The sequence below is a fragment of the Methylorubrum sp. GM97 genome, assembly GCF_024347855.1.
Lineage (GTDB): Bacteria > Pseudomonadota > Alphaproteobacteria > Rhizobiales > Beijerinckiaceae > Methylobacterium > Methylobacterium extorquens.
On sequence record NZ_AP025942.1, the window covers coordinates 1,761,158 to 2,681,316 of the forward strand.

The 920,159-nt window shown below is 68.8% G+C and carries 776 protein-coding genes, 7 tRNA genes, 2 other RNA genes, 30 pseudogenes and 1 riboswitch (2 of these 816 running past the window's edge); of the genes and pseudogenes, 416 read left to right on the plus strand and 399 right to left on the minus strand.

The features are described from left to right. Positions 1-275, minus strand: partial view of a hypothetical protein gene (locus MSPGM_RS08265; protein WP_261926268.1) — the 5' end (the start) only. It extends 1,306 nt beyond the left edge of the window; the window shows 275 of its 1,581 coding nt (coding positions 1-275); it begins with the start codon at positions 273-275; its stop codon lies beyond the left edge, outside the window. A gap of 644 nt (positions 276-919) precedes the next feature. On the opposite strand from MSPGM_RS08265, the gene MSPGM_RS08270 reads away from it, so the two are divergent. Continuing rightward, positions 920-1,357, plus strand: coding sequence for a hypothetical protein (locus MSPGM_RS08270; RefSeq protein WP_261926269.1), 438 nt, complete (start codon positions 920-922; stop codon positions 1,355-1,357). 490 nt (positions 1,358-1,847) lie between these two features. Here MSPGM_RS08270 and MSPGM_RS08275 read toward each other — a convergent pair whose 3' ends face one another. From MSPGM_RS08275 to MSPGM_RS08295, 5 genes are all read right to left on the minus strand, one after another. Next, entirely contained in the window at positions 1,848-2,789 is a 942-nt protein-coding gene (locus MSPGM_RS08275; RefSeq protein ID WP_261926270.1) for a hypothetical protein, read from the minus strand. 91 nt (positions 2,790-2,880) lie between these two features. Next, positions 2,881-3,114, minus strand: coding sequence for a Mov34/MPN/PAD-1 family protein (locus MSPGM_RS08280; RefSeq protein ID WP_261926395.1), 234 nt, complete (start codon positions 3,112-3,114; stop codon positions 2,881-2,883). Next, entirely contained in the window at positions 3,090-5,126 is a 2,037-nt protein-coding gene (locus tag MSPGM_RS08285; RefSeq protein ID WP_261926271.1) for a ThiF family adenylyltransferase, read from the minus strand. Before MSPGM_RS08285 ends, MSPGM_RS08280 begins: the two co-directional genes overlap by 25 nt. A 5-nt stretch (positions 5,127-5,131) precedes the next feature. Beyond that, the gene (locus MSPGM_RS08290; protein WP_261926272.1) at positions 5,132-6,259 is read right to left on the minus strand and encodes a hypothetical protein; all 1,128 of its coding nucleotides are present in this window, start codon (positions 6,257-6,259) and stop codon (positions 5,132-5,134) included. Between the two features lie 26 nt (positions 6,260-6,285). After that, a complete protein-coding gene (locus MSPGM_RS08295) occupies positions 6,286-7,566 on the minus strand; it encodes a patatin-like phospholipase family protein (RefSeq protein WP_261926273.1) in 1,281 nt (426 codons plus the stop codon). Positions 7,567-7,714: 148 nt separating this feature from the next. Here MSPGM_RS08295 and MSPGM_RS08300 point away from each other — a divergent pair, with 148 nt between their 5' ends. Both MSPGM_RS08300 and MSPGM_RS08305 read left to right on the plus strand, forming a co-directional pair. Next, on the plus strand, positions 7,715-8,023 hold the full coding sequence (locus MSPGM_RS08300; RefSeq protein WP_261926274.1) for a helix-turn-helix domain-containing protein: 309 nt from the start codon (positions 7,715-7,717) through the stop codon (positions 8,021-8,023). Positions 8,024-8,141: 118 nt separating this feature from the next. Continuing rightward, a complete protein-coding gene (locus tag MSPGM_RS08305; protein WP_261926275.1) occupies positions 8,142-9,008 on the plus strand; it encodes an ImmA/IrrE family metallo-endopeptidase in 867 nt (288 codons plus the stop codon). A gap of 151 nt (positions 9,009-9,159) precedes the next feature. Here MSPGM_RS08305 and MSPGM_RS08310 read toward each other — a convergent pair whose 3' ends face one another. After that, positions 9,160-9,552 carry a hypothetical protein gene (locus MSPGM_RS08310; protein WP_261926276.1) on the minus strand — a complete coding sequence of 131 codons (393 nt, stop codon included), beginning with the start codon at positions 9,550-9,552 and terminating at the stop codon, positions 9,160-9,162. 256 nt (positions 9,553-9,808) lie between these two features. Between MSPGM_RS08310 and MSPGM_RS08315 the strand changes: the two genes are divergently transcribed. The 3 genes from MSPGM_RS08315 to MSPGM_RS08325 all read left to right on the plus strand — a co-directional run bounded on the left by MSPGM_RS08315 (position 9,809) and on the right by MSPGM_RS08325 (position 13,994). Further along, positions 9,809-10,279 (plus strand): hypothetical protein, encoded by a 471-nt coding sequence (locus MSPGM_RS08315; RefSeq protein ID WP_261926277.1) that lies wholly within the window; start codon positions 9,809-9,811, stop codon positions 10,277-10,279. Positions 10,280-10,374: 95 nt separating this feature from the next. Next, positions 10,375-10,572: riboswitch (cobalamin riboswitch) on the plus strand. 114 nt (positions 10,573-10,686) lie between these two features. Next, positions 10,687-12,813 (plus strand): TonB-dependent siderophore receptor, encoded by a 2,127-nt coding sequence (locus tag MSPGM_RS08320; protein ID WP_261926278.1) that lies wholly within the window; start codon positions 10,687-10,689, stop codon positions 12,811-12,813. A gap of 26 nt (positions 12,814-12,839) precedes the next feature. Further along, complete coding sequence (locus MSPGM_RS08325) at positions 12,840-13,994, plus strand: DUF1624 domain-containing protein (protein WP_261926279.1); 1,155 nt, start codon at positions 12,840-12,842, stop codon at positions 13,992-13,994. 354 nt (positions 13,995-14,348) lie between these two features. Here the strand turns inward: MSPGM_RS08325 and MSPGM_RS08330 are convergent. Together MSPGM_RS08330 and MSPGM_RS08335 are read right to left on the minus strand one after the other, a co-directional pair. Continuing rightward, a pseudogene (locus tag MSPGM_RS08330) lies at positions 14,349-16,258 on the minus strand (potassium transporter Kup). A gap of 144 nt (positions 16,259-16,402) precedes the next feature. After that, complete coding sequence (locus MSPGM_RS08335) at positions 16,403-17,149, minus strand: glutaredoxin (protein ID WP_261926280.1); 747 nt, start codon at positions 17,147-17,149, stop codon at positions 16,403-16,405. 343 nt (positions 17,150-17,492) lie between these two features. On the opposite strand from MSPGM_RS08335, the gene MSPGM_RS08340 reads away from it, so the two are divergent. Both MSPGM_RS08340 and MSPGM_RS08345 read left to right on the plus strand, forming a co-directional pair. Then, entirely contained in the window at positions 17,493-17,927 is a 435-nt protein-coding gene (locus tag MSPGM_RS08340) for a glycerate kinase (RefSeq protein WP_261926281.1), read from the plus strand. After that, positions 17,924-19,312, plus strand: coding sequence for an SLC13 family permease (locus MSPGM_RS08345; RefSeq protein WP_261926282.1), 1,389 nt, complete (start codon positions 17,924-17,926; stop codon positions 19,310-19,312). Before MSPGM_RS08340 ends, MSPGM_RS08345 begins: the two co-directional genes overlap by 4 nt. A 111-nt stretch (positions 19,313-19,423) precedes the next feature. On the opposite strand, the gene MSPGM_RS08350 is transcribed toward MSPGM_RS08345, so the two are convergent. The 5 genes from MSPGM_RS08350 to MSPGM_RS08370 all read right to left on the minus strand — a co-directional run bounded on the left by MSPGM_RS08350 (position 19,424) and on the right by MSPGM_RS08370 (position 22,869). Beyond that, a complete protein-coding gene (locus MSPGM_RS08350; RefSeq protein WP_261926283.1) occupies positions 19,424-19,675 on the minus strand; it encodes a hypothetical protein in 252 nt (83 codons plus the stop codon). 77 nt (positions 19,676-19,752) lie between these two features. Continuing rightward, entirely contained in the window at positions 19,753-21,051 is a 1,299-nt protein-coding gene (locus tag MSPGM_RS08355) for a DUF2254 domain-containing protein (protein WP_261926284.1), read from the minus strand. Further along, positions 21,048-22,025, minus strand: coding sequence for a mechanosensitive ion channel family protein (locus MSPGM_RS08360; RefSeq protein WP_261926285.1), 978 nt, complete (start codon positions 22,023-22,025; stop codon positions 21,048-21,050). The genes MSPGM_RS08355 and MSPGM_RS08360 overlap by 4 nt, the downstream gene beginning before the upstream one ends. A gap of 107 nt (positions 22,026-22,132) precedes the next feature. Further along, positions 22,133-22,384 carry a hypothetical protein gene (locus MSPGM_RS08365; RefSeq protein ID WP_261926286.1) on the minus strand — a complete coding sequence of 84 codons (252 nt, stop codon included), beginning with the start codon at positions 22,382-22,384 and terminating at the stop codon, positions 22,133-22,135. A gap of 26 nt (positions 22,385-22,410) precedes the next feature. Then, a complete protein-coding gene (locus tag MSPGM_RS08370; RefSeq protein WP_244537392.1) occupies positions 22,411-22,869 on the minus strand; it encodes a PRC-barrel domain-containing protein in 459 nt (152 codons plus the stop codon). Positions 22,870-23,266: 397 nt separating this feature from the next. On the opposite strand from MSPGM_RS08370, the gene MSPGM_RS08375 reads away from it, so the two are divergent. The 15 genes from MSPGM_RS08375 (at position 23,267) to MSPGM_RS08445 (ending at position 41,074) form a co-directional block, all read left to right on the plus strand. Continuing rightward, positions 23,267-23,818, plus strand: a complete 552-nt coding sequence (locus tag MSPGM_RS08375) for a fasciclin domain-containing protein (RefSeq protein ID WP_410007705.1) — start codon at positions 23,267-23,269, stop codon at positions 23,816-23,818. Positions 23,819-24,092: 274 nt separating this feature from the next. Continuing rightward, complete coding sequence (locus MSPGM_RS08380; RefSeq protein ID WP_261926288.1) at positions 24,093-24,347, plus strand: hypothetical protein; 255 nt, start codon at positions 24,093-24,095, stop codon at positions 24,345-24,347. A 95-nt stretch (positions 24,348-24,442) separates the two neighbouring features. Next, positions 24,443-24,979: a DUF421 domain-containing protein gene (locus tag MSPGM_RS08385; protein WP_261926289.1), complete on the plus strand. Its 537-nt coding sequence runs from the start codon at positions 24,443-24,445 to the stop codon at positions 24,977-24,979. Next, positions 24,976-26,043: an endonuclease/exonuclease/phosphatase family protein gene (locus tag MSPGM_RS08390; RefSeq protein ID WP_261926290.1), complete on the plus strand. Its 1,068-nt coding sequence runs from the start codon at positions 24,976-24,978 to the stop codon at positions 26,041-26,043. The genes MSPGM_RS08385 and MSPGM_RS08390 overlap by 4 nt, the downstream gene beginning before the upstream one ends. Positions 26,044-26,098: 55 nt before the next feature. After that, on the plus strand, positions 26,099-27,352 hold the full coding sequence (locus tag MSPGM_RS08395; protein WP_261926291.1) for a cation:proton antiporter: 1,254 nt from the start codon (positions 26,099-26,101) through the stop codon (positions 27,350-27,352). 87 nt (positions 27,353-27,439) lie between these two features. After that, positions 27,440-28,507: a calcium/proton exchanger gene (cax, locus tag MSPGM_RS08400; RefSeq protein WP_261926292.1), complete on the plus strand. Its 1,068-nt coding sequence runs from the start codon at positions 27,440-27,442 to the stop codon at positions 28,505-28,507. A 410-nt stretch (positions 28,508-28,917) separates the two neighbouring features. After that, positions 28,918-29,127: a type II toxin-antitoxin system ParD family antitoxin gene (locus tag MSPGM_RS08405; protein WP_261926293.1), complete on the plus strand. Its 210-nt coding sequence runs from the start codon at positions 28,918-28,920 to the stop codon at positions 29,125-29,127. Further along, positions 29,124-33,770 carry a PAS domain S-box protein gene (locus MSPGM_RS08410; RefSeq protein ID WP_261926294.1) on the plus strand — a complete coding sequence of 1,549 codons (4,647 nt, stop codon included), beginning with the start codon at positions 29,124-29,126 and terminating at the stop codon, positions 33,768-33,770. The genes MSPGM_RS08405 and MSPGM_RS08410 overlap by 4 nt, the downstream gene beginning before the upstream one ends. A 612-nt stretch (positions 33,771-34,382) precedes the next feature. Beyond that, positions 34,383-34,772: a GntR family transcriptional regulator gene (locus MSPGM_RS08415; protein ID WP_261926396.1), complete on the plus strand. Its 390-nt coding sequence runs from the start codon at positions 34,383-34,385 to the stop codon at positions 34,770-34,772. A gap of 230 nt (positions 34,773-35,002) precedes the next feature. Continuing rightward, complete coding sequence (locus MSPGM_RS08420) at positions 35,003-35,680, plus strand: 2,3-bisphosphoglycerate-dependent phosphoglycerate mutase (protein WP_410007706.1); 678 nt, start codon at positions 35,003-35,005, stop codon at positions 35,678-35,680. Between the two features lie 183 nt (positions 35,681-35,863). Beyond that, positions 35,864-36,925, plus strand: a complete 1,062-nt coding sequence (locus tag MSPGM_RS08425) for a YeiH family protein (RefSeq protein WP_261926296.1) — start codon at positions 35,864-35,866, stop codon at positions 36,923-36,925. Between the two features lie 241 nt (positions 36,926-37,166). Then, positions 37,167-38,390 (plus strand): molybdopterin-dependent oxidoreductase, encoded by a 1,224-nt coding sequence (locus MSPGM_RS08430; protein WP_261926297.1) that lies wholly within the window; start codon positions 37,167-37,169, stop codon positions 38,388-38,390. Positions 38,391-38,401: 11 nt separating this feature from the next. Further along, positions 38,402-38,740, plus strand: a complete 339-nt coding sequence (locus MSPGM_RS08435; protein WP_261926298.1) for a c-type cytochrome — start codon at positions 38,402-38,404, stop codon at positions 38,738-38,740. A gap of 185 nt (positions 38,741-38,925) precedes the next feature. Next, entirely contained in the window at positions 38,926-39,909 is a 984-nt protein-coding gene (locus MSPGM_RS08440) for a beta-propeller fold lactonase family protein (protein WP_261926299.1), read from the plus strand. A gap of 79 nt (positions 39,910-39,988) precedes the next feature. Beyond that, the gene (locus MSPGM_RS08445; RefSeq protein WP_261926300.1) at positions 39,989-41,074 is read left to right on the plus strand and encodes a molybdopterin-dependent oxidoreductase; all 1,086 of its coding nucleotides are present in this window, start codon (positions 39,989-39,991) and stop codon (positions 41,072-41,074) included. A gap of 3 nt (positions 41,075-41,077) precedes the next feature. Here the strand turns inward: MSPGM_RS08445 and MSPGM_RS08450 are convergent, their stop codons facing one another. From MSPGM_RS08450 to MSPGM_RS08470, 5 genes are read right to left on the minus strand one after another with little or no spacing between them, the layout of a single operon-like run. Further along, positions 41,078-41,449 (minus strand): YidH family protein, encoded by a 372-nt coding sequence (locus MSPGM_RS08450; protein WP_244031885.1) that lies wholly within the window; start codon positions 41,447-41,449, stop codon positions 41,078-41,080. Then, entirely contained in the window at positions 41,446-42,336 is an 891-nt protein-coding gene (locus MSPGM_RS08455; RefSeq protein WP_261926301.1) for a LysR family transcriptional regulator, read from the minus strand. Before MSPGM_RS08455 ends, MSPGM_RS08450 begins: the two co-directional genes overlap by 4 nt. Then, a complete protein-coding gene (locus MSPGM_RS08460; RefSeq protein ID WP_261926302.1) occupies positions 42,333-43,142 on the minus strand; it encodes an anti-sigma factor family protein in 810 nt (269 codons plus the stop codon). Before MSPGM_RS08460 ends, MSPGM_RS08455 begins: the two co-directional genes overlap by 4 nt. Further along, positions 43,139-43,648, minus strand: coding sequence for an RNA polymerase sigma factor (locus MSPGM_RS08465; protein WP_261926303.1), 510 nt, complete (start codon positions 43,646-43,648; stop codon positions 43,139-43,141). The genes MSPGM_RS08460 and MSPGM_RS08465 overlap by 4 nt, the downstream gene beginning before the upstream one ends. A gap of 13 nt (positions 43,649-43,661) precedes the next feature. Continuing rightward, positions 43,662-44,045 (minus strand): hypothetical protein, encoded by a 384-nt coding sequence (locus tag MSPGM_RS08470; protein ID WP_261926304.1) that lies wholly within the window; start codon positions 44,043-44,045, stop codon positions 43,662-43,664. A 182-nt stretch (positions 44,046-44,227) separates the two neighbouring features. Here MSPGM_RS08470 and MSPGM_RS08475 point away from each other — a divergent pair, with 182 nt between their 5' ends. Both MSPGM_RS08475 and MSPGM_RS08480 read left to right on the plus strand, forming a co-directional pair. After that, entirely contained in the window at positions 44,228-44,683 is a 456-nt protein-coding gene (locus MSPGM_RS08475) for a DUF305 domain-containing protein (RefSeq protein ID WP_261926305.1), read from the plus strand. Then, positions 44,680-46,116 (plus strand): YncE family protein, encoded by a 1,437-nt coding sequence (locus MSPGM_RS08480; RefSeq protein ID WP_261926306.1) that lies wholly within the window; start codon positions 44,680-44,682, stop codon positions 46,114-46,116. Before MSPGM_RS08475 ends, MSPGM_RS08480 begins: the two co-directional genes overlap by 4 nt. A 611-nt stretch (positions 46,117-46,727) precedes the next feature. On the opposite strand, the gene MSPGM_RS08485 is transcribed toward MSPGM_RS08480, so the two are convergent. Beyond that, complete coding sequence (locus tag MSPGM_RS08485; protein ID WP_261926307.1) at positions 46,728-47,114, minus strand: hypothetical protein; 387 nt, start codon at positions 47,112-47,114, stop codon at positions 46,728-46,730. A gap of 386 nt (positions 47,115-47,500) precedes the next feature. On the opposite strand from MSPGM_RS08485, the gene MSPGM_RS08490 reads away from it, so the two are divergent. The 9 genes from MSPGM_RS08490 to MSPGM_RS08535 all read left to right on the plus strand — a co-directional run bounded on the left by MSPGM_RS08490 (position 47,501) and on the right by MSPGM_RS08535 (position 57,689). Continuing rightward, complete coding sequence (locus MSPGM_RS08490) at positions 47,501-48,376, plus strand: STAS domain-containing protein (RefSeq protein ID WP_261926308.1); 876 nt, start codon at positions 47,501-47,503, stop codon at positions 48,374-48,376. Between the two features lie 4 nt (positions 48,377-48,380). Then, positions 48,381-48,782, plus strand: coding sequence for an STAS domain-containing protein (locus MSPGM_RS08495; RefSeq protein ID WP_261926309.1), 402 nt, complete (start codon positions 48,381-48,383; stop codon positions 48,780-48,782). Next, positions 48,763-49,167: an anti-sigma regulatory factor gene (locus MSPGM_RS08500; protein WP_261926310.1), complete on the plus strand. Its 405-nt coding sequence runs from the start codon at positions 48,763-48,765 to the stop codon at positions 49,165-49,167. Before MSPGM_RS08495 ends, MSPGM_RS08500 begins: the two co-directional genes overlap by 20 nt. A 2-nt stretch (positions 49,168-49,169) precedes the next feature. Next, positions 49,170-50,165, plus strand: coding sequence for an ATP-binding protein (locus MSPGM_RS08505; protein ID WP_261926311.1), 996 nt, complete (start codon positions 49,170-49,172; stop codon positions 50,163-50,165). Beyond that, a complete protein-coding gene (locus MSPGM_RS08510) occupies positions 50,162-52,078 on the plus strand; it encodes an ATP-binding protein (protein ID WP_261926312.1) in 1,917 nt (638 codons plus the stop codon). The genes MSPGM_RS08505 and MSPGM_RS08510 overlap by 4 nt, the downstream gene beginning before the upstream one ends. After that, the gene (locus MSPGM_RS08515) at positions 52,075-52,602 is read left to right on the plus strand and encodes a GAF domain-containing protein (protein ID WP_261926313.1); all 528 of its coding nucleotides are present in this window, start codon (positions 52,075-52,077) and stop codon (positions 52,600-52,602) included. Before MSPGM_RS08510 ends, MSPGM_RS08515 begins: the two co-directional genes overlap by 4 nt. Before the next feature lie 56 nt (positions 52,603-52,658). Then, the gene (locus MSPGM_RS25490) at positions 52,659-53,684 is read left to right on the plus strand and encodes a GAF domain-containing protein (protein ID WP_410007707.1); all 1,026 of its coding nucleotides are present in this window, start codon (positions 52,659-52,661) and stop codon (positions 53,682-53,684) included. Next, the gene (locus MSPGM_RS08530; protein ID WP_261926314.1) at positions 53,588-55,291 is read left to right on the plus strand and encodes an ATP-binding protein; all 1,704 of its coding nucleotides are present in this window, start codon (positions 53,588-53,590) and stop codon (positions 55,289-55,291) included. The genes MSPGM_RS25490 and MSPGM_RS08530 overlap by 97 nt, the downstream gene beginning before the upstream one ends. A 169-nt stretch (positions 55,292-55,460) precedes the next feature. Beyond that, positions 55,461-57,689: a CHASE3 domain-containing protein gene (locus MSPGM_RS08535; RefSeq protein ID WP_261926315.1), complete on the plus strand. Its 2,229-nt coding sequence runs from the start codon at positions 55,461-55,463 to the stop codon at positions 57,687-57,689. Positions 57,690-57,698: 9 nt separating this feature from the next. Here MSPGM_RS08535 and MSPGM_RS08540 read toward each other — a convergent pair whose 3' ends face one another. From MSPGM_RS08540 to MSPGM_RS08555, 4 genes are all read right to left on the minus strand, one after another. Next, positions 57,699-58,664: an HWE histidine kinase domain-containing protein gene (locus MSPGM_RS08540; RefSeq protein ID WP_261926316.1), complete on the minus strand. Its 966-nt coding sequence runs from the start codon at positions 58,662-58,664 to the stop codon at positions 57,699-57,701. A gap of 254 nt (positions 58,665-58,918) precedes the next feature. Next, positions 58,919-61,963, minus strand: a complete 3,045-nt coding sequence (locus MSPGM_RS08545; RefSeq protein ID WP_261926317.1) for a PAS domain S-box protein — start codon at positions 61,961-61,963, stop codon at positions 58,919-58,921. A 1-nt stretch (position 61,964) separates the two neighbouring features. Continuing rightward, positions 61,965-64,448 carry a PAS domain-containing protein gene (locus MSPGM_RS08550; protein WP_261926318.1) on the minus strand — a complete coding sequence of 828 codons (2,484 nt, stop codon included), beginning with the start codon at positions 64,446-64,448 and terminating at the stop codon, positions 61,965-61,967. Beyond that, complete coding sequence (locus MSPGM_RS08555) at positions 64,445-64,633, minus strand: type II toxin-antitoxin system ParD family antitoxin (protein WP_261926319.1); 189 nt, start codon at positions 64,631-64,633, stop codon at positions 64,445-64,447. Before MSPGM_RS08555 ends, MSPGM_RS08550 begins: the two co-directional genes overlap by 4 nt. A 647-nt stretch (positions 64,634-65,280) precedes the next feature. On the opposite strand from MSPGM_RS08555, the gene MSPGM_RS08560 reads away from it, so the two are divergent. The 3 genes from MSPGM_RS08560 (at position 65,281) to MSPGM_RS08570 (ending at position 67,397) form a co-directional block, all read left to right on the plus strand. Further along, entirely contained in the window at positions 65,281-65,517 is a 237-nt protein-coding gene (locus tag MSPGM_RS08560) for a hypothetical protein (protein ID WP_261926320.1), read from the plus strand. A gap of 78 nt (positions 65,518-65,595) precedes the next feature. Beyond that, positions 65,596-66,477 carry a cytochrome b/b6 domain-containing protein gene (locus MSPGM_RS08565; protein ID WP_410007708.1) on the plus strand — a complete coding sequence of 294 codons (882 nt, stop codon included), beginning with the start codon at positions 65,596-65,598 and terminating at the stop codon, positions 66,475-66,477. Beyond that, a complete protein-coding gene (locus MSPGM_RS08570) occupies positions 66,474-67,397 on the plus strand; it encodes a molybdopterin-binding protein (RefSeq protein WP_261926321.1) in 924 nt (307 codons plus the stop codon). Before MSPGM_RS08565 ends, MSPGM_RS08570 begins: the two co-directional genes overlap by 4 nt. Before the next feature lie 254 nt (positions 67,398-67,651). Here the strand turns inward: MSPGM_RS08570 and MSPGM_RS08575 are convergent, their stop codons facing one another. Then, a complete protein-coding gene (locus MSPGM_RS08575; protein WP_261926322.1) occupies positions 67,652-67,846 on the minus strand; it encodes a hypothetical protein in 195 nt (64 codons plus the stop codon). 938 nt (positions 67,847-68,784) lie between these two features. Between MSPGM_RS08575 and MSPGM_RS08580 the strand changes: the two genes are divergently transcribed. Beyond that, positions 68,785-69,063, plus strand: a complete 279-nt coding sequence (locus tag MSPGM_RS08580; protein WP_261926323.1) for a hypothetical protein — start codon at positions 68,785-68,787, stop codon at positions 69,061-69,063. A 171-nt stretch (positions 69,064-69,234) separates the two neighbouring features. Here MSPGM_RS08580 and MSPGM_RS08585 read toward each other — a convergent pair whose 3' ends face one another. Together MSPGM_RS08585 and MSPGM_RS08590 are read right to left on the minus strand one after the other, a co-directional pair. Continuing rightward, positions 69,235-69,783, minus strand: coding sequence for a hypothetical protein (locus tag MSPGM_RS08585; protein WP_261926324.1), 549 nt, complete (start codon positions 69,781-69,783; stop codon positions 69,235-69,237). A 70-nt stretch (positions 69,784-69,853) separates the two neighbouring features. Continuing rightward, positions 69,854-70,270: a hypothetical protein gene (locus MSPGM_RS08590; protein ID WP_261926325.1), complete on the minus strand. Its 417-nt coding sequence runs from the start codon at positions 70,268-70,270 to the stop codon at positions 69,854-69,856. 299 nt (positions 70,271-70,569) lie between these two features. Between MSPGM_RS08590 and MSPGM_RS08595 the strand changes: the two genes are divergently transcribed. The 12 genes from MSPGM_RS08595 (at position 70,570) to MSPGM_RS08650 (ending at position 75,985) form a co-directional block, all read left to right on the plus strand. Next, the gene (locus MSPGM_RS08595; RefSeq protein ID WP_261926326.1) at positions 70,570-70,788 is read left to right on the plus strand and encodes a hypothetical protein; all 219 of its coding nucleotides are present in this window, start codon (positions 70,570-70,572) and stop codon (positions 70,786-70,788) included. Continuing rightward, positions 70,785-71,243, plus strand: a complete 459-nt coding sequence (locus MSPGM_RS08600; RefSeq protein WP_261926327.1) for a hypothetical protein — start codon at positions 70,785-70,787, stop codon at positions 71,241-71,243. The genes MSPGM_RS08595 and MSPGM_RS08600 overlap by 4 nt, the downstream gene beginning before the upstream one ends. Continuing rightward, entirely contained in the window at positions 71,240-71,686 is a 447-nt protein-coding gene (locus MSPGM_RS08605) for a hypothetical protein (RefSeq protein WP_261926328.1), read from the plus strand. The genes MSPGM_RS08600 and MSPGM_RS08605 overlap by 4 nt, the downstream gene beginning before the upstream one ends. Positions 71,687-71,847: 161 nt before the next feature. Further along, entirely contained in the window at positions 71,848-72,510 is a 663-nt protein-coding gene (locus tag MSPGM_RS08610) for a hypothetical protein (protein WP_261926329.1), read from the plus strand. A gap of 161 nt (positions 72,511-72,671) precedes the next feature. Continuing rightward, a complete protein-coding gene (locus tag MSPGM_RS08615) occupies positions 72,672-73,334 on the plus strand; it encodes a hypothetical protein (RefSeq protein WP_261926330.1) in 663 nt (220 codons plus the stop codon). Further along, complete coding sequence (locus tag MSPGM_RS08620; protein ID WP_261926331.1) at positions 73,334-73,582, plus strand: hypothetical protein; 249 nt, start codon at positions 73,334-73,336, stop codon at positions 73,580-73,582. The genes MSPGM_RS08615 and MSPGM_RS08620 overlap by 1 nt, the downstream gene beginning before the upstream one ends. Continuing rightward, positions 73,575-73,982: a hypothetical protein gene (locus MSPGM_RS08625; protein ID WP_261926332.1), complete on the plus strand. Its 408-nt coding sequence runs from the start codon at positions 73,575-73,577 to the stop codon at positions 73,980-73,982. The genes MSPGM_RS08620 and MSPGM_RS08625 overlap by 8 nt, the downstream gene beginning before the upstream one ends. Then, the gene (locus MSPGM_RS08630; RefSeq protein WP_261926333.1) at positions 73,975-74,256 is read left to right on the plus strand and encodes a hypothetical protein; all 282 of its coding nucleotides are present in this window, start codon (positions 73,975-73,977) and stop codon (positions 74,254-74,256) included. The genes MSPGM_RS08625 and MSPGM_RS08630 overlap by 8 nt, the downstream gene beginning before the upstream one ends. Positions 74,257-74,403: 147 nt before the next feature. Then, positions 74,404-74,817: a hypothetical protein gene (locus MSPGM_RS08635; protein ID WP_261926334.1), complete on the plus strand. Its 414-nt coding sequence runs from the start codon at positions 74,404-74,406 to the stop codon at positions 74,815-74,817. 125 nt (positions 74,818-74,942) lie between these two features. Next, positions 74,943-75,353 (plus strand): hypothetical protein, encoded by a 411-nt coding sequence (locus MSPGM_RS08640; protein WP_261926335.1) that lies wholly within the window; start codon positions 74,943-74,945, stop codon positions 75,351-75,353. A 12-nt stretch (positions 75,354-75,365) separates the two neighbouring features. Beyond that, complete coding sequence (locus MSPGM_RS08645; RefSeq protein ID WP_261926336.1) at positions 75,366-75,665, plus strand: hypothetical protein; 300 nt, start codon at positions 75,366-75,368, stop codon at positions 75,663-75,665. Continuing rightward, positions 75,662-75,985: a hypothetical protein gene (locus MSPGM_RS08650; RefSeq protein ID WP_261926337.1), complete on the plus strand. Its 324-nt coding sequence runs from the start codon at positions 75,662-75,664 to the stop codon at positions 75,983-75,985. Before MSPGM_RS08645 ends, MSPGM_RS08650 begins: the two co-directional genes overlap by 4 nt. A 48-nt stretch (positions 75,986-76,033) precedes the next feature. Here MSPGM_RS08650 and MSPGM_RS08655 read toward each other — a convergent pair whose 3' ends face one another. From MSPGM_RS08655 to MSPGM_RS08670, 4 genes and pseudogenes are all read right to left on the minus strand, one after another. Beyond that, positions 76,034-76,633, minus strand: coding sequence for a metallophosphoesterase (locus tag MSPGM_RS08655; RefSeq protein WP_261926338.1), 600 nt, complete (start codon positions 76,631-76,633; stop codon positions 76,034-76,036). A gap of 297 nt (positions 76,634-76,930) precedes the next feature. Beyond that, positions 76,931-77,281, minus strand: a complete 351-nt coding sequence (locus tag MSPGM_RS08660; RefSeq protein WP_261926339.1) for a hypothetical protein — start codon at positions 77,279-77,281, stop codon at positions 76,931-76,933. A 166-nt stretch (positions 77,282-77,447) separates the two neighbouring features. After that, entirely contained in the window at positions 77,448-78,983 is a 1,536-nt protein-coding gene (locus MSPGM_RS08665; protein WP_261926340.1) for a hypothetical protein, read from the minus strand. Between the two features lie 445 nt (positions 78,984-79,428). After that, positions 79,429-79,628, minus strand: a pseudogene (locus tag MSPGM_RS08670) (IS630 family transposase); the annotation flags it as partial. A 482-nt stretch (positions 79,629-80,110) separates the two neighbouring features. Here MSPGM_RS08670 and MSPGM_RS08675 point away from each other — a divergent pair. From MSPGM_RS08675 to MSPGM_RS08695, 6 genes are all read left to right on the plus strand, one after another. Beyond that, on the plus strand, positions 80,111-89,278 hold the full coding sequence (locus MSPGM_RS08675; protein WP_410007709.1) for a peroxidase family protein: 9,168 nt from the start codon (positions 80,111-80,113) through the stop codon (positions 89,276-89,278). A 92-nt stretch (positions 89,279-89,370) separates the two neighbouring features. After that, positions 89,371-90,870 carry a peroxidase family protein gene (locus MSPGM_RS25495; protein WP_410007712.1) on the plus strand — a complete coding sequence of 500 codons (1,500 nt, stop codon included), beginning with the start codon at positions 89,371-89,373 and terminating at the stop codon, positions 90,868-90,870. A 60-nt stretch (positions 90,871-90,930) separates the two neighbouring features. Then, the gene (locus MSPGM_RS08680) at positions 90,931-92,697 is read left to right on the plus strand and encodes a type I secretion system permease/ATPase (RefSeq protein WP_003596166.1); all 1,767 of its coding nucleotides are present in this window, start codon (positions 90,931-90,933) and stop codon (positions 92,695-92,697) included. Further along, complete coding sequence (locus MSPGM_RS08685) at positions 92,694-94,916, plus strand: cadherin-like domain-containing protein (protein WP_261926341.1); 2,223 nt, start codon at positions 92,694-92,696, stop codon at positions 94,914-94,916. Before MSPGM_RS08680 ends, MSPGM_RS08685 begins: the two co-directional genes overlap by 4 nt. Positions 94,917-94,937: 21 nt before the next feature. Then, the gene (locus MSPGM_RS08690) at positions 94,938-96,284 is read left to right on the plus strand and encodes an HlyD family type I secretion periplasmic adaptor subunit (protein WP_003596163.1); all 1,347 of its coding nucleotides are present in this window, start codon (positions 94,938-94,940) and stop codon (positions 96,282-96,284) included. 243 nt (positions 96,285-96,527) lie between these two features. Next, positions 96,528-96,995, plus strand: a complete 468-nt coding sequence (locus MSPGM_RS08695) for a methanogen output domain 1-containing protein (protein WP_003596161.1) — start codon at positions 96,528-96,530, stop codon at positions 96,993-96,995. Here the strand turns inward: MSPGM_RS08695 and MSPGM_RS08700 are convergent. Further along, on the minus strand, positions 96,934-97,449 hold the full coding sequence (locus MSPGM_RS08700) for a hypothetical protein (protein ID WP_261926342.1): 516 nt from the start codon (positions 97,447-97,449) through the stop codon (positions 96,934-96,936). The genes MSPGM_RS08695 and MSPGM_RS08700 overlap by 62 nt on opposite strands. Between MSPGM_RS08700 and MSPGM_RS08705 the strand changes: the two genes are divergently transcribed. Together MSPGM_RS08705 and MSPGM_RS08710 are read left to right on the plus strand one after the other, a co-directional pair. Next, positions 97,408-98,166 carry a sensor histidine kinase gene (locus tag MSPGM_RS08705; RefSeq protein ID WP_238506972.1) on the plus strand — a complete coding sequence of 253 codons (759 nt, stop codon included), beginning with the start codon at positions 97,408-97,410 and terminating at the stop codon, positions 98,164-98,166. The two genes, MSPGM_RS08700 and MSPGM_RS08705, sit on opposite strands and share 42 nt — an antisense overlap. Then, positions 98,159-98,827, plus strand: coding sequence for a response regulator transcription factor (locus MSPGM_RS08710; protein WP_261926343.1), 669 nt, complete (start codon positions 98,159-98,161; stop codon positions 98,825-98,827). Before MSPGM_RS08705 ends, MSPGM_RS08710 begins: the two co-directional genes overlap by 8 nt. A gap of 363 nt (positions 98,828-99,190) precedes the next feature. Here the strand turns inward: MSPGM_RS08710 and MSPGM_RS08715 are convergent, their stop codons facing one another. Together MSPGM_RS08715 and MSPGM_RS08720 are read right to left on the minus strand one after the other, a co-directional pair. Further along, complete coding sequence (locus tag MSPGM_RS08715) at positions 99,191-100,066, minus strand: alpha/beta hydrolase (RefSeq protein ID WP_003596158.1); 876 nt, start codon at positions 100,064-100,066, stop codon at positions 99,191-99,193. A 99-nt stretch (positions 100,067-100,165) separates the two neighbouring features. Beyond that, complete coding sequence (locus MSPGM_RS08720) at positions 100,166-100,975, minus strand: class I SAM-dependent methyltransferase (protein ID WP_003596157.1); 810 nt, start codon at positions 100,973-100,975, stop codon at positions 100,166-100,168. 653 nt (positions 100,976-101,628) lie between these two features. On the opposite strand from MSPGM_RS08720, the gene MSPGM_RS08725 reads away from it, so the two are divergent. Further along, a complete protein-coding gene (locus tag MSPGM_RS08725) occupies positions 101,629-107,442 on the plus strand; it encodes a HAMP domain-containing protein (RefSeq protein ID WP_003596155.1) in 5,814 nt (1,937 codons plus the stop codon). Further along, complete coding sequence (locus MSPGM_RS08730) at positions 107,439-109,526, plus strand: response regulator (protein ID WP_003596154.1); 2,088 nt, start codon at positions 107,439-107,441, stop codon at positions 109,524-109,526. The genes MSPGM_RS08725 and MSPGM_RS08730 overlap by 4 nt, the downstream gene beginning before the upstream one ends. Before the next feature lie 271 nt (positions 109,527-109,797). Here MSPGM_RS08730 and MSPGM_RS08735 read toward each other — a convergent pair whose 3' ends face one another. Beyond that, entirely contained in the window at positions 109,798-110,670 is an 873-nt protein-coding gene (locus tag MSPGM_RS08735) for an SDR family oxidoreductase (RefSeq protein WP_261926344.1), read from the minus strand. A 103-nt stretch (positions 110,671-110,773) separates the two neighbouring features. Between MSPGM_RS08735 and MSPGM_RS08740 the strand changes: the two genes are divergently transcribed. Continuing rightward, positions 110,774-111,667, plus strand: coding sequence for a LysR family transcriptional regulator (locus tag MSPGM_RS08740; protein ID WP_003596151.1), 894 nt, complete (start codon positions 110,774-110,776; stop codon positions 111,665-111,667). A gap of 123 nt (positions 111,668-111,790) precedes the next feature. Here MSPGM_RS08740 and MSPGM_RS08745 read toward each other — a convergent pair whose 3' ends face one another. Together MSPGM_RS08745 and MSPGM_RS08750 are read right to left on the minus strand one after the other, a co-directional pair. Next, on the minus strand, positions 111,791-112,837 hold the full coding sequence (locus tag MSPGM_RS08745; protein WP_003596143.1) for an LLM class flavin-dependent oxidoreductase: 1,047 nt from the start codon (positions 112,835-112,837) through the stop codon (positions 111,791-111,793). Between the two features lie 236 nt (positions 112,838-113,073). Continuing rightward, entirely contained in the window at positions 113,074-113,472 is a 399-nt protein-coding gene (locus MSPGM_RS08750; RefSeq protein ID WP_012752581.1) for a DoxX family protein, read from the minus strand. 125 nt (positions 113,473-113,597) lie between these two features. Here MSPGM_RS08750 and MSPGM_RS08755 point away from each other — a divergent pair, with 125 nt between their 5' ends. Continuing rightward, a complete protein-coding gene (locus MSPGM_RS08755) occupies positions 113,598-114,488 on the plus strand; it encodes a LysR family transcriptional regulator (protein ID WP_003596137.1) in 891 nt (296 codons plus the stop codon). A 347-nt stretch (positions 114,489-114,835) separates the two neighbouring features. On the opposite strand, the gene MSPGM_RS08760 is transcribed toward MSPGM_RS08755, so the two are convergent. Together MSPGM_RS08760 and MSPGM_RS08765 are read right to left on the minus strand one after the other, a co-directional pair. Next, a complete protein-coding gene (locus tag MSPGM_RS08760) occupies positions 114,836-115,489 on the minus strand; it encodes a hydrolase (protein ID WP_003596132.1) in 654 nt (217 codons plus the stop codon). 102 nt (positions 115,490-115,591) lie between these two features. Continuing rightward, on the minus strand, positions 115,592-116,548 hold the full coding sequence (locus MSPGM_RS08765) for a zinc-dependent alcohol dehydrogenase family protein (RefSeq protein ID WP_003596130.1): 957 nt from the start codon (positions 116,546-116,548) through the stop codon (positions 115,592-115,594). Positions 116,549-116,642: 94 nt separating this feature from the next. Between MSPGM_RS08765 and gcvA the strand changes: the two genes are divergently transcribed. After that, entirely contained in the window at positions 116,643-117,581 is a 939-nt protein-coding gene (gene gcvA, locus MSPGM_RS08770) for a transcriptional regulator GcvA (RefSeq protein WP_003596129.1), read from the plus strand. 585 nt (positions 117,582-118,166) lie between these two features. On the opposite strand, the gene MSPGM_RS08775 is transcribed toward gcvA, so the two are convergent. Continuing rightward, a complete protein-coding gene (locus tag MSPGM_RS08775) occupies positions 118,167-118,541 on the minus strand; it encodes a VOC family protein (RefSeq protein ID WP_003596127.1) in 375 nt (124 codons plus the stop codon). Between the two features lie 1,384 nt (positions 118,542-119,925). On the opposite strand from MSPGM_RS08775, the gene MSPGM_RS08780 reads away from it, so the two are divergent. From MSPGM_RS08780 to MSPGM_RS08790, 3 genes are all read left to right on the plus strand, one after another. Then, positions 119,926-120,720 carry a L,D-transpeptidase gene (locus MSPGM_RS08780; RefSeq protein ID WP_003596125.1) on the plus strand — a complete coding sequence of 265 codons (795 nt, stop codon included), beginning with the start codon at positions 119,926-119,928 and terminating at the stop codon, positions 120,718-120,720. 62 nt (positions 120,721-120,782) lie between these two features. Continuing rightward, complete coding sequence (locus MSPGM_RS08785; protein ID WP_003596123.1) at positions 120,783-121,661, plus strand: LysR substrate-binding domain-containing protein; 879 nt, start codon at positions 120,783-120,785, stop codon at positions 121,659-121,661. 83 nt (positions 121,662-121,744) lie between these two features. Next, the gene (locus MSPGM_RS08790) at positions 121,745-122,041 is read left to right on the plus strand and encodes a putative quinol monooxygenase (protein WP_003596122.1); all 297 of its coding nucleotides are present in this window, start codon (positions 121,745-121,747) and stop codon (positions 122,039-122,041) included. 72 nt (positions 122,042-122,113) lie between these two features. Here MSPGM_RS08790 and MSPGM_RS08795 read toward each other — a convergent pair whose 3' ends face one another. The 4 genes from MSPGM_RS08795 to MSPGM_RS08810 all read right to left on the minus strand — a co-directional run bounded on the left by MSPGM_RS08795 (position 122,114) and on the right by MSPGM_RS08810 (position 124,894). Further along, a complete protein-coding gene (locus tag MSPGM_RS08795; protein ID WP_003596121.1) occupies positions 122,114-122,539 on the minus strand; it encodes a cupin domain-containing protein in 426 nt (141 codons plus the stop codon). Positions 122,540-122,548: 9 nt separating this feature from the next. Beyond that, positions 122,549-122,917 carry a hypothetical protein gene (locus tag MSPGM_RS08800; RefSeq protein ID WP_003596120.1) on the minus strand — a complete coding sequence of 123 codons (369 nt, stop codon included), beginning with the start codon at positions 122,915-122,917 and terminating at the stop codon, positions 122,549-122,551. Between the two features lie 72 nt (positions 122,918-122,989). Further along, positions 122,990-124,006, minus strand: coding sequence for a zinc-binding alcohol dehydrogenase family protein (locus MSPGM_RS08805; RefSeq protein WP_209688625.1), 1,017 nt, complete (start codon positions 124,004-124,006; stop codon positions 122,990-122,992). 27 nt (positions 124,007-124,033) lie between these two features. Then, a complete protein-coding gene (locus MSPGM_RS08810) occupies positions 124,034-124,894 on the minus strand; it encodes a DMT family transporter (protein WP_003596118.1) in 861 nt (286 codons plus the stop codon). 713 nt (positions 124,895-125,607) lie between these two features. On the opposite strand from MSPGM_RS08810, the gene MSPGM_RS08815 reads away from it, so the two are divergent. The 3 genes and pseudogenes from MSPGM_RS08815 to MSPGM_RS08825 all read left to right on the plus strand — a co-directional run bounded on the left by MSPGM_RS08815 (position 125,608) and on the right by MSPGM_RS08825 (position 127,987). Further along, a complete protein-coding gene (locus tag MSPGM_RS08815) occupies positions 125,608-127,332 on the plus strand; it encodes a GGDEF domain-containing protein (protein WP_003596117.1) in 1,725 nt (574 codons plus the stop codon). Positions 127,333-127,479: 147 nt separating this feature from the next. Next, positions 127,480-127,831 (plus strand): annotated as a pseudogene (locus MSPGM_RS08820) (transposase); the annotation flags it as partial. 30 nt (positions 127,832-127,861) lie between these two features. Beyond that, positions 127,862-127,987, plus strand: a tRNA-Gly gene (locus tag MSPGM_RS08825). An 8-nt stretch (positions 127,988-127,995) separates the two neighbouring features. On the opposite strand, the gene MSPGM_RS08830 is transcribed toward MSPGM_RS08825, so the two are convergent. Both MSPGM_RS08830 and MSPGM_RS08835 read right to left on the minus strand, forming a co-directional pair. After that, complete coding sequence (locus MSPGM_RS08830) at positions 127,996-128,292, minus strand: hypothetical protein (RefSeq protein ID WP_003596115.1); 297 nt, start codon at positions 128,290-128,292, stop codon at positions 127,996-127,998. A gap of 90 nt (positions 128,293-128,382) precedes the next feature. After that, the gene (locus tag MSPGM_RS08835) at positions 128,383-133,533 is read right to left on the minus strand and encodes an amidase family protein (RefSeq protein WP_261926345.1); all 5,151 of its coding nucleotides are present in this window, start codon (positions 133,531-133,533) and stop codon (positions 128,383-128,385) included. Positions 133,534-134,175: 642 nt separating this feature from the next. Here MSPGM_RS08835 and MSPGM_RS08840 point away from each other — a divergent pair. Next, a complete protein-coding gene (locus MSPGM_RS08840) occupies positions 134,176-135,576 on the plus strand; it encodes a nucleobase:cation symporter-2 family protein (RefSeq protein ID WP_003605950.1) in 1,401 nt (466 codons plus the stop codon). 126 nt (positions 135,577-135,702) lie between these two features. On the opposite strand, the gene hpxZ is transcribed toward MSPGM_RS08840, so the two are convergent. From hpxZ to MSPGM_RS08860, 4 genes and pseudogenes are all read right to left on the minus strand, one after another. Continuing rightward, positions 135,703-136,110: an oxalurate catabolism protein HpxZ gene (hpxZ, locus tag MSPGM_RS08845; protein WP_209688623.1), complete on the minus strand. Its 408-nt coding sequence runs from the start codon at positions 136,108-136,110 to the stop codon at positions 135,703-135,705. Further along, positions 136,107-137,522: an AtzE family amidohydrolase gene (locus tag MSPGM_RS08850; protein WP_209688622.1), complete on the minus strand. Its 1,416-nt coding sequence runs from the start codon at positions 137,520-137,522 to the stop codon at positions 136,107-136,109. Before MSPGM_RS08850 ends, hpxZ begins: the two co-directional genes overlap by 4 nt. Next, positions 137,519-137,722: a DUF4089 domain-containing protein gene (locus MSPGM_RS08855; RefSeq protein WP_003607794.1), complete on the minus strand. Its 204-nt coding sequence runs from the start codon at positions 137,720-137,722 to the stop codon at positions 137,519-137,521. The genes MSPGM_RS08850 and MSPGM_RS08855 overlap by 4 nt, the downstream gene beginning before the upstream one ends. 96 nt (positions 137,723-137,818) lie before the next feature. Continuing rightward, positions 137,819-138,498, minus strand: a pseudogene (locus MSPGM_RS08860) (cysteine hydrolase family protein). Positions 138,499-139,004: 506 nt separating this feature from the next. On the opposite strand from MSPGM_RS08860, the gene MSPGM_RS08865 reads away from it, so the two are divergent. The 11 genes and pseudogenes from MSPGM_RS08865 (at position 139,005) to MSPGM_RS08915 (ending at position 151,972) form a co-directional block, all read left to right on the plus strand. Further along, positions 139,005-140,000, plus strand: coding sequence for a hypothetical protein (locus MSPGM_RS08865; protein WP_003606849.1), 996 nt, complete (start codon positions 139,005-139,007; stop codon positions 139,998-140,000). Between the two features lie 25 nt (positions 140,001-140,025). Then, the gene (locus MSPGM_RS08870; RefSeq protein ID WP_003606848.1) at positions 140,026-141,390 is read left to right on the plus strand and encodes an 8-oxoguanine deaminase; all 1,365 of its coding nucleotides are present in this window, start codon (positions 140,026-140,028) and stop codon (positions 141,388-141,390) included. Next, entirely contained in the window at positions 141,390-142,994 is a 1,605-nt protein-coding gene (locus tag MSPGM_RS08875; protein ID WP_261926347.1) for an ABC transporter ATP-binding protein, read from the plus strand. Before MSPGM_RS08870 ends, MSPGM_RS08875 begins: the two co-directional genes overlap by 1 nt. A gap of 62 nt (positions 142,995-143,056) precedes the next feature. Then, complete coding sequence (locus tag MSPGM_RS08880; protein ID WP_261926348.1) at positions 143,057-144,148, plus strand: ABC transporter permease; 1,092 nt, start codon at positions 143,057-143,059, stop codon at positions 144,146-144,148. Continuing rightward, positions 144,145-145,070, plus strand: a pseudogene (locus tag MSPGM_RS08885) (ABC transporter permease). Before MSPGM_RS08880 ends, MSPGM_RS08885 begins: the two are co-directional and overlap by 4 nt. Positions 145,071-145,268: 198 nt before the next feature. After that, positions 145,269-146,375 (plus strand): BMP family ABC transporter substrate-binding protein, encoded by a 1,107-nt coding sequence (locus MSPGM_RS08890; RefSeq protein WP_003606733.1) that lies wholly within the window; start codon positions 145,269-145,271, stop codon positions 146,373-146,375. A 172-nt stretch (positions 146,376-146,547) separates the two neighbouring features. Next, positions 146,548-147,705 (plus strand): ABC transporter permease, encoded by a 1,158-nt coding sequence (locus MSPGM_RS08895; RefSeq protein WP_261926349.1) that lies wholly within the window; start codon positions 146,548-146,550, stop codon positions 147,703-147,705. Positions 147,706-147,727: 22 nt separating this feature from the next. Further along, positions 147,728-148,648 carry an ABC transporter permease gene (locus MSPGM_RS08900; RefSeq protein ID WP_003605169.1) on the plus strand — a complete coding sequence of 307 codons (921 nt, stop codon included), beginning with the start codon at positions 147,728-147,730 and terminating at the stop codon, positions 148,646-148,648. A gap of 9 nt (positions 148,649-148,657) precedes the next feature. Next, on the plus strand, positions 148,658-149,686 hold the full coding sequence (locus MSPGM_RS08905; RefSeq protein ID WP_209688618.1) for a formamidase: 1,029 nt from the start codon (positions 148,658-148,660) through the stop codon (positions 149,684-149,686). Beyond that, complete coding sequence (locus tag MSPGM_RS08910; protein WP_003605172.1) at positions 149,683-150,402, plus strand: cysteine hydrolase family protein; 720 nt, start codon at positions 149,683-149,685, stop codon at positions 150,400-150,402. Before MSPGM_RS08905 ends, MSPGM_RS08910 begins: the two co-directional genes overlap by 4 nt. Before the next feature lie 7 nt (positions 150,403-150,409). Then, positions 150,410-151,972 (plus strand): ABC transporter ATP-binding protein, encoded by a 1,563-nt coding sequence (locus MSPGM_RS08915; RefSeq protein ID WP_003605174.1) that lies wholly within the window; start codon positions 150,410-150,412, stop codon positions 151,970-151,972. A gap of 345 nt (positions 151,973-152,317) precedes the next feature. Here MSPGM_RS08915 and MSPGM_RS08920 read toward each other — a convergent pair whose 3' ends face one another. Further along, a complete protein-coding gene (locus tag MSPGM_RS08920) occupies positions 152,318-153,130 on the minus strand; it encodes a sulfite exporter TauE/SafE family protein (protein WP_003605176.1) in 813 nt (270 codons plus the stop codon). 336 nt (positions 153,131-153,466) lie between these two features. On the opposite strand from MSPGM_RS08920, the gene MSPGM_RS08925 reads away from it, so the two are divergent. Further along, entirely contained in the window at positions 153,467-154,540 is a 1,074-nt protein-coding gene (locus MSPGM_RS08925) for a BMP family ABC transporter substrate-binding protein (protein WP_012752582.1), read from the plus strand. A gap of 76 nt (positions 154,541-154,616) precedes the next feature. On the opposite strand, the gene MSPGM_RS08930 is transcribed toward MSPGM_RS08925, so the two are convergent. The 12 genes from MSPGM_RS08930 to MSPGM_RS08985 form a co-directional block, all read right to left on the minus strand. Beyond that, positions 154,617-154,898, minus strand: a complete 282-nt coding sequence (locus tag MSPGM_RS08930) for a hypothetical protein (RefSeq protein WP_003605180.1) — start codon at positions 154,896-154,898, stop codon at positions 154,617-154,619. Between the two features lie 366 nt (positions 154,899-155,264). Continuing rightward, a complete protein-coding gene (locus tag MSPGM_RS08935) occupies positions 155,265-156,911 on the minus strand; it encodes a CocE/NonD family hydrolase (protein ID WP_012752583.1) in 1,647 nt (548 codons plus the stop codon). Further along, positions 156,901-157,719, minus strand: coding sequence for a creatininase family protein (locus MSPGM_RS08940; RefSeq protein WP_043766016.1), 819 nt, complete (start codon positions 157,717-157,719; stop codon positions 156,901-156,903). Before MSPGM_RS08940 ends, MSPGM_RS08935 begins: the two co-directional genes overlap by 11 nt. Continuing rightward, a complete protein-coding gene (locus MSPGM_RS08945) occupies positions 157,719-159,278 on the minus strand; it encodes a class I adenylate-forming enzyme family protein (protein WP_209688617.1) in 1,560 nt (519 codons plus the stop codon). Before MSPGM_RS08945 ends, MSPGM_RS08940 begins: the two co-directional genes overlap by 1 nt. 39 nt (positions 159,279-159,317) lie before the next feature. Then, positions 159,318-159,905 carry an NAD(P)H-dependent oxidoreductase gene (locus tag MSPGM_RS08950; RefSeq protein WP_003603492.1) on the minus strand — a complete coding sequence of 196 codons (588 nt, stop codon included), beginning with the start codon at positions 159,903-159,905 and terminating at the stop codon, positions 159,318-159,320. After that, a complete protein-coding gene (locus MSPGM_RS08955; protein ID WP_003603490.1) occupies positions 159,902-161,290 on the minus strand; it encodes an FAD-binding oxidoreductase in 1,389 nt (462 codons plus the stop codon). Before MSPGM_RS08955 ends, MSPGM_RS08950 begins: the two co-directional genes overlap by 4 nt. A gap of 1 nt (position 161,291) precedes the next feature. Next, the gene (locus MSPGM_RS08960; protein WP_003603489.1) at positions 161,292-162,263 is read right to left on the minus strand and encodes an isopenicillin N synthase family dioxygenase; all 972 of its coding nucleotides are present in this window, start codon (positions 162,261-162,263) and stop codon (positions 161,292-161,294) included. Positions 162,264-162,275: 12 nt separating this feature from the next. Beyond that, on the minus strand, positions 162,276-163,244 hold the full coding sequence (locus MSPGM_RS08965; RefSeq protein WP_003603488.1) for an ABC transporter substrate-binding protein: 969 nt from the start codon (positions 163,242-163,244) through the stop codon (positions 162,276-162,278). After that, positions 163,244-164,317, minus strand: a complete 1,074-nt coding sequence (locus MSPGM_RS08970; protein ID WP_012752586.1) for an aromatic ring-hydroxylating oxygenase subunit alpha — start codon at positions 164,315-164,317, stop codon at positions 163,244-163,246. The genes MSPGM_RS08965 and MSPGM_RS08970 overlap by 1 nt, the downstream gene beginning before the upstream one ends. Positions 164,318-164,383: 66 nt before the next feature. Continuing rightward, entirely contained in the window at positions 164,384-165,178 is a 795-nt protein-coding gene (locus tag MSPGM_RS08975) for an ABC transporter permease (RefSeq protein ID WP_003603484.1), read from the minus strand. Next, the gene (locus MSPGM_RS08980; RefSeq protein ID WP_003603482.1) at positions 165,175-166,089 is read right to left on the minus strand and encodes an ABC transporter ATP-binding protein; all 915 of its coding nucleotides are present in this window, start codon (positions 166,087-166,089) and stop codon (positions 165,175-165,177) included. Before MSPGM_RS08980 ends, MSPGM_RS08975 begins: the two co-directional genes overlap by 4 nt. Positions 166,090-166,097: 8 nt before the next feature. Then, positions 166,098-167,084, minus strand: coding sequence for an ABC transporter substrate-binding protein (locus tag MSPGM_RS08985; protein ID WP_003603480.1), 987 nt, complete (start codon positions 167,082-167,084; stop codon positions 166,098-166,100). Between the two features lie 326 nt (positions 167,085-167,410). On the opposite strand from MSPGM_RS08985, the gene MSPGM_RS08990 reads away from it, so the two are divergent. The 5 genes and pseudogenes from MSPGM_RS08990 to MSPGM_RS09010 all read left to right on the plus strand — a co-directional run bounded on the left by MSPGM_RS08990 (position 167,411) and on the right by MSPGM_RS09010 (position 171,914). Beyond that, positions 167,411-168,316, plus strand: coding sequence for a LysR family transcriptional regulator (locus MSPGM_RS08990; RefSeq protein ID WP_003603478.1), 906 nt, complete (start codon positions 167,411-167,413; stop codon positions 168,314-168,316). 78 nt (positions 168,317-168,394) lie between these two features. Further along, a complete protein-coding gene (locus MSPGM_RS08995) occupies positions 168,395-169,774 on the plus strand; it encodes a cytosine deaminase (RefSeq protein WP_012752589.1) in 1,380 nt (459 codons plus the stop codon). Positions 169,775-170,068: 294 nt separating this feature from the next. Beyond that, positions 170,069-170,317, plus strand: a complete 249-nt coding sequence (locus MSPGM_RS09000; protein ID WP_003603474.1) for a hypothetical protein — start codon at positions 170,069-170,071, stop codon at positions 170,315-170,317. Positions 170,318-170,578: 261 nt separating this feature from the next. Next, on the plus strand, positions 170,579-170,809 hold the full coding sequence (locus tag MSPGM_RS09005; protein WP_012752590.1) for a hypothetical protein: 231 nt from the start codon (positions 170,579-170,581) through the stop codon (positions 170,807-170,809). Positions 170,810-170,991: 182 nt separating this feature from the next. Next, positions 170,992-171,914: pseudogene (locus MSPGM_RS09010) on the plus strand (LysR family transcriptional regulator). A gap of 13 nt (positions 171,915-171,927) precedes the next feature. Here MSPGM_RS09010 and guaD read toward each other — a convergent pair. The 16 genes from guaD to MSPGM_RS09090 form a co-directional block, all read right to left on the minus strand. Continuing rightward, positions 171,928-173,301 (minus strand): guanine deaminase, encoded by a 1,374-nt coding sequence (gene guaD / locus MSPGM_RS09015; protein WP_003605269.1) that lies wholly within the window; start codon positions 173,299-173,301, stop codon positions 171,928-171,930. Beyond that, positions 173,298-176,063 (minus strand): molybdopterin-dependent oxidoreductase, encoded by a 2,766-nt coding sequence (locus tag MSPGM_RS09020; protein WP_003605270.1) that lies wholly within the window; start codon positions 176,061-176,063, stop codon positions 173,298-173,300. The genes guaD and MSPGM_RS09020 overlap by 4 nt, the downstream gene beginning before the upstream one ends. Beyond that, a complete protein-coding gene (locus MSPGM_RS09025; protein ID WP_003605272.1) occupies positions 176,060-176,875 on the minus strand; it encodes an FAD binding domain-containing protein in 816 nt (271 codons plus the stop codon). Before MSPGM_RS09025 ends, MSPGM_RS09020 begins: the two co-directional genes overlap by 4 nt. A gap of 141 nt (positions 176,876-177,016) precedes the next feature. Further along, the gene (locus MSPGM_RS09030; protein WP_012752591.1) at positions 177,017-178,006 is read right to left on the minus strand and encodes an ABC transporter substrate-binding protein; all 990 of its coding nucleotides are present in this window, start codon (positions 178,004-178,006) and stop codon (positions 177,017-177,019) included. Between the two features lie 116 nt (positions 178,007-178,122). Further along, a complete protein-coding gene (locus MSPGM_RS09035) occupies positions 178,123-179,088 on the minus strand; it encodes an ABC transporter permease (protein WP_261926350.1) in 966 nt (321 codons plus the stop codon). Beyond that, entirely contained in the window at positions 179,085-179,990 is a 906-nt protein-coding gene (locus tag MSPGM_RS09040) for an ABC transporter permease (protein ID WP_012752593.1), read from the minus strand. Before MSPGM_RS09040 ends, MSPGM_RS09035 begins: the two co-directional genes overlap by 4 nt. Continuing rightward, entirely contained in the window at positions 179,980-180,834 is an 855-nt protein-coding gene (locus tag MSPGM_RS09045; protein WP_003607674.1) for an ABC transporter ATP-binding protein, read from the minus strand. Before MSPGM_RS09045 ends, MSPGM_RS09040 begins: the two co-directional genes overlap by 11 nt. A gap of 206 nt (positions 180,835-181,040) precedes the next feature. Beyond that, positions 181,041-181,646, minus strand: coding sequence for an NADH-dependent FMN reductase RutF (gene rutF / locus MSPGM_RS09050; RefSeq protein WP_012752594.1), 606 nt, complete (start codon positions 181,644-181,646; stop codon positions 181,041-181,043). Positions 181,647-181,676: 30 nt separating this feature from the next. Further along, a complete protein-coding gene (rutD, locus tag MSPGM_RS09055) occupies positions 181,677-182,459 on the minus strand; it encodes a pyrimidine utilization protein D (RefSeq protein ID WP_003606168.1) in 783 nt (260 codons plus the stop codon). Positions 182,460-182,463: 4 nt separating this feature from the next. Then, entirely contained in the window at positions 182,464-182,856 is a 393-nt protein-coding gene (gene rutC / locus MSPGM_RS09060) for a pyrimidine utilization protein C (protein WP_003606169.1), read from the minus strand. Positions 182,857-182,868: 12 nt separating this feature from the next. After that, the gene (gene rutB, locus MSPGM_RS09065) at positions 182,869-183,615 is read right to left on the minus strand and encodes a pyrimidine utilization protein B (protein ID WP_012752595.1); all 747 of its coding nucleotides are present in this window, start codon (positions 183,613-183,615) and stop codon (positions 182,869-182,871) included. Continuing rightward, positions 183,615-184,709, minus strand: coding sequence for a pyrimidine utilization protein A (rutA, locus tag MSPGM_RS09070; protein ID WP_043708152.1), 1,095 nt, complete (start codon positions 184,707-184,709; stop codon positions 183,615-183,617). Before rutA ends, rutB begins: the two co-directional genes overlap by 1 nt. A gap of 237 nt (positions 184,710-184,946) precedes the next feature. Further along, the gene (gene rutR, locus MSPGM_RS09075; protein ID WP_003606172.1) at positions 184,947-185,588 is read right to left on the minus strand and encodes an HTH-type transcriptional regulator RutR; all 642 of its coding nucleotides are present in this window, start codon (positions 185,586-185,588) and stop codon (positions 184,947-184,949) included. Between the two features lie 127 nt (positions 185,589-185,715). Then, a complete protein-coding gene (locus tag MSPGM_RS09080) occupies positions 185,716-186,213 on the minus strand; it encodes an ureidoglycolate lyase (protein WP_003606174.1) in 498 nt (165 codons plus the stop codon). Continuing rightward, entirely contained in the window at positions 186,210-187,049 is an 840-nt protein-coding gene (locus MSPGM_RS09085; RefSeq protein ID WP_003606176.1) for a bifunctional allantoicase/(S)-ureidoglycine aminohydrolase, read from the minus strand. Before MSPGM_RS09085 ends, MSPGM_RS09080 begins: the two co-directional genes overlap by 4 nt. 38 nt (positions 187,050-187,087) lie before the next feature. Continuing rightward, positions 187,088-188,338 (minus strand): urate hydroxylase PuuD, encoded by a 1,251-nt coding sequence (locus tag MSPGM_RS09090; protein ID WP_012752597.1) that lies wholly within the window; start codon positions 188,336-188,338, stop codon positions 187,088-187,090. A 134-nt stretch (positions 188,339-188,472) separates the two neighbouring features. On the opposite strand from MSPGM_RS09090, the gene MSPGM_RS09095 reads away from it, so the two are divergent. Continuing rightward, entirely contained in the window at positions 188,473-189,405 is a 933-nt protein-coding gene (locus MSPGM_RS09095) for a LysR family transcriptional regulator (RefSeq protein WP_003603971.1), read from the plus strand. Positions 189,406-189,435: 30 nt separating this feature from the next. On the opposite strand, the gene puuE is transcribed toward MSPGM_RS09095, so the two are convergent. After that, complete coding sequence (puuE, locus tag MSPGM_RS09100) at positions 189,436-190,848, minus strand: allantoinase PuuE (protein ID WP_003603972.1); 1,413 nt, start codon at positions 190,846-190,848, stop codon at positions 189,436-189,438. A gap of 236 nt (positions 190,849-191,084) precedes the next feature. Here puuE and uraH point away from each other — a divergent pair, with 236 nt between their 5' ends. From uraH to MSPGM_RS09125, 5 genes are all read left to right on the plus strand, one after another. Next, positions 191,085-191,480 carry a hydroxyisourate hydrolase gene (uraH, locus tag MSPGM_RS09105; protein ID WP_003603973.1) on the plus strand — a complete coding sequence of 132 codons (396 nt, stop codon included), beginning with the start codon at positions 191,085-191,087 and terminating at the stop codon, positions 191,478-191,480. An 805-nt stretch (positions 191,481-192,285) separates the two neighbouring features. After that, positions 192,286-193,278 (plus strand): DUF808 domain-containing protein, encoded by a 993-nt coding sequence (locus tag MSPGM_RS09110; protein WP_003603974.1) that lies wholly within the window; start codon positions 192,286-192,288, stop codon positions 193,276-193,278. Between the two features lie 248 nt (positions 193,279-193,526). Further along, positions 193,527-194,510, plus strand: coding sequence for a putative bifunctional diguanylate cyclase/phosphodiesterase (locus MSPGM_RS09115; RefSeq protein ID WP_003603975.1), 984 nt, complete (start codon positions 193,527-193,529; stop codon positions 194,508-194,510). Between the two features lie 146 nt (positions 194,511-194,656). Next, positions 194,657-195,910, plus strand: a complete 1,254-nt coding sequence (locus MSPGM_RS09120) for a GGDEF domain-containing protein (protein ID WP_003603976.1) — start codon at positions 194,657-194,659, stop codon at positions 195,908-195,910. 226 nt (positions 195,911-196,136) lie between these two features. Then, positions 196,137-196,817, plus strand: a complete 681-nt coding sequence (locus tag MSPGM_RS09125; RefSeq protein WP_003603977.1) for an OmpW/AlkL family protein — start codon at positions 196,137-196,139, stop codon at positions 196,815-196,817. A gap of 281 nt (positions 196,818-197,098) precedes the next feature. Here the strand turns inward: MSPGM_RS09125 and MSPGM_RS09130 are convergent, their stop codons facing one another. Continuing rightward, positions 197,099-197,461, minus strand: a complete 363-nt coding sequence (locus MSPGM_RS09130; protein WP_003603978.1) for a hypothetical protein — start codon at positions 197,459-197,461, stop codon at positions 197,099-197,101. A gap of 141 nt (positions 197,462-197,602) precedes the next feature. On the opposite strand from MSPGM_RS09130, the gene MSPGM_RS09135 reads away from it, so the two are divergent. Together MSPGM_RS09135 and MSPGM_RS09140 are read left to right on the plus strand one after the other, a co-directional pair. Next, positions 197,603-197,794 carry a hypothetical protein gene (locus MSPGM_RS09135; RefSeq protein WP_003603979.1) on the plus strand — a complete coding sequence of 64 codons (192 nt, stop codon included), beginning with the start codon at positions 197,603-197,605 and terminating at the stop codon, positions 197,792-197,794. Positions 197,795-198,209: 415 nt separating this feature from the next. After that, the gene (locus MSPGM_RS09140) at positions 198,210-198,506 is read left to right on the plus strand and encodes a hypothetical protein (protein WP_003603980.1); all 297 of its coding nucleotides are present in this window, start codon (positions 198,210-198,212) and stop codon (positions 198,504-198,506) included. A 309-nt stretch (positions 198,507-198,815) separates the two neighbouring features. Here the strand turns inward: MSPGM_RS09140 and MSPGM_RS09145 are convergent, their stop codons facing one another. Continuing rightward, on the minus strand, positions 198,816-199,073 hold the full coding sequence (locus MSPGM_RS09145; RefSeq protein ID WP_209688614.1) for a hypothetical protein: 258 nt from the start codon (positions 199,071-199,073) through the stop codon (positions 198,816-198,818). Between the two features lie 110 nt (positions 199,074-199,183). Between MSPGM_RS09145 and ggt the strand changes: the two genes are divergently transcribed. Beyond that, complete coding sequence (ggt, locus tag MSPGM_RS09150) at positions 199,184-201,016, plus strand: gamma-glutamyltransferase (RefSeq protein WP_003604415.1); 1,833 nt, start codon at positions 199,184-199,186, stop codon at positions 201,014-201,016. Here ggt and MSPGM_RS09155 read toward each other — a convergent pair. Continuing rightward, positions 201,013-201,939, minus strand: a complete 927-nt coding sequence (locus MSPGM_RS09155) for a phosphotransferase family protein (protein ID WP_003604417.1) — start codon at positions 201,937-201,939, stop codon at positions 201,013-201,015. The genes ggt and MSPGM_RS09155 overlap by 4 nt on opposite strands. 431 nt (positions 201,940-202,370) lie before the next feature. Here MSPGM_RS09155 and MSPGM_RS09160 point away from each other — a divergent pair, with 431 nt between their 5' ends. Further along, positions 202,371-203,162 carry a lysophospholipid acyltransferase family protein gene (locus MSPGM_RS09160; protein ID WP_003604419.1) on the plus strand — a complete coding sequence of 264 codons (792 nt, stop codon included), beginning with the start codon at positions 202,371-202,373 and terminating at the stop codon, positions 203,160-203,162. A gap of 3 nt (positions 203,163-203,165) precedes the next feature. Here the strand turns inward: MSPGM_RS09160 and MSPGM_RS09165 are convergent, their stop codons facing one another. Genes MSPGM_RS09165 through MSPGM_RS09180 form a run of 4 tightly spaced genes read right to left on the minus strand, consistent with a single transcriptional unit; the run spans position 203,166 to position 205,582 of the window. After that, complete coding sequence (locus MSPGM_RS09165) at positions 203,166-203,342, minus strand: hypothetical protein (RefSeq protein ID WP_003604420.1); 177 nt, start codon at positions 203,340-203,342, stop codon at positions 203,166-203,168. After that, positions 203,343-203,672: an AAA family ATPase gene (locus tag MSPGM_RS09170; RefSeq protein WP_244426897.1), complete on the minus strand. Its 330-nt coding sequence runs from the start codon at positions 203,670-203,672 to the stop codon at positions 203,343-203,345. After that, entirely contained in the window at positions 203,669-204,358 is a 690-nt protein-coding gene (gene metW, locus MSPGM_RS09175; RefSeq protein ID WP_003604426.1) for a methionine biosynthesis protein MetW, read from the minus strand. The genes MSPGM_RS09170 and metW overlap by 4 nt, the downstream gene beginning before the upstream one ends. A 6-nt stretch (positions 204,359-204,364) precedes the next feature. Then, positions 204,365-205,582 carry a homoserine O-acetyltransferase gene (locus MSPGM_RS09180; RefSeq protein WP_003604427.1) on the minus strand — a complete coding sequence of 406 codons (1,218 nt, stop codon included), beginning with the start codon at positions 205,580-205,582 and terminating at the stop codon, positions 204,365-204,367. Between the two features lie 402 nt (positions 205,583-205,984). Between MSPGM_RS09180 and msrB the strand changes: the two genes are divergently transcribed. Next, positions 205,985-206,488, plus strand: coding sequence for a peptide-methionine (R)-S-oxide reductase MsrB (gene msrB, locus MSPGM_RS09185; protein ID WP_003604429.1), 504 nt, complete (start codon positions 205,985-205,987; stop codon positions 206,486-206,488). 27 nt (positions 206,489-206,515) lie between these two features. Beyond that, complete coding sequence (gene msrA / locus MSPGM_RS09190) at positions 206,516-207,238, plus strand: peptide-methionine (S)-S-oxide reductase MsrA (protein WP_003604431.1); 723 nt, start codon at positions 206,516-206,518, stop codon at positions 207,236-207,238. A 45-nt stretch (positions 207,239-207,283) separates the two neighbouring features. Here msrA and bfr read toward each other — a convergent pair whose 3' ends face one another. The 4 genes from bfr to MSPGM_RS09210 all read right to left on the minus strand — a co-directional run bounded on the left by bfr (position 207,284) and on the right by MSPGM_RS09210 (position 210,531). Further along, entirely contained in the window at positions 207,284-207,781 is a 498-nt protein-coding gene (gene bfr, locus MSPGM_RS09195) for a bacterioferritin (RefSeq protein ID WP_003604433.1), read from the minus strand. Between the two features lie 40 nt (positions 207,782-207,821). Further along, positions 207,822-208,112 (minus strand): bacterioferritin-associated ferredoxin, encoded by a 291-nt coding sequence (locus MSPGM_RS09200; RefSeq protein ID WP_012253339.1) that lies wholly within the window; start codon positions 208,110-208,112, stop codon positions 207,822-207,824. A 341-nt stretch (positions 208,113-208,453) separates the two neighbouring features. Continuing rightward, entirely contained in the window at positions 208,454-209,317 is an 864-nt protein-coding gene (locus MSPGM_RS09205) for a universal stress protein (RefSeq protein ID WP_012752600.1), read from the minus strand. 113 nt (positions 209,318-209,430) lie between these two features. After that, entirely contained in the window at positions 209,431-210,531 is a 1,101-nt protein-coding gene (locus MSPGM_RS09210) for an acyltransferase family protein (protein WP_261926351.1), read from the minus strand. A 170-nt stretch (positions 210,532-210,701) separates the two neighbouring features. Here MSPGM_RS09210 and MSPGM_RS09215 point away from each other — a divergent pair, with 170 nt between their 5' ends. Continuing rightward, positions 210,702-211,412 carry a DUF4142 domain-containing protein gene (locus MSPGM_RS09215; protein ID WP_012253342.1) on the plus strand — a complete coding sequence of 237 codons (711 nt, stop codon included), beginning with the start codon at positions 210,702-210,704 and terminating at the stop codon, positions 211,410-211,412. Positions 211,413-211,687: 275 nt separating this feature from the next. On the opposite strand, the gene MSPGM_RS09220 is transcribed toward MSPGM_RS09215, so the two are convergent. Continuing rightward, positions 211,688-212,824 carry a PA0069 family radical SAM protein gene (locus tag MSPGM_RS09220; protein WP_003607371.1) on the minus strand — a complete coding sequence of 379 codons (1,137 nt, stop codon included), beginning with the start codon at positions 212,822-212,824 and terminating at the stop codon, positions 211,688-211,690. Between the two features lie 166 nt (positions 212,825-212,990). Between MSPGM_RS09220 and MSPGM_RS09225 the strand changes: the two genes are divergently transcribed. Beyond that, positions 212,991-213,512 carry a hypothetical protein gene (locus MSPGM_RS09225; protein WP_012752602.1) on the plus strand — a complete coding sequence of 174 codons (522 nt, stop codon included), beginning with the start codon at positions 212,991-212,993 and terminating at the stop codon, positions 213,510-213,512. A 74-nt stretch (positions 213,513-213,586) separates the two neighbouring features. Here MSPGM_RS09225 and MSPGM_RS09230 read toward each other — a convergent pair whose 3' ends face one another. The 7 genes from MSPGM_RS09230 to MSPGM_RS09260 all read right to left on the minus strand — a co-directional run bounded on the left by MSPGM_RS09230 (position 213,587) and on the right by MSPGM_RS09260 (position 218,404). After that, entirely contained in the window at positions 213,587-213,769 is a 183-nt protein-coding gene (locus MSPGM_RS09230) for a hypothetical protein (protein WP_003602584.1), read from the minus strand. Positions 213,770-214,011: 242 nt separating this feature from the next. Next, positions 214,012-214,179: a 50S ribosomal protein L33 gene (gene rpmG / locus MSPGM_RS09235; RefSeq protein ID WP_003602581.1), complete on the minus strand. Its 168-nt coding sequence runs from the start codon at positions 214,177-214,179 to the stop codon at positions 214,012-214,014. A 153-nt stretch (positions 214,180-214,332) separates the two neighbouring features. Continuing rightward, positions 214,333-215,157: a 3-methyl-2-oxobutanoate hydroxymethyltransferase gene (gene panB, locus MSPGM_RS09240; RefSeq protein WP_003602574.1), complete on the minus strand. Its 825-nt coding sequence runs from the start codon at positions 215,155-215,157 to the stop codon at positions 214,333-214,335. Positions 215,158-215,583: 426 nt separating this feature from the next. After that, positions 215,584-215,979 carry a thioredoxin family protein gene (locus MSPGM_RS09245; protein WP_003602572.1) on the minus strand — a complete coding sequence of 132 codons (396 nt, stop codon included), beginning with the start codon at positions 215,977-215,979 and terminating at the stop codon, positions 215,584-215,586. Between the two features lie 30 nt (positions 215,980-216,009). Then, positions 216,010-216,597 (minus strand): rhodanese-like domain-containing protein, encoded by a 588-nt coding sequence (locus tag MSPGM_RS09250; RefSeq protein ID WP_003602571.1) that lies wholly within the window; start codon positions 216,595-216,597, stop codon positions 216,010-216,012. A gap of 17 nt (positions 216,598-216,614) precedes the next feature. Beyond that, the gene (locus MSPGM_RS09255; protein WP_003602569.1) at positions 216,615-217,430 is read right to left on the minus strand and encodes a quinoprotein dehydrogenase-associated SoxYZ-like carrier; all 816 of its coding nucleotides are present in this window, start codon (positions 217,428-217,430) and stop codon (positions 216,615-216,617) included. A gap of 41 nt (positions 217,431-217,471) precedes the next feature. Next, positions 217,472-218,404 (minus strand): quinoprotein relay system zinc metallohydrolase 2, encoded by a 933-nt coding sequence (locus tag MSPGM_RS09260; protein WP_003602567.1) that lies wholly within the window; start codon positions 218,402-218,404, stop codon positions 217,472-217,474. Positions 218,405-218,589: 185 nt separating this feature from the next. Here MSPGM_RS09260 and MSPGM_RS09265 point away from each other — a divergent pair, with 185 nt between their 5' ends. From MSPGM_RS09265 to MSPGM_RS09280, 4 genes are read left to right on the plus strand one after another with little or no spacing between them, the layout of a single operon-like run. Continuing rightward, positions 218,590-219,165, plus strand: coding sequence for a TetR/AcrR family transcriptional regulator (locus MSPGM_RS09265; protein ID WP_003602565.1), 576 nt, complete (start codon positions 218,590-218,592; stop codon positions 219,163-219,165). A gap of 26 nt (positions 219,166-219,191) precedes the next feature. Further along, positions 219,192-219,488 (plus strand): nucleotidyltransferase family protein, encoded by a 297-nt coding sequence (locus MSPGM_RS09270; RefSeq protein ID WP_003602564.1) that lies wholly within the window; start codon positions 219,192-219,194, stop codon positions 219,486-219,488. Continuing rightward, positions 219,488-219,862 carry a DUF86 domain-containing protein gene (locus MSPGM_RS09275; protein WP_003602563.1) on the plus strand — a complete coding sequence of 125 codons (375 nt, stop codon included), beginning with the start codon at positions 219,488-219,490 and terminating at the stop codon, positions 219,860-219,862. The genes MSPGM_RS09270 and MSPGM_RS09275 overlap by 1 nt, the downstream gene beginning before the upstream one ends. Positions 219,863-219,904: 42 nt before the next feature. Continuing rightward, positions 219,905-220,891, plus strand: coding sequence for a CobW family GTP-binding protein (locus MSPGM_RS09280; RefSeq protein ID WP_003602562.1), 987 nt, complete (start codon positions 219,905-219,907; stop codon positions 220,889-220,891). A gap of 453 nt (positions 220,892-221,344) precedes the next feature. Here the strand turns inward: MSPGM_RS09280 and MSPGM_RS09285 are convergent, their stop codons facing one another. Continuing rightward, complete coding sequence (locus tag MSPGM_RS09285; protein ID WP_003602560.1) at positions 221,345-221,596, minus strand: hypothetical protein; 252 nt, start codon at positions 221,594-221,596, stop codon at positions 221,345-221,347. 578 nt (positions 221,597-222,174) lie between these two features. Here MSPGM_RS09285 and MSPGM_RS09290 point away from each other — a divergent pair. The 4 genes and pseudogenes from MSPGM_RS09290 to MSPGM_RS09305 all read left to right on the plus strand — a co-directional run bounded on the left by MSPGM_RS09290 (position 222,175) and on the right by MSPGM_RS09305 (position 229,552). Further along, a complete protein-coding gene (locus tag MSPGM_RS09290) occupies positions 222,175-223,611 on the plus strand; it encodes an O-antigen ligase family protein (protein WP_003602559.1) in 1,437 nt (478 codons plus the stop codon). Then, on the plus strand, positions 223,608-226,985 hold the full coding sequence (locus MSPGM_RS09295) for a PAS domain-containing protein (RefSeq protein WP_003602558.1): 3,378 nt from the start codon (positions 223,608-223,610) through the stop codon (positions 226,983-226,985). Before MSPGM_RS09290 ends, MSPGM_RS09295 begins: the two co-directional genes overlap by 4 nt. Positions 226,986-227,217: 232 nt before the next feature. Continuing rightward, positions 227,218-228,533, plus strand: a pseudogene (locus tag MSPGM_RS09300) (YcjX family protein). Beyond that, positions 228,530-229,552 (plus strand): YcjF family protein, encoded by a 1,023-nt coding sequence (locus MSPGM_RS09305; protein WP_012752606.1) that lies wholly within the window; start codon positions 228,530-228,532, stop codon positions 229,550-229,552. The pseudogene MSPGM_RS09300 and the gene MSPGM_RS09305 overlap by 4 nt, the downstream one beginning before the upstream one ends. A 118-nt stretch (positions 229,553-229,670) precedes the next feature. On the opposite strand, the gene MSPGM_RS09310 is transcribed toward MSPGM_RS09305, so the two are convergent. The 10 genes from MSPGM_RS09310 to MSPGM_RS09355 all read right to left on the minus strand — a co-directional run bounded on the left by MSPGM_RS09310 (position 229,671) and on the right by MSPGM_RS09355 (position 237,931). Beyond that, positions 229,671-230,057, minus strand: a complete 387-nt coding sequence (locus MSPGM_RS09310; protein ID WP_003597654.1) for a hypothetical protein — start codon at positions 230,055-230,057, stop codon at positions 229,671-229,673. Positions 230,058-230,265: 208 nt separating this feature from the next. Continuing rightward, entirely contained in the window at positions 230,266-230,817 is a 552-nt protein-coding gene (locus MSPGM_RS09315; protein WP_003597653.1) for an RBBP9/YdeN family alpha/beta hydrolase, read from the minus strand. A 70-nt stretch (positions 230,818-230,887) separates the two neighbouring features. Then, positions 230,888-232,156 carry a diaminopimelate decarboxylase gene (gene lysA, locus MSPGM_RS09320; RefSeq protein WP_003597650.1) on the minus strand — a complete coding sequence of 423 codons (1,269 nt, stop codon included), beginning with the start codon at positions 232,154-232,156 and terminating at the stop codon, positions 230,888-230,890. A gap of 199 nt (positions 232,157-232,355) precedes the next feature. Beyond that, complete coding sequence (locus tag MSPGM_RS09325; protein WP_003597647.1) at positions 232,356-232,706, minus strand: hypothetical protein; 351 nt, start codon at positions 232,704-232,706, stop codon at positions 232,356-232,358. A gap of 152 nt (positions 232,707-232,858) precedes the next feature. Then, on the minus strand, positions 232,859-233,137 hold the full coding sequence (locus tag MSPGM_RS09330; protein ID WP_003597646.1) for a hypothetical protein: 279 nt from the start codon (positions 233,135-233,137) through the stop codon (positions 232,859-232,861). 190 nt (positions 233,138-233,327) lie between these two features. Then, a complete protein-coding gene (locus tag MSPGM_RS09335) occupies positions 233,328-234,035 on the minus strand; it encodes a hypothetical protein (protein WP_003597645.1) in 708 nt (235 codons plus the stop codon). A 224-nt stretch (positions 234,036-234,259) separates the two neighbouring features. Beyond that, positions 234,260-234,877, minus strand: a complete 618-nt coding sequence (locus MSPGM_RS09340) for a DUF1134 domain-containing protein (protein WP_003597644.1) — start codon at positions 234,875-234,877, stop codon at positions 234,260-234,262. A gap of 354 nt (positions 234,878-235,231) precedes the next feature. Beyond that, positions 235,232-235,882, minus strand: coding sequence for a ribonuclease HII (locus MSPGM_RS09345; RefSeq protein WP_003597643.1), 651 nt, complete (start codon positions 235,880-235,882; stop codon positions 235,232-235,234). 127 nt (positions 235,883-236,009) lie between these two features. Next, complete coding sequence (locus tag MSPGM_RS09350; RefSeq protein WP_003597642.1) at positions 236,010-237,086, minus strand: glycosyltransferase family 4 protein; 1,077 nt, start codon at positions 237,084-237,086, stop codon at positions 236,010-236,012. Positions 237,087-237,118: 32 nt separating this feature from the next. Beyond that, complete coding sequence (locus tag MSPGM_RS09355; protein ID WP_003597640.1) at positions 237,119-237,931, minus strand: UDP-2,3-diacylglucosamine diphosphatase; 813 nt, start codon at positions 237,929-237,931, stop codon at positions 237,119-237,121. A gap of 661 nt (positions 237,932-238,592) precedes the next feature. Here MSPGM_RS09355 and MSPGM_RS09360 point away from each other — a divergent pair. From MSPGM_RS09360 to MSPGM_RS09395, 8 genes are all read left to right on the plus strand, one after another. Continuing rightward, complete coding sequence (locus MSPGM_RS09360) at positions 238,593-239,801, plus strand: aminotransferase class V-fold PLP-dependent enzyme (RefSeq protein ID WP_003597639.1); 1,209 nt, start codon at positions 238,593-238,595, stop codon at positions 239,799-239,801. 267 nt (positions 239,802-240,068) lie between these two features. Further along, positions 240,069-241,013 (plus strand): D-2-hydroxyacid dehydrogenase, encoded by a 945-nt coding sequence (locus MSPGM_RS09365; protein WP_003597638.1) that lies wholly within the window; start codon positions 240,069-240,071, stop codon positions 241,011-241,013. A gap of 143 nt (positions 241,014-241,156) precedes the next feature. Next, positions 241,157-242,023, plus strand: a complete 867-nt coding sequence (locus tag MSPGM_RS09370; protein ID WP_003597637.1) for an NADP-dependent methylenetetrahydromethanopterin/methylenetetrahydrofolate dehydrogenase — start codon at positions 241,157-241,159, stop codon at positions 242,021-242,023. 93 nt (positions 242,024-242,116) lie between these two features. Beyond that, a complete protein-coding gene (fchA, locus tag MSPGM_RS09375) occupies positions 242,117-242,743 on the plus strand; it encodes a methenyltetrahydrofolate cyclohydrolase (protein ID WP_003597635.1) in 627 nt (208 codons plus the stop codon). A gap of 444 nt (positions 242,744-243,187) precedes the next feature. Beyond that, the gene (locus MSPGM_RS09380) at positions 243,188-244,360 is read left to right on the plus strand and encodes a malate--CoA ligase subunit beta (protein WP_003597633.1); all 1,173 of its coding nucleotides are present in this window, start codon (positions 243,188-243,190) and stop codon (positions 244,358-244,360) included. Between the two features lie 22 nt (positions 244,361-244,382). After that, entirely contained in the window at positions 244,383-245,273 is an 891-nt protein-coding gene (gene sucD / locus MSPGM_RS09385; RefSeq protein WP_003597632.1) for a succinate--CoA ligase subunit alpha, read from the plus strand. Positions 245,274-245,472: 199 nt separating this feature from the next. Then, complete coding sequence (locus tag MSPGM_RS09390; RefSeq protein WP_003597630.1) at positions 245,473-248,241, plus strand: phosphoenolpyruvate carboxylase; 2,769 nt, start codon at positions 245,473-245,475, stop codon at positions 248,239-248,241. Positions 248,242-248,428: 187 nt separating this feature from the next. Next, a complete protein-coding gene (locus tag MSPGM_RS09395; RefSeq protein ID WP_003597628.1) occupies positions 248,429-249,403 on the plus strand; it encodes an HpcH/HpaI aldolase/citrate lyase family protein in 975 nt (324 codons plus the stop codon). Positions 249,404-249,472: 69 nt separating this feature from the next. Here the strand turns inward: MSPGM_RS09395 and MSPGM_RS09400 are convergent, their stop codons facing one another. Continuing rightward, on the minus strand, positions 249,473-250,039 hold the full coding sequence (locus tag MSPGM_RS09400; RefSeq protein WP_261926352.1) for a DUF1003 domain-containing protein: 567 nt from the start codon (positions 250,037-250,039) through the stop codon (positions 249,473-249,475). A 295-nt stretch (positions 250,040-250,334) separates the two neighbouring features. Here MSPGM_RS09400 and MSPGM_RS09405 point away from each other — a divergent pair, with 295 nt between their 5' ends. After that, positions 250,335-251,210: a dienelactone hydrolase family protein gene (locus MSPGM_RS09405; RefSeq protein WP_003597626.1), complete on the plus strand. Its 876-nt coding sequence runs from the start codon at positions 250,335-250,337 to the stop codon at positions 251,208-251,210. Positions 251,211-251,217: 7 nt separating this feature from the next. On the opposite strand, the gene MSPGM_RS09410 is transcribed toward MSPGM_RS09405, so the two are convergent. After that, positions 251,218-251,595, minus strand: a complete 378-nt coding sequence (locus MSPGM_RS09410; RefSeq protein WP_003597624.1) for a 4a-hydroxytetrahydrobiopterin dehydratase — start codon at positions 251,593-251,595, stop codon at positions 251,218-251,220. Between the two features lie 226 nt (positions 251,596-251,821). Between MSPGM_RS09410 and MSPGM_RS09415 the strand changes: the two genes are divergently transcribed. The 6 genes from MSPGM_RS09415 to xoxJ all read left to right on the plus strand — a co-directional run bounded on the left by MSPGM_RS09415 (position 251,822) and on the right by xoxJ (position 258,456). After that, positions 251,822-252,817, plus strand: a complete 996-nt coding sequence (locus tag MSPGM_RS09415) for an ABC transporter substrate-binding protein (protein ID WP_003597623.1) — start codon at positions 251,822-251,824, stop codon at positions 252,815-252,817. Positions 252,818-252,856: 39 nt separating this feature from the next. Beyond that, positions 252,857-253,591, plus strand: a complete 735-nt coding sequence (locus MSPGM_RS09420; protein WP_003597622.1) for an ABC transporter permease — start codon at positions 252,857-252,859, stop codon at positions 253,589-253,591. After that, the gene (locus MSPGM_RS09425) at positions 253,572-254,345 is read left to right on the plus strand and encodes an ABC transporter ATP-binding protein (RefSeq protein WP_003597621.1); all 774 of its coding nucleotides are present in this window, start codon (positions 253,572-253,574) and stop codon (positions 254,343-254,345) included. The genes MSPGM_RS09420 and MSPGM_RS09425 overlap by 20 nt, the downstream gene beginning before the upstream one ends. A 706-nt stretch (positions 254,346-255,051) precedes the next feature. Beyond that, on the plus strand, positions 255,052-256,857 hold the full coding sequence (gene xoxF1, locus MSPGM_RS09430) for a lanthanide-dependent methanol dehydrogenase XoxF1 (RefSeq protein ID WP_003597620.1): 1,806 nt from the start codon (positions 255,052-255,054) through the stop codon (positions 256,855-256,857). A 193-nt stretch (positions 256,858-257,050) separates the two neighbouring features. Then, positions 257,051-257,602: a methanol metabolism c-type cytochrome XoxG gene (gene xoxG / locus MSPGM_RS09435; RefSeq protein WP_012752609.1), complete on the plus strand. Its 552-nt coding sequence runs from the start codon at positions 257,051-257,053 to the stop codon at positions 257,600-257,602. Then, entirely contained in the window at positions 257,602-258,456 is an 855-nt protein-coding gene (xoxJ, locus tag MSPGM_RS09440) for a rare earth element methanol dehydrogenase accessory protein XoxJ (RefSeq protein ID WP_003597618.1), read from the plus strand. Before xoxG ends, xoxJ begins: the two co-directional genes overlap by 1 nt. 46 nt (positions 258,457-258,502) lie before the next feature. Here xoxJ and folK read toward each other — a convergent pair whose 3' ends face one another. The 16 genes from folK to fhcB form a co-directional block, all read right to left on the minus strand. Further along, positions 258,503-258,979, minus strand: coding sequence for a 2-amino-4-hydroxy-6-hydroxymethyldihydropteridine diphosphokinase (gene folK, locus MSPGM_RS09445; RefSeq protein WP_003597615.1), 477 nt, complete (start codon positions 258,977-258,979; stop codon positions 258,503-258,505). Continuing rightward, the gene (folB, locus tag MSPGM_RS09450) at positions 258,976-259,368 is read right to left on the minus strand and encodes a dihydroneopterin aldolase (RefSeq protein ID WP_003597613.1); all 393 of its coding nucleotides are present in this window, start codon (positions 259,366-259,368) and stop codon (positions 258,976-258,978) included. Before folB ends, folK begins: the two co-directional genes overlap by 4 nt. Further along, a complete protein-coding gene (folP, locus tag MSPGM_RS09455; RefSeq protein WP_003597611.1) occupies positions 259,361-260,230 on the minus strand; it encodes a dihydropteroate synthase in 870 nt (289 codons plus the stop codon). The genes folB and folP overlap by 8 nt, the downstream gene beginning before the upstream one ends. A gap of 94 nt (positions 260,231-260,324) precedes the next feature. Beyond that, positions 260,325-260,690 (minus strand): hypothetical protein, encoded by a 366-nt coding sequence (locus tag MSPGM_RS09460; RefSeq protein ID WP_003597609.1) that lies wholly within the window; start codon positions 260,688-260,690, stop codon positions 260,325-260,327. Further along, positions 260,671-261,405 carry a hypothetical protein gene (locus tag MSPGM_RS09465; RefSeq protein WP_003597606.1) on the minus strand — a complete coding sequence of 245 codons (735 nt, stop codon included), beginning with the start codon at positions 261,403-261,405 and terminating at the stop codon, positions 260,671-260,673. Before MSPGM_RS09465 ends, MSPGM_RS09460 begins: the two co-directional genes overlap by 20 nt. Continuing rightward, the gene (gene pqqE / locus MSPGM_RS09470) at positions 261,402-262,556 is read right to left on the minus strand and encodes a pyrroloquinoline quinone biosynthesis protein PqqE (RefSeq protein WP_003597604.1); all 1,155 of its coding nucleotides are present in this window, start codon (positions 262,554-262,556) and stop codon (positions 261,402-261,404) included. The genes MSPGM_RS09465 and pqqE overlap by 4 nt, the downstream gene beginning before the upstream one ends. Then, positions 262,553-263,671 carry a pyrroloquinoline-quinone synthase PqqC gene (gene pqqC / locus MSPGM_RS09475; RefSeq protein WP_003597601.1) on the minus strand — a complete coding sequence of 373 codons (1,119 nt, stop codon included), beginning with the start codon at positions 263,669-263,671 and terminating at the stop codon, positions 262,553-262,555. Before pqqC ends, pqqE begins: the two co-directional genes overlap by 4 nt. Before the next feature lie 166 nt (positions 263,672-263,837). Next, the gene (pqqB, locus tag MSPGM_RS09480) at positions 263,838-264,737 is read right to left on the minus strand and encodes a pyrroloquinoline quinone biosynthesis protein PqqB (RefSeq protein ID WP_003597599.1); all 900 of its coding nucleotides are present in this window, start codon (positions 264,735-264,737) and stop codon (positions 263,838-263,840) included. 47 nt (positions 264,738-264,784) lie between these two features. After that, positions 264,785-264,874 carry a pyrroloquinoline quinone precursor peptide PqqA gene (pqqA, locus tag MSPGM_RS09485; RefSeq protein WP_012317526.1) on the minus strand — a complete coding sequence of 30 codons (90 nt, stop codon included), beginning with the start codon at positions 264,872-264,874 and terminating at the stop codon, positions 264,785-264,787. Positions 264,875-265,208: 334 nt separating this feature from the next. Further along, positions 265,209-265,916 carry a response regulator transcription factor gene (locus MSPGM_RS09490; protein WP_003597598.1) on the minus strand — a complete coding sequence of 236 codons (708 nt, stop codon included), beginning with the start codon at positions 265,914-265,916 and terminating at the stop codon, positions 265,209-265,211. Then, a complete protein-coding gene (locus MSPGM_RS09495; protein WP_003597596.1) occupies positions 265,913-267,550 on the minus strand; it encodes a sensor histidine kinase in 1,638 nt (545 codons plus the stop codon). Before MSPGM_RS09495 ends, MSPGM_RS09490 begins: the two co-directional genes overlap by 4 nt. A gap of 108 nt (positions 267,551-267,658) precedes the next feature. Then, on the minus strand, positions 267,659-267,865 hold the full coding sequence (locus tag MSPGM_RS09500; RefSeq protein WP_003597594.1) for a hypothetical protein: 207 nt from the start codon (positions 267,863-267,865) through the stop codon (positions 267,659-267,661). A gap of 147 nt (positions 267,866-268,012) precedes the next feature. Continuing rightward, the gene (locus MSPGM_RS09505) at positions 268,013-268,810 is read right to left on the minus strand and encodes a formylmethanofuran dehydrogenase subunit C (protein ID WP_261926353.1); all 798 of its coding nucleotides are present in this window, start codon (positions 268,808-268,810) and stop codon (positions 268,013-268,015) included. Next, positions 268,807-269,742, minus strand: a complete 936-nt coding sequence (gene fhcD / locus MSPGM_RS09510) for a formylmethanofuran--tetrahydromethanopterin N-formyltransferase (RefSeq protein WP_003597588.1) — start codon at positions 269,740-269,742, stop codon at positions 268,807-268,809. Before fhcD ends, MSPGM_RS09505 begins: the two co-directional genes overlap by 4 nt. A gap of 25 nt (positions 269,743-269,767) precedes the next feature. Beyond that, positions 269,768-271,414 carry a formylmethanofuran dehydrogenase subunit A gene (locus tag MSPGM_RS09515; RefSeq protein ID WP_012752613.1) on the minus strand — a complete coding sequence of 549 codons (1,647 nt, stop codon included), beginning with the start codon at positions 271,412-271,414 and terminating at the stop codon, positions 269,768-269,770. Beyond that, a complete protein-coding gene (fhcB, locus tag MSPGM_RS09520; RefSeq protein WP_012752614.1) occupies positions 271,408-272,496 on the minus strand; it encodes a formyltransferase/hydrolase complex subunit B in 1,089 nt (362 codons plus the stop codon). Before fhcB ends, MSPGM_RS09515 begins: the two co-directional genes overlap by 7 nt. A gap of 428 nt (positions 272,497-272,924) precedes the next feature. Here fhcB and MSPGM_RS09525 point away from each other — a divergent pair, with 428 nt between their 5' ends. The 7 genes from MSPGM_RS09525 (at position 272,925) to fae (ending at position 279,877) form a co-directional block, all read left to right on the plus strand. Next, a complete protein-coding gene (locus tag MSPGM_RS09525) occupies positions 272,925-273,923 on the plus strand; it encodes a beta-ribofuranosylaminobenzene 5'-phosphate synthase family protein (protein ID WP_261926354.1) in 999 nt (332 codons plus the stop codon). A gap of 110 nt (positions 273,924-274,033) precedes the next feature. Further along, entirely contained in the window at positions 274,034-274,927 is an 894-nt protein-coding gene (mtdB, locus tag MSPGM_RS09530) for an NAD(P)-dependent methylenetetrahydromethanopterin dehydrogenase (RefSeq protein WP_003597578.1), read from the plus strand. Positions 274,928-275,037: 110 nt separating this feature from the next. Beyond that, a complete protein-coding gene (locus MSPGM_RS09535; protein ID WP_261926355.1) occupies positions 275,038-276,162 on the plus strand; it encodes an ATP-grasp domain-containing protein in 1,125 nt (374 codons plus the stop codon). Beyond that, on the plus strand, positions 276,092-277,063 hold the full coding sequence (gene mch, locus MSPGM_RS09540) for a methenyltetrahydromethanopterin cyclohydrolase (RefSeq protein WP_003597572.1): 972 nt from the start codon (positions 276,092-276,094) through the stop codon (positions 277,061-277,063). The genes MSPGM_RS09535 and mch overlap by 71 nt, the downstream gene beginning before the upstream one ends. A 274-nt stretch (positions 277,064-277,337) precedes the next feature. Next, positions 277,338-278,252, plus strand: coding sequence for a RimK family alpha-L-glutamate ligase (locus tag MSPGM_RS09545; protein ID WP_012752617.1), 915 nt, complete (start codon positions 277,338-277,340; stop codon positions 278,250-278,252). Then, complete coding sequence (locus tag MSPGM_RS09550) at positions 278,249-279,118, plus strand: triphosphoribosyl-dephospho-CoA synthase (protein ID WP_012752618.1); 870 nt, start codon at positions 278,249-278,251, stop codon at positions 279,116-279,118. Before MSPGM_RS09545 ends, MSPGM_RS09550 begins: the two co-directional genes overlap by 4 nt. A 246-nt stretch (positions 279,119-279,364) precedes the next feature. Next, positions 279,365-279,877 carry a 5,6,7,8-tetrahydromethanopterin hydro-lyase gene (gene fae, locus MSPGM_RS09555; RefSeq protein ID WP_003604760.1) on the plus strand — a complete coding sequence of 171 codons (513 nt, stop codon included), beginning with the start codon at positions 279,365-279,367 and terminating at the stop codon, positions 279,875-279,877. 139 nt (positions 279,878-280,016) lie between these two features. Here the strand turns inward: fae and MSPGM_RS09560 are convergent, their stop codons facing one another. After that, positions 280,017-280,712 (minus strand): HisA/HisF-related TIM barrel protein, encoded by a 696-nt coding sequence (locus MSPGM_RS09560; protein ID WP_003604762.1) that lies wholly within the window; start codon positions 280,710-280,712, stop codon positions 280,017-280,019. Positions 280,713-280,715: 3 nt separating this feature from the next. On the opposite strand from MSPGM_RS09560, the gene MSPGM_RS09565 reads away from it, so the two are divergent. Together MSPGM_RS09565 and MSPGM_RS09570 are read left to right on the plus strand one after the other, a co-directional pair. After that, on the plus strand, positions 280,716-281,750 hold the full coding sequence (locus MSPGM_RS09565; RefSeq protein ID WP_003604764.1) for a hydantoinase/oxoprolinase family protein: 1,035 nt from the start codon (positions 280,716-280,718) through the stop codon (positions 281,748-281,750). Positions 281,751-281,802: 52 nt separating this feature from the next. After that, the gene (locus MSPGM_RS09570; RefSeq protein ID WP_003604767.1) at positions 281,803-282,003 is read left to right on the plus strand and encodes a hypothetical protein; all 201 of its coding nucleotides are present in this window, start codon (positions 281,803-281,805) and stop codon (positions 282,001-282,003) included. 2 nt (positions 282,004-282,005) lie between these two features. On the opposite strand, the gene MSPGM_RS09575 is transcribed toward MSPGM_RS09570, so the two are convergent. From MSPGM_RS09575 to MSPGM_RS09610, 8 genes are all read right to left on the minus strand, one after another. Then, positions 282,006-283,106, minus strand: coding sequence for a YncE family protein (locus MSPGM_RS09575; protein ID WP_003604769.1), 1,101 nt, complete (start codon positions 283,104-283,106; stop codon positions 282,006-282,008). A 131-nt stretch (positions 283,107-283,237) separates the two neighbouring features. Beyond that, positions 283,238-283,768, minus strand: coding sequence for an SRPBCC family protein (locus tag MSPGM_RS09580; protein WP_003604770.1), 531 nt, complete (start codon positions 283,766-283,768; stop codon positions 283,238-283,240). Positions 283,769-283,834: 66 nt separating this feature from the next. Beyond that, entirely contained in the window at positions 283,835-284,368 is a 534-nt protein-coding gene (locus MSPGM_RS09585) for an SRPBCC family protein (protein WP_043707881.1), read from the minus strand. Positions 284,369-284,409: 41 nt separating this feature from the next. Continuing rightward, positions 284,410-285,006, minus strand: coding sequence for a DUF447 domain-containing protein (locus MSPGM_RS09590; protein WP_003604773.1), 597 nt, complete (start codon positions 285,004-285,006; stop codon positions 284,410-284,412). A 57-nt stretch (positions 285,007-285,063) separates the two neighbouring features. Next, on the minus strand, positions 285,064-286,638 hold the full coding sequence (locus MSPGM_RS09595; RefSeq protein WP_003604775.1) for a DUF6513 domain-containing protein: 1,575 nt from the start codon (positions 286,636-286,638) through the stop codon (positions 285,064-285,066). Next, positions 286,635-287,249 carry a hypothetical protein gene (locus MSPGM_RS09600; protein WP_003604777.1) on the minus strand — a complete coding sequence of 205 codons (615 nt, stop codon included), beginning with the start codon at positions 287,247-287,249 and terminating at the stop codon, positions 286,635-286,637. Before MSPGM_RS09600 ends, MSPGM_RS09595 begins: the two co-directional genes overlap by 4 nt. Positions 287,250-287,254: 5 nt before the next feature. After that, entirely contained in the window at positions 287,255-287,965 is a 711-nt protein-coding gene (locus MSPGM_RS09605) for a (5-formylfuran-3-yl)methyl phosphate synthase (protein ID WP_012752621.1), read from the minus strand. A 45-nt stretch (positions 287,966-288,010) separates the two neighbouring features. Beyond that, the gene (locus tag MSPGM_RS09610) at positions 288,011-288,544 is read right to left on the minus strand and encodes a DUF3280 domain-containing protein (protein ID WP_003601813.1); all 534 of its coding nucleotides are present in this window, start codon (positions 288,542-288,544) and stop codon (positions 288,011-288,013) included. A 231-nt stretch (positions 288,545-288,775) separates the two neighbouring features. Here MSPGM_RS09610 and MSPGM_RS09615 point away from each other — a divergent pair, with 231 nt between their 5' ends. The 10 genes from MSPGM_RS09615 (at position 288,776) to MSPGM_RS09660 (ending at position 298,639) form a co-directional block, all read left to right on the plus strand. Beyond that, positions 288,776-290,044, plus strand: a complete 1,269-nt coding sequence (locus MSPGM_RS09615) for an ABC transporter substrate-binding protein (protein ID WP_003601812.1) — start codon at positions 288,776-288,778, stop codon at positions 290,042-290,044. A gap of 166 nt (positions 290,045-290,210) precedes the next feature. Beyond that, a complete protein-coding gene (locus tag MSPGM_RS09620) occupies positions 290,211-291,197 on the plus strand; it encodes a YVTN family beta-propeller repeat protein (RefSeq protein ID WP_003601810.1) in 987 nt (328 codons plus the stop codon). 91 nt (positions 291,198-291,288) lie between these two features. Next, the gene (locus tag MSPGM_RS09625) at positions 291,289-291,723 is read left to right on the plus strand and encodes a hypothetical protein (protein WP_003601808.1); all 435 of its coding nucleotides are present in this window, start codon (positions 291,289-291,291) and stop codon (positions 291,721-291,723) included. Positions 291,724-291,736: 13 nt separating this feature from the next. Further along, complete coding sequence (locus MSPGM_RS09630; RefSeq protein ID WP_003601806.1) at positions 291,737-292,015, plus strand: hypothetical protein; 279 nt, start codon at positions 291,737-291,739, stop codon at positions 292,013-292,015. Beyond that, positions 292,012-292,761 (plus strand): ABC transporter ATP-binding protein, encoded by a 750-nt coding sequence (locus MSPGM_RS09635; protein WP_003601804.1) that lies wholly within the window; start codon positions 292,012-292,014, stop codon positions 292,759-292,761. The genes MSPGM_RS09630 and MSPGM_RS09635 overlap by 4 nt, the downstream gene beginning before the upstream one ends. Continuing rightward, complete coding sequence (locus tag MSPGM_RS09640) at positions 292,758-293,651, plus strand: ABC transporter permease (protein ID WP_012752622.1); 894 nt, start codon at positions 292,758-292,760, stop codon at positions 293,649-293,651. Before MSPGM_RS09635 ends, MSPGM_RS09640 begins: the two co-directional genes overlap by 4 nt. 10 nt (positions 293,652-293,661) lie before the next feature. Then, on the plus strand, positions 293,662-294,291 hold the full coding sequence (locus tag MSPGM_RS09645) for a hypothetical protein (protein WP_003601801.1): 630 nt from the start codon (positions 293,662-293,664) through the stop codon (positions 294,289-294,291). Positions 294,292-294,838: 547 nt separating this feature from the next. Further along, positions 294,839-297,358: a TonB-dependent receptor gene (locus tag MSPGM_RS09650; protein WP_003601798.1), complete on the plus strand. Its 2,520-nt coding sequence runs from the start codon at positions 294,839-294,841 to the stop codon at positions 297,356-297,358. 317 nt (positions 297,359-297,675) lie between these two features. Further along, on the plus strand, positions 297,676-298,077 hold the full coding sequence (locus MSPGM_RS09655) for an EF-hand domain-containing protein (protein WP_003601797.1): 402 nt from the start codon (positions 297,676-297,678) through the stop codon (positions 298,075-298,077). 202 nt (positions 298,078-298,279) lie between these two features. After that, positions 298,280-298,639, plus strand: coding sequence for a hypothetical protein (locus tag MSPGM_RS09660; RefSeq protein ID WP_003601795.1), 360 nt, complete (start codon positions 298,280-298,282; stop codon positions 298,637-298,639). Positions 298,640-298,742: 103 nt separating this feature from the next. Here MSPGM_RS09660 and MSPGM_RS09665 read toward each other — a convergent pair whose 3' ends face one another. The 3 genes from MSPGM_RS09665 to MSPGM_RS09675 form a co-directional block, all read right to left on the minus strand. Beyond that, on the minus strand, positions 298,743-300,299 hold the full coding sequence (locus MSPGM_RS09665) for an undecaprenyl-phosphate glucose phosphotransferase (protein ID WP_003601794.1): 1,557 nt from the start codon (positions 300,297-300,299) through the stop codon (positions 298,743-298,745). A gap of 131 nt (positions 300,300-300,430) precedes the next feature. Beyond that, the gene (locus MSPGM_RS09670; protein WP_003601792.1) at positions 300,431-301,690 is read right to left on the minus strand and encodes a glycosyltransferase family 4 protein; all 1,260 of its coding nucleotides are present in this window, start codon (positions 301,688-301,690) and stop codon (positions 300,431-300,433) included. 172 nt (positions 301,691-301,862) lie between these two features. Further along, the gene (locus MSPGM_RS09675) at positions 301,863-302,441 is read right to left on the minus strand and encodes a polysaccharide biosynthesis/export family protein (RefSeq protein WP_003601790.1); all 579 of its coding nucleotides are present in this window, start codon (positions 302,439-302,441) and stop codon (positions 301,863-301,865) included. A gap of 221 nt (positions 302,442-302,662) precedes the next feature. Between MSPGM_RS09675 and MSPGM_RS09680 the strand changes: the two genes are divergently transcribed. Continuing rightward, positions 302,663-305,077 carry a GumC family protein gene (locus tag MSPGM_RS09680; RefSeq protein ID WP_012752624.1) on the plus strand — a complete coding sequence of 805 codons (2,415 nt, stop codon included), beginning with the start codon at positions 302,663-302,665 and terminating at the stop codon, positions 305,075-305,077. Between the two features lie 36 nt (positions 305,078-305,113). On the opposite strand, the gene MSPGM_RS09685 is transcribed toward MSPGM_RS09680, so the two are convergent. From MSPGM_RS09685 to ffs, 4 genes are all read right to left on the minus strand, one after another. Further along, positions 305,114-305,248 (minus strand): hypothetical protein, encoded by a 135-nt coding sequence (locus tag MSPGM_RS09685; protein ID WP_003601786.1) that lies wholly within the window; start codon positions 305,246-305,248, stop codon positions 305,114-305,116. A gap of 382 nt (positions 305,249-305,630) precedes the next feature. Next, entirely contained in the window at positions 305,631-305,954 is a 324-nt protein-coding gene (locus tag MSPGM_RS09690; RefSeq protein ID WP_003601785.1) for a YbaB/EbfC family nucleoid-associated protein, read from the minus strand. A gap of 89 nt (positions 305,955-306,043) precedes the next feature. Further along, positions 306,044-307,924, minus strand: a complete 1,881-nt coding sequence (locus tag MSPGM_RS09695; protein WP_012752625.1) for a DNA polymerase III subunit gamma/tau — start codon at positions 307,922-307,924, stop codon at positions 306,044-306,046. Positions 307,925-307,979: 55 nt separating this feature from the next. After that, positions 307,980-308,078: signal recognition particle sRNA small type (gene ffs / locus MSPGM_RS09700), an RNA gene on the minus strand. A 102-nt stretch (positions 308,079-308,180) separates the two neighbouring features. Between ffs and MSPGM_RS09705 the strand changes: the two genes are divergently transcribed. Then, positions 308,181-308,669: a DUF5991 domain-containing protein gene (locus MSPGM_RS09705; protein WP_003607157.1), complete on the plus strand. Its 489-nt coding sequence runs from the start codon at positions 308,181-308,183 to the stop codon at positions 308,667-308,669. Between the two features lie 34 nt (positions 308,670-308,703). On the opposite strand, the gene MSPGM_RS09710 is transcribed toward MSPGM_RS09705, so the two are convergent. Next, positions 308,704-308,964: a PepSY domain-containing protein gene (locus MSPGM_RS09710; RefSeq protein ID WP_003607156.1), complete on the minus strand. Its 261-nt coding sequence runs from the start codon at positions 308,962-308,964 to the stop codon at positions 308,704-308,706. A gap of 149 nt (positions 308,965-309,113) precedes the next feature. On the opposite strand from MSPGM_RS09710, the gene MSPGM_RS09715 reads away from it, so the two are divergent. The 4 genes from MSPGM_RS09715 (at position 309,114) to MSPGM_RS09730 (ending at position 314,308) form a co-directional block, all read left to right on the plus strand. Then, on the plus strand, positions 309,114-310,652 hold the full coding sequence (locus MSPGM_RS09715) for a YifB family Mg chelatase-like AAA ATPase (RefSeq protein ID WP_012752626.1): 1,539 nt from the start codon (positions 309,114-309,116) through the stop codon (positions 310,650-310,652). A gap of 298 nt (positions 310,653-310,950) precedes the next feature. Next, a complete protein-coding gene (locus MSPGM_RS09720; RefSeq protein ID WP_003606463.1) occupies positions 310,951-311,559 on the plus strand; it encodes a glutathione S-transferase family protein in 609 nt (202 codons plus the stop codon). 177 nt (positions 311,560-311,736) lie between these two features. Continuing rightward, positions 311,737-312,933: an FIST N-terminal domain-containing protein gene (locus MSPGM_RS09725; RefSeq protein WP_003606464.1), complete on the plus strand. Its 1,197-nt coding sequence runs from the start codon at positions 311,737-311,739 to the stop codon at positions 312,931-312,933. 10 nt (positions 312,934-312,943) lie between these two features. Continuing rightward, positions 312,944-314,308 (plus strand): hybrid sensor histidine kinase/response regulator, encoded by a 1,365-nt coding sequence (locus MSPGM_RS09730; RefSeq protein ID WP_043708233.1) that lies wholly within the window; start codon positions 312,944-312,946, stop codon positions 314,306-314,308. A gap of 22 nt (positions 314,309-314,330) precedes the next feature. Here the strand turns inward: MSPGM_RS09730 and MSPGM_RS09735 are convergent, their stop codons facing one another. Then, complete coding sequence (locus MSPGM_RS09735) at positions 314,331-314,654, minus strand: hypothetical protein (protein WP_003606467.1); 324 nt, start codon at positions 314,652-314,654, stop codon at positions 314,331-314,333. Positions 314,655-314,981: 327 nt separating this feature from the next. Then, positions 314,982-315,650 carry a transglutaminase-like cysteine peptidase gene (locus tag MSPGM_RS09740; RefSeq protein ID WP_012253474.1) on the minus strand — a complete coding sequence of 223 codons (669 nt, stop codon included), beginning with the start codon at positions 315,648-315,650 and terminating at the stop codon, positions 314,982-314,984. A 243-nt stretch (positions 315,651-315,893) separates the two neighbouring features. Here MSPGM_RS09740 and MSPGM_RS09745 point away from each other — a divergent pair, with 243 nt between their 5' ends. Next, entirely contained in the window at positions 315,894-316,313 is a 420-nt protein-coding gene (locus MSPGM_RS09745) for an acyl-CoA thioesterase (RefSeq protein WP_003605809.1), read from the plus strand. Positions 316,314-316,347: 34 nt separating this feature from the next. On the opposite strand, the gene MSPGM_RS09750 is transcribed toward MSPGM_RS09745, so the two are convergent. Together MSPGM_RS09750 and MSPGM_RS09755 are read right to left on the minus strand one after the other, a co-directional pair. Continuing rightward, positions 316,348-317,253, minus strand: a complete 906-nt coding sequence (locus MSPGM_RS09750; protein WP_003605807.1) for an alpha/beta hydrolase — start codon at positions 317,251-317,253, stop codon at positions 316,348-316,350. A 63-nt stretch (positions 317,254-317,316) separates the two neighbouring features. Continuing rightward, the gene (locus MSPGM_RS09755; RefSeq protein WP_003605805.1) at positions 317,317-318,246 is read right to left on the minus strand and encodes a lytic transglycosylase domain-containing protein; all 930 of its coding nucleotides are present in this window, start codon (positions 318,244-318,246) and stop codon (positions 317,317-317,319) included. Between the two features lie 223 nt (positions 318,247-318,469). Between MSPGM_RS09755 and MSPGM_RS09760 the strand changes: the two genes are divergently transcribed. The 3 genes from MSPGM_RS09760 (at position 318,470) to MSPGM_RS09770 (ending at position 323,609) form a co-directional block, all read left to right on the plus strand. After that, complete coding sequence (locus MSPGM_RS09760) at positions 318,470-320,650, plus strand: molybdopterin-dependent oxidoreductase (RefSeq protein ID WP_012752628.1); 2,181 nt, start codon at positions 318,470-318,472, stop codon at positions 320,648-320,650. Between the two features lie 106 nt (positions 320,651-320,756). Continuing rightward, positions 320,757-322,385 (plus strand): ABC transporter ATP-binding protein, encoded by a 1,629-nt coding sequence (locus MSPGM_RS09765; protein ID WP_003605802.1) that lies wholly within the window; start codon positions 320,757-320,759, stop codon positions 322,383-322,385. Positions 322,386-322,388: 3 nt separating this feature from the next. Then, positions 322,389-323,609 carry a phosphopentomutase gene (locus MSPGM_RS09770; protein ID WP_012752630.1) on the plus strand — a complete coding sequence of 407 codons (1,221 nt, stop codon included), beginning with the start codon at positions 322,389-322,391 and terminating at the stop codon, positions 323,607-323,609. A 289-nt stretch (positions 323,610-323,898) separates the two neighbouring features. Here the strand turns inward: MSPGM_RS09770 and ettA are convergent, their stop codons facing one another. The 4 genes from ettA to MSPGM_RS09790 all read right to left on the minus strand — a co-directional run bounded on the left by ettA (position 323,899) and on the right by MSPGM_RS09790 (position 327,231). Then, entirely contained in the window at positions 323,899-325,551 is a 1,653-nt protein-coding gene (gene ettA / locus MSPGM_RS09775; protein ID WP_003606693.1) for an energy-dependent translational throttle protein EttA, read from the minus strand. Positions 325,552-325,786: 235 nt separating this feature from the next. Beyond that, positions 325,787-326,065, minus strand: a complete 279-nt coding sequence (locus tag MSPGM_RS09780; RefSeq protein ID WP_003606692.1) for a hypothetical protein — start codon at positions 326,063-326,065, stop codon at positions 325,787-325,789. Between the two features lie 10 nt (positions 326,066-326,075). Next, positions 326,076-326,969, minus strand: a complete 894-nt coding sequence (locus MSPGM_RS09785; RefSeq protein ID WP_003606691.1) for a DNA/RNA non-specific endonuclease — start codon at positions 326,967-326,969, stop codon at positions 326,076-326,078. 7 nt (positions 326,970-326,976) lie between these two features. Continuing rightward, positions 326,977-327,231, minus strand: a complete 255-nt coding sequence (locus MSPGM_RS09790; RefSeq protein WP_012752631.1) for a hypothetical protein — start codon at positions 327,229-327,231, stop codon at positions 326,977-326,979. A 332-nt stretch (positions 327,232-327,563) separates the two neighbouring features. Between MSPGM_RS09790 and dxs the strand changes: the two genes are divergently transcribed. The 7 genes from dxs (at position 327,564) to MSPGM_RS09825 (ending at position 336,665) form a co-directional block, all read left to right on the plus strand. Next, positions 327,564-329,537, plus strand: coding sequence for a 1-deoxy-D-xylulose-5-phosphate synthase (dxs, locus tag MSPGM_RS09795; protein ID WP_043766753.1), 1,974 nt, complete (start codon positions 327,564-327,566; stop codon positions 329,535-329,537). A 208-nt stretch (positions 329,538-329,745) separates the two neighbouring features. Beyond that, positions 329,746-330,771, plus strand: a complete 1,026-nt coding sequence (gene hpnA, locus MSPGM_RS09800; protein WP_012253485.1) for a hopanoid-associated sugar epimerase — start codon at positions 329,746-329,748, stop codon at positions 330,769-330,771. After that, positions 330,768-331,667 (plus strand): squalene synthase HpnC, encoded by a 900-nt coding sequence (gene hpnC / locus MSPGM_RS09805; RefSeq protein ID WP_003604029.1) that lies wholly within the window; start codon positions 330,768-330,770, stop codon positions 331,665-331,667. The genes hpnA and hpnC overlap by 4 nt, the downstream gene beginning before the upstream one ends. After that, entirely contained in the window at positions 331,664-332,515 is an 852-nt protein-coding gene (gene hpnD / locus MSPGM_RS09810) for a presqualene diphosphate synthase HpnD (RefSeq protein WP_003604030.1), read from the plus strand. The genes hpnC and hpnD overlap by 4 nt, the downstream gene beginning before the upstream one ends. Continuing rightward, positions 332,515-333,816 carry a hydroxysqualene dehydroxylase HpnE gene (hpnE, locus tag MSPGM_RS09815; RefSeq protein ID WP_012752633.1) on the plus strand — a complete coding sequence of 434 codons (1,302 nt, stop codon included), beginning with the start codon at positions 332,515-332,517 and terminating at the stop codon, positions 333,814-333,816. Before hpnD ends, hpnE begins: the two co-directional genes overlap by 1 nt. Before the next feature lie 44 nt (positions 333,817-333,860). Then, positions 333,861-335,864: a squalene--hopene cyclase gene (shc, locus tag MSPGM_RS09820; protein ID WP_003604034.1), complete on the plus strand. Its 2,004-nt coding sequence runs from the start codon at positions 333,861-333,863 to the stop codon at positions 335,862-335,864. Between the two features lie 132 nt (positions 335,865-335,996). Further along, on the plus strand, positions 335,997-336,665 hold the full coding sequence (locus tag MSPGM_RS09825) for a spermidine synthase (RefSeq protein ID WP_003604035.1): 669 nt from the start codon (positions 335,997-335,999) through the stop codon (positions 336,663-336,665). Between the two features lie 95 nt (positions 336,666-336,760). Here MSPGM_RS09825 and MSPGM_RS09830 read toward each other — a convergent pair whose 3' ends face one another. The 6 genes from MSPGM_RS09830 to MSPGM_RS09855 all read right to left on the minus strand — a co-directional run bounded on the left by MSPGM_RS09830 (position 336,761) and on the right by MSPGM_RS09855 (position 350,667). Then, entirely contained in the window at positions 336,761-338,134 is a 1,374-nt protein-coding gene (locus MSPGM_RS09830) for an aminotransferase class I/II-fold pyridoxal phosphate-dependent enzyme (protein WP_003604038.1), read from the minus strand. After that, on the minus strand, positions 338,131-345,537 hold the full coding sequence (locus MSPGM_RS09835) for a type I polyketide synthase (RefSeq protein WP_012752635.1): 7,407 nt from the start codon (positions 345,535-345,537) through the stop codon (positions 338,131-338,133). Before MSPGM_RS09835 ends, MSPGM_RS09830 begins: the two co-directional genes overlap by 4 nt. 197 nt (positions 345,538-345,734) lie before the next feature. After that, positions 345,735-346,064 (minus strand): hypothetical protein, encoded by a 330-nt coding sequence (locus tag MSPGM_RS09840; RefSeq protein WP_131473096.1) that lies wholly within the window; start codon positions 346,062-346,064, stop codon positions 345,735-345,737. Further along, entirely contained in the window at positions 346,057-347,361 is a 1,305-nt protein-coding gene (locus tag MSPGM_RS09845; RefSeq protein WP_261926356.1) for a UDP-glucose dehydrogenase family protein, read from the minus strand. Before MSPGM_RS09845 ends, MSPGM_RS09840 begins: the two co-directional genes overlap by 8 nt. Positions 347,362-347,460: 99 nt before the next feature. After that, complete coding sequence (locus MSPGM_RS09850) at positions 347,461-349,614, minus strand: glycosyltransferase family 2 protein (protein WP_209688606.1); 2,154 nt, start codon at positions 349,612-349,614, stop codon at positions 347,461-347,463. Positions 349,615-349,620: 6 nt separating this feature from the next. Then, positions 349,621-350,667: a hypothetical protein gene (locus MSPGM_RS09855; RefSeq protein WP_003606323.1), complete on the minus strand. Its 1,047-nt coding sequence runs from the start codon at positions 350,665-350,667 to the stop codon at positions 349,621-349,623. Positions 350,668-350,975: 308 nt separating this feature from the next. Between MSPGM_RS09855 and MSPGM_RS09860 the strand changes: the two genes are divergently transcribed. Beyond that, positions 350,976-351,050 (plus strand) — tRNA-Val (locus tag MSPGM_RS09860). A gap of 171 nt (positions 351,051-351,221) precedes the next feature. On the opposite strand, the gene oxlT (MSPGM_RS09865) is transcribed toward MSPGM_RS09860, so the two are convergent. Continuing rightward, positions 351,222-352,520 (minus strand): oxalate/formate MFS antiporter, encoded by a 1,299-nt coding sequence (gene oxlT, locus MSPGM_RS09865; protein WP_003606322.1) that lies wholly within the window; start codon positions 352,518-352,520, stop codon positions 351,222-351,224. Between the two features lie 620 nt (positions 352,521-353,140). On the opposite strand from oxlT (MSPGM_RS09865), the gene MSPGM_RS09870 reads away from it, so the two are divergent. The 4 genes from MSPGM_RS09870 (at position 353,141) to MSPGM_RS09885 (ending at position 358,364) form a co-directional block, all read left to right on the plus strand. Then, positions 353,141-354,523, plus strand: coding sequence for an ethanolamine ammonia-lyase subunit EutB (locus tag MSPGM_RS09870; RefSeq protein ID WP_003606321.1), 1,383 nt, complete (start codon positions 353,141-353,143; stop codon positions 354,521-354,523). Beyond that, positions 354,520-355,314 (plus strand): ethanolamine ammonia-lyase subunit EutC, encoded by a 795-nt coding sequence (eutC, locus tag MSPGM_RS09875; protein ID WP_012752707.1) that lies wholly within the window; start codon positions 354,520-354,522, stop codon positions 355,312-355,314. The genes MSPGM_RS09870 and eutC overlap by 4 nt, the downstream gene beginning before the upstream one ends. 445 nt (positions 355,315-355,759) lie before the next feature. Next, entirely contained in the window at positions 355,760-357,490 is a 1,731-nt protein-coding gene (gene ilvD / locus MSPGM_RS09880; RefSeq protein WP_003606068.1) for a dihydroxy-acid dehydratase, read from the plus strand. Then, positions 357,477-358,364, plus strand: coding sequence for a tetratricopeptide repeat protein (locus tag MSPGM_RS09885; RefSeq protein WP_003606066.1), 888 nt, complete (start codon positions 357,477-357,479; stop codon positions 358,362-358,364). The genes ilvD and MSPGM_RS09885 overlap by 14 nt, the downstream gene beginning before the upstream one ends. A gap of 31 nt (positions 358,365-358,395) precedes the next feature. Here MSPGM_RS09885 and xth read toward each other — a convergent pair whose 3' ends face one another. Beyond that, entirely contained in the window at positions 358,396-359,190 is a 795-nt protein-coding gene (gene xth / locus MSPGM_RS09890; protein WP_261926357.1) for an exodeoxyribonuclease III, read from the minus strand. Between the two features lie 159 nt (positions 359,191-359,349). On the opposite strand from xth, the gene MSPGM_RS09895 reads away from it, so the two are divergent. Continuing rightward, positions 359,350-360,009 carry a ceramidase domain-containing protein gene (locus MSPGM_RS09895; protein WP_003606063.1) on the plus strand — a complete coding sequence of 220 codons (660 nt, stop codon included), beginning with the start codon at positions 359,350-359,352 and terminating at the stop codon, positions 360,007-360,009. Positions 360,010-360,101: 92 nt separating this feature from the next. Here MSPGM_RS09895 and MSPGM_RS09900 read toward each other — a convergent pair. Together MSPGM_RS09900 and MSPGM_RS09905 are read right to left on the minus strand one after the other, a co-directional pair. Further along, positions 360,102-362,032 (minus strand): annotated as a pseudogene (locus MSPGM_RS09900) (propionyl-CoA synthetase). 216 nt (positions 362,033-362,248) lie between these two features. Next, positions 362,249-362,425, minus strand: coding sequence for a YdcH family protein (locus tag MSPGM_RS09905; protein ID WP_003603176.1), 177 nt, complete (start codon positions 362,423-362,425; stop codon positions 362,249-362,251). Positions 362,426-362,676: 251 nt separating this feature from the next. Here MSPGM_RS09905 and MSPGM_RS09910 point away from each other — a divergent pair, with 251 nt between their 5' ends. After that, positions 362,677-362,898, plus strand: coding sequence for a YdcH family protein (locus tag MSPGM_RS09910; protein ID WP_003603178.1), 222 nt, complete (start codon positions 362,677-362,679; stop codon positions 362,896-362,898). A gap of 227 nt (positions 362,899-363,125) precedes the next feature. Here MSPGM_RS09910 and MSPGM_RS09915 read toward each other — a convergent pair whose 3' ends face one another. Then, positions 363,126-363,302, minus strand: a complete 177-nt coding sequence (locus tag MSPGM_RS09915; RefSeq protein WP_003603180.1) for a DUF3606 domain-containing protein — start codon at positions 363,300-363,302, stop codon at positions 363,126-363,128. A 301-nt stretch (positions 363,303-363,603) separates the two neighbouring features. Between MSPGM_RS09915 and purE the strand changes: the two genes are divergently transcribed. The 4 genes from purE (at position 363,604) to MSPGM_RS09935 (ending at position 367,265) form a co-directional block, all read left to right on the plus strand. Next, positions 363,604-364,101, plus strand: coding sequence for a 5-(carboxyamino)imidazole ribonucleotide mutase (gene purE, locus MSPGM_RS09920; protein ID WP_043707592.1), 498 nt, complete (start codon positions 363,604-363,606; stop codon positions 364,099-364,101). A 17-nt stretch (positions 364,102-364,118) separates the two neighbouring features. Continuing rightward, complete coding sequence (locus MSPGM_RS09925) at positions 364,119-365,231, plus strand: 5-(carboxyamino)imidazole ribonucleotide synthase (RefSeq protein WP_003603184.1); 1,113 nt, start codon at positions 364,119-364,121, stop codon at positions 365,229-365,231. A 387-nt stretch (positions 365,232-365,618) separates the two neighbouring features. Beyond that, the gene (locus MSPGM_RS09930) at positions 365,619-366,479 is read left to right on the plus strand and encodes a tetratricopeptide repeat protein (RefSeq protein WP_003603185.1); all 861 of its coding nucleotides are present in this window, start codon (positions 365,619-365,621) and stop codon (positions 366,477-366,479) included. Between the two features lie 405 nt (positions 366,480-366,884). Next, the gene (locus MSPGM_RS09935) at positions 366,885-367,265 is read left to right on the plus strand and encodes a response regulator (RefSeq protein WP_209688605.1); all 381 of its coding nucleotides are present in this window, start codon (positions 366,885-366,887) and stop codon (positions 367,263-367,265) included. Positions 367,266-367,335: 70 nt separating this feature from the next. Here the strand turns inward: MSPGM_RS09935 and glpX are convergent, their stop codons facing one another. Together glpX and MSPGM_RS09945 are read right to left on the minus strand one after the other, a co-directional pair. Continuing rightward, the gene (gene glpX, locus MSPGM_RS09940; protein ID WP_003603189.1) at positions 367,336-368,331 is read right to left on the minus strand and encodes a class II fructose-bisphosphatase; all 996 of its coding nucleotides are present in this window, start codon (positions 368,329-368,331) and stop codon (positions 367,336-367,338) included. 235 nt (positions 368,332-368,566) lie between these two features. Then, a complete protein-coding gene (locus MSPGM_RS09945) occupies positions 368,567-369,889 on the minus strand; it encodes a homoserine dehydrogenase (RefSeq protein ID WP_003603191.1) in 1,323 nt (440 codons plus the stop codon). Between the two features lie 366 nt (positions 369,890-370,255). Between MSPGM_RS09945 and MSPGM_RS09950 the strand changes: the two genes are divergently transcribed. Next, complete coding sequence (locus tag MSPGM_RS09950; RefSeq protein WP_003603193.1) at positions 370,256-370,555, plus strand: hypothetical protein; 300 nt, start codon at positions 370,256-370,258, stop codon at positions 370,553-370,555. 39 nt (positions 370,556-370,594) lie between these two features. Here MSPGM_RS09950 and MSPGM_RS09955 read toward each other — a convergent pair whose 3' ends face one another. The 4 genes from MSPGM_RS09955 to MSPGM_RS09970 form a co-directional block, all read right to left on the minus strand. After that, on the minus strand, positions 370,595-371,578 hold the full coding sequence (locus tag MSPGM_RS09955; protein ID WP_003603194.1) for a hypothetical protein: 984 nt from the start codon (positions 371,576-371,578) through the stop codon (positions 370,595-370,597). Between the two features lie 107 nt (positions 371,579-371,685). Next, positions 371,686-372,024 carry a hypothetical protein gene (locus MSPGM_RS09960; RefSeq protein ID WP_261926358.1) on the minus strand — a complete coding sequence of 113 codons (339 nt, stop codon included), beginning with the start codon at positions 372,022-372,024 and terminating at the stop codon, positions 371,686-371,688. A 75-nt stretch (positions 372,025-372,099) separates the two neighbouring features. Further along, positions 372,100-373,350: a NupC/NupG family nucleoside CNT transporter gene (locus MSPGM_RS09965; RefSeq protein ID WP_003603196.1), complete on the minus strand. Its 1,251-nt coding sequence runs from the start codon at positions 373,348-373,350 to the stop codon at positions 372,100-372,102. A 108-nt stretch (positions 373,351-373,458) separates the two neighbouring features. Further along, positions 373,459-374,121, minus strand: coding sequence for a class I SAM-dependent methyltransferase (locus tag MSPGM_RS09970; RefSeq protein ID WP_003603197.1), 663 nt, complete (start codon positions 374,119-374,121; stop codon positions 373,459-373,461). Between the two features lie 51 nt (positions 374,122-374,172). Here MSPGM_RS09970 and MSPGM_RS09975 point away from each other — a divergent pair, with 51 nt between their 5' ends. After that, entirely contained in the window at positions 374,173-374,769 is a 597-nt protein-coding gene (locus MSPGM_RS09975) for a hypothetical protein (protein WP_244426913.1), read from the plus strand. Between the two features lie 53 nt (positions 374,770-374,822). Here MSPGM_RS09975 and MSPGM_RS09980 read toward each other — a convergent pair whose 3' ends face one another. After that, positions 374,823-375,971: a glycosyltransferase gene (locus tag MSPGM_RS09980; RefSeq protein WP_209688603.1), complete on the minus strand. Its 1,149-nt coding sequence runs from the start codon at positions 375,969-375,971 to the stop codon at positions 374,823-374,825. An 83-nt stretch (positions 375,972-376,054) separates the two neighbouring features. On the opposite strand from MSPGM_RS09980, the gene MSPGM_RS09985 reads away from it, so the two are divergent. Beyond that, positions 376,055-377,257, plus strand: coding sequence for a DNA topoisomerase IB (locus tag MSPGM_RS09985; protein WP_003601980.1), 1,203 nt, complete (start codon positions 376,055-376,057; stop codon positions 377,255-377,257). Between the two features lie 19 nt (positions 377,258-377,276). Here the strand turns inward: MSPGM_RS09985 and MSPGM_RS09990 are convergent, their stop codons facing one another. Then, complete coding sequence (locus MSPGM_RS09990; RefSeq protein WP_003601978.1) at positions 377,277-378,371, minus strand: methyl-accepting chemotaxis protein; 1,095 nt, start codon at positions 378,369-378,371, stop codon at positions 377,277-377,279. A 146-nt stretch (positions 378,372-378,517) separates the two neighbouring features. Between MSPGM_RS09990 and MSPGM_RS09995 the strand changes: the two genes are divergently transcribed. Both MSPGM_RS09995 and MSPGM_RS10000 read left to right on the plus strand, forming a co-directional pair. Further along, positions 378,518-378,700, plus strand: coding sequence for a hypothetical protein (locus MSPGM_RS09995; protein ID WP_012752714.1), 183 nt, complete (start codon positions 378,518-378,520; stop codon positions 378,698-378,700). Then, on the plus strand, positions 378,682-380,097 hold the full coding sequence (locus MSPGM_RS10000; RefSeq protein ID WP_003601976.1) for a cytochrome ubiquinol oxidase subunit I: 1,416 nt from the start codon (positions 378,682-378,684) through the stop codon (positions 380,095-380,097). Before MSPGM_RS09995 ends, MSPGM_RS10000 begins: the two co-directional genes overlap by 19 nt. Positions 380,098-380,189: 92 nt before the next feature. Here MSPGM_RS10000 and MSPGM_RS10010 read toward each other — a convergent pair. The 4 genes and pseudogenes from MSPGM_RS10010 to MSPGM_RS10025 form a co-directional block, all read right to left on the minus strand. Further along, a pseudogene (locus MSPGM_RS10010) lies at positions 380,190-380,896 on the minus strand (response regulator transcription factor). Positions 380,897-381,077: 181 nt separating this feature from the next. After that, positions 381,078-381,974 (minus strand): diguanylate cyclase, encoded by an 897-nt coding sequence (locus tag MSPGM_RS10015; protein ID WP_003601972.1) that lies wholly within the window; start codon positions 381,972-381,974, stop codon positions 381,078-381,080. A 63-nt stretch (positions 381,975-382,037) separates the two neighbouring features. Then, complete coding sequence (locus tag MSPGM_RS10020; RefSeq protein WP_261926360.1) at positions 382,038-382,526, minus strand: hypothetical protein; 489 nt, start codon at positions 382,524-382,526, stop codon at positions 382,038-382,040. A gap of 164 nt (positions 382,527-382,690) precedes the next feature. Then, complete coding sequence (locus tag MSPGM_RS10025; RefSeq protein WP_003601969.1) at positions 382,691-382,939, minus strand: hypothetical protein; 249 nt, start codon at positions 382,937-382,939, stop codon at positions 382,691-382,693. A 453-nt stretch (positions 382,940-383,392) separates the two neighbouring features. On the opposite strand from MSPGM_RS10025, the gene MSPGM_RS10030 reads away from it, so the two are divergent. After that, entirely contained in the window at positions 383,393-384,223 is an 831-nt protein-coding gene (locus MSPGM_RS10030; protein ID WP_003601968.1) for an FTR1 family protein, read from the plus strand. A gap of 95 nt (positions 384,224-384,318) precedes the next feature. On the opposite strand, the gene MSPGM_RS10035 is transcribed toward MSPGM_RS10030, so the two are convergent. The 4 genes from MSPGM_RS10035 to MSPGM_RS10050 form a co-directional block, all read right to left on the minus strand. Beyond that, positions 384,319-384,792: a low molecular weight phosphatase family protein gene (locus MSPGM_RS10035; protein ID WP_003601967.1), complete on the minus strand. Its 474-nt coding sequence runs from the start codon at positions 384,790-384,792 to the stop codon at positions 384,319-384,321. 307 nt (positions 384,793-385,099) lie between these two features. After that, entirely contained in the window at positions 385,100-385,624 is a 525-nt protein-coding gene (locus MSPGM_RS10040; protein ID WP_003601966.1) for a UPF0262 family protein, read from the minus strand. 129 nt (positions 385,625-385,753) lie between these two features. Beyond that, complete coding sequence (gene hisD / locus MSPGM_RS10045) at positions 385,754-387,049, minus strand: histidinol dehydrogenase (RefSeq protein ID WP_003601965.1); 1,296 nt, start codon at positions 387,047-387,049, stop codon at positions 385,754-385,756. Positions 387,050-387,080: 31 nt separating this feature from the next. After that, entirely contained in the window at positions 387,081-387,536 is a 456-nt protein-coding gene (locus MSPGM_RS10050) for a DUF2948 family protein (RefSeq protein ID WP_003601964.1), read from the minus strand. A gap of 293 nt (positions 387,537-387,829) precedes the next feature. Between MSPGM_RS10050 and MSPGM_RS10055 the strand changes: the two genes are divergently transcribed. Continuing rightward, a complete protein-coding gene (locus MSPGM_RS10055; protein ID WP_003601963.1) occupies positions 387,830-388,210 on the plus strand; it encodes a hypothetical protein in 381 nt (126 codons plus the stop codon). Positions 388,211-388,304: 94 nt separating this feature from the next. Here MSPGM_RS10055 and murA read toward each other — a convergent pair whose 3' ends face one another. Then, positions 388,305-389,594: a UDP-N-acetylglucosamine 1-carboxyvinyltransferase gene (murA, locus tag MSPGM_RS10060; RefSeq protein WP_003601962.1), complete on the minus strand. Its 1,290-nt coding sequence runs from the start codon at positions 389,592-389,594 to the stop codon at positions 388,305-388,307. Positions 389,595-389,785: 191 nt separating this feature from the next. Then, positions 389,786-389,935 carry a hypothetical protein gene (locus MSPGM_RS10065; protein WP_003601961.1) on the minus strand — a complete coding sequence of 50 codons (150 nt, stop codon included), beginning with the start codon at positions 389,933-389,935 and terminating at the stop codon, positions 389,786-389,788. A gap of 588 nt (positions 389,936-390,523) precedes the next feature. Here MSPGM_RS10065 and hemA point away from each other — a divergent pair. Both hemA and MSPGM_RS10075 read left to right on the plus strand, forming a co-directional pair. After that, on the plus strand, positions 390,524-391,912 hold the full coding sequence (gene hemA / locus MSPGM_RS10070) for a 5-aminolevulinate synthase (protein WP_003601960.1): 1,389 nt from the start codon (positions 390,524-390,526) through the stop codon (positions 391,910-391,912). A 242-nt stretch (positions 391,913-392,154) separates the two neighbouring features. Next, entirely contained in the window at positions 392,155-392,619 is a 465-nt protein-coding gene (locus MSPGM_RS10075) for a hypothetical protein (protein ID WP_003601959.1), read from the plus strand. 6 nt (positions 392,620-392,625) lie between these two features. On the opposite strand, the gene MSPGM_RS10080 is transcribed toward MSPGM_RS10075, so the two are convergent. Further along, positions 392,626-393,180, minus strand: a complete 555-nt coding sequence (locus MSPGM_RS10080) for a DUF2059 domain-containing protein (RefSeq protein ID WP_012752718.1) — start codon at positions 393,178-393,180, stop codon at positions 392,626-392,628. Between the two features lie 205 nt (positions 393,181-393,385). Here MSPGM_RS10080 and MSPGM_RS10085 point away from each other — a divergent pair, with 205 nt between their 5' ends. Then, positions 393,386-393,691, plus strand: a complete 306-nt coding sequence (locus MSPGM_RS10085) for an alkylphosphonate utilization protein (protein ID WP_003606133.1) — start codon at positions 393,386-393,388, stop codon at positions 393,689-393,691. Between the two features lie 22 nt (positions 393,692-393,713). Here the strand turns inward: MSPGM_RS10085 and MSPGM_RS10090 are convergent, their stop codons facing one another. Further along, positions 393,714-394,445, minus strand: coding sequence for an MBL fold metallo-hydrolase (locus tag MSPGM_RS10090; protein ID WP_003606130.1), 732 nt, complete (start codon positions 394,443-394,445; stop codon positions 393,714-393,716). A gap of 383 nt (positions 394,446-394,828) precedes the next feature. On the opposite strand from MSPGM_RS10090, the gene MSPGM_RS10095 reads away from it, so the two are divergent. The 3 genes from MSPGM_RS10095 (at position 394,829) to MSPGM_RS10105 (ending at position 397,952) form a co-directional block, all read left to right on the plus strand. Then, positions 394,829-395,995, plus strand: a complete 1,167-nt coding sequence (locus MSPGM_RS10095; RefSeq protein WP_003606128.1) for a helix-turn-helix transcriptional regulator — start codon at positions 394,829-394,831, stop codon at positions 395,993-395,995. 137 nt (positions 395,996-396,132) lie between these two features. Continuing rightward, entirely contained in the window at positions 396,133-397,515 is a 1,383-nt protein-coding gene (locus tag MSPGM_RS10100; protein WP_003606127.1) for a class II 3-deoxy-7-phosphoheptulonate synthase, read from the plus strand. Positions 397,516-397,736: 221 nt separating this feature from the next. Further along, positions 397,737-397,952, plus strand: a complete 216-nt coding sequence (locus tag MSPGM_RS10105; protein ID WP_003606125.1) for a hypothetical protein — start codon at positions 397,737-397,739, stop codon at positions 397,950-397,952. Between the two features lie 87 nt (positions 397,953-398,039). Here the strand turns inward: MSPGM_RS10105 and MSPGM_RS10110 are convergent, their stop codons facing one another. Next, positions 398,040-398,585 (minus strand): hypothetical protein, encoded by a 546-nt coding sequence (locus MSPGM_RS10110; RefSeq protein ID WP_003606123.1) that lies wholly within the window; start codon positions 398,583-398,585, stop codon positions 398,040-398,042. A gap of 331 nt (positions 398,586-398,916) precedes the next feature. Between MSPGM_RS10110 and MSPGM_RS10115 the strand changes: the two genes are divergently transcribed. Together MSPGM_RS10115 and gmk are read left to right on the plus strand one after the other, a co-directional pair. Beyond that, positions 398,917-399,831, plus strand: a complete 915-nt coding sequence (locus MSPGM_RS10115; protein WP_012752720.1) for a YicC/YloC family endoribonuclease — start codon at positions 398,917-398,919, stop codon at positions 399,829-399,831. Positions 399,832-399,865: 34 nt separating this feature from the next. Then, positions 399,866-400,537, plus strand: a complete 672-nt coding sequence (gene gmk / locus MSPGM_RS10120) for a guanylate kinase (protein WP_003598580.1) — start codon at positions 399,866-399,868, stop codon at positions 400,535-400,537. 46 nt (positions 400,538-400,583) lie between these two features. On the opposite strand, the gene MSPGM_RS10125 is transcribed toward gmk, so the two are convergent. The 3 genes from MSPGM_RS10125 to bluB form a co-directional block, all read right to left on the minus strand. Further along, a complete protein-coding gene (locus MSPGM_RS10125) occupies positions 400,584-402,332 on the minus strand; it encodes an ABC transporter ATP-binding protein (protein ID WP_003598582.1) in 1,749 nt (582 codons plus the stop codon). A 172-nt stretch (positions 402,333-402,504) separates the two neighbouring features. Further along, entirely contained in the window at positions 402,505-403,020 is a 516-nt protein-coding gene (locus MSPGM_RS10130; RefSeq protein WP_003598583.1) for a L,D-transpeptidase, read from the minus strand. A gap of 188 nt (positions 403,021-403,208) precedes the next feature. After that, positions 403,209-403,874 carry a 5,6-dimethylbenzimidazole synthase gene (bluB, locus tag MSPGM_RS10135; protein WP_003598585.1) on the minus strand — a complete coding sequence of 222 codons (666 nt, stop codon included), beginning with the start codon at positions 403,872-403,874 and terminating at the stop codon, positions 403,209-403,211. A gap of 513 nt (positions 403,875-404,387) precedes the next feature. Between bluB and MSPGM_RS10140 the strand changes: the two genes are divergently transcribed. Beyond that, positions 404,388-404,783: a DUF2794 domain-containing protein gene (locus tag MSPGM_RS10140; protein ID WP_003598586.1), complete on the plus strand. Its 396-nt coding sequence runs from the start codon at positions 404,388-404,390 to the stop codon at positions 404,781-404,783. Between the two features lie 37 nt (positions 404,784-404,820). On the opposite strand, the gene MSPGM_RS10145 is transcribed toward MSPGM_RS10140, so the two are convergent. The 6 genes and pseudogenes from MSPGM_RS10145 to MSPGM_RS10170 form a co-directional block, all read right to left on the minus strand. Then, positions 404,821-406,995: a TonB-dependent receptor gene (locus MSPGM_RS10145; protein WP_003598588.1), complete on the minus strand. Its 2,175-nt coding sequence runs from the start codon at positions 406,993-406,995 to the stop codon at positions 404,821-404,823. 504 nt (positions 406,996-407,499) lie between these two features. Continuing rightward, positions 407,500-408,120 carry a bifunctional 4-hydroxy-2-oxoglutarate aldolase/2-dehydro-3-deoxy-phosphogluconate aldolase gene (eda, locus tag MSPGM_RS10150; RefSeq protein WP_003598589.1) on the minus strand — a complete coding sequence of 207 codons (621 nt, stop codon included), beginning with the start codon at positions 408,118-408,120 and terminating at the stop codon, positions 407,500-407,502. A 52-nt stretch (positions 408,121-408,172) separates the two neighbouring features. Then, positions 408,173-410,002, minus strand: a complete 1,830-nt coding sequence (gene edd, locus MSPGM_RS10155) for a phosphogluconate dehydratase (RefSeq protein ID WP_003598590.1) — start codon at positions 410,000-410,002, stop codon at positions 408,173-408,175. 349 nt (positions 410,003-410,351) lie between these two features. Next, entirely contained in the window at positions 410,352-411,359 is a 1,008-nt protein-coding gene (locus tag MSPGM_RS10160; protein ID WP_003598592.1) for an Hsp33 family molecular chaperone, read from the minus strand. A gap of 259 nt (positions 411,360-411,618) precedes the next feature. Beyond that, positions 411,619-413,666: pseudogene (locus MSPGM_RS10165) on the minus strand (carbohydrate porin). Between the two features lie 418 nt (positions 413,667-414,084). Continuing rightward, on the minus strand, positions 414,085-414,597 hold the full coding sequence (locus MSPGM_RS10170) for a DUF2147 domain-containing protein (protein ID WP_012752724.1): 513 nt from the start codon (positions 414,595-414,597) through the stop codon (positions 414,085-414,087). Positions 414,598-414,974: 377 nt separating this feature from the next. Here MSPGM_RS10170 and ndk point away from each other — a divergent pair, with 377 nt between their 5' ends. Next, positions 414,975-415,397 carry a nucleoside-diphosphate kinase gene (gene ndk / locus MSPGM_RS10175; RefSeq protein WP_003598598.1) on the plus strand — a complete coding sequence of 141 codons (423 nt, stop codon included), beginning with the start codon at positions 414,975-414,977 and terminating at the stop codon, positions 415,395-415,397. Positions 415,398-415,681: 284 nt separating this feature from the next. Then, the gene (locus MSPGM_RS10180; protein WP_261926361.1) at positions 415,682-416,062 is read left to right on the plus strand and encodes a hypothetical protein; all 381 of its coding nucleotides are present in this window, start codon (positions 415,682-415,684) and stop codon (positions 416,060-416,062) included. A gap of 96 nt (positions 416,063-416,158) precedes the next feature. Here MSPGM_RS10180 and MSPGM_RS10185 read toward each other — a convergent pair. The 7 genes and pseudogenes from MSPGM_RS10185 to MSPGM_RS10215 all read right to left on the minus strand — a co-directional run bounded on the left by MSPGM_RS10185 (position 416,159) and on the right by MSPGM_RS10215 (position 423,634). Next, a pseudogene (locus MSPGM_RS10185) lies at positions 416,159-417,294 on the minus strand (M48 family metallopeptidase). 7 nt (positions 417,295-417,301) lie between these two features. Continuing rightward, positions 417,302-418,591, minus strand: a complete 1,290-nt coding sequence (locus MSPGM_RS10190) for a YjgN family protein (RefSeq protein ID WP_003598604.1) — start codon at positions 418,589-418,591, stop codon at positions 417,302-417,304. Positions 418,592-418,979: 388 nt separating this feature from the next. After that, a complete protein-coding gene (locus MSPGM_RS10195) occupies positions 418,980-419,213 on the minus strand; it encodes a YbdD/YjiX family protein (RefSeq protein ID WP_003598605.1) in 234 nt (77 codons plus the stop codon). 7 nt (positions 419,214-419,220) lie between these two features. Beyond that, positions 419,221-421,278, minus strand: coding sequence for a carbon starvation CstA family protein (locus MSPGM_RS10200; protein ID WP_003598607.1), 2,058 nt, complete (start codon positions 421,276-421,278; stop codon positions 419,221-419,223). 299 nt (positions 421,279-421,577) lie between these two features. Beyond that, complete coding sequence (locus MSPGM_RS10205) at positions 421,578-422,204, minus strand: TPM domain-containing protein (protein ID WP_003598609.1); 627 nt, start codon at positions 422,202-422,204, stop codon at positions 421,578-421,580. Then, a complete protein-coding gene (locus tag MSPGM_RS10210; protein WP_012752728.1) occupies positions 422,194-422,979 on the minus strand; it encodes a TPM domain-containing protein in 786 nt (261 codons plus the stop codon). The genes MSPGM_RS10205 and MSPGM_RS10210 overlap by 11 nt, the downstream gene beginning before the upstream one ends. Positions 422,980-422,998: 19 nt before the next feature. Further along, positions 422,999-423,634, minus strand: coding sequence for a LemA family protein (locus tag MSPGM_RS10215; RefSeq protein WP_003598611.1), 636 nt, complete (start codon positions 423,632-423,634; stop codon positions 422,999-423,001). Positions 423,635-423,878: 244 nt separating this feature from the next. Here MSPGM_RS10215 and MSPGM_RS10220 point away from each other — a divergent pair, with 244 nt between their 5' ends. Beyond that, positions 423,879-424,193: a SelT/SelW/SelH family protein gene (locus MSPGM_RS10220; protein ID WP_003598612.1), complete on the plus strand. Its 315-nt coding sequence runs from the start codon at positions 423,879-423,881 to the stop codon at positions 424,191-424,193. 99 nt (positions 424,194-424,292) lie between these two features. Then, positions 424,293-426,434, plus strand: a complete 2,142-nt coding sequence (locus MSPGM_RS10225) for a sensor histidine kinase (RefSeq protein ID WP_003598613.1) — start codon at positions 424,293-424,295, stop codon at positions 426,432-426,434. 31 nt (positions 426,435-426,465) lie between these two features. Here MSPGM_RS10225 and MSPGM_RS10230 read toward each other — a convergent pair whose 3' ends face one another. The 4 genes from MSPGM_RS10230 to MSPGM_RS10245 all read right to left on the minus strand — a co-directional run bounded on the left by MSPGM_RS10230 (position 426,466) and on the right by MSPGM_RS10245 (position 431,838). After that, a complete protein-coding gene (locus MSPGM_RS10230; RefSeq protein ID WP_003598614.1) occupies positions 426,466-427,302 on the minus strand; it encodes an aldo/keto reductase in 837 nt (278 codons plus the stop codon). Positions 427,303-427,416: 114 nt separating this feature from the next. After that, positions 427,417-428,196, minus strand: a complete 780-nt coding sequence (locus MSPGM_RS10235; RefSeq protein WP_003598615.1) for a Crp/Fnr family transcriptional regulator — start codon at positions 428,194-428,196, stop codon at positions 427,417-427,419. A gap of 224 nt (positions 428,197-428,420) precedes the next feature. Continuing rightward, positions 428,421-429,953 (minus strand): glycogen synthase GlgA, encoded by a 1,533-nt coding sequence (gene glgA / locus MSPGM_RS10240; RefSeq protein ID WP_012752729.1) that lies wholly within the window; start codon positions 429,951-429,953, stop codon positions 428,421-428,423. A gap of 259 nt (positions 429,954-430,212) precedes the next feature. Continuing rightward, positions 430,213-431,838 (minus strand): alpha-amylase family glycosyl hydrolase, encoded by a 1,626-nt coding sequence (locus MSPGM_RS10245; RefSeq protein ID WP_003598617.1) that lies wholly within the window; start codon positions 431,836-431,838, stop codon positions 430,213-430,215. A gap of 328 nt (positions 431,839-432,166) precedes the next feature. On the opposite strand from MSPGM_RS10245, the pseudogene MSPGM_RS10250 reads away from it, so the two are divergent. Then, positions 432,167-434,700: pseudogene (locus MSPGM_RS10250) on the plus strand (glycogen/starch/alpha-glucan phosphorylase). 281 nt (positions 434,701-434,981) lie between these two features. Next, positions 434,982-435,290, plus strand: a complete 309-nt coding sequence (locus MSPGM_RS10255) for a DUF1648 domain-containing protein (protein ID WP_244426915.1) — start codon at positions 434,982-434,984, stop codon at positions 435,288-435,290. Positions 435,291-435,309: 19 nt separating this feature from the next. Here MSPGM_RS10255 and MSPGM_RS10260 read toward each other — a convergent pair whose 3' ends face one another. From MSPGM_RS10260 to MSPGM_RS10270, 3 genes are all read right to left on the minus strand, one after another. Then, positions 435,310-436,251: a hypothetical protein gene (locus tag MSPGM_RS10260; RefSeq protein WP_003598620.1), complete on the minus strand. Its 942-nt coding sequence runs from the start codon at positions 436,249-436,251 to the stop codon at positions 435,310-435,312. A 43-nt stretch (positions 436,252-436,294) separates the two neighbouring features. Continuing rightward, on the minus strand, positions 436,295-436,663 hold the full coding sequence (locus MSPGM_RS10265; protein ID WP_244426917.1) for a hypothetical protein: 369 nt from the start codon (positions 436,661-436,663) through the stop codon (positions 436,295-436,297). Positions 436,664-436,843: 180 nt separating this feature from the next. Then, the gene (locus MSPGM_RS10270; protein ID WP_003598623.1) at positions 436,844-439,774 is read right to left on the minus strand and encodes an EAL domain-containing protein; all 2,931 of its coding nucleotides are present in this window, start codon (positions 439,772-439,774) and stop codon (positions 436,844-436,846) included. A gap of 429 nt (positions 439,775-440,203) precedes the next feature. Between MSPGM_RS10270 and MSPGM_RS10275 the strand changes: the two genes are divergently transcribed. Together MSPGM_RS10275 and MSPGM_RS10280 are read left to right on the plus strand one after the other, a co-directional pair. Beyond that, on the plus strand, positions 440,204-441,223 hold the full coding sequence (locus MSPGM_RS10275) for a glycosyl transferase (protein ID WP_003598624.1): 1,020 nt from the start codon (positions 440,204-440,206) through the stop codon (positions 441,221-441,223). Between the two features lie 11 nt (positions 441,224-441,234). Then, complete coding sequence (locus MSPGM_RS10280; RefSeq protein WP_012752732.1) at positions 441,235-442,158, plus strand: NAD-dependent epimerase/dehydratase family protein; 924 nt, start codon at positions 441,235-441,237, stop codon at positions 442,156-442,158. A gap of 4 nt (positions 442,159-442,162) precedes the next feature. On the opposite strand, the gene MSPGM_RS10285 is transcribed toward MSPGM_RS10280, so the two are convergent. Further along, positions 442,163-442,774, minus strand: a complete 612-nt coding sequence (locus tag MSPGM_RS10285; protein ID WP_003604226.1) for an FMN-dependent NADH-azoreductase — start codon at positions 442,772-442,774, stop codon at positions 442,163-442,165. 76 nt (positions 442,775-442,850) lie between these two features. On the opposite strand from MSPGM_RS10285, the gene MSPGM_RS10290 reads away from it, so the two are divergent. Continuing rightward, entirely contained in the window at positions 442,851-443,255 is a 405-nt protein-coding gene (locus tag MSPGM_RS10290) for a winged helix-turn-helix transcriptional regulator (RefSeq protein ID WP_003604228.1), read from the plus strand. Positions 443,256-443,274: 19 nt separating this feature from the next. Here MSPGM_RS10290 and MSPGM_RS10295 read toward each other — a convergent pair whose 3' ends face one another. The 6 genes from MSPGM_RS10295 to MSPGM_RS10320 all read right to left on the minus strand — a co-directional run bounded on the left by MSPGM_RS10295 (position 443,275) and on the right by MSPGM_RS10320 (position 449,313). Then, complete coding sequence (locus MSPGM_RS10295; protein WP_003604230.1) at positions 443,275-445,248, minus strand: nucleoside-diphosphate sugar epimerase/dehydratase; 1,974 nt, start codon at positions 445,246-445,248, stop codon at positions 443,275-443,277. A gap of 103 nt (positions 445,249-445,351) precedes the next feature. Further along, positions 445,352-446,203 (minus strand): DUF1206 domain-containing protein, encoded by an 852-nt coding sequence (locus MSPGM_RS10300; RefSeq protein WP_003604232.1) that lies wholly within the window; start codon positions 446,201-446,203, stop codon positions 445,352-445,354. 6 nt (positions 446,204-446,209) lie between these two features. Further along, positions 446,210-446,551 carry a hypothetical protein gene (locus MSPGM_RS10305; protein WP_003604234.1) on the minus strand — a complete coding sequence of 114 codons (342 nt, stop codon included), beginning with the start codon at positions 446,549-446,551 and terminating at the stop codon, positions 446,210-446,212. Positions 446,552-446,576: 25 nt separating this feature from the next. Then, complete coding sequence (locus MSPGM_RS10310; protein ID WP_012752734.1) at positions 446,577-447,143, minus strand: Uma2 family endonuclease; 567 nt, start codon at positions 447,141-447,143, stop codon at positions 446,577-446,579. A gap of 71 nt (positions 447,144-447,214) precedes the next feature. Next, positions 447,215-447,775, minus strand: coding sequence for a Uma2 family endonuclease (locus MSPGM_RS10315; RefSeq protein WP_003604237.1), 561 nt, complete (start codon positions 447,773-447,775; stop codon positions 447,215-447,217). Positions 447,776-447,864: 89 nt separating this feature from the next. Next, positions 447,865-449,313: a homospermidine synthase gene (locus MSPGM_RS10320; protein WP_261926362.1), complete on the minus strand. Its 1,449-nt coding sequence runs from the start codon at positions 449,311-449,313 to the stop codon at positions 447,865-447,867. A gap of 273 nt (positions 449,314-449,586) precedes the next feature. On the opposite strand from MSPGM_RS10320, the gene MSPGM_RS10325 reads away from it, so the two are divergent. Further along, positions 449,587-449,775 (plus strand): hypothetical protein, encoded by a 189-nt coding sequence (locus MSPGM_RS10325; protein ID WP_003604239.1) that lies wholly within the window; start codon positions 449,587-449,589, stop codon positions 449,773-449,775. Positions 449,776-449,922: 147 nt separating this feature from the next. Here the strand turns inward: MSPGM_RS10325 and MSPGM_RS10330 are convergent, their stop codons facing one another. Beyond that, positions 449,923-450,480, minus strand: coding sequence for a GNAT family N-acetyltransferase (locus MSPGM_RS10330; RefSeq protein ID WP_003604240.1), 558 nt, complete (start codon positions 450,478-450,480; stop codon positions 449,923-449,925). A 178-nt stretch (positions 450,481-450,658) separates the two neighbouring features. Next, positions 450,659-451,825: a type III PLP-dependent enzyme gene (locus MSPGM_RS10335; RefSeq protein ID WP_003604242.1), complete on the minus strand. Its 1,167-nt coding sequence runs from the start codon at positions 451,823-451,825 to the stop codon at positions 450,659-450,661. Between the two features lie 684 nt (positions 451,826-452,509). On the opposite strand from MSPGM_RS10335, the gene MSPGM_RS10340 reads away from it, so the two are divergent. The 4 genes from MSPGM_RS10340 to MSPGM_RS10355 all read left to right on the plus strand — a co-directional run bounded on the left by MSPGM_RS10340 (position 452,510) and on the right by MSPGM_RS10355 (position 456,664). Continuing rightward, the gene (locus MSPGM_RS10340; protein WP_012752735.1) at positions 452,510-454,129 is read left to right on the plus strand and encodes a glucan biosynthesis protein G; all 1,620 of its coding nucleotides are present in this window, start codon (positions 452,510-452,512) and stop codon (positions 454,127-454,129) included. Then, positions 454,102-454,638 (plus strand): GNAT family N-acetyltransferase, encoded by a 537-nt coding sequence (locus MSPGM_RS10345; protein WP_012752736.1) that lies wholly within the window; start codon positions 454,102-454,104, stop codon positions 454,636-454,638. The genes MSPGM_RS10340 and MSPGM_RS10345 overlap by 28 nt, the downstream gene beginning before the upstream one ends. 143 nt (positions 454,639-454,781) lie before the next feature. After that, positions 454,782-455,870, plus strand: coding sequence for an alkene reductase (locus MSPGM_RS10350; protein WP_003597994.1), 1,089 nt, complete (start codon positions 454,782-454,784; stop codon positions 455,868-455,870). Between the two features lie 122 nt (positions 455,871-455,992). Next, positions 455,993-456,664 (plus strand): HAD hydrolase-like protein, encoded by a 672-nt coding sequence (locus tag MSPGM_RS10355; protein WP_043706816.1) that lies wholly within the window; start codon positions 455,993-455,995, stop codon positions 456,662-456,664. Here the strand turns inward: MSPGM_RS10355 and MSPGM_RS10360 are convergent. Next, positions 456,658-457,155 (minus strand): outer membrane protein assembly factor BamE, encoded by a 498-nt coding sequence (locus MSPGM_RS10360; protein ID WP_003597998.1) that lies wholly within the window; start codon positions 457,153-457,155, stop codon positions 456,658-456,660. The genes MSPGM_RS10355 and MSPGM_RS10360 overlap by 7 nt on opposite strands. A gap of 157 nt (positions 457,156-457,312) precedes the next feature. On the opposite strand from MSPGM_RS10360, the gene MSPGM_RS10365 reads away from it, so the two are divergent. The 11 genes from MSPGM_RS10365 (at position 457,313) to MSPGM_RS10415 (ending at position 468,133) form a co-directional block, all read left to right on the plus strand. Then, positions 457,313-457,879 carry a ubiquinol-cytochrome C chaperone family protein gene (locus tag MSPGM_RS10365; RefSeq protein ID WP_003597999.1) on the plus strand — a complete coding sequence of 189 codons (567 nt, stop codon included), beginning with the start codon at positions 457,313-457,315 and terminating at the stop codon, positions 457,877-457,879. Continuing rightward, positions 457,876-458,394: a YceD family protein gene (locus tag MSPGM_RS10370; RefSeq protein ID WP_261926363.1), complete on the plus strand. Its 519-nt coding sequence runs from the start codon at positions 457,876-457,878 to the stop codon at positions 458,392-458,394. Before MSPGM_RS10365 ends, MSPGM_RS10370 begins: the two co-directional genes overlap by 4 nt. A 164-nt stretch (positions 458,395-458,558) precedes the next feature. After that, positions 458,559-459,617, plus strand: a complete 1,059-nt coding sequence (gene plsX, locus MSPGM_RS10375) for a phosphate acyltransferase PlsX (protein ID WP_003598009.1) — start codon at positions 458,559-458,561, stop codon at positions 459,615-459,617. A gap of 33 nt (positions 459,618-459,650) precedes the next feature. After that, positions 459,651-460,631, plus strand: a complete 981-nt coding sequence (locus MSPGM_RS10380) for a beta-ketoacyl-ACP synthase III (RefSeq protein ID WP_003598010.1) — start codon at positions 459,651-459,653, stop codon at positions 460,629-460,631. Positions 460,632-460,839: 208 nt separating this feature from the next. Beyond that, the gene (locus MSPGM_RS10385; RefSeq protein WP_003598011.1) at positions 460,840-461,166 is read left to right on the plus strand and encodes an integration host factor subunit alpha; all 327 of its coding nucleotides are present in this window, start codon (positions 460,840-460,842) and stop codon (positions 461,164-461,166) included. Positions 461,167-461,219: 53 nt separating this feature from the next. Continuing rightward, positions 461,220-461,717: a MerR family transcriptional regulator gene (locus MSPGM_RS10390; RefSeq protein ID WP_261926364.1), complete on the plus strand. Its 498-nt coding sequence runs from the start codon at positions 461,220-461,222 to the stop codon at positions 461,715-461,717. 142 nt (positions 461,718-461,859) lie between these two features. Continuing rightward, entirely contained in the window at positions 461,860-462,279 is a 420-nt protein-coding gene (locus tag MSPGM_RS10395; RefSeq protein ID WP_015950813.1) for a hypothetical protein, read from the plus strand. 141 nt (positions 462,280-462,420) lie between these two features. Beyond that, positions 462,421-462,894: a hypothetical protein gene (locus MSPGM_RS10400; RefSeq protein ID WP_003598014.1), complete on the plus strand. Its 474-nt coding sequence runs from the start codon at positions 462,421-462,423 to the stop codon at positions 462,892-462,894. Between the two features lie 259 nt (positions 462,895-463,153). Then, positions 463,154-465,106, plus strand: a complete 1,953-nt coding sequence (locus MSPGM_RS10405; protein ID WP_003598016.1) for a PrkA family serine protein kinase — start codon at positions 463,154-463,156, stop codon at positions 465,104-465,106. A 103-nt stretch (positions 465,107-465,209) separates the two neighbouring features. Next, entirely contained in the window at positions 465,210-466,514 is a 1,305-nt protein-coding gene (locus tag MSPGM_RS10410) for a YeaH/YhbH family protein (protein ID WP_003598018.1), read from the plus strand. A gap of 47 nt (positions 466,515-466,561) precedes the next feature. Then, positions 466,562-468,133, plus strand: coding sequence for a SpoVR family protein (locus MSPGM_RS10415; protein WP_003598019.1), 1,572 nt, complete (start codon positions 466,562-466,564; stop codon positions 468,131-468,133). Between the two features lie 166 nt (positions 468,134-468,299). On the opposite strand, the gene purN is transcribed toward MSPGM_RS10415, so the two are convergent. From purN to MSPGM_RS10430, 3 genes are read right to left on the minus strand one after another with little or no spacing between them, the layout of a single operon-like run. Continuing rightward, the gene (gene purN / locus MSPGM_RS10420) at positions 468,300-468,959 is read right to left on the minus strand and encodes a phosphoribosylglycinamide formyltransferase (protein WP_003598021.1); all 660 of its coding nucleotides are present in this window, start codon (positions 468,957-468,959) and stop codon (positions 468,300-468,302) included. Then, positions 468,956-470,023 (minus strand): phosphoribosylformylglycinamidine cyclo-ligase, encoded by a 1,068-nt coding sequence (gene purM, locus MSPGM_RS10425; protein ID WP_003598022.1) that lies wholly within the window; start codon positions 470,021-470,023, stop codon positions 468,956-468,958. Before purM ends, purN begins: the two co-directional genes overlap by 4 nt. Continuing rightward, a complete protein-coding gene (locus MSPGM_RS10430) occupies positions 470,020-470,250 on the minus strand; it encodes a hypothetical protein (RefSeq protein WP_131473054.1) in 231 nt (76 codons plus the stop codon). The genes purM and MSPGM_RS10430 overlap by 4 nt, the downstream gene beginning before the upstream one ends. 104 nt (positions 470,251-470,354) lie before the next feature. On the opposite strand from MSPGM_RS10430, the gene MSPGM_RS10435 reads away from it, so the two are divergent. The 4 genes from MSPGM_RS10435 (at position 470,355) to ppx (ending at position 476,593) form a co-directional block, all read left to right on the plus strand. Then, on the plus strand, positions 470,355-471,467 hold the full coding sequence (locus MSPGM_RS10435; protein WP_003598023.1) for an AI-2E family transporter: 1,113 nt from the start codon (positions 470,355-470,357) through the stop codon (positions 471,465-471,467). Between the two features lie 119 nt (positions 471,468-471,586). Further along, the gene (locus MSPGM_RS10440) at positions 471,587-472,345 is read left to right on the plus strand and encodes a chromosomal replication initiator protein DnaA (RefSeq protein ID WP_003598024.1); all 759 of its coding nucleotides are present in this window, start codon (positions 471,587-471,589) and stop codon (positions 472,343-472,345) included. A 139-nt stretch (positions 472,346-472,484) separates the two neighbouring features. Next, entirely contained in the window at positions 472,485-474,851 is a 2,367-nt protein-coding gene (locus MSPGM_RS10445) for an RNA degradosome polyphosphate kinase (protein ID WP_012253579.1), read from the plus strand. 188 nt (positions 474,852-475,039) lie between these two features. Next, positions 475,040-476,593 carry an exopolyphosphatase gene (ppx, locus tag MSPGM_RS10450; protein ID WP_003598026.1) on the plus strand — a complete coding sequence of 518 codons (1,554 nt, stop codon included), beginning with the start codon at positions 475,040-475,042 and terminating at the stop codon, positions 476,591-476,593. 78 nt (positions 476,594-476,671) lie between these two features. Here the strand turns inward: ppx and MSPGM_RS10455 are convergent, their stop codons facing one another. Together MSPGM_RS10455 and MSPGM_RS10460 are read right to left on the minus strand one after the other, a co-directional pair. After that, on the minus strand, positions 476,672-476,971 hold the full coding sequence (locus tag MSPGM_RS10455; protein ID WP_003598027.1) for a hypothetical protein: 300 nt from the start codon (positions 476,969-476,971) through the stop codon (positions 476,672-476,674). A 530-nt stretch (positions 476,972-477,501) separates the two neighbouring features. Then, the gene (locus tag MSPGM_RS10460; protein ID WP_003598029.1) at positions 477,502-478,704 is read right to left on the minus strand and encodes a pyridoxal phosphate-dependent aminotransferase; all 1,203 of its coding nucleotides are present in this window, start codon (positions 478,702-478,704) and stop codon (positions 477,502-477,504) included. A 440-nt stretch (positions 478,705-479,144) separates the two neighbouring features. Between MSPGM_RS10460 and MSPGM_RS10465 the strand changes: the two genes are divergently transcribed. The 5 genes and pseudogenes from MSPGM_RS10465 (at position 479,145) to pyrH (ending at position 486,581) form a co-directional block, all read left to right on the plus strand. After that, the gene (locus MSPGM_RS10465; protein WP_003598031.1) at positions 479,145-481,127 is read left to right on the plus strand and encodes an acyl CoA:acetate/3-ketoacid CoA transferase; all 1,983 of its coding nucleotides are present in this window, start codon (positions 479,145-479,147) and stop codon (positions 481,125-481,127) included. A gap of 376 nt (positions 481,128-481,503) precedes the next feature. Beyond that, a pseudogene (locus MSPGM_RS10470) lies at positions 481,504-483,173 on the plus strand (methyl-accepting chemotaxis protein). A 386-nt stretch (positions 483,174-483,559) separates the two neighbouring features. Then, the gene (locus MSPGM_RS10475; protein WP_003598033.1) at positions 483,560-484,627 is read left to right on the plus strand and encodes a 30S ribosomal protein S2; all 1,068 of its coding nucleotides are present in this window, start codon (positions 483,560-483,562) and stop codon (positions 484,625-484,627) included. Positions 484,628-484,771: 144 nt separating this feature from the next. After that, positions 484,772-485,692, plus strand: a complete 921-nt coding sequence (gene tsf, locus MSPGM_RS10480; protein ID WP_003598034.1) for a translation elongation factor Ts — start codon at positions 484,772-484,774, stop codon at positions 485,690-485,692. A 166-nt stretch (positions 485,693-485,858) separates the two neighbouring features. Then, entirely contained in the window at positions 485,859-486,581 is a 723-nt protein-coding gene (pyrH, locus tag MSPGM_RS10485) for a UMP kinase (protein WP_003598035.1), read from the plus strand. Positions 486,582-486,691: 110 nt separating this feature from the next. Here pyrH and ppa read toward each other — a convergent pair whose 3' ends face one another. Both ppa and MSPGM_RS10495 read right to left on the minus strand, forming a co-directional pair. Further along, entirely contained in the window at positions 486,692-487,231 is a 540-nt protein-coding gene (gene ppa, locus MSPGM_RS10490) for an inorganic diphosphatase (protein WP_003598036.1), read from the minus strand. A gap of 274 nt (positions 487,232-487,505) precedes the next feature. After that, positions 487,506-488,012, minus strand: a complete 507-nt coding sequence (locus MSPGM_RS10495) for a GNAT family N-acetyltransferase (RefSeq protein ID WP_261926365.1) — start codon at positions 488,010-488,012, stop codon at positions 487,506-487,508. Positions 488,013-488,149: 137 nt separating this feature from the next. On the opposite strand from MSPGM_RS10495, the gene MSPGM_RS10500 reads away from it, so the two are divergent. Further along, positions 488,150-488,875, plus strand: a complete 726-nt coding sequence (locus MSPGM_RS10500; RefSeq protein WP_003598038.1) for a fused DSP-PTPase phosphatase/NAD kinase-like protein — start codon at positions 488,150-488,152, stop codon at positions 488,873-488,875. Positions 488,876-488,883: 8 nt separating this feature from the next. Next, positions 488,884-489,879 carry a WcbI family polysaccharide biosynthesis putative acetyltransferase gene (locus MSPGM_RS10505; protein WP_261926366.1) on the plus strand — a complete coding sequence of 332 codons (996 nt, stop codon included), beginning with the start codon at positions 488,884-488,886 and terminating at the stop codon, positions 489,877-489,879. A 60-nt stretch (positions 489,880-489,939) separates the two neighbouring features. Here the strand turns inward: MSPGM_RS10505 and lpxD are convergent, their stop codons facing one another. From lpxD to frr, 7 genes and pseudogenes are all read right to left on the minus strand, one after another. Next, positions 489,940-490,995, minus strand: a complete 1,056-nt coding sequence (gene lpxD / locus MSPGM_RS10510) for a UDP-3-O-(3-hydroxymyristoyl)glucosamine N-acyltransferase (RefSeq protein WP_261926367.1) — start codon at positions 490,993-490,995, stop codon at positions 489,940-489,942. Between the two features lie 162 nt (positions 490,996-491,157). Then, on the minus strand, positions 491,158-493,722 hold the full coding sequence (bamA, locus tag MSPGM_RS10515) for an outer membrane protein assembly factor BamA (RefSeq protein WP_003598044.1): 2,565 nt from the start codon (positions 493,720-493,722) through the stop codon (positions 491,158-491,160). Positions 493,723-494,082: 360 nt separating this feature from the next. Then, positions 494,083-495,243 (minus strand): RIP metalloprotease RseP, encoded by a 1,161-nt coding sequence (rseP, locus tag MSPGM_RS10520; RefSeq protein WP_003598046.1) that lies wholly within the window; start codon positions 495,241-495,243, stop codon positions 494,083-494,085. A 216-nt stretch (positions 495,244-495,459) separates the two neighbouring features. Next, positions 495,460-496,638: a 1-deoxy-D-xylulose-5-phosphate reductoisomerase gene (dxr, locus tag MSPGM_RS10525; protein ID WP_003598048.1), complete on the minus strand. Its 1,179-nt coding sequence runs from the start codon at positions 496,636-496,638 to the stop codon at positions 495,460-495,462. Between the two features lie 14 nt (positions 496,639-496,652). Continuing rightward, positions 496,653-497,513, minus strand: coding sequence for a phosphatidate cytidylyltransferase (locus tag MSPGM_RS10530; protein WP_003598051.1), 861 nt, complete (start codon positions 497,511-497,513; stop codon positions 496,653-496,655). Next, a pseudogene (locus tag MSPGM_RS10535) lies at positions 497,513-498,291 on the minus strand (isoprenyl transferase). The gene MSPGM_RS10530 and the pseudogene MSPGM_RS10535 overlap by 1 nt, the downstream one beginning before the upstream one ends. 70 nt (positions 498,292-498,361) lie before the next feature. Beyond that, complete coding sequence (gene frr / locus MSPGM_RS10540) at positions 498,362-498,925, minus strand: ribosome recycling factor (protein WP_003598054.1); 564 nt, start codon at positions 498,923-498,925, stop codon at positions 498,362-498,364. 332 nt (positions 498,926-499,257) lie between these two features. Between frr and MSPGM_RS10545 the strand changes: the two genes are divergently transcribed. Continuing rightward, positions 499,258-500,397: an HPP family protein gene (locus tag MSPGM_RS10545; protein WP_003598056.1), complete on the plus strand. Its 1,140-nt coding sequence runs from the start codon at positions 499,258-499,260 to the stop codon at positions 500,395-500,397. A gap of 323 nt (positions 500,398-500,720) precedes the next feature. On the opposite strand, the gene MSPGM_RS10550 is transcribed toward MSPGM_RS10545, so the two are convergent. Beyond that, the gene (locus MSPGM_RS10550; protein WP_012752744.1) at positions 500,721-502,001 is read right to left on the minus strand and encodes an FAD-dependent monooxygenase; all 1,281 of its coding nucleotides are present in this window, start codon (positions 501,999-502,001) and stop codon (positions 500,721-500,723) included. 392 nt (positions 502,002-502,393) lie between these two features. Between MSPGM_RS10550 and MSPGM_RS10555 the strand changes: the two genes are divergently transcribed. From MSPGM_RS10555 to MSPGM_RS10585, 7 genes are all read left to right on the plus strand, one after another. Next, positions 502,394-503,338: a LysR substrate-binding domain-containing protein gene (locus MSPGM_RS10555; RefSeq protein ID WP_003603846.1), complete on the plus strand. Its 945-nt coding sequence runs from the start codon at positions 502,394-502,396 to the stop codon at positions 503,336-503,338. 245 nt (positions 503,339-503,583) lie between these two features. After that, on the plus strand, positions 503,584-504,333 hold the full coding sequence (locus MSPGM_RS10560) for an SDR family NAD(P)-dependent oxidoreductase (RefSeq protein WP_003603845.1): 750 nt from the start codon (positions 503,584-503,586) through the stop codon (positions 504,331-504,333). Positions 504,334-504,350: 17 nt separating this feature from the next. Then, positions 504,351-505,211 (plus strand): transketolase, encoded by an 861-nt coding sequence (locus tag MSPGM_RS10565; RefSeq protein WP_003603844.1) that lies wholly within the window; start codon positions 504,351-504,353, stop codon positions 505,209-505,211. Beyond that, on the plus strand, positions 505,208-506,227 hold the full coding sequence (locus MSPGM_RS10570) for a transketolase family protein (RefSeq protein ID WP_012752746.1): 1,020 nt from the start codon (positions 505,208-505,210) through the stop codon (positions 506,225-506,227). The genes MSPGM_RS10565 and MSPGM_RS10570 overlap by 4 nt, the downstream gene beginning before the upstream one ends. 162 nt (positions 506,228-506,389) lie before the next feature. Further along, on the plus strand, positions 506,390-507,406 hold the full coding sequence (locus MSPGM_RS10575; RefSeq protein ID WP_003603842.1) for a TRAP transporter substrate-binding protein: 1,017 nt from the start codon (positions 506,390-506,392) through the stop codon (positions 507,404-507,406). 11 nt (positions 507,407-507,417) lie between these two features. Further along, a complete protein-coding gene (locus MSPGM_RS10580) occupies positions 507,418-509,304 on the plus strand; it encodes a TRAP transporter large permease subunit (RefSeq protein ID WP_003603841.1) in 1,887 nt (628 codons plus the stop codon). Between the two features lie 682 nt (positions 509,305-509,986). After that, positions 509,987-510,898: a transporter gene (locus tag MSPGM_RS10585; protein ID WP_003603840.1), complete on the plus strand. Its 912-nt coding sequence runs from the start codon at positions 509,987-509,989 to the stop codon at positions 510,896-510,898. Positions 510,899-511,135: 237 nt separating this feature from the next. Here the strand turns inward: MSPGM_RS10585 and MSPGM_RS10590 are convergent, their stop codons facing one another. After that, positions 511,136-519,520, minus strand: a complete 8,385-nt coding sequence (locus MSPGM_RS10590) for an ExeM/NucH family extracellular endonuclease (protein ID WP_261926368.1) — start codon at positions 519,518-519,520, stop codon at positions 511,136-511,138. 421 nt (positions 519,521-519,941) lie between these two features. On the opposite strand from MSPGM_RS10590, the gene MSPGM_RS10595 reads away from it, so the two are divergent. From MSPGM_RS10595 to MSPGM_RS10625, 7 genes are all read left to right on the plus strand, one after another. Continuing rightward, positions 519,942-520,805: an acyl-CoA thioesterase gene (locus MSPGM_RS10595; protein WP_004447264.1), complete on the plus strand. Its 864-nt coding sequence runs from the start codon at positions 519,942-519,944 to the stop codon at positions 520,803-520,805. A gap of 262 nt (positions 520,806-521,067) precedes the next feature. Next, on the plus strand, positions 521,068-521,406 hold the full coding sequence (locus tag MSPGM_RS10600; protein ID WP_004447263.1) for a P-II family nitrogen regulator: 339 nt from the start codon (positions 521,068-521,070) through the stop codon (positions 521,404-521,406). 132 nt (positions 521,407-521,538) lie between these two features. Then, on the plus strand, positions 521,539-523,035 hold the full coding sequence (locus tag MSPGM_RS10605; RefSeq protein WP_004447262.1) for an ammonium transporter: 1,497 nt from the start codon (positions 521,539-521,541) through the stop codon (positions 523,033-523,035). Positions 523,036-523,376: 341 nt separating this feature from the next. Next, a complete protein-coding gene (locus MSPGM_RS10610) occupies positions 523,377-524,639 on the plus strand; it encodes an outer membrane beta-barrel protein (protein WP_003603647.1) in 1,263 nt (420 codons plus the stop codon). A 204-nt stretch (positions 524,640-524,843) separates the two neighbouring features. Continuing rightward, positions 524,844-527,459 (plus strand): DNA translocase FtsK, encoded by a 2,616-nt coding sequence (locus tag MSPGM_RS10615; protein ID WP_012752750.1) that lies wholly within the window; start codon positions 524,844-524,846, stop codon positions 527,457-527,459. Positions 527,460-527,609: 150 nt separating this feature from the next. Continuing rightward, the gene (locus MSPGM_RS10620) at positions 527,610-529,769 is read left to right on the plus strand and encodes a TonB-dependent receptor (RefSeq protein WP_261926369.1); all 2,160 of its coding nucleotides are present in this window, start codon (positions 527,610-527,612) and stop codon (positions 529,767-529,769) included. Between the two features lie 355 nt (positions 529,770-530,124). Continuing rightward, the gene (locus MSPGM_RS10625; protein WP_003606377.1) at positions 530,125-532,092 is read left to right on the plus strand and encodes a PAS domain-containing sensor histidine kinase; all 1,968 of its coding nucleotides are present in this window, start codon (positions 530,125-530,127) and stop codon (positions 532,090-532,092) included. Between the two features lie 122 nt (positions 532,093-532,214). Here MSPGM_RS10625 and MSPGM_RS10630 read toward each other — a convergent pair whose 3' ends face one another. From MSPGM_RS10630 to MSPGM_RS10645, 4 genes are all read right to left on the minus strand, one after another. Next, positions 532,215-532,517: a hypothetical protein gene (locus tag MSPGM_RS10630; protein WP_003604157.1), complete on the minus strand. Its 303-nt coding sequence runs from the start codon at positions 532,515-532,517 to the stop codon at positions 532,215-532,217. 17 nt (positions 532,518-532,534) lie between these two features. Beyond that, positions 532,535-534,853 carry an FdhF/YdeP family oxidoreductase gene (locus MSPGM_RS10635; RefSeq protein WP_003604158.1) on the minus strand — a complete coding sequence of 773 codons (2,319 nt, stop codon included), beginning with the start codon at positions 534,851-534,853 and terminating at the stop codon, positions 532,535-532,537. Between the two features lie 522 nt (positions 534,854-535,375). Next, positions 535,376-536,452: a quinone-dependent dihydroorotate dehydrogenase gene (locus MSPGM_RS10640; protein WP_003604159.1), complete on the minus strand. Its 1,077-nt coding sequence runs from the start codon at positions 536,450-536,452 to the stop codon at positions 535,376-535,378. Then, the gene (locus tag MSPGM_RS10645) at positions 536,449-536,799 is read right to left on the minus strand and encodes a DUF952 domain-containing protein (RefSeq protein WP_003604160.1); all 351 of its coding nucleotides are present in this window, start codon (positions 536,797-536,799) and stop codon (positions 536,449-536,451) included. Before MSPGM_RS10645 ends, MSPGM_RS10640 begins: the two co-directional genes overlap by 4 nt. A 222-nt stretch (positions 536,800-537,021) precedes the next feature. Between MSPGM_RS10645 and MSPGM_RS10650 the strand changes: the two genes are divergently transcribed. After that, positions 537,022-537,654, plus strand: coding sequence for a helix-turn-helix transcriptional regulator (locus tag MSPGM_RS10650; RefSeq protein ID WP_003604161.1), 633 nt, complete (start codon positions 537,022-537,024; stop codon positions 537,652-537,654). 10 nt (positions 537,655-537,664) lie between these two features. On the opposite strand, the gene MSPGM_RS10655 is transcribed toward MSPGM_RS10650, so the two are convergent. From MSPGM_RS10655 to MSPGM_RS10690, 8 genes are all read right to left on the minus strand, one after another. After that, positions 537,665-537,994 (minus strand): DUF6949 family protein, encoded by a 330-nt coding sequence (locus MSPGM_RS10655; protein ID WP_003604162.1) that lies wholly within the window; start codon positions 537,992-537,994, stop codon positions 537,665-537,667. Positions 537,995-538,164: 170 nt separating this feature from the next. Beyond that, on the minus strand, positions 538,165-538,380 hold the full coding sequence (locus MSPGM_RS10660; protein ID WP_003604163.1) for a DUF3126 family protein: 216 nt from the start codon (positions 538,378-538,380) through the stop codon (positions 538,165-538,167). Positions 538,381-538,515: 135 nt separating this feature from the next. Further along, positions 538,516-539,376, minus strand: a complete 861-nt coding sequence (cysE, locus tag MSPGM_RS10665) for a serine O-acetyltransferase (RefSeq protein ID WP_003604165.1) — start codon at positions 539,374-539,376, stop codon at positions 538,516-538,518. A 281-nt stretch (positions 539,377-539,657) separates the two neighbouring features. Beyond that, positions 539,658-540,605 carry a helix-turn-helix transcriptional regulator gene (locus MSPGM_RS10670; protein ID WP_003604166.1) on the minus strand — a complete coding sequence of 316 codons (948 nt, stop codon included), beginning with the start codon at positions 540,603-540,605 and terminating at the stop codon, positions 539,658-539,660. A gap of 614 nt (positions 540,606-541,219) precedes the next feature. Beyond that, positions 541,220-543,493, minus strand: coding sequence for a sensor histidine kinase (locus MSPGM_RS10675; RefSeq protein WP_209688594.1), 2,274 nt, complete (start codon positions 543,491-543,493; stop codon positions 541,220-541,222). Between the two features lie 121 nt (positions 543,494-543,614). Next, positions 543,615-543,818: a hypothetical protein gene (locus MSPGM_RS10680; protein WP_003600019.1), complete on the minus strand. Its 204-nt coding sequence runs from the start codon at positions 543,816-543,818 to the stop codon at positions 543,615-543,617. An 11-nt stretch (positions 543,819-543,829) separates the two neighbouring features. Beyond that, positions 543,830-544,096: a hypothetical protein gene (locus tag MSPGM_RS10685; RefSeq protein ID WP_043707177.1), complete on the minus strand. Its 267-nt coding sequence runs from the start codon at positions 544,094-544,096 to the stop codon at positions 543,830-543,832. Between the two features lie 173 nt (positions 544,097-544,269). Beyond that, entirely contained in the window at positions 544,270-545,004 is a 735-nt protein-coding gene (locus MSPGM_RS10690) for a response regulator (RefSeq protein WP_003600022.1), read from the minus strand. A 375-nt stretch (positions 545,005-545,379) separates the two neighbouring features. Between MSPGM_RS10690 and MSPGM_RS10695 the strand changes: the two genes are divergently transcribed. Beyond that, positions 545,380-547,200 carry a DUF3369 domain-containing protein gene (locus MSPGM_RS10695; protein WP_190273116.1) on the plus strand — a complete coding sequence of 607 codons (1,821 nt, stop codon included), beginning with the start codon at positions 545,380-545,382 and terminating at the stop codon, positions 547,198-547,200. 85 nt (positions 547,201-547,285) lie between these two features. Here the strand turns inward: MSPGM_RS10695 and MSPGM_RS10700 are convergent, their stop codons facing one another. The 6 genes from MSPGM_RS10700 to MSPGM_RS25500 form a co-directional block, all read right to left on the minus strand. After that, entirely contained in the window at positions 547,286-547,669 is a 384-nt protein-coding gene (locus MSPGM_RS10700; protein WP_003600025.1) for a VOC family protein, read from the minus strand. 152 nt (positions 547,670-547,821) lie between these two features. After that, complete coding sequence (locus tag MSPGM_RS10705) at positions 547,822-547,998, minus strand: hypothetical protein (RefSeq protein ID WP_244426921.1); 177 nt, start codon at positions 547,996-547,998, stop codon at positions 547,822-547,824. A gap of 180 nt (positions 547,999-548,178) precedes the next feature. Continuing rightward, the gene (locus MSPGM_RS10710; protein WP_043707179.1) at positions 548,179-548,910 is read right to left on the minus strand and encodes a Crp/Fnr family transcriptional regulator; all 732 of its coding nucleotides are present in this window, start codon (positions 548,908-548,910) and stop codon (positions 548,179-548,181) included. A 184-nt stretch (positions 548,911-549,094) separates the two neighbouring features. Beyond that, positions 549,095-550,276: a PepSY-associated TM helix domain-containing protein gene (locus MSPGM_RS10715; RefSeq protein ID WP_012752762.1), complete on the minus strand. Its 1,182-nt coding sequence runs from the start codon at positions 550,274-550,276 to the stop codon at positions 549,095-549,097. Positions 550,277-550,330: 54 nt separating this feature from the next. Beyond that, positions 550,331-552,145, minus strand: coding sequence for a TonB-dependent receptor (locus tag MSPGM_RS10720; protein ID WP_410007713.1), 1,815 nt, complete (start codon positions 552,143-552,145; stop codon positions 550,331-550,333). Beyond that, on the minus strand, positions 552,070-552,363 hold the full coding sequence (locus tag MSPGM_RS25500) for a TonB-dependent receptor plug domain-containing protein (RefSeq protein WP_261926370.1): 294 nt from the start codon (positions 552,361-552,363) through the stop codon (positions 552,070-552,072). The genes MSPGM_RS10720 and MSPGM_RS25500 overlap by 76 nt, the downstream gene beginning before the upstream one ends. Before the next feature lie 490 nt (positions 552,364-552,853). Here MSPGM_RS25500 and MSPGM_RS10730 point away from each other — a divergent pair, with 490 nt between their 5' ends. From MSPGM_RS10730 to MSPGM_RS10740, 3 genes are all read left to right on the plus strand, one after another. After that, on the plus strand, positions 552,854-553,354 hold the full coding sequence (locus MSPGM_RS10730; protein ID WP_003600032.1) for a hypothetical protein: 501 nt from the start codon (positions 552,854-552,856) through the stop codon (positions 553,352-553,354). A gap of 226 nt (positions 553,355-553,580) precedes the next feature. Next, positions 553,581-554,186: a sulfite oxidase-like oxidoreductase gene (locus MSPGM_RS10735; protein WP_003600033.1), complete on the plus strand. Its 606-nt coding sequence runs from the start codon at positions 553,581-553,583 to the stop codon at positions 554,184-554,186. A 13-nt stretch (positions 554,187-554,199) separates the two neighbouring features. Then, on the plus strand, positions 554,200-554,931 hold the full coding sequence (locus MSPGM_RS10740) for a ferredoxin reductase (RefSeq protein ID WP_003600034.1): 732 nt from the start codon (positions 554,200-554,202) through the stop codon (positions 554,929-554,931). 180 nt (positions 554,932-555,111) lie between these two features. Here MSPGM_RS10740 and MSPGM_RS10745 read toward each other — a convergent pair whose 3' ends face one another. Together MSPGM_RS10745 and MSPGM_RS10750 are read right to left on the minus strand one after the other, a co-directional pair. Next, on the minus strand, positions 555,112-555,489 hold the full coding sequence (locus tag MSPGM_RS10745; protein ID WP_003600035.1) for a TIGR02300 family protein: 378 nt from the start codon (positions 555,487-555,489) through the stop codon (positions 555,112-555,114). Positions 555,490-555,662: 173 nt separating this feature from the next. After that, on the minus strand, positions 555,663-555,929 hold the full coding sequence (locus MSPGM_RS10750) for a hypothetical protein (protein WP_012752765.1): 267 nt from the start codon (positions 555,927-555,929) through the stop codon (positions 555,663-555,665). 380 nt (positions 555,930-556,309) lie between these two features. Between MSPGM_RS10750 and aroA the strand changes: the two genes are divergently transcribed. After that, positions 556,310-557,671: a 3-phosphoshikimate 1-carboxyvinyltransferase gene (aroA, locus tag MSPGM_RS10755; protein WP_003600037.1), complete on the plus strand. Its 1,362-nt coding sequence runs from the start codon at positions 556,310-556,312 to the stop codon at positions 557,669-557,671. Beyond that, positions 557,668-558,336 carry a (d)CMP kinase gene (gene cmk / locus MSPGM_RS10760; RefSeq protein WP_003600038.1) on the plus strand — a complete coding sequence of 223 codons (669 nt, stop codon included), beginning with the start codon at positions 557,668-557,670 and terminating at the stop codon, positions 558,334-558,336. The genes aroA and cmk overlap by 4 nt, the downstream gene beginning before the upstream one ends. 24 nt (positions 558,337-558,360) lie before the next feature. Here the strand turns inward: cmk and MSPGM_RS10765 are convergent, their stop codons facing one another. After that, positions 558,361-558,678 (minus strand): DUF167 domain-containing protein, encoded by a 318-nt coding sequence (locus tag MSPGM_RS10765; protein ID WP_003600039.1) that lies wholly within the window; start codon positions 558,676-558,678, stop codon positions 558,361-558,363. 487 nt (positions 558,679-559,165) lie between these two features. On the opposite strand from MSPGM_RS10765, the gene MSPGM_RS10770 reads away from it, so the two are divergent. The 3 genes from MSPGM_RS10770 (at position 559,166) to MSPGM_RS10780 (ending at position 562,089) form a co-directional block, all read left to right on the plus strand. Then, positions 559,166-559,241 (plus strand) — tRNA-Thr (locus tag MSPGM_RS10770). 250 nt (positions 559,242-559,491) lie between these two features. Then, positions 559,492-560,790, plus strand: coding sequence for a hypothetical protein (locus tag MSPGM_RS10775; protein WP_003600040.1), 1,299 nt, complete (start codon positions 559,492-559,494; stop codon positions 560,788-560,790). Between the two features lie 36 nt (positions 560,791-560,826). Next, positions 560,827-562,089 carry a glycosyltransferase gene (locus MSPGM_RS10780; RefSeq protein ID WP_003600041.1) on the plus strand — a complete coding sequence of 421 codons (1,263 nt, stop codon included), beginning with the start codon at positions 560,827-560,829 and terminating at the stop codon, positions 562,087-562,089. 6 nt (positions 562,090-562,095) lie between these two features. Here MSPGM_RS10780 and MSPGM_RS10785 read toward each other — a convergent pair whose 3' ends face one another. After that, positions 562,096-562,872, minus strand: coding sequence for a creatininase family protein (locus MSPGM_RS10785; RefSeq protein ID WP_003600042.1), 777 nt, complete (start codon positions 562,870-562,872; stop codon positions 562,096-562,098). 148 nt (positions 562,873-563,020) lie between these two features. Here MSPGM_RS10785 and MSPGM_RS10790 point away from each other — a divergent pair, with 148 nt between their 5' ends. Further along, positions 563,021-563,962 carry a sensor domain-containing diguanylate cyclase gene (locus tag MSPGM_RS10790; RefSeq protein ID WP_003600043.1) on the plus strand — a complete coding sequence of 314 codons (942 nt, stop codon included), beginning with the start codon at positions 563,021-563,023 and terminating at the stop codon, positions 563,960-563,962. On the opposite strand, the gene MSPGM_RS10795 is transcribed toward MSPGM_RS10790, so the two are convergent. Beyond that, on the minus strand, positions 563,946-564,362 hold the full coding sequence (locus MSPGM_RS10795; protein ID WP_003600044.1) for a CsbD family protein: 417 nt from the start codon (positions 564,360-564,362) through the stop codon (positions 563,946-563,948). The two genes, MSPGM_RS10790 and MSPGM_RS10795, sit on opposite strands and share 17 nt — an antisense overlap. Positions 564,363-564,490: 128 nt before the next feature. Then, positions 564,491-564,694, minus strand: coding sequence for a CsbD family protein (locus MSPGM_RS10800; RefSeq protein WP_003600046.1), 204 nt, complete (start codon positions 564,692-564,694; stop codon positions 564,491-564,493). Positions 564,695-564,998: 304 nt separating this feature from the next. Here MSPGM_RS10800 and oxlT (MSPGM_RS10805) point away from each other — a divergent pair, with 304 nt between their 5' ends. The 4 genes from oxlT (MSPGM_RS10805) to MSPGM_RS10820 all read left to right on the plus strand — a co-directional run bounded on the left by oxlT (MSPGM_RS10805) (position 564,999) and on the right by MSPGM_RS10820 (position 569,781). Continuing rightward, positions 564,999-566,309, plus strand: a complete 1,311-nt coding sequence (oxlT, locus tag MSPGM_RS10805) for an oxalate/formate MFS antiporter (RefSeq protein WP_003600049.1) — start codon at positions 564,999-565,001, stop codon at positions 566,307-566,309. Between the two features lie 11 nt (positions 566,310-566,320). Further along, the gene (locus MSPGM_RS10810) at positions 566,321-567,085 is read left to right on the plus strand and encodes a fumarylacetoacetate hydrolase family protein (RefSeq protein ID WP_003600051.1); all 765 of its coding nucleotides are present in this window, start codon (positions 566,321-566,323) and stop codon (positions 567,083-567,085) included. Positions 567,086-567,190: 105 nt separating this feature from the next. Then, entirely contained in the window at positions 567,191-568,198 is a 1,008-nt protein-coding gene (locus MSPGM_RS10815) for a 2-dehydropantoate 2-reductase (protein ID WP_003600053.1), read from the plus strand. 2 nt (positions 568,199-568,200) lie between these two features. Further along, complete coding sequence (locus MSPGM_RS10820) at positions 568,201-569,781, plus strand: acyl--CoA ligase (protein ID WP_003600055.1); 1,581 nt, start codon at positions 568,201-568,203, stop codon at positions 569,779-569,781. Positions 569,782-570,321: 540 nt separating this feature from the next. On the opposite strand, the gene MSPGM_RS10825 is transcribed toward MSPGM_RS10820, so the two are convergent. The 4 genes and pseudogenes from MSPGM_RS10825 to MSPGM_RS25355 form a co-directional block, all read right to left on the minus strand. Next, positions 570,322-570,603 (minus strand): hypothetical protein, encoded by a 282-nt coding sequence (locus tag MSPGM_RS10825; RefSeq protein WP_003600059.1) that lies wholly within the window; start codon positions 570,601-570,603, stop codon positions 570,322-570,324. Next, entirely contained in the window at positions 570,604-570,858 is a 255-nt protein-coding gene (locus MSPGM_RS10830; protein ID WP_003600060.1) for a hypothetical protein, read from the minus strand. It abuts the gene before it with no gap. 115 nt (positions 570,859-570,973) lie between these two features. After that, positions 570,974-571,339 carry a hypothetical protein gene (locus MSPGM_RS10835; RefSeq protein WP_043766117.1) on the minus strand — a complete coding sequence of 122 codons (366 nt, stop codon included), beginning with the start codon at positions 571,337-571,339 and terminating at the stop codon, positions 570,974-570,976. A 130-nt stretch (positions 571,340-571,469) separates the two neighbouring features. Beyond that, positions 571,470-572,671, minus strand: a pseudogene (locus MSPGM_RS25355) (MFS transporter). A 117-nt stretch (positions 572,672-572,788) separates the two neighbouring features. Between MSPGM_RS25355 and MSPGM_RS10850 the strand changes: the two are divergent. Next, positions 572,789-573,691, plus strand: coding sequence for a LysR substrate-binding domain-containing protein (locus MSPGM_RS10850; RefSeq protein ID WP_003605198.1), 903 nt, complete (start codon positions 572,789-572,791; stop codon positions 573,689-573,691). Here the strand turns inward: MSPGM_RS10850 and MSPGM_RS10855 are convergent. Continuing rightward, entirely contained in the window at positions 573,675-574,064 is a 390-nt protein-coding gene (locus tag MSPGM_RS10855) for a tautomerase family protein (protein WP_003605197.1), read from the minus strand. The genes MSPGM_RS10850 and MSPGM_RS10855 overlap by 17 nt on opposite strands. Before the next feature lie 260 nt (positions 574,065-574,324). Here MSPGM_RS10855 and MSPGM_RS10860 point away from each other — a divergent pair, with 260 nt between their 5' ends. Next, positions 574,325-575,215, plus strand: coding sequence for an HpcH/HpaI aldolase/citrate lyase family protein (locus MSPGM_RS10860; protein WP_003605195.1), 891 nt, complete (start codon positions 574,325-574,327; stop codon positions 575,213-575,215). Between the two features lie 69 nt (positions 575,216-575,284). Here MSPGM_RS10860 and MSPGM_RS10865 read toward each other — a convergent pair whose 3' ends face one another. Further along, positions 575,285-575,674 (minus strand): hypothetical protein, encoded by a 390-nt coding sequence (locus MSPGM_RS10865; RefSeq protein WP_261926373.1) that lies wholly within the window; start codon positions 575,672-575,674, stop codon positions 575,285-575,287. A 225-nt stretch (positions 575,675-575,899) separates the two neighbouring features. Next, entirely contained in the window at positions 575,900-576,574 is a 675-nt protein-coding gene (locus MSPGM_RS10870) for an HAD family hydrolase (RefSeq protein WP_003605193.1), read from the minus strand. Between the two features lie 152 nt (positions 576,575-576,726). Here MSPGM_RS10870 and MSPGM_RS10875 point away from each other — a divergent pair, with 152 nt between their 5' ends. Next, on the plus strand, positions 576,727-578,139 hold the full coding sequence (locus MSPGM_RS10875) for a Wadjet anti-phage system protein JetA family protein (RefSeq protein WP_003605191.1): 1,413 nt from the start codon (positions 576,727-576,729) through the stop codon (positions 578,137-578,139). 12 nt (positions 578,140-578,151) lie between these two features. Then, a complete protein-coding gene (locus MSPGM_RS10880) occupies positions 578,152-578,787 on the plus strand; it encodes a DUF4194 domain-containing protein (RefSeq protein WP_003605190.1) in 636 nt (211 codons plus the stop codon). Here the strand turns inward: MSPGM_RS10880 and MSPGM_RS10885 are convergent. Beyond that, complete coding sequence (locus MSPGM_RS10885; RefSeq protein ID WP_012752776.1) at positions 578,742-579,704, minus strand: LysR family transcriptional regulator; 963 nt, start codon at positions 579,702-579,704, stop codon at positions 578,742-578,744. The two genes, MSPGM_RS10880 and MSPGM_RS10885, sit on opposite strands and share 46 nt — an antisense overlap. 134 nt (positions 579,705-579,838) lie before the next feature. Between MSPGM_RS10885 and MSPGM_RS10890 the strand changes: the two genes are divergently transcribed. The 20 genes and pseudogenes from MSPGM_RS10890 to MSPGM_RS10985 all read left to right on the plus strand — a co-directional run bounded on the left by MSPGM_RS10890 (position 579,839) and on the right by MSPGM_RS10985 (position 598,187). After that, on the plus strand, positions 579,839-580,768 hold the full coding sequence (locus tag MSPGM_RS10890) for a ring-cleaving dioxygenase (protein ID WP_003607433.1): 930 nt from the start codon (positions 579,839-579,841) through the stop codon (positions 580,766-580,768). A 76-nt stretch (positions 580,769-580,844) separates the two neighbouring features. Beyond that, complete coding sequence (locus MSPGM_RS10895) at positions 580,845-581,474, plus strand: alpha/beta hydrolase (protein WP_012752777.1); 630 nt, start codon at positions 580,845-580,847, stop codon at positions 581,472-581,474. A gap of 603 nt (positions 581,475-582,077) precedes the next feature. Next, a complete protein-coding gene (locus MSPGM_RS10900) occupies positions 582,078-582,305 on the plus strand; it encodes a hypothetical protein (RefSeq protein WP_003606927.1) in 228 nt (75 codons plus the stop codon). A 548-nt stretch (positions 582,306-582,853) separates the two neighbouring features. Then, positions 582,854-586,333 carry an SbcC/MukB-like Walker B domain-containing protein gene (locus tag MSPGM_RS10905; RefSeq protein WP_012752779.1) on the plus strand — a complete coding sequence of 1,160 codons (3,480 nt, stop codon included), beginning with the start codon at positions 582,854-582,856 and terminating at the stop codon, positions 586,331-586,333. A 388-nt stretch (positions 586,334-586,721) separates the two neighbouring features. Then, complete coding sequence (gene rpsL / locus MSPGM_RS10910) at positions 586,722-587,093, plus strand: 30S ribosomal protein S12 (RefSeq protein WP_004447775.1); 372 nt, start codon at positions 586,722-586,724, stop codon at positions 587,091-587,093. Between the two features lie 106 nt (positions 587,094-587,199). Further along, complete coding sequence (gene rpsG / locus MSPGM_RS10915) at positions 587,200-587,670, plus strand: 30S ribosomal protein S7 (RefSeq protein ID WP_004447768.1); 471 nt, start codon at positions 587,200-587,202, stop codon at positions 587,668-587,670. Between the two features lie 63 nt (positions 587,671-587,733). Continuing rightward, positions 587,734-589,809 (plus strand): elongation factor G, encoded by a 2,076-nt coding sequence (gene fusA / locus MSPGM_RS10920; RefSeq protein ID WP_004447767.1) that lies wholly within the window; start codon positions 587,734-587,736, stop codon positions 589,807-589,809. 53 nt (positions 589,810-589,862) lie between these two features. Further along, complete coding sequence (gene tuf, locus MSPGM_RS10925) at positions 589,863-591,053, plus strand: elongation factor Tu (RefSeq protein WP_012253644.1); 1,191 nt, start codon at positions 589,863-589,865, stop codon at positions 591,051-591,053. Between the two features lie 79 nt (positions 591,054-591,132). Next, positions 591,133-591,441: a 30S ribosomal protein S10 gene (gene rpsJ, locus MSPGM_RS10930; RefSeq protein ID WP_003597088.1), complete on the plus strand. Its 309-nt coding sequence runs from the start codon at positions 591,133-591,135 to the stop codon at positions 591,439-591,441. Positions 591,442-591,491: 50 nt separating this feature from the next. After that, positions 591,492-592,231 (plus strand): annotated as a pseudogene (rplC, locus tag MSPGM_RS10935) (50S ribosomal protein L3). Then, a complete protein-coding gene (gene rplD / locus MSPGM_RS10940) occupies positions 592,231-592,851 on the plus strand; it encodes a 50S ribosomal protein L4 (protein WP_003597092.1) in 621 nt (206 codons plus the stop codon). Before rplC ends, rplD begins: the two are co-directional and overlap by 1 nt. Further along, positions 592,848-593,144: a 50S ribosomal protein L23 gene (locus tag MSPGM_RS10945; RefSeq protein ID WP_003597094.1), complete on the plus strand. Its 297-nt coding sequence runs from the start codon at positions 592,848-592,850 to the stop codon at positions 593,142-593,144. Before rplD ends, MSPGM_RS10945 begins: the two co-directional genes overlap by 4 nt. Positions 593,145-593,169: 25 nt before the next feature. Further along, complete coding sequence (rplB, locus tag MSPGM_RS10950; protein ID WP_003597096.1) at positions 593,170-594,006, plus strand: 50S ribosomal protein L2; 837 nt, start codon at positions 593,170-593,172, stop codon at positions 594,004-594,006. A gap of 5 nt (positions 594,007-594,011) precedes the next feature. Then, on the plus strand, positions 594,012-594,290 hold the full coding sequence (gene rpsS / locus MSPGM_RS10955; RefSeq protein WP_003597098.1) for a 30S ribosomal protein S19: 279 nt from the start codon (positions 594,012-594,014) through the stop codon (positions 594,288-594,290). Between the two features lies 1 nt (position 594,291). Next, positions 594,292-594,675, plus strand: coding sequence for a 50S ribosomal protein L22 (gene rplV / locus MSPGM_RS10960; RefSeq protein ID WP_003597100.1), 384 nt, complete (start codon positions 594,292-594,294; stop codon positions 594,673-594,675). A gap of 11 nt (positions 594,676-594,686) precedes the next feature. Beyond that, on the plus strand, positions 594,687-595,433 hold the full coding sequence (rpsC, locus tag MSPGM_RS10965; protein WP_003597102.1) for a 30S ribosomal protein S3: 747 nt from the start codon (positions 594,687-594,689) through the stop codon (positions 595,431-595,433). A gap of 33 nt (positions 595,434-595,466) precedes the next feature. Continuing rightward, positions 595,467-595,880: a 50S ribosomal protein L16 gene (gene rplP, locus MSPGM_RS10970; RefSeq protein WP_003597105.1), complete on the plus strand. Its 414-nt coding sequence runs from the start codon at positions 595,467-595,469 to the stop codon at positions 595,878-595,880. 12 nt (positions 595,881-595,892) lie between these two features. Continuing rightward, on the plus strand, positions 595,893-596,108 hold the full coding sequence (rpmC, locus tag MSPGM_RS10975) for a 50S ribosomal protein L29 (protein ID WP_003597107.1): 216 nt from the start codon (positions 595,893-595,895) through the stop codon (positions 596,106-596,108). A gap of 11 nt (positions 596,109-596,119) precedes the next feature. Then, positions 596,120-596,386: a 30S ribosomal protein S17 gene (rpsQ, locus tag MSPGM_RS10980; RefSeq protein ID WP_003597108.1), complete on the plus strand. Its 267-nt coding sequence runs from the start codon at positions 596,120-596,122 to the stop codon at positions 596,384-596,386. A 412-nt stretch (positions 596,387-596,798) separates the two neighbouring features. After that, complete coding sequence (locus MSPGM_RS10985; RefSeq protein WP_261926374.1) at positions 596,799-598,187, plus strand: AAA family ATPase; 1,389 nt, start codon at positions 596,799-596,801, stop codon at positions 598,185-598,187. Between the two features lie 208 nt (positions 598,188-598,395). Here the strand turns inward: MSPGM_RS10985 and MSPGM_RS10990 are convergent, their stop codons facing one another. From MSPGM_RS10990 to MSPGM_RS11090, 21 genes are all read right to left on the minus strand, one after another. Further along, positions 598,396-598,854 carry an NUDIX hydrolase gene (locus MSPGM_RS10990; RefSeq protein ID WP_003597110.1) on the minus strand — a complete coding sequence of 153 codons (459 nt, stop codon included), beginning with the start codon at positions 598,852-598,854 and terminating at the stop codon, positions 598,396-598,398. 245 nt (positions 598,855-599,099) lie between these two features. Next, a complete protein-coding gene (locus MSPGM_RS10995) occupies positions 599,100-599,564 on the minus strand; it encodes a MarR family winged helix-turn-helix transcriptional regulator (RefSeq protein ID WP_003597111.1) in 465 nt (154 codons plus the stop codon). A 289-nt stretch (positions 599,565-599,853) separates the two neighbouring features. Next, a complete protein-coding gene (gene rplQ, locus MSPGM_RS11000) occupies positions 599,854-600,270 on the minus strand; it encodes a 50S ribosomal protein L17 (RefSeq protein WP_003597112.1) in 417 nt (138 codons plus the stop codon). A 230-nt stretch (positions 600,271-600,500) separates the two neighbouring features. Further along, on the minus strand, positions 600,501-601,520 hold the full coding sequence (locus tag MSPGM_RS11005) for a DNA-directed RNA polymerase subunit alpha (RefSeq protein ID WP_003597114.1): 1,020 nt from the start codon (positions 601,518-601,520) through the stop codon (positions 600,501-600,503). A 98-nt stretch (positions 601,521-601,618) separates the two neighbouring features. Further along, positions 601,619-602,500: an MBL fold metallo-hydrolase gene (locus MSPGM_RS11010; protein WP_003597116.1), complete on the minus strand. Its 882-nt coding sequence runs from the start codon at positions 602,498-602,500 to the stop codon at positions 601,619-601,621. Between the two features lie 37 nt (positions 602,501-602,537). Then, positions 602,538-602,927 (minus strand): 30S ribosomal protein S11, encoded by a 390-nt coding sequence (rpsK, locus tag MSPGM_RS11015; protein WP_003597118.1) that lies wholly within the window; start codon positions 602,925-602,927, stop codon positions 602,538-602,540. A gap of 170 nt (positions 602,928-603,097) precedes the next feature. After that, entirely contained in the window at positions 603,098-603,466 is a 369-nt protein-coding gene (gene rpsM / locus MSPGM_RS11020; RefSeq protein WP_003597120.1) for a 30S ribosomal protein S13, read from the minus strand. A 303-nt stretch (positions 603,467-603,769) separates the two neighbouring features. Continuing rightward, positions 603,770-604,372 carry an adenylate kinase gene (locus MSPGM_RS11025; protein WP_003597122.1) on the minus strand — a complete coding sequence of 201 codons (603 nt, stop codon included), beginning with the start codon at positions 604,370-604,372 and terminating at the stop codon, positions 603,770-603,772. A gap of 170 nt (positions 604,373-604,542) precedes the next feature. After that, positions 604,543-605,886 (minus strand): preprotein translocase subunit SecY, encoded by a 1,344-nt coding sequence (gene secY, locus MSPGM_RS11030; RefSeq protein ID WP_003597124.1) that lies wholly within the window; start codon positions 605,884-605,886, stop codon positions 604,543-604,545. A 114-nt stretch (positions 605,887-606,000) separates the two neighbouring features. After that, positions 606,001-606,510 carry a 50S ribosomal protein L15 gene (gene rplO, locus MSPGM_RS11035; RefSeq protein WP_003597126.1) on the minus strand — a complete coding sequence of 170 codons (510 nt, stop codon included), beginning with the start codon at positions 606,508-606,510 and terminating at the stop codon, positions 606,001-606,003. Positions 606,511-606,523: 13 nt separating this feature from the next. Further along, entirely contained in the window at positions 606,524-606,718 is a 195-nt protein-coding gene (gene rpmD / locus MSPGM_RS11040; RefSeq protein ID WP_003597128.1) for a 50S ribosomal protein L30, read from the minus strand. Positions 606,719-606,729: 11 nt separating this feature from the next. Beyond that, positions 606,730-607,308, minus strand: coding sequence for a 30S ribosomal protein S5 (rpsE, locus tag MSPGM_RS11045; protein WP_003597131.1), 579 nt, complete (start codon positions 607,306-607,308; stop codon positions 606,730-606,732). Positions 607,309-607,398: 90 nt separating this feature from the next. Then, entirely contained in the window at positions 607,399-607,761 is a 363-nt protein-coding gene (gene rplR, locus MSPGM_RS11050; RefSeq protein ID WP_003597133.1) for a 50S ribosomal protein L18, read from the minus strand. An 11-nt stretch (positions 607,762-607,772) separates the two neighbouring features. Continuing rightward, positions 607,773-608,306: a 50S ribosomal protein L6 gene (gene rplF, locus MSPGM_RS11055; RefSeq protein ID WP_003597135.1), complete on the minus strand. Its 534-nt coding sequence runs from the start codon at positions 608,304-608,306 to the stop codon at positions 607,773-607,775. Positions 608,307-608,322: 16 nt separating this feature from the next. After that, positions 608,323-608,718: a 30S ribosomal protein S8 gene (rpsH, locus tag MSPGM_RS11060; protein WP_003597138.1), complete on the minus strand. Its 396-nt coding sequence runs from the start codon at positions 608,716-608,718 to the stop codon at positions 608,323-608,325. A gap of 12 nt (positions 608,719-608,730) precedes the next feature. Beyond that, complete coding sequence (gene rpsN / locus MSPGM_RS11065) at positions 608,731-609,036, minus strand: 30S ribosomal protein S14 (protein ID WP_003597141.1); 306 nt, start codon at positions 609,034-609,036, stop codon at positions 608,731-608,733. 41 nt (positions 609,037-609,077) lie between these two features. Further along, positions 609,078-609,644, minus strand: a complete 567-nt coding sequence (gene rplE, locus MSPGM_RS11070) for a 50S ribosomal protein L5 (RefSeq protein WP_003597142.1) — start codon at positions 609,642-609,644, stop codon at positions 609,078-609,080. Further along, positions 609,637-609,951 (minus strand): 50S ribosomal protein L24, encoded by a 315-nt coding sequence (gene rplX / locus MSPGM_RS11075; RefSeq protein WP_003597143.1) that lies wholly within the window; start codon positions 609,949-609,951, stop codon positions 609,637-609,639. Before rplX ends, rplE begins: the two co-directional genes overlap by 8 nt. Next, positions 609,951-610,319, minus strand: coding sequence for a 50S ribosomal protein L14 (rplN, locus tag MSPGM_RS11080; protein WP_012253654.1), 369 nt, complete (start codon positions 610,317-610,319; stop codon positions 609,951-609,953). Before rplN ends, rplX begins: the two co-directional genes overlap by 1 nt. Positions 610,320-610,672: 353 nt before the next feature. Next, positions 610,673-610,954 (minus strand): hypothetical protein, encoded by a 282-nt coding sequence (locus MSPGM_RS11085; protein WP_003597145.1) that lies wholly within the window; start codon positions 610,952-610,954, stop codon positions 610,673-610,675. Between the two features lie 308 nt (positions 610,955-611,262). Continuing rightward, positions 611,263-611,796 (minus strand): thermonuclease family protein, encoded by a 534-nt coding sequence (locus MSPGM_RS11090; protein WP_003597146.1) that lies wholly within the window; start codon positions 611,794-611,796, stop codon positions 611,263-611,265. A gap of 601 nt (positions 611,797-612,397) precedes the next feature. Between MSPGM_RS11090 and MSPGM_RS11095 the strand changes: the two genes are divergently transcribed. The 3 genes from MSPGM_RS11095 (at position 612,398) to MSPGM_RS11105 (ending at position 615,300) form a co-directional block, all read left to right on the plus strand. Continuing rightward, positions 612,398-612,778 (plus strand): hypothetical protein, encoded by a 381-nt coding sequence (locus tag MSPGM_RS11095; protein ID WP_003597147.1) that lies wholly within the window; start codon positions 612,398-612,400, stop codon positions 612,776-612,778. Between the two features lie 113 nt (positions 612,779-612,891). Then, the gene (locus MSPGM_RS11100; protein WP_003597149.1) at positions 612,892-614,139 is read left to right on the plus strand and encodes a diguanylate cyclase; all 1,248 of its coding nucleotides are present in this window, start codon (positions 612,892-612,894) and stop codon (positions 614,137-614,139) included. A 90-nt stretch (positions 614,140-614,229) separates the two neighbouring features. Then, positions 614,230-615,300, plus strand: a complete 1,071-nt coding sequence (locus MSPGM_RS11105; protein ID WP_003597151.1) for a phosphatase PAP2 family protein — start codon at positions 614,230-614,232, stop codon at positions 615,298-615,300. Between the two features lie 64 nt (positions 615,301-615,364). On the opposite strand, the gene MSPGM_RS11110 is transcribed toward MSPGM_RS11105, so the two are convergent. The 3 genes from MSPGM_RS11110 to MSPGM_RS11120 form a co-directional block, all read right to left on the minus strand. Then, positions 615,365-615,805, minus strand: a complete 441-nt coding sequence (locus tag MSPGM_RS11110) for a hypothetical protein (protein ID WP_003597153.1) — start codon at positions 615,803-615,805, stop codon at positions 615,365-615,367. A 230-nt stretch (positions 615,806-616,035) separates the two neighbouring features. Further along, the gene (locus MSPGM_RS11115) at positions 616,036-616,164 is read right to left on the minus strand and encodes a hypothetical protein (RefSeq protein WP_003597156.1); all 129 of its coding nucleotides are present in this window, start codon (positions 616,162-616,164) and stop codon (positions 616,036-616,038) included. A 48-nt stretch (positions 616,165-616,212) separates the two neighbouring features. After that, positions 616,213-616,509, minus strand: a complete 297-nt coding sequence (locus MSPGM_RS11120; RefSeq protein ID WP_003597159.1) for a hypothetical protein — start codon at positions 616,507-616,509, stop codon at positions 616,213-616,215. A gap of 283 nt (positions 616,510-616,792) precedes the next feature. Here MSPGM_RS11120 and MSPGM_RS11125 point away from each other — a divergent pair, with 283 nt between their 5' ends. Both MSPGM_RS11125 and MSPGM_RS11130 read left to right on the plus strand, forming a co-directional pair. Then, the gene (locus tag MSPGM_RS11125; protein WP_012752784.1) at positions 616,793-617,050 is read left to right on the plus strand and encodes a hypothetical protein; all 258 of its coding nucleotides are present in this window, start codon (positions 616,793-616,795) and stop codon (positions 617,048-617,050) included. A 269-nt stretch (positions 617,051-617,319) separates the two neighbouring features. Then, the gene (locus MSPGM_RS11130; RefSeq protein ID WP_003597162.1) at positions 617,320-617,589 is read left to right on the plus strand and encodes a hypothetical protein; all 270 of its coding nucleotides are present in this window, start codon (positions 617,320-617,322) and stop codon (positions 617,587-617,589) included. A 225-nt stretch (positions 617,590-617,814) separates the two neighbouring features. Here MSPGM_RS11130 and MSPGM_RS11135 read toward each other — a convergent pair. From MSPGM_RS11135 to MSPGM_RS11145, 3 genes are all read right to left on the minus strand, one after another. Beyond that, positions 617,815-617,901: transfer RNA gene (locus tag MSPGM_RS11135), tRNA-Leu, on the minus strand. Positions 617,902-617,935: 34 nt separating this feature from the next. Beyond that, positions 617,936-619,123 carry an FAD-dependent monooxygenase gene (locus MSPGM_RS11140; protein WP_003597163.1) on the minus strand — a complete coding sequence of 396 codons (1,188 nt, stop codon included), beginning with the start codon at positions 619,121-619,123 and terminating at the stop codon, positions 617,936-617,938. Positions 619,124-619,139: 16 nt separating this feature from the next. Next, positions 619,140-619,406 carry a zinc-finger domain-containing protein gene (locus MSPGM_RS11145; protein ID WP_003597164.1) on the minus strand — a complete coding sequence of 89 codons (267 nt, stop codon included), beginning with the start codon at positions 619,404-619,406 and terminating at the stop codon, positions 619,140-619,142. Positions 619,407-619,622: 216 nt separating this feature from the next. Between MSPGM_RS11145 and map the strand changes: the two genes are divergently transcribed. The 4 genes from map to MSPGM_RS11165 all read left to right on the plus strand — a co-directional run bounded on the left by map (position 619,623) and on the right by MSPGM_RS11165 (position 624,045). Next, the gene (gene map, locus MSPGM_RS11150) at positions 619,623-620,477 is read left to right on the plus strand and encodes a type I methionyl aminopeptidase (RefSeq protein ID WP_012752786.1); all 855 of its coding nucleotides are present in this window, start codon (positions 619,623-619,625) and stop codon (positions 620,475-620,477) included. Between the two features lie 14 nt (positions 620,478-620,491). Next, positions 620,492-621,238, plus strand: coding sequence for a RadC family protein (radC, locus tag MSPGM_RS11155; RefSeq protein ID WP_003597166.1), 747 nt, complete (start codon positions 620,492-620,494; stop codon positions 621,236-621,238). A gap of 315 nt (positions 621,239-621,553) precedes the next feature. Continuing rightward, positions 621,554-622,993 (plus strand): circularly permuted type 2 ATP-grasp protein, encoded by a 1,440-nt coding sequence (locus tag MSPGM_RS11160; RefSeq protein WP_003597167.1) that lies wholly within the window; start codon positions 621,554-621,556, stop codon positions 622,991-622,993. Positions 622,994-623,100: 107 nt separating this feature from the next. Next, positions 623,101-624,045 (plus strand): alpha-E domain-containing protein, encoded by a 945-nt coding sequence (locus tag MSPGM_RS11165; RefSeq protein WP_003597176.1) that lies wholly within the window; start codon positions 623,101-623,103, stop codon positions 624,043-624,045. A gap of 82 nt (positions 624,046-624,127) precedes the next feature. On the opposite strand, the gene MSPGM_RS11170 is transcribed toward MSPGM_RS11165, so the two are convergent. Next, positions 624,128-624,382: a hypothetical protein gene (locus MSPGM_RS11170; RefSeq protein WP_003597177.1), complete on the minus strand. Its 255-nt coding sequence runs from the start codon at positions 624,380-624,382 to the stop codon at positions 624,128-624,130. A 40-nt stretch (positions 624,383-624,422) separates the two neighbouring features. Beyond that, a complete protein-coding gene (locus tag MSPGM_RS11175) occupies positions 624,423-624,872 on the minus strand; it encodes a hypothetical protein (protein WP_003597179.1) in 450 nt (149 codons plus the stop codon). Positions 624,873-624,886: 14 nt separating this feature from the next. On the opposite strand from MSPGM_RS11175, the gene MSPGM_RS11180 reads away from it, so the two are divergent. The 4 genes from MSPGM_RS11180 to MSPGM_RS11195 all read left to right on the plus strand — a co-directional run bounded on the left by MSPGM_RS11180 (position 624,887) and on the right by MSPGM_RS11195 (position 628,102). Then, on the plus strand, positions 624,887-625,195 hold the full coding sequence (locus MSPGM_RS11180) for a hypothetical protein (protein WP_043766121.1): 309 nt from the start codon (positions 624,887-624,889) through the stop codon (positions 625,193-625,195). Between the two features lie 330 nt (positions 625,196-625,525). Continuing rightward, positions 625,526-625,975: a hypothetical protein gene (locus MSPGM_RS11185; protein WP_190273102.1), complete on the plus strand. Its 450-nt coding sequence runs from the start codon at positions 625,526-625,528 to the stop codon at positions 625,973-625,975. Positions 625,976-626,341: 366 nt separating this feature from the next. Further along, entirely contained in the window at positions 626,342-627,232 is an 891-nt protein-coding gene (locus tag MSPGM_RS11190; RefSeq protein ID WP_012752790.1) for a transglutaminase N-terminal domain-containing protein, read from the plus strand. A gap of 123 nt (positions 627,233-627,355) precedes the next feature. Beyond that, positions 627,356-628,102: a peptidase gene (locus tag MSPGM_RS11195; protein WP_003597184.1), complete on the plus strand. Its 747-nt coding sequence runs from the start codon at positions 627,356-627,358 to the stop codon at positions 628,100-628,102. 115 nt (positions 628,103-628,217) lie between these two features. Here the strand turns inward: MSPGM_RS11195 and MSPGM_RS11200 are convergent, their stop codons facing one another. Both MSPGM_RS11200 and MSPGM_RS11205 read right to left on the minus strand, forming a co-directional pair. Further along, complete coding sequence (locus tag MSPGM_RS11200; protein WP_003597185.1) at positions 628,218-628,925, minus strand: Sir2 family NAD-dependent protein deacetylase; 708 nt, start codon at positions 628,923-628,925, stop codon at positions 628,218-628,220. A gap of 8 nt (positions 628,926-628,933) precedes the next feature. Then, positions 628,934-630,205 (minus strand): hemolysin family protein, encoded by a 1,272-nt coding sequence (locus tag MSPGM_RS11205; protein ID WP_085985467.1) that lies wholly within the window; start codon positions 630,203-630,205, stop codon positions 628,934-628,936. A 310-nt stretch (positions 630,206-630,515) separates the two neighbouring features. Between MSPGM_RS11205 and MSPGM_RS11210 the strand changes: the two genes are divergently transcribed. Continuing rightward, complete coding sequence (locus tag MSPGM_RS11210; RefSeq protein ID WP_209688586.1) at positions 630,516-633,695, plus strand: glycosyltransferase; 3,180 nt, start codon at positions 630,516-630,518, stop codon at positions 633,693-633,695. Between the two features lie 91 nt (positions 633,696-633,786). After that, positions 633,787-634,017, plus strand: coding sequence for a hypothetical protein (locus MSPGM_RS11215; RefSeq protein ID WP_003597189.1), 231 nt, complete (start codon positions 633,787-633,789; stop codon positions 634,015-634,017). A gap of 122 nt (positions 634,018-634,139) precedes the next feature. Here MSPGM_RS11215 and MSPGM_RS11220 read toward each other — a convergent pair whose 3' ends face one another. The 5 genes from MSPGM_RS11220 to MSPGM_RS11240 form a co-directional block, all read right to left on the minus strand. After that, the gene (locus tag MSPGM_RS11220; protein WP_003597194.1) at positions 634,140-634,391 is read right to left on the minus strand and encodes a hypothetical protein; all 252 of its coding nucleotides are present in this window, start codon (positions 634,389-634,391) and stop codon (positions 634,140-634,142) included. 284 nt (positions 634,392-634,675) lie between these two features. Further along, positions 634,676-636,142, minus strand: coding sequence for a DegQ family serine endoprotease (locus tag MSPGM_RS11225; RefSeq protein WP_003597196.1), 1,467 nt, complete (start codon positions 636,140-636,142; stop codon positions 634,676-634,678). A gap of 344 nt (positions 636,143-636,486) precedes the next feature. Continuing rightward, entirely contained in the window at positions 636,487-637,227 is a 741-nt protein-coding gene (locus MSPGM_RS11230; RefSeq protein ID WP_261926376.1) for a phasin family protein, read from the minus strand. A gap of 164 nt (positions 637,228-637,391) precedes the next feature. After that, positions 637,392-637,748, minus strand: coding sequence for a phasin (locus MSPGM_RS11235; protein ID WP_003597202.1), 357 nt, complete (start codon positions 637,746-637,748; stop codon positions 637,392-637,394). A 227-nt stretch (positions 637,749-637,975) separates the two neighbouring features. Beyond that, positions 637,976-639,280: a glycosyltransferase gene (locus MSPGM_RS11240; RefSeq protein ID WP_003597203.1), complete on the minus strand. Its 1,305-nt coding sequence runs from the start codon at positions 639,278-639,280 to the stop codon at positions 637,976-637,978. A gap of 214 nt (positions 639,281-639,494) precedes the next feature. Between MSPGM_RS11240 and MSPGM_RS11245 the strand changes: the two genes are divergently transcribed. Both MSPGM_RS11245 and MSPGM_RS11250 read left to right on the plus strand, forming a co-directional pair. Further along, complete coding sequence (locus MSPGM_RS11245; protein ID WP_003597205.1) at positions 639,495-640,766, plus strand: glycosyltransferase family 4 protein; 1,272 nt, start codon at positions 639,495-639,497, stop codon at positions 640,764-640,766. Positions 640,767-640,853: 87 nt separating this feature from the next. Beyond that, on the plus strand, positions 640,854-641,045 hold the full coding sequence (locus tag MSPGM_RS11250) for a hypothetical protein (protein WP_003597207.1): 192 nt from the start codon (positions 640,854-640,856) through the stop codon (positions 641,043-641,045). A 34-nt stretch (positions 641,046-641,079) separates the two neighbouring features. Here the strand turns inward: MSPGM_RS11250 and MSPGM_RS11255 are convergent, their stop codons facing one another. The 3 genes from MSPGM_RS11255 to MSPGM_RS11265 form a co-directional block, all read right to left on the minus strand. Beyond that, positions 641,080-643,491, minus strand: a complete 2,412-nt coding sequence (locus tag MSPGM_RS11255; RefSeq protein ID WP_003597208.1) for a putative bifunctional diguanylate cyclase/phosphodiesterase — start codon at positions 643,489-643,491, stop codon at positions 641,080-641,082. Positions 643,492-643,637: 146 nt separating this feature from the next. Next, positions 643,638-645,326 carry an acyl-CoA dehydrogenase family protein gene (locus MSPGM_RS11260; protein WP_003597210.1) on the minus strand — a complete coding sequence of 563 codons (1,689 nt, stop codon included), beginning with the start codon at positions 645,324-645,326 and terminating at the stop codon, positions 643,638-643,640. A gap of 162 nt (positions 645,327-645,488) precedes the next feature. After that, the gene (locus MSPGM_RS11265; RefSeq protein WP_012752796.1) at positions 645,489-646,379 is read right to left on the minus strand and encodes a DMT family transporter; all 891 of its coding nucleotides are present in this window, start codon (positions 646,377-646,379) and stop codon (positions 645,489-645,491) included. Between the two features lie 107 nt (positions 646,380-646,486). Between MSPGM_RS11265 and MSPGM_RS11270 the strand changes: the two genes are divergently transcribed. Further along, a complete protein-coding gene (locus tag MSPGM_RS11270; protein ID WP_012253683.1) occupies positions 646,487-647,434 on the plus strand; it encodes a YihY/virulence factor BrkB family protein in 948 nt (315 codons plus the stop codon). Here MSPGM_RS11270 and MSPGM_RS11275 read toward each other — a convergent pair. The 4 genes from MSPGM_RS11275 to MSPGM_RS11290 all read right to left on the minus strand — a co-directional run bounded on the left by MSPGM_RS11275 (position 647,346) and on the right by MSPGM_RS11290 (position 651,719). After that, positions 647,346-648,386 carry an alginate O-acetyltransferase AlgX-related protein gene (locus MSPGM_RS11275; protein WP_003606416.1) on the minus strand — a complete coding sequence of 347 codons (1,041 nt, stop codon included), beginning with the start codon at positions 648,384-648,386 and terminating at the stop codon, positions 647,346-647,348. The two genes, MSPGM_RS11270 and MSPGM_RS11275, sit on opposite strands and share 89 nt — an antisense overlap. Positions 648,387-648,571: 185 nt before the next feature. Then, complete coding sequence (gene cysN, locus MSPGM_RS11280) at positions 648,572-649,981, minus strand: sulfate adenylyltransferase subunit CysN (RefSeq protein ID WP_003606415.1); 1,410 nt, start codon at positions 649,979-649,981, stop codon at positions 648,572-648,574. Further along, positions 649,981-650,910 carry a sulfate adenylyltransferase subunit CysD gene (gene cysD, locus MSPGM_RS11285; protein WP_003606413.1) on the minus strand — a complete coding sequence of 310 codons (930 nt, stop codon included), beginning with the start codon at positions 650,908-650,910 and terminating at the stop codon, positions 649,981-649,983. The genes cysN and cysD overlap by 1 nt, the downstream gene beginning before the upstream one ends. After that, complete coding sequence (locus MSPGM_RS11290; RefSeq protein ID WP_012752798.1) at positions 650,910-651,719, minus strand: phosphoadenylyl-sulfate reductase; 810 nt, start codon at positions 651,717-651,719, stop codon at positions 650,910-650,912. The genes cysD and MSPGM_RS11290 overlap by 1 nt, the downstream gene beginning before the upstream one ends. Positions 651,720-651,983: 264 nt before the next feature. Between MSPGM_RS11290 and MSPGM_RS11295 the strand changes: the two genes are divergently transcribed. The 3 genes and pseudogenes from MSPGM_RS11295 to MSPGM_RS11305 all read left to right on the plus strand — a co-directional run bounded on the left by MSPGM_RS11295 (position 651,984) and on the right by MSPGM_RS11305 (position 656,405). After that, positions 651,984-652,487 carry an Lrp/AsnC family transcriptional regulator gene (locus MSPGM_RS11295; RefSeq protein WP_003603570.1) on the plus strand — a complete coding sequence of 168 codons (504 nt, stop codon included), beginning with the start codon at positions 651,984-651,986 and terminating at the stop codon, positions 652,485-652,487. Positions 652,488-652,599: 112 nt separating this feature from the next. Next, entirely contained in the window at positions 652,600-654,375 is a 1,776-nt protein-coding gene (locus tag MSPGM_RS11300; protein WP_012752799.1) for a sulfite reductase flavoprotein subunit alpha, read from the plus strand. Positions 654,376-654,567: 192 nt separating this feature from the next. After that, positions 654,568-656,405 (plus strand): annotated as a pseudogene (locus tag MSPGM_RS11305) (NADPH-dependent assimilatory sulfite reductase hemoprotein subunit). Between the two features lie 63 nt (positions 656,406-656,468). On the opposite strand, the gene MSPGM_RS11310 reads toward MSPGM_RS11305, so the two are convergent. The 6 genes from MSPGM_RS11310 to MSPGM_RS11335 all read right to left on the minus strand — a co-directional run bounded on the left by MSPGM_RS11310 (position 656,469) and on the right by MSPGM_RS11335 (position 663,152). Next, entirely contained in the window at positions 656,469-658,571 is a 2,103-nt protein-coding gene (locus MSPGM_RS11310; protein WP_261926377.1) for a TonB-dependent siderophore receptor, read from the minus strand. Between the two features lie 413 nt (positions 658,572-658,984). After that, positions 658,985-659,842: a pantoate--beta-alanine ligase gene (gene panC, locus MSPGM_RS11315; protein ID WP_003603576.1), complete on the minus strand. Its 858-nt coding sequence runs from the start codon at positions 659,840-659,842 to the stop codon at positions 658,985-658,987. A gap of 75 nt (positions 659,843-659,917) precedes the next feature. Continuing rightward, positions 659,918-660,277: a hypothetical protein gene (locus MSPGM_RS11320; protein ID WP_003603577.1), complete on the minus strand. Its 360-nt coding sequence runs from the start codon at positions 660,275-660,277 to the stop codon at positions 659,918-659,920. Between the two features lie 72 nt (positions 660,278-660,349). Further along, positions 660,350-660,955, minus strand: a complete 606-nt coding sequence (locus tag MSPGM_RS11325; RefSeq protein WP_003603578.1) for a helix-turn-helix domain-containing protein — start codon at positions 660,953-660,955, stop codon at positions 660,350-660,352. Positions 660,956-661,331: 376 nt separating this feature from the next. Then, positions 661,332-661,901 (minus strand): single-stranded DNA-binding protein, encoded by a 570-nt coding sequence (ssb, locus tag MSPGM_RS11330; RefSeq protein WP_003603579.1) that lies wholly within the window; start codon positions 661,899-661,901, stop codon positions 661,332-661,334. A gap of 234 nt (positions 661,902-662,135) precedes the next feature. After that, entirely contained in the window at positions 662,136-663,152 is a 1,017-nt protein-coding gene (locus MSPGM_RS11335; protein ID WP_003603580.1) for an NADP-dependent oxidoreductase, read from the minus strand. A 92-nt stretch (positions 663,153-663,244) separates the two neighbouring features. Here MSPGM_RS11335 and MSPGM_RS11340 point away from each other — a divergent pair, with 92 nt between their 5' ends. Then, complete coding sequence (locus MSPGM_RS11340; RefSeq protein WP_003603581.1) at positions 663,245-663,652, plus strand: DUF4174 domain-containing protein; 408 nt, start codon at positions 663,245-663,247, stop codon at positions 663,650-663,652. A gap of 52 nt (positions 663,653-663,704) precedes the next feature. On the opposite strand, the gene MSPGM_RS11345 is transcribed toward MSPGM_RS11340, so the two are convergent. Next, entirely contained in the window at positions 663,705-664,271 is a 567-nt protein-coding gene (locus MSPGM_RS11345) for a hypothetical protein (protein WP_012253696.1), read from the minus strand. A gap of 229 nt (positions 664,272-664,500) precedes the next feature. Between MSPGM_RS11345 and MSPGM_RS11350 the strand changes: the two genes are divergently transcribed. Next, complete coding sequence (locus MSPGM_RS11350) at positions 664,501-665,274, plus strand: phosphodiester glycosidase family protein (protein ID WP_003604644.1); 774 nt, start codon at positions 664,501-664,503, stop codon at positions 665,272-665,274. A 154-nt stretch (positions 665,275-665,428) separates the two neighbouring features. Here the strand turns inward: MSPGM_RS11350 and MSPGM_RS11355 are convergent, their stop codons facing one another. Next, positions 665,429-666,547 carry an NADH:flavin oxidoreductase/NADH oxidase gene (locus MSPGM_RS11355; RefSeq protein WP_003604643.1) on the minus strand — a complete coding sequence of 373 codons (1,119 nt, stop codon included), beginning with the start codon at positions 666,545-666,547 and terminating at the stop codon, positions 665,429-665,431. A gap of 169 nt (positions 666,548-666,716) precedes the next feature. Between MSPGM_RS11355 and MSPGM_RS11360 the strand changes: the two genes are divergently transcribed. From MSPGM_RS11360 to MSPGM_RS11380, 5 genes and pseudogenes are all read left to right on the plus strand, one after another. After that, positions 666,717-667,706, plus strand: coding sequence for a glutathione S-transferase family protein (locus MSPGM_RS11360; protein WP_003604642.1), 990 nt, complete (start codon positions 666,717-666,719; stop codon positions 667,704-667,706). Positions 667,707-667,777: 71 nt separating this feature from the next. Next, positions 667,778-668,293 carry a hypothetical protein gene (locus tag MSPGM_RS11365; protein ID WP_003604641.1) on the plus strand — a complete coding sequence of 172 codons (516 nt, stop codon included), beginning with the start codon at positions 667,778-667,780 and terminating at the stop codon, positions 668,291-668,293. Positions 668,294-668,528: 235 nt separating this feature from the next. Beyond that, positions 668,529-669,437, plus strand: a complete 909-nt coding sequence (locus MSPGM_RS11370; protein WP_003604640.1) for a thioredoxin family protein — start codon at positions 668,529-668,531, stop codon at positions 669,435-669,437. A gap of 85 nt (positions 669,438-669,522) precedes the next feature. After that, positions 669,523-670,190, plus strand: a pseudogene (locus MSPGM_RS11375) (LON peptidase substrate-binding domain-containing protein). Positions 670,191-670,247: 57 nt separating this feature from the next. Continuing rightward, the gene (locus MSPGM_RS11380) at positions 670,248-670,454 is read left to right on the plus strand and encodes a Trm112 family protein (RefSeq protein ID WP_003604638.1); all 207 of its coding nucleotides are present in this window, start codon (positions 670,248-670,250) and stop codon (positions 670,452-670,454) included. 98 nt (positions 670,455-670,552) lie between these two features. On the opposite strand, the gene MSPGM_RS11385 is transcribed toward MSPGM_RS11380, so the two are convergent. The 6 genes from MSPGM_RS11385 to MSPGM_RS11410 all read right to left on the minus strand — a co-directional run bounded on the left by MSPGM_RS11385 (position 670,553) and on the right by MSPGM_RS11410 (position 676,437). Next, complete coding sequence (locus MSPGM_RS11385) at positions 670,553-671,527, minus strand: Tim44 domain-containing protein (RefSeq protein WP_003604637.1); 975 nt, start codon at positions 671,525-671,527, stop codon at positions 670,553-670,555. Between the two features lie 200 nt (positions 671,528-671,727). After that, on the minus strand, positions 671,728-672,843 hold the full coding sequence (locus MSPGM_RS11390) for a two-component system sensor histidine kinase NtrB (protein ID WP_003604636.1): 1,116 nt from the start codon (positions 672,841-672,843) through the stop codon (positions 671,728-671,730). A 121-nt stretch (positions 672,844-672,964) separates the two neighbouring features. Further along, on the minus strand, positions 672,965-673,669 hold the full coding sequence (locus tag MSPGM_RS11395) for a transglutaminase-like cysteine peptidase (protein WP_012752802.1): 705 nt from the start codon (positions 673,667-673,669) through the stop codon (positions 672,965-672,967). A gap of 206 nt (positions 673,670-673,875) precedes the next feature. Next, positions 673,876-674,535 (minus strand): transglutaminase-like cysteine peptidase, encoded by a 660-nt coding sequence (locus MSPGM_RS11400; RefSeq protein WP_012752803.1) that lies wholly within the window; start codon positions 674,533-674,535, stop codon positions 673,876-673,878. A 449-nt stretch (positions 674,536-674,984) separates the two neighbouring features. Next, positions 674,985-675,608 carry a PilZ domain-containing protein gene (locus MSPGM_RS11405; protein ID WP_003603905.1) on the minus strand — a complete coding sequence of 208 codons (624 nt, stop codon included), beginning with the start codon at positions 675,606-675,608 and terminating at the stop codon, positions 674,985-674,987. A gap of 208 nt (positions 675,609-675,816) precedes the next feature. Continuing rightward, the gene (locus MSPGM_RS11410; protein WP_003603906.1) at positions 675,817-676,437 is read right to left on the minus strand and encodes a PAS domain-containing protein; all 621 of its coding nucleotides are present in this window, start codon (positions 676,435-676,437) and stop codon (positions 675,817-675,819) included. A 240-nt stretch (positions 676,438-676,677) separates the two neighbouring features. Between MSPGM_RS11410 and MSPGM_RS11415 the strand changes: the two are divergent. The 3 genes and pseudogenes from MSPGM_RS11415 (at position 676,678) to MSPGM_RS11425 (ending at position 679,420) form a co-directional block, all read left to right on the plus strand. Then, a pseudogene (locus MSPGM_RS11415) lies at positions 676,678-677,501 on the plus strand (rhomboid family intramembrane serine protease). A 241-nt stretch (positions 677,502-677,742) separates the two neighbouring features. Beyond that, on the plus strand, positions 677,743-678,630 hold the full coding sequence (locus MSPGM_RS11420; protein WP_003603908.1) for a transporter: 888 nt from the start codon (positions 677,743-677,745) through the stop codon (positions 678,628-678,630). A 358-nt stretch (positions 678,631-678,988) separates the two neighbouring features. Continuing rightward, positions 678,989-679,420, plus strand: coding sequence for a CBS domain-containing protein (locus MSPGM_RS11425; RefSeq protein WP_003603909.1), 432 nt, complete (start codon positions 678,989-678,991; stop codon positions 679,418-679,420). Positions 679,421-679,472: 52 nt separating this feature from the next. Here MSPGM_RS11425 and MSPGM_RS11430 read toward each other — a convergent pair whose 3' ends face one another. Genes MSPGM_RS11430 through folE form a run of 3 tightly spaced genes read right to left on the minus strand, consistent with a single transcriptional unit; the run spans position 679,473 to position 681,779 of the window. Then, positions 679,473-680,531 (minus strand): patatin-like phospholipase family protein, encoded by a 1,059-nt coding sequence (locus MSPGM_RS11430; RefSeq protein WP_003603911.1) that lies wholly within the window; start codon positions 680,529-680,531, stop codon positions 679,473-679,475. Further along, positions 680,528-680,950: a phosphoribosyl-AMP cyclohydrolase gene (hisI, locus tag MSPGM_RS11435; RefSeq protein ID WP_003603912.1), complete on the minus strand. Its 423-nt coding sequence runs from the start codon at positions 680,948-680,950 to the stop codon at positions 680,528-680,530. The genes MSPGM_RS11430 and hisI overlap by 4 nt, the downstream gene beginning before the upstream one ends. A 19-nt stretch (positions 680,951-680,969) precedes the next feature. Beyond that, positions 680,970-681,779: a GTP cyclohydrolase I FolE gene (folE, locus tag MSPGM_RS11440; protein ID WP_003603913.1), complete on the minus strand. Its 810-nt coding sequence runs from the start codon at positions 681,777-681,779 to the stop codon at positions 680,970-680,972. A gap of 223 nt (positions 681,780-682,002) precedes the next feature. Between folE and MSPGM_RS11445 the strand changes: the two genes are divergently transcribed. Both MSPGM_RS11445 and yidD read left to right on the plus strand, forming a co-directional pair. Continuing rightward, positions 682,003-682,476 (plus strand): iron-sulfur cluster assembly scaffold protein, encoded by a 474-nt coding sequence (locus tag MSPGM_RS11445; protein ID WP_003603914.1) that lies wholly within the window; start codon positions 682,003-682,005, stop codon positions 682,474-682,476. Positions 682,477-682,520: 44 nt separating this feature from the next. Beyond that, the gene (gene yidD / locus MSPGM_RS11450) at positions 682,521-682,868 is read left to right on the plus strand and encodes a membrane protein insertion efficiency factor YidD (protein WP_003603915.1); all 348 of its coding nucleotides are present in this window, start codon (positions 682,521-682,523) and stop codon (positions 682,866-682,868) included. Positions 682,869-683,026: 158 nt separating this feature from the next. Here yidD and MSPGM_RS11455 read toward each other — a convergent pair whose 3' ends face one another. From MSPGM_RS11455 to MSPGM_RS11465, 3 genes are all read right to left on the minus strand, one after another. Further along, a complete protein-coding gene (locus MSPGM_RS11455) occupies positions 683,027-683,794 on the minus strand; it encodes a Bax inhibitor-1/YccA family protein (RefSeq protein WP_003603916.1) in 768 nt (255 codons plus the stop codon). A gap of 217 nt (positions 683,795-684,011) precedes the next feature. Then, complete coding sequence (locus MSPGM_RS11460) at positions 684,012-686,594, minus strand: ABC transporter permease (protein ID WP_012752807.1); 2,583 nt, start codon at positions 686,592-686,594, stop codon at positions 684,012-684,014. Between the two features lie 112 nt (positions 686,595-686,706). Further along, positions 686,707-688,122, minus strand: a complete 1,416-nt coding sequence (locus MSPGM_RS11465) for a sensor histidine kinase (protein ID WP_003598777.1) — start codon at positions 688,120-688,122, stop codon at positions 686,707-686,709. 141 nt (positions 688,123-688,263) lie between these two features. Between MSPGM_RS11465 and MSPGM_RS11470 the strand changes: the two genes are divergently transcribed. The 7 genes from MSPGM_RS11470 to MSPGM_RS11500 all read left to right on the plus strand — a co-directional run bounded on the left by MSPGM_RS11470 (position 688,264) and on the right by MSPGM_RS11500 (position 694,035). Further along, on the plus strand, positions 688,264-689,013 hold the full coding sequence (locus tag MSPGM_RS11470; protein WP_003598775.1) for a pyridoxine 5'-phosphate synthase: 750 nt from the start codon (positions 688,264-688,266) through the stop codon (positions 689,011-689,013). Continuing rightward, positions 689,010-689,420 carry a holo-ACP synthase gene (gene acpS / locus MSPGM_RS11475; protein ID WP_003598774.1) on the plus strand — a complete coding sequence of 137 codons (411 nt, stop codon included), beginning with the start codon at positions 689,010-689,012 and terminating at the stop codon, positions 689,418-689,420. The genes MSPGM_RS11470 and acpS overlap by 4 nt, the downstream gene beginning before the upstream one ends. Positions 689,421-689,549: 129 nt before the next feature. Further along, positions 689,550-690,356 carry a signal peptidase I gene (gene lepB, locus MSPGM_RS11480; protein WP_003598773.1) on the plus strand — a complete coding sequence of 269 codons (807 nt, stop codon included), beginning with the start codon at positions 689,550-689,552 and terminating at the stop codon, positions 690,354-690,356. Between the two features lie 60 nt (positions 690,357-690,416). Continuing rightward, positions 690,417-691,187, plus strand: coding sequence for a ribonuclease III (gene rnc, locus MSPGM_RS11485; protein ID WP_003598771.1), 771 nt, complete (start codon positions 690,417-690,419; stop codon positions 691,185-691,187). Positions 691,188-691,207: 20 nt separating this feature from the next. Further along, positions 691,208-692,188 carry a GTPase Era gene (gene era, locus MSPGM_RS11490; protein ID WP_003598769.1) on the plus strand — a complete coding sequence of 327 codons (981 nt, stop codon included), beginning with the start codon at positions 691,208-691,210 and terminating at the stop codon, positions 692,186-692,188. Positions 692,189-692,383: 195 nt separating this feature from the next. Next, positions 692,384-693,310 carry a class I SAM-dependent methyltransferase gene (locus MSPGM_RS11495; protein ID WP_003598768.1) on the plus strand — a complete coding sequence of 309 codons (927 nt, stop codon included), beginning with the start codon at positions 692,384-692,386 and terminating at the stop codon, positions 693,308-693,310. Then, on the plus strand, positions 693,307-694,035 hold the full coding sequence (locus MSPGM_RS11500; RefSeq protein ID WP_261926378.1) for a pseudouridine synthase: 729 nt from the start codon (positions 693,307-693,309) through the stop codon (positions 694,033-694,035). Before MSPGM_RS11495 ends, MSPGM_RS11500 begins: the two co-directional genes overlap by 4 nt. Before the next feature lie 4 nt (positions 694,036-694,039). Here MSPGM_RS11500 and MSPGM_RS11505 read toward each other — a convergent pair whose 3' ends face one another. Next, entirely contained in the window at positions 694,040-694,663 is a 624-nt protein-coding gene (locus tag MSPGM_RS11505) for a Pr6Pr family membrane protein (RefSeq protein WP_003598764.1), read from the minus strand. A gap of 241 nt (positions 694,664-694,904) precedes the next feature. On the opposite strand from MSPGM_RS11505, the gene MSPGM_RS11510 reads away from it, so the two are divergent. The 3 genes from MSPGM_RS11510 (at position 694,905) to MSPGM_RS11520 (ending at position 697,808) form a co-directional block, all read left to right on the plus strand. Further along, positions 694,905-696,299: an SEL1-like repeat protein gene (locus MSPGM_RS11510; protein ID WP_003598762.1), complete on the plus strand. Its 1,395-nt coding sequence runs from the start codon at positions 694,905-694,907 to the stop codon at positions 696,297-696,299. A gap of 200 nt (positions 696,300-696,499) precedes the next feature. After that, positions 696,500-697,291, plus strand: a complete 792-nt coding sequence (locus MSPGM_RS11515; RefSeq protein WP_012752809.1) for a hypothetical protein — start codon at positions 696,500-696,502, stop codon at positions 697,289-697,291. A 211-nt stretch (positions 697,292-697,502) separates the two neighbouring features. Then, the gene (locus MSPGM_RS11520) at positions 697,503-697,808 is read left to right on the plus strand and encodes a hypothetical protein (RefSeq protein ID WP_003598758.1); all 306 of its coding nucleotides are present in this window, start codon (positions 697,503-697,505) and stop codon (positions 697,806-697,808) included. Positions 697,809-697,815: 7 nt separating this feature from the next. Here MSPGM_RS11520 and MSPGM_RS11525 read toward each other — a convergent pair whose 3' ends face one another. From MSPGM_RS11525 to rlmH, 8 genes are all read right to left on the minus strand, one after another. Further along, positions 697,816-699,744 (minus strand): potassium transporter Kup, encoded by a 1,929-nt coding sequence (locus MSPGM_RS11525; RefSeq protein ID WP_012752810.1) that lies wholly within the window; start codon positions 699,742-699,744, stop codon positions 697,816-697,818. A gap of 199 nt (positions 699,745-699,943) precedes the next feature. Then, positions 699,944-700,600, minus strand: coding sequence for a DUF2939 domain-containing protein (locus MSPGM_RS11530; RefSeq protein ID WP_003598754.1), 657 nt, complete (start codon positions 700,598-700,600; stop codon positions 699,944-699,946). A 27-nt stretch (positions 700,601-700,627) separates the two neighbouring features. Next, positions 700,628-701,215, minus strand: coding sequence for an RNA pyrophosphohydrolase (locus tag MSPGM_RS11535; RefSeq protein ID WP_003598752.1), 588 nt, complete (start codon positions 701,213-701,215; stop codon positions 700,628-700,630). Between the two features lie 144 nt (positions 701,216-701,359). After that, on the minus strand, positions 701,360-703,048 hold the full coding sequence (locus MSPGM_RS11540; protein WP_003598750.1) for a methyl-accepting chemotaxis protein: 1,689 nt from the start codon (positions 703,046-703,048) through the stop codon (positions 701,360-701,362). A 360-nt stretch (positions 703,049-703,408) separates the two neighbouring features. Further along, positions 703,409-704,614, minus strand: coding sequence for a divergent polysaccharide deacetylase family protein (locus tag MSPGM_RS11545; protein WP_003598709.1), 1,206 nt, complete (start codon positions 704,612-704,614; stop codon positions 703,409-703,411). A 151-nt stretch (positions 704,615-704,765) separates the two neighbouring features. After that, entirely contained in the window at positions 704,766-706,088 is a 1,323-nt protein-coding gene (locus MSPGM_RS11550; RefSeq protein WP_003598707.1) for a S41 family peptidase, read from the minus strand. After that, positions 706,088-707,488 carry a murein hydrolase activator EnvC family protein gene (locus tag MSPGM_RS11555; protein WP_012752815.1) on the minus strand — a complete coding sequence of 467 codons (1,401 nt, stop codon included), beginning with the start codon at positions 707,486-707,488 and terminating at the stop codon, positions 706,088-706,090. The genes MSPGM_RS11550 and MSPGM_RS11555 overlap by 1 nt, the downstream gene beginning before the upstream one ends. Next, positions 707,485-707,982 carry a 23S rRNA (pseudouridine(1915)-N(3))-methyltransferase RlmH gene (gene rlmH, locus MSPGM_RS11560; protein ID WP_003604480.1) on the minus strand — a complete coding sequence of 166 codons (498 nt, stop codon included), beginning with the start codon at positions 707,980-707,982 and terminating at the stop codon, positions 707,485-707,487. Before rlmH ends, MSPGM_RS11555 begins: the two co-directional genes overlap by 4 nt. A 247-nt stretch (positions 707,983-708,229) precedes the next feature. On the opposite strand from rlmH, the gene MSPGM_RS11565 reads away from it, so the two are divergent. After that, positions 708,230-709,540 carry an MFS transporter gene (locus MSPGM_RS11565; protein ID WP_003604479.1) on the plus strand — a complete coding sequence of 437 codons (1,311 nt, stop codon included), beginning with the start codon at positions 708,230-708,232 and terminating at the stop codon, positions 709,538-709,540. A 280-nt stretch (positions 709,541-709,820) separates the two neighbouring features. Next, positions 709,821-711,770, plus strand: coding sequence for a putative bifunctional diguanylate cyclase/phosphodiesterase (locus MSPGM_RS11570; protein ID WP_012752816.1), 1,950 nt, complete (start codon positions 709,821-709,823; stop codon positions 711,768-711,770). Positions 711,771-711,774: 4 nt separating this feature from the next. On the opposite strand, the gene MSPGM_RS11575 is transcribed toward MSPGM_RS11570, so the two are convergent. Next, the gene (locus MSPGM_RS11575; protein WP_003604476.1) at positions 711,775-712,401 is read right to left on the minus strand and encodes a 2-hydroxychromene-2-carboxylate isomerase; all 627 of its coding nucleotides are present in this window, start codon (positions 712,399-712,401) and stop codon (positions 711,775-711,777) included. 174 nt (positions 712,402-712,575) lie between these two features. Between MSPGM_RS11575 and MSPGM_RS11580 the strand changes: the two genes are divergently transcribed. Further along, the gene (locus MSPGM_RS11580; protein WP_003604474.1) at positions 712,576-713,817 is read left to right on the plus strand and encodes an argininosuccinate synthase; all 1,242 of its coding nucleotides are present in this window, start codon (positions 712,576-712,578) and stop codon (positions 713,815-713,817) included. A 202-nt stretch (positions 713,818-714,019) separates the two neighbouring features. Here the strand turns inward: MSPGM_RS11580 and MSPGM_RS11585 are convergent, their stop codons facing one another. The 3 genes from MSPGM_RS11585 to gph form a co-directional block, all read right to left on the minus strand. Then, complete coding sequence (locus MSPGM_RS11585; RefSeq protein WP_003604472.1) at positions 714,020-714,304, minus strand: DUF4424 family protein; 285 nt, start codon at positions 714,302-714,304, stop codon at positions 714,020-714,022. An 87-nt stretch (positions 714,305-714,391) separates the two neighbouring features. Further along, positions 714,392-715,057, minus strand: coding sequence for a hypothetical protein (locus MSPGM_RS11590; protein WP_003604470.1), 666 nt, complete (start codon positions 715,055-715,057; stop codon positions 714,392-714,394). Positions 715,058-715,252: 195 nt separating this feature from the next. Further along, the gene (gene gph, locus MSPGM_RS11595; RefSeq protein WP_003604469.1) at positions 715,253-715,954 is read right to left on the minus strand and encodes a phosphoglycolate phosphatase; all 702 of its coding nucleotides are present in this window, start codon (positions 715,952-715,954) and stop codon (positions 715,253-715,255) included. 195 nt (positions 715,955-716,149) lie between these two features. On the opposite strand from gph, the gene MSPGM_RS11600 reads away from it, so the two are divergent. The 5 genes from MSPGM_RS11600 to gorA all read left to right on the plus strand — a co-directional run bounded on the left by MSPGM_RS11600 (position 716,150) and on the right by gorA (position 720,913). Further along, complete coding sequence (locus MSPGM_RS11600; RefSeq protein WP_375541377.1) at positions 716,150-716,647, plus strand: hypothetical protein; 498 nt, start codon at positions 716,150-716,152, stop codon at positions 716,645-716,647. Positions 716,648-716,826: 179 nt separating this feature from the next. Then, a complete protein-coding gene (gene rpiA, locus MSPGM_RS11605) occupies positions 716,827-717,537 on the plus strand; it encodes a ribose-5-phosphate isomerase RpiA (RefSeq protein WP_003606187.1) in 711 nt (236 codons plus the stop codon). A gap of 41 nt (positions 717,538-717,578) precedes the next feature. Beyond that, positions 717,579-718,175, plus strand: coding sequence for a DUF2059 domain-containing protein (locus MSPGM_RS11610; protein ID WP_003606186.1), 597 nt, complete (start codon positions 717,579-717,581; stop codon positions 718,173-718,175). Between the two features lie 171 nt (positions 718,176-718,346). Continuing rightward, complete coding sequence (locus MSPGM_RS11615) at positions 718,347-719,516, plus strand: O-antigen ligase family protein (RefSeq protein WP_003606184.1); 1,170 nt, start codon at positions 718,347-718,349, stop codon at positions 719,514-719,516. Continuing rightward, positions 719,513-720,913, plus strand: a complete 1,401-nt coding sequence (gorA, locus tag MSPGM_RS11620; protein ID WP_012752819.1) for a glutathione-disulfide reductase — start codon at positions 719,513-719,515, stop codon at positions 720,911-720,913. The genes MSPGM_RS11615 and gorA overlap by 4 nt, the downstream gene beginning before the upstream one ends. 1 nt (position 720,914) lies before the next feature. Here the strand turns inward: gorA and MSPGM_RS11625 are convergent, their stop codons facing one another. After that, a complete protein-coding gene (locus tag MSPGM_RS11625) occupies positions 720,915-722,324 on the minus strand; it encodes a TAXI family TRAP transporter solute-binding subunit (protein WP_003606181.1) in 1,410 nt (469 codons plus the stop codon). 95 nt (positions 722,325-722,419) lie between these two features. Here MSPGM_RS11625 and MSPGM_RS11630 point away from each other — a divergent pair, with 95 nt between their 5' ends. The 7 genes and pseudogenes from MSPGM_RS11630 (at position 722,420) to MSPGM_RS11660 (ending at position 728,516) form a co-directional block, all read left to right on the plus strand. Further along, positions 722,420-723,055, plus strand: a complete 636-nt coding sequence (locus MSPGM_RS11630) for a RecX family transcriptional regulator (protein ID WP_244426925.1) — start codon at positions 722,420-722,422, stop codon at positions 723,053-723,055. Between the two features lie 85 nt (positions 723,056-723,140). Then, a complete protein-coding gene (locus MSPGM_RS11635; RefSeq protein WP_003599130.1) occupies positions 723,141-723,572 on the plus strand; it encodes an OsmC family protein in 432 nt (143 codons plus the stop codon). Between the two features lie 106 nt (positions 723,573-723,678). Further along, positions 723,679-724,890 carry a putative DNA modification/repair radical SAM protein gene (locus tag MSPGM_RS11640; protein WP_012253744.1) on the plus strand — a complete coding sequence of 404 codons (1,212 nt, stop codon included), beginning with the start codon at positions 723,679-723,681 and terminating at the stop codon, positions 724,888-724,890. Further along, positions 724,890-725,585, plus strand: a pseudogene (locus MSPGM_RS11645) (TIGR03915 family putative DNA repair protein); the annotation flags it as partial. The gene MSPGM_RS11640 and the pseudogene MSPGM_RS11645, both read left to right, overlap by 1 nt. 321 nt (positions 725,586-725,906) lie before the next feature. Continuing rightward, a pseudogene (locus MSPGM_RS11650) lies at positions 725,907-726,346 on the plus strand (uracil-DNA glycosylase family protein); the annotation flags it as partial. Between the two features lie 270 nt (positions 726,347-726,616). Beyond that, on the plus strand, positions 726,617-727,789 hold the full coding sequence (locus MSPGM_RS11655) for a zinc-dependent alcohol dehydrogenase (RefSeq protein WP_003599133.1): 1,173 nt from the start codon (positions 726,617-726,619) through the stop codon (positions 727,787-727,789). Between the two features lie 142 nt (positions 727,790-727,931). After that, positions 727,932-728,516 (plus strand): hypothetical protein, encoded by a 585-nt coding sequence (locus MSPGM_RS11660; protein ID WP_003599134.1) that lies wholly within the window; start codon positions 727,932-727,934, stop codon positions 728,514-728,516. A gap of 74 nt (positions 728,517-728,590) precedes the next feature. Here the strand turns inward: MSPGM_RS11660 and MSPGM_RS11665 are convergent. Both MSPGM_RS11665 and MSPGM_RS11670 read right to left on the minus strand, forming a co-directional pair. Next, positions 728,591-730,275, minus strand: a pseudogene (locus MSPGM_RS11665) (DUF2336 domain-containing protein). Further along, positions 730,272-731,390, minus strand: a complete 1,119-nt coding sequence (locus MSPGM_RS11670) for a transglycosylase SLT domain-containing protein (protein WP_003599136.1) — start codon at positions 731,388-731,390, stop codon at positions 730,272-730,274. The pseudogene MSPGM_RS11665 and the gene MSPGM_RS11670 overlap by 4 nt, the downstream one beginning before the upstream one ends. 179 nt (positions 731,391-731,569) lie before the next feature. Between MSPGM_RS11670 and MSPGM_RS11675 the strand changes: the two genes are divergently transcribed. From MSPGM_RS11675 to MSPGM_RS11690, 4 genes are all read left to right on the plus strand, one after another. Then, positions 731,570-732,238, plus strand: coding sequence for an aldolase (locus MSPGM_RS11675; RefSeq protein WP_003599139.1), 669 nt, complete (start codon positions 731,570-731,572; stop codon positions 732,236-732,238). Positions 732,239-732,276: 38 nt separating this feature from the next. After that, positions 732,277-732,888 (plus strand): glutathione S-transferase family protein, encoded by a 612-nt coding sequence (locus MSPGM_RS11680; RefSeq protein WP_003599141.1) that lies wholly within the window; start codon positions 732,277-732,279, stop codon positions 732,886-732,888. A gap of 19 nt (positions 732,889-732,907) precedes the next feature. Continuing rightward, positions 732,908-733,780: a hypothetical protein gene (locus MSPGM_RS11685; RefSeq protein WP_003599143.1), complete on the plus strand. Its 873-nt coding sequence runs from the start codon at positions 732,908-732,910 to the stop codon at positions 733,778-733,780. A 219-nt stretch (positions 733,781-733,999) separates the two neighbouring features. Next, positions 734,000-734,992: a catalase family peroxidase gene (locus MSPGM_RS11690; protein WP_003599145.1), complete on the plus strand. Its 993-nt coding sequence runs from the start codon at positions 734,000-734,002 to the stop codon at positions 734,990-734,992. A gap of 432 nt (positions 734,993-735,424) precedes the next feature. Here the strand turns inward: MSPGM_RS11690 and MSPGM_RS11695 are convergent, their stop codons facing one another. Continuing rightward, positions 735,425-736,030, minus strand: a complete 606-nt coding sequence (locus MSPGM_RS11695; protein WP_003599148.1) for a flavin reductase family protein — start codon at positions 736,028-736,030, stop codon at positions 735,425-735,427. Between the two features lie 10 nt (positions 736,031-736,040). Then, complete coding sequence (locus tag MSPGM_RS11700) at positions 736,041-736,628, minus strand: nitroreductase (protein ID WP_003599149.1); 588 nt, start codon at positions 736,626-736,628, stop codon at positions 736,041-736,043. Between the two features lie 156 nt (positions 736,629-736,784). Between MSPGM_RS11700 and MSPGM_RS11705 the strand changes: the two genes are divergently transcribed. Next, complete coding sequence (locus MSPGM_RS11705) at positions 736,785-737,717, plus strand: hypothetical protein (RefSeq protein ID WP_003599150.1); 933 nt, start codon at positions 736,785-736,787, stop codon at positions 737,715-737,717. Positions 737,718-737,722: 5 nt separating this feature from the next. Beyond that, positions 737,723-738,115, plus strand: a complete 393-nt coding sequence (locus MSPGM_RS11710) for a hypothetical protein (RefSeq protein WP_003599151.1) — start codon at positions 737,723-737,725, stop codon at positions 738,113-738,115. A gap of 204 nt (positions 738,116-738,319) precedes the next feature. Here MSPGM_RS11710 and MSPGM_RS11715 read toward each other — a convergent pair whose 3' ends face one another. Further along, on the minus strand, positions 738,320-738,451 hold the full coding sequence (locus MSPGM_RS11715) for a hypothetical protein (RefSeq protein ID WP_003599152.1): 132 nt from the start codon (positions 738,449-738,451) through the stop codon (positions 738,320-738,322). A 126-nt stretch (positions 738,452-738,577) separates the two neighbouring features. Between MSPGM_RS11715 and MSPGM_RS11720 the strand changes: the two genes are divergently transcribed. Then, positions 738,578-739,972: a PLP-dependent aminotransferase family protein gene (locus tag MSPGM_RS11720; protein ID WP_003599153.1), complete on the plus strand. Its 1,395-nt coding sequence runs from the start codon at positions 738,578-738,580 to the stop codon at positions 739,970-739,972. Positions 739,973-740,002: 30 nt separating this feature from the next. On the opposite strand, the gene thrS is transcribed toward MSPGM_RS11720, so the two are convergent. The 4 genes from thrS to MSPGM_RS11740 all read right to left on the minus strand — a co-directional run bounded on the left by thrS (position 740,003) and on the right by MSPGM_RS11740 (position 745,442). Further along, positions 740,003-742,030, minus strand: a complete 2,028-nt coding sequence (gene thrS / locus MSPGM_RS11725) for a threonine--tRNA ligase (RefSeq protein ID WP_261926379.1) — start codon at positions 742,028-742,030, stop codon at positions 740,003-740,005. Between the two features lie 325 nt (positions 742,031-742,355). Continuing rightward, a complete protein-coding gene (locus tag MSPGM_RS11730; protein WP_003599155.1) occupies positions 742,356-743,126 on the minus strand; it encodes a hypothetical protein in 771 nt (256 codons plus the stop codon). Beyond that, complete coding sequence (locus MSPGM_RS11735; protein ID WP_080577049.1) at positions 743,105-744,037, minus strand: ROK family protein; 933 nt, start codon at positions 744,035-744,037, stop codon at positions 743,105-743,107. The genes MSPGM_RS11730 and MSPGM_RS11735 overlap by 22 nt, the downstream gene beginning before the upstream one ends. 7 nt (positions 744,038-744,044) lie before the next feature. Then, positions 744,045-745,442 (minus strand): dicarboxylate/amino acid:cation symporter, encoded by a 1,398-nt coding sequence (locus MSPGM_RS11740; RefSeq protein ID WP_003599157.1) that lies wholly within the window; start codon positions 745,440-745,442, stop codon positions 744,045-744,047. A gap of 495 nt (positions 745,443-745,937) precedes the next feature. Here MSPGM_RS11740 and ileS point away from each other — a divergent pair, with 495 nt between their 5' ends. The 6 genes from ileS to MSPGM_RS11770 all read left to right on the plus strand — a co-directional run bounded on the left by ileS (position 745,938) and on the right by MSPGM_RS11770 (position 754,341). Beyond that, positions 745,938-748,913, plus strand: coding sequence for an isoleucine--tRNA ligase (ileS, locus tag MSPGM_RS11745; protein WP_003599158.1), 2,976 nt, complete (start codon positions 745,938-745,940; stop codon positions 748,911-748,913). After that, the gene (gene lspA / locus MSPGM_RS11750; RefSeq protein WP_003599159.1) at positions 748,910-749,425 is read left to right on the plus strand and encodes a signal peptidase II; all 516 of its coding nucleotides are present in this window, start codon (positions 748,910-748,912) and stop codon (positions 749,423-749,425) included. The genes ileS and lspA overlap by 4 nt, the downstream gene beginning before the upstream one ends. Before the next feature lie 162 nt (positions 749,426-749,587). Continuing rightward, positions 749,588-750,292: a hypothetical protein gene (locus MSPGM_RS11755; protein ID WP_003599160.1), complete on the plus strand. Its 705-nt coding sequence runs from the start codon at positions 749,588-749,590 to the stop codon at positions 750,290-750,292. Positions 750,293-750,485: 193 nt separating this feature from the next. After that, positions 750,486-751,868 (plus strand): M16 family metallopeptidase, encoded by a 1,383-nt coding sequence (locus MSPGM_RS11760; protein ID WP_003599161.1) that lies wholly within the window; start codon positions 750,486-750,488, stop codon positions 751,866-751,868. 71 nt (positions 751,869-751,939) lie between these two features. Further along, positions 751,940-753,223, plus strand: a complete 1,284-nt coding sequence (locus MSPGM_RS11765) for a M16 family metallopeptidase (protein ID WP_003599163.1) — start codon at positions 751,940-751,942, stop codon at positions 753,221-753,223. 185 nt (positions 753,224-753,408) lie between these two features. Then, entirely contained in the window at positions 753,409-754,341 is a 933-nt protein-coding gene (locus tag MSPGM_RS11770) for a ring-cleaving dioxygenase (protein ID WP_003599165.1), read from the plus strand. 39 nt (positions 754,342-754,380) lie between these two features. Here MSPGM_RS11770 and MSPGM_RS11775 read toward each other — a convergent pair whose 3' ends face one another. After that, positions 754,381-755,853, minus strand: a complete 1,473-nt coding sequence (locus tag MSPGM_RS11775; protein ID WP_012752826.1) for a Dyp-type peroxidase — start codon at positions 755,851-755,853, stop codon at positions 754,381-754,383. 303 nt (positions 755,854-756,156) lie between these two features. Between MSPGM_RS11775 and MSPGM_RS11780 the strand changes: the two genes are divergently transcribed. Together MSPGM_RS11780 and bioD are read left to right on the plus strand one after the other, a co-directional pair. Further along, complete coding sequence (locus MSPGM_RS11780; protein ID WP_003599169.1) at positions 756,157-756,930, plus strand: ferredoxin--NADP reductase; 774 nt, start codon at positions 756,157-756,159, stop codon at positions 756,928-756,930. Positions 756,931-757,221: 291 nt separating this feature from the next. After that, positions 757,222-757,898: pseudogene (bioD, locus tag MSPGM_RS11785) on the plus strand (dethiobiotin synthase). A gap of 5 nt (positions 757,899-757,903) precedes the next feature. Here the strand turns inward: bioD and MSPGM_RS11790 are convergent. Both MSPGM_RS11790 and MSPGM_RS11795 read right to left on the minus strand, forming a co-directional pair. Next, a complete protein-coding gene (locus MSPGM_RS11790) occupies positions 757,904-758,263 on the minus strand; it encodes a hypothetical protein (protein ID WP_003599173.1) in 360 nt (119 codons plus the stop codon). 33 nt (positions 758,264-758,296) lie between these two features. Next, positions 758,297-758,716 carry a response regulator gene (locus MSPGM_RS11795; RefSeq protein WP_003599175.1) on the minus strand — a complete coding sequence of 140 codons (420 nt, stop codon included), beginning with the start codon at positions 758,714-758,716 and terminating at the stop codon, positions 758,297-758,299. Positions 758,717-758,983: 267 nt separating this feature from the next. Here MSPGM_RS11795 and MSPGM_RS11800 point away from each other — a divergent pair, with 267 nt between their 5' ends. The 5 genes from MSPGM_RS11800 to MSPGM_RS11820 all read left to right on the plus strand — a co-directional run bounded on the left by MSPGM_RS11800 (position 758,984) and on the right by MSPGM_RS11820 (position 762,913). After that, on the plus strand, positions 758,984-759,658 hold the full coding sequence (locus MSPGM_RS11800) for a YoaK family protein (protein WP_012752827.1): 675 nt from the start codon (positions 758,984-758,986) through the stop codon (positions 759,656-759,658). A gap of 17 nt (positions 759,659-759,675) precedes the next feature. Next, complete coding sequence (locus tag MSPGM_RS11805) at positions 759,676-760,683, plus strand: WD40 repeat domain-containing protein (protein WP_012253773.1); 1,008 nt, start codon at positions 759,676-759,678, stop codon at positions 760,681-760,683. Positions 760,684-760,693: 10 nt separating this feature from the next. Further along, complete coding sequence (locus MSPGM_RS11810) at positions 760,694-760,954, plus strand: hypothetical protein (protein ID WP_003607304.1); 261 nt, start codon at positions 760,694-760,696, stop codon at positions 760,952-760,954. Positions 760,955-761,020: 66 nt separating this feature from the next. Continuing rightward, positions 761,021-761,551: a DUF2937 family protein gene (locus MSPGM_RS11815; RefSeq protein ID WP_003607305.1), complete on the plus strand. Its 531-nt coding sequence runs from the start codon at positions 761,021-761,023 to the stop codon at positions 761,549-761,551. Between the two features lie 129 nt (positions 761,552-761,680). Continuing rightward, complete coding sequence (locus MSPGM_RS11820) at positions 761,681-762,913, plus strand: hypothetical protein (protein ID WP_012752828.1); 1,233 nt, start codon at positions 761,681-761,683, stop codon at positions 762,911-762,913. Positions 762,914-762,917: 4 nt separating this feature from the next. Here the strand turns inward: MSPGM_RS11820 and MSPGM_RS11825 are convergent, their stop codons facing one another. The 3 genes from MSPGM_RS11825 to argB all read right to left on the minus strand — a co-directional run bounded on the left by MSPGM_RS11825 (position 762,918) and on the right by argB (position 765,085). Then, the gene (locus tag MSPGM_RS11825; RefSeq protein ID WP_003605286.1) at positions 762,918-763,358 is read right to left on the minus strand and encodes a metallopeptidase family protein; all 441 of its coding nucleotides are present in this window, start codon (positions 763,356-763,358) and stop codon (positions 762,918-762,920) included. Next, the gene (locus MSPGM_RS11830) at positions 763,355-764,101 is read right to left on the minus strand and encodes a pyrimidine 5'-nucleotidase (RefSeq protein WP_003605285.1); all 747 of its coding nucleotides are present in this window, start codon (positions 764,099-764,101) and stop codon (positions 763,355-763,357) included. The genes MSPGM_RS11825 and MSPGM_RS11830 overlap by 4 nt, the downstream gene beginning before the upstream one ends. Positions 764,102-764,188: 87 nt before the next feature. Continuing rightward, positions 764,189-765,085, minus strand: coding sequence for an acetylglutamate kinase (argB, locus tag MSPGM_RS11835; protein ID WP_003605284.1), 897 nt, complete (start codon positions 765,083-765,085; stop codon positions 764,189-764,191). A 399-nt stretch (positions 765,086-765,484) separates the two neighbouring features. On the opposite strand from argB, the gene MSPGM_RS11840 reads away from it, so the two are divergent. Continuing rightward, complete coding sequence (locus MSPGM_RS11840) at positions 765,485-765,709, plus strand: hypothetical protein (protein ID WP_003605282.1); 225 nt, start codon at positions 765,485-765,487, stop codon at positions 765,707-765,709. 7 nt (positions 765,710-765,716) lie between these two features. Here the strand turns inward: MSPGM_RS11840 and MSPGM_RS11845 are convergent, their stop codons facing one another. Continuing rightward, entirely contained in the window at positions 765,717-766,493 is a 777-nt protein-coding gene (locus MSPGM_RS11845; RefSeq protein ID WP_003605280.1) for an MOSC domain-containing protein, read from the minus strand. A 136-nt stretch (positions 766,494-766,629) separates the two neighbouring features. Here MSPGM_RS11845 and MSPGM_RS11850 point away from each other — a divergent pair, with 136 nt between their 5' ends. The 4 genes from MSPGM_RS11850 (at position 766,630) to MSPGM_RS11865 (ending at position 772,695) form a co-directional block, all read left to right on the plus strand. Continuing rightward, a complete protein-coding gene (locus tag MSPGM_RS11850; RefSeq protein WP_003605278.1) occupies positions 766,630-767,424 on the plus strand; it encodes an MOSC domain-containing protein in 795 nt (264 codons plus the stop codon). Between the two features lie 227 nt (positions 767,425-767,651). Continuing rightward, positions 767,652-770,276 (plus strand): ATP-dependent chaperone ClpB, encoded by a 2,625-nt coding sequence (clpB, locus tag MSPGM_RS11855; RefSeq protein ID WP_261926380.1) that lies wholly within the window; start codon positions 767,652-767,654, stop codon positions 770,274-770,276. Positions 770,277-770,453: 177 nt separating this feature from the next. Continuing rightward, positions 770,454-771,128 (plus strand): metallophosphoesterase family protein, encoded by a 675-nt coding sequence (locus MSPGM_RS11860; protein ID WP_012752829.1) that lies wholly within the window; start codon positions 770,454-770,456, stop codon positions 771,126-771,128. Positions 771,129-771,255: 127 nt separating this feature from the next. Further along, entirely contained in the window at positions 771,256-772,695 is a 1,440-nt protein-coding gene (locus MSPGM_RS11865) for a short-chain fatty acid transporter (RefSeq protein ID WP_003606315.1), read from the plus strand. A gap of 263 nt (positions 772,696-772,958) precedes the next feature. Here the strand turns inward: MSPGM_RS11865 and MSPGM_RS11870 are convergent, their stop codons facing one another. The 5 genes and pseudogenes from MSPGM_RS11870 to rpmH form a co-directional block, all read right to left on the minus strand. Continuing rightward, positions 772,959-773,330, minus strand: coding sequence for a DUF423 domain-containing protein (locus MSPGM_RS11870; protein WP_003606314.1), 372 nt, complete (start codon positions 773,328-773,330; stop codon positions 772,959-772,961). Then, positions 773,327-773,986 (minus strand): ribosome biogenesis GTP-binding protein YihA/YsxC, encoded by a 660-nt coding sequence (gene yihA, locus MSPGM_RS11875; protein WP_003606313.1) that lies wholly within the window; start codon positions 773,984-773,986, stop codon positions 773,327-773,329. Before yihA ends, MSPGM_RS11870 begins: the two co-directional genes overlap by 4 nt. A gap of 248 nt (positions 773,987-774,234) precedes the next feature. Beyond that, positions 774,235-776,084, minus strand: a pseudogene (gene yidC / locus MSPGM_RS11880) (membrane protein insertase YidC). Then, positions 776,077-776,574, minus strand: coding sequence for a ribonuclease P protein component (rnpA, locus tag MSPGM_RS11885; protein WP_012752832.1), 498 nt, complete (start codon positions 776,572-776,574; stop codon positions 776,077-776,079). The pseudogene yidC and the gene rnpA overlap by 8 nt, the downstream one beginning before the upstream one ends. A gap of 75 nt (positions 776,575-776,649) precedes the next feature. Then, entirely contained in the window at positions 776,650-776,784 is a 135-nt protein-coding gene (gene rpmH, locus MSPGM_RS11890) for a 50S ribosomal protein L34 (RefSeq protein ID WP_012253788.1), read from the minus strand. A 665-nt stretch (positions 776,785-777,449) separates the two neighbouring features. Between rpmH and MSPGM_RS11895 the strand changes: the two genes are divergently transcribed. Continuing rightward, positions 777,450-777,983, plus strand: coding sequence for a DUF1465 family protein (locus MSPGM_RS11895; protein ID WP_003602934.1), 534 nt, complete (start codon positions 777,450-777,452; stop codon positions 777,981-777,983). Positions 777,984-778,309: 326 nt separating this feature from the next. Here the strand turns inward: MSPGM_RS11895 and rpmE are convergent, their stop codons facing one another. After that, a complete protein-coding gene (gene rpmE / locus MSPGM_RS11900; RefSeq protein WP_003602933.1) occupies positions 778,310-778,564 on the minus strand; it encodes a 50S ribosomal protein L31 in 255 nt (84 codons plus the stop codon). 296 nt (positions 778,565-778,860) lie between these two features. Between rpmE and MSPGM_RS11905 the strand changes: the two are divergent. Both MSPGM_RS11905 and MSPGM_RS11910 read left to right on the plus strand, forming a co-directional pair. Beyond that, a pseudogene (locus tag MSPGM_RS11905) lies at positions 778,861-780,716 on the plus strand (ABC transporter transmembrane domain-containing protein). 133 nt (positions 780,717-780,849) lie between these two features. Next, the gene (locus MSPGM_RS11910; protein ID WP_003602931.1) at positions 780,850-781,857 is read left to right on the plus strand and encodes a D-cysteine desulfhydrase family protein; all 1,008 of its coding nucleotides are present in this window, start codon (positions 780,850-780,852) and stop codon (positions 781,855-781,857) included. Between the two features lie 39 nt (positions 781,858-781,896). On the opposite strand, the gene MSPGM_RS11915 is transcribed toward MSPGM_RS11910, so the two are convergent. The 7 genes from MSPGM_RS11915 to MSPGM_RS11945 form a co-directional block, all read right to left on the minus strand. Beyond that, a complete protein-coding gene (locus MSPGM_RS11915) occupies positions 781,897-782,910 on the minus strand; it encodes a peptidoglycan -binding protein (protein WP_003602930.1) in 1,014 nt (337 codons plus the stop codon). Next, entirely contained in the window at positions 782,911-783,906 is a 996-nt protein-coding gene (locus MSPGM_RS11920; protein ID WP_003602929.1) for a MotA/TolQ/ExbB proton channel family protein, read from the minus strand. A gap of 161 nt (positions 783,907-784,067) precedes the next feature. Continuing rightward, positions 784,068-784,889: a TIGR00282 family metallophosphoesterase gene (locus MSPGM_RS11925; protein WP_003602928.1), complete on the minus strand. Its 822-nt coding sequence runs from the start codon at positions 784,887-784,889 to the stop codon at positions 784,068-784,070. A gap of 65 nt (positions 784,890-784,954) precedes the next feature. Then, positions 784,955-785,545: a 5-formyltetrahydrofolate cyclo-ligase gene (locus MSPGM_RS11930; protein ID WP_003602926.1), complete on the minus strand. Its 591-nt coding sequence runs from the start codon at positions 785,543-785,545 to the stop codon at positions 784,955-784,957. Further along, a non-coding RNA gene (gene ssrS / locus MSPGM_RS11935) (6S RNA) lies at positions 785,535-785,691 on the minus strand. Before ssrS ends, MSPGM_RS11930 begins: the two co-directional genes overlap by 11 nt. Before the next feature lie 101 nt (positions 785,692-785,792). Further along, entirely contained in the window at positions 785,793-786,164 is a 372-nt protein-coding gene (locus MSPGM_RS11940) for a cell division protein ZapA (protein WP_003602923.1), read from the minus strand. A gap of 23 nt (positions 786,165-786,187) precedes the next feature. After that, positions 786,188-786,508: a DUF4164 family protein gene (locus MSPGM_RS11945; RefSeq protein WP_003602920.1), complete on the minus strand. Its 321-nt coding sequence runs from the start codon at positions 786,506-786,508 to the stop codon at positions 786,188-786,190. A gap of 462 nt (positions 786,509-786,970) precedes the next feature. Here MSPGM_RS11945 and gap point away from each other — a divergent pair, with 462 nt between their 5' ends. The 7 genes from gap to MSPGM_RS11980 all read left to right on the plus strand — a co-directional run bounded on the left by gap (position 786,971) and on the right by MSPGM_RS11980 (position 794,571). Beyond that, positions 786,971-787,978: a type I glyceraldehyde-3-phosphate dehydrogenase gene (gene gap / locus MSPGM_RS11950; protein ID WP_003602918.1), complete on the plus strand. Its 1,008-nt coding sequence runs from the start codon at positions 786,971-786,973 to the stop codon at positions 787,976-787,978. Positions 787,979-788,172: 194 nt separating this feature from the next. After that, positions 788,173-788,679 (plus strand): hypothetical protein, encoded by a 507-nt coding sequence (locus MSPGM_RS11955; RefSeq protein ID WP_003602917.1) that lies wholly within the window; start codon positions 788,173-788,175, stop codon positions 788,677-788,679. A 15-nt stretch (positions 788,680-788,694) separates the two neighbouring features. Beyond that, positions 788,695-789,897 carry a phosphoglycerate kinase gene (locus tag MSPGM_RS11960; protein ID WP_012752834.1) on the plus strand — a complete coding sequence of 401 codons (1,203 nt, stop codon included), beginning with the start codon at positions 788,695-788,697 and terminating at the stop codon, positions 789,895-789,897. A gap of 152 nt (positions 789,898-790,049) precedes the next feature. Next, positions 790,050-791,117, plus strand: coding sequence for a class II fructose-bisphosphate aldolase (gene fba, locus MSPGM_RS11965; protein ID WP_003602914.1), 1,068 nt, complete (start codon positions 790,050-790,052; stop codon positions 791,115-791,117). Positions 791,118-791,123: 6 nt separating this feature from the next. Then, positions 791,124-791,792 carry a thiamine phosphate synthase gene (locus tag MSPGM_RS11970; RefSeq protein ID WP_012752835.1) on the plus strand — a complete coding sequence of 223 codons (669 nt, stop codon included), beginning with the start codon at positions 791,124-791,126 and terminating at the stop codon, positions 791,790-791,792. Positions 791,793-791,893: 101 nt separating this feature from the next. Further along, positions 791,894-792,937: a tetratricopeptide repeat protein gene (locus tag MSPGM_RS11975; protein ID WP_012752836.1), complete on the plus strand. Its 1,044-nt coding sequence runs from the start codon at positions 791,894-791,896 to the stop codon at positions 792,935-792,937. A 230-nt stretch (positions 792,938-793,167) separates the two neighbouring features. Further along, a complete protein-coding gene (locus MSPGM_RS11980; RefSeq protein WP_003600529.1) occupies positions 793,168-794,571 on the plus strand; it encodes an amino acid permease in 1,404 nt (467 codons plus the stop codon). 10 nt (positions 794,572-794,581) lie between these two features. Here MSPGM_RS11980 and MSPGM_RS11985 read toward each other — a convergent pair whose 3' ends face one another. Together MSPGM_RS11985 and MSPGM_RS11990 are read right to left on the minus strand one after the other, a co-directional pair. Beyond that, positions 794,582-796,105 (minus strand): bifunctional ADP-dependent NAD(P)H-hydrate dehydratase/NAD(P)H-hydrate epimerase, encoded by a 1,524-nt coding sequence (locus MSPGM_RS11985; RefSeq protein WP_003600527.1) that lies wholly within the window; start codon positions 796,103-796,105, stop codon positions 794,582-794,584. Between the two features lie 9 nt (positions 796,106-796,114). After that, positions 796,115-796,312 carry a hypothetical protein gene (locus MSPGM_RS11990; protein WP_131473073.1) on the minus strand — a complete coding sequence of 66 codons (198 nt, stop codon included), beginning with the start codon at positions 796,310-796,312 and terminating at the stop codon, positions 796,115-796,117. On the opposite strand from MSPGM_RS11990, the gene MSPGM_RS11995 reads away from it, so the two are divergent. Together MSPGM_RS11995 and MSPGM_RS12000 are read left to right on the plus strand one after the other, a co-directional pair. Next, positions 796,290-796,628, plus strand: a complete 339-nt coding sequence (locus tag MSPGM_RS11995; RefSeq protein WP_003600526.1) for a P-II family nitrogen regulator — start codon at positions 796,290-796,292, stop codon at positions 796,626-796,628. The two genes, MSPGM_RS11990 and MSPGM_RS11995, sit on opposite strands and share 23 nt — an antisense overlap. Before the next feature lie 128 nt (positions 796,629-796,756). Further along, positions 796,757-797,643 (plus strand): annotated as a pseudogene (locus tag MSPGM_RS12000) (glutaminase). A 240-nt stretch (positions 797,644-797,883) separates the two neighbouring features. Here the strand turns inward: MSPGM_RS12000 and MSPGM_RS12005 are convergent. Continuing rightward, entirely contained in the window at positions 797,884-798,930 is a 1,047-nt protein-coding gene (locus MSPGM_RS12005) for a glutamine synthetase beta-grasp domain-containing protein (RefSeq protein ID WP_003600521.1), read from the minus strand. A 575-nt stretch (positions 798,931-799,505) separates the two neighbouring features. On the opposite strand from MSPGM_RS12005, the gene glnA reads away from it, so the two are divergent. The 7 genes from glnA (at position 799,506) to MSPGM_RS12040 (ending at position 807,965) form a co-directional block, all read left to right on the plus strand. Further along, a complete protein-coding gene (gene glnA, locus MSPGM_RS12010; RefSeq protein WP_003600520.1) occupies positions 799,506-800,915 on the plus strand; it encodes a type I glutamate--ammonia ligase in 1,410 nt (469 codons plus the stop codon). A 132-nt stretch (positions 800,916-801,047) separates the two neighbouring features. Beyond that, positions 801,048-801,626, plus strand: coding sequence for an NADPH-dependent FMN reductase (locus MSPGM_RS12015; protein ID WP_003600519.1), 579 nt, complete (start codon positions 801,048-801,050; stop codon positions 801,624-801,626). Between the two features lie 144 nt (positions 801,627-801,770). Continuing rightward, complete coding sequence (locus MSPGM_RS12020) at positions 801,771-802,109, plus strand: hypothetical protein (protein ID WP_003600518.1); 339 nt, start codon at positions 801,771-801,773, stop codon at positions 802,107-802,109. Positions 802,110-802,267: 158 nt separating this feature from the next. Continuing rightward, positions 802,268-804,634, plus strand: a complete 2,367-nt coding sequence (gene rnr / locus MSPGM_RS12025) for a ribonuclease R (protein WP_012752839.1) — start codon at positions 802,268-802,270, stop codon at positions 804,632-804,634. 23 nt (positions 804,635-804,657) lie between these two features. Further along, entirely contained in the window at positions 804,658-805,155 is a 498-nt protein-coding gene (locus MSPGM_RS12030; protein ID WP_003600516.1) for a DUF983 domain-containing protein, read from the plus strand. Then, positions 805,106-805,879, plus strand: coding sequence for an NUDIX hydrolase (locus tag MSPGM_RS12035; RefSeq protein ID WP_003600514.1), 774 nt, complete (start codon positions 805,106-805,108; stop codon positions 805,877-805,879). Before MSPGM_RS12030 ends, MSPGM_RS12035 begins: the two co-directional genes overlap by 50 nt. Positions 805,880-806,000: 121 nt before the next feature. Next, positions 806,001-807,965 carry a PAS domain-containing protein gene (locus MSPGM_RS12040; RefSeq protein WP_209688576.1) on the plus strand — a complete coding sequence of 655 codons (1,965 nt, stop codon included), beginning with the start codon at positions 806,001-806,003 and terminating at the stop codon, positions 807,963-807,965. A 59-nt stretch (positions 807,966-808,024) separates the two neighbouring features. On the opposite strand, the gene MSPGM_RS12045 is transcribed toward MSPGM_RS12040, so the two are convergent. The 3 genes and pseudogenes from MSPGM_RS12045 to MSPGM_RS12055 form a co-directional block, all read right to left on the minus strand. Beyond that, the gene (locus tag MSPGM_RS12045; protein ID WP_003600511.1) at positions 808,025-808,894 is read right to left on the minus strand and encodes an SDR family oxidoreductase; all 870 of its coding nucleotides are present in this window, start codon (positions 808,892-808,894) and stop codon (positions 808,025-808,027) included. Between the two features lie 6 nt (positions 808,895-808,900). Continuing rightward, positions 808,901-809,970, minus strand: a pseudogene (queG, locus tag MSPGM_RS12050) (tRNA epoxyqueuosine(34) reductase QueG). Between the two features lie 104 nt (positions 809,971-810,074). Beyond that, complete coding sequence (locus MSPGM_RS12055) at positions 810,075-810,767, minus strand: glutathione S-transferase family protein (RefSeq protein ID WP_003600508.1); 693 nt, start codon at positions 810,765-810,767, stop codon at positions 810,075-810,077. A 227-nt stretch (positions 810,768-810,994) separates the two neighbouring features. On the opposite strand from MSPGM_RS12055, the gene MSPGM_RS12060 reads away from it, so the two are divergent. From MSPGM_RS12060 to MSPGM_RS12075, 4 genes are all read left to right on the plus strand, one after another. Next, complete coding sequence (locus tag MSPGM_RS12060; RefSeq protein ID WP_003600507.1) at positions 810,995-811,846, plus strand: undecaprenyl-diphosphate phosphatase; 852 nt, start codon at positions 810,995-810,997, stop codon at positions 811,844-811,846. A gap of 148 nt (positions 811,847-811,994) precedes the next feature. Continuing rightward, the gene (locus tag MSPGM_RS12065; protein ID WP_003600506.1) at positions 811,995-813,812 is read left to right on the plus strand and encodes a methylmalonyl-CoA mutase subunit beta; all 1,818 of its coding nucleotides are present in this window, start codon (positions 811,995-811,997) and stop codon (positions 813,810-813,812) included. Between the two features lie 107 nt (positions 813,813-813,919). Beyond that, a complete protein-coding gene (locus MSPGM_RS12070) occupies positions 813,920-814,312 on the plus strand; it encodes a hypothetical protein (RefSeq protein WP_003600505.1) in 393 nt (130 codons plus the stop codon). 174 nt (positions 814,313-814,486) lie between these two features. After that, positions 814,487-814,954: a hypothetical protein gene (locus tag MSPGM_RS12075; RefSeq protein ID WP_003600504.1), complete on the plus strand. Its 468-nt coding sequence runs from the start codon at positions 814,487-814,489 to the stop codon at positions 814,952-814,954. Positions 814,955-814,976: 22 nt separating this feature from the next. Here the strand turns inward: MSPGM_RS12075 and MSPGM_RS12080 are convergent, their stop codons facing one another. After that, entirely contained in the window at positions 814,977-815,420 is a 444-nt protein-coding gene (locus MSPGM_RS12080; protein WP_003600503.1) for a DUF2147 domain-containing protein, read from the minus strand. A gap of 173 nt (positions 815,421-815,593) precedes the next feature. Between MSPGM_RS12080 and rfbC the strand changes: the two genes are divergently transcribed. The 4 genes and pseudogenes from rfbC (at position 815,594) to rfbA (ending at position 819,134) form a co-directional block, all read left to right on the plus strand. Further along, positions 815,594-816,145 carry a dTDP-4-dehydrorhamnose 3,5-epimerase gene (gene rfbC, locus MSPGM_RS12085; protein ID WP_012752844.1) on the plus strand — a complete coding sequence of 184 codons (552 nt, stop codon included), beginning with the start codon at positions 815,594-815,596 and terminating at the stop codon, positions 816,143-816,145. A 133-nt stretch (positions 816,146-816,278) separates the two neighbouring features. Continuing rightward, complete coding sequence (rfbB, locus tag MSPGM_RS12090) at positions 816,279-817,337, plus strand: dTDP-glucose 4,6-dehydratase (RefSeq protein ID WP_003602115.1); 1,059 nt, start codon at positions 816,279-816,281, stop codon at positions 817,335-817,337. Between the two features lie 2 nt (positions 817,338-817,339). Next, positions 817,340-818,229, plus strand: a pseudogene (rfbD, locus tag MSPGM_RS12095) (dTDP-4-dehydrorhamnose reductase). Positions 818,230-818,244: 15 nt separating this feature from the next. Then, positions 818,245-819,134 (plus strand): annotated as a pseudogene (gene rfbA / locus MSPGM_RS12100) (glucose-1-phosphate thymidylyltransferase RfbA). Positions 819,135-819,260: 126 nt separating this feature from the next. On the opposite strand, the gene MSPGM_RS12105 reads toward rfbA, so the two are convergent. The 6 genes from MSPGM_RS12105 to MSPGM_RS12130 form a co-directional block, all read right to left on the minus strand. Continuing rightward, the gene (locus MSPGM_RS12105) at positions 819,261-819,920 is read right to left on the minus strand and encodes a hypothetical protein (protein WP_012752846.1); all 660 of its coding nucleotides are present in this window, start codon (positions 819,918-819,920) and stop codon (positions 819,261-819,263) included. 69 nt (positions 819,921-819,989) lie between these two features. Then, positions 819,990-820,871 carry an efflux RND transporter periplasmic adaptor subunit gene (locus tag MSPGM_RS12110; RefSeq protein WP_012752847.1) on the minus strand — a complete coding sequence of 294 codons (882 nt, stop codon included), beginning with the start codon at positions 820,869-820,871 and terminating at the stop codon, positions 819,990-819,992. 13 nt (positions 820,872-820,884) lie between these two features. Further along, on the minus strand, positions 820,885-822,921 hold the full coding sequence (locus MSPGM_RS12115) for a preprotein translocase subunit SecA (protein ID WP_012752848.1): 2,037 nt from the start codon (positions 822,919-822,921) through the stop codon (positions 820,885-820,887). Then, on the minus strand, positions 822,914-825,061 hold the full coding sequence (locus MSPGM_RS12120; protein ID WP_003606158.1) for a PqqD family peptide modification chaperone: 2,148 nt from the start codon (positions 825,059-825,061) through the stop codon (positions 822,914-822,916). The genes MSPGM_RS12115 and MSPGM_RS12120 overlap by 8 nt, the downstream gene beginning before the upstream one ends. Positions 825,062-825,072: 11 nt before the next feature. Further along, positions 825,073-826,959, minus strand: coding sequence for an efflux RND transporter periplasmic adaptor subunit (locus MSPGM_RS12125; protein ID WP_012752849.1), 1,887 nt, complete (start codon positions 826,957-826,959; stop codon positions 825,073-825,075). An 89-nt stretch (positions 826,960-827,048) separates the two neighbouring features. Next, positions 827,049-827,345 (minus strand): DUF3467 domain-containing protein, encoded by a 297-nt coding sequence (locus MSPGM_RS12130; protein WP_003606160.1) that lies wholly within the window; start codon positions 827,343-827,345, stop codon positions 827,049-827,051. A gap of 386 nt (positions 827,346-827,731) precedes the next feature. Here MSPGM_RS12130 and MSPGM_RS12135 point away from each other — a divergent pair, with 386 nt between their 5' ends. From MSPGM_RS12135 to MSPGM_RS12155, 5 genes are all read left to right on the plus strand, one after another. Further along, entirely contained in the window at positions 827,732-828,784 is a 1,053-nt protein-coding gene (locus MSPGM_RS12135) for a methyltransferase (RefSeq protein ID WP_003606161.1), read from the plus strand. Then, on the plus strand, positions 828,781-829,440 hold the full coding sequence (locus tag MSPGM_RS12140; protein WP_012752850.1) for a uridine kinase: 660 nt from the start codon (positions 828,781-828,783) through the stop codon (positions 829,438-829,440). Before MSPGM_RS12135 ends, MSPGM_RS12140 begins: the two co-directional genes overlap by 4 nt. Positions 829,441-829,469: 29 nt before the next feature. Further along, complete coding sequence (locus tag MSPGM_RS12145; RefSeq protein ID WP_012752851.1) at positions 829,470-831,857, plus strand: tryptophan 7-halogenase; 2,388 nt, start codon at positions 829,470-829,472, stop codon at positions 831,855-831,857. A gap of 64 nt (positions 831,858-831,921) precedes the next feature. Beyond that, positions 831,922-832,728, plus strand: coding sequence for a hypothetical protein (locus MSPGM_RS12150; RefSeq protein WP_261926381.1), 807 nt, complete (start codon positions 831,922-831,924; stop codon positions 832,726-832,728). A 17-nt stretch (positions 832,729-832,745) separates the two neighbouring features. Further along, positions 832,746-833,678, plus strand: a complete 933-nt coding sequence (locus tag MSPGM_RS12155; protein ID WP_003601243.1) for a radical SAM protein — start codon at positions 832,746-832,748, stop codon at positions 833,676-833,678. Between the two features lie 131 nt (positions 833,679-833,809). Here MSPGM_RS12155 and MSPGM_RS12160 read toward each other — a convergent pair whose 3' ends face one another. After that, positions 833,810-834,739 carry a helix-turn-helix domain-containing protein gene (locus MSPGM_RS12160; protein WP_003601241.1) on the minus strand — a complete coding sequence of 310 codons (930 nt, stop codon included), beginning with the start codon at positions 834,737-834,739 and terminating at the stop codon, positions 833,810-833,812. A 636-nt stretch (positions 834,740-835,375) separates the two neighbouring features. Here MSPGM_RS12160 and MSPGM_RS12165 point away from each other — a divergent pair. The 7 genes from MSPGM_RS12165 (at position 835,376) to MSPGM_RS12195 (ending at position 887,371) form a co-directional block, all read left to right on the plus strand. Further along, complete coding sequence (locus MSPGM_RS12165; RefSeq protein WP_003601240.1) at positions 835,376-835,678, plus strand: hypothetical protein; 303 nt, start codon at positions 835,376-835,378, stop codon at positions 835,676-835,678. Further along, positions 835,675-836,475: a SapC family protein gene (locus MSPGM_RS12170; RefSeq protein WP_003601237.1), complete on the plus strand. Its 801-nt coding sequence runs from the start codon at positions 835,675-835,677 to the stop codon at positions 836,473-836,475. The genes MSPGM_RS12165 and MSPGM_RS12170 overlap by 4 nt, the downstream gene beginning before the upstream one ends. A gap of 174 nt (positions 836,476-836,649) precedes the next feature. Then, the gene (locus MSPGM_RS12175) at positions 836,650-882,753 is read left to right on the plus strand and encodes an LEPR-XLL domain-containing protein (RefSeq protein ID WP_261926382.1); all 46,104 of its coding nucleotides are present in this window, start codon (positions 836,650-836,652) and stop codon (positions 882,751-882,753) included. Between the two features lie 178 nt (positions 882,754-882,931). Continuing rightward, on the plus strand, positions 882,932-883,747 hold the full coding sequence (locus tag MSPGM_RS12180; RefSeq protein WP_003600403.1) for a 2OG-Fe(II) oxygenase: 816 nt from the start codon (positions 882,932-882,934) through the stop codon (positions 883,745-883,747). Between the two features lie 4 nt (positions 883,748-883,751). Next, positions 883,752-884,543 (plus strand): class I SAM-dependent methyltransferase, encoded by a 792-nt coding sequence (locus tag MSPGM_RS12185; RefSeq protein WP_003600402.1) that lies wholly within the window; start codon positions 883,752-883,754, stop codon positions 884,541-884,543. Between the two features lie 138 nt (positions 884,544-884,681). Then, positions 884,682-886,061 carry a B12-binding domain-containing radical SAM protein gene (locus MSPGM_RS12190; protein ID WP_003600400.1) on the plus strand — a complete coding sequence of 460 codons (1,380 nt, stop codon included), beginning with the start codon at positions 884,682-884,684 and terminating at the stop codon, positions 886,059-886,061. Next, entirely contained in the window at positions 886,058-887,371 is a 1,314-nt protein-coding gene (locus MSPGM_RS12195; protein ID WP_003600398.1) for a B12-binding domain-containing radical SAM protein, read from the plus strand. The genes MSPGM_RS12190 and MSPGM_RS12195 overlap by 4 nt, the downstream gene beginning before the upstream one ends. A gap of 6 nt (positions 887,372-887,377) precedes the next feature. Here the strand turns inward: MSPGM_RS12195 and MSPGM_RS12200 are convergent. Beyond that, positions 887,378-888,816, minus strand: a pseudogene (locus MSPGM_RS12200) (multicopper oxidase family protein). A gap of 163 nt (positions 888,817-888,979) precedes the next feature. On the opposite strand from MSPGM_RS12200, the gene MSPGM_RS12205 reads away from it, so the two are divergent. The 6 genes from MSPGM_RS12205 to MSPGM_RS12230 all read left to right on the plus strand — a co-directional run bounded on the left by MSPGM_RS12205 (position 888,980) and on the right by MSPGM_RS12230 (position 895,803). Continuing rightward, positions 888,980-889,064, plus strand: a tRNA-Leu gene (locus MSPGM_RS12205). 120 nt (positions 889,065-889,184) lie between these two features. After that, entirely contained in the window at positions 889,185-890,621 is a 1,437-nt protein-coding gene (tig, locus tag MSPGM_RS12210) for a trigger factor (protein WP_012253842.1), read from the plus strand. Between the two features lie 131 nt (positions 890,622-890,752). Next, positions 890,753-891,379, plus strand: coding sequence for an ATP-dependent Clp protease proteolytic subunit (locus MSPGM_RS12215; protein ID WP_003600395.1), 627 nt, complete (start codon positions 890,753-890,755; stop codon positions 891,377-891,379). A gap of 251 nt (positions 891,380-891,630) precedes the next feature. Then, positions 891,631-892,902, plus strand: a complete 1,272-nt coding sequence (clpX, locus tag MSPGM_RS12220; RefSeq protein WP_003600394.1) for an ATP-dependent Clp protease ATP-binding subunit ClpX — start codon at positions 891,631-891,633, stop codon at positions 892,900-892,902. Positions 892,903-893,169: 267 nt separating this feature from the next. Then, the gene (gene lon, locus MSPGM_RS12225) at positions 893,170-895,590 is read left to right on the plus strand and encodes an endopeptidase La (RefSeq protein ID WP_003600393.1); all 2,421 of its coding nucleotides are present in this window, start codon (positions 893,170-893,172) and stop codon (positions 895,588-895,590) included. A gap of 137 nt (positions 895,591-895,727) precedes the next feature. Beyond that, positions 895,728-895,803 (plus strand) — tRNA-Val (locus tag MSPGM_RS12230). 382 nt (positions 895,804-896,185) lie between these two features. On the opposite strand, the gene MSPGM_RS12235 is transcribed toward MSPGM_RS12230, so the two are convergent. Next, complete coding sequence (locus tag MSPGM_RS12235) at positions 896,186-896,341, minus strand: hypothetical protein (RefSeq protein ID WP_244426928.1); 156 nt, start codon at positions 896,339-896,341, stop codon at positions 896,186-896,188. A gap of 408 nt (positions 896,342-896,749) precedes the next feature. On the opposite strand from MSPGM_RS12235, the gene MSPGM_RS12240 reads away from it, so the two are divergent. Further along, positions 896,750-897,988, plus strand: a complete 1,239-nt coding sequence (locus MSPGM_RS12240; RefSeq protein ID WP_261926383.1) for a glycosyltransferase — start codon at positions 896,750-896,752, stop codon at positions 897,986-897,988. 11 nt (positions 897,989-897,999) lie between these two features. On the opposite strand, the gene egtD is transcribed toward MSPGM_RS12240, so the two are convergent. The 4 genes from egtD to MSPGM_RS12260 form a co-directional block, all read right to left on the minus strand. Next, on the minus strand, positions 898,000-898,947 hold the full coding sequence (gene egtD, locus MSPGM_RS12245; RefSeq protein WP_012752856.1) for an L-histidine N(alpha)-methyltransferase: 948 nt from the start codon (positions 898,945-898,947) through the stop codon (positions 898,000-898,002). After that, the gene (locus MSPGM_RS12250) at positions 898,944-899,969 is read right to left on the minus strand and encodes a class I SAM-dependent methyltransferase (protein ID WP_003600389.1); all 1,026 of its coding nucleotides are present in this window, start codon (positions 899,967-899,969) and stop codon (positions 898,944-898,946) included. The genes egtD and MSPGM_RS12250 overlap by 4 nt, the downstream gene beginning before the upstream one ends. Positions 899,970-899,971: 2 nt before the next feature. Continuing rightward, a complete protein-coding gene (gntA, locus tag MSPGM_RS12255) occupies positions 899,972-900,727 on the minus strand; it encodes a guanitoxin biosynthesis heme-dependent pre-guanitoxin N-hydroxylase GntA (protein ID WP_003600387.1) in 756 nt (251 codons plus the stop codon). 275 nt (positions 900,728-901,002) lie between these two features. Then, positions 901,003-901,599, minus strand: coding sequence for a DUF1989 domain-containing protein (locus tag MSPGM_RS12260; protein WP_003600386.1), 597 nt, complete (start codon positions 901,597-901,599; stop codon positions 901,003-901,005). A gap of 172 nt (positions 901,600-901,771) precedes the next feature. Here MSPGM_RS12260 and MSPGM_RS12265 point away from each other — a divergent pair, with 172 nt between their 5' ends. The 3 genes from MSPGM_RS12265 to MSPGM_RS12275 all read left to right on the plus strand — a co-directional run bounded on the left by MSPGM_RS12265 (position 901,772) and on the right by MSPGM_RS12275 (position 904,987). Next, positions 901,772-903,793 carry an OPT family oligopeptide transporter gene (locus MSPGM_RS12265; RefSeq protein WP_012752857.1) on the plus strand — a complete coding sequence of 674 codons (2,022 nt, stop codon included), beginning with the start codon at positions 901,772-901,774 and terminating at the stop codon, positions 903,791-903,793. Positions 903,794-903,861: 68 nt separating this feature from the next. Then, positions 903,862-904,656 (plus strand): ABC transporter permease, encoded by a 795-nt coding sequence (locus MSPGM_RS12270; protein WP_003598148.1) that lies wholly within the window; start codon positions 903,862-903,864, stop codon positions 904,654-904,656. 255 nt (positions 904,657-904,911) lie between these two features. Beyond that, a tRNA-Ala gene (locus MSPGM_RS12275) sits at positions 904,912-904,987 on the plus strand. 260 nt (positions 904,988-905,247) lie between these two features. Here MSPGM_RS12275 and MSPGM_RS12280 read toward each other — a convergent pair. Further along, the gene (locus tag MSPGM_RS12280) at positions 905,248-905,949 is read right to left on the minus strand and encodes a hypothetical protein (protein ID WP_003598146.1); all 702 of its coding nucleotides are present in this window, start codon (positions 905,947-905,949) and stop codon (positions 905,248-905,250) included. Between the two features lie 235 nt (positions 905,950-906,184). On the opposite strand from MSPGM_RS12280, the gene MSPGM_RS12285 reads away from it, so the two are divergent. Then, positions 906,185-907,378 (plus strand): YihY/virulence factor BrkB family protein, encoded by a 1,194-nt coding sequence (locus MSPGM_RS12285; protein ID WP_003598144.1) that lies wholly within the window; start codon positions 906,185-906,187, stop codon positions 907,376-907,378. A gap of 347 nt (positions 907,379-907,725) precedes the next feature. On the opposite strand, the gene MSPGM_RS12290 is transcribed toward MSPGM_RS12285, so the two are convergent. Beyond that, a complete protein-coding gene (locus MSPGM_RS12290) occupies positions 907,726-908,118 on the minus strand; it encodes a hypothetical protein (protein WP_003598142.1) in 393 nt (130 codons plus the stop codon). A 504-nt stretch (positions 908,119-908,622) separates the two neighbouring features. On the opposite strand from MSPGM_RS12290, the gene polA reads away from it, so the two are divergent. Next, positions 908,623-911,766, plus strand: a complete 3,144-nt coding sequence (gene polA, locus MSPGM_RS12295) for a DNA polymerase I (RefSeq protein WP_003598140.1) — start codon at positions 908,623-908,625, stop codon at positions 911,764-911,766. 183 nt (positions 911,767-911,949) lie between these two features. On the opposite strand, the gene nfi is transcribed toward polA, so the two are convergent. From nfi to MSPGM_RS12320, 5 genes are all read right to left on the minus strand, one after another. Next, positions 911,950-912,612, minus strand: a complete 663-nt coding sequence (gene nfi, locus MSPGM_RS12300; protein ID WP_003598137.1) for a deoxyribonuclease V — start codon at positions 912,610-912,612, stop codon at positions 911,950-911,952. Between the two features lie 13 nt (positions 912,613-912,625). Continuing rightward, entirely contained in the window at positions 912,626-913,723 is a 1,098-nt protein-coding gene (ychF, locus tag MSPGM_RS12305) for a redox-regulated ATPase YchF (protein ID WP_003598135.1), read from the minus strand. Positions 913,724-913,802: 79 nt separating this feature from the next. After that, positions 913,803-914,435, minus strand: coding sequence for an aminoacyl-tRNA hydrolase (gene pth / locus MSPGM_RS12310; protein ID WP_003598133.1), 633 nt, complete (start codon positions 914,433-914,435; stop codon positions 913,803-913,805). Positions 914,436-914,536: 101 nt separating this feature from the next. Then, entirely contained in the window at positions 914,537-915,223 is a 687-nt protein-coding gene (locus tag MSPGM_RS12315) for a 50S ribosomal protein L25/general stress protein Ctc (protein WP_003598131.1), read from the minus strand. Positions 915,224-915,503: 280 nt separating this feature from the next. Next, positions 915,504-915,986, minus strand: a complete 483-nt coding sequence (locus MSPGM_RS12320; RefSeq protein ID WP_003598130.1) for a pilus assembly protein N-terminal domain-containing protein — start codon at positions 915,984-915,986, stop codon at positions 915,504-915,506. 352 nt (positions 915,987-916,338) lie between these two features. Here MSPGM_RS12320 and MSPGM_RS12325 point away from each other — a divergent pair, with 352 nt between their 5' ends. The 5 genes from MSPGM_RS12325 to MSPGM_RS12345 all read left to right on the plus strand — a co-directional run. Then, on the plus strand, positions 916,339-916,548 hold the full coding sequence (locus tag MSPGM_RS12325) for a Flp family type IVb pilin (RefSeq protein WP_012752860.1): 210 nt from the start codon (positions 916,339-916,341) through the stop codon (positions 916,546-916,548). 207 nt (positions 916,549-916,755) lie between these two features. Beyond that, on the plus strand, positions 916,756-917,265 hold the full coding sequence (locus tag MSPGM_RS12330; RefSeq protein ID WP_003598126.1) for a prepilin peptidase: 510 nt from the start codon (positions 916,756-916,758) through the stop codon (positions 917,263-917,265). Between the two features lie 193 nt (positions 917,266-917,458). Next, a complete protein-coding gene (gene cpaB, locus MSPGM_RS12335) occupies positions 917,459-918,244 on the plus strand; it encodes a Flp pilus assembly protein CpaB (protein ID WP_003598125.1) in 786 nt (261 codons plus the stop codon). 11 nt (positions 918,245-918,255) lie between these two features. After that, a complete protein-coding gene (locus MSPGM_RS12340) occupies positions 918,256-919,764 on the plus strand; it encodes a type II and III secretion system protein family protein (RefSeq protein WP_003598123.1) in 1,509 nt (502 codons plus the stop codon). Between the two features lie 25 nt (positions 919,765-919,789). Then, positions 919,790-920,159, plus strand: partial view of a CpaD family pilus assembly protein gene (locus MSPGM_RS12345; RefSeq protein ID WP_003598121.1) — the beginning only. The gene runs 377 nt beyond the window's last position; the window shows 370 of its 747 coding nt (coding positions 1-370); the start codon lies at positions 919,790-919,792; its stop codon lies off the right edge, out of view.

Here is a 920,159-nt window from a genome sequence, read left to right on the forward strand (position 1 = left end):
AGCCAGGACACGAGCAGGCCCTGGCCGCTGGCGAGGACGTAGGACGGCATCGGCCACCCGAGGTCCTCGCACCGCTCCAGGACCGCGGCGGCGACCTCCTCCGGCGGCCGGCCCTTCCAGGCCACGCGGTTGTAGTAGTCGAGGTCGACCCAGCAGGCGTTCAGCCCGGCCAGGTTCCAGGTCGCCTTGCACGGGGAGAGCCGGTGCGCGTCCGGGTCCTTCGGGTCGCGCCGGAACGCGTTCATCGTGATGGAGAACGGCTCCAGGACGTCCACGGCCCTGCGGAGCTCGTCCCCCGTCGCGCCGCCGTTGGCGGTCCTGTACCCCGCGTCCCGTCCCGCTTCGTGTACGTGTCGCGGTAGGCCATGACGACGACGCCGCGCGTGTCGTAGGGGTGGAGCATGGCCGCGTAGGACGGCCCGCGCATGTTCTCGGTTCTAAGGTCGGCGAGGCCCGGCTCGAACACGGGCGTCGGCTGGCGGCGGTAGCCGAGCGGGCTATCGAACGCGCTGAAACGCCCAGGGCGGGCCGCCTGTGCCCCTTCCAGGGCGAAGATGGTGTCGGTCACGTTCGAAGCATCTCCCGTCTGGAGAGGCTCGCGAGGCACCCCTGCCCACGAACCCCCGGCGCCGCGCAAATCGACCGGCAGGGGGATGGTGCAGCTCACGACCGCATAGGTCAAACGGGGAGGACGGCTCGTCCCGTCCTAAGAGGAGAACCCAGAGACTCCCCCTACGGGGGAGCATAGTTATTGACCCGGTCGAACCGTAAGGGCTCGCGGACGTGGGACGTGAACGTAGGAATTCTGAACGGGCGCAAGGGTTGACGTGGGACGAGCACGAACCGAGCCCCGGGAAAGGTCTTCCAATCCTCGCGACGCACCTGGTGGGATGCATGGTCGAGAAGCAGGATGGTCCTCATGACCGACACCGCCCCTTCCCGCGAGACGTCCGCCGCCCGCCGCCGCATCGCCGCCGCCGACCGTGCCCGCGAGTGGCGCGAGCGGCAGCGCGAGACCGAGGCGGCCCGCCACGCCGAGCTTGAAGGCCTCCGTGCCGAGGTCGTGTCCCTGCGGGCCGAGCGCGACCGGCTGCAGGCCGCCCCCGGGCACGCTGGCGCCGCCTCAGGCATCGACGAGGACTTGGCGCGGGCATTCGTCAAGATGGCCGGGATGCGCCGGTCCGCGACCGGCTCGATCTCCATTGCCCATGCTCAGGTCGCTGCTGCCGACGTCATCGCCGTCGCCGCCTACATTCGCTGCGGCGGCCGGGCTGCCGGGCAGGTGGCTTACGACGCGGACCGGCGCCGCGTCCTAGAGCGTCTCAAGCAGTTCCTCCCGCCCCCCGGCGAGACGTAGAGATATTGCCAATGGAAGGTGGCGCAGGATGCTCGTGTACCTGGGCAAGCCTGCGGAACATACTGTAGATGTGCGCGCCGTGTCCTTAGTGTCCGGCGCGGGTGCCGTGACGAGGGGGATCGGCCGGACGCGGTTGCTGTGTCGGCGTGGTGGGAGATTACGTCGGTCATGGCGGCCTCTCTGGCCGCCGGACGCATCAACGTCGGTCGGGCGCCAGAGATGGTCCGGGAAACGGGCACGATCCTGCCGATGGACTGGCAGCGGCGTTTCGCTTTGGGGTCATGGGGTGGCAGGGCTAATCGAGTCCCGGACGTTGATGCCTGCTAACGGATGACGAACAGGTTTACTGGGGCGCGGGCCAGCCAACAGGTCTCGGTGGTTTCTGAGAGAGGTGGCCCCACCGTTTTCTTGGAGGCGGTGGACCGCTGCGGGAGATATCCCCAACTCTAGGGCAATCGCGTCTCAAGGAAACGCGACTGGCTCGCGAGTGTCATCGCGGGAAACGCCGAAGCGGCGCGTAAAGCTGGCGAAGGCTATCTGTGTTCATCGCGAGCAGGCGGCTCTTCTTGGAAACAAGATCATAGACAGAGGACGCCTGTGTCGATGCCGTGCGAAGGTTGATCGCACGATAGAACCCCGGGCGCTCCGGCAACGACTTCACGATAACGTCGCCCGTCTTGGTCGTCATAAGGCGGACGTTCTCCTGGTAGAGCAGTTCACGAATCGCCATCGCCGGATGGCTGTACATGTTGGCGAAATCGGACGAGCAGACCGCGAGCGTCGGTTCGAGGTGCCTAAGCAGCTTCTTGGTGGTGAACCCGTTGTCCGCGCCGTGATGCGCGAGGATCATGACGTCCGTCTCGCGGCGGAGCGTCCGCAGCCGCCGAAGGCGCGCGCCGATGAACGAGGACTCGATGTCACCGAGGCTGAGGACGTTGAAATCGCCGCGGCGGAAGTGCTTCACGGTGGAGTTATCGTTGTCGCATCCCGGGCTGAGGTGCACCGGGTTGTGGTATGTGTCCTGGAACGCAAGGTCGCGCGCGTAATCGAGGTTGGCGATGAAGGCCGGCGTGATCTGTCGAACGGATGCGCCCCGATTGGAGAACCGCATTTCGTGGCGGTAGGCTTCGATGATGTCCAGGCATGTGTCGCCGTTGACGGTATGCGGGACGTATCCTGGGCAGTCGATCCGCGACGGTCTCACAAGGCCTAATAGAGCCTCCAGTTCGGAGCCGGCGCAGTGGTCTGCGTCCCAGCTCGTCACATGCAGGTCGTCCGCGTGCGTGACCCCGCATATCTCCATCTCGGCGAGCAAGGTCTTCCGGTTCACCGAGTTCAGGCGGCCTTCGATGACGGTGAAGCGCCCGTCGGCGAAGTACGAGAAGGACGACCCCTTCGTACCCAATTGGTAAGCCCTGAAACGCGTGACCATTCGAAACTCCGGTCCATCCTATCCGTGATGGTTTGGCGAGGACTGGTTCACCTCCTCGCAGGGTTGGCGGCGGTCGCATCGCTCCTGCCGCTCATCCGACCTTCTCGGCCAGCACCACGTTCAGCCCGTCGTCGCCGAGGATCAACGACAGCCCGGGCAGGCTGTCCAAGGCGGTGTCGATGGCGGTGTGGCAGAGTTGGACGATATCGGTGGGACTCGGCTCCACGGGATGCCGGGAGGGGTGCGAATGCCACTCCCCGACGTACCGGACCATGTCCATGACCCTGGCCATCTTGCCGATTACGTCGTCGGAGAGACCCTCGATGCCCCTCTCGAACGCAGTCGGCGTCCTCTTGCTGTCGGGGGGGGCGGCAAGGGTTCGACGATATGGATCTTCCGTGCCGAGCCATCGACCACGCCGATGACGGAGCCGCCGGTCTCGGCAGGCAAGGCGCCCTGGCGCATGGCGACCATGGCGGAACGCGCCTCCGCGTCGACGGTGATCTCCCATTCCAGGAGGCGGTGGCGTTCGACGGGGGCGACGACCGGCGCCGTCGCGGACACGCTGCCATCGGCGCCGAGGGTCCAGATGCCGATTGAGGGGTCGGGGGCATCCAGGGCCCTCGCCAGGCCCAAGGCGGCCAGCGAAGACAGCAGTGCGATGCGGCTTTCCGGAACGCGGTTCGTCACCGCCCGGCATGCCCCCGTATAGGCGAAGCGCTCGCCCGCGGCCGTCAGGTGGCGCTCCAACGTTGGGCTGAGCAGCACAGACCGATAATACTGGGCCTCAAGGTCACGCAGCGTGACCGACCGATCCTCGGGCTCGACGAGGACCACCGCGGCTTCGGCGGAGGGGTTGAAGAAGATGCTCGCACGCCGGCCGGGCACGTCGAGATCGGAGAGATGTCGGCTCGCCGCGACCGAGGCCGAGGCGTCGATGATGACCGCAGCCTGCGCGAGCACATCGCCGAGGTCGTCGGCGTGCGTCCCGGGACGGAGGACGTTGCAGCCGATGACCCTCGTGACCGGGCCGGCTTCCGTTGGCTGGAAGATGGCGTTGAGGTGATGTCCGAGGGCGGCCACCTTCAATTGCCCGACCTGCATGGCCCCAAGCGTGTGGCGTGCGAGGTTGTGGGGCAGCAACCGGTCATCGTCGACGAGGCACCACTCGTACCGCCCTTCCCTGACGAGGCTTTCGGCGACGTGGGAGCCGATTGCGCCCGCCCCGACCATCACCACCTTCCGCGCGTCCGGAGCCTGTCGGCCCGCGAGGGTGGCCGCCAGGTCCGCGTCGAAGGCGCGATGGACCTGCGCCATCTCCACGACGCATCCGGCCAAAAACGTGCCATCGACGTCGCGTGACGGGATCGCACGGACGAAACCGGAGGCGGCGTTCGCGTCCTGGTCCGGAAGCAGGACGCCGAGGGCGACCCCCACCTCACCGACCGTATTCTGGGTGATGAAGACCCTGAGGTCGATCATCCCCGGACGGTCTCCGTTCGGGGCGAGGACCGGCATCGCGACGATCAGGGCCAGCGCCCCGTTGAGTCGCGTCCGGTCCTTCGCCTCGGATCCGGCCCAACGCCTGATCCGTGCTTGGAGGTCGGGGATGATCTGGACCCCCCGGTCCGAGAGGACGCCTGCAAGCGCGGCAAGGTCTCGCGGGGCCCGCCGCATGCGGGTCATCCGTTCGGGACGAACCGTGTAGGCCACCGGGATTATTCGGTTCGCGTCGGCGCTCTTCGGCATGGAAGCGGCAGGAAGGACCATGACGACGTTCGGCTCGTCATCGCTGGTCCTGAAGCCGACGAGTTCCACGTCGTCCGCCCCGGACAGGACGGAGGCGGGCATGACGACCTTCAGGGGAGAGAGCCCGAAGAACGGATCCACTGGTTGATGGGGGTCGTGCAACTCGCCGCGCGCGGCGCGCCGGAACCAGAGGTGGACGCGCTGCAGCAGTTCCGCCGGGGACCAGGTCAGGCGCGCCTCGTCCCAGGGACGGTCGTCGATGCACATGGCGGAGGGAAAGCCCTCCGGCACCAGTTGTTGATGCTCCGTGTCCGGGAAGTCCTCCCGGAGCAACACCACGAAAGGCATGGTCTCCTCGGCACCGAACGCGATGCCGATCCTCTCGACCCTCTCGATGGGCACAACGGGCCTCTGCGGCACCCCGGTCCGGATGTCGACGAGCACCATCTCCGGACCGGCCGGATGCCGCCGCGCCTCGACCACGGTGGCGATGTCCGGAGCCGTCCGCATGTAGGCGTCGACGATCCTCGCCTGCCCGAGGGAGAGGTCATCCACGGCGACGGCGGCCCACTCGTCGATCCAAGCCATGACTGTCAGCCCTGCCGTGCGGGCTTGGAGGTGGCGGCCGTCGCGACGTTCGGTGCCGCGAGCACCAGGCCGATGCCGTAGCGGTCGATCTCGAAGCGCAGGGGCTTCGGCGGGTTCGCGCGCTGGTCCATCGTCACCGTGAAGGTCCCGAGCTTGTCCCCGACGACGCGGCGATGGTGGTTGGCGGCCTGGCGATGGGGCGGCTGGGTGGACTTGTCCTCGGGCGATCCGGGCAGCGGGATGGGCTTGCTCGGCGACACGATGGTGCAGCGGTTCTGGCCCTGGGTCTCGAAGAGCCACTTCACCGCGGGCACGGCCTCGGTCTCGGTCACTCCGCGGTCCGGCCCGAGGGACAGGTACGAGCAGTGGTGGAACAGCTTCAGGAGGTCCCAGCGCAGGCGGTCGTCGTTCCCGTAGCCGCGCGTGATGTTCACGATCTCGGTCAGCACGGTATGGTCGACGTCCGAACCGAACAGCGCGTACGATTCTTCCCCGCCATCCACGAAGACGGCCTGGAAGACGATGCTGTCGCCGTTGCGGTCGTGGACCACGGTCTCGTCCTGGCGCCAGGCGAAGGGGCTGTGGACGAAGAATTCCACCGCCTCGGGGCCGTCCTTGGCAAAGCCGGGCACGAGCTTGCCTGCGTCGACGAACAGGTGTTTCCGGCTTTCGAATTCCATGCCTTCCGCTTCCATCCACGACTTGAGACGGTCGGCGCGGGAGAAGATGCGAATGCCCTTCTTCTCGCGGAGGCGGTGGCGCGCCTCCTGCCGGATGAGGCGGGCATCGCCATCGAGGTTGGTTTCCGTCAGCGCACAGGCCGGCACCCAAAGCTCGTCGATCTCGACGCGGTCCTGGCCCTGGTACGCGGTCGAGTGCCGGAGCCAGAAGAACTCGCCCATGCGCTGGCAGTGGTCGTCGTCGAGGTGCGTGAAGCAGACCACGTCGAATCGATTTCGCCCCGCCTTGCGGAGGACCGCCCGCAACTCCTTCGCGAGGTCGCAGCGCTTCTCGTACGGGTCGTCGGGATTGTGCTGGTTGCCGAAGTCGATGAGGAGCAACTGCTTGTTCGCGAGCTCAAGCAGGGTGCTGTCGGCGTTTCCGAGCGGATAGAAGGTCGCGTAGGCGGTCATCTCGAAGTTTCCTCGGTCCGATGGGTTCAGGGCATGCGATCCGTCGAGGGCCGCCAGCGAAGCGTCCTGGGGAACAGGGCGGCCGAATGCGTCGTGAGGACCGTGTCGGCCACCTCGAAGCCGTGCCGTGCGATGCGTTCGAACGCGGCAGGCGTCATGGCCTTGAGGTCGGTGGGGTGGCCGAGCGCCGCACGGACCTCCTCATCGTTCAGGAAGCCGTCGTATTCGCGCTCGTCGCGCGAGCGTCCTTCCTTGATGTCCACGTCCCGGACCGACACGCCCATCTTGAAGAGGGCGCCGGTGACGACCTTCGCTTTGACGTCCCTGATGAACATCCTGGACCTGAGGGCCCGGATCTGGTCGCTCGCGATGTCGAAAAGGCGGGGGCCGGCGAGGCGTCCTTTAAAGATGCTCAGCGGGGAGGCCGAGCCGTAGGTTGGAACGGGACCGGAGGCGTCGCTGCAGATGATGAACGCAGCCGGGTCCGGCGCCTTTCCGGGCTTGTAGACCGCTTCGAGACCCAGGTTCTCGTAGACGCCCCCGTCCCACAGCCCGATCCTGGTTACGTCGGGTTGCGTCCTCTTCAGCGGCTTGCGGGTGGCGGGATCCGTCTGGAACCAACCCTCCTTGGGCAGGTCGATCCAGAGTGCGCCCAGGACGTACGGCACGGCCGCCGAGGCTGCTGCGGCATCCGCCAATCGGATGTCCGGGGCGTAGTGGCGCCCGAACATCCAGTCCCCCATTTCCCTGGCGGAGAACCTCCAGCACTTTCCGCTGTGGAGGGACGTCGTGCTGATGAGCCAGGCGGGCTTCTCGGGCAGGTCCCGCACGCGGCCGGTGACGCCCCAGCGTTCGGCGAGGAGGTCGGCCAGCACGCTGGCGCGGTGCGTCAGTATCCTTCGGTTAAAGCGCAGCAGCCCCCGCCAGCCGATGGCCCCGACCGTGAACAGGTCGACGGTAGTCAGGAGGTTTCGCAGGGCCGGGTATGTTCGTTCGAGGTAGGCGGCGGAGCCGGGCCACGCATTATCGTTGAACGACATGAGTGCCGAAACGAGCAGGCTGCCGCCGGATACGGTCGAAACATGCGTGACCCTCTCCAGAAGCCCCTCCTCGGCGAGGCGCCTCAGCATGCCGGCATGGAAGGCAGCGGCGCGTACGCCTCCGCCGGAGAGCGCCAAGCGGATCGGCAGCCTGGATGGTTTGCCATCCGCCGACGCGGTGTTGGCCGCGCTCGACGGTTCCGTTCTTAGCTCCCGAAGCGTCGGGCCGGCCTCGCAACCAAGCGCTGGGCAGTTCTCCGGTTGCATCGCGTGCTCCGAGTGCGCCACCTCGGTAGAGAACCATAAAGTATGTCCACACCGAACATGCGCGTCGTCGTAGCGCTTTGCAAGGCCCTGATGTTAGTCTACGGCGAACTTTCTGGTTCGACTGGGTGCGAAGGGGAGGCAGGCCGCGGTGGCGACGTTCGGCGAGAAGATCAAGGAGCTGAGGAAGAAAGCCGGCCTAACGCTCGACCAGCTCGCCGAGATGACCGGCTCCAGCAAGTCGTACGTCTGGGAGGTGGAAAACAAGAATCCACCGAGGCCGTCGGCCGAGAAGATCGACCGGATAGCGAAGGCGCTCGGTGTAACCGCCGATTACCTGATGGACGCCACGGCCGACTTGGTGACCGCGGAGGACGAGGCTTTCTTCCGGAAGTACAAGGGCCTCGATCCGGAGGTGAAGGATCAGATCCGACGGATTACCGAGACCTTCAGAAAATAGGCATCGACCGCCCCCCAAAGGCGTAGGTCGGTGTTGCCCCGATCTCGCTTGGCTGCGAGCCTGGACCTGCGAGAGATCCAGGTTTTGGTCGATGCCAGACACATCCGAAATGACGCCGATGAGGTGGGCCAACCGGCTCACGCAGATGCTCGACGCAGTGAAGGGAGCTGACCGCTACCCCGTTGACGTCGAGGAACTGATCCTTGAATATTCCCGAGACGTCTGGCCGGACGACCCGGTGCTTAAGATCGTTAGCGAACCCCTCCGGGGGTTCGAGGGCGCGCTAGTACCGGTGCGCAAAGCCCCCTGCGGATGGCTTGTCGTCAGCAACTCGTCGGCCTCGCCCGGCAGACGTCGGTTCACTGTCGCGCACGAGATCGCCCACTACCTCCTCCACCGCGACCGCATTCCCCCCCAGGGCATCTACTGCAAGGAAGAAGACGTCAGCCGCCGTGCGGGGAAGGACATCGAGAAGGAGGCGGACACCTTCGCTGCCGCGCTCCTCATGCCTTTTCACGACTTAAGGCGGCAGATCGATCCCAAGGCCAAGCCCACTTTGGCCGACCTCGGCGGGCTAGCCGAGAGGTACGGCGTGTCACTGACGGCGGCGATACTGAGGTGGCTGGAAGTCACCGAGCGCCGGTCGCTCATGGTTGTTTCGACGGAGGGGTATGCCCTCTGGGCGAGATCGAGTGAGCCGGCGTTCAAGTCCGGTCGTTTCATCAGGACGTCGGGCGCGCCGCATGAGATCCCCGCCGGCGCCGGTGCGTCGCGGCCCGATCTGGCGGAAGCCTGCCGGGCGGGCATCAGCCACCCTTCCGGGATTTGGTTCGACGAGGAGGTTGAGGAGTACACGGTGCATGCGACTGCCATCGATCAGGTCATCACCATATTGCATCTCGGCGAGGGACGGCCACGTTGGAGCATCGTGGAGGACCGTGAACCTGACGTGGTGGACAGGTTCGAGGCGAACAGTCGGACCTGAGCTTCCCAGCCACGGTCTCGATCCGGAGGGTGTAACATTGGGCGTATGGGCTCCGCTTTCCGGACGCCGTGCCGCAGCAAGCGAAGCAACGGCGCAAATTTGCTTCGTTCCACGCCAATTACTCGGGTCGCAGGGCAGGCATCGATATTCATTAGGCCGTGGAAATGTCCCGGAACCGCATCGACTTGCCATCGCAGAGCAGCACGTGGTCCGCCATGACCATGTCGATGTGGGCCTGCAGGACGGGAGGTTCGGGGATGCCCGCCGACTCGCCGTCGTCCATGACCGCGACCTGGTAGCCCTGCCGCTCGAAGAGGGCCAAGCCGGAAACCTCACAGCCGACGACGATGACGCCGTGGCGCAGCCCGGGACCGCTCAGGTCCCGACCACGGATGACCCTGAACCGCCGGCTGTATTCGTTGTCCCCCCAAACCATCCACACGACGTCGGCCGATCCCAGCATCTCCCATAAGGCTACGTTTGCGGCATCCCTCTTCTTCCGTAAGCGTGCGCCCATCCGCTCGACCCGCCGCTCCCATTCCATGCCGACCTCCCGAGAATTCGGCCGAACCTGGACCTCGCCCGTTAAGTTTGCCCCTCCTCCAACCGCCATGAGCCGCGAACCGCACTCCCGGGCGTTCCGCACGTCTGCGGTTCCCGCTTGAGGCGCCGCCGCACGAGCGGCTCGCCGTCGTGGCTGTGGATTGCCGTGGATAAGGCGTCGCGAGCCTTGCAAACGTTCCTCGGCGCAGGCGCCGTATCGGCCCTACGGCGTGCGGCGCCGGAACACGGGGTGCGACATGCGTTGGATCGATCTTGCCGCGCTTGCCGCCGTGGCGCTCGGCTCCGGCCATGCCTGGGCGGCCGGGGACTTCCCGCTTGCGTCCTGCAAGGGGTGGAACGGCACGGTGGTCGAGCGCGACGGCATCGACACGGCTCGGGCCACCGCTCAGGGCATCGTCACGAAGGCCGACCTTCAGGAATACTGCGAGCGCGACCCAGGTGGCGAAACCAAGCAGTACGGCGGCAAGCTCACGACGGCCCAGTGTGTCGCGAAGTACCTGCGCAGCGAAGGCCGGGCCACGATGACAGCCGAGGCGAACTGCCGGTCCGGGACGGTGAGCTATCGCTACGGCGACCGCCAGGGCGGCAAGGCCCGCTTTCCGCTTGGACCCGATGCCGACACATCATGCGCCTCGGGCATGCCGCCCTTGGTGGAGCAGTTCAAGTTGCTGTGTCCGGCGGCGGCCAAGCGGCTGAAGGTCGAGTAGCCGCCCATATTCGAGCGGATCACAGGCATGGGCCGGAGGCGGCGAGTTCGCTCTGGGAAGGGTGGCCCGGTGAATTGACAACCTGTGGCCAAGCCGAATAGCCAAGCCGCGACGGTTCCCTTCGGGGATCAAAAGGGAACGCGGTGAGGGGTTCGCTCCGATGCCGCGGCTGCCCCCGCAACTGTAAGCGGTGAGCTCTCCACCACCACGTCACTGGGCAGCCTCGCCCGGGAAGACGGTGAGAGGGCGGTGACCCGCGAGCCAGGAGACCTGCCGTCAGCCGTGGTCACACGCGAAACACGCTGGGCGGGGTGCCTCGGCGGGTGTCGAAGCGTCACCCCCGCGGGGGATCGCCTAGACCTCGTTCGCGGTGACGTGCCACTGCCGTCGCTCGAGGTCAGCCTCCTGTGCTCAGCCCGAAATCGCCGCTCCGGCTCTGCCTATCCGCCACCACCGTCGCGCTTGCCATTGCCAGCGGCGACCCGGCCTGGGGCCAGGGCACGCGTAGGGAATCGTCCGACACTTCCGTGGTGCTCGACCCGATCTCCGTCGAGGGCACCTTCACCGCTACGCCGACCTATCGGGTGGAGGAGCTCTACAGCGGCACCAAGACAGTGACGCCGCGGCGCGACGTGCCGCAGCAGGTCGACGTCGTGCCCCGAGAGGTTCTGCGCGACACCGCCGCCACCCGCGTGGAGCGCGCCCTCGACTACGTGCCCGCGGTCGGCAAGCAGAACGACTTCGGCGCCCAGAACCTCGCGCTCTTTTCCGTGCGTGGCTTCGCCACACAGGACATCTTCCAGAACGGGTTCAACATCGCCCGCGGCTACAACGGCGCGCCCGACACGCAGAACGTCCAGTCCATCGAGGTGCTGAAAGGCCCGGCAGGTGCCCTCTACGGCCGCAGCGACCCGGGCGGCACCGTCAACATCCTCACCAAGCAGCCCGTCGCGTTGCCCTTCGTCGAGATGGGCACCCTGTTCGGCAGCTTCGGCACGGCGCGCACCACGGTCGATGCCGGTGGCGCGCTGAGCGAGGACGGCACGGTCCTCTACCGCTTCAACGGCGCGCTTGCCCGCCAGGACAGTTTTCGCGATTTCGTCGACGGCGACCGCGTCCTCGCGGCCCCCGTCGTGAGCTGGCAGATCAGCCCCGACACCAAGCTCACCGTCGAGACGCAGTACCTGCGTAACCGCCAGACCTTCGACCGCGGGACGGTCGCGGTGAACAACCGTCTCGGCCTGGTCCCGCGCTCCCGCTTCTTCGGCGAGCCGGGCGACAACTCCGTGTCGGAGAGCGGGATCGTGCAGGTGCGCCTGGAGCACGCCTTCAGCACCGATTGGCAGCTTCGGGTCGCCGGCCACTTCAACACCGGCAGCCTGACCGGCCTGCAGACGGGCGCCACCGGCCTGCTAGACGATGGGCGGACCCTGCTCCGCGAGTTCCGCCGCCACGACTTCACATGGGGCGTGGCCATCGGACAGGCCGAGCTTGTCGGGCGCTTCGACACCGGCCCGTTCGCCCACACCCTGCTGCTAGGCCTGGAGCACGAGCGCTACAACAGCACCGAGAACCTGCAGCGCTCGACTCCGCGCCTGGACTCGTTCGCGCTCGACCTGTTCAACCCGGTCTACGGCCAGCCCAAGCCGCCCTTCACGCGCCGCTACAGCGCCAGCGAGAACGTCGGCAACACGGCAGTCTACCTGCAGGACCAGATCGCGCTGAGCCCCGAGTGGAAGCTGCTGATCGGCAACCGAACAGACTTCTACAACCAGACCTTCCGGGACAAGGTCGCGAACGAGCGCACCGAACAGGACCGCACCGGCTTCTCGCCCCGCGCCGGGCTCGTCTACCAGCCGCTCTCCTTCCTCTCGCTTTACGGAAACGTCGCCGCCTCGTTCCGGCCGAACACCGGCTTCGACAGCGCGACGCGCCCCTTCGCCCCGGAGACGGGCTTCGCCTACGAGGTCGGGACCAAGCTAGACCTGTTCGACGGCTTGAGCGTCACGGCGGCCGCCTTCCACATCGAGAAGCAGAACGTGCTGACCACCGACCCAGCGGACTTCTTTTTCCAGATCGCCGCCGGCGCTGTGCGCAGCCAGGGATTCGACCTGAGCGTCGTTGGTCAGGTGACGCCGGAGTTCCGCGTCATAGGCGGCTACGCCTTCATCGATGCCCAGGTCACGCGCGACGAGGTCCTGCGGGTCGGCTCGCCGCTCCTAAACATCCCACGCCATTCGGGCAGCCTGCTCGGCGTCTACGAGGTTCAGGCGGGCGACTGGAAGGGCTTCGGGTTCGGCGGCGGGCTTCGGGCCGTCGGCTCGCGCCTCGGCGACAGCGGCAACGAGCGGTTCCGCCTTCCGGGCTACGTCCTGACGGACGCGCTGGCCTACTACCGCTACGAGAACCTACGCTTCGGGATCAACGTCGACAACATTTTCGACGAGACCTACTATGAGCGCTCCTACAACAGCTTCTGGGTCGGTGTCGGCGAGCCGCGTCGGGTCACCGTCAGCATGACGGCGCGCTTCTGATGGGCGTGCACCCGGGAACGCTTGGGGTGTCAACGGAGGCATCGGCCGCGACCGGACGCATCGCCTCAATCGACGCTCTGCGTGGGCTGGTGATGGTGCTGATGCTCCTCGACCACCTGCGCGAGACCTGGTTCCTGCACGTGCCGGTCGCCGATCCGGTCGACGCGAGGACCGCCCTGCCGGCCTTGTTTCTGGCCCGCCTCGCGGTCAGCCTATGCGCGCCGATCTTCGTCGTGCTGACGGGCGTGGCCGCGTACCTGTTCGCCACCCGGCACACGCTGGCGGAGACGCGGGCCTACCTGGTGAAGCGCGGCCTCGTGCTGATGGCCTTCGAGGTGTTCTACCTCTCCGAACTGTACTGGGGCGTGGCCAGTCCGACGCTCTGGCTCCAGGTGATCTGGTGCATCGGCGTGTGCATGATCGTCTTGGCGGCACTGGTCGGCCTGCCACGCTCGGTTCTCCTAGGGGTCGGGCTGCTGATCGTGTGCGGTCACAACTTCCTCGACCCAATCCAGCTCCGGCCCGACCAGCCGCTGTTTCCAGTCTGGGCCATGCTGCACCAGCGCGACGTCATCGCGCTTCCCCTCGGGCTGGTCGCCAAGACAACCTATCCGGTATTGCCGTGGATCGGCGTCATCGTGCTCGGCTACGCCATCGGCCCGTGGTTCCTGCCCGGCCTCGCCACGCGCACGCGGGAGCGCCGCTTCGCGGCTATCGGCTGCGCGATGCTGGCCGCCTTCGTGCTACTTCGCCTAGCCAACGGCTACGGCGACAAGCCCTGGTTCGTCGTGGACGACAGCGCCCTGCGGACCGCAATGAGCTTCCTCGCGCTGACGAAATACCCGCCCTCGCTCCTGTTCCTGCTGCTGACGCTCGGGACCGGGGCGCTGCTGCTCGTGGCGTTGGAGCGGATCGGCGAGCGCCCGCTCGTCGCGGCGCTGGCGGTGTTCGGCGGCGCGCCGATGTTCTTTTACCTGCTCCACCTCACGGTTCTGAGGCTGCTGTACCATGGCGCGTTCGCAACCTGGGGCGCGACCCAGGGCACCGTGTTCGGCGTAGGCGATTACGGGTGGGTTCTCGTTTGGTACATCGGGCTGATCGTGCCCCTCTACCTGCCTACGGCCTGGTTCTCACGCTTCAAGGCGTCGAGACGCGACATCGCCTGGCTCAGGTACCTGTAGGCCCCTGATCCAGTCAGCTTGACCGTGCTGGGGCTGCTGTCGAGCCTTTGCCGATACTCGGAAGGTCTGCTTTCTGGCCGCCTGCCAAACAATCATCTGCGACCGGCGTGGGTGGAGAGCAGTCTGGCCGCTTTCGGTGGCGTGTTATGCTAAAGCAGACATAGGTGGCCCTGCCGACTGCAGAAGCACCGCGGTGCGTCTGCGCGAACGGGCTACGAGCCGAAGTCTCCCGGTCATCCAGGATAGCCGTGAGATGCGTAGGGCGAAGGAAATAGCCTGATCTGACGCGTCGCGAGCACGCCTCCGCTCACAGGGAACCGGAAGCGTCCTCGACCACGCCCGGACTCCCCGGGATCAGATATCGATCCGGGCGCCGATCTCGACGGCTCTGTCCGCCGGGATGCGGAAGTAGCGGGACGCGTCCGTGGCCGCGCGAGCCATGGAGATGTAAAGCCGATCCTGCCACACGGGCATGCCGGTCTCGGGAGAGGCTACCAGCACCCGCCGCGTCAGGAAGTAGGACAGGTCGCCCTTATCCAGACCTGCGGTTGCCAACGCCCGCGGAAGGTCGGGCAGCTCGGTGAAACCGAAGCGCACCGTCACGCACGAGAAGGCGTCGGAGAGCTGACGGACGGTCACGCGGTCCGCATGGGACACCCGCGGCAGGTCTTCCGTGACCACGTGCAGGACGACGTTGCCAGCGTGCAGCACGCGGTTGTGCTTGACGTTGTGCATCAGGGCCCCGGGCGTGTCGTTGGGCGTGCCCGTCAGGAACACGGCCGTCCCGGGCACCCGCTGGATCGAGCCGGCCTCGGCCATGCGCGTGAACTTGGATAGCGGCACTCGCTGGCGGTGGATCTCCGCGACGATCAGGGCCGATCCCCGCCGCCAGGTCCACATCGCCGTGACGAGGGCGGCGCCGATGGTCAGCGGCACCCAGCCCCCGTGCAGGATCTTCAGCGCGTTGGCCGAGAGGAACACCAACTCGATGAGCAGGAACGGCGCGATGACCGCGGCCGCAACCGCAGGCGACCATCGCCAGACCTTCCAGGCGACGACGAACAGCAGGCAGGCGGTGATGACCATGTCGCCGGTGACCGCGATGCCGTAGGCGGCCGCCAGGCCACTCGACGACTTGAACAGCACCACGACGAACACGACCGCGACGAGCAGCCACCAGTTCACCCGCGGGATGTAGATCTGCCCCTTCTCGGTCTCGGAGGTGCGCAGGACCCGCATGCGCGGCAGCAGGCCGAGTTGCATCGCCTGCTGGGTGATCGAGAAGGTACCGGTGATCACCGCCTGGCTGGCGATGACCGTCGCCACGGTGGCGAGCAGCACCATCGGCAGCAGGGCCCAGGACGGATAGAGCAGGAAGAACGGGTTCTCGGCCCGCTCGGGGTGGGCGAGCAGCATGGCGCCCTGGCCGAGATAGTTCAGGGCGAGCGCCGGCAGCACCAGCCCGAACCAAGCCGTCCGGATCGGCGACCGCCCGAAATGGCCCATGTCGGCGTAGAGCGCCTCCGCCCCGGTCACGGCCAGGAACACGGCGCCGAGCGCAAGCAGGCCGGCCGTGCCGTGGCTCAGGATGAACGAGACGCCGTGGGCAGGGTTGAGCGCGCCCAGGATGCTCGGGTCGTCGACGAGATGACCCAGGCCGCCAAGCACCATGACGATGAACCAGAACGCCGTGAGGGGGCCGAAGAAGGTGGCTACCCGTGCCGTCCCGTGGCTTTGCAGGGTGAACAGCCCGATCAGGATGGCGAGGCTGATGGGCAGGACGTACGGGTCGGTGGCCGGCGTCACGAGCTTCAGCCCTTCGACGGCCGAGAGTACCGACATAGCCGGCGTGATGATGGCGTCGCCGAAGAACAGCGAAACGCCGATCATGCCCAGCACGATGACAAACCCGCCGGAATGGCCCAAGGCACGCTGGGCCAACGCGACGAGGGATGGGGTGCCGCCTTCGCCGTCGTTGTCGGCCCGCATGACCAGGAGCACGTACTTCAGCGTGACGATGAGGATGAGCGCCCAAAGGATCAGGGAGACGACGCCGAAGACCATCTCGCGGGTGGGCACGTGCCCCCGCCCGCCGCGGCGTGCAGGGACTCCTTGAGCGCGTAGAGCGGGCTGGTGCCGATGTCCCCGTAGACCACGCCGACCGAGCCGAGCGTCAGCGCCCAGAACCCCGTCTTGGGGGCATGCCCGGCATCGACCGTCGGCGGTGTGGGTGGTGCGAACTCGGTCCCCGCGATCACAGGCATGTATGGCTCCCCCCGTCCGCGAACGTGGAGAGCTCGCAAGGCAGGGCTCAACGGTCGATATGCATGGAACGTTCGCGGCCGCCAAACGCGTCCCACCGGCGGCGGAACGCTTGGTCGGAAGTCCAGGGCATCGAGATGCTCCGCTCAGTGCCCGGCGATCAGCATCCAGACGGCCATGCCGACCATCATCAGGTTCTCGGTCAGCGAGACGAAGCCAAGGGGAACGTTGCCCGAACCACCCACGCAGGCGCACTTGATCTCGCGCTTGTCGACGTAGACCGCCTTGAAAACCGAGACGGCGCCGACCGTGCCGATGAACAGGGCCACCGGGATCGACAGCCAGTTCAGCGCGCCCGCGACCATCAGGATCCCGGCCAGGGCCTCGCAGAACGGGTAGGCGTAGGCATAGCGGACCCAGCGCCGGGCGAGCAGATCATAGCCCAGGAACATCGACGAAAAGCTCTCGACGTCCTGCAGCTTCAGGATCGCCAGGACACACATGCTGAAGGCGATGAACCACTCGCCGGCCCGCACCGTCAGCGGCGTGCCGAAGGCCGCGTAGCTCGCCGCCAGCGCCATCAATGCGGTCATCGCGAAGACGGCGACCACGGGCGTGTAGCTGGTCGCCTTCGGATCGGCGACCGGCTTGCCGAGGTGGCGGCGCAGGTCGTCGTAGCCGCCGATGCGCTCACCTCCGATGAAGGTCTGCGGCGTCGTCTTGACCCCCTGCTCCGCCTTGAAGCGGTCGGTCTCCTCACGGGTCGTCAGCCAGTGGTCGTCGACCTGGAAGCCCTCGCGTTCCAGCAGGTCTTTGGCCTTCAGGCCGTAGGGACAGACGTGCTTCTCCATCACCATGCGATGGATGGTGGCCCTGCGGGTCCTGTCTAGCATCACGGAATCCTTTCGGAATGCGTCGCGGTTCGGGGAGCCCGGGCCCTGGTAACGCGAGGGGGGTGGTCGGCTTCCCGGCATGCGTCGCGACGACCATCGATGATCCAAAGTGGGGTTTCCCACCGTGGCAAGGTCAAGGACCGCATCGAGGTCCTGACGCCGTCATCGACGCCTGCGAAGCCACCCCGCGTCCAGATGCCCGGAACGTCCGGTGCGGGCAGGTGTTTCCGAACCTTCGAACGCTGCGGGCATCGGTCCCTTATCCTCCGCCGGTCCAACCGCCCGGATCTTCGGCCGCACCGCCGCCGAATTGCATCCGCCGCCCTTCGGGAACCCGGTCCCTATGAAGCTCTCGCTCACACTCGCCGCCACGGTCGCGGCGTCCCCGCTCGGCGGCCGGCTGAAGTTGCGCTTCAAACCCCTGTTCCCGTTCTTCGAGGTCGGCGAGGCGGTCGAATGTGCGGACCTGATCGTCACCGCGGAGGGAGGGCTGGATTACAAGAGTGCACGCGGCAAGATCCCTGCCGAGATCGGCAGGCGTGGTGCTGCCGAGGGCAAGGCCGTCATCGTATTGGCCGGCACCCTGGGCGAGCACTCGGGCGACGTACTGGGTGAGGGCGTCTGCGCGTACTTCTCGGCACTCGGGCGACCGCAATCGGTCAAGGACGCCATGCGGAACGTCCGAAGCCAGCTTGAGCGCATCGCCGAGCAGGTGATGCGGACCTTCCTGGCGGGCGTCGCGCTGGGTCACCCTCGGACCGGCGTCGGTCAGGGATGAGCATGCTACCCAAGCGGACGTTGGCGGCCTCGGGCGCGCTCATAGCACTCTGCGTGGCCGTGTCTCTGCCGGAGGGTCTAAATTGGCCGGCGCGGGCTGCGCTGCTGGCCTTCGGCGGGGCCGCCATCCTCTGGGTCCTGACCGGACTGAGCGCGGCATACGTCGCCGTCGCAGCGGCCGTCTTCCTCGTGACAGTCCGCGCCGTGGAGCAACGGGCGTTGATCGAGGGCCTGGGCTCGAAGGTGGTGTGGCTCGTCATCGGCACCTTTGTTCTTGGTGCGGCGGTGGAGAGGAGCGGGCTTGCCGGACGGCTCACTGCCCTGATCGCCGGGCGCGGGACCACGGTCGGCGGCCTGATGTGGCGCCTGACGCTCGGCATCGTCCCACTGGCCTTCCTGATCCCCTCCACCTCCGGGCGAGCGACGGTGCTGCTCCCGCTCCATCGCAGCCTGACCGAGGCCGACGACGACCCGCGCTTGGCCAAGGCCATCGGGCTGCTGATCCCTGCCCTCATCGTCATCTCGACGATCTGCAGCCTTACCGGCGCCGGCTCGCACCTCGTCACCGTCGACCTGCTGGAACGGCTCTCCGACCACAGCATCGGCTTCGGGCAATGGATACTCTGGGGCCTGCCCTTCGGCCTGGTCGCCTGCCTCATTACGACCTTCCTGATCGGCCGCCTGTTCCTCGACAACGAGACGCGGTCGCGGCGGATGGCCGAGGTCGAGGCTCCGTCCGGTCCGCTCTCCGCTGAAGAGTGGCGCACGGGTGCGGTGGTGCTCGCCATGTTGGGGCTTTGGCTGACGGAGGGGTATCACCCCTTCGGCATCGCCACCGTGGCGGTCGTCGGCGCGGTGGTCCTGACGATGCCGGTCGTCGGCGTCCTTGACTGGGACGAGGGCGTGGAGGCCGTGAACTGGTCGCTGGTCCTGTTTATCGCCGCCTCGCTGGTGCTCGGCCGCGCGCTGATCTCGACGGGGGCGGCCAAGTGGCTGATCGGTTCGGCGCTGTCGGCTAGCGGCCTGCACGGTGACAGCCCGACCCTCCTGATCCTGCTCGGGTTGTCGGCGCTCGGCATGACGGCGCACCTGTACATGGTGTCCCATACCGCGCGGGTGGTGGCGTTGCTGCCCCCGCTTCTGCTCCTGGCGGACAGGCTCGGCCTCAACCCGGTCGCGGTCGCCTTCCTGGCGAACGTCGGGATGGACTACTGCCTAACCCTGCCGGTCTCCTCAAAGGCGCTGTTGATCTTCCAGGGCGCCGAGCGACCGGCCTGGACCTCGACGGACCTGCTCAGGCTGGGGGCGCTCCTGGCTCCCGCCTACGCGGCGCTGATGCTCGCCGCCTACTATCTGTTCTGGTCGCACGTCGGCTTGGCCCTGTGACGTCGGGTCGGCCTTCCCCATCGAAGGAAGGCGGACCGAGGCCGGCAGGGCCTGACGGATGTCCGCGGCCGGCGACGATGCGACCGCGCGCGGGCTGGTCCCTGCACACGGTCAGCGCGGGTTGGTTGTTTCCCCACCTTTCGACTCCACCGCACCGGCCTTCGCACCCGGCTTCCCTTCCCCGGCGCCCGACCCCGCGGTCGTCATGTCGGTGCCCGGTCGCGTGACCTCGCCGGTGGGGCGGGTCCCGACACCCATCCCACCGGTCCGGACGCCGTGGTCCTTCACCGGCTCAGGACCGGGTGCGGCGGAAGCCAGCGTCGGGCATGCGGCGACCAGGAACAGGAGGGCAAAACGGATCATTCATCGGTCCTTTGGGTCCGTAGGAAGCATGCGTCGGAGCGAGTTCGGGAATCGGGGTGGGAGTTTGCCTCGCGGTCTCACGCGGGACGGCCGTCCTCACGTATCGCTACGAATTGGACATGCCTCGCCTCCAGGTCGGCCAGGTCATTGGGATCGGCGACATCGCGCCTGGCCGCGGCGATGACGAGGTCCGCGTGACGGGCCAGCTCGGCGCTCCGGTCCGTGAGCCGCTCGACCTCGGCGACGCGGGTAAGCACGTCGAGCATCCGGGCAAGCACATGCACCGAGCCGGCGGCGTTCTGGCGGATCGAGTGGAACATGGCGTCGCACAGGCCATCGTAGTCGGTCACCGGCAGGACAAGCGCGACCCGGCCCTTCCGGACGACGGCGCCGGTCGGCAGGTGACGCGACGCGACCCGGCACAGGGCATCGCCGAGATGGTCGACGACGCTGCCGGCCGTGAACGGGTCGTTGATGCCCGGCGAGAGCGCCCGCACCGCGATCTCGACCAGTTGCCGGATCGAGTATTCCAGGTCCTGCAGGGCGGCCGGACGCCGGCCGAAGGTCAGCGCACGCGTAATGGCCGCCTCTGCATCCTCGATACCGGCGGAGAGGAACGCGACCGGGAACCCGCTCGGCACATAGTCGCCGGGCCGCACCCGCAGGGCGACGGTCGCGCCGTGCCCGTGGGCCCATTCGGCCAGCGTGTCCTCGTCGACCGCCTGAAGGTAGCCGCTGCCGGTGACGGTGATCCCGCCGGCCTTGGGCAGGTGTGCGGGAGGCGTCATGCCCGCGCTGTCAAGGGTGCGCGCCTCCACCGCCGAGCAGAGATCTCGGTGGACCGCGTCGACCACCGTCTCGACGTTGATGCTCGTGGCGATGTGGTGGACGAACCAGACCAGGGTGGCCAGCGACAGCAGCGCGAGCGCGATGGCCCCGGTGATGGCGAGGTGCGGGACGAACGGGCTCTCCTGCACCGTGCGCACCGTGCGCAGGACCATCAGTGCGTAGGCGAAGGTGCCGAGGAAGATGCCCAGGACGATCTGGTTGCGGGCGTCGCGCGTGAAGTTGCGCAGCAGCCGTGGGCCCATCTGCCCGGAAGCCAGCGTCAGGGCCGCGATGGTGATGGAGAAGGTCGTCCCCGCGACCCCGATGGTCGAGGAAGCGACGGCGCTTAGGAGGGCCCGGGCCCCCTCGGCCCCCCCGGAATACCCCCAGTTCTGGTCGGGCGACGAGGCGTCGTAGCCGGCGATATGGGCCGTCTCCAGCCAGACCCCGAGCTGGGCCAGCCCGAGGCAGCCGAGGACGATCAAGGCGGGCCTGAGCCAGAACAGGTCGCCGAGGTACTCGATCCAAGCCCGGATGCGCGCCCTCATGCCCGCTCGTCTTTCCGTTCGACGGTGCTTCCGACCGACTGGTGGTCCTCACGTAGGACCTGCCAGCGGGCGCGCGGCGGGCTCTTGCCTGCGGGCCACCCTTCTCGTTGGCTGGTCCGGTCGCCGTCCGCTTCCTCGGTCTGGTCGTGGAACAGCACCTGGCTCGTCGGGTACGGCAAGTCGATGCCGGCCTCGGTCAGGGCCTCCTTCACGTTCGAGATGGCGTGGTCGAGCGCGTCCACCGCATCGCGCCGCCGGGGCGGGTCGATCCAGAACCGGGCCGTCATATCGACGCCGGACACACCGAGCCCGGTCACCAGCGCCTCGGGCGGTGGTTCGATGAGGATGCCCTCGGTGCCCTGCAGGGCCTCGACGATGACCCGACGCGCCTCCTTGATGTCGTCGCCGTTGCCGATGGTCAGCGGGAAGGCGAGCCGGCGCTTGTCGTGGGCCGTGATGACGGTGATCTTGTCGACGAACAGGGTGGCGTTCGGGATCAGCACCCGCTGGTTGTCGTAGGTGCGCAGCACGGTGGCGCGCACCCAGACGTCCTCCACCGTTCCCTCATGCGAGCCCGCCCGGATCTGGTCGCCGATGACGAAGGGCCGGGTGAGCAGGATCAGGATGCCGGCGAGCAGGTTCTGCAGCACGTCCCGGAAGGCGAAGCCGATGGCCACGCCGCCGATGCCGAGCAGGTTGAACAGGTCGGCCGCCGAGACCGACGGGAAAGCCACCGAGGCCGCGATGAGGAACGACACGAGGATGGTCATTCCGCCGGCTATCCGCCCGAGTACCGAGGCCGAGCCTGGCGACGCCTCCCGCAGTTCCGCGGCCCGGCGCACGGCGGCGCGGACCCCGCGGGCAACCAGGAGGCCGAGGCCGAACAGGACGAGGGCGATGGCGAGCCCGGGCAGGAGGGCCGCCGCCGAGCGGCCGAGCCCTTCCAGGCGTCCGAGCGCTTCCGCGAAGATCATGCGTGACACCGATTCATGAGAAAGCCGCCGGGGGCTGGAAGGCCACCCGGCGGCGCTTGGTCAACGGCCCGAGGGCACCCGGCCCTCGGGAGGCATGCGAGGCCGCGTCAGCGACGCGGACCGCCGGTCGTGCTGCCGTACTGCTGCCCGCGGGCGCCGCGCGACGGCATGGCCGCGTTGCCGCGGCTGGCCGAACCCTGGCGCATGCGGTGGCGCCGATGCATGCGCACCTGCATCAGGTCGGCGTTGGCCGGGGCCGTGAGGCCGGAGGCGTTCATCGGCAGGGCCGCCGACGGCAGGGTCGAGGCACCGAGACCGAGGCCGGCCAGGAGCGCAGAGGCGAAAATGGTGTGCTTCATGATCGTGTTTCCTTCGTCGTGCGGGATCAGCTCTTCTTCTTGGAATAGGTGAACTTCGGCGCGTTCTTCAGCGTGTCCTTGTCGGTGTCGGCGTGGACCGCCCACTTGCCGTCCTTGTCGCTGATGGCCAACGTCGAGGGATCCAGCACGACGTAGCTCTCGCCCATGCCGAGGAAGCCGCCGACGCTGACGACGACGCCGGTCACCGTCTTGCCGTTCTCGATCACGAGGTCCTCGACCTCGCCGACGTTCTCGTTCTTGTTGTTGTAGACGGTGGTGCCGACGAGCTTGGACGACATGACGTCGGCGGGCTTCACGGTCACGTACTTGAGCTTCACCGTGGCGGTGTCGGCCATCTTCATCCCCATATCGGAGGATGCGGGCATCGCGGTGCCGGGAGCCGGGGTCGTGGGCGTCGTCTGGGCGAGCGCCGGGACAGAAAGGCAGGCGAGCGCGAGGGCGACGGTGATCGTGCGATAGGACAAGTCTGTCTCCGAGGTGAGGCTTCGTGGGTGCAGCGCGGATCGCCCGTCGAAGGGGCCAGGCTCTCGCCCTCCCAGCTCGCCCTCCCAGGCTGCACCGTTCGGACGCTTAACGCCCGCGTTCAGGAAACGTTCAGAAAAAACCCGGGCCGGCAAAAGTGCGGTTGGCAGTTTGCGTGTATGAATGAGCTTAAAAATAGCCACGGCTTAGGATCGCCGCCTATAGAACCTAACTGCGTGTGCATGGCCCTAGATATGAGCCGGCCTCAATCCTAATCTTATGATGGAAACTTCATGGATTGATCATAATATTTTTTGAAACTCCGACCAAGTCCCGCCCGTATTGACGGCACGAGCCTCGATGATCGAGCCTTGATAACGTCGACAGGACTTTTTGATGATGCGGACCACCCTGAGCGCCGCCCTTCTCGCCTCCGGCCTGGCCTTCGCGGGGCCGGCCTTCGCCGAGACCGCCCCCATGGTCGGCGGCGCCCCGATGATGGCCGACAAGACCATCGTCGAGAACGCCTCAAAGGCCAGCAACCTCACGACCCTGGTCGCCGCCGTGAAGGCCGCCGGGCTTGCCGACACGCTCAGCGGCAAGGGCCCGTTCACGGTGTTCGCGCCGACGAACGCGGCCTTCAAGAAGCTGCCGGCCGGAACAGTCGACTCGCTTCTGAAGCCCGACATGAAGAAGACGCTGACCGCCGTGCTCACCTACCACGTCGTGCCGGGCAAGCTCGACGCCAAGGAGCTGATGGCCAAGGCGAAGATGGGCGGCGAAGCCGCGAACCTGAAGACCGTCGAGGGCCAGGTGCTGACCGTGAAGATGGACGGTGACCGGTTGGCGCTGATTGACCAGAAGGGCGGGGGCGCCTTCGTCGAGCAGGCGGACGTCAACCAGTCGAACGGCGTCGTGCACGTCATCGACAGCGTCCTGATGCCGAAGTAACCCGACATTTCGGCCGGCCCTCCCTCTGACATGGGTGCGGGCCGGCTTCGGCGACGACCTGCGGAAGGGCGGACCCGCCGCCCTGGACGCCGTCGTCGGTCGGCGCCGTCGGGCCCCGGACAGGAACCAACGGGGACGGTGGAGGCTTCAGGTCAGGACCCTCGATGCTCGTGCATCCGACAGGACCTTTCCCATGAATACGCCTGATCCCTCCCGGTGCGCCTCCGGTCGCGTCGCCACACGCATTGCCGGATCCTGCCTGCTCGTCGTAGGCATGTCGCTCGCCGGTCCCGCGGCCGCGCAATCCGCCGCCAGCTCCATCGACCAGCCGACGCTCGGAACCCTGCCCCCCGGAACGTCGACGGTCAAAGGCTCCGGGAAGGCGCGTCACGACGGCAACGGCCAGGTCGCGCCGCCGAGCGCGATCCAGTCCTCGACCGACGTTATGCAGTCCGAGGGCTCGGTTCAGGGCAAGGGCCATGGCGGCAAGACGGACCCAATCAAGCATCTGCCCAAGGACATGCGTTGACCCTCGGCTGACCGCATAATTCGCGGGCTTCCCCATTCGGAAGCCCGCATGTCGAAACCCATCCCTCCGGGGAACATTCCCGGAGGTCGCCCACAATGTTCTTCGATACCTGGTCCGGCCTGGTCAGGGTCATCGTCGTCGGGCCGCTGGCCTACGTTGCCCTGATCCTGTTCCTTAGGATTTCGGGCAAGCGCACCCTCACCAAGCTGAACGCCTTCGACCTCGTCGTGACCGTGGCACTCGGCTCGACGCTGTCCTCCATCGTCTTGACCAAGTCGGTGGCGTTGTTGGAAGGGGTCCTCGCCCTCGCGACTCTCATCGGTCTGCAGTACCTGATCACCTGGTCGAGCGTCCGCTCTGCGCGGATCAGGTCGCTGGTCAAGGCCGAGCCGACGTTGCTCGCCCACAGGGGAGACCTGATCGAGGGTGCGATGCGTCGTCAGCGCCTGACGCGGGACGACGTGCTCTCGGCCCTACGCTCGGAGGGACTGGACGACCTTTCGCAGGCGGCTGCCGTCGTGCTTGAGACCGATGGCTCGATCAGCGTGCTCAAGTCGCTATCCGAACGCGCCGACGGTTTGACCGGGGTCCCGTCGCCCGTCGTCAGCCGACCGATGCCGGGCAGCCGGTGAGGTCCCTCGTTCGCTACGCGCTCGTCATCGTCGCTCTGGCCCTTTCGGCCGCGAGCCTCGTCCCGTTGATCCGGACCGAGTGGTGGTGGGTCCGCCTGCTCGATTTCCCACGCCTGCCCTTCGCCGCCGGCTCGGTCGCGGTCGGTCTCGCGCTCCTGCCCTTTACCCGGAGAGCGCCAAGATTGACCCTCGCGGCTCTCGCGTTGGTGTCCCTGGCGCTGGCGGTCAACGTCTGGATCCTATGGCCGTACCGACCCACGGGCGGCACGCAGGCCGACGAATGTCCGGTCGAACGCCGCCTCTCGGTGATGGTGGCCAATGTGCAGCTCGGAAATCGCCACGCCCAGCCCCTGGTCGAAGCCGTCGGGCGGGAAGAGCCCGACCTCTTCCTCGCGATGGAGACGGATGCGTGGTGGGACGCGGCCCTGAAGCCCGTGCAGGAATCGATGCCCCATGTCCTGCAACGGATCACGGGGTCGTACTACGGCATTCATCTCTACTCCCGGCTGCCCCTGGTGAACGGCGGGATCCGCCACCTCGCTGGGCAGGACACCCCAGCCGTCGTCACCGGCGTCACTATGCGCACGGGCGAAGTCGTCGATTTCGTCGGCGTCCACCCGAAGCCGCCGCAGCCATGGCAATCGGCTCGCGGACGGGACGCCCAACTCTACGCGGCTGCCGCGGTACTGCGCGACCGGGTCGAGCCGGGCGTCCTCGCCGGCGACCTCAACGCCACGCCTTGGGAGATCGCGGTGGAGCGGATGGCCAGGCTGTCCGGCCTGATCGACCCACGTCGCGGCTACGGCTACGTCGCGACCTGGAACGCGCATTCATCCTGGCTGCGCTGGCCTTTGGACCACGTCTTCCACGAGGGAGGTTTTGCGACGCTGGCCGTCGAGCGCCTCGACGCCTTCGGCTCGGATCATTTCCCATACCTCGTGCGCCTGTGCCTCCAGGTCGGGGAACACCCCAGGACGCCCTTGCCGCAGGACGCCGACGATATCGAGACCGCCAACGCGGTGCTCGCGGCCGCAGGGGCGACCGAACGCTTGCAAACACGATGAGCGTACTTAGCGAACAGCCTCTCGCCGGCAGCAACGGCGCGGACGGGAGATACCAGTGATCTCGATCTTCGACCTCGCCGCGATGCTGCTGACGCTGTCGGCGGCCTTCGGTTTCCTCAATCGTCGCTTCCTGCGGATGCCGCACACCATCGGCCTGCTGGTGATGGGGTTGCTGGCCTCGCTCGCGCTGGTGCTCGTCGACCTCGCCTTCCCGAGGCAGCACCTCTACGCGGATCTGACGCGGGTGCTCGATCAGGTCGACTTCACCGCCGTGGTGATGAACGGCATGCTGGCTTTCCTGTTGTTCGCCGGCGCCATGAGCCTCGACCTTCGGCTGCTGCGCGACCGAGCCTTGTCGGTGGCGACCCTGGCTCTCCTCGGGACCCTGATCTCGACCGCGCTGGTCGGGGGTGCCTTTTGGGCCGCGGCGCAGGCCCTCGGCAGTCCGGTGCCGTTCGCCTGGGCACTGGTGTTCGGTGCGCTCATCAGCCCGACGGATCCCGTAGCGGTCCTGGCCACGCTCAAGAACGTGAACGTGCCCGAAGCCCTCGAAATCGAGATGCAGGGCGAGGCCCTGTTCAACGACGGCATCGGCATCGTCTTGTTCACCGTCCTCGTCGCCTACGCCGCGGGGGCGAGCGGCGAGGCGATGAGCGCCGGCGGGATAGCGACGCTCCTACTCCACGAGGCTGGTGGCGGCTTGGTCTTGGGGGTGGTGACGGGCTACCTCGCCTATCGGGCGATGCGGGCCATCGACGATTTCCCGGTGGAGGTGCTGATCACCCTGGCCCTCGTCACCGGCACCTACGCGCTCGCCCAGAAGCTCGGGGCCAGCGGGCCGCTGGCCGTGGTCGCAGCCGGCTTGCTGATCGGCGAGCGCGCCCCGCGCTACGCGATGAGCGACAACACCCAGAAGTACGTCTCGGCTCTCTGGACCCTAATCGACGAGGTGCTGAACTCCGTCCTGTTCCTGCTGATCGGATTGGAGGTCCTCGTCCTGCGCTTCCAGGTCGCCGGGCTGACGCTCGCCGCCTGCGCCGTTCCCATCGTGCTCGTCGCCCGCCTCTTCGCGGTGTCGGCACCCGTCCTGCTGTTCCGTTGGGGCGGCAACCTCTGCCTCGGCAACGTGCCGTTCCTGACCTGGGCGGGCGTGCGCGGCGGCATCTCGGTGGCGCTGGCGCTCTCGATCCCCGAGAGCGACGCCAAGCCCGCGATCCTGGCGGCGACCTACGCGGTGGTGCTGTTCACCATCATCGTCCAGGGCTCGACCCTCGGGATGGTGGCGCGGCGGACGCTGCGCGAAGGCTGAGCGTCCTCGACCGCGCAGATCGTCCCCCTTCGGCGGGACGGTGCGTCACCACCAGGCGAAACCCCTCATCGGATTCCGAAACCCCGCATGGTCTTCACCGTCCTCCTCGTCCTCATCCCGATCTCGGCGGCGTTGAAGTACCTCGTCGGGGCATCGCCGCTCCTGGTGTTCGCCTCTAGCGCGCTCGCCATCGCCGTGCTGGCGGAGTGGGTCCGGCGCGCCACCGACCAGCTCGCCGACCGGGTCGGGCCTGCAATCGGCGGGCTGCTGACCGTCAGCTTCGGCAGCATCGCCGAACTCGTCCTCGCCCTGTTCGTGCTCATGCGCGGCGAGGCCGCGGTGGTGCAGGCGCAGATCGCCGGCTCGATCATGGGGACCAGCCTGTTCGGGCTCGGCCTCGCCATCATCGTCGGCGGGGCGACCCGGGAGCGGCAGAAGTTCAACCCTGAGCGGGCCGGGCTGCTGTCGACCCTGCTGATCCTCGTCGTCATCGCCCTGCTGCTGCCGGCCGTGTTCGACGCCAGCGGGCGCATGTCGGGTCAAGCGGCCTCGCTCGGCGTCACCGACGAGGAGGTCAGCCTCGGCGTCTCCGTCGTGCTGCTGCTGCTCTACCTCGCCAACCTCGCCTTTACCCTCGTCACCCACCGCGACGTGTTCTCGAACGACAAGGGCAGCGGCGAGGCCGACTGGAGCCTGCCGTTCGCCATCGGTGTCCTCGTCGCCGCGACGGTCGCCATCGCGTTCGAGTCCGAGATGCTGTCGGGAACGATCACCCAGGCCGCCGGTGCCCTGCATCTCTCGCCGATGTTCCTGGGCGTGATCGTGCTGGCCCTGGTCGGCACGGCCGGCGACCTGTTCGCGGCGGCTTGGTTCGCGCACGAGGACCGCATGGGGCTCGTCCTCAACATCTGCATCGGCTCGGCCATCCAAGTGGCGCTGGTGCTGGCGCCGCTCTTAGTCATCATCTCGTGGGCGCTCGGCCACCCGATGACGCTGGTGTTCTCGAACCCGCTGCACCTCTTCGCGATTGCCAGTACCGCCTTCATCGTCAACGCCATCGCCCGGGACGGCGAGACAACCTGGTTCGAGGGGCTCCTTCTGCTCGGGGTCTACGTCCTGTTCGGCCTGGCCTTCTTCTTCGCGAGCCCGGCCTGACACGTTTCCGGCATCGAGCCACCCCCATACCTTCCGCTGGCGAGCCCTGGGCACGACCTACGACCCCACCGGATCCGTTGTCCGCTTCGGAGATGTCGGCAAGCCCCGCCAAACAGCTGAGATGGGCGCCCTGCTGCCAAGGTAATGGTTTTGGATGTGCGCGCTTTCGGGCGCCACTCGTATGCATGAGCACGACCGCGTGGGATGGCTGACCGAAGGGCGGCTCAGGGTGGTCCTCCGCCAATCCGCTTCTGGACAACGGCCGTAAGAAGCGGACGTCCCCGCGCCGCGCGCTCCCGACCCCCAGCGGTCTGCCTGTCCGCTTCGAGGGCGGAAGCCGTAGCGAAAACGTGCCGCCGGTCACGCTTAGCAAGGGTTGATAGCCCCGGTCGACCGTGCCACGTGGTGTCATGTCCAGCACATCAACGCGTTGCGTCTCCTTGACCCTGGGGTTGGAAACCTACCTTCGAACTCAGGTCGCATCGGGGCGCTACGCCAGCGCGAGCGAGGTCGTGCGCGCGGCCCTGCGGCAAATGATCGACCGCGAGGGCGCCATTCTCATGCCCCGGCCCGGCGGAGACGGTTCGAAGACCGGGCATGCGTCGGTCGAGTCATCGTGACCGCCAACCCTCAGGCGGTAACCGACCCGGCGCGCCTCGCCGCGCTCGCCGCCCATGACCTCCTCGACACCCCACCCGAGCAGGGCTTCGACGATGTCGTGCGTCTCGCAACGCGGCTCTGCGCGACGCCGGTCGCCCTCGTCAGCCTCGTCGCCGCCGAACGGCAGTGGTTCAAGGCCCGCGTCGGCTTCCCCCATTGCGAGACCGACCTCGACAGTTCGGTGTGCAAGTTCGCCCTCGCCGAGCCCGACCTTCTCGTCATCCCGGACCTGACCACCGATCCGCGGACCGTGGCCAACCCGCTGGTCACGGGCGAGCCGCACATCCGCTTCTATGCGGGCGCGCCCCTCCGTACCCTCGAAGGACACGTACTGGGCTCGTTGTGCGTCATCGACACCGTACCCCGGCCCGGCGGATTGACCTCGGAGCAGGCCGACGACCTCAGGGCGCTCGGTCGCCAGGTGGCGAACCAACTGGAGATGCGTCGCGCCGTCGAAGGCCGTGACGTGGTCCTGGAACGTCAACGGACCGAGTTGCGGCAGGCCCGGCGCATCGAGGTCCTGGCCAAGGCCTCGCACGCCCTGCTGACCGCCACCGATCCCGCCGCCGTACTCGATCCCATCCTGTCCGCGAATGCGGGCACCCTCGGGTTCGACCGCAGCTACATCTACGACGTCTGGGAGGACGGACGGCACCTACGCCTCACCCACTCGCTCAACGCGACCACGGAGGTGCAGGCATTCCTGCGGCGGATGCCTTACGGGGCACCGCTCTGCGGCATCGTTGCCGAGCAGGGTCGGCCGCTATTGCTCACCGACGTCCAGAGCAGCGAGGAACCCGCCTACCAGACCGCCCGCGGCATCGGTTTGAATGCCTACGCCGGCTTCCCGATCATGAGCCGCGGCAGCCTGCGCGGCGTGATCTCCTTCGCCTCGACCCAGGTGCCCGCGTTCGACGCCGACGCGCTCGCCTTCTTCGAGACGCTCGCCCGCCTCATGTCGGCGGTCTACGAGCGGCTGGACGGCGAGAAGGCCCAGCGCGAGAGCGAGGTGCGTTATCGGACCCTGTTCGACAACATCGACGCCGGCTTCTGCATCTGCGAAGTCAGCTTCGACGGGGACGGACGAGCGGTCGATCACCGCGTCCTGGTGGTCAACCCGGCGTTCGAGAAGCACACCGGCCTGACGGACGTCGTAGGGCGCTGGGCCAACGAGATCGCACCCGGCATCGAGCAGCACTGGCACGATGTCTACGGGCAGGTCGTCCGGACGAAGCAGGCGGTCCGGTTCGAGGGCGAGGCGGCACCGCTCGGCCGCTGGTACGACGCGCATCTTTTCCCGGCCGGCGACGACCGCGTGGCGATGCTCATCGTCGACATCACCGAGCGTCGACTGGTCGAGGACGCCCTGGGCGTGAGCGAGGCGCTGGCGCGGGGGAACGGAGAGCGCGTGCAACTCGCGCTGGCTGCCGGCGCCATCATCGGCACGTGGCACTGGGACATACCCTCCGACCGCTTCACCGTCGACGAGGGCTTCGCCCGCTCCTTCGGCCTCGATCCCATGCTCGGACGGACAGGCATCCCCCTCGCCCAGATCGTGGCGACGGTGCACCCCGACGATCAGGCGGGGTTGACCGCCGCCATCGAGGAGGTGATCGCGCGGGGTGGCGCCTACGCCCACCAGTATCGCGTGCGCCGCGCCGACGGACGCTACCATTGGATCGAGGCGAACGGGCGCGTCGATCTCGCCCCGGACGGCGTGGCCCTGACCTTCCCGGGCGTGTTGATCGACATCGGGCAGCGCCGCATGGAGGCCATGCTGACCGAGCTTGCCGAGCGGCTGCGCACGCTGGACTCGCCCCAGGCGATGGCCCTCGCGGCGGCCGAAACGGTCGGCCTCGCACTGAGCCTCTCACGCGCCGCCTACGGTGCCGTGGACGAGCCGGGCCAGCACATCGTGATCGCACAAGACTGGCTGGCGTCCGGTCAGCGCAGCGCGGCCGGAAGCCACAGCTTCGCCGACTACGGCACCTACATCGACGCACTTCGGCGTGGCGAGAACGTCTCGGTTGGGGACGTGACCGTCGACCCCCGCACCGCTGGACAACTCGATAGCTTCCGTGCGCTCGACATCGGGTCCCTGGCCAACCTGCCATTGATGGAGGGCGGACATCTCAAGGTGGTGTTCTGCCTGCATCGTGACCGTGCCCAGGAGTGGACCGCCGAGGAGTTGGCCTTCGCCCGCCGGGTGATGGACCGCACCGAGGTCGAGATCGCCCGGCGCTCGGTCGCGATGCAGCTCCGGGAGAGCGAGACGCGCTATCGAACCCTGTTCGAGAGCATCGACGTTGGATTTTGCATCGTTGAGATGAAGTTCGACGATGCGGACCGGGCGGTCGACTACCGCATCGTGGAGGCCAACCCGGCCTTCGAACGACAGACCGGCGCCAAGGTCGCAGGTCTCTGGGTCAGCGAGTTCGCCCCGAACCTGGAGCGGCACTGGTTCGACACCTACGGGCATGTCGCGCTCACGGGCGAGCCGGCGCATTTCGAGAACAAAGCGGACGTGTTCGAACGCTGGTACGACGTGCGTGCCCTGCGCGTCGGCGACCCGGCCGACCACCGCGTCGCGATCTTCTTCAGCGACATCAACGACCGCAAGGGCATGGAGGAAGCGCTCCGCCGGTTGAACGACACGCTCGAACAGCAGGTCCAGGAGCGCACGCAGGAACGCGACCGGCTCTGGAGCAACACGCAGGACATCCAGGTCATCATCGACGGCGCGGGCGTCTTCCGGGCCGTCAATCCGGCCTTCACTGCGATCCTCGGCTGGACATCCGCCGACGTGACCGGAAGACCCCTGTTCGAGTTCGTCATCCCGGACGACGAAGGCGTGACCGACCGCGCGCTCCGGCATGCCCGCTCCCGGAGCCTGCCGGTCGTCGAGAACCGGTACCGCCACAAGGACGGGGGTTTCCGCTGGATCTCGTGGGTGGCCGCTCCGGAAGGCGACCTGATCTACGCGAGCGGCCGGCACATCACCGAGCAGAAGGCGCAGGCGGCCGAGCTGGCGATGCAGGCCCGGGAGATGGCCGCTCAAGGGGAAACCCTCCGTGCTTCGCAGGCGCGCCAGCGGGTCGTGTTCGACCTGACCAGTCAGCTCATGGGCATCATGCAACTCGACGGCACCCTCCTGGAGGCGAACCCCGCTTCGTTGGAGGCCATCGGTGCGGAGTTGGAGGATGTCGTCGGCAAGCCCTTCTGGATGACCCCCTGGTTCGCCGGGACGCCGGGCATGGTCGAGGCCGTGCAGGATGCGGCAGGAGCGGCCCGCTCCGGGCAGAGCATCCGGACCGAACTGCCCCTCGTGATGCCGAACGGCGAGACCCGCATCTACGACTTCGGGATGCATCCCGTGCGGGACGCCGACGGCCGCGTCGTCGAGATCATGCCGGAGGCGACCGACATCACCGAGCTTCGTCGAGCCGAGGACGCACTTCGCCAGAGTCAGAAGATGGAGGCGGTGGGCCAGCTCACCGGAGGGCTGGCGCACGACTTCAACAACCTGCTGGCGGGGATCTCCGGCTCGCTGGAGTTGATGCAGAAGCGCATCGACCAGGGGCGGTTCACGGACGTCGACCGCTACATGACGGTGGCGCAGGGGGCGGCCAAGCGGGCCGCAGCGCTGACCCATCGCCTGCTCGCGTTCTCGCGCCGCCAGACGCTCGATCCGAAGCCTACGAACGTCAACCGGCTCATCACCGGCATGGAGGAACTCGTCCGACGCACGGTGGGACCGGCGATCCATATGGAGGTGGTCGGAGCGGCAGGGATCTGGCCCGCACTGATCGATCCAGGCCAGCTTGAGAACGCGCTCCTGAACCTCTGCATCAACGCCCGCGACGCGATGCCGGACGGCGGGCGCATCACCATCGAGACGGCGAACAAGTGGCTCGACGAGAACGGAGCGCGCCAGCACGACATGGCACCGGGCCAGTACCTCAGCGTCTGCGTGACCGACACCGGAACCGGCATGTCGCCGAGCCTCATCGCGAAGGTGTTCGAGCCGTTCTTCACAACCAAGCCGCTCGGCCAGGGCACGGGCCTCGGCCTATCCATGGTCTACGGCTTCGCGAAGCAGTCGGGCGGGCAGGTGCGGATCTACTCCGAGGTCGGGGAGGGCTCGACCATATGCCTGTACCTGCCGCGTCACTACGGGGAGACCGACGAGGAGGGTCTCGCGCAGAAGATCGACGAGGCCTCGCGCGCCGAGCAGGGCGAGACGGTGCTCATCGTGGACGACGAGCCGTCGGTGCGCATGCTGGTCACCGAGGTGCTTGAGGATCTCGGCTACACCGCCATCGAGGCGGGCGACAGCGTCGCGGGGTTGAAGGTGCTCCAGTCCGACGTGCGCATCGACCTTCTGGTCACGGACGTAGGCCTGCCGGGTGGGATGAACGGCCGCCAGATGGCCGACGCAGGCCGTGAACGGCGTCCCAACCTGAAGGTGCTGTTCATCACGGGCTACGCGGAGAACAGCGTCATCACCAACGGGCATCTGGACCCCAGCATGCAGGTGCTGACCAAGCCTTTCGCGATGGACGCCCTGGCCTCGCGGATCAAGGATCTGATCCGCACACCTTGACGAAGGCGACGACCGAAAGGGTCCGCTCGAAGGTTGATGATCGCCGCATAGGTCTACCTGACCCGGTGATGCGGATTTCTTCTGGAAGGGTATGGGCGAAGGGACGTGTTTGCTTACGAACCCGTGCCGAAGTTGATGGAGGGCTGACGAGCGACCGCTTTGGAGAAGCGCTGACGTTAGTCCGGGCGGCCGGGTTGGGTCGGTTGCGGGAGGAGTGCTCAGGGTGGATTTCTGCCGGTCCGCTTCCGGGTGGGAGTTGGCAGGAGCAGACACCGCCGGCGCGCATGCTCACGACCCATTGCAGCCCCTAAGAAGGTCCACTTTCAGGCTGCTCGATGAAACAGATGGCGCTACGGGACTGGTTGGATCGCCGACCCGCAGGTCCGAGGCCACGAACGCGAAAGGCTGCAGCGTTTCGTTGAAATTACCTAATCCGCGGCACGGGCTCTCGTCAGCAAGACCAACAGCACGTGATCGACAAGACTGATCAGACGCTCTTGCGGGACCGATACGCCAGCTGGTCCAGCGTTGTGGGCTAGGAGCGCGACGGCCGTGTTACTCAAGGCGTCGAGCTCCGCCTCTGATAGAGTCGCGTAACCTGCAGCGGCACTGATTGCCGAGATGGCGGACCTGGAGCGGATTGCCATTTCGCCCCAGCTTTCCGAGCATACCCGCAGCATGACCGAAGCAAGGGAAGCGGGCGATCTCGCGGCCTGGGGCCGTGCGGATGATTGTTTCCATCGAACGCTCGTAGAACGGGCCTGCAACGGTCGTATGATCCGTATCAATCAGACGATCACCGACCAGGCACACCGCGCTCGCATGTTGACGCTCAAGCTTCGCGGCGAGCTTGGGGCTTCCGTGGCGGAACACGAACGAATCATCGAGGCGATCCGCATGGGCGATGTCGCAGCAGCCCAGGAACAAGCCTATCGCCACCGTTCCAGGGCGCGGGACGAACTTCTCCCGTTACTGGACAGCTTCGGCCTGAAGCACCTGTAGGCAAGGCGTAAAGGTCTTGTCGTCCGCTTTGGGCGATGTCGCTGGTAAACTTGTATGTCGAGATCGGGTCGGATGCGGAATGACCGGATAGGGTGGCAAGCAGCTTGGCTGCTTTCAGTCGCAAGACGTTCTAAAGCGGACCAAGGATGAATCGCCGTCTCCGGACGGTCGGTCCAAATCATCTCAGGGTCGAATTTCGTTAGAGCCGGATGCCGACTCCATCAGAGGCGATGCAACCGGCGCGAAAGTGCTCTGCCTCGGGAGACAGCGTGATTCACGATTGCAAAGCCCCGGTCACGCGACGTCTCGTGCTGGTCCGGCATGGCCAGAGCGTAGCCAACCGATCCGGCCTGTTCACGGGATTGCTGGACTCGCCCTTGACCGAGCAGGGCCGGATGGAAGCGGAGGCAGCCGGCCGGCGTTTGGCCGAGCGCCGCTGGCGCTTTTCTGTTGCTTTCACCTCGACGCTGACGCGGGCCGTCGTGAGCGGCCGGCTTATCCTCGATGCGCTCGGGCAACCCGGATTGATTCCCCAACGCTTCGCTGCGCTCGACGAGCGAGACTACGGCGACCTCAGCGGGGTCGACAAGACTACCGCCGATGCGCGCTGGGGGGCGGTGCGGATCGAGACCTGGCGCCGCTCCTACGCCGAGGCGCCGCCGAACGGCGAGAGCCTGCGCGATACCGTCGCCCGCATCGTGCCATGCTACCTCCGATCCATCCTACCGGCGGTCATGGGCGGGGACGTGCTGGTCGTCGCCCACGGTAATTGCCTGCGGGCGCTTGTGATGGCGCTCGAAGACCTCAGCCCGGCGGAGGTCGAGGACCTCGAACTCGCAACGGGCTCCGTTAGGATCTATGAGTTTGCCGCGGACACGACGATCAAGGCCCGCTGGATCGACGCGTGAATCCACCTGTCGACCTCGCAGCATGGGGTTCCGCAAGCTGCGAAGGGGCCATCTTTTCATCTATTTCGTTGATGGAAAACATCTGATCATTCCGTTGGAGTGAATGAAAGGGACATGGGATTCTCTGGCATCACATCGGAGCCATCCATGTCCGTGCCCAAACTTTTCTCTCACCCTCGATCGATGGGCGCCTTGGCCGGCACGAGAGCCATCCTTCCGGGACTGGGCCTCTGCGTGGCGGTCACCGCCGCAGCGGTCGGCTTCGAGGCCGTCGAGGCGCATCTGTTGGGTCGCGCCTGGCTCGAAGCCCTGGTGCTGGCGATCCTGCTCGGGAGCGCGATCCGCACCGCCTGGACCCCGTCGCAGCGGTTCTTTCCGGGTATCGCCTTCGGGGCCAAGACCGTGCTGGAGATCGCGGTCGTTCTGCTCGGGGCCTCGCTCAGCCTCACGACGATCCTCGCCGCCGGTCCGGGTCTGCTCTTCGGCATCGCGGGCGTCGTCGTGGCCGCGATCGTGTCGAGCTACGGCATCGGCCGGGCGCTCGGGCTGCACCCGCGCATGGCGATCCTCGTCGCCTGCGGCAACTCGATCTGCGGGAACTCCGCCATCGCCGCCACGGCCCCGGTGATCGGTGCCGACGGCGAGGACGTCGCCGCCTCCATTGCCTTTACCGCGGTGCTCGGCGTGCTGGTGGTGCTCGGCCTGCCGCTGCTGGTGCCGCTGCTCGGCCTGTCGCCGATGCAGTACGGGGTGCTCGCCGGCCTCACCGTCTACGCCGTGCCCCAGGTTCTCGCGGCGACCGCGCCGGTCGCGGCGCTCAGCGTCCAGGTCGGAACGCTGGTGAAGCTCGTCCGGGTGCTGATGCTCGGCCCGGTCGTCCTGGTGCTCTCCCTCGGCGCAAGCCGGCTGCGCGAGGAAACCGACGAGGCCTCCCCCGGCGTCACCGCCGGCGACCGCTCGGCCCGCGCCGGCCTCGCGATCCACCGCCTGGTGCCGTGGTTCATCCTCGCATTCCTCGCGCTCGCCGGACTTCGCTCGGCCGGGTTGATCCCCCAGGTCGCGCTCGCGCGGATGTCGGAGACCGCCAACGTGCTGACCGTGGTCTCGATGGCGGCGCTCGGCCTCGGGGTCGACGTGCGCAGCGTCGCCAAGGCCGGGGCGCGGGTGACGCTGGCGGTGGTCGCCTCGCTCCTCGCGCTGGGCGCCGTCAGCCTCGGCCTGATCCATGTGCTCGGCCTCGTCTGATCCGCGTGAGGAATCGGCTCCACCACCGATCCAGGTTTTCACCCGGCGCGATGCCCCGAAGAATTCCGGACTAGGCGGGAGATTGAAAATTCTAAAATCATCGCACCGGGAGATCGTTCACATCGCGAAAGACCGTTGGAGGGAATAAATCGCTTTCCGTAGCATCTCCCTTGTCGCGAGGAATCGCGACCGGTCCGATGCCCTCGAACGCATCGACGCCGACATTCTTAGGGGAGAGATCATGCACGGACTGGACAGACCGATGAACCGCCGCCTCGCTTTGGGCGGACTCGGGCTCGGAAGCCTCGCCGCCGCGCTGCCGGCCTGGGCCGCGGGCTCGGTGAAGCTGCCGCTGCCGGGCGGCCCGGACGAGCGGGCGCTGACCACCGCCTTTCCGGGCAAGGGCGAGATGATTCTGCAGCGTACTCATCCTCCGCTGCTGGAGACGCCGTTTTCGGTGTTCGACGAGGGCGTGTTCACCCCCAACGACCGCTTCTACGTGCGCTGGCACTGGGCCTCGATCCCGACCGAGGTGGATGCCGGCACCTTCCGGCTCAAGGTCCACGGCCACGTGGAAAAGGAACTCTCGCTCTCCCTCGACGCCATCGCCGGCCTGCCGCGCTTCGAGATCGCCGCTGTCAACCAGTGCTCGGGCAATTCGCGCGGGCTGTTCGAGCCGCGAGTGCCCGGCGCGCAATGGGCTAACGGCTCGATGGGCAACGCCAAATGGACCGGCGTACGCCTCAAGGATGTGCTCGAACAGGCCGGGGTGAAGGCCGGTGCCGTGCAGGTGCGCTTCGACGGCCTCGACGCGCCGGTGGTCGACGACGCGCCCGACTTCAAGAAATCGCTCGATCTCGATCACGCAAGCAATGGCGAGGTGATGATCGCCTACGCGATGAATGGCGAGCAATTGCCGCTGCTTAACGGCTTCCCGCTCCGGCTCGTGGTGCCGGGCTGGTACTCGACTTATTGGGTCAAGATGCTGTCCGACATCGAGGTCCTGGACAAGCCCGACGAACAATATTGGATGAAGACCGCCTATCGCATCCCCGATGTGCCGGGCGCTAACATCAAGCCCGGCCAGACCGGCTTCAAGACAGTGCCGATCAACAGGATGGTGCCGCGCTCGTTCGTCACCAATCTGCAGGACGGCGCCAGGGTGGCGGCCGGAACGCCGGTAGCCATCCGCGGCATCGCCTTCGGCGGCGATTGCGGGGTGAAGGCGGTGGATTTCTCCGGAGACGGCGGAGCGACGTGGTTCCCGACGCAACTCGGCGCCGACGAGGGCCCCTACAGCTTCCGCCGCTTCGACGGCAGCCTGCCGGCACTGGCCGCCGGGACCCACACGGTCAGGGTCCGCTGCACCAACACCAACGGCGTCGCGCAAGGCATGGACCGGGTCTGGAACGGGGCCGGCTTCATGCAGAACGGCATCGAGGCCGTGGCCATCCAGGCCGCTTGAGGAGAACAGCCATGAACACGATCCGCTCTGCGGCCCTGATCGTCGCGCTCGCCCTGTCTCCCCTCGTGGCGCTCGCGGCGCCCGCACCCGAGCCGATGCGCTTCACCTCGCAATCGATCGAGATGCCCACCTCCGACCGGATCTTTCCGGACGGGCCAGGAGCCGAGGCGGTCAACAACAACTGCCTCGCCTGCCACTCGGCCGGGATGGTGCTGACCCAGCCCAAGCTCACGAAGGCGCAGTGGACCGAGACCGTGAACAAGATGGTCCACGTCTACAAGGCGCCGGTCGATCAGGCCGATGTGCAGACCATCGTCGATTACCTCGCGGCGTTGAAGCCCACGCCCTGAACTCCCGTATCCCGAGGCCGCCGCGCTTTTTCCGTCGGCCTCGGGGAATAGACCGCCCTCGCCGGCATCTCCTTGAGGCGATGCACGGCCTGACCGGTCCCGCACGACGCAATCCGATTTCGAACCCGCCCGCACGGCCGGCCCCAGGCCGCCGAACGAGGGCGCATGCCCGAGAGACACGCTTCATGACCCACGTCCGTACCAGCCTGCGCGCCCTCCTCGCCGGAGCCACCCTGCTCCTCACCCAGGGCCAGCCCGGGTTCGCCGCCGGCCTCGACGGCGCGATCAAGAACAACGCGCTGGCGCTGAATGCCGCCGGCACGGTCGCCGCGGTGTCGAACAGCGAGGAGAGCGCCGTCATCGTCTACGACGTCGCCAAGGGCACGGTGCTGCGCCGCCTCGACGGCTTCGTGACCCCGCGCAACATCGTGTTCGCACCGGACGGTGCCCGTTTCTACGTCTCCGACAGCGGCACCGGCCGAATCACGGTCTACGAGACCGCCACCGGCAAAGAAGCCGGCGTTCTTGCCGCCGGGCCCGGGGCCTTCGGCACCGTGCTCTCGGCCGACGGGACAAAGCTCTACGCCAACAACGAGGCCGCGAGCACGCTGACCGTGTTCGACACCAAGACCATGCTCGCCGACGCCGTGATCCCCGGTTTCGCGCAGCCGCGCCAGGGCGTGAAGCTGTCGCCGGACGGCAAGACCGTGTTCGTCACGAACTTCCTCGGCGACAAGATCACGTTGGTCGATACCGCCACCAACAAGATCACTGGCGAAATCGCCGGGTTCGACAAGCTGCGCGCCATCTCGATCACCAAGGACGGCAAGACGCTGTTTGCTGCCAACAGCGGCCGCAACACCATCGGCGTGGTGGATGTCGCCGCCCGCAGGGTCACGTCAGAAGTCGCGGTGGGCAAGGACCCCTACGGTGCCGCGCTGACCCCGGACGGGCGCTTCGTCTATGCGGGCAACCTCAAGGACAACTCGCTCTCGGTGATCGACACCGACACGCTCAAGGTCGTCGCCACGGTGACCGGCCTGAACGAGCCGCGCCAGGCGATCGCGTTCTCGTCCGACAACACTCACGCCTACGTCCTCAACCGCGACCTCAGCGTGGCCGTGGTCGACCGCGCGAAGAACGCGGTGGTTTCGACGATGAAGCCGTGAAGCGTCGCGCGTCGGGGGCCTTATCGGCGCCCGGCGCGTTCTCGATCTCGACACGTCGCGAACGCAGGACAAAGACCCCATGCTCGGCCTGTTCCAGCGCAAGGACCGCCTCATCGTCCACGGAAAGGCGCCCTACAACGCCGAGCCGCCGCTCGATCGCCTGCGGGCGGCCTTCCTGACTGATCAAGCCGACTTCTACGTCCGCAGCCACGGCGACATCCCGGACCTCGACGCCGACAGCTACCGCCTGACCGTCGACGGGATGGTTGCGACGCCCCTCGACCTCCCCCTCGCCGATCTCAAAGAACGCTTCGCGCCCGTCACCGTCACGGCGGTGATGCAATGCGCCGGCAACCGCCGGGCCGACATGCTGGCCGTGGCGCCGGTCTCCGGCGACCCGTGGGCGCCCGGTGCCATCGGTAATGCGGAATGGACCGGCGTGCGGCTCGCCGACGTGCTGCGCGCGGCCGGCATCGATGCGGATGATGAGCGCCACGTCGCCTTCGAGAGCCACGACCGGATCGCGGACACGGACACGCGCTTCGGTGCCTCGATCCCGCTCGCCAAGGCGCTGGCCCCCGAGACGCTGCTCGCTTTCGCGATGAACGGCGAGCCTCTCGCCCCCGAGCACGGCCATCCGTTGCGCGTGGTCGTTCCGGGATTTGCCGGTATCCGCAGCCCGAAGTGGCTCGCCCGCATCTCGGTTCAGGACCGGCCTTCCGACAACCCGATGCAGGCCGACGACTACAAGCTGTTTCCGCCCAACGTGACGGCCGAGACCGCCGACCCGGCCCACGGCATCACTATCGAGGCGATGCCGTTGAACAGCGCGATCTGCGAGCCCGCCCGCGGCGCGGCGTTGAAGGCCGGCCGGCACGCGATCCGCGGCTACGCCATCGCCAGCGACCGCGCGGTCGCCCGCGTCGACGTTTCGACGGATGGCGGCCGCAGCTGGGCGCAGGCCCGGATCGAGCGCGATGCCGACGCGCCCTACGCCTGGACGTTCTGGGAGATCGAGCGCGAGCTGACCGCCGGCGAGCACGAGCTCGCGGTGCGGGCCTGGGATTCCGCCGGCCAGACCCAGCCTGCGGCGCCGGACGACACCTGGAACTACAAGGGCTACCTCAGCGCCGCCTGGCACCGGGTGCGAGTGACGGTGGCCTGACCCTCACGCCCAGAGCAGGGCGGTGGCCGCGAGGCCGGAGATCGCGATGAGCAGGGCCGCAATCCCGACGGTGAGGAGGCGCGGCATCATCGGGATCTCGGAATGGGCGAGCCGTGCCCGGATCGCCCGGTCCCGCCATACGGCGCCGGCGAATGAGGCGAGCGCGCAGCCGATCAGCGTCAGCGACAATACCTTCAGCGGCCAGACCGCGAGCACCTCCCGCAGGAAGCGCTGCGCGGCGAGGCCGACGCCGAGGAACGCGAGCCCGGTGCGAAGCCACGCCACGAAGGTGCGTTCGGCCGCTAGAACCGTCCGATCCTCGGCGAGCCTCACCCGGGGATCGTCGGGGGGCACGGGTTTCGCGGGCTCGCTCATCCGGCATTCGCTGCCGCGATCAGGTGAAGCAGCGCGTCGGCGGCCCGGCTGCGGTAGCGCTCCTTGTGGCGCAGCACCCGGAACGGCCGGCTCGGCAAGTCGAACGCCGCCCGCATCAGGGTCCCGGCCCGAAGCGATGAAGCGACCACGGTTTCGGACAGTACGGCGGCCCCGCCCCCGGCCTCGACGGCAGCGCGGACCGCCTCGTTCGAGGGCAGTTCGAGCGTGACCCGAAGCTGGGCGGCTGCGAGGCCGGCCGCACCCAGGGCCGCCTCGAAGGCCGAGCGGGTTCCCGATCCCGCCTCGCGCAGCACCCAATCGACCCTGGCGAGGTTTTCGAGTTCGAGGTCGGTCGCCTCGGCGAAGGCATGGCCAGGGGCGACCACGAGGACCAGTTGGTCCTGGGCGATGGTCGTGCTCGCGAGCGTCGGGTCGTCCAGCGCCCCCTCAACAAAGCCGAGTTCGGCCTGCCCCGCGCGCACCGCATCGGCGGCCTCGGTGGTGTTGCCCACCGCCAACCGGATGGCGATCTCGGGGTAGGCCCGGCGGAAGGCGACGAGGTGGCGCGGCAGCCAGTCGCTGGCGATGGTCTGGCTGGCGTAGAGGGCCAGCGTCCCGCGTCGCATGCCGCTGAGGTCGGCAAGCACCAGTTCGGCAGCCTCGGCACGGGCGAGCACGGCGCGGGCCTCGACGAGGAACACGCGTCCCGCCTCGGTCAGCTCGATCCCGCGACCGACCCGGTGGAACAGCTTCGTTGCGTTTCGTCCCTCGATATTGGCGATCGCCGTGCTGACCGCCGACTGGACGAGGTTGAGCGCCTCGGCGGCCCGCGTCACGTGCTGCCGCTCGGCCACCGCCACGAAGATGCGGAGTTGGTCGAGGGTCATGGTTGCCGCGGCGGAACCGGCAATCCACGGATCTGCGCATCAACCGCCTGCGCGACGGTCAAAAGCCGCGCCTCGTCGGTGCGACCCGTGACGACGTAGGACATGCCGCCATCGACCCAGGAGAAGGCAGCCACATCGCCCTCGCGGGCGAAGCGGAACACCGTGCGGCCATCCGCATCGCCCACGCGGCTGTAGAGCGTCAGCCGGGTGCCTTGATCGTCATCGTACATCAGCATAGCGGCGGATTCGGAACCCGCCGGCAGCAGCCGGCCGCCCATCAGGCGGAAGCCGTAGGCCGTGAGGTCGGGGGTGGTCACCGCCCGGCCGAGGCGCTTCGAGAGCCACGTCACGAGGTGGGGCTTCTCGTCGGCGCGCACCTCCACCGGATGCACCGCCTCGACCACGTAGGTGCGGAAGGCCGCCACTGCGTCGTCGGTCGCCGGCTCGGTTCGCGCGAGCGTGACCGTGGGTACCTGCCGCATGGCATGGCCGAACCAGCCGGCGGCACCGCCGACCGCGAGGCAGAGCACGGCCGCAGCCGCGACCGGAAGCCAGCGCCCAGTTATCGGGCGATGTCGCGAGCGGATATTGGCCACCCGGAGCCGCGCCGGGATCGCCTCCTCGGCGATCGGCGCGAGGCGGGCACGCAAGCGCTCACGCAGGGCGCGATCCGCCGAGACCTCGGCCGCCCGCGCGGGGTTTCCCCTGAGCCATGCCTCGACCAGCGCCTGCCGCTCCGGTTCGAGACGACCGTCGATCAGGCCGTGCAGGTCGTCCTCGCCGACCGGGCGCGGATCCCCGCTCATTTCACTCTCCTCAACAAGCCGGTTCGGCCCGTTTCCAGAAAACTTCGCATCCGCTCTCGGGCTCGGCTTAACCGCGACATCACCGTGCCGAGCGGTACTCCGAGCACCTGCGCCGCTTCCGCATAGGACAGATCCTCGACAGCGACGAGCAGCAGCACCGAGCGCTGCTCCTCGGGCAGCGCGTCGAGCCCGGTGAGCACATCGCGGGCTCCCAACGCGGCTTCAGGGTCGGCACCCGGATCAGGCACGTGCTCCAAAGCCTCAGCGCCGACATCGATGCCGCGCCGGCCCCGGCGTCGAACAGTGCCGAGGAACAGGTTGCGCTCGATCGTGAACAGCCAGGCTCGCAGGTCGCCGTCGCGGCGACGTCCGGACCAGGCGGACAATGCCCGCTCCAGGGTATCCTGGACGAGGTCGTCCGCCGCTTCGCGGTCCCGCAACAGCGCGACGGCGTAGCGCCGCAACGCTGGGATCTGCGGTTCGATGAGGGCGGCGATCTCGTCCACGAGGCTTTACCGATCAGGGCTTGGCGATGTGCCATGCACCGTTGAGGAATCCGTCGCCGGTGACGTCGCCGGGCTTGGTGTCCTTGGCGAAGGTGTAGAGCGGCTTGCCCTTGTAGGCCCACTGCATTGTGCCGTCGTCCCGTGTCACCATCGTCCAGTCGCCACTAGCAGCCGAGCCGGAGGCGGCCATCAGTGCCGGCCAGTTGGCGGCGCAGGGGCCGTTGCACATCGACTTGCCGCCCATGTCCTTGTCGAAGGTGTAGAGGGTCATGCTCTTGGAATCGACGAGCGCCGGCCCCTTGGCGGTCTCGGCCGTCATCGCAGGCGCAGCGGCCTGAGCGGCCACGGCGGAGAAGGCGACGGCCGCGAGGGCGGTGCGGATCAGCATGGTGCGCATGAGTGAGGTCTCCGGCGGTCAACCATGACCGCATCGGGAGAGATGCCGAACGGGCGCGTCTATTCCACTGACATTTGGAAAAGATCGATCACATCGGCAGGGCCGCCAATTCGTCCCCGGCCAGGGAATAAAACCGTTTTCTCGGCATCTCTCCCCTCGACAACGAACAGGGAGGACGGCTCATGCGCGGAGCATTGGGATTTGCGCTCACGGCCGCCGTGATCGCCGGCGGCCTCGTCGGCGGCCGGATGATGATACCCCCGACGCTGGCCGCTGCCGAGCCGCCGGCCGTCGTCTCCGCGTCCTTCGACGCGATGATGGCGCAGTCGATGACGCGGATGCATGCCGACATGATGGTCCCGCCCTCGGGCGATCCGGACCGCGACTTCGCCGCGATGATGATCCCGCACCACGAGGGCGCGATCGCGATGGCCCGGGCGGAGCTGCTCTACGGCAAAGATCCGGTCCTGCGCCGCCTCGCGCAGGGGATTATCGTCGAACAGGGCCAGGAGATCGCGGTGATGCGCCGGGCGCTCGCCGATCTCCCTCCCGCGCCGGATTCGTCCGCCGCAGCCGCCCACCTTCACCACCCTGGCACGGCCCCTGCCGCCGAGATGCCTTCGGAGATCTGCCGATGAAGACCGCCCTCCCCCTCCTTGCGCTCGCGCTGCTCTCCGGCTCGGCTCTCGCCGGGCAGGCCCCGGGCGCAGCCTCCGCACCGGACGTGCCGGTCAGCGGCAGGGACCGGTTCTACACCTCGGACCAGTTCTCCAACACGGTCTCGGTGGTCGATCCCGCCGCCAACGTCCTGCTCGGCGTGATCCGGCTCGGCGACCCGACGCCGATGAACCTGAGCCCGCTCTATCACGGCCAGCTCCTCGTCCACGGCATGGGCTTCTCGCCCGACCACAGGACGCTGCTCGCGGTCTCGATCGGTTCGAACTCCGTGAGCTTCATCGACACGGCGACCAACACGGTCCGCCACACGGCCTATGTCGGCCGCGCGCCGCACGAGGCCTTCTTCACGCCGGACGGCCGGGAGGTCTGGGTGAGCGTGCGCGGCGAGGACTACATCGCCGTACTCGATGCCGCGACCGCCAAGGAGACGCGCCGGATCACCGTGCCGAACGGGCCCGGCATGACGATCTTCTCGCCGGACGGCGCCTACGGCTATGTCTGCTCCAGCTTCAGCCCCGAGACTGTGGTGATCGACACGAAGACCCACACCATCGTCGGTCGCGTGAAGCAGGAGAGCCCATTCTGCCCCGACATCGCCGCGACACCGGACGGCAAGCAGGTGTGGTTGACCCTCAAGGATGTCGGCCGGACCCAGGTGTTTTCGGCGCGTCCGCCCTTCGCGCCGCTGAAGACCATCGAGACTGGGCCGATCACCAACCACGTCAACATCGTCTCGACCAAGGCCGGCCAGTTCGCCTACGTGACGATCGGCGGCCTGAACCAGGTCAAGGTGTTCCGCACCGACGACTTCACCCAGGTCGCCACCATCCCGACCGGCGCCCTGCCGCACGGGCTCTGGCCCTCGGGCGACGGCAGCCGCGTCTATGTCGGCCTGGAGAACGCCGACAAGGCGGCGGTGATCGACACCGCATCGAACACGGTGATCGCCGAGGTGCCGATCGGCCAGGGGCCGCAGGGCGTGGCCTACGTCCCGAACGCCGTGCCGGAGGGGGACGGAAAGCAGAACCTCCAGCCGCTGGGCGCCGCCGGCAAGACCAGCGCGCTGACGCTCGCGAGCACCGATGGCAAGCCGGCGACGCAGGTGACCCTCTTCGACCAGGGCGTGTTGCAGACGCTGCAGGCCGCGGTCACGGGACTACCCGCGAAGATGCCGTTCGTGCTGGCGCTGGCCGCCGATCCGAAGGGGGCCGCCGGCCTGGAGCCGCTCGCCGCCTTCATGACCAACCCGGCCGGCGCGGCCATCGTCAACGCGATCGGCCCGATCCGCCAGATCACCCGCACGGATGCCGGTGCGAGCCGGCGCTACCTCGTGGTGGTCTCGGGCAAGCCCGGCGAACTCGGCGGCGTCGTCCAGATGCAGACCGTGGATTGAACGGGCGGCCTCACGAGCGCGGGAAGCGGGAATCCGAGAGCATGCGTTCGCAGCGCGCGTCCGGCTGCGACGTCTGCTTTCAAGGCCGCCATTGGATTGCTTCTATGACCGAGTAGGGTCGATTTCAGAAGGTCTGTTCATGGACAGCTTTTCATAGAAGCGAAGGTCGCCACCACGCCTACGGCGTGATCCAGTTCTGACTTAGAGCCCAAGCTTACGCGTATCCGCGTCGAATTCGCGGGAGACACTGGACGGGCGACCATCAGATTATGATGTGGCCGATTTGAGCCATCGGGTTGGGCCAGCTTGCAGACACCTAAACGTGACAACCGCCCCACTTTTTCCCGTCACCCGGGTCAAGCCCCATTCCGTCGAGAACGCCTAAAGTTGCTTGTCCTAGCGGCATCCGGCCCCGCAGATCTCAATCTCAACGGCAATGCACGCCACGTCGCCCCACTAGGTCGTGACTTCGAACTCCACTTCTGGACAAAGGGCGTGGCCAGGCTGAACCGTATCGCATTACGGATAGCGCTACCCGGCATGCGTTACCCTCGGAGTCGCACGCGGCCTGCGCGTTGACGCCCCGCTAAGGCTTTCGTCCGGAGTGCCCATCATCGCGGCATCGGCTGCGGCGGGTGCCCATTCGCTCGGGAACGTACGACCCTCAAGTCTTCGTCGGCATGGACAGGAAGCTCGTCGCCATCGCCATCGGCATGGGCAACGGCGGCGGCGCCCAGCACACCTACACCATGCGCCTCCTCACCCATCGCCTCGGGGTGCTGCCGGTCGCCGAGACCATCCACGAAGCCTGCATCGATCCCACGACCCTGACGGGACAAACCCTCCACGACCACCGCGGCAAGGGCCGTTTCACGGGACCGTGTTCGCCCCGGCACGCACCCCCCTGGGTTCGCCGAACCCATCGACATCCGCACCTGAAGGGTGGCGGGACCATCGTCGAGGAACAGGTCGTTCGCGACGAGGAAACGATGGTCCATATCGATGCGGTCCTGAACTGCCCGCTCCCGGTCGAGGGCAAAAAGTCCACGCTTTTGGTGGCGCTGTACGGGACGGGCTCCAAGCTGACCTGGAACCGGGAGCCACAAGGCCAAGGCAGCGCCTGGCGCCCAGGTCGAGGAGGTCGTCGGCGGCATCAACGAGGGTGGCCTGTAGGGTATCATCGAGATGGGCAGTCAACGCAGCGTTGCAGCCCGACGCGGCGGGCCACAGCCTTTGGAATTGGACCGCCGCGCGACCGGACGGATGCGGTCGAATTCCAAAGGCCAGGAAGAACTTTCTGCGGCGGGTCCCGCCGCGGCTTTGACGCCTAGCGAGCGTACCCGGACCAGGGTAGACCCCGAACGACGTTGACGAGGATGACTTGATGACCATGGACGGCGCCGGGGTCCTGACCAGGACGCTCACGGAAGACGAGGCCGCCATCCTCGATGCCTGGAACACTGCTCTTCGGGAGGGCGCCTCCCTGCAGGGTGGCCGCATCCGTGAGGCCGAGCTCCGGACCCAGGCAAAGGCCGTGCTCGGCCAACTCCGGGACGCTCTCGCCTCGAACAGCCTCGATGCCGACGGCGAGGGCTTCGCACCGCTGCGCGAGACGCTCGCCGACATCTCACGGTCGCGGGCGATCCAAGGTTTTACGCCCACCGACACCGCCAACTTCGTGTTCTCGCTCAAGGAGCCGATCTTCGAGGCACTGAGGCGGAGCGCCGACGTGGACGCGTCGACGCTGGCGGCCGGCGTGTGGGCGGCCGGCAAGGTGCTCGACCGGCTCGGCCTGCATACCATGGAGGTGTTCCTGGCCAGCCGCGAGGAGGTCATCGGGCGGCAGGGACAGGAGATCGCCGAGCTCTCCACCCCGGTGGTACGCCTCTGGGACGGCATTCTCGCCTTGCCGCTCATCGGCACCCTCGACAGCGCCCGCACCGGCGTCGTGATGGAGAACCTGCTCCAGGCCATCGTCGACGAGGAGGCCGAGATCGCCATCATCGACATCACCGGTGTGCCCACCGTGGACACCCTGGTGGCCCAGCACCTCCTCAAGACCGTCGCCGCGGCCCGCCTGATGGGCGCCGATTGCATCGTGTCCGGCATCCGCCCCCAGATCGCACAGACCATGGTCCACCTCGGCGTCGAGCTCAACGTCGTCTCGAAGGCGACCCTGGCGGACGCCTTCGCCGTCGCCCTCAAGCGCACCGGCCGCAAGGTGGTGCGCCAGCAAGCCCCGGCCGAGGAGCGCCGCTGAACCCATGGACCGCATCCCGATCCTCAAGCTGGGCGGCGCGCTCATCGTTTCCATCCAGGTCGACATGCACGACCGCCTCGCGCTCGCCCTGGAGGAGGACCTGACGGCGATGATCGCGCGCACCGGCGCGCGCGGCGTGCTCATCGAGATCTCGGCGCTTGAGATCGTCGATTCCTTCATCGGTCGCATGCTGGTGAGCATCGCGGCGGTCTCGCGCGTCCTCGATGCCGAGACGGTGGTCGCGGGGATGCGCCCGGCGGTGGCCATCACCCTGGTCGAGCTCGGGTTGGAACTCACCGGCATCAAGACCGCACTGAACGTCGAGCGGGGCATGGCTCTGATCCAGGCCCGGCTCTCCGAGGAGGACGACGGGCACGGGAGCGACCGTGACCGTCACGAGGACTGAGACCTTACCCGTCCGATCCGGTGACGACGTCGTCCGCGTGCGCCAGCGCGTACGCGCGCTCGCCGTGGAGATCGGCCTCGGCCTCGTAGACCAGACCAAGATCATCACTGCGGCGAGTGAACTCGCTCGGAACACCCTCGATTACGGTGGTGGCGGCGACGTCCTCCTTGAGACCCTGCAGGCTGGGATCCGCAAGGGCCTGCGCCTGACCTTCGAGGACCAAGGACCGGGCATCGCCGACATCGCGCAGGCGATGACCGACCATTACACCTCCGGAGGGGGGCTCGGGCTGGGGCTCGGCGGAGCCAAGCGGCTTTCGAACGAGTTCCACATCGAGTCGACGCCCGGTTCAGGCACGCGCGTGACCATCGCGCGGTGGAAGTAGCCATGGACCGGGTCACCATCACGGAGGCAAGCCAGGTGGCCGAGGCGCGGCGGCGTGCCGTGGCCGCGGCGCAGGCCATCGGGTTCGACGAAACCGCGGCTGGACGGGTGGCCCTCGTCGTCACCGAACTCTCCACCAACATCGTGAAGTACGGGGTGCCGGGCGAGATCCTGGTCGGCACCTATGAGGACGCGACGGGCTCGGGCGTCGAGATCCTGGCGCTGGACAAGGGCCCGGGCTTCTCGGACCTGGGCTCGGCCTTGCGCGACGGCCACTCCACCGGCGGCAGCGCCGGCGAGGGCCTCGGAGCCGTGCGTCGGTTGTCAGACGCCTTCGACATCGCGTCCCGGCCCGGCACAGGCACTGCTGTGCTGGCCCGCCTATCGGGCGTCCGGCCGGCCACGGCTGATGGGACCGCGGCCTTCGGGGCCGTCACGGTGCCTCTGAGGGGCGAGACAGCCAACGGCGACGCCTACGCCGTGCGCGAGCGGCCGGATGGATGGACCGCCATCGTGGCGGACGGCCTCGGCCATGGACCGGAGGCCGCCAAGGCGTCGCAGGAAGCCTTGAGCCTATTCCATCACCATCGGGACAAGCCTCCCGGCGCGATCCTGTCCGCCATCCATGCTGGACTGCCGCAGACCCGAGGCGGTGCGGTGTCCGTAGCTAGCTTAAACCGGGACGCCGGCATCCTCACGTTCGCGGGCATCGGCAACGTCCTGGGAGCCGTTGTCTCCGGCGCAGTGACCAAGCGCACGGTCAGCCTTGCCGGAACGGCCGGACATGCGGCCCGGCGCATCCAGGAGTTCGAATACCCGATGCGGCGGGATGACGTGTTCGTCCTGTGCTCGGACGGGATCGCGACCGGATGGTCCCTGGATGCCTATCCCGGCATCGCTGCGGCCCACCCGTCGCTCGTCGCCGGGTTGATCTACCGCGACTTCGCCCGCGCCCGCGACGATGCCACCGTGCTCGTCGTGCGGGGTGACGCATCATGAGATGGCCACTCCTCGCCACCAGCGTCGAGCACGAGGACGACATCGTCACCGTGCGCCAGCGCGTGCGCAGGCTGGCGGAACACCTCGGTTTCGGCATCCAGGACCAGACGCGGATCGCCACCGCGGTGTCCGAGATCGCGCGCAACGCCTACGGCTACGCCGGCGGCGGCAGGGTCGAGTACGGCCTCGACGAGGAGAATGGCGGCCAATCCCTGGTCATCCGCGTGATCGACAAGGGCCCCGGCATCCCGCACTTGGATGAGATCCTCGAAGGCCGCTACCGCTCGACGACGGGCCTGGGCATCGGCATCACCGGCTCCCGCCGGTTGATGGACCGCTTCGAGATCGAGACCGACCCGGGCAAGGGCACGGTCGCCACCTTCGCCAAGCGGCTGCCGTCCGGCACGGAATCCTTCACGGGAAAGCGGCTCGCGACCCTCGCCGAGGACGTCGCCCGTGCGCGGACCGAGGAACCGCTGGTCGCGCTGCGCGAGCAGAACCGCGAGCTCCTGCGCAGCCTCGCCGAGCTGGCCGAGCGCGAGGAGGAGGCGCAGCGCCTCAACCGGGAACTCGCCGAGACCAATCGCGGCGTCGTCGCCCTCCACTCCGAGTTGGAGGCCCAGGCCGAGCGGCTGCGAGAGGTCGGGGCCTCGCTGGAAACCCAGGTCGCCGCGCGGACGGCCGAGCTCGCGGAAGCGAACGCGCGGTTGCTCGCCGAGGCGGTCGAGCGCGAGCGCATGGAACAGGACCTGCGGCAATCGCAGAAGCTTGAGGCCGTGGGCCAACTCACCGGCGGCGTCGCGCACGACTTCAACAACCTGCTGACCATCATCCGCTCCTCCGTGGACTTCCTGCGTCGCCCCGACCTGCCCGAGGAGCGGCGCAAGCGATACATGGATGCGGTCTCCGACACGGTCGACCGAGCGGCCAAGCTGACCGGTCAGCTCCTGGCCTTCGCGCGCCGGCAATCCCTCAGGCCCGAGGTGTTCGACGCCGGCGAGCGCCTGCGTGGCGTCGCCGACATGCTCGACACCATCACCGGAGCCCGCATCCGCCTCAGGGTCGAGGTTCCGGACGCGGCCGCGCTGGTGCGCGCCGACATCAACCAGTTCGAGACGGCGGTCGTGAACGCCGCGGTCAATGCGCGGGACGCCATGGACGGCGTGGGCACGCTGACGATGCGTGTGCTCGCCGGGCAGCCCATGCCCTCCATCCGGGGGCACGGCGGATCGCGGGGGCCGTTCGTGGCCGTCTCCCTGACCGACAGCGGCTCGGGCATCCCAGCCGACGTCCTCGGGCGCATCTTCGAGCCCTTCTTCACGACCAAGGCCGTCGGCCGCGGCACGGGGCTCGGGCTCTCCCAGGTGTTCGGCTTCGCCAAGCAGTCGGGCGGCGACGTCGACGTGGCGAGCGCGGTGGGAGAGGGTACGACCTTCACGCTGTACCTGCCCGAGGTCTCGGACGGGCCGTCCCAGATGCCCATCCCCGACCGCGATGCCGGGGTGGCGCCCTCCGGCCAGGGCCAACCGGTGCTGCTGGTCGAGGACAACCTTGAGGTCGGGCGCTTCTGCGCCCAAATCCTGGAGGACCTCGGCTACGCGCCCGTATGGGTCGTCAACGCCGAGGAGGCGCTCGAACGACTAGGCACAGATGGCGCGGGCTTCCGGGCCGTCTTCTCCGACGTTGTCATGCCCGGCATGGGCGGCATCGAGCTCGCGAAGGCGCTCCGCATTCGCATTCCCAACCTGCCGGTGGTGCTGGCCTCTGGCTACAGCCATGTCCTGGCGCGTGAGGACAGCCACGGCTTCGAGCTCCTGCACAAGCCGTACTCGGCCGCGCAGATCGGACGGGTCCTGGGACGGGTCATCGCCGCCTCGCCACCCCCCGTCCGCAACCGAGGACGGGTCCCATGACACGCCGCCCGAAGGCACCGGCCGGCCTCGCCGGCCGCGGACGCCTCGACGCCCTCGACGGCTACGCCGTCCTCGACACCGCGCCCGAGCCAGGCTTCGACGGCATCGTCATTTTGGCACGCGCCATTTGTGCCGCCCCGGTCGCGTTGGTGAGCCTCGTGGCCGACGGGCGGCAATGGTTCAAGGCGCGCTCCGGCTTCCCCGAATGCGGGACCGACCTCGATGCCTCGGTCTGCAAGCACGTGCTCGGCAGGCGCGACCTGCTCGTGATTTCCGACCTGTCGTGCGACGCCCGGACCGCCGGGAACCCCCTCGTGACCGGGGAGCCGCACCTGCGCTTCTACGCGGGCGCTCCCTTGGTGACACCGGACGGGCATGGGCTGGGCTCGGTCTGCGTCATCGACACCGAGCCGCGTCCGCTCGGCCTCACCGAGGAGCAGCGGGAGTGTCTCCAGGTCCTCGCCGGTCTGGTCATGACCCAGCTCGAAATGCGGCGATCCCTCGCGGCGATGGCTCAACCATGAACTCGCATCGGTCGGCGTCCGGCGGGGCGCGGCTTCCCGGTCCCGAGCAGGCGTCCGTGCACGAGGACGGAGCCTGTGCTCCCCCGTTCCTCTCAGGCGGCGGCGCGATGGGGGCGCTGATGCGCGGCCACGACTGGTCCGCGTCCCCGCTCGGATCCCCGACGACCTGGCCGGCGGCCCTGCGCATGGGCGTCAGCCTGATGCTGAACTCGGCCTTCCCGATGTTCATCGCCTGGGGCCCTGGCCTGGGCTTCCTCTACAACGACGCCTACGTCGAGATCCTCGGCGCCAAGCACCCGTGGTCCCTGGGACGCCCGTTCGAGACGGTCTGGTCCGAGATCTGGGACGACATCCGTCCCCTCGTCGAGCGGGCCATGGCCGGTGCGGCCACGTTCATGGAGGACCTGCCCCTCGTCATGATGCGTAACGGGTATCCGGAGGACGTGTGGTTCACGTTCTCCTACTCGCCCATCCGCGGCGAGGACGGCGCGGTGCAGGGGATGTTCTGCGCCTGCACCGAGACGACCGCGAAGGTGAAGCAGGAACGCCGCAGCGCCTTCCTGCTGGCTCTCGGCGATGCCCTTCGCGTCCACGACGACCCGGATGTGCTGATCGAGATGGCCTGCGGCATGCTCGGCCGGCATCTCGGCACGCAGCGTTGCGGCTTCGGCGAGGCCGATGCCGACGGGGTCCACTATAGGGTCGAGCGCGACTGGACCGACGGCACCATGCCGAGCCTCGCCGGAATCCACCGTATGGCCGATTTCGGCGAGGCGGTGGTGGGGGAACTGCGCGCCGGCCGAAGCCTCCGGGTCGACGATGTCGCTTCCGACCCGCGCACGACGGCCCACGCGGCGGCCTACGAGGAGGTCGGCGCCTCGCGGGCTGTCCTATCCGTGCCGTTGGTCGTGGAGGGACGCCTGTGGGCGTCGGTGTTCGTCACCAGTCCACCCCGCGTCGCTGGTGCGACGAGGACGAGGCTCTGGTGCGCGACGTCGCCGGGCGGATACACACCGCCCTGCTGCGCGCGCGGGCGGAGGCCGCTCTCGCCGATGGTGCCAGGCGCCTCGAAGAGTCTCTAGCGGCGACGCAGGAGAGCCGGACCCGGCTCTCCGTCGCGCTGGACGTCGCGCGGCTGGGCACCTTCGACTGGAACACGGCCACGGGCGAGGTCGTGATGGACGCGCGCAGCCGCGAGATCTCCGGGCTGCCACCGGAAGTCGCCATCTCCCAGGATGACGTCTTCGCCCGCATTGCGCCCGAAGAGCTCGCCGACGTGCTCGCCACGGCGCAGGCCGGCTTCCGGAACGGCGCGCGCATCGATACCGGCTACACGGTCGTCCTGCCCGGCGGCAGTCGCCGTTCGGTCCTCAGCGCCGGCCATCCGGTCGACGACGCCTCCGGCCACCGCCACATGGTCGGCATCTTCAACGACATCACCGCCCTCAGGCAGGCCGAGGCGGACCTGCGGCAGGCGAACCAGACGTTGGAGCAGCGGGTCGAGGAGCGCACCGGCGCGCTGATGGCCGCGGAGGAGGCCCTGCGGCAGTCCCAGAAGCTGGAGGCAATCGGGCAACTCACCGGTGGCGTCGCTCACGATTTCAACAACCTGCTCACCGTGATCAAGTCGTCGACCGACCTTCTGAAGCGCCCCGACCTCGCCCCGGAACGCCGCGCCCGCTACGTGGGGGCCATCTCCGACACCGTGGACCGGGCCGCCAAGCTGACCGGACAGTTGCTTGCCTTCGCCCGCCGTCAGGCCCTGAAGCCGGAGACGTTCGCCGTCTGCGACAGCGTGCGGGCGCTTTCCGACATGATGGGCACGCTGACCGGCTCGCGCATCCAGATCGTGACCGACCTGCCGGACAGGACTTGCTTCGTCCATGCCGACCCGAGCCAGTTCGACACGGCGCTCGTCAACATGGCCGTCAACGCCCGCGACGCCATGGACGGCGAGGGGCGGCTCGCCATCCGCGTACGGCCGGTCGAGACGATGCCGGCGATGCGGTCCCACCCGGCCGTCCCGGGCGCGTTCGTGGCCGTGTCGATCAGCGACACCGGCAGCGGCATCCCGGCCGAGCGGCTGGAAAGGATCTTCGAGCCGTTCTTCACCACCAAAGGCGTCGGCCAGGGCACGGGGCTCGGACTGTCCCAGGTGTTCGGTTTCGCCAAGCAATCGGGCGGCGAGGTGACGGTCGAGAGCGAGGTCGACCGGGGGACCACCTTCACCCTCTACCTGCCGCGCGTCTCGGAGGCGGGGAAAGGGTCCGACACCGGCGAGCCCGAACCTCTCATGGACGGCCACGGGACCTGCGTGCTCGTGGTCGAGGACAATGCCGAGGTGGGCACCTTTGCGGTCCAGACCCTGACCGACCTGGGCTACGTGACGGTGCTCGCCGGCAACGCCGCGGAGGCCCTTGCGCAACTCGCCGAGGACGCGGACCGGTTCGACGTGGTGTTCTCGGACGTCGTGATGCCTGGCATGAACGGCATCGACCTCGCGCATCGCATCCGCGAGGAGCATCACGACCTGCCGGTGCTGCTCGCCTCGGGCTACAGCCACGTCCTGGCGCAGAACGGCACCTACGGTTTCGAACTGCTGCACAAGCCGTATTCGGTCGAGCAGCTCTCGCGGTTGCTGCGCAAGGTCGCCACTTGGCAACGCCGCAAGCGCATCCTGGGCGCCTAGCCGTCCTCGGCCTCAAACGGCGACGCTTCCTTAAAAGACGCGCAATCGCGGTAGAGCGTGGTACGACGTAACTGCGAGCGCGCATGTGACCCCAGGTCATCGGCGTTCGAGCAAGCTCCGCGAGACGCGACCCGACCCGGGGCGCGGGCAGGCGGCGGACCCCGTCAACATGTCGAAGCGTATCGTCGCGCGCGCCAACCTCCTCGTCTTCGGCGTGCTGCTCGCCATCCTCGCCCTCGTCGGGGTCGTGACGTGGGAGCGCCTGAACGCCACGCGGGAGGCGCGGGAGTGGTCGCAGCACAGCTACCGCGTGCTGGCCGCGATGAAGGATCTAGGCATCGCCCTGCGCGATGCCGAGACCGGCCAGCGGGGTTACATCATCACCGGCAAGGACGACTATCTCGCGCCCTACGATTCCGCGCGCGACCGCCTCGGCGTCCTTCAGGGCGAGCTCCTGAAGCTCACGGCGGACAACCCCGTGCAGCAGGACCGCCTGCGCGCCCTCGCCCCTGTCATCCAGCACAAGCTGGAGGAGCTCGCCCAGACGGTGCAGTTGCGCCGCGACGTCGGGATCGAGGCGGCACGGCGCCTCGTCAACACAGATGCCGGCCGCGGCTTCATGAAGGAGGCGGAGGAGACGCTCGCGGCCATGCTCGGCGAGGAGGAAGCGCTGCTCGCCCGGCGCCTCGGAGAGAACGACGCGCGCGCCGCCTGGGTCCGGTGGACAACGTTGGGCGGATCGCTTCTCGCCGTGCTGACCCTTCTCTGGGCCGCCCGCCTCCTGAACCAGGCGTGGTCGCGCTCGTACCTGACCGAGGCCGAGCAGCGCACCCAGGCGCTTCGGCTCCGGACGACGCTCGACAGCCTCAGCCAGGGCGTGGCGGTGTTCGCGCCGGACCGCACGCTGACGAACTGGAACGCCTGCTTCCTGGTGTTGCTCGACCTGCCGAAGGCGATGGTGCGGCCGGGCGCGTCCTACGCCGCCTTCGCGGAACACACCGCCGAGGCGGGCGGGCCTGCGCTGGAGACGTGGGACCAGGTTCGACACGGCAGCAATGCGCCACGGGAGGCGACCGTGTACGAGCGCACGCGCGCCGACGGCCACCACCTGGAGATCCGCCGCACCACGATGCCCGACGGCGGTTTCGTCCTTACCATCTCGGACATGACCAAGCGCGCCCAGGCCGAGGGTGTCCTTCGGGAAGCACAGAAGATGCAGGCCATCGGCCAGTTGACCGGCGGCATCGCGCACGACTTCAACAACCTGCTGCAGGTCATCCTCGGAAACCTTGAGTTCGTCCGGGCGAAGCTCGACGGCGACGGCAAGCTGCAGTCTCGGATCGAGCGCGCCGCCTGGGCCGCCCAGCGCGGGGCGACGCTCACGGGCCAGCTCCTGGCCTTCGCCCGCAAGCAACCCCTGGCCCCGGCCGCCATCGACCTCGCGGCGACCATGCCGGACCTGGTCCCCCTCCTGCGTCGGACGCTCGGCGAGCACATCGAGGTGCGCTATGTCGAGAGCGCCGGCCTCTGGCCGGCGATGGCCGACCCGGCGCAATTGGAGAGCGCCGTCCTGAACCTCGCGCTCAACGCCCGGGACGCCATGCCGGGCGGGGGCCGGCTCACCATTGAGATCGGCAACAAGGTCCTCGACGACGCCTACGCCCGCGACCACGCCGAGGTCGCGGCCGGCGACTACACGATGCTTGCGGTCTCGGACACCGGGCATGGCATGACGCCGGACGTGGTTCGGCGGGTGTTCGAGCCGTTCTTCACGACCAAGCCGGACGGAAAGGGCACGGGGCTCGGCCTCGCGATGGTGTTCGGCTTCGTCAAGCAGTCGGGCGGCCACGTGAAGATCTACTCGGAGCCAGGCGAGGGAACGACCGTGAAGATCTATCTGCCGAGGGCGGTCGGCGCCTTGGTGGCAATCGGGCAACGGAGCGCGCCGCCCGTCGATCTCCCTCGCGGCTCGGCGACCGTGCTGGTGGTCGAGGACGAGGCGGCGGTCCGTGAGATCGCCTGCGCGATCCTCTCAGACCTCGGCTACCGCGTGCTGGAGGCCGCCGATGGCGAGGAGGCCCTGCGGGTGTTCGGGGACAACGCGGCCGCCATCGACCTGCTGCTGACCGACGTGATCCTGCCGGGCAAGGTGAAGGGACGCGACCTCTCCGAGCGCATCCAGGCGCTCAGGCCGAAGGTGAAGGTGCTCTTCATGTCGGGCTACACCGAGAACTCCATCGTCCACCACGGTCGTCTCGACGACGGCGTGCAACTCATCGGGAAGCCGTTCAAGCGTGAGCAACTCGCCCGTAAGGTCGCCGAAACGCTCGGGGCCGAGTTCGCCCCGGTCGCCGAGGCCGGAAACGTCGTGGCGTTGCGTCCCAGGCCTGACGCCTAGCCTAGCCGGTCAGGCGGAACCGGCGGACAAGGGCATCCGCACGGAGACCCGTAGCCCGTCGGGCGCGAAGTCCACGTCGACCTCCGCCCCGGTCTGGGGAGCCAGCACCTTCTTGAGCAGGCGGTGGCCGAAGCCGTCGCGCGTGGGATGGGGGGCGGGCGGGCCGTCGTGCTCGCTCCAGGTCCAGAGCAAGGTGCGCCCGGCAGGCCCGTCCTCGACCTTCCAGGCCACGTCGAGCCGGCCTCCCGGAGCCGCGAGGGATCCGTGCCGCAAGGCATTGCTCGTCAGTTCGTGCAGCGCCATGCCGACCGGCACGGCAAGCTCCGACGGCAGCACGACTCTGGGGCCGCCCAGGGTCAGGCGCCCCCGCTCGTCGTAGGGGTCGAGCTCGGCCCGCAGCAGCGCCTCGAACGACGCCGCCTGAGCCAAGTCCTCCGTGATGAGGGCATGGGTCCGGGCGAGCGAGCCGATCCGGCCGGAGAAGGCCCGCGTGAACTCCGCGACGGTGGGGGAGGATCGCGCGGTGGCGTTCACCACGGCCTGGACGGTGGCCAACGTGTTCTTCACCCGGTGGTGCAGCTCGCGCACCATCAGCGCCTGCCGGTCCTCGCCGGCGCGCCGTGCGGTGATGTCGCGCTGCGCCGAGACCCAGTGGGTGATGCAACCGCCGGCATCCTTCAGCGGGGTGATCAGCCACTCCACCATGTAGGTCGAGCCATCCTTCCGGTAGTTCAACGCCTCGCCTTGGAACGGTTCGCCGGCGAGCAATGCGGCCCGCATACGGTCGATTACGGCCCGGTCCGTTCCAGGCCCTTGCAGGAGGCGCGGCGTCAGGCCGACGACCTCATCCGCCTCGTAGCCGGTCATGCGGCTGAAGGCCGGGTTCGTGTATTCGATGCGGGGACCCGGATCTTCGAGCTCCGCCGATGTGATGACGATGGCCTCCCCGGAAGCCTCGACGGCGGCGCGAAGCAACCTCGGGTCCGCGGTCCCCTGACCCGTCTTGTCTCGCACGACTTACCCATCCTTCAGGATCAGCCGTCGTAGGGCGGCTCCCGAGTTCGTCCGCCCGAAACTGGTCGCACGTTTCCTAACCTACGGCGATAACCAGGGTTGCCGCGCCCCTTCGCCCCAGCCTGGTCCAAGGGGAAGGCGCTAGCGAGGGCTGGGCTTGGTCAGGCAGTCGCGAGGCGCCGCGGCGCACATCGCGACCGGGCGTTCTGCCGCCGTCACGCCGCTGCCTCGTCGCCGGCCTCCTGCATGGAGGCGAGCGGCGCTTCGAGCCGGCAGACGAGGCCGATCGGGGCGTAGGTGAGCCTGACCTCGCCGCCGACCTCGGCAGCGAAGCTGCGCTCGATCAGGCGCGAGCCGAAGCCGCGCCTTGACGGCTGCGCCAGGATCGGGGGGCCGCCCTGCTCGGACCAGGACAGGCGGAAGCGGGGCTCGCCCGCCTCGTGGACCACGTGCCAGCGCAGGTCCACCGTGCCGGAATCGTTCGAGAGCGCCCCGTACTTGGCCGCGTTGGTGGCGAGCTCATGCAGGGCCAAAGCCAGGGCCAGGGCCGGCTTGGCGGCCAGCGCCACGTCCGGGCCGCTGGAACGGATGCGGGAGGCGCCGGAGCCCCGGTGGACCGCCAGGGCCCCCTCGACGACCTCGGCGATGGGCGCCTGGGTCCAACTCGCCTGGGTCAGGATGTCGTGGGCGCGCCCGAGCGAGATCAGGCGTTCGGCGAAGGCCTCGCGCGCCGCGCCGAGGTCGGATGCGTTGCGGAAGGTCTGGCTGGCGATTGCCTGGACCAGCGCGAGGGTGTTCTTCACCCGATGCTGAAGCTCGCCGGTGAGCAGGCGCTGATGCTCCTCGGCCTGCTTGCGCCGCGTGATGTCGAGCATGGCCCCGATCATCCGCACCGCCTGACCGGTCCCGTTCCGGATGACGTAACCTCGGTCGAGGATGTCGGCGTATGAGCCGTCCGCACGCCGGAAGCGGTACTCGTCCGCCCAGGCCGTGCCGACGCCGTCAATGACCGCGTGGATGGATTGGTCGACGCGGGCGCGGTCATCGGGATGGATGTGGGCGATCCACCAATCGCCGGTCGGCTCGACCGCATCCGGGGCATGCCCGTGCGCCTCCCCAAGCGCCTCGTTCCAGAGGACATGGTTGGTGGCGAGGTTCCAGTCCCAGATCGCGTCGTTGGTGGCGCGGGCGGCGAGGCGGTAGCGCTCCTCGGCTTCGCGCAGGGCCTGCTCGGCGCGACGGCTCTGGGTGACGTCCCGCGTCGTGCCGATGAAGCGCAGCGTGCGGCCGCCCTCGAAGAAGGCCTGTCCCTTGGCCGCCACCCAGCGTTCGATGCCGTCTTCGAGACCGACGACGCGGAAGGCGATGTCGTAGGTGCCGGGACCATCCGGGTCGATGGCAGCCTTCACCGCCGCGTCGACCCAGTCCCGGTCGTCGAAGTGAAGGCCGGCGAGGAATACGTCGTAGCTCACCGGCGCGTCGGGCGGCAGGCCGAACAGGGCGCGGGTGCGCGCGTCCCAGACCAGCGTGTCCGAGACGAGATCGTAGTCGAAGATCCCGATCCCGGTGGACCCGACCGCCAAGCGCAACTGTTCCCGCGCCCGGACCAGGTCGTCCTCGGCCTGGCGGCGGTCGTGGATGTCGCTGTCGCTGCCCAGCCAGCCGACCACCGCACCGGCGCCGTCCCGCATCGGTTCGGCCCGGATCAGGAACCAACGGTACTCGCCGTCGTGGCGGCGCAGCCGAGCCTCCGTATCGTAGAGGACCTCGTTCGTGCGGGCATGCTCCCAAACGTCCAGCAGGCGCTGCAAGTCGTCCGGATGGATGACCTCGCCCCAGCCGAGCGGCAGCGCCTGCTCCGGGGTCTGGCCGGTGTAGGCGTACCAGCGGTCGTTGAGGTAGCTGAGGCTGCCGTCAGGGTTGCCGAACCAGATGATGGCCGGGGCGAGCTCGGTGAGCGTCTTGAACCGCTCCTCGGCGAACTTGCGCTCATGGATGTCGATGGAGGTGCCGATCCAACTGCGTGCCGAGCCGTCCGCGCCATGCACGGGCTGGGCCCGGGACAGGAACCAGCGGTACTGCCCGTCGGCTCGGCGCAGGGGGAACTCGACCTCGTAGGGCCGCCCCGATCCGGACGCGGCCAGCCAGGCCGCGCGGGTCGCCTCGCGGTGGTCGGGGTGGATCGCCCCCAACCAGATCGCCTCGCCGGTCTCGCCGGCAGGCAGGCCCGTGTAATCGTACCAGTAGGCGTTGCAGTAGGTGACGTTGCCCGCCTCGTCGCCGAACCAGACCACCTGCGGGCTGACCTCGACCAGCGACCGGTAACGCATCTCGCTCGCCTCCAGGGCGGCGCCGCTCTCGCGCTGCTCGGTGCGGTCGCGAAGGATCTTGAGGAAGCCGATGGTCTCGCCTGCCTCGGTCCTGAGCGGCATCATCTCGCCGGAGGCCCAGAACCGGCTGCCGTCCTTGCGCATGTGCCATCGCTCGTCCGAGGCGCTGCCGTGCTCAAGCGACAGCCGCATCTCGGTCCCGGCCCGGTCCCGGGCGCGGTCCTCAGGCGTGAAGAACGCCTCGACCGTCCGCCCGAGCATCTCGGCCTCGGTCCAGCCCAGGATGCGCTCGGCGCCCAAGTTCCAGCGGGTGACCAGTCCTTGCGGGTCGGTCGCGACGATGGCGTAATCCGTGGCGCTGTCGAGGATGCGCTCGTGTAGCAGGCGCTGCTCCGCCTGCTCCCGCAACGAGCGGCGCAACTCCATCTGCCCCATGGCCTGGCGGGCGAGTCGCATCAGGCCCCGGCGTTGCCGTTCCGCGAGTTCGTGCGGTTTGGTGTCGAGGACGCAGACCGTGCCGACCGGATGCCCTTCCGCGGTCCTCATAAGGGCGCCGGCATAGAAGCGCAGGCCGGGCTCGCCCGTCACCAGCGGGTTGCCCTCGAAGCGCGGGTCGAGCGACGCATCGCGAACGCACAGGAACTCCTCCTGCAGAAGCGCCTGCCGGCAAAAGGAGGTCTCCAGCGGGGTCTCGCGCACACCGAGCCCGACCTCGGCCTTGAAGAACTGGCGGCCGTCGCCGACGAGGTTCACCACCGCGATGGGCGTCTCGCAAAGGTCGGCGGCGGCTTCGGCGATATCGTCGAAGTCCCGTTCGCGTGGGGTGTCGAGCAGGCGGTAGCGTGCGAGGGCGCGGAGGCGGGCAGCCTCATCCCCGCCGGTACAGGCACGGTCCTCGTCGCGGGGGGCGCTGTATCCGTGGGGTGCCATCCTAGCGGGATTCCGACGAGGAGCCGCGGCGGACCCGGGAAGGGACGATCTTGCCGAGGATACGCCCGAGCTGGTCGGCCGAGTAGGGTTTGTGAAGCAACTCGAACCCGTCGGGCCCGTCCTGGGCGAGGACGTGGCTGTAGCCCGAGGCCAGCAGCACCGGCAGGTGGGGCAGGCGCCGCTGCAGGATCTTCGCGAGCTCGAACCCGCCCATGCCGGGCATCACCACGTCGGAGAACACCGCGTCGAAGCCGGCTCCGTCCGAGCCAAGCTTTTCCAACGCCTCCTCCGCGTTCGCCGCCCAGGTCGTGCGGTATCCGAAATCCTCCAGGATCTGGGTCGCGAAGCGTCCGACCTCGACGTTGTCCTCGACGACGAGCACGCATTGTCCGTCGCCGGTCGGGAATGCCTCGCCGTCCCGCACCTCGGACGGCTCGTCGCGGATCACCCCCTCGACCTCGGGCAGGTAGAGGGTGAAGGTGGTTCCACGGCCGAGCTCGCTCGTGACGTCGACGTCGCCGCCAGACTGCTTGGCGAACCCGAACACCTGTGACAGGCCGAGCCCGGTACCCTGGCCGACGGGCTTGGTGGTAAAGAACGGTTCGAAGATGCGCCCGACCTGCTCCGCGGCGATGCCGCAGCCGGTGTCGACGACGGAGACCGCCGCGAAGAAGCCCGGCGCCGCGGCATGGCCGCGGATGGGCGGCATGCCTTCGGCGCAGTCGAGCCGCAGGGTCAGCGTGCCTTCGCCCTCCATGGCGTCGCGCGCGTTCACCGCCATGTTGATCAGCGCCGTCTCGAACTGGCTGAGGTCGGCGCGCACGAAGCAGGGCGCGTCCGGTGCCTCGGTCACTACGCGGATGCGCGCGCCGGTGACCGTGTCGAGCATGTCGGCAACCGCCCGCAGCTGGGCGCCGACTTCCAGCACCTCGGGCTTAAGCGTCTGGCGCCGCGCGAAGGCCAGGAGCTGGCCGGTCAGCTTGGCGGCGCGGTCGACCGTGTCGGAAACCGCGTCCATGTACCGGTTCCGCCGCTCCTCGGGCAGGTTCGGCCGACGCAGGAAGTCGACCGACGAGCGGATGATGGTCAGCAGGTTGTTGAAGTCGTGCGCCACCCCGCCGGTCAATTGCCCGACGGCCTCCAACTTCTGCGACTGCCGCAGCGCCTCCTCGGCCTGTTCGAGCAGCATCGTCCGCTCGCGCTGCTCGGTGACGTCGCGGGCGACGCAATAGAGCAATCCCTCGACCGGAACGGCCCGCCACGACAGTATCCGGTAACCACCGTCGCGAGTGCGGAACCGGTTCTCGAACGCGAGCGTGGTCTGCCCGGCGGCGAGCCGCGCGACCTCGGCTCGGGTCGCCGCGCGGTCGTCAGGGTGCTCCAGCCATTCCGAGGTGCGCCCGATGACCTCGCCCGACTGCCAGCCCAGGATGGCCGTCCAGGCCGGGTTGACACTGACCCACACCCCTTTCCCATCGGCGACACCGAGCATGTCATGACTGACCTGCCAGATGCGGTCCCGCTCCTGCGTGCGTGCCTCGACATGGTCGGCGAGGGTCGTGTTCAAGGCTTCCAGCGCCGCGGCGCTCTCCCGGCGTTCCTCCTCGGCCCTCACCCGTTCGGTGATGTCGCGCGAGACGCCGACCAGCTTGAGTTCGCCCGTTCCCTCGACACGGAACGGCGCGAAGCTCACCTCCCACCAGCGCGGCTCGCCCTTCGCGGTCGGGCAGTACCCTTCGGTCCGCGATGGCACGCCCGACGCCGCCGTCCGGACCGCCGTCCGGATCCTGGCGCGCTCGCTGTCCGGCCAGAGGTCGGCGAGCTCCCGCCCGAGCACGTCTTGGAGCGACCCTAGCTGGATGAGGTCGAGGCCGCGCTCGTTCATGTACTCCAAACGGCCCTCCGCGGAGAGCACCTTCACGCAGTCGGGGCTCGCGGCGAGGATGCCCCGGACGAACGCCTCGCTGCGGATGGCGTCGTTCGCCGAGGCGTTGCGCCGGTGGGCGTCGACGTGGAAGGCGATCAGGTCGGCGAACATCCGGAAGGTGCCGACGACCTCGGGCCGGTCGACGGACGCAGGCTTCGGGTCGATGGCGCAGAGCGTGCCGAAGAACGTGCCGTCCGGCAGAACGATGGGCATCGAGACGTAGCTCTGGAAACCGTACCGCGCCGGCGTGGGATGGTCGCAATAGGCGGCGTCCGCGGCGACGTGATCGATCACCACGGGCGTCCGGCTCTGCCGGATCTCGTGGCAGATGGTCGAGGCGACCTCCAGCTCGTCGCCAGGCCGCAAGCCGAAGGAGATCTCGTCCTTGACCCGACAGGCGACCCAGCGGTCCTCTGTGACCCGGGCCACGGCCGCGAAACCCATCCCGCTCACGCGGCAGGCGACGGCGAGGATGGTGGGGATCGCCTCGATGCCGCCGACGAGGTCGATGTCGGCCTGGAAGTCGTGCGGGGCGGCCACGTGCGCGAGGGCGCTCATCGGCTCGGCCGGTCCTCGACCGCCGCCTTCAAGCAGGGCGAACCTCGGTCGTGCTCCATGAGCGGGCGAAGCCCCGTCCGGACGACGTCGCTGGCATTCGAGAGGCGGCCGGACGCAACCTGGGCCCGGATGTAATCTTCCGGGACCGTGGTCAGGGCGATGTTGCTGGTCGGCGTGCTCGACATGCCGTGTCCGTCCCACGCCGACCATGGACTGTCAAAGATCGGCAACGCCGAGCTGTCCGCAGCGCCGTGGGCGATATCGTCGCAATCCGGCCCGGGCATGGGAAGCTCCTGCTAGCATGAGAGACCGACGCGGCCACGATGGGCGCTTGAAGATCGGCGCGCGGTCTCAGACCAAGGCCGCCACCGGCAGGCCGACCTTCAGATTCCCGCGTACCAGGGTGAGCCCTGATCCTCTTGGTAACCGCCCTTGCTGCTCGGGTTGCCCAGGCAGCATGCCGCTTGGCATCGTCTCGCTCACCGAGAACTTGATGAAAGTCGGTATGGCCGTCTGGCGCCTCTTAGGCGATGCCCTGAGACCTCAGGTATTGGCTCGCCGCCGCGGCATAAATGTCGCTGATGCAGCAGCCACGATTGGCCGCGATCACGTCTTTCCTTGCTGGGGCTGAAACTTTTCGGGGCGAGCCCTCGTAGAAATCTGCGTCTGCCCAACCAGGGCGCGGCGCGGGGCTTCGCTTCGACGCCAGGAATACTGCGCCCAACGACTATCGCTCAAAGATATTTTGTTCATTAGATCAGGAACTTACGGTGTATTTGTCGTCTTCTCCTGCTGTGCGAAGAAAATCCCTTCCGCGTACAGGAGATAAAGAATGAAGATCACCACCCTCGCTCTTGCCGCCTCGGTTCTCGGCGGCCTCGCGTTCGGAACCGGCGCCGCCTCGGCTGCCCCTATGGGCCCGAATGGACTCCAGGTTGCCCCGGCCAGCATCACGCAGGTGCGCATGAGCAGCAGCGAGCGCATGATGATGAAGAAGCGCATGATGCATAAGAAGATGATGAAGCGCCGGATGATGAAGAAGCGGATGATGATGAACCGCGGCATGTGATTTAAGGCGCCGTGCGCTTCCGGAGGCCCCGACCCAGGGGGCCTCCGCCCTAGCCGTCCAGAGTGCGGGGAAGACCGTTTGGCTCGAACCTACCTGACCCGATCAGCCCCCGAGACCGGCGAGGTCGAGCGCCGCCGCTGGATGTTTCGCCATCCCCTCGTGATCAGGGTCACCCACTGGGTGAACGCGATCTGCCTGCTGGTCCTGCTGATGAGCGGCCTGCAGATCTTCAACGCCCACCCGGCCCTTTACTGGGGCAAGGTCTCGACCTTCGACGCGCCGCTCATGTCGATGACCCAGACCGAGGACGACCCGCCCAAGGGCATGACGACGGTGTTCGGCCATGGCTTCGACACGACGGGCTGGCTCGGTTCATCGGTCGGCTCCGACGGCGAGGCGGCGGACCGAGGCTTCCCGGCCTGGACGACCTTGCCGAGCGACCAGGACCTTACCGGCGGCCGTTCCTGGCACTTCTTCTTCGCCTGGGCCTTCGTCCTGAACGGTATCGCCTACCTGCTCTATGGTCTGGTCAGCGGCCAGCTGCGGTTCCGAATGATCCCGTCCCGTGACCAGATCCGGCATTTCGGGGCCTCGGTTTGGGAGCACCTGACGCTGCGCTTCCCTCAAGGAGACGAGGCCAAGCGCTACAACGTCATCCAGAAGCTCACCTACCTAGTCGTGCTGTTCGTGCTCCTGCCGGTTCAGGTCCTCGCCGGCCTCGCGATGTCCCCGGCGATGGACGCGGCCTTCCCGTTCCTGCTGACGCTGTTCGACGGGCGCCAGTCGGCCCGCACGGTCCACTTCGTCGTGGCGGGCCTGCTGGTCCTGTTCGTGGTCGTGCACGTCGCTCTGGTCCTGCTGTCGGGCTTCTGGAACAACATGCGCGGCATGCTCACCGGCTGGTTCGTGATCGAGCGCAAGGTCGAGCCGATCGTCCCTGCCGGAGAGCCCCGGGCATGAGCCGCTCACCCAACCGACGCGCCCTCCTGGTGGGGGCTTCCGCCACGGCCGCGGCGGCCATGCTCGGAGGCTGCGACCGCCTGGGCAACGCGGAGTGGTTCCGGCGAACTCTGAAGATCGGCGAGGACGCCAACATGTTCGTCCAGCGCCTGCTCCTGGGCGACGCGACGCTGGCACCGGAATACGCCGAGGCCGACATCTCGCCGTGGTTCAAGCCGAACGGCACCGAGGACCCGCCGGACAAAGACTACAAGGCCCTGGCGAAGGGCAAGTTCGCCAAGTACCACTTGGAGGTCGGCGGCCTCGTGGAGGCGCCCCTCAAGCTGTCCCTCGCCGAACTCCGCAAGCTTCCGGCCCGCACCCAAATCACCCGGCACGATTGCGTCGAGGGCTGGAGCGCCATCGGCAAATGGACCGGGGTGCCCCTCGCCGAACTGCTCAACCGCGCTCGGCTCAAGCCGGAGGCGCGCTGCGTGGTGTTCCACTGCGCCGACACCATGGACCAGGGCAGTCCGCTCGAAGGCGGGGGAGACGACGAGGCGGCCGACGATGTCCCTGCCGGCAACGCCAACCTAAGCATGACGAGGCAGTCGGGCGGCGACGAGAGCAGGAAGGATTCTGGTGGCCAACAGGCGACGGAGGACGATGCAGCCAGCGGCGGAACGCCGGTTCGGTTCTACGAGAGCATCGACCTGGTCGATGCGTTCCACCCGCAGACCATCCTGGCCTACGACATGAACGGGGAGGCGCTTCCCGTGTCGAACGGCGCACCGCTGCGGCTGCGGGTCGAGCGCAACCTCGGCTACAAGCAGGCGAAGTACGTGATGCGCATCGAGGTGGTCGAGAGCTTCGCCCACATCGGCGGGGGCAAGGGCGGCTACTGGGAGGATCAGGGCTACGCCTGGTACGCCGGCATCTGAGTCTGCCCGGACGTGACGTCCACGTTTCTGCGAGCATTGAGCGCGCAGCTCTATCGTGTCGAACTCGGGTGGCATCCGCCTGCGAAACTGCGGAGTAGGGTCGGCCCCGCGCCGTTTGGCTGGCTATCGGACCGGCGACGCCGCCTGGGTGCCTTCGATATGAGCGGTCCGCGGACCTAGCTGAGACGCCCTGACCGGCGAAACCCGCGACGGACCAATGTTCGGACTGCAGCGCGAATAAGAGGACAATGCGGTCATATCCCTACACTTTGAACGCCTCGGCACGGGCCGGCCGCGTCGAGGTCCGGCAGGTCGCCGTGTGAGCAGACGTAGAGATTTTTCGCCGGCGTCCGGTAGGAAGCCCGCAATCGGTCGAGGGGCGGTTCGGCGTTGTAGGGCTGGTCGCCGTGGACGATCAGGCGTGCCTTGCGCTCGGTCAGACTCGACATCGAGGCTCCCGTCCCAGTGGGGTTACGGGAGTGAACGCGTCGGCGGTAGCAAGGCTCAACCGACGATGCACGGGCCAGGGCGGCGGCGGCACGGCATTATCGCTCTGTTTGGTCGAGCCTTCGCCAAGCGTCGCAAATACCCGCCAGGACCGACCTATTCCGGGCCGTTTCTCGTGCCCTACCGGAAAAAAGCCGAGTCCCGGCCAGGGGATGAATGGTTTGGACGGACCGTTATGAGCGGTCTTGTCAATTCACCGAGCTGGCTGTTCAGAATGCCTTTTGCATCCGGCATGTCCGCTTCCTCTGGCGGAGCGGGCATCGAAGGGACTTGAATTCAATGTCCACAGGGGGGCAGAAGTTTGCACACCCATTGTTCGGTCGGTCACTTGGCTAGACTACATCAGCTGCGCCGAAAGCGGGCGCCTCATCGTCCGCCCAGGCCGGCTGGGCGCCGACGACGCTGACGCTTGCCCTGAACGGGTCGACCCTCGGGACCGTGGCGTTCGCGGCCGGCAAGGCCGTGAACACGTTCACGACGACCAGCGGCAACCCCTACCTCGTCAACAAGGGGCGACGTGTTGACCCTCGTGGTGCCCGCGACGCAGGACAGCGCCCTGGCGCACCTCGTCGGCTACATCGCACTTCAGTGAGGGCGGCCGCCGCCGGGGTTTCGCGAAAATCCCGGCGGATTTCCGTTCTGATCTTCCGTTACAGTCTGATGATGAGGCGTTATTGGGTGGGGAGGTAACGGGGCACTACACCGAGCATACGAACTCTACTCTTTGCCGGGGCCGTCATCGGCGAAGTTCGTACGCGGCTGGGCGCCGGGTCATACACAGGGCCAGGGACTTCAGTAACTACGACTGTCGAAGGGGTCTGGACATCGATTCGGGGATCCCGATCTCCTAGACGCACACCAGCGAGAGGAGGCCGCCCCGATGACGACCAGAGCCCACGACATCGTCCAGGCCTTCGACGTCCCCATGCAGGGCATGGCGCTCGGCCTCGGGTCGGTCCTGATCGCGCGGCAGCAGGCCCGCAACGCCGCCCGTCGCGAGGCCAACGCGATCCGCGCGGTCGCCGGGCGCATGGCCTACGACCGCGTCATGGCCCAGCACGCCATCGACGAGGCTGAGCGCCATGCCCGGGCCGAGGACGACCGGCGCCGGTCCGCCATCCGGCTGCGGGCCCTCGCCGCAAAGCGCGCACGGGGCTGATACGGGCTCCGCGCGTGTTGTGATGTGCTCACGGGATGCCACGATGTGCGCGCGCAGCAAGTGTCAATAGCCGCAAGCAAGCCAGACGGCCCTCCGAGCAGATTTCTTTGGACATGAAAAAGCCCGCCCTGGTCGCCCGGGGCGGGCTTCGTCGTTCCGGTGGTGGCGCGATCAGATGGCGCGCGGCGGCTCGGCGATGAGCTCGTCGAGGACGGCGACGAAATGCGACCGCTTGTTCTCGTCGCCCGTTAGGCGGCGGTGCGCCTCGGCGGCCGCGGCGGCGGCGCGCGCTGCCTCCATGCTGCGATACTCGGACGGGGTCATCGGGCGCGGCAGGCTATCCAGGTGACGCTCGCCGAGGAGGTGGCGTCCGATCACGACGTTGTCGTGCTTGGACAGGGCGAACTGCTGAGCGAACGTCATGCCGTCGAGATACGCTCGCGCCGCGTCGTCGATGGCGGCGGCCTCGGGCTCATCGCCCATGAGATGCGCCAGCGCAGCCCGGCCCCACTGCTCGGCCGGGGACGGCGGCACCGGCGCCGGGGTGGGCTCCGCGGCTTCCGCCTCGACCATCGCCTCGGCCTCGGCGATGGGATCGGGCTGGACGAAGGCGCTGCGGACAGCCCGCCAGACGAGGCGGCCGCCCTCGATGATCGGCACCAGCGTGATGCGCCCCATGGCGGCGAGCATCCTGCCGACCGCTGCGAAAAACCCCTTCATCGTCCCCTCCGTGCTGACCTCCCGATAGTGCCGCGCGGGCATGCATACGACACGCGCCGCCCTCGATACGTCACGCCACGCCGAGGGCTTGGGCCTCGGCATACGTGACGGCGCGGGCCCATACGTACAGGCCGGTCGAGCGGGTCACGAGGGCCACGTATTCCTGCCCGTGCCAGTCGTAGACCACGTCGACCTCGTAGCCGTGCCCGGGCATCATCCGGTGCCGCCTCGGCGTCGCCATCAGGCCGGCTGCCCGCACGCGCCGATGCCATGCGCGCCGATTCGCGCCAGCCGGATCGAGCTGATCGCCGGCCTCGATGAACGAGACCTCGACCACGCCGTCGGCGCCGGCGACGTAGGCCCGGTGCGGGACGCGGCTGGACGCCGGCGCCACGACGGCGACCGCCCCGGGCACGAGCTCGTAGTGCGCTCTGGGATAGGCGTCCTCGTAGCGCCCCCGCCGGACCCGCACATCGGTCCTTTCCACAGGGGAGATGCGCCTCCCGAGAGAGAGGCAATCCTCCACCAGGACGGCCTCGTACGCCCGTTCCCAGGCAGGGATCACAAGGACCGGGGGCGCTATCCTTGAAGGACCAGAAGCCCCGTCCTTCGCCGCCTCGCAAGCAATCATCATGTAATCCTTCAAAAGTAGAAGCATATGCGTCGGGAACGATTTGCACGCAGAAGGGCCTCGTGCGTGCATATTGTTCCAGACGCAGATTTCCTCTTGACGACTCCAATTGAAGCTGGAACGCTATAAAGCGTCAATAGCTTCAGGAGGCGTCGGTGACGGCGGAGGAAGTGAGAACGCTGCTGCGGCAGCGCGTGGATTCGGAGGGGAGCGCGCTGGCGTGGTCGCGCCGCCATGGCGTCAGCACGGCCTACACGCTGGACACCCTGGCGGGCCGCCGCGGCCCCGGCCCGGTGATCCTGGCGGCGCTCGGTGTCGAGAAGGCCGACGCGACTTACCGTTTGAAGGAAAGCGCCTGCGGGAGGCCGGCATGAGCAGCCAGGGCCGGCCGGGCGATTCGCCCCTGTCCGTCTACCGCTCGCCCGATCCCGCCGCTGTCCTGCGCCTCGCCGAGAGCCACGGGATGGACGCCGCCGTCGGTCGGTACTTCTGGCTGTCCCGCGGCGCGGTCGAGAAGCTCGTCCAGCATGGCCGCGAGATCCGTCGTGGACAGATGGGCCAGCCGATCCCGCCCCGGGGCAAGCGTCGGACAACGACGGCCGAGGCGGAGGCGCACGGCATCGCCGAGGTCCTCCGCCTCGGCTCGGTGCACCGCGCCGCCAAGGCGACCGGCCTCTCGCACTCCCTGCTGCGCACGCTCCTCGTCGAGCGCGGCATCCCCGTCCCCCGCCTCAGCACCGAGGAGCGCCGCCAGGCCGTCCTGGCCGGGCAGGCGCGCGCCGCGGCCGCCGCCGAAACCCCCAACGCCACCGAGAGGAATGCAGCATGACCGACATCGCCAACAGGGCCGTATCCATCCTCGCGGGCGAGGTCGCTGCCTCGGGCACCCGCCCGGCCGCCGACGTTGCCAGCGGCATCCTCGCCCGCCTGCAGCGCGAGGGCCTCGCCATCGTCGACGTCAGCCAGGTGGATGCCGTGGAGGCCCTGATCGCGCTCGACGCCATCCTCGACCTCCGCGGTGCGGCGGGCGACGAGGAGGTCGTCCGGGAATGGGCCTCGCAAATGGGGATGGATAGCCCGTCCGGCCTAATGGCCGCCGTGTCAGCGGTCCGCGACGTCCTCGACGGGCCGCAGGCACCGATCTTCGACGCGGCCACGCTCCGGGACGCGTACCGGCACGGATACGACCGCAGCCGCTACAGCGCCGGCGGCGACCCGGCCGCCTACGACCACGAGGGCGCCGAGTACGGCTACTCATGGCCGCCGACCTAGCAGCGTATCTCGGCGAGACGGCTGCGAGTGAGGCCTACGACCGGCTCCACGCCGGCCAGGCCGCTAAGGCCTCCGCCGCGGCCTGAGGGCCTCCGTCGCGCGCCAGGCGGCAGTGGCGCCCCCTCCATCCTCCGAGCAACCCCGGTTTTCAGGAGCGCCGCGTGCGCAAGTTCAACCTCGACCTCAATCTCAAGACCGTAGGCGCCTCGGCCATCGCCAAGGCCATGGCCGAGTGCAACCTCTTCGAAACCTCGCTGGAGCGCACCGACCGCATCCTCGCCGCCCTGGCTAAGGCCGACCTCGTCATCGTGCCGAAGCCCGTCGGCAACGCCGAGGCCGTTCGCGAGGCGGTCCGGACCGGCAACTGGTCCGCCGTCTCGGAGCGCGACCTGCTGGCTTGGCGCGATGCGCCCCTTCCGGGCGAGGCCGCTCCCGCCGACGAGGCGCCCGTGACGCTGATCCCCGGCAACGTCATGGCACTCCCGCCCGGCATGGAGCTCCGGGCCGCCGATGCCGAGGTGCCGTGCGCCGAGCATGACGACTGGGGCCTGCGCAATGGCGCCGCTGACGACCTTGCGGCGAAGCACGGCTGCCGGGTCGAGATCTCGGACCTCGACGACGCGCGCTATCCGCTTTCGGACGGGGGCATCGACGACCCGCACGACCCGCAATTCGTCGTCGTGACCGAGCGCGCGACCGGCCTCCTCGTCGGCTTGGTGAAGGCCTGGCAGGATGAGGACGGCGATCCTCTCGTGCCGCGCACCTGGCTCGAAATCGTGCTGGGCGCTTGGGACGCGGCGCGCGACCCGCAGCGGGCCGCCTGAGGCATCGCCCTCCGTCGCGCGCCAGGCGGCAGTGGCGCACCCCCGATTCCTTCCCCCTCCACCCCGGTTTCCCCAGGAGCGCCATCGTGCGCGAGACCAAGTTCCAGAGACAAGCCGCCCGCCTCATCGCCGAGGCGTTCCAGTTGGAGCGTCCCTGCCTCATGACCAACATCGAGCTTGCCCAAGTCGCCGTCGGCCATCTTGCGGAAGCCGGCTACGAGATCGTGCGGAAGGAGCCCGCAGCCGGCCCCGTCATGGTGTCCCGCGTCACGCACGGGGACAGCAGCGTCACGGAGCAGCGGTTCTCCGTCCCCGTGGAGACCGAGACCGAGAAGGTCGCCAAATGGGCAGCGCGGCTGATCGGCGAGATCCTCGAAGACGGCTGGGACCGCCAGGAGCAGGCGGGCGTCGAAGTCGCCGCGAAGGAGGCCCTGGCGCGGCTCCGGCGCGACCGCGGCCGGACGGCTTTCGAGGACATCGACAAAAACCCGCCCTACGGCCCTTCTCGCTGCAGCGAGACGATCTCGACCCGGCTGCGTGACCTCGGTGACCTGGTCGAGCAGTGCGAGTGCACGCTTCGCCTGCGGAGCATCGTGCTGGTTGCCGGCCTGCGAGCCTGGCCAGACCACGACCAGTTCGCCGACTTCAACCGCAGGCTCGACCTCATCCGCGACCAGCCGGGCGTCGTGGGGGCAGACTGCGATCTCGTGAACTGCCCCTCCATCCGCATCAAGGTGGAGATCCGCTTCGACCACTACATCACGACCGTCGGCTGCACGTTCGCCCCGCTGGACCTGCCTGAAAAGCCGAGGAAGGCCGCCTGATGCGCGCGCTTCTCGCCCTCGTCGCCGGAGGCCCCGGACGGGTCTCCACCAGCGCGGCCGCCATCGTGACGTGCGCCTTCCCCCTCGCCGGCAGCGGCGGGGAGCTCCTCCGGGCGGCCTGGCACGCCTTCCTCTGGGCCGGGGGATTCGTCCTGGTCTGGGCCGTCCTCGCCATCGTCGGGAACGCCGCAGGCGTCGCTGACGGCGAGGCGGTCGCACCTGCTTCTCGGGAGACCGACCATGGCTAACGACAGCAACATCGCGGACGACTACTTCAACGGCGCGGCGGTCTGGGCCACGCTCTCGGCTGCGCAGCAGGCCCGTATCGGGGCGATGGCCTTGGAGCTCGCCGTCGCGGGCGCCATCGCCGAGCACGCTCCGGACCCTGCCGCCCGGGCCGGCGCCGCGGCCGAGAAGAACGCCTTCGAGTTCCTTCTGGCGGCAACGCTTGGCTTGGGCGGCCTGCTCGACCGGACGTGGATCGACGCCACGGGCGGGAAGGAGCGGTACCGCATTCCTTCCGTGATCCACCGCGTCTGCCGGGCCTGCGGCTGCAGCCAGGAGGACCCCTGTGAGCAGGGATGCGGCTGGCACGATGCCACGACCTGCATCGCCTGCGTCGGTTCCGGGAAGGCGGCCCATGGGTAGCCTCTGGGGTGACGACCACGATCCGGGCGAGGCCCCCGACGTCCGCACGCTCTACGCCGGGACCCAGGTCGCCCGTCACGCGCACACCTGCGACGGCTGCCCCATGAACCGGAGCATTCCGGCGGGTGCGCGCTACGGAAAGAGCGTGTGCCTCGTCGACGGTGAGATCCACGTGCAGCGGATGTGCATCGGCGGAACGTGCTGGGACGAGCACGAAGCCGAGGAATCCCGCCCGCCGGCGCCTGCCTGGAGCCCCGACGACTTGCAATTCTGATAATCCTTTACACTGTATTGATCGCGCATTACACTCGATGAATGCGCGATTTCTTCTGACTAATGCTTATAATGCGCCATGGCCGGGGGCATATTCCGGTCATGGGCAGGCACAGCCTCCCATCATACGACCGCAGGAGCATCCTTGATGAGCGACTATACCCAGATCAGCCCCGCCGCCGTCGCCGCCGCCTTCGGGTGCGCCAAGGGCAGCTACCAGCGTGCCGTTCTCAACGGCTTCGAGGCCTGGTCCGGCTCGACGCTGACCGGCCGCGCCGCCCGCTACGGCGGCAAGTATCGGACCTCGCGCGAGGAACTCCTCGCCCGCCTCGCCGCCCATCCCGACCTCGCCGTCGAGGAGCGCCTGGCCCGCCGCCGGACCGTCGCCATCGTCACCCGCGACGAGGCCGCGGCCGCCGGCGGCGCCTACGCCTTCATCGAGGCCGAGGCGGAGCGCCAGCGCATCGAGAAGGAGCAGGTCGATGACGAGGCCCAGCGCCTCGCGTTCCTGCAGCGGCTGGAGGACCACCGTCTCGATATGGCCGCCCTCGCCGAGATCTGACGCCACCACCAGCCGGGGCTCGCGCCCCGGCCTCTCGCGGGTCGCCTCATGGGGCGCCCCGCCGGGGGCCGGATTCCTTTACCCCCCGGGCCGGCAGAGCCGCCCGCCACCAGCAGAAGCATCCTATGTTCCCCAAGACCCACGTTCTCAAAAGGGCCCTGGCCCGCCGCGAGCGCGATGAGCTCCTCTCCGCGTTCGCCCTCGGCGTCGCCAACGGCGCGACCAACCTGTTCCACATCGTGACCGTCGACGGTTACTACCGCCCGATCCCCGACACCGGCCTCGACCTCGTGTTCCGCGCCGCCACGTCCGAATGCGCCCTGGCCGCCTGGAACCGCCACGCCGAGGACGTCGGCGCCGAGGGGCGGCACCGCGTCGAGGTGACGTTCACGCCCCTCGCGGTCCGGGGCGAGCCCCAGCCGGAGCAGTCGGCGATCCACTACGTCGACTTGGACATGCAGGCGCTCATGGACGAGCTCGGCGACATGTACGACGAGGACCTCGCCCTCGGCCTCGCCATCCCGAACGCTTTCTGAGGAGCCCCCGCCATGATCGTCCGCGAGATCCCCGCCCGCTACCGCGTCCCCGCCGTCGAGGCCGTCCAGCACGCCCTGCGCGACGCCGTCACCGTCGAGGACGCCCGCGCCCGCGTCGCGCACTTCGACCTCGCCACGGGCAAGAAGCGCCCGGCGTGGTACCGCGAGGAACGCCCCGACGACACGCACGGCGCGACGCTCGTCAGCGGCGCCGTCCTGGCCTGGGGCCGATTCGCGCCGTTCGAGCCGTGGGAGTTGTTTTGCTGGCTCGACGCCGACCGCGGCACCGTGATCTGGAGGGAGAAGCTGTGACCCCGCACGAAATGGTGATCCTCGCAGGCAAGTCCCTGACGGGGACGGACAACTGGGCCAAGAAGTTGGCCCGGGACCTCGGCTACTATCACCCGGACGGCTCGCGCGGGACGATAGACCCCCGCTCCGTCAGCCGGTGGCGCACGGGCGAGATGGAGGTCCTGCCATGGGCCGCCGCGGCCCTGCCGCGGATCTTGCAGTTCGAGGCCTCGATGCTGGAGGACGAGGCGGCCCAGATGAAGGCCAGCGCCGACCGGATGAGGAAGGCGGCTGCGCGGATCGAGCAGTCCCTGGAGCCCCCGCCCGGCCCGCGCCCATAGCCACAACGAGAAGGGCCCCCGGTTCGCCGCCGGGAGGCCCTTCTCGTTTCAGGCCTGCGCCTTGCGCTTCTCGGCCCGGGCCCGCTCCTCCGGTTCCTCGGGCGTCGCCTCCATCCGGGCGATGACGTCCTCCAGCCGGGCCGGCGCGTAGCCCCAGACGTCGACGCCGACGTCGCAAGACTGGGACGTCCCGGGGAGCGTCCCATGCGTGTGGCCGTGGACGTGCAGGACGCCCCGGAAGCTGCCCGGCCAGGCGCGGAGCGGATAATGGTCGCACACGATCCGATACCCTGCGGCGTGGACGGTCAGCCTTTCCTGGACGCTCGCCCACGCCAAGCCGGTGACCCTGGGACGGTCGTGGTTGCCGACGCAGAGATGCTTTTGCCCGGGGAGCGCCGCGAAGATCTCGGTGGTGCGCTCGGGCGAGTGCCCCCACTCGAAGTCGCCGAGGTGAATGACGGTGTCGGTGGGGCGGACGCGCGAGACCCAGGCCTCGATGAGCATCCTGTCCATCTCGGCGACGTCGCGGAACGGGCGGCCCGAATGGCCGATGCTTCCCGCGTGGCCGAAGTGGGTGTCACCACAGAGCCAGACCTGCCCCTTCGAGGGCGTCAGGTTGCGGTGGTGCGTGAGCGGTCGGTTGGTCATGAAGGCAGCCTCCTCGAAGGGGGGCTGCGCGCACGGCGTCACGCCCCAGGGATCGGTTTCAGGCAGGGGGTGGCTATGCGTTTCACGGGTGCCTCTCGGGCTCGTCGATGGGCCAGGGATCGCAGCTCGCGATTCCTCCGGTCAAGCGGCGTCGTCGGTCACGGTTAACGGAAAGCCTGGGCGGGGATTTTGTCACTTTCGTCCCCAGGAGGTGGGGCGGGGAAGAATGTGACACTTTCAGTCCCGGGGCGGCGGCCCGTAAAAATGTCATCCAGGCCCCGGGGGTGGATGACATTTTTACGGAGCGGGTAAGTCTCGGTCCGGAGGGCGCCGCCCGCCGAGGTCGGCGAACCGGGCCCGGCACCAGGGGACGTACTGCGACGGGCCGCGCTTGCCCCAGGCCTTGGGCCACCGGCAGTTCGTCACCAGCGCCAGCAGGACCTCCTTCAGCGACGCCCGGGGACCGAGGCGCGCGATCAGCCGCTCGGTGTCGTAGGAGCCATGGCGCCGGGGGCACCAGGGGCAGACGATGACAACCCGTCGATACGGGAACGCCCCCAGCGTCCGCGGCACCTGCATCCGTCCCCCGCCGTTGACCCAATCCGCATGTTCACTATTTGTTCTCACAACGGAGAGGGTCAATGCCAAGCTGGGACGATATCGCGGCCGCGGCCGCCGGGAACGAACGGGACGCGCTTCGGCGGGCGATGGCGGAGGATCTGGAGGCGGCCCGACGCGGCAGGGGAGGGCCGGGATTCCTCCCGGCCGAGCGCCCGGCCGACCTGGCGAGGGCCCTCGGCCGGGACCGTCGGGCTCAGGCCCCGAGGCGCGCCCGCTCCTGATCGACCGCCTCCAGGATGGCCTTGACCCAGACGACCATCCCCTCCGCCTTGAGTTCGAGGCGCTGGCTGTGGATGTAATGTCGAAGGGTGATGGCCTGCGCGAGCTCCCTCTCCTCGTCGGCGTTGCCCTTCGCCTTACGTGCGTGCGCCAGGATGGCCGATCCCGCGCCGCCCAGCCGCTCCATGTCGAGGAACGTCGGCAGCGTCCGCCGGACGTCGTGCGGGGTCCAATGCCGGATGCCGTGGGCGGTCAGCAGGTCGTCCTCGGGCCGGAGCGTCAATCCTCCCTTCTGGCCGGCCTTCTTCTTCCCCTTCAGGCGGTCCATGAACTGCGTCATCCCGACGGCGGTCGTGCGCTTGCCCGGGACACGGCTCGGGAACAGGTAGACGCCCTCCCGGGGCGCGCCGATGTGGTCGAGTGCCGCCAGGGCTTCAGGCGGCATCGGCAGGGCATGCGGCCGAGCGCGCTTCTTCAGACCGTTTGCGTGTCCGGCCCCCTTCATCTCGGCGGCTGTCCAGGTCCAGATCTTCCAGCCGGGCCGCTCGGGCCAGTCCCGCACCGTCGCCCGCAGCGTCCCCGTCAGGGCGGTGGCGCGCTGCCCGGTCAGGACGACGGCCCAGAGCGCCGCGAGCATGCCGGCTCCGGTTTCCTTTGCCGTCCCCCCGAGCGCCTTGAACCGCTCGGCCAGGACGAGGGTGCGGGCGAGCTCCTCGATGGTCGGCGTGTGCTCGCGGGTACCGGAGGAGTATTCGACCGTCAGCCGCTCCCGCCACCAGGGGAACTCGACCTCCGCCAGGCCCGCCCGCGGGGCGTGATGGCGCCAGGCCCAGTCCAACGCCGCCTTGACCACCTCGACGCTGTCGGCGGCCGCGGACAGCGTGTGCTTCCGGGTGACCCGGTCCCTCATCTTGACCAAGTCCTCCAGATCGACGAGCTGGACCATCTTCCAGGCGAACTCGTCATCGAGCGTCCGGCGCAGGTGGCGCTCGTACTGGACTTTCCAACGGCCCTTCAGCGTCGGGAGCTTCGTCTCCAGGAACAGGTCGACGAGGTCGCCCCACTCCCACGGCCCGTGCCGTCGCCGCTCCTCGTCGGACATCTCCGGCGGATCGTCCGGGTGGGGCTTCGTGAAGGCGATGTCTAGGGCCTGCTCGGTCCCGATGCCCCGCGCGGTGACGCGCGAGAATACGTCGAGTTCCTGCGCGATCACGCGCTTCGTCAGCCCCCGGCGCTCCGCGGACCGGACCTCCTCGGCGGCGACGCGGGCCGAGGCGACGGGCAGGCTGTCCATGTCGCCCAGCGTGACGGTTCCGGTGCGGCGCTTGAGCAGCCACGTCCCGGAGCGCCGGGTCACGCGCAGCACGAGGCCCTGGCAGGCTGTGTCGACGAAATCGAAGCCGCGCCCCTCCAGTCCGTCGGACGCGATCAGGCCCTTCGCCCGCTTGACGTGGGCCTGCGTGAGCTTGGTCCGCTCGCGCCCATAGCCCCCCCGTTCCGCCACCGCCATCGACGCCTCCGCCTGGATACCACGCGGATACCACGCACGCCGAAACTGCCCGGGCAAGCCGTCAGGCTACGGAGGATGCGGAAAAGCTGTTTGTTATCAAGGGGAGGGTTAACGGTCGACGGCGTCAGCCGGACCTGCCCAAAAGGGACTTATCAGCTTCCCAAGCTGAATGTCGTCGGTTCGATCCCGATCGCCCGCTCCACCAAATTCTTTACTTTCGACAACGTGTTGCGAGTTTTCAGGCCCGACGAATCGAGTCTCTTGGTGAACGTCGGGTACACAATTGTGCACAGGTTGAGTGGGCTTGAGGCTGCCGGAAGCCCGAATCTACGACGACCCCCACGAAAGACCCGTTCCTTCGCTCAAACGAGGCGGTCGGTTACGCTCCCGAGCCATCATGCGGGCCGCTGCGCGGCGTTGAGACGTCACCGAGAGCCGTGCCCGCTCACGTAGCGATGGCCAAGTCGGTATTGTAACCGGCTGCAGCGAGGCCGTTGCGGCATTCGTGGCCGTGACGCGAGCGAAGGCTTGCGGGATGGTGTGCCCCAGGTCTGGGACCGTGCGGGCCGCCGCGGTTCGGAGCAGGCCCTTCAACTTGGCGAAGACCTGCTCGATCGGATTGAAGTCCGGGTTGTAGGGCTCTAGCCCGCCGTCTTCGGCCTGGAGCAAGGCGGTGCGCTCCTGCAACCGGAGTCCTTCGTGCACGATGCTCCAAAGGCGCTCAAGCGGCCATTCCGGAGCGCCCCGATAGTATTACCCGAGCCGGCCAAGTCCGCGGCGCACCCTTCACGATCAGTAATTTCGCTTTAATTGGTAGATATTGATGATAAAAGGCATATAAAAGTTTTATGCAATAAAATAAACACAGTAATTCCTAAGAAAAATGGATTTATAACTCTAATTTTTCACAGAAATTAGAATAACTCGCGACCTACGGCGCCTGCTCTTGCAAGGAAAATCCCCGCGTGAGGGTTTTTTCCTTTTCTTTAGGTATTTTTTAACTCCAGCCAATTTGCGCGGCTGATGGAATGCTGTGGCCAGTTTGGAGACCTCCCCGGCGACAAGGGGCGCTCCGTCCATCACCAGGCCGGCTGATGCTCGCCTGTATCCGTATTTGGGAGGTGGCCATGGCCGTTAAGCTCAATCTTCAAGATCTGACCTTCATCCTGAAGCAGATCAAGATCGCCGAAGCACATGCGAGCGGCATCAAGCTCACGGAACTGCGCCTCGATGCCGCCGGCACGCTTCTCACGGATCGGGGGCTCTACGACGCCACCGGCAACTGGCTCGGCGATGCCGCGGCGCCGAAGGCGATTGCGGATCCCCACGTGCCCTACGGGCTGCGCACGGTCGACGGCACCTACAACAACCTCGTGCCCGGCCGCGAGACCTGGGGCTCGTCCGGCCAGCCGATGCCGCAACTCTTCGAGCCGACCTACCTCAACGACGCGGACGGGGACACGATGGCGCTCGGACCGGGCGCTCCGGTCATCACGAACACCAATTACGGGCTGCCCGGCTCGGTCGCCGATGCCGACCCGCGGATCATCTCGAACCTCGTGGTCGATGCCACGCTCGACAACCCGGCCGCCATCGCCGCGGCGTTTCGGATCGCCGGCTCGGAGAACGTCATCGCCGATCAGCGCGCCATCACGGCAGCGCACGAGGCCCTGAAGGCCGCCCAGGCCGCGAACCCGGCCGGCGATCACGCGGTCCTGCAATCGAACCTCGATGCGCTGCTGGAGCAGACCGGCGTCACCGTCACCAACGGCTCCATCGATGTCCTCAACGTCTCGCCCGACGAGGGGCTGTCGAAGCCGTTCAATGCCTGGATGACCTTCTTCGGCCAGTTCTTCGACCACGGTCTCGATCTGATCTCCAAGGGCGGGAACGGCACCGTCTACGTCCCGCTCGCCGCCGACGACCCGCTCGTGCTCGGACAGGACGGCCTCGCCGGCACTGCCGACGATCTCGCGCCGCATCTGCGCTTCATGACGCTGACGCGCGCCGCGCAGGTCGAGGGTTCGCAGCGCAATGTCACGACCCCCTTCGTCGACCAGAACCAGACCTACACCTCGAACGCATCTCACCAAGTGTTCCTGCGCGAATACGCACTCGTGGACGGGCGGCCCGTCGCGACCGGGCGCTTGCTCGGCGGCGCGGACGGAGGCCTCGCCACCTGGTCGGACGTCAAGTTCCAGGCGCGGACGATCCTCGGCATCGAACTGACGGACGCCGACGTCTCGGCCGTCCCGCAATTGCTGGTGGACGCCTACGGCGAGTTCGTCCGCAGTGCCAACGGCTTGCCGCAGGTGATGGTCGGAGTGGGGCCTGGGGGGCAGGCCATCTACGCCAGCGGCAGCCTCGCCGAGCCGCTGAAGCTCTCGGCGATCCAGCTTCCCGTCGGCACCGTTCTGGTGGGTCCCAACGGCGCGCAGAACGTCATCGAGGCCGGCGAGACGGTCGCAGCGGCCCGCACCTTCAACGCGTTCCTCGACGACATCGCCCACAACGCGGTGCCGGTCGCCGTGAACGGCGTGCTCCGGCCCGATGCCGACGCGCTCACGGGCAATGCGGTTCAGATGAACCCGCAGACCGGCCGCAATCTCGAATACGACAACGAGCTTCTCGACCGGCACTTCGTCACTGGCGACGGGCGCGGCAACGAGAATATCGGCCTCACCGCGGTCCACCACATCTTCCATTCCGAGCACAACCGGCAGATCGACGCCCATAAGCTCACGATCCTGCAGTCGGGCGATCTCGCCTTCATCAACGATTGGCTGGCGACCGACATCGCGGCCCTGCCGGGCAACTTCGCGCAGATGACGGCGCTGGGTCAGCTCGCCTACGCCAATACGCTGTCCTGGGACGGTGAGCGGCTGTTCCAGGCGGCGCGCTTCGCCACCGAGATGCAGTACCAGCACCTCGTCTTCGAGGAATTCGCCCGCAAGATCCAGCCGCTGGTCGATCCGTTCGTGTTCAACCCGGTGACCGAGATCGACCCGTCGATCTTCGCCGAGTTCGCCAATACGGTCTACCGCTTCGGCCACTCGATGCTGACCGAGAACATGCCGCGGCTCGGGCCCGACGGGCAGGCGCTCGACGCCGACCTCGGCCTGATCGACGCCTTCCTCAATCCGTTGGCGTTCGACAACGACGGCGGCCTGTCCCACGACGAGAGCGCGGCCGCGATCATGCGCGGCATGACCATCGAACGCGGCAGCGAAATCGACGAGTTCGTCGTCGGCGCCCTGCGCAACAACCTGCTCGGCCTGCCGCTCGATCTCGCCGCCATCAACATCGCCCGCGGCCGCGATACGGGCACGCCGACGCTCAACGAGGCGCGGGCCCAACTCTACGCCGCGACGGGCTCGACCTTCCTCACCCCCTACACGAGCTGGGTGGAGATGGCGGCCAACCTGAAGAACCCGCTCTCGGTGGTGAACTTCATCGCCGCCTACGGCACCCACGGCACCGTTGTCGCCGCGACGACGCTCGCGGCCAAGCGCGACGCGGCCATGGCCTTGGTCTTCGGCGGCGAGGGCGCGCCGACGGATCGCCTCGACTACCTCAATTCACGCGGGAGCTGGGCCGGACGGGAAACGGGCTTCGGTGCGGTCGATCTCTGGATCGGCGGCCTGGCCGAGAAGCAGATGCCGTTCGGCGGCATGCTGGGCTCGACCTTCAACGCCATCTTCGAAGCCCAGATGGAGAACCTGCAGGATGCCGACAGGTTCTACTATCTCAGCCGTGTCCAGGGGCAGAACTTCCTCAACGAGTTGGAGCAGAACTCCTTCTCGAAAATCATGCTCGCCAATTCGAGCCTGTCGCTGCCGGGGCCTGACGGCATCCGCGGCACGGCGGACGACATCGTGCCCCGCCATATCGGCGTCGATGCCTTCGCCGATTACGACTTCGAGCTGGAGGTGAACGCCGCCAACCAGCTCGACCAGAATGGCGCCGCCCCCGGCCGCGACCCGACCGGAAACGACCCCGTGCTGGAGGCGATGGGCCTCGGCAAGGTCGTGCGCGACGATCCCGGCACCGCGGCCGATGAGGGCGCGAGCGGCTTCCACGCCTCGGTCAACGCCCTGGTCCGGCGCTCCGGTGCGGATGGGAGCCCCACGGGCGCGCTCGTGGACGGCAGCGAGGATGGGGTCGGCGACGCCGGCAGCCCCGTCACCTGGGCCGATCTCAAGGCAAATGCTGCCAAGCTCGGCATCGCGCTGACCCAGGCGGACATGCTGGACGCGCCGGTGCTCCGGATCGGTGCCGATGGGCGCCTCGGCTTCGCTCCCGGCTCGTCCGTCCCCGAGGCGGTGGCGGTCGCCAACGGCAGCTTCGAGGGCTTGGCGCTGGTCGCCGGCCAGGAGGGCGTGATCCTCGACGGCAACGGCAACTACACCACGACGAACCCGGCCGGCTGGACCATCGCCGGGGGCGTCGGCGGCCTCTTCGCGCCGGCCGACGCGGTCGTCGACCCCGCCGGCCGCGACGGCGCCAACGTCGTGTGGCTGCGGGGTGGCGCCACGCTCTCGCAGGAGGGCGGGACGACCCTCCAGGCCGGCGTCGGCTACACCTACAGCTTCAAGGTCGGGGACCGCACCGATTTCACCTGGCCGGGCGCCGAGGCGCGCCTCGTGGCGGTCGGCGGGGCAAACCCGGTGACCCTCGGGACGCTGACCCTGACGGAGCCGGCCGACGGGCAGTGGGGCACCTTCACCCTCGCAACGGGTGTTGTCCCGTCGGCGCTTGCGGGCCTTCAGCTTCGCCTGGAGATCCGCAACACCGGCAGCGGCGATGCGCAGATCCTCGTGGACGACATCGAACTCGTGCGGACGGCGCCGGCCTACCGGTCCGATCTGACCCCGGCGCAGACGCCCGGCTACGACCCGGCCGCCGACCCGTTCCTGCGCGATGGCGCCGGCAACGTCCTGCGCACCGGGCAGTCCATCGCCAGCCCGGCCGCCGACCTCGACGCAACCGTCGTCGATCCGGCCGCGCTCAATCAGCCGTTCGCCACCGGGCACTACCTCCGCTTTACCGGCGGCGAGCACGTGCTGGTGGGCGGCACCGACGGCAACGACACCATCATCACCGATTTCGGCGATGACGGAATCTGGGGGGATGCAGGCGACGATCGGATCGAGGCGGGCGCAGGCGTCGATCTCGTGAACGGCGGGGCGGGCGACGACATCATCACCGATTCCGGCGATACCGGCGACTTCCTCAAGGGCGAGGACGGCAACGACGTCATCGCCAACTCGAACGGCATCGACATCCTGATGGGCGGGCGCGGCAAGGACGCGATCTTCGTCGGCGTCGATGCGACCGAAGTCTTTGCCGGCGAGGGCGACGACTTCGTGCTCGGCGGCGACGACGCCGACCTTCTGATGGGCAACGAGGGCGACGACTGGATGGAGGGTGGCGGCGGCTTCGACACCACCGCCGGCGACAACTCGGAGCTGTTCTTCAACTCGGCCATCAAGGGCCACGACGTCATGTTTGCCGGGGGCGACGAGCATGATTTCGACGGCGAGTCCGGCGACGACATCATGGTCCAGGGCGAGAGCGTGATGCGCAACGAGGGCATGTTCGGCTTCGATTGGGCGATCTACAAGGGCAACCAGATCGCGGCCAATGCCGACATGCGCATCCCGATCTTCACCACCGAAGAAGCCGACATCCTACGCAACCGCTTCGACAAGACGGAGGGGCTCTCCGGCTGGCGGCTGAACGATACGCTCATCGGCGACGACCGGACCGCGGCCGCCAACGCAGATGCCGAGGCGCCTGCCGGCGCGCCGATCACGGCGGCAAACGAGGGCGTGTTCTTCAACGACGGGCTCGACGCGGCCGGCATCGCCCGGATCGCGGGCCTCGACCAGATCGTGTCGCTTGCTTCCGGACAGCAGTTCTTCGAGGCCGGCAACATCCTGCTGGGCGGCGCGGGCAGCGATACGCTCCAGGGCAACGGCGGCAACGACATCCTCGACGGCGACCGCTGGCTGAACGTGCGCATCAGCATCCGCAATCCTGCGGATGCCGGCCAGGAGATGGCGACGGCCGACAGCCTGAAGCACGTCTTTGACGACAGCGCCGCCAATCAGGCGCGTGGCTGGGCCGGAAAGTCGCTCTTCGAGCTGATGATCGACCGGGTGATCAGCCCGACCCAGCTCGCAATCGTCCGCGAGGTGATCACCACCGGAGCGACGGCGTCGGACGTGGACACCGCCGTGTTCAACGACATCCGGGCGAACTACACGATCACCCGCGCGGCGAACGGCACGCTCACCGTCTCCCACACCACGCTGACCAATCCCACCGTCGATGACGGCACGGATACGCTGCGCAACATCGAGAAGCTGCGTTTCGCGGACGGCACGGCGGACGTCGCGCTGGTTCTCAACCAGCCCTTCGATAGCCTCACCATCAGACCGTTCGACGCGGACGGCGATGATTCCTCGACACTCGTCGCAACGCTGGTGAACCGTGTGAACGCGACCACCCGGCCCGTGACCCTGCAGTGGCAGGTGCTGGCCGACAACGGGCAGTGGCGCAACGTGACGGGCGCGGACGGCCAGGTCACGAACGGGGGCACCTTCTTCACGCCGACCGGAGCAACCGGCGTCGAGATCCGGGTGGTCGCGAACTGGACCAGCACGGTCGCCGGCAACACCGGCCTGCAGCAGACGGCCTCCGTCCAGTCCGCCTTCGTCGGAACCGCCGCCGCCGAGGACATCGCGGGTTCCGCGACCCCGAACGTCATCCTGGGGCGCGACGGCGACGACGACATCGAGGGCGATGTCGGCAACGATGCCATCTACGCCGGCAGCGGCGACGACCGGGTCGATGGCGGCGAGGGCGACGACTCCCTCCTCGGCAACGACGGCGCCGACACCCTGATCGGCCGGACCGGCAACAACACGCTCGACGGCGGCAACGACGACGACCAACTCTCCGGAGGGCACGGCAACGACCGTCTGATAGGCGGCGCCGGCACCGACACCGCCATCTACTCGGGACCGATTGCGGCCTACAGCTTCGAGCGGAACGCGCAGGGCGAGGTCGTCGTCAGCGACAACCTCGGAGCGGAGGGCGACGGCGTCGATACGCTCACCACGATCGAGCAGATCCAGATGGGCAACGACCTCACGCCCTACGCGCTGGTCGCCAACGGCACGGCGGCCGTCGACATCGTGGTCGGGACGGCCGGCAACAACACGCTCAGCGGCGGCGCGGGCAACGACCTCGTCTTCGCGGGAGCCGGCAACGACAACCTCCTGTGGCGGACAGGCGACGGCCGCGACTTCGTCGATGGCGGCGCCGGCACGGACAGCTTCCGGATCATGAACGGGACCGGTCCCGTCCAGCAGCTCACGCTGGCCCAGGCCCGGGCGCAGTTCGCGAACCTGTCGTTCCGTGACGACACGCAGACCGTGGTCGTGCGCAACGGGATCGTCATCGCCGAGCTCAAGAACGTCGAGCAGGTCGCCGTGAACGCCGTCGCGACCGGGGCGCCTGTCGTCACGGACCCGACGCCGACGAACGGGCTCGTCTCGCCGACGGAGGGCCAGCCGCTCGGCGCGCTGGTCGCCGCGATCCAGGACGCCGACGGTCTTGGGACCTTCTCGCTGCGCTGGCAGCAATCGGGCGATAACGGCCAAACCTGGACGGACATCGCCGGCAACGCCGCCGGCACGCTCAACTACACGCCCGGCCAGGCCCAGGTCGGGGACGTGCTGAGGCTGCGGGTGAGCTTCACCGACGGCGCGGGAAATCCGGAAGAGCTGTTCTCGGCGCCCACCGGCGTCGTCGGCGACACCTTCACTGGCACGGCGCTCAACAGGACCTTCAACGGGACGGCCGGTGACGACATCGCCAACGGCGCCGACACCGCCCTCTTCGGGATCCAGCCGAACGACACGATGAACGGTGGCGCCGGCAACGACATCCTGAATGGCCGCGGCGGCAACGATACGTTCATTCAAGTCAGCACCGACGGGCGCGACCGCGTCGATGGCGGGGCCGGCACCGATACCTACCAGTTGAACGGCGCCGCGGGGCCTGAGACCTTCCGCATCTACAGCCGGTCAGCCTGGCTCCAGGTCGCCGGCAATACGGAGGCGCAGCTCGCCGCTTCGACCGAGATCGTGATCACCCGCAACGGCACGGGTGCCGCCGCGATCGTCGCCGAACTCGACAACGTCGAGGAGATCCGCGTCAACACGCTCCAAGTAACGTCGCCCGGCGGCCAGAACGGCGGTGCCAATGGCGGCGACACGATCCAGGTGCTCGGCAGCTTCATCGGCACCAGCCTCAACTTCAACACCATCACCATCGACGGCTCATCGGGCGACGACACCGTGGACATGGCCGCCCTCACCTCGGCCCACCGCATCGTCTTCCGCTCGAACGGGGGGCACGACACCATCGTCGGCACCCTGCGGCCGCAGGACGTGATCGAACTGCCGGCCGGCTCGAACCGGGCGGACTACGTCGCGGCCGCGGGCGCCAACGGCATGACGACCCTCTCCAACGGGTCGCACACCATCACCTTCTCGGCCGCGGGCGGCATGCCGCGGATCACGGTCGATGCAGGCGCCGACGGAGGGGACGGCGAGGGCGTCACCGGCGCCTTCGCCTACACGGCAGCCGACATCGACGGGCTGGAGGCGCTAGTGCGCGGCCAGCGCCCTGACAATGCGGGCGACGACGACGTGCCGACGGGCTACCGCGAGCTCAGCGGCCACGGTAACAACCTCGACCACCCGACCTGGGGCAGCGCCGACCAAGCCTTCATCCGCCTGACCCAGGCCCGCTACGGCGAGGCCGACGCCAACGGCAACCGGGCCATCAACCCGATCTTCGACGGCCTCGACGCGCGCACCATCAGCAACATCCTCGGCACGCAGGAGGCCGGCCTGCCCAAGGCCGGAAACGACGCCAACATCTTCTTCATGGCGATGGGCCAGTACATCGACCACGGGCTCGACTTCCTGCCTAAGGGTGGCAACGGCTCGATCGTGATCGGTGCGTCCGGCGGCGGGGCACCGGGCTCCAACAACCCGGCCGACCTCACCCGCGGCACCGTCATGGCCGTCGATGCGAACGGCGTGCCGCAGCACAAGAACCAGACCTCCCCTTACATCGACCAGAACCAAGCCTACGGCTCCAACGCGCTGGTCGGCCAGTTCCTGAGAGAGAGCGACGGGGCGCAGGGCGTCGGCATGCGGCTCCTGGCGGGCGCACCGGACCCGTCCAACCCCGCCTTCAACCTGCTGCCGACGCTGCGCGAGTTGGTCAACCACCACTGGCAAGCCGACACCATCTTCGCCGGACCGGACGGGCCGATCAGCTTCCGGACCTACTACACGAACTTCGCCCTGTCCGAGGGGGTGACCGGCACCCTGTTCAACACGGAGACCGGCGCCTTCGACCCGCAGGTGCTCACGAAGCTCGTCGGAAACTTCATGGGCTCGGGCCATCCGCTGCTGCTCGACACCAACCCCTTCATCAGCGTCCTCGACCACTTCGTGGCCGGCGACGGGCGGGCCAACGAGAACTTCGCCCTCACCTCGATCCACACGGTCTGGGCGCGCAACCACAACTACCACGTCGAGAAGCTGCTGGAATCCGGCTTCGAGGGCACGCCCGAGCAGGTGTTCCAGGCCGCCAAGATGGTCAACGAGGCGGAGTATCAGCGCGTCGTCTTCGACGAGTACCTGGAGACGCTGATCGGCGGCCTGCGCTCGGACGGCACGCACGGGTTCGAGGCTTATGATCCGAACGTGGATGTCGCGATCAGCCACGAGTTCGCCGCGGCTGTGTTCCGGTTCGGCCACTCCCTGATCGGGCAGACGCTGAACGTGAAGGGCGCCGACGGCGAGACCGTTCCGGTCAGCCTGTTCGACGCCTTCCTCAACCCGAGCAACGATCCCTCGGTGTTCACCGCGCCGCTGCCCCCGGCTACGTGCCGCAGCCCGGCTACGCCCAGTACGGCGTCGGCGGCATCATCGGCGGCACCATCGAGCAGGCGGCCGAGGACGTCGACTTCAACATCGTCGATGCGGTCCGCAACGACCTCGTGCGCATTCGGGCCGACCTGTTCGCCTTCAACGTGGCCCGCGGCTGGGATGTGGGCCTCGGCACCCTCAACCAGGTCCGGGCCGATCTGGCGGCCTCCACCAATCCCTACATCCGGGACGCGGTGGGCTTCGCCGGCGGCGACCTCTCGCCCTACGCCTCCTGGGAGGACTTCCAGGCGCGCAACGGCCTCAGCGACGCGGTGATCGCGCAGTTCCGGCAAGCCTACCCGGACCTCGTCCTCGCCACCGCGGACATCGCAGCCTTCCGGGCGATCAACGGCGACATCGCCATCGCCATGCAGGCCGATGGGACCGGTGTCGTGAAGGGGATCGACCGGCTCGATCTCTGGGTCGGCGGGCTTGCCGAGAAGCACATCAACAACGGCGTCGTCGGCCAGACCTTCTGGGTCGTGCTGCACGAGCAGTTCGACCGACTGCAGGACGGCGACCGCTTCTACTACCTCGAGCGCTTCGACAACTTCGACTTCTACGAGAACGTCGTCGACGGCCAGGGCTTCTCGGACATCGTTGCCCGGAACACCGGCCTGACGGTCCTGCCGGAACACATCTTCGAGCTGTCCGACGAGGACGGACCGGGGACGGAGCCCGGCGATGACGACGACGGCGACACCGATCCCGTGGGTGGCGATCCCGACGAGGACGAGGACGAGGACGGCCCGACCGATCCGGTCGGCGGTGGCGGCGATGCCGGTGGGGACGAGGACGATGACGACGGCGTGACCGACCCTGTCGGCGGCGGGGACGATCCCGGCGACGACGAGGACGACGGGCAAGGAGACGGAGACGGGACGACCGACCCGGTCGGCGGGGGGGACGGCGACGAGGACGGGCCCGGGACCGGTCCCGGCACCAATCCGCCCGTCAACCACGTGCCCGGCGTGATCGCCGGCGGCGCGAACGGAGACGTCCTTAACGGCACGGCGGGGGCGGATACCATCCTCGGCCTGGACGGCGACGACAACATCCTCGCCGGCGGCGGTGCTGACGTGGTCCGGGCCGGAGCGGGCAACGACTTCGTCGATGCCGGCGAGGGCCGGGACGTGGTGTTCGCCGGGGACGGCGACGACGATGTCCTCAGCGGCGGCGGCGCCGACATGGTGTACGGCGACGGCGGCAACGACCGCATCCTCGCCGGAGCCGGCAACGACCTTGTGACCGCCGGCGCCGGCCGGGACACGGTGATCGGCGGCGAGGGCGACGACCTGTTCGTGGCCGAGACCGGTGACGGCGACGACACCTACTGGGGCGACGAGATGGGGGGCGGGCTGGGGAGCGACACGCTCGACATGTCGGCCATCACCGCCAACATCGCGGTCAACCTCGGGACGGGTCTGGCCGGGCGCGGCAGTGCGACCAGCACCCAGTCGGGTCGCGACGTGCTCTGGGGCGTCGAGAACGTCGTCACGGGGTCCGGTAACGACGACATCACGGCGAGCGACGCCGCGAACGTGATGGATGGCGGCGAGGGCAGCGACACCTACCGCTTCGGCTCGGCCAGCGCGGCGAACGGCGACACCATCGAGGGCTTCCGGCCGGGCGACAAGATCGACCTCAGCGCGATCGACGCCGATGCCGGGCAGGCCGGGAACCAAGCCTTCACGCTCGCGACCGGCGCGGCCTTCACGGGGGTCGGACAACTCCTGGTGACGCAGGAGACGCGCGACGACGGAGACTACGTCGTCGTCCAGGGGAACACGGCCGGCGACGCCTCCCCGGAATTCAAGCTCGCCATCAAGGGCAATACGGCGCCCACGGCCGCCGACTTCACGCTCTGATCCTGGTCGGGCCCCGGCCAGGGGCCCGACCCACTTGCCTGACGAGGGGGAGAGCCTGCCATGCGTTCCAGAGATCAGAAAAAGCTCGCTCAGCAGCGTTGTGCCGAGCAGCTCACCCAAAGCGTTCGGGGGCCCTTCGTCTTTCTGTTCGGGATGTCCGGGATCATCAACATCCTGGCGTTGACCGGCTCGTTCTACATGCTGCAGGTCTACGACCGCGCCCTGCCGAGCGGGAGCCTGCCGACGCTCGTCGGGCTGTCGATCCTCGCCGTCGGACTCTACCTGGCGCAGGGCCTGTTCGACGTTCTCCGCTCGCAGATCCTGGTTCGCCTCGGGGCGCAGTTCGACCGCCGGGTCGCTCCGCTGGCGCAGCGGGTCGGGATCGACATGCCGCGCTTCGGCTTCTCGACCGCGGAGGCGATGGAGCGCGGCCGCGACGTCGACACGGTGCGGGGCTTCCTCGGGAGCCCCGGTCTCGTCGCCCTGTTCGACCTGCCGTGGGTGCCGGTCTTCCTCGTCTTCGTCTACATGCTGCACCCCTATCTCGGCGCGCTCACCGTCGCCGGGGCGGTCGTCCTCGCGCTGCTGACCATCCTCGCCGAACTCCTGACCCGGCGCTGGGCCGGCGCCACGCAGCAGGCCGTGGTGGCCCGCAACGCCATCGCGGACTCGAACGCGCGCAGCGCCGACGTGCTCAAGGCGATGGGCTTCGCCGACCGGGCCGTGGACCGCTACCGCCGCGCCAACGACGAACACCTCGACCTGCAGACCCGCACCACCGACATCAGCGGCACGTTCGGGGCGATCGCGCGCGTCCTGCGCATGATCCTGCAATCGGCCGTGCTCGGGCTCGGCGCCTACCTCGTCATCGGCGGCGAACTCTCCGCCGGGGCGATCATCGCAGCCTCGATCACCTCCGCCCGCGCCATGGCGCCCATCGACCAGGCGATCGGCAACTGGAAGGTGATCCTGGCCGCGCGGACCGCCTTCCGGCGCCTGAAGGAGACCGTGATCGCCCTGGCCGCCGCCGAGCCGCCAATGACGCTGCCGCCGGCGCACCGGTCGCTCAGGGTCGGCCACATCACGGTCGCCGCCCCCGGCTCGGGTCGCGTGCTCCTCTCGGATGTGGGGTTCGAGCTCAAGGCCGGGCAGGCGCTCGGCGTCATCGGACCGAGCGGCGGCGGCAAGACCACCCTCGGCCGCGCGCTGACGGGAATCTGGCCGCTGCTGCGCGGCAGCGTGCGGCTCGACGAGGCCGACCTGCCGCAATGGGACGAGGCGAGCCTCGGAGGGATGATCGGCTACCTGCCTCAGGAGGTCTGCCTCCTCGACGCGACGGTCGAGGAGAACATCTCGCGCTTGGCCGAGGACAGCGATCCGGCGCTGGTCGTGGCGGCCGCGCAGGCGGCGGGCGTGCACGAGATGATCCTGCGGATGCCCGACGGCTACAAGACCGAACTCGGGCCGCTCGGGACGGCGCTCTCGGGCGGGCAGCGGCAGCGGATCGCCCTCGCCCGCGCGCTCTACGGCAATCCCTTCCTCGTCGTCCTCGACGAGCCGAACGCGAATCTCGATGCCGAGGGCGAGGCTGCGCTCGCCGCGGCAATCCAGGGCGTGCGTGCCCGCGGCGGCCTCGCAATCGTGATCGCCCACCGCCCGAGCGTGCTGGCGGCCGTGGATCTGATCGCCGTGATCCAGGACGGCAAGCTGACGGCGTTCGGCCCGAAGGAGGCGATCCTCGGCAAGGCCGCCCGCGACGGTGCGGCCAAGCCCGACAGCGCCCAGGACAACAGGGAGCGCTCCATGCCGGAGCGGGTGCCCGCATGACAATCGAGATCAAGGGCACAAAGCCCGGGCGGGACGCGCCCGAGGGTGCCGAGCGTTACGTCTCGCGCAGCGCAGACCGGCGATCCGGCGTCCCCTACTTCGCAGCGGTGGCGGTCGCGTCCGTGGCCGCCTACCTCAAATCCCTGCTTCTGCCCCGCGCGACCCTGGCAGAGGAAGTGGACCCGGAGATCGCGGCCGCACGCGCCGACGCCCTGCGCCTCGTCCATTCCGAGGAGCTCGCCGCGCCGACCCCTGCAAAGGCCGCCGAGGCACCGAAGCCACTGGCCGAGCCGCCATCCCCGGTTCTGCAATCCGGCATGTCCCTGTTCGACGACGGGCACGAACTGCTCGCGCGCGGGCTGCGCTTCGCAAGGCCCGACGCGCATCCGGACCTCGGCGACTTCAAGGCCTCTCCGGTCATCCCCCAGCCGATCAACGACAACGGCGGCTCCCTCGCAGCCGGATCGGGCGGGCGCGGAGGCGGGCAGGCGAGCGGCGGCGGCGGCCGGCCACGGGACGCATCCCACCCGGAACCGGATGCGCAGGAGCCCGGCAACGAGGCACAGCCGGCCCCCCGACCGCTGGGAGAGGAGAAGGCCGACAGGCCGGATCAAGGCTCGACCGGGCAAGGCTCGGCCTGGCAAGGCTCGACTGGGCAAGGCTCGACTGGGCAAGGCGGATCGAACCCACAGGGTCCTGGGCCGTCGGACGGCGGCGTCCGGATCCCCCCCGACTCTACGCCGGGCGGCGATCCGCGTCCCGTCGATCCGGCGAGCCCGCCGCGCGGCCGGGACGACGGACCGGCGGGGCAACGCAACCGCGCGCCCGTGGTGAACGGCCCGGTCCAGCTCGGGGATATCGCGGGCTGCGCACTCCTCACCATCGCCCTGAGCGATCTCCTGCGCGGCGCCAGCGATCCGGACGGAGACGCACTCAGCGTGCGCGACGTCCGGGTCTCCTCCGGCACCGTGACGGCGGACGGCTCGGGTTGGGTGTTCGACGCCGACGCGCCCGGTCCGGTCACCATCACCTACGCGGTGACGGACGGCGAGTTCTCGGTCGCCCGTACGGCTCATCTGACCGTCCTCGAACGGGCTTGGATCGGCGGCACGGACGGGGACGACCTCATCCTCGGCACACCCTGCGCGGACGACATCGCGGCCGGCGCGGGAGACGACAATGTCGACGCCCGCGGTGGCGACGACCTTGTCGACGCCGGCAGCGGCAACGACCACGTGATCGCGGGCGACGGCGCCGACACAGTGCTGGGCGGGCCGGGCGACGACGTCGTGTTCGCCGGGGCGGGCGCGGATCGGGTCTCGGGCGGGGCGGGTCACGACCGCCTGTTCGGGGAGGCGGGCGACGACCTTCTGTTCGGGGAGGCGGGCGACGACCTGCTCGATGGCGGCGAGGGGCGCGACATCCTGGACGGGGGCGACGGTGACGATCTCCTCCTTGGAGGCGAGGGCAACGATAGCCTCTACGGCGCGGCCGGCGCCGACGACCTGTCCGGCGGCACCGGTGCCGACGTGCTCGTCGGGGATGCGGGTGATGATCGGCTGCAGGGCGGCGAGGGCGCGGACATCCTCTCGGACGGGGCCGGGCGTGACCTCGTGTCGGGCGAGGCGGGCGACGACGTGATCATCCTCGCCCTCGACAGCGCGGAGGACACGGTCGACGGCGGCGCGGGGCGGGACACGCTCGACCTGTCGGCGGCCACGGTCGATCTGGTGGTGGACCTGAGGAACGAGACCGTCTCCGCTCAGGAGCTCGGCCTCGACCGGATCACCTCGGTCGAGGCGATCATCGCGGGATCGGGCGACGACCGCTTCGTGGTGGGCGGCCGGGATCTCGTGCTCACCGGCGGCGGCGGCGACGACGTGTACGCGTTCGCCGCTCCGGCCGAGCCGCGCGATGGCACCCGCACCGTGCAGATCACGGACTTCTCCGTCGGCGATTACATCGATCTGGTCCGCTACGCCCTGTTCAAGGAGGAGACCGCGGCCGGGCGCCCGCTCGCGGAGGCGCTCCGGGGTGAAAGCGATGCACCGACCGGGATCCAGTGCCGGTTCGATCGTTCCGAAGGCCGGGACCGCACGGTCGTCTCGGCCGACCTCGACCATGACGAGGCCTACGAGACCACCGTCGTCCTCGATGGCGAGCACTTGCTGCGCTTCACGATCGGGCCGCTGCCCGAACCGCCGACATTCCACACTTGAGAGCGAAGCCGGAGAAGGATCATGCGTACATCTCCCGATCGGATGCCGCGCCCCCTGCGGCGGCACGAACCGCAATCCCGCACGAACGTCGCGTTCTCCGTCGGCCCGCGCATCGTCGCCGGGTTCATCTTCGGCGCGGCGCTCGTCGGCGGCGTCGGCGGCTGGGCCGCCACGACCGATCTCAGCGGCGCGATCCTCGCTTCCGGATCCGTCGCCGTCGATCAGCGAGCCAAGTCCGTGCAGCACCGCGACGGCGGCGTGGTCGGCGAGATCCTCGTGCGCGATGGGCAGCCCGTCACGGCCAGCCAAGTGCTCCTCAGAATCGACGACGCGCAGACCCGCGCGGAACTCGCCATCGTGAAGGGACAACTGGTGGAACTCGCCGCCAAGAAGGCGCGGCTCCTGGCGGAGCGCGACGGGCAGCGCGAGGTCAGCTTCCCGCAAGCCCTGCTTCACCAGGGTGCAGAGGTGCAGTCGATCCTGGAGGGCGAACTCCGGCTGTTCCGGGGCAACCTCGCCGGCCGTGACAGCCAGCGCCAGCAGCTCGAACTCCAGATCGGGCAGATCGCTGAGGAGATCGCCGGCCTCACGAAGCAGCGGGACGCCAAGAGAGACGAACTGGCCGTCCTCACCACCGAGCATGGCAAGCTATCGATCCTGGTCGAGAAGCAGCTCTACGAGAGTTCCCGCTTCCTGCCGATTACCCGCGACAAGCACCGCCTGGCCGGCGAGCAGGGGTCGTTGGAGGCCTCCATCGCGCGGGCGAAGACGCGGACGAGCGAGATCCGCGTCCAGATCCTCGCCATCGCAGACACCGCGCGGACCGAGGCGCAGCGCGAGCTCAGTCAGGTCGATGCCAAGGCGGCAGAGCTGAGCAACCGTCGCGTGGCATTGGACGACCGGCTGACGCGCACCGAGATCCGTGCCCCCGTGACCGGCATCCTGCACGAATTGAAGACCTTCACGGTTGGCGGCGTCGTCACCCCCGCCGACATCCTGGCGACCGTGGTGCCCGAGGACGCGCGGCTCAAGATCGAGATCCGCATCCCGCCGACCAGCATCGACCAGATTGGCGTCGGCCGCGCGGCCCGGGTCCGCTTCACCGCCTTCAGCCAGCGCACCACCCCCGAACTTAAGGGAGTGCTGACCTACGTCTCGCCCTCGACGACGAAGGGCCCACGGGACGAGGCGTTCTATCTCGGGCATGTCGAGCTCAAGGATGGCGAGATTGAACGCCTGGGAGGCTCGGCCCGCCTTATCCCTGGAATGCCCGTCGAAGTTCAGGTCGCTACGGATGAGAGAACAGCAATGTCCTACCTGATGAAGCCACTTCAAGACCAGTTTAGTCGCGCATTCCTTGAGCGATGACTGTTAATATTTGCGGATCGATTGATTTCGCCAGCCAAGCCGTGCGCATGCCGAGGTTCGACTGCCTACCCCTAAATTTCCGTTTCTAGTAACCCTGGCATAGTACTAACTATTGATGCGCGGATACCACCCGTGATATCCGTAGAGGGTGGCCCTGCTTGGGAGGCGGCAGTGGAACAGAGCTTGGTAGATTCGCGGGGTGATTTCTGCGGTTCGCAGATTCGCTTGGACCGGGAAATATTCATGGATCTCGTGGTGACGACGATGGGGTCCTTGTTTGAGGATACAGTCGGATCCAGCGAAGCTGGCAGCTTCATTAGCTTGGTCGGCCTCGCTGTGGGTGAGAAGATCCAGGAAGAGTACCTCCAGGTGAGTGGCGCGAGCCAACTCGACAGGAAAGGGATGGTCGACGCTCTGCTCGACATGAAGCAGCGGATCGGCAGCGATTTCTACGTCATGGACGAATCGGAGCAGCGCATCGTTCTCGGCAATAAGCGCTGTCCGTTCGGAGAACTGGCAAAGAAATGCCCTTCACTGTGCATGCTGACCGCGAACGTGTGTGGGCATCTGGCCGCGGAGAGTCAGGGATATGCACGAGTCGATCTTCCCGAAACCATCGCCGCGGGGGCGTCCGAGTGCCGGGTCGTCATCAACCTCGACCCGAACACAACCGGCAGCGGGCGGCGGTATCATCGGCGAGCCTGGGCCTGAGTCCGATTTCGCCGCGCTGTTCGCCTTCGTTGCGGATCCCCTGATCCTGGTGGGCCAGTTCGGGCTCGTGGAAGACGCCAATCCGGCTGCGTTCGACCGTTTGCCGGACCTCGCGATCGGCCTTCCCCTGCCGGTCGAGAAGACACATCGCGAGCGGATGAGCCGCTACCTCAGCCTGTGCTCGCGGACCGAGAACCCGATCCCCGGCGCGGTGTTCGTCCGCGCCGGAGCCGAGAGTTCCTGCCGTCATCCATGCCGGGGCGCGCGCATCGTCCTGCGCGCGTATGGTGACGAGCCACTCGTCCTGCTTCATCTCACGCCGACGAACCTGGAGGGCCGCCTTCACCTCCTCACGGAGCGGCTGAACGATGTCCGGCGCGTCATGCAGGAGCGCAAGCGGCGTGAGATCGAGATGCAGGCGCTCCTGACCGAGCGCAGCCGGTTGCTGGTCCACCTCGAGGAGGACGCGCAGGCACGGCAGCGTGCCGAGGCCGAGCGTGACGCCGTTCTATCGAGGCTCTACCGGGCCGGGCAGGACGAGCGGCGGCGTCTCGCGCGCGACCTCCATGATCATGCCGGTCAGCAACTCGTCACGCTGACCTTCGGCCTGAGAAAGATCGCGTCACGCCTGTCTTGCCCAACGGCCATCCATGAGGTCGAGCAACTTCTCCGACACACCCAGGACATCGGGCAATCGCTCCGGAGGGTGACCCTCGAACTCCGGCCGGCCGCCCTCGATGAGTTCGGCTTCGTGACCGCGCTGCGCTCGCTCGTGGATGAGTGGAGCCGGGTGACGGAAATCGTGACCGAGTTTCAAATCGTCGGGGAGGAGGTGGATTTTCCGCTGGAGACGGCGATCACGCTCTATCGCTTGGCTCAGGAGGCGCTCACGAACGTGGCGAAGCATGCGGGGCCGGGCGTGTGCGTGTCGGTCGTGCTGCGGTTCAGCGCTTTGCAGGTCACGCTGACGATCGACGACAACGGCAGCGGCTTCGCGGCCGACGAGGCGATCGCGACCAGTCTCGTCTCCCAGGGGAAGCTCGGCCTGCTCGGTATGCGTGAGCGGATGGCGCTGGTCGACGGCACGCTGAACATCGAGTCGGCTCCCGGCCGGGGCACGAGCATCGTTGCCCGCGCCTACCGGTCCGTCGAGGAAAGCGGGCATGCCTAGGACCCTGATCCACGTCGTGCTGGCGGACGATCATCCGGTTTTCCGTCACGGTGTGACGAGCCTGATCGCTGATTCCGGCGAGATCGTCGTGGTGGCCTCCGTCGAAACGGGCGCGGCCGCCTACCGGGCGATTGTTCAGCACGAGCCGGACGTCGCCATCCTCGACATCAATATGCCGGAGATGAATGGCGTCGCCGTTCTTCGCCATCTTGCGAGAACGGGGACGCGGACCCAGGCTATCATGCTGAGCGTCTATGAGAGCCGGGTCTACATCGACCAAGCCTTCGAGGCGGGCGCCCGCGGCTATGTACTCAAGCGGTCGGCCTTCCAGAACATCGCCAGCGCGGTGCGGGCGGTTCATGCCGGCGGCATCTATCTCGATCCGGCATTGCCGGAGCGCACCGCTCCGCATCGGCGGCTGAGTTCAAGCGTGGATGAGGCGGCGTGCTCGACCTTGAGCGAGCGCGAGCGCGACATCCTCCGGTTCGTCGCCTTCGGCTTCACGAGCAAGGAAGTCGCCGACCGGCTCGGCGCAACCCCCAAGGCCATCGAGACCCAAAAGGCTCGGGCCTGCACCAAGCTCGGCCTCGCAAGCCGGGCACAGATCGTTCAGTTCGCCATTCTCCAGGGTTGGCTTCATGGAGAGATTCCTCTGCGCTGACATTCGGTCTCAGCATTGGCCGGAGCGATTTGGCCTTGAATTGATTGGCTCGCAGAAACATCTCGCCGCTCGAGATCGCCTCCAATTGGTAGCGACAGACCAGAATGATCCGTTCGCGGAAGATCACTGCACTTTCCTGCACGACAAAGCTCATTCGGATCAGCGCATAATCATTTCAAAGAGCCATCGTGCGTCGGCTCATGGTCGGGCCGCATAGGATCGGCCGCTTCATGCGCAACATGAACGTACCAGTTCGCCTCTATAGGCATAGCGAGCCCGTACACTGGACCTCGACGCATAAGGCACATCAGAAACGCCGAGCTCAACCGAGCGGATCCGCATGCAGGCCGGTCTGACGGCAACCTAATGGAGTTCCAAGGATGCCTCGATGAGACCACGGACCTCCTGCCAAGCCGGTGTCGACGGGGTGACCACGTCGAAGTGTCCGGCATCCGAGACGTTGATGAGTTGCGGCGCAGGTCCGGACCTCCCTCGTACAGCGCGGGCATAGTCGTAGGCGACCCATGGCGGCGTGAGTCGGTCCAGGACGCCGCTGACCAGAAAGATCGGTACCCCTGCGGGCGGGAGGGCTGCGGGTGACACCTCCGATAGCTTGTCTGCTGGGGCGATCCGCTCGACAATGCCCGGGCCGCAGAGCACAGGGATGAACCGCGCGAACGTCGTAAGATCCCCCACGCCGCCCAGGCTGATCACCGCCCGCGGGACAAACCCGGTCGCTGCGTGAAGAGGGCTCGTGGCGGGAAGCAAGCCGCGCGAGGCCGCCCAGAGGGCGAGATGGCCACCTGCCGAGTGGCCCACGAACACCACTCGTGAGAGATCCAAGTGGTGGGCTCCTGCCTCTTCAGCGAGGCGGTCCAGAGCGGCGCCCACGTCCTGATAAGTTCCGGGATAGCCGCCGCCGGCCTCGTTGGCACGGCGGTAGCCGATGCTCCACACGGCAACGCCGCGACGCGTGAGATCGGGTCCTAGGTGACGCATCTGCTCGCGCCCGGCGGTGGTAGCGCTCCAGCAACCGCCGTGGATGAGAACCGCGACTGGGTGTGGGCCAGGGCTCGCAGGCAGGAATACATCGATCCCTTGAGAGGGGGCCTCACCGTAAGCGAGCTGCAGGGTCGGCGGAGGTCGCAACAGGTCACGAAAGTCCGCGAGTTCCACCGGGTCGGCTGATGCCGGGCCGATCGCGAGCACTGTCAAAGTAAGGATTGCGCAACGCTTCATGCCAGCCTCCCTGCGCAGAAGTGATGCTCCGGATCGAGGTGATGAGGTGTGCCGTATCGTGGCAGGGCCGTTCCTGACCACGGCCCAGCCAAGCTCAGGCTAGTGGCGAATCCCACGCGTGACCCAGTACGCGCGGGGAACGCAGATACCGAGCGGGGTGGGAAACTGGGCATGGAAGGCGATGAAGTCGCGCCGCAGATTGGCGCGGCGGTCCTCGTCGAGGCTGGCGGCCAGAGCCTTGGTCGGACCGTAGCCACCGGCGAACCGCTCCCAGGCCGCCTCTGCGCTCTGCTCGCGATAGAATGAAACGCCGTTCTCGAAAGCCAGCTCAAAGTCCCGACCCAGCAGTTCTTCAAGCCGCTCAGTGCGGCCCCACTCAAATGGCGAGGGCGGGGCCGGATTGGGCGGTGGCGGCATGTAGGGCTTCATCACCATGAACATCCTGAACACATTGTCGTTCGACAGCCAGGTGGTGAGGCAAATCCTTCCGCCCTTGCGACAGACACGTGCCAACTCAGCGGCTGCGGCCTCAGGCCGGCTAGCGAACATCACGCCGCAGGTAGAGATGATGGCGTCAAACGCGCCGTCGGCAAAGGGCAGTCTCTCAGCGTCGCCCAGCTGGTAATTGATGTCGAGACCCTCGGCCCGAGCCTGCTCAGCGGCGAACGACAAGAGATCGGCGCTGATGTCAGCCCCAGTCACCTGCGCACCCCGCCGGGCGACGACGCGCGAAGTCCAGCCGGTGCCAGTGGCGAGGTCGAGCACCCGCTCGCCCGGCTTCGGATCGAGACGCAGCACGCAGTGTTCGATACTGTCGGCGATGCCGCGACTGATCTCGTTGTAATGAGCGCCGCCGGAGTTCCAGATACTGGCAGGCTTGGCGTTATGAGGTTGGATCTCGTAGTTCATGGTGCCTCCGACTCACACGGGGCCCCCGCTCAAGATGCAGCTTTTCGCGCGCGAAAGTCCATCGTCGTGTTCAGCGCCGATCCGAATGAACTCCGAGTACTGCAAGGGGTCAGGAGTTCGCACGCCGATGGTTCTGCTGTGCGCCGCAACCGGACCTCGGCCTTCGGTCCAGAAGCGGACCTTGGCTTTGCCCCATCAACGGACTTTCGCCCGCGGCCGGCGGGCAGTCTGTTGTTGATACAAGATCGGTCCTTGACCCGGGGAATGCCTGGCTCTCTGACAGCAATATTGGTGGCTGCAGGGGAGTATCGGATACATCAGACGGGTAGGCTTTCCGAGATAGGCTCATAACCCATCATTTGAGCCTCCCAGCCGGCAAGGCCATAACAGCCTCTCGCTTGCTGCCTGTCACGGCAGAGCGCGACGCGAAACAAAAAACGACGATCTGCGCTGCGACGAGCGGGCTTATTCTCAGCCGAGCGGCCATGCATCGGAAAGAGCAACGTGCTGGGCCGCTCTGCGGATCGAAGGATCGAGCAACCATTTACGTTTCGCCCTATTGCCGTTCTTCCTCGCCAGTGGTTTCTCACAGCCGCCGACGATCCAAAGAATGCCTCGCTGGTCTGTATCATCTACCCTAAGGGTGTACCCGCATGACGCCGACTACGTTGCAGTTGGAGCCGAAGCTCCTCCTGAAGAGCCTTCGTGCCTTTCGGAAGGGTGACTTCTCGACTCGGCTGCCGCTGGATCTGACGGGCATTGAGGGGGAGATCGCGCAAGCGTTCAACGACATCGTCGAGCTCAACCAAGGGCTCGCCCGTGAACTCGACAGGGTCGCCCGCGCGGTCGGCAAGGACGGGCGCATCGGCGAGCGCGGAAAGCTTCCGGCCGCGACCGGCGGGTGGAACGATTGCGTCGAGTCGGTCAACACGATGATCGGCGACCTTGTTCAGCCCACCACCGAGGTGGCGCGCGTCATCGGGGCCGTCGCCAAGGGGGACCTCGGCCAGACCATGCAGATCGAGATCGAGGGCCGGCCCCTGCGCGGCGAGTTCCTTCGGATCGGCAAGGTCGTCAACACGATGGTGGATCAGCTGAACTCCTTCGCCTCCGAGGTGACCCGCGTCGCCCGTGAGGTCGGCTCGGAGGGCAAGCTCGGAGGGCAGGCGCAGGTCAAGGGCGTCGGCGGGACCTGGAAGGACCTGACCGACAACGTGAACCTGATGGCGGCCAACCTGACGGGCCAAGTGCGCAACATCGCCGAAGTCACCACCGCGGTGGCCAACGGCGACTTGTCCAAGAAGATCACCGTCGACGTGAAGGGCGAGATCCTCGACCTGAAATCGACCATCAACACGATGGTGGACCAGCTCAATTCCTTCGCCTCGGAAGTGACCCGTGTCGCCAAGGAGGTGGGGTCGGAGGGCAAGCTCGGCGGACAGGCGCAGGTCAAGGGTGTCGGCGGCGTCTGGAAGGACCTGACCGACAACGTCAACATGATGGCGGAAAACCTGACGGGCCAAGTGCGCAACATCGCCGAGGTCACGACCGCGGTCGCGCGGGGCGACCTGTCCAAGAAGATTACCGTCGATGTGAAGGGCGAGATTCTCGCCTTGAAGCTGACCATCAACACGATGGTGGACCAGCTGAACTCCTTCGCTTCGGAGGTGACCCGCGTCGCCCGCGAGGTCGGCACGGAGGGCAAGCTCGGCGGACAGGCCCAGGTCGAGGGTGTGGGCGGGACCTGGAAGGACCTGACCGACAACGTCAACATGATGGCGGCCAACCTGACGGGCCAGGTGCGCAACATCGCCGAAGTCACCACCGCGGTGGCCAACGGCGATCTCTCCAAGAAGATCACCGTCGACGTGCGCGGCGAGATCCTGGAACTCAAGAACACCATCAACACGATGGTGGACCAACTGAATTCCTTCGCCTCCGAGGTGACCCGCGTCGCCCGTGAGGTCGGCTCGGAAGGCAAGCTCGGCGGGCAGGCGCAGGTGCGCGGTGTCGCCGGCACCTGGGCCGACCTCACCGACAACGTGAACCTGATGGCGGCCAACCTGACGGGTCAGGTGCGCAACATCGCCGACGTGACCACTGCGGTCGCCAACGGCGATCTCTCCAAGAAGATCACCGTCGACGTGCGCGGGGAGATCCTGGAACTCAAGAACACCATCAACACGATGGTGGACCAACTGAACTCCTTCGCCTCCGAGGTGACCCGCGTCGCGAAGGAAGTGGGTTCGGAAGGCAAGCTGGGCGGTCAGGCCCGCGTCGAGGGCGTGGCCGGCACCTGGGCCGACCTCACCGACAACGTGAACCTGATGGCGGCCAACCTGACGGGCCAAGTGCGCAACATCGCCGATGTGACGACCGCGGTCGCCAATGGCGATCTGTCCAAGAAGATCACCGTCGACGTAAAGGGCGAGATCCTGGAGCTCAAGTCGACCATCAACACGATGGTGGATCAGCTGAACTCCTTCGCCTCCGAGGTGACCCGCGTCGCCCGCGAGGTCGGCACGGAGGGCAAGCTCGGCGGCCAGGCGCAGGTCAAAGGCGTCGGCGGCGTCTGGAAGGGCCTGACCGACAACGTGAACATGATGGCGGCCAACCTCACGGGGCAGGTGCGCAACATCGCCGAGGTGACGACCGCGGTCGCCAACGGCGACCTGTCCAAGAAGATCACGGTGGCCGTCGAGGGCGAGATCCTGGAGCTCAAATCGACCATCAACACGATGGTGGATCAGCTGAACTCCTTCGCCTCCGAGGTGGTCCGCGTCGCCCGCGAGGTCGGCATCGAGGGCAAGCTCGGTGGCCAGGCACAGGTGCGCGGCGTCGGCGGGACCTGGAAGGACCTGACCGATAACGTGAACATGATGGCGGCCAACCTGACGGGGCAGGTGCGCAACATCGCCGACGTGACGACGGCGGTCGCCAACGGCGATCTGTCCAAGAAGATCACCGTCGATGTGAAGGGCGAGATCCTGGAGCTCAAGTCGACCATCAACACGATGGTGGATCAGCTGAACTCCTTCGCCTCGGAGGTGACCCGCGTCGCCCGCGAGGTCGGCTCCGAGGGCAAACTCGGCGGCCAGGCACAGGTGCGCGGCGTCGGCGGGACCTGGAAGGACTTGACCGACAACGTGAACATGATGGCGGCCAACCTCACCGGTCAGGTGCGCGGCATCGCAGACGTCGTCACGGCGGTGGCGCAGGGCGACCTCAAGCGGAAACTCTCGGTCGACGCCAAGGGCGAGATCGCGGCGCTGGCCGACACCGTCAACGAGATGATCGAGACGCTCGCCACCTTTGCCGACCAGGTGACCAACGTGGCGCGCGAGGTGGGCGTCGAAGGCAAGCTGGGCGGCCAGGCGCGGGTGCCGGGCGCGGCGGGTCTCTGGCGTGATCTGACGGACAACGTGAACCAGCTCGCGGCGAACCTCACGACCCAGGTGCGCGCCATCGCCGAGGTGGCGACCGCCGTGACGAAGGGGGACCTCGCGCGCTCGATCTCGGTCGAGGCCTCCGGCGAGGTCGCCTCGCTGAAGGACAACATCAACGAAATGATCCGCAATCTGCGGGACACGACGCTCAAAAACGCCGAGCAGGATTGGCTGAAGACCAACCTCGCCAAGTTCACCCGCATGCTGCAGGGCGAGCGCGACCTCGCCACGGTCTCGAACCTGATCCTGTCCGAGATTGCATCGCTCGTGAGCGCCCAGCGCGGCGTGTTCTACATGGTGGAGGACGAGGGCGGAGAGCCGGTTCTCGATCTGATGGCGAGCTACGCCTTCACGGAGCGCAAGAACCTCTCGAACCGCTATCGCCTGCGTCAAGGCCTCGTCGGCCAATGCGCCTTCGAGAAGAAGCGTATCCTCCTCACCCACGTGCCCGGCGACTACATCACCATCGGCTCGGCTCTCGGCGAGGCGCCGCCCCTCAACATCATCGTGCTGCCCGTCCTCTTCGAGCAGGAAGTCCGAGCGGTCATCGAGTTGGCGTCGTTCAACCGCTTCAGCGAGACCCACCAGTCCTTCCTCGATCAGCTGACCGAGTCGATCGGGATCGTGCTCAACACGATCGCTGCCAACATGAGGACGGAAGGCCTCCTGAAGCAGTCGCAGCTCCTGACCGGCGAGTTGCAGAGCCGGCAGGAAGAATTGAAGAAGACGAACGATCGCCTGGAGCTGCAGGCCGCCTCGCTGCAGCAATCCGAGGACCTCCTGAAGAACCAGCGGGAGCGGCTGCAGCAGACCAACGAGGAGCTGGAGGAAAAGGCGCGCCTGCTCGAAATCCAGAAGCGTGAGGTCGAGGGCAAGAACCGCGAGGTCTCGATCGCCAAGACGGCGCTGGAGGAGAAGGCCGAGCAGCTGAGCCTGACCTCGCGCTACAAGTCGCAATTCCTCGCCAATATGAGCCACGAGCTGCGCACGCCGCTCAACAGCCTGCTGATCCTCTCGAAGCTTCTCTCCGAGAACCGCGACGGGAACCTCACCGACAAACAGCGGGAATTCGCCAAGACGATCAACGCGGCCGGGACCGACCTCCTGTCACTCATCAATGACATCCTCGATCTCTCCAAGATCGAGTCGGGCACGGTGTCGCTTGAGATCGGCGACGTCACGCTGCAGGACATCAGCGAGAACCTGAACAGGACCTTCCGGCAGCTCGCCGAGGAGCGCCACCTCGCCTTTGTGATCGAGGTCGATCCGGGCCTGCCGCGCTCCCTGCGGACGGACTCGAAGCGCCTGCAGCAGGTCCTGCGCAACCTTCTCTCCAACGCCTTCAAGTTCACCGAGAAGGGGAGCGTCTCGCTCAAGATCGGTTCCGCGGAGGGCTCGCCCCTGCGCGCCGGGACCCAGTGGATCGCCATGTCCGTCACCGATACCGGGATCGGCATCGCCGAGGACAAGCAGCGGATCATCTTCGAGGCGTTCCAGCAGGCCGACGGGACCACGAGCCGCAAGTACGGCGGCACGGGCCTCGGCCTCGCGATCAGCCGCGAGATCGCGCGCCTGCTGGGCGGCGAGATCGTGGTCGAGAGCCGCGTCGGTACGGGCAGCACCTTCACCCTGTTCTTGCCCTTCGAACCGCCCGCGCAGGCGCTCACCGGACGCGCGGTGGAGGCATCGGACGGGTACGCGCCTTCGGCGCCGATGGGCCGCCAGCCGAACACCGCGATGGCGCTCTCGTCCTCCGCGGACGACCGCCACGCAATTCACCCGAGCGACCACATCGTGCTCATCGTGGAGGACGACGCCATGTTCGCCTCGGTGCTGCTGGAGCTCGCGCGCGAGCGTGGCTTCAAGGGTTTGATCGCGCAGGACGGGGCCGGCGCGCTCAGCCTCGCGCACCGCTTCAAGCCGCACGCCATCACCCTCGACATCGGCCTGCCCGACATGGACGGCTGGGCCCTGCTCGACCTCCTGAAGAACGATCCCCGCACCCGGCACATTCCGATCCACGTGATCTCGGTCAACGACGAGAAGAAGCGCGGCCTTCGCGCGGGCGCGTTCGGGTTTCTGGAGAAGCCGGTCGAGCGCGAGGGCCTGATGCGCGCCCTGGAGCGCTCGAAGGAGTTCATCACGCGGCCGGTGCGCAACCTCCTGCTCGTCGAGGACGACGAGAACCAGCGCGCCAGCATCACAGCGCTCCTGAGCGAAGAGGACGTCAAGATCTTCGGGGTCGGCACGGCCTCCGCCGCGCTGGAAGCCCTGACAGGCGGCCGGTTCGACTGCGCGATCATCGATCTCGGCCTGCCCGATATCGGCGGTTCCGAGCTGATCGAGCAGATCCGTGCCTCCCAGGACGGGGAGGAGTTGCCGATCATCGTGTATACGGGCCGGGAGCTGACGGCCGCCGAGGAGCAGCAGCTCAGGCACACCGCCTCGACGATCATCCTCAAGGACACGCGCTCGTCCGAGCGACTTCTCGACGAGACCGCGTTGTTCCTGCATCGCGCGATCAATCGCGTTCCAGTCGAGGAGCAGATCCTCGTCGAGCGGAAGGATGCGGCGTCACTTCAGGGCTGCCGGGTCATCCTGGTCGATGACGACCTGCGCAACATCTTCTCGCTCACGAGCGCCCTCGAGCAGCACGGGCTGGAGGTCCTGTTCGCCGAGAACGGGCAGGACAGCATCGCCCTCCTCAAGTCCAACCCGAACATCGATGCGATGCTGGTCGACATCATGATGCCGGGGATGGACGGCTACGAGACGATGCGCGCGATCCGGGCGGAGGCCAGCTTCCGTAGCCTGCCGCTCATCGCGGTGACCGCGAAGGCCATGAAGGGTGACCGCGAGAAGTGCATCGAGGCGGGCGCGTCCGATTACGTCTCGAAGCCGATCGACATGGATCAGCTCCTCGCGGTGCTGCGGGTGCAGTTGGCCCGGCGTGGCGAGGTCGCACACGGCCCCGTGCCCACGCTCGGCGACCCGACGACCCTCGATCGGCAACCACAATGAAGGACGGGCTGAGTTTCCTACCGACCGGGACCGGCAGCTCCGCCGAGCCGCGGAGCGCTCGCACTGAGCCCGATCCGGTTCGGGCGAAGATCCTGATCGTCGATGACGATCAGCGCAATCTCCTCGCCGCCTCCGAGGTCCTCGCCGATCCGGCGATCGACCTCGTGCTGGCGAACTCGCCCGAGGAAGCCCTGCGGCAGGCGCTCCGGGAGGATTTCGCCCTGATCCTGCTCGACGTGCAGATGCCGCGCATGGACGGCTACGAGGTCGCCTCCCTGATCCGCAGCCGCTCGCGCACGTCCCGTGTCCCGATCCTGTTCCTCACGGCTCATAACAAGGAGGACATCCACATCTTCCGCGGATACTCCGCCGGAGCGGTGGACTACGTGTTCAAACCCATCCAGCCGCTCGTCCTCAAATCGAAGGTCGATGTCTTCGTCGATCTGTACCTGAAGACAGCGGAGATCCAGCGCAAGGCGGCGGCCGAGAAGCAGCTGCTCCTGGAAAACCTGCGCGTACGGGGCGAGAAGCTTGCCGCCGAGCAGGCTCTGCGCAGGCGTGAGGAACATCAGGCCGCTGTCCTGCGTGGCCTCCCCATTGCGCTCTACACCTCGCCCTTCAGTGGAGACGATCGACGGCTTCACTTCACGAATGACAGCATCGAGCGCATCACCGGCTTCTCGCGCGAGGCCTTTGCTGCCTCAAACCTCTGGGGAGAGCAGCTTGAGCCGGATGACAGGGACAGGATCTCTGCAGATTTGAGCACGGTCTCGGAATCCGGCGCGGTAACTCTCGAATATCGTTGGCGCAACGCAGACGGCAGGGAGCGGCACATTCTTGATCAGATCGTGATCAACGGTGATGAGAACGGTACGCCGGTCGAACTGTTTGGGATGTGGTTCGACGTGACAGAGCGCAAGGAGCTTGAACTCAGCTTGCAGCATGCCTCAAAGCTTGAAGCGGTTGGCCGTCTGACAGGCGGTATTGCGCACGACTTCAACAATATGCTGAGCATCGTGATCGGCAACCTTGATTTGGTGAAAAGCTCGTTGTCGGGCAACGAGAAAGCGCTCCGCCGCATCGAGAGCGCCATCGAGGGAGCCCATCGCTGCGCTGAACTGACCAGTCGGCTGCTGGCCTTCTCCCGGCGCTCTCCGCTCCAGCCCAGAGCGTTGGACTTCACGAGCTTCATACCTGGCCTGATAAAGCTCCTAGAACGCACTCTTGGGGAGCGGATTGCGATCTCCGCGGACCTGGAGGATGGACTGCCGGAAGTCTGCGTTGATCACGCTCAGTTCGAGGCCGCCCTCATCAACCTCGCTGTGAATGCGCGGGACGCGATGCCAGACGGGGGGACCTTGGGCATTCGCATCAAGCGTCATGAGGCCGTCGCGCAGGAGGACTCCGAGCAGGTGCACTCAGTCGAGATCGCGGTCACGGACTCGGGCACAGGGATGTCCCCAGCCATCCTCGCCCGCGTATTCGAACCCTTCTTCACGACCAAGGAGGCCGGTAAAGGCACCGGGCTCGGTCTGAGCATGGTCTACGGTTTCGTACAGCAGAGCGGCGGAACCATCGCCGTTGATAGCAATCCGGACCAAGGCACCCGGTTCGTTATTACGTTGCCCGTGCTTGCCAAGCCGGGTTTTTCGTCGGAGGAAATCGATCCAGGGAAGGCCCCCGGGCCGCAGAACGCGATGAATGGTGCAGGGAGAGCCGTGCTCGTCGTCGAGGACGACGCTGATGTTCGCTTTACAGTTGTCTCGACTTTTGAAGCGCTTGCATTCAAGGTTTTCAGTGCGCAGGACGTCGACGAGGCCCTCCGCCTCCTGCAAATAGAGTCGAACATTTCCCTTGTTTTCAGCGACGTGAACATGCCTGGCGCGATGAACGGCATCGAGCTTGGGCACATCATCCGCCAGCGATGGCCGGACATGCCAATTTTGCTGTCGTCCGGCTACCTTCAAGAAGATCAGGACACGAACGGCTTTTCGTTGCTGCAGAAACCGTATCGCGCGACTGAGTTAGTCGAAACCCTACGTGGTCTGCTCAGCAATGCGCATGGGACGATGCCAATCGAATAAGAGTTCGGAGATGCACGTCTTCCCGGTGGCGCCCGACGCGACGAGCGTCATGCCGTGACCGGCTGGCTTTGATCCGGGCTGATCGCGCGGATCAGCCAGGACTGAAGGCGCCGGACATGCGGCGAAGTCAGCAACGCGCCACCAGCGAACCTTCGGATCGAGCCGCTGGAATGGCCGCTTTGGAGCCCGACAGCTGCCGTTGAGATAGAATGATTAGTCCGACTGCCACAACGTCCTGACTTGATGGTCGCCGATGGCTCGCAGCGAGTTTTTAGGCGGTTGCTGCGGCCTGGGCGGCGAAGGCACGATAGGAGCGCAGCGGACGTCCCAACAGTGCGGTGAGGCGGTCGACATCGCCGGCGTCGGGCACCATTCCCACGCTGAGGAAGCGCTCGCACATCAGGCGCATGTCGAAGGCCATCCAGCCCGGCACGTGCTTCTGCCGAAGGTTCTGCTCGAACGCGGCGGTGTCATCGCCACCGTAGTTGATCTGGCGGCCTAGGACATCGGACCAGATGGCGGCAACGTCCGACCCCGTCAGCGTCTCGGGACCGCCGAGGTTGATCCGGTCGAAGGGAAGTGGCGTCTCGGCCTGTTCGCGGCGGATGAGTTCGAGAGCCGCGATTTCGCCGAGGTCGGCAGCGTCGATCATCGCGAGGCCTTTGGCTCCGATGGGCATAGGGTAGATGCCATAGTCACGCACCACATCTTTGACCATGAAATCGTTGTTCATGAAGTAGGCGGGACGCAGGACGGTGGCGTTGAAACCCATCGCCTCGATCATGCGCTCGACGCCGAACTTGCCCGCGAAGTGCGGCACGTTCACGTAGAGGTCGCTGTGGATCACCGACAGGTAGACGATCCGCTCAATCCCGGCCTCTCGGGCGAGATTGAGCGCGATCAGCGCCTGAGTGACCTCGTCGGGCACGACCGCGTTCAGCAGGAACAGGGTCGAGACGCCCGAAAGGACGTTCCGCATTGCGTCGACATCGAGCAGGTCTCCCTGGACCGCGGTGACGCCCGCCGGCAACTTGGCCTTCGACGGGTCACGGACCAGGGCGCGGACGTCGGCGCCGCGCTTGATGAGGTGCTCGACGACATGGCTGCCGACGGTGCCGGTCGCGCCGGTAACGAGAATGGTCATGGGGTAACTCCAGTTTTGCCGCAAACGACACCTGGAAGATGATGGACCCGCTCACGATCCAACAGGCGTCCTGATAGGACGGTCCGTCTCGCTGGTGGAACGCATGGACCTCCTCGCCCTCGCAGATTTCAACCTCGTCGCCCAACACGGCGGCTTCGGCCGGGCTGCACGCGCCGCCGGACGTCCAAAGGCGACGCTGTCCCGCCGCGTTGCGGAGCTGGAGGCCAGCCTCGCCCTGCGCCTGTTCGAACGTGGGGCGCGCATCCTGAAGCTGACGGAGGAAGGCCGGGCGCTCCACGAGCGGACGAAGGTGTTGCTCACGGAACTCAGCGAAACGGCTGCGGCCATCGCGACGGGGGGCGACAGGCCGCGGGGCCGGCTACGCATCAGCGCGCCCGTGCTTTTCTCGCAGTCCGCGATGGCAAAGCTCGCCGTCGGGTTCGCCCTCAAGCATCCAGAGGTTCGGCTCGAAGTCACCACGGAGGACCGTGCCGTCGATATGGTGGAAGAGGGCTACGACCTCGTGATCCGGGTGAATCCCGATCCGGACGAGAGCCTCGTCGGACGTATCTTCCTGCGCGACCGTCTGGTCGTCGTGGCTGCTCCGAGCATGGTCCGGCCGACGGGCGATGCGACCGCTCCCGCCGTCATACGCGGACCGATGGAGGGCTCCATGATCTGGAATATGAAGTCGCCTGCGGGCAGATCGAGTGTCACCGCCGAGCCCGTCCTGAGCCTACCGTCGCTGATGATGGTTCGCGACGCGGTCAGAGCTGGCGCCGGTGCCGGACGCCTTCCCCTCTCGCTCGTCAGTCATGATCTGGCCGCCGGCCGGCTGGTCCTCTGGGGCGACCTCGACAGACCTGAGATCGCTCTCTGGACCCTCTATCCATCGCGGCGTCTTCTGAGCGCACGGGTCTCGGCCTTCCTCGACCATCTCAAGGAGGCGTTTCCGATGGGAACCGCCGACGAACTGGCAGCTCACATCGGAGGGTGACAGGCCGCGTCAGGCTCAACGGGGGCCGTCAGACCGACTGCGCGTGCTTCTCTCAAGTTCGAGGTTTTCGTGAGGGAGCGTCTGCAACTCGACGCCTTGACGAGGTGAGGGCGACACCTCTTTTCACACCGCCCTCGCGAGTTCCGCCTTCACCCGCGGCATCACCTCAGTACCCAGAAGTGTGATCGACCGCTCCATGGCGTCCGGCTCCTGCATCGCCGAGCTCATCTGGAAGGTCAGGCGGGAGAGGCCGCCCAGCGCCGCGTTGGCGTCGAGCACCTTTGCCGCAACCGTCTCCGGCGCGCCGATGAGGTAGGCGCCGTAAGGGCCGCACATCGCCTGGAACTGCTCGCGCAGGTCGGTACTCGGCCAGCCACGCTCCGCTCCGATCTTTCCGAACATCTGCGCCCAGCCCGGATAGAACGCCTCTTGTGCGGCACGGTCCGTGTCGGCGACGAAACCGACCGCGTGCACCCCCACCTTCAACGTCTCCGGCGCATGCCCCGCCTTCCGGCCAGCTTCCCGGTAGAGCTCGACCAGGGGACGGAAGCGCTGGAAGCTGCCGCCGATGATGGCGACCATCAAGGGTAGGCCCAGGGTGCCCGCCCGGGCGAAGGACGCCGGCGTCCCGCCGACTCCGATCCAGATCGGAAGCCTGTCCTGGTGCGGGCGCGGGTAGACACCCTGGCCGCTCAGCGGCGGCCGGAACCGGCCGCGCCAGGTCACGTGGGTTTGGTCGCGCAAAGCCAGGAGCAGGTCTAACTTCTCGACGAACAGCGCGTCGTAGTCGTGGGCGGCGAAGCCGAAGAGCGGGTAGGCCTCGCCGAAGGAGCCGCGTCCGACCACGATCTCGGCCCGTCCCTTGGCGATCAGGTCGAGGGTGGCGAATTCCTGGAAGACGCGGACCGGATCGGCCGCGCTCAGCACGGTGACGGCGCTTGTCAGGCGTATGGTTCTGGTGCGCGCGGCCGCAGCCGCGAGGATGATCGCGGGCGCCGCGTCCAGAAACTCGGCGCGGTGGTGCTCGCCAATGCCGAAGACGTCGAGCCCCGCCCGGTCGGCGGCCTCGACCTCGGCGAGCAAGCGTTCCATGCGCTCGGCCGCCGGCAGGGTCCGACCCGTCTTCGGGTCGGGAAGGGTGACGGCAAAGCTGTCGATGCCGAACTCCATGACGGGCTTTCCCTGTGTCAGGCGGGGTCGATGGGGGTCATGGCCGCAGAGAGAGGCGGCCCCAGCTTACGCGCGCAGAGCCCGCAGAAAGTCTCTGCCCTCGGGCTTGAGCCAATCGGCAATGCCCGAGACGTAGCCGATCGAACCGCACGAAAGGACCCCGCCCCCAACAGACGGCTCTCTCCCGGTTCGTTCGAGGCCGCCGCCGGCAAGGCCATGCAGCGGTCGACCCATGGTCAGCGGCGACCGAGAACCGCGAGGATCTGATCGCGGCGCAGCCACACCAAGGTCGCGGTGAGGGCGAGCAGCACGACGGCCGGGGCGGCGGGCGTGGGCAGAACGGTGAGATGGGCCAGGATGGCACCCACCATGGTGCAGGCCAGCAAGAGGGCGGCGAAGGCCGCGTATCCGGGCACCAGCAGGGCGACGGCACCGGCGACTTCCACAAGACCGGTGACGATGCGGAACCACTGGCCGACGCCAATGAGGTCATAGACCTGCACCATCATCGACACGCCGGCGAGCTTGGCCCCGCCCGCGGCGAGGAACACGAGGGCGAGCAGCACCTGCAGCGACCAGGCGACGAAGGTGAGCTTGCGCGAGGAAGCCGGTGAGGCCGCGAGGGTCTGAGACATGAGGGACATCCGGTTCGAAATGGCCGACCGCGGGTGCGGCTTGGCTGTGAGCGAAAGACCTAAGCGCCTTCCGTCTCCCATCGAAGCCTCTATGTTTCGATGCGTCCCATCACCTGGACAGATGGATGCTCGATCAACTCACCCTCGATCAGTTGCGAACCTTCGTCGCCGCCGTCGACACCGGCAGCTTCTCGGCGGCCGGACGCAAGCTCGGGCGCGCTCAGTCCCTCATCAGCCAATCCCTCGCCAACCTGGAGAGCCAGTCCGGCATCAAGCTGTTCGACCGTTCCAGCCGCTATCCGATCCTGACCGAGGCCGGCAGAGTGCTGTTGGCCCATGCCCGTGCGACCGTCGCCGCCGCCGAGACCTTCAAGTCGCACGCAAAGGACCTCGCCGGCGGCCTGGAGCCAGAGGTCAGCATCGTGCTCGACGTCCTGTTTCCGATCCAGGTGCTGACAGCCGCCGTGGTCGCGTTTCAACCGGCATTCCCGAGGACCCCACTTCGGGTACAGGTCGAGACCCTCGGCGCGGTGATCGCACCGGTTCTCGACGGGCGTTGTGCATTCGCGGTCGCCGGCGCCACTCCCCTGCTACCCCCTGAACTCGCACGCGAGCCATTATGCCAGGTTGAGTTGGTGATGGTCGCCTCGCCCGCGCATCCCCTCGGCCGACGGACGGGGACGATCCCCACTGCCGACCTGGCCGAGCATGTCCAATTGGTCCTGACCGACCGGAGCGAGCTAACCAAAGGGCGCGAGTTCGGCGTATTCTCGCCGAGGACCTGGCGGCTTGCGGATCTCGGGGCGAAGCACGCATTCCTGCGCTCGGGCCTGGGCTGGGGAGGGATGCCCCTCGACGTCGTCGCGGATGACCTTGCCAGCGGTCACCTCATGAGACTGGATATCGCCGCCGTGCCGAAGGGCGGCCTGTTCCTGCCGATGTGGGCCGTCTACCCCATTGAGCGCCCGCCGGGCCCGGCCGGCCGCTGGCTGATCACACAGCTGGCCTCCCCGTGAGCGGAGGCTCATCGCCAAGGTCTGAGGATCGATCCGACCGAGGAGACGGGACGTCCCAAATCGTTGGCGGACCGAGAGGACCCGGGACAGGCACCTTCTGAAGGGAAGGAGTATTCCAGGTCTCGGTCCAACGTTGCAGGTCGGCATCGAGCATCACGCGCTGCCAGACGAAGGAATCGTGGCGCGCCGATCCCCAGTCGAGGTTGGCATAGCCCTCGTAACGGGTGCGGATCTCCACGCCGGTCGAGAAATGGATCGAGCCATCCTCGCTCAGCGGGATGTCCTTGAACCGCTCCGTCCAGCCGCCCGTGCGCCTCGCCGGATCGGCGAGGGCGGCCGCTATTCGATCAGCCTGCAGCTTTCGGCACAGGCGTAGCGAGTAGCTGCTGTTCCCAAAGATATGCGATGCCGCTGCCGGCAGCGTGCTGCTTGAGCACCTCGGTGAGACCGACGGCGGTATCGAGGCGGGCCCAGTCGCGCTGCCACTCGGCCGCCAGCGCCAGCCAAGTCATCATGTTCACGCCGGCCTGGATCATGCGCTGGATGGCGACTTCGTGAGCCTCAACCGAGACGCCCCCGGAGGCGTCGGTGATCACCGTGACGTCCCAGCCTTCGCCTGCGGCCTGGATCGCGGGCATCGCGACACAGATTTCGGTCCAGAGGCCTGCGATGATCAACTGCTTGCGGCCGGTCGCCTTAACCGCATCCACGACTTTCTCATCCTCCCAGGTGTTGATGAACGTTCTGTCGATCACCTTCTGGCCCGGAAAGACATCGGTGACCTGCGGGAAGATGACGCCGCCGCGCTCCGCTATGACGCTCGTCAGGATGGTGGGCACGCCGAACACCTTGGCCGATTTAGCCAGAGCGGTCGTGTTGTTCACGACCATGTGCGGATCGTGGCTGTTCAGGTTCGTGAGCTGGTAAGGCTGATGATCGATCAGAACCAGTACGGAGTCTTCGGGACGAAGTAGCGAATCGAGGCCGTTGCGAAATTTCATGGTTATCACCTCTTGTGCTGGCTTTGAGATGTCGTCGTCGTCTTCGACCTACAGGACATCGCGACCTGACAGGTCAGGGACTCCGGCAGAGGTCCGGCGGCGTCACGATCTGACTCTGAGCACGATCTTGCCCTTGAGCCGGCCCTCCTCGGAGCGCGCGTGGGCGCGTGCGACGTCGTTGAGGGGAAACTCCAGGCCGACTTGCGGCACCACCAGGCCTCGCTCGAGGAGGCGCGTGAGGGCGTCGAGCTTGCTGCCGTTCTGGCGAGAGAAGACGAAGTGGTAGGTCGCGTTCCGGCCCCAGGCGTCGATGAGGTTCTGGGGCGTCGCCGTGTCCACCAGGGTGACGACTCGCCCATCCTCGCGGAGGATGCGTGGGGAACGCGAAAGCGTGTCGCGCCCGATCGTATCCAGAACGACGTCGACGCCCCTGCCTTCGGTCAGGCGATCGACGGCGTCCACGTAGTCCTCGCGCTCGAAATCGATGACGTCCGAGGCGCCGAGCCGTTCGACGAGCGCCGCGTCGCTGCCTCGTGCCGTCGCCAGGACCCGCGCGCCGATGGCCTTGGCGACCTGCACGGCGATGGCCCCGACGCCGCCGGCGCCGCCGTGGATCAGGACGGTCTCGGTCACCTGCAACCGGGCCCGCTCGACCAGCCCCTCCCAAACGGTCACGCCGACCAGGCTGACGCTCGCGGCCTCGGAATGGGTCAGGTTGGCCGGCTTTCGCGCCACGATCTCGGCGTCCGCCACATGGTATTCCGCGTACGATCCCGGCCCGCTAAAGATCCGCGGCGTGTAATAGACCTCATCCCCCACGCGGAACTTCGTCACGTCGGATCCGACTTGGTCGACCACCCCGGAGACGTCGTGTCCGATGATGGCAGGCAGTTCGACCTGATCGGCGTAGTCACCGCGGCGGATCTGACCGTCGAGCGGGTTGATCGACGTCGCATGCACCGCAACGCGGACCTGCCGGGGTCCTGGCCGCGGGTCGGGTAGATCCCGGAGCTCGAAGCTGTCCGGCCCCCCGAACCTCGTCAAAACCATCGCTTTCAAGTGAGTCTCCTGTCCTCGGCGGCGCCTTTGTGTCAGCCGGGATACGGGATGACGAACTCGTTCTCCTCACGGGACGGATGAGCTACATTCAGCCATGACGATGCGAAGGTCGCTTCCCCCGCTCGCGACGCTGAGGGCCTTCGAGGCGGCAGGGCGCCGCCTGAGCTTCCGCGGAGCAGCCGACGAATTGGGTGTCACGCCGACCGCCATCAGCCATCAGATCCGGCTTCTCGAACAAACCCTGGGGCTGCGCCTCTTCCACCGCGAGACGCGCCGGGTCCGACTGACCGCAGAGGGAACCGTACTGCTGCCCGTGCTCCGCGACGGCTTCGACGCGTTTGCCGAAGCCATCGACCAGATCCGCGGCCGGCGCGCGGCCGGTGTCCTCACGCTCTCGGCTCCGACCGCCTTCGTCGCGAAGTGGCTGGTGCCACGGCTCGCCGACTTCCGTGCCGCGCATCCCGCTTGCGACCTGCGACTGCACGCGTCCGACAGCCTGATCGACTTCGCTCGCGATGGCGTGGACGTCGCTGTCCGGTACGGGCCGGGTCCCTATTCCGATTTCGACGCTCATAGGCTTCTAGCCGAGCGCGTTACTCCTGCTTGTAGTCCCCACCTCGCCATTCGATCCGTGGGTGACTTGAGACATCACACGCTGCTGCATTTCGAGTGGCCCCGCCTGACCGACGAGACGCCGACTTGGCCTGCCTGGTTGCGGCATGCCGGGGTGACCGGCGTCGATGGCAGAGCGGGCATTCGGTTCAGCGACGAGGGGCATGTCATCCAGGCCGCGATCGCCGGCCAGGGGATAGCGCTCCTCTCTGACGTGCTGACCGCCGACGAGTTGGCGAGCGGTGCCCTGATCCAACCGTTCGGGCCTGTCCTCGACGCACACCCTTACTGGGTCGTTCGCCCGCGCCACTCGGTTCGGAAAGCAGATGTCGAGAAGTTGGTCAGCTGGCTTGTCGCCGCCGCTGCGGGCTCCGTGCCGATCGGCGTCAAGCCGAATGTCGCCTTTCGGGCGACAACCTGATGACAGCTCCCCACCCTCTGCCGGCATCGGCCCGTCGATCGAGCCGATCCGGCCCTACATCGGCGATTGGTGGCGGACGGGGGCACTTCCGTTCGGAGGGGCAGCGCCAGGATGTGGGACTATCTGCCCACAACCAACCGTTTATCTCAGGGCTGTCGTTCCACTCTCAGTCATCTCAGTCCACAACCACCTTGCCCCGCCCGGTCCGCCGGCGCGGGGCCTTTCGCTTCGGCGACACGGTGCGATTTGAAACCGAGGCTGAACCGTCCGACCCGATTGGGGTTTCACTTCAGAACCTCTCGTTCCATGACGCAACTCACCCCCGCCCGGCTCAGCCGCGGCGGGGTTTTTCATACCTTTCCACGCTCACGAGCGGTCATCCGCAAAGTCCGAGATCACCGTCGGGCCGATCACAACGTTTGTCCGTGAGACGTCAGATGATGGTTCGGGCGACGTGTGTGGAGCGCCCGGGGCTGTCAGTGCAGTGATCGAAATGCTAAACTGAGACCGTTCCGAACTTTCTCGGATGTCCAGCATCGGCCTCCATCTTCAATTCGAACGACGTGAAGTTAACGCCGTTTATTGTCACTTCGCCGGATGCGTCCGTGCCGTCAGCTTGTTTCCATCCGGATCACGAAGATAGGCGACAAAGGATCCATTCGGACGCTCTGTGGGCGGGCTCTCGATCGCAATACCACCATGCGCGAGCCCGGCTTCATGCCACGCGAGAACATGGTCACGGCTCGCTGCTGCGATACCGATCGTCCCACCGTTGGCTGCGGTTGCCGGCTTGCCATCAATAGGCTTCGTGACCATCAGCCGCCCGCCCTCGTGGGAGTAGATCAGCCTGCCTCTGGCATCCATCTCACCGGGCTGGCCTCCCAGCGCGGCGAATGTGGCATCGTAGAAGCTCCGGGCCTGCTCCAAGCTGTTGCTGCCGATCATGATGTGAGTGAACATACTCGCTTTCTCCAGGGATAGGCCACACAAGCAAATCGTGGATGAGCGTCGAATCGGACCGCTGTCGTTCGCATACGCGCATGTATAGGTCCGCTCAACGATTGCTTCCCCTGTAGGCATCGGCCCCCCGATCGAGCGCACCCGGCCCTACATCGGGGATGGGTGGCGGACGGGGGCCTCCGTTCGGAGGAGCGCCGCCGGGGTGACGTGATCGTGTTCCCTCGGCTTCGGCGCAGGGATAGACCCGCCGCTGTCCGCACGCCACTGATGCCTCACGCGCGATCAGTCCCGCGCGCACCTTCTCCAGCCCCGCCCGGCTGAGCCGCGGCGGGGTTTCTCATGCGCATAGAATGCCGGAGGAAGTGGTGCGGGCGTCGTGCGTGACATGTGGGACGGAGCTGCCAGACCGGTGATCAGAGATTGCTCTAGGGACCGGTCCCGATCCTTAGCGGTCTACTCGGAAGCTCCAGAGGTCGATAAGATGCAATATCACATTTTAACCTATTTTTGTAGGTTTGATGAAATATTTGGTATGAAATGATTGGATAATTGAATATGAAACAGCAATTGATCGTGTCCCCGTGGTTTTATGTAGCAGGTGGTTTGTTCTCAATGTTCTGGGTTTTCGGTAATAGCGCGAAGTCTGTAGGAGATTTCCTCGAGAAAATATTATATGCGTTACCGGCGGCGATCATATTGCTTCCTATAATATATTTCATTGTTTTGCGTAGAAATTCTACCAAGAGGAAGGCTTCTGACCCATCGTAGCGTCCGCTACCCACGCCCTGCGGACAGCGGCCCGGCGATCGAGCGCACGCGGCCCTACATCGGCGATTGGTGGCGGAGGGGGTCGCTGAGGATGGGCGGAGCTGAGCCGGGGTGACGCGATCGTGTTCCCTCGGCTTCGGCGCAGGGATAGACCCGCCGCTGTCCGCACGCCACTGATGCCTCACGCGCGATCAGTCCCGCGCGCACCTTCTCCAGCCCCGCCCGGCTCAGCCGCGGCGGGGTTTTTCGTATCAAACCCTCGCCGCCGTCAGCATCCGCTTCCGGACCTCGGCCATGCGGTCATCAGCCCCGCGGCGCCCGCCAGCCGGCCGTTCAGATCGAGCGCGCCGAGGCGGCAGATCGCGACGGTGCGCCCGTCCAGGGCAGCATTGGGTCGACACCGGTCGGTAGGAAACCGGTTGTAGCTCAAGACAGCCATGGTCCCCGCAATCGGAGAGACCACAGGCAGGCTGGTACGATCCCATTCGATCGGCAGCTAGATCCCATCAGAACTATGCGTTTCCGTCGGACATCGACGAGGGGCATCCTTCCTCGGCGGTTTGAGGTCCCTTGATGGCCTCGAACGTGGGACATCTCTGGAAGGGTAGCGCGTGTCATGAACGAGCCGGGCTCGCTTGCCTCCCCCTGGCAGGGTGGCGGTCCTAAGCGTCCGACCATCCTCCGGCTGACCTGGCTTGCTTTAGCCTTGGGCGGCTGCGTGACCGACGAACCCCAGCAGAGTGCCCTGGTACCGGTGCCGAACGCAGCCTTCACGGCGATGTACGGCGCGCGCCCCAACGAGCGTTTCCCGCTGCCAGCAACCGAGATCGGCGGCGTCGATCCCCGGTACTTCCGCCAGGAGGTCGCCTATCCGCGTGCCGAACCGCCGGGCACGCTGGTCGTCGATCCGGGCCGCAAGTTCCTCTACCTCGTGCACGAGAAGAGCCGCGCTTTGCGCTACGGGGTCGGTGTCGGTCGGGCGGGTCTTGCCTGGAGCGGGTCGGCGCGGGTGGGACGCAAGGCCGAGTGGCCGCGCTGGACCCCGACAGCGGAGATGATCGCGCGGGAGCCGGACCGCAACGGGCCCTGGCGCAACGGCATGGCCGGCGGCCTCGGCAACCCGCTGGGACCCCGAGCGCTCTACCTCTTCGAGGGCCCGCGCGATACGCTCTACCGCATCCATGGGACCACCGAACCGCAGACCATCGGCACCGACGTCTCCTCCGGCTGCATCCGGATGTTCAACCAGGACATCATCGACCTCTACGGTCGCGTTCCGGTCGAGACGCGGGTCGTCGTGCTCCCGGCCAGCGAGCATGTCGAGGAACTCGACGGTCCTGTCGCTCAGTCGACACCCTCATCGGGCGGGGATGAGCCCCATGGCAAGGGACGCCGAACGGTCGACGGGTAGGATGCCGGTGATGGACCGGGCCTCGGTGTTGAGTTTTTGCGAGACTGGGAAGCTGCCGAACCATGCGATACCCGGATCTGGAGCTCGATCTGCTGCGTGCCTTCGTGGCGGTCGCCGAAACGGGTAGCTTCACGGCCGCCGCCGACGTGGTGCACCGTTCGCAATCGGCGGTGAGCCAGAAGGTGCTTCGCCTCGAAGAGATTCTCGGCCGGCGGGTCTTCGACCGGACCAGCCGTATGCTCGGGCTCACGCCAGACGGCGAGCGGCTGCTGGTCGCGGCACGTCAAATGCTGGAATTCAACGACCGGTTCATGCGCGCCTGGCGGGAGCCCACCGCGAGCGGCACCCTGCGGCTCGGCGTGTCGGAGGACTTCATCCCCGGTCAGTTGCCGAAGCTGCTCGCGCGGTTCGGTCGGCTCTATCCCGATGTCCACATCGCGCTGATGACGGGCCTGAGTTGCAACCTCCTCGAAGCCTACGACGCGGACCGGGTCGATGCGGTGATCGTCAAGCGCAGCGGCACGAATAGTCGAGGACGCGTGATCTGGCGCGAGCCCCTCGTCTGGCTCGCCTCCGCCGACTACCAGCTCGACTTTACCAAGCCCGCGCGCCTCGTCATGCTGGCAGCGCCGTGCAGCTATCGTGAATCGATGATCGCTGCCCTCGATTCCGTGCGGCGCGACTGGGTCGCCGCCTGCACGGCGAGCAGCCTGATGGGCGTCCAGGCGGCGGTGGCGGGCGGGCTTGGGGTGACGTTGCTCGGCCGCTCCTTCGTCCAGGAAGGCATGCAGATCCTGCGCGCGCCCGACCTCTGGCCGGCCCTGCCGATGACGGAGGTCAGCGTGCTCGGCGAGGACCGGGCGCCCGATCTCGTGGAGCCGCTGATCACCTTCCTCAGCCAGAGCCTTGCCGGTCACGACGGGCTCACCATCGCGGCCTGAGCGGTTGGCAGTCGTCCGGCGCGTATGCGCGTCGCACCGTAGGATCACGGCCGGGCGGAAATTGAACCAGGGAACTCAGAACGATGTTCGAGCGCGTTCATCTGATCGCCCGCCTGGTGCCCCGCGTTGGACAGGAGTTGGCGCTGGCACAGGCCATGACGTCGATCACGCCCGCCGTGCGCGGGGAGCCCGGCTGCCTCGCTTACACGGCCCACGAGAGCCGAGAGCGGCCGGGCACGACCGTGATGTACGAGGTCTGGGAAAACCAGGCCGCCCTTGATGTCTATGCCGATGGCCCGAATTTCCGAGCGCTCGCCGCGCGCTTCGACGAACTTCTTGGCGAACCACTGGCGATCGAGCTCTTGCACAGGATCGCCTGACCGACGGCTCTGAGGCTGGCCGAACGTTCGTGACACGGGGCGGCACGGCGTTCCGTGCCGGCCGAGCCGCGCTCAGCCCTTCGGTGCGTTGCGGGCTATGAAGGTCTCGGGCGACCCGTCCGCGGCATCGACGAAGACGATGTCGGTCGGTGGGCGCCGCGGCGTGTCGACCGAGAGGAAGACGACCGGCTCCTGCGTGATCGTCGGCAGGGCATGAACGGTTCCCCGTTCGAAGAACAGGAGATCGCCCGGCCCGAACGCCGCCTCCTGGCTCGCATCCTCCATCCAGAACGTTCCACGCCCCGACAACACGTAGAGGTACTCGTCGCAGGTCGCATGGTAGTGCGGCGGCGTGGGACGATAGACCCGGAACACCCGAGCGCTCGCCGCCTCGCGGTCCGTGAGGTAGGTGTCGACCAGCAGCGTCTGTGCCGTCGCGGGCAGCGCCGCCGCGATGGCCCTCAGGTCGAAGCGCCCCGTTTTCGTCGAGTCCGACATGATCCCTCCTCAGCGATGATCGTTGGGGGGCGGCTCGGCGCCCACCTGCAAGGTGTGGACTTCCACCGGGTATCGCATGCGGGACGTGCCGCCCCGGAACAAGGCGAGGCGATTGATCTGTGCTGCCGGCATCCAGAGCCGTCCGGTGGCATCGATCCACATCGCGTCGACCCAGAGCAGGCGCGGGTCCTCGATCAGGCTCGAGACGGTGCCGTCCGGCGCGATCCGGAGAATGCGATGCGTGTCCGTATCGCTGACGAAGAGGGTTCCGGCGGCGATCGCCGTGCCCCCGGTCGACGGCGTGACGGCGACGCGCTCCACCGCGCGCGACAGGGTCTCGGGCGCGGTCCCGGGCGCATCGAGGGGCCGGGTCGGCACGCGAGTGAGCGGACCCGAGCAGGGCTGATCGTACAGCCAGGCGCCATCACGCCGTCGAGGGCGATCGTCCGGTCATGCCCAACCCTCCAGAACGATCTTGCCCTTGGCCCGTCCGCTCTCGATCAAGGCGTGGGCACGGCGCAGGTTGGCGGCCGAGATCGGTCCGAAACGCTCGGCCAGGGTGGTCTTCAGCCGGCCCGCATCAACGAGACGCGCAACCTCGTCGAGGAGCTGGCCCTGCGCCTCCATGTCGGTGGTCGAGAACATCGAGCGGGTGAACATGAACTCCCAGTGGGTCGACACGCTCTTGCGCTTGAAGGGCATGACGTCGAGGCTGTCGGGATCGTCGATCAGGGCGAAGCGGCCCTGCGGGGCGATCAGTTCCGCGATCTCGGTGAGATGCCGGTCGGTGCTGGTGGTCGAGAACACGAAGCCCGGTGCGCCCAAGCCCAGCCCCGCGACCTCGGCGGCCAACGGTTTGGTGTGGTCGATGACGTGATGGGCACCGAGATCGCGGCTCCAGGCGGCGGTCTCGGGACGCGAGGCGGTGGTGATCACGGTCAGGTCCGTGAGCTGGCGGGCGAGCTGCGTCGCGATCGAGCCGACGCCGCCCGCCCCGCCGATGATCAGGATCGACCGGGCAGCCCCCGGCACCGGCTTGCCGACGTCGAGCCGGTCGAACAGCGCCTCCCAGGCGGTCATCGCGGTGAGCGGCAGGGCCGCGGCCTCCGCCGCCGAGAGCGCGGCGGGCTTGTGGCCGACGATGCGCTCGTCGACGCAGTGCAGTTCGGCATTGGTGCCGGGCCGGCCAAGCGCCCCGGCGTAGAACACCGCATCACCCGGCCGGAACAACCGGACCTCCGGGCCGACCGCCTCGACGAGGCCGACCGCATCGTAGCCGAGGATGTGCGGCTGCCCCTCGGCCGGCGTGACCCGGGCGCGGACCTTGGTATCGACCGGATTCACCGAGACCGCCTGAACCCGGACGAGCAGGTCGCGGGGGCCGGGCACCGGGGTCGGCAGGTCGAAGTCGACCAGAGCCGCCTCGTTCTCGATGGGCAGGGAGGTGTGGAAGCCGACGGCCTTCATGGGAATGCTCCTCGTTCGGTGTGGGTGTCAGGGACGGGATCGTTGCGCGCTCGCGGCGATGCCGAGCACGATCGCGAGGGCTCCGACGATCAGGTCGAGGCTCGGGTCTTCGTGCAGGGTTGCCGTGGAGAGGGCGAGACCGGTGACCGGCACCGCCATCATCAGGGTCGCGGTCGTGCTGGCCGGCAGCCGGGCGCTCGCCGCGTTGACGGCGCAGAAGCAGAAGGCCGTGGCGATGGGCCCCACGAAGCCGAGGCAGGCCCAGAAGGCCGCCGTGCCGTCGCCCGTGAAGGGACCTTCGACGGCATAGGCCAGCGGGGCCAGGGTGGCCGCGGCGAGGAGCATCTGCCAGGGCGCGAGCTGGATCGCCGAGGCCGAGGCTCGCCCGTAGCGCAGGTGCAGGATGCACACGGCCCAGGCGAGCGAGGCCGCCACCAGCATGGCGTTGGCGCCGACGACCTGCCCGTCCCCCCAGTCGACCGCGTGCGGATTGAGAAGGACGAGAACGCCGAGCCCAGCCAAGCCGAGACCGGCCCAATGCCGACGCTCGATCCGCTCGCCGAACACCAGGACCGCGACCGGGAGCACCCAGAGGGGCGTGGTGTAGCTCAGGATCGCCGACCGCCCCGCCGGAAGATGCCTCATCGCCACGGTCCCGAGGGCCGTGAACAGCATCATCTGAAACAAGCCGATGGAGGCGATGCGAGGCAGGTCCCTGCGCTGAGGCCACCACACCGCGCCGCGCAGGGCCTGCCAAGCGAACAGGCAGGCGGCCCCGGTGGCGAACCGGGCAGCGGAGAACCAAAGGGGCGAAACATGGCCGAGACCGAGCTTCATCACCGGCCAGTTCGCCCCCCAGAGCAGGATCGCGGCGCCAAGCAGGAGCACAGAACCGCTCCGCTTACGCAGCGGCTGCACCGCGAGCCCTGCGGGAGGCATGCATCTGCGCCCGGTCAGGACGGCTTGAACTTGAAGGGCAGGATGATCAGAGCTGATCGTGGAGACAGGCATGGCTGGCCACTTCCGGCACACGCGGCGTGGTTCGGTCGCGTCCCGATGCGGGGCTCGCGGCGCACGTTCTCATGACCGGCGCACACTCAAGATGCCGGCGGAGCCACGATCCGATAAGCGCATAGTTCCAATCGATGCGATCAGGAAATCGACTGGATTTAGAAGCCGGGAGGTGTCGGGGGCTCGTCAAAGCTGTGGCCTTCCACAGCCTGCCTTTCCCGATCTTTGGTCGACAGAGGCGGCGATGGAGCGTCGCTTCACACCATCCGACTGGGGACTAGCGGATAAGCCGAGGGGTTTTGCCACATAACAAGCAGCGCGCTTGCCCATTCATCCAAAACTGCCCGTTTAATTTCTTAGTTGCTATCGATTGTACCTAAGATCGAAAAATGTGCTTCCGTCGGAGCATCTTCTCGACCTTGCCATTAGTGTTAATGCCGAGCTTTCAGGGCTCGGGAGAGTGGCTGGCAACACTTTAGAGGAGTGCTTCACCGCACTGTTAGCCATATTCATTCACGTGTCAGGCAGACACAGGAGCTAAGTAGGCTCGCCTCAGGCGGCGCGCTGTCACCGACATTCCGGACACAACTATGTCTCTCGTTGCGATGGAACTCGGGGCGATCGATCAACGTCAAGTGAGCGGTCCAGGAAAGCGTCGCCTGAGCGTTCAGATTGGCTTGGTATCGCTGATGGTGACCACGGCCCTGTCGGGGTTCTTCTTCACTAACGCGCATCAGCAGGCACTGATCGATCTCCGCGAGGGCGGACGTCAGATGCGTATCGCGCAGGAAGCGCTGATGGACGCGGAGTCCTATGTCCTGAACAAGGCTCTGGGGACTGGCGATGGTCAGTTCGGAGCGTTCAACCGCGCCCTCGAGGCGCTGCACAGCCGGCGCACCGCGCAGCTCGCCCTGCTAACCCCCTTCATCGGGAGATCGGACGGCAAGGCTACGGCTGGAGGCATTCTCGAATCCCTTGAGGCGAGTTGGACCGAGGTGCTCGAGCTCGCGCGGTCCGGACGTCTCACCGAGGCACAGGCGCTACTCAGGGAGCGCCATAGTGCTGCTCAGGTCGGTAGGATTCGAAGTGCCTTCGACGCATTCTTGACCGACTGGAACGCGCACTTCGCTGTGCACGAGACCCGCATCGAGATCGGCAAGCTTTTCGTTCTGCTCTCGCAACTCCTGATCGGCGGAGTGATGGTCTTCGCCTTCCGGTCTGCGGCACGCGATGCTCAAGCGCGGCAAGCCGCCATTACGCAGGTGGAGGCCTCTCGTAAGCAGGTCGGCCACTTGTTCGGGATGACCGACATGCTGCAGAGCGCAGCGGATCACCACGACGCTAACGCGGTTCTGAGAGCCACCGCCGGAGAACTCATCGCTGGCTTCGGTGGTGCCCTTTACGTCTTCAACAACTCGCGTGATCGTCTGGTGCTCTCCACCTCTTGGGCATGCAGTGACAGTGCTTCCCTCCCGGAGGCCATCATGGTCGGCCAGTGCTGGGCGATGAAGCGCGGCAAGCCGCACATCAACCATCGAGGGGCGAAAGCTCTCTGCTGCGAGCACCATGTCTCTGGCATGGCGGCCTTGGAGATCCCGATGGCGGCGCGCGGCGAAAACCTCGGACTCCTGCAGATCTTCGCGGAGGGGGCCGACGCGGAGACACGCCTGGCCGCGATGCTGCCGCTCAGCTCCGCGCTCGGCGATGCCATGTCACTTGCGCTCTCAAACATCGCTCTTCGTGAGAAGCTGCGCAACCAAGCCCTTCGCGATCCGCTGACTGGGCTCTACAATCGTCGCTATATGGAGGACAGTCTTGAGCGTTACGTTCGGCTCGCCGAACGGGAAGGCCGGAAAGTTTCTGTCGTCATGATCGATCTCGACCACTTCAAACGACTGAACGACGAGCACGGTCATGCGACTGGCGACGCGGTCCTGTGTGAAGCCGCCGCCGCCATCGTGGGCGCCTTGCGGGAGACAGATGTGGCCTGTCGGTATGGCGGCGAGGAGATGATCGTGTTCCTGCCCGATTGCGATCTCGAGGACGCGGCAGCCAAGGCCGAGCAGATCCGAGGCCGTATCGAGAGCCTATCCGGCACGCATGGGGCAAAGGTCTCTGCCTCACTCGGTGTCGCCTCCGTCCCGAGCACCTCGGGCACCAGTGCCGAACTGATACGCGCTGCGGATACGGCACTTTACCGGGCCAAGCACAACGGCCGGAACCAAGTGGCCGTGGCGCCGCTGCGTCAAGGATGGCGGAGCCGATCCGAGGCCGCGCCGGATGAGCCTGTGCTGCGGCCGATCGCGGCAGAGTAGCGGCTTCGGCTTGTCTCGTAGGGCGTGTCGAGAGAGGGCGATACAATCGCAGCGCGGTTTATGACCGGAAACCCCGAAGTCGGCTGACCTTACCCCCCTGGTCCGCCCTCATTCTGAAGCTAGGGTCCGTCGATGAGGAGGCGGACGATGAAGGAGAGCCGGTTCAGCGAAGAGCAGATCGTCGGCATCCTGAAGGAGCAGCAGGCTGGGCTTCTGGTGGCTGAGGTCTGCCGTCGCCACGGCATCAGCGACGCGACGTTCTACACGTGGCGCTCGCGCTTCGGCGGCATGGAAGTCTCGGATGGGCGCCGCTTGAAGGCGCTCGACGAGGAGAACCGCAAGCTCAAGAAGCTCCTGGCCGAGGCGATGCTCGACGTGGCGACGCTGCGTGAGGCTTTGGAGAAAACTTCTGGAGCGCGACCCACGCAGAACAGCCGTGAGCTGGGCCGTCGAGGAGAACGGCACTTCGCAACGTCGCGCCTGCGAACTGATCGGCCTTGCCGTTTGAATTCTGAGAGCAGTAGGTGCAGGGGGGATAATCGATCTTATGGCTGTCTGGTTGCATATCTGCAAACACTTCTTAATGTGATACGCAGAGAAATACTTCAGCTTCCCAAGCTGAATGTCGTCGGTTCGATCCCGATTGCCCGCTCCACTTAATCTTTAAAAGGCCAGCGGCGGCGCTGCGGACGTCGGTTCGATCCACGGCTGGCGCTTGTCGACCCGCAGCGCGTCAACTGCATTGGGGTCCGCGGGCTGCGTGGCGACGACGGAGCCAGGAAGCGGGTTGGGCGCAAACGCGTCGTGTTCGCCGCCGAGGGGCCTGACCTCGCGGCGAAGCTGACGCGCGAACGGCATCAGGCGGGCGCCGTCTGCGATCCGGCCGCCCGGCCGCATGCTGTAGCCGCGCTGCCGAGAGTGTTTCGTGGCCGGCGGCACGGCGCGCAAACGGATTGGCACGGGGCGGATCTGGGGCGGATCGGCTGGCCTCGAGAGGCCAGCCGGCCCGCCCCCGCCGGCGGGGATTTCAGCCTCGCTGGGAAGCAGGCGTTAGGCGAAGTGCCCGTCGGCGAAGGTGCTGCGGCCCTCGGCGGCGCCGTACTGGAGATAGTGCAGCATCGGGTTCAGCCCCGCCGCGGCCACGTCACTGTTGGCGGCGAGGTAGGCCTTGCCGTCGAAGCCGGCGGAAGGGTCGCGGCCCTCCGCCGCGCCGTACCGGACATAGTGGGCAAGCGGATCGATCCCGGCTGCGGCCACGTCGCCGTAGGCGGCGAGATAGCCCTTGGTGTCGAACACCGCGTTCGGGTTGCGCCCCTCCTGCCAGCCGTAGGTCGTGTAGTGCGTCCGGGCGAAGGCGAAGCTGTCGCCCCCGGCCGCCCGGGCCGCCTCGGCCACGTCGAGGTTGGACAGCAGGTAGGCCTGCGCATCGAAGCCGCCCTGCTCGGCCAGATCGGCCGGGCGTCCGACCGCGGCGTGGGCGGCCAGTCCCTCGGCCCGGCCCTGGGCGAGGTAGTGGCTGAGCGGATCGAGGCCGGCCGCGCGCGCCTCCGGATGGCGGGCGAGGTAGAGCTCGACGTCGAAGCCGGCGGCGGGATCGCGGCCCTCCTTCCAGCCCGCTTGCGCGAAGTGGACCAGCGGGTCGAGGCCGGCCGCGGCCACCTCCGGGTTGGCCGCGAGATAGCCCCCGGTCGAGAAGGCGGCGTTCGGGTCGCGGCCCTCGCGCCAGCCATAGGCGGCATAGTGCGCGTCGGCATCGATCTGGGCCTGCCAGACGTCGGGATTGGCGGCGTAGTAGAACAGGTCGTCGACCAGCGGGGCGGCGTCCTTCTGCCGGACGACGCCATCGGTGAACACGAAGGTCTCGACGGCGGTGACGTCGTGGCTCAGGCCGTCCGGCCCGATCAGGGCGATGTGTCCTGGGGCTTGGCGCAGGCTGGCCTGGCTCAGGGCGAAGTCGAAGGTCGCCGTGGCCGGCGCGACCGGGGTCGTCACGGTGAAGTCGAACGAGACCGGGGTGCTGGCATTGCCGGCGGCGTCAAAAGCGGTGGCGGTGACGCTGTGCGTGCCCAGCGCGAAGGTCTGGCCGGAGGACACCACCGCGTCGCCCGCGCGGAACACCACGCGCGGCGCCGGATCGACCCCGTCTCCGGTGCTGGCGGCAAAGCTCACGGCGGCACCCGCGGCGGAGCTCGCCTCGACCGTGGTGGGCGGTGCCGCCGTCAGGGTCAGCGTCGGTGCGATGCTGTCCTGAACCGTGAAGCTGAACGAGACCGGGGTGCTGGCATTGCCGGCGGCGTCAAAAGCGGTGGCGGTGACGCTGTGCGTGCCGATGGCGAAGGTCTGGCCGGAGGAGACCACGGTGTCGCCCGCGCGGAACACCACGCGCGGGGCCGGATCGACGCCGTCCCCGGCGATGGCGGCAAAGCTCACGGCGGCACCCGCGGCGGAGCTCGCCTCGACCGTGGTGGGCGGTGCCGCCGCCAGGGCCAGCGTCGGTGCGGTGCTGTCCTGAACCGTGAAGTCGAACGAGACCGGAGCACTGGCATTGCCGGCGGCGTCAAAGGCGGTGGCGGTGACGCTGTGCGTGCCGAGCGCGAAGGTCTGGCCGGAGGAGACCACGGTGTCGCCGGCCCTAAACACCACGCGCGGGGCCGGATCGACCCCGTCCCCGGCGCTGGCGGCAAAGCTCACGGCCGCGCCCGCGGCGGAACTGGCCTCGACCGTGGCGGGCGGCGCCGCGGTCAGGGCCAGCGTCGGCGCGGTGGTGTCGAGGGTGATCGTGCCCGACGGGGCGGCGGGAAGGGCGGTCACGTCGGCCACGTGGCCGCCGGTATCGCGGATGACGGCACCGCGCAGGTCGAGCCGGGCGACGGAGAGGGCCTGGCTGTCCTGTCCGGGGGCGACGGTGTAGGCGAAGCCGAGGCTCCCCCCGCTCGGCTGGCCGGTATAGGCCGCCTCCGCTCCGTTGGACAGGACCAGCACGGGGCGGCCCGCCCCGGTCTCGACGGTGACGAGATCGGACATCTCGACGGTGAAGGTGAGGACGGCCCCGGCCTTCAGCAGGCCGTTGCCCTGGGCGTCGAGGCCCGGCCCCGAAGCGGCGAGGCCGACGGGCACGCCGGTGAGCAGGACGCGGGTGCCGCCGGCAGGGTCGGAGGCCAGGGTGAAGCCGCCGCGGCCGAGCTCGGAGAGGGTGAGCTGGCGGGTGAGGCCGCCGCTGACGACGGTCAGCGCCTGGGCGGTGGGATCGTACTGAGCGGTGGCGCCGGTGGAGTAGGCCAGATCGGCCAGGCTGATCGTGTCGGCGGTGCCGAACCGGGCGATCGTGCCCCCGAACACGCCGGCCTGGAAGGCGGCGGCGTCGAGGACGAGGGTCTGGGGCCCGGCCTCGAAGCGGATCGTGCCGAGCCCGGCGGCGCCGGCGCCGTCGAGGGCGAGGGTGCCGGCCTTGAGCTGGATGCCGCCGGCGAAGCGGTTGGCGGCCGCGGCCAGGGTGAGGCTGCCGCCGCCGTCGAGGACGAGGCTGCCGGCGCCGTCGATGAGGTTGTTCACCGTCAGGGAGGCGCCGGCCCGGATGGAGAGGTGGGTCTCCCCGTCGAGCTGGAACGGCCGCTGGGTGGCGAAGCTGCCGGTGACGAGCAGGCCGGTGCCGGCGGCAAAGCGCAGCGCGCCGTAATCCTGGCCGAGCCCGGCATCGGCGGCGACGGCGAGAACGCCTTCGGCGATGCGGGTGCCGCCGGTATAGGTGTTGAGGCCCGCCAGGGTCAGCTGGCCGGCCCCGGTCTTGGTCAGGCCGCCGTTGCCGGAGATCACGCCGTCGGCGAGCAGGGCGACCTCGGCTCCGGCGCCGAGGGCACCGCCGTTCTTCAGGAGGAGGTCGCGCGCCAGGGTGAGGCTGCGGCTGGCGATCAGGGCGCTGCCGGCTTCGAGGCTGACGGCGTTGGCGGCGTTGCCGAGGGCCTGGTTGCGATCGATGGCCAGGGCGCCCTTCCAGACCTGGACGGTGCCGGTGAAGTCGCTGTCGCCGGTGAGGGCCTGGACGCCGTCGGCCTCCTTGATCAGGCCGCCATTGCCGGAGATGCGTCCGTCGAAGGTGGGCAGGGCGAGGTTGCCGGTGGTGTGGAGCACGAGGGGGGCCATCTCGGTGGTGAGGAGATGGGCCAGCGTCGCCCGGCCGTGGTCGTCGAGATCGTGCAGCACCAACGGCAGAAGCGGGCCCCGGTCGGCCGGCTGATTGGTGAAGCCCGTCTCGGGGATGGACGGGGATAGCGCGCGCAGGCTCGCGAAGGCGGGGTCGTTCAGCTTCTCGTTCAGGGCGTAGCCGACCCGGAGCATCGCCTCCTCGCCGAACGGGTCGGCGTTCATGGTCTGCCCGGTGGATCTGCGTCCCGGACCGACGGGAACGACCAACTGAGGCGAGTTTGCGAACGCCATCGCGTTCTCGTCGAGCCGGGTATCGAACGAGACATCGACGCCGAGACCGGCTCTCACCTCGTGTAGGATCTTCCCGATGATCCCCTTCCAGTTTATGGCGGCGGCGTCGAGCGCGGCGGCGGAATCGAAACCGACGGCCTTGACGAGGTCATCGAGGCTCGGCGTCGCGATTCTGGCGAAAAAGTCGGACCCGAAGCCGATCCTCTCGATCTCCGGATTCGCTGCGTTGAACGCGACGACATCCGGCAGATCGCGCGCGAATCTCGCCCTGTCGCCGTCAAGGGCCCGGAAGGTGGTGCCGAGCAGTCGAACCAGGGCGCTGTCGTAGTCTTGAGGATTCGCTTCGCGCACACCCAGATTCTCGTCGATGTACTTCCTGAGCTCGTATGAAACTATTGTTGCATATGCATTAAATATGGTCGTCCAGAGGGGATAGGCAGTGATCCATTCATTGAGTGGATCTGTAACGAGTGTTTGGTGAAACGCCTCGATTTGAGCTTCGGTCACGATCGTCGAGGGCGCCAGCCCATTATACAGTTTGACGAGTTCGCTGATGTCCGCAGTGTTGAGGCCGCGCACCGCCGCGTAGACGGCCCGATCGTAGGTCTCCTTGTCGTAGGTGACCAATGTCGCCCCCGACTCTTTCGCAACGGCCGAAAGCAGGGACACGAATGCCGGAGATGCGTCAGTGGTATCGACGCCGATCCTGACACCTGTCAGATCGCCGTTCAACTTGCTGGTGTAGTCGGTCGGCGGATTGGCGGGGCCGGACGCCCCGCTCCCCCGCATCCCGTTGAGCAGCAGGGCGAGATCGGCCGGGTTGGATCCCATGGGGCCGGGCGTATCCATCGACGCGACGCCCGGGATGATGCCGGCGCCATCCACGAGACCGCGCGTCAGCTTGAGACCCCAGATGTGGTAGCCCTTGGACGGACCCGTGATCGAGCCGTTGGTCTCCGTCCCGACGGTGATCGGTGCGAAATCCATGGCAACCGCGATGCCCGACCCGATGCTGGAGCCGTATAGCGGCCGATCGGGCCCGAACGGGTTGATGGCGGTTCCGCCGTGTCCGCTGAGAGCGATCCCGCCCCGGAAGGAGGCCCACTCGCTCATGTTGGTCTTGCCCATGATGATGGCCCCCTGCTCGCGCAGATTGGCCACCAGGGGCGCGTCGTCCGCCGGCTTCGAGCCGATCAGGGCCATCGAACTGGCGGTGGTGCGGAGATGGTCGCCGGTCTCGATGTTGTTCTTGAGGAGGATCGGGATGCCGAACAGGTCCGGCAGCGTCTCTCCTTTCGCCTTGGCCTCGGCCCGGCGTGCGTCCATGCGGTCGGCGATGGTCAGAAGCTCGGGGTTGAGTTCTGTCACCGATCGCAGAGCCGGACCGGCGCGGTCGAGCTTCTGGATCTTGTACATGTACTGGAGCACGATCTCGCGCGAGGTGATCGTGCCGCTCGCGAGCAGTGCGGCGAGTTCCGTGGCCGACTTGGTCGTGATGTCGGGCGCCGTGCCGCCATAGGCAGCCAGCGGCTCCTTCGACAGCGTACGGACCAGGGAGGCGGGGCCGGGCGCGGCGGGCAGGGACGCGTCCCGCAAGGTGAGTTTCCCCAGCAGGCCGACGATGTCGGCCTCGCGCGGATCGAAGTCGATCAGCGGCCGGACGGTGGGAAGCAGAGTCTCGAGTTCGGTCTCGGACTTGTCGAGCCCCGCGCGCCGGTAGGTGGCGCGCACGACATCGCGCAGGGCGCTCGCTTGGGACTGGGGCACGGCCGTTCTCTCGTGTTGATTACCGGGCGCGAGGCTAGGAAGCGGCGGCCGAATCGCTCAAGAGACAATGCTGTGCTTGCAGACTAAATTTGTATCATTTGATTGGTTTGTGCTGGGAAAACAGTCACGGGCTTGTTCGCTCTACGGTTCCGGCTGTGGTGTGACGGGTCAAACCTGAAACGTCCGGGTAGCCGCGCTCCTCGGTATCGAGGCGGGCCGACAGGTCGAGCGCCCCCGCACCGTATCCTGCCCGAACTGCGCCGTGTGCCCGGCGGCACGAACTCGTGCAGCGAGGGCGGCAGAAGTCAGCCTTGATCCGCCCCCCACGCGCGAGACACCTTGGCCATGAGCCGAGTGAGCTACCCGCAACGCCGCACCGTCGAAAGAATGATTCGGAGGAGCTCCTGGCCTTCCTTCGGACGGGGCCTGGTTGAGAGATCGACATGGTCCCGAAACCGGGTCGCAGATCCAGGACATCGCGCCGGGCTCGCCGGGGAAAACGGATCTTGCGATCGCTTCGACGGCACGCGGCGCAACGAGTGCCGGCGACAGGCGGCCTTCCGCGCCGAAGCCGGCACAGGCCGTGGCCGCTCTCTGGCATAACACCTGCAACCGCGTCCGGACGTTCGGAGCATCTCTCCCATGGTGTTGATGGCGCCTTCCCAGCCGGCTTCCGCGGCCGAGATCGAGGGTCCGGTGCCCCTCAAGCCCGAGGAACGGGTTCCCCCCGCGGCCCTCGGCCTGCTCGGGCTGCAGCACGTGCTCGTGATGTATGCGGGCGCCGTGGCGATCCCGCTCATCATCGGACGGGCGCTCAAGTTGCCGCCCGAGCAGGTGGCCATGCTCGTCAGCGCCGACCTGTTCGCCTGCGGGATCGTCACGCTGATTCAGAGCTGGGGCCTGCCGGGCATCGGCATCCGCATGCCGGTGATGATGGGGGTCACCTTCGCGGCCGTCGGCCCGATGCTCTCCATGGGGACGAACCCGGCGATTGGCCTCACCGGCATCTACGGCGCCGTCATCGCCTCCGGCCTGTTCGGCCTCATCGCCGCACCGGTGATCGGACGCCTCCTGCCACTGTTCCCACCGGTCGTGACCGGCACCATCATCCTGGTCATCGGCATCTCGCTGATGCGGGTCGGGGTGAACTGGGCCGCCGGCGGCGTCGGCAACCCGAATTACGGTGCCCCCGTCTATCTCGGCATCGCGGCCTTCGTGCTCTGCGCGATCCTCGCCATCACCCGCTACGCCACGGGCTTCGTCGCCTCGGCCTCGGTGCTGATCGGGATCGCGCTCGGCATGGTGCTGGCCGGCTTTGCCGGGCTGGTGGAGCTCGACCGTGTCGCCGCGGCGCCCTGGTTCGAAATGGTGCGCCCCTTCGCCTTCGGCTGGCCGAGCTTCGATCCGGTCTCGGTCGTCACCCTGTGCCTCGTGATGATCGTCGTGATGATCGAATCGACCGGGATGTTCCTTGCCCTGTCGCAGATCACCGCCGATCCGGTCGACGAGCGGCGGCTGACGCGGGGCCTGCGCGCGGACGGGCTCGGCACCGTCATCGGCGGCATCTTCAACACGTTTCCCTACACCTCGTTCTCGCAGAATATCGGGCTCGTCGGGGTCACCGGCATCCGCTCGCGCTGGGTCACCGTGGCCGCGGGCTTCATCATGCTCGGCCTCGGGCTGATCCCGAAGCTCGCGGCCCTGGTCGAGGCCGTGCCGCCATGCGTGCTCGGCGGGGCCGGCCTCGTGATGTTCGGCATGGTCGGCGCGACCGGCACGCGCATCCTCGGCGGCGTCGATTTCGCGCGCAACCGCAACAACCTGTTCGTCGTCGCGGTCTCGGTCGGTTTCGGCATGATCCCGCTCGTCGCGCCGAACTTCTTCAAGCAGATGCCGCATGCGCTGCACCCGTTGCTGGAATCGGGCATCCTGCTCGCCGCGATCGCGGCGGTGGGGCTGAACCTGTTCTTCAACGGATTCGGCGACCGAGCGGAAACCCGTGAGGCGGCGATCCGTCAGGCCGAGGTCGCCCAAGCCCACTGACGTCACTGCGGGCCGGCGGCGAGCCGTCAGACCCCTGACCGCCGCGCGGGGGCCGAGCCGCCTGTCGCCGGCATGGATCGGAGGGCCTGAAACGGCCGCCCGGCCTGCACCGCGCGCGGTGACGCGTCAGGGACCGCTCGCGCCCTCACCGGGAGCGTCGTCGATGACGCTGACATGGGCCGCCACCACCTTCCAGCCGTCGGGAAAGCGCAGCCAGGTCTGGCTCTGGCGTCCGACGCGGCCGGGGGCGCCCTCGCGCCGGAACAGCGTCATCGCCACGGCGCAGTCGCGGCCGAAGGTGGTGATGACGGTACGAGCGAGGTCACGGGCGAGACCCTGCGAGGGCCGCGCCCGGCGGAAGGCGCGGATCGCGTCCATGCCGTAGAGGTTTTCCGCCGCGCCGTAGCGGATCGTGCGGGGATCGTCGTGGAACAGCCGTTCGAGCGTCGCGACGTCGTTGCTCACGAGCGCCGCCTCGTAGGTCGCGAAGACCCGCTCGACCTCGGCCTTCACCGCGGGGTCGTCGATGATCATCGCGTGTCCTTCACGATCGCGACCGGAGCCCGAACCGCGCCCTCGCGTTCGAGGTGATGCGCCACCCGCAGGCAGAGCGCCTCGTTCCAGGGCGCGGCGATGACCTGCACACCAAGCGGCAGGCCGCCGTCGAGCCAGACCGGCACCGCGGCCACCGGCAGGCCGATGAACGAGATCGGCTGCGTGAACACGCCGATATTGGGCCGCACCGGCAACTCAACGCCGTCGAGGACGAAGGTCGTCTGGCCGGAGCGCGGCGCCCGGACCGGCGTGCTCGGCGCGAGGATTACATCGACGTCGCGGAACAGCGCCAGCACGGCGTCGCGATACCAGCGGCGGAAACGCTGCGCCCGTTCCACGAAGGGGGCGGGCAGCATCGCCCCGGCGATGAGCCGGTCGCGCACCGCCGGATCGAAGTCGCCGGCCCGGCTGCGCAGCCGGTCAAGATGCAGCGCGGCGCCCTCGGCCGCGGTGATGAGGTAGGCCGCCGCCCGTGCGCGGGCTGCCTCCGGGATCACGACGCTGCGGCGCGCGCCCAGCGCGCGGGCGACGTGCGCGACGGCGGCGAAGGCCTCCGGGTCGCCCCCTTGCGCGAAGTAGCCTCCGGCCACCGCGATACGAAGATCGGCGACGCCCCGGTCGAGGTCCGGAGCCGCGGGCTCGGCCGGGCGGGAGGCCATGGCGGGATCCTCGGGGTCGGGCCCCTGCATCGCGTCGTAGGCCAGGGCGAGATCGCGGCTCGAGCGCGCCATCGGCCCGAGATGATCGAGGCTGCCGACGAAGGGGAAGCTCCCGGCCCGGCTCAGCCGCCCGTAGGTGGGCTTGAGCCCGAAGCAGCCGCAGAAGGCGGCGGGTACGCGGATCGAGCCGTTGGTGTCCGAGGCCAGCGCGAGCGGCACCAGGCCGGCGGCGATCGCCGCGCCCGAGCCGCCGGACGAGCCGCCGGACATGTGGGCGAGGGCGTGCGGATTGCGGGTATTGCCGTCGTGGATGTTCTCGCCGGTGAAGTCGTAGGCGTACTCGCCCATGCCGAGCGTCCCGACCAGGACGGCGCCCGCCGCCTCCAGCCGCCGGATCAGGGCGGCGTCGCAGGTGGCCGGCGCCCGCTCGCGATTGATCCGCGAGCCCGCCCGCGTCGGAAGCCCGGCGACGTCGAACAGGTTCTTGACCGCGAAGGGCACCCCGGCCAGGGGGCCGAGCCTGTCGCCCCGAACCCGCGCGGCGTCGAGTTCCGCGGCGCGGGCGGTGGCGCGCTCGGCCAAGCGCTCGGTGAAGCTGTTCACCGCCGGATCGATGCGGGCGATGCGATCCAGCGCGGCGGCAACCACGTCGCGGGCGCCGACCGTCCCCGCCGACACGGCCCGGGCGATGTCGGAGGCCGGGGCAAGGCTCCAATCCGTCGTCGCGCTCACGCCGTGTAGACCGGCGCCGCCTCGGCGGTGTCGGGCAGGGGGAACCCGCCGACGAGCGCCGCCGCCGCATGGAGCACCCGCAGATTGGCGACGACCGCCCCGGTCCAGGCCGGATCGAGGGTGAGGCCCAGCAGGGGGGCTGCCGCCGCGGCATAGGCGTCGAGATCGGGCGTCGGCGTCTCCGCGGCGTGATCGGTCATCGGTTCCCTCGAGGATCGGAAGCTTCGCGGCCGGTGCAATGGCCGCGCCACAGCCGGCACTCCGGTCCGCGGCGCGTTCCGCCGTTCAGGAGCGCCTCACGCTTGGCCGAGGGCGGCGATCACCGCGGCGGAGCGCGAGACCCAGCCGAAGATGCCGCCCTGGGCCTTGATCATGGCAAGGCCCGCCTCGTGGAAGGCCGGAATGTACGAGCCGCAGGCATCGGCGACGACGACGCAGCGATAGCCGCGGTCGTTGGCCTCGCGCACGGTGGTGTGCACGCAGACCTCCGTCGTCACGCCGCAGACGATCAGGGTCTCGATGCCGCGCGCCTCTAGCAGGGCTGCGAGCCCGGTCGCGTAGAAGGCGCCCTTGCCGGGCTTGTCGATCACCGGCTCGCCGTCGAGAGGCGCCAGTTCGGGGATGATGTCGTGGCCAGGCTCGCCGCGGATCAGGATGCGGCCCATGGGGCCCGGCTCGCCGATGCGCGCCGTCGGCGCGCCGCGCTCCAGCTTGGCTGGCGGGGCATCAGACAGATCGGGCGCGTGGCCCTCGCGGGTGTGGACGACGAGGAGGCCGGCTGCGCGCGCAGCGGCCAGCAGGGCGCGGGCGGGCGGCACCGCGGCGGCGAGCAGCGAGACGTCGTTGCCCAGGCTCTCGCCGAAGCCGCCGGGTTCGAGGAAGTCGCGCTGCATGTCGATGACGACGAGGGCCGTCCGGGCCGGATCGAACGGCAGGGGGCGGGTTCGGCGTCGAGAAGGGGCTGCGGGGCGGGCATTGGCTACCTCGGAGCGATCGCGCGGGGCCGGAGGCCGGAGCGCGTCCAGGCCACCGCGATGATGGCGCTCGGCTCCCGAAAAATCGTGCCCGATCATCGTTGCCGATGCACGAAGTGTCGTCAGGCTGGCGCCGGCCTGTGCAGTCCACGCTGGCACGCCGCCGGCTCCGGCCGTTTGCGCGAACGGCCGTGCGCGCAAACGGCTTCCACTCCGCAGCCCTGCCAGCATCACGTCCATGAAATGCGCAGCATGAGCGGACGGTGGGCGGCCTGGAGAAGGTTCTACGGATTGCCCCGGCGCGATGACGGCTCGTCCTCCAACTCCCACCGGTTCTAAGAGGCGTCTTGGTCCGGCCATACACTGGCGACCCAGCCTGGCAACGCCGAGAATGTGTTGCGGATTTGTGACTTGTGCTGCCGCATAGGCGCCGAGGGCTGCGGCTTGTTTTGTGTTGGCACCCCCGTTGCTGCCGCCCGACCACACGGATGGTCGGGGAGAACGAAGAATGTCGGTTCGGGGACTTGCGGCGGTGGCGCTGTCGCTCTTCACGGTGGGTACGGCGGTCGCGGCGGATCTCGGGGAGAAGCGGGCCCCCGAGGCGGTGGCCGCGAAGGAAGTGCCGTTCTTCCTCTTCGCGGACACGCAGATCAGCTATCGCTACCAGTTCCCGACCGTCACGCCCGGCATCCAGATCCAGCGGCCGGACGGCAGCTTCCGCTCGCGCGAGGCGCCCAAGCACATCCTCAACATCTCGCACGCGGATGCCTGGGCCTACGGCACGAACTTCTTCACCCTCGACATCCTGCAATCCGGCTCTCAGTTTCCGGCCGGTACGACCAACACGCCCGGCGGCATCCCGACCTTCGCCGATTACGGCAACACCGAAGCCTACGGCCTCTACCGCGGCACGCTGAGCCTGAACGCCCTGACCGGCACCAAGGCCTTCATGGTCCCGGGCATCGTCAAGGAGGTCTCGCTCTCCTACGGCTTCGACGCCAACTCGCAGAACGACGCCTTCGGCTCGAAGAAGCGCGACGTGGTCGGCGGCCTGAACTTCGCCTTCGACGTGCCGGCCGGCTTCCTGAACCTGTCGGTCCACGCCTACAAGGAATGGAACCGCAACGGCTTCAACACCCAGCCCGACCGCGACCAGAGCTTCAACACGGTCCCCGAATTCGAGATCGTCTACAGCCTGCCGCTGACCTTCACCGGTCTGCCGCTGACGCTGGCCGGCTTCAACAACATCGTCCTGCCCAAGGGCCGCGGCATCAGCAACAACCCCGCCGCCTTCGCCTTCAACCCGCCGCGCGGGCTGGAATTCCTGTCGCGCACCAACCTCGTGCTCGATCTCGGCAAGCTCGTCTACGACCAGCCCAACAAGGTCGATGTCTTCATCGGCTTCCAGTACTGGCTGAACAAGTTCGGCAACCAGGAGACCGCGACCTTCAAGGGCACCGAGGAGAAGAGCTTCCTCGCCGGCGTCGCCTTCCACATCTTCTGATCCCCGACAGGAAACGCGAAGCCGGATGATGGAATCGAGCACCCGCCCCCGCCGTCTCTGGCTCCGCGATCCGTTGGCGATCCTCGCCGACGGGGCCGGCGGCGGGCTCGTGGTGGAGGGCACCCGCATCGCCGAAGTGGTGGCCGCGGGCGCCCGGCCCGCGAGCCCGGTCGATGAGACGTTCGACGCCTCGCGCCACGTCGTCATCCCCGGCCTCGTCAACACGCATCACCACTTCTTCCAGACGCTCACCCGGGCGCACCCGATCGCGATCAACAAGCCGCTCTTTCCCTGGCTGAAGGCGCTCTCGACCATCTGGCCGCGGCTGACGCCGGACGCGTTCCGGCTCGCGACGCGGCTCGCTTATACCGAGCTGCTGCTGTCGGGCTGCACCACGGCGGGCGACCACCATTACCTGTTCCCGAGAGGACTTGAGGCGGCCGTCGACATCCAGGTCGAGGAGGCGCGCTCCCTCGGTATTCGCGCCTTCGTCACCCGCGGCTCGATGAGCTTGTCGGAGAAGGATGGCGGCCTGCCGCCCGAGACGCTGGTGCAGGACGACGACACGATCCTGGCCGACAGCGAGCGGGTGCTCGGCCTGTTCCACGATCCCGAACCCGGCGCGATGGTGCAGATCGGGCTGGCTCCGTGCTCGCCGTTCAACGTCACCAAGCGGCTGATGCGCGAGAGCGCTGCGCTGGCCGAGCGCCACGATTGCCGCCTGCACACCCATCTCGGCGAGACGCTCGACGAGAACGCCTATTGCCTGGAGGCGTTCGGGCAGCGCCCGGTCGATTACCTCGAAGAGGTCGGCTGGATGGGACCGCGGGCCTGGCTCGCCCACGGCATCCACTTCAACGACGACGAGGTGCGCCGCCTCGGCGCCGCCGGCGTCGGCGTGTGCCATTGCCCGGCCTCGAACATGGTGCTGGCCTCGGGCCAGTGCCGGACCTGCGAGTTGGAGGCGGCGGGCTCCCCCGTCGGCCTCGGCGTCGACGGCTCGGCCTCGAGCGACAGCTCGAACCTGATGGAGGGCGTGCGCCACGCTCTGATGATCAACCGCCTGACCTACGGCGCGGAAGCCGTGACCCATCTCGACGCCCTGCGCTGGGCGACGGAGGGCTCCGCCGCCTGCCTCGGGCGCAGCGATATCGGCCGGATCGAGCCCGGCCGCGAGGCGGATCTGGCCTTGTTCACCCTCGACGAACTCCGCTTCTCCGGCGCCCACGACCCGCTCGCGGCTTTGGTGCTGTGCGGCGCCCACCGGGCCGACCGGGTGATGGTGGCGGGCACGTGGCGGGTGATCGACGGGGAGCCCGTCGGCATCGAGACCGGGCGCCTGCGCCAGGAGCACGGCCGGCTGGCCCGCACCCTGTTCGGAACGGCGTGATGGCGGCTGCCTCCGCTGCGCTGAGCCCAAGGGAAGGCCCGACCCCGCTCTTCGGGGCCTACGGCATCGTCAAGCGCTTCGGCGCCTTCACCGCCAACGATCAGGTCGATCTGGAGATCCGCGCCGGCGAGATCCACGCCCTGCTCGGCGAGAACGGCGCCGGCAAATCGACCCTGATGAAGATCCTCTACGGCCTCCTGGAGCCGACAGAGGGCGTCGTCACGCATCAGGGCGACATCGTGCGGCTGGCCAACCCCGAGGCCGCACGGGCGCTCGGCATCGGCATGGTGTTCCAGCACTTCTCGCTGTGCGAGAATCTGACGGTCGCCGAGAACATCGCCCTCGTCATGCCCGCCGGGCTGACGGGCCGGGCGCTGGCGGAGCGGATCGCCCGGCTCGGGGCGGATTACGGCCTGCATCTCGATCCCGCGCGGCCGGTCTGGTCGCTCTCGGCGGGCGAGCGCCAGCGCATCGAGATCGTGCGCTGCCTGCTCCAGAACCCGAAGCTCGTGATCCTCGACGAGCCGACCTCGGTGCTGACGCCGGGCGAGGCGGAGGTGCTGTTCTCGGTGCTGGCACGCCTGCGCGATGAGGGCCGCGCCGTGCTCTACATCTCCCACCGGCTCGACGAGGTGCGCCGCCTCTGCACCCGGGCCACGATCCTGCGGGGCGGCCGGGTCGTCGGCACCTGCAATCCGCAGGCGGAGACTGCCCGCTCGCTCGCCGCGATGATGGTCGGCACGGGGGTGAGTGAGGTGCGGCCGAAGGCGGCCCGCGCGGGCCGCGCCGAGCGCCTCGTGCTCGACCGCCTGTCGCGGCCCGCGCCCGGCCTGCACGGGACGCCGCTGCGGGACATCGCGCTCTCTGTTGCGGGCGGTGAGATCCTCGGCATCGCCGGCATCGCCGGCAACGGGCAGGCGGAGCTGTTCGACGTCCTCTCCGGCGAGAGCCGGGCCCCGACGGCCGGGGCGGTGCGCCTCGACGGCCGGGCGGCGGGCCAGCTCGGCATCAATGCCCGGCGCCGGCTCGGGGCCGCCTTCGTGCCCGAGGAGCGCAACGGCCACGCCGCCGTCCCGTCCATGACCCTGTCGGAGAACGCGCTGCTCTCCCGCCACGCCACCGCGCCGCTCACTTGGCTGGGCCTGCTGCGGCTCGGGGCGGCGCGGGCGCTCGCCCGGCGGGTGATCCACGCCTTCGACGTGCGCGGGGCGGGCCCGGACCCGGCGGCCGGCACGCTCTCCGGCGGCAACCTGCAGAAATTCGTGGTCGGCCGCGAGATCCTGGCCGAGCCGGGCATCCTCGTCATCAACCAGCCGACCTGGGGCGTCGATGCCGCCGCCGCCGCCCATATCCGGCAGGCGGTGCTCGATCTCGCCGGCCGCGGTGCCGCGGTGGTCGTGATCAGCCAGGATCTCGACGAGCTGTTCGAGATCGCCGATTCCATCGCCGTCCTGCATGCCGGCGCGCTCTCGCCGCCCGTCCCGACCGCTGCGACCAGCCGCGCGGCCCTGGGGCTGCTGATGGGCGGGGCCGGCGAGCCGGAGCCGCAGACGGGCGAGCCTCCGGCAGCGCCTGCGATCCGAACCGCCGCGCCGGTGCATTGAGCCCCCGCCGGACCCAATGCCCCTACGTGCGAGAGGCGAGCCAGGAATGAACGGGATGCGCGATGCGCCTTGATCTCCTCCCCCGCGCGCGCCGGTCACCCTGGCTCGACCTGCTCGCGCCCGCGCTCGCCTTCCTGGCCGCGGTCCTGATCGGCGGGATTGCGGTGGCGGCCCTCGGCGTCGCGCCGGAGCAGGCCTTCCTCACCTATTTCGTCGCGCCCTTGAGCGAGGTCTGGTCGCTGCAGGAGGTCGCGCTGAAAGCTGCGCCGCTCGCCCTGATCGCGACCGGTCTCGCCTTCTGCTACCGCGCCAATCTGTGGAACATCGGGGCGGAGGGCCAGTACGTGGCCGGCGGCCTCGTGGGCGGCTGGGTCGCCGTCGCCGCGCACGGTTTCCAGGGGCCCACCTTCTGGATCCTGCCCGCGATGCTGCTCGCCGGCACGCTCGCCGGCATCGCCTACGCGATGATCCCGGCGCTGCTGCGGGTCAGGCTCGGCGTCTCGGAGATCCTGACCAGCCTGATGCTCGTCTACGTCGCGCAGCTGCTGCTCGACTACATGGTGCGTGGCCCCTTGCGCGATCCGCAGGGCTACAACTTCCCGCAGAGCGTCGGCTTCGAGGAGGCCGCCCGGCTGCCGCTGCTGATGGACGGCGAGTCGCTCCATGCGGGCGTGCTCATCAGCCTTCTGGGAATTGTGCTCGCGGCCCTCGTCCTGGCGCGCACCCTGTTCGGCTTCGAGGTGCGCGCCGTCGGCGCCAGCCCGCGGGCGGCGCGCTTTGCCGGTTTCTCGGATGCGCGCCTGACGCTCTCGGTCTTCGCGATCTCCGGCGGCGCGGCGGGTCTTGCCGGCATCTGCGAGGTGGCCGGGCGGATCGGCCAGCTCCAGCCGGAGATCTCTCCCGGTTACGGCTTCACCGCGATCATCGTCGCCTTTCTCGGGCGCCTCAGCCCGCCCGGCATCCTGCTTGCGGCGCTCGTCATCGCGCTCACGACGATCGGCGGGGAGGGGGCTCAGATCGACCTGAAACTGCCGCTCGACCTGACCCGCGCCTTTCAAGGGCTGCTGCTCGGCCTCGTGCTCGGGGCCGACGTGCTCACGCGCTACCACGTTCGGATCGTGCCGGGCGGCGCGAGCACACGGGTGACACCATGAGCCTCGACATCGTCCAGATGGTGCTCGTCACGGTGCTGGCGGCCGCCACCCCGTTGATCCTGGCCGCCGTCGGCGAACTCGTCGTGGAGCGCGCCGGCGTGCTCAATCTCGGCGTCGAGGGCATGATGGTGTTCGGCGCGGCCGCCGGCTTCGCCGTCGCCACCGAGACCGGATCGACCGCCCTCGGCGCCCTCGGCGGGGCCGGGGCGGGCCTGCTGCTCGCCGCCCTCTTCGGGATTCTCACCGTGGGGCTGGCGGCCAATCAAGTCGCCTCGGGACTGGCACTGACCATCCTCGGACTGGGGCTCTCGGGCCTCGTCGGCGCCGGCTATGTCGGGATGAAGCGCGATCCGGCGCCCCATCTCCACCTCCCCGGCCTCACCGACCTCCCGGGGGTCGGGCGGCTGCTGTTCGGACACGATGCCTTCGTTTACGCGGCCCTCCTCCTCGTCGCGGGGGTGTGGTGGTTCCTCTGGCGCACCCGCGCCGGGTTGACCCTGCGCGCCATCGGCGACGATCACACTGCGACCCACGCCCTCGGGCTCAAGGTGCGCAAGGTCCGCTTCCTCGCCGTGTTGTTCGGCGGCGCCTGCGCGGGGCTGGCGGGCGCCTACCTGTCGCTGGCCTACACGCCGTTCTGGGCGCCGGCGATGACCGCGGGACGGGGCTGGATCGCCCTGGCGCTCGTGGTTTTCGCCTCCTGGAAGCCGCTGCGGGTGGCCGCGGGGGCTTTGCTCTTCGGCGGGGCGACCGTGCTCCAGCTCCACGCCCAGGCCGCGGGCCTCGGCCTGCCCGGCCAGTTGCTCTCGGCGGCCCCCTACCTCGCCACCATCCTGGCCCTCGTCCTGCTGTCGCTCGGGCGGCGTCGGGCGGCTCGCTGGCACCGGCAGCGCTCGGCCGCGTCTTCGCCCCGAGCCGTTGAGGAGGGTAGCGCCGCGGGATCGATGGCGCGAAAGCATGCATATGCGGACGTCTTTTTGGGCGCATCATCCGATTCGACAGGGTTTTCCCTGACGGTTGATCCGCGTTCTGATGCCGAAACTTTGATCTTTTCTCTGCACGGAACAGGATCAATTCTGCCAAGCCTGTGCCGCCGGCCCGGAAAGACGGATCACGCCTCGTGTCAGCCCATCCTTTCTCCCGCAGACATCTTCTCGGCGGTGCGGCCGCCCTCTCGCTCGGCGCGCTGCCCTTCGGTCGCGCCCGGGCCGCCGGCCCGCTCACCGTCGGGTTCATCTATGTCGGGCCGAAGGACGATTACGGCTACAACCAAGCCCACGCCCAAGGTGCGGCCGCCCTCAAGGCGATTCCCGGCCTTCAGGTCGTCGAGGAGGAGAACGTCCGCGAGACCACCGACGTCCAGAAGACCATGGAGAGCATGATCAACCTGGACGGCGCGAGCCTCGTCTTCCCGACGTCCTTTGGCTACTTCGATCCGCATGTGCTGATCGAGGCCAAGAAGAACCCGAAGGTGCAGTTCCGCCATTGCGGCGGCCTCTGGACCGAGGCGAACCCGAAGAACGCCGGCTCGTATTTCGGCTACATCGCCCAAGGCCAGTACCTGAACGGCATCGTCGCCGCCCACGCCTCGAAGTCGAAGCGGCTCGGCTTCGTCGCCGCCAAGCCGGTCCCCCAGGTGCTCAACAACGTCAACGGCTTCCTGCTCGGCGCGCGCAGCGTCGATCCGTCCATCACCCTGCAGGTGATCTTCACCGGCGAGTGGTCGCTCGCGGTCAAGGAAGCGGAGGCGACCAACGCGCTGATCGACGGCGGGGCCGACGTGATCACCTGCCACGTCGATGGTCCCAAGGTCGTGGTCGAGACCGCCGCGCGGCGCGGGGCCTTCGTCTGCGGCTACCACGCCGACCAGTCGGCGCTTGCCAAGGACAAGTACCTCACCGGCGCCGAGTGGAACTGGGCCTCGATCTACAAGGGCTTCGTCGCCGACATGCAGGCGGGCAAGGCGCCCCCGAACTTCGTGCGCGGCGGCCTGCCGGACGGCTTCGTGAAGATGAGCCCCTACGGGCCCGCGGTGTCCGAGGAAGCACGCCGCAACGCCGACGCGGTCAAGGCCGAAATGATGAAGGGCGGCTTTGCCATCATCAAGGGCCCGCTCAAGGACAACAAGGGCAACGAGATCGCCGGCCCCGGCAAGGCGTTCGCCGAGAACGCGATCGAGCTGGAGAAGACCAACTACCTCGTCGAGGGTGTGAAGGGCTCGGCCTGATGCGGCCTCCGCCATCCCGCCGGATGCAAGCGGATCCCGGGCTCCCCCGAGAACGGCCCCCGCGCATCATCCGTCCTGCCGTCGCGCGGCGCGGGCGGGGCTGCGCTTCGGGGCGGGGCGGTGAGGGCCGGCTTGGCACGGTTTCTGCCGCTCCGCGGGCGAGGACTGAGCGATGGCTGCTGACACCACCGCCCCCGCACTGCCGCTCGTCGAGAGCACCGTGAGCGGCCCGGACCATCCGCCGGCCTCGCTCCAGGCTCGGGCCTGGCTCGCGCGCTGGGCCGAGGCCCTGGCGATCCCGGTCGGAGCGGTCATCACCGGCTTCCTGCTGTTCTCCCTCTTCCTGCTCGCCCTCGGAAAGAGCCCGCTCGCCTTCCTCGACCTCGTCTGGCGCGGCGGCTTCGGCTCGCCCTTCGCCCTCCAGAACAGCCTGCAGCGCGCCGCGCCCCTGCTCCTCGCCGCGCTCTGCGTCGCGCTGCCCGCCCGGCTCGGCCTCGTGGTGATCGGCGGCGAGGGCGCGATCGTGCTCGGAGGCGTGGCCGCGGCGGCAGCGGCGCAGCCGCTTCAGGGTTTTCCCCCGATGCTCGCGGTGCCGCTGATGGCGCTCGCCGCGGCAGGGGCCGGGGCGGCCTGGATCGGCGCCGTCGGCGCGCTGCGCGCCTATCGCGGCGTCAACGAGACCATTGCTAGCCTGCTGATGTCCTACATCGCGATCGCGCTCTCGAACCATCTGATCGAGGGACTGCTGCGCGACGCGGGCAGCCTCAACAAGCCCTCCACCTGGCCGATCGGCGAGGCGTTCGCGGTCGGCCCCATGCCGGGCCTTGAGGTTCACTGGGGCCTCGGCATCGGCGTTCTCGCCTGCCTGGCCGCCTACGGGCTCACCGAGCGCACCACGATCGGCTTCGCCGCGCGCATCGCGGGCGGCAACGTGCGGGCCGCGCAGATCCAGGGCTTGCCGGTCGGGCGGCTCGTCGTCGGCTTCACTGCGCTCGGCGGCGCCTGCGCGGCGCTGGCCGGCTTCTTCGAGGTCGCGGCGGTGCACGGCAACGCCAACGCCTCGCTCAATGCGGGCTTCGGCTATACCGGCATCCTCGTCGCCTTCCTCGCCCGCCACAATCCCCTCGCGATCCTGCCCGTGGCCTTCCTGCTCGGCGGCATCGAGGCCTCGAACGGGCTGATCCAGCGCCGGATGCAGCTGCCCGACGCCACGGTCCTCGTGCTCGAAGGGCTGCTCTTCCTCGTCGTGCTCGTCAGCGAGACGCTCTACGGGCGCTTCAAGCTGTTCAGCCCGCATCTCTGGGCCGAGAAGCGCGGGGCGGCATCGTGAAAGCCGGTAGGGGGCCGACGGAATGAGCGACGATCTCGGCCTGGGGACCGTGTTGCTCGCCGTGGTCGGCGGCGCGATCCGCGTCTCGACGCCGTTCCTGTTCGTGAGCCTCGGCGAGACCATCACCGAGCGCTCGGGACGCATCAATCTCGGGCTGGAGGGCATCCTCGTCTTCGGGGCGATGTCGGCCTACGCCACCGCCGTGCTGAGCGGGAGCGCGTGGGCAGGCGTCGCGGTCGCGGGACTCGCGGGCGGCGCCTTCGGCCTGCTGCACGGCTTCATCTGCCGCTTCCCCCGCGTCAACGACGTGGCGATCGGCATCGCGCTGATGCTGTTCGGCTCAGGCCTCGCCTTCTTTCTCGGAAAGCCCTTCATCCAGCCCTCGGCCCCGCCGCTGCCGGCGATTCCCTTCGGCTTCTGGTCGGACCTGCCGCAGGTGCAGGCGGCCCTGCGCGTCAACGTGCTGTTCCTGGCCGGCGCGGCGCTGGCGGTGTTCCTGTGGTGGGCGTTCCGCAACACCAAGGCCGGCCTGATCCTGCGCGTCGTCGGCGACAGCGCGGATGCGGCGCGGGCCATGGGCTACGACGTCGACCGCGTACGGCTCCTGGCGACCGCCGCGGGCGGCGTGCTCGCCGGGATCGGCGGCGCCTATCTCTCGCTCTACTATCCCGGCTCCTGGAACGAGGGCATCTCGTCCGGGCAGGGGCTGATGGCGGTGGCGCTGGTGATCTTCGCCCGCTGGAATCCGCTCGCCTGCTTCGGCGCCGCCCTGATGTTCGGGGGCGCCGGCGCACTCGGGCCCGCCCTGCAATCGGTCGGCATCTCGCAGGGCTACTACCTGTTCTACGCCGCTCCCTACATCCTCACCCTGGCGCTCCTGATCGCCACCTCCTCGCCCGACCGGGCGCTGGCCGGCGCGCCGGGCGAGCTGTCCCTGAAGTAAGGAATCCCCATGAACGGTCTCGGCGGACTGAACAAATCCCCGAACGGCGTCGTGCTCGGCCTCGTGCAGCTCCAGCTTCCGAACGTGGCCACCAGGGCCGACCTCAAGGCACAGACCGACCGCATCGTCGCGATGGTCGCCAAGGCGCGCGCCAACCTCGCGACGATGGATCTCGTCGTCTTCCCCGAATACGCCCTGCACGGGCTGTCGATGGACACCAGCCCGGAGATCCTGTGCACCCTCGACGGCCCCGAGGTCGCGGCCTTCAAACAGGCCTGCCGCGACAACCGGATCTGGGGCTGCTTCTCGATCATGGAGGCCAACCCGAACGGCAACCCGTTCAATTCCGGCCTCATCATCGACGACACCGGCGCGTTGAAGCTCTACTATCGTAAGATGCACCCCTGGGTGCCGGTCGAACCCTGGGAGCCCGGCGATCTCGGCATCCCGGTGATCGAGGGGCCGAAGGGCGCCAAGATCGGCCTCATCATCTGCCACGACGGCATGTTCCCGGAGATGGCGCGCGAATGCGCCTACAAGGGCGCCGAGATCATGATCCGCACGGCCGGCTACACCGCGCCGATCCGCGAATCCTGGCGCTTCACCAACCAGTCGAATGCTTTCTGCAACCTGATGGTGACCGCCAATGTCTGCATGTGCGGCTCGGACGGCACCTTCGACTCCATGGGCGAAGGCATGATCGTCAACTTCGACGGCACCGTCATCGCCCACGGCACCACCGGTCGCGTCGACGAGATCATCACCGCCGAGGTGCGGCCGGATCTGGTCCGCGAGGCGCGGGCGCATTGGGGCGTCGAGAACAACATCTACCAGCTCGGCCACCGCGGCTACACGGCGGTGAAGGGCGGCGCGGCCGACTGCCCCTACACCTACATGCACGACCTCGCCGCCGGCCGTTACCGCGTGCCGTGGGAGGATGCAGTGAAGGTGACCGACGGCACCTCGTGCGGCTTCCCCGCCCCGACCCGCGCCTACGGCGAGGGCCAGACGACGGCGGCGCGGGAGGCGGCGGAATGAGCGTCATCCCCTTCCCCTCCGCCGCTGCAGCCGAAAGCGGACGCTTCGTCGCCGCCGAGCCTTACCCTTGGCCCTATGACGGTTCGCTCAATCCGAAGACGACGGCGCTCGTCATCATCGACATGCAGATCGATTTCTGCGGCAAGGGCGGCTACGTCGATGCCATGGGCTACGACCTCGCCCTGACCCGCGCGCCGATCGAGCCGATTGCGCAACTCCTCGCCGCCGCGCGGAAGAGCGGCTACCCCGTGATCCACACCCGCGAGGGCCATCGGCCGGATCTCGCGGATCTTCCCGACAACAAGCGCTGGCGCTCGCGCCGGATCGGGGCGGGGATCGGCGATCCCGGTCCCTGCGGGCGGGTGCTGGTGCGCGGCGAGCCGGGCTGGGAGATCATCCCGGAGCTGGCGCCGCTGCCGGACGAGCCGGTGATCGACAAGCCGGGCAAGGGCTCGTTCTGCGCCACCGATCTCGAACTGATCCTGGCTACGCGCGGCATCCGCAACCTGATTCTGACCGGCATCACCACGGATGTCTGCGTCCACACCACCATGCGCGAGGCCAACGACCGCGGCTTCGAATGCGTGATCGTCTCCGACGGCACCGCCGCCACCGACCGGGGCAACCACGAGGCAGCGCTGAAGATGGTGACGATGCAAGGCGGCGTGTTCGGCGCGGTGGCCTCGTCCGAGGCGATCCTGGCAGCGATGGGCTGAGGCCACCATGGCGGCTTCCGCGCACCCCGTCCCGTCCGGCGCACGCTCCGGCGCCCTTGCGGTCGAGACCGTCGGCATGACGAAGCGCTTCGGCGGCTTCACCGCCCTCGACGACGTCTCGATGAAGATCGAGGCCGGCGGTTTCCACGCCCTGCTCGGCGAGAACGGCGCGGGCAAGTCGACCTTCGTCAAATGCGTGATGGGCTTCTACGCGCCGACCGCCGGCTCGGTCCTCGTCGATGGCCGCGAGGCCGAGATCACCGGGCCGAAGGGCGCGCAAGGGCGCGGCCTCGGCATGGTCTACCAGCATTTCACCCTGGTGCCCTCGCTGACCGGCGCCGAGAACCTCGTCATCGGCCGGGCCGACGCCCCCGCCATCCTCGACTGGAAGGCCGAGCGCGCGGCCTTGGCCGACTTCATGGCGCGGATGCCGTTCCGGCTGAACCTCGACCGGCCGGTGGCGGAACTCGCGGCCGGCGAGCGGCAGAAGCTTGAGATCGTCAAGCAGCTCTACCTCAAGGCCCGGTTCCTGATCCTCGACGAGCCGACCTCCGTGCTGACGCCGGCGGAGGCCGAGGAGGTGCTGGGCCTGCTACGCGGCATGGCCGATGCGGGCGCGCTCACGGTGCTGATGATCAGCCACAAGTTCCGCGAGGTCGAAGCCTTCGCCCGCACGCTCAGCGTCCTACGCCGCGGGCGGCTGGTCGGCGGCGGCGCGGTCGGCGCGCTGTCGCGGGACGACATGGCGGCGATGATGGTGGGCGAGCGTACCGTGCGGACGATCGCCGCGCGGGTCGGCGAGCCCGATGCCGCGCGCGAGATCCTGCGGGTGGACGGCCTGACCGCCACCGACGCCTCCGGCCTGCGGCGGATCGATGTCGCGGATCTGCGCGTGCGCGCCCACGAGATCGTCGGCATCGCCGGCGTCTCCGGCAACGGGCAGAAGGAACTCGCCGACGTGCTCGGCGGCCAGATCCGCGCGACGGGCGGGCGCGTCGCGGTCCAGGGCGAGCCCTATCGCGGCACGCGGGCGCAGAGCCGCCGGCACCGGGTGCGCTTCATTCCGGAGGAGCCCCTGCGCAACGCCTGCGCGCCGCGGATGTCGGTGGCCGAAAACCTCGCCTTCCGCGCCTTCGACCGGCGCGGCGATGATCCCGCCGGTCCGCCGACCCTTTGGCTCGACCGGCGCGCCATGAGCCGGCGGGCCAAGGATCTGATCGCCCGTTTCAAGGTCAAGACCGCCTCCTCGGAGGCGCCGATCGCCACGCTCTCAGGCGGCAACGTGCAGCGCGCCGTGCTCGCGCGCGAACTCACCGACCCGGTCGATCTCCTGATCGTGGTCAATCCCTGCTTCGGCCTCGACTTCGCAGCGGTCGCCGAGATCCGCTCCCGCATCGTGGCGGCGCGGAACGCCGGCGCCGCCGTGCTGCTGATCAGCGAGGATCTCGACGAGATTCTCGAACTGTCGGACCGCATCTGCGTGATGTCGGACGGACGCCTCGTCTACGAAACGCCGGCCGCCGCGGCCGAGGCCGGCGTGATCGGCCGCCACATGGCCGGGCATCACTAGGCTGGGGACGCGGTCAGGTTCGTCGGGTCAATCTCAGCCATCTGACCGTGGACCGGCATCTTTCGATCCCGCGCGAACCTTGTTGCCTATCCGAGTTCGCTCCAAGCGTCCGAACCCCTTCCAGACCTTCGCGACCACGGCTCGGAAGGTTCGCGGCACGACAAGGTGGGGACCTGAGTGCCGTGGCTCCGGCATCCGCAGGCCGGAATTGGCCTTTGGCAGCACATCTCCAGCCGCGTCCGGCCGCACTCATCGCTCGGCGATCGACCGCCCGTGACTGTGACCTTCCCCGATCCGGCCTACCCTCGATCCAGGGTCACCGACACGAAGCCCCGCACGAGCGAGTCAGAACGCCAGCCGCCGCAGGAGATCCAAGCCGACCAAGATAAGCAGCGCCGCGTAGGTCCGCTGCAGCGTCGTCTCGCTAAACTTCTCGCCGACGGAGACGCCCCAGGGCGCGCTGATCATCACCGTCGGCATCATCACGACGAAGATGACGAGGTCCACGTAGCCGAGCGAATAGGAGGGCCGATCCGGGGCATGCCATCCGGAGAGGATGCCTCCGATCGTCGCGATGCTTCCGGTCACCAGTCCGGTGGCGGAGGCGATCGCGATCGCCTTTTCGAGAGCGAGCCCGCAGGTGCTCAGGATCGGCGTCGTCAGTGTACCGCCACTTGTTCCGGTCAAAGCCGCGACGAGCCCGACGAACGAAGCGATGCCGATCCTCTTGCCGCCCGACGGCGGCTTGCTTCTGGACGAAAAGCGCCCACGGCCGAAAGCGATGTAGAAACCGACCAGAAGGATATAGACCGCAAACAGGGTCTGCAGGATTTCAGTCGATCCATGCGGAAGCAAGATTGCCCCTAAGGCAACACCGATGAAGAGACCGATCACCCATGTCTTGTAAAACCCGACATCGAGGTTCCCGAGCGCATATTGCTTGCGGGTCGCGGTGATCGCACTGGGTATGACCAGCGCCATGGATGTTGCCGATGCCACGTGCATCAGGACCGATTGTTCAATGCCGACCCAGGGAAGCAGATAAATGAAAATGGGCAGGCGCACGGTGCTGCCGCCGATGCCGAACAATCCGGATATGAAGCCGGAGACTAAGCCAACGATCGCGAAGATGATGATGCGAAGGACGAGGTCATCCATGGTCCGATGCTCCGTGCGACCCGATCCGTAGGATCGAGCCGCGCTCGATTACGGCCTGCCAAGCGCGCGGGCGTGCCTTCGCGTCAGCGATCGCCACAGGGGCCCGCTGCCCGGCAGTGCGGGATCAGCATGGCTTTGACGCCCGACCGGCGCATTGATCTCCATGCCCAAAAACCAGCCGAACCGCTGATGGTCATTGATGGGATGTGTCAGCATCCGCTCAGCGTCTCCCGCGCCCCCTCCTGGCCCTGGTCTTGCTCTGAAATTCCCCCGGGCGCCCATGCGCGGCGCCGGCAAGCCGCGGCGGACAACGCCGCCGAAAAGGGGCAGACACTCATGATGGGCAGCATCGTCACGCGCGTGGCCGGGGCACTCCTGTGCGCGGCCGTCGCGGCGGCTCCGGCGCGGGCGGCGGACAAGCTCAAGGTGGGCTTCGTCTATGTCGGCCCGGTCGCCGATTACGGCTATTCCTACCAGCACGACCTCAGCCGCAAGGCGCTGGCGGAGGCGCTGCCCGGCAAGGTCGAGACGACCTTCCTCGAAAACGTGCCCGAGGCCGACAGCGAGCGCTCGATCGAGAAACTCGCCCGCTCGGGCGCCGGCCTGATCTTCACGACCTCCTTCGGCTTCATGGAGCCGACCCTGAAGGTCGCCAAGAAATTCCCCAAGGTGAAGTTCGCCCACGCCACCGGCTACAAGCGGGCCGACAACGTCTCCACCTACTCGGCCCGGTTCTACGAGGGCCGCTACATCTGCGGGAAGATTGCCGGCAAACTGTCGAAGTCGGGCACCATCGGCTACATCGCCTCCTTCCCGATCCCCGAAGTCGTGAGCGGCATCAACGCCTTCATGCTCGGCGCGCAGTCGGTCAACCCGAACATCAAGATCAAGATCGTCTGGGTGAACACGTGGTTCGATCCCGGCAAGGAGGCGGAGGCGGCGAAGGCCTTGCTGGCCCAGGGCGCCGACATCCTGACCCAGCACACCGATTCCGCCGCGCCGCTTCAGGAGGCGGAGAAGGCCGGCAAGCTCGCCTTCGGCCAGTCCTCCGACCAATACCGCTTCGCCCCGAAGGCACAGCTCACCTCGATCGTCGATGACTGGAACGGCTACGTCATCGCCGAGACCAAGGCCGTTCTCGACGGCACGTGGAAGAGCGGGGACACCTGGGCCGGCATCAAGGACGGCATGGTCGTGCTGGCACCCTTCACCAACATGCCCGACGACGTGAAGGCGCTGGCCGAGGAGACCAAGAAGGGGATCGTCGAGGGCAAGATCCACCCGTTCCAGGGGCCGGTGCTCAAGCAGGACGGCTCGGTCGCAGTGAAGGAGGGCGAGCAGGCCCCCGACCCGATGATCCTCGGCATGAACTGGTACGTGAAGGGGATCGACGACCGGCTGACGCAGTAGAAGCGGGCGCGAAGGCCCTGAAAATGGAGGCGCCGCCGGAGCGATCCGGCGGCGCCTCTTCGCGTTTCGATGCCGGTCAGGGCCGCGGCGGGTGCGTCCGATGGTGCTCCCCGGCCGGGGGCGGGGCCGTCTCGATCGGCACGCCGGTGCCGGGCGTCGCCGGGATCGCCTCGCCCGAGCGGATCGCCTCCTGCTCGTTCGAGAGGGCGGCGGCCCCTTCCGTGCCGCCCGGGGCGGTTGCCCCCGGCTGACCGGCCGGGGCGCCGGTCGATCCTTGAGCGAAGGCGGCATTGCCCAGGCCCACTCCCAGGCCCGCGAGGACGCCCAGGGCGAGCGTGGCAGTCGTGATGGTACGCATGGGACGAACTTTCCGGTTGCGGAGGAGGGGGCGCGCGATGTCGCCGGGTGGCAGGAACCCCAGGAAGCGCCTTACCGATGACGCTTCCGGTGCGAACGGGCGGCCTTTCCGCGCCGCCCGCCCGGAGCGGTGACACGCGATTGGCCGGCTGGCGGCGTCACCGTGCCCTGCGCACGGGCACCGGGCGCCGTGGCGATGCCGCTGCCGAGGCAGAAGGCTGCGACGAACCAAGCGAGGAGGGGTAGGCTGAGGCCGAAAAAGGCCCATTTCACGCGCATCGTCGAGGCTCCCGCGGGGGCCGTCGCGGCCACCGTTTGCACTGATCGGCGTCAGCAAGGGCCGTGCCGCCGGGACCGATCACGCGGCTCACCTGAGCACCGGCAGCAGCAGTCGCGACGGCCGCTCGGCACCGTGGCGCAGGGCGAGAACGATCGCCTGCGCCTGCATCGCCGCAGCCGCCTCCGGGCGGCTCCCGGTTCCCGGATTGACGGCGAAGGCCGGCCAGGCGGCGGCCTGGAGCGACAGGCGTAGGCGCTGCCCGGGGTACAGCGTGCAACACAGGCCCCGCATGGCGATGCGCCGGCGGCCGGGGGCGGCGGCCTCGACCACCCGCAGATGGCCGGCGGTGAGGGTGACGGCGCGTCCGTCCGGCTCCACCAGGGAGAGCGTGGCGTGCAGGTCGTGGCTCGCCGCCGCGGTCTCGACGAACACCTCCGCCGCGACGCGGCCGGCGAGCTGCAGGGGCGCAGCGATCACCGGGCCGTCATAGACCGCGACGTCGCTGCGGTCGTCGAGGGCGGCGCGGTCCTGATAGCCCGGCGGCGACCCCCAAGGTCCGCCGACGACCGGCGCGGGGCGCCAGGGATCGTGCACGAGGCGGTCCTCGCCGGCCTCCCCCGGCGCCGCCACGAGCCGGCCGCTCGCAGCGGTCGCGGCGAGACCGTCCGAGGCGAGATACAGCGCCGTCGGTTCGGGGTCCGGCCATTCGGAAAAGCTGGCCCAATCGCGAGCCCCCACGTCGAAGAGCCGGACGGGCGGACCCGGATCCTCGCGCTCGCGAAGCACGTGATCGAGGAAGGCGACCGTCGCGGCATCGACCGGCGTGACCGCATCCGGCCCGAGATCCAGGCTGCCGACCCGGCGGCCCCAGGGGGAATGCGTCCAAGGCCCGATCAGCAGACGCTGCGGCGCCGGCCCGGCGCGGAAGGCGTCGTAGGCGCCGAGCGTGCCGTCGAGCAAAAAATCCTGCCAGCCGCCGACATGCAGGCCGGGCACGGCGAGGTCGCTCCCGGCAAGGCGGCGGGCCGGGGCGATCCGGTCCCAAGTGGCCGGATCGTCGCCGAGCCAATCGAAATAGTGGTGGTCGGCCGCATGCGCCGCGAGCGCCTCGGGATGGGCCGCGACCGGTCCGCTCCAGGGCGTGCCGCGCGCCGCCGCGCCGAGCGCCGCGAAGGCGGCGGCGTCGCCCCGGAGCCGGGCGGCCTCGGCGCCCATCTGGCAGGCCCAGCCGATATTGCCGGCAAGGCCGAAGGCGCCGCCGGTAAAGGCCCAGTCGTCGCGGATGCTCCAGCCGCCCATCGCCGGCCCGATCGCGTCGGGTCGCTTGGTGCCCGCGCGCAGCGCGCCCGCGAGAGCCAGGAACTGCGTCACCGCCTGATAGCTGAAGCCGTAGGTCGCGACCCGGCCGTCCGATCCGGGCAGATCCGCCGCCCAGGCGAGGGTCGCCGCGCCATCCTCGGCCTCGTGCTCGAACAGGCGGAAAGCGCCGCCGCTGCCGCCGCGCCCGCGCACGTCCTGAACCACGACGATGTAGCCTCGGGCGGCGTACCAGGCGGGATGGGCCAGGGTCAGCGTCGAGGCGATGGCGCGGCCGTAGGGCTGGCGCATGAGGAGGACGGGATGGCGGCCGGGCCCGGCCGGGCGCCAGACATCGGCGGCGAGAACGACGCCGTCGGGAAGGGTCAGCGTCGCCGTGGCGGGCTCGGCGACCGGCAGGAGCGGGTCAGCGGGCATCGAAGGCGGTTCCGGAACCCAGCCGCTCGAGCGGGAAATCCGCGATCTCGCGCACCAGCCGCACCACGCCCGCGGCGGCGCGCTCCACCAGTTCGGCCCCACGCCGGGCATCCGCCGCCGCCGCGTTGCCGCTGACGCCGGACGGGTGGAGATCCTGCGCCATCCAGCCGAAGCCGACCCGGCCTTCCGGCGTCAGCAGGCCGCCGGCCCGCTCCATCTCGACCGAGAGCGGCACGAAGTCGTCTGCCCGCTCGATCCGCACGAGGTCGGGGTGGAGCGCCAGCATCGCGCTGGTCTCGATCTCGCCGCCATGGATGCCGTGGCGCCGCTCGGCCTGCGAGAACAGGTCGTCCATCGGCGTCACCCCGCCCCAGCCACAGCCGACCGCGAGCATGCCGAGCCGCACGCGCAACTCGCGGGTGACGATTTCCATCACCTGCGGCTGCCCGCCATGGCTGTTGAGGATGAGGAGGCGGCGGCAGCCGGCGCGGTGCACGCTCTCGGCGGTCTCGATCCACAGGCGCGCCAGGGTCTCGTGGGAGAGGCTGAGCGTGCCGGGGAAGGCATGATGCTCGTTCGACTTGCCAATGGGCAGCATCGGCAGGACCAGGGCCGGCAGGTCGTCGGGCATCAGAGCCACGGCGCGGGCGAGGATGCCAGCGTTGATCGCCGCATCGACCCGCACCGGCAGATGCGGCCCGTGCTGCTCGACCGCCGCCACGGGCAGGATCGCGACGAGCGGCCCCCAGTCGAGGCGCGAAAAGTCTCCCGTGGTCAGATCCCACCACCAGCGCGAGGCGGGGCGCATCACGCCGCCTGCGCGTTCTTGGCGGCGCTCTCGGCCGCCCTCCGCGCGAGGTCGGACCGCGCGAGATCGGCTTTGGCGATCTTGCCGGTCGGGGTCATCGGCATCTCGGGCACGACGACGAGGACGAGCGGGTCGAGGTCGTAGGCGACCCGGCCGGTGATCGCGGCTTTCAGCGCCGCCGCATCGAGCGCGGCGCCGGGCTGGGCCTGGGCGAAGGCGACCGGCCGCTGGCCGAGTGCCGGGTCGGCAACGCCGACCAGGGCCGCCTGCGCCACGCCGGGCTGCGCCGAGAGCGCCTCCTCGACATCGCGCGGATACCACAGGCGCCCGGCCACCTCGACGAGTTCCGCCCGGCGGCTGCGCAGCGTGACGCAGCCCTCGGCATCGAGGAGCCCGAGATCGCCGGTGCGCAGGTAGCCGCCGCGGGTCGCGGCTTCCGTCTTGTCCGGCTTGCCCCAGTAGCCGGCCATGAAGCCGCCGGTGAGCGCGATCTCGCCGATCTCGCCCGGCGGCAGCACCCGGTCGTCGGGCCCGAGGATGAAGACCTCCTTGTCGGGCAGCGGCGGCCCAACCCGCCCGAGTTTGGCATCGTCCGGCTCCAGTTCCGGGTAGCCGAGGCCGATGAAGCCGCCGAGTTCGCTCTGGCCGTAGCTTTCCACGAGCGGCAGCCCGAGTTCGTCGCGCCACGCCGCCTTGAGCGTCGGCGGCACCGGCCCGCCGCCGGAGATGCCGAGGCGCAGCGACGACGGGGGACCACCGCGGCGGCGGGCCTCCTGCAGCACGTCGTCGAGGATCGGCGGGTTGGCGACGAGGCTGGTCGCCCCGCGGGCGGTGAGCGCGTCGTAGCCGCCCTCCCGCGTCCAGAAGCGCATCACGTTGATCGCGGCCCCGACGGCGAGCGGCGGCAGCAGGTTGGCGACGAGCTGGTAGGAGCTGGAAAGCGCCGAGGGCCCGAACGAGACGTCGCCCGGCCGCAGCCGCAGCCGCTCGCCGATGCAGCGGGAGGCCCGCACGGTCGGCTCGTGGCGCAAGCAGGCGCCCTTCGGCTTACCCGTGGTGCCCGAGGTGTAGGAGAGGTGGGCGATGGCGGTCTCGTCGCCGGGATCGGGCGGTGCCGGCAGGCCGGCCGCCAGCATCTCCGGCAGGGAGAGGGCGCCGTCCTGCGCGCCGTCCATGCACAGGCAGGCACGCACCGTGCCGAGGGCGGCGCAGGCCGCGGCGACCTGCGCCGCCATGTCGTGGGTGTAGACCACCGCGCTCGGCGTGTGGTCGGCGAAGTAGTCGGTCAGTTCGTCGGCGAACTTCACGTTCACCAGGGCGGCAATGGCACCGATCCGCCAGGCGCCCAGCATCGCCACGATGTAGTCGAGCCCGTTATGGGCGAAGATCGTGACCCGATCGCCCTTGCCCACGCCCGCATCGTGCAGGGCGCCCGCCATCCGCTCCATGGCATCGACCGCGCCGGCATAAGTCAGGCCCCGGTCGCGATCGACCCAGTGGAAGGCGGGCCGGTCGGGATGGCGCTCGGCGCCGAGCGTGGGGAGACGATGCATCAGCATGGCGGGACTCCGGTCAGGGGATGCGGGTGATCGTTGGCCTCAAAGCCGCTCCATCCGCGTCCGCACGCGCTCGATGAAGGCGCGGCGGCGGTCATCGGACGCGACGTTCAGGTGGTAGAGCGCGAGGTACTCGGCGCGGGCCCGGCGGGCGGCGAACCAGCGGAGGTAGCGTGTCACCATCCGGCGGGGTGGGTCCTGCATCGCCAGCGCCATCCAGCGCGGGCGACCGTAGGTGACGATTCCGACGATCCGCTCCAGTGAGTCGAGGGTCGGCCGGACATGCCGCGGATCGGAGAGGTCGAAGGCGACGCCCGGCATCATCAGCCGGTCGATGAAGCCCTTGAGCATGGCCGGCGGGCCGAAGCACCAGGTCGGAAACTGCACCACCAGCACCTGCGCCGCGCGCAGGCGCGCGACGTAATCCTCCAGCCCCCGCTGGTTCACCGTCACGTCGTGGTAGTGGCGCCGCCCCTCCGCGGTCAGGACCGGATCGAAGCCCTCGGCGTAGAGGTCGAGCAGATCGACCGCGTGCCCGGCCCGCGCCAACCCGTCGAGGGCGGCCGTGCGGATCGCCCCGTGAAAGCTCTCTGGCAGGGGGTGGCAGTAAAGGTAAAGAATGCGTTTCACGTGAAACAAACCGCCCCGGTCGCCACGCCGGCGGGCGTGAAGCTCCGCATCTTGCCCGGGTTCATCAGGCCCATCGGGTCGGTCAGCCGCTTGAAGCCGAGCTGGTCGGTCTCCGCCCGCTTGTGCCGGGTGCCGTCCTCCAGCGTGTAGACATGCGGGTTGGCGATCCAGACGCCGCGCGCCTCGTGCGCCGCGATGATGTGGTTCAGCCTCTCCGCATCGGTGAACTTCAGGAGCGGGATACCGGCATAGGTGAGCCGGCCGGCGAACTCGATCAGTTCGAGATGCGGCACGATCTCGTCGGGAAACAGCGCCGCCATCTCGGCAACGCTCTCCATCAGCCTGTCGGCGGGGTGGAGGCTCTGGAGATAGGTCCAGCTCCGGTCGGTCTTGAGCACCTGCAGCGTGGTGTGATTCCAGCTGTATTCGTAGAGCGGCGTGTGGCCCGGTGAATCGTCGAGCGGCGTCTCCAGGGTGATCGTGCCGCCCTCCCGCGCCACCGTCGCCCGGAAGGCGGGCAGGCTCGCCTCCGACACCATCGCGATCAGGATCGCCTGCCCCGGCGGGCACTGCGCCCGCAGCGGCGTGAACCATTGCGGCAGCGGCCAGGCAATCGGCGTGACGAGCTTCTTGGTGATCGCGGGGTCGCGGCCGACCGCCAGCCCGACCTCGGCGGCCGTCAGGAAGTCGTCGAAGGCGACGATGACGTCGATCCAGGGATGGACCGGCGCGAGCGGCATCTCCAGCGCCGTGACGATACCGGTGGTGCCGTAGGCATGCGCCACGCCGTTGACCGCGTCGCCGGTCAGTTCCAGCACCCGCGGCTCCGGCTCCAGCGTCACCACGCGGGCGGCGCGGATGTTGCCGCGCTCGCGCAACTGGCCGTAATTTACCGAGCCGATCCCGCCCGAGCCGCCGGCGATGAAGCCGCCGATGCTCGCCGTGCGCTTGGTCGAGGGATGCATCCGGATCTCCTCGCCGCCCTCTGCGAGGAGGCCGTCGAGGCGGTTCATGCGGAGGCCAGGGCCGGTGCGCACCGCGCCGTCGCGCTGCCACTCGACCCGGTCGAGGCCGGAGACGTCGAGCACCACGCCGCCATGCAGCGGCACCGCCTGCCCGTAATTGCCGGTACCGCCGCCGCGCACGGTGAGCGGCACGCCGTGCCGGGCGCAGGAGGCGGCGACCGCGATCACCTCGGCCTCGCTCGCGGGCTCGGCGACGAGGTCGCCGGACAGGCCCTTCAGTTCGGCGTCGAGGACGGGGGAGTACCAGAAGAAGTCGCGCGAGCGCTTGCGCACCCGCGCCGGCTCCTCGACCAGGGCGACGCGGCCGGAGAGATCCGCCTTGAGCGCCGCGAGGGCGTCGGGGGAGGGGCGGCCCGTCATGTCAGGCCCGGGCCGTCAGGTCCATCGAAGCCTGGAGCTTCGACAGGATGTAGGCGCCGGCCTTCACTGGCTCGTAGCGCGGCGGGTTGGCGGCGTCGCAGCAGCTCGGCAGGCAGGCGACCTCGGACATCTCGTTCGGCGCCGTGAAGGCGACCATCGACAGGCGGGCGGACGAGCCGGTCAGCGCACGGTCGGGGTTCGACACCCGGTGCAGGGTCGAGCGCCAGCGCTCGTTGGTCCAGCGGGCCAGAAGGTCGCCGACATTGATGACGAAGGAATCCGGCACCACGCCGGCCTCGAACCAGTTGCCGTCGCGGTCGGCGAGCTGGAGGCCGCCGGGCGCCGTGTCCTGCCGCAGGATCGTCAGGCCGCCGTAATCGTGGTGGGCGCCGTAGCGGAGTTGCCCCGGCATCGGCGGCTCGGCCTGGTCGGGATAGTGGACGAAGCGCAGCGTCAGCGCCGGATCGGCGAACCAGGGCGCGAAGTAGTCTTGTGGCAGGTCGAGTGCGAGCGCCGACAATTCGGTGAGCTGCCCGGTGAGCCGCAGGATCGCGTCGCGCCACGCCTCGACGAGGCCGCGCAATTCGGGGGGTTCGGCGGGCCAGATGTTGGGGCGCGCCGAGGGCCCCTCGCGGTGCGGCGCGTTGAAGACCAGCGCCTCACACAGGTCGGGCGGCGTCTCGCCCTGAAGCGTCCGGGCGACGCTCTCGATGCCGACCGGCAGGTAGCCGCGGCCCTTGGTCTTCTCCGGCGCGGCGTCGCGGCTCTTCACCGCGAGCGGCTGCGCGAAGTAGCGCTTCATCGTGTCGTAGACGTCGTTCGCCAGACGCTCGGGGATGCCGTGGCCGACGACGACGGCGAATCCCGTCGTCTCGAACGCATGTCCGAAGGCGCGCCCGACCCCCGCCCGCGCGGCGGCGTCGCCGTGGATGAACGGGGCGATATCGACGATCGGAAGATCCGCCTGTCGCATGGATGCGCTCCGTCAGGGTTGGGCGAGGAAGTCGAGCGTGTAGGCTTGGCGGACGTCGAGCGAGGCCGGGTAGAGGCCGGCCTGGGTCATGACGTCGAAGAACGAGCGCCAGCGCGCATCCGTCATCGCGCCGAGGCCGAGCCGGGCCGCGTCGCCGCCATCGACGAGGCCGCGCCGCTTCATCTGATCCATCTTGAAGCGGAACAGGTCTTCGCCGCCGGTCGGAACCAGGGCGAGCACCGCCCGCATGGCGGGCTCGTAATCGCCGGCCATGCAGGCCTCCCAGCCATTCCGGCTCGCTTCGACGAAGGCCCGGACGAGCTTCGGCTTGGCGGCGATGAAGGCCTCGGTGGCGAAGATCGAGGTGGCGTAGTTGTCGTAGCCGTAATCGGCCAGCAGGATCGAGACCGGCGGCTCGGGCAGCGCCTTGCCAAGCAGGGCCGCGTCCTCGGTGATGTAGCCCTGCTGCACCGCCCGCTTGTCGGCAAGGAAGGGGGCCGCGGAATAGGCGAACGGCCGGAGCTGGTCGTCGGTGAAGCCGTAGCGCGCCTTGAGGAACTGCCAGAACTCGTTGCGCGAGAAGCCGCCGACCATGATCGGCCGACCCTTCAGGTCCTCCAGCCGAGCGACCCCCTGGCCGGCATGGGCCACCAGCGTCTGCGGATCCTTCTGGAAGAAGGCCGCCACGGTGCGCGCCTTGATGCCCTTGGCGACGAGGTTGAGCGTGGTGAAGCTCGACCCCATGCCCATGTCGAGTTCGCCCGAAGCGACCAGCAGCGGCATGTTGACGTTGGGATTGCCGGGTCTCAGCTCGACATCGAGCCCGGCCCGCTCGTAGAGGCCCGTCGCCTTGGCCTGGAAGAACCCGCAATGCTCGGCCTCCGGCACCCAGTTGAGGCCGAACGAGACCTTGTCGAGGGCGAGCGCCGGCGACGCCGCGAGGGCGGCCAGCGTCGCGAGGAGAGCGGACAAACGAACCATCAGGCGACCCTCTCGTGCGGCATCAGCGTCGGCGCCGCCGGCACGGAGACCGCCGGTACCGCCTCGGACACCTCCTCCTCGCCATGCGCGTGCAGGGCGGCCAGCAGGCGGCGGCGCATGATCATGCCGGGGCGGTCGGAGGGCATGTGGCTCTCGACCTTGCGGCCCATATCAACCGTGGCATCCGGGTCGGTCGATTCGAGGATGTCGCGGTCCTCCTCGACGATCACCGCATCCCAGGCGATCAGCGCTTCCGTCGAGCAATCCTCCTCGCGGTCGTTGCGGTAGAGGATCTGCGCGAGTCGGATCGTGCCGTCGTCGATCGGCGTCGCCGAGTTGAAGATGATGTGCCGCAAGCCCGACGGGTATTCGATGTCGAGCCGGCGGCAGAACGGCATGAACCACTTGTTGCGCATGTGGCGCTTGGTGGTCGGCTCGGTGGTGCCGCTGATGCGGTGGGCCATCGGCGGGTTGGCGATGGTGATGATCGTCTCCGCCTCGAAGCCGTACTCGGTCTCGGTGATCTCGTACTTTTCCGGGATCGGCTGGCTGATCTGCCCGAACGTGTTCTGGTGCACGAAGGCGAAGTGCGCGTTATCGAACGAGTTCTCCATCAGCCGCAGGGGCGAGGTCTTCCACACGTCGTGGAATTGCTGGATGCGCCGGTAGCCGGGCATCGTGTCCTCGGGGATCTCGGGGATCGCGGCGTAGGGCTCCTCCAGGCAGACCCAGGCGTAGCCGTACTTCGCGGTGCAGTGGTAGCTCTTCACCGCGAGCCGCGGCACGACCTGCTCCGGGCTGAATTGCGGGATGCGGGCGAGCGCGCCGTGCCGGTCATAGGCCCAGCCGTGATAGCCGCACACGATCAGGCCGTCCTCGCACCAGCCCTTCGAGAGCCGGGCGGTGCGGTGGCAGCAGCGGTCCATCATCGCCGCGGGCTCGCCCTCGCCGTCGAGGAACAGCACGATCCGCTCGCCCATCAGGGTGAAGGGCTTGGGGCCGTCCGTGAGGTCGGACAGGCGCAAGGTCGCGTACCAGTAATGGCGCCACAGCTTCTGGCGGGTCGTCAGCATGGACGCTCTCCGTGGTGATGCCCGGCGTGAAGCCCTCCGGCATGGTGTCGAGGGACGTGCGGTGGTTCAGGCGCGCTCGGGATCGCCCCAGGAACCGAGCGCGAGGCGGCTCAGGCCGCTCATGGCGAGGAACAGCAGGATGCCGGCGGCGGTGATCAGCGAGAGCGCGGCGAACATCCGCGGGATGTCGAGCTGGAAGCCAGCCTGGAGGATCTCGTAGGCGAGGCCGGCGCTGCGGCCCCCGGTGCCAGCCACGAACTCCGCCACCACCGCGCCGATCAGGGCGAGGCCGGAGGAGATGCGCAGGCCCGCGAAGAAGTAGCCGAGCGCGCTCGGGATGCGCAGGCGCAGCAGCGTCTGCAGGCGGCTCGCGCGGTAGACCCGCATCAGGTTGACGAGCCCCGGATCGACGCTGCGCAGGCCGACCGTGGTGTTCGAGATCATAGGGAAGATCGCGATGATGGTGGCGCAGATGACGAGCGCGACCTGCGTGTCGCGCACGAGGATGATGATGAGCGGGGCCACCGCCACCACGGGCGTCACCTGAAGCATCACCGCATAGGGGAAGAAGCCGCGCTCGATGAAGCGGCTCTGCACGAACAGGAAGGCGACGAGGGTGCCGAGCACGGTCGAGAGCGCGAAGGCGATCAGTGTCACCCGCATCGTGCTCCACAGGGCCCGCAGCAGGTCCGGCCCGTTCTGGACGAGGGAGGCGGCGATCACGGAAGGGGCGGGGAACAGGTATTCGGGAACCGCGAAGCCGCGGCAGGCGGCCTCCCATAGGCTCAGCACCGCGAGGCCGACGAGGAGAGGCGGCAGCGCCGCCTGGACGCGGGGATCCTGAATCAGCGGCCTTCTCATGCCCGCGCCTCCGCGGTGGCCGGGTCGCTGGCCAGCGACGCCTCGGTCAGCAGCGCCGAGAGGCGCTGGCAGTATTCGGCGAAGCGCGGAGAGCGCCGGAAGGCGTCGCCGCGGGGATGCGGCTCGTCGATGGTGAGTTCGGAGAAGATCCGCCCCGGACGCGCCGCCATCACGACGATGCGGGTGGACAGAAACACCGCCTCGTAGATCGAGTGGGTCACGAACAGCACGGTGAGCGAGCGCCGCCACCAGAGGTCCACGAGGTCGGCATCGAGCTTGTTGCGGGTGAATTCGTCCAGCGCACCGAACGGCTCGTCCATCAGCAGGAGGTTCGGCTCGGTGACGAGACCGCGGGCGATGGCCGCTCGCATGCGCATGCCGCCGGAGAGCTGGCGCGGATAGCTCCGGCCCTTCTCGCCGAGGCCGACCAGATCGAGTGCGGCCTGGACTCGGGGGGCGGCCTCCGCTTTCTTCACGCCCGCGAGGTCGAGCGGCAGGCGCACGTTGGCGGCGATGCGTAGCCACGGCATCAGCGTGGCGTCCTGGAACACCACCGACATCCGCCGGCCCTCCGCGCCGACTCCGTTGAAGCTGCCGCGCCACCACAGCAGGCGCCCGTCGCTGGGCTCGCTGAGATTGGCCACGAGTGAGAGCAGGGTGCTCTTGCCGCAGCCGGACGGGCCGATCAGCGACAGGAACTCGCCCTCGCGCACCGTCAGATCGACCGGGGCGAGCCCGCGGGTGCCGTCGGCGAACACCTTCTCGGCCGAAAGGATCTCGATGGCCGGGGCCGCGTTGGCGGCGGGCCGTGTCAGCCGCTCCGGGGCCGGCGCGGCCGCCTCGGCCATCGCCGCGCGCGAATAGGCCGGAAGCGGGCTAGCCAATGGGTTGGCTTGAGCGAATGCCGCCATCGCGCGGCTCACTCGGCTTTTGCCGAGAGGACGGGCATGAAATCGAGGCTGAAGGCCCGTTTCCAGTCCGTGGAGGCTTTGAGCAGCCCCGCCTCGACGAGGTAGTCGTAGGACGCCTTCCAGCGGGCCTCCGTCATGGTGCCGATGGGGACGTTCTCCTCGCCGCCCAGCACCTTGAGCGCCTTCAACCGGGTGATGCCGAAGGCGATCTGGCCGTCGCTCATCTTCGGGTTGGCCGCCTTGATCAGCACGTTGGCGGGAGCCGGGTTCTCCATGTAGCTCTTCCAGCCTTCCATGGAGGCGGCCACGAACCGGCGCATCGCCTCCGGCTTGCCCTCAGCGAGCTTGCGCGTCGTCACGATCGTGGTGCCGTAGGGCGGATAGCCGTCCCTGGCGAAGAGATGGAAGTTGACCGGAACGCCCTTCTCCTGCGCCTGGAACGGCTCCGAGGAAGGATAGGCCTGCTGCACGACGTTCTTGTCGGCGAAGAAGGGCTGCAGGTTGAAGGTATAGGCCCGCACCTGGGCGTCCGAGAGCGCGTATTTCTTCTTCAGCCAGGGCCACCACGCCGTCATGCCGGCCGAGGAGACGAGGATCGCCCTGTCCTTGATGCCCGCCAGCGACGTGACGTCGTCGTGGGTCATCATCCCCTGGAGGTCGTACTGGAACGAGGCCGCCACGGTGACCACAGGTAGGCCCTTCTCGACCGCCTGGAGCACCTGGATGTCGTAGCCCATGATCGCGTCGGCCTCGCCCGCGAGCAGGAGCTGCAGGCCGTTGACCTGCGGCCCGCCCATGCGGATCTCGACGTCGAGCCCGGCCTTCTCGTAGAGGCCGGTGGCCTTGGCTTGGTAGAAGCCGCCGTGCTCGGCCTGGGCGTACCAGCTCGTCAGGAAGACGACCTTGTCCGCCGCCCGTGCGGGCCCGGCCATCGCCAGTGCCAGGGTGACCGCCAGAAGGGCGGAGGCCCCCGTATCGAATCGGTTCGACCGCATCGGTGATGGTCCCCCGCCGCGTTGCCCGGGATCGGTCTCTCGACGCATGGACCGTGCCGCGTCGGACCTGCCCAGGCTGCCCGACATTAGGGAAGCGGAAGCAGTGCTGCAGGAAAAGCATCGTTTTCCGCGCGCAGCGCTCGCAGAATTCGCACGCTGCCGCATGGCTGTGCGCTTGGTGAAGCGTTCGGCGCCGCCGCATCCCAGCCTGCCCGAGGCGCGGTCCGCGCTCGCCTCGACAAGGGGAGTTGGCAAGCTCCCTGCAGAACGCCGCCGACGCGTTGCGCCGAGGGTGCGCGACGGGACGCGGGCGGAGGCCGCACCCCATGCTGCATCATCGCCTGCTGGGCTACCTCGACGAGGTGGCCCGCAGCGGCTCGATCCGCCGGGCGGCGACGCGCCTCAACGTCGCGTCGAGTGCCGTCAACCGTCAGATCCTCTCGCTGGAGGAGGAGATGGGCACGCCGCTGTTCGAGCGGCTGCCGCGGGGCCTGCGCCTCACCGCGGCAGGCGAGGTGCTGGTGCGGCACGTGCGCGACACGCTGAACGGCCACGAGCGCATGCTGGCGCAGGTCGCCTCGCTCAAGGGCCTGACCCGCGGCGAGGTGACGGTGGCGACGATGGCGAGCATCGCCGCCGGGGTGCTGCCGGGGGTGATCCGCACCTTCCGCGAGACCCATCCCCGCATCGTCGTCAAGGTTCTGGTCCTGCCGGTCGATCAGATCGCCGCCGCCCTGCTCGCGGGCGAGGCCGACCTCGCCTTGGCCTACCGGCTCCCGCCCGATCCGCGCATGCGCTGCATCGCCGAGTTCGAGCACCGCCTCGGTGCGGTGATGGCGCCCGACCATCCCCTCAACGGCCGCTATCAGGTGCGCATGGCCGATTGCCTTGAATATCCCCTCGTCGTCGCCGACCGCTCGATGACCCTGCGCGACGTGCTCGAACTCCTCGTGCCCGAGGGCACGAGCTTCACGCCCGTGGTCGAGACGAACTCGATCGAGCTGATGAAGCGCCTCGCCCAGACGGCCCCGCACATCACCTTCGTCAACCTCTCGGATGTCGGTGAGGAGATCCGCCGCGGCGTGCTGGCCTTCACGCCGATCTCGGATGCCAGTGCGATCATCCAGCGGGCGTCGCTGATGCAGCGCGCCCGCTCTGCGCTCGACGGGCCCGCCCACCTCCTTGCGGCCCGGATCCAGGCCGAGTTCGAGCGCCAGAGCGTTCCGGACTGATTCGGTCCGGCGCAAGCCGTCCCTTTCCCGCCATCCCTTTCCCCCTTGCCGACCGCGCTTTCCGCGAAAGGTTGAACCATGTCCGAGCCGCCGTTCCTGCCCGAGGCCCGCGCTTACCGCCTGCGCAACGCGCGCGTGCCCGGAGCCTTCCTGACGGGCGGCGTGCCGGCCGGCGCGACACTCGACGGGGACGGCTGCGCGCTCCTCGACATCATCGTCGCGGACGGCGTCGTCGCCGGTCTCCTGCCGGCCGGGAGGGCGCCGGACACCTTGCCGGATACGCTGCCCGCCGCGGATCTCGCCGGGCGGCAGGTCTGGCCGCGCCTCGTCGATGCGCATACCCATCTCGACAAGGGCCACACCGTCGCCCGCACGCCCAACCCGGCCGGCGACTTTCCCGGCGCCCGCGACGCCACGACGGTGGACCGCACCCGCCATTGGGACGCGGAGGATCTGCGCCGCCGCATGACCTTCGGCCTCGCCTGCGCCTTCGCGCACGGCACGGGCGCGATCCGCACGCATCTCGACAGTCAGGCGAGCGGGGAGGGTGCGCTGCGCGACCAGGCCGCAACGACCTGGGCGGTGTTCCGGGAGATGCGGGCGGCCTGGGCCGGGCGGATCGCGCTCCAGGGCGTCGGCCTGACCCCGATCGACGCCTACGCCACCGATTACGGGCGCCGCCTCGCCGACCTGATCGCCGATTCGGACGGGCTGATCGGCGGCGTGACCCGGCCGACCGGCGGCCTGCATGGCGGGGCGCTGGCCGAAATCGACGCCCTGCTCGACCGCCTGTTCGGCCTCGCCCGGGAGCGCAACCTCGATGTGGACCTCCATGTCGACGAGACCGGCGATCCCGCGGCGGCCTCCCTCGACGCGGTCGCGCGGGCGACCCTGCGCCACGGCTACGAGGGCCGCGTCACCTGCGGGCATTGCTGCAGCCTCGCGCTCCAGCCCGAGGCGCAGGCTTCGGCCACGATCGCGCGGGTCGCGCAGGCGGGTATCCGCATCGTCACGCTGCCGACCGTCAACATGTACCTCCAGGACCGCCAGCGGGGGCGCACCCCGCGCTGGCGCGGCGTCGCCCCGGTCCAGGAACTGATGGCGGCCGGCGTGCCCGTGATGGTCGCGGGCGACAATTGCCGCGACGCCTTCTACGCCTACGGCGACCACGACATGCTCGACACATTCCGGGCGTCGGTGCGCATCCTCCATCTCGATCATCCGCTGGCCGGCGCGCCCGCGCTCGCCGGGCCGGTGCCGGGGGCGATGATGGGGCTTCCCCATGCCGGCACGATCCGCGAGGGCGCCCCCGCCGACCTGATGCTTCTGCCCGCACGCAGCCTCAACGAGGTCGTCGCGCGGCCGCATGCGGACCGAATCATCGTGGTCGCGGGCCGGCCCGTCGCGGCGCGGCTGCCGCCCTACGAAGCCCTGACCGGTGAGGCCGCCCCCTGGTAGCCGGGCGCTGGACGGGGGGATGGGTGCGCAACAGCACGCGCCGCGAAAGAGGCGTGCCAGAACCCCGGCCCTGTCAAAAAAATCTGCAATTTTGGGCTAACACCCAGTGAGAGTTGGTGTTTTCAGCTTTGGGCGCCGAAGCACTCCGAGCCCTCGTCTTGGCTGTGCCGTATCTATGTGCACAGGACCAAAGCAGATCATGTTGTTTTGCGAGGCATAGATGCTCAGTTTCTGGGACATGCGGCGTCGGTTGGTCTGATCGCGACGCCGAATCCAGTCTCGGAGATTGACGACATGATCTCACGCATTGCAGCGGGCGCGATCCTCGGCCTCGCCCTCACCACCGCTGCCTCGGCCCAGAGCTACAACGCCCCGGCTGGCATCCCCGCCGTCACCGCCCCGGGCGGCCTCGTCGGCATCGCCGGTCCGGGCAATGTCGAGCGCTACCTGGATCGTGACGGCCGCCACGGCACCGTGTCCGTCGATGGCGTCTACACCACCGGCTCCACCGTGCGGGGCGCCCGCACCGTCCACGGGCGCTGACCCTCCGGACGGTCTGACGACTTCTGTTTCGACGGTCCCAAGGGCCGGCCGCGCATCGACGCGGCCGGCCCTTTTCCTTGGCCCACGCGCCCGGTTTCGAACGGGGTCGGCCTCGCCGGGGCCGAAGACTCACCTCCAGCTTTTCAACTTTCTCGAACGTTTCGTTCGAGCTTATTCCAGTTTTCGGAAAGCTCGCGCAGGTCCATCTTCACTCCATCAGATGACGGACGAACCGCCCGCCACCCACCGATGGAGTATCCCATGACCCGCATCCTCACCGCTTCCGTTCTCGCCCTCGCCCTCACCACCGCCGCCTCGGCCCAGAGCTACAATGCCCCGGCCGGCATCCCCGCCGTCACCGCCCCGGGCGGCCTCGCCGACGACGTCGGCGCCGTCCAGCGCCCCACGGCCCGCGACACCCGCTTCGGAACCCTGCCGGCGGGCGCCGACCTGACCACCGGCTCGGTGCGGCGGACGCATCACACGCGCTAAGGAGCGCCCCGAGCGAAGCGCCAGCCCGCCGGGGGAGACCCTGGCGGAAGACCGGTCCCGAATCCGCGCCTCCCGAAGCCGGCCCTTTTCCAAGGGCCGGCTTCGGTCGTTTTCGGCCGCGGCTTCGCACTTGCTTGTCGGGGTTCTCGCCGCGGCGGGACGCCGGGCTGGGGGCAGAGCGCATGCAGGGACCGGGGACGCCGACACTCGACCAGCTCCGGGTCTTCCTCACCGTGGTGGAGACCGGCAGCTTCGCCGCGGCCGGGCGCCGGCTGAACCGCGCGACCTCGGTCATCAGCTACACGATCGCCAATCTGGAGCTTCAGCTCGGCCTGTCCCTGTTCGACCGCGAGGCGACGCGCCGGCCTCAGCTCACCGAAGGCGGCCGGGCCGTGCTGGCGGAGGCCCGCACCGTCGCCCACGGCATCGACGCGCTGCGGGCCAAGGTCAGCGGTCTGCTCGGCGGTCTCGAAGCCGAGCTCGGCTTCGTGTCGAGCGTGCTGATGCCCGGCGCCCGGCTCGTCGATGCGCTGACCGCGTTCCAGGCCGCCTTCCCGACCGTGTCGCTGCGCCTCAACGTCGAGGCGCTCGGGCGGCTCAGCAATTCGTCACCGATGGCCGGGCCGATCTCGGGATCACCGTGGAATTGTGGACCCGCGACAGCGACCCGCTCGAACTGATCTCCGTGGGCGAGGTCGAGATGCTGCCCGTGGCCGCGCCGAACCATCCCCTCGCCGGGGCGGACGGACGGGTGCCGGGGGCGGCGCGCGAGCATATCCAGCTCGTCATCACCGACCGCTCGCCGCTGTCGCAGGACCAGGAATTCGGCGTGGTGGCCAGCCGCACGTGGCGACTGTCGGACCTAAGCACCAAGCACACCCTGCTGCTCGCCGGGATCGGCTGGGGCAGCATGCCCGCGCACATGGTCGAGGCGGACATCGCCGCGGGCCGCCTCGTCGAGCTGAGCCTGCCCGAGGTCCGGCGCCGCCGGCTGCCGCTCACCGTGATCTACCGCACCGACCATCCCCCGGGACCGGCCGGGCGCTGGCTGATCCGCCGCTTGGTCGAGCAGGCGGAGCGCGAGGCGGCGGCGCGGGCGGCCTGACCGGCGAAGAGGTTCAGGCGCTGAGACCTGTGGCCCCGTCCGTCTCCGGGTAGACCAGCGGGTCGCCTGCGCGCCGGTTGTCGTAGACCGGCTCGCCCGCCACCCAGGTCGCGCGCACCGTGCGATGGTCGCCGAGCGTCATCAGCACGAACAGCAGCTCCTCGATGCTGGAGCAGGTGCCGGTGCGGAAGCCCAGGAGCAGGGTCGCGGCGAGGTCGAGCACGCAGAGATCCGCATCGTGTCCTGGTGCGATCCGCCCGATCCGGTCGTCCAGCCGCAGCGCCTCGGCGCCGCCCAGCGTCGCGAGCCAGAACGCCCGGACTGCGTCGAGCCGGGTGCCGCGGAGCGCCGCGACCTTGTAGGATTCGCCGAGTGTTTTGAGCAGCGACAGGGTCGTGCCGGCGCCGACATCGGTGCCGAGCCCGACCCGCACTGGCCGGCGCGGATCGAGGGCGTCGAACAGCCGGAACAGGCCGCTGCCGAGGAAGCCGTTCGAGGTCGGGCAATGGGCGATCGCCGCGCCGCTGGCGTGGCAGGTGCAGAAATCCTCCTCCGACAGGTGGATCGCGTGGCCGAGCACCGTGCGCGGGCCGACGAGACCGGACTGCACGTAGACGTCGAGGTAGCTCGCCCGGTCGGGGAACAGTTCGCGCACCCAGGCGATCTCGTCGGTGTTCTCGCAGAGATGGGTCTGGAGGAAGAGGTCGTCGTGCTCCCGCATCAGTGCGCCGGCGGCATCGAGCTGGGCTTGCGTGCAGGAGGGGGCAAAGCGCGGGGTGACGCAGTAATGCTGGCGCCCGCGCCCGTGCCAGCGGGCGATCAGGGCCTTGCTCTCGTCGTAGCCACGCTGGGCCGTATCGAGGAGCCCGGCCGGGGCGTTGCGGTCCATCAGGACCTTGCCGGCGATCATCCGGGTGTTGAAGCGGGCCGACTCGGCGAAGAACGCTTCGACCGAGCCGGGATGGACCGTGCAATAGACCACCGCCGTGGTGGTGCCCGCCCCCAGGATCTCGCGGAAGAACAGCTTGGCCACCCGCTCGGCATGGGCCTGATCGGCAAACTGCAGTTCGGCGGGGAAGGTGTACTTCTCGAGCCAGGCCAGCAGCTGCTCGCCGTAGGAGGCGATCATCTGCAGCTGCGGATAGTGGACGTGGGTGTCGATCAGGCCGGGCAGGATCAGGGCGTTCTCGTAGACGGTCACCGCCACGCCCGCCGGGATCCGGTCCGACAGGTCGGCGAAGTCGCCGAAGGCGGTGATGCGCCCGTCCTCGATCAGGATTAGCGCGTCGGCCACGTGCTGGAGGCAGCCCTCGCTCAGGAAGGGGTTGCCGGTCAGGCTCACCGCCTGTCCGCGGATCGCCCGCATCCGGGCCGGTGCCGCCGTCATGCCTCCGCAATCTCCTGCGCCGCCATGACCTGTCGAAAAATCCGGTCGGGGGCGAATGGCGTCGCGGTCAGCCGTACGCCGGTGGCGTCGCGGATCGCGTTGCCCAGGGCGGCGGCGACGGGATTGTAGGGCGCCTCGCTCATCGATTTCGCGCCCAGCGGACCGACCGTGTCATGGGTGTCGGCGAACAGAACCTCGGTCACCGGCACGTCGGCCATCGCCGGGATGTGGTAGTTGCGCAAGGTCCGCGTGACGACCGCGCCCGTTTCGTCGAAGCGATAGTCCTCGTGCAGGGCCGCGCCGAGCGCCTGCGCCACCCCGCCCTCGATCTGCCCGCGGCACTGCATCGGGTTGATGACCCGGCCGGCATCCGCCGCCTGAATGCTCTTGAGGATGCGGATCTCGCCGGTCTGCGGATGGACGGCCACGCGAAAGGCCTGGACGTTGAAGGCGACCGAGCGCGGCGTCCCGTCGGCCTCGCCCTCTGCTTCGAAGATGGCCCCTTGCGCGAGGGTGGTCAGGGAGACGAGGCCGGTGGGCGTCGCGACGCCGTCGCGGGTCAGGCGGCACGCGTCCGCACCCACGCCGGACCGCTCGGCGGCGGCCGCGCGAAGCTGGTCGGCGAGTGCCGTGGCCGCGCGGAAATTCGCCTGTCCGGCGACCACGGTGCCCGTGCTGCCGTAGGCGCCGGTATCGTGCCGGACGGCGTCGGTGTCGGCCTGGATCAGGCGGATGCGCTCCGGCGTGGTGACGAGCACCTCGGCGGCGATCTGCCCGTGCACGGTGCTGGTGCCGTTGCCGAACTCGGCGGTGCCGACCGCGAGGGCGTAGGTCCCGTCCGGTTCGAGGCGGATGTGGGCATGGGCGACGTGGCCGCGCGGCGGGATCGTGTCGATCATGGCCATCGCCATGCCCTCGCCGACGCGCCAGTCCGGCCCCGGCGCCGCCTCGCCGCTGCCATCCGCCAGGGCGGCCTGAGCGCGGTCGAGGCATTGGTCGAGCCCGTAGGAGCCGTAGACGACGTCGTGCGGCTCCAGGCTCGTCGACACCATGGGGTCGCCGGGCCGCACCGCGTTGAGGCGGCGCATCGCGAACGGGTCGAGCCCGAGATCGCGGGCCAGTTCGTCCAGCGCCGATTCCACGGCGAAGATCGTCTGGCTCAGGCCGTACCCGCGAAAGGCCCCGGCCGGCAGGGTGTGGGTGTAGACGGCGTAGCCCTCCACCCGCTTGTTCGGGCAGGCATAGGCGGCGATGCTCTCGTTGCAGCCGTGGTGCAGCACGCCGCCGGCATGGTTGCCGTAGGCCCCCGTGTTCGAGAATACCTTCAGCGAGAGCGCGGTGAGGCGCCCGTCGGCCCGCGCGCCGACCTTGACCCGCACCCGCATCGGATGGCGCGTCGTCGCCGCGCAAAAATTCTCCTCGCGGGTCATCTCGTAGGAAACCGGGCGGCCGGTCCGCAGCACGGCGAGGGCCACGAGATCCTCGGTCAGCATCTCCTGCTTGCCACCGAAGCCGCCGCCGACCCGGCCGCAGAGCACGCGCACCCGGTCCCGGTCGAGATCGAACAGGCGGCACAGGGCGTCGCGGGTCAGGAAGGGCACCTGCGTCGAGGAGCGCAGGGTCAGCCGCCCGTCCGCGTCGAGCCAGCCGAGCGCGCCGTGCGTTTCGAGATGCACGTGCTGCACCCGCTGCGAGACGTATTCCGCCTCGTGGATCCGGTCGGCTTGGCCGAAGCCCGCCTCGACATCGCCGATCGCCCCGTGCGCCTCGGCGGCGAGGTTCGGGTGGGCGAGAAGCGGCGGCGCATCGTCGCCGGGCCGCGGTGGGTCGCGGTCGGCGGGATCGTGGACGAGGGGCGCGTCCGGGTGCAGGGCCGCCTCCGGATCGAACACGGCGGGCCGCACGTCGTATTCCACCCGCAGCGCTTGCACGCCCATGGCTGCCGCCGCGACGCTCTCGGCGACCACCGCCGCGACGCGCTGGCCGTGGAAGCGGATCACGGAATCGAGCACGCCGGTGTCGGCGGCGTCATCGAAAGGGTTCTCGTGCCGCCCGGTCGAGAAACGGCGCCGCGGCGCGTCCTCGTGGGTGAGCACCGCGACCACGCCGGGCACGGCCAGCGCCGCCGCGCGGTCGATGCTGCGGATGCGGGCATGGGCTTGGGGCGCGCGCAGCACCTTCAGGTGCAGCAGACCCGGCACGGCGGTGTCGAAGGTATAGGCGGTCCGGCCGGAGACGAGCGCGCGGCTCGCCGGAGCCGGCAGGCTGCGGCCGACCGGGCCGCCCTCCGCCCTCTGCGAAGCGTCGGCATGGGCGATCCCGGCCACCGCGTCGCGGATCGCCCGGTAGCCGGTGCAGCGGCAGAGATTGCCCTTGAGCGCCGTGCCGAGATCCTGCCGCTGGCCCTGGTCGAGGGCGGCCGCCGTCATGATCATGCCCGGCGTGCAGAAGCCGCACTGGAAGCCCTGCGCGGCGCAGAACGCGTCCTGCATCGGGTGGAGATGTTCGGGCGCCGCGTCACCGGGCGCGCAGGGGCCGGCGAGCCCTTCGATCGTGGTGACGCCGCGCCCCTCCGCCTGGAAGGCGGGCATGAGGCAGGAATGGACCGGCTCGCCGTCGAGATGGACGGTGCAGGCGCCGCAATCGCCCGCATCGCAGCCCTTCTTGACCCCGAACCAGCCGAGATCCCGCAGCAGCGTGCGCAGGCACTGGCCGGGCCGGGCTGCGGCCTCCTGGACCTGGCCGTTGACGGTGAGCCTCATCGGGCGAGTTCCTCCCGGATCTCTTCGGCGAGCCGCTCGGTGACGTGCCGGCGCCAATCCGGCGCGCCGTGGACGTCGTCGTACCAGCCGTCCTCGGGGATCGCCGCCGCGATCGCCTGCTGCAGGGCCGCCGCCGTCGGCAGGTTTTCGAAAGGGAACTGGACCGGGCGCGGCGTCGAGGCCGTCACGGTCAGCGCGAAGGCGCCGGCCCGGTCGCGCGTCCCGATCACCAGCGCCCCGGAGCGGCCCTCGGGGGAGAGGGCGATGCGCCGGAAGGCTGTGCGCCGCCGCAGCGCGGAAGCCGGAATATCGATGCCGCGCAGGATCTCGCCGGGGGCGAGCGCCGTGCGCTGCGGCCCGAGGATGAACTCTGTGACGGGCAGACGCCGCTCGCCACCATCGGGCCGGCGCACCAGGCAGGTGCCGTCGAGCGCCGCGGTCAGCGCGATCATCGGGCCGGCGGGCAGGGCCATGCAGAGGTTGCCGCCGACGCTCGCGCGATTCCAGATCTTGAACGAGCCGAGCAGCGCCCGGCAGCATTGCCCGACGAGCGGAGCCGCGATCCAGTCCCGCGGCAGGGCGAGCCGGTCGAGTTCGGCGATGGTGCCGGTCGCCGACAGGCGAAGGCCCGCCTCGGACAGCTCGGCCGCCGGCCATCCGAGGGCGGATAGGTCGATCAGCCGGGCCAGGGCAGGCTGCGGCTCGGAGAACAGCCATGTCCCGCCCGCGAGCCAGGCATCGCCCTCGCGCCAGGGGGGCAGTTCGTCGAGGCGCGCCGGTCTCAGGACGGCGGTGATCGTGTCGAGATCCATCGAAAGGCCGGCTCGCAAGTTCCTATCCAGCGGCGGAAGCCGGAGCTTACACGGTTTCCGGATGGTCATTTCCAGGTCCGCGGCTTTCCCCTCTCCCCGCACGCGGGGAGAGGGGATGCGCGAACGACTTCCCTGCCGAGCCTACTGCCCCAGGGTCGCGGTCACCGCATGCGTCCAGGCCCCCTCGGGCTTGCGGGTGATGACGGGCTGGTCGGTGCCGCCGGCGAGCAGGATCGCGACGGTGCGCTCGTAATCGGCGGGGTCGAGCCGACCGCCGGAGGTGTCGAGCAGCTTGGCGATCTCGCGCATCATCCGCTTCTGGTGCGTCTCGGTCTGGGCGCCGCTGGCGTCGTTATCCAGCACGATCTCGGCGGCCTCGTCCGGATGCGCGGCGGCATAGGCCCAGCCCTTCTCGGAGGCCGCCACGAATTTCGCCAGCCGGGCGACGAAGGCCTTGTCCTTCAGCTTCGATTCGAGGGCGTAGAGCCCGTCCTCGAGCGCGGCGACGCCCTGGTCCTCGTAGCGAAAGACGACGAGCTGCTCCGGCTTGAAGCCGGCATCGATCACCTGCCAATACTCGTTGTAGCTCATGGTCGAGACGCAGTCGGCTTGGCGTTGGATCAGCGGATCGACGTTGAAGCCCTGCTTCAGCACCGTCACGCCGCCGGGCGAACCGTCGGTCTTGAGGCCGAGCTTGGCCATCCAGGCCAGGAACGGGTACTCGTTGCCGGCGTACCAGACGCCGAGCGTCCGTCCCTTCAGGTCGGCGGGCGACTTGATGCCGGTATCCGCCCGGCAGGTCAGCATCAGGCCCGACTTCTTGAACGGCTGCGCGATGTTGACGAGCGGCACGCCCTTCTCGCGCGAGGCCAGCGCCGAGGGCATCCAATCGACGACGACGTCGGCGCCGCCGCCCGCGATGACCTGGGGCGGGGCCACGTCGGGCCCGCCCGGCTTGATCGTCACGTCGAGGCCGGCTTGGCTGTAGAAGCCCTTGGCCTGGGCGACGTAGTAGCCGGCAAACTGTGCCTGGGGCACCCATTTGAGCTGGAGCGTCACCTTCTCCGCCGCCCGCGCGCCGCCCGCGGCGAGCCCGAGCAGCGCCGCCCCGGCGCAGAGGAGCGCTCTCATCGTTTTCCCCGCCGTTTTCCCCGCCATCTCAGCCTCCTTCAACCTGTCCCCTTCGGGACTTTCCCCTGCGGCCTTCGGCCGTGGTTGTTTCGAACGGATGCGGGCGGACCCCGCCGTCAGCCGGCGCGCACCGATGGGTGCCAGCCGGTCGCGGCGCGCTCGGCCAGGGCGATGAGGCCGTAGAAGGCCGAGCCCGCCAGGGCCGCCAGCACGATCTCGGCCCAGACCATGTCGAGGGAGAGCCGCGCCGCCTCGATCGAGATGCGGAAGCCCATGCCGACGATGGGCGTGCCGAAGAACTCGGCCACGATCGCCCCGATCAGCGCCAGCGTCGCGTTGACCTTCAGGGCGGTGAACAGGAACGGTAGGGCCATGGGCAGGCGCAGGCTCAGGAGCGTGCGCGCATAGCCCGCCGCGTAGGCGCGCATCAGGTCGCGCTCGATCGAACCCGTGGCGGCGAGGCCGGCGCCGGCCTGCACCAGCATCGGGAAGAAGGTCATCACGGCGACCACCGCCGCCTTCGACGGCCAGTCGAAGCCGAACCACATCACCATGATCGGGGCGATGCCGACGATCGGCAGCGCGGAGGCGACGTTCGCCACCGGCAAGAGGCCACGCCCGAGCACGGGCAGCCGGTCGGCCAGGATCGCGACGCCGAGGCCCGACAGGCAGCCGATGATGTAGCCGGGCAGGGCCGATTTCAGGCAGGTCTGGACGAAATCCGCCCCGAGGACGGGCAGCGCGGTGGCGAAGCGCGCGGCGACGGCGGAGGGCGGCGGCATCAGCACGGCGGGCACCCCCGCACCCACCACGACGACCTCCCACAGCACCAGCACGAGGACCCCGAACAGCAGCGGCACGGCGAGCCGCACGAGGCGGCGGCCCGCCGCATGGTCCGGCTCCAGGGCGGCGAGGTCGCGCGCGGCCAGCGTGGCGGCGAGCCAGACCAGGATCGCGGCGAGCCAGAAGCCCGGCCCCGCCGCGCCGGCCAGGCCGGGCCGGTGGGCGGCGATGGCGAGCGCTGCCCCGCCGATCAGCGCGGCGGGCGTGAGCAGGCCGATCCGTGCGGCGCGACGCGTCATCGTGCACTCCCCAAGGGCCGGGCGCCGAGGGCGCGGGCGCTCGCACGTTCCGCGAGGCCGATCCCCTGGACGAGGAGCGCCGAGAGCGCCGCCGCCGCGAACAGGGCTGCCCAGATCTGGATCGTCTGGCCGTAATAGGAGCCGGCGAGCAGCCGCGCCCCGAGCCCGGCCTGCGCCCCGGTCGGCAGTTCGGCGACGATGGTGCCGACGAGGCTCGCCGCCACCGCGATCTTCAGGCTCGCGAACAGGTAGGGCAGGGCGGACGGCCAGCGCAGCCGCGCCAGGATCTGCCCGCGCGAGGCCGAGTAGGTCCGCATCAGGTCGCGCTGGATCCGGTCGGGGGCGTTCAGCCCCTTCACCATGCCGACCGTGACGGGGAAGAAGCAGAGATAGGCCGCAATCACCGCCTTCGGCAGCAGGCCGGTCAGGCCGGCCGCGCCGAGCGCCACGATGATGATCGGCGCCACGGCCAGGATCGGCACGGTCTGCGAGGCGACGATCCAGGGCATCAGGCTCGCCTCGACGCTGCGCAGGTGCACGATCGCGACCGCGAGCGCGATGCCGAGCAGCGAGCCGAGGGCGAAGCCGGTGAGCGTCGCTGAGAGGGTGACCCAGGCGTGATAGACGAGGCTGCGCTTCGAACTCAGCGGCACACCGAGGACGCTGCGCGACAACTCCAAAAACACCTGATGCGGTGCCGGCACGACGGGCCGCTCCTGCGCCATCGTCGCCGCAGCGATGCCCGCGGCGTCCGGCGCCGCGCCGGCCCGCACGAGCGCGTCCGCGGCGCCGTTCCAGTTGCCGAGCAGGGCGGCGAGGTACCAGCCAACGAGCAGCGCCAGGACGACGCCGGCCACCGGCAGCGCCCGGCCGCGGGGAAAGGACGCCGCCTTACGCGTCATAGGCGTGACCGGCGCGCAGACCCTCGCGCACCCGCTGGCCGAGGCGCAGGAACTCCGGCGTCTCGCGGATCTCCAGCGGACGCTCCCGCCCGAGCGCGGTGCAATCGACGATGTCGATGATCCGCCCCGGGCGCGGCGACATCACCACGACGCGGGTCGAGAGGTAGACCGCCTCGGGGATCGAGTGGGTGACGAACAGGACCGTCTTGGCGGTCTTGCGCCACAGCGCGAGGAGTTGCGCGTTGAGGTGGTCGCGCACAATCTCGTCCAGCGCCCCGAAGGGCTCGTCCATCAAGAGCAGCTTCGGATCGAAGCAGAGGGCGCGGGCGATCGAGGCCCGCTGCTGCATGCCGCCGGAGAGCTGCCAGGGGAACTTGTTGGCAAAGCCGGTGAGCTGGACGAGGTCGAGGAAGTGCGCCACGCGCTCCCGCCGCTCGGCGCGCGGTACGCCGAAGATCTCGAGCGGCAGGGCGACGTTGCGGGCGATGGTCCGCCAGGGATAGAGCGCCGGCGCCTGGAACACGAAGCCGTAGTCGCGCCGCAGCCGCGCCGCCTCGGCGCCGACGCCGTTGACGGTGAGTTCGCCGCCGGTCGGCTGTTCGAGATCGGCGACGCAGCGCAGCAGCGTGGTCTTGCCGCAGCCGGACGGGCCGATGAAGGAGACGAACTCGCCCGGCGCCACCGCGAGATCGACATCGGCAAGCGCGTGAACCGGCCCGTCGGCGGTGGTGTAGGTCAGCGACAGCCCGCGCGCGGCGATGACGGGCGCTGCCGGCACCGCGCGGGGCGCCGGTGGCTCGAATTCGGGCGGCTGTTTGAGGGCGAGGGCGCCGGCACGCGACATGGCAGGCTTTCGTTCCGTGGGTTTCGGGTCGGCTCTCGATCGGGCGTCCGGGAGCCGGGGGCGGGCCGAGGGGGAGGGAAGGGTGGAGGGGAAGGCGGGCCCGCCGCCGGATATCGTCGCAGCACCGGATCGAGCATTTTCCGTGCCGTCCGCGCCGAACGGCGCGAAGGCGCCCGGCGGCCGGGATTCGATGCGCCGATCCCGGCTCAGGCGCTCCGGAGCGCCAAAGCCGGCCCTTCGGCGGGCCGGGCTCCGAGGGCGCGGGCGGCGCGCGCCGGCTCGGCCGGGGCGGCTCCGCTCCGCGGTGCGCGGGGAAGCGTGCGGTAGCGGCGCTCGCTGTAGAGCAGCGCGTCGGCCTGCCCCGACGCGGCGACGGCCTCGACCGCGCAGTAGAGCACGTCGTGGCTGCCGACCGCGTGGCGCCCGACGATGCGGCAGTCGAAGCTGACGAGGGCGTCGGTGAGCGCGAGCGCCCCGCTGCGCAGCCGCCGCCACGTGCCCGCCGCGAAGCGCTCGTCCACGGGCGTGCGGCCCCCGAACAGGCCGGCCACCGTTTCGTGGCCCTCGCCGAGGGTGTTCACGCACAGCGTCCCGTTCTGGGTGAGGGCGGCGTAGGCGGAGGAGGTGCGGTTGATGCAGACGAGCAGCGTCGGCGGCGCGTCGCTGACGCTGCACACGGCCGAGGCGGTGAAGCCGGCCCGCCCGCCCGGACCATCGGTGGTGATCAGATGCACCGCGCTCGCGAGCCGGGACATCGCTTCGCGGTAGGCGGCCGCATCGACGGGGACGGCGGCGCTCTCAGACTCGGTCATGGCGGCGGCCTTTCGTGAGGTCGGGTCGCTTCAGGGACTTGTGAGGAAGTCGAGGAGCGTGCGGTTGAAGGCTTCGGGGCGGGTGGCGCTGTGGGCGTGGCCGCCCTCGGGCGCGAGGTCGAGGCGGGCGTTGGGGAGCCCGGCCGCGAGGATGTCCGAGGCAGTGAAGGGCACGAGCACGTCGTCGCGCGCGGCCATGAGCAGGGTCTCGTGCGGGATGCGCCCGAGCGCGGCCGTCGCGTCGAAGGTTTCCAGGGCGGCGATGCGGGTCAGCACCGTCCGCGTGCCCGCGAAATGCGCCAGCGCCTGCGCCTCGTCGTCCGCGAGCCGCGCGGCGTTCTCGGAGAGCCAGGGCGCCGGGTAGAGGAAGATCGCCTGCGCGCGCACGAACGCCTCGGGGCCGGCATGCCGGAGCAGCGCCTTGCGGGCGGCAAAGCAGCGGCGCGTCGCCGGGTCCATTGCCGCCCAGCCGTTGATCACCACGATCCGCCCGACCCGTTCGGGATGGGTGAGGGCGAGTTGCAGGGCGATGAGGCCGCCCAGAGCATGACCGACGATGTCGGCCGTGCCGATGTCGAGATGGTCGAGCAGGTCGAGGACGTCGCGGGCCATGGCCGCGATGTCATGACCCGGCTCGAGCGGACCGGGGGAGCGCCCGGTGCCGCGGTGATCGTAGGTGACGACCCGGAAGCGCTCGGCCAGCACCGGCACTTGCGGTGCGAAGTAATGGGCCGAGCCGCCGAGTCCGGGCGAGAGCAGCACTTTGCGGCCGCCCTCCGGCCCGTGCACTTCGTGATGGACGGGCGCGGCCATCGGCTCAGACCGGCTTGCCGATATGGGCGACCGAGGCGATCTCGACGAGTGCGGCCGGCTTCACCAGCCCGCACTGGATGCAGTAGCGCGCCGGCTTCTCGCCGGGGAAGTACGTGGCATAGACGGCGTTGATGGCGCCGTAATCGGCCCAGTCCTTGAGGAAGATGTGGTTGAAGGTGATGTCGTCCATCGAGCCGCCCGCGGCCTCGACGACGCCCTTGATCGTCTCCAGCACGTGCCGGGTCTGCGCGCCGGCATCGCCCTCGTGGACGACGTTCGCCTCCGCATCGAGCGGCAAGGTGCCGGAGACGTAGAGCACGCCGTCGGCAAGCGTGCCGGGCACGTAGGGCGCGAGCGGCTTGCCGGTGCCCGGCGGGATCACGACGGTCTTGGGCATGGGGGTCTCCGGTCAGGCGGGGATGCGGCGGGCTTCGTCGGAGCTGAGCGCGGCCTCGAAGGCGGCGACATCCGACACCCAGCCGAAGAAGGTCTCGATGTTGCGCAGCGCGCCCTCCTGCAGGGCGGGCGGGCCGGCCTGATGGGTGGCGTCGGCGAGCACGATCCCAAAATACTCGCGGTGGTAGCCGTCGCGCAGGGTCGATTCCACGCAGACATTCGTGGCGATGCCGGTGAAGACCAGCGTGCGGATGCCGCGCGCCCGCAGCATGCTGTCCAGCGGCGTGTTGTAGAAGCCGCTGTAGCGGGGCTTGGGCAGGACGATGTCGCCGGGCTCGGGCGTCAGCGCATCGACGAGGGCGTAGTCCCACGTGCCCTTGGCCAGGAGCCGCTGGTTCATCTGCGGCCGGAGGCGCATGGTCTTGAGCGCGTTCGACTTGTGCCAGTTCGGCGAGCCCGGCCCCCCGGCCTCGACGTAGTCCGGGTCCCAGCCGTTCTGGAACCAGACCACGCGGATGCCGGCCGCGCGGGCCGCCGCCACGGCCCGGGCGATCCGCTCGATCACCGGCCCGGTCGCCGAGACGTCGAAGCCGGCGAGATCGAGATAGCCGCCTTTAGTCGCGTAGGCGTTCTGCATGTCGACGACGATGAGCACGGTGGCGTCAGCGTCGAAGGCGACCGGCTCGGGCCGCGCCGGCAGCGTGACCGCGCCGTGGCGGCCGGACGGATCGCGGTAGCCCGCGGGGGCATCGGCGTCCATCACGCCACCTCCGCCAGCATCTCGCCCGTGACGTGCCGGCGCGAGCGCATCAGCGGCTGGATCTTCGTGCCGAAATCGTCGAGGCCCTTCAGGAAGTCGTCGAAGACCAGCAGCACGCCGCCGGTGCCCGGCACCGTCACGACCTCGTCGAGCAGGGCGGCGACGGTGGCGTGGGAGCCGACCAGGGTGCCCATGTTGATGTTCACCGCCGAGGTCGGGTCGGCCATCTGGCGGATGTTGGTGTCGGCACCGGACTTGGTGTCGGCCGCGCCCTGGAGGCCGAGCCAGGCGATCGCCTCCGCGTCGGCGCCGGCCTTGTAGTGCTCCCACTTGGCGCGGGCCGCCTCGTCGGTCTCGTCGCTGATGACCATGAACAGGACGTAGGAGGACACATCGCGGCCGGTCTTCGCCTTGGCCTCCTCCAGCCGTTCCACGGTCGGTGCGAAGGCGGTCGGTGTGTTGACCCCCTTGCCGAAGCAGAAATTGTAGTCGGCATAGGTCGCGGTAAATTCCATGCCGGCCGTGCTCTGCCCGGCGCAGATGATCTTCATCTCCGCCTGCGGGCGCGGGCTCAGGCGGCAATCCTCCATCTGGAAGAATTCACCCTTGAGATCGCTGCGGCCGGTCTCCCACAGCTCGCGCAGAACCTGCGCGTATTCGGAGAGATACTCGTAGCGGCGGCCGAAATACTCGTCGCCGGGCCACAGGCCCATCTGCGCGTATTCCGGCCGCTGCCAGCCGGTGACGAGATTGAGGCCGAAGCGGCCGTTCGAGATCGAGTCGATGGTGGAGGCCATGCGCGCGACGATCGCCGGCGGCAGGCACAGGGTCGGCGCCGTGGCGTAGAGCTTGATCCGGCTCGTGACCGCGGCAAGCCCGGCCATCAGCGTGAAGGATTCGAGGTTGTGATCCCAGAACTCGGTCTTGCCGCCGAAGCCGCGCAGCTTGATCATCGAGAGCACGAAGTCGAGACCGTGCTGTTCCGCCTTGAGCGTGATCTGCTTGTTGAGCTCGAAGCTCGGCATGTACTGCGGCGCATTCTCCGACAGGAGCCAGCCGTTGTTTCCGATCGGAATGAAGACGCCGATATTCATGGCGTGATCTTTGGCCTGGGTCATATCAAACCCTCGCTCGCTCGTCCGGCCGGCGCTTTGAAGGGCCGGCGACAGGTCTGGACGGTAGCGAATCAGACCATTTGGTCAAACTCTGAGAGTCGATATTTGACCGTTTGCACAAACTCTCCGCGCGATGCCCGCGCAGCGGGCCGCTTCTGCTTACGCTTGGTGCGATTTTCGCCGACGTCGCCCGGTATCGAAACGGGAAAAGGCGAATCAGGTCAGTCCGAGGCTCGCCAGGATCAGTCTCTGGGTGCTCTCCACCGTCTGCTCGAAGAAGGCCTCGTCGCTGAGATCGCGCCCGGTGATGGCCTCCACCTGCACCGCGAAGTCGGCATAGTGCTGGGTGACGGCCCAGATCGCGAAGACGAGGTGGCGGGGATCGTGCGGGGCGATGCGCCCGTCGGCGATCCAGCCGCGCAGCACCGCGGCCTTGGCCTCGACCAAGTCCCGCAGGGGGCCTTCGAGTTCGGCGCGCAGGAGCGGCGCGCCCTGCACGATCTCCAGGCAGAACAGCCGCGAGGCCCGCGGGGCGTCCCGCGACAGGGTGATCTTCGAGCGGATGTAGCGCTTGAGCGCCTCGGCCGGCTCGGATTCCGCGTCGAGCGCATGGAGCGGGTCGAGCCAGACATCGAGCACGCGCCGCAGCACGGCGACGTAGAGGTCTTCCTTGGTGCGGAAGTAGTAGAGCAGGTTCGTCTTCGAGAGCCCGGCGCGCAGGGCGATCTGGTCGAGGCTGGCGCCGTGCAGGCCGACGGTCGAGAAGATCTCCAGGCCGGCATCGAGCACGGCTTCCCGGCGCAGGGCACCATCGCGTCGCTGTCGGCGCGCCGGGGCTCCGATCTCGCTTCCGACCACGCCCGAGCCTCCCGATCCGTCACCGCCCCCGCGCGGCTCTCGGATCACGTATCCGATCCCGTGCGCGCGACCAATCGCCGACACCGCGAGGCGTGCGCGACGGTCCTCCCCGCGCGGCCGAAGACCGTCACGCGTGCGCGATGATCCAGGGCTCGTCGAAGGGATGCTCCTCCAGGTTCACCCCGGGGCCGCCCCGGTCGATCACCCAGAAATCCTGGGGGCGGTCGAGCGGCGTGAGAACGCCGTGCCAGGTGCCGAGCGCGTAGCAGACGCCCTGGCCGGGGGCGGTGAGGAAGGCCCGCGGACGACCGGGCTTGCCGCCCTCGTCCGGGCAGACGACGACGAGGAACGGCGCGGCATTCACGGGGATGAAAGCCTGGGCTCCGAGCGGGTGACGCTCGACGAGGCTCAGGCGGAGCGGCAGCGTGTAGGGTTCGGCCTCGACGAAGCCGATCACCACCTGCCCGTCCGCGCCCGCGACGGCCACCCGCGCGAGGTCGTGGAAGCGGCGGGCCTTGCCGGCGTTCATCGGCCGCGGGGCGACGGCCGCCTTGTCGATCACCGTGCCGAACGGGGCGAAGGCTGCCTGCGTCAGCGGCTCGACGGCAATCCGCCTTTCGCTCACCGGGAGGCTCCGAACGGCGCGAGCGAAGCGTGCCGGTTCACGTCCTTGTAGAGCAGGTAGCGGAACGGGCCGGGGCCGCCCGCGTAGCAGGCCTGCGGGCAGAAGGCGCGCAGCCACATGAAGTCGCCGGCCTCGACCTCGACCCAGTCGCGGTTGAGCCGGTAGACCGCCTTGCCCTCCAGCACGAACAGGCCGTGCTCCATCACATGCGTCTCCTCGAACGGGATCGAGGCGCCGGGCCGCAGGGTGACGATGTTGACGTGCATGTCGTGGCGCACGTCCTCGGGCGAGACGAAGCGGGTGGTGGCCCAGGCGCCGTCGGTGCCCGACATCGCCACCGGGGCGGTCTCGGATTCGTGGGTGACGAAGGCCGGCGGACAGGCGAGGCCCTCGACGCGCTCGTAGGCCTTGCGAATCCAGTGGAAGCGCGCCGGCTCGGACCCTTCGCCGTGCAGGCTCCAGGCCGCCCCCGGGGGCAGGTAGGCGTAGCTGCCGGGGCTTAGGGCATGCACCTGTCCGTCGAGAACGAGGCGGAGGCCGCCGCCGACCACGAACAGCACGCCCTCGGCGCGCGGGTCTGGCTCCGGCTGTTCGCTGCCGCCGCCGGGCGCCACTTCCATCAGGTACTGCGCGAAGGTCTCGGAGAAACCCGACAGGGGCCGCGACAGCATCCAGGCCCGCGTGCCCTCCCAGAACGGCAGCACGCTCGTGACGATGTCGCGCATCACCCCTTTCGGGATGAGGGCGTAGGCCTCGGTGAACACGGCCCGGCCCGTCATCAGCGCCGTCTGGGGAGGCAGGCCGCCGCAGGGCGGATTGTAGGGGGAAGCGGTCATTCGGAGCGGTTCCGTTGTCGCGATGTCGGGCAGGGATCTCAGCGCGCGGTGTCCGTCAGCCAGGCTGCGATCACGCCGCGCTCCTCGTCGGTCATCTCGGTCACGTTGTTGGGCGGCATGTTGTGCGTCAGCACGACCTGCCGCCGGATCGCCTCGGCCTGGCGGCCGATGGCCTCGGCGGTGTCGAGCCGAACGCCCTTCGGTGCGACGCCGATCCCGTCCCAGATCGGCTCGGCTGCGTGGCACATGGCGCAGCGCCCCGCGACGAGTTCGACGACGTGGTCCGGCGGCGCAGCGCCCCCGTGACCGGCCGAGGCCAGGGCGGTGGCCGGCGGGCCTTCGGCCTGCGGCGGCAGGCCCAGCACCGCACGGCCCCCGGCGCTTCCGGCGACGGCGAGGACGAAGGCGGCGGCCAGACCCACCGAGGCCGCGGCCCAGGCCCACCAGGGCGAGCGGGCGTGGTCGGCATGGCGCCTGTTGTAGAAGAAGCGGATCACCGCGCCCGAGGCGGTGACCAGCGCGACGATGAGCGGAATCGTCGCCTTCGATTCGAACAGCATCGGGTAGTGGTTGGCGATCATCATGAGGACGACCGGCAGGGTCAGGTAGTTGTTCTGCGCCGAGCGCTGCTTGGCCTGCTTGCCGAGGCTCGGGTCCGGCCGTTCCCCCTTCAGCAGCGCGGCGATGACCTTGCGCTGGTTCGGGATGATGATGAAGAAGACGTTGCCGGCCATCCAGGTCGCCATCAGGGCGCCGGTATGGATCAGGGCGCCGCGGCCGCTGAACACCTGCGAGAAGCCGAAGGCGGCGAGCGTGACGGCCAGCAGGCCGACCGCCGCGAGGCCGGTCTCGCTCTCGCCGAGCGTCGAGCGGCAGATGCGGTCATAGACCAGCCAGCCGAGCGCCAGCGCCCCGATGCCGAGCGCCGCCGCGGCCGGGGCCGACAGGTCCATCACCGCCGGATCGATAAGGTAGAGCCGCGACTGCGCGTAGTAGATCCAGGCCAGCAGCACGAAGCCCGACAGCCACGTCGTATAGGCCTGCCACTTGTGCCAGGTAAGGTCCGGGGAGAGATGCTCCGGCGCGACGAAATACTTGCGCATCTCGTAGAAGCCGCCGCCATGCACCTGCCAGGCCGCGGCGCCTTCGCCGGCCGGGATGTCCGGCGTCCGCTTCAGCGACGCGTCGAGATGGATGAAGAAGAACGACGAGCCGATCCAGGCCATCGCAGCGACGACGTGGAGCCAGCGCAGCAGCAGGCTCCCCCATTCCCAGACGAAGCTCTCCACGCGCTCTCCCCTCGGTATCCGGCTGCGATCCTACCGCTGCGGGCGGGCTTGTATGCCCATCAAATTCCTTGCCAGTTTTCGAAATTTTCACGAAATCGAGGCCGTGTCGGGAGGCCGCAGGGCTCGGAGGGCGGATGCTGTCCCTGGAGAGTGTTCGTATCTTCATGCGCGCGGCGGAGACCGGCAGCTTCTCGGCGGCCGGCCGCTCGCTGCGCCTGTCGCCCTCGGTGATCAGCTACCGCATCCAGACGCTGGAGGAGCATCTCGGCTGCCTCCTGCTCACCCGCACGACGCGGCGGATGAACCTGACGGAGGCCGGCCGCGTCTTCTACGACCGCTGCCTCGACATCGCCGCCTCCGTGGAGCGGGCGGAGAAAAGCGTCGAGACCCAGGGCGCCGCGCCGCGCGGGACGCTGAAGGTCACCGCCCCGCTGACCCTGGGCCGGCGCGTCGTGGCGCCGCTGATCCCCGGCTTCCGCGAGCGCCATCCGGAGGCGGACGTCCACCTTCGGCTGTCCGATCATCTGCTCGACCTCGTACAGGAGGCCGTCGATGTGGCGGTCCGGCTCGCGCAGATGCGCGACTCGACCTTCACCCTGCGCAAGGTCGCCGATATCGAGCGGATCCTGTGCGCGTCACCGGCCTATCTCGCTGAGCATCCCGCCCCCGAGAGCCCGGCGGACCTCATCGATCATGCCTGCCTGCTGCTGCGCTTTCCCGGCTCCGAGCAGTTCCGCTGGAGCCTGCGCGATGGCGACGAGGTTGTAACGCTGCCGGTCGCCGGGCCCATCGACGCGGATGACGGCGACGTGCTGACCGAATGGGCGCTCCAGGGGCAGGGCATCGTCCTCAAACCCGTCTTCGAGGTGGCGCCCTACCTCGCCGACGGCCGCCTCGTGCCGGTCCTGCCGGGCACGCCGCCGACACCGGTCAGCCTCGGCGTGGTCTATCCATCGCGAAAGATGCTGCCGGCCCGCGCCAAGACCTTCGTCGAGATGACGACCGAGGCCCTGCGCGCCCATGTCGGCGCCGGGCTCGACCTGATCGGCCGGCGTCTGGCGCGGTAGGGTTGGGCGCCCGGAGGGCGCCCGCGCGGATCAACCCTCCGAAGGCAGCCGGTCCTTCAGGCGTAGCCACGCGATCCGCTCGATCTGGCGCAAAGCCTCCTGAAACTCCTGCTCAGGATCGTTGCGCAGCCGCGCCTCGAACGCCGCCAGAATCGCCTCGCGGCTGCTGCCCTTGATGGCCATGATGAAGGGCAGGTCGAAGCGCGCGCGGTAGGCCGCGTTCAGCCGCTCGAACCGCGCCAGCTCCTCGGCCGAGAGCGCGCCGAGGCCGGCGCTGCCCTGCTCGGTGGTGGAGGCTTGCGTCAACTGTCCCGCCTGGGCGAGCCGTCCGGCGAGTTCGGGATGGGCGCGGATGAGGGCGCGCTGCTGCTCGGCGGGCAGGCCGCGCAGGGCGCCGACGAGGGCGGCATGGAGCCCCTCCGCGCTGTCCTCGCGGGCGGTGAGGCCCGCCTGCCACGCCCGGAGCGCGATCTCCGGCGTGTCCTCGAAGATGTCGCCGAACCGGGTGAGGAACTGCGCCGCGCTCATGGTGCTCGGGCGTAAGGCTTCGGCCGGGTGCCGCGCCGTCCAGTGCCGGGCGATGTCGATGCGGCGCGCCAGCCAGACGCCGTCATGGGCGGCGACGTGGTCGAGGAAGCGCGCGAGCGCGGCGATGCGGCCGGGCCGGCCGACCAGGCGGCAATGCAGCCCCACCGACATCATCTTCGGCGCGGTGGCGCCCTCCGCGTAGAGCGCGTCGAAGCTGTCGCGCAGGTAGGTGAAGAAGTGCTCGCCGGTGTTGAAGCCCTGCGCGGTGGCGAAGCGCATGTCGTTCGCGTCGAGGGTGTAGGGCACCACGAGGCCGGTGCCGGCCCGCCCATACAGCCAGTAGGGCAGGTCGTCGGCGTAGGAATCGGCGAGATAGGCAAAGCCCCGTTCCAGGCCGAGTTCGAGCGTGTTGACGGAGGAGCGGCCGGTATACCACCCGAGGGGGCGCTCGCCCGTCACCTCCTCGTGCAGGTGGATCGCCGCATCCATCTGCGCGGCCTCCTCCGCGCGCGGCATATCGCGGTAATCGATCCATTTCAGTCCGTGGCTGGCGATCTCCCAATCCGCCTCCCGCATTGCGGCCACGACCTCCGGGTTGCGCGCGAGCGCGGTGGCGACGCCGAACACGGTCACCGGCACGCCCCGTTGCGTGAACAGCCGCCACAGCCGCCAGAAGCCGGCGCGGGCGCCGTACTCGTAGAGCGATTCCATGTTCATGTGGCGCATGCCCGGCCAGGGCGCCGCGCCGACGATCTCGGACAGGAATGCCTCGGAGGCCGCATCCCCGTGCAGGATGCAGTTCTCGCCCCCCTCCTCGTAGTTGAGCACGATCTGCACGGCGATCCGGGCGCCGCCGGGCCAGTCTGCCTGCGGAATGGTGCGGCCGTATCCGATCAGGTCGCGGGAGGTGTGCATCGATGACCCCGGGTCTGCCGCGCAGGTGCGCGGATCGTTCCGACTCGCTTCGGACGGTTGTGAAGATGCAACGATAGCGCCGCGCGGAGTCCTGATCTGTGGGAGTTTTCGAAAGCTGCTCCCGAAAATCCGGGTTGGTGCGTGGGAGCCGATCTGCAAGGGTTGCGGTGCCGGCAAGGTGCGGCCCTCAGGCAGCCGCGGATCGCCCGGCGCGTCCGGAGGAGGAACCGCATTCCATGGCCGTCGCAAACCCCGCCGCACCACCGGATGCCCGGCGGCTCACGACCCACGTGCTCGACACGTCCACCGGACACCCGGCGGCGGGGCTGACCCTTCAGCTCCTGCGCATCGAGGGCGAATCCCGCACGCTCCTCACGACGGCCGCCACCAATGCCGACGGCCGCTGCGACGCGCCCCTCCTCTCGGGCGAGGCGATGGCGCCCGGCACCTACGAAATCGCCTTCGAGGTCGGCGCCTATTTCGCCCGCGCCGCTGCCGGCGAACCGCCGTCCTTCCTCGACATCGTGCCCGTGCGCTTCCGGATCGCGCCGCAGGGCCCGGACGGTCCCGCGCATCTTCACGTGCCGCTCCTGATCTCGCCTTACGGCTACAGCACCTATCGCGGAAGCTGAGACCCGGACGGCTCCGCCGCTGACACCGATCGGCCCCCATGCGGCGGGGGGCGAGTTCAAAGTGAGTGCAGGATCAAGGGGCAGGTGTCGTGCAGCAGGCCGATGCCGAGGCAGCCTGCAGCGTGAGAGCATTGAAGGGCGGCAGCCTCGTCACGGCAGACGGCCTTCACGCCTTCAGCGATCCTCGATCAGGCACGGCAGAGTGCGCAACAAACTGCCCGACGCCTCTCCGATGGAACGAGTGCGCGCCGCCGTTCACAGTCCTCGCACGGGCTTCCGGCACCGCCCAAGCGAAGCGCGACCGATGAACGGCAGCGTATCCGGTCAGGTGGAAGTCGCGGCGTCTGCGCTCGATCCGGGGCTTATGCCGCCCAGGCTAAAATCAATACGCCGCTGAGGAACATGGCATAGGTTGCGAGCAGCGCGGAAATCTCACGGTGCTTCGAAACGACGGCGCGGGAGACGGACAGCATGGCGGCGATCAATCACGAGGTGACCGGATCAGGCTGATAGCCAAACCTTGACGGATTTGGAGAGGCCGGCGCCCTGTTTTGCAGGAAAAGTCGAAGTGTTGCGCGCTGGCGACTCTTTTGCGGGGGCGATCCTGCCCGCCATCGCCTGCCTCTCGCATTTTCCCTTCGTCGATCCGCGACGATCGTGCCCGGCCCGGCTCAGCCCGGCGGGGTTTCCGGTCGGTCCGATGGCGCCACACCCGCGCCCCACGCCCTGCCGCGCGGGCCGCCTCCTCGCTTAACCGCTACGCTGCGCCATATGCTCGCCGAGTAGAGAACGGGATGAAGCGACTGTGAGCGTTGGACTGTTAGCCCTCTTGGATGACGTGGTTGCCCTGACGAAGGTCGCGGCGGCCTCGCTGGACGACGTGGCGGCCCAGGCCGCCAAGGCCGGGACCAAGGCGGCCGGCGTCGTGATCGACGATGCCGCGGTCACGCCGCGCTACGTCGTCGGCTTCTCGCCGGACCGCGAATTGCCGATCGTCTGGCGCATCGCCCGCGGCTCGCTCATCAACAAGCTGGTGTTCCTGCTGCCGGCCGCGCTGCTGCTCAGCGCCTTCGCGCCCTGGGCGATCACGCCGCTCCTGCTGCTCGGCGGCCTGTACCTCGCCTATGAGGGTGCCGAGAAAATCTACGAGATGATCGTGCCGCACGCGGCCCACGATCGCACGGCCGAAGCGAAAGCGAGGGCGGCCGCACCGGATGCGCAGGTTCTGGAAGACCAGCGGGTCTCCGGCGCGATCAAGACCGACTTCATCCTCTCGGCCGAGATCATGGCCATCACCCTGGCGGGCTTGGGCGATGGCACGGTCTGGTCGCGCGCCGTGGTGATGGCGCTCGTCGCGATCGGCATCACGCTCGCGGTCTACGGCGCCGTCGCCTTGATTGTGAAGGCCGACGACATCGGTCTGGCGCTCGCCCGGCGGGGCAGCGGCGTGCTGGCCGCGATCGGCCGCGGGCTGGTGCGCGGCATGCCCGTCTTCCTGAAGGTGCTGGCCCTCGTCGGCACGGCGGCCATGGTCTGGGTCGGCGGCGGCATCATCGTCCACAGCCTCGCAGGCTACGGCTTCGCCGGCCCCGAGCACGTGGTTCACGAGGTGGCTGTCGCCGCAAGCGGGGCCGTGCCGGCACTCGGCGGCGTCATCGCGTGGCTGGTGACGGCGGCCGGCGCGGGCGTGATCGGACTGCTCGCAGGCTTCGCGCTGATCCCGATAGCCGGCAAAATCCTGGCGCCGGCCTCGAGAGCGGTCAAACAACTCTTCCCGACAAGGAGAAAAGAAGCCTGATGAAACTGAGAGGAGAATCCAGCGCCGTGCCTACATAACTTCGGAACAAACATCTCCAGCACCTTGCGGTGCTTTAGGATTTGTTAGGGGTCACTCGGGAGGAAAATTCCATAAACATACGATAACTTTTCCTTAGGCTCTGCGTCTTATCTTTTGTTGGCTTGAACGTCCGATAGCCGATGATTCGAAACAAGCGTGAGAGCGGCTCGACCCCCGATGCGTACAGCATTCTTCATGAAGCTCTTTCCATGAGAAGCGAGCCCGCTGTTTCGTCGCAGCGCCTGCATCGTGCGGAAGACAGGCCGTGCATCGAGCCGGTCCAGCTCTCGGGCGTGGCCGGTGTGACGGCGCCGCGTCTCGAACTGGAGCGCTCCGCGACAGGCAGCGGGGGCGCTCCGCGGGTCCCGGCTCGCATCAAGGATCTGAAGGCCAAGGATTTCCGGGCGGCCCTGGCCGGGGGAGAGTTTTCGCTCGCCTACCAGCCGATCGTGTCCGCGGCGACGGGGGCGATCACCGGTTGCGAGGCGTTGCTGCGCTGGCAGCACCCGTTCCTGGGGCCGGTGTCACCGGCCGACTTCGTCCCCCTGGCCGAGGAGACGGGAGCGATCCGCCCGATCGGAGCCTGGGTTCTCGAAGCCGCCTGTCGGCAGGCGGCGGTCTGGCCGGACTTCTGCCGGGTCTCGGTGAACGTCTCCCCGGTTCAACTGCAGGATCCGGGCTTCGCGGACCGGGTCGTCGCCGCGTTGCGGGCCAGCGGACTGGCGGCGGGCCGGCTCGAACTGGAGCTGACCGAAGGGGTCTTGATGGGTGACGTCGCCGTCGCGCTCGAGGGCGTCGCGGCCCTCCGTGCCCTCGGCGTCAGCATCGCCCTCGACGATTTCGGCACCGGCTTCTCGTCGCTCGGCTACCTGCAGCGCTTCGCCTTCGACAGGCTCAAGATCGATCGCACGTTCATCAGAGGCCTCGGCGAGGCGCGCGAGAGCTGGTTCCTGGTCCGGACGATGCACGACATCGCCCGTCATTTCGGGATGGCGGTGACCGCCGAGGGGATCGAGACCGAGGACGAAGCCCGGATGCTTCGCGAGATCGGCGCCACGGAGCTGCAGGGCTTCCTGTTCAGCCGGCCCGTCGCGGGCGCGGTCGCGACGGCGCTCCTGAGCGAGCAGGCGCACCGGCTGCGATCGGGCGAGGCCGAACCACCCGCGAAATCGTCGGATCACCCGATCCCATGATGCGCCTTGCCGCCCAGCTCCCGCGGCCGGGACAACCGGGATCGGCTCCGGACCGCTGTTCCGATGGGCCTTTCGCCGAACGGGCAATCCGCTCCGAGGCAGGAGCGCTCCCACGCGCGGGTCATCCGTAAAGGGCCTGGACGGTCATGCTCGACTTAAACACCCTTCAGGTCGCCAGCATCAGCAGTCGCCTTGCTTTTGTTCTGGTGTTCTTCGTCACCCTGCTGCGGCATCCGCGCGAGATCTATTTCGGGGTCTGGGCCGGCGCGCTCTGCTGCTCGCTGATCGGGTCGTTGCTGATGCTCGGAGATCCGCCGAGCGTGCCGCTGAATGCCGTCAAAGGGAGCATCGTCTACATCCTGTACGGGGCGAGCCTCGCCGTGTCCTGGGCCGGCCTGCGCCTCTTCCATGAGCGTGCGCCCCTCATCCCGCAGACTCTCGGGCTCGCACTCCTCAGCGGCCTGTCCTACGGCATCCTGCCCCAGATCGGGGCGTCGGTGACTTGGAGCCTGAGCATCGTGTTCATCTGCATCGCGCTGAGCACAGCTTTGTGCATGTGGGAAATCCTGAGAACGCCCGCTTCGATGCGCCTGTGGACACAGTACATCGTCCTCCTGGGCTTCGGCGGATACTTTATCGCCTTTCTGCTGACGATCGGCGTGATCCATTTCGCGAACGAGCGCCTCGCATCGCCCGAGAGCGGTATCTACTCGCTGCTGTTCGATCTGTGGTGCGGCGTCTTCATCCAGGTCGGCTATCTCGCCATGGTAAGCGAGCGCGCGCACCTGAAGCTCAGCCGCTTGGCCGACACCGACCCCCTCACCGGGCTGGCGAACCGGCGTGGGTTGTTCGCGGCATTGAGCCAGCGGGCCGGCCTGTCCCCGTCCCCGCCGCGATGCGCGATCCTGCTGGCCGACATCGACCACTTCAAGGCGATCAACGACACCTACGGCCACGATGGCGGCGACGCGGCCCTGGTCGGCTTCGCCGAGCGATTGCGCGGCGTGATGCGCAAGGACGACCTCGTCGCCCGCTGGGGCGGCGAGGAGTTCCTGGTCGTGCTCGACCAAGCCGATGCCACCGCGGCCGCCACCGTCGCCGAACGCCTGCGAAAGTCCGCCGCCGGGCAGCCCTTCACCGTGAACGGAGCGGCCGTGACCGTGACCGCCAGCATCGGGGTCGCGGTCGTCGCCGCCGGCGAGGAGCGGATCGACGCCGCCCTGTCCCGGGCGGACGCGGCCCTCTACGCCGCCAAGCGAGCCGGCCGCAATCGCGTGTGCCTCGCACCGTCGCCGCCTCCGCCGGACACCCGAGCCGTCCGAGCGGAGCCGTCCTCCGGGCTTCGCGAGGCCATGGAGGCCATCCAGGTCGTCGGCCAGCCGCGATCCGAACCGGCCTGACCGTCCCTCACGGAACGACCGTCGAACCGTCGCGGCACCAGAAAAACGGTCCGTGCGCGGGCCTGTCGTGAGGCGCGCCGAAACGATTTTCCTCGAGATTCGAAAAACAGAACTCATGCTCGACCAGCCTGCCTCGTCCCTTCCGTCCTCCGGGCGGGACCGTCGTCTCGCCTGCGCGCCGCGCAGACGGAGACCCGTTCGGCGCGGGGCGTCGGGGGCGAAGCCGATGGCGGCGCGATCGAGCCGTCTCGCCGCCGTGTTCGGCGTTCTCGGGGTCGGCCTGATCGGGGTCTCCGCCGCCTCTCAGGCCGCCGAGCCGGCGATGAAGACGGTTCCCGAAAGCGGGCTGACCGCGGGCAGCTTCCTGGTCCGCGGCCGCGTCGTCGGCTCCATCCCGGTCGGCCAGTTCTCCCGGGTCGAGCCGATCGGCGGCCGCGTCATCACCCCGGCACGCGCCCTGCCGGATCTCGACGTGACGTATTTCCTGTCCGATCATTTCGCGGTGGCCGGTCAGCTCGGCGTGGTCTCGACCAAGACCTCGATCCGCGGGTCGTTGATCGGCGACCTGACGATCGGCTCGACCTGGAGCTTCGCCATGACCGGCGCGGTCCAGTTCCACTTCCTCCCGCACGGCCCCTTCAACCCCTATATCGGCGCGGGTGCGGGCTACACCCACCCGATCGCCTACGAGCCGGCCAAGCCTCTCATCACCGAGATGAAGGCCGATCCGCAACTGGGGCCGATGCTTCAGGCCGGCTTCGATTATCACCTCGGCGGCAACTGGTACGCCAACATGGAGTGCAAGAAGATCTTCCTGCCGCCGCAGGTCTCCCGGATCGGTTCCGGCACCACCACGGTGCGGCTCGACATGCTGATCATCGGCGCGGGCATCGGCTACCGCTTCTGATCGGCGGCCGGGTTCGGCGCGGCCCGATCGGAGCCTGTCGAAGGAATCATCGTTCCTTCGCGAAAACGGGCGACGAGGGACGGGGTCATGCACCAAGGCCGTGTCCGGTCCCGTTCGCGCTCGTGGGCACGAGCCTGAAAGGATCACACGGCGGATTGCCTGAGCGTAACGGGAACGCCGAGCGCTGGAGCCGACCTGATGGCATCGGGCCGGCGGCTCTCGGTCCTTGTCGTGACGCGCCTTCTCTCGGCGAACCGGTGGCCCCGTCGTCGGAAGGCGCTCTAGCGCCACCCCTGCAGCCAGGATGTGACGGGATCGACGACGTAGGCCGCGACGGAGGCAGCCCAGGCGCCCGCCCGGGCCGTCAGGGGGAGGCCGGCCCGTCGCGCGGCCTCGTCCTGGCGGGCGTGTTCGAGCATGGTGGCGGCCACCAACTGGTCCTCGTGTTCCCGGCACTCGTCGAGGACGTTGCGCTGCGCCCCGGCCCGGCTCTGGCCCGGCGGTTGCCGGAGATAGGCCTCGCGGACGCAGTCATGCCAGGCCGCTTCGAGATCTCCGAGATCGCGCGTGCGCGCCGCCGCGGCGTCGGCGCCCAGGCTGCCGCCGATCACGAACAGGGCAAGGAGAAGCCGTGGCGCGTTCATGGCGGCGAGATGCCCCCGAAGCCATCAAGGCCGACTTAACGGATCGCCGGCCGCATGCGCCGATGACGGGACGATCGAGGGAACGACTTCGCCTTACGGCGCTTCCCACCTCCCAACGATACACCGCCGACAGGAAGCCGAATGGCCAAGGACGTGACCACCTATACGCTCAAGCAGGCGCTCGCCGCCAAGGTCGAGGACCACATCGAGATCGCGGTGGAAGCCGAGGACGGAACGAAATTCAAGATCCGGGCGAGCGCCGATCAACTCGATGCGCTCACCGGCGATCTGGAGACGATCCTCGACGGCGACGACACCGAGGACGCCGCCTAACCCGCGCGTCCGGCTGGCGAAGGTCTGAGCCCGGCGCCAGCCGTCACAGTCACCTCACATCATCACGACCGGTGCCAGCGTCACGCCTCCGCATGTTCGGGGGCCAGGCGCCGGCATCCTGATGCCTGCCTTCTAGCCGCCGAGCGACGGCGGGACGGCACCCGGCCAAGCCCCCCGTTGATTCCCGACACGCGTTGCACGCCGATCCAGCGGGACACGCAGTGCGCGAATCGTCCGGGCGCGCGGGGCGGAGATGCCGAGCCGGTGCGGCACGGCACGCCGCCCATTAAATTCCGATCATTTTTGAGATTTTTGTCACGGCTCCCTCCAATCGCACGGGACGAAAAATCGGTTTGTGAACGTTTTATGACATATTGGAACGCGCAATCATCGTGCGTGGAGGAGACACAAAGCGATGCGGATCGTCCCCATCCTCGCAGCCAGCCTCGTGCTCGGCTCCCTCGGTGTAACGGCGGCCTCTGCCGCTCCCGCCCTACCCCAGCCGGACGTCATCGCTGGTAACCCGGCCCAGAGCGTGGATTGGCATCCCAGCACGAGTCACTGGGATCATCACTTCCACGCGCATCAGGAATCGCTGCGCTATCACCAGCCGACGGAAGCCGAGCACCGGATCCGCCGTATGCGGCGCACGGAGTCGCACCTGTACGATCCGGCCGGGTCCGCCCCCCGTTACCGGCTCGGCTATCGCTAGGGCGCATTCCGACGAAGCGGTCACCGCTGTATCGAAAGAATACCCATTAAAACAGTGGGTTAGCGGCGCCGGCCTGATGCCATCGGGTCGGCGTCCGGCGGCTGTCGCTTCGGCGCGCTGTCCGATCGCCGAACCGGTTTCCACCGCGTCGAGGCGCGTTCTCGAACCGAGGACAATCGTGATCGACCGAGGCGAACTTTCCCGGCTCCGCCGGGTTGAGGGACACCCTTTGCCTCGGACAGGACATCTTATGCGGCTCACGACGATCGCGCTGGCTCTGATAGTGAGCCTCCCGGCGGCCGCCATGGCTCAGGCCGGTGCGGATGCACAGCCCTCGCCGCCGAGCCCGAAGGCTTCGGCTACGGGCTCGCAGCCCGTGCCCGGCCCGAGCACGGCCGGCGCCCCGGTCGGCACCCCCAACAAGCCGGCCGTCGTCGGCGGCACGCCCGGCGCCGTGATCGGCGGCACGCCCACCAGCGGACCGCCCGGCACCGGCGGTACTGCGGGCGGGCCGGCCTTGAGCGGGCGATAGAACTTCGCCGCGACAGGCGCTGGCCGGCGTCGCACGCAACGGTGCCCGAACAAGGCGCGCCTCGTCCCGCATGGGGCGCGCCGAAGGACAAAAGGTCGTTCGCGGGGAGCGTGGCTGCGCCCCGCATTTGCGATAAGCTTGGGGCATGAGCCCGACTTCACCCGTTCGCTCCGCCCTCGCACTTCTCCTCGTCGCCTCCCTGGCGGTGCCGTTTCCGGCCCAGGCGCAAGCCCAAGCCCAGGCGCAGGCACAAGCGGTGCCGCCCGCGCCCGAACCGCCGCCGATCCAGTCGGACGAGGCCCGCCTGCTGCCGGTTCTTGCCCGGCGCGGCATGGTGTCGTCGCAGGACGCACTCGCCACCCGCGTCGGCGTCGAGATCCTGAGGAGGGGCGGCAACGCCGTCGATGCGGCGGTGGCGGTCGGCTTCGCGCTCGCCGTCACCCTGCCGCGGGCGGGCAATCTCGGCGGCGGCGGCTTCATGATGGTGCACCGCGCCTCGGCCAAAGAGGCGGACAGCGAAACGGGTCAGCAAGCAGCGAAGGACGCCGCTGGGGAAACCATCGCGATCGACTACCGCGAGACCGCCCCGGCCGCGTCCACCGCCGACATGTTCCTGAACCCGCAAGGGGAGCCCGATCGCGCCGCCTCCACCCGGACCGGCAAGGCAGTGGGCGTGCCCGGCACGGTGCGCGGCCTCGCCGAGGCCCACAGGCGCTACGGCTCGGGCAAGCTCACGCTGGCCGACCTCATCGCCCCGGCGGAAAAGCTCGCCCGCGACGGCATCCCGGTCGAATCGGGGCTGGCGGATTCCCTGCCGCGGGCGTCCGGCCTGCTCGGGCAATGGCCGTCGAGCCGGGCGGTGTTCTTCGAGGGCGACCACGTGCTCCCCCGCGGCGCGACGTTGCGCCAGACCGATCTGGCCGACACCCTGAAGGCGATCGCCGAGCGCGGACCGGACGCCTTCTACGAGGGGCCGATCGCTGACAAGATCGCGGCGGCCGTGCAGGGCGCGGGCGGGATCATGACCGCGGCCGACCTCGCCGCCTACCGGCCGGAGATCCGCATGCCGGTGCGCGGCACCTATCGCGGCTACGAGATTGTCTCGATGCCGCCGCCGAGTTCCGGCGGGGTGCATCTCATCGAGATCCTCAACATCCTCGAAGGCTACGACCTCGCCGGCATGGGCGCGGGCAGCGCGGGGGCGCTGCACACGCTCGCCGAGGCGATGAAGCCGGCCTATGCCGACCGCGCCACCTGGCTCGGCGACCCGTCGCGCACGCAGGTTCCGGTCGCGGGGCTGACCGCCAAGCCCTATGCCGCCACCCTGCGCGAGAAGATCGATCCGGAGCGGGCAAAGTCTGCCACGGAGGTGCGCGCCGGCAACCCGCTGCCCTACGAATCCGACCAGACCACGCATTTCTCGGTGGTGGACGGGGAGGGGAACGCCGTCTCCAACACCTATACGCTGAACTTCTCCTACGGGATCGGACTGGTCGCCGAAGGGACGGGCGTGCTGCTCAACAACGAGATGGACGACTTCTCCGCCAAGACCGGCGCGCGCAACGCCTACGGCCTCGTCGGCGGCGAGGCCAACGCCGTGGCGCCGGGCGCGCGCCCGCTCTCCTCGATGACACCCACCTTCGTGTTCCGGGACGGCCGGCTGTTTCTCGTCACCGGCAGTCCCGGCGGCAGCCGCATCATCACGACCACGCTTCAGGTCATCGTGAACGTGCTCGATTTCCGCATGAACCTCGCCCAGGCGGTCGCCGCGCCGCGCATCCACCACCAGTGGCAGCCCGACGTGCTGATGGCCGAGGAGGGCGTCTCGCCCGATACGCTGGCGCTGCTGCGGGCCAAGGGCCACACCGTAAAGGTTGGCGCGACCTCGGGCTCGGCCAATTCGGTGATGGCCGAGGATGGCCTGCTCGCCGGCGCCTCCGACCCGCGTCAGCGGGGGACGCTGGCCGAGGGGCCTTAGAAAAATCGCTTCGGCTGCCCTCGACCAGGGCTCTGCCCTGGACCCGCGAAAAGGCTCGCCTTTTCGAAATCCGGTTTTTTGCGCGCCAGCTTCTCGATCGCCGCCAGCAATTCGGCGTCGGTGTCGGAGGGGCGCCCGAACAGGCGTGAGACCGCGACCGGCAGGCGCCACGCGGCGATGGCCTCCCGCGGCAGGCCGCTCGCCGCGCGGTAGGCGTGCACGTACCACGCCGCGATCAGCCGACGCGCCATCCGCACGGGGCGAAGCCGGCTGAACCAGGCCGGACCGAGCCGCCCGTAGCGCAGCATCAGTTCGGAGCGGGCCACGTCGGCGGCCGGATCGCCCGCGGCGGCCTTCTGCCAGTCGATCAAGCGGAGCCCGGCCGAGGTCGCGATCACGTTGCCGGGATGCACGTCGCCGTGACAGAGGCGGTCGCCCCTCGGCAGGCGGTCGAGGGCCGCGAGCGCCGCCTGCCGCAAGGGCTCCGGCACCCGCGCGCCCTCGATCTGGGCCCGGAGACCGTCATGCTGCGAGGGCAGGCCGGGGGCGGGACAGGCATGGATCGCGTGCTGAACCCGTGCCACGCGGCGCAGCGCCATCATCAGCCCGACCGGGTTGTAGGCGTAGCGCACCGTCATCGGCGAACCATCGAGGCGCGCGAACAGGATCCCGGTGCGCTCGGCCCGTCGGATGATGCCGAGCGCCTTCGGCACCGGCAGGCCGAAACCATGGGCGAGGCGGCTCGCGGCCCACTCGTTCGCAACCGCCTCCGGCTCGAAGGGCTGCCGGTAGAGCTTCACCACCCGGTCCGGCCCTGCGGCGAAGACCTCGGAACTGCGGCCGGCCCCGATGCGATCCGGCACCGCGGCGGGAGGGGCCTGTCCAGGCAAGGATAGGGCACGGGTCGACAGGGCACGGATCATGGCTGCGGCTCCGAGCACGCTCCGAGACAGGCTCGCTCGCATGCGAACAAGCCCATCCGTCCCCCTCGCTATCTTGATACAGCCAGGCTATTCGTCGGCAAATCTCATTTGCTAATTCGAATAGGTGTCGGTTGCCGGCGTTCAGTGTCGCCAAAGTTCAGTAACAAAAGTAATTTTCTATAATTATAATTACAAAAACTAAGATGACACCATCTTGTATGCCGAGGATCTCCGCGGCCTGCCCTGCATCGATCACCGATCATGGCACCGGGCGCTGAATCCCCCCCGGATGGAAGCCTTTCATCGGATCGGCGGCTGGCCGGAAAAGCGGTGGAGGCGGGTGCTACGCCGCGCGACGGGTTTCCTCGGCCCGGCGGTGGGCAAGCGCAGGCGCACACGGTAAAGGAGCGCCATCCTCACGCGGACCACCGATGCTCCTCTTCCGCTCGCTCGCCTTCAACCTCTCCTTCTACGTCGCGACGGGCCTGATCGCGATCCTGGGAAGTCCGGCGCTTGCCTGGCGCAAGGCCACGATCCGGGTGGCGCAGTTCTGGGGCCGCACGGTGGTGTTCCTGCTGCGCGTGATCGGCGGGACGCGGGTGGAGTTCCGCGGCCTGGAGAACATTCCGAAGGGCCCGCTGCTGGTCGCCGCCAAGCATCAATCCGCGCTGGAGACGCTGGCGCTCACGATCCCGTTTGATGATTTCGGCTACGTGCTCAAGCGCGAGCTGATGTGGATTCCGGTGGTCGGCTGGTACTTCGCCCGGGGCGGCATGGTGCCGATCGACCGCTCGAAGGGCACAAGGGCGATGGCGGCGATGAACAAGGCGGCGGCGCAGGCCATCCGCGACGGGCGCCAGCTCATCATCTTCCCCGAGGGTACCCGCCGCCCGGCCGGCGCGCTGCCCGCGTACAAGCAGGGCGCCTCCCACCTCTACGCCGCGCTGAACGTGCCCTGCCTGCCGGTGGCGCTGAACACCGGCCTCTACTGGCGCCGTCGCGGCTTTCGCCGGATGCCGGGTACGACAGTGATCGAGTTCCTGCCGGTCATCCCGCCGGGGCTGGCGCGTCCCGCCTTCCTCAAGGAGTTGCAGACCCGCATCGAGACGGCCTCCGACGCGCTGCTGGCGGAGGGCCGGGACGACCTCGCCCGCCACGGCCACCCGATCGCCGTGGCGATGGGCGGTTCGACGCCCGCACCGGAGACATCCGGGACGCTGTGAAGATCAGCCGGCCGCGAAGCGGCGGACGGCGGAGGACCCACGCAGAACGACCCGGTGACCGGCAAAGCTCTCGACGAGGGCGAGGTGGCGCGCCCGGCGGATGCGGTTCCAACTCGCGGTGTCGCGCAGGAATTCGAGGGTGAGCTGCTCCGGGCAGCCTTTGGGTCCTTCGGGCCGCACCTACCCCAAGCTCGACAGCGTCCGCCGCAGCACCCGCGCCGTGCAGCGCCAAGCCGGCATGTCGAGGTAGATCACCGTGTCGGCGCGCGCGAACCGGGGCGCGATCGTGTCGGTATAGTTGCCGTCGATGACCCAGGCGGGGAGGGCGGCGATCCGCTCGACCTCGGCGCGGAAGGCGGCGGGCTCGGCCTCGATCCAGCCGGGTCGCCAATAGGCGCGGTCGAGATGGAACGCCGGCAGGCCGTGCCGGGCGCCGAGTTGCTGGGCCAGGGTCGATTTCCCGCTGCCCGGCGGCCCGAGGATCACCATTCGCCGGGGCGAAGGTCTCACCCCCGCCCGGCCCCGCGCCGCAGCAGGAACACGCCCTGCGCGCCGATCAGGTTCCAGAACCACCACGGCATCGAGAAGCGCATCGGCCGGCCCCGCGCGTCGAGGGCGGTGGCCTTCTCGATGCGGGCGCCGACATCCCGGCACAGGCCGACGAAGTCGCGGATCGTGCAGTGGTGGATGTTGGGGGTCTCGTACCACGTCTCCGGCATGATCTCGGTGACCGGCATCCGCCCGCGGAAGGCGAGTTCGGCCCGCACCCGCCAATGGCCGAAATTCGGGAACGAGATGATGACCTGCCGCCCGATCCGCAAAAGGTGCTCCAGCACGATGCGCGGATTGCGGGTCGCCTGGATCGTCTGGGACAGGACCACGACGTCGAACGCGTCGTCGGGATAGTTGGCGAGATCGGTGTCGGCGTCGCCCTGGATCACCGGCAGGCCGCGGGCGAGGCAGGCGTTGACGCCTTCGCGCGACAATTCGATGCCGCGGCCATCGACGCCGCGGCGGTCGCGCAGAAGCGCCAGCAGCGAGCCGTCGCCGCAGCCGATGTCGAGGACGCGCGCGCCCGGCGGCACGAGGCCGAGCACGACGATATGATCGACGCGCGCCGTGCCCTCGCCACGGGGCAGCGCTTCGGCGGCCTCCCAGGGAACGCCGGAGGCGGCATCGGTGAAGCTCTCGCTCATCGTGTTCTACAATCCTCGCGCCCGGGCGGCGGCGTCGATGAAGCCCTTGGCGGCGGAGAACATCGCCGGCTCGTCGAGCAGGAAGGCGTCGTGGCCCTTGTCGCTCTCGACTTCTACGAAGGCGACGGGGGCGGCCACCGCATTCAGCGCGTGGACGATGGCGCGGGAATCGGCGGTCGGGAACAGCCAGTCCGAGGTGAAGGACATCACGCAGAAGCGGGTCTTCGAGCCGCGGAACGCGTTGCCCAGCACGCCGCCATGGTCCTCGGCGAGGTCGAAATAGTCCATCGCCCGCGTCAGGTAGAGGTAGGCGTTGGCGTCGAACCGCTCGACGAAGCTGAGCCCCTGGTGGCGCAGATAGCTCTCGATCTGGAAGTCGGCGTTGAAGGAGAAGGTCGGCGCCGCCCGGTTCTGCAGGCGGCGGCCGAACTTGCGGTGCAAGGCCGGCTCGGACAGGTAGGTGATGTGCGCGCCCATCCGCGCGACGCCGAGACCCTTGGACGGCCGTGTGCCGGCCTCGAGATAGCGGCCCTCTTCCCAGGCTGGGTCGGCCATGATCGCCTGCCGGCCGACCTCGTGGAAGGCGATGTTCTGCGCCGAGTGCCGCGCGCCGGTGGCGATGGGCATGGCGGCGAACACCCGCTCGGGGAAGAGCGAGGCCCATTGCAGCACCTGCATCCCGCCCATCGAGCCGCCGATACAGAGGAACAGGTCGGGGATGCCGAGCCGGTCGAGCAGCATCGCCTGGGCGCGGACCATGTCGCGGATCGTCACCAGCGGGAAATCGAGACCGTAGGGGCGTCCCGTCTCCGGGTTGAGCGAGGCAGGCCCGGTCGAGCCCATGCACGACCCGATGACGTTCGAGCAGACGACGAAGTAACGGTTGGTATCGACCGGCTTGCCCGGACCGACCAGCGTTTCCCACCAGCCGGGCTTGCCCGTCACGGGGTGGGGCTGCGCGAAATGCTGGTCGCCGGTAAGCGCGTGGCAGATCAGCACCGCGTTGGAACGCGCCGCGTTGAGGGTGCCGGCGGTCTGGTAGGCGATCTGGAACGGGCCGAGGCGGGCCCCGGAATCCATCGCGAGCGGTTCGTCGGCGGAAAACAGCATCACCGGGCTGCGCGGGTCGGACGCCGGCGAGGCCTCGTAGACCGCACGGCGCGCATCGTCCCGCTGGACGCTCTCAGCGCCGCGCTCGGCGTTCTGGGTGAGGGTGGAATCCATCGCGTGTCCCGGGTGCCGGCCCTGGAACCGGTCCCAAGCAGCCCGGCACCGACGGTCCCGCCGGTCTTGAGGGCGGGCGGGTGAGACGATGCACCCGCGAGCATGGCTTGAGGGCCTGATTGGGAGCCTGTCTTGGCCGGCTGATCATTGGAGGTAATGTGCGCATCCCCGAGCGTCAACGCGGCACGGAGGGCAGATCCGGGACAACCGGGCGAAGAGACCCGAGGGCTGCGCCGGTGACGCCGAGACCGGACCGGCCTGCGGCGGTTCGTCTTCGCGGCGGCCCTACCGGTTTCGTGCTATCGATTGCGCGCGATTGATCATCCTCGTCACGTCGCCGGCATCGGGGGAGCCCGTCTTCCTTCGGAGCCGGCGGACCGCAGCCCATCGGAGTCCTCGCGCATGAACCGCCGCCAGACCTTGCGTGCCGGAGCCTCGCTGCTCGGCCTCCTCGCGGCCTCCCGCCTGACAGCCGTGATGACCGGTCCCGCCTCGGCGGCGGGCTTCGAGGTCGAGAAATCCGAGGCCGAGTGGCGCGCGCGGCTCTCCCCCGCCGCCTACCAGGTGTTGCGCGAGCACGGCACCGAGCGGGCCTATACGAGCCCGCTCAACGGCGAGAAGCGTCCGGGCCGCTTCGTCTGCGCCGGCTGCGATCTGCCGCTGTTCTCGTCGAAGACCAAGTTCGAGAGCGGCACCGGCTGGCCGAGCTTCTTCGAAACTCTGCCTGGCGCGGTCGGCACGCAGGTCGACAGCGCCTACGGCATGCGGCGCACGGAGGTGCATTGCCGCCGCTGCGGCGGCCATCTCGGCCACGTCTTCGAGGACGGCCCGAAGCCGACCGGGCTGCGCTATTGCATGAACGGCGTCTCCCTGCGCTTCGAGCCCGCCGCCGACGGCCCGGCCTGACATGTGGATCGAGAGGGATTCAGGATCATGACCCGCGAACGCTTCCGTCCCCGCGCATCCCGCCTCGTCGGCGGCCTGGCCGGCCTCGCCCTGCTCGCCGGTGCGGCCTTGCCCCTGGCGCCCGCCTCCGCGGAGGATGGTGGGCAACGCCTGCCCGAGGCGGCGATGACCGCCAAGGAGGGGTCGGGCCTGCGCACGGCGACCTTCGCGGGCGGCTGCTTCTGGGGCGTGCAGGGTGTGTTCCAGCACGTGAAAGGCGTGACGAACGCAGTCTCGGGCTATGCCGGCGGCACCCGGGCGAGCGCCCGCTACGACGAGGTCGGTACCGGCCGTACCGCGCATGCGGAAGCGGTGCAGGTCACCTACGATCCGGCTTTGGTCCGCTACGACGAGCTGCTGCAGATCTTCTTCTCGGTGGCGCTCGACCCGACCGAGGTGAACCGGCAGGGCCCCGATACCGGCCCGCAATACCGTTCGGCGCTGTTCCCCGCGGATGCGGAACAGGCCACGGTCGCCAAGGCCTATATCGCCCAGCTTGATGGGACGAAGGTTTTTTCGAAGCCCATCGCCACCAAGATCGAGAGCGGCGCCTTCTACCCGGCGGAAGCCTATCACCAGGATTACATGACGCTTCACCCGACCAACAGCTACATCGCCGTCAACGACGTGCCGAAGCTGCGGGATCTGAAGGCGCTGTTCCCCGAGCGGGCGAACGCGCAGCCGGTGCTGGTGGGCCGCCCGCCGGCTTGAGGCGACTTTCTCCCCTCCCCACGAGAGGGGAGGGGAAGAGAAGGATCACTCCTTCTCGGGCGCGATCTGCTCCAGGCCGCCGACATGGCGCTGGGCGTAGAGCGGCAGGCCGATCTGGCCGATCAGGTCGAGCTGGGTCTCGAGGAAGTCGATATGGCCTTCCTCGTCCTCGGCCAGATCTTCGAACAGCCGCTTGGAGACACGGTCATTGATCGAGTCGCAGTACTTGGCGGCTTCGAGATAGAGCGAGCGCGCCTCGTTCTCGGCGGCGAGGTCGCACTCGATGATCTCCTGAACGTTCTGGCCGATGCGCAGGGGATCGAGTTCCTGCAGGTTCGGAAATCCGTCGAGGAACAGGATCCGGTCGATGAACCGATCCGCGTGGTTCATCTCTTCGATGGATTCCTTGCGCCAGAACTTGGCGAGATCGACGTAGCCCCAATCGTTCAGCAGGCGGAAGTGCAGCCAGTACTGGCTGACCGCCGTCAGCTCGCTGCGCAAGCCGCGGTTGAGATACTCGATGACCTTAGCGTCGCCCTTCATTCACCTCTCTCCTCGTGAGGCGTCGGGACGAGTGATCGTCTCAGGCTGCGACGCCCTCTGGCTCCCTTGTAGTTTGGAATGATCCCAAACTGCAAGACGCTTCACAGGCCGTCGAGCAGGCATGTGCACTGCCATGCGCGGCGGTGTGCGCCTGCGCTTCGTCCAAGGCGTTGCGCAGGATCGAGCGGATGGTGCGCGCGCAGCGTCCGCATTTCGGACTGCAGCCGAGACAGCCATAGACCTGTGCCGGGGTGCGGGGACAGCCCGGACCCGGCTGCAGGCACGCGCGCACCTGTCCGTCGGAGAGGACGTTGCAAGAGCAGACAATCATGCGGGATCGCAACCTGTCGTGCCTGTCGGGGAAGCCCGGCCCGCGAGAGCCGCGCAGCCCGAAGCCTCCGATCATTCGCGCCGCTCAAGGCCACCGGAAACCGGCCGATTTGAGGCAGACGCAGATTAGAATGATTGAAAACTTCAAGCTTTTCAGGACTTTAGCCGCCGATCCGGACTCTGGCAACTCCTGACGGGCACGATTGAATGCGGCGCGAGCCTTCGTCGCGGCCGCCGTCGCGGCGCCACGGGATCGTCATCTACCAGGGCGCACTTGAGCGAACGCCTTCGCCGAAAACGCAAAATTCGGCTGCCAACCTTTGGAGCCGCCGGTCGCGCCGCTCAATGCGCCATCAGCACCGGCACGGTCGCGTGCGACAGGATGTGGCTGGTCGGCCCGCCGAAGATCATCTGGCGCAGGCGGCTCTGGGTGTAGGCGCCCTTGATCAGAAGGTCGCAGCCGAACGATTCAGCGGTGTCGAGGTAGAGTTCGCCAGGGGTGCGGCGACCGGCGGGCAGCGCCTTGTGGGCGGCCTCGATGCCTTCGCATGCCAGCGATCGCGCCACGTCCTCCGCGCTCGGGCCCGGCACCATGCCGCCCTCGGCGCTGACCACGAGCACCCGCCGGGCGCGGCGCAGGAAGGGCATGGCGAAGGCGAGGGCTCTGGCCGTCTCGGTCGAGCCGTTCCAGGCGATCAGGACCGCCTCGCCGAGGCAAGCCGGCGCGACCGGCGGGGCGAGAAGGATCGGGCGCCCGCTCTCGAACAGGGCGGTCTCGAAAGTGGTCATGCGGGGCGACCCGTCATCGGCACCGGGACGCCCGACGACGGTCGCCGAGAACAGCCGCGCGTACTGGCCGAGGAAGGCGTCGCCCGGCGGCACGTCGGGCTGCCAGCGGTAGCGCGGTCCGGCATTGGCCACCGCATCCGGGGCGCAGGAGGCGCCGGGTTCGCGCCGGGGCAGGCCGGCCGCCTCCATCGCCGCCACGAAGCGCTGGCCCGCATCCTGCGCCTCGGCCTGGTCGGCCTCCTCGTCGCGCAGCCACGTCATGCCGCCGACCATGTCCACGGGCACGTATTCGGCGAGCGCCGGGCGCAGGGCCACGCCCTCGATCAGGCTGCCGAAGCGGCGCGCCACCAGCACCGCCGTGGCGAAGACGGAGGGCAGGGCGTCGTGGAGGGTGACCGGAACGAGCAGGGTCTTCATGGCCGGCCTCCGCGGCGTGCGAGGAACGAGAGGGACGTGACGGCCGGAGGCTAGTGCGAAACGGGGTTCGGGAAAACTGCCCATGACGTCGTCATCCCGCTGTCATCCCCGCCTCATCTCTCGGGCGTCACGGCGCTTTTCGACACCTCGACAGCGGGTGCGGGGTCGAGCCCGCGGCGGACGAGGCGGGTCAGGGGCCGCTCCACCAGCCGGTGGACGAGGAGCGCGGCCGGCAGCGTCAGCGCGACCATCACGACGAGGCTCGGCCAGGGTCCGAGCAGCGGCGCGAGGCCGGTGCGCAGCAGCCCCTCGCGGACCGCCCGCAGCACGAACGGATGGATCAGGTAGAGGGCATAGGAGGCGTCGCCCAGTCGTTCGGCCGCGCCGAGAAACCAGGCGCCGATCCCGGCGCGCACGGCCTCGGGCCGGTCCCGGCCGAGGACCGCCGCCGCCACGAGGAAAGCGGCGGGCAGGCCCCAGCCGAGCAAGCGGGCAACCGGCTCGGCGGACAGGTTTGCATTGGCGGCAAGCCCGAACAGACCCGCTGCGGCGAGCGCGATCCGAACCGGCGAAACCAGGCGCAGCCCCTCGGCCCGCAGGAGCGCGAGCCCGGCGCCGAGCGCGAATTCGAGGACGATCGGATCGGACCAGAAAGCGAGGGGGACCGGTGGCGCGGGCATCAGACGCCCGACGAGAACGAGGAGCGCCAGGGCGCCGGCGAGCCACGCCACGGCCCCGCGCCGCGAGAAACCGAGGCCGAGGGCGAAGAGGGCGTAGAAGGCCATCTCGTAGTTCAGGGTCCAGCCCAGGCCGTAGAGCGGCAGCACCGCCCCGTCGGGCCGGGCCATCGGCCAGAACAGGAACGAGGCGAGGGTGCGGGCGACGTCGGGCGCGCCGCCCTCGCCGCTGAGCAGGGCCGGCGCTGCGAGACCGAGGGCGAGGTAGAGCCCGGTCACCAGCCAATAGAGCGGGACGAGGCGGGCGATGCGGTGGGCGGCAAAGCGGCTCCGCGCTCCGGGACGCCCGTAGAGCGGTGCCGCCGCGTGGACGATGATGAAGCCGGAGATGACGAAGAAGATGTCGACGCCCGCCGGCCAGGGCAGCCCGTGGCGCGCGACGAAGTCAGTTCCCGTCCGCCCGGCCAGGGCCGCAGCCTCGTTCTGGGCGTGGTGAACGACCAGCATCAGCGCGGCCAGGGCCCGTAGTCCCTGCACGAGGACCAGTTTTCCCCGGATAGGGTCGGGATGAAAAAGCTTATTCAAATTTCGGGAACCACCGTGGAAGGTCGTCGTTGTCGCGTCGAAGTGATCTTCACGGCCTTGACCGTTTCATCCGGTTTCTGAGGCCAGTTTGTATGTCGAAAATCCGATATTTGAGGTTTGGTATGCTGAAGAAATACGCTGCTGCGTCCGCACTCGTCGTCGCCATGGCGACCCCCGCCTTCGCCCAGGTCGGAGGCGATTTCCGCCTGGACGCCATGCAGGCAAATGCCTTCGAGATCCAGTCCGCCCAGATCGCGCTCCAGAAGAGCCGCAACCCGTCGGTGCGGGCCTATGCCCGTGAGGCGCTTCGTGACCATCAGGCCGCCAACGTCGCCCTGGCCGGCGGCGAGCGCAACTACATGGCCGCCCGTCAGGCCGGTCCCGGCGGTCTCGTCGGCGGTCTGGTCGAGGCTCCGCTCGCCATCGCCGGCGGTGCGGTCGGTGCGGCCACCGGCGTCGCGACCGGCGTGGTCGGCGGCACCCTGCAGGGCGGTCCGGTCGGCGCGCTCGAAGGTGCCGGCACCGGTCTGAGCCGCGGCGCCGCCGCCGGCGCACAGGCCTTCGACGTCGACAGCACCGCGGGCACCACCGTCGTGCCGCCGAACCCGCAGCAGCAGCAGATGCTGGCCGAGCTGAACGCCACCCCGCCCGGCGCCCGCTTCGACCGTGTCTACGGCCAGCAGCAGGTGATGGCGCACCAGATGTCGATCAGCATGGCGCAGTCCTACGCCCAGTCCGGCCCGAACCCGGCCCTGCGCAACTACGCCCAGCAGGCCCTGCCGGTGCTCCAGCAGCACTACGCCCACGCCCAGCGCCTTCCCGGCGCCCGCTAAGGCGGCCCATCGCAGCCCAGCCTGGTACGAACCAGCGAGATACGAACATCGGGAAGCGGCGGACCTTCGGGTCCGCCGCTTCTTTTCGTTTGCCGGATCGCGAATCCATCCCTTCAATCGATCGCCCCGCGCATCCTCCGCGAGCGGTGGGCGAACCGCACCGCAAACGCCCGGATGACCCCGGCGCAGCGGGCAGGCCGAGACGGCCATAGCCGAGCCGTCACGCTCGCTTCGTTCCCCCGAAGAGCCCGCGCCCGTTGGGCCGGAGTCGCGGTTCAGAACAAAGCGAGCTGATCCCCCGCTCTCTCCGGCCGGCGGAACAGCTCCGTCGTCTGGCGCACGGGCTCGTCCGGATAGCCGAGGCGACGCTTGGCCAGGGCGAAGCGGCGGCGGATCAGGTCGGCATAGGGGCCCTGGCCGATCATGCGGGTGCCGAAGGCGGCATCGTAGGTTTTGCCGCCGCGCGCCCCGCTCAGCAGGGAGAAGACGTGCGCCTTGCGCCCCGGATAATGCTCCGAGAACCAGTCGCCGACCAACTCGTCGAGTTCGTGCGGCAGGCGCAGCAGAACGTAGTTGGCCTCTCGCGCCCCCGCCGTCCGGGCCGCTTCGAGAATCGCTTCGATCTCGTGATCGTTGAGCGAGGGGATGATGGGCGCGGCGATCGCCATCACCGGCACGCCCGCCTCGCTCAAAGCACGGATCGCCTCCAGGCGCTTGCGCGGATGCGGCGCGCGCGGCTCCATGCGGCGGGCGAGATCCGGGTCGAGGGTGGTCACGGAGATCGCCACCTTCACGAGGTTCTGCGCCGCCATCTCGGCGAGGAGATCGCGGTCGCGCAGGATCAGGTTCGACTTCGTGACGATGCCGACCGGATGGCGGAAGCGGGCCAGCACCTCCAGCACGGCGCGGGTGATGCCGTGCGTGCGCTCGATCGGCTGGTAGGGGTCGGTCGCGGTGCCGAGCGCGATGGTCCGTGGCTGGTAGCCCGGCGCCGACAGCTCGCGCTCCAGCAGGGCCGCCGCATCGGGTTTGGAAAACAGCCGCGTCTCGAAATCGAGCCCCGGCGAGAGCCCGACATAGCCGTGGTTCGGCCGGGCGAAGCAGTAGACGCAGCCGTGCTCACAGCCGCGATACGGATTGATCGACCGGTCGAACGAGATGTCCGGCGAGGCGTTGCGGGTGATGATGTGGCGGGCGCGTTCCGGCGTCACCTCCGTGCGCCGCACGCGCTCCGCCTCCTCCGGCCAGCCATCGTCGAAGGTCTCGTGCCGGGTCGCCTCGAAGCGCCCCTCCGGGTTGGCGGTCGCCCCGCGACCGCGCCGCGCCTCCGGCGCGACCCGGGAGCCGTCGTGTGAGAAGCCGCCCGGTTTACCCCGAAGCGGCGTCTGTCCGTTCCCCACCCCGAGCCCCACCGTCTGCCACGCTCGCGATTGTCTTAAGAACATAAAGCGAACATGGAAAGCGGGGATGCACAAGTTTCGTGCAGGTGCGGACTTTGTCCGTCCTCCGGGGCCGTCGAAGGCCGGGGCAATGCAACGAGTGCTTTGCGAGGGCGGAAAATCGGGTATTCGCCCCCGCATGATCTCCGGCCTCATCCATGTGGCGCGATCCGCCGACCCCGCTGCGATCGAGTGCCTCGCCGACACGCTGAGCGCACTCGTCGCGGGCGTGGCGGCCGGGCTCGTGGGCGATGCGGTGATCGTGACGGCTCAGGCCTGCCCCGCGTTGGAGACGGTGGCCGAGGGCAGCGGCGCGACCCTGGTGGTGCGCCCGCCCGGCGCTAACCCATGGGGCGCGGGCGCGCGGGTGGCGCGGCGCGAGTGGTTGCTCTGCCTGGAGCCTGGCGACATCCCGGCGGAGGGCTGGATCCGCAGCCTCGACCGCTTCGTCGGCACGGCGCGGCCGGACATGGCGCTCGGCCGGATGCGGCGGGCCCACAGTGCGCTACCGGCTCGGATCGTCGCGCGAGGGGAGGGCGTTGTCGGCGCGCGCGGATTGCGGGCGGGCGATGTGGTGCGGCGGGAGCGGGTGCTCGCGGGCCTGCCGTTCTCGCCCCGCCTCAAGGTGCGGATGCTGACGGCCCGGCTCGACCGCGCCTGAGGCCCACGACCGGCAGCGTCCCGGCGAAAACGTCTTAGCGCAAGCGTCCTGGCGAAAGCGCCCTGGCGAAAACGTCAGCTCACCCGGAACCACGTCGGGGCTGCGCGCATCAGCACCACGAGCGCGGTCGCCACCAGGGCGGCCCCCAAGGTGATCTCGGCTGAATGCGCGTAGCCGGACCGTTCAAGGACGGTGGCGGCCGAGGCGATGGTGAGGCCGATACCGGCCGGAGCGAGGCAGCTGGGCAAGGCGTTCATGCGCCGACCCTAGACGCGATCGCTTGCGCGAGCGTTACGCCGCGCCGCCCCGCTTCGTCGGCAATTCGTGAGGATCCGGCGAGACCGGAATGAAGCAGCCGCCGCAATGCGAAAAAGCCGCTCCGATGCCGGAGCGGCCCTGCCGCATCGCTTCGCGAAGAAGCGGACGCTTCGTGCCGCGCCCCCGGTTGCGCCGACGCGGCCCGAAGGCGGTCGGCGTCCGGGAGTTCGGCGCGACCGCCTTACTTGATCTTAGCTTCCTTGAACTCGACGTGCTTGCGCGCGACCGGGTCATACTTCTTCATGACCATCTTCTCGGTCTGCGTGCGGGAGTTCTTCTTCGTGACGTAGAAGTAGCCCGTGTCGGCGGTCGAGACGAGGCGGATCTTGACGGTAACGGCCTTGGCCATGGCGTGGCGCTCCTAAAGCGGGTCGAGGGGCGATTCGCTGGTGGCGGCGCCAGCGCGGGCGAAACGCAAAAGGCCGGGAAGCCCCGGCCGAATTCCGGCGCGGTCAATGCCCGATGGGGGGCGTTTCGTCAAGCCACGGACCGTACGACCCACTCACCGCGGCGGGTAGGTGTGCCCCTCGGCCGGGAAGCGGCCCGCCTGCACCTCGTCGGCATAGGCGCGCACAGCCTCCTCGATATGGGCGCGCAGCGAGCCGTAGCTCTTGACGAAGCGCGGCACCCGATCGCTCAGGCCCAGCATGTCTTCGAGCACGAGGATCTGCCCGTCGCAGGCGGCGGTGGCGCCGATGCCGATGGTCGCCGCGCGGATCGCGGGGTCGGTGGCGATGGCCCGCGCCACCGGCTCGACGATGCCCTCCAGCACGATAGCGAAGGCGCCCGCATCGCTGATCGCGCGGGCATCGGCCCGTAGGCGGTCCTCGTCGCCGGCCCCGTGCCCCTGCACCTTGAAGCCGCCCATCGTGTTCACCGATTGGGGGGTCAGGCCGATATGGCCCATCACCGGCACGCCCCGCTCGGTCAGGAACGCGACCGTTTCAGCAAAGCGCGCCCCGCCCTCCAGCTTGATCGCTCCGGCCCCCGTCTCCTTGAGGACGCGGGCGGCGTTGAGGAAGGCCTGTTCGCGGCTCGCCTCGTAGGAGCCGAACGGCATGTCGACCACGACCAGGGCGCGGGAGGTGCCGCGCATCACGGCCTGGGCCTGGAGGATCATCATCTCCAGGGTCACCGGCAGGGTCGATTCCATGCCGTGCATGACCATGCCGAGGGAATCACCCACCAGTACGAAGTCGCAATAGGCATCGACGATGCCCGCGGTGTGGGCGTGATAGGCGGTGAGCGAAATGATCTTGCGCCCCTCGGCCTTGCGCTTGATCAGATCGACCGCCTGGAGACGACGCGTTTGAACGACCTGCGACATGGCTCGTGATCCGGAGTCTGGCGTTCCCGGGGGCGCCCGTCGGATCGGGCGCGGCGTGCGGAACGCCTCTATAAGCCCGTTCGCGCCGCCCCGCAGGAGGTCATTGGGTCGGTTCCGGTGGATCGGATGCGAAGTGTCACGACGAAAAGGATCGCCCGGAGGGGCCTGCCTTCTCCTGCGGCGTTCCGGCTCCTTCACGCGACGGCCGCCGAAAGCGGCGGCCGGCCATCGACGTGAAATGCGCTTCGGTCGCCCTGCTCGCCCTTTTCGGGCGTTTCCTCCCTAGACTTCAGACCGCCTCCGGGCTTGCCGTTTTTCCGCCACATCTCGGTCGGTGTCAATGGTATAGCCTGAAGATCGAGGCGGTTGAGATTGCTGGAAATTTAGACTCTTGAGCGCACTTGGCCGAATCATGGCGAAAAGGTGTCAGAGCGCTTTTTCGAGGAGCTGTTCGATCCATTCGGGCTGGGTCTCGCCGACCGAGCGGGCAACCTCGGTGCCGCCCTTGTAGACGATGAGCGTGCTCTGCATCTGCGCCCCGAACCGGCGCACGAGGTCGCGCTGAGCGTCGAAGTCGATCGTGAAGACGGCAAGCGTCTTGAAGCGCGGGTCAGCGGAGAGCGCGGCCAGGATCGGCTTCTGCGCGCGGCAGATCGGGCACCACGGCGCCGAGATCTGCACGAGGATCGGCCGCCCAGCCGCCTGCGCCGCCTCGAAGGCGCTCTGGTCGTAGGCGGTGGGATCGGCGGCCTGGCTGGAACCGGGCAGGTTACCGGCCAGGAAGGCCGCCGCAAGGATGAGAACGTGCCGGCGGTTCGTCATCGGTGTCCTCCCGGCATCTCGTTCACACGCTCAGCGCTGCGGCGCGCGCGCGCTGTCCGCGTGCGTCCAGGCCGGATCGGGCTTGGCGACGGCGGTGTCGTGGTCGTCCTGCCAACCCTCGACGCCGGGGGGGAACCAGTGGACGCGGCTGTAGCCGGCCGCGACCAGCCGCTTGCCGGCGTTCCAGCTCCCCCAGCATTCCGGCCGGCAGAAGGTCACGACGGGCTTGGCCCGGTCGCCGCCGGTCAGTTCGGCGACCCGCCGCAGGAAAGCCTCCTCCTTCTCCGGCGCCAGCGGTGCGCCGCCCGCGCCCGGCATCCAGACCGCGCCGGGGAGCGAGCGGTGCGTCGGCAGCCAGGGCCGGTCGGCGGGCAGTCCCTCGGGCCGGCGGTCAGCCAGCACCACATCGATGAGGACCGGCCCCTCCGGCAGCAGCTTTTCGAGCCCTTTCAGGTCGATGACCGTCGCCCCCTTGAGCGTCGCCGGGGTGTAGCCCTTCGGCGGTCCGGTATAGAGCCCCTCGGGCTCCGGCACGTTGACCGGCGAGTCGGCCGGACCGGCCGCGCCCAGCATTAGGCCGAGGGCGGCGAACGCCGCATGTCTCGCGATCACCCGCATGCTTCTCCCCATCGGCGTCAATTGCTCGCGGACGGAACCGGGAAGGACTGCGCCCAGCGCCCCTCTTGGTTGTCCGCAGCCGTGACCTTGAGCGCACCCTGCCCCTCGGGCTTGAAGGCGAAGTTGATGACCGGGTTCGAGGCGATGGAGATGTCGCCGTCGAGGCTGAACACGAGTTTGTCGCCGTAGGTCACATCGAGCTTCTGGATGTAGCGGGCCGGGGTGTAGTCGCGGGTGAGCTGGTTCATCTGCATCCCCGAGAAGTTCGGGTGGCGCACCATCAGCGTCGCCTCGGCCGGCTTGCCGGGCTGGACGTCGCCGACGAACTTCATGCGCATCTCGCCCATGCCCTTCATCGCCTCCTCGTCGCTCATGCCCATCGGCGCCGAGCAGCCGCCGGAGGCTTTGACGAACTTGGCCGATTCGAGGAGCCGCCCGTCCTTGGTCTCCACCACCGCATGGACGTTGGTGTAGTTGTTCACCCGCACCCGCATCTTGATCTCGCCCGGGTCGGCGGCCGGGCCGAAGGTGAAGTGCGCCGCGTAGGGCGACGGGTTGTCGTCGATGATGAAGTAGAGGCCCTTCACGCTGTCCTTGTCGGCGAGCGTCAGGCCGATCGGCACCAGGGCGGCGTCGAGGGCGCGGGCGGGCGCATCAATCTTTACGGCGCTCTCGCTGGCCTCGACTTTCCGGTCACCGAAGATCGACGTCTTGATCTCGGTCCAGCGGGCCGCGCGCTCCTCGTCGGTGTCGGTGGCGCCGGCCAGCACCGGAGCGGGCGCGAGCGCCGCTGCGGAGAGCGTCAGGCTGAGGGCAAGCATCAGGCGTTTCATGGCGCGTTTCCTTCCCGGAAGCCCCCGAGACGGGGGCGAACTTATTCCCACTCGAGTTCTTGATAGGCCTGGGTGACGTTGCGGCCGTTATAGGTGTCGAACAGCGCCCAATGGTCTTTCTCCCCCAGCGCAACGGTCCGAACCGCGGTCTCGATCGGCACGCTTGTGGCCACCGCCTTGCGGGTTTCGTCGCGCAGTGCCGAGAGATAACGCGCGAGGTCGGCCATCGCCGGCGCGAACGCCACCCGCGTTGGGCCGTGGCCCGGCACGGCGTCGGTGGCGCCCACCGCCTTCAGCCGCTCGATCTCCTTGAACCAGCCGAGCAGGCTGCCGTCGAGCGACGGGACTCGGCCGACGAAAAGCAGGTCGGCCGGGAACAGCAGCCCGCTGCCGGTGTCGAGCATCGACAGGTCGCAGCTCGTATGCGCATTGCCGTGGGCGGTGAGCCGGAGGGTGCGGTCGCCGAGATCGATCTCGGCACCCTCCTTCACCTCCATGGCCGGGTAGACCACCTCTCCCGCCTTCTCCTCCCCGAGGATCTCGGCGAGTCGCTGGCGGTAGAACGCGCCCCGCGCATCGAGGGCGCCGCGCAGGCCGGCATGTCCGACGAAGGTCGGGTTGTCGCCGCGGAAGGCCGCAGCGCCGAAGACATGATCGGGATGCACGTGGGTGAGCATCACGTAGCGGACCGGCTTGTCGGTGCGCCGGGCGATCTCCCGGCGCAGCCACTGCCCGTCGGCGAGGCTGCCGCCGGATTCGGTGACGAGCACCCCGTCCCGCCCGATGATGAAGCCGATATTGGCGATACCGTCGGCGTTCTCCGGCGTCGCCTCGGCATCGGGCCCGCGCCGGATGAAGGTGCCGGGTGCGACCTCCTCCATCGTCATGGCATCGACGGCAAAGCCCGCCCGCGGCAGGCAGCACAGGCAGAACCCGCCGAACAGAGCCGTGCGGCGTGTGACGGGGGCGCTCAACGCCCGCCTCCGCCGGACTCGTCACCTGGGCACATCCGTGCCGCCATCGGCCGCTTCCTCCCGGTGAATTTATCGATATAGTGCAAACCATCTAGTAGGTAGATTTTTGCGCCGTCAAGTGCCACCATCGCGAACGGGCGGAGCCGTCGCGAGCACGTGATCGGCCCGATACGAACGGACGGATGATGAGAGACACGCGCGCATCGCTCCTCAGCGAGGCCGAGATCCTGGTGCGCGGCCGGGGCTATTCCGGCTTCAGCTACGCCGACCTCGCCGAGGCGGTCGGCATCCGCAAGGCGAGCATCCACCACCATTTCCGCACCAAGGAAGCGCTCGCCCAGGCGCTGATCGAGGCCTACGACGCGCGCTACGACGCGGCGCTCGACGACATCTCCGGCCAGACCGCCGACGGGGTCGCCCGGATCGAGGCTTATGGCCGGCTCTATCTCGGCGGAGTTGAGCGCGGGCTCGGCTGCCTGTGCGCGGCGCTCGCCGTCGAGCTGGAGACGCTGCCCGAGGCCCTGCGCCGCGCCATCACCGCCTTCTTCGAAAAGCACATCGCATGGCTCGCCGGCGTGATCGAGGAGGGGCAGATCTCCGGCAGCGTCCGCGCCGGCCTCGACCCGCAGGCCCATGCCCGGATGATCGTGGCGACGCTGGAGGGTTCGCTGCTGCTGGAGCGGTTCCTTGCCGGGCCGGAGGGGTTCGGGCGGACGCTGGCGGCCCTGAGCGAGGGGCTGCGGCCGGTGAACAAGTCCTGATAGACTGGCGCCGGAAGGAGCGCCCGATGGACAGGATGGAGGCCATCACCCGCCTTCGCGACAGTGCCGACGCGGTGCGCACCATGGGCGCCACATCGCTCTACCTGTTCGGCTCCACGGCTCGGGGCGAGGCGCGCGCCGACAGCGACCTCGACCTCTTCATCGATTATGATCCCGCGAGCCGCTTCAACGCCTTCGACCTCGTCGGCATCAAGCTGCTGCTGGAAGACCGGCTCGGGACCGCGATCGACGTCACAACCCGCGACGGGCTGCACCCTCGGTTACGGGACCGGATCGAAGCCTCGGCGCTTCGCGTGTTCTGATGGCTCGGCGTGACTATCGCCACGCTCTGGACGACATGCTGGCTGCCCTCGACGGAATCGCTCAAGCGACGGCAGGACAGGACTTCGACGCCTTTTGCCGGAACTGGTTGCTGAAGCACGGCGTCGAGCGAGGCATCGAGATCATCTCGGAGGCGAGCCGCGCCTTGCCGGATTCCATCAAGGCACTGAGGCCTGAGATTCCCTGGCATCAGGTGCGCGCCATCGGAAACATCCTGCGGCACGAGTATCACGGCTTGTCAGCGCAGATTCTCTGGAACGTGGTCGTCGATGAGTTGCCGCGCCTGCGCATCGCCATCGAAGCGCTTCAGGCGCAGGCCGGCGATCTTCCATCCGACCCCGTTGATACAATATAACAGCCTGACGTTCCGTCACCGCGCAATCGACCCAGGCCTTCCATGTCCGATGCTTCCCCCCTCGCTGCCTCCCAGAAGATCCCGGTGACCGTGCTCACCGGCTATCTCGGAGCCGGCAAGACGACGCTGCTCAACCGCATCCTCACCGAACAGCACGGCAAGCGCTACGCCGTGATCGTCAACGAGTTCGGCGAGATCGGCATCGACAACGACCTCGTGGTCGGGGCCGACGAGGAAGTGTTCGAGATGAACAACGGCTGCGTCTGCTGCACCGTGCGCGGCGACCTGATCCGCATCATGGACGGGCTGGTGAAGCGCCGCGGCAAGTTCGACGCGATCATCGTCGAGACCACGGGACTGGCCGACCCGGCCCCCGTGGCCCAGACCTTCTTCGTCGATCAGGATGTCGGCGAGGCCGCCCGGCTCGACGCGGTGGTGACAGTGGCCGACGCCAAGTGGCTGACCGACCGGCTCGCCGACGCGCCCGAGGCCAAGAATCAGATCGCCTTCGCCGACGTGATCCTGCTCAACAAGTCCGACCTCGTCTCAGGGGCAGACCTCGACCGGGTCGAGGGCCAGATCCGCGCGATCAACCCCTGGGCCAAGATCCATCGCACCGAGCGCTGCGCGATCCCGCTCGATCAGGTGCTCGACCGCAACGCCTTCGACCTCGCGCGCATCCTCGACGTGGAGCCCGACTTCCTGGAGGAGGGCCACCACCATCACCACGACGAGCAGATGCAGTCAGTCTCGGCCAAGATCGACGGCCCGGTCGATCCGGAGAAGTTCATGCCCTGGATCTCGAACCTGACCCAGGTTCAGGGGCCGGACATCCTGCGCTGCAAGGGCATCGTCGCCTTTCCCGACGAGCCCAAGCGCTTCGTCTTCCAGGGCGTTCACATGATCCTCGACGGCGACGTCCAGGGGGATTGGGGCGCCGACGAGCCGCGCGTCTCCCGCGTCGTCTTCATCGGCCGCAACCTCGATCCGGAAGCGATCCGCGAAGGCTTTTTCGCCTGCAAGGTCTAGAGCCGTATCCGACCTGACGGCATCAGGCCGGCGGCTCTCGGTCCATGTTTTGACGCGGATTCCGACGAACCGGTGGCCCCTTCGTCGGAATGCGCTCCAGAGTGACGCGCCACGGGTCAGAAACCGCGCACGAAAAAGGGCCACCCTCGCGGGCGGCCCTTTCTTCTTGCCGATCTCCGAGCCGGCCTGCCGGCCGGATCGATTCGATCAGGGGGAAGGGTTCGGCGTCAGAGGTTGAGCAACACGTTCGCGGAACCGATCACGGTGGTCGCGAGGCCGAGCGCGAGCGCACCGATCATCCCGTAAGAAAACGCCTGCATCATCCGCATCTGTCGAAATCCTCCATTCGTATCCAATCGAAACGCTCATCGCCGATGCCGGTGCGGCGAGACGGAGAGCGTAAGAATAAGGCCTGAGAGATCATGCCCGATCCGGCCGGATCGGGCCGGGAACTCAGCAGCGGTTGCCGCCCGCGGTCTGGCCGTACTGCTTGACCGGAAAGTTCTGCTGGTTGGCGTTGCCTTCCGCGGCCGAGTTCATCGGGCAGGCCGCGTAGGACGGGCCGTCATGGACGCCGAGGGAACCGGTCCAGCCGGACGTCATCGGGATCGGGCGGGCATGGCTTTGGCTGAAGGCCAGAGCCGACGTAACCGGGGCGACACCCAGGACGATGGCGGCGACGGCAGCGGCGATACGAGTGTTCATCAATCTCTCCAACAATCAATCTCGGGATAGTCTGGCGATCCAGACCTTCCTGTTCTTCGGTAAATTGAATATGGGGAGTGATTGTCCGCAGTGACGTGCCGTGGCGCACGCGGTGAGATGGAACAACTGCGCGGCTGACTTTTTTGGCGGCGTCCCGTTAAAGTCGAGATCGGTCCGATCCAGTTGAAACTTACCGCCGGACCGCTCCTTTTATATTAGAACTATTATTCCAACAGATAGCGTGGGCACATCAGCCGTCGCGATGTGTCCGCGATGGTCGAGCGCGCCGTCTCGGATTTGTCATTCCAAATACGCTGCGCCCCCGTCCCGGGCATCGCTCGCAGGCCGCGGCGGCTGACGCCGTGCACGCACGGAACGACGATCTCAGGTTTGCCGGCAGCAACGTTCCGCACCTCGAAAGGAGCGCAGCGAGCTGCACATCCGGGGCTGTTGGTTAAAACGCAACCTTTCGGTGGTTCGATCAGCCCGGTTGAGGGGTCCGCAATCCCGCCGGGTGCCGCGTCGCGGGGCTCGGGCGGGTGGCGTGCGCGGTGCCCCGCGAGAGTTCGAGTTCGCCGATGTCTTCCATGACAGCCGCGCCGACAGGTGCGACGGCCGCCGCGTCGCCGTGGGCGGCGGGCTCGTCACCCTGGGCCGCAGGCTCATCACCCTGGGCCGCGGGCGCTTGGGGCCGCGTCCCCGCCCTGCGCGCGGTCCAGGGCCTCGCGAGCGGCCTCCACGCGGCGTTCATCTTCTTTGCCTGCTTCGCCTTCTCGGACGCCTCGCCCTACGACCTCGTGGCGATTCCGACGATCGTGCTGTGGCTGGCGCTCGGCATCCGCCTGCACCGGGGGGCGCTGCCCCTCGTGCTCCTGCTCCTCGCCTACCTCACGGCGATGGGGATCGCGCTGCTGCCCTATCTCAACGAGCCGCTGTCCGTGACGTGGACCGTGCAGCTCTTCTACCTCGCGGCCACCTGCATCTTCTTCGCGATGCTCTACGCCGACGACACGCAGGCGCGCATCGAGGTCGCGCTCAAGGCCTATACCGCAAGCTGCGTGCTCTCGGCGGGTCTCGGCATCGTCGGCTACCTGCAACTGCTCGGCATCGAGGATCTGTTCTACAAGTACGGCCGCGCCTCGGGCACCTTCCAGGACCCGAACGTGTTCGGCTCGTTCCTGACGCTCGGCGCCCTCTACCTGATCCACCGCCTCCTCTCCGGCGCGACCCGGTGGCCGATCCTGTCGCTGCTCAGCCTCGTCGTGGTGATGGCGGGCATCTTCCTGTCCTTCTCCCGCGGCTCCTGGGGTGGGACGGTGGTGGCGGTCGCCGTCATGGTCGTGGCGCTCTACACGACGAGCCGCTCGCGAGCCCTGCGGCGGCGGATCGTGACCCTCGGTCTCGTCACCATCGGCTTCGGCGCGGTCGCGCTGGCCGGGCTGCTCTCGATCGACAGCGTCGCCCAGACCTTCCAGACCCGCGCCGCGGTCACGCAGGATTACGACGAGGGCGAGACCGGTCGCTTCGGCAACCAGATCCGCGGCATGGGGATGCTGCTGGAGGAGCCGCTCGGCCTCGGCCCCCTGCGCTGGCGCCAGATCTTCAATCTGGAGCCGCATAACTCCTACATCGGCAGCTTCGCCAACGGCGGCTGGCTCGCGGGCGCCGCCTTCATCGCCCTCGTGGCGGCGACCTCCTTCGTCGGCTTCCGGCTGATGCTGCGTCCCTCGCCCTACCGGGCCTACGCGCAGATCGTGTTCCCGGCGCTGCTGATGTTCTTCCTCCAGGCGATGCAGATCGACGTGGAGAAGTGGCGCCACGTCTACATGATGCTGGGGATGGTCTGGGCACTGGAGGTAGCTCGCCTGCGCGCGGCACCCGCGCCCTTGACCCTCCTCCTCCCGCGGCGCATCGGAGGACATCCGAGCGTTGCAGCGCCGAGCGGGGCAGGCGGAGCGCGCGAGAAGAGGGTCGGAGGCCGGGGCGAGGTGTCCGGAACGAAGGTGAGGCCGTGACCACGGGAGCGGCGAGCGAGGCCGAGCGCCTCGCGGCCCTGCACGCGCTGCGCATTCTGGATAGCGATCCCGAGGCGCAGTTCGACGCCGTGTGCCGGACGGCGCAGCGCCTGTTCGGGGTCGCGATCGCCTACATCTCCCTGGTCGATGCCGAGCGGCAATGGCTGAAGGCCTGCGTCGGCATCATGCCGACGCAGACGTCGCGCGCAGGCTCCTTCTGCGATCGGACGATCGCGCAGGATGCGATGCTCGTCGTTCCCGATGCCCGCCGCGACCCGCGCTTTTCCGGTCTCGAGATCGTGACCGGCCCGCCTCACATCGTGTTTTACGCCGGCGCACCGCTGATCCTGCGGCCGGGCGTGCGGCTCGGCTCCCTCTGCCTCGCCGATTCGCAGCCACGCGACTTCACCCCGGAGGACGCGGCAGCCCTGCGCGACCTCGCCGAGATCGTGACGGCGCAGATGCGGCTGCGGCGCGACAACCTCGCCTTCGCCAGCGAGCGGGCGCTGCGGCAGATCCATGAGAGCACGATCCGCGCTCAGGGCGTGGAGATCGAGCGGCGGGCAAGCGCCAACTCCCTCCTCACCATGGCCGAGCAGATCGCTCAGGTCGGGCATTGGCGCCTCAACTTCGCCAGCGGCCAACCGATCTACTCCGAGAGTCTCCTGCGCATCGCCGGCCTCGACGCCGCGGCGCCGGCGGCCCGGCATCCCGGCCTCGCCCAGTTGTGTCATCCCGCGGATCGCGGGCGCGTCGAGGCCATCATCGCCGCGGCGATCGCGGGCGGGCAGGATTTCGAGGTCGAGACGCGGTTCGTGCGGCCCGACAAAACGATCCGCGACGTGATGGTGCGCGGCACCTGCAAGACCGACGAGGCGGGCCGGACGATCGGATTGTTCGGCATCCTCATGGACGTGACCGACCGGGTGCAGATCCGGGCGGAGATGCGCCGCAGCGAGATGCGCTACCGCAGCCTCGCCGACGCCCTGCCGCTGCTCGTCTGGACCGTCGATCCGGACAGCGGCGAGGCGACCTACGTCAACACGCGCTTCGAGGATTACTACGGCCCGATCGGCGCCGCGCGGGTGCAGCGGCTCGCCCGCAACCATCCCGACGACGCGCCCGCCATGGAGGCGGCGTGGCAGGCGGCTCAGGCCAGCGGCCAGGGCTATGACGGCCAGTGGCGCCTGCAGGCGCGGGACGGCTCCTACCGCTGGCACAAGATGTCGATTACCCCGATCCGCAACGCGGGCGACCCGGCCGGGATCACCGAGTGGATCGGCACCGCGCTCGACATCGACGAGATCGTCTCCGCGCGGCTGGCGGTGGAGGATACGAGCCGCCTGCTCGGCATCGCCCTGGAGGGCGCGGAGGCCGGCACCTTCGACTGGAACCTGCGCACCGGCATCACGGTGCTGTCGCCGGAGAGCGTGCGCCTTTACGGTCTGCCCGAGACCGGTGAACCGCGCGCCCTGTCGCCCACGGAATGGACCGCGACCATCCACCCCGACGACGTCGTCGAGGCGTGGAACCGGATCCACCACGCCGTCGATTCGCGGTCCCGCTTCATCGCGGAATACCGGGTGGGCCAGCGCTGGCTCTACACCTCCGGCCGCACCCTCTACGAGGGCGACGGCCGCCCCTACCGGATGCTCGGGCTGCATCTCGACATCACCGAGCGCAAGGCGGCCGAGGCGGCCCTGCGCGCCGCCACCGCCGAAGCCCGCGCCGCTACGGTGGAGGCCGAGCGGGCGAGTGCGGCCAAGAGCGAGTTCCTCGCGGCCATGAGCCACGAGATCCGCACGCCGCTGAACGGGATCCTCGGTTATGCCGACCTGCTTCTCGACCGCAGAGACCACGATCCGGAGGATCAGCGCCGCCTGGAGCTGATCCGCGTCTCGGGCGAGTCCCTGCTCACCGTCGTCAACGACGTTCTCGACGTCTCCAAGATCGAGGCCGGCCAACTCGAACTCGACCCGCTTCCCTTCGCTCTGGGCAAGCTGATCGAGGACACGGTCGCGATCATGCGCGGCACCGCCCTCAAGAGCGCGCTGACCGTCGAGGCGCGGATCGATCCGGATCTGCCCGCGAGCGTGGTCGGCGACGCGAACCGCCTGCGGCAGGTGCTGTTCAACCTGCTCAACAACGCGGTCAAGTTCACGCCGGCCGGCTCCGTCGTCCTCACCGCCCGCTACGAGGGCTCCGTCCCGGGCGCCGACGGCGGCACCGCGGAGGCTTTGCGCTTCGAGATCAGCGATACCGGCATCGGCATCGCGCCCTCGCAGCGGCACCGGCTGTTCAAGCCCTTCAGCCAGGTCGATGGCTCGATCAGCCGGCGCTTCGGCGGGTCGGGCCTGGGGCTCGCGATCTGCCATCGCCTCGTCACCATGATGGGGGGCGCGATCGGCGTCGAGAGCCGGGAGGGGGCCGGCTCGACCTTCTGGTTCACCCTGGCCCTGCCGCGCGCCACCACGCCGCCCGCCGCGCAGCCGGCGATCAGCCCGCATCGCCTGGAGACGGCGCGACCGGCCCGGCTCCTGCTCGTGGAGGACGTGCCGATCAACCAGACGCTGGCCCGCGCCGTGCTGGAGGTGCAGGGCTATCGCGTCGATGTGGCGGGTGACGGGAACGCGGCGATCGCGGCCGTCGAGGCCAGCTATGGCCCGGAGGAGGCCGGCACCGACCCTTACGCCGTCGTGCTGATGGACGTGCAGATGCCGGGCATGGACGGCCTCACCGCAACCCGCCGCATCCGCGCCATGACAGGCCCCGCCGCCCGCCTGCCGATCGTGGCGATGACCGCCAACGTCCTCGACGGGCAAGTGCAGGAATTCATCGCAGCGGGCATGGACGACCATGTCGGCAAGCCGTTCAAGCGGACCCAGCTCTGCGCGGTGATCGAGCACTGGCGGGTCGTCGGCGCCGAGCGGGCGCGGGAGGCGGCATCCCCAGCGCCTCCGCCCGGAGACATCCTCGGGCGTCGCCCCGAAACCGGGCCGCCGGATTTCGCGGCTCGCGGACACGGCGACGGCGAGCCGTTGCTCGACCGCGCCGCCTTTGCCGCCGTGCAGGCCGCGATGGGCCGCGAGCGCGTGCTGTCGCTGCTGTCCCTGCTCGAACTCGACCTCGAGCTGCGCTTCCTCCCGGAGGGGGCCGAGCCGAGCCGGACCGATTTCGACCGTGAGCAACTCGCCTACGACGCCCATGCCATGGTCGCCGCGGCGGGCGCCCTCGGCTTCCTCGCCCTGTCCGGGCTGTGCCGGGAGATCGAGGACGCCTGCCGGGACGGCAGCGCGCTTCCCACCCTGATCCGCCGCCTCGCGACGCTGCGGACGGATACGCTCGGAACGATCAGGGCCCTCAGGGCGGCGTGAGATGCCTCCGAGGCCTTTCCGCGTCTTGAGATCGCAGCCGCCCCGCGCCACCTGACAGCCCGTCCCGCTTCCCCGCCGAAGCCCACCGCCAGAGCCTGCCTTGCCGCCCCTCTTCGACTACGCCGCGCAAGCGGGCTCCGCGATCAAGGCCTTCGCCGAAGCCTCCAGCGATCTCCTGATTCAGCCGACGCTGAGGCTCGGCGTCACCGGTCTCGCCCGCTCCGGCAAGACAGTGTTCACCACCGCGCTGATCCACCACCTCGTGGAGGGCCACGCCCTGCCGGCCTTCGAGCCGGCTCAGGCGGGCCGCCTGCGCCGGGCCCGGCTGGTGCCGCAACCCGACGACGACGTGCCGCGCTTCCCCTTCGAGGAGAACTTTTCCGCGCTGACCGAGGCCCGGCGCTGGCCGGGTTCGACCGACCGGATCAGCCAGCTTCGCCTGGAGATCGAGTACGAGCGCGCGGGCGGCTGGCGCTCCGGCCCGGGCACGCTGATGCTCGACGTGGTGGATTATCCCGGCGAATGGCTGCTCGACCTCGCCTTGGTCGATCAGAGCTACGTGGCGTGGTCGCGCGCGACCATCGCCGGCACCCGCCGGGCCGGCCGGGCCGAGATCGCCGCGCCCTGGCTCGCGCTGATGCAGGAGCTCGACCCCGCGGCCCCCTCGACGAGGTGCTGGCCGAGCGCGCCGCCAACGCCTTCAAGGCCTATCTCGGGGCGCTGCGCGCGGGCGCGGAATCGGTCGCCACCACGCCGCCGGGGCGCTTCCTGATGCCGGGCGATCTGGCCGGCTCGCCGATGCTGACCTTCGCGCCCCTCGACCGTCTGGCCGAAACCCAGGTGCCCGGCAGCCTCGGCGCCCTGATGGAGCGGCGCTTCGAGGCCTACAAGAGTAAGGTGGTGGAGCCGTTCTTCCGCGAGCATTTCCAGCGCGTCGATCGGCAGATCGTGCTGGTCGATGTGCTCTCGGCGGTCGATTCCGGTCCGGCAGCCCTCGCCGAATTGGAGGAGGCGCTGGACGCGGTGCTGCTCGCCTTCCGGATCGGGCGCAACAGCCTGCTCTCGCGCTTCTTCGCGCCGCGGGCCGAGCGGATCATGTTCGCCGCGACCAAGGCCGACCATCTCCACCAGTCGAGCCACGACCGGCTTGACGCGCTGCTGCGCCTCCTCGTTTCGCGGGCGATGCGCCGCACTGAGGCCGCGGGCGCGCGGGTCGGCACCGTGGCGCTCGCCTCCGTCCGCGCCACCCGCGAGACCACGGTCCATGACGGCGGCGAAGTGCTCCGCGCGGTCTCCGGCACGCCGGAGGCGGGCGAGCATGTCGGCGACGAGATCTTCGACGGGCTGTCGGAGGCCGCGGTGTTTCCCGGCGAGTTGCCCGCCGACCCGCAGGCGGTGCTCGACGGCGCGGTTCCGGCGGGCTCGTTCCGCTTCCCCCGCTTCCGCCCGCCGCCGGTGAAGCCCGACGCGCTCGGCCGAGCGGGCCACCTGCCGCAAATCCGGCTCGACCGGGCCATGCAGTTCCTGATCGGGGACAAGCTGACGTGACCAACCCGCAGCGCCCGCGCGCCTTCCGCATCCCCGCCGCAGACCAGCCTCCGCCGGAGGCCGCAACCGCCGCGGCCCCGCCGCGGCCCGAGGTGCGCCTCGTCGACGAGCCCTACGAGATCGTGGACGCCGCCGACGGCGTTGCCGTGCCGGTGGCGCCCAAGCGGCGGGCGCCGTGGCTGTCGATCCTGTTCAGCGCACTCGGCGGCCTCGTCACCATCGCCGTCGGGCTCTCGCTGGAACGGCTGATCGCCGACCTGTTCGCCACCGCGCCCTGGCTCGGCGGGGTCGCGCTCGCCCTTCTCGCGGTCGCCGTGATCGCGCTCACGGCGATCGTCGCCCGCGAGGCGCTCGGCGTCTGGCGCGAGCGCAAGATCGAGGCGTTGCGCGAGCGCGCATTGGCCGCCCTCACGACCCGCGACCACACCGCGGCGCAGGGCGTGGTGCAGGAACTGCGCGGCTTCTACGCCGACCGGCCGGCGCTAGCAGGCGCCATCCGCCGGCTCGATGCGGTGGGCGACGCGATCCTCGATGTGGACGACCGGCTGGCTCTGGCCGAGGGCGAGTTGCTCTCGCCCCTCGACCGGCAGGCCAAGGCGGCCATCGCCCAGGCTGCGAGCCAGGTCTCGGCGGTCACGGCGCTCAGCCCGCGGGCCATCGTCGATGTCGCCTTCGTGGTGTTCTCCGCCGCCCGGCTGCTGCGCCGGATTGCAGCGATCTACGGCGGGCGGCCGGGCCTGCTCGGCTTCCTGCGGCTCGCCCGCGCCGCCTTCGCCCATCTCACCGTCACCGGCGGCATGGCGGTCGGCGAGGGCATGCTGCATCAGGTGCTCGGCCTCGGTCTCGCCGCCCGCGTCTCGGCCAAGCTCGGTGAGGGTGTGCTCAACGGCCTGATGACCGCCCGGTTCGGCCTCGCGGCGGTGGCCGTCTGCCGGCCCCTACCCTTCGTCCGCGTCAGCCCACCCACCGTCAACGACGTCGCCGGCCAGCTTTTTCGGACTAGCGAGCCCAAGGAATAACGCGAGTCCAAAGGGATCATCCCTTTGGCGGGGACCGGGGCGGAGCCCCAAAAGCAAGAAGCTCCCAGGCCGGGTGGCCTGGGAGCTTCTTTTCGTTACGGCTGAGTGAGTGCGGCGATCAGCAGTCGTCGCCGCCCTTCTTCTCGCCGAGCTTCTGGTCATGGCCGGCGGCGTTCATCGCGCCAACCGTGCCCGGGGCGGCCGGCTGGTCGCCGCCGGCGGTGTTCTTGGCCGAGCTGGTCTGGTCCGAGCCCGGCTTGTTGCCGACGCCCTGACCGGCGCCGACATTGTTCATCGCGCCGACGGTGCCGGGCGAAGCCGGCTGCTGGCCACCCGCGAGGTTCTTCGAACCGGCATCGGCGCCGCTGCCGGTGCTGCTGTTGGCAGCAGCGGAATCGCCGGGGGCCTTGGCGTTGGTGCTGCCCGTGTTGCACGGAGCGGCGAGCGCAGAGCCGGCGATGAAGGCGAAAGCGGTGGCGGTAGCGATGGTCTTCGTGAGCGTCACGATGGCGTCCCTCCGAAATTATCCGACCGACACTGCCGGCCGGTCTGCCCGGAGAAAGCAATTGAGGAAATTTAAGTTCCCGATTCGCCCCGGATCAAAGAAACTTTTTAGAACTGCATTCCCATCCCTGGGCACCTGCATTTGACGGAAAATCCGGCAACTCCCTGATCGGCAATACCCTATTCGGCTCCCCGGCGGATCGGCCCGACTAAAGCGGCGCGAGAAAGCCGGCCAGCCGCATCAGGCCCTCCGGCCAGGGCCCGTGCCCGCTCGCGACGTTGATGTGGCCGGCCTCGCCCGCATCCACCAGCGCCGAGCCCCAGGCATAGGCGTAGTCCTCCGCCCGCTCGTAGGTGCAGTGCGGGTCGGTGCGGCTCGCCACCAGCAGCGACGGGAAGGGCAGCGGATCGCGCGGCACCGGCGCGAAGGCGCGCACGCTCTCGGGCAGGTCGGCCCCCGCCTCGATGTCGGGGAAGGCCACCAGCAGGGCCCCCCGCACGACGCCTTCGGGGAAGCGCGGCGCGGCCTCCACCGCCGCGACCACGCCGAGGCTGTGGGCGATGAGGATCACGGGCCGGGTCGCCGCCGCCACCGCCTCCGCGACGCGGGCACGCCACGCCTCCGGATCGGGCCGGTGCCAGTCGTCCTGCGCGACGATCCGCGCGGTCTTGAGCCTGGCCGCCCAGCGCGCCTGCCAGTGCTCCTCCTCGGAGCCGGCATAGCCCGGCAGGATCAGGATGTCGCAATCGGCAGTCTTCATCGTCAGTGTTCTCGGACGGGCGGCGTCCTCACGCAACGGGCGGCGGGCCACACGGGCTCCGCCGAGAGCGTCACGCGAGCCAGTCGGGCAGGCGGTCGAGGCGGATCAGGTCGTCGTAGCTCGGGCGCGGGCGCACCACGGCCGAGCGGTCGCCGGTCACGAGCACCTCGGGCACGAGGCGGCGGCTGTTGTAGGTGCAGGCCTGGACCGCACCGTAGGCGCCCGCGCTCATCACCGCGATGAGGTCGCCCGGCGCCACCATCGGCATCTCGCGGCCGAGGGCGAGATAGTCGCCGCTCTCGCAGACCGGGCCGACCACGTCCGCCGTCAGCCGGGGCGTATCGGGCGCGGGCTCGCGCACCGGGCGCAGGGCGTGGAAGGCCTCGTAGAGCGTCGGGCGGATCAGATCGTTCATCGCCCCGTCGACGATAACGAAGGTCTTCTCGTCCGTCGGCTTCACGTAGATCACGCGGGTGACGAGGACGCCGGCATTGCCGGCGATCATCCGCCCGATCTCGAAGACGGGGCGCAGGCCGAGCGGCTTGAAATGCGGGCGCAGGATCGCGGCCAGAGCCGCCGGATCGGGCGGGGGCGCGTTGTCGTCGCGATAGGGGATGCCGAGGCCGCCGCCGAAATCGACGTGGTGCAGCCGGTGCCCGTCGGCGAGCAGATCGCGGGCCAGTTCGCAGAGCAGGCGCGCGGCATTGTCGAACGGGGTCAGGTCAGTGATCTGGCTGCCGATATGCGCATCGACGCCGACGATCTCCAGGCCGGGCAGCCGGGCGGCCCCGGCATAGACCGCGCGGGCGCGGGAGATCGGGATGCCGAACTTGTTGTCGGACTTGCCGGTCGAGATCTTGGCATGCGTCAGCGCATCGACATCCGGGTTCACGCGGATCGAGACCGGCGCCTTGCGCCCGCGCGCAACGGCGACCTCGGACAGGGCGGCGAGTTCCGGCTCGCTCTCGACGTTGAAGCAGAGGATGTTCGCGTCGAGCGCCGCGGCCATCTCCTCGCGGGTCTTGCCGACGCCGGAGAACACGATGCGCTCGCCCGGCACGCCTGCAGCCAGTGCCCGGCGCAATTCACCCTCGGAGACGATGTCCATGCCCGCGCCCTGGTGCGCGAGGGTGGCGAGCACCGCCTGGTTCGAGTTCGCCTTCATGGCAAAGCACACCAGCGCATCGTCACCCGCGAAGGCCTCGGCGAAGACGCGGTAGTGCCGTTCCAGAGTCGCGGTGCTGTAGCAGTAGAACGGCGTGCCGACGTCCTCGGCCAGCGCGGTCAGATCGACGTCCTCGGCATGGAGGCGCCCGTCCCGGTAGTGGAAATGGTGCATGTCAGGAGAATCCGCCGCCGCGCCCGCCGGATGAGGGATCGGCGCATCCGAATGCCCCCACGCGCGGTGCGCTGTCTACGTGTCTCTCACAAAACTCCGCTTCACGGGCATGCCCGGAGGGGAGTGGATCGAGGATCGGAAGTTGTGTGCCCTTTCGAACCGGAGACCGGCCTCGCTACGGGCGCGGTCCGGCGGCCCGCTACAGAAGCGGATCGAGGATGAATGGCTCTTTGGGGATCCGGTAGCCGCGCTTGGATCCGCGGGAGGTCGTGACCGGGACGCCGTCGCCGCCCGCGGGGATCGCCGCGGCGCTTAGTTCGTCGCCCGCCTGCACGGCTTCCGGATCGGGGGCCGCGCCGCGATCACCCACGGAGACCGTGCTGCCCGGCAGGCTCCGCGCCGAGGCGGGAACGCCGGGCCGCGTCCCCGGAGCGGTCTCGGAGAGGGCCGCACCCGGCGGCTCCAGGCTGCCGCGCCGGCCACAGGCCGTGCAGACCAGGGTGAGGCCGAGCGCGATCAGGATCGAGAGGCGGGCGGAAGGGGCGGGCATCGGTGTTTCCGGCGGTCTTTCCCGGCTGGGCGGTACGAGCTTAGCCGTTGGAGCCTCGCCCCGAAAGGTGGGCCGCAGCGTCTCGGGCGGGACGAGGGGCGCGCGACATGGATGCGCGGCGCGCCCGCTTCCGTCGGGGTCCCGCGCGGTCGTCAGCTCTTCTTGTTGCCGCGCTGCGAATCCTTCGGCGGCGCGTAGGCGTCGATCGCACGGCGGCAGTTTTCGGAGAGCTTGGCCCAGTTGGTCTTGAAGCACTGATCGGTGGCCGGATCGTCCGGATCGAGGTTGCCGCAATAGCTGAGGTAATCGCCGGTGCAGTACTTCTTGAGCGTCTCGTTGCCGCGCTTCGACTGCTGCGCCTGTGCCGGAGCAGCCAACACGGCGACCGCACCCGTGAGGGCGAGAACCAGGGGCGTCAGCTTCAAAGCCATGATGTTCGCTCGATCGCGGTTCGTGGGAAGAGATTCGTGAGAGGAGATCCGGGCGCGATGATGCCCCCGCTTGTTCGAAACAAGGCGGGTCCGGGGCAAACGCAAGATGGTTCGGTGCTTACGGGCTCGTACGGGACGGGGCAAGAGATGCTGGCAGAGTAGGCCCCCGGCCGGCGCCGCTCGGTGCGTTTCAGCTCTCGGCGAGCGCGGGAGACGCGGCCGGAAAGGCTCCGGCTTGGGGCAAGCGATCTTGGGGCAGACGGTCGTGCCGCGCCAAGGCGTCGGCGACCTCGCTGATACGGCGGCGCAACTCGGCGGTGTCGTCGCTCCCGCGTGCAGCCAGCGCCGCCTGAGCTGCCGTCAATTCCGCGCGCAGCGCCTCGATCTCGGCCGCCGTGGAGGCTGGCCCGACGGTCTCGCCCTCGGCGCCCGATGGCACCGTCGCGGCCTGCATCCGGCGCGTCGCCTTGAGATCATCGAGGATCGCGCGGTGGGCCTCTTCCAGGGCGTGCAGGGTGGCGAGCCCGGTCTCGCCCTCGGCCCGCGCCGAGGCGAGGTCCCGGTCGAGCCCGGCGATGCGCTCGAGGGCGCGGGCCACCTCAGCCTCGCTGCGGATCCGGGCGGCGACCGCAGCCTCGGTCTCCATGGTGCGGGTCCCGATGGCGGCCATGTCGGCGTGGCGCCGGGCGGCGATCGCCTCGGCCTTTCGCTCCAGCCGGCGCTGCACGACGGCGAACTCCGCGCGCAGATGGTCGCGCTCGGCCACAACCTCGGACACGCTCACCGGCAGGGTCGCCTCGATCCGCCGTCGCGCGAGACGGCTGGCGCGGGCGCTCACGGTCGGCAGGATCGTCAGGGCGCACAGGCTCGCCAGGAGGAAGCCGAGCCCGAAGATCATCACGGTCTCGATCACGAAGGGGCCCTCACGCCGCCTCGGCCGGGCAGGTCCGGCCGCTGCGTCTTTTGCCCGTCTTGCCCGCGCGGAGGCAAGCGCCGTGTCTTCCCTCCGGCCTCAAGCGTCGGCGACCGCACCCGCGGGCGCTTGTCGCAGAGGGCACCCAGCCCGCCCTCTCCGGGCGATTGCGCGGCGTCAGGCGGTGGCCCAAATCGTTCGGGAAACGATCAGAACGGGTTCCAGGTCGGGCGGCCGGTGAATTTCAGGTAGCCGATATTGATGCCGAGCCGGGCGCCGACGCCGGAGCGGATCGGCACCACGATGATGCCGCCGTCGGTCACCGCCGTCATGCCGAAGCCGCCGATGAAGTAGGCCGAGCCGTCGACGCCGCCGAAGCGGCGGTAGAGGTCGCGCACGGCGGGCAGGTTGTAGACGAGCATCATGGTGCGCGCGCCGTCGCCGCCGACATCGAAGCCGAGCGTCGGCCCCTGCCAGTAGATCCGGCGCTGCCCGGCATTGCGGGTATAGAGCGTGCCTTCGCCGAAGCGCAGGCCGCCGACGATGGCGCCGGACGCCTCCTGCCCGAGGATGTAGCCGTTGGGCTCGCCCCAGCGCCGGGTCGCCTCCTCGACGGTGAGCGCGAGGCCGCGGGACACGCTGCCGAAGAAGCGGTGCCCGTTCTCGACCACCTCGGCGGCGCGGAACGAGTCCGGGCGCACGCCGTCGTCCTGATAGGCCAGAGCGGGGACGGCCCCGGCCAGGAGGCCGCCGGACAGCCCGGCCGAGAGGCCGAGCAGGGCGGCGCGGCGGGTCGTGCCCCCCGTTCGGATGGGATCGTGCGGCATGTCGGTCTCCCTACCGGCTCCCTTGCCCGCCCCTATGCCCGCCCGGGCTTGCCCGGCGCGCAGGCGCTTCCCTCGGCGGAAGCGGCATCGGATCGAGGCACGCAGGGAGCGCGCAGTCTCGAGATCGATCAAGTCAAGTTTGGGTTAACGGGCGGTTAAGCGGGCGGGTCATGCGGATGATAGGAGAAGCCTGATCCGGTCCCACGGCTCTCGCCAAAGGGCACAGCGCATGGTCGCGAGGGCTTCCGAGGACCCGACTCGGCTGACCGTCGGCTTCCGAGTTTCCCTGGACGGCCGTGGCTGCGGGGGGAGGGGAGACACGACGGCACCGGCAAGGATCCCACCGGCAACCCGTCACGCGTCCGAGATGCCGCGCGCGGCCTCGAACCGTCCCGTGAAGCTGAGCCTGTGGTGCGGGCTGCGGCCTTGCGCGGTGAGGCCGGCGAGGTGGGCGGCGGTGCCGTAGCCGGCATTGCGCTCCCAGGCATAGGCCGGGTGGCGCGGGGCGAGCCGACGCATGATCTCATCGCGAAACGTCTTGGCGACAATGGAGGCGGCGGCGATCTGCGGCACGAGGCGGTCGCCGCCGATCACCGCGCGGCAGCCCTGCGTCAGGCCGGGAATCGGATCGCGCCCGTCCACCAGCACGGTCGCGTCGAGGCCAAGGCCCAGGACCGCCCGGCGCATGGCGTCGAGGGTCGCCCCGCGCACGTTCACCCGGTCCACCAGCGCCCGCGAGCCTGCCGCGAGCGAAACCCGCGCATGCGCCCGGATCAGCGGGGTCAGCGCCTCGCGCGCGGCACGGTCGAGGCGCTTGCTGTCGTCGAGCCGGGCCAGGATCTCCGGCGGGAAGGCGACGGGGTCGAACCACACGGCCGCCACCATCACCGGACCGCACAGGGCACCGCGCCCGACCTCGTCGCAGCCGATCACCGCCGGATAGGTGGCAGCAAGCGCAGGATCGAACGGGCGCGGGGCTTTGACGGATTTCGGTCGAGGGGCCATGGCGCGGACCCTGGCATCCCCACGCTCCCCCGTCATCCCGGGGCGGGTCAAAACCCCGCGGACAAGGGCGTGCCCCGGCCATGAAACCGGCGGCATCCGATCGATCCCGCGGGAATGCCGGCCCCGCTCAGCCGGGGCGCGGCAGCGGGGCGCTGCTCGGATGGCGGGCGGAGCGCTGAACCGATCCGAGCGCGTGGGCCGTCGCGATGTTGTCGTAGAACTGGCGCGCGCTCTCGGCCCAGGTGTAGCGCATCGCCTCCGCCCGGCAGCGCTCCCGCGGAATCGCGAGCGCGGCGAGTGCGGCCGCGCGCAGATCCGCATCGAGGGCGCCCGCGCCGGTGCCGCCGATCACGTCGAGGGGGCCGGTCACGGGATAGGCCGCCACCGGCAGGCCCGAGGCGAGCGCTTCGAGCAGCACGATGCCGAAGGTGTCGGTCAGGCTCGGGAACACGAAGGCGTCGGCACGCGCGTAGACCCGCGCCAGCGCCTCGCCGGTCAGCGCGCCGAGGAAGTGCGCGTCCGGCGCCAGCGCCTGGAGCCGCGCCCGGTCCGGCCCGTCGCCGACCACGACCTTGGAGCCCGGCAGGTCGAGGCTGAGAAAGGCGGCAAGGTTCTTCTCGACCGCGAGCCGGCCGACCGAGAGGAAGATCGGCCGCGGCAGATCGGGAAACGGGTTCGCCCCGTCGTCGCCGTCACGGGGGCGGAAGAGGTCAGTGTCGACGCCGCGGGTCCAGCGCATCAGGTGGGTGAAGCCGCGCCCCGCCAGCTCCCGTTCGAGGGAGGGCGTGCTGACCATGGTGCCGCTCGCCGCGGCGTGGAAGCGGCGCAGCCACGCATAGCTCCAGGCCTCCGGCACCGGCGCGCGGGCGGCGAGATATTCGGGAAAGCGGGTGTGGTAGCTCGTGGTGAAGGCCTGCCCCCGCGACAGGCAGGCGGCGCGCACTGCGTGGCCGATCGGCCCTTCCGTGGCGATGTGCACATGGGTCGGCGCGAGCCGCTCCCAGCGCGACATCACCCGGCCGCGGGTGACCAGCGAGAGCCGGATCTCGCGGTAGCCCGGCATCGGCAGGGAGGGGAAGTCGGCCGGCGTCAGCATCAGCGGCTCGACGCCGAGGCCGGCGGCGGCCTCGGCCATGCGCTCGACGGAGCGCACCACACCGTTGACCTGCGGGTGCCACGCATCGGTGGCGAGCAGCAGCCTCATGCGGGTCTCGTCTGTCCGTGAGGGGCGGGGCTCTAGGCGACGGCGCGGCGGATCTCGGGCTCGAAGGACTCGGCCCCGCGGCGCTCGCGCAGCAGGGTCGGGTAGTGCAGCACCTCCATGCGGCCGTCGTAATGCTCGACGATGCCGGTGCAGGACTCCACCCAATCGCCGGTGTTGAGGTAGATCAGCCCCTCGACCTCGCGGTGGGCCGCATGGTGGATGTGGCCGCAGATCACCCCGTCCGCGCCCTGGCGCCGGGCTTCCGTGGCGAGGAAGGTCTCGAACTGCCCGATGAAGTTGACCGCGTTCTTCACCTTGAGCTTCGCCCAGGCCGAGAGCGACCAGTAGGCGAGGCCGAGCCGGCGCCGTATCCGGTTGACCACGGTGTTGACCGCGAGCGCCGTGGTGTAGGCCCAGTCGCCCAGATGCGCGAGCCACTTGGAGTGGCGCACCACCATGTCGAATTGGTCGCCGTGGATGACGAGGTAGCGCTTGCCGTCGGCCGCGACGTGGATCCGGCTGTCGGCGATCTCGATGCCGCCGAAGGTCATGCCGATATAGTCGCGCAGGAACTCGTCGTGGTTGCCGGGCACGTAGACGACGTGAGCCCCTTTGCGCACCTTGCGCAGCAGCTTCTGCACCACGTCGTTATGCGCCTGCGGCCAGTACCAGCCCGAGCGGAGCTGCCAGCCGTCGACGATGTCGCCCACGAGGTAGATCGTGTCGGCATCGACGTCACGCAGGAAGTCGAGCAACAGGGCCGCCTGGCAGCCCTTGGTGCCGAGATGCAGATCGGACAGGAAGAGCGTCCGAACGCGGATGGTCGATTCCGGATCCTGTGACACTGGCGCCCTCGGCTCTTCACAACCGCACCGCGACGGGGAAGAGCCAAATCGCATTCCGATCTCAGTTTGATGACGGCGGGGTGCATCGTTCTGCCCCGCTTCGGCGCTTTGGGCGGTCTCCCCGATTTCCGGCACCGCGCCCGCCCACGGCTTCCCGCAGACCCTGCCCGCGGCCGGTGCATACGAAAATCTTTTTGTTTTTCAGTTCAGTTTTTTCCGTTTTCCATTCCCCGGCGGGGAGGCATAACGGCAGCCAAGGTCATCCGCCGCGCGTACCCCGGCATGCGCAGCAGCACCCGGCAGAGGTGTGGGAATGGCCGCGATGGATGGGAGCGCTGGACACGCAGCAGGAGCGCGCTTGAATGCGGCGCCGGGCTGACGCATCGAGGGTTCGGTCCTTTGGAGGCGACCGGCGCGGCTGCACGCGCCGCGACGCGGGCGGCACGACGGCCGCTTCGCCGCTCCGGGACGGTCAACGATCCGACATCGCAGAGGTACGGTCCCGGTCGGCGGAAGGCCTTTTGCGCGCGGCTTTGCGCTGGGACCGGCGGTGGGACTGAACGACGTTTCGCGGCGGGCTTGCGCTCGCCATCAGGATCGGGCGGGATCGCGGCCGCGAAGGGCCGCTCTGCTCAGAACGACTTAATTGGAGGAAATTCTCATGGCGGCAACGAGACGTCCGGGACGCAACCACCTGTTCGTTCCCGGCCCGACCAACATCCCGGACCGGGTGATGCGCGCCATGATGGTGCAGTCCGAGGATCACCGCTCGGTCGATTTCCCGTCGCTGACGAAGCCGCTGTTCGAGGACACCAAGAAGGTGTTCGGCTCGACCGAAGGCACGATCTTCCTGTTCCCGGCCTCCGGCACGGGCATCTGGGAATCGGCGCTGTCCAACACGCTCGCCCGCGGCGACAAGGTGCTGGCCGCCCGCTTCGGCCAGTTCAGCCATCTCTGGATCGACATGGCCCAGCGCCTCGGCCTGGACGTCGTCGTCCAGGAGGAGGAGTGGGGCACCGGCGCCAAGCCCGAGAAGATCGAGGAGGCCCTGCGCGCCGACAAGAACCATGAGATCAAGGCCGTCATGGTGGTCCATAACGAGACCGCGACCGGCGTGACCTCCAACATCGGCGCCGTGCGCAAGGCGATCGACGCCGCCGGCCACCCGGCCCTGCTGTTCGTCGACGGCGTGTCCTCCATCGGCTCGCTGCCCTTCAAGGCCGACGAGTGGAAGGTCGACTGCGCCATCGCCGGCTCCCAGAAGGGCCTGATGCTGCCCGCCGGCCTCGGCGTGATTTGCGTCAGCCAGAAGGCGCTCAAGGCCGCCGAGGGCCAGTCCGGCCGCAACGACCGGCTCGCCCGCGTCTACTTCGACTGGGAAGACCAGAAGAAGCAGAACCCGACCGGCTACTTCCCCTACACCCCGCCGCTGCCGCTGCTCTACGGCCTGCGCGAGGCGCTCGCCTGCCTGTTCGAGGAAGGCCTGGAGAACGTCTACCACCGCCACGCCGTGCTCGGTGAGGCGACCCGTCAGGCCGTCGCGGCCTGGGGCCTGAAGACCTGCGCCAAGTCGCCGGAGTGGAACTCCGACACCGTCACCGCCATCCTGGCGCCCGAGGGTGTGGACGCGGCCAAGATCATCAAGCACGCCTATGTGCGCTACAACCTCGCGCTCGGCGCCGGCCTGTCCCAGGTCGCGGGCAAGGTGTTCCGCATCGGCCACGTCGGCGACCTGAACGAACTCTCGCTGCTCGGCGCCATCGCCGGTGCCGAGATGTCGCTCATCGACAACGGCGTGAAGGTGACCCCCGGTTCGGGTGTTGCGGCTGCCTCCAGCTACCTGCGCGAGAACCCGCTCGCCAAGGCTTGATCTTGGGGCCTCATTCTTTGGCCTGATTTTTGGGGGCGACGCCGGTTCCAACGGCGCCGCTTCCGCTACATGAGAAAGGCGCCCCGTGGAACGTCCGGCTTGCCGGCGTTCCGCGGGAGACGCTTCGAGACAGGTGAGGAAACGGGGCCGGCGTCGGTACCTCATGAAACTCCCGGTCACCGACCGTTCTCGCTCCGGCGATGACGGGGCGGCAGGGGTTTTGTGAGCGACACGATTGCCCGCCGGTCGATCCGGAAGGGGTCCAGAATGACAAAGAAAGTCGTCTTCCTCGATCGCGAGTCGCTCGATGCGACCGTGCGCGAATTCAACTTCCCGCACGAGTACAAGGAATATGAGTCGACCTGGACGCCGGAGGAGATCGTCGAGCGCCTTCAGGGCGCCGAGATCGCGATGATCAACAAGGTGCCGATGCGCGCCGACACGCTGAAGCAGCTTCCCGACCTGAAGCTGATCGCGGTGGCTGCCACGGGCACGGACGTCGTCGACAAGGCTGCGGCCAAGGCGCAGGGCATCACGGTCGTCAACATCCGCAACTACGCCTTCAACACCGTGCCCGAGCACGTGGTCGGCCTGATGTTCGCGCTGCGCCGGGCGATCGTGCCTTACGCCAACTCGGTGCGCCGGGGCGATTGGAACAAGTCGAAGCAGTTCTGCTACTTCGATTACCCGATCTACGACATCGCCGGCTCGACGCTCGGCATCATCGGCTACGGCGCGCTCGGCAAGTCGATCGCCAAGCGGGCTGAGGCCCTCGGCATGAAGGTGCTCGCCTTCGACGTGTTCCCGCAGGACGGGCTCGTGGATCTCGAGACGATCCTGACGCAATCCGACGTCATCACCCTGCACGTGCCGCTGACCCCCGACACCAAGAACATGATCGGGGCCGAGCAGCTCAAGAAGATGAAGCGCTCCGCGATCCTCATCAACACCGCCCGCGGCGGGCTGGTGGACGAGGCGGCCCTGCTCCAGGCGCTCAAGGACGGCACCATCGGCGGCGCCGGCTTCGACGTCGTGGCCCAGGAGCCCCCGAAGGACGGCAACATCCTCTGCGACGCCGACCTGCCCAACCTGATCGTCACCCCGCACGTGGCCTGGGCGAGCAAGGAGGCGATGCAGATCCTCGCCGACCAGCTCGTGGACAACGTCGAGGCCTTCGTCGCGGGCAAGCCGCAGAACGTCGTCGAGGCGTAAGAAACGCACCGGCCTCGGAGTGGGGCCGCGTTACGAAAAGACTCTCGAGGGCGACCGGGACCGGACGGCCCCGGACGCATCCTCCATGCAGACGCACCGCGTGATCCATCACCGCGGTCCATGAACAACCGGCCAGAGGAATCATGTCCAAGAAGCTGCTCTTCCAGTTCGACACCGATGCCACGCCGAGCGTCTTCGACGTCGTCGTCGGCTACGACGGCGGTGCCGACCACATCACCGGCTACGGCAACGTCACGCCCGACAACGTCGGCGCCTATGTCGACGGCACGATCTACACCCGCGGCGGCAAGGAGAAGCAGTCGACGGCGATCTTCGTCGGCGGCGGCGACATGGCGGCCGGCGAGCGGGTGTTCGAGGCGGTGAAGAAGCGCTTCTTCGGCCCGTTCCGCGTGTCCTGCATGCTGGATTCGAACGGCTCCAACACGACCGCCGCGGCGGGTGTGGCGCTCGTCGTCAAGGCGGCGGGCGGCTCGGTCAAGGGCAAGAAGGCCGTCGTGCTCGCGGGCACCGGCCCGGTCGGCATGCGCTCGGCGGCGCTGCTCGCCGGCGAGGGCGCCGAGGTCGTGCTGTGCGGGCGCAAGCTCGACAAGGCGCAGGCCGCGGCCGATTCCGTGAACAAGCGCTTCAAGGTGAACGTCACCGCGGCCGAAACCGCGGACGACGCTTCGCGCGCCGAGGCCGTGAAGGGCGCCCATTTCGTCTTCACCGCCGGTGCGATCGGCCTTGAACTGCTGCCGCAGGCAGCCTGGCAGAACGAGAGTTCGATCGAGATCGTGGCCGACTACAACGCCCAGCCGCCGCTCGGCATCGGCGGGATCGATGCGACCGACAAAGGCAAGGAATACGGCGGAAAGCGCGCCTTCGGTGCGCTCGGCATCGGCGGCTTGAAGCTCAAGCTGCACCGCGCCTGCATCGCCAAGCTGTTCGAGTCGAGCGAAGGCGTCTTCGACGCCGAGGAGATCTACAAGCTGGCCAAGGAAATGGCCTGACGGCTCACGGCCCAAAGGGTCACAGCTCAATGGGCGGCGCCGGCCTTCGGCGCCGCCCCAGCGAATCAACAAGAACTGACAGGGGAGGGACCCATGGCCGGCAACGAGACGATCGAAACATTCCTCGATGGCCTGGCGAGCTCGGCCCCGACCCCCGGCGGCGGCGGTGCCGCCGCGATCTCCGGCGCCATGGGCGCGGCGCTGGTCTCGATGGTGTGTAACCTCACCATCGGCAAGAAGAAGTATGTCGAGGTCGAGGCCGACCTGAAGCAGGTGCTGGAGAAGTCGGAAGGCCTGCGCCGCACGCTCACCGGCATGATCGCCGACGACGTCGAGGCTTTCGACGCGGTGATGGGCGCCTACGGGCTGCCGAAAAACACCGACGAGGAGAAGGCTGCCCGCGCCGCCAAGATTCAGGAGGCGCTCAAGACCGCGACCGACGTGCCGCTCGCCTGCTGCCGCGTCTGCCGCGAGGTGATCGATCTGGCCGAGATCGTCGCCGAGAAGGGCAATCTCAACGTCATCTCGGATGCCGGCGTCGCCGTGCTCTCGGCCTATGCCGGTCTGCGCTCGGCGGCCCTCAACGTCTACGTCAACGCCAAGGGCCTCGACGACCGCGCCTTCGCCGAGGAGCGGCTGAAGGAGCTGGAAGGCCTGCTGGCCGAGGCGGGCGCGCTCAACGAGCGGATCTACGAGACGGTGAAGTCCAAGGTAAACTGAGCCGATCGCGCCTCCTGCCGTCCTCGCGAGCGAGGGCGAAGCGATCCAGGGGCGCGACGTTTCCGGCCGGGGCGGTGCGCTCGATGACGTCGGCCTCACCTCGCAAGGACGGCGTGCGGATGTCCGCCGTTCGACCCTGCGCCTCATCTTGAGGTGCCGCGAAGCAGCTTTGAGGATCCTCCAGGGATCGGACGGCTGCCGCGGCACCTTCGAGGCCGACGCATCGCGCCAGCGCCTCAGGATGAGGAGGCGGGTGGGACGAGCGTTGCTATGCTTCGTCCCCACGCCGGATGATTCGCAGTTGAGAAGCCCGCTAAGTCACTGACGGGCAAGCAAACTGAAGCACTACAAAAGAAAAAATTGAGAGCTGACCCGCTTCCCGAAAAGTAATTTTTCCGCGAAGGTCGGCCCAACAAAAACGACGGAAACGCGAAGGAGGTCTCGATGGACGTTCACGAGTACCAAGCCAAGGAGCTGCTCGCGAGCTTCGGGGTCGCCGTCCCGAAGGGCGCCGTGGCTTTCAGCCCGGATCAAGCGGTCTATGCGGCGACCGAGCTCGGCGGCTCGTTCTGGGCGGTGAAGGCTCAGATCCATGCCGGCGCGCGCGGCAAGGCGGGCGGGATCAAGCTTTGCCGCACCTACAATGAAGTGCGCGACGCCGCCCGCGACCTGCTGGGAAAACGCCTCGTGACGCTCCAGACCGGCCCCGAGGGCAAGCCGGTGCAGCGCGTCTACGTCGAGACCGCCGACCCGTTCGAGCGTGAACTCTATCTCGGCTACGTGCTCGATCGGAAGGCCGAGCGCGTCCGTGTCATCGCCTCCCAGCGCGGCGGCATGGATATCGAGGAGATCGCCGCCAAGGAGCCCGAGGCGCTGATCCAGGTCGTGGTCGAGCCGGCGGTGGGCCTGCAGCAGTTCCAGGCCCGCGAGATCGCGTTCCAGCTCGGCCTCAACATCAAGCAGGTCTCGGCCGCGGTGAAGACCATCATGAACGCCTACCGGGCGTTCCGCGACTGCGACGGCACCATGCTGGAGATCAACCCGCTCGTCGTCACCAAGGACGACCGGGTTCTGGCACTCGACGCCAAGATGTCCTTCGACGACAACGCCCTGTTCCGCCGCCGCAACATCGCGGACATGCACGATCCATCGCAGGGCGATCCCCGCGAGGCCCAGGCTGCCGAGCACAATCTCAGCTATATCGGCCTCGAGGGCGAAATCGGCTGCATCGTCAACGGCGCGGGTCTGGCCATGGCGACCATGGACATGATCAAGCACGCGGGCGGCGAGCCGGCAAACTTCCTGGATGTGGGCGGCGGTGCCAGCCCGGACCGCGTCGCCACGGCCTTCCGCCTCGTTCTGTCGGACCGCAACGTGAAGGCGATCCTCGTCAACATCTTCGCCGGCATCAACCGCTGCGACTGGGTCGCGGAGGGCGTGGTCAAGGCCGCGCGCGAGGTGAAGATCGACGTGCCGCTCATCGTGCGGCTCGCCGGCACGAACGTCGATGAAGGCAAGAAGATCCTCGCCGAGAGCGGGCTCGACCTCATCACCGCCGACACCCTTACGGAAGCCGCGCGCAAGGCTGTCGAAGCCTGCCACGGCGCCAAGCACTGACGAACGGGGGAGGAATCACGCCATGAGCATTCTCATCGACGAGAAGACCCCGATCCTGGTCCAGGGCATCACGGGCGACAAGGGCACCTTCCACGCCAAGGAGATGATCGCCTACGGCTCGAACGTCGTCGGCGGCGTCACCCCGGGCAAGGGCGGCAAGACCCATTGCGGCGTGCCGGTGTTCAACACCGTCAAGGAGGCCGTGGAGGCGACCGGCGCCACCACCTCGATCACCTTCGTGGCGCCCCCCTTCGCGGCGGACGCGATCATGGAGGCGGCCGACGCCGGCCTCAAGCTCGTCTGCTCGATCACCGACGGCATCCCCGCTCAGGACATGATGCGGGTGAAACGCTACCTCCGGCGCTATCCGAAGGAGAAGCGCACGATGGTGGTGGGCCCGAACTGCGCGGGCATCATCTCGCCCGGCAAGTCGATGCTCGGCATCATGCCCGGCCACATCTACCTCCCGGGCAAGGTCGGCGTCATCTCCCGTTCCGGCACGCTGGGCTACGAGGCCGCCGCGCAGATGAAGGAGCTCGGCATCGGCATCTCGACCTCCGTCGGCATCGGCGGCGATCCGATCAACGGCTCCTCCTTCCTCGACCACCTCGCTCTGTTCGAGCAGGATCCCGAGACGGAAGCCGTGCTGATGATCGGCGAGATCGGCGGGCCGCAGGAGGCCGAGGCCTCGGCCTGGATCAAGGAGAACTTTTCCAAGCCCGTGATCGGCTTCGTGGCGGGCCTCACCGCCCCCAAGGGCCGCCGCATGGGGCATGCCGGCGCGATCATCTCGGCGACCGGCGACAGCGCCGCGGAGAAGGCCGAGATCATGCGCTCCTATGGCCTGACCGTGGCGCCCGATCCGGGCTCCTTCGGCAGCACCGTGGCCGACGTGCTCGCCCGCGCGGCGTGATCCGCCCGTCCCCTCGTCCTTGCGGGGAGGGGATTTCGGGGTGGTGCGAACGGCACCGCCTCACCTAACCCTGAACGATCCGTCCCTCCTTGCTTCGGCCTCGTGCCAGCGAGGAAGGGCCTCGTGGATCGGAGTGATCCACCGTCCCGCAGGCCTGCCCACGGGAGTCCGGAAAAAGAACCTCGCCAGGGGGGATCCCATGACCAAGACGCTGCACGCCCGGCCGTCAGCCGCGACCGACACGACCTTCGCGCCGCCGGTCATCACCGGCACGGCCACCGAGGACGCCCTCGAGATTCTGTTTCACGCCCTGCTCGACGTGGCCCGCCGCCACGATCCCGAGCTGGAGGACGTGCTGCACGGCCGCGCCGACATCTCCTCCTTCACGCCGGAGATGCTGGCGCGCGCGCTTCAGGTGCAGGGCATCTGGTTTCAGCTCGTCTCGATCGCCGAGCAGAACGCGGCCATGCGCCGCCGCCGCCACGTCGAGCGCGACCAGGGCCGTGAGGCGCTGAACGGCTCCTTCGCTAAGGTTCTGGCCGAGGCCTCCGCCCGGGGCATCGGCCCGCAGCAGATCCACGCGCTGCTCAAGGATCTGCGCATCCGCCCGACCATCACCGCGCATCCCACCGAGGGCAAGCGCGTGACGGTGCTGGAGAAGCTGCGCCGGATCTACCTCGTGCTGCGCGAGCTGGAACTGCCGCGCTGGACCGAGCGCGAGCGCAACGGCCTGATGAACGAGCTGCGTGACCAGATCGAGCTGATCTGGATGACGGGCGAGCTGCATCTGGAGAAGGCCACCGTCGAGCGCGAGGTCGCCTGGGGGCTGCACTTCTTCGACGAGACCTTGTTCGAGATGCTGCCCGAGATGCTGCTCTCGCTCGAAGAGAGCCTCGCGCAGTATTATCCCGACGAGACCTTCGAGGTGCCGCCGTTCTTCCAGTTCGGAAGCTGGATCGGCGGTGACCGCGACGGCAACCCCTACGTCACCGCCAGCGTGACCCGCGAGACGCTTCAGCGCAACGCGCTGGCGTCGCTCCGCCGTTACCGCGACGGCATCACCCATCTCGGCCGGGTGCTCTCGATCACCGAGCGCTCGCTGCCGGTGCCCGAGACCTTCCGCAGCGAACTCGCGCATATGCTGGCCGAGTCCGGCGACGCGCGCGCCATCGCCAACCGCAATCCCGGCGAGGCCTATCGCCAGTTCCTCTCCTGCGTGCTGCGCAAGCTCGAGGCGACGATCGCCCGCAACAAGGGCGCCCGCTCGGTCGGACCGGATTATCCGAGCGCCGACGGGCTCATCAACGATCTGCGCACGCTGGAGAAGGGGCTGGCCGACGCCAAGTGCGGCGCGCTCGCCACCGACATCGTGCGGCCCGTGCGGCGGATGGTCGAGATCTTCCGCTTCTCCACCGTGCGGCTCGATCTGCGCGAGAACTCGACCCGCACCACCAAGACGCTGCACGCGCTGTGGAAGCTGCGCAACGGCGACCGCGAGCCGCCGGCGCTGGATTCGCCGGCCTGGAAGGATTGGCTGCTCACCGAGCTGGCCCGGCCGCGCACGCCCGAAACCTCGTTCGAGGATTTCGCCGACCGTCTGCCCGACGACGCGCGCGAGACGCTCGCCACCTTCGCGCTGGTCGGCGAGATGCGCGACACTCTCGACCGCGAGGCCTTCGGCGCCTTCATCCTGTCGATGACGCGCTCCACCGTCGACGTGCTCGGCGCCTACCTGCTGGCCAAGGAGGCCGGCATCTTCCTCGACACGACGGGCACCGAGATCTGCCCGCTGCCGATCGTGCCGCTGTTCGAGACCATCGACGACCTGCGCGCCGCCCCGGCGATCATGAAGGAACTGCTCGGCATCCCCGTGGTGCGCCGCTCCACCCGCTGGCAGGGCGGGGTGCAGGAAGTGATGATCGGCTACTCCGATTCCAACAAGGACGGCGGCTTCATTGCCTCGAACTGGGAGCTCTACAAGGCGCAGGTGCGGCTGACCACGCTCGGCAACCATCTCGGCGTGCCGATCGCCTTCTTCCACGGCCGCGGCGGTTCGGTGAGCCGCGGCGGCGTGCCGACCCATCGCGGCATCGCGGCCCAGCCGCCGGGCTCGATCCAGGGCCGCTTCCGCATCACCGAGCAGGGCGAAGTCGTCTCGTTCAAATACGCCAACCGCGGCACCGCCGCCTACCAGATGGAGCTGCTCGCCGCCTCGGTGTTCGAGCACGCCCTGCTCTCGGAGGGCAACGGCAACGGCTCGCGCGCCGAATTCGACGACGCGCTGGAGGCGCTCTCGGGCGCCTCGCGGGCGGCCTATGTCAACCTGCTCCAGGCCGAGGGCCTCGTCGATTACTTCCAGGCGGCGAGCCCGCTCGACGAGATCTCGCTGCTCAATATCGGCTCGCGCCCGGCCCGGCGCTTCGGCGCGAAGTCGCTCTCGGATCTGCGCGCGATCCCCTGGGTGTTCGCGTGGTCGCAGAACCGGCACGTCATCACCGGCTGGTACGGCGTCGGCTCGGGGCTGAAGAGCTTCATCGACGTGCGCGGCGAGGCGGGCGAAGCCCTGCTGAGGCGCCTGTTCCGGGATTGCCGGGTGTTCCGCCTCGTCCTCGACGAGGTCGAGAAGACGCTGCTGATGGTCGATCTCGAGATCGCCCGCGACTATGCCGGCCTCGTCGAGGACGCGGGCATCCGCGCGCGCATCTTCGGGATGATCGAGGCGGAATACGCGCTGACGCGGGAGATGGTCCTGCGGGTGTCCGGCGACAGCGAACTCGCCCAGCGCTTCCCGCAATTCAGCGAACGCCTGCGCGGGCGGCTGCCGACCATCAATCAGGTCAGCCGCGAGCAGGTCGAGCTGCTGCGCCGCTACCGCAGCGAGACCGACGAGGACAAGCGCGAGGCGGTGAAGTCCGCGCTGCTGCTGTCGATCAACTGCATCGCCGTCGGCTTCGGCGCGACTGGATAATGCATACAATCTCGGCGACGTGTTCCGGGATCGGCTGGACGGCCGGCTCGGACGCGCGAGATAGAACATCGTCCCGAAAGGTGGCCGCCGGCTTTCGGAAAAGGACGATGCTTTTCAAGTGCGGCACGCGACTCCCACGCGTGACCGCGCGCACGACAAGACGGTCTCACAGAACGGAGGATTTCCGATGAGCTTCACCCTGATCCAGCAGGCCACCCCGCGCCTGCACCGCTCGGAACTCGCGGTTCCCGGCTCCAACCCGACCTTCATGGAGAAGTCGGCCGCCTCGAAGGCCGACGTGATCTTCCTCGACCTCGAGGACGCGGTTGCGCCCGACGACAAGGAGCAGGCCCGCAAGAACATCATCCAGGCCCTCAACGACCTGGATTGGGGCAACAAGACCATGATGATCCGCATCAACGGTCTCGACACCCACTACATGTACCGCGACGTGGTGGACATCGTGGAGGCCTGCCCGCGCCTCGACATGATCCTGATCCCCAAGGTCGGCGTGCCGGCCGACGTCTACGCCATCGACGTGCTGACGACGCAGATCGAGCAGGCCAAGAAGCGCGAGAAGAAGATCGGCTTCGAGGTGCTGATCGAGACCGCGCTCGGCATGGCCAATGTCGAGGCGATCGCGACCTCGTCTAAGCGCCTTGAGGCGATGTCCTTCGGTGTCGCCGACTACGCCGCTTCCACCCGCGCCCGCTCCACCGTGATCGGCGGCGTCAACGCCGATTACAGCGTGCTCACCGACAAGGACGAGGCCGGCAACCGCCAGACCCACTGGCAGGATCCGTGGCTGTTCGCCCAGAACCGCATGCTGGTCGCCTGCCGCGCCTACGGCCTGCGCCCGATCGACGGTCCCTTCGGCGACTTCTCCGATCCGGACGGCTACACCTCGGCCGCTCGCCGCTGCGCCGCGCTCGGCTTCGAGGGCAAGTGGGCGATCCACCCCTCGCAGATCGATCTCGCCAACGAGGTCTTCACCCCCTCCGAGGCCGAGGTCACCAAGGCCCGCCGCATCCTGGAAGCCATGGAAGAGGCCGCCAAGGCCGGCCGCGGCGCCGTCTCGCTCGACGGCCGTCTCATCGACATCGCCTCGATCCGCATGGCCGAGGCGCTGATCCAGAAGGCCGACGCGATGGGCGGAAAGTAATTTCCTTCTATCGGTAGAACGGAGAATGGCCGGGTTCGCCCGGCCATTTTCTTTTGGGATGCTCGGGCGTCAGGCGCGGTCGTTCCGCTCGATCTCGTTGAGGACGGCGTCGGGGGCCACATCCTGGCTGAGTTCGCCGACTTCTGGATCGGCGACCGTCTCGATGCCCATCCGCTCCGTGATCGCCGACACCATTGCGACGAGCTTCGTCACCTCGTGCTCGGCCAGAAGGCTGATGTGGAGGTCGAGATCGGCCCGCTTGTCGGCCGCTGCGGCCATGCGGTTCTGGCTGATCAGTACGAAGGTTGAGAGGAAGATCGCCTCGACCGATGCCGCGGTCCCGAGGATCACGAAGGACGCGTCCCATTTCGGCAGAACCGGCAGCAGGCCCGTATTCACCAGGATCCAGAAGCCGAACAGCACGACGTGCAGGGCGACGAACGCCATGCTGCCCGTGAACCGCGTGATCGCCTCGGCCACGCGATCCTGCAGGGAGGCCTCGCGTTCGGCGGCGCTTCGGCGCTCCCGCAGCGTTCGGATGTTGCGCAGGAGAGCGGGCGCCAGCCCTTCCGGCTGAGGCGGCGAATAGGTCGTCCGTGGGGCGGGGCTGTCCCGTTCGTCTTGCCTTGGCGTCATGACGGATCTCAGGAGGACGGTGGCGGAGCAACCGGCCTGAGCCGCGGCCTGATCCCGAAGGGAGCGTGAAACCGCTGGAGGCCTTGTCCGGGACCGCGGCTGGCTCTTTCGGGCGTTGGGCCACCGCGCGGGCGGCGCGAGGCTGTGCGCGCGCCTGTCGCGGTTCGCCGACCGGCGCAGGCTTCGGCCGACGCATCCTCCTTTTCCAAAAGCCGGCATCCCCCTTTCGGGGCGATGCCCTAACTCTGCCGTCGGGCGACTGCCCGTTCGACGCATCCATACCCGAGAGGCACGCATGACCGCGTTCGATGCCGACCTGCGGAGCCTCGCGGCTCAGACGACCCTCTCACGGCGCACCGTGATCGCCACGAGTCTCGCCACGGGCTTCGCGCTCGCCGTGCAGCCCGTCGCGGCCCAGACCACCATCGCCACGGACGCGAACGGCCTGATCGCCGGCGAGGTGAAGATTCCGATGCAGGACGGCGTGATCCCGGCCTACCGAGCCATGCCGGCCGAGGGCGGCCCCTTTCCGACGATCCTGGTCGTGCAGGAAATCTTCGGCGTGCATGAGCACATCAAGGATGTGTGCCGCCGTCTGGCCAAGCTCGGCTATTTCGCCCTGGCGCCCGAACTCTATGCCCGGCAGGGCGACGTCTCGACCTTGACCAACATCCAGCAGATCGTGAGCGAGGTCGTCTCCAAGGTGCCCGACGCCCAGGTGATGAGCGACCTCGACGCGGCGGTCGCCTTCGCCAAGGGCACGGGCAAGGCCGACACGGCTCGCCTCGGGATTACCGGCTTCTGCTGGGGCGGGCGCATCACCTGGCTCTACGCCGCGCACAATCCGGCGGTGAAGGCCGGCGTGGCCTGGTACGGGCGGCTCGTCGGCGACAGCTCGGCGCTGATGCCGAAGAACCCCGTCGATGTCGCCGCCGACCTCAAGGCGCCGGTGCTCGGCCTCTATGGCGGGGCCGATCAGGGCATTCCGGTCGCCACGATCGACCGGATGAAGGAGGCCTGCCGGGCCGCCGGAAAGACCTGCGATTTCGTTGTCTATCCGGAGGCGGGGCACGCCTTCCACGCCGATTATCGTCCGAGCTACCGCGCGGAGCCGGCACAGGACGGCTGGAAGCGGCTGCAGGACTGGTTCCGGCAGTACGGCGTCGCCTGAGCCTGCCTCACTTGTCGTACTTGATGTAGGCGAAGCGCGGATCGGCCGGCGTTCCTTCAAGAGCGCCGCCCTCGGCGCCCGGCTGCCAGCCCACGACCTCCTCGATCTTCTTTGCCAGAGAGAAATCCTTCTCGGTGATGCCCTTGGCGGCGTGGTTCATCAGCCGGACCTCGACCCAGGCGTAAGATGCGGTGAGGTCGGGATGGTGCCACGCGGCCTCGGCCAGATGGCCCACCGTGTTGATGACCATCAGCGTGCTCTTCCATGAGGCGGTCTTGTAGGTCCGCCGGATCCAGCCATCCTCCAACCGCCAGTGCGGCAACTCTTCCTTCAACCGCCGCTCCACCGTCGCGTCGTCGAGGACGCCCTCGCGTGCTTGCGTCATCGTCACCCTCCCATCGAATACGGTGAAAACCTGCGTCGGGACGGGCGGCGGCGCAAGCCGGGATCGGTGGGGCTCGCGCCCCTATGCGGAGGCCCGCATGTCGCAGCGGAAACGCCGGGACCGGCTGTGGACGGGGCGGAGGCGAGTCCCTATTAAAAAATTCAACAGAAACCGTCCGCCTCCGCCGGAGACGGAACGGCCTGACCGATAATTCATGAGGACGCCCATGCTGTCACGGCGCGGAATGCTCGCGACGGCGGCTCTGTCGCTGGCCGCGACGCTGCCGATGGCGCGCCGCGCGCAGGCGGCGGGCGAGACGTTCCGGCTCGGCGTTCTGCCCTTCGGCACCGCCTCCTGGGAGGCCGCGGTCATCAAGGCGCGGGGCTTTGATACGGCCAACGGCTTCACCCTCGATATCGTCAAGCTGGCCGGCAACGATGCCGCCCGCATCGCCTTCCTTGGCGGTCAGGTCGATGCCATCGTCGGCGACCTGATCTTCGCCGCCCGCCTCGGCAATGAGGGGCGGGGCGTGCGCTTCTCGCCCTACTCCACCACCGAGGGCGCGCTGATGGTGCCCGCCGGAAGCCCGATCACGGATCTGAAGGGGCTCGCGGGCAAGCGGCTCGGGGTGGCGGGCGGTGCGCTCGACAAGAACTGGATCCTGTTGAGGGCGCAGGCGCGCGAGACGGCGGGGCTCGAGCTCGAGAACGTCGCGCAGATCGCCTACGGCGCGCCACCGCTGCTGGCGCAGAAGCTGGAGACCGGCGAGCTCGACGCGGCTCTGCTCTACTGGCAGTTCTGCGCCCGCCTCGAAGCCAAGGGCTTCAAGCGGCTGATCTCGGCCGACGACGTCATGCGGGCCTTCGGCGCCAAGGGTGCGGTCTCGCTGATCGGCTATCTCTACGAGGGCCACACCGTGGCCGACCGGGGCGAGGTGGTGCGCGGCTTCGCCCGCGCCTCGGCCGCCGCCAAGGACGCGCTGGCGAACGAGCCGGCCCTGTGGGAGACGGTCCGCCCGCTGATGGCGGCGGAGGACGACGCCACTTTCGCCACGCTCAAGCGCGATTTCCTCGCGGGCATCCCACGCCGGCCCATCGCCGCCGAGCGCGCGGATGGCGAGCGCATCTACGCAGCCCTGGACCGGCTCGCGGGCGCGCAACTCCTCGGCGTGGGCAAGAGCCTGCCGCCGGACCTCTATCTCGACGCCTCGGGCAACGGCTGACGACGGCACGATGACGGTTCCGGCCCGCTGACCCTGCGCATGGCCCTACTCGCGCGCCTCCTCTCCCTCGCCGTCCTCCTCGTCCTCTGGCAGGGCCTCTCCGCCTATGCCGACACGCGGACCTTGCCGGCGCCGAGCGCGGTGTTCGCCTTCATCCTGCGCGAAGCGCAGAGCGGCAGCCTGTTCTTCAATGTCGGCGTCACGCTCGCCCGGGTCGCGGTCTCTTTCGTGATCGCCATGAGCCTCGGCGTGCTGCTCGGCATCGCGCTCGGCCGCTCGCGCCTCGCCGACCGGCTGCTCGACACGCCGCTCCTCGTCGTCCTCAACACGCCGGCCCTCGTCATCACGGTGCTGGCCTATGTCTGGCTCGGGCTGACCGAGACCGCGGCCATCGTCGCGGTGGCGCTCAACAAGCTGCCCAACGTCGCCGTCATCATGCGTGAGGGCGCCCGCGGCCTCGATCCGGGGCTTGAGGAGATGGCGACGACCTACCGCTTCGACCGGCGGACCTGGATCGCCCACGTGCTGCTGCCGCAGCTCCAGCCCTTCATGGTGGCGGCGGCGCGCTCCGGCATCTCGCTCGCCTGGAAGATCGTGCTGGTGGTGGAACTGTTGGGCCGTCCCAACGGGGTCGGCTTTGCCATCAACTATTACTTCACGCTCTTCGACGTCACCGCGGTGATCGGCTACAGCCTCGTCTTCATGAGCGTGATGCTCGCCCTCGATTCCCTCCTCCTCCAGCCCCTCGACGCCCATGTCCGCCGCTGGCGCTGAACCCGGCGCCGAGACGGCGCCGCTGCTGACGGTGCGCGTGGACCGCAAGGTCTATCGCAAGCGTGGCCGCAAGGCCGGCACCGAGGCTGTCGAGGCGGTGCGCGGCCTCGCCTTCGAACTCCATGCCGGCGAGATCACCTGCCTGATCGGGCCTTCGGGCGCGGGCAAGACCACGACGCTGCGCATCCTCCTCGGCCTCGACCGCGACTTCGAGGGCAGCGTGACGCCTGAGCCCTCCGAGGCCGGCATCGCGATGGTGTTTCAGGATCCGCGCCTGCTGCCCTGGCGCACCATCGAGCAGAACGTGCGGCTCGGCCTGCCACGCGAGCGAAGGGCGCGCGACCTCGACGGCCTGTTCGCGTCGCTCGGGCTCGCATCATGGCGCGCACACTATCCCGGCGCGTTGTCACTCGGGATGCAGCGCCGGGTGGCCTTGGCCCGGGCGCTGGCGCTGGAGCCGCGCATCCTCGTTCTCGACGAGCCCTTCGTCTCCCTCGACGATGCGGCGGCCGCGTCTCTGCGCGCACTGGTGGTCGAGGCGGTCGCCGGTTCCGGTACGAGCGCGCTGATGGTGACGCATAACGTGGCCGAGGCCATCGAGATCGCCGACCGTCTGCTCCTGGTCTCGCCCCGGCCCGCCCGGCTGCTGGCAGATTTGCCCCTCGACCGGCCGCGCCGCGAGCGGGACCGGGCCTGGGCCGACGCGACCCGCCAGGGCCTGGCCGCCCGCTTTCCCGGCATCGTCGCTCAGTAGAATCACGCCCGAGAGAATCGTGCGCTGCTCGAGCCGCAGGCGCATGGAATGCGCATCGGAGGCGGTCGCAGCCCGCTCCGCGCTGTCCCGTTGGGGACGTCTGCCGTTCCTTAAGGATAAACGGAGCGGTTCATTGCAAAAATTTCCCGACCGCCACGGGGCGGATCGAGCAGCTTGACGACCCCGTCTTCGCGTCGTTCGGCGGGTCGGATTGTTTGCAGTGCGGCATCGCTAGCGGGACTCCCCGGCCCCGATGGCAGGAATTAAAGTGCCACGGACGCATGGGCGATGGGAAAATTTGATCATCCCATGCGAGTGGCGCATTCGTATCCATGGTAAAGCACTGAAGCTCGTCAAAACAAACTTGAGAAGTGTGCGCTGCCCATCAAATTGTGCAACGCAAAATGCTGAATTTAGCAGGCAAGTTTCCTGATAAAGGGCCCTGTGAGTGCGACATTCGACGCGCGAAAGCGAGTTGACGGCGCCCGAAATTTTCTTAGAGTTCGTTCAAGCTTCGGTTTCGGGGAGCCGCTAAGGGATGCGGACCCAGCCGGGTAAGTCGCCGGGAACTATGGAATAATCCTAATTTCTGTGCGGCAGGCGCGAGCTGCCGGAGCGAATATCATCCCTGTCGCAAACAGCAGGTCAATCAACGGTGGGTAGCGGGCTGCTATCCAGCGGCGGATAAGACTTGTCGGAGGAATCCATGAGAGCGGTACATCTCCTCGCACTCGGTGCGGGTCTCGCGGCTGCAAGCCCGGCCCTCGCCAACGAAAGCGTTCTGAAGGGCGTCGCCAACCCGGCGGAGCAGGTGCTCCAGACGGTCGATTACGCCAACACCCGCTATTCCAAGCTCGACCAGATCAACGCCAGCAACGTCAAGAACCTCCAGGTTGCCTGGACCTTCTCGACCGGCGTGCTGCGCGGCCACGAGGGCTCCCCGCTCGTCGTCGGCAACATCATGTACGTCCACACCCCCTTCCCGAACATCGTCTACGCGCTGGACCTCGACCAGGGCGCCAAGATCGTGTGGAAGTACGAGCCGAAGCAGGATCCGTCCGTGATCCCGGTCATGTGCTGTGACACGGTCAACCGTGGTCTGGCCTACGCCGACGGCGCGATCCTCCTGCACCAGGCCGACACCACGCTCGTCTCGCTCGACGCCAAGTCCGGCAAGGTGAACTGGTCGGTCAAGAACGGCGACCCGTCCAAGGGTGAGACCAACACCGCCACCGTTCTCCCGGTGAAGGACAAGGTCATCGTCGGCATCTCCGGCGGCGAGTTCGGCGTGCAGTGCCACGTCACCGCCTACGACCTGAAGTCCGGCAAGAAGGTGTGGCGCGGCTACTCGATCGGCCCGGACGATCAGCTGATCGTCGACCCCGAGAAGACCACCTCGCTCGGCAAGCCGATCGGCAAGGACTCCTCGCTGAAGACCTGGGAAGGCGATCAGTGGAAGACCGGCGGCGGCTGCACCTGGGGCTGGTTCTCCTACGATCCCAAGCTCGACCTGATGTACTACGGCTCGGGCAACCCCTCCACCTGGAACCCCAAGCAGCGTCCGGGCGACAACAAGTGGTCGATGACCATTTGGGCGCGTAACCCCGACACCGGCATGGCCAAGTGGGTCTACCAGATGACCCCCCACGACGAGTGGGACTTCGACGGCATCAACGAGATGATCCTCACGGATCAGAAGTTCGACGGCAAGGACCGTCCGCTGCTGACGCACTTCGATCGTAACGGCTTCGGCTACACGCTCGACCGCGCCACCGGTGAAGTGCTCGTCGCCGAGAAGTTCGATCCGGTCGTGAACTGGGCCACCAAGGTCGACCTGGACAAGGGTTCCAAGACCTACGGCCGTCCGCTGGTCGTGTCGAAGTACTCGACCGAGCAGAACGGTGAAGACGTGAACTCGAAGGGCATCTGCCCGGCGGCTCTCGGCACCAAGGACCAGCAGCCGGCGGCCTTCTCGCCCAAAACCGGCCTGTTCTACGTCCCCACCAACCACGTCTGCATGGACTACGAGCCGTTCCGGGTGACCTACACCCCGGGCCAGCCCTACGTCGGTGCGACCCTCTCCATGTACCCGGCTCCTGGCTCGCATGGCGGCATGGGCAACTTCATCGCCTGGGACAACCTCCAGGGTAAGATCAAGTGGTCCAACCCCGAGCAGTTCTCGGCTTGGGGCGGCGCGCTCGCCACTGCCGGTGACGTGGTGTTCTACGGCACCCTCGAAGGCTTCCTGAAGGCCGTCGACTCGAAGACGGGTAAGGAACTGTACAAGTTCAAGACCCCGTCGGGCATCATCGGCAACGTGATGACCTACGAGCACAAGGGCAAGCAGCACGTCGCCGTCCTCTCGGGCGTTGGTGGCTGGGCCGGCATCGGCCTCGCGGCCGGCCTGACCGACCCGAACGCCGGCCTCGGCGCGGTGGGTGGCTATGCGGCCCTGTCGAGCTACACCAACCTCGGTGGCCAGCTCACGGTCTTCTCGCTGCCGAACAACTAAGTCGCTTGCGACATAGAGCCTAAAGGATGCCGGCGCGGGAAATCGCGCCGGCATCTTTATGATTTTATGATTATGCTGTAGGGCCTGCTTGGTAGCCGCACAGATTACGTTGCGGTGCAACATGATGGTCTCGGGAGAAACGTCGTTGTCTTCGATGAAAAGAACCGCTCTTCTTGGTCTCGTCGGTGCAGCCTTGCTCGGAGCGGTTCCCGCCGCCACCGTTGCCTTCGCCCAGGACGCCAAGCCCGAACTCGCCAACAAGCTCGATCCGAACGCGAAAGAGATCGACGAGCCGGTGCTCAAGGCCGCCACAGCGGCGAAGGAAGAGGACGGCAAGTACTTCGATAAGGACGGTCACCCGACCTTCCACATCACCAACGACGGCAAGAAGGTCGATTGGTTCACCTATTCCGGCTATCGCCGCTATCACGCCGAGTGCCACGTCTGCCACGGCCCGGACGGCATGGGCTCGACCTACGCGCCCGCTCTCAAGGACTCGCTGAAGCGCCTCTCCTACGAGGAGTTCTACGGCATCCTCGCCGGCGGCAAGCAGGAGATCAGCAACACCGCCAACCAGGTGATGCCCGCCTTCGGCGATAATAAGAACGTGATGTGCTACGCCAACGACCTCTACGTGTACCTGCGCGCTCGCGCCGCCGGTGCCTGGGGCCGGGCCCGTCCGGGCGAGAAGGAAGACAAGCCCGAAAGCGCCAAGACCGTTGAGAAGGAGTGCCTGGGCGGCTGATGACCCGCTCAAGCGCACCCGTTTCGGTCGCGGTCGCCGCGCTCCTGCTTTCGGCAGGGGCGCGGCCCGCTCATGCGCAGCACCTGCCGGATCTCGTCACGCAGGATGTCCTGCGTGTCTGCAGCGATCCCGGCAACATGCCGTTCTCCGAGCGCAAGGGCGGCGGTTTCGAGAACAAGATCGCGCAGATCGTCGCCGACGAGCTGAAGGTCAAGCTGCGCTATTACTGGTTGACCCAGGGACCCGGATTCGTCCGCAACACCCTCGGAACCGGCCTGTGCGACCTGATCATCGGTACGTCGGGCGGTGACATCGTCCAGGCCACCAACCCGTATTACCGCTCGGCCTATGTCCTGGTCGCGCGCAAGGGCGAGTTGGCGGACCTCAAGCGCCTCGACGACCCGCGGCTGAAGGACAGGCAGATCGGCATCATCGCCGGGACGCCGCCCTCCAACCGCCTGAGCGAGCTGAAGCTCGTCGGCGAGCGGATCCACGCCTACGCGCCCTACGCCTTCGGGGCCGAGCGCAAGCATCAGACGGTCGCGGCGGAAGTGATCGCAGATCTCGCCGAGAAGAAGATCGACGTGGCGATCCTCTGGGGGCCGGCCGCGGGTTGGCTGGCCAAGCAGAGCGGCGTGCCGATGGATGTCGTGCCGCTCCTCCACGAGCCGGGACGGCCGCCGCTGACCTTCCGTGTCTCGATGGGCGTGCGCCACAACGAGAACGACTGGAAGCGCAGCCTCAACACCGTCCTGCGCAAGCGCAAGGCCGACATCGAGGCGGTGTTGCGCGAATACGAGGTGCCGCTGCTGGCGGAGGAGGACACCAAGCCTCTCGATGCCGCGGACGAGTGATTCCCAATCGTGATGCGAAGGCCCGAACCCCGGTTCGGGCCTTTTCTCATTCCACCCGCTCGATTCCCGACGGATCGAGTTTGGCCAGAGCCTCCCTGACCGTCTCGCCACCGATGACGAGGTCGGGGGCGATCTCGGCCAGCGGCACCAGCACGAAGGCGCGCTCGCGCACGAAGCGGTGCGGCAGCACGAGGCGTTCGTCGGAAACCTGCGCCCCCTCATAGGCCAGCACGTCGATGTCGATGACGCGCGGCCCCCAGCGGCGCTCGCGGACGCGCCCGAGCGCCGCCTCGATCGACAGGCAGACCTCCAGCAACCCGTGCGGTGTCAGCTCGGTATCGATGGCGACCGCTGCGTTGAGGAACCAGTCCTGATCGGTGTCGCCCCAGGGCGGCGTGCGGTAATCGGCGGAGCGCGCCACGACCCGGATGCCGGGCGTTGCGGCAAGGTGCTCGACGGCCCCGGCCAGCATCGCGGCCTTGTCGCCGATATTGCTGCCGAGCCCGAGATAGGCGCGCGTCATCTGGTCTCCGTGGTCGCGACGCTGTCGGAACGGCCCCGCACGATCTCGATGGCCGCGTAGTCGAGCACGGCCGGGATCGGCGCGCTCGGCTTGTCGATCCGCACCGCGATCGTCTCGATCCGGGGAAACCGCGCGAGGCAGGTCTCGGCGATCGCCTCGGCCAGCGCTTCGATCAGGGCGAAGCGCCGGTTGGTGGCGATGTCCAGTGCGATCTCGGCGAGATCCGCGTAGCTCACGGTGGCGGCCACGTCGTCGCTGCGGCCGGCCGGTGCGAGGTCGAGCCGGCATTCCAACGAGATGTAGAAGCGCTGGCCGAGCCGCTCCTCCTCCGGCAGCACTCCGTGACGGGCGAAGACCGCGAGGCGGTGGACGAGGATGCGGTCAGCCATGGATCGTCCCACGCGCCCCCTCCGGGCGCATCACAGCGTCGAGCACCCGCAGCGCCTCGACATGCGGCGCCACGTCGTGGACCCGCACGATGTCGGCCCCGAGCGAGCCGGCGAGCACGTGCGCGGCGAGCGAGCCGATGAGCCGGTCCTGCGGCGCCGTCTCGCGGTCGTGCAGGCGCCCGAGCAGGCTTTTCCGCGAGACGCCGACGAGGAGGGGAAAGCCCAGTGCCCGAATTTCGGGCAGACGGCGCAGAGCTTCGAGATGCTGTTGCCAGCTCTTGCCGAAGCCGATGCCGGGATCGAGCACGATGTCGCCGTCGCGAATGCCGGCGCGGCGGGCGATGTCGAGGGAGCGCTCGAAGAAGCGCAGCATGTCGGCGATGATGTCGAGCGAGCCGTCGATCGTCTCGCGGTTATGCATGACGATGACCGGCGCGCCGTGGTTGGCGGCGACGCGGGCGATGTCCGGCTCGCGCTGCAGCCCCCAGACGTCGTTGACGAGGGTCGCGCCGGCCTTCAGGGCGGCCTCCGCCGTCGAGGCCTTGTAGGTGTCGATCGAGATCGGAACCGACAGGCCGGGCGCGACCGCCTCGATCACGGGCAGGACGCGGGCCTGCTCCTCCGCGGCCGGGACGGGCGTGTGGCCCGGCCGGGTCGATTCTCCGCCGATATCGAGGATGTGGGCACCGGCCTCCGTCAGCGCGGCAGCTTGCGCCCGCGCGGCATCGACTCCCTCGAACCGGCCACCGTCCGAGAACGAGTCCGGCGTGACGTTGAGGATGCCCATTACCAGCGTGCGCCGGCCGAGGCCGGGCAGCAGGGTATTCAGGCGCGTCGGCGGAGTAGAGTCGTCGGGCGGCATCGCGTCTCGAGGGTGAGGGGCCGAGTTTGCCGGCCTAGCCCCTCCGGCGGGGTTGCGCCAGATCGATTCCGTCCTGCCCCGCCGCGGCCCGTCCTCAGGAGGCGCCGCGATAGCAGCGGATCTCCGCCTCGGCCTGGGCGCGGCGCAGCTCGGCCACCTTGTCGTCGAACATCTTGGTCGACTTGAAGGCGGCGGTGCGCTGGCCGATGCCCTGGCGCATCGACAGGATGGTCGAGGCCTGAACGTAGCGGTCATAGGGCAGGATCGACGCCAGCGCGTCGAGGGAGCAGGAGCATTTCTCCAGCGCCTCGCGGGTCTGCCCGTTGGCGGCCATGCAGCCGAACACGTAATCGGCACGCACGTCGGTCGGATAGTCGTTGTCGTCGGCACGCGCGGGCGCGGCGAGCATCGCAGCCGCGAGCAACGTGGCGGCGAGCGCCTCAGGAATCCTTCTGGTCATAATCGAGCCTCTCTTCGAGGAGTTCGCCGCCATCCGGCTTCAGCGCACGGGCCTGGATCGAGACGATCTCTCCCGGCACGTCGGGCGCGACGACGAAGGTGTAGGTGATGGTTTCGAAGCCGCGCATCCGCTCCGACTGAGGATCGCCCGCGAACGGCTTCATCTCGACGCGCCAGCCCTCGACGGTCCGGCCCTTGAACGAGACCTGCATCGGCGTCACCGTCGCCTTCTCGCGCAAACCTTTTCGGATCGCGTTCTTGATGTAGCGCGGGTTGGCTTCCAGCAGGCTGGCGAGACCCTTCAGGTGGTTCTCGAGGAACAGGCTCAGCACGGGGTTGCCGGGCATGTCGGTGAAGGGCCCGGCCGGGAGGCGGTTGCCGCCGGAGAACATCTGCACGCGGATGTCGCGGCTCTCGGCGCTCTTGCCGGGCTCGACCGTGAGCTTGATCGCGTCGCTGAGCGGCGGCCCGTAGGGTCCGCGCTCGATGCCGCTGCGGCGCGCGTAATCGTAGGTCAGGGTGCTGCCGGGCGCGGTGTTCTTCATCTGCGGCTGCTCGAACAGCAGGTCGCTGGCGTCCGGTGCGGTGCCCTTGGTTGCCGGATTTTGGGCTGCCGTCTCCTGAGGCGCCGCTGGGGTGGTGTCGGAAGCCGCCCAGGCGGAAGGCGTCGTCACGAGGGCGGCCGAGAGGGCGACCGCCAGAAAGGATCGTCTCAAAGGGGTGCCTTTTCGCTCAACGGGTTTTGCACATTCGTCCCGATGCTGCGGTATATATAATCGGGCGGGGTCTCGGCAGCCTCTTCCTTGGCAAGATCCCGCATTTTCGCGTGCAGCGGCGAAAGGGAGCAGGCCGGATCGGTGTTGGCCGCGTCGCCCGTGAGCGCCAGCGCCTGGCAGCGGCACCCGCCCCAATCCTTCTCGCGCCGGTCGCAGGAGCGGCAGGGCTCCTTCATCCAGGACGTGCCGCGATAGGCGGCAAAGGCCGGGGACTTCGTCCAGATCTCGCCGAGCGCGTGGTCGGTGACGTACCAGAATTCGAGGCCGGGGATGGTTTCTGCGGCGTGGCAGGGCAGCACCTTGCCCTGCGGCGTCACGTTCATCAGCTTGCGGCCCCAGCCGCCGGCGCAGGCCTTCGGGTACTTGGCGTAGTAGTCCGGAACCACGAGGTCGATGACGAGCTGACCCTTGAGGCGCTCGCGCGCGGCCTCGACGATGCGGATCGACTCGTCGACCTGGCTCTTATCCGGCATCAGCGCGGCGCGGTTCACATAGGCCCAGCCGTAATACTGGGTATGGGCCACCTCCAGCCGCTTGGCGCCGAGCTTGACCGCGAGGTCGATGAAGCCCGGCACCTCGTGGATGTTGCCGCGGTGGATCACCGAGTTCAGCGTCAGCGGCAGGCCGAGTTCGGTGACCCGGGCAGCGAATTGCATCTTCTGCGGCTGCGCGTTCTTAAGGCCGCCGATCTTTTCCGCGTTGGCCGCGTCCACCCCTTGGACGGAGAGCTGCACGTGGTCGAGGCCGACGTCGTAGAGCGCGTCGAGCTTCGCTAAGGCACCGCCGACGCCGGAGGTGATCAGGTTCGAGTACAGGCCGAGTTCGGCGCATTTGGCCGTGATCTCGACGATGTCGGGGCGGGCGGTCGGTTCACCGCCCGACAGGTGGACGTGCAGCACACCGAGCCCCGCCGCCTCCGTCAGCACCCGCAGCCACGTCTGCGTGTCCAGCTCGGCCGAGCGCCGGTCGAGCTCCAGCGGGTTCGAGCAGTATGGGCAGCGCAGCGGGCAGCGGTGCGTCAGCTCGGCGAGCAGACCCACCGGCGCCGGAATGACGTCCACGGGGGAGGGGGCGGGTGTCGGTGCATTCATCGCTCCAGAACCCTTTTTTGCGCGAGGCCGGCCAGCATCGGGAGGATGTCGGCTTCGATGATGGCCGGGTCGGCGTCGTAGGTCTGACCCAGAATCTGGGCGATCTGCGAAACCGTGTTCCGGCCATCGACGAGCTTGAGGACCGCGACGGCGTTGTCGTCGAGGTCGAAGGTGCGCTCGGGGGCGAGCAGCACGTGCTTGTTGCGGACCTCGTCGAAGCGCAGGCGCACGCCGCGGGGCAGGCGCGGCACGTCACTGCCCGAGAAGGCCGTGGGTTCAGCTGTCGTCGCGGCGGGGCTGGCCGCAGCGGCGGGGCTGTCCTCGGCGGAGTTCGTCTCGGCAACAAGGCCCTCGCCCGGCTGCCAAGCATCCGGCGGCACCATGCCGGGGGCGACATAGGCGAAGTAGAGCGCATCGAGTTGCGTCCAGAGCACGTTGCACTTGAACGTCAACGCATCCATCGCCGCCCGCTGCATCTCAGGCGTGGTGGCGTGCCGCTTGACGTAGTCGAGGGCGAAATCGGCGTCGCGCGGGGCCTGGGTCAGGCGCTTGTCGAAATAGGCCAGCGTGTCCTTGGTGATGAAGTCGTAGTTCTTCAGCATCCCGGCGACGCGCTCGGAGATGATCGTCGGCGAGAACATCTCGGTCAGCGAGGAGGCGATGGCTTCGAGCAGGCTGCGCTCGGAGACGAAGTGGACATAGGCATCGACCGAGAAGCGGGTCGCCGACAGGATGCCCTTGGTCGAGAGCACGTAGTCGCGGGTGAAGCCGACGCCTTCGGCAAGCTTGAGCCAACGCTCGATGCCGCCGTCGCCCTCATGGTCGCCGTCGTGATCGACGATGCGCTGGCGCCAGATTCGGCGAAGCTGCGCATCCGGCAGGCGAGCCAGCAGCGCTGCATCCTTCACCGGAATCATCGCCTGATAATAGTAGCGGTTGAGCGCCCAGGCCCGGACCTGATCCTTCGACAGCTTGCCGTCGTGCAGCAGCCGGTGGAACGGGTGGAGGTTGTGGTAGCGCCGTGCACCGATATCGCGGAGCGCCGCCTCAAGCTCCTCGTGGCTCAGCAGGCGTTGCTCGGTGTCCGGGACGGGCGGCGGGAATTGGGCGGTCATGGCGTTCGGTTTCCCCCGAGCTTCGAGTCGCGTTTCCTGGATTTATTTTTAAATGGGGCCCGGTACCGATCGGGGCAGGGCCGCTGCCGCACGATTGGATCGTGCAAAACATATTCAGTCCGGCACTAAATTTCCAGACCGGGCTCTTCCCAAGACATCAGCCTGATCAGAGATCGAGGGTCAGGCCGTCATGGGCGACGGTCCAGCCGCGCGCCTCGACGCTCGCGCGCTCGTACGAATCCTCGATCAGGACCGGATTGGTGTTGTTGATGTGAACGAAGACCCGTCGGCCGATCTCGATATCGGCGAGAGACGCGATCGAGCCGGTCTCGCCGTTCATCTGGATATGGCCCATGCGCCAGCCGGTCTTGGTGCCGACACCGGCGCGGATCATGTCGTCGTCCTCCAGCACCGTGCCGTCGAACAGGAGCGCGTCTGCGCCGGCGATGCGGGCTTTGAGATCCTCCGTCACCCGGGCGCAGCCGGGGATGTAGGCGAGGCGCTTGCCCCCGGCCTCGATCATCGTGCCGACCGTGGTTTCGGTCTCCGCCCCGATCTCCATCGAGGCGTCTTCCAGCCAGAGCGGCACCTTGCCGGGGACGGAGAACAGCGTCACCGAGAGGCCGGGCACCGGCTCGAAGGTCTCGTTGAGGGCGATCGTCTGCCGCTTCACCACGTCGGCGGCCATCACGTCGAAGACGCGGTTGTCGGAGACGGAGGCCAGGATGCCGGGTGTCGCGTAGAGCGTGAAGGGCTGGCCCTCGCGCAGGGTCAGCAGGCCCGCGACGTGATCGACGTCGCCGTTCGTCAGCAGCACCGCGTGGATCGGCGAGTGGCGCAGGCCCTCGCGCGGATGCATCTGCGGATTGGCCTGGATCTGCTGACGGATATCGGGAGAGGCGTTCAGCAGGAGCCAGCGTTCCCCGTCAGGAGAGACTGCGATGCTCGACTGCGTGCGCGGCCTGACGCGGGAATCGCCCGCCCAGGCCAGGGAGCAGATGGAGCAGCGGCAGTTCCATTGAGGAACGCCGCCGCCCGCAGCCGAGCCCAGGATTACGACATGCATGGTGAAAACCCGCTGATGCCTGCAACCCCAACCCGGCTCAAATCACCTTAGTTGAAGGTGTCGATCTCGGCCGACTCGTAGCTCGTGACTTCCATGCCGACGCAGATCTCGGAAACGATGGGGGCAGCCCACTTCATGGTGTCTCTCCTCGACTTTATGGAACGCCGGAACCGCGCGATCCCACTGATTAAGAGGATCGTAAGATACTGGCGACGCACTCGTTTTCGCACGCCGGAGGTATATCGCCAATTCCGGCCCCGCCTGCAAGAGCCAGCTTGCCGTTTCTTCCCAAGTTCGCGCTGAGATCGGCATAACTTCGCGTGAGACGCGGGTTAAACTTTGGTCCGAGAGCGCTTTCCGACGAGGTGGACGCCGGTTCGGCGGAAGAAAGCGCGTTCAAGCAAAGACCGGGAGACGCCGGCCTGATGCCATCCGGTCGGATACGGCGCTCGGAGCGAAATGCCGCGGGGGTCAGTGACGGAAATCCTGGCCGCGCAGATCGAGCATGAAGCCCTTGCCGCGCACCGTGACGATTACCGGGCCGCCCAGCCGCACGAAATCCGAGAGCTTCGAGCGCAGGTAGCCGACATAGACATCGACCACGTTCAGCGAGAGGCCGCCCTGGCTCGCCCAGAGCCGGTCGAAGATCTCACCGCGCGAGATCGGCCGGTTCACCTCCTGCATCAGCAGGGCGAGCAGCTCCGCCTCCCGCGGGGTGAGCCGGGCCGAGGCTTCGCCGAAGCTGACTTGGCGGATGTTGACGTCGAGAGTCAGGCGGCCGGCGGTGAAGACGGTGCGCGGGGTGTCCGCCTCCCGCCGTCGGAGCAGATGAACCTGGAGCCGGGCCAGCAATTCGTCGAACACAAACGGCTTGACGATGTAGTCGTCGGCGCCGAGCGCCAGCCCCTCGGCCCGGTCGCGCACCTCGTCGCGGGCGCTCAGGAAAAGGATCGCGCCGGGGTAGCCGCCCTCGCGCAGGCTGCGGCAGACGTCGTGGCCGGAACCGTCGGGCAGGGTGATGTCGAGCACCACCGCCTCCGGCGCCTCGTCGCGGGCGGCACTCAGGGCGTCCTCGACCCGGCCGGCCACCCCGACGGAAAACCCCTCCGCCTCCAGGCCGCGAGCCAGGATGCCGCGGATGTCGATATCATCCTCAACGATCAATACGCGCGTCGTCATGCGGCGCCGATCCTCTCGTGTCCTGCCCCGTAGGATTCCGGCGCGACGCCATCGTCGAGCGAGGGCAGGTCGATGACCACCCGGGCGCCGCCGCCATGTTCGGCTTTGCCGAGGCTGATCGCGCCATCATGGCGCTCAACGACCCATCGCGCCAGAGCTAAACCTATGCCGAATCCCGCTTCTCCCGACCGGGCCTCGCGGCGGAAGCGCTCGAACAGCCCGTCCCCGCCCGCGGGGAAGCCGGGGCCGTCGTCGTCGATGGTGACCCACGCCCGGCGGCCCTGCGGCGTGTCGTGCTCGCTCAGCGAGACGGTGATGCGGGTCAGGCCGGTGGCGTGGCGCAGGGCGTTGTCGATCAGGCTCTCGACAACCTGGCGGAGCCATTCCGGATCGGCGGCGATCTCGATGTCGTGGTCGCCCGGTTCCAGCACCAGCTCGACCCGGCGCCGGGCGGCCTCCGAGCCGGCGCTGTCGACGGCGTCGGTCAGCACCTCGACGGCGCTGACGGCGCGCCGGTCGAGCTCGATCTGGCCGGATTCCGAGCGGGCCACGCGAAGCAGATCCTCGACCCGCCGCTTGAGACGCTGCGCCCGTTTGCGGATGGTGGTGAAGACCGGTCCGTAATCCACCATTCGGCCGGCGGCCCGCTCCGCCGAGCGCTGGGCGAGGTCGCACTCGCCCAGGATCACCGTGAGCGGCGTGCGCAGTTCGTGGCTCACATCGGCGAAGAAACGGCGCCGGGAGCGGTCCACCATCTCCAGCCGCTCGTTGGCGGCGCGCAGATCGGCGGTGCGGGCCTCCACCGTATCCTCCAGGGCGGCCCGGTCGGCGGCGAGCCGACCCTCGCGGCGGGCGAGCCGGGCGGCCATGCGGTTGAAGTTCGCGACCAGAAGCCCAAGCTCGTCGCGGGTCTCGACCGAGAGTCGGGTCCCGAGCGCGCCGCTGCCGACGGCCCCGGCCGCCCGGCGGATCTCCTCGATGCGCGCCAGCGTCGGCCGCGTGACCGAACGGTAGAGCACCCCGACGAAGGCGAGCGCCAGCACCGTCGCGGCCAGTGCGGCGGCGGTGAGCCGCTGCGAAAGGGTTCGGGCCGCCTCGGAGCCGGCGGTCATGCTGCGCCGCTCCGCCTCGATCAGCAGGGAGAGCGGCGGTCCCGTCATGGCGCCGAAGGCGTTGAGCGCGCCCTGCATGGCCGTCTTGCGAAGGTCGGGATCGGTTTCGCGCCGCACCAGGGTGACCTGACGGTCCAGCATCGCGCGGGCCGCACGCACGTTGGCGAGTGGCCGGGTGCGGGCGACGTACTGGATCCGGTCCTCAAGGTTGGCGCTGGTCGCCATGCCGCTGCCGATGGCGTCATCAACATGGTTGAGCGCCTGATCGACCCGGTCGCGGGTCACCGACAGGGCTTCGGGCGGCGCATCCGGATTGCCGACGCTGTCGATGGCGGCAAAGCCGTACTGCGCTAGCCGCCCCGACAATTCCGCCAGAAGCTCCAGCCGGTGCTGGGCGGCGAGCGTGCGTTCGATGACGTTCTCGGTCAGCCGGATCGACCACAAGACGCCGGTCGCCGCCAGCAGGGCGATCAGCGCCGTGCCGCCGAGCAGGAGGGCGAACCGGACTCTCAGCGAACGCATGGTCTCCCTCTCCGCCGCAGTGGCGGCGCGCGGACCATGTCACCGCCGGGGCAGGGTCTCAAGCCGGCTCGCATTGCCGGCTTTTCCCGGTCCGCTCGCAGGTTGGTCCTACAGGTCGGTCGGTAGGCTCGCCTTGGGGGCGCAGCGCCAACTCTTCACGTGATAGTCCGGATGCTCCTCCTGCCACGCCGCGAGCGTGCTCTGCGAGTTGCGCAGACACAGGAAGGGGTTCGGATTGTCGTAGTTCAGTTTGATCCGCTCGTCGTGGCACTTCGCCGGCTGGGCGATCAGGCAGACGGACAGGAGCAGGAACATGCGCGCGGCCTCGGCTCGGAGGGGGCGCGGTCGGCTCGACCGGATCGGTGTCCCGCGCCTTGGTCCAAGGCAAGGTGGGAGAATCCGGCAGGCCGGCAAGTCATTTTTCTGCGACTTGCCGGCGGACTTCGGAAAAATCGTGCCGGATCAGGCCGGCACGAACAGTTCGCCCTTGCCGAGCGTCGCGAGATCGCCGGAGTAGCGCCGCAGCGTGCCGCTGAGAAGGCTGGCCTGCGCCGCGCCGAGATGCTTGAGGCTTTGGGCCAGCAGCCGGACGAAGACGAGGTCGGGGGTGCCGGTCTCGACGAAGGTCGGCAGCAGCGTGCCGTGGCTGCCTGCGATCAGCGTGCCGCGGCGCATGCCGTAGCCCGGATGGTCGCCGAGCGCGCCGGAGACGACGATCGTGCCGGCGATCATGCGGGAGGCCGCGAAGGCGCCCGCGGAGCCTGCCAGGATCATGCCGCGGCGCATCCGGTCGCCGAGATGGTCGCCGGCCGCGCCCTTGATGACGAGCGTCGCGCCGTCGAGCCCGGCCTTGGCAGCGTAGACGGCGCCGCCCGCGTGGTCACCGGCATCGCCCTCGATCGTGATGGTGCCGCCGGTGGCGCCCGTGCCGGCATAGGGGCCGGCGGAGCCCGTCACCGTGAGCGAGCCGGCCGCCATGCCTTCGCCGAGGCGCTGGCCGACATCGCCCTCGACCCGGATCGAGCCTTGCGAGAGCGCCGCACCCACCCGGTCGAGCCGGGCAGAGCCGCCCTCGATCACGAGGCTGTCGGAGTCGTCGAGGCTGATCTCGAAGACGTCGCCGAGGGTCAGGCCGCGGCGGCTCGTGCCGATGGCGAGCTTGCCCGCCTCGGCCTCGGACAGACCGCTCAGGGCGAGGGGGGTGATGTTGAGAAGGTCGACCCGCTCCGGCAGATCACCGCGCAGTCTCAGCGTGCTCATGCGGCGGGTTTCTCCAACAGGTCGCGGAGGTGGTAATGATGCCGGCCGAGATTGCCGCCGTAATTGCCGGCGGTGACCGCGACGAGGCCGTGCTGTGCGCCGATCTCGGTGGCGGCGTGCAGCGCCGCGCGCATCGATTCGGCGACCGCCGCCGAGGTCAGGGCGTCGATGACGATTTCCAGCACCACGCCGCATTCGGGCGGCAGCGCCGAGCCCGCTCGGCCCTTCAGCGTCGGGCAATAGGCGTCGTTGGTCGAGGCCATCATGCCCTTGGTGCGCCCGCCGACCTTCGAGCCGGAGCGGACGATGCCGCCGGGGAAGGGCAGGATCGCGCCGGGGATGGCTTTCGCCGCCTCGACCGCGATCTCGGCGACGATGAGGGTGTCGGCATGCTTGCGGCCGAGGAACAGCAGGTTGCCGCCGCCGACCGCGCCATCGACCGCGCGCACCGAATCCTCGCACAGGAACTCGCCGTCCATGACGGGAATGCGCCAGTAGCGGCGCATCTTGCCCTCATGGTCGGGCAGGCGCTTGGCGACCGCGAAGCCGTCGCCGAAATAGCGGATCGCGCCGCCGAGCTTGATCTTGGTTGGGCCTTCGACGCCGGCAAAGCAGGCCGTGCCGGGGCAGGTGAGGATGCACTGGCCGACGCGCTTGAGGAGCTGGTCCTTCAGCCCGTTCGGCTCGAAGCCGAACAGCAGGATGCGCACGCCCGGGCGTCCGTCCGGCGTCTCGTCGGGGGAGAGTTCGGCATCGATGCCGGCCTCGGCGCCGCAGCCGATCACCGAGGTCGCGAAGCCCGTCATCACCGTCGCCGCGATCATCGCCCATTTCGGCGTGTCGTTGGTGACGATGATCGCGGTGCCCGCGACGTCGAAGGCTTCGGCGAAGGTGTCCTCGACCTTGATGCCGTTGAGGGTGAAGTCGCTCATCGATTCGATTCCATCACCCTCGACATCACGCCCGGCACGCCACGTCTTCGAACGTCCCGGTATTCTCCGGGAAGGCGGCGTCCGGCACCGCGAAGGTGTCGAGCCCGGCGCCGAAGCGATCCTGCAGGTAGCTCTCGGCGCGCTTTTCCATGCCCGCATCGGCCTCGACGTCGAGGCTGAGCGTCTTGCCCGAGAACCAAGCGACGACCTCGCCATCCTCGACGATCGGCTGGCCGTCCTTCAGCACCAGCTTGGCGCGGGAGAACATCGCCGTGCGATCCTTATCGTCGCGGTAGATCGCGACGTCGGCCTTGGCGCCCTCGCGCAGGTGGCCGCGATCGGTCAGGCCGAGGAGCTTGGCCGGACCCGAGCGGGTGAGCTGCGCGATTTCGCTGAAGCTGTACTCGCGCTCGATCTTCGGCAGGCCGGAGCGTTCGCCGACGATCGCCGGCAGCGTCGCGATTTCCTTGGCGCGCTCTTCGGCATCCATTAGCAGGTGGATGATGCGCGGGTACTCGGTGAAGACGCCGCCGTTCGGGTGGTCGGTCGTCAGGATGGTGCGCTCGGGGTTGCTCGAGAGCAGCATCAATTCCAGGCCGATCGCCCATTGCAGCGACGAGACCGGACCGCGCGGCCGATAGAGGAACGGCACCACACCGCCGCCCTCGGCATCCCCCGCCGAGATCACCCACTTCTTCGGCTTGGCGCCCTTACGGCCGCCGAACTGGCGCAGGATGTCGAGCGAGATCGTCACCGTCTGGCCGAACACCACCTGACCCACGTCGTAGGTCGCGTTGGGGTGCGCCTCCATCGCCGCGTTGATCCGCTCGGCCGCCGAGCGGAAGCCGCCGGTCATCGGGTTCTCGGGGTCGACCACGCCGTAGGCATAGAACTGGGCGTGCGCGAAGTGGATGCGCCGGCCTTCGGCCGCCTCCAAAGTCGCGACGAGCGAGTCGTCGGCGCCGGGCAGGCCGAGATTGTTGCAGTGGACGTGCAGCGGGTGCGGCACGCCGATCTCCTCGACCGCGTCGAGCAGGGCCGACATGATCTTGCGCGTCGAGAGCCCGTAGCAGGGGATCTCGTCGTCGAGGCTGAGCTTCAAGACGCCGTCCTTGAAGGCCGAGGCGCCGCCCGCGTTGATGCACTTGACGCCCAGACCCCGCGAATGGGCCAGCGTCTGCTGCACGAGATCGCGCACAGCCTGCTTGCCCTCGCCGTCGCGCAGGAGCTGGAGCAGGTGGTCGTCGTTGCCGAGCACCGCGAGGCCGCCGCGGTCGAGCAGCGGGATGTCGGCGAGTTCGAGATGAGTCGCGAGCGCGTTCGAGGGCGGCAGCGCCGGCTCGACCGCCGTGGTGTAGCCCATCCGCGCGTAATTGGCGCCGATCCAGCTTCCCGAGCCGCCGGCATGGGCGAAGGGATGGCCGTTGGGCGCGGATTCGCTGACGTAGAGGTCGGGCAGCAGCAGGCGGCTCATCACCACGTTGCCGCCGGCGATGTGCGAGTGGACCTCGACGCCGCCGGCCATCACCACGCAGCCCGTGGCGTCGATGGTTTGATCGGGGGCGCGCTCGCTCGGGGCGACGACGCGGCCATCCTCGATCCAGACGTCGCCGACGGCGTCGCGCCCGGCTGTGGGATCGACCACCCGTCCACCGTGGATACGGGTCAGCATGAGACACCCTTCTCGATGAGGCGGTCGCGGATGCGGGTGAGCACGCCGGCCGCAGTCTCCGTTTCAGCCGGCGTCTTCGCGGGATCGCTGGCCTCGGCATAGGCGATGACGCCGCGCCGGTCGTTCCAGAGGGCGCCGCCGACGCTCTGGCCGGGCACGCCCACGGTGATGACGACCTCCGCCGTCTCGCCCGCGGCCTCCTGAGAGCCCTCGCCGACGATGGCGATCGTCGGCAGGCTGCCGAGCCAAGCGGGGCGCGGGGCGGGAAGCGAGGCGAGCCACAGGGCGGCGTCGGCCTCGCCCGCGGCGATCTGGCGGGCGCTGTCGAAGCGCCAGGAATCGTGCTCGGGCTGATGCCGGCCGAAACCGACGCGGGGCGCCTGTCCCGTGGTCCAGGCGGAGAGCTGCACTGCCGCGCGGCCCTGGAACGGGTCTGCCAGCGTCAGCGCGAAGAAGCGGGTGGATTCATTGAGATCGCGGATCAGCCCCTGGAGCATCTCCGCGCCGAGTTCGCCGACCTCTTCCGGGTCGTAGACGATGACGCCGTACTGGGCCGCGAACAAGCGCTTGGCGAGGTCGGCAAAGGCGGCCTCACCGGCGAGATGGCCCTTGGCGAAGGCGCGCAGGTGCCCGAGCGAGATGGTGAGGCCACCGGCATCCGCCGCGTAGGCGACATGGCGGATCGCGCCGTTCTGCGGACCGCCCAGCGAGAGCAGGGCACGCTCCGAGCCCGCCGCGCGTCCGCGGCTCGGGGCCGCGGCGGCGATCTCGGCGATCAGCTCACCGTCCCAGGGACGGTTGCCGACGATCAGGATGACGTCCGCCCGGCCGATCGTTTCGGCCCGTGTCGTGCTCATCGCACCACCGGCGCTGAGCGCGCCGAGTTCGGCGTAGACGCTGGGGCCGGAGACGGGATCGAGCGAGGCGCCGAGGGTCTCGGCCAGCCGGTAGGCGGCGCGCAGCGCCGAGACTTCGGCGCTCAGGCCTGCCAGCACCGGCACGCGTGAGGCGGCGAGCAGGTCGGCCGCGGCCTCGACCGCAGCGTCTACGTCCGCTGCGCCTCCCTTCACCCAGGCTGCCATGCTTCCTCACCGTCGCTTCTTCGGGCATCCCCGCATCGAGGCGGGGCGAAAGACGGTCACGTCCGAAGGGCGCGGGCGCCCCTGGTGGAGCCTCGATGCCTCGAAATCCGGAATGCGGGTTCGGGGGCAGTGGCTCGGACCGGCTCCGCGAAGGGAGCCGGGTGGTTTTGCATTCCTGTGCCGGAGGCCGCAAGCCCCCGCCGAAGTTTGACGTCAGGATTTCGTTCGTCGCCTGCTCTCCCCGATCGTCCCGCTTTCGCACGAAAACGGTTCCGCGCGGCGACAACCGCATCGGCATTGGCCAGGATGCCGATACGGTTATCGCGAGCGAGGTTGTCGCGGGCGCCGCAGCATGTGAGAAGCCGCCCGCATCGTTGGGCGCGTCCGCGCCGGCTGGGCCGGCAACGTCGGCGGAAGGGGATGAGACCGTGGCCGAGGTCCCGGACCAGACGGCGGAGATCGTGAGCGCGACGACATCCCGGCCGGCCGGGGCCGGCGTGCGGGTCCGCGCGCCCGCGCGCCTGCATTTCGGCTTCCTCGATCTCAACGGCGGCCTCGGGCGCCGCTTCGGCAGCATCGGCCTCGCCCTCGACGCGCCGGCCGTCCAACTCGTCGCGCGCCCGGCCAAACGCGTCTCCGCCAGCGGGCCGGAGGCCGAGCGTGTGCGCGCCAACCTGCTCGCGGCCGCCGCCTATCTCGATGTGCCGGAGGCCGTGGCGGTGGAGATCGAGGAATCGATTCCCGCTCATGCCGGCTTCGGCTCGGGCACGCAGCTCGCGCTGGCCGTCGCCGCCGCGCTGGCGCGCCTCAACGGACGTCCCTTCGCGCCGGCGGACTTCGCCGACGTGCTCGACCGCGGCAACCGTTCCGGCGTCGGGCTCGCTGCCTTCACCGAGGGCGGGCTGATCGTGGATGGCGGGCGCGACGGCTCCGGCGCGCCGCCGCCCGTCATCGCGCGGTTGCCCTATCCCGGGGATTGGCGGGTCGTACTGATCCTCGATGAGGCCATGACCGGTGTGCATGGCTCTCGCGAGACCGAAGCGTTCCGCGACTTGCCGCCCTTCGATGCGGGGCAGGCCGCCGAGATCTGCCGGATCGTGCTGATGCAGGTGCTGCCCGCCGCCGCGACCGCCGAGCCGAACGGATTCGGCGCCGGCATCACCGCGATCCAGAAGCGGATCGGCGACCATTTCGCCCCGCACCAGGGCGGGCGCTTCGCCAGCCCCGCCGTGGCCGACGCTCTCGCGGCGATCGCGCAGGCAGGGGTGCCCGGCTACGGCCAGAGCTCCTGGGGACCGACCGGCTTTGCGCTCGTGCCCTCGCAGAAGGAGGCGGAGACACTGGTCGCAGGGCTGGCGCGGCCCGGCCGCCTGCGCTTCGTCATCGCCCGCGGACGCAATGTCGGCGCCTCGGTTGCGGAAGTTTAGAGCTTTTTCTTTTTCCCGGTTCAAAGAAACCTGCGCTTGACCGGCGGCAGTCGTTCCGGTTTTGCACCTGAAGCGCCTGGCAAAGGCGCGGTCACGAGAGGACGAAGACCATGGCCCGCTCGATCCTGCACATGCTGACGCCGCTCAAGCACATGAGCCCGTTCGACGTGAACATGGCGATCGATGCCGGCTTCGAGACGCTGATCCCCTATACCGGCGTCGATCTCACCGATGTCGTCTCGCTGACGCAGGACTCGATCTTCTCCCGCGCGCCGCAGGACGGCGTACGCACCGGCATCTTCATCGGCGGCAAGAACGCCGAGCTGGCGCTCGACATGGTGGACCGGGCGAAGAAGGCCTTCGTGCCCCCCTTCGTCAACCACGTCTTCGCCGACCCGGCCGGCTCCTTCACCACCGGCGCGGCGATGGTCGCCGAGGTGAACCGGGCGCTGAAAGCGCGGTTCTCGACCGACCTCAAGGGCAAGCGCATCGTCATCTTCGGCGGCGCGGGCGTCGTCGCCTATGTCGCCGCGGTGATCGGCGCGCTGGAGGGCGCGCAGACCGTGCTCGTCGGCCATGATGGCGAGGAGCGCGTCTCGAAGATCGCCTTCACCATGAAGTGGCGCTTCGGCATCGATGTCGGCGCCGTGGACGGAACTCTGCCCGAGGCGCGCCGCGCCGCGATCACCGACGCCGACGTGATCCTCTCGGCCGGCCCCGCCGGCGTCTCGATCCTGACGGCGGAGGATCTCGAATCCGCGCCCAAGCTGCTGGTGGCCTCCGACGTCAACGCCGTGCCGCCCGCCGGCATCGCCGGCATCGACGTGAACGCCGTCGATGTTCCGCTACCCACCGGCAAGGGCGTCGGCATCGGCGCGCTCGCGGTCGGCAACGTCAAGTACCAGACCCAGTGCCGCATGTTCCGCAAGATGCTGGAGGCACAGGAGCCGCTCTGCCTCGATTTCCGCGACGCCTACAAGCTCGCCGTCGAGATCGCCGGCTGAGTCCGAACCTGAACCCGCTTCCGCATCGGGAGGGCGACGCGATCCTGATCGCCGCCCAGTCCGGCCGGGCGCTGGCGCAGGCCGCGCGTCGGGCGGGCTTTCGCCCGTTCGTGCTCGATCTGTTCGGCGACGAGGACACCCTGGCGCTGGCCGAGAGCCATCGCCCGCTGCCCGGCCGATTCGGTGCGGGTGCCCGCGACCAGGCCAGCGTGCTGGCAGGGCTCGATGCGTTGTCTAAGGAAGCTGGCAGCACCCTCGGCGTGGTGCTCGGCAGCGGGTTCGAGGCCGCGCCGGACCTCATCGTGGAGATCGCTGGCCGCCATCGCCTGCTCGGTGCGGGCGCCGAGACGGTCGCCGCCCTCAAGGATCCGTTCGGTTTTGCGGCCCTGTGCGAACGCCTCGCGATCCCGCATCCGGCGGTCAGCGCCGGCCCGGTCGCCGAACGTGCCGCTTGGCTCCTCAAGCGGGCGGGGGGCTGCGGCGGTTCGCATATCCGCGCGAGCGCGGCCGGTACGACCCCGCCGGGCCACTACCTCCAGGCCCGGATGACCGGCCGCGCCTTCGCCCTGAACTTTCTGTCCGATGGCCGCCGCATCGAACCCCTGGCGCTGACCGAGCAGTGGCAGGCGCCCTCGCCGCGGCGGCCGTTCCGCTATGCCGGCGCGCTCGCCCGCGGTCGTGACGAGGCGGAGCCGGTCCCGACTGCGGTCGCCGCGGAGATCGCCGAGGCGGCGCTTCGGCTCGCTCGCGCCACCGGCCTCACCGGTCTTGCCAGCGCAGATTGCCTCGTGGACGGGGAAAGGTGGTGGCTGCTGGAGATCAATCCACGCCCCGGCGCCACCCTCGACGTGCTCGATCACCGCCCGACGCCGCTGCTGATTCAGCATATCGAGGCGGCGCTCGGCCGGATGCCGTCAATCGAGGCCGCCCCGGCGGATGCGACGGGCGCCGAGATCTGTTACGCGGCCCGGACCTGCGCGGCGGTGCCGCCACTCGACTGGCCGGACCACGTGCGGGACCGGCCGCGGGCCGGCAGCCACGTGGCGCGCGACGCACCGTTCTGTACGGTGACGGCCTCCGGGCCGGACGCCGCGGCGGTCAAGCAAGAATTGCGGGCGAGGGCCGAGACGGTCCGCGCGCTGCTGGAGGAAACGGAGAACAATCATGAGTTCCAACACGAGCGCGCCGAGCCTCAACGCCCTGGCCGGGCCGCTGGTCGAGAGCCTCGTCGCTGACGCGGCCAAGCTCCGGCTCATCGTTGCCCAGGAGAACGGCGCGCGCACCGTCGATGCTGGCGCCAACGCCCGCGGCTCGATCGAGGCCGGCCGGCGCATCGCCGAGATCTGCCTCGGCGGCCTCGGCACGGTGACGATCGCGCCGATCGGCCCGGTCGCCTCCTGGCCCTACACCGTCGTCGTCCACTCCGCCGATCCGGTGCTGGCCTGCCTCGGCTCGCAATATGCCGGCTGGAGCCTCGCCGACGAGGAGGGCGATTCCGGCTTCTTCGCCCTCGGCTCGGGTCCCGGCCGTGCGGTGGCCGTGGTGGAGGAGCTCTACAAGGAGCTCGGCTATCGCGACAACGCGACCACGACCGCGCTCGTCCTCGAATCCGGCAGCGCGCCGCCGGCCTCGGTGGTGAACAAGGTCGCTGCCGCCACCGGCCTCGCGCCGGAGAACGTGACCTTCATCTACGCCCCGACCCAGAGCCTGGCTGGTTCGACCCAGGTCGTCGCCCGCGTGCTGGAAGTGGCGCTGCACAAGGCCCACACCGTCGGCTTCGATCTGCACAAGATCCTCGACGGCATCGGCTCGGCCCCGCTCTCGCCGCCGCATCCGGACTTCATCCAGGCGATGGGGCGCACCAACGACGCCATCATCTATGGCGGCCGGGTGCAGCTCTTCGTCGATGCCGACGACGCGGATGCCAAGCAGCTCGCCGAGCAGATCCCCTCCACCACCTCGGCCGATCACGGCGCGCCCTTCGCCGAGATCTTTTCGCGGGTGAACGGCGACTTCTACAAGATCGACGGCGCGCTGTTCTCCCCGGCCGAGGCCATCGTCACCTCGGTCAAGACCGGCAAGTCGTTCCGCGGCGGCCGGCTGGAGCCGCAGCTCGTGGACGCCTCGTTCGTCTAAGGCAACGATCGAGACCCTCCCCCCAGCGGGAGAAGGTCGTCGAAAGCCAATTTGACCGGACTGCTTCGGCAAGCTTCTCGTTCCTCATGCTGAGGTGCTGCGTCAGCAGCCTCGAAGCACGCCGCGACGCTTCTCCAGGCCAACCGATGCTACGAGAGCGACCGTTCCGGCGTGCTTCGAGGCCGAGCTTTCGCTCGGCACCTCAGCATGACGACCGTCATGAACACCCGACCCGGTTGGTCAAACAGGCTCTGAAAAAACGGAAAAAGAGCGAATGCGCATCGGGCTCGCGGCCGACAACGGCAATTGGCACAAGGCGCGGCTGCGGGAGGCCTTGCGCGGCTTCGGCGTCGAGCCCGTGCTGTTCTCGCTCGCCGACGTTGCCGTGGTCACCGGCGGCGGTGAGCCGCTGCGGGTGCCCGGCTTCGAGGATGGGCTGCCGGACGGCGTCCTGCTGCGCACCATCGCGGGCGGCACGTTCGAAGCCACCACCATGCGGCTCGGCGTGCTCCACGCGCTGGTCGCCTCCGGCGTCACCGTCTGGAACGGGCCGGCGGCGATCGAGCGCTCGGTGGACAAGGCGGCGACCTCGCTGCTGATCGCCCGCGCCGGCTTGCCGACGCCCGACACCTTCGTCGTTTCGAAACGCGAAGCGGCGGCCGAGATCGTCGCCCGCGAGGCGCGGCCGGGAAAACCGATCGTACTCAAGCCCCTGTTCGGCTCGCAGGGCGAGGGGCTGATGCTCCTCGAAAACCCCGACGATTTGCCGGCGCAGGAGGCGGTGAGCGGCGTCTACTACCTTCAGCGCTACGTCGCCCGTGCCGACGGGCTGTGGCGCGACTACCGCGTCTTCGTCTGCGAGGGCCGGGCGATCGCCGGGATGATCCGCGAGGGCGACGGCTGGATCACCAACGTCCACCGCGGCGGCCGGCCCTTCGCCTGGGACGTGCCGGCCCGCGCCGCCGAACTCGCCGAGGCCGCCGCCGCCGCGGTCGGCGTCGATTATACCGGCATCGACCTCGTCGAGGACGGCGAGGGCGGCTTTCTGGTGCTGGAGGTCAACTCCATGCCGGCCTGGTCCGGCCTGCAGCAGGTGACGGAGGTCGACATCGCCGGGGCGGTGGCGCGCGGCTTCCTCAACGCGGTGCGCGCCGCCCGTCCGCCGCGGCTGGTCTCGGCGCTCGGATGAGCGGGACGGCGCCCGGCGGCCTGCCCGCGGCGACCGTGGCCGACCTCTACCGGGCCGCCTGCCTCGCCGAACTCGATGCGCTGAAACCCGGCAACGTCCATGGCTACGCCCCCGGCCACCGCATGGTCGTGGCCGATTTCGTCACCAGTGCCGACGTGTCGGCCCCGCCGCTCGCCGCGGCGGGCGCGCGCGTCGGACAGCGGGTGCGCGGCGGGGTCGAGGCGACCTTCGCCGCCGTCGGGCAGAACACCAATCTCGGCATCCTGCTCCTCTGCGCGCCGCTCGCTTATGCCGCGGAGCAGCCCGGCCCGCTGGCCGAGGCCCTGAACGCCGTGCTGGCGGGGTTCGACGCCTCCGATTCCCGCGACGTGTTCGCGGCGATCCGCCGGGCCAATCCCGGCGGCCTCGGCCGGGCCGAGCGCCACGACGTGTCCCAAATCGATGACGAAGCGCTCCCGCCGCTGCGCGCGGCGATGGCGGAGGCCGCCCCGCGCGACCGCATCGCCCGCGCCTATGGGGACGGGTTTCGTGACCTGTTCGCGATCGGCCTGCCGGCGCTGGTGGGCGCGCGGGCACGCGGGCTGGTCCCGCCCTGGACGACGACCGCGGTTCATCTCGCCTATCTCATGGCCGTGCCGGACAGCCACATCGCCCGCAAGCACGGCCCAGAGCGGGCCGAGGCGGTGCGGGCGCAGGCGCAGGCGTCTCTCGCGGGCCTCGACCTCGCCGCAGCGCCGGTCGAGCCACTCCTCGCCTACGACCGCGCGTTGAAGGAGGCCGGCCTCAACCCTGGCACGAGTGCCGACTTCACCGTCGCGACGCTGTTTCTCGACGCGCTCCTGTCCGCCCGCGGCGAGGGCGCCTGAGCCTTGGTCGAGCCCTCGCCCGCGAGGGGACGAATCTTGTCGCGTCAAGGCCCCCCGGCCTCCAAAAAATCGCAGATTTCAGGGCTTTGCGCGGGTTGTTCGGCGGAATGGCCCGCTGTAGGGTCCGCCCCGCTATCCGGGCAAACCGGCTCGGCTCTCAGCCGGGCGCCGCAAACAAGGATGGCTTCCAGGCCCCGCCTCCTCTCAGGGCGGGCCTTTTTTCAGGAATCCAGGGAGAGACCCCGAATGGCAAAAATCACCAAGGTTCAGGTCGGCGAGGCCCTCGTCGGCGATGGCAACGAAGTCGCTCACATCGACCTCATCATCGGACCGCGCGGTTCGCCGGCCGAGACGGCCTTCTGCAACGGTCTGGTCAACAACAAGCACGGCTTCACCAGCCTGCTCGCCGTGATCGCGCCGAACCTGCCGTGCAAGCCGAACACGCTGATGTTCAACAAGGTCACCATCAACGACGCCCGTCAGGCCGTCCAGATGTTTGGCCCGGCCCAGCATGGCGTCGCCATGGCCGTGCAGGACGCGGTTGCCGAAGGCATCATCCCGGCTGACGAAGCCGACGACCTGTACGTGCTGGTCGGCGTGTTCATCCACTGGGAAGCGGCCGACGACGCCAAGATCCAGAAGTACAACTACGAGGCCACCAAGCTTTCGATCCAGCGCGCCGTCAACGGCGAGCCGAAGGCTTCGGTTGTCACGGAGCAGCGTAAGTCGGCGACCCACCCCTTCGCCGCCAACGCTTAGATCGGAGGCAGTCCTGGGCAGAGCGAGCCTCCGCCCGCACCGCGGGGTCTGCTCCAGCGACTGGCTTCGATCTTCCTTGGACGTTAGTGGATTGGGACGGCTTCGGCCGTCCCTTTCTTTTTGGGGCCTGCCCTGAACCTCAGCGCAGCCGCCCGTCATGGATCGCCGAGGCGACGAGCGCGCCCGCAGCGCCGGTCCGCGCGAGATGCGCGACATCCTCCGGCCCGCGCACGCCCCCCGCCGCGTAGATCCGCCGCCCCCCGCCCGCCTCGACGGCCCGCGACACCCCGGAAAGATCGGGGCCGGTCCCGGTGCCGACCCGTGCCAGCGTCATCACGATCACATCCTCGGGCCACGTTTCCGCATCGTCGTGCAGGGCGTCCGGGCCGAGCCGTTCCGCGCCCCGGCTGTCGAGGGAGAGTACGGCACGGTTGCCGAGCGCGCGCACGAGATCCGCATCCCACTGGCTCTCGCTGCCGATCACCGGGCGGCCGAGCCCGAGCGCGGTGAAACGCTCGATGCCCGGGAAATCGGAGAAGCCGGCATCGACCCACAGCGTCACCCCGGGGCAGGCGCCGGCCACTGCCTCCAGGCTGGCACGGTCGGGCGCCCGGCCCTCCATGATCGCGTCGAGGTCGGCGACGTAGAGCCGATCCCCCCCGACAGCATCGAGAAGGCCGCGGGCCACGTCGGCGGGCCGCGAGCCTCTGGCCAAGGGGGTGTCGATCGGGGCATAGGCGTCACGCTCGCCCGCGCGGGCGCGCACCACCTGCCCGTGGCGCAGGTCGATCACCGGGATCAGCCGAAACGGCCGCCCCTCAGAACCGTGAGACATCGCGTGAACCGGACTGAAACCAGGGTCATCGGGTGGGATCTCGGCGGGGTGCATGTCAAGGCAGCGCTCGTCGAGGAGGGCCGCGTGGTCGAGGCGGTGCAGGCGCCGTGCCGGCTCTGGCGCGGCGTTCCCGCCCTCGACGAGACGTTCGCACAATTGCCGGACTGGGTGCGAGGCGAGGCCGCGCACGCCGTCACCATGACCGGCGAGCTGACCGATTGCTTCGCCGACCGGGCGGACGGGGTGCATCAGCTTTCGGCCTGGGCGGCTGCGACGCTCAAAGGTAGCGTGCGGATCTATGCCGGCCCCGCCGGCTTCGTCTCGGCTAACAACGCCCGCGCGCACGCGGCCGATATTGCCTCGGCGAACTGGCATGCCACCGCCGCCCTGATCGGCCGGCACGTCCCTCATGCGCTGCTGGTCGATATCGGCTCGACCACCGCCGACCTGATCCCGATCGTCGGGGGGCAGCCCGCCGCGCAGGGCTACAGCGACGCCGAGCGGCTGGAGACGGGCGAACTGGTCTATACCGGCGTGGTGCGCACCCCGCTCCTCGCATTTGCCACCCACGCGCCCTGGCGCGGCCGGCGCACGCGGCTGATGGCCGAGACCTTCGCCAGCACCGCCGACATCTACCGGCTTACCGGCGACCTGCCGGAGGGCGCCGACCAGCAATACAGCGCCGACTTGAAGGGCAAGTCGATCCCTGAGACCGAGCTCCGGCTCGCCCGCATGGTCGGCCGCGACCGGGGGGAGGGGAGTGCCGAGGAATGGCGGGCGCTGGCCGCGTGGTTCGCCGAGGCGCAGCTGCGCCCCCTGCACGATGCCACCGCGATTCTGCTGTCGCGCTCCGATCTGCCCGAGGACGCGCCGCTCGTCGTCTGCGGCGCCGGCCGCTTCCTGGCCGAGCGGTTGGCCGCCCGGCTCGGACGCCGCCGGGTGCCGCTCACCGAGACCATCGCCCGGTGCTTGAACGGTGAGGATGCCGCCTGGGTTTCGACCTGCGGCCCGGCAGTGGCCGTCGGCTTGATCGGGTGAGGAACGGGGCCGTTCCCGCGCGTTGACGGGGACATGTCACAAGGAGAGGCGCATGACTGCAGGAAACAAGCTCGCCCGCATCCTGGCCACCCGCACCGGGGAGGCGATCGAGCTGGCCTTCGTCACCGAGGACGGCCGGACCACCCGGGTGCTGGCGAGCGAGGATCAGATCGACCGCCTCGTGGATGAGCTGGAGGACGTCCTCAACTCGCCCACCGAGACCGGCTCCGGCGACCCGCCCGCGGCGGCCTGACTTTACCTTAGGAAATCCCCGAAGGCGCGCGGCCCGTCGCCGGTCGCGATCGTGCCGGTGACCGTGAGGCTCGACGGGTCGATCAGGCTCAAGGCGTTGTCGCCCCAGTTGGCGACGACGATCGTCTTCCCGTCGCGGGTGGCGGCGATGCCCTCGGGGTGGTCGCCGACATCGATCGCGGCCACTTTCTTCAAGCTGGCCGGGTCGAACACCGTCACGGTGTTGGAATACTGGTCGGTCACGAAGCCTTTGCCGGCGGCGAACGCGATGACGTAGGGCCGCTGGCCGGTGGTGACGCGGCCGGTCTCGCGACCGGCGGCGACGTCGATGGCCGAGACGTCGTTCGAGACCACGTTGGCGGTGTAGGCGTAGCGGCCGTCCGCCGAGAGGGTCAGGCCGAACGGGTGCTGGCCCACAGACACTTGCCGTGTCTCCCGGCGGCTTCCCACGTCGATGATCGAGACCGAGTCGGATTCGCGGTTGGCTACCAGCAGCGTGGCGCCGTCCGGCGTCACCGCGATGCCGGAGGGAGATTTCCCGGTGGCGATCTCGCCCTCCAGCGTCAGGCCCCCCGCATTCGGGCGCAGCACGAAGACGCGCGCACCGTACCAGTCGGCGACGTAGACCTCGCCGGATTTCGGGTTGACGCCGATGCCGAGCGGGCCGCCGGGCAGATCGAGGCTCGCGCTCACCCGGCGCGCATCGAGATCGATCACCGAGACGCCGTGGCCCTCGGGGCGGGTGACGTAGGCCGTCTTCCGATCGGGCGAGACGGCGATGCCCGCCGGCGCCCCCGGTACGGGGATCGATTGCAGGATCGTCTTGGACGCGAGGTCGATGATCTCGACAGCGTTGCCGAGCTGCGCCGTGACCAGGGCTTCCTGCGCCAGGGCGGGGGCGCCGGATGTCAGAAGGTAGGCAAGGGCTATAAAGGCCCTCCCCCCTCTGCGGGGGAGGGTGCCTCGCGGATGCGAGGCGGGAAAGGGGAGCGACGCTTCCGGACAATGCGGAGCCAGCCCCTCACCCGACCCCCTTCGGGGGCCACCCTCTCCCGCGAAGGGGAGAGGGAGGAGCCGGCCTGTGAGCCGAAGTGAGCAGCGCATGCCGGCTCCGTATGTTGTCATACCAAATCCGTTTGATCCCTTCGGGATGGCGGATTTGGGCTTCGCTCAGGCGCCGCGCGTGCTTGCTGATACGGTCCCCGCTTTCATCAAGCGGGGACCGTATCAAACCCTTACGAGCCCTTCTCGGCCTTGGCCTTCACGTTCTCCAAGCCCGCCTTGTAGAGGCCGAGCACGGCCTTCTTGGAGGCCTCGTCGTTCAGCTCGGGCGGCGGATCGTTGTTCATGTAGCCGCGGTAGAACGCGCCGCGCCACGTCATCTTGGTCTTGGCGCCGTCACCCTCGAGCTCGATCGTCGAGGAATAATCGTTCACCGGCAGGGTCTTCACGTCGACCTTGGTGATCCGGTACATGAGGAGCTTCTTCTCGGCGTCGTATTTGGCGAGCTCTTCCTCGACCGTGGCGCCGCCCTTCAGGGTCAGCGTGCGGGTCGCCTTGACCTCGTTGCCACCCTTGCCCTCGGTCTTCTCGACCACCGGAATCCAGCTTCCGTCCTGGAAGTTGCCGACGATCGCCCAGACCTTGTCGGCGGGGGCGTTGATCTCGATCGACTCCGAAACCTTCTGCCGGGTCGGGCCATGGGCCTGCGCGGCGAAAGTCACCGTGGCGAGCGCCGCCACGGCGGCGAGCGTCCTGAACTTCATACGTTTTTCTCCTCCCGTTGAGGCCGCCGAGCATGGCAGCCTCATCCCTCATTCGAGCGACTTGTGTCAGGAGCCGCTCTTCTCAAGCCGGGCCTTGAGGTTCTCAAGGCTGGCATGAATCCAGGCCCGCACGCGCTTCTCCGAATTCTCGTCGTTGAGTTCGGGCGGCGGGTCGTTGTTCGGATGGCCGCGGTAGAACGCGGCCCGCCACTCGACCCGCGCCTGTGCGCCCTCGGGCTGCACCGAGATCGTGGCCGAGTAATCCTTGGCGGGCAGGTCGGTAACCTCGTTCTCGAGGATGTAATAGCCGAAGCTCTTGCGCTCGGGATCGAGCTTGCGGCTCTCCTCGACGATGACGTGGCCGTTCTTCAGCGTCAGCCGGAAGACCGGCTTGTCCGCGCTGCCCTGCCGTTCGCCGCGCGCCACGTTCTCGATCCAGCCCGCATCGGCCGGGTTGCCGACAACCGCCCAGACCTTGTCGGGTGAGGCGTCGATCGTGACGCTCTCGACGATCTTGCGTCGTGTCGGCGCGTGCTGGGCTTGCGTCCCGACTGTGGTGACGACGAGCGTCGCCGCGGCGAGCCATGCGATCCGCTTCAAACCGGGTATCTCCTTGAGCATCGGTTCAGTCTGTCGGCGCCTCACAGGGGGCGGCTCGTCCCGGCGAGGACGCGGCCGGTGCGTCCCAGGGCCCCCGCGACCTTGTCCTCGATCCAGTCCCAGGCCTCGCGCTCGACGGGGCCGGCGGTCTTGGACATGGCTATGGCATGATAGGCCATCTCCGTCAGGACCTTTTCCGGCTCCAGCATGTGGAGCCGCGTGGACAGGATCGCCGCCTCGATCACCGCGGCCTGCGCCCGGTTGTAGCCGATGAACGGCACGTGGCTCACCGCGTGCACCATCCGCCCGCGGTAGCGCGGGCGCTGCGGATCGTCCTCGATCGCCGCCACCTCGAACTCGGCATGGCCGAAGCATTCGGCGAGGCGCTTGCCGGGAATGTGATCGCAATCCACCACCGGCCAATCGCGCCGCCCGGTGACGACGCCCGCGATCACCCGCACGTCGCTCGGGGCCGAGGCCGTGAAGTAGGGGCGCTCGGCGAGGTTGTCGATCGTGGGCGAGGGGCGGAACGGGGCGAGCACGAAATCCTCGTCCTCGCGGATCAGGCCGAACGGCACGAGATGCAGTGCGCCGGCCGCCGACAGGGTGGTGACGACGGTCTCAAGGATCAGCGGCATCGAGCATCGGTCCGAAAGGTGGCCACCGGCTTTCGGAAAAAGCCGATGCAGAAATGACTAATTCCGGTCCTCGTCGGGCACCAGCCGGCCGCAGACGATGCGGCCGCCCTTCGGCTCGCTGAGCGGGTCGCGTTCCGATGCCGTGCCGGTTCCGGTCTCGGTCCGCGGCGGTGCGGCGTCGCGCTCCGGATCGGTCCGGGTCGCGCGCTCGGCGGCGGGCGCCCCGGGGCCGCTATGCTTGGTATGCGCCGATTTCGTCGGCCCGGCCGCCTTGAAGGCGGTGGTGTCTTCCTGGGTGCGGTCGGCGGCGCAACCCCAATCGAGGGGTTCGTCCTGCACGTAGCGCTTGCCGAGGCGGAACGCGGTCTCGGCCTTCGTCAGTTCTCCGCCGAGATAGAAGGCGTGCGCGCCGTCGCTCTCCACGCTCAGTTCGGGGAAGAAGGCCATCGCGTCGGTGCCGGTGGTGTGACGGTCGCGGTTGTAGACGTGGATGCCGTCCTCGGCGACGGCGATGCGGTAATTGGGATCGCGCACTTCCGCGGCCAGAGCGGCAATTTCATCGGAGGTCTGCACGAAGGGGCGCTTGTCGTGCAGCGCCAGCAACTCGCGGCCATAGCCCTTAGGCAGGGCGGCGTCCTCTCGTGCCGCGTACATCACCCGGCGGGCAGCGTCGTGCTCCTCCACCGTGCGGCGGGTGTGGTTCGAGACCTGCACGATCAGCACGTTGCGAATGGCGAGTTCCGAGCACATGCCGACGAGGAGCGCGGTGACGCCGAGGCTGTCGGCCTCGGTGAGTTCGGTGAGGTTGCCGGTGCCCATCATCATCTCGATGTTCGGCCAGCGTGCGCGGATCTCGCGGTAGCGGACGATCGAGTCGACGAAGCCGAAATGGATCGGCTCCAGGATCGGATCGGCCATGTAGGGCCGGCCCGCCCGCTCCATCCGCTCGATGGCGCGGTCGAGGGAGGGCAGGTCGTCGGGCCGCATCGGCACCAGGATCGGCACCGCGTCGGTCTCGAAGGCGAGATCCAGCGTTTCCTCGTTGAGGCTCAGCAGGAAGTCGGCGCCGGCCCGCGCCCCGCGGGTCAACTCGTCGAGGGAGAAGGAATCGACACTGACCTTCAGCCCGGCCCCTTTCAGCGCCCGAACGCTGTCCTCCAGATGCGGGAACGCCGTGTCGGGCAGCCCGCCGAGGTCGATCACGTCGGCCCCGCGGCGGGCGAGGTCGAGACCCTTGGCCAGGATCTGGTCCGGCGTCATCTTCGAGGCATCGACGATCTCGGAGAAGATGCGCAGGTCGTGGCGCGAGAGATCGACCTTGCGCCCGGTCAGACCAAGATAAGCCGGCAAATCAACGATCTCATCCGGCCCCCGCTCCACCGGGAGGCCGAAGTGCTGGGCCAGCGCCTCCGGGTTGGCGCGGCAGCGGCCGGGCAGGACGATTCGGGTCGCGCCCTCGGGCATCTGCACACGGCGCTTGATGATTTCCTCGGTCATCAGCGCGGCGACCTTCACCCCGGCATCGGCGATGCTCCAAGTGAACCGCTCGGCCGGCAGGGTGGCCGCGACCTTTTCGAGGCGGGCATGGGCCAGCTTGCCGGTGATGAAGACGAGATGTTCGGGCGCGCTCATGCGGCGTGCCTCTGGCTGATATCCTCGGTGCCGCGGATCACGATCGCGCCGCCGAAGGCGGCGGCGAAACGCGGGAACGCGGCATCGACGAGGCCGGCTCGTGCGAGGGCGGCGGGATCGGTCTGCGAGGTAAGTTTTGCCGACTTCACAAGGATGCAGCGATCGACGCCAAGCATGCCTGCGAGCCATAGGGCGAGGCTGTCGGAGGTGACGTCCCAGCTCTCTTCGATATCGGCATGACCTGCTTTGAGCGCGATTGGATCCCAGATCACGGCGCGGCCCTGAGCGAGGGCGTCGGCAACGGCCTCGAGGCTCCGGGCGATGGTGAGCCGTGGTTCGAGCGCGCAGAACACCTCGGCCATGCGGCCCATGGCGTCGAGGGCGAGACGGTGGGCGAGGGCGTCGTCGAGGCCGAGCGCAGCTTGGGTCGCGCGCACGGCGTCGGCGAAGAGTCCGCCGCCGGGCACGATCGCGACCGGCGGTTCCTCCACGCATTCGGCGAGGATGGCGCAAAGCCGCGCGCGATCCGCGACGAGGCTGCCGCCGATCTTGACGACAGCGCCATCGATTGTCCCCGTGACACGGGGAGCGGCTGGGCTAGCGCTTGTCATACGCCTCACGCCGCGTCGGCTCGCGGGCCGGCCCGCATCGCTTCGACCGCCTGCGCGACCCGGGCCCCATCGAGCGCCTGCCGCCGGTCGCTGGCGCGGCACAGGCCGCCGCGGAAGCCGAGATAATCGGGGTCGAGACGCGCGAGCACCGGGATGTCGCCGAGCCCGAGCGAGCCGGCAAGGCCGCTCATCAGGCCGTGCGTGCGGCACCCGGCGACGAAGGCGGCCAGCTGCGGCGCGGCCATGAGGCTGGTAAGCGTGGTGCCGCTCTTGCCGCGGGTATCGATCATCGCCCCGACAAAGCCGGCTGCGGCGAGGCGCGCCGGCCCATCCTCGGCCACGTCATCCTCGGCGAAGAGCACGCCGATGACCCGGCCCGGCGCCTGCGCGGCGGCCTCGGCCAGAGCGGCATCGTCGGCGCCGCCAACAGCGATCTTGATGAAATCGACGCCGGTCGCGGCGATGGTCGCGATGGCCGCGGCGATTTCGCGCCCGGTGCCGTCGCCGGCCACCGCGCTGGTGACGGCTCGCCCGCCGACGCCCGCGACGATGGCGCGCACGGTCTCGGGCGGCAGCGCGCCGAGCGCCCCGCGCTCGGGATCCTTGGCGTCGATCAGGTCCGCCCCGGCCCGGAGCGCGGTCAGCGCCTCGTCAGGCCCGCGGACGCTGACGAGCAGGCGGGGACGCGCGGAAGAAATCGATACGATGTCGGACACGGGAAACGTTCTTGCTCAGCCTTGCGCGCCCGCACAAGCCCCACTTCAGGAACGGCCGGGCAGCGGCTCGGCCAGGAGGCGGTTCTTCACGATCCAGCGCGTGGCGTGGGACCAGTCGTCGTCGGTGTTGGCTCTTATCACGACCTGGCCCCGGCGCACGACCTTGCCGGTCTCGGCTTCGGCGATGGTGACGACGAGGCTGAACAACTGGTTGGCGCCCTTGTCGGCGAAGGCGGTCACGGCGAGTTCCGCGCCCAGCGCCTTGGCGATCGGAGCGACGCAGTCGTTGCACTTGTAGAGTGGGCTCTCCTTGCGGATTTCTTCCGCCTGGGGGCTGAGATCGACGCTCTCGAGGCCGCCCTTCTCGGCGAGTTGCTTGCGCAGCACGTCGGTGACGAGGTCGAGGCGCTTCTGGTCGGCCGGCAGCGGCTTGCGGCCATAGGCCAGCGTCGGATCGTTCACCTCCGCCGGGAAGATCGCAGCCTTGCGTGCCGCATCCTCCGCCGAGGCCGCACCGTTCAGCGTGGACAGGAGGGTGAGGGCGGGCAAGAGGGCGGGCACGAGGGCGCGAAGTCGCATGGGGTGAGAGCCTCGGACGGGCGCGGGGCCGCGCGGACGGGCTTTAACTCGGTTTCCCGGAGGATTTGGCAAGCGTCGGCGCGACCGACCCGGAGCGTATCGGCAAGTCCGGCAACGGCGATGCGGCGCGTGACAAAGCTGGCCCCACGGTCGCCCGACCACACTATCTTATGAAAATCTTATGCTTCTCTCGTTGAGGCCGGTGGCAAGATGTTGCTAGCGTGACGGGCAATGCGTTTGTCCGTTCCGCTCCTCCTCGCCGCCGGTCTCGCGACCGGCCCGGCCGCATTCCTGGCCGCTTCCATCCATGCCCGCGCCCAGGAGCCGAAGGCGGCCACCGGCGAGCCGCCGCCGGGTTCCCCTGCGAACGAGACGCCCGCGCCGGTCCCCGGCTCCGAGACCCACATCGCCGTCCTCTACCGTCCGGTGCCGGCGCCCTCGTCCTACGATGCCGAGGCCGACCCCGAGGATCTCGGCGTGGCCGGCGCGCGCATGGCGGTGAAGGACAACAACACCACCGGCCGCTTCACCAAGCAGACCTTCGCCCTCGACGAGGTCGCCCTCGACGGCGAGCGCGATCCGGTCGAGGCGGCCAAGGCGCTGGCGGACAAGGGCGTGCGGTTCTTCGTGCTGGCCCTGCCCGCCGCCGAGGTGCTGGCGGTGGCCGATGCGCTGAAGGAGACGGGCGCCGTCATCCTCAATGCCGGCGCGCCGGACGACCGCCTGCGCGGGGCCGATTGCCGCGCCAACCTGTTCCACGTGCTGCCGAGCCGCGCCATGCAGACGGATGCGCTGGCGCAGTACCTGACGCTAATGCGCTGGCGGAAGATCTTTCTGATCACCGGCCCGACCGAGCGCGACAAGGCCTACGCGGATGCGATGCGGAACTCCGCCCGCAAGTTCGGCCTCAAGATCACCGCGGAGAAGCCCTGGACCTTCGGGCCCCTGGCAAAGGCCCGCGGCGACACGCCGACCCGGGCCGAGGCGATGGTGTTCACCCGCGGGCTCGACTACGACCTGGCGGTCGTCGCCGACGAGGAGGGGGACTGGGGCGATTATGTCCCGTTCCGCACCGTCGATCCGCGCCCCGTGGCCGGCACGCAGGGACTGATCGCGACCACCTGGCACCCGACCCTGGAGACCTGGGGCGCGGCCCAGGCGCAGAACCGTTTCCGGCGGCTCGCGAGCCGCCTGATGCGGCCGCTCGATTATCAGGTCTGGGCAGCGGTGCGCACGGTCGGCGAGGCGGCGACGCAGACGCGCAGCACCGATCCGGCCACGCTCGCGGCCCATCTCGTGAAACCCGAATTCTCGCTGCCCGCCTATAAGGGCGTGTCCCTGACCTACCGGCCCTGGGACCACCAGCTGCGCCAGCCGATCATCGTGGTGCAGCCCAAGGCGATGGTCTCGGTGGCGCCCGAACAGGGCTTCATCCACCAGCGCACGCCGCTCGATACGCTGGGGGCCGACATGCCGGAGACCGCGTGCAAGCTGCCGTGACCGCTTGCGGAAGCGATCCGGGCGATGCGGCAATCCACCGCCCGGTGAGGTTCAGCCGATCATCTGTTTCTTGTTTGAGCGACGGGGCCGCGGGGGCCATGTCGCTCCAGCCGATGTGGACGCAGGCGCGCGAGACGACGCGCCGGAAACGACAGGGAGGACGCCGATGGTCGCTCGCTTGAGGGCAGGACTGGGATGCGCGCTGCTCGCGGGCGTGTCGCTCGGGAGCGCAGGGAGCGCACAAGCCTTTACCGCCTACGTCACCAACGAGAAGGCCAACACCGTCTCGGTCATCGACACCGAGACCCTGGCGGTGACCGGGACCTGGAAGGTCGGGCGGCGCCCGCGCGGCGTGACGCTCTCCAAGGACGACAAGGAGCTGTTCGTCTGCGCCAGCGACGACGACCGCATCGACGTGCTCGACACCGCGACCGGCAAGGTGGTCCGCTCCCTGCGCTCGGGGCCCGACCCGGAACAGTTCATCCTCGATCAGAGCGGCAACCCGCTCTACGTCGCCAACGAGGACGACAGCCAAGTCACCATCCTCGACATCGAGAAGAACAAGGTTTTGGCCGAGGTGCCGGTGGGCGTCGAGCCAGAGGGGATGGGCCTGTCGCCGGACGGCAAGATCCTCGTGAACACCTCCGAAACCACCAACATGGCCCACTTCATCGACACCAAGACCTTCGAGGTGATCGACAACGTGCTGGTCGATGCCCGGCCGCGCTTCGCCGAGTTCTCGGCGGACGGCAAGTTCCTCTGGGTCTCAGCGGAGGTCGGCGGCACGGTCTCGGTGATCGACGTGGCCACCCGCAAGGTCATCAAGAAGATCACCTTCAAGATTCCGAGCGTCACCGATGAGCAGATCCAGCCCGTCGGCGTGCGCCTGACCAAGGACGGCACCCGCGCCTTCGTCGCGCTCGGGCCGGCCAACCGCGTCGCGGTGGTCGATGCCAAGACCTACGAGGTGCAGAAATACCTGCCCGTCGGCCAGCGCGTCTGGCAGCTCGCCTTCACGCCCGACGAGAAGCAGCTCTACACGACCAACGGCACCTCCAACGACGTTTCGGTCATCGACGTCGAGGGGCTGAAGGTGGTGAAAAGCATCCCGGTCGGGTTGCTGCCCTGGGGCGTGGCGATCTCGAAGAAGTAAGTTCAGTTCGCCGGCTAAGGCATCGTCCCGAAAGGTGGTTGCCGGCTTGTCCGAGAAGGCGATGCAAGAACAAAAAACCGGAGGAAGCAAGATGAGATGGACGACGCGCCTCGGCCTCGCCGCCGCGGCCCTGATGCTGGCCGCCGCCCCGGCCGGTGCCCTTGACCTCACCAAGAAGCGGCAGAACCTGCCTGACCTCGTGCTCGGCAACGAGGAGGGCAACGACTTCGTGGTCGAGAACAAGGATATCGAGCTGGAAGCCGGCAAGGCCTACCGCCTGCGCATCGTCGCCAAGGGGCGGCAGGAGTACAAATTCTACGCGCCCGAATTCTTCCGCTACATCTGGTTTAATCAGATCGTGATCGAGCACAAAGAGATCCATGGCGGCGGCCCGCCCGACCATCTCGAGTTCGACGATCCCGGCGAGATCGCCATCGAGTTCGTCGCCATCAAGCCGGGTGCCTACAAGTGGTACGCGCAAGGGCTTGAGGAAAAGGGCATGGCCGGCACGATTACGGTGAAGTGAGGGGGGATATCTCATGATGCGCACACGCACCTCCCTTGCCGTACCGAGAGGTTTTCGCGGCAGCGCCCTGCTTGCCCTCGTGGTGCTTGCGACCCCGGCGCTCGCCGACGACAAGGCCGCCTGCGCCGACGGCATCGCCGCGGTGAAGGCGCGCGTCGAGAAGCTGGCGCCCGAGGCCGTCCCGCAGAAGCTCAAGCGTGCGCTGAAGATCGCCGAGCGTGAGCAAGGCGAGGGCGAGTTCGACGAGTGCCTGGAAGCGCTCGACGACGCCAAGCGGGCGCTGCCGAAATGAGCGCGGCTCTTGAGGTCGCCGGCGTCAGCCACCGCTTCGGCCAGCGCGCCGCGCTGTCCGACGTGTCGATCACCGTCGAGCGCGGGCACTTCATGGCGCTGCTCGGGCCCAACGGCGCGGGCAAGACTACGTTGTTCTCGGTGATTACCCGGCTCTACAACAATCAGGAGGGCCGGGTCTCGATCCTCGGCCATCCCCTCGACCGTGAGCCGTCGCGGGCGCTCGCCGGCCTCGGCGTGGTGTTCCAGGCGCGGACGCTGGATACCGACCTCACCGTCGCGCAAAACCTGCATTACCACGCCAGCCTGCACGGCATCGGCCGGGCGGCGGCGCGTGCGCGCATCGAGACCCTGCTCGCCCGCGTCGGCCTCGCCGAGCGGCGCGACGACAAGATCCGCACCCTTTCCGGGGGCCAGTCGCGGCGCATCGAGATCGCCCGCTCGCTGATCCACGCGCCGCGCCTGCTGCTGCTCGACGAGCCGACCGTCGGGCTCGATCTCGAATCGCGCGCCGACATCGTCGCCATCGTCCGCGCCCTGGTGCGGGAGGAGGGGCTCTCGGTGCTGTGGGCGACCCACATCTTCGAGGAGATTTCGCCCGAGGACGACGCCGTGGTCCTGCACAAGGGTCGCATCGTCGCCCGTGGCCGCGCCGGGGAGATCGGTGGGCCCGGCGAGACGCTGGAAGCCGCCTTCCGCCGCCTCGTCGCCGAACCCGACAAGAGAGCCGTGAAGTCCGCCGCATGAGGTCTCCCTCGAATCCCGCCGTCGCAGCCCGTGCCGAGGACGGCGCGAAGCCCGTGCCCCATGCGGGCCGGCTCGATGCGGTCGGCTACCTCATCGCGCTCGGCGGGATCGTCCGCCGCGAGCTGCTGCGTTTCTTCCACCAGAAGGAGCGCTTCTTCTCGGCGATGGTGCGCCCGCTGGTCTGGCTGTTCATCTTCGCGGCGGGCTTCCGCAACACGCTCGGCACCTCGATCACGCCGCCCTACGAGACCTACGTGCTCTACGAGGCCTACGTGGTGCCGGGGCTCGCGGTGATGATCCAGCTCTTCAACGGCATGCAATCCTCGCTCTCGATGGTCTACGATCGCGAGGTCGGCTCGATGAAGGTGCTGCTCACCTCGCCCTATCCGCGCTGGTCGCTGCTGCTGGCCAAGCTGGTCGCGGGCGTCAGCGTCTCCATCGTCCAGGCCTACGCGTTCCTCGCGATCGCATGGTTCTGGGAGACCGGCATTCCGCCCCTCGGCTACCTCGCCGCCCTGCCGGCCTTTCTGGCCTCGGGGTTGATGCTTGGGGCGATCGGCCTGTTCCTGTCCTCGCTGGTGCGGCAACTTGAGAACTTCGCAAGCGTCATGAATTTCGTGATCTTCCCGATGTTCTTTGCCTCTTCTGCCCTATATCCGCTCTGGCAGGTTCGGGCATCGAGCGAGTGGCTCTATCTCATCTGCCAGGCCAACCCGTTCACCCACGCGGTCGAATTGGTGCGTTTCGCTCTCTACGGGCGCTTCGAGCCGGTCGCCTGCGCCGTTGTGGTCGGCACCGGCCTCCTGTTCTTCACCCTTGCCGCAATCGCCTACGATCCGGGCCGCGGCATCATGGCCCGGCGCGGCGGACCGGCCGGCGAAGCCGCCTGAGAGACCTCCCATGATCCCTCGTTCCGTTCGTGCCCCGCTTTGCCTCGCCCTGATCCTCGCGGCGGGGCCCGTGCTCGCGCAGCCCAAGGCCGATCCGGATTGGCCCTGCCCGCAGCGCAAGGTGACGACGCTGGGCTACGGCTCGTTCTGGACCGGGCCGGACCTCGCTGAAGCCGGTGAATGGGGCAGCGACCGCGAGGCGGCCCAGCTTGCCCGCAAGCTCGCCTCTCGCCGCACCGAATTGCGCGAGGTCGACACCCTGCTCGATGAATTCGCGCAGAAGGCCGATCCGGCCGAGAAGGGCAAGCGCCTGACCCGCGTCTTCGCCGGGGTGTTCGAGATCATCAACGGCGAGCGCAGCACGGTGATGAACGGGATCAGCCGCTACGCCCAGGGCCAGCGCCGTCTCGCCGAACGCATCCGCGACGAGGCGGACAAGGTGAGCGAGTTCAAGGACAGCCCGGAATCCGACTCCACCAAGGTCGCCTCCAAGGAGGTCGCGGACCTGGAAAGCCGGTTCAACTGGGATCGCCGCATCTTCGACGAGCGCAACCAGTCGGTCTCCTACGTCTGCGAGGTGCCGACGATTCTGGAGCAGCGCCTGGGCGAGATCGCCCGCCGCATCCAGGCGCATCTCTGACCCGCTTTCGGTCGGAAGCGACGAAGCCGTTTCCGCCGAACGCCGCGGCACGAGCCTATCGAGCCGGCCGGTTCGCGATTTCGTGCCGGGATTCGGGCCGGGCCGCAGCCGTCGAAGCGATTTGCCTCGAGAACGGCCGCCGGCCATCTGATGCCCGGCGCGACGCGGCCTCGGCGTGAGCGGCATGACTTCGCACTGCGCTCCGTGATCGACTATCTTGGTCGCGCCGAAGCGGCGGGATGCGGGGCAACCCGTTTTTTTGGCGAAAGAGACTCGGCGCAATCCTGGTCGGAACGAGCGGCTAAAGCCGATCGAAGCTTGCCGAATGATCCCGGTAAAGTCTGCCTTTTTGTCCGTAAGTCTTTGACGGAACGGCAGAAATATGTTGCCAGAACACCACGCGCCGGCGGAAGCTTGAGCGTCCCATCATAATTGGTCCCGTAGAAGCCTGGCAGCGATTGTCGTTGCCCCCCTCCTTCAGCAACATCCGGCAACGGTTCCGCTCGAACGGGCCGCAAGCACGAATGATAAGGGCTGGGGAATGACAATGCGGGTGCTGCGAGGCAGCCTCATCGCATCGGTTGCACTGCTTCCGGGACATGTGATGGCGCAAGGCGCGGGCGGTGGACAGGCCGTGACGCTCGAAGAGATCAGCGTCGTCTCGAACACGCCGGTTGCGGCCTCGCGCCGGGTCGTCGCCACCCAGACCCCGTCGGGTCTGCGCGAAGTCACGATCCTCGATGGTATCGACCGCAACAAGCTGCCGCAGAACACGAGCGTGCTGACCTCGGGCGACGTCTCGCGCGTCGGCTTCCCGAGCACGGTGCGGGCGCTCGACGAGCGCGTCGGCTCGATCAGCGTCAACAACGCCCAGGGCAATCCCTTCCAGCCGACGATCACCTATCGCGGCTTCGAGGCCTCGCCGCTCGGCGGCTCGCCGCAGGGCGTGGCCGTCTATCTCAACGGTGCTCGTTTCAACACCTCGTTCGGCGACACGGTGCAGTGGGATCTGATCCCCGACATCGCCGTCGATCGGATCGAGCTGGAGGGCTCGAACCCGGCCTTCGGCCTCAACGCGCTTGGCGGCTCGCTGGCGGTGACGCTCAAGAACGGCTTCACCTACCAGGGCAGCGAGATCAACGTGCTCGGCGGCTCGTTCGGCCGCGGCGCGGTGGCGTTCCAGCACGGCCAGCGCATCGACAATATCGGCCTCTACGTCGCCGGCACCAAGCTCGGCGAGGACGGCTGGCGCAAGCACTCGCCGTCGCGGCTCAACCAGATCTACGCCGATCTCGGCGTGCAGGGTGAGAAGAGCGAATTCCACTTCAACGTCATAGGCGCCAGCAACAGCCTGACCGGCAACGGCACCGCCCCGGTCGAGCTGCTGAAGGCCGACCGCAGCGACGTCTTCACCTATCCCGACCAGACCAAGAACGACTTCCTGCGCTTCCAGCTCTCCGGCACCTACGACGTCACGCCGACCATCACCGTGCAGGGCAACGCCTATTACGGCCTGTTCCGCCAGCGCACCGCCAACGGCGACGCCGCCGACGTGGAGAATTGCGAGGTCGATGAGCGTTTCGTCTGCTCCGAGGGCGCGGACGACAACCAGTTCTTCCTGCGTGACCGCACCGGCAGCCCCGTGCGGACCGACCGGCTGCGCACCTTCAACTTCGGCGGGATCAACCCGACTTTCGCCGACCGCTTCGACGAGGGTGGACCCTACGCCTTCCTCAACCAGACCCGTACCAGCACCGACAATTTCGGCGCCACGGTCCAGACCGTGATCCGCGAGACGCTGTTCGGCCTGCCGAACCGCTTCGTGCTCGGCGGCCAGTATGACGGCGGCCGCACCCGCTTCGGGGCCGACAACTCCATCGGCGGCCTGACCCTCGATCGCGGCTTCTCGCCCCCCGGCATCGTCGTCTCCAGCGACGACGGCATCATCACCCCCGTCTCGGTCCACACCTCGAACGATTACGGCGGCATCTACTTCTCGAACAACACCGATTTGACCGACCGGCTGACCCTGACGCTGCAGGGCCGGTTCAACATGGCCAAGATCGTCCTGCGCGACCAGATCGGCACGGCGCTGAACGGCGACCACTACTACCAGCGCTTCAACCCCGGCGTCGGCGCGACCTACAAGGTCATCCCCGACTACCTCGTCGCCTACGGCGGCTACACGGAAGCCAACCGCGCCCCGACCCCGGCCGAACTCTCCTGCGCCGATCCGCTGGCGCCCTGCTCGCTCACCAACTTCTTCGTCGGCGACCCGCCGCTGAAGCAGGTCGTGGCGCGCACCGTCGAGGCCGGTGTCCGCGGCCGCATCCCGCAGCCCGACGAATATTTCGGCGGTATCCTGTCGTGGAAGGCCGGCTTCTTCTCGACCCGCAACGACGACGACATCCTGTTCGTGCCGGCCCCCGACACGATCGGCCGCGCCTTCTTCCGCAACGTCGGCTCGACCAAGCGGCAGGGCGTCGAGGCGAGCCTGTTCTACAACGCGCCGCGCTGGAACGCCTTCATCGACTACGCCTTCGTCGATGCGACCTTCGAGTCGCCGGTCGAACTCGCCGCGCCCGGCAACCCGTTCAACAGCGCGGGCGGCGACGAGAGCGGTGTCGTGCTCGTGCGTCCGGGCAACCGCCTGCCCGGCGTCGCGCCGCACCAGCTCAAGGTCGGCGTGCAGTATCAGGTGACGCCGGAATGGCGGGTCGGCGCGCTCGCGCGCTTCGCCACGGGCAAGTTCCTCGTCGGCGATCCGACCAACCAGAACAAGACCACCGGCGATTTCGCGGTGGTCGGCCTCAACACGAGCTACCGCGTGGCGTCGAACATCGAACTCTACGGCTACATCGAGAACGCCTTCAACGCCAACTACGCCACCTTCGGCACCTTCTCGCCGGTGAACGAGGTGCCGATCGTCCGGGTGCCCAACGCCACCTCGAACCGCAGCCTCGCGCCCGGTGCGCCGGTGGCGGCCTTCGGCGGCCTGCGCATCTTGTTCGAGCCGCCGCCGGCCGCCCCCGTGGTGGAGCCGTTCCCGCTGGTCCGGAAGGGCTGAGCGGGTCTTAAGAACCGAGCATGCTCCTGGACCGAATCCGGTCCGGGACATCTCTTGATTCACGCAAGCGGCGCGGTTCTCCTGGATCGCGCCGCTTCCATATTTGACCCTGACTCCAGGGTTTTCGGCTGGGCGGGACCTGCGAATTCCATCCTGCCTATTGCCAATTTCTCCCGGGCAAGTTACGCAATCTAAGCGAGGCCGAACGGCCGCTCGTCCGGTGGCATGTTTGCCTGAGGCATGGCGGTCGCGAGCGTCTCCGCGATTTTGCCGTTTGCCCGGTTTCGCCGGGCCTCTTCGATCAGGAGTTTGCCCCGATGGCGTTCCGCCTCTCCTCTGCCGTTCTGCTCGCTGCGCTCGTCGCCGCTCCGGCCTACGCCGCCCCGACGACGACCACGAAGGTCGATATCGCCGCCTTCGATCCGGACAAGGACGGCACGATCGATCTGAAGGAGGCCCTGGCCGCCGGCTCCGCTGCCTTCGACAAGCTCGATCCGGATAAGGACGGCACGCTCGACGCTAAGGAGCTGAAGGGCCGCGTCAGCGAGGCCGACCTCAAGAAGCTCGACCCGGACAACGACGGCACCCTCGACAAGAAGGAATACCTTGCCGCCGTCGAGGCGCAGTTCAAGGCCGCTAACCCGGACAACGACGGCACCATCGACGCTAGGGAATTGGCCAGCCCGGCCGGTTCGGCCCTGGTCAATCTGATCCGCTAAATTTCCCGACGCTTCGTGCGGGACGAAAAGGGGTGCGGATCGCGAGATCCGCACCCCTTTTTCATGTCCGTCAGCCCTTCTCCGGGCCGTGGGCGAAGCGTCGCAGAGCGGAACTCTGAGGGGCCTTCGAGGACTGTTCCGACCGAAGCGAGCGGTCACGGGACCGACTCGTCACAAGTTGATCTGGAGGAGCCCCAACCCCATGCGCATTGCCCTGACCTTGCCCGTTGCCCTCGCCGTCCTCGTCACCGCGGGCCCCGCCCTGGCCGTCAGCTGCAAGGACGACATCTCCACGGTGGAGCGCCGGCTCAACAGCGCCGGTGCGGAGCAGGTGACCGGCAAGGAGCCGCCGGGCGGCGTCACCTCCTCGAACTCGCCCAAGGCCCTCGACAAGCCGCCGGCCGGTGCCCCGTCCGATCCCTCGACCAAGCCGACGAAGGCGGGTGTGGAAGAGGCGCGTACCCTGCTCGCCAAGGCGAAGGAACAGGAGAAGGCCGGCCAGGAGACCGCCTGCCAGGACACGATGACCAAGGTGAAGGAGAAGGCCGGCGCGCTGCCGTAATCCGGCGCCACGGCCCGATCTCAATTATCTCTTCGGAAATGAAGAGGCCCAGGACTGCGCTCTGGCGGTCCTGGGCCTCGTCCCGTTCGGGTCTCAAGGATCCTCAATACGCGTTGTCGGTCTTAAAGAGCGCGAGCGGCGTGGTGAGCAGGATCTTGAGGTCGAACAGGATCGACCAATTCTCGATGTAGTGCAGGTCGTGCTCAACCCGGCGCTGGAGCTTCTCGCTGGTGTCGGTCTCGCCGCGCCAGCCATTGATCTGCGCCCAGCCGGTGATGCCGGGTTTGACCTTGTGGCGTGCGAAGTACCCGTCCACCACCTGGTCGTAGAGGGTGTTCGCCGCCTTGGCCTGGACCGCATGCGGGCGCGGCCCGACCAGCGAGAGATCGCCGCGGATCACGTTGAACAGCTGCGGCAGCTCATCCAGCGATGTCTTGCGGATGAAGCGGCCCACGGGCGTCACCCGGGCATCGGTCTTGGTAACGAGCTGCGATGCGCCCGCGTCGCAGAGATCGACATACATCGAGCGGAACTTGAAGATCTCGATCAGCTCGTTGTTGAAGCCGTAGCGCTTCTGCCGGAACAGCACCGGCCCCGGCGAGGTGAGCTTCACGGCGAGCGCCACGGCGATCATCGCCGGTGAAAGGGCTAGCAGCAGCAGCAGGCCGACGACGCGGTCGAACGCGCCCTTCAGGATGACGTCCCAATCGGCCAGCGGCTTGTCGAAGACGTCGAGCAGCGGCACGCCGCCGAGATAGGAATAGGCGCGCGGGCGCAGGCGCAGCTTGGTCGCGTGGGCCGAGAGGCGGATATCGACCGGCAGAACCGAGAGCTTGGCGAGCATCTGCAGGATGCGCGTCTCGGCCGAGATCGGCAGGGTGAACACCACGAGATCGACGGGCGCGTGACGGGCGTAGGTGACGAGGTCGCTGACATTGCCGAGCTTGGGGTAGCCGGCGACGTCCGTGCTGGATCGGTCATCGCCCCGGTCATCGAAGATCCCGATGATGCGGATGCCGTTGTCGCCGCTCGCTTCCAGGGCATGGATCAGTTCCACGGCCGCCGGTCCGCCGCCGACGATCGCGGTACGACGGTCGAAGCGCCCCTTGGCCATTTGCATACGCACGAAGGCTGAAAGCGCCGCGCGTCCGCCGAGCAGGATGCCGAGGCCGGCCATGTAGTAGCTGAGCAGCCAGATCCGGGAGTAATGGTCGGCGACCTTGGCCAGCACCATGGCCGCGGCCACCATCAGGAACGCGATGGACCAGCCGGTGGCGAGCTTCACCGCCGTTCTCGGCAGATCGCGGAATGCGCTGATCCGGTAACTGCCCGAAGCCTGGAAAAGTCCGAGCGCCGCCAAGGTCACCGCCAGAATGGCGGCGTGGTAGCGCGGGGCGAGGGGCACGACACCGCGCAGCAAGGCCTGATGCAGGGCCAAGCCAAGCAGGATTAAGCCGCAGAATTCAGCCAGCCGCACGCAACCGGCGAGCACGACCGGCGACAGCCAAGCCCCTTTCGGTGGGGTTGGCGCAGGGTTCGACGCGGACGGCGCGGAATCAGAATTCTCGTCGCTGTAGAGCACGAGCGGCGTCGGCACGGATGTGAGTGCGCCGTTCTCCCTCGCGACCTTCAGCAGATCCCGAACGTCGATGGCGCTCATCGGAATGTTCCACGTGAAAACATCGAGCCTCCCCGGTCGTCGAGTGTGCCGCATCGACCTTCACGAAAGCCTAATGCGCGGACGGACCGGGCTGTGGAAAACGGGGACATCGAACGTACCGCCGTCCGCGCTCAAGCCGTCGCCGGGACAGACGCCGTCCGCGTGCGTTTCGCGCTGAAAGCGGCCGCGTAGCCGCACAGCACGTCGGTCGCCATGCGGTTCATGGAGAAACGGGTGCGCAGCGAATTGCTGAGCGCCCGTGCGCGGCCCTGCCGGCGTGATGGCTCCTCATCGAGGATGTGGAGGATCGCGGCGCTCAGAGCTTCGCAATCACCAGGCGGGACCAGATCGGAGGAGAAGGCCCCGAAGATTTCCGGAATGCCGCCGACATTGGTCGCCACGAGGGGCTGGCCGGCCGCCGCAGCCTCCAGCACGACATAGGGCAGGGATTCCGCCAGAGAGGGCACCACCATGACGCGGCCGCGTCCGAGCACCGGCCGGATCGCCTGGGGCGGCTCGAACGCGATGGCATGGCGCAGACCGAGATTCTCGGCCATCGCGGCGATGCTCTCAGTATCGGGCCCGGAGCCGACCATCAGGAGCCGGAGCTCGCGGCCCTGTCCCCGCAGCCGCGCGAGCGCCCGCAACAGCACCGGCAATCCCTTGGCCTCGCGCAGTTCACCGACATAGACAAGATCGAACGGGTCATCCGCCGTCTCCACCGCGGCGAACTCGGCTTCCGCGATGCCGTTATGGACGATGCGCTCGAGGCGCGGCGAGCCTCCGGCGAAGGCGGCATGACGCGAAGCGACGTACTCGCTCTCGAACAGGAACAGGTCGGTCGCCCGCGCCATCACCTGCTCGGCGGCCATGTAGACCCGGTGGAGGGTCGTGCCCGGACGGTAGTTGTAGCTGCCGCCGTGCGGGGTATAGGCGCGGATCACGCCGCGCCCGGCCCTGCCGAGCGGGGCGAGGCGGGCAAAGACGCCGCCTTTCGCGCCATGGCCGTGCAACACATCGGCGCCGACGGCGAGGGCTTGCGATCGCACGGTGCGCAAGACGTGAAGGTCGCTCGCATGCGGGTTCCGGCGCATCGGAACGCGCGTGACGCCGAGAGCGAGGTAGGGGGTCAGATCCGCCAGAGTCCGTTCGGCCCGCTCGCCGCCGGTCGAGGCGTCGCAGACAAGGCCAACGGCGTGCCCGGCCTCCGCCTGAAGGCGGGTGAGATCGATGACATGGCGAAACAGGCCGCCCACTGGGGCCCGGAACACATGGAGGATGCGGTGCCGCTCACCGGTGCCGACGCGGGACGACAGGTCCGCGATCGCGTGACCCGTCGGACCCTGTGGCGTCAGGGCGGCGGTCAGAGGAGCGGCGAAAGGAGAGGCCACGGCAGTCGGTCTCCGCGCGGGCGGCCCCGATGCGGGGCCCGAACCGGCGGAAGATCGTCATGGCGCGGTCAGCACCCGGTTAAAGGGCAAGCGCAAACGGTAGGCAGAGGCCTCTGCCGGCCGGCTTTCGTGGATCGCGGTTAGGGGTTGGTGAACGCCGCGATGGGCCGGCTCAGAAGAACCGCTCCTTGACGACGATCGTGTCGCCCGGCCGCACCGGGTAGGACATCGGGACGATGCCGTTGATGAGCCCGCCCTGACCCTCGCGGGTCAGCACCGCGTAGTCGCGTGCCGCCCGTGGGCCGAAGCCCGCGGCGATGGCCACGGCCGTCTCGACGGTCATGCCGTTGACGTAAGGGTATTGCCCCGAGGTCGTCACCTCACCGAGGATGTAGAAGGGCCGATAGGCATCGACCTCGACGGTCACGTGCGGCTCGCGCACATAGCCTGCGGCGAGCTTCGATTCGATCAGCCGGGCGGCCTGCGCGGTCGTCTGCCCGCCGACCTGAACCACGCCGATCAGCGGCATCGCGATCCGCCCGCCGCCATCGACCGCGTAGATGTTGGACAGGTTGTCCTGCCCGAACACGATGACCCGAAGCTTGTCGCCCGCCGCCAGGGAGTAGCGCGTGCCGATGGAACCGGTGCCGGTGGCATCGAGATCGACGGTCCGGAAATCCGGACGCAGGCAGCCGCCGAGCGCGAGGACGGACGGAAGGGCCAGGAGAAATGCGCGCCGCTGCATCGCCATCGCCGTTGTGAAGAACCTCGGCGTTACTTAACGGCGCATGGTTAACGAATGCTGATCCGGCCGCGCGACCGACCGGAATCACAACTCGAGTTCGGCCTCTCGTCTCGAATGCCGACGACGGCCGGCTGCGGCTCTTAACGGGAAGTCAACCTTAACGACCTCAACTGACCCAAGACGGATCGATCACCCCGATCCGCGTCCTGCCTTCGTAAAGACTGCCCATGCCGCGCCTCAGGCTGTCGACCGATCCGTCTCTTCCGCCCTCCGGCGGGCCCGGTGGGCCCGGCGATGGATTGGCGGTGGCGCAGATTGGCGGCGTCCTGCGCCGCTCCTGGGCCTGGATCGCCGTGCCGACGCTCGTGGCAGCGATCGGGGCGGGCGTCTTCGTGCAGGTGGTGACCCCGCGCTACACCGGCGAAGCCAAGGTTCTGCTGGAAAGCCGCGATCCCGCCTTCGCCCGCACCGCCGCCGAGCGGACGGACCAGACCCAGCCGATCGACGAGCAGGCCGTCGCGAGCCAAGTCCAGGTGGCGATGTCGCGCGACATCGCCCGCGAAGCGATTCGCAGCCTGAAGCTGGTCGGAAATCCCGAATTCGATCCGGAGGCCGAGGGCAGCTCGGCGATCCGGCGCACGCTGATGATGCTCGGGCTCGTCTCGGCGCCGATGGATCGTCCGTCCGAGGATCGCATCCTCGAAAGCTACCTCGACCATCTGCTGGTCTATCCGGTCGGCAAGTCGCGCATCCTCGCCGTCGAGTTCCGCTCGCGCGATCCCGAACTCGCCGCGCGCGGCGCCAACACGGTGGCGGACCTCTATCTCGCCTCGCTGGAGGCGGCCTCCGTTGATACCGCCCGTTACGCCTCGACCTGGCTCGGCAACAACATCGCGAACCTGCGCGCCCGCGTGGCCGAAGCCGAGGCGAAGGTCGAAGCGTTCCGCGCCAAGCACGGCCTGATCGGCACGGGCAGCAGCGCGGCGGCTCAGCCGCTCTCGTCCCAGCAGCTCTCCGAATTGTCGAGCCAGCTCTCGCAGGCCCGCACGATCCAAGCCGACCTGACCGCCCGCGCCAAGCTCCTCAAGGACATGATCAAGGAGGGCCGTGCCTTCGAGATCCCCGATGTCGCCAACAACGAGTTGATTCGGCGCACCGTCGAGAGCCGCATGGCGATGCGTGCGCAACTCGCTCTCGAATCGCGCACGCTGCTGCCGGCCCACCCGCGCATCAAGGAGCTGACGGCCCAGGTCCAGGATCTCGAGAATCAGATCAAGGCCGCCGCCGAGCGGGTGGTGCGCACCCTCGAGAACGACGCCAAGATCGCGGGCGCTCGGGTCGAGAGCCTGCGCGCGGCGGTCGAGGGACAGCAGGATGTGGTCGCCAAGGGCAACACCAGCGAGGTGGAGCTGCGCGCCCTGGAGCGCGAGGCGAAATCCCAGCGCGAACAGCTCGAATCCTATCTCGCCCGCTACCGCGAGGCCGCCGCGCGTGACGCCGAGAATGCCAGCCCGGCTAATGCCCGCGTGGTGTCCCGTGCGATCGTGCCCGATCTGCCGTCCTTCCCCAAGAAGCTGCCGATCGTCGCTTTCGCCACGATGCTGGCCTTCCTGCTCGCGAGCGCAGGGGTCATCGGCCGCCATCTCCTCGTCACGCCGGCCGGGCCGGGCGGAGACCGCACCGGGGATGAGGGAGAGCCCCTCGTTCAAAGCACCCGGACCGATCGCCCGCGCGACTTCTACCCCGAGCCGGAGCCGCCCCCGTCGCGCCGCCCTGTCTACGAGCCGGTCTATGGCGGGGCCTATCCGGCCTCGGCGGCGGAACGCTTCGCGCCGGCCCTCGCCTTTGCCCATTCCCTGAGGGCGACAGCAACAGTTCATCACCCGGTCTTCGCCAGCACGGCGCCGATCGGAGCCGAGGCGGCCGCGCAAGCGGATGCGGCGAAAACGGACAAGGAAGGGCTCGGCGTCCCCGCCAAATCCTCCGCCTCCTCTGCCGATCTCGACGGGCTGATCGCCCGACTGGAGAACGGAACGGGCAAGGGGCAGGGCGAGGGGCAGGGCAAGGGGCCGTTGGCCGGTCCGTCCAAGGGGGGCTGTGTGCTCGTGGTCGAAACCCCGCGCGCCGACGGCACGCCCGGCCTCGCCTCCAATCTCGCCCGGGTGCTTGGTCCGCGCTACCAGACGCTGCTGGTCGATGTGAACGGCGTCGTCTCCGGGCCGTCCGAGCCGGGACTGACCGATCTGGTGGCCGGTGCGGCCGACTTCCTCGACGTGATCCAGCCGGTGCGGGGTTCGCGTCTCCACGCGGTGAAGCGCGGCGCCGCGCCTCTCGATGTGCTGGTGGAGGAGCCGCAAGGCCTCGCCATCGGGCTCAACGCCCTGTCGCAGAGTTACGATTGGGTGCTGTGCCGCCTCGATGCGCGCCATGCCGAGGACGGTGCCGAACTCATTCCCGCGGTCGGACCCTGCATGGATTCGATCGTGATCGCCTCGGATGCTCCGTCCGACGACCCGGATCTGGTCTCGCTCTATCGCCTCGCCAAGGAAACCGGTGTGGCCCGGGTGGTGGTTGCCCGGCATGGCGAGGACGCGGACCTCACGCCGAGCCTGGAAGGGACGTCTCTGCGGCTCTCGGCCTGACGCACCGACGGACCTTCGAAGAGGCGGGGCGCCGGTTCAGCAACCTGTCCCATGCTCGTCTTCCGCCGCGGCCATCGCAGCGGCGATGCGCAGGGCCCAGAGGTTGGTCTCCACAAGGGCCGCGAGAGCAACGCCCGCGGCGATCGCGGAAACCGAGAGCAGGATTGGCACGGTATCTCCCCGAATCAGGGCGGTGGTTCCGCCGGTCCAGATCGGAGGGACCGGCGGAACCGCCGAGCCTCGCTAAGGGGGGCCGCGTTCGACCCGGCCCAATCACCTTGCCTGCTCAGAGAAATAGCTGCTTTAACAAAATTTATAGTTGTGTCGCCTCGTTCGGCCAACGTTCAGATGTCGGACTTGGCGGCACCCCTTACGTGCCATGGCCGGATCGAGGCAAGTCCCTGATTTATCGATTTAATTCCAAGGGCGAGTTCCGTATGAGAGCGATCGATCTTGCCTTCATGACAGTATGCGGCAGAACGCCGCACACCCTACGCCACGACCTTTGCTGGCGGACTGAACACAACCCGCCGTCGATCCTGTCGGCTCAACCCTAGAACGGCAGCTTCATGCCGGGCGGCAGCGGCAGACCCTTCGTCAGCTCCGCCATCTTTTCCTGGGCGGTCGCCTCAGCCTTGCCGCGGGCGTCGCTGCAGGCGGCGACGATCAGGTCTTCAAGGATTTCCCGTTCGTCGGCGACCATCAGGCTTGGATCGATCGAAACGCCGAGCACCTGACCCTTGGCCGTCATCCGTACGGTCACGGCGCCGCCGCCGGAGGCGCCCGACACCTCGACCGCTTCGAGCTCGGACTGAACCGAGGCCATCTTCTCCTGCATGGCCTGGGCCTGCTTCATGATGCCCATGAGGTCGCGCATGGTGGGTTCGCTCCGGTTCCGGTCGAGAAAGGGTCGGCTCCCCGCACTTAGGCGCAGGGGCCCGAGCTTGCCAGGGTGAGGCATGAGCCTCAGGCGTCGTCGTCGGTCTCTTCGGGCGGAGGGGCTGCCGGCCCGGCGCCGTTCGCCGCGGCATCGGCGCTGTCGGTCTCCGGCGCCTTGTCTCGCACATCGACGATCTGTGCGCCGGGGAAGCGCGACAGAACTTCCCGCACCAGCGGGTGGGCGGCGGCGTTCTGGTGGCGCGTTTCCTCGGCCGCCCGCGTGTTTTCCGCGAGCGTCGGCGCACCCTGCTCCTTGGAGAGGGCCACCAGCCAGCGCCGTCCGGTCCAGGCATCGAGGGCGCGGGCGAGATCGGTCGGGAGGCTCTGCCGGCCGCCGGGGGCGAGTCGGAACTCGATCCGCCCCTCCTCGAAGCGCACCAGATGCACGTCACGCTCCAGCGCCACCTTGAGGGCGATGTCGCGGGCGGCCTCGGCCTGGGCGACCACGTCCTCGAAGCGCCCGAGCCGCGGACCGGCCGGGGCCACCGGAGCCGGGCGCGATGCGGGTTGCGGCGCCGCGGCGGAGACGGGGGAGGGCACCGCGGCCAGGGTCGGCCGAGGCGAGGGCTGCGGGGCGGGCGGCGCCATCTGCAGTGCGGCCGAGCCGTGCGAGGCCATGGGGGAGCCGCCGTCGCGTCCGAGGCTCGGGCGAGCGGCGCCGTTGCCCTCGGACGAGGCGATGTCGGCCCGAAGCTGGCGCAGGGCCTCGTCGGGCGTCGGCAGGTCGGCGGCATAGGCGAGCCGCACGATCGCCATCTCGGCGGCGGCGAGCGGGCGGGGCGCGGCCTGCACTTCGGGCAGCGCCTTCAGCAGGATCTGCCACGCCCGCGACAGGGCCCGCACCGGCAGGCGCCCGGCAAACGCGACGCCGCGCACGCGCTCCGCCTCGCTTAAGGTGGGGTCGGCCTCGGCCCCCGGCACGAGCTTGAGGCGGGTGACGAGATGGGTGAAGCCGGCGAGGTCCGAGAGCACGACCGCCGGGTCGGCGCCCGCGTCGTACTGGGCGCGGATCTCGGCGAAGGCGGCCGGCACGTCGCCGCGCATCACGGCCTCGAACAGATCGACGATGCGTGAACGGTCGGCGAGGCCGAGCATGTCGCGCACACCCGCAGCCGAGACCGCGCCCGCCCCATGGGCGATGGCCTGATCGAGCAGCGAGAGCGCGTCGCGCACCGAGCCCTCGGCGGCGCGGGTGACGGCGGCGAGCGCCTCGTCCTCGGCCTCCACCCCTTCCGCGGCGCAGATCTTCTTCAGGTGGGCGGCGAGCACGTCGGCCTCGACCCGGCGTAGATCGAAGCGTTGGCAGCGCGACAGGATCGTCACCGGAACCTTGCGGATCTCGGTGGTCGCGAACACGAACTTGGCGTGGGGCGGCGGCTCCTCCAGCGTCTTCAGGAAGGCGTTGAATGCCTTCTCCGAGAGCATGTGGACCTCGTCGACGATGTAGACCTTGTAGCGGGCCGAGACCGGCGAGTAGCGGATGCCGTCGATGATGCCGCGCACGTCGTCGATGCCGGTATGCGAGGCCGCGTCCATCTCCAGCACATCCATGTGCCGGGATTCCATGATCGCCTGGCAGTGCTGGCCGAGCTCCGGCATCGACACGGTGGGGCCGGTATCCGGCTGGCCGGTGCGCAGGTAGTTGAGGCCGCGGGCGAGGATGCGGGCGGTGGTCGTCTTGCCGACGCCGCGCACGCCCGTGAGCATCCAGGCCTGCGGGATGCGGTTGGCCGCAAAGGCGTTGCCCAGCGTGCGCACCATGGCGCCCTGGCCGATCAGGTCATCGAAGGTCTGAGGGCGATATTTTCGCGCCAACACCCGGTAAGGCGTCGTGGCCGGCACGGGCGCGGGGGTGGGCATGCCGGGCAGGCCCGGCTCGTCGGTGAGCGTGCCGTGCGTCTCGTCCATGCCGCCGTTCGGATTTTCGGAAGAGGCCGGGCCGTCCAGCTCAAGCGGACGGCGAGGGTGGGAGGCTGGACGAAGACCCGCTCGGTCTCGTTAGGGCTGCTTCCTTCCGGACCTGACCCGGTTGGCGAGTGAAACGTCCCTCGCCAACCTCCCGCGCCGTATATGACGGCCCGCGCGGCGGGATGCAAGCGGGTTGCCTCCCTCCGACAGCACCGCCATGCTTCGGGAAAGAGAGAGGCCAAGGCAGGGAAAGGCCATGCGGATGACCACGATCCCGGTGCGCCTCACCGTCCTCGCGCTGCTTGCGAGCCTGTCCGTGCCCGCCGGCGCGCAGGATCGGGCCGGAGGGCCGGCACAGGAGGGGGCGCCAAAAGATTGGCAGGGCCGTTACCGCTACGAGCACGCGGCCGGCCGCACGGCCGGCGGCACGGACATCGTCGTGACTTACGACCTCGTCCTGCTGCCGCCCGATGTCAGCGACGGATGCGTTCTGACGGTGCGGGGCTTCCAGGCCGACGAGACGCTCCGCTGCCGGACCCGCCGGGAGGGGCAGGATCTCGCGTTGACGTTCGATCGCTACGGCGATGGCAGAACGGTCAACAGGTACGGGGTGGCGGTCTACAAGCCGGGCCAGCCCCTCTTCACCCTTGCCAAGGGTGGGGCGTTGGTCACGCGCTGGCAGGGCCTCAAGCCGGACGGGCAGGGCGTGGCCGATCGCGGCGCTTACTTCAAAAGGGTGCGGTAGTCCCGGAGAGGCGACCTCTCCGGGAGCGGGTTCGTCACTCCGCCTTGCGCTTCACGACCTCCAAGGTCTTCGGGTCGAGCTTCAGGTCGAACTGCTTGCCGTTGGCGTCGATGGCGTCATCCACCTCGATCATGCCGTCGTCGAGCTCGATCTCCTTCCACTTGGTGAAGCCCTCCTTCTTCAGGATGTCCTCGACCTTGGCCTGTTGGTCGGGCGGCAGCTTCTCGTCGGCGAGCACCGGACCGCTGAGAAGAGCGAAGCCGATGGCGAAGGCGGCGAGGGGGCGGAAGGACATGAGACGCTCCAATACTGAGAGAGACGCCGGGCGAACCGTTGATCGTCCCGGTTGTTCCTGCCCGTCTCGATACGGCCCCGCTCATGATTGCCAGCGCGCGTAGTGCCGCCTAGGTTGCAACCTCCGGGTTCGGAGCTTGCCGCAGCACCATGGTCACGCGCGTCGCCACCGTCGCCTTCGAGGGGATCGAGGCGCGTGCCGTCGATGTGCAGGTGCAGATCGCGGCGGGCGCCGTCGCCTTCACCATCGTCGGCCTGGCCGACAAGGCGGTGGCGGAATCGCGCGAGCGGGTCCGTTCGGCGCTGATCGCCTCGGGGTTGGCGCTGCCGGCCAAGCGCATCACGGTCAACCTCGCTCCGGCCGACCTGCCCAAGGAAGGCTCGCATTACGACCTGCCGATCGCGCTCGCGGTGATGGGGGCCATCGGCGCGCTGCCGGCGGACGCGCTCGGCGGTTATTGCGTGCTCGGCGAGCTCGCGCTCGACGGTTCGATCACCGCGGTGGCCGGCGTGCTGCCCGCGGCGATGGCGGCCAACGGGCGCGGCCTCGGCTTGATCTGCCCGGCCGCGACCGGGCCCGAGGCGGCCTGGGCCGCCGGCGACATGGACGTGCTGGCGCCGCGCTCGCTGATCCAGCTCGCCAACCACTTCAAGGGCAGCCAAGTGATGGCCCGGCCGCAGCCCGCGGTGGCGGCACCCGCCGGGCCTATGTCGGATCTGCGCGACATTAAGGGCCAAGAGGGCGCCAAGCGCGCCCTGGAGATCGCGGCGGCTGGCGGCCACAACCTGTTGATGAACGGTCCTCCGGGCGCCGGCAAATCGATGCTGGCCGCGCGCCTTCCCTCGATCCTGCCGCCCTTGGGCCCGCGCGAACTGCTCGAAGTCTCGATGATCCAGTCGGTCGCGGGCGAGCTGAAGGGTGGCGCCCTCTCGAATCGGCGCCCGTTCCGCCAGCCGCACCATTCCGCCTCGATGGCGGCTCTGGTCGGCGGCGGGCTCAATGCGCGGCCCGGCGAGGCCTCGCTCGCCCATGGCGGCGTGCTGTTCCTCGACGAGTTGCCCGAATTCACGCCGCAGGTGCTCGATTCCCTGCGCCAGCCGATGGAGACGGGCGAGATCATGATCGCCCGCGCGAACCACCGGACGACTTACCCGGCGCGGTTTCAGCTCGTGGCGGCGATGAACCCGTGCCGCTGCGGCATGGCGCTGGAGCCGGGCTATGCCTGCCGCCGGGGGCCGAACGAACGCTGCGTCGCCCAGTACGGCGCCCGCATCTCCGGGCCGCTGCTCGACCGGATCGACCTGCGGATCGAGGTCGCGGCGGTGACCGCGGCCGACCTGATCGTGCCGCCGCCCGCGGAAGGCTCGGCCGAGGCCGCTGCGCGGGTCGCTGCGGCCCGCGCCCTCCAGAGCGCGCGCTACGCCGCCCTCGGCCTGCCGGCCGCCACGACCAACGCCACCTGCCCGGCGACCGTCATCGAATCCGCCGCCGCGCCCGATGCCGAGGGGGCGGCGCTGATCCGCCACGCGGCCGAGACCATGCGGCTGTCCGCCCGCGGCTTCCACCGCACGCTGCGGGTCGCCCTGACACTGGCCGACCTCGACGGCGAGGCGCAGGTGCGGCGGCTGCATCTGGCCGAGGCTTTGTCCTACCGGGCCCGGGGCGAGCAGCCGGCGGCCGCGGCTTAGGGGCGAGATCCGGAGGGCGTTGCTCGAACCCGTTCGAGTGTCTCTCACAAGACGAGCGCGGCGCGTCCTCGCCAGCGCGAGAACGGTCGCTGACCGGGGCTTCAGAGGCGCGCAGGCCGTATCCGATCGGACTGCATCGGGCCCGCGCTTCTAGGTCCTTGTTTTGACACCCATTCTTTCGGCGAACCGGTGACCATTTCGTCGGAATGCGCTCTAAGGCCGCCCACTGAGGCGGACGAGGGCAGGGCTCCGTCGTCTGAGGGCATCGCAATCGTCTTGGCCTGGGAGAGGCTCGGTTATGATCACCGTGTTTCACGCACCGCGGACCCGCTCGCTTCGGGTGTTGTGGATGCTTGAGGAGATGGGGCTGCCTTACGAGGTCCGCCTCGTCGATTTCCCGAGACATCGTTCCGATGCCGAGTTCATGCGTCTCAACCCGGCCGGCTCCATTCCCGTCCTGCGGGATGGCGATGTCGTGATCAGCGAATCCACTGCCATCATCGAGTATCTGGTTGCGCGCTACGGGCCCACATCCCTCGCGCCGCAGCCATCGGAGACCGCCTATCCTTCATATCTCCAGTATTTCCATTTCGGAGAGGCCAGTCTCGCGGGTCCGATGACGGTCGTTGCACATTGCTGGTTCATGGGCCCTGAAGATCAGCGAGAAAATGCGGGCGTCGAGGCTGCTCGGACCATCTTCCGTGCGCGGCTGCCGGCCATCCAGAGCCGCCTTGAGGAGCATGACTATCTCGCGGGATCCGCATTCACGGCAGCGGATGTGTCCGTCGTCTATGCCCTCGGACTTGGCCAGGCGCTTCGCGCCGTCGAGACATACGCGCCTGTCATCCAAGACTACCTTGCGCGTTGCCGAGCCCGTCCCGGATTTCAGCGCGCCTTGCTGAAGTGATGGGAGGATTGTGCGGGATCCTGTCCGTGATGTCCCGGAAGGGTCGGGGTCTGCCGCCGGCATTCACACAGCCCCGCCCCGCCCATTGCCACGCCCCTGCACCGCGGACATAGTCGTGCACAATATGTCAGGGGCGGCCGGCCTGCCGGAACAGACCCTGTGCGAGGGAGCGAGGCGGTGGCGCACGGCACGCAGATGCGCGGGCATCTGTGCGGAATCCAGACGGCCTGGACGGATGCGGGCGAGGCTTTGGACGCGGTCGCGGCCGTGGCGGGGGCCGTCGACCGTGCGGTCGTCGGCCATCTGATCGTCTTCTTCTCGCCGGCCTACGACGCGGAAACCCTCACCGCCGCGCTCGCGGCGCAGTTTCCCGGCGTCGGGCTCACCGGCTGCTCCACCTCCGGCGGGATCAGCCCGGCGGGTTCGATCGACCGCGGCCTCGTCGCCATCGCCTTCCCGCGCCAGGGCTTTCGCATCGTTTCGGGCCTGCTCACCGACATCGCCCGGCTCGACGTGGAGGGGGCGGCCTCGACCGTGCGCGGCCTGCGCCGGACCCTCGACGGCGGGCGGCCGGACGGCGGCAGCGGCCACCGCTTCGCCCTGTCGCTGATCGACTCGCTCGCCAACGCGGAGGAGACGGTGGTCTCGGCGGTAGCCTGGGCGCTCGACGGCATCCCGCTGATCGGCGGCTCGGCCGGCGACGACCTCGCCTTCCGCAGCACGGTGCTGATCCACGAGGGCCAAGTCTGCCGCGAGGCGGCGGTGATCCTTCTGGTCGAGACCGATTTCCCGATCCGGATCTTCAAGAGCGACAATTTCGAGCCGACCAACCGCAAATTCGTGGTCACCGCCGCCCGCGAGGACGAGCGGCGCGTCACCGAACTCAACGCCGAGCCCGCGGCGCGCGAATACGCCATGGCGGTAGGGCTCGACCCGGAAAACCTCTCGACGATGAGCTTTGCCGCCTACCCGCTCGCGGTGAAGATCGGCGGGGAATATTACTGCCGCTCGATCAGCCGGGTGGAGCCGGACGGCTCGATGACCTTCTTCTGCGCTATCGGCGAGGGCGTGGTGCTGACGCTGGCGCAGCCCCGCGACATCGTCGAGGCGACGCGGGCCGAACTCGAAAGCCTCGACGCGTCGCTCGGCGGGCTTGACCTCGTGATCGGCTTCGATTGCGTGTTTCGCCGGCTCGATGCCGAGAGCCGGCAGGTGCGCCACCGCATCGCCGACCTGTACCGGCGCTATGGCGTGGTCGGCTTCGAGACCTATGGCGAGCAGTACCGCTCGATGCACCTGAACCAGACTTTTACCGGCATCGCCATCGGCCGGGCTGAGACGCCGGAGCCCCGCGGCGCGAAGATCGCGACGTGACGACGGCCCGATGAACCGCCCAGGCCTCTGGATGGAACCGCCCTCCGAACCGCAGACCATCGAGGCCCTGACGCATCGCGTGGCCAAGCTCGAGCGCATCAACGCGGCGCTGATGGCCCATGTCGAGCGCACCATGGATCAGCAGGGCGGCGCCTACTCGCTGTTCCAGACCGCGATCATGCTGGAAGGCCGCGTCCGCGCCCGCACCGAAGAGCTGACCGCGCTGATGAACAGCCTGGAGCGCTCGAACGCGGCGATGCAGGCCGCCAAGGAAGAGGCCGAGACCGCCAACCGCTCGAAGACGCGCTTCCTGGCCGCGGCCAGCCACGATCTGCTCCAGCCGCTCAACGCCGCCCGGCTCTCGCTCTCCGCGCTGACCGACCTCGCGCCGGGGCCGGAAGCGCAGGGGATCGCCCGGCAGGTCGAGCGCGGCCTGGAGACGATCGAAGACCTGATCAAGGCGCTCATCGACATCTCGAAGCTCGATGCCGGCATCGTGCGCCCCGTGATCAAGCCGGTGCGGCTCGCCGACCTCGTGGCCGGGATCGAGGCCAGCTTCCGGCCCTTCGCCGAGCGCAAGGAGCTGCGCCTCGTCACCCGCTGCGCCGACATCGTGGTGGAGACCGACGGGATCTTGCTCCAGCGCATCCTCCAGAACCTCGTCTCGAACGCGATTCGCTACACCGAGAGCGGCGGCGTGCTGATCGCAGCGCGGCGGCGGGACAAGCTCTGCCGGATCGACGTGGTCGATACCGGCTGCGGCATTCCCGAGGCCGAGCGGGCGCTGGTCTTCGAGGAGTTCTTTCGCGGCGCGCGCGAGTGCGACGATGGCGGGATCGGCCTCGGGCTCGGCCTATCGATCGTGCAGCGCATGGCCTCGACCCTGGGGCATGCCATCGAGCTGCATTCCCGCAGCGGCCACGGCACGCGGCTGAGCCTCACCCTGCCGCTCGCCACCCAGCGTCCGGACCCTCGGGTGACCCTGGCACCGCTGGCGACAGCGCTGACGGGCGCGCGGGTTCTGGCAATCGAGAACGACGCCTCCACGGCGGAGGCGCTGCAGCGGCTCCTGCGCAACTGGGATGCCGAGGTGCAGGTGTTTCGCGATCTGGCGGGCGTCGTGGCCGCCCTCGGTGCCGGTCTGGCGCGGCCGGACGTGATGGTGATCGACTACCACCTCGACAACGGCGCCTGCGGCCTCGACGTTGTGGATTACCTGCGGCGCAACCGGGGCTGGGTGACGCCGGTGATCCTCACCACCGCCGACCACGGCGCCGACATCGCCGCCCGCGCCCAAGCCACCGGGGCCGAACTCGTCCACAAGCCGATCAAGCCGGCGCAACTGCGCTCGCTGCTCGCCTACATGCTGGCGTGAGCGGTCGAGTTGCCGGAGGAGTTCAGAGGGCGCTGAAACGCCGCTCGCCCATCAGCCGGTCGCGGGCGCGGGCGACGAGGGCGGGGCGAATGCGGGTGACGTCGTCGCCGTCGAGGAGCGGCGATCCGGCGAGCACGCCGAGATAGGCCTCCTCGCGGTCCCGGCAGGTGGAAACCGCTTTGGTGGCGGCGAAGCTGCGGCTGGTGGTGCGGATCTGCTCTGCGAACGCCTCGTCGAGACAGACTTGCCACGCCGCGTGGCGCACACCCTCCGGACTCTCCGCCAGCGCGGGGAGGGCGGCGAGGACGGCAAGGGTCGTGAGGCTGGCGAGGAGGACGCGACGCATGGGACGAGCGGACCCTGGGACGGCGAACCTGAGGCGGTGACAGGGTTTTCCGGGGCGGCACGCGCTCGCGGAAACCTCTCATCAACCTTGGCCGCCGAACCGTTAAAGCCTGCTAACGCGCCAGATCCGGGCTGGTCCCACTTTGGGACTGGGAAAATTTTCTGAAAGGTTCCCTCATCCCCAATCCGATCGATCCCTTCGGGATGGCGGATTTGCGGAATGGCGGCTTTGCGGAATGGTGGATTTGCGGAATGGTGGATTTGGACGTCGCTTAGGCGCCGCGCGGGCTCGCTGATAGGGTTCCGCTTTCGATGAAGCGGAGCCGGATCAGCGGTTGGCCGCCGTGAGCGGCGAGGCGTCACGACCGAGCGCCATCCAGCCTACCGCTTCCTGGCTCTCGCGCTTGACGAAGGTGTAGCCGGTCTGGCGCCAGGGCAGGACCGCGTTGGTCTTGTTGTCGAGCACGAGGTCGCCGCGGTTGGTGATGAGGGTGAGGACCGCGTGGCCCTCGCCCTTTTCGTCGATGACCACGGTCATCCGCATCGCCCGGCGCGGCAGGCCGGCCTCGACCAGCAGGCGGCGCTTCAGGAGCTGGAAGTCCTCGCAATCGCCCCGGCCGTCCTCGGCGAGATCCCAGCGGTCGGCGGCCTGCCAATGGTCCCCATCGGTCACCGCTTCCACCGACCGGTTGATCCGGCGGTTGACTGCGTTGATCGTCTGCCACAGCGCCGGGGTCAGGGTGATGCTGGCGGGCTCGGTGCGATCGACCGCGCATTCGCCGGGATAGCGCTCGCAGAACTCGGCCCAGGCGGCGATCGGCCGGGCGGGGCCGGTGGTGACCGCCGACAGGCTCATGGCGGGCAGCGCGGCGGTCGGCTGGGCCTCGGCGCGCGGGGCCGCGGCGAGGAGAAGAGCCCCGGCCAGGGCGAGGCCCGCCAGCAGGCGGGTCGTGAGGGCGGGCCGGACGACACAGAGCTTGGAGAACGCGATACGCATGGCCCTGACCGAGCAGTTAAGCTTCCGTTAATGAAGCTCTCACGGCCGTCTGGTTCCCGCAATCGCCGAGTTAAAAATCGGTTAACGCGATCCGTCGCATTTGATCGATCGGGGCCGGGACGCCCACGAGGGGCGCAGGAGCGAGCGCGAAACAAGTCCCGAGCACCGTCACCGGGCGCGGTGGCGGCGGCGCCACGGCACCTGTTAGGCTTGGACTTATCCTAGGATTTGCAAAGCCTTCCGATGACCAGCGAACTGCCTTCCGCCGAGCCCGTGCAGCCCACCGACCGTGGGCAGGCGGTGATCCGCACCGTGGCGATGCCCACTGATACGAACCCGGCCGGCGACATTTTCGGCGGCTGGCTGATGGCGCAGATGGACATGGCCGCCGGTAACGTCGCCGCCCGCCGGGCACGGGGGCGCTGCGCCACGATCTCGGCGGAGGCGATGACCTTCCACCGCCCGGTCTTCGTTGGCGACGAGGTGAGCTTTTATGCCTGGATCGTGAAGACGGGCCGCACCTCGATGCGCATCCAGGTCGAGGTCTGGCGCCGGGAGCGGGAGGGCGAGGCCACCATGAAGGTCACGGAGGGCCTCTTCACCTTCGTCGCCATCGGCCCGGATCGCCGGCCGCGGCCGATCCCGGAGGAGCGGGAGGTCTGAAGACGACGTCGCCGGCTGAGCGCGGATCGGGCGTTCAGTGCATCGTCAGCGTGGTGAGCCGGCGCGCGCCCGCATGCTGGTGCAGGAAGGCGCTCATCTCGGCGAGCACCGGCGCCTTGCGGCGGAAGCTGACGGAGAGCGACAGCAGCGTGTCGGCATGGTCGAGGCCTTCATAGACCCGTTCCTGCACCGGGACGCGGGCATCGCGCAGGCGCGCAGCGAGGCTCGCCGTGTTGCGGGGCCGCACCACGGTATCCTTGTCGCCGGTGGCGAGGAAGGTCGGCGGTGAGTGGGCGCCGGCGTAGGAGACCGGCTGCGTCGCCTCCGGGTCGGGCGCCTGCCCGAACACGTCGATCGAGGTCTTCTGGTCGAAGGGCAGGAAGTCGTAGGGGCCCGACAGGCCGGCCACTGCCCGGATGATCCGCGGATCGACGCCGGCTTGGCGCAGATATTCGGGGTCGAGCCCCAGCATCGCCGCGTTGTAGGCGCCCGCCGAATGGCCCGCGAGCACGATCCGACTGGGATCGCCGCCCTGCGCGGCGATGTTGTCGCGCACCCAGGCGATGGCCGCCGCCCCGTCCTTCAGGAAGTCGGGAAAGCGCACTTTCGGGTAGAGCCGGTAATCCGGCAGCACGGTCACGAAGCCCTGTGCGGCCAGGGCCTGCGCGGCGAAGGCGTAGTCGTCCTTGCTGCCGCTGTTCCAGGAGCCGCCGTAGAAGAACACCAGCACCGGCGCCCGCTCCACGGGCACGGTCGGCACGAACACGTCGAGGCGCTGGCGCGGATCCGCGCCGTAGGCCGCGTCGCGGATCGCGAGGCGGCCGCCCTTGTCGCGCGGCCCGAGCGCATCGAACAGCGCCAGCGGCGAGCAGCCGCTCAGGCCTAGGGCGGTGAGCCCGAGGCAGACCAACGAGACGAGGGAGACGAATGCCTTGATCATGTGACCCGTGATTGACGCGGCGGTCGCGGCGGATTCATGGCCGCGGGGTGGCGACGTTGGGAGTTATGTCCTCAGGACGATGCAGGCGCCGCCGACACCACGGATCTTCTGGCAGAGGCCGTCAGCCGCGTTCCGGCTCTCGGCCGGGATGCGCACCCGGTAGAAGGTGCGCGTGCCGCGAAAGCGCAGGCGGGTGCCGACGATCATCGGCCGCACCTCGCCGATCACGCTGGTGTAGCGGACCCGCGCCCGCTGGAAGCTCGCGAGTGCCAGCGACTTCGAGAAGTTGCCGGCGAGCTGCACGCCCCAGGGCGCGGCCGGGCCACCCTCGACGGACAGGGCGAAGCGGTCCCCGCGCGACGGGATGCGCAGGGCGGCGGTGACCTGAAGGCAGCTCTGCGTCTCGGCCTCCGGCGGAGGCGGCTTGTAATCGATTTGTCCCTCAGTCTTCTTGCCCTCAGGCTTCTTCGCCGCCGGATCGGCTCCCTCCGGCATCTCCACGCTGGCGTTCGGCCGCCAATCCTCCGCCGGGCGGCCGGTGATGCCGATGACGTAGGCCCGCGTCTCGGCGGGCAGGCCGCCGCTGCCGGCGAGCCAGGCCGAGACCCGCCCCGGCCCGCCGTTATAGGCGGCCGCCGCGAGGCCGAGATTGCCGAACTGTCGCTTGAGGTCGGCCAGGAAATGCGCCGCGTGCGGGATCGCCTGTTCGGGGTCGAACGGATCGGTCAGCCCGCGATCCTTGGCCGTGCCCGGCATGAACTGCGCCACGCCCTGTGCGCCGGCCGGGCTCACCACGCCGACGCGGAACGCGCTCTCGCGCCAGATCAGACGCGTCAGGAACGGCACCGGCAGCTTCCGCGCCTTTGCCGAATCCTCGATCAGACGGCAGAGCGCCTGCTCCACCGTCTCGCTCTCGGGCGAGGGGGCCGCACGCGAGGGACCGGCGAGCACGGCGAGGGCGGCCGGCAGAAGAACGAGGGCGAGACGAGACACGGCGGCTGATTTAGGGCGCCGGTCCGGGAAGGGGATGTCTGCCCGCTTCCGCGGCACGTTCTGCCCGGCTGAAGAGCATCATTGTGCCGGGTTCGACGCTTCGCGAGGGGGTTGTACCTTAGTAGCGTTCTAAGAATCGCACTATTTTTCTGGAGTTCCCCACGCTAGGCTCGATGCTTGCAAGAGCCGGACGCCAAGATCCGGCCTCACGAGGAGGAACACGATGCTCGAAGAGCGCATCTCGGAGATCGATGCCGAGGCGGCTGCAAAGTCCGTTTCCGAAGCCGTCACCCGGCTCGGCGCCTGCCCGCACGACTGCCCCGACACCTGTTCGATGATCTACACCGTCGAGAACGGGCGGCTGATCGACGTGCGCGGCAACCCGGATCATCCGATGACCCGCGGCGCGCTCTGCGGCAAGCTCAAGGACTTCGACCGCCACCATTACAACCCCGACCGCATCCTCTACCCGATGCGCCGGACCGGTCCGAAGGGCAGCGGCCAGTTCGAGCGGATCGGCTGGGACGAGGCGCTCGCCGAGATCCACCGCCGCTTCACCGGCATCATCGAGACGCACGGGGCGGAGGCGATCCTTCCCTACAACTATCTCGGCAACGAGGGCGTGGTGCAGGGCCTCACCGTGGGTGACGCCTTCTTCAACCGGCTCGGCGCGACGGTCGCCGAGAAGACGTTCTGCGGCTCGGGCTCCTGCACCGCGTGGCTGCTGACCGTCGGCCCGACCAACGGCACCGACCCGATGAGCTTCGCGCAGTCGAAGCTCATCGTGATCTGGGGCTGCAACTCGGTCTCGACCAACATCCACCACTGGCACGTGGTGAAGGAGGCGCAGCGCCACGGCGCCCGCGTCATCGTGATCGACCCCTATCGCTCGCGCACCGCCGCCCAGGCCGATTGGCACCTGATGCCGAAGCCCGGCACCGACGGCGCGCTCGCCATGGCGATGATTCACGTCATCATCGAAGAGGGCCTGACCGACGACGACTATATCGCCCGCCACACCGTCGGCTTCGAGCCGCTGAAGGAACGGGCGCAGGCCTTCACGCCGGAATACGCCGCCGAGATCTGCGGCATCCCGGCCGACGACATCCGGCAGCTGGCGCGCGAATACGCCACCACCCGCAATGCGGCGCTGCGGCCCGGCGTGGCGGTGGAGCGGAGTGCCGGCGGTGCCCAGGCGCTGCGGGCCATCTTCTCGCTGCCCGCGCTGACGGGGTCTTGGAAGGATCCGGGCGGCGGCGTCTACCAGATGCCGCTGTGGGAGTTCCCGGTGCACTGGGACCGGGTCTGCCGGCCGGACCTGATCCCGGAGGGCACGCGGGTGCTCAACGTGCTGAAGCTCGGCGAGGTGCTGACCGGCGAGGCGGGGATCGAGCCCGGCATCCACGCCCTGATGGTCTACAATGCCAACCCGGTTTCGAACTCGACCGAGACCGCCAAGATCAAGCGCGGGCTCGCCCGCGAGGATCTGTTCACGGTCGTCAGCGAGCACTTCGTCACCGACACCGCCCGCTACGCCGACATCCTGCTGCCCGCCACCATGGCGGCCGAGCACGACGACATGATGTTCTCCTGGGGGCACTTCTTCTTCACCCTGAACCAGAAGGCGATCGAGCCGCCGGGCGAGACGGTGGCGAATGCCGAGCTGTTCCGGCGGCTGGCCAAGACCTTCGGCTTCACCGAGCCCCAGTTCTCCATGAGCGAGACCGAGCTCATGGAATGGTATCTCGATTGGGAGAGCCCGAAGCTCGGCGGCATCGGCATGGACCATTTCCGCCAGCACGGCTGGTACCGCCTGAACATCGGCGATCCGGACACGCGCACCCCGCATGCCGAGGGCAACTTCCCGACGCCGTCGGGCAAGTGCGAGTTCTACTCGGAGGCCGCGGTCACGAGCGGCAACTTCGTCGCGCCGCCCTTCCGGCAGATGTACGAGCAGTTCCAGGGCGGCGAGGCCCTCGACCCGCTGCCGGGCTACGTGCCGGCCAACGAACGGCCGGAGACGAATCCGGCCCAGGCCGAGCGCTACCCGCTCAACATCGTCTCGCCCAAGAGCCACGGCTTCCTCAACTCGCAATACGCCAACGAGGCGCACAAGGTCCGCGCGCAGGGGGAGCAGACGATCCTGATCAACCCGGCCGACGCGCAGAGCCGCGAGATCGGCGAGGGCGCGCTGGTGCGGGTGTTCAACGATCGCGGCGCCTTCCACGGGCAGGCGCGGGTGACCGAGGAGGTGCCGCCGGGCCTCGTGATCGCCTCGCTCGGCTACTGGCACTCGCTCAATCGCGACGGGGCGGTGAACGTCATCAGCGCCTCGACCTATGGCGGCATGGGCCACTCGCCGACCTTCAGCGATAACCTCGTGCAGGTCGGGCTGGCGCAGTAGCGCGACGCGAAGACGATTCGCGCGGCCGGCCCCGCGCGCTATAACCCCTCGGCCCGCCGCTCCGACACCGGATCGCGGCGGGCCGTTTTTCGTTCGACGGGGTTCGATGTCCGATACGCTGCTGACCGTCGAGGATCTCTCGGTCGCCTTCCACTCCGGCGAGCGCGAGACCCGCGCGGTGGATCGCGTCAGCTTCGCCATCGAGCGGGGCGAGACCCTGGCGCTGGTCGGCGAATCCGGCTCCGGCAAATCGGTGACGGCGCTCTCGATCCTGCGGCTGCTCGACGGCGCCGCCCATCACCCGGGCGGAAAGATCCTGTTCAAGGGGCGCGACCTCTTGGAGCTGCCCGAGCGGGAGATGCGCGCGGTGCGCGGCGCGGACATCACCATGGTGTTCCAGGAGCCGATGACCTCGCTCAACCCGCTCCACTCCATCCAGCGGCAGATCGGCGAAGTGCTGGAGATCCACCGCGGCCTGAAGGGCAAGGCGGCGCGGGCCCGCATCCTCGAACTCATGGATCTCGTCGGCATCCGCGACGCCGAGCGGCGCCTCGGCGCCTATCCGCACGAATTGTCCGGCGGCCAGCGCCAGCGCGTCATGATCGCGATGGCGCTCGCCTGCGAGCCCGATCTCCTGGTGGCCGACGAGCCGACCACCGCCCTCGACGTCACCGTGCAGGCGCAGATTCTCGCGCTGCTGGCCGACCTGCAGAAGCGGCTCGGCATGGCGATGCTGTTCATCACCCACGATCTCGGCATCGTCCGGCGCATCGCCGACCGGGTCTGCGTGATGCTTGCCGGCCGGATCGTGGAGGCGGGCCCGGTCGATCGGGTCTTCACCCGGCCCCAGCACGAATACACGCAGCGGCTCCTGGCCGCCGAGCCCACCGGCCGGGCGAACCCCGTGCCCGATCACGCCGAAGAGCTGGTCGAGGCCGGGCCGCTCAAGGTGTGGTTCCCCCTCAAGGCGGGGTTGCTCCGGCGCACCGTCGGCCACGTCAAGGCGGTCGATGGGGTACGGCTCAGGGTGCGGGCCGGCGAGACGGTCGGCGTCGTCGGCGAATCCGGCTCGGGCAAGACCACGCTCGGCCTCGCCCTGCTGCGGCTCACCGAATCCGAGGGGCCGATCGTGTTCCTCGGGCAGCGCATCGAGGCGCGCGGCCCCGCCCTGATGCGGCCCCTGCGCAAGGACATGCAGGTGGTCTTCCAAGACCCCTACGGCTCGCTCTCGCCACGCATGTCGGTGGGCGACATCGTCGCCGAGGGGTTGGCCGTGCAGGGGCTGGTGAAGGGCGGCGACGAGCGCCGCGCCCTGGTGGCGAAGGCGCTCACCGATGTCGGGCTCGATCCGGCAGCGATGGACCGCTACCCGCACGAATTCTCCGGCGGCCAGCGCCAGCGCATCGCCATCGCCCGCGCCATCGTCCTGAAGCCCCGCTTCGTCGTCCTCGACGAGCCGACCTCGGCGCTCGATCGCTCGGTGCAGGCGCAGATCGTGACGCTGTTGCGCGACCTCCAGCGCGAGCGGGGCATCGCCTACTTGTTCATCAGCCACGACCTCAAGGTGGTCCGCGCGCTCTCGAACTACGTCATGGTGATGCAGCACGGCCAGGTGGTCGAGGAGGGCCCGGCCGAAGAGATCTTTGCCGCGCCGAAGACCGACTACACCCGCACCCTGTTCGCCGCGGCCTTCGAGATGGATGCCGCGACCACCGCCGAGATCGAGCCGGCCTGAGCCATGGCCCGCGCCCTCCTCATCGTCCTCGATTCCGTCGGCATTGGCGGCGCTCCGGACGCCGACCGCTACGGCGACGCCGGCTCCGACACGGTCGGCCACATCGCGGAGGCCTGCGCCGCCGGACGCGGCGACCGGCCGGGCCTGCGCGCTGGGCCCCTGCGCGTGCCGAACCTCGCCGCGCTCGGCCTCGGGCTGGCCTGCGAAGGCGCCACCGGGCGCGTCCCGCCAGGGCTCACGCCCGAAGGACCCGTGCGGGCGCTTTGGGGCCACGCCGTCGAGACCGCGGCCGGCAAGGACACCCCGTCAGGCCATTGGGAGATCGCGGGCGTGCCGGTGCGGGAGGCCTGGGGCCACTTTCCCGATGCGCAGCCCGCCTTCCCGGCGGAGCTGACGGCGGCGCTGGTCGCACGGGCAGGGCTGCCGGGTATCCTCGGCGATTGCCACGCCTCTGGCACCGCGATCATCGAGGCGCTTGGGGCCGAGCATGTCCGGACGGGCAAGCCGATCTGCTACACCTCGGCCGACAGCGTGTTCCAGATCGCCGCCCACGAGGAGGCGTTCGGGCTGGAGCGGCTCTACGAGACCTGCCGGATCGCCCGCGAGGTCTGCGATCCCTACCGCGTCGGCCGGGTCATCGCCCGGCCCTTTCTCGGCAGCGCGGCGGAGGGCTTCCGCCGCACCAGCCACCGCAAGGACTTTTCGGTGGCGCCCCCCGCCGGGACGCTGCTCGATGGGCTGGAGGCTGCGGGCCGCGCAGTCGTGAGCGTCGGCAAGATCGGCGACATCTTCGCCCACCGCGCCACCGGCCGCGAGATCAAGCCCGCCGGCAACGCCGCCTGCCTCGACGCGGCGCTCGACGCCTTCGCCGGATTGCCGGAGGGCGGCTTCGTCTTTCTCAACCTCGTGGATTTCGACACCGAGCACGGCCACCGCCGCGACGTGCCCGGCTACGCCGCCGAGCTGGAAGCTTTCGACGCGCGCCTGCCCGAGATCCAGGCGGTGCTGAAGCCGGGCGACCTCTGCGTGATCGCCGCCGACCACGGTAACGACCCGACCTGGACGGGCACGGAGCACACCCGCGAGCAGGTGCCGGTGCTGGGCTTCGGGCCGGGGCTGGCGCCGCGCGCGCTCGGCCGCCGGGAGAGCTTTGCCGATATGGGCGCGTCGGTGGCGGCCCATCTTGGCCTGCCGCCGCTCGGGGCCGGGCAGGCGTGGTGGTGAGGGGTTCACCCCCGTCCTCCCATCTCTCCACCTCACCCTGAGGTGCCGCGAAGCGGCCTCGAAGGGGGCTTCCAGGGATCGCGAGCGATCTGGAGGATCCTTCGAGGCCCGCTGACGCGGGCACCTCAGGATGAGGCGGAGGGGAGGAGAGCGGAAGTTTTGTGAGCGACACGCATACCAAAACCGTTTGCCCCCTTCGGGATGGCGGATTTGGCTGTCGCTCAAGTGCCGCGCGGGCTCGGCTGATACGGGCCTCCGCTCCGATCGAGCGGAGACCCGTATCCGGCGATCAGCGCGAAAACTTCTTGTACTTCAGCTTCTTCGGGATGATCGACTCGATCCCGAGACGGCGCTTCTTGTCCGTCTCGTAATCCGAGAAGTTGCCCTCGAACCACTCGACGTGGCTGTCGCCCTCGAAGGCGAGGATGTGGGTCGCGATGCGGTTCAGGAACCAGCGATCGTGGCTGATGATGACGGCGCAGCCCGCGTAATCCTCCAGCGCGTCCTCAAGGGCGCGCAGGGTCTCCATGTCGAGGTCGTTAGTCGGCTCGTCGAGCAGCAGCACGTTGGCGCCGCCCTTGAGCGTGCGGGCCAGATGCACGCGGTTGCGCTCACCGCCCGAGAGCGTGCCGACCTTCTTCTGCTGGTCGCCGCCCTTGAAGGCGAAGGCCGCGCAATAGGCGCGCGAATTGATCTCGCGCTTGTTGAAGTAGATGATGTCATTGCCGCCCGAGATCTCCTGCCAGACCGTGGCGTTGGGATCGAGCGCGTCGCGCGATTGGTCGACATAGCCGAGCCTGACCGTCTCGCCGACCTCGATCCGCCCGCCATCGGGCTTCTCCTGGCCGGTGATCATCTTGAACAGCGTGGTCTTGCCGGCGCCGTTCGGGCCGATGACGCCGACGATGCCGCCCGGCGGCAGCTTGAACGACAGATCCTCGATCAGCAGGCGGTCGCCGAAGGCCTTGTTGAGGTGTTCGAACTCGATGACGTTCTGCCCGAGCCGCTCGTCAATCGGGATGACGATCTGCGCCGCCGCATCGACCTTGTTGTTCTGCTTGGCGACCAGCTCCTCGTAGCGGGTGATACGCGCCTTCGACTTCGACTGCCGCGCCTTGGGCGAGGCCGAAATCCATTCCTGCTCGCGGGCGATCGAGCGCTGGCGGGCCATGTCCTCGCGGCCCTCCTGCTCCAGGCGCTTCTGCTTCTGCACCAGCCAGGCGGAGTAGTTGCCCTCGTAGGGGATGCCCCGGCCGCGGTCGAGTTCGAGGATCCAGCCGGTGACGTTGTCGAGGAAGTAGCGGTCGTGGGTCACGATCAGGATCGCGCCCGGATACTGCTTGAGGTGGCCCTCCAACCAGTTCACCGTCTCGGCGTCGAGGTGGTTGGTCGGCTCGTCGAGGAGCAGCAGTTCCGGCTCCCACAGCAGCAGCTTGCACAGCGCGACGCGGCGGCGCTCGCCGCCCGAGAGGGTCGCGACCGGCTGCTCGTCGCTCGGGCAGCCGAGCGCTTCCATCGCCTGATCGACCTTAGAATCGAGCTCCCAGAGGTTCTGGGCCTCGATCTGGTCCTGGAGGGCGGTCATCTCGTCCGCCGTCTCCTCGGAATAGTTCATCGCGAGTTCGTTGTAGCGGTCGAGCAGCGCCTGCTTCTCGGCCACGCCCTCCATGATGTTCTCGCGCACCGACTTGTTCGGATCGAGCTGCGGCTCCTGCGGCAGGTAGCCGACGCGCGCGCCCTGCGCGACGAAGCCCTCGCCGGTCCAGTCCTTGTCGATGCCGGCCATGATCTTGAGCAGCGTCGACTTGCCGGCGCCGTTGATGCCGAGCACACCGATCTTGGCGTCGGGATAGAACGACAGGTTGACGTTCTCGAGGACCTTCTTGCCCCCGACATAGGTCTTGGTCAGACCCCGCATGTGGTAGATGAATTCGCGGGCCATGTGCGTTCGTCCTGCGTGAAGCGTGGAAGCCGGTCGGGCCGGCGCTCGCGGATGCGTGGCCTCTTGCGCGAGGCTGGCTCTGTCGAGCCAAGATGCTCGAGCCATGCCGCGCGGGGCGCCGTCCGCTCGCGGATGAAGAATTTCGTGTTCGAGTATCAGGGCCGCCCGGCAGGGGCAAGGCGAAGGCCGGACAGGCGACGGTCGGATACCGATCCTGATATGAGGGCGGTGCGCCTCAGGCGAAAGGGTTGCGCACCGGCTCGGCCGTCTCCGGCTCCTCGGGCACGGCATCGGGCAGATCCTCCGCTTCGAGGGTGGCAACCACCGCATCGAGCAGGCTCTTCAACGCCTTCGCACGCTTCAAACCCGCCCGGTCGCGGGTGAGGTCGAGGCTGCCATGCAGGGCAATGCGGCGCGTACCGTTCTCGATGGAGAAGCCGGCGAAGGTCTGGACGCCGGCATCCTCCGCGAAGGGGCGGAAGGGAAGGGCGGGATCGGCTTTGCGGCGCGGCATCGGGAGCTCCTCAGAAGATCGCGCGCATCAGCTCGCGCCAGAGCCGGCGCAGGACATCGACGGCCAGTTGCTTGAGGAAGTCGGCGAACGATTCCGGGCCGCCGCGGGAGAATTCCTGCGGCTCGGGCAGCGCCATCGCCTTGGCCTTGCTCGCCTCGGGCAAAGCCGGGAACACGTCGAGCCCCGCCGTCTCCCGCAGGGTCGCGAGCGAGACCGCGCGCCATTCCGCGCCGGCCGCATTCGGCACGAGATAGGCCCCGGCCTCGCCGGTGCGTGGATCGTAGATCGCCTTGAACATCTGGGTCGGCACCAGCACCCGCCCCTTGATCGCCCCGACCGAGCGGCCCTCGAAGATGGGGCCGGTTACGACGAAGATCTCGCCGCGCTCGCTGGCGAGCCGGCGCACGCTTTCCTCGATCGCCGCCCACAGGCCGCGGTTCACCGCCCGGTTCTGCGGCACGATGTTGGCCAGGCTGAAGGATTCGGCCTGGGCGACCTCGCTCGGCATGTCGCCGGCCGGGGCCAGATGGCCGCGGTCGTAGCCGCTCCGCAGGTAGTCGGCGAGGCTCGCGCGGTCGTCCTCGGGCAGGCGGTCCTCGTCGTGAAAGGCATCGGCGCGCTCGACCCGGCGGGCGGCGGACACGCTCCGGCGCGTCAGCCGCTCGGCGGCGTAGAGCGGCGTGCGCGACACGCCCGAATGGAGCACGGCGAAGGCCTCGAAGCAGAGTGGGACGGCTCGGTCGGCGAGTTTCGGGTTGGTGAGCGTCGGCGCCCGGCCGTCCGCGAGCAGGGCGCGGCAGGCCGGCGCCTCCGGCAGTGCTTGGGACTCCGGCAGGGCTTGGGATGCCGCCGCGTGCGAGACGACGACAAGCAGAAGGGCCGGAACGAGCGGACGCAGCACCATTGCCGGCCTAGTAGCAGACCCGGACGCGGCGGGGGCCGGACGGCGTCTCGCGCCAGCGGAAGCCGCAGGGGCGCCCAAGCGGATCGATCAGCGGGCGGATGTCACGGTCCGGCGGTCCCGGCGGGCGGCGGCAGCGGACGTCGTCGGGGCAGCGCGCCGCCCCGGGCCGGGGCCTGCCGGCATCCGCCGCCCAGGCCGCACTCCCGCCGATCAGGGCGAGCGCCAGCGCGACCGTGGCCGGTAACGTTGCGGCGATAGGCATCGGGCGGCGGCCTCGGGGATGAGCGGGCAAGATGTTGATCAATGCAGCCTTCATCCATAATTGAGGGCGCGTCACGCGTGAAATCGTGGGGCTGCCTTAACTCTGAAGGCAGACGAAGCGGCCGAATCCTCTGAAAGACGCGCCGCTGTTGCAGCAAGATCATGGTATCCCGTGATCGGTTTGCGCTAGAATGATCGTTCATATGTCCCGGGGAAAGCTGTTTCCGGGGAGGCGGGCGAAATCCGAAGGCAGGCCGCGTTCGAGAATTCGGACGTGTGCCCCTGCAGGAACTGCCCTGCCGACGGGAACGCATTGAGAGACGGGTGAAGGCCTTGGCACTAGCGGACACGACGATCCTTGAGGGTCTTGAGACGCCGGATCGTCTCCGGCTTCTGCCGGAGAGCGAGCTGCAGCGGGTGGCCGACGCGGTGCGCGCCGAGATGATCGACGCCGTGTCGATCACCGGCGGCCATCTCGGCTCGGGCCTGGGCGTGGTCGAACTCACGGTGGCGCTCCACCACGTCTTCGACACCCCCGACGACCGCATCGTCTGGGACGTCGGACACCAGTGCTACCCGCACAAGATCCTGACCGGCCGCCGCGACCGCATCCGCACGCTGCGCCAGGGCGGTGGCCTCTCCGGCTTCACCAAGCGCTCGGAGAGCGAGTACGACCCCTTCGGCGCGGCCCACTCCTCCACCTCGATCTCCGCCGCGCTCGGCATGGCCGTGGCGCGCGACCTCGAGGAGGCGGACGCCAAGGCCAAGGGCGGCCCGGCGCCGAAGCGCCGCAACATGATCGCGGTGATCGGCGACGGCTCGATGTCGGCGGGCATGGCCTATGAGGCCATGAACAATGCCGGCGCCCTGCACTCGCGCCTGATCGTCATCCTCAACGACAACGACATGTCGATCGCCCCCCCCGTCGGCGCGATGTCGGCCTACCTCGCGCGGCTCGCCTCCGGCGGCACCTATCGCTCACTGCGCGAGACCGCCAAGCAACTGGGCAAGCTGCTACCGAAGGCGCTCTACCAGCGCGCGGCGGCGGCCGAAGAGTATGCCCGCTCGCTGATCGTCGGCGGCGGCACGATGTTCGAGGAGATGGGCTTCCACTATGTGGGTCCCGTCGACGGGCACAATCTCGACCACCTGCTCCCCGTTCTGAAGAACGTGCGCGACTCGGATCAGGGCCCGATCCTGCTCCACGTCGTCACGCAGAAGGGCAAGGGCTACGCGCCGGCGGAAGCCAGCGCCGACCGCTATCACGGCGTGGTCAAGTTCGACGTGGTCTCGGGCGTGCAGGCCAAGGCCAAGGCCAACGCCCCGGCCTATACCCGCGTGTTCGGCGAGAGCCTGATCAAGGCGGCCGATGCCGATCCGAAGGTGGTGGCGATCACCGCGGCGATGCCCGGCGGCACCGGGATCGACCTGTTCGGCAAGGCGCATCCCGACCGGACCTTCGACGTCGGCATCGCCGAGCAGCACGCGGTGACCTTTGCCGGCGGCTTGGCCACCGAGGGCTACAAGCCGTTCGTGGCGATCTACTCGACCTTCCTGCAGCGGGCCTACGATCAGGTCGTGCATGACGTCGCGCTGCAGAACTTAGCCGTGCGGTTCTGCCTCGACCGGGCCGGCCTCGTCGGCGCGGACGGCGCCACGCATGCGGGCGCGTTCGATCTGGCCTATCTCTGCTGCCTGCCGAACATGACGGTGATGGCGGCGGCTGACGAGGCCGAGCTGGTGCACATGGTGGCGACCTGCCACGCGCACGATTCGGGCCCGATCGCGCTGCGCTACCCGCGCGGCGAGGGGGTCGGCATCGAGTTGCCGGAGACGGGCGTGCCGCTGGCGATCGGCCGCGGCCGCGTGGTGCGGCGTCCGGAGGGGGCGCGGGTGGCGCTGCTCTCGCTCGGCACGCGCCTGTCGGAGGCGCTGAAGGCGGCCGATGCGCTCGAGGCCGAGGGTGTCGCGGCCACGGTGGCGGATGCGCGCTTTGCCAAGCCGCTGGATGCCGAGCTGATCGTCGATCTGGCGATGAGCCACGAGGTTCTGGTGACGGTCGAGGAGGGCTCGGTCGGCGGCTTCGGGGCGATGGTGCTGCACCTTCTGGCCGAGCGCGGTGTGCTCGATACCGGCCGGGTCCGGGTCCGCACGCTGACGCTGCCGGACAGCTACCAGGACCACGACAAGCCGGAGAAGATGTACGCCGAGGCCGGGCTCGATGCCGAGGGCATCCTCAAGGCCGTCCGCGCCGCCCTGCCGGACCAGAAGAAGGGCAGCCGGACCGGGCGCCTGCGTCTGGCTTGAGGGTTCGGGTGCTCGAAGGCCATTGCTTGAAGAGCGCCTCGCCCTGCGCTTGAGGTTGAGAAGCGCGGTGCTTGCTGCACCGCCTCATCAGTGAGACAAGCGCCGCGCCGTCGGGCCCTGGATCGGGTGCGTTGACGGAGCGGCGTTTCCCTTTGCCCGCTGGTCCCAGGACCGATGGGCGAGACCACCCGTGAATCACGCGAGCACGATGACAGAGCCGACCCAAAGCGGCCCGTTCCCAGCGGGGCCGGTGTTGATCACCGGTGCCAGCGGCTTCCTCGGAGCCGCCCTGGTGGACGTCTTCCGCGCGGCCGGTTTCCGCGTGCGCATCACCGTGCGTGCCTCATCGCCCCGCACCAACCTGATCTGGCCCGATGTCGAGATCGTCGAGGCCGACATGCGCGACCGGGCGGCGGTGGCGAGCGCCATGCGCGGCCAGCGCTACCTCGTCCACGCCGCGGCCGATTACCGGCTCTGGGCGCCGGACATGGAGGAGATCGTCCGCACCAACCGCGACGGCACGCGCATCCTGATGGAGGAGGCGCTCAAGGCCGGCGTGGAGCGGATCGTCTACACATCGAGCGTTGCGACCATCAAACCGCACGACGACGGCACCCCCGCCGACGAGACCCGGCCGCTGACGCCGGAGACCGCCATCGGCGCCTACAAGCGCAGCAAGGTCGTGGCCGAGCGCGTGGTCGACGAGATGGTGGCTCGTGACGGCCTACCCGCCGTCATCGTGAACCCCTCGACCCCGATCGGCCCCCGCGATGTGAAGCCGACGCCGACCGGCCGCATCATCCTCGACGCGGCCCAGGGCAAGATCCCGGCCTTCGTCGATACCGGCCTCAACCTCGCCCATGTCGACGACGTGGCTGCGGGCCATTTGCTGGCCCTGCGCAAGGGCCGGATCGGCGAGCACTACATCCTCGGCGGCGAGGACGTGATGCTGGCGCAAATGCTCGCCGACATCGCCGCCATCGTCGGCCGCAAGGCGCCGACGACGCGGCTGCCTTATGCGGTGATCTACCCGATCGCTTTCATCTCCGAGCAGATCGCGCGGGTGACCGGCAAGGCGCCGCTCGCCACCATCGACGGCGTGCGCATGTCGAAGTACCGGATGTTCTTCTCCGACGCCAAGGCGCGGGCGGAACTCGGCTATTCCGCGCGGCCCTACCGCCGGGGCCTCGAGGATGCCATCGCGTGGTTCCGTCAGGCGGGGTACATGAAATGAGCGCCGCGCTTCAAACCGCCAGCGACGCCCGCACCGGCAAGGGCCAGCACGACGAGAACTTTCCCGTCGCCTCGCATCTGATCCACCCGCGCTACCGCGGCGCGATCCTCGCCTTCTACAACTACGTGCGGGCCGGCGACGACGTCGCCGACCACACCGGCCTGTCGCCCGAGCGCAAGATCGAGATGCTCGACGCGCTCGCCGACGCGCTCACCGGCAAGGGCGGCTCCGACCCCACGGTCGAGCCGCTCAAGCGGGAACTCGCGGCCCATCGCCAGCCGCCGACCCACGCGCTCGAACTGCTCGACGCCTTCCGCATGGATGCGCGCAAGTCGCGCTACGCGGATTGGGACGAGCTGATCCACTATTGCCGCTACTCGGCGATGCCGGTCGGGCGCTTCCTGCTCGACGTGCACGGCGAGGATCCGGCGCGGGTCTACCGGACCTCCGACGCGATTTGCGCCGCGCTGCAGGTGCTCAACCACCTTCAGGATTGCGGCAAGGATTTTCGCGATCTCGACCGGGTCTACATCCCCCTCGACGTCATGCGGAAGCATGGCGCCGACGTGTCGATGCTGGGCGCCGACCGGGCGAGCCCGCAACTGCGCGCGGTGATCCGCGAACTCGCCGAGCGCACCCTGGTGCTGCTGGACGAGGGGGCGCCGCTGCCGAACCAGATCGACGACCTGCGCTTGAGCCTGGAGATCGCCGCGATCCATCGCCTCGCCGTCGTCCTGACGAAGGGGTTGCTGACCCGCGATCCGCTCAGCGAGAAAGTCCATCACGGTAAGGCCGCCTTCGCGCTCACCGCGCTCGGCGGCATCGCCGCCACGCTGGTGCGCCGCCCGTTCCGGTCGCGTGCGCCCCGTCCCGCCCCCGCCGGAGCCGGCCGATGAGCGCCACCGCCACCCCGATGCCGGGCGAGACCCCGGAAGCGTCTGCCCTGCCGGCCGCCGGCTCGTCCTTCTACACGGCGATGCGCCTGCTGCCGAAGGAGCGGCGCGAGGCGATGTATGCCGTCTACGCCTTCTGCCGGGTCGTGGACGATGTCGCCGATGACGGCGGCCCGCGTGAGGTCCGCGCGGCCGAGCTCGACCGCTGGCGGGCCGATATCGACGCGCTCTATGCCGGCCATCCTCCCGCGCGGGTGAAGCCGCTCGAAGAGCCGATGCGCCGCTTCGACCTCAAGCGCGAGGACTTCCAGGCCGTGATCGACGGCATGGCGATGGACGCGGAGGAGGACATCGTCGCCCCATCGGAAGCCAAGCTCGACCTCTATTGCGACCGGGTCGCGAGCGCCGTTGGGCGGCTCTCGGTGCGCATCTTCGGCATGCCGGAGGCGGACGGAATCCGCCTCGCGTGGCACCAGGGCCGGGCGCTCCAGCTGACCAACATCCTGCGCGACATCGACGAGGATGCGGAACGCGGGCGCCTCTACCTGCCGATGGAGAAATTCCACAAGATCGGGCTTATGAACCCGACTCCGCAGAGCGCGCTGGCGCATCCGCGCCTCGGCGAGGTCTGCGCGGCGGTCGCCGCGGAAGCGCAAGAGCATTACCGCCAGACCTGGGCGATCATCGAGCGCAGCCCGCGTCGCGCCACCAAGGCGGCCCGCCTGATGGCGGCGGCCTACCGGCTCTACCTCGACGCCGTGGTCAAGCGCGGCTGGGCGGCCCCGCGGGCGCGGGTGAAGCCGGGCAAATTCCCCCTTCTCCTCGTCGCTTTGCGCCACGGGATTCTGTGATGACGGGTACGGTTCACGTTGTCGGCGCCGGGCTCGCCGGCCTCTCGGCGGCGGCCTCGCTGGCGGAGGCCGGCAGCCGCGTGGTGCTGCACGAAGCCGCCAAGCAGGCGGGTGGGCGCTGCCGCTCCTACTACGACCCCTCGCTCGGGCTGACCATCGACAACGGCAACCACCTGCTCCTGTCGGGCAACCGCTCATCCCTCGACTTCATGCGCCTCATCGGTGCGCCGGCCAACGCCCTGACCGGGCCGGACGAGGCGGTCTATGACTTCGCCGACATTCGTACCGGCGAGCGCTGGACCCTGCGCCCGAACGAGGGCCGTTTGCCTTGGTGGGTGTTGCGGGCCGGCCGGCGCGTGCCGGGCACCCGCGCGCGCGACTACCTCGCGCCGGTCTCCCTGCTGATGGCCGCCTCCGGCAACAAGCCGGGCCAGAGCGGCACGATCGGCGAGAAGATGTCCTGCGAGGGGCCGCTCTACGAGCGGCTCTGGCACCCGGTGCTGCTCGCTGCGCTCAACACTGAGCCGCGCGAGAGCGATGTCGGGCTCGCCGCCACCATCCTGCGCGAGACCTTCGGGGGAGGCGGGCGTGCCTGTCGGCCGCTCATCGCCGTCGAGGGCCTGTCCACCGCCTTCGTCGATCCGGCCCTGCGCTACCTCCAGAGCCGCGGTGCCGAGATCCGGTATGGCCGGCGGCTGCGGGCGCTGACGCTCGGCCAGGGCCGGATCGAACGCCTGGACTTCACCGACGAGCCGACGGTGATCGGTCCCGACGACGCCGTGGTCATGGCCCTGCCGCCCTGGGTGGCGAGCGAACTCCTGCCCGGCACGCCTGCGCCGCAGGAATTCCGCTCCATCGTCAACGCGCATTTCGCCGTGCGCCCGCCCGAGGGCGCTCCGCTGATGCTCGGCGTCGTCGGCGGCCTGACCGAGTGGCTGTTCGCCTATCCGGACCGCTTCTCCGTCACCATCAGCGGCGCCGACCGGCTGCTGGAGGATGGCCGAGAGGATCTCGCGCGCCGCATCTGGACCGAGATCGCAGATCTCAACGGTCTTGCACGGGATTTGCCCAGCTGGCAGATCGTCAAGGAAAAGCGTGCGACGTTCGCGGCCACGCCCGCGGAAGCCGCGCGCCGCCCCGGCGCGGCGACGCGCTACCGGAATCTGGTTCTCGCCGGTGATTGGACGGAGACGGGGCTGCCCTCGACCATTGAGGGCGCGATCCGATCCGGCACAAACGCCGCGCAAGCCCTGTTCCGCACCGGGATGTGCGGACGGGCACAGGCACAGGGAGTTGCTTGAAGGATATGACGACGGCATCGAGACAGTCGAACGAGGCAAGAACGATGCGTGAGGCGGCCGTAAGCAAGGTCGAGACGCTGCAGCGTCCCAAGACCCGCGACGTGTCCCTCGACGACGTGGAGCGTGGCGTCCAGAGCGCCACCCGCGCCCTCACCGAGATGACGCAGGCGGATGGGCACATCTGCTTCGAGCTCGAGGCGGATGCGACCATCCCCTCCGAGTACATCCTGTTCCACCAGTTCCGCGGAACCGAGCCGCGGCCCGGCCTCGAGGCCAAGATCGGCAACTACCTGCGCCGCACGCAGTCGAAGGTGCATGGCGGCTGGGCGCTGGTGCATGACGGCCCGTTCGACATGAGCGCGTCGGTGAAGGCCTACTTCGCCCTCAAGATGATCGGCGACGACATCGAGGCGCCGCACATGCGCGCCGTGCGCAAAGCGATCCTCCAGCGCGGGGGCGCGGCCAACGCCAACGTCTTCACCCGCATCCTGCTCGCGCTCTACGGCGAAGTGCCGTGGGCGGCGGTGCCGGTGATGCCGGTGGAGGTGATGCACCTGCCGAAGTGGTTCCCGTTCCACCTCGACAAGGTGTCCTACTGGGCCCGCTGCACCATGGTGCCGCTGTTCGTGATCCAGGCCAAGAAGCCGCGGGCGAAGAACCCGCGCGGCGTCGGCGTGGCCGAACTGTTCGTGACGCCGCCCGATTCGGTGCGGACCTGGCCGGGCTCGCCCCACGCCACTTGGCCGTGGACGCCGATCTTCGGCGGCATCGACCGCGTGCTGCAGAAGACGCAGGACCATTTCCCGAAGGTGCCGCGCCAGCGCGCTATCGACAAGGCGGTCGCCTGGGTCTCCGAGCGGCTGAACGGCGAGGATGGTCTCGGCGCCATCTTCCCGGCCATGGTCAATTCGGTGCTGATGTACGAGGTGCTGGGCTATCCGCCCGAGCACCCGCAGGTGAAGATCGCGCTGGAAGCTATCGAGAAGCTCGTCGCCGAGAAGGAGGACGAGGCCTATGTCCAGCCCTGCCTGTCCCCGGTCTGGGATACGGCGCTGAACAGCCACGCCATGCTCGAAGCCGGCGGCCACCAGGCGGAGGCCAATGCCCGCGCCGGCCTCGATTGGCTCAAGCCGCTCCAGATCCTCGACATCAAGGGCGACTGGGCCGAGACCAAGCCCAATGTGCGCCCCGGCGGCTGGGCGTTCCAGTACGCCAACCCGCACTATCCCGACCTCGACGACACCGCCGTCGTCGTGATGGCGATGGATCGCGCCCAGCGCCAGCATGGGCTGGTCAGCGGCATGCCGGACTATTCGGAATCGATCGCCCGTGCCCGCGAATGGGTCGAGGGCCTTCAGAGCGCCGATGGCGGCTGGGCGGCGTTCGATGCCGACAACAACCACCACTATCTCAACCACATCCCGTTCTCGGATCATGGCGCGCTGCTCGATCCGCCGACCGCGGACGTGACCGCCCGTGTCGTCTCGATGCTGTCGCAGCTCGGCGAGACCCGCGCGACCAGCCGGGCGCTCGACCGCGGCGTGACCTACCTGCTCAACGACCAGGAGAAGGACGGGAGCTGGTACGGCCGCTGGGGCATGAACTTCATCTACGGCACGTGGTCGGTGCTGTGCGCGCTCAACGCCGCCGGGGTCGATCCGCAATCGCCTGAGATCCGCAAGGCGGTGGCGTGGCTCATCCGCATCCAGAACCCGGATGGCGGCTGGGGCGAGGATGCCTCCTCCTACAAGCTCAACCCCGAATTCGAGCCGGGCTACTCGACCGCCTCGCAGACGGCCTGGGCCCTGCTCGCGCTGATGGCGGCGGGTGAGGTCGATGATCCGGCGGTCGCCCGCGGCGTCAACTACCTCGTGCGCACGCAGGGGCAGGACGGTCTGTGGAGCGAGGAGCGCTACACCGCGACCGGCTTCCCGCGGGTGTTCTACCTGCGCTACCACGGCTACCCGAAGTTCTTCCCGCTCTGGGCGATGGCCCGCTTCCGCAACCTGAAGCGGGGCAACAGCCGGCAGGTGCAGTTCGGCATGTGATTTTTTGGGGCGGTCGTCCCAATGGAGAGAGGCGGCGCGGGGCATCCCGCGCCGTTTTCGTTTGTGCCGGGGGGCCGTCCGAACAGGACCGGTCTCGCGCACTTTTCCTCATACGAGCCCGCGAGACTGCCATTGATTCCCTGGGAGCACCTCGACACCGCCGCAATCCCCGGTGAGACGGGCAGCTTGCGCCTGATGCGCCGGGGCAGCGAGTTCTCGATTCAGCTCGACCGCAACGAACTCATGAACAGCCGTCTCAGCGGCTCCGAGGAGGCGCTGGCACGGCTCTCGGCCGAGCGGATCGCGGGGGTGAAGACGCCACGTGTGCTGATCGGTGGCTACGGCATGGGCTTCACCCTGCGCGCCGCCCTGAGCCTTCTGCCGGGCACGGCGCAGGTGAGCGTGGCCGAGATCGTCCCGGCGGTGCTCGCCTGGGCGCGTGGTCCGATGGCGGAACTGACCGGCGGCAGCCTGGATGACCCGCGGGTCTCAATCCGTGAAGCCGACGTCGCCGCGGTGATCCGCGAGCGTCCGGGCGTCTGGGACGCGATCCTGCTCGATGTGGATAACGGCCCCGATGGCCTCACCCGCAGCGCCAACGACCGTCTCTACGACGCCGCCGGCCTCGGTGCCGCGCGCGCGGCTTTGCGCCCCCGCGGCGTGCTGGCGGTCTGGTCAGCGCATCCCGATGCCGCTTTCAGCCGGCGGCTCGCACAGGCGGGGTTTTCGGTCGAGGAGGTCGGCACTCGGGCACGCGGCAAGCGCGGGGCGCGGCATGTGATCTGGCTGGCCCGGCGCTGATCCTGAGAGCGATCCCGATCGCAACCTCATCGTGAGGTGCCATCGCTCCGCGGCGGCACCTCGGGATGAGCGGATGGATGCGATATGCGGGAGGTTTACGCCCCCCGGCGTGCCATCAACTGCTCGATCAGCGTGGCGCCGGTTTCGAGTGCGGCCAGCTCTTCCACCATCGTCGCGACCGTCTGCGCGATCTGCTCCGGGGTGTGCTCGGAGGTCATGAAGAAGCGCAGGCGGGAGGAGCGCTCCGGCACCGCCGGATGGATGATCGGCTGCACGTTGATGCCGCGCTTGAACAGCCGGTCGGACAGGGTCACGGCTTTGAGCGAATCGCCGATGATGACCGGGATCACCGCGAGTCCGAGACTCGTGCCGGTGTTGAGGCCGTGCTTCTTGGCCAGTGCCAGGAACTGGTTCCCGTTGCGGCGCAGGCGCTCCACCCGCTCGGGCTCGGCCTGCATCACCGAGAGCGCGGCCTCGGCCGCAGCGGCGAGCGGCGGCGACATGCCGACGCTGTAGACGAAGCCGCCCGCGGTGCATTTCAGGTACTCGACCAGCACCGAAGGACCGCAGATGTAGCCGCCGCAGGAGGACAGCGTCTTCGAGAGCGTGCCCATCCAGATATCGACGTCGCCGGCATCGACCCCGCAATGCTCGTGCAGCCCCGCGCCGGTGCGGCCGAGAACGCCGAGCCCGTGGGCGTCGTCCACCATCAGCCAGCAATCGTAGCGGCGCTTCAGCTCTACGAAGGCAGCCAGGTCCGGCGCGTCGCCGTCCATGCTGTAGAGGCCCTCGATCACGATCAGCGCGCGGCGGTGCTCGTGACGCGTCGCCTCGAGCAGCTTCTCGAGGGCGGCCGGGTCGTTATGGGCGAAGGAGCGGCGCTGGGCGCCAGAGAGTTGGGCGCCGGTCACGACGCTGTTGTGGATCAGCGCGTCGTGGAAGATCACGTCCGGCGCTTCCAGGATCGCGCCGATGGCGGTCACGTTGGTGGCGTGCCCGCTCACCAGGACCACACAGGCTTCCGTGCCGTAATGGGCGGCCAGCGCCCGCTCCAGCTTGAGGTGGCCGGGCCGCTCGCCCGCCACGATCCGGCTTGCGGAGGCCGAGGTGCCGAAGGCCTCGATCGCCTTGCGCGCCGCACCGCTCACCGCCGGGTGACCGTTGAGGCCGAGATAGTCGTAGGACGAATAGTTCGAGAAGGCTTGGCCCTCGATGCGGGTGTTGGCGCCCGCGCGGGTCTCGTGCACCCGGAAGAACGGGTTGCCGAGGCCGATCAGGTCGGCGGCCGAGCGCTGCAGGCGCAGCTCCCGGTAGCCGGTCAGCTTCTCGAAATCCTGCGGCGAATCATTGGCCGGCGCCTTGGTCTCGGCGAGAGCGGGGGAGGGCCGCGCATTGGTGCGGCCCAGCCGGTTGGTGACGAAGCTCGCGAGCGCGGCCCGGCCGTCCTGCGGGCGTGACGGCTGGGTCATGGCAAGATCTCTTTGATGTCCGAAACGTTCTTCTCGACGAGTTCGTTGAACGGCATGAGCGTGGCGGCATCGAGATCGCCGACATGCTTCGTGGCGAGACTCAAGGTCACGCCCGCCGCCTCGTCCACCGGCGTTGCCACCGCCTGGATCAGGGTTTCGGTCAGCTCGTTGACGGTCAGCCCCGAGGAGATGCCCGCCGGCGGCGCATCGAGGGCGAAGCGTTCCTGAAGGCTCGCCCCCAGCTCGACGCCCATCAGCGAATCGAGGCCAATTTCGGAGAGCTGGCGCACGCGGCTGATGTCGTCCTTCGGCAGGCGCAGGATGCGGGCGATGTCCTCGACGATGGCGTCGGAGACAGTCTTGCGGACCGTGTCGATATCCTGGCTCCGCAGCAGCGCGCCGATATTGATGGCCGCCACCGTGCCCGACTCGGCCTGCTGGTCGCCGCCGAGGCTGGCATAGCTCGGCGAGCGCAGGGTCGCGAGGCGTTCGCGGGCCTTGCCCCAGTGCATCGCGGCGATGGCAATTACGCCCTCGTCGCTTGTCTTGCCCTGGCTCTCCAACGCCTCGGCCATCAGATCGAGGCAGAGGCGGGCGTCCATCGGTGTCACGCCGACGCGGGAGGCCAGCGTTTCCATCACCGCCTTGTTGCGGGCGAGCACGCCGACATCGCCGATGGCACCCCAGGCGACCGCGAGCGCGGGCAGGCCGAGGCGGCGGCGCTGGCGGGCGACGCCTTCCATGAAGCCGTTGGCGGCGACATAGGAACCCTGGCCGGGATTGCCGATGAAGGTCGTGGCCGAGGAGAACAGCACGAAGTAGTCGAGCTTTCGCCCGCGGGTGGCGGCGTCGAGATGGCCTGCACCGATCACCTTCGGTGCGATCACCGCTTCGAGCGTCTCCGGCTCGATCGCCGAGATTAGGCCGTCCTGCAGCACCATGGCGCCGTGGATCACGCCCGCGAGCTTTTCGCCCCGAGCCTCGATGCCCTCGATTAGCGCCTCGACTGCCCGACGGCTGGTGATGTTGCAGGCCTTGGTCTCGACCCGCACGCCTTGCGCGGCGAGTTCGGCGACGACCGCGCGGCCCTCCTCGTTCGGCTTGCCGGAGCGGCCGACGAGGACGATGCGCTTGGCACCCCGATCCGCGAGCCAGCGGGCTGCCTCGATACCGAAGCCGCCGAGGCCGCCGGTCACGAGGTGAACGCCCTCGGCGCTCACCGTGAAGGCGTTGCGCTGGACCCGCGCGACCGAACCGGGCACCGGCGGCGTCACGACGATCTTACCGACATGCCCCGATTGCTGCATCAGCCGGAAGGCGTCCGAGGTCTCGTCGGCGGCGAAGGGCTGGTAGGGCAGGGGACGTAAGCCGCCTTCCACGAACAGCGCCATCACCTCGCGGAACATCCGCGCGCCGTCCTCGCCCTGGTGCTGGAGCACCTGATCGAGATCGACGCCGAAGTAGGAGAGGTTCCGGCGGAAGGGCCGCAGCCCGATATGGGTGTTGGCGACGTAGTCGCGCTTGCCCAGCTCGACGAAGCGCCCGAACGGCCGCAGGCAGTTGAGCGAGCGTTCCATCATCTCGCCGAACAGCGAGTTGAGCACCACGTCGACGCCGTCGCCCGTGATGCGGCGGACATCGTCCACGAAGGCGAGCGAGCGCGAATCGAGCACATGCTCGGCGCCGAGCGCGGCCACCAGCGCGCGCTTCTCCCGCGAGCCGGCGGTGGCGATGACCCGCGCGCCCTTCCACTTGGCGATCTGGAGCGCGGCCAGACCGACACCGCCCGCGCCGCCATGGACCAGAAGCCACTCGCCCTTGCGCAGGCGGGCGCAGGTGCAGAGCGCGTAGTAGGCGGTGAGGAAGGCCACCGGCACGGTCGCCGCGGCGGCCGGATCGAGACCCGCCGGCATCGGCGCGACGACCATTTCCGGCACGACGACGTGGGTGGCAAAGCCCGACTGGGCGAAGGCGACGACGGCATCGCCGACGGCGAAGTCCACCACACCTTGGCCGATCGCGGTCACCTGTCCGGAGACTTCGAGGCCCAGGCGCGGACCGGCAAAGCCGTCCTCCAGGATCTCCTCCGGGAGCATGGAGAGTGCCCAGAGCACGTCGCGGAAGTTGAGGCCGGTGGCCGCCACCGCGATCTCGACCTCGCCGGGACCGGGGGCGGCGCGCTCGGCCGGACCCCAGACCATCTCGTTGAGGCCGCCGGTGTTGGAACGCTCCAGCCGCGCGGCGGGCGCCGCCTCGCCGGCCGTGGTCGCGGCGCGGCCGGGATGGAAGCGCACGACGCGGGTGGCATCGGCATCGAGCACGATCTCGGTCTCGTCGGTGCCCGACAGGATCAGGGCGCGCAGCCGCTCGGCGGCGTCCTTCGAGGACAGGGTCGGCGCGAGGTCGATCCGGCGCACGTCGAGGGTGGCCGTTTCGTTGGCGAGCGTCCGGCTGAAGGCCCAGACGCCGGCCTCGACCGCCGCCGCTTCGCCGCCCGCGTCACGGGTGGCGCCGGGGGCGACCACCCAAAGGCGGGTCTGGCGGCTGCCGAGAAACTCGGCGCAGCGCTTCAGGCTGAGGCAGCGGTCGCGCAGCCGCGTCGCCGCCGCGCCCTCGCCGGCAAAGGCGCCGGCCAGGAACACCACGGTGTCCGGGGTTTCGCGCTCGAGTTCCCGCAGCGACTGCTCGGAATCGAGGATGATCGAGACGTGGACGCCGCTCGCCACCAGTAGGGTCGCCAGCGATGAGGCAGTCTCCGCGCCGAACTCGTCATGGGAGCCGACGACGAAGGCGAAGCTCTGGCCGTGGCCGACCGCCGAGCGCACCGGAGCTTCGGCGACGAGCAGAAGGTCGTCGCCGTTGGCCGAGGCCGCACGGTCGGCGGAAACCCGCACGAGGCCCGACGCGCTGAGGCGGCGCTGCCAGCCGGTCACGTCGTCGAGGCGCGAGAGCGGCATGCCGGCGACCGCTTCCTCGAACCAGTCGGGCGCGAGGCCGAAGACGAGGTCGCGGAACAGCGAGGCACCGGGCTCGACCGCCACGAGCAATCCGCCCGAGGCGAGCGCGGCGGCGAGCTGTCCCGGCAGGGCCTTATCGGCGCGGTGCAGCACGTCGCTGGCCAGAACGAGGTCGAAGGCGGCGGGCGGCAGAGCGTCGATGTCCTCGATCACCTCCACCGTGCTCGGCAGAGCGAGGCGGGCGCGTTCGGCCAGACGCCGGTCGGTGTCCAGCACGGTGAGCCGAGCATCCGCTTCGCGGGCGAGTGCGGCGGCGCGGGCCGAGAGCGGGCCGAACCCGACTTGAAGGATGCGCAGCGCCCGGTCCGACGGCATGCGGCCGCGAGCCTCGGCAACGATCCGTGCCACCACGTCGGCGGCGGCGCGGGCCGTGGCGCCGCGCAGATGGAAGGCGTCCAGAGCCGCCGGGGGCAGGCTGGCGGAGGCCGGCGCATCGCCCGCCACGATCCGCCCGACCAAGGCGGTGGTGTCGGCGAGCAGCACCAGTTCGGCGGCCAGTTCCGGATGGTCGGCCGCGATCCAGCGCATGGTCTCTTCGGGCGCGGGAAGGGACACGTCGCGGCGCAGGCGCCAGACACCCTTCTCGAGGGTCGCGAGACCGCTGCTTTCCAGGGCGTAGAGGGCGTTGGTCGCCCAAGGATGCAGCGCGGCCGGCAGGCGGCGATCGAGGGTCACCTTGCCCTTCTCGGAGAGACCGTCGGCCAGGCGATAGGCGAGCGCCGTCGCCCAGCCTTCCAGCAGCAGGTGGCCCGGTCCGAGATCGGCCGTGTCCGGCGCAGTCGCGGCGGCGAGGCTCGGGCGCAGCCGCTCGGCCACGCTCGGGCGCCGCTCCAACGGCAGGGCGGTCGGCTCGGTGGCGCGCTCGACCCCTTGCGTGATGGCGTAGGCGTCGAGATCGCTGCCGCTGCGGGCGCGCAGGGCTTGGAACCGGCCCTCGCGAATCGTCGCGACGACCTCGCCCTCGGCGTCGGTCAGGGTGAAGTCGGCCAGGATCGAGCGCTCGTTGCAGCGCCGGGTGCGAATCTCGGCGCGGGCGATCGCGGCACCGGGGCGCAGCAGGCGCACCTCGCCGAAGCGCACCGGCACGTAGGCCTTGGTGGCGCCCTCGCCCATCAGCTCGGCGAAGAGCAGGATCAGGCCGTGGAAGCAGGAATCGAGGCGCGCGGGCACGAGGCCGTAGCGGTCGTCGGACTCGGCCGGGATCAGCTCGGAGACGATGGTGGTCTCGTCGATGCGCGCCGACGCCGCGACCTGCCGGAAGTTCTCGCCGAAGCCGAGGCCGGAGGCGAGCGCCCGGCGGTAGAGCCCGTCACCCGAAATCGCGTGCTCGGCCGGGACCGCGAGGTCGCGGCGGGCCGGCACGGGGAAGTCGCCCTCGATGATCTTGGCCGAGGCGTGGAGCTGCCACGGCGTCGGGGTCAGGCGGGGGCGGCTGAGGATCTGGATCTGGTTTCCGGAGCCCGACAGGCGCACCAGCACCTCGCGCAAGCTGTCCTCGGCGAAGACCATCGGCGAGAGGATCTCGACGTCGGAGATCGTCACGCTCTCCGTGCGAAGCGCCTGACGGGCGACGTGCAGCGCCATCTCGACGAAGGCGGCGCCGGGCAGGATCACCTGACCGTCGATGCGGTGGTCGTCGAGTTCGGGCACGAGTGCCGCGTCGAGATGGCCGTGCCATTCGAGGCCGTCGGGCGCGAGGCGCGCGCCGGCGAGCGGGTGGTAGGGCCGCGGCGCGGCGCCTGCTCCCTCCGTGGTCTCGGCGAGGCGGAACGGGCGGCGCTGCCAGGGATAGAGCGGCAGGGCGATGATTCCGGCCGGATCGGCACCGAACAGGCGCGCCTCATCGACCGCGGCACCCGCGACGAGGGCGGCGGCGACCGCCTTGGCGATCGGATCGCCGCCGATCGGCTTGCGGTGCATCACGCCGACCGAGGCCACCTCGATGGCGAGCGGTTCGATGGCGTCGCCGATATGCGGCAGCAGGGTCGCGCGCGGGCCGACCTCGACGAAGACGCGGGCGCCCTGGCGGGTCGCCTCCTGCAGCGCCTCGCAGAAGCGCACGGGCTCGCGGATATTGCGCCACCAGTAGCCGGCGCCGAACTGGGCGCCGGGGAGCACCGTGCCGGTCACGGTCGAGACCATGGCGGTGTGGCCGGCCGAGGCCTTGAGCCCGTCGAGGTCGCGCAGCAGCGGACGCTCGGTCGGATCCATCAGGCGGCCGTGGAAGGGGTATTCGAGATCGAGCTTGCGCCCGCGGCGGCGCTTGCGCGCCAGCGCCTTCATCGCGGCCTCGATGTCGGCCTCGGGGCCGGCCACCGTGATCGCCTTGGGGCTGTTATAGGCGGCGATGTCGAGGGTGGGATAGTCGGCGAGGAACGCCTCCATCTCCTCGGCCGGTCCGAGCAGCACGGCCATGGTGCCGAAGCCGCGCGTCGATTCCTGGTGCTTGCTGCGGTAGAAGATCACCCGCACCGCCTGTTCCAGGCTCAAGATGCCGGCGGCCTCGGCCGCAGCGATCTCGCCGACGCTGTGGCCGAGCACGTAGCGGGGCGCGAGGCCCTTGGCGCGCAGGGCCGCGGTCGAGGCGCTCTGGATCGCGAAGATCAACGGCTGCGAGACGCGGGTCAGAGAGAGACGCGCGTCGAGATCCTCGGCGAACATCGCTTCCTTGAGCGACCAGCCGGAGAGCTTCTCGAACAGCTTGTCGGTCTGATCGAAGCGGGCGCGGAAGGCCTTGCTCTCCTCATAGGCCTCGCGGCCCATGCCGACCCACTGGCTGCCGTTGCCGGAATAGACGAAGGCGACCTCAGCTTGGCGTTCGACCGCCGTGCCAACGATGGCGGCATCGCTCTCCTCGCCCTCCGCCAGCGCCCGCAGAGCGGCGGGAACGTCCGTCTCCGGGGTGAGCGGCAGGGCGAGTCGCGTGGCGAGGCGCTCGCGGCGATGGAACGCGGCGGCCGTGACGCGGGCGGCTTCGGCCGGCGCGGCGCCGTCGAAGCGGGCGGCGTAGTCGAGGGCGAGATCGTTCAGGGCGGCGCGGCTCTGGGCGGAGAGCAGCAGGATCTCGGGCGCGGGGCCCGCATCGTTGGCGGCCGCGACCGGGCCTGCGTCGGTCAGCACGACGTGGGCGTTGGTGCCACCGAAACCGAACGAGTTCACGCCGGCGAAGCGCTCGGCCTTGGTGCGGGCGAGCGCCAGCGGCGCACGGTTGACCGCGAGCTTCATCGCCTCGAACGGGATGTCGGGGTTCAACTCGGCCGCGTGCAGCGAGGGCGGCAGCAGATCGTGCTCGAGCGCGAGGCTGGCTTTCAAGAGGCCCGCGAGCCCCGAGGTCGGCTCGGTATGGCCGATATTGGTCTTGATCGAGCCGATCGGCAGCGGGGTCTGGCGCGGCTTGCCGAGCTTGCTCCCGATGGCCCCGGCCTCGATCGGATCGCCGACGGGAGTGCCGGTGCCGTGCGCCTCGACGAAGGCGAGTTTGTCGAGGTCGATCTCGGCGTCGCGGTAGACCTGCTCCAGCAGCGCGCCTTGCGCGTGGCCGGAGGGCAGCGAGATGCCGGTGGTGCGCCCGTCCGAATTGACGCCGCTCGCCGCGATCACGCCGCGTACGGCCCGGCCGCTGCGGGCGGCGGCCTCGGCCGATTGCAGGATCAGGACAACGCCGCCCTCGGCACGCACGTAGCCGTCGGCGCTGGACGAGAAGGCCTGGCACAGGCCGGTGCGCGAGAGCATCTGCGCATTGGAGAAGGAGATGAAGTTGAACGGGCTCGCCAGGATGTTGGCGCCGGCCACCACGGCGGTGTCCACCTGCCCCGCTTCAATCGCCGCGATCGCCGCGTTGAGCGCGACCAGCGACGACGAGCAGGCGGTGTCGAGGGTGAAGCTCGGGCCCTTCAGGTCGTAGATGTAGGAGATGCGGTTCGAGATGATCGAGAGCGTGTTGCCGGTGGCCGCGTAGGCGTCGCCCGAGGACGGGTCGAGAATGCGCAGGTTGCCGTAATCGAGCGCCGAGGCGCCGACGAACACGCCGATATGGCTGCCGGCGACCGCGGAGGGGCGCAGGCCCGCATCCTCGAACGCTTCCCAGGTCAGTTCCAGCAGCATGCGCTGCTGCGGGTCCATCTGCTCGGCCTCGCGCGGCGAGATGCCGAACACGCCCGGATCGAACGACCAGATGTCGTCGAGCACGCCGGCGGCCCAGGTGTAGCTCTTGCCCCGCTCCTGCGCGCGCGGATGCCCGAAGGCCTGCAGCGACCAGCGATCCTCGGGGATGCGTGAGACGGCGCAGCGCCCCTCCGTCAGGAGCTGCCACAGCCCCTCAACGTTTTGAGCCCCGGGCAGGCGGCAGGCGCGGCCGACGATCGCGATGTCTTTGCGGTGAGTCACGTCGATCCGTTTATGCTCGTGAAGCAGGGACCGGGGGTCCGTCCGGCGAAGGCGTTTCACCCTCACCGAGAATGTCTCTTCAAACCTCGGCTTCACCGTGGCGCCCGCGACAGGGCGGCCGACGACCGGGGGTTTGAAGAGTCATCCTTTAATCTGACCGTCAGGACCGTCCAACCCGCTTGGCTGCAACCTCTCCCTTAATCCTGAGAGATTGGGAGATTGTGTGGCACGTATTCATCAGTGAATCGTTGACGGTGAAAAACCTGCGAGGCACCGAAGGTAACAAACATTAGTTGCGGCTGTTGGGGTAGTTTGCAAAAATGCCATTGTTCCGCCGCAGGCGTGGCAAAGTTACTGCGAATATTGAGTTGCTTTTCGATGATATTTCCCGTCTTTCCCGTGAAATCGATTTCGCCGGGGCCGCCGGATTGCTGCGCTTGCAAGTTGTAACTCCCGGCCTCATCAGATGAGGCGAGATCGAAAATGCCCTCGGGTCGATGGGCCGGCTGAATGTCGCAGTCACGCAACGCCGATGCCGGAATAGGTGAAGCCGTGCCGTTCGGTCTCCGCGGGCGCGTAGATGTTCCGCAGATCGACGAGGACGGGCGCGTGCATCAGACCTTTGAGCCGGGCGAGATCCAGCGCCCGGAACGCGTTCCACTCCGTCACGATCACCAGCGCGTCCGCGCCTTCCGCGCAGGCATACGCATCTTCGGCGTAAGCGACCCCCTGAAGCAGCGGTCGCGCCTGCTCCATCCCCTCGGGATCGTAGGCCACGATCTGTGCGCCCGCATCCTGCAGGCCGGCGATGATCGACAGCGAGGGCGCGTCGCGCATGTCGTCGGTGTTCGGCTTGAACGTCAGCCCGAGCAAAGCCACCCGCTTGCCCCGCACCGATCCGCCGCAGGCCGCGATCACCTTGCGCGCCATCGCGCGCTTCCTCTGGTCGTTGACCGCCACCACCGTCTCGACGATCCGCACCGGCGTGCCGTAATCCTGCGCCGTCTTCACCAGGGCCAGTGTGTCCTTGGGAAAGCATGAGCCGCCATAGCCCGGCCCCGCATGTAGGAACTTGCCGCCGATGCGGTTGTCGAGGCCGATGCCGCGGGCGACCTCCTGCACGTTGGCCCCGACCTGCTCGCACAGATCGGCGATCTCGTTGATGAAGGTGATCTTGGTGGCCAGGAACGCGTTGGCGGCATACTTGGTCAGCTCGGCCGTGCGCCGTCCGGTGAGCAGGATCGGCGCGGCGTTGAGATAGAGCGGGCGGTAGACCTCCTGCATCACGGCGACTGCGCGGGGATCCTCGGCGCCGATGACGATGCGATCCGGCCGCTTGAAGTCGTCGATGGCGGCGCCCTCGCGCAGGAATTCGGGGTTGGAGGCCACGCCGACATCGATGTCGGGGCGAGCCTCGCGAATGATGCGCTCGACCTCGTCGCCGGTGCCGACGGGCACGGTCGATTTGGTGACGACCACGGTGTAGCCGGTCAGCGCCTCGGCGATCTCGCGGGCTGCGGCGTAGACGTAGGAGAGGTCGGCAAAGCCGTCACCGCGGCGGGACGGGGTGCCGACCGCGATGAACACGGCTTGCGCCTGCGCAACAGCCGGCTTGAGGTCGGTGGAGAAGGTGAGGCGTTTGGCGCGCACGTTCTCGGCGACGAGGGCGTCGAGGCCGGGCTCGTAGATCGGCATGCGGCCCTCGTTGAGGGCGGCGATTTTGCCGGGATCCTTGTCGATGCAGACGACCTCGTGGCCGAAATCGGCGAGGCAGGCGCCCGACACGAGGCCGACATAGCCCGAGCCAATCATCGCGATGCGCATCGATGTCTCCGCCGGGGCGGCCGGAACGCATCCGGCGTGTTGCGGTGCGGTGTTTAGCCCGGTTCGAAGCCGGCGCAAACCATGGTCCGCGCCGCCGGTCTACAGCCGGTAATGCGCCGCCGCGCGCGAAAGGTTCGGATTGTAATAGGGGTCTGCCCGCAGCACCGGCTCCCAGCGCTCGCGCATCACCCGCGATTCGGCCTCGAAGCGGGCGCGCTTCTCCGGTGTGTCCTCGGCGCCCCGGCTCTTCGATTCGTGGTGGAGGAGGCGGGCCTGCGGCGTCCAGACGATGCGGTAACCGGCCGCACGAATCCGCAGGCACAGATCCACGTCGTTGAAGGCCACGGCGAGATGCGCGGCATCGAAGCCGCCGACTTCGGAAAAGACCTCTGCGCGCATAGCGAGGCAGGCGCCGGTCACTGCCGAGACCTCCTGCGACAGCAGCATGCGCGCGAAGTAGCCGGGTTCGTTGCCTGGCAGGCCGAGATGGCTGTGGCCGGCAATCCCGCCGATCCCGAGCACGATCCCTCCATGCTGGATCGTGCCGTCGGGATAGAGGAGCTTCGCGCCGGCCGCGCCGATCTCGGGGTCGCTGGCGATCGAGACGAGTTCGGTGAGCCAGCCCGGCTCCAGCACCTCGATGTCGTTGTTGAGGAACAGCAGGATCGTGCCCCGCGCCGCGGCGGCGCCCTGGTTCGACAGATCCGAGAAGTTAAACGGACCTGGTGCGGGCAGCACGCGCAGGCGCAGCTCGGAACCGTAGCGCGCGAACAGATCCCGCGTCGCCGGCTCGGTGCTGCCGTTATCGACGACGACGACCTCCAGGGCGGGATAGTCGGTGCGCGCGAACAGCCCGTCGAGGACGACGCCGAGCAACTCCGCCCGGTCGCGGGTCGGGATGACGACCGAGACGAGGGGCGGCGGCTCCGGCAGGGGGCGGACCAGCCGGTTGAACCCTTGCGCTCCCCGCTCGGCCCGGGCTCCCAGGCGCGCGGCCACTTCGGCGAGCGCCTGTAGGCGCGCCGCCTCGGCCCGCGCCAGAGCCCGATCCGAGAAGGTGCCGGACCCGGCCGCCGCCCGCCAGTGATAGAGCACCTTCGGGATGTGGCGCACCCGCTCCGCTGCCAGTCCTTCGGTGAGGCGCAGCAGCAGATCGTGATCCTGACTGCCCTCGAAACCGGGCCGCAGGCCGCCGAGCCGGCGCAGCGTGTCGGTGCGGACCACGCAGAGATGGTTCACGTAGTTCTGGGCCCACAGCAATTCGCGGTCGTAGCCCGACTTGAAATGCGGCTCGAAGCGGCGGCCGCGTCCATCGACCTTGTCCTCGTCGCTGTAGATCAGCTCCAGATCCGGATCGGCCCGGATGGCTCCGGCGACCTCGAACAGGGCGTTTTCCGAGAGGAGGTCGTCGTGGTCGAGGAAGGCGGTGTAGGCGCCGCTCGCCAGCGTCAGGGCGTCGTTGGTCGCGCGGGCGATGTGGCCGTTCTCCGATCGGCGCACGGAGCGGATGCGCGGCTCCTCGGCCACGTGGCGGGCGATCAGCCGCGGAATGCGCGGGTCGGTCGAGGCGTCGTCGGCGATGCAGAGTTCCCAGGCCGGATAGACCTGGTTCCGCACCGAGCGGATCGCCGCCTCCAGCACGCGCGGATCGGGATCGTGTACCGGCATCAGGACGGAGACCAGTGGCGGCGCTTCCCAGCCCGCGATCTCGGCGCGGATTCGCGCCCGCTCCGCCGCCGTGAGGCGGTCGAACCGGGCGATCCAGGCCGCGTAGCCGGTCTCGGCGCGGTGGGAGAGGGCCCGCGCGATCAGCCCGCGGGCGCGGACCTTCAGGCCGAGGATGCGCCAGTAGACCGCCTGCGCCGTGAGGCCGGGCTGGCGGGCGCCCGCCCGTGCCACGATCCCGAGGCGACCGCGGCGGCGGATGGAAAGGTCTTGCAGCACGAACGGATTGGTTCGCGACAGGGTGCTCAGGCGCAAAGCCGCGACGCCCGGCGGCAGCCGGCCGGTCCAGGCGAAGGCGTCGCCGCCGAGCGGCTCCTCGACCAGCGCCACGCTCTCGCCGTCGCCCGAGACCGCGCTGACGAGGGCGCGGGCGATGCCGCCGCTGCCGGCATCGCGCCATGTCACGCTCACCCAGGCGCCGCCGAGGTCGGTGCCGGAGAGGTCGATGCGCAGCTCGGCCCCGTCCGCGCCCGTCACCGGCAACGCCCGGCCCGCGAGCGACGCGATGGACCCAGCCCGTTCCGCCATTGCTGCTCAGGTCTCCCAGCTCTTGGAGACGGAGGCCCGCACGGCGTCGCTGAGCACGGTGTCGTAGACCACCATGTCGCGGGCAAAGCGCATGCCGCGCAGCAACTCGGCGAGCGCCAGCGTCTCGTTGGGGATCGGTAGGGGCAGCGGCATCGGCGCCTCGATCCCGATATGGTGGAACGCGGAGGCCATGAAGGCTTCGAAGTAGTCGCGGTGGCCGACGACGTCGATGCGCGACAGCACCTCGACCGCGATGATGGAACTGCCCGGCATCAGCCGGTCCTCGGGCACGTGGGTGCTGAGCTGGCGGGTCAGGGGGTTGTAGAGCAGGTGATAGGCCGGCTCCGGCATCATCCGGAACAGCCGCTTCAGGCTCTTCACGTCGGTGAAGTCGTAATCGAGGGTGAAGGCCGCCGCCTCGACGAGGTTGCCGAGGCGCCAGTGCTGCTCCGCGTTTGCGGCAAGGCTCGCCCGCTCGCGCAGCCAATAGAGGCGGCTCGCCAGTTCCACGAACGGGTCGTGAATCATCAGCATGGTCAGAGCGCCGCTCTGGACGAAGTGCCCCTCGTAGCGTGGGAAGATGATCGAGCCGGCCATCAGGCAGGAATCGAGGGTGACGGTGTCGAACATCGCCCGCAGGATCTCGTCCGGGAAGCGACCGATGCCGAAATACGATTGCCGGAAATAGGGATACAGCGCGGTCTGGATCACCGTTTCCGGGCGGATATGCCCGTTGAGCAGGATCACCTTCTTGTCGGTGAGGCCCGTGGGCGGTAGCCGCCGGTAGATCAGCACATTGGTGTCGACATCGTAGATCTCGAGCCGCTCGATGCCGGGAAGGCCCGGCACGTCGGTCTCGCGGATCTCGAAATGGCATTGTCCTGTCGCGTGCCAGCCGAACCGGACGAAGTTCGGGTCGGCGTGGATTGCCGAGACCTCCGCCACCCGGCGCCCCTCGATGCAGACGGAGACCCGGCTGATCGCCTGCGGGTTGTCCGGCACCACCCAACCCCGGATCACGTCGCCCTCGTCGGACGAAAGGAGAAACCGCATCCTTAGCTCGCCGTCCTCGGCCCCGTGCTGATCGGTACGCTCGTTTGTCCGCCTCTCCCTCGCGATGCATCCGCCGTCGGAGTGCAGCCGTGAGGGTCATGGAGGGGAGATCGGCGGTCGGTCGTCCCGCGGTGCCCTCTTAGCCGATTTTTGCCGCTCGCGTGCAACGGGCTGCGGCAGCCACGGGACGGCATGGGGTGTTTCGACGAAGGGGATCAGATTCCGCCAAAGTCCCGCTTGCGGAGCCGCCCGGCACCGGCTATAGCCGCGGCCTCGCAGGACACCGGGGCCACCCGGACGGCTTGCAGGGGCGCGTAGCTCAGCGGGAGAGCACTACCTTGACATGGTAGGGGTCACAGGTTCGATCCCTGTCGCGCCCACCATCCCACCCCGATGGGATGATCGAGTAGACCAAGGCTCCGGAGACGGGGCCTTTTTCTTTGGCCGGTCGACATCCCGGATCGCTGATAAACCCGTTTCAAAAGAAAAGCCCCGCCGTTTCCGGCGGGGCTTTCTTGTCCGGCTTCCGATCCCGAGGGATCGGAGAGGCCCGATCAGGCGTGGGCGAGTGCTGCGTTCGGCACCGCCGCGTTGTTGGCGGCGTGGTGCTGCTTCAGCATCGGCCGCAGCACGGCGATGGCGAGTGCGGCCGCGATCAGGTCCATCGTCGCCACCGTGTAGAGCACCGTCGACCACGTGCCCGTCGCCTGCATGATCAGGTTCCCGACCGGCACGAACAGCGCGGCAAAGCCCTTGGCGCAGTAGAGGACACCGTAGATCTTGCCGATATGCTTCGAACCAAAGGTGTCGGCGGCCGTGGCGCTGAACAGCGAGTACACTTCGCCCCAGGCCAGGAACACGATGCCCGACAGGATCACGAACGCCCAGGGGTTCGAGCCGAAATAGCCGAGCGCGACGATGCCGATGCCTTCCATCGCGAAGGCGATGAACATCGTCTTCTCACGGCCGATCCGGTCCGAGATGAAGCCGAAGAGCGGACGCGAGATGCCGTTCATGACGCGGTCCAGCATCAGGGCGAAGGGCAGCGCGGCCATGGCGAAGAAGTACAGGTTGACCTGGAAGTTCTTCACGCCGAGGTCGGTCGCGATGACACCGAGCTGCGCCACCGCCATCAGGCCGCCGGTGACCGTGCAGGTGAACATCAGCAGCATGACGTAGAAGACCGGCGTCCGCAGCGCTTCACCGAGGGTGTAGTCGCGACGGGTCTGCAGCACCTTGGTCGAGAACTTGACCTCGTCCTTGGCCGGCGAACGCATGAAGATCGAGGCCAGGATGATGACTGTGCCCTGGATCAGGCCGAAGGTGAAGAACGCCTGGGCGTAGCTGCCGGCATCGATCATCTTGGCGATCGGGATGATCGTCAGGGCCGAGCCCGCGCCGTAGCCGCCCGCGGTGAGACCGACGGCGAGACCGCGCTTGTCCGGGAACCACTTCAGGGCGTTGTTGATGCAGGTGGCGTAGACGCAGCCGACGCCGATGCCGCCGAGGACCGAGCCGATGTAGAAGCCGGTCAGCGAGGTGGCGTAGGAGTTCATCACCCAGGCTGCGCCGGTCATCAGGCCGCCGAACATCACGACCCGGCTCGGACCGTACTTGTCGATGAAGTAACCCTCGATCGGTGTCAGCCAGGTCTGGACGACGACGAAGATCGTGAAGGCCACCTGGATCGCGGCGCGATCCCAGCCGAACGTCTTCTGAATTTCGGGGACGAACAGGGTCCAGGCGTACTGAATGTTGGCCGCGGCCACCATGCAGATGACGCCGAAGATGATTTGTAGCCAGCGGTTTGAAGACGGTACCGGCCGTTCCGGGGCAATGGACGACAATGCCATGAGCGTGCTCCCTCGTTCCTGCACAGACGTGAAGGCCTGTTGCGTAGGTTTGGCGTTTTGGGCTTGAGAAGTGGTCAGTGCAGGTTGTTGCGTTTCCTTGTCTGCCCAGGGGATCCGAGCGGCGATCTCGCCTCGGGCATTGGTATGCATTATTTGGTATACCAGCCATGCAGGCAAGCGAAATAATGCGCAATCTGACACGAAAGTGACGGATCGGAAGGATGAAAATCCGGAACTCAACCGGAAACGCGTTGGTCCGCCTACAAAAAACGCGGGTCGCTGAGCGTATGACAGCGGGGCGTTTGCGAATTTGCCGGTGACTCGCCGCCGGCGACCGCGCGGCCCCCGGCATGTCGGCCGAATCACGGCGGCGGAGAGGTTTCCGCTCGTCTTCTGGAAAGCTTCGCGCGTGGCCCAATCGCCCTGCAATTTACGCTGGCGCATGGGCGAATAGCCATATCGCGCGCGAGAGGCGCATCCGACGTCGAGCAGCCTCGGGCGGGCGTCGTTCTTGCTAGAGGGCGCGGGCGGGGTGGGCCGAGCGCCCATGTCCGCGCGAATTCACCTCGACAGGTCTCGCGATCCTTGCATCCTGTCCGGCGAGGCCAAGGAGCCAGTCGATGCCCTACCGCCACACCGTTGGCCCCCGCACCCACGTCTTCGCCGATCTGGCGATGCTGATGGCGAAGGCGACGCCGGTGCGCTCCGGCGATTGTCTCGCGGGCATTGCCGCGGAATCGGCCGAGGAGAACATGGCCGCGCGCTGGTGCCTCGCCGAGGTGCCGCTCAAGGAAATCCTGGCCCGTCCGCTGATCCCCTATGACGAGGACGACGTCACCCGCCTGATTCTCGACGACCACGACGAGGCGGCGTTTGCCGAGATCGCCGCGCTGACGGTCGGGGATTTTCGCGAGTTTCTGCTGACCGCGTCCTCTGGGACGCTCTCGCGGATCGCACCGGGCGTGACGCCGGAGGTCGCCGCCGCGGTGTCCAAGATCATGCGCAACCAGGATCTGATCCTGGTCGCGAAGAAGTGCCGGGTGGTCACCCGCTTCCGCAACACGATCGGCCTGCCCGGCACGCTCGCGGTGCGGCTCCAGCCCAATCACCCGACCGACGACCCGGCGGGCGTCACCGCCTCGATCCTCGATGGGCTCTCCTATGGCTGCGGCGATGCGGTGATCGGCATCAACCCGGTCTCCGATTCGATCCAGACGATGGGCACCCTGCTGCGCCTGTTCGACGGCATCATCGGCCGGCTGGAGATCCCGACCCAGGCCTGCGTGCTCACCCACGTCACGACGACGCTCGACGCGATGAACCGGGGGCTGCCGGTCGATCTGGTGTTCCAGTCGATCGCCGGGACGCAGCGGGCGAATGCGAGCTTCGGCGTCACCCTGCCGATCCTGCAGGAGGCGCATGAGGCGGCGCTCGCGCTCAAGCGCGGCACGCTCGGCGACAACGTGATGTATTTCGAGACCGGCCAGGGTTCAGCCCTCTCGGCGGATGCGCATCACGGCATCGACCAGCAGACCCTGGAGGCGCGCGCCTATGCCGTCGCTCGCCGCTACCGGCCGCTTCTGGTCAACACCGTCGTCGGTTTCATCGGGCCGGAATACCTCTACAACGGCAAGGAGATCATCCGCGCCGGGCTGGAGGACCATTTCTGCGGCAAGCTGATGGGTGTGCCGCTGGGCGTCGACGTCTGCTACACCAACCACGCCGAGGCCGATCAGGACGACATGGACACGCTCCTGACCCTGCTCGGGGCGGCGGGCTGCACCTACGTGATGGGCATTCCCGGCGCCGACGACGTGATGCTGAACTACCAGTCCACCTCGTTCCACGATCAGCTCTACATCCGCGAGGTGCTGGGCCTGAGGCGGGCGCCGGAATTCGAGGAATGGCTTGCCCGCATCGGCCTCACCGACGCGGACGGCACGCTCCTGCCCGGCGGGGCCGAGGCCCGCCTGCTCACCGCCGCGCCGGAGCTGGCCGCATGAGCACGCAGACCGACACCCTCTGGCAGCGGCTGGCCCGCCTCACCCCCGCCCGGATCGGTCTCGGCCGCGCCGGCGCCGGCCTGCCGACCCGCGAGGTGCTGAAATTCGGCCTCGCCCATGCCCAGGCGCGCGATGCCGTGCATACGCCGATGGACGCCGCCGCGATCGCGGGCGCCATCGAGGCGCTGGGCCTGCCGACCGTGACCGTGACCTCCGGCGCGGAGGGTCGCGCGATCTATCTGCGCCGCCCCGATTACGGGCGCCGCCTCTCGCCGGAGAGCCTCAAGGCTCTTTCCGATTCCGCCGCCGATTCCGCGGCCGAGCCCGTCGATCTCGCGATCGTGGTGGCGGACGGTCTCTCGGCGCGCGCGGTCCACGAGGGCGCCGCTGCGCTGCTCGCCGCCTTCAAGCCGCACGCGGAGGCGGCCGGCTGGCGCCTGGCTCCGGTGACCATCGCCACGCAGGCCCGGGTCGCGCTGGGGGACGCGGCCGGCGCAGCGCTGCGGGCCCGCGCGGTGGTGGTGGTGATCGGCGAGCGTCCCGGCCTGTCCTCGCCCGACAGCCTCGGCCTCTACGTCACCTTCGATCCGAAGCCCGGTTGCTCCGATGCGGAACGAAACTGCATCTCGAACGTCCGGCCCGCGGGCCTGAGCTTCGAGCTTGCCGCGTTCAAGCTGAATTGGCTCCTGACCCAGGCCTTCTCCCGCGGGCTGACAGGCGTGAACCTCAAGGACGAGAGCGATCGGTTGCTTGAAGCCGCCGCGCCTGATCCTGCCATCGGCGGATTCTGAGTGAATTCGCCGGAGCTTTGGGGGTGCTCCGCGAACGGGTCGCCGGCTTTCCAAAAAAAGACGCGTGTCGGCACTGTCGAGGTTGCTCGCGAAGCCTGAATTGCACGCGCCGAGGCTGCGGGAATTTGAGCTGAAAACAGCCCTCGTGCGGGACCGCGCGAGGGTGTGTGCGCGTTGATTTTGCGAAGTCTTCCCAAGGCCGGCGCAAGCTCGGCTGTTGCGGGCTCGACACACCGCGAAAGCAACCTGACTTTGCCTTGAGCTGTGCCTTTGAGCGCCGCAATCCCACCATAAACCGGGACGACTTCCGGGGTCGCGGTAAACGCTGTCGCTCCAACGCCTTACCGCAGAGTTTCGAGGACGTCGAAGGACGTTTTTCCGCACTGGACCGTAACGGGCCGCGCGGATCTCGGGGGCGTAACGGGACCGGGGCACGAGATCAGTGATGGACGCGCGTCAGACCGACAAGTCGAAGCTGCCGAGCCGGCACGTGACGGAGGGGCCCGAGCGGGCGCCCCACCGCTCGTACCTCTACGCCATGGGCCTGACGACCGAGCAGATCCACCAGCCGCTGGTCGGCGTCGCCTCGTGCTGGAACGAGGCCGCGCCCTGCAACATCTCGCTGATGCGCCAGGCCCAGGCCGTGAAGAAGGGCGTTGCCGCCGCCAAGGGCACCCCGCGCGAGTTCTGCACCATCACCGTCACCGACGGCATCGCCATGGGCCATGGCGGTATGCGCGCCTCGCTGCCGTCCCGCGAGGTCATCGCCGATTCGGTCGAGCTGACGATCCGCGGCCATTCCTACGACGCCCTCGTGGGGCTGGCCGGCTGCGATAAGTCCCTGCCCGGCATGATGATGGCCATGGTGCGCCTCAACGTGCCGTCGATCTTCATCTATGGCGGCTCGATCCTGCCCGGCTCGTTCCGGGGCCGGCCGGTCACGGTGCAGGATCTGTTCGAGGCGGTGGGCAAGGTCGCCGTCGGCGACATGAGCCTCGACGACCTCGACGAGCTGGAGCGGGTCGCCTGCCCCTCGGCCGGCGCCTGCGGCGCGCAGTTCACCGCCAACACCATGGCGACCGTCTCCGAGGCGATCGGCCTTGCGCTGCCCTACTCGGCCGGTGCGCCTGCCCCTTACGAGATCCGCGACCAATTCTGCGCCGCCGCCGGCGAGAAGGTCATGGAGCTGATCGCCAAGAACATCCGCCCGCGCGATATCGTCACCCGCAAGGCGCTGGAGAACGCCGCCGCGACGGTGGCGGCTTCGGGCGGCTCGACCAACGCGGCCCTGCATCTGCCGGCGATCGCGCATGAATGCGGCATCGAGTTCACCCTGTTCGACGTCGCCGAGATCTTCCGGAAGACCCCCTACATCGCCGACCTGAAGCCCGGCGGGCGCTACGTGGCCAAGGACATGTTCGAGGTCGGCGGCATCCCGCTGCTGATGAAGACGCTGCTCGACCACGGCTACCTGCACGGCGACTGCCTCACCGTCACCGGCCGCACCATTGCGGAAAACCTCGCCAAGGTCGCCTGGAACCCGGATCAGGACGTGGTGCGCCCTGCCGACAAGCCCATCACCGTCACCGGCGGCGTGGTGGGCCTGCGCGGCAATCTCGCCCCCGAGGGCGCGATCGTGAAGGTCGCCGGCATGCCGCCCGAGGCCCAGGTCTTCACCGGCCCGGCCCGTGTCTTCGACGGCGAGGAAGCCTGTTTCGAGGCGGTGCAGAACCGCACCTACAAGCCCGGCGACGTTCTGGTCATCCGTTACGAGGGCCCGAAGGGAGGCCCCGGCATGCGCGAGATGCTCTCGACCACCGCCGCCCTCTACGGCCAGGGCATGGGCGACAAGGTGGCCCTCATCACCGACGGGCGCTTCTCCGGCGCGACCCGCGGCTTCTGCGTCGGCCATGTCGGCCCCGAGGCTGCCATCGGCGGGCCGATCGGCCTGCTGCGCGACGGCGACATCATCACTCTCGACGCGATCAAGGGTACGCTCGACGTGGCGCTCTCCGACGAGGAGCTGGCCCAGCGTCGCAGCGAATGGACGCCGCGGGGCAATGCCGCGACCTCCGGCTACCTCTGGAAATACGCGCAGTCCGTCGGGCCTGCGGTGAACGGGGCCGTGACGCATCCGGGCGGCGCGGGGGAGACGAACGTCTATGCCGACATCTAGGACTGCCCCTTTCCGGCCCATGTGGCCGGCCGGGGCCGATCCGGGTCGGCTCCGGGCGGGGCTTCTCGCCGGCTTCCTCGGCTTTGCGCTGATGCTCACGGCCGTCGATCCCGGCACGGCGCTCGACGCGACCGCCCGCACGCCGGTCCCCGAGAAGGGATACCGTTCGGGCCGCGACGCCCTGCGCTCGGGCGTGCGCGACTACAACGCGGGCGACAAGCAGGGCGCCGTGCGGGCGCTGGAATACGCCGCCGACCAGGGCCAGACCCTGGCTTTATGGAAGCTCGGCCGCATGTACGCGGACGGCGACGGCGTGCCCCACGACGACCTCAAGGCGTTCGAGTACTTTTCGCGCATCGCCGACGACAACACCGACGATTCGCCCGACACCCCGAATTCGGGCGTGGTGGCGAGCGCCTTCAACGCGCTCGGCACCTACTTCCTGGAGGGGATCAAGGGCACCTATGTGCGCCCGAGCCCCGAGCGCGCCTACGACATGTTCAACTACGCGGCGTCGTATTTCGGCGACCCGAACGCGCAGTACAACCTCGCCCGGCTCTATCTCGACGGCACCGGCGTCGAGCAGGATCCGCGCAAGGCCGCGCGCTGGTTCAACCTCGCCGCCGAGAAGGGCCACCGCCCGGCCCAGGCGCTGCTCGGCGACATGCTCGTCAACGGCACCGGCGTGCAGCGCCAGCCGGTGAAGGGCCTGACCTGGCTCGCCATCGCCCGCGGCGGGGCGCAGGGCGCGGCGGACACCTGGATCGTCAATCTCTACGACAAGGCCTGGGCCTCGGCCAACGAGGCCGACCGGGCGGACGCGATGGCCCAGGCGCAGTCGCTGTCGACGGGTTCGACCCGTCGGCGGCGATAACCCTCCTCTCCTGCGGGAGGGCTCAGAGCGTTTACCCGTCGCTCAGCTCCACCGTCACCGGCACGTGATCCGAGGGCTTCTCCAGCCCGCGCAGGTGGCGCTGCACCGAGGCCGAGACGAGGCGGTCGGCGGCTTGCGGCGAGAGCAGCAGGTGGTCGATGCGAATGCCCTGGTTCCGCGGCCAGCATCCGGCCTGATAGTCCCAGAAGGTGTAGAGGCCGGCGCTCGGCTCGCAGGCCCGCAGGCCATCCGTAAAACCTTCCGCCAGCAGCGCGCGGAAGGCGCGGCGGGTCTCGGGCAGGAACAGCGCGTCCTGCGTCCAGACGGAGGGGTCGGCGGCGTCCTCGGGCTCGGGGATGACGTTGAAGTCGCCTGCCAGCACCAGCGCTTCCTCGGTCGTCATCAGCGCGCGGGCATGAGACCGCAGGCGGGCCATGAAGGCGAGCTTGTAGCTGTATTTCGGGCCCGGAGCCGGGTTGCCGTTCGGCAGGTAGATCGAGGCGACCCGCACCGGCGCCACGCCCTCGCCGTGCACCAGCGCCTCGATGTAGCGCGCCTGCTCGTCCTCGGCGTCGCCGGGCAGGCCGCGCAGCAGCTGGGTGTACTGGAGCGGTGCGCGCACCAGCAGGGCGACGCCGTTATAGGCCTTCTGCCCCAGCGTCTCGACCTCGTAGCCCGCCGCCTCGATTTCCTCGCGGGGGAAGGACGCGTCCTGGCATTTCAGCTCCTGCAGGCAGACCACGTCGGGCTTGGCCTCGTCGAGGAAGCCCAGCAGGTGGCCGACCCGCTGCTTGATCGAATTGACGTTCCAGGTGGTGATCCGCATGGGGCGTGGGGAGGCTCGGCCGGAGGGGCTCTCGTCATCGGGCCTTCGCGAGGCCCTGGCAAGGCGGGGGCCGCCTGTCGGGTGCGAAGAGCGCCCCGCGGAGCGGAAGCCTGAGGCTGCGGATGCGGCTGCCGGCGTTTAAGGCTGAGGAATGCCCCCATGGACGCGTCGTGGTTCGAGCCGGTGCGGGCCTATTGCGAGCGCGGCGACGCCGGCTTCTGGGCCGAGCCGATCAATGCTTTGACAAACGCGGCCTTCCTGATCGCGGCCGGGCTCGCGGCGCGGCGCGCCCGCGGCGACGGGCCGGTCCTGGTTCTGGCCGGCGTGATCTTCGTGGTCGGGATCGGCTCGTTCCTGTTCCACACCCTGGCGAACCGCTGGTCGATGCTAGCCGACGTGATCCCGATCGCCGTCTTCATCTACGGCTACTTCGCCCTCGCCATGGCCCGTTTCTTCGGCCTCCGTCCAGCGGCGGCGACCGCCCTCACGCTCGCCTTCGCCGCCCTCAGCTTCGGCCTGACGCCGGCCCTCGATGCGCTGAGCGGACGCTCGGTCTCAGACCTCACCAACGGCTCGGTCGATTACGCCCCGGCGATCCTGGCACTCCTTGGCGTCGGCCTCGCCCTCCTGAAGTGGGCGCCCGGCACCGCCCGTTCGGTGCTCACGACCGCCGGGATCTTCCTCGTGTCGCTGACCTTCCGCACGGTCGACGTGGCGAGTTGTGCCCGCCTGCCGCTCGGCACGCATTTCCTCTGGCACGTCCTCAACGCGGTGGTGCTCTACCGCCTGCTGATCGCGGCCACCCGGTTCAGGTCCTGAGGCCCACGTTCCGGGATCGCAAAGGGATCATCCCTTCACCAGGGCTCCGCCCTGGACCCGCGAAAGGACTTGTCCTTTCGAAACCTGAAGTTTCAGCCGCCGATTCCGCGGGCCTTCAGGCTGTCGCCGATCTCCTCCAGCGTGGCCGGGTCCTCGATGGTCGGGGGCATCGCGTAATCCTCGCCGTCGGCGATGCGCTTCATCGTGCCGCGCAGGATCTTTCCGGAGCGCGTCTTCGGCAGGCGTCCCACGGTGAGCGCCAGCTTGAAGGCGGCCACGGGGCCGATCTCCTCGCGCACCCGGGCGACGAGCTCGCGCTCGACCGTCTCGGGATCCTTGGCGACGCCCGCCTTCAGAACCACGAAGCCGCAGGGCGCCTCTCCTTTCAGCGCGTCGCGGATGCCGATCACCGCGCATTCGGCGACATCCGGGTGCGCGGCGAGCACCGCCTCCATGCCGCCGGTGGAGAGGCGGTGGCCGGCCACGTTGATGATGTCGTCGGTCCGCCCCAGCACCGTGACGTAGCCGTCCTCATCCACCACGCCGGCATCCGAGGTGTCGTAGAAGCCGGGGAAGGTGGCGAGATAGCTCTGGCGGAAGCGCTCGTCGGAGCCCCACAGGGTCGGCAGGCAGCCCGGCGGCAGCGGCAGCTTGAGGGCGATGGTGCCCATCGTGCCGGGGGGACCGGCTTGCCCGATTCGTCGAGTACGTGGAGGTCGTAGCCCGGCATCGGCTTGGCGGTGGAGCCGTACTTCACCGGCAGCCGTTCCAGCCCGAGCGGGTTGCCGGCGATCGCCCAGCCGGTCTCGGTCTGCCACCAATGGTCGATCACCGGCCGGTCCAGCGCCCGCTCGGCCCAGGCGACCGAATCCGGGTCGGCCCGCTCGCCGGCCAGGAACAGGGCGCGGAACCGCGAGAGGTCGTGGCCCGCGATCTTTTCCGCTCGCGGGTCTTCCTTCTTGATCGCGCGCAGGGCCGTGGGCGCGGTGAACAGCGTCGCGCCGCCGTGCTCGGCGACGACCCGCCAGAAGGCGCCGGCATCCGGCGTGCCGACGGGCTTGCCCTCGTAGAGCACCGTGGTGCAGCCGTGCAGAAGCGGCGCGTAGACGATGTAGGAGTGGCCCACCACCCAGCCGATATCGGAGGCGCAGAAATAGACCTCCCCGGGCGCGACGCCGTAGAGGTTCGCCATCGACCACGCCAACGCGACGCAGTAGCCGCCGCTGTCGCGCACCACGCCCTTGGGCCGCCCGGTCGTGCCGGAGGTGTACAGGATGTAGAGCGGGTCGGTCGCCGCGACCGGCACCGGCTCGGCCCGCCGTCCGGCCCGGCGCGCCCGCGCGACGGTCTCCGCCCAATCCCGGTCGCGCCCCTCGACGAGGCCGGCCTCGCCTTGCGGGCGCTGCAGGATCAGGCAGGCATCGGGCTTGTGAGTCGAGCGGGCGATCGCCGCATCGAGCAGCGGCTTGTAGGCGACGACGCGGGCCGGCTCGATGCCGCACGAGGCGGCAAGAACCACCTTGGGCGCGGCATCCTCGATGCGGGCGGCGAGTTCGTTGGCGGCAAACCCGCCGAACACCACCGAGTGGATCGCCCCGATTCGGGCGCAGGCCAGCATTCCGAACAGGGCCTCGGGCACCATCGGCATGTAGATCACCACCCGGTCGCCCTTGGTCACGCCGAGATCGGCGAGGATGCCGGCGAGCACCGCCACCTCGTCGCGCAACTCCCCGTAGGTGATGCGGCGCTTGGTGCCGGTGACGGGCGAATCATGGATGATCGCGGCTTGGTCGGCGCGCCCGCCCTCCGCGTGCCGATCGACGGCGTTGCGGCAGACATTGAGTCGGGCGTCCGGAAACCAGCGGCCATAGACGCCCTGCTCGGCATCGAAGGCGCGGGTGGGGGCGACGTCCCAATCGATCGCCGCCGCGGCCTTCAGCCAGAAGCCGTTCCGGTCCGCGAGCGAGGCGGTGTGGACGGCGGCATAGGCGCCCTCGGGGGCGGTGGGCGTGGCGGCGGACATCGGCGTTTCCCTCGCGCGGCCTGTTGATCGGCCTGTTCGAGGGCGATGATAGCGCGGTTTCGACCGCTGCGCGCCCAACTCCGCTGTCTTGAAGTGCGCGGCCTCAAAGCAGAACCGCCGCGCTGGTTGTCCCAGGCGGCGGTGACGGTTTTGTCCGAGGCGGGAGAAGAAGCGGGGCCGGCAGCGCCTCCCGGGGCGAAGCCGGCCGGGGTGTCGCTAGTGGAGGGTGTCCCCGCGCAGGCGCTCGATTTCGTCCTTGAGGTGCAGTTTCTTACGCTTGAGTTCGGCGATGCGCAGGTCGTCACTGGCGAGGGACTGCATCGCGTGGTGAAGCTCGCGCTCGAGGGCTTCGTGCTTGGCGGCGAGCTGGCTCAAATGCGTCTGCAAGGACATGAGGTGTCGCTCCTGTCACAGTTTCCGACGGGGGTAGACTGGCACAGGATGGAGCACGTGTCGAAGCCATTCGGCGGCAAAGTGGATGGATCGGTAACAGGGCAATTTCAAATCTTCTGGAGCGGGACGGCGCACTGACCTTGGCCGTTGCAAGCTCCGACAAGACGGGAGAACCGGATGTCCCGCCTTGCTCCGGCCGGGAGCTTGGCGCATGGTCGCGCCCGGTCAAGGCCGGTGGTGTGTTTCAAGCGATGATGGCGGACGAGATTGCCAACGACGCGGTCGCGGATCCGGCCGGCGAGCTGACGCGGTTGCGCGAAGAGCACCGGGATCTCGACGAAGCGATCGAGGCGCTGAAGGTCAGCGTCGCCGTCGATCAGCTTCAGTTGCAGAGACTCAAGAAGCGCAAGCTCGTCCTGCGCGACCGGATCACCCATCTGGAAGACCAGATCACGCCGGATATCATCGCTTAGAGCCGTATCCGCCCTGATGGCATCAGATCGGCGTCTCTCGCCCCTTGTTTTGACGCGCATTCTTTCGACGAACCGGGGACCACTTCGTCGGCATGCGCTCTAGCACACCGGCATTGTCTGAAAGCCGCTGGCCGCTTTTCGGCACGATGCTCGCGCGGCAACGCCGGGAAGGGTACGACCTCCCCGGCGAAGCTAGTGTCGATCGGCGACTGAATGACTTGGTCAGGCTACTTGGCGAGATAGGCCGAGACGCTCGACACCCGGGTTCCGACGAGGCGGACCGCCTTGCGCAGGCGTTCGTCGGAGACCTGAAGCAGGTCGGCCCAGTGCTTGCGGGTGGTGCTGTCGTGAATGTCGATATGGGTTGCCGTGCGGGCGCGCGTGTTCTGGTCCGCGGAGGACATTTGAGAGCTCGCTGAGGTAAGGGGCCCGGCCGCTCGATGGCCGTTTCCAGCACAACGCGGTCGGTCGATTTCGGCTCCGCCCGGTTCGGCGAGAATCGGGGGATTTTCACAAGGCGTCGCCGGTGCCTCCGCCCGGCCTCGACGCCGCGCCAGGGGCGAGGCGTGCGCCTCATGGCCGGCCCGTGGTGCCGCCGCATTTTAAGTGTTTGCAGGGTCTCGCCTTGCCGGGGTACGGGCCCCCCTGTTATTCGGCCTTTTCGCGGGCCGACGGGCCCGCTTCCTCGTAATGGGCCAGACGACGATGCTGGGATCGCCCCCGGTCGCGATCATCATGGGAAGCCAGTCAGACTGGGCGACCATGCGCAACGCCGCCGAAACGCTGGATGCGCTCGGCGTGGCCTACGATGCCCGCATCGTCTCGGCCCACCGCACCCCGGACCGTCTCGTCTCGTTCGCCAAGGGCGCGAGGGAAGCCGGTTTCAAGGTGGTGATCGCCGGGGCGGGCGGAGCCGCGCATCTGCCGGGCATGACAGCGGCGATGACGTCGCTGCCGGTCTTCGGCGTTCCGGTCGAGTCGAAGGCGCTCTCGGGGCAGGACAGCCTGCTCTCCATCGTGCAGATGCCCGCCGGCATTCCCGTGGGCACGCTGGCGATCGGCCGGGCCGGGGCCGTCAACGCCGCCCTGCTCGCCGCCGCCGTGCTGGCGCTCACCGATGCCGGGCTCGCCGAGCGGCTCGATGCGTGGCGCGACCGCCAGACCGCATCCGTCGGCGAACGGCCGGACCCCTCTCAAGCCTGACAACGACACGAAGCGCCATGGCCTCTCCCACCTCCTCGCCGCAGATCCGGCCCGGCGGCACCCTCGGCATCGTCGGCGGCGGCCAGCTCGGCCGCATGATCGCGCTCGCGGCAGCCAATTACGGCCTCAAGGTGCACATCTACGCCCCCGACGCCGACAGCCCGGCCTTCGACGTGGCCCATGCCCACACGCTGGCACCCTACGACGACGCGGCGGCGCTGGCCGCCTTCGCCGATGCCTGCGACGTGGTCACCTACGAGTTCGAGAACATCCCCCACGCCACCGCCGCCGTGCTCGCCGAGCACGCGACCCTGCGCCCGAGCGCGACGGCGCTGCTCACGACGCAGGATCGCCTGTCCGAGAAGGACTTCGTGACCTCGCTCGGCATCCCGACCGCGCCCTACCGGACGGTCGATACGGTCGAGGATCTCGTGCGCGCCCTGGAGGCACTCGGCCGTCCCGCCGTGCTGAAGACCCGGCGCTTCGGCTACGACGGCAAGGGCCAGCGGATGATCCGCGAGGGCGACGACCCGGCTGCCCTCCTCGCCGAGTTCAAGGGCGCGCCCTGTATCCTCGAAGGGTTCGTGCCGTTCGAGCGCGAAATCTCGGTGGTCGCCGCCCGCGGACCGGACGGGACCTTCGCGGCCTACGACCCCTGTGCCAACGAGCACCGCGACCATATCCTTGCGCTCACCCGCGTCCCCGCTCCCGGCCTGACCCGGACGACGGGCGATGCGGCGGTCGCTATCGCCCGCGCCATTGCCGAGGCGCTGGACTATGTCGGCGTGCTCGCGGTCGAGATGTTCGAGATCGCCGGGCCCGAGGGGGCCGCCCGCCTCGTCGTCAACGAGATCGCCCCCCGCGTGCACAATTCCGGGCACTGGACCATCGAGGGCGCGCTGACCTCGCAATTCGCGCAAACCGTGCGCGCGGTCTGCGGCTGGCCGCTCGGCGACACCGCCCGCACCGGCGGCATGGCGGTGGAGATGGAGAACCTCATCGGCGCCGAGGGCGATGCCTGGGCGGACCTGCTCGCGGAGCCGGGCGCCCATCTCCACCTCTACGGCAAGGCCGAGGCCCGTCCCGGCCGCAAGATGGGTCACGTCACCCGGCTCAAGCCGCTCGACTAAAGCTTGACCATTCAATCTGTCGCCTCTCGGCAACAGCGAACTACAGTCGAGCCCGGTTCGAAGCGATCGGCGAAAGCGTGAGGACACGGGCCACACCTTCGCCACATCCCGAGGTTTCAGCGGAGGGTACGGGGCGTCCGCGGAAGCATCGTGCGTGTTTGTCCGGTCTCAGGCCGGAGGGGCCCGCCGGATCTTCCCGGATTCGTTTCGCAAAACCTTCGCTCCACGGCTCGGCCTGCGCGGGCGCTGTCGGCGATGCGGATGTTTTGCGAGGCACTTTAAGCGCCCATTCACCGTGTTGCGGCAGCGTGCGCGCGACGGGATGATCCGGGCCTCAAGGGGCCGCCGCGGAGATCCGGGCAAGCGGGCGCGGGGGAGAACGGGACAATGATCGGGATGACGCTCGACGGACGCAAGGCGAGGCTGGTCGGTGCCCTCGCGCTGACGGCCGCGGCGCTGGCCGGCTGCGAGACCTATGGCAGCGCGACGGCTCCGCGCCAATTCGCGGTGCTGGAGACCGACACGACGGGCGCCACCAACGTCAACATCGCCTCGCTCAGCGACGTGATTTCGCGCAACCCCTCGGATGCCGGCGCCTACAACACCCGCGGCGCGGCCTATGCCCGCGCGGGTCAGTTCGGCGAGGCGATCACCGACTTCTCGAAGGCGATCCAGCTCGATCCGAACTCCGCCTCGGCCTACAACAACCGGGCGCTGGCCTACCGCCAGACCGGCCGCGCCGATGCGGCGATGCAGGACTTCTCGAAGGCGATCGCCAACGATCCCAACTTCTCCGCCGCCTATATCGGCCGGGCGAACCTCGAGCGCGCCCAGGGTGACCTCGACGGCGCGCTGAACGACCTCAACGTCGCGATCCGCCTCGCGCCGGAATCGGCCGAGGCCTACCACGCCCGCGGCCTCGTGCGGCAGAAGCAGAATCACAACCCTGAGGCGATCGGCGACTTCGCTGCGGCCATCGACCGCAACCCCTTCGTCGCTGCCCCCTACGCCGCCCGCGGCCAGAGCCTGATCTCGCTGGGCCAGTACGACAAGGCGATCGAGGACTTCAACGCGGCGCTGAACGTGAACGCGAAGGACGCCGGATCCTGGGCCTATCGCGGGCTGGCCTACGAGAAGACGAACCGCCGCAAAGAGGCGAACGAGAGCTATCAGCAGGCCGCGCGCCTCGATCCCAACAACGCCGTGGCCAAGCAGGGCGTCGGCCGTATGCAGGGCGGCCTGTTCTAGGGCGCTCTCCCTTCTTGCAAGGGCCGCGGGTTCAATAAAATCTGTGTGTCCCATCAACGGCTTGGAGCCGCCGACCGATCGGGGTCCGGCGGCTCCTCACGTGTTGGACGAAATTCGTCAGAACCCGCTCGATCCACTGCGCCCGGGCGCCCATTCGGGCCGCCTTCTCACGGGCGGCTGCCGAAATGGCGACGCGAGGGGAAGCGCTCTGACGCGTGCCGATGGGCGCGTCTCTCGAACCGGATGACCATCCGCCGAGTTAGGGCTGGGAACCGGCGCAACCTCCTTACGGTTGTGGGCAACTTGAAATCTGTGGGCGGGGCTCTCCGAAACGGATTTCGCGGTTTATACTTCCGTATCGAACGCGATCTTGAGCGTATCGAGAGAGCGTGGAGGGAGCGGCCGATGCCGGACGGTACCGAACTGTTCAACGGAAGGCATGTCCTCGTCGTCGAGGACGAATATTTTATCGCTGAAGACATACGGCGTGCGTTCGAAGAGCGGGGCGCGCAAGTGGTCGGCCCCGTGGGGAATGTCGATGACGCTCTGGCGATGATCGAGACATGCCCGCGCATCGACGGAGCGGTGCTCGACATCAACCTGCGCGAGGTCATGGTCTTTCCGGTCGCCGACGCGCTCAGGGCGCGCGGCGTCCCGTTCGTCTTCGCCACCGGCTACGAAGAGAATGCCGTCCCGTCGCGTCTGCGGGACGCGGTTCATTGCGAGAAGCCGATCGATCCGGCGCGTCTGGCCAAGGCGCTGTTCGGGCCGGCCGTCGTCGGCTGAGCGGGAGCCGAGCAGGGGTCGGCTCCGGCCCCGCTTCGGTCCCGGCCAATCCCCCGTTCGCGATCGCGAATCAGCCCGGCGCGCTCTCCAGCCGGCGGTGTTCGCAGGCGATGCGGCGGACGGTGCCGGTGTTCGAGCGGTAGACCACCGTCTCCGTCTCGATCAGGCCGGGGCTGAACCGCACACCCGCGAGCAGGGCCCCCGTGGTCACGCCGGTGGCCGCGACGATGACGTCGCCCCGGGCCATGTCGTGCATGTCGTATTTCCGGTTCGGGTCGGTGATACCCATCTTGACCGCCCGTGCCCGCTTGTCGGCGGAATCGAGGATGAGACGCCCCTGCATCTGGCCGCCGATGCAGCGAAGCGCGCTGGCGGCGATCACGCCCTCAGGCGCGGCGCCGGTGCCCATGTAGATGTCGACGCCGGTCTCGTCGGGCTTGGTGCAGTGGATGATCGCGGCGATGTCGCCGTCCGAGATCAGGCGGATGCTGGCGCCGGTGTCGCGCACCGCGGCGATCAGATCCATGTGGCGCGGACGGTCGAGGATGATCGCGGTGATGCCGGAGGTCTCCACGCCCTTGGCGCGGGCGAGCGAGGCGATGTTCCGGGCCGGGCTCCAATCGAGATCGACCGTGCCGAGCGGGTAGCCGGGGCCGATGGCGATCTTCTGCATGTAGACGTCGGGGGCGGCGAGCAGCGAGCCGCGCTCGGCCAGCGCCATTACGGCGATGGCGCCGGGCATGTCCTTGGCGCAGAGCGTCGTGCCCTCCAGCGGATCGACCGCGATGTCCACGGACGGGCCGTTTCCGGTGCCGACGGCCTCGCCGATGAACAGCATCGGCGCCTCGTCGCGCTCGCCCTCGCCGATCACCACGCGGCCCTCGATCGGCAGCAGCATCAGCTCGGCGCGCATCGCATCGACGGCGGCTTGGTCGGCCTCCTTCTCGCGGCCGTGGCCCCGCAGCCGGGCCGCGGCGATCGCCGCTGCCTCGGTCACCCGCACCAGTTCGAGGGTCAGGCCCCGCGCCGTGGGATCGCTGAAGATCCCGGAATTGGCCGCCGACATCGCCCTACGTTCCTTGTTCCCCGGCGCATCGTCCCGGATCTCGGATCGGGGACGATGCGCTCATCTCTTGTCGTAGCATCGTCCCGAAAGCCGGTGGCCACCTTTCGGGACGATGCTCTCGGCTAGCCCTGCTCCGGTCGGTGTCGATCCGCGCACGCCGGCCCGTCCCCGCACGGGATGGCGTTTTCGGCGGGATCGCGTCGGAAAACGGCGGCGGGTGCCTCGGCTTTCGTGCCTATTCGCGTTCGATCCGGATCAATTGCGGTGCCTCGGCGAGCAGGCCATCGCGGTCGATGGCGGCCAGCGCCTCGCGGACATTGCCCTCGGTCGCGGCGTAGGTGATCAGCACCAGCGGCACCGGCTGGCCGGAGAGGCCCTGCGGATCGCTGGAAGCGGCCTTGGCGGAGCGGCGCTGGACGATGCTCTCGATCGAGATATTGGCCTCCGCCATCCGGGTGGCGACGCCGGCCGCGACGCCGGTGCGGTCGTGCACGGTCAGCCGGATGTAGTAGCCGCCCTCGTGGCGCTGCATCTCGACCCGGCGCGGCGGCGCAAGGCCCGCGATCGGCTGGCCGAAGGTGGGACGCACGAGTCCGAGCGCCACATCGGTGATGTCGGCGACGACCGCGGAGGCCGTGGCCGCCCCGCCCGCGCCGGGGCCGATCAGGGTCAGTTCGCCGACCGCGTCGGCATCGACGGTGACGGCGTTGGTCACGCCCATCACCTGGGCGATGGCCGAAGCTTTGGCCACCATGGTCGGGTGGACCCGCTGCTCGATCCCCGCCTCCGTCGCCTGCGCGACGCCGAGAAGCTTGATGCGGTAGCCGAGTTCGTCGGCCATGGTGAGGTCGAGGGGCTGGATCGCCGAGATGCCCTCGACCGAGACGCCCTCGGCGTCGATCTCCACGCCGAAGGCGAGGCTGGTGAGGATGGCGAGCTTGTGGGCGGTGTCGAAGCCCTCGACGTCGAAGGTCGGGTCGGCCTCGGCGTAGCCGAGCGCCTGCGCGTCCTTGAGGCAGGCCTCGAAGGTCAGCCCCTCCGCTTCCATGCGGCTGAGGATGTAGTTGCAGGTGCCGTTGAGGATTCCGTAGACGCGGGAGATCGCGTTGCCGGAAAGCCCCTCGCGGATCGCCTTAATGACCGGGATGCCGCCCGCCACCGACGCCTCGTAGGCGAGCGCGACGCCGTTCGCTTCGGCCAAACGAGCGAGCGCCGCACCATGATGGGCGAGCAGCGCCTTGTTGGCGGTCACGACATGCTTGCCGGCGCCGAGCGCCGCCTCGACCGCGGCCTTGGCCGGCCCTTCCGAGCCGCCGACGAGTTCGACGAACACGTCGATCTCGGGCGAGCGCGCGAGCGCCACCGGATCGTCGAACCAGTGCAGGCCCGACAGATCGACGCCGCGGTCGCGGCTCCGGTCACGGGCGGAGATGGCGGTGACGGTGATCGTGCGGCCGGTCGCGGCGGTGAGCGCTTCGGCGCGGCGGGCGACCATGTGCAGGACGGAGGCACCGACCGTGCCGAGCCCCGCAATGCCGAGGCGAAGGGTCTGCGTCATGGAAGTTCGCACCGTAATCGACGTTGGCACCGGACCTGTTCCGGATCGCCGCCCGACGGCCGCTTCTCGCTCGAAGGATCGCCTGGGCGGCGGTCCGGTAAGGGCGCGGAAGACGTCTGGGACGGCGCGCACTTCTGCAACGATTTGGGGCCAATGCGCAAGGAAACGGGACGGGAAGGGTGTGGCAGGCGCTCATGCGGGGGGCGAGGCCGGGGGCGCCGCGCGGGTTCCGGCTTGCCGAAGATTGGCCTCAAACCGGGGCTCTTCTCCTGGCTCGGTAGCGCCACGCTTGAGCCGCAGGCTCCGGCCGCGCTGCCGGCAGCAACGCGATGGCGCCGCTGGGCGCGAATCTGAGGAGTTTCGACGATGAGGGGCATCCTTCTCGGGGGCGTGGTGGCGAGCGCCCTGGCGCTCGGCACGGCGCCCGCCGCCCAGGCACGGGACGGCATCGGTCCGGGTGGTGCTGCGGCGCTCGGCGTGCTCGGCGGCCTTGCCGTCGGTGGTGCGATCGCGGCGGCCAACGATCCCTATTACCCCGGCAAGCCGGTCTACCGGGCGCCCCCGCGGCCGGTCTATGTCGAGGGCCCGATCTGTCACTTCGAGCGCCGCGAGACCATCGACCCCTACGGCGACATCTACATCCGGCGCGTGCGCGTCTGCGAGTGATACGGTTTCTCTCCTCTCCCTCGCGGGGAGGAGAGGGTTTCAGCGCAGTTGCAGGCTGTCCACCACCTGACGGAACAGGGGCAGCATCTGCCCGCGCTGGTCGGCGCGGGTGACGCCCACGGCGCGGATGTAGCCGTCCGGGTTGAAGCGGATCGTCTGCGAGACCACCACCGGCTGGCTCGAGGGGATGTCGACGGCGCGCGCCACGATCTCGTGCCAATCGATGCCGTTCTGGCGATAGCTCTGAGACCGCTCGATGACGAAGTCCTTCATCGTCTGGTTGGCGTAGAGCGAGGCGCGGGCGAAGCCGTCGCGCTGCTCCTGCGGCGTCGGCTGCTGCACCGCCTGGGCGACCACGAGGATCGGCTGTTCCAGGTTGGTGACCTGATCGCGCGGGCCGAGGGTCAGCAGCACGGAATTGCCGGCCAGCGCCCGCACCGGGCGAAAGCCCGCGAGGTCGCCGATGCGGAAGGGCAGGGCGGCGATCTGCTGGTCGAGGGACAGCGCCCCGCGGATGCGCAGGCCCGTGAGCATGCCGCGCATCGACTCGTCGGTCTCGGCCTCGACGGCGGCCTGGGCGATGATGATGCCGGTTACCTCCGGAGCGCCGACGATGAGGAGCCACTTGCGCGCCGCGGGCGTGCCCTGGCCGTCGGCGGGCGTCAGCTCACCGGTGAACAGCACGCCCTCGGCTCCGCCATCGAGCGTCACCGGCTCGCGGGTCTGGACGACGAGCCCCTGCGTCTTGAGGTTCTCGTCGGTGAAGCTCTGCTTGAGTTCGGGATAGGCGCCGGCCGGCAGTTCGACGATCGAGAGCATCGCACCGCCGCCGAGCCGCTCGAAGCCGGTGAAGCGCTTCGAGATCGTCATGTCCGACGGGGGCTTGAAGCCGAACCGCGAACTCGGCGGAAAGATCGCGTCCTCGGCACGCGCCGGCGACAGGGGGGCGGACACGGCCCCCGCCAGTACGGTCGCCGCAAGGATGGCGGCGGCGAGCCCGCGGGAGAACAGACGCAACGGCATCACAGGTTGTCTCCGAAGAGCCCTTCTCGGCTCAGGCCCATCCGCGATGGGTCGTCCGCCACGGATATCCTGTCAAGCGCGGCAGAAAGCCGAGGGAGGCGTAGGGATTATTTCCCGCGCCAGCGCCGCCATTGCTGCTCGATCCAGCGGGCGGATTTCTCCATCGGCACCTTGAGGCCGGGCACGTCCTGGGCCAGCAGCGCGAGGCCGAGCGGGAGCATCCACAGGCCGAGCACCGGCAGGATCGAGAAGATGCCGCCGAGGATCAGCAGGATCGCGGCGAGCAGCCGCACCGGAAAGCGCGCCGGATCGCGCAGCCACGCCACCCCGCGCTGCACCGACTCGGGAAGCTTCTGGCTGGCGCGGTCGACCCGCTCGTCCCAATCGCGGGCCGTGACCGGTGCCGGAGCCTGCGGTGAGGCTGGCGTGGCTCGGGCCGGTTCCATGTCGCGCGCGTTCTCCATTCTCTCAGAATGACGATGCAGGCCGAAAGGTTCGCCGATTCCCGTTCATTCGGCGCGTTACCCGGTGATGAACAATCCGGCGATGGCTGCGCTGGTGAGGTTCGAGAGCGTGCCCGCGAGGATCGCCCGCAGACCGAACCGGGCGATCTCGGGTCGGCGCTCGGGAGCGAGACTGGTGAAGCTCGCGAGCTGAATCGCCACCGAGGCGAGGTTGGCGAAGCCGCAGAGCGCGAAGCACAGGATCGCGCTCGTGCGCGGGTCGAGGGTGCCCGCTTTCAGAATCGGCGAGAGGCTGGCATAGGCCAGGAATTCGTTGAAGGCGATCTTCTGGCCGATGGCGCCGCCGACGAGGGTCGCCTGCTCCCACGGCACGCCCAAGAGCCAGGCCAGCGGCGCCAGCACGACGCCGAGAATGCCCTCGATCGAGAGCCCAGCGAACCCAAACACGCCGCCGGTCCAGCCGATGGCGGCGTTCACCAGCGCGATCAGCCCGACGAAGGCGATCAGCATGGCGCCGACTGCCACGGCGACGCCGAGGCCCTTCTGCGTGCCGTCGGCGGCGGCCTCGATCAGGTTGGCCGCGCGCGCCTCGCCGAACTCGACGCGTGTCGTGAGGATGCGCGTCGGCTCGGTCGAGGGCACGAGGATCTTGGCGTAGAGCAGCCCGCCGGGAATCGCCATGAACGAGGCGGCGAGAAGATACGGCATCGGCACGCCGAGTGCGGCGTATCCGGCGAGGATCGAGCCGGCGGTGGAGGCCGCCCCGCTCGTCATCACCGCGAACAGTTCGGCCCCGGTCAGCGCCGCGAGGAAGGGGCGAAGGGCCACGGCGATCTCGCTCTGCCCGATGAAGATGGTGACGACCGCCGAGAACGATTCGATCGGCGAGGTGCCGAGCAGTTTTCGCAAACCCGCGCCGAGAAACCGGGCCAGCGCCTGCATCACCCCGAGATGGTAGAGCACGCCGATCAGCGCCGAGACGTAGAGGATCTGCGGCAGCACCCGCAGGGCCAGGATGAAGCCCGAGCCGCCGAACAGCTCGAACATCCGCGGCTCGACGAGGCCGCCGAACAGGAAGGCGGTACCCCGGTCGCCGAAGGAGAGCACGGTGGTGACGACATCCGCCACCGCGCCGAGCGCCCTCTGCCCGGCGGGCACGAACAGCATCAGCGCGCCGATCCCGACCTGAAGCGCCAGGGCGGCGAGCACCACCCGTGGCCGGATCGCCCGCCGGTTCACCGAGAACAGCCACGCCACGGCGAGCAGCAGGGCAACGCTCGCGCCCGCATGGAACAACCTGTCGAGCATTTTTCGGACCGGGCGGGGAGAGGGTAGGGCTTCCGGCGCATGCGCGAACCGGGCCAGGACGGCAAGGGAGGCCGGCAAGGGAGGCCGGCAAGGGAGGCCGGCGCCGGATCAGGCGAAGCGCCAGACCGAGGATCGCTTGATCTCGGCATCCTCCAGCGCCCGCGTGACCGGCACTTCGTAGGTCACGAGCGGGATCAGGCGTTCGCGGGGCAGGTAGGAGCGGCCGGGATCGCCGATCAGGACCGTGCGTCCGCGCCCATGCAGGTCGCCGAGCCAGCCGCCGACCGCGGCGGCGAGGTCACGCTCGTAGAAGATGTCGGCGGCCAGAACGCAGGCCGCATCCGTGCCGATCAGGTCGCTGCCATCCGCGGTGATGCGGTCCGCCACGCCGTTGGCGGCGGCGTTGAGCGGAATCGCGTGGAGCGCGAAGGGATCGAGGTCGCTCGCGGTGACGTGGGCCGCGCCAGCCATCGCGGCGGCGATGGCGACGAGCCCGGAGCCCGAGGCGAAATCGACCACCCGACGTCCCGCCACGGTCGCGGGGTTGTCGAGGATGTAGCGGGCGAGCGCCTGTCCCCCGGCCCAGGCGAAGGCCCAGAACGGCGGCGGCAGGCCGATCGCCTCCAACTCGTCCTCGGTCTTCTGCCACAGCGCGGTCGCCTCGTCGGCGACGTGCAGGACGATCTCGGGGGCGTGCGGTACCGGGCGCAAGGCCGTGTGCTCGCGGATGAAGCGGAGGGGGTCGTGGCCAGCCGCGTCGAACGTTGCCAAATCAGATCTCGCTCTGCATAAGGTTTTTACTCTTCGGGAATACTGATCGATATGGGCGAAGGCGAAGCGTTTGTATTGGAGGCCCGTCCTCTTTCTCTTGAAGAATTTCAGTCCTTATGTCGGCTGTCTCAAAAATATCGCGATGCCCATGCGGGGCCCAAGGCGATCATCAGATCAAAATTGGCGGCTCTGGTGTTGTTGGCTTTGATAATAACTTGCGCTATCTTGTATAATTTCGATGCTTACATAGAGTATCCATCGATATTCGGGGGAGTTGATAGGTTCTTCGTCCTCAATGGGAGTTGGATGCTCATGCTTGCGCTGTATGCATTCCTGCTCGGAGTGCTCATGCACGCGGCAGGTTGCGCGGCCTCGGGGGGCCAGGCGATCGAAACGGAATGGTCCGCACGACTCAGGCTGTCTTGGACGGAAACGCGCATTGACCATCGGGGCGTCATTGTCGAGGGACCCGCCGCCGCAGTTTTTCAGGCTTGGTCGACCATGACGGAGGTCCGATCCGAGGCGGGCCTGATCGCTTTCGTGACGAACGGCGTGATTCTGCTGGCCGTCCCCGAAGCGGTGATATCGACTGAGGAACGCGATCGCGTCGTCGCCTACTGTGCCGCCAGGATCGCCGAGACCTGCTAGATCGCCGCAACGGATCGAGCTGCGTCTTCCGCCGAGCGCGACCCTTCCGATCATCAACCCAAAAGCTCCGCGTAGAGCCCCGCCACCGTCTCGGCGACAGCGGCTTCCGTGTAGCCCCCTTCGAGGATCCGCGCTCGCGCCGCCGCGCCCATCCGGGCGACGAGCGCAGGGTCGGCGGCGAGCCGCGTCAGCGCGGCGGCGAGCGCGGCGGCGTCGCCCGGTGGCACGAGCAGGCCCTCGCGGCCGTCGCGCACGAGGTCGCGGCAGCCCGGCACGTCGCTGGTGAGGATCGCCCGACCGCAGGAGGCCGCTTCCAGCAGCGTGCGCGGCAGCCCCTCGCCGCCGCGGGAGGGCAGGGCCCCGACATGGTGGGCGGCGAAGATGTCGGCGACATCCTGTGTCGGGCCATGCCAGGTGATCCCGTCGCGCGACCATTCCCGCAGGGTCGCCTCGGGGATCGCCCGGCGGTTCGAGGGATCGGGCGCGCCGTAGAGCGAGAGTTCCACCGCGGCGCCCCCGGCGCGGGCCTGCCGCACCGCCTCGACCGCGACGTCGATGCCCTTCGACCACAGCATCCGCGCGACGATCGCCACCTTCAGCGGGGCCGGCGGCGGCAGCGGGCGCGGCGCGAAGGAATCGGGATCGACGCCGGCGCCGCCGACCAGGGTCACGGCGGTGTCGGACGGGTCGAGGCCGAGGGCGCGGGCGTCGTCCGGGTTCTCGAACAGGAAGCGGGTCTGCGGGCTCGCGAGCGGGCCGCGGATCAGCCCTTTCAGCGCCAGCCGCGACAGCCGCCCGGTCGCGTCCGCGCGAGCGCCGAGCAGGCCGAGACCGGTCAGCGCGAAGACGCGGCGCGGGATGCCGGCCATCGCCGCGGCCGTACCGCCGACGAGGATGCCGCGCAGCGCCACGCAGTGGACGATGTCGGCCTTCAACGCCTTCAGGATGCCCGCGAGCTGGCCCGCGGCGTAGCCCGCCGCCATCGGGTTGAGGCTGGAGCGCTCGGCTTCCAAGGGCACGACGCGGATGCCGGCGGCCTCGATCACGGCGCGGTGCGCACGCACCCGCGTCACCACCGCGACCGAGAGTCCCATCTGCCGGGCAGCGCGCGCCATCGGCAGGAAGTGCGAGGCGAAGAACCAGTCCTCGGTCACGACGAAGACGAGGCTTTTGCCGGCGTAAAAGGCTGTTGAGGCGGTCATCGTGCGTGGCCATAGCACGGGGCCCGCGCCGGAACAGCGCCGGCTTTCGCCCGGTTGATGCCCCACGGATCAGGGAGGGCGTGATGCTGTCGGAGGAGGTCGGAACCGGCGTGGTCGATCCCCGCGAGGCCGCGCGGGATGCGGGCCTGCGTTACGTGGACGATTCCAAGCCCGGCCTGCGGCGCAAGCGCAACGGCAAGGGCTTCCGCTACATCGACCCGAAGGGCGCCCCGGTCCGCGACGCGGAGGAGATCGCCCGGCTGAAAAGCCTCGCGATCCCGCCGGCCTACACCGAGGTGTGGATCTGCCCGCACCCGAACGGTCACATCCAGGCGACCGGGCGCGACGAGAAGGGGCGCAAGCAGTACCGCTACCATCCCCGCTTCCGCGAGGCGCGCGAGGCCTCGAAGTTCCACCGCATCATGGCCTTCGCCGAGGCGCTCCCAGGCATCCGCGCGCGGATCGACGCCGATATGGGCAAGCGCGGCCTGCCCCGCGAAAAGGTGCTCGCCACCGTGGTCCACCTCCTGGAGACCACGCTAATCCGCGTCGGCAACGACGATTACGCCCGCTCCAACAAGAGCTACGGCCTCACCACCCTGCGCGATCCGCATGTGAAGGTGGCCGGCTCCGAGATGCGCTTCCGCTTCAAGGGCAAGAGCGGCAAGGAATGGTCGGTCTCGGTGCGCGACCGCCGCGTGGCCAAGATCGTCAAGGCTTGCCAGGACCTGCCCGGCCAGGAGCTGTTCCAGTATCTCGACGAGGATGGCCAGCGGCGCGACGTCACCTCCTCGGACGTGAATGCCTACCTGCGTGAGATCACGGGCGAGGATTTCACCGCTAAGGATTTCCGCACCTGGGCCGGCACAGTGCTGGCGGCCCTGGCGCTGCGGGAGTTCGAGGCGTTCGACAACGCGGCTAAGGCCAAGAAGAACCTGCGCGCGGCAATCGAGTCGGTGTCGTCCCGGCTCGGCAACACGCCGACCATCTGCCGCAAGTGCTACATCCACCCGCAGATCCTCGACTGCTACCTCGAAGGCGGGATGCTGCTGCAGGTGAAGGAGGCGGTCGAGGGCGAACTCAAGAACGAACTCGATGTGCTGCGCCCGGAAGAGGCGGCGGTGCTGAGCCTGCTTCGGGCCCGTCTGGAACGGGCGACGAAGGCCGCGTCTAAGGGTACGACGAGCGAAAGCATGACGAAGATCGAGCCGCCGCGTCAGACCGGAGGCCGCAAGGCGAGGGCGACCGGCACGAAGCGCACGTCCGGGGGCAGACGGGCGGCGTGAGACGGTCCGCAGGCGCCGGTCAGGTGCCGCTCTGGACGATGGCGCCGTACCAGCCGAGCCCGCGATAGGTCTCGTAGCCCGGCGTTCTGTGAAAGGCGGTGACGGCTCCGGTCCGAGAATCGCGGACGATCCCGCTCTCCCGCCCGTTCAGCTCCACGGCGAGCGTCTCGGTGAGAACGCCCTTGCCGTCGGAGGCGGCGAGGACGCGGCGCTGTGCGTCTACGAGCACCACGCGGGTGCGTGCCCGGTCCTCCTGCGCGATCCGCACGCCCTCGACGATCGATTTCGCCTGGGCTTCCCAATCGAAGTGGATGGCGAGGACGCCGCAGGCCGAAGCGCCGTTCGTCTCGTAGATCCCGGCGGCATAGGTCGCGACCTGTGCGCCGCCGAGTTGCTCCTCGCGCCGGACCTCGCCGGGAACGTAGTCGTCGCTGCTCGATAAGCGGATCGCATCGCGGAACCAGGGCTCGCCCGCGACGCTGCGCCCGCGCAGGTTCGGGTAGCGCTGGGGCCGGCCGTTGGCGAGGACGGTCCCGTCGCGGCCGCACAGCCAGAGATCGAGATAGACCGTGTAGGCCGAGAGGATCACCCCGAGCCGCTTTGAGGCATAGTCGGCGGTCCCCGAACCGCCGTCCCGGTCCGGCCGCGCGGCGCAGGCGACTACCGCCGCGTCGGTCGCCCACCAGCGCACGTCGCAGGTTCGCTCGTAGAGGTTGCGGTCGATCAGCTCGATGGCGTTGAGGGAGAGATCGACCAGGCGCTCGCCTTCCGCCTTCGCCGTCATCGCATCGACGCCCTGCTGCAACTCGCCGATCCGCGCGGTCAGCCCGGTTTCCAGTTCCCGCGCCAGCGCCTCGATCTCGGCACCGATTCCGCGCACCTCCTGCGCCACTACCGAGAAGCCGCGCCCGTGCTCCCCGGCGCGGGCGGCCTCGATCAAGGCGTTGAGGGCCAGCATCTTCGCCTGGGCGGTGATCTGCCGGATGCGTCCGACCCGGTCCTGAGCGATGCGTCCGACTTCCCGTGTCAGGTCGGCGATGGTCTTCGGCTCGTGGTCCGGCTGTTGCCCGGCTTCGGCTTGGGACGAGAAAGGAACCAATGCTGGTGCCGGCATGGCGATAACCCGGTTTGCGTGCAGACCGTGTTATCGGCAACGGGATTAACATAGGTCTAAATCGAGACGCTTTGCGACGTTCAAGCCGCGACATCGGAGAGAAATCAGCGCGTTGCCGCGCCGGCTGACCTGTTTAAGGTTCGGGGTTGGCAATCGCCGATCCCGGCGCGGTCAATCCGCACAAGGGATGGGCGCGGAGAACCGGCATCGTCGAAGACCGGTTGATGGATGAATTGGCGCGGCTGGCCGTACGGCACGACAGCCGCGACCGCGCGAACCGCGGTGACGCCACGGTCAGGAAGGTGAAGCGATGGAACTCGACGCCCTGATGCTCTCGCGCATCCAGTTCGGCTTCACAATGGCCTTCCACATCATCTTCCCGGCCTTCACCATCGGTCTCGCCGCCTTCCTCGTCCGGCTCGAGGGGCAGTGGCTGTGGACGAGGAACCCGATGTACCGGGTGCTCTACCGCTTCTGGGTGAAGGCCTTCGCGGTCTCGTTCGGCCTCGGCGTCGTCTCAGGCATCGTGATGAGCTATCAGCTCGGCACGAACTGGTCGCGCTATTCCGACTTCACCGGCAACGTGCTGGGCCCGCTGATCCAGTACGAGGTCATCACCGCCTTCTTCCTGGAGGCGGGCTTCCTCGGGATCATGCTGTTCGGTTGGGACCGGGTCGGCGACCGGCTGCACTTCCTGGCGACCTGCATGGTCTCCCTCGGCACACTGATCTCCGCCTTCTGGATCCTCTCGGCCAATTCCTGGATGCAGACGCCGGCGGGCTTCACGATCGAGAACGGCCGGGCGGTGGCCACCGACTGGTTCGAGGTGATCTTCAACCCGAGCTTCCCGATCCGCTACGCGCACATGGTGCTCGGCTGCTTCCTCACTACCGCCTTCGCGGTCTCCGGCATGGCCGCGTGGATGATCCTGCGCGCCCGCAAGGAGCCGCCGGCGAAGGTCCAGGGGGCGCGGGTCTCGCTCTCCATGGCGCTGTGGTTCGCGCTGATCTTCACGCCGATCCAGATCTTCGTCGGCGACACCCACGGCCTGGGCGTGCTTAAGCACCAGCCGACCAAGCTCGCAGCGATCGAGGCGAACTGGGACACCCAGGCCAACATGCCGCTGCTGCTGTTCGCGATCCCGAATATGGAGGCCGAGCGCAACGACTTCGAGATTGGCATCCCGAGGCTCGGCTCGTTCATCCTCACCCACGACTTCTCCGGCGTGGTGCCGGGCCTCAAGGACGTGACGCCGGACAAGCGCCCGCCAGTCTGGCCGGTGTTCTATGCCTTCCGCGCCATGGTCGCGATCGGCATGGCCATGCTGCTCCTGAGCCTGTGGAGCCTGTATCTGCGTTGGAAGGGCACGCTGTTCACGAACCGCGTCTTCCTCACCTGCGCCATGCTGATGACGCCCTCAGGCTTCGGCGCGGTGATCTTCGGCTGGTTCACCGCCGAGATCGGGCGTCAGCCCTACATCGTCTACGGTCAGCTCAAGACGGCGGACGCCCATTCGCCGCTGACGGCCCAGGCGGTGACGACCTCGCTGATCGCCTTCATCGTCGCCTACGCGATCATCTTCGGCTTCGGCAGCTACTATCTCGCCAAGCTGCTGCGCAAAGGCCCCGAGCCGTTCGAGCCCTCGGTGCAGGGCGAGGATGTCGGCCGCAAGCCCAAGCGTCCCCTCTCGGCGCTGGACGAGAAGCTGGAGCCGCGCTCGATCTAGAGCTTAGTCTCGAAAGGCGCTTGCCGGCGCGTCGGAACCATGGCCCGGAAACGTCCGCCCGGTGCGAGCGGGTCGGATGTGGCTCCGGGCCTTCAGGCCCGGGCGGCGTGGGCGGTGTGGCGGGCGGGGCTGCGCGGCGCCTCGGTGTCGAGCACCGGGGCGAGACCGAGCTGGCGGGCGAGGGTGACGAGATCCTTGAGGCGGCCGGTCTGCGTCTTGCGGCGCAGGTTCAGCCGGTGGGTCTCGACCGTCCGGACGCTCAGCGAGAGCCGCCGGGCGACCTCCTTGTTGCTGAAGCCGGCACTGAGGAAGCGCAGAACCTCGGCCTCGCGCGGGGTGAGCCCGATGGCCGGATCCTCCGTGGGGGGCAGGCGGAGGCCGCTGCGGCCGACGGCGTGGGTGGGGCTCCCTTCGCGAGGGCGAGCACGCTGGCGCAGACCTCGTCCGCCGGGGTGCCGCAGCCGACGAAGGCGTCAGCCCCGGCAGCGATCAGCCGGTTCATCGCCGACGCGTCGAGGGTCCGGAACACCGCGAGCACCCGCAGCCAGGGCCGTCCTTCGCGCAAGGCCGCGATCCGCGCGCAGCCGGCTTCCGCTCCCGCTCCGTCCACCGGGACCAGCGCAACGGCCGGCACCGGACCGCCTCGAGCCAGATCATCCTCGCCGATGGTCCGCAGGGCTGGTGCGTGCTCCAATTCGGCGCGCATCCGTGCGTCGAGCCCCGACGGCTCGTCGACGATCAAAAGCTCGACAGCCCGGCTCGCCGTGTGGCTGGCGGTGTGATTGACGGCCTGGCTCATGCCGCTCCCCTCTCGTCCCGCCGCAGAACGGTGCGGCTTGTGCGGATGGAGAAGAACAAGAGTCGTTCCAGCGGTTTAGGGGCCTTTATTGCCCCGAAACGTTCCCTCGCGGAGCCGCCCGGCGGTCACCGTCCCGCTTCGGGACGGGATGGGGCCGAGCAATGCCCCGGCTGCGCGTGTTTCACGCGGTCCGGGACAGGATGAGGTCGGACATCGCCGAGACCACCCGATTGCGGCCCGTCGTCTTGGCCTCGTACAGGGCGATGTCGGCGCGCTTCAGAAGGCCCTCGACGGTCTCGCCTTCGGACCATTCGCTCACGCCGAAGCTGCAGGTGAGCCGCACCGGCCCCTTGGTCGAGCGGATGCGCAGGTCGGAGGTCTTGAGGCGCAGGCGGGAGGCGACCGCCTCGGCCTCCGTAAGGCGCTGACCGGCGAGCATCACCGCGAATTCCTCCCCGCCCAGGCGCCCGGCAATGCCCTCCGCCTCGATCATCCCCGCCACGGCCTTGATCGCCGCGTCGCCGACATCGTGTCCGTGCTCGTCGTTGATGCGCTTGAAATGGTCGATGTCGAGGATCACGGCGCAGAGATGCCCGAACGACCCTGCCATCTGGGCGGCCTCCCGTGTGCGCTGCAGGAAGGCGCGGCGGTTGAGCAGGCCGGTGAGCGAATCGGTCTCGGCGAGCCGGATCAGGTCGCTCTGGAGCGTGGTGAGGCGCTCGGCTGCCCGCATGCGCGCCTGCAATTCCTCGGCGCCCGGCGGCTTGTCGATGAAGTCGTCGGCGCCGCTGTCGAGAGCCTCGGCGAGGTTGCGGGCGTTGCGGGCCGAGGACATGGCGATGATCGAGAGCGGACGGCTCGACTCGGACAGCAGGCGGGCCGACCAGCACAGCTCCAATCCGCTCAACGGACGGACTTCGAGGCTCGTGATCAGGGCCCGGACCTTCGGATTGTCGGTGATGTAGGCCAGCGCCTCACCGGAATCCGTGAACTGCGTCACCACATGACCCCGCGGTTCGAGCATGCCGGCCACGATTCGCAGGACGACACGGCTCGAATCCACGATGACGATGTGCACGGCTCTACCCCCCGGTGATTGGCGTAGATTGTGCGCAAGACAGGTTAAGGGCCCGTCTAGAGTTCATACCGCATCAAGGGCGGAAGCTGCCTCTCGGGCGACGGCCCTACCGGGAACGGGCCGGGACCCGGACCGACACCACCTGGGCGCCGAATTCCCCCCCTCGGAACGGGGTGCCGGATCGGTCCAGATGCCCCTGGAATCCTTCGAGAGGACGCGGGCGCCTTGTCTGCGGGCTGCGGGGCGGAGACCGGCGGACGCGGGCCGTTCGATCACGGTCAGGGTCGGGCGCGCGACGGGTGTGTCGCGGATGCCGGCCGCCGTGGGAATGCCGTAGGTGCCGTAGCCCCAGGCCGGCGGCACGAGGCGGCTCGTGCTGGGCAGACGCGTGAACGGTGCGCCGAGATAGGCGCCCTTGATCACCGGACCGGCGAAGCGGTATCCGCCCCCGCCGTAGCCGTAGCCATGGCCGTAATAAGGGTCGGCCGCGGCGCCCGAGGCGGCGCCGAGTGTAAGCAGGGTGGCGAGACCGGCGGCGAGGGCAGGGCGCATGGGGCGGGGCTTCTCCGGTGGCGCATCGGCGAGACATGCGCGATTCATGAAACCAAATCGGCAGCGCCTATGCTCGTTCCGCTCCCCCTCGTCCCGCCAGCCGATGCAGAATGCTGAGACGGGCGCTCTGCCGGCCGATGGCGTCCGGGCCCGTCGTTCCGTGTTTAGCGGCAGATCGTGACGCGGCGGACGATCCAGCCCTCGCCCTCGATCCACAGGCGACGGCGCTGCTTGTTGCAGTTGGCGCTCTCCTCGTCGCTGTCCGAGGTCGTCGCGGCCGCCTGGGAGACCTGCGCGGCCTCGGCGACCTGGGTGGTGCTGCGGCCCGTGCCCGGTGCGGCGAGGCTCGGCGTCGCGGTCAGGCCGATCAGGGCGAGGCCGAGGACGGCCGCGGCGGTGGAGTGCGCGTTCATGATATCCTGCCCGCGCGCCGCTGCGGGCGCGCTTTAACGGTTCGGTCGGGGCGGCCGGTGTCCCGCCGTGCAGGCGCCGCCGCATATTGAATCAACAATCCCCAACGTGGCCATTGGGTTTCGCGCGACCTTCCGGAAAACGGCAAAAATTTGTCTGCGTCTCTCTGCGTTGTCGGCGGTGTTGCCTGCGGCGACGGAGCGCGATCCCGTGTGCCCGCTGCGATGCTTGCGAGAATGGTGCAAAGGGTTGTACTGGCACGCGAAGCGAAACATCGGGCTTCGTCGTCCGAAACTGGACCGCTCTTCTTGTTAGGAACGTTTCCAAACTGCGTTTTGCATCAAAACAACATTGTATCGTGACAAGTATTCGCGGTGCCGCAAGGAGCGGCATCGCCGTTGAGGCAGACAATTCGCCGGGACGCGGGTTCCGCCGATCGAAACGGGAGCAATCGGATGATGGACGGATCGACGTTCCTGCAGGCTTTCATCATCCTGTTCCGTGAGGGACTGGAAGCTCTGCTGGTGATCGCAGCGCTCGCTGCCTTCCTTCGCCGTGCGGATGCGGCGGAGCGGATCGCGCCGGTCTATATCGGGGCGCTCGCCGCCGTCGTCGCCAGCGTCGTCATGGCGTGGGTGTTCGCGACCTTCTACGACGGCAATCACAGCGACCTGTTCGAAGCCGGCGTGATGCTCGCGGCCGCGGTGCTGCTGTTCTACATGAGCGGCTGGATGTTCCTCCGCCAGGACCCGAAGGCGTGGCAGGCGGACCTCAACCGGCTTGCCGAGCGGGCACTCGGCGCGGGCACCATGCTGTCGCTCGCCGGCATCGCCTTCCTGGCGGTGTTCCGCGAGGGCGCCGAGACGATCCTGTTCGTCCACACCCTGGCCAAGACTGCCAACGGCTTCGATGCCGCGTTGCTGGGCGGGCTCGCGGCCGCGACCCTGGCGCTGGTGGCGATGTTCGTGGCGATGCAGTGGCTGGCGCTGCGCCTGCCGCTGCGCCCGATGTTCGTGGTGACCTCGGCCTTCCTGTTCTTCATGGGCCTGCGGATGGTCGGCCAAGCGTTCCAGGAGTTGCAGGAGCAGTCGCTGATCCCCTTCACCACGGACGGCGTGCCCGCCTTCGTCTCGGAATGGGGCCTGAGCAACGGCAGCTGGGAGGCGCTCGGCACCCAGCTCGCGATCCTGGCCGTGGCCGCGGCGGCGGCCCTCGTCAGCCTTCGGCGCAAGGCAGGCGGTGCCACCGAGGCGCGCGAGGGGCGGGCGGTCTCGGCCGCGTCCTGATTTTGGCGATGGGGCTCCCCGCTCGGGGAGCCCTTTTGCTTTCACGCCGCCGTTATCGGCGGCGTTTTCGTTTCAGGGCGAAGACGCTCTGACCCTCACACCTTCAGCCGGGACTTAATCCGGTAGGTCAGTCCGTCGCGCACGTCGCGGTAGCCGTCGAGGCGCTGCTCGCGCGTGCCCTCCTGCACCAGCGTCGGGTCCGGCGTCGGCCAGTACTCGACATCCGCCGCAAGCGTGTGGGTCAGTTCCAGCGCCCGGTGATGCGCCTCCGGCGAGAGGGTGATGATCAGGTCGAAGTTCAGCCCCTCCCAATCCTCCAACTGCTCGATGGTGCGCGGCTTGTGGCGGGAGGCGTCGATGCCGATCTCGTCCAGGGCCGCGACCATGAACGGATCGCTCGGCTCGCCCGAGCGCACGCCGGCGGACTGCACGTAGGTGGATTTGCCGAAATAATGGCGCGCGATCGCCTCCGCCGCCAGCGAGCGCACCGCGTTGAAGTTGCACATGAACAGGACGGACTGAACCCGCCGCTTCTTGGGCCCGGTCCCGGGGATGGCGTCGTCCGTCATGCCCCGCCCGGGTGCTTCCCACGAAATCCCCGCCGCACCGTCATGCCTGCGGACGAGCAGTCAACGACCGGAAATCCTGTGGAGCACTCCGAGAGCATCGCCGCGAACGGGCGCCGGCTTGTCGGAAAAGACGATGCAAACACCGTGACCCCTCGCGAAACGCCCACGCCGTCTTGCGCCGATGCACCACGGATCGGGCGTTTCATGAGGTGCTCGCGCACACGCTGATATAGATCCGCTCCGGAATTCCCCAAAGCGTAGCATTCTGCCGAGTGCTCCACCTTCAGGCAGGATAAAGCCGCGATCGTCAGCCCTTCCAGTGAAGGGCGAAGATCAGGGTGAACAGGCGCCGCGCCGTGTCATGGTCGAGATCGACCTTGCCCTCGAGGCGCTGCCGCAGCAGCTCGGACGCTTCGTTGTGCAGGCCGCGCCGCCCCATATCGATCGCCTCGATCTGCGTCGGCGAGGCGGTGCGGATCGCGCTGTAATAGCTCTCGCAGATCATCTCGTAGTCGCGGATGACCCGGCGGAACGGCGTGAGCGAGAGCAGGTGGGTCATCACCGGCTCGCCCGCCTCGGTCGCGATCGCGAAGGACAGCTTGTTCTCGACAAGGCCGAGGACCAGCCCGTACGGGCCCTCGTCGCGCTCGGGGATCGTGAAGGAATTCTCCTCCAGGATGTCGTAGATCGCGATGGCGCGCTCGTGCTCCTGGTCGGGGTTGCCCCGGCCGATCGAGCCCTCGTCGAAACGCACCGCCGCGAGCCGGTTTCGCGGCTTTGCCGGTGCCTCGCCCTGCGCGTCTTGCGCCCCCTGCTTCGGTTCGGCCTTCATCGCCGGCGCCTTCTCGCGTCGGCACCCGAATCCGGGCGCCTTGTTTCCGTCACATGAGCCGCAAGCCGGGCCCGCACGCAAGCGCTCCGGGCGATCGTTCCGAAACGTGATCCCGGCCGATCGGAGGCCCTAGAGGTTGAGCCGGATCGACACGGAGCGGGCATGCCCGTCGAGACCCTCGGATTCGCCGAGAGCGATCGCGGCAGGCCCGAGCGCCCGCAAGGCGGCCGGATCGCAGCGCAGGATCGAGGTGCGCTTCATGAAGTCGAGCACCCCGAGCCCCGAGGAGAACCGCGCCGAGCGGGCGGTCGGCAGGACGTGGTTCGGGCCGCCGACATAATCGCCGATGGCTTCGGGCGTGTGCGCGCCGAGGAAGATCGCCCCCGCGTTCCGGATTTTCAGCGACAACGCGTCGGCGTCCTCGGTCTCGATCTCGAGATGTTCGGGCGCGATGGCGTCCACGAGCGGCACCGCCTCGTCGAAATTTTGGACGCGGATGATCGCGCCGTAATCGCGCCAACTGGCGCGGGCGATCTCGGCCCGCTTCAGGGTCGCGAGCGCGCGCTCGACCGCGGCCTCGGTCGCGTCGGCCAACTCGTCCGAGTCAGTGACGAGCACGGCCTGCGCCGCGGTGTCGTGCTCGGCCTGGGCCAGCAAGTCGGCGGCGATCCAGTCGGGGTTGGCGTGGCGGTCGGCCAGGATCAGCACTTCGGAGGGGCCGGCGATCATGTCGATGCCGACCTGTCCGAACACCCGGCGCTTGGCCGCCGCGACCCAGGCATTGCCGGGGCCGACGATCTTGGCCACCGGCGCGATGGTTTCCGTGCCGTAGGCGAGCGCGGCCACTGCCTGCGCGCCGCCGACCCGGTAGATTTCGGTGACGCCGGAGAGCTTGGCCGCGGCGAGCACCAGCGGGTTGAGCTGGCCCTCGGGGGTCGGCACCACCATGACGATGCGCGGCACGCCCGCGACGCGGGCCGGCACCGCGTTCATCAGCACCGAGGAGGGATAGCTCGCGGTGCCGCCGGGCACGTAGAGCCCGACCGATTCGATCGCGGTCCAGCGCCAACCGGCGGTGACGCCGAGATCGTCCGTGGACAGGTGATCCTCGGGGATCTGGCGGCGGTGATAGGCCTCGATCCGCTCGGCCGCGAGAGCCAGGGCGGCGCGAGCCTCGGCCGGGCAGGCGTCCACCGCCGCTTCCACCTCTTCGGCGGTGATGCGCAGGGAGGCCGGCGCAAAATCCTGGCCGAGCCGGTCGAAGCGGCAGGTGTAATCGACGAGCGCCGCGTCGCCGCCGGAGACGACCCCCGCGATGATGCCGCGCACGGTCTCGTCCACATCCTCGGAGATCTCGCGCTTGAGGCCGAGCAGGCGCTTGAACGCCTCCGCGAAATCGGGAGAGCGGCTGTCGAGACGGATCATCGGGCGATATCGGCGGTTCGGGGGAGGGGGATCACGGGCGGTTCTCGACGAGGTTGCGCACGGCCTCGTGGTCGGGGCGGCCATCGGCTTCCCAGACGGGGCCGAGATCCTTCAGGCGCACCTCGATGCATTCGAGTTCGAGCCGGATCGCGGCTCCGCCCGAAAAGACCAGGGTGGCGACGCCGGAAGGCGCCTCGGTTTCCTCGAAGGTGATCGCCAGAAGGCTCAAGGGATCGCCGGAGGTCGCCCCCGGCGTGATGCCCTTGGTCTTCACGGAGAGCACGCGCTCGAAATGCAGGCCCGAGAGGCGTCGCCGGGGCGGCTGACCCGGCGGCACCGACCAATCGAAGCGACGCGCCGCCAGGGCGAAGCGGTGCTCGCCCGGCAGCCACGCGAGATCCTCCGCCCGCAGGATCGCGTCCTGAAGGTGGGCGGAGATGACGGCGAGATCCTCGGCATCGAGGGCGGCGAGCTTGAGAAGCTCCATCATTACGCTCCGAGCTCTCCGACCGAACACGCGGCGAGCGGATTTCGAGGCGTAGGTAGCGACGCGACCCGCCTGCGGCAACCGGTAGCCGGATGGGTCGGAGCGCGTTTCAGCGACCGGGAGGCCGGTTCGGCATCGGAAAGACCGCCCCGCACAGGAGCGTGCGCCATGCCCGGCGCGTCATGTCCGAGCCGCGATCACAGGCTGCGGTTCTTTTGGGCTCATCGTGCGTTCATGAGCGCATGGCTAAGGTCAGCGTGACTTTTCCAAGTCATCCGGAGGGGATGCGGACGATGCAAAACGGAGTTCTGGCCATAGGGCGCACCTTGGGGGTCGTCTTGGCCCTCGGGTTCGTGGCGAGCCCGGCGAGCGCCCAGTCTTATCGCGATGGCTATGACAGTCCGCGCCGCTACGACGACGGCTACAGCCGCCGCTCCCGCGATGACGACGACGGTTATGGTCGGCGCCGCTACGGCGATGATGGTGGCCGGCGCCGCCGCTTCGAGGATGAGGATGATGGTCCGCGCTTCCGGGGGCCGCCCCGCGGCGGACGTGGCGGCAGCGTCTGCATCACCGCCCGCGGCAGCTGCGCGACGGGCTTCGCCCCGCCGAACGCACCCTGCGCCTGCGATATTCCCGGCTTCGGCGTGAAGCGCGGCGCCGTCGCCCGCTGACCCCTCGGATCGTCTTAAAACAGTCTCGGCCTGCACCGCGCGGTGCAGGCCGTTTTCATGTGGGACCGAGTGGTAAGATCGGCGCCGGGCGCCGTCAGGCCCGCACGCGCTCGATCTGCGCGCCGCAGCGGGCGAGCTTGGCCTCCAGGGCCTCGAAGCCGCGGTCGAGGTGGTAGACGCGGTTGATCTGCGTCTCGCCTTCCGCGGCGAGCGCGCCGATCACCAGCGAGACCGAGGCGCGCAGGTCGGTGGCCATGACGGGCGCGCCCTTCAGGCGCTCGACGCCCTCGACCACGGCCAGATCGCCGTCGAGGCGGATCCGCGCGCCGAGGCGAGCCAGCTCCTGCACGTGCATGAAGCGGTTCTCGAAGATCGTCTCGCGAATGCGCGACTGGCCCTTGGCCAGCGTCATCAGCGCCATGAACTGCGCCTGGAGATCGGTCGGGAAGCCGGGGAACGGATCGGTTGTCACGTCGGCCGGGCTGATGCCGCCGCCGTTGCGGCGCACGCGGATGCCGTCGGGCAGGGCCGTGACCTCGGTGCCGGTGGAGGCCAGCGTCTCGAGGGCCGAGGCGAGCAGGTCGGTCCGGGTGTTGACCAGGGAGACGTCGCCCCCGGTCATTGCCACCGCCATGGCGTAGGTGCCGGTCTCGATCCGGTCCGGCAGAACCTCGTGCCGGGTGCCGCCGAGGCGTGCCACGCCCTCCACGACGATGCGGGAGGTGCCGGCGCCTTCAATGCGCGCGCCCATCTTGATCAGGCATTCGGCGAGATCGACGACTTCCGGCTCGCGGGCGGCGTTGTCGAGCACCGTCGTGCCGTAGGCGAGTGCGGCCGCCATCAGGGCGACATGGGTGCCGCCGACCGTGACCTTGGGGAAATCGATCTCGGTGCCGCGGAGCCCGTTCTTCGTCTTCGCAACCACGTAGCCGCCGTCGATCTCGATCTCGGCGCCGAGCTTTTCCAGCGCCATGAGCAGCAGGTCGACCGGCCGGGTGCCGATGGCGCAGCCACCGGGCAGCGAGACCTTGGCCTCGCCGAAGCGGGCCAGAAGCGGCGCGATCACCCAAAAGCTCGCCCGCATGGTCGAGACGAGTTCGTAGGGCGCGGTGGTGTCGATGACGTTCGAGGCGGTGAGCCGGACGGTCTGGCCGGTCTCCGCAGTCTGCCCCGGCCGCTTGCCGACGACCATGTGATCGACGCCGTGATTGCCGAGGATGCGCGTCAGCGCCGCGATGTCGGCGAGCCGCGGCACGTTGATGAGTTCCAGCGTCTCCCCAGTGAGAAGGCTCGCGATCATCAGCGGCAGCGCCGCGTTCTTGGCGCCCGAAATCGGGATCGTGCCGTTGAGCGGCGTGCCGCCGGTGATGTGGATGCGGTCCATCGGAATCCTCGGAGTACCCCCGTTCCGATCGCGGAGGTCGCCTTGCGTGCCGGGCGCGAGCGCCCCTTGTTCAGGGTGGAGGTATAGGCGGTATCCGGCAAAAAGAAGAAGCGTGGCCGTTCGGTTCCATCCCGCGCCCGAAGCATCGCTCCAATAACGTGGCGCAGGGGAGGCAAGTCGGGCGACGGGAGCTAGCTCTTCTCGGCCGGTTCGGCCGGCTGCGCCTTCGCGGGCTCGGGTGCGTCGTCGGCCCGGCTCCGGGCTTGCGCCTTGCGGCGGCGCAGGTTGTCGCGCAGGGCCGCTTTGAGGCGGGCGGCGCGCTCCTCGTCCTTGGTCGCCATCTCGCGTTCCGAAACGATTTCACCCGGCGGAGCGCCCATCGCCGCCGATGCGTGCGCTTGGCCATGTCGGGAAAGGCCGTATCCCGATTTTGTCCCCTTCGCCAGCGCATCGGCCGCCAAGTATGGGCCTCGCTTCGCGCCGCGACCCATCGTCACCCAAGGCGGGGTTCACGAGCGAATCAGCAAGCGTCGGTTCTCGCGAGCGTTGCATGACGTCGCGCTAGGACGGCATCTGAGAGCGAGCATTCGATGATCGAGCCCGGATCCGGGCAAGATCGCAGGGCCCTTCGCGCCTGTGCAAAGCAGGAATGTCTCGAACTCACCTTGAACCAGTTCGAAATTACCTCCTATCTTGCGGTCACGGCGGCACCGGCGAGGGACTCGTCCCGGACGGAATGCGAAAAGCCGCCGGTCGGACGATGACGCGCGGCGAAGGCCGTGCCGCTCCCTGGGGGCTGAACCCCGGGAGATCACCGCCCCGGCCGCGAACGGTTCGGCCACGCTCTCCGGGGTAGGGTCCGGGCCCGAATTCTTTAAACCGAGGCGTCCCGAGAAGAACGCCCGGCCAGCCGAAAGCGTCGAGGACGGATGCCCGTGAACCTGATGCCTGTGAACGCGGCCGACAGCGCCAGCCTGACCGACGAGTCGATCGTCGGCGGCGATGGCGGCGTGGACGATTCCGGTGCTAGCAATGGCCGGGCCAAATTCGAGCGGCCGCCGGTGCGCCCCGCCGGTCCGCGTACGGATTACGACGGCCATTTCCGCGCCGCCCTCGACCGGCTGCACAGTGAGCGCCGCTACCGCGTCTTCGCCGATATCGAGCGGATCTCCGGCCGCTTTCCGCAGGCCACGTGGCGGCGCCCCGAGGGCGGCAACCGCGAGATCACCGTATGGTGCTCCAACGACTATCTCGGCATGGGCCAGCACCCCGAGGTCGTCGCAGCCCTGACCGACACGGCCGCCCGCTGCGGCGTCGGCGCCGGCGGCACCCGCAACATCGCCGGCAACAACTCGCCGCTGGTCGATCTGGAGCGCGAACTCGCCGACCTGCACGGCAAGGAGGCGGGCCTCGTCTTCACCTCGGGCTATGTCTCGAATCAGGCCGGCATCTCGACCATCGCGAAGCTGCTGCCGAACTGCCTGATCCTGTCGGACGCCTTCAACCACAATTCGATGATCGAGGGCGTGCGCCATTCCGGCTGCGAGAAGCGCGTCTTCCGCCACAACGACCTCGAACATCTCGAGCAACTGCTCGCCGAGGCCGGCGACCGGCCCAAGCTGATCGCCTTCGAGTCGGTCTACTCGATGGATGGCGACGTGGCGCCGATCGCCGCGATCTGCGACCTCGCCGACGCCTATGGCGCCATGACCTATCTCGACGAGGTCCATGCGGTCGGCCTCTACGGCGAGCGTGGCGCCGGCATCGCCGAGCGCGATCGTGTGATGCACCGGGTCGATGTGATCGAGGGGACGCTCGCCAAGGGCTTCGGCTGCGTCGGCGGCTACATCACCGGCACGGCGACCCTGTGCGACGCGGTTCGCAGCCACGCGGCCGGCTTCATCTTCACCACGGCCCTGCCGCCGGCCGTCGCCGCGGCGGCGCGCGCCTCGGTGCGCTACCTCAAGCGCTCGAAGACCGAGCGCGAGGCGCATCAGCGCCAGGCCGCCCGCACCAAGGCGGCTTTGGAGGCCGCCGGCCTGCCGGTGCTGCACACCGAGACCCACATCGTGCCGCTGATGGTGGGCGACGCCGAGCTGTGCAAGGCGGCAGCCGACCACCTGCTGGAGCACCACGATATCTACATCCAGCCGATCAACTACCCCACCGTCCCGCGCGGCACCGAGCGCCTGCGGATCACGCCCTCGCCCTTCCATGACGACGAGCGGATCGGTGCGCTGACGGCCGCGCTGGTGGAAACCTGGGATACGCTGGATCTGCCGCGGGCCGGGACGGTGTTCGCCGCAGCCGCGGAGTAGCCTTTTCGCGAAGGCCGCGGCATCGGCTACACTGTCCGCACGGCGCTGGCCTTCGACCGCACCCGCCTCCTCCAGGCTCTCGAACAGCTCGGCACGGATCTGTCCGCGCGGGGGCTGTTCGTCGAACTCGCCGTCTACGGAGGCGGGGCGGCGCTGCAAGACCTGTACGTCTCCGTCTACGACGAGGCGCCACCGGATGAGGCGAGCCTGCACTTCCGGCCGGTGCTTCAGGATCGCCCACGATGAGGCCCGCCTCCCTGTGCGAGGTGGTCGAGCGGGCGCGCGGAGGCGATTGGGATCACCACCTCCAGAACTTCCTCGACGCCTTCTACGCGCTCGACGGCGACATCACCGCCCAGGGGGCGATGATCGCTGAGGATCCGGGCTTTCTGGGAGACGCGCGGCCCGATGCCTTCCTCGGCGGGGTCGGCGAGCATCTCGCCCGTCGCTGGCGGCTGCGGTTCATCCCGGCTTGGGTGCGGCACGAGGCGCGCTACCTCGACACGGCGATGTTCGTGCCCGACGAGCGCAACCTGCGCACTTACCTGCTCTGCGTCAGCCCGGTCTCGTTCCGGCCGTGGCTGATCTTCACCGGGCCGGACCCGCTCCAGCGCGCCCGCTTCCCCTATCACCGCGGCGTGGTGCGGATGCCCCTGACCTTTCCGCAGGGGCCCGCGGCTGCGGCCTTGTTCGAGCCGGAGCGATGAGGGGGCTCAGCGCCGCTTGACCTCGTTCGACCAGCCATGCGCCGCGGCGGCCTTCTCGACCTTCTCCTTGAGTTGCGGCAGCAGCGTGCCCATCCATTGCTGCATGCCCGTCAGCATCGCCTGGCTCAGTTGCGGCTGCGCCTTCACGAGGTTCTTGCCCGCCGGCGTGGCGTAGAAGCCGGCGACCGCCTTCAGATCTTCCTTCGAGAGGACGGAGGCGAAGCTGAGGGCCTGGATCGCGAGCAGGTCGTCGTAATTCTCCGAGAGCGTGGGCATGACGACCTCGTCCACCATCACCTGGGCCTTCTTCGGGTCCGTAAGACCCATCTGCTGCATCACCCCGGCCATCGGCGCCTTCATCGCCGCGAGCACCGCGGCCCGGTCCCCCTGCGCCGCGGCGACGACCTCGCGGGCAGCGGCCAAGCGCTCGGGATCGGCGGTGACGACCGGGGCGGCCGGTTGGGCGGGCGCCTGCGCCGAGGCGGGAACGGTGCCCGCGACGAGGGCCGGCGCGCAGAGCAGGCCGAGGCCGAGCAGTCCGGAGAGCATTTCCTGGCGCATGGTCGGTGTGACTCCGGTCGTGAACATGGGGTCGGGCTGTTTGCCCGAATGGGATGACACGCTGGTAACGGTGATCCTGCGAACACCCGCTGCCAACTCGCGGAACGGTAGTCGGTTCGGAGCTATGCTCGCAACGCGCTTGTCGGCCTGCCCAAGGCACCGCTATGGCCGCGCTCACGGTGGCGTGACCGCCAGGAGCCAGACGATGCCGGATACGGACGACACCTACATCTACGACGAAGCGCTCGGTGAATGGCGCCCCGCTGGCGCGGCGGCGGCCGAGACCCCGGCTGCGCGGGCGCCTGTCCGTGACGCCGCGGGCAACATCCTGGCCGACGGCGATGCGGTCACCCTGATCAAGGATCTCAAGGTCAAGGGCGCGAACCAGACCCTGAAACAGGGCACTGTCATCCGGTCGATCCGCCTCACGGACGATCCGGAGGAGATCGATTGCCGCCACGACAGCATCAAGGGCCTCGTCCTGCGCACGGAATTCGTGCGCAAGCGCTGATCGTGCGTAGCGAGGGGCGGGGTCAAAGGGTGACGACGAGCCCGTCCTCGGCCGCGATGTAACCGTCCGGCGGGTGCGCGATCATCTCCGGGCTCATATGCGTGAGCATCAGCCGCTTCGGGGTGATCTCGGGCAGGCGCTGCTTCAGCGTCGCCCAATCGAGGTGGAATTTCACCGGACGCTCCACGGTGTAGCCCTCGGCGATCATCAGGTCCGCCCCGCGCCCCGCGGCGACGATATCCTCCACCCACTCGGTGTCGCCGGTATAGCTGACGACCTTGCCCGCCGCCTCGATCCGCAGGGCGTGCGCGGGCGCGCCCGAGGGGTGGCGCATGGTGAAGGCGGTGGCCCGCACGCCCCCGGTCTCGACCGGGCGCCCGGCTTCCATTTCCACGACCTCGACTGGGAATCGGCGCTCGGCCGTGCTGGAGCCGGGAAACAGCACCTCCATCGCCGCCGGAAGGCGCTCGGCCGTGCCCGGCGGCCCGACCACGGTCAACGGCTCCGTGCGCCCGCTGACGAGCTGCCCATCGAGGATCAGCCAGGGCAGGCCGCCGAAATGGTCGCCGTGGAGATGGGTGAGGAACACCGTGCGGATGCGGTTCGGCTCGACGCCGAAGCGCCGGATCGCGATGAGCGCGGAGGCGCCGCAATCGATGAGGAAGGCGCCGCCGGGCGCATCGAAGTGGAAGCAGGTGTTGAAGCGCCCGCCCGAGCCGAACGCGTCGCCGCAACCGAGAACGTGGAGCCGCATGGATCACTCCCCCTGCCTTGTCGATCCCGGCAGGGGATCTCGGTCACCGGGCGCCGCGATCAATCGTCCCCGGCCGGCATGGATCACGCTCATTCTCCGAAGGGCGTCTCTCGCGTCCCGGCGAGACGTTGGCCCGCTGTCCGGGAAGACAGATTTCGTTGCATTTGTTAATCGGCTAAGAAGGGAGGATTCAGTGCGACATACTGATTTTAATTTCCCGTTAGGGGACTGGAGTTTGGCCGTGTGCAGGTTGTGATTGCTTTTCTGGGGACAGGATCCGACAAAATACTGTTCCAGCAAGCCCAATGCTGTATCCCGCGGCCTGCGGAGATGGCAAATTCCGACCCTGTGACCGCGTTCGTTCCATTGCTTTCGCTCGATTCATGACGATCCATTCCCACCCCTTTCCCTCCGCCATTCGCTCGGCCTCGATCGAACCGGCTGCCGCCCTGTCGGCCGAGGGCGCCGCCCTGATCGACCGGATCTACGAGGCGGCGGCCTTGCCCGAGCTGTGGCGCGAGGTGCTCGTCGAACTCGCCCGCTTCGCCGGCGCCCCGCAGGCGGTGATGATCGTCTCGACCGGGACGCACTTTCGCGACTTCGTGACGACGTCGCCGGAGTTCGACCCGCTGGTGATCGATCATTTCGAGCGCTTCCCGGACAACGTCCGCATCGGACGCCTGTTGGCGCTGCGTCATCCCGGCTTTCTCAACGACCTCGACGTCGTGACGGAGGAGGAGATCGCGACGCTGCCGCTCTATCAGGACTTCCTGATCCCCCGGGGCTACGGCGCGGGTACCGCGACAGCCGTGCTGGTGCCGAGCGGCGACAGCGTCATCGTCCATTGCGAGCGCGCCCGCGCCGAGGGCGATTTCGGGCCGCAGATCCTGTCCGCGCTCAACAGCCTGCGTCCCCATCTCGCCCGGGCCGCCCTGCTCTCCGCACGCCTGGAGATGGAGCGGGTCTCGACCACCACCCGGACGCTCGAAGCGCTCGGCCTGCCGGCGGCCGTGCTCGGAAGCGGCGGGCGGGTCATCGACGCCAATCCGTCCCTGGTGGCGATGATGCCTCACACCCTCAGCGACCAGCCCTTGCGGCTCGCCGCGGTCGATCCGGCTGCCGACAGGCTGCTGCGCGAAGCCGTGGCACAATCCGCCTCGCCGCAGGCGATGCCGGTGCGCTCGATCCCGATCGCCGCGAGCGGTGAGCGTCCCCCGGTGATCCTGCATCTCGTGCCGATCCGCGGCGCGGCCCATGACGTGTTCGTCCGCGCCCGCTTCGTGCTGATCGCCACCCCCGTCGTGGCCCAGGACGTGCCGAGTGCGGATGTGGTCCAGGGCCTGTTCGACCTGACCCCGGCCGAGGCCCGGCTCGCCGCGCTGATCGCGGCGGGCGATGCCCCGGCACCGGCCGCGGCCAAGCTCGGGATCACCCCCAGCACCGCCCGCTCGGTGCTCCGGCGCATCTTCCAGAAGACCGGCGTGTCGCGCCAAGCCGAGCTCGTCGGCCTGCTCGCCGGCCGGGGCGCCGGGTCGGGATTGCGCGAATAGCGGCCGATGCGTCGGCCGATACTCAGCTATGGCGTCGGCCAACTCGCAACTTCTGAAAAACCGCTCTATAAGCCCGGCTTCGCGCGAGGCGGGAGGGCCCGCGCGCATCACCCGATCGGGTGAGCGGAGAGAGTATCATGGCCGAGCGGTGGACCCCAAAAACCTGGCGCAACCTGCCGATCCAGCAGGTCCCGTCCTATCCGGATGCGGGCGCTCTCCAGGCCGTCGAGGCGCAACTCGCGAGCTTTCCGCCGCTCGTTTTTGCCGGTGAGGCGCGCAAGCTGAAGGCGGCCCTGGCGCGCGTCGGGGCGGGCGAAGCCTTCCTCCTGCAAGGCGGCGACTGCGCCGAGAGCTTCGACGAGCATTCGGCCGACAACATCCGCGACTTCTTCCGCGTCTTCCTGCAGATGGCGATGGTGCTCACCTTCGCGGGCGGCTCGCCCGTGGTGAAGGTCGGCCGCATTGCCGGGCAGTTCGCCAAGCCGCGCTCCTCGCCGACCGAGACGCTCGACGGCGTGGCGCTGCCGAGCTACCGCGGCGACATCATCAACGGCCTGACCTTCAACGAGGAGGCCCGGATCCCCGATCCGCGCCGTCAGCTCGAGGCCTACCGGCAGTCGGCGGCGACGCTGAACCTGCTGCGCGCCTTCGCCACCGGCGGCTACGCCAACCTGGAGAACGCGCATCGCTGGATGCTCGGCTTCGTCAAGGACAGCCCGCAATCCTCGCGCTACCGCGATGTGGCCGAGCGGATGTCGGACGCGCTCGACTTCATGCGCGCCATCGGCATCAACCCGGAGACGCACCAGGAGGTCCGCACCACGGACTTCTACACCAGCCACGAGGCGCTGCTGCTCGGCTACGAGGAGTCGCTGACCCGCGTCGATTCGACGAGCGGCGATTGGTACGCCACCTCCGGCCATATGCTCTGGATCGGCGACCGCACCCGCCAGCCGGACCACGCCCATGTGGAATATGCCCGCGGCATCAAGAACCCGATCGGCCTGAAATGCGGGCCCTCGACCACGGCCGAAGGGCTGATCCGTCTGATCGATCTCCTCAACCCGGAGAACGAGGCCGGGCGCCTCAGCCTGATCTGCCGCTTCGGCGCGGACAAGGTCGGCGACCATCTGCCGGGGCTGATCCGCACGGTGCAGCGCGAGGGCCGCAACGTGGTGTGGGTGTGCGATCCGATGCACGGCAACACCATCGCCGCCGGTCGCTACAAGACTCGGCCGTTCGAGCGGGTGATGCAGGAGATCGAGGGCTTCTTCGGCGTGCACCGCGCGGAAGGCACGATCGCCGGCGGCATCCATCTGGAGATGACCGGCAAGGACGTGACCGAATGCACCGGCGGCGCCCGTGCGCTGACGGCGGACGACCTTCAGGACCGCTACCACACCTACTGCGACCCGCGCCTCAACGCGGAGCAGGCGCTCGAGGTGGCGTTCCTGACCGCCGAACTGGTGAAGCGCGAGCGCGCCGAGATCGAGCGCCCGCGCCTCGACGCGGCGGAGTAGCCTCGGTCCGATCGTGATCGGAATGCGATGGGGCGGGTGCGATCATGCAGGATCGCGCCCGCCTTTTTCGTTGTGCGAACCCATCTGCAGCGAAGGCCGCCACCGCCCCGACGCGCAGCCGACAAAAGATTCGGCGAAGCACCACATCGGCGCGCGTCAAGAATGTTTCTCGCGCCCGAGCTTGGTTATCATCCTCTTAAGTGATCGGCTTCGGAGGCGGCATGGCGGTATCGGCGACCAGGAAGACATCTCGCATTCGCAGTCTCTGGCCGAGCTGGAATCCGGGACTGCTCTCCGCCGCCACGCCTCCGCTGGATCGGCGCTCCATCGACCTGCACCCCATCGAATCCGAGGCGCGCCTGCCGTCGCACAACCTCACCGCCAACGAACTCATCGCCATGGCGCGTGCCGCCCGGGCGCGCCGCCTCGATCCGTGAGCGGACGCCCCGCCGCTGCGTGATGGCGAAGTCCTGATCTCGCATCCGGACGGTCTCGACGGTCCGGGCCGGCGCCTCGCGCGGCGCCTACTGCACCAGCGCCAGACGGCCGCGCGACTCGGTCGCCCCGGTGCGGATCGGCGCCTCGCTGTGGCCGGCGAAGAAGTCCTCGACCATCTCGCGCAGGATCTCGGCCAGGTCGCCGCCGCGATCGGCCTCGACATGCACGTCGCTGCCGACGCAGCGGCCGAGGCCCGGCGTCGTGTTGCTGGCCAGGGTGAGCAGGCGCTCGTTGTACTCCGCCCCCAGGCCGTTCACCGCGATGAAGTTGCGCCCACCCAGAACGGGGCCGTATTTCACGGTGATCCGGTGCTCCTGATCGGCGTCGTTCTGCAACGTGGCGGTGAAGCCGACGAAATCGTCGCGATCCACTTCCGGGGCGGGGCAGGTGATCCGGCCGTGCTCGATGCCGTCCTCTTCCAACACCTCGGCCATCAGGCTCAGGGCCTCGGTGATCGGAGCCAGCGCCCGAACGCCGTCCTGAAGTAGCTTGGCCTGGATGCGATGCTTCTGTGCATCGGCCGCGCGCAGGCGCGCCCGGAAGCGATTCTTGATGTCGAAGGGGTTCGTCATGGATGGGTCCCCGCTCGATTGTTCGGTGCCCTTTAATCGACTTGGAAGTTAGGAAGACACATCATCAGCGTCAAGCTGATGCACAGTATTCATGCCTGCTTGGACGCTGGGCTCTTGCATCATTAAATGACGTGAGCGTTTTTTGTGCAGAATAGGGCGGTGCGGTCGTGGTGCAGCGCACGCGCTCAGGGCGGCCAGGCCGGCCTTCCACCCGCCTCCGCATTGCGCTTTCTTGCCGAAAGCGCGTATCCGACAAACCGACCTTTTCCGGAGTCGTTCCCCGCGATGAGCGGCCGAGCGCCGATGGTGGACGAGCGGGAGCGACGCGCCCTTGGCCCAGACCAGCGCAGGCAAGACCAGCGAAGATAAGACCATTGCGAGCATGACTGGGTTTGCCCGCTCCGCCGGCACGACCGGCGCGGTGCAATGGTTGTGGGAGATCCGCACCGTGAACGGGCGTGGGCTCGATATCCGCGTGCGCGCCCCGAACGGCTTCGAGGCGGCGGGGGAGGCGGCCCGCATCGCTCTGTCCAAGGCGCTCTCTCGCGGCCAGTGCCAGCTCGGTCTCACCTTGACGCGGCCCGAGGCGGCGGTGCGGGTGCGCATCGACGAAACCCTGCTGGCGAACCTCGCCGCGGCCGTCGCCCGCGTGCCGCGCCCCGCCGAAGTCGGCCCGGCGACGCTCGACGGGCTGCTCGCCGTGCGCGGCGTCGTCGAGACCGAGAGCGAGGCCGGGGCCGACCCTGAGGCGCTCAATCGGGATCTCGTCGCCGGGATCGAGACCCTCGTGGCCGATCTCGTTTCCGCCCGCCGCGCGGAAGGGGCGCGGCTGCACGCGATCGTGGAGGGTCAGATCGCGGACATCGCCCGCCTGACCCAGGCCGCCGAGGACTGCCCCGCCCGCCGGCCCGAGGCGGTGCGCGCCCGGCTCGCGGATGCGGTGGCGGCCCTCGTCGGCGCCGGCGGGCTCGACCCCGACCGCCTGCATCAGGAGGCGGTGCTGATCGCCGCCAAGGCGGATGTGCGCGAGGAACTCGACCGCCTGCGCGCTCACCTCGCGGCCATCGGCGAACTGCTGGCTCAGGGCGGCGCGATCGGCCGGCGGCTCGATTTCCTGGCCCAGGAACTCGGCCGCGAGGCCAACACCCTGTGCGCCAAGGCCGGCGATATCAGCCTGTCGCGGATCGGACTCGACTTGAAGGCCGTGGTGGAGCAATTCCGCGAGCAGGTGCAGAACGTCGAATGAGAGCGAGAGACATGCGCAGCGGAGTTTCCCGCCGATGACGCAGGATGCCACCCAAGGCAGACCGGATATCGCCCGGCGCGGGCTGATCCTGATCCTGTCCTCGCCCTCGGGCGCGGGCAAGACGACGCTGACTCGCGCCATCGCCCAGCGGCCCGAATGGGGCCTCGATCTGTCGATCTCGGTGACGACGCGCTCGCGCCGCCCCTCGGAGATCGACGGGCGCGACTACCGCTTCATCGACCGCGAGGCGTTCGAGGATCTTCGCACCCGCGACGACCTGCTCGAATGGGCCGAGGTCCACGGGAATTTCTACGGCACGCCGCGCCGCCCGGTCGAGAAGACCCTGTCCCAAGGCCGGGACATGATCTTCGACATCGACTACCAGGGCACCCGCCAGGTCCGGCAGCGGCTGCAGGACGACGTGGTGACGGTGTTCATCCTGCCGCCGAGCTTTGCCGAGTTGCGCAACCGCTTGGAGCGCCGGGCGGAAGACGCACCCGAGACCATCGAGCGGCGGCTGGCCAACGCCCGCAACGAGATGCAGCGCTGGAGCGAGTACGACTACGTCATCGTCAACGACGACCTCGACGAGTCCTTCCGCGCGCTTCAATCGATCCTGGCCGCCGAGCGCCTCAAGCGCACCCGCCGCACCGGCCTGCCGGGCTTCGTCGATGGGCTCCTGGCCGAGGCCGGGCGGAGCGCTTGAGAATTTGAATTCCCTCGCCCCGCACGCGGGGAGAGGGAAAGGCGCTTCACTCCGCCGCCGTGCGCGGCCGCGACGGATGCGAATCCTCCACCTGCGCCGCGTGGAGGCGGCGGTAGTAGCCGTCTCCGGCCAGCAGCACGTCGTGACGGCCCTGCTCGACGATGCCGTTCTCGGCCACCACCACGATGCGGTCGGCGTGGCGGATCGTGGCCAGCCGGTGGGCGATGACCAGCGTCGTGCGGCCTTCCGCCAGTTCGAACAGCGAGGCCTGGATCTCCCGCTCGGTCTGCGTGTCCAGCGCCGAGGTCGCCTCGTCGAGGATCAGGATCGGCGGGTTCTTGAGGAAGGCGCGGGCGATGGCGAGCCGCTGCTTCTGCCCCCCTGAGAGCTTCACTCCACGCTCACCGATCACCGTATCGAGCCCCTCGGGCAGCGAGGCGATCAGCCCATCGAGCCGGGCACGGGCGGCGGCGTCCAGGATCTCGGCCTCGCTGGCGCGCAGGCGGCCATAGGCGATGTTCTCGCGGATCGTGCCGGCGAACAGGAACACATCCTGCTGGACGATGCCGATCTGCCCGCGCAGCGAGGCCAGCGTCAGGTCGCGGATGTCGTGGCCGTCGATGGTGATGCGCCCGGCTTCCGCTTCGTAGAAGCGCGGGATCAGCGAGAGCAGCGTCGTCTTGCCCGCCCCCGAGGGCCCGACGAAGGCCACCGTCTCGCCCGCATGGATCGTCAGGTCGATCGCGGAGAGCACCGGCCGATCCGGGCTGTAGCCGAAGCGCACGCCCTCGAAACGGATCTCGCCCTTCAGCGGCGGGGCGGGGATGGCCCCCGGCCGGTCGGCGATGTCGGGCTCGGTGGCGAGCAGGTCCTGGTAGCGGCGAAAGCCGGCGATGCCTTTCGGGTAAGTCTCGATCACCGCCCCGATCTTTTCCAGCGGCCGGTAGAACACCGCCACCAGGAGCAGGAAGCCGACGAAGCCGCCGGGCGTCAGGTCACCGCGCACCACGAAGGCGGCGCCCCCGAGGAGCACCACGATCTGCACGAGGCGCAGGCCGAGATAGTTGATCGACAGGGCGCCCGCCATCAGCCGGTAGGCTTCGAGCTTGGTGGTGCGGTAGTTCCGGTTGTCGGAGGCGAACAGCGCCCGCTCATGCGCCTCGTTGGCGAAGGCCTTCACCACGCGGATGCCGCCGACATTCTCCTCGATGCGGGCGTTGAAGGCGCCGACGCGCCCGTATTGCGCCTGCCAGTTGCGCGTCATGCGCCCGCCGTAGCGGATGACGATGAAGGCGATCAGCGGCAGGATCGCCAGCGTCATCAGCGCCAGCGGCGGGTGGACGAGGAACATCAGCGCGAAGGCGCCGAACAGCGTCATCACCGCGATGAACAGGTCCTCGGGCCCGTGATGGGCGACCTCGCCGATCTCCTCCAGATCCTTGGTGATGCGCGCCACCAGATGGCCGGTCTTCTGCCCGTCGAAGAAGCGGAACGAGAGCTTCTGCAGGTGGTCGAAGGCGCGGGCGCGCATCTCGGTCTCGATGTTGATGCCGAGCACGTGGCCCCAATAGGTGACGACCACCATCAGGCCGGCATTGGCGACGTAGAGCAGCGTCAGGCCCATCGCCGCGAGCAGGATCAGGCTCCAGTCCTGCTGTGGCAGCAGCCGGTCGACGAAGGCTTTGACCGCGAGCGGGAAGCCGAGTTCGAGCAGGCCCGAGAGCACGGCGCAGCCGAAATCCACCAGGAACAGCGTCCGGTGCGGCCGGTAATAGGCGAGGAAAGCCTTCAGCATGGCGCGGCAGTGACGGGTCTTCTGGCCCGGAAGCGGGCGGCTCCCCGGCGCATAGGCGAGGGCGCGTCGTCGCGCCAGCGGCGCCGACGCGGGGCGGACCCCACGCTCACCGCTCCACAACAGACCGCCCGGCCCGCGCGACGCTGCGGATGGCAGCGGCTCGAACCGTCGCTCAGCGCATCACATACACCTCGGTGCCGACGGTGACGCGCCCGAACAGGTCGGCGATGTCCTGGTTGTACATGCGGATACAGCCGTAGGACGCGAAGGTGCCGATCGAATTCGGCCGGTTGGTGCCGTGGATGGCGTATTCGCCGCCGCGCAGGGTCATGGCCGCCACGCCCATCGGATTGCTCGGCGAGCCGCCGCGGATGAGGTTGGGCAGGCGGGGGTTGTCGCGCTTCACCTCCGCCGGGGGCGACCAGTCGGGCTGGTAATATTTGCCGTCGATCTGCGTGGCGCCGCTCCACTGCTTGCCCGGCTTGCCGACCGCGACGGGGTAGCGAATCGCCGTGCCGTCGCCGTTGACAAGGTAGAGCCGGCGCTCGGTGGTGCGCACCACGATCGTGCCCGCACCGAGTCCGTCGGCAAAGGGGACGACTTCCCGAGCCTGCGCGGCACCGGCCGCACATAAAGCCGCCGCGAGCGCCCCCGCGAGACGCGCCCTGTACTTGACTGTCCTGAACATCGAAGATCGCCTTTCGAAGCTGGAGCGTAACTGACGAAGACAATCCGCCGTTCCAGCTTGCGATTCTGCTTTACGCGCCGCGAAATGCGCGCCCCATGCACGGCCTCTTGGCGGCTTAGCGAATGCCGGGCTCGGAAATTCCGGCAAATTTTAAGTATCGGTTCGCGGCGCCGGTCTTAGCGCCGGTCTTAGCGTTCATGGAGCCGGGCCGCTTCCGGGTGCCGCTCCTGCCAGCCGTGGCGGACGAGTTCCGGGTCGGCATGCTCCTCGACCGGGTGGCCGACACAGAGATAGGCGACCAGATCCCAGCCTTCCGGCACGTCGAGGGCGTCCGTCACGACGGTGGGTTCGAGGATCGAGACCCAGCCGACACCGATTCCGTGGGCGCGGGCGGCAAGCCAGAAGGCATGGATGCAGGCCGCCACCGAGTAGCGCAGCATCTCCGGCATGGTCGCCCGGCCGAGGCCGTGGCCGGCGCCCGTTCCGGAATCGCAGAACACCGCGAGGTGAACCGGCGCCTCGCGCAGGCCCGCGAGCTTCAGGCGGGCGTAGAGCGTGCGTTGTTCGTCGGCATAGGTCGCACAGGCGGCGGCGTTGCAGCGCTCGAAGCTTGCGATGACCGCCGCACGCCGCCGAGGCTCGGATACCCGTACGAACCGCCAGGGCTGGCTGTTGCCGACGGAGGGTGCCAGCGCCGCCAGATCGAGGCAGGTCCGCAGCGCGGCCTCGTCGACCGGTTCGCGGGAGAAGCGCCGCACGTCCCGCCGCCACGCGAACAGGTCCGCGAGGCGGGCGCGGAAGGCGTCGTCGAAGACGGGCGGAGGCGCCGCTGCGGGGGGAGAGGACTCGGACATCGCCGCCGCTTCTCGCGCCAGCGGGCGCGGCTGCCAAGATGGTTGTTGGGGGCTGCGGCCTTGGCTCCCCGCCGCGAGCCTCGTTCCGAGAGGTGACCATCGGCTTTCGGGCTGATGCACCCGCGAGAGGCGGGAGCCTCGACACGAAAAAAGGGCGGCGCTCCGAGGAGGCCGCCTGAAGTCCTTGGGTCTCGAAACCCCTGGATGCCGGTTTGCCGAGATCCGCGGCATTGCCCGAGGGCTGGGGAGCTCGGGTTCAGGCGCCGCCGCGGTGGACAGACCGACGAGGTTTCAAGCCACAGTGAAAGCGTGTCGCGATGGCGATGGCAAGGCGAGTCTGCGGCGGGACGGTGATGTTCACCACCTCACCGTGCGGCGACGCACATGAGTCGCGCGCCGCGTCGAAACCACGCTACGCGACCGATGGCCGGCGAAGCACCTTGCGGGTGCCTGCCGCGGAGCCCATCATCTCCCCCACGCCGCAGGAACGCCGGCACCGCTACGGGAGTGACGATGAGCGAGGGGCAGAGCGTCGATCACCGCTCGAACGACCGGGACAGCCAAGTGGCACCGCACGTCACGCCGCAAGTGATCCCGTTTCCGTCGCCCACCACTCCGCAGGTCGCCTTCCAGCGCGACGAGTTGCGGACCATCTTCAACCTCTACGGACGGCGCGTCGCCGAGGGCGAATGGCGCGACTACGCCCTCGATTTCCGCCGCGACAAGGCGGTGTTCTCGATCTACCGCCGCGCCTCCGAGATGCCGCTCTATCGGATCGAGAAGGATCCCAAGCTCGCCCGCCGCCAGGGCGCCTACGCGGTGATCGCGGCGAGCGGCCTTGTGATGAAGCGCGGCAACGACCTCGCCCGCGTCATCGGTGTGCTGGAGGGGCCGTTGCGGGCGGTGTGATCCCGCCTCCGGGCGTGCCCGGAAGCGGGAGGGGCGGCTACCAGCGCACGATGATTTGTGCCCGGACCGTGCGGGGTGCGCCGGGCAGGATGTTGTTGTTGTTGTGCGCCGAGACGATGTAGTTGCGGTCGAACAGGTTCTCGATGTTCACCTGCGCGCGTGCGTTCTCGCTGATCCGGTAGAACAGGCCCAGATCGAAGCGCGAGTAGCTCGGAAGCCGGACGGTGTTGTCCGAAGTCGCGAAGGAGTGCGACTGGTTGATGAAGCCGACGCCGACCGAGAAGCTCGGATCGATGTCGAACTTGTTCCACAGCGTGAAGGAATTGAGCGGCACGAGGCCGACGAAGTTGCCGGCCACGATCGTATCGGAGAGCCGGTTCGCGATGCGCGCATCGGTGAAGGCGTAGCCGCCCGCGATCGACCACCAATCGGTGACGTAGCCGTTGGCGCCGATCTCCGCGCCCTGCGTGTTGGTCTGGCCCGAGGTCAGGAAGAAGCCGGGCCGGTTCGGATCGGCGATGCGCTGGTTGGTGCGGTCGAGGTTGAACAGCGCGCCGGTGAGCTGAAGCACGGGCGAGACGTCGTACTTCACGCCCACTTCCGTGTTCTCGAATCTCTCCGGCTGAGCGATGACGAGGCCCGGCGTCAATGCGCTGAACTGATCGCCGGACGAGGGCAGGTAGGAGATGCTGTAGCTCGTGTAGAAGGCGAGGTTCGGCAGCGGCTTCACGACGAGGCCGGCGCGGGGCGAGATCAGGTCGTCCACGCGGGCATTGGTGATGTTGGTGCGCCGGTCGGTTGCTGCGAAGTCGAAATGGTCGAAGCGCAGGCCGCCGATGAGCTGCACGTAGTCGTTCAGTTCGACCTGATCCTGCACGTAGGCCGCGGCGAGACCGAGATCGTAGGTGCTGTTGGCCCCGCTGGCGATGTTGCGGAAGTTGACGCCGACGCGCGTCAGCGGCGCGAGCGGGTTGACGACGAGGGTCTGCGTACCGGTGGTCGCGAAGAAGCCGTCTTCACGGACGCTCAGACCTTCCTGGTAGCCGAGTTCGAACCCGCCGAGCAGGGTGTGCTTCACCGGGCCCGTGAGGAACTGGTAGGTGAAGTCGGTCTGGTTGAAGTAGTTCGTCCGGTCGGTCTGGCTGTTATAGGCTGAGATGTTGACGGCCGTGCCGGCCGCGTTCACCGCCCCGCCGGGGAAGACGTTCTGATAGAATTTTTCGTAATCGGCGATGCGTGACTGACTGCGCATCACGACGCCGTTCTCGAAGACGTGGTCGAGCTGCGCCGTGGCGATGTGGGCGTTGACGTAGGTCGGCGACAGGAACGGGTTGCCGAAATAGGTCGTCCGGTTGTCGCGATACCGGTAGGGCCGGCCGAACTGCGAGGGGATGCCGCGATCGGTGGTGCGGTCGTCGTGGAAGTACTCGTAGGACAGGCGCAGCGTCGTCTGCGGCCCGAGCAGGAACGTCATCGTCGGGTTCACGCCGTAGCGGCGGATATCGACGAAGTCGCGGTAGGTCGCCGTATCCTCGAACACGCCGTTCATACGAAAGAACACGCTGTCGGAGACGCGGTCGCCGACATCGAGCGCCACACGCTTGTTCGCGAACTGGCCGCCCTGGGCGACGATCTCGCGGGTCGGGACGCCGTCGGCTTCCTTGAGCACGCGATTGATGACGCCGCCGCCGCCGCCGCGGCCGAAGATCATCGCATTGGGCCCCTTCAGCACCTCGATGCGCTGGATGTTGTAGAGGTCGCGGTAATACTGCACGTCGTCGCGGATGCCGTTGACGAAGAAGTCGGCATTCGAGCGCTGACCGCGGATGATCAGCTCGTCGCGATTGCCCTCGCCCTGGGCCTGGATCACGCCCGGAACGTAGCGCGTCGCCTCGCCGATCGACTGGAAGCCCTGGTCGAGGATCTGCTCGCGCGTGATGACCGAGACGGATTGCGGCGTGTCGAGCAGGGGCGTCGGGGTCTTGGTGGCGCTCCGCGTCGCCTTGCCGAGATAGCCGACCGTGACACCGCCCTGAGGCTCAAGCCGCAGCGCGCCGCGGCCGAGGCCTTCGACGGCCAGTTCGTCCAGCGCGACGGCGGCGGGAGACGCCTCGACCGGAACAAGGGGTTGTGCCCGTGCAGGGAGGGCAACCGCGACGGCCGTGCCTGCCAGAAGCGCAAACGCGACTTCGTTCGTTCCGCGACGTCTCAAGTCCAATCCCCCGTCTTCTTGTCGATATTTGACGACGTCGTGACGCCGACTTGGCGCTCATGATGACATCGCTCGACGGGGATCAAGCCGGTGAAGCACTATAACAAACGACAAAAACGGTGCTTTTGTTTAGAATAATTCGCGATAAGCGCCTAAAATATCGTCATTCAACGCGATTTGTCGAAAGCTGGAGACATTCAAATCTATACGATGCAGAAACATTGTTGCAGAACCGCAACTACGCTGCTCGGAACTGTTGTAAACTGGTGACTTCATCCGCGATGGCGGCGTGGCGTCGGGACGGAACAGCCGGTCCGACGCCCAGGCGCAGCGGCCGTGCTCGCAAGGGCGCAGGGGGGCGAAGCCGAAGCCCTGCCCTTTCCGGCGAGGCTGAAGGCCGCGGAGTGCCTTTTCCGACCCCATTGCATCAGGCCGGCGTCTCTCGGTCCTTGTTTTGACGCGCAGTCTTTCGACGAGCCGGTCACCCCTTCGTCGTTGGGCGCTCTACCGCGCGGGCCGCAACGTCGCGGCGGCTTCGGCGAACCGGCGGATCGCCGTCGGGTCGGGTTTGCCTGCGGGGACCACCCAGCTTCCGCCGACGCAGAGCACGGCAGGATGGGCGAGCCAGTCCCCGGCACTCGCTTCGGTGATGCCGCCGGTGGGGCAGAAGCGCACCTGTCCGAACGGCGCGGCGAGCGCCTTCAGCGCCTTCAGGCCGCCCGCGGCCTCCGCCGGGAAGAACTTGAAGCGGTCGAGCCCGTGATCGAGGCCGCGCATGATGTCGGCGGAGGTCGCGACGCCCGGCAGGTAGGGAACGCCCGAGGCGAGGGCCGCTTCCGTCAGCGGCGCGGTCAGTCCGGGGCTGACGATGAACTTCGCGCCGGCGCCGATGGCGGCATCGAGATCGCGCGCGTTCAGCACCGTTCCGGCGCCGACCACCGCGCCCTCGACGCTCGACATCGCCCGGATCACATCGAGCGCCGCGGGGGTGCGGAGCGTGACTTCGAGGGCGGTGAGCCCGCCGCCGACCAGCGCCTCGGCGATCGGCACCGCGTCGGCGGCATTCTCCACCACCAGCACGGGGATGACGGGAACGGAGCGCATCAGCGCGTCGATGGTGCTCATCGGGGTTTCCTCCGGTGTTGGTTCGGCTGATCGCGCGTATCGGGACGATGCCCTAAAGGCCCGCCGCCGCCAGCATCGCCGAGCCGCCGCGCTCGGCGTCGTCGGCGCCCTGGCGCATGAAGGCGAACAGCTCGCGGCCGGTGCCGAGGCCGTCCGGCGGCCGCACCGCATCCTCGCGGCTGTCCCACTCGGCGGAATCGACCAGCACTTCGAGCAATCCCTGCTCGGCCGAGAGGCGGACGATGTCGCCGTCTCGGATGCGGCTGATCGGGCCGCCGCCGACCGCCTCGGGGCTGACATGGATCGCCGCCGGCACTTTGCCGGAGGCCCCCGACATCCGCCCGTCGGTGACGAGCGCGACCTTGTGGCCGCGATCCTGCAGCACGCCCAGCGGCGGGGTCAGCTTGTGCAGTTCCGGCATCCCGTTGGCGCGCGGGCCCTGGAAGCGCACGACCACGACGACGTCGCGCTCCAACTCACCGGCCTTGAAGGCGGCGATGACTTCGTCCTGATCGGAGAAGACGCGGGCCGGGGCTTCGATGGTGCGCCGCTCGGGATCGACCGCGCTGGTCTTGAAGGTGGCGCGGCCGAGATTGCCCTTCACCAGCCGCATCCCGCCATCCGGCTGGAACGGGCGGGAAGGGGGGCGCAGCATGGCCTCGTCCAGCGGCTCGGCCGGCGCGTCCTCGAAGGTGAGGTCGTTGCCCTCGCCCAGAAGCTTCGGGTCGCGGGCGTGGTCGCGCAGGCGCGTGCCGGCCACCGTCAGGAGATCGTCGTGCAGGAGCCCGGCATCGATCAGCGAGGCGATGACGTAGGACATGCCGCCGGCCGCGTGGAAATGGTTCACGTCGCCCGCGCCGTTCGGGTAGACCCGCGCGATCAGCGGCACCACGCCGGAGAGCCGGTCGAAATCCTCCCAATCGACGATGATGCCGGCGGCGCGCGCCATGGCCGGGATGTGGATCGCGTGGTTGGTCGAGCCGCCGGTGGCGAGCAGGCCGACGATGGCGTTGACGATCGCCCGCTCATCGATGCAGCGCCCAAGCGGACGGTAATCGTTGCCGTTCCAGCCGATCTCGGTGAGCCGGTGGATTGCCGAGCGCGTCACCGCCTGCCGCAGCCGCGTGCCCGGATTGATGAAGGAGGCGCCGGGCATGTGCAGACCCATCACGTCCATCATCATCTGGTTGGAATTGGCGGTGCCGTAGAAGGTGCAGGTGCCGGCCCCGTGATAGGAGGCGGACTCGCTCTCCAGCAGTTCCGCGCGGCCGACCTTGCCCTCGGCATAGAGCTGCCGGATGCGCTGCTTCTCCTTGTTGGCGAGCCCCGAGGGCATAGGACCGGCCGGGACCAGGATCATCGGCAGGTGGCCGAAGCGGAGCGCGCCGATGATGAGGCCGGGCACGATCTTGTCGCAGATGCCCAGCAGCGCCGCGCCCTCGAACATGCCGTGGCTGAGCGCGACCGCGGTGGAGAGGGCGATGGTATCGCGGGAGAACAGCGACAGCTCCATGCCGCGCTGGCCTTGGGTGACGCCATCGCACATGGCGGGCGTGCCGCCGGCCACCTGGGCCGTCGCACCCACTTCGCGGGCGAACAGCTTGATCTGCTCGGGATAGCGCCCGTAGGGCTGATGCGCCGAGAGCATGTCGTTGTAGGCGGTGACGATGCCGATATTCATGGCGCGGCCGGCGATGATCGCCGGCTTGTCCTCGCCGGATGCCGCGAAGCCGTGGGCGAGGTTGCCGCAGGCGAGCATCGGGCGATGCACGCCCGCCTCGCGCTCGCGTTCGATCAGGTCGAGATAGGCGCGGCGGCTGTCGCGGGAGCGCGCGATGACGCGCTCGGTGACCGCGGCGACCTCGGGATGAAGCTCCGGCATGGCTCGTTCGCCTCGTTCGGATGTCGACGGCACGGACAGGCCCGCAAGAACGGGGCCTGCGCTCCCCTTAACATGGAGAGACTCCAAACGGGATCACGCCCGTGAGAACGCTTTCCTGAACCGGAGCCATGGACAGATTCGCGCGACTAAGGGTCGAGTATGCCGTCGCCGGACGACCCTGCCGCTGCCTTTGCGCGGGTCTGCCATCGCGATCGCTCCGGCACTTCATCGGCTGCAAGGCGGGTGATCGCTGGATCGGCGGGCCGTCACCTGCCGATCCATACGACGCCGGCCCGAGGGTCGCGGGGTCTGTGCCGCGATCCCGGACGCAGGTTGACGAGAAGGTGCTTCACGCCCCCGGCGCGGTCGCGATGTCCCGCTCGACCTCGGCCGGGTCGAGCACGTAGCGGCGCGAGCAGAACTCGCAGGTGATGGACACGGTGCCATCATCCGCGACCATGTCCCGGCGCTCCTCGGCCGAGAACGAGCGGATCATCCCCAGCACCCGCTCTTCCGAGCAGCGGCAGCGCTCGATCACGCTCTGCGCATCGAATACGCGCACGCCGCGCTCGTGGAACAGGCGGTAGAGCAACCGCTCGCTCGACACCGCCGGATCGACGATCTCGTGGTCCTCCACCGTGTTCACGAGGCTGCGCGCCTCGGTCCAGGCATCGTCGTCGCGGGCGCCGCCGGTGAGGATCTCGTGGCCTTCCGGCGCGTCGCCGGGCGGAAGGTCGGCCTGCCGCATCCGGTCGGGCGAGGTCGGCAGGAACTGCACCAGCAGGCCGCCGGCTCGCCAGCGGCTCTCCCCGCCCTCCATCTGCTCAGCGACCGCGAGGCGAACCAGCGTCGGGATTTGCTCGGATTGGCGGAAATACTGGTGCGCGGCCTCTTCGAGGCTTTGACCCTCGAGCGCGACGACGCCCTGGTAGCGGCTCTGGGATGGCCCCTGGTCGATGGTCATGGCCAGGTGCCCGCGACCCATCAGGTCGGCGGCGCGCGCCTTCGGGCCGAGGGCGGCCACCGGCTCCGCATCGAAGCGGGCGGTGGCCCGCACCCGGTCGGGCGCCTCGAAATCGACCACCAGCATGTTCACCGGTCCGTCGGTCTTGGTCTGGAGCTGGAAGCGGCCTTCGAGCTTCAGGGAGGCACCGAGCAGCACGGTGAGCGCCGCCGCCTCGCCCATCAGCCGGGCGACCGCGTCGGGATAGCCGTGGCGGCGCAGGATGGTGTCGATCGAGGGCCCGAGCCGCACCGCGCGGCCGCGCAGATCCAGCGCTTCGACGGCGAACGGCAGAACGGCGTCGTCGTCGCCTTCGAGCGAGGGTGTGAAAGAAGGGGCGTGTCCGGAGCTCATGGGCTCTCCGTATCCGGGCTGGATGAAAAAGAGGAGCGGGAGGGCGGCCGGTCCGGCGGCATCGCACCGAACCGGCGGAAGCGCGTGAACCGGCGCACGTCCTCGGCGCTCCTCATATGGGGGGCACCGTGCCCCGGCGCGAGACCAGCGCATGATGCCCTCGGCCGGCGCCGTCACGCAAACATTTCGGAAGCGTCCGCCATCGCGTCCGGCGTCCTCCACGAACCATCCGGGACGAAGCCGTATTGGCCGAACGGGTTCAGAAATCCGTGTGCAGCCGCGTTCCGAAGAAATCGGCCGGGCCCCGGTCGCGGTTATAGGCCGGGTTCTCGATGTGCTGGTAGTCGAAGGTCATCGTCACGGCCTTCGTCAGGTTCAGCGCGTAATAGACCTCGACCGCCCGCTCCGGCGCGTAGTTGTCGAGGCGGCCGTCGCCGATCAGGAGCCCGAGGCCGCCATTGGCGAAGTAGGCGCGGTGAGCGCTCGAGATCCGGTTCGCGGCGGCGCCGACGCCGACCGTGTCCTGCGGCCGACCCCAGGCCGCGCCCTTGAGCGAGAGGCCGCCCGAGACCGAGCCGTCGATATCGGTGAAATTCAGGTTCTCGTTGCGCCCGTCATTGACGCTCGCCCGCGCGAACAGGCCGAGATCGGCAGTGAGGGCCTGTTCGAGATTGACGTAGGCGCCGCTCTTGCGCCGGGGTTCCCGAGTCGCTGCGGCCGCCGTGTTGATGTCGGCGAAGGCGCCGGTCTGCGTCAGCGCCACGACCTGCCGGAAGTTGGCGGTGTTGCCGACATTCGAGAACAGGCCGAGGCGCAAGCGGCCCGGCTGGTCGAGTACGGGCAGCGTGTGGCGCTCCTCGAACTCGATCACGGCGCCGGCCCGCTCGAACACCCGCGGGTCGAGCACATCGGAGGACGGCTCCTTGGGCACCTGCGTGTAGGCGGCGCGGATCGCGAATTCCGCGCGGTTGTACTCGACCATCACACCCTGCGTGAAGCCGGGGAGGTTCGCCGGGAAGTCCCAGGCGGCGGCCGCCCACAGGCCCCAGTTCATGAAATCCACCCGCGGGTCGTGGGCGTAGGCGTTGCCGTCGAAGAAGTCGCCGAGGGCGAACTTGCCAGCGATGACCGTGATGCGCTCGACGTCGCGCGTGCCGGCGACGGAATTCGGCCCGTCCGGCACCGCTTCCGTCTCGCCGCCGAGCCCAAAGGTCTGGCGGACGAAGTAGCGATTCGAGCGCAGCTTCGGGAACGGCGCACCCGCCTTCTGCGCCTCGCCGTTGACGAAACCGGCCACGCCCAATGTGCGCGACAGGCCGAAGCCCTGGCTGAATTCCGGGTTGTAGTAGAGTTCCGTGCCCTCGAAGAGCTTGAGGCCGAGGAACAGCGTCGCGGTCGTCGTCGCCTGCGCCTGATCCGGGACGAGGCTCTGCGGCCCGCGATAGGGCGCGCGGAATCCCGTCACGCCCTGGTTCACGAAAGTGGTCTGCCCGTGCAGCGAGAAGCGAGCGTCCTTCGGGGTTTCGTCTTCCTCCTCCGGCACCAGCGTCAGCGCCTGGGGGTGCCAGATCAGCCGGGCCATCATCTTGTTGGAGACGAAGCTGGTGCGGGTTGTCACCGGTCCCCCATCGAGGCCCGGCAGCGCGCCGAGGCCGAAGCGGCCGCTCTCGCCGAGGTCGCTGTAGCGGTAGTCGATTCCGAGCGAGAGATGCGGATCGACCGCGAACTGCACGCCCGCGCCGAGCGTGAAGCCGAGATAGGAGACGTTGCGCGTGGCCGTGACCGTCGGGCCGCCGGCCAGATCCGGATAGGTGGCGAGCACCCGGCCGTTGGCGCCCGTGAGACCGGCGGTCGCGTAGATCAGGTTGTTGCCGAAGGCGTAGCCGAGCCGGGCGCGGGCGGCCCGAAGACGTCCGTCTTCTCGCGGATCAGGGCGAAGGGCGGATCGATCCCCTCGTAGCCGAAGCCCATCGCATCGGAGCGCGCGCCGCGCTTGAGGTTGGCTCCGACGAGGTCGGCCTCGATGCCGTAGACAAGCGCCCCGTCCTGCCAATTCCAGCCGGCGAAGGCGCCGCCGACTGCCGTGGTGGCATCGCCGCCGAGATCGCGGCTGCCGGTGGCATCGCCCGTCGAGATCGACCGAACGCGGCGCGGGCCGATCGTGGTCGGGCCGAGATCGTAGTTGCCGAAGGAAGCGCCCGCGCTGCCCTGCACCCCGGCATAGAAGCCGGACCAATCGATGAAGCGGGGCCGTGCGCGTTCGCCGAGGTCCGCGGCTATGACAGAGCCGGCGTGAACGCCGAGGATGACGGCCAGCCCTGCCGAGACCGCCCTCTGTTTCGCGATTATCCTCGCGCGCGCCTTGAACACTGCGCCAGCCCCCGCCGCCACCCCGTGAGCGGCCTAGCAGATGCCGTTGCCGCCGCAATGCACCCGAGACCCGCCGAAGCACGAGGCTTCAGAACGGTTGCGCGGGCGCCACGATGTGCGTGAGAAGCGGAAACATCCGACAGGACGATGACGGCTGTACCGGTCAGGCCGGGCCGGGCCGAACCGGGAGCATCGCTCTGAAACCGTTCCGGGATGACAAATAGGTGACCGCGGCCGCGCGCGCTGACTTGCGGCAGCGCGCTAACCTTGACCGGACTTGATCCCCATCAGGTTTGTCGAACTTCAGGGCGCGCCGGCAAAGACGCGCCCCTTTTTCCAAACCGTTCGGCGGGCGTCACTCCGCCGGGGCGGCGGGTACCTTGGCCGGCGCCGGCTTCGCGGCGGTCTTCGCAGGCGTCGCGGCGGCCTGCTGGTTCACGTCCGGCACGCGGGTCCAGGTCTGCGAGCCGCACAGCACCTTGAGCATGCAGCCCTGCACGCTCAGTTCGCTCTCGCTCTCGCGCTCCAGGCTGACCTGATAGATCTTGCCCTCGTCGGCGTTGTAGATCTCGCCCGCAAAGCCCGCATCTTCAGGCTTGAGGTTTTCGAGGAGCGTGAGCCCGATGATCGGCCGGGCCCGCTTCTTCGGATCGGGATTCTTCACGTCGATGCGCGGCGCGCCGGCGTCATCGGTCGGAGCTTTCAGCCAGACCACCTTGCCGCAGGCATTGCCGCCGCTCGGCCCGCAGCGGTCGATGCGGATTTTCGCGCGCCCGTCCCCCGTCAGCCACGTTCCGGAGAGGTCTTTCGGGGCGGCAAAAGCGGCATTCGAGGCCAGGAGGGCGGCGAGACCGAGAGCGATACGCATGAATGGCTCCTGAGGCTGGGCCCGAAACGGGCTGTGGCTTGCGGAGAAGGGATCACCCCGGCAGCGAGCGGGGGCAGGCGAACCGTCCACCCATTGAGCGGTCGCAATCCGGCGATTTTTCGGCGGTGTTGCGCTAAAGCCATGGCGGGGCCGAAAAAGGCCGAGCTGGCCGTGATTCCGTTCGCTCGGGCATCCACGGTCTGTCCGCCGCTTGACGGTGGTTGAGGGCCTACCGGTCCACCGCTATAAGCCCGGCGCGCCGGGCGCCAACCAGGCCGTCGACTGTCAGGACGGTCGATCTCTCGGGCGGCTTTCGAGCCTGCCCTCCTTCAGCGCGTCGCGCGACCCCTTTCTTCTCCAACGAACCGGACCGGACCATGGCCAACGAGCGCACCTTCTCCATCCTCAAGCCCGACGCGACGCGCCGCAACATCACCGGCGCGGTCAACGCCGTGATCGAGGCCGCCGGCCTGCGCATCGTCGGCCAGCGCCGCATCCGCATGACCCGCGAGCAGGCCGAGAAGTTCTACGAGGTGCACAAGGAGCGCCCATTCTTCGGTGAGCTGGTCGAGTTCATGACCTCGGGCCCCGTGGTCGTGCAGGTGCTCGAGGGCGAGAACGCCGTCGCCAAGTACCGTGAAGTCATGGGCGCCACGAACCCGGCCCAGGCCGCCGACGGCACGATCCGCAAGCAGTTCGCCGAGTCGGTCGGTGAGAACACCGTTCACGGCTCCGACAGCGCGGACAACGCCCGGCTCGAGATCGCGCAGTTCTTCAACGACGCCGACATCGCTGCCTAGAGCCGTCTCCGGCCTGATTGCATCAGGCCGGCGTCTCTCGGTCTTTGTTTGAACGCGCTTTCTTTCGCCGAACCGGCGTCCACTTCGTCGGAAAGCGCTCTAAGACGTGGCCCTCGCCGGCTCCGCATACGGGGCCGGCGAGAAACGCGCTCGCGCTTGCGCGGGGCTGACGTCCGGGGCGCAATCCGGCCGAGTGTGACTCTCCTGCCCTAGCGGCGCGGGGCGGGCGGCCCGAAGAACGGAATCGATCGACGATTTCCCGTCTCTCTCGGATTTTCGCTCCCATGCGCCTCACGTTTTCGCGCACCGGCCGCCTGCTTGTCGCGGCCGGCCTCGTGTCCCTGCTCGCCGCCTGCAACTCCGCCGGCCGCTCGACGCAGTACACCTCGCTCGAAGGCTACGTGCCCGATCCGACGCTGAAGACGGCGACGAAGACCAACCTGACCAGCCGCGTGCGCCACGCCTGCACCGTCACCCAGGCTCGGTTCCAGAAGGTCCCTGAGGACGCGCTCGCGGCGCCGTGCGGCTGCTATGCCGAGCGCACCCTCTCCACCCTCGACAAGGACGAGATCGCCTCCTACCGCACCACCGGCTACTTCAACGACAGCGCCCGCGCCAAGGCGTTGAACGCGCTCGATAGCTGCAAGCTGCCGCGTCCGGTCTGATGCGATGAAGGGGGCGGCGCTGAACGCCGTCCCTAAGAAAGGTGCAGGGGTCGAACCTGCACCTCTGACAAGATCTCGGCCTTTCAGGGCCGGAATCTACAGCTTCTCGGTCGGCGGCTTGGTGTCCTTGTCGTCCGGCTTGGTCTTTTCCGGCTTGGCCGGCTTCGGGCAGATGCCCTGGAGGCTTTGCCACTCGGCCTCGGACAGGATGCCGGGGCCGGCCGGCTTCTCCCCCGCCAGCGACCGGATCCGCGCGGCCCGCTCCGCCGTGACCGGATGGGAGCGCAGGAACGAGGTCGCGTCCGGCTTCTCGTCGTCCGCATCGGTGATGCGCTCCAGGATCGCGGCGAGTGCGGCCGCGTCCCCGCCTGCCCGCTTCACCGCCGCCACCGCGTAGGCGTCCGCCGTCCGCTCCGCATCGCGTGAGTAGCCCGCCGAAATCGCCGCCTGCCCGATCGTCACCAGCACCGTCGAGCCGGTGAGATCGCCGAGCACGAGGCTCAGCAGGAACGAGGTGCCGCCGGCCGTGATCACCGAGCGCATCGGATCGCGGGCGGCGATATGGCCGAACTCGTGCGCGAGGATGCCGGCCAGCTCATCGCCGCTTTTGGCCTTGGCGAGGATGTCGGAGAGCAGGATCACCCGGCCGCCCGGCAGGGCAAGCGCGTTGGCGACCTTGTGTTGGCGCACGCTGACCTGCGGCGTCGTCGGAAGCGCCATGCTCTCGGCAAGCCGCGCCGTCAGCCGATCGAGCACCGCCCGCCCTCCCGGATCGTTGCAGAGCGGCGGGTCGTCGAGCAGGCCGACGATCTGGGCATCGACGCTGCGCCCGAGTTGCGCTTCGATCGCCTGCGGGACCAAGGGGCGAGCAGGTTCGAGGCCGCCGGCACACCGTAGACGGCCGTCAGCAGCACGGAGACGCCTGCCGCAATCGACCAGAGCACGAGGCGGGTGAGGCCGCCTCCGCTCTCGGTCCGGTTCAGGTCGGGACATCGCGCTTTGAGAGCTTCCGCGAACGCGGCGTCGGAGAACTCGATGCTCTCCGATCCCTGCGCGTGATTGATCCGCATGAGGGGCGGGGCGGCGTTGGCGGCGCGCAGGTCGAGCAGGCTCCAGTCGCGGGACACATCCTCGCCGGAGACTTCGAGCTGGAACGTCAGCCTCAGCGTCACCGGCCGGGGCCGGGCGCTGAGGCCGTCGAAGAACGTGCCGGTCGTGGTGATCGCCTCCATCGGCGGGCTAGAACCCGATCTCGAGAGCACCGCCGACATCGAGTGCGTCGGCCAGCCCTTCGTTGAGGCCGCTGGCCGGAGCGCGTGTCGAGGCCAGCACCGCCTCCAGCGCCGGTAGGTTCTCGATCTGCATCGTGGTCGCCACCGCGTGCCACAGGCGCACGGTGATGATGCGGACATAGAGCACGTTCGTGCCGAGGATGGCCCCGAGATAGAGCAGCACGCTCGAGGCGATGACGAAGGCCTGGATGCCCGCATTCTCGCCGTCCGTGGCGATCAGGGGCAGGAGAAGAGCGGCGATGATGCCGAGGACGATGATGAAGCCGATCACCGCCAGCATGTAGACGAGATAGGGGAAGTAGAACTGACGCGCCTTCAGCGAGGAGGCCAGCCTCGCCTCGCCGAGGGAGGCGGCATTGAAGAAGGCACGGGTCTCGCGAGCCCGATAGTAGGGGATCAGCAGCAGCGCCAGCGGGATCGACACGCTGGCGGCGATCCCGACGGCGCTGGCGTAGGACACAAGCGGCGAGTCCTCGTAGGCGGGGTTGAAGATGAACTTGCTGTTCTCACTCGCCGGATCCTGGATCAGCAGATCGCTCGGGATGTCGAATCCGGTCGCCGCTAGCAGCGCCGCGACGCTCAGCAGAATCGGCAGCAGCGCAACGATGTAGAATATCATCCATGGCATCAGGATCGAGCGGCCGGTAGCGGTCGAGCGCATCCGGCTCTGGCCGATCAGCGTGTGGTCGATGCGGTAGCGCTCCAGCGCCGCGCGCATGAAGGGAAAGGCCAGGCCGAGGCTGGCGAAGGTCGCGAGCCACCACAGACTTGCAAGCCCGGCATAAGCGAAGCCCGAGCCGTCCTGGCCGAGGCGGATGCCGCGCCAGCGCGTGCGCGAGGCGCGGTAGCGCCGGCCGCGGAACAGCGCGTATTGCCCAAGCACGAACAGGCCGATGAAGGAGATCGGCGCGGCCAGGGCCGCCAGCACTGGGCTCAGGAGACCGATCACGAACAGGACGATGTAGATCGGCACCAAGATGGCGAGCGCCACGAGGAAGCCGAGGAACAGCTCCTTGCCGTTGCCGAGATACTCGGCCGGGCTGCCGGCGACGACGGTGCGACTCCAGAAGTATCGCCGCAGATTGGTGATGTACCAAAACCGGTAGATCGAGAAGGTGATCAGCGAGAGCAAGAAGCCTTTGACGACGATGCCCGTTAGCCCCGGCGCCTTCCGGTCGAACGCAACCTCCCCCGTCCGCGCCCCAGCCGGGCTCGGCACGCCTGCCAATTGATCCATCGTCGCAGTCCCCCTCGTTGCCGGGAGACTAGAAGCCGCGCTGGTTGCATTGCAACGGCCGAGGGTCGCAATCGCTGCTTTAGGAACGATCGATCAATGGAAAGCCGGTGCACGGAGCGGGCTTCGCCGAGTTTTCATGGTTAATTTCACGTGAAAACCGCGTCGTGACCCTGTCTCAGAGAGGGATCGTCCCGCCGAGGGCAGGCGCCTTCGCTCTGCTCCGGTTCCCCCACCTCGCGGCGACGTCGCGCGCATCATGCCGGTGAATGGGCAGCCCGCTGAACGGACCGCCAAAAGAAAACGCCGGGCCCGATCACGGAGCCCGGCGTTTTCACACGATGTCGCTTCCGGAAGGACGAACCGCCCCTCCAAGAGGCAAGTTGGCGCTTCAGCAGCAGCGGAACCCCGAGCTATTGCCGACGCCGAAGCGAGCGTTCTCGCGGTTGCGGAAAAACTCCCGCTCGGTCATCGGCGCCTGATCGGGATGCGTCTTGGCGATATGGGCGACGTAAGTCCCGTAATCACCCTGACCCACCATCAGCCGCGCGCCGTCGCAAACGCACTTGTTGAAGGCCTGAAGGCGTTCGCGAAAGCTCTGCATCGACGTTGCGGTTCCGGTCATGACGGCCTCACTCCGCCGGGGCGAGACGGGGATCGGCTTCCAGCGCCGTCCAGCGATCGGCACGGTAGGCCTTGACGCAGGCCATGACGCCGAACACCGCGATCGCCACGACGAGGCCGACGAAGAATACGGCCAGAGCCGCGTCGATGCGGTCGTTGAAGACGATCTTGTGCATGTCCGCCATGCTCTTGGCCGGGCCGAGCACCTTGCCTTCCGCGATCGCCGCCGAGAAGCGGTCGGCGTGCGAGAGGAAGCCGATCTTCGGGTCGGGCGAGAAGATCTTCTGCCAGCCGGCGGTCAGGGTGCAGATGCACAGCCAGACGGTCGGGATGATCGTGACGAAGGCATAGCGCTCGCGCTTCATCTTGAAGATCACGACGGTTGCCAGCGTCAGCGCGACGGCGGCCAGCATCTGGTTCGAGATGCCGAACAGCGGCCACAGGGTGTAGATGCCGCCGAGCGGATCGGTGACACCCTGGTAGAGGAAGTAGCCCCAGGCGCTGACGCACAGGGCGGTGGCGACCACGCTCGGCCCCCAGGCCGAGGTGTCCTTGAAGCGCGGCGAGAGCAGGCCGAGCAGATCCTGCAGCATGAAGCGGCCGGCGCGCGTGCCCGCATCCACCGCGGTCAGGATGAACAGGGCCTCGAACAGGATCGCGAAGTGATACCAGAAGGCCATCATCGCCTTGCCGCCGATGGCCGAGGAGATGATGTGCGCCATGCCGACCGCGAGGGTCGGCGCGCCGCCGACGCGCGAGATGATCGAGTGCTCGCCGACATCCTTGGCGGTCTGGGCGATGACGTCCGGACCGATCGGGAAGCCGAGCGCCGTCACCGCGGCGGCGGCGGTTTCCGGCGTGCTGCCGAGCAGGGCGCCCGGAGAGTTCATGGTGAAGTAGATGCCCGGGTCGATCACGCTGGCAGCCACCAGCGCCATGATCGCCACGAAGCTTTCCATCAGCATGCCGCCGTAGCCGATGAAGCGGGTGTCCATCTCGTTGTTGACGAGCTTCGGGGTCGTGCCCGACGAGATCAGCGCGTGGAAGCCCGAGACGGCGCCGCAGGCGATGGTGATGAACAGGAACGGAAACAGCGAGCCCGCCCAGACCGGGCCGGTGCCATCGATGAACTTCGTCGTGGCGGGCATCTGCATGTGCGGGGCGACGACGACGATGCCGAGCGCGAGGCCGATGATGGTGCCGATCTTGAGGAAGGTCGACAGGTAGTCGCGCGGGGCGAGCAGCAGCCACACCGGCAGGATCGCGGCGACGAAGCCGTAGCCGATCAACATCCACGTGAGCTGGGTGCCGGTGAAAGTGAAGGCGGGGCCCCAGGTGGGGTGTTCGTTGATCTGGCCGCCGCCGACGATCGCGGCCATGAGCAGGACGAAGCCGATGATCGACACCTCGCCGATCTTACCCGGCCGGATGTAGCGCGCGTAGAGGCCCATCAGGATCGCGATCGGGATCGTCGCGCCGACGGTGAAGGTGCCCCAGGGGCTCTCGGCCAGTGCCTTCACCACGATCATCGCCAGCACGGCGAGCAGAATGACCATGATCATGAAGGTGCCGAACAGGGCGATCACGCCGGGGATCACCCCGAGCTCGGCCCGGATCAGCTCACCCAGCGAGCGTCCATCGCGGCGCATCGAGATGAACAGGATCATGAAATCCTGCACCGCGCCCGCGAGCACGACGCCGGCGAGGATCCAGAGCATGCCGGGCAGGTAGCCCATCTGAGCCGCGAGCACCGGGCCGACCAACGGTCCGGCACCGGCGATGGCCGCGAAGTGGTGGCCGAACAGGACCGATTTGTTGGTGGGAACGTAGTCGAGGCCGTCGTTGTGTCGGTGGGCCGGGGTCTCGCGCTTCGGATCGAGACGCATCACCTTGTCGGCGATGAAAAGGGAATAGTAGCGATAGGCGATCAGGTAGACGCAGACCGCCGCGACCACGACCCATAGGGCGTTGATCGATTCGCCCCGCTGCGTGGCGACCACCGCCAGCGACGCAGCGCCCAATGCCCCGACCAGGGCCCAGGGCCCATGCTTCTGTATTGCGCCCATCGACGCCTCACTCCGTCATTGGCCGCATTCTTGATGCAGGCGGCCTTTCACCGATCTGTTTGGCGCAATTTTTCCTGCGATACCAGTTGCGGTGAGCACACAGGTGCAGGTTCCCTCGGCACCCGCGGTGACATCTTCCATCCCGCGTTACCCGAACCTTGGGATGAGTGCGCCACGGTGTCATCAACGCCCGTGCGAAGGGCAACCGGGGAAATGGGCGCCCGAGTGGTGCCGACGATTTGGAGCGCGGCTTCGTTCGATCCGAAGCGGATCGGCCGCGTGGAGCGCCTTCGAACGTCTCAGTCGAGGACGATGACGCGGTTGGGAAGTTGGTTGTCGCCGTGGCTGCCCGGCAGCTCCGCCTTCAGCACGGCGCCGACCTGCTCCACTGCCGAGACGAGCCCCTCGCCAAGGGCTCCGCGTCCGGCTGCACCAAGCAGCTCCGAGACGATGGCGCGCCACTGCGCATCCTCCACGCGGGCCCGCACACCCTTGTCGGCAACGATCTCGGCGTAGCGCTCGGCGAGGGCGACGTAGACCAGCACGCCGGTGCGTCCCCGCGTTCCGGTGAGACCGTGTGCGAAGAACTCGCGGCGGGCGGCGGCGTGGGCGCGCTCGCGCTGCCAGCGCCGCGGGGTGAGGGTGATCCGGAGACGCTCGTTCAGGGTCAGCAGCAGCGTAACGAGCACCGTTGCCGCCTGAGCGAGCGCGATCTCGCCCGCACCGAGCTCGGTGAGCAGGATCAGGGGCCAGGGCAGGGCCAGGGCGACCGCAAGGGCCAAGGCGAGGCCGGGGGAGCGATAGAGTCCGGCGCTGGCGGAGACCAGCACTACGATCTCGCCCGACGTTCCGGTCTCTGCCCGCCCGATCGCTGCGGCGATCCGCTCCCGCGCGGCAGGATCGAGGATGCTCACGCTACCAGTCACCGGACGCTCCCCCGCCGCCGAACGAGCCGCCCCCGCCGGAGAATCCTCCACCGCCATCGGAGAAGCCGCCGCTCCAGCCGCCGGACGGCCCCGGGATCACCACGAAGCCGCCACCCCGGCCGCGTCGTCCGCCGCCGTTCATCCGCGTCAGCACGATGACGAGGGCGATGATGACGACGATCCAGAAGATCACCGTGACGGGATCGACCGTGTCTTCCCGCACCGGCGCGCGGCGCTGCCACTCGTCGGCATCGCCGGCGAGGATCGGAAGGATGGCGTCGACCCCCGCCTCCACGCCCCCGGAAAAGTCGCCCTGGCGGAAACGGGGCGTGATCGCCGTCGTGATGATCGTCTTCGACAGCGCATCGGTGAGCGCGCCTTCGAGCCCGTACCCGACCTCGATGCGGACCTTGCGCTCTTTCGGAGCCACCAGCAGCAGAACGCCGTTGTTGGTCTTCTTCTGGCCGATGCCCCAGGCGCGGGCGAGGCGGTTGGCATAATCCTCGACCGTGCGGTCCTGAAGGCTCGGCACGGTGGCGACCACGAGTTGATCGCCCGTCTTGTCCTCGTGGGCCTTGATCTTGCCGTCGATCCGCGCCCGCGTCTCCTGCGAGAGGATGCCGGCCGCATCCACCACCCGGCCCGTGAGCTTGGGGAAGTCGGGCTCGGCCGCTTGGGCGAGACCTATGAGGCTGGCGACAATCAACAGCGCGAGCCACAGCGCCGGCAACGGGCCGAATGCGGGGTGCCGAGCGGTCCGATCGGGGCGCGTCATCACCGGTTGGCAGGGCGAACTAGAACTTCACGTTCGGCGCGCGCTCTGCACCCGGCGTCGAGGTGAAGGTCTCCATCGGCTTCGCCTCCGGGTAGAACCACGAGGCGACCCACCGGCCGGGAATGGTGCGGATCTCGGTGTTGTAGGCCTGGACCGCCTGAATATAGTCGCGCCGCGCCACGGCGATCCGGTTCTCCGTCCCCTCAAGTTGCGACTGGAGGGCGAGGAAGTTCTGGTTGGACTTGAGATCCGGATAGGCCTCGACCGAGGCGAGCAACCGTCCGAGCGCTCCCGAAAGCTGGTTCTGCGCCTCTTGGAACTGCTTGAACTTCTCCGGGTCGCTGACCGTCGAGGCATCGACCTGGATGCTCGTCGCCTTGGCCCTGGCTTCCGTCACCCGCGTCAGGGTCTCCTGCTCCTGCTTGGTATAGCCCTTCACGGTCTCGACGAGGTTCGGAATCAGGTCGGCCCGGCGCTGGTACTGGTTCTGCACCTCGCTCCAGGACGACTTTGCCTGCTCCTCCAGGCTCGGCACCCGGTTGATCGCCCCGCACCCCGCCAAGCAGGTCGCCAGCCAGAGCGCCGCGAGCGCAGAGACGACCCGACCGAGGACGGACGTGCGGGCAGGGACCGCGGGGCTGAGGGAGAGGGACATGACGGGCGATCTCCGGGACGAGCTTGGCGGCAAAGCTTGCGTCGGAGATAGGGAAGGCCGGCCGCTGCGGGAAGGGCCGGGATCCGGGCAATCGTCTCGGCACCTCGACCGGATGCCATTTCCTTCGTCCTTCGAGCGCCCTGGAGCGCGTGACCGGATGGTCGTGGTGGTGGATCGATCAAGGTCCGGCAGGATATGAACGGCATCGGCAGCGTCCGCCTGTCGTGAAAGCGCCATTCCCTCGATGAGCAACGCATCCGGCCCGGCATCCACCCGCCCTCGCATCACCATCACCTACTGCACTCAGTGCCAGTGGCTCCTGCGTGCGGCGTGGATGGCGCAGGAGCTTCTCTCCACCTTCCGCGACGATCTCGGCGAGGTCGCCCTGCGGCCCGGTACGGGCGGGGTGTTCGTGATCGAGTTGGATGCGGAGGTCATCTGGGAGCGGGTGCGCGATGGCGGCTTTCCCGATGTGAAGGTGCTCAAGCAACGGGTCCGGGACCGGCTCGATCCGGGGCGGGATCTCGGGCATGTCGATCGGGCCGGGCGGGAGGGCTGAGGCGGGGCAGTTGGCACGTATACCCGCGCTGGGGCATGATGCGCGGGCGCCATCCTCAAACCCTTCAGCGCAACGCCGCGGGACGCCTTGATCCGACGCATGCTCTCCCGGCTCGGCCAGCGTGGCTTCTCCACGCAGTTCTACCTGATCATGCTCGTGATCGCGCTGATCGGCCCCGGCCTGATCTTCACCGCGATCCTGCTGACCCGCTACGCCGCCACCGAACGCGCCCGCTTCGAGCAGGATGCACGAGAGAACGTGCGTGGGGTCGCGCTCTCGATCGACCGCGACACCGCCGGGCTCGTCTCGGTGCTGCAGACGCTCGCCACCTCGCCGCGGCTCAAGGACAGCGAGTTCGCGATTTTCGAGAATCAGGCGCGCCTCGTGCGCGAGGCGGTCGGCCTCGATCTCGTTCTGCGCCGGCCGGACGGCCAGCAGATCGTCAACACCGCCCTGAAGCCGGGCGCCCCCCTGCCGGTGACGACCCTGCCGATCGACCGCGAACTCATCGAGAGCGGGCAGCGCTCCATGGTCACCGGCTATCTCGCCGGGGCCATGCCGGATCAAGCGCATTACGCCGTCGCGGTGCCGGTGCGGATCGAGGAGACGCCTGCCTTCATCCTCAGCTTCTCGGTGCCCCTGAGCCGCATCGCCGGCATCCTCGCCCGCGAGCAGATCCGGGGTTGGGTCACGGGGGTCTCGGATCGCGACAGCGTCGTGCTCGCGCGCCTGCCGGAAATACCCGGTGTGGTCGGGAATCCCCGGCTCGCGACCCTGCGCCAGACGGCGACGGGCACCCCCGGCGTCTGGGAGGGGCGCGACCGCGACTTCAAGCCTGTCACCGTGGTCGAGGCGCGCTCACGGCTCAATGGCTGGACCGTGGGGGCGAGCATCCCGCGCGAACTGGTCGAGGCGCGGCTGCGGCGCTGGATCTGGGCCTTCGGCGGCTTCGGCCTTCTCGTGCTCGCCACCTCCTCGGTGCTCGCCGTCCATCTGTGGTCGCGGGTCTCGAAGCCCCTGCGCCAACTCGCGGCGACGGGGCCGGCCCTCGCGCGGGGGCAGGCGATCCCGCGGATCGCCTCGCCGATCCACGAGATCCGCCGCCTTGCCGACGTGCTCTCGGAAGCCTCGCTGCGGCTGCGCACCCGCAGCGAGGAGCGCGACCGGGCACTCGCCGAGACCCAGCGCGGCCTCGCGGCTTTGCGCGAGAGCGAGGCACGCTTCCGCCACATGGCCGATTCGGCCCCGGCACTGATCTGGATGACCGACGAGACCGCAGAGGTGGTCTTCGCCAATATGCATTTCGACCACTTGTTCGGCCGTCCGGCGGCGGAGATGGCCGGCGGCGGCTGGGAGTCGATCGTGCATCCGCCGGACCTGCCGGCTTTCCAGGCGACGTTCCAAGAGGCGTTCGAGCACCGGCATCCGTTCCGGGCCGAGATGCGGGTCGTCGATCGCAACGGGGAGATCCGCTGGCTGCGCTGCGAGGGCGTGCCGCGCCTCGACGATCACGGCACCTTCCTCGGCTTCACCGGGTGCAGCGTCGATGTCACCGACGCCAAACGGGCCGAGGAGCATCTGCGCCTGCTCATCAACGAGCTGAACCACCGGGTGAAGAATACCCTGGCCACCGTCCAATCGATCGCCATGCAGTCCCTGCGCGGGCTCGACGGCGAAGAGGCGCTCGCGGCCCGCGCCGCCTTCGAGGCGCGGCTGCTGGCGCTCGCCCGCGCCCACGACGTGCTGACCCGCGAGAGCTGGGAGGGCGCCGAGCTGAAGACCGTGGTGGGCGATGCGATCCGCCCGCTGGAGGCGGGGGACGGGCAGGAATCGCGCTTCGTCGTATCGGGCCCGCGCCTGCGGCTCGCGCCGCGGCTGGCATTGTCCATCGCCATGGCCCTGCACGAACTCGGCACCAACGCCGTCAAGTACGGGGCTTTGTCCAAGGAGGGCGGGCGGGTGACGATCACCTGGACCGTGCAGCGCCGGCCCGAACTCTCGCTATCCCTGCGCTGGACCGAGAGCGGCGGCCCGCCGGTCTCGCCTCCGACCCGCCGTGGCTTCGGCTCGCGCCTGATCGAGCGCAGCCTCGCCCGTGAACTCGCGGGCAAGGTCGAGCTGCTCTACGAGCCGGACGGCGTCGTCTGCACCATCGACGCGCCGGTGCCGCCGCCGGGTTTGCTGGAGCGCAAGGGCGGCACGCAACTCGCTGCAACGAAGCCGCTGCCGCTGGCGGGGTAAGGGTCGTTCTCCGGGCGCCCGTGCCGGGCACCTACTGAAACGTCATTGGGTCCGGCCCGATTCGTCCGTCGGCCCGGTCGAGACCGGCGATGGCCGTGTGGTCCTCTTGCGTGAGCGAGAAGCCGAACACGTCGATGTTCTCGTGCATCCGGGCGGGCGTGGCGGATTTCGGGATCGCGACGAAGCCGTTCTCGATGTGCCAGCGCAGCACCACCTGGGCCGGGCTGCGCCCGAGCCGGTCGGCGATCCGGGTGATGGCGGGTTCATCCAGCACCTGCGCCTGGCCTAGGGGGCTCCAGGCTTCCGTGACGATGCCGAGCCGGACATGGGCCGCGCGCAAGCTGCGCTGCTGGAACCGCGGATGCAGCTCGATCTGGTTGAGGGCGGGGGTGACGCCGGTCTCGTTCACGAGCCGTTCGAGCTGATCCTCGGTGAAGTTCGAGACACCGATCGAGGCGGCGCGGCCCTCCTCCTGCAAACGGATCAGTGCGCGCCAGCTGTCGAGATAGAGTCCACGGTCGGGGCAGGGCCAGTGGATCAGGTAGAGATCGACATGGTCCAGGCCCAGCCGGGCGAGGCTGTCGTCGAAGGCGTGCCGGGTCGCATCGTAGCCCTGGGCGTCGTTCCAGAGTTTCGTCGTCACGAACACCTCGGCCCGGGACACGATCGTCTCCCGCAGGCCGCGCCCGACGCCGCCCTCGTTGCCGTAGGCCGCGGCGGTGTCGATCGAGCGATAGCCGCTGCCGAGCGCGGTGCCGACGAGGGCAGGCGTCTCCGCCTCTTGCAGACGCCAGACGCCAAAGCCCAGCTGGGGGATGGACCGCCCGTCGTTGAGAGCGATCTGCGGCACGGGATCGGGGGCTGTCATGGCGTTTTTATTCTCATGCGCTGCCCAAGCGACAGGCGGGGACAGGGCACGGAGAATCGGCACGATCATGCCTGCCGTACAGGCGTCCTTCTGGGGGGCAGGGCTGCGCGCGCGTCAGGGCCCGGCGCGCGTCCGATCCTCGGCGGCCTCGCGATCGGGCATCCTGACGAGGTGCAGATAGGTCGGATCGAAGTCGCAGAACGCCTGCAGGCGCTTGACGTCCGGGACGTGCAGCCGGCGCTCCTTCAATTGGATCAGCCCGGCAAGGCGCAGATCGCGCAGGATGCGGCTGACATGGATCGTCGTAATCCCAAGGATGTCGGCGAGCATCGGCTGGGTCAGAGGCAACGGGCAGTCGCGCTCCCCGGCCGTCCCGACGAGCTGCTGCCGCAGCAGCAATTCGCAGAACAGGTGGGCGATGCGCTTGTCGGCGGAGCGCTGGCCCATGCTGGCGAGCCATTCCCGCAGGATGCTCTCATCGACCAGGGTCGCCCACCACAGCGCCCGGGCGAGACGCGAATCGCGGAAAACCAGGTCATCGACCCGGTCCTGCGGGATGTCGGCGACGGTGCAGGCGGTCAGCGCGGCGATGTAGTGGTCGGACGGGCCGAGCACGATCGATTGCAGATCGCAGAAATCACCCGGCAGGAGCAGGCCGAGGATCTGGCGTTGCCCGTCATCGATGAGTTTGTAGCGGAAGGCGTAGCCTTCGAGGACGAGGTGGACACCCGCCGCCCGGTCGCCGGCCCGCACGATATCCTGCTGCGGCTCCAGGCTGCGGCTGGAGCGGGACAGGTCGGCCAAAAGGGCCCGATCTCCGGCGTCGAGATCCGCGCCGTAGCGAAGCCGAAGGATCAGAGGGTTCGTGCGCGTGAGCGTCACAGTCGCGTCCATGGACGCTCAACGCGGATCGCGCCGTTCCGTGCCATGAAAACGCACGGAGTTTTGCGAGAAACCGCCCCTGCGGACCGATGTTCCCGCAAGGGTGTCGGGCGTCGGACCCAATCCGGTCGATTCCCTTGGGAAGGCGGATGTGGGGTTCACTCGAGGGCCGCGGGGCTGGCCGACACGATGGCCCTTTTCGTCCGGGGCCGGGCGAAAACTGTGTCCGTCGTGTCTCAGGCGGCCTTCCAACGGCGGGCGGTGTGGTTGCCGAAGGCGCGGGCGTAGAGGTTGCAGTAGTTCAGCGCCGCCCCATCCCAGCCGAAGGAGCGGGACATGGCGCTGCGCCGCATGGTGTTGAGACGCTTCTTCTGGCCGAAGGTCTCGAAGGCGCGGCGGATCGCCGAGGTCAGCCCCTTCGGCGAGGCCTCCCCGAAGGTGAAGCCGGTGACCCCATCCTCGACCGTGTCGTTGAGGCCGCCGGTGCGGCGCACGATCGGCAGGGAGCCGAAGCGCTGGGCGTACATCTGCGCCAGCCCGCAGGGTTCGAAGCGCGAGGGCATCAGCAGGAAGTCGCTGCCGGCGAAGATGCGGCGCGCCTCGGTTTCGCGGAAGCCGACATGGACGCCGACATTCTCGGGATGGCGCACGGCGAGATCGCGCAGGGCCTCCTCGAACCGGCCCTCGCCCTGGCCGATCACCACGAGCTGACCGCCCTCGGCGACGATCGACTCGGCGGCGCTGATGCTGAGGTCGATGCCCTTCTGGTGCACGAGGCGCGAGACGATGGCGAAGAGCGGCCCGCGGGAGACCGCCATGCCGAACTGCTTGCGCACCTCGTCGGCATTGGCCCGCTTGCCCTTCCAGTCGTCGGGCTCGAAGCGGGTGGCGAGGTGCGGGTCCGTGCGCGGATCCCAGCTCTCGTCGATGCCGTTGAGAATGCCGGTCAGGCGGCCCTGCGCGGCGCGGGTGCGGAGCAAGCCGTCGAGGCCACAGCCGCCCTCGGGCGTGGTGATCTCGCGGGCATAGGTCTCGCTCACCGTGGTGACGTGCGAGGCGTGATAGATGCCGGCTTTGAGGAAGGAGAGCTGCCCATAGAACTCCACGCCATCCATCTGGAAGGCGTGGTCCGGCACGCCGACCCGGCCGAGATTGTCGCGGTGGAACAGGCCCTGATAGGCGAGATTGTGGATCGTCAGCACGCTCGGGCGGCGGATGCCGAGCCAGGACAGGTAGGCCGGGGCCAGCGCGGTCTGCCAATCGTTGAGGTGCAGCAGGTCGGCCGACCAGAACGGGTCGATGCCCCCGGCCAGTTCCGCCGCCGCCCGGCTGAGGCGGGCAAACCGCAGGTCGTTGTCGCCGAAATCGCCGCGCTCGTCGCCGTAGGGCGTGCCGTCGCGCTCGTACAGATCTGGGGCGACCAGCACGTAGACACCGAGGCCGTCCGGCGTGGTGCCGAAGCCGAGTTCGCAGCCCGGAACGCTGGCGAAGCTGCCGAACCGAGCGATCATCGTCAGGTTGTCGAGCCCGGCGAGCACTTGCGCGTAGCCGGGAATGAGGACGCGGACGTCGTAGTGGCGGCGCAGGGAGCGGGGCAGGGCACCCGCGACCTCACCGAGGCCGCCGGTCTTCACGAAGTCCGCCATTTCGGGGGTGGCGTAGAGAATGCGGGGTAGGAGAGCGTTGCCGAGTCTCGGCTGGGGCTCGAAGGCGGAGGTCGGTAGCAGCGGATCGGCGACCGGGAGCCCACCGAGATCCACGTAAGCCATCGACTCGCCCCTACGCCACCCGCGCGGCCGGTGAAGGGCGGGAACCGCCGCTGCTACGCTCGGCATTGAAATGCTCCGGAAGGCAATCCGTTCCGTTGCATCGCACAATTCAGGCCATGTTCAGACCAATATTTTTGAGTGGACGCCTGCGCTTCCATCATGGGTTGTCCGCGCTGGGCGAATGGCGAAAGCGGTCTGCGCATCATTCCCGGTTATGAGCGGGTCGAATGCGCAGGGTGCAGCGCGGCAACGGACTGTCCTATCGGCTTGCCGGTTTGAGGATGACGCCTTCGTTCGGTGCGAGGCGGACCTTACCGTCGGCCCTGTCGCCCGCCCGTCCCGGAAGGGTCGAGAGCAGGATCGTCCAGCCCCTATCCTCCAACGGAATCGTCCATTCCGAGCTACCGAAATTGAGCAGGATGCGTAAAACCTCGCCATCCAGAACCCGCTCGAAGGCGAAGACTTCGGCCGAGTGATCCGGCGATAGCGGGAGGCCGCGCCAATCGCCGATCGACAGGGCCGGATGGTCGCGGCGCAGGGACAGGAGGCGGCGGTAGAGAGTCAGGATCGAGCGGGAATCGTCGCGCATCTCGTCGACGTTGCGCCGCTCCGCGTCCGCGCTGAGCGGCAGCCACGGCGTACCGGTGGTGAAGCCCGCATTCGGAGCCTCCTCCCACTGCATCGGCGTGCGCTCGGGGTCGCGGCCATGTCCGGGCTCGTTGCGCCCCCACGGGTCCTGTGCCTGCTCGGGCGGCACCGGAACATGGGCGAGGCCGATCTCGTCGCCGTAATAGAGCGTCGGCGTGCCGCGCAGCGTCAGCAGCAGCATCGCTGCGACGCGAGCCTGCGCCTCGCCGACGCGGGCGGCGATGCGGGGCTGATCGTGGTTGCCGAGCACCCAGTTCGGCCAGCCACCCTCGGGTAGGGCGGCTTCGTATTCGGCCACTAGAGCCGCCACCGCGTCGGCGCGCCACGGCGTCTGGATGAGCTGGAAGTTGAACGGCAGGTCGGCCCCGGTCAGGCCGGGCCCGTAATAGGCCACCAGCCGCTCGATCGGCAGATAGATCTCGCCGATCAGCACCCGCTCGCCGTACTCGCGCAGGACCGCGCGCATTCCGGCGATGACGTCGAGCACCTCCGGCCGGTCGCAGGAATAGACCTGCTGGAAGCGGTTGATCCCGGCCTGATGCGGCTGAAAACCGGGGTTGTGCGGGTTATCGCGAAATCCCTTGTCCTTGATCAGGTGCCAGATCACATCGACGCGGAAGCCGTCGACGCCGCGCGCCAGCCAGAAACGCAGGGCGTCGTGCATCGCCGCCCGCACCTCGGGGTTGCGCCAATTCAGGTCCGGCTGCTCGGGCAGGAAGGCGTGATAGTAGTACTGGCCGGTGGCCGGATCACGGGTCCAGGCCGGGCCGCCGAAATTCGAGAGCCAGTTGTTGGGCGGTCCGCCGTCAGGGGCCGGATCGCGCCAGATGTACCAGTCGCGCTTGCGTGACGCGCGGCTCGCCCGGCTCTCGGTGAACCACGGATGCGCGATCGAGCTGTGGTTGGGAACGAAGTCGAGGATCACCCTGAGCTTGCGCCGATGCGCCTCGGCGATCAGCGCGTCGAAATCCTCCAGCGTGCCGAACAGCGGATCGACCGCGCAATAATCGGCCACGTCGTAGCCGAAATCGGCCATCGGCGAGCGGTAGAACGGCGAGATCCAAACCGCATCGACGCCGAGCCATGCGAGGTAGTCCAGCCGTGCCGTGATCCCCCGAAGGTCGCCGACGCCATCGCCGTCCGTGTCCTGGAACGAGCGGGGATAGATCTGATAGACTGTCCCGCTCTTCCACCACGCCGCTTCGGAGCCGTTCGCCCCAGATACCGGACCGCCCATCGGACCTCCCTCGATGTTGCCATCGACGCCGTGCGCATCGCTCCAGGGTGGGGTAGGGCCGTTCAGCAAGCCTTCAAGCGGCCGGTGTCATCTCTCGTGCGAGGCGCCGGCCGATGTGCTCGCGATGTGTCTACAGTGACACAGTCCTGCGGGCACACGACTTGCGAATGATGTGTTTGCGCGCATGTGTCTCGACAAGTCCGCCGGCCGGCAACACCATGGTGGGGCAGGGCGACAGACCACGTCGCGGATCATCGTGCCGCCGCATGAAGCGGCTACACTCCGCGTCCGACCGACATCCTCGGCTGTAACGAAGGGGGATACCCAGGTGCTGAACGAAGCTCTGTCCGTTCTCGTCAGGAACGGCGAAGCGGACACTTCCGCTTCATCGGCGAAGACGGCGAAGGCCGCCGCCACCTATGTTAAGCCCCTTCACGTTGCCGGTGGTGATGCGGTGGTGGAGTTGCGCGAGGCCATCCGCTCCAAGCTCCTTTACGTGCTCGGCAAGACGCCCGAGGCCGCCCGCGAGCGCGACTGGTTCGCCGCGACGGCGCTGGCCCTGCGCGATCGGATCGTCGACGCCTGCTACGGTGCGCAGGCTGCCACCGTGCCGGAAAAGCGGGTCTATTATCTCTCGCTCGAATTCCTAATCGGTCGGCTGCTGTCGGACGCCATGAACAATCTCGGCCTCGTCGAGACCACCAAGGCCGCTTTGCGCGACCTCGGCGTCGATCTCGCCGGCGTCGAGGGGCCGAGCCCGACGCGGCGCTCGGCAATGGCGGTCTCGGCCGGCTCGCCGCCTGTTTCATGGAGAGCATGGCGAGCCTGTCGATCCCCGCGACCGGCTACGGCATCCGCTACGACCACGGCCTCTTCCGCCAGTCGCTGGAAGACGGATGGCAGCGTGAGGCGCCGGAGACCTGGCTCTCGGAAGGCAATCCGTGGGAGTTCCCGCGGCCGGAGGCGACCTACAAGGTCGGCTTCGGCGGCCACGTCACCATGACGAGCCAGGGCGACCACCACATCCGCCGCCACTGGCACCCGGCCGAGACCGTGAACGCCGTGGCCCACGACGTGCCGATCGTCGGCTGGCGGGGCAAACACGTCAACGTCCTGCGCCTGTGGAAGGCGGAGGCCGACGCGCCGGTCGAACTCGCGCGCTTCAATGCCGGCGACCATGTCGGCGCCGTGGCCGGCCGGGCCCGGGCCGAGGCGATCTCGCGGGTGCTCTACCCGAGCGATTCCTCCGCCGAGGGCCAGGAACTGCGCCTGCGCCAGGAATTCTTCTTCACCTCCGCCTCGCTGCAGGATCTCGTGCGCCGGCACGTGGCGGAGCGCGGCTCCCTGCGCTCCCTGCCCGACCACGCCGCCATCCAGCTCAACGATACCCACCCGGCCATCGCCGTGCCGGAGCTGATGCGCATCCTGATGGAGGATCACGACCTCCCCTGGGAGGATGCGTGGCAGATCACCTCCAACACCCTGCACTACACCAACCACACCCTGCTGCCCGAGGCGCTGGAGACCTGGCCGGTGGAGCTGATGGAGCGGCTGCTGCCGCGCCACATGCAAATCATCTACCTGATCAACTGGCTGCACCTTGAGGAGCAGAGCAAGAACGTTCGGGGTGGGACGTTCGACATCTCCGCCGTCTCGCTGATCGACGAGTCGAACGGTCGGCGCGTCCGCATGGGACCGCTGGCCTTCCACGGCTCACGCCGGGTCAACGGCGTCTCGGCGCTCCACAGCGAGCTCTTGAAATCGACGGTGTTCAAGGATCTCCACACGATCGAGCCGGAGAAGATCCTCAACAAGACCAACGGCGTCACCTTCCGCCGCTGGCTGCACAACGCCAACCCCGAACTGACGGCGCTGGCCGTCGAGGCGGCGGGCGAGGGCGTGCTCGATGATCCGACCCAGCTCGAAAAGCTGGTGCCGTTCGCCGACGATCCGGAGTTCCGCCAGCGCTACGCGGCGATGCGGACAATCCGCAAGCAGCGCCTCGCCCAGGTCATCGCCGAGCGCACCGGCATCACCGTCGATCCGTCGGCGCTGTTCGACGTGCAGATCAAGCGCATCCACGAGTACAAGCGCCAGCTCCTCAACCTGATCGAGACGGTGGCGCTCTACCAAGCGATCAAGAAGGCTCCCAACGAGGACTGGACGCCGCGGGTCAAGATCTTCGCCGGCAAGGCGGCGCCGAGCTACGTCCAGGCCAAGCTCATCATCAAGCTGGCCGGCGACATCGCCAAGGTCGTCAACGCCGATCCCGAGATCGGTGACCGGCTGAAGGTGGTGTTCCTCCCGAACTACTCGGTGAGTCTGGCCGAGGTGATCATCCCGGCCGCCGACCTCTCCGAGCAGATCTCGACCGCCGGCATGGAAGCCTCGGGCACGGGCAACATGAAGCTCGCACTCAACGGTGCGCTCACCGTCGGCACGCTCGACGGCGCCAATATCGAGATCAAGGATCATGTCGGCGGGGAGAACATCTTCATCTTCGGCCTCGACGCCGAAGGGGTGCTCGCCCGCGTGAAGGAGCCGGGCTACGCCGCCAAGGCGATCGCGGCCTCGCCGCGGCTGGCCGCGGCGCTCGACGCCATCGCCGACGGCACGTTCTCGCCGGACGATCCGGCCCGCTTCGCGTCGCTCGTGGATGAGCTGCGCCACGGCGACCGCTACCTGACCACGGTCGATTTCGAGGATTACTGGCGCGTCCAGCGCGAGATCGACGCGGCCTGGAAGCGCCCCGCCCAGTGGTGGCGAACGGCGATCCTCAACACCGCCCGCATGGCGTGGTTCTCCTCCGACCGCTCGATGCGGGAATACGCCGAGGAAATCTGGCGGGTGAAGGTGGCCTGACCGTCCGACTCTGATGAAGACAGAAGGGCGAGAGGCGCGGATACGCCTCTCGCCCTTCGTATTTCGAGTGTGTCGTCGGTTGTCCCGCAGGGAGTCCGACCTACACATCGACATCCGTGAGCACTGACATGGCAGCGGGTTCACCCCGCGCCGACCGCGTCCCAAAATGCAAACTCTAGTTGAAACGACGCGCCGTCGATCCTAGCGTGAGGGCCGTTCAAGGGGGACCGGGGCTCGACGTCGTGGTGTTGAAACTGCCGAGGCTCGCTTGGTTCTCGTGCTTGGCGACGATCGCCGCGATGTCGCTGCTGAATTTGTATTGTGCGGCGAGCATTCAAACCGACCGAGTTCCCATGCAATGGGGCATCAACGGACGGCCGACATGGTACGCCGATAAGACGATCGGCCTCTGGATGCCGGTCGCGATCATCGTCGTCATTGCTCCCCAGATCTTTCTGAAGATCAAGCAGGTCGAAGCCCAAGCCGGGGCTTGGTACTGGATCGGGATGATCGCAATGTTCTGCTTCATCGCCGCCGTGTATGCGTGGCATATCTCGGCGGTCATAACCTGGGCGGAAGCGCAGCCCTGAACCCGATGCCGGAGGGAGTCTACGCCCCCGGTTCAAGCGGGATCGGATAGAACCGCGCCCCTGCCGCCGCGGCCAGGACTTCCACCGCGCCGAGGGTCGAGGGGCAGCCGGAGGCGTGCACCACGTCGGTGGTCCGCAGACTCGGGATATGGGCGGTGAGCGGGCCGGGGCGCACATCGGGCCCCCGCTGGCGGTGGCGGTCGGCGGCCAGCGTGATGCGGGTGACGCCGGTGGCGCGCAGCCATTCGAGCGACGGGCGCATGTAGAGATCGAGGGGATCGCGCGCGCCGACCACGAGGCAGATCTCGCGGGCCGGCTCGATGTAGCGCGCGGCGCGGGCGATCGCCCAGATGCCGGCGAACCCGGTCTCTGCCGCCACCAGCACGAGGCGACCGCCGCCGGGCCGATAGGTGCCGTTGCCGACAGGACCCTTCACCTTCACCGCACGGCCGGGCTCGACCGGGCAGCCGAACAGGGCGGTGAGATCCTCTGCGCTCTCGCCGCGCAGGTGGAAGACGAGTTCATTCAACTCCGCTCCGCCCTCGACGCCGAGCGTCGGCGTGAGCGTGACCGGGTGCCCGCCTTCGAGCGTGACGACGACCTGGTCGCCCGGCTCGAAAGGAAGCCGGCGCTCCAGGGTCGCGACGACCTGAAGGACCCGCGGCGCCAGCGCCGTGATGGAGTCGATGCTGCCGGTGCGGCGTGCCAGCGTCCGGACCGGCGTCTTGACCGGCCGGATCGTCGCGTCCGGATCGGGCGCGGACAGCGTCACCGCCTCCGCCCGCCGCGCTCGAACGGGGAGCCGCCGTGAGGCCGGGCCGGGGCCCTGGCCGAGCAGCACGGTCATCGGGCCGATCATCCCGTCCGCCAGCGCGGTCTCCAGGGAGGTATCACCGGGGGAGACCCGCAGGGGCTGGCCGTTGACGACAAGCGAACAACGGGCGCTCGTGGGAGCACGCATGGCGGCAACCCGCTCCGATCGGATGAGAGATGTTCTGAAGGGATCAGAGCGGATTGTGGATCAGGCGCTCGACCAGCGCAGCCCAGCGCGCGCGGACGGCCCGCGCCTCCTCGCTGAGCGTTTCCGCGTCCGCGAGGCCGAGGCTGGTCCGAAGGGCCTCGCTCTCCCGGCGCTCGGCGGCGAGTGCGGCCTTCATCACCGCCACTTCGAGGCGCAGGCGCGCGAGATCCGCCTCACCCGCATCCGCTTCGGGCGCGAAGGACAGGGGGGCGGGTGCCTCCGCCGGAGCGTCCGCCACAATCTGCACCACGGCGTCCGCCGGAGCCTGCGTCACGGGTTCGGCCGCAACCTCGGCGGCGACCGTCCGCGGCTGCACCGCGGCGGCGAGATGCGCGTGGATGGGCCGCGTCATCAGGCGCCGCATCGCGCTGCCAGAGGGGGCCGGGCTCCTGCGTCTCGTCGCCTCGATCATCGTCCATCCTCAACCCGGCGGGTCCGCCGAAGAGGCGTCCCGGATACTTGGATGGACCTTCCCGCAACATGGTTAAGGGAGGTTTAAACTGAAGCGCGAGACCTGCGCGTCATTGCGGGATCAGGCCGCTTCGGGCGCGGCGCCGACGAGCTGGCGGGCCTGGAGCACGGTCATCGGCTCGCCGAAGGCTGCCCCTTGCGCGTAATCGCAGCCGAACTCCTGCAACACCTGCGCATCCTCCTCCGACTCGGCGCCCTCGGCGATGGTGGCCAGACCGAGCTCCTGCCCCATCCGCAGAACAGAGCGCAGCATCGCGGTGCGGCCCTGGCCCATCTGGCGCACGAAGCTCTGGTCGATCTTGATCGTGTCGAAGGGGAAGCGCTGGAGATAGGAGATCGCCGAGTAGCCGGTGCCGAAATCGTCGAGGACGAGGCCCGCGCCGAGATCGTGGATGCGGGTGAGCATCTGGGCGGCGTATTCCGGGTTCTCCATCACCAGCCCCTCGGCCATCTCCAGCTTGAGCGAGCCGGGCAGCACGCCGGTGCGGGCGATCACCGTCTTCACATCGTGCAGGAGGTCGTGGCGCAGGAGCTGGCGCGAGGAGACGTTGACCGAGGCGAAGATCGGCGGCTCGACGTCGAGCGAGCGCTGCCAGGCGGCGAGTTCCAGCGCCGTGCGCTCGATGGCGAAATTGCCGAGCGGGACGATGACGCCGGTCTCTTCCGCCACCGGGAGGAAGGTGGAGGGCGGGATGCGCCCGAGCTTCGGATGGTCCCAGCGCAGCAGCGTCTCGAAGCCGGCCACCGTGCGGTCTTCGAGCCGGACGATCGGCTGGAACAGCACCTTGATCTCGTTGCGCTCCAACGCCTTGCGCAGGTCCGCTTCCAGCATCAACCGGTCGGAGCGCTCGAGGCGCATGTTGGCGCGGAACACCTCGATCCGGTCGCCGCCGCCGCGCTTGGCCTGGATCATCGCCATCTCGGCGTTCTTGAACACCTCCTCGCGCCGCGTCTGCCCGCTGCCTTGGTTGCCCACGCCCTGCGTCGCCTCGTGCAAGGCGATGCCGATCGAGACGGTGAGGAACACCTCGCGGTCGGCATAGGTCACCGGGGTGGCGATGGCGCGCCGGATCATCTCGGCGAACGAGAGGATGCGGTCGGGCTCGCGCTCCGAAAGCAGGATCACCGCGAATTCGTCGCCCGCGACCCGCGCCAGCGTGTCCTGCGGCCGCAGCAGCCGCCCGAGCCGGCGCGAGAGCGTCAGCAGGATCGAGTCGCCCGCCGAGAGGCCGATGGCGTCGTTGATCGCCTTGAACCGATCGATGTCGAGGGCGATCACTGCGGGCTTGAGGCGCGGGTCCTGACTCGCCATCGCCAGCGCGGCCTCCAGCCGGTCGTGGAACAGCTCGCGGTTCGGCAGGCCGGTGAGGCTGTCGTGTACCGCGTCATGCAGCAGCCGCTCCTCGGCGGTCTTCGCCTCGGTCACGTCGCTGATCGTGCCGACGATGCGGATCACCTCGCCATCGGTGCCGATCACCGGCCGCGCCTTCAGCCGGTACCACGCGTAGGGGCCGTCGGCCGAGCGAAGGCGGAAATCGTGGGTGATGCGCCCGCGCCGCTCCTCGATCACGGTGTCGAGGGCCGCCGAGTAGCGCTCCACGTCGAAGGGATGGAGCAGGCCGAGCCAGTTCGCCGCCGGTCCTTCGAGGGCGCCGCGCTTGAGCCCGAGCTGGGCCTCGATCTCGGGGCCGGCGAAAACGCGGTCACCCGGCACGTCCCAGTCGAACACGATGTCGCCCGCGCCCGTCAGCGCCAGCGCCCGGCGCTCGGTGTCCGAGACGAGGCTGTGGCTGAGGCCGCCGCCGGCAAAGGCGTGCTGCATCACCGTGAAGCCGATCAGCATGACGATGAGCACGAGGCCGCCGATGAGCGCCGGCTGCACGAGGTCGGAGCCGATCTGCCCGGTGATGGCAAAGCCCGCCGCCACCACCCAGACCAGCAGCAGAAGCCAGGTCGGCACCAGCAGGATGGCCCGGTCGTAGCCGTTATGGACGGCGAGATAGAGGATCAGCAGGAGCCCGACGCCAGCCACGGCAGCGATGGAGATGCGCGCCACGCCCGCCGCCACGGGCGGGTCGAACACCGCCAGCGCCACGAGGCCGGCGAGGAAGGTCAGCCAGAAGAAGGCGACGTGGCTGTAGCGCACGTGCCAGCGCGACAGGTTGAGGTAGGCGAACAGGAACACCAGCAGGGTCGCGCCGAGCACGGCCTCGGCCGAGGCGCGGTAGATCCGCTCGGCGAGTTCGGTGACGGGAAACACCCGCTGGAGGAAGCCGAAATCGATGCAGGCATAGGCCAGCACCGCCCAGGAGAGCGCGGCGGCGGCGGGGAAGATGATCGCGCCCTTCACCACGAAGATGATGGTGAGGAACAGCGCCAAGAGCCCGGCAATGCCGATGATGATGCCCTTGTAGAGCGTCAGCCCCGAGGTCTTCTTGCGGTAGGCATCCTGATCCCAGAGGTAGACCTGCGGGATGTTCGGGCCTTTCAGCTCCGCCACGTAGGTGACCGTGGTGCCGGGATCGATGGTGATCAGGAACTGGTCGGCGTCGAGGCTCTCGTCGCGCTCGGGCCGGATGCCCTCGCTCGCGGTGATCGCGGCGATGCGCGAGCCGCCGAGATCGGGCCAGATCACCCCGGAGCCGACGAGGCGGAAATGCGGGGCGACCAGCAGGCGGTCGATCTGCTCGTCGGTGTCGTTGGTGAGCGCGAACACCATCCAGTCCGGCCGCGCGCCCGCCTCGCGCGCCTTGACCGCGATGCGCCGCACGATCCCGTCCTTGCCCGGGGCGGTGGAGATCTGGATCAGGTCGCCGTCCGAGCGGTAGCGCTCGATCGTCGGCGTCAGATCGATGGCGGGCGCGTCGAGGGTGACGCGCACGGCCTCGACCGCGTGGGCGGGGGCGGCGGTCCCAATGAGGCCGGCGAGGGAGCCCGCCACGGCCGCCAGGATCGCGAGGGCCAGGGCAAGGGCCAGTGAAAGCGTGCGCAACGGGCGATTCTTGACAACCGGCTTGAGCGGTGGGGGCGAGCGGCCAAGTCGTATCGGCGGCTTCCGGCCCCCGCAAGGCAAGCCGGCCGGGACGCGCGGCCCACCCACCGCTCTTTCGGCGGACCGTGCGACGCGGATCGCGTGGCTTTGCGGCCAAAACAAGTTGGGATCGGTTGCCGTGGTCTCGCTTGGACCGAGGCGGGCGGGTAGAGCGGGCGATATGCGAAGGATTGGACGATGCCGCTTCAAAACCCTCCCCCCTCTGCGGGGGAGGGTGCCTGCGGAGCAGGCGGGTGAGGGGCGGCGCGACGGTGACATGTCCGGCTGGCCTCGACCCGATTGGCACCGCGTTCCCCTCACCCGACCTCCTTCGGGGGCCCCCCTCCCCCGCAGAAGGGGGAGGGCTGCTGCGCGCCGTCTCGCAATCCGATGACCCTCGCCCCGCTCTCCGTCGTCCCGCTGGCGGCGCTGCTCTCCGCCGGCCTGATCGTTCTGCTGAAGCCGCTGCTGCAGCGCTACGCCCTGGCACGGCCGAACGCCCGCTCCAGCCACCGGGTGCCGACGCCCCAGGGCGGTGGGATCGCGATCATCGCCGCCGCGCTGATCACGGCGGCCGTCCTGGCCATGCCGACCGGGATCGCGCTTGGGGGCGTCGAGTTGCCGGTGCTGGCGCTCTCGGTGATCGCCCTCGCTGCGGTCGGCGCCGTCGATGACATCCGGCCCTTGCCGGCCTCGCTTCGGCTCGTGATCCAGGCCGGCGCGGTCGCCGCCGTCGTGCTCACCGTCGAGGGCCGTCTGCTGCCGGATATGCCGCTCTGGCTGGAGCGGGCCTTCGCGATCCTCGCCGGGCTCTGGTTCGTGAACCTCGTCAACTTCATGGACGGGCTCGACTGGATGACGCTGGCCGAGTTCGTGCCGCCCACCGCCTTCCTGTTCGCCCTCGGCCTCGCGGGCCGCTACGCGCCCGAGCCGACGCTGGTCGCCGGCGCCCTGCTCGGTGGGCTTCTCGGCTTCGCGCCGTTCAACCGGCCGGTGGCGCGGCTGTTCATGGGCGATGTCGGCTCGCTGCCGATCGGGCTGATCGTGGCGTGGCTGCTGTTCCGCCTCGCGGGGCAGGGGGGATTGGATGGAGGTTTGGCCGCCGCGCTGATCCTGCCGCTCTATCCCATCGCCGACGCGACCCTCACCCTGCTGTGGCGCCTGCGGCGGGGTGAGGCCGTCTGGCAGGCCCATCGCAGCCACTATTATCAGGTCGCCACCGTGAACGGGTTCTCCGTACGGGAGACCGTCGGCTGGGTCTTTGCCCTGCAGGTCGCGCTGGCCGCGCTGGCGGGCGTGACCTTGCTTTGGCCGTCTCGGGCCGTCACGCTCGCTTGCCTCGTCCTCGCGGCGGGGCTGGTCGGGTGGCTGCTGCGCCGGTTCGCGACGCCGCGGGCCGCCAGCGCGTGAGGGGATGACGGGTGAGCGGAAAGCTGATCGCGCTGACTGGAGCTACCGGCTTCATCGGACGCCACCTGCTGCGGGCGCTCTCGGAGCGGGGCTACCGGGTCCGCGTGCTGCTGCGGCGCCCCGTCGAGGTGCCGGAGGGTGCCAGCGGCGCGGTCGTCGGCGATCTGGCCCGGCCGATGAACATGGCCGCCGCGCTCACCGGGGTCGATGCGGTGGTGCATTCCGCCGGGCTCGCCCACGCCATGTCCGGCGCCCCCGAGGACGATTTTCGCAACTCCAACACCGAGGCGACGCGCAAGCTCGCCGACGCCGCGCAGCGGGCGCGGGTGGGCCGCTTCGTGTTCCTCTCCTCGATCCGGGCGCAGGCCGGTTCGAGCGCCCCGGCGCCCCTCTCCGAGGCGGACACGCCCGAGCCGACCGATCCTTACGGCCGTTCCAAGCTCGCCGCGGAAGAGGCCCTGGCCGAGACCGGGCTCGACTGGGTCGCCCTGCGCCCGGTGCTCGTCTACGGCGCTGGCGTGAAGGGCAACATGGCGGCCCTGCTCAAGCTCGCCCGCACGCCCTATCCGCTGCCGCTCGCGAGCTTGGCCGGGCGCCGCTCGCTGGTCTCGGTCGAGAGCCTTGCGGGGGCGGTGGCGACGGCGCTGGAGGCACCCGGCCCCCTGCGGCGTCCGCTGGTGGTGGCCGATCCCGACCCGCTGACTTTGCCCGAGATGCTGGCCGCGCTCCGTGCTGGACTCGGGCGCGGGCCCGGCCTGCTGCCCTGCCCGGTGCCGCTGATCGGCCTCGCCTGCCGCGCCACCGGCCGCGAGGCCGCCTTCGACCGGCTGTCCGGCTCGCTCGTCGCCCGCGCCGAGGGGCTGGAGGCCCTGGGCTGGCGGCCGGCGCAAGCGTCGCGGGATGGGCTCGCGGCGCTGGCGCGGGCGGGCGGTTGAGGGCTCAGGCGGCCTTGAGAGCCGCCGCGGCGTCGAGGGCGCCGGCCAGAGCCCGCTCGCGGGCCTCCGCGCCCAGGGCGATGCCCTCGGCGACGATGATCTCCGGCGCGGTGATGCCGATGAAGGCGAGCACCGTGCGCAGATAGGTCTCCGCGTGCTCGGCCGCCGCGGCGGGCGTGCCCGGCCCGTAGAGGCCGCCGCGCGAGACGACGGCGATAACACGCTTGCCGCCGGCGAGGCCCTCGGCCCCGGACGGCCCGTAGCGGAAGGTGACACCCGCCACGAGGATGCGGTCGATCCAGGCTTTGAGCTGGCTCGACAGGGTGAAATTATAGAGCGGTGCGCCGATCACCACGATGTCGGCTGCCAGAAACTCCTCCAGCACCTGCCGGCCAAGTTCGACGTCGTGCTGCACGTCGGGCGTATTCGTGGCGTTGGGCTGCGCCCCGGCGAGGACCGCGCCCGAGAGGTGCGGCAGTGGCGTCCCGGCGAGGTCGCGGTAGATGACGTCGAGACCGGGATGCTGCGCCCGCAGGCGGTCCACGATGGCGGCGGAGATGGTCCGGCTGACGGAATGCGGCCCCAGGATGCTGCCGTCGACGTGAAGGAGCTTCATGTTTGATCCTCGGTATCAGAAATGAACCGAGGCGCTATAGATAACCACCGTCAGCCGTGCGCAAGGAGGCACATTCTTGGAACCCGGGCACATCGAGGGAACCGACGCACCGCCGCGGCCCGAGCATTCCGGGCAGGATTGCCGCCTCGTCGGCACGGTGCTCGCGCGGATCGGCGACAAGTGGAGCGTCCTCGTCGTCATGATGCTGGGAGACGGTCCGCGGCGCTTCAACGAGCTGAAGCGGATGATCGGCGGCATCTCGCAGCGGATGCTCACCTTCACCCTGCGCGGGCTGGAGCGGGACGGCCTCGTGACGCGCACGATCTTCCCGACGATCCCGCCGCGGGTCGATTACGAGCTGACCGAACTCGGGCGCTCGCTGCGGGAGCCGATCCAGGCGCTCGGCGCCTGGGCCTTCGCCCACCTGCCGGAGATTCAGGAGGCCCGCGCCCGCTTCGACCGCCGCGGCGAAGGGGCCTGAACTTCAAGGAATCGAGGCCTCAGGCGGTCGCCGCCTCGGTGGCTGCCGTCGGCGGCGCGATGGTCTCGGGCTTGGTGTTCGGAACGGCCCCGGCGCGATTGCGGAAATCCGGGATCGCCTCCTCGAACACGGCTTCCGCCGCCGCCCGGTCGCCCGCCGTGACGGCCTCGCGCAGGCGAGCGATCCACCCTTCCAGCACCGCGCGGTCGGCGAAGACGGGCTTGGCCGCCATGACGCCTTCGATGCCGGCGAGCGTCACACGCGGCTCTTCCTTCGCGAACAAGATCTCGTTGAGCCGCTCGCCCGGCCGTGCGCCGGTGACCTGAATCTCGATGTCCTCGCCGGGCTCGAAGCCGGCGAGGCGGATCATCCGCTCGGCCAGATCCCGGATGCGTACGGGCTGGCCCATCTTCAGCACGTAGACTGCCGCGCGCTGGTCGCCGGTATCGCCGCGCCCTTCCGCGTCGGCGTGGGAGGCGGCGGTGAGCACGAGGTCGGAGGCCTCGCGCACGGTCATGAAGTAGCGCACCATCTCGGCATGGGTCACCGTGACGGGGCCGCCGCGGGCGATCTGCGCCTTGAACACCGGCACCACCGAGCCGGCCGAGCCCAGCACGTTGCCGAAGCGCACGGCGATGAGCCGGGTCGCCTCGGGGCCGGAGCGCTCCGCGTCGAGAGACTGCGCGACCATCTCGGCGAAGCGCTTGGTGACGCCGAGCTGCGAGACCGGTTCGATCGCCTTGTCGGTCGAGATCATCACCAGGGCGCGGGCGCCCGCGGCCACCGTCGCCTCGGCGACGTTGATCGAACCGAACACGTTGGTCTTGATGCCCTCGGCCCAGTCGCGCTCGAGATAGGGCACTTGCTTCAGCGCGGCGGCGTGGAAGACGTAGGTGGGCCGGAAATCGCGGAGGATCGCGTGCAGCCGCTCGCGGTCGCGGATGTCGGCGAGCGCGCCCTCGACCGCGGCCTCGGCGTGGAGCAGGGCCGGCCCGTTGAGGACGGCGTGGAGCGCCGGTTCCGAATTCTCGATGACGAGCAGCGCCGAGGCGCCGAAAGCGACCGCGCGGGCGCAGATCTCGGCGCCGATCGAGCCGCCGCCGCCCGTGACGACGACGCGGGCACCGGTGAGGAAGCGCTCGAGCCGCGGCCGGTCGATGGCGACGGTGGGGCGCAGGAGCAGATCCTCGATCTCCAGCGGCGCGAGTTCGGCGTCGCGCATCCCCTCGCCGAGGCTGGTGACGCGGGCGAGCGGCAGGCCGAGACGGCGAGCGCGGGCGATGAGGTCATCAGGCTCGGATTCGGGCGCCAGCGCGCTTGGCGTCGCCACGAGCCGGCGCACGGGTAGGCCGCGATTGGCGAGGTCCGCGACCACCTGTTCGAGGTCGCGAAACCCGCCGAGCACGGGCACGCCGCGCATCATCTGGCCCGCCTCGTCCGCCCGCGGCGAGAGGATGCCCTTGGGGGAGAGCCGCTTGACCGAGCCGGATTCGATCGCCCGCAGCACGATCTCGATATCGGCGCCGCGGCCCAGCAGCAGCGTCGGCGTGGTGGCGGTGCGGGCCTGGCTCTGCCGGGAGCGGGCGTATTTCAGGTAGCGGAAGGCCAGCCGCGGCCCGCCGAGCAGGAAGATCTGCAAGACCCAGTAGAGGACGATGGCGACCTTGCCGAAGAAGTAGAACCCGTAGAGGTTCGAGGAGACCAGCACGTAGTCAAGCACGAGCAGCGTCAGCGCGGTGACGCTTGCGGCGCGCACGATGCCGGCGAGGTCGGGCAGCGAGGCGAAGCGCCACTTGGTGCGGTAGAGCCGGAACCACGCGTAGATCAGCCCGGCATAGGCTAGGAACGGCGGCAGCAGCAGCGGCAGCGCGTGCAGGCGCTCGGCCAGCGCCCCGTCCTGAAAGCGGAAGACGAAGGTCAGCACCACGGCCGCCGCGGTCGCGGCGAGATCGTGGACGACCATCACCGCCGTCTTGAGGGTGCGCTTCTGCATGGTGCTTCGTGTCAGAGCATCGGCCCGAACGATGGAGACCGGTTTTCGGCACAAGGCCGATGCTCCAGGCGGAGCGCGGTATCGGCGCCGACCGGGGGGAATGTCAACGCGCGGCGCGGACCGCCCTGGCGACCGCTCCATTCCCCTGGTCGAGATCCGGGGCGTCGATATGGCGGTAACGGGCCTGGATCAGACCGAAGGCGCCGAAGGCGAAGTGGCCGGCGGCGACGATGGCGAGCAGCACCCAGCCATAGGGCTGCGCCCTCAGCGCCGAGAAGGCGCCCGAGAGGCCCGTGGCGTCGGAGGAGGCCTGCGTCCAGGCGGCGGTTAGGACGAAGCCGCCGATCATCAGGAAGACGAGCCCCCGCGCCGCGTAGCCGAACCGCCCAAGCCGGTCGATCCAGGCCTCCGAGCCGGCGGGAAGGGAGAGCCGTTCGGTGACGTTGCCCTTCCAGGCCTTGGCGGCGTAGCCGATCCCAGCGGCGACGATGCCGAGCCCGACGATCCCGACGAGCCAGGGGCCGAGGGGCTGGTTGAGCAGCCATTTGGTCCAGTCCTGCACCCCATCGCCGCCGGCCGAGGCGCGGCCAATGCCGAAGGCGAGGCGGGCCGCGGTGAGGCTGAGGCCGGCATAGATCACGGCGCTGATCAGGTGGGCGCCGCGCACGGCCAATGCCTTTGGCGAGTGCCCGCGCCGGTCCGCGTCGGTCGCGCCCTCGAAAAGGCGCCACAGCGCGAAGCCCGCGAGGCCCAGCGCGATCAGCCCGACGATGACGGCGCCGAACGGGCCACCGAGCACCGCGCGGATCGCGCTTTTGCTGTCGCCGGCCGATCCGCCCTGCCCGAGGGCAGCGAGCACGGCGAGCGCTCCCACGACGCAGTAGACGAAGCCGCGCGCGCCGTAACCGAAGCGAGCGAGGTGCTCCAACGCGTTGTCGTTCCGACTCCAAGCCATGGCGGGTCAGTCGCGCTCGCGGTCGGGCTTGCCGGCCAGCGCCACGTAGAAGCCGAGCCCGTCGCCCGCGGGCAGGGTCTGCAGCCGCTCGATCCAGCCGCGCCGCTTGGCATCGAGGAGTTGGCGCCCGATCGGCTGGAACAGGGTCTCGCCCCCGCCCTCCGGCGGTGGATCGAGGCGGATCGCCACGGTCTTGCCCTTGGCGAAGCGGCTGCGCTCCAGCATGTCGGTCAGCGAGGCCTCCGCGGTCGGGCGGTTGGCCCCGCGCAGATCGAGCACCGATTCCGCATCGGTGACCCCGAGCGAGCCGCGCAGCTTGTTGGCGTAGAAGTCTTCGAAATGGGGCAAGGCCGGTCCCGCGCGGGTTCGTCGTCTAGAAAGCGATGTCGTCATAGATCTCTGCAACGGCCAAGTGGCCGCCGAGTTCTGGCAGGTCGATCGCGTCGCCGAGGCCGTGGGCCTCGAACGCCCAGCCGCCCTCGGGCTCGCGGCGCCACACCTCGACGCGCGGCTCGTCCTGATAGGCGATCAGGAACAGTTTGAGCGAGGCGATGCTCCGGTAAAAATCGGTCTTGCGGCCGCGATCCCGGCTCATGGTCGAGGGCGAGAGTACCTCCGCGACGAGGACGGGATCGCGGGCATAGCCGTCCCTCAGCGGTAATCCGCAACGCACCACCACGTCGGGGATCGGCACGAAGGTGTCCATGCTGTCGCTCAGCACGGCAATGCCGGGAATCGCGCGGTAACCGCGGTCGCGTCCGAACGGCCGGAGATTCTGAACCAAGTTCGCGACGATCAGCTGATGCCGCTCGCTCTGCGGCGCCATCAACACCGGTTCACCGTCGATCAGCTCCCAGCGCTCCTCGTCCGGAAGGTCGGCGACCCAGGCCTGATACTCCGCCACCCGCATGCCGGGGTCGCGCCGAAGGGCGAGCGCCATCGTGAGACCTCCGAAAACGAAGGCGATGCTAGCACCGCCCCGGAGCCAAGCAAGCGGCGTGCGGGGCCGGGTCAGAAGGTCAGGCGCGCATAGACCTCCGCGACGGACAATGCGCCGCCGAGTTCGGGCAGGTCGATGACCGCGCCGGGCCCGGCGACTTCAACCGTCCAGTCCGGCGCCCGGCGCCAGACCTCCACCCGCGCTTCGTCCTGATGCACGAGCAGGAGGACGGCGAGCGAGGGAACGGTCTGGTAGAACTCGGTCTTGCGGCCACGGTCCAGCACGAGGGTCGAGGGGGAGAGGACTTCCACGATCAGGAGCGGATCGTCGGCATAGCCGTCGAGCAATTCGGCGCCGCATCGGACGACGGCGTCCGGGATGGGCGCATAATCATCGAACGCTTCGCTCAGGATACCGAGACCTGGAACGGCCCAGCATCCTCTTGCATCGGCGAGATCGCCGAGTGCTCTCAGGAGGTTGTAGACAATTCTTTGGTGGCGGTCCTTGGAGGGCACCATCAACACGGGGACGCCGTCGATCAGTTCCCAGCGCTCGTGATCAGGGCGGCTGACGACCCATTCCTGATACTCGGCGACCCGCATGCGGGTATCGCGACGCGGGCCGACCGCCATCGCTCAGCCTCCTGTGCGAAGGCCCGAACCGTAACAAAAAAGGGCCGCCCCGGACAGGGCGGCCCCGAAGAGCGTTCTATGGCGGGGCTTCAGCCGTGCACGAGCACGTTGCGGAACTGCCAGGGGTCGCTTGGGTCGATGTCCTCCGGGAACAGGCCCGGACGGTCGGTGAGCGGGGTCCAGTCGGTGTACACGCCCACGACCGGGCCGAGATACGGCGTCTGCACTTCCAGGCAGCGGCGGAAGTCGATCTCGTCGGCCTCGACGATGCCGGCCTCCGGGTTCTCCAAGGCCCAGACCATGCCCGCGAGCACGGCGCTCGTCACCTGAAGGCCGGTCGCGTTCTGGTAGGGGGCGATCCGCCGGGTCTCCTCGATGGAGAGCTGCGAGCCGTACCAGTAGGCGTTCTTTTTATGCCCGTAGAGGAGGACGCCGAGTTCGTCGATGCCGTCGACGATCTCGTTCTCGTCGAGGATGTGCTGGTGCTCCTGCACCTTGCCGGCATTGCCCCACATCTCGTGCAGCGAGAGCACGGCGTCGTTGGCCGGGTGGTAGGCGTAGTGGCAGGTCGGGCGGTAGACCGCCTCGTTACCCTCGCGGACCGTGTAGTAGTCCGCGATCGAGATCGCCTCGTTGTGGGTCACGAGGAAGCCGAACTGCGCCTGCGCGGTCGGCGTCCAGGAGCGCACGCGGGTGTCGGCGCCGGGCTGGAGCAGGAAGATCGCGCAGCGCGAGCCCTTGGTCTGCTCCTGGGCATTGGCGGGCTTCCAGGTCTCGTGCGTGCCCCAGCCGAGCTCGGCCGGCTGGTTGCCCTCGGAGACGAAGCCCTCGACCGACCAGGTGTTGACGAACACACCCTGGGGCTTGGGGTTCTTGGCGCGCTGGGTGTCGCGTTCGGCGATGTGGACGCCCTTGACGCCGAGTTCGCGCATGAGCGCGGCCCATTCCTCGCGGGACTTCGGCTCAGGGGTCGAGGAGCCGGTGTCCTTGGCGACGTTGAGCAGCGCCTGCTTGACGAACCACGAGACCATGCCGGGGTTTGCACCGCAGCACGACACCGCGGTCGTGCCGCCGGGGGCAGCGCGGCGGGCGGTGAGGATGTTCTCGCGCAGCGCGTAGTTGGTGCGGTCGGCCTGGCTCAGGTCCTTGTCGAAGTAGAAGCCGGTCCAGGGCTCGGCGACCGTGTCGATGTAGAGCGCGCCGAGTTCGCGGCAGAGTTCGAGGATGTCGCGCGAGGAGGTGTCGACCGAGAGGTTCACGCAGAAGCCCTGGCCGCCGCCCTCGGTGAGGAGCGGGGTGAGGACGTCGCGGTAGTTCTCCTTGGTGAGCGCGACCTTCTCGAAGCGCAGGCCGTGCTTGTCGGCGAGATCCTTATGGGTGTCGACGGGATCGATGACCGTGAAGCGGCTCTTGTCGTACTCGAAATGGCGCTCGATGAGGGGCAGGGTGCCCCGGCCGATCGAGCCGAAACCGATCATCACGATCGGGCCGGTGATGCGACCGTGGACGGGCCAATCCTTCTTCGGGCCATCGGACATGCGCGGACACTCCTGTCGGGCTGCTCGTTGCTTGAGAGCGGCGTGATTGATGCTTGGAAGTGACGAGCGGATGACGGTTCGGCGTCTGCCGGTCAACCGGTCGATCCGCTCGGATGTTGCGGAACCGTGAAGATTCCAGGGTTTCAGCTATGAGGTGAGTGCAGGTCTGGGCTCGGATGGCGTCGGAGGCGTGTGCCGAAAAGTCTGTCTATGCTGCACTGCAACAAGGGAGTGACGCTCAAGGGCAGACAGCACGCACAAGGAAACCGCACCATGCTGACCGTCCTCACCGCACCGTCCATCCATCCCGAAATCGAGACGATCGATCGCGATCCGGGCATCATCACACTCCTCGCCGCCCTCGTCCGCGCTGGACGTACGGCCGCCGGCCAGGCCCGCGCCTTCCACGAGGGTGCCAGCCGCCTGTCCTTCTCCGCGACTGCTTGGCCCTATCACCGCTGAGCCGGTGATCCGTGCCGGTGCTCCCGGTCTCTTCCATGACGACCACCATCGACCGGATCAGGGTCCGCCGCCGCTCCTGCGCGTCGACGGGCCCTGTTTCGCACTTAATCCCATGACGGGAAGCGGGCGCCGCAGCCCGGCCTCGCCTCAGGCGGCGTGTCGTCGTGCCACGACCGTGGCGGCCTCGGCCGCGACCTCCGGCAGCTGTTCGAACGCGCCGGTCGCGCGCAGCACGCCCTCGGCGCCCGCAAGCGCATGGGCCGCCAGTTCCAGTCCGAGGAAGCGCTCGCGCTCGAACGGACCGGGCATGTAGAGCCCTGCTGCCTTCTCCGGGGCGAAGCCGAAGCGGGCATAATAGGGCGCATCCCCCACCAGCAGCACGGCGCCGTGGCCGAACGCCGCCGCTTCGGCGAGCGCGGCCCGCATCAGCGTTCCGCCGAGGCCGGCACCCTGAACCTCCGGATCGACCGCGAGCGGGCCGAGCAGCAAGGCGGGCCGGCCGCAGCCGGTCTCGACATCCCACAGCCGCACGGTGCCGACGAGTTTTTCGCCCCGCACAGCCGAGAGGGCGAGGCCGCGCGCCGGAAGACGGCCTTCGCGCAGGCGCTGCGAGGTCTTCAGGAAGCGGCCGGGGCCGAAGCAGGCGTCGAGCAGGTGCTCGCGGGCCACGACATCGGAGGCGGTTTCATTGCGGATCTGGATCACGGCCGTACCCTCCCAGGTCGCTGAGAAGCGGGGGGAAACAGCCCTCGCACCCGCCGAGGCGGGCCGTCCGGGACACAACGACATGCGCGTCTCGTGAGACGCGCGGCACTTCTGACGGAAGAGGCGTGAATGAAGCCTGACCGAAGCCGGCCCCGCCGGGGCGGGACCGGATTGCGGATCAGATCACGATCTGCGCGAGGGGCGGGAAGCCGTTGAAGGCGACCGCCGCGTAGGTCGTGGTGTAGGCGCCCGCGCCCTCGATCCACACCTTGTCACCGATCGAGAGGGAGACCGGCAGCGGGTAGTGGTTCTTCTCGTAGAGCACGTCGACCGAATCGCAGGTCGGGCCGGCGACGACGCAGGGCGCCATGCGGTCCTCGTCGTGGTCGGTGCGGATCGCGTAGCGGATCGACTCGTCCATGGTCTCGGCCAGCCCACCGAACTTGCCGATGTCGAGATAGACCCAGCGCACCTCGTCCTCGGCCTCCGACTTCTTGGAGACGAGCACGACCTCGGCCTCGATCAGGCCGGCATTGCCGACCATGCCGCGGCCCGGCTCGATGATCGTCTCCGGGATGCGGTTGCCGAAATGCTTGGTGAGCGCACGGAAGATCGCGTCGCCGTAGGTTTCCACGCCCGGCACCTGCTTGAGGTACTTGGTCGGGAAGCCGCCGCCGAGATTGACCATCGACAGGCCGATGCCGCGCAGAGCGCATTCACGGAAGATCTCGGAGGCGGAGGCGAGCGCCCCGTCCCAGGCTTCCGTGTTGGCCTGCTGCGAACCGACATGGAACGAGACGCCGTAGGCATTGAGGCCGTGCCGGTGGGCGTGCTCCAGCACGTTCACCGCCATCTCCGGCTCGCAGCCGAACTTGCGCGAGAGCGGCCAATCCGCACCGGCGCCGTCGCACAGGATGCGGCAGAACACCTGCACCTCGCCGGCCGCGATGCCGGCCGCCTCGCTCGCGCGAACGATCTTCTCGACCTCGGCCTGGCAATCGACGGCGAAGAGGCGGATGCCGAGCTTGAGCGCGCGGACGACGTCGCGCTCCTTCTTGATGGTGTTGCCGAAGGAGACGCGGTCGGCGGTGGCGCCGGCGGCGAGCGCCATCTCGATCTCGGCCACGGAAGCCGTGTCGAAGCAGGAGCCCATCTCGGCGAGCAGGCGCAGCACTTCCGCGGCTGGGTTCGCCTTCACGGCGTAGAACACGCGGGTGTCGGGCAGCGCGCGGGCGAAAGCCGTGTAGTTGTCACGCACGACATCGAGGTCGAGGACCATCACCGGGCCCTCGTCCTGGCCGAGGTCGCGGCGCGCGCGCAGGTAATCGCGGATGCGATCGGTCATTGGTCGTCCCCACCACAGGTTCGAGGCGCCGTCGAGGGCGCGAGATCGAATCGTGACGGTCCCGGAAGGACCGTCGGCGTCAGGGGGCGATGCGTCGCTTCCGCTTCGCGCTTTGGAGACGCGGAACGGTCAGCGGGCGCGAGAAGCACCCCGGAAGCTGCCGTGGATTGGATGGGGGAACCCCAACCGCACGCCGGGCAAGGATAAACAAGCCTCTTCGGTGTCGGCCTTTGGAGGGCCGACGAGACCAAAAAAGCCCGTTCGTCGTTGCTTTAAGCTGCGTCCCCCGTGGAGAGCGGGGTTCGCCGGTTTCGCCTCCGGCTGCCGGTTGTTGTTAGGGTCTGGTGTCGCCACCCGGATGCCGGCCGTAGGGATCCACCCTTTACGACCATCGATCCTTTAAGACCCCTGGCGGCTGTCCGGCAGTTGACCGGATGCCCACCAACCGACACGCGGCCACAGGCACGTGCGAAATTGGGCAGGCGCCATATACGGCCGGGGGCTCCCGACCACAAGGGAAAAACGGTTCCGCTACCCCCCGATTTCCGGCCGGATCGGTCGAGAGTTCGGCGTGGCGCGCGATTGTTGCGCGAAAGACGCAGCTCCGCATCGCACGAGCCCGGCCGGCCCCTTCCCAAGCCCAACCGAAGCGGCCATTGAACCGTGGCATTTCGGGATGGGATCATGATCCGCGCCAAAGGCCCTCACGCCCCCAACGGCCATGCCGAGCAGGCCGTGCCGACAGGTGCGCCCTCGCGCCGGGGCGTGATGTCGGGGCTGGCCGCCGCCGGCCTCGCCGCGGCCCTGCCGGCGTCCGCTGGAGACGATGCGAGGAGCCGTCCCTTCGAGCCCGGCATGGTCGAGCACCAGGCGCAGGCGCTCGCGGCGCAGCCCTTCGACGGCCGCTTCCCACCGCTGCCGGCGCCGCTCGCAGGCCTCGATTACGACGCCTACCGCGACATTCGCTTCCGGAAGGACCATGCGTTTCTCGGCGAGGCCGGCGGGCCGTTCCGGCTTCAGCTGTTCCACCGTGGCTTTCTCTATCCGCGCCCGGTCTCCGTGAGCCTCGTGCGCGACGGGATCAGCACGCCGATCCCATACGATCCGGCCCTGTTCGATTTCGGCCGGACGCGGATCGACGGGACGTTGCCGAGCGACCTGAACTTTGCCGGCATCCGCATCCACGCACCGCTCAACCGGCCCGACCGCCTCGACGAACTGATCGTCTTCGCCGGCGCCAGCTATTTCCGCTTCCTCGGCCAGGACCAGCTCTACGGTCTCTCCGCCCGCGCCCTCGCGATCGGTTCGGACGGCGAGAAGGAGGAGTTTCCGTTCTTCCGCGCGTTCTACATCGAGGTGCCGTCGGCGGATGCGAAGGCCCTGACGATCCACGCCCTACTCGACAGCCCGTCCGTAGCCGGCGCCTACCGCTTCACGGTCGAGCCGGGCCGCACTACCGGGGTGCGGGTGAGCGCGACGCTCTATCCGCGGCAAGACCTGGCCTCCGTCGGCATCGCGCCGCTGACCTCGATGTTCTTCATCAGCGAGACCGATCGCGGCCACAGCGACGATTACCGGCCGGAGCTGCACGATTCGGACGGGCTCCAGCTCGCTACCGGCTCCGGCGAGTGGCTGTGGCGACCGCTCGACAACCCGCAAAGCCGGCGGATCTCGACCTTCCTCGACCGCGACCCGAAGGGCTTCGGGCTGATGCAGCGCGACCGCGACTTTGCCAGCTACCAGGATCTCGAGGCCGGCTACGAGCGCCGCCCCGGCTACTTCGTCGAGCCGGAGGGGGCCTGGGGCGAAGGCAGCGTCGTGCTGATGGAACTGCCGACCGACAACGAGACCGCCGACAACGTCGTCGCCTTCTGGCGCCCGAAGCAGCCTTATCCGGCGGGACGGCCGGCGCGGCTCGCCTATACGATCCGGGCGCTTGCGGCCGAGGATCTCCACCCGAACGGCAAGGTGATGAACACCTTCATCGCCGAGCCGGCCGCGAGCGGCGCCGCGCGCCGGGCCGCGGATGCAACCGCCCTGCGTAACCGGCGCTTCCTGATCGATTTCGGTGATGGGGAACTGGAGAAGCGTCTCGGCGATCCGGTGCCGCCCGAGGTCGTCGCCAGCGCCAGCAACGGACGGATCACCGCGACCTCGATTGTGCCGAATCCGCATGTCGGCGGTTTCCGCGTCGCCCTCGACGTGCAGCTCGACGGGCCGGGCGCGACCGAATTGCGGGCCTATCTGAAGAAGGACGATCAGGCCCTGACCGAGACATGGTCCTATCCCTGGAGCGTCGCGTGAGCACTCGCAGCGAGCGCGTCGCCGCCCGCGTGCCGGTGGAGATCCGGCCGGCCCGGCTCGCCGATCTCGACGCGCTCGTCTCGCTCGAACACGCCGCCTTCACCACCGACCGGGCCGAACGGCGGGCGATCCGCCATGCGATCCGCTCGGTCAGCATGACCCTCCTCGTCGCCGTCGCGCGCGAGCCGGCGGAGGGCGGCGAGGTCGAGATCCTCGTTGGCGCGGCTACGACGGAGCGGCGGCGCACCAGCCGCGTCGCCCGGCTCTCGTCGCTCGCCGTCGCGCCCGCCCGCGCCGGCCTCGGGCTCGGGCGCAAGCTTCTGCAGGCGGCGGAGGCCGATGCCCGCGTCCATGGTTGCAAGCGGCTACGCCTGGAGGTGCGGGCCGACAACGGCGGTGGCATCCGGCTCTACGAGCGGGGCGGCTATGCGCGAACCGGGACCAAGCCGGACTACTACGAGGACGGCATGGAGGCATGGTGCTACGAGAAGGCACTGACGGATGGGTAACGTTGGCTTGTGCGCCGCAGCGCAGGTGCGCCAGCGCACTGGCGAACCGGGCGGCTAGACACAAGGTTCAGCCCACCCGAAGGCGGCTTCGGCACCTGCAGCGCAGCGTTTTCGAGAGCCGCTACCTCCCGACAGAGTATCGAATGCCCTCAATCTTTGACCCGATCACGCTCGGCGCGTTGAAGCTGCCGAACCGAATTCTCATGGCCCCGCTGACCCGCGCCCGCGCGACCCGGACCCACGTTCCGACGCCGGTGATGGCCGAGTATTACGCTCAGCGCGCGACGGCCGGCCTTATCATCTCCGAGGCCACCGGCATCAGCCAGGAAGGGCTTGGTTGGCCCTACGCACCGGGTATCTGGTCCGATGAGCAGACGGAGGCCTGGAAGCCGGTGGTGAAGGCCGTGCACGAGGCGGGCGGGCGCATCGTCTGCCAGCTCTGGCACATGGGCTACCTCGTCCATTCCGACTTCCTCGGCGGCGAGCCGCCGGTCGCCCCCTCGGTCGCCACGGCGCCGGACGAGGCGCATACCTACGACGGCAAGAAGCCCTACAGCCAGGCGCGGGCCCTGCGCGAGGACGAGATCCCGCGGCTCATCGCCGATTACGAGCGGGCCGCGCGCAACGCCGTCGCGGCGGGCTTCGACGGCGTGCAGATCCACGCGGCGAACGGCTACTTGCTCGACGAGTTCATCCGCGACGGCAGCAACAAGCGCAGCGACCGCTACGGCGGTTCGGTCGAGAACCGGGTTCGGCTGGTGACCAAGGTGGCGCAGGCGGTGGCCGGCGTCGTCGGCGCGGACCGCACCGGCATCCGCTTCTCGCCCAACGGCCCGATCCAGGGCGTGGACGATTCTAACCCGCACGAGGTCTTCGGGCTTGCCGCCGAGATGATGGAGCGCGTTGGCCTCGCCTTCATCGAGATGCGCGAGCCGGGCCCGGACGGCACCTTCGGCAAGGCGACGGTGGCGCCGGTGGCACCCGTCATCAAGGAGCGCTTCGGCGGTCCGGTCATCCTGAACTGCGACTATGACGGCGAGCGCGCCAAGCAAGCGGTGGCCTCGGGCGAAGCGGATGCCATCGCCTTCGGCCGGCCCTACATCGCGAACCCCGATCTGGTCGACCGCATCGCCAAGGGCCTGCCCTTCGCCAAGGACGACATGAAGACCTGGTACAGCCAGGGGCCGGAAGGCTACGTCGATTACCCGGCGCTGACGCAGAAGGCGGCGTAAGGCGGGAATCGGCCACTGGCCGCACTGAGCGATCGAATACAGAAGGCGGCCTCGCGCAAGCGGGGCCGCCTTCCGCCGTCTTGCAGGCCCGCGTCTTGGAGGTGCCCGATCCCGTGAGCGTCATGACCCCGGAGGACGCCGCGTCGGCCGCTCCCTACCGCCTCGTCGCCTTCGACTTCGACGGCACGCTCGCCGACAGCTTTCCCTGGTTCTGCGCCAACCTCAACGACGTGGCCGCGCGCTACCGTTTCCGCCGGGTCGAGGCGGACGAGACCGAACGGCTTCGGGGCTTGAGCGCCCGGGCGATCCTGAAGGATCTCGGCATTCCCGCCTGGAAGGTCCCGCTGATCGCCCGTCACATGCGCGTGCTCGCAACCCGCGACGCCCCTCAGCTGCGGCTGTTTTCCGGCATTCCGGAGATGCTCGCGGGGCTCGATGCGGCGGGGTTTACACTGGCTGTCGTGAGTTCCAACAGCGAGGCGAATGTGCGCTGTGCTCTCGGCGCGTCGGCCGGATCCATCCGACACTATGCCTGCGGTGCTTCGCTGTTCGGCAAGGCGCGCCGTCTGCGCGCGGTCGCGCGGGCTGCGGGCGTCGAACCGGCTGACATGCTGGCGGTGGGCGACGAGATCCGCGACGCGGACGCGGCGGCGCAGGCTCGATGCGGCTTCGCCGCGGTGGCCTGGGGCTACAACAACCCCGAGGCCCTGGCCGGTACGCGTCCGGCCTTCCTGTTCGCCGAGCCGGGCGCGGTGGCGCGGGCCCTGGTGGGCCCGCCCAGAGGCTCTTACTGACCGGCGCGGGCGCCGGGGACGACCGAGGCGCCGGCGCCGCTGCCGAACGGCTCGTAGCGGGTCAGGCCGCGGAAGAGCTGGCTGATGAAGGCGCGGTCGGAGCCGCTGGCCGGCGTCGTGCGCTCGATGAAGTCGAACACGCGCCCGTCCTGCAGGCCGTAGAGTGCGACGCGCTCCACCTTCATGCCCTGGTTGAAGTAGACCGCCGTGACCTTCTGGTCCTCGATCTGCTCGCCGAGGAACATCACCGTGCGGCGGGTGTTCTGGCTGATGTAGTACCAGGACTTGTTGCCGACCGTGGAGACGGTCGATGGGGTGCCGAGGATCTGCAGCACCTGTTCGGCACCCATGCCCGGCTTCACCGTGGCCAGAGCCGCCTGATCGATCTGATAGCCGTGGCGGATATCCTCGCCGATGCAGCCTGATACGCCGATCGCGACGGAGCCGAGAACGGCCGCGCGGGCAAGCGACGAGACGAGACGGCGCGACATCGGCCCCCCTGATTTCCAGCCAAAAGGGTCTTCATCCGCGGCGCGTTTCAACTCGCGCGTCTTCGGACTTGCACCCTGGTCCGCGGTTGCCGTACCGCGGGGTTATGGCTTTGACAAGGCAAGCTTGGCCACAGCGTCGGCACATCCGGTGGAACGTATGATCGCGGGCTTATTCCGTCGCGCCGACCGGCGGCGGCGGACGATCCAGTCGCTGCATCGGACAATCGGCGAGGCCGCGCGCCGGCCCGGCCTCTATACGGCGCTCGGCGTGCCCGACACCGTGGAGGGCCGGTTCGAGGCGTTGAGCCTGCACGTGATCCTCGTGCTGCGCCGCCTCGGCCAGTTGCCGCCGCCGGCGGCTGATGTGGCGCAGGATCTGGTCGATTCCGTCTTCATGCAGCTCGACGCTTCGCTGCGTGAACTCGGCATCGGCGACATGGGCGTGCCCAAGCGCATCAAGAAGCTCGGTGCCTCGTTCTATGCCCGGGCCGGAGCCTACGGCGCCGCGCTTGATGCGGGCGACCGGGCCGGGCTGGCCGAAACGCTCGCCCGCAACGTCCTCGACGGCGTCGAACCCGAGGCCGCCGGGCCGCTGGCATCTTATGTCGAGGCCGCCGCCGCCGCGCTGGGGGGCCAAGATCTCGACGGCCTGCTCGGCGAGGGGCCGCGCTTCCCCGAGCCCGTCGGCGCGGCCGCGACAGAGAATTCAGGAGACCATCGATGACGCCGAAGCCCGCGGGGCCGCTCTCCCGCTCCGTCAACGTCGAGCGCCTGCCCAAGGACCGCGCCGAGATCGTCGTCGAGGCGGATCCGGCCGAGTGCGAGGCCCTGGCCCGCGACTTCAAGGTCCCTGCCATCCGCGACCTCGTCGGCCGCTTCACCTTGAGAGGTTCGTTGACCCGGCTGCACGCCGAGGGCCGGGTCGAGGCCGTGGTGACCCAGATCTGCACCGTGACGCTGGAGCCCTTCGAGGCGAAGGTCTCCGAACCCGTCGAGGTCGACTTCACCAATGCCGACATCCTGGAGGGCACCGACGCCGAGGATGTCGATCTCCCCGATCCGATCGTGAACGGACGCGTCGATTTCGGCGTGCTGACCGCGGAATTCCTGGCGCTCGGCCTCGATCCCTATCCGCGCAAGCCCGGCGTCGCCTTCGATGCGGTCACGGTCGGCGAGGATCCGCTGCCGTTCTCCGATCTGGCGGCTTTGCGGGCCAAGCTCGGTGGGGACAAGGGTTGATGGGCGGGCCCGCCAGCCTTCCGGCGGGCCTGATCACGACGATGGGTGAGTTTTTGTTTGCCCGGCGGGGCGCTGCCGCTATTTTGCGCCGCCGATTCCGGGGCCTGTGACGCCCCTTCACGCTCGCTGCCCGCCGGCTTACCCCGCGGCGCCCCGAAGGAACCATGTCGAACCGCGTTTGCATCTCGCTCGACGCCATGGGCGGCGATCACGGCCCCACGACCGTCGTGCCCGGTGCGGCCATCGCCCGTGAGCGGCACCCCGAGCTCCACTTCATCCTGTTCGGTGACGAGGCGGTGGTGCGCCCCCTCGTCGAGGCCGAGCCGCGCCTGAAGGGCGCCGTCGAGATCCGCCACACCACCGTCTCGATCGCCATGGACGACAAGCCGAGCCAGGCGGTGCGCCAGGGCCGGGGCAAGTCCTCGATGTGGCGGGCGATCCAGGCGGTGCGCGACGGCGAGGCCCAGGCCGCGGTCTCGGCCGGCAACACCGGCGCCTTGATGGCGATGTCGAAGATCTGCCTCAAGACCATGGCCGGTATCGAGCGCCCGGCCATCGCCTGCCTGTGGCCGACCGTGCGCGGCGAGAGCGTGGTGCTCGATGTCGGCGCCACCATCGGCACCGATGCCGAGCATCTCGTCGAGATGGCGGTGATGGGCTCGGCCATGGCCCGGATCGTCCTCGACGTCGAGCGCCCGACGGTCGGCCTGCTCAATGTCGGTACCGAGGAGATGAAGGGCAACGAGGCCGTGAAGGAGGCTGCCCGGCTCCTGCGCGAGTCGGAGCTGCCCAATTTTACGTATCACGGCTTCGTCGAGGGCACCGATCTCGGCCGCGGCACCACGGATGTCGTGGTGACGGAAGGATTTACCGGCAATATCGCCCTCAAGACGGCCGAGGGCACGGCCAAGCAGATCGCCTCCTATCTCAAGGCGGCGATGGGGCGGACCCTCTCGGCCAGGATCGGCTACCTGTTCGCGCGCCAAGCCTTCGCGGCCCTGCGCGAGAAGATGAACCCGAGCCGGGCCAATGGCGGCGTGTTCCTCGGGTTGGAGGGCATCGTCATCAAGAGCCACGGCTCGGAGAACGCTCAGGGCTTCGCGGCCGCTGTCGATCTTGCCTACGACATGGCGCGCTACGACCTGATGCGAACGATCCGGGATATGCTGGAGCAGACGCCGGCGGTCGCCGCCGGGCTCGAAACCGGCTTGATCGAGAAGTAAGCCGGGCACAGAAGTGAGAAAGGGACGGATCTGATGGCGCATTCGCGCTCCGTCGTGGTCGGCTGCGGGGCGTATCTGCCCGAGACCGTCGTCACGAACACAGATCTCGCCGAACGCGGGATCGAAACTTCCGACGAGTGGATCGTCCAGCGCACCGGCATCCGCCAGCGCCACATCGCGCGCGCCGACGAGACAACCTCGGTGCTCGGCACCCGCGCGGCGATGGCGGCCCTCGACGATGCCGGGCTCTCGCCCGCCGACATCGATCTCGTGATCTGCGCGACCTCGACGCCTGACCACACCTTCCCCTCCTCCGCCACCCAGATCCAGGCGGCGCTCGGGATCGAGGGCGGCTTCGCCTTCGACCTTCAGGCGGTCTGTGCCGGCTTCGTCTACGCGGTGGCCACCGCCGACCGCTTCCTGACGACGGGTGGCGCCAAGCGCGCCCTCGTCATCGGCGCCGAGACCTTCTCGCGGCTGCTCGACTGGGAGGACCGCACCACCTGCGTGCTGTTCGGCGATGGTGCCGGGGCCATCGTGCTGGAGGCCCGCGAGGGCGAGGGCACGAGTGCCGACCGCGGCGTGCTCTCGAGCTGCCTGCGCTCGGACGGGCGCCACCGGACCAAGCTCTACGTCGATGGCGGACCCGGCTCGACCGGCACCACCGGCAAGCTGCGCATGGAGGGCCGCGAGGTGTTCCGCTTCGCGGTCGGCTCGGTGACCGATGTGATCGAGGACGCCTTCCGCGCCTCCGGCACCACCGCCGACGACCTCGCGTGGTTCGTGCCGCACCAGGCCAACCGCCGGATCATTGAGGCCTCGGCTGACAAGCTCGGCATCGCCCGCGAGAAGGTGGTGCTCACCGTCGATCGGCACGGCAACACCTCGGCCGCCTCGATTCCCCTGGCGCTGGACGCCGCCCGCCGCGACGGGCGCATCCGCGAGGGCGACCTCGTGATGATCGAGGCGATCGGCGGCGGGTTTACCTGGGGCGCCGCGCTCATCCGATGGTAGGCGATGAGCGTCGGAACGAGCCTAGCCTCCTGTCAACCGTAAGGTTCTGTTGACCGTCGCCCCTCAGCCGATTAGCGTGTTCGATCATAGAGATACACGGCGGGATCCTTTGTCGGGGAACCCGCACGGCATTTGAGCGGAGGCTGCATCCGTACGTCCTCAGAAGGATGGCACGGATGTCGAGCAACTCGGCCGGAAGGGGGAGCGGATGGCGGGCAAGACGGTCACACGCGCAGATTTGAGCGAGGCCGTCTACCAGCAGGTCGGTCTGTCACGGGCCGAATCGGCCGCGCTGGTCGAGACGGTGCTTGCCGAGATCTGCACGTGCCTATCCTCGGGCGAGACGGTGAAACTGTCCTCGTTCGGCTCTTTCGTCGTGCGCTCCAAGGGCAAGCGCATCGGCCGCAATCCGAAGACCGGTGTCGAGGTCGAGATCGAGCCGCGGCAGGTGATGGTGTTCAAGCCCTCGAACGTGCTCAAAGCCCGGATCAATGGCGGCCACGTCAACGGGCTCGACATGGATGAGGACGAGTGACCCGGCCAAGCCGGCCCGGTCCTCTCCCGCACAATCTGGTTTGAGGCGCTTCCATGGGACTGCCGCTGGAATCCCCCGCCCTCGATTCTTCCGCCGTCGATACGCCCGCCGGCGACGAGCGGAGCGAGAAGAGCCCCGGCGCCTTCCGCACCATCACCGAGGTGTCCGAGGAACTCGGCGTGCCGCAGCATGTCCTGCGCTTCTGGGAGAGCCGGTTCAGCCAGATCAAGCCGACGAAGCGGGCCGGCGGCCGGCGCTACTATCGGCCGGAGGATGTCGATCTCATCAGGGGCGTGAGCTGCCTGCTGCGCGGAAAAGGCTACACGATCCGCGGGGCACAGCGCGTCCTCAAGGAGAGCGGCGTGCGCTTCGTCCAGGCGCTCGGCCGGGGCGAGGCCGAGGTCGGCGCGCCGACCGGCATCGACCGGGACGAGGAAAGCGTTGAGGCGGCTGCCTCGGATCGCCGGGCGCTGGAGGGGGCGCTCGCCGAGCTGCGCGCCTGCCGGGCCCTGCTCGCCGGCCTCGACGAGGCGGATCACGAGGCCGCCTGAGGCGGGGCCGAGTGCCGCCATCGCATTCCGAAAACTCGCTTGCGCGCAAGGCATTGGCCGGCCTTGCGGATTTCGGCCCACCCCGGCGCTTCGGCAGGCAGATGCGGGCTGAACTTTACCGGCGGAACGGCGTTGAGGCGCCATGGCCCCCCCTCGCTCCCGGATGTCACCGACCCAGGAACTCATCGCCCGCGTGATGCGGATCGTGCGCGCTTGCCCGGAAGCCGCCAACGAGGTTCTGGAATTGATGTTCCTCGTCAGCCAGATCGAGGCATCGACCACGGTCGATCGGGAGTACCGGGACGCGCGGCGGGTCATCAGCCGGCTGCGGGCGCCGCTTTGGGATATGGGCCCGGCCGATCGGGAGACGCTGCTCAGGGCCGCCGATACCATCCGCCGCGCCTGCGACTTGGGCGACGCGGACATTCCGGCTGCACCCTTCGCCGATCTCGGCGAACGCGAGCGGGTCGAGAAGGCGCTGACCCAGGCGCTCGCTGGACAGCTCGATGACGCGCAGATCGCGCGGGTGGCCGGCACGGTCGCCGCCGCGCTGCAGCACTGAGCGGGCGCGGCCTTCGGCAAAATTCGTTCGGCAAGATTCGAAGGGGCGAGCCTCGACGCAAGCCGGCGCCCTCCCCACATCTTCTGTGGCGCCCAGTCGCTCTCCGGCCGGTCGCCCGAACGACGCTCAAGGGAAACGCCGATGGATCTGCCGACCACTGCCAAGAGACAATCCACGGGACCGATCGCGGCGCTGCCCGCCGCCTTCGCCGCTGCTTGGCTCTGTCTCGCCGGGCCCGCCCTCGCGCAGACCACCGTCACCAAGAGCGAGACCGTGCCCGCCGGCAAGCAGGCGCGCCTCGTGATCGTGCCGAATCTGAAAAAGGATTGCTCAGCTGGCCCGATGCCCGAGATCAAGGTGGTGACGCCGCCGAAATCCGGCTCGCTCATCACGAAGGCGGGCAAGCTCAAGACGCCGGCCAAGTACCGCTGCCCCAACAAGGACGCCGAGGTTCAGGCGATCTTCTACCAGCCCAACAGCGGCTATACGGGCGCCGACGGGGTCGTCGTCGAGATCAAGAATGCCGACGGCGAGACCGAGAAGCGCGACATCCGCATCACCGTCGGTAAGGACGAAAAGTCCAAGGACGAGAAGAAAAGCGGCACCGATCTCTGATCGAATAGACGGTTTCGTGCGCGATCATACCGCGACGCAGCAATTTTGACGGATACCAGGGGCTTCCGGTCTTCGGCCGGAGGTTTCTGCCTCGGGTCCGGGGCCGGTTAAGCTCGGGCTAAATCCCGGTCAGCTTTGAGTGTGTCCCGTTTCACACGCAAGACAGCCCTCCTGTGGGCGGTGCGACAAAACCCGCAATGTCAGTTGCGTTCGCCCCGAGACAGGATGAAGCTGTCATCAGCCTGAAGGGGGTGTTCGAATGCCGCTGCACTCGACGAACGACCTGTTCCAGAGCTTCGCTCGCGGCTATGAAGCACGCCGCGACACGGAGATGACGCTCTCTGAGTATCTCGAGGCGTGCCGCGACAACCCGCTGATGTACGCCTCCGCCGCCGAGCGCATCCTCGATGCGATCGGCCAGCCGGAAATGGTGGACACCGCCCGCGACGCGCGGCTGGGCCGGGTGTTCATGAACCGCACGATCCGGGTCTACCCGGCCTTTGCCGAGTTCTACGGCATGGAAGAGACGATCGAGCGGATCGTCTCGTTCTTCCGCCACGCGGCGCAGGGATTGGAGGAGCGCAAGCAGATCCTCTACCTGCTCGGCCCCGTCGGCGGCGGTAAGTCGTCGCTCGCCGAGCGCCTCAAGGCGTTGATGGAGGTCCATCCGGTCTACGTGCTGAAGGCCGGCGACGAGGTCTCCCCGGTCTTCGAGAGCCCGCTCGGCCTGTTCGACCCCGAGGCCATGGGCCGCGAGATCGAGGAGCGCTTCGGCATCCCGCGCCGCCGCCTCACCGGCCTGATGAGCCCCTGGGCCCTGAAGCGCCTCGACGAGTTCGACGGCGACATCTCCCGCTTCAAGGTGATCAAGGTTCGGCCGTCGCGTCTGCGCCAGATCGCCATCGCCAAGACCGAGCCGGGTGACGAGAACAACCAGGACATCTCCTCGCTGGTCGGCAAGGTCGATATCCGCCGCCTCGAAACGCTCTCCCAGGCCGATCCGGACGCCTATTCCTACTCGGGCGGCCTCAACCGGGCGAACCAGGGCGTTCTCGAATTCGTCGAGATGTTCAAGGCGCCGATCAAGATGCTCCACCCCCTCCTCACGGCGACGCAGGAGGGCAACTATGTCGGCACCGAGAATATCGGCGCGATCCCGTTCACGGGCGTGATCCTGGCGCACTCGAACGAGGCCGAGTGGCAGTCGTTCAAGACCAACAAGAACAACGAAGCCTTCATCGACCGCATCTACGTCATCAAGGTGCCCTACTGCCTCCGGGTCACGGAGGAGCAGCGCATCTACGAGAAGCTGATCTCGAGCTCCGAGCTCTCGACCGCCGCCTGCGCGCCGGGGACTCTGGAGATGCTGGCCCGCTTTTCGGTGCTCTCGCGGTTGCGCGAGCACGCCAATTCCAACCTGTTCTCGAAGATGCGGGTCTACGACGGCGAGTCGCTTCGCGAGGTCGATCCCCGCGCCCGCTCGATGCAGGAATACAAGGATACCGGCGGCGTCGATGAGGGCATGGACGGGATCTCGACCCGCTTCGCCTTCAAGGTGCTGGCCGCGACCTTCAACCACGACACCACCGAGGTCTCGGCCGATCCGGTCCACCTGATGTACGTGCTGGAACAGGCGATCCGGCGCGAGCAACTGCCGCCGGAGACCGAGAAGCGCTACATCGAGTTCATCAAGACCGAACTCGCTCCGCGCTATGCCGAGTTCATCGGCCACGAGATCCAGAAGGCCTATCTCGAATCCTACCACGATTACGGGCAGAACCTGTTCGACCGCTACATCGACTACGCGGACGCCTGGATCGAGGATCAGGACTTCAAGGACGCCGAGACCGGCCAGCTCCTCAACCGTGAGCTCCTCAACCAGGAGCTGACCAAGATCGAGAAGCCGGCCGGCATCGCCAACCCGAAGGATTTCCGCAACGAAGTGGTGAAGTTCGCGCTGCGCTCTCGGGCGCAGCACGGCGGGCGCAACCCGTCCTGGACGTCCTACGAGAAGTTGCGCGAAGTGATCGAACGGCGGATGTTCTCTCAGGTTGAGGAACTGCTGCCCGTGATCTCCTTTGGATCCAAGAAGGACAGCGACACGGAGAAGAAGCACGGCGAGTTCGTCGATCGCATGACCGATCGGGGCTACACCGAACGGCAGGTCCGGCGACTCGTGGAATGGTACATGCGGGTGAAGCAGGCGGGTTGAGGACAAGCCCTCTGAGGCGAAGTCCTCCGGCATCCGCCGCCGCACTTCCGCACCTTTGTCCCCGAGCGGGGACGTGAGACTTGAAGGCGCTGAGCGACCCCGGATGCACATCGTCGACCGTCGGCTCAATCCAGGTGGTAAGAGCCTCCCGAACCGCCAACGCTTCCTGCGCCGGGTCAAGGACGTCGCACAGCGCGCGGTTCGGGAATCCGCCCGAGAGAAGGATATCAAGAACCTCGGCAAGGACGGGCGCATCACCGTGCCCGGCGACGGGGTGCGCGAGCCGCGCTTCTCGCGCCAGCCGGGCACGGGCCATCAGGACTACATCCTGCCCGGCAACAAGACCTACGTGGAGGGCGACCGCATCGAGCGCCCGCCGGGCGGCGGGGGAGGCGGCGGCTCCGGCGAGGGCGGGGACGGCGGCGAGAATGGCGAGGACGCCTTCCACTTCGTCCTGACGCGCGAGGAATTCCTCGACCTCTTCCTCGAAGACCTCGAACTGCCGGATCTCGCCAAGCGGCGGCTGGCGGTGGTCGAGACGGAAGGCCTGCGCCGGGCCGGCTACACGGTCTCAGGGTCGCCGGCGAACCTCGCCCTGTCGCGCACTCTGCGCAATTCCATGTCCCGGCGCATCGCCCTCAAGCGGCCGAAGCTGGAGGAGGTGGCGGCCTTGGAGGCCGAAATCGCCGCGGCTGAGACCGCCAGGGATCCGCGCCTGCCCGACCTGAAGCTCAAGCTGCTCGAACTGCGCGAGCGCTCGAAGCGCATCCCCTATGTCGATCCGATCGACCTGCGCTTCCGCCGCTTCGAGCCCTATCCGAAGCCGATCGCCCAGGCCGTGATGTTCTGCCTGATGGACGTCTCGGGCTCGATGACCGAGCACATGAAGGATCTGGCCAAGCGCTTCTACATCCTGCTGCACATCTTCCTGACGCGCCGCTACAAGCACGTCGAGATCGTCTTCATCCGCCATACCGACAAGGCGGCCGAGGTGGACGAGGAGACCTTCTTCGGCTCTCGCGAGACCGGCGGCACGCTGGTCTCCTCGGCACTGGCCGAGATGAAGCGCATCGTCACCGAGCGCTACTCGCCGGACGACTGGAACATCTACGCCGCGCAGGCCTCGGACGGCGACAACGTCTCCTCCGACGGGCCGACCTCGACCGAATTGCTGCGCGCGCACATCCTGCCGGCCTGCCAGCACTTCGCTTATCTCGAAGTCGGCGACGAGAACGGCCCGCGCGCCGGCTTCGTCGAGCACCGCACCACCCTGTGGCGGACCTACGAGGCGCTGGCCAAGGCCGGCGAACCGCTCGCCATGCGCAAGGTGAACCACCGCCGCGACATCTACCCCGTGTTCCGCGAGCTGTTCGGCCGCAAAGACGCGCGGGCGGAGGCGGAGCGATAGGCTTCTCCGCGAGGGGAGGCGAGACAGCGTCGAAGAGAAGGGCCGACATGGTCGCGAGCCTGAGCCGCACGAAGTCGACAGCACCCAAACCGGGCGAGCTGTTGTTTTCCGGCAATGACTGGGACTTCGAGACGATCCGGCGCATCCACGATGCCTGCGAAGCCGTGGCCGGGCCCGAACTCGGCCTGTCGTGGTACCCGAACCAGATCGAGATTATCACCGCCGAGCAGATGCTCGACGCCTATGCCTCGATCGGCATGCCGCTGTTCTACAAGCACTGGTCCTTCGGCAAGCACTTCGCCCAGCAGGAGGCAAGCTACCGCCGCGGCCTGATGGGACTGGCCTACGAGATCGTCATCAACTCCGATCCGTGCATCTCCTACGTGATGGAGGAGAACACGGCGACGATGCAGACGCTGGTGATCGCCCACGCCGCTTTCGGGCATAACCACTTCTTCAAGAACAATTATCTGTTCCGGCAGTGGACCGATGCCGAGGGCATCCTCGACTATCTCGACTTCGCCAAGAGCTACATCGCCCGCTGCGAGGAGCGCTACGGGCATCAGGCGGTCGAGCACGTGCTCGATGCCGCCCACGCCCTGATGAGCCAGGGCGTCCACCGCTATCCCCGCAAGAAGCGCCCGGATCTGGCGAGTGAGCAGCGCCGGGAGCGCGAGCGCGAGGAGCACGGCGAGCAGATCTACAACGACCTCTGGCGCACCCTGCCGGCCAAGACCGGCGCGGCCAAGGGCGACCCGGCCCTGGAGCGGCGCAAGGCGCTGTTGGAGCTGCCGCAGGAAAACATCCTCTACTTCCTTGAGAAGGTGGCCCCGCGCCTGCGGCCCTGGCAGCGCGAGATTCTTCGGATTGTCCGGCTGGTTGCGCAGTACTTCTACCCGCAGCGCCAGACCAAGGTGATGAACGAGGGCTGCGCCACCTACTGCCACTACCGGATCATGAATGCCCTCTCGCAGAAGGGGCAGCTCAGCGAGGCGGCCTATCTCGAGTTCCTGACCTCGCACACCAACGTCATCCGCCAGCCGAATTTCGACGACCGTTCCTTCGGCGGACACAACCCCTACGCCCTGGGCTTTGCCATGATGCAGGACATCGCCCGCATCGTGGAGCAGCCGAGCGACGAGGACCGCGAGTGGTTCCCCGACATCGCCGGGACCGGCGATGCCATGGGCGTGCTGCGCGATTGCTGGGAGAACTACCGCGACGAGAGCTTCATCGCGCAGTTCTTGAGCCCGAAGCTGATGCGCGACATGCGGCTGTTTCACGTCGTGGACGATCCCGACGAGCCGGAGATGCGCGTCGCGGCGATCCACGACGAGCGCGGCTACCGCAAGATGCGGCGCTCCTTCGCGCGCCAATACGATGTGGCGTGGCTCGATCCGGACATCGAGGTGGTGGACGTCGATCTCGAGGGCGACCGCCGCCTCATCCTCCAACACAAGGCGCTCAACCGCATCACCCTGCAGCGGGAGGACGCTCGGCGCGTGCTCCAGCACCTCGCCGACCTCTGGGGCTACGACGCGGTGCTCAAGGAGGTCGATCCGGCCACCGGGGCGGTGCTGGTCGAGCACTCGGCGAGCGCGCGGCCGATTTTCTTCTGATTGTCAGAAAGCCGGGTCGGCCGCTCCCATCCTCGGGTGGCGGCGCTTGGCGTCGCTCTCGAAGGATCGTCCAGGGATCGCGCGCGAGCGGGAGCATCCTTCGAGGCCGCTTCGCGGCACCTCAGGATGAGGTGGAGGGGTGAAGCTGGCCGGATAGGTTCGGCGTTCAGAGCGAAAGGATCGCGGCTCCGGCGTCGCGCGCTCGCGCCGTGAAGCGCACGCGGCTGCCTTCCAACACGGCGCCGCCGCCCGCGATCAGGGCGAGTGCGGCCGGGTAGAGCCGGTGCTCCTGCACGATCACTCGGGCGCTCAGCGTGTCGGCATCGTCGCCCGGCAGCACCGGCACGGCGGCCTGGGCCACGATCGGGCCGGCATCGAGTTCCGGCACGACGTAATGCACGGTGCAGCCATGCAGGCGCACGCCCGCGTCCAGCGCGCGCTCGTGGGTGTGCGTGCCCTTGAACAGCGGCAGCAGCGAGGGGTGGATGTTGATCATCCGGCCGCCCCAAGCCTCGACGAAGGCGTCGGTGAGGATGCGCATGAAGCCGGCGAGCACGATCAGCTCGATGCCCGCTTCGTCCAGCTCCGCCTGGAGCGCGGCGTCGAAGCGGGCGCGATCGGAGAACGCCTTGTGGTCGATGGTACGGGCCGGGATGCCCGCCGCCCGCGCGCGGTCGAGGCCGGCGGCGTCGGGGCGGTTCGAGAGCACGAGCACGATCTCGGCCGGATAATCGGGGGCGCGCGCCGCCTCGATCAGGGAGACCATGTTCGAGCCGCGACCCGAGATCAGGATCGCGACGCGCTTCTTCGGGGCCGGAGCGCTCACAGGGCGAGTTGCCCCGTAAAGGTCACGGCTTCCGCCCCGCGCTCGGTGATCTGCCCGAGCCGGACCGGCGCCTCGCCGGCCTCGGTCAACGCGTCCGCCACGGCGTCGGCCGCATCTGCGGCGGCGACCACCACCATGCCGATGCCGCAGTTGAAGGTCCGCAGCATCTCCGCTTCCGCGACACTGCCCTCGCGCGCCAGCCAGCCGAAGACCGGCGGCACGGCGATCGCCGAGAGGTCGATTGCGATGCCGACGCCGTCGGGCAGGACGCGGGGGAGGTTGTCGGGGAAGCCGCCGCCGGTGATGTGGGCGAGCGCCCGGATGCCGCCGGCCCGCTTCAGGGCGGCGAGCAGCGGCTTCACGTAGATCCGGGTCGGCTCCAGCAGTGCCTCGCCGAGGCTGCGGCCGGGCGCGAACGGCGCATCGGCGTCATAGCCGAGGCCGGTCTTGGCCACGATCCGCCGCACCAGCGAGAACCCGTTCGAGTGGACGCCCGAGGAGGGCAGGCCGAGCACGACGTCGCCGGGCAGGATGCCGGGGCGCGGCAGCAGCGTGCCGCGCTCGGCCGCGCCCACCGAGAAGCCGGCGAGATCGTAGTCGGCGCCGTCGTAGAGGCCCGGCATCTCGGCGGTCTCGCCGCCGATCAGCGCGCAGCCCGCCTGCCGGCAGCCCTCGGCGATGCCGCGCACGATGTCGGCGCCGACGCCCGGCACGAGTTTGCCAGTGGCGTAGTAGTCGAGGAAGAACAGCGGCTCGGCGCCCTGGACGATGATGTCGTTGACGCACATCGCCACGAGGTCGATGCCGATCGTGTGGTGGCGTCCGGTCTCGATGGCGATCTTCACCTTGGTGCCGACGCCGTCATTGGCGGCGACCAGGATCGCGTCCTTGAAGCCCGCGGCCTTGAGGTCGAACAGGCCGCCGAAGCCGCCGATCTCCGCATCCGCCCCCGGCCGGCGCGTGGCGCGCACCAGCGGCTTGATCGTCTCGACGAGCGCGTTGCCCGCGTCGATGTCGACGCCGGCCTGCGCGTAGGTGAGCCCGTTTCCGTCCTGCGCCGTCATCGCCGCCCCGTCGTCCGGTAATCGCTGATCATGCCAAAACCCGCTGCCACATCGCGGCGCGATTGGCCACTGTCACCGGCGCGGGGCGGCGTGTTCGGGCACAGCATCATGCCGTGCCGCGGGCGAAAACCGCCTCGATCGGCGTCCTCGGCTGCCGTGGTGCCCTCTCCCGACGAGGCGAGGCGGCGATCGAACGCCCTCTCGCCGCGCGCGGCAAGGCCCACCATGCGAGGTCCGGCTTGCAAGACCCGCCTTGCAAGACCTGCCTTGACCGGGCGCGCCCCGCTTCCCACTGTCCGCGCCGGACGGATTGACGGGGGACGGCATCTCGATGCGTGGGCGGGCAATCATCGGGCTGTCGATCCTCGCGGTGGTCGTCTTCCTGCTCTACGAGCTGCGCGAGGTGATGCTGCCCTTCGTGGCGGGGCTGGCGCTGGCCTACCTGCTCGATCCGCTGGCCGACCGGCTGGAGCGGCTCGGCCTCGGCCGGCTCGCTGCGACCCTGCTGATCTTAGCGGGCTTCGTGGTCGGGTTCGTGGTGCTGCTCATCATCGTGGTGCCGCTGGCCGCTGGGCAGATCGCCTCCCTCGTCAATTCCCTGCCGACCATGGTCGGGCGGCTGCAGAGCATCCTCGTGGAGCGGGCGGGGCCGCTGCTCCAGCGGATCGGCGGCACAGAGGTCGTCAACGAACTGCAATCCTCCGTCGGCACGCTGGTCGGGCAGGGCGGGGCGTGGTTCCTGGCCTTCCTCAAGTCGCTCTGGACCGGGAGCCAGGCCCTCGTCTCCATCGCCTCGCTGCTCGTCGTCACGCCGGTCGTCGCCTTCTACGTGCTGCACGACTGGGACCGGATGATCGCCGCCCTCGACGGCTGGGTGCCCCCGCGCCACCGCCCGACGGCACGGCGGCTCGCGGGCGAGATCGACGGGGCGGTGACCGGCTTCGTGCGCGGCCAGAGCCTCGTCTGCCTGATCCTCGGCTCGTTCTACGCGGTCGGCCTGTTCCTCGTCGGGCTGAACTTCGGCGTGTTGATCGGGATGATCTCGGGCTTCCTCACCTTCATCCCCTATGTCGGCACGCTCACCGGCTTCCTGCTCTCGGTCGGCGTCGCTCTGGTGCAGTGGTGGCCCAGCGGCGACTGGCTGCATATCGGCCTCACCGTCGGGGTGTTCCTCGTCGGGCAGTTCCTCGAAGGCAACGTGATCTCGCCCAAGCTCGTGGGCGACTCGGTCGGGCTCCATCCGGTCTGGCTGATGTTTGCGCTGCTCGCCTTCGGCTCGCTGTTCGGCTTCCTCGGCCTCCTGCTCGCGGTGCCGGTCGCGGCCTCCATCGGCGTCATCGTGCGCTTCGGCATCGAGCGCTACCTCGAGAGCAAGCTCTACCGGGGCGACGGGCCGCTGCTGATCGGGGAGTCAGGGAACTCGACGCTGCCCGCCCGCGATTGATCGCGCGGCGGCGGAGAATCCCGCGCCGACGATCCTTCCCGATGGTTGAAGGCAGTGCGGGCGTCCGCCGGGCGCTCGTCTCCCGACTCGTGTCGAGCAACTTGGTGTAAGGTGCGAGGATGCGCGACACGGAACCCCCGAAGCAGCTCACCTTCGACCTGCCGCTCGACCCGCGCTACGGCGCCGAGGACTTTCTCGTCAGCCCCTCCAACGAGGAGGCCTATGCTCTGATCGAGGCATGGCCCGACTGGCCGGACACCGTGTTCCTGCTCCGCGGCCCGCCCGGCAGCGGCAAGAGCCATCTCGCTTCGATCTGGGCGACGCGGGCGCAAGCCTGGACGGTCTCCGCCGCGGACGTCGCGATGGACCGCGTTTCGCATCTGATTTCCAACGGCGCCCTCGTGGTCGAGGACGTGGACCGCGCGGCCGGGCGCGACGAGGCGGCCCTGTTCCATCTGCTCAACCTCGCGCGCGAGCGCCGCTTTCCGGTGCTGCTCACGGCCTGCGGGCCGGTGGACGGCTTCGGCCTCAAGGTCGCCGACCTGCGCTCGCGGCTGCGGCTCGCCCCCGGCGCCGAGATCGGCCCGCCGGACGACGCGCTCCTGAAGGCGGTGATCGTCAAGCTGTTTGCCGACCGGCAGCTCGGCATCGACACCTCGGTGGTCGATGCCCTGGCCCTGCGCATCGACCGCTCGCTCGCCCGCGTCCGCGAGGTCGTGGCCGAACTCGACCGCGACGCGCTCGGCCGCCGCCGCCGCATCACCCGGCCGCTCGCGCTCGCCGTCCTCGACCGTATGGAGGCCGCCGACGGGGGCGGCGAGGGGCAGGACGCGGACGAGGGGGACGGCGAAGAAGAAGACGCTGCGGGCGGGCCGTGAGTCGCCCGCCGTTGTCACGAAACCGTCAAACCGGTTCGGCCGCCCTATGTTAGGGAGCCGCGCAGCACTGCAAGGGGCGGAGTCGTCACCGGTCGAATCCTGATCGGGACGCGCTTCGGAGCGGAAGGGAGCCAGGGCGTTGTCGGAAGTGGAGTCGGATGTCGTCGCCCGGGATACGGAGGCGACCGAGACCGAAGAGACCAGCCTCGCCACCGAGCGGGGTGTGCGCAGCGAATCCGCCCGCGCCCGGACGGCCCGCGCCGCCCGCATCCTCGCGGCGGAGAAGGCCGCCGAGAAGCCGTCGGAGGCGGATGCCAAGGTGGAGAGCGATGCGGCCGAGGCCGCCCGCGAGCCGGTGCTGGAGGCTGGGCGATCGCTCCGCCACTCGCCCGAGCGGTTCGTGAACCGTGAGCTGTCCTGGCTCCAGTTCAACCGCCGGGTTCTGGAGGAATCCGCCAACCCCAACCATCCGCTGCTGGAGCAGCTCCGCTTCCTCTCGATCTCGGCCAACAATCTGGACGAGTTCTTCATGGTGCGTGTCGCCGGCCTGCACGATCAGGTCCGCGCCGGCCTCGTCGTGCCCTCGCAGGACGGCCTGACCCCCTCCGAGCAGCTTGCCCGCATCGGCACGGAAGTCTCGCGGCTGGCGCTGGACCAGCAGGATCGCTGGCGCGCGCTGCGCGAGGAGCTGAACGGCAACGGCATCCACCTTGCGGAGCCGGCGGAGCTGTCGGCGGAGCACCTCGCTTGGCTCGACGACTATTTCCTCACCTACATCTTCCCGGTGCTGACGCCGCTCGCGATCGATCCGGCCCACCCGTTCCCGTTCATCCCCAATCTCGGCTTCACCGTCGCGCTGATGATGGTGCGGCCCCGTGACGGGCGCACCCTGCGCGCCCTGATCCGCCTGCCGTCGCTGCTCGACCGGTTCGTGCGCCTGCCCGACGTGGCCGGCGACGGCACCGCCCGCTTCATCGCCATCGAGCAGGTGATCGCGAAATACGCGAGCCGGCTCTTCCCCGGCTACTCGCTGAAGGGGCAGGGCGCCTTCCGCGTCGTGCGCGACTCCGATCTCGAGATTGAGGAGGAGGCGGAAGACCTCGTCCTGCACTTCGAATCGGCGATCAAACGCCGACGCCGCGGCGTCGTCATCCGCTTGGAGGTCGAGGCGGGCATGACGGAGGAGCTGCGCTCCTTCGTTGCCGACGAATTGGAGATCGCCCCCGATTCGGTCTTCGTGGTCGAGGGGATGCTGGCGCTCAACGAGCTGTCGCAAATCGTCGGGATCGACCGGCCGGACCTCAAATTCAAGCCCTACAACCCGCGCTTCCCTGAGCGCATCCGCGAATCGGGCGGCGACGTCTTCGCGGCGATCCGCCAGAAGGATTTCATCGTCCACCACCCCTACGAGTCGTTCGACTCGGTGGTGCAGTTCCTGGCCCAGGCCGCCCGCGATCCGAACGTGGTGGCGATCAAGCAGACGCTCTACCGCACCTCATCGAACTCGCCGATCGTGGCCGCGCTCGCGGAGGCGGCGGAGGCCGGCAAGTCCGTCACCGCACTGGTCGAGCTGAAGGCCCGGTTCGACGAGGAGGCCAATATCCGCTGGGCGCGCAACCTCGAGAAGGCCGGCGCGCAGGTGGTGTTCGGCTTCGTCGAGCTGAAGACCCACGCCAAGCTGTCGATGGTGGTGCGCCGCGAGGGCGACCGCCTCGTCACCTACTGCCACGTCGGCACCGGCAACTATCACCCCATCACCGCGCGCATCTACACCGACCTGTCCTTCTTCACCGCCGACCCGGCCATCGCCCGGGACGTCTCGCGCATCTTCAACTTCATCACCGGCTATGCCGAGCCGGCGGAGCTGGAGCGCATGGCGGTGTCGCCGCTGACCCTGAAGCCGCGCCTCTTGCAGCACATCGAGGAGGAGATCGCCCACGCCAAGGCCGGGCGCCCGGCGGCGATCTGGATCAAGTGCAACTCGCTGGTCGACAGCCAGATCATCGATGCGCTCTACGATGCGAGCCAGGAGGGCGTGCAGATCGACTGCATCGTGCGCGGCATCTGCTGCCTGCGGCCGGGCATTCCGGGCCTTTCCGACACGATCAGGGTCAAGTCGATCGTCGGGCGCTTCCTCGAGCACGAGCGCGTCTACGCCTTCGGCAACGGCGCCGGGCTGCCGCACCCGAAGGCCACCCTCTACATTTCCTCGGCCGACCTGATGCAGCGCAACCTCGACCGGCGGGTCGAATCCCTGCTGCCGATCACCAATCCGACTGTGCATCAGCAGGTGCTCGATCAGATCATGCTGGCAAACCTTCTCGACAACCGACAGAGCTGGCGTGTACTGGCATCGGGTGCGAGCGAGCGGATCAGCCCTGCGGACGGGGAGGAACCGTTCAATGCGCACAAGTATTTCATGACGAATCCAAGCCTGTCCGGGCGCGGCAAGTCGTCGAAGAAGTCGAGTCCGCGGGCGCTCAGCCGTCGCGCCCAGCGGTCCTGACCACGGCCTGCGCCGGGCCGGTTTCCGGCCCGGTACTATCGTGAGTGTTCGGCCGGTTTCCGGCTCGGCACCATCGTAAGTGTTCAGGCGGCTTCCAGCCTGGCACCATCGTGAGTGTCCGGGCGGTGTCCGGCCTGGCACCATCGTGAGCGCCCTTTGCGCGGGGTGCTTCCCTGAGAGGGGGCTGCATGGGTCCGACACGTCCTCACCTGACGCTCGCCCACTCCGCCGAACGGCCGGCTCCGCTGATGACTGGCATGACGTTCGAACCCGTCGCGATCATCGATATCGGCTCGAATTCGGTGCGGCTCGTCGCCTATGACGGGCTCCAGCGCGCCTCGACGCCGCTCTACAATGAGAAGGTGCTGTGCGGGCTCGGCCGCAGCGTCTTCTCCACGGGCCGCCTCAACGAGGATTCCGTCCAGCGGGCGCTCACGGCGCTCCGCCGCTTCCGCGTCCTGTGCGATACGATGCGGGTCTCGCGCATCTTCGTGCTGGCAACCGCCGCCGCGCGGGACGCGGCCAACGGACCGGCCTTCCTGGACGCCGCGCGCGAGGCGCTGGGCCAGGAGATCCAGCTTCTCTCCGGCCGGCGCGAAGCGGAGCTTTCCGCGCTCGGCGTCGTCTCCGGCTTCTATGCGCCCGATGGCGTGGTCGGCGACCTCGGCGGCGGCTCGCTCGAACTCGTCGATGTCAAGGGCACCACGGTCGGCCAGGGCGTGACCATGCCGCTCGGCGGGCTGGCGCTTCAGGATCTCTCCGAGGGCTCGCTGAAGAAGGCGCGCAAGATCGCCCGCGAGCATCTGAAGAAGGCCGAGCCGCAGCTCGACACCCTGCGCGGGCGCACCTTCTACGCGGTCGGCGGCACGTGGCGGGCTTTGGCCCGGCTGCATCAGGCCACCCGCGATTATCCGCTCCACGTCATGCACGGCTACGCAGTGGAGCCCTCCGACGAGCTGAGCTTCCTCGAAATGGTCGAGGCGAGCGACGCCGCGACCCTGCAGGAGGTCGAGACCATCGCCGAGGCGCGCCGGCCGCTGCTGGCCTTCGGTGCGGTGGTGCTCGAAGAGATCATTCGGGCGGGCCGTCCGCGCGAGATCGCGATTTCCGCCTTCGGCGTGCGCGAGGGCCTGCTGTTCGAGCAGCTCGACCGCGAGACGCGTCTGACCGATCCGCTGATCGTCTCGGCGCAAGAGCTGAACATGCAGCGCGCCCGCTCACCCGGCCACGGCGACGAGCTGCGCGACTGGACCGACCAGTTCATCACCAGCCTGGACGGTCCCGAGACCGCGGGCGAGCGCCGCCTGCGCCACGCCGCCTGCCTGCTCTCGGATATCGGCTGGCGGGCGCATCCCGATTACCGCGGCGAGCAGAGCCTCAACGTGCTCGCCAACGCCGCCTTCGCCGGCATCGACCATCCCGGCCGTGCCTACCTCGCCCTGTCGGGCTATTTCCGCCACGAGGGCGTGGCGCCGGAAAAGGCGAGCCCGACCCTGCGGACGCTCGCCGGCCCGCGCCTGTTCGACCGCGCCCGCCTCGTCGGCGCGCTCATGCGCGTCGCCTTCCCGGTCTCGGCCGGGATGGCGGGCCCGCTCAAGCGGATGCCGCTCGTGGTGGAGGACGGCAAAGTGGTGCTGCGCCTGCCCGCGGAATGGGCCGAACTCAACGGCGAACGCCTGCTCAGCCGCGTCCGTGGCCTGGGCCGCGTCGTCGGGCTCGACGGGCGGGTCGAGGTCGCCTGAGCCGGCCGCTCACGTTCCGCTTTCAGACCGACATCCGATCGCGCCGATGCGGCACGCGTCGGCGATTGGGCCGCTGGCTCAGCCCGAGAGCCGGGTGTGGGCGATCGCGATCTCCCGCTCGGCATCGGCCATCAGATAGGCAATCCGCGGTCCGTCGAGGTTGGCGTCCGTGAGGCGCTGGCGCAGGTCGGCCTCGTACTTCTTCTCCTCGACACGCCGCGGCGGCGGCAGAAGGCGCAGCAGCATCGGGCTGGCGATCTCACTGCGGATGAGACCGCGATGGTTGGCGAGCCGCCGCAGGCTGCTGGCGAGGTCGTCGAGCTTCGATTCCGGCAGATACTGGCGAGCGGACGTGCGGGCTCGGGCGACCTGAGACATGGTGCGACCTTTCGGCGACAATATGCGATAAATCGCCTGCCACCGGTTCGCTTTCCCTTGAGAAAGACCGTTAACGCTTCTCGCGCTGTATCCCAGGCCCGGCCCCGGACCGGATGCGTGCCGGTCTGGGGCTAGGGGAATGCGGTCGAGGGAATTCGGATAGGTGGGCCTTGCGCCGGGGTCGCGGTTCCTGTTCCCCGCGCTCCCGACGCACCTGCAGCCGCTCGGCCCACTGAGCGTCACAGGAACGGCGCAGAGAACTGGTCCGCACCGCCCCGTCACTGCCGGCCCCGCCACCACGCAGGCCCGAGAGGGCTCGCGAAACCGTCAGGCGCATCGGCCGCGGGGAGGGCCGATGTAGAGGCCCGCGCCGCCGACGGCAACCGTGCCGTGACGCCGCTCCCCCGCCACCGATGTGGGTTCCGGCCTTCGCCGGCCCTCGGCTGACCTGCTTCTCACAGAACTCCCGCCACCTGGCCGTGCCCCGAGGGACAGCGATCGGTGATCGGGAGCTTTGATGCGAGGCCCTGTTACCGCAGCGAGCCGCAGAAGCGCTGGATGCGCCGGCAGGCCTCCTCCAGGGTCTTGTTGGAGGTGGCGTAGGAGATGCGCAGGTTCGGGCCGAGGCCGAAGGCCGAGCCGTGGACCGCCGCGACCCCTTCCGCCTGGAGCAGTTCGGTGACGAAGTCCTGGTCCGAGCCGATGGTCTTGCCGGTCTCGGTCGTCTTGCCGATCAGCTCGGCGCAGGACGGGTAGACGTAGAACGCGCCTTCCGGCACCGGGCATTTCAGGCCGTTGGTCTGGTTCAGCATCGAGACCACGAGGTCGCGCCGCTCCTGGAACGCCGCCTTGAAGCGCGCGAGGTGCTCCTGCGTGCCGTCCAGCGCCGCCACCGCCGCCCATTGCGAGATCGAGGAGGCGCCCGAGGTCTGCTGGCCCTGCACGAAGTCCATCGCCTTGATGAGCTGTTCGGGGCCGGCAGCGTAGCCGATACGCCAGCCGGTCATGGCGTAGGCCTTCGAGACGCCGTTCATGGTCAGCGTGCGCTCGTACAGGCCGGGCTCGACCTGCGCGGGCGTAACGAACTCGAAGTCGCCGTAGGTCAGGTGCTCGTACATGTCGTCGGTGAGCACCCAGACCTGCGGATGGCGCATCAGCACATCGGTGATCTTCTTCATCTCGTCGCGGGTGTAGGCGGCACCCGAGGGGTTCGACGGCGAGTTGAGGATGATCCACTTGGTCTTGCCCGTGATGACCCGCTCCAGCTCCTCCGGCTGGAGCTTGAAGTCGTGGGCCATGTCGGTCTCGGCGAAGACCGGTGTGCCACCGCACAGGATCACCATCTCTGGGTAAGACACCCAGTAGGGGCGGGGGATCACAACCTCGTCGCCGGGGTTCAGGGTGGCGAGCAGCGCGTTGTAGATGACGTGCTTGCCGCCGGTGCCGACGATGGTCTGCGAGACCTTGTAGTCGAGCCCGTTCTCGCGCTTGAACTTCTTGACGATCGCCTCGCGCAGCGGGTTGATGCCGGAGACGGGCGGGTACTTGGTCTCGCCACGGCGGATCGCGTCGATCGCCGCCTCCTTGATGTGGTCGGGCGTGTCGAAATCCGGCTCGCCGACCGAGAGGCTGATGACATCGACGCCCGAGGCTTTCAGCTCGCGCGCCTTCTGGGTCATCGCGATGGTCGCGGACGGCTTCACCCGCGAGAGGGCGTCGGCGAGAAAGCCCATGGGAGATCTCCGAAAGGTCTTCGAGTGTGCGGTGGCCCGAAAGATGTTCCGGGCATCGCGGCTCTCGTAATCATGCGCCGCGGCACGAGCAAGCGCGGCAGGCGGGAGGCTGCTGCCCAACCCCTCCGGTCGGAGGCGGCCTCTTCTCAGCCACGGCCCGTCCGAGGCCGCCTGCAATTTTTCTCAATCTGGAACGAAGTGTTTTTGAGGCGTACGCTGGGAAGGTTTTCGGGTATTGTCACAGACAAGACGCGCAGTTTCTTGCAGTGCGACAGCATATCGGTGCACTGCAACGATAATTGTATGCAGAATTCAGCTGCCCCAGTGAGACCGGGACTTGTCCGGACTCGCGGGGGCGGCCGACAATAGTCCGGGCGGAAGCGGCAAGAGGCGGGCGGTACCGTCCGGCCGAGCCAGGAAAGTGGAGGACGGCGGGCCCTATGAAGAAGAACAAGGTCATCACGGCCGAGGAAGCGATCGCGCTGATTCGCGAGAACGACGTCCTCACCACGACCGGCTTCGTCCAGAGCTGCATCCCGGAGGCGCTGCACGCGGCGTTGGAGAAGCGCTTCGTCGACACTGGTTCGCCGCGTGGCCTGACCCTGATCATGACCGCGGGCGCGGGCGACAGCAAAGGGCTGGGCACCGGCCGCCTGCATCACGACGGCCTTCTCTCCCGTGTCATCGCCGCCAATTTCGGGCGCATGCCGAAGGTCGCGCAGGCCGCGCAGGCCAACCTGATCCGCGGCTACAACCTGCCCCAGGGCGTGATCTCGCAGCTCTACCGCGCCTGCGCCGCCGGCCAGCCGGGGCTGTTCTCGAAGGTCGGCCTGAAGACCTATGTCGATCCGCGCCACGGCGGCGCCAAGGTCAACGAGCTGACCACCGAGGATATCGTCAAGCTCGTCGAGGTCGATGGCGAGGAGTGGCTGTTCTACACCGCCACCAAGATCGACGTGGCCTTCATCCGCGCCACCTCCGCCGACCCGTCGGGCAACCTCTCCTTCGAGAAGGAGGCGCTGACCCTCGATTGCCTCGCCCAGGCCATGGCTGCGCGCAACAACGGCGGCATCGTCATCGCCCAGGTCGAGCGCATCGTCGATGATGGCTACCTGCTGCCCAAGGACGTGCGGGTGCCCGGCATTCTCGTGGATTGCGTCGTCGTGGCCGAGCCCGAGATGCACCGCATGAACTACGGCGTGATGTACGACGCCGCCCTCGCCGGCGAAATCCGCGTGCCGGTCACCGGCATCAAGCGGATGCCGCTCAACGAGCGCAAGATCATCGCGCGCCGCGCCGCCTTCGAACTGCCGCCCAACGGCGTGGTCAATCTCGGTGTCGGCGCGCCCGAGGGCATCTCCTCCGTCGCCAACGAGGAAAAGATCACCCCCTACATCACCCTGACGACGGAAGCGGGCGCGGTCGGCGGCGTGCTGGCCTCGGGCTCGAGCTTCGGCGCCGCGACGAACGCCGACTGCATCATCGACCAGAACCAGATGTTCGACTTCTACGACGGCGGCGGCCTCGACATGACCTGCCTCGGCATGGCCGAGTGCGACGGCGCCGGCAACGTCAACACCTCGAAGTTCGGGGGCAAGCTCAACGGCTGCGGCGGCTTCATCAACATCTCGCAGAATGCCCGCTCGGTCGTCTTCGCCGGCACCTTCACCGCGGGCGGCCTGGAGATCGCGGTGCAGGACGGTCAGGTAAAGATCGTCACCGAGGGCCGCGCCCGCAAATTCGTGACGGAGGTGCAGCAGAACACCTTCTCGGGCCCCTACGCGGTCGAGCGCTCGCAGCCGGTGATCTACGTCACCGAGCGCTGCGTCTTCCAGCTCACGAAGGAGGGGCTCGAACTGATCGAGGTGGCGCCGGGCATCGACATCGAGCGCGACATCCTCGCCCACATGGATTTCGCGCCGATCGTGCGTAACCCAGTGCCGATGGATCCGCGCATCTTCCGCGAGGATCCGATGGAGCTGATCTCGGATCTGCTCAACCTCGACCTGAAGTCGCGCGTCAGCCTCGATGCCGAGCGCAACATCCTCTTCATCAACCTGGAAGGCTGGTACTGCCGGGTGAAGAGCGACATGGACGAGCTGCGCATGACCATCGTCGACGCCTGCCGCAAGGCCGGCCAGCGGGTCAACGCCGTGATCAACCACGACGGCTTCCGGCTCAACGAGAACCTCTACGATGATTACGCCGGGATGATCCAATATCTCCAGGCGAACTACTACGCGACGACGACCCGCTACGCGACCAGCGCCTTCCTGCGCCTGAAGATGGAGGAGGCGCTGACCAAGCGCGGCGTTGCCCCCCACGTCTTCGAGCGCAAGGAAGAGGCCCAGGCCTTCCTCGGCACGACCGAGGACAAGAAGGCGCGCAAGATGATCTCACCGGCGGTGGCTTCCGCCGCTTGAGGACGCGCCGAGAAAGGAAGGGGATCGCGAAAGGCTTCCGGCCCTCGTGCCCCCGGGGGGCTGCCACGCCGGGCGCGGATCGGCGTGGCATCAACGACGCGGACCCTCTCCGATTGCGACGCGAGCGAGTAGTGGTGGCTGTCGCCCCTTTTCGTCGGGCCAGATACTTTCTGGAAGAAACGTGATGGCGTTTTGACGAATTGCTGGCTGGCTTGTCGAAAGAGCGAGCGTCGAAGCCTTAGCTCCGGATCCGGCCCGACGCGGTTGAAACGGCTGCGACCCTCGGTTGCCGTTTTTCGACACGCTGAGAACATTTCTTAAGCGAGATGCGGAAAGCATTCGGTGTCCCCGAATTCGACGCAGGCATCTCCGGACAATGACACTCAAGCGCACTCTCATGGGGCTGTTCGCGCTCATGTTGCTGTTCGCCGTCGGGCAGGGCGTTCTCGCTCTGGTCAAGCTCGATGCGATCGGCGAGCGGACGTCGGAGATCCTGGACACCACAATCCCGTCGATCAACGAGGCCCACAGCATCAACGCGTTCGTGATTCGGACGCGGCTCTGGCAGTTCCGCTACGTGACGGCCGAGAACGAGACCGCGCGGGCGGAGAGCGGCGAGAAGGTCAAGGCTTTCATGCGCGACCGCAATGCCAAGGTTGAGGCTTATCGGCGGCTGATCTCCTCGCCCGAGGAACAGCGGACCTACGACGATCTCCTCGCCAAGCTGGAACAGTCGAAGCCCGATTGGGACCGGCTTCGCGCCTTCACCGCCGAGCAGCAGGATGAGGCGCTCACCTATTTCCGCGGCCCCATGAACACGCGCTACCTTGCCACCTCCGAGGCCGCGCGCGCCCTCGTCGATGTCAACATGGCCGCGAGCAAGTTCGCCGACACCGCGATCCGCGCCGAGCAGGCGACGGCGGTCAAGGTCACGCTGGTCGCCCTCTGCATCACGACGCTGACGGCGATCGGCGCGATGGTCTTCTCCTTCGTCGGCGTCTCGCGCCCGATCGAGCGGATGACGGCGGCGATGCGCCGTCTGGCCGGCGGCGACACCGAAGCGCCGATCCCCTTCGCGCAGCGGCGCGACGAGATCGGGGCGATGTCGGCGACCGTCCTCGTCTTCCGCGATAACCTGTTGCGGGCCCGTGCGCTCGAAAAGGAAACCGAACTCGCCCGCGCCTCGGCGGAAGAGCAGCGCAAGGCCGGCATGCGCGAGATGGCCGACGGCTTCGAGCGTGCGGTCGGCGGTATTCTCAACACGGTGACCACGGCGGCGACCGAGCTGCAGGTCACCGCGCAGAGCATGACCGCGATCGCGACGGAGACCGCGGCACAATCGACCGCGGTGGCCGCCGCAGCCGAGCAGGCCGCCGGCAATGTCGGCATGGTCGCCGCGGCGAGCGAGGAACTCGGCGCTTCGGTGCAGGAAATTGGGCGGCAGGTCGCCGGCTCGGCCGAACTCGCCGGGATCGCGGCCGGCGAGGCCGGGCAGACCGTCGTCCTGGTCCGCGATCTCTCGGAGGCCGCGGCGCGGATCGGTGATGTGGTGGCGCTGATCTCGACCATCGCCGGCCAGACCAATCTGCTCGCTCTCAACGCAACGATCGAGGCGGCACGGGCCGGAGAGGCCGGGCGCGGCTTCGCCGTCGTCGCCGCCGAGGTCAAGGAACTCGCCAACCAGACGGCGCGCGCAACCGAGGAGATCTCGGCCCAGATCGCCCGTATCCAGGGGGCGACCGGCGAGGCCGTCTCGGCGATCGACGGCATCAGCACCCGCATCCGTGAGATCAGCGGCGTCGCCACCGGCATCGCGGCGGCGGTGGAAGAACAGGGCGCAGCCACCCAGGAGATCGTGCGCAATGTCGGCCAGGCCTCGACCGGCACGTCCGAGGTGACGAACAACATCGCGGCGTCGCCTCGGCGGCCGAGGAGACCGGGGAAGCGGCATCCCAGGTGCTGCACTCGGCCTCGGACCTGTCCCAGCAGGCCGAGCGCCTGAACACGGAGATGTCCCGCTTCCTCGCCACCGTGCGGGCGGCCTGAGGCATCGCCCCGATCGCCTCGTCTGAGTGACGGGGTGAGACAAGCACTATTGCGCGAAGCCGCATTAGCGGCTTCGCGGCGCGAAGAGCGCCGCGCGGAGCGGGCTTCTCAGGGCGTGAGCCCTGAAAAGCATCGAGCGGAGCGAAAGCCTGAGCCCGCGGAGGCGGGCGCCGGCGACTGAGGCCAACCAAGAGCGGGGGCGATTGCTTTCAGGCGATGGGCCTGATGCCGTCCCGGCCTCGCCTTGCGTCATCCGCTCGCATCTGCTAACGCCCCGCCCATCCCACACGCGGAGCTGGCCCCATGCCTGAATGGGGCGTTTCCGGTGGCCGGCCGATTGGCCAGCTACTCCTCCGCGGCGGTATCAACCGGAGAGACCAAAAATCATGGCCGTCGATTTCTCTATGCGCCAGCTCCTCGAGGCCGGCGCCCATTTCGGGCACCAGTCGCACCGCTGGAACCCGAAGATGCAGCCCTACATCTTCGGCACCCGCAACAACATCCACATCATCGACCTCGCCCAGACCGTGCCGGCACTCCACGCCGCGCTTCAGGCGGTGAGCGACACGGTCGCCCGCGGCGGTCGCGTGCTGTTCGTCGGCACCAAGCGCCAGGCGGCGGATTCCATCGCCGAAGCGGCCAAGCGCTCGGCTCAGTACTACGTCAACTCCCGCTGGCTCGGCGGCATGCTGACCAACTGGAAGACCATCTCCGGCTCGATCCAGCGCCTGCGCAAGGTCGATGAGACGCTCGAGGGCGGGGCCGTCGGCCTCACCAAGAAGGAGCGCCTCATGCTGACCCGTGAGAAGGACAAGCTCGAGAAGGCGCTCGGCGGCATCAAGGACATGGGCGGCGTGCCCGACCTGCTGTTCGTGATCGACACCAACAAGGAGCAGCTCGCGATCAAGGAGGCCCAGCGCCTCGGCATCCCGGTCGCTGCCATCGTCGACACGAACTGCAACCCGGACGGCATCTCCTACATCGTCCCCGCCAACGACGACGCCGGCCGCGCCATCGCGCTGTACTGCGACCTGATCGCCCGCGCGGCGATCGAGGGCATCGGCCGCGGCCAGGGCGCGCTCGGCCTCGACGTCGGCGCCTCCGAGGAGCCGACCGCCGAGGAACTGCCGCCGGCCAACGACGACGTCGCGGTGTCCGTGGCCTCCGACGCGATCGCCCCGGCCGACGTCGCCGCGCTCGCCGAGTCGACCGAGCACTTCGAGCAGCTCGCTGCCCCGCGCGGTGCGCCCGACGACCTGACCAAGCTCAACGGTGTCGGCCCGCAGCTCGTGCAGAAGCTCAACGATGCCGGCGTGTGGCACTACTGGCAGATCGCCGCCATGCAGCCCGAGGACGTGGCCAAGCTCGACGCCGACCTGAAGCTCAACGGCCGCTTCGCCCGCGACGGCTGGGTCGAGCAGTCCCGCGCCTTCGTCGAGGCTTCCGCGGCCTAAGTCCCGCGTTCGCCGCCGGGCTTTTCGCCCGGCGGCCCGATCGTCATCTTCCTGCAAAGCCCGGTGCTTTCAAAGAGCGCCGGGCTCATTCACTTGAAGACCCGCTCTTCAAGTCCCGCTCTTCAAGACCTCGAGAGGATCGCCATGGCCAACATCACCGCCGCACTCGTGAAAGAGCTTCGCGAAAAGACCGGCGCCGGCATGATGGATTGCAAGGGCGCGCTCAACGAGACCAACGGCGACCTCGAAGCGGCGGTCGATTGGCTGCGCAAGAAGGGTCTCGCCAAGGCCGCCAAGAAGGCCGGCCGCGTCGCCGCCGAGGGCCTCGTGGCCGTCGAGTCCGCCGGCCGCCACGCTGCGGTGGTCGAGGTGAATTCCGAGACCGACTTCGTCGCCCGCAACGACGGCTTCCAGGCCTTCGCCCGCGAGGCCGCCAAGCTCGCGCTGAACACCGACGGCACCCTGGAGGGCCTCCAGGCCGCGACCTTCCCCGGCTCGTCCGAGACGGTCCAGGAGAAGCTCTCGAACCTGATCGCCACGATCGGCGAGAACATGACCCTGCGCCGCGTCGCCAAGCTCGAAGTGAGCAAGGGCGTGATCGCCTCCTACGTCCACGGCCAGATCAACGAAGGCCTCGGCAAGATCGGCGTGCTCGTCGCGCTCGAATCCGAGGGTGACGTCGAGTTCCTCTCCACGCTCGGCCGCCAGATCGCCATGCACGTCGCCGCCACCAACCCGACCGCGCTCGATGCCTCGGGCGTCGATCAGGCCGTGGTCGAGCGCGAGAGCAACATCCTGCGCGAGAAGAACGCCGGCAAGCCGGACCACGTGATGGCCAAGATCGTCGAGAGCGGCCTGAAGAGCTACTACAAGGAGGTCACCCTCCTGGAGCAGCCCTTCGTCCATGACGGCTCCAAGACCGTCTCGCAGATCCTCAAGGAGGCCGCGGGCAAGGCCGGCGGCGAGGTCGCGATCAAGGGCTTCGTCCGCTACGCGCTGGGCGAGGGCATCGAGAAGGAAGAAGGGCCGGACTTCGCCGCCGAAGTCGCGAGCATGTCGCGCTAAAAGCTCGGGCGGGGACGTTTGAGAGCCTGACTCGGCTCCAGTCGTCACCGATCCTCACAGATCGTCATTCAGGGGCGGCGGCAGCGATGCCGTCGCCCCTCGACGTTCGGCCCCCCGTCTTGTTAGAAGCCGCGGCGCCCAGAACCCGAGACGACGAGGATCTTCGATGTCGGAGACGACAAGCTACCGCCGCGTCCTCGTCAAACTCTCCGGGGAGGCCCTGGCCGCCCCCGACGGTTTCTGGCTGCATCCGCCGATGCTGGCAGCCCTGGCCGAGGACATCGCGGCCACGATCTCTCGCGGCATCCAGATCGCGGTGGTGGTCGGCGGCGGCAATCTGATCCGTGGTGCTCGCATCTCCCAGGCCGGCTGGATCGACCGGGCGACGGGCGATTCCCTCGGCATGATGGCGACGGTGATGAATTCGCTCGCCATCGAGACCGCGCTCAATGCCGCGGGTGTCCAGGCCCGCACGATGTCGGCGGTATCCATGCCGACCATCTGCGAGACCTATGCCCGCCAGCCGGCGCTGCACCATCTCGACAAGGGTCAGGTCGTCGTGCTCGCGGGCGGCACCGGCAATCCGTATTTCACCACCGACACTGCGGCGGTCCTGCGCGCGGCGGAGCTGCGCTGCGATGCCGTGCTGAAGGCGACGCAGGTGGACGGTGTCTACTCGGCCGATCCGAAGCGCGATCCGGAGGCGATCCGCTACGACCGCATCACCCACGACGAGGCCATCGCCCGCGATCTCAAGGTGATGGACACCGCCGCTTTCGCCCTGGCGCGGGAGAGCCGCCTCACCATCGTGGTGGGCTCGGTGCACGCCCCGAGTTCGATCAACGCGATCCTGACGGGCGCCTCGGTCTCGACCCGCGTGGTGCCGTAGGCAGCGGCGTTTTCCGGTGAGGATCCCCTCGCCCCGCTTGGGGGGAGAGGGGGAAGTCGGTGTCGGGCCGGCAGGTAAGCCTGCGGCCCGCTTCTGTCGTCAAGAACGAATCAGCCGACCTTCTGGGCCTTGGCGCGCTCGATGCCTTCGAGAATCAGGCGATGGGCTTCCGCCTTGTCGCCCCAGCGCACGACCTTCACCCACTTGCCGGGCTCCAGATCCTTGTAGTGCTCGAAGAAGTGCTGGATCTGGCTGACCGTGATATCGGGCAGGTCGGTGTAGTTCTCGACGCGGTTGTAGCGCTGGGTCAGCTTGCGCGAGGGCACGGCGATGATCTTCTCGTCCTCGCCGCCGTCATCCTCCATCACCAGAACGCCGACGGGGCGCACGCTGATGACCGCGCCCGGGATGATCGCGCGGGTGTTGGCCACCAGCACGTCGCACGGGTCGCCGTCACCGGAGAGGGTGTGCGGGATGAAGCCGTAATTGCCCGGATAGAACATCGGCGTGTAGAGGAACCGGTCGACGACGAGCGTGCCGGCGTCCTTGTCCATCTCGTACTTGATCGGTTCGCCGCCGAGCGGCACTTCGACGATCACGTTGACGTCGTCCGGCGGATTCTTGCCGATCGAGATGGCGTTGATGTCCATGGGCCTGTGCTCTCTGAAATCCGGCCGTCGGACGCTTCGCCCTGTCCGGCGGGTGTCTCGTGCGGGGGCAGCTTACGACGCCGCACCCATCGATCGATGTCTTAGATTGTGCGGGCGGGAAATGAAATCGTCCCTCTGGCCAAGTTGCGTTTCCTCCGCCATCGCGTGGCGAAAAACGCGGGTTTGCACCGTCCGGCCCCGATTCCGGCCTTGAGCAGAGGCCCGCTCCGGAGCTCCCACCTCCATCTGGGACGATGCTTTGCTCCCGGCGCGATCAGGTGAAGAGGTAGCCGACCTTTGGCAGGCAGAAGCCGGAGATGCGCTCCACCGATTCCGCACCGGCCACGCCGCCCAAGCCCTCGTAGAAGCCGCAGGCGCGGGCGTTGTCGGCGAGCGCCCAGACGCCGATGCGGGTGAGCCCGCGGTCGATCAGGTCGTTGCGCACCGCCCGGAACAGGCGCGTGCCGAGCCCGAGCCCCTGGAATTCCGGGGCGATGTACAGTTCGTCGATCTCTCCGTCCGCCCGCATGGCCCGGTCCCGCGCCCGGCCGTAAGTGGCGTAGCCCGCGATCCGCTCGCCGAAGGTGATGACGGCGAATCCGCGCCCGCCGCCGATCATCTCGCGCCAGGTCTCCGGCCCGCGCCGGGCCAGGAAGCGCTTCAGGGCGACCCCTGGAATCACGCCCTGATAGGCCTCGCGCCACGCATCGTCGAAGACCGCCGAGAGGCTGGCGGCGTCCGCGGCGCGGGCACGGCGGATGCTCACCGTGGTCGTCGTCATGGTGTGGTCCGATTACGAGCCGATGCCGCATGATGACGGCAAAGCGAGCGGTTCGGCAACGGCCTGAAACGGGGTGCGTTGTCGCCCGAATCGCGGGCTGTTAGAGGGACGCTCCGACACGCCTCTCGCAGCAATCCGTGTTCAACCGTTTCCTTCCTCCCGAGACCCGCTACGCGCGGCGCATGGCCCGCATCGCGAAGTTCGAGCGGCCGATCGACGGCTCCGTCTCCCGGGCGAAGGCCTGGGCGAACATGCTGCTGGTCGACCACGGAATCTTCCGTCTCGCCTATCTCAACCGGCACCGGATCGGCACCGGGCTGGTCTGGCGTTCGGCCCAGCCGACGCCGCACCAGCTCGCGTGGTTCAAGCGCCAGGGCGTGCGCACGATCGTGTCGCTGCGCGGTGGGCGTGAGCACGGCTCCTGGCCCCTCCAGCGCGAGGCCTGTGAGCGGCAGGGGCTGAACCTCGTCGAGTTCGTGCTGCGCTCGCGTGAGGCGCCCTCCCGCGAGACCCTGCTGGCGGCGCGCGACTTCTTCGCCGGCCTCGAATACCCCGCGGTGATGCACTGCAAGTCGGGGGCGGACCGGGCGGGCCTTGCCGCGACCCTGTTCCTGATCCTGCACGAGGGCCGGCCGGTGCGGGAGGCCTTGCGCCAGCTCTCGCCGCGCTACGGCCATTTCCGCTTTGCCAAGACCGGCATTCTCGACGCGTTCTTCGCGACCTATCTCCGCGAGGGCGAGGCGCGGGGCCAGAGCTTTCTGGACTGGGTCGAGCACAGCTACGATCCGCAGGCGATCACCCAAAACTTCCGTGCCGGTTTCTGGTCCGACGTCGTCGTCGACCGCCTGCTGCGGCGCGAGTAGGCGCCGCCTTGGCCCTCAGACTGTCGCGGCTGCTCGGGGCCGTGTCTCCCCCGTGGACCGGACGACGCGGGTCGAACGAGGCCGGTCTGAACGGTCCCCGGGTCGCGGTGATCGGCAATTGCCAGGCGAAGGGCGTGGCGGAGGCCGTGCGCATCCTCGCGCCGGGCGCGCGGGTGCGGCTGATCCCGATGAGCACGCTGGGCAGGCGCGAGCGCAGCCTCGACGCCTTTGCCGCCACGCTCGGCGATTGCGACCACGTCTTCTCCCAACCCTTCCCGACGGGCTTCTTCCCGGAGGGCGGCTCGGAGGCGCTGCGCGAACGGCTGCCGCGGATGCGTCTCTTCCCCTCGATCGTCTTCACGGCGTTCCACCCGGACGCGGTCTATGTCGGCGACCTCGCCTCGGTGGCGCGGGTGACGTTGGTGCCGTCACCGCTCGGCAGCTACCACTCGGCGATCACCCTGTTCGGATTCCTCCAGGGCCTCTCGCAGAAGCAGATCGTCGGCCTGTTCCGCGAGGACGTGTTTACGCGCCTCGGCTATCTCGACGCCTGGGGGCTGGCCGCCGCGGACCTGATCACGTCGAGCCGGGCGATCGGCTTCGATCTCTCGGGCGATCTGCTGCGCTGGTCGCGAGGCGGCCTGTTCATGCACAACATCAACCATCCGCGCCTGAACGTGTTGGGCGACATCGCCGGGCGGCTGCTGCGCGAGGCCGGGCTCACGCCGCGGCCGGTCGCGGTCGAGGCCTACGCGCCGGATGAACTTTTGGACGACGCGATCTGGCCGGTCTATCCGCCAGTGGCAATGCTCTACGGCGTGCCGGGCTCCACGATCTTCAAGCGCCGCCAGCGCCGGGGCGCGCCGCCCGAAACGCTCGGTCTCGACGCCTTCGTCACGGAAAGCTTCGCGATCTACCAGCGGCAGCCCCGCGAGACCCTGACCTGCCACCGGATCGAGCACTGGGCGGCGTCACCCGAGATCCGCAGGCTGTTCGCGGCTTGAGTCGTAACGGGTTCCCAAAGGGCAAGCCCTTTGGCGGGTCCCAGGGCAGAGCCCTGAACCTCACCCCTCGGCCTCGTCCTTGCCCCCGCGTTCGGCGAGGCGGGCCAGCGTCGTCATCTCGCGGAACCACGTCCGCACGGGCTTGGCCGGCGTGCCGCCCCAGCGCGAGCCCGGCGGCACGTCGCGGTTGACGTTGGAGGAGCCGGCGATCTGCGAGCCCATGCCGATGCGCAGGTGGCCGACGACCCCGACCTGGCCGCCGAGCACCACGTAATCCTCCAGCGTGGTCGAGCCGGAAATGCCGACGCCGGAAACGATCACGCAGTGGCGGCCGATCACCACGTTGTGGGCGATCTGCACGAGGTTATCGATCTTGGTGCCCTCGCCGACCACCGTGTCGCGGGAGGCGCCCCGGTCGATCGTGGTGTTGGCGCCGATTTCGACATCGTCCTGGATGATGACGCGGCCGACCTGCGGCACCTTGATGTGGCCGCCCGCGCCAATGGCGAAGCCGAACCCGTCCTGGCCGATCCGGGCGCCGGGATGGACGATGACGCGGTTGCCGACGAGCGCATGGGTCAGAGTCGCGCCCGCGCCGATGGAGCAGTCGCGGCCGATCCGTACGTTGGGGCCGATCACCGCGTTAGGGCCGAGCACCGTGCCCGCGCCGATCTCGGCGCCGGGGCCGACGACGGCGCCGGGATCGATGCGCACGCCGTCCTCCAGCCGCGCCTGCGGGTGGACGTGGGCGCCGGGGGACACGCCGGCGGCGGCAAACAGCGAGCCCGGCCGCATCGCCTCCTCGTAGAGGCGTGCCAGAAGTCCGGCATAGGCGCGGTAGGGATCGCGGGTGACGAGGGCGATGGTGCCGGCCGGCACGCGGGGAGCGAAGCGCGGCGAGACGAGGCAGGCCAGCGCTCGCGTCGTGGCCAGCGCGTCGCCGTAGCGGGCATTGTCCATATAGGCGAGTTCGCTCGGTCCCGCGGTTTCGAGGGGGGCGGCGCCGGTCACCGGCTGCGACGGGTCGGCGCCGTCGGGGAGCGGGACGCCGCAGGCCTCGGCGACGCTGCCGAGGGTCAAGCCGCCTTTCGGCGCGATGAAGACGGGATCTGACATGAGGTTCGACGCCGGCAGGGGAGGGAGCTGGGCGCCGCTATAGCGCTCTTCGTCGGAAGGGGCATCCGCCCGGACGGGAGCGGACGTGCCACCAAAAGCAAAAGAGCCGTGCCTGACCGGGATACGGTCAGGCACGGCTCTTTCAAGCCAATGCTTCGAGGATCAGAAGCGCGAGCCGCCGGAGAAGCGGAACGCCTGGAGCTGGTCCTTGCCGACCTTGCCCAGAGCCGTCTGGACACCCTCGTCCTTCGACAGCGCGTAGGCGTAGTCGAAGCGGATCGGGCCGAGCGGCGAGTTCCACAGGATCGAGGCACCGACCGACGAACGGATCGTCGCCTTGTCGCGGACGTTCACGCATTCGGGCTCGACCGTGATCGCGCCGGCACCGAAGTTCGTGTAGTTGCAGCCCGATCCCGGCGCGAAGCCGTTGATGAAGCCGTCGCGGTTCACGTCGAAGTTGCGGCGGCCATCATAGCCGAACAGCGTACCGGCATCGGCAAACAGCGCGCCCTTCAGGCCGAGATCCCGCGGCAGACCCCAGATCGGGAACTGAACTTCGACGGTGGCGCCGAAGTAGGTCGTGCCGCCGATGGCGTTGGAGCGGGCGTCGGCGATGCCGATGTCGCGCGGGCCGAGGCCGTTCGGGGCGAAGCCGCGGACCAGCGACGGGCCGAGGAAGAACTGGTCGGTGATGCGCAGCGGCTGATCGTCGAGGTTCGAGACGTGGCCGCCCTGGAGACGCACGAAGCCGACCACGTCCTCCCACAGTTCCTTGTAGTAGCGGGCATCACCCGTCACGCGGAAGAACTTGGAGTCGCCGCCGATGCCGGCCACATCCGGCTTCAACTCGCCGTAGAAGCCGTTCGTGGGCCGCTGAAGGTTATCCAGCGTCGAGTAGGCCAGGGTGACGCCCGCGAGCGAGGTCAGCACGTTGCCCTGCTGCCCCTTGAGGGCGATCGAGGCCTCGCCGTCGAAGGCGCAGTTCGGATAGGCCGGGAGGCCACCGACGTCACGGCCGCTCGACGGGTCGATCGTGCCGGCGGGGTTGATGGCCGTGTAGCCGGGGATCGCCACCGAGCAGTCGTTGTAGGGCCGCTTGATGGTGTTCGGCACCCGCAGCTCGGTGTTGTAGACCGAGTAGCGGAAGGTGACGCCGAATTCCTCGGTGATCGGCAGGCCGAGGCGGAGCTGGCCGCCATAGACGGTCGTCTCGTAGCGCGACCAACGGGTCAGGTCGGAATACTTGTAGAAGGCGTCGAAGCCGGCCGCGAGGCGGTAGCCGAGGAAGTACGGCTCGGTGAAGGAGAAATCGATGCCGCGGGCGTACTGGCCGCCCTGCACCGCGAGGCGCACATACTGGCCGCGGCCGAGGAAGTTCGACTCGGAGACCGAGACTTCGCCGATGATGCCGTCCTGGGTGGAGTAGCCGCCGGCCACCGAGAACGAACCCGTGGGCTGATCCTCAACGTCGATGTTCACGACCACCCGGTCCGGGGCGGAGCCCGGCTCGTTGGAGAAGCGCACCTTCTTGAAGAAGCCCAGGCCGTTCAGCCGGCGCTCGGCGCGATCGACCAGCACGCGGTTATAGGCATCGCCCTCGGTCAGATCGAGCTCGCGGCGGATGACGTAGTCGCGGGTCCGGGTGTTGCCGCGGATGTTGATGCGCTCGACGTAGACGCGCGGTCCGTCCTCGACCACGAAGCCGAGGGCGACCTGATGGGTGGCGCGGTCGCGCTGGCCGGTGGGGCGCACCTGGGCGAAGGGGTAGCCCTGGCGGTTGACCTCGTTGGTGACGCCAACGAGCGTCTTCTCGACGTCCTCGGCGTTGTAGACGTCGCCGACCTGGGCGCGGATCTGCCCGTCGAGTGCCTCGCGGTCGATGCCGGCGATGCGCGGGTCCACGGCCACCGCGCCGACGGTGTATTGCTCACCTTCCTCGACGGTGACGTTGATGACCCAGCCGGCATCGTCGCCGGTCTCGACGTAGCGGGCATCGGCGTTGACGACGCGGAAGTCGGCGTAGCCGTTCTTCAGGTAGTACCGGCGCACGATGTCGAGGTCGGCGGAGATACGGTCGGGATCGTAGACGTCGGAGGTCTTGATGAACGAGAGGAAGTTCATCTCCGAGGAGGACATCAGGCCCTTGAGGGTCGATTCCGAATAGGCTTGGTTGCCGATGAAGTGGATTTCGCGGATGCCGGTCTTATCGCCCTCGTCGATGGCGTAGATGACGTCGGAACGTCCGCTGGGCAGGTCGACGAGGCGGTAGCTGACCTTGGCGGTGCCGCGGCCCGAGCGCTTGTAGACGTCGCGGATGCGCTCGACGTCGGCGGCGATCACCGCCGGGCTCAGGGCGCCGCGGTCCTTGGTCTCGACGACGCTCTCGAGCGTCGCCTTCTCGACCTTCTTGTTGCCCTCGAAGAAGACACGGCCGACGACGCTGTTCTCACGCACGCGCACCACGGTGGTGCCGCCGCGGCCGGAGACCTGCACGTCGGAGAAGAGGCCGGTGGCCAGAAGATTGCGCCGCGCCTCCTCGGGAGACCCGGTGGCAGTGCCGGTGACGTAGGAGCGGATCGTCTCGGAATCGACCCGGCGGTTGCCTTCGACGACGATCTGCTGCGCCTGCGCGGCCGCGCCGCCGAGGATCACGGTGGCGGCGGTGGCGACCAGAACGATGGCACGCTCCGCCGACTTTCGCCGGCGCTTTCCCGTCATCGACATCATGTAATCGCCCGTCTCTTTTTGTCTCAGCACGGGTTCGCACCCGCAGGCAGCCGCCCTTAAGGCTCACCGCCCTCTGGTCCCGGCCACGCTTGTATCGGGATTCCCCCACGAAGCAAACGCGGCGGCCGTCCGACATACCGGGATTTTGAGGGGTCGTGGCCTTCGCGCCACTTAACGACGAAGCACCTTTTCACGTGATCTCAGATTAGCGTGAATAGGGCGTAAATATGATCGCGAGCACGACTTTCCGGTTCGCGTTCTGATCGTAGTAAGGCGGCATTCACCGCAAAAGCGAACGGCCCGGCGGGGTCGCCGGGCCGTCGATACAAGGTCGGGAAGGGGTAGGGAAGAGGGCTCGGATCAGGTGCCGCGCTGGCTCAGCGAGGCGCCGAGATTGAGGATGTCGTTCCAGGCGGCGAACAGCATCAACATCAGCACGAAGGCCAGCCCAATGCGGAAGCCGATCTCCTGCGCCCGCTCGCTCAAGGGGCGGCCGCGCACCGCCTCGAAGGCGTAGAACATCAGGTGCCCCCCATCGAGGAGCGGGATCGGGAACAGGTTGAGCAGCCCGATCGAGACCGACAGGAGCGCCACCAGCCCGATCAGTCCGCCGACGCCGCCGACGCGCGCCACCTCACCCGAGACCCGGGCGATGCCGATCGGGCCGGAGAGCTGGTCGGCGGATTCACGCCCGGTGACGAGCTTGCCGATGTAGTCGAAGGTCCGCTCCACCACGAAGGCGGTCTCGTGGACGCCGAGCTTCAGCGACTCGAACGGGCCATAATGCACCAGCTTGGCCGCGCCGGCATTCGGCCCGTTGATGCCGAGCCGACCGAAGCGGTGGCGACCGAAGGGCGTGCGCTCCTCGATCATGTCCGGCACGGCGGTCAGGGTCTGGACCTGCCCGCCGCGATCGACGGTCACCGCCAGCGAGGAGCCGGCGGCGGCCGAGACGACGCGCTGCATATCGTTGAAGGTGTTGACCGTCTGGCCGTCGATCGTGCGGATCACGTCGCCGGGCTGGAAGCCCGCCCGCGCGGCGGCGCTGTTCGGCTGCACCGCCTCGACGCGCGCCGGCGTCTCGTAGCGGCCGCTGACATAGATCGCGCCCGCGAAGACGGCGATGGCCAGGATGAAGTTGGCGATGGGGCCGGCGGCGACGATGGCTGCGCGCTTGGCCACGGGCTGGGTCGGGAAGCTCACCGCCCGCTCGTGCGGGCTCATGCGGGCGACCGCCTCCGGGTCGGGCACGCTGGCGCCGTTGGCATCGCCCACGAACTTCACGTAGCCGCCGAGCGGGATCGCCGAGAGCTTCCAGCGGGTGCCCCGCCGGTCGTTGAAGCCGATGATCTCCGGGCCGAAGCCGATGGAGAAGGCGGTGACGCCGACGCCGCACCAGCGCCCGACCAGGAAATGGCCCATTTCGTGCACGAACACGACGATCGTCAGCACGATCAGGAACGGGATCACCGCGCCGAAGAAGCCGGCGGCGTTGCCGCCCATGCCGCTCAAGAATTCCATGGCCGTTATCCTTCAGGCCGCGACCCACGTATGGGATCCGTGCACGTCATGCGCGAATCCCAGTCTCAACCGTCCGCCCTGACAGGGCGAGCCCATGGCCGGCAAGTCGCGGATCGTCGCATGCCTCACGTTCGAGCGCGAGATCTATTCGCGCGCGCAACCCCTTGGGCCGGGCTCTCCATCCCCGACAACACTTCGTAAAGGTTAATTCTCAGCCTAGCCCGCGGCGCGGGCGGCGGGCACCGCCTCGAGGCTCCAGGCGCGCACCCGCGCGTCGATGGCCAGCGCCTCTTCCACGTCCTCCGGCGCATGGCGGAACTCGGCGGCGAAGTGCTCGACCGCCCGCTCCACCAGTTCGGCGATGCCGTAGAAGGGAATCGCGCCGCGGATGAAGGCGGCGACCGCGATCTCGTTGGCAGCGTTCATGACGGTCGGCGCCGCGCCGCCCTCGGCGAGCGCCGCGCGGGCGACGCGCAGGCAGGGGAAGCGGGCCTCGTCGGCCGGCTCGAAGGTGAGACTGCCGGTGACAGCCAGATCGAGCGGCCGCCCGCGGGCGATCTCCAGACGGTCGCCGAGGCCGAGACAGTGGGCGATCGGCACACGCATGTCGGGCATGGCGAGCCCCGCCGTCACCGCGCCGTCGCGCCACGCGATCAGCCCGTGCACGATCGATTGCGGGTGGACGATCACGTCGAGCCGTTCGGCCTCGATGCCGAAGAGGTGGTGCGCCTCGATCAGCTCCAGCCCCTTGTTCATCAGGGAGGCGGAATCGATGTTGATCTTCATGCCCATCGACCAGGTCGGGTGGGCGGCGGCCTCGGCCGGGGTCGCGGCGGCGATGCGCTCGCGGGTCCAGGTGCGGAACGGGCCGCCCGAGGCGGTCAGCGTCATCTTGGCGATGTCGGACACACGGCCGTCACCCATGGCCTGGGCCAGCGCGTTGTGCTCGGAATCCACCGGCAGGATGCGGGCGCCGTAACGCTTGGCGTCGCGCATGAAGGCGTCGCCCGCGCAGACGAGGCTTTCCTTGTTGGCGAGCGCGATGGTGCGCCCGAGCCGGAGTGCGGCGTGGGTGGGTTTCAGGCCCGCCGCGCCGCTGACCGCCGCGACGACGATGTCGGCCTCGCGGGCGACCGCCTCCAGCACCGCATTCTCGCCGGCCCCGTTCGGGATGCCGGAGCCCGCAAGCGCCTCGGCCAAAGCCGGGCCGGCGCTCTCGTCGGCGAGCGCGGCGAAATCCGGCCGCATCTCCAGGGCGAGCTTGGCCAGGGCCGCGGCGTCCTTGCCGCCGACGAGGGCGCCGACGCGGAAGCGGCCCGCATGCTGGGCGAGGAGGTCCGTGGTCGAGCGGCCGATCGAGCCGGTGGCGCCGAGGACGGTGACGGTGAGGGTCACGGGATCAGTTCCGTTCAGGCATTCAGGAGCCGCAGGGCGGCAAGGCACAGGCCGGCGAGCCCGGCCACGGCGAAGAAGCCGTCGAGCCGGTCCATGACGCCGCCATGGCCGGGGATCGAGCGGCCCGAATCCTTGACGCCGTAGCGCCGCTTGAGGGCGGACTCAACGAGGTCGCCCCCCTGCGACAGGATCGAGGCGAGGCCGCTCAGCGCTGCGACCAGGGGGAGCGAGACCGCGGGCAGCGCGTCCCAACCCTGGCTGCGGGCGATGAGCACGGTGACGGTTCCGCCGACGATTCCCGCGGCGAGGCCGCCGAGCGCGCCGGACCACGTCTTCTTCGGGCTCACCCGCGGCATCAGCTTCGGCCCGCCGATGAGGCGGCCGGTGAAGTAGGCGACGCTGTCGGTGGACCAGACCACCGCGAACATCCAGGCCGGTCCGACGATGCCGATCTCGGGGTCGATCCGCAGCAGCGTCGGCACCAGGGCGACCACGGCACCGCCGAGCAGGCCCCAGATCGGCTTGCGCCGGCCGGGGCCGTGCCCGAGGGCGAAGAGACCGAGGCTGCCGGCGAGCAGAAGGAGAACCGGCACCCAGACGGGGGCGCCGAGCAGCGCCGTGGCGAGCACGCCGAACAGCGTCGCCCCGGTCAGGCCCAGCAGCGGCAGCAGCGGCTCGGAGCGGGTCATGGCGAGCCACTCGGCGGCGCCGACGACGCCCGCGATCAGCCAGATGCCGGCAAAGGCCCAGCCGCCGACGAGGAGCGTGCCGAGCACGACGGCGCCGAGCACCAGCGCCGAGGCGACGCGCAGGCCGAATTCGCGGTTGGCGAAGGGCGGACGCCGGGCCGGGGAAACCACTTCGTCGCCCGCCATCAGCCGGCTCCGGCGCTGAGGCCGCCGAAGCGGCGGTCGCGGCGGTGGTACTCGCTGACGGCGGCGAGGAACGCGGCGTGGTCGAAATCCGGCCAGAAGCCTGGCTCGATCACGTACTCGGCGTAAGCCGTCTGCCATGTCAGGAAGTTCGAGAGGCGCTGCTCGCCCGAGGTGCGGATCACGAGGTCCGGGTCGGGGATGCCGGCGGTGTCGAGCGCCTCGGTGATGGTCGGCAGCTCGATCTCGTCGACCCGCAGCCGCCCCTCGGCGACGGAGGCCGCGATGCGCCGCACCGCGCGCAGGATTTCCTGGCGCCCACCGTAATTGAAGGCGACCACCAGGGTCAGCCCGGTATTGGCGCGGGTGCGCGCCTCCGCCTCGTCGAGCAGGCTCGCGATGTCCGGCGAGAGGTCGGCACGGTCGCCGATCACCCGAATGCGGACGTTGTTGGCGTGGAGGTCGGCGAGATCACCGCGGACGAACAGCTTGAGCAGGCCCATTAGCTCGGAAACCTCCGAGGGGGGCGGCGCCAGTTCTCGGAGGAGAAGCTGTAGATCGTGAGATAGTCGATGCCGAGGGTGATGGCGGAGCGCACGGCGCGGCGGACGGCCTCGACACCGCGCCGATGCCCCTCGAAACGGGGCAGGCCCCGGCTTGCCGCCCAGCGGCCGTTGCCGTCCATGATGATGGCGACGTGGCGCGGCGCTGGCTGTCCGGCGCCTCCGGGGGCGGCGCCTGCCGCCTCACCGATCTGCCGCGCGCCTTCCGAGCGAACCAACGCAGCCTCCTCATCTCGCCGCCGCGGTTCGGCGCGGCCCCACCCGTCTCCGTTCCGTGCAGGCCGGGTGTCAGACCTGCATGATTTCCTTTTCCTTGCTCGCCAGCACGCCGTCGATCTCGTTGATCGCGTCGTCGGTGGCCTTCTGCACCTCGGCAGCCTGACGCTTCTCGTCGTCCTGACTGATGGCGCCGTCCTTCTCGAGCTTCTTGAGGATGTCGAGCCCGTCGCGGCGCACGTGGCGCACGGCGACGCGGGCCTCCTCCGTGTACTTGTGCGCGACCTTGACCATCTCCTTGCGGCGCTGCTCGTTCATCTCGGGGATGCGCAGGCGGATGGTCTGGCCTTCCGTCATCGGGTTGAGGCCGAGATCGGATTCGCGGATCGCCTTCTCGACGTTGGTGACCATCGAGCGGTCCCAGACCGAGATCGAGAGAAGCCGCGGCTCCGGCACGCTGACGGTCGCGACCTGGGCCATCGGCATCGAGGAGCCGTAGGCCTCGACCTGGATCGGATCGAGCAGGCTCGGCGTCGCGCGGCCCGTGCGCAGCGATCCCAGATCCTTGCTCAGAGAACTGACGGCACCCTGCATGCGGCGCTTGATGTCGCCCAGGTCGAATTCCGGTGTGGCCATAGGTTCAAAGTCCCGATGCGTTCGGGTGGCAGATCGGCGCGCGGACGCGCCCGGCGCGCGGTGCCGCTACATGAACGAAAAACCGGGTGGCCGCAAATGCGGTTGTGTCCGTGCCGGGCTCGGGCGCCGGAGGCCTGCGACGGCGTATCCTTTAACGGTTCAGCTTAGCCCGATCTGCCTTGCCGGAGAGCAACGTGCCTATGCATGTTGCAAATCCGGTGGCGATCCGTCAGCTTGTATGTGGTATACCAGATCCTCGAGCTGACAGGTGGAGCACCTGCCTGCGGAACCGGCAGCGCCGACACCGGTCGAAAAGCGAGGAACGCGCGAGGATGCCCAACCCCGGTGGCCCGGAACAACGCGCTGAACGATCGCACGGATTCCGCCTGTTCAGGCCGATTCTGGCCGGCGCGACCCTGCGTGAGCGCCTGATCGCGTGCCTGGGTGCTCTTGCGGGCATCACGCTCACCGGCCTGGTCTGCGGCTGGTTCTTCGGAGAAGGCCCTCACATCCCGCTGATCGTCGCGCCGATGGGGGCGTCGGCGGTGCTGATCTTCGCCGTGCCCGCCAGTCCGCTCGCCCAGCCTTGGTCGGTCATCGGCGGCAACACCATCTCCGCGTTCATGGGCGTGCTTGCCGCGCACCTCATTCCCGATCCCGTCATTGCGATCGGCGTCGGCGTTTCCCTTGCGATCGCGGCGATGTCGCTGACCCGGTGTCTTCACCCACCGGGCGGGGCCGCCGCCTTGACCGCACTCATCGGCGGCCCGGCCGTCACGTCGGCGGGCTTCCTGTTCCCGCTTTTCCCGGTCGGCCTGAACTCGGTCATTCTCGTTGCGCTCGGCATCGGCTTCCACAAGCTCTCGCGCCGCAACTACCCGCACGTCGCGGTCGCGACGCCGGTGAACACCCATGGGACGGGGGATTTGCCGGCTCCGCTCCGGGTCGGCTTCCGGCCCGAAGATGTCGATGCGGCCCTGGTCGCGCTGGACGAGACGCTGGACATCGACCGCGCCGATCTCGACCGGCTTCTCCGGCAGGTCGAACTCCACGCACTCGTGCGCGCACGGGGGGATCTGACCTGCGGTGAGGTGATGTCACGCGACGTCGTCACCATCGGGCTCGATAGCAGCGCCGAACGGGCACGGGAGCTTCTGCTCGCCCACAACATCAGGACGCTTCCCGTCATCGACCGGGCCGGCCGGCTCGCCGGCACGATCGGTCTGCGCGAGCTGACGCTGCACGGCGAGGTGGCGCTGGCGCAGGTGATGTCCGAGGCCAGGACGACCGGGCCGGACGACCCGGTGATTGCGCTGGTGAACGATCTGACGGACGGCCACACCCATGCGGTCGTCGTCACCGCCAACGACCGGCGCGTGCTGGGGATCATCACCCAGACCGATCTGCTCGCGACCCTGACGCGCCTGCTCTCCGCCAAGGCGTTCGCGCTGCCCGATCCGGTCTCACCCTAAGGCGGCCGCTGCGGCCCGAGGGCATGTCTTTATCGACCCGTCGAAACGCTCACCTCCGCGACCGCTCGGCCGCCGGAGCACCATCGTCTGCGACGCCCCGCCGGAAGTTGGCCCGGTTGTTGCCAGAACTCACTCTTTCCTGGCGCTGCCACGTCCGCAGGATTGAGCCGATGCAAGACGGTCCGCTTCTTCAGATGCTGTACGCGGCCCTCATGGCCTCGAGCATGATGCTGACATGGCAATTCTCCCGCCTGCGTAAGCCGTAGCCGGCCAGAAGCCGCCGGCACGCCGGGGCGAGCCGTTCGGCCGTCCCGGCGACCGCCTCACAGGGCTTCACCCCGCAGCAGGCGCGGGGTCCCGCCCCGCAGCGCCGATGCCTGGCCGATGAAGAAGCGCTTCAGGCCCGGCATCCGATCGACGAGGCCGAGGCCGAAATCGCGGGTGAGCCGCAGCGCCATGCTGTCGTTCGAGAACAGGCGGTTGAGCCCATCCGTCGCCGCCGCCATCGCGACGGAATCGAAGCGGCGCGCCTGCTCGTAATCGCGCAAAACCGCATCCGCGCCGGGATCGAGCCCGAGCCGCAGGGCGCCGGTCACCGCCTCGGCCAGGGCCGCGGCCCCGGCGAGGCCGAGATTGAGCCCCTGGCCCGCCAGCGGATGGATGACGTGGGCCGCGTCCCCCAGCAGCGCGAGGCGGGGCGCCCGGAAGCTGCGGGCGAGGCCGAGATGCAGCGGATGGGCGCTCGGCCCGTGCTCCAGGGCGATGCGCCCGAGTTCAGCCCCGAACCGGCGCTCGATCTCGGCCAGCGTCTCGGCGGCATCCCCGCCGAGCAGGGCCGGCACGTCGGCGCTGCGTTCGGTCCAGACGATGGAGGAGCGGTGGCCGAGTGCGCCGCCCGCCCTCAGTGGCAGGATCGCGAAGGGCCCGCTCGGCAGGAAATGCTCGAAGGCCCGGCCCTCATGGTCGCGGGCATGCTGAATCGTCGCGACGATACCCGATTGCGGGTAGGACCAGCCGACCCAGCCGATGCCGGCGGCCTCGCGCAGGGCCGAGCGCGCCCCGTCGGCGGCGACCACGAGCGCGACCTCCTCGCTGCTGCCGTCGCTCAGGGTCACCCGGGTCGCGCGCGGGCCCGGCACGGCGGCGGTGACACTTGAGGCGGCGAGGTGGACGCCCGTTTCCCGCGCGGCGTCGAGCAGCACGGCGGCCATCGGCTCGGCCTCGACCATGTGGGCGAAGGGCTCGCCCGCGTCGCGCGCCTCCGTCCCGTCGCCGAAGGTGAGGAAGACCGGCCGCACCGGATCGCCGACCCGGCTGTCGCTGATGACCAGCCGGCGCATCGGCTCCGCCGCCGGTTCGATCCGCGACCACAGCCCGAGCTGCTCGAACATCCGCCGCGGCCCGGCCGCCACGGCGTAGGCGCGCCCGCGATGGCGCGCCGCGCCGGCCTCCAAACCCGGATCGCAGACCGTCACGTCGAGCGCCGGCCCGTGCGCCTGCTTCAGGGCGACCGCCAGGGTCAGGCCCGGAATGCCGGCCCCGGCGACGAGCAAGCCGCGGCTGCCGGCGCGGCGATCCCGAGGGGGACGATTCGTTGCGCTCATCTCGTGACCCTCATGGGCGTCCCTCGTCTGCCCCGTCCGGAGCGGGAGAGGCGGTCGAACCGGTGATATCGCGCCCGGCGCCCGTCCGCATCCCGCGCGAGCAATCGGCGGCTGCGGGACAACGCCGCCGGATTGTCACGCCGCCTGCGGCCGGCGGCGACAGCCGTGACCGATCGCCGGACCATCCGCAACATCCCCCGATTTCCGCTCCTGCGCCTCGAGAGGGTTCGACTGGATGGTCTTTCCGGATGGTCGGGTTTGTCCGGAACAACCTTGTCGATGGTTTTGCCGCTTGCGTCCGTTTGACAGAACAAACCCAGTGATCGGCGGACGGTCTTTCCCCGCTCTATTGGAGATTGTCAGATGGAGGCGCCTGCCGCATCGTCTGCCCGATGCGCCCACCTGTTCCGCTCTCCGCCGTCCGCACGTTCGAGGCCGCCGCGCGCCGCCGTTCGTTCAAGGACGCGGCGAGCGAGCTCAATCTCACCGCGAGTGCCGTCAGCCACGCCGTGCGCAAGCTGGAGCAGGCCCTCGGCGTGGCGTTGTTCGAGCGCGACAGCCACGGCATCGCCCTGACGGCGGCCGGCGAGGCCCTTCTCGACCATGTCAGCCGCGCCTTCGAAGAGATGAACCGGGGCTTCGACCTCGTCGCGACGCGGGCCCCGCAATTGCTGCGCCTCCACTGCGCCCCGAGCTTCGCCGCGCAGTGGCTGACCCCGCGCTTAGCCCGCTTCATGGCCAGCCATCCCGACTTCGAGGTGCGGCTCGCCGCCGGCATGGATTACGCCCGCTTCATCACCGACGAGTTCGACGCCGACATCGTCTACGGTCCGCCGCGCGGCGAGGGGCTCATCGTCATGCCGCTCGGCCAGGAAACGGTGACACCACTCTGCACGCCCGAGCGCGCCCGCAGGATACGCGAGGCCGCCGACCTTCCCGGTCAGCCGCTGATCCAGAGCGACAACAAGCTCGTGCGCTGGCCGCTTTGGTTCGAGCGCAACGGCTTGCGCGCGCCACCCTCCGCCGGCCTTCGCTTCGACCGCAGCTTCCTCGCCATCACGGCGGCGGCCGACGATCTCGGCATCGCCCTGGAATCCACACTTCTGGCCGAACGGGAATTGGCGAGCGGGCGCCTCGTCGCGCCGCTCGCCGAGCGGGCCTCCAACGTCGAATATACCGGTCATTACCTCGTCTTCCCGGCCCTGACCCGGCGCCGAACCCCGCTCTGCGTGTTTGCACGCTGGCTCGCCGCGGAACTGCGTGTGGCGTTGCCCCCGGAACTGCCCCCGGAGACGCAGCAACCCGTGCGGGCACAGCAGCCGGCACCGGCAAGGTGAGCGAAATTCATCTGAAGCTGAAAACTTCGCGTTTGCTGCATTATGGGTCCGTGCATCATCTTGCTCATCAATGAGATGAGAGGAAACGAACTGCAGCCGACCCCGGCAGCGCCGCTGTAATGCGGCCGAGCGTGCGGGCAACTTGTCGAGGCTCAGCGGTCGGGCCCGGCAAATCGGCGGATCTCCCATCTCCAAACAAGCTGAGCGCCGGAGCGGATGCACCGCCGCCGCGCAGGGAGAGCGACATGCTTCTGAAGGACAAAGTCTGTGTGATCACCGGCGCGGCCTCCGCGCGCGGCATCGGCAAGGCCACGGCACGCCTGTTCGCGGCCCAGGGCGGGCGGGTGGTCATCCTCGATCTCGACGCCGGCCAGGCCGAGGCGGCGGCGCGCGAGATCGGTCAAGGACATTTCGGGCTCGCCTGCGATGTGGCCAACCGGACGGCCTGCCAGGCGGCCGCCGACGAGGTGATCGCCCAGGCCGGACAAATCGATGTCCTCGTGAACAATGCCGGCATCTCGCAGCCCCTGAAGCTGATGGAGATCGAGGCGGCGAATTACGATGCCGTCACCGACGTCAACCTGCGCGGCACCCTCTACATGAGTCAGGCGGTGATCCCCGCCATGCGCCGCCAGCGCACCGGCGCGATCGTCTGCATGTCGTCGGTCTCGGCCCAGCGCGGCGGCGGCATCTTCGGCGGTCCGCATTATAGCGCCGCCAAGGCGGGCGTGCTCGGTCTCGCCAAGGCGATGGCGCGCGAACTCGGCTCCGACGGCATCCGGGTGAATTCGGTGACGCCCGGCCTGATCCAGACCGACATCACCGCCGGCAAGCTCACCGACGCGATGCGCGCCGAGATCGTCAGCGGCATCCCCCTCGGCCGCCTCGGCGTCGCCGACGACGTCGCCAATGTCTGCCTGTTCCTCGCCAGCGACCTGTCCGCCTACCTCACCGGCGCGGTGATCGACGTCAACGGCGGCATGCTGATCCATTGATCGGAAGGAACACAGCCATGGTGCACCCCCCCGAGATCCACCCCCGCGAAGGCTCGAACGTTTCGCTCGACGACCGCGCCTACCGCATCCGCCGCCACGCCCTGTTGATGGGCGAGGTCCAGGGCCAGGGCTACATCGCCCAGGCGCTCGGCATCAGCGACGTGCTGGCGGTCAGCTACTTCCACGCCATGACCTACCGGCCCGACGATCCGGAATGGGAGGGCCGGGACCGCTTCCTGCTCTCGATCGGCCACTACGCCATCGCCCTCTACGCCGCGCTGATCGAGGCCGGCATCATCCCGGAGGACGAACTCGGGACCTACGGTTCCGACGACAGCCGCCTGCCGATGTCCGGCATGGCCGCCTACACGCCGGGCATGGAGATCACCGGCGGCTCCCTCGGCCACGGGCTCGGCATCGCCGTCGGGATGGCGCTCGGTCTCAAGCGCAAGGCCTCGGCCGCCTTCGTCTACAACCTGTTCTCCGACGGCGAACTCGATGAGGGCTCGACCTGGGAGGCGGCGATGTCGGCGGCGAGCTTCGGGCTCGACAACCTGGTCGGCATCGTCGACGTCAACGGCATGCAGGCCGACGGGCCGTCCCGCGGTGTCCTGAACTTCGAGCCGCTCGCGCCGAAATTCGAGGCCTTCGGCTGGTTCGTCCAGCGGGTGGACGGCAACGACATCGAGGCCCTGGTGAAGGCCTTCGACGCCGCCCGGTCCCATCCGGAGCGCTGCCCGCGCATCATCATCTGCGACACCAAGATGGCCAAGGGCGTGCCCTTCCTCGAGGCGCGCGAGCGCAATCACTTCCTGCGGGTCGAGGCGGACGAATGGCGCGAGGCCCTGGCGGTTCTGGACGAAGGGAGGCTCCCATGAGGCGTTCGAAGTACGAGAAGCCGGCGCCGCGCGCGGCGGGCGGGGCCAAGACCTCGGCGATGATCGCCTCGCTGGCCGCGCCCGGCCAGCGGACCAAGCCGGCGCCGTTCGGGAACGCGCTCGTCGAACTGGCCAAGTCACGCCTCGACCTCGTCGGCCTGTCGGCGGATCTCGCCAAGTACACCGACCTGCACATCTTCGCTCAGGCCTATCCCGAGCGGTTCTACCAGATGGGGATGGCCGAGCAGCTCCTGATGAGCGCGGCGGCGGGGCTCGCCCGCGAGGGCTTCACGCCCATCGCCACCACCTATGCCGTGTTCGCGGCGCGGCGGGCCTACGACTTCATCTGCCTCGCGATCGCCGAGGAGAACCTCAACGTCAAGATCGCCTGCGCCCTGCCGGGCCTGACCACGGGCTACGGCCCGAGCCACCAGGCCACCGAGGATCTGGCGATCTTCCGCGGCATGCCGAACCTGACCATCCTCGACCCCTGCGACGCGCACGAGCTGGAGCAGGTGGTGCCGGCGATGGTGGAGCATCAGGGCCCGGTCTACCTGCGGCTCATGCGCGGCAACGTTCCCCTCGTCCTCGACGAGTACGGCTACACGTTCGAGTGGGGCAAGGCGAAGACCATCCGCGACGGGCGCGACCTGCTCATCATCTCCTCCGGGCTGATGACCATGCGGGCGCTCGAAGTCGCGCAGGCCCTGGGCGACGACCGCGTGGATGTCGCGGTGCTGCACGTGCCGACCATCAAGCCCCTCGACGAGGAGACGATCCTGCGCGAGGTCGGCCGCGGCGGGCGGCTCGTGGTGGTGGCCGAGAACCACTCGGTGATCGGCGGCCTCGGCGAGGCGGTGGCGGCCCTGCTCCTGCGCACCGGCACGGTGCCGCCGGGTTACCGCCAGATCGGCCTGCCCGACGAGTTCCTCGACGCGGGCGCCCTTCCGACGCTGCACGAGCGCTACGGCATTTCCAGCCAAGCGATGGCCCGCAGCATCCGCAGCTGGCTCTGAGGCGAGTGCGGGCGGCGCCGGACGACCGGCGCCGCCTCCCGAGACGCCTGCCCCACCTCGCGCCCGAGCGGTGCGGAGCATCCGGCATGACCGGATGACGATCCCAAAGACCGCGAACGGCGGGGATCGGGCGGCGGGCCGCGACCATCCAGGGAGTGAAACATGCCAGAGGCTACTCTCAGCCGTCGGCGCCTCGTCGCGGGCGCGGCCGCCCTTCCCCTGTTCGGCATCCTGACGCGGCGCGCCGCGGCGGCCGAGTTCGTCTACAAGCTGGCGACCGGGCAGGATCCGAACCATCCCGTCAACATCCGCGCGCAGCAGGCGATCGACCGGATCTGCGAGGCGAGCAGCGGACGTCTGGAGATCCGGCTCTTCCCGGCCAACCAGCTCGGGGCCGACACCGACCTGCTCGCCCAGGTGCGCAGCGGCGCCGTCGAGTTCCTGAACCTGTCTGCCTCGGTCCTGGCGACCTTCCTGCCGGTGGCCAGCCTGACCAATCTCGGCTTCGTCTTCAAGGATTACGACAGCGTCTGGGCCGCCACCGACGGTCCGCTCGGCGCCTATGTCCGCGAGCAGATCGGGCGCACGCCAATCCTCACCGTGTCGAAGGCCTGGGACAACGGCTTCCGTCACGTCACCTCCTCGACGCAGGAGATCCGCACGCCGGACGACATCCGCGGCTTCAAGATCCGCGTGCCGCAGGCGCCGATGCAGACGTCGCTGTTCCGGGCCCTGGAGGCGGGGGCGACGCCGATCAACTTCAACGAGCTGTACTCGGCCCTGCAGACCAAGGTGGTCGAGGGCCAGGAGAACCCGCTCCCGATCACCGCGACGACGCGGATCTACGAGGTCCAGAAGAGCTGCAGCCTGACCGGGCATATCTGGGATGCCTACTGGATTCTCGGCAATCGCCGCGCCTGGGCCCGCCTGCCCGAGGATCTGCGGATGATCGTCGGGCGCGAACTCGACCGCTCCGCCGACGACGAGCGCGCCGACAGCGTGGCGCTCAACGCGAACCTGCGCACCACGCTCGCGGCCAAGGGCCTGACTTTCGTCGACGTCGATCGGGACGCGTTCCGCGACGCCCTGGTCCGGACCAGCTTCTACCGGGACTGGAAAGCCAAGCTCGGGCCGACGGCCTGGGACCATCTCGAGAGCGTCACCGGAAAGCTCGTGTGAGGAAGGCCGCCATGCAACTCGACGTGCAACTCGACGCGCCCGCGCCGGCCGCCCCCGTGCCCGCCGCCGGCCAAAGCTCGTATCTCCAGACCTTCGATCGCGTCTTCGGGCGGATGGTCGAGATCCCCGCGGCGATCCTCGTCGTCCTGGAGATCGTCGTGCTCCTGAGCGGCGTCGTCAGCCGCTACGCCCTGCACCGGCCCCTGGTCTGGTCCGACGAACTCGCCTCGATCCTGTTCCTGTGGCTCGCCATGCTGGGGACGGTCGTCGCCTTCCGGCGCGGCGAACATATGCGCATGACCGCCTTCGTCGGCATGGCCACGCCCCGCGCGCGGGCCTTCATGGACACCCTGGCGATCGTGGCCGGCCTCGTCTTCGTCGGGGTTCTGCTGGAGCCGGCCTTCGAGTTCGCGATCGAGGAATCCTGGGTCTACACGCCGGCCCTCGACCTCCCCAACACTTGGCGCGCCGCCGCCCTGCCGGTCGGGTTCGCGCTGATGCTCGTCACCGCCGTGCTGCGCCTCGTGCAGGAGAGCGACTGGCGCCTCACGGGCGCGGCTTTGGCTCTCGGGGCCGGCCTCGCCGCCGTGCTCGCCGGCCTGTCGCCGCTGCTGAGCGGCATCGGCAACCTCGACCTGCTGGTGTTCTTCCTGCTCGGCGTCGGCGCCCTGGTGTTCTCTGGCGTGCCGATCGCCTTCGCCTTCGGGCTCTCGACCTACGCCTACCTCATGAGCACGACCTACGCGCCTGCCATGGTCGTCGTCGGGCGCATGGACGAGGGCATGAGCCATCTCATCCTGCTGGCCGTGCCGCTGTTCATCTTCCTCGGCCTCTTGATCGAGATGACCGGCATGGCCCGCGCCATGGTCGGTTTCCTGGCAAGCCTTCTGGGCCATGTGCGCGGCGGCCTGCACTACGTGCTGGTGGGGGCGATGTATCTCGTCTCCGGCATCTCCGGCTCGAAGGCCGCCGACATGGCCGCCGTCGCCCCGGTGCTGTTTCCCGAGATGAAGGCGCGCGGCGCCAAGGAGGGCGATCTCGTCGCGCTGCTCTCCGCGACCGGCGCCCAGACCGAGACGATCCCGCCCTCGATCGTGCTCATCACCATCGGCTCGGTGAGCGGCGTCTCGATCACTGCTTTGTTCACCGGCGGCCTTCTGCCGGCCGTCGTTCTCGGCGCGACGCTGTGCGCGCTGGTCTGGTGGCGCTACCGCGGCGAGGACATGAGCCACGTCGTCCGCCCCGGTCGGAAGGCGATCCTGAAAGCGCTCGTCGTGGCGGTGCCGGCGCTCGCGCTGCCCTTCGTCATCCGGGCCGCCGTGATCGAGGGCGTGGCCACCGCCACCGAGGTCTCGACGATCGGCATCGTCTACGCCGTGCTGGCGGGGCTCCTCGTCTACCGGCAGTTCGACTGGCGCCGCCTCATGCCCATGCTGGTGACGACGGCGACGCTGTCGGGTGCGATCCTGCTGATCATCGGCGCAGCCACCGCCATGGCCTGGGCGCTGACGCAGTCCGGCTTCTCGCAGGCGCTCGCCGTCGCGATGAAGGAACTGCCCGGCGGCGCGCTCGGCTTCCTCGCCGTCTCCGCCCTCGCCTTCATCGTGCTGGGCTCGGTGCTGGAGGGAATCCCGGCGATCGTCCTGTTCGGGCCGCTGATGTTTCCCATCGCCCGCGCCGTGGGCGTGCACGAGGTGCACTACGCCATGGTCGTGGTTCTCGCGATGGGAATCGGCCTGTTCGCCCCGCCCTTCGGCGTCGGCTACTACGCGGCCTGCGCCATCAGCCGCATCCATCCCGATGCCGGCATGCGGCCGATCATCGGCTACGTCGCGGCGCTGCTGGTCGGGCTGATCGTGATCATCCTGGTGCCCTGGTTCTCGATCGGCTTCCTCTAAAAGCCGGAGCCGCTTCGGGCTGCGGCGCTGATCCGGTCCCGGCCGCCCACGAGGCGGCTCTCGAAGCCCAGGATCAGCCGCTCAGAGCACGCCGCCATGCCCGGAGCGGGCGAGCCGATCGACCTGCTGCGCGTAGCGGGCCTCGGCCATCCGCCGGAGCGCCGTCGCCAGCGTCCGCGTAAGCCTCGCGCGAACGTCCGAGACACCCCTGTCCCGCGGTGCACGATGCCAGCTTCTGATTTCCGTCACGATTGCCACGACACCACCTCACGGCCTGCTCATGTTGCAATGCAATATCGCATGGCCGCGCCGGCCCGGTGATTGAAACTTGTTCCGACCTGTCATGCGCCCGGCTCATGGACTGAGCGCTGCGCCCGCGGTGGCCATTTTCAGGTTGCACGGCGCGTCATGGCAGTACTTGTTCTGGTGGTTTGCAAATAAAAGCAAATGTAATCGGCGGTACTGGCGTCTACGCAGCTTTTAGTAGTATTATTCTTCAGCAATGTTGCGCTGATCATCGGTCAATACTCGATTATCGGCGGCATTTGCTACCAGTCTTGATCGAATTCGATCAGTCTTGGCATCGGCAGGGACGTCGAACCCGAGTCGAAGGCCAGCGAAGACTTCTGAACACATGACTGCATCGACGCCGGGGAGCGTGCGTGCCCGTCATAGGAATATTATGCTAAAGGGGGGGTTGAGGGTGGCTACTGCATCGAGAAGAGCGGCCGGTCGGCTGAGTTTGGCCTTGGCTGCGGCCGGCATTGTGCTGGCAACGCCGGCCGGCGCGGGGTCGGTCGCGCAGCCCGGCGGATCGATCGGCATTCCCGCGGGCGCACAGATTCCCGTCGGTTTGTACTTCGTCGCCGTGCCGAATTACGGCGTCCGCTACACGTTCCCCGCCTCGTCGGATCTCAACGTCAACACGGCCACCTTCGCCCTGTCGACGCCGTGGTCCGTGCTCGGCGCGCGGCTGCAATTCATCGTCTTCAACCGCTCCGCCGTCTCGGCGAGTGCGCGGGGGGCTCCCTCGTCCACCGGCCTGGGCCAGAGCCTGTACGCGACGCAGCTCGCCTGGAACCTCGGCAACGATGTCGGCGTCAGCTATTTGCTGGGCGGCTATGTCCCGAATTCCACCCGCTTTGGCCCTCAGGAGGGCTCGCTCACGCACCGTTTCGCCGTGAGCTACACCGGGAACGGCTACAATCTGACCGCGAACCTGCTCTACGGTCACTTCCTCACCGACCGTGCCCTGAACGGCACGCGGGCCTTTCCCGACTATCTCAACATCGATCTCACCGCGACCAGGCGATTCGGTAAGTTCGAATTCGGTCCCGTGGCCTATGCTTCGGCCGATCTGCCGGTCGGCAACGTGCCGGGCTACCGGCGCCAGAGCCAGTTCGCGGTCGGCGGGCTGGTCGGCTACAATTTCGGGCCGGTCAACGTTCAGGCCTACATCACCCGCGACGTCGCGGAGCGCCATTACGGCGGCCAGGAGACGCGGGGCTGGGCTCGGCTGATCGTGCCGATCTGGCAGGACAAGGGCGAGGTCGCGCCCAACCGCACGCTCGTGACCCGCCAGCAGGGACAATAGCGAAGCGCCGCGGTGTTGCGCGTGCCGTCGATGGGCCGCACGCGACCGCGGCACCGCCGGAGCGGGTTGGAAGCCACGGCGGTCTCGGCGTCACTCCGTCGAACCGCCAGAGGCTCGGTTAGGCCGCTTGGCTCAGTGCGCTGTTGGGCTTGCGCTCAAATGCCGCCTGGGCTTGGCGGATACGGCCTTCGGACCGCGCCGGGGGGCGCGGTCCGACCGGGATGGGACGGGTCGGCCTCAGCCGAGGCTGCCGCCGCCGAAAGTGCCATCGGCGAAGGTCGAGCGGCCCTCGTAGAGCCCGTATTGCAGGAAGTGCTGCATCGGGTCGATCTTGGCCGCCGCGACATCGGTATAGGTCGAGAGGTAGGTCGAGGAGTCGAAGTCGGCCGAGGGATCGCGGCCCTCCTTCCAGCCGTACTGGTCGTAGTGGGTCAGCGGGTTGAGGCCCGCCGCCTTCACGTCGCCGTAGGCGGCGAGATAGCCCTTGGTGTCGAACACCGCGTTCGGGTTGCGGCCCTCCTGCCAGCCGTACTGCTCGAAGTGGCGGGCGGCGAAGGCGAAGGTGTCCGTGGTCCCGGCCGCCTGCGCGACATCGGCATGGGCGAGCAGGTAGTACTCCGCGTCGAAGCCGCCGCGGATGTCCCCGCTGCGTCCGACGGCGTCGTGGATCGCGCGGCCCTCGGCCCGGCCCTCGGCAAGGTAGTGCGCGAGCGGGTTCAGGCCGGCGGCCTTCACGTCCGGATTGGCCGCGAGATAGAACTCGTTGTCGAAGCGCACGCCCGGATCGCGGCCTTCCTTCCAGCCGGCCTGCTCGTAATGGTCGAGCGGGTTCGCCCCGGAGGCTCTCACCTCGGGATTGGCCGCGAGATAGCCCTTGGTCGAGAAGAAGGCATTCGGGTCGCGGCCCTCGCGGGCACCGTATTGGGCGTAGTGCGCGTCGGCGTCCTGGCCGGCCTGGAACACGTCCTTGTTGCGGGACAGGTAGAACAGGTCGTCCACGAGCGGCTGGCCGTCGTTCACCACGATCGTGGCGTCGGAGAACAGGTAGCGCTCGAAGCCGCTGACGAGGTCGCGGCCATCCGGTCCGGTGATGGCCGTGAGGCTGCCGGCCTCCGTGACGGTGACCGACGCGAAGCTCGTGTTGAACACCAGCGTGTCGTTGCCGCGCCCGCCCGACAGAAAGTCGTTGCCCGCGCTGTTGACGATGATGTCGTCGCCCGCGCCGCCGAAGAGGCGGTCGGCGAAGGGCGTTCCCTGCAGCACGTCGTGACCGTCGGCTCCCGTCCGGCTGACGCCGCGGGCGAGCACGCTGTCGGAGCGGGCCGCAAGGTTCTGGATCCGCGCGTCGGCCGCCGGCGCCGTGTCAGACTGCGCGAAGGGCGTCACGCTGTGGAACGCCTTGAGGTACTCGGCGAGCGCATCCTGCTCGCTGCCCTGGGCTGCGAAGGTCGCGGCGTTGGGCAGCGAGGCCGGCGCGGCGCTGCTCAGCGCCACCCGGTTCTCGCCATAGGCCGGGAAGGGGTAGTTGTCGCCGCCGAGCCCCGGGGCCGTGCTCGTGCCCGTGGTGAGGAAGTCGAGGGTCACCGCGCGGATGCTCCGGTTCGCATCGCCGACGAGCTGGCCGTCCTGCACCAGGGTGTCGATGAGAAAGCCGTCGGCATCGACGATTGCCGCCGAAATGATCCGCTGCCCCTCGCGGGTGACGGTGCCGTTGACGTCCACGGTCTGGGCCTGCCGGGTCGCGTCGAACGAGAAGCTGATCCCGCCGATCTGGGGGAACGCGCCGGGCGTGGCACCCGGAGCGGCCGAGGAGACGGCGTGCTCGAGCACCCGCTCCAGCTCGGAGGCGGTGACCGTGACCATGGCGAGCGCGTTGTTGAAGCGCAGCGAGTTGGTGACGTCGAGCTGCGAGATGTCGCCCGCCGCCTTGCCCGCCGCCGGGTTGGCGGCTGGGGGAAGCTCCGCCGTGCTGCCGCCCGTCGTCGAGAACGAGCCGATCGAGTCGCGGATGCCGCCGCCGTTCTTGATCGAGACCGCGACCGCCCCGTCGAACTGCTTGGCGTACCAGAGGTTGGCATCCGCCGTGAGGTTGCCGAGGTTGGTCTCTTCCGTGCGGACCTCGCCGCGGCGGCCTTCCAGGTACACGCTGGAGCGGCCGAGGATGTTGCCGTCCTGCTGGCGGATGATGTCGGCGATGCCCGCGGTCTCCTGGATACCGTCGTTGTTGACGTCGAGGCCCTCGATCACCTGCTGCACGAGGAAGCCCTTGGAGCCGGGCGTGAAGGCGGCGGCGGTCGAGCCGTAGAGCTGCGTCACCGTGGTGTCGTCCACCGCGACGGCGCCGGAGGTGGCCGAGTTGATCGAGTCGCGGATGACGTGGCCCTGGTCGTCGAAGGTGACGTTGAGGCGGCCGACATAGGAATACTCGGAAGCGGTGTTCACCAGGGCTAGGGTCTGGCCGGACGCGTTGGTGAAGAATTGCGGGTAGCCGCCGCCCGCCCGGTCGCCGGACAGCAGCCGGTCGTCGGCATCGGCGAGCAGGGTGTGGGAGCCGCCGCCGATCAGCACGTCGACGTTGCGCAGGAGCGGGGCCAGCGCCTGCTCGTTGGCAAGCTGCTGCAGGTGCGTGCCGACGATCACCTTGTTGAGGCCGGGATTGGCCGCGAGCACCCGGTCGACCTCGGCGTTGATCTGGCTCGCCAGCAGCGCGATCTCATCGCGGCCGGTGAACCCGTCGACCGTGACGTTGCCGAGCGTGCTGATCAGGGGGTTGATCTGCGTCGTCGCGCCGATGACGGCGATCTTCTCGCCGTTCTCGACGAGGATCGTCGAGCGGGCGATCTTGTCCGCGCCGGTGCCGGTCTGGGTCGAGGTCGGGCCGGTCTGGGCGAATGCGGCGAGGTCGCCGTCGCGGTGCACGAGGCCCGACAGGGCGGCCTCGCGGGAGAAGTTGAGGTTGGCCGACAGGTAGGGAAATTGCGCTCCGAGCCAGGTGTCGTCGGCGGCGCCCGCCGCGGCGCCGAGATTGGCGCCGATGATGTTGGCGACCTCCGTCGGCCCGCCATCGAACTCGTGATTGCCGAACACCGCGGCCTGGACGCCGACGATGTTCTGGATGGTGATGTCGGCGCGGCCGGGGGAGGCCGCGAGCCGGCCGTAGGCGCCGGCGCCGGAGAGCCCGTAGAACTGGTTGTAGACGCCGTTATAGGTCGCTGCCATCTGCGGGTCGGCCCCCGCGATGTAGAACGGGCTCGGGATCCAGGCATCGCCGGTCGAGAGCGTGATCGAGTTCGGCGTCGTATCTTCGAGCCGATCGACGATGGCCGCGAAGTTCGCCGCGCGCTGGGTCGCGAGCAGCCCGCCCTCCCAGTCCGAGGCGTGCAGGATCTGGAGCGTGTAGGTCATCGGTTTGGCCTGCTCGGTGGTGAAGTCGAAGCGGTTCTGGGGGATGGCGGCGGAGGCGTTGCCGGCCGCGTCCGTGAAGGCGCCGGCCGGCACGATCACGTCGTAGGCGGTCCCGGGCCGCAGATCGGCGCTCGGGTTGATCGTCACGGTGTCGCCCGCGATCGCGACCTGCGCGGTGTCGGAGGTCGCGATGGTGCGCAGGTCGCCTGCGCCGTCGCTGAGGGTGATGCTGCCGGTGCCGGCCCGGACCGCCTCGCTGAAGCGCAGGACGATGTCGGCGTTCACGGCCACCCGCGCGGCGTCGTCGGCCGGCGTCGAGGCGGCGAGGACCGGCGCGGTCTGGTCGAGGCGCAGGCCGACGAGGACGGGATCGTGGTCGGATTCCCGCGCGGGCGAGCGGCCGTCGAAGGAGCTGGGCGAGCGGCCGAAATCGAGGTTGTAGTCGATCGCGTCCGCCTCGTCGGCGTTGATGTGCCACTCGGTGACGCCGGTGACCTGCCGATTCAGGCTCGCGCTGGCCAGGGCGTGGTCGAGCGCGCCGTAGGCCCCATCGAAGACGTAGGAATACGGGTTGGCGAGACGGTCCTCGGCGAGGTTGGTGAACCCGGCCGCCTTGAGGATGTCGAGCGCGTCCTCCTTGAGGTAGGCGTTGAAGTCGCCGAGCAGGAGCGTGTCGCTGTCCTGGGTGCCCGTCGGCCGCATCGAGACCCACTGGGCCAAAGCCGTGGCCGCGAGTTCGCGCTGCTGCTGCCAGGCGCCCTGGCCGTCGCCCTGGTCGGCATCCGCGCCGGTCCCGGTGCCGCCCTTGGACTTGAAGTGGGTGATGATTGCGGTGAAGTCCTCGCCGGTGGCGATCTCGTTGAAGGTGACCGCGAGCGCGGCACGGCTGGTATTCGCGCCGTTGAAGAGGTGCCCGATCGTGCTCCGCTCCAGCAGGGCCGGGTTGAAGGCCGCCACGTCCGTGTCGTCGAGCCGCTCGATCGTGGTGTTCATCGCCACGCTGACCTTGCTCGGCTTGTAGATGAAGCCGACTGCGATCGCGTCGCCGCCGAGGAACTGGCCCTGGTCGAGCTGCGCGCCCGGATTGACGGAGGCGTAGGTGCCGGCGCCCGCGCGCAGGTTGAGCTGGCCGACGAGGTGTTCCAGCGCGTTGCCGGGGTCGCCCGGGCGGAACTGGTTCTCGATCTCGGTCAGGCCGAGCACGTCGGCCCCCGTGCCGATCAGGGTCGTGACGAGCTTCTCGGTCTGCCGGGCGAGTTCTTCCGGCGAGTTCGCGCCGCGCGGCTCGAGACCGATCGCCGTGCGGGCGGCCGAACCGGTGTCGAGCGTGGTGAAGTAGTTGAGGACGTTGAGGCTGCCGACCTTGAGCGTGCCGCCGACCGGGTCGGGCTCGGCGGGGCGCGGGTTGGCCGTGACGAAGCGGTTATCGCCGTCGTCGATGGCTCGCACCCGGTAGGCGCCGGCCGGGCCGAAGCCGAGGGTGCCGGTGAGCCCGGTCACGGTGTCGCCCATGCGCGGCGCCGTTGCGGTGGCATAGACCGGGCCGAAGCCGTCCAGATTCTCGACCGGCTGGTTCTGGGTGTTGAGGCCGTCGTCGTAGGTGATCGAGCGCGCCGCCGTCTGGGCGAGATAGGTGGCGTAGGCCGCCGCGTTCGGCTCGAATTCGTTGGTGAAGGTCTCGGTCCGGCCGCCAGCGGCGAGGCGGATCTCGTTGAAGCGGTCGAGGTTGAACTGCTCGGTGATCGAGAGGGTCTGGGCGAAGCGGACCAGCATGCCCTCGTAGCGCTCCAGGTCGGGCTGCGCGGTGGTGCCGGTGCCGATGACCCCCGCCGCCGGCAGCTCGACGGCGACCGCCGAGGCCTTGACCTCGGCCGGCGTCAGCCCACCGGCGCGCACCACTTGGATCGCCGCGGCGTTCGAGACCGCGATCTGGGTCTCGCCGTTGAACTCGGTCACGGTGCCGGTGACGCGGACCCGGTCACCCTCGTTGACCTCGACGAGGCGGTTGCCGGTGCCCTCGAAGACGAAGACGCCCTCCGAGGTCAGCGGGTTGCCGTCCTGGTCGGCCGCCTCTTCCTGCAGGGAGAAGCCGCCGAGGTTGCGCTTGGTATCGGCGTCGCCGTTCTGGAAGTCGCCGACGACGATCGCTTCGACCGTGACGGTCCGGCCGACCAGCGGGCTCGCCGCGCCAGCCCCCTGCACCGCCGAGATTAGGCTCGCGTCGTCGTTGACGATCGTGCCCGTCGCGGTGCCCGCCGCCGGGCGCACGGCCGCCGCGATGCCGGGCTGGTTCGAACTGGCGCTGCGCAGGGTCAGGGCGAAGGTCTCGTCCGCCTCCGGCACGGCATCCGCTTGGACGCGGACGCTGACCTGCGCGGAGGCGGCGCCGGCGGCGATCGTGCCCGTTACCGGCAGCGGCAGGGCCGGGGCGCCAGCGAAGTCGGCCCCGTCGGCCGCGTTCGCACCGCTGCCGGTGATCTCGGCGGTGAAGGTGACGGCGCCCAGCGTGCCGTTGCTGCGCTCGACCGTGAAGGTGAGCACGGTCTCGCCCGTGTCGCCCTCCGCCCGGCTCACGGCGAGCGAGTTCGCGGAAAAAGCGACCTCCTGGGTGAAGCCCTGGGGCAGGGCCGCGTAGACGACCGCGCCACCGTTGGCGACCTCGTTGGCGCTGACGAGAAGGGGCGTGCCCGTCGGGTTGCGGTCGGCGGCGATGAAGGTCAGCACCTCCGGGCCGAGATCGGTGGTCGCGCCGGGCCGGGGCGGGACGTAGGAGACGTAGGCCGCGTTGGCTGGGTCGGTCACGTCGTAGACGATGACGCCGCTCTGCCGCTCCAGGCCGACGAAGGCGTAGATCCGCCCGTTGACCGTCCCGATCGTGATGCCTTCGGGCTCGGGACCCTTGTTGTCCGAGCGGTCGTCCGGCGTGTTGCCGGTGACCTGATCGTTGTTGAACCGCTCCGGCGCGATCTGCGCGAAGATCTTCTCGAATTCGCCGCCGGTCTCGCGCACCTTGGTGATCGTGCCGTCGAGGTTCTGGCGGAAGATCGAGATGCCGCGCCCGCCCAGCGTGTGGAGCTGGTCGATCACGCCGTCGCCGTCGGTGTCGCCCGTGCGCAGCAGGACGTTGAGGCGGGCATAGGCCGGGTCGGCCTTCAGCGCCTGAAGCTCCGGGGTCAGGCGGCTGTTGGCGATGCTGCTGAGCCGGGCGACATCGCCCGTGTCGTCGCCGCCGCCGATGACGCGCTGGTCGCCCTCGTTGGCCGTGACGAAGTAGGTCGCGCCGCCCGTCGCGAAGCTCGCCACCGCGTCCGGCTGAAGCAGGCCGTAGATCGGGGCGTTGGCAGGCGTCGCCGCGATGCGGATCGAGGGCGTGCCGACGCCTTGCGAGTTGGCGGGCCCGTCGCGGTCGGAGGCGTCGAACTCGTTTCCGGCCAGCGAATGGTTCACCGACCCGAGCGGCTGGATCGCGATGGGAGCCGTGCCGGGATTGGTCAGATCGATGATCGCGACGCCGTTCACCTCCTGCAGGGTAACGTAGGCGAAGCGGTCGTCGGGCGAGATCGCGATGTATTCGGGCTCGATGTCGGCCGCCGCGCCGTTGCCCGGCTTGATGGCAAGGCCGCGGGCGCGAAGGGTGGCCTCGCTGCCGTCGAGCCCTTCGAAGCCGACGGTCGCCATGACGGCGGCATTGGCCGCACCGCCCGAGACGTCGATGATCGAGACGCCGCCGACCGGGTTGCTGGTCGCGCTCGCCTGCTCGCCCTCGTTGGCGACGAGGATCCGGCTGCCGTCGCGCGTGAACACGATCTGGTCCGGGCCGACGCCGACGGTCAGCGAGCGCAGCAGCGTCCCGTTGGCATCGAACAGGGCGACCCGGCCCGGCACATCGCCGGCCGCGTTGGCGTAGGCGACGGCCACGAGGCCGTTGAAGACCGCAACCGAGTTCACCGCGCCGTATTGCTCGAGACCGGACAGCAGGATCTCGCCGGCCTTGCTCAGAGCGCCGGTGGCGTCGAGCGCGGTGATCTCGATGCGGTTCTCGGCGGTGTTCTGGATGTAGAGGCGGCCCGTGCTGGAATCGTAGGCCACCACCTCCGCGTTGGGGGCGGCCGACGTCGCCGGATCGTTGGTGGCGGCGTAGGCGCCGAGCCGCACCAGTTGAAGCGCGTTCGTCGGCACCGGGGGCGCCGTGGCGCCGGAGACGCCCTGGAGCGACGGGGCCGACTCGAAGATCGCGGTGCCGCCGATGCGCGGGCCGGTGTCGTCGTTGATGAGGGTGCCGGTGCCCTGGCCGTCGGCCACCGTGGCGCCCCGGACGTTCGAGACCGTGACCGTGAAGGTCTCAGTCGGCTCGATCACCGTGTCGCCGAGGAGGTCCACCGTGAAGGTCGTGGCGGTCTGGCCGGCCGCGATGGACTGGCCGGTGAGGGCCCGGGCGACGTAGTCGCTGCCGGCGTTGGCGCTGCCGTCGGCGGTCGCGATGTCGAAGCTGACGCCGCCCGACGGAGCCGGCGCCGTCAGGGAGACCGTGAAGGTCAGCTGCCGGGTGCCGGTATCGCCCTCGGCCACCTGGATATCGTCGATCGACAGGGCCGGGATGGTCGGGGCGGCAGTGATCGTGAAGGCGCTGTAGCCGGGGGCGCCGATGCGGACCGTGTCGCTCTGGGACCAGGATCCGGCGGCGCCGATCGCGGTCAGGAGTCCGTCGCGGGTGCCCGAGAGGGTGCCGGCGTAGCGGCCATTGTCGGCGCCCAGCGCGACGGCGGTCTGCCCGAGGACGAGGCCGGGCGGCAGGGCCGAGGTGTTGGCGTTCGTGCCGTTGGCCGCGAAGCCGGTTGCTCCGTCGGCGAAGTTGATCGCGTACAGGAAGGTCGGGTTCGCGGCGGTGCCCTGATAGGCCAGGATCTGGTCGCCGTCGGTGCTGAACGAGAAGTTCGGGGCGAGGGCCGCCGTGTAGACGGGGCTGTCGGGGCCGCCCGCGCTGCCGTCGGATGTCGGGTGGACCACGGTGCCGGCCGCAACGGCCGTCGGCGCCGTGTAGGTGTAGGTGCCCTCGCTGGTACGAAGCGCGTTGCCGCTCGAACTCCAGCCGTTATCCGTGAAGCTGATGGCTGTGCCGGCCTCGATGTCCCGCAGGACGACGAAAGCGAAATCGTCGGGGTTGTCCGCATCGTACCCGACGATGGCGATGTCACCGGCGGCAAGGCTCGTGGCCATGGTACGTCTCCAGGCGGCCGAGCAGTCCTGTCGCGGCTGCCGCGTGCTGCGAAGCAAAGGGGTTCGCCCGGGGCCGAATCCGCACGCCGATCCCGACCGCCCCGCGAGGGACGATCACGGTCCGGAGGCACGGTTTCGGCTCGTTTCCGCCCCGGCCCCTCGCTAGCGCCGCTCCACAACAGTCCTGTGAAGCTTTTCGGACAATCGGCGGCTTCGGCCGGCTCCGCGGCACGCAGGCACCAGCCAGACCTTCGCACCGGCCAGACCTTCGCACCGGCCAGGCCTTCACAACCCGCGCCGCCCGCCTCATCACTCTCCACCCCGTGCGGACGGTGCCTTCGGGCCTCCGCGGTGCCGCCGCGCGGGTCAAGCCGACCGGGCCGTCCGCCCCTCCTCGTTCGAAAGCCGCAGCGAAGCCGCCATGCCCGACCCCGTCGATGCGCTCCTCGCGATCCTCGATCTGGAGCGCCTGGAGACCGATCTGTTCCGCGGGATCAGCCCGCGAATCGGCTGGCCGCGGGTGTTCGGGGGGCAGGTCGTGGCGCAGGCGCTCGTCGCGGCCTCCCGCACGGTCGAGGCGCCCCGCCCGCCCCATTCCCTGCACGCCTATTTCCTCCTCGGCGGCGATCCGGCGGTGCCGATCGTCTACGAGGTCGAGCGCATCCGCGACGGCGGCAGCTTCACCACCCGCCGGGTCAAGGCGATCCAGAAGGGCCGGGCGATCTTCGCCATGTCGGTCTCGTTCCACGTCACGGAGGAGGGCGTCGATCACGCCGCCGGTCTTCCCGACGTGCCGGGACCGGGCGCGCTGGCGGATGCACGGACGCTCGTCCGGGACGGCGGCAGCATCGTACCCGAGCCGATGCTCGCCTACTTCACCCAGGCTTGGCCGATCGAGCTGCGGCCAGTCGAGACCGAGCGCTATCGCGACCGCAGCCCGAGGCCCGCGCGCTACCATGTCTGGATGCGCGCGACGAAGCCTCTGCCGGACGATCCGGCGGTGCACCGGGCGGTGCTGGCCTACGCCTCGGACATGACGCTGCTCGATTCCACGCTGATCCCCCACGGCCGCACGGTGTTCGACCCCGAGATCCAGTCGGCGAGTCTCGACCACGCCCTGTGGTTCCACCGCCCGTTCCGGGCCGATTCCTGGCTGCTCTATTCGCAGGACAGCCCGAGCGCGTCGGGCGCTCTGGGCTTTGCCCGCGGTACGTTCCACGACGAGGAAGGGCGGCTCGTCGCCTCCGTTGCACAGGAAGGGCTGATCCGCTCCCGGCGCAGCTGAAGCGAGCCGGTTCGCGCGCATTCTGCCGCCCAAAAGTACTTTATGCCGATATTTTGTGCATTATCTGCGGCCACGCTGCGCGATGGGGCGCCACGGCTCGCTCACGTTCTGGGCAGCGCTGCGAAAGTGGAAATGGTTCCGCTTGGCACGGTCCTTGAATGAGGGCGCCCGGCTGCGGGGTCATTCCGATCCCCGCGGAACCGCTGGGTCTCGGCCGGTGCGCGGCCGGCGGTGAGACGACAGGACAAAGGGGGCGCCGCCCATGAAAATCGTGATGGCGATCATCAAGCCGTTTAAGTTGGAGGAGGTTCGCGACGCTCTGACCGGCATCGGCGTGCACGGCCTGACCGTGACCGAGGTCAAGGGCTACGGCCGGCAGAAGGGCCACACCGAGATCTACCGCGGTGCCGAGTATGCCGTGAGCTTCCTGCCCAAGCTCAAGATCGAGGTGGCGGTCGCCGCCGACCTCGTGACGAGCGTGATCGACGCGATTGCGGGTGCCGCCCGCACCGGCCAGATCGGCGACGGCAAGATCTTCGTGATGCCGCTGGAGAAGGCGGTTCGCATCCGGACCGGTGAGACCGACGCGGACGCGCTCTGACACTCTGTCCCGCATCGCTTTCCTCTTCGATGCCCTGACAGCTCTTCACCCGTTCCGGCGGAACGCGCCCGGCCGCGCCGCCCACCCATTCTCCTCAGCGCTCGACGCACTGCGATCTGGAGCTTCTTGTCCATGAAACTTCGTAATCTTCTCGCGCTCGGACTGGGAGGAGCCGCCCTTGGCCTCCTCTTCGTCGAGCCGTCGCTCGCGCAGGCGCCGGCGGTCGAGCCCGCCGTCACCGCGGCCGCACCGGTGCCCAACAAGGGCGACACGGCGTGGATGCTGCTCTCGGCGATCCTCGTCCTGCTGATGACCGTACCCGGCCTCGCCCTGTTCTACGGCGGCCTCGTGCGCACCAAGAACATGCTCTCGGTGCTGACCCAGATCTTCGCGATCGCCTCGATCGTCTGCCTGCTGTGGGTGACCTACGGCTACAGCCTCGCCTTCACCAATGGCGGCGGCCTCAATGACTTCGTCGGCGGCTTCTCGAAGGCCTTCCTCAAGGGCGTCGACGCCAACTCGGTGGCGGCCACCTTCTCCAACGGCGTCGTGATCCCCGAATACGTCTACATCTGCTTCCAGATGACGTTCGCGATGATCACCCCCGGCCTCATCGTCGGCGCCTTCGCCGAGCGGATGAAGTTCTCGGCGCTGGTCGTGTTCACGATCCTCTGGGTCACGCTGATCTACTTCCCGATGGCCCACATGGTTTGGTACTGGGGCGGTCCGGACGTCTTCGCCGACGCGGCCCGCAAGCTCGCCGCCGCCGGTGGCGAGGCCAATGCCGCGGCCAAGGCCGAGTACGACGCGGTGCTGGGCGATGCCGGCATGCTCTTCAAGTGGGGCGCCCTCGACTTCGCCGGCGGCACCGTCGTGCACATCAACGCAGGCATCGCCGGCCTCGTCGGCTGCCTGATGCTCGGCAAGCGCATCGGCTACGGCCGCGACCTGCTGGCTCCGCACTCGCTGACCATGACCACGATCGGCGCCTCGCTGCTCTGGGTCGGCTGGTTCGGCTTCAACGCCGGCTCGAACCTCGAAGCCAACGGCGCCGCGGGTCTGGCGATGATCAACACCTTCGTTGCCACCGCCGCTGCTGCCGTCTCCTGGCTGTTCGTGGAATGGGCCGCCAAGGGTAAGCCGTCGCTCCTCGGCATGCTCTCGGGCGCCATTGCCGGCCTCGTCGCCGTCACCCCGGCCGCCGGCTTTGCCGGCCCGATGGGCTCGATCGTTCTGGGTCTGGCCGCCGGCGCGATCTGCTTCGTGATGTGCTCCACCGTGAAGAACGCGCTGGGCTACGACGACTCCCTCGACGTGTTCGGCGTGCACTGCATCGGCGGCATCCTCGGTGCCATCGCCACGGGTATCCTGGTCTCGCCCGATCTCGGCGGCGCCGGCATCCCCGACTACACCACCAAGCCCGGTGAGCTGACCGTCGGTGCCTACGACATGGCCGCCCAGGTCATCATCCAGGCGAAGGCGGTGGGCTTCACCATCCTGTGGTCCGGCATCGGCTCGGCGATCCTCTACAAGCTCGTCGATCTGACGATCGGCCTGCGCGTGACGCAGGAAGAAGAGCGCGAGGGCCTCGACATCGCCGACCACGGCGAGCGCGCCTACAACTACTGAGTGAGGGCCTGCCGTCTCGGCAGGCATCCTGAACCAGGGCCTCGGCGGTGATTCGCCGGGGCCTTTTTTGTGTCGCGTGGTTGATGCCGAGGCGTCTTCCACCTTGTTGCTCCGGGGCTTGGCGGCCGGCTTAGTCAACAAAACGTAAAGATCGCATCCGGTTTTGAGGCGATTGTGCAGTTTTGTGCGCCTCAAAAGATGTTGTCTTCGCGCAACACTCTCCGCCCTCAGGTTGATATAGGTCAAAAACGCCCAAAAAATAGGCACTTGCGCAAAACTTCATTTTGCGGCGCGGCGGCGAGTTCGGCACCTTGGCCGTATCGAATGTGGGGCTGACTACAATGACAATCAAAACAAAGCTTCTGGCCGCGACCGCGGTGCTTTCCACCCTGAGCATCAACGCGTTGCCAGTCCTCGCCGCAGATATGCCTGCCGCCAAGTCGGCGCCCGTCATCGTCGAGGAGCATTGTAAGGCTGCGATCTCCACCCCGACCTTCGGCGGTCTCATCAAGGCGAACCCGAACCCGGCCTGCATCGTCACGGGACTGGGCGACATCTATGTCGGCGGCGCGGTCACCGGCTTCGCCTACACCCAGACCAACGCCTTCGGCATCCTCTCGCCCAGCGCTGAGCAGGACCGCTTCGGCCGCGTCGACTTCTCGAACCTCCAGGGCTGGATCCAGAAGGCCGACGGCCCGCTGCAATTCTACGTCCATGCCGGCCTGTACTCGATCCCGGCGCTCGGCCTGCCGCTCTACTCCGCGTTCGAGCAGACCGAATCGCTGTTCGGCCCGATCCCGGTGGCCTTCGGCAAGTGGCAGATCAACGACGAGTGGTCGATCCAGGCCGGTCGGATGTTCACCAACATCGGCTCCGAGCTGCTGTTCACCTACCAGAACCTGAACATCTCCCGCGGTCTGCTGTTCAACCAGGAGAACTTCATCAACCACGGCGTCCAGGTGAACTACGCCAACGGCCCGTTCGCGGCCGCGCTCGCGGTGACCGACGGCTTCTACTCGGGTGAGCTGAACTGGGTGACGGGCTTTGCCACCTACAAGCTCAACGACGCGAACACGATCGGCATCAACGGCGGCACGCATTTCAGCGATTTCGACGCCTCGACCCGCAGCCCGCGCTTCCAGTTCGCGACGATCAACTCGCTGCAGAACAGCAGCATCATCAGCGTGAACTACACCTACGCCAACGGGCCGTGGATCATCTCGCCGTACTTCCAGTACACCAACGTCGCGCGCAAGGAGGGGTACTTCTCCCCGATCGAGGGCGCGGAGACCTGGGGCGGCACGCTGCTGGCCGGCTACACCTTCACCGACAACTTCGCGCTCGCCGGCCGCCTCGAATACATCGAGCAGTCGGGCACGCGGGGCGTGGTCACCGGCCGCGGCGGCACCAGCGTCCTCTACGGTCCGGGCAGCTCGGCCTTCTCGTTCACGATCACCCCGACCTTCACCTGGGACCGCTACTTCCTCCGCGGCGAGTTCGCGACCGTCCAGGCCTACGACGTGACCCCGGGCTTCGGCTTCGGCCGCGACGGCACCAAGCGCTCGCAGGAGCGCTACCTCGTGGAGACCGGCTTCACCTTCTGAGACCCGCGCCGGTTCGCCGGCGGGATACCACGTTGCTTTGGGAAGCCTCGGAGAAATCCGGGGCTTCCTGCATTTCGGGCAGGCCCCTGGTCGGACCCCGGACCGCGGCCACCGACGGCCCACCGCTTTGCGGCGCAGACTTAGCCCCGCGTTAACCGCCCGGCATTAGCCTTACCGGATCGTTGACACCGGACCGGTCTGCGCATGCGTTCCCTTCGCCGTTCCGCGTCGCCCTACGACACCTTCGTCGACAGCCTGAGGCCGTTCCTGGCCAAGCGGCTGACGGAGTGCGGCGGCCTGATCCTCTTCACCGGCGCGGTCGCATTGACCGTCGCCCTGGCGACGTGGTCGATCAACGACCCGAGCCTCAACCACGCCACCGACCAGCGGGCGCACAACGTGCTCGGTCGTCCCGGAGCCGTCGTGGCCGATCTTGCCATGCAGCTTCTCGGGCTCGGCTCGATCGCGCTCGCACTGCCTCCCGCCCTGTGGGGCGTGCGGTTGATGCGCGAGCGCGACCTGCCGCATGGCGGCTTGCGCATCGTCCTGTGGTTCGTCGGCGTTCTCTGCGCGAGTGCGGTCGCGAGTGCCCTGCCGCCGACGGATCGCTGGCCCTTGCCCACCGGCATGGGCGGCGTCGCGGGCGACGCGCTGCTCGCCGGCACGCGGATGCTGGTCGGGCCGCTGGCGCATTTCGCCGGCTTCCTGTTCGCGGCCTCCGCCATCCTCAGCCTCACCGCCGCTTGCCGCGTGACCAAGCCGGACTTCGAGGAGGACGAGGAGGGGCCCTACGGCGCCGCGCGCCCGGCGCCCCGTTCCGGCCGTGCCTCGACCCACGAGGAGCGCCACGATGCCGACGAGCCGAGCCTCGGCATCCTGTCGCTGGGCGCCCTCGCGCAAGCCGTCATGCGCGGCCGCGCCTCGCTGCGCACCCGGCTCGAATCCTGGCAGGCGCCGGCCGACGAGGCGGAGGGGCTCGCCTATGCCGGCGCCTCGCCCGCGCTCGCCGCGCGCCGCGCCTTCGCCGACTCGGACGAGGCACCCTGGGCGCCGCAGGCCCGCGAGCGGGCCGACGTCTCGGGCCGCCGCGAGCCGCAATTCGACTCGGAGGAGGACGATTCGGACGAAGCGCCCGCCCGTGCCGTCCCCCAGCGCCCCGCGCCGAGTGCCGCTGGGGCGGAGACGACCGCCGACGAGCTGCCCACCCGCGTCTCCCGCCCGCTGCCGCAGGCCCCGGCGGCGCGTCCGCGCCCGGCCGAACCTCGGCCGGAAGCCGGCGAGTACCGGCTGCCTGCCCTGGAGCTTCTCGCCCGTCCCCGCGAGGCGGCGCCCGGCTCTGAGGTCTCGGCAGAGGCGCTGGAGCAGAACGCCACCATGCTGGAGGCGACGCTGCAGGATTTCGGCGTGCGCGGTGACATCCTCGCCGTGCGCCCCGGCCCCGTCGTCACCCTCTACGAGCTGGAGCCGGCTCCCGGCACCAAGTCGAGCCGGGTGATCGCGCTCGCCGACGACATCGCCCGCTCGATGTCCGCTGTCTCCGCCCGCGTCGCCGTTGTCCCCGGCCGCAACGCCATCGGCATCGAACTGCCGAACGCCAAGCGCGAGACGGTGTTCTTGCGCGAACTTCTCGCCTCCGAGGATTTCGTCGAGACCAAGCAGAAGCTCGCCTTGTGTCTGGGCAAGAACATCGGCGGCGAGCCGATCATCGCCGACCTCGCCCGCATGCCGCACCTGCTGGTCGCCGGTACCACCGGCTCCGGCAAGTCGGTCGCCATCAACACCATGATCCTCTCGCTGCTCTACCGGCTCAAGCCGGAGGAGTGCCGCCTCATCATGGTCGATCCCAAGATGCTGGAACTGTCGGTCTATGACGGCATCCCGCACCTGCTCTCCCCCGTCGTCACCGACCCGAAGAAGGCGGTCATCGCCCTCAAATGGGCCGTGCGCGAGATGGAGGAGCGCTACAAGAAGATGTCCAAGGTCGGTGTCCGCAACATCGACGGCTTCAACGCGCGCCTCGAAGAGGCCCGGGCCCGCGGCGAGACCCTGACCCGGACCGTGCAGACCGGCTTCGACCGTTCCACCGGCGAGGCGGTCTACGAGGACGAGGTCATGGACCTCAACCCGCTGCCCTACATCGTGATCGTGGTCGACGAGATGGCCGACCTGATGATGGTGGCGGGCAAGGACATCGAGGGCGCGATCCAGCGGCTCGCGCAGATGGCGCGTGCGGCCGGTATCCACCTCATCATGGCGACGCAGCGCCCCTCGGTCGACGTCATCACCGGCACGATCAAGGCGAACTTCCCGACCCGCATCTCCTTCCAGGTGACGAGCAAGATCGACAGCCGCACGATCCTGGGCGAGATGGGCGCCGAGCAGTTGCTGGGCCAGGGCGACATGCTGTTCATGGCCGGCGGCGGGCGCACGACGCGCGTGCACGGGCCGTTCTGCTCGGACTCGGAAGTCGAGACCGTGGTTGCCCACCTCAAGCGCCAGGGCCGGCCGTCCTACCTCGAAGCCGTCACGGCGGAGGAGGGCGAGATTCCGGCCGGGGGGCCTGCGTCCGAGGACGGTCCGGTCTTCGATGCCGGCCAGTTCGGCGGCGGCGGGGAGGGCGGTGACCTCTACGAGCAGGCGGTGGCCGTGGTGCTGCGGGACAAGAAGGCCTCCACCTCCTACATCCAACGCCGCCTGCAGATCGGCTACAACCGTGCCGCCTCGCTGATGGAGCGGATGGAGACCGAAGGTCTCGTCGGACCGGCCAACCACGCCGGCAAACGCGAGATCCTCGTCGAGCCCGAACCGCAGGCTTACTGACCGGCCGACCCGCCGCCTGCGTCGTCTGATCATCCAGCGCGTCGCCCTCGTTCGAGGGCGGCGCGCTTTCGCGTTTCCGGGCCTGCCCCGACTCGACAACGGCTACGCTCGAACTTATAGCAACAGCTATAATTACGAGGCTGAAGTTTCATGTCGAGAAAGCGCTATGGGATTGGCCCGTGGTTCGGATCGTTCGCCGGGATCGGCATCGCCGGCCTCGTCGTGTCGCCGCTCCAGGCCGAAGAGGTTGCCCTCGATGAGATCAGCGTCGTCTCGGACAAGCCGGCACGAAGCGCGGGTCCGGGTGCGGCGGGGCCGGTTCCGAAGCCGGCCGACCCGGTCGGCGTCCTACCGGTGGTGACCGACCGGTTCTCGACGGTCACCGTCGTCTCCGGGGCCGAACTCGCCCGCTCGCAGCCGACCTCCCTCGGCGAGGCGCTGTTCGACAAGCCGGGCCTGTCCGCGACCACCTTCGCGCCGGGCTCGGCCTCGCGGCCGATCATCCGCGGCCTCGACAACCACCGTGTCCGCATCCTCGAGAACGGCACCGGTGTGCAGGACATGTCGGATCTGGGCGAGGACCACGCCGTTCCGATCAACCCGCTGATCAACGACCGTATCGAGGTGATCCGCGGGCCCGCGGGGCTGCGCTACGGCTCCCAGGCCGTCGGTGGCGTGGTCTCGGTCGAGAACAACCGCATCCCGACGAGTATTCCGCCTGGCGGCGTCGCGGGACGGGTGACCACCGGCTACTCGGCCGTCGACAATGGTCGTAACGCCGCCGCCACGGTCGATGCCGGCAGCGGCAACGTCGCCGTCCATGCCGATGCGTTCCGGAGCGCGGCGGACGACTACAACACGCCGCTCGGCATCCAGCGCAATTCCTTCAACGAATCGCAGGGCGGCGCCTTCGGCACCTCCTACCTGTTCGACCGCGGCTTCGTCGGGCTGTCCTTCAGCCACTTTGATTCGGTCTACGGCATCCCCGGCATCAGCTCCGCGGCGCAGCGCACTCGCCTCGATCCGGTGCAGGACAAGCTCCAGGCCCGGGGCGAGTACCGGCCGCTGGACGGGCCGTTCGCGGCGATCCGGTTCTGGGCGGGCGGCTCGAACTACCGCCACAACGAGTTCGGCACCGACGCCAACGGCGTCGAGGGGATCGAGGCGGTGTTCAAGAACCGCGCGGCGGAGGGGCGGATCGAATTCGACCACGTGCCGGTCGAGACCGCATTCGGCACCTTCAGCGGACAGCTCGGATTCCAGGCCGACCGGCGCAAGCTCCGCATCTCGGGGGCGGAAGGGGGCCTGTTGCGCCCGACCGACACGCGGGTGCAGGCCGCCTACCTGTTCGAGGAACTGGCCCTCGGCGGCGGCCTGCGGTTCCAGGCGGCGGGCCGCATCGAGGGCAACCGCGTCGCCGGCACGCAGGCGCTGTTCCCCTCGGACTTCCTTCCCGACGGCCCCAGCGACGAGCCGATGGAATCGCGCCGCATCCGCCGCTTCGCCCCGATAAGTGCGAGTTTTGGTGCGCTCCAGGACCTGCCCCACGGATTCGTGGGGAGCCTGACCGGCTCCTATGTCGAGCGCGCCCCGACCTCACCCGAACTGTTCTCGCGCGGTCCGCACGAGGCCTCCGCCACCTTCGAGATCGGCGATCCCAACCTTAAGCCCGAGCGGGCCCGCACCGTCGAAGTGGCGATCCGGCGGGCGGAGGGGCCGTTCCGCCTCGACGCGACCGGCTACGTCACGCGCTATACCGGCTTCGTCTACAAGCGCCTGACTGGCTTCACCTGCGGCGACACCTTCGACAGTTGCGGCATCGGCGGCGGGGATCTGCGGCAGGTCGCCTATTCGCAGGCCGGCGCCACCTTCGCCGGCGCCGAGATCGCGAGCCAGATCGACATCGTGCCGGTCGGTGATGGGTTTGCCGGCATCAGCGCCCAGTACGATTTCGTGCGCGCCCAGTTCGACGACGGCCGCTTCGTGCCGCGCATCCCGCCCCATCGCGTCGGTGGCGGCGTCTTCCTGCGGGCCGACGGCTGGTTCGCTCAACTCAACCTGCTGCACGCCTTCGCTCAGACGCAGATCGGCACGCTGGAAACGCCGACGCCGGGCTACAACGACCTCAAGGCGGAGATCGCCTACAGCCGTCCGCTCGATCCGGCGGTCCATGGTCTCAGCGAGGTGACGCTCGGCCTGCGCGCCACGAACCTGCTCGACGATGTGATCCGCAACGCCGCCTCCTTCCGCAAGGACGAGGTCGTGCTGCCGGGCCGCAATGTGCGGCTCTTCCTCACGGCACGGTTCTGACGATCCGGGGCGCCGCTTGGTTCGAACCCTACCCACGCCCTCCGACGTGCCGGTCTCGCCAGGGGAGCGGTGCGGAACCCGTTCAGGATGGCCTGTCGTGTTGAGCGTTCTGAAGCATGGGCACTGCGGCCGATCGCATCAGGTCGCGCGCAGTCATGCGTCGTCTCTCCTCAGTATAGCGTAGATGGAGCGTATCGATCGAGGCAGGTCAGGATTTATGAAAGAGAAGTCCGGCGACGATATGTTCCATCTAGTGCCCGGGCGAGAGATGCCGTAACGAAATCGCCGCGACTGCGGTTGATGCTGCCCGCTGCGTTTGCGTAGTACGCTATAGAAAGCTGTGCGAAGGTGCGGGATGGATGGGAGCGACAGTCCACCTGCGCAGTCGCGCCGCGGCGAGATGGCCGAGCGGATCCGGGCGCATGACTGGACCGCGACGGCGCTCGGTGCGGCGGATGCTTGGCCGCCGAGCCTCAGGGCCACGATCAGCCTGATCCTCGGCTGCGGTTTCCCCATGATCGCGCTGTGGGGCCGGGATCTGATCCAGGTCTACAACGACGACTTCCGGGACCTGATGGGATCGAAGCACCCGGCCGGGCTGGGTCAGCCGGCACGCGCGTGCTGGCCCGAGATCTGGCACATCACCGCGCCGATCTACGAGCGGGTCTGGAACGGCGAAACGTTCACCTTCGAAGACGCGCTCTACCCGCTGTTCCGGTCGGGCCGGCTCGAAGACGCGTGGTTCACGCTGACCTACAGCCCGTTGCGGGACGAGGCGGAGCGAATTGCGGGCATTCTGGTCACCCTGGTCGAGAGCACGGCCCGCGTGCTGTCCGACCGGGCGTTGCGCGAGAGCGAGGCGCGCTTCCGGGCCGAGCTGGAACGTCAGGTCCAGGAGCGGACGGCGGAGCTTCAAGCGAGCCGCGACCTGCTCAAGGCGACCATGGACAGCTCCATGGACATGATTCAGGTCTTGAAGGCCGTGCGCGATCCGGCGGGCGAGATCGTCGATTTCCGCTGGCTCCTGAACAACTCGACCTCGGCGAGCCGCTACGGCGATGTGGGCGGTCAGAGCCTGCTCGAACGCAATCCGGGCGTGATTCAGGAGGGCATCTTCGACACCTTCAAGCGTGTCACGGAAACCGGCCAGCCCGCGACCGCGGAGCGCCGCTACGCCCACGAGCAGTTCGACGGCTGGTTCTTTCAGTGCGCGGTGAAGCTCGGTGACGGAGTCGCCATCACCACCAAGGAAATCTCGGCCTGGAAGGCGGCGCAGAACGAGATGCTGCGGCTTCGTGACGAGAGCGCAAACGCGGCCCTGCGCGAGAGCGAGGAGCGCTTTCGCACCCTGGCGAGCCTCATCCCCGTCCTGCTGTGGCGCTCGGACGAAAGCGGGCAGCACAACTCCCTCAACGAGGCTTGGCTAACCTATACCGGCCAGAGCCTGCAGCAATCGCAGGCCGGCGGCTGGCTCGAAGCGATCCACCCCGCCGACCGCGACGCGGTGAGCGAGGCCTTCCGCTCCGGACGCGAGCAGCAGCGGTTGATCGAGGTGCAGCAGCGCATCCGCCGGTACGACGGGCAATATCGGTGGTTCCTCGTACGGCAGGCGCCCCTCCTCGACACCGAGGGACAGGTCACGCAGTGGATCGGGGCCGCCATGGACATCCACGATCTGCACGATCTGCAGGAGCGCCAGACCATCCTCGTCGCCGAGTTGCAGCACCGCACCCGCAACCTGCTCGGCGTCGTGCGCTCCATCGCCCACCAGACCATGGCGCAGACCGGCCCGACGGAGCGCTTCCGCGAGCAGTTTAACGACCGGCTCGCCGCCCTGTCGCGGGTTCAGGGGCTGCTGTCGCGCTCGGAGCAGGAGCCGATCACCCTGCGCACCCTGATTCGAACCGAGCTGGACGCCCTCGGGGGCGGCGACTTCGCCAATCGTATTCATATCGCCGGGCCGCCGGTGCGCCTGCGCAAGGCGTCGGTGCAGACCCTGGCGCTCGCCGTGCACGAACTGGCCACCAATGCCCGCAAGTACGGTGCCCTGACGACCGAGCACGGCCGCCTCTCGGTGACATGGCGCGCCGACCGCGACGACCAGGGCGGAGGAAATCTGCTGATCGAGTGGATCGAGGAGGGCATCAGCCGGCCGCGCGAGGAACAGAGCCCGACGCGGCGCGGCTATGGACGCGAGTTGATTGAGCAGGCGATGCCCTACGCGCTCAACGCCAAGACGCACTACGAACTCGGTGAGACGCGGCTGCGCTGCGCCATCGAACTGCCGCTGGGCGAGCGGTTCGGGCAGATGAGCACGGCCTGAGGGCCGCCGTGCGGGCCTAGAGCATCGTCCCGAAAGGTGGATTCCGGCTTTCGGAAAAGACGATGCAAAAACAAGACTCTAGAGCTTCGTTTTGGATCGAGTTCCAGGACGGCGCTCTAGGATCAGGCGGCGAGCGCCGTCAGCACCGCGCTGCCCGCCGGGCTCGCCTCGTAGCGGGTCCGCTGAGTGCGGCCGTCACGGGCGGTCACGGTGATGAGGGTCTCGGCGGTCAGGCTTTCCACCGCCCGCAGCACCAGGGCGTGCTCGACGCCGAAGATGCGGGCGAAGCTCCGGCTGTCGGCCGCCAGCCCGAGATGCAGGCCGGCGAGGATGCCGGCCTCCAGAAGGCTGAGTTCGGGACGCAGGGCCGCGATCGTGTCGGTCGCGGCGAGAAAGGTCTCGGCGTCGGCGGCGGGCTCGCTCACGCGGCCTTTTTCCTCGCTCACGCGGCCTTGCCCAGATCATTGGCGGCACGGGCCCGCACCTGGACCAGCACCGACTTCGAGGTCGGCGTGTCCGAGAATTCGCCGAAGGCCGAGAGCGGCACCAGCACGTTGAGTTCCGGATAATAGCCGGCGAGCGCGCCGCGCGGCATGTCGAAGGGCACGAGGCGGAAATCCTCCGCCACCCGCTCGACACCGTCCTCGGCATGGACGCAGACGAGATCGACCCGCTCGCCCGCCCGCGCCTTCAGCTCGGCGAGGTCGTCCGGGTTGGCGAACACGACGCGGCGCTCGCCGTAGACGCCGCGGTAGCGGTCATCGAGGCCGTAGATCGTGGTGTTGTACTGGTCGTGGCTGCGGAAGGTCTGCAGCACGAAGGTATCGCCCCGAAGGCTCGCGCGCTGGTGCTCGGTCGCCACCGGAAGCGGCCCGCTGGAGAAGCCCGCCCGTCCGGTCGCGGTCTCGAACACCCGCTCGGCGGCCAGATTGCGCAGCATGAAGCCGCGGGGCCGGCGCACCCGGGTGTTGAAACCGGAAAACCCCGGAATCGTCCGCTCGATGCGGTCACGGATGAGGTCGTAATCGTCGGCCAGCGCGGCCCAGTCGATCCGCTCCGAACCCACCGTCGCCGCGGCCATGCCGGCGATGATACCGATCTCCGAGCGCAGATGCGGCGAGGCCGGCTTGTTGATGCCGCCCGAGCCGTGGACCATGCTCATCGAATCCTCGACGGTCACGATCTGGACCTTGGCCCGGCTGTTGCGGTCGATTTCGGTGCGCCCGAGGCAGGGCAGCAGGTAGGAGACCCGGCCCGGCACGAGGTGCGAGTGGTTGAGCTTCGTCGCGATGTGGACGGTGAGTTCGCAGCCGGCGAGCGCCTTCTCCACCAGCCGCGTGTCCGGCGTCGCGCGCACGAAATTGCCGCCGAGCCCGATGAAGGCCTTCGCCGAGCCGTCGAGCATCGCTCCGATGGCGCCGAGCACGTTGTGGCCGTGCTTGCGCGGTATGTTGAGGCCGAACTCGCGGTCGAGCGCTTCGAGGAGTGCGAGCGGCGGCTTCTCGTTGATGCCGACCGTGCGGTCGCCCTGCACGTTGGAATGGCCGCGCACCGGGCACAGGCCTGCGCCCGGCCGGCCGATATGGCCGCGCAGGAACAGCAGGTTGGCGATCTCGCGGATCGTCGCCACCGAGTGGCGGTGCTGGGTCACGCCCATCGCCCAGGTCGCGATCACCTTGTCGGCGCCGAGATAGACGTCGGCCGCGGTCTCGATCTCCTCGCGGGTCAGGCCGGACTGGTCGAGGATCGCGTCCCACGCCGTCGTCTCGACCGCCGCGCGGTAATCGGCGAAGGCGCTGGTATGCGCGGCGATGAAGGCGTGGTCGAGGAGCGAGGGCTTGCCCGCCTCGATCGCCGCCGCGTCGCGGGCGAAGACGACCTTGGCGATGCCGCGAAAGGCGGCCATGTCGCCGCCGGGCTTCGGCTGGAAGTAATGGCTGGCGATCGGGCGGCTCGCCCCGCGCAGCATCTCTACGCTGTTCTGCGGATCGGCGAAACGCTCCAGCCCGCGCTCGCGCACGGGGTTGAGCACCACGACCCGCGCGCCGCGCTCGGCGGCCCGACGCAGGTCGCCCAGCATGCGCGGATGGTTGGTGCCGGGGTTCTGGCCGACGACGAAGATCGCGTCCGCCTTCTCGAAATCTTCGAGCAGCACCGTGCCCTTGCCGATGCCGATGGCCTGGACGAGGGCGATGCCGCTCGCCTCGTGGCACATGTTCGAGCAATCGGGGAAGTTGTTGGTGCCGTAGGCCCGGGCGAAGAGCTGGTAGAGGTAGGCCGCCTCGTTCGAGGCGCGGCCGGAGGTGTAGAACTCGACGCGATCGGGATGGTCGAGGCCGCGCAGGGTCGCGCCGATCTCGGCGAACGCCTCGTCCCATTCCACGGCGCGGTAGGTGTCGGTCTCGGCGTCGTAGCGCATCGGATGCGTGAGGCGGCCCTCGCTCTCCAGCGCGTAATCGGTCCAGCCGCGCAGCTCCGAGACGGGATGCTTGGCAAAGAAACGCGGCGTCGCGCGCTTGTCGGTGGCCTCCCAGGAGACCGCCTTCACGCCGTTCTCGCAGAACTCGAACGAGGAGCCGTGGGCCGGGTCGCCCCAGGCGCAGCCGGGGCAATCGAAGCCGTCGGGCTGGTTGGCGCTGAGCAGGGCGCGTGCGCCGGAGATCGGCGCCCGGCTCCCCAACAGGAACTTGCCGCAGCTCTTCAGCGCGCCCCAGCCGCCCGCGGCGGAAGAACGCTTGGGTAGGCCTTGCGAACGATCCATCCGTGAGCCCGGTCTTCGCGATGTGGGAGATGTCTTCGACGATCCGCGCCCGCCGCTTCGCCCCCTGGCGGGTGAGCGGTTTCAGATGCCGTGACCAGGAAATAACATCTCGCAGATGCGAGTTGATGCGTGGCCGATGATGGGGGAGGCATTCGTCGTACGCAGGGCAATTTAACTCGACTCCAGAAGATGCCCGTTCCTGGAATAGCTCAAAGCTAAATTTGGGTCAGAGTGCCGCGTGACTTATAGAACTTTGGTGCATTGCATCAAAATTCACATGGTAGGAAATCGCGTGGCGGATCGGTTCATGTGGCCCGCCCGCTCCGTCTCAGGGCCGATCCGTTTTTGCGGCGGCAGGACGAATGCGACGCGAGCTCTGCGCCTGTCGCGGCTGCCGGATCATGTCACGGACGCTGGCGCTGGCGCGCAGAACGGGACCTGCCCCGTCATCGCGAGGCGGAGCCGCGGTGACCCGCAGCGCCGAGCCCACTGAAAGAGACCATGCGACGTCGCGGAGCCGGGTCAGGCGTCCCGCGCGAGGGCGGCTGCGTCCCGCCCGACGACCGGGGCGAGGCTCGTCAGGCCCTCCGCCCGCAGCCGCTGGCTCAGGCCGCGCTTGATCGTGCCGACCAGCCCCGGCCCCTCGTAGACGAGGGCGGAGTAGAGCTGGACGAGGCGCGCACCGGCCCGGATCTTGGTCCAGGCGGCCTCCGCCGAATCGATGCCGCCGACGCCGATCAGCGGGATCCGGTCGCCGACGCGCAGATAGGTCTCAGCCAGGAGCCGCGTCGACGGGCCGAACAGCGGCCGTCCGGACAGGCCGCCGGTTTCCTTCGCGACGGAGGATTCCACGAGGGACGCCGGCCGCGCGATGGTCGTGTTCGAGACGACGAGGCCCTGGATGCCGCGCCGGAGCGCCGTCGCCGTCATGGCGTCGAGCCCTTCGAGCGCGATGTCGGGCGCGATCTTAAGGAGCACGGCGGCGCTCGATCCGCTGGCATCGCGGGCGGCGACGACGCGGGCGAGCAGGTCGTCGAGGAAGGCCTCGCCCTGGAGGTCGCGCAGGCCCGGCGTGTTGGGCGAGGAGACGTTGACGGTGATGAAGGCGACATGCGGGGCGAGCCGCGCGGTGCAGGCGACGTAGTCGGCGAGTCGGTCCGCCGATTCCTTGTTGGCGCCGATGTTGACGCCGACGATCCCCTCGCGGCCGGCGCGGGCCTTGAGCCGGTCGGCCACTGCGTCGAGCCCCTCGCTGTTGAGGCCGAAGCGGTTGATCACCGCCCGGTCGCGGGGGAGGCGGAACACCCGCGGGCGCGGATTGCCGGGCTGGGGCTGCGGCACGACTCCGCCGACCTCGACGAAGCCGAAACCGAGGCCGAGCAGCGCGTCGGCCACCCGCGCGCCCTTGTCGAACCCGGCGGCGAGGCCGACCGGATTGGGAAAGCTCTGCCCGAACAGCTCGACGGCGAGGGACGCGTCGTCGGCCGGCGGACGGCGCGGCGGCAGCAGCGACAGGCCGCGAATCGTCACGTCGTGCGCCGTCTCGGCGTCGAGCCCGTGCAGCAGCGGCCGGGCGAGGGGGAAGAGCGCGTCGATCATGCCTGCGGGATCTCCGCCGGGAACACGTGCCGCCCCTCCGGCCCGAGGGGCATGTCGGTCACGGAGCGCACGGCGCTCAAGGGGAGGTCGCCGTAGAGGTGCGGGAACAGCGCGCCGCCCCGCGACGGCTCGAACCGCAGAGCCGGTCCGAGGTCGTCGCCCTCGATCGCCACGAGCAGCAGGTCGTCCTGCCCGGAAAAGTGGCGGGCGGCGGTCTCGGCGACCTGCTCCGCGGTCGAGAAGTGGATGAAGCCGTCGGCGTGATCGACGGGTGCGCCGGTGAAGCGGCCGAGCGCCTCGGCTTCCCGCCAGAGGCCGCGCGGACAGATCTTGTAGACGAGGGCCATCCGGTCTCCGGGGTCAATCTTCCGGAGCGATAGAACGCGCGCTGGCCGACGGCAACCAATGCGGGATGATACCGGATACGGGGTGCCACGCCTTCACCGCTTGCCGTTCAGATGCGACACTCGCTTCTCCGGATGCTCCGATTGCGTCCGGGGTCAGCGGGTTCTAGTTTCCTAACTGTAGGCCGTATGTCTCAACGGCACACGCGCCGGTCTGAGGCCACCATGCTGTCGCACGAGCAGATCTGGACTGCGATCGACCGGTTGGCCGAGCGCCACGGCTTCTCCGCGTCGGGGCTCGCCCGGCGTGCGGGCCTCGATGCCACGAGCTTCAACCGCTCGAAGCGGGTCGGGCCCGATGGGCGCAAGCGCTGGCCTTCCACCGAATCGATCGCGAAGGTGCTCGCCGCCACCGGCGCCAGCCTCGACGATTTCCTGCACTTGGTCGATTCCGGGCAGGGTCCGACCCGGACGATGGTACCGCTGATCGGCCTGACCCAGGCTGGCTCCGGCCGCCTGTTCAACGAGGAGGGGATTCCGACCGGCGGCCCCGGCTGGGACGAGATCGAGTTTCCCGATCTCGGCGGGGACCGCGCCTTCGCGCTGGAGGTTCAGGGCGACTCGATGCTGCCGCTCTATCGCGATGGCGACGTGTTGATCGTCGCCCCGAATGCCAGCATTCGCAAGGGCGACCGGATCGTGGCGCGGCTCAACAACGGCGAGGTGCTGGCCAAGGAGCTGCGGCGCCGCACCGCCCGCACCATCGAACTCGCCTCGCTCAACCCCGACCACGAGGATCGGGCGGTGCCGCTCGCCGAGGTCGCCTGGATGGCCCGCGTGATGTGGGTGCGGCAGTAGAAGGCGCGGGCTACAGCCCGGCCAGCCTATGGGCCATGCCGAGGGCGATCTGGCCCGAGAGCAGGCTCCAGCCGCAGGCGATCATCGTCGCGATCATCACGAAGGGGATCGGCCGGCGCTCGATGCGCCGACCCCGCAGGGTGTTGCGCAGGATGATGAAGGGCGCGACCACCGCGATCATCGGCAGCGCGGCCAAGGCGGTCACGCCGCCGGATTCCAGCAGGCGGAAGCTCGCCCGCCGGTTCGTGGCGTATTCGAAGGCGCTCGCCAGCAGCCCCGCCAGCGCGAGACCGACGATGAGCGCCTGGATGGATTCGACGGAAGACGGGCTCACGGTCATGACGCGCTCGACGCTCCTTCTCAGGATGTAACGCGCAGTCTGACCGATCGTTTACGTGTTGTTAAGAAAGACGTTTAGTTAACATTAACGCTGCCCACAGGCTCGACGCCGGAAGTGGGCGCCGAGCCCGGAGCGGTGCAGCCGGCCGAAACGAAGGCCGGCCCGCGGGGTTAGGCGTCTTCTTCGAGATCGATGTCGAGGATCGCCATGCGGAAGGTGAAGGAATCGTCGCCGTCTTCCTTGTCGTCGGCGAGGACACCGATCGACTCGTCGCCGATGAACACCTCGGCGGAATCACCGGTCTTCATCGCCACGACGCGGATGCTGGCATTGGCGAACTTGCGGCGCAGGTAATCCTGCAGCTTGGCGACTTCGGTCTTGGTCACGCCGTCAACCTTCTTGCGAGGCGGTGCGTGCCGGGACGCGTGATCCCGGCGGCAGCGCTGAGGGGCTTGTGATGGTGGCCGGCGGCTTGCCACGTCGGGGGAGGGCAGGCAACCCGCCGGACGCGGAGAGCGGCTTCAGATTCCGCCGGCGATATCGATGAACTCGCTCATCGCCACGAGCTGGTCCATCGAGCGAGCGGGCTCGGCGCAGCCGGCCGCACCGACGACGCGTGCGGGCACGCCGACGACGGTGGTGTGGGCCGGCACCGACCGGAGCACGACCGAGCCGGCCGCGACCCGGGCGCAGGCCCCGACCTCGATGTTGCCGAGAATCTTGGCGCCCGCGCCGATCATCACGCCGCGGCGGATCTTGGGGTGGCGGTCACCGCCATGCTTGCCCGTGCCGCCGAGCGTCACCGCGTGCAGGATCGAGACGTCGTCCTCGATCACCGCGGTGGAGCCGATCACGACCCCGGTCGCATGGTCGAAGAACACCCCGCGTCCGATCCGGGCGGCCGGGTGGATGTCGGTCTGGAACACCTCCGACGACCGGCTTTGCAGGTAAAGCGCGAGGTCGCGCCGGCCCTGGCCCCAGTACCAATGAGCGAGGCGGTGCGCCTGGATCGCGTGGAAGCCCTTGAAATAGAGCAGCGGCTCGAGCGCCCGGGTCGTCGCCGGGTCGCGGTCCATCACCGCGAGGATGTCGGCGCGCATGCTCTGGCCGATGCGAACGTCGTCCTGAAGCGCTTCGTGGAAACCGTGGGCGACGAGTTCGCTCGAGAGCGAGGCGTGGCCGAGGCGGGTGGCGACGCGGTGCGCCACCGCCGCCTCCAGGCTCGGATGGTTGAGGATGGTCGCCACGAAGAACGAGGCGAGCTGCGGCTCGTCGCGCACCACCGTTTCCGCCTCGGTGCGCACGCGCGTCCAGAGCGGATCGACGATTCCGGCGATGCCTTCGCGCCCGGAAGCCGGGCTGAGCGACGGACTGGCGGACATGCATTCCTCCTCGACAGCGTGGGCTGTCCATCCGGCTTGAGGCCGCGACGTGCCCGCTTCCGGCAGCGTGTTCGCGCCGCCCCGCACGGCCTCGCCGAGACGGCCCGTGAGACGGGTTATGTCGCCGGGCGGGGCGTGGGGTTACGACGCGTATCGCGAAAAGAGCGCGGAAGAGAAGTGTCTTCGCCCGCGCCGGGTCAAGCCCTACAGCTTGGGGCGATCCCGCGCCGCATCAAGGGGCGGGGTTACACCCTGCGGCGGATGGCGCCGCAAGGCCGCGATCACGCGGCCGGGCGACGCCCACCGGTGTCGTTGCCGCTGAAGCGGGTCTCGATCACTTCGATCAGACGCTCGGCCATGACCTCGACCGGCACGTCGGAGGTGTCCACGACGGCGGAGGCGCGGGCATAGAGCGGCTCGCGGCTGAGCAGCACCGCGCGCAGATCCTCCAGCACCGAGGCCGGATCGCCCTTGCCCTCGACATGGCCCTGGTCGCGCACCCGCTGAAGATGCTCTTCGGGGCGCGCCTGAAGCCAGATCGTGTAGAAGGAGGAGAGCAGCAGGTCGTAGGTCAGCGGCTCGGCGACGATGCTGCCGCCGGTGGCGAGCACCATCGGCCCCGGCTGCTCGGCGAGGCCGCGCAGGGCCTTCTGCTCCAGCCGGCGATAGCCTTCCTGGCCGTAGATCGCGAAGATCTCGCGTACCGACAGGCCGTTCTCGCGCTCGATCTCCGTGTTGAGCTCCACGAAGCGCCAGCCGAGATGGGCCGCTGCCATCCGGCCCAGCGTCGACTTGCCGGCACCGCGCAGGCCCACCAGCGCCACGCGCCGCCGGATCGTCCGCGATTCCGTGCCGGTCGAGCCTGCAAGCGCCGATTTGGCCAGGGCGATCTGGTCAGGGCTGGCCTGATCGAGCAGGTCGCGGATGACGCGCCAATCAGACGAGGCTTCCTGAGTCGCAACGAGATCGTCGAGCCGCATCCCCATCGCATTGGCGACGCGCCGCAGCAGGATGATCGAGACGTTGCCCTGGCCGCTCTCGAGCTGGGCAATGTATCGCTCGGACAGGCCGGAGGCCTGCGACAGCAGCTTGCGCGACAGCCCGCGCACCGTCCGCGCGTGGCGCACGCGCCGGCCGAGTTCGTTGAGGAAGCTCGCTTCTTGATCGGCCGCGTCGGTCATGGCCCCACTCACTTCATCGTCCTTTCCGACGCCCGCCTCGATCCGCATCCATGCCGAACAGTTCCGGCGAGGCCTCGACCTCGCGCCTGGAACACCATCCGCTCGTCCGGAGACCCGAACGAGAGACGCCCGCTGCAACCCGCGGGCCAAAGCACGCGGATACGGCGGGGAAGGCGCACATCTGGCGACTGGCGAGCTGCGGTGCAACCCATCGCACGAGCTTAGCATCCATGCGAACTCGCCGCTGGATAACATATGCTATGCTGCAATGCGAGAGGCATGGCCGGGCAAAACGCTCATCCGCCAACTTTACCCCTCGAATAGGGTGCACCTGAGCAGGTTCGTCCGGACGCTGCGCACCATGCTCGGGCTGCCCTGTGGACAACGGTTCCGGCGAGCTGAACCCATTGAACAGCCTCGCCGAGTCGGGCTGAGTGTTCCGGTCGCGCCGGGTGCCAGTCTCATGCTCGTCGATGTGACGGGTGTCGAAGATTGCTGCATTGCGGCCTGGGTCGCACCAGCGGGCGAGGTTGGCGTCCCCGCCTTCCGCCGATCAGCACGTTCATGAAGTTGTCCGGGTCGCCGTTCTCGCTGGTCCAACGGTCGACCATCAAGGTCGACTTGCCGGCGTGGACGGTGAGCCGCGGAGCGGACGAGGCGACTCATCGCGCGTCCGCTCCGGTCGGCCGGCGGGCCGTGCCCGGCCGCTCGGTGCCGCCGGGCACCCGCGGGAAGTCCAGGCGCACGAGGGTGCCGTGCTCCGGCGCGCTCTCGACGGCGATGCGGCCCTGGAGCTTGGCCGTGACGAGATTGTGCACGATGTGCATGCCGAGCCCGGTGCTGCCGCGGGAGCGGGCGGTGGTGAAGAACGGATCGAAGATCCGCCCGAGATGCTCCGGCGCGATGCCGCCGCCGTCGTCACTCACCTCCAGCCGCACGAGCGCGCCGGGCGTCGAGACCCGCACCGTGATGGTTCCGGGCCGCTCGGCGCCGGCAAAACCGTGCACGACGGCGTTGGCGACGAGGTTGGTGACGACCTGCGCGAGCACGCCGGGATAGGTGTCGACGACGATGCTGGGCGGGACCTCACACCGAATCCTGTGGCCGCCCTTGCGCAGCATCGGCTGGAGGCTCGCGAGCAGTTCGCCGAGCCAGATATCGAGGTCGAAGCTCCGGCGCTCGTCGCTCGCCCGATCCACCGCCACCTGCTTGAAGCCGTGGACGAGGTCGGCGGCGCGGGTCAGGTTCGCGCAGAGCAGTTGCGCGCCCTCGCCGACCCGATCGACGAAATGGGTCAGGCGCGAGCGCGAGAGCGTGCCCGCCGCGACCAAATCCTGAAAGGTCCGCGTCTCGTCGCGCACCAGCGTCGCGGTGGTCAGCGCGATGCCGAGGGGCGTGTTGATCTCGTGGGCGACGCCGGCCACGAGCTGCCCCAGCGAAGCGAGTTTTTCCACGCGGATCAGGTCGTCCTGGGCCTGGCGGAGATCGTGCAGGGCGGTGTCCGCCTGATCCTTGGCCCGCCGCAGCGCCCGTTCGCGCCGGCCGATCTCGGTCACGAAGAAGTTCGTCGCGCGGGCGATGTCGCCGAGTTCGTCCGTGCGCTGCGTGCCGGAGAGCCCCTCCGCCTTCGGGTCGGCGGCGAGCGCGATCATGTCGCCCTGAAGCTGGCGCAGCGGCACGAGGATCGAGCGAGCGACGGCCAGTGCGACGAGGGCGCCGAGCAGCAGGCCGATGGCCGCCCCGGCGAGGAGGAGCCGGCCGAGGAAGGTGCCGAACCGGTCGGCATCCTCGACCGCGTCGTCGTTGAGGTCGCGGGCGGCCTCGCTCAGACCGGCGGCGAGGCCGTCCATCTCGGCAATCATCGCGTTCTGGCGCTTGAGGCCGTCGATCGTGGTGGCGAGCCGCGCGCGCCAGCCGTCGATGGCCTCGATCATGTCGGATTGGATCGACGGTGAGATCGGCAGGGTGGAGGCGCTCGCCGAGAGCCGCTCGCCCTCGACGAGCATGGCGGAGACGGCCTCCGCGTCCCGCCGGGCCAGCGCCTCGGCGGTTCGCTGGCCGAGCTTGAGCGTGGCGATGCCGATATTCTGCGTCGCCTGCTCGGTCGCGTTGGCCTCGCCTGCAGAGGCGAGGAGCTGCGCCACCGCGTCGTCGAGCATGCGCTGCTCGGAGGTTGCGGTCTTGAGCCAGCGCTCACCCCACTCCGTCAGCCGGTCGCCGGCCGCCGGCTCCGAGGCGGTCAGCCCCTCGGCTTCCGTCGCTTCGGTCTCGCGGGAGGTGGCGCGCAGGGCCGCGGCGAGGTCGCGGCCGGCATGGACGAGGCGGGAGCGCTCGGAATGCGCGGCCTCCTCGCCGCGTTGCCGGGCAAGCGTGCCCTGCCACGCGGCGGCCAGCACGGCGTTGAGCCCCGCCACGACGTCGCGGGTCGCGCGCAGCCGGTTGACCTTCCCCGTCATCGTCCAGGCGAGATCGACGTTGGCGGCCTGCTGGCGCTGGCGCGCCTGTTCGGCAAGGTCGGTCAGGCGGTTCGCGCGCTGTCCCATCTCCGCGATGAGGCCGTCATTCTCGCGGGCGACCGCCGAGAAATCCCGCATCCGCGCCACGTAGCGGCCGAGGGATTGGCGCGCCGCGGCGGCCCGCTCGGCCTGGCTCCGGGTGCGGGCCTGATTCTGAAGCGCTTCCAGGCCGCGTCCGGCTCGGGCGGTCAGGTCGAAGAACCGCGTCTCGATCGCCGCGCGTGCGTCGGCGCGGGCGGAGACGGAATCGTCGCGGACCATCCGCGCGAGGGTGAGGTCGTGATAGACGCGGGCGGCGAGCAGGGCGCCGGCCCGGGCCCGCTCGCCCTGGGCGAGCAGGAACCAGCCCGCCGCCGCGATGGCCGCAGCGACGAGGATCGGGACACCGCCGACCAGGGCAATCTTCCGGCCGACCCGCATCCTCGCCCCGTGGCGGGCTCCCTCGGGAGCGTTCTTCGTTGCAGCGGGATCGTCGCCGGAAACGCGTCGCCGGACAAGGGCGTCGTGCCGGTCTGGATGGGGGCGACGGACCGAGCCGCCGTCACGCGCCTGCCGGGGCCGTGTGGCGCCGCTTACGCACCGGAGCCCCCCGGCCGCCGGAGGTGCCGAAGCGCCCTTCCTTGGTCGGCGGCGTCGGGACGGGCCGGCCGTCGCGCCCGCCCTGCTGGCGCCCGTGCAGGATCTCCCGCAGATTGGCCAGCGTCTCCGCCGAGGCCTCCAGATCCTCCTTCGAGAAATGCGGCATGGCGGCCCTCCTCAACGCGCGGTGAGAGCGATGATGCGGACCTTGCGCCCGTCGGCGGCGCAGGCTGCCGGAAGGTAGGGCCACGCGGAGGCGCAGGGGGCGGTCGTCGATGTTCCGCTCGTGAGCGCCAACGCCTTGGGCGCCATGACCTTTGAAGCCATCGCGGCGGGCGCCTGGATGGGCGCTGCGGACAACGCCGGCTTCGGGCCGGCGGCGGCATCCGTCGCGGCCAAGCCGGCGACGACGCCGGCGGACAAAACCGCGCTCACGGCGATCATGGAAACCAATCCCTGCATGACATCCTCCCGCGGCTTTGCCGTCGTTGATGGGAGTGCTTGTAGGCAGGGGCCATGTCCGGCGTTTTGCGTCGCCCGTCACAGGATCACCGGATCAGGGGCGATTGTTGCGTCTCGCAGCCGCCGACGAAACATTCGGCGGCGGGACGGCGGTTTCAGTCGCCTTCGGGGCGGAAGATGTAGCCGAGGCCGCGCACGGTGCGGATGTAGCGCGGGTTGGCCGGGTCCGGCTCCACCTTCTTGCGGATACGGTTGATTCGCACGTCGATCGCCCGGTCGAACGCGTCCGGATCGCGGGCATCGGCGAGGTCGAGCAGCCGCTCGCGCGACAGGGCCCGCTTCGGATGGTCGGCGAAGGCCTTGAGGAGATCGAATTCCGAGCGGGTGAGCGGTTGCTCCACGCCCGCATCGTCGCGCAGGCGCAGGGCGTCGAGTTCGAGCCACTTCGTGCCGAACCGAACCGTTCGCGCCGACGCCGCGGCTTCGGGCGCCGCCGCCTGCGGAGATGCCGGCGCGACCTGGGCCCGCCGCAGCACAGAGCGCACCCGGGCGACGAGTTCGCGCAACTCGCAGGGCTTGGGCAGGTAATCGTCCGCGCCGAGTTCGAGCCCCACCACCCGGTCGATCGCACTCGCCGTCGCCGTCAGCATGATGATCGGTATCGGGCTTCGCGCCTTCAGATCCCGCACGATGGAGAGGCCGTCCTCCTCGGGCATGTTGAGGTCGAGCACGATCAGGTCCGGCGTCCGGATCTGGAGATGCGCACGCAGTGCCCGCCCGCCCTCGCACAGGGCCACGTCGAAGCCGTGCAGGCGCAGGTAGTCGCCGACCATGGCGCGGGCATCGGCCTCGTCGTCCACAACGGCGATGTGGGGGCCGCTCGCCGTCATCGACCCGCGCCTGTCCAGTCCGGCGAAAGGAATTGGATGGTCACCTCGATCGTCCCTCGAATCGGAAAGGCACTTTCGGCCGGCCTCGACAGCTTTCGCTCTCACCATGCCCGATCCGGCCTAGCTTGGCGACACCATGGGAGCGGCGATCAACGGTTCTTGGCGGGCGAGCCGCGCCGAACTTGTGCACGATCATTGAAGCCGCCCGACGTCGAGCAGTGGGGCATGTGTTGAGACCACTCGCCTTTCGATACGATTTCGTCGCAAGATTTCGCTCAGCATCGCGGTGTGTGCTTTCGAATGGCGTTACCGCTCTCGCCGCTGCATCAAGGGCGGCGTGAGCGTATGCGTTACGCTGATTCGGTCGGCGGATGCATGCGGGCGACCTCGAAGACCGCGGAAGGCCTTCACGCGATGAACGACGACGACTGGCTCGAACTCATCCCCGACGAGGCTGCGGAAGCGCCGACCCGAGCCGGAACCTGGACCATCGCGGTGGTCGACGACGATCCGGCCGTCCACGAGGGCACCCGCTACGCGCTCGCCGGCTACAGCCTCGACGGGCGGGGCCTCGACATCCTCTCCGCCTATTCGGCGCAGGAGGCGCGGGCGCTGCTCGCCGAGCGGCGCGACATCGCTATCGTGCTGCTCGACGTGGTGATGGAGACCGACGATGCCGGACTGAGGCTCGTCGATTACATCCGCCGGGAGCTGAAAGAGGAGACCGTCCGCATCATCCTGCGCACCGGCCAGCCGGGGCAGGCGCCGGAGCGGCGCGTCATCGTCGATTACGACATCAACGACTACAAGGCGAAGACCGAACTCACCGCCGACAAGCTCTTCACCAGCCTCACCGCGGCGCTCCGGGCCTACCAGCAGCTTCGCAGGCTCGACGAGACCCGGCGCGGCCTGGAAATCATCATCGACGCCGCGCCGATGCTGCTCGACCACAAGTCGATGCAGCGGCTCGCCGAAGGGGTGCTGACCCAGGTCGCCTCGCTCCTCAATGTCGATTGCGCCGGCATCCTGGTTCTGCGCGAGAGCGAGGATGCCGCCGACCGGCGGGAGGGCGGATTCTGCGTGTTGGCAGGCTCGGGGCTCTATGGCGGCTATGTCGGGCGCGACCCCGGCTGGCCGCTCGATCCCGGCATCCAGCCCCTGGTCGAGCAAGCCTTCGCCGCGCGCTGCCATAACTTCGGCGACAACCTCTCCACGCTCTATGTCCAGACCGCGAGCGGCAGCGAGATCGTCGCATTGATCGACACCGACCGCCCGCTCTCCGACACCGACCGGGCGCTGATCACCCTGTTGGCGGGGCGCCTCTCGGTCGCCTTCGACAACGTGATTCTCTACGAGCGGCTGCAGCGCGCCAACGTCACCCTGGAGCAGCGGGTGGTCGAGCGCACCGCCGAGCTGATCCGCGCCAACCGCCGCCTCGACATGCAGCGCTCGGACCTGCGCCGGGCCAACAGCCTCAAGACCGAGATTCTGGGCACCATCGCCCACGACCTGAAGAACCCGCTCTCGGTGATCCTGGGCCGCTCCGAGATGCTGACCGACCTGATCGGCCTCGATCAGGGGGATGCCTCCGGCGCGGAGAAGGCGCAGGCGGCGATGCTGACCCAGGTCGAGCATATCCGCGCCTCGGCCACGCGCCTGATCGACATGATCGACAGCCTCATGGCCGATGCCATGAACGACGCCCTCGACATCACGCTGCGGCGGGAGCCCGTCGATCTCGCCGGCCTCGCCCGCGAGGTCTGCGAGGCCAACCGGCCGCTCGCCGAATCGAAGGGCCAGAGCCTGGTGATGGATCTCGCCGGCCCGCTCACTCTCTGCGGCGACGCCGAGCGGCTGCGCGAGGCGCTCGACAACCTCGTCTCGAACGCGATCAAGTATTCCTATCCCGGCGGCGCGATCGCGGTGAGCGTGCGGGAGGAGGCGGGCGACCTCGTCTGCGCGGTGGCCGACCAGGGCCCCGGCCTGTCGCCGGAGGATGCCGGCCGCCTGTTCGGCCGCTACCAGCGCCTCTCGGCCAAGCCCACCGGCGGCGAGGGCTCGACGGGGCTCGGCCTCTCCATCGTCAAGCGCATCGCCGAACTCCACGGCGGCCGCGCCGAAGCGTTTTCCGACGGACCGGGGCAGGGGGCCGTGTTCGCGATGCGGTTTCCGAGGGAGGCGGTGGGGGTGCCGTAGGGGCGAAACCCGGGAGCTTGATCAAGCGAGGCGCTGCCCGCGAACCGAAGCGACCATCAGATCGAATCGATGGCGCTGTCGGGGGCTAAAGCGTGTTCATGCCAACAATGCAGAACCCATGTCCGAAAGGATCGCTGCAGAACGCAACGGGGGGAAAGCCCGGCACGCGGTGCACCTGTTCTGATCTTGCGCCATTCGCCAAAGCGCGCCCGAGCGTTCCTTCGAAGTCATCGACACGGAAATCGACGTGAACCGGTGTCCAATGGCGCTCATACCGGCGGAGGTCGTTGCTTCCCGGCGCCGGTGATGATCCGGCCGGTTTCGCGAGAAGCCCGATCGTCGCATCGCCCGATGTCAACGTCGCGTAGCCGGGATGAGGCCGCGCCGTTTCGACGAACCCGAAGACATCACCGAAGAACTTCAGGCCCTCTTCGATCGACGGGACGTCGATGGAAACCGTCACCTTCATGTCAGCCATTCCCACCGCTTGTCCGCCGACCGGCCTGTGCGGAGCTTAATGCGTATCGCGCATCAGGTCCTGATCCGGCCAGAACCTCTCCTTCCCTATGAGCTTTGTCCTGAAAGGGGGCGCCCGCCGCTCCGCGCGGGCCGACCGGAACGTCAGAGCGCCGCCTCAGCGAAGGCTGGTAAAGACCTCGCCGACGTCACGAGGTCGCCCTTCGAAACGACGATCCGGTCGGCGGCCGAAATCTGCTTGGCCATCTCCGGCCAGCGCGCGATCTGATCCGCGGCGTTCACCGCATCGACGGTGCCGGGGGCGCGGTAATGGGAAAGCACGGGATCGGCCCGAAGGGTCGAGAGAATCGGGAACGGGTCGGCGAGCCCGGTGACTCGATCACGAGCCGCTCGAAGGCCGGCACGAGGCCACGCGCCCGCTTCGACAGGAAGTCGGGCAGCGCCTCCGACAGCAGGCGTCAGGACCGAACGGCGATGACGGTTGCGTCTCGTCCGGTGTCCTCACTCGGGGGACGGGGTCGGACTCTTCCGGAACGGACCGATCAGGCGCTCATACGTGGCTTCGGCGGGACCGTAGCTGCTTCCCGCGAGGTCGCACAGCATCCCGCGGTCGCGGACGGTGATCAGGGCACGCTTGGCCTGGATCGCGCCGTAGCCTTCGAGCGCCTGGATCGCCAGCGTCACGGTCGATCGCTGCGTCGCCAGCATGATCGACAGGAAATCGTGGGTGAGCGAGAGATCGTTGCCCTCCAGCCGGTCGTGCGCCATCAGGATCCAGCGGGCCAGCCGCTCTTCGACGGAGTAGGCGCCGTTCGACATCGCCGTCTGGCTCACGGTCATCATCACCGTATGGGTGTAGTGCAGCAGCAGCTCGTGCAGGGCGGGGCTGCTCCGGAGAGCGTCGCGGAACGCCTCGGCCCCGATCCGCAGCCAGGGGCCGCCGACCTGGACCAGAAGCTCGTGCGTGGCGCGATCCACGCCCAATACGCTGGCCGTGCTGACCATGCCCTCGGAGCCGAAGCAACCGACCTCGATCCGCCGCCCCTCACCGGTGACGGCGACGTTCGACGACAATCCGGCTTCCGGAAAGTAGACGAAGTCCAGCGGATCCCCGACGGACCAGAGGATATCGCCTCTTTGAACCTGGACACGCTCGAACTGCGGCAGGAGCTGTTCCAGCTCGCTGGATGGCAGAGCCTGAAGCAGGCGATTTCGTGGTGATGATACGCCCATCGCTGGTTCAAGCCCCTCTCGCGTTCTTACGGAAACGCTAGCCCGGAACTTTGAGTTCGATGCCCCGGATGGCGCACAGGCCGCGGCAACCGGCCGATCGAGCGGAAGCCGCGTTGGGACGGTGGCGCTTCGGGCAAGGAGGCGGCGTGCTTCAGGCCGATGTTCGGCCTGCCAAGCCGTGCCATCATCCTTGCACCGATGCCTCGGCCGGCAGCGATGCGCGGGCGGGAGCCCTTCGCCGCCCGGCCCGGCGGCGCAGCACGTAGAGCGTCAGCCCGGTCGCGAAGAAGCCGGGGAGCGCGAGCGCCGCGAGGCAGAACAAGAGGGCGACGGGCGCGCCGAAGAAGCGCCCGCGATGCACTTCCAGCATGTTGTCGGCCAGCCGCGGGCCGAGGGCCGCGTCGGCGGCGCGCTTGTCGGTGAGCCCGGCGCCGGTGCGGGCGTCGTAGGTGGCCTCGTTGCGCAGGTTCGAATCCGGGGCGTACCAGCGGATGCGGATCGCCGCGGCCTCCTTCCCCGGCAGGGTCAGGGTCGCGACGGAAGCCGTGCGCGTGGCCGAAAACTCCGCCCAGGCGGTGTCGATGGCCGATGTACCCTCCGGAATCTTGCTATCGGGGGGCTTGCCGCCGGGGGCGCGCTCGGCGGCCCGCGCCGGGAGGGCTTGGCCCGTCAGAAGCCATGTCGCGCCCGCGCGGTACCAGTCATAGGACCACCACAGGCCCGACAGGGCGCTCACCGCGTAGACCGGCAGCAGCCATGTCCCGGCGACCGCATGCAGCGACCACCAGCGGGCCCGGCCGGGCCGGGCGAGGTTCGGCCGGAGCCAGACTCGCCAGCGGTGCCGGCCGGGCCAGCGCAGATACAGCCCGCTGCCGAGGAAGACGAGCAGTGCGATGGCACAGGCGCCGGTGATCGTGCGGCCCCAGCCCTTGCCCTCGCCGGGAAGCAGCAGCCAGCGGTGCAAATCCCGCACGGTGGCGAAGAACGCCTCGAGCCGCACGGGGCCGTGCACGGTCCCCTCGGTGGGGTCGGCGTAGACGGGCGAGGGCCGCCCGCCCGCCCGGTCGCGGGCAAACCGCGCCACGGCGCTCTGAGCGGGATCGCCCGAAAGGGTCAGTGCGGAGACCCGCTGTCCCGGAAGCTGTGCCTCGATCCGTGCCGCCAGGGCCGAGGGTGCGAGCGGAGGCCGGTCCTGCGCCACCGAGACCTGTATCCGGTCTCGGTTGGCGAAGGCGGTGATCGCCTCCTCGTAGCTCATCAGCGCGCCCGTGAGGCCCATCAGCGCGAGCACGAGCCCGGCGGTGAGGCCGAGCGCCCAATGCAGGCGAAACACAACGGTGCGGGCGGGAGAGAAGGCTGACGGCATGAGGCCCTGAAAACGATCGTTCGGTTCGGCGTTCGATTCCCGACGGGGCGTCCCTCAGTAGCGCGCCGTCAGGCTGGCGAGCACGGTCAGGGGGGCGCCGGGCTGGTTGTTGAACTGGTTGAACGGCTGCTCGATGTAGCGCCGGTCGGTCAGGTTGCGGCCGTTCACGGCGAAGCGCCAGGTCGGGTCGATCTCGTAGAACACGGTCGCGTCGAGGCGGGCATAGGCGCCGACCTTGTAGGTGTTGGTGATGTCGCCGAAGCGCTCGCCGACATAGGTGACGCCGCCGCCGAAGCCCCAGCCGTGCAGCGGGCCGCCCTGGAACTGGTAGGTCGACCAGACGCTGGCGCTGAAGACCGGCGCCGCGGGCAGGCGGTTGCCGATGGCGACGGTCGCATCCTTCGTGACCTCCGCATCGAGATAGCCGATGCCGCCGATGACCTTCCAGCCCGGCAGGATCTCGCCGGCGATGTCGCCCTCGAACCCCTGCGAGCGCTGTTCGCCGGTGATGATCGAGAAGCCGGTATTGACCGGATCGGAGGCGGCGACGTTCGTCCGCAGGATGCGGAAGGCGGCCGCACTCACGGTGAGCCGGTCGGGGATCAGGTCGAAGCGGGCGCCGACCTCGACCTGCTCGCCGGTCTCCGGAGGTGGGCTCGCGACGTTGAGGACGTTGGCGGTCTGCGGCACGAAGGAGGTGGTGTAGCTGCCATAGAGCGTGAGCGGCTCCAGCGGCCGCCAGACGAGGCCGACCCGCGGCGAGACCCCGGTGAGGTTCTGCTCCGGCGGGATCGTCCGCGTGGTCGGCGTGCGCTGGAAATAGAGCTGGTCGGCCGTATCAAAGCGCACGCCGAGCACGAGCTGCAGGCCGGGAAAGAACTCGATCTGGTCCTGCATGTAGAGGCCGAACAGGCTGAGCTTCTGTCGAAGGTCGCTCTGCAGGGTGAGCGTGCCGATTTGCGGCACCGAGCCCCGGATCGGGTTGAGGAAGGAGACCGAGGTCGCGGTCCCCTGCGTGGTGAACGGGTGGCGGAAGCCATCCACGATCTCGAAGCCGGCCAGAGCGGTGTGGCGGAAGCCGAACGGATCGATGAAGCGCCCGAGCGCCTCGGTCCGGCTATCGATGGAGTGATAGATCGAATCGCCCTCGGTGAGGCGCCGCGTTACCGTGGTGCCAGCGGCATTCACGCCCGTCGCCCGGGTCGCCAGGAGATTGAACGATCCCCACTGGCCGTTGATCGCCTGCCGTAGGGTCAGGTTCTCGTTGACGTCGTGCTCGGCCAGCAGGGTGATCGTGTTCGATTCGCCGTAGTAGCGCGACCACGGCTCGCCGTAGAAGCGGCGGACGTTGTCGAGCGGCACCCGGCCGCCAAAGGCGATCAGGCCCTCGTCGTATTGGCTGTGCTGACGGGTGAACTCGGCGTTGAGGTAGACCCGCGTCGAGGCGTCGGGCGTCCAGACGAAGGCCGGCGCGAAGAAGTGTCGGGAGTTTTCCGGGCCGCCGAAATCGCGGAAGGTCGCCTCGTTCTGCGTGCCGAAGCTGAAGCGGGCGGCAAGCCCCTCCACGCTCGGGATCGCGCCCGAGACCGAGCCCTGCACCCGCCGGAAGCCGAAGGAGCCGCCCTGGACCGTCAGGTCGGCGGACGGCGTGAGGGTCGGCTGGCGGGTGACGATGTTGATCAGGCCGCCGGGGTCGCCCTGGCCGTAGAGCACGGAGGCCGGACCTTTGAGCACCTCGATCCGCTCGACATTGGCGAGGTCGCGCTGCGTCGGCTGAAAGGTGTTGGCCGGGTTCAGCACCAGCCCGTCGATGGCGTAGGTCTGGGTGCGGAAGCCGCGCAGGATGTAGGTGTCGGAGCGGCCCTGGATGGTGCCCCCGGCTGGACGTTGCTGACATTGGTGAGCGCGTCGGTCAGGCGGACATTCTGCTGATCGACCAGAACCTCGCGCGGGACGACCTGGATCGATTGCGGCGTGTCGCGCAAAGCCGTGTCCGTCCGCGTCGCCGTGGCCGAGCGCGTGGCGCGGTATCCGACGACGGGACCGCCCGCCCGCTCGCCGGTGCCCGTGACCGAGAGTTCGGACAAAACAGCCTCGGCGCCCTCCGGGGGACGGTTTGCGCCTGGACGCTCAGCGGCCAGAACAGGGCGAGGCCGAGCAGAGCGCGTGAGCCGGTGATGAGCGCGGCCGATCCCGGTGTGACGGGACGTCGTCCCTGCGCTGCGTTGCTCATCGTCGTTCCGATTCGAGGGCCGGCTCCACGGAACCAACACGGCGCGTTTACATATGCGACTTTGCAGGCCGCAAGCGTATGCTTGTTTATTTTGTGGGATTTGTTCGATGGAGACCATGTCGTTGCCGCAGAACAACATTTTATTCCAAGTCTAAAGTAGAAACGAAAGCGCGTCGGCGGCATCGCCGGGAAGTCTTCGCTCGAACGAGACCCTGCGCCGCCGATGTCCGGGCCGCTCGGAGGTGGCCTTGCCGCAATGGAGCGCCGCTCGCGCCCCGCGCGCTTTCGTGTCACCAATCGCCTCTACAATCCTCGCGCGATTGCCACGGCCGGGGCGCACCGACATGCGACGCCTTCTCAAGTTCCTGCATACGATGGGGGCGGTCGGGCTGATGGGGGCGATGGCCTGCCTCGTCATCCTCCTGAGCCACACCCCGCCGCCGGCCTCGCTCGCTGGCTACGCCCTGATGCGCGGGGCGATGGGCTCCGTCGCGACATGGATCTTCCTGCCCTCGCTCGGCCTGACGCTGCTCTCCGGGTTGCTGGCGGTCGCGCTGCATCCGGGCTTTCGCGAGGCGGGGTGGGCCTGGGTCAAGCTCGCCACCGGCGTGCTGGTGTTCGAGGGCGGCTTCGTCGGCATCCAGGGGCCGATGCAGGAGGAGGCCCGGCGCAGCGCCGCCGCGCTCCGCGGCGAGATCGATCCCGCCACCCTCACGGGCGCGCTGGCGGCCGAGAGCAACACCCTCTGGGTGATCCTCGCCGTCGCGGTCATCAACGTCGTGCTCGGCATCTGGCGGCCGCGCATCCTGCGGCTTCCGCGCCCCGACCTGTCACGGCCGGCCTGACGGCGTTTCAGCAAGGCACCAGGGAAAAGACACTTTCGGGGAAAAGGCACTTTCTGGGAAAAGGCACTTGGGGGAAAAGCACTTGGGGGAAGAGGCGCCTCGGGAACAGGCGCCGGCGCGGAACGCTTTCGGGCGACGCTCCGTTGCCGCCCCTGGGGTTCGTATCGGATCAAGGGAGGCGGTGCGCCGGCACAGCTCCCGGCAAATGGGACGGCGGAGGAGCGTGATGGCGACGCGAGGCTTTACCGGGCGGCCCCCCGCCGCGGCGATCCGCGAACGGCTACCGCCGGGTCAGTACCTCACCGACGATTTCCCCGTGCTCCAGCTCGGGCCCACGCCGCGGGTGTCCACCGAGGGCTGGCGCTTCACCCTGCGCCAGGGCTCGCGACCGCTGGCGAGCTGGACTTGGGAGGAATTCGCGCAACTGCCCCGCACCCGTTGGAGCGGCGACATCCACTGCGTGACCAAGTGGTCGAAGTTCGACACCGCCTGGGAGGGCGTGAGCTTCGACGACATCCTGGCGGCGGCTGGCCTCGAGGCGCCGACCGGCTTCCTCCTGGCGGAGAGCCACGACGACTACACCACCAATGTGCCGGTGGCGGATCTGACCGGCGGCAAGGCGATGGTGGCGACCCATTACGACGGCAAGCCGATCCCGCCCGACCACGGTGGCCCCGCCCGTCTCCTCGTGCCGCACCTCTACTTCTGGAAGAGCGCCAAATGGGTGAAGGGCTTGCGCTTCACCGAACGGGACGAGGCCGGGTTCTGGGAACTGCGCGGCTACCACATGTACGGCGACCCCTGGCGTGAGCAGCGTTTCAGCGGCGATTGAAGGATTGCCCGACGTGAACGGCATCGCGCCCTCGCCCTCGCCGTCACCCTGGCGGGCCATGACGATCCGGGCGATCACGCCCGTGACGCCGCGGGTGAAAAGCTTCCGCTTCGGTCCCCTGGATCGCCCGCACCGGGCCGGCCAGCACGTCGATGTGCGTCTTACCGCGCCCGACGGCTACCAGGCGCAGCGCAGCTACTCCATCGCCTCGGCGCCGGGTGATCCCGCCGGTATCGAGCTGATGATCGAGGGATTGGAGGCGGGGGAGGTCTCGGGCTTCTTCGACACCGTGGCAGAGGTCGGCGACGCGATTGAGCTGCGCGGTCCCCTCGGTGCGTTCTCGTGGAGTCCGGCGGAGGGCGGGCCGGTGCTGCTGATCGCCGGCGGCTCCGGCATCGTGCCGCTGCTGGCCATGGTGCGCGAGCGGACCCGGCACGCGCCCGAGGTGCCGATGCTGCTGATCTACTCGGTGCGCAAAGCCGCCGAAGCCATCGCCCGGGCGGAGCTCGCCGCGCTCTCCCGCGACGAGACCGGCTTCGACCTGACCCTGCTCCTGACCCGCGAGGGACCGACCGCGGGCCGGCGCATCGACCGGGTGATGATCAACACCGCGATCGAGTGCTTAGGGATGCCGCGCCACGCCTTCGTCTGTGGCGGCAACGGCTTCGTCGGCGCGGTGGCTGATCTGCTGGTGGATGCGGGCGTGAAGCCGGGCGTGGTCCGCACGGAGCGGTTCGGCGGCTGACGTCGTTCCGGTTCGGATGTCCGGAGAGGGAAGGGCGCGCAGATCGCCCTTCGAGAGCACGGCTGCCAGCCTGTCCGAGGCAGCCATGCGAGGGAGCCGGCCCACATCGGAACCGGCTCTTTCTGAACTCGCGCGAACGCACCCGTTTCGCCGAACCGGTCTCCCGGTCCGGCGGCGCGCTCAGCCTTCCTCGTCGCCGTCCGAATCGTTGTCGATCAGGTCGGAGACGTCGTCGTCGCCATCCTCTTCCTCGAGGAAGGTGTCGTCGTCCGTTCCCCCGGCGGCGTTGTCGCCACCCTCCTCGTCGTCCACGGCGATATCGGCATCGTCCTCGCTGGCCTCGGCCTCATCGAGGGAGACGATCTCCGGGCCGCTCTTCTCGTCCTCGTCCTCGTCGTCATCCGTGGCGCGGCTGGCGACGGGCGGGGCGACGCGGGACGTCGCGACTTGGTAGATCGTGCCGCATTTCGGACAGGTCGCCGGATCACGGTCGAGATCGTAGAACTTGGCACCGCAATTCATGCACTGGCGTTTGACGCCGAGTTCCGGTCTAGCCACGGCTGCGCACCTCTGGGGACGTATAACGGAAAGGATCCGGGGGAGGGGCCCCGTTAGTCGCAGCCTCCGTCCATGTCAAACGCCGTGTCGCGTGCCATGGCGCGTTGTGCGCCGAGCGTCACGCCGAAGGCGGGCGCCCGGCGAGAACAGTCGCGACGTAAGATGGGGCGGTGTCAGGCGCGACGCGCCCACTTGTTCTGCCGCCGCTCGACGGTGACGCGCAGGAGCCGGCCGAACGGCGTGCCGCCCCCCCGTCCGTCGCGGTCGAATTCATGAAGGACGGCTTCGAGGGCGACGATGCGTTCGCTGGGGCGGCGATAGGCGCTCTCGAGCTCGTTCAAGGCTTCGAGAATGCATGTGCCAGCCGCCGAATCGGCGATGGCCGAAGCATGATCAACCTTGCGGAGGCATTGGCGCACGGGCGTCATGGGCAGCAGCATAAACATATGTATGGCCTTGTCGAGCGTTCGATGCGGCCCCAGGCCTGCCCGGCTCCTCTTTTCACGGGATTGGATTAACGAAGGTCAGTCGAGTGCTGCGCGGCGCCGCATCGACCGTGGCAGCTTTGTCCGCGGCCGGAGGTTTATCACTATAAGCTGAAGCGATCTGGCAAGATAACACACTATCCGCGAACCGGCCGACCGAGCTGCGGCGAGGTTTCCAGCGGCAGCATGAGGCCGTCGCCGGCCTTCCGGATGACGCGGGCCGGTCCGCATGGTAACGGGCGCCGGTCACGCCGGGCCCGTCCGGCGGGCGGCTCTCGGTGCCCTCTCGGTGCCGACACGCCTCAGCGCAGCGCTCGAGCAAGACGCAGATTCCCGTGTCGCACGATTCCGAACCGCAGCCCGTCACCGCCTCTCCCGGAGGCCCCCTGAACGGGTCCCTGAAGCCGCCGGGCGACAAGTCGATCTCCCACCGGGCGATGATCCTGGGCCTGCTCGCCATCGGCGAGACGCGAGTCGAGGGGCTTCTGGAGGGCGACGACGTGCTGCGCACGGCGTCCGCCGCGAAGGCGCTCGGGGCGCAGATCACCCGCGAAGGCGAGGGGCGCTGGCGGATCGTCGGCGTCGGCATCGGCGGGATGCAGGATCCGGACGGCGTGCTCGATTTCGGCAATGCCGGCACCGGCTCGCGGCTGATGATGGGCGTCGTCGGCGGCCAGCCCGTGACCGCGACCTTCGACGGCGATGCGAGCCTTCGCAAGCGGCCGATGCGGCGCATCCTCGATCCGATCCTGAAGATGGGCGCCGAGATCGTGTCCGAGGCCGAGGGGGGGCGCGTGCCGCTGACCCTGCGGGGCCCGCGCGAGGCGATTCCGATCCGCTACGAGCTGCCGGTGGCCTCGGCGCAGATCAAGTCGGCCGTGCTGCTCGCCGGGCTCAACGCGCCGGGCACCACCACCGTCATCGAGAAAGCGGCGTCCCGCGATCATACCGAGCGGATGTTGCGCCTGTTCGGCGCGGAGGTGACCGTCACGCCGTCGGGCGAGGGCGGCCATGGCCGCACCGTCACGCTGACCGGCCAGCCGACCCTGCGCGGCACCGACGTGGTCGTGCCGGCCGATCCGTCCTCGGCCGCCTTCCCGCTGGTGGCAGCGCTGGTCGTGCCGGGCTCCGAGGTGATCCTGCGCGGCGTGATGATGAACCCGCTGCGCACCGGCCTCATCACGACGCTGATCGAGATGGGCGCCGACATCGAGCGCCTCGACGAGCGCGAGGAGGGGGGCGAGACGGTGGCCGACCTGCGGGTGCGCGCGAGCCGCCTCAAGGGCGTCGATGTGCCGGCCGAGCGGGCGCCCTCAATGATCGACGAGTATCCGATCCTGGCGGTCGCCGCTTCGTTCGCCGAGGGCACGACCCGGATGAACGGGCTGCACGAATTGCGGGTCAAGGAATCCGATCGGCTGGCGGCGGTCGCCGCCGGGCTTGCCGCCAACGGCGTCACCCACGCCATCGAGGGCGATGACCTGATCGTGACCGGTAACGGGCAGGCGCCCGCGGGCGGCGGCACGGTCGCGACCCATCTCGATCACCGCATCGCCATGGCCTTCCTCGTCCTGGGGCTCGCCGCCAAGAGCCCCGTCACCGTGGACGACGGCGCGATGATCGCCACGAGCTTCCCGAGCTTCCGCCCGACCATGCTGGCGCTCGGCGCCCGGATCGAGGACGGGGCCGCCGCATGATCTCGGATGATATCGCCGTGCACCGGGACAACGCGCCCCTCGTCATCGCCATCGACGGCCCGGCCGCCTCGGGCAAGGGCACGCTCGCCAAGCGGCTCGCCCTGCATTACGGCCTGCCGCATCTCGATACCGGCCTGCTCTACCGCGCGGTCGCGCTGACCCTGCTCGACGCGGGGGGCGACCTCGACGACACGGGAGCGGCGGCGCGGGCGGCCTCCGACCTGTCGGCGGAGCGGCTGACCGACCCGCGCCTGCGGGAGCGGGCAATGGGCGAGGCGGCCTCGCGGGTCTCCTCGGTGCCGGAGGTTCGCGCTGCCCTGCTGTCCTGGCAGCGGCGCTTCGCCGAGGCGGCGGAGGGGGCGGTGCTCGACGGGCGCGACATCGGCACCGTCGTCTGTCCGGACGCGCGGGTGAAGCTGTTCATCACCGCCGCCCCGGAGGAGCGGGCGCGCCGCCGCCATCGCGAGCTGCTCGGCCGCGGCGAGGAGACCACGCTCGCCGCGATCCTCGCCGACATCCGCGCCCGCGACGCCCGCGATTCGAGCCGCGCCGCCGCCCCGCTGAAAGCCGCCGAGGACGCGGTGGTACTCGATACCACCGAACTCGACGCCGAGGCCGCCTTCGCCGAGGCGGTCGCCATCGTCGAACGGCTCAAGGCCGCCTGAGGGGCCCGCCGCGCCGCGCCGCGTTTACCTGCCGAGCCAAGCTTCCACCCGCGCCGCGAGCGTCTGCGGATCGCCGGAGAGATGCAGGCGCTTGGTGCGGGAGGTCTCGCCGGAGAGCAGCGTCACCTCCGCCTTCCGCAGCCCCAGGCTCTTGGCGACGAAGGCGGTCAGCGCCGCGTTGGCGGCGCCCTCGACCGGTGGAGCGGCCACCCGCAGGGACAGGACAGGCTGCCCGCTCGCCTCCGTGCGGACGCCGTCGAGGCCGGTTCGGCTGGCTCGCGGTGTCAACCGCACCGCCAGGACAAGGCCGTTCGCCTCGAGGGTGAAGGGGCTTTGCGTCATGACAGTCTCGCGGGCTCCGCGTCCCGATCGGGCGGACATGCTCCCGTGCCGACGCGTATCCGTCCGGCTGAGTGGATTGTCATCGGGATAATCAGCGGATCATCGGTTCGGCTTGCGCTCATGCTCGCTGCACGCGCCGGCGGGGCGTCCGCGGTGATCCTCAGGCTCGCGCGGGGCGCGGCCGCGTCGATGGTCCATGGGACGAGGGCTCAGGGGCATCCGGAAGCAGCCAGAGGACGCGGCCGCTCGCAGGCTGCTTCGCCTCCGACGGGAGCCCGCCGCCAGTTCGCCTGTGTCCAAACCTGAACCGAGCGTTCGATCGATTCTCGTGCGAATGGCCTTAGGCCCGCTTGCCCCCAATGCTTGAGCTCGTCACCCAGACAAGCTCAGTTGTGCGCAATATACAGATCGGTGATTGAACAAGTGGAGTGGTCGGCTGGGGATGCGCTTGCGCCGTTCGGGGCGGGCTGATAGCGGGTTGTACGCTGCCGGTTTAGCTCAGTTGGTAGAGCAACCGCCTTGTAAGCGGTAGGTCGCGAGTTCGAGTCCCGCAACCGGCACCATTCTCCCCACGATTTTGCAGACATGTCGGGCAGCGCGCGTGAGCACTGTCCTCGTCGGCGGCTGGCCTGTCCGGGATGCGGCACAGGACAAAAATCTTCACCTTCGCGTGACGCAGATTCCGAGAGCCGCCTTTGCTCCCTTTTCGCAACTGTCAGAGTTGTAACGGATGATGGTGCATTTCGAAAAGGTTTGAGGCTCTTTCCGCAGGCGGCTGACGCGTTCGGCTACGGCGTGAGGACCGTCATCCGGATGGGGGCGTTCGGACGTATGCGTAAATTGCTGAGTTTCACGCCGCCGGATATGCAGGAGGCCCGGCCGGAATCGGTGAGCCACCGCTACGTCTTCTATATTCCCGGCTATGATCCCGAGGCGAAAACTCGCTACCGGCTGCTCTTCGTGCGGGAATGGGCTCGCTACACCAAGCGGTTCGGCGGCAGGCGGGAGATCTCCCGCGCGCAAACGAGCGAGGACGGCTTGGTTCAAAGCTGGACCGTCAGTCCGCCCGACCAGGGCGATGGGGCCGAGACCCGCTACGACGTGCTTTTGTGGGACGACATCGTCGCCGCCGACTTCGCCCGTTCCCGCTTTCTCAGCGTGGCGCTTCTCGTCGTCGGCACCCTGCACATGATCCTGATCGGCCTGCTGTTCCGCTTCTACCGACTGAACTGGAAGTACGGCAACGTCATCCTCTACCCCTTCGTGATGGTGATCCTGCTCACCGCCCTGTCCCTCGTCATCGGGGTGACGGTCCATGCCCATCTCGGCGACGCGTTCGGTCACAGCCTGCGATGGCCGCTCTGGGTCTCGCTGCCTCTGGCCGTGGTGGCGGGCATCGTCTGGATCAAGGCGATCGAAGCCTTCCTGAACCGCGTCTTCTTCTGGCAGCTCCTGAACGACTGGGTGTTCAACTGGCAGCACGGCCAGGGCATGCGGCCCGACTACGAGCGCCGCCTCGATGCCTTCGCTGCGCATATCCTGTCCTCCCTCGCGGCGCGGGCCGCGGCGGGGGAGGCGACCGACGAGGTGATGATCGTCGGCCATTCCTCCGGTGGGCTGACGGCGGTCGAGGTCGCGGCCCGCGTGCTCGCCCGTGACGGGACGATCGGCACCTCCGGCGCCAACCTGTCCCTCGTGACGCTCGGGTCCGGGCTGCCGCTGGTGGCGATGCAGCCGGCCGCCACGCGCCTGCGGGCGGAGATCGCGGGCCTCGTCACGGAGCGGCGCATCGTCTGGTGCGACTTCCACGCGCCCCAGGATTGGATGAACTTCCCCGGCTTCAATCCGCTGCAGCACCTCGGTCTCGAGCTGCACGGGCAGCCGGTCGCCAATCCGCTCGTGCGCTCGGCGCGCTTTCGCGACCTGATCTGCCCCGAGACCTACCGACGGGTACGCTTCCGTCCCTTCCGGATGCACTTCCAGTTCCTGCTCGCGAACGAGCGGCCCGGCGCCTACGATTTCTTCGCGATGACCTTGGGCCCGCGGCGGCTGCGCGAGCAGGTGCTCGCCCCCGCTGCGTGCCCCGAACGTGAACCCGCCCTTCCGCTCTGATCCGGCACGGCCGGACGCCAGCCGGCACTGAGGTCGATGCAGGTTTTCATCGTTGCCGTCGGCAGTCACGGCGATGTCCTGCCACTCCTTGCGATCGCGGCCGAGCTGCGACGGCGGGGGCACGCGGTCACGCTGGCGGCGCCCGCTCCGTTCGCGGCCATGGCCGCCCGGGCGGACCTGCCGTTCTTCGCCCTCGGGACGGAGAACGACTACCGTCTGGCCGCCACCGAGACCGAACTCTGGCGACCCTGGCGCGGCGTTGGAGCAATGTTTCGCCATGTCTCGGCCGCGACCGAGCCGGTCTATGATTGGCTGGCCGGGAACGCACGGCCCGGCGAGAGCATCGTGCTCGCCTCGACGCTGGCGCTCGGGGCGCGGGTGGCGCAGGAAAAGCTCGGGCTGGACGTCGTCACGGTGCATCTCATGCCGTTGCTCGCCCGGAGCCGTACCGATCCGCCGATCCTGCCGGGCCTCCCGCTCTCCGAGCGACTGCCGGCGCGCTTCCGGCACTGGATCGGGCGCGGTGCCGACCGTTTCGTGATCGGGCCCGCCGCCCTGCCGGCCCTGAACGAATTCCGCGCGAGGCTGGACCTGCCGCCGGTGCTCCGGCTCCGCCGCTGGTGGAGCAGCCCGCAGCGCGTCCTGTTCGCCTTTCCGCGATGGTACGCCGCGCCGCAGCCACACCGGATGCCCCAATCGCTGCAGGTCGGCTTCCCGCTCGCGGATCGCTTCGGCGATGTCGCCGAGCTGGAGCCCGCCGTTGCGCGCTTCCTGGACGAGGGGCCGCCGCTGGCCTTCACCTACGGATCGGCGATGTCGGGGAGCCATGGCTTCTTCCGCACGGCGCTGCGGATCTGCGAAAGGCTCGGACGGCGCGGCCTCCTCCTGGCGCCACAGGGCGGGCAGGTGCCGACGGACCTGCCTGCGAGCGTGCTGCACGTCCCCTACGCCCCGTTCAGCCGCGTGCTGCCTCGCTGCGCGGCCCTGATCCACCATGGCGGGATCGGCACCGTCGCGCAGGCGCTCGCGGCCGGAATCCCGCAGCTGGTGGTGCCCGTCGCCTTCGATCACTTCGACGAGGCGCGCTGGCTGCAACGGCTCGGGGTCGGCACCTCGTTGAGCCGCCGCCGCTTCACGCCGGCCCGCGCGACGTCCACGTTGCGCCGGCTGCTGACCGATCCGCACGTCGCCCAGGCCTGCGCGGCGGCCAAGGCACGGATGGCGCAGGAGGATGGCGTCGGGGAGGCCTGCGATGCGGTCGAAGCCTTCGCTCGAACGGTCCGATCGTCCGCGGCCTGACGCCCGCTACAGCGAAAACCGATCCACCTCCTCCAGCAGCCGCACGAAGGCCTGCGCGCCGTAAGCGAGGGCGGCCTCGCCCGCTTCCGCCGTGCCGAGGCGGGCGTCGCCGAGAGCCCCGGACGGGTGGAGGTCTTCCGTCTTCCAGGCGAAGGCCGCCGGGCGGCCGGCGCGCAGCAGCGCGAAGTCGCGCTCCATCGCCACCGTGCGGGGTTCGAAATCCTCGATGTGATCGCGCCGGACGAGGTCGGGCCGCAGCGCCAGCATCAAGGCGGTCTCGATGCCGCCGGCATGGATGCCGTGGCGGATTTCACCGGCCGGAAACAGCCCCTCGGGCAGGCCGAGCCGGCTCCAAGAGGTCGTCACCGCGACCATACCGAATCGACCGCGCAGCTCGCCCGCGACGAGGTCGATGAGCGCGCTGTTGCCGCCATGGGAGGAGACGATCACGAGTTTCGTGCAGCCCGCCCGGTGCAAGCTCGCGCCGATCTCGGTCCAGGCCGCAAGCGCGGTCGGCGCGGTCAGGGTCAGCGTGCCGGGGAAGGAATCGTGCTCATCCGACTTGCCGACGCTCTGGACCGGCAGGAGCAGCACGTCGAGCGCCTCCGGCACCTGCGGTGCGACCCGCGCGAGATAGCCTTCCGCGATCAGGGTGTCGGTGCCGAGCGGCAGGTGCGGCCCGTGCTGCTCCACCGCGGCAACCGGCAGTACAGCGATGGTGCGGCTCATGTCGCGGGCCCGGATCTCCGCCGTCGTCAGGTCGAGCCAGGATCGCGCCGGCATGCTGTCATCTCCTTTGTCGCGGTTCGAGCGACGCGCCGGCGCGTTCATAGGCTTCCGGCTGCGATCAAGCGGAAACCGCATCAACCACACGTTAGTCAAGCTGGCTTAGGAGCTGCCGGATTGCCTCGCTTGCCATTGCCGAATTGCCATGAACACCTTTCCTCAGAACGGGCTTGGCGGGATGCCTTCCGATACGGGCGCGGCGAATGACGACTCGTCCGCGGCGATGCGCCGGGAATTGGCCCGCCTGCGGGAGATGCTGGAGCAGAACTCGGACTGGATCTGGGAGGTCGATGCGCAGGGGCGCTACACCTACGCCTCGCGCCAATGCGTCGCCCTGCTCGGCCGCGAGCCGGAGGAGGTGCTGGGTCGCACCCCCTTCGACTTCATGCCGCCGGACGAGGCCGAGCGGGTCGGCCGGATCTTCGGCGCCATCGCCGCCGAGCAACGGCCCTTCACCCAGCTTCTCAACCGCAACCTGCGCAAGGACGGCAGCCTCGTCGTGCTGGAAACGAGCGGCGTGCCGCTGTTGGGTCCCGACGGCGCGTTGCGCGGTTATCGCGGCATCGACCGGGATGTGACGCAGCGAGAGGCGGCGAACGAGCGGCTCCGCCACCTCGCCCGACACGACGACCTCACGGGCCTGCCGAATCGGATGTATCTGCGTGAGCATCTCGCGGGGCAGCTGGCCGCCGGACAACGCCCCGGCGTGCTCTGCCTCGATCTCGACGGCTTCAAGCCCGTCAACGATCGCCTCGGCCACGCCGCGGGCGATCGCGTCCTGACGGAGATCGGTCGCCGCCTGGCCGAACTGGCGGCTTCGCACGGCCTGTTCGCGGCACGGCCCGGAGGCGACGAATTCGTCCTGATCGTGCCCGACGGCGTGACCATGCCGCCCGAGGCCGTTCGCGCGGTCATCGCTGCACCCATCGCCATCGAGGCCGAGACGGTGCGGATCGGCGCCAGCCTCGGCCTCGCTTCGGCACAGGGCCCCGAGGACACGGTCGATGCCCTGCTCGCGCGGGCCGACCGTGTCCTCTACGACGCCAAGGAGGCGGTGAGACGGGTCGGCGTCAGCGACGGCGGCTGAGGAGCCAGCCGAGGCCGAAGGCCGCCGCGGCGACCAGCGCCAGGGTCGTGCCGCGGTTCTCTTCGGCCTGCAATGCGAGGGCGCGACCGCGCCGGTCCGCCTCGTCGCGAAGATGCCGCCCGCGGACATGCGCCTCGTCGTGGAGATGGCGGCCCCGTTGCGCGGCCTCGTCACGCAGGTGCCGGCCGCGGGAGACCGCCTGGTCGGCGATACGGTAGCCGTCCTCGTAGATGTCCTCGGCTCGCTCGCGGGTCCGGCCGTAGGCCGCCTGCGCCACGCCTGCGACCTGTTCGTAGGCACCCTCGACCTGCGGGCGGGCACGGCCTGCGACGGCGCCGAACACGGTGCGTCCGCGGCCTTTGAGGTTGCGGAGGCTGCCCTCGATCTGGTCCCTGTTCATGATGAATTCCTTTTGATCAAATGTCTGCCGAGCCCCCAACGACGGGGCCCGAAACGAAGAAGCCGCACCCGATCGGGTGCGGCTCCAGCCGTCGGATTTTAATTGGAAAATCCCGCCGGCCTCGCGCCTTAGAGCTTGCTCTTCACCGCATCGGCGGCGTTCTTCACGCCCTCTTTGGCCTCGCCGACGGTGCGCTGGGTCTTGCCCTCGAGCTCCTGCGCCTTGCCCTCGGCCTGCAGCTTGTCGTTGCCGGTCACGTTGCCGACGCCCTGCTTGACGTTGCCGGCGACCTCGTTGGCGGCACCCTTGATCTTGTCGGTCGTGCTGCTCATCGCGTTTCCTCGTTCATTGCTCTTGCGCCGCGTCGCGACGCTCTCGGCAAACTGAACGGGAGCCCCAAGCGCTTGGTTCCACTCCTATGATGTGGTGTGCATCGCCGCACACGCGCTGGCAGCGGGCATTCACGGCCGCCAACGCTGCGCCGACGTTCAAAAAATATCTGCGCGGCGGCCAAATATTTTCCTGTCAGCGCTTGGGTCACGAGCGGTTACGTATGCGGTATCCAAAATTCCAATATGGCTAAGCCGGGCACCCGTTCCGGTCCGCCAAGAAGACGTGAGTTCGAGGGACCGCTCCATGGCCGTTCAAGCCGCCGATCCATTACCCGGCGCTAGTGCTTATTCCGTCTCGCGCGCCGATTCGCCTCTGGGCGGGCGCTGGGGACAGCTCATTCTCGGCGTGCTGTGCATGTCGATGATCGCCAACCTGCAGTACGGCTGGACGCTTTTCGTCAATCCGATCAACGACAAGTATCACTGGGGCAAGCCGGCGATCCAGGTCGCCTTCACGATCTTCGTCCTCACCGAGACCTGGCTCGTGCCGATCGAGGGCTGGTTCGTCGACAAGTACGGCCCGAAGGTCGTCACGCTGTTCGGCGGCGTGCTCTGCGCCGTCGGCTGGGCGATGAACTCGGTCGCGGACTCGCTGTGGTTCCTGTATCTGGCCGCCGCCATCAGCGGCATCGGTGCGGGCGCGGTCTATGGCACCTGCGTCGGCAACGCCCTCAAGTGGTTCCCCGATCGCCGCGGCCTCGCCGCCGGCCTCACCGCCGCGGGCTTCGGTGCGGGCTCGGCCCTCACGGTCATCCCGATCGCCGCGATGATCCGCGACAGCGGCTACGAGCAGACCTTCCTCGCCTTCGGCCTCGGCCAGGGTATCGTCGTGATGGTCGCCGCCCTGCTGCTCTCCTCGCCGAGTGCTGCCTACAAGGAGCGGATGCTGGCCGGCCGCGTCTCCCCCAACGCCACCAGCCGCCGCCAATACTCGTCGGCCGAGATGGTGCGCACCCCGGTCTTCTGGCTGATGTACGCGATGTTCGTGATGATGGCCGCCGGCGGCCTGATGGCGACGGCCTCGCTCGCGCCCATCGCCAAGGACTTCCAGGTCGATTCGATCCCGGTCTCGCTCATGGGCCTGACCCTGCCGGCGCTGACCTTCGCGCTCACTATCGACCGGGTGCTCAACGGTGTGACCCGGCCGGTTTTCGGCTGGATCTCCGACCGGATCGGGCGTGAGAACACCATGTTCGCCGCCTTCATGATCGAGGGTGCCGGCATCCTGGCGCTCGGCATGTTCGCCCACTCGCCGATGGCCTTCGTGCTGCTCACCGGCCTCGTGTTCTTCGCCTGGGGCGAGATCTACTCGCTGTTCCCCTCGACCTGCGCCGACACCTACGGCGACAAGAACGCCACCGCCAATGCCGGCCTGCTCTACACCGCCAAGGGCACGGCCTCGCTGATGCTGCCGGCCTTCCTGGCGATCCAGACCGCGACCGGCTCCTGGCAGAACGTGTTCTATCTCGCCTCCGGCATGGCCTTCATCGCCGGCTTCCTCGCGCTCTTCGTCTTGAAGCCGATGCGCGCCCGCTTCGTGGCCCGCAACCAGTGACGGAGGTGACCGTGACGCGCTGGATCGGCTTCGTCCATGACGGCGAGCCCGGCTTCGGCCGGCTCGACGGAGAGCGGATCGAGGTCTGCGAGGGCGACCTGTTCGGCGAGAACAGATCCACGGGGCAGGTGCTGGCGCTCGCGGAAGTGAGCGTCGGCCTGCCCTGCCGGCCCTCGAAGATGATCGCCCTGTGGAACAACTTCGGGGCGCTCATGGAAAAGCAGGGCCTGTCGCGGCCCGAGGCGCCCCTGTTCCTGATCAAGCCCGCCAACACCTTCCGGCCTTCCGGAGCGTCGGTGGCGGTGCCGGAAGCGGCGGGCCGGGCGCTCTACGAGGGCGAACTCGGAATCGTGATCGGCAAAACGGCGCGCGACCTCACCGAGGAAGAAGCCGCCGACCACGTCTTCGGCTTCACCTGCGTGAACGACGTCACTGCTTCGGCGATCCTCAAGGCGGATGCGAGCTTCACGCAGTGGACCCGCGCCAAGGGCCTCGACGGCTTCGGGCCGTTCGGTCCGGTCATCGCCACCGGGCTCGACCCGGCGGCCCTGACCGTGCGGACCCTGGTGAACGGGCGCGAACGTCAAAACTTCCCGATCGGCGACATGCTGATCCCGGTCCCCCGGCTCGTCGCGCAGCTCTCGCAGGGCATGACGCTGGAGCCGGGTGACGTGATCGCCTGCGGTACCTCGGTTGGGTCGGGGCCGATCCCCAAGGGTGCCACGGTCGAAGTGGTGATCGAGGGCATTGGAACGCTCTCGAACCGGTTCGATTAACGGCACGCTCAAGCAAAAGTGGTCTCCGCGGCCGGACGGAACTGGCCTCGAACGGCGTTTCAGAACGAAGCCGGCGGAGCGAAAAACGGCAGCACGGGTGAGAATATGAGCATCGCGATCGTCGGCGCCGGCGCCATCGGCGGATATCTCGGAGTCAGGCTGGCGGAGGCCGGCGAGGACGTGACCTTCATCGCCCGCTCCAACGCGGCGGCGATCCAGGCGGACGGCATGCGCCTGATTGAGGAGGACGGCACCGAGATCCACTCGAAATCCGTCAAGGCGACCCGCTCCATGCAGGAGGCGGGCGTGCACGAAGTCGTGCTGCTGACGGTGAAGGCGCATCAGGTCGGCCCGATCGCCGCCGACCTGCACCACCTGATCGGCCCCGACACCGTTGTGGTGACGATGCAGAACGGGATTCCGTGGTGGTATTTTCTGGGCGGCTACAGTGGAGACCATGCCGGCACGCGGCTGGAAAGCGCCGATCCCGGCGGGCTGATCGCCGACCATCTCGACCCCAAACACGTCATCGGCTCGGTGGTCTATCCGGCGACCGTGCTCACCGATCCCGGCACCGTGAAGGTGATCGAGGGCAACCGCTTCGGTCTCGGTGAACTCGACGGCTCGAAGTCGGAGCGGGTGCTCGCCCTGTCGCAGCGCCTTGCCAAGGCCGGCTTCCGCGCGCCCGTCACGAGCGACATCCGCGCCGAGATCTGGCTCAAGCTGTGGGGCAACCTCAGCTTCAACCCGATCTCCGCGCTGACCCACGCGACGCTGGAAGACATCTGCCGCTTCCCCGACACCCGGGCGATCGCCGCCGAGATGATGCGCGAGGCGGAGGTCATCGCGAACAAGCTCGGCGTCACCTTCCGCCTCGGCATCGACAAGCGCATCGCCGGTGCCGAGAAGGTCGGCCCGCACAAGACCTCGATGCTTCAGGACGTCGAGGCCGGCCGGCCGATCGAGCTCGAAGCCCTCGTCGGCTCGGTGATCGAACTCGGCCGCCTCACCGGCACCCCGACCCCGCATATCGACACCGTCTTCGCCCTGATGCGGCTCCTGGCCCAGAGCCTCGAACGCGCCCAGGGTCGCCTCGCGATCCAGGGAGCATGACGATGCTTCTGCCCGAACCTTCCGCCCTTCTCCCCACCGATTCCAAGGAGGCCAGCGTGCCCGCGACGACTCTTCACGAGCTGATCCAGGCCGGCGCCGATGCGGCCCCCGCCCTGTCGAGCCCCGGCGGCGTGCCGCTGACGTTCCAGGCCCTGCGGGCGCTGACCGAGCGTACGGTCGCCGACCTCAACGCCCGCGGCATCGGCCGCGGCGACCGCGTCGCGATCGTGCTGCCGAACGGCCCGGAGATGGCCGCCGCCTTCATCGCGGTGGCCGCCGGCACCACCTCGGCGCCGCTCAACCCGAGCTACAAGGCCGACGAGTTCGAGTTCTACATGAGCGACCTCGGAGCCAAGCTCCTGCTGGTCGCCGAGGGCTCCGAGACGCCGGCCGTCGCGGTCGCGGAGAAGCTCGGCGTGTCGGTCGCCCGCCTGCGGCCGACCCCGGACGAGGGCGCCGGCAGCTTCACGCTGCATTTTGCCAGCGAGAGCACCGGTCCCACGGAGAAGAGCGGCCCCGCCGGTTCGGACGACATCGCCCTGGTGCTGCACACCTCCGGCACCACCTCGCGGCCGAAGATCGTGCCGCTGACGCAGGCCAATGTCTGCGCCTCGGCGCGCAACATCCGCACCGCGCTCGCCTTCGGGCCCGAGGATCGCGGCCTCAACATCATGCCGTTGTTCCACATCCACGGCCTGATCGCCGGCATCCTCGCTCCGCTCTCGGTCGGCGGCCAGGTCTCCTGCACGCCGGGCTTCAACGCGCTGAAGTTCTTCGGCTGGATGGATGAGGTGAACCCCACTTGGTACACCGGCGTCCCGACCATGCATCAGGCGATCCTGGGCCGGGCCGCGCGCAACAAGGAAATCATCGCGCGCAACCCGCTGCGCTTCATCCGCTCCTCGTCCTCGTCCCTACCGCCGCAGGTGATGAAGGAGCTGGAAGAGACCTTCGGCGCCCCCGTCATCGAGGCCTACGGCATGACCGAGGCCGCGCACCAGATGGCCTCGAACCCGCTGCCGCCCAAGCCCCACTACGCGGGCTCGGTCGGCCTCGCGGCGGGCCCGGAAATCGCGGTGGTCGATCTGGACGGCGAGCCGCTGCCCGCGGGCGAGACCGGCGAGATCGTCATCCGCGGCGACAACGTGATGAAGGGCTACGAGAACAACGAGAAGGCCAATGCCGAGGCGTTCACCAAGCAGGGCTGGTTCCGCACCGGCGACCAGGGCGTGCTGAGCCCTGAGGGCTACCTCTCGATCACCGGGCGTCTCAAGGAGATCATCAACCGCGGCGGCGAGAAGATCAGCCCTCGCGAGGTCGACGAGATCCTGATGGACCACCCGGCGGTGTCGCAATGCGTCACCTTCGCCGTGCCGCACGACAAGCTCGGCGAGGATGTCGCCGCCGCGATCGTTCTGCGTGAGGGCGTCGAGGCGGTGGAGAAGGATATCCGCAGCTTCGCCTCGGAGCGCTTGGCCGCCTTCAAGGTGCCGGCCAAGATCCTGATCCTCGACGAGATCCCCAAGGGCGCCACCGGCAAGCTCCAGCGCATCGGCCTGGCGCAGAAGCTCGGGCTGGTCTGAGAGAAGACCGCTTCAGTTGTCATGCTGTCTGCGACGGGTTTGATTTCGTCCTGACAACACACCATATTCAGAAGTGAGGGCCCGCAGGCGGCTACCTGCGGGCCCTCTTATTGGACGACTTTAGATGATGAGCCCGAGCGTGATGGTCATGGACCACTCACCGCTCGGGTTTTTCGTGACGGTGATCCGCAGAAGCGGAAACATCAGCACATTGCTCACCCCCTTCCCGTCTGCCTACTCACGGACGGCGATCGGCTAAGTCGCCGTAAGCCCCGTAGCCGCAGGGTCGTCGTGACCGGAAGGTTTGCGTCCAACGCCCTCAGTATGAATGCGCCGGGCGGGCGTGCAACCAGAAAGCCTGATGCGCTGCATGTGCGCGTCCAGGGTGTTGCCTTCGGACCTGATCGCGCGCGGCTCCGACCCGTTCGGGGTCATGCGCGGCACGACGCGTCGGACGAACACTAACAACCCGTCGACATAAAGAAAAGGCGGCGCTGCGAGCGCCGCCTTTTCTGCTTTCGAAGCCGTTCGAAGAAAAACTCAGTTCCGCGCGGCCATCATGTCGTGGGACAGGACGGTGAGCTTGCCGATCAGGCTCGCTACGTCGCCATGGGCGCAGGACCACTGCGTGCCGATGGCGCTGCCATCGTTCGAGACCGAGACCACGGCGACCGAGCGCAGCTTGCCCTCGCGGGCGAGCTTGAGCTGATCCTGAAGCACCTCGATGATCGAGGCGACGTTCTCGTCGGCCACCGCCTCGGCGGCGGCGGCGGGGAAGGGGACTACGGCGGCGTCGTTGAGGGCGCGATCGAACTTGGACATTCAGGCAACTCGACGATGCTTGAGGGAGGTGCGGCCGAGAGGTCCGGCCTGGAGACGATCCACGAGGGAGGCGAGGCGATCGGGCAGGGCGCCGTCCTTATCGACGGACAGGCGCTTGCCGATGGCGGAGGCGACACCTTTGGTCACCCGGCTGACGACGGGCCGCTCAAGGCAGGACACCGTCTGCAGTCGGTCCGTTCGGTTCGGGTCGGCGCTCGGATCAGCCATCGCTTCCTCGCTCTCGGACGATTGCATGAGGTGATCCTGCGCGCCGCATCGCGTCATGAAAATGGCACCGGACCGGCCACGCTTGCGCATTTCCCTGGCTGTGACGTGAAAGCGACACTTGCCAGGGCCGGTCCGGGCACGCTCAACGCGGATCCTGCCAGCCGGAACGGACCGGTGCGGCGGCGCTCGCGCCACCGGTGGTCATCACCCGCGGCGCCTCGGAGCGGGCGACCGCCGGCTCGGCCATCGCCGCGCGGCGGGGCGCACGGACCGACCGGCGCAGGGCGGCGCGGCGCTTGCGGGTGGAACGGGGACGCGCGCTGCTGTTCGAGCCGATGAAGCCGCCGGCCACCGCACCCACCACGGCGCCGACCGGCCCGGCCACGAGCGCACCGGCCACGGCGCCGGCTCCGACACTCATCGCCGTCCGGTTCTCGGCCTGCGCGGGTGCGGACATTCCTGCGAGCAGCACAAGGCCGGCACAGGCGCCGAGGCAGGTTCTTCGCATCCGGTCGTCCCTTCGAAAAGCACTTCGAGGACGCCCTTGACGTTCGATCTTGACGAAAGGTTGACCTGATTTTGTTTCGTGACTTGGCCGTATAGCCGAAGACAAAGGCTGAATTCGCGTTTGTTCTTGCTCAAGCCTGGCCGCTGGCCGCGAGCGGCCGGCGCAATCGAAGGACCAGCGGAACGATGGCGAGCGCCGTGGCGGCGGCGGCCAGAAGGCCGACGGCCGAGCCGGCCCTGTCGCCCAGTGCTCCGTAAGCGATCGGCGCAAGGCCGCCCGATCCGATTACCGCGGTGTAGAACAGCGCGAACGCCCGGCCGACATCCCCCCGCGGCGCGAGATCCGGCACCGTCCCGTAGAGCACGGACGAGGTGCCGTTGAGGACGAGGCCGAGGAGCGGCAGCAGGGCCAGGGTCGGCCCGAGCGGCAGGACCAGGAGCGCGGCGATCCCCACGGCGGTGGCCGTCTCGGTCGCGACGACGCAAGGTACGATGCCGAGCCGCTCGCCGAGCCAGCCGCACACCGCCTTGCCGAAGGCGCCGCCGGAAAACACCAGGGCGAGGGCGAGCCCGGTGGTCGTGCCCGTGCCGCCCTTCGCCTCCAGCAGGAAGGGCAGGAACAGCAGCGTGCCCATCCGCGTGGCGGTGTCAAAGGCGCCGACCGTCATCAGGAGGGCGAAGCCCCGGCCCTCGCCGCCGCTCCCGCTGGCGCGCGGGGGGCGGCGGTTAGCGATCCCCGCGGCAGGACGAAGACCAGCGCCAGCGCCGCGGCGAGGCCGACCGCCGCCATCAGTCCGGCGACCGGCCGCCACGCCATCACCCCGAGCAGCAGCGCGACGACGACCGGAAACACCGCCTTCCCGACATCGCCGGCGAAATTGTAGATCCCGAGCGGCCCGCGCGCGGCGCTGCCATAGGCCCGCGCGACGAGGAGGGAGGCGCGGGGGTGCTGGAGGCTCGCACCGATCCCGGCGAGCACCAGACCGGCGCAGAGCCCGAACAGGCTGCCGCTCAGCGCCATCGCACCGAAGCCCGCGGCGGCGACGAGGGTCGAGACGGCGAGGCTCATGCGGATCGGCCAGCGCGCCGCCAGCCGGTCGGCGGGGATCTGCAACCCGCCCATGGTCGCGTAGTAGAGGCTGCGCAGGACGGCGAGCCCGGCATAGCCGAGGCCGAACTCCGCCTGCCAGACCGGCAGCAGCACGTAGAGCAGGTCGGTGTAGCCGTCGTGCAGGGCGTGGGCGAGGCAGGCCCCGCCGAGACTGCGCCGCTTGAGGTCGAGGCTCGAGCGATCCGCCCGGTGGAATTCATCGAGTCGAACGGCCTGGCTCACACGAAAGTCTCCGGCTGCGATTGCGCGGCGATCTTAGACTTGTGAGTTTTGCGCGATGAGAGTCGTTTGCCTCACGGGTTTCGTGCGATTTTCTCACGCATCGATGGGGTGAGGGATATGCGCCGGCTACCGCCGCTGCACGCATTGCAAGTGTTCGAGGTCGCGGCCAGGGCCGGCAGCTACGCGCAGGCCGGGCTCGAACTCGGGCTGACCCACGGCGCGGTGAGCCGGCAAATCGCCGCCCTGGAGACGTGGCTCGGCCAGCGGCTGTTCGTGCGGGTCGGGCGGCGGATGGTGGCGACCCCGGCAGCACGCGTCTTCGCCGAGGAGATCAGCCTGTCCTTTGACCGGCTCACGGCGGCAGCCGAAGCGTGCGGGCGGCCCCAGGCGCCGCGCGTTCTGCGGGTCAGCGCGCCCGCAACCTTCGCGATGCGCTGGCTGATCCCGCGCCTGGACGGCTTCCATGCGGTTCGGCCCGGCACGGAGGTCAGGGTCACCACCACGACGACCTTGCAGGATGCGCTGCGCGGCGGGTTTGACCTCGCGATCCGGCGCGGCCCCGAGCCCTGGCCACAGCACCGCGCCGTGCCCTTCCTGACGGAGACCGACACGCTGGTGGCAAGCCCCGCCTTGCTGCGGGACAAACCGCTCGCGACGTTGCGCGACCTCGACGGTCACATCCTCCTCGGCACCGAGACCCGGCCGGGGGATTGGAGCGATTGGCTCACGGCCGCCGCGGTGACACTCCCCGGCGGCGTGCGCCGCCGGGTCTTCGACCACTTCTTCGTGACCTTGCAGGCGCTTGAGGACGGCGCGGGTCTCGGCATCGGGCCGTTTCCCGTGCTCGACCGGATGGTCGCCGCGGGCCGGCTCGTGGCGCCTTTTCCGGAGATCCGGGTCGGGCGCGCCGCCTACTTCGCCCTGACGCCGTTCGATGCCGACAAGTCGCCCGCGCTCACCGCCCTCATCGACTGGCTTGTGACGGAAGGTGGATGGCCGGGGCTCACAATTCCCCGGTGAGGAACTGCGCCCGGCCGTGCCCGAACGACCAATCCTCGTCGGTGTTCTCCACCGTCGAGACCATCACGTCGGCCGGGGCGATGCCGCAGGCGGCCTGCAGCTTCTCGGTCAGCAGCCGGTAGAACAGCTCCTTCTTCTCGCGTCCCCGCGGCCGGGTGATCATCTGCACGACCACCACATTCCGCGTGCGGGGGATGTCGAGGCCGGTATCCTCCACGATCATCCGCGAAGGCTTGTGCTCGGTCACGATCTGGTAGCGGTCGCCTGGCGGCACCTGAAAGGCTTCGAGCATCGCCTCGTGCGCGGCGTCGAGAAGCGCCTTCAGTTCCGCGTCGCTGCGGCCCTCGATCAGGTCGAAACGCATCAAGGGCATGGGATTCTCCAGGATGAAGCGTCGTCCCCGAGGGGGGAGCGAGGCCGAAATTCGGTTCGGGCGCGTCGGCCAAGTTCCGAGATCCGGACGGCTGCGCCGCAAGGCGAAGTTGCGCCCTCTGGCGGTGACCGGGCGCTCGCGGTTAAATAGCTTCGCTTCCGGCCGCTTCCAACCGATCGGGATTGTTCGTATTATGCATTCAAATGAGGGTGGGGAGCGGCGCACCGGGCCCCTCACCGGCCCCTGCGAGGAGACGAGACATGTCCGATTTGCGGTTGCGCCGCAGTGTTCTCTACATGCCGGGATCGAACCAGCGGGCGCTCGATAAAGCGAAGACGCTGCCCGCCGACTCGCTGATCCTGGATCTCGAGGACGCCGTCTCCATGGAGGAGAAGGAACTGGCCCGCGATCAGGTCTGTGCCGCGGTGAAGGGCGGCGGTTACGGCCATCGCGAACTCGTGATCCGGGTGAACGCCCCCCAGACGCCCTGGGGCGACGGCGACCTGCGCGCGGCGATCCAGGCCAAGCCCGATGCGATCTTGATGCCGAAGGTGTCCTCGCCCGCCGTGCTGGAAAGCGTGGCCGACGCGCTGGAGGCGCTCGACGCCCCCGATTCCATCGCCGTCTGGGCGATGATCGAGACCCCGGCCGCGATCCTCAACATCCACGAGATCGCCAAGGCGCGCCGCGACCGTCGCAACCGGCTCACCGGGTTCGTGCTCGGCACCAACGATCTGGCCAAGGACACCTGGGCGCAGCTGGTGCGCGGGCGCGTGCCGATGCTGCCTTGGATGATGCTGACCTTGGCCGCGGCCCGGGCCGAGGGGCTGATCGTCCTCGACGGCGTGTGGAACGACATCGCCGATCCGGAGGGTTGCCGCGAGGAGTGCCGGCAGGCGCGCGACCTCGGCTTCGACGGCAAGACGCTGATCCACCCGAACCAGCTCGAGCCCGCCAACACCTCCTTCGCTCCGACGGAGGAGGAGGTGCGCCGCGCCCGCCTCGTGATCGAGGCCTTCAATCTGCCGGAGAACGCCAAGCGCGCGGCGATCAAGGTCGAGGGCCGCATGTACGAGCGCCAGCATATCGGCGTGGCCCGCCGCGCCGTGGTCTGGTCCGAGACCATCGCCGCCCGCGACGCCGCTGCCTGAAACGCGAAATGGCCGCGCCCGGATGGGGCGCGGCCATTTCGTTATGAGAGGCTGTCAGGCCTGAAAGACTTACCAGCCGTAGCCGTAATCGTAGGCCGGTCCGCCCCAGGAATAACCGCCGTAGGCACGACGCGGCGCGTAGTAGCCGCCATCGTAATAGCCGACGTTGCGGTAGCCGTACCCGTAGGCGGGACGGGCATAGCCATACCCGTAACCGGCGATCGGGCGGGCATAGCCGTAGCCACCGCCGTAACCGTAGCCATCACCATAGCCGCCGTAGCCGTAGGCATTCGAGGCGGCCGCACCGACGAGCGCGCCGGCCGCGAGTCCGCCGATGACGCCGGCCGCGATCGCGCCACCGCCGCCACCACGGCCGCGCCAGCGGGCCTCGGCATCGGTGGAGGACAGGGCGCCTACGCCGAGGACGGCCACGGCGGACAGAATCGCAAGCTTCTTCATGACGTCTCTCCGAAAAGGGTGGATCATCGATCCATTGGCACCCCAACGGGTACGGCCTGGATTCGGTTCACTCCCGATGTGCCGAAGCTCACGCTACGTCCTGTCGCATGAACGAAGGTGCAAGGGGCCGTTCATCCAATCGTCAGGGTCAGATTGCAGACCCGTGACCGGGGCCGGGCGCAGCGGATCTTCGGCTTAGCCTTGGCCATAGTGCGCGCTCAGCGCTCAGCGTCGGCCGCCGACTTCGTCGAGGTGTTCCAGAAGCATTGCGGGGTCGTCGTAGACCCTGACCGCGCCGGAGCGTTCGAGCTCTTCCGTGCCGTATCCACCCGAGAGCAGGCCGACTCCGAGCCCGCGACAGCGCCGGGCCGCCAGCATGTCCCAGATCGAATCGCCGACGATCACCGCGTGCTCGATCGGTGCGTTCAGCCGCGCGGCGGCGGCGAGAAAAAGGTCCGGATCGGGTTTGGCGTATTTCACGAGGTCCCGCGTCACCACCGGCACCTGTTCGGGATCGACGCCGAGCGCCACGAGGTTGTGGCCGGCGGTCTCCATCCGGCCGCTGGTGGCGATGGCCCAGGGGATGCGGTTCTCGGTCAGCGTGGCGAGCAGTTCCCTGGCGCCCGGCAGCGGCACCACGCCCTTCGACAGCCGGCCATAGGCCTCCGCGTGCAGTCGCCGCAGCCGGTCGATCCGATCCGGATCGATGGCGAGCCCGGTCTCGCGCAGGAGCTGGTTGGTGAACAGGCCCCCGCTCATCCCGATCTTGCGGTGGATGCGCCAGACCGAGAGCGGAATCCCCTCCGTGTCGAGCGCCTCCTTCCAGGCGAGGACGTGTTGGTAGACGCTGTCGACCAGCGTGCCGTCGAGATCGAACAGGAAGACAGTTTCGATGCGCATTTCTTTGGAATCCATCGGGCGGCGTCTGTCGAGACAACGGATGCATGCCGCGGTCGATGCAAGAAGGGATCAATCAGGGATCAAGGGGGGATAGAGCGGCGCGAGCATTGACCGGCGGCGCCCGAGCGGGTTGTGGTCGCGCCCGTCCCATCATGCTGTTCACTCATCTCGCCGACGACCTCTTCCGACCGCTCGCTTCGCCGAGCCGCGCCTTCAACGCGGCCCTGCTGCTGCACCTGCATGCCCGCGTGTTCGGCGATGCCGCCGAGCCCCTGCGCAAGAGCGAGTTGCTGGCCGCCATCGGCGATTTCTCCGCCGGCTGGAGCCAGGCCGAGATCGCCGACGACGAGGCGACGCCGGTCGATCCGATCGAGCGGCGCTCGGCGGTGTTCCGGCGGCTGATCGAGGCGGGCTGGCTGGTGGAGCGGCGCGAGCGCTACGTGCCGGTGGTCGATTTCGACCCCGACGCGCGGCTGCTGATCGAGGAACTGGCCCGGATCGAGCGCGGCGAGACCCGCTCCTACGGCGGCGCGGTGCTCGAAGTCCTGAGCGCGCTGGAGAGCGCCATCGCCAGCCCCGCCGACCGTTCGGAAGCCCTGCGCAACGCGGCGAAAGCCTCGCGCACCTTCCTCGGCCACCTGCGCGGCTTGGCCGGCGCCATGCGCAAGCTCGAAGAGCGCATCCTGCGCGAGCCCGATCTCAGTGCGGCCTTCCGGCTCTACTTCGAAGAGTTCGTCGAGCGCCACCTCGTCTCCGACTACCGGACGCTGCACACCCGCTTCAATCCGTTCCGCTTCCGCTCCGGCATCGTGCGCGAGGCCGGGCGCGCCTTGCGCGATCCGCTGACGCTCAGGGCGCTGGCCGACGGCAACCTGCGCGAGGGCCGCGCCGCCGACATCACCGCGGCCGAGCGGATGGTGCGCACCGATCTCGTCGAGATCCTCTCGATCTTCGAGGGCCTCGATCCGCATCTCGATGCGGTGGCCGAGGTGGTCGCTCGGCTGGAACGGCGCATCTCGGCCGCGCTCCGCTACCGCGATCCGCGCGACTCTGCCCGGATCGAGCGGGCGGCGGCGGCGCTCCGCGCGGTCGGCGCGGGCGAGGACGACCTCGCCGGCCTGCCCTTGCCGCAGATCTCGCTGTTGCGCCCGCCGATCGGCCCGCCGCAGCTCACGAATCCGCGCATGCCGCGCCGGATCATCGAGTATGAGCCGCTGCCGGAGATCGACATCGATCCGGCGATCGAGGCGTTCATCGCCGCCAAGGACGAATTCCGCCGCCGCATCACCGTGACGCCGGAGCGCATCGTCGCCTATCTCGACGCCCGGCTCGCCCAGGTGAAGGCCCTGCGCGGCTCGGACATCCAGGTCGATGACGTCGATGCCTTCGTCGTCTTCCAGCGCCTGCGCGAGATCGACGTGCTGTTCGACGGCGTCCTGCGCAGCCGCTACCGCGTCGCCCGGATCGAGGGCCGCGTCTCCAACGGCTGGCTCGACTGCCCGGACTTCATGATCGAGCGCATACCGCCCCCCGCCGCCCGGCGCGGAGCCGGCAAAGCAGGCTGAACGGACAACCCGATGCTCGAACCCTTCCGTGCGATCCTCGACGGCGAGGAGACGCCCCCGCCCGGCAGCGCCGCGCCGAGCGAGGAGGAGCTGACCCGCGCGCTTCAGGTGATGCTGAAGAGCCAGTGCATCTACGCCGCGACCACCGGCATCGGCCGCTCCTACGAACTCGCCCGGCACTACGCGCCGTTCTTCCGCGACTACTTCGCCTGCCTCGGCTACCGCTTCGAGGTCGCCCACCGCGACCAGATGGTGTTCCTCGCCCTGCCGCCCGACGGCGTGCGCCACGACGCGCAGGGCGAGCGCCTGCGCAAGGATGAGACGCTGGTGCTGCTGGCGCTCCGGCTCGCCTACGAGGAGGGCCTGCGCGACCACCGCGTCTCCACCGACGGCACGGTGGAATGCACCACCGACGACATCGCCGACGCGATCCGCTCCGCTGCCCGCACCGAGCCCCCGGACGAGGCGCGCCTGATCGAGATCCTGCGCCTGTTCGCCCGCAAGGGCGCCCTGCGGCTGGGCGAGCGCGACCGGGCCGAGCGGGTCACGCCGCTGATGGTGATGCCGGGCATCACCGTGCTCTCGCCGGATGCCTGGATGGATCAGGTCCGCGCCTGGGCCTCCGCCGGGGAGGGAAGGGGCGTCTGACTCTCTTCCTGCGCCCAGGGCGCGGTGGAGAAGGCCCGTTCCAGGAAGGCGATCAGCGCCGAGACTCGGGCCGGCCGCGGCAGACCGGGCGGCATCACGAGGTTGAGGGCGATCGGCGGCGGCTGCCAGTCCGGCATCACCCGCTCCAGGCGGCCCGACTTCAGATCCTCCCAGATCGTGAAATCCGGCTGCACCGCGAGGCCAAGCCCGGCGCGCAGGGCCGGCACCAGGGCGTCGGCATTGTTGGCCCGCAGCGGGCCTTCGGGCACGATCGTGACGGTTTCGCCGGCCGCGTTGGTGAAGGGCCAGCGGTCCGGCGTCGGCAGGTAGGCGTAGCCGAGGCAGGCGCGCGCCTTCAGATCCTCCGGATGCTGCGGTGGTCCGTGGCGTTCGAGATAGGCAGGCGTGGCCACGAGCGAGCGGCGCACGCCGCAGAGCCGCCGCACCCGGAGCGAGGAATCGGGCAGGGCGGCGATGCGCAGGCCGAGATCGAACCCGCCGCCGACGAGATCGACCAACGCGTCCGACAGGTGCAGATCGACCGAGACTTGCGCGTGCGCGGCCAGGAATTCCGGCAGCACCGGCGCAACATGGGCGACCCCGAAGGACATGGGGGCCGCGAGCCGCACTCGGCCCCGCGGAACGCCGTTGGCGTCGAGCGCGCGGGCCTCCGCCGCCTCGCCCGCGGCCAGCAGCCCCGCCGCGTCCTCGCGCGCCAGACGGCCGGCTTCGGTTAGCGCCAGGCGGCGGGAGGTGCGATGGAACAGCCGCGCGCCGAGCCTGCCCTCCAGCCGCGCCACCGCTTTGGAAACGGTCGCCTTCGACAGCCCGAGTTCGTCGGCCGCGCGGGCGAAGGAGAGGGCGTCGGCCACCACCGCGAACACGGCCCAGGCCTCAAAATCGGGAAGTTTCGCCATGGCTCAAATCCGGAAACGATGCGTTTCAATCGTTTCCATTTTCAGGCGAGCAGGCAAGGGCCAGATTGCGCTCACACCGATCGCAGCCCGGACACGGATCCCGCGGCGATCCTCTCGAACAGGAGACCCGCACCATGAGCGCGCACGGCATCCACCACGTCACAGCGTTTGCGAGCGATACGGCCCGCACCATCGACTTCTACACCCGCGTGCTCGGCCTGCGGCTGGTGAAGAAGACGGTCAACTTCGACGATCCGGGCACCTACCACCTGTATTTCGGCGATGAAGCGGGCGCGCCCGGCACGATCCTCACCTTCTTCCCGATCGCTCAGGCGGCCCCCGGCCGCGTCGGCATCGGGCAGGTGTCGGAGACCGCTTTCCGCGTGCCGCGCGCGGCGATCGGTGCCTGGACGCACCGCTTCGTTTCGCTGAACGTCCCGCATGAGGCGCCGGTAACGGTCTTCGGCGAGACGGTGCTGCGGTTCCGCGATCCCGATGGGATGCCGCTGGCGCTCGTCGGCGTCGAGGGGGCGGAGGCCGAGCCGGCTTGGACCTCCGAGGGCATTGCGCCCGAGACCGCGATCCGGGGCTTCCACGGCGTCACCCTGCTCCTGCGCGGGGCGGAGGCGACCGCCGCGATCCTCACCGACGTGCTCGGCTTTACGGAGGCCGCCCGCGAGGGCAGCCAGATCCGGCTGACGAGCGGGGCGGGCCTCGGCGAGTTCGTGACGCTTCGGGCGGTCGGCGATTTCCTGCCCGGCCGGCAGGGGGCGGGCTCGGTCCACCACATCGCCTTCCGTGCCGCCGACGACGCGGCGCAGGCAGCGATGACGGAGCGGCTGAGCGATCGGCACGGCCTGTCCGTGACCGAGCAGCGCGACCGGCAGTACTTCCGCTCGGTCTACTTCCGGGAGCCGGGCGGCGTGCTGTTCGAGATCGCGACCGACGCGCCGGGCTTTGCCATCGACGAGCCGGTGGCGGAACTCGGGACCGCGCTGAAGCTCCCGCCCTTCCTTGAGCCGCATCGCGGGCGGATCGAGGCGGTGCTGCCGAAGGTCGCCTGAACCGACCGCCCACCTTCGCGGCCGCCCGGATCCCATCCGGGCGGCCGCACCCTCCCCAGACGGAACGGAGACAGCCATGACGAACGGCGTCACCTTCGACTTCATCCACCGCTTCGAGCCCGGCACCGACGAGCGTGCGCCGCCGCTCCTGCTGCTGCACGGTACGGGCGGCGACGAGAACGACCTGCTCTCCCTCGGCCGCGCGCTCTCGCCCGGCTCCGCGCTGCTCTCGCCGCGCGGGCCGGTTCTGGAGAACGGCATGCCGCGCTTCTTCCGCCGTCTCGCGGAAGGCGTGTTCGACGAGGCGGATGTCCGCCGCCGGGCCGGCGACCTTGCCGCCTTCGTCGCACAGGCGCGGGCGGCCTACGGGCTCGCCGCGCCGGTGGCGGTCGGATTCTCGAACGGGGCCAACATCGCCGCGGCGACCCTGCTCCTGCACCCGGAGGTGCTGGCCGGGGCGGTTCTGCTGCGGGCGATGGTGCCGCTCGCCGAGAGCCCGCCGGCCGACCTCGCCGGCCGCCCGGTGCTGCTGCTCTCGGGCACTCTCGATCCGATCGTGCCGGCCGAGAATGCCGAACGGCTCGCCGCGCGCCTCGCGCAAGCGGGCGCGGCGGTGACCCACACGGTCAACCCGGCCGGGCACGGACTGTCCCAGGCGGATCTCGCCGCCTCCGGGGCGTGGCTCGCCAAGAATTTTGGCGGCTAAGCTTCCCGCGAGAGGGTCTGTCCGGAGCGGGGATCGGGGGCTCGGCGTGACATAACCGATGTGGCGGGGGCATCGCCCCCGTCACGTGGCGTGCTCCGGTGCTTGTCCCAGTGCCTGCCCCGTCTCGCCTAAGGGCAGCATCCAGGTTTCACCCTCGACCGGCCTACCGAAGCCGGTATGGGTCGCTGTCTCGTCGCAGGCGAAGCCGTGGCGGGCATAAGTTCGTCTCGCGGGCGAAGCCGATGCTGGCCTCGACCAGGGTGTCGCCGATGCCGCGGCGGCGGGCGAAAGGCTCGTCTTCGGCGCAATCGCGGACAAACGAGTGGCGCGGGGGGACAGCCTAGGCCCTTCCGACGACCGCCGGATACGCGGATCTGCGGATCGATACGCAGCGGCACCAAGCTGATGCCTTCCTGGCCGGACGCCCGACCTTAGGGTGACCGGTCCGTTAACGATGCCGTTCGATAAAGGGGAACCTGCAGAATTCGCCTAGTTTTAAGCCAAGTGACCCTTTGTGCGCGGTCGGCCCCGGCGGTAACCTAAGGAAAGATTCCGTCAAAAAGGCTCTCAGATGCCGATCCGGCAGGATAGGGTCATGATCCCGTGCTAGCGATCCCGCTTCTCGTTATTGCCGGTATACTGATCGGCATGTTTTATCACTGGGGGATGCTTGCTGTCGCGAGTTTCTTTGTCATCATCGCGCGGATCATTTATCACTTCTACAGTGGCCAGTTGGTGCTGGCCGACCTGCTGATGATCGCCGCCTCCCTCTGCGCGTTGCAGGGTGGTTATGTTGTGGGAGGCTATATCGCTTGCAGGAAAGACGTCTGAGCCGGTCTCAGACCCAGATGATACCGCCTGCAACCCACGATGCCGTGCCCCATAGAACAATCGAGGCGACAATAAACAGAACACCGTAAGTCAGGCGTGGACGGCGGGCGGACATTTCAACGATCGGAGTTCTGGACGGTCGGAGAGCGCAATTTACCGTATGGCACGGATCGTATTGGGTATGCGTCAAAATCAGTGTTTCTCGTATGTGTCAGAGTACGCAGGGAGCGTTGAAAGGCAGTAATCGAACGGGCTTTATGAACCTGCCGTTGCAGGAGATCTGCGACAGTTGTTTCGGGCGTCGGGGCCCGACGCTCAGCCGAGTGGCTGTGGTCTCGGATCGACGCGGCCCCGTCAAATCACGGGTCGGTGATTGCTGTATCGATGCCGTCGGCCGCTCGGATCGGTCGTGCTGCGACGGTTGGGCATCCTCAGATTGTGCCGATCGGGCGGCGCCCGCGGCCCGCCGCGATCCCGCCCTTGCGTGTACGCGGCGTAGCGTCCATTGCGCTGTCTCTCGTTCAACCTCGGGATAAGCGGCCGGGCTGGTGTACCGCCTCACCGACATTGCGATCTCGAATTGGTACCTCATCCGGCGCGAGCAGATCCGGATTCGGGGCGCGGCGGCGCTCGTCGGTCCCACGGGGGCGGGCAAGTCGACGATCTTCGACGCGGTCGGCACGGTGCTGGCCGGCAACAATGCCAGCCGGCTCGCGCTCAACGCCTCCGCCTCGGGCCGCAGTGCACGCACGGTGCGCGACTACTGCCTCGGCTGGATCAGCGACCCGGCCGAGGGCGGGCGCCCGACGCGCGAGGCCTGCGAGACGCTTATCGCGCTCGTGTTCGAGAACCCCGCGAGCGGCCGCATCGTCACGGTCGGGCTGGCGCTTGCCGCCCGCTCCGAGGAGCCGAAGGAGGAGACGCTTTCGCGCTTCATCGCCATCGGCCACCGTTTCGAGATCGCCGATTACGTGCGCGAGACCAGCGAGGGCAGCTTCGTCGCGCCCTGGGCCGAGATCGCCGCGGATCTTCGCCGCCGGGCCGACACGTTCGAGGAGTTTCGCACCTCCGGCGAGCGCTTCACCGCCGCCGTGCTGGCGACCCTGCGCGAGGGGGCGGCCGTGCCCGATCCGCGCCAGTTCCTACGCACCTTCTCCAATGCGGTGGCGTTCAAGCCGATCTTCGACACCAGCGCCTTCGTGCGCAGCTTCGTGCTGGAGGCCGAGCCGCTCGATGTCGCCCGCATCCGCCAGTCGATCGAGACGTGGCGGCGCCTGCTGGAGACCATCGAGGAGCTGGAGAAGCGCCTCGCCCACCTCTCGCGCATCTGCGCGCGCTACGAGGGCTGGGCGCGGGCGAGCCTCACCGCCGCCCTCGACGAGATGCGTGCCGCCGGTGCGGACCTGCGCCGCCGCATCCTCGACCACGCCGAGGCCCGCCGCCTGCTCGCCGAGACATCGGAGCGCCTGCGCATCGCCCGCGAAAGCGTGGCGACGAGCCAGGGCTTCGTGCGCGAGATCGACACCGAGATCGCCGCGCGCAAGGCGCTCATCGTCGGCAGCGTGGCGGAGGCGCGGCTCGCGGCCTCCCATGCCGGTCTCGCCATGGTCGCCCGCGACCGGCGCGACCTGACCAACCGCCTCGCCGGGATCGTCGGCCTCGTGCAGGATGCCGGCCGCCTCAGCGCCATCGCCGGTCCCTTGCGCCGGATCGATCTTCAGGCGGCGCGCATCGTCGAGGCCTGCGCCCGCTCGGGGCTGCGCCGCGAGGCGCCGCCGGAGGACATTCTCCGGGTCGATGGGCCGCTGAAAGGTCTGCTCGAAGGGCTCGCGCAGATGCCGGACGTGTCCGGCATCCTGGAAGAGGAAGCGGAAGACCTCGCCCTCAAGGCCCGCGAGCGCGAGAACGAGGTTCGCGGCCTCGATGGGCAGGTGAATGCCGGCCGTTCCTCGGCGGCACGCCTGTCCTCCGACACGGAGGCGTTCCGCGAGGAGTTGGGCCGGCTCGGCATCGAGGCGGCGCCGATCTGCGAACTCGCCGAGATCGTCGATCCGAAATGGGGCCCGGCCCTCGAAGGCCTGCTCGGCCGCGCCCGCGAGGCCCTGGTGGTCGAGCCCGACCGGCTGGACCGCGCCTTCGCCCTGCTCGAGTCCCGAAAAAACCAGTTCTTCCGCTGTCTCCTGGTAAAGACCACTGATACGGCGCGGCGCGCCGCGCGGCGCTTCGATGACGGGCCGATGGGCCTGATCGAGACCGACAGCGACCACGCCGAGGCCTTCCTCGCCGCGCGGCTCGGCGGCTACGATCTCGCGCCCGACGATGCGGCACTCCGGAACATGAGCCGCGCCGTGGCGCCGAGCGGGCGCTCGACTTCGGGCATGGCCTATTCGGTCGTGCGCCCCGTGCCGCTGATGATGACCCGCGGCCAGCGCGGGCCCACCGCCGAGACCCGCCGCCGCCTCGACGAGGCGCGCGAGGAGGCGCGGACCCTGCGGGCCGAGGCCACGGTGATGCGCGAGGCCGCCCGGATCGCCGCGCTGCTGCGGAGCCGACTGGCGGAAGCGCCGATCGATCTCGAGGCTCTGCGCGCCGAGGCCGACGCCATCGAGGGCCGCCGCCGCAGCCTCTCCACCGAGCAGGAGACCGTCGCCCGCGCCGATGCCGGCGTGATCGAGGCGGAGCTGAAGGAGCTTCAGAAGGAGCGCTCGGCCTATCTCACCGAACTCGTGCAGGTGCTGGAGCCCAAACGCGACGCCGCACTCGCGGAGGAGGCCGGACTGAAGGCCCGTGTCGCGCAAGGGAGGGAGGCGGCGCGCGCCGCGTTCCTGGCCTACCGCACGGCGCTCAAGCGCTGGACCTCCGGCGACACCGTCCGCATCCGCCTCACCGGCACCGTTCCCGCCGACGTACCGGACACGGTGGCCGGGATCGCCGCGGCACGGGCGGACCGCGCCGCGCTCGACACCAAGGCGCTGGCGTCGCTGGCCTCGCAGGCCCGGGCCTCCGCCCGCGAGGCCGCCGACAGCGTGCGCAACCAGGGCCGCGCCGCCGAGCGGGATCTTGCCGAGTACTGCGCCGCGTGGCGCGTCGAGAACCCGCTCGGTTCGGGCGAGCAGCCGGCCTCGTTCGGCTATGCCTGGGCGACCCGCGAGCGCGACGAGGTGGCGGGGCACGAACTGCGCCGCTACCGCGACCAGTCGCTCCGGGCGGAGGCCGAGATGCGCCGCCTGATGACCGAGGATCTGCTGACCCGGCTCGCCGACAAGTTCGAGCGGATGCGTGCCCGGCTCGACGCCCTCAACGAGCGGCTGGCGTCGCAGACCTTCACCGGCCAGACCTATGCCTTCGAGGCGGAGGTGGACCGCCGCTACGCCGCCGTCCACGCGCTCGCCACCGAAGTCGCGCGTTCGCCCGACGCGGCGCAGGCGGTGCTGCCTAGCCCCGACAATGGCGCTGAGGGCGGACCGGATAACAGCCCGCTCGCGGCCGCACTCGCCGAGATCACGGCGCTGATCGAGGGCGAGGAGAACGCGGCGCGGCTGGCCGATTACCGCAACTACTTCGTCTACGAGATCGGCATGCGCGACCGGGCGGGCAACCGCACCACCCTGTCGAGCCGGGCGCTGCGCGGGTCGGGCGGCGAGGCGCAGGCGCCGTTCTACGTCGCGATCGCCGCCTCCATGGCCTCGGCCTATTATCCCGGTGATCGCCCCGGCGACGAGACGCCGGGCCTCGGCCTCTGCCTTCTCGATGAAGCCTTCTCGAAACTCGACGTGCGCAACAGCCAGTCGCTGGTCGATCTCTTCCGCGCCTGGGGCCTGCAGCTCCTCATCGCCGCGCCCGAGGACAAGCGCACGACGCTGACGGAAGTGATGGACACCGTCGTCACTGTCTACAAAAGCCCGGATCTCGGCTCGGTGCGAATCGAGGCCGAGCATCCGCTGGAAACCGCCAAGCGGGCGCTGGCCGAAATCAACCCGGATCGGCGCGGAATCGACGCGTTCCGCCTGCCCAGCGCGGCCGAATAACAGCCGAGCCGCCGATCACCGTCCGGAACGCAGATCGGACGCCCGTTCATCGAACTTTATCCTCTCCGGGCATTGACGGGCCCGGCCACCCCGCGTAGAAGCGCGCCACTCCGGTGGATCGAGAGTCGCTTTCGGGTCGAGGCCAGGGGCTTCGGCGACCGTCGTCAGACCGATACCGGCATCACACCCTGACGTATTCGTCAGATCAGCGGGTAAGAACGCGTCGTTCACGGCGTGATCCTCTGCCTCACCATCGTCAAAGGCCTTGATCGGCCTCTGGCGCTATTCGTTTTGCCGCGGGTTCGCCCGGGGCCCGGCCGCTCCGCAAGGGGCTTCGACAGGTTTCAGACGGTGGCCGCCCTGCGCGGCCGGATGAAGAGGGCACAGGATGCCGACGATCAACCAACTGATCGCCCAGCCGCGCAAGGCGCAGAAGGCGCGCAACAAGGTGCCGGCGCTCAACGCCTGCCCGCAGAAGCGCGGCGTCTGCACGCGCGTCTACACCACGACCCCGAAGAAGCCGAACTCGGCGCTTCGTAAGGTCGCCAAGGTGCGCCTGACCAACGGCTTCGAGGTGATCGGTTACATCCCCGGTGAGGGGCATAACCTTCAGGAGCACTCCGTGGTCATGATCCGCGGCGGCCGCGTGAAGGACCTTCCGGGTGTGCGCTACCACATCCTGCGCGGCGTGCTCGACACGCAGGGCGTCAAGAACCGCAAGCAGCGCCGTTCGAAGTACGGTGCAAAGCGTCCGAAGTAAGAATCTCCGGACGGCCATTTTCACGGCCTCGCAAGGATGTCGCCGGCGTTTACGCTCAAGGCGGCCTGCGCGAGGTGCTTAAGTCGATTAATCTGAGAGCAAACAGATGTCCCGTCGTCACTCTGCCGAGAAGCGCGAGATCATCCCGGACGCCAAGTACGGCGACGTCGTCCTGACCAAGTTCATGAATTCCATCATGTACGAGGGCAAGAAGTCGACCGCCGAGCGGATCGTCTACGGCGCGTTCGACATCGTCGAGAACCGCGCCCGCGCCAACCCGATCGAGGTGTTCCGCGCCGCGCTCGACAACGTCGCCCCGGCGATCGAGGTCCGCTCCCGCCGCGTCGGTGGCGCGACCTACCAGGTTCCCGTCGAAGTCCGCACCGAGCGCCGTCAGGCTCTCGCGATCCGCTGGCTGATCCAGGCCGCCCGCGGCCGCAACGACCGGACCATGATCGAGCGTCTCTCCGCCGAGCTGCTCGACGCCGCCAACAACCGCGGCAACGCGGTCAAGAAGCGTGAAGACACCCACCGGATGGCCGAGGCCAACCGCGCCTTCTCGCACTACCGCTGGTAATTCGCCTGTCGAGCGCGGCCACCGGGCCGCGCTCCAAGCCCGCTTTCTCCCGGAGAGACCCCGATGCCCCGCACGCATGCGATCGAGGACTACCGTAACTTCGGCATCATGGCTCACATCGATGCCGGCAAGACCACGACGACCGAGCGGATCCTCTACTACACCGGCAAGTCCCATAAGATCGGCGAAGTCCATGAGGGCGCCGCGACGATGGACTGGATGGAGCAGGAGCAGGAGCGTGGCATCACGATCACCTCGGCTGCGACCACCTGCTTCTGGCGCGACAAGCGCCTGAACATCATCGACACCCCCGGCCACGTCGACTTCACCATCGAGGTGGAGCGCTCGCTGCGCGTGCTCGACGGCGCCGTCTGCGTGCTCGACGGCAACCAGGGCGTCGAGCCCCAGACCGAGACCGTGTGGCGTCAGGCTGACAAGTACGACGTGCCGCGCGTCGTGTTCGTCAACAAGATGGACAAGATCGGCGCCGACTTCTTCAAGTGCGTTGCCGACATCATCGGCCGCGTCGCCGGTAAGCCCGTCTGCCTGCAGCTGCCGATCGGTGCCGAGTCCAGCTTCAAGGGCGTGATCGACCTCATCAAGATGAAGGCGATCGTTTGGTCGGGTGAGGCGCTCGGCGCCAACTTCTCCGAGGAGGAGATCCCGGCCGATCTCGCCGATCAGGCGGTCGAGTACCGCACCAAGATGATCGAGGCCTGCGTCGAGCTCGACGACGACGCGATGACCGCCTACCTCGACGGCGTGGAGCCGGACGAGGAGACCCTGCGCAAGCTCGTGCGCAAGGCGGTGCAGCTTCGTGCCTTCCATCCGGTGCTGTGCGGCTCGGCCTTCAAGAACAAGGGCGTGCAGCCGCTCCTCGACGCCGTCGTCGATTACCTGCCGTCTCCCGCCGATCGCGGCGAGATCAAGGGCCTCGACTTCAAGACCGAGGAAGAGGTGGTTCGCCACCCGACCGACAGCGATCCCTTCTCCATGCTCGCCTTCAAGATCATGGACGACCCCCACGTCGGTACGATCACCTTCTGCCGGGTCTATTCCGGCAAGGTCGAGTCGGGCGCCAACGTCATCAACTCGTCGCGCGACAAGAAAGAGCGCGTCGGCCGCATGTTGCTGATGCACGCCAACAACCGTGAGGACGTGAAGGAAGCCTTCGCCGGCGACATCGTCGCCCTGGCCGGTCTCAAGGACACCCGCACCGGCGATACGCTGTGCGATCCGAAGGACGCGGTGATCCTCGAGAAGATGGAGTTCCCCGAACCCGTCATCGAGATCGCCGTCGAGCCGAAGTCGAAGGCCGACCAGGAGAAGCTCGGCATCGCGCTCTCGAAGCTCGCCGCCGAGGATCCGTCCTTCCGGGTCTCGACAGACCAGGAATCCGGCCAGACCATCCTTCGCGGGATGGGCGAGCTCCACCTCGACATCAAGGTCGATATCCTGCGCCGTACCTATAAGGTCGACGCGAATATCGGTCAGCCGCAGGTGGCGTACCGCGAGAAGCTGACCCGTCGTCAGGAGATCGACTACACCCACAAGAAGCAGACCGGTGGTACTGGTCAGTTCGCCCGGGTGAAGTTCGTGGTCGAGCCGAACGAGCCGGGCGCCGGCTTCGCGTTCGAGTCGAAGATCGTCGGCGGTGCGGTGCCGAAGGAGTACATCCCCGGCGTCGAGAAGGGCCTCAACTCGGTCCTCGGCGCAGGCGTGCTCGCCGGCTTCCCCGTGGTCGACGTCAAGGTCGAACTGATCGACGGCGCCTACCACGACGTCGACTCCTCGGCGCTGGCCTTCGAAATCGCCTCCCGCGCCGCCTTCCGCGAGGCGCTGCAGAAGGGCGGATCGGTTCTGCTCGAGCCGGTGATGAAGGTCGAAGTGGTTTCGCCGGAAGAGTATACCGGCTCGGTCATCGGCGACCTCAACTCCCGCCGCGGCCAGATCCAGGGCCAGGACATGCGCGGCAACGCCAACGTCATCAACGCGATGGTGCCGCTGGCCAACATGTTCGGCTACGTGAACCAGTTGCGCTCCTTCTCCCAGGGACGCGCCAACTTCACGATGCAGTTCGACCATTACGAGGAAGTGCCGCGCGGCGAGGCCGACAAGGTCATTGCCAAGTACGCCTGACGCGAACGCGTCAAACTTCCTCGATCAACGACACTGACGATTAGGAGGCCCTGATGGGTAAGGAAAAGTTCTCCCGTACCAAGCCGCACTGCAACATCGGCACGATCGGGCACGTGGATCACGGCAAGACGTCGCTGACGGCGGCGATCACGAAGGTTCTGGCGGAGTCGGGCGGGGCGACCTTCACGGCCTACGACCAGATCGACAAGGCGCCGGAAGAGAAGGCGCGCGGCATCACGATCTCGACCGCCCACGTCGAGTACGAGACGACCAACCGCCACTACGCGCACGTCGACTGCCCCGGCCACGCCGACTACGTGAAGAACATGATCACCGGTGCCGCCCAGATGGACGGCGCGATCCTGGTCGTGTCCGCCGCCGATGGCCCGATGCCGCAGACTCGCGAGCACATCCTGCTCGCCCGTCAGGTCGGCGTGCCGGCGCTGGTGGTGTTCCTCAACAAGGTCGACATGGTCGATGACGAGGAGCTCCTGGAGCTGGTCGAGCTGGAGGTGCGCGAACTCCTCTCCAAGTACGACTTCCCCGGCGACGACATCCCGATCACCAAGGGCTCGGCCCTGATGGCGCTCGAGGACAAGGAGCCCAAGATCGGCAAGGAAGCCGTTCTGGCGCTGATGGCGACCGTGGACGAGTACATCCCGCAGCCGGAGCGTCCGATCGACATGCCGTTCCTGATGCCGATCGAGGACGTGTTCTCGATCTCGGGCCGCGGCACGGTGGTGACGGGTCGCGTCGAGCGCGGCATCGTCAAGGTCGGTGAGTCGGTGGAGATCGTCGGCATCCGTCCGACGACGACGACGACGGTGACCGGCGTCGAGATGTTCCGCAAGCTGCTCGACCAGGGCCAGGCGGGCGACAACGTCGGCGTGCTGCTGCGCGGCACGAAGCGCGAGGACGTGGAGCGCGGCCAGGTCGTGTGCAAGCCGGGTTCGGTGAAGCCGCACTCGAAGTTCAAGGCCGAGGCCTACATCCTGACGAAGGAAGAGGGCGGCCGCCACACGCCGTTCTTCACCAACTACCGCCCGCAGTTCTACTTCCGCACGACGGACGTGACCGGCGTGTGCACGCTGCCCGAGGGCACCGAAATGGTGATGCCGGGCGACAACGTGACCATGGACGTGGTGCTGATCGTGCCGGTGGCCATGGAAGAGAAGCTGCGCTTCGCCATCCGCGAGGGTGGTCGCACCGTCGGTGCCGGCGTCGTCGCCGCCATCAACGACTAACCGCAAGCATCATCGACAGGGGACGTAAGAGGGGCGGGCCCTCGCGCCCGCTCCTCAACGTTTCCGCCGAGGTCAGGTCATGAACGGTCAGAACATCCGCATTCGCCTTAAGGCGTTCGATCACCGCATCCTCGATGCGTCCACCAAGGAAATCGTCTCGACCGCGCGCCGGACCGGCGCGCAGATCCGGGGCCCGATCCCGCTGCCGACCCATATCGAGAAGTTCACGGTGAACCGTTCGCCGCACATCGATAAGAAGTCGCGCGAGCAGTTCGAGATGCGCACGCACAAGCGGGTGCTCGATATCGTCGACCCGACGCCGCAGACCGTGGACGCGCTGATGAAGCTCGACCTCGCCGCTGGCGTGGACGTGGAGATCAAGCTCTAAGTCCGCGTCGGATTTAGAGCTTACCGTTTCATCGCGCGAGGGAGAGACCTATGCGCTCAGGCGTCATCGCACGGAAGGTCGGCATGACCCGCGTCTTTACAGACGCTGGCGAGCATGTGCCCGTCACTGTGCTCCAGATTGATCAGTGCCAAGTTGTGGCACACCGCACGACTGAGAAGGATGGCTACGTCGCCCTCCAGGTCGGCGTCGGCAAGGCCAAGGTAAAGAACGTGTCGCAGGCCGAGCGCGGCCGCTTCGCGGTCGCCAAGGTCGAGCCCAAGAAGAAGCTCGCCGAGTTCCGCGTGTCCGAGGACGCGCTGATCCCGGTCGGTGCCGAAATCACGGCCGACCACTTCATCCCGGGCCAGTTCGTTGATGTGACGGGCACCAGCACGGGTAAGGGGTTCGCCGGCGGTATGAAGCGCTGGAACTTCGGCGGTCTGCGCGCCACCCACGGCGTGTCGATCTCCCACCGTTCGATCGGTTCGACCGGTGGCCGTCAGGATCCGGGCAAGACCTTCAAGAACAAGAAGATGCCGGGTCACCTGGGTGTCGAGCGTGTGACCACGCAGAACCTCAAGGTCGTCCGCACCGATCCGGAGCGCGGCCTCATCCTCGTCGAAGGCGCCGTCCCCGGTGTCGCCGGCGGCTGGATCCAGGTTCGCGACTCGGTCAAGCGTAAGCTGCCGGCCGATGTGCCGCTGCCGGGCAAGTTCCGTGAGAACGGCTCTGCTGGCGCGTCCCAGGTCGAGGCGGCCCCGAGGCTCCGGCGTCCGAGGAGAACGCGTGATGAAACTCGATATCACCACGCTCGACGGCGGCTCCGCCGGCTCGGTCGAGCTCAACGAGGCGATCTACGGCCTCGAGCCGCGCGCCGACATCCTTCAGCGGATGGTGCGCTACCAGCTCGCCAAGCGGCGCGCCGGCACGCACGCCGTCAAGAACCGCTCGGACGTCGATCGCACGTCGAAGAAGCTGTACAAGCAGAAGGGCACCGGCAACGCCCGTCACGGCGCTGCCTCCGCTCCGCAGTTCCGCGGTGGCGGCCGGGCCTTCGGTCCGGTGGTGCGCGACCACAGCCACGACCTTCCCAAGAAGGTCCGCGCTCTGGCGCTCAAGCACGCCCTCTCGGCCAAGGCCAAGGCTTCGACCCTGATCGTCGTCGACGACATCAAGGTCGACAACCACAAGACCAAGGCCATGATCGAGCGCTTCGAGAAGCTCGGTCTGTCGAGCGCGCTGATCATCGGCGGCTCTGAAGTGGACGAGAACTTCGGCCGCGCCGCCCGCGCCATTCCGAAGATCGATGTGCTGCCCGTCCAGGGCATCAACGTCTACGACATCCTGCGCCGCGACACGCTCGTGCTGACGCGCGCCGCCGTCGATGCGCTGGAGGAGCGTTTCAAATGAGTGCCGATCCGCGCCACTACGACATCATCGTCTCCCCCGTGATCACGGAGAAGGCGACCAACCTCACCGAGCAGAACAAGGTCGTCTTCCGGGTTGCCCCGAAGGCCACCAAGCCGCAGATCAAGGAAGCGGTCGAGCGTCTGTTCGACGTCAAGGTCACGGGCGTGAACACGCTCACGACCAAGGGCAAGAAGAAGTTCTTCCGCGGGCAGCGCGGGCAGCGTTCGGACGTGAAGAAGGCGATCGTGACCCTCGCCGAGGGTGATACGATCGACGTCACGACCGGCCTCTGAGACTTGAAGCGTTAGGATCAAGCCGATGGCCTTGAAGACATTCAAACCGGTCACGCCGAGCCTGCGCCAGCTCGTGCTCGTCGATCGCCGTGAGCTCTACAAGGGCAAGCCGGTGAAGGCGCTGACCGAGGGCAAGAGCTCCTCGGGCGGCCGCAACAACCTGGGCCGCATCACCGTCCGCTTCCGCGGCGGTGGTCATAAGCGGGTCCTGCGCAACGTCGACTTCAAGCGTCGCGAGAACCTCAACGTTCCCGCGACGGTGGAGCGGATCGAGTACGATCCGAACCGGACGGCGTTCATCGCGCTCATCACCTTCCCCGATGGGAAGCAGAGCTACATCCTCGCCCCCCAGCGCCTGTCGCCGGGTGACAAGGTGATCGCCGGTGACAGCGTCGACGTGAAGCCGGGCAATGCGGCTCCGATCGGCTCCATGCCGGTGGGCACCATCGTCCACAACGTCGAGCTGAAGATCGGTAAGGGCGGCGCGATCGCCCGTTCCGCCGGCAACTACGCTCAGATCGTCGGACGCGACCAGGGCTACGTGACGCTGCGCCTGAACTCGGGCGAGCAGCGCCTCGTGCACGGTCAGTGCTTTGCGACCGTGGGTGCGGTGTCGAACCCGGACCACATGAACATCTCGCTGGGCAAGGCCGGCCGTAACCGCTGGCTCGGCAAGCGTCCGCACGTTCGCGGCGTCGCCATGAACCCGGTGGATCACCCGCACGGCGGCGGCGAGGGTCGTACCTCGGGCGGCCGGAACCCGGTCACGCCCTGGGGCGTGCCCACCAAGGGGAAGAAGACCCGGTCCAACAAGCGGACCGACACCTTCATCCTGTCCAGCCGCCATAACCGCAAGAAGTAACAGCCATGGCACGTTCCCTCTGGAAAGGGCCGTTCGTCGACGGCTACCTCCTCAAGAAGGCCGACGCCGCCCGCGGCGGCAGCCGCAACGAGGTCGTCAAGATCTGGAGCCGTCGCTCCACGATCCTTCCGCAGTTCGTGGGCATCACCTTCGGTGTGCATAACGGACACAAGCATATCCCGGTCTACGTCACCGAGGAGATGGTCGGTCACAAGTTCGGCGAGTTCTCGCCGACCCGCACCTTCCCCGGTCACGCGGCCGATAAGAAGGCAAAGAGGCGCTGAGATGGGCAAGCCTGCCACCCCCCGCGCGCTCCCCGAGAACGAGGCGAAGGCCGTCGCGCGGATGCTCCGCGTGTCGCCCCAGAAGCTCAACCTCGTGGCGGCGTTGATCCGCGGCAAGAAGGTCGATACGGCCCTTGCCGATCTCGAATTCTCCCGCAAGCGCATCGCCCGCGATGTGAAGAAGTGCCTGGAGAGCGCGATCGCCAACGCCGAGAACAACCACGATCTCGACGTGGACGATCTCGTCGTCTCCCAGGCCTTCGTCGGCAAGGCGCTGGTGCTCAAGCGCTTCCACGCCCGTGCCCGCGGTCGCGGCGCGCGCATCCTGAAGCCCTTTGCGAACCTCACGATCGTGGTTCGCGAAGTGCGCGCTGAAGCGGCCTGAGGAGTTTACCGATGGGTCAGAAGATCAATCCGATCGGCCTGCGTCTCGGCATCAACCGGACCTGGGATTCCCGCTGGTTCGCCGAGAAGGGCGAGTATGCCAAGCTGATGCACGAGGACGTGGCCATCCGCGCCGCCCTCATGAAGCAGCTCAAGCAGGCCGCCGTCTCGAAGATCGTCATCGAGCGCCCGCACCGGAAGTGCCGCGTCACCATCCACTCGGGTCGTCCGGGCGTGGTGATCGGCAAGAAGGGCGCGGACATCGAGAAGCTGCGCAAGCTCGTCGGCACGATGACCAAGGCCGACGTGACCATCAACATCGTCGAGGTGCGTAAGCCCGAGATCGATGCCACCCTGGTGGCCGAGTCGATCGCACAGCAGCTCGAGCGCCGTGTCGCCTTCCGTCGTGCCATGAAGCGCGCCGTGCAGTCGGCCATGCGTCTCGGCGCTGAGGGCATCCGCATCAACTGCGCCGGCCGTCTCGGCGGCGCGGAGATCGCCCGCACCGAGTGGTACCGCGAGGGCCGCGTGCCCCTGCATACGCTTCGTGCGGACGTCGATTACGGCACCGCCACTGCCTTCACGACCTACGGGACGTGCGGCATCAAGGTGTGGGTGTTCAAGGGCGAGATCCTCGAGCACGACCCGATGGCGCAGGATAAGAAGGCCCAGGAAGAGGGTGGCCGTTCCGGCGGGCGCCGCGAGCGTGACGGTGACGACCGGGGTGGCCGCGGCCGCCGCGAGCCGTCGCACGCCTGACGCTCGATCAAGCAGAAATCTTGAGAGGCTGCCATGCTGCAACCCAAGAAGACCAAATTTCGTAAGCAGTTCAAGGGTCGCATCAGTGGCGCGGCCAAGGGCGGCTTCGAGCTGAACTTCGGCCAGTTCGGCCTCAAGTGCCTGGAGCCCGAGCGCATCACCGCGCGGCAGATCGAGGCGGCCCGCCGCGCGATCACCCGCGAGATGAAGCGTCAGGGCCGGGTGTGGATCCGGGTGTTCCCGGATCTGCCCGTCACCGCCAAGCCCACCGAAGTCCGCATGGGCTCCGGTAAGGGTGCGCCGGAATATTGGGCGGCCCGGGTCCATCCCGGCCGCATCATGTTCGAGGTGGATGGCGTTGCCGAGGACATCGCCCGCGAGGCCCTGCGCCTCGGAGCCGCGAAGCTGCCGGTGCGCACCCGCGTCATCCAGCGCATCGCTGATTGATAGGAAGAGATCATGAAGTCCGACCAGAGACTGTCTGATCTGCGCGCTCTGTCGGCGGATCAGCTTTCCGACGAGCTCATCAGCCTGAAGAAGGAGCAGTTCAACCTGCGCTTCCAGGGCGCGACGGGCCAACTTGAGAACGTCGCCCGGGTCCGTGAGGTCCGCCGCGACATCGCCCGTGTCCGCACGCTGCAGCGTCAGAAGACGCTGGACGCGGCCAAGGCCTGAGGAGATTCCACATGCCCAAGCGCGTCCTTCAAGGCGTCGTCGTCAGCGACAAGACCGATAAGACCATCGTCGTGAAGGTGGAGCGTCGCTTCACCCACCCGGTGATGAAGAAGACGGTTCGCCGTTCGAAGAACTACCATGCGCACGACGAGGCCAATGCGGCCAAGATCGGCCAGACGGTTTTCATCGAGGAGTCCCGTCCCTACTCCAAGACCAAGACCTGGAAGCTGGTCGAGGACCAGGCTGCGGCGGCCGAAGCGGCCGGCACGGCGGCTTAAAAGCCTTACCCATAACAGTAACGGTGCGGGCGTGGAGCGAGAGCTCCGCGCCCGTTTTCGTTCGTCCGCGGGAACCCGCCCTGCATGCCCGCGGCGTGCTTACTCGGTCACGACGGTCACGTCGCCATCCTCGGGTAGCTCCGTCGTTCCTGGTGAGGCTGAAGCGCGAATCTGTCGACCCTGCCGCAACGGTCGGCCGGACGCGTGTGGCGTAGGGGGCTGCCGAGAGACTACCGTGCTCTCAAGAGCAGGGCATAGTTCGCGTTGTGATCTGCCGAACAGTGCGATCGCTTCGGCCAAAGCTCGGAGCGATTGGTTTTGTCACCTGCTCGGGTGCTGTTTTTCGCCGCTCGATCGACACGCTCTTTGAAGGGCCCTGCGAAGGTGCGGCGGCCCCTGAAGGAGCGTAGGGATGTCCCGCAACTTCGACCAAGCCTGGGAAGCGCTCGTCGCGCATTTCGGAGCCGAGCAGGTCAACGGCATCACAAGTTCTCGCCGGCAGTTCGACGCCCATCTGCTGCCTGACCTTCAGGCGACCGTTGTGGCTGAGATCGGCTCGGTCGCCTCTGTGCTGCTGGGTGTGCACCAAATCTACGACCAACTGCCGCTGACGATTTCCAGTCTGCTGGTCCGTCAGGGTCAGTACACGATCTCCGTCACGCCGCTGCAGTATCAGGACATGGATGTCGGCGAGGCGGAGCCTTTCGCCGCTCTCAACAACGGCTTGTGGCTCTTCCATGTCGAGCAGCGCCCCGTCGCAGTCCTGCTCTCGCATTATACAAAGTACGGTGAAGGAACCTTCGCCCAGGTCGAAATCGCGACGCTGCCGGATCCAGCTTCGCTGGGCTTCGCGCGCGGCTTCCTCGCCGCCGTTCAGTCGGCCGGTGCGAACTCGACGCTCTATCGCGGCAAAGTTCTCTCCTTCGAATTCGGATCGGACTATTCCGGCATGAAGGCGGCCATGCAGGTGCACAAGCTTCCCTTCATCCCGCGCGAGGCCGTGATCCTCGAAACCGCGACGATGGCTCGGCTCGACCGGCACGTCTTCGAGTTCGACCGGCATCGCGACGCGCTGAAGCGGCTCGGGCAATCGACGCGTAAGGGACTTCTGCTGTACGGGCCGCCCGGCACCGGTAAGACCCATGTCATCCGGTACATCGCCTCGAACCTACCCGAGCGCACGACGGTGCTCATCACGGCAGAGGAGGTTGTCTACCTAGATCGCTACATGCTGCTCGCACGCACCCTCCAGCCCAGCATCGTCGTGCTGGAGGATGTCGATCTGGTCGGCCGCTCCCGCGAGGGCATGAACAGTCCGAAGACGGAGGTGCTCCTCAACCGTCTGCTGAACGAGATGGACGGCCTGCACGACGACGCCGACGTGCTGTTCATCCTCACCACCAACCGGCCGGAGGAGATCGAGGAGGCGCTCGCCTCGCGCCCTGGCCGCGTGGACGAGGCGATCGAGATCGCAAACCCGGACGCGGCCTGCCGTACCCGGCTTGTCAGCCTCTACGGAGACGCCATCGATTTCAAGGAGGGGGCGATCGATGCCGTCGTCACCCGATCGGAGGGAGCGAGCGCCGCGTTCATCAAGGAGATGGTCCGTCGTCTCGCCCAAGCCACGATCGCCGCGGGGACGGGCAACCGGATCACGGTCGCGACGGTCGAGTCCGTCCTCGGCGAGGCCGTCGGAAGCCGCAACCGCATCGGTCGCCGCATCGTCGGCCTGGCGTCCGGCGCGCCCGAGCGTGCCGGCAAGCAGGCGCCGCCCTTCGACGGCTGCTGTGACGATCTCTAGATCTGCGATCGGCCGCTGGAGCCAGTCAGCGACCAGAGAATGGGCATGGTATGACCGGCATCGGCCGCGGCCTTCCTGCGATGGCTGGACGGGGCGTCAGAGGCGCTTGCTCACTCAGGCTGGCGTGGCTGCGGAAACCACTCGCCGCCCGCTACAAGCGCCCGTAGGCGCCCCGACACGGCACCGAGGGTGGGCGCAGGCCCGCCGCTCAGCCCTTCCGCTTCGGATCGCGGTTTCCGGCGGCGCGGATCAGGCCGGCGAGACCGGCCTCGATCACCATGTCGGCGGCCTCCGAGGGCGTGAACCAGCGGGCATCGCGCTGGCCGCGTTCGGGAAACTTCTTGAGCTGCTTGCGCACCTCGAGCGGAAACACCTTCACTTGGCAGAGAACCGCGTCGCGGTTCTTCAGGCGCTTCTCGTAGAGATAGAAGCCGATCGGTTGCTTGCCGACGCGGCCGACGACACCGGCCTCCTCATAGGCCTCCTGGGCCGCCGCCTCGAACGGCTTGCGCCCCTTCATCGGCCAGCCCTTCGGGATGACCCAGCGGCGCGTCTCCCGCGAGGTGACGAGCAGAACCTCCGTGCCACCCTCCGGTGTCCGGCGCATCGGCAACACGCCGACCTGGGGCCGCGCTTCGCGGCTGCTATCGATCGGGCCGGCCGTCATGCTGCTGAAACGCCCTGCGGCCGGCGCGGTTCGCGCTTAGCGCTTGCCGCCGGGCCTGTCCCGAGCGGGCACAGACAAGGCCAAACTTCCTTGAAAGAATGATGACGGGAAGGCACGTCGCTGCGATCGAGGCTGCCGTCGCATCCGGACGATGAGCGACAGGGGGTCACTAACGGAATCTTAGGCCGCTACTCAACCGAAATTTATCCGGCAAAATGGCCTCGAACCGAGGCGCGCCCGCTCGGTCAGCCCGCCGTCGAAAGGTTTTCGATGAGGGCATTCAGGTCGGCCCGCATCGCCTGAATCTCCGGCTCCGACATGTTGAGCTGACACATGACGGACTGGCGTACGGCGATTGCCTCCGAGCGGAGCGCCCAGCCTTGATCGGTCAGCGCGATCTCGACCTCGCGCTCATCGGACTGACGACGATTGCGATTCAGCAATCCGCTCGTCTCCAGCCGCTTCAGCACCGGCGTGAGCGTGCCGGAATCGAGACGAAGGCGCCGGCCGATCTCGGACACGGTGACACCGTCGTTCTCCCAGAGCACGAGAAGCACGAGATATTGCGGGTAGGTCAGCCCCATCCGTTCCAGCATCGGCCGATAGGATTTCGTCATCCGGTGGGCCGCGGCGTAGAGCGCGTAGCAGAGCTGGTTGTCCAGCAGCAGCGGATCCCTCAGTACCTCTGCGCTCTCGTTGGGAGCATTCACGGTTCACATCCTGCCGTTCGACAACGCCTTCCGGCCTGCCGCACCGGGGAACGGGCGCCGGCTTGCCGATGATCCTCAACCCTGCCGCGCACCCGACGATAGCGGATGCAATACAGCAAGGCACATGCCCAATTGTCCCAGTGTCGGCTCCCCGGCGGCTTCTCCACCGCCGGTTCGAACACTCGCTTTTTTACCGCTCCCGGCCGAACACGCAAAAAGGCGGCCGTCGGGCCGCCTTTCGCATCGATCATCATGTCATGCGTTCCCCCGCAAAGCGGGGGAGCCGACCTCAGGCGGCTTCGGCCGTCTCGACCGAAGTCGGGCCGGAATCCTTACCGCGGGCGTCGACGTCGCGATCCACGAACTCAATAACGGCCATCGGAGCGTTGTCGCCGTAGCGGAAGCCGGCCTTCATGATGCGGCAGTAGCCACCCGGACGCGACTGGTAGCGCGGGCCGAGTACCGAGAAGAGCTTCTTGACCATGTCCGCATCGCGGATCTGGGCCATGGCGAGGCGGCGGGCGTGGATGCTGTCGGTACGGCCGAGCGAGATCAGCTTCTCGATGACCGGACGCAGATCCTTGGCCTTCGGCAGGGTGGTGACGATCTGCTCGTGCTTGATCAGCGCGGCGGACATGTTGGCGAACATCGCCTTACGATGCTCGGTCGTGCGATTGAAGCGGCGACCGCGATAGCCGTGACGCATGGTGGCTGGTCCTTCTCAGTCTCGGCCGCCGTGCCACGGTACGGCCGAGTGCCCTGGGGGCTGTTTTCAGACAATCCGCGTAACCCAGCGGCGGGATCTTTTTGGGAGTGCCCGCCCCGGCTTGGCTGGGGCGGGAGGGAGCGCCGACCCAGCGGCTCAGCACCGGGTCGAGGCGACCAAACAAACGACGCCGTGCAGCGCCGCCAAGTCCGGCCCGAGGCGGCTTCGCCTCAGTAGTGCTCTTCGAAGCGCTTGGCGAGATCCTCGATGTTCTCCGGCGGCCAGCCGGGAACGTCCATGCCGAGGTGCAGGCCCATGCCGGCGAGCACTTCCTTGATCTCGTTGAGCGACTTGCGGCCGAAGTTCGGGGTGCGCAGCATCTCGCCCTCCGACTTCTGGATGAGGTCGCCGATATAGACGATGTTGTCGTTCTTCAGGCAGTTCGCCGAACGGACCGACAGTTCGAGCTCGTCCACCTTCTTGAGCAGCGCCGGGTTGAAGGGGAGCTGCGGCGCCAGCGGCGCGGCCTCTTCCTTGCGCGGCTCCTCGAAGTTCACGAAGACCTGGAGCTGGTCTTGGATGATGCGCGCGGCGTAGGCCAGCGCATCCTCCGGCGACACGGCGCCGTTGGTCTCGAGCGTCATCGTCAGCTTGTCCTTGTCGAGATCCTGGCCCTCACGGGTGGTCTCGACGCGGTAGCTGACCTTGGTCACCGGCGAGTAGAGCGCATCGACCGGGATCAGGCCGATCGGCGCGTCCTCGGGGCGGTTCCGCTCGGCCGGGACGTAGCCCTTGCCGGTGGCGACCGTGAACTCCATGCGGATCTCGGCCCCGTCGTCCAGGGTGCAGATCACGAGGTCGGGGTTCAGGATCTGGATGTCGCCGACGGCGCCGATGTCGCCCGCGGTGACGAGGCCCGGGCCCGTCTTGCGCAGGGTCATGCGCTTGGGCTGATCCGTCTGCGAGCGGATGGCGATGGTCTTGATGTTGAGGACGATGTCGGTCACGTCCTCACGCACGCCGGGGATCGACGAGAACTCGTGCAGCACGCCGTCGATCTGGACGGAGGTGACGGCAGCGCCCTGAAGCGAGGAGAGCAGCACGCGGCGCAGGCTGTTGCCGAGCGTCGTGCCGAAGCCGCGCTCGAGCGGCTCGGCCACGACGGTGGCGACCCGCTTGGGATCGTCGCCGGCCGTCACCTGCAGCTTGTTCGGCTTGATGAGCTCTTGCCAGTTCTTCTGAATGACCACGGTCCTACCTCTTGCCAAACCCACGCCGCCGGCGTCCCGGAAAGCGCTACGGCCGGCCCTGGAATGCTCGGGGAGCATCCGGACCGGTCCCAAAAAATCTAAGCCGTCTCGCCCGCCACCCAGAGAGCGGGAACGAAGCGGTAGCCCGCGCCGTCGCGGGTCACGTATCCCAGCGCCGGGAACTCGAGATGCGAGCCGGCGATGAGGGTCTTCTCCGTCGCCACCTCGTCGAGCACGCGCTTGCGGGTCGCCCGCGCCTGATCCCCGTCCACATCGAAGGCGACACCCGCCTCCGGCTGCTTGAACTGGATCGCCGGCATATGCACCACGTCGGTCCACATCAGCAGGGACTTGTCCCCCGATACGATCCGCATGCCGCAATGGCCGGGCGTGTGGCCGGGCAGCGGAACGGCAGTGATGCCGGATACCAGCTCGCCACCTTCGTGCTTGCGCAGCCGCGCGCCGTAGGGCGCCACCGCCTTGCGGGCGTTCTCGAAATACGGCTTCGCCTCGTCCGGCGCCCGCGACAGAGCCGCATCGGGAAGCCAATGCGCGGCTTCCGCCGCATGCACGACGAGTTCCGCGTTCGGGTAGGCCGCGCTGCCATCTTCCTTCACCAGCCCGCCCGCATGGTCGGGATGGAGATGGGTCAGAAGCACCGTCTCGATCTCCTCCGGCGCGACGCCGGCGAGTGCGAGGGCGGCGGGCACCCGGCCCATGGTGTCGGGGCCGAAATGGCCATACCCGGAATCGATCAGCACCGGCTTGCGGCCGGCACCGGTGACGAGGAACGCGTTGAGCGTGACGACCGGAGCCTCCGGACGGAAGCCGGCGCGCTGGAGCGCGCCGGCCTCGTCCCGAGGGATGCCCGTGACGAGATCGAGGGAGCCCTGAAACCAGCCGTCGTTGAGCGCGGTGACCGTGAGGTCGCCGAGGTTCCAACGCAGCACGCCGGGTAGGGGCTTCGATCCGTCCGCCATGGGCTTCTCCGCTCGGGGATGCTCCGGTGTCGTGCGATCAGACGCGGCGGCGCTTGCGCGGCCGGCAACCGTTATGCGGGATCGAGGTGACGTCGCGGATCGAGGTCACGGTGAAGCCCGCGGCCTGGAGCGCACGAAGCGCGGACTCACGGCCCGAACCGGGACCGGAGACTTCGACCTCAAGGGTGCGCATGCCGTGCTCCGAGGCCTTGCGGGCCGCGTCCTCGGCGGCAACCTGGGCAGCGTACGGGGTCGACTTGCGCGAGCCCTTGAAGCCCATCGCGCCGGCCGAGGACCACGAGATCGTGTTGCCCTGCGCGTCGGTGATGGTGATCATCGTGTTGTTGAACGAGGCGGCGACGTGCGCCACGCCCGAGACGATGTTCTTGCGTTCGCGCCGGCGGACGCGGGTCGGTTCCTTAGCCATCTTTTCGCTTTCGTCCTTCAATCACGCCCGTACTTCCAGGCGCTCGGGATTCTTTTGGGATTTGGCGGCGCGGCCTTGGACGACCGGTCCGCCACGCCGGCCCCCGAAACGGGACACCCGGCGCGACGCGAAGGAGGCCGAGCGAAGCACGGCCTCCGAATGCCAAAAAATTACTTCTTCTTGCCGGCGATCGGCTTCGCCTTGCCCTTGCGGGTGCGGGCGTTGGTGTGGGTGCGCTGGCCGCGGACCGGGAGCTGCTTGCGGTGACGCAGGCCGCGGTAGCAGCCGAGATCCATCAGGCGCTTGATGTTCATCGAGACTTCGCGGCGCAGATCGCCCTCGACGATGTAGTCGCGGTCGATGGCTTCGCGGATCTGAAGCACCTCGGCGTCGGTGAGCTGGTTCACGCGGCGCTCGGCCGGGATGCCGACCTTCTCGGTGATCTCCTCGGCCTTCTTCGGGCCGATGCCGTGGATGTACTGGAGCGCGATGACGACGCGCTTGGCGGTCGGGATGTTGACGCCGGCGATACGAGCCAAGATGTTCTCTCCATGTGGCGGGCCCGATCGGCCGCGCCTCGTCGGATGAAAGCGCGCGTCCGGTGGAGGCCGGCCCCTGCGCGCCGCCCAAAACGACAAATCGGCCCGAAAGCGCGCTCCATGAGGCGCCCCGAACCACATCCCGCTTGGACGAAGGGGGTCCGCCTAGCGCGGGCCTGACGACTTGTCAACGCTTTGCAAACCCGAATGCGCTCCGCGGACCGTGAGACCGTCGCCGGGGCATGGAAAAGCCCGCCCCGTTGAAACGGAGGCGGGCTTCGAGGTCTGCACCGTGGCGTCGCTTCAGGAAGAGGCCGTCTCGCGGAAGCCGTCGAGGAGGGCGGTCACATCCCCGGTCACCACATCGATCGGCTTCATGCCGTCGATCTTCCGCAGCAGACCGGTGCCGGCGTAATAGTCGGAAAGCGGGGCGGTCTGCTTCCGGTAGGCGTCGAGCCGGGTCTTGAAGACCTCCGGCGTGTCGTCCTTCCGCACCGGCTGGCCGCGGGCGGCGGTTTCCTCGGCGCGCTTGGCGATGCGGCCGACGAGGGCGGTCTCGTCAACGACGAATTCCACCACCGCGTCGAGGGCGATGCCCTTCTGCGCCAGCATGGCGTCGAGGGCCTTGGCCTGCTCGACCGTGCGGGGGAAGCCGTCGAGGATGAAGCCGTTCTTGGCGTCGGCTTCCTCGATCCGATCGGCGACGATGCCGACCACGATCGCATCGGACACGAGGCCGCCGCTCTCCATGATCGCCTTCGCTTCCAGTCCAACCGGCGTCTCGGCGGCGACCGCGGCGCGCAGCATGTCGCCGGTCGAAAGCTGCGGAACGCGGTAGCGCTCCACGATACGCTCGGACTGCGTACCCTTCCCCGCACCCGGCGGTCCGAGCAGAATGATCCGCATAGCCTCTCCCCGTCCTCAAGGCCCAGCGCCGGGCTCGTTCTTCATGGGCGGCGCGCCCACCTTCCTGAGGCCGCGCCGTCGTCACACTGCTGTGATGCGCAATTCCGGCCTGCGCGTCCACCAAACCTTTGTCGAAGGATGCCCCTTAGGGCACCTCAGCTTGGGGCGCCTCAGCGCCGCCGCGTCGTGGAGGCGCCGCGCAGCTTGGCCTTCTTCACGAGGCCCTCGTACTGATGCGCCATCAGGTGACCGTGGATCTGCGCCACCGTATCCATGGTGACTGAGACCACGATCAGCAGCGAGGTGCCGCCGAAGCCGAGCGCCGCCGAGGTGTAGGAGGCGACGATCTCCGGCACGAGGCAGACGAAGGTGAGGTAGGCCGCACCGATCACCGTGATACGCGTCAGCACCTTGTCGATGAAGGCCGCGGTCCGCTCGCCCGGACGGATGCCGGGGATGAAGCCGCCCTGCTTCTTCAGGTTGTCGGCGGTCTCCTGCGGATTGAAGACGATCGCCGTGTAGAAGAACGTGAAGAAGATGATCAGGCCGGCATAGGCGACCATGTAGAGCGGCCGTCCGTGGCCGAGATAGGCCGTCAGCGTGCCGAGGATGCCGGTCGAGCCCTGGTTAGCCGAGAAGCTCGCCACCGTCGTCGGCAGCAGCAGCAGCGACGAGGCGAAGATCGGCGGGATCACGCCCGAGGTGTTGAGCTTGAGCGGCAGGAACGAGGACTGGCCCTCGTACATGCGGTTGCCGACCTGGCGCTTGGGGTAGTTGATCAGGAGACGGCGCTGGGCGCGCTCCATGAACACGATGAAGTAGATCAACGCGACCGCCGCGAGGCCGGCGCCGAGCAGGACGGCGGGCGAGAGCGCGCCGGTGCGGGTGAGTTCGAGCGCGCCGAAGATCGAGGCCGGCAGGTGGGCGACGATGCCGGCGAAGATGATGAGCGAGGAGCCGTTGCCGATGCCGCGCGAGGTGATCTGCTCGCCGATCCACATCAGGAACAGCGTGCCGCCCGTCAGCGTCACGACGGTGGAGAGGATGAAGAACGGACCCGGGGTGATGACCGCATTCGAGCCCTGCAGGCCGAAGGCGATACCCCAGGATTGGACCAGTGCCAGCACCACCGTGAGGTAGCGGGTGTACTGGTTGATGACCTTGCGGCCCGACTCGCCCTCTTTCTTCAGCGCCTCCAGGGTCGGAACGACCGAGGTCAGCAGCTGAACGATGATCGAGGCCGAGATGTAGGGCATGATGTTGAGCGCGAAGACCGCCATGCGCTCGACGGCACCGCCGGAGAACATGTTGAACATGCCGAGCACGCCGCCGGCCTGATTCTGGAAGTTCCGCGCGAACTGCTCCGGGTCGATGCCCGGAATCGGAATGTAGGTGCCGAGCCGGAACACGATGAGCGCGCCCAGGGTGAACCAGATGCGCTTCTTAAGCTCGTCGGCCTTGGCGATGGCGCCGAAATTCAGGTTTGCGGCAAGCTGTTCGGCGGCTGAGGCCATGTCTCGTATCCCAGGAATTGCCGTCGGGACGCGTCTCGAACGGTCCCTGAAAGCGAAAGCGGCGGCCGCGTGCGAGCACGGGCCGCCGCTTCGGCGTTCGACTTAATCGTGGTGTCAGGCCGACGCAACCGCGCCTTCCGCCGCGCCGCGATGGGCGACGCCGGCAGCGAAGGTCGTGGTCACCGAACCGCCAGCCTTCTCGACGGCCTCGATGGCCGACTTGGAGGCGCGGGTCACTTCGAAGCTGAGCTTCGAGGTCAGCTCGCCGACACCGAGCAGCTTCACGCCGTCACGGGCACGGGAGATGATCCCGGCCTTGACGAGCGCTTCGACCGTGACGGCGGCGCTCGCGTCGAGCTTGCCGGCATCCACCGCCTGCTGCACCCGGCCGAGATTCACCTCGTTCAGGTCATGGGCGTGGATGTTGTTGAAGCCGCGCTTGGGCAGGCGACGATGCAGCGGCATCTGACCGCCCTCGAAGCCCTTGATGGACACGCCGCTCCGGGCCTTCTGACCCTTCACGCCGCGACCACCGGTCTTGCCCTTGCCGGAGCCGATGCCCCGGCCGACGCGCATGCGGGCCTTGGTGGCCCCTTCGTTATCGCGGATCTCGTTGAGCTTCATGGTGGAGCCCTCCTCACGCCGCGGCGTCGTCGAGGACGCGCACGAGGTGCGCGACCTTGCGGATCATTCCGCGGACCGAGGGAGTGTCCTCCAGCTCGGAAACGCGGTGCAGCTTGTTCAGCTTGAGGCCGACCAGCGTCGCACGCTGGGAGGCCTCGCGGCGGATCGGCGAGCCGATCTGCACGATGCGGACAGTCTTGGTTGCCATGCTGCCCTCCCTTACGCGACGGCCGCGTCGGAGGTGTCGGCCGGGTCGGCGTCACGGCGACGGGCCTGGAGGGCCGACACCTTGAGACCGCGACGGGCCGCGACCGAGCGCGGGCTGTCCTCGTTCTTGAGCGCGTCGAAGGTGGCGCGCACGAGGTTGTAGGGGTTGGACGAGCCGAGCGACTTGGCGACGACGTCCTGCATGCCGAGCGTCTCGAACACGGCGCGCATCGGGCCGCCGGCGATGATGCCCGTGCCCTGCGGAGCAGCGCGGAGAATCACCTTGCCGGCGCCGTGGCGACCGTTGACGTCGTGGTGCAGGGTGCGGCCTTCGCGCAGCGACACCCGGATCAGACCGCGCTTGGCGGCCTCGGTTGCCTTGCGGATCGCCTCCGGCACCTCACGGGCCTTGCCGTGGCCGAAGCCGACGCGGCCCTTCTGGTCGCCGACGACGACGAGCGCCGCGAAGCCGAAGCGACGGCCACCCTTCACCACCTTGGCGACGCGGTTGATGTGGACGAGCTTGTCCACGAACTCGCTGTCGCGCTCCTCGCGGTCGTCGCGGCGACGACCCTCGCGTTCACGTGCCATATCTGATTCCTGTTATCTCACTGACGCGGATCGGAACGACCCGCTCGCTCGATGGGTCCCCTCCCCACGAGGGGGAGGGAACGCGGCGTCTTAGAAGTCCAGGCCACCCTCACGGGCGGCGTCGGCGAGAGCCTTGACGCGACCGTGGAAGATGTAGCCCGAGCGGTCGAAGACGACCTTGGTGACGCCCGCAGCCTTGGCCCGCTCGGCGACGAGCTTGCCGACCGCCTCGGCCGCTGCCTTGTCGGCACCGGTCTTGAGGCTGGACTTGAGATCCTTGTCGAGGCTTGACGCGGCGGCGAGCGTGCGGCCCGCGGCGTCGTCGATGACCTGGACGTAGATCTGCTTGGACGAGCGGAACACCGACAACCGCGGACGGCCGTTGGCGGCAGCTCTGAGGGCCCGACGGACCCGCGCCTTGCGACGCAGGAGGGCTTCGTTCTTGTTCGACATGATCGCCCCCCTTACTTCTTCTTGCCTTCCTTGCGGAAGATGAATTCGCCAGCATATTTCACGCCCTTGCCCTTATAGGGCTCGGGACCGCGATACTCGCGAATCTCCGCCGCGACCTGACCGACGCGCTGCCGATCAATGCCCGTCACCACGATCTCCGTGGGCTTGGGCGTCACGATCGTGATGCCGGCCGGGATCTCGTATTCGATGTCGTGGCTGTAGCCGAGCGAGAGCTTGAGCGCCTTACCGGCCATTGCAGCGCGGTAGCCGACGCCCGTGATCTCCAGCTTCTTCTCGAAGCCCTTGGAGACGCCCTCGACGAGGTTCGCCACCTGGGCGCGCGAGGTGCCCCACAGGGAGCGGGCCTGCTTCGACTGGTCCTTGGGCTGCACCGAGACGGCGCCGTCCTTGAACTCAACGACTACCTGGGACGGGACGACGAACTGGAGTTCGCCCTTCGAGCCCTTCATCTTCACCGTCTGACCCGTGACCGTGGCGGTGACGCCAGACGGGACGGGGACGGGCTTCTTGCCTACGCGAGACATGTCGCTGTCCTCCGGATCAGAACACCTTGCAGAGCACTTCACCGCCGACGTTGCGCTCGCGCGCAACGTGATCGGCCATGACGCCCTGCGGGGTCGAGATGATGGTGACGCCGAGGCCGTCGGCGACGCGCGGCAACTCGCCAACCGACGAGTAGACACGGCGGCCGGGCTTCGACACCCGCTTGATCTCCCGGATGACCGGGCGACCGTCGTAGTACTTGAGTTCGATCTGGAACTCGGTGCGGCCGTTGCCGAGGTCCTGCACCGCGTAGTCGCGGATGTAGCCCTCGGACTTCAGCACGTCGAGAACCGAGGCGCGCAGGCGCGAGCCGGGGGTCTGGACGACGTTGCGGCGACGGCTTTGACCGTTGCGGATGCGGGTGAGCATATCACCCACGGGATCGTTCACCATGGATGCCTCCCCTTACCAGCTGGACTTCACGAGGCCGGGGATGAGACCCCGGTTGCCGAGCTCGCGCAGAGCCACGCGTGAGATGCCGAGCTTGCGGTAGTAGGCCCGCGGACGGCCGGTCATCTCGCAGCGGTTGCGGATGCGGGTGGCCGACGAGTTGCGCGGCAGTTCCGCGAGCTTCAGGCGCGCCTCGAAACGCTCCTCCATCTCACGGGACTCGTCGTTGGCGATGGCGAGGAGGGCTTTGCGCTTCTCGGCGAAGCGCTTCACCAGATCCTTGCGGTGGTTGTTCTTCTCGACTGAGCTTTTCTTAGCCATGTCTTTCTCCAGTGTCCGCGTCTAAGCGACGTTGCCGCCGCTTACTGCCGGAACGGGAACTTGAAATGGGCGAGGAGAGCCTTGGCCTCTTCGTCCGTGGTGGCGCTCGTCTGGACGACGATGTCCATGCCCCAGGTCTGCTCCGCCTTGTCGTAGGAGATCTCCGGGAACACGAGGTGCTCCTTGAGGCCCATGGCGTAGTTGCCACGGCCGTCGAAGGAACGCGGGTTCAGGCCGCGGAAGTCGCGGACGCGCGGCAGCGCGATCGTGACGAGACGGTCCATGAACTCGTACATGCGAGCCTTGCGCAGGGTCACCTTGCAGCCGATCGGCATGCCTTCGCGGACCTTGAAGGTCGCGATCGCCTTGCGGGCGCGGGTGATGACCGGCTTCTGGCCGGCGATGAGCGCGAGGTCGCCCGCCGCAACGGTGGCCTTCTTCGAGTCCGCGGTGGACTCGCCGACGCCCATGTTGATGACGATCTTCTCGATCTGCGGGACCTGCATCGGGTTCGCGTACCCGAACTGCTCGATCAGCTTCTGCCGGACAACCTCGTCGTAATGCTTACGCAGACGCGGGATGTAGGCGTTCTTGTCGGCCTCAGCCATCGATCTGATCCCCCGTGGTCTTGGCGAACCGGACCTTGCGCCCGTCGTCGAGGATGCGGAACCCAACACGGGTCGGCTTGCCGTTGGCGTCGGCCACCGCGATGTTGGACAGTTGGATGGCAGCCTCCTTGGAGATGATGCCGCCTTCCTGGTTCTGGGTCTGGCGCTGGTGCTTCTTCACCAGGTTAACGCCGCGAACGAAGGCCTTGTCCTCCTTCGGCATGACCTGGATGACCTCGCCGGAGCGACCCGCGTCGCGACCGGTGAGAACGACGACCGTGTCGCCCTTCTTGATCTTGGCGGCCATCACAGCACCTCAGGAGCGAGCGAGATGATCTTCATGTGGTTGCGCGCGCGCAGCTCACGCGGCACCGGTCCGAAGATACGGGTGCCGACCGGCTCCTTCTGATTGTTGATCAGAACGGCGGCGTTCTTGTCGAAGCGGATCACCGAACCATCGGCGCGCTTCACGTCCTTGGCGGTGCGCACGACGACCGCCTTCATGACGTCGCCCTTCTTCACGCGGCCGCGCGGGATCGCCTCCTTGACGGAGACGACGATGATGTCGCCGACGCCGGCATATTTGCGCTTCGACCCGCCGAGTACCTTGATGCACATCACGCGGCGCGCACCCGAATTGTCGGCGACGTCCAGATTCGTCTGCATCTGGATCACGGGAGTGACCTTTCCTTGTTTCAGGCGGGTTTCCGCACACGGACGGTATTGCCCGGCGGACGACGCCTGATGGGGATTTGAAGTCCCCGGCTCATGTAAGAGACCGCGCTATCGGCGTTGGAACGCCGGCGCGGTCACCGCGTACGAAGGGATGCGAGCACCCCAAGGACTGTCGCGAAGGCGTGCCCGATACTACGGACACGGGCGCTGTGCAAGCCTGGAGCCGGGTGAATTCGCGCGAGCCGGCTGCTGCCGGGAGGGTCGCGCGGAGGATTTCCGGCAGGATGCCGGTGTTGGCGGAGCGGGATCGGAAAGGCTTCGTTCGCCGTCCGCCGGGGTTTGGGCTGGGGCGGTCAGCAGCCCTTGCAGATCGAGCCCATCGTCTTGTTCATCTTCGCGTCCCAAGCCTTGTCGCGCGCTTGCGCGGCGCGCTGGGCCTTGAGCATCTGCTCCTGCGAGACCGACGAGATGTCGCCCTGCGTCTGGCCCGGGGCCGGCGGCTTGGTCTGGCCGGTCGCGGTGACGGTGCGGCCGGTTGGGGTGACGCGGGTGTCACCCACCTCCTGAGCGAGGACAGGACCGGAGAGGACGAGGCCGCATAGCAGGAGGGCGGAGACGGCGATCGGGCAACGCATGGCTTCTCATCACTCCCGGGCGCAGGCCGCCGGAACCAGCGGGCTTGAGGCCGCAGCTTCGCGCGGCGGACAAGTCCGGGGAGGTTGTGTCGGGGGGCGACACCACGGTCACGTCCCCAGCCGCCCCATCCGCGCGCCTGGAGACTTCTACGTGGCACCGGACCGAGCCGGTCGCAAGCGGTGCGGCGGCTGTGCGGCCGCTGGTTCCGTGCGGATGCACACCGTTGTCGCCCACGCTCGGGCCTGGATCGGTCCTGGCGCCTCGCTAAATCCAGTCCGCTTTGGGGTTTGGCCCGAATCGGGGCTTTTCAGTGCGTCTCGGGCTGAGCGTCGGCCACCGTGCTGGCCTTGAGGTAGCTCGTCCGTGGCCGTTCGGTCGGATCCTCGAACGAGCCCGCCCACAGGCCGAGGCGCTTGCCCCAGGCCACCGTCTCGGCGCCGACATAGGCGGCGCGCCGGTTGCGCTCGGCCATGGCAAGGCCCTTCTCCGCCATCCAGGCGCTCAGGTCCTCCTTGTCCCGGTGGCAGACGGAGAGCGCACGGCCGTAGCTGTCGGTCTCGCGAATCTGGCAGGTGACGGTGGCATCCTTGAGGTGGGCGGCCAGCGCCTTGGCCGAGTGGGCACCACAGGCATAGCCGTGGCCCTTGGCGTTCAGGCAGGTCTGTTTGAGGCCGGGCGCCGCCACGCCGTAGAGGCCGACGACGCGCCCGCCGACGACCAGCGTATCGCCGCTCAAGATCCGCGGCTGACCGCTCACGCTTTCGCTGGCGTGGCCGGCGCCGATGGCGCCGAATGCGGCGAGGACGATGACGCTCAGACCGAGAAATCCCGTTCGTCTCATCGAAACACCATGAGTTTCCGACGCTCGACCCGGAGAGGCATCCCCTGCGGAGGCGTCGGCCATTGCTCTGCCGAAAACGCTCACGTGTTTGTCGTTCACGTGATGAGCAAACCGCCCGATCCCTCTCGCCCCAAATGGCTTCGAAAGGGGAGCGCGTCTGTCAGGCAACCTAAAGCATGGCTTATGCCCTTTTCGTGGCCTGCGGCATGCCGCGGTGGCATGCCGGTGTCGCGCCCGTCGCCGCAGGGCCCGCCGTCGGGGCCCTTAACCAAGACCGGCCGTTCCAATGTGCTCGGCCAACTCTCACGCCGGCTGCCCCTGTCGGACTGGCGCGCCAGCCCTATCCTTCGCCGCGCCGGTCGGTTCGCCTCCCGGTCGCTTGCGCCCACCGAGCGGCGATGCCCCCAAACCGTTCGGCGGGCGTAAGCGTAGAGGATGGCCTCATCGTACGCCCGGATGCCGGCACACGGAGAGGGCGCGCTCGAGACTCCGTGCGTCGGGACGTCGCCCGTATCCTCGCCTGCGAACGGGATCGCTGCGGCGGACGTTGGCGAGACAGGGTCGAGGCGTCGCGCCGGCCCGGAGCGAAGAGGGTCGGACGGTGGCGGTGAGCTTGGCAGATCTCGTGCGCGGGGCGGCCGCTGAGGCCCGGCGGCTCGCAGCCGGCTTCCCGGCGAGCGGGCGGAAGGACGACTTCCCCTGGGCGGTCATCGCAGCCTTCGATGCCGATGTGCGGGGCCATGTCGAGCGCGACCGGCGGATCGAGGATGAGCGCGACCGTGTTCTGATCGCCTCCGTCACCCTCGCCGAGACCTCCGGCGATGCCGAGGCGGACGAGTGGGACCGGGCGCGCCGCCATCTCGTCAGGGCGGTCGATTACTTGGAGGAGACGGTCCTCCGCTTCGGCATCGTCAACCGGGCCGCGGCCAGGCGCGGCTATGGGGCGGCGGGCGACCCGGTCTCGACATCGCCGAAAGAATGACATTGCCGAAAGAACAAAGCCGGCTTCCTCTCGCCCCCGCTGACATTAATCATTGAGCAACCGCATTCCGATACGCTAACACTTGCGCAGCAGAGGCTAGACTTGGCGCATCGATGCTACAGCCGATCGAAGCCGGTCTGAGCCGCCCCTGGTACCGGCTCAAATTTCCGGACGCGCTCGAAGCGCAGTACCGTGCCGAGACCGCCCGGCAGAGCGGGCGCTACGTGCAGTCCTGGCTCGCCATCTTCACCCTGTTCAATGTCCTCTCCCTCGTCATGGACCGGGAGGTGTTCGGTCCCGAGGGGTTCGTCGTGCCCCTGGCGATGACGCTGGGCGTCTTCTGCCCGGTCGCGCTGGCGGCGATCGTGTCCCTGCGGGGACGGCCGACGACGGTGCGCATCTCCGCTGCCGTCCTCGCCACCGCGCTCGTCGATATCGTCGTCGTCCTCAACAGCGCCCGTCTCGCGCCCGCCCCGCATGCCGACGTCTACATCATCATCGCCACCATCGTTCCGCTGGTGGTCGGGCTGATCGCGCCGATGCCGTTCCGGCACTGCCTGTGGTTCTGCGGTGCTTCGTTCGCCCTCTATGGCGGCCTCGTTCTCGGGTTCGGCCTGTGCAACGCGGAGCGCAGCGGCCTGCCCCTGCTGGTTTCCGGGCTGATCCTGGTGCCGCTGAAGCTTTGCTACTCCCGTGAATGGGAGGCCCGGAAAACCTTCCTCATCGGCCTACGGGTGAAGCTCCAGGGCGAGGCGCTCGCCCGCGCCAATGCGCGCCTCACCGTGCTCTCCGAAACCGACTCGCTCACGGCCCTATCCAACCGTCGCCACTTCTCGGAGCGCCTGGAGACGGCATGGGCCCTCGCCGGCGAACGGGATACGTGGCTCGGCGTCATCCTCATCGACCTCGATCACTTCAAGCTCTTGAACGACACCGCCGGGCACGCGGAGGGGGACCTGTGCCTCGTGGCGGTGGCGGAGGCGCTGCAGACCTCCGTCGCGGCCCATGGCGGTCTGGCCGCACGCTACGGCGGCGAGGAGTTCGTGGCCCTGCTGCCGGAGGCCGACCCGTCCGCCGCGCGGTCGGCCGGCGAGGCGATTCGCGTGGCCATCACGGATCTCGCCATCCGCCATCCCGGCCTGCCTGCGGGGACGCCGGTGACCGTGAGCGTCGGCACCACCGCCGGGCGGGGGCGGACGCGCGATTTCGGCATCCAGGCCTCCGACCTGTTGAAGGCCGCCGACTTCGCGCTCTATGCGGCCAAGAACGAGGGCCGCAACCGGGTCGAGAGCTTCATGCCCGCCGCGAACGTGAACCGGCAGGCCGGCGCCGAGGCCCGCGCCACACTCCCCTCCGCCTGACGTCGCTGACCTGCCGAACAAAACGCGCGCTGCCGCGTCTTCTCGTCCGGGGGCGGCCGAATGGTGCGGGCCGGAAGGAGCGACCGACGGATGCTGCTCGACGAGGAACGCTGGGCCGGCTCACGCAAGGCTGACGCGCGGGCCGACCCACCGTCCGATCCATCGGCCGGCCCGCGTCTCCGACGGCTGAGTGCGGGCCTCGCGGCGCCCGGTCCCCGGCTCTGGGCCCTCGTCGGCGGCCTGATTCTCCTCGATGTCCTCTGGCTCGCGATTGCCGGGATCGGCGTCGCCTGGACCGGCCTGTTCGCGGTGCTGGGTGCGGTGACCGTCCTGCTCGGGCTCGCCCTCCTGTTCAGTGCGGTCAAGCCGGAGCCGAAGCTGCGGGCCATGGCCCTGTCGAGCGCCTATCTGGCCGCTTTCACCACCGCGGCGGCCGTGCTGCATTACCTCGGAGCCACCCTGGCGATGCCCTTCGCCGATCCTGCTCTCGCGCGGGTCGAGACGGCCATGGGCTTCGATTGGCGCGGCTGGGTCGGCAGCCTTGCCGCGCATCCGGATCTCTCCTGGTGGCTGGCGCTCGCCTACCATTCCAGCGGACCGCAAGTCGGGCTCGTCGTCATCGCTTTAAGCGCGGTGTCGCGGGTCTCGCGCCTCTGGGCCTATGCCCGCCTGTTCAGCCTGGCGCTGCTCGCCTCCATCGCGGTCTCGGCCTTGTTTCCCGCAATCGGGCCCTACGCCTATTACGAGCCGCAGGCCTATCCGCAGGGGCATCTCGAAACGGTCGGCGCCCTCTGGCATCTCGACGCGCTGCAGGCTCTGCGTGACGGAACGCTGTCGACGATCGCGCTCTCGGAGATCCGCGGCCTCGTCACCTTCCCCTCGTTCCACGCCTGCCTCGCGGTCCTCACCGCCTGGGCGCTCGCCCCGGTGCCGGTAATCGGGCCGCTGGCCCTTCTCCTCAACGGCGCGATCATCGTCGCCACGCTCGGCGCGGGCGGACATTACGGGCCGGACGTGCTGGCCGGGACGCTGATGGGGGTTGTTCTGGTCGCCGCTCACCGGTTCCGGCGGCCGTTCTCGCTCGCGGGCGCAGGGCCCTCGCGCAAAGCGGTGCCGGACAGGGGCGTGGGGCCGCTCCCGCGTCCGCAGACGACGGGTTGACGCTTACGCCCGGAGATCGGGCGGGCGAACCGGCCTTTAGCGAAGCTGCGGGAGCGTCGGCGCCTCACCCCGCATCGGCGAACAAGTCGAGCTGGGTCGAGGCAACGGCGCGGCGGCGGGGGCGGGGCGCGACGAAGCGTGGGAGCGCGGTGCCGGGCTTGCCGTAAAGGGCCACGCCGACGACGCGGCTGCGGTCCCCACTCAGCACGATCGACGCGGTATGCGGACCGGAGCGGGCGATGTTCTCGACAAGCGGTTCGGAGGCCGGAAGCTCGGCCAGCGCGCTCAGCAGATCCGTCAGGCCCGCGGCCTCGACACCCATGACGCGGAAGTCGAAACCCCGGCCGGCCCAGGTGTTGCGCGCCGCGGCAGCGCGGGTGGCCGAGAACGGGTTGTCGATGATCTCCGTCGCCGGATCGCGTAGGAACGCCGCGATGCGCTCACGCTCCGGCACGCGTTGCGCGCTGGCGAGCAACGCGGAAAGTTCGGGCTTGGTGATCGACACCGGGCAAGGCTCGCACGGCTTGACCGGCCGCGTCGAGCCTGGACCGGCTGAGCGCTGTGGAGAGCGCATCATCGTGCGGCTGCTCGAACCGGATGAGGCGGAGGCTCATCTACGCCCTCAGCGACAACAACGCGTTAGATCGCTGGGGTCCAGTATCGAGCAGCCTGCCCACACGCCTTCGCCCACTGGGGAAGCAGCATGGCGTGCGGATCGAAAAGCTCTGCGGCCGATCAGCGGCCGGCGGATTTCACGGCTGCGGAGACGAGGTTCTTGGTGGAGGGCGCGGCCGCGATCACCTTCGCGGTCGACTTCTTCGGCTTCTTCGTCTCGCGGTTGCCGCGTTTCTTCTCGGTGGCCATGTCGATGGCTCCTTCGGGTTCGCTTGCGATCGTAAAGGCGTGTCGCGGCTAGTTGAAGACCTTCACCGAGACCGCCATCGGAAGATTTCCCGGCCAGTAGCGAGCGATGAAGCGCGCCCTGTCCCAAAGTTCGATGGGATGATCGTTGAGGAGCGCCAAGGCATGAGCCTTCGCTTCGGGGTCTGTTCTGGCGCGGATAAAGCGTCCGGGCCCTTCGGCGCCGGTACTTCCGACATCATAGAGACGATAGGACGACGACGCGCCGCCGTGTTCGCTCATTTGAATGATATTGGTCATGATCTCCGCCTGTGTGATCCAGGCGGGGACATGGTTGCCCTCAGCCATCGGAGCCTGAGGGTTGCTCTTCCGATGGTGAGATCATCCTGCGCTTTTCGGAAGCATAAAGATAGTCCTGCACGAGTCGCCGCAAAACTTAGCTGAAGCCCTGCCTTTTACGGCAAAGCCGCTTCAAGTCCTGGCCTCTCGCAAAGTCTCCCGGGCGTTCGATTGAGCCCGTCGGGGTCTGGTGCCGATCCGCGATCGTGATCACCGGAACGCATCGTCCCGCCCCCTGTTCTCTCGCCGAGATGGCGCGCTCACAGCCGCGCTGATGCAAGGGCCACCCCTGATGCCGGACAAGCTCAAGAGAACCCTGCTCGGCGCGGTCATCGCCGTGGCGCTCGCCGCGGCCGTCTCCTACGGGCTCATCACCCAGCAGACCGCCGACAAGCTGCAGACCGAGGCCAACCAAACCCTCAACGAGGGACAGCCGGGAAGCCCGCCGCAACAGCAGCCGGCGCCGTCCCCCGAGGCTCAGAATTCCGGCAATCCACAGCCGACCCCGCGAGAGCCGACGCAGCCGAACCCCGCTCCTGCCGCCCGCTGAGAGGTGTCGCTCGTCCTCGCCGGAGCCACGCGGCTGCAATCGAACGGCGCGGACCCTATCGTGGAGTGGACGCGCCGCGAGGGCGCCCCCAACCCCGAGGTGACGGCATCCGGAGCCAAGAACGTCATCAAGCGGAAGCCCAACGGCGCCTCTTTGCAGAAGCCGCAGGGTGGTGATCGATCCCGGCTTTCGGCACCATCGCCCCTCTCGGCCGTTATTCCTGTGAAGCGCGGCTTACCGCCCGCGCACCCATTCCAGGAGCCAACCCGATGAAGCGGCTATTGCTCGTCTCTGCCCTCGTTCTTTCCCCGCTCGCCCTGTCCGCGACGGCCCAGGCTCAGGGGACCATCCGCGGCGCCGAACGCGGTGTCGAAGACGGCAACCGCGCCGCCGGCCCGGTCGGCGGCGTCGTGGGCGGTGCTGTCGGGGCCGCGACCGGCACCGTCGGCGGCGTGCTCGGGGTCGATCCCGATGCCCGTCGTGAGGAGCGCATCGAGCGGCGCGAAGAGCGGACCGTTCGCGAGCGTCCGGCCCGGTAATCGAGGCTTAAGAGAGCCGGGGGTGAGGACCGCTCCCGGCTCTTCCAAGAAGGGTCACCCGGTGTACTCGAAAGCCTCCGGTGGCCTTCGACCGCGAAGGCGGCCGGCTGTTCAAGTCCCTTCGGAAGCCTGTGCGCTCTCCCATGCGGAAAGCGCGGGAAAAGTACCCGTCTGCCAAGCTCTTGCTGGAAAGACTTTCTACTAAGACTTGGAATTCCAAAAAATTGGTGCGGACGGCGGGACTCGAACCCGCACAGCCTTGCGGCCGCAAGATTTTAAGTCTCGTGCGTCTACCGGTTTCGCCACGTCCGCATGGGCGCAGCGGTAACGGTCCGGTGAGGCCAGATCAAGCGGGTGGGCGCCAACCGTAGACCCAGGCGTAGCGCGCGCTCATCCCTTCGGGGCCGGCGCGGCGCATCACCATATCCCGGGCAAAGCTGATCAGCCGGCCGGCATGGTAGAAGCGCCCGTTGCGGCGGGCGGCCCGCTGCACCGCCCGCACGCGGGACTGGCGCGCCGCGGCGTAGGCCGAAAGCGCCTCGGGCACGCTCGCCTGGGCCGACAGGCTCGCTGTCAGCACCGCAGCGTCCTCGATGGCGAGCGCCGCGCCCTGGGCCAGGAACGGCAGCACCGGATGGGCGGCATCGCCCAGAAGCGCGATCCGGCCCCGTGCCATCGGCCGCACCGCCGGCCGGTCCACCAGCGACCACACCATCCAGCTATCGGGAAGGGTCAGCAGCTCCGTCAGCGGCGGGGCCGCGTCGGGAAAATGGTCGCGCAGGACCATCGGGTCGCCGATCCGGCCCCAATCCTCGTCGCCCTCGCGCTCGGGGACGATCGCCACCACGTTGAGCCGCTTGCCGCCGTTGATCGGGTAATGGACGACGTGCCGCCGGTGCCCGAGCCAGAGCCCCGTTTCGGCGCCCTGAAGCGCTTCGGGCGCCGCCTCGCGCGGGATCACCGCCCGCCACGCCGCTTGGCGGTGGAGCCGCAGCGGGCGCGTGTCGAAATGCTGTCGCAGGCTCGAGCGCACGCCGTCGGCGCCGATGACGAGGTCGGCGTTGAGGGTCTCGGTGCGGTCGCCGTCGATGCTGCGCACCGTCAGGCTGACGCCGTCCTCGGTCTCGCCCAGGCCCGAAACTTCGCGCCCGACGCAAAGGCGGATGCCGGGGCGCCCGCGCACGGCATCGAGCAGGATCGTCTGCAGGTCGGCGCGATGCAGGACGTAGTAGGGCGCGCCGTGACGCTCGCGGATGCTCGCACCCAAGCGGATGCCGCCGACGACGCGGCCGGTGGTCAGCGCACGCACGGTGACGCCCGGCGGCTCGTCGCCCGCCCGGTGCAGGGCCCCGCCGAGCCCGAGGCCGATCAGCACCGCGCTGGCGTTCGGCGAGAGCTGGAGGCCGGCGCCGACCTCGGAGAACCCGGTGCGACGCTCGATCAGCGTGACGGCATGGCCGGCCCCGGCGAGCGAAAGCGCGGCGGTGAGGCCGCCGATCCCGGCGCCGACGATGACGATGGAGAGCGCCGCCACGGACGGCCCGGTCCGGTCAGGCCGCCTTGGCGGTCTTGTCGGGCGTCTCGTCGTGCCACACGCACCCGGCCGGCTCCGCCGTGCCCGGCTTCAGCTTCGGGTCGTAGCGGAACAGGGTCGAGCAGTACTGGCAGATGATCTCGGTCTCGCTGCCCATGTCGAGGAAGACGTGCGGATGATCGAAAGGCGGCAGCGCCCCGATGCACATGAACTCCTTCGAGCCCACCGCGATCACGGTCACGCCGGCCTGATTGTGGAAGTGGGGAACCGCCTTGTCAGCCATTGCACGTCCCTGAAACGGAGGCCGTGGTCTAGCGCGTTCGCGGCCGCACGCCTAGACGCAAGCCTCGGATCCTGCTGTCGCTCTTCACGCACTGCTTCCTGCGCCGGTCAAGGCGCTCGGCAAACAGGACATGCGCGCTCGGGTTGGCGCCGGCCCTGGGGCGGCGTAAGACAAGGGCGTCCGCCTCGAACGTCCCTCGCTAAGCGCCCGATCCCCATGAGCCGTGAAGAGCAAGCCGTCGCCGAAGGCGGGCGCCGCGCCCCGGAGCCGCCGATCCACGGACCGGAAGGGTTCGAGGGGATGCGCCGCGCCGGCCGCCTGACCGCGGAGGCGCTCGATCTCCTGGTCGAGGCCGCCCAGCCTGGCGTGACCACGGAATATCTCGACAAGCTCGCCTTCGAGTTCGGGATGGATCACGGCGCCTATCCGGCCTCGCTGTTCTACCGCGGCTACCGCAAGTCGATCTGCACTTCGATCAACCACGTCGTCTGCCACGGCATTCCCAACGACAAGCCCCTGCGCGACGGCGACATCGTCAACCTCGATTGCTGCCTGATCCTCGACGGCTGGCACGGGGATTCGAGCCGCATGGCCTATATCGGCGAGGTGCCGCGCAAGGCGCAGCGCCTGTGCGAGATCACCTACGAGGCGCTGATGCGCGGCATCCGCGCGGTGCGGCCCGGCGGCTCCACCAACGATATCGGCCGGGCGATCCAGACTTATGCGGAATCCGAGCGCTGCTCGGTGGTGCGCGATTTCTGCGGCCACGGGCTCGGCCGCGTCTACCACGACGCGCCGACCATCCTGCACTACGTCGAGGCGACCTACGACGTCCCGCTCAAAGCCGGCCAGTTCTTCACCATCGAGCCGATGATCAATCTCGGCCGGCCCGCGGTGAAGGTGCTCTCCGACGGCTGGACCGCCGTGACCCGCGACCGATCGCTCTCGGCGCAGTTCGAGCATACCGTGGCGGTGACGGAAGACGGCTACGAGATCTTCACGCTCTCGCCCAAGGGCCTCGACCAACCCAAGCCGCATGGTCTCGAACCGAACGGCGCGCAGGCCGACTGACGGCCCGCCGGGAGATGGCCCGCCGGACGGCCGAACCGCCCGCTCTGCCGGGCCTTGCCGAGGCGGCCGCTCCCGCGCCCGCCGACGAGACCCCGCACTATCACGGCCACCGCGAGCGCCTGCGCGCCCGCTTCGCGCAAGCCGGTGCCGAGGCGCTGGCCGATTACGAACTGCTCGAACTCACCCTGTTCCGGTCGATTCCGCGGCGGGACGTGAAGCCGCTCGCTAAGGCGTTGATCCATCGGTTCGGCTCCTTCGCCGAGGTCGTCAGCGCCGAGCCCGCCCGGCTCATGGAGGTGGAGGGCGTCAGTGCCGGCGTCGCCGCCGACCTGAAGCTCGTCGAGGCCGCCGGCCGGCGGCTGGCCCGCGGCGCCATCGCCGCGCGTCCCCTGCTCTCGTCGTGGAGCGCCCTGATCGAGTATCTTCGCGCCACCATGGCCTTTTCGGGCCGCGAAGAGTTCCGGGTGCTGTTCCTCGACCGGCGCAACCACCTGATCGCCGACGAGGTGCTGGGCCGCGGCACCGTCGATCACACCCCGGTCTATCCCCGCGAGGTGGCCAGACGCGCGCTCGAACTCGCCTCCACCGCGATCATCCTCGCCCACAACCACCCGTCCGGCGACCCGGCCCCCTCGAAGGCCGACATCCGCATGACGCGGGAGATCGTCTCGGTGCTCGATCCCCTCGGCATCGTGGTGCACGACCACGTCATCCTCGGCCGTGACGGACATGCGAGCCTGAAAGGGCTCAAGCTGATCTGATGCGTCCGGCCGTCCGGGCGTCCACGCCGGCCGGGACCCGCAGGGCCGGGTGTGTCAGGAGACATTTCGCTGACAGGTTGCGCAAACTTGCAGCGGAGCGTCGCTCCCAGGGATAGGCTTGCGCGGGGCGTCCGCTACATCGACCGGAGGGTCGTCCCATGTCGCTCGCATCGATGAGGGCGTGTGGCGATCTCCTGCCCGCGGCGCCTCGTGCCGCGGCAGCCGGGGTGGAGACGGTTTCAGGACTGGCAGGAAACCTTCCGGGTGGCCTGCCTCTTGCTCCGGCAACGCGAGACATCAGGGGGAATCGCGCGAATGGCGCACACGGCGTTCGACGAGATGAATGGGGGCGGGGCGGGGCAGCTCGAACCGGCGGCCGTGCGCGAGGCCTATGACATCCTCAAGTCTTGGCTCGACAAGACGCCGCCGGAGCATTTCAACACCCGCCGCAGTCAGGCCGAGATGCTGTTCCGGCGCATCGGCATCACCTTCGCGGTCTACGGCGCCAACGAATCGACCGAGCGGCTGATCCCCTTCGACATCATCCCGCGGGTGCTGACCAAGCCCGAATGGGATTTCCTGGAGCGCGGCCTCAAGCAGCGGGTCACCGCGCTGAACGCCTTCATCAACGACATCTACGGCGCCGAGGAGTGCATCAAGGCGGGGATCATCCCGCCCGACCTCGTCTACCGCAACCCGCATTACCGCATGGAGATGCGCGCCTTCGACGTGCCGCACGACCTCTACGTCCACATCGCCGGCATCGACATCGTGCGGACCGGCGAGAAGGACTTCTTCGTGCTGGAGGACAACGCCCGCACCCCGTCCGGCGTCTCCTACATGCTGGAGAACCGCGAGGTGATGATGCGGCTCTTCCCCGAGCTGTTCTCGCGCCACCGCGTCGCCCCGGTCGAGAATTATCCCGACGCCCTGCTCGCGACCCTGCGCAGCCTCGCCCCGGCTTCCGCCACCCGCGACCCGACCGTGGTGCTGCTGACCCCCGGCCGCTACAACTCGGCCTTCTACGAACACTCGTTCCTGGCCGACAAACTTGGCGTCGAACTGGTGGAGGCGGGCGACCTCTTCACCAAGGACGAGGTCGTCTACATGCGCACGACCGAAGGTCCGCGCCGCGTCGACGTGATCTACCGCCGCCTCGACGACGATTTCCTCGATCCGCTGGTGTTCCGGCCGGATTCGGTGCTCGGCGTGCCGGGACTGATGAACGCCTACGAGCGGGGCAACGTCACCCTGTCGAACGCGGTCGGCACCGGCATCTCGGACGACAAGGCCGTCTACAGCTACATGCCGGAAATCGTGAAGTTCTTCACCGGCGAAGACCCGATCCTGCACAACGTGCCGACGCATCGCTGCCGGGAAAAGGACGCCTTTTCCTACGTGATGGACAACCTCAAGGACCTCGTGGTGAAGGAGGTCAACGGCTCGGGCGGCTACGGCATGCTGGTGGGCCCGCACGCGACGCGGCGCGAGATCGACGAGTTCGCGAAGAAGCTGCGCCACGCGCCCGACAACTTCATCGCCCAGCCGACGCTCTCGCTCTCCACCTGCCCGACCTTCGTCGCCTCGGGCGTTGCCCCCCGCCACGTCGATCTGCGCCCCTTCGTGCTGGCCGGCGCCGACGAGATCCGCATCGTGCCCGGCGGCCTGACGCGGGTCGCGCTGAAAGAGGGCTCGCTTGTGGTCAATTCGAGCCAGGGTGGCGGCACCAAGGATACCTGGGTGCTCGATGCTTGAGCGCTTCGCCCGATTCTTTTGCAATCTTCAGGCAGGCCGGGCAGCGTCGGTGATGAAACACCGCGCATCTGCCGCCCTGGTCGCCAACGCGCCTGCGAGCTGACGCCATGCTGTCCCGGACTGCCGACAACCTCTACTGGCTCTCGCGCTACGCCGAGCGCGCGGATTTTCTGGCCCGCATCCTCGACGCGGCCCTGCGGCTGGCCGCCCTGCCGTCGAGCTATGGCGGGCGCACCTCGAACGAGTGGGCCTCCGCCCTGTCCTCGGCGGGCGATCCCGAGCTGTTCAAGACGCTCTACGATTCGGTCAACGAGCACACGGTCTGCAACTTCCTCGCCTTCTCGCCCCACAACCCGTCCTCGATCCGCTCCTGCATCGCTACGGCGCGGGAGAACGCCCGCTCGATCCGCACGGCGCTCACCACCGAGATGTGGGACACGATCAACGGCGCCTATCTCGAACTGCGGTCCTACGAGGGCCGCGACCTCTCACGTGACGAGTTCACGCAATTCCTCGACTGGGTGAAGCGCGTCTCGCTGACGTTTGATGGCTCGGCCTACCGGACGATGCTGCGCAACGACGCCTACTGGTTCACCCGCGCCGGTACGGCGATCGAGCGGGCGGATAACACCGCGCGCATCCTCGACGTGAAGTACCAGATTCTGCTGCCGGCCTCGGAGCGGGTCGGCGGCTCGCTCGACTACTTCCAGTGGACGACGATCCTGCGCGAGGTCTCGGCCTTCAACGCCTATCACTGGGTCTACCGCGAGAGCATCAAGCCGGTGCTGGTGGCCGACCTGCTGATCCTCAACCCCGAGATGCCGCGCTCGCTCGCAAGCTGCTACCGGATGCTGGTGGAGCATCTCGATCTGATCGCAGACGCCTACGGCCGCCGCGGCGAGAGCCAGCGTCTGGCGAGCAATCTGCGAGCGAAGCTTCGCAGCGCCGACATCGAGCGTGTCTTCGCCTCCGGTCTCCACGAGTTCATCCAGGGCTTCATCGTCGAGAACAACAGTCTCGGCGCGGCCATCAGTGACCAGTATCTGGTGTGAGAGCGACCAACTGATACGGCGTCCGCTTCGATCAAGCGGACGCCGTTAGAGCTGGTGCGGTTGAAGCTTCAGCGCCGTGCGGTCAGTAGCCGTACCGGTCGTATCGCCGCCCGTCATTGTACCGGGAGCCGCGATACGACCGGCCGCCATAGCCGCCGAAATCGTGCTTGCGACGCCATCCATGGGCGGGCGCCCAGGGCGGCGGACCACCGTGATGGAAGCCGCGTCCTCCGCCGCGCGCCCAGGGCGGATCGGCCATGGCGGCCGAGGTGGTGCCGAGGATGCCGCCGGCAAACGCCAGCACGGAAAGTAGGGTCAGGGTCGGTTTGCGCAGCATCGGGCCTCCTGCGGTCAGGTGAGAGACAATCGGTTCGGCCTTACTGGCCGGTGGTCGCGCCCGTGGTGGTCGTCGATTTCACGGGTTTCGATCCGGGCTCGTGCGACATGGTCTTGGTGCGCGACTCGACGCTCTCCCCGTCGCGGACCTTGGTCTTGGTCTGCGATTTCGAGAACGTGCCGCCGTCATGGGCCATGGACTTGGACTGGCCGTTGAGGCCGCCATTTCCGGTCTCATTCACATGCGAGCGGTCCATGGTCTTGCCGCCGGCCGCAGCGCCGCCGGTCGCTAGCGAGGAGCCCGTGCCGCCGTTCGCACCCGTCGAGGTGCCGCCGGTGCCGACGGTCGAGGCGGAGGTGCCGCCGGATGCCGCCGAGCCGGCGCTGCCCGCCGTGGCACTGCCCTGCGCCTGCGCGAAAGCCGGGGCGAGGACGAGGCCGAGGACGGCAAGCGCCGTCGCCGCACGTGTGTTCGTCTTGGCAATGCTCATCGGACCCTCACTTCTTGCTCGGTACGGTGACCACGCAGTCGCCGTCACCGGTTGTCGTCATCGTGCTGCCGCTGCCGGTGCTCGAACTGGAGGCGGAACTGCTGGTCGTGCCGCTGCTCGATCGCGTCGTCACCGACGGGCCGCCGGTGGTGGAACTCTTCACCCCGTCGGGGCCGGCCGTGACCGAACTCGACAGCGTGCCGGAGTTGTTGGCATCGTCGGATTGGACGACCCGGCACGGCTTGCCGTTGGGCCCGGTCGTGACGGTCGTGCTGCCGGCGACACCGTTCGGGCCCGTTTTGACGGTGCTGGTCTGGGCCTGACTCGCGGCGATGCCGGCCAAAACGAGTGTGGCGCCGAGAAGCGGTCGGATCACACGTGCCATGGTGCGTCTCTCCTCAGATGATGAGTGTTTCTCACAAAACCCCCATGCACCCCGCAGCCGGAGCGGCGATGGTCGGCGCCCGGACGTTCTGTGAGGTGCTCTGAGACGGGCGCGGTTCGGATGAACCGCGCCCGCAATTACGCCGGCCGAGGCTTAGCGCTTGTTGTGGCCCGGAGCGTTCTCGGAGTTACCGGGGCCGCTCTTGTCATGACCCGGAGCGCTGCCCGACTTGCCCGCGCTATCGGACGTGCCGGACGAGGAGCCGCCCGTGCCCGTCGACGAGCCGCTGCCGCTCTTGCCGGCCGAAGATCCGCCGGTCCCGACCGTCGAGGAGCTGGTGCCGCCGCCGGCCGACGAGCCACCGGTGCCGAGCGTGGAGCCCGAGCCGCTGCCCGAGCCAGCGGAAGAACCACCGGTCCCGACCGTCGAGGAGCTGGTGCCGCCGCCCGCCGACGAGCCGCCGGTACCGGTCGTCGAGGACGACTGGGCATACGCGAGTGCGGCGCCGCCGATGACGAAGGTGCTGGCGAGAGCGGCAAGGCGAATATGCTTGAGCATGTATTCCTCCAAGTGTTTCGGTTGTTGCGGGACCAAGAACGGAGAGGTCCGGAATACCGTTCCAGGAAATCTGCATCGAAATCGAACAAAACGCTGCAATGAACGGCAGATTAACGCGGCGAGTTATTTGAAAAGGCAAAAATTTTCCGCTTCGTCGTAAGTGGGCGACGAGAGCGGAGTGCAAATTTCGGGATGCGTGATCGCGGTGTAGGGTCGAAACGTCTCTCGGCGGCGTGAGCTGTAGGCTCGGGCGCCAGAAACGGTGCGCCCGGTCATATCGTTCCGGGCTGTTGCCGGCCGCACATCCGGCTCAGTCCTGTCCTCTGCCGCTTGCGGGAAGGTTCGCGTCCGGCGTCCCCGCCCGGAGCGTCCTCCGAACAAGCGTCTCGCGGCGCCGCTCCGGGCTGGTTCCATGACGGAGGCCGCCAAGAAAACGCGATCTGCCAAAGGTTTGAGCAAGCCGCCCGATTTCCAAAGCGCCGTCCTTGCCCTAGCTTGCCGCAAGTCGCCCCGGCAGGATCAAGGCATGCGCATCCGGATCGTCCACGATACGGTCTACACCTATCAGCAGCCCGCGCGGGGCCTGATTCAGATCCTGCGGCTGACGCCGCGTGACCATGACGGTCAGCACGTGCGCGAGTGGCGGATCGAGCCCTCGGTCAACGGACGGCTCACCGCCCGCGAGGACGGGTTCGGCAATCTCGTCCACTGGTTTACCGCCGACGATCCCACCGACGCACTCACCGTGCGGGTGACCGGCGAGATCGAGACCTTCGAGACCAGCGGCGTCGTGCGCGGCGCGGTGGAGCGCCTGCCCGACCTGTTCTACCTGCGCGACACCCCGCTGACCGAGGCGAGCGCGGAACTCAAAGCCTTCGCGGAGAAGGTCGCGGGCAAGGGGGAGCGTGATGCGCTGCCGATGCTGCACCGCTTGCTCGCCGCCGTCCACGACGCCGTGACCTTCGAGCCGGGCCCGACCAGCGCCAGCACCAGTGCCGCCCAAGCCTTCGAGGTCGGGAAGGGTGTGTGCCAGGACCTCACCCACATCTTCCTCGCCGCTGCCCGGCACCTGGAGATCCCGTCGCGCTACGTCTCCGGCTATTTCCGCCGCGATGACGGCGCCGACGACCAGAAGGCGGGGCATGCCTGGGCGGAGTCACTGGTGCCGGGCCTCGGCTGGATCGGGTTCGACCCGGCCAACGGCATCTCCGCGACCGAGGCGCATGTGCGCGTCGCCGTCGGCCTCGACTATCTCGGCGCCGCGCCGATCCGCGGCAGCCGGGTCGGTGGAGGCACCGAAACCCTCGACGTGGCCCTGCGCGTCGAGCAGGTGCACTCCCAATCGCAGTCTCAGGGCCATGGTCAGCAGAGCCAGAGTCAAAGCCAAAGCCTTGGCCAGAGCTTGGGCCAAGGCTGAGCCGGCACCGGGCCTTGGGCCCGGCTTTTAAAAAAGTTGTCTTGCCCGGCCGGCTCAGAGCGTGCGATGCGGGCCGCCCGAACCTGCCCGGCGCACGGGCCCCTGCCTGAGGCGGCGACCGCCATGACCTACTGCGTCGGAGTGCTCGTCGAGGACGGGCTGGTGATGATCGCCGACACCCGCACCAATGCGGGGCTCGACAACATCTCGACCTTCCGCAAGCTGCACATGTTCAACACGCCCAATGAGCGCGTGATGATGCTCGCCTCGGCCGGCAACCTGTCCATGACGCAGTCGGTGCTCAGCATGCTCCGCGAGGGCGTGGACGACGTCGAGGGCGAGACGCCAGCCAAGCTCAAGGACGCGGCGACGATGTTCAAGGCGGCCCAGCTCGTCGGCCGGGCGATCCGCCGGGTGCGCGAGATCGAGGCGGCCGGGTTCGAGGCGGCCAACCTGCGCATGGAGGTCTCGTTCCTGTTCGGCGGTCAGATCGGCACCGAGCCGATGCGGCTGTTCATGATCTACTCGGCCGGCAATTTCATCGAGTGCAGCCGCGAGGCGCCGTTCCTCCAGATCGGCGAGCACAAATACGGCAAGCCGATCCTCGACCGGGCCGTGACCTTCGAGACCGACCTCTACGACGCGCTGAAGGTGGGCCTCGTCTCGATGGATTCGACCATGCGCTCGAATCTCGGCGTCGGCCTGCCAATCGACATCGCCGTGCAGCGCCGCGGCGCCCTCGACCTCGAAGTGAGCCATCGCATCGAGGCCGGCGAGAGCTATTTTCACGATCTGCGCGAGCGCTGGTCGGCGGCGCTGCGCGCGGCTCATCGCGCGATTCCACGCCCGCCCTACGGGCCGCAGCGCTAGAGCGCATCCCGACGAAGGGGACCGCCGGTTCGTCGAAAGAAGGCGCGTCACAACAAGGGCCGAGAGGCGCCGGCCCGATGCAATGGGGTCGGGTACGGCTCTCGGCGCAGACGCATTAGGCGCCGTTCAAGACCTCTTCGACGAAGGCCGGCACGGTTTCGCTCGCACGCCCGAGCCGGGTCGCCTCGAACAGGCCGGCATTGTCGGCGGCCTCCAGCGTGAGGGCGAGCGTCGGGATGCCGAAGGCACGGGCCTGCGCCACGTAGCCCGCCGCCGGGTAGACCGCGCCGGAGGTGCCGATCGCCACGAACAGGTCGGCCTCGGCCAGCGCCTCGTCGATCGCTTCGAGGTGGTGGGGCATCTCGCCGAACCAAACCACGTCGGGCCGCATCTCGCCGCTGTGACCGCAATGCGGGCAGGCGGTCTCGACAGTGAGATCCTCGTGCCAGACGGTGTCCGTTACGCAGGCGGTGCAGCGGGCCTTCAGCAACGCGCCGTGCATGTGCACGACGTGGCGCGAGCCGGCCCGCTCGTGCAGATCGTCGATATTCTGCGTGCACAGGAACAGCCGGCCGCCGCGCGCCGCCAAGCCCGCTTCCAGCCGGGCCAGCGCCGCATGCGCAGGGTTCGGTGCGGCGGCGCGGGCGTCGCGGCGGCGATGATTGTAGAAGTCGTGGACCAGCACCGGATCGGCGGCAAAGCCTTCGGGTGTTGCAAGGCGCATCGGGTCGAACCGAGCCCAGGCGCCGTCCGTGTCGCGGAACGTGCCGAGCCCGCTCTCGGCGGAGATTCCGGCACCCGTCAGAACGAAGATGTTGGTCATCGCGCGCCTCAAGCGTCCGGCAGGCGCGTGGCGAGCACCTTGTCGATGCGCCGCCCGTCCATGTCGACGACCTCGATCCGCCAGCCCTGGGTCTCGATCGCATCGCCTTCCGTCGGGATGCGTCCGAGCTGGACGATGAAGAAGCCGGCGAGCGTGGAAAAGTCGTCCGAGCGCGGTCGCTCCGGAAAGCCGAGGCGGTCGAACGCGTCGGTCGCCGAGATCATGCCGTCGATGAGCAGCGAGCCGTCCTCACGCTCGACCACCATCCGCTCCTCGCCGGGCTCGGGGATCTCGCCGGCCATCGCCTCCAGCAGGTCGGTCTGGGTGACGATGCCCTCCAGGCTGCCGTACTCGTCGACGACGATCGCCATGCGCACGGGCTTGGTCTGGAACATCTCCAGCACCTTGAGGATCGCCAACCCCTCGTGGACCACGATGGGCTCGCGGGTCGCCCCCTTCACGTCGAGCGGCTTGCCGTCGAGGAACTGGTCGAGCAGATCCTGCTTGCGCAGCACGCCGACGACGTCGTCGATCTGCGCGCGGCTCACGACGAGCTGCTCGTGGCGGCAGGTGCGCACCGCCTCGATGATCTCCTCCTGAGAATCGTCGAGATCGACCCAGTCCACCTCGTTGCGCGGGGTCATGATCTCGCGGATGCGCCGCTCGCCGATGGCGAGGATGCGCGCCACCGCATCCTCCTGCGCCTCGTGCAGCAGGCCCGCCTCGTGGCTCGCGGTGACGAGCAGGCTGAGTTCCTTCGGGGAGGGAAGGTTTCCCTCGCCCTCGCCGGGCCTCAGGCCGAGGAGCCGCAGCACCCCGTTGCCGAGGCTGTTGAGAAGATGGATCGCCGGACCGAAGACCAGCAGAAATAGCGTCAGGGGCCGAACGATCACGAGCGCCGTGCGCTCGCTGCGCTGGAGCGCGAGGCTTTTCGGCGCCAGCTCACCCAGCACGATGTGCAACGTGGTGATGACGGCAAAGGCCAAAGCCACGGCCATCGTATGGGCGCTGAGGCCGGCGGCTTTCTCCGGCAGCCAGTAGAGCAGCGGTTCGATCAGGTGGGCCAGGGCCGGCTCGCCGACCCAGCCGAGCGCCAGCGAGGACAACGTGATGCCGAGCTGCGTCGCGGCGAGATGCGCGTCGAGCCGGTCGGTGGCGCGCTGGAGCGCCTTGGCATTGAGCCGGCCCTCGTTGACCAGTTCGGCGACCCGGCTGCGCCGCACCGCGACGAGGGAGAATTCCGCCGCGACGAAGAAGCCGTTGGCGAAGACGAGCGCGATGACCGCGACGAGGCCAACCGCCGAAGACCAGAGACCGTCCGAAATCGTGCCCTCCCGGGGCCAAGCCGCACTGCTGACCGCCCCTGAGGCGGCACCGATGCTGAGTGTCTCTCACAAAACTCCCGCTGCGCCGTCGCGCCCGGAAAGCAACCGTACGGTGATCGGGAGTTTTGTGAGGCACTCTTAGAGCCGAACCCCGCTATGGGGGAAGAGGTTCGGGCGCATTCTCGCGTGGGCGACCGCGCTTGCGTCACCCGATCGGCGCGCGCATCGTCATTTTCGTGGAAGCCGGCCGCCACCCTTCGGGACGATGCTGTATGGGAAGGGCGTCGCCCCGGCCGCGCCACACTTCCTTTCCATGCAAGTCGAAGGGCCGATCCCGGCGCGGGGCCCGGTATTGGCGTTGTCGAGGAATGTGGCCGTGATCAAGCTGCCGAAGCTGTTTCGGCCCAGGCGCCGCGATGCCGCAATGGCCGCCCCCTTCTTCGATCCCGCCTTCTACCGCTCGGCCTATCCCGACGTGGCTGCGGGCGGCGGCGACCCGCTTCGGCACTACCTCGACCATGGCTGGCTGGAGGGCCGCGACCCGTCCGCGGTGTTCTCGACGCTGTTCTACGCCGACCGCCACTTCGCCGACCGGGCACTGATCAACCCGCTTCTCCACTATGCGGGCCTCTCGCCGACCGAGCGGCTGCGGGTCGCGACGCAGCCGGGTCCGGATTTTCCGTCACTCCAGGCCGGCGTGGCCGAGCCCTATTTTGATGCGCCGTATTATGCCCGCCTCGCCGGTCTTGAGGGAGGCGAGGACCCGCTCACCCACTACCTGACCAAGGGCTGGCGGCGCGGGCTCGACCCGAACGACGCCTTCTCGGGCGACGCCTATCTGCAGCGCCACGCGCATATGCGGCGCCTCGGCGTCAGCCCGCTCTACCATTTTGCCGCGACGCGACGGCTCCAGGCCTCGGAGGCCGCCGCCCCACCCGCACGGCGCGCCAAGCCGCAGGCAGCGCTGCTTCCCGCCGACCCGGCCGAAGCCTCAGACGCGCAGATCTACGAGACGGTAGCGGCGGCCTTCGACCGGGAGCACTACCTCGACACCAATCCCGACATCCGCCGCTCCGGCATCGATCCGGTCCGCCATTTCCTCGATTTCGGCGCCCGCGAGGATCGCGACCCGAGCCCCGACTTCTCGGTGCGCTTCTACCGCAAGCATTACCGGCGGGAGATCGGCGCCGGGGTGAACCCGTTCTTCCACTACCTCGCGGTGGGCCGGGCGCGCGACTTCCGGCCGACACCGTTCGGTCTCGGCACCTGGCCCGCGCAGGTCGCGCCGACGCCGGCCGAGTGGGAGCAGGCGAAGCCCGCCGCCGACATCGCGGCGGCGCGGGTCGTGCTGATCATGCCCGTCTACAAGGGCTACGACGACACGTTGCGTGCGATCCACTCGGTGCTGAGCGAGAAGCAGGCCACGCCCTTCGCCCTCCTCGTCATCGACGATTGCAGCCCCGATCCGCGCCTGAGCGCGGCACTGGCCGAGCTCGGCGGCCGCGGCCTCTTCGCCCACCTCGTCAACGAGGCTAATCTCGGCTTCGTACGAACCTGCAACCGCGGCCTGGAGCGGGCCGCGGGCAAGGACGTCGTGCTCCTCAATGCCGACGTCGTCGTCTACGGCGATTGGCTCGACCGCCTGCTCTGGCACCTCGACGCCGACCCCCGCGTCGCGACGGTCACGCCGTTCTCCAACAACGCCACGATCTGCAGTTATCCGCGGCCCAACGTCGACAATCAGGCTCGGCTCGAGATCACGCCCGCCGAGATCGACGCCTTTACTCGCGTCTGCAACGCCCGCACGAGTTCGCCGGTGCCGACGGGCGTCGGCTTCTGCATGGCGATGCGCCGGGAGGCGATCGCGGCGGTGGGGCTCCTCGACGCCGAGACCTTCGGGCGCGGCTATGGCGAGGAAAACGACTTCTGCATGCGCGCCCTCAAGGCGGGCTTCACCAACGTGCTGGCCCACGACATCTTCGTGTTCCATTCCGGCAGCGTCTCCTTCGGCGCGCTGCTCGCGACCAAGGGCGCGGACATCTTCCGCGCGATCCTGACGAAGCACCCCGATTACCAGCGCCGGGTCCACAACCACATCGAGGTCGATCCCGCGCGCTTCGCCCGGCGCCGCCTCGACCTCTACCGCTTCGCCAAGCGCGCCACGGCCAGCGCCGAGCGCGGCGTCGCCCTGATCGTGACCCACGATTTCGGCGGCGGGGTCGAGACCCATATCGAGGCGCTGAGCCTCCGGCTCGCCGAGGCCGGTCTCGCCGTCGTCTATCTGCGCACCGACGAGCCCGGCGGGTTCAGGCTCGGCCTGCCCGGATCGGGCGGGATCGACTTCCCCGTCTCGATCCTCGATCCGCTCTCCCTCGACCGGGATGCGGATCTCCTCGCCGAGCTGATCGGTTGGCTCGCCCCGGCAATGGTGCATGTGCACTCGCTGGCGGGGCTCGATGCCCCCTCGACCCGCGCGGCGATGCGGCTGGTCGAGGAGGCCGGCACCGGCTACGACGTGACGCTGCACGACTACGCCTCGGTCTGCCACCGCAACAATCTCGTGCGATCCGATGGCGTCTATTGCGGGTTGGCAGAACCCGCCGTCTGCCGCGACTGCATCCGCCTCGATCGCGACGCCGACGGGATCGTGCTGCCCGATCCCGCCGAGCGGCGGCAGGACTGGGCCGGGTTCCTCGACCGTGCCCGGACGGTGTTCGCCCCCTCGGCCGATCTCGCGGATCGAATCGGCAGCACGCTGCACCTCGACCGCATCGCGGTGCGCCCGCACGAGGAGACGCTGGCCGGCGTCGAGCTCAAGGCCCGCCAGCGCCGGGAGGGGCCGCTGCGGGTCGCGGTGATCGGATCGATCGGCGCGCACAAGGGCTACGACGTCGTCCACAACCTCGCCCTCGACGCCCGGCTGCGGCAATTGCCGATCGTGTTCACGATCGTCGGCCACTCCGCCGAGCCGCGCGCCATGGAGGCGGCGGGCGTGCGCGAGACCGGCCTCTATGGCAGCGACGCGGCGGCGCTTGCCGAGATCGCCCGGCTCGATCCGGACCTCGTCCTGCTCCCCTCGATCTGGCCGGAGACCTACTGCTACACGCTCTCGCTGGCGCTGGCCGCGGGGGTGCCGCCGGTGGTGTTCGATCTCGGCGCCCAGGCCGAGCGGCTGCGCGCGAGCGGGGCGGGGCATCGCCTCGATCCGGCGCTGGCCGATGACCCGCAGCGGCTGAACGCGGCCCTGCTCGCGCTTCCCATCGACGCGCTCTGGGCCGCCCGCGAGCCGTTCCGGCCGACCGTCTACCCGCGGATTCTGGAAGATTATTACGGACTCGACGCGGCCGCCCTGTCGAACGTCTCGCCCGAGACGGGGAGGGCAGGGGCTGGGCCGATCGATCACCGGGACGGGCTGCGCTCCGCGCCATCCCCCCAGATGTCATAGACGGGGCTGCGACTCAGCGGCTACAACGGTCAAGCTAGGCGAGTCTCGCGCGGTCTCGCCTCGGCGTTCGTTGCAAGCCAAGGGGAAGCCCATGACCACGCAGAACCTCAACGTGACCGCCCGCGAACGCGACACGCTTCTGGCGGCGTTGCGCTACTATCAATTCTACCGGATGCAGGGCCACCCGTTCGACCCTCGCAAGGACGACCTGATCGACACCATCGCCGCCAGCAGCGGCGAGGCTCTCGACGTGACTGAGATCGACGATCTCTGCGCGGGCCTGAACGGCAACCGCCACGCCCTGGCCAGCGTAGCCGCCTGAGGCGCCTCCGCGACGCCCGACGGGGCCCGATAAAGTCACTCAGGTCAGCAGGGCGTTGAGAAGAACGGCCACTCCGAGGCCGAGCACGAATGCCGCCGCGAGCAGCGATGTGTCCGCGGTGGTCATCGGGAGGCTTGGCCCGCCGAGATGCCGACCAGAAGCGGCCGGCGGGTCACCACGAACTGCCCCGGAACCAGCGCTCCGTCGTCGATCCGGGCACTCACCGGAACCATGCCACCCGCTTGCGGCAGGCGCTGGGTGAAGGCCTTGGCCGAGCCGGCCGGGCTCGGCACCGCTTCGACGAGGGACGGGGCGAGAAGGGCATAGGCTGTCATTACCGTTCCGGCCGCCGCGATCTTGATCAGGTCCCGCATGATGTCCGCCCCTCCAGACCGGAGCCTTTGGCTCTCGTGTGGGGCGGTTCTACCGACCCCCGGTTGCCGGCGGATTGCCTCGTACGGTTACCGGATTGCGTCGCGCGTGATCGACGAAACATCGGAAACGGAACATTCGGCCCGCCAGCCCAAGCGCGACCTTAGGGCTGGAACGCGCCTGCGAATGAGCGCCAGCGCACCCGGCCTCGCTCTCTCCGCGCCCGAAGAGGCGGAGAGGCGCTTGTCGCGGCTCCGAAGGAGATGCTCGGGCGGAAGCCGGGAGCCTACCCGCCGAACACCGAGGTCAGAACCTCGCCGCCGCGGTTGATCGCGACCTCCCACAGGCCGAGATTGCGCTGCGTCACCCGCTCCAGATCCTTGGTCGAGGCGATCGGCATGCCGTTGATCGCCACGATCACGTCACCCTTGCGGAAGCCCGCCCGGCCGGCGAGCGAGCCGTCTTCGACGGTAGTCACCGCCACGCCCTCGTCCGGCAGGTCCGCCTGAAGCTCCTCGCCCACCGCGGGCGAGGTGTTGACGAAGGTCGCGCCCGCGAACGGCGTGCGGGTGCGGACCTTGAGGCTGTCGCGGGGCCGCGTCTCCGGCGCCGGTCCGAGCTTGATCTGGACCGTCTGCCGCTTGGTGCCGCGCAGGATGCCGAAATCGGCCGTGCCGGAAATGCCCTTGAGGGCGTAGCGGTAGCCGAAGGCTTCCGGATCTTCGACGGTCTGTCCATCGACCGTGAGGATCACGTCGCCGCGTTTGAGGCCGGCTTCCTCGGCCGGGCTCTTGGCCTGCATGCTCGCCACCAGCACACCGGTCGGCCGGTCGAGCCCGACGCTCTCGGCGATATCCGGGGTCACGCCCTGCACCCGCGCCCCGAGCCAGGGCCGGCGCACGAGGCTGCCGCCGCTCTTGGCGGTCTCCACCACGGCGCGGACCATGCTCGCGGGAATGGCGAAGCCGATGCCGTGGCTGCCGCCGGATTGCGAATAGATCGCGGTGTTGATGCCGACGAGATGCCCCTTCAGGTCCACCAGCGCGCCGCCGGAATTACCCGGATTGATCGCCGCATCGGTCTGGATGAAGAACTGGTAGTCCGACGATCCGACCTGGGTGCGGGCCAGCGCCGAGACGATGCCCTGCGTCACGGTCTGCCCGACGCCGAACGGGTTGCCGATCGCCATCACGAAATCGCCGACCTCCAAGTGGTCGGAATCGCCGATCGGCATCGAGGCGATGTCGGCCGGGCCCTTGATCTTGAGCACGGCGAGGTCGGTGCGGGGGTCGCGCAGCACGATCTGCGCCTCGAACTCGCGCTTGTCGGCGAGCGCCACCTTCACCTCGTTCATGTTCTCGATGACGTGGTTGTTGGTGATGACGAGGCCCGAGCCGTCGACGATCACGCCCGAGCCGAGGGAGCGCTGTGCCCGCTCGCCGGGCAGGCCGCTGGGGCCACGGCCCGGACGGTCCTCGCCGAAGAAGCGGCGCATGAATTCCTCCATGGCGTTGGAGCGTGCGGAGCGCTTCTCGACATGGGAGGCATAGACGTTGACCACGGAGGGCGCCGCCCGCTTCACCACGGGGGCGAAGGAGAGCTGGATCTCGCCCTTCGACAGGGGCACCGCCTTGTCCGGAGAGGCCTTCTCCGCGGCGGGCTTTCCGGGCGTGTTCGCCATCTGCGCGCTCGCGGGCGCGGCGGCGAGAAGCACGGATACGAGGCAGGCCGGCAGGAGCGGCGAGGAGGGCATGCGAGGTCTCCGAAGGTCGCTGGAGCGGGGCGGGCTATGTAGACCGTGGGACCGCAGCGCGCGAGGGGCTCGCCGCATCCGCGTCATGCGGCGTCGGCCGTCTGCGATGGCGATCGCATTGCTGTCAGACCCAGCCTCAACGCCGACGCCGCCCCAGGGGAGGCCTTGTCGTCGGTCGGCGTCGGCTCTGCTCGGGCGCATCCGGGAGTCGGGATGCCGGGCGCTTTTCGCCCCCGGATGTTCGCCAGGGGACCGGCGAAGCGGACTGATGAAGCGGACTGACGAAAAAGGGGCAGCCGCCCGATGGCGACTGCCCCGATCTCACGTCACGGCCGGTGCTGGTTTCAGTGCCGGCGGGCGGTGTCGTGCAGGCGGTTGGCGCTGCGGACGATCTCGCTGAAGCAGCTCAACGAGGCGTCGGCGGCGCGCTGCATCTCCGTCACCTGGAGGCGAATCGCCTCCGCCGGGGACTTGGCCTGGGCGAGGGCCTGGAAATGGGCGAGCACCGCCTCGCCCTCGCCGCGCGCGAAGGCGAACAGCTTCGCGTTGATCTCGGTGAGCGGCGCGAGGGTTGGCGCGAAAGCGAAGTTCGCGCCGAAGCGGACGCTGTGTGTTTTGGATCGGGCGTCGTCGGACGACTTGGACGCAGGGTTGGCCTCGGCCAGCGTCGGCAGCGGCGCGGTCTGAACAAGCGTCTCGGTCGCCGTCTCGACGGTTGCGGCTGCCTCGGATGCAACGAATTCCGGTTCGGCGGACAGAGCGGGCGCCTGTTCCGACGCGGCGGTAACCGTCTCCTCAGGAGAATCAGCCGGCTGGTCGTCCGCAGTGGACTGCACCTCGGCGGGAGCAGGCTCGCCGGACGCTTCGACGGCCTCGGTCGCAGCGTCGTCTGCGGGTTGCTCTGCCGCCTCCACGGCCTGGACCTCGGCGGTCTCAGGCTCGTCCGTCTCCGGCTCCGGGCCCTTGTCGGCCGGCGTCTCGGCCAACAACGCGTCGGCGACCTCGGTCGGCGTCGCGGTGACGGTCGGCGGCTGGGTAGTGGCGGACGCTCCGGGTGGGCGTCCCCTGCGGCGGCTCGACGACATGGGCCTTCTCCTCGTTCGAAACCCTCTGCCTCAGCGCGGGTCCGAGCCGAGCCCGGAGCGCTGCGACGGAGCATAGCGTTGGAGCACGAGTGTGCCGAGCCCGCTCATCGCGGATTCGGCCTCTCATGCTCCTCAGACGGGCCGGAGCCCGCAGCCGGACCGGATTAGCGGCCGGCGGCGCTCTGAGCGAGGGCACCGTATTCCTTGGCCTGGGCCTGGAACGCGGCGAACTGGGTCTTCAGGAACTCGGACTGGATCTCGAAGGCCTCGCGCGGGTCCTTCGCGCGCACGACGCGCTGCACGTAGTCGAAGGCAGCGTCAGCGTTGGTCTTGGTGTGGTCGAGGCTCTTGAGCACCGCCGCGTTCAGCGTCGACTGGACGGTCGTGGCCGAGTTCCGGAGCTGCTCGGAGGTCTTCACCGCACCGTTCAGGAAGGTGCCGAAGGCGTTGCGAGCCTGATCGACGCTCTTGTCGGCGAACTCACGGAACTCGGCGGGGATCTCGAAGCTCTGGGTGCTCATCTGTCTCTCCTGCAGACGGACCGGGAGAATTCGGTGTCGGGGAGCGTACAGAGCGTCCCCGCGGCTAACCGGCCCGCACCTCGTATGTTGCGGTGCAACATAAAAGTCAAGGACAGTTTCGAGCGATCGACCGGCAATATCCAACTATGGAATGTTTTGAACTAAGCTTTTGTTATAAATCGTGGTTTGGCTACGCAATGGTCCCGTGGGTCGATGCGCGATCGGCACTATAATGTCGGAAGGCGCCCTTTGCCAAGGGTGCTGCCCATGGAATGGGCAACCGCAGGCTCGGCGGCAGCCGGGCTCATATCGCACTGCCGCATTTTGTATTCATCCCCAATCCGCCGATACAGCGCCAGCAGGGAAAGCGCGTGGGCGGCGAGCGTCAGCGGGGCCTGCCAGTACCTGCCATAGGCCTCCCGGCCGAGGCGGGCGGTGAGCGCGTCGGTCTTGAGCGCTGCGAAGGCGCCAGCCAGCGCCGCCACCTCCGGCTCGACGACGAAGCCGGTCTCCCCGTCCGCCACCTTCTCCGCCGCGCCGGAGCGCCGCGACGCCACGACGGGAATCCCCTGGGCCAGCGCCTCGTAGACGGTGAGCGGCCCGGTCTCGACCCAGCGCGACGGTGCGCAGAGCGCACGCGCGCGGCGATGCAGGATCGCCTCGACCGCCTCCGGGCTTCGCCAGCCGAGCACCTCGGCGCCCTCCGCCCGCAGACGTGCTTCGAGCGGGCCGGCCCCGATGAAGAGCGCGGGCAGTCCGGCCCGCCGCGCGGCCTCGGCGACGAGATCCGCGCCCTTCTCCGGCGTCAGGCGCCCGACATAGACGATCGCATCGCCCGAAGCCGGCAGGGCCGGCGCCCGCTTCTCCACCCGCACCGGGTTGTCGATGCGGTGATGGCGCAGGCGCAGGGCCCCGGACCGTCCCGCCACCCGCGCACGGCTGCCGTCGCAGACATGGACGACGTCGAGATCGGCCCCTCGCGCCGCGACCCGCAGGGCGGCGGCGCGACCGACCCGCACCAGCTTGTGCAGCCGGCTCTTCGGATCGCAGGCGGCCGCGAGGCAGGCGCCGGAGAGCGGGACGAGCGCGCAGGGCTCGGCCCGATCGAAGCGGTAATCGACACCGTTCGGACAGGTCAGGGCGTAGTCGTGCAGCGTCAGCACCAGGGGAACGCCGCGGCCGAGCAGCACCGGCAGCACGGCGGGCGAGAGCGCGCGGGTCCACTGGTGCAGGTGAAGGCAGTCGGGCGGCACCGGCAGGCTGTCGAGCGCGCTGGCAAGCCGCGCGGCCGCCTCGCCGTTCCAGATCCCCGACGCCGCGCCGCGCCATGCCGGCAGCGACCACACATCCGGCAGAGCGAGGTCGATGCGGTGCAAGCGCGGATGGTCGAGCAGCGGATCGACGGGTCCGGTGATCGCCTGGATGTAGGTCACCGTCGCGCCGGCCTCCGCGAGTCCGCGGGCGGATTCCACCGCGACCTTCTCGGCACCCCCGCTCGCGGCGGCGAATTCGGCGACGATCACGACGTGCATGGAGGCGCCCCGTCCGGAAGCGCGGGCACCGTCCCGGAAAGCGATTCCCGGACGAAACGATGCTCTCGCGGTGCGGCCGCCCTGGCGCGGCGCGTGTCCGCCCAGGGTTTACGGGAGATCAACTGCCGGCTGGTAAACGTCGGCGAAACACCGATCCTCCGTGGGGCACCGTGCATCGGGCGTGTCACGAGGTGGCGAGGGAGCGGGAATCGCCGTGCACGTCGTCCTCGTTCTCGACCATGCCCATATCAATGGCGGCCAAGCCAAGGTCGCCCTCGACTCCGCCGTGGGCCTGCGCCAGCGCGGGCACCGGGTCACGGTGTTCGCCGCGGTCGGCCCGGTCGATCCCCGGCTCGCCGAGAGCGGGGCGCGGGTGGTCTGCCTCGGGCAGGACGACATCGCCTCCACCACGAACAAGCTCGCCTTCGCCGTGCAGGCGATCTGGAACCGTCGCGCTACCGCCCGCCTCGCCGCGGAACTGACGCTGTGCGATCCGCGCGACACGCTGGTGCATGTCCACGCCTTCGCCAAGGCGCTCTCGCCCTCGATCGGCACGGCGATCCGGCGCTCGGGCCTGCCGTGCCTCTACACGATGCACGAGTTCTTCCTCGTCTGCCCCAATGGCGGCTTCTACGAATATCCGGCCGACCGGATCTGCCATCGCACCCCGATGTCGGCGGCCTGCCTCACCACGAATTGCGACGCGCGCTCCTACCCGCGCAAGCTCCTGCGGGTGGTGCGCCATCTCGGCCTGGAACACGTCGCCGGCCTGCCCACCTTGTTCCGTCACGTGGTCACGATCAGCGCGCTCCAAGAGCGGGTGATCGCACCGCTCCTGCCCCCGCGCACGGTGTTCCACCGGATCGACAATCCGATCTCGGTCGAGCGGCAGCCGCCCGCGCACGAAGGCCGCAGTGATGTCCTGTTCGTCGGCCGCATCTCGACGGAGAAGGGCGCGCCGGTCTTCGCCGAGGCGGCGCGGCGGGCCGGAATCCGCCCGGTCTTCGTCGGCGACGGTCCGAACGCGGCGGAGCTGAAGGCGCGCTATCCCGAGGCGGTGATGCTCGGCTGGAAGACCGGGCCCGAGGTGCAGGCCCTGATGCGGCGCGCCCGCGCCCTGGTGTTCCCGAGCATCTGGTACGAGGGCCAGCCGCTCACCGTCTACGAGGCGCTCGCCTGCGGCTGCCCGGTCATCGTCTCCGATGCCTGTGCCGGGCGGGAGGCGGTGGAGGACGGCGAGAACGGGTTCTGGTTCCGCTCCGGCGATGCCGGCGCGCTCGCCGCCCACCTCACCCGGCTGTCGGACGACGCGCTCGCCGCCCGCATGGCCGAGCGCGCCTACGAGCGCTACTGGGCGGCGCCGCTCAGCGTGGACGCGCATCTCGACCGGCTAGAGCAGGTCTACGGCCTCGTGATGCGCGAGGCGCCTGCTCTTCGCCCGGTCGAGGGGCCGGGCTTGCGCGGCGCGGCATCCGCCGGCCTGTGAGCCGCGACGCAACAGGAACGCCCGCCTCGCGTTGGTGCGCATGAAGGCCGCGACACGCGGCGCGCCCGACAACGGAGACCGATCCCCATGTCCGAGACCACCAAGCAGCCGACCGACGAGACCAAGCCCAAAGGCTTCCAGCAGGACGGCCAACGGGACGGCAAAGGCGACAAGTCGCTGGCCGAGAACCAGAAGGACCATAAGGACGAGCGCCTCGACGAGGCGCTGGAGGAGACCTTCCCGTCCAGTGATCCGGTCTCGGTGAAGATCACGAAGTAAGGGGTCGGGCGGGCGACCCGCTCGCCCTCCCGCCTCACGCGGCGACGTCCGGCTCCCGCCGAATCGGCCCGACGGCCTGCGGTGCGGGGATCGGCCGACCGAACAGGTAGCCCTGCACCTCCTCGCAGCCCTCGGCCCGCAGATGGGCGAACTGGACTTCGGTCTCGACACCCTCGGCCACGGTGACGATGCCGAGGCTTGCGCCGAGGCCGATCACTGCCTGCACGATCGCGGTCGAGTGCGGATCCTCGCCGAGCCGGCTTACGAAAGAACGGTCGATCTTGATCTTGTCGAAGGGAAACTTCTGCAGGTAGCTCAACGAGCAATAGCCCGTTCCGAAATCGTCCATCGCAATGCGTACGCCGAGATCCCGTAGAGCATGCAGCGTCGCGACGTTGGCCTCGCTCGCGGCCAGCAGCACCGATTCTGTGACCTCCAGTTCGAGCCGGTGCGGGGCGAGCCCGGAAAGGGCGAGCGCCTCGCGCACCGTCGCAACGAGGCCGGGATCGCGGAACTGCACCGGCGAGAGGTTCACCGCGATCCGAACCGGATCGGCCCACAGGCTCGCCTCGGCGCAGGCTTGCCGCAGCACCCAGGCGCCGATCGGCACGATCAGACCCGTTTCCTCGGCAAGCGGCACGAATTCGGACGGCGGGATCGCTCCCTCGACCGGGTGGTGCCAGCGCAGCAGCGCCTCGAACCCGACGATCGCCCGCGAGCGGACGCCGACGACCGGCTGGTAGGCGAGCGCGAGATCGCCCCGGGCGAAGGCCTCGTGCAAGTCGGCCTCCCGTCGGCGCCGTGACCGGTCCCAACTGTCCATCGCCGCCTCGAAATAATGGGCGATGCAGCCGCCATCCGCCTTCGCCCGGTAGAGAGCGAGGTCGGCGTGGCGCAGCAGGGTATCGGAATCGGTTCCGTGCTCGGGCAGGCAGGCGATGCCGACGCTCACGCCGATCTGGCATTCCCGGTCGCCGAGCCTGACGGGATGCGACAACGCCTCGATGATCCGGCCGGCGACGGCGGACACGGTCCCGGCGTAGGGGGTGCGCAGCAGCACCGCGAACTCGTCGCCGCCGAGGCGCGCGACCAGATCCTCCCCGTGCAGACATGCCGTGATCCGGTCCGCCACCGCTCGGAGCAGGGTGTCGCCCGCCGGGTGGCCGAGGGTGTCGTTGACGAGCTTGAACTTGTCGAGGTCGAGGCAGAGCAGGGCGGCGCCCGCGCCGGTGCGGGCGTGCTCGGCGATCACCTCCGCGAGGCGGGTCGTGAACAGCGCCCGGTTCGGCAGGCCTGTCAGCGCATCGTGGTGGGCCATGTGCGTGATGCGCGCCTCGGCGCGGCGCTGCTCGGTGACGTCGATGGCCGCGCCGAGCACGGCCGGGCGACCTTCGAAGGCGAGGCTGCGCTCGAACAGCGTCACGTCGATCAACGAGCCGTCGGCCCGACGATGGCGGTGCAGGCGGCCGTCGCGGGCAAAACTGAACGCGACGGCTTCCGACAGGTCCTGCAGCCCTCGGGCCAGGAAGGCTTCGCGGCTGTAGCCGTAATGCGCGACCGCCGCCTCGTTCACGGCGACGAAGCGGGCCGAATCCTGATCGACCAGCCACATCGGCAGCGGATTGCTCTCGAACAGGAACCGGAACGAGGCCTCACGCGCCTTGATGTCCCCGACATCGGTCATGGCGACGGCGACGAGATCGCCGATGGCCTGCGCCTCCACCTTCAGGTGCAGCGTCGTCCGGTCGGCGCGCGGCACGGCGAGTTCGAACGTCGCCCGGTCGGCGCATCCCAGGACGCCCGACAGCCGCTGCGTCACGCCGAGCCGAACGGGCACGAGATCGCCCAGCCGCTGCCATTGCAGGCTCGCGACCGGCCGCCCGAGAATCTCCGCGGCGCCCTGGTTGAGGGCGACGATCTTGAAGTCCGCGACTGCACCCGATGCCTCACGGATCGCGCCCAGCGCCATCAGGCCCTGGCCGGTCGCGCCGAACATCGCCTGCATCAACTCGGTGCGCACACCCTCGCTGTCGACGTGGACGAGGAGGAGCGGCGTTCCACTGCCGTTGGCGAGCGGGACGCCGACGAGATTCCAGGTGGTGACGACGCCGTCGGTGATTCGGTCGCATCGGGCCCCGGCCGGCTCGCCGGTGCGCAGGGCGGCGATCCCGATCTCCTCGATCGGCCGGCGGATCTCATCGGGCATCTGCACGAGTGGCCGGTCGCGGATCTCGTCCTCGAACCAGTCGCGAAATCCCGTGCCACCCCAGAGGATGCGTTCGGCCCGGCCTTCGCGGGTGGCGACCAGGGCGCAGCGGTCGGCCAGACGGCCGAGCCTGCCCAGGACGACGGCATCGTAACCCGGCATCGCCCCGGGGCGGGACCGGCAACTGCGCCAGTGCTGGACCAGCGCGGCGGCGGACGCGTCTGAGGTCGGGATGGGCAAGCGAAAGCCGTGCTCCGGGAGGATCGGATCACGGCCTAGCGATCATTCGTTGAGGGGGAGTATATGAGCCGGCTATTCAGGCTGAATCTGAAGGATGGATCGCCCTCGACCAGTATAGCGCCGATCGAGGGCGAGTTGTGCCTTGACTACTGCTCCAGCAGGCGCCGGGCGATGACCTGGGCCTGGATCTCGGCGGCACCCTCGAAGATCGAGAGGATGCGCGCGTCACAGAGCACGCGGCTGATCTTGTATTCCAGCGCGAAACCGTTGCCGCCGTGGATCTGCAGGGCGTTGTCGGCCGCCGCCCAGGCGACGCGGGCGCCGAGCAGCTTGGCCATGCCGGCCTCGAGATCGCAGCGCTTGCCCTCGTCCTTTTCGCGGGCGGAGAAGTAGGTGAGCTGTCGGGCGATGTTGATCTCCACCGCCATCATCGCGAGCTTGTCGGCCACGCGCGGGAACTCGACCAGCGCCTTGCCGAACTGCACCCGCTCCTCGGCGTAGCGCAGGCCGATATCGAGAGCCGACTGCGCCACGCCGATGGCGCGGGCCGCGGTCTGGATGCGGGCCGACTCGAAGGTCTGCATGAGCTGGGCGAAGCCCTTGCCCTCGATCTCGCCGAGCAGGTTGTTGGCCGGCACCGCGAAGTCCTCGAAGGAGAGTTCGTACTCCTTCATGCCGCGGTAGCCGAGCACCTCGATCTCGCCGCCCGACAGGCCCTCGACCGGGAAGGGCTGCTCGTCCGTGCCGCGGGGCTTCTCGGCGATGAGCATCGAGAGGCCGCGATGGCCCTTTTCCTCGGGCTTGGTCCGCACGAGCACGGTCATGATGTCGGCGCGCACGGGGTGGGTGATCCAGGTCTTGTTGCCCGAGATCTTCCAATGGTCGCCGTCCTTGACGGCCTTGGTGCGCAAGCTCGCGAGGTCGGAGCCCGTATTCGGCTCGGTGAAGACGGCGGTCGGCAGGATGTCGCCGGAGGCGATGCCCGGCAGGAAGCGCTGCTTCTGCTCCTCGGTGCCGCCGCACAGGATCAGCTCGGCGGCGATCTCCGAGCGGGTGCCGAGCGAGCCGACGCCGATATAGGCGCGCGACAGCTCCTCCGAGACCACGCACATCGCGGCCTTCGGCATGCCCATGCCACCGTATTCCTCGGGGATGGTGAGGCCGAACACGCCGAGTTCGGCCATCTTCTCGATGATCGACATCGGGATGTAGGCGTTCTTCAGGTGCCACTCGTGGGCCTGCTCCACCACCTCGGCCTTGCCGAAGCGGCGCATCTCGGAGCGGATCGCCTCCATGTCCTCGTCGAGGCCCGAAGCGCCGATGGTCGCCGCACCCGCGCTCGTGGCCTCGCGGATCTTGGCCACCAGCGCTGCGCGGTTGGCGGGCGTGTTGCCCTCGGCCACCATGGCGTCGATGGCCGGCGTCCGCAGGCCAGCGAGTTCGGCGGCGGTGAAGCCGAGCGCGGTCGGGCGGACCATCTCGCCCTGGCTCATCGGGATGCCGCCGAACATCTGGTCGAGATATTCGCCGACGCCGATCTTCACGAGCAGCGCTTCGGTCTCGCCGAAGCTGCCCTCGCCCTGAAGCCGCTCGGCGTAATCGGCGAGTTCGCGCACCGCCTCGCCGTAGGTGGCGAGCCAGGACAGGCCGTGGGCGGCGTGCTGCTCGCGCTCCAGCGCGCCCGCGTCGAGCTTGCCCTCGGGGCCCGTCACCCGCGCCTTCACGCGGGCGGTCGCCTCGGCGACGAGGGCCTTGGCGCCCGCGGCGGCGTCCTTGGCCAGGGCGACGAAATCGGTCGGGTCGTTGGCGGGCTGGACGGCGGGGGAAGCGGCCATGTGCGACTCTCTTCTCAGGCGCTCCGCGCCGAAGTGGCTGGCGTGACGGAGCGCGGTTCTCAGGAAACCGGTTAGATGCTTCCTTTATAGGCCCGATCGCCGGCACAATAGTGGTTTCTCATCGCCGCATCCCCCGTCTTTAGGCTGAATTCATCATACAGTTCACCGTGTTGCGCGTGTCTGGGGTCCGCTCGCCAAGCCGACTCCGGCAGCCGCCACCACCATGCCGGCGATCTGCACCGGGGTCAGCGCCTCGCCGAACATCACGTAGGCGATCGCCGCCGAAACCGGCGGCACGAGGAAGAGCAGCGAGGCGACGCCGGCCACCGCGCCGCGCCGGATCAGCGCCAGCAGCAGCAGGATGCCGCCGACCGAGTTGACGAGGACCGACCACGCCATGCCGAGGCCGAGCGGCAGGCTCGGGCTCAGATGCGTCTCGCCGGCGATCAGAGCGAGCGGGACCGCGAAGGCGGTGCCGCCGATGAATTGCAGGCAGGCATTGGTGACGAGGTCGGCGCCCGCGCCCCTGCGCTTCTGCCAAAGCGTGCCCGCCGTCATCGCCAGCATCGCGGCGAGGCACACCGCGAGCGCCTCCAGCGGGATGCCGGCGGCATCGACCGCCCCGAGCTTCGGCGCGAGCACCAGCCCCGCGCCGAGGAAGCCGAGCCCGATGCCGGCCCAGCGTCGGGGCGCGACCCGCTCGCCGAGCAGCGGCTGCGAGGCGGCCGCGGTGAGCAGCGGCTGGAGGCTGCCGACCAGCGCCGCGATGCCGGCGGGCAGGCCGCGATGCACCGACCAGAACACCCCGGCGACATAGATGCCCTGCATCAGCACGCCCGCGACCATCCCGTCGCGCCAGCCGGCGGCGTTGCGCGGCCAGCGGGCGCGTAGGACGCCGGCAATGCCGGCCAGGACGAGCGAGACCAGGGCCAGCCGCAGGGCGACGAAGGCCAGCGGCTCGGCATAGGGCGCCACGTAGCGGGCGGCGACGAAGCCGCTCGCCCAGATCAAGACGAAGGCGGCCGGGATCAGGCTGGAGAGAAGGCTCGACATGGCGCCCGGCAGGCAGCACGCAACCGACCTCATGGCAATCGGAGAAACCTGAGGGCGGCCATGCTTGGCTCGCGCCCGAGATTGACGCGCACCGTTCATTGGCCCGTATGGAGCGGCCCGCCTCGACTCAGCCGAAGAAGCCATCTCCTCCCTTGAGCCGATTCAAGAAGATCCTCGACGTGACGGGCATCGCCGCGCAGCGCTTCGTCGCCCATGATGGCTGGGCGATCGCCAGCCACATCGCGCTGTCGATGCTGACCTCGCTGTTTCCGTTCCTGATTCTGCTCGCGGCGCTCGCCGGCCTGATCGGCAGCAAGTCACTGGCGGACGAGGCCGGCACGCTGATCTTCGACGCGGTGCCGCGGGAGGTGGCCAAACCTATCGTTGGCGAGGTGCACCGCCTGCTCACCGAGCAGCGCGGCGGCGTGCTGACCCTCGGCGCGCTGCTGGCGCTCTACTTCTCGTCCTCCGGGGTCGAGTCGCTGCGGGTCGGGCTCAACCGCGCCTACGGCATCCGCGAGGCGCGGCCGTGGTGGCTCACCCGGCTCGAATCGATCGGCTACGTCGTCTGCGGCGCCCTCGCGATGCTGGCCTTCGCGCTGCTCGTGGTGCTCGGACCGCTGATCTGGCGCCAGCTCGTCTTCGTCGCGCCAGGGCTGGAGCCGCTGGCGCTCACCGTCGCCATTGGCCGCATCGGCGTCACCGCCTTCCTGATCGCGCTGGTGCTGGTGATCGCGCATAAATTCGTCGCGGCCGGGCGCCGGCCGGTGCTGTCGGTGCTGCCGGGCATCGTCGTGACGCTGTGCCTGTGGTTCCTCGCCGGCCTCGGCTTCGGCTACTATCTCGACCGCTTCTCGAACGCCTACGCCTCGACCTACGGGGGCCTCGCCACGGCGATGATCTTCCTCGTGTTCCTCTACTGGCTCGCGGCGATGTTCCTGTTCGGCGGCGAGATCAACGGCACGGTCATCGCGGCGCGGCGTCAGCGGCTTCAGGCACGGATGCGGGCGCGTCAGGCGGAGGCGGTGCGGGTGAGCGCGAATCCGCTGCCGTGAACTCGCCCATCAGCTTGCGCTCGCGGGCCAGTTCCGCGAGCCGCTCGATGCGGATGCCGTGCGGCGGCAGGTCGATCACGAAGCGTTCGGCCATCTCGCCCAGGACGAAATCGGGGCGGACGGCGTCGAGATAGTGCCAGTCGATCCCCGTCGACCACAGGAAATGCACCTCGCGAAAGGTGTCGGCGAAGAGCGCGGTGAGCGTCGCGACCGGGCTGTGGGGGGTGTGCTGCGCGTAAGAGTCGCCGAAGATCACGAGGCGGCGCGGATCGGCCCCCGGATCGTCGTTGCGGAACACCGCATGCGCGCCGAGATGGGCATCGCCGCCGCGCCCGAGCGCCTCCATCTCCAAGAGCAGGCCGTTGGCATGGATGCGCCGGGCCTCGCTTGCGATCGCGCTGCCTTCCGCCGATTCCGAACGGTGGGGCATGAACTTGAGGCCGAGATCACCCGTGAAGGGGAGGGCGATGCGCTCGCGCCGGGCCTCGATGTCGTCGCGCGGGGGCACGCCCATCCGCGCCAGGATCGTGCGGTAGGCCAGCACGCAGCCTTGATGCGTCCAGTGGGTATCGGTGCGCAGGTAGAGCGGTGGGCCGTCCTTCGCCGCGCGAAAGGCGCCGGTGAGATCGACCCAGGCGCGGGCGCCCGGCGAGGCGGTGAGCCAGCGGGCGAGGCGGAGTGCCGGGGCGCGGGCCGAGTTGAAGGCGAGCCCCTCGGCCCATTCGGGATAGACGGTGAGCTTTTCCGGGGCGAGGGCGTGGAAATAGGTCGCGCCGAGCCGGGCACAGCGCCGCATCCGGGTCTCGATGATCCGCCGCCAGCGCCACAGCGTCCGCCGCGAGACGCCCGGCCGGCCATATTGTTCCAGCACCCGGTTGTTGCCGCGGATCAGGAACAGCCAGCCGTCCCGGCCCTCGTACACGTCGGCGGCCGGGTCGGGGGCGGAGGTCATGGGGTGGTTCTAGCGGGGCGGACGCCAGGCGCCAAACCCTCCCCCCTCTGCGGGGGAGGGTGCCCGCTTCAGCGGGCGGGAGAGGGGAGCGACGCTTCCGGACAGTGCGGAGCCGGCCCCTCACCCGACCCCCTTCGGGGGCCACCCTCTCCCGCAGAGGGGAGAGGGGTTTTACCGTGAGGGTCTTATCCGCCGAACAGCCGCTTGAGGCCGGCCAGCAAACCGCCGCTACGTGCGGGCTCCGCCGAAGCCGTCACAGACGCGGTCGGCGCCGGAGCGACCTTGCTCGACGCAACGACCCTCTGCACGAGGCCGAGCGCGGCCGTGTCGGTGGTCTCACGGTCGATCAGGATTAGGCTGCCGGTGTCGCGGTTCTCGGCATAGGAATCGACCGCGATCTGCCGGTCGAGGGTCAGCGTCACGTCGCCGATGTCGTTGACCGCGAGCTTGTCGGCCGGACCGGCCTGTCCGGTCTCCGGATCGATCCGGCGATGCACCGCCTTCACCACCGCGTTGACGGTCTGCGTGCCGACCTTCGCCCATAGGTTGGCGCCGGGGACGAGATCGGATTCGGCGGCCCAGAACAGGCGCACGTCGAGGCTGTCGGTCAGCGTCAGCGGCGCGTCCGAGGTCGCGATCACCGCGCCGCGCGAGGCATCGACTTCGTCGGCCAGCACCAGCGTCACCGACTGGCCCTCGCTCGCCCGTTCCAGATCGCCGTCGGCGGTGAAGATGCGGGCGATCGTCGAGGTCTTGCCGGAAGGCGCGACGGTGACGGCATCGCCCGGCGCGACGGAGCCCGAGGCGATCAGCCCCGAGAAGCCGCGGAAGTCGGAATTCGGACGGTTCACCCACTGCACCGGCATGCGGAAGGCGGCGGCGCGCTCCTCCGACTTCACCGGCACCTCTTCGAGATAGCGCAGCAGCGGAACGTCCGTGTACCAAGTCGCGGCGGTGCCCGGCAGGACGACGTTGTCGCCGTTCTTAGCCGAGAGCGGGATCGCCCGCACCTCGGTGAAGTTCAGCGGCGCGGCAAAGGCCTGGAAGCCGGAGACGATCGCCTCGAACTTGTCCTGCGACCAGCCGACGAGGTCCATCTTGTTGATGGCGAGCGCGACGCGGCGGATGCCGAGCAGCGAGACCAGCAGCGCGTGGCGCCGGCTCTGGCGGGTCAGCCCGTGGCGGGCGTCCACCAGGATCACGGCGAGGTCGGCGGTCGAGGCGCCGGTCGCCATGTTGCGGGTGTACTGCTCGTGGCCGGGGGTGTCGGCGACGATGAAGGAGCGCCGGTCGGTCGAGAAGAAGCGGTAGGCGACATCGATGGTGATGCCCTGCTCGCGCTCGGCCTGAAGCCCGTCGACCAGCAGCGCGAGATCGACCTCGCCGCCCTGCGTGCCGTGCTTGCGCGAATCGCGCTGGAGCGCCGTCACCTGATCGTCGAAGATCTGCTTGGTGTCGTGCAGGAGCCGCCCGATCAGGGTGGACTTGCCGTCATCGACCGAGCCGCAGGTGATGAAGCGCAGCACTTCCTTGTTCTGGTGCTGACGCAGGAAGGCGTCGTAGCCGAACGCTTCCGGAGACTGATGGATGGTCATCAGAAATAGCCCTCCTGCTTCTTGCGCTCCATGGCGCCGGCGCCGTCCTTGTCGATGACCCGGCCCTGGCGCTCCGAGGTGCGGGCGGCCAGCGTCTCGCCGATGATCTCCGGCAGGGTCGCGGCCGGGCTCTCGACCGCCCCGGTCAGCGGGTAGCAGCCGAGCGTGCGGAACCGGACCTGCCGCTGTTGCGGGGTCTCGCCCGGCTCCAGCGGAAAGCGCTCGTCATCGACCATGATGAGCTGGCCGTCGCGCTCCACCACCGGGCGCTCGGCGGCGAAGTAGAGCGGAACGATCGGAATGTTTTCCTGCTCGATGTAGAGCCAGATATCCAGTTCGGTCCAGTTGGACAGCGGGAACACGCGGAAGCTCTCGCCGCGCCGCTTCTTGAAATTGTAGAGGTGCCACGGCTCGGCGCGCTGGCGCTTCGGGTCCCAGCGGTGCTGGCCGTTGCGCAGGCTCACGATGCGCTCCTTGGCGCGGCTGGCCTCCTCGTCCCGGCGGGCGCCGCCGAAGGCCACGTCGTACTTGTACTTGTCGAGCGCCTGCCGCAGGGCCTGCGTCTTCATCACGTCGGTGTGCACTTCCGAACCGTGGCTGACCGGGCCGACGCCCTTGGCAAGCCCGTCCTGATTCGTGTGCACGATGAGTTCGAGCCCAAGCTCCTTGGCGCGCCGATCGCGGAAGGCGATCATCTCGCGGAACTTCCAGGTCGTGTCGATGTGCATCAGGGGGAACGGGAGGCGCCCAGGCGCGAAGGCTTTGAGCGCCAAGTGCAGCAGCACCGACGAATCCTTGCCGATCGAGTAGAGCATCACCGGGTTCTCGGCCTCGGCGACCGCCTCCCGGAAGATGTGGATGCTCTCGGCCTCGAGACGCTGGAGATGCGTCAGGCGGGTGCGCGCGGGCGCGGCGACGGCAGCGCTCATCAGACCAGTTCCTTTCTGTGTTCGCGTGAGGTCGCGGCGCTGGCCGGCTCCTCGAAGGCGGCGGCCTCCTGTCCGGGCGCCACGTCACCTTCCGGCCTGTGCAGGTGCAGGCCGCACTCTTTCTTGGATTCCTGCTCCCACCACCAACGGCCGGCCCGCTCGTCCTCGCCGACCTTCACGGCGCGGGTGCAGGGCGCGCAGCCGATCGAGGGAAAGCCGCGGTCGTGCAGGGCGTTGTAGGGAATGAAGTTCTCGCGCACGAAGCGATCGACGTCGGCGCGCGACCAGTCGGCGAGCGGGTTGACCTTGATCAAACCGCGGCCCTCGTCGGCCTCCGCCAGCGGCGTGTCCGCGCGGTTGGCGGATTGCCCGGCGCGCAGCCCCGTGAACCACGCCGCCGCGCCGGTGAGCGCCCGGCCCAGCGGCTCGACCTTGCGGAAGCCGCAGCAGGCCTGCCGCGCGGCCACCGAGTGGCGGAAGCCGTTGATGCCTTCGCGCGCGACGAACTCCTCCTCGGCCACCCGCTCCGGCGCATAGGCGCGGATGCGGATGCCGTAGGCGGCCTCCGTCTCGGTCCAGACGTCGTAGGTCTCGGGGTAGAGCCGGCCGGTATCGAGGGTGACGATCTCGGTGCGGCCCTTGTTCAGGGCGAGCGCGTGCGTGAGCGCCTGATCCTCGATGCCGAGGCTGGTGGTGAAGACGAGCCGGCCCGGGATGCGGTCCTCGACGAGGCGGATGCGCCCCCGGAGGTCCAGCCCCGCCATGGCTTCGGCGAGGTCCCCGGCCGCTCGGACGAGAGCAGCGGTCATGTGCGTAAAATCGGATTGCCTGCTTGTCGGAGCTCTGAAATGTTCGCTATAACGAACGATGTCAAGGCGCCGGGGCCCTTGCGGTGCTTTCGCGCACGCAATCCTCCGCTGCGCCGCGAACGAGCCTGCAACGGCCGCCGCGGCGGATTGTTGCCCAATTAGAAAAGAATCTTCTCAACGAGGCGCCCGATCGGGCGCGTCGCCCGGCTTTCCGGGCGACGCCCTCGTGAGACCATCCTCGCCACAAACTCCGGAGAGGCCCCCTTGGACTCGATCGACCTGAAGATCCTCGCGCTCCTGCAGAAGGACGCCACGCTCTCCATCGCCGCCATCGGCGAGCAGGTCGGGCTGTCGCAGACCCCGTGCTGGAAGCGGATTCAGCGCCTTGAAGCCGACGGCGTGATCGACCGGCGCGTGGCCGTGCTCGACCCGGTGAAGCTGGGGCTCGGCCTCACCGTCTTCGTCTCCATCGAGACCGCCGACCATTCCAAGGACTGGCTCGAGCAATTCGCCGACCGGATCGCGGCGATGCCGGAGGTGCTCGAATTCTACCGCATGGCCGGCGACGTCGATTACATGCTCCGCGTCGTCGTGGCCGACATGGCGGCCTACGACACGTTCTATAAGAACCTGATCGCGACCCTGCCTCTCAAGAACGTGACCTCGCGCTTCGCCATGGAAAAGGTGAAGTCGACGACCGCCCTGCCGTTGCCGGCGCCGCCCCCGCGGGGACGAGCCGAGCCGCGGCTGGCAGTGGTCGGAGAATAAACTTCCTTTTTGCAGCGCAACAGCGAATAATCTCTTCTCTCTGCGGGGCGTTCTTTAAAACGGACGTTTCGACGTTGACAGCGGCGCTCCGGCGGACGACATGGCACCCACAATGTCCAGGCAAGCACTTCTCCCCCGCACGGCTCCCTTCGGCGATCAGGAGCGGGCCCATCTCGACGCGGCGCTCGGCGCGGCGACGCCGATCCAGCGCGCGTGGCTGACGGGCTTCCTCGCCGGTCTCGACGCGGCCGCCGGCCAGCCCGCGACCGCAGCCGCCGCGCCGGCCGCACCCCCGAAGGCGGCCGAGCCGCTGACGATCCTGTTCGCGTCCGAATCGGGCAATTCCGAAAAGCTCGCGGGCGATGTGAGCAAGCTTGCGCGCAAGCAGGGCTTCAAGCCGAAGGTCGTGGATTTCGCCGATCTCGATCTGGCCACCCTGCCGAAGGCCGGCAAGCTCATCGCCATCGCCGCGACCTGGGGCGAGGGCGAGCCGCCCGCCCGCGCGGTGCGGGCCTATGGCGAACTGATGTCCGATGCCGCGCCGCGCCTCGACGGCCTCGCCTTCGGCGTGCTGGCGCTGGGCGACACCAGCTACGCGGAGTTCTGCGCGATCGGGAAGGCGCTCGACGCGCGCTTCGAGGCGCTCGGCGCCAAGCGTGCTTACGACCGCGCCGATCTCGACCTCGATTTCGAGAAGCCGGCCGCCGAGTGGATCAAGGGGACGCTGAAGGCGCTGGCGCCGGCGGAAGCGCCGGCCGACAACGTCGTGGCGGTCGATTTCCGCGCCGGAGCCGAGGACGAGGACGGCGAGGTCAGCCGCGAGCCGGCCGTGGTCGAGGTGATCGACCACGTGAACCTCAACTCCTCGCGCTCCGACAAGGAGACGATCCACCTCGCCCTCGAATTCGAGGATGGGGCGCCGGCCTACGAGCCCGGCGATTCGCTCGAGATCTTCCCGGAAAACGACCCGCAGCTCGTGGACGAGATTTTGCGCGCGACGGGCCTCAGCGGTGACGAAGGTCTTCGCAAGGCGCTGCTCGCCGAGCGCGACATCACCACGCTCTCGCCCACCACGGTCGAGCGCTTCGCCAAGGCGACCGGGCACGCCGACGCGCAAAAGTTCGTCGAGAGCGGTGAGGTCAAGGCCTGGATCGAGGGGCGGCACCTGATCGACCTGATCGAGCGCTTCCCCACCACGCTGACGGCGGACCATCTCAACAGCGTGACCCGGCCGCTGCCGCCGCGGGCCTATTCCATCGCCTCCTCGCGCAAGGAAGTCGGCGACGAGGTGCATCTCACCATCGCCGCCGTGCGCTACGAAACCCACGGCCGCGCCCGCGCCGGCGTCGCCTCGGTGCATGTCGCCGACCGCATCAAGAACGGCGCCAAGCTGCGGGTGCGGGTGAAGCCGAACAAGCATTTCCGCCTGCCCTCCGACCCGTCGACCGACATCATCATGGTCGGCCCCGGCACCGGCGTCGCGCCGTTCCGCGCCTTCGTGCAGGAGCGCCGCGCCACCGAGGCCCCCGGCCGCTCCTGGCTGTTCTTCGGCGACCGCCACTTCACCCACGATTTCCTGTACCAGCTCGAATGGCAGGACGCGCTGGAGGACGGCTCGCTGGCCAAGATCGACGTCGCCTTCTCCCGCGACCAGCCGGAGAAGATCTACGTGCAGGATCGGATCGACGCACATGCCGCCGAGGTGGTGGAATGGCTCGACGGCGGCGCCCATTTCTACGTCTGCGGCGATGCCAAGAACATGGCCAAGGATGTGCGCGCCGCCGTGGTGCGCGCCTTCGAGAGCGTGAAGGGCCTCAGCAGCGCCGACGCCGAGGCGCATGTCGCTTCGCTGGAACGCGCCCGGCGCTACCAGCAGGACGTTTACTGAGAGCATGCCGTAAGCCCTCTCCCCTCTGCGGGAGAGGGTGGCCCCGGAGGGGGTCGGGTGAGGGGAACCCGGCTTCCGGAGATTTCGCGGCGGGCGCGGCCAAGCTGCACCGTCGCTCCCCTCTCCCGCCTCGCATCCGCGAGGCACCCTCCCTCGCATAGGGGGGAGAGTCGAAGATATCGGATCACCGCCATGGACGACCACAAGCCGATCGAAACCCCAGACGGCCCCGCCGTGGACACGCCCGGCATCGGCGCGCGACGCTACGAGACGCCGCCGACCGAGCTTCCGATCACGGAGGCCGAGGCCGCGCGGGCCGCCGGGCTCGCCCATAACGAGCACCTGAAGATCGCCAGCGGCTACCTGCGCGGCGGGCTCGCCGACGGGCTCCTCAAGCACGCCACCGGCGCGATCTCCGAGGATGACGGCCAGCTCGTCAAGTTCCACGGCATGTACATGCAGGACGACCGGGACATCCGGGCGGAGCGCACCAAGAAGAAGCTCGAGAAGGCCTACAGCTTCATGATCCGCCTGCGCATCGCGGGCGGCGTCGTGACGCCCAAGCAGTGGCTGATCCTCGACAACATCGCCACGACCTATGCCGGCAGCGCGCTGCGGGCGACGACCCGGCAGACGTTCCAGTATCACGGGGTCATCAAGTCGAACCTCAAGCGGACCATGGCGGCGATCGACTCGGCGCTGCTCGACACCATCGCCGCCTGCGGTGACGTGAACCGCAACGTCATGGCCGCGACCAACCCGGCCCAGGCCGGCGCCCACAAGATCGCGCTCCAGCTCGCCAAGGACATCTCCGACACCCTGCTGCCGAAGACCGGCGCGTGGCGCGAGATCTGGCTCGACGGCGAGCGCGTGGTTGGCGGCGAGGACGCGGCCGAGGTCGAGCCGGTCTACGGCAAGACCTACCTGCCGCGGAAGTTCAAGACCGTGGTCGCGGTGCCGCCCTCCAACGAGGTCGACATCTTCGCCCACGACCTCGGCTTCATCGCCATCCTCGACAAGAAGAATCGGGTCACCGGCTGGAACGTCACCGTCGGCGGCGGCATGGGCATGACCCACGGCGAGAGCGACACGTTTCCGCGCACCGCCGACGTCCTCGGCTTCGTGCAGCCCGAGGATGCGCTGAAGGCGGCGGAAGCCGTGATGACGGTCCAGCGTGACTGGGGCAACCGCAAGAACCGTAAGAACGCCCGGCTCAAATACACGATCGAGCGCTTTGGCCTCGACGCGTTCCGGGCCGAGGTCGAGAAGCGGATCGGCAAGAAGCTCGGCGCTCCGAAGCCCTTCACCTTCGACGGCAACGGCGACCGCTACGGCTGGGTCGAGGGCGAGGACGGGCGCCACCACCTGACGCTCTACGTGCCGTCCGGCCGGATCAAGGACATCGAGGGGGGCCGCAATTCCTCTCGGGCCTGCGCCGCATCGCGGAGGTGCACGAGGGCGATTTCCGGCTGACCGGCAACCAGAACGTTATCATCGCCAACGTGCCCGCGGGCAAGCGCGCGGAGATCGACGCGCTGGTCGATGAGTACGGCCTGACCCGTGGGGCTTCGGCGCTGCGCCGCAACTCCATGGCCTGCGTCGCCCTGCCGACCTGCGGTCTGGCGCTGGCCGAGAGCGAGCGCTACCTGCCCGATCTCCTCTCCGAGCTGGAGGAGAGCCTCGCCCGCCACGGGCTGCAGGACGAGCCGATCACCATCCGCTCGACCGGCTGCCCCAACGGCTGCGCCCGGCCCTTTATCTCGGAGATCGGCCTCGTCGGCCGCGGCCCCGAGCGCTACCACCTCTATCTCGGCGCCGCCTTCGACGGCTCCCGGCTGAGCAAGCTCTACCGTGAGGACGTCACCGCCTCCGAGATCAAGGGCACCCTGGACCCGCTCTTCGCCGCCTATGCCAAGGACCGGCAGCCCGGCGAGCACTTCGGGGATTTCGTGATCCGCGCCGGCTTCGTGGCCAAGACCAGCAACGGGCCGGACTTCCACGAGCGCACGGGGCCGCTGCGGGCCGCCTGACCGGCCCGATGCTCGACCGTCAGGGACGGCCCGGTCCTTCCGAGCCGTCCCTGAGCCCGAGCCTCACCATGAGACCCGGGCCGTCATGAGCGCCTGGAAGGGTTCGCCCACCGCCACCAGCACGTTGCTGGCGCCCGAGGACGGGTAATAGGTCTCATCGAGGACGTTCTTGAGGTTGAGCTGAAGCGCGGCCGGGAGGCCGTTCACGCTGGTGCGGTAGCTCAGGAAGGCATCGCACACGACGTAATCGGGCAGCGTGAAGCTGTTGGCCGCGTCGCCCGGCCGCTCCCCGACGTAGCGCGAGCCCCATCCCAGTTCGAGGAAGCCGTCGCCCAGGCTCAGCGACCCCAGGCTTGTGGCCTGGGCTACGAGCCCGATCTGATGCGTGACGAAGAGCGACGCGGTCGTCCGCGGCGTGTTGAGCAGCCGGTTTCCGGCCAGCGTCGGATCCTCGGTGACCATGGCGTCGGTGAACCCATAGCTCGCGATCACCGACCAGTCCGGCGCGATCTGCCCCGCCACGTCGAGCTCGAAGCCGCGCGAGCGCGCCTTGCCGGCGGTGGTCGCCGTGCGGGTGCCGTTCACCACCTGGGTGACGAGCACGTTGGTCTTCTCGGTGTCGAAGACCGCGCCGGTCACGAGCAAGCCGGCCCCCAACTCGGCCTTGATGCCGACCTCGTACGCGTCGCCTTCCTCCGGCAGGAGTGGCCCGGTGCGGTCGAGGTCGGTCACGTTCGGGCGGAAGGACTGGGTGTAGCTGCCGTAGACCGAGAAGTGAGGGGCAATCCTGTAGACGAGGCCCGCACGCGGCAGCGGCTTGATCCCGTCGATATCCGTCGAGACGACGGCCGGGACCCCGGCATAGGCGAGCTGATCGTAGAACTGGGCGCTCGCCCCGGCCACCAGGATGAGCCCATCGGTCAGATGGATCGAGTCCTGAAGGTAGAGGCTCGTGTTGATCAGGCGGTCGCGATTGTTGCTTGCCGGAAGCGACAGCCGGTCGGTGGCGCCGAGCCGGCCGTAGACGGGATTGAAGACATTGAAGCCGCCCTGGTTGGCGCCGCGGTAGCTCTCCCGGCGATAGTAATCGACCCGCTCGTGCATCGCACCGAGCAGCAGGCCGTGGCGCAGGCCCAGCGCCTCGAACCGGCCGACCAGATCCACGCGGGCGACCTGGGCGTTGAAATCGGCGCCGCGGGTCGCGTCGGCCCGGCGGGTGAGCAGGCCGGTGGCCGGATTGTAGGAGGTCGGGCGAATCTGGTTGTCGTCGTAGGTCAGATTGCTGGCGCTGAAGCCGACATTCACCTTCCAGTCGTCGTCGAAGCGGTGTTCGAGATCGAGGCTGCCGAGATGACTCATCGCCTCGACGCGGCTCACGGCCTCGTCGAAGCGCCGCTCCCGCGGAACCCGCAGGGGACGGCCGGTGCGGGGATCGAAGGTCGTGCCTCGGTCGAACGGGATGTTGTAGTGGGCGAACTCGTAGCCGACCGTGACGGTGGTGGCATCACCCCGCCATGTCAGCGAGGGCGCCGCGACCTGGCGGCGGATCGTGCCGAAGTTGCGCCAGTAATCGTAGTCCTGCACGTCGCCCACGATCCGGTAGGCGAGGTTGGTCCCCTCGATCGGGCCGGTCAGATCCGGCTGGATGATCGCGCCGCCGAAGCTCGTCGCCGTGACGTCGAGGCTGTTCTGCGGCGTGAAGAGCGGCCGTTTCGATACGAGGTTGATCAGGCCGCCGGGCTCCGAAATGCCGTAGAGGAGCGAGGCCGGTCCCTTGAGCACTTCGACCCGCTCGATGCTGTGGCTGAAGTTCTGCTGGAGAACCGTGCGGCGTCCGTCCCGCAGGATCGAGCTGTCGCGGGTGGTTCCGAAGCCGCGGCGGACCACGCCCTCCTGCGTGCCGCCGAGGCTGTTGGTCTGGGCGATGCCGCTGACGTTGCGAAGGGCCTCGTCCAGGCTGAGCACCCGCTGGTCGCGCAGGACGGCCTGGGAGACGACGGCGATGTTGGCCGGGGTGTCGAGCAGCGGCGTCTCGGTGCCGGTCCCGAAGCTGCTGCGCCGCGGCTGGTAGCCGACCGCGGCACTGCCGTCGCCGGTCACGGTGAGTTCGTCGAGCGTGACGTCGGCCCCGTGCTCCTGAGCCCGCGCGTCGCGACCGGAGGCCATGAGACTTGTGGTCGAAAGCAGCAGCAACAGCGTAGCTGCGGTGCGCCGGCGCTGTACGAGGACGCACGAAATCCGCATCGGGCCGGTCTCTTCTCTGATGGAGTCCGGCCCGTCACTTGATGGTTTCGTGTATAAATCAAATGATATCTTTTATAACTTTTCCAGATCTACGAACTAACTCTGCAGTTCATGAAGTATGTTTCAAATATGTATTGATGTGCATGGTGTAAGAGCAGTCAAATGCCGCCGGTGGTGGTCGCCACCGTTTCGAAGCCCGAGCCCGCCTGAGCGGGCTGTCTTTCATGGCCGGACAGGCGCCTGACTTGCCGGTGGCCTGCGGGGACCGCGTGGCTCAGCCCCCGCCGTCCCGACGGAGATCGCCCGGATTTGGTGTAATCCGCAGCGGGTGAGCTTCAGGCCGGCACCACCGCGACGTTGTCGATGAGCCGCGTCGTGCCGAGATAGGCCGCCACCAGCACCCGCGCCTCCCGGTCGGCTCGTGCCACGGGCTGGAGCGTGTGCGCGTCGCGCACCTCAAGATACTGCACCGGGCCGAACCCCGCCGCCTCCAGCGCCACGATGCCCTCGGTGACGAGCGGGGCCGCCTCCGCGCCGCGGGCGAGGCGCTCGGCGATGTCGGCGAGCACCGCGTGCAGGCGCGGCGCGATTTGCCGCTCACGCGGATCGAGGTAGCGGTTGCGTGAGGAGAGCGCGAGGCCGTCCGCCTCGCGCAGGGTCGGAACGCCCTCGATCGTCACGGCCAGGTCGAGGTCGCGGATGACCGAGCGGATCACCTGCAATTGCTGGAAATCCTTCTCGCCGAACAGGGCGATGTCGGGCCGCACTTGGTTGATGAGCTTGGTCACGACGGTGGCGACGCCGGCGAAATGGCCGGGCCGGACGGTGCCGCACAGGCCCTCCGCTGCGGGGCCGGGCTCGATGCGGGTGGAGAAGCCCGTCGGGTACATGGTCTCGACGGAGGGGAGCCAGGCCGCGTCGGCGCCGGCCTGGGCGAGCAGCGCGAGGTCGGTCTCGGTGTCGCGCGGATAGCGCGAAAAGTCCTCGTTCGGGCCGAACTGGGTCGGGTTCACGAAGATGCTGACGATGGCCCGGCGGCCGATCGCCTTGGCATGCGCCACCAGGGCGAGATGGCCCGCATGCAGCGCGCCCATGGTCGGCACCAGCACGATCCGGTCGCCGCCCTTCCGCCACGCATCGACCTGCGCACGCAGAGCCTCAAGGGTGTCGAAGCGGAGGGTCGTGTCGGACATGGGACGGCTCGGTGCAGGGAAACGCGCCGCAGAGGTAAGCGCCCCCGCCGCCGGATGCCAGCGGGGCGAGCCGCGTCACGGGCAATAGCGCAAGGGCCGGTCGAACGGGTCGTCGTAGCCGGGGCCGGGGCGGAAGCCGTAATAGCTCGGCTTACCCAGCCCGTATTCCGAGCCGACATAGCTCGGGTCGTACGGCGCATTGGTCGGCACCGGCACGACGCGGGGGGCGCAGCCGACGAGACGACGGGGTAGGGCGCGGGGTGGCCGGTCCCCCTCGGCGTCACCGTCGCCCCGAGGGAAGAAGCGCGGGGCCGAGGGCGCCCCCACGGGCGGGCCGGGCTCGAACACCGGCAGGTCGGCCGCGAAGACGGGGCTGCCGAGGAGGCCGGAAAAGGCGAGGAGAGCGCCGCGCACCCGCTGCCGACCGGCCGTCATTGCATCACTCTCCCGCTCCGTTGCACGATGCCTTGCAGCTTATGGTGAACGGAACGTTATCGCGCGGCGCCCTCACGTCCGCGGATAGACGATGACGGAGAGATAGGTCATCGGCGTCTTGATGAGCTTGGCCGGGCCGTGCAGGCCGTTCGAATCGAACATCAGCGCGTCGCCGGGCGCCAAGTGATAGTCCTGGCCCGAGTGGTGATAGATCACCTCGCCGGTCAGCATGTAGATGAATTCCGTGCCGACATGGCGGAAGCTCGTATAGGCCTCGGCCTCGTCCTGCAGGGTGATGAGATAGGGCTCCACCACGACGTCGCCGCGGATGCCGGCGCCGAGCAACTCGTAGAGATGCCCGACCTTGGTGCCGCGCCGCTCGATCGGCACGCCCTGTCCGCGCTTCACGTAGCTGCAGTCACGGGTCTCCTCGAAGGCGGCGAAGAGGGCGGTGATCGGCACGTTGAGGGCCGAGGCGATCGCGTTGATCGAAGCGAGCGAGGGCGAGATCGCTCCGTTCTCGATCTTGGAGATCATGCCCGGTGAGATGCCGGCCGCGCTGCCGAGGTCGGCCACCGACAGGTCGCGCTCCCGCCGCAGTAGGCGGACCTGATGGCCGAGCGCCTTTTCCAGGGGGCGCTCCTCCGCGACGGGCGCGTTCGACGCTGTGTTCAGCATGGATCCTTGGCTGCTCCTTCCGCCGTCCCGGCGCGAAACGATTATGGTGCAGGATTTCGAAGCCGCCACCGGGAACGGCCGTTACAAGAGCGCAAGTGCTCGGCCGTGCCAGCTTTTCCACCGATGGACATCGTCGGGAGATGGCGGAGCCGAAGTCACTGTTCCGGCCCGTGTTAGCCTCTGGTGCCGAGATTCCGAGCGATCGCAGGCTCGAAGTAGCACGTTCCGCATCGATGCCGGCTGTCACGGCTTTCCGTATCCGTCGCCCCGATCCGACGTGACGTCACCCGGCCGGCAGACGAGGCGCGATCCGATACCGAAAAAGGGCCGGCGCTGTCCGCGCCGACCCCTCACAAAACCGTCCTTGATCAGAAACCTAGAACGGGATGTCGTCGTCGAGGTCGTAGTTCGGCTTGGCGCCGCCACCCGAGGAGGGCCGGCGATCGCCGCCGCCGCCGCCGCCACCGGAGCGGCTCGAGCCGTAATCGTCGCGCCCACCGCGGTCGCCGCCGCGATCACTACCCCGGTCGCCGCCGCGGCTGATCTGGCCGCCGCCGTCGTCCTCGCCCGCGAAGTCGCCGCCGCCACCGCCGCCACGGCCGTCGAGAATCGTCATCTCGCCGCGGAAACGCTGGAGCACCACTTCGGTGGTGTACTTCTCCGCGCCCGATTGGTCGGTCCACTTGCGGGTCTGAAGCTGGCCCTCGATGTAGACCTTCGAGCCCTTGCGCAGATACTGCTCCGCCACCTTGGCGAGGTTGTCGTTGTAGATCACGACCGAGTGCCACTCGGTCTTTTCCTTGCGCTCGCCCGACGCCTTGTCCTTCCAGGACTCCGACGTCGCGATGCGCAGGTTCACCACGGGGTCGCCCGAGGACAGACGCCGGGTCTCGGGATCGCGCCCGAGATTGCCGACCAGAATCACCTTGTTGACGCTGCCCGCCATCTCATCTCTCCATCCGGTCCGATCTCACAGGGCATTGTACGTCACGCCCGCGATGGCCGCGACTCTTGAGCGTGCCGCCTCGTCTCGGCAAGCCGTCCGCGGCCTTTGTGCACGCTAACCACCGAGTGCCGTGGCCAGTGTAAATGTTCTATCTCTGTTCTCGTTGCCCGACAAGCGGGTTTCCGGCGCGGAAGCCCAGGGAACCGAGACTCTCTGCGTAGGCGGGCGCGGGCCTCAGGCGACCTTCACGACGAGCTTGCCGAAATTGGCGCCCCGCAGCATTCCGGCGAAGGCGGCCGGCGCGTTTTCCAGGCCCTCGACCACGTCCTCGCGCGCCTTGACCCGCCCGGCACGCAGCCAGCCGCCGACGTCGCGCACGAAATCGCCCTGCATCGCGGCAAAATCCCAGACGATGAAGCCGCGCAAGGTCAGCCGCTTGGTGAGGATGGCGCGCATCAGCACCGGCGAGCGGTCGGGCCCGGCGGGGAGTTCGCTCAGATTGTAGCCCGCGACGAGGCCGCAGACCGGCACCCGCGCGAAGTCGTTGAGGAGCGGCAGCACCGCGTCGAACACCGCCCCGCCGACATTCTCGAAATACACGTCGATCCCGTCGGGGCAGGCGCGGGCCAGCGCGTCGGGGAAGTCGGCGGCGCGGTGGTCGACCGCCGCGTCGAAGCCGAGGGTCTCGGTCAGGTAGGCGCATTTCTCCGCGCCCCCGGCGATGCCGACGGCCCGCGCGCCCTTGATGCGGGCGATCTGGCCGACGAGGGAGCCGACCGGCCCCGCGGCGGCGGCCACCACTACGGTTTCCTTCGGCTGCGGCCGGCCGATCTCCAGAAGCCCGGTATAGGCGGTCATGCCGGGCATGCCGAGGATTCCGAGGAACTGGCTCGGCGGCCCGTCGGCGGGGTCGATGCGCTGCAGATTCTTGCCGTCCGAGACGGCGAATTCCTGCCAGCCGGCATTGGCCAGCACGAGATCGCCCTCGGCGAAGGCTGGATTCTCCGAGACGACCACCTCGCTGACCGTCTGGCCGACCATGGTCTCGCCGATCTCGACCGGCTTGGCGTAGGATTTCGCCGCACTCATCCGCCCGCGCATGTAGGGGTCGAGGGAGAGCCAGCGGGTCCGAAGCAGCACCTCGCCCTGTTGCGGCGTGGGCGTGCGCCCCTCTTCCAGGCGAAAATGTTCGGGCTTCGGCTCGCCGTGTGGGCGCGCGGCCAGCACGATCCGACGGTTGACGACTGCCATGGAGCCCTCCGGGGTTCGTTCGGGTGGAACCGGGCAGATGGGTCGCGCGCTGGTTCCGGCAATGCATGGCGGTACAACTGTGGAGGTTCGCGATGGCGTGGAAGACGGCGGCTATGACCGCGGCGATGTTGGCAGTGGCTGGGTCCGCCGGAGCGGCCGGGGGCGATCCGCTCTCGGGCTATCGCTGGAAATCGCGGGTGCTGGTGCTGGCCGCGCCGGATGGCGATGACGCGCAGCTGAAGGCGCAGCGGCAGGCGCTGGCATCGGGGCGGACGGGCGCGTCCGAGCGCGATCTCGTCACGGTCGAGGCGGTGGGAAAGGGGGCGGAGGCCTCCGCCCTGCGTCGGCATCTCGGCCTTCCGGACAACGCTTTCCGGGCAGTGCTCGTCGGCAAGGACGGCGGCGCCAAGCTGACCTCGGAGGAGCCGATCCCGCCGCAGCGCCTGTTTTCCACCATCGACGCCATGCCGATGCGGCAGGACGAGGCGAAGCAGCGCTGACCCGCACAAGAAAAAGGGGCCGCGAGCGGCCCCTTCCTTGTCGTCGATACGATCAGTAGCAGCGTTCGACTAGGACGCGGCGGTAGCCGTAGGGCGTCCAGGCCAGACGCGGGACGGTGTAGCAGCCACCACCGGCGAAATACGGGTCGTAGCCGACCGTCGTGTAGCCGTAGGGACCGCCCCAGCCGCCGTAACCACCATAGCCGCCGTAGAGGCCGCCCGCGGCGAGGCCGAGACCGAGCCCGAGACCGACGCCACCCAGGCCGATGCCGCGCCGGTAGCCCCAGCCGCCGCCCCGCCATCCGCCATATCCGCCGCGCCAGCCGCCGAAGCCGGCACCGCGGTAGAACCCGCCCCGGCCGGCAAATCCGCCGCCGAAACGCGGGCCGCCGAAGCCGCCACCGAAGCGCGGACCGCCGAACCCACCACCGCGGAAACCGCCGCCGGCGAAGCCGCCGCGGAAGCCACCGCCGCCGAATCCACCACCGCGGAAGCCGCCGCCACCGAACCCGCCGCCGCGGAAGCCACCGCCACCGAAGCCCGGACGGGCATCAGCGGTGGCCGGGATCATCATCAGCGCGCTTGCCATCACCGCCGATGCCAGAACAACCCGTTTCATCAGATCGTCTCCACCCGAGAGAGAAAAGTGCTCCCCCTGTTGGCTTTGAACGTGTGACGGGAAAAATCGGTCCCTGCGACCTCTGGTCCCAAACGTCTTGTGATGCTGCTGCGGACGACCCTGCCCGTCGTGCCGGCGGCTTGAATGCTGCCATGCTTTCGCGCGAGGAGGGCGGATACGGCCGTGCCTGCCCCGCAGGGGCCGCCCCTTCAGGAACCGCCCGCCCGTGATGCGCCGCCTTGCCGTTCCCGCTCTCGCCGCTGCCCTGGTCTCCGGCTTCGTTCTCGGGCCGCTCGCACCCGTGCCCGTCCAGGCGCAGCCGGCACCCGCCGCCAAGGGGCCGTGCCAAGCGGTCGAGTTCGAGGGGCAGCCTTACACGGTCTGCACCGTCGATCTGCGGCGCGAGCGCGTGCGGCTGTTCTGGCTCGGAACCGACGGCTTGCCCTACGGCTCGCTGTCGAGTCTCGCCGATCGGCAGGGCCCGCGCCTCAGCTTCGCGATGAATGCCGGCATGTACGACAAGGGGCAGGCCCCGGTCGGGCTCTATGTCGAGGATGGGCGCGAACTGAAGGGCGCCTCCACCGCCAACGGGCCGGGCAACTTCCACCTCAAGCCGAACGGCGTCTTCTACGTGAAGGGCGACCGGGCCGGCGTGCTCGATACCGGACGCTACCTGCGCGCCAAGCCGGCGCCCGATTTCGCCACGCAATCGGGGCCGATGCTGGTGATCGACGGCAAGATCCACCCGAAGATCTCGGCGGACGGCCCGAGCCAGAAGATCCGCAACGGCGTCGGCGTGCGCGACGGCGGACACGTCGCGGTGTTCGCCATCTCGGAGCGCCCGGTGACCTTCGGTGCCTTCGCCCGTCTGTTCAAGGACAGCTTCGGTTGCCGCAACGCCCTGTTCCTCGACGGCAGCGTCTCGAGCCTCTACGCGCCCGGCCTCGGCCGCTCCGACCTCAGCCGGCCGCTCGGGCCGCTGGTGGGGGCGGTGGGGCGGTAGGGACCAACGCCTTCCGACATCACATCCTCATCCTGAGGTACCCGCGTCAGCGGGCCTCGAAGGATCCTCCAGCCAGCCGCGCGATCCCTGGAGGATCCTTCGAGGCCGCTTCGCGGCACCTCAGGATGAGGTTCGAGAATGGAAGAAAAAAGCCCTATCGCTGCCCGAAGGCCGAGCTCTTGAACAGATCCTTGTACTGGTGCGGCTGGCTGCGCCAGTACTGCTTCGGTGCGCGCACCTGCGCCCCGAGTTCGGCCGCGGCGTGCCAGGGCCAGCGGGGATCGTAAAGCATCGCCCGGGCGAGCGAGACCGCATCGGCCTTGCCCTCGGCGAGAATGCCTTCCGCCTGGCGCGGCTCGGTGATGAGGCCGACCGCGATGGTCGTGAGCCCGGTCTCCGCCTTGATCCGCTCGGCGAAGGGCACCTGATAGCCCGGCCCGACCGGGATCTTCTGCGCCGTCGAGAGGCCGCCGGTGGAGACGTGGATGGCGGCCGCGCCGCGGCGCCCGAGGGCGCGTGCGAGTTCCACCGTCTCGTCGAGGGTCCAGCCGTCCTCGACCCAATCGGTCGCCGAGACCCGCATCCAGACCGGCTTGCCCGCCGGTACGACCTCGCGCACCGCCTCGAAGCATTCCAGCGGAAACCGCATCCGGTTCTCCAGGCTGCCGCCGTACTGGTCGTCCCGGCGGTTGGAGAGCGGCGAGAGGAACTGGTGCAGCAGATAGCCGTGGGCGCCGTGCAACTCGACGGCGTCGATGCCGAGGCGCATGGCGCGCTTGGCCGTGGCGACGAAGCCGTCGCGTACCCGCTTCAACCCGTCCGCGTCGAGGGCGTGCGGCGGCACCTCGCCCTCCGCGTGGGAGACCGCCGAGGGGGCTTCGGTCTGCCAGCCATCGACGGCGTCCGGGGCGATCTGCGCGCCGCCCTCCCAGGGCGCGCGGCTCGACGCCTTGCGGCCGGCATGGTTGATCTGGATCGCCACCGGGATCGGCGCGTAGCCGCGCACCGCGTCGAGCACGCGGGCCAGGGCCCGCTCGGTGGCGTCGTCGTAGAGGCCGAGATCGCCGGGGGAGATCCGCGCCTCGGGCGAGACCGCCGTCGCCTCTAGGGTGAGGAGCCCGGCGCCCGATTGCGCGAGCTGGCCGAGATGCATCAGGTGCCAATCGGTCGCCGCGCCGGCCAGCGCCGAGTACTGGCACATCGGCGCAATGAGGATGCGGTTCTCGAGTTCCAGGTCGTCCAGGCGCAGGGGCTCGAACAGGCGGGCGGACATCGGCAGGCTCCGGTCGCGGTGACGGCGATTGGCGGCCTATCTGGGATACGCTGCCCCCGGCCGCCAGCCCGGAACCGCGCATGGGACGCCTGAGATCCTTGTTGCAGGCTTCCCCCGGCGGTGGACTCCTCCATCTCACCCGTTGCGTAACGCGGAAGGACCGTTCGGGATGGGATTGCTGGTCGAGGGCGAGTGGCACGACAAGGGCTACGACACCGCCAAGTCCGGCGGGCGCTTCGAGCGCTCGGCCGCCGCCTTCCGCAACTGGGTCACGCCCGACGGCACCCCCGGCCCGACGGGGGAGGGCGGGTTCATCGGCGAGGCGGAACGCTATCATCTCATCGTCGCGCTCGCCTGCCCCTGGGCGCACCGCACGCTGATCGTCCGCCGTCTGAAAGGGCTGGAGGCCATCACCGTCTCGGTGGTCTCCCCGTACATGCGCGAGGAGGGCTGGGTCTTCCGGGCCGAGGAGGAGGGCGGGGTGCCGGGCTCGACCGCCGATCCGCTGTTCGGCGCCAAGCGGCTCTACGAGATCTATGTCCGAGCCAAGCCCGATTATTCCGGCCGCGTCACCGTGCCGGTGCTGTGGGACAAGCAGCGCGAGACCATCGTCTCGAACGAGTCGGCCGAGATCATCCGCATGCTGAACGGCGCCTTCGGCGCGGGCGGGCCGGACCTCTACCCGGAGGCCCTTCGCAGCGAGATCGATGCCGTCAACGAACGCGTCTATGACCGGGTCAATAACGGCGTCTACAAGGCGGGTTTCGCCACCAAGCAGGACGCCTACGAGGACGCCTTCACCGCCCTGTTCTCGGAACTCGACGCGCTCGAAGACCGGCTCGGCCGGCAACGCTACCTCTGCGGATCGGTGCTCACCGAGGCCGATATCCGCCTGTTCACCACGCTGGTGCGGTTCGATGCGGTCTATGTCGGGCACTTCAAGTGCAATCTGCGCCGGATTACCGACTACCCCAACCTCTCGAACTATCTCCGCGACCTCTACGCCTTGCCGGGCGTGGCGGAGACGGTGAATCTCGATCAGATCAAGCGCCACTATTACGGCAGCCATCCCGGCATCAACCCGACCGGGATCGTGCCGCTCGGACCCGAACTCGATTTCGCTGCGCCCAACGACCGCGCCCTGCGCTTCGGCGGTTGAACCCGCACCCCCGCAGGAAATATTCCCAGCGACAACCGGCAGCCAATGCCGATCAGGAGGAACACCACGCCATGACGATCCGCTCGCGCGCACCGCTTCTCGCCCTACTCGGCCTGCTCGCCGCCGGTCCGGCCTCGGCCCAGCAGGGGGCCGAGGTGACGATCACCGGCCGATGCGAGCGGCTGGTGATCGGCGGTCTCGACATCACGCAGAACTGCAAGGAACAGCTCGTCAACACGGTCTCGCGCGGGCGCACGACCTTCGACTTCGCCGCCTGGGACGGACAATCTCTGAGCTTCAGCGGCGCGGGCACGCAGCACGAGCAGACGGAGGAGACCGAGCAGCTCCAGCCGATCAGCCTCGTCGTGCCGGGCATGAAGAACAAGGAGGGCATCGTCCGCAGCCCCGCGCCCGCGGTCGGTTCCTGCAAGTTCTCGAAGCCCGAGCCCGGCAAGACCATGATCACCTGCGAGGCGACCTCGCAGGGCAAGACCTATGCGGGCGTCTTCATCACCGAGACCAAAGCCGGCGCCGAGCCGGGCAAGGAGGGCGCGAAGGACGGTTCGGCCAATCCGCCGAAGCCCTGAACCGCCGGTCTTGCCCGGCGCGCGTGCCGGCCGTGCGGTGACCGGACACGCGGCGTCGCCCTTGTGATGACACGCGCTCTTTCGCCGAGCCGGCCCCGGTCCGGCGCAAGAGCGCACCGGCGAACGCGAAAACGTCTGGTCAGCCGCGCCGCCAAGCCCCATGTAACGGAACGATGCGCCGCACGGACCTGCGCTGCCCGCATCGACGTGCGTTCTGTGAATTTCCGAGGGCTCCATGCTCGAAGCCAACGCCGCCGCCGGCGCCCCCGTCGACGGCCTCATCAAGGACACCACCACGGCGGGGTTCCGGCAGGATGTCATCGCCGAGTCGATGAACCAGCCGGTGATCGTCGATTTCTGGGCACCGTGGTGCGGCCCGTGCAAGCAGCTCACGCCGGTCCTCGAGAAGGTCGTGCGGGCGTCGGGCGGCCGGGTGAAGCTCGCCAAGCTCAACATCGACGAGCATCCCGGCGTCTGGCAGCAGATCGGCCAGCAACTCGGCCTGCAATCGATCCCCGCCGTGATCGCGATCGACCGCGGCCGTCCGGTGGATGCCTTCATGGGCGCCGTGCCGGAATCCGAGGTGCGCGCCTTCGTCGATCGCCTCGCCGGCCCCTCCGAGATCGATCAGGTGCTGGAGGAGGCCGCCGCGGTCGCCTCCGCGGGCGATCTCCCCGCCGCCTCCGAACTCTACGCCGCGGTCCTGCGCGAGGAGCCGGAGAATCTGAAGGCCATCGCCGGGCTGGCCAAGACTCAGCTCGAACTCGGTGAGACCGAGAGCGCCAAGCAGGTTCTCGCCATGGCGCCGCCGGACAAGGCCGACGACCCGCTCTTCGCGGGCGTGCGCGCGGCCCTCGAACTCGCCGAGCAGGCCGGGACCCTGGGCGACCTCGCCGCGCTGCAGAAGCGCATCGAGGCCGACCCGAACGACTTCCAGGCCCGGTTCGATCTCGCGCTGGGCCTCAATGCGGCGGGCAAGCGCGAGGAGGCGGTCGATCAGCTCGTGGCCATCGCCCGCGCCGACCGGAGCTGGAACGAGGATGCGGCGCGCAAGCAACTGCTCCAGTTCTTCGAGGCCTGGGGCCTGATGGACCCGGCCGCGATCCGGGGACGCCGCCAGCTCTCGACGCTGCTGTTCTCGTGAGTCACACGCGCCGCGCGAACGCCGGGGCGACCGAAGCGGCCGGATGCGGTGCTCCCCATCCGGTCCCACAGCAGGAAAGCCGCGCATGAGCCCGCAGCCGAGCTGCAAGTCGCCGGCGGATTGCCCCGCCGTCATCCCGGTCTTCCCGCTGCCGGGGGCGCTGCTCCTGCCGCGGGACAGATGCCGCTCAACATCTTCGAGCCGCGCTATCTCGCCATGGTGGATGACGCGCTGCGCTCCGAGCGGATCATCGGCATGATCCAGCCGGATGCGGACGGGGCCGGCTCGCTGCTCAGCCCCCGGCTCTATCGGGTCGGCTGCGCCGGTCGGATCAGCCAGTTCGCCGAGACCGGCGACGGGCGCTACCTGATCTCGCTCACCGGCGTCAGCCGCTTCCGGGTCGAGAACGAACTGTCCGTCACCACCGCCTATCGCCGCTGCCAAGTCTCCTACGACGCCTTCGCCCAGGATTTCGAGGCGCGGGCGGGCGAGGAGGCGGTCGATCGCGAGAGCGTGCTGAAGACCCTGCGCAACTTCGTCGATGCCAACGAGCTTCAGGTCGATTGGGCCGGCATCGACGAGGCGTCGAACGAGGCCCTGGTTAACGCGCTCTGCATGATGAGCCCGTTCGGCGTGCGCGAGAAACAGGCGATGCTGGAAGCGCCCGACCTGAAGACGCGGGCCGAGGTGCTCGTCGCCGTCACCGAAATGGAGCTGGTGCGCGCCAGCGGCTCCGAGCCGACGCTGCAGTAAATCAAGGGCTCCCGACCTTTTGGCGGTCGCGGAGTCCGTCCACCGGAAGTGAACATCATGGCCGATACGCCCACCCCCACCGTCGAAGCGACTCGGGTCGATCCCCGCCTGCTCGAACTCCTGGTCTGCCCGCTGACCAAGGAGCCGCTGGAATATGACGCCGCCCGCGAGGAGTTGATCAGCCGCTCCGCCAAGCTGGCCTACCCGATCCGCGACGGCATCCCGATCATGCTGCCGGAAGAGGCGCGCTCCCTGACGGAGTGATCGGTCGGCGACGCGCCGTCGATGATGTGAGAGAGCAGACAAGAAAAAGGGCGCCCGGCTTTCGCCGGACGCCCTTTTTGTTGGACCGATCGAGACGGTTACCGTCCCTGCTGGATCGCCGAGAGCAGCCAGGGGCCGCCGGGCTCGCGCACGAAGGTCCAGAACTCCTTCGCCTCCTGCGGGCCGTTCTCGACGTGGCGGTTGGAAGCCCGCTCGAACACCTCGTCGCGCAGCGAGAAGCGCATGGCGACGGTGGCGAACTCCGCCGGGCCCTCACGCCACGCCTCGGACAGGTCGCCCTGGAGAAGCTTCACGTCCGAGATCCGGTTGACCACGCCGCGGGCGGCGTTGGCGCGCAGATCTTCCTCGAAGTAGCTCACCATCTCCGGGGTCGCGAGACGCCGCAGGGCGGCCACATCCTCACGGCCATAGGCGCTCTGGATCTCCTGAAGGGAGCGTTCGAAGGCCTGGAAGTCGTCCGGCTGGACCTGGACCGGCTGGACGGGCTGCGGACGAGCGCCGCCCAAACCACCAGCACCCAAACCACCACCCATCGGATTCACGCCGGAGTTCATGCCGCCCTGCGGCGGCAGGCCGGAGCGGGCATGGGGCGCGTTGCCGGCCATGGCGGGCTGGCCCTCCTGACGGCGGCGGAAGAAGCGCACCGCCATCATCACGAGGAAAGCGATCAGGCCGATCTGGAAGATCAGGCCGATGAACGAGCCGATGCCGCCGAGACCGCCGGAGAAGCCAGCACCCAGCAGGGCGCCGAGAAGGCCGGCGCCGAGCATGCCGCCGAGAAAGCCGCCGCCGAAGCGTGAGCCCCGGTTCTGCGCCGCCATGCCGGGATTGTTGAAGCCGGGGCTCGGGCTCGTCTGCGAGCGCTGGATCGGTCCCATCGCGCCCGGCGAGGTCGCGGTGGAGGGCGGCGCGCTGAAGGTCTTCGAGCCACGCGAGCCCATGCCGCCACCGCCGCCCGGCCGCGCATCGACGGCGGGCGCCGCGAGGGCGAGCGAAGCCGCAAGCGCAAGGAGGGTCACGACGCGCCGACGGCGCGCGGGGGAGGATGCCATGGGTCAAAACCTCGTGGTGAGCGTGGAGGGGAACAATTGCCCCCCTAAGATGGTGGCGTCCGAGTGGGATTTTTAGTCCCGATCCAGGGGTGAGTTTCGAACAGTTAAGAGTGTCTCACGAACCGCCACGCTTCGGCCCGTACCCATGTTGCAAGGCGAGCGTCGAGGCGCCCCGAGACGGGCGCCTGCGGGGTCGGGCATCACCGGGCGGCAGGGAAAACCAGCCGTACGGTCGCGCCCTCGCCGGGCCGGCTCTCGATGGAGATCGTGCCGTTCTGGCGCTTCATCAGCCCGTGCACGATGGCGAGTCCCGCACCGCGGCCGGATTCGCGAGTGGTGGCGAAGGGAGCGAGCGCCCGCGACAGCATCTCCGGGGACAGGCCGTGCCCGGTATCCGAGACCGTGAGACCGACGGCCCCGGCCTCCGGGCGCTGGAGCGTGCGGTCGCCCGGCTCGATGGCGAACAGCGCCACGCGGATGCGGCCCTGACCGGACATCGCCTCGCAGGCATTGGCGAGGATGTGGCCCAGAGCCAGTTCGAGCTGGATCGGGTTGCAAAGGGCCGGCGGCAGATCGTCCGGGATCGACAGGTCGAGCTGGATCCCGGCCGGCAGGGTGGGGCGCAGCCGGTCGAGACCGAACCGCACCGCCGCGGCGAGATCGACCGGGCGCAGGTCGGGCGCGATCCGTCGGGAATGGGCGAGGAGCTGGCGGGTGAGCACGGCAGCCCGCTCGGACGCCTCGGTGGAGCGGATGATGGCCCGCTGGATGAAGGGCTCGGGCCGGTCGCCGAGGCGCCGCTTGAGCCCGTCGATGTAGCCGATCAGGATCTGCAGGAAGTTGTTGAACTCGTGCGCGACGCTGTTGGTGAGGAGGCCGAGCGCCTCCCGCTGCCGCGACAGGGCGAGGGCATCCTCGGCATCCCGCCGCCGCGTCACGTCCACGATCTGGCCGAGGAAGCGGGGGGAGCCTTCGCCGGGGAGAACCGTGAGGTGGATCTCGCCCCAGAACGAGGCGCCGCCGTTGCGGCCGAACAGCAACTCGGCGCTCTGTGCCTCGCCGCGGGCCAGGGCCTCGCGCAAGGGCGTCCAGCCGGTGTGACTGCCGTGGTGGCAGGCGAGCACCTCGATCCCGCTTCCGACCAAGGCGGCCTCGTCGAAGCCGGTCAGCGCCAGCAAAGCGGGGTTGACGCCCGCGATCGTCGTCCCGGCCTCCGATCCCGCCAGGATGAGCGCGGGCAAGGGGAGCAGGGCGAGGAAGCCGGTCTCGGCTCCCCCGTCCGGGGCAGGTGATACGGCGGCGGCGGACACCGTCATGCGGCGCCGCCGGCATGGGAGTGGGCGGGAGGCGACGAGGCCCGGCAGGCGATGGGACGTCTCATGGATGGTCCGGAGCGCGGCAGGAGCATGGCCGTCAACGCTCGAAAGCCGATCCGGATCAGCGGTTGGCGGTGGTGACGGGCGAGGTGCCGTTGTCGAGGCCGACCCAGGCCCGGCCGTCCTGTCCCTCGCGCTTGATGAAGCTGTAGCCGGTACGCTGCCATGGCAGCACCGCGTTGGTCTTGTTGTCGAGGATCAGGTCGCCCCGGTCGGTGCGCACCATCAGCACCGCGTGGCCCTCGCCGATCTCGTCGATCACCACCGTCATGCGCAAAGCCCGGCGCGGCAGGCGCCGCTCCACCAGCATCCGGCGCTTGAGGAGCTGGATGTCCTCGCAATCGCCGAAGCCGTCATCGGGAAAGTCCCAGCGATCGACGACACCCCAATGGGCCATGTCGGTGATCGGCTTGATGCGGGCGTTGACCCGGCGGTTCACGGTCGTGAGCGTGTGCCACAAGGCGGGCGTCAGGGTGACGAGCGCCGGCTCGGAGGGATCGACCGTACATTCGGACGGGTATCGGGCGCAGAAATCGTTCCAGGCGGCCACGGGCCGGGCCGGCGCACCGGCATCGGCGGCACTGCCCGCTTCGGGCAGGCTGGCGACGGTGCGGGCTTGGCTCGGCTGGGCCGGCGCTGCGGCGCCGCCGAGCAGCAGCGTGGCGCCGACGAGGGAGAGATGGGCCGCCCGGCGGAGGCGCCGCCTCACGTTCCCGCGGGGGAACGCCGATCCGTCGCCGACGCTCCGAAGCACCGCGTACCGCATGGCCGACCGTCCTGCAGCCCCTGTTTCCCGGCAAAGCTTGCACGGGCTGGCGCCCGGCTCAATACGAAAGTGACGGAAGGATGAAGGCGGAATGCCGCTTATCCGTGTCACGGTGAGACAACCCCGATCAGGCTGGTAATCCGGTCACACCCGCCCGCCCGATCGGCGTCAGACGTGCGAGAGCGAGCCGCGAAACGGAGGGCCGATCAGCGGTTCGCCGTGGTGACCGGCGAGCTGGCCCCGCCGAGCGAAACCCATGCCAGGGCGTCCTGGCCCTCGCGCTTGATGAAGACGTAGCCGGTCTCGTGCCAGGGCATCACGGCGTTGGTCTTGTTGTCGAGGATGTAGTCGCCGCGGTCGGTGATGAGGGTAAGCACGGCATGGCCCTCGCCCTTCTCGTCGATCACCACCGTCATCCGCATCGCCCGGCGCGGCAGGCCGGCCGCGGCGAGCATCCGGCGCTTGAGGAGCTGGAAGTCCTCGCAATCGCCCGCGCCGTCCTCGGCAAGATCCCAGCGGTCGGGGCGGCCCCAATGATCCTGATCGGTGATGGGCTCGATCGTCCGGTTCACGCGACGGTTGACCGAGACGATGCTCGACCAGATGGCGGGGGTGAGGGCGATCCGGGCGGGCTCGTCCCGGTCGAAGGCGCATTCCGCCGGATAGGACTGGCAGAACTCGGTCCAGGCCAGGATCGGCTTAGCCGCCGCGCCGGGGGTGAGGCCGACGGTCGTCGCGGGCAGGGCGGCCACCTGGGTGGTCGTCTGCGCCGCGGCGCCGCCGATGAAGCCGACGCAGAGGGCCAACAGCGCCAGCATCCCCATCTGGAGACCCGACTTGAAATGACCCGTCCCGGTGGTGCGCATCGTGGCGTTTCCTTCGAACGAGGCCAGGATGTCGCCGCACCTCCTCCGCCGCGCTGAAGCCGATCCGCGCAATTTTATCGATTCGCCCCGGCAACAATCCGCTTCTGCGTGAGGGCGAATTGCGGCTCACGGATCCGCGGCAAATGCGGGGGATCGCGTTAGGGCTCGGGAAACCCTGAGCGCCGCCGGCCTACGGGTGCACCGGCCACGGCGCTCCGCAATTGCGCGACGAGGAGCAGGTCACGCCGCTCGGCCGCGGACAGGGCGCGCTCGGGGATGTTCCAAACGAGGGGGCCGGCGGGGGAGAGCGGGATCAGCCGCGCGCCTCGGCCCGGGCCGGCGATCCTCAGACTTCGGACCGCACGCGGCGAAAAACTCGATTCAGGAGCCGGCTGGCGCGATGGGGGTGTCGGTCCGGCAAGGGCTTCGATGGGGTCGCCCCCATCACGTCAGAGCGTGATGCCTTCGTGAAAACGGTCGGGCGAGATCGGCAGCATGAACTGGGCGCCGATGCCGCCCTCGAAGTAGCGCACCACCCGCCCCGGCGTGGAGCCGACCAGGATGTGCGCGCCGATCGGCGGCGACGAGGCGGTCGCGAGCGCCACGCCCGACATCGAGATGTCGATGATCCGGGCGGCGATGAACCGGCCGCTCTCCAGGCGCAGGGTCACGCCGGGCTGGTTCGGCACGAGGCGCTCGTTGGTCCGACCCTCCGGCAGGCCGAGGCTCTCGCGGTTGGCGAGCCACATGAGCTGGGACGCGATCTTGTCGCGCTTGCGCGGCGTCGCGTTGATCCGCATGGCAAAACCCCGCGGCGGGTGACGCACGATTACCCCTTCGAGCCGGCCGATCTGTTCGAGATACAGCACCACGCGTTCGTTGAGCGCGCCGATCACGGCGCAGGTCAGGCGGACGCCGCCGGGGGACATGTCCACCGTCTGGCACGGATATTCGCGCCGGTCCGCCAGCATGTAGCGACCGAGCAGAGTCGCGCGCACCCGCTGGTGCCGGCGCTGCTCGGCGGCGTAGTCGGACAGGGTGGGGGCCATCCCGGATCGGGAAAGCTCGGTCATGTCAGCTCGGCAGTCTCGATGTCACAACCGAATCAATAGCCGCGCTGCGGTTACAAAAGGCTTGCAGACACGCCGAACTTGAATCGTGAGCGGGTCACGAAAGCGGGATGGGGCGACGCAGACGGGCTCCATCGAGCGCGGTCGTGCCGCGCCGTCCGTCCGTGCAGGCCGGCCGAGCGCCCGGGACGAGGCCCCGCGCCGCGCATGGTCAGGCGTTGCTGCGCCCGCCCTCGTGAACCAGCAGGTGGCCGAAGCGGACGGGGCGCGCATCGTTGGCGGGCTCGGGCAGGGCGTCCACGAAGGTTCGCATCGCGGCGGGCTCCGGCGCGACCGTTTCCAGCACCCGCAGGGAGACCGCCTCGAGCCGCAGGATCGGGCGGCTGCCGAGCCAGGTCGGGATGAAATGAGGGCTGAGGGCGCCGAGAATGCGGGCCTGGGTCTTGCCGCGGTGGCGCAAGGGCAGGAGCAGGAGTTCGAGATCGAGGGTCTCGTCCCGCGCGGTGAAGCCGGTGAGCCCCGCCACCACGCCCACCGTATCGCCGGTGACGGTTTCGACGAGTTGCCACGGATCGGAGAAGGCCGGCGGCCGCTCGCCCCACAGATCGCCGAAGGAGCTGCCGCGCAATTCGCGCCCGAACAGGGCGCACAGGCGGGTGCCGGCCAGACGCACCGCGCTCGACCGCCGCGCCGGATCGGTTTCCAGAATGAAGCTGTCGGCGAGCAGATTGCGGATTTCGCCGGGCTCGATCTCACCGCGCTCGGGCGCGGACCGCTCTCCGCGCAGCCGGTCCCAGTAGGTGTGAAGCTGACGGCTGGTCGGATGCTTCATGATGTTCCGCATCGGTACGGCCCGGTTTGAAACGGGCTCGGTTTTCGGTCGGCACGGGACGAAACGCGTCACCGTGCGCCGTTCGTGGTCCTCGTCCGCACACCCTATGCCGTCGCATCCCGGCACGCTCGCTCAACCCATCCTTAACCTTAACGGGCAATTTACGAATTCGGCGGCAATTGACCGACCCTGTGCCGATTGGACCTTGCGGCGCCGCACCTCCCCCCGACATGGTGCGGCATGGATGCTTCTCCCGACCTGCCGCACCAGGGCCGCGTTCCCGTCTTCAACCTGCCGAGAGTCGTCACGGTCTCGATCGCGGTTCTGGCCGTGATCCACGTCGTCCGCACCGTCCTGCCGGATGAACTCGACCTGTCGGTGCTCCTCAACCTCGCCTTCATTCCCGCCCGCTGGACCGCCGCGTTCGATCCCGCATCCGCGGCCGAGATCGTCCGGGCGGCGGGGGAGGGGGCGGGCAGGCCCGACATCGCCACGGCGCGGCAGGATTTCGCCCGCTATCTCGTCGCCGAGCCGTCGGCGATGCCCTGGACCGGCGCGACCTACGCCCTGCTGCACGGCTCGTGGGTGCACCTCATCTTCAACGCGGTGTGGCTCGCCGTCTTCGGCACCCCGGTCGCGCGTCGCTACGGGGTCCTGCGCTACGGCCTGCTGGCGCTCGCCGGCGTCGTGGTCGGTGCCCTGGTCCACCTTTTCGTCGATCCCTACAGCTTGATGCCGCTGGTCGGCGCCTCGGCCGGCATCTCGGCCCTCATGGCGGCGGCGGCCCGCTTCGTGTTCCAGCCTCCGCCGTCCTTCGTCGCCGGGGCACCCTGGCAATTGCCGCCGCGGCCGACGCTGCAGACGATTCCGGAATTGCTGCGCAACCGCCCGGCGGTGCTGTTCCTCGGGGTCTGGTTCATCACCAACCTGCTGTTCGGCGTCCTGGCCCTGCCGCTCGGGGCAGCGAAGGGCCGATCGCCTGGGACGCGCATCTCGGCGGCTTCGCCGCAGGGTTCTTCCTCTTGCCGCTGATGGAGCGCGGCGCGTGCCACGCGCGGCATTAAAGGCGTTTCGCGAACGCCTGCGCCGTCTCCGCCGTAAAAGTAGGAGTCGGAGATAAAGCGAAGTTTTGTCAGTCACTTGTAAGGTCAGCTAAGACGAACTGTGACTTCGGTGCAACGCTGGGGGTTTCTGGAACTGAGGCGGCAATAAAAGCGGCCACTCGACCGTCGATAAAACGAACGGAAGCGGATTAAAACAAAACTATCAAATGATCGCTTCGTTCTTGATGGAGAGTGGACACCGGTGAAACATCGAGCAGCCGTCATCGCCCGTCTCGGGCTCGCCCTCACTGCCACCGCGTGGGGCCTCGGCGGCATCGCCGCCCATGCCGGCTCTGCCGCGCAGCCCGGCCAGACCGTCGGCGTGCCGTTCGGTGCGCCGTTCCCGAAGGGCTTCTACGCCGTGAACCTCTCGAGCTTCGGCGTGCGCGAGACCTCGCCGCTCGATTCCGAGAGCAACATCAACCTGCCGACCCTGCTGTGGGCGACGCCCTTCTCCGTTCTCGGCGGGCAGGTGCAGTTCGTCTTCGTCGCGCCCATCGCCGCCTCCAGCGTGCGCGGCAACCCCTACAACAGCGGCTGGGGTCAGCCCCTGCTGGCGGGCCAACTCGCCTGGGATCTCGGCGCCGGCGTCGGCGTCAGCTACCTTCTCGGCGGCTACCTTCCCTGGGACACCCGCTTCCTGACCCAGTCGCCCTCGCTGAGCCACCGCTTCGCGCTCACCTACGCGGCCAACGATTGGGCGATCACGGGCAACCTGCTCTACGGCCACATCCTGGAGCCGCGCTCGCCCAACGGCGTGCTCTATCCCGACTACCTCAACCTCGACCTCACCGTGACCAAGAAGTTCGGCAAGTGGCAGGTCGGCCCTGTGGCCTTCGGCTCGGTCGATCTCGCGACCAACGTCGTCGGCTACCGGCAGCAGGGCCAGATCGCGGTCGGCGGCCTCGTCGGCTATAATTTCGGCTTCATGAACGTGCAGAGCTACGTCACCCGCGACGTGGCCGAGCGAAATTACGGCGGCAAGGAAACCCGCGGCTGGCTGCGCATCATCGTCCCGTTCCTTCAGAACAAGGCCGAGGCCGAGCCGAACCGGACCCTCATCACCCGGCGTCAGGCCGACGGGCGCTGAGAGACGCCTCTCGCGCGCTGAACGCACGACCCGAAGCCGGCTCCGATGGCACTCCGCCATCGGGCTCGGCTTTTTCGTAGCGCGCTGTCCGCGGCCGACGCGCCGGTGCCGTGCAACGCCTCGCCGATCCGCCCAGCGCGTCGGGGCCGGATCGCAGGGGCTCTGCGGTCGAACCGCGCATGGCGAGAGTGAATTTTTCTTCCGATTTTTGTTCTTTCATGAACAATAGAGCCTCGTCCGACGCTTGCCAGCGCGACCAAGGCGCCACACACTCGCCAGGGAAGAACCGGGGCCAACCCGGTCACATCCGCTCCCGCACCGCGGGCTGACGGTGCGGTCACCCTTGGGAGGAGACTTCATGACCGTTGCGCGTATCCTGGCAGAGAAAGGCGACTCGGTGGTCACGCTGCCGCCGCATCGCACCATCGACGAGGCGATCCACCTGCTGGCCGAAAAGCGGATCGGTGCCCTCGTGGTCGGCGATGCCGAGGGCCGCGTGATCGGCATTCTGTCCGAGCGCGACGTGATGCGGGCCCTGGCCAGCGAAGGGGCCTCGGCCCTCGACCGCCCGATCTCGCATCACATGACCACGAAGGTCGTGACCTGCACCCGGCGCGCCAGCATCGAAGACGTGATGGAGACGATGACGGAAGGCCGCTTCCGCCACCTGCCGGTGGTGGAGGAAGGGCGTCTCGTCGGCGTCGTCTCGATCGGCGACGTGGTGAAGCGGCGCATCGCCACCGTCGAAGCCGAGCATCAGGCGATGCGCGACTACATCACGATGGCCTGACTTCAGGCCTGACTTCGGTTCGGGTCTCGCGTCCGCACCACCCGCGGCGGCCTCAACCGCGCCCCGCCGCGCTCTCGATCATGCGCCGGATCTCGGGCAGTGCCGCCCGCACCGCCTGCCGGCCGAGGGCGATGCCATCGGCCGCCCGGTGGAACTCGAACTGCCCGAACTCGGCGAGAAGCGGCCGGATCGCGACGTCCGGCGGTTCGCTCGCGAGCCGTGCCCGTGAGATCCGATCCTGGGTGATATTGAACGCGTCGAGCATGACGCGGGCGACGCCGGGACTCGGCCGGCCGACGGAGGGCGGTGGCTCCGGTCTGCGGCGGCGGCCCATGAGGCGGCGGCTCGCGCCGCTGAGCAGGGCCCAACGGCCCCGGCGGCGCACGGTGGCCTCCAGCGTCTGCTCGATCGCCCGCTCGACCGGCTCTTCGGGAGCGTCGAACAGGGGATCGTCCCGCTCGGGGCGGATCACCATCGCGGGCGCACGCGTCTCGCACGCGAGGTTCACGCAGATGACGAGGTCGGCGCCGAGTTCGCGGGCGAGGCGCACGGGCACCGGATTCACCAGCGTCCCGTCCATCAGCAGGCGCCCCTCGAGGGCAACCGGCGGGAAGATGCCGGGGATGGCGTAGGACGCCCGCACCGCCTCGACCAGGGGACCGCGGGACAGCCACACTTCGTGGCCGGTGCCGAGTTCGGTCGCCACGCTGGCGAAGGCGAGGCGCAGATCCTCGATGCGGAAACCGTCGAGTTCGCGTGCGAGGCGGCGGCGCAGGCGCTCGCCTGCGATCAGGCCGGATCCGGTGATGCGCGGGTCGAGCAGGCCGACCACCCGGCGCCGAGTGAGCGAAAGCGCGAACGCCTTAAGGGCACCGATGCGGCCCGCGGCGTAGGCCCCGCCGACGACGGCACCGATGGAGCAGCCCGCTACCACTTCCGGGAAGATCCCGGCCTCCTCCAACCCCTCGATCACGCCGATATGCGACCAGCCGCGGGCCGAGCCGCCGCCGAGGGCGAGACCGATGCGGGGGGAGCGGAAACGCGGCACCACCGGTTCCACGGTCCCGTCCGGAAAATGGGACACCGCGGAACGGGACGCCTCGATCCTCATCGATCCGGGTCGGCCGGAGCGAGGGTGACGGCGCCAGTCGTAGGGTTGCGCTCGACCACGCGGTAGAAGCAGGAGCGGCGGCCGGTATGGCAGCAGCCGCCGTCGCCGCCGACTTCGACCCGGATCAGGAGCGCGTCCTGATCGCAATCGACCCGCATCTCCACGACGCGTTGGATCTGCGCGGAGGTCGCGCCCTTGTGCCAGAGTTCACCGCGGGAGCGCGACCAGTACCACGCCTCGCCGGTCTCCAGGGTACGGGCCAGCGCTTCGGCGTTCATATGCGCGAGCATCAGCACGCGCCCATCCCCCGCATCGACGGCGATGCAAGCCACGAGTCCGTCGGGGCCGAAGCGCGGCGTCAGCCTAGCGCCCTCCTCGACCTCGGCGCGGGTGCCGGGGGAAGCGAATGGTTCGGTCATGGTCGGAGGCTCGTGCGCCTCAACCCTTCTGGTTCCGAACGAAGGTCAGGAAGCGGACCTGCTCGGACGCATCGTTCTTGTAGACGCCGCGGAACTGCGTGGTGATGGTGGAGACGCCGGCCTTCTGCACGCCGCGCATGGCCATGCAGAGATGCTCGGCCTCGATCATCACGGCGCAGCCGCGGGGCTGAAGGATGCTCTCGATCGTGTCGGCGATCTGCGCCGTCATGGTCTCCTGCGTCTGCAGGCGGCGGGCGAAGGCATCGACCACGCGAGCGAGCTTGGAGAGGCCGACCACGCCCTTGGTCGGGTAGTAGGCGATGTGGGCGAGCCCCATGAACGGCACCATGTGGTGCTCGCAATGAGAATAGAACGGGATGTCGCGCACCAGCACGGCGTCGGAATAGCCTTCGACCTCCTCGAACACCCGCTCCAGCAGCGCGTCCGCGTCGGCGCGATAGCCGCCGAAGATCTGCTCGTAGGCCTTCACCACGCGGGCGGGGGTCTCGATCAGCCCTTCGCGGGTCGGGTCGTCGCCGGCCCAGCGCAGAAGCGTGCGCACGGCGGCCTCCGCCTCCTGCCGGCTCGGACGGCCGAGCGCCACCTCGTTCGGCACCCGCTGGGCCGATTCGGGCAGGGGCGCGATATCGGGGGTGATGTCGGGACGGCCCGGATCGTTGGCGCCGCGCATTCCTTGCAGGCCGACGGCACTCATGCGTCGTTCGTCGTCGCTCATGCCGTAGGACAGGGATTTGAGAGCGGCATCCATGGCATCTCCGGCCTTCGCCAAACGCGCCTTCAGGGTGGTGCTGTCGGGCTTGGCGTACATCGTCGATCCGTCCGGGCGTCTTAAACGTTCAAGTGCCGACGCCCTCGAACGATCCGAATCCTGGGCCAGGGCGTGACCGGGGTCGACGGTACCATTCTCGCGGAATGGCGGTGTCGCGCCTATATCGTCGCAATCGCGCCGTCGCGCAATGCATGGCATGCGTATCTGGCGCAACGAATCCTGTGACCTCACCCGAACAGGCGCCGCGAAAGGCGTGTCAGCGATGATCGACGACATCTATAACCGCCGCATCCTGGAACTGGCCGCCGATATTCCTCGCCTCGGCCGGCTGGCGACACCGGATGCCTCCGCCACGGCCCATTCCAAGCTGTGCGGATCGACCGTCACCGTCGATCTCAGCCTGGATGCGGACGGCGTCACGGTCGCCGACTTCGCCCATGACGTGAAGGCCTGCGCGCTCGGGCAGGCCTCCTCCTCGCTGATGGCCCGCCACGTCGTCGGCGCGACGGCCGAGGAACTGCGCGCGGTTCGCGCCCGGATGCGGGCGATGCTGAAGGAGAACGGTCCCGCGCCGGAGGGCGAATGGGCCGATCTCGCCGTGCTGGAGCCGGTGCGCGACTTCCGTGCCCGTCACGCCTCCACGCTCCTGACCTTCGACGCCGTGGTGGACGCTCTCGATCAGATCGCCGCCCGCAAGGATTCCGGTAAGGGTGCCGGTTCGCCCGAGGCGGCCTGAGCCGCGTCCCGGACGGCAGGCGCCGGTTTTTCGGACAGAAGACGATGCGACGAGAGGGAGCCGACCGCCGCGTGGTTCGCCGGGCGGCGCACGGAGCGATCCGCGCCTACCAGCTCACGCTGTCCGGGCTGATCGGGCGCCAGTGCCGGCATTGGCCGTCCTGCTCGGCCTATACCGACGAGGCGATCCAGCGGCACGGCCTCTGGGCCGGCGGATGGATCGGCTTTGCCCGTATTTGTCGCTGCGGCCCGTTCGGTACGCACGGCATCGACCTCGTCCCCGAACACCTGCCGGAGCGGGCCGCATGGCACCGGCCCTGGGCCTATGGCCGCTGGCGCGGTGTCGAGGCGCCGCCGCCCCTGGTGTGCGAGGCGGTGGAAGAGCGCCGCTGACGGTTTCTTATCCCGAGGCTCGTCCGTCACGCGCCACCCGCTAGCCCGCGCCGTGCGGCCCGCAGGGATACGGAGCCGGCGCCCCAGCCAATGCGCGCACGAAAAAGCCCCGGCCTTTCGGCCGGGGCTTTTTCTCGTTTCGGTCGCTGCGTCGTCGCTTAGCGGCGGTCGCCGAGCAGCGAGAGCAGGAACTGGAACATGTTGATGAAGTCCAGGTACAGCGTCAGGGCGCCGTTGACGGACATCTTGGCCGCACCCTCGGCGTCGAGGCCGCTGTAGAGGTACATCTCCTTGAGCTTCTGCGTGTCGAAAGCGGTCAGGCCGGCGAAGATGAGAACGCCGAGCACCGAGATCGCGAACTGAAGCGCGGAAGAGGCCAGGAAGAGGTTCACCAGCGAGGCGATGATGATGCCGATCAGGCCCATCATCAGGAACGAGCCCATGCCCGACAGGCTGCGCTTCGTGGTGTAGCCGTAGAGGCTCAGGCCCGCGAAGGTCGCCGCCGTGATGAAGAACACCCGCACCACGCTGGCGCCCGTGAACACGAGCAGCAGGGTGGACATCGAGGCGCCCATCACCGCCGCGAAGGCCCAGAACATCATCCGTGCGGACGAGGCCGACATACGGTCCATCCGGAACGAGAACACGAAGATGAAGGCGAGCGGCGCCAGCATCAGCACCCACTTGAAGGGGCTGGTGTAGAGGAACTGCCCGAACGGGGTCAGAGCGAGACGGCCGGCACCGGTCTGCGCGACGGCGGCCATGTTGAGGGCGAGCGCCACGAGACCCGAGATCCCGAGGCCGACGACCATGTTGTTGTAGACGCCCAGCATGAAGCTGCGCAGGCCCTGGTCGACTTCGACCTGAGAGCCGGCGTACCCCTGCGGCTGGGCGCCGGCACGGAACGGGCTGTTGTCGAATGCCATGAAAGTTTCCCTTGAAACCTCTCGGCGCGGAGTTGTGACGGGGTCCACGCGCGACCCCTGGCGCACCGGGCGCGCCTCATGCTCGAATATGTTCGCTTGAAGAACCATAAACAAGTGGGCCTTCAGCGCACGGCCGCGTTTTCAACCTTCCTGGATAACGAAGATTTTTGTTGTTCGAACGGGATGAAAACCTTCGTTCAATCGTGGTGATGCGTTTTCAGAACTGACGGAGATAGGCAGCCGGCTTCTGTCCTAAGATGCGCCATGTGCCCGTCAGGCCCACGGCCACCGCGAAGACGACCGCGAAGGCCGCGACCGCAAGCGCGCCCATGGGGTCGGGCGCGAAGTCGAGGCGCATCACCCGGGACACGATCACCCAGCCCGCGGCCGAGCCAGCCAGGATGCCGAACAGCGCGGTGATGAGCCCGAGGGCGCCGTATTCCAGAGCGTAGGCCGAGAGCAGCCGCATCCGCGTGGCGCCGAGCACCTTCAGCACCACCGCGTCGTAGAGCCGGGCGCGGTGGCCGGCGGCGAGCGCTCCGGCCAGAACCAGCAGGCTCGCGAGCACCGCGACGACGCTGGCGCCGCGGATCGCCAGGACCAGCTTGTGCACGAGGTCGTTGACGGCATCGAGCGCGTCCTTCACCCGCACGCTCGTCACCGAAGGGAAGGCTTTCGCGGCATCGCGAACCACCTCCGCCTCCAGCTTCGGGTCGGGTCCGTTGGGCAGCGTCAGGGTCGCGAGGTCGGCATGCGGCGCGCCACGGAAGGTGCCGGGGGAGAACACCATCACGAAGTTGATGCCGAGCGAGCGCCACTCGATCTTACGCAGGTTGGCAACCCGCGCGGTGATCGGGCGGCCGAGCACGTTGACGGTCACGGTGCTGCCGACCTTGAGCCCGAGGGCGCGCGCCAGTTCGAGATCGAACGAGACCAGCGGCGTCCGACCCTCGTCCGCGCTCCACCATGCGCCCTCGACGATCGACGAGCCGTCGGGCGGGGTCTCGGCGTAGGTGATGCCCCGGTCGCCGTCGAGCACCCAGGCAGCGTCCTCCGGCGGCTTGATCTGCCCGGCCGGTACGCCGTCCAGCGCCGTGATCCGTCCGCGCATCATCGGCACCCGTTCGATCTTGGCATCGGGCGCGCGGGCGCCGAGGAAGGCCGAGAAGGCGTCCGCCTCGCGCGAGGGCACGTCGAGAAAGAACAAGCTCGGCGCGCGGCCCGGCAGCGAGCTTTCGAGCGCGCGGGTGATGTTGCTGTCGATGGCGCTGAGCGTCACCAGCAGGGTCGTGCCGAGGCCGAGCGAGAGCACCACCGCCGGGGTCAGCGCGCCGGGGCGATGGAGGTTGGCCAAGGCCATCCGCGGCACCATCCCCTTGGGCCGCGGCAGGCGCGCGGCCAGCGCCATCAGCCCCGCGGCGACGAGGCGCAGGCCGCCGAAGGCAAGGGCAGCCGCCGCCATGAAGATCAGCGCGACCTTGCGGTCGAAGGCGGTGACGAGCGCGAGGCCCGCGAGCGCGAGCAGGGCGGCGGCGAGTACGGCGAGGTAGCGCCAGCGCGGGCGGCGCGCGGCCGGATCGACGGCATCGCGGAACAGCCCGGCCACGGAGACGTCGTGGGCGCGCCCGAGTGGCAGGATCGCGAAGGCAAGCGCCGTCAGCAACCCGTAGGCGGCGGCGAGCGCGAGGCGGGCCGGGGCGATCTCGGGGTTGAGCGGCAGCGGAAGCTGGTCGCGGAGTGCGATGTCGAGGAGGAACGGCAGGGCCGCGCCGACGGCGAGACCGAGCACGGTGCTGATCGCGGCGATCAGCATCACCTGGATCAGGTAGAGCGCGACCACCTGCGAGCCCGGTGCGCCGACGCTCTTGAGGGTGGCGATGGACGCCTGCTTGCCATCGACGAAGGCGCGCGCGGCATTCGCCACGCCAACCCCGCCGACGATGAGCGCGGTCAGCCCGACGAGCGTCAGGAATTGCGTGAAGCGCTCGATGCCCTTGGCGAAGCGCGGATCGGCGTTGTCGCGCGCGCGCATTTCGAAGCCGGCCTCGGGCAGCGCCTTCTGCACCGCCGCGTTGACGGCCGTCAGGCGCGCGTCGTCGGCACCGGGCATCTGCAGGCGGTAGGTGAAGCGGTTGAGGCTGCCAGGCTGGATCAGGCCGGTGGCGCGCAGCGCGCTGAGCGAGACGAGCAGGCGCGGCCCGAAGCCGATGCCGGAGCCGATCCGGTCGGGCTCGGAGACCAGGGCGGCGCGGATCTCGATGGGAAAGCCGCCGAGCGTCACCCGGTCGCCGGGTTTGAGCCCGAGCCGGGTCAGCAAGGCCGGATCGGCAGCCGCGCCGAAAACGCCGTCCCGTTCCGCGATGAGATCCTGGACCGGCGCCTGCGGGTCCGTCTCGACCGTGCCGACCGCCGGATAGCTCGGATCGACCGCTTTCAGCTCGACCAGGGCCGCGCCGCCATCGCCCGCCACCGCCATGGCGCGCAGGCTCGCCACCTCCGAGACCGGCGCCTGCCCCTCCAGAACGGCGCGCTCGGCCGGCGTCGCCTCACGGTTGATCAGGCTGTAGGTGATGTCGCCGCCGAGAATCCGCCGGCCCTCGCGCCCGAGCCCGCCCGAGAGCGAGGCGGCAATCGAGGTGACGCCGCTGATCGCCGCGACGCCGAGCGCGATGCAGGCGATGAACACCCGGAAGCCGGAGAGCCCGCCGCGCAGCTCGCGCAAGGCCAGCCGGACGGTGAGCGGCAGACGGGAGGCGGGGACCGGCTTCGAAGAATCCGGTTGGGACAACGTGCCGTGCATGCGGGCTCGAGCGTTTCGCCACCGGTCGGGCCGGCGGGGCCAATCTGGGCATTGACGCGGCGCACGCAACTGCTCGCACCGCCGCATCGGATGCCTGCGAGTCCGGGCAGGGTCACGGCACCGTCACGGGAAGGTCGATCGTCACCCCTGTCCCGACCCCCTCCTCGCTGTCGATGGCGATCTGCCCGCGCAGGGTCGAGACGACGAGATTGTAGACGATGTGCAGGCCGAGTCCGGTGCTGCCCTTGTCACGTCCGGTGGTGAAGAACGGGTCGAAGATCCGCTGCCGGTTCTCCGGCGGGATGCCGCGTCCGTCGTCCCGCACCGTCATCCGGATCTGCGTGTCGCCGAGCCGGCTCACGTCGACGAGAAGCGTGCCGGTGCGGCCCTCGGGAAAGGCGTGGATCACGGCGTTCAGCGCGAGGTTGCTGACGACCTGCGCCAGCGCGCCGGGATAGGAATCGAGGAGGATGCCGTCGGGACAGGTGAGCCGGACCTCGTGACCCTTGCGCCGCAGGATCGGATCGAGCGTGCTCATCAACTCGGTGAGCCAGGGGCGCATCTCGAAGCGGCGCCGGTCCTCCGTCGCCTGATCGACCGCGACCTGCTTGAAGTTCTGAACCAGATCGGCGGCCCGTGTCAGGTTGGCGAAGACGAGACCCGCGCCCTCGCTCAGCCGATCGACGCTCCGCGTCAGGTCGGACCGGCGGATCTGCCCCGAGGCGACGGTCCGGCGCAGTTCGGCGAGGTCGTGGTCGAATGCGGTCGAGGTCGTCAGCGCGAGGCCGATGGGCGTGTTGATCTCGTGCGCCACGCCCGCCACGAGCTGGCCGAGCGCGGCGAGCTTCTCGGCCTGAACCAGTTGCGCCTGGGCGGCGCGCAGTTCGGCCAGGGTCGCCTCCGAGCGCTCCTTCTCGACCTGCAACTCCCCCGTGGTCCGGAACTGGCGCCGCGCGCGAAACTCCCGTGCCCCGACCCCGTAGAGCGAGAGCGCGTAGGCCGCGCCGATCTCGGCATTGTTCACGAGGGCCAAGCCGGGATTGTCGTGCGTCGCGATGGTCTCGAATAGGGCAAAGCAGGTCCAGGTCAGGACGGCGAACACCCCGAACGAGGAGACCCGCAGCGGCAGCAGCGTCGAGACGAACAGGATCACCACGATCAGCCCCGCTGCGCCGTGATCGAAGCTCGGCCGCAGGAAGACGTAGATCAGGCTGAGCATGCAGCCCGGCACGACGCAGTAGACGAGGTAGATCCATTCCGCGAAAGGCCGCGCGTCCGGTCGGCTGAGCAGGAGGGTCGCCGGCACCAGGACCAGGACGGCGACGGCGAGCCGCAGCGCGGTGGCCATGGCCCAGGCATCAGGACTGAGAATCCAGTCCATGGCCGAGAACGAGCAGAAGACGAAAGCGCCCAGCACCATCGCGGCCTGCGTGCGGCCGAGATCATCGAGCGTGAAGCTCCTCACGAACGACTGCTCCTCGTGGGGATCGTCGAAGCGAAGGCCGAGCTGAATCAGCAACTTGTGCATCGCGTCAGAGCTACACGCCGCGACGGGTCCGGGCGACGTCAAACGCGATCCGTCCCGCGGCTTTCCCCAGACCCTTCCAAGCACCGGCGCCAGCCGCTACACCGACAGCCCTTCGATCCGCCGAGCATCGGAAAGCCAGCCGTGTCGTCCCTGCGCCTGGGCGTGAACATCGATCACGTCGCCACCGTCCGCAACGCCCGCGGCGGGTTCGCGCCCGATCCGGTGCGCGCCGCCCACGAGGCCGTGGCGGCGGGCGCCGACGGCATCACCGCGCATCTGCGCGAGGACCGCCGCCATATCCGCGACGACGATATCGCGGCGTTGCGGAAGCTGCCGGTGCCGCTCAACCTCGAGATGGCGGCGACCGACGAGATGGTCGGCATCGCGCTCGCCACGCAGCCGCACGCCGCCTGCCTCGTGCCGGAGAAGCGCGAGGAGCGCACCACCGAGGGCGGCCTCGACATCATCGCCGGCCGCGCGCATCTGGCCCCGCGCATCGCCACCCTGTCGAAGGCCGGCATCCGCGTCTCGCTGTTCGTGGAGCCCGACGAGGCGGTGATGGAGGCCGCCCACGCCCTCCAAGCGCCGGTGGTCGAGCTGCATACCGGCTCCTATTGCGAGGCGGTGATCGAGGGCGATCAGAGCCGAATCGCGCACGAACTCGGCCGCATCGTGCGGGCCAGTGCGCATGGCGCCGGGCTCGGCCTCGAGATCCATGCCGGGCACGGCCTCACCGTGGAGAGCGTCGGCTCAGTGGCGGCGCTGCCGCAGATCCGCGAACTGAACATCGGCCACGCCCTGATCGCCGAGGCGATCTTCGTCGGCCTGCGGCAGGCGGTTCACGACATGCGTGCGGCGATGGACCGGGCGCGGCGGAAGGCCGAACCGTGATCCTCGGAATCGGCACTGACCTCTGCGACATCCGCCGCATCGAGGCCTCGCTCGAACGCTTCGGCGACCGCTTCACCCATCGCGTCTTCACCGACGGTGAGCGGGGCAAATGCGACCGGCGTGCCGCGCGCGGTCCGTCCTACGCCCGGCGCTTCGCCGCCAAGGAGGCCTGCGCCAAGGCGCTCGGCACCGGCATGAGCCAGGGCGTGTTCTGGCGCGACATGGAAGTCGTCAACCTGCCCAGCGGCCAGCCGACGCTCAACCTGACCGGTGGTGCGCGGGAGCACCTCGCTCGCATGGTGCCGGCGGGGCACGAGGCGCGGCTCCACCTGACGTTGACCGACGAGCCGCCCCTCGCGCAAGCCTTCGTGATCATCGAGGCGGTGCCGATCACGGCGACATCATAGGTTTGCATCCGCACATCCTCCGCGTTGCGGGGCGGCGCAGCATAGTCTAGACCCGCCGCCCAGCAGGACAGCACGGCCACCTGGGACGCGGCTGCCGATCTTACGGCGGGGCCGGAGGCTGTTTCAATCATGAGCATGGGACGCGCGCGCTTGGATCGCGAGGGCAAGACGGAGATCCGGACGGCCGAGCCCGGAACCTGGGCGAGCATCCGGGAAACCGTGAAGGTCGGCGTTCAGGCGCTGTTGATCGCGCTGGTGGTGCGGACGCTGCTGTTCCAGCCGTTCAACATCCCCTCGGGCTCGCTGATTCCGACGCTGCTGATCGGCGACTACCTGTTCGTCTCGAAATACACCTACGGCTACTCGAAATACTCCCTGCCGCTCTCCGAGTACCTGCCGTTCCAGGCGAATGGCCGGGTCTGGGCCGCCGAGCCGAAGCGCGGCGACATCGCCGTGTTCAAGCTGCCGAAGGACAACGCGACCGACTACATCAAGCGCGTGATCGGCCTGCCCGGCGACAAGATCCAGGTGATCGAGGGCGTGCTCAACATCAACGGCAAGCCGGTCAAGCGCGAGCGCATCGCCGATTACGAGACCCTGGACGCCTTCGACCAGACGGTGAAGGTCGCGCAGTACAATGAGACGCTGCCGGGCGGCGTGACGCACCGGGTGATCGAGCGCGACGGCGACCGCGGCTTCTGGGACAACACCGAAGTCTACACGGTGCCGGCCGGTCACTTCTTCATGATGGGCGACAACCGCGACAACTCCACCGATTCGCGCGACCTCGCCAGCGTCGGCTACGTGCCGTTCGAGAACTTCGTCGGCCGCGCCGAGATGATCTTCTTCTCCATCGACGAGCGTACCCCCGCCTGGCAGATCTGGCGCTGGCCGTCGGACGTGCGCTGGAGCCGCATCTTCTCGACGATTCACTGACCTTCTGACGAACGTGACAGCGACGGAACGATCCGCCGGTCTGCCTCGGGGCGGACGGCGATGAGCGAGGACGGCGAAGGCGCCGCTCGCTCCAGCCGCGCCCGGCGTGCGCATCGCCCGCGGCCGAGCCTCGCGGTGCTGGAAGCGCGCATCGGCCATGTCTTCGCCGACCCGACGCTGCTGCCGCTGGCGCTCACCCATGTGAGCAAGGCCGGCCAGTCCGGCCGAGTCGGCAGCTACCAGCGCCTCGAATTTTTGGGCGACCGGGTGCTCGGGCTCGCGGTGGCCGAGACGCTCTACAAGGCGCTGCCCGGCGCGGAGGAGGGCGAGCTGTCGCGCCGCCTCGCCGGCCTCGTGCGGCGCGAGACCTGCGCCGTGGTGGCCGAGGCCTGGGAGGTCGGGCCGCATCTCAATCTCGGCCCCGGCGAGATCCAGACCGGCGGGCGGCGCAACCAGACCATTCTGGCCGACGTCTGCGAGGCGATTCTCGGCGCGGTGTTCCTCGACGCCGGCTACGAGGCGACGCGGGCGATCGTGCAGCGCGCCTTCCGCCCGGGCGAGGAAACCGCGGCCCCGCGCGGGCGCGACGCGAAATCGGCCTTGCAGGAATGGGCAATGGCGCGCAGCCTCGCGATCCCGGTCTACGAGGTGGTGGAACGCTCCGGGCCCGACCACGCCCCGGTCTTCCGGATCGCGGCACGGGTCGAAGGCATCGAACCCGGCTACGGTGAGGGCGCCTCGAAGCGCGTCGCCGAGCAGGAGGCGGCCCGCGCCGTACTCGCCCGCGAGGGCATCGGCGGGACGCAAGGGAGGGATGGATCGAGTGGTTGAGTCGCGGATGGTCGAATCGGATGTCTGAGCACGAGCCGGAACACGAGGCTGACGAGGACGGCGCCCCGCAGGAACAGCGGCAGGACGCGCAGGGTCAGCCGCGCGAAGAGACGCGTGCGGGCTTCGTCGCGCTGATCGGCGTGCCGAATGCGGGCAAGTCGACCCTGCTGAACGCGCTCGTCGGCGCCAAGGTCTCGATCGTTTCGCGAAAGGTCCAGACGACGCGGGCGCTGGTGCGCGGCATCGTCATGGAGGGCAACGCGCAGATCGTGCTGGTGGATACGCCCGGCATCTTCGCCCCGAAGCGCCGCCTCGACCGGGCGATGGTGCATTCCGCCTGGAGCGGCGCGGCGGATGCCGACGCGATCTGCCTGCTGATCGATGCCCGGAAAGGCGTGGACGAGGAGGTCGAGACCATCCTGCGCCGCCTGCCCGAGGTGAAGCGGCCCAAGATCCTGATCCTCAACAAGATCGACCTGATCGCCCGCGAGCGCCTGCTCGAACTGGTGGCCAAGCTCAACGCGATGGTGCCGTTCGAGGACACCTTCCTGATCTCGGCGCTCAAGGGCGACGGCATCGCCGACCTGCGCAAGGCGCTGGCCGCCCGGATGCCGCCGAGCCCGTGGCTCTATCCCGAGGATCAGATCTCCGACGCGCCGCTGCGCATGCTGGCCGCCGAGATCACCCGGGAAAAGATCTACGACCGCCTGCACGAGGAACTGCCCTACCGCTCCACCGTCGAGACCGACCAGTGGCAGGTGCGGCCCGACGGCTCGGTGCGGATCGAGCAGACGATCTTCGTCGAGCGCGAGAGCCAGCGCTCGATCGTGCTGGGCAAGAATGGCCAGACCATCAAGGCGATCGGGCAGGCGGCCCGCATCGAGATCACCGAGGCGGCCGAGGCCAAGGTGCACCTGTTCCTGCACGTGAAGGTCCGCGAGAACTGGGCCGACGATCCCGCGCGCTATCGCGAGATGGGCCTCGAATTCCCGACCGGCTGACCTCTATTCCCTCATCCATCCCATCCTCGTCCTCATCCTGAGGTGCCTGCGCGAGCGGGCTTTGACGGATCCTCCAGGGATCGCGCGGGATCTGGACGATCCTTCGAGGCCGCCGCTCCGCGTCGGCACCTCAGGATGAGGGCGAGGGCTGGACGGATCATGATGCCGATGGCCACAGCCTGAATGCCGACTCCTATGCCTCACACCGATTCCGACATCCGGGCCATCCTCTACGGCCTCCCGCCGGCCGATCTGGCGGAGGTGCCCGAGGGCGCCGCCCAGGTTTCGCCGCTGATTCCCGGCTCGGCGCGGCTGGAGGATGTCGCCGAGGCGAGCCTCGATGCCGCCCTGCTGCTGGCCCCGCCCGGCACGGCGGAGCGGCGCTACGCCTTGGCACTCGCGATCCGGGCCGTGAAGCCCGGCGGGCGGCTGGTGGCGATGGCGCCCAAGGACAAGGGTGGCACCCGGCTCGCCAAGGAGCTGCGCGGCTTCGGCTGCGCCGTCACCGACGAGCCGCGCCGCCACCACCGCATCTGCACGGCGACGCGTCCCGAAATGCCCGCCGGCATCGAGGCCGCTCTGGCGGGCGGCGCACCGCGCCACATCGACAACCTCGCACTCTGCACGCAGCCCGGCATCTTCTCCTGGGACCGGCTCGATCCCGGCAGCGCCCTGCTGCTGCGGCACCTGCCCGCTCTCTCGGGGCGCGGGGCCGATTTCGGCTGCGGCCTCGGCATCCTGGCCCGCGCGGTGCTGAAATCGCCGAAAGTCGCATCGCTCGCCCTGATCGACATCGACCGCCGCGCCATCGAGATGGCCCGCCGCAACGTCGGCGAGCCGGGCGCGACCCTGCATTGGGCGGATCTGCGCAGCGCCGAGCCTGCCCTGTCGGGCCTCGACTTCGTCGTCACCAACCCGCCCTTCCACGATGGCGGCGCCGAGGATCAGGCGCTCGGCCAAGCCTTCATCACCCGCGCGGCGGCGGTGCTGCGGCCGAGCGGAACGCTCTATCTCGTCGCCAACACCCACTTGCCCTATGAGGCGCCTCTGCGCGCCGCCTTCCGAACCGTCACGACGCTGGCGACGGAGGGGGGCTACAAGCTGTTCGAGGCACGCAAATGAAGGCGCTCCGCCTCGACCGGCTGCTGGCCAATCTCGGCTACGGCTCGCGCCGCGAGGTCGAGGGGCTGGCCCGCGCCGGTCTCGTCCGCCTCGACGGGCAGGCCCTGCGGGACGCGTCACAGCGCATCCCGCTGGAGCCCGATCTCTCCGCCCGGATGACGGTGCAGGGTGAGGCGCTCGATCCGCTGCCGGGCGTCTGCCTGATGCTGCACAAGCCGCTTGGCGTCACCTGCTCGCACAAGGAAGTCGGGCCGCTGGTCTACAGCCTGCTGCTCGAGCGCTGGCGGCGGCGCGATCCGGCGCTCTCCACGGTCGGGCGCCTCGACAAGGAGACCTCGGGCCTCTTGCTGATGACCGATGACGGCGCGCTTCTGCACCGGATCATCTCGCCGAAGGCCAAGGTCTCCAAGCGCTACCGGGTGACGCTGGCCCGTCCGCTCCAGGGCGACGAGACCGCGATCCTCGCCTCGGGCGAGATGATGTTGGAGGGCGAGGACAAGCCGCTCCTGCCGGTGGAGATGGAGACCGACGACCCGACCCATTGCACGGTGACCCTGCACGAGGGCCGCTACCATCAGGTCCGGCGGATGTTCGCCGCGCTCGGCAACCATGTCGATGCGCTTCACCGCGACCGCGTCGGCGGCTTGGCGCTCCCCGCCGACCTGCCGGCGGGGGAATTCCGGATCCTGGGGCCGGGCGAGATCGCTACGGTGTTCGAGGGGTAACGATTTATCCGGCCACGGCCCTGCGCCGTGCGAGGCGCCGGTCGAGGAGAACCAACGCCCATCCGACGCCGAGGAAGGCCGCCGCGATCGCCCCGGCATAGGCCGCGACCGGACCCCAGCCGATCTTCCCCACATCGAGGAACGGGTAGGGATAGCGCGCGTCATAGGCGCCGCGCAGGAGCGTGTAGCCGAGGTAGATCAGCGGGTAGCTCGCAAACAGCGCGAGGTCGCGCCCTGCGAGCCGCCCCTTCGGCACGAAGGCGAGCCAGAACAGCGGCACCAGCACCGGCAGCACTTGGTGGAGCAGGATGTCGCCGACGAGGTCGCCGCCGCGCAGGGTCCTGACCCCGTAGAGCAGCAGCCGCTGCACGAGTCCGACGAGCAGGGTCGCGAGCACCGTCGTTGCGACGAGCCGGGGCTGGGACAGGGCCGGCACCCGCAGCGCGATCCCGCCGAACACCGCGAGGACGAGGAGTCCGGTGAGGTTCGTGAAATAGGCGGCCATGATCCAGGCCGTGAGCGGCACCGAGCCGGTTCGGCCGAACACGGCGGAGAAGCCGAACCCGACGCCGACGGCGGCGCAGAGCGCGATCAGGGAAGCGGCGAGGCGGGCGGAGCGGGAAGTCATCGTTCGCGGCGTCGGCATCCGAGTCGGGGTGTCGTTCTGGCCGCGCTTCGCAACCCGGCGATGACGCGTGCTGCTTCCGGCCGCGGCGCCGGGGTGATGAAGCGTCGCGACAAGAGATTGGGATTCTGGGTCAAGTCGCGAGCGTTGAAATCCGGTTCCGGCAAATGTGAAGGTTCGGGCGGCACGGCGCATCCCGCATTCTTCGCGCCGGTGCCGATTTTTCGACTGAGGACACCCCATCATGCTCGGGCGGATTGTCGTTGTCGCGGGGCTGCTTTTTGCCCCACTCTCCGCCCTGGCCGTCGAGACCGCGCCGACCGAAGGCCAGGACTACGCCGCGGCCAAAGGCTGGTACGAGAAGGCCGCCGCCGCGGGTGATGCCACCGCGATGCACAAGCTCGGCCTCCTCTTCGAGGAGGGCCAGGGCGTCGCGCAGGATTATGCCGCCGCCCGAGGCTGGTACGAGAAGGCCGCCGCCAAGGGGCTGGCGGAGTCGATGTACAATCTCGGCATTCTCGACGAGTTCGGCCGGGGCGTGGCGCAGGACTACCCGGCCGCCAAGGGCTGGTACGACAAGGCGGCCGCCGCAGGTGATGCGGACGCCATGCAGAAGCTCGGCTACTTCTACGACGTCGGCCAGGGCGTGCCGCAGGACTATGCCACGGCCAGGGGCTGGTACGAGAAGGCAGCGGCCGGGGGCAGCGCCAGTGCCATGAACAATCTCGGCGTGCTGTACGAGAACGGGCAGGGCGTGAAGCAGGACTATGCCCGCGCCAAGGCCTGGTACGAGAAGGCCGCCGCCGCCGACACGGCGGACGCCATGCGCAGCATCGGGCGTCTGTATCTCAATGGCCTCGGCGTGACGCAGGATTATGCCGCCGCCAAGGGCTGGTTCGAGAAGGCCGCGAGCGCGGGCAGCGCGGAGGCCATGAACGACCTCGGCCTCGTCTATGAGGACGGGCAGGGCGTTGCGAAAGACGATGCCGCCGCCAAGGGCTGGTACGAGAAGGGCGCCGAGGCGGGCAATCCGTTCGCCATGACCAATCTCGGCTCTCTGTACGAGAACGGACAGGGCGTGAAGCAGGACTACGCCACGGCCAAGCTCTGGTACGAGAAGGCCGCTGCGGCCGACAACCCGGATGGCATGCGCGGTCTCGGCCTCCTCTACGGGAACGGCCGGGGCGTGACGCAGGACTACGCGACGGCCAAGCTTTGGTACGACAAGGCCGCGAACGCGGGCAGCGCCTTCGCCATGAACGATCTCGGCATCCTGTACGACAACGGTCAGGGCGTGAAGCAGGACTACGCGACGGCCAAGCTCTGGTATGAAAAGGCCGCTGCCGCGGGCAATGCCCAGTCCATTTACAATCTCGGTGCCCTGTACGAGAACGGCCAGGGCGTGAAAAAGGACTACGGAGCGGCCAAGCTCTGGTACGAGAAGGCGGCGGATGCGGGGAGTCCGGAGGGCATGTCCGCCCTCGGCACCCTCTACGCCGAGGGGTGGGGCGTGGCGCGCGACCGGAGCGCCGCCAAGCTCTGGTATGAAAAGGCCGCCGCCCTCGGCGACACGGGCGCGATGCAGAAGATCGCCGCCCTGTTCGAGAAGGGCACGGGCAAAGCGGGCGCCAAACGCTAGAGCGCATTCCGACGAAGTGGTCACCGGTTCGTCGAAAGAATGCGCGACACAACAAAGACCTAGAGGCGCCGGCCTGATGCAATCAGGTCGGATACGGCTCTAGCGCGTCGTCTCGAAGGGGCGAGGCCGGCTTTCGAGAGAAGACGATGCCGCCGGGGATGCCTTGACAGGGGAGGGCGGCTGCCGGAGGCGGTTTCGCCGTGCTGCTCGATCTCCTGCATCTCCTCACCACGCCCGCGCCGCGGGTCCAGCGCCGGCTCGGCTACCTGCGCGACAGCATCTGGCTGATGTCGCGGGCGCGCCGCTGCCGCCGGGCCTGGGCGCCGCATCTGGAGGCGAGCCAGGCGGTGATGCGCGCGGCCATCGCCGCCACCGAGCGGCGCGACACCGCCGTGGTGCTCGGCTCCGGGCTCCTGCTCGATGTGCCGCTGGCGGATCTCGCCGCGGCTTTCCGGCGGGTAGTGCTGGTCGATGCCGTGCATCTCGCGCCCGCCCGGCGCGCGATCCGCGCCTTACCCAACGTCGAGATGCTGACGGCGGATCTGAGCGGCGCGATGGCGTTGATGACCGGCGCGGCGCGCGATCTCGACCTCCGCCTCCCGCCGGTCTGCGCCGAGCCGGGCACCGGTCTCGTCATCTCGGCCAACCTGCTCTCGCAACTGCCGATCCGCCCGGTCGAGCGGTTGGAAGCCTCACGCCGCCCCTTCGGGCCCTGGACGCCGGAGGACGGCGACGCCTTCGGCCGGCGGATCGTCGAGGGCCATCTCGACGCCCTGGCCGGGCTCACGGCGCGGGTCTGCCTCGTCACCGACCTCGACGAGACCGAGGAGGACCGAGAGGGGCAGGTCCATGCGCGGCACGACCTTCTCTACGGCGTATCGCTTGGAAGCCCCGAGCGGGCCTGGACCTGGGAGCTTGCTCCGTTCGGCGAAACCGCGCGCCACCGGTGCCTGATCCATCGTGTGGCTGGGTTTTCGGATTGGCGACCGTGAGGTCAGCGGGCGTGCTCATCGCAGCCTGGATTCGCAGAACTCTCAGAGCAAAATAAGAAGAGCGATCCGGCTGTTCGGCTGTCCGGCAATCCCGAAGGGTTTATCTGGCGAGATCATCCGACATTTCCCGATCGATTGCAGGATCGAGGCGGATTGTTCGGAAGATTAGATCGGGAAAAAGCAGAAAAGACCTTCGGGAGGTTTTGGTACGATGCGCCGCTTCTCCGCCCTGTTCCTCGCCGCGACCCTCGTGCCCGGTGCCGCCAGCGCCCTGTCGATGACCGACACGCTGGAGGCCTGGAAGCAGAGCTCGGCCCTGGATCGCCTCCAGCTCGCGACCCGCTTCGGCAAGTCGTTCGTGTCGGTCAACGAGAGTTTCACCGCGGGCTACTTCGTCAAATGCATCGACGAGGTGGCGGGCTACTCCAATTCGCAGAAGGCCAAGATCGAGGATGCGGTGCGCGAATGCGTCGCCTCGCAGCTCCGGATGACCGGCAAGGGGCAGGCGGACGAGTAGCCGCTCCTCAGATCTCGATCTCGGTGCCGATCTCGATCACCTGCCGCGCCGGCACGCAGAAATGGGCGCCGGTGCGCTCGGCGTTGTTCTGCATCACCGCGAAGACTGCCTCGCGCCAATCCGACATGCCGCGCTGGTCGGAGACGGGGATGATCGTCTCGTGGCCGACGAAGACGGTGAGATCCTCCGCGAACGCCTTCGGCAGGAGACCGGCGCCGACGGCGCAATCCAGCCCCTCGGGAATCGAGGCCGATTGCATGAAGCCGTAATGCAGCACCACCCGGCGGATGTCGGGGGTGATCTCGGTGACGCGGGCACGCTCCTCGCGCGGCACCGTCGGCGTCTCCTCGAACAAAGCGGTCACGATCAGCACGCGGGCGTGCAGCGCACCCAGGCGCTCGACGAAGCGCATCATGGGCAGCGGGATGCCCTCGGTCGCCGAGGACAGGAAGGCGGCCGAGCCCGGCAGGGTCGTCGGCGGATCGTGGCGCAGGCTCTCCAGGAAGCGCGCCTCCGGCGGGCGCAGGTCCACGCGCGCCTGTTCCAGGCAGAGCTGGCCCTTGCGCCAGGTCAGCATCAGGAAGGCGATGACGCCCGCCAGCAGCAGCGGAAACCAGCCGCCCTCGAACAGCTTCACGCTGTTGGCCGAGAGGAAGATCAGGTCGATCACGAGGAAGAAGCCGTTGACCGCGAGCACGAGGGGCAGGCCGAAGCCCCATTTGCGGGCGACGAGGCCGGCGAGCAGGGTCGTGATCGCCATCAGCAGCGACACGGCGATGCCGTAGGCCCCGGCCAGCGCATCGGAGGAGCGGAAGATCAGGACGGCCGAGAGCGTGGCGGCGGCGAGCAGCCAATTCACCAGCGGCACGTAGATCTGGCCGCTCTCATCGGAGGCGGTGTGGACGATGTGCAGCGGTGGCAGGAAGCCGAGCTGGATCGATTGCCGGGTCAGCGAGAAAACGCCCGAGATCACCGCCTGCGAGGCGATGACGGCGGCGAGCGTCGCCAGCCCGATCAGCGGGTAGTGCAGGACGCTCGGCGCGAGGCGGTAGAACGGGTTCTCGGCCGCGGACGGATCGACCAGCAGGATCGCGCCCTGCCCGAAATAGTGGACCACCAGCGCCGGCAGAACGAGGACGAACCACGCGACACGGATCGCCCGCGCGCCGAAATGGCCGAGATCGGCATACATCGCCTCGCCGCCGGTGACCGCGAGGAAGGCCGCGCCCAGCATCGTGAAGCCGACATGCAGGCCGGCATGCGCCGTGAACTCGACCGCGCGCAGCGGATTAACCGCCGCCAGGATCTGCGGCGCCTGCACGATGCCGCCGAGGCCGAGTGCGGCCAGCACGAGAAACCAGACCAGCATCACCGGCCCGAAGATCTTGCCGATGAAGGCCGCGCCCCGGCGCTGGACGAGGAACAGGCCGACGAGGATCACCAGTGTGATCGGTACGATGAAGCGGTCGAGGGCGGGCGCATCGACCCGCAGGCCCTCGACCGCCGAGAGCACCGAGATGGCCGGGGTGATCGCCCCGTCGCCGTAGAGCAGGGCGGCGCCGACGAGGCCGACCACGAGCAGTAATGCCTGCCGCGAGCCGGGTTGCGCGTGGCGGGCGCCGAGCAGCGCCAGCATCGCCACGATGCCGCCCTCGCCACGGTTGTCGGCCCGCAGGATCAGCACCGCGTATTTCAGCGAGACGACGAGGATCAGCGCCCACAGGATCAGCGAGACGGCGCCGGTCACCGCGACCGGGCTCGGATCACCGCCCGGACTCGCGGCGCGCACCGCTTCCTTGAGGGCGTAGAGCGGGCTCGTGCCGATATCGCCGTAGACGACACCGAGGGTGGCGATCAGCAGGCCCGCCCCGAGGCGGCGGCCCGGCCCGGACTCCGATCGGCTCGCTTCCGAGGGCAGGGCGGCGGGCTGGCTCACGAGTGTGCTCCGGAAAGCGGGGCCGTCAGAGCGCTTTCCGACGAAGTGGATGCCGGTTCGGCGAACGAAAGCGCGCTGAGACGAAAGATCGAGAGACGCCGGCCTGATGCCATCAGGTCGCAAACGGCTCTCGTGGCGGTTCACCTATGGAGCGAAGGATTAAAAGCCAGGGTCTTTCGTGGGCGTGCGACCGGGTCGCTCACGGCTCGCGATGCGGGGAGGCATCCGGTCCGGTCTTGTCGGGGTTCGTGCGGCCGTCGCGCAGCCGAGCGGCGGCGGCGGCGGCCTTCTCGCCGATCCGGCGGCGCAGGTCGTCGGACAGCTCGATATCAACGAGGCGCCAGCCCCAGTCGCGCAGGCGCAGGCGGATGCGGAACTGCTCGTGGCGGGGCCGGTCCGGCGGCACGGCAACCAGCACGGAGCGGAAGCCGCGCATGTCAGCGGCGAGATAGTAGCGCAGCAGCCGCTTGAGATCGGGGATGCGCAGGCCGTCGCGCCGCTCGTGCCGGCCGGCCGGTGCGGCGAGGTCGGCGCCCTGCGGCCAGCCATCGTCGAGGAGGTCGATCACGGCTTTCGGCGTCAGCGCCGATTCCATGATCGGGAGCGCGACGGCCGCTGCCGCGTCGGCGATGCGCTGCCGTTCGCGGGGATCGAGGGCGTTGCTGTCGGCCTTGACGGCCGCACTGATCTGCCGGGCGAGCGAGAGGCGCAGCGTGCGGAAGTTGACGCGCTGCTCCACCGCCGCCGCATCACCCGCCTGCACCGCCGCGGCGAAGCCGTAGAGCGACCAGAAGGGCGTCAGCGTGTAGGCGAACCAAGCCGCCACCGCGAGAAGGGGAATGAGCCACCACCGCATCGGATCAGCCGCGGATGCGCGGTTGGATCATGTCGGGTTGTCCCCGGCCCCATTGTCCCCAGCGCCATGCCAGCCCGTCAGCCCGGAGAAGGCCGCGACGACGCCTTCGTAGACCGGACGCTTGAAGGGGACGATGAGGTCCGGCAGCGCCTCCAGCCGCTCCCAGCGCCACGCCTCGAATTCGGGCTTGTGATGGCCGCCGCCGGGGGCGTCCACGTCGATCGCCGATTCATCGCCGGTGAGCCCGAAGGCGAACCATTTCTGGCGCTGGCCGCGGTAGCGGCCCTTCCAGGCCTGCTTCATCACCGCCGGCGGCAGGTCGTAGGCGAGCCAGTCGCGGGTTTCGCCGAGCAGCGTGACGGCGTCGGCCGGCACGTTGGTCTCCTCGTGGAGTTCGCGCAGGGCCGCGGCGAGGGGCTCTTCCCCCTCGTCGATCCCGCCCTGCGGCATCTGCCACGCAAGATCGCCATCGACATGCTCGGGGCCCGCCTCGCGCTTGCGCCGCCCGATGAAGACGCGGCCGTCACGATGAAACAGGGTCACGCCCACGCAGGGGCGGTAGGGCAGCGCGCTGCTCTCGGGCAGGCGTAGAAGGTCGTCGTCGGGGCGGGTCATCGCGGGCTCATGCTGGCGGCGCGACCATAGGAGGCCGAACCGGTGCGGGCAACGCCGACCTAACCCCCATCTGAGGCCGTAAAACGAGCATGGGCGCGGCCTCGGCCGCGCCCACGAATTTCTCTGTCGTTTTCGAGGTACAGTTCAGGCGGCGCGCACGTTCGCGAGGAAGCGGCCGACTTCCGCCGAGAGGTGCTCGGACTGGCGCGACAGCTCGGAAGAGGCGGCGAGCACTTCGGCTGCGGTCGCTCCCGCTTCCTCGGCGGCCTGGGCCACGCCCGTGATGTTGCTCGTCACTTCGCCCGCACCCATCGCCGCCTGGGCGACGTTGCGCACAATCTCCTGGGTCGCCGCACCCTGCTGCTCCACCGCCGCGGCGATCGAGGCCGCCACCGAACTGATCTCCTCGATGCGCCCGGTGATGCTGCCGATAGCCGAGACCGCGTGGCCGGTGGTCTCCTGAATCCGGCCGATCTGGCCGGAGATTTCCTCCGTGGCACGTGCGGTCTGGTTGGCGAGCTCCTTGACCTCGGCGGCCACCACCGCGAAGCCGCGGCCTGCCTCGCCCGCGCGGGCCGCCTCGATGGTGGCGTTGAGCGCGAGCAGGTTGGTCTGCCCCGCGATCGTGGTGATCATGGTGACGACGTCGCCGATCTTGGAGACGGCCGCGCTGAGCGCCCGGACATGGGCCGCCGTCTGCGCTGCCTCTCCCACCGCCGCCTGGGCGAGTGTCGAGGAGCCGCTGACCTGCCGGCCGATCTCCTGCACCGAGGCGCCCAGCTCCTCGGCGGCCGCCGCCACGGTGTTGACGTTGGTGGCGGCTTCCTCGGCCGCGGCGGCCACGCTGACCGACTGGCCGGCGGTCCGGGTCGCGGCACCGGTCATGCCGTGCGCCGAGGCCTGCAACTGGGCTGCAGCCGACGAGACGAGGCTGACGACGCCGCCGACCGCACCCTCGAACCGCTCCGCCATTTCGCGCATCGCCGCCTTGCGCTGTGCCTCCGCCCCGGCGCGGGCCGCGGCGCTCTCCTCTTCGAGGGTGCGCATGCGGATCAGCCCCGCCTTGAAGATCTGAACCGCGTCGGCGATCGTGCCGATCTCGGTCCGCTGGCCCTGGTGCGGGATCGTGACCGAAAGGTCGCCCGCGGCCAGCGCCTGCATCGGCCCGACCACGGAGGCGATGCCGCGGGTCACGCCGCGGGTGATCAGGACCGCGAGCAGGACCGCGAGGCCGAGCCCGAGGGCGAGGACGGCGAGGCCGATCGTGCGCACCTGCTGGAACACGGCCTCGCCCGCCGCCATCGCGCGGGCGGCACCCTCGTTGTTGAAATTGACCAGCTTCTCCAGTGAGTTCGACATCGCCCGGCGCGGCGCGAGGCCCTTCGACTCGTAGTAGGAGAAAGCGTCCGCCTTCCGGCCCTGGCGCGACAGGTCCATTACGTTGCGCCGTTCGTTCTCGAAGGTCGCGGTATCCCGCACATAGGTCTCGTAGAGCGCCCGCTCCTCGGCATTCGCGATGAGCCGTTCGTAGGCCGCCCGCTTGTCGTCGATCAGCTTGCCGAAGCGCTCGAAGTCCTTGTCCATCACGGACACCATCTGCGGGTCGGTCGCTTGCGTGTGCCGCAGCATCACGGTGTTCATCCGCGCCGCCGCCGTGTCGATCTCGCCGAGCAGGCGCACGCTGGGAAGCCAATTGCGTTCGATGTCGAGCGCTTGGTCGCGCATCGTCTGCGTTCCGACGAGGCCCAGAACCCCTAAGCTGACGAGAAGGATCGTCAGCACCGTGAATGAAGCGATGAGCTTGCTGCGAATGGGAAGTGTTTGGAGCGACACGGAGGACTCCGACAGGAACGGCGCGCGAATTTGCTGAGCGAGCGGCCGGATCCTGGCCCGGAAACACTTACCGGATCACGAATTGTTTATGCGATTTCGCGGGGAGGGATGGGATTAAAGTTGCAGTACGCTTCGTGGCGGAATGAAAACTGACATAAGCTGTTTTGGCTTCAATCTGCGCGTGTCCCATGCGCTGAGAAAGCAGGGCAGGCGTGTCGCGGCTGGCACTCGGGTGCCGGCTCAGCTCGATATCACGGCGACGAATTCCGCGGATTGGCCCGACTCCAGGCCGATCCGCTCGGGTGATCGGTTTCGGATCGCCGCCATCCCGATTCCGGCAAAGGCCGTTCGGGCGATCTCCTAGGGCGCCGCGCTCGACAGCTTCGAGACGCCGCCCGGGCGGCGCAGGATCGCGCTCACCGGCACGAGCCGGATGCCGCGTGCCTCCAGATCGCGCGACCAGCGCGACAGGCGCTCGATCGTCAACGGCGAGGCGCTGGAAGAGGCCAGCACGAGGCCCTTCTGCCGGGCCAGCGTCTCCAGGCGGGCGAGTTCCGCGTCGATCGCATCGGGCCGCGCGACGGCGTCGATCACGATCTCGGCCCGCGCGGATGGCAGCTTGGTCTTCGCCGCGACGGTCGCGACCTGGGTACCGGGCGCCGCGCCGTCATCGACGAAGCCGAGCCCGCGGGCGGACAGATCCTTCAGCACCGGTTCCAGGGCCCCGGCCTCGCTCATCAGCTTGGCGCCCATGAAGTTCACGGCGCCGACGAATCCCGGAAACCGGCTCATCGCCCAGGCGGCCCGGTCGAGGTTCTCGCCGGGGCGGGCCGAGGCCAGAAGCGTCTGCGGACCGGGATCGCTGTCGGGATAGTCGAACGGCTCCATCGGCAGTTGGAGCAGGATCTCGTGGCCGGCCTCGCGGGCGCGGGTCGCGGTCTTCTCCAGGTCGGTGCCGTAGGGCGAGAGCGCGAGGCTCACCGCGGCGGGAAGCCGGGCGATGGCGCCGAGGGTGGCCATCTCGCCTATGCCGAGACCGGAGACGAGGACGGCGATGCGCGGTCCGGTGCCGGGCTCGTCCGGGCGGGCATAGACGTCGAGCGGCCGTAGCCGCCCTTCGCCGATCCGGGGCAGGGGGCCGTGGCGCCCGCGCTCGGTCAGGCGTGCATCGGGGGCCGGTGCGAGCTTCACCTGGGCGGCGTTCGGGACGCGGATGATCACCGGCGCATCGGGGGCCGTCGAACCGTCGGGGCGGAACACGCTGACGCCGGAGGCCTGCTCGACCTCGCTGGCGGACTGGGCCGGTCCTTTCGCAGCGGGCGGTGCGGCGTCGGCGATGCGGGGGACGGAGGCCGGGGCCTCGCGGATCTCGATGAGCGCCTGCGCCCGAGGCTCGCCGCCGCGGGGATCACCGGTGAGGGCGATGCCGCCGGCCAGCAGGGCCACGACCAGCGCACCGACGCCCGCCGCCGCGCCTGCGGACGGGCGCAGGGCAAAGCGCGGACGGGCCGCCTTGTCCGCGACTCCGAGAGGCTTCGTCAGGATGTCGTCGGCCGCGTCGCTCACCCGCCGTCCTGCCTGTTGGCCCATGCTTGGACGACCGGGCGCGGCCTTCAACGAGAAACGGCCCGCAACCCCGGTCTGAACCGGTATTGCGGGCCGTCATGGTTAATCTTTCGCTAACACCGCGACGGATGCCCGCCGCGGGCCGGCCCAATCAGTTCTGCGTGGCCGGCTTCGTCACGTTGGCCGCACCCTTCTGGATGCCGTGCAGGAAATCGACCGCGGCGATGAGCTGCTTGTCCTTGGCCGGATCCGGCGGGATGTAGGCCGAGGATCCACCGCGCTCCTCGGTGTCCTTCTGCTTGAGGTGACCCTTCAGGCCGGCCTCACCCTTGGTCTCGTCCTTGCCCTTCAGATCGTCGGGCACCTCCTGCAGCACCTCCTGATCCGGCTCGATGCCCTTCGCCTGGATCGAGCGGCCGGACGGCGTGTAGTAGCGCGCGGTGGTGAGGCGCAGGGCGCCCTGGCCGCCGAGCGGGATGATCGACTGCACCGAGCCCTTGCCGAAGGAACGCGTGCCCATGATGGTCGCGCGCTTGTGATCCTGCAGGGCGCCGGCCACGATCTCGGAGGCCGAGGCCGCGCCGCCGTTCACGAGCACCACGATCGGCTTGCCCTTGGCCAGATCGCCGGCCTTGGCGGAGAAGCGCTGGGTCTCGTCCGGGTTGCGGCCACGGGTCGAGACGATCTCGCCACGGTCGAGGAAGGCGTCGGAGACCATCACCGCCTGATCGAGCAGGCCGCCGGGATTGTTGCGCAGATCGAGCACGAAGCCCTTCAGCTTGTCGCCGCCGATCTCGCCCTGGAGCTTGTCGATCGCCGTCTTGAGGCCGTCGTAGGTCTGCTCGTTGAACTGGGTCAGGCGGACATAGCCGACATCGCCGCTTTCGACCTTTGAGCGCACGGGGCGGATCTTGATGACGTCGCGCGTCAGCGAGACGTCGAGCGGCTCCTTGGCCTCCTTGCGGGAGATCTTCAGCTTCACCGTGGAGTTCACGGGGCCGCGCATCTTGTCGACGGCCTGGTTCAGGGTCAGCCCCTGGACCTGATCCTCGTCGATCTGGGTGATGATGTCGTTGGCGAGCAGGCCGGCCTTGGAGGCGGGCGTGTCGTCGATGGGCGAGACGACCTTGATCAGGCCGTCCTCCATCGTGACCTCGATGCCGAGACCACCGAACTCGCCCTTCGTCGTCGTCTGCATGTCGCGGAAGGCTTTCGCGTCCATGTAGCTCGAATGCGGATCGAGCGAGGTCAGCATGCCGTTGACGGCCGACTCGATCAGCTTCGCTTCCTCGGGCTTCTCGACGTAGTCGGTCCGCACCTTCTCGAACACGTCGCCGAACAGGCTCAGTTGCCGGTAGGTTTCCGCCGAGGCCGCGATGGCGCTCGTACCGGACAGCAGCTGGGTCTGGGTCGACAGGGCCGAGGCGCCGATGCCGAGGGCCGCGCCGAGTAACACGAGGGACACTTTGCGCATTATCCGCGAACCTTCTCGCTGGAACTTCTCGCCCACCACGGCTCCGGATCGATAGAGCCGCCGTCTTTCCTGAACTCGACGTACAGGACGGGATCAATCCGATCATCGTCCTTCTGTGACGCAGCCTGCGTCACGTTCGACGGCGTGCTTGCCGGGGTGCCGCTGCCCTCGCCCATCACGGCCACCGGTTCGCCCGCCAGTACGAACTGGCCGACCTCGACGTTGATCTGATCCATCCCCGCGAGCAACAGATAGTAGCCGTCGCCCGCATTGATGATCAAGAGACGCCCGTAGGAGCGAAAGGGTCCGGCGAAGGAAACCCATCCGTCCGCGGGCGAGGAGACCACCGCCTTCGGCCGTGCCCGCAGCGAGATGCCGCGGGTGGTACCGCCCTGGCCGTCGGGCTGGTTGAAGCCGCGCAGCAGGGGGCCGCTCACCGGCCTGGGCAGATCGCCGCGGGCCTCGGCGAACTTCACCTTCGGCGCGAGCCGCGCCGGATCGCGGGCGCCGGCCGCCGCGAACTTGTCCTGGATCGCCCGCTGCTCGCGTTCGGCGGCGGCGCGGACTTCGTCGGCGGCGCGGCGGGCGCTCGACAGCTCGCCCTCCATCCGGTCCACGAGTTCCTTGAGCGATTTGGCCTGCGTGCCGAGTTCGGCGCTCTTCCGGCGCTCGGCGGTGAGGCTGGACTCGACCTCCGCCTGGCGGCTGCGGCGGGCGGCGATCAGCGCGTCGAGGCGCTGGCGCTCGGCGGCCCAGCCCGCGAGATCTTTTTTCAGCGCCTCGCGGTCGGCGGCGATGAGGCCACGCACCCGCACCAGTTCGGTGAGGTCGCCAGCCAGCGTATCGGCCTCGCCGCGCAACTCCGGCACCACCGCGCCGAGCATCATTGAGGTGCGGATCGCCGCCAGCACGTCCTCGGGGCGCACCAGCACGGCGGGCGGCGGGCGCCGGCCCATGCGCTGGAGCGCGGCCAGGATCTCGGCGATGACCGCGCGGCGCGCCTCCAGCGATTTGCGGATCGCCGCGTCGCTGTCGGTCAGCGCGCGCAGGCGCTCCTCCAGCCGGTTCATCCGGTCCTCGGTCGCCTGGGCCTGGCGTCCGGCATCGAGCAGCGCGGTGCTGAGTTTGGTCCGGTCAGAGCCGATCGCGGCGATCTCGGCCTCCAACGCCGCCCGGCTGCCGCTGCTGGCGGCCAGCGCGTCCTCGATCTGCTTGAGGCTCTGGGCGCGCCGGTCCCGCTCCTCCTGCGTGCGCCGCATCGCCTCCGGGTCGGGCGTCGTCTGCGCGCGCACGGGCAAGGCGAGGCCGCCCGCGAGGCAGGCAAGAGCCGTCAGCACCAGAGCGGACTTGGCCGCCAGGATCGCCGCCGACCGGGAGTGGACCGCCACCTTGGATCTCATGCCTCGGGATCGCCCCGGTGATAGGGGTGCCCGGCCAGGATGGTCAGCGCCCGGTAGACCTGCTCGAGGGCGAGCACACGAACCAGGCCGTGCGGCAGTGTCGCCGCCCCGAAGGCGAGAATATGGTCGGCGCGTCCGCGCACGGTCTCGTGAAGGCCATCCGCACCTCCGACGACGAGGACGAGCGTGCTGCGCCCCGCATCGCGCCACGCCCCGATCTTGTCCGCGATGCGCTCGCTCGGCCAGTCGGAGCGACCGCGCTCGTCACAGGCGATCACCGCCGCGTCCGCCGGCACGAGAGCCAGGATCGCCGCCGCCTCCTCGGCGATGCGGTCGGCGCTCCGGCGCGCGCGCGATTCGGGAATCTCGGTCAGGTCGCAGGCGGTGACGCCCAGGCCCTTGCCGAGCGCGACCGCGCGTTCGCGGTAGCGGGCGGCGAGATCCCGCTCCGGCCCGTTCTTCAGGCGTCCGATGGCGACGACGAGCAGGCGCAAGGGGTTGAACGATCCCGGGAGCGAGGTGTTGGGGCGCGATAGCACGATCACGCCGGGGACGGGGAGCCGATCGCGCCGGAAAACGTCGCCGGCAACGCAGGCATGGCCGGCCCGAACGCCACGGTGCGACTTCGCCGGGGTGGCGGCACGGCGGCGGCGACCTACCTGCCGCCCTCACCGACGCCTCCGACCCGGAGCCGGCCTCCCGCTGCGCCTCGATCATCCGGGATCTCACGACAGGATCACGATGCACTCGCCCGCAAGCGCCGCGCCCCCGCGCCTCGACCGCAAGGCCGTGGGAGCGGTCGTGCTCGGCAACGCCCTCGAATTCTACGATTTCACGATCTACGCCTTCTTCGCCAAGTCGATCGGCGCGACCTTCTTCCCTTCGGACAGTCCGACCGACAGCCTGCTCGCCTCGCTCGCCCTGTTCGGGATCGGCTACGTCATGCGCCCGGTGGGCGGCGTGCTGATCGGCGCCTTCGCGGACCGGGCCGGGCGCAAGCCCGCGATGCTCATCACCATCGCGCTGATGGCGGTGGGCATGCTGATGCTGGCGGCCTGCCCCGGCACGGCGGTTCTCGGCGTCTGGGCACAGGTGATCGTGATCGCCGGGCGGCTGATCCAGGGGCTGGCGCTCGGCGGCGAGGTCGGACCCTCCACCGCCTTCCTGATCGAGGCGGCCCCGGCGCGGCATCGTGGCTTCGTCGCGAGTTGGCAGATCGCGAGCCAGGGCTGCGCCGCCCTGTTCGCCGGCCTGTTCGCCACCGCGCTGACCCTCGTGCTCGGCGATGCGGCCATGGCCGATTGGGGCTGGCGGCTGATGTTCGGTCTCGGCCTGCTCGTCGTGCCGGTCGGCCTCGTGATCCGCAGCCACCTGCCGGAGACGGCGGGCGAGGGGCACGACCCCGCTGCCGCCGATTCGACGGGTGCGGTGCTCGGCCGCCTGCTGCGCCAGCACGGGCGGATGCTCGGGCTGACCTTCCTCGTCATCGCGGCCTCGACCGTCTCGAACGCGGTGGGCACCAACATGCCGGTCTATGCCGGGGCGACGCTCGGGCTCTCGGAAATGGCGGCCAACGCCGTGCCGATCGCCCTGGGGCTGGCCTCCGTGATCTTTCCGCTCCTCGGCGGCTGGCTCGCCGACCGGTTCGGGCGCAAGCCGGTAATGATCTGGCCGCGCGCACTGATCCTGCTGCTCGCCGTGCCGGCCTTCCTATGGATGCTGGGCAGCCCAAGCGCGCTCAGCGTCTACGCCGTGACCTTCCTGCTCTCGGCCCTGTCCTCGATCAACGCGGCGGCGATCATCGTCGCCATCCCCGAAGCCCTGCCGCGGGCGGTGCGCAGCGCCGGGCTGTCGATCGTCTACGCGCTCTCGGTCTCGATCTTCGGCGGCAGCACGAACTACGTCGTGAACTGGCTGATCGCCGCCACCGGCGACCGGATGGCGCCAGCCTACTACCTCGCCGCCTTCAGCCTCGTCGGCACGGTCGCCGCCCTGCTGCTGCCGGAGACGCGGGGGCGGGATATCCATGTCGACACGGCGACGCGGCGGTGAATTCCGGTGGCGCGTCACCGCCGAGGAGCAGGCTGTCACGGACCGGAGCGGACCCAATCGACCCCGGGCATTCAAGGCGATCGCCAAGAACGGGCGGACCCGGCCCACGTGCCGGGCCGACAGCGGTTGCATCGCGGCGCAAACGTTCTTTTGCCCATGTCGGGCAGGCGAAGACTGACTATTTCGATGCAATGAATTTTTAGGAAAAATTAGACCAAATGCATCTCCGGGAGAGGACGCGCGGCGACGTGTTCATGGTCTGGTGTTCGGCAAGATGAGAATGAAATTCATTTACGGCCGCCGAGAGCTCCTGAGCGGTATCGTACCGAGCTATACCGACCCGGAAGCCTGCATCCGTCAGATCGGGGAGTTGCAAAAGCAGATCCCGTCGCTCTACGCGCTGCTCTCCGTCAACGCCTGCGCCCTCGCATTCACCCATTACCCACTTGCGCCGGCTTGGCTGACCGTCGGGCTCCCCGGCGCGATGATCGGCCTGTGTGTGGTGCGGGCCACGCATTGGTGGCATCTCCGGCCGCAGTCGATCTCCGGAGAAGAGGCCGTCAAACGGCTGCGCGGCACCAGCCTCCTCACCGTCCTGTTCTCGGCCCTCTTCGTCGGCTGGGCGATGAAGCTCACGTCCTATGGCGGACCGTTCGAGCAGGGTCACGTCGCGATCTTCGTCGCGATCACCGTCATCGCCTGCATCTTCTGCCTGACGCATCTGCCGGCCGCGGCGCTCGTCGTGACGATCATCGTCATGGGCAGCTTCCTGATTCACTGCTTCACGAGCGGCAACAGCGTCTTCATCGCGATCGCGCTCAACACCGCCTTCGTCACGGTGGTGATGGTGCGCATCCTCACCAACAACTTCCTGGCCTTCCTCCAACTGCTCGAGTCCAAGGCTGAAGCCCAGCGGCTCGGCGAGGAGAACCAGCGCCTGGCGCATACCGACAGCCTCACCGGGTTGCCCAATCGGCGCTATTTCTTCCAGCGCCTCGATGCGCTGATCGCGGCCTCGGCGACCGGAAACGCCGCCTTCGCCCTGGCGATCTTCGACCTCGACCGGTTCAAGCCGATCAACGACACGTTCGGCCACACTGCCGGGGACCGAGTGCTGGAGGAGACCGGGCGCCGTCTCAGCGCCTTCGCCGCGGATGGCGTGACGATCGCGCGCCTCGGCGGCGACGAGTTCGGCGTACTGATCCACGCGGCCGACCGCACGGCCGACGCGGTCGAGCTTTGCAACCGCATCTGTACGGCGCTGCACGCGCCGATTTCGCTCGGCGAGACCCAGGTCGTGCCGGGATGCTCCGGCGGCCTAGCGCTGTATCCCAGCGCCGGACGGGCCGCGGATGCGCTGTTCGACCGGGCCGATTATGCGCTCTACCATTCCAAGGAGCGTAAGCGCGGGACCACGACCCTGTTCTCGCAGGAGCATGAGGACGCGATCCGGGCCGAGCGCGCGGTGGAGGCCGCCCTCCAGAGCGCGGATCTCGCCGCCGAGATGGAGATGCACTACCAGCCGATCCTCGACACGGTGACGGACCGCATCACCACGGTCGAGGCGCTGGCGCGCTGGACGAGCCCGAAGCTCGGGCGCGTGCCGCCCGACCGCTTCATTGCCGTGGCGGAGCGTTGCGGCATGATCCACTCGGTGACCCTGCTTCTCCTGCGCAAGGCGCTCGCCGACGCGGCCCGACTCCCGGACGACATCGGATTGTCGTTCAACCTCTCCTCGCACGACCTCGCCTCGCCCGAGACGGTCATCGCGATCCTCGCCGCGGTCCGGCAGAGCGGACTCGATCCCCGGCGGATCACGCTGGAGCTGACGGAGACCGCGCTGATGCGCGACTTCGAGGGAGCGCAGAAGGCGATCACGCTCCTGCGCGCACTCGGCATCAAGATCGCGCTGGACGATTTCGGAACGGGGTATTCGAGCCTGAACTACGTCCACCGCCTGCCGCTGGACCGGATCAAGATCGACCGCGGCTTCATGGCCGATGTCGAATCCGACCTCGGGCGCAGCGTCGTGATCACGATCCTCGATCTCTGCCAGAACCTCGGCCTGGACGGCATCGCCGAGGGGATCGAGACCACGGAGCAACTGAGCGCGGTGCGCCGTCACGGCTGTCGCTACGTTCAGGGCTATCTGATCGGGGTGCCGATGCCGATGACGGACCTGCTCGGCGGCCTGCGCCGCGCGGCGGAGGCCGAGCCGGTCTCCGCCTGATCCCTCACCGCAGCCCGTCGGGCCGGTCGCCCGCGGCCCAGGCGATCGCCTGTTCCAGGCGGTCGTTGCCCCAGAACAGCTCGCCGTCCTCGGTGAGGAAGCTCGGCGCGCCGTAGATGCCGCGGGAGCGGGCCTCCTCGCCGGCCACCTTCAGGCGGCCCTTGTTGGCCTCGGAGGCCGCCGCCTTGAGGATCTGGGTGCCGTCGAGCCCGAGCGAATCGAGGATGCGCCCCACCGCCGCCGGCTCGGCGATGGAGCCGCCCTTGGCAAAGCTCGTCTCAAACACCGCCTTCGAGAACGGCACCAGCCAGTCCTGGTCCGCGCCGTAGGTCGCCACGCGCACCGCGCTGAGGGAATTCTGCGGGAAGGGGGTGGGGCGCGTGACCGGCGGCAGCCCGAGCCGCGCAGCCTCGCGATCGAGGTCGCGCCACATGTTGCGGCCCTTGGCCGGGTAGAGGTTGAAGGGCGAGTTGGTCCATCCCTGCGTCGCGAAGATCGGCCCGAGCAGGAACGGTCGCCAGCGCAGCTCGACGTCGGCCGTCCTGGCCAGCGCTTCGATGCGCATGGCAGACAGATAAGAGTAGGTCGAGGCGAACTCGTACCAGAATTCCAGGGTCGCTCGCCGCCGCATTCGTCGATTCTCCGGATCGTCTGGTCCGTCCTGCCAGTGACCCTACCACGTCTGCGGAGACGCGCCGGGGCAGGCTGGATCGCAAACGAGGCAACCGGCATCCCGCCCCGCCGGTTGCGCGCCGCGCGCCTCCGCTGTTAATCCGCCTTCACCCTGTTGCCCGAGCCCAACACCATGTCCGACGCCCTCCCGAACAAATCCGTCAAGAAGGTCGTTCTCGCCTATTCCGGCGGGCTCGACACCTCGATCATCCTCAAGTGGCTTCAGACCACCTATGGCTGCGAGGTCGTGACGTTCACCGCCGATCTCGGCCAGGGCGAGGAGCTGGAGCCGGCGCGCCGCAAGGCCGAGCTGCTCGGCATCAAGCCGGAAAACATCTTCATCGAAGACCTGCGCGAGGAATTCGTCCGCGACTACGTCTTCCCGATGTTCCGCGCCAACGCGGTCTACGAGGGCATTTATCTCCTCGGCACCTCGATCGCCCGGCCGCTGATCGCCAAGAAGCAGATCGAGATCGCCGAGCGCGTCGGCGCCGACGCGGTGTGCCACGGCGCCACCGGCAAGGGGAACGATCAGGTCCGGTTCGAACTCGGCTATTACGCGCTCAAGCCCGACGTGACGGTGATCGCGCCGTGGCGCGAGTGGGATCTGCGCTCGCGCGAGCAGCTCATCGCGTTCGCCGAGCAGCACCAGATCCCGATCGCGAAGGACAAGCGCGGCGAGAGCCCGTTCTCGGTCGATGCCAACCTCCTGCACGCCTCCTCCGAGGGCAAGGTTCTGGAAGACCCGGCGGTCGAGGTGCCGGATTACGTCTATTCGCGCACCCTCTCCCCCGAGGAAGCGCCGGATACGCCCACGATCGTCACCATCGGCTTCGAGCGGGGCGACGCGGTCTCCATCGACGGCGAGGCGCTCTCGCCCGCCACACTGCTGGCCAAGCTGAACGAGCTCGGCCACGCCAACGGCATCGGCCGGCTCGATCTGGTCGAGAACCGCTTCGTCGGCATGAAGAGCCGCGGCATGTACGAGACGCCCGGCGGCACGATCCTGCTGCCGGCCCACCGCGCCATCGAGTCGATCACGCTGGATCGCGGTGCAGCGCATCTCAAGGATCAGCTGATGCCGCAATATGCGGAGCTGATCTATAACGGCTTCTGGTTCTCGCCAGAGCGCGAGATGCTCCAGGCGCTGATCGACAAGAGCCAGGAGAAGGTGACCGGCGAGGTGCGGCTCAAGCTCTACAAGGGCGGCGTCCACGTCATCGGCCGGACCAGCCCGCACTCGCTCTACGATCAGGACCTCGTCACCTTCGAGGAGGGCGCCGTTGCCTACGATCACCGCGACGCGGCCGGCTTCATCAAGCTCAACGCCCTGCGCCTGCGCACCCTGGCGCAGCGCAAGAAGCGCGAGGGCTGAGCCTCGGCTTCAGCGCCTGTTCGCTTCGCTTCTCCGAGACGTTTCCTCATCCTGAGGTGCCGCGGAGCGGCCTCGAAGGAGGGCTCCAGGAATCGCGGCGGCCTCTGGAGGTCTCCTTCGAGGCGCCTTGCTAAGGCAAGGCGCACCTCAGGATGAGGGGGAGGGGTCGGATAACTCGCTGACGTTAGGGTCGAAGTGGATCTCAGCGATCCCCCAGAAAGGCGGGATCGTTCGAGACGAGGAGCACGCGCAGGTCGGAATCCGGGACGTAGTCGCGGGCTTCCCAGACGAAGGCGGTCGGACCCGTCTTGCGCACGCCCTGCCGGCAGAAGCTGACGAGGGCGTCCGCGCGGCCCTTGTCCACCGTCAGGGTGAAGCGGCCGATGCGCCCGGCCCAGTTGCGGGCCGTGGTCACGATGTAGGGCACCTCGAAGGCGCGGGTGTAGCCCTCGGGCTTCGCCGCCGCGAGGCGCCGGATGCCGGCCAATCCGGCCTCCCCCCTTCGCAACCGCGGCACGGCCCGACCGCTGATAGGCGGCCGGCGCAGCGATTCGCAAAGGGGGAGCGGATGCGCTCAGGCCGGCTTCCAGCCGGACGTGCCCTCGGACTGCCGGAACGGTCCCGGCCCGAGATCGCCGTACCGCAGGAAGATCTGCATCGCCGGCTGCATCTCGCGGTGCAGGCGCTCCAGGCGGGCCTCCTGTTCGTCGGTCAAGACGGCGCGGCCTTCCGCGTCCTTTTCCGGCGGCTCGCCGAGATGGGTCGCCATCTCCGCCGTGTGCCACGTCATGCCGCCGTAGGGCCGCTTCGGATCGACGCGCGGCACGTCGTACGCCTCGTCCCATTCGAGGCTGAACGCCCGCAGCAGCCGAAGGTGCGCGTCGGTGACCTCGAAGGTGATGTGCTCGGGCGTCTCGCCGGTGGCCTCGTCGCGGAACACGTCGAAGAGGTCCCCCGGCGCGAGCTTGGCGAGCGGGTTGTGGTACTGGTAGCGGCCGGGCTTCAGCGTCGCGTTCTGCAGGAACACGGCGAGCGCATCGCCCATCGCCCGGTGCTCCTCGTCCGCACCCTCGTCGTCGCCGGTGACGTTGAAGATGTCGCCGTCGCGGTCGGTGCTGCCGTAGGGCGCGTCCGGATGGATCATCGGCGCGCCGGTCTCCGCTCCGTTCCAGGCCACGACCATCCGCCGGATCAGCGCGATGCGCTCCAGCGTCAGGTCGAAGGTGTCCGTCTCGCTCATGTCGCCGGTCTGCCTCTCGCGCCCCTCGGGGCGGTCAAGGCCCCGTTGCAACGCTCAGTGGCCCAGCGCCCGCGCGGGTGCAAGCCGTGTCGCGACACTCTCAAGGGCCAACGCACGAAGCCGCGCGAGCGGTTTCGTGGCGCGAAAGCCTTGAGCCCGCGGAGGCGGGCGCCGGCGATTAAGGCCGGCCGGAACTCAGGCCGCCGGCTTCACGGTCTCGCGGGCGAGGAGGGCGTCGACCGCGTCGGGCAGGGCGTCGAAATGCTCGATGACCCAGTCGGGCGCCAGCTCGCGCATCGGCACGGGGGTGTAGCCGAAGGTCACGCCGACGACGGGGATGCCGGCCGCCTTGGCCGCGGCAACGTCGGCCTTCGAATCACCCACCATCACCGCGCGGCGGAGATCGCCCCCGGCGCGCTCGATGGTCGCGGTGATGTGGCGCGGGTCCGGCTTCGAGAAGGCGAAGGTCTCCTTGCCGACGATCGTGCAGAAGCGGTGGCCGATGCCCAGCGCGTTGAGCAGGGCCACGGCGTGCGACTCGACCTTGTTGGTGCAGATCGCGAGGCGGAAGCCCGCCGCCTCCAGCCGGTCCAGCGCCTCGACCACGCCGGGGAAGAGGTATGAATTGTCGGTGAGATGCTCGCCGTAATAGACGAGGAAATCCTGGAACAGCGTCTCCAGCCGCTCCGGCGTCAGGCTCGCACCCGCGACCGAGAAGCCACGCTGGATCAGGGCGCGGGCGCCCGCGCCGAGCAGGTCGCGGGCCTGTTCGAGGGGAAGCGGCGCTTGGCCGTCCCGAGCGAGGACGACGTTCAGGGTGCCGATGAGGTCGCCCGCGGTCTCGGCGAGGGTCCCGTCGAGATCGAACACGACGATCGGGGAGCTGTGCGCGTTCATCGGCGTCCCGGTGCGTTTCATTGTCAAGCTGGCTAGCGGTCGTCTCTCCTACGATCAACCCTAGCGGTTGATACCCGGTTAGCGCGGACACTCAGTGTTGCCTCTCTGCCCAAGCTCCGCCACGGAGCAGGTGCTTGATCGCGCCGCCGATGATTCGCCGTTTCGCTCTTTCGCAACAAGACGATGTCCCGCCCCATGCGTGTTCCTTCGCGTCGTTCTCTCTCTCGGTTGTCCACCGGCCTGCTCGTTGCGGCCCTGGCCGGACTGCCCTTGGCAGCCGAGGCTGCCGGGCCCTACGAGTTCGTGGCCGCGCCGGCGGTCGATCTGAACCGGATCTACCGGATCGACCGCGCCAACGGCGAGGTCACCTCCTGCCAGTACGGCCTGCGCGACGACAGCGTCGGCGTCACGCTGTGCTTTGCCGCCGGAGAGGGCGCCGGCCCGCAGACGCCCGGCGAGTACGGCCTGATCGCCTCGCGCCACGCCCGCGAGTCGGGGATCTACCGGGTCAACTACCGCACGGGGGAAACCAGCGCCTGCTACGTGCAGATCCGTCAGGAGCTCGTCGTCTGCACCGAGCAGGCCGGCCCGCCGCCCGCCGGCACCGCGAGCGGGGCGGGCGCCGCCGCGACCGGACCGGCCCCCGGCCGCGCCGGCCCGAGCGCCACGCCGCCGCAGGGAACGCGGCCCTGACCGCCGACGAAGCGCCGGACGCCGTTCTCGGCCCTTGGGAAGCATCCGTGCTTCTTAGCATCCGTCTTTTACGGTCGCCGGGAGGCGTGCTAGGGCCTGCCTCCCCAACCGTCCCAGATTCGCCGCCCCAGCTTCGATGGTCCGAGTGCCCCGATGAATTCGTTTCCCGAGGTCGTTTCGTGAGCGCGCCGGATCTGAAGCGGGCGGCGGCCGAGCGCGCGATCCCCCTGGTCGAGGACGGGATGCGCCTCGGCATCGGCACGGGCAGCACGGCCGCGGCCTTCATCAAGCTGCTGGGTGAGCGCGTGCGCGCGGGGCTGAAAGTGACCGGCGTGCCGACCTCGGAGGCGACCCGCATCGCCTGCGAGCGCGAGGGCATCCCGCTCGCCACCCTCGAAGACCTGCCCGAACTCGATCTCACCATCGACGGGGCCGACGAGGTCGATGGAAGCCTGCGCCTCATCAAGGGCGGCGGTGCCGCGCTGCTGCGCGAGAAGATCGTCGCGGTCGCAAGCCACCGCATGGTCGTGATTGCCGACGCCTCCAAACACGTCGAGACCCTGGGCGCCTTTCCGCTGCCGGTGGAAGTGAACCTGTTCGGCATCGGCGCCACCACCCGCGCCGTCGAGGCGGCGGTGGCGCGGGCCGGCTGCACGGGCGAGATCGTGCGCCGCCACGACGCCTCCGGTGCCCCCCTCCTCACCGATGGCGGCCACGCCATCCTCGATCTGCGGCTCGGCCGTATTCCCGATCCGGAGGCTTTGTCCGCCGGGCTCTGGGCGGTGCCCGGCGTGGTCGAGCACGGCCTGTTTCTCGGCATCGCCGACGCGGCCATCCTCGCCGCGGCCGACGGCGATGCGGCCGTCGTCAGCGTTCTCGGCCGCCTCTAACGCCCGGCCGCCGCCTTTCCCTTCTTCGGAGCTTCTCCCGCATGGTTCTCCGTCTCGCTGCCCTGGGCGGCCCCTTCCTCGCGGCCCTGCTGTCGCAGGCCGTCCTCGTTCCAGCGGCGCAGGCGCAGCAGCCGGCCGCCAAGCCTCCCGCCACCTCGCCGAAGCCGACGGTGAAGCCCGGCGCGGCCCCGCCGCCGGCCGCTGCGCCGGAGCCGGATCTCAGTGCCGCCCACCTCGCACTCGCCCGCGAGGTGATGCTGAGTTCCGGCATCGCCCGCTCCTTCGACTCGATCATCCCGACCATGGCCGAGCAGATCCGCAAGAACGCGGTGACGCGGCCCGATCTCGCCAAGGATTTGGACGAGGTGCTGAAAGGGCTCGATTCCGAGATGGAGCTGCAGAAGCAGCGGCTGATCAACATCGCCGCGCGAATCTATGCCAAGCGCCTGAACGAGGCCGAGCTGACCGACATCGTCACCTTCTTCCGCTCGCCCGCGGGCAAGCGCTACGTCGAGACCCAGCCGCAGATCCTCGATGACATGGTCGGCGCCATGCAGGATTGGACCCAGGAGGTCTCGGAATACATCATGGTCCGCACCCGCGCCGAGATGGGCAAGCGCGGCCACCAGCTCCAGTGATCGCCGGCCCTAGAGCATCATCCCGAAAGGTGGTTGCCGGCTTTCGGAAAGAAGATGATGCAGAGACAAATGCCTAGAGCATCGTCCTGGATCAGGTATCCAGGACGATGCTCTAGCGCGGCGGCGCGGCTCTACGCTGCCGGCGCCGTCGCGCTGGCGCTGGTGGCGCCGATGATGGCCCTCGCCAACCGGTCGAGCCCGCTTCTCGTCGGCGTGGCCGCGCTGCTGTTCCTGGCGGGCACCGTCGCCGAGCGCGGCAGGCGCGCCGCCTCCGACCTGATCACCCCCCTGCGCGCCCCGCTCGGCCTCGCCGCGCTGGCCTTTCTCGCTTGGTGCCTCGTCTCGCTGGCCTGGAGCCCGTTTCCCGCGCTCTGGGGCCGTGTGCTGTCCGAATTCCTGCCGACGCTCGCTGCCGCGGCGATCCTCGCCCGGCTCGCGCCCGCTCGGCTGCCGCCCTGGGCGCTGCCCCTTGGCGCTGGCCTGCTCGCCGCAGCCTGCCTTTTCATCGCGGCAAGCCTCGCCCTCGGGCTGGCGCCGCAGGCCTGGCTCGGGCAGCGCGTGGCCCTGTTCATGTTCAACCGCCCGCTGCTGACTGTGGTGCTGCTGGCCGGTCCCATCGCCGCCTTCCTCGCCCTGCGCGGCCATCGCCTCGCCGCCGTGATCCTGCTCGGGGTGGCGGCGCTGGCGATCCTGCGCTCGATCAGCGGCGCGGCCATCCTCGGGCTGCTCGCGGGCGCTGTGATGTTCGCGGTCGGGCGCTTGGCTCCCCGATCCATGGCCCTGGCGCTCGCGGCGCTGACCCTCGGGCTCGCCTTCGCCCTGGCCCCGGTCGAGGGCGACATCCTCCACCGGCTGATGCCGGAGGCGGCGCATGAGCGGCTGACGCAGTCTTCGTCTCGGGCGCGGGTCGCCATCGCCCAGAGCTTCGGCGCCGCGGTGGCTCAGGCGCCCTGGATCGGCTCCGGTTACGGCATGGGCCTGCACTTCGCCGAGGTGCCGGCGTCGCAAGCTCTCGAGCCGGAGATGCGGGCGATGCTGGCCGTCGGCCATCCGCATAACAGCTTCCTCCAGATCTGGGCCGAACTCGGCTTCGTCGGCGCGGCGCTCGCGGCTTTGGTCGCTTTCCTGGCCCTGCGGGCGGCGGCCGCCTTGCCGCGGCTCCTGTTCGCCTCGGCGCTCGGCTTGCTGGGCGCGGCGGTGGCGGTGATGTTCGTCGAGCACGGTGCGTGGCAGGGATGGTGGACGGCGGGCCTCGGGGCCGCCATCACATGGCTGCGGGGGGCGGCTTGCGCCAAGCCCCCATACGAGTCCGCACACGAGAGTGAAGACGCGCGCGCATGAGCGAGACCGAGATGAGCGAGTCCTTCGACGTCGACCTGTTCGTGATCGGCGGCGGTTCGGGCGGGGTGCGGGCGGCCCGCATCGCCGCCGGCCACGGCGCGCGGGTGATGCTGGCCGAGGAGTACCGCGTCGGCGGCACCTGCGTGATCCGCGGCTGCGTCCCGAAGAAGCTGATGGTCTATGCCGGCCGCTTCACCGACGAGTTCGAGGACGCTGCCGGCTTCGGTTGGCACCTTGAGACGCCGCGCTTCGACTGGGCCGTGCTGAAGCGCTCCCGCGACGCGGAGGTCGCGCGGCTGGAGGGCATCTACGGCCGCAACCTCGCGGGCGCCGGGGTCGAGGTCGTGGCCGACCGTGCGGTGATCGAGGACCCGCATACGGTGCGCCTCGTGCACGCGGACCGCACGGTCCGAGCCCGCTTCATCCTGATTGCGACGGGCGCCAAACCGGTGCGTGAGCCGCTGATCCCCGGTGCGGAACTCGCCATCGATTCCAACGGCGTGTTCGAGCTGGAGACCCAGCCCGAGCGCATCCTCGTGGTCGGCGGCGGCTACATCGCCGTGGAGTTCGCGGGCGTCTTCGCCAGCCTCGGCTCCAAGACCACGCTGCTCCATCGCGGAACGAGCCTGCTGCGCGGCTTCGACCCTGAGATCGCCGACGCGCTCGGCGAGGCCTATGCCAAGCGGATGGATCTGCGCCTGGGGCAGACCGTCGAGCGCCTGGAGCGCGACGGCTCGGCGATCCGCGCCACCCTGAACGGGGGCGAGAGCCTCACCGTCGATTGCGTGCTGGTGGCCACGGGCCGGCGCCCGAACGTCGCCGGGCTCGGGCTGGAACGGGTCGGGATCGACCTCGACGAACGCGGCGCAATCCCCGTCGAGGCGGATTCGCGCACCCGGGTGCCGTCGATCTACGCCGTCGGCGACGTGAACGGCCGCGCGGCGCTGACTCCGGTCGCGATCCGCGAGGGCCACGCCTTCGCCGACACGGTGTTCGGCAACAAGCCCTGGTGCGTCGATCACCGCCTGATCGCGACCGCCGTGTTCTCGACGCCGGAGATCGGCGTGATCGGCCACAACGAGGACGTGGCCCGGCGCTGCTACGGGGAGATCGACGTCTACAAGGCGAGCTTCCGCCCGATGAAGGCGACGCTCTCGGGCCGCGACGAGCGGGTGATCATGAAGATTCTGGTGGACCGGGCCAGTGACCGCGTGGTCGGCGTCCACGTGCTCGGGACGGATGCCGGCGAGATCATCCAGGCGGTCGGCATCGCCGTGACCATGGGCGCCACCAAGGCGGATTTCGATCGCACCATCGCCGTGCATCCGACGCTCGGCGAGGAGCTGGTGACGATGCGGACGCCGTTCGTGGTGAAGCATCCCGTCGGCGTGGGCTAGCCTATTCCGCGGCCGGTAGGCTCAGCGACAGCAGCCGCGCCGTGCGCGCCCGGCTGCCGGTGTTCGGGTCTGCGCTGGGCTCGAAGGCGCGGCGACCGTCGTCGAGGGCGCCGTTCACCGCGTCGATGGCGAGGATCAGCGCACTGATCATCCGCGAATCGATGCTGCGCTCGCGGGCCTGGCGCACCACGTCGGTGATCAGCGCGTCGGTCTCGCGGGTGAGCGTGTCGAGGGCCGCCGCCGATTGCGCCTCGCGGGCTTCGGCCAGGATGTCGAGCAGGCGGTCGAGGACGATGTCGATGCGCTCGCGCCGCTTGCGGGCGAGGCGCTGTCCGAGCCACGCGACGCCCGAGCCCAGCGTGCCGCCGAAGAAGGCGAACAGGTAGATCCAGTCCTCGTAGCGATCGAGGAAGGTCTGCTGCTCGCGCTCGAAATAATCTACCGCGCCGGGATGGTTGGGAAGCTGCGCACTCGTCGCTGTGACGGTGGTGTCGTAGTCCGGCGGCTTCATCTGATGCGCGATCGGGGCGGCGGCTGCGAGGCGCGAGCGCCACTCGAACAGGTGCTGCACCACGGAGGCGACGGCGACGCGGCTCACCGCGCCGCGGGCCATCAGCCGGTAGGATACGCCCACCGTCTCGACATCCTCTTCCGGGCGCTTCGGCCGTCCGCCGAAGGTGCCTGCCGACAGGGTGACGGCCTGGAGCGTCGGCACGCGCTGCACGATCGCCTTCCCGTCCGGCACGCTGACGAGAGTGACCTTGCGTTCCGGCGAGGCCGCCTCGACCGCCCGCAGCATCGCCTGCGCCGGCTTGGCGGTGGGCGAGGCGATAATCGCAACTGCATCGACCCGCTTGCCCTCCAGCGCCGCGGTGATCTCGGTGGCCTTGAGCGGCACGAGGCCGATGCGTCCCGCCGCGAGGGCGTCGCTGCCGAGCGCCTCGTCTTCCGGGGCCGCCTTGAAGTCGTAGAAATCGAGCAGGCTCGTCAGCACCGGCAGGTCGGCCTCGTGGCGGGTGACGACGCCGAGGCGCCGGGTCGAGAGATCCGAAAAACTCTCGATCCCGTTGGCTTCGGGGGCGGCGACGATCAGCGCCTCGTCGTGGAGGATGGCCAGCGTCAGGCCGTTATCCGGCAGCTTCACATCGGGCCGCACCACGGCGAGGTCGGCGCGGCCCTGCTCCAGGGCGGCGGCGCTGTCGCGCACGTCGTCGAAGGGCGCGACCTTCAGGCGCACGTCCTCGTGATTGCGGGTCAGTGCCCGCGCATAGGTTTCGATCAGCCCCGCTTCGACCCCGTCGCGCGGGCCGACCGCCACCGTGAGCAGCGTGGGACGTGATAGGGTGACGACGAGGCCGGCCACGGCCGCGAACCCGAGGGCCAGCAGCACGTAGAGCCATTCGCGCCTCATGAGCGTGGCCGCCATGCGGCGGCGGAGCCCTCGAAATCGCGTGCGATCCATCCAAGATTCATGAATCGAAAACCTGTCCGGATCGTGAAGAACGAATGATCGCGCGAACCGTTTCAAGCCGACGTGATGGCCCAACAGATGGGCGACATGATGGGCGACGTGAAGCAAGGCCCGAGCCGCCGGTCACCGCCGCGTGGCTGGAGCGGGTCACGACGCATTATCTCGACCGCTACGGCGCCTCGTCCGAGATGCTGCGCCGGGTGCTCGCCCGCCGCATCGAGCGCCGCTGCCGCTCCCGCGACGAGGATGCGAGCGCGCATGCCGGGCTGATCGAGGAAACGGTCGCCCGCGCGCAGAAGGCCGGGCTCGTCGATGACGCGCGCTTTGCCGCCGCCCGCCTGCGCGGCCTGAGGCGGCGCGGCACCTCGACCCGGCAGGCGCAGGCGCGGCTCGCCGCCAAGGGGATCGACCGGGAGACGATCGCGGCGACCCTTGCCGAGGAGGACGAGGCGGCCGGGACGCAAGAGGGCGAGGCCGATACCGAGGAGCGGGCGGCCTTTGCTTATGCCCGTCGCCGCCGCCTCGGCCCCTATCGCCGGCCGGAAACCCGCGAGGCCAACCGCGAGCGCGATCTTGCCGCCATGGCGCGGGCCGGTTTCTCCTACGCGCTCGCCAAGGCCGTGCTCGCCAGCGAGGCAGGCGAGGATGAGACATCCATCAACCAACAGTGAGGGCTGCCCCTCGACATGACCGTCCACCGCTCCACGTCGAAGGCCACGCGGATCGCTTCCGCTTGAAGACGACGAGGACGACAGCATGACCGACCGCCACGCGAGCGCCCACTGGGAAGGCGACGGCAAGACCGGCAAGGGCAAGATCACGACGCAATCCGGCGTGCTCTCGGACAATCCCTACGGTTTCAACACCCGCTTCGAGAACGAGCCCGGCACCAATCCGGAAGAGCTGATCGCCGCCGCGCATGCGAGCTGCTTCACCATGGCGCTCGCCTTCCAGCTCCAGTCCGCCGGCCTCAAGGCGACCTCGCTGGACACCAAGGCGGTCGTCACGCTCGTGCAGGACGGCGACGGCTTCAAGGTCACGAAGTCGGCCCTCACCCTCAAGGCGGTGATCCCCGGCATCGATCAGGCGAAGTTCGATGAACTCGCCGGCAATGCCGAGAAGGGCTGCCCGATCTCGAAGCTCCTCAACGCCGAGATCACCCTCGACAAGACGCTGAGCCCGAGCTGAGCCGCCCCGGCCCTCCCGTCGCGCTGCGCGGCGGGAGGGCGCTTTTCCGGTGCGCAGGCTAACGCGCCGCATTGATCCCGGCGCGCGTGCGTTCATCTTCCGTTCGATGGACGAGAAGCTCGCGCGCAAGCTGCGCATCCTTGCGGATGCCGCCAAATACGACGCCTCCTGCGCGTCCTCCGGTGCGCCCAAGCGCAAGGCCGGCGCGGACGGGCTCGGCTCGACCACGGGCGCCGGCATCTGCCACGCCTACACGCCGGACGGGCGCTGCGTCTCGCTGCTCAAGATCCTGCTGACCAACTATTGCCTGTTCGACTGCGCCTATTGCGTGAACCGGCGCTCCTCGAACGTCGCCCGCGCGCGCTTCTCGGTCGAGGAGGTCGTGACGCTGACGATCGAGTTCTACAAGCGCAACTACATCGAGGGGCTGTTCCTCTCCTCGGGCATCATCCGCTCGCCGGACTACACGATGGAGATGCTGACCCGCGTCGCCAAGAAGCTTCGGCGCGAGCACGGTTTTCGCGGCTACATCCACCTGAAGTCGATCCCCGAGGCGAGCCCCTGGCTGATCGAGGAGGCGGGGCTCTACGCCGACCGGCTCTCGATCAACCTCGAACTGCCGACGGAGGCGAGCCTGAACCGCCTCGCGCCGGAGAAGGACGGCGCGGCGATCGAGAGCGCGATGGGCCAGATCGGCGAGCGCATCGTCCAGGCCAAGGAGGAGCGCCGCCGCTTCTCGCCGGCCGGGCAATCGACGCAGGTGATCGTCGGGGCTGATGCCACCACCGACGAGGCGATGATCCGTAAATCCGCTTTGCTCTACGGCACCTACGGCCTCAAGCGCGTCTACTACTCGGCCTTCAGCCCGATCCCCGACGCCTCCGCGGCCCTGCCGCCGCAGGCGCCGCCATTGCGACGCGAGCACCGGCTGTATCAGGCCGATTGGCTGATCCGGTATTACGAGTTCTCCCCCGACGACGTGGCCGGGGCTTCCGAGGACGGCATGCTCGCCCTCGACATCGACCCCAAGCTCGCATGGGCGCTCAAGAACCGTCACTGTTTTCCCGTCGATGTGAACCGCGCCGACCGCGAGATGCTGCTGCGGGTGCCGGGGCTCGGGGCGCGGGCGGTCGATGCCATCATCAAGGCGCGCCGCCATGGCCGCCTGCGCCTCGACGATGTGGCCCGCCTGAGTTCGGGGCTGAAGCGGGCGCGGCCCTTCCTCATCGCCGAGGACTTCCGGCCGACGACGCTGACCGACCGGCTCGATCTGCGGGCCAAGCTCGCGGAGCCGGCCGAGCAGTTGAGTCTGTTCTGATGGGCGAGCCGTTAGAAAACCCCTCCCCCGCAGAGGGGGGAGGGCGTTTTGGCGGCGGCATCCATGTCATCAGCCTCGCCCCCGGCGCAGATCTTTCGGGGTTTCGCACCGCGGCGCGCCGCCTGATCGCGGCCGAGATCCCGCCGAAAAACATCGTCTGGCAGACCGAGGCTCCGAGCCTGTTCGGCGCCGAGTCCGGCTCCGTAGACGGCCCGCCGTTGCGGCTTCCCCGCGCGGTGACCGAGCTGATCCCGATGGTGGTGCCGCACCGCGATCCCGAGCGCTACGGCCTGCTCTACGCTCTGCTCTGGCGCGTCCTGCACGGTGAGCGGGCGCTGATGGATGTCCTGAGCGATCCGCTCGTCCACCGTCTCCACCGGATGCGCAAGGCGATCGGCCGCGACCTGCACAAGATGCACGCCTTCCTGCGCTTCCGCCGGGTGCCGGGGGAGGGGGCCGAGCGCTTCGTGGCGTGGTTCGAGCCCGACCACCACATCCTGGGGGCCGCGGCTCCCTTCTTCGTCGATCGCTTCCGCGGGCTGACATGGTCGATCCTGACGCCGGAAGGGTCGGCGCATTGGGACGGCACGCTCCACTTCGGTCCGCCCGGCCGCCGCGAGGATGTGCCGGAAGGGGACGGCTTCGAGGCCGGCTGGCGCGACTATTACGAGAGCACCTTCAATCCGGCCCGACTCAACCTCGATGCCATGCGCGCCGAGATGCCCCGCAAGTACTGGCGGAACATGCCGGAGACGGCGGCGATTCCTGCCCTCGTGCGGGCCGCGAGCGCCCGCGCGCAGGCGATGATCGAGAAGGAGCCGACGATGCCGGTCAAGCGTGACCCCGTCCGCGCCGTGGCGAAGATGGCCCAGGATGAGCCGGATTCGCTGGAAGCCCTCAACGCGATCATCGCTCGCTCCGAACCGCTGGTGCCCGGCGCCACACAAGCCGTGCTCGGCGAAGGGCCGGTCGGCGCGCGGATCGCCTTCGTCGGCGAGCAGCCGGGCGATCAGGAGGATCGCCAGGGCAAACCCTTCGTCGGGCCGGCGGGTCAGCTTCTCTCCCGCGCGCTGGAAGAGGCGGGGATCGACCGGGGGAGGCCTACCTCACGAATGCGGTCAAGCACTTCAAATTCACGCTGCGCGGCAAGCGCCGCATCCACGAGAAGCCGACCGCCGGCGAAGTGAGCCACTATCGCTGGTGGCTCGAGAAGGAACTGGACTTCGTCGCCCCCAAACTCGTCGTGGCGCTGGGGGCCACCGCGGTGCTGTCGCTGACGGGCAAGCAGATCCCGATCACCCGCGCCCGCGGCCCCGCCGAGTTCGGGCGGCCCTTCGCGGGCTTCATCACAGTCCACCCCTCCTACCTGTTGCGCCTGCCCGACGAGGCGGCGAAGGCGGCGGCCTATCAGGCCTTCGTCGATGACCTGCGGCGGGCCAATGCCCTCGCGGCCTGAGGCGAGCGCTTCTCCCAGAGCGCTTTCCGACGAAGTGGTCACCGGTTCGGCGCAAGAAAGCCCGCTGATACAAAGACCAAGAGACGCCGGCCTGAGGCAATCAGGCCGGATACGGCTCTAAGAGGCGCCGGGAAGCTGCAAAACGATCAATTGTAAGCAGCTCCAAACATCATCGATCAAGACCGAAACAAAACCCGCCATCCCGTGGATATGCAGGCAGCGTGCGCAAGCATTCGCGCGTGTCCGAAAATAATCCTTGGGAGAGATCCGATGAGAGCCCTCGTCTGGCACGGCACCCAGGACATCCGCTGCGACACCGTTCCCGATCCCGAGATCGAAGACGATCGCGACGCGATCATCAAGGTCACTGCCTGCGCGATCTGCGGCTCGGACCTCCATCTGTACGACCACGTCATCCCGGCAATGAAGAAGGGTGACATCCTCGGCCACGAATTCATGGGCGAGGTGGTCGAGACCGGCCGCGGCCTGAACGGCACGCTTAAGAAGGGTGAGCGGGTGGTGATCCCGTTCATCATCACCTGCGGCGAGTGCGACCAGTGCAAGCGCGGCTTCTTCTCGGTCTGCGAGCGCACGAACCGCAACCGGAGTCTGGCCGACAAGGCGTTCGGCCACGGCACCGCCGGCCTGTTCGGCTACTCGCACCTCACCGGCGGCTATGCCGGTGGGCAGGCCGAGTATGTCCGCGTGCCGTTCGCCGACCGTACGCATATCAAGGTGCCAGATTCGCTCACCGATGAGCAGGTGCTGTTCCTCGGAGACATCTTCCCCACCGGATGGCAAGCGGCGGTGCAGGCCGACATTCAGCCGACCGATACGGTTGCGATCTGGGGCGCCGGTCCGGTCGGACAGATGGCGATCCGCTCGGCGATCCTGCTCGGCGCCAAACAAGTGATCTGCATCGACAGCGTCCCCGAGCGCCTTGAGATGGCGCGCGCCGGCGGCGCGATCGTCATCGACAACACCCACGAGAGCCCGGTCGAGCGCTTGAACGAGCTGACCCACGGCAAGGGTCCGGAGAAGTGCATCGACGCGGTCGGCATGGAGGCGCATTCGCCCCGCGCCGTCGAGCAGGTCTACGACCGGGTGAAGCAGGCGATGATGCTGGAGAGCGATCGCGCCTCGGTTCTACGGGAGATGATCTATGTCTGCCGCCCCGCCGGCATTCTCTCGATCCCCGGCGTCTATGGCGGCCTCGTCGACAAGATGCCGATGGGCGCACTGATGAACAAAGGCCTGACCCTCCGCGCCGGCCAGACCCACGTGAACCGCTGGACCGACGACCTCGTGCGGCGGATCGAGGAGGGCCAGATCGATCCCTCCTTCGTCATCACCCACCGGGCCGGGCTGGAGCAGGGGCCCGAGCTGTACCGGACGTTCCGGGACAAGAAGGACAACTGCATCAAGGTCGTGCTGCGGCCCTGACGACAGATACGGTTTCCGCTTGATCAAAGCGGGAACCGTATCGGTCAGCCCGCGCGGCGCTTGAGCGAAGCCCAAATCCGCCATCCCGAAGGGATCAACCGGATTTGGTATGACCCGATTCAATCTCGAAAGCGGAGGTGTCATGGCCCGCGACAGCGACAGATCGAACGGCGGCGCGCTCGCTCGGATCGCGCCCGATTCTCGACGACGGCCCGATCCGGCGACGGAAGGGCTCGCCCAGGGACTCGGTTGGTTCTCTCTCGGTCTCGGCGCCGCCGAGATCGTCGGCGGTGCGGCGATCGCCCGCTGGCTCGGCAAGCCCGAGCTGACCCCCGTCATCCAAGCTTACGGCGTGCGCGAGATCGTCACCGGCGTCGGCATCCTCGGCACGCAGGATCCCACGCCCTGGATCTGGGGGCGGGTCGGGGGTGATGCCGTCGATATCGCCACGGTGCTGCCGGCCCTGGAGGAGAGCAACCCGAAACGGGGCAACGCGATGATCGCGCTCATGGCCCTGGCCGGCGTCACCGCCCTCGATGTGGTCTGCGCCCACAACCTGTCGGAGGCGCCGCTCCGTCCCTCGCGCCGGGTCCGCAGCGATTATGGCCGCCGCAGCGGCTTCCCGGAATCGCCGGAGGCGATGCGCGGCCGGGCCAGCGATTTCGAGCCGCCGCTCGACATCGTCGGGCCGCAGGCGATGCGGCCTTGGACGTCGGCCGAGGCGTAAGGCGCCGAGGCGGCGTACAAGCCGTCTCCGCGCCAAGGCTTTCTCCGCGCCAAGGCCTCCGCGCTAAGGCCGGTTCACGCGGCGAGGCGCTCGCGGTCCGCGCGGTAGCTGAGGATCAGGTGTTCCGGGATCATGCCGGCGGCCACCGCCACGGCGATCGCACGCGGGCGTGCGATGCGCTTGGGCGCGACCAAGATCTCGGGCAGGGGTTCGGCCGAGATTTCGGGCGACAGTTCCGGCAGCGGCTCCGGCGACAGTTCCGGAACGATCTCCGTCAGCGGCTCCGGCGAGGGCGCTGCGATCAGGGCCGGGGTCGGCGCCGAGGCGGCGGCACGGTCGGCCATGAACTGCGCGATGATCGCGTCGGCGAGGCCAGCGAGCACGATCTCGGCCGAATCCGGCACGATCGCCGCGTCCGGCCCGGCCGAGACCACGGTCGCGCCGATCCGGTCTTCCGGCCGTGGCGCCAGCGGCCACGCGGTCGAGGCGTCGGGCATGTTCGGCTCCAACGTGGCGGAGGCCGGGGACAGGACGAGGATTTCGGAGGGCGCGGTCGTGGCGACGACCTCCACCGGCGCCGGTGCGGTGAGCAGGATGGCGGCCTCGCCCGTTTCCCGCGCCTGCGCCTCGGCCTGTTCGTGCGACAGGATGCGGGCCTCGTCCCGGGCCGCCTCGGCCTCGAAGCGGGCGAGCAGCGCCATCAGGCCACGCGCCTCGGTGAAGGGCAGGGTATCGCAGGCGGTCAGCGCCGCCTCGATCATCGAACGGGCGAGACGCGGCCCGTCAATGCCGTTGCGGCCGTCATTGGAATCGCGCCACACGGTCAGCGCCGCGCGCACCGCCGGCAGCAGCAGATCGGGCAAGCCGGCGCGGCGGTGCAGGGCGGAAAAGCCCGCTCCCTGCGGCTCGCGCATCAGCCCGGCGACGCGGGCGCGGCTCAGTCCGCTCAACTCGGCCAGCGCCATCTCCGCGAAGGGCAGGCGCAGGGAGAGAACCGCCCGCAGCATCAGCCCGGCGGTGAGCTGTTCCTGCACCCGCAGATGCGCGACGAGCCGGGCGAGCCCCGCTTCCCCGGCCTCGTCGCTGAGCGCGAGGGCTGCGGCGTCGCGGGCCTCGCGGGCGGTGCGGGCGCCGCGCTCCGAGCTGATCCAGCCGGCATCCTGGCCGAAGCGCGAGAGCTGCTCGGCGATGAGGGTGACGATGGCGTGGCGGACCTCGATGGCGAGATCGGTGCGCGCGAGCAGGGCTTGGCGCAGGGCCGCGTCGTCGCCGTGCCGCTCGACCATCCGCAGCAGCGCGGCGGTGCCGATCGCGGCGAAGGGATTCTGTGCCAGGGCGATGAGCGAGGGAGCGCCGCCCACCTCCGCCAGCGCGGCGGCGACTGGCTTCGACAGGTCGAGCCGCCCGGCCACCGCGGTGCGGGTTTCCTCGCAGCCCATCGCGACGCAATCGACGAGGTCGGCATCCATCAGCACGGGCGAGCGCGCCAGCACGAGGCAGGCGATGTCCGGCTGGTCGGAGGCGAGCGCCACGATCAGCGGGCGCGGTGCCTGATCCGAATCGGCGCAGGCCTGCGCCAGCGCCCGGCGCACCGCCGCGGCGGGGTCGTCGAGCAGGGCGAGCAGGGTCGTCTTGGCTTCCCAGGCCGCTTCCGGGCCCAACGTGCCCTGGAGGTAGCTGCGCGTCAGCGCGCCCGCGGCCTCGGCGCGCCGCTCGGGGATGCGTTCTGGGTGAGGGTGAGGAACTGGCGGAGAATCATGAGCCGCTCCTGAGCCGGAAGGCGGAGGGATCGAACAGCGAGTTTTTCGCAGCGGTGGCGGGCGGCCGGTCCGTCGTCGGGCCGGCCATGAAGGTGGTGGTCGCTGCCGCCATCGCCGTCAGTCCGGCGGGCCGGCGCGGCGGAAGCGGCACGACGATGGCCTCCGAGGCGGCGGCGGTTTCCGCCACGGCGGTTCCCGTCGTCGTGATGTTGCTCGCGGTGGCGCTCGGCGCGGCCGTGCTCTCGGTCTCGTTCCAGGCGTCGGAGCGCGGGAAGTAGGTCGGGCCGGTGCGCTCCGCCGTGCTTGCGGCGGCGCGGTTCTGCCAGAGCTTGGCCACCCCTTCCGAGACCGCGCCCTGGCGCCGGTCGGTCTGGAACAGCGAGCGCAGACCGCCCTCCAACGAGGCGTAGGACGTCGGCGGGTTCGCGTCGGCCGCGGCGGTCGCGACCGGGGTCGCCACGCCGGTCGTGGTCTGGCTCAACAATCCGTAGAGTTCGGAGGCGCTGCGCGGGCGCCCGGCGCGGTCGTAGAACAGGCTGCGGTTGGCGGCGGCCGCCTCCGGCATGTCGAGGGCGGCGGGCCGGGACGGGTTCGTCTGCGCCGACGCGATCAAGGCGCTCGCGCCCTTCGCCCCGAGGACATGGGCCGCGTAGAGGTCGCCCGCATTCGGCTCACGCCCGAGCGCCGCGCTCAGCGCCTCGCCGTTGCGCTGCGTCAGCGCGCCCGCCATCGCCGCCGAGACCTTGGGATCGCGGCGCAGGTCGAGGATCGCCTGCCGCGCCGCCGGATCCGCCACGCTGTAGCGGCCATCCGCGCTCGAGGAGATCGCGTCGGCGTAGGAGGAGAGGCCGAGCTTGGGCCCGGCATTCTTCATGACGCCGAGCCAGGTCTGCTCGATGAACTGGAACAGGCCGGTCGCGGTGGAGGTGCTCGCCTTGGCCGAGGGGTTGAGGCTCGATTCGCGCTGGGCCGTGGCGAGCAGATAGTCGAAGCCGACGCCGCTCGTCTGCGCCCCTTCGCGGATCGCATCGACGACCTCGCCGCTCGCCGCGGCCGCCCGCGCCGGGGCGGCGGTCTCGCGGGTGGCGACGGGAGAATTGTTGAACAGGAACATGACGTGTCCCGCCGGGACCGTCATTCGGCCCCGCGAGACCCGACTTTCCTGCACATATGGTAAAGGAAGCTTGAATGAGGCCGTTTCCCAACCTGTCGCGTCACAAGAAAGCGTAGGTTTTCCGCCCGCTTGGGCAGAAAGGCGCCGTTCTGAATCTGCCCCGATCCATCGAAGGCCGCATGCGCCCCGCCTCGCCCCGATCCGAGCCTGACGCGCTGCGCCGCGCCGTCGTCATCGTGGACGCGGCATCGGCCGATGCGGCTCTGGCGGCGGGCGCCGATGCGCTGGTGTTCGAGGCCGCGCTTCCTTCCGAGCTCGTGGCGGATCTGCGGGCGCGCCGGCCCGATCTGACGCTCTACGCGGCGCTCGACGGTCCCGATGATTCCGGCCTCGATGCACTCATGGCGCAGAGGCCGGACGGCGTGCTGCTGCGCGATGCGCGCTCCGGCCGGGACGTGGCCGCCCTCGGGGGCCGGCTCGCCGTCTGCGAGGCGCAGGTCGGCCTGCCCGACGGCGCGACCGCGATCCTCGCCATGATCGGCCATCCCCTCGGCGTGCTCGACGCTCGCAGCTTTGCCGGAGCGAGCCCGCGGCTGACCGGCCTCGGCCTCGGCCTCGATGGGATGGCGCTTGCGGTCGTCCTGCGAGAAACGGGCGCGCTCGCCCAGTCCCGCAGCCTCGTCCGCCTCGCTGCGGCGGCGGCCGGGGTGGCCGCCTTCGACATGGTGACAGAGGGCGAGGATTGCTCACCCGAGCGGCTTGCGGCGGTGCAGCAAAACGGCTTCGAGTGGGTCGTGGTGCGGGCCCCGGCGAGCGTCGCGGTCCGGCCGCGCGACGGCGCCGGGTGAGGCATCCCTCGGGCGCAAGCGGGACAGGAGAGGTTGCCATGTTCACCGTCTACGGCGACCGCAAGTCGGGCAATTGCCTGAAGGTGGCCTGGGTCGCAGCGCATCTCGGGATCGACCTCGACTGGCGCGAGCTCGACATCCTGAAGGGTGAGACGCGCACCGCCGACTTCCTCGCCCTCAACCCGGACGGGCGCGTGCCGACCCTCGTGCTGGAGGACGGGCGCAGCCTCGCCGAGTCGAACGCGATCATCGGCTATCTCGCTCGAGAGTCCGCGCTGATCCCGGCGGATGCCTTCGCGCAGGCGAAGATGCGGCAATGGCTGTTCTGGGAGCAATACAGCCACGAGCCGTACATCGCCGTGCGCCGCTTTCAGCTTCTCTATCTCGGCCGATCGGAGGCCGAACTGGAACCGAAGCTGTTCGAGCGGGGCCACGCCGCGCTCGCGCTGATGGAGGGCGCCCTGGCGGAGCGGCCCTTCCTCGTCGGCTCCGCCCTGAGCCTCGCCGACGTGGCGCTCGTGGCCTACACCCGCCTCGCCCACGAAGGCGGCTTCGACCTCACGCCCTATCCGGCCTTGCGGGCCTGGATCGCCCGCGTCGAGGCCGGGCTCGGGATCGGCGCGGCGGGCCGATCCGGCGTGACGTCGTAACCGGAGCCGGCGTGCAAACGTGAAGCTGACCCAGATCGTCGCCGTGACCGCTGCGCTCCTGGCCGGGCCTGTGACGGCGTGGGCTTCGGATCACGCGGCCCACCGCATCGTCGGCGATGAACGGGAGATCGTTAGGCGCTACGAAACCTCGGGTCGAAACGGCAGCAGTTCATCGAATTCGCGGGGCAGCGACGTCCTTCTCGAACGGGTGGTCGCCGTCAGGGACGACGGCGTGGAGCTGGAATATGATCTTCCGAAGAACACGTCCGCGCCGGACAGAGCGCGCCAGTGGCAGTTTCCGGCCCGCCTGTTCAAGCCGTCGAGCGGGCCTGCAAAGCTGGTCAATGCTGACGAGATCGACGCGCGCATCGACGCGTGGATCAAGGCGGCCGGGCTGACGCGGGCGTCATGCGGGGGCTGGCTGTTCACGTGGACCATGTTCAAGATCGAGTGCGATCCGCAATCCATCATCGCGACGGTCGAGGGGATCGACCTGCGATCCCTGAGGGCCGGCGAGGGCGAACCCTACCGGGATATCGAATCGCGGGTGTCCGGGACGTTGACGCGGACGCAGGCCGGTCCACGCGGCGAGACCTACACCGCCCTTCTCCCGATCGATCCCGACGCGGTCCGCCGAACACGCGCCGAAGGGGATGTTGCTGTCGCGCAGATCATGGATAAGACGTTGACCCTGGATGACGCGCTTCGCAGGCGGGCGCGGGACACCATCTCGGGTACGATCGCGATCACGCTCGAGACGGATGCGGCTGGGACGGTCTGGCGTCGAACGAGGGTCACGATACTGGAAGCCGTCGGTTCGGACGGGACGCCGGAAAGCTCGACCCATACGGAGATCGTGACGCATCGGGCGGCCTCGGAGCAGCGGCCGTGAAGGACCGCTTCCGATCCTCGCGGCTCTGGACCCGATCAGGCCGATAGACCCGGCACGCCCTCGGCCGCCCTTGGGCAGCCGCAGCTCGAACCGGTTTTCGGACTCGGTGGTCAGCGCATGTTCGTAACCAAAGCAACGGCGCTTGGCTTCGGATTAAAACCGTTCCATTTCGCGAGGGCGGCCCCTGTCCCCTGTCGCGACATGCCCCGAGAGGAATGAATGGTGGTCTCACGATACGGACGTGCCCTGGCTGCGGGTGTCGCGTTGGCTCTCCTCGGCGGCCTTCCGGCCCGAGCGCAGGACAGCTCGACGGCCGAGCAGACGATCGACGTTATGAACACCCTGTTCGGCAAGCATCCCGGAAAGCGTGCCAACCACGCCAAGGGCGTGGTTGCCGAGGGCAGCTTCACCCCCTCCGCCGATGCGGCGAAGATCAGCAAGGCGTCCCTGTTCGCGGGGCCGGCCGTGCCGGTGACGATCCGCTTCTCGGATGCGACCGGTGTGCCGACGATCGCGGACGGCGCCGCCAACGCCAATCCTCACGGCATGTCGCTCAAGTTCAAGCTCGGCGACGGCTCGGATATGGACGTCGTCCTGAACTCGCTCGCATATTTCCCTGTCGCCACCGGCGAGGAATTCCGCGACCTGCTGAAGGCGGTGTCCGAGAGCGGGCCGGACGCGAAGAAGCCGACCGCACTGGAGCGCTTCGTCGCCACGCACCCGGCCGCCGCCACGGCGGGTTCCACGGCCAAGACCCCGTCGAGCTTCGCCCGGCAGACCTATAACGGCGTCAACGCCTTCGTTTTCGTCGATAAGGACGGCAAGCGGCAGCCGTTCCGGTTCCGGGTCGTCCCGGTTCAGGGCGAGGAGATTCTGTCCGCCGAGGAGGCGGCCAAACGGGAGCCGAACTACCTCGTGGACGAAATCGGCCCGCGCGTCGCCAAGGAGCCGGCGAAGTTCCGGGTGCTGGCGCAGCTCGCTGAGGCGGGCGATCCCACCAACGACGCCACGAAGCCGTGGCCCGAGAGCCGGAAGACTCTCGACCTCGGCACGCTGACGGTCACCAAGGTCGTGCCGGACAGCGCCGAGGCCGAGAAGGCGCTGCTGTTCATGCCAAACGCGCTCACCGACGGCATCGACGTGTCGGACGATCCGCTCATCGATGCGCGTGTTCAGGCCTACGCGGTGTCGTTCGGCCGGCGCGCGCAATAGGCGATTGGTGTGGCCGGGATCGCTCCGCCTAACGGGCGGTCCCGGCGGCCGGAGCCGCGGATCCGGCGGGGCGCGGCGTATCCGAAGCGCCGGTGCGGGCTCCATCCTTCGTGGCGCCCGAGCCGGTCAGTCCACCCGCACCAACGCTGCCCGTGGAGGGGGCGGCCTCATTCCGGTCTTTTGCCGGGGACGGGGAAGCGGCCCGTTTGTCCTCGGCCGCCGCAACGCTGCCGGCGAGACCGGTGAGAAGCGTAGCACCGAGGAGAATTCCGCGTCCAGACAGTCCCATCATGCATTCGCTCCCGCGTGCGGCAGGTCGTGCTGCCGTCCTGCGTGACCAACCGCAGGCGCTCGGCCGTGTTCCGGGGCGCCGGTTGCTGCGTTCCGCAGACCAAGCAGCGATCACGCCGATCGGGGCCTCACCCCACGCCCTCAGCCGGCCTTCGGCCGCCGCAGCTCGAACCGGTTCTCGGACTCGGTGGTGAAGTAGTCGAAATAGCCGCCGCGCAGGATCGGGCGCATGGCGCCAGTATCGACCCGGCCGTCCTTCACGAAGCGGTCGTCCACGTAGATCGAGACCACCTGCCCGATCACCATGAAATTCGCCGGCTCACCGCCGCCGAGCGGCACCAGCGGCACGGTCTGAAGCCACTTGCACTCGATCGCCGCGGGCGATTCCGCGACGCGGGGCGGGCGCACGCGGCGCGACGGCGCGGGGGTCAACCCGGCAAAGCCGAACTCGCTCTCGCCCCGTGCCAGCGGCGCCGAGGTGGCGTTGACCGCCTCGCGCAGATCGAAGGTGGCAAGGCTGCACACGAACTCGCCGCCCTCTTCCGCGAACGTCATCGCGTCCTTGCGGCCCGAGGAGGAGAACATCACCATGTCCGGCTCGCCGCCCACCGCGTTGAAGAATGAGTAAGGCGCGAGGTTCACCCGCCCCGCCCGGTCCATGGCGCTGATCCAGCCGATCGGGCGCGGGGCGACGATGGCCTTCAGCGGGTTGTGCGGCAGGCTGGGCGTCTCGGCCTCGTAATGCATGGGGTCAGCCTCAAAGCCGCGTGACGATCTGGGCGAGGTCCGGCCGCAGCCGGTCGGAGGGCACCTCACGGGCGCGTCCGATATGGATGAAGCCGGCGATGCGCTCGGCCGGGTCGAGGCCGAGGGCATCGAGCACCCGGCGGTCATAGGCGAACCACTCGGTGAGCCAGGCGGTGGCGTAGCCCGCCGCGTTGGCGGCGACCACGAGGTTCATGCAGACGGCGCCGGCCGACAGCACCTGCTCCCATTCCGGAATTTTGACGTGCGGCCCGGCGCGAGAGACGACACCCACCACCGTCGGCGCGTGGGCGAGGCGCTGCCGCTCCTGCGCGCGCCGCTTCTCGTCGGCTTGGGGGAAGTCGGCGAGGAAGGTCTGCTCGATGATCGCGCCGACGCGCTCGCGCGCCGCGCCCTCGATGACGAGGAAGCGCCAGGGGCTGAGCTTGCCGTGATCGGGCACCCGCGCCGCGATCGCGAGCCAGCCGTCGAGCTCCTCCGCCGTGGGGCCGGGCCCGTCGAGCAGGATCGGCGGCACCGAGCGGCGGGTGCGCAGCAGATCGAGGGTGCTGGCTGGCGCGGCGTCTCGAATCTCGGTCATGGACAATCCGCGTGCAGGGGCTGAAGGATGGGTGATACTCACTTGCCGACCGCCATGCCGCCGCCACGGTCGGGTTTCAAGAGCGCGCGGGTGCATCGAGGGCGCAACGAGGGCCAAGATGGCCCCGGACGGCGCGGGCAGAAGGATCGAGGGACGATGGGACGCGGGTCCGCAGGCTGCAGAATCGTCGCCTCGGTCGTCGCCTTGGTCGGTGCCTTGGCCGCTCTCCCCGCGATCCCGCCCGCGGCCGCGCAAGCGCCGACGCCGTTCGGGCCGGGCCTGCCCTCGCCGGGCGTCACCGGGCCGGTGTTGCCGCCGCCCGCGGCGGAGGGCGAGGCGGACCTCTCGCTCTCGGCGGTCTTCGTCGGCGCGAACGGGCCGATCCGCTCCGGCCTGACCTGGCGCGTCTACGGCGAGAACGGGGACGGCACCCGCCCGGCCATCGTCGCCCGGTCGAACGATCCTGCCCCGACCTTCAAGCTCGCAGCCGGCGCCTACGTCGCCACCGTCACCTACGGCTATGCCAGCGCCTCGAAGCGGATCACCATGGCGGGCACCGCCAACACGGATCAGCTCCGCGTCGCCGCGGGTGCGCTCAAGCTGTCGGGGGCGGTCGGCGACCAGAAGATTCCGGGCAACCAGCTCGGCTTCTCGGTCTACGTGCCGATCGGGACGAATTCGGAAGGGCGCCTCGTACGCAGCGGCATCAAGGCTGGCGAGATCGTGCGGCTGCCCGAGGGCACCTATCACGTCGTGTCGAGCTACGGCGATTCGAACGCGATCCAGCGCGCCGACCTCCGGGTCGAGAACGGCAAGGTCACCGACGCGACCATGAACCACCGCGCCGCAACCGTGACCCTGAAGCTCGTGGCCGCCCCCGGCTCCGAGGCCTTCGCCGGCACCGCCTTCAGCGTGCTGACGCCGGGCGGCGACACGATCCGCGAGGCGATCGGCGCCTTCCCATCCGTCACGCTGGCGGAGGGCGACTACGTGCTGATCGCCCGCCACGACGGCCAAGTCTTCACCCGCGAGTTCAAGGTGGAGAGCGGCATGGACCGCGACATCGAAGTGGTGGCCAAAGGAAGCTGAGCCCGATGCGCCTGCGCAAGACCGCCCTCGCGGCCCTTCTGATCCTGTCCGGCGCAAGTGCCGCGGGCTCTCAGACCGTCGTGGACGGTTCGGAGGCCGGTGTCGGGGCGGAGGCGACGCGGACCGCGCTGAGCCTGATCGAGCGGCAGATGCGCGACCCCGAGGCGAAGGTCGCCGGCCTGCGGATCGGCCGGGCCGGGGCCTTGTGCGGCACGGTCGATCTGCGCAACCGCATGGGCGCCTATACCGGGTCCCGGCCGTTCGTGGCGGACCTGTCCGAACCCTTCCTCGGGCGTCTGCCCGAGGGTCCGGAGCTGCGCAGCCCGGGCTCCGTGGGGGCGTTCCGGGCCATGGAGCGGGCGAAGGCGCTGTTCGAGGCGAACTGCACCGCCGGCTGATCGCCTGTTCGGCGAATGGGGTCAGCCGGTTGGTGGATCAGATTCGCTTCTCCGGCCAATCCCCTCATCCTGAGGTGCCGGAGCGAAGCGGAGGCCTCGAAGGAGGGCTCCAGAAGACGCTGCGATTCCTGGAGCCCTCCTTCGAGGCCGCTCCGCGGCACCTCAGGATGAGGTAAGTCCTGGGAAAACCAGTCGAATAGAATCTCAAGCGAACGGCACGATCAGCGGCAGCGCGAGCAGGGCGCCGGCGGCCAGGACGATGGCATCGCGCAGGCGCCGGCCGATCCAGGCGCGGGCGTCGGGATGCTGTGCGTGGGTGTCTTCGAAAAACGTCATGGTCTGTCTCCTGTCGGTTCGATGGCCCCGATATGACGGCGCCGCCGCTTTCCCGACAGGGACGGTTGCGGTACGATTTCAACGAACTGTCCGGGACGAGCACCGATACAGTTCGGAGGGACAGCCATGACGGTGACGGTCGCGGAACCGGTCCTCTCGCGGGTCGAGACGGTGATGCGGGCCATCGAGGCGCGGATCGAGGGCCGGGCGCTCGGCCCCGGCGCGCGGTTGCCCTCGGTGCGGGGCCTCGCCGACAGCATGCAGGTCTCGAAATCGACCGTGGTCGAGGCCTATGACCGGCTGGCCGCGCGCGGCGCCATCGTCTCGCGGCCGGGCTCGGGCTTCTTCGTCTCCGCCCGCCCGGAGCCGCTCTGCCTCACCGCGATCGGGCCGCGGCTCGACCGGGCGGTCGATCCGATCTGGATCACCCGGCAATCACTCGAGGCGCGGCCGGATTCCCTGAGGCCCGGCTGCGGCTGGCTCCCGCCGGACTGGTTGCCGGAGGCGGAGCTGCGCCGGGCGCTGCGCCAAGTCGCCCGCCAGAGCGCGGCGGTGATGTTCTACGACACGCCGCAGGGCCACGCGCCCTTGCGCCAGCATCTCGCGCTGCGGCTGACCGAGCGCGGCATCCGCGCCCATCCCGATCAGCTCGTGCTGACCGATTCGGTCACCCACGCGCTCGACCTGATCATCCGCTTCCTCGCCGAGCCCGGCGATACGGTGCTGCTCGACGATCCCTGTTACTTCTCGTTCCAGGCGCTCGCCCGTGCCCACCGCCTCAACATGGTCGGCGTGCCGTTCGGGCCGGACGGGCCGGATCTCGCCGCGTTCGAAGGGGCGCTGATCGAGCACAGGCCGCGCTTCTACATCACCAATTCCGGCCTTCAGAACCCGACGGGCGCGACCCTGAGCCCGGTCGCCGTCCATCGCATCCTGCGGCTCGCCGAGATGCACGGCACGCTCATCGTCGAGGACGACGCCTATGCCGATTTCGAGGCGGAGCCGGGCCCCCGGCTCGCCGGCTTCGACGGGCTCGACCGGGTGATCCATGTCGGCGGCTTCTCGAAGACGATCTCGACCGGCGCCCGCGTCGGCGCGATCGCGATCCGCGGCGACTGGGTCGAGCGCCTCGTCGATCTCAAGCTCGCGGTCTCGCTCAGCGACAACCACCTCACCGCGGCCACCGTCCACCGCTTCCTCGCCGAGGGCAGCTACCGCCACCACGTCGATGCCATGCGCACCCGGCTGGCGGAGGCCCGCGGCACGGTGGTGCGGCGGCTGGCGGAGGTCGGCGTCACCGTGCCCTTCGTGCCGACAGGGGGCATGTTCCTGTGGGCGCGCCTGCCGGACGGCCTCGACGCGGCCGAAATCTCCCGCCGGGCTCTCGCCCGCGGCGTGGTGCTGGCGCCGGGCAACGTGTTCTCGCTGAGCCAGGGCGCCGCCGGCGCCATGCGCTTCAACGTGGCGCAATGCGCCGACCCGCGGGTGTTTTCCGAACTCGCGCGGGCGATGGAGGGGTGAGGCGCGTCTGCGCCCCACCGCTCGTTCGTCTTACGGCGCCGGAAGCTCGACGTGCTGGCCGTCGAGCACCGCGTCGGTGCTTGGGAGGCTCTCGGACGCGGCATCCGCCCGGCGGCGATCCGGGGAGGTCGCCTCCTCGATGAAGGCGGCGAGCGCCGCATCGAGCGTCATCGTGGTGGTCTTCTGGCTTCCCATGCGGCGCACCGAGACCGTGCGCTCCTCCGCCTCGCGGCGGCCGAGCGCCAGCAGCACCGGCACCTTGGCCAACGAGTGCTCGCGGACCTTGTAGTTGATCTTCTCGTTGCGCAGGTCGGCTTCGACCCGGAGGCCGGCGCGCTCCAGAACGCGGACGACCTCGCGGGCGTAAGGGTCGGCGTCGCTGGTGATCGTGGCCACCACCACCTGCACCGGCGCGAGCCAGAGCGGGAAGTGCCCGGCGAAATGCTCGATCAGGATGCCGGTGAACCGCTCCATCGAACCGCAGATGGCGCGGTGGATCATCACCGGCGGCTTCTTCTGGCTGTCGGCGTCGATGTAGCTCGCATCGAACCGCTCCGGCAGGTTGAAGTCCACCTGCGTCGTGCCGCACTGCCAGTCGCGGCCGATGGCGTCGCGCAGCACGTACTCGAATTTCGGCCCGTAGAACGCGCCTTCGCCGGGATTGACCGCGGTCTTGATCCGGCCCCCCGACTGCTCCTCGATCTGGGCCAGCACCTGAGTCATCACCGCTTCGGCGTGGTCCCACAGGGCGTCGGAGCCGACGCGCTTCTCGGGCCGCGTCGAGAGCTTCACCAGGATCTGGTCGAAGCCGAAATCGGCGTAGGTCGAGAGGATCAGGTCGTTGATCTTCAGGCACTCGGCGGCGAGCTGGTCCTCGGTGCAGAAGATATGCGCGTCGTCCTGGGTGAAGCCGCGCACCCGCATCAGGCCGTGCATCGCACCGGACGGCTCGTAGCGGTGGACGACGCCGAACTCGGCCATGCGCAGGGGCAGGTCGCGGTAGGATTTCAGCCCGTGCTTGAAGATCTGCACGTGGCCGGGGCAGTTCATTGGCTTCAAGGCGAACCAGCGCTTGTCCTCGGCCTCCTCGCCGGCGGATTGGGCCGCGAACATGTTCTCGCGGTACCAGCCCCAGTGGCCGGAGGTCTCCCACAGCGACTTGTCGAGGATCTGCGGCGCGTTCACCTCGGCGTAGTCGCCCTTCAGGCGGCGGCGCATATAGGCGATCAACTCCTGGAAGATCGTCCAACCCTTGGCGTGCCAGAACACGACGCCCGGCCCCTCTTCCTGGAAGTGGAAGAGGTCCATCTCCTTGCCGAGCCGCCGGTGATCGCGGCGCTCGGCCTCCTCCAGACGGTGCAGGTAGGCGTCGAGATCGGCTTGGGAGGCCCAGGCGGTGCCGTAGATGCGCGTCAGCATCGGATTGTTGGAATCACCCCGCCAATAGGCGCCCGCGACCTTCATCAGCTTGAAGGCCGCGCCGACCTTGCCGGTCGAGGTCATGTGCGGGCCGCGGCAGAGGTCGAACCACTCGCCCTGGCGGTAGATCTTCAGATCCTCGCCCGGCGGAATCGCATCGACCAGCTCGACCTTGTAGCTTTCGCCCTTCTCGGCGAAGAGCGCTTTCACGTCGTCGCGCTTCCAGACTTCCTTGGTGAAGGGCGCGTCGCGCGAAATGATCTCGCGCATCTTCGCCTCGATCTTCGGGAGGTCCTCCGGCGTGAACGGCTCGTCCTTGGCGAAGTCGTAGTAGAAGCCGTTCTCGATGACGGGGCCGATCGTCACCTGCGTGCCGGGCCAGAGCGCCTGCACCGCTTCCGCCAGCACGTGCGCGCAGTCGTGGCGGATCAGTTCGAGCGCCCGCGCGTCATCGCGAAAAATGAACTCGATCGCGGCGTCGCGCGCGATCGTGTCGTCGAGGTCGCAGACGGTGCCGTCGAGCGCCATGGCGACCGTGCGCTTGGCGAGCGACTTGGCGATGCCCTCCACCACGGTCCGACCGGTCACCGCGGCGTCGTACGCGCGGGTGTTGCCGTCGGGGAAGGTCAGGATGGGCATGATGGGACCGTGTTTTTCGTCGATGACGCCCCGGGGAGGGGACGGCGGGTTTTCGGAAGGCGGGCGAGTGAAGTCAATGCTGATTGACCACGCCGAGGGAGGCAGTCGCTCTCGCAGCCGATTTGAAAGGGGGCCTGGCACGCTCCCCGCTCCTCATGCTGAGGCGCCGAGCGTCAGCTCGGCCTCGAAGCACGCCGGAACGGTCGCTCTCGTAGCATCGGTTGGCCTGGAGAAGCGTCGCGGCGTGCTTCGAGGCTGCTGCCGCAGCACCTCTGCATGAGGACTGTTGCGGACGCCAAAACAGGTTGATCGAACCGGCTGAGTCCTAAAGATCGTCCGGCCCCCAGCCGAGGCGCGCAGCGATCGCTCTGGCCTCGGTGTCATCGAGGAACAGCACCAGCCCCGCTCCGCCATCGGCGGCGACCCGGAACCGGCGTGTCTCAGCCGCCGGCCGGCACGCATCGAGCCGTTCGAGCAGGCTCCAGTCGAAGTTCTTGTCGGCCGGGAAGGTGAGGGGCGGGATCGGCGGCTGCGTCTCGAACGCGACGCGGAAGCCGTGCCCGTAGGGCCCGAGTTCCGGCACGCGGGAGACGGTGACGCCGCGGCCGGTCCAGGCCCCGGCGAGATCGATCAGCCGGGCGAACAGCGCGCGATAGGTCTCCTCGTCGGCGCCGTCATAGCAGTGATCGTCAAAGATCGCCGCGTTGGCGAATTCGTCCTCGATCGCGTCGGCGAGGGCGCGATAGCTCCACAGGATGGCGATCGACAGCGCCTCCGAGCTGCGCTCGGTCAGCGGCAGGGTCTGGTTGCCGTCGCCAACGGCGAATTCGGGATGTTCCGCCATCGTTCGCGCGACGGCGCGCCGGTCCATCCCTTCGTAATGGGGCCCAAGCCGAAGGCCGGCCGCGATCAAGCCGTTCAGGGCCACCTCGACGGCGTCGATCTCCGCCTCGCTGCGCCGTTGCGGCGGCTGCGGTTTCGGCTCCCAGGCCGGCACGGGCGGCGGCGGTTCCGGTTCCCAGGCCGGCACGGGGTGCGGGCGCTCCTGCCCGAACAAGCGGCGGAGCCAACCGATCATCCGGCGCCCCAGAGCCATGCGGCTCCGCGCACGCCGGAGGCGTCGCCGTGCCGGCTCGCCCGCATCGGCGTGTCGAAGCGGTCGGAGAAGACGTGCGGCGCGATTGTCCCGGGCAAGGCGGCGACGAGGCCCTCGACCCGCGAGAGGCCGCCGCCGAGCACGATCACGTCGGGGTCGAGGATGTTGACCACCTGGGCGATGCTGCGGCCGAGGCGGTCGCGATAGCGGGTCATCGCCGCGGCGGCCTCCGCATCCCCGGCCTGCGCCCGAGCGACGATCGCCTCGCCGGTCAGAGTCTGGCCCGTACACCGGAAAAAGTCCGCCGCGAGGCCGGGACCGGAGAGCCAGGTCTCGATGCAGCCGTGGCGGCCGCAATAGCAGGCGGGACCGGGGCGCTCGTCGTCGCGGGGCTGGGGGAGCGGGTTGTGACCCCATTCCCCGGCGATGGCGTTGCGGCCCGTCAGCGCCTGTCCCCGAACCGCGATGCCCGAACCGACGCCGGTGCCGAGGATGATCGCCCAGACGAGGGTCTCGCCCGCGCCGGCTCCGTCCACCGCCTCCGAGACGGCGAGGCAGTTGGCGTCGTTCTCGACCTGCACCGGGCGGCCAAGCCGGGCGGCGAGATCCCCTGCGAACGGGCGACCGTTCAGCCAGACCGAGTTGGCGTTCTTGATCAGGCCGGTGGCGCGGGAGACCGCGCCGGGCATGCCGACGCCGACGCTCGCCTCCGTCACGCCGGACTGTTGCGCGCCGGCCTGCCGCTCCAAAGCGGCGACGACACCGGCGATGGCGTCGAGGGTGCCGGCATAGTCGCCCCGCGGGGTCGGCACGCGGGTCTCGGCGCGCGTCGTCCCGTCGGTGTCGAGCGCGATCCCGGCGATCTTGGTGCCGCCGAGATCGATCCCGATCCGCAATCGGTCGGAGGCCAAAGCGGACTTACTGCGCCGCCACGACCTTCGGAGCGGTGGCAGGCTCATCCTCGCCGGGGCCTTCCGGCGCCTCGTCGGAGATCTCGGTGCCGATCGCGACCGGATGCGCCATCACCTCGGCGAGCTTCTTCCGGTCGAGCTCGCCCTCCCAGCGGGAGACGACGATGGTGGCGACACCGTTGCCGATGAGGTTGGTGAGCGCACGGCATTCCGACATGAATTTGTCGACACCGAGCACCAGCGTCATCGCCGCCACCGGCACCGGCGCGCCGGGGATGGCGGCCAGCGTCGCGGCCAGCGTGATGAAGCCCGCGCCGGTCACGCCCGAGGCGCCCTTCGAGGTCAGCATCGCGACGAGGAAGATCGTCGCGTACTGCCCGACCGAGAGGTCGGCACCCACCGCCTGCGCCAGGAACAGCGTGGTGAGCGTCATGTAGATGTTGGTGCCGTCGAGGTTGAACGAGTAGCCCGTCGGGATCACGAGGCCGACGACCGAGTCCGAGGCGCCGAGGCGCTTCATCTTTGTCATCATGTGCGGCAGCACGGTCTCGGAGGAGGAGGTGCCGAGCACGATCAGCAGCTCATCCTTGATGTAGGCGAGGAACTTGATGATCGAGAAGCCGGCGAAGGCCGCGATGCCGCCGAGCACGACGAAGATGAACAGCAGCGAGGTGGTGTAGAAGGTGCCCACCAGCCAAGCGAGGTCGATGACCTTGCCGATGCCGTACTGGCCCACCGTGAAGGCCATGGCGCCGAAGGCGCCGATGGGCGCGAGCTTCACGATGAGGCCGATGATGCGGAAGAACACCTGACCCGCGGCGTCGATGCCGTGGGTGATGCTCTCGCCCTTCTTGCCCATGCCGGTGAGCACGACGCCGGTCAGCACCGAGATCAGCAGCACCTGCAGCAGGTCGCCCGTGGCGAAGGCGTCGAAGAAGCTTTTGGGAATGATGCCGAGGAGGTGGGCGACCGTCGAATCAGCCGCCGCCTTGCTGGCGTAGCCCTCGACCGCTTTGGCATCGAGCTTCGACACGTCGGCGCCGAAGCCCGCGCCCGGCTGAACCACCTCGCCGACGATGATGCCGATGAGGAGCGCGAGGGAAGAGACCACCTCGAAGTAGATCAGGGCCTTGAGGCCGACGCGGCCGACCTTCTTCAGGTCGCCGATCGAGGCGATGCCGTGGACGATGGTACAGAAGATGATCGGCGCGATCAGCATCTTGATCAGCGCGATGAAGCCGTCGCCGAGCCATTTGAGCGACTTGCCCCATTCCGGCTGGAGCCAGCCGAGCAGCACGCCGAGCACGATGGCGATCAGCACCTGGATGTAGAGCACCCGGTACCAGGGAGTGTGCGCGCCGGATGTACCGGGGGCGCCCGCATCATGCGTTGCGGAATGGGCCATGTTTCCTCACCGATACCGTGTTGCGCGGCCACGCCCGGGCGGCTTTGGGCGGACGCTATTCCGTTTGATCGCGGTGCTCAATCGCACCTCGGTAGTCGGCGCGGCGTTTGTAACTAATGAGTCTTTCGACCTAGCCGCGTATTTTGGCCGCGTATTTTGGCCGCGCATCGCGTCAGGGCCGCCAGGGCGACGTTCGGGCCGGGCTGATGGCAAGGAAGCGGGGCCGGTGCAAGCCGTCTTCTGTGCGATGCCGGCCCGCTGCATCGGGGCCGGCCCTCCGCTTTGTCCTCCGTCCCCGCGACGAAGCGGCTTCCCCTTGGCGGGCGGGCGCTCTAGAAGCGCTCCATGTTCGGCCTCATCCGCTTTCCGCCGCGAATTACGGGCCCGGCCTCCGCGTAGGCGCCGCGTTCAGCGGCCGCGCCGGATGCCGGGTGAAGCGCGTCCGCCCGTTTTTCTTCGACCGTCCCCGCGACGAAAGCCCTGCCGAACCCCGCCATGAGCGACCAGACCGACGCCGCCCCCGTGGCCGCCCGCGACTATTCGCGGACCCTGTTCCTGCCGAAGACCGATTTTCCGATGCGCGCGGGGCTGCCCACCCGCGAGCCGCTCCTGCTGGAGCGCTGGAAAGACATCGGCCTCTACGAAAAGATCCGCGCCGCCGCGAAGGGCCGCCCGCGCTTCGTGCTGCATGATGGCCCGCCCTACGCCAACGGCAACATCCATATCGGGCACGCGCTCAACAAGATCCTGAAGGATGTCGTCGTCCGCTCGCAGGGCGCGCTCGGCCGCGACGCGAACTACGTTCCGGGCTGGGACTGCCACGGCCTGCCGATCGAGTGGAAGATCGAGGAGCAGTACCGCGCCAAGGGCAAGAACAAGGACGAGGTGCCGGTGCTGGAATTCCGCCAGCAATGCCGGGCCTTCGCCGCCGAATGGCTCAACATCCAGCGCGACGAGTTCAAGCGCCTCGGCGTCACCGGCGACTGGGATCATCCCTACTCGACCATGGCCTATCCGGCCGAGGCGCGCATCGCCGCCGAGCTGATGAAGTTCGCCGCCTCCGGCCAGCTCTATCGCGGCTCGAAGCCGGTGATGTGGTCGGTCGTGGAGAAGACCGCACTCGCCGAAGCCGAGGTCGAGTACGAGGAGCATGTCAGCGACACGGTGTTCGTGGCGCTCCCGATCCGCGAAGGGGCCCCGGTCGAACTGGCGAACGCCCGCGTCGTGATCTGGACGACCACGCCCTGGACGCTGCCGGCCAACCGCGCCGTCGCCTATTCGAAGCGCGTCGCCTACGGGCTCTACCGCGTTACGCAAGCGGCCGAGGACAATTGGGCGAAGGTCGGCGACAGTTATGTCCTCGCCGACGCGCTCGCCGAGGGCGTGTTCAAGGCTGCCCGCGTTGAGGCGTTCGAGCGCGTGGCCGATGTGCCGGCGGCGAGCCTGGCCGGGCTCACCCTGTCGCATCCGCTTCACGCCTTCGATCCCGGCTACGGCTTCGCGGTGCCATTGCTGGAGGGCGAGCACGTCACCGACGAGGCCGGCACCGGCTTCGTTCACACGGCGCCAAGCCATGGCCGCGAGGATTTCGAGGTCTGGATGGCCAATGGCCGCCGCCTCACGGAAGCCGGCATCGACACCCGCATCCCCTACACCGTCGATGCCGATGGCATGCTGACGGAGGAGGCGCCCGGCTTCACCGGCCGCTTCGTCTTCACCGCCAAGGGCGACAAGGGCGACGCCAACAAGGCGCTGATCGCCGCGCTCACCGAGGTCGGCGCATTGGTCGCCCGCGGGGTGCTGCGCCACCAATACCCGCATTCTTGGCGCTCGAAGAAGCCGGTCCTGTTCCGCAACACGCCGCAATGGTTCATCGCCATGGACCGGCCGGTGGACGCGCTCGGCAACCGCACCCTGCGCGAGACGGCGCTCCACGCCATCGAGCAGACGCAGTGGGTGCCGCCGCAGGGCAGGAACCGCATCAACGGCATGGTCGCGGGTCGGCCCGACTGGGTGGTCTCGCGCCAGCGCGCCTGGGGTGTGCCGATCACCGTCTTCGTCGAGCGCGAGACCGGGAAGGTGCTGCGCGACGAGAGGGTCAATGCCCGCATCGCCGAAGCGTTTGCGGCGGAAGGCGCGGACGCGTGGTTCGCGGAGGGCGCCACCGAGCGCTTCCTCGCGCCCGATTACGATCCGGCGAATTATGAGAAGGTGACCGACGTCCTCGACGTGTGGTTCGATTCCGGCTCGACCCACGCCTTCGTGCTCGACGATGCGCAAGCCTTCCCCGGCCTGGCCGGCATCCGCCGCGCGGTCGATGGCGGGCCTGACACGGTGATGTATCTCGAAGGCTCCGACCAGCATCGCGGCTGGTTCCAGTCCTCGCTGCTCGAATCCTGCGGCACGCGGGGGCACGCGCCCTACGACGTGGTGCTCACCCACGGCTTCGTTCTCGATGCCAAGGGCGAGAAGATGTCGAAGTCGCGCGGCAACGTCGTCGCGCCGCAGAACGTCATCAAGGAATCCGGCGCCGACATCCTCCGCCTCTGGGTCGCGGCGGCCGACTATTCTGACGACCTGCGCATCGGACCGGAGATCGTCAAAACCTTCGCCGAGACCTACCGCAAGCTGCGCAATTCGCTCCGCTGGATGCTCGGCTCGCTCGCCCACCGCGTGCCCGGCGACGACGTGCCGTTCACCGAGATGCCGGAGCTGGAGCGCTTCATCCTGCATCGTCTGGCGCAGCTCGACGGCGAGATCCGCGACGCCTACGCGGCCTTCGACACCAAGCGGATCGTCGCCCTGCTCAACGGCTTCATGACCGGCGACCTCTCGGCCTTCTATTTCGACGTGCGCAAGGACGCGCTCTACTGCGATCCGATCTCCTCGGTGACCCGCCGCGCCGCGCTTCAGGTCATCGACGAGGCGTTCCGCCGGGTGGTGATCTGGCTCGCGCCGGTTCTCGCCTTCACGGCGGAGGAGGCGTGGCTCGACCGCTACCCGTCGCAGGACGGCTCGGTGCATCTCCAGACCCTGCCGGAGACGCCCGCCGCATGGCGCGATGATGCGCTCGCTGCCCGCTGGCAAAAGATCCGCAAGGTCCGCCGCGTCGTCACCGGCGCGCTCGAGATCGAGCGCGCGGCCAAGCGCATCGGTGCCAGCCTCGAGGCGGCGCCGACCGTCTACGTGTCGGATTCCGATCTGCTCGGCGCGCTCGATGGCGTGGACTTCGCCGACACCTGCATCACCTCGGCGATCACGGTGCGCGCCGGCGAGGGCCCGGCCGACGCCTTCCGCCTCGACGAGGTGAAGGGCGTGGCCGTGGTGCCCGAGCGGGCCGAGGGCATCAAATGCGCCCGCTCGTGGCGGGTCACGCCGGAGGTCGGCAGCGATCCCGACTATCCCGAGGTGACGCCCCGCGACGCGCGAGCTCTGCGGGAGTGGGACGCCGCCCATCCGGAGGCGGCGTGACCGCCTTCCGCTCCGGCCTGATCGCGTTGCTGGCCACGCTGGTCCTCGATCAGGCCTCCAAGCTCTGGCTCTATTTCGGCACCGACCTCGTGATGACGCAGCCCTGGCGGCTGGCGCCGTTCGCGGACTTCGTCGTGGTCTGGAACCGGGGTGTCTCCTACGGTCTGTTCCAGCAGGAGGGCGGGCTCGGGCGCTGGCTGCTCGTCGCGGTCTCGCTCGCCGCTGCCATCGGCTTGTCGGTGTGGATGCGCCGCGCCGGCTCGCGGCTGCTCGCGGTGGCGCTCGGCCTCATCGTCGGCGGCGCGCTCGGCAACGCTATCGACCGGGCGGCCTACGGGGCAGTGTTCGACTTCGTTCACCTGCACGCGGGAACGTGGTCCTGGTACGTATTCAACGTGGCGGATGCGGCCATCGTCGCGGGCGTCGTCGGGTTGATCCTCGACAGCCTGCGGCCGGCCCCACGTTCCCCGAGCACGGACGTCGCCGGGAACGGCGGCCGTCCCCAAGCTTGAGGTCAGGCGCGCCCCAGCCGCGTCAAGGTGCCATACCTTCGCCTGAAACCCGGCTCACCTCGGTTTGCGTGGGCTCGACGCGCTTCACGATGAAGTGATGTCCGGCTGACCGTCCCGGATCAAAAGCGGGCGGGGCCGGTCCGTAGCCTTGGGGAAATCGGCATGAACGGGCGGCGCAACGTCTCGCGGGCTTTCGGATCGATCCGTCCTCTGGCTTTGAGAGCGGCTTGGGGCGCAGCTCTGCTGCCCGGCCTCGCCGTCGGCGCAGCCCGCGCCGAGGGCGAATTCATGCGCGACACGCTGAGCAATCTCGGCCTGATCGAGCCGGACCGTCCCGCCATCACCTATCGCGAGCGCGCACCGCTGGCGATGCCGCCCAAGCTCGGCGGTAAGGAGGATCTGACCGCCGGCCTGCCCCCGCCCCGGGCCCGTCAGGCCGATCCGGCCTGGCCGAAGGATCCGGAGGTGGTCCAGCGCGAGCGCGCTGCCATCGAGGCGAAGAAGCCGATCGTGCGCGGCGCGCAGGGCCGCATGAACGACAACAACGAGACGCTCTCGGTCTACGAGATGGAGGCCGGCCGCCGCGCGGGCGCCGGGTCGCTGACCGGGCCGGCGAACGCCCCCGGCCAGGGTGACACCCGCGATTCGACCTGGCTCAACCCGTTCGAACTGCTCAAGGGCACGACCGACAAGACCGAGCCGTCGCTGGTCGAGCCCGACCGCGATACGCTGACCGATCCGCCCACCGGCTATCGCAAGGCGCCGATCAAGGTCGCCAAACCGCAGGGTGGCCCTGTGGGTGGTCCGATCAGCGACCGTGAAGAGGCCGACCCGCGTGCCTATATGAGAAACTCGTCCGGGCGCTGAGAGCGGACCTCCGCCCGGTTTCGTCGATCTCGGCGGGTCGGCGAAGGCGCCCGGCATCCCGGGGGGACTGTCACCGCGCGGACACGCCGCGCGGTATGGGATTTGCCACCGGCGACCGATCACGGGACAATGCCGGGATTCTTTGGGACGGAAAGCGCGGAGGGCGGAAGAGCCCCCGCATAAGGAAAGTGGGATGCACCTCTACCGGAAGGCCATCGCGCCCGTGGGACCGCAGCGAGGCCTGAATCACGCCGGCCGTGTGGACGCCGCCCCGTTCGGGCGCTCCGAGGCGGGCGGCCCGGAGGTCTCCGCCTTCGTGCTCGACAACGGGCTCGACGTGGTGGTGGTGCCCGATCACCGGGCGCCGGTTGCCACGCACATGGTCTGGTACCGCAACGGCTCGGCCGATGATCCGATCGGCCAGTCCGGTATCGCCCACTTCCTCGAACACCTGATGTTCAAGGGCACCGAGCGGCACCCGGCCGGCGCCTTCTCGAAAGCGGTCTCGTCGCTCGGCGGCCAGGAGAACGCCTTCACCAGCTACGATTACACCGCCTATTTCCAGCGCGTCGCCCGCGACCACCTCTCGACGATGATGGCCTTCGAGGCCGACCGGATGAGCGGCCTCGTGCTCGACGACGCCGTGGTGGCGCCCGAGCGCGACGTGGTGCTGGAGGAGCGCCGGATGCGGGTCGAGACCGATCCGTCGGCGCAGCTCTCCGAGGCGATGTCCGCCTCGCTGTTCGTGCACCATCCCTACGGCATCCCGATCATCGGCTGGATGCACGAGATCGAGGAGCTGAACCGCACCCACGCCATCGACTATTACAAGCGCTTCTACACCCCTGAGAACGCGATCCTCGTGGTGGCCGGCGACGTGACGCCGGACGAGGTGCGGCGTCTGGCCGAGGATACCTACGGCCGGGTGACGCCGCAGGGCGCGCGGCCGCTGCGCACTCGCCCGCGCGAGCCGGAGCCGCGGGCGATGCGTCGGATCGCGGTGGCCGACCCGAAGGTCGAGCAGCCGACCCTGCAGCGCCTCTACCTCACCCCCTCCTGCATGACCGCCCGCGACGGCGAGGGCTACGCCCTCGAACTGCTCGCCGAGGTCGTCGGCGGCGGCTCGACCTCGTTCCTCTACCGCAAGCTGGTGCTGGAGATGGGCGTCGCGGTGAATGCCGGCGCTTGGTACATGGGCTCGGCGATGGATGACACGCGCTTTGCCGTCTACGCCGTGCCGGCCGAGGGCGTGACCCTGGAGGCCCTCGAAGAGCATATCGATCGCGTGCTGCGCCGCGTCCCCGAGGCGCTCGGTGCGGAGGCGATCGAGCGGGCCAAGATCCGGCTCATGGCCGAGACGGTCTATTCCTCCGATTCGCAGAGCTCGCTCGCGCGCATCTACGGCTCGGCGCTCGCCATCGGCGAGACCGTCGAGGAGGTGCGCCGCTGGCCGGTCGAGATCGAAGCGGTCACCCATGACCGGCTCGTCGCGGTCGCCGCCCGCTATCTCGTGCCCGCCCGCTCGGTGACCGGCTACCTGACCAAGGCGCGCGACCCGGACGTGGCGATCGCCTGAGACGGCCCTGATTCTTCGCGCCGCCCTCGATGGCGGCGCCGTTTGCGAAAAGACGCATTAAGGAACTTCCGATGAATCTCGCCGAGACCGGCACCCGCACCGCGACGTCGCCGACCCAGGCGTTGCCGCTCGCGGCCGCCCCCGGCATCGAGGCTTGGCACGTCGCCTCGCCGGTGGTGCCGATGATCGCGCTCTCCTTCACCTTCGAGGGCGGCGCGGCGCAGGATGCGGAGGGCAAGGCGGGCACCGCGCAGATGATGGCGCGGCTGCTCGACGAGGGCGCGGGCGATCTCGACTCGGATGCCTTCCAGGAGGCGCTCGCGGCCCGCGCGATCGAGCTGAGCTTCCACACCGGCCCCGATTCCATCGGCGGCTCGCTCAAGACGCTGCTCACGCATGCCGACGAGGCGATCCGTCTGCTGGCCCTGTCGCTGGCCGAGCCGCGCTTCGATCAACCCTCGATCGAGCGCGTGCGGGCGCAGATGATCGCCAGCCTGCGCTACCAGCAGAACGATCCCGGCGTGCTGGCCTCCCGCCGCTACTTCCGCGAGGCCTTCCCGGGGCATGCCTACGGCCGCTCCTCGTCGGGCACCATCGAGACCCTGTCGGCGATCACCCGAGACGACCTCGTCGCCCTGCACCGGGCCGTGATCGGTCGCGGCAGCCTCAAGGTCGCGGCTGTGGGCGCCTTCGACGAGGCGACGATCACCGGCATGATCGCCCGCGCCTTCGGCGCTCTGCCCGAGGCCGGCCCGCTCAAAGCCATTCCGCCGACCGCGATCAACGAACTCGGCCGCCGCATCGTCGTCGATCTCGACGTGCCGCAATCGGTGATCCGCTTCGGCATGCCGGGCGTGGCGTGGCGCGACCCCGACTTCATCCCGGCCTATGTGCTGAACCACATCCTGGGCGGCGGCGCCTTCACCTCGCGCCTGTTCCAGGAAGTGCGCGAGAAGCGCGGCCTGGCCTACTCGGTCGGCACCTCTCTGACCTCGCACCGCGCCGTCGCCATGACCTGGGGCTACACCGCCACCAAGAACGAGCGCGTCGTCGAGGCCCTCGACGTGATCGGTGACGAGATCCAGCGCCTCATCACCGACGGCCCCTCCGACGAGGAGTTGCAGAAGGCCAAGGACTATCTCACCGGCTCCTACGCGCTCGGCTTCGACACCTCGACCAAGATCGCCAACCAATTGGTGCAGATCGCCTTCGAGGGGCTCGGCATGGACTACATCGCCCGCCGCAACGACCTCGTGGCGAGCGTGACCCAGGCCGACATCCGCCGGGCCGGCGCCCGCACGCTCGGCGACGGCAAGATGCTGGTCGTCGCCGCGGGGCGGCCCACGGGGCTGTAGGCGCCTTTCCACCAATTCCATCACGGCCGGGGCCGGCACGCGGACACGCGTCGCCGGCCTTTTTCTTTTTAAGTCCAGCGATTTGGTGCGGCCGGCGAAGTCGGAATGAGCCGGGCGCCTTGGGCTCGCGCCCAAAACCCCTATCTGGGGAGGCCGAACCCGCTCACCGCGCGAGGCCTCAAGCGATGCAGCTCACCGGACTCCACCACGTCACCGCCATCACGGCGCAGGCGGCCGACAACCTCGCCTTCTACACCCGCGTGCTGGGGCTCCGGCTCGTGAAGAAGACCGTCAATCAGGACGATGTCTCGGCCTATCACCTGTTCTACGCCGACGGCCGCGCCTCGCCCGGCACCGACATCACCTTCTTCGACTGGCCGGCGCCCGCCGAGCGGCGCGGCACCGACAGCATCTCGCGCACCCTGCTGCGCGTCGGCGGAGCGGCAAGCTTCGACTGGTGGCGCGAGCATCTCGCCCGCCAGGGGGTGAGCCACCATCCGGCGATCGAGCGGGACGGGCGCCTTACCCTCGACTTCGAGGACGGCGAGGGCCAGCGCCTCAGCCTCGTACATGATGGCGGCGTGGGGCCAGCCCATCCCTGGGCGGGCAGCCCGGTGCCGCCCGAGCACCAGATCCGGGGCCTTGGGCCGATCCGCCTCACCGTCTCGCAGCCCGAGCGCACCGAAGCGGTGCTGACGCAGGTCCTCGGTTTCCGCCGCGCCCGGACCTTCGAGCTGCCCGAGGGCGAGGTGACAGTGTTCGAGACCGGCGAGGGTGGTCCCGCCGCGGAGGTTCAGCTTCTCAAAGGGACGGGGGCGCCGGCTCGCCAGGGCGCGGGTGCCGTCCACCACGTGGCCTTCCGCATCCCCGACGCCGATTACGACGCCTGGGCCGACCGGCTTAAGCAGCGCCGCGTCCCCTCCAGCGGTCCCGTGGATCGCTACTACTTCCGCAGCCTGTATTTCCGCGAGCCGAACGGCATCCTGTTCGAGATCGCCACCGACGGGCCGGGCTTCGCCACCGACGAGACGATGGAATCGCTCGGCGAGCGTCTCGCCCTACCGCCCTTCCTCGAGCCGCGCCGGGCCGAGATCGAGGCGGGGTTGAAGCCGCTGTGATGCAGCGCGCCCGTTCGCCGAAGTCCGGGGCGTGAGGGCCTATAGATTCCGCAGGAAAGTGAGGCTCGGCGAGAAGAAATACTCGCCGCCCTTCATGTGAACGAAGCCGCCGAAATCGACATCGGTCGCGACGCCCTCCGTTGGATCGTCCCAAGCCCGTGGCAGCTTCTGTTCGCCGGCCGTCAGAAGTCCTTGGCCGATCACCGGATCGACTCCATGGGGCGGCGTCGGCTGGAGGGGGAAGTTGGTGTTGTTCGCCCAAACTGCCTGCGTGAACGCGAACTGGTGGGCAATTTTGGAATTGTAGGCCATGAACAGCAGTCCGACGCCGTTCTTGGGCAGCTTGTCGGCGACCCTTTCCTGAAACTCCTCCAGGCTGTCCGCCTCCGGCAGCTCGGCTGGGTGAACCTCACGCCGGGCATCCTCGTAGGGAATGCCTCGCCGCGGCATCAGGTGGCTGCGCTCCTCGGCTTCCGGCTCCGCGCCGCCGGACCCACGCGGATTGGTCTTGCGGATATGGGCGTGGAAGGGGCAGCGACTGCCGGCATCCGCCGTGTAGTCGAAGTTGTTCCCTGGCTTGAGGGCTCTGGCCTCGGGCGACAGCGTTACCGGTGTGCCATCCTCGAAGCGGCCGACGATGAGGGCGCCGGCCAATTCGCGTTCATCGGCGCCCATCAGATCCAACTGATCCGCGACGACCTGCTCACGCAGCTTGAAGGAACGTACCCGCTGCTCGAGCTTGCGAAACACCAAGTAGCTGCCGAAGGCCGTCGGATCGTCCGGCACGCCGGGATCGGGAACCAGGGCCAAACCGAGGGGGAAGGCCGGGTCCCACCGATCTGTCCCGGTCTCCTTCCGCTCCGCTTCGATGTCTTCGATCAGCATCAGGGGCTGGCTGCGGCCGTCGACGTAGCCGAAATGCTCGATGCCCTCGCCGGCTGCGTTGAAGAGAGCGGCTCCGTGCTGGATGAACACCGTGCCACCGGCTGCGTGGATCAGTTCACGGATCTGCGCCGCGAGTTTCGCCCGCGAACTCGGCGTCTCGTGCGCGGCGATGACGACTCCGTGGACGGGCGTGCGGAATTCCCGCTCCCAGGTCTCGATAGATGGATCCTGCAGGGCCGCGATACTTTCCGGGTGTCCCATCCCAAGGGCAAAATCCGGATCGGCGGGGGCGACGTCGCCCCGTCCGATCGCTTCGTATCCTGCAGCCGACAGCGCCACGTGGACGAAAGCCCCCGCACCCCGGCCGCCGTCGCGCTTCTTTCCGGCCTTCTTGAAGGTGTCGGCATCGATCAGTTGCCGATAGGCACTGACGATGTGGAAATTGGCAAGCTCTCGCAGCAGGCGTCTCGCTTCGAGACTCCGCGCCGGATCGAGCCGAAAGAAGAGGTTCGCGGTGAAATGCCGTCCATGCCCTTTCAAGATATTGCCTTGAAGGCCCTGCAGCATCAGAAGTTCTTCTGAATCGGCTTTCTTCCAGGACAGAGGTTCCGTGATGTCGATCGCCATGGCGCCCTCCGCAAATACCGTGGGTATAAGAGAGATTTACTGGGAAATATGCAGCGTCGATGCGCGCCGAATCGGAACAATTTAAGTTTTAGCTATGTATAAAGTGCCTGTGCCATCAATATCAATTTGGTGGTAACTCGGGTGGGCCGGCCTTTGCCGGTCGGGATGTCCAGCCCAAGGAGCCGCCGGCTTCGAATGATGCGCTGCCGTCAGATCGCCTGCGCTCTTCCTGCGGCTTGACGTTTGTCCCGCAGTTGCGAGAAGAGCGGCCGGAAAACTCCTGCATCTGGGCTCTTTAGAACGATGAGCAAGTACAACGAGGAGCGCGTCCTCTCCGTCCACCACTGGACCGACACGCTCTTCTCCTTCCGCACGACGCGCGATCCCTCGTTCCGCTTCCGCAACGGCGAGTTCACGATGATCGGCATCGAGGTCGAGGGCCGTCCGCTGCTGCGCGCGTACTCGGTGGTCTCGGCCAATTACGAGGAGGAGCTGGAGTTCTTCTCAATCAAGGTGCCGAACGGCCCGCTCACGAGCAAGCTCCAGCACCTCAAGGTCGGCGATCCGATCATGATCGGCAAGAAGCCGACCGGTACGCTGGTGCTCGACAACCTCCTGCCCGGCAAGAACCTCTACCTGCTCGGCACCGGCACGGGGCTCGCCCCCTTCCTGTCGATCATCAAGGATCCGGAGACCTACGACCGCTTCGAGAAGGTCGTGCTCGTCCACGGCTGCCGTCAGGTGCAGGAACTGGCCTATGGCGAGACCATCACCGAGACCCTGCCGAAGCACGAGTTCCTCGGCGAGATGATCGCCAACCAGCTGATCTACTACCCGACGGTCACCCGCGAGCCGTTCCGCAACCGCGGCCGGATCACCGACCTGATGACCTCGGGCAAGCTGTTCGAGGATATCGGCCTGCCGAACATGTCGATCGAGAACGACCGCTTCATGCTCTGCGGCTCGCCGGAGATGATCAAGGACACCCGCGAGATGCTGACGGGCCTCGGCTACGAGGAGGGCAACCACGGCGAGGCGGCCCACTACGTGATCGAGAAGGCCTTCGTCGAGAAGTAGCGCTCGAGCGCTTTCCGGCGAAGTGGGTTCCGGTTCGTCGAAAGAAAGCGCGGCACAACAAATGGATAGAGGCGTGATCCGACCCAACGTGGCCGGGCACGGCTCTAGCGGAGCGACCGGCCCCGGTCGCTCCGACTCACGCCTTCATCCTGAGCTGCGAAGCCGCCCCCAAGGGGGTTCCGGACATCGCGCGGGAGCCGGGCGATCCTTCGAAGCCCGTGGTCGGGGGCACCTCAGGATGAGGGCGCGGGTGGGACCACGCCGTTTTCTAACCCGAGCGATCCGCACGCCATGTCCCCGACCGCCCTGTTCGTCGTCGGCGCCGGCACCGAGATCGGCAAGACCTACACCACTGCCGGCCTCGTCCGCCGGCTGCGCGGCCAGGGCCGGCGGGTGCGGGCGCTGAAGCCGCTCGCAAGCGGCGTCCCCCGCTCGACCATCCCGATTTCGCGGAGAGTGATACCGGGCGCCTGCTCGCAGCGCAGGGGCTGGCTGTCACGCCCGAGACGGTCGCGGCCTGCTCGCCCTGGCGTTTCATCGCGCCGCTCGCGCCCGACCTCGCCGCCGCCCGCGAAGGGCGCAGCCTCGCGCTGCCTGAGCTTGTCGCGTGGTGCGGCGCGCGTCTGGCCGAGGCCGGTGACGGTGAGACCGTGGTGATCGAGGGCGTCGGCGGCCTGATGAGCCCGATCACCGAAGACGCGACCGGCCTCGACTGGCTGAAATCTCAAGCGATCCCGGCGCTGCTCGTGTCCGGCAGCTATCTCGGCGCCATCAGCCACGCGCTGACGGCGGTCGAGACGTTGCGGGCGCACGCCATCCCGCTCGTCGGAATCGTGGTCAGCGAGAGCGAGGGCGCTCCGGTCCCGGTCGAGACGGTGGCCGGGCAGATCGCGCGGCACGCTTGCGTGCCGGTCGGCTGCCTGGGCCGGGGAGGGGATTTTCCCGAAAACCTCCCCGGGATTGCCTGAGCCAATTACCGGCCGGAGCCGCCGCGCTCCTTCGGCGCCTTCGGCTCGCGGGATTCCTGGATCTCCTCGGCCTTCTCCTCGTCGGTGTCGCTGCTGCGCTTGATCGTGTCGTCGGGCTTGGCGGCCAGACCCTTCACGATGGCGACGAGGCGCTTGCACTCGTCCGGGAAGCCGTAGGATTCGAGCACGATGGCGGCGTCGCGGAGCGTCCGCAGGTCGCGCACGATCTGGGCGTTCTTGGTTTCCTGAAGCTCCTTCTTCGCCGCGATCGTCGGTTCGAGCCCGGTATCCTCGACATTGCATTCGGCTCGGGCGGCCGGCATCGCGGCGAGCATCAGGAAGGCGCAGGCGATCAGGCGACGCATGTCACGTCTCGTATGGGTTGAGGGCGGGGAAACTCAGCCGCGGTGGCGCAGCAGGTCGTTGGTCACGGCCACGAGCTGCGCGGCGCGGTAGGGCTTGGGCATGAACACCGATTCGTTCACCGCCTCGGCGGCGGAGAGGCCGTCGCGGCCGCCGGAGGTGTAGACCACCGGAAGCCGCGGCAGGCTGCGCCGGGCGCTGCGGGCGAGCGCGATGCCGTTCGTGTTGCGGGCCAGATCGATATCGGTGAAGAGCAGGTCCACGTGCTCGCGCGACAGGATCGCCTCCGCCTCCTCCGCATCGGCGGCGGTCAGCACCCGGTAGCCTTCGTCGAGCAGCGCCTCGGCGGCCAGCTCGCAGACGAAGGACTCGTCCTCCACCACGAGGATCGTGTCGGCGTGGCGCGCCAGAGAGAACGGCGGCAGGGCAGCGGGGATGCAGGCGAAGGGGATCATGGCAGAACTCCAACTCACCCGTGCTCGGACAACAGCCGAGCTTGCGGATCGCCGGACCAACGGGGCCGTGAAGGGCCTCGTTCACCGTGATTGCTTCGATTTGCGCGCATTTGGTAACCGATCGGTTAACCTTGACGGTACGGTGCAGGAACTGTTTTCAGTCGCGCCTGACGCGATGACACCCCTAAGCCCTTGTCGGATGAGCCCGTCTTTCGCCCCCGCACCCGCCTGCCGTTCGAAGAGCGCCTTAACGATCGTGCCGACCCTGTGACCCGACCCTGGCAGATCGGCTTCGGCGTCGTGCTCACGGCGCTCGCCGGATTCGTGGACGCGCTCGGCTTCATCCGGCTCGGCGGCCTCTACACCTCGCTCATGAGCGGGAACACGACGCAGCTCGCCGTCGCGCTAGGCCATGGCGAGCCGCTCGGCGCCGTGCTGCCGGCGTTGCTGATCGGCGCCTTCCTCGTCGGCGCGGTCTCGGGGGGCGCCATCGCCGCCCTGTGCCCGCCGCGCTGGGTCACGCCCGCGGTGCTTGGCCTGGAAGCCGTCGCCCTGACGGCGGCGGTCGCCCTGGCGGCCGAGCACGCCCATGTCGGCGTGGCCTCGCTGTTCCTGGCGCTCGCCATGGGCGGGCAGAACGCGGTGCTCGCCCATGTTCAGGGCTTTCGCGCCGGCACCACCTTCGTCACGGGCGCGCTGTTCGCGTTCGGGCAGAAGGCGGCGCTGGCGCTCGCCGGCAGGGGACCACGGCTGGGATGGGTCGGCGACGGCTCGGTCTGGCTCTCGCTCCTGGTCGGGGCGGTTGCGGGTACGCTCGCCCATGCGCATCTCGGAATCGCGGCCCTGGCGATTCCCGCCGTCGTGGCGGCCGGGCTATGCCTTGCCGCGACCCTGTTCACTCTCGTGTACCGGCGCGCGCCGGTGACGCTGACCAAGATCTGAAGGAAGACCCCTCCGGCATGAGCGCCTCCGCTCCCTCCCTTACCGACCACGTCGCGGACATCGCGGCCGGCGCCCATGTCACCGCCGCCCACTGGCTCAAGGGGACGTTGGCGCTGGCGCTGGCCGATGGCGGCGTGCTGCTGGCCCGCGACGGCGCGATCGAGACCGTCTCCGCCCACCCGGACAGCGGCATCCTCGTGGCGGCCAGCGACGGCGCCCGGCTCGTGAGCGGGGGCGATGACGGCCGCGTGGTCGCGACGGCGGCCGACGGCCGGTCGAGCGAGTTGGCGCAGGCCAAGGGCGGCGGCTGGATCGACGCGCTGGCGCTCCACGGCGACGGCTCGTTCGCCTTCGCCTCGGGCCGCGCGATCGTCGCCCGCGACGCCAAGGGCCGCGAAAAAACCCTCACGGCGCCCACCACCGGCCGCGGCCTCGCCTTCGCGCCGAAGGGCTACCGGCTCGCGGTGGCCCACTACAACGGTGTGAGCCTCTGGTACCCGAACCTCGAAACCCCGCCTGAATTCATCGAGTGGAAGGGCTCGCATCTCGACGTGACGTGGTCACCCGACGGCCGCTTCGTCGTCTCGACCATGCAGGAGAATGCGCTGCACGGCTGGCGCCTCCAGCCCGACCGCGGCCACATGCGGATGTCGGGCTATCCCGCAAAGGTGCGTTCGCTCTCGTGGTCGTCGGACGGCAAGTGGCTCGCCACCAGCGGCGCCGAGGCCGCCATCGTCTGGCCGTTCGACTCCAAGGAGGGCCCCACCGGCAAGGCGCCGCGGGAATGCGGCGTGCGGCCGGCGCGGGTCTCGCAGGTCGCCTTCCACCCGAAGGCCCCGGTCCTGGCGATCGGCTACGAGGATGGCTGCGTGCTGCTGGTGCGCTTTTCCGATGCCTCGGAGCTGCTGGTGCGCCCGGCGGTGAAGGGCAGTGCGATCTCGGCGCTCGCCTGGGACCCGGCCGGCGCCCGCCTCGCCTTCGGCTGTGCCGACGGGCAGGCCGGCCTGCTCACCCTGCCGGCCTGACGCCCGCGCCGTGGCCCTGTTCGGACGCGCCCCGAAGCCCGACGCCGCCGCCCGGCGGCGGGTCGAGGCGTGGCTGCGGAAGGCGGGTGGTTACGGCCCGGACACGGCGATGAGCGTGAGCGAGATCGTCTGCACCGATCCGGCCTGTCCCGGCACCGAGACCGTGGTCCTGCTGTTCCCGCCCGGCGAGAAGACGCGGGCGGTGAAGATCGCCGGGGCGCTCGACGCCCTGAGTGAGGCGGATGTGGCGGCCGCCCTCGGCCAAGATTGAACCGCGGCCCTCCCCGGCGCCGCGGATCGCCCTACAAACCGGGGTGCCCCCGCGAAGGAAGTTTTGATGTTCCGTGTCGTCCGAACGCTCGGCCTTGCCTTCGGACTGCTCGCGGCGGTCATCGCCGCGCAGGCGCCGGAATTCGCCCAGCAATACACCCAGCGCCTCGGCGGGGCCCTGGACGAGCTGCGCCGCGCCATCGCCGCGCTCGATGCCGACGCCAAGGCCACGGGCCGCAGCCGGGACGAGGCGCTGGCGCTGCTGCGGACCAACCCGGATGCCTTCATCGCCCGACGCGGCGAATCGGCCCGGGCCGATGTCGAGCGGTTGAAGCGGCTGGAGGCGCAGAAGCTCGCCCTCGACACGGCGGCGAGCCCGCTCGGGCGCCTCAGCGTGATGGCCCGTGACCCCGACATGAGCATCGCCCGCGCCACCTATCGCGACTATCAGCCGGCGGTGCCGACCACGGCGGACGGCCTCGTCGCCGGGCTGCTTGGCTTCCTCGCCGCCTGGGGCGGCTGGCGCGTCACCAGCGATGTCGGACGCCACCTCGCCCGCCGCCGGCGCCGCCCGCGGCCGCAAACCACGCCAGTTTGAGGCAAATCCGGCACTGATACGGGGGGTGAGGTGTTGCAGCGCCTCTACAGCCCGGCCCACCCGCCTGCACTAGGTGTAGGCTAAGCGCCCGCACTCCGCAGGGGCGCCGGATCCGGTCCTCCCTCGATCATGCCGCGTCCCCCGACCACGACCGTCGATCCCGCCCTCGACGCGGCGGCCTTGCTGCGCCGTATCGGCTTCTTCGGCCTGTTCGTGGTGCTGCCGGTGGCCGCGCAGGTCTCGCGCCGCGCTACCGTGGTGCTGGCCCCCATCGCCGTCGTCCTGCTGATCACAGCGAGCGCCATCGACCAGCATCAGCGCGCTGTCGGTCCGGCCCTGAAGCGGCTGCTGACCGCGCCGTCCTTCCTCGCCGGCATGCTGGTGGTGTTCTGGTCGGGACTGTCGCTGGTCTGGACGCCGTTTCCCGGGCCCGCGAGCGAGCGGCTGGCCAACCTCGTCGCCATCGTGGTGATGACGCTGCTGGCCTATCTCGCGCTCCCCGACCGGATGCGCTCGGCCAACCTCTACCTGCTGCCGCTCGGCGTCGGCGCGGCGGCCATCGTCGCGATCCTGATCAACCTCGTCGGCGACGCGATGCTCAAGGACAACCCGGACGGCGACAGCGCCCTGGAGCGCGGCGCGGTGCTGCTGGCGCTGCTGGCGTGGCCCGCCGTGGCGTGGCTGCGCTCGCGCCGCCGCGACCTGGGCTCGCTCGTCGTGATCGTGTTGGTCGCGGGCGCGCTGCTGCTGGCGCCGGGCGTGACCGCGCTGTTCGCGCTGGCCATCGGGGCACTCGTCTTTGCGCTGACGCATTGGCGCCTGTCGCTCGGCGTGCGCGTCACCGCGCTCACCGCCGCCGGCCTGCTCGTGGCCGCGCCGCTGCTGCCGTTCCTCGCACGTCCCATCGGCATCGCCCTGTTCGGCCCCGTGGCGCCCGGCGTGCTGGCGCTCAAGGCGTGGCAGAAGGTCGTCACCCTGGAGCCGGTGCGGCTCGTGACCGGCCACGGCCTCGAGACGGCCCTGCGCGGAAAGATCTTCGGCATCCTGCCAATCAATGCGCCGACCACGATGCTGTTCGAATTCTGGTACGAACTCGGCATCGTCGGCGCCTTCGCTGCGGCCTTCGCCCTCTACGGTGCGATCCACCGCGCCGGCCGCGACGCCACGGTGCTGGCGCCCTGCGCCATGGCGGCCTTCGCGACCGCGTTTGCCATTGGCTGCGTCGGCGTCGGCCTCACCACGATCTGGTGGCTCACCACGCTCGCCCTGGCGATCCTCACCTTCGTGGCGATTGAGCGCGGGCAGTTCCGCTCCCGTCGGCCCAAAGTCGGGCTGATCCCGCGCCTGCCCGCGCGGGGCTGACGCCTCAGGCGTCCGACGGCTCGATCGCGTCGGCCGCCGCCTCGATGCCGGCCATGTCGTCGTCGGAGAGGCCGAAATGGTGGCCGATCTCGTGGACGAGGACGTGGGTGACGAGGTGGCCCAGCGTCTCGTCGTGCTCGGCCCAGTAATCGAGCAGCGGCCGGCGATAGAGCCAGACGGCGTTGGGCATCTGCCCCGTGGCGATTTCGCCCGCCTGCGCCAGCCCGATGCCGCGGAACAGGCCGAGCAGGTCGAACTCCGACTCGCACCCCATCTCGGTCAGGGTCTCGTCGTCGGGAAAGTCGTCGATGTGGATGCGCACGCCCGCGCAGAGCGCCCGGAATTCCTCCGGCAGGGCGGCGAAGGCGGCCTCGGCCAGGGCCTCGATCTCGGCCAGACTCGGAGCCTTGATCTCGGCCCAGTGGCCCGCAGCCGTCTCACTCACGGCGCGGCGGGCTCGGGCGGGACGACCGGCAGCACGCAGCGCACCAGGAAGGCCGCCAGATCACTGGTGATGTGGTCGATATGCGGCTCCTGCACCGCTTCCTGCTCGAACAGTTCGCGGAACGGATCGGGCGTCGGCGGCACCACCAGCACGGTCGCCATGCCGAGGTCGTGCGGCACCACGAGGTTGCGGGCGATGTCCTCGAACAGGGCCGAGCGCCGGGGATCGACCCCGTGGCGCAGAAGGAAGCGCTCGTAGGTGCCGCGGTCGGGCTTGGGGATGAAGTCGGCGTCGGCGATGTCGAACACGTCCTCGAAATGGTCGAGGATGCCGAGCTTGCCCGCGACCGATTCCGCGTGGCGGCGCGATCCGTTGGTGAGGATCAGCTTGCGGCCCGGCAGATGCTCGATCGCGGTCCCGAGCGCTTCGTCGAGCTTGATCGTCGAGTGGTCGATGTCGTGGGCGAAGTCGAGGAAGTCGTGGGGATCGACCCCTTCCTCCACCATCAGCGCCTTCAGGGTGGTGCCGTAGCGGTGGTAGAAATGCTTCTGAAGGGCGCGCGCCGAGATCGCGTCGAGCCCGTAGAGCCGCATGACGTAGAGCGTGATCCGCTCGTCCACCTGCGGCCAGACCCGCGCGTCGCTCGGGTAGAGCGTGTTGTCGAGATCGAACACCCAGGTATCAACGTGGGAGAACCCGCGGGCGTCGGAGGTGGTGAAGTGACTCTCGCCGGGAAGGAGCAAGGGGAGGGTGACGCTTGAAAGGAGAAACGGGACGGGGATGCCCCGTCCCGTATGTAGGGAGTTGAAAGCCGCTGGGAAGCGCTGCCGTCAGCTGCGCCGGATCAGAGTGCCCGCGCCGAAATCGGTGAACAGCTCGAGCAGCGCCGCGTGTGGGACCTTGCCGTTGAGGATGACCACCGCCTCGACGCCCTGTTCGAGGGCGTAGATGCAGGTCTCGACCTTCGGGATCATGCCGCCGGTGATGGTGCCGTCGGCGATCAGGCGGCGGCAATCCTCGACCGAAAGCTCCTGAATCAGGTTCTTGTCCTTGTCGAGCACGCCGGGCACGTCGGTCAGCAGCAACAGGCGCTTGGCCCGCAGCGCCCCGGCGATGGCGCCGGCGAAGGTGTCGGCGTTGACGTTGTAGGTCTTGCCGTCCTCGCCATAGGCCACGGGAGCAAGCACCGGGATCAGCTCGGCCTTCAGCACCGCATCGAGCACGCCGCGCTCGACATGCTCGGGCTCGCCGACGAGGCCGAGGTCGATCGCCTGCTCGATGTTACTGTCGGGATCCTTGATCGTCCGCATCGCCCGCTTGGCGCGGACCATGTTGCCGTCCTTGCCGCACAGGCCGATCGCCCGGCCGCCCTCGGCGGCGATCCAGCCGACGATCTGCTTGTTGATCGAGCCGGCCAGAACCATCTCGACCACCTCGACGGTGGCCTCGTCGGTGACGCGCAACCCGCCGCGGAACTCCGATTCGATGCCGAGCCGGGCCAGCATCTTACCGATCTGCGGCCCGCCGCCATGCACGACGATCGGCTTCAGGCCGGATTGTTCGAGCAGCACAATATCTTCGGCGAAGTCCTCCGCCGCCGCCGGGTCGCCCATGGCGTGGCCGCCATACTTGATGACGACGATTTCCTGATCGTAGCGCTGCATGTGCGGCAGCGCCTGGGTCAGGATCTCGGCGCGCACATGCACGTTCGGCAGCGGATCGGTCATCGCGGTCGTCCTGGCTCTCTCTCGAGTCGGAGGCGGATTCGGCAGGCTTCTAGCGCAGGCTTTGTGCAGAGCGAAGAGTCCGCGTGCTCGCGATCCCGCGATGGGTGCCATGCGAAGAGCGTTGTCAGGCCATCCGACCGGCGCCGGCCCGTCGGATGCCGGCGGCCACCCCACGGGGCGATGCTCTAGCGACGCTTCGTGTCACTCTTGAAACGCCGCCTGGCCGATCGCGGGATCGAGGGTCGGAGACGGTGAAACTCAAGTCTGGCGGGCAAGACCGGCTATGTGTGGTCGTTCAGCTCTATCCAGTTCTTCATCTCAGCTGATTTCAGCGCGATGCTTAAACGGCGGTTAACCATCGCGATCAATCATGCCCTGGTTGAACGAAGGGGGCCGACCATGCTGAGTGCCGATCTGGCGATGCCGCGTCCGAGTCTGACGCATCCCGGTTTGCTTGCCCGCATCGTCGAGCGTCTCGGTCAGGGCGCGGGCTCGTCCGCCGACGTCTGGCGCCAGCTCACCGACAACTACGCGGTCGATCTCGACGCCGTGGCCGCGCTCCTGCCCTGCGCCGAGCCCGAGCCGCTCTGGCTCACGGCGCGCGCCCAAGCTCGCAAGCGCTGAGTCCGCGTCAGCCGATCACCCGCAGGCTGTCGCCCGTCCGCAGCACGCCGCCGGCCAGAACCTCGGCGTAGACGCCGCAATCGGTGTGGCCGACACCCTGCATCAGGGTCCTCGGGATCGACAGATCGCGCTGGCCCGTCTGCGGATCGACATTGGTGGCCGCGCAGCGCTCGGTTCGGCTCGTGATCTTCAATCGGACGTCGCCCGCTTCCAGCACCCGGCCGACCATGTCGAGTTCGGCCCAAGGCTCCAGCCCGTCGAGATAGAGGTTGCCGCGAAAGCGGAGGGGATCGACCGGGGCGCCGACGAGATCCTCGGTTGCCGCCACGCTCGCACGGTTGATGAGCGAGACGTAGCCTGTGCGCGAATCGGTGAAGCGGTAGCCGGGCGGCGCTGTCAGCACCCGCGGCGCGCCGCGCAGTTCCTGCGGCAGGAAGCCCTTCATGAACTCGGCGAGCGCCGCGCGCCCCTCCGCTGTGCTCAGATCCGCATCCACCGCCTGCACACCGTTCTCCTCGACCGTGAGGCGATGCGTGGCGTCGTCGAACCGGGTGCGCAGCCGGGCCAGCGCCTCGTTACGCATCAACATCAGGTAGGCGATCTTCGGCAGGTGGCGCGGCACGGTCTCGTTGAAGCCGGAGGGGCCGTTCTCGATGGCGTAGAGCCGGTCGCCGGGAAAGTAGCCGCTGGTTTCCAGTTCGGCCGTCTCTACGGCCTCGGGCGAGAGACCTTTGACCGGATAGCGGTAGAGGGCGGCGATGCGGAGGGCAGGGCTCTGGCTCATCCCCACTCGCTAAGGCCGGACGCGCCCGATTTGCAACCAGGCCGGTGGGGCCCTGCGCCGCCTACGGAGAATTCCGCATGGTCCGGCGCCGCGGTCTCGGTCAGCCTGCCGCTTTGCGTCAGGAGGATGAGGACAGATGGCCGAGGTCACCGCGCTCTACAGATATCCGGTCAAGGGCCTCTCGGCCGAGCCGCTTCCGGCGCTGACGCTGGCTCGCGCGTCCGGCCTCGCCTTCGACCGCGAATATGCCCTCGCGCTCGGCACCACGGCCTTCGACCCACAGAATCCGGAGCCGCTCGATAAGGGCTACTTCCTGATGCTGCGCAGCAACGAGGTGCTGGCGGCGCTCGCGACGCGGTTCGATCCCGAGACCGGGCAGCTCACGATCACCCGCGACGGCGCGACGCTGCTCAGCGAGGATCTGACCCGGCCTGAGGGCCGCGAGGCGGTCGAGCGCTTCTTCGAGGCCTATGTCGGCCCAGCGGCCAAGGGGCGACCACGCCTCGTGCGGGCGGCCGACCACAAGTTCACCGACGGCAGCGTGATCTCGCCGGCCTTCATGCGGGCGGTCTCGCTCATCAACCTCGCCTCGGTCCGCGCCCTGGAAGAGCGGACAGGCGGCGCGATCCACCCCTTGCGCTTCCGCGCCAACATCTACGTCGATGGGCTGGAGCCGTGGGCGGAGATGGATTGGGTCGGCCGGGAGGTGACCGTCGCGGGCTTGCGTCTGCGGGGGCTCGCCCGCACGCCGCGCTGCGCTGCCGTCGATGTGAATCCGGAGACGGCCCGGCGTGACACCAACCTGCCGAAGGCGCTGAAACGCCATTTCGACCATGTCGATCTCGGCATCTACCTCGAAGTGCTCAGCGACGGCGCCGTGGCGGTCGGCGACCGGCTTAACGTGATGCCGCAAGCCGAAGACGCCGCCTGAACGGCCACGCATCGGCCGCGTAAGCTTGGTCCGAATGCCCGCCTGGGATGCGTTTTGGACGCCCTCTCCCTCTTGTGTCACGTATACGCAACACCAGATCATCCCTACCGGCGGCTCACAATAAAGCGCCGGTGTCCCGGTGGGGCTCACCCCGCGGGACAACGCATCGGAGGCTCCGTGCCGCGCAAGCGGGCGGACGATCTTCGATCCGGGGAAGGGCAACACGCATGAATTTCGAAAAGTACACCGAGCGCGCCCGTGGCTTCGTCCAGGCCGCTCAGAATCTCGCCGTCCGCGAGGGCAACCCGCAGCTCGCGCCCGGCCATCTCCTCAAGGTCCTGCTCGACGATCCCGAAGGGCTCTGCGCCGGTCTCATCGACCGGGCCGGCGGCCAGTCGCGGGTCGCGCATGCGCAGGTCGAGCAATGGCTCGCCAAGCAGCCGAAGGTCTCGGGCAATGCCGCGCAGCCGCAGGCGACGCGCGAACTCGTGCGCCTGTTCGACACCGCCGAGCAGGCCGCCGAGAAGGCGGGTGATTCCTACGTCACCGTCGAGCGCCTGCTGCTGGCCTTCGCCGTCGAGAAGGACGGAGAGGCCGGCCGCATCCTGACCGCGGCGGGCGTCACCGCGGCCTCGCTCAACGCGGCGATCAACGCGCTGCGCAAGGGCCGCACCGCCGACAATGCCTCGGCCGAGAACGCCTACGACGCGCTGAAGAAATACGCCCGCGACCTCACCGAGGCGGCCCGCGAGGGCAAGCTCGACCCGGTGATCGGCCGCGACGAGGAGATCCGCCGCACGATTCAGGTGCTGTCGCGCCGCACCAAGAACAATCCCGTGCTGATCGGCGAGCCCGGCGTCGGCAAGACCGCCATCGTCGAGGGGCTGGCCCTGCGCATCGTCAACGGCGACGTGCCGGAATCCCTCAAGGAGAAGAACCTGCTCGCCCTCGACATGGGCGCGCTGATCGCCGGCGCGAAATATCGCGGCGAGTTCGAGGAGCGGCTGAAGGGCGTGCTCTCCGAGGTGACCGCCGCGGAAGGCCAGATCATCCTGTTCATCGACGAGATGCACACGCTCGTCGGCGCCGGCAAGGCGGACGGGGCGATGGACGCCTCGAACCTGCTGAAGCCCGCGCTGGCGCGGGGTGAGCTACACTGCGTCGGCGCGACCACGCTCGACGAGTACCGCAAGCATGTCGAGAAGGACGCCGCGCTCGCCCGCCGCTTCCAGCCCGTCTTCGTGTCCGAGCCCACCGTTGAGGACACAGTCTCGATCCTGCGCGGCATTAAGGAGAAGTACGAGCAGCACCACGGCGTGCGCATCCAGGACAGCGCGCTCGTCGCGGCGGCGACCCTGTCGAACCGCTACATCACCGACCGCTTCCTGCCCGACAAGGCGATCGACCTCGTCGACGAGGCCGGCTCGCGCCTGCGCATGCAGGTCGATTCGAAGCCGGAAGAACTCGACAACGTCGATCGTGAGATCGTGCGGCTGAAGATCGAGGGTGAGGCGCTGAAGAAGGAGACGGATTCCGCCTCCCGCGACCGGCTGCAGCGCCTGGAGAAGGAACTGGCCGACCTCGAGGAGCAGTCCGCCACCATCACGGCGCGCTGGAAGGCCGAGAAGGACAAGCTGGGTGCCGCCGCCGAGCTGAAGAAGAAGCTCGATGAGGCGCGCAACGAACTCGCCTCGGCCCAGCGCCAGGGCCAGTACCAGCGCGCGGGCGAGCTCGCCTACGGCGTGATCCCCGGCCTGGAGAAGCAGCTCTCCGAGATCGAGGCCGCGGCCGAGAGCGCGGTCGCCCGCGACGGCATGGTCGAGGAGGCGGTGACGCCGGCCCATATCGCGGGCGTCGTCTCCCGCTGGACCGGCGTGCCGGTGGACAAGATGCTGGAGGGTGAGCGCGAAAAGCTGCTCGCGATGGAGGAGGCGCTCGCCAAGCGCGTCGTCGGCCAGCGCGAGGCGGTGGAAGCGGTCTCGACCGCGGTCCGCCGGGCGCGGGCCGGCCTGCAGGACCCGAACCGGCCGATCGGCTCGTTCATGTTCCTCGGGCCGACGGGCGTCGGCAAGACCGAGCTGACCAAGGCGCTGGCCGGCTTCCTGTTCGACGACGACACCGCGCTCGTGCGCATCGACATGTCCGAGTACATGGAGAAGCACGCGGTCGCCCGCCTCATCGGCGCGCCTCCTGGCTATGTCGGCTACGAGGAGGGCGGTGCGCTGACCGAAGCCGTGCGGCGCCGGCCCTATCAGGTCGTGCTGTTCGACGAGGTCGAGAAGGCGCATCCGGACGTGTTCAACGTCCTGCTGCAGGTGCTCGACGACGGGCGCCTGACGGACGGGCAGGGGCGGACGGTCGACTTCCGCAACACGCTGCTGATCATGACCTCGAACCTCGGCTCGGAGTATCTGGTGAACCAGCCGGCCGGCCAGGACACCGACGTGGTGCGCGATGAGGTGATGGGCGTGGTGCGGGGTCACTTCCGGCCCGAATTCCTGAACCGGGTGGACGAGATCATCCTGTTCCACCGCCTCGCGCGTTCGGAGATGGGGGCGATCGTCGACATCCAGCTCGGGCGTCTCGCCAAGCTCCTTGAGGATCGCAAGATCACTCTCGACGTGGACGGCGAGGCCCGCACCTGGCTCGCCGACAAAGGCTACGATCCGGCCTACGGCGCGCGGCCGCTGAAGCGGGTGATCCAGAAGAACGTGCAGGATCCGCTCGCCGAAGCGATCCTCTCGGGGGTGATCCACGACGGCGAAACGGTGCCGGTGCGCGTCGGCCCGGCCGGGCTGATGATCGGCGACGTCGCCGCCGAGCGCCGGCCGGCGGGCGTGCTGCTGAACTGATCCGGTGAACGAAAGGCCCTGGCGCGGGAGACCGCGCCGGGGCAGCCTCGTCCGCGGCCGCTCCGGAGCGGCCGCGTCAACGCGCCGCGAAGCGACGCGCGCGGCTTCGGCCGGTTGCCCCTGGCCCCGGTCCGTCCTCGTCTTGCGTTGCAGCGATTTCCCATCGACAACGAGCGGATGACTGCCGAGACGATCACCTACGCCATCGGCGATATCCACGGCTGCGCCGACCTGCTCGACCGCCTGCTGGAACGCATCGAGGCCCATGCAGGGACCCGCGCGAAGAAGCTGGTCTTCCTCGGAGACTACATCGATCGCGGCCCCGACAGCGCGCGGGTGATCGAGACCCTGCGGCGCCTGCAGTGGCGCGAGCCGGAGGACGTGGTCTGCCTGATGGGCAACCACGAGGAGATGCTGCTGAAGAGCCTGCGCGAGCCCGGCGCCCTCGACCATTGGGTCTATAATGGCGGCGCCGAGACCCTCACGTCGTTCGGCGTCTCGGGGCCGGAAGAGCTGCCGGGCGAGATGCTCGACTGGATCGAGGCCCTGCCGACCCTGCACGAGGATGCGCAGCGCTGGTACGTCCATGCCGGTTTCCGCCCCGAGGGGGAGGTGCCGGACCCCGACCCTCACAACCGGCTCTGGATCCGCGAGCCGTTCCTCTCCGAGGATTATAATTTCGGCCGCCACGTCGTCCACGGCCACACGCCGCAGACCCGCGGCGGGCCGGATTGCCGCCGCTTCCGCACCAATCTCGACACGGGTGCCGTCTTCGGCAACGCGCTGACCGCAGGCGTCTTTTCGCAGGCGCAGGGCCCGGCGCTGGAATTCCTGCGCGTCTCGGCTGGTTGAGTCAGGCACCCTCGATTTCTGTGAGCGCTGAGGTTTCATCATCGGACCGGCTTGAACCCGGCCTCGGCTCCCTCTCTAACAGGGCCTAACCGCGGCCGCTCGTGCCGCGGATCAGGAGCCGACGCCGATGGATTCGCCCCCAGAGCCCCGCATGCGGACCGAGGAGCGGGCCATGGCCCGCCTCGCACTCCGCTTCACCGATTGGGCGGAGAAGTGGTTTCCCGACGCCTTCGTGTTCGTGGCCATCGCCGTCGTCATCGTGGCATCCGCCGCGCTCATCAACGGCGCGCCGGTCCAGGCGGTGTCGAAGAGCTTCGGCGACGGGTTCTGGAGCCTGATCCCCTTCACCATGCAGATGGTCTTCGTCACCATCGGCGGCTACGTGGTGGCGACCTCCGCCCCGGTGCAGGCCCTGATCGACCGGATGGCGCTGGTGCCGAAGACGGGCCGCGGCGCCATCGGATACGTGGCGCTCGCCACCATGCTCTCCTCGCTCCTGAGCTGGGGCCTGAGCCTGATCTTCGGCGGCCTGCTCGCCCGCGCGCTGGCCCGGCGCACCGAGTTGCGGATGGATTACCGTGCGGCCGGCGCCGCTGCCTATCTCGGCCTCGGCGCGACCTGGGCGATGGGCCTGTCCTCGTCCGCGGCGCAGCTTCAGGCCAACCCGAAAAGCCTGCCGCCGGGCCTTCTGCCGATCACCGGCGTGATCCCGTTCAGCGAGACGATCTTCCTGTGGCAGTCGATCCTGATCGCCGCGATCCTCGTGGTGATGTCGGCGCTGATCGCGCTCGCCTCCGCGCCGGGCCGCGAGACGGCGGTGACGGCGCAGGATCTCGGCGTCGATGTCTCCAAGCAGGAGGATAGCGTCGCCCCGCCCAAGCAGCCCGGCGAATGGCTGGAGCACGCGCCCGTCCTGACGATCCTCATCGGCCTGCTGGCGGCGGGCTGGCTGATCCAGGAATTCGCGCGCCAGGATTGGATGATCGCGATCTCCAACCTCAACACCTACAACTTCCTGTTCCTGATGGCCGGCTTCCTGCTGCACTGGCGGCCCAAGCGCTTCCTAGCGGCGCTCTCCAAGGCGGTCCCGGCCACCGCCGGCATCCTGATCCAGTTCCCTTTCTACGCCGCCATCGCCGCGATCCTGACGGGCGCCAAGAACGCAGCCGGCCACAGCCTTTCGGACGTCATCGCCCACGCCTTCGTGGCGATGAACACGCAAGGCTCATTCCCGCTCGCCATGGGTGTCTACTCGGCGCTGCTCGGCTTCTTCATCCCCTCGGGCGGCGGCAAGTGGCTCCTGGAGGCGCCCTACGTGATGCAGGCGGCCAACGAGCTGAAGGTGCATCTCGGCTGGGCGGTGCAGGTCTACAATGCGGCGGAAGCCCTGCCGAACCTCATCAACCCGTTCTTCATGCTGCCGCTGCTCGGTATCCTCGGCCTGAAGGCCCGCGATATCGTCGGCTTCAGCTTCCTTCAGCTCATCGTCCACCTGCCGGTGGTGCTGTTCCTGCTCTGGGCGCTCGCCTTCACGCTGGAATACCACCCGCCGGTCCTGCCGGGGTGAAACGTGACTAGGGGCGGCCCTGCGGCGGGCCGCCCACCACGGTGAGGCCGGCATCCCTCAGGCCGCCCGCCTCATCGCCGCCGGAGGGGAGAATCGTGAAGCGGACGGGGCGCAGAGGACCGCTGTCATGGCCGGTGCTCTTCTCCGACCCGAGGCTCGTGGCGAGGAGCGAGAAGGTCTCGGCCGGGAGGCTTCGTCGAGGCCCGCGGCGAGCGGGAGCCAGGATCGGCGCACGCGTCCCCAGGTTTAGCTTGAACGAGGGGTCAGCGCCGCGCGGGCACCAGCGCCGCGATCGCCGCGAGCAGCCAGCCGGCCATCAGCACCACGCCGCCGCTCGGTGCCGCCATCGGAAACAGGGGCGTGCCCGTCAGCGCGCGGAGAGCAAGATCGCCCGAGAACAGCGCGAGGCCGACCAGCAGCGCCGCCGCCGCAAGGCGGGCGAGGCCGCTGCGGACGAAGCCGGTCGCGGCGAGGCCCGTGAGTGCCAGCACGGCGGGAGCATGGAACAGCAGGAACTGCGCCGCGGTCTTCAGCGTCTCGCCGCCGCTGGTATGGGCCGCGGCGGCACTCGCCGCGACGCCGAGCCCGCCGGCCAACGCGGCCAGAGCAGCGAGGACGCGGTCGAGGCCGGTCACGCGCCGCGCTCCTGCAGCAGCCGGGCGATGCTGGCGCGCAGTTCCGCCACGCCGCGGTCGTCGCGGCTCGAGGTCAGCAGCACTTCGGGATAGGCCGCCGGGCGCTTCGCCAAAGCGGCATGGATGCCGGCGATGCGCTTCTCGATCTCGGCCTTCTTCAGCGCGTCGCCCTTGGTCAGCACGATCTGATAAGAGACCGCCGCCTTGTCGAGCCCGTCGAGCAGATCGGTGTCGATCTCCTTGAGGCCATGCCGGGAATCGATCAGCAAGTAGACGCGCGCGAGGTTCGACCGGCCCTTGAGGTAGGCGTGAATCAGCTTGGTCCAGGCTTCGACCTTGGCCTTTTCCACCGCCGCATAGCCGTAGCCCGGCATGTCGACGAGGGTCAGGCGCTCGCCGATCCGGAAGAAGTTGAGCTGCTGGGTGCGCCCCGGCGTGTGCGAGGTCCGCGCGAGCGTGTTGCGCCCGGTCAGGGCGTTGACGAGGCTCGATTTGCCGACATTGGAGCGGCCGGCAAAGGCAATCTCGACGCCTTCCATCGGCGGCAACGCCCCAAGGGCCGGGGCGGCGGTGGCGAAGTCCGCGCTACCGGCAAACAGCAGGCGTCCGGCTTCGAGCAGTTCGGGGGAGGGGGCGTCTGTCGGGTCGTCGGTCATGAGGCTGCGCGCTTCTTCCCCCCTTGCGGGCAAGGGGAGGGATGGGGGGATGCCGGCCGATGCGCGGCGGCGCATTCCGCTCGGCTGCCGGCTTCTTCCCCGCTCGAGCATCGTCCCGAAAGGTGGTGGCCGGCTTTCGGAAGGAGATGATGCACAACAATAGATGAGGGCATCGTCCTGGATCAGGCGTCCAGGACGATGCCCTCGTGTGAGGTCGGCGCTCGACGGTCGAGCGTCAGCCCTTGGTATCAACCCTTGGCGGCAGCGCTCTTGTTGCCGCGTTTGAACATGCCCCTGAGGTTGTCCCACAACTCCACCTTCACGCCGTTGCGGCGCATGATGACGTATTGCTGGATCACCGAGAGGGTGTTGTTCCAGGCCCAGTAGATCACGAGGCCGGCGGGGAACGAGCCGAGCATGAAGGTGAACACGATCGGCATGAAGGCGAAGACCTGCGCCTGGACCGGGTCCGGCGGCGCGGGGTTCATCTTCATCTGGATGAACATCGTGATGCCCATGATGATCGGCCACACGCCCAGATGGATCGGGATGTACTCGGGCGGCGTGAACGGAAGCAGGCCGAACAGGTTGACGATGCTCGTCGGATCGGGCGCGGCGAGGTCCTGAATCCAACCGAAGAACGGCGCGTGCCGCATCTCGATGGTGATGAACAGCACCTTGTAGAGCGCGAAGAAGACCGGGATCTGGATCAGCACCGGCCAGCAGCCGGCGACCGGATTGATCTTCTCCTTCTTGTACAGCTCCATCATCGCTTGCTGCTGCTTCACCCGGTCGTCCTTGTAGCGCTCCCGGATGGAGGTCATCTCCGGCTGCACGGCCTTCATCTTGGCCATGGAGACGTAGGAGCGGTTGGCGATCGGCAGGAAGAACAGCTTCAGGATCAGCGTCACGAGCAGGATCGAGACACCGAAATTACCCAGCAGGTGGAAGAAGAAGTCGAGCGCCCGGAACATCGGCTTGGTCAGGAACCAGAACCAGCCCCAGTCGATCATCAGATCGAATTGCTTGATGCCGAACTCGCGCTCGTAGGCGTTGATCTGGTTGACCTCCTTGGCGCCCGCGAACAGGCGCTGCGTCGTCACCGACGACGCGTTCGGCGCCAGGGTGACGGCGTCGCCGCGCACGGAGGTCTGGTAGATCTTGGTCGCGCCGTCGGTGCGCTCGGTGAAGGCGCCGGTGAAGGGCTTGTCCTGCTCCGGGATCGCGGCGGCGGCCCAGTACTTGTCGGTGATGCCGACCCAGCCGCCGGTCACGTTCGTCCAGGCCTTGCCCTGCGTGGCGGCTCCGCCATAGGCCGGCTCCTTGCCGACCTTGTCGTAGGTGTATTCCTGCAGGCCGTCGCCGCCGAGCACGCCGATCAGGCCTTCGTGCAGGACGTAATAGCCCTGGGTCTGCGGCTTACCCCAGCGCGAGACGAGGCTGTAGGGGTAGAGCGTCACCGGGTTGGCCGAGGTGTTCTCCACCTCGTCGCGCACGGTGAACATGAACTTGTCGTCCACGGCGACGATGCGCTTGAAGACGAGGCCCTGGCCGTTGTCCCAGGTCAGCGTCAGCGGCCGGCCGGGCGCCAGCAGATCGCCGTCCGCCTTCCAGAGGGTGTCGGCGTTGGGCAGCGGGCCCGCATTGGCGCCGACCCAGCCGAACTCGGCGTAGTACGGGTTGGCGCTGCCGGTGGGCGAGAGCAGCACGATGCGCGGGCTCTCGTCGCTGACGGTCTCGTGATAGTTCTTCAGGCTCACATCGTCGATGCGGGCGCCCTTGAGGCCGATCGAGCCGTAGAGGGCCGGCGTGTCGATGCGGACGCGCGCGGAACGGGCCAGCGCGTCCTCTCGGGAGACGGGCCCCTGCGCCGCGGCGCCCGGCAGGGTGCCGGGCGCGGGGCGTTGGGGCTGCCCTCGCGCGGGCTCGGCGACGGGATGCCGTCGGCCGTCTGCGGCGCACCCGTTTGTGCGGTTTGGCTCTGCGCCGCCTGTCGCTGCCGCTCGCTGGCCGGCCCGGTGACGAAGTAATGCCAGCCAAGCAGGACCACCAGCGACAAGGCGATGGCGACGAACATGTTCGTCTTGTCGTTACCCATCGGTCGATCCGTCAGGCGCTTTCGATGTGGGGGGGAAGGGCGGAGTGCTGCCAGCCGACGCACCGCGCCCGGAGCGGGACCCGCCGCGTCGCGGTGAGGTCGGCCGGGCGGAGTCGCTGGAGCGCGGCGTGGCCGGGCGCGTCACCGAATGGAGCGCGCGGCGCAGATCCGCGACGAGGCTGTCGAACGGGGCGTCGAGGGCAGGGCGCCGGGCGATCACCACGACATCCGCTCCGATCGCAGGCGCATCCGCCGCCACGGCGGCGACGGCGCTGCGCAGGCGTCGCCGTATCCGGTTGCGTTCGGTCGCATGCCCTACGCGCTTGGTGATGGTGAAGCCGAGGAAGAGGCCCTCGGCGGTCGCGCCGTCGCGCGTCTCGCCCGGATCGCGCAGGCGCCCTTGGGCGCTCATGCGGTCCGTATGAAAACGCCGGCCCTGGGCGGCTGCCAGGAAGTCCGGGCGCCGCCGGAGACGTCCGATCGTCGGCACGGGCGCTCCGATCCCGATTCGCGGGCTCGTGTTGCAAAAGGCGGCGTCGCGCGAAGGGCGGCGCCGCGGGACGTATCAGGCCGAGAGGCGCTTGCGGCCGTGCGCGCGGCGGGCCGCGATGACCTTGCGGCCGCCGGCAGTGGCCATGCGGGCGCGGAAGCCGTGACGGCGCTTCCGAACGAGCTTGCTGGGCTGATAGGTTCTCTTCATGGTCGGTCTCCGGCGGCCGAGGTATCGGCCCGGCGGCGCTGCCGATGAGCGCGCGGACCGTGCGTGAGCCTCGAAATGGGATCTGCAAACGCGAAGGGCGCCCGGAACGGGGCGCCGCTTCGCAATGGCGCGGCTTATGGCGGAGGGGGCGCTGCAAGTCAATGACGGCGCCCAACTCATGACAGCCCCGGCCGCCGCTGCGTCGGTTCGAGCGATTCCGCGACCGATTCGGCGGGTGGCGGTGGCTATCTGACCGCTGTGTTGCGATCGCGCGCGTCCCGGCTTGGGTCTTCACGGGCCTGTGCCGACGATTCCCGCAGCTCCCGCAGCGACGGCCGGGCTCTTAACGCGGCGTTAACCTTTCCGTTCTACAAAGAGGCACATCCAGATTGTCTGGATCCTGATTGGGATCTCTTTCCAGTCTGCTTGATGCCTCCCTGTAAGACTCACGAAAGCCGCTCCTCCTGGGGCGGCTTCTTTTTTTGCCTCTCTCCGCACGCCGAGTGCCGCGCTTTGGGCCTCGTGCCGGCTAGCGCCGTTAACGTTAAAAAGACGTGAACCTCCTTTCGGCTCGCGTTCGGCGCTACACTTGCCCCACTGGCCGCATTCGCACCGGCATCGTCCCGATCCGGGGCAGATGGTTCGCTGGCGGTACAGGAGGCAGGATGACCGAGTTCGACGTGACGTTCCGGGACGATCGCGAGTGGGTGAGCTTCGGCCAGTCCTACGTGACCTCGGAAGGCTTCAAGACCCTGTTCCGCGAGGGCATGCTGCTGGTCGAGGAGACGGCGGCCTATCTCGACGGGGAAGGGCGCTCCGAATCGCGGCTGATCTCCCGCGATGCCACGCTCGCCTATGCCAGCGAGAGCATGCGCCTCACGACCCGGCTGATGCAGATCGCCTCATGGCTGCTGGTGCAGCGCGCCGTCTCCGAGGGTGAGATCTCGCTGGTTCAGGCGCAGGAGGAGAAGACCCGCGTCAAGCTCGCGGAGCCGGAGCGCGCCCTGCCCGAGGCCGGCGATGCCTTCACCACCCTGCCGCTGCGGCTTCAGGATCTCGTGCGCCGTTCGCGCCGGCTTCACTCGCGCATCCTCCACCTCGACGCGCTCATCAGCGAGGATCGTCCCGCCCCGGTGCCGCGGGAAAGCCCGGTGACCGCCCAGTTCGGCCGTCTGCGCGCCGCGTTCGGCGGAGAGTGATTTCGGCTATCCTTGCCCCGATCCGGCCCGCATTCCGGGCTGGATCCGGAGCGCGTGCAGCATGCGCGCTTGACGCGCCCGGTGTCGGTCCCGCGGGCTGACGCCCCGGCCCGGATTGCCTCAGCCGAATCGATTTGGCCGAACCGTTTTGCCGTTCGGCTGGCCACAGGGGCGCAGGCCGACGGCCGCCCGTCGTTGCCCGATTGTGCCGATGCGGTTCAGCCTGCCGCCCGAGCGGTCCTTGCCGTTAGATCATCCGCACAAACGAAAACGGCGCCGCGAGCGGCGCCGTCTGGTCGATTCGGGCTCGCGCCCAAATCCAACAATCACTTCTTGCCGAAGCCGAGGCCGCCGAAGCGCGAGTTGAAGCGCGAGACGCGCCCGCCGCGATCGAGCATCTTCTGCTCGCCGCCGGTCCAGGCCGGGTGCGTGGACGGGTCGATGTCCAGGTTGAGGACGTCGCCTTCCTTGCCGTAGGTCGAGCGGGTCTTGTAGTCGGAGCCATCGGTCATCACGACCTTGATGAAGTGGTAGTCGGGGTGCTCGGTCCCCTTGGCCTTGCCGGCCTCGTTCTTTGCCATGACGAATTCCTGAGGTAGCACGCCGACCAGCCCCGCCACTCAGGGGAGGAGCCAGGGGCAAAACATCGCGCGCATTCCGATGAAGGCGCGCCTATACCTCAGCCTCGGACGAGGAACAAGAGAGCGCGGGCGCATCGGCGGTTTTCCGCAAAACGATGGCAGGGATATCGGCCGCGATCCGCCAGCTCGTCCGGCACGAACTGGAAATCCGGGCGGTCGCTGCGTATGCGATGGTTCCAGACAAAGACGACACGACAGAAACGGCACGGAACGGGACGAAACGATGTCGAGGAATGATGGCCCGCAAGCGTGATGCGTCGTCCGGCGCAGGAGACGATCCGCAGGCGGCTCTCCGGGGGCGGGCGCCGCTCGGAGCTCTCAAGCCGCTGATTCCCTTCGCCAGCCGCTACCGGGGCCGCATCCTCGCGGCGCTGATTTCGTTGATCGCGGCGTCGGGCGCGACGCTCGTCGTGCCGATCGCGATTCGCCGGGTGATCGACCACGGCTTCTCGCCGGAGGGGCAGGCCCTCATCAATTCCTACTTCCTGGCGCTGCTCGTGGTGGTGGCGGTGCTCGCGGTGTCGAGTGCGGGCCGCTACTATTCGGTGGTGACGCTGGGCGAGCGCGTCGTCGCGGATCTGCGCTCGGCCGTGTTCGCGCGCCTGACGAGCCTCGACCCGACCTTCTTCGACAAGTCGCAATCAGGCGAGATCGTCTCGCGGCTCACGGCGGATGCCACGCAGGTCAAGGCGGTGTTCGGGGTCTCGATCTCGATCCTGCTGCGCAACCTGTTCCTGTTCGTCGGCGCCGTGGTGATGATGGTCTGGACGAGCCCCGGCCTGTCGATCCTGGTGCTCGCCGCGATTCCACTCATCGTGTTTCCGCTGATCCTGTCGGGCCGCGGCGTGCGGCGGCGCTCGCGGGCGGCACAGGACCGGCTCGCCGACGCCTCGGCCTACGCGGCGGAAGCGGTCGGAGCGGTCCGCACCATGCAAGCCTTCGGCATGGGCCGCGCCACCGCCGAGCGCTTCGCGCAAGCCTCGGAGAACGCCTACCGGGCGGCGCGCGTCTCGATCACGGCCCGCGCCCTGCTCACCGGCGTGGCGATCTTCCTGATCTCCGCGTCGGTCGTCGGCGTGATGTGGTACGGCGCCAAGGGTGTGCTCGCGGGCACTACCAGCGCGGGCCAGCTCTCGCAATTCGTGCTCTACGCCGTGTTCGGCGCCAGCGCCCTCGGGCAACTCTCCGAGGTCTACGGCGAACTCGCCCAGGCCGCGGGTGCCGCCGAGCGACTCGGCGAGATCCTGGCCGCCGAGCCGGCGATCAAGTCCCCGAGCACCCGGTCGCGCTGCCGAGCCCGGCCCGCGGCGCGGTCGCGTTCGAGGCGGTGCGGTTCCGCTACCCGACCCGGCCCGAACACGCGGCGCTGGACGGCATCTCCTTCACGGCGGCGCCCGGCGAGCGCATCGCCCTCGTCGGCCCCTCGGGGGCCGGCAAGACCACGGTGCTGCAATTGCTGCTGCGCTTCTACGACCCCGACGAGGGGCGCGTGACGATCGACGGCGTGCCGCTGCCGCAGGCCGATCTCGACGCCCTGCGCGCCCGCCTCTCCCTGGTGCCGCAGGACCCGGTGGTGTTCTCTGGCACGGTTCTGGAGAACATCCGCTACGGGCGCCCCGGCGCCAGCGAGGCGGAGGTCGAGGAGGCGGCGCGTCTCGCCAACGCCGATGGCTTCGTCCGCGCCCTGCCGCAGGGCTACGCAACAATGCTCGGCGAGCGCGGCACCACGCTCTCGGGCGGGCAGCGCCAGCGCATCGCCATCGCCCGCGCCATCCTGAAGGATGCGCCGGTCCTTCTCCTCGACGAGGCGACCTCGGCGCTCGATGCCGAGAGCGAGCGCGCGGTGCAGAACGCCCTCGACCGGCTGATGCAGGGCCGCACCACGCTGGTGATCGCCCACCGGCTCGCGACCATCCGCGCGGCCGACCGCATCCTCGTCTTCGACGGCGGAAAGATCGTCGAGGAGGGCACGCACGAAAGCCTGCTCGCCCGCGGCGCCCTCTACGCGCAGCTCGCGAGCCTGCAATTCGCCGACAGCTTCGATGACAGCGCCCGGGCGCGCGACCCGCGCCCGAAACACGCCGCGGAATAGAGCATCCTCCCGAAAGGCGGTTTCCGGCTTTCGGATCAACGGGATGCTCTCGCGTTTTGTTTTCGCATCGTCTTTTTCTGAAAGCCGGCGGCGACCTTTCGGGACGATGCTCTGACGCACACGAAGGCGATCGATGGTTCTCACCCGCTTCCCCCGTGTCGCGCTCACCGACGGGCCGACGCCGATCCGCTCCCTTGACCGTCTTTCGACTCATCTCGGGCCCGAGCTGAACGGCGTCCGCCTGTTCGTGAAGCGCGACGACATCGGCCCGGTGGGTTTGGGCGGCAACAAGCTGCGCAAGCTCGAATTCCTGCTCGGTCAGGCGCTGGCAGAGCGGGCCGACACGGTGATCACCGTCGGTGCGCTGCAATCGAACCACGCCCGGCTCACCGCCGCCTCCGCCGCGCGGATGGGGCTCGCCTGCGAACTGTTCCTCACCCGCAGCGTCCCGCGGGAGGACGCCGACTACACAGCCAACGGCAACCGGCTGTTGCAGGATCTGTTCGGCGCCCATGTGCACCTGCTGCCGGGCGAGGCGGATTCGCTGGCGCAGGCCGAGGCGCGGGCGGAGGAGTTGAGGGCTGAGGGGCGGCGCGTCCACGTCTTCCCCTCCGGCGGGTCGAGCCCGCTCGGCTGTCTCGGCTACGCGGCCTGCGCCGCCGAGATCCTGGAGCAGGCGGCCAATCTCGGCCTCGCCTTCGCGCGCATCGTCGTGCCGAACGGCAGCTCCGGCACCCATGCGGGGCTCGCCGCCGGCCTCGCCGCCGCCGGCCGCGATCCGCATCTGGCCCAATCCTACACGGTGCTCGCCCCCGAGCCCGAGGCGGCGGCCGCGACGCTGGCCAGGGCCCGCGACACCCTCGCGCTGATCGATGGCAGCCAGACGCTCGCCGATGACGCCATTCTCGTGGACGGCGCCCATCGCGGGCCGGGCTACGGCATCCCGACCGAGGGCATGCGCGAGGCGGTGCGTCTGATGGCGCGGACCGAAGGGCTACTGCTCGACCCCGTCTACAGCGGCAAAGCGTTCGCCGGGCTGCTCCACGACGTGCGCGCCGGCCGGTACGAGCGCGGCGCGGCGGTGCTGTTCGTGATGACCGGCGGCGTGCCGGGGCTGTTCGCCTATCGGAGCGAATTTTAGCCCCCTGACCCCTCTCCCGCAGGGGGAGGGGAAGAGATGTCACCGCTCCGTCAGCTTCATCTCGATCCGGCGATTTCGGGAATAGGCCTCCTCGCTCGTCCCCGAATCGAGCGGCTGGAACTCGCCGAAGGCGCCGGCCAGGAGGCGCTGCGGCGGGAGGCCCTTGCTCCGCAGATACTGCACCACCGCGATGGCGCGCGACGCCGACAGCGCCCAGTTCGAGGGGAATTGCGCCGACTGGATCGGGCGCGCGTCGGTGTGACCGTCCACCCGCAGCACCCAGGGGATGTCGGCGGGGATCTCCCGCGCGATGTCGAGGATCGCCCCGGCGATCCGATCCAGTTCCGGCCCGGCCTCGGGCTTCAGCGCGGCGGAGCCCGCCGCGAACAGAACCTCGGATTGCAGCACGAACCGGTCGCCGACGATGCGGACATCGGTGCGGCTGCCGATGACCTGACGCAGCCGCCCGAAGAAGTCGGAGCGGTAGCGGGCGAGTTCCTGCACCCGCTGGGCGAGCGCCACGTTGAGGCGGCTGCCGAGTTCGGCGATGCGGGCTTGGCTTTCCCGGTCGCGGGATTCGGAGGCCGCCAGCGCGTCTTCGAGCGCCGCGAGCTGTCGGCGCAGGGCGCGGATCTGCTCGTTCAGAAGCTCGACCTGATTCTGGGCCCGCTGCGTCGCGCCGCGCTCGGCCGCGAGCTGGGCATCGACATCGGCGCTCTTGCCCTGGGCCGCCTCGCTGGCATCGGTGAGCGCCCGGAGCCGGTCGCGCTCGGCTTCCGTGGCGGTCAGGGTGTTGCGCAGGCCGGAGGCCGCCTCTTCCTGGGCGCGGCGGCTGGAGCGCTCCAGCGCCAGCAGGTCGGTGAGGTCGGCGATCTGCCGGTTGAGGCGGGTCAGGACCGCGTCACGCCCGGTCAACTCCTGCGAGAGGAAGAACTGCCCCACCACGAAGACGGTGAGCAGGAAGACGACGGCCAGCAGGAGTGTCGCGAGCGCGTCGACATAGCCCGGCCAGACGTTCAGGCTGCGCTGCGAGCGGGCACGGGCGGAGGCCATTTAGGAGCCGACCTTCTCGCGCGCCAGCCGTTCGAGCACCTGCTTCAGCTCCCGCTCGCGGGCCGCCTGGGCCTCGACCCAGTCGCGGATCATCTGCTGCTCGGCGCGCATGTGCTGCACGAGCCCCTGGATGCCCTCGGCGAGGTTGGTCATGGCCTGGGTCGCGCCCCGGCCCCCGGCGCCCTCGGCGATGACGCCGCTCAGGCGGTCCACCGCGGCCTGCAGCTCGCGGGCGATGGCGGGGTCGTGCTCCGGCGCCGGGCGCGCCGCGACGGTGGTCGTGGCGAGCGCCTGCTCCTCGCCGGAGACGAGCCAATCCTCCAGCTCGTTGTGGAAACGCGAATGGGCCTGACCCGTCTGAAGGTCGAGGAAGCCGACGATCAAAGAGGAGGCGAGGCCGAACAGCGAGGCGGAGAAGGCGAGGCCGATGCCCGAGAGCGGCACCGCGAGCCCGCTCTTGAGTTCATCGAACATCACCGCCGCATCGCCGCCGCCGCGCATGCCGCCGATCACCGAACCCACTGCCGAAAGCGTCTCGATCAGGCCCCAGAAGGTGCCGAGCAGGCCGAGCAGGATCAGGATGCCGGCGATGTAGCGCAGGATCTCGCGGCCCTCGTCGAGCCGCACCGCGGTGGTGTCGAGATGCGCGCGGGTGCTCGACAGCGTCATCCCATCGCGCCGCGCCGCGATGGCGGGCAGCAGCGGTGCGAGCAGGGCCGGCCGGTCCTTCGGGGTCTGCCCCGCGGCGACCGCGTTGACGTAGCGCACCTCGCGAAACAGCCGCGTTACCTGCCCGAAGGCGAGCAGCACCGCGATCAGCAGCACGCCGAGGATCAGCCCGTTCAGGCCTGGATTGGCGAGGAAGGCCGGGGTGATCTGCTTGTAGAGGACGAAGGCAAGGAAGCCCGCGAGCGCCAGGAACACCAGCATCCGCACCAGCGTCATGCCGGGCTTGGCGAGGGGAGGCGTGTCGAGGGACGCGGAACGGGCCGCCATCGGGTCCATACTCGTGTTGGGCCTGACGCCGGGACCGGCGGCACCGCTGTGTCGAAACCGGCGGCACTGTGGCGGCTCGGCCTGCCGCGATCAAGTCGCGGTGCCGTATCGTTCAACGAGCATTCGAGCGTGGCCGGCCCGGGGCCGCGACGCGAGCGGCCTCAATCCCACTCGCGCGGCCAGGTCTCTTCCAGATGCGGTCCGAGGCGCACGGCCCAGACCCGCCGGGCCAGCCCCGTCGCGTCGTCGGTCTCGACCGCGATGCCGCACAAGGTGCCCTCGCCGGTCGCTGCCTCGAGCCGTGAGCCCGGCGTCTTCTGAAGGAAGCGGCGCACGGGCTCGTCCTTCTGCATACCGAGCACGGAATCGTAGTCGCCGCACATCCCGGCATCCGACAGGTAGGCGGTGCCGTTGGGCAAGATGCGGTGATCGGCGGTCGGCGCATGGGTGTGGGTGCCGACCACAAGGGTGGCGCGGCCGTCGAGGAAATGCCCCATGGCCTGCTTCTCGCTGGTGGCCTCGGCGTGCATGTCGACGATCACCGCATCCGCCGCTGCGCCGAGCGGGCAGGCGTCGAGTTCCCGGTCGGCCGCGGCGAAGGGGTCGTCGAGCGGATCGAGGTAGATCCGGCCCATCACGTTGACGACGAGGACGCGCGCCCCACGGGGCGTCTCGATCACGGCCGCACCCCGGCCCGGAGTGCCCGGCGGGTAGTTCGCCGGGCGGATCAGACGCGGCTGGCGGGCGATGAAGACGAGCGCCTCGCGCTGGTCGAACGAGTGGTTGCCGAGGGTCACCGCGTCGGCGCCGGCCTGAAGGATCTCGTCGCAGATCGACTCGGTGATGCCGAAACCGCCGGCCGCGTTCTCACCGTTGATGACGACGCAATCGAGACGCCAGCGCTCGCGTAAGGACGGCAGACGTTCGGTGACGGCGTGGCGGCCGGGGCGTCCGACAATGTCGCCGAGGAAGAGGATGCGCATGCAGCATCGGCCCGAAAGGTGGTCGCCGGCGTCTCGAAAGAGCCGATGCGAGTCAAATGAAAGGTCTAGCTTTGCCGGAGCGGCACGGGACCGGTCTCGGTCACGAGATGGTCGAGCGGGCGGTCATGTGGCTCGGCCGGGACGCGCGCGATCTCCTGTACGGAGAAGGCGATGCCGACGGTCAGCACCGGCCCGTTCTTCGAGAGCCGCTCGATCGCCTGATCGTAATAGCCTGCGCCGTAGCCGATGCGCTGGCCCGCGCGGTCGAAGGCGGCGAGCGGCACGATCAGGGCGGTGGGGTCGAGCGGGGGAAGGTCGTCGCGGGGCTCGCTGAGGCCGAAGCCGCCGCTCACCAGTTCCTCGCCCGCGCGCCATTCGCGGAAGACCAGGCCTTGCTTGGTGACCTTCGGCAGCGCGACCCGCTGGCCACGGGCGAACAGGCGCTCGATCAGCGGGCGCGGGTCGATCTCGGAGCGGATCGGCCAGAAGGCGCCGACCAGCGGCGCCTCGGCGAGCTCGGGAATGGCCGCGATGGTCTCGGCGGCGCGCAGCGAGCCGGCCTTGCGGGCCTCGGGCGAGAGCGCGTCGCGGCGGCTGAGTGCCTCGGCGCGGAGGCTCGCCTTCAGGGAGCGTTCGGGAGAAGAGTGCGGAGCCACTTGAGCCGTTGGAGTGTCGATCCCGGGAAACCTACAGTGTAGGTGGGCGCCGTGTTGGCCAAGTCCACGGACGAGGCCAGTGACAGCTCCCTGGGGAGTCGATAAGGCCCCGGGGAAAGTTCTCCTGACGAACTCTGCAGCCCCGCCTGCCAGAGATAGACGCGCTCGCGTCCCGGCGCCAGGGGGCGATCGCGTCATGCCTCAGAAATTCGAAGCCGGCGCGACGATCCGACCGACGTTGGACGGGTCAGCCGCCGCGCTCGGCCTCACCCTTGCCGCCCGGGGCGCCACTTGGCTGGCCCGACAGTGCGCGGGCGAGCCGGTCGATCCGCTCGGCGGCGATGCCGACACCGCTCGCAAGCCGCGCCTGATCGGCCGCACCCTGGGCCGCGTGCTGCTCCAGGTCGGCGATGCGGCGGCGCGCTTCGAGCAACTCGTCGGCCAGGGTCAGCGAGGCCATGACGTGCAGGCGCATGTCGCCGATCTCGCCGAAGGTGCCGCGCATCTCGGTGACACGGTCGTCGAAGCTCTTGGCCAAAGCCGCGAGATGGTCTTCCTCGCCGGGGCCGCAGGCCATCCGGTAGCTCTTGCCCGCGATGGTGACGTTGACGTGCGGCATCCGCGTTTGAACCTGACTCGAACTCAGCGCCCGGACGGGCCGGACAGCACGTCTTCCACCGTCTCGATGGCGCGATCGAGGCGGCGGTTGACCTCGCCGGTGGTGGAATTCATCCGGGCGAGCCGCGCACCCGCCGCATCGAGTTCGGCGGCGAGCCGTACCCGGTCCTCCTCCAGCAGGGCGAATTCCGTCTCCCGGTCGCCGCGGCTGCGCTCGGCTTCGAGCTTGCGGGCCACCGCCGTCTCGAGCAGCGCCAGCGCCGTGTCGAGCCGGTGCAGCGCCTCTTCCAGCCCGACGCCGTCCTGCCTTCTGCCCTGCGCTGCCTTCGTATCCGCTCGCGCCATATCTACCCGTCGGTTCCCGTCCCATCGGAGTCGGCCACGAAACGCGTCCCACGCCGCGACGGCCAGAACGCAAACGGCCGACGGCGGAAGGACTTTCGCGGTACTCCGAACCCTCGCTGCGGACAGGTTTCAGCCAAGCGCATTCGAAATTCCAGACAATTCACAGGCTTGCCCCCGATCTTTGACAGCCTCGGGCGCCATGTTAGAGAGCCCGCGCCCGGCCCCGATCCCCCGGCGCGGGGCCGCCCTACGGATTCTCAAGACCGTGACTTTCTCCGGCTCCCCGATCAGACCGTCCGCCGACCGGACGTCTGCGGGCCGCCTCACGGTTCATCCCCCGTTCAGTCCCGCCCCGCTTGGAGCGGTCTCACCTTCATCGGGCACCGCGTGCGAAAGCCGCCGGCTGGCCCGACCGTTGTTCCATCGGCGCGCGGGTGCGCCCCATTTCGAAGGAGTCACGCCGTGACCGTCAAGGTTGCCATCAACGGGTTCGGGCGCATCGGCCGTAACGTGCTGCGCGCCATCGTCGAAGCCGGCCGCACCGATATCGAGGTCGTCGCGATCAACGATCTCGGCCCGGTCGAGACCAACGCCCACCTGCTGCGCTACGATTCCGTGCATGGCCGCTTCCCGGCCGAGGTCGCGGTCGAGGGTGACGACATCGTCATCAACGGCAAGCGCATCCGCGTCACCGCCGTGCGCAACCCGGCCGAGCTGCCGCACCGCGAGCTCGGTGTCGACATCGCGCTGGAATGCACCGGCATCTTCACCTCGAGGGACAAGGCGAAGGCCCATCTCGACGCCGGCGCCAAGCGCGTGCTCGTCTCGGCGCCCGCCGACGGCGCCGACCTCACGGTCGTCTACGGCGTGAACCACGACAAGCTCACGGGCGAGCACCTCGTCGTGTCCAACGCCTCTTGCACCACGAACTGCCTCGCGCCGGTGGCACAGGTGCTGAACGACACGGTGGGGATCGAGCGCGGTTTCATGACCACGATCCACTCCTACACCAACGACCAGCCCTCGCTCGACCAGATGCACAAGGATCTCTATCGGGCGCGCGCCGCGGCGCTCTCGATGATCCCGACCTCGACGGGTGCGGCCAAGGCCGTCGGCCTCGTCCTGCCCGAGCTGAAGGGCAAGCTCGACGGCACCGCGATCCGCGTGCCGACCCCGAACGTCTCGGCGGTCGATCTCGTGTTCACGGCCAAGCGCGCGACCTCGGTCCAGGAGATCAACGACGCGATCAAGTCGGCCGCCGCCGGCCCGCTCAAGGGTGTGCTCGGCGTCACCGACCGGCCGAACGTGTCGATCGACTTCAACCACGATCCGCACTCGTCCACCTTCCACCTCGACCAGACCAAGGTCATGGACGGCACCTTCGTGCGCATCCTGTCCTGGTACGACAACGAGTGGGGCTTCTCGAACCGCATGGCCGACACCGCCGTGGCCATGGCCAAGCTGATCTGACGCGCTAGCTACGCCTGACGAGGGGCGGCCAGCCGTTCGGGCCGGCCGCCCCCGATTGTCTTCGAGTTCCCATAGAGTCCCTCACGTAACTCCCGCCGACTGACCGCCTCTCGTCTGCCGTGACGGTGAAGCGGGCGTTTCGTGAGAGACACTCAGGCGAGCCCGGCTCGCCGAAGCTTCAAGGTGCGTACGCGATGACCGAGACCTCGCCGGCCAAGCCTTCCGGGACCGACTTCATCCCCGCTCCCGCTTCCTCCTCCGCGCCGCCCGCCGCCGTGACGCCCGCAGTCGCGGCGCCGAGCACCGGCAAGGCTGCGCTGCCCGCCTCCGGCGCCGTCAACCACGCCGACCAGCTCGCCCGCATCGAGGACAAGACCGCGCGCATCGAGGACAAGTACGCCCGCTCCGAGGCGCTGCTCTCGCGCGTCGAGGAAAAGGTCGAGTCGGCCTCGGCCCGGATGAACGACGCCGCCCGGCAGGTCGACCTCTCGTCGCTGCGCAGCGAGGTCCGCACCCTGTCCGACCGGGTCAGCCGCCTGCCCGGCACCGGCGCCCTCGTTCTCACCGCCATCATCACCGCCGTGCTCACCGTCGCGCTGATGGTCGCCGTGCAGCGGATGAACCTCGACCGGATGCTGCCGCACAGCCTCGGCGGCCAGAGCCAGACGACGCCCGCCAATCCTTCTGCCTCCAACCCGTAGAAAACAGACGCCGCCATGACGGATTTCCGCACCCTCGACGATGCCGGCCCGCTCCAGGGCAAGCGCGTGCTGCTGCGCGTCGATCTCAACGTGCCGATGGAGGGCGGACGCGTCACCGACGCGACCCGGATCGAGCGCGTCGTGCCGACGATCCGCGAGATCGCCGATGCGGGCGGGCGGGTGATCCTGCTGGCGCATTTCGGCCGCCCCAAGGGCAAGCCGGACCCGAAGGATTCGCTCAAGCCCATCCTCTCGACCTTGTCGGACAAGCTCGGGCGGCCGGTGGCGTTCGGCGAGGATTGCGTCGGCGAGGCCGCCGCTTCAGCCGTCGCGGCGCTCAAGGACGGCGACGTGCTGCTCCTCGAAAACACCCGCTACCACGCGGGCGAGGAGAAGAACGATCCCGACTTCGCCAAGGCGCTGGCTGCCAATGGCGACATCTACGTCAACGAGGCGTTCTCTGCCGCCCACCGTGCGCACGCCTCGACCGAAGCGCTCGCCCGCCTGCTGCCCGCCTATGCCGGCCGCCTGATGCAGGCGGAACTCGATGCCCTGACCAAGGGGCTCGAGGCTCCGGCCCGCCCGGTCATCGCCATCGTCGGCGGCGCCAAGGTCTCGACCAAGATCGACCTGCTCGAAAACCTCGTCGCCAAGGTCGACATGCTGGTGATCGGCGGCGGCATGGCCAACACCTTCCTGCACGCGCAGGGCAAGGATGTCGGCAAGTCGCTCTGTGAGAAGGATCTCGCCGAGACCGCCAAGCGCATCCTCGCCGCGGCCAAGGAGAAGAACTGCACCATCATCCTGCCGGTCGATGCGCTGGTGGCCCGCGAGTTCAAGGCCAATGCCGAGAACGAGACCGTTCCGGTCGATGCCGTGCCCTCCGACGCGATGATCCTCGATGTCGGCGCCTCCTCGATCGCCACGATCGACGGCGCCATCGAGGAGGCGCGGACGCTGGTCTGGAATGGCCCGCTCGGCGCCTTCGAGCTGACGCCGTTCGACACCGGCACGGTCGCGGTCGCCCAGCATGCCGCCCGGCGTACGAAGGCGGGCCAGCTCGTCAGCGTGGCCGGCGGCGGCGACACGGTGGCGGCCCTCAACCATGCGGGCGTGGGCGAGGACTTCTCCTACGTCTCCACCGCGGGCGGCGCCTTCCTCGAATGGCTGGAGGGCAAGGAACTGCCCGGCGTCGAGGCGCTGCGCGCGCAGGGCTGAGGCCGGATCGGCCGCACCGCAACGCGGGCGGCAGTGGCGACAAACGCGCGCATTTTTCAGCGCCGGGCCGCAGGCTGGCGGCACCGGCTCACCTATATAGGCCGCAGCAAGGGACAGGCCCGGCTGAGGCCGCATCGCACGAGGATCGAACCATGGCACGCATCACCCTTCGGCAGCTCCTCGATCACGCCGCCGAGTACGGCTACGGCGTGCCCGCGTTCAACCTGAACAACATGGAGCAGGGGCTCGCCATCATGGCGGCGGCGGATGCCACCGACTCGCCGGTGATCCTCCAGGCGAGCCGGGGTGCCCGCGCCTATGCCAACGACGTGGTGCTGGCCAAGCTCATCGACGGCCTGGTCGAGATCTACCCGCACATTCCCGTCTGCATGCATCTCGACCACGGCAACAACGAAGCCACCTGCGCCACCGCCATCCAGTACGGCTTCACCTCGGTGATGATGGACGGTTCGCTCAAGGCCGACGGCAAGACCCCGGCGGACTACAATTACAACGTCGAGATCACCCGCAATGTCACCAAGATGGCCCACTGGGCCGGCGTCTCGGTCGAGGGCGAACTCGGCGTGCTCGGCTCGCTGGAGAGCGGCCAGGGCGAGGCCGAGGACGGCCACGGCGCGGAAGGCGTGCTCTCCCACGACCAGCTCCTGACCGATCCGGACGAGGCGGTGAAGTTCGTGACCGCCACCAAGGTCGACGCGCTGGCGGTGGCCATGGGCACCAGCCACGGTGCCTACAAGTTCACGCGCAAGCCCGACGGCGACGTGCTCGCCATGGGCGTGATCGAGGAGATCCACCGCCGCCTGCCGACGACCCACCTCGTCATGCATGGCTCCTCCTCGGTGCCGCAGGACCTTCAGGACATCATCAACCAGTACGGCGGCGAGATGAAGCCGACCTGGGGCGTGCCGGTGGAGGAGATCCAGCGCGGCATCAAGCACGGCGTGCGCAAGATCAACATCGACACCGACAACCGTATGGCGATGACCGGCCAGATCCGTAAGGTGCTGACCGAAAACCCCTCCGAGTTCGATCCGCGCAAGTACCTAAAGCCCGCCATGGAGGCGATGACCAAGCTCTGTCGCCAGCGCTTCGAGGAGTTCAACACCGCCGGTCAGGGCTCGAAGATCCGCCCGATCTCGGTGGCCGAGATGGCGAAGCGCTACGCCAACGGCTCGCTCGACCCGAAGATCGACGCCTGATCCGTCATGGCTGAATCAGAGTCGGCCGCGCCCCGGCCCCGCCTCGCCCTCCTCACCCCCTATGGTCTCGGCGCGTCCGAGGCCGAGGCGACCGCGCGGGCGCTCGATGCCGCCTGCGCTGCGGGGGACGTCGCGGCGGTGATCCTGCGGCTGGCGGCGTCCGACGAGCGCAGCCTCGTCGCCCTCGTCAAGCGGCTGGCCCCCCCGGCGCAGGAGCGCGGCGCGGCGGTGCTCGTCTCCGTGCCGGGCTTTACCGGCGACATCGTCTCCGTCGCGGCCCGCGGCGGGGCCGATGGGGTGCATCTCGACCGCGCGGACGAAGAGGCGTTGCGCGATCTTCGCGGGCGCTTGCGGGACGGGCGCATCCTCGGGACGGGCGGCGTGCTCGGCTCGCGCAACGCGGCGATGGTCGCGGGCGAGACCGGCGTCGATTACCTGATGGTCGGCGGCCTCTTCCCCGACGGCGTCGCCCCCGATGCCGAGGAGGTGCGCGAGCGCGCGGCGTGGTGGGCCGAGATCTTCGAGACGCCCTGCATCGCGGTGGCGACCTCCGCCGAGGATGTCGCGGCGCTCGTCCTGACCGGTTCCGAATTCGTCGGGCTGGAAAGCGCCCTGTGGCTCGACGATCCCGAAGGGGTCAGGGCCGCACAGGCGCAGCTCGACCGGGCACGATGATTTCTTCTGAAGACTGGACCGTGGCGGTGACCTTCAATGCCCTCTTCCCTCCGTGGGGGGAGGGAAGGGCGCGTGGGCGCAGGGGGAAAGCCGCACGCCGAATGGGGACCCTGTCCCTCGCGGTCCTGGGCGCCTGCGCCGTTCTCGCGCTCGACATCGGCGCTGTGCACGCGGCCCCGAAGCAGCCCGCGCCGAAGGAGCCTGTCGCGCAGACGCCGGCCAAGCCGAACCTGTTCGACCTCAAGCGTGAGCTGCCCTCGCCCTACTCGGCCAACGTCCAGGGGGCCCAGCCCACGACGGCGAACCCGAATGCGGATGCCGCCTACGGGGCCTATCAGCGCGGTCGCTACGTCACCGCCTTCCGCGAGGCGACCAAGCGGATCGAGGCGAATCCGAAGGACGCCGCGGCGATGACGCTGCTCGGCGAACTCTACAACCAGGGACTCGGGGTCAAGCCGGATCCCAAACGCGCCCACGAATGGTACCGGCTGGCGGCCGTGCAGAACGATCCCAACGCCATGGCCTCCCTCGGCCTGATGGCGATGGACGGGCGCGGGCAGCCCAAGGACGAGAAGGCCGGCCGGACCTGGCTCGAACAGGCGGCCCGCAAGGGACAGCCCAGCGCCTGCTACAATCTCGCGCTGATCCAGCTCGCGAGCGACAAACCGGCGGATCTGGCTGCGGCCCTGGCCAATTTCCGGGCTGCGGCCGAGGCCGAGATCCCCGCCGCGCAATACGCGCTGGGCGTGCTCTACCTCCAGGGCAAGGGCGTCGCCAAGGACACGACCCAGGCCGCGCAATGGTTTCGCCGTGCCGCCGACAACGGCGATCTCGGCGCCGAGGTCGAGTTCGCGATCCGGCTGTTCAACGGCGACGGCGTTCCCAAGGACGAGACCCGCGCCGCCCGCTACTTCCTGCACGCGGCCCAGCGCGGCAACGCCATCGCCCAGAACCGGATCGCCAAGCTCTACGTCGCCGGCCGCGGCGTGCCCAAGAACCTGGTCGAGGCGGCGGCCTGGAACCTCACCGCAGCCTCGCAGGGCCGCGCCGATGCCGGCCTCGATCAAGCGACCGCCGGCCTCAACCCCGACGAGCGCAAGCGCGCCGAGGCGCTGGCGGCGGACCGGGTGAGCCTCGCGCCCTAAGGCTTCGTCCCAGAGATCGGATCCGGAACGAGGCTGTTAGGCGTCGCGCCGGCATCGCCCGATAAGCCGGCAACCACCTTTCGGGGCGATGCCCGCAACAATTGTGGAACTGTCGGCGCGTTTGAAACGAGGAAGCCGGGTCGAGGGCTGGCGCATTCGGCGACGCTTGCGCGAGGGTGCGACGGTCACGCTGCCCTATGGTCTCGGACAACCGCGTGACAGGAGCCCGAATGACGTCCAGCCTTCTTCGCCGCAAGCCCTTGCAACTGGAGCCCGGTGAAGAGCGTCGGCTGGCACGAACGCTCGGCTGGCCGCATCTCATGGCCCTCGGTGTCGGCGCGATCGTCGGAACCGGCATCCTCACGCTCATCGGCGTCGGGGCGGCCAAGGCCGGGCCCGCCGTGATCCTGTCCTTCGCCATTGCCGGCGCAATCTGCGCCTGCGCAGCGCTCGCCTATGCCGAAATGGCGACGATGATCCCGGTCTCGGGCAGCGCCTACACCTACAGCTACGTCGTGCTCGGCGAGATCCTCGCCTGGATCATCGGCTGGAGCCTGATCCTCGAATACTCGCTCGTCGTCAGCGCGGTGGCGGTCGGCTGGTCCGGCTACGCCGCGCCGCTGCTGGAGAACCTGTTCGGGTTCCCCAGGGCGCTGATGCAGGGGCCGGATGCGGGCGGGATCGTCAACCTCCCCGCGGTCGCGATCATCGTCGTCGTCGCCGTGCTGCTCCTGCGCGGCACGCGGGAGAGCGCCACGGTCAACGCGGCGCTGGTGCTGGTGAAGATCGCCGCGCTGATCGTCTTCGTGGTCTTCGCGCTGCCCGCCTTCGACGCGGCCCATCTCGAACCGTTCAACCCGTTCGGCTTCGTGAAGAGCCTGGGCGCCGACGGGGTCGAGCGCGGCATCATGGCGGCGGCGGCGATCATCTTCTTCGCCTTCTACGGCTTCGACGCCATCGCCACGGCGGCGGAGGAGACGCGCAACCCAGGGCGCGACCTGATCATCGGCATCGTCGGATCGATGGCGGCCTGCGTCGTGATCTACGTCGCGGTCGCGGTCACCGCGGTGGGGGCCGTGTCCTACACGCGCTTTGCCGACAGTCCGGAGCCGCTGGCGCTGATCCTGCGCGAACTCGGCCGGCCGCTGGTGGCGCAGTATCTCGCGGCCTCGGCGGTGATCGCGTTGCCCACCGTCATCCTCGCCTTCTTCTACGGCCAGAGCCGGATCTTCTTCACCATGGCCCGCGACGGGATGCTGCCGCAGAGCTTGGCGAAACTCTCCTCCGCCGGAACGCCGGTTCGGATCACCCTCTTCACGGCGGCCGTGGTGACCGTGCTCGCCGGGCTCGTCCCGCTGGCGGAACTCGCCGCACTCGCCAATGCCGGGACCCTGGCAGCGTTCATTGCGGTCGCGGCCTGCATGCTGGTGATGCGCGCCCGCGCGCCGGATGCTCCCCGCACCTTCCGGGCGCCGGCCCCGTGGCTCATCGGGGCGATCACGATTTTGGGCTGCGGGTATCTGTTCTTCAGCCTGCCCGCGAAGACCCAACTCTGGTTCGCCGTCTGGAACGTCCTCGGGTTGGTGTTCTACGCGCTTTATGGCCGGAAGAACGCTTCGGTCGCAGCCGCATAGCGGGAGCGGGTCAGGCGCGATCGGCGAGGTCGCGCAGAACCGCCGGGATCATCTCCGGCAGATCCTCGGAGATCAGCCCAGGCCCGAAGCGCAGGCCCGCATCGCCGTGCAGCCACACGGCGGCGCAGGCGGCCTCGAACGGGTCTAGGCCCTGCGCCAGCAACCCGGCGACGAGGCCGCCGAGCACGTCGCCGGAGCCGGCGGTGCCGAGATGCGGCGTGCCGTGGTCGTTGATCGCTGCGCGTCCGTCCGGGGCCGCGATCACCGTGTCGGCGCCCTTCAGCACCACGACCGCCCCGGCGATCTCCGCCGCCCGCGCGGCCCGCTCGACCTTCGTCAGCCCCTCCGCCACGGCCTCCGTGCCGGAGAACAGCCGCGCGAACTCGCCCTCGTGCGGCGTGAGAACGGCCCGCGCCTCGCCGTCGCGGATGTGGCGGGCGAGGGTGCGCACTTCGCTGCGGAAGCTCGTGAGCGCGTCGGCGTCGAGCACCAGGGCGCGCCCGGCATTGGCGGCCACCGCGACGAGGTCGCAGGTCGCCGGGCCGGTCCCGAGGCCGGGGCCGAGCAGCAGCGCGTTCAGCCGCTCGTCGGCAAGCATGTCGTCGAGGTCGTCGGCATTCTCGCACGGGCGCAGCATGATCGCAGTGAGCTGGGCGGCGTTCTCTGCCAGCGCCGAGGCGGGTGAGGCCATCGTGACGAGCCCCGCGCCGACCCGCAGCGCCCCGCGGGCGGCGAGCCGGGCCGCACCGGTGCGATAGGCGGGGCCCGACAGCACCAGGGCATGGCCGCGGGTGTATTTGTGGCTATCGGCGGTGAGCCGCGGCAGCGCCCACAGGCCGGGCGCGTTGCGATACAGCGCGCGGGTCTCTCCGGCGATCCCGGCGGCGAAAGCGGCCTCGCCCGTGCCGATATCGGCGACATGCAGTGCGCTGCAATGGGTCCGGCCGGGCTGGAGCAGGTGGCCGGGCTTCAGCGCGACGAAGGTCACCGTCTCGGTTGCCTCCACCGCGAGCCCGCGCACCGCGCCGCTATCGCCGTCGATGCCGCTCGGCACATCCACGGCCAGGACGGGGATGCCCGATCGGTTCACCGCTTCCACGAGGGCACGGGCTGCCCCTTCCAGATCGCGGCAGAGACCGGCGCCGAACACGGCATCAATGATGAGGTCGGCCGCCGGAATCGCGGTCTCTACGGCACCCATCGGGCCGGTCCAGGCCTGGGCGGCGAGGGCGGCATCGCCCTTGAGCGCGGCGCGCTCGCCGAGCAGCCGCAGATCGACGTGGTAGCTGGCCTCATTCAGCAGGCGGGCGGCCACGAACCCGTCGCCGCCATTGTTGCCGGGGCCGCACAGCACGAGCACTTGGCCACGCTCCGGCACCATAGCGCGGGCACGCGCGGCGACGGCGGCGCCCGCCGCCTCCATCAGCGTCAGGCCCGGCGTACCACCGGCGATCGCCGCGGCATCGACCCGGCGCATCGCCTCAACGGTGAGCAGCCGATGCGAGGCTTGGGGGGATTTCACCGGCTCATGCATGCAACTGGCTCAGCCTATGCCTTTAAATTCATCGTTTTTGGCGGAATTGCCTACATATTCCGCTTTGTTTGCATATTCGGTGCGCAACTTCCCGGCCCCGTCATCCAAATCGCCGTGGCGGTCACGCGGCGGCGATGGTACATAAATGGCTGACTGAGGGACTAGGCGGATCAGGCTTTTCCGGATGAAGAAGATCGAGGCGATCATCAAGCCGTTCAAGCTCGACGAGGTGAAGGAAGCCCTCCAAGAGGTCGGTCTCCAGGGCATCACCGTGATCGAGGCGAAGGGCTTCGGCCGGCAGAAGGGCCATACCGAACTCTACCGCGGCGCCGAATACGTCGTGGACTTCCTTCCGAAGGTGAAGCTGGAGATCGTACTCTCGGACGCCCTGGTCGAGGGTGCCGTGGAAGCGATCCGCAAATCGGCCCAGACCGGCCGCATCGGTGACGGCAAGATCTTCGTCTCGACGATCGAGGAAGCCATCCGCATCCGCACCGGCGAGACCGGCACCGACGCGATCTGATCCAGTCGGCCCCGCTATCCTGGCCCGCTTCGTGAAGGGCCGGCCGCGTCCGCGCTTGCCGTGAAGCGCCGTAGCCGAGCGACGCCGTGCCCGATCTCGACAGTATCGTCAAAGACATCGCCGCGGAGATGCGGGCCCGGCCCGATCGCGGCGCGGTGGCGAGCTACATCCCCGAACTGGCCCGCGTCGACGCTCAAGGCTTCGGCCTGGTCGTGATCGACGGAGACGGGCGGGTCGCGGCCGGGGGGATGCCGACACCCCCTTCTCGATACAGAGCATCTCCAAGGTCTTCACCCTGACGCTGGCCCTCGGCATGGTCGGCGACCGGCTCTGGCGCCGGGTCGGCCGCGAGCCCTCGGGCAGCCCGTTCAACTCCATCGTGCAGTTGGAGCGGGAACACGGCATTCCGCGCAATCCCTTCATCAATGCCGGCGCCATCGCCGTCACCGACCTGATCCTGTCGGGTCATCAGCCGCGGGAGGCGTTGGGCGAGATCCTGCGCTTCATGCAGTTCGTGGCGCAGGACGACAGCATCACGATCGACGAGCGCGTGGCGGCCTCCGAGAAGCGCACTGGCTTCCGCAACGCGGCGCTCGCCAACTACATGCGCTCCTTCGACGTGATCGAGAATCCGGTCGATTACACGCTGGGCGTCTACTTCCATCACTGCGCCATCGCGATGACCTGCCGCCAGCTCGCCACCGCCGGGCTGTTCCTGGCCTATTCCGGGCACCATCCGCTGGCCGGGCACTCGGTGATCTCGGCTGAGCGGGCGCGGCGCATCAACGCGATCATGCTGACCTGTGGCCACTATGACGGCTCGGGCGATTTTGCCTACCGCGTCGGCCTGCCGGGCAAGAGCGGCGTCGGCGGCGGTATCTTGGCCGTTGCGCCGGGCAAGGCCTCGATCTGCGTCTGGTCGCCGGGACTGGACGCGGCCGGCAATTCCCATCTCGGGCGTATCGCCCTGGAGATGCTGGTGAAACGCACGGGCTGGTCGATTTTTGGGGTGTGAGGCGCGCCGGCCGCCCTAGCGCCCTGATCCCCGCATCCTTGCCCTCATCCTGAGGTGGCCGCGTTAGCGGCCCTCGAAGGGTCCTCCAGGGATCGCAGGGCTACCGGAGGATCCTTCGAGGCCTCCGCCTCGCTGCGGCACCTCAGGATGAGGGCGAGGCCGGGATGAGCCAAACAAAAACCGCCCCCGTCTTTCGACGGAGGCGGCCTGTTTCAGACGCTATTGTCGGCCTCGAAAGTCTTACGCGACGGCCTTCTGCGCGGCTTCGCCCGGGAGCGGAACCTCGGAGATCGTCTTCAGAACCTGCGAGGCGATCTGGTAGGGGTCGCCCATGGAGTTCGGGCGGCGATCCTCAAGGTAGCCCTTGTAGCCGTTGTTGACGAAGGAGTGGGGCACGCGCACCGAGGCGCCGCGGTCGGCCACGCCGTAGGAGAACTTGTTCCACGGTGCCGTCTCGTGCTTGCCGGTCAGGCGCATGTGGTTGTCGGGGCCGTAGACGGCGATGTGGTCGTCGAGGTTCTTTTCGAAGCTGGCCATCACCGCCTCGAAATACTCCTTGCCGCCGGTCTCGCGCATGAACGTCGTCGAGAAGTTGCAGTGCATGCCCGAGCCGTTCCAGTCGGTGTCGCCGAGCGGCTTGCAATGGTACTCGATGTCGATCTCGTAGGTCTCGCACAGGCGCTGGAGCAGGTAGCGCGCCATCCACATCTCGTCGGCGGCCTTCTTGGAGCCCTTGCCGAAGATCTGGAATTCCCACTGGCCCTTGGCCACTTCAGCGTTGATGCCCTCGTGGTTGATGCCGGCGGCGAGGCAGAGGTCGAGATGCTCCTCGACGATCTTGCGGGCCACGGGGCCGACATTCGAGGCGCCGACGCCGCAATAGTACGGACCCTGCGGAGCGGGGTAGCCGGTCTCGGGGAAGCCGAGCGGGCGGCCGTTCTTGTAGAGGAAGTACTCCTGCTCGAAGCCGAACCACGCGCCGGCATCGTCGAGCACGGTCGCGCGCTTGTTCGACGGGTGCGGGGTCTTGCCATCCGGCATCATCACTTCGCACAGCACGAGCACGCCGTTGGTGCGGGCCGGGTCGGGGAAGTGGCGCACGGGCTTCAGCACGCAGTCGGAGGAGGAGCCCTCGGCCTGCTGCGTCGAGCTGCCGTCGAAGCCCCAGAGCGGGAGCTGCTCGAAGGTCGGGAAGCTGTCGTACTCTTTGATCTGCGTCTTGCCGCGCAGGTTCGGTGTGGGCGTGTAGCCGTCGAGCCAGATGTACTCGAGCTTAAACTTGGTCATTCCCAGTCTCTCGTACCTTGAGGATCCGTGTCCTGACGAAACCTTTGCGGAACCGGCGTCGTTGAGAACCTGCCCGGCCGTTGGATCGCAGCGTCCGGCGGGTGACTTCCCCGCCGCATCCGAGACGCCGATCCACCGGCGAGCAGGGCGCCAGCCCGACCCCCGAACGCCCACTGTGCGGGTGGACGCTCCGGTTTCCGCCTAAGCATGTCGCGTGCCAGTCGCCTTAGTCGCGATGCGGTGGCCTATGCGGCAAATATGACCGCCCAAGGGCCGGTCTTGCAGACGAAACCGTCCGAACGTCCCGCGATTGCGTGGATTTTTTGCCTGCCGACGGGTGGCAACGGCGAAGCGCGGACGATATCGTCCGCGCGGCCGGCGAGACCGGCCGGGGACGCGAGAGGGGGCCGGACCCGGATCAGGAGCGACGCCGCGGGCGTGAAGCCGCCCCGTCGAGACATGCCGCTTTCCCGATCAGCCCATCGCGCCCCAGGAACGGACCGGCTCGGGCCGCGCCCGGACCCGGCCGATGGTTCGCCGCCCCGCTTCCAGAATTTGCCGAGGAGACGCACAGCATGAATACGGCCGCCGATGTGCTGAAGGCCATCAAGGACAATGACGTCAAGTACGTCGACTTCCGCTTCACCGACCCGCGCGGCAAGTGGCAGCACGTGACCTTCGACGTCTCCCTGATCGACGAGGAGATGTTCCAGGACGGCACCATGTTCGACGGCTCGTCGATCGCTGGTTGGAAGGCGATCAACGAATCCGACATGCTGCTGATGCCCGATCCGGTCACGGCCTGCATGGATCCGTTCTTCTCGGCCTCCACCATGTCGATCGTCTGCGACGTGCTCGAGCCCTCGACTGGCGAGCCCTATGCCCGCGATCCGCGCTCGACCGCCAAGCTCGCCGAGGCGTATCTGCGCTCCACCGGCATCGGCGACACGATCTTTGTCGGCCCCGAGGCCGAGTTCTTCGTGTTCGACGACGTGAAGTTCGGCGCCGACCCCTACCATACCGGCTTCCAGCTCGACTCGACCGAGCTGCCGACCAACGGCTTCACCGATTACGAGGGCGGCAACCTCGGCCACCGGGTGCAGACCAAGGGCGGCTACTTCCCCGTCCCGCCGCAGGATTCGGCTCAGGACATGCGCGGCGAGATGCTGGCTGCGATGCAGTCCATGGGCGTGAAGGTCGAGAAGCACCACCACGAGGTGGCGTCGGCCCAGCACGAACTCGGCATGAAGTTCGACACGCTGACCCTGCTCGCCGACCACATGCAGATCTATAAGTACTGCATCCACAACGTTGCGCAGAGCTACGGCAAGTCCGCGACCTTCATGCCCAAGCCCGTCTACGGCGACAACGGCTCGGGCATGCACGTGCACCAGTCGATCTGGAAGGACGGCAAGCCGCTGTTTGCCGGCGACAAGTATGCCGACCTCAGCCAGGAATGCCTGTGGTACATCGGCGGCATCATCAAGCACGCCAAGGCGCTGAACGCCTTCACCAACCCGTCCACCAACTCCTACAAGCGTCTGGTGCCAGGCTACGAGGCCCCCGTGCTGCTGGCCTATTCGGCCCGCAACCGCTCGGCCTCCTGCCGTATCCCGTGGACGACGAACCCGAAGGCCAAGCGCGTCGAGGTCCGCTTCCCGGATCCGATGGCCAACCCCTACCTCGCCTTCTCGGCGCTGCTGATGGCCGGCCTCGACGGCATCATCAACAAGATCGATCCGGGCCCGGCGATGGACAAGGATCTCTACGACCTGCCCCCGCGCGAGCTGAAGAAGATCCCGACCGTCTGCGGCTCGCTTCGTGAGGCGCTGCAGAACCTCGACAAGGACCGCGCCTTCCTCAAGGCCGGCGGCGTGTTCTCGGACGACCAGATCGACTCGTTCATCGAGCTGAAGATGGCCGAGGTGCTGCGCTACGAGATGACCCCGCACCCGATCGAGTTCGTGCAGTACTACTCGCTGTAAGATCTTTTTCGCGTAGCGTTGTGCAGCGGGCACCGGAGCCTTCGAGGCTCCGGTGCCTTTTTTGTTCGGGGAATGCTTGACGCTGGCAGCCGGGGCGGAACGACTAGGCCCGTCCGATCGGGAGTCTCACCCATGACCCTCACCGTCCCCGTGATCCTCGGTTCCGTGCGTGCCGAGCGCGCCGGCATCCGCGCCGCCCGCTTCCTCACCGCGCAACTCGAAGCCCGCGGCCACACGGCGCCGCTGGTCGATCCCGCCGAGTTGAAGCTTCCGCTCCTCGACCGGATGTACAAGGAATATCCCAAGGGCGAGGCCCCCGAACCGCTGGAGCGGCTGGCGACGCTGTTTCGCGGGGCGGATGCCTTCGTCGTGGTCTCGGCCGAGTACAACCACTCGATCCCGCCCGCGCTCTCCAACACCCTCGACCACTTCCTGGAGGAGTATTTCTGGCGGCCTTCCGCCATCTGCTGCTACTCGGCGGGGCAGTATGGCGGCGTGCGCGCGGCGATGCAGTTGCGGGCGATGCTGGCCGAACTCGGCACGCCGAGCATTCCCTCGCTCCTGCCGATCCCGCGCATCCAGAAAGCGCTGAGCGAGGCGGGCGAACCCGCCGAGGATTGGCTCGGCCGGGCCGCGAACAAGTTTCTCGACGAGCTGACTTGGTACGCCGAGGCCCTGAAGGCGAAGCGGGCCGGGGGCACGCCGTACTGAGTGTCTCTCACAAAACTCCCGCCGCGCTGTCATCGCCAGAGCGAGAACGGTCAGAGACCGGGAGTTTTGTGAGGCACTCTGAACCTTGCGCGCGGCACTCCGTTTGCACCCCTCGAAGCATAGGCCGATGAGGAAAACGGGCGGATGAACGCAAGTGTCGACAGAGTGCGGGACGCGCTGGCCGAGTTGATCAAGGCCGCGCTCGTCTCCAATGACGGCCTGAGCCTCGCCTTCCGGCAGGCCGCGGCGGCCAAGATCGCGGCGCTCGCGGCCGATCCGCCGTCGGCGGACGCGGTGCGGATCGACGGCGCCTGGACCCTTGCGATCCGCGCGGCGGAAGCGCCCGAGCTTCAGCCCGAGGAGGGACAGGTGAACCTGACCCTGCCGCGGAGCGCGCCCTTTACCCTCGAAGAGCTGTGCCAAGCCGATTTCGACGTGGATCGGGCAGTGGAGACGATCCGCAAATCGGCTTCCACGGGCTGACGCTGGGGCCGAACCTGTTCACGGCCGGTCTCGCGGCGTTGTTCTAAGGCGTCCGAGCGCCCATCTTGAAGAGGTGCCGGGATCGTCAACGGTCTCCCCAATCAACGAAAAACCGAACGCGCCACGCCTTCCCGGACCGGCGCGGAGAGCCCTGCTCCTTGGCCAGACGCATCAATCCGACGGCGGGCACCCCCGTTCTTCCCTCCCGCGAGCAGATCCTCGCCTTCGTCGCCGAGACGCCCGGAAAGGTCGGCAAGCGCGAAATCGCCAAAGCCTTCGGCATCTCGGGCGCCGACAAGATCGGCCTCAAGGCGATCCTGAAGGAGATCGAGGCCGAGGGCGCGCTCGAGCGCGACCGCGGCGGCTTGCGGAAAAGCGGCAGCCTGCCGCCGGTCGTGCTCGCCGACATTGTGTCGCGCGACCGCGACGGCGACCTGATCGCCCGCCCGGCGCAGTGGGACGGGGAGGGCGAGGCGCCCAAGATCGCCGTCGAGACCCCGCGTGCCGGCCGCAACGGTAACCGCCCCGCCCCCGGCATCGGTGATCGGGCGCTGGTCCGTGTCGCGCCGGACCCGGAAGCGCCCGGCCGCTACACCGGCCGCGTCATCAAGGTGATCGGCAAGAACCGCTCCGAAGTGATCGGCGTCTATCGCGCCGGCCGCGATGGCGGGCGCCTGCTTCCCGTCGAGAAGAAATCGCAGGGCAAGGAAATCGCGATCCCGCCGGGCGAGGAAGGCGAGGCCCGGGATGGCGACCTCGTCAGCGTCGCGGTGGAGCGCGAGACCCGCTTCGGCCTGCCCCGCGGGCGCGTCACCGAGCGGCTCGGCGCGCTCGGCTCCGAGAAGGCGGTGAGCCTGATCGCGCTGCACATCCACAACATCCCGCACGTCTTCCCCTCCGCCGTGCTGGCGGAGGCGGATGCCGCCAAGCGTGCGACCAAGCGCGGCCGCGAGGATTGGCGCGAGGCGCCGCTGGTCACCATCGACCCGCCCGACGCCAAGGACCACGACGACGCGGTGATGGCTGAGGCCGATCCCGATCCGGCGAATACGGGCGGCTTCATCGTCACCGTCGCGATCGCGGATGTGGCCGCCTATATCCGGCCGGATTCGGCCCTCGACCGCGAGGCGCTGCTGCGGGGCAATTCGGTCTACTTCCCCGACCGGGTGGTGCCGATGCTGCCCGAGCGCATCTCGAACGATCTCTGCTCGCTGCGCGAAGGGGAGGACCGCCCGGCGCTCGCCGTGCGGATGATCATCGGCGCCGACGGGGTGAAGCGCAGCCACAGCTTCCACCGCATCCTGATGCGCTCGCACGCCAAGCTCGCCTATGCGCAGGCGCAGGCCGCGATCGACGGCCGGCCGGATGAGAAGTCGGGACCGGTGCTGGAGACGGCGCTGCGCCCGCTCTACGCGGCCTACGAGGCGATGAAGCGGGCCCGCGACGCCCGCGGCCCGCTCGCCCTCGACCTGCCGGAGCGCAAGGTGCTGCTCGACGCGGAAGGCGGCGTCGATCGGGTGATCGTGCCGGAGCGTCTTGAGGCGCACCGGCTGATCGAGGAGTTCATGATCCAGGCCAACGTCGCGGCGGCCGAGACGCTGGAGAAGGCGGGCTCGCCGCTGATCTACCGGGTCCACGACGAACCGGCCCTGGAGAAGATGCGCGCGCTCGGCGAGGTGCTCGCCTCGGTCGGCGTCAAGATGACCAAGGCCGGTGCGCTGAGGCCGGACCTGTTCAACCGCATCCTCGCCCAGGTGGCCGAGAGCGAGCACGCCCCATTCATCAACGAGGTGGTGCTGCGTTCGCAGGCACAGGCGATCTACGCTGCACAGAATTTAGGCCATTTCGGCCTTAACCTGCGCCGCTACGCCCACTTCACCTCACCCATCCGCCGCTACGCGGATCTCATCGTCCACCGTGCTCTCGTGCGTGCCTGCGGATTGGGCAGGGACGGCCTGCCGGACGATACCACGCCGGGCATGCTCGACGCGGTCTCCGAGCAGATCTCGGCAGCCGAGCGCCGGGCGATGGCGGCCGAGCGCGAGACCATCGACCGGCTCATCGCCGGCTACCTCGCCGACCGGGTCGGCGCGACCTTCTCCGGCCGGATCTCCGGGGTGACGCGCTCGGGGCTGTTCGTGAAGCTCGCCGAGACCGGGGCCGACGGGTTCGTGCCCGTCTCCACCATCGGCCACGAATATTACCGCCACGATGAGGCCCTTCATGCCCTCGTCGGCGACCGCAGCGGCGAGACTTACCGCCTCGGCGACACGGTCGAGGTCCGCCTCGTCGAGGCGGCGGCGGTGGCCGGCGCCCTGCGCTTCGAGATCCTGTCGGAGGGGCGCAGCCGCTCCGGCGCCAAAGGCGGCGGGATCAAGCGCAGCGGGTCCAAGGCGAGTCCGGGCAAGGCGAAGTTGGGCAAGGCCAAGTTCGGTGCAAAGTCGCCGAAGGGCAAGCCGCGCCCCGGCAAGGCGGCGGCCTCCGAGAGCGATACGGCGCGGCGCCATCGCGGCTCGCGTCGCTGAGCGGAAGGGGCTAGACTCGGTCTATGGAAACCTACGCCTCCCCTCCGGCCCCGGCTCCCCAGGAGCGGACGCGGCTGCTCCCGGCCATGGCCAACGGCTTCCTCAACCGCTGCCCGCATTGCGGCGAGGGCCACGTCTTCGGCCGCTTCCTCAAGGTGCGCCCGGCTTGCGAGGCCTGCGGCCTGGAGATGGAGGGTCACCGGGCCGACGACCTGCCGCCCTATATCGTGATCTTCCTCGTGGGCCACATCATCGGCTACCTCGTGCTCGAGATCGAGATGGGCTACGACGTGCCGCTCTGGATTTCGATGACGGTGTGGCCGCTGCTCACCCTCGTCCTGGCGCTCGTGCTGTTGCAGCCGGTCAAGGGCGCGGTGATTGGCCTGCAATACACGTTCGGCATGCACGGTTTCGGCAAGTTGCCCCCCGCGCGCGGTGGGTCCGGCACGGGCACGGGGGAGAGACGCGGCGGTGAGGCAGGAAGCAGAGCAGGCGACGCCCCAAAGCTTGGATCAGCCTGATTCAGATCAGCCCGCTTCGCCTGCTGCCACGCCCCGCCCGGTGTTGTTGCGCCCGCGCGATGCCGCGACGCTGATCATTCTCGACCGGTCACGCAAGAAGCTGAAGCTGCTGATGGGCCGGCGCCATGCCGGCCTCGCCTTCATGGGCGGCAAGTTCGTGTTTCCCGGCGGACGGATCGAACCGTCCGACCGGATGATGCCGGTGGCCGGGGCCCTGTCGCAGCGGGCCGACGACGCCTTGCGCGCCAAGCTGCCGCGCGCACCCCACCATCTCGGCCGTTCCCTCGCGCTCGCCGCGATCCGCGAGACCTACGAGGAGACCGGCCTTCTCATCGGCACACGCGATTACGGCCCGCCGGAGACCGCGCCGGAGGGTGCGTGGCAGGCCTTCGCCGATGAAGGGGTGATGCCCGATCTCGAAACCCTGCATCTGGTGGCGCGGGCGATCACGCCGCCGAAGCGCCCCCGCCGCTTCGATACCCGCTTCTTCGCCGTCGATCGCAAGGCGGTGGTCACCGAGCGGCCCGGTATCGTTGGGCCGGATGCGGAACTGACCGAACTCGCCTGGGTCGATCTCGACGCCGCGCGCAAGCTTGACCTGCCGCGCATCACCCGCGTGATCCTCGACGATCTGGAAGCGGCGGCCGACGCCGGCTTCCCGCCCTACCGGCCGATCCCGTTCTACTTCGAGCGCCGCGGCAAAGGGGTGCGGGAGGAGATCTGAGCGGGACGGAATGCATCGTCGGCCCTGTCCGCACTGACAGAAATGCATCCTTTGATGCCTCAGAGGAGATTCTTAAGCGGCATCGGGCATCGTGGGACGGCAAGTGGAGCCGAAATCACCGATGCTCTCCGTCCTTCGCCGCTCCGATGCCGCGTCCATCTTCGACGCGCTCAACCGCTCCCAGGCGGTCATCACCTTCGCCATCGATGGGACGGTGCTCGATGCCAACGACAATTTCCTCTCACTGATGGGCTACACCCTCGGTGAGGTGCGCGGGCGGCATCATCGTCTGTTCGTGGACCCGCAGGAGGCGGAGAGCGCGGAGTACGAGGCGTTCTGGCAGGGCCTGCGCCGCGGCACGTTTCAGACGGCGGCCTATGGGCGTCTCACCAAGGACGGACGCAAGGTCTGGATCCGGGCGAGTTACAATCCGGTCCTCGACGCCGCCGGCCGCGTTCGGAAGATCGTCAAATTCGCCCTCGACGTGACGACCGAGCGGCTCGCCGCCGCCGAGACGGCGGGCCAGATCGCCGCGATCAGCCGGTCGCAGGCGGTGATCCAGTTCGACCTCGACGGGACGGTGCGCAGCGCCAACGCCAACTTCCTCGACGCCCTCGGCTACGCGCCGCACGAGGTGGAGGGCCGCCACCACAGCCAGTTCGTGCGGCCGGAAGAAGCGGCGTCCGCGGAGTACCGCGCCTTCTGGGAGGCGCTCGCCCGCGGCGAGTACCGGGCCGGCGAGTTCCTGCGCGTCGGCAAGGACGGGCGCGAGGTCTGGATCCAGGCGACCTACAACCCGATCCTCGATCCGTCCGGGCGCCCGTTCAAGGTCGTCAAATACGCCTCCGACATCACGGCGGCCAAGCGCGTCGCCGCTGACATGGCCGGAAAGGTCGAGGCCGCCCGCCGCTCGCAGGCGGTGATCGAGTTCGGCATGGACGGCACGGTGCTCGACGCCAACGACAACTTCCTGAACGCGCTCGGCTACACCCTTCCCGAGGTGCAGGGCCGGCATCACCGGATGTTCGTGACGCCCGAAATCGCCGCAAGCCCGGCCTATGCCGAGTTCTGGGCGACGCTGCGGGCGGGGCAGTTCACCTCCGCCGTCTACCAGCGGGTGGCCAAGGATGGTCGCGAGGTCTGGATTCAGGCCTCCTACAACCCGGTTCTCGACGCGGCCGGGCGCCCGTTCAAGATCGTGAAATACGCCTTCGACATCAGCCAGAGCATGGCGGTGCGCGCCAGCGCCCTCGCCATGGCCGAGCAGACGCTGGGCCGGGTGCGGGCGGTGGCCGGCGCGTCCGAGGAGATGCACCGCATCTCGGAATCAATCGCCGAGCAGATGAACCGCTCGCACGATGCGGTCGGCGACATTCAGACCCGCATGAGCGCCGCCGGCGTTCTCTCGGCAAAGCTCGACGACGCGGCTGCCGCGATGACCGGCGTGGTCGAGGTCATCACGGGCATTGCCGAGCAGATCAACCTGCTCGCCCTCAACGCCACGATCGAGGCCGCCCGCGCCGGTGCGGCCGGCCGCGGCTTCGCCGTCGTCGCCACCGAAGTGAAGAGCCTCGCCGAGCAGGCGCGCTCGGCCACCGCGCGCATCACCGGCGAGATCGGCGCCATGCAGGCGGTCTCACGGGATGTCGGCGGGGCGCTGGTCTCGACCGCGGCGGTGGTCGACACCGTGCAGGGCTTCATCGCGCAGACCACCGCGGACAGCACGCGGCAGCGGGCGACCACCGGTCAGGTCAGCACCGACATGCAGGCCACCGCCGCGAGCGTGGCGGAGTTTGCGAGCCGTCTCGACGCCTGGAATGTCGGGCTGGAAGAGCGGCGGGGTGAGGAGCGCCTTCGCTCCTCGCGCTCCGGCCATGTCGCGTTCGTGCCGGAGCGCGGGCGAACGGCGGGGACGCCGCAGAGCCGGCCCTGCACGGTTCTCAACCTCTCGGAGGGCGGTGCCAAGCTGGCACTCGAAGCCGCGGATCTGCCGGAGGTCGTCACGCTCCACATCGACGGCGAGCCGTCCCGGCGCTGCCGCGTCATACGGCGTGCCGCCGACGGGATCGGCGTTCAGTTCGTCTGATTCCGCGCGGCGTCTGGAACGGGCGTGGCCGACTTACTGGACGCTGCGCGCCGGGCCGCCTACCGGCGCGCGTCGGAGACCAGCGCGGCCAGCCCCTCGCGATAGGTCGGGAAGGCGAGCTGCACGCCGAGTTCCTCGCGGATCAGGCGGTTACGCACCCGCTTGTTCTCGCCGTAGAAGCTGCGCGCCATCGGGCTGAGGTCGGCGGTCTCGAAATCGACTTCCGGCGGCAGGGGCAGTCCGGTGAGCCTTGCTGCGTGCTCGGTCACCGTCTGCGGCGGGGCCGGCTCGTCGTCGGTGACGTTGTAGACCGCGCCCCCCCGTGGCCGCTCGATCGAGGCGGCCAGCGTCGCGGCGATGTCGGCGACGTGGATGCGGTTGAACACTTGCCCCGGCTTGACGATGCGCTGGGTGCGGCCGTCGCGCAGCTTCACGATCGGGTTGCGACCGGGGCCGTAGATGCCCGAGAGGCGAAACACCTGCACCGCTTTGCCGGTCTCGGCGCCGAGCGCGAGCCACGCATTCTCGACGGCGAGGCGGTCGCGCGAGCGGGCGCTCTTCGGCGTGGCGGGCGTCGCCTCGTCGATCCAGGCACCCCCCTGGTCGCCGTAGACGCCGATGGTCGAGAGATAGCCGATCCAGCCGATGCGGCTTTTCGCGATGGTGTCGCGGTAGCGGGCGAGCACCGTGTCGCCGTCCCGTCCCGGCGGGGCGGAGATCAGCAGCACGTCGGTGTCGGCGAGATCCTCGGCAATGCGGGGATCGTCCGCCTCCGGGCCGAAGGCCCGCAGGGTGAACCCGGTCTCGGCCGCGAGACTCCTGGCCCGCTCGGGTTCGGTCACCGTCGCCCGCACTGCGTTGAATCGCGCCCGTTCACGCTCGGCAAAATGCCGGGCGGAGAAGCCGAGGCCGAAAACGAACAGGTTCATGCGGTGTCAGGTCTCCCGTGGGCCGTCCGCTTCCATAGGGAGGGCGGCGGCCTCACGCCATTCCTCCCTCACATGCGCCTCCGTTTCCCCGTGTCCATGGGCGGCGAAGAGTTCGTGCAGCCGCGCCCGGGGCAACAACCGGCCGCAGGCCCAGACGGCGGCACCGCGCACCACCGGATCGGGCTCGACGAGACAGGCCACCGCCTCCGCGGCGAGGGCGGCATCACCGGAATTGCCGATGGCGATCAGCACGTTGCGCAGGAAGCGGTCGCGGCCGGTGCGCTTGATCGGCGTGCCGGCAAAGCGGGTGCGAAACCCCGCATCGTCGAGGCGGGCGAGTTCGGCGAGCGGCGGCGCGGCGAGATCGTCGCGGGCCGCCATGCGGCTCTCCCGCGCCGCACCCGCGAACTTGTTCCAGGGGCAGACCGCGAGGCAGTCATCGCAGCCGAACACCCGGTTGCCGATCTTTTCGCGGAATTCGGCGGGGATCGGGCCCTGATGCTCGATGGTGAGGTAGGCGATGCACCGGCGCGCATCGAGCTGGTAGGGGGCCGGGAAGGCATCCGTCGGGCAGATGTCGAGGCAGCGGCGGCAGGAGCCGCAATGGTCCGTCTCGGGCGCATCGGGTTCGAGTTCGGCGCGGGAAAAGATCGCGCCGAGCATCAGCCAGTTGCCGTGCTCGCGCGAGATCAGCACCGTGTGCTTGCCCTGCCAGCCGAGCCCGGCGGCCTGGGCCAGCGGCTTCTCCATGACGGGCGCGGTATCGACGAAGACCTTCACCGGCTGGCCGGAGCAGGCGGAGAGGAAGCCGCCGAGTTCCTTCAGCTTGCCCTTGATGACATCGTGATAGTCGCGCCGTTGCGCATAGGCGGCGATGGCGGCGCGATCCTTCAGCCGCACGAGTTCGAGGGGTCGCGCTCAGGGCCCGCATTCATGCCGAGCATGACGATGCTGCGGGTCTCGGCCCACAGGGCGGAGGGCGCGGCGCGCTGGTCGGCCCGCTCCTCCATCCAGTCCATCGTGCCGTGATGGCCCGCCGCGAGCCATGCCGGCAAGCGCTCGCGCAGGTCCGGCACGGCGTCGGGACGGGTGACGCGGAACGCCTCGAAGCCGAGACGGCGCGCGCGCGTCTCGATGGTCTCGCGTAGGGCGCGGCCCGTGAGGACGATCTTTTCGGGCTTCAGAAATCCAGATCCGCGTAGTGCGCGGCTGCCGGCATCCCCGGTGCCCGGTCGGCCAGCAGCGCGCGGAAGGACGGGCGGGATTTCACCCGCGCGTACCAGTCCTTCGCCATCTCGTCCTCGTCCCATGGCACGTCGCCGAGATAGTCCACGCAGGAAAGGTGGGCCGCCGCCGCGAGGTCGGCATAGGTCAGATCGTTGCCAGCGAGCCAGCGGCGCTGCCCGATCAGGTAACCGACATATTGGAGGTGATAGCGCACGTTGGTGCGCGCCGCACGAATGGCGTTCATGTCCGGCGGGCCGCCTCCGGCGGAGGAGGGCATGAAGCGCTTGTCGATCTTCTCGGTGACGAGATACTCGGTCACCTCGCTGTTGAACTTGACGAGAAACCAATCGAGCAGGCGCCGCACCTCCACCCGCGCCTGAGTCGTGTCGGGCAGAAGCCGCCGCCCGGCGAGGCCGAGCCCCCGCGTCTCGTCGAGATATTCCGCGATCACGCCCGCTCCGGGAATGGCGAGCCCGGTCTGCTCCACCAGCACCGGCGTGGTGCCGGCCGGATTGACGATGAGGAAGTCGCGGCGGCGCTCCCAGGCCCGTTCCTCGACGAGAGTCGGCTCCATCCCCATCTCGGCCAGGACGAGGCGGATGAAGCGCGAGTTCGGGCAGAACGGGGAGTGATAGAGCGTCGCCATCGAGGCCGTGGTTCAGCGGTAAAGAAGGCAGAGCCCTGGGCAGACCGTGTCGCACCGGCGAAATTGGGGCGACGCGCCAGGATTATTTCTCCAACGTTGCCACCTCATTAACAAACCCGCCGCAACCCGGTAACCGCCCGTCAACCCTACCGCCGCAAAGCTGCCGCATCGCCGTCGTCTGCCGCGCCCTGAATCGCCGGCACATCGGCGTGGGGAACAGCAGGCTTATGGATCTCGTCCTGATCGCGAAGGCGCTCGTGCTCGCCGTGGTGGAAGGCGCCACCGAGTTCATCCCGGTCTCCTCGACCGGGCATCAGCTCCTCATCGGCCACTTCATCGGCTTCCACTCGCCCAACAATACCTTCGAGGTGCTTATCCAATTGGGCGCGATCCTGGCGATCCTGTTCGTCTACTTCGGCCGGCTGTGGAGCATCGCCACCGCGCTGCCGAACGATCCGCGGGCGCGCCGCTTCGTGCTCGCGATCCTCATCGCCTTCCTGCCCGCGGCGATCGTGGGCGGTCTCTTCTCCAAGTACATCAAGCTCTACCTGTTCAACCCGTGGATCGTCTGCGCCACGCTGGTGGCCGGCGGCATCGTGCTCCTCATCATCGACGACACGGTCGGCGAGCCGAAAGCGGCTCAAAATGATGGAACGCACGACGGTCCGACCGAGCATCCGCGCAAGACCGACGTGTTCGAGTTCAGCCTGCCGATGGCGCTCAAGATCGGTCTGTTTCAATGCGTGGCGATGATCCCCGGCGTGTCGCGCTCCGGCGCCACCATCGTCGGCGCGATGCTGATGGGGGCGAGCAAGCGCTCGGCCACCGAGTTCTCGTTCTACCTCGCCATGCCGACCATGGCCGGCGCCTTCGCCAAGGACCTGCTCGACAACTACAAGAACCTCTCCTCCAACGACGCGCTGCTGATCGTCATCGGCTTCGTCGCCGCCTTCATCTCGGCCTTGATCGTGGTGCGGACGGTGCTCGACTACGTCTCCCGCCACGGCTTCTGGCTGTTCGCGTGGTGGCGCATCATCGTCGGCTCGCTCGGCTTCGCGGGACTGATTCTTTTTAGCTGAGCCTTCAGGATTTTGAGCGAGGCGGAGGCGGCAACCTGGACTAAAGTCGGTTGTCGCCTGCCCGCGCCCCGTGCGAGGGCTTGCGGCCAAGTCGCCGCTCTTTGAAGAAGCGGTCGGGAAACGCCGAATCGTCAAGGTCTCGCCCAAGATGGAAGATCGTCCGCTCGCCGAGTTGTTCGAGCCCGCCACCCGCGAGCGCTGGCGCCAAGCCATCGAAGCCGCGCTGAAGGGGGCGGACTTCGAGAAGCGTCTCGTGTCGAAGACCGCCGACGGCCTGCGCATCGAGCCCTTTTACGAGCCGGCGGCTTCGGTGGCCCAGCCGGTGCGGGCGCCCGGCCCGTGGCGTCTGGCGCAGCGCATCGACCATCCCGATGCCGAGAAGGCCGGGGCACAGGCGCTGGCTGACCTCGAAGGCGGGGCCGATGCGCTGGTCCTCGTCCATTGCGACGCCCGTGCCGCCCGCGGCTTCGGCCTCGAATTTCCGTCCGTCGATGCGCTGGATGCGGCGCTGACGGGCGTGATGCTTCCGCTCATCGCCCTGCGGCTCGATGCCGGTCCGGCCGGATTCGAGACGGCGGCGCTTCTCAAGCAACTGATCGAGCGCCGCGGCGACGACCCGTCCGCGCTCGACCTCGATCTCGGTCTCGACCCGATCGGCACCCGCGCCGCCACCGGCCGGCTCGACCAGGGGTGGGAGGCACGCCTCTCCGAGATCGTCACCGCCTTCGCCGGATACCGTGGGCGCGCGGCCTTGGCCGACGCCCGGCCCTATCACGAGGCGGGGGCGAGCGAGGTGCAGGAACTGGCCGCCGTGCTCGCGACGGCGGTCGCCTATCTGCGGGCGCTGGAGGCCGGCGGCCACGATCTGGCGCTCGCGCGCGACCAGATCGCGGTCCTGCTGGTGGCGGATGCCGACGAATTCCTGACCATCGCCAAGTTCCGGGCGATCCGGCGGCTCTGGGCCCGGGTCGAGCAGGCCTGCGGCCTCGAGCCGAAGCCGCTGCGGGTCCTGGCCGAGACCGCGTGGCGGATGATGAGCCGCCGTGACCCATTCGTGAACATCCTGCGCACCACCATGGCCTCGGCCTCCGCCGGCCTCGGCGGGGCGGATTCGGTGACCGCGCTGCCCTACACCCTGGCGCTCGGTCTGCCCGACGCCTTTGCCCGGCGGGTGGTGCGCAACAGCCAGATCGTGCTGATCGAGGAATCGAACCTCGCCAAGGTCTCCGATCCGGCGGCCGGCGCGGGCGGCTTCGAGGCGCTGACCACCGAACTGACCGAGAAGGCCTGGGCGGCCTTCCAAGAGATCGAGCGAGAGGGCGGGATCGCCGCGAGCCTGGAGTCCGGCGCCTTCGCGGGTCGGATCGCGGCGGTGGCGCAGGCCCGGGCACGGGCGGTGGCAACCCGCAAGGAGCCGCTGACCGGCGCCAGCGAGTTCCCCTTCCTCGCCGAGAAGCCGGTGACGGTGCTCGACGTGGCGCCGAACCCCGCCGCTTCCTCAGAGGGGGCCTTGCCCTCGCAACGCCTCGCCGAACCCTACGAGGCCCTGCGCGACGCCTCCGACGCCGTCCGCGAGCGGACGGGCAAGCGCCCGGCGGTCTTCCTGGCCAATCTCGGTCCCGTGGCGGTTCACAATGCCCGCTCGACCTTCGCTGCCAACGCCTTCGCTGCGGGTGGCATCGAGGCCATCGGCAATGACGGCTTCTCCGACATGCAGGCCCTGGCCGATGCCTTCAAGGCGTCGGGCGCGCGGATCGCCTGCCTGTGCTCGTCCGACACCGTCTACCAGACCGAGGCCGTGCCCGCGGCCGAGGCACTAAAGGCGGCCGGCGCCGGCACGATCTACCTCGCCGGCAAACCCGCCGAGGCCGAGGCTCTGCGCCAAGCGGGCGTCGAAGGCTTCCTGTTCGCCGGTTGCGACCTGTTGGCGCTCCTGCGGGAAGCGGCCGAGCGCGCGAAGGGCTGACTAACACTCAAGGCCGCGTGAGCAACCTTGACACTGCGGGACGCAAGACGATCTTCCGGCTGAAACGGGCCGACACGGCCCCATGCCCTGAGCCGGATGTCATCCCCATGCGCCTTCCGATCCTTGCCGTCGCCACCTTTGCCATCGCCGTCGGCAGCGCCGGAACATCGGAGGCGGCCAAGCGCAAGGTGCAGGTGCCGCATCGCTACGACGGCCGCTGGAGCATCGAGGTCGTGACCCTCGACGGCCCCTGCGACCGGGCCTATCGCTACGGCATCCAGATCCAGCGCGGCGAGGCCGTCTACAGCGGCGGAGAGGTCGGGATCAGTGGGCGCGTCGCGGCAAACGGGACGGTGCGCGGCACCATCTCCCGCGGCAGCGATGCTGCCCAGGTGTTCGGGCGGTTGTCTGCCAACGGGACCGGCGCCGGCCGCTGGTCGACCCTCGGCGACGGCCCGATCAGCTGCAACGGCAGCTGGAACGCGATGCGGCGCGGCTGATTTCGCCGTTCAGGCTGCGTCGGCGCGGAGCGGGTCGTATGGATCGTGCTGTGGCGGCCCGGCGACAGATTCGGATTTGTTCCGCGCTGCGGCACGGGCGAGCGGTTTTCGCCCTAGATCCGGCGCGATCTTCGGCGAACACTGGCGGCGTTCCATACTCGTTCGAGGCGCCCCATGAGAGCCGTGATGAGAGCCTTGCCGTTCGTCGGTCTTGCCTTCGTCCTGCTCGGCCCCGCGGCCGAGGCGCGTCCGGCCCGGCAGCACGTGGCCGGCTCCGAGCACGCGGTGCTGGCGCCGCTCGAGGAAGCGGCAACGGCGTGCTTTGCCGAAACCGTGGTCTCCAACCCGAAGGCGATGCGGCTCGCGCGGGACGGGCGCTGGTACGAGGCGGCCGGAGTGACCGGCTTCCTGTGTCGCCCTGAGGTCGATCGCATGGCGGTCGCCCACGACCGGATCTACGGCCCCGGCACCGGCGCCCGCTACTTCAAGGGGGCCTACGCCCGCCACCTCGACAAGCAGCTCGCCGCCCGCCTGCAGCCTGTTCTGGAGACGAAGGCCATGGCGAGCGCCGAGCCGCCGGCCGAGAAGGCCGCGCTCATCGACAGCGCGATGGAATCCGCGCCCGGAAGCGCGGATCACTGAGCCGGGCAGGCGGGGTTTCGCTTTACCGAATCCGCCGCCAGGTCTGGCGCTTGCACAGAACGCTGAGCACGCAACCCGCCACCTCGATGGTGTCGGGCCCCTTCGGCGTGACGCTGCCCGAATAGGTCTTGCCGTCGTTCGGATTGTAGAGGCTGCCCTCGAAGCCGTTGCCGCTCGGGGTGCCGGCCTGCATGATCTGCACGCCGACGAGCTTGCGCGAACGCAGCGCCGGATCGGGGTTCTGCGCGTCGAGCCCGGCGCCGGCGGTCGCGGCGATCACACCGCAATAGCCGCCGCCGCAACGGGCGATGCGCACGGTTGAGCCCGCCGTCTCCGTCTGCCATGTGCCGGAGAGGTCCGAGGCCTTTTGCGCGAGGGCGCCTGTGCCGGACACGGCAAGCAGCAGCGCCGCGGCGAAGACGTGCATCGGGCGATGGCGTGAACGGTTGGCGCGCGGCGTCGTCATTCGAGCTTCCCTCCTCGCCGACAGTGACCGCCGGCCGGCGCGAGCGGTAGTCAGCCCGCCACGGTTACGCAAGGAGCGGGATATGAGGCCGCATGACGATGCGGCCTTGACTTCGCCGCCTTCGCGCGGCCTACGCCCACGGCGAGCCGATACGGACAAGTCAGGAGCGGTGGATGCAGGTCATCGATACTGAAATTCCGGCGGTCAAACGGGTGATCCCGAAGCGCCACGGCGACGACCGCGGCTGGTTCTCCGAGATCTACCGGGCCGATATCCTGTCCGAGCACGGGATCGCCAATGCCTTCGTGCAAGACAACCAATCCTTCTCCGCGCCCGCCGGCACGATCCGGGGCCTGCACTTCCAAGTCGCACCCAACGCCCAGGCCAAGCTGATCCGGGTGCTCGCCGGCGCGATCCTCGATGTCGCCGTCGATCTGCGCTCCGACTCCCCGAGCTACGGCCGCCACGTCGCCGTGCGGCTCGATGCGACCGGCGGCGAGCAGCTTTTCGTGCCCGCCGGCTTTGCCCATGGCTTCTGCACCCTGGAGCCGGACACCATGGTCGCCTACAAGGTCGACGCCTATTACAGCCCGGCCGACGACCGGAACCTGCGCTGGAACGATCCGGCGATCGGCATCGCGTGGCCGGTGGCCGAAGCGGATGCGATCCTCTCGGGCAAGGACAAGGCTGCGCCGCTTCTGGCCGATCTCGGGCGGGTGTTCTGAGTCAAGGTATCGAGATCGTTCGGTCGGGCGGATTGAACCCGACCTCAGGTTGGCGTAGGCGCGGCCGAGCGTGGCCCTTGCCCATCCCGCGGATGCCGACCCCGCGGACAGGAATTGGACGGAGTTCGGATCGATGCGCATTCTGGTAACGGGCGGCTGCGGCTTCATCGGCTCCGCCCTCGTGCTGCATCTGGTGCAGGATCTCGGCCACGAGGTGCTCACCCTCGACGCCATGACCTACGCCGCCAACCCGATCTCGCTGCAGCCGCTGGCGGACGATCCGCGCCACCGCCTGGAACAGGCCGACATCTGCGATCCGGCGCGCGTCCACGCCCTCTACGCCGAGTTCAGGCCCGAGGCGGTGATGCATCTGGCCGCCGAGAGCCATGTCGATCGCTCGATCACCGATCCGGGTGCCTTCGTGCGCACCAACGTCATCGGCACCCAGGTCATGCTCGACGGCGCCCGCACCCATTGGGAAAGCCTCGACCGCGAGGCCAAGGCGACGTTCCGCTTCCTCCACGTCTCGACCGACGAGGTCTACGGCTCGCTGCCGCCGGACGCGTTCTTCACCGAGGAGAGCCGCTACGATCCGCGCTCGCCCTACTCGGCGTCAAAGGCGGCCTCCGACCATCTCGCCCGCGCCTGGCACGAGACCTACGGCCTGCCGGTTCTGGTGACGAACTGCTCGAACAATTACGGCCCGCGCCACTTCCCCGAGAAGCTGATCCCGCTGATGATCCTGGCCGCGCTGGAGGGCAAGCCGCTCCCGGTCTACGGCGACGGCCTGAACGAGCGCGACTGGATCCATGTCGAGGACCATGCCCGCGGCCTCGTCGCGGTGCTGGAGCGCGGCCGGCTCGGCGAGACCTACCTCCTGGGCGGGCGCTCGGTGCGGAATAACCTCGCCGTGGTGAAGGCGCTTTGTGCCGCCTTCGACCAGCTCAAGCCCGAGAACGGCCCGCACGAGCGCCTGATCAGCTTCGTCGCCGACCGGCCCGGCCACGACCGCCGCTACGCGATCGACCCGTCGAAGGCGGAAGCCGAGGTCGGCTGGCGGCCGACCAAGGTGTTCGAGCAGGCGCTGACGGAAACCGTGCGCTGGTACCTCGACAACGAGGCGTGGTGGCGCCCGATCCGCGAGGGCCGCTATTCCGGCGAGCGCCTCGGCCTCGCGCCCAAGAGCGCCTGAACATGGACATCCTGATCCTCGGCGGCGCCGGCCAGGTCGGCACGGAGCTTCAGGCCTTGTCCTGGCCCGAGGGCGTGCGGGTCCACGCCCCGACCGCCAGAGCCTCGACATCACCGACGAGGCGGCTGTTGCGGCTGCGCTCGATGCGTGCACCTACGCGGCGGTGATCAACACGGCCGCCTACACCGCTGTCGATAAGGCCGAGAGCGAGGTCGCGGCCGCATGGCGCCTCAACGCGCTGGCCCCGGCCATCCTCGCGGCCGAGACGAAGCGGCGGGCCATCCCGCTCGTCCATGTCTCGACCGACTACGTGTTTGATGGGTCGGGCGAGGGCTTCTACGCCCCCGATGCGCCGGTGAACCCGCAGAGCGTCTACGGCGCCAGCAAGGCGGCCGGCGAGATGGCGGTGCGCTCCGGCAATCCGCGCCACGCCATCGTGCGCACCGCCTGGGTGGTGAGCCCGCACCGGGGCAACTTCGTCAAGACGATGCTGCGGCTCTCGGGCGAGCGGGATCGGCTCACCGTTGTCGAGGACCAGCACGGCTGCCCGACCTCCGCGGCCGATCTCGCGGGTGCGCTCGCCGCGATCGCCCTGCGGCTGGCCGGCGACGAGGCTGCGCCCACCGGCACCTTCCACTGCGTCAACGACGGCGCGACGACGTGGTGCGACTTCGCCCGGGCGATCGTCGCGGGGTCGGCCCGGCGCGGCGGGCGCTCGGTGCCGATCGAGGGCATCCCGAGTTCGGCCTACCCGACGCCGGCCCGGCGCCCGGTGAATTCGCGCCTCTCCAGCCAGAGCCTGACCGACGCCTACGGCCTCGCGCCGCGCTCCTGGGAGCCGGCGCTCGACGACATCCTCGACCGGCTGGTCGGGCCGGTTCGCTCCCACTGATCAGGACGTGTTTTGATGAAGGGCATCGTGCTCGCCGGCGGCTCCGGCACCAGGCTCCATCCGGCCACGCTGGCGATCAACAAGCAGCTGCTGCCGGTCTACGACAAGCCGATGATCTACTACCCGATCTCGGTGCTGATGCTCGCCGGCATCCGCGAGATCCTCGTCATCTCCTCGCCGGAGCATCTCGGCAACTACCAGCGCTTGCTCGGCACCGGTGAGCAGTTCGGCGTCACCTTCACCTACGCGGTGCAGCCGCGGCCCGAAGGGCTGGCCCAGGCTTTCATCATCGGCCGCGACTTCGTCGGCAGCGACGACGTGGCGCTGGTGCTCGGCGACAACCTGTTCTTCGGCAACGGCATGAGCGACCTGCTCGCCAAGGCCCGCACCCGCAAGAGCGGGGCAACGGTGTTCGCCTACCACGTCGATCATCCGGAGGCCTACGGCGTCGTCACCCTCGACGAGTCCGGCCGGCCCTTGCGGCTGGTGGAGAAGCCCCAGACCCCGAAAGCCCCTGGGCGGTGACGGGGCTGTACTTCTACGACAATCAGGTGCTCGACATCGCCGCCGAGGTGAAGCCCTCGGACCGGGGCGAACTCGAGATCACATCGGTCAACCAGGCCTATCTCGAACGCGGCCAGCTCCATGTCGAGCGGATGAGCCGCGGCTACGCGTGGCTCGACACCGGTACGCACGACAGCCTGCTGGAGGCGGGCGAGTTCGTGCGGGTGCTGCAGCGCCGTCAAGGGCTTCAGGTCGCCTGCCTGGAGGAGATCGCCTACCTGCAGGGCTTCATCGGCCGCGAGCAGTTGCAGGCCCGCGGCGAGCTGTTCGCCAAGACCAGCTACGGTCAGAACTTGCTGCGCCTGGCTCGCGAGGGCCGCCGGGCCGATCAGGATTTTTGACGGACGCACCTCGATTCGTCACGGCGAAGCCGTCCAGAGCACCAATCTATCCGGAACGGTCGCGATCCTGGATCGCTTCGCTCGCGGTGATGAAGGGCAAGGTGTGGGGTCTGGCCGGGCGTCGCGTCAGCGCGCGCCCTGAATGAGCACGGCGCCGGTATAAGTCTCGGCGACTTCGCAGAACGGCACGCCACCGGCCGTCAGTACCGCCTCCACCGAGAATAGCGGCTCTCCGGGCCCCGGCAGGCCGCCGGATTCGGGCCGCCACAGCATCGTCAGCGAGCGGTTGCGCCGGCTCGGACCGAGCGGGCGCACGACGTGGCCGAAGGGGGCCTGCGTGCCGTCCAGCGCCGCGTTCATCGCGGACGTCAGGCGACTCGGAACGTACCAGTTGTCGGCCTCGGACAGGACGTGGGTCCCGCAGGTGAGCCGGACCCGGCGGTAGCGCACGGGCTCGTCCGGGCTCACGGCAAGCCGCTCGCGCCGGGCCGCACCGGGGAGCTTGTCCGGGCCGGGGACGCGCACGGCGACGATCCGCGGATCGGGGCTGAGCCCGCGCTCGGCGCACCATGCTTCGAGAACGGCGGTGGCGCTTGGCGCAGCGAGAAGGCGGGCGCTCAGCGTTTCGATCAAGGCGCGCGCCTCGGACCCATCCTGCGCCTCCCGGCTTGTCTCGGCGGCGGCTCCGGCCGCTTGCGCCTGCGCGCTGCTCAAGTCGGCGGGCGGCACGGCGGCGCCAAGCGCTGCGAGCCCCACCGTCAGCATCCGTGTCGCCGTCCGCTCCATCGTGCAGCGCAATACGTCGATGGCGGGCAAAGGTCCATCGCGTCGGGCGACCGGTCCCCGATCCGCCGCCTACTTAGCGTCGAACTTGGCGTCGGGGGGCAGGGCGGTCGCGAGCGGGCCGGCGGGGGGAAGCGGGAAGGCGACCTTGCAGCGCTGGCCGCCGGGCAGCTTGAAGTCCGGGTTCGGCAATTCGAGGCGCACGCCGAAGGTGCCGCTCGCCGCGTCGAACACCTGATCGACCACGCTGACCTTGGCCTCGTAGGCGCCGCCGATCGGCTGGTCGAGCACGACGGTCGCCGGCATCCCGAGAGCGATCTCCTTCCAGCGGGAGACCGGCAGGTAGGCCTCGACGTAGAGCGGATCGAGCTGGACCAGGGTGAAGATCGCGCTGTCCTGGCGTACGAACTCGCCCGCCGACATCAGCCGCTCGGTGACGATGCCGCGGATCGGGCTGCGAATCATCCGCAATTCGAGCTGCGCCTCGGCGCGCTGGAGCTCGATGCCGTTGAGCTTGTGCTTGAGGATCTCGGTCTGAAGGTCGCGCCGGCCGATCTCGTAATCGGCCTCGACCTGATCGAGCTTTTCCTGGGTGACGATGCCTTTTGAGAGCTGGTTCTGGCGTTCGAGGCGGCGCTTGTAGAGTTCGACGCGGGTCTGCTGCGCCTCGATGCCGGCGGTCGATTCCGCCTGCGCCCGCGACAGGGCGACGTTGGCCTCCTCCACGCTCGAATCGAGCCGGGCGATGATGTCGCCGGCCTTGACCGCCGCGCCCCGGTTGACCGGCACGCTCTTGAGGATGCCGAGCGTGGCCGAACCGATCTTCAGTTTCTGCGCCGGCTCCACCACGCAATCAACGCGGGTGTCCTGGGCGCTCGCCGCGTAGGTGGAAAGAAAGAGGCCGGCGAGCGCCGCGCAGATCCGGGCTTGCCGCGTTCCAGCCAGAAGGGTCATTGCAAAACAGTCCTCACTCGGCATGGCCGGCAAAAGCCAGAATACGGTCCTGCATCTGGTCGGAATGCAGCAGGTCGGCGCGCATGCGCCCGTGCAGCCGCTCGGTGCGCAACTGCGCGTGGCGCAGCAGTCGCGCGCCGAAGACCCGGCCGCGCTCGGGGCCGAGCAGCGCCATAATGCGGCGGGCGAGCCCGCGGCTAACGAGGCTGCTATCCAGCAGCGGATCGTCGAGCGAGAGGATCGCCTGGAAACAGCCGGGCTCGCCCTGGCGTCCGCTGCGGCCGGCGAGCTGGTCGTCGATGCGCTGCGCGTCCTGGCGCTCGACCATGATGACGTGCAGGCCGCCGCGTTCGGCCACGCCGGGGCCGAGCTTGATGTCGGTGCCGCGCCCGGCCATGTTCGTCGCCACCGTGATGCGGCCCCGCTGCCCGGCCTGCGCCACGATGGCCGCTTCCTGCCCGTCCTGGGCGGCGCTGAGCACCGTGTGCGGCAGCCCGGCTGCGGTGAGATGCGTGCTCGCCCGCGCGGAGGCCGCCACCGAGCGGGTGCCGACGAGAACCGGGCAGCCCTTCGCATGGAGCTCGGCGATGCGCGCCGTCACCCGCCGCCACTTCGCCGCCTCGTCGGGCAGGACCTCGTCGGGGAGGTGGCGCCGCTGCACCGGACGGTGCGTCGGGATGCGCACCACCGGCAGCCGGTAGACCGTCCAGAATTCGGCGGCGACGCCGCGGGTCGTGCCGGTCATGCCGGCGAGCCGGGGATAGCGGCGGAAGAAGCGCTGGTAGGTCATGCGGGCCAGCGTCGAGCGGGCGCCGGAGAGGTCGCAGCCCTCCTTGTGCTCGACCATCTGGTGCAGGCCGTCGCTCCAGCTCCGGTCCGGCATCACCCGGCCGGTATTGGCGTCGACGATCACCACCTTGCCGTCGCGCAGGATGTAGTGCTCGTCCCGGTGGAACAGGTGCAGGGCCGAGAGCGCCTGGCGCACCAGCCCCTCGCGGGTGACGCGTCCGCGCCAGGCCGAGGCCTCGCCGCGCCCGTCGCTCGTGGCGAGACCCGTGATCCGCTCGCGGCCGGCCTCGGTGAGGATGATCCGGTGCTCGGCCGCCTCGATCCCGTAATCCTCGGGGCTCTTCAACTCCGCCGCGATCTCCATGGCGCGGGCGAGCACCTCCGTTCCGAACTGCGAGCCGGCCGGGGCCGAGATGATGAGCGGCGTGCGCGCCTCGTCGATCAGCACGCTGTCGGCCTCGTCGACGATGGCGAAGTGCAGGCCGCGCAGGCGGAGCTGGGCGAGCCGGCTCGCGCTCGCATGCAGGCTCTCGAGCTTGAGGCGCACGTCGCTGGCGCGCTGGCCCAGCGCGATGCGATCGCGCAGGTAGTCGAAGGCGAGGTCCTTGTTGGTGCAGTAGGTGATGTGGCAGCCATAGGCCTGCGCCCGCTCCGGCTGCTCCTGCTTCTCCTTGATGACGCCGACCGTGAGCCCCAGCGCGGCGTAGAGCGGACGCATCTCCTCGGCGTCGCGCTCGGCGAGGTAATCGTTGACCGTAACGACGTGGACGGGAAGTCCGGCCAGCGCCGCGGCCCCGGCGGCCAGCGTCGCCGTGAGAGTCTTGCCCTCGCCGGTGGCCATCTGGGCGACGCGCCCGTCGAGGATGGCGGCAGCACCCATCATCTGCACGCCGTAATGGCGCTGCCCCTTCACCCGTCCCGACATCTCGCGGATCAGCGCGAAAGCCTCCGCGATGTCGGCATCGCGAAAGGTTTTCCGGGCGCGCAGAGCGCCCGTGATCGCCCGAATGCGGAATTGCAGCGCCTCTTCGGACAGCTCGGCGATGTCCTCGGCCTGCGCCAGGGCGGCGCGGGCGATCCGCGCGTAGCGTCGGGCCGCCCAGCCGGCGAGCCCGACGCGCACGCGGCCGATCACCCGCGCGGCGGCCTGATCGAGCCGGCTCGCCTTCAGCGGCTTGCGCTCGGAATAGGCGCGCACGGGCGGTACGCGGAAGGCGGCTCCGGGCGCCGAGCCGCCTGAGAGGGCGAGGGGGTCAGACACGGAACTGGCTCAGGAACACCTGCCGCAGGCTGCGCAGCGCGCGCCACGCGATCGGCTCCGCCCCGTGATCGAACCGGATATAGACCCGCTCGCCGAGCACGTTGAAGGGGAGGCCGCCCGCGAGTTGGACGTCGAAGACGAAGATGCTCTGGAGCGCCACCGGCTTCTGCGGGTTGCTGGCGTCCACGGCGATGGTGCCGCCGCCCTGCGTCGCGAGGGCGAGACTCGGGATCTCCTGCTGCGCCCCCGGCACCTCGCGCAGGATCGAGCCGGCGCGCACTTCCTCGGGCTTCTCGGCCAGCCGCGCGGCGACGCCCTGCGTCCGGCTGCGGATCAGGTCCACATCCGTCTGCGGCACCACGACCCGCACCACGGGGTCGTCGGCGGTGAGCACGTAGCCGATGCGCTCGCCCCGGCGCAGATACCGCCCCGGCAGATCGACGGCGCCCGGCACGATCAGCCGGCCGGCCTGGGATGCCCGCACGATGAGGCCGGCCTGCCGCTCGCGGTAGACCCGCAGGATCTCCTGCGTGCTGGCGATCTGCTCCTGCAGAATCTGCGCCTGCACCCGGTCGCCGAGCCGGGCGGCGTCGTAGCGCAGGCGCAGCTCGGCGAGCTGCGCCTCCAGCACCGCGACGCGGCTGTCGAGGCTTGGGTCTTCGAGCGTCGCCAGGGCTTCGCCGGCCTGCGCGTCGCGGCCGGGCTCCACCAGAAGCGTGGTCAGGATGCCGTCGGTCTTGGTGCGGATCTGCGTGTCGTCGGGCGCCCAGACGACGCCCTGCGCCATCGTCGTGTAGGGCAGGGGCACCACGAACAGCAGGGCCAGAACCGCACCTGTGGCGGCGCTCGTGAGGGTCACGGCCCGGCTCCGGCGCCGGTTCAGCTTCGGATCGGTGAGGATGAACTTGAGCCCCTTCACGAGGGGTGAGACCACGGTGCCGAACAGCGCGAGCCCGGCCAGCAGCACGCCGAACACGAAGTACTGCGTGGCGATGAAGCTCGCGATCGCGATCGAAACGGTGGTGCGGTAGATGAAGGCGGCCACCGCGTAGACAAACAGCCAGGGCCGCTCGCCGTCCGCCGTCACCGGACTCTTCGCGCCCTCGATCTTCAGGGCGTAGCGCTCGATCAGGTAGAAGACGTAGCGGTTGGCCCGCGAGCCGAGATTCGGGATCTCGATCAGGTCGGCGAAGATATAGTAGCCGTCGAAGCGCAGCAGCGGGTTGCCGTTGAACAGCAGCGTCGAGACGCTGCCGATCACCATTACGTTGAAGGCCGCCGCCCGCACGAGGCCGGGCTCAGCCGTGGCCCAGACGATGGCGGCGAGGCCCGCCAGGAACAGCTCGACGAAGATGCCGGCGGCCGCCACCATCATCCGCTGCCACTTGCTGGGGAAGGCGGCGGAGGTCGAGGCATCGACGTAGGGCGCCGGGAACAGCACGAGCAGCATCAGGCCGACTTCGTGCACCTCGCCGCCCCAGGCCTTGGCGGCACAGGCGTGCCCGGCCTCGTGCAGGGCCTTGATGACGGGGTAGAGGCACATCATCAGCGCGACGTTCTGCGCCGAGAGCATCTGGCCCGCGACGTCGCCGGTCAGCTCGCCCGCGTGCAACCCGGCCACGACGAGGCCGGAGATCACCACCGCGAGCCAGACCGCGAGCCCCCAGACCGAGAAGAGCGGCCGGAAGTACGGCACGAGCCGGTCGAGCAACGGATCGGGGTCGAAGAGCGGGAAGCGCAGGGCCAGCGGGTTCTTCACCCGGGCGATCAGGGTGCGGCGCGCGGTCGATTCCGAGCGCTCGGCGAGTTCGGCGAGATCGGGCGGCAGGTCGCCCTGGAGCAGGTCCGAGCCGTGGAGCTGCGAAATCAGACGGATCGTGTCGTCCTGGGTCGGCGGATCATCCTCGTTGCGGCGCGCGGCCGCCTCCCACACCTCCTGCAGGGTGCGGCGCCCGTCCATCATGCACAGGATCAGGTTGGCGGCAGGCGAGAGGCGGTGGAAGCGCCCGGTCTGGTGATCCTGAAGGACGTACCAGACCTCGCCGCGAAAGCTCTGCCGGTGGATCTCGGCGTGGCGGCGCAAGCGCGGGCGCAGGGCCGCGACGCGGTACCACGATTGGCTGAACAGGGACTGGGACATGCCTCAACCCCTCACGGCCACCAGTGCCAGAGGGCGAGGCGCACCCAATCGACGATCGGCCGGGCCCAGACCCAGGCGAGCAGCCGCCGGTCGACGTCGACCTTGGCGATGCCCTCCATGCCCGGCCGCAGCCGGGTGGCGCCGTCCTCGATCCGGCCCTCGACCCGGAACAGGTTGCGGCCGTTCTTGGCCTCGGCCACGGGGGTGATGGTCTGGATCGTCAGCACTTGCGGCTGGTCGGGCAGGGAGGTCGCGAGCACGTGCCCGGTCTGGCCCTCGCGCAGGTCGGCGATCAGGCGCTCGTCCACGCTGAGGACGACGCGGTAGCTGTCCAGCGGGGCGATCTCGAACAGCACCTGTCCGCGGCTGATGGCGCCGCCGATGGATTGCGAGAGGTCGCCGGAGACGATCAAGCCGTCGAAGGGCGCGGTGAATTTCGAGCGGGCGATCTGTTCGTCGAGCAGGCGGATCTGCGCGTCGGCCTGATCGATCTGGCTCTTGACCACGTTGATCGTGGCGGGCTGCCGGGTGGCGAGCGCCTTGTCGTACTCGTAGGTGCGCTGCTGGCGCTCGGTTACCCAGCGCAGGCGCTCCAGGGCGAGATCGCGGTCTTCCAGGGCGGCGAGGAGATCGCCCTTGCGCACCGTGTCGCCGGCGCGGTGCCCGGCGGTCTTCAGGTAGCCGTCGTAGGAGGCGACGACGGAACGGCGCACGAGGCCTTCGACGCGGGCGTCCGCAGTCACGCGGTAATCGATCTTGATCACCGAGAGCGCCAGGACCACGGCCAGCACCGCGGCGAGGCCGAGCTTGAGCCCGGTATGGTTCGGGCCGAAGACCAGCCGCGCGCCGTTCATCACGGCGTCGGTGGCCTTCAGCACGAGCCAGCGGTCGTTCTGCCGCTTGTCTTCCAGCACCGGGCCGATGGCGGCGGCGCAGGCGCTCACCTGCTCGACGATCTCGAGGCTGAACGGCTGGTCGGCGGGCCGCTCCAGGGTGATGGCACCGACGAAGCGGTCATCGACGAGCATCGGCACGGTCAGCACCCGGCCGCCATATTGCAGGCGGGCGAGGTCGGCATGCGCCGTCGTGACGGTGGCCTCGTTCTCGGGCGGCGGGAACAGGATCAGGCTGCGCTGGTCGATCGCCTCGTTCATGCAGGCGCCGAGGCGCCGCACGAGGTTCATCTCGCGGCCGAACTGCGCCGAGTGCGAGATCGCCGCGATCCGGGCGCTGCCGCGCCGTACGAAGCCGATTGCCGCGCGCTGGCACGAAAAGGCGATGGCAAGGTCCGTCACCGCGGCGGTGCAGGCGGCGGAAAAGCGCGATTGCTCAAGCACCCCGGCGAGCAGATCGAGGACGGAGCGCGAGCGGGCCAGCGTCCGGCGCTCGCCCCGCCCGATCAGCTCGGCCTGCTTGGCGACGAGCCACGCACTGCCCCACTGCACCTGACGGATCGCGGCGCGCAGCTCGTCCTTGTCGAGGCTGTCGAGGGCGAAGGCGGTGACGGCGAAGCAGGCCTCGTCCAGAACCAGCGGCAGCGCGATCCACGCGCCCGACCCGTGCGGCGCGGCGCCCGGATGCGGCCCGGCCTCCGCCATCGCCTGCACGACCGGGCGGTTCTCGCGAAAGGCGGCTTCGGCGGTCTCGCGCAGGCCGGCTTCGCACTCGGATTGAGCCGGGAACACGGCGAGCGGGGCGAGCCCCACCGAGGTCCCCGGAAGCAGGACGCAGGCCCGCGGGGCGCCGAGCATCGGCGCCTGGAGCGTGAGCCACGCTTCCGCCGCTGCCTGAAGCGTCTGGGAGGTCCGGAGCACCTGCCACAGGGCCGGCTCCAGCAGGGACAGGCGCGCGGCCGGGCTCGCTGCGGACGCGCCCTCCACCGCCAAACGCTCGCTCATGGCCCCCGGATTCCTTGACTGACGGCGCTCAGGGTCTCGTTGCGGAAGGGCCCGGCCGCCGTCATGCGTCGGCGGCGGGGCATCACGGGTCAGGCGTCGAGGTCGAGGCGTCCGTGCCGGTTTTCGTACTCGGTCAGCACGCCGCCGAGGACGGAGTGAAGGCGCTTGGCTGCGAGCGGCGTGAGGATCACGCGGTTCGAGAGATCGACCACCACGCTCTCGGTCTCGGCGAGGTTCCAGGTCCGGTTGGTGCCGAAGAACAGATCCACCTGCTCGCGGGTGCCCTGCACGTTTACGACGTTGGCGAACTGTGTCGACATGCTGTCTTCACGCCATTCGATCGCACGCACCTGATCGGCGGCACCGGGCTTGCTGCTCTCGCTCACGACTGCTCCCTCATCTTTACGCATTACCGCGCGACGTGACCTCGCGCTCCTCGACATCGCCGCCGGGCCAATGCCGGGCTGGATCGCGAAGCTGAAGTCCTCGTCAAGACATTGCACGAATAAAGCCGTCGTTGAACGACGGCTTGCCTTGCGAACCCAGCGAAACCAAGTCGCCTTGCATTTATGGCACACAGGGCGATAGGAGCTATTGCACGGTTTGTGCGATTCGATCACGAATGGAATGTGGCGGCGGCAATGGCCACGAAGAAAAATGCGTTGATCCAGCGTCTCAATTCAAAGCCTCCTTCATTTCAGAGGTTTGACCGGGTCTCGCGCCGCAGCCTGAGCTTGGCGTCACGCTGATGCCGGAGGGGAGAGGGCGCGGGATGTCGGCGCCGGAACTGCCGGGCCCGGAGTTTCCGCGTGTGGACCGCTTCCTCGAAAGCGAAGCCGCCGCGCACGCCCTCAGCTTCGCCCTCACATCGGGGCTGATCGACCGGCTCGCCCGCCGGGCGGACACCGCCATTTCGGGGCTGGCCGATGAGTTTCGGCTCGAACGGCCGCAACTGGCCTGCCTGACGGGCCTCCTCGTTGGTGCCGGCATCGCCGCCGAGCCCGCGCCGGGCCGGATCGGGCTGAGCGAGGCGTTCCGCGCCGTGCTGCCCTGCCGCGACCTCATCGAGGCGAAGCTCGCCTTCGCCGCCGCCGCGTCCGAGGATCTGCGCCGGCATTTCCCCGCCTTCGTCGCCGACCTTCCGGCTTTCATGGCGGCCTCGCGCACCTTCGAGCTGTTCCGCTACGACCGCTGCTTCGAGATCACGCCGGACAACCTCGACGCGACCCGGCGCTGGGTCGCCTACACCACCTGCCTGACCCGCTACGAGGCCGGGCCGGGCCTCGACCGGATCGAGCCGGGCCGGCATCGGCGCCTGCTCGATCTCGGCGGTAATAGCGGCGAGTTCGCCGCCCAGGCCTGCCGCCGCGCGCCGGACCTGACCGCGACGGTGTTCGACCTGCCCGTCGTCTGCGCGCTCGGCCGCGAGAACCTCGCGGACCGGCCGGAAGGCGCCCGCGTCGCGTTCCAGGCCGGCGACATGCGGCGCGATCCCCTGCCCGAGGGGCACGACCTCGTGACCTTCAAGTCGGTCCTGCACGATTGGCCGGCCGGCGAGGCCCGTGCCCTGCTCGAACGCGCCGCCCGCGCGCTCGCCCCCGGCGGGCGTCTCGCGATCTATGAGCGGGCACCCATGGCTCTGCGCGAGCGCCCCCTCGGCTACGTTCAATCCGCCGACCTCGTGTTCCAGCCCTTCTTCCGGGATGCGGACCTCTATACCGAGACGCTGGCCGCTCTCGGCTTCGTCGATTGCAGCGTCCGCTGCCTTGCGTTGGAGACGCCGTTCCACCTGATCGAGGCGCGCAAGCCCGGCGGTGCCCGGTGAGCGCGCCCTTCGTTCTCGCGGTCAGCGGACCGCCGGGCAGCGGCAAGACCACCTTGTCCCACGCCTTGTCGGAGCGCTTCGGCGGCGCGCCCGTGCTCGCCTACGACGCCTATGAGGAAATCACCGGCTGGCCGCCGGAGCGGGTGGCGGCATGGCTCGCGGGCGGCGCACCCCTCGACGCGGTGCCAGTGCCGGGGCTCGCCGAGGATCTGGCCCGGCTGCGGCGCGGCGAGCCGGTGCCGGACCGGGAGCGCGGCGGCACGCTGCGCCTGTCGCGGCGCGCGGCACGCCCCGTGATCGTTCTCGACACCCTGCTCGGCCGGGCCCATCCCGGAACGGGGGCGCAGATCGACCATCTGGTTTGGCTCGATCTGCCCCTGGATGTCGCGCTGGCGCGCAAGCTGCGCAGCTTCACCGGGGCGGCGCGGCGCGATCCGACGGCCGCCCCCGGGCTTCTCGAGGCGCTCGACGCCTATCTCGGACGCTACGACGCCCTGCTGCACCCGACCTACGCGCTGCAGCGCGAACGGGTCCGGCCGGCGGCCGACCAGATCCTCGGCGCCGGCACGCTCGCCGCGCACCTCGACGCCGTTCAGTCCGCAATCCAATCCACTCTCCACGCCACCCTTACGGCCGTCCCGACGCCGACGGCGTGAGGGGCGACGCTCGCGGAGCCGACAACTCGATGTTCAGGTCCGAACGCTCCGCGCCTGCGCGCTTGGTCGTCGCCGGCGGCGGCCCCGCCGGCTGGATGGCCGCGCTCTATCTGAAGCGCGTCCTGCGCCGGGCGGGCTGGACGGTCACCCTCGTCGGGTCGGCCCCGGCCGCCGGCGCCTCCGCCGCTCTGGCGACGCGCCCGGCCTTCACCCGCTTCCTCAAGGGTTTCGGGATCGACGAGGCGATCTTCATGCGCCGCTGCGCGGCGACCTATCGGCTCGCCAGCCGCTACGACGACTGGTTCGCCGAGGGCCAGGGCCACTGGCACCCCTTCGGTGCCTGCGGCCCGCGGATCGCCGGCCGCGACCTGTTCCACTACTGGATGAAGCTTCGCGGCGAGGGCGCCGAGGACGAGGCCGGGAGCTACGCCGATTACGCGCCCCAGGCGCTGATGGCGGCCGAGGGGCGCGGACCCCGCCCCCTGGCGGACCGATCCTCGCTCACCGAATCCGGTGATTACGGCTATCACCTCGACCGAAAAGCTCTCGTCCGTTTCCTGCGCGAGTTGGCGCTTTCCGAAGGCGTGCGCGGGGTGACCGGGCGCGTCCGCGAGATCGAGCGCAACCTGTACGGCGATGTCGGCGCCCTCATCCTCGACGGAGGACAGACGATCGAGGGCGACATCTTCCTCGATTGTACCGGCGCGGCCGCGCAGCTCATCGGCACCGCGCTCGGCGAGGCCTGGGTCGCGGGCAGTGGCCCCGGAGACCGCGTGGCCCGCCTGTCCCTGCCGCGATCGCCCGAGGTGCCGCCCTTCACCGCCTATCGCGGCCGGGCGGAGGGATGGACGGCGTCGCTGCCGCTGGCCGACCGCACGGAGCATCTCTTCGTCTACGACAGCCGGACCACGCCGCCGGATGCGGCGGCGGCCACCCTGCGACGCGCCTTCGATGGGCAGGCGGGCATCGTCGATGCGGAACTGCGTCACGGTCGCCGCGCCTCACCGTGGCAGCGCAACGTCGTCGCCATGGGTGCGGCGGCCAGAGCGGTCGAGCCGCTTCTCGGCTTCGATCTCGATCTCGTCCTGGCCGGACTCGAAACGTTCCTTGCCTACCTGCCGCGCCAGGGGGAGGGCGGTGACGTGCTGCGCCGTGCCTATGCCGCGCGCCTGAACCGCTTCCACGACGATGCGGCCGAGGCGGTGGCCGCGCATTATGTTCTCGGCCGCCGGTCGGAACCGTTCTGGGCGGCGGCCCGCGCGGTGATGATCCCGGACCGGCTCGCCGACCGCCTCGACCTCTACGAGTTGGCCGGGCATGTCGCGTTGAGCGAGGAGGGGCCGTTCAGCGAGGGCGATCACTACCTCCTGTTCTCCGGCGCCGATTTCCTGCCGCGTCGGCCCTTCGCTCCGGTCGATGTCGCCGACGGCCGTGAGATCGCCCGTCTGCTCGCCAGCATCCGTGCGCAGTCGGCCCAGATCGCCGGGGCGATGGCGCCGCATGTCCGTCTGATGGACGCGTTGCACGGCGAGGCCCCCGTCGCCGCGCCTGCGGTGCGCATCGCGGCGGCCTCGGCGCCGGCCGGCCCGGCGGCTCTGCGCAGGACGCCGGAGGGCGCCCGTCTCGCCGATCTGGTGGCGGGGCTCGCCCAGCCCTTCGGCTACGAGCGCTCGGTGAAGGCCTCCCCGGCGGGATTGCAGACCGACCGATTCCTCATGAGCCTGCACCGCGCGAGCCTCGGCCTGACACCCGAGGCGACGCTCGACCGACTGGCCGCCGGGCTCGGATTGCCGGAGCGGGAGCGCGCGGAGGCCGCCGGCCTGATCGGCGGGGCGGACATCCTCCATCTCGGCTACGAGGACGGCCCGTCGGGCGCGCTCTACAAGCTCTATATCGAATGGTCGTCGCGCACCGACGCGGCCTGGACCGGGGTGGACGAGACGGGCGCGGAGCCGATGCTGGTCCATCGCGCCTATAAGTGGAAGCCAGGGGGAGCGCATCCGCCCGTCGTCACCCTCTACCACTGGCCACGGGTGCGCGGCCCCGAGGAGATCCAAGCACGGCTGAACCGGATGGCCGGTGCGTGGGGGCCGGCTGGCGCGCCCGCGCGCGACACCGCCCATGCGATCCTGCGGCTGGCGCAGGAGAGGGGGCGCGGTGCGGTCCACTATCTCGAAGCCCGCGAGGAGCCGGGACTGCGCTTATCCTACGACCTCAACCTCTATGCCTGTGGCCTGAGCGTGGCCGATGCGGAGCCGCTGCTCGGCCAAGCCTTCGTCGATCTCGGCGTGCCGCGCGAGGCGGCCGCGATGGTTCTGCGAGAGCGGCTTCAGGAGACCCTGGGGCATGTCGCCGGCGGCGTCGGGCGGGACGGCCAGCCCTTCGTCACCGTGTATTCCGGCGTGGCCGGCGGATGACCGGCCTCGACCCCGCCCGCCTGGAACTGTCCGCGCCGGGTGACCGCTACGCCGATTATTGCCTGTGGGATTACGAGCCGGTCGGGCCGACGGCGGGACGTCTGCGGCAGGCGAGCCTGCTCTGGCACTCGCTGGCCTGCGCGGGTGCGGACCCCGGCTGTTCGCGATCTGCGACGCGCTGCGCGATGGCCTCGGCCCCGGCCGCAGCGTCTGGGGCGCCAAGCTCCGGGACGGCGTCACGACCTGGGAGTTCTACTTCTACGACTACGCCCGGCTCGACCGCACGGTCTCGATCGAGCGCGTCCTGGCGATCCTGGCGCCGTTCGCGCCCTGCGATCTGCGCTATGCGGGCGGGCGGCCCTATTTCATGTTCTCGCTCGATCTCGACGACGCCCTCGCCCGGGGCGAGCGGAGCCTCGACCGCCTCAACATCTATGTCGGCAATCCCGGCAGCAGCGTCTCGTCCGGGCTCAGCTACGGACTCACCGCCGACGGCCTCGTCTTCGACAACCTCTACAGCTTCTTCGACGCCGCCCGCGAGCGCGACGCGATTGCGGCCAAGGCCGCCTGCTCGGCCCATTTCGATCTGCCCGGCCTCGATCTCGACGCGATGCTGTGGCCCGAACTGATGCGCTGCGGCGTCGTGGTCGTGGCCAACAAGCGCCTGTGCGACGGCGTCTATTTCTCGCGGGTCGGCATCGACGGGCTCATCGCCTTCCTCGACCGGCTCGCCTATCCGCCCGCGATCCGCGACTTCGTGCGTTCGGAGCGGCGGCGCCTGTCACACCTGCTGTTCGATGTCGGGATCGACTATGCCGTGATCGACGGCAGGCTGACGGTGACGAAGAGCGCGTATTACGGTCTGCTCTGAAGGGCTCGGACGACGCCATGGGACGCTACGACCACGCCGCCTACGTCTCCCTGACGATGGAGTTTCGCTGCAACCTCAAATGCGTCCACTGCATGATCGAGGGCACGATGGACCGGCTCGCGCCGGAATCGGACGCGCATTTCGAGGAGATCCTCGCCCTAAACGCCCGTGAGCGGCGCTGGTCCGGCCTGATCCTGACCGGGTCCGAGATCACCCTGCGGCGCGACCTGCCCGAACTCGCCCGGCGGGCGAGAGCCAGCGGCTTCGCGCATGTCCGCATTCAGACCCACGGCATGCATCTCGGCCAGCCGAGCTACTGCCGCCGGCTGGTCGAGGCCGGCGTCGACGAGTTCTTCGTCTCCATCGCCGGCAGCGATGCGGCGAGCCACGACGCGCTGACCCTGGTGCCGGGCTCGTTCGAGCGCGCGCTGCGCGGCTTGGAGACCCTCGACGCGATGGAGGGCGTCGAGACCCTCACCAACACCGTGGTGACCGAGCGGAGCTACCGCCTGCTGCCCGATCTCGTCACGCGGCTGGCCCACCTCCAGCGCCTGACCCAGATGGAGTTCTGGGTCTACTTCCCGATGTCCGAGCGCGACGAGAAGGGCCTCGTCGCCCGCCACGCCGACGTCCTGCCCTATCTGCGCGAGGCGGTCCTGCGCGCCCGCGCGCTCGGACGCGCCGTCGAGGTGAAGAACTTCCCCGAATGTCTGCTCGGCGATCTCGGCAATGCCCTCGTCAACGGCCAGCCCGAACTGCACATCGACCCGGATTTCTGGCGGGAATTCGAGCGCAACGGCTTCTATCAATGCGCCCACCGGGAGACCTGCAGCTCCCGTGAATGCCTCGGCCTGAACACGGCCTATGTCGCGAAATTCGGGCTCGAAGCCGATCTCGTCCACCCGTTGCCCGCGCCCCGGCGGCAGGCCTGGAGCCGGGCTCCCGCTTGAACCGGCGGTGCCGCATCTCCGGCACGCTTTTCTGAAGAGCGAGGGCGGTTCGCCGGCAAAGGACGCGTCGACGGAAGGACCCTTCGCGGTCCGATCATCGCGTCCCGTCAGCCACCCTTGGGGACGAGGCCCTATCGATTTCCGAGCCGGGGCCACCAGTCGTGCAGGACGCCGAGATCGCTCCGCGCATCCCGCTGGGCGAGGGCCACCTGCTCGGCCCGGAACTCGCTCGCGGTGATGCCGAACTGGGCGCGGAAGCTGCGGCTGAAATGGACCTTGCCGCGAAACCCGAAATCGGTCGCGAGCCGGGAGAGGCGGCGGGTCTCCAGCGGGTCGCTGAGGGCGGCGCGGACGGCCAGGAGCCGTCGTTCCTGGACCGAGCGCATGATGCCGCCATAGGGGGCGAACATCCGGTAGAGGGTCGCGCGCGACACGCCGATCTCGTTGGCGATCATCTCCGGCGACAGGTCCGGCGAGGCGAGATGGGTGCGGATCGTCTGCTCGGCGAGCGTGAGGTGACAGGTGGCGAGCGTCGGCGTCGCGGCGGTCTCCTCGGCGCGGGAGGGATCGAGCAGCGCGCGTAGGAAATCGAGCGTCTGCGTCACGACCTCCTCGACATCCGGTTCTTCGATCAGCGTGCTGCGTTCACGCAGCGCGATCAGATGGGCGGCCAGGAGCCGGTTGCGTCCGGCATCGAGCCGCGGCGGCAGCGGGTTGTCGGCCAGGCCCGGCAGCAAGGCCCGCGGGACGATGAGCGCAACCGTATCCGACGAGGCCGCGAGCGTATCGATCTCCTGGGCGAGGTCGATGATCGCGACCTGGGACGACCAGATCGTGGTCTGCTGCCCGCTGATGAGGCCGCTGAAACCGCCGACATTGTAGAGATGGAAGAGGATGTGATCCGGCGTGCGGGCGATGAGGTCCCGGTCGCGGCGATAACTCTGCGCCCCGAACACCACCCGTGCCACCATGATGTCGCCGATGATGGCACCGCTCGCCGAGCCGGTCGGGCTTTGCTGACCGGGATGGAAGGCCCGCGGTTCGAACAGGGGGCCGACCATGCCTCTCCAGATTTCGGCTGCCGTCGCGTGGGGCAGCCCGGTCGTGAGATAATCCAGACGCTGGAGAGAGGTCACGGGACAATCGACTTCCAAGAAAGCGATCGGGAGCCTTTTCCTATTCCGGTAATGGTCGCCGACATTCGCGGAAAAGGAGGGGGGCTTAGTAGAAACATCTGTTCCGAATGAAATTTATCAGCAGAGATGCGAGTGATATTGCAGATTATTCCAACATAGGATGCAAAATATCATTCGCATCCCTGCTAAAAATAACTCTGACCTGTTCGGCGCCATCAAAGCATCGGTACAGCTAAAGTCGCCCGTGGAGGTTTCAAGAGGCAACCTCCTCAACAGTGATAGCTTGGACGATCGCCGGGGTATTCGTAGCCGCTGACTTATCGGCCGAAATTCGTTCGTTCGAAGTAAGTATCCTGGTGAAGCCGCACAAATTCGAATAAAATCGTTCACCGGATGGCGCTTGCCGGATCGATTGTAAAATAAATCTGCAGTACCATGTCGATTGAGGCCGATTTTCGGTGTTTTCCTATGTTAGGCTGATGTCGTTGCTACAAATGATCTACGAGTGCCACGCTGGCGGAGCGGTCAGGCCCATCAATCGCGAAGCTTTGCTGTCATGGTATGGCAGTCTATCGGAGCGCCAAGCCCAGCTTCGACATCGTGTCGAACCGGGTACAGCCTATGATTATTTTCGCGCCGACCCCGATCACGATGGCTTCCGAGACCCGCGCATTCGAGAATGGGCCGCCAGGATTGATCCTCTCGGGTGAGGCCGTCGCGGCCCGGGCGGCGAGTTCAGCATCTGAGACGCTGGATCAATCGAAAAAATGGAACCATCCCTCCGCAGCGGTGGGCGGTACTGATATGCAGCAGGAGGCGAAGATGCGGGAATCGCACAAGCGCCGCCAAATGGGGTCGGAATGAGTAAGCAGCTTCTCATCTACGAGCGTGCCGTACCGGTCACCCGGCAGCGTCACGGGTCATGGTCCGTGAAGGCCGGTGCGTCGTTCGACTTCGCGCGCGGCGTCAATTCGGTGCCGCTCATGGTCGCCGAGTTTCCGAATTCGGCGGCCGAGTATGCCATCGTGTTCGGCGGGGCTGCCGACGAGATCATTCCGGTGGCGCTCCTCGGCATTCGCGACAACGAGAACCTGTACGTATCGGAATCGGGTTCGTGGTCCGGTTCGTACGTCCCGGCCTTCCTGCGCCGCTACCCGTTCGTGTTTTCCAGCGACAACGCGAACGACGCCGATGCCACCTTCACGCTCTGCGTCGACGAGGATTTCTCGGGCTGCAACGACGAGGGCCGCGGCGAGCGCCTATTCGACGCCGACGGCGAGCGGACGCAGTATCTGCAGAACGTCCTGGGCTTCCTTCAGGCCTATCAGGTGCAGTTCCAGCGCACGAAACTGTTCGTGAAGCGCCTGCAGGAGTTCGGCCTCCTGGAGCCGATGCAGGCGCAGTTCACGCTGCGCAGCGGTCAGCGCTCGACGCTGTCCGGCTTCAGCGTGGTCAGCCGTGATCGCCTGAAGGCTCTGTCGGCCGAGCAGCTCGCCGAGCTCATGCAGGCGGACGAGATGGAGCTGATCTATCTGCATCTCGCCTCGCTGCGGAACCTTGCGCCGATCGCCGAGCGCATCGGTGCCCCGGCCGAGTCTGCGCAGGCGGACGAGACCGCGCCGGCGTCTCCGGCCGACTTCGAGACTTCGGGCAACGCCTGATCCCGAAGCGCTCCCGGTCGAGGCCGGGAGCCATGAGCCGACGCGCAGCCGCTGAGCGCCGGCCGAAATCGAAAATAGCGGTGACAACGATCCCGGCGGCTCAGGGAGCCTGCCGGGACTCTATGTCTTTGCGCGCCCGGTCAGGCCGCGCAGGTTCCGGTTGGAGAGAGCGGCATGGCTTTTCCGTTCAAGTCGGAAGGCTTCTGGGGTCCCCTGTTCCGCCGCCGTGACCGTGCGCGCATGGCCGTGGAGAAACCGCGCCCGTCGCGTCCGTCGAAGCGTCAGCTCGTCCTGCACCTGAAGACCAAGGCCGGAAAACTCTTCAACCGCGATCGATTGATCTTCGATCCGTTGGAGCCGCGCGTTCTTCTCAACTCCGACATCACCTATCAGATCGGCGCACCGTCCGACGCTGCGACCGTGGAGCATCAGCTTCTCGTCAAGCTGATCGAGCAGAACGAGACCATCAACAGCGCTACGAAGGCGGTGCAGCGCATTCAGGTCTTCGACTACACGAACGGGACGCAGGGCACGAACCCGCTCCACACGTTCGGCATCATCGATGCCAATTCAAACCAAGCTTACACGCTTCAAGGGTCGGGCGGCAAAGAGACGATTACGGTCGATGCCGACTCCTTCAAGCTTCTCGGTGCCACTCAAAAGCCGATTCTCGCGTTCACCGATCCGACCAGTCCCGGCAACAATCTCGACAACACCCTTGCCCTCCTGAACACCCCGACCGGTTCCACGCAATCGGGCGCGGAGTTCAAGCTGACGGGCGCCAATGCCGGCGAGATCGCGTCGGGCAAGTTCGCGGGAAGCTTCTCGGACGTCGCCAACCTCGTCGGCGCGGCTTCAGCCGACGACAAGCTGACGATCGGTGCGAACGGCAGCCTCAGCGGAACGTTCGGCGGCGGCAAGAAGAGCCTGCAGCTCGACATCTCGTCGGTCGTGGCGGGAAGCATCGACGCGACGCTGTCCGGCGGCGGAAGCAGCTACACCCTGGCCAGGACCAGCGGCTCCTCGGCGGCGACCTTCGGCAGCCTCGCCTTTACCGCGCCGACGACGAGCCTCGGCGTGATCCTGGGCAGCGGCGACGACACGCTCCACCTGGCCAGCCTGCCGCCCGCACCCTCCTTCTCGGTCAGCGGCGGCGCGGGCGCGGACAGAATCGTCTTCGACACCGATCTCTCTGCCGCATCCGGAAATCTCGCCGTCACCTTCGATGGCGGGGCGGGCAATGACAGCATCGCCGTATCGGCCAACCTTACAGCGATGGCGGGCGATCTCGGCATCGTCTTCAAGGGCGGCGAGGGTGCCAACACCCTGAGCGTCGCATCGGGCAAGACGCTATCTGCCAGCGGCCAAGTCACCATCGCGGCCGACGCGACCGTGACGCCGGTCCTCACCACATCCGGATTCGATCGTTCCGGCAGCGCGACGGCGCAGATGGCCGTCACCGTCAACGACGGGGCCGTCATCCGCGGAACCGGCGTGAGGGTCGCCGTCCGCAGCGACATCGCCATCGCCGATATTGCGCCGGCCGACACCTCGACCATCAGCGTCACCGCCAACGGGCTTGCCGGAATCACCCTCGCCGGTACGGTCGATGCGGGGACGGGCGACGCCGTCCTGACCACGGACGTCAACAACGCCGTCACGCTGACCTCGACCCTGACGTCGCAGCTCAAGAGCGTCGCGCCGAAGCAGACCAACAGCTCGACGATCGCCGTCGGCGCCAAGGGGGCGGTGAACGGCGGGACCGTGAAGATCGCCGCCAACACGGTGGCCAAGGTCGATGTGAAGGCCATCGGGCTCGTTCTGCCCGGCCTCCTGACAGTGACCGACGCCGCGGCCGGCACCTTCGACAAGGTCAAGAGCGCGATCAAGGGCGAGGGCAGCTTCAGCGACATCTTCACACCCGCCGAACTGGCCGCCAAGGCCCTGATCAAATCGGCCGAAACGACGATCAACAACACGACGCAGGTGACGGTCGCTCCGAGTGCGGTGAGCACCGATCCGCGGATCAAGCAGACCGGCGCCGGCACCCTTGCCGGCAGCGATCCTGCCCTCGCGCTTCAGATCTCGGCCGACGACAAGACCGACTCGACGATCACGCTCGTCGCGCGGGATGCTGCGTCGGTGCCGGGGTTCCAGTTCGATGACCCGGCGCTTGACGGCGCGGCGAGCGCGGCCGCGAAAGCCGCTGCCGCCATCAACATCCTCAACCTGTTCGGCCTGAGCGGCACGCAGACCGTCACGCGCCTCACGAGCGTCGATCTCGGCGTGCCGGCCGCGGGAAGCCTTCCCGCTGGCGCGCCTGCCGCGGGCGATATCGCCCTCGTGTCGGCGGAGGGCGCCGCCGGGATCCATGCCGCCAACGCCGGCACCCTGGCCGTGCGCATCCGCGCCGCCACCGATGCCACCGATCCGGCCAACCCGGAGACGGGCCTCGTCGCGGGCGACGGCGAGACCGACAACTCGCTGCCCGCACCGATGAAGGCGGGTGCAGCCCAGATCAACGTGAACGACACCGTGCGGGTCGCCGTGCGCGGCGTGTCCGTCGCCGCCGCGTCCCTCGCTGTCGCGGCCACCAACGACACCATGATCGAGTCGCGCGCCGTCCAGGCCCGCAACCTGCTGACCGGCTCCACCAAGGCCGTCGTCGAGACGGCGCGCCTGACCGCGACCGGCGGCGCTGTCTCCGTCGTGGCGATGGATGCGACCAAGGCGCAGGCCATCGTCGAGCCGATCCGGACCGACACCCTCGAGGAGGAGAGCGACGCCGAAGAGGCGAAGCGCGAGCAGATCGGGATTGCCCGCAGTTCCGCCGTCAACACGGTCGAGCGCGACATCACGGCGACCGTCACGAATTCGGTCGTCACGGGCGCGCAGGGCGTCGCGCTGACCGCGCAGAACGCCCTCGACCTGACCACCAACGCGAAGGCCGTCGTCGCGGCGAGCAAGTTCGGCGTGGCCGGCTCCTACGCCGTCAACATCGTCCTTGGCAGCACCACGGCGACCGTCCAGGGCGGAAGCGTGAGCGCCGCGACCGGCGACATCTCCGTCAACGCGTCCGACGTGACCAATATCGATTCGCGGGTGCAGACCTCGGTCGCGGGTGAGAGCAAGTCCGGCGGCACGGCCATCGGCGGTGCGGCAGCCTTCAACATCGTCGGCTACCGGCCGGACGGCCTGACCGGCAGCGATAAGCTGGCCGACAAGGTCGTCGGGATGACCATCGACGCCATTCTCGGCAGCGGGTTCTTCACCTTTGCCGCCGCCCAGGCGACCCGTGCCCGGATCGAGGCGGCGAACGCCACGGCCACGACCGGCGGCGTCGGGGTGAAGGCGATCAGTGCCGGCACGGTGAACGCCACGGTCAGCAACACCGTGACCGTTTCGACCCCGGAGCAGTCGCGTCTCGACGAAGCGAAGGCGCAGGCGACGCGCACGGCGATCAACAAGGCTCGGACCTTCCTCGGCAAGGCGACGTTGAGTAGCGAGCCCGGCGCGGTGACGAGCGCGGGCTCGCGCAGCATCGGCGGTCTGATCGCGACCAACCGCATGAACCGTTCGGCCACCGCCGAGGTGATCAGCGGCGCGACCATCACGAGCGGGGGTGAGCTCGGCGTCCGCGCAACGGACCTCTCGACGATCAACGCCAACGTGAAGCTCGTGGCGTCGAGCCAGGCGGCCAGCGATGGCGGCCTGCCGACGAAGCAGCCGCAGATCAAGTCCGACTACAAGCTGAGCGAAAGCCAGCCGGTGGCGATCACCCTCGGCCAGCGCGTGGCCGTCGATTTCTCGACGCTGCTCGGCGAGCAGGCGATCAAGACCGTCAGCACCCTCGACGCGATCAAGTCCAACCTTCCGTCGACGACGAAGCAGGCCCAGGGCGGCACGACGCCGGGCAAGGCCCCGACCCTGAAGGCGGTCAAGACGGGCGACATCGTCCTCGTGAGCCCCGGCCATCCGGCCGGCAGCGGCGAGGTTGGCTCCTATTACCGCTACATCAAGACGCCGACCGCACCGGCGACGTCGGCTTCGATCGACCTGTCGAAAGAGAACTTCACCGGCCCGAGCTGGGAGCTGATCGGCGCGAAGGGCGACGTTTACGCCTATATGGGCGCGGATCGGACCGCTGCGAACAAGCTCGACCTCAAGACGGTCAAGTTCACGGATCGGGATCTCTGGCGCCGGGTCAGCGAGACCGAGGCCGCGCCGGCCAAGACGACCGGCTCCGGCGGCACCTCGGCCGGCGGCATCGTCGTGCGCAACGAGATCAAGGGCGGCGTGAGTGCCGCGATCAGCAGCTCCTCCGCCACGACGACGGTGAATGCCGGCAGCGTCGTGGTCTCCGCCGAGCGCGGCGCGACGATCACATCCAAGGCGGATGCGACCGTCGAGGCGATCGCCACGATCCGGGAACAGACCGGTGAGACGGCGGAAGGCGCGGCCGGCAGCGGGACGGCGAGCACGGTTCCGGGCCAGACCTCGGCCTTCGACAAGTCCAGCACGTCGAATTCGAGTGCGCTCGCGATCAATGCGGTGATCGCGACCAACACCATCCAGTCGGTGGCCGACGCCTCCATCACCGATGCAGAGGTCACGACCACCGGCAATGACGGCGCGGTCGCGGTCGAGGCGAAGACGACCGGCTCGATCGAGGCTGAAGTCCAGGCGCAGATCACCGCCCTGTCGAGCGGGCCCGCAGGCACCGAAGACGCCGCTGCCGATCCCGCCGCCGGCGGCTCGACCGGCGGTACCACGACGCCGACGACGGGCACCACCACGCCGACGACGGGATCGGGGCAAACGACTGCGCCGACCACCTCGGCGCGGGCGGGCGGCATCCAGCTCGCCTTCAATGCGATCGGCTACGAGAGCAGCAATCTCGGATTCGACACCCTCAACGCCCTGGTCGGGACCAATCTCGGCAACCCGGCGACGGCGCAGGCCAGCGCGCGCATCACCAACACGCGGGTCACGGCCACCGGCGCGGTCAGCGCGACGGCCGAGTCGTCCGGCACGATCGCCTCGACCTTGAGCAACGCGGTCACCGCCGCGGCCAAGGCCGCGAGCGTCAACTCCCTGGCGGTCTCCGGTCTCGTTGCGATGAACCGCGTCAGCGCCGCCGCCGAGGCGGTGATCGATGCCCGGAGCAAGACCGTCTCGGGCACGGATGTCACGGTGTCCGCCACCGATACGGTCGGCATCGAGGCGGAGACCGCCGTGGCGGCCTCGGCTTCGGCCGAGAAGACCGGCTCGGTCAGCGGCCTCGGCAAGAACGCCGCGGCGCTCCTCGGCGATTACACCTACACCACCGCGTCCGGCAGCCGGCAGGTGAAGTTCGGCGAGAAGATCCGCCTCAGCGACAGTTGGGCCGGCAAGGGCGAGAAGGGCGCCGTGTACCAGTACATGGGCGCCGATTTCACCGCCGCCGAGGATCTCGGCAACACGGCGCGGGACTTTGCCGACTTCGCGCTCTGGAAGAAGCTCGACGCCACCAACGTCGTGCCGGGTGCGACTGGCGGCTCGGCTGCTCCGACCGGCAAGATCACGGCGGCGAAATCCTCGGCGACCGCTTTGGGCGGCATCTTCGCCCGCAACGACGTGTCGGGTCAGGCCAAGGCCTCGATCGTCAACACCACCGTTCAGGCCACCGGCGACGTCAGCGTCACGGCAAAGTCGGAGGCGTCCATCAACGCCACCGACGAGAGCGAGGTCGAGGCCGAGGGCGGTTCGGCCGCCAACGGCGTGCTCGTTTCCAACAACGTGCAGAACGGTGCGCTCGCCTTCATCAAGGACAGCACCGTCACCAGTGAAGACGGAGGCGTGAGCGTCTCCGCCGAGAATACATCGACGATCGAGGCGAGTGCGGCCGGGTCCGTTGCCGGCGAAACCACGGCGGTCGGCTTCACGCTCGCCTTCAACACGGTCGGCTTCCAGCAGCAGAACCCGCTCTTCAACGCCGTCGACGCGATCGTCGGCGATCCGCTCATCGCCACCGCCACCAACGGGGAAAACCCGGCCGGCGCCAAAGCCTACATCACCGGCTCCACCGTCACGGCCAAGCGCGACGTCTCCGTCACCGCCGACAGCCAGGCCAAGATCACGGCCGAGGCCGGCAACAAGGCCGAGCAGGCGGATTCCGAGGAAACCGTCCACAAGGCGGAAACCGGCGCGCGCGGAATCTCCGCGGGCGCGGTGCTCGCCCTGAACAAGGTCAGCGCCCGCGCCGAGGCGTTCATCGGCGCGGAAACCGTCGCCGCTCAGGCCCCGGCTCAGACCGCAGCCACCGTCGCCTCGACCGATGGCGCCGTGACCGTTTCTGCCAAGAACCAAGCCGGCATCGAATCGACCAGCACGATGATCGGTGCGTCGTCGGTTTCCGGCAGCGTCGCCGAACTGGCCAAGAAGGCGGTCGCGACCGCCCTCAACATCTACGATTACACCTCGAAATCCGGCACCAAGGCGCTGAAGGTCGGCGACCGCGTGCGGCTGGCTGCCGATTTCGCCACCCCGGCCGGATCGAGCTCGAACACCGACGCCAAGCGGACCGAAGAGCCCGCGCTGAAGGGCCGGGTGTTCATCTTCGTCGCTGCGTCCGACGCCTCGGTCAACCTCGCGACCGAGGATTACACCAACGCCGCCCGTTGGTTCGCGGTCGATGACGGGGCCATCGTGTCCACAAAGCCGACGGCGGCCGGCACGACGCCCGGCACCACGGCCGGCGACACCCTGGACAAAGACACGACCACCATCAAGACCGCGGAAGGCACCACGACGATCACGCGCCAGAAGGCGCGCTACACGTCGAACGGCGGCTTCCAGTACATGATGGCCGGCCAGGGCGTCCTGCTCTCGAAGACCGACACCCTCTCGAAGGGCGAGCCGGGCACGATCTACATCTGGCGCGGGGCGGACAACACGAAGGTCACGCTCCACGGCGAGGATTACACCAGCGCGAACTGGCTTCCCGCGGCGGCTAAGACGGTCATGCCGAAGCTCGACACGGTGGCCAACCCGCCAGCGGCCCCGGCGCCCGCCGCGGGCTCGACGGATCCGACCCCGACCGCCCGGGCGCCCGGCTCGTCGTCGAAGGCCTTCGGCGGCCTGATCGTGTTCAACGAGGTGACCGGCGGCGCGGGCGCCCGCATCACCGATGCCACGGTCACCTCCGCTCTCGACCTGACGGTCCATGCCGCGGACGCCGCCGACATCTCGGCCACCCTCCTCAGCACCGTGACGTCGTCCGGCGGCACCTCCTTCCAGTCGAAGACCGGCACGCCCGGAACCAGCGGCGGCGCCGGTGGCGGCACGCTCATCGCGGCTAACGGCATCGCGGCGACCAACGTCGTTCGCGGAGGCGCCGATGCCAGCGTCCTGCGGTCGACGGTGGAATCCACGACCGGCAATCTCGAAGTCAGCGCCGAGAACGAATCCGGCGTGGATGCGCGCATCCGGGCGTCATCGACCACATCGGGCGGCGAGGGCGTTTCCGGCGCGGTGACGCTCGCCTTCAACTCGGTGGGTTACGAGACCCAGAACCTGCTGTTCAACACCATCGACACGCTGATGGGGCAGTCGGCCATCTCGAAGGCCTTCGGCGGCGAGATCGGCGCCGGCGCCAAGGCGACGATCGTCCAATCCTCGGCGAAGGCTGGCGGCGACCTCATCGTCACGGCGACTTCGGCGGCCAAGATCAACGCGACCGTCAGCAATGCCGCGACCTCCACGGCCGACCTCGCGAGCGGTTCGGGCGGCACCGGCTTCGGTGTCGTTCTTGCCTCGAACAAGGTGAGCGGCAGCGCCTTCGCCCTCATCGACAACACCGGCGTGACCCGTGACATCACGGCCGGCGGAGCCCTGGCCGTCACGGCGACGGATGCGGCCGGCATCACCTCGAACGTTCAGATCGTGACGAGTTCGACCGTCACGAAGAGCGATGGCGGCGCCGTCACCAACCAGTCCAAGCTCAACAAGTACCTGCCGTCGGACTTCTCGACCAACCCGAACGAAGTTCAGTCGGCGACGATTCAATCGAACATCATCAAGAACCGCGCCGATTGGGCGCCCGCCGAATTGCTGGCCTTCGAGGAGAAGGTCACCGCACAGATCACCCGCGTGAAGGGGCTCGTCGAGGAGCTTCAGGCCGGCCCCGCGACGCTGCTCAAGCAGGTCGAGACCAAGCTGCTCGAACTCAGGATCGGCAAAGTCACTCAGGAGTATCTGGACAAGGTCAACCAGACCCTGGTCGATCAGCTCAAGGCGATTGATACCACCAAGATCCCGAGCGACGATGAGACCGATCTCAAGACGCGGATCGGGAAGGCGGCCGGCGCGCTCGAAGACGCCCTGAAGACGCCCTCGCTCGACACGGCTGCCGTCGACGAGGCGCGGCTCGAAGCGCTGAAGGTCGCCGCCGAGGCGGCGCGCCTCGGCTATCTCGACGAGGCCGCGCTGCGCAACAGCACCGATCTGGCCGAGAAGAGCGTCGGCCAGTTGATCCGTCTGCAAGTCGCTGTCGATCGTGCGGTCATCGAGACCGCGGCTAAGATCGTGGAGCTGAAGGACGGCCTAAACGGCTTCCTGAAGCCGTTCGGCCTCAGCACCGACACCATCGGCGCCATCGACCTCTCGGCCTACGGCGAGCTTTCGAAGACCGCGAACGCGCAGGACGTCACCTTCGGCACGCGCGTGCGGATCGCGGACGGCTACGCCAAGCCGACCTACAAGGCCGGGCAGGGTGAGATCACGGTCAAGACCGGCGATACGATCGAGGATCTCACCAAGAAGATCTACAAGTATGTCGGCGCCAACACCCTGGACGGGATCAACTCGCTCGATCCGGATTTCAAAAACGACTCGCGGTGGACGCTGATCGCCGACAAGTCCGGCGCCTACAAGGCTGGCGACATCTTCATCTACATGGGCGGCAACGCGAAGATCGATCTCGCGGCCACCGACTACACCAACAAGCTCCTCTGGAAGCGCGCTCTCGAGTCCAACTTCATTCCGGATGGCGTGAAGCTGCCGACGACCGGCACGGGGACAGGCACCGGCACCGGGACAGGTACCACGACGCCCGCCCCGGCCACGTCTTCGACCGAGACGGTGGCTCCCACGGGCGACCCGTCGGCCAACAACGCGTCCAAACTCGGCACGGTCGCGGCGCAGCCTTCCGCCTCGCTGGCGATCGGCGGGCTCGTCGTGCTCAACAGCGTCCACGCGGACGCCGTCGCGCGCATCACCGGCGTCACCGCCACAGCGGGTGGCACGGTCACGGTTCAGGCGAGCGAGACCGCCACGATCAAGGCGACCGCCGACAGCGCCGCCTCCGTCAAGTCGGCCGCCTCCTACAAGCCGACGACCGACGTCACCACCCCGGCACCGACCACGCCGGCCGACCCGTCCACGGACCGGACGCTCGGCACGAAGAGCCAGCCGACGAGCCTCGCGCTTGGCGGCATCATCGCCACCAACGCCGTCCTCGGTACGGCGCGGGCCGAGATCGTCGACAGCACCGTCACCGGCGGCGGGATGAAGGTCGATGCGGCCAACACCGCCACCATCGACGCCACGGCCAAGACCGCGACCTCCAGCGACCAGGGCGCGGTGTCGATCACGCTCGCCTTCAACACCATCGGCTGGAAGGAGCAGAACATCCTGTTCCGCGCCGCCGACACGATCACGGGGCAGCCGCTGATCGCCGCCGGCAGCGGCAACGATGCCGATCCGTCGGGGGCGCGCGCTCAGATCCTGCGCAGCACTATCACGACGACGGACGCCAGCGGCACGCTGGCCGTGACCGCGCGTTCGGACGCGTCGATCAACGCTCAGCTCACCAATAAGGCCAGTGCGTCGCAGGCGGTGCTCAAGGATGCGAGCGCCTACGCGATCGGCTTCGCGCTCTCCGGCAACCTCGTGAATTCCGAGGCGGTGGCGCGGATCGACAGCAGCAACACGGCCGGCACCGCCATCGACCCGACGAAGACGCTCAATGCCGCCGGCGCGGTGACGATCGCGGCGACCAGCAACGGCAGCATCACCTCGCTGAACACCCTCTCGGCGATCGCTAGCCTGACCAAGCCGAGCGTGCTGCAGGACTTCGCCGACAAGATCCTCGGCAACTATACCTACACGACCGAATCGGGCTCGAAGACCGTCACGTTCGGCGACATCGTGTTCGCGAAGGTCGGTGGTGTCGAGAAGCTCTACGTCTATTTCGGCGATACCAAGCTCGTCGCCGACCTGAAGACCGAGGCCTATACGGAGGCCAATGGCTGGCGGGAAAACAATCTCCGCGAGTTCGTGAAATTCCTGCCGCCGGGTGTGCTCAACCTCGGCGACAGCAAGGATATCGCCGGCTCGGCGACGCCGCCGGCCGACAACACGAACACCACCAGCGGCCAGACCCCGGCGAAGCCCTACGCCGTCGCCGTCAGCGGCATCCTCGTGACCAACGACGTGCGCAGCGCCGCCACGGCGACGCTCACGGGCATGACCGTCGCCAAGGCCGGCAATATCAGCGTCCAGGCGGAGCAGAGCGGGACGATCACCGCGACGGTGAACAGCAAGGTCGAGTCGAAGCTGAAGCCGGGCACCAAGGCCGGCGACAAGAAATCCATCGCGGCCCAGGCGGTGATCGCCTCGAACGTCGTGATGGGCGCGAGCACCGCCACGATCGACCGCAGCCCGCTCGGCGACGCCACCGCGAGCGCGACCGTCGGCAATGTCGCGGTGAGCGCCCGCAACACCGGCGCGATCACCGCCACGATCGACAGCACGGTCGATTCGAGCGAGACCGCCGTCGGGATCACCGCCGCCTTCAACAAGATCGGCAGCCCGAGCACCAACGCGGTGTTCGACCTCGCCGAACTGCTGGCCGGGATCGATCTCGACAGCCAGATGACCAAGGGCGGCCAGTTCGCCGCGACCGCCTCGATCTCGGGCCAGCCGATCAACGCCACCGGCAAGGTTTCGGTGGAGGCTCTGTCTAAGGCGACCATCAGCGCCACCATCGAGAACGCCGTCACCTCGATCGGCTCGGCCGCGACCACCGTCGGGGCCGTCGCCGGCCTGAACTTCGTGCGTGTGGGCACTTCCGCCACCATCGCCGACGTGACGAGCCTCAAGGCAGCGGGCGGCGTGGCCGTCAACGCCCTCAGTGCGTCCACCATCAATGCCGTGGTGAAGGCCCCCGTCACGGCGGTGGTCTACAACATGCCCGACACGACCAGCGCCCCGGGCGGCACGAACACCTCCGGCAATACGGGCAACACGGGCGGGACCGGCACCGCGACGACCACGCGCTCGATCTCCGTCGCTGCCAGCTTTGCCCGCAACACCATCCTCGACGTCGTGCTCGAAGCCGGCCTCGACCGGATCGGCGACCTCACGGCGAGCGCGGGCGACGTCAGCGTCACCGCCGCCAACACCGCCACCATCACCGCGAAGGTCGCGGCCACCGCCATCGCCGTGCTGCTGAGCACCGAGGACGGCAAGAATCTCGGCGTCTCCGGCAGCGGCGCCTTCGGCGTCAACACGATCCTTGGCGGCGTCGAGGCGCGGATCGCCGACAGCCGGATCACCGCATCCGGCAGCCAGGCTCCGAGCGTCACCGACGGCACCGGCGGTCAGGGCAACATCACCGTCTCCGCCAAGAGCGCGGCCACCATCACGGCCTCGGTCGAGGCCGCGGCGGCGGCCGTCGTCGTCGGCAAGGGCACGGCCCAGGCAGTGGCGATCGGCGTCTCGCTCGCCTTCAACATGATCGGCTACAACCTCAGCCTGATCCCGGTCGATGGCACCAGCAGCCTCGCCGCCGACAAGGCGCGCTCGCTCGACGTGAAGGCGAACGTCACCAAGTCGCGGCTGAGCGCCGGGCGCCGGGTGTCGGTCGAGGCCGAATCGGGCGGCCGGATCGAGGCCCGGACGCTCGCGACCGCCATGGCGGTCGGCGTTTCGACGGGCGGCAGCGGCGGCACCAGCACCGACGGCAACATCGCGCTGTCCGGCGGCGGCCTGTTCGTGCGCAACAAGGTCGTCACCTCGGCCTCCGCCGTCATCGACGGCACCGGCAGCAGCGACGACGCGGTCACCTCCGGCACGGGCGGGATCAACGTCTCGGCCAAGGATACCGCCGTCATCCGGGCGACCTCCGTCGCCCTCGGCCTCTCGGCCAACCTGAGCGCGGATGCGAGCAACACCGCCTCGAAGTCGACCCTCGCCATCGCCCTGTCGCTCGCCGACAATGCGATCACCAGCGAAGTGGCCGCGCGGATCACGCAGGTCGCCAATCTCGCGACTCTCGGCGACGTCACCGTGGCGGCGAACCGCAGCGCCGACATCTTCGCGCAGACCTACGCGGCCGCCGTCGGTGCGCAGATCTCCTCGAAGGGCGATGGCGCCTCGGTGAGCGGCGGCGGCGCGCTCTCGATCAACACGGTCAAGGGATCGACGATCGCGGAGATCACCGATTCCAAGGTCGGGGACAGCGCCAATGGCGGCGCCAAGGTCGGCAGTCTCTCTGTCTCGGCCACGGACAGCGCCAAGATCGCCGCGCTGACCGGCGCGGCCGCCATTACCGTCGCCGGCTCGGCCGACGGGAAGGCGACGGGCGTCGCCTTCGGCGTCTCGAACGCGCAGAACGTCATCGGCGGCTCGGGCACGGCCGTGCGGGCGACAGTGGCCGGCACGCCGGTGCGGTCCACCGGTGCCGTCGGCGTGCGCGCCGAGTCCAAGGCCGATATCGATGCGACGACCGTGACGGTCTCGGTCGGCGTCTCGGGCAGCGGAACCGGTGACGCGCGCACGGCGAGCCTCAATGGCTCAGGTGCGCGCAACACCGTCAACGTCGCCACCACGGCGGAGCTCTACGCTGCGGACGGCACGTCGGTCGCGATCGAGGCCGGCAGCCTCGCGGTGACCGCCAAGAACGCGTCGATCATTTCGTCGGATGTCGGCGCGGCCTCGGTGGCCGGCTCGTTCGGCCAGGGCAAGTCGGTGACGGTCGCACTCGCGGCCAGTGTCGCGATCAATGAGATCAGCGGCAACGTCACGGCGACCGTGAGGAACGCCGATGTCACGACCCTCACCGGCGGCGTGACCATCGACGCGACGCGGCAGGGCACCATCGAGACGCGTGCCGCGGCAGCCAGCGTCGCGGTGAGCGCGAGCGCCGACAAGAGCATCGCCGTCTCCGGTGCCGGCGTCGCCGCGGTCAACAAGATCAACAGCAGCGCCACGGCCACGGGCCAGAACGCGTCGATCGACGCGAAGGGCGATGTCACCGTCTCGGCGAGCAGCAGCGCGACGATCAAGTCCCTGGTCGTCGGCGCCGCGGCGTCCATCGGCGGCGGGGCCGGCGATGGCGGCGCGGGCGCGCTCGGCATCTCCATCGCCTATAACGAGATCGGTGCCTGGACCGCCTATGACGAGACGGCCCACACGCTGAGCGAGACGCCCTCGCTCGGTAGTCGCGCCAACGTCTCGGCAACCCTGGTGGGCAGCCCGGTCACGACGACGGGGGCACTCTCCGTCGCGGCGAGTGCCAACAACACCATCACGACCGACATCGTCGCGATCGCGGCCGGCGTCACCGTCGCGGGCGGCAAGGCCGGCGCGGTCAGCGTCGGCGGCACCTTCGCGATGAGCAATATCGGCCTCGCGGTCGCGGCCTCGATCGACGGCGACAAGACCGGCGCGACACCCGGATTCCAGGCCGCGAGCGCCACCGTTTCGGCCCAGGACATCTCGACCATCACGACGCAGGCGCTTTCGGCGAGCCTCTCGCTCGCCGCCGCGTCCGGCAACGCCGTCTCGATCGCCGTCGGCGGCAGCATCGCGCTCAACGCCATCGCCAACGATGTCTCGGCGATTGTGAAGAACGTCGATCGCGGCCTGCAGACCGTCGGCGCGATCCTCATCTCCGCGAAATCGGCGGGCACCATCACGGCGAACGCTGCCTCGGCCGCGATCGCCGTGGCCGGATCCGGCTCGAACGCCGTGCCCGTCAGCGCGGCGGTCACCTATGCGCGCAACGTCATCACCACCAGCACCCGTGCGCAGGCGAGCGAGAGCAAGCTGACCACGACCGGCGCGGGCGGTACCATCAGCGTCAAGGCCGAGGCCTCGGCCGCGATCAACGCCGCGATCCTGGCGGCTTCGCTGGCCGCGGGCGTCGGTGGCAGCAATGCCGTCGGCGTCGGGCTCGGCGCCGCCATCGCCGAAAACCGCATCGGCGTCTGGTCTTCATCGGGTACCGATGCCACCACCAGCTATGCCCTGGCCAATAACGGCGGCACCGTCGTCGAGGCGTCTCTCACTCGCGTCGGCGTCGACGCGAAGGGCGCTCTGGCGGTCGAGGCGACGTCGAAGAACGTCATCAAGGCGAATATCGCGGCGATCTCGGCCGGCCTCGCGGGCGGCGGCTCCAACGCCGTCGGCATCAGCGGCGGCGCCACGGCCGTCATCAACGCCATCGGTGTCACCACGCAGGCCTTCATCGAGGGCAACGGCGTGAGCGGCAGCGCGATCGCGAGCAACGCGATCAAGGCCGGCGCCGTCACCGTGAAGGCGGCCGATACCTCGAGCATCACCGCCAACGCGCTCACCGCCGCGGTCAGCGCCGCCTTCGGTGGCTCGAACGGCGTCGCGGTCTCGATCGGATTCGCGCTTGCGCTCAACACCATCAACGCGGCCACCCGGGCCAGCGTGAACAATGTCGGCGACGGGATCGATGCCGGCACCGGTGCGGTCCTGGTCGATGCCCTCAGCAACGCGACCATCACGGGGACGACGACGGCGGCCGCGGTCAGCATCGGCGGCGGCGGATCGGGCGGCATCGCCATCGCCGGTGGCGGTGCCCTCGCCTTCAACACCATCCGCCCCGTCACCCGGGCCGTGATGGCCGCCAGCACGATTACGCAAAGCGGCACCGTCACCGTGACCGCCGCGGCCACGTCGAAGATCTCGGCTCTCGTTGCGGCGGCCTCCCTCGCCGTCGGCGTCGGCGGTTCGGCCGGCGTCGGCGTGGCGATCGGCGTGTCCGTCGCAGCCAACCAGATCGGCGATTGGACGTCGTCCGGCGAGGGACGCAACCGCGTCGATACCGCCGCCGCGAGCCAGGGCTCCGTCGTCGAAGCGCTTCTCACGAGCAGCAGCGTCAAGACCAGCGGCGCGCTGACGGTCGGGGCCAGCTCGGCTCAGGCGATCTCCGCCCAGGTCGCCGCTGCGGCGGCCTCCATCGGCGGCGGCGGTTCGGCCGGCGTCGGCGTCTCGGCGGCCGGCGTCTCGGTCACGAACGCCATCGCGGTGGCAACCCGCGCCGTCATCGATGGTGACGGTGCAACGGGCATCGAGGCCGGCAGCGTCTCGGTCCGCGCCTCCGACATCTCCACGATCGACGCCTTCGCCGGGTCCGCCTCGCTCGCGGGCTCGGGCGGCGGCGCGGCCGGCGTCTCCGTGGCGGTCGGCTTCACGCTGGCGCTCAACAGCATCGCCGGCAACGTCGAAGCGGCGATCAAGAACGCCGACACCCTCCTGCGCACGACCGGACCGCTCGGCGTCTCGGTCAGCGCCTCGCGCGCCGGCCGCATCAACGCGGCGGCAGCGGCGGCGGCGATCAGCATCGCGGGCGGCGGCTCGGCCGGCGTCGGCGTGTCCGGCGGCGGCGCCTTCGCCTCGAACCGGATCCTCGGCTCGGTCAACGCAACGGTGGATGCGAGCCGCATCACCACGACCGGCAGCGGCGGCCTCACGGTGACGGCGACCAGCTCGTCCGAAATCACGGCGATCATCTCGGCACTGGCCGCGTCCGGCGGCGGCGGCGGTGCGGCCGGCGTCGGCGTCGCGCTGGGCGTCAGCGGTGCCGAGAACCGCATCGGCGAATGGTCCAGCACGGGCCAGAATGCCGAGCGCGTGGACACGCTCGGCAGCGGCGGTGCCACGGCCGTCCAGGCCTCGGTCAAGAACTCGCCCCTCGACATCGCCGCGGCCCTGACGGTTCAGGCCACGGCGAGCCAGAAGATCACGGCGACCGTCGTGGCGGCATCCGCTGCGATCCAGGGTGGCGGCGCGGCCGGTGTCGCGGGCGCCGCGGCCGGTTCGGTGGCTGCCAACGCCATCGGGGTCGAGACCTCGGCCACGATCGACGGTGACGGCGCCGGCTCGGACGGCATCAAGGCCGGCAGCGTGACCGTCTCGGCCGCCAACACGGCCCAGATCACCGCCGTCACCGGCGCCGCCTCGCTCTCCGGGGCCGGCGGCGGCGCGGCCGGCGTCGGCGTGGCGATCGGCTTCGCCCTCGCCATCAACAGCATCGCGGGCGGCATCCAGGCGTCGATCTCCAACGTCGATGCCGGCCTGACCACCCGCAGCGGCGGCGTCTCGGTCGGCGCGCGCAACGATGCGCGCATCCGGGCCAGCTCCGCGGCGGCGGCCGTCTCCATCGGCGGCGGCGGTGCCGCGGGCGTCTCGGTGAGCGGCGGCGGCGCCGGTGCGTCGAACGTCATCACGGTGCGCACGAACGCCTTCGTCGCCAACAGCGCGCTGATCGTGCGCGGTGGCAAGTCCACGGTGTCGGCCGGCTCGAATGCCGACATCCAGGCCCTGATCGTCGCGGCGGCTGCGGCTGCCGGCGGTGGCGGCGCGGCGGGCGTCGGTGTCTCGGTCGGCGTCGGTGCGGCGGCGAACACCATCGGTGCCGGCAACCAGATCCAAGCCTATCTCAGCAACGCGAGCGTCGATTCCGACAACACGCTCGACGTGACGGCGGTCTCGAACCAGACGATCCGGGCGGATGTCGGGGCGGTCTCGGCCTCGATCCAGGGCGGCGGCGCGGCGGCCGTCAGCGTGGCGGGCTCCGGCACCGGCGCCTCCAACACCATCGCCGTCGCGACGCGCGCCTATATCGACGGCGACGGCGCGACCGGCATCACGGCGACGCAGATCGCCCTGTCCGCCAAGGACACCTCCGCGATCACCGCCTCCGTCAGTTCGGCGGGCATTGCGGGCGGCGGCGCCGGAGCGGCCAGCGTCGGTGTCACGGTCTCGGTCTCGATGGCGACCAACCGCATCGGCAACACGGTCGAGGCGCTCATCCGCAACGCCGATACCGGCGTCACTACGACCTCCGGCGACCTCGCGGTCGAGGCCGAGAGCAGCGGGTCGATCCAGGCGATCGCCACGGCGGCTTCCGTCAGCGTCGGCGGTGCCGGCGGCGTCAGCGTGCAGGTGGCCGGCGGTGGCGCGGGCGCCCTCAACGTCATCACCACGAGCACCCGCGCGGCGATCGAGCGGGCGAACGGGCAATCGTCCCTCAACCGCGTCACGAGCGGCGCGGGCCTGCGGGTCGGCGCCAAAAGCAGCCAGGACATCGACGCCAAGGTGGTCGCGCTCTCCGCGGCCGGCGGCGGCGCCGGTCTCGCCAGCGTTCCGGTGGCGATCGGCCTCTCGGGCGCCCAGAACATCATCGGCAGCTGGAAGACCACCGACGCGAACGGCAACCGGCTCGATCAGCCGACGCTCGACACCGATGGCGGCGCCAGGGTCGAGGCCCTGATCGCCGACACGGTCGCGACCGCGCAGGGCTCGGTCGCCGTCACCGCGACCTCTTCGAGCACCATCGACGCGACCGTCGCGGCGGCCTCCGCCGTCGTCACGGGCGGAACCGTCGCGGTGGGCGTGGCCGGATCGGGCAGCTACTCGGGCAACGCGATCAGCTTCGCCACCAACGCGGCGATCACCGGCGCTTCGACGAGCGTCACGGCTGGAGACGTCACCGTCCGCGCCAAGGATCAGGCCACGATCAACGTCGATGTCGGCGCAGCAGCCATCGCGGCCGCGGGCGGCGCCGTCGGCGTGGCGCCGGCGATCGGCGTCGCCGTGGCCCTGAACGTGATCAACAACGCCGTGACCGCAATCGTCGACGGGGCCTCCGTGACGACGCGCACAGGCGGAATCCGCGTCGAAGCCACGGTTCCGTCCGACAATGGCGGGTCCAGCATCAACGCCCGCGTGGCTGCGGCCGCCGTGGCGCTCTCGGGCGGCGGCGTCGCCGTCTCGGTCGCCGGCGGCGGTGCCATCGCCACCAACATGATCGGCGGCTCGACCCGCGCGCGGGTCAGCAACGCCCGCCTGAACGCCGCCGGTGACGTGGCGGTCGCCGCCGCGAACAACAGCCGGATCGTGGCGGAGGTCGCCGCACTCGCCGCCGGCGTCAGCATCGGCGGTGTCGCGGTCGGGGCCAGCATCGGCACCGGCGTGGCCACCAACCTGATCGGCAGCGAGATCACGCAGCGGGTCAACGGCCAGGACAAGACGACGAAGTCGGCCGCGCTTCTCATCGAGGCTCTGTCGCAGAACACGACGATCGAGGCGGGCGGCAACCTGTCCGTCACCGCCAATTCCGGTCAGACGATCCGGGCGACGGTTGCGGCCGGCTCGGTGGCGATCTCCGGCGGTGCCATCGCCGTCAGCGCCGCGGGCGCCGGCGCCGGCACCCATAACCGGATCGGCGCGATCGTGAGCGCGGCGATCGACGGCGACGGAGCCGGCGACAAGATCACCGCCGGAACCGTGACCGTCTCGGCGCGCGACACCTCCAGCCTCAGCGTCGAGACCGGCGCGGCCTCGGTGGCCGCCTCGTTCGGCGTCTTCGGCAGCGGCTCGTTCGCCCTCGCCGTCGCGGCGGCGGACAACGTGATCGCCAACAACGTCACGGCCGCGATCCGCAACCTCGGCACGACCGGTGGTCTCACCACCCGCGGCTCCGTCGCGGTCACCGCGACCGAGAGCGCGACCCTGACGAGCCGCGCGCGTGCCGCGGCCATGTCCGGCAGCGCCTCGGCCTTCAGCGTCTCGGTCTCGGGCGGCGGCGCCGGCACCGGCGATACCGTCACCAGCACGACGAGCGCCAGCATCACCAACAGCCGCGTCACGTCCGCGGGCGACGTCGCCGTCAGCGCCAGCGACACGACGACGATCGACTCGCAGGTGCTCGGCATCTCGGTCGCCGGCGGGTTGCTCGCCCTCGCGGCCGGCGGCTCCGTCGCCAAGGTCGAGGCGCGCCCGACGGTCACCGCGGCCATCGAGGGCGGCTCGGTCTCCGCCGCGAATGTGAGCGTGGTCGCCACCGCGCTTCCCTCCGTCAACGCTGTGGCTACCGGCATCAATGCCGGCACCGCCGCGATCGGTGCCTCGGTGGCCGAGGCCAAAGTCGCCGCCACGGTCGGAGCCTCGACGAAGAACGTCTCGATCACGGCCGGAAGCCTCTCGGTGCTCGGCAACCTCGCCCGTCAGGCGGGCCGCGATTCCGCGACGGCGACCGCCTCCGGCTCCGTCGGCGGCCTGATCGGCCTCAACTCGACGGTGACCCTGGCGGAGAACAGCAGCACGGTCAGCGGCCTCATCGATGTCGGCACGGTGCTGGCCGTCAGCGGTGCGGTCGCCGTCAGCGCGACGAGCAGCACGCGGCAGACCTCGACCGCCAGCAGCGCCAGCATCGGCCTCGTCGCGGCCGGTGCGACCGTCTCGTCGGCGAATTCGGCGACCGTGACCAGCGCCCGCGTCGTGTCCCTCGGCGCGCTCAATGCCGGCTCGATGACCGTCACCGCCTCCGGCATCGACGACAACTTCGCCAAGGGCATTTCCGGCAGCGGCGGCCTCGTCTCGGGCACCGCCGCCAGCGCCAGCACCGGCATGGGCGGCAGCACGCGGGCCGAACTCGGCACCGGCGTCACCATCGACCTGACCAAGAGCAGCGACAGCACCGGTCTGTTCTATCTCTCCGCCGATCACGTCGGCACGATGAACGGCCAGATCATCACCGACAGCTACGGCGCCCTCGCCGGAGCGGGCGCCGTCGTGAACAACACGATCACGCACGCGGTGACAGCCGCGTTCGGGACCAATTCCCGCGTCACGGCCCGCGATATCCTCGCCACCGCGACGAACACCGTGAACAAGCCGCAGCTCGGACAGGCCAACATCGTCGGCTCGACCGGCGGTCTGGCCAGCGGCGCGGCGGCGCACAGCTCGACGGTTCTCGACATCACCACGCGGGTCGATGTCGGCAGCAATGCCGACCTGATCACCGTCGCCCGCGCCGGAACCGCAGGCGGAATCCGTCTGGCGGCCAACAACAGCATCAACATCTACGACAAGGTTTCGCTGACCACCGGCGGCGCGCTGTCGGGCGCCGGCGCCTATTCCAGCATCGAGACCCGGAACTTCGTCGCGCAGGTCAACATCGGCGCCAACGCGACCCTGTTCACGCTCGGAAACCTGACTCTTTCGGCCAATGGCGGCGGCAATGCCTATGCGGTCTCGAACTCCGAGACCTACGGCGCCGCCACCGTCGCCAGCGGCAGCACCACCGTCATCATCCGGCCGAACAACGCGGTGAACATCGGCGCGGGCGCCGACATCACCGCCTACGGCGATGCGGATCTCCTGGTCGGCACCAACAAGAAGGCTTACGACGACGCCTACGACGCGTCGGCGACGACCGACAACTTCGCCGGCAGCGCGATCCCGATCACCTCGCTGGCGGCCAAGATCCGCGTCGAGGAGATCAACACGATCAAGATCGATGGCGGCGCCACGATCAAGACCGCCGGCAACGCCAACCTCTTCACGAACCGCCAGGGCAATTCCAATGCCGTGGCCCGCATGAAGGGCACGAACTGGACGACCGCCGTCGCCGGCGCCATCGACAGCCTGCTCGGCGGCTCGGCCGTCACCCCGGTCGGCGACACGCAGACGGGCTCGATCGGCACCGTGATCGTCGACGGCACGGTCGTCACCGGCATCACCCGCAACATCTCCATCGTCATCGACGACATGACGCGGGCGCCGGGCAACGGCGCCGCGACCCTGATCACGGGAACCGTCAAGCTCAACGGCCAGAAGTACGATGCGGCCGGCAATCCGATCGCGGATTCGGACAACACCAAGAGCTTCACGATCACCCTGCCGGATGGTGCGACCTCGGCCTCGGCGACGCTGCCGAAGCTGCCCATCACCATCAGCCTGGGCTTCGCCAACGCCCAGTCGAACCTGATCAAGGCCTACGAGGAAGCCACGAAGGGCCTCTCGACCTACAAGGACAACGCCACGCTCCAGGCGTACTATCAGGGCGAGGTGAACCGGATCAAAGCCGAGCTGCTGGCCGACGGGCTCGCGGAATTCCAGACGACGTTCGACGGCCGGACGGTCCTCATCCCCCTCTACAAGCAGGTCCAGGCCATCACGGTGAGCCCGTTCTCGGCGGGCGCCGGCGGTATCATCGTGCGGGCCGATGCCCTGCTCGGCTCGGGCAAGCTCGATGCCGCCTCCGACACGAAGGTCGAGATCACCAACAACTCCGTGGCGAGCCTCGTCATCACCGGCATCACGATGCCGGAATCGAATGGCGGCACCTTCTTCAACGACGCACAGATCCCGGTGACGTCGAGCGACGACTTCAACACCCGTCGCCAAGCGATCATCACGAAGAACGCCGCGAGCCCGGATGCCGCCGCCGCCAAGGCGATCGCCGGTGGCCGTGACGTCAACTTCCAGGTCCTGACCGCCGGCGGTGTCGTCACGAAGGACAGCAAGAGCGACATCTCACTCAAGAACACCTCCGGTGCCCGCAACGGCAACACCGCGCCGGCCATTCTCATCGTCGGCGACATCTACGCGCCGACGGCGGTCCTCAACGTGGCGACGGCGGCAGGCGGTGATCTCACCATCACGGCCAAGACCACCATCAAGGAGCTGAAGACCGATGTCGGCGGCGCGGTCGCCATCGGCCTGACCGAGGATCTGCGCACCTACTCCGTCGGCGGCGACCCCTACGGTCAGATCAAGGCGGTGCTCGAAGCCGGATCCGGTCCGATGACCGGCAAGTCCGCCTCCGACATCGCTCGGGCGCTGTCCGGCTCGCAGTCAAGCGTCATTGCCAGCGGTGCGGTGACCATCAAGGCGCAGTACCTGAACCTCAATGGTCTGGTGCAGAGCGGGCGCGACCTCTACAGAATCGTCATCGATCAGTCGGTCGAGAACGAGATTCAGGAGATCCTCCGTAATCCCTATCGCACCGCGAACCTGAGCACGCTGACCCGCGACGGCTACTCTGCCAGCTACAACCGGCAGACCGGCGCCATCGAGATCGACGAGGTCGTCTCGACCGGCGGCCAGATCAATCTGACCGGCGTCATGCTCAACACCAATGCGGGCGTTGGTGAATTGCGGGCGCTGGGCGGTTACGCCAAGGTCGAGGTCGTCAATCAGCTCAACCGTGACGTCGTCCTCAACCGCATCGACCTATCGCGGCGCGGCATCGGCACGATCGACATCAAGGATCTCGCCTACAAGACCGACGTGAACGGCAACGGCATCGCCGATGCCAACGACATCGCTTTCCGCCAGACGCTGATCCGGCAGGACGCCGAAGGCATCGTCACGCGCTACAGCGCCGATCTGAACAGCACCGGCGCCGAGATCACCAAGTATAACGGCAGCAGCACGACCCAGTACGATCCGAAGACCGGATACCGCTACGCCTTCACCATCGGCCAGGGGGCCAAGAACACCTACTCGCTGACGACGGGCACCTCATCCTGGGCTGGTATCGATGCCTTTGCCAAGGATCCGCCGCCCCTGAGCGCCTTCAACAAGGAGATCACCGAGAAGGCGGCTCTACAGCCCGAATCCGCCTATTACTATATCGATGCCAGCAAGTCGGGTTACGCCTTCCTGGGCGCGCCCGAATACACCCGCTCGGCCGAGAAGCCGAAGGAAGTTGCGAGCTGGACGACGAGCACTTGGTACGGAAAGAAGACTTATTACTCCAAGTTCCAGACGGTCGATTATACCGAGACCCAGGCGACCCATAGCCTGCAGGCCGATTACGGCATCAAGATCAAGTTCACCGGCGAGCGCACCGGCACCGTCAGCATCGACTCGCAGGGCTCCGGCCGCGTGCTGATTGCCGGCGGCATCAAGAACGACAACGGCACCACGACGATCACCTCGGGCGGGACGATCCAGCATCTCAGCTCCACCGCGGCCATCACCGGCTCGCGCGTCACGCTGCAGGCCGCGCGCGGCATAGGTGTCGGCAATGGCAGCAACGCCACCGACCAGGCGCTCAACGTCACGACCATTGGGGCCGGCAACACGCTCAAGGCCACGACCACCGCGGGCAACATCAACCTCAACGTCCGGACCGTCGACAACGAACTCGGGATCGACAAGATCGCGGCGGGTGGCGGCTTCGACGTCAAGCTGGTTTCGACGAGCGGCATCACCGTGGCCGGCGAAGGCGTGGTGTCAGGCGGCTCCATCAAGGTGATTGCGGGCGGTCGCTTCGGCTCCGAGGCGGCCCCGATCAAGCTCGACGGCGGCACCACCGCCCGCGACAAGACCGACATCACGGCGGCCGGTTCGGTCGGCATCCGTGAACTTACGGGCGACCTGCGCCTGAACAGCCTGACGGCCAACGGCGACGTCTACATCAAGGTCGACGCCGGGAATCTGCTCAACGTCAACAACGTCTCCGTGCGCGACGACCGGGTTGCGGCCCAGCTCATCAACGGCGTGTGGAAGGATCTCGCCCTCACCACCGAGGATGCGAACCTGAAGTTCGAGCGCACGCTCAGCGCCTACGAGAGCACCCGCGAGCGCGACTACAACGCTTACTGGGCCTATCGGAACCAGCAGGCCGACCCGTCCCGATACGACTCTAGCTTCGAGATCACCCTCAGCGAGAAGACTGGCGAGCGCGCCTACTATACTGCCCTGTTCACGAGCCAGGCGAAGGATGCGGGCATCACCGAAGCCGGCGCGGTGAAGACCTACGTCGACAACGCGGTCAAGGCGCTCGAAACCAACCGGACGCTGCAATACCGGGTGCTGCACGAGCAGTACGGCCGCTACGGCGACGTCTATCACGCCGACCTCTCGGGTGATTACGCCACCTACTGGGCGATCCGCGGCACGCAGCCGAACAGCGGCAGCTTCGATTCGGCCTACACGGTCCAGGGGAACGCTGCGGCGCTCGCCAAGATGCAGGCCGCGACGCATGCCGCCCCGATTTCCGGCGATGCGCTGATCGCGCGCGTCACGGCTCAGATCGCGCAGCTCGAGACCGATCAGGGCACCCGCCTGACCGAAGCGCAGATCGCGCAGCTCTACACCACGGCCATCGAGGCCGAGGCGCGCGGAACCAAGCTTTCGGGAACCGTGCTGACCGATTACGTCTCCGCGCAGATCAAGCAGATCACCGACTCGCGGGCCACCGACTTCAACAACTTGAAGCTGGTCTTCAACGGCTTCGACGCCACGAATGTCACGAACTTCAGCGCCCAATACGACCAGTATTGGCAGATGCGTGAGGCGGGTGACGCGACGACGCTGCAATCGCAGGCCTACAAGGATCTCGATGCCCTCTTCTCGGGCTTCGGCAACCACTACGTCGTGAAGCTCGGCGCGGCCTACGACCTCTACAGCACCTACCTCGCGAACGGATCGACCCGGATCGGCAGCGCCGAGCTGGCCGCCCTGACCGACCAGTTCACCAAGGATGCCGGTTCGCAGACGCTCGGCGAGGCGGCCCTGCGTCTGGCGACCTCCGGCAAGGTGGCGGCGGCGGAAGCCGCGCTCAAGGCCACCTACGCGGCGCTCCATCTCCGCTTCGGCGGGCTTGGCAACAGCTACGACGCCTCGACGGTCGCGGCCGAGACGACGGCCGTGCAGGCCGATTACGAAGCCTACTGGAGCTACCGCAACCAGCAGGTTGACCCGAGCGTCTACAACGCCGCCTTCGCGCCGCGCCTCGCTGGTCAGGCGCTCATCGACGCCGTGTCCGCGGCCCGCACCGCGGCGGAGACGGAGAACCTGAGCTCAGCTGCCATCGACGCGGCCCGCACCGCGGCACAGGATCTGCGGTCGGCGGCGCTGACGGCGCAGTACCGCTCGCTCCACAGCTTCTTCAACAGCCTGCCGGGCTCCTACAACACGGCCGACACGCCCAACACGAACGCCCTGACGGCTAGCCGCAAGGCGGCGCCCGCCTTCTTCATCGACAAGGCGACGGCCGATGCCATCGACGCCGGTATCAAGCGCTGGACGCAGGAAGAGCTGCTGAGCGCCGTCGGCCAGGGGCTGCTCAAGGAGACGACCAGCACGATCGTCGACAAGCAGGACCCGATCATCAAGGGTGCCAACATCAAGATCGTGACGTCGGGCAATGTCGGCTCCGTGAGCGGAACCAGCCTGATCGATATCGGCCCCGGTGCCGCGCCGCTCACCCCGGATCAGCAGATCGATCTCGGCGCCGCCGAGCGGAGCGACCTCGTTTTCCTCACGAAGGCTCCGATCACCGCCAACGTCATCTTCGGCCAGTCCGGCAGCAACGGCACCGTGACCCGCCAGGATGGTGCGAACTGGGATACGAGTGCCTTCTTCGACAAGAACGGCAAGCTCTACAACGGTACGCTCTACATCGGGGGTGTGACGCCGAATGCTTCGGCCGAGACCTCGGTGAGCTACAAGATCATCAGCGTCGTCGGGAACGTCATCACCGTCGACAAGGTCTTCGGCAGCCAGGGCGTCGCCCGCAACATCGATATCGGGGTCAGCATCGCCGTCACCGGCGAGGCGCCGCGCGTGACCGCCGAAGTCGCCTTCGACCTGCTCAAGGCGGCCCCGACGACCCTGACCGTCAGCTTCAGCAACGATACGGCGAGCAACCAGGGTGTTCTGACCCGCACCGACGGCACGGCGTGGGACAGCACCTACACGGTCGGCAGCACGCTCTACATCGCGGGCGCCACCGCCAACACCAGCGCGGCCTCCACGAGCGTCTACCGCATCGCCTCCGTCAACGGCTCCGTGATCCGGCTCGAGGCGACGCAGCTCTTCGTGGCCGAGACCGGCGTCACCGTGAATGTGGGCGTGCGTTCCACCGACGGGACCGGTGTGTCCGTGATCACCCGCGCGTCGGGCAACTTCCTCGGCGACGGCTTCACGGACGGCATGCTGATCGGCGTCGCCGGCACCTTCGGCGTAACGACCGGTAACGCGACCACCAAGGACACCAGCTTCACCATCAAGCAGGCGAGCGCCTCGACGCTCATCCTCGAGAGCGGAAGCACGCTGAAGACGGAGAGCGCCCGCAGCGTCGTGCTGTTCCAGTCGGCCAAGGATGCCGGCAATCCGTTCAATCAGATCACCAAGCTGCTCATCCAGAAGCGCAAGGCGGTCGTCATCGAGGGCACCGGCGCCCTCAACGTGACGGCGAACACCCAGATCTTCATCAACACCGCCGCCCTGCTGACCGTGGGCCGCGTGGAATCGGTCTCCGGCAAGGAGATCCGCCTGAAATCCTCCACGGGCCTTCTCAACGGCGGCGCGGCGGATGCGGTGAACATCAAGGGCGGCGACACCGTCCTCGAAGGCGGGGACGGCAGCGTCGGTACCGCGACGCGGGTGATCGGCATCGATCTGACGACGGGCTCGACCCTGGCAGTCCGTGCGGCGCGCGACATCTTCGTCACCGCCCGCAACGGCGATCTGAACCTGGAATCCGCCTTCTCGCAGGGTGGCAACGTCACCTTCGTCTCAGACCGGGGCAGCATCCTCGACGGTGTCCACACAGACACCAACAAGATCGTCGCAGCCAACGTCTACCTGAAGGCCGCCGGCTCGATCGGCGCCAAGGGCGATGCGATCGAGATGAAGCTGACCGGCACCGTCCGGGCCGGCGCCATGGGCGACATCGTCCTGACCGAGACGGAAACCAGCATGAAGGTGCTGGCCGTCACCACCAAGGGTGACGTGGTTCTGGCGGCCAAGGCCTCGATCCTCGACGCGGGCGATCTCTCCGACCCGCGCGACATCGACTCCGCACCGGTGGCCGGTTCGGGCCGTGCCAATGTGAGCGGCCACTCGGTCACGCTCACCGCCCTCGACGGCATCGGCGTGGCTGGCGACGAGTTCGAGATCGACAGCAACGTCGATCGCACGACGGATGGTGTCGTCACGCTCCAGAGCGGCCTGAGCAACCTCTACGTGCTGGAGAGTGCGGGCGATCTCAACCTCGCCAGCGTCGGCACCGACGCGCAGCGCACGGCCTTCGTCACGGCAGTGGCCGGCAGCATCCTCAACGGATCGACCAACTACAACGAGACCACCGGCGGCAGCTCCAACCTCCGTTCCGGCAAGGCCTATCTCGTCGCCTCCGGCAGCATCGGCTCGGAGACCAAGCGCATCGTCGCCAACATGCGCACCCTCGCTGGCGACCAGTATGGTGGTCTCGAAGCCCGCTCGATCAACGGCGACATCTGGCTGTGGAACATCGGCGGCCTGCGTGTCGGCGGCGTCACCAGCGACACAACGGGTCTGCAGGCGGCGCGGGGCCGGATCGGCATCCGCACGTCGAGCCCGCTGACGATCGACAAGGACATCATCTCGTCCGGCGACATCATCGAGCAGGCCGGCGAAACGGGTTCGTCGGGCGACGACCTGACCGTCAAGGCCGGCGTCACGATCTTCTCGACTGGCGGCTCGGTGACGTTGAACGCCGGTGACAACCTGCTCGTCGAGGCGGGCGCGGTCGTGAAGGCGAAGGGTACCATCACCCTGCGCTCGGACTTCAGCGCGAGCGGAACGCCCGACAACACGGCCTCCAAGATCACGCTGTCCGGCACCTTCGTCGGTTCCTCAATCCTGATCGAGTCCGGCGGCAACGGCGACGAGATCGTGCTGGACGGCACCTTCACGACGGGTCAGCGCACCATCAGCGGAGGGACGACCGCGGCGACGATCGTCGAAGGAACGATCACGCGCAGCGGCACCATCGAGCTGCGCGCCGGCGAGGGCGACAACACGGTCACGATGGTGGGCGCCTACTCCACCGGCGCGCTGATCATCGGTGCCGGTTCGGGCAGCGACACGCTCGTCGACACGCAGGTGGTCGGCAGCGACACGCGCAAGGCCGAGGTCGGCGCGGATTCGGTGTCGATCGCTCTCGGGGCCGGCGCGAACACGGTCGGGCTCGGCGGCACCTATGTCGTGACCAATGCCGTGCAGCTCACGACGCTGGGCGGTGCCGACATCATCGGCCTGACGGGCAGCGTCGATGCCGGCAGCTTCACTCTCGACGCGGGCGAGGGGGATAACCGCCTCACGCTCTCCGGCGCCTACAAGGCGCGGAACGCCCTCACGATCCGCACCGGTGCTGGCAACGACCGGATCGACCTTCAGGGCAGCTACACGGCCGGCTCGATGGAGATCTCCGCCGGGACCGGGGCCGGCAGGAACGACCTGATGCTGAACGGCATCTATCGCATCGCGGGCGCCCTCACGATCGTGGGCGGGTCGGGCATCGACACCCTGACCGACTCCGCCACAACCGACATCACGGCCGGCTCGCTGTCGATCAATCTCGGCGACGGCATCAACACGGCCAATCTCGTCGGCGGCTACGACATCGCGGGGGCGATGGAGTTCATCACCGGCAGCGCCGACGACGTCATCACCCTGAACGGCGAGATCAAGGCCGCCAGCTACACCCTCGATGCGGGCGGCGGGAACAACAAGATCACCCTGGCCGGCACCTACACGGTCACGAACGCGATCACGATCAGGACCGGCGCGGGCAACGACGAGATCGACCTGCGCGGCAACTACACGGCCGCCTCGATGACCGTGAATGCGGGCGCGGGCGACAACGCGCTGACCTTGACCGGCACCTACAAGATCGCCGACGCCTTCACGATCACCGCCGCGGGTGGCAGCGATACGCTGACCGACCTGCGGGTCACCAATGGCGTGGTGGACAAGGCCAGCGTCGAGGCGACGTCGCTCGCGATCGATCTCGGCGACGGGGCCAATACGGTGACCCTCGCCGGCATGTACCGCATCACCGCCGCCTTCCGTCTCACCACCGGTTCGGGCCTCGACATCGTCAGCGATCACCGCAAGGCGGGTCAGACGGTCACGGATGCGCTCGACCTGACGGCCAACAGCATCACGATCGCGCTCGGCGACGGAGACAACGAGGTCGCACTCGCCGGCACGCTCACCGCCGCCGACAGCTTCAGCTTGGTTTCCGGCTCGGGCAACGACACCGTGGTCGATGCGGCGCTCGACGGCACGACGCCGCTTCGAAGCGCGACGCTCACGGGTAAGACCATCGATGTGAATCTCGGCGCGGGTAACAACACCCTCACGCTGCTCGGCACCACGATCGCCACTTCGACCCTCGCGCTGACCAGCCTCGGCGGCCAGGACCGGTTCGCCCTGCGCGGCCGGGTCCGCGCTGCGGCCACGGCCATTCGCCTCGGTTCAGGCGACGACAGGCTCGACCTCGCCGTCAGCGAGATCGCCGGCAACACGAAGGTCTTCGGTGAGGACGGCGCGGACACGATCAATGTCGATCGCCTGCCCTCGCTCACCAGCAGGACCGGCAGCGCCACCGACACGCTCGACATCGATGGCGGCCAGGACACGGACACGATCCGCATCCAACTCGCCGGCGCCTCGTCCTACCGCATCAACGTGACGGATTCCGGCAATCCCGACCGTGGCGTCGACACCCTGACGATCCTCGGCACCGATGCCGCCGACCAGTTCCTGATGCGCCGGAACTTCGTCGCGCTCGTCCATCCGAATGCCGACGGCACCTACCCGGTGAACGCCGTCGTCGAGCGGATCAACTACGACATGAGCATCAACGGGCGCGTCATCGTCGAAGGCGGCAAGGGTGACGACCGCTTCGCGATGGACGACAACGCCGCGCTGATGACCATCGACGGCGGCGAGGGCAACGACTTCTTCCAGGTCGGCCAGGTCTTCGCGACGCCGCGCGACGTCCCCAACGGGCTGCTGGTGGAGGACGCCTTCGAGACGACGAAGCTGTCCTTCGGCGGCTACCTGTCCCGCGGCATCTCGATCCCGGCGGTGATCTACGGCGGCCTCGGCGACGACATCTTCCAGATCTACTCGAACAAGGCGGACTTGCGTCTCGAGGGCGAGGACGGCGACGACGTCTTCATCGTGCGCGCCTTCGCCACCGCGTCCGAGAACAAGATCAAGCTCAATGCCGGCGCCGGCAACGACCGGATCGAGTACAACATCAACGCGCCGCTCGACATCGATGGCGGCTCCGGCTTCAATAAAATCGTCGCGCTCGGCACCGAATTCGCCGACACCTTCGTCGTGACGCGCGACGGCATCTTCGGTGCCGGCCTGTCGATCCGCTTCACCAACATCCAGGCGGTCGAGGTCGACGGCCTGGAGGGCGACGACACCTTCTACGTGCTCTCCACGCCGGCGGGCGTCGTCACCACGCTGATCGGCGGCCTCGGCAGCGACACCTTCCACGTCGCCGGCGACGTCAGCGGCGAGGTCGTCGCGCGGGACGCCAAGGGCAACGCGGCGGTCATCAATCACACGATCAGCAGCACCGACCCGGCCTTCAACGGCCTCTTCGTGCCCGGCATCAACGCGTCGGTCTCGGCGGCCGATGCGGGCGCCGTCAGCGACGGCGGCGGGCTGACCCTGCGCGAGGATTCCGGCATCACGACGCCGGATGCCGCCGGCAGCCGCGTCGGCACCTACAAGATCGCACCGCCCGCACCGAAGGCGTCGCCGCTGAGCGTCAACGACTGGGCCGTGGTGACGGTCTCGGCCGCGCAATCCTCGGCGCAGATGCGCGCACTGGCCGGCAATGCGGGCACCGTCGAGATCTCGACGGACGGCATCACCTGGGCGGATGCGCTGACGCTGCGCTTCACCGCAATCCTCGACACCGTCAGCAACACCTACGTCTGGACTGCGGACCGGACGATCTTCGTCCGTGCCAAGTCGGACACGGCGCTGGAGGGCGACCAGAACGTGGCGATCGGCCACTCGGTGATCAGCTCCCACGCGGAGGTGAACGGCACCTTCGTCCGCAACACGCTGGTCAAGGTTATCGACAACGACAAGCCGGGGCTGATCATCACCGAGAGCGGCGGTGCAACGTCGGTCATCGAGGGCAACGGCAACAAGCCCCAGAACAGGGACGACTACACGATCGTCCTCAACAACGCCCCGCTACTCGGCGAGGAGGTGCGCGTCACGCTCAACGTGTCGAGCACGGAAGTCGTCTTCTCCGACGGCAACGGCAACCTGCTCCCGAGGGACGGTGACGGCCGGGCCTATCTCACCTTCACCCTTGCCAACTGGAACCAACCTCAGACGGTGCTGGTCTCCTCCCCGGCTGACCTGAAGCCCGAGAACCGCTTCGTCGCGGAGATCACCCACACCGTCACCAGCAGCCTGAACGGCACGGCCACGGAGGGCTTCTTCAAGGCGGCGCTCGTCGGCCAGCCAATTGTGCGGGTGCAGGTCACCGACGGCAACACCGCCGGTGTGGTGGTCACGCCCAAGGAGGGCGGCGTCGTGGTGACGCCGAACCAGACGTCCTACTACGACGTCGTCCTGACCATGCAGCCGAAGGCGCCGGTGACGATCACGCTGGCCGGAGACGGCCAGACGATCACGTCGAGCGCGGACAGCCGGTTCAAGGCGGCCAACGGCACCAACCCGGCCACCATCACCTTCACCGCGGCCGATTGGGACCGGGCCGTTCGGGTCACCGTGGCGCGCGATCCCAACGGGGCGCGGACCACCTCGGACCTCAAGACCTTCTCGCGTCAGCCGCACGAGCTCAGCGGCATCGAGGGACCGCTGGTCCTGGAGGGCGGCGTCGGCCCCGAGAGCCGTTCGCTGACCCTGGCGATTGCCCTGCCGGGCGAGAACAACCCCGTCGTCGGCCGCACGATCGTCGATGACGGGCTGCCCGACTTCGACAAGGTCACGCTCTACAACGACTCCACGACGGCGGGCGTCTCCGGCACGGTGAGTGCCACGCATATCGACGGCTTCGGCATGTCGACGAACGACGTCACCACGGCCACGAGCAGCAGCAACACCGTGCGCACCTTCGAGGGTGGCGTGACCTATAGCGGCATGCGGTCGGTCGAGCTGCTGCTCGGCTCCGGCGCCGACACGGTCACGGTGACCGGCACGGCCATCGGCACCCTCACCGCGATCCATGCCGGCGGCGGCGCCGATACGATCACGGTGACCGGCTCGCAGGGCACGCTCGCCCTGTTCGGCGATACCACCGCCGATGGCAGCCGCTACGACTCCACCTTCGAGAAGCAGACCGGCCGCGGCTACGGCTTCCGCGACGAGGGGACCCTGGACCGCGACAACACGATCGTCAGCCTCAACGACATCATCGATGCCTCGGGCGCGACGGGTCTCGTCATCATCGACGGCGGCGCTGGCAACGACACGATCACCGGCGGCAAGGGGCGCAACATCATCGCCGGCGGCACCGGCAACGACACCATCGTCGGCGGACCGGCCGCGGACACCATCCTCGGCGATTCCAGCCTCAACCTCGACGACGTCCGCCGCATCGTGACGATCGCCGATCCGTTCATCGATCAGCCGCGGGCCGCGGGCACCGACACGATCGACGCCAAGGGCGGCGACAACGTCATCGTCGGCGATCACGCCCAGATCTACCAGGACGGCTCGGCCACCGCGGGCATCGCGCTCGAAGGCACCCATGTCGTCAGCCGGATCGTCTCGACCTTCACCGGCATCGGCGGCGGCGACCTGATCACCGCGACCGACGGCAACAACATCGTCATCGGCGGCTTCGGCGCCGACACCATCACCGCGGGCGCGGGCAACCACGTCATCCTCGGCGACAACGGCGAGGCGGTGTTCGACAGCGGCGTCCTGACCAGCCTGCGCAGCATCGCCGGGACGACCGGCGACGCCGACACGATCAAGGCGAGCGACGGCGACACCACCATCATCGGCGGCGCCGGCAAGGACGGCATCGCCGTCGGCAAGGGTACGCATGTGATCCTCGGCGATACCGGCGAGGCGCGCTTCGTCCCGGGCACGCGGATCATCAATGGCGTGACCGTCTCGGTCCCGGTCCTGACCAGCATCAAGACCACGGACGACGAGGCGGCCGTCGGCGACGACGACAGCATCGAGACCGGCGACGGCAACGTCACGGTCATCGGCGGCGCGGGCGCGGACCGGATCACCCTGGGCAAGGGCACGCAGGTCGTGCTCGGCGACAGCGGCTCGGCCACCTTCACGAACGGCAAGATCGCGACCATCACCGCGATCGCGACCGCGATCGGCGGCGGTGACACGATCACCGCATCCGACGGCGACACCACGATCATCGGCGGCGCAGGCGCCGACACGATCGATGTCGGCGCGGGCAACCACGTTATCCTCGGCGACAACGGCAAGGCCGTGTTCACCGCGGGTGCGTTGGTCTCGATCGAGAGCATCGATCCCGAGATCGGCGACAACGACGCCGTGACGGCGAGAGACGGCAACGCCACGGTCATCGGCGGCGCCGGCGCGGACCGGATCACCCTCGGCAAGGGCACGCAGGTCGTGCTCGGCGACAGCGGCGCGGCCACGTTCGCGAATGGCCAGATCGCGACCATCACCGCGATCGCGACTGCGATCGGCGGCGGTGACACGATCACCGCATCCGACGGCGACACCACGATCATCGGCGGCGCGGGCGCCGACACGATCGATGTGGGCGCGGGCAACCACGTCATCCTCGGCGACAACGGCAGGGCCGTGTTCACCGCGGGCGCGCTGGTCTCGATCGAGAGCATCGATCCCGGCATCGGCGGCAATGACGTCATCACCGCCAAGGACGGCAACGTTACGGCGCTCGGCGGCGCGGGTGCGGACCGGATCACCCTGGGCAAGGGCACGCAGGTCGTGCTCGGCGACAGTGGCTCGGCCACCTTCGCGAACGGCAAGATCCAGGACATCACCGCGATCGCGACCGAGATCGGCGGCAACGACACGATCACGGCGGCCGACGGTGACACCACCATCATCGGCGGTGCCGGCTCGGACGGCATCGATGTCGGCGCGGGCAACCACGTCATCCTCGGCGACAGCGGCAAGGCCCGCTTCAGCGCCGGCGCACTGGTCTCGATCGAGAGCATCGATCCCGCCATCGGCGGCGACGACACCGTCACCGCCAAGGACGGCAACGTCACGGTCATCGGCGGTGCGGGCGCGGACCGGATCACGCTCGGCAAGGGCACGCAGGTCGTACTCGGCGACAGCGGCTCGGCCACCTTCGTCGATGGCATCATCGCGACGGTGACCTCGACGGCGACCGAGATCGGCGGCAACGACACGATCGCGGCGACCGAGGGCGACACCACGATCCTCGGCGGTGCGGGCGCGGACACGATCAAGGTCGGCGCGGGCAACCACGTGATCCTGGGCGACAGCGGCAAGGCGGTGTTCCGCAACGGCCGCGCCCAGCGCATCGAATCGATCACGCCCGAAGTCGGCGGTGCCGACATCATCACGGCCGAGGACGGCGCCTCGCGGATCATCGGCGGTGCGGGTGGCGACACCATCACCACCGGCGCGGGCAACCACGTCATCCTCGGTGACAGCGGCGAGGCCGACTTCACCGTGACGGTGACGAATGGGGTCACGACCAGCGTTCTGGCGCGCATCGCCACCACGGCGCCCTCCATCGGCGGAAGCGACACGATCACCTTCGGCGCCGGCAACAACGTCGTGCTCGGCGGCATGGGCGGCGACACGATCCGGGGCGGCGACAAGGGCGCGGTCATCCTGGGCGACAACGGCATCGTCACCTTCGATGCCCTCGGCCTGATCCAGCGCGCGCTCTCCTTCGACACCGCGATCGGCGGCGACGACACGATCACCATCGGCGATGGCAACAACGTCGTGCTCGGCGGCACGGGCCGCGACACGATCACCATCGGCGACGGCAACAACGTCGTGCTCGGCGATAGCGGCCAAGCCGATTTCGAGGCCGGCATCATCGTCGAGATCGCCAGCATCAGCCCGGAGGTCGGCGACAACGATACGATCGCGCTCGGTAGCGGCCGCAACACCGTCATCGGCGGTGCCGGCAGCGACAGCATCACTGCGGGCCTCCGCAACGGCGTGAAGGCCGGCACCGGCACCAACGTCATCCTCGGCGATACCGGCCATGCCCGGATCACCACCGCCGGCCTGCCGATCGTGGTCGAGACGACCTACGACAACGTCGGCGGTGACGACACGATCACTGTCGGCGACGGCGTGGCCGTAATCCTCGGCGGCTCGGGCAGCGACATCATCGCGGCCGGCAACGGCCGCAGCACGGTGCTCGGCGACAATGGCCAAGCGACCTTCGACGCGCAGGGCCGCGTGCTCCAGGCGGCGACCACCGCCGCCACGGCGGGCGCACGCGACGAGATCACCCTCGGCGATGGCGGCAGCGTCGTCATCGGCGGCGTCGGGGCTGACAAGATTCAGACCGGATCGGGCGCCGACGTGATCCTCGGCGACAACGGCAGCGCCGTGTTCCTGAACGGGGTCCTGGTCTCGATCGAGACGATGGAATCCACCTTCGGCGGCGGCGACGCCATCGTGGCGGGCGAGGGCGACAACGTGGTGTTCGGCGGCGTCGGCGCCGACGACATCACCACGGGTGCCGGGCTCGACATCATCCTCGGCGACGACGGTGCGGCGACCTTCGCGCAGGGCAAGCTCGTGCGCGTCTCGACCAAGAACGAGAGCGTGGCGGGCGACGACATCATCCGCGCGGGCGACGGCGACAACGTCGTGCTCGGCGGCTCCGGCAGCGACACCATCACCACCGGCATCGGCGCTGACCTCGTGTTCGGCGATAACGGCGCCGTCGACTTCGTGGACGGCGTCCTGCGCGAGGCTCTCAGCGAGCGCGTCGGCGGTGGCGGTCGCGACACCATCGTCACCGGTGCCGGCGCCGACCTCGTCCTCGGCGGCCTCGGCGGCGACACGATCGATGCCGGTAAGGACGATACGGACGCTGACATCGTCTTCGGCGACAACGGCCACATCACCTTCGACGGTCTCGGCCGCGTCTCGCTCACCGAGATCGTCGATCCGGCGCTCGGCGGCGACGACGAGATTCTGGCGGGCGCGGGTGCCAACCTGATCCTCGGCGGCGCGGGCTCGGACACGATCACCACGGGGGCCGGCGCGGATATCGTGCTGGGCGACAACGGCAGCGTGATCTTCGCAGGCGGAATCCGCCTTGAGGCCAAAAGCGACCTGTCGGGCGGCGCGCGTGACACGATCGTCACCGGTGCCGGCGCCGACCTCGTCATCGGCGGTCTCGGCGGCGACACCATCGATGCCGGCAAGCTGGATGCCGACGACGACATCGTCATCGGCGACAGCGGTCACATCACCTTCGACGAACTGGGCCGCGTCATCCGCGCGGAGGCCACCGATCCGACCGGTGGCGGCGACGACAGCATCGATGTCGGTGGCGGCAACAACATCGTCATCGGCGGCGCGGGCTCCGACACGATCACCACGGGTGCCGGTGCCGACGTCGTCCTGGGCGACAACGGCTTCGTGACCTTCACAGGCGGAATCCGCCTCGAGGCCAAGAGCGATCCGGCCGGCGGCGCGCGCGACACGATCCGGACGGGTGCCGGCGCCGACCTCGTGATCGGCGGTCTGGGCGGCGACACCATCGATGCCGGCAAGGACGATGCGGATGACGACATCGTCTTCGGCGACAACGGCCACGTCACCTTCGACGAACTCGGTCGCGTCAAGCTCGCCCAGAGCCTCGATCCGACTAGCGGCGGCGACGACAGCATCGAGGCCGGCTCCGGCAACAACATCGTCCTCGGTGGCGCGGGTTCCGACACCATCACGACCGGCGCCGGTGCCGACGTCGTCCTGGGCGACAACGGCAGCGTGACCTTCGCAGGCGGAATCCGCCTCGAACTGACGAGCGGCCGTGACGGCGGCGCTGCCGACACAATCATCACCGGAGCCGGCGCGGACCTCGTCCTCGGCGGCCTGGGTGCCGACACGATCGATGCCGGAAAGAACGATGCCGATGCCGACATCGTCTTCGGCGACAACGGCCACGTCACCTTCGACGGTCCCGGCCGCGTGAAGCGCGCCGAGAGCCTGGATTTCGGCCTCGGTGACGACGACAGCATCGATGTCGGCGGCGGCGATAACATCGTCGTCGGCGGCACCGGTGCCGACCGGATCACCGCGCTCGGCGGCAACGACGTCGTGCTCGGTGACGACGGTCGCGCCACCTTCGAGACCAGCGGTCGCGTCCAGCGGGCCGAGAGCTTCGACCTCGGCTTCGGCGGCAACGACACGATCGATGTCGGGACCGGCGACAACGTCGTCATCGCCGGGGCCGGCAGCGACGTCGTGACGGCGTTGAGCGGCAACGATGCGGTGATCGGCGACGGCGGCTATGCCGAGTTCGAGGCCGGCATGCGCGTGGTCTTCGTCTCGGCCGACGCGACGGGCGCCGGCAACGACCGGATCGCGGTCGGCGACGGCGACAACGTCGTGCTGGGTGGTTCGGGCACCGACACCATCACGACCGGCGCGGGCGCCGATGTCGTGCTGGGCGACAACGGCACGATCCGCTTTGCAGGCGGAATCCGTCTGGAGATCGTCAGCGACCGGATCGGTGGCGCCTCCGACACGATCGTCACCGGAGCCGGCGCGGACCTCGTGCTCGGCGGGCTCGGTGGCGACACGATCGATGCCGGCCAGGCCGACACCGACGCCGACATCGTGTTCGGCGATAATGGCCACGTCACCTTCGATGCGACCGGTGGGGTGATCCGGGCCGAGAGCTTCGATGCCGGCTTCGGCGGCAACGACGAGATCAAGGTCGGCGGCGGCGACAACCTCGTCATCGGCGGCACCGGTGCCGACATCGTCACGGCGCTGGGCGGCGGCGATATCGTCATCGGCGACAACGGCTACGTGGTTTTCGCGGCCGGCGTGCGGATCGAGTTTGCCTCGACCGACACCGCCGACGGCGGCAACGACCGGATCGAGGTCGGTGACGGCGACAACCTCGTGATCGGCGGCTCCGGCAGCGACACCGTCACAACGGGCGCGGGCGGCGACATCGTGCTGGGCGACAACGGTCTCGTCGCCTACGAGCTCGGCATCCGGGCGCGGGTGGTCAGCGACCGCAACGGCGGGGCGCGCGACGTCATCGCCACCGGTGCGGGCGCCGACGTGGTGCTCGGCGGTTTGGGCGCCGACACGATCGATGCCGGCCAAGCCGACACGGACGCGGACTTGGTCTTCGGCGACGACGGCCAGATCACCTTCGATGCGCAGGGGCGCGTGAAGCGGGCCGAGAGCCTCGATGTCGGCTTCGGCGACGACGACGAGATCAAGGTGGGCGGCGGCGACAACCTCGTCATCGGCGGCGCGGGCAGCGATGTCGTCACGGCTTTGGGCGGCAACGACATCGTGCTCGGCGACCATGGCTACGCCGTGTTCGAGGCCGGTGTGCGCGTCGAGTTCGCCTCGACCGACACGACGGATGCCGGCAACGACCGGATCGAGGCCGGCGACGGCGAGAACATCGTGCTTGGCGGTTCGGGCAGCGACACGGTCGTCACGGGCACCGGGGGCGACATCGTGCTCGGCGATAACGGCCTCGTCCGGTTCGAACGCGGCATCCGGGCCGTCGTCCAGAGCAGCCGCGACGGCGGAACGCGCGACGTTCTCAGGTCGGGCGCGGGCGCCGACGTGGTGCTCGGCGGCCTTGGTGCCGACACGATCGATGCCGGCCGGGACGATGCCGATGCCGACATCGTACTGGGCGATGACGGCCGCCTCACCTTCGACGCTCAGGGCCGCCTGAAGCGCGCCGAGAGCCTCGACCCGACCTTCGGTGACGACGTGATCGAGGCGGGCGGTGGCGACAACGTCGTCATCGGCGGTGCGGGCACGGACACGATCACCGCGCTCGGCGGCAACGACGTGATCCTCGGCGACAACGGCACCGCGCTGTTCGAGGGGGGCGTGCGCGTCGCGTTCGCCTCGACCGATCCGGATGACGGCGGCCGCGACGTGATCAAGGGCGGCGACGGCGACAACGTCGTCATCGGTTCCGCCGGCTCGGACGACATCACCACCGGCTCGGGCGCCGACATCGTGCTCGGCGACACGGGCGTCGTGACCTTCGAGAACGGCCTCGTCCGCGAGGTCTACACCACCGATGAGCGTCGCGGCGCAGGCGACGTCATCCGCGGTGGCGACGGCGACAACATCGTCTTCGGCGGCGCGGGCCGGGACGAGATCACCACCGGCAAGGGCGCGGATCTCATCCTCGGCGACTTCGGCGAGGCGAGCTTCACCGGCGGGCGTCTCGTGCGCGTGGCCACGCTGAACCCGAACCGCGGCGACGACGACACGATCGTGGCGGGCGACGGCGACAACGTCGTCCTCGGCGGCTTCGGCAGTGACACCATCACCGCCGGCTCCGGTGCGGACGTCGTGCTCGGCGACAACGGCCTGGCCACCTTCCGCACCGACGGCAAGCGGATCCTCGTCCGCACGACGGATGTGGAGATCGGCGGGACGGATACGATCGCGGCGGGCGACGGCGACAACCTCGTCATCGGCGGCGTGGACGCCGACACGATCACCACCGGCAAGGGCGCCGACGTGATCCTCGGCGACTTCGGCAGCGTCAGCTACGACGCGGCCGGCCTGCTCACGCAGGTTCTGTCCACCGACACGGGTCTGGGCGGCAACGACACGATCACCGCGGGCGACGGTAGCGATACGATCCTCGGCGGCTTCGGCTCCGACACGATCACCGCCGGTGACGGCGCCAAGACCGTGCTCGGCGACAGCGGCCAGCTCGACTACGCGGCGGGTGTTCTCACCCTGATCCAGACGCTGACGCCGACTATCGGTGCGGCCGACACGATCAAGCTCGGCAACGGCCGCAAGCTGGTGCTCGGCGGCGCGGGCGGCGATCTCATCGACGGCGGGTCCGGCGATGCCGTCGTCATTGGCGATGCCGGCCTGGTGCGGCTCGCCAATGGTCTCCCGGTCCACGCCGAGACTACGGACGTCGTCGTATCCGGCGACGACACCGTCACGCTCGGCGCCGGCAACGGCGTGGTGCTGGGCGGCTCGGGTGCCGATCGGCTGACCGTAGGTACGGGCCAATCGGTCGTGCTCGGCGACAACGGTACGGTCGACTTCGACGAGCAGGCACGTCCGGTCGAGATCACCTCAACAGCGCCGGAGGTCGGTAGCCGCGACGTCATCGTGGTCGGCGATGGCGGCTCGGTGGTGATCGGCGGCGTCGGTGCCGACACGATCAGCACGGGCTCGGGCGCGGACGTGATCCTCGGCGACAACGGCGCGGTGACGCTCTCGGCCTTCATTCCGGTCTTCGTTCGCACGACGAACGCGGCTTTGGGCGATGCGGACGAGATCCGCGCAGGCGAGGGCGACAACGTCGTGCTCGGCGGCGTCGGTGGCGATACGATCGTGACCGGTGCGGGCCGTGACACCGTGTTCGGCGATGCCGGTCAGGTCCGCTTCGACGCGAAGGGCTTGGTCGAGCGGGCCGAGAGCTTGGACACGGCCATCGGCGGCGACGACACGATCGAGGCGGGCGCGGGTGACAATCTCGTCATCGCGGGCGTCGGCGCCGACAGGGTCACGACGCTGGGCGGCAACGACGCCGTGCTCGGCGACAACGGTGCGGCGGTCTTCGCTGGCGGCATGCGGGTGAGCCTTGCCTCCACGGCTCCGACCGACGGCGGCAAGGACACGCTCCTCCTCGGCGACGGCGACAACCTCGCCCTCGGCGGCGCAGATGCCGACACGATCACCACCGGCAAGGGCGCCGACGTGATCCTCGGCGACTTCGGCTCGATCAGCTACGATGCGGCCGGCCTGCTCGCGCAGATTCTGTCCACCGACACGGCTCTGGGCGGCAACGACACGATCACGGCGGGCGACGGTAGCGATACGATCCTCGGCGGCTTCGGCGCTGACACGATCACGGCCGGTGACGGCGCCAAGACCGTGCTCGGCGACAGCGGCCAGCTCGATTACGCGGCGGGGGTTCTCACCCTGGCGCAGAGCCTGACCCCGGCCCTCGGCGCGGCCGACACGATCAAACTCGGCAACGGCCGCAAGCTCGTCATCGGTGGTGCCGGCAGCGACCTCGTCGACGGCGGGTCCGGCGACGCCATCGTCATCGGCGATGCCGGCCTGGTGCGGCTCGCCAATGGTCTCCCGGTCCATGCCGAGACCACGGACGTCGCCGTGTCGGGCGACGACACCGTCACGCTCGGCGCTGGCAACGGCGTGGTGCTGGGCGGCTCGGGTGCCGATCGGCTGACCCTGGGTACGGGCCAATCGGTCGTGCTCGGCGACAACGGTACGGTCGACTTCGACGAGCAGGCACGTCCGGTCGAGATCACCTCAACAGCGCCGGAGGTCGGTAGCCGCGACGTCATCGTGGTCGGCGATGGCGGCTCGGTGGTGATCGGCGGCGTCGGTGCCGACACGATCAGCACGGGCTCGGGCGCGGACGTGATCCTCGGCGACAACGGCGCGGTGACGCTCTCGGCCTTCATTCCGGTCTTCGTTCGCACGACGAACGCGGCTTTGGGCGATGCGGACGAGATCCGCGCAGGCGAGGGCGACAACGTCGTGCTCGGCGGCGTCGGTGGCGATACGATCGTGACCGGTGCGGGCCGTGACACCGTGTTCGGCGATGCCGGTCAGGTCCGCTTCGACGCGAAGGGCTTGGTCGAGCGGGCCGAGAGCTTGGACACGGCCATCGGCGGCGACGACACGATCGAGGCGGGCGCGGGTGACAATCTCGTCATCGCGGGCGTCGGCGCCGACAGGGTCACGACGCTGGGCGGCAACGATGCCGTGCTCGGCGACAACGGTGCGGCGGTCTTCGCTGGCGGCATGCGGGTGAGCCTTGCCTCCACGGCTCCGACCGACGGCGGCAAGGACACGCTCCTCCTCGGCGACGGCGACAACCTCGCCCTCGGCGGCGCAGATGCCGACACGATCACCACCGGCAAGGGCGCCGACGTGATCCTCGGCGACTTCGGCTCGATCAGCTACGACGCGGCCGGCCTGCTCACGCAGGTTCTGTCCACCGACACGGGTCTGGGCGGTGACGACACCATCGAGGCGGGCGCGGGCGACAACCTCGTTCTCGGCGGCTTCGGCGCTGACACGATCACGACCGAAATCGGCGCGGACGTCATCCTCGGCGACAGCGGCGAGGTGCTCTACGCGGGCGGTCGTCTCGTCCAGGCGCGCAGCCTGGATGCCGGCATCGGCGGCCGGGACGCGATCAAGGCGGGTGAGGGGGCCAACATCGTCATCGGCGGCATGGATGCCGACGTGATCGAGACCGGCTCGGGCCGCGACGTGATCCTGGGCGACAGCGGCCTCGTGCGCCGCGACGCCGACGGCCTCGCGCAGGCGGTCTCGACCGACACCGCTCTGGGTGGCGACGACGCGATCCGGGCGGGCGCGGGCGACAATCTCGTGCTCGGCGGCTTCGGCAGCGACACGATCGACACCGGGGCCGGCGCGGACATCGTGCTGGGCGACAGCGGCGACGCTCGGTTCGAGCTCGGCGTGATCGCCTCGGTGACGACGCTCGATGCCCTCAACGGCGCGGGCGACACGATCCGGGCGGGCGAGGGCGACAACCTCGTCTTCGGCGGTCTGGGCGGTGATGCGATCACCACCGGCACGGGCAACGACATCCTCGTCGGCGACCAGGGCCGGGCCGGCTTCTCCGGCGGCATCCTAGTCGTGCTCGAGACGATCGACCCGAGTGCCGGCGGCGACGACCAGATCGTGGCGGGCAACGGCGACAATCTCGTCCTCGGCGGCGTCGGTGCAGACCGCATCATCACCGGTATGGGCGCCGACATGATCCTCGGCGACAACGGCCGGGCAGATCTCGCCCTGGTCGCGGGTCGCGCGGTGATCCGGCGTGTCGCCTCCACCGATCCGCTCGCGGGCGGCGACGACCGCATCGAAGCCGGCGACGGCAACGACTTCGTGGCCGGCGGCACCGGAGCCGACGTGATCCTCGGCGGCGGCGGCCACGACGTGCTGTTCGGCGACCACATGCTGTACGACCGGGCTCTGCCGGTGAATCAGCGCGCGGTCTCGATCTTCACGGCGGCGACGGATGGCGGCGGCAACGACTCGATCGAGGGCGGCGCGGGCGACGACTTCCTCTACGGCCAGCAGGGCGACGATTGGCTCTCCGGCGGCGCGGGCGACGACGACATCACCGGCGGGCACAACGTGCTCGGCGGGGCCGACGGCGACGACCTCATCAACGGCGGCGTCGGCGCGGACGTGATCCTCGGCGACAACGGCGTCATCACCCGCAACGTGCTCGTGGACGACGTGAAGTCGGTCACGTGGCAGCGCAATCCCGGCGCTTTCGCCGACACGGTGATGCGCGACATGCTGCGCTTCGACCTCATCGACTTCGTCGGTGGCAACGACGCGATTGCCGGCGGCGCGGGTGATGACCGGATCTTCGGTCAGATGGGCGACGACCTCATCTACGGTGAGGAAGGGTCCGACGAGATCGTGGGCGGCCTCGGCCGCGACAGGATCGATGGCGGCACCGATGTCGACTATCTCCTCGGTGACGAGGGCCGGATCGTCCGCGCCTTCACGGGGGACGGCGCGGCGGTCCTCAACAGCGATGGCACCTGGCACCGCGACGTGGTGCTGGAGGAGATCGGCACCGTCACGGCTGCCATCGCCATCGACGCACAATCGGCCGCTGCACGCACCGCCGACCTTGCCGAGAAGCTGGCGCAGGCGGACCTCGTCCTCGCCGTGGGCGCCCGTGACGGGTCGGGCACGCGCCTGACCACGGCGGGGGGAGCCTGGGCGACCTCCGCGCTGACCGTCTCGCTGGCCAGGGCCGAAGACGACATCATCGCCGGCGGCGACGGCAACGACGTGCTGTTCGGCCAGCGCGGCAACGACAAGCTGATCGGCGATGCCGGCGACGACCTGATCTACGGCGACCGCGCCTCGAACCTGTCGGAGACCGCCTCCGACCGGCCGACCATCGTCAACGCCATCCGGCTGATCGGTGCCGCGGCGGAGACCGGCCTCGTGCTGCCTCTCGGCGGCGAGGTCGTGGTGCCGGCCCTCAACCTCGTGCCCGGCGTGTTCGGCGCCGGTGCCCCGCGGATCGAGGTCTATCCCTCGATGGCGGGCGTCGTCTCCGACATCGCCGGGTCCGATCCGATCCGGCGCAGCGACGGCGCGACCCTCACCGTCACCGCCTCGCTGGTTCCGAGCCTCTATGGCACCAACAACGTGCTGGCGGGCAACGACGTCATCGACGGCGGCGCGGGCAACGACACGATCTACGGGGACAGCAGCGAGACCTACACGCTCGACGTGACGGCCTACGCCGCGCTCAACGGTCAGATCGACAAGGTGTCGGCCTCGGCCTCGGATCTGCTCGGGGTGTTCGCTACGCTCAGCCGCGGCGTCGACCTGCTGCAGGGCGGGCCGAGCCGGACGATCGCCTACGGCAACGACCACATCATCGGCGGCGAGGGCGACGATTTCATCGTCGGCGATGCCGCCCGCACCATCGTGCAGGGCTCGGGGCCGCTGCGCAGCCTGTCGGTCGAGGCGGCCCTGGCGCTCAGCGACGCCCTCTCCGACATGCGCTCGGTCATCACCGACCTCGCCATGACGGGCCGGGTCGCGCAGGCCGCGGTGACGGCGAAGCTGGAGTCGATGGCGCAGCGGCCGCTGAACGAGATCCTCGCCTACGGCCTGCCGGAGGGGATGGGGTCGAACCACGTGGTGTCGATCGGCAACGACATCATCGAAGGCGGCGCGGGCGACGACCTCGCGGTCGGCGACACCCTCGTCCTGTTCCAGCCCGGCGTGGCGCGCGGCCTCGCGGTCCACGATCCGGCGACCGCGTCCCAGGCGGCCCAGGTCGAGGCAGCCGTGTTCACCCGCGCTGCCGAGCGGTTCTCCGCGATGCAGCAGCATCTCGCGGTGGACTACCCGGTCGATCTGAAGTCGGTGGCCCTCCACTGGATCGTCACCATTGCCTCCCGTGGCGACAGCTTCCTGACCGGCAACGACCGGATCGATGGCGGCGACGGCAACGATCTGCTGATCGGCGATACCGGCTTCATCCAGTTGCCGGCCGCCAATGCGGCGCAGAGCCAGCGCGCGACCGCCGCGACCCTCGCCGAGGATCGTGCTCAGGTCGAAGCCCGCGTGCTCGGCGCCGGTGCGCCCGGACTCGAGGGGGATCTCGATGCCTGGAACCGCTCGGCCTGGGACGCCTTGGCCGGGAGCGTCGTCAGCTGGCGCAACCCGCTCTACGGCGGCCTCGCCTGGCGGAGCCCGTTCGGCTTCGGCGGCCAGCAGAATCTGACCGCGGCCTACCGCGGCTGGATCGGGGCTCCGAGAGACGCCCGGTTCGATCTGCAGAGCGTGCTGTTCGATATCCGCTTCATCCTCGGCGTTCCGGACGCGGCACCGCCGGCCTCCGGTGTCTATGCCGGCGCGATCAAAGCAGGTGAGGACATCATCGCGGGCGGCGCGGGCAACAACCGCATCTTCGGGGCGAAGGCGACACTCGTGCCGACGGTCGATGCCGACGGCCGGATGGTCGGGCCGAACGCCTTCACGGTGCTGCTGCCGACCAATCTCGGGATGCTGCAGGGCAGCTTCACGCCGATGATGTTCCCCAACAGCATCGGTGTGATCAACACGGCCGGCGTCGGAACGCAGTTCGTCAACTTCCACTACGGCGTCGCCGTCGCCGGGAAGTGGGGTGCCTCGTCGCTGGCGACCTACATGCAGACCTACGGCGCTTCCGCTGCGAACCCGTTCGGACCCAACGCTGCAGCGCCGCAATACGGGGTTCCGCAGGGGTCGCAGACCGGCGCGGATCAGGTCAGCGAAGGCGACAGCGGTATCAAGGTCATCGGCTTCCACAAGAAGCGGGCGATCTGGTCGTTCGATGCCGGGGTGACCCTGCCGTCCTTCTCGGCGACGGCGGCCAACACCCTGACGCCGACCTCGGTCGCCGGTCGCCCGGCCACGATCGAGGCGATCGCCCACAAGCCGCGGTTGGCCAACGAGGTGATCCGTTCCATCGAGGGCGGCGACATCGTCCTGCGCGGCGCCAGCCGGCCAGCCTCCAACCCGTCGAAGTACGACACGTGGTTCTTCGACGAGGCCAAGGGCAGCTTGGTGGAGCAGGCGAAGAGCGAGGACGACATCCTCTTCCTCGCCAAGCGCTTCGGTGATCCGACGCTGCCGATGAAGTGATCGCGGCCCACAAGTCTGGCCGGCGATACCTCGAAGCCGCCGCCCGACTTTGATCGGGCGGCGGCTTCGATCATGGTCGCGGCAGCGATGCGGACGGCTCGGCTCTGGTGATCGCCGCTGAAGCCGGACTGAGGTGTTGGATCGAGGGTCGCCGGAATCAGGGCGAGGGGATGGGGCGATGCCGTTTCTGCAAACGATCTCGATCGACGCCGCCGAGGCCTCGGCCCATGCCGACGCGCTGACGCAGCTGCGGGAGGATGCGTTTCAGGCCGTCGTCATCCGCAACGTCCTGACGCCCGCCGAATGCGCGTCGATCGTCACGGATCTCGCGGCCAACCGGCAGGGCTTCCCCACGACGTCGTTCCCAGCGCCGTTCCGGTCGCACTTCTACGGCATGAACCTGAATCTGGCGGAGCCGGATCTGCGCGCCTACTTCGACATGGCGCCCGGCTTCACCCGCAGCCTCGGGGAGCTGATGGCGCCATGGGGCGGGTTCGAGACCCGCATCCTCGCCCTGCTCTCGCGCCTCGATGGCGGGCGGCCCTACGGCCCACCGGCCCTACACGATGGGCGGACCTACATGGCAACGACCCTGCGCTCGCATCACGAGGGCGGCTACATCCCACCGCATTTCGACAACGAACAGAAGAATCGTCCGAGCTACCGCCACCTCGAGAGCGTGGTCGAGGGCGACATCTTCTCCTTCGTGCTGACCCTGTCCAAGGCCGAGCGCGGCGGGATGCTGGAAGTCTTCGACGCCAAGGCGGAGGCGTGGTCGGGCCGGTTCCAGAATCGCGATCGCGCGAGAGAAAAGCCCGACCTCGCGCGTTTTGCCCGCCATGCCTTCGACGTCGAGGCGGGGACCATCGTGCTCCTGCGCTCGGGCCGCTTCCTCCATCAGGTGACGCCGGTGGAAGGCGCCCGCCTGCGCTGGACCGCCTGCTCCTTCATGGCCCGATCCCGCACCGGTGACGCCGTCCACTGCTGGGGCTAGGCGGGTGGCGCGGATTCCAGTCTATTTCGATGCGTTCCTCGCGGCGGTCGCGGAGGGTGCCGCGATCGAGCATGTCCATCTCGGCCACTGGGACGAGCCGGGGGCGATCGGTCCGGCCCGGGCGCGGGCGGGTTTCGTGGAGGCGCAGGAACGGTTGAGCGCGGCGCTCGTCGCATGGCTCGACCTCGCGCCGGGCCACCGCGTGCTCGATGTCGGCTGCGGCTTCGGCGGCACCCTGCGCGCGCTCCGGCGGAGCGATCCCGAGGTGGAGGTGATCGGGCTCAACCTCGATCCGCGCCAACTCGCGGTCGGACTTCGCCAGGACGACCGGCCGCGCAACGCCGCCTGGGTCGCGGGCGATGCCTGCCGACTGCCTTTCGCGGAAGCCGCGTTCGATCGGCTCCTCTGCGTCGAGGCGGCGTTCCACTTCGCCTCCCGGCGCGCCTTCTTCGGCGAGGCGCAGCGCGTCCTGACCCGGGAGGGCGTTCTCGTGATGAGCGACATCGTCCTGACCCGGCCGTCGCTGCCGCCGGAGCGGGTCGGGCTGTTCGCGGATGGGCTCGAGGCCGCTTTCGGCCCCTGGCCCGACAAATGGGCGGGTCTCGATGCGATCCGCCGCGATGCGGAGGCTGCCGGCTTCACCCTTCGGGTCACCGACGCCACCGCGAACACCGAGCCGAGCTATCACACCATCGCCTCGGATCGACGGGGCCAGCCGACCGGTGGTGACGTCTTGCGGGAACTGCACCGTCTCGGCTGCCTGCACTATCTCTATTGTCGCCTCGACAAGCGATGACCCGAATCAGTCTGCTGAGGCCTTGAGACGATGTGAAGGCGGCACGCGTCGATTGGATCTCCCAAGTTCTGCCAAGGCCTTAAATTCGCTTCCCTCACGCCTGATCGCATCGGGCGTCCCTCCGGTCATCGCGAAACCATGCTTGAGCCGTCCTCCCCCACGCATCGGCGCATCGCCCTCGTCTGCATGACGCCGCGCCCCGATGCGCAGGAACTCGGCGAGCTGCTGCTGCCGAGCTACGGCATCCGGCGCATCCACGCGGCTTTGCTCGGCGATCCCGATCTCGCCGACGCATCCGTGCGGCTGTTCGACCGGCGCACCGCCGATATCGAGGCTTACGTCGCGGACATCCTGGATTTCGAGCCCGACCTTGTCGGCTTCTCGATCTATGTCTGGTCGGCGCCGGCCATGATCGCGGTAGCGCGGGCCCTGCGCGCGCGCCGCCCCTCGCTTGCCATCGTCTTCGGCGGTCCCTCGGCGCGATCCGCCTTCTTCGATCTCGAACCGTACCGCCCGGCCCATGCCTATCTCGACGCCGTGGTCGAGGGCGACGGCGAGGAGATCATCTGCGAGATCGCGCGGCTGCCGCAGCTCGACCGGGCCGCGTGGGAACGGGTGCGCGGGCTGACGCTGCCGACCGCAACCGGCTGGCTGCGGACCGAGCGGCGCCCGCCCATCACCGCCCTCGACCGGATCGCCTCGCCCTACGCCCACGGGCTGATGCCGCAGGGGGGCGTGGCCTATCTCGAAAGCTTCCGCGGCTGCCCGCTCTCCTGCCGCTTCTGCGAGTGGGGCACGAAGGAGAACAGCAAGGCCTCTTTCTCGGCCGACTACATCGCCCGCGAGCTCGACGCCTTCCGCACCCTGGAGGCGCCCGCGGTGTTCCTGCTCGATGCCGGCCTCAACCTGAATATCGGCGCCTTCCGCAACCTGCGGCTCGCCAACCAGCGCTCGGGCTTCCTCAAGGAAACCCTGCTCTGGGCGGAGATCTATCCGTCGATCGTGCGCGACGAGCATCTCGCCTTCATCGAGGAGATCGGCACCGCCTATCTCGGCGTCGGGATGCAATCGATGGACCCGGCGGTTTTGCGCCTGCACGACCGCCCCTCGGATTCGCCCCGCTTCGAGGCGGCGGTGCGGGCGCTGGCTCGCGTCACCAATATCGAGCTGCAGATCATCGCGGTTCTGCCCGGCGATACGCCGGAGGGCTTCTTCCGCACCCTCGACTACGCCCTGTCGCTGCCCGCGAGCGTCCGGGTCTATCACTGCCTCGTCCTGCCCGACGCGCTGCTGACCCGCAGCCGGCCCGAATGGAATGTCCGCTTCGACCCGCACGCGCTGACGATGCGCTCCTGCGAGGGATGGAGCGAGGACGCGGTGGCGCGCACCCGAGCGGAACTGCGCCGCCGGGCGCTCGCCGCCGGCGGCAAGGCTGGCGAGTTCTGGTGGGCGTTCCCCCGCCAGCCCGAGCGCGTCACCCAAGCCCGCGCTTCGTGGCGGCAGGCCGCCGCGCGATGAAAGCGGCCCGCTCCGGCCTGCGCATCGCGCTGGTGGCGCAGTACCCGGAGCGCGATCCGGCGATGCCGAGCTTCGTGCCGAATCTCGGCCTGCGCATGGTCGAGGCCACCCTGCGCGCCGCCGCCCTTCCCGGTCTCGTCTGCCGGGTCTGGGATCTGAACGGCGGCGACCCCGAGCGGGTCGCCCGCGAGATCACCGCTTTCGACCCCGACATCGTTGGCTTCTCGGCTTATCTCTGGTCGCTGCCGTTCCTCTGCCGCGTCGCCGCGCTGATCAAGCAAGACGACCCCGCCCGGCTCGTCGTGTTCGGCGGACCCTCGGCTCGGCCGGTCATGTTCGCGCGTCCGCCGTTCGCGAAGGCGGCGGACGACATCGACGTCCTCGTCATCAACGAGGGCGAGGAGACCTTCCTCGAAATTGTCTCGCTCGAACAGCGCACACCGGCCGCGCTCGGCACGCTGCGCGGCGTCGCCGTTCGGGACGGCGCGGGCTGGCGCGAGACCCCGGCGCGGCCGCTGGCCAATCTCGACAGCCTCGCCTCGCCCTACGCGCTGAACCTCGTGCAGCATGGTGGCCTCGGCGTGCTCCAGACCTACCGGGGTTGCCCGTTCACCTGCTCGTTCTGCGAGTGGGGCACGATGGAATCACCCAAACGCGTGCGCGCGGTCGATCATCTGACCCAGGAGTTCGAGGCCATCGCCGGCCACGACGTCTACGCGGCGCTCCTCGTCGATGCCGGGCTGAACCTCAACCGCAATGCCTTCCTCAACCTCCGGCGCGCGGCTGAGGAGAGCGGCTTCTTCGAGCGTCACGGGCTGATCTGCGAGGTCTACCCGGCGGCGGTGCGGCAGGAGCATCTCGATTTTCTCGCCACCGTCAGAAACGCCTATGTCGGCATCGGCCTGCAGAGCTTCGACAACGCGGTGCTGGCCCATGTCGATCGCACCTACGACGAGCGGCGCTTCGACGAGACCTTCGCCAAGCTCGATGCGGTGGCGAGCCTCGCCGTCGAGATCATCCTGGGATTGCCCGGCGACAATCCCGAAACCTTTCGCCGCAACTTCGAGCGCGCCCGTCGGCTGCCCTGCGCGCTCCGCGTCTATCACTGCGTGGTGCTGCCATCGGGCCTGATGGTGCGCTCGCCCCCCGAGCATCGCCTCGACTACGACCCGGTCTCCCTGAAGATGACCTCCTGCACCGGCTGGAGCGAGGCCGCGCTGGCGGCGGAGTGCCGCTTCCTCAACCGGCAGGCCTCGCTCCAGGGCGGACGCTCGGGCGAGTTCTTCTGGACCTTTCCGCCGCCCCGGTGAGGACGTTCAACTCACCTCGAAACTCGTCCATAGCCCGGTATCGAAACGCTCCAGCACGGTCGCGCTGAGCAGCCAGCGGCCGGGATTGTCCGCGACGAAGGCAATCTGGGCGCTTTTGCCTTCCGGGATCTGCACGGTGTCGAGCCAGTAGGGCTCCCAGCCGTCATCGAGCTGGTGCAGCAGGCGGAAGACGTGGCCGTGCAGGTGCAGGCTCTGGATGAAGCCGGTGTCGTTGCGGATCGACAGCACCACGACCCCGCCGCGCTTGACCGAGAACAGGGGGGCCGCCCCCGCGGTCCCGCTCGCGCCGTTGATCTGCCAGATCTTGGCGGGATCGCCGGAATAGGGCGTCTCGGCGCCGGGCTTCGCCTTGTCGGGCCGCACGCCGCCCGTCAGCACGAGTTCGCGGCGAAGGGCGCTTTGCAACCGGATCTCGGCCGGCAGGCGCTTGTTCTCGGGGATCGAGCCGATTGCGGCGCGGCCGGATTGCGCCACCGGCTCGCCGACGGCGGTCAGGGTCGCCAGCGGCAGGCCCTGCCCGACCAGCGCGGTGATCGTGCCGGCCGGTCCCGCCTGCGCCGGGAGATCGAGCAGCAGGTCGTAGCGCGTGCCCGGCGCGAAGGGGAGTGTCGCCTTCAGAGGCTCGAACGTGTCGGTCGGCTGCCCGTCCACGGCCGCGACATAAGCCTTCAGCCCATCGAAGCGGATGCGCAGGCTGCGCGCGTTGCAGGCATTGGCGAGCCGCAGGCGCAGACGGCTGCCGGGCCGCGCGTCGAGTGCGAGCGGGATCGGTCGTCCGTTGAGCGTCACGACGCTGCCGAGCCGCCCGGCCGCTGCGGCGAAGGCGACCTGCCCGAAGGGTTGCAGCGCGCCGGCCTCGTCGAGCCGCCAATCCTGCACGAGCAGGGCGAGGTCTGCATCGACCGGGGCGGGGAGGGCTCGTCCACGATCAGCATGCCGGCGATGCCCCGGCCCGACGGCTCGCTCGACCCGCCGACAACGAGCGCGCGGATCAGGAAGCTGCCGGCATCCGGGGGCGTGAAGTCGTAGGTGAAGCTCGCCCCCGGCTTGATCGGCTCCTGGGTGACGCCGCCGACGCCGTCCATGGCGTTGACGATCCGCACCCCGTGCCAGTGCAGCGAGAGCGGCTTGTCGGTCCCGTTCTCGACGCGCAGGCGGATTGCCTCGCCGAGCTTGACCCGCAGGATCGGTGCCTCCGCTTCGCCGAGACGCCATACGGCGGTCTCAGGCGCGGGCTCGGGCTTCAGGCGGAGCGTGGCCGGTGCTGCCTTGATCGATTTCGGCTCCGAGGGCGGGGCCTTCCCGGCCGGCGCTTGGGCCGCGGCCGTCCGCGGCATCAGGGCGAGGGCGGCGCTGCCCGCGAGCAGATCGCGCCGTGAGAACGATCCCGGCGCGGGCTGGGCCGTCGGGTCGGGATTTCGCATGGCGTCTCGCGTCGTCGTTCGGTCGGGCTCGCGTTGTAGACAGGCTTCGTCCGGCCCGCCACCGCACGCGGCGCCCCGCAAGTTTTTTGCTGCGGGCTCGGGTGCGCGTGCTATAGACGCGCGCTTCGACGGCCCGGTATCCGGGCTCGTGTCGATGGCGCTTGCGGGCGTGGCGGAACTGGTAGACGCGCTGGATTTAGGTTCCAGTGTCGCAAGACGTGGGGGTTCGAGCCCCTCCGCCCGCACCATGTCCGTATCGGCGTCAGGAACCCGAACGGTTCCCGCCGGAGCTTCCGCAAGGGGGCTTCCCTGGCGCAGCGACACGCGAAGACGAGATTGCGGTTTTAGAAAACAGCGGACGAACGACGATGCAGGTGACCGAGACGACCTCCGAGGGGCTGAAGCGCGAGTTTCAGGTGCTCCTCCCCGCGAACGAGCTTGAGGATCGCCTCAACACCGAGCTCTCGAACATCAAGGGCAAGGTCCAGATCAAGGGCTTCCGCCCCGGCAAGGTGCCGGTCGCGCATCTGCGCAAGGTCTACGGCAAGTCGGTGATGGCCGACGTGCTGCAGAACGCCGTCAACGAGGCCAACCAGCAGATCGTCACCGACAAGGGCCTGCGCCTCGCGCTCGAGCCGCAGATCGAGTTCCCGAAGGACGAGGAGCAGACCATCATCGAGCGCGCGCTCGATGCCAAGGGCGACCTCGCCTTCAAGGTGAAGCTCGAGGTGCTGCCGAGCTTCGAACTCGCCGACCTCTCCGACGTGTCGATCAAGAAGCTCGTGCTCAAGCCCTCCGACGAGGAGGTCAACGAGACGCTCGAGCGGATGGCCAAGGACAGCCGCTCCTTCGAGCCGCGCGAGGAGGGCGCCGAGGCGCAGTCCGGCGACCGCGTCACCATCGACTTCGTCGGCCGCATCGACGGCACCGAGTTCGAGGGCGGCAAGGGCGAGGACGTTGATCTGGAGCTCGGCTCCAACACCTTCATCCCCGGCTTCGAGGACCAGCTCGTCGGCGCCAAGGTCGGCGACAGCCGTCTCGTGAAGGTCGCCTTCCCGGCCGATTACCAGGCCGAGCAGCTCGCCGGTAAGGACGCCGAGTTCGACGTGACCGTGAAGGCCGTCGCCGCCCCCGGCGAGACCAAGATCGACGACGAGCTCGCCAAGCGCTTCGGCATGGACGACCTCGAGAAGCTGAAGGAGGCCGTCTCCAAGGCCGTCGGCTCCGATTACGAGGCCCAGTCCCGGCGCAAGCTCAAGAAGGAGTTGCTCGACGCGCTCGACGGCAAGTACGCCTTCGACCTGCCCCCGAGCCTCGTCCACCAGGAGTTCGCCGCCGTGTGGGCGCAGGTCGAGCAGGACCTGAAGACCCGCGGCAAGACCTTCGAGGACGAGGGCACGACCGAGGAGGCTTCGCAGGCGGAGTACCGCAAGATCGCCGAGCGCCGCGTGCGGCTCGGTCTGGTGCTTGCGCAAGTCGGCGAGACCGCCGATATCAAGGTCTCGGATGACGAGGTCAATCAGGCCCTGTTCGCCCGGATCCGGCAGTTCCCGGGCCAGGAGAAGCAGGTCTACGACTTCTACCGCAACAATCCGCAGGCGCTCGCCGAGCTTCGCGCGCCGCTGTTCGAGGAGAAGGTCGTCGACCATGTCCTCGGTCAGGTCCAAGTCGTCGAGGAACCTGTCTCCAAGGAGGCGCTCTTCGCCGAAGACGACGAGGCCGACGCCGTGACCGGCGGGGCCGCGACGGACGAGAAGCCGAGCGAGTCCAACAATGAGGCGGCGGCCGACAAGGCTGCCGGCTGATCGCCGACCCACCGGCTCCGCGGCGGGCGGCGATCTCTGAGATCAGGCGGCGTTAACGCTTGCCGTGTTCGCTGTAACCATCCGGCCTCGGGCGATTCGCCCCGGGGCCGGACCCGGAGCCGAGGGCTGAAATGAGAGATCCGGTCGACTACTTCCACAACTCGCTCGTGCCCATGGTGGTCGAGCAGTCGAGCCGCGGCGAACGCGCGTTCGACATCTACTCGCGGCTTCTGCGCGAGCGGATCATCTTCCTCACCGGCCCCGTCGAGGACCAGGGCGCGTCGCTGATCGTCGCCCAGCTCCTGTTCTTGGAAGCCGAGAACCCGAAGAAGGAAATCTCCTTCTACATCAACTCGCCCGGCGGCGTGGTGACCTCGGGCCTGTCGATCTACGACACGATGCAGTTCATCCGCTGCCCCGTTACGACGCTCTGCGTCGGCCAGGCCGCGTCGATGGGTTCGCTCCTGCTGGCCGCGGGTGAGGCCGGCCACCGCTTCGCCCTGCCGAACGCCCGGATCATGGTGCACCAGCCCTCCGGCGGCTTCCAGGGTCAGGCCACCGACATCCTGATCCATGCCCGCGAGATCGAGGCGCTCAAGAAGCGCCTGAACGAGATCTACGTGAAGCATACCGGCCGCGAGTACGAGACGATCCATCAGGCGCTCGAGCGCGACAACTTCATGACCGCCGACGCGGCCAAGGAGTTCGGCCTGATCGACGACATCCTGCACAAGCGTCCCGAGCCGGCCGCCGCCTGATTAGGACGAGATACCTGAGGCGCCCGGGGCCCGCTGGCCCGACCTTGTCGGGTCATGCGTCTTTTGGGCGCCCGCCCCAGCCGAGAGGCCGGTTGATCCCGAGCCGGCTGCATGATTGCATCGGGATGACAGTGCCTCAATCCCGACGCATCCGCCCTGTGTGACTGTTTCTTTAGGCGGATGCGCTTACATCGTATGAACGACGCGCGTGTCCTCCTGGCTGGGGCCGCGCCCGCGAACCGGAGACCGACATGAGCAAGACAGGCGGCAACGACTCGAAGAGCACGCTGTACTGCTCGTTCTGCGGCAAGAGCCAGCACGAGGTTCGCAAGCTGATTGCGGGCCCGACGGTGTTCATCTGCGACGAGTGCGTCGAGCTGTGCATGGATATCATCCGCGAGGAATCGAAGTCCTCGCTGGTGAAGTCCCGCGACGGGGTGCCGACCCCGAAGGAGATCCGGCGCGTCCTCGACGACTACGTCATCGGCCAGGACTTCGCCAAGAAGGTCCTCTCGGTCGCCGTGCACAACCACTACAAGCGGCTGGCCCACGCGACGAAGCACAACGACGTCGAATTGGCTAAGTCCAACATCATGCTGATCGGGCCGACGGGCTCGGGCAAGACGCTGCTCGCGCAGACGCTCGCCCGCATCCTCGACGTGCCCTTCACCATGGCCGACGCCACCACGCTGACCGAAGCGGGCTATGTCGGTGAGGACGTCGAGAACATCATCCTCAAGCTGCTCCAGGCCTCCGACTACAACGTCGAGCGGGCGCAGCGCGGCATCGTCTACATCGACGAGATCGACAAGATCTCCCGCAAGTCGGACAACCCCTCGATCACCCGCGACGTCTCGGGCGAGGGCGTGCAGCAGGCACTCCTGAAGATCATGGAAGGCACCGTCGCCTCCGTGCCTCCGCAGGGCGGCCGCAAGCACCCGCAGCAGGAGTTCCTGCAGGTCGACACCACGAACATCCTGTTCATCTGCGGCGGTGCCTTCGCCGGGCTGGAGCGCATCATCTCCCAGCGCGGCAAGGGGACCTCGATCGGCTTCGGTGCCAGCGTCCAGGCGCCCGACGATCGCCGCACCGGCGAGGTGTTCCGCTCGGTCGAGCCCGAGGATCTGCTGAAGTTCGGCCTGATCCCGGAATTCGTCGGCCGTCTGCCGGTCCTGGCGACGCTGGAGGATCTCGATGAGGAGGCCCTCAAGAAGATCCTGCAGGAGCCCAAGAACGCGCTGGTCAAGCAGTACCAGCGGCTGTTCGAGATGGAGAACGTCGAGCTGACCTTCCAGGACGAGGCGCTCAGCCTCGTCGCCCGCAAGGCCATCGAGCGCAAGACTGGCGCCCGCGGCCTTCGGTCGATCCTGGAGACCATCCTCCTCGACACGATGTACGACCTGCCCGGTCTCGAATCCGTCGAGCAGGTGGTCATCGGCCCGGAGGTGGTCGAGGGCAAATCCAGGCCTCTCTTCATCCATGGCGACCGCAACAAGGAAGCCCCGGCCAGCGTCAGCGCCTGACCGGCAAACATCCGGGGCCGCACGGTTTTTAAGCCGGCGGCCCTTTTTCGTTCCGGGGGACGCCCGCGCTTGAAAGCGCCCCCCGCAACGACCATTTCAGGCTCAACGCAGGGCTCCACGCTTCATCCCCCGAAAGGTCGGGCCCGCGCCACCAGCCGCAAACTGATTATCCGCTTCCGACCCTTCGCGGCCCGGTCGGCACCTGGCAAGATGCTTGCTCGCCGTTGAGGAGCGACTGCCCGGCGTCAACACATAAGGGAAGAACCCATGACCCAGTCGAAATCGCGCCAGCCGGTCGTTCCCGGTTCGACGGGCTCCTACGCCGTCCTGCCGCTGCGCGACATCGTCGTCTTTCCGCACATGATCGTGCCCCTGTTCGTGGGCCGCGAGAAGTCGATCCGCGCGCTCGAAGAGGCTGTGCGCTCGGACCGTCACATCCTGCTCGCGACGCAGATCAATGCCAGCGACGACGATCCGGCCACCGACGCGATCTACACGATCGGTACGCTCGCCTCCGTGCTGCAGCTCCTCAAGCTGCCCGACGGCACCGTGAAGGTGCTGGTCGAGGGCGCCGGCCGTGCGCAGATCGAGTCCTTCGTGCGCTCGGACGAGTATTACGAGGCGCAGGCTCTGACGCTCACCGATGACCTCGGCGACCGCGTCGAGGCCGAGGCGCTCGCCCGCTCGGTGATCTCCGAGTTCGAGAACTACGTGAAGCTCAACAAGAAGATCTCCCCCGAGGTCGTCTCCGCCGTCACGCAGATCGACGAGCCATCCAAGCTCGCCGATACCGTCGGCTCGCACCTCGCGGTCAAGATCGCCGACAAGCAGGCGATCCTCGAAATCCCCACGGTGGCGCAGCGCCTCGAGCGTGTGCTGTCGCTGATGGAGAGCGAGATCTCTGTGTTGCAGGTGGAGAAGCGCATCCGCACCCGCGTCAAGCGGCAGATGGAGAAGACGCAGCGTGAGTACTACCTCAACGAGCAGATGAAGGCGATCCAGAAGGAACTCGGCGACGAGGACGGTCGCGACGAGTTGGCCGAACTGGAAGACAAGATCGAGAAGACCAAGCTGACGAAGGAGGCCCGCGAGAAGGCCACCGCCGAGCTGAAGAAGCTGCGGCAGATGTCGCCGATGTCGGCCGAGGCCACGGTCGTGCGCAACTACCTCGATTGGATGCTCGGCATCCCGTGGGGCAAGCGCTCGAAGATCAAGAAGGATCTGCTCGGGGCCCAACAGGTCCTCGACTCGGATCACTTCGGCCTCGACAAGGTCAAGGACCGGATCGTCGAGTACCTCGCCGTGCAGCAGCGGGCGAACAAGCTCACCGGCCCGATCCTCTGCCTCGTCGGCCCGCCCGGCGTCGGCAAGACCTCGCTCGGCAAGTCGATCGCCAAGGCCACGGGACGCGAATTCGTTCGGATGTCGCTCGGCGGCGTGCGTGACGAGGCTGAGATCCGCGGTCACCGCCGGACCTATATCGGCTCGATGCCCGGCAAGATCGTCCAGTCGATGCGTAAGGCCAAGACCTCGAACCCGCTCATCCTGCTCGACGAGATCGACAAGATGGGCATGGACTTCCGCGGCGATCCGTCCGCGGCGCTCCTCGAGGTTCTCGATCCGGAGCAGAACGCCACCTTCAACGACCATTACCTCGAGGTCGATTACGACCTGTCGAACGTGATGTTCGTGACGACGGCGAACACGCTCAACATCCCCGGCCCGCTCATGGACCGGATGGAGGTGATCCGTATCGCCGGATACACCGAGGAGGAGAAGCTCCAGATCGCCCGCCGCCACCTGATCCCGGAGGCGGTCAAGAAGCACGGGCTCACCCCCGACGAGTGGTCGATCACCGATGACGGCCTGATGATGCTCATCCGCCGCTACACGCGGGAGGCGGGCGTCCGCAACCTGGAGCGCGAGATCTCCAACCTGATCCGTAAGGCGGTGAAGGAGATCCTGATCACCAAGGTGAAGCAGGTCGAGGCCAACCCCGAGACGCTGCCGGAATTCCTCGGCCCGCCGAAGTTCCGCTACGGCGAGATCGACGCGGACGATCAGGTCGGTGTGGTCACGGGTCTGGCCTGGACCGAGGTGGGCGGCGAGTTGCTGACCATCGAGGGCGTCATGATGCCCGGCAAGGGCAAGATGACGGTCACGGGCAACCTGCGCGACGTGATGAAGGAGTCGATCTCGGCAGCGGCGTCCTACGTCCGCTCGCGGGCCATCGATTTCGGCATCGAGCCGCCGCTGTTCGAGCGTCGGGACATCCACGTCCACGTTCCGGAGGGGGCGACCCCGAAGGACGGTCCGTCGGCCGGTATCGCCATGGCCACCGCGATCATCTCGACGCTCACCGGCATCCCGGTGCGCCGCGATGTGGCGATGACCGGTGAGGTGACCCTGCGCGGTCGCGTCCTGCCGATCGGCGGCCTGAAGGAGAAGCTGCTCGCCGCACTCCGCGGCGGCATCAAGACGGTGATGATCCCGGAAGAGAACGCCAAGGACATCGCCGAGGTGCCCGACAGCGTGAAGAACGGTCTGGAGATCATCCCCGTCTCGCGGATGGATCAGGTGCTGCAGCACGCCCTCGTGCGCCAGCCCGAGCCCATCGAGTGGGACGAGCCCCTCCCGGCAAAGACGCCGAAGCGGGATGAGGACGGCGCGGCGGTCATCGCCCACTAATCCTCTCGCTCGTATCGAACGAACGAAGCCCCCGGAGCCCCGCTCCGGGGGCTTTTTCGTGCGTGGATCGGGGGAGGAGGGCGAGACCCACCTTGCGCAGCCGTGATCCCTTCCGTAACGCTTCGCGGCGCCGGATCGGGCGGTTAGCTCAGTTGGTAGAGCGTCTCCTTTACACGGAGAGGGTCGGCGGTTCGAGCCCGTCACCGCCCACCAATCCGGGCGCAGGATGGTTCAGAGGCGGGTGCGATGGTGCTTGCCGGTTCGGAATCAGTGTTTCCGACGGAACACCTCTGTCACGAAGCTCGTCCGCGATCGATGCATGGTCCGCGCCTGAATATCCCGCGCCAGAGTCGTGCCAACGAACCGCATCGTCCGGTCAGGCGAAAACTGAAACCAGAGGCCCTATCCGCGTTCCTCGTTCAGGCATGAGCGGGGAATGACATGGAAGGTGGGTTGATCTGGCTCGGCATTATCGCCGGCATCCTGGGGTTGAGCGGGGTCGGCTACCTGTTTGCCGCCTGGGCGAAGGCGCGGAGGGAGCCGCGCTGATGCCTGTCGCGCCGGAGGGGAGGGGCCTTGGGCCCCGCCACGCGGTTCACCGCGATGCGAGCGACGCCTGCCGATCGCGCGGCTCGTACCGGTTCGAGGCGTCCCGTCCCGCCGCATTGTCGTTGTCGCTGGGCTGAAGCCTCGCATCTTCGGCCCGATCGGTCTTCTCTTTCCCGCGAAGCAACAGCGGCACGATGCGCATCGAGCGCCGGTAGATCCAGGCCTCGTGCCGGCGGCGCCGAGGACGTCCATATTGGACGGTTTCTTTTCCACACATGGTCATTCTTCACGGTGACGTCTGGCTGACTGGCCCCGGACGCTAACCACGAACGATCTCGACGCATTGACTGTACGTCCCAAAGTTCACGCTGCCGCGCTTTGCCGCACGGGCGCAGCGCCGTTGCAACGCGAGCAAGGCCGCGCTTGATCGGCTGCAACACCCGCTTCCGCGATGAAGCGCCGTCGTCCGAAGCAGATTTTTTGCACCGGCGAAGCGCCGACGCGGATGAATTGCCCCGGCTGAGCCGCTCAACCCTTTGGTGCAGAAGAAGGCGCATGTCAGCGCCCGCTGCGTTGCGCCGGTTGGACGAGAGGGTACCGGCGCTCCGGAATGACGGATTTTCTGTTCGTTCACGACCATTTCCCAGGCCCGTTCGGCTTTCTCGCCGAGGCGCTGATGGATCGAGGGCATCGCTGCGCGGCCATCGCCGGAGAGGCCGCACCGGGCTTGGCCGGCTTGCCGATCCTGCGGTGGCGTCCGGGGCGGAAGGTGACGCCGGGCCTGTTCCCGCTGGCCCATCCGACCGAAGCGGCGTTCATCAACGCCACCGCCGCTCTGCGATGCGCGCTCGACCTGCGCAAACACGGCTTCGACCCGGCCGTCATCGTCGGGCATCCGGGGCGCGGGGAATCGCTGCTGCTCAACCAAGTTTTTCCGCGGGCGCGTCGGCTCGCCTACGCGCCGTATTACCGGGCGGACGGGGATGCGCTCGGCTTCGATTCCGAGTGGACGCGCCCGCTCAACCTCGAAGACCGCGTGCGCGACCGCGCCGGGAATGCGGCGTTGGCCATGGCCTATGCCGAGGCCGAGCGGCTGGTCTGCCCGACGGAGTTCCAGCGCAGCCTGCTGCCGGCGGGCTTGCGCGCGCAGGCCAGCGTGATTCACGAAGGCATCGATACGGACGAGGTGCGCTACGATCCCCATGCCGTCGTGCATCTGCCGAACGGGCGCAAGCTGACCAAGGCTTGGCCGGTCATCACCTTCATCGCCCGGCAATTGGAGCCTTTGCGCGGCTTCCCAACCTTCATGCGTGCCCTACCGGCGCTGCTCGAAGCCGTGCCCCGGGCCGAGATCCTGGTGGTCGGGAGCGACGGGCGCGGGAATGGCGCGGCAAAGGGGCCCCAATCGCAGACGTGGAAGGAACGCCTGCTGGCCGAGCTGGACGGCCGGCTCGATCTCGACCGCCTCCACTTCCTCCCGCGTCTCACGCACGAGGAGATGGTGGCCGCCCTCTCGGTGGCCACGGCGCATGTCGCCTACACCTATCCTTTCTCGCTTTCGCGGGTCTTCCTGAAGGCGATGGCGTGCGAATGCCTCGTGATCGCCTCGGACACCGCGCCGGTGCGGGAGGTGGTGCGGGACGGCGTGAATGGGGTCGTCCGCGATTTCTTCGACGCTGACGCCCTGGCGGAAGCGCTCGTCGAGGCCTGCCGCACACCCGAACGGTGGCGGCCCCTGCGGGAGGCGGCCCGGCGGACGGTGATCGACCGCTACGACCGGCGGCGTCACTGCCTGCCGACTTGGCTCGCGCTCCTGACCTATCTCGCCGACGCGCCGGCCCGTGCCTGAGCGGTGCGGTCCTATGGCGCCCGGAACAGGTGAAGGCTGAAGCCGCTGTCCTCATCGACCCAGAGGCGAACCGGCTCCCAGCCCTGCGCCGAGGCCAGGGCCCGAAACGTGTCCGGCGCGTATTTGTGGGAGGTGTCGGTGCGGATGCTCTCGCCGCCCGCGAAGCGGATCGTCCGGTCGCCGAGCCGGTAGGCGGCGGGCCGGGTTGCCACGAGATGGGCCTCCACCCGGAACGGGTCGTCGGCAAGCCGTGCCTCGTGGCGGAAGTTGCTCCGGTCGAAATTGCTGCCGAGTTCCCGGTTCATCCGCTCGATGAGGTTGAGGTGTAGCGCCGGCATCAGCCCGCCCGCCTCACCGTAGGCGCGGCGTAAGCGGGCCGGGTCGTGCGTCGGGTCGGCCCCGACCAGGAAGTGGCTTGGCCCCAGCGTCCTCCGCGCCCGCGCTAGGAAGCCCTCCGCCTGCTCCGGCGTGAAGTTGCCGATGCTGGTGCCGGGAAAGAAGCCGAGGATCGGCGGGGCGGCGGCCCCCGGCGGCAGGCGGATCGGCTTCGAGTAATCGGCGCAGACCGGAATCATCGGCACGGCCGGGTAATCCGGGGCGAGGCGCGCAATCGCCGCTTCGAGATAGGCTCCCGAGATGTCGAGAGCGAGGTAGGCGGCCGGCGCCTCCAGGGCGTCGAGCAGGGTTCTGATCTTCCGGCTCGCGCCGCTGCCGAATTCCACGACGCTGACGCCAGGGCCGACGAGTGCTGCCACCTCTGCCGCGACCCGCGGCAGAAGCGCCATTTCCCGCTTCGTCGGGTAGTAGTCCGGATGGGCGCAGATCCGGTCGAACAGATCCGAACCGGTCTCGTCCCAGAGGTATTTGCCGGGCAGGGTCTTCGCCTCGCCCGACAGGCCGGCGAGCGCGTCCCGAAGGAACTCGGCACGCTCGCTCGCCACTGCCTCTGCCGCGCTCATCGCGGTCCGGTCGGGCGGGTGGCGGTGAGAACGACGAGCGCGATGCGCTCGGCCGCCGCATAGCCCGGATCGTCGAGTTCCTCGCCGTATTCGTCCGGATCGAACTCGCGGTACGAGACCTTGAGACCGGCCCGCGCGCAGATCGCGCTGGCCTCTTCCCGGAAGCCGTCATGGCCTTCGACGATGGCCGAGCCGGTGAACAGGACAAGGCTGCCACCCGGCGCCAATCGCTCGGTCGCCGCCTCGACCACGCGCAGCGACAACCCGGCCCCGAGTGGTCCGCCGCCATGCCGGTAGGCCCGCCCGCCGGAATCCACCATGAAGGGCGGGTTCGAGACGATGAGATCGAACGATCCCTCGACGTTGCTCAGCATGTCGCTGTGAACGGGGCGCACGTTGCCGACGCCCGCGAGCCGGGCATTGATGCGCGCGGCGCGAAGGGCCGCCGGGTTGATGTCGACGAGGACGACCTCGGCCTCCGGCAACCGCTTGGCGACGAGGATGCCCGCCGCGCCCGAGCCGCAGCCAATATCGGCCGCTCGCCGCGGCGCCGGGTGTCCAGCCCTGGTCCGCTCTTCGAGATGGGCAAGGACGGCCTCGGCGAAGCGCATGGTGTCGGGGCCGAAGAACACGGCATCCGCCGCGAGCGGCGGGTAGGCCGCGTGAAGAAACAGCGTGTCATCGAGGCTCGACAGACGAATCCCCGCCTCCAGGAGAGAACCGTCCGGCCCCTCCGAACGGTGCAGCACGCCCGCCCGCTCCATCAGGTCGGTCAGTTCCGCCGGGATCAGGCCGTCGCGAAACGGGCGGCTCCAGCCCAGCACGTCCCGTAGCGATCGCGCGAGGGCGTTCTCGGGCCGGGCGTTCACCCGGGCGTGGGTGGCCGGCGTGACGGTGGTGAACCGGTAGCCGGTGTCCCGCACCGCGCGAGCGAGGGCGAGGAGCGCGTCCTCGCGGTCCTCATGGCGGGCGTCCGGCTCCTGGGAGGCCGCGGGATGCGACGGAGCGTCGGCGATCGTCATCTTCAACCCTCCATCTGTCCGGCGAGGAAGGCGCCGGACCGCAGATCCGCCGCGACCTGCTGCGCATCCCATTCCACCGCTCCCTCCTGACGGTGGTAGGGGCAGACCCAATCGTCCGGCACGGCGCGTCCGCTGAATTGCCGGGCCGCGGAGCGCTCGCCGTGCTGCGCGAGCATCGGGTTGGCGGACCCGGTCCAGGCCACGTCCCGCTCGACGATCGAATCGCGCAGCCGGTCGTAGCGCCCCTCGGCCCGCAGGCGCTCGAACTGGTCGTGCAGGTTGAACACCAGAACCGGGTGCTCGAAGCGGCGCGCCTTGCGGCTCGCGCCGGGATGCAGCCCGACGATGAAGAAGCCCTCGCCCCCGAGGCTCATCGAGAAATGCGTGTCTTCCGGGTTGGCCGACACGCGCGGATCCTGGGCATGACCCAGCTCGCTGTCGCGGTCGGAGAGCGACTGCATCCGCCGCCAGAGTGCAGCCTCGAACGCCTCCTCGGAGAGGTGGTGCGGGCCTTCGAACACGACCGCAAAGCTTTGGAACTGGTCGCGCCGGGCGCGATAGCGGCAAATGAAGGCGAGCAGCGCCGGGTAGATCCGCGCGTCGTCGCTGTCGGAGGCGACGTCTCGGGCGACCAGAACCTTCAGTTGGCCACGGGACAGAGCGGATTTGGCGCCGACACAAGGGAAGGGCTGTTGGCGAATGAAGTGCCGGAAACGCTCAGCGAGCGGATGGCCGGTGTCGTCGGTAGGCAGCAGCATGACACCTCGTGGAACGCAGGCAAACGAACGACGCGACCGAGTCTGTCGACCCGGTACGGGGAAGGTCGTGGGAGAGAGGGCGACCGTGATACAGTCCGCCGACCCTCGGAGAAGGTGAACTGCGCGGGGAACCTCAGTCTGTGACCATTGTTCCGCCGGGTCTGGGGATAACCAGATGGCTACGCTGCCGGTTTCATCTATGTATTGTCTTGATCCGCCGCGGCATCGTAGCGCAGTATTCTATCGGCTGATGACCGTGTCTTCGCGGCGGAGCCTCAAGATTCGATCTCGTAATGGATCGGCTTGAAGGAGAAGTTGTTCGACTGCAGGGCCGAGCAGGCCGTCAGGCCGACGACGAGGTCGGTCTCGGCCACGAAACTCACCCGGTCGCCGGGCTGGCTGAGCGGTGGGCGCACCGCGATCTCGCCGCTCTGCCCATCGACGGTGACATGCATGAACACGTTGAAGGCGACCGGGATGCGGTCCGGCTCGATCCCGTAGGGCGCCAGCGCTTCGGCGAGGTTGCCGAAACAGCCCCGGTGAGGGTGTTCGTCGCCGTAGATGATCCGGAAGGTGTCGGCCGAGCAGGGTGTGAGCAGGAAGTCGTGCCGGCCCACCGTGTCCTCGACGATGCGCAGGAGCACGTTGGAGCGGTTGGAGTAGATCGGGTCGCCCGTCGTCAGGAAGATGCGCGAGGCGTAGTCGATGGTGCGGCCCGAGGAGATCACCTCATCGAGATCGTCTCGGCGGAAGGCCACGAGGTCGGCCACCTGCTCGCCCTGGGGGTCGATCACGGTGAGGCGCTGGCCGCGATTAAGCGTGAAGGCCGCCCCCGAGCGCGGCGGGATCTCATGGCGCACCGGTCGGCTCATCCGTCGTTCTCTCCTTGCAGCGGGTCTGGCCCGCGGGTTCGCGCGCCGATTAGCAGCGGCCCCAAGCTTGGCCGCCGCCGCGTCACCACGGGGGATCGGACGAGGGGCCCGTTGGGTTCCCAACAAAATGTCGACGTCCCGAGCCGCGGGGCGGCACCGGAGACGCCTGCCCGTGGACGCACGATCCGACGAACGCTCAACCCCGCACGGCGAGGCCAGCGGGACTCACCCTCGCCATGCCGCCGAACTCACCCTGCGCGGGCTTCTGCTCGGGGCGGTGATCACCGTCGTGTTCATGACCGCCAACCTCTATATGGGGCTAAAGACGGGCGTGACCTTCTCGACCTCGATCCCCGCGGCGATGCTGTCGATGGGATTGCTGCGCCTGTTCGGCGGGTCCGGCATCCTCGAGAACAACATCGTCCAGACCCAGGGGTCGGCGGCCGGCACGCTTTGCAACGTCATCCTCGTCCTGCCAGGTCTCGTGCTGATCGGCCACTGGCACGGTTTCCCGTTCTGGCAGACGACCGCCGTCTGCCTAATCGGCGGCCTGATCGGCCTCGTCTACTCGATCCCCCTCCGCCGCGCCCTAGTGATGGGCGCCGGGCTTCCGTATCCCGAGGGTACCGCTGCGGCCGAAGTGCTGCATGCGGGTGAGGCCGGCGACCGGGGCGGTCTGCGCATCCTGCTGGGCGCGGCGGGGGCGGGCGGGCTGATCGGGTTCGCCACCACCGGCTTGCGCCTCCTCACTGAGGGCCTCCACACCACCCTTGCCGTGGGGCCGGCCCTGTTCCGGCTCGCCACGGGCTTCTCCCCCGCCCTGATCGGGGTGGGCTATCTCGTCGGGCTCGGCGCCTGCCTCGCCCTTTTAGCGGGCGTCGCCCTGGCCTGGGGCGCCGCGGTGCCGTTGCTCACGGCCTTTGGGGACGGGGCTGGCGCCGGCTCGGCGGAGGCGACGGCGAGGGCGGTCTGGTCGGAGAAGGTCCGGCTCATCGGCGCCGGCATCATCGCCGTCGGCGCGATCTGGACGGTCGCCTCCCTCGGCCGCTCGATCCTGGGAAGCATCCGTTCCGCCTTCGGTGCGGCGCAGGGCGGCGGGAAGGCTTTGCGCCAGTTGCCGCGCCAGGAGTGCGACCTGCCGATCACCTGGGTTGCGGGCAGCTCGCTCCTGCTCGCGCTGCCCCTGGCTTGGCTGTTCTTCCATTTCAGCGCAGAGGCCGAACTGGGTGGTCTGCGTTTCGGGCTGGTCGCAGTCGCCACCGTCTTCACGGTCGGCTTCGGCTTCCTGATGGCGGCCGCCTGTGGCTATCTCGCGGGCCTTCTCGGCTCGTCCTCCAGCCCGATTTCCGGCATCGGCATCCTGACGACGCTCCTCGCCGCCCTACTGCTCCCGCTGCTGCTCGGCCGCTCTGCCGGGCCGGAGGGTGAGCGCTTCGTCGTCGCCGCCGTGCTGCTCCTGTCGGCCATCGTCGTCACCACCGCTTCGATCGCCAACGACAACCTTCAGGATCTCAAGACCGGCCAACTCGTCGATGCCACGCCGTGGCGCCAGCAGGTGGCGCTGGCGGCGGGCGTCGCAGTTGGCGCCCTGGTGATCGCCCCACTGCTCGACCTGCTCTACAACGCCTATGGTTTCGTCGGTGCCCTGCCGCGGGAGGGGATGGACGAGGCGGCCGCCCTTCCGGCGCCCCAGGCCGCGCTGATGACGCAGATCGCCGGCGGCATCGTGCGCAACGAGTTGCCCTGGTCGATGGTGGCGACGGGGGCCGGCCTCGGCGCGATCCTCGTTGCGGTGGAGGCGCGTCTACGCTGCAGCGGCCGTTCTTTTCCGGCGCTCACTGTCGGGATCGGCATGTACCTGCCGCTGGAGGTGGTGGTGACGATCGCCTGTGGCGGCCTCGTCGGACGCCTCGCCGAGCGCCGGCTGCGCGGGGCGGGCGAGGCGGCGCGCGCCGGAGGACGCCGCCGCGGCGTGCTGCTGGCCTCAGGCTTCCTCGTGGGCGAGAGTGTCGTCGGCGTCCTGCTCGCCGCCGCCGACACGCTGAGCGGACGCGGCGGTTCCCTCGCCTTCGCGGCCGATGCGCTGGGCGGGGCAGGGCCGTGGCTCGGCCCCATCGTCTTCTTGCTGGTGCTGGCGGCCTTCTACCGCATCGCTTCGCGCACGGACGAGGCGGGCCGCCGCGGCGACACCTGACCCGTCCTCGATTTCGTCGCGATTGCAGGCGAGCATAATGGCGCGACCGCCCCGTTGCGACGGATACCATGAACGCCCACGCCTCGTCCCTGCCGCGCCGTCAGAGCCATCTCGACGTCTACCTGCGCGTCCTCAGCGCCTTGATGCTGCGCGACATGCGCAGCCGCTTCGGCGGAACCTACTGGGGCTACCTCGTGCAGGTGCTCTGGCCCTGCGTGCATCTCGGCATCATTGTCGGTGCCATGACATTCCGCGGAATCAAGTCGCCCATGGGCGACGATCCGATGGTCTTCGTCGCCTCGGGCGCATTGCCGGCTCTCGCCTTCCAGTACATCTCTCGCGAGGTGATGAAAGGCTACATGGTCCACAAGCCACTGACTTACTTTCCGCAAGTGAAGCGCTTCGATACCGTCATCGCACGCATCCTTGTGGAGATCGTCAGCAGCTTCTTGGGCGTCTGCCTCGTTTGCGTCGTCCTCGTCTGCTTTGGTGTCGATCCCGTTCCCACCGACCTGACGATGGCCATCACCGGCTATTTGACGGCGATCGCACTTGGGATCGGTGTCGGGACGATCAACGTCGGTATTTGTTCGGTATTTCCGGGTTGGGTGCTTGGCTACATCTTGGTGACGCTGACTTTGTATTTGTCGAGCGGCGTGTATTTCATGGCATGCTATATGCCCGATGAAATCTACTATTATATGAAATGGAATCCGATCACGCAGATCATCGAATGGGTTCGCTTGGGATACGACCCGACAATCCCCGTTCAGATCGATTATCTTTATCTATTCGGTTGGGTCTTCGGCAGCCTCACCCTCGGGCTTCTGATGGAGCGTTTCGTCGTTCGGGCTCAGCAGTAGCCGGGCATAGCCGGGATCGGCGTGCCAGCCGAGTTTCGGCGGTTCCAAAGGGGGATCCGCCGTTGGGTTGAGGCTGGTCGACCGACGTTCGGTGCCGGCACCGCCTAGAGATGAAGAGGCGGCTTAAAAATTCGGCCCCGCCTCCAAAAAAGGGGTTGAGTCCCGCCGATCCTCTCCGTATAGAACCGCTCATCGCCGACGCACTCAGCGCCGCCGGCGAGGCCAGAGACCAGAAACGGTCACGGCAAAAATGATGGGGCCTTAGCTCAGCTGGGAGAGCGCTTCCATGGCATGGAAGAGGTCATCGGTTCGATCCCGTTAGGCTCCACCATCATACCTGGCCGAGAATGACAGAGCGACCGATCGGTTTAGGCGAAAACGCCGAACGCCGCGGCGTGGCTTGAATGTTCGCTCGGACGAAGTGCCGTAGGCACAGCCCTCAGCACTCAAGCCATCGACCCCTCCACCATCGGCATGGTCCGTAGCACGAGCCTAGTAGGTTCTGCTCAGCAGGCCCCTCTCGGGCTTAGGGCGATCATCCTGTGACCGCCGTTTGATGCCCGATCGGGTCCTCGCTGCTTCCCCTGGACCCTAGCGGGCGATCTGCCAGGGGCTGATGATGCGGGTGGGTTTCGGGCCGGTCTCGGCGCGAGCCTGTCGGGTCAGCGGCTCGATTGCCTCCTGCGGCGCCAGACGGCGGGCTTTAGCGAGCACTTTGCGGGCCTCCTCGGCCGGCATGGCACCCTGCGGCAGCATCATCGCCATCAATTGGCTGCGCGTTTTCGCATTGATCGTGCGCGAGTGCTTCACATCCTCGAAGTCGCTCATCCGGTGGCGGGCCGCCTTGGCGCCGCGACCGCGATCGTCATGGCCTTTAAAGACCTTCGGGCCACCCGGCATGACCACGATGTCGCCGGGGCGAAGGGTTTCGTCGCGCAGGAGCGCCGCGGTCGGATTGGCGGCGATCGCCTTCAAATCGACCGGCTGCTTGCCGCTGATCCCAATACCGTCATCTTTCGGCAGGGCGGCATAACGCACCTTCGGCCGGCTCCGATCCGCCGTACTGCGATGCCGGCGCCAGCGATAACGCTCGTTGACCTCGCCGCCGCCGTAAACCTGAATCGGGGCCACCACCGGAGCGGGCGCGGCCCGCTGCGGGGAAAAGAGTTGCTGAAATAAGCCGCCAAGTCCGCCCTCTTGAGCGTGAACGCCGGCAGCGGTGGAAAGGATGAAGGCGGAAGAGGCCAGGACGAGCGCGAGGCGTCGTCTGGAGCGGCGCGGGGTCGAAGGCATCGACGGCTCCTGAAGCGAGGCGGTCGCGTTCGACCGGTGCGCTGTCAACCGGAGCCGATCTTAACGGTTCCGGCGAGAACTTGGCGAGAATGTGAATTTTTCATGAGTGCGCCGCTCGAATACGCAGCGGCGAAACGCTTTTGCCCGTAGGCTCACGTCCCTGTGAACCGAAAGTCAGCCCAAATGGTTGCTGTCAGCGCCGCCTCTTCGCGCGCTGGACGGAGCCAATCCCGCAATGCCTACATCCGATCGCGTCGTTCCCGACGCCGCTGCCGCGACGGACAACCCCCGCTACCCGGCTTTGTGGACCATGGCACTGGCGACGGCGCTCCTTGGGATCGTCGCACTCCCACGCCGGTCGGCACAGCCCGCGGATCGTGCGGCGGACCGTGACGGGGATCACTCGCGCGGCGCGTCGAACGGCGATGGGGCGCGCAAGGAATCCCCCTCGCATGAGGGCGCTGACGCCCATCGGGTCGCGCAGACTGAGCAGGATCGCGGCCGGTCCGCCGACAAGCCGACGGAGGTGCCGGTCGAAGGGTGGAAGGATGTCCTCAAGCGGACCTACCGGGATATCGGCGAAAACCGGCTGACTCTGGTATCGGCGGGCGTCACCTTCTTCGTCCTCCTCGCCATCTTCCCCGCCATCGCCGCGCTGGTCTCCGTCTACGGGCTGATCGCCGACGTCTCGACCATTAACCACCAGATCGAAGCGTTGCGCGGCGTCCTTCCCTCGGGGGGCGTCGACATCGTCGCCGAGCAGGTGAAGCGTTTGACGGAGAAGGGGGATACGACCTTGGGGCTGACCGCCCTCATCGGCATCGCCCTTTCCGTTTGGAGCGCCAATGGCGGCGTGAAACACGTCTTCGACGCGCTCAATCTCGTCTACAACGAGCGCGAGCAACGCGGCTTCTTCAAGCTCAACCTTGTCTCGCTGGCCTTCACTGCGGGCGCGCTGCTCTTCGTCGTGCTCGCGCTCGCGGGCATCGTCGCGGTACCGGTGGCGATTCAGTTTCTGGGTCTGTCGGGCGACGCGTGGTGGCTGGCGCTGCTGCGCTGGCCGATCCTGTTCGTGATCGTCATCCTGATGCTCGCCGTGCTTTACCGCTACGGTCCCAGCCGGGACGCGCCGCGATGGCGTTGGGTGACGCCGGGCGGCATGTTCGCCGCCTTCCTGTGGTTGGCCGGCTCGCTGCTGTTCTCGTGGTACGTCTCGAATTTCGGCAGCTACGACAAGACTTACGGCTCGCTCGGCGCCGCGATCGGCTTCATGACCTGGATCTGGCTCTCGACCACGATCGTGCTGCTCGGCGCGCAGCTCAACGCCGAACTCGAACACCAGACCGCCAAGGACACCACGGTCGGTGCGCCGAAGCCGCTCGGCACGCGTGACGCCCGCATGGCGGACACGGTGGGGGCGGCCGCCTGACGGCGGCCCCTCTCCATCAGTTCTACGCCTTGCTCGCGTCGTCGGCCGGATGCGGGTCGTTCACGCCAACCGGCCCGCTTCCGTACCCTTGAAGGACGTCCGGTTCGTTGGTCGTCCGGAGGTCCTGCAGCTTGTTCCCGGGCAGGAACACGAGGCCGTCCGTCCGCAACGCGTTGGCCCGGGCCTGTCCGATCGCAGTGCCGCGCTGGTGATCGAACGAGCCCGACAGGATCGTCAGAGTCTCGGCCTTCGACGGGACGCTACCCCGTACTTCCGATGCCTAGCGCACAAGAAAACGGCGGGACTCGCGCCCCGCCGTTTCGTCAAACTTCAAGAGTGGACTGGTCTCAGTAGGCGGCGCGGCCGTAGGCGCCGGCACGATCGACCGGCTGTGCGCCATAGGCGCTGTAACCCGCCGGGCGGCGGACCGAGCCCGTGACGATGCTGTCGGCCGCATTGGCCGTGCCGCCCACGACACCGCCGACGACGTTGCCGGCCGCATCCACGGTTCCGCCGACGATGTTACCGGCGGCGCCAAGCGTACCGCCGACGACATTGCCGACGCCGCCGAGGAGGCCGCCGCGCTCGCGCACCGGGTCGATATGTGCGCCCCATACGTTGAGCGTGCCGTCACGGTTGTAGCTGGCGCTGTCGGAAGCGACGCCTTGAGCGAAGCTCGGGGTCGCGGCCAGGCCGAGGGCCAGAGCGAGGGCAACGGTGATCTTGGTGCGATGGGTCATAATCGGTCCTCATATCTGTTCATGCGGGCGCGGATGCACTTGGCCTGATCTTTCGATCGATCAGGATAGGCAATCGCCCGTCTTCGATGAACGGGATTTGGGGCCGAACTCTTCGGGGACAATAGCCGGTTTGTCGCACTGCACCATCGTTATATTTCGAAAGCGCCAATCGCACTCGAACTTTCATGCAGCGACATTGCGCGCAGCCGAAAAAGCTCATGATTGAGAGGGTGTTGCTGCGAAAGCCGCCACTCGATTCTGCCCGGTGCACGAGCGCACATGGACTCTGGGCCCGACAAATTTTTAAGCGTTTCGCCACTCGCGCGGCTCAAGTGCTCTCGCGATGGACAGGACCGGCTCGCTCTCATGCCAGCCGTCGGGGGCCAGAGAACCGGGGACCTGCGGCATTTCCCGGCGCCAGGGCGATGTTCTGAAGCGGCGAAAATGCTCTATGGATCGGCGGCCCCGCCTTTGGGCCTCCATTCGCCGATGGCTGTTCGACCGATGACCGAAGAGACGCAACCGCAACCGGCCAAGCCCGTCTGCGCCGATGACCGGGTGATCCTCGTTGACGGCTCGTCCTTCATCTTCCGAGCGTACTTCCAGTCGATCAATCAGGACCAGAAGTACAACACGCGGCCCTCCGACGGTCTGCCGACCGGCGCGGTGCGCCTGTTCTGCACCAAGATCGCCCAGTTCCTTCAGGAGGGCGCGGCGGGTGTGAAGCCGACCCATCTCGGCATCGTCTTCGACAAGTCCGAGGGCTCGTTCCGCAAGGAGCTGTTCCCGGACTACAAGGGCCACCGCCCCGACGCGCCGGACGACCTCAAGCGCCAGATGCCGCTGATGCGCGATGCGGTGCGCGCCTTCGGGCTGCATGCGGTCGAGTTGGTGCGCTACGAGGCCGACGACCTGATTGCGACCTACGCGCGGCAGGCCGAGGCGCGCGGCGCCGAGGTCATCATCGTGTCCTCCGACAAGGACCTGATGCAACTCGTCTCGGACAAGATCCGATTCTACGATTTCGAGTCGGGCGCCAAGGGCAAGCCCGGCTACCGCCCCGAGCGCAATCTCGACCGCGAGGCGATCATCGCCAAGTGGGAGGGCCTCGCGCCGGAGCAGATCGGCGACGCGCTGGCGCTGATCGGCGACACTTCCGACAACGTGCCGGGCGTGCCCGGCATCGGCCTGAAGACGGCGGCCGCGCTCATCAAGGAATACGGCAGCCTGGAGCAGCTCCTGGAGCGAGCAGGCGAGATCAAGCAGCCCAAGCGCCGGGAAATGCTGCTCGCCAACATCGATCAGGCCAAGCTCTCGCGCCGCCTCGTCGCGCTCGAGGAGAGCGTGCCGGTGCCAGTGCCGCTCGACGAACTCGGCGTGCCGCAGCCCGATCCGCAAAAGCTGGTCGGCTTCCTGAAGGCCATGGAGTTCAACACCCTGACGCGGCGTATCGCGCAGATGCTCCATGTCGATCCCGAGGCGGTAAAGCCCGATCCGGCTTTGCTGCCGGGCGCACAGCCCCACGCCTATAGCAACGCGGCCGGCGGCAGTGACGCCGTGCCGTTCTTCGGCGACGCCGTACCGGTCGATCCCGAGACCGCCGCCGCACCCGAGCGGACGGATGGGGAGGCCCCGCCCGAAGCGGGCGAGGCCGATCCCTTCGCCGATCTCGACCTGCCGGATCAGGCTCCGAAGAAGAAGCGCGGCTCCAACGAGCCGACGCCCGCGACCCTCGTGGCCGCCCGTGCGGCGGAATCGGTCAAGCCGTTCGATACGGCCGCCTACGAGACGATCGCCACCGTGGCGCAGCTCGAGGCTTGGATCGCCGAGAGTTACGAGGCCGGGGTGATCGCGGTCGATACCGAGACCGACGCGCTCGACGCGGCCAAGGCGGGACTCGTCGGCGTCTCGCTCGCCACCGCGCCGGGGCGGGCCGCCTATATCCCGCTCGCCCACGTCAAGCCCGAGGTGAAGGGCGGCGACCTGTTCGGCGAGAGCGGGGCAGGGGCCGATGCCTCCGACAAGCAGCCCGGCCAGATCGATTTCGACACTGCCCTCAAGCTGCTCAAGCCGCTGCTCGAGGATGCCGGCACGCTCAAGGTCGGCCAGAACCTGAAATACGACCTCTCGGTGCTGCACCGCTACGGCATCGACGTGAGGCCCTTCGACGACACGATGCTGATCTCCTACGTGCTCGATGCCGGCAAGGGCGGGCACGGCATGGACGAACTCGCCCGCCGTCATCTCGGCCACCAGCCGATCACCTTCGCCGACGTCGCCGGCACCGGCCGCAACAAGGTCACCTTTGACCATGTGGCGATCGACAAGGCGACGGCCTACGCGGCGGAAGACGCCGACGTCACCTTGCGCCTGTGGCGGATGATGAAGCCGCGCCTCGTCGCCGAGCACCGGGTGACCGTCTACGAGACGCTGGAGCGCCCGCTGGTGCCGGTGCTGGCGCGGATGGAGCGGGCCGGCATCGCCATCGACCGCAACATGTTGAGCCGACTCTCGGGCGACTTCTCGCAGATCCTGGCGCGGCTGGAGGAGGAGATTCAGGAGGACGCGGGCGAGCGGTTTCAGGTCTCGTCGCCGAAGCAGATCGGCGATGTGCTGTTCGGCAAGATGGGATTGCCCGGTGCGAAGAAGACGCCGTCCGGCCAGTGGGCCACGCCCGCGACGCTTCTCGAAGAGCTGGCCCAGGCCGGCCACGACCTGCCGAAGAAAATTCTCAACTATCGCCAGCTTTCCAAGCTGAAATCGACCTATACCGACTCGCTGCAGCAGCACGCAGACCGGGGGACCAACCGCGTCCATACCTCGTTCGCCCTCGCGGCGACGACGACCGGCCGGCTCTCCTCCTCGGATCCGAACCTGCAGAACATCCCGATCCGCACGGAGGAGGGGCGGCGCATCCGCCGCGCCTTCGTCGCGCCCGAGGGTAAGAAGCTGATCTCAGCCGATTACAGCCAGATCGAGCTGCGCCTGCTCGCGCACATCGCCGACATCCCGCAATTGCGCGAAGCGTTCGAGCAGGGAATCGACATCCACGCGGCCACGGCGTCGGCCATGTTCGGCGTCGCCCTCGACCAGATGACCGGCGACCTGCGGCGCCGGGCCAAGACGATCAATTTCGGCATCATCTACGGCATCTCGGCCTTCGGGCTGGCCGACCGCCTCGGCATCGGCCGCGAGGAGGCATCGGCCTTCATCAAGCAGTATTTCGAGCGGTTTCCCGGCATCCGCGACTACATCGACACCACCAAGCGCTCGTGCCGCGAGAAGGGCTACGTGACGACCCTGTTCGGCCGCGTCTGCCACTACCCGCAGATCCGCTCGAACAACCCGTCCGAGCGGGCGAGCGTGGAGCGCCAAGCCATCAACGCCCCGATCCAGGGCACCGCCGCCGACATCATCCGCCGCGCCATGACGCGGATGGAGGATGCGCTGGAGGCCAAAAAGCTCACCGCGCGGATGCTGCTGCAAGTGCACGACGAACTCGTGTTCGAGGTGCCCGACGATGAGGTCGAGGCGACGATCCCCGTGATCGCCGGGGTGATGGAAGAGGCGCCCGCGCCGGCCCTGACGCTGAGGGTGCCGCTGGTGGTCGAGGCGCGGGCCGCGGGCAACTGGGAAGAGGCGCACTGAGGGCCCGATCCCGGAAGTCACAACGCTCCTCATTGAGGCACTGCGTCAGCAGCCTCGAAGCACGCCGCGACGCTTTTCCTGGCACATCGTTGCCGTCGGATCGACCGTTCAGGCGTGCTACGAAGCCGAGCTTGCGCTCGGCACCTCAGCATGGCGACCGTTCTGATCGCCAGGATCGGTCGATCAGAAGTCGCCCGCCGCCTTGTGCGCGAGGCGGATCGGCTCCGGCAGGCGGTATTTCGGCGAGCAGGCCAGCACGAGTTCGACGGCGCTCGGGATGTCGGCGCGATGGCCCGGCGAGATGAACAGCGGGAGTGTGGACGTGCGCGTGCGGACCACGGCGCCGATCGTCTCGCCCCGATCAATCAGGGGGACGTGCGCGCCCTTCTCCTCGGGCAGGGCTGCGTTGGTGCCGACCAGCCGCGTCTTGCCGACGCCGATGGTCGGGCGCTCCAACCACAGGCCCATATGGCTGGCGATGCCGATGCGGCGCGGATGGGCGATGCCCATGCCGTCGAACAGGAACACGTCCGGCTCCGCGCGCAGGCGCCCGAAGGCTTCCTCGAGCACCGGCCCCTCGCGAAAGCTCAGGAGGCCGGGGATGTAGGGGAACGGCGTCGGCCGCTCGGCGAAGGCCGTCTCGACGAGGAGAAAGCCCGGAAAGGTCACGACGACGATGGCAGCACGGGAGCGCTCGTTCTTCACGCTGACATCGACGCCGGCCACCAGCCGCACCGCGCCGAGATCGATGGCTTGGTCGGCCACGATCTCGCTGCGGAGCCGGCGCTGGAGCGCGACGGCCTCGGCCGGCGTCAGGTCCCAGGCATGGCGCGGGTGAAGCTCCATGCCGGGCCTCCCGTCAGTTGGCGAAGCGGAAATGCAGCACGTCGCCGTCCTGCACCACGTATTCCTTGCCTTCCAGCCGCAGCTTGCCGGCATCACGCGCGCCGGCCTCGCCGTTCAAGGCGGTGTAGTCCTTGAAGGCGATGGTCTCGGCGCGGATGAAGCCCTTCTCGAAATCGGTATGGATCACGCCCGCCGCCGCCGGGGCGCGGGTGCCCTTGGTGATCGTCCAGGCGCGGGCCTCCTTCGGACCGACCGTGAAGTAGGTCACGAGGCCGAGCAGGTCGTAGCCGGCGCGGATCACGCGGTTCAGGCCGGGCTCGGACAGCCCGACCGCCTCTAGGAACTCGGCCTGATCCGCTTCCGGCATCACCGCGATCTCGCTCTCGATCTTGGCTGAGACGACGACGGCGACCGCGCCCTCCGCCTTGGCCCGGTCGAAGACCGCTTGCGACTTGTCATTGCCCTTGTCGGCGTCGCCCTCGTCCACATTGCAGACGTAGAGCACGGGCTTGGCCGTCATCAGGCCGAGCTGCTGGAACAGCCGCTCCTCCTCGGGCTTGCGCTCCACGAGCCGGGCCGGCTTGCCCTCGCGCAGCAGCGGCAGGGCGCGGTTGACGAGGTCCAAAAACTCCTTGGCCTCCTTGTCGGCGCCCTTGGCGCGCTTCTCCAGGGCGACGACACGCTTCTCCAGGCTGTCGAGATCGGCCAGCATCAGCTCGGTCTCGATGGTCTCGATGTCGGCGATCGGATCGACCTTGCCCTCGACGTGGGTGACGTCGCCGTCCTCGAAGCAGCGCACCACATGGGCGATGGCATCGACCTCGCGGATGTTGGCGAGGAACTGGTTGCCGAGGCCCTCGCCTTTCGATGCTCCTCGCACGAGGCCGGCGATATCGACGAAGGTCAGCCGCGTCGGGATGATCTCCTTCGAGGACGCGATCCGGGCCAGATCATCAAGGCGCGGGTCGGGCACCGCGACCTCGCCCACGTTCGGCTCGATGGTGCAGAACGGGTAGTTCGCGGCCTGGGCCGCAGCGGTCTGCGTCAGGGCGTTGAAGAGGGTCGACTTGCCAACGTTCGGCAGGCCGACGATGCCGCATTTGAAGCCCATGGCTGGTCCTAGAAATCCGTTGTGATCGGTCGGGAGCCGCGCCCGGAAACCCGCTGCATCGGGGTCCGGCGGGCTCGTGTCAATTCGCGTCGCGCGCTTTCGCCTTGCCGGCCTCGGCCGGTGTCTTCACCGTCTCCCAGCCGCGGCCGGCCATGGCGAGATGCACCTTGTTCTGGAAGCTCGCATCCTCACCCGCCGCCAGCAGCGGCGCGTGGTCAGCGGTGGCGCGGCAGAGATCCTCGACCCAGGGCTCCTCCGACTTGGCGAAGTCGTTGAGGACGTAGGCGTGCACCAGCGCCTTGTCGCCGGGATGGCCGATGCCGAGGCGGACCCGGCGGTACTCGTTGCCGCACAGCGCCGTGATCGAGCGCAGGCCGTTATGCCCGGCATTGCCGCCGCCGAGCTTCACCCGCAGCTTGGCCGGCGCGAGGTCGAGTTCGTCGTGCAGCACGATCACGTCGGCGAGCGGGATCTTGAAGAAGCGCTGCGCCTCGCCGACCGAGCGGCCGGATTCGTTCATGAAGGTCTGGGGCTTGAGCAGGATCGCACGCTCGGAGCCGAGCATCACCTCGGCCGCCTCGCCCTGGAAGCGACGGCGGAACGGGGCCGCCCGATGGACGCGGGCGATCTCGTCCACGGCCATGAAGCCGATGTTGTGGCGGTTGCGCGCGTAGCGCGCGCCGGGATTTCCCAATCCGACGATGAGCCGCATGTGCGCTCCCGATCTCAGCCCCGACAAATGCAAATGCCCCGGCCGGGTGGCCGGGGCATCGCGTATTTCGCAGGGCGGGCGCTCGCGGCGCCCGCTGCGGCTTACGCCTCGCTCTTGTTCTTCTCGTTGGTGGCCTCGGCCTCGGCTTCCGCCTTACCTTCGGCGGACTCGGCCGACTGCGCCTCGGCGACCGCGGCTTCCTCGGCCTCGACGTCGGCGCCGAGCACCGTCGGCGGCAGGAGGTTGGCGACCGTGTCGGTCGGCTCACCCGTGTAGGTGCCGGCCGGCAGGCGCAGGTCGGAGGCGTGGATCACGTCGCCGATCTCGCGGCCGGCGAGGTCGACCTCGATCGCGTCGGGGATCTGGTCGGGCGCGACCTCGAGGGACACCGTGTGCAGCGCGACGTTGAGGGTTCCGCCCTTCTGCTTGATGCCCGGCGCCTGATCCTCGTTCACGAAGTGGACGGGGACGTCGACCGTGACGGTCTGGCCGGCGACGACGCGCAGGAAGTCGACGTGCAGCGGCACGCCGCTGACCGGATCGAGCTGGTAGTCGCGCGGGATCGCGCGGGTCTTCTTGCCGCCGGCATCGATCTCGAACACGGTGGTCTTGAAGCCACCGGCGTAGATCAGGGTGCGGGCGCGGATGAGGTCGATGGCGATGGCCTGCGGGGCCTGGTTGCCGCCGTAGATGACGGCGGGAATCTGGCCCTGGCGACGAACGGCCCGGGCGGCCCCCTTGCCGACCCGGTCGCGTGCCACGGCCTCAAGCGTCTTGGTGGCGCTCATGGCGTGATCCTTTTGTAAAATATGGAGCCGGACCAACGACAAAGGCCGCCCGAAGCGGACGGCCCAACCGTTCCCCAGCGCGCCCGTGCCTCCAAGGGTGTCTCAAGGGCGCGGGCGGGCCATACACGCAATGGGGCCGCTTGGCAACGGCGGAAGGCCGGCTCGGAGGAGCGGATGCGAGAGCCTTATCCGGCTCCATCGCATCAGGCCGGCGCCTCTAAGTCATTGTTGTGACGCGCATTCCTCCGACGAACCGGTGGCCACTTCGTCCGAGTGCGCTCTAGCGGTTCTGGGTCGCCATGGTGCGGCGCGCCTCGGCCTGCTTGCTGGTGTCGTCGAAATACTTGGCGGCGTCGCCGAGCTGCACCGAGGGCTGGCAGTTCGGGGTGCAGGAATAGGATTCCCGATCGAGGCCGCGCTGCACGGTGATGATCGACGCCTGCGGCGCCTGCACGCTGATGGTCGATTCGGCGAGCATCGCCCCCTTGCCGTCGAGGGCGATCAGGTTGGTCGTACCGAAGCTCTTGCCCGTCAGCACCACGACGCCGTTCTTCTGCAGGGTGATGTCGGCGATCATCGGGTTGCCCACCACGACGGTCTGGGTCTTCTCCGGCAGGCGGATCACCTTCGCGTTGTCGACCTGCACCGAGACGATGCCCTGCGGCACCGGCTCGTTCGCACGGACGGGCGCGGCCAGCGCGAGCAGTACCAGGGCGGCCGGGCCGGCGCGGAGCGTGAAGCGGTGAGGGCGCAGGCGGGGCATGAAGGGTCGGTCCGATCGCGCGTAGGGCAGCGCTCTCCGCCGAAGGCCGTGCCGTGTCCGCGGCACGAATCCGGAGCGGAGGCGTCTCTCGTCGCGTGAACGGAACAGGAAACTGATGAAGGAAGCGCTAACCCTGTTCCGGAAGCGCAGCGCCCACGAGCCTTGGCTGGCATCGACAGGCCATTCGAGCGATCGTTGAAACGCATCATTAACTGCCGCTCGCGAACACCCCGCCGATGGCTTGGTTAGCAGGTCGATTTAACCCAAATGCAACGCGTCGGGATTACCACTCGACCTGTCGCCGATCGGGGCCTCTACAGACTTCCGACGGACGCCCATCGGATCTAATCAAGTGGAGATCATCGTGAAGAATATCGCCAAGCGCTTCATCTCTGACGAGTCTGGCGCGACCGCCATCGAATACGGCATGGTTGCTGCCATGATCGGCATCGCGATCGTCGGCATTTTCGCCAGCTTCAAGACGAACCTGACGACCGCCTTCACGACGCTCGGCACGGGCCTCAACACGCAGACCTCGAAGCTCGGCACCACCACCAACTAATCCTTGGATCAGGCGACAACGCTTTTCAGGGTGTGGCGGATTTTAGTCTGCTACACCCTGAAACGGTGGGCCGTTCGATAGCGCAATGCGCAAGCGCCAGCCCCAGAAGGGGCCGGCGATCAAGTGTAATCAGGCGTACTGCCAGGCTGAACCGGCCGTGCGATAGATTCGACTGACAGGCCGAGAGAGAGCACTTCCGTGTTGAGCATGGCGGCCTACCTCCTTCTGTGCTTCGTTTTCCCGTTTCTCATGGCTTACGCTGCCGCCAGCGATCTGCTGACGATGCGGATTTCCAATCGCGTCACCGGTCTCGTTTTTGTAGGCTTCCTACTCTACGCGATGGTGTCCGGAATGGATTGGAGCGATCTGTCCCGGCACCTCGCCGCCGGTTCGCTAACGCTCGTCATCACCTTCGCCCTGTTCGCCCGGGGTTGGATTGGAGGCGGCGATGCCAAGCTCGCTGCGAGCACGGCGCTCTGGATCGGCCTCGCGAATCTCCCGGAATACCTGATCCTGGCCTCGATCCTGGGGGCGCCTTTGACACTGTCAATCGTGTCAGCCCGCAAGTATCCGCTGCCGAAGCTGGCGCTCAAGTTTCCGTTCGCCGTTCATCTGCACGACACGAAGACCGGCGTTCCCTACGGCATCGCCTTGGCCGCCGCCGCGTTGTTGGTGCTGCCCAATTCCGTCGGATTAGATCGGCTCACGCTGCCTTGATCGGCGCCGAAGGATTCGATCGAGTAGGCCGCCGACGAGGCGGCCATCGCGTTTCGCCCGATCTTGCGCAATTGCCGGTTGGGACACCGTCGCGATGAATGCTGTGACGATCGGTTAACCCTAACTTGACGAATCCGAGGCAAGTCTCGGCACCAGACGGCGACGGAGCCGTCGTCACGGTCCCGCGCCTGCCATGAAACCAGCCCGTCTCGCCGTCTTGGGGATCGCACTCGTTGCCGGCTGCGGCGCCGCCCTGCTGATGCAGGGGGAGGAGAAAGCACCCGAGCCCGCTCCTGTCGCCAAGGCCGAGCCCGTCGTGCCGGTCCCGATGAGCGAAGTCCTCGTTGCAGCCGCCGAACTGCCGATGGGTCAGACCCTCAAGCCCGAGGATCTGCGCTGGATAGCCTGGCCCGAACAGGCGATTTCGCCCGGATTGATCGAGCGCCGCGCGGCCCCGAAAGGACTCGAGGATTCCGTCGGCGCGATCATCCGGACCGGCTTCTCGGCCAACGAGCCGATCCGGCCCGAGCGCCTGGTCAAGGCGGGCAGTGGCTTCATGTCGGCGATTCTGCCGCCCGGCATGCGGGCGGTGGCGATCACCACGGACACGCGCGGATCGAGTTCGGCGGGCGGCTTCGTCCTGCCGAACGATCATGTCGACGTCATCAAGACCAGCAACGAGGGCACCGAGCAGTTCGCCGAGACGCTGCTGACCGACGTGCGCGTGCTCGCCGTCGGGCAGATCGTGCAGGAGAAGAACGGCGCCAACGTCGTGACGGCGGAGACGGCCACCTTGGCCCTCACGCCGAGCCAGGCGGAGACCGTCACGCTGGCACAGAAGGTCGGGCAGCTCTCCCTCGTGCTGCGCAGCATCCAGGATTCCGCGCGGACCGCCGCCCTCTCCGAGGAGGCCGACATGCCGCCCGAGGGCCCCATGACCGTGGTGCGATTCGGCGTCGCCAAGCAGCAGCGCCGGTGAGGACAGGACCGATGACGACCGCCTCTCGCTTCCGCGGACTTGCCCTTCTCCTGATTTCCGGCGCCGGTCTCGCGTCGGCGATGTTGTCCGGCCCAGCCTCGGCGCAAGCCGGCCTCTCCGGTGCCTCCCCCGTCCTGACGATCGGCGCCAACGAGGCGGCGGTGTCCCGGCGCGTCGAACTGAGCAAGGGCCGGTCGCTCATCGTCGATCTGCCGCGCGACGCCAAGGAGGTGTTCGTCGCCAACCCGGCGGTTGCGAACGCGGTCGTCCGCTCCAGCCGCAAGCTCTTCCTGATCGGCATCGACAACGGCGCCACCTCGATCTTCGTGATGGATGGCGAGGGACGTCAGATCGCGGCGCTCGATGTCACCATCGCCCGTGACATCAACGTCCTGCGGCAGTCGCTGCAGCAGAGCCTGCCCGGCGGTCGGTTCGATGTGAAGGCGGTCGGGGATTCGCTGGTTCTCTCGGGCAGCGTGAACTCGACCTCGGAAGCGCAGCAGGCGCTCGATATTGCCAACGCCTTCGTCGGGATTGCGGCCGGCGGCGGTGTCGCGACCCGCGGCGCTGTCATCAACAACCTGACGATCCGCAACAAGGATCAGGTGATGATCCGCGTCACCGTCGTCGAGGTGGCGCGCACCGTTCTGAAGCAGTTCGGTATCAGCACGAGCGGCAATTGGTCGGCTCTCAACCCGCTGGGCGGCAACTTCCTGACGAACAATACGGGTTTTCCGTTGACCGGTTCACGGAGCCCGGACGCCAACGCTCTGACGGCATCCGTCCAGACGGGCGGATTTTCCTTCAAGGCCACCTTGCGCGCCTTCGAGCAAGCCGGCGTGTCCCGCATCCTGGCCGAGCCGACGCTGACCGCAATTTCCGGTGAGTCAGCAAAATTCACGGCCGGCGGCGAAATTCCGGTGCCGCTGAGCTGTTCGGCCGCCTCGACGGTCTCGATCGGCACGTCGGTCAGCCAGGGCTGCGTCGTCGCGCTGACCTACAAGCCCTACGGCGTGAGCCTGTCGTTCACTCCCGTCGTGATGGCCGAGAATCGCATTTCGGTCCGGATCGCCACCGATGTGGTCGATCTCGATCCCCAGAACAGCTTCACCTACTACCTCAACGATCGTCCGACCCCCGTGCCGGGCACGACGAAGCGCAGCTCCGAGACCACGGTCGAGCTCGCCTCCGGCGCGACGATGATGACGGCCGGCCTGATTCAGCAGAAGAACCGGGCTGCGATCTCCGGTCTGCCCGGGCTGATGAACCTACCGATCCTCGGTGCCCTGTTCCGCTCCCGCGATTACCAGCGGGACGAGACCGAGCTGATGATCATGGTCACCCCCTACATCGCGCAGCCGATGGAAGCGCGGCAGGTGCAGCGGCCGGACGACGGTTTCGTCGATGCGCCGGACGGGCAGGCGGTGCTGCTCGGACGTCTGAACAAGATTTACGGCACGGTCGGCGGCGGCACCCTGGGGCCGGCCTATCGCGGCCGGGTCGGCTTCATCGCCGACTGACCCCGTCCATCAGGATCGAATCACGATGTCCTCCCCCGCCCGCACCTCCGTCTCCCGCGCCTGGCCGGTCGCCGCCGCCGTGCTTCTTGCCGCCGGGCTTGGCGCCTGCCGCGCGGATCGGGTCGAGACCACCGGCTCGACCTACCCGATCGACGTGCGCACCCGCCACCCGATCGTGCTCGCCGATGCCGACCGCACCCTCGACGTGTTCCCCACCGGAATCGGCCATATCGATCCGCGCCAGCGCGCCGACATCGAGGCCTTCCTCGTCGAGTACCGGCGCTACGGCCGCGGCATCCTCCTCGTCGAACTGCCGCGCGGCGTATCGCCGGCTTTGGCCGGGCCCGTCGAGCGCACCGGCGCGTCGATCCGGCGCCTCGCGGCGGAGATGGGCG

Bases quoted from the DNA above. Each gene is read 5' to 3' on its own strand.
- bluB (WP_003598585.1), bottom strand. From the start codon at position 403,874: ATGTCCGAGTCCTCTCCCCCCGCAGCGGCGCCTCCGCCCGTCTTCGAC.
- MSPGM_RS08360 (WP_261926285.1), bottom strand. From the start codon at position 22,025: ATGATCTTCGCGGAAGCGCTCGGACGCCTGGAAGGGCTCGGCCGCTCG.
- MSPGM_RS08630 (WP_261926333.1), top strand. From the start codon at position 73,975: ATGGGTAGCCTCTGGGGTGACGACCACGATCCGGGCGAGGCCCCCGAC.
- MSPGM_RS10210 (WP_012752728.1), bottom strand. From the start codon at position 422,979: ATGACGCGCCCCGATCGGACCGCTCGGCACCCCGCATTCGGCCCGTTG.
- cmk (WP_003600038.1), top strand. From the start codon at position 557,668: ATGATCTCGGATGATATCGCCGTGCACCGGGACAACGCGCCCCTCGTC.
- MSPGM_RS10370 (WP_261926363.1), top strand. From the start codon at position 457,876: ATGACGCCGAAGCCCGCGGGGCCGCTCTCCCGCTCCGTCAACGTCGAG.
- MSPGM_RS10050 (WP_003601964.1), bottom strand. From the start codon at position 387,536: ATGGAGCTTCTCAAGCTCGCCGCCCTCGATGCCGAGGATCTCGCCGTC.
- MSPGM_RS11925 (WP_003602928.1), bottom strand. From the start codon at position 784,889: ATGCGCATCCTCTTCCTCGGCGACATTGTCGGACGCCCCGGCCGCCAC.
- folP (WP_003597611.1), bottom strand. From the start codon at position 260,230: ATGCCGCCCGACGACTCTACTCCGCCGACGCGCCTGAATACCCTGCTG.
- MSPGM_RS08780 (WP_003596125.1), top strand. From the start codon at position 119,926: ATGAACGAGCCGGGCTCGCTTGCCTCCCCCTGGCAGGGTGGCGGTCCT.
- MSPGM_RS09345 (WP_003597643.1), bottom strand. From the start codon at position 235,882: ATGGCCCCTCGACCGAAATCCGTCAAAGCCCCGCGCCCGTTCGATCCT.
- MSPGM_RS11590 (WP_003604470.1), bottom strand. From the start codon at position 715,057: ATGAGCGAGACGGACACCTTCGACCTGACGCTGGAGCGCATCGCGCTG.
- MSPGM_RS10545 (WP_003598056.1), top strand. From the start codon at position 499,258: ATGCCCAACCCCGGTGGCCCGGAACAACGCGCTGAACGATCGCACGGA.
- MSPGM_RS10615 (WP_012752750.1), top strand. From the start codon at position 524,844: ATGCGTTCCCTTCGCCGTTCCGCGTCGCCCTACGACACCTTCGTCGAC.
- MSPGM_RS08580 (WP_261926323.1), top strand. From the start codon at position 68,785: ATGACGACCAGAGCCCACGACATCGTCCAGGCCTTCGACGTCCCCATG.
- xoxJ (WP_003597618.1), top strand. From the start codon at position 257,602: ATGACCCGCTCAAGCGCACCCGTTTCGGTCGCGGTCGCCGCGCTCCTG.
- MSPGM_RS12180 (WP_003600403.1), top strand. From the start codon at position 882,932: ATGCCGTTTCTGCAAACGATCTCGATCGACGCCGCCGAGGCCTCGGCC.
- MSPGM_RS08305 (WP_261926275.1), top strand. From the start codon at position 8,142: ATGAGGTGGGCCAACCGGCTCACGCAGATGCTCGACGCAGTGAAGGGA.
- MSPGM_RS11380 (WP_003604638.1), top strand. From the start codon at position 670,248: ATGGCCGATACGCCCACCCCCACCGTCGAAGCGACTCGGGTCGATCCC.
- MSPGM_RS09230 (WP_003602584.1), bottom strand. From the start codon at position 213,769: ATGAACGCCTTGCCCAGCTGCCTCGCTCCGGCCGGTATCGGCCTCACC.
- MSPGM_RS11505 (WP_003598764.1), bottom strand. From the start codon at position 694,663: ATGACTTCCCGCTCCGCCCGCCTCGCCGCTTCCCTGATCGCGCTCTGC.
- MSPGM_RS08970 (WP_012752586.1), bottom strand. From the start codon at position 164,317: ATGCTGACGACCCGCCAGAAGCTGTGGCGCCATTACTGGTACGCGACC.
- MSPGM_RS09655 (WP_003601797.1), top strand. From the start codon at position 297,676: ATGGCGTTCCGCCTCTCCTCTGCCGTTCTGCTCGCTGCGCTCGTCGCC.
- MSPGM_RS10335 (WP_003604242.1), bottom strand. From the start codon at position 451,825: ATGACCGATCGCATCCGCGATTACCTGCGCGCGCGCCGCGACCTCGGC.
- MSPGM_RS09325 (WP_003597647.1), bottom strand. From the start codon at position 232,706: ATGCCCGCCCCTTCCGCCCGCCTCTCGATCCTGATCGCGCTCGGCCTC.
- MSPGM_RS09895 (WP_003606063.1), top strand. From the start codon at position 359,350: ATGGACGCGTCGTGGTTCGAGCCGGTGCGGGCCTATTGCGAGCGCGGC.
- MSPGM_RS10160 (WP_003598592.1), bottom strand. From the start codon at position 411,359: ATGAGCTCCGGACACGCCCCTTCTTTCACACCCTCGCTCGAAGGCGAC.
- MSPGM_RS08960 (WP_003603489.1), bottom strand. From the start codon at position 162,263: ATGCGACAGGCGGATCTTCCGATCGTCGATATCGCCCCGTTCATCCAC.
- MSPGM_RS12005 (WP_003600521.1), bottom strand. From the start codon at position 798,930: ATGACCAAGTTTAAGCTCGAGTACATCTGGCTCGACGGCTACACGCCC.
- MSPGM_RS09615 (WP_003601812.1), top strand. From the start codon at position 288,776: ATGCGTTTGTCCGTTCCGCTCCTCCTCGCCGCCGGTCTCGCGACCGGC.
- fhcD (WP_003597588.1), bottom strand. From the start codon at position 269,742: ATGAGCGACTTCACCCTCAACGGCATCAAGGTCGAGGACACCTTCGCC.
- MSPGM_RS10620 (WP_261926369.1), top strand. From the start codon at position 527,610: ATGTCGAGAAAGCGCTATGGGATTGGCCCGTGGTTCGGATCGTTCGCC.
- rpsE (WP_003597131.1), bottom strand. From the start codon at position 607,308: ATGGCACGTGAACGCGAGGGTCGTCGCCGCGACGACCGCGAGGAGCGC.
- MSPGM_RS08490 (WP_261926308.1), top strand. From the start codon at position 47,501: ATGACCATGGACGGCGCCGGGGTCCTGACCAGGACGCTCACGGAAGAC.
- MSPGM_RS10680 (WP_003600019.1), bottom strand. From the start codon at position 543,818: ATGCCGCATTTCTCGAAGGAGGATCTGGAGGCCTCGGCGGAGACGCTG.
- MSPGM_RS08655 (WP_261926338.1), bottom strand. From the start codon at position 76,633: ATGACCAACCGACCGCTCACGCACCACCGCAACCTGACGCCCTCGAAG.
- MSPGM_RS12280 (WP_003598146.1), bottom strand. From the start codon at position 905,949: ATGCCTTCGACCCCGCGCCGCTCCAGACGACGCCTCGCGCTCGTCCTG.
- MSPGM_RS09270 (WP_003602564.1), top strand. From the start codon at position 219,192: ATGGACAGGATGGAGGCCATCACCCGCCTTCGCGACAGTGCCGACGCG.
- MSPGM_RS11615 (WP_003606184.1), top strand. From the start codon at position 718,347: ATGATGGCCCTCGCCAACCGGTCGAGCCCGCTTCTCGTCGGCGTGGCC.
- MSPGM_RS09705 (WP_003607157.1), top strand. From the start codon at position 308,181: ATGCGGATGACCACGATCCCGGTGCGCCTCACCGTCCTCGCGCTGCTT.
- MSPGM_RS09650 (WP_003601798.1), top strand. From the start codon at position 294,839: ATGCGGGTGCTGCGAGGCAGCCTCATCGCATCGGTTGCACTGCTTCCG.
- MSPGM_RS11130 (WP_003597162.1), top strand. From the start codon at position 617,320: ATGAAGCGGCTATTGCTCGTCTCTGCCCTCGTTCTTTCCCCGCTCGCC.
- rplX (WP_003597143.1), bottom strand. From the start codon at position 609,951: ATGGCCGCCAAGATCAAGAAGGGCGACACGGTCGTCGTTCTCACCGGT.
- ssb (WP_003603579.1), bottom strand. From the start codon at position 661,901: ATGGCGGGCAGCGTCAACAAGGTGATTCTGGTCGGCAATCTCGGGCGC.
- lon (WP_003600393.1), top strand. From the start codon at position 893,170: ATGACCCAGTCGAAATCGCGCCAGCCGGTCGTTCCCGGTTCGACGGGC.
- MSPGM_RS12020 (WP_003600518.1), top strand. From the start codon at position 801,771: ATGAACGCAAGTGTCGACAGAGTGCGGGACGCGCTGGCCGAGTTGATC.
- MSPGM_RS11915 (WP_003602930.1), bottom strand. From the start codon at position 782,910: ATGGCCTCCGCCCGTGCCCGCTCGCAGCGCAGCCTGAACGTCTGGCCG.
- MSPGM_RS09330 (WP_003597646.1), bottom strand. From the start codon at position 233,137: ATGGCTTTGAAGCTGACGCCCCTGGTTCTCGCCCTCACGGGTGCGGTC.
- era (WP_003598769.1), top strand. From the start codon at position 691,208: ATGTCTGAGCACGAGCCGGAACACGAGGCTGACGAGGACGGCGCCCCG.
- MSPGM_RS09265 (WP_003602565.1), top strand. From the start codon at position 218,590: ATGAGAGACACGCGCGCATCGCTCCTCAGCGAGGCCGAGATCCTGGTG.
- MSPGM_RS11275 (WP_003606416.1), bottom strand. From the start codon at position 648,386: ATGACCTCCGCCCCCGACCCGGCCGCCGACGTGTACGAGGGCCGGGAC.
- MSPGM_RS10565 (WP_003603844.1), top strand. From the start codon at position 504,351: ATGGTGCACCCCCCCGAGATCCACCCCCGCGAAGGCTCGAACGTTTCG.
- MSPGM_RS10685 (WP_043707177.1), bottom strand. From the start codon at position 544,096: ATGATCGCCGTGAGCGCGGTTTTGTCCGCCGGCGTCGTCGCCGGCTTG.
- MSPGM_RS11975 (WP_012752836.1), top strand. From the start codon at position 791,894: ATGGGGACCCTGTCCCTCGCGGTCCTGGGCGCCTGCGCCGTTCTCGCG.
- MSPGM_RS11445 (WP_003603914.1), top strand. From the start codon at position 682,003: ATGATCGACGACATCTATAACCGCCGCATCCTGGAACTGGCCGCCGAT.
- MSPGM_RS09965 (WP_003603196.1), bottom strand. From the start codon at position 373,350: ATGCTCGACAGGTTGTTCCATGCGGGCGCGAGCGTTGCCCTGCTGCTC.
- MSPGM_RS10800 (WP_003600046.1), bottom strand. From the start codon at position 564,694: ATGAGCAGCACGACCGACAAGATCAAGGGTGCCGCCAACGAGGTCGCC.
- MSPGM_RS08735 (WP_261926344.1), bottom strand. From the start codon at position 110,670: ATGACCATTCTCGTTACCGGCGCGACCGGCACCGTCGGCAGCCATGTC.
- rnc (WP_003598771.1), top strand. From the start codon at position 690,417: ATGAGCGAGGACGGCGAAGGCGCCGCTCGCTCCAGCCGCGCCCGGCGT.
- MSPGM_RS11565 (WP_003604479.1), top strand. From the start codon at position 708,230: ATGCACTCGCCCGCAAGCGCCGCGCCCCCGCGCCTCGACCGCAAGGCC.
- MSPGM_RS11360 (WP_003604642.1), top strand. From the start codon at position 666,717: ATGGGATTGCTGGTCGAGGGCGAGTGGCACGACAAGGGCTACGACACC.
- rplE (WP_003597142.1), bottom strand. From the start codon at position 609,644: ATGGCTGAGGCCGACAAGAACGCCTACATCCCGCGTCTGCGTAAGCAT.
- yihA (WP_003606313.1), bottom strand. From the start codon at position 773,986: ATGACCGACGACCCGACAGACGCCCCCTCCCCCGAACTGCTCGAAGCC.
- nfi (WP_003598137.1), bottom strand. From the start codon at position 912,612: ATGGAGCTTCACCCGCGCCATGCCTGGGACCTGACGCCGGCCGAGGCC.
- MSPGM_RS11765 (WP_003599163.1), top strand. From the start codon at position 751,940: ATGAATCTCGCCGAGACCGGCACCCGCACCGCGACGTCGCCGACCCAG.
- rplB (WP_003597096.1), top strand. From the start codon at position 593,170: ATGGCCTTGAAGACATTCAAACCGGTCACGCCGAGCCTGCGCCAGCTC.
- MSPGM_RS08335 (WP_261926280.1), bottom strand. From the start codon at position 17,149: ATGCTAGACAGGACCCGCAGGGCCACCATCCATCGCATGGTGATGGAG.
- MSPGM_RS10285 (WP_003604226.1), bottom strand. From the start codon at position 442,774: ATGAAGCTCCTTCACGTCGACGGCAGCATCCTGGGGCCGCATTCCGTC.
- MSPGM_RS11500 (WP_261926378.1), top strand. From the start codon at position 693,307: ATGAAGGCGCTCCGCCTCGACCGGCTGCTGGCCAATCTCGGCTACGGC.
- MSPGM_RS10400 (WP_003598014.1), top strand. From the start codon at position 462,421: ATGGATCTGCCGACCACTGCCAAGAGACAATCCACGGGACCGATCGCG.
- MSPGM_RS08680 (WP_003596166.1), top strand. From the start codon at position 90,931: ATGCGTTCCAGAGATCAGAAAAAGCTCGCTCAGCAGCGTTGTGCCGAG.
- rutF (WP_012752594.1), bottom strand. From the start codon at position 181,646: ATGACCGAGTCTGAGAGCGCCGCCGTCCCCGTCGATGCGGCCGCCTAC.
- MSPGM_RS10595 (WP_004447264.1), top strand. From the start codon at position 519,942: ATGCCCGACCCCGTCGATGCGCTCCTCGCGATCCTCGATCTGGAGCGC.
- clpX (WP_003600394.1), top strand. From the start codon at position 891,631: ATGAGCAAGACAGGCGGCAACGACTCGAAGAGCACGCTGTACTGCTCG.
- MSPGM_RS11895 (WP_003602934.1), top strand. From the start codon at position 777,450: ATGACCGAGTTCGACGTGACGTTCCGGGACGATCGCGAGTGGGTGAGC.
- MSPGM_RS12120 (WP_003606158.1), bottom strand. From the start codon at position 825,061: ATGTCCCAGTCCCTGTTCAGCCAATCGTGGTACCGCGTCGCGGCCCTG.
- MSPGM_RS08715 (WP_003596158.1), bottom strand. From the start codon at position 100,066: ATGAAGCGTTGCGCAATCCTTACTTTGACAGTGCTCGCGATCGGCCCG.
- MSPGM_RS09870 (WP_003606321.1), top strand. From the start codon at position 353,141: ATGCCCTACCGCCACACCGTTGGCCCCCGCACCCACGTCTTCGCCGAT.
- MSPGM_RS11940 (WP_003602923.1), bottom strand. From the start codon at position 786,164: ATGCCGCACGTCAACGTCACCATCGCGGGCAAGAGCTACCGGATGGCC.
- MSPGM_RS08290 (WP_261926272.1), bottom strand. From the start codon at position 6,259: ATGACCGCCTACGCGACCTTCTATCCGCTCGGAAACGCCGACAGCACC.
- pqqC (WP_003597601.1), bottom strand. From the start codon at position 263,671: ATGACCGCCCAATTCCCGCCGCCCGTCCCGGACACCGAGCAACGCCTG.
- MSPGM_RS10225 (WP_003598613.1), top strand. From the start codon at position 424,293: ATGCTCTCCCGGCTCGGCCAGCGTGGCTTCTCCACGCAGTTCTACCTG.
- MSPGM_RS09275 (WP_003602563.1), top strand. From the start codon at position 219,488: ATGGCTCGGCGTGACTATCGCCACGCTCTGGACGACATGCTGGCTGCC.
- MSPGM_RS09660 (WP_003601795.1), top strand. From the start codon at position 298,280: ATGCGCATTGCCCTGACCTTGCCCGTTGCCCTCGCCGTCCTCGTCACC.
- MSPGM_RS11850 (WP_003605278.1), top strand. From the start codon at position 766,630: ATGGCCGAGGTCACCGCGCTCTACAGATATCCGGTCAAGGGCCTCTCG.
- rpsG (WP_004447768.1), top strand. From the start codon at position 587,200: ATGTCCCGTCGTCACTCTGCCGAGAAGCGCGAGATCATCCCGGACGCC.
- cysD (WP_003606413.1), bottom strand. From the start codon at position 650,910: ATGAGCGCTGCCGTCGCCGCGCCCGCGCGCACCCGCCTGACGCATCTC.
- MSPGM_RS11805 (WP_012253773.1), top strand. From the start codon at position 759,676: ATGAGCGCCTCCGCTCCCTCCCTTACCGACCACGTCGCGGACATCGCG.
- MSPGM_RS09550 (WP_012752618.1), top strand. From the start codon at position 278,249: ATGAGCGGGACGGCGCCCGGCGGCCTGCCCGCGGCGACCGTGGCCGAC.
- MSPGM_RS11995 (WP_003600526.1), top strand. From the start codon at position 796,290: ATGAAGAAGATCGAGGCGATCATCAAGCCGTTCAAGCTCGACGAGGTG.
- MSPGM_RS08915 (WP_003605174.1), top strand. From the start codon at position 150,410: ATGGCGGCTTCCGCGCACCCCGTCCCGTCCGGCGCACGCTCCGGCGCC.
- MSPGM_RS10230 (WP_003598614.1), bottom strand. From the start codon at position 427,302: ATGACAGCCCCCGATCCCGTGCCGCAGATCGCTCTCAACGACGGGCGG.
- MSPGM_RS10300 (WP_003604232.1), bottom strand. From the start codon at position 446,203: ATGGCTTGGAGTCGGAACGACAACGCGTTGGAGCACCTCGCTCGCTTC.
- MSPGM_RS10855 (WP_003605197.1), bottom strand. From the start codon at position 574,064: ATGCCCTTGATGCGTTTCGACCTGATCGAGGGCCGCAGCGACGCGGAA.
- MSPGM_RS10730 (WP_003600032.1), top strand. From the start codon at position 552,854: ATGCGACGCCTTCTCAAGTTCCTGCATACGATGGGGGCGGTCGGGCTG.
- radC (WP_003597166.1), top strand. From the start codon at position 620,492: ATGGCCCGCCGGACGGCCGAACCGCCCGCTCTGCCGGGCCTTGCCGAG.
- MSPGM_RS08430 (WP_261926297.1), top strand. From the start codon at position 37,167: ATGCACGGACTGGACAGACCGATGAACCGCCGCCTCGCTTTGGGCGGA.
- MSPGM_RS10055 (WP_003601963.1), top strand. From the start codon at position 387,830: ATGCAAAACGGAGTTCTGGCCATAGGGCGCACCTTGGGGGTCGTCTTG.
- MSPGM_RS12340 (WP_003598123.1), top strand. From the start codon at position 918,256: ATGACGACCGCCTCTCGCTTCCGCGGACTTGCCCTTCTCCTGATTTCC.
- MSPGM_RS10200 (WP_003598607.1), bottom strand. From the start codon at position 421,278: ATGGGCGCAATACAGAAGCATGGGCCCTGGGCCCTGGTCGGGGCATTG.
- fchA (WP_003597635.1), top strand. From the start codon at position 242,117: ATGGCCGGCAACGAGACGATCGAAACATTCCTCGATGGCCTGGCGAGC.
- MSPGM_RS09390 (WP_003597630.1), top strand. From the start codon at position 245,473: ATGACCAAGACGCTGCACGCCCGGCCGTCAGCCGCGACCGACACGACC.
- MSPGM_RS11520 (WP_003598758.1), top strand. From the start codon at position 697,503: ATGCGCCGCTTCTCCGCCCTGTTCCTCGCCGCGACCCTCGTGCCCGGT.
- MSPGM_RS10390 (WP_261926364.1), top strand. From the start codon at position 461,220: ATGGGACTGCCGCTGGAATCCCCCGCCCTCGATTCTTCCGCCGTCGAT.
- MSPGM_RS09570 (WP_003604767.1), top strand. From the start codon at position 281,803: ATGACTGCAGGAAACAAGCTCGCCCGCATCCTGGCCACCCGCACCGGG.
- MSPGM_RS09545 (WP_012752617.1), top strand. From the start codon at position 277,338: ATGCGCATCGGGCTCGCGGCCGACAACGGCAATTGGCACAAGGCGCGG.
- MSPGM_RS12070 (WP_003600505.1), top strand. From the start codon at position 813,920: ATGCGCCTTCCGATCCTTGCCGTCGCCACCTTTGCCATCGCCGTCGGC.
- gntA (WP_003600387.1), bottom strand. From the start codon at position 900,727: ATGCTGCTGCCTACCGACGACACCGGCCATCCGCTCGCTGAGCGTTTC.
- ileS (WP_003599158.1), top strand. From the start codon at position 745,938: ATGAGCGACCAGACCGACGCCGCCCCCGTGGCCGCCCGCGACTATTCG.
- MSPGM_RS08740 (WP_003596151.1), top strand. From the start codon at position 110,774: ATGGACCTCCTCGCCCTCGCAGATTTCAACCTCGTCGCCCAACACGGC.
- MSPGM_RS10750 (WP_012752765.1), bottom strand. From the start codon at position 555,929: ATGCTGCTGCCCATGACGCCCGTGCGCCAATGCCTCCGCAAGGTTGAT.
- lepB (WP_003598773.1), top strand. From the start codon at position 689,550: ATGAGCATGGGACGCGCGCGCTTGGATCGCGAGGGCAAGACGGAGATC.
- MSPGM_RS09400 (WP_261926352.1), bottom strand. From the start codon at position 250,039: ATGACGCCAAGGCAAGACGAACGGGACAGCCCCGCCCCACGGACGACC.
- MSPGM_RS11430 (WP_003603911.1), bottom strand. From the start codon at position 680,531: ATGAGGATCGAGGCGTCCCGTTCCGCGGTGTCCCATTTTCCGGACGGG.
- MSPGM_RS11340 (WP_003603581.1), top strand. From the start codon at position 663,245: ATGGCGTGGAAGACGGCGGCTATGACCGCGGCGATGTTGGCAGTGGCT.
- MSPGM_RS08450 (WP_244031885.1), bottom strand. From the start codon at position 41,449: ATGAGCGAGCCCGCGAAACCCGTGCCCCCCGACGATCCCCGGGTGAGG.
- MSPGM_RS08695 (WP_003596161.1), top strand. From the start codon at position 96,528: ATGGATCTCGTGGTGACGACGATGGGGTCCTTGTTTGAGGATACAGTC.
- shc (WP_003604034.1), top strand. From the start codon at position 333,861: ATGCGTGAGGCGGCCGTAAGCAAGGTCGAGACGCTGCAGCGTCCCAAG.
- MSPGM_RS11960 (WP_012752834.1), top strand. From the start codon at position 788,695: ATGACGGATTTCCGCACCCTCGACGATGCCGGCCCGCTCCAGGGCAAG.
- MSPGM_RS08745 (WP_003596143.1), bottom strand. From the start codon at position 112,837: ATGGAGTTCGGCATCGACAGCTTTGCCGTCACCCTTCCCGACCCGAAG.
- MSPGM_RS12165 (WP_003601240.1), top strand. From the start codon at position 835,376: ATGGCAGTCTATCGGAGCGCCAAGCCCAGCTTCGACATCGTGTCGAAC.
- MSPGM_RS08480 (WP_261926306.1), top strand. From the start codon at position 44,680: ATGAAGACCGCCCTCCCCCTCCTTGCGCTCGCGCTGCTCTCCGGCTCG.
- MSPGM_RS10195 (WP_003598605.1), bottom strand. From the start codon at position 419,213: ATGACCGGAACCGCAACGTCGATGCAGAGCTTTCGCGAACGCCTTCAG.
- MSPGM_RS08905 (WP_209688618.1), top strand. From the start codon at position 148,658: ATGAACGGTCTCGGCGGACTGAACAAATCCCCGAACGGCGTCGTGCTC.
- MSPGM_RS10825 (WP_003600059.1), bottom strand. From the start codon at position 570,603: ATGTCCAAGTTCGATCGCGCCCTCAACGACGCCGCCGTAGTCCCCTTC.
- MSPGM_RS10650 (WP_003604161.1), top strand. From the start codon at position 537,022: ATGCTGTCGCACGAGCAGATCTGGACTGCGATCGACCGGTTGGCCGAG.
- MSPGM_RS10235 (WP_003598615.1), bottom strand. From the start codon at position 428,196: ATGGACGCGACTGTGACGCTCACGCGCACGAACCCTCTGATCCTTCGG.
- glnA (WP_003600520.1), top strand. From the start codon at position 799,506: ATGAATACGGCCGCCGATGTGCTGAAGGCCATCAAGGACAATGACGTC.
- MSPGM_RS09365 (WP_003597638.1), top strand. From the start codon at position 240,069: ATGACAAAGAAAGTCGTCTTCCTCGATCGCGAGTCGCTCGATGCGACC.
- rpmC (WP_003597107.1), top strand. From the start codon at position 595,893: ATGAAGTCCGACCAGAGACTGTCTGATCTGCGCGCTCTGTCGGCGGAT.
- MSPGM_RS10295 (WP_003604230.1), bottom strand. From the start codon at position 445,248: ATGCAGAAGCGCACCCTCAAGACGGCGGTGATGGTCGTCCACGATCTC.
- MSPGM_RS11355 (WP_003604643.1), bottom strand. From the start codon at position 666,547: ATGTCCGCCCGCCTGTTCGAGCCCCTGCGCCTGGACGACCTGGAACTC.
- MSPGM_RS10700 (WP_003600025.1), bottom strand. From the start codon at position 547,669: ATGAAGGTGACGGTTTCCATCGACGTCCCGTCGATCGAAGAGGGCCTG.
- MSPGM_RS11335 (WP_003603580.1), bottom strand. From the start codon at position 663,152: ATGGCAGTCGTCAACCGTCGGATCGTGCTGGCCGCGCGCCCACACGGC.
- rpmH (WP_012253788.1), bottom strand. From the start codon at position 776,784: ATGAAGAGAACCTATCAGCCCAGCAAGCTCGTTCGGAAGCGCCGTCAC.
- folE (WP_003603913.1), bottom strand. From the start codon at position 681,779: ATGTACGCCAAGCCCGACAGCACCACCCTGAAGGCGCGTTTGGCGAAG.
- MSPGM_RS12080 (WP_003600503.1), bottom strand. From the start codon at position 815,420: ATGACGACGCCGCGCGCCAACCGTTCACGCCATCGCCCGATGCACGTC.
- MSPGM_RS09695 (WP_012752625.1), bottom strand. From the start codon at position 307,924: ATGGACGAGACGCACGGCACGCTCACCGACGAGCCGGGCCTGCCCGGC.
- MSPGM_RS10355 (WP_043706816.1), top strand. From the start codon at position 455,993: ATGACCCCGGAGGACGCCGCGTCGGCCGCTCCCTACCGCCTCGTCGCC.
- MSPGM_RS10260 (WP_003598620.1), bottom strand. From the start codon at position 436,251: ATGCGTGCTCCCACGAGCGCCCGTTGTTCGCTTGTCGTCAACGGCCAG.
- MSPGM_RS12270 (WP_003598148.1), top strand. From the start codon at position 903,862: ATGAACGCCCACGCCTCGTCCCTGCCGCGCCGTCAGAGCCATCTCGAC.
- MSPGM_RS12170 (WP_003601237.1), top strand. From the start codon at position 835,675: ATGAGTAAGCAGCTTCTCATCTACGAGCGTGCCGTACCGGTCACCCGG.
- MSPGM_RS08900 (WP_003605169.1), top strand. From the start codon at position 147,728: ATGAGCGACGATCTCGGCCTGGGGACCGTGTTGCTCGCCGTGGTCGGC.
- MSPGM_RS12260 (WP_003600386.1), bottom strand. From the start codon at position 901,599: ATGAGCCGACCGGTGCGCCATGAGATCCCGCCGCGCTCGGGGGCGGCC.
- MSPGM_RS09975 (WP_244426913.1), top strand. From the start codon at position 374,173: ATGGGCGAAGGCGAAGCGTTTGTATTGGAGGCCCGTCCTCTTTCTCTT.
- MSPGM_RS08570 (WP_261926321.1), top strand. From the start codon at position 66,474: ATGAGCCGCTCACCCAACCGACGCGCCCTCCTGGTGGGGGCTTCCGCC.
- sucD (WP_003597632.1), top strand. From the start codon at position 244,383: ATGAGCATTCTCATCGACGAGAAGACCCCGATCCTGGTCCAGGGCATC.
- MSPGM_RS09115 (WP_003603975.1), top strand. From the start codon at position 193,527: ATGAGAAGCGAGCCCGCTGTTTCGTCGCAGCGCCTGCATCGTGCGGAA.
- MSPGM_RS08285 (WP_261926271.1), bottom strand. From the start codon at position 5,126: ATGGCTTGGATCGACGAGTGGGCCGCCGTCGCCGTGGATGACCTCTCC.
- MSPGM_RS12015 (WP_003600519.1), top strand. From the start codon at position 801,048: ATGACCCTCACCGTCCCCGTGATCCTCGGTTCCGTGCGTGCCGAGCGC.
- MSPGM_RS10475 (WP_003598033.1), top strand. From the start codon at position 483,560: ATGGCCGTCGATTTCTCTATGCGCCAGCTCCTCGAGGCCGGCGCCCAT.
- rpmE (WP_003602933.1), bottom strand. From the start codon at position 778,564: ATGGCAAAGAACGAGGCCGGCAAGGCCAAGGGGACCGAGCACCCCGAC.
- MSPGM_RS09930 (WP_003603185.1), top strand. From the start codon at position 365,619: ATGATCGGGATGACGCTCGACGGACGCAAGGCGAGGCTGGTCGGTGCC.
- MSPGM_RS10835 (WP_043766117.1), bottom strand. From the start codon at position 571,339: ATGCGAAGAACCTGCCTCGGCGCCTGTGCCGGCCTTGTGCTGCTCGCA.
- MSPGM_RS11200 (WP_003597185.1), bottom strand. From the start codon at position 628,925: ATGACCAACATCTTCGTTCTGACGGGTGCCGGAATCTCCGCCGAGAGC.
- MSPGM_RS12315 (WP_003598131.1), bottom strand. From the start codon at position 915,223: ATGAGCGCCACCAAGACGCTTGAGGCCGTGGCACGCGACCGGGTCGGC.
- MSPGM_RS11165 (WP_003597176.1), top strand. From the start codon at position 623,101: ATGCTGTCCCGGACTGCCGACAACCTCTACTGGCTCTCGCGCTACGCC.
- MSPGM_RS11425 (WP_003603909.1), top strand. From the start codon at position 678,989: ATGACCGTTGCGCGTATCCTGGCAGAGAAAGGCGACTCGGTGGTCACG.
- MSPGM_RS09560 (WP_003604762.1), bottom strand. From the start codon at position 280,712: ATGTCTCACGGTTCTGAGGGGCGGCCGTTTCGGCTGATCCCGGTGATC.
- MSPGM_RS11265 (WP_012752796.1), bottom strand. From the start codon at position 646,379: ATGTCGAGCCTTCTCTCCAGCCTGATCCCGGCCGCCTTCGTCTTGATC.
- MSPGM_RS08385 (WP_261926289.1), top strand. From the start codon at position 24,443: ATGTTCTTCGATACCTGGTCCGGCCTGGTCAGGGTCATCGTCGTCGGG.
- msrA (WP_003604431.1), top strand. From the start codon at position 206,516: ATGACCCGCGAACGCTTCCGTCCCCGCGCATCCCGCCTCGTCGGCGGC.
- MSPGM_RS11760 (WP_003599161.1), top strand. From the start codon at position 750,486: ATGCACCTCTACCGGAAGGCCATCGCGCCCGTGGGACCGCAGCGAGGC.
- rutC (WP_003606169.1), bottom strand. From the start codon at position 182,856: ATGCCCAAGACCGTCGTGATCCCGCCGGGCACCGGCAAGCCGCTCGCG.
- MSPGM_RS10795 (WP_003600044.1), bottom strand. From the start codon at position 564,362: ATGAACAGGGACCAGATCGAGGGCAGCCTCCGCAACCTCAAAGGCCGC.
- MSPGM_RS08910 (WP_003605172.1), top strand. From the start codon at position 149,683: ATGAGCGTCATCCCCTTCCCCTCCGCCGCTGCAGCCGAAAGCGGACGC.
- MSPGM_RS12110 (WP_012752847.1), bottom strand. From the start codon at position 820,871: ATGACCCTTCTGGCTGGAACGCGGCAAGCCCGGATCTGCGCGGCGCTC.
- MSPGM_RS08685 (WP_261926341.1), top strand. From the start codon at position 92,694: ATGACAATCGAGATCAAGGGCACAAAGCCCGGGCGGGACGCGCCCGAG.
- MSPGM_RS10990 (WP_003597110.1), bottom strand. From the start codon at position 598,854: ATGACGGCCGGCCCGATCGATAGCAGCCGCGAAGCGCGGCCCCAGGTC.
- MSPGM_RS08355 (WP_261926284.1), bottom strand. From the start codon at position 21,051: ATGAGGGCGCGCATCCGGGCTTGGATCGAGTACCTCGGCGACCTGTTC.
- MSPGM_RS10690 (WP_003600022.1), bottom strand. From the start codon at position 545,004: ATGACGGCGAGCGGCCCCCACATCGCCGTTGTGGACGACGAGGCCGAT.
- rpsC (WP_003597102.1), top strand. From the start codon at position 594,687: ATGGGTCAGAAGATCAATCCGATCGGCCTGCGTCTCGGCATCAACCGG.
- tsf (WP_003598034.1), top strand. From the start codon at position 484,772: ATGGCCAACATCACCGCCGCACTCGTGAAAGAGCTTCGCGAAAAGACC.
- MSPGM_RS09910 (WP_003603178.1), top strand. From the start codon at position 362,677: ATGATGGCGGACGAGATTGCCAACGACGCGGTCGCGGATCCGGCCGGC.
- MSPGM_RS09925 (WP_003603184.1), top strand. From the start codon at position 364,119: ATGGCCTCTCCCACCTCCTCGCCGCAGATCCGGCCCGGCGGCACCCTC.
- map (WP_012752786.1), top strand. From the start codon at position 619,623: ATGAGCCGTGAAGAGCAAGCCGTCGCCGAAGGCGGGCGCCGCGCCCCG.
- MSPGM_RS09160 (WP_003604419.1), top strand. From the start codon at position 202,371: ATGCTCCTCTTCCGCTCGCTCGCCTTCAACCTCTCCTTCTACGTCGCG.
- MSPGM_RS11990 (WP_131473073.1), bottom strand. From the start codon at position 796,312: ATGATCGCCTCGATCTTCTTCATCCGGAAAAGCCTGATCCGCCTAGTC.
- MSPGM_RS10635 (WP_003604158.1), bottom strand. From the start codon at position 534,853: ATGGATCGTTCGCAAGGCCTACCCAAGCGTTCTTCCGCCGCGGGCGGC.
- MSPGM_RS11085 (WP_003597145.1), bottom strand. From the start codon at position 610,954: ATGCGTTGCCCGATCGCCGTCTCCGCCCTCCTGCTATGCGGCCTCGTC.
- MSPGM_RS12195 (WP_003600398.1), top strand. From the start codon at position 886,058: ATGAAAGCGGCCCGCTCCGGCCTGCGCATCGCGCTGGTGGCGCAGTAC.
- gorA (WP_012752819.1), top strand. From the start codon at position 719,513: ATGAGCGAGACCGAGATGAGCGAGTCCTTCGACGTCGACCTGTTCGTG.
- MSPGM_RS08880 (WP_261926348.1), top strand. From the start codon at position 143,057: ATGCGCCTTGATCTCCTCCCCCGCGCGCGCCGGTCACCCTGGCTCGAC.
- MSPGM_RS10710 (WP_043707179.1), bottom strand. From the start codon at position 548,910: ATGGGCGTATCATCACCACGAAATCGCCTGCTTCAGGCTCTGCCATCC.
- MSPGM_RS11090 (WP_003597146.1), bottom strand. From the start codon at position 611,796: ATGAGACGAACGGGATTTCTCGGTCTGAGCGTCATCGTCCTCGCCGCA.
- rpsK (WP_003597118.1), bottom strand. From the start codon at position 602,927: ATGGCTAAGGAACCGACCCGCGTCCGCCGGCGCGAACGCAAGAACATC.
- MSPGM_RS11530 (WP_003598754.1), bottom strand. From the start codon at position 700,600: ATGCGGTGGTGGCTCATTCCCCTTCTCGCGGTGGCGGCTTGGTTCGCC.
- MSPGM_RS08875 (WP_261926347.1), top strand. From the start codon at position 141,390: ATGGCGGCTGCCTCCGCTGCGCTGAGCCCAAGGGAAGGCCCGACCCCG.
- argB (WP_003605284.1), bottom strand. From the start codon at position 765,085: ATGACCGATCCGCTGCCGAACGTGCATGTGCGCGCCGAGATCCTGACC.
- MSPGM_RS10605 (WP_004447262.1), top strand. From the start codon at position 521,539: ATGAAACTTCGTAATCTTCTCGCGCTCGGACTGGGAGGAGCCGCCCTT.
- MSPGM_RS11920 (WP_003602929.1), bottom strand. From the start codon at position 783,906: ATGGCGGCCCGTTCCGCGTCCCTCGACACGCCTCCCCTCGCCAAGCCC.
- MSPGM_RS11235 (WP_003597202.1), bottom strand. From the start codon at position 637,748: ATGAGCACCCAGAGCTTCGAGATCCCCGCCGAGTTCCGTGAGTTCGCC.
- MSPGM_RS10105 (WP_003606125.1), top strand. From the start codon at position 397,737: ATGGCGGTATCGGCGACCAGGAAGACATCTCGCATTCGCAGTCTCTGG.
- MSPGM_RS09845 (WP_261926356.1), bottom strand. From the start codon at position 347,361: ATGCGCATCGCGATGATTGGCTCGGGCTATGTCGGCCTCGTGTCGGGC.
- MSPGM_RS09025 (WP_003605272.1), bottom strand. From the start codon at position 176,875: ATGGATCTCGACACGATCACCGCCGTCCTGAGACCGGCGCGCCTCGAC.
- puuE (WP_003603972.1), bottom strand. From the start codon at position 190,848: ATGCACACCTCCCGCGACCTGATCGGATACGGCCGCACCATTCCGCAG.
- MSPGM_RS08750 (WP_012752581.1), bottom strand. From the start codon at position 113,472: ATGTCTCAGACCCTCGCGGCCTCACCGGCTTCCTCGCGCAAGCTCACC.
- MSPGM_RS11220 (WP_003597194.1), bottom strand. From the start codon at position 634,391: ATGCGGGACCTGATCAAGATCGCGGCGGCCGGAACGGTAATGACAGCC.
- MSPGM_RS11550 (WP_003598707.1), bottom strand. From the start codon at position 706,088: ATGCGCAAAGTGTCCCTCGTGTTACTCGGCGCGGCCCTCGGCATCGGC.
- MSPGM_RS09225 (WP_012752602.1), top strand. From the start codon at position 212,991: ATGATCTCCGGCCTCATCCATGTGGCGCGATCCGCCGACCCCGCTGCG.
- MSPGM_RS10040 (WP_003601966.1), bottom strand. From the start codon at position 385,624: ATGAAGGCCGAACCGAAGCAGGGGGCGCAAGACGCGCAGGGCGAGGCA.
- MSPGM_RS12235 (WP_244426928.1), bottom strand. From the start codon at position 896,341: ATGCGCATCGTGCCGCTGTTGCTTCGCGGGAAAGAGAAGACCGATCGG.
- MSPGM_RS12125 (WP_012752849.1), bottom strand. From the start codon at position 826,959: ATGAGCGAGCGTTTGGCGGTGGAGGGCGCGTCCGCAGCGAGCCCGGCC.
- fhcB (WP_012752614.1), bottom strand. From the start codon at position 272,496: ATGGCAGCCTGGGTGAAGGGAGGCGCAGCGGACGTAGACGCTGCGGTC.
- MSPGM_RS08560 (WP_261926320.1), top strand. From the start codon at position 65,281: ATGAAGATCACCACCCTCGCTCTTGCCGCCTCGGTTCTCGGCGGCCTC.
- MSPGM_RS10405 (WP_003598016.1), top strand. From the start codon at position 463,154: ATGCCGCTGCACTCGACGAACGACCTGTTCCAGAGCTTCGCTCGCGGC.
- MSPGM_RS08505 (WP_261926311.1), top strand. From the start codon at position 49,170: ATGGACCGGGTCACCATCACGGAGGCAAGCCAGGTGGCCGAGGCGCGG.
- edd (WP_003598590.1), bottom strand. From the start codon at position 410,002: ATGCCGGAGCTTCATCCCGAGGTCGCCGCGGTCACCGAGCGCGTCATC.
- MSPGM_RS10000 (WP_003601976.1), top strand. From the start codon at position 378,682: ATGGAACTCGACGCCCTGATGCTCTCGCGCATCCAGTTCGGCTTCACA.
- MSPGM_RS09620 (WP_003601810.1), top strand. From the start codon at position 290,211: ATGGTCGCTCGCTTGAGGGCAGGACTGGGATGCGCGCTGCTCGCGGGC.
- MSPGM_RS10570 (WP_012752746.1), top strand. From the start codon at position 505,208: ATGAGGCGTTCGAAGTACGAGAAGCCGGCGCCGCGCGCGGCGGGCGGG.
- mtdB (WP_003597578.1), top strand. From the start codon at position 274,034: ATGGCCCGCTCGATCCTGCACATGCTGACGCCGCTCAAGCACATGAGC.
- rpsJ (WP_003597088.1), top strand. From the start codon at position 591,133: ATGAACGGTCAGAACATCCGCATTCGCCTTAAGGCGTTCGATCACCGC.
- MSPGM_RS09130 (WP_003603978.1), bottom strand. From the start codon at position 197,461: ATGAACGCGCCACGGCTTCTCCTTGCCCTGTTCGTGATCGGCGGCAGC.
- MSPGM_RS09315 (WP_003597653.1), bottom strand. From the start codon at position 230,817: ATGAAGACTGCCGATTGCGACATCCTGATCCTGCCGGGCTATGCCGGC.
- MSPGM_RS12030 (WP_003600516.1), top strand. From the start codon at position 804,658: ATGGAAACCTACGCCTCCCCTCCGGCCCCGGCTCCCCAGGAGCGGACG.
- MSPGM_RS08535 (WP_261926315.1), top strand. From the start codon at position 55,461: ATGTCGAAGCGTATCGTCGCGCGCGCCAACCTCCTCGTCTTCGGCGTG.
- fba (WP_003602914.1), top strand. From the start codon at position 790,050: ATGGCACGCATCACCCTTCGGCAGCTCCTCGATCACGCCGCCGAGTAC.
- cysE (WP_003604165.1), bottom strand. From the start codon at position 539,376: ATGTCCGCCAGTCCGTCGCTCAGCCCGGCTTCCGGGCGCGAAGGCATC.
- MSPGM_RS08985 (WP_003603480.1), bottom strand. From the start codon at position 167,084: ATGCGGTCGAACCGATTCGATACGGGGGCCTCCGCCCTTCTGGCGGTC.
- MSPGM_RS08665 (WP_261926340.1), bottom strand. From the start codon at position 78,983: ATGGCGGTGGCGGAACGGGGGGGCTATGGGCGCGAGCGGACCAAGCTC.
- MSPGM_RS11535 (WP_003598752.1), bottom strand. From the start codon at position 701,215: ATGACCCGCCCCGACGACGACCTTCTACGCCTGCCCGAGAGCAGCGCG.
- MSPGM_RS11710 (WP_003599151.1), top strand. From the start codon at position 737,723: ATGCGCCTGCGCAAGACCGCCCTCGCGGCCCTTCTGATCCTGTCCGGC.
- MSPGM_RS09850 (WP_209688606.1), bottom strand. From the start codon at position 349,614: ATGGCGGAACGGGCTGGGTCCATCGCGTCGCTCGCGGGCCGGGCGTTG.
- MSPGM_RS08940 (WP_043766016.1), bottom strand. From the start codon at position 157,719: ATGCGCCCCGCCTCGCGCTGGTGGTGGGATCTGACCACGGGAGACTTT.
- MSPGM_RS11460 (WP_012752807.1), bottom strand. From the start codon at position 686,594: ATGCACGGCACGTTGTCCCAACCGGATTCTTCGAAGCCGGTCCCCGCC.
- MSPGM_RS10765 (WP_003600039.1), bottom strand. From the start codon at position 558,678: ATGACGCAAAGCCCCTTCACCCTCGAGGCGAACGGCCTTGTCCTGGCG.
- MSPGM_RS09730 (WP_043708233.1), top strand. From the start codon at position 312,944: ATGAACCGCCCAGGCCTCTGGATGGAACCGCCCTCCGAACCGCAGACC.
- MSPGM_RS11385 (WP_003604637.1), bottom strand. From the start codon at position 671,527: ATGGCATCCTCCCCCGCGCGCCGTCGGCGCGTCGTGACCCTCCTTGCG.
- MSPGM_RS09140 (WP_003603980.1), top strand. From the start codon at position 198,210: ATGCGGATCGTCCCCATCCTCGCAGCCAGCCTCGTGCTCGGCTCCCTC.
- MSPGM_RS08775 (WP_003596127.1), bottom strand. From the start codon at position 118,541: ATGTTCACTCACATCATGATCGGCAGCAACAGCTTGGAGCAGGCCCGG.
- MSPGM_RS08620 (WP_261926331.1), top strand. From the start codon at position 73,334: ATGCGCGCGCTTCTCGCCCTCGTCGCCGGAGGCCCCGGACGGGTCTCC.
- MSPGM_RS11630 (WP_244426925.1), top strand. From the start codon at position 722,420: ATGATCGCGCGAACCGTTTCAAGCCGACGTGATGGCCCAACAGATGGG.
- panC (WP_003603576.1), bottom strand. From the start codon at position 659,842: ATGTCCGACACGACCCTCCGCTTCGACACCCTTGAGGCTCTGCGTGCG.
- MSPGM_RS11260 (WP_003597210.1), bottom strand. From the start codon at position 645,326: ATGGCCGCTTCCCCCGCCGTCCAGCCCGCCAACGACCCGACCGATTTC.
- MSPGM_RS12145 (WP_012752851.1), top strand. From the start codon at position 829,470: ATGTTCAGGTCCGAACGCTCCGCGCCTGCGCGCTTGGTCGTCGCCGGC.
- MSPGM_RS11495 (WP_003598768.1), top strand. From the start codon at position 692,384: ATGCCTCACACCGATTCCGACATCCGGGCCATCCTCTACGGCCTCCCG.
- MSPGM_RS09290 (WP_003602559.1), top strand. From the start codon at position 222,175: ATGTCTTCCATGACAGCCGCGCCGACAGGTGCGACGGCCGCCGCGTCG.
- MSPGM_RS09675 (WP_003601790.1), bottom strand. From the start codon at position 302,441: ATGGCGATGCAGCGGCGCGCATTTCTCCTGGCCCTTCCGTCCGTCCTC.
- MSPGM_RS11945 (WP_003602920.1), bottom strand. From the start codon at position 786,508: ATGGCGCGAGCGGATACGAAGGCAGCGCAGGGCAGAAGGCAGGACGGC.
- MSPGM_RS12240 (WP_261926383.1), top strand. From the start codon at position 896,750: ATGACGGATTTTCTGTTCGTTCACGACCATTTCCCAGGCCCGTTCGGC.
- MSPGM_RS12065 (WP_003600506.1), top strand. From the start codon at position 811,995: ATGGAAGATCGTCCGCTCGCCGAGTTGTTCGAGCCCGCCACCCGCGAG.
- MSPGM_RS08710 (WP_261926343.1), top strand. From the start codon at position 98,159: ATGCCTAGGACCCTGATCCACGTCGTGCTGGCGGACGATCATCCGGTT.
- MSPGM_RS09645 (WP_003601801.1), top strand. From the start codon at position 293,662: ATGATCCCTCGTTCCGTTCGTGCCCCGCTTTGCCTCGCCCTGATCCTC.
- MSPGM_RS09600 (WP_003604777.1), bottom strand. From the start codon at position 287,249: ATGACAAGCGCTAGCCCAGCCGCTCCCCGTGTCACGGGGACAATCGAT.
- MSPGM_RS08925 (WP_012752582.1), top strand. From the start codon at position 153,467: ATGATGGGCAGCATCGTCACGCGCGTGGCCGGGGCACTCCTGTGCGCG.
- MSPGM_RS09335 (WP_003597645.1), bottom strand. From the start codon at position 234,035: ATGATCTTCGGGCTCGGCTTCCTCCTGGCGAGCCTGTGCGCCCTGACG.
- MSPGM_RS11600 (WP_375541377.1), top strand. From the start codon at position 716,150: ATGCGTGTTCCTTCGCGTCGTTCTCTCTCTCGGTTGTCCACCGGCCTG.
- MSPGM_RS08345 (WP_261926282.1), top strand. From the start codon at position 17,924: ATGAGCATGCTACCCAAGCGGACGTTGGCGGCCTCGGGCGCGCTCATA.
- pqqA (WP_012317526.1), bottom strand. From the start codon at position 264,874: ATGAAGTGGGCTGCCCCCATCGTTTCCGAGATCTGCGTCGGCATGGAA.
- MSPGM_RS10530 (WP_003598051.1), bottom strand. From the start codon at position 497,513: ATGGCGGGCGACGAAGTGGTTTCCCCGGCCCGGCGTCCGCCCTTCGCC.
- MSPGM_RS10850 (WP_003605198.1), top strand. From the start codon at position 572,789: ATGCGCCGGCTACCGCCGCTGCACGCATTGCAAGTGTTCGAGGTCGCG.
- MSPGM_RS08965 (WP_003603488.1), bottom strand. From the start codon at position 163,244: ATGGTTCGTTTGTCCGCTCTCCTCGCGACGCTGGCCGCCCTCGCGGCG.
- MSPGM_RS11320 (WP_003603577.1), bottom strand. From the start codon at position 660,277: ATGACGGCCGGTCGGCAGCGGGTGCGCGGCGCTCTCCTCGCCTTTTCC.
- MSPGM_RS10090 (WP_003606130.1), bottom strand. From the start codon at position 394,445: ATGCGGCTCCACGTTCTCGGTTGCGGCGACGCGTTCGGCTCGGGCGGG.
- pqqE (WP_003597604.1), bottom strand. From the start codon at position 262,556: ATGAATGCACCGACACCCGCCCCCTCCCCCGTGGACGTCATTCCGGCG.
- MSPGM_RS11100 (WP_003597149.1), top strand. From the start codon at position 612,892: ATGCTACAGCCGATCGAAGCCGGTCTGAGCCGCCCCTGGTACCGGCTC.
- MSPGM_RS09380 (WP_003597633.1), top strand. From the start codon at position 243,188: ATGGACGTTCACGAGTACCAAGCCAAGGAGCTGCTCGCGAGCTTCGGG.
- MSPGM_RS25495 (WP_410007712.1), top strand. From the start codon at position 89,371: ATGCAGGCCGATGGGACCGGTGTCGTGAAGGGGATCGACCGGCTCGAT.
- MSPGM_RS11190 (WP_012752790.1), top strand. From the start codon at position 626,342: ATGCGCATCCGGATCGTCCACGATACGGTCTACACCTATCAGCAGCCC.
- MSPGM_RS08805 (WP_209688625.1), bottom strand. From the start codon at position 124,006: ATGAAGGCCGTCGGCTTCCACACCTCCCTGCCCATCGAGAACGAGGCG.
- secY (WP_003597124.1), bottom strand. From the start codon at position 605,886: ATGGCCTCAGCCGCCGAACAGCTTGCCGCAAACCTGAATTTCGGCGCC.
- MSPGM_RS11770 (WP_003599165.1), top strand. From the start codon at position 753,409: ATGCAGCTCACCGGACTCCACCACGTCACCGCCATCACGGCGCAGGCG.
- MSPGM_RS09750 (WP_003605807.1), bottom strand. From the start codon at position 317,253: ATGATCAAGGCATTCGTCTCCCTCGTCTCGTTGGTCTGCCTCGGGCTC.
- MSPGM_RS08980 (WP_003603482.1), bottom strand. From the start codon at position 166,089: ATGGCGGCATTCGCTCAAGCCAACCCATTGGCTAGCCCGCTTCCGGCC.
- murA (WP_003601962.1), bottom strand. From the start codon at position 389,594: ATGGACCGCATCCACATCACCGGCGGCACGCCGCTCAACGGCACGATC.
- MSPGM_RS10025 (WP_003601969.1), bottom strand. From the start codon at position 382,939: ATGAACGCGCACTCCACCGCCGCGGCCGTCCTCGGCCTCGCCCTGATC.
- MSPGM_RS10140 (WP_003598586.1), top strand. From the start codon at position 404,388: ATGAGCGAGGGGCAGAGCGTCGATCACCGCTCGAACGACCGGGACAGC.
- MSPGM_RS10790 (WP_003600043.1), top strand. From the start codon at position 563,021: ATGAACACCTTTCCTCAGAACGGGCTTGGCGGGATGCCTTCCGATACG.
- MSPGM_RS10320 (WP_261926362.1), bottom strand. From the start codon at position 449,313: ATGTCCGATGGCCCGAAGAAGGATTGGCCCGTCCACGGTCGCATCACC.
- MSPGM_RS11755 (WP_003599160.1), top strand. From the start codon at position 749,588: ATGAACGGGCGGCGCAACGTCTCGCGGGCTTTCGGATCGATCCGTCCT.
- MSPGM_RS08705 (WP_238506972.1), top strand. From the start codon at position 97,408: ATGCAGGCGCTCCTGACCGAGCGCAGCCGGTTGCTGGTCCACCTCGAG.
- MSPGM_RS09395 (WP_003597628.1), top strand. From the start codon at position 248,429: ATGAGCTTCACCCTGATCCAGCAGGCCACCCCGCGCCTGCACCGCTCG.
- MSPGM_RS10435 (WP_003598023.1), top strand. From the start codon at position 470,355: ATGCGTGGGCGGGCAATCATCGGGCTGTCGATCCTCGCGGTGGTCGTC.
- MSPGM_RS08640 (WP_261926335.1), top strand. From the start codon at position 74,943: ATGTTCCCCAAGACCCACGTTCTCAAAAGGGCCCTGGCCCGCCGCGAG.
- MSPGM_RS11715 (WP_003599152.1), bottom strand. From the start codon at position 738,451: ATGACGTTTTTCGAAGACACCCACGCACAGCATCCCGACGCCCGCGCC.
- fusA (WP_004447767.1), top strand. From the start codon at position 587,734: ATGCCCCGCACGCATGCGATCGAGGACTACCGTAACTTCGGCATCATG.
- MSPGM_RS09950 (WP_003603193.1), top strand. From the start codon at position 370,256: ATGAGGGGCATCCTTCTCGGGGGCGTGGTGGCGAGCGCCCTGGCGCTC.
- MSPGM_RS09200 (WP_012253339.1), bottom strand. From the start codon at position 208,112: ATGATTGTCTGCTCTTGCAACGTCCTCTCCGACGGACAGGTGCGCGCG.
- MSPGM_RS08340 (WP_261926281.1), top strand. From the start codon at position 17,493: ATGAAGCTCTCGCTCACACTCGCCGCCACGGTCGCGGCGTCCCCGCTC.
- pqqB (WP_003597599.1), bottom strand. From the start codon at position 264,737: ATGCATGTCGTAATCCTGGGCTCGGCTGCGGGCGGCGGCGTTCCTCAA.
- MSPGM_RS11790 (WP_003599173.1), bottom strand. From the start codon at position 758,263: ATGCGTCGCCTGATCGCCTGCGCCTTCCTGATGCTCGCCGCGATGCCG.
- MSPGM_RS08455 (WP_261926301.1), bottom strand. From the start codon at position 42,336: ATGACCCTCGACCAACTCCGCATCTTCGTGGCGGTGGCCGAGCGGCAG.
- MSPGM_RS08840 (WP_003605950.1), top strand. From the start codon at position 134,176: ATGGTGTTGATGGCGCCTTCCCAGCCGGCTTCCGCGGCCGAGATCGAG.
- MSPGM_RS10610 (WP_003603647.1), top strand. From the start codon at position 523,377: ATGACAATCAAAACAAAGCTTCTGGCCGCGACCGCGGTGCTTTCCACC.
- MSPGM_RS11250 (WP_003597207.1), top strand. From the start codon at position 640,854: ATGTCCGAGACCACCAAGCAGCCGACCGACGAGACCAAGCCCAAAGGC.
- MSPGM_RS11195 (WP_003597184.1), top strand. From the start codon at position 627,356: ATGACCTACTGCGTCGGAGTGCTCGTCGAGGACGGGCTGGTGATGATC.
- rfbB (WP_003602115.1), top strand. From the start codon at position 816,279: ATGCGCATTCTGGTAACGGGCGGCTGCGGCTTCATCGGCTCCGCCCTC.
- MSPGM_RS09205 (WP_012752600.1), bottom strand. From the start codon at position 209,317: ATGAAGACCCTGCTCGTTCCGGTCACCCTCCACGACGCCCTGCCCTCC.
- MSPGM_RS08550 (WP_261926318.1), bottom strand. From the start codon at position 64,448: ATGAGCGCCCTCGCGCACGTGGCCGCCCCGCACGACTTCCAGGCCGAC.
- rplP (WP_003597105.1), top strand. From the start codon at position 595,467: ATGCTGCAACCCAAGAAGACCAAATTTCGTAAGCAGTTCAAGGGTCGC.
- MSPGM_RS09785 (WP_003606691.1), bottom strand. From the start codon at position 326,969: ATGGTGCTGCGTCCGCTCGTTCCGGCCCTTCTGCTTGTCGTCGTCTCG.
- MSPGM_RS11980 (WP_003600529.1), top strand. From the start codon at position 793,168: ATGACGTCCAGCCTTCTTCGCCGCAAGCCCTTGCAACTGGAGCCCGGT.
- MSPGM_RS09415 (WP_003597623.1), top strand. From the start codon at position 251,822: ATGCTGTCACGGCGCGGAATGCTCGCGACGGCGGCTCTGTCGCTGGCC.
- MSPGM_RS09830 (WP_003604038.1), bottom strand. From the start codon at position 338,134: ATGACCCAGCCGTCACGCCCGCAGGACGGCCGGGCCGCGCTCGCGAGC.
- MSPGM_RS09040 (WP_012752593.1), bottom strand. From the start codon at position 179,990: ATGACGCGTAAGGCGGCGTCCTTTCCCCGCGGCCGGGCGCTGCCGGTG.
- MSPGM_RS11215 (WP_003597189.1), top strand. From the start codon at position 633,787: ATGACCACGCAGAACCTCAACGTGACCGCCCGCGAACGCGACACGCTT.
- MSPGM_RS09370 (WP_003597637.1), top strand. From the start codon at position 241,157: ATGTCCAAGAAGCTGCTCTTCCAGTTCGACACCGATGCCACGCCGAGC.
- MSPGM_RS10180 (WP_261926361.1), top strand. From the start codon at position 415,682: ATGCGCCTCACGTTTTCGCGCACCGGCCGCCTGCTTGTCGCGGCCGGC.
- MSPGM_RS11555 (WP_012752815.1), bottom strand. From the start codon at position 707,488: ATGAGATCCAAGGTGGCGGTCCACTCCCGGTCGGCGGCGATCCTGGCG.
- MSPGM_RS08425 (WP_261926296.1), top strand. From the start codon at position 35,864: ATGGGCGCCTTGGCCGGCACGAGAGCCATCCTTCCGGGACTGGGCCTC.
- cax (WP_261926292.1), top strand. From the start codon at position 27,440: ATGGTCTTCACCGTCCTCCTCGTCCTCATCCCGATCTCGGCGGCGTTG.
- MSPGM_RS08600 (WP_261926327.1), top strand. From the start codon at position 70,785: ATGAGCAGCCAGGGCCGGCCGGGCGATTCGCCCCTGTCCGTCTACCGC.
- MSPGM_RS09610 (WP_003601813.1), bottom strand. From the start codon at position 288,544: ATGCGACTTCGCGCCCTCGTGCCCGCCCTCTTGCCCGCCCTCACCCTC.
- MSPGM_RS08955 (WP_003603490.1), bottom strand. From the start codon at position 161,290: ATGACGGGCCGCCCCTCCCCCGACGCCCTCGCGGCGCTCAAGGCGGAT.
- MSPGM_RS09515 (WP_012752613.1), bottom strand. From the start codon at position 271,414: ATGCTGACCCGTATCCACGGTGGACGGGTGGTCGATCCCACAGCCGGG.
- MSPGM_RS09945 (WP_003603191.1), bottom strand. From the start codon at position 369,889: ATGACGCAGACCCTTCGCCTCGGCATTGCGGGGCTCGGCACGGTCGGT.
- MSPGM_RS08435 (WP_261926298.1), top strand. From the start codon at position 38,402: ATGAACACGATCCGCTCTGCGGCCCTGATCGTCGCGCTCGCCCTGTCT.
- MSPGM_RS11570 (WP_012752816.1), top strand. From the start codon at position 709,821: ATGAAATTCATTTACGGCCGCCGAGAGCTCCTGAGCGGTATCGTACCG.
- MSPGM_RS09495 (WP_003597596.1), bottom strand. From the start codon at position 267,550: ATGCGTTCGCTGAGAGTCCGGTTCGCCCTCCTGCTCGGCGGCACGGCG.
- MSPGM_RS11120 (WP_003597159.1), bottom strand. From the start codon at position 616,509: ATGGCTGAGGGCAACCATGTCCCCGCCTGGATCACACAGGCGGAGATC.
- MSPGM_RS10075 (WP_003601959.1), top strand. From the start codon at position 392,155: ATGAGGCCCGCCTCCCTGTGCGAGGTGGTCGAGCGGGCGCGCGGAGGC.
- MSPGM_RS09985 (WP_003601980.1), top strand. From the start codon at position 376,055: ATGCTGTCGGAGGAGGTCGGAACCGGCGTGGTCGATCCCCGCGAGGCC.
- MSPGM_RS09255 (WP_003602569.1), bottom strand. From the start codon at position 217,430: ATGAAACGCCTGATGCTTGCCCTCAGCCTGACGCTCTCCGCAGCGGCG.
- MSPGM_RS08675 (WP_410007709.1), top strand. From the start codon at position 80,111: ATGGCCGTTAAGCTCAATCTTCAAGATCTGACCTTCATCCTGAAGCAG.
- MSPGM_RS09635 (WP_003601804.1), top strand. From the start codon at position 292,012: ATGAGCGCGGCTCTTGAGGTCGCCGGCGTCAGCCACCGCTTCGGCCAG.
- cysN (WP_003606415.1), bottom strand. From the start codon at position 649,981: ATGACCATCCATCAGTCTCCGGAAGCGTTCGGCTACGACGCCTTCCTG.
- MSPGM_RS11410 (WP_003603906.1), bottom strand. From the start codon at position 676,437: ATGAAGCATCCGACCAGCCGTCAGCTTCACACCTACTGGGACCGGCTG.
- MSPGM_RS08440 (WP_261926299.1), top strand. From the start codon at position 38,926: ATGACCCACGTCCGTACCAGCCTGCGCGCCCTCCTCGCCGGAGCCACC.
- MSPGM_RS11365 (WP_003604641.1), top strand. From the start codon at position 667,778: ATGACGATCCGCTCGCGCGCACCGCTTCTCGCCCTACTCGGCCTGCTC.
- MSPGM_RS09885 (WP_003606066.1), top strand. From the start codon at position 357,477: ATGCCGACATCTAGGACTGCCCCTTTCCGGCCCATGTGGCCGGCCGGG.
- hpnE (WP_012752633.1), top strand. From the start codon at position 332,515: ATGACGGGTACGGTTCACGTTGTCGGCGCCGGGCTCGCCGGCCTCTCG.
- MSPGM_RS11910 (WP_003602931.1), top strand. From the start codon at position 780,850: ATGGTTCTCACCCGCTTCCCCCGTGTCGCGCTCACCGACGGGCCGACG.
- MSPGM_RS11840 (WP_003605282.1), top strand. From the start codon at position 765,485: ATGCTGAGTGCCGATCTGGCGATGCCGCGTCCGAGTCTGACGCATCCC.
- MSPGM_RS11210 (WP_209688586.1), top strand. From the start codon at position 630,516: ATGCTGTATGGGAAGGGCGTCGCCCCGGCCGCGCCACACTTCCTTTCC.
- MSPGM_RS11025 (WP_003597122.1), bottom strand. From the start codon at position 604,372: ATGCGGATCATTCTGCTCGGACCGCCGGGTGCGGGGAAGGGTACGCAG.
- MSPGM_RS09915 (WP_003603180.1), bottom strand. From the start codon at position 363,302: ATGTCCTCCGCGGACCAGAACACGCGCGCCCGCACGGCAACCCATATC.
- hpnA (WP_012253485.1), top strand. From the start codon at position 329,746: ATGACAGAGCCGACCCAAAGCGGCCCGTTCCCAGCGGGGCCGGTGTTG.
- MSPGM_RS12320 (WP_003598130.1), bottom strand. From the start codon at position 915,986: ATGCCCCGCCTGCGCCCTCACCGCTTCACGCTCCGCGCCGGCCCGGCC.
- MSPGM_RS11370 (WP_003604640.1), top strand. From the start codon at position 668,529: ATGCTCGAAGCCAACGCCGCCGCCGGCGCCCCCGTCGACGGCCTCATC.
- MSPGM_RS09155 (WP_003604417.1), bottom strand. From the start codon at position 201,939: ATGATCCGTGCCCTGTCGACCCGTGCCCTATCCTTGCCTGGACAGGCC.
- MSPGM_RS11795 (WP_003599175.1), bottom strand. From the start codon at position 758,716: ATGATCCCCTTCGCCTGCATCCCCGCTGCCCTGCCGCCGTTCTCTCTG.
- MSPGM_RS09085 (WP_003606176.1), bottom strand. From the start codon at position 187,049: ATGACCGCTTCCCCCTACAATCCGCCCTGCGGCGGCCTGCCTCCCCAG.
- MSPGM_RS08795 (WP_003596121.1), bottom strand. From the start codon at position 122,539: ATGTCGGACTCGACGAAAACGGGGCGCTTCGACCTGAGGGCCATCGCG.
- MSPGM_RS09575 (WP_003604769.1), bottom strand. From the start codon at position 283,106: ATGCGCTGCTCACTTCGGCTCACAGGCCGGCTCCTCCCTCTCCCCTTC.
- MSPGM_RS10890 (WP_003607433.1), top strand. From the start codon at position 579,839: ATGAGCGCGCACGGCATCCACCACGTCACAGCGTTTGCGAGCGATACG.
- pyrH (WP_003598035.1), top strand. From the start codon at position 485,859: ATGTCGGAGACGACAAGCTACCGCCGCGTCCTCGTCAAACTCTCCGGG.
- MSPGM_RS10580 (WP_003603841.1), top strand. From the start codon at position 507,418: ATGCAACTCGACGTGCAACTCGACGCGCCCGCGCCGGCCGCCCCCGTG.
- MSPGM_RS08275 (WP_261926270.1), bottom strand. From the start codon at position 2,789: ATGGTCACGCGTTTCAGGGCTTACCAATTGGGTACGAAGGGGTCGTCC.
- MSPGM_RS09005 (WP_012752590.1), top strand. From the start codon at position 170,579: ATGACCCGCATCCTCACCGCTTCCGTTCTCGCCCTCGCCCTCACCACC.
- MSPGM_RS11720 (WP_003599153.1), top strand. From the start codon at position 738,578: ATGACGGTGACGGTCGCGGAACCGGTCCTCTCGCGGGTCGAGACGGTG.
- yidD (WP_003603915.1), top strand. From the start codon at position 682,521: ATGCGACGAGAGGGAGCCGACCGCCGCGTGGTTCGCCGGGCGGCGCAC.
- MSPGM_RS11300 (WP_012752799.1), top strand. From the start codon at position 652,600: ATGTCCAGGCAAGCACTTCTCCCCCGCACGGCTCCCTTCGGCGATCAG.
- MSPGM_RS12215 (WP_003600395.1), top strand. From the start codon at position 890,753: ATGAGAGATCCGGTCGACTACTTCCACAACTCGCTCGTGCCCATGGTG.
- MSPGM_RS08945 (WP_209688617.1), bottom strand. From the start codon at position 159,278: ATGCTGATGCATCGTCTCCCCACGCTCGGCGCCGAGCGCCATCCCGAC.
- purM (WP_003598022.1), bottom strand. From the start codon at position 470,023: ATGACGGCGCAGGACGGAAACGGGCTCACCTACGCGCAGGCCGGCGTC.
- MSPGM_RS11775 (WP_012752826.1), bottom strand. From the start codon at position 755,853: ATGGCGATCGACATCACGGAACCTCTGTCCTGGAAGAAAGCCGATTCA.
- panB (WP_003602574.1), bottom strand. From the start codon at position 215,157: ATGTCGCAGGTCGTTCAAACGCGTCGTCTCCAGGCGGTCGATCTGATC.
- MSPGM_RS10860 (WP_003605195.1), top strand. From the start codon at position 574,325: ATGTCCGATTTGCGGTTGCGCCGCAGTGTTCTCTACATGCCGGGATCG.
- MSPGM_RS12135 (WP_003606161.1), top strand. From the start codon at position 827,732: ATGTCGGCGCCGGAACTGCCGGGCCCGGAGTTTCCGCGTGTGGACCGC.
- MSPGM_RS10985 (WP_261926374.1), top strand. From the start codon at position 596,799: ATGTCCCGCAACTTCGACCAAGCCTGGGAAGCGCTCGTCGCGCATTTC.
- MSPGM_RS08315 (WP_261926277.1), top strand. From the start codon at position 9,809: ATGCGTTGGATCGATCTTGCCGCGCTTGCCGCCGTGGCGCTCGGCTCC.
- gmk (WP_003598580.1), top strand. From the start codon at position 399,866: ATGACGCAGGATGCCACCCAAGGCAGACCGGATATCGCCCGGCGCGGG.
- egtD (WP_012752856.1), bottom strand. From the start codon at position 898,947: ATGAGCGCGGCAGAGGCAGTGGCGAGCGAGCGTGCCGAGTTCCTTCGG.
- MSPGM_RS09120 (WP_003603976.1), top strand. From the start codon at position 194,657: ATGCTCGACTTAAACACCCTTCAGGTCGCCAGCATCAGCAGTCGCCTT.
- MSPGM_RS11325 (WP_003603578.1), bottom strand. From the start codon at position 660,955: ATGCTGAACACAGCGTCGAACGCGCCCGTCGCGGAGGAGCGCCCCCTG.
- rfbC (WP_012752844.1), top strand. From the start codon at position 815,594: ATGCAGGTCATCGATACTGAAATTCCGGCGGTCAAACGGGTGATCCCG.
- MSPGM_RS10575 (WP_003603842.1), top strand. From the start codon at position 506,390: ATGCCAGAGGCTACTCTCAGCCGTCGGCGCCTCGTCGCGGGCGCGGCC.
- MSPGM_RS09505 (WP_261926353.1), bottom strand. From the start codon at position 268,810: ATGAGCACGCTGAGACTGCGCGGTGATCTGCCGGAGCGGGTCGACCTT.
- MSPGM_RS11865 (WP_003606315.1), top strand. From the start codon at position 771,256: ATGGATTCGCCCCCAGAGCCCCGCATGCGGACCGAGGAGCGGGCCATG.
- rplD (WP_003597092.1), top strand. From the start codon at position 592,231: ATGAAACTCGATATCACCACGCTCGACGGCGGCTCCGCCGGCTCGGTC.
- MSPGM_RS10065 (WP_003601961.1), bottom strand. From the start codon at position 389,935: ATGGCGACCAAGGACGAGGAGCGCGCCGCCCGCCTCAAAGCGGCCCTG.
- MSPGM_RS09020 (WP_003605270.1), bottom strand. From the start codon at position 176,063: ATGAGGCTCACCGTCAACGGCCAGGTCCAGGAGGCCGCAGCCCGGCCC.
- clpB (WP_261926380.1), top strand. From the start codon at position 767,652: ATGAATTTCGAAAAGTACACCGAGCGCGCCCGTGGCTTCGTCCAGGCC.
- MSPGM_RS09640 (WP_012752622.1), top strand. From the start codon at position 292,758: ATGAGGTCTCCCTCGAATCCCGCCGTCGCAGCCCGTGCCGAGGACGGC.
- MSPGM_RS10110 (WP_003606123.1), bottom strand. From the start codon at position 398,585: ATGACGAACCCCTTCGACATCAAGAATCGCTTCCGGGCGCGCCTGCGC.
- MSPGM_RS09780 (WP_003606692.1), bottom strand. From the start codon at position 326,065: ATGCCGCGCCGCAAAGCCGATCCCGCCCTTCCCTTCCGCCCCTTCGCG.
- MSPGM_RS12285 (WP_003598144.1), top strand. From the start codon at position 906,185: ATGCCTACATCCGATCGCGTCGTTCCCGACGCCGCTGCCGCGACGGAC.
- rpsQ (WP_003597108.1), top strand. From the start codon at position 596,120: ATGCCCAAGCGCGTCCTTCAAGGCGTCGTCGTCAGCGACAAGACCGAT.
- MSPGM_RS10465 (WP_003598031.1), top strand. From the start codon at position 479,145: ATGAAGAAGAACAAGGTCATCACGGCCGAGGAAGCGATCGCGCTGATT.
- MSPGM_RS12250 (WP_003600389.1), bottom strand. From the start codon at position 899,969: ATGACGATCGCCGACGCTCCGTCGCATCCCGCGGCCTCCCAGGAGCCG.
- MSPGM_RS10220 (WP_003598612.1), top strand. From the start codon at position 423,879: ATGAGCAACGCATCCGGCCCGGCATCCACCCGCCCTCGCATCACCATC.
- MSPGM_RS09490 (WP_003597598.1), bottom strand. From the start codon at position 265,916: ATGACGACGCGCGTATTGATCGTTGAGGATGATATCGACATCCGCGGC.
- MSPGM_RS10550 (WP_012752744.1), bottom strand. From the start codon at position 502,001: ATGAGCGCAACGAATCGTCCCCCTCGGGATCGCCGCGCCGGCAGCCGC.
- MSPGM_RS08495 (WP_261926309.1), top strand. From the start codon at position 48,381: ATGGACCGCATCCCGATCCTCAAGCTGGGCGGCGCGCTCATCGTTTCC.
- MSPGM_RS09590 (WP_003604773.1), bottom strand. From the start codon at position 285,006: ATGCCGCTGATCCTTGAGACCGTCGTCACCACCCTGTCGGCGGCCGGC.
- mch (WP_003597572.1), top strand. From the start codon at position 276,092: ATGAGTTCCAACACGAGCGCGCCGAGCCTCAACGCCCTGGCCGGGCCG.
- MSPGM_RS11680 (WP_003599141.1), top strand. From the start codon at position 732,277: ATGTTCACCGTCTACGGCGACCGCAAGTCGGGCAATTGCCTGAAGGTG.
- MSPGM_RS11465 (WP_003598777.1), bottom strand. From the start codon at position 688,122: ATGCACAAGTTGCTGATTCAGCTCGGCCTTCGCTTCGACGATCCCCAC.
- ggt (WP_003604415.1), top strand. From the start codon at position 199,184: ATGAGCCCGACTTCACCCGTTCGCTCCGCCCTCGCACTTCTCCTCGTC.
- MSPGM_RS11580 (WP_003604474.1), top strand. From the start codon at position 712,576: ATGTCCGACGCCCTCCCGAACAAATCCGTCAAGAAGGTCGTTCTCGCC.
- rplO (WP_003597126.1), bottom strand. From the start codon at position 606,510: ATGAAGCTCAACGAGATCCGCGATAACGAAGGGGCCACCAAGGCCCGC.
- MSPGM_RS10645 (WP_003604160.1), bottom strand. From the start codon at position 536,799: ATGGCCCTCGTCTACAAGATCTGTCCGCGCGGCCTCTGGCGGGAAGCC.
- MSPGM_RS09500 (WP_003597594.1), bottom strand. From the start codon at position 267,865: ATGTTCCTGCTCCTGTCCGTCTGCCTGATCGCCCAGCCGGCGAAGTGC.
- MSPGM_RS11115 (WP_003597156.1), bottom strand. From the start codon at position 616,164: ATGGCCACCGAGAAGAAACGCGGCAACCGCGAGACGAAGAAGCCGAAG.
- gph (WP_003604469.1), bottom strand. From the start codon at position 715,954: ATGAACGCGCACAGCTCCCCGATCGTCGTGTTCGATCTCGACGGGACC.
- MSPGM_RS11400 (WP_012752803.1), bottom strand. From the start codon at position 674,535: ATGCGCACCACCGGGACGGGTCATTTCAAGTCGGGTCTCCAGATGGGG.
- MSPGM_RS10830 (WP_003600060.1), bottom strand. From the start codon at position 570,858: ATGCAATCGTCCGAGAGCGAGGAAGCGATGGCTGATCCGAGCGCCGAC.
- MSPGM_RS09790 (WP_012752631.1), bottom strand. From the start codon at position 327,231: ATGCCTATCGCCGCAACGTTACCGGCCACGGTCGCGCTGGCGCTCGCC.
- MSPGM_RS08730 (WP_003596154.1), top strand. From the start codon at position 107,439: ATGAAGGACGGGCTGAGTTTCCTACCGACCGGGACCGGCAGCTCCGCC.
- MSPGM_RS10310 (WP_012752734.1), bottom strand. From the start codon at position 447,143: ATGGCGCTCGCCCTTCGGCGCGACCCCGGCATGCGGGTGGCGGAGTAT.
- MSPGM_RS10455 (WP_003598027.1), bottom strand. From the start codon at position 476,971: ATGTCTCAGGTCGCCCGAGCCCGCACGTCCGCTCGCCAGTATCTGCCG.
- MSPGM_RS11610 (WP_003606186.1), top strand. From the start codon at position 717,579: ATGGTTCTCCGTCTCGCTGCCCTGGGCGGCCCCTTCCTCGCGGCCCTG.
- MSPGM_RS10365 (WP_003597999.1), top strand. From the start codon at position 457,313: ATGATCGCGGGCTTATTCCGTCGCGCCGACCGGCGGCGGCGGACGATC.
- MSPGM_RS11225 (WP_003597196.1), bottom strand. From the start codon at position 636,142: ATGCCCTCCTCGCCGCTCCTGCCGGCCTGCCTCGTATCCGTGCTTCTC.
- MSPGM_RS10410 (WP_003598018.1), top strand. From the start codon at position 465,210: ATGCACATCGTCGACCGTCGGCTCAATCCAGGTGGTAAGAGCCTCCCG.
- MSPGM_RS10440 (WP_003598024.1), top strand. From the start codon at position 471,587: ATGCGCGACACGGAACCCCCGAAGCAGCTCACCTTCGACCTGCCGCTC.
- MSPGM_RS12075 (WP_003600504.1), top strand. From the start codon at position 814,487: ATGAGAGCCGTGATGAGAGCCTTGCCGTTCGTCGGTCTTGCCTTCGTC.
- MSPGM_RS08510 (WP_261926312.1), top strand. From the start codon at position 50,162: ATGAGATGGCCACTCCTCGCCACCAGCGTCGAGCACGAGGACGACATC.
- MSPGM_RS09955 (WP_003603194.1), bottom strand. From the start codon at position 371,578: ATGCCGTTGCGTCTGTTCTCCCGCGGGCTCGCCGCCGCCATCCTTGCG.
- MSPGM_RS09710 (WP_003607156.1), bottom strand. From the start codon at position 308,964: ATGTCCTTCCGCCCCCTCGCCGCCTTCGCCATCGGCTTCGCTCTTCTC.
- MSPGM_RS09715 (WP_012752626.1), top strand. From the start codon at position 309,114: ATGGTCACGCGCGTCGCCACCGTCGCCTTCGAGGGGATCGAGGCGCGT.
- MSPGM_RS11845 (WP_003605280.1), bottom strand. From the start codon at position 766,493: ATGAGCCAGAGCCCTGCCCTCCGCATCGCCGCCCTCTACCGCTATCCG.
- MSPGM_RS10085 (WP_003606133.1), top strand. From the start codon at position 393,386: ATGCCGGATACGGACGACACCTACATCTACGACGAAGCGCTCGGTGAA.
- MSPGM_RS08815 (WP_003596117.1), top strand. From the start codon at position 125,608: ATGTCTCTCGTTGCGATGGAACTCGGGGCGATCGATCAACGTCAAGTG.
- MSPGM_RS11955 (WP_003602917.1), top strand. From the start codon at position 788,173: ATGACCGAGACCTCGCCGGCCAAGCCTTCCGGGACCGACTTCATCCCC.
- MSPGM_RS09460 (WP_003597609.1), bottom strand. From the start codon at position 260,690: ATGACCAGAAGGATTCCTGAGGCGCTCGCCGCCACGTTGCTCGCGGCT.
- rplV (WP_003597100.1), top strand. From the start codon at position 594,292: ATGGGCAAGCCTGCCACCCCCCGCGCGCTCCCCGAGAACGAGGCGAAG.
- rpsH (WP_003597138.1), bottom strand. From the start codon at position 608,718: ATGGTGAACGATCCCGTGGGTGATATGCTCACCCGCATCCGCAACGGT.
- MSPGM_RS08720 (WP_003596157.1), bottom strand. From the start codon at position 100,975: ATGAACTACGAGATCCAACCTCATAACGCCAAGCCTGCCAGTATCTGG.
- MSPGM_RS12155 (WP_003601243.1), top strand. From the start codon at position 832,746: ATGGGACGCTACGACCACGCCGCCTACGTCTCCCTGACGATGGAGTTT.
- MSPGM_RS11105 (WP_003597151.1), top strand. From the start codon at position 614,230: ATGCTGCTCGACGAGGAACGCTGGGCCGGCTCACGCAAGGCTGACGCG.
- MSPGM_RS09360 (WP_003597639.1), top strand. From the start codon at position 238,593: ATGGCGGCAACGAGACGTCCGGGACGCAACCACCTGTTCGTTCCCGGC.
- MSPGM_RS11740 (WP_003599157.1), bottom strand. From the start codon at position 745,442: ATGGCCCATTCCGCAACGCATGATGCGGGCGCCCCCGGTACATCCGGC.
- MSPGM_RS11270 (WP_012253683.1), top strand. From the start codon at position 646,487: ATGGAGCGGCCCGCCTCGACTCAGCCGAAGAAGCCATCTCCTCCCTTG.
- MSPGM_RS09180 (WP_003604427.1), bottom strand. From the start codon at position 205,582: ATGGATTCCACCCTCACCCAGAACGCCGAGCGCGGCGCTGAGAGCGTC.
- tig (WP_012253842.1), top strand. From the start codon at position 889,185: ATGCAGGTGACCGAGACGACCTCCGAGGGGCTGAAGCGCGAGTTTCAG.
- MSPGM_RS12290 (WP_003598142.1), bottom strand. From the start codon at position 908,118: ATGACCCATCGCACCAAGATCACCGTTGCCCTCGCTCTGGCCCTCGGC.
- MSPGM_RS08485 (WP_261926307.1), bottom strand. From the start codon at position 47,114: ATGGACCATCGTTTCCTCGTCGCGAACGACCTGTTCCTCGACGATGGT.
- xoxF1 (WP_003597620.1), top strand. From the start codon at position 255,052: ATGAGAGCGGTACATCTCCTCGCACTCGGTGCGGGTCTCGCGGCTGCA.
- MSPGM_RS10030 (WP_003601968.1), top strand. From the start codon at position 383,393: ATGATGGACGGATCGACGTTCCTGCAGGCTTTCATCATCCTGTTCCGT.
- MSPGM_RS08760 (WP_003596132.1), bottom strand. From the start codon at position 115,489: ATGAAATTTCGCAACGGCCTCGATTCGCTACTTCGTCCCGAAGACTCC.
- MSPGM_RS11660 (WP_003599134.1), top strand. From the start codon at position 727,932: ATGGCCCGCGACAGCGACAGATCGAACGGCGGCGCGCTCGCTCGGATC.
- MSPGM_RS10865 (WP_261926373.1), bottom strand. From the start codon at position 575,674: ATGAAGAAGCTTGCGATTCTGTCCGCCGTGGCCGTCCTCGGCGTAGGC.
- MSPGM_RS08350 (WP_261926283.1), bottom strand. From the start codon at position 19,675: ATGATCCGTTTTGCCCTCCTGTTCCTGGTCGCCGCATGCCCGACGCTG.
- MSPGM_RS10100 (WP_003606127.1), top strand. From the start codon at position 396,133: ATGGCCGAGCGGTGGACCCCAAAAACCTGGCGCAACCTGCCGATCCAG.
- MSPGM_RS09720 (WP_003606463.1), top strand. From the start codon at position 310,951: ATGATCACCGTGTTTCACGCACCGCGGACCCGCTCGCTTCGGGTGTTG.
- MSPGM_RS11655 (WP_003599133.1), top strand. From the start codon at position 726,617: ATGAGAGCCCTCGTCTGGCACGGCACCCAGGACATCCGCTGCGACACC.
- MSPGM_RS08515 (WP_261926313.1), top strand. From the start codon at position 52,075: ATGACACGCCGCCCGAAGGCACCGGCCGGCCTCGCCGGCCGCGGACGC.
- MSPGM_RS09905 (WP_003603176.1), bottom strand. From the start codon at position 362,425: ATGTCCTTGCAGACGCATTTGAGCCAGCTCGCCGCCAAGCACGAAGCC.
- MSPGM_RS11575 (WP_003604476.1), bottom strand. From the start codon at position 712,401: ATGCGGCGGCGAGCGACCCTGGAATTCTGGTACGAGTTCGCCTCGACC.
- MSPGM_RS10870 (WP_003605193.1), bottom strand. From the start codon at position 576,574: ATGCGCATCGAAACTGTCTTCCTGTTCGATCTCGACGGCACGCTGGTC.
- hisD (WP_003601965.1), bottom strand. From the start codon at position 387,049: ATGATCCGTCTCGACAGCCGCTCTCCCGATTTCGCGGAGGCGTTCAAG.
- xth (WP_261926357.1), bottom strand. From the start codon at position 359,190: ATGCGGATCACCACCTGGAACGTCAATTCGATCAAGCAGCGGGTCGGC.
- MSPGM_RS11625 (WP_003606181.1), bottom strand. From the start codon at position 722,324: ATGAGGCGCGAATGGCTCTACGTGCTGCTGGCCCTCGGGTTCGCGGCC.
- MSPGM_RS10315 (WP_003604237.1), bottom strand. From the start codon at position 447,775: ATGGCGGTCGGCCCGCGTCGCGATACCCGCATGCGGGTCGCCGAGTAT.
- MSPGM_RS10080 (WP_012752718.1), bottom strand. From the start codon at position 393,180: ATGCGCCAGGAAATGCTCTCCGGACTGCTCGGCCTCGGCCTGCTCTGC.
- MSPGM_RS09000 (WP_003603474.1), top strand. From the start codon at position 170,069: ATGATCTCACGCATTGCAGCGGGCGCGATCCTCGGCCTCGCCCTCACC.
- MSPGM_RS09740 (WP_012253474.1), bottom strand. From the start codon at position 315,650: ATGCGTATCGCGTTCTCCAAGCTCTGTGTCGTCCGGCCCGCCCTCACG.
- MSPGM_RS08475 (WP_261926305.1), top strand. From the start codon at position 44,228: ATGCGCGGAGCATTGGGATTTGCGCTCACGGCCGCCGTGATCGCCGGC.
- MSPGM_RS09045 (WP_003607674.1), bottom strand. From the start codon at position 180,834: ATGTCGCGTGCCGGCGCCCTCGCCCTCAAACAGCCGCCCGAATTCGAG.
- hisI (WP_003603912.1), bottom strand. From the start codon at position 680,950: ATGACCGAACCATTCGCTTCCCCCGGCACCCGCGCCGAGGTCGAGGAG.
- MSPGM_RS10265 (WP_244426917.1), bottom strand. From the start codon at position 436,663: ATGACGCGGCCCATCCACGCGCATCTCGCCGCCGCGGTGCAGCCGCGG.
- guaD (WP_003605269.1), bottom strand. From the start codon at position 173,301: ATGACGGCGGCACCGGCCCGGATGCGGGCGATCCGCGGACAGGCGGTG.
- hpnD (WP_003604030.1), top strand. From the start codon at position 331,664: ATGAGCGCCACCGCCACCCCGATGCCGGGCGAGACCCCGGAAGCGTCT.
- MSPGM_RS11240 (WP_003597203.1), bottom strand. From the start codon at position 639,280: ATGCACGTCGTGATCGTCGCCGAATTCGCCGCCGCGAGCGGGGGTGCC.
- MSPGM_RS11675 (WP_003599139.1), top strand. From the start codon at position 731,570: ATGCGCCCCGCCTCGCCCCGATCCGAGCCTGACGCGCTGCGCCGCGCC.
- msrB (WP_003604429.1), top strand. From the start codon at position 205,985: ATGAACCGCCGCCAGACCTTGCGTGCCGGAGCCTCGCTGCTCGGCCTC.
- MSPGM_RS12055 (WP_003600508.1), bottom strand. From the start codon at position 810,767: ATGGCGACGCTCTATCACTCCCCGTTCTGCCCGAACTCGCGCTTCATC.
- MSPGM_RS12160 (WP_003601241.1), bottom strand. From the start codon at position 834,739: ATGGTCGGCCCCCTGTTCGAACCGCGGGCCTTCCATCCCGGTCAGCAA.
- MSPGM_RS10640 (WP_003604159.1), bottom strand. From the start codon at position 536,452: ATGATCGACGCGCTCTTCCCCCTCGCCCGGCCGCTGCTGCACGGGCTC.
- MSPGM_RS09665 (WP_003601794.1), bottom strand. From the start codon at position 300,299: ATGAGCGCCATCGACGTTCGGGATCTGCTGAAGGTCGCGAGGGAGAAC.
- thrS (WP_261926379.1), bottom strand. From the start codon at position 742,030: ATGCCCATCCTGACCTTCCCCGACGGCAACACCCGCGCGTACGACGCC.
- hpnC (WP_003604029.1), top strand. From the start codon at position 330,768: ATGAGCGCCGCGCTTCAAACCGCCAGCGACGCCCGCACCGGCAAGGGC.
- fae (WP_003604760.1), top strand. From the start codon at position 279,365: ATGGCAAAAATCACCAAGGTTCAGGTCGGCGAGGCCCTCGTCGGCGAT.
- folK (WP_003597615.1), bottom strand. From the start codon at position 258,979: ATGACGCGCGCCTATCTCGGGCTCGGCAGCAATATCGGCGACAAGGCC.
- MSPGM_RS09425 (WP_003597621.1), top strand. From the start codon at position 253,572: ATGTCCGCCGCTGGCGCTGAACCCGGCGCCGAGACGGCGCCGCTGCTG.
- MSPGM_RS08930 (WP_003605180.1), bottom strand. From the start codon at position 154,898: ATGCGTACCATCACGACTGCCACGCTCGCCCTGGGCGTCCTCGCGGGC.
- MSPGM_RS11695 (WP_003599148.1), bottom strand. From the start codon at position 736,030: ATGCATTACGAGGCCGAGACGCCCAGCCTGCCGCACAACCCGCTGAAG.
- MSPGM_RS08790 (WP_003596122.1), top strand. From the start codon at position 121,745: ATGTTCGAGCGCGTTCATCTGATCGCCCGCCTGGTGCCCCGCGTTGGA.
- MSPGM_RS10585 (WP_003603840.1), top strand. From the start codon at position 509,987: ATGCTAAAGGGGGGGTTGAGGGTGGCTACTGCATCGAGAAGAGCGGCC.
- MSPGM_RS09340 (WP_003597644.1), bottom strand. From the start codon at position 234,877: ATGCCGCACGATCCCATCCGAACGGGGGGCACGACCCGCCGCGCCGCC.
- MSPGM_RS09280 (WP_003602562.1), top strand. From the start codon at position 219,905: ATGTCCGATGCTTCCCCCCTCGCTGCCTCCCAGAAGATCCCGGTGACC.
- MSPGM_RS08380 (WP_261926288.1), top strand. From the start codon at position 24,093: ATGTCGCTCGCCGGTCCCGCGGCCGCGCAATCCGCCGCCAGCTCCATC.
- MSPGM_RS09405 (WP_003597626.1), top strand. From the start codon at position 250,335: ATGACCGCGTTCGATGCCGACCTGCGGAGCCTCGCGGCTCAGACGACC.
- MSPGM_RS11985 (WP_003600527.1), bottom strand. From the start codon at position 796,105: ATGCATGAGCCGGTGAAATCCCCCCAAGCCTCGCATCGGCTGCTCACC.
- MSPGM_RS09030 (WP_012752591.1), bottom strand. From the start codon at position 178,006: ATGAGAGCGCTCCTCTGCGCCGGGGCGGCGCTGCTCGGGCTCGCCGCG.
- MSPGM_RS09735 (WP_003606467.1), bottom strand. From the start codon at position 314,654: ATGCGTCGCGTCCTCCTCGCCAGCCTCACGACCCTTGCCGTCCTCGCC.
- ychF (WP_003598135.1), bottom strand. From the start codon at position 913,723: ATGGGCTTCAAATGCGGCATCGTCGGCCTGCCGAACGTTGGCAAGTCG.
- MSPGM_RS10735 (WP_003600033.1), top strand. From the start codon at position 553,581: ATGGCGACGCGAGGCTTTACCGGGCGGCCCCCCGCCGCGGCGATCCGC.
- MSPGM_RS09760 (WP_012752628.1), top strand. From the start codon at position 318,470: ATGCTCGAAGAGCGCATCTCGGAGATCGATGCCGAGGCGGCTGCAAAG.
- ilvD (WP_003606068.1), top strand. From the start codon at position 355,760: ATGGACGCGCGTCAGACCGACAAGTCGAAGCTGCCGAGCCGGCACGTG.
- rplF (WP_003597135.1), bottom strand. From the start codon at position 608,306: ATGTCTCGCGTAGGCAAGAAGCCCGTCCCCGTCCCGTCTGGCGTCACC.
- ppa (WP_003598036.1), bottom strand. From the start codon at position 487,231: ATGGACATCAACGCCATCTCGATCGGCAAGAATCCGCCGGACGACGTC.
- MSPGM_RS10215 (WP_003598611.1), bottom strand. From the start codon at position 423,634: ATGTCCCTCTCCCTCAGCCCCGCGGTCCCTGCCCGCACGTCCGTCCTC.
- MSPGM_RS10655 (WP_003604162.1), bottom strand. From the start codon at position 537,994: ATGACCGTGAGCCCGTCTTCCGTCGAATCCATCCAGGCGCTCATCGTC.
- MSPGM_RS10125 (WP_003598582.1), bottom strand. From the start codon at position 402,332: ATGCTGAAGGCTTTCCTCGCCTATTACCGGCCGCACCGGACGCTGTTC.
- MSPGM_RS10035 (WP_003601967.1), bottom strand. From the start codon at position 384,792: ATGACGGACGACGCCATCCCCGGGACCGGGCCCAAGAAGCGGCGGGTT.
- MSPGM_RS11405 (WP_003603905.1), bottom strand. From the start codon at position 675,608: ATGACCGAGCTTTCCCGATCCGGGATGGCCCCCACCCTGTCCGACTAC.
- pth (WP_003598133.1), bottom strand. From the start codon at position 914,435: ATGCGGCTCATCGTCGGATTGGGAAATCCCGGCGCGCGCTACGCGCGC.
- MSPGM_RS10880 (WP_003605190.1), top strand. From the start codon at position 578,152: ATGCTCGAACCCTTCCGTGCGATCCTCGACGGCGAGGAGACGCCCCCG.
- frr (WP_003598054.1), bottom strand. From the start codon at position 498,925: ATGGCCACACCGGAATTCGACCTGGGCGACATCAAGCGCCGCATGCAG.
- MSPGM_RS09630 (WP_003601806.1), top strand. From the start codon at position 291,737: ATGATGCGCACACGCACCTCCCTTGCCGTACCGAGAGGTTTTCGCGGC.
- MSPGM_RS11160 (WP_003597167.1), top strand. From the start codon at position 621,554: ATGGCGCACACGGCGTTCGACGAGATGAATGGGGGCGGGGCGGGGCAG.
- MSPGM_RS09680 (WP_012752624.1), top strand. From the start codon at position 302,663: ATGCCGCGCCTCAGGCTGTCGACCGATCCGTCTCTTCCGCCCTCCGGC.
- oxlT (WP_003600049.1), top strand. From the start codon at position 564,999: ATGGCCGTTCAAGCCGCCGATCCATTACCCGGCGCTAGTGCTTATTCC.
- hemA (WP_003601960.1), top strand. From the start codon at position 390,524: ATGCCCGTGAACCTGATGCCTGTGAACGCGGCCGACAGCGCCAGCCTG.
- MSPGM_RS10340 (WP_012752735.1), top strand. From the start codon at position 452,510: ATGATCCGCGCCAAAGGCCCTCACGCCCCCAACGGCCATGCCGAGCAG.
- MSPGM_RS08690 (WP_003596163.1), top strand. From the start codon at position 94,938: ATGCGTACATCTCCCGATCGGATGCCGCGCCCCCTGCGGCGGCACGAA.
- MSPGM_RS09035 (WP_261926350.1), bottom strand. From the start codon at position 179,088: ATGACGCGTCGCGCCGCACGGATCGGCCTGCTCACGCCCGCCGCGCTG.
- glpX (WP_003603189.1), bottom strand. From the start codon at position 368,331: ATGTCGGCGGCCAATTCCGGGATCTTCAGCGATCCCACGGCGCGGGGC.
- eutC (WP_012752707.1), top strand. From the start codon at position 354,520: ATGAGCACGCAGACCGACACCCTCTGGCAGCGGCTGGCCCGCCTCACC.
- MSPGM_RS11690 (WP_003599145.1), top strand. From the start codon at position 734,000: ATGGTGGTCTCACGATACGGACGTGCCCTGGCTGCGGGTGTCGCGTTG.
- MSPGM_RS11310 (WP_261926377.1), bottom strand. From the start codon at position 658,571: ATGGCCTCCGGTCGCGACGCGCGGGCTCAGGAGCACGGGGCCGACGTC.
- MSPGM_RS10130 (WP_003598583.1), bottom strand. From the start codon at position 403,020: ATGTTCAGGACAGTCAAGTACAGGGCGCGTCTCGCGGGGGCGCTCGCG.
- MSPGM_RS08935 (WP_012752583.1), bottom strand. From the start codon at position 156,911: ATGCCCGCTGACCCGCTCCTGCCGGTCGCCGAGCCCGCCACGGCGACG.
- ettA (WP_003606693.1), bottom strand. From the start codon at position 325,551: ATGGCCCGCGAATTCATCTACCACATGCGGGGTCTGACCAAGACCTAT.
- MSPGM_RS10625 (WP_003606377.1), top strand. From the start codon at position 530,125: ATGGATGGGAGCGACAGTCCACCTGCGCAGTCGCGCCGCGGCGAGATG.
- MSPGM_RS10170 (WP_012752724.1), bottom strand. From the start codon at position 414,597: ATGCGTATCGCTCTCGGTCTCGCCGCCCTCCTGGCCTCGAATGCCGCT.
- MSPGM_RS08375 (WP_410007705.1), top strand. From the start codon at position 23,267: ATGCGGACCACCCTGAGCGCCGCCCTTCTCGCCTCCGGCCTGGCCTTC.
- MSPGM_RS11345 (WP_012253696.1), bottom strand. From the start codon at position 664,271: ATGAAACGGGTTGTTCTGGCATCGGCGGTGATGGCAAGCGCGCTGATG.
- MSPGM_RS08625 (WP_261926332.1), top strand. From the start codon at position 73,575: ATGGCTAACGACAGCAACATCGCGGACGACTACTTCAACGGCGCGGCG.
- MSPGM_RS12330 (WP_003598126.1), top strand. From the start codon at position 916,756: ATGGCGGCCTACCTCCTTCTGTGCTTCGTTTTCCCGTTTCTCATGGCT.
- MSPGM_RS09690 (WP_003601785.1), bottom strand. From the start codon at position 305,954: ATGCGCGACCTCATGGGCATCATGAAGCAGGCCCAGGCCATGCAGGAG.
- ppx (WP_003598026.1), top strand. From the start codon at position 475,040: ATGGGTCCGACACGTCCTCACCTGACGCTCGCCCACTCCGCCGAACGG.
- MSPGM_RS10275 (WP_003598624.1), top strand. From the start codon at position 440,204: ATGACCCTCGCCCCGCTCTCCGTCGTCCCGCTGGCGGCGCTGCTCTCC.
- rpmD (WP_003597128.1), bottom strand. From the start codon at position 606,718: ATGGCAACCAAGACTGTCCGCATCGTGCAGATCGGCTCGCCGATCCGC.
- MSPGM_RS12105 (WP_012752846.1), bottom strand. From the start codon at position 819,920: ATGGAGCGGACGGCGACACGGATGCTGACGGTGGGGCTCGCAGCGCTT.
- MSPGM_RS09125 (WP_003603977.1), top strand. From the start codon at position 196,137: ATGGCGGCGCGATCGAGCCGTCTCGCCGCCGTGTTCGGCGTTCTCGGG.
- MSPGM_RS10555 (WP_003603846.1), top strand. From the start codon at position 502,394: ATGCGCCCACCTGTTCCGCTCTCCGCCGTCCGCACGTTCGAGGCCGCC.
- MSPGM_RS10820 (WP_003600055.1), top strand. From the start codon at position 568,201: ATGCTTCTGCCCGAACCTTCCGCCCTTCTCCCCACCGATTCCAAGGAG.
- rutB (WP_012752595.1), bottom strand. From the start codon at position 183,615: ATGGACGCCGATGCCCCCGCGGGCTACCGCGATCCGTCCGGCCGCCAC.
- MSPGM_RS11700 (WP_003599149.1), bottom strand. From the start codon at position 736,628: ATGACCGAGATTCGAGACGCCGCGCCAGCCAGCACCCTCGATCTGCTG.
- MSPGM_RS10590 (WP_261926368.1), bottom strand. From the start codon at position 519,520: ATGGCCACGAGCCTTGCCGCCGGTGACATCGCCATCGTCGGGTACGAT.
- MSPGM_RS10875 (WP_003605191.1), top strand. From the start codon at position 576,727: ATGCTGTTCACTCATCTCGCCGACGACCTCTTCCGACCGCTCGCTTCG.
- MSPGM_RS11010 (WP_003597116.1), bottom strand. From the start codon at position 602,500: ATGGCGGACGGATCGAAGCCCCTACCCGGCGTGCTGCGTTGGAACCTC.
- MSPGM_RS08635 (WP_261926334.1), top strand. From the start codon at position 74,404: ATGAGCGACTATACCCAGATCAGCCCCGCCGCCGTCGCCGCCGCCTTC.
- MSPGM_RS10775 (WP_003600040.1), top strand. From the start codon at position 559,492: ATGGGGGCGTTCGGACGTATGCGTAAATTGCTGAGTTTCACGCCGCCG.
- MSPGM_RS11125 (WP_012752784.1), top strand. From the start codon at position 616,793: ATGCCGGACAAGCTCAAGAGAACCCTGCTCGGCGCGGTCATCGCCGTG.
- MSPGM_RS12040 (WP_209688576.1), top strand. From the start codon at position 806,001: ATGCTCTCCGTCCTTCGCCGCTCCGATGCCGCGTCCATCTTCGACGCG.
- MSPGM_RS10785 (WP_003600042.1), bottom strand. From the start codon at position 562,872: ATGCCGGCGCGATCCTGGCTCGACCTGACGACGGCGGAGATCCGGGCC.
- glgA (WP_012752729.1), bottom strand. From the start codon at position 429,953: ATGGCTTACGTGGATCTCGGTGGGCTCCCGGTCGCCGATCCGCTGCTA.
- MSPGM_RS08920 (WP_003605176.1), bottom strand. From the start codon at position 153,130: ATGGATGACCTCGTCCTTCGCATCATCATCTTCGCGATCGTTGGCTTA.
- MSPGM_RS10560 (WP_003603845.1), top strand. From the start codon at position 503,584: ATGCTTCTGAAGGACAAAGTCTGTGTGATCACCGGCGCGGCCTCCGCG.
- MSPGM_RS09350 (WP_003597642.1), bottom strand. From the start codon at position 237,086: ATGAGGCTGCTGCTCGCCACCGATGCGTGGCACCCGCAGGTCAACGGT.
- MSPGM_RS10670 (WP_003604166.1), bottom strand. From the start codon at position 540,605: ATGCGGATCGAGGCGGGCGTCGGAAAGGACGATGAAGTGAGTGGGGCC.
- MSPGM_RS11390 (WP_003604636.1), bottom strand. From the start codon at position 672,843: ATGACGGTGTCCGCCGCCGCCGTATCACCTGCCCCGGACGGGGGAGCC.
- MSPGM_RS11395 (WP_012752802.1), bottom strand. From the start codon at position 673,669: ATGCGGTACGCGGTGCTTCGGAGCGTCGGCGACGGATCGGCGTTCCCC.
- MSPGM_RS11170 (WP_003597177.1), bottom strand. From the start codon at position 624,382: ATGCTGCGCAAACCGACCCTGACCCTACTTTCCGTGCTGGCGTTTGCC.
- MSPGM_RS08270 (WP_261926269.1), top strand. From the start codon at position 920: ATGACCGACACCGCCCCTTCCCGCGAGACGTCCGCCGCCCGCCGCCGC.
- MSPGM_RS10095 (WP_003606128.1), top strand. From the start codon at position 394,829: ATGACGATCCATTCCCACCCCTTTCCCTCCGCCATTCGCTCGGCCTCG.
- MSPGM_RS10190 (WP_003598604.1), bottom strand. From the start codon at position 418,591: ATGGATCAATTGGCAGGCGTGCCGAGCCCGGCTGGGGCGCGGACGGGG.
- MSPGM_RS11860 (WP_012752829.1), top strand. From the start codon at position 770,454: ATGACTGCCGAGACGATCACCTACGCCATCGGCGATATCCACGGCTGC.
- gcvA (WP_003596129.1), top strand. From the start codon at position 116,643: ATGACGATGCGAAGGTCGCTTCCCCCGCTCGCGACGCTGAGGGCCTTC.
- MSPGM_RS10495 (WP_261926365.1), bottom strand. From the start codon at position 488,012: ATGACGACGACCACGGTGAGCATCCGCCGTGCCCGCGCCGCGGACGCC.
- lpxD (WP_261926367.1), bottom strand. From the start codon at position 490,995: ATGTCAGATCCCGTCTTCATCGCGCCGAAAGGCGGCTTGACCCTCGGC.
- cpaB (WP_003598125.1), top strand. From the start codon at position 917,459: ATGAAACCAGCCCGTCTCGCCGTCTTGGGGATCGCACTCGTTGCCGGC.
- MSPGM_RS08995 (WP_012752589.1), top strand. From the start codon at position 168,395: ATGTCCGAGCCGCCGTTCCTGCCCGAGGCCCGCGCTTACCGCCTGCGC.
- MSPGM_RS11145 (WP_003597164.1), bottom strand. From the start codon at position 619,406: ATGGCTGACAAGGCGGTTCCCCACTTCCACAATCAGGCCGGCGTGACC.
- MSPGM_RS08470 (WP_261926304.1), bottom strand. From the start codon at position 44,045: ATGCGCACCATGCTGATCCGCACCGCCCTCGCGGCCGTCGCCTTCTCC.
- MSPGM_RS09135 (WP_003603979.1), top strand. From the start codon at position 197,603: ATGGCCAAGGACGTGACCACCTATACGCTCAAGCAGGCGCTCGCCGCC.
- MSPGM_RS11635 (WP_003599130.1), top strand. From the start codon at position 723,141: ATGACCGACCGCCACGCGAGCGCCCACTGGGAAGGCGACGGCAAGACC.
- hpxZ (WP_209688623.1), bottom strand. From the start codon at position 136,110: ATGATCATCGACGACCCCGCGGTGAAGGCCGAGGTCGAGCGGGTCTTC.
- MSPGM_RS09095 (WP_003603971.1), top strand. From the start codon at position 188,473: ATGCTGTCCCTGGAGAGTGTTCGTATCTTCATGCGCGCGGCGGAGACC.
- rutA (WP_043708152.1), bottom strand. From the start codon at position 184,709: ATGAATATCGGCGTCTTCATTCCGATCGGAAACAACGGCTGGCTCCTG.
- MSPGM_RS08895 (WP_261926349.1), top strand. From the start codon at position 146,548: ATGGCTGCTGACACCACCGCCCCCGCACTGCCGCTCGTCGAGAGCACC.
- bfr (WP_003604433.1), bottom strand. From the start codon at position 207,781: ATGAAGGGCGACGCTAAGGTCATCGAGTATCTCAACCGCGGCTTGCGC.
- MSPGM_RS09410 (WP_003597624.1), bottom strand. From the start codon at position 251,595: ATGACGCAAGCACGCGAGGGCGTCCTCGACGACGCGACGGTGGAGCGG.
- MSPGM_RS08725 (WP_003596155.1), top strand. From the start codon at position 101,629: ATGACGCCGACTACGTTGCAGTTGGAGCCGAAGCTCCTCCTGAAGAGC.
- MSPGM_RS08295 (WP_261926273.1), bottom strand. From the start codon at position 7,566: ATGCAACCGGAGAACTGCCCAGCGCTTGGTTGCGAGGCCGGCCCGACG.
- MSPGM_RS08785 (WP_003596123.1), top strand. From the start codon at position 120,783: ATGCGATACCCGGATCTGGAGCTCGATCTGCTGCGTGCCTTCGTGGCG.
- MSPGM_RS09745 (WP_003605809.1), top strand. From the start codon at position 315,894: ATGACCAGCGAACTGCCTTCCGCCGAGCCCGTGCAGCCCACCGACCGT.
- MSPGM_RS08420 (WP_410007706.1), top strand. From the start codon at position 35,003: ATGCAACCGGCGCGAAAGTGCTCTGCCTCGGGAGACAGCGTGATTCAC.
- MSPGM_RS10780 (WP_003600041.1), top strand. From the start codon at position 560,827: ATGCAGGTTTTCATCGTTGCCGTCGGCAGTCACGGCGATGTCCTGCCA.
- rseP (WP_003598046.1), bottom strand. From the start codon at position 495,243: ATGGAATTCTTGAGCGGCATGGGCGGCAACGCCGCCGGCTTCTTCGGC.
- MSPGM_RS09215 (WP_012253342.1), top strand. From the start codon at position 210,702: ATGCTGAAGAAATACGCTGCTGCGTCCGCACTCGTCGTCGCCATGGCG.
- bamA (WP_003598044.1), bottom strand. From the start codon at position 493,722: ATGATGTCGATGACGGGAAAGCGCCGGCGAAAGTCGGCGGAGCGTGCC.
- rutD (WP_003606168.1), bottom strand. From the start codon at position 182,459: ATGGCCGCGCCCGTCCATCACGAAGTGCACGGGCCGGAGGGCGGCCGC.
- MSPGM_RS09855 (WP_003606323.1), bottom strand. From the start codon at position 350,667: ATGCGGTTTCTCCTTTCGTCCGACGAGGGCGACGTGATCCGGGGTTGG.
- MSPGM_RS11670 (WP_003599136.1), bottom strand. From the start codon at position 731,390: ATGTTCCTGTTCAACAATTCTCCCGTCGCCACCCGCGAGACCGCCGCC.
- folB (WP_003597613.1), bottom strand. From the start codon at position 259,368: ATGGCTGACCGCATCCTCGTCCACCGCCTCGCGGTCTTCGCCCGTCAC.
- MSPGM_RS09250 (WP_003602571.1), bottom strand. From the start codon at position 216,597: ATGCGGGTGATCGCGAGACATGCGGCGTTCGCCGCCCTCGGCCTAATG.
- MSPGM_RS11970 (WP_012752835.1), top strand. From the start codon at position 791,124: ATGGCTGAATCAGAGTCGGCCGCGCCCCGGCCCCGCCTCGCCCTCCTC.
- MSPGM_RS11705 (WP_003599150.1), top strand. From the start codon at position 736,785: ATGGGACGCGGGTCCGCAGGCTGCAGAATCGTCGCCTCGGTCGTCGCC.
- MSPGM_RS10245 (WP_003598617.1), bottom strand. From the start codon at position 431,838: ATGGGCGGTCCGGTATCTGGGGCGAACGGCTCCGAAGCGGCGTGGTGG.
- plsX (WP_003598009.1), top strand. From the start codon at position 458,559: ATGTCGAACCGCGTTTGCATCTCGCTCGACGCCATGGGCGGCGATCAC.
- MSPGM_RS08605 (WP_261926328.1), top strand. From the start codon at position 71,240: ATGACCGACATCGCCAACAGGGCCGTATCCATCCTCGCGGGCGAGGTC.
- rpsL (WP_004447775.1), top strand. From the start codon at position 586,722: ATGCCGACGATCAACCAACTGATCGCCCAGCCGCGCAAGGCGCAGAAG.
- rplQ (WP_003597112.1), bottom strand. From the start codon at position 600,270: ATGCGTCACGGCTATCGCGGTCGCCGCTTCAATCGCACGACCGAGCAT.
- MSPGM_RS10945 (WP_003597094.1), top strand. From the start codon at position 592,848: ATGAGTGCCGATCCGCGCCACTACGACATCATCGTCTCCCCCGTGATC.
- MSPGM_RS10695 (WP_190273116.1), top strand. From the start codon at position 545,380: ATGCGGGCGACCTCGAAGACCGCGGAAGGCCTTCACGCGATGAACGAC.
- polA (WP_003598140.1), top strand. From the start codon at position 908,623: ATGACCGAAGAGACGCAACCGCAACCGGCCAAGCCCGTCTGCGCCGAT.
- MSPGM_RS11815 (WP_003607305.1), top strand. From the start codon at position 761,021: ATGTTCCGTGTCGTCCGAACGCTCGGCCTTGCCTTCGGACTGCTCGCG.
- MSPGM_RS08575 (WP_261926322.1), bottom strand. From the start codon at position 67,846: ATGTCGAGTCTGACCGAGCGCAAGGCACGCCTGATCGTCCACGGCGAC.
- MSPGM_RS09420 (WP_003597622.1), top strand. From the start codon at position 252,857: ATGGCCCTACTCGCGCGCCTCCTCTCCCTCGCCGTCCTCCTCGTCCTC.
- MSPGM_RS11640 (WP_012253744.1), top strand. From the start codon at position 723,679: ATGGACGAGAAGCTCGCGCGCAAGCTGCGCATCCTTGCGGATGCCGCC.
- MSPGM_RS08365 (WP_261926286.1), bottom strand. From the start codon at position 22,384: ATGAAGCACACCATTTTCGCCTCTGCGCTCCTGGCCGGCCTCGGTCTC.
- MSPGM_RS09990 (WP_003601978.1), bottom strand. From the start codon at position 378,371: ATGCCGGCACCAGCATTGGTTCCTTTCTCGTCCCAAGCCGAAGCCGGG.
- MSPGM_RS10715 (WP_012752762.1), bottom strand. From the start codon at position 550,276: ATGCCGTCAGCCTTCTCTCCCGCCCGCACCGTTGTGTTTCGCCTGCAT.
- MSPGM_RS09770 (WP_012752630.1), top strand. From the start codon at position 322,389: ATGGCCCGCGCCCTCCTCATCGTCCTCGATTCCGTCGGCATTGGCGGC.
- MSPGM_RS08975 (WP_003603484.1), bottom strand. From the start codon at position 165,178: ATGAGAAGGCCGCTGATTCAGGATCCCCGCGTCCAGGCGGCGCTGCCG.
- MSPGM_RS08460 (WP_261926302.1), bottom strand. From the start codon at position 43,142: ATGAGCGGGGATCCGCGCCCGGTCGGCGAGGACGACCTGCACGGCCTG.
- MSPGM_RS11780 (WP_003599169.1), top strand. From the start codon at position 756,157: ATGAGCAAGTACAACGAGGAGCGCGTCCTCTCCGTCCACCACTGGACC.
- MSPGM_RS08855 (WP_003607794.1), bottom strand. From the start codon at position 137,722: ATGACCGATCACGCCGCGGAGACGCCGACGCCCGATCTCGACGCCTAT.
- MSPGM_RS11510 (WP_003598762.1), top strand. From the start codon at position 694,905: ATGCTCGGGCGGATTGTCGTTGTCGCGGGGCTGCTTTTTGCCCCACTC.
- MSPGM_RS08445 (WP_261926300.1), top strand. From the start codon at position 39,989: ATGCTCGGCCTGTTCCAGCGCAAGGACCGCCTCATCGTCCACGGAAAG.
- MSPGM_RS08545 (WP_261926317.1), bottom strand. From the start codon at position 61,963: ATGGCACCCCACGGATACAGCGCCCCCCGCGACGAGGACCGTGCCTGT.
- MSPGM_RS09625 (WP_003601808.1), top strand. From the start codon at position 291,289: ATGAGATGGACGACGCGCCTCGGCCTCGCCGCCGCGGCCCTGATGCTG.
- MSPGM_RS08615 (WP_261926330.1), top strand. From the start codon at position 72,672: ATGACCAACATCGAGCTTGCCCAAGTCGCCGTCGGCCATCTTGCGGAA.
- rpsN (WP_003597141.1), bottom strand. From the start codon at position 609,036: ATGGCTAAGAAAAGCTCAGTCGAGAAGAACAACCACCGCAAGGATCTG.
- MSPGM_RS12060 (WP_003600507.1), top strand. From the start codon at position 810,995: ATGGATCTCGTCCTGATCGCGAAGGCGCTCGTGCTCGCCGTGGTGGAA.
- MSPGM_RS11455 (WP_003603916.1), bottom strand. From the start codon at position 683,794: ATGGCATTCGACAACAGCCCGTTCCGTGCCGGCGCCCAGCCGCAGGGG.
- MSPGM_RS10325 (WP_003604239.1), top strand. From the start codon at position 449,587: ATGCTGACCGTCCTCACCGCACCGTCCATCCATCCCGAAATCGAGACG.
- MSPGM_RS08585 (WP_261926324.1), bottom strand. From the start codon at position 69,783: ATGAAGGGGTTTTTCGCAGCGGTCGGCAGGATGCTCGCCGCCATGGGG.
- MSPGM_RS08870 (WP_003606848.1), top strand. From the start codon at position 140,026: ATGATGGAATCGAGCACCCGCCCCCGCCGTCTCTGGCTCCGCGATCCG.
- MSPGM_RS11350 (WP_003604644.1), top strand. From the start codon at position 664,501: ATGCGCCGCCTTGCCGTTCCCGCTCTCGCCGCTGCCCTGGTCTCCGGC.
- MSPGM_RS10385 (WP_003598011.1), top strand. From the start codon at position 460,840: ATGGCGGGCAAGACGGTCACACGCGCAGATTTGAGCGAGGCCGTCTAC.
- rpsS (WP_003597098.1), top strand. From the start codon at position 594,012: ATGGCACGTTCCCTCTGGAAAGGGCCGTTCGTCGACGGCTACCTCCTC.
- MSPGM_RS10350 (WP_003597994.1), top strand. From the start codon at position 454,782: ATGCCCTCAATCTTTGACCCGATCACGCTCGGCGCGTTGAAGCTGCCG.
- MSPGM_RS10895 (WP_012752777.1), top strand. From the start codon at position 580,845: ATGACGAACGGCGTCACCTTCGACTTCATCCACCGCTTCGAGCCCGGC.
- rplR (WP_003597133.1), bottom strand. From the start codon at position 607,761: ATGTCGAACAAGAACGAAGCCCTCCTGCGTCGCAAGGCGCGGGTCCGT.
- MSPGM_RS09285 (WP_003602560.1), bottom strand. From the start codon at position 221,596: ATGAACACTCGTATCGCCGCTGCCGTCGCCGCCATCGTCCTGGGTGTC.
- MSPGM_RS10415 (WP_003598019.1), top strand. From the start codon at position 466,562: ATGGTCGCGAGCCTGAGCCGCACGAAGTCGACAGCACCCAAACCGGGC.
- MSPGM_RS11820 (WP_012752828.1), top strand. From the start codon at position 761,681: ATGCCGCGTCCCCCGACCACGACCGTCGATCCCGCCCTCGACGCGGCG.
- tuf (WP_012253644.1), top strand. From the start codon at position 589,863: ATGGGTAAGGAAAAGTTCTCCCGTACCAAGCCGCACTGCAACATCGGC.
- eda (WP_003598589.1), bottom strand. From the start codon at position 408,120: ATGAGCACCATCGACGCGCTGATGCGCTCCGTTCCCGTCATCCCCGTG.
- MSPGM_RS08755 (WP_003596137.1), top strand. From the start codon at position 113,598: ATGCTCGATCAACTCACCCTCGATCAGTTGCGAACCTTCGTCGCCGCC.
- MSPGM_RS09595 (WP_003604775.1), bottom strand. From the start codon at position 286,638: ATGAGCGCGCCCGAACATCTCGTCTTCATCACCGGCAAGCTGGCCCAT.
- MSPGM_RS10600 (WP_004447263.1), top strand. From the start codon at position 521,068: ATGAAAATCGTGATGGCGATCATCAAGCCGTTTAAGTTGGAGGAGGTT.
- MSPGM_RS11730 (WP_003599155.1), bottom strand. From the start codon at position 743,126: ATGGCTCTGGGGCGCCGGATGATCGGTTGGCTCCGCCGCTTGTTCGGG.
- MSPGM_RS09935 (WP_209688605.1), top strand. From the start codon at position 366,885: ATGCCGGACGGTACCGAACTGTTCAACGGAAGGCATGTCCTCGTCGTC.
- MSPGM_RS10380 (WP_003598010.1), top strand. From the start codon at position 459,651: ATGGCGCATTCGCGCTCCGTCGTGGTCGGCTGCGGGGCGTATCTGCCC.
- MSPGM_RS08865 (WP_003606849.1), top strand. From the start codon at position 139,005: ATGTCGGTTCGGGGACTTGCGGCGGTGGCGCTGTCGCTCTTCACGGTG.
- MSPGM_RS09245 (WP_003602572.1), bottom strand. From the start codon at position 215,979: ATGACGAACCGCCGGCACGTTCTCATCCTTGCGGCGGCCTTCCTGGCC.
- MSPGM_RS10360 (WP_003597998.1), bottom strand. From the start codon at position 457,155: ATGTCGCGCCGTCTCGTCTCGTCGCTTGCCCGCGCGGCCGTTCTCGGC.
- lysA (WP_003597650.1), bottom strand. From the start codon at position 232,156: ATGCACCATTTCCACTACCGGGACGGGCGCCTCCATGCCGAGGACGTC.
- MSPGM_RS11230 (WP_261926376.1), bottom strand. From the start codon at position 637,227: ATGTCGTCGAGCCGCCGCAGGGGACGCCCACCCGGAGCGTCCGCCACT.
- MSPGM_RS08990 (WP_003603478.1), top strand. From the start codon at position 167,411: ATGCTGCATCATCGCCTGCTGGGCTACCTCGACGAGGTGGCCCGCAGC.
- MSPGM_RS09960 (WP_261926358.1), bottom strand. From the start codon at position 372,024: ATGGAACCGGCCCGAGCCACGCCAGCCTCACCGCAGGCTCCGGCACCG.
- MSPGM_RS10020 (WP_261926360.1), bottom strand. From the start codon at position 382,526: ATGCGCCCTGCCCTCGCCGCCGGTCTCGCCACCCTGCTTACACTCGGC.
- MSPGM_RS08310 (WP_261926276.1), bottom strand. From the start codon at position 9,552: ATGGAATGGGAGCGGCGGGTCGAGCGGATGGGCGCACGCTTACGGAAG.
- MSPGM_RS11290 (WP_012752798.1), bottom strand. From the start codon at position 651,719: ATGACCGCTGCTCTCGTCCGAGCGGCCGGGGACCTCGCCGAAGCCATG.
- MSPGM_RS09580 (WP_003604770.1), bottom strand. From the start codon at position 283,768: ATGAAGTTCAGGACGCTCGCCGCCGTGGCGGCGCTCGCCACGGTGACT.
- MSPGM_RS08555 (WP_261926319.1), bottom strand. From the start codon at position 64,633: ATGTCGAGCACGCCGACCAGCAACATCGCCCTGACCACGGTCCCGGAA.
- MSPGM_RS10430 (WP_131473054.1), bottom strand. From the start codon at position 470,250: ATGGTGGGCCTTGCCGCGCGCGGCGAGAGGGCGTTCGATCGCCGCCTC.
- ndk (WP_003598598.1), top strand. From the start codon at position 414,975: ATGGCCAACGAGCGCACCTTCTCCATCCTCAAGCCCGACGCGACGCGC.
- purE (WP_043707592.1), top strand. From the start codon at position 363,604: ATGCTGGGATCGCCCCCGGTCGCGATCATCATGGGAAGCCAGTCAGAC.
- MSPGM_RS08405 (WP_261926293.1), top strand. From the start codon at position 28,918: ATGTCCAGCACATCAACGCGTTGCGTCTCCTTGACCCTGGGGTTGGAA.
- MSPGM_RS12045 (WP_003600511.1), bottom strand. From the start codon at position 808,894: ATGAACCTGTTCGTTTTCGGCCTCGGCTTCTCCGCCCGGCATTTTGCC.
- MSPGM_RS10395 (WP_015950813.1), top strand. From the start codon at position 461,860: ATGGCCCCCCCTCGCTCCCGGATGTCACCGACCCAGGAACTCATCGCC.
- MSPGM_RS10675 (WP_209688594.1), bottom strand. From the start codon at position 543,493: ATGCGGGTCGGCCGGAAGATTGCCCTGGTCGGCGGTGTCCCGATCCTC.
- MSPGM_RS10345 (WP_012752736.1), top strand. From the start codon at position 454,102: ATGGTCCTATCCCTGGAGCGTCGCGTGAGCACTCGCAGCGAGCGCGTC.
- rpmG (WP_003602581.1), bottom strand. From the start codon at position 214,179: ATGGCCAAGGCCGTTACCGTCAAGATCCGCCTCGTCTCGACCGCCGAC.
- MSPGM_RS12175 (WP_261926382.1), top strand. From the start codon at position 836,650: ATGGCTTTTCCGTTCAAGTCGGAAGGCTTCTGGGGTCCCCTGTTCCGC.
- MSPGM_RS12190 (WP_003600400.1), top strand. From the start codon at position 884,682: ATGCTTGAGCCGTCCTCCCCCACGCATCGGCGCATCGCCCTCGTCTGC.
- metW (WP_003604426.1), bottom strand. From the start codon at position 204,358: ATGAGCGAGAGCTTCACCGATGCCGCCTCCGGCGTTCCCTGGGAGGCC.
- uraH (WP_003603973.1), top strand. From the start codon at position 191,085: ATGGCCGTCGCAAACCCCGCCGCACCACCGGATGCCCGGCGGCTCACG.
- MSPGM_RS10460 (WP_003598029.1), bottom strand. From the start codon at position 478,704: ATGGGCTTTCTCGCCGACGCCCTCTCGCGGGTGAAGCCGTCCGCGACC.
- MSPGM_RS09765 (WP_003605802.1), top strand. From the start codon at position 320,757: ATGTCCGATACGCTGCTGACCGTCGAGGATCTCTCGGTCGCCTTCCAC.
- MSPGM_RS08645 (WP_261926336.1), top strand. From the start codon at position 75,366: ATGATCGTCCGCGAGATCCCCGCCCGCTACCGCGTCCCCGCCGTCGAG.
- MSPGM_RS09980 (WP_209688603.1), bottom strand. From the start codon at position 375,971: ATGACCGCCTCAACAGCCTTTTACGCCGGCAAAAGCCTCGTCTTCGTC.
- MSPGM_RS11175 (WP_003597179.1), bottom strand. From the start codon at position 624,872: ATGAGCATTGCCAAGACGAACACACGTGCGGCGACGGCGCTTGCCGTC.
- oxlT (WP_003606322.1), bottom strand. From the start codon at position 352,520: ATGGCATTGTCGTCCATTGCCCCGGAACGGCCGGTACCGTCTTCAAAC.
- MSPGM_RS10815 (WP_003600053.1), top strand. From the start codon at position 567,191: ATGAGCATCGCGATCGTCGGCGCCGGCGCCATCGGCGGATATCTCGGA.
- MSPGM_RS10885 (WP_012752776.1), bottom strand. From the start codon at position 579,704: ATGGCGAAACTTCCCGATTTTGAGGCCTGGGCCGTGTTCGCGGTGGTG.